The 890,130-nt window shown below is 64.3% G+C and carries 797 protein-coding genes, 10 tRNA genes, 1 other RNA gene and 2 riboswitches (1 of these 810 only partly in view); of the genes, 368 read left to right on the plus strand and 440 right to left on the minus strand.

Going from position 1 to position 890,130, the window contains the following annotated elements; translation table 11 throughout:
- Positions 1-97, minus strand: the start of a protein-coding gene (locus tag LI72_RS04285; RefSeq protein WP_033925282.1) for a universal stress protein. The gene continues 359 nt to the left of window position 1, outside the view; the window shows 97 of its 456 coding nt (coding positions 1-97); its start codon is at positions 95-97; its stop codon lies off the left edge, out of view.
- Between the two features lie 132 nt (positions 98-229).
- On the opposite strand from LI72_RS04285, the gene LI72_RS04290 reads away from it, so the two are divergent.
- The 4 genes from LI72_RS04290 to lpdA are packed head-to-tail and all read left to right on the plus strand — an operon-like array spanning position 230 to position 3,811.
- The gene (locus LI72_RS04290) at positions 230-1,537 is read left to right on the plus strand and encodes a pyruvate dehydrogenase complex dihydrolipoamide acetyltransferase (RefSeq protein ID WP_033924618.1); all 1,308 of its coding nucleotides are present in this window, start codon (positions 230-232) and stop codon (positions 1,535-1,537) included.
- A gap of 60 nt (positions 1,538-1,597) precedes the next feature.
- Entirely contained in the window at positions 1,598-2,017 is a 420-nt protein-coding gene (locus tag LI72_RS04295) for an endonuclease domain-containing protein (RefSeq protein ID WP_231562360.1), read from the plus strand.
- Positions 2,014-2,424, plus strand: a complete 411-nt coding sequence (locus tag LI72_RS04300; protein ID WP_033924620.1) for a hypothetical protein — start codon at positions 2,014-2,016, stop codon at positions 2,422-2,424. The genes LI72_RS04295 and LI72_RS04300 overlap by 4 nt, the downstream gene beginning before the upstream one ends.
- Positions 2,417-3,811 carry a dihydrolipoyl dehydrogenase gene (gene lpdA / locus LI72_RS04305; RefSeq protein WP_033924621.1) on the plus strand — a complete coding sequence of 465 codons (1,395 nt, stop codon included), beginning with the start codon at positions 2,417-2,419 and terminating at the stop codon, positions 3,809-3,811. The genes LI72_RS04300 and lpdA overlap by 8 nt, the downstream gene beginning before the upstream one ends.
- A gap of 56 nt (positions 3,812-3,867) precedes the next feature.
- On the opposite strand, the gene LI72_RS04310 is transcribed toward lpdA, so the two are convergent.
- Complete coding sequence (locus LI72_RS04310; protein ID WP_033924622.1) at positions 3,868-4,671, minus strand: helix-turn-helix domain-containing protein; 804 nt, start codon at positions 4,669-4,671, stop codon at positions 3,868-3,870.
- A gap of 146 nt (positions 4,672-4,817) precedes the next feature.
- Here LI72_RS04310 and LI72_RS04315 point away from each other — a divergent pair, with 146 nt between their 5' ends.
- From LI72_RS04315 to pip, 3 genes are all read left to right on the plus strand, one after another.
- Positions 4,818-6,110, plus strand: coding sequence for a Xaa-Pro dipeptidase (locus tag LI72_RS04315; protein WP_033925283.1), 1,293 nt, complete (start codon positions 4,818-4,820; stop codon positions 6,108-6,110).
- Positions 6,111-6,214: 104 nt separating this feature from the next.
- Positions 6,215-6,553 (plus strand): hypothetical protein, encoded by a 339-nt coding sequence (locus tag LI72_RS04320; protein ID WP_156139479.1) that lies wholly within the window; start codon positions 6,215-6,217, stop codon positions 6,551-6,553.
- A gap of 12 nt (positions 6,554-6,565) precedes the next feature.
- Entirely contained in the window at positions 6,566-7,513 is a 948-nt protein-coding gene (gene pip, locus LI72_RS04325; RefSeq protein ID WP_033924624.1) for a prolyl aminopeptidase, read from the plus strand.
- Positions 7,514-7,531: 18 nt separating this feature from the next.
- Here the strand turns inward: pip and LI72_RS04330 are convergent, their stop codons facing one another.
- A complete protein-coding gene (locus tag LI72_RS04330) occupies positions 7,532-8,719 on the minus strand; it encodes a vWA domain-containing protein (protein WP_033924625.1) in 1,188 nt (395 codons plus the stop codon).
- Between the two features lie 164 nt (positions 8,720-8,883).
- Between LI72_RS04330 and LI72_RS04335 the strand changes: the two genes are divergently transcribed.
- Positions 8,884-10,284, plus strand: coding sequence for a methyl-accepting chemotaxis protein (locus LI72_RS04335; RefSeq protein ID WP_033924626.1), 1,401 nt, complete (start codon positions 8,884-8,886; stop codon positions 10,282-10,284).
- 19 nt (positions 10,285-10,303) lie between these two features.
- Here the strand turns inward: LI72_RS04335 and LI72_RS04340 are convergent, their stop codons facing one another.
- From LI72_RS04340 to LI72_RS04355, 4 genes are all read right to left on the minus strand, one after another.
- Positions 10,304-11,146, minus strand: coding sequence for an AAA family ATPase (locus tag LI72_RS04340; protein ID WP_033924627.1), 843 nt, complete (start codon positions 11,144-11,146; stop codon positions 10,304-10,306).
- 118 nt (positions 11,147-11,264) lie between these two features.
- Positions 11,265-11,957 carry a DUF6975 family protein gene (locus LI72_RS04345; RefSeq protein ID WP_052129496.1) on the minus strand — a complete coding sequence of 231 codons (693 nt, stop codon included), beginning with the start codon at positions 11,955-11,957 and terminating at the stop codon, positions 11,265-11,267.
- 125 nt (positions 11,958-12,082) lie between these two features.
- On the minus strand, positions 12,083-13,195 hold the full coding sequence (gene aroB / locus LI72_RS04350; protein ID WP_033924628.1) for a 3-dehydroquinate synthase: 1,113 nt from the start codon (positions 13,193-13,195) through the stop codon (positions 12,083-12,085).
- Positions 13,183-13,707 carry a shikimate kinase gene (locus LI72_RS04355; RefSeq protein ID WP_033925285.1) on the minus strand — a complete coding sequence of 175 codons (525 nt, stop codon included), beginning with the start codon at positions 13,705-13,707 and terminating at the stop codon, positions 13,183-13,185. The genes aroB and LI72_RS04355 overlap by 13 nt, the downstream gene beginning before the upstream one ends.
- Positions 13,708-13,826: 119 nt before the next feature.
- Here LI72_RS04355 and LI72_RS19495 point away from each other — a divergent pair, with 119 nt between their 5' ends.
- The 5 genes from LI72_RS19495 (at position 13,827) to LI72_RS04375 (ending at position 19,369) form a co-directional block, all read left to right on the plus strand.
- Entirely contained in the window at positions 13,827-14,036 is a 210-nt protein-coding gene (locus LI72_RS19495; protein ID WP_081984740.1) for a hypothetical protein, read from the plus strand.
- Between the two features lie 5 nt (positions 14,037-14,041).
- The gene (locus LI72_RS04360; protein WP_033924629.1) at positions 14,042-15,868 is read left to right on the plus strand and encodes a hypothetical protein; all 1,827 of its coding nucleotides are present in this window, start codon (positions 14,042-14,044) and stop codon (positions 15,866-15,868) included.
- Positions 15,869-15,871: 3 nt separating this feature from the next.
- Entirely contained in the window at positions 15,872-16,792 is a 921-nt protein-coding gene (locus tag LI72_RS04365; protein WP_033924630.1) for a tyrosine recombinase, read from the plus strand.
- A gap of 17 nt (positions 16,793-16,809) precedes the next feature.
- Complete coding sequence (locus tag LI72_RS04370) at positions 16,810-17,757, plus strand: acetyl-CoA carboxylase carboxyltransferase subunit alpha (RefSeq protein WP_033925286.1); 948 nt, start codon at positions 16,810-16,812, stop codon at positions 17,755-17,757.
- An 85-nt stretch (positions 17,758-17,842) separates the two neighbouring features.
- The gene (locus tag LI72_RS04375) at positions 17,843-19,369 is read left to right on the plus strand and encodes a M48 family metalloprotease (RefSeq protein ID WP_443018111.1); all 1,527 of its coding nucleotides are present in this window, start codon (positions 17,843-17,845) and stop codon (positions 19,367-19,369) included.
- A gap of 81 nt (positions 19,370-19,450) precedes the next feature.
- Here LI72_RS04375 and LI72_RS04380 read toward each other — a convergent pair whose 3' ends face one another.
- Positions 19,451-19,621 (minus strand): Flp family type IVb pilin, encoded by a 171-nt coding sequence (locus LI72_RS04380; RefSeq protein ID WP_033924631.1) that lies wholly within the window; start codon positions 19,619-19,621, stop codon positions 19,451-19,453.
- A gap of 138 nt (positions 19,622-19,759) precedes the next feature.
- Positions 19,760-19,930 carry a Flp family type IVb pilin gene (locus LI72_RS19500; protein ID WP_081984742.1) on the minus strand — a complete coding sequence of 57 codons (171 nt, stop codon included), beginning with the start codon at positions 19,928-19,930 and terminating at the stop codon, positions 19,760-19,762.
- An 88-nt stretch (positions 19,931-20,018) separates the two neighbouring features.
- Between LI72_RS19500 and LI72_RS04390 the strand changes: the two genes are divergently transcribed.
- From LI72_RS04390 to LI72_RS04425, 8 genes are all read left to right on the plus strand, one after another.
- The gene (locus tag LI72_RS04390; RefSeq protein WP_443018112.1) at positions 20,019-20,462 is read left to right on the plus strand and encodes a (deoxy)nucleoside triphosphate pyrophosphohydrolase; all 444 of its coding nucleotides are present in this window, start codon (positions 20,019-20,021) and stop codon (positions 20,460-20,462) included.
- A gap of 65 nt (positions 20,463-20,527) precedes the next feature.
- A tRNA-Arg gene (locus LI72_RS04395) sits at positions 20,528-20,604 on the plus strand.
- Positions 20,605-20,754: 150 nt separating this feature from the next.
- Complete coding sequence (gene hppD, locus LI72_RS04400; RefSeq protein ID WP_033924633.1) at positions 20,755-21,858, plus strand: 4-hydroxyphenylpyruvate dioxygenase; 1,104 nt, start codon at positions 20,755-20,757, stop codon at positions 21,856-21,858.
- Positions 21,855-22,403, plus strand: a complete 549-nt coding sequence (locus LI72_RS04405; protein WP_033924634.1) for a VOC family protein — start codon at positions 21,855-21,857, stop codon at positions 22,401-22,403. The genes hppD and LI72_RS04405 overlap by 4 nt, the downstream gene beginning before the upstream one ends.
- A gap of 11 nt (positions 22,404-22,414) precedes the next feature.
- On the plus strand, positions 22,415-22,678 hold the full coding sequence (locus LI72_RS04410; protein ID WP_033924635.1) for a hypothetical protein: 264 nt from the start codon (positions 22,415-22,417) through the stop codon (positions 22,676-22,678).
- 2 nt (positions 22,679-22,680) lie between these two features.
- Positions 22,681-22,860, plus strand: a complete 180-nt coding sequence (locus tag LI72_RS04415) for a DUF4169 family protein (RefSeq protein ID WP_033924636.1) — start codon at positions 22,681-22,683, stop codon at positions 22,858-22,860.
- Positions 22,860-23,063 carry a hypothetical protein gene (locus tag LI72_RS04420; protein WP_033924637.1) on the plus strand — a complete coding sequence of 68 codons (204 nt, stop codon included), beginning with the start codon at positions 22,860-22,862 and terminating at the stop codon, positions 23,061-23,063. The genes LI72_RS04415 and LI72_RS04420 overlap by 1 nt, the downstream gene beginning before the upstream one ends.
- A 78-nt stretch (positions 23,064-23,141) precedes the next feature.
- Complete coding sequence (locus tag LI72_RS04425; RefSeq protein WP_156139480.1) at positions 23,142-23,441, plus strand: hypothetical protein; 300 nt, start codon at positions 23,142-23,144, stop codon at positions 23,439-23,441.
- Between the two features lie 41 nt (positions 23,442-23,482).
- Here LI72_RS04425 and LI72_RS04430 read toward each other — a convergent pair whose 3' ends face one another.
- From LI72_RS04430 to LI72_RS04440, 3 genes are all read right to left on the minus strand, one after another.
- Positions 23,483-25,627 carry a prolyl oligopeptidase family serine peptidase gene (locus tag LI72_RS04430; RefSeq protein WP_197051814.1) on the minus strand — a complete coding sequence of 715 codons (2,145 nt, stop codon included), beginning with the start codon at positions 25,625-25,627 and terminating at the stop codon, positions 23,483-23,485.
- A 149-nt stretch (positions 25,628-25,776) separates the two neighbouring features.
- The gene (locus LI72_RS04435; RefSeq protein WP_197051816.1) at positions 25,777-26,589 is read right to left on the minus strand and encodes a LytTR family DNA-binding domain-containing protein; all 813 of its coding nucleotides are present in this window, start codon (positions 26,587-26,589) and stop codon (positions 25,777-25,779) included.
- Between the two features lie 82 nt (positions 26,590-26,671).
- Complete coding sequence (locus LI72_RS04440) at positions 26,672-27,577, minus strand: haloalkane dehalogenase (RefSeq protein WP_033924640.1); 906 nt, start codon at positions 27,575-27,577, stop codon at positions 26,672-26,674.
- 137 nt (positions 27,578-27,714) lie between these two features.
- On the opposite strand from LI72_RS04440, the gene asd reads away from it, so the two are divergent.
- Complete coding sequence (gene asd / locus LI72_RS04445; protein ID WP_033924641.1) at positions 27,715-28,581, plus strand: archaetidylserine decarboxylase; 867 nt, start codon at positions 27,715-27,717, stop codon at positions 28,579-28,581.
- On the opposite strand, the gene LI72_RS04450 is transcribed toward asd, so the two are convergent.
- Genes LI72_RS04450 through LI72_RS04465 form a run of 4 tightly spaced genes read right to left on the minus strand, consistent with a single transcriptional unit; the run spans position 28,578 to position 36,353 of the window.
- Positions 28,578-29,663, minus strand: coding sequence for a YihY/virulence factor BrkB family protein (locus tag LI72_RS04450; protein WP_033924642.1), 1,086 nt, complete (start codon positions 29,661-29,663; stop codon positions 28,578-28,580). The genes asd and LI72_RS04450 overlap by 4 nt on opposite strands.
- Complete coding sequence (locus tag LI72_RS04455) at positions 29,660-29,887, minus strand: hypothetical protein (protein WP_156139481.1); 228 nt, start codon at positions 29,885-29,887, stop codon at positions 29,660-29,662. The genes LI72_RS04450 and LI72_RS04455 overlap by 4 nt, the downstream gene beginning before the upstream one ends.
- On the minus strand, positions 29,887-34,155 hold the full coding sequence (locus LI72_RS04460; RefSeq protein ID WP_033924644.1) for a translocation/assembly module TamB domain-containing protein: 4,269 nt from the start codon (positions 34,153-34,155) through the stop codon (positions 29,887-29,889). Before LI72_RS04460 ends, LI72_RS04455 begins: the two co-directional genes overlap by 1 nt.
- Complete coding sequence (locus tag LI72_RS04465; RefSeq protein WP_231562361.1) at positions 34,155-36,353, minus strand: autotransporter assembly complex protein TamA; 2,199 nt, start codon at positions 36,351-36,353, stop codon at positions 34,155-34,157. Before LI72_RS04465 ends, LI72_RS04460 begins: the two co-directional genes overlap by 1 nt.
- 191 nt (positions 36,354-36,544) lie before the next feature.
- Between LI72_RS04465 and LI72_RS04470 the strand changes: the two genes are divergently transcribed.
- Positions 36,545-37,165, plus strand: coding sequence for a class I SAM-dependent methyltransferase (locus tag LI72_RS04470; RefSeq protein ID WP_052129501.1), 621 nt, complete (start codon positions 36,545-36,547; stop codon positions 37,163-37,165).
- A 30-nt stretch (positions 37,166-37,195) separates the two neighbouring features.
- On the opposite strand, the gene LI72_RS04475 is transcribed toward LI72_RS04470, so the two are convergent.
- Positions 37,196-38,512: a dicarboxylate/amino acid:cation symporter gene (locus LI72_RS04475; protein ID WP_033924645.1), complete on the minus strand. Its 1,317-nt coding sequence runs from the start codon at positions 38,510-38,512 to the stop codon at positions 37,196-37,198.
- Positions 38,513-38,651: 139 nt separating this feature from the next.
- Positions 38,652-38,741, minus strand: a tRNA-Ser gene (locus tag LI72_RS04480).
- 208 nt (positions 38,742-38,949) lie between these two features.
- Here LI72_RS04480 and LI72_RS04485 point away from each other — a divergent pair.
- The 10 genes from LI72_RS04485 to mazG are packed head-to-tail and all read left to right on the plus strand — an operon-like array spanning position 38,950 to position 48,663.
- A complete protein-coding gene (locus LI72_RS04485) occupies positions 38,950-40,041 on the plus strand; it encodes a lytic murein transglycosylase (protein WP_033924646.1) in 1,092 nt (363 codons plus the stop codon).
- A gap of 25 nt (positions 40,042-40,066) precedes the next feature.
- Entirely contained in the window at positions 40,067-41,179 is a 1,113-nt protein-coding gene (locus LI72_RS04490; protein ID WP_033924647.1) for a septal ring lytic transglycosylase RlpA family protein, read from the plus strand.
- Positions 41,180-41,237: 58 nt separating this feature from the next.
- The gene (locus tag LI72_RS04495) at positions 41,238-42,383 is read left to right on the plus strand and encodes a D-alanyl-D-alanine carboxypeptidase family protein (protein WP_033924648.1); all 1,146 of its coding nucleotides are present in this window, start codon (positions 41,238-41,240) and stop codon (positions 42,381-42,383) included.
- Between the two features lie 6 nt (positions 42,384-42,389).
- The gene (gene tmk / locus LI72_RS04500; RefSeq protein WP_033924649.1) at positions 42,390-43,016 is read left to right on the plus strand and encodes a dTMP kinase; all 627 of its coding nucleotides are present in this window, start codon (positions 42,390-42,392) and stop codon (positions 43,014-43,016) included.
- A gap of 4 nt (positions 43,017-43,020) precedes the next feature.
- Positions 43,021-44,031 carry a hypothetical protein gene (locus tag LI72_RS04505; RefSeq protein WP_033924650.1) on the plus strand — a complete coding sequence of 337 codons (1,011 nt, stop codon included), beginning with the start codon at positions 43,021-43,023 and terminating at the stop codon, positions 44,029-44,031.
- A gap of 53 nt (positions 44,032-44,084) precedes the next feature.
- Positions 44,085-45,647: a methionine--tRNA ligase gene (gene metG, locus LI72_RS04510; RefSeq protein WP_033924651.1), complete on the plus strand. Its 1,563-nt coding sequence runs from the start codon at positions 44,085-44,087 to the stop codon at positions 45,645-45,647.
- Complete coding sequence (locus tag LI72_RS04515) at positions 45,647-46,426, plus strand: TatD family hydrolase (protein WP_033924652.1); 780 nt, start codon at positions 45,647-45,649, stop codon at positions 46,424-46,426. The genes metG and LI72_RS04515 overlap by 1 nt, the downstream gene beginning before the upstream one ends.
- A complete protein-coding gene (locus LI72_RS04520) occupies positions 46,423-47,202 on the plus strand; it encodes an MBL fold metallo-hydrolase (protein ID WP_033924653.1) in 780 nt (259 codons plus the stop codon). Before LI72_RS04515 ends, LI72_RS04520 begins: the two co-directional genes overlap by 4 nt.
- Positions 47,199-47,819: a retropepsin-like aspartic protease family protein gene (locus tag LI72_RS04525; protein ID WP_033924654.1), complete on the plus strand. Its 621-nt coding sequence runs from the start codon at positions 47,199-47,201 to the stop codon at positions 47,817-47,819. The genes LI72_RS04520 and LI72_RS04525 overlap by 4 nt, the downstream gene beginning before the upstream one ends.
- A gap of 40 nt (positions 47,820-47,859) precedes the next feature.
- Complete coding sequence (mazG, locus tag LI72_RS04530; RefSeq protein WP_052129502.1) at positions 47,860-48,663, plus strand: nucleoside triphosphate pyrophosphohydrolase; 804 nt, start codon at positions 47,860-47,862, stop codon at positions 48,661-48,663.
- Here the strand turns inward: mazG and hflX are convergent.
- The 7 genes from hflX to dusB form a co-directional block, all read right to left on the minus strand.
- Positions 48,658-49,965 (minus strand): GTPase HflX, encoded by a 1,308-nt coding sequence (hflX, locus tag LI72_RS04535; protein ID WP_033924655.1) that lies wholly within the window; start codon positions 49,963-49,965, stop codon positions 48,658-48,660. The genes mazG and hflX overlap by 6 nt on opposite strands.
- 39 nt (positions 49,966-50,004) lie before the next feature.
- Complete coding sequence (hfq, locus tag LI72_RS04540; RefSeq protein ID WP_443018113.1) at positions 50,005-50,556, minus strand: RNA chaperone Hfq; 552 nt, start codon at positions 50,554-50,556, stop codon at positions 50,005-50,007.
- Positions 50,557-50,654: 98 nt separating this feature from the next.
- On the minus strand, positions 50,655-52,019 hold the full coding sequence (gene ntrX, locus LI72_RS04545; protein ID WP_033924657.1) for a nitrogen assimilation response regulator NtrX: 1,365 nt from the start codon (positions 52,017-52,019) through the stop codon (positions 50,655-50,657).
- A 3-nt stretch (positions 52,020-52,022) separates the two neighbouring features.
- On the minus strand, positions 52,023-54,347 hold the full coding sequence (locus LI72_RS04550; protein ID WP_033924658.1) for a sensor histidine kinase: 2,325 nt from the start codon (positions 54,345-54,347) through the stop codon (positions 52,023-52,025).
- 84 nt (positions 54,348-54,431) lie between these two features.
- Complete coding sequence (locus tag LI72_RS04555) at positions 54,432-55,847, minus strand: sigma-54-dependent transcriptional regulator (RefSeq protein ID WP_033924659.1); 1,416 nt, start codon at positions 55,845-55,847, stop codon at positions 54,432-54,434.
- A 14-nt stretch (positions 55,848-55,861) separates the two neighbouring features.
- A complete protein-coding gene (locus tag LI72_RS04560; RefSeq protein WP_052129504.1) occupies positions 55,862-56,938 on the minus strand; it encodes a two-component system sensor histidine kinase NtrB in 1,077 nt (358 codons plus the stop codon).
- A complete protein-coding gene (gene dusB / locus LI72_RS04565; protein WP_033924660.1) occupies positions 56,938-57,945 on the minus strand; it encodes a tRNA dihydrouridine synthase DusB in 1,008 nt (335 codons plus the stop codon). Before dusB ends, LI72_RS04560 begins: the two co-directional genes overlap by 1 nt.
- Positions 57,946-58,032: 87 nt before the next feature.
- Here dusB and LI72_RS04570 point away from each other — a divergent pair, with 87 nt between their 5' ends.
- From LI72_RS04570 to LI72_RS04580, 3 genes are read left to right on the plus strand one after another with little or no spacing between them, the layout of a single operon-like run.
- Positions 58,033-59,217, plus strand: a complete 1,185-nt coding sequence (locus tag LI72_RS04570; RefSeq protein ID WP_033924661.1) for a bifunctional 2-C-methyl-D-erythritol 4-phosphate cytidylyltransferase/2-C-methyl-D-erythritol 2,4-cyclodiphosphate synthase — start codon at positions 58,033-58,035, stop codon at positions 59,215-59,217.
- 19 nt (positions 59,218-59,236) lie between these two features.
- The gene (locus LI72_RS04575) at positions 59,237-59,794 is read left to right on the plus strand and encodes a hypothetical protein (protein ID WP_156139482.1); all 558 of its coding nucleotides are present in this window, start codon (positions 59,237-59,239) and stop codon (positions 59,792-59,794) included.
- Positions 59,791-60,294, plus strand: a complete 504-nt coding sequence (locus LI72_RS04580; RefSeq protein WP_033924663.1) for a CinA family protein — start codon at positions 59,791-59,793, stop codon at positions 60,292-60,294. Before LI72_RS04575 ends, LI72_RS04580 begins: the two co-directional genes overlap by 4 nt.
- On the opposite strand, the gene LI72_RS04585 is transcribed toward LI72_RS04580, so the two are convergent.
- Both LI72_RS04585 and lipA read right to left on the minus strand, forming a co-directional pair.
- Positions 60,252-60,716 carry a type II toxin-antitoxin system RatA family toxin gene (locus LI72_RS04585; protein WP_033924664.1) on the minus strand — a complete coding sequence of 155 codons (465 nt, stop codon included), beginning with the start codon at positions 60,714-60,716 and terminating at the stop codon, positions 60,252-60,254. The genes LI72_RS04580 and LI72_RS04585 overlap by 43 nt on opposite strands.
- Before the next feature lie 6 nt (positions 60,717-60,722).
- Entirely contained in the window at positions 60,723-61,664 is a 942-nt protein-coding gene (gene lipA, locus LI72_RS04590) for a lipoyl synthase (protein ID WP_033924665.1), read from the minus strand.
- A gap of 113 nt (positions 61,665-61,777) precedes the next feature.
- Between lipA and LI72_RS04595 the strand changes: the two genes are divergently transcribed.
- Positions 61,778-62,404 carry a pyridoxamine 5'-phosphate oxidase family protein gene (locus LI72_RS04595; RefSeq protein ID WP_033924666.1) on the plus strand — a complete coding sequence of 209 codons (627 nt, stop codon included), beginning with the start codon at positions 61,778-61,780 and terminating at the stop codon, positions 62,402-62,404.
- 8 nt (positions 62,405-62,412) lie between these two features.
- Here LI72_RS04595 and LI72_RS04600 read toward each other — a convergent pair whose 3' ends face one another.
- On the minus strand, positions 62,413-63,474 hold the full coding sequence (locus tag LI72_RS04600; protein WP_033924667.1) for an SDR family oxidoreductase: 1,062 nt from the start codon (positions 63,472-63,474) through the stop codon (positions 62,413-62,415).
- 99 nt (positions 63,475-63,573) lie between these two features.
- On the opposite strand from LI72_RS04600, the gene LI72_RS04605 reads away from it, so the two are divergent.
- Positions 63,574-63,951 carry a winged helix-turn-helix transcriptional regulator gene (locus LI72_RS04605; protein WP_033924668.1) on the plus strand — a complete coding sequence of 126 codons (378 nt, stop codon included), beginning with the start codon at positions 63,574-63,576 and terminating at the stop codon, positions 63,949-63,951.
- A gap of 18 nt (positions 63,952-63,969) precedes the next feature.
- On the opposite strand, the gene guaA is transcribed toward LI72_RS04605, so the two are convergent.
- The 3 genes from guaA to LI72_RS04620 all read right to left on the minus strand — a co-directional run bounded on the left by guaA (position 63,970) and on the right by LI72_RS04620 (position 67,780).
- Positions 63,970-65,535: a glutamine-hydrolyzing GMP synthase gene (gene guaA / locus LI72_RS04610; protein WP_033924669.1), complete on the minus strand. Its 1,566-nt coding sequence runs from the start codon at positions 65,533-65,535 to the stop codon at positions 63,970-63,972.
- 32 nt (positions 65,536-65,567) lie between these two features.
- A complete protein-coding gene (locus LI72_RS04615) occupies positions 65,568-67,127 on the minus strand; it encodes a class I adenylate-forming enzyme family protein (RefSeq protein WP_033924670.1) in 1,560 nt (519 codons plus the stop codon).
- Positions 67,128-67,237: 110 nt separating this feature from the next.
- Entirely contained in the window at positions 67,238-67,780 is a 543-nt protein-coding gene (locus LI72_RS04620; RefSeq protein ID WP_033924671.1) for a hypothetical protein, read from the minus strand.
- Positions 67,781-67,933: 153 nt separating this feature from the next.
- Between LI72_RS04620 and gyrB the strand changes: the two genes are divergently transcribed.
- Positions 67,934-70,447 carry a DNA topoisomerase (ATP-hydrolyzing) subunit B gene (gene gyrB / locus LI72_RS04625; RefSeq protein WP_033925294.1) on the plus strand — a complete coding sequence of 838 codons (2,514 nt, stop codon included), beginning with the start codon at positions 67,934-67,936 and terminating at the stop codon, positions 70,445-70,447.
- A 13-nt stretch (positions 70,448-70,460) separates the two neighbouring features.
- Positions 70,461-70,928 (plus strand): NUDIX domain-containing protein, encoded by a 468-nt coding sequence (locus tag LI72_RS04630; protein ID WP_033924672.1) that lies wholly within the window; start codon positions 70,461-70,463, stop codon positions 70,926-70,928.
- On the opposite strand, the gene dinB is transcribed toward LI72_RS04630, so the two are convergent.
- Entirely contained in the window at positions 70,929-72,029 is a 1,101-nt protein-coding gene (gene dinB / locus LI72_RS04635) for a DNA polymerase IV (protein WP_033924673.1), read from the minus strand. It lies immediately after the preceding gene.
- A 67-nt stretch (positions 72,030-72,096) separates the two neighbouring features.
- Here dinB and LI72_RS04640 point away from each other — a divergent pair, with 67 nt between their 5' ends.
- Positions 72,097-73,377, plus strand: coding sequence for a multidrug effflux MFS transporter (locus tag LI72_RS04640; protein ID WP_033925295.1), 1,281 nt, complete (start codon positions 72,097-72,099; stop codon positions 73,375-73,377).
- A gap of 59 nt (positions 73,378-73,436) precedes the next feature.
- Here LI72_RS04640 and LI72_RS04645 read toward each other — a convergent pair whose 3' ends face one another.
- The 9 genes from LI72_RS04645 to hisB form a co-directional block, all read right to left on the minus strand.
- Positions 73,437-74,984 (minus strand): amino acid permease, encoded by a 1,548-nt coding sequence (locus tag LI72_RS04645; protein WP_033924674.1) that lies wholly within the window; start codon positions 74,982-74,984, stop codon positions 73,437-73,439.
- Between the two features lie 142 nt (positions 74,985-75,126).
- Positions 75,127-76,680, minus strand: a complete 1,554-nt coding sequence (locus LI72_RS04650; RefSeq protein WP_197051818.1) for a pentapeptide repeat-containing protein — start codon at positions 76,678-76,680, stop codon at positions 75,127-75,129.
- Positions 76,681-76,725: 45 nt separating this feature from the next.
- Positions 76,726-77,106, minus strand: coding sequence for a histidine triad nucleotide-binding protein (locus tag LI72_RS04655; RefSeq protein WP_033924676.1), 381 nt, complete (start codon positions 77,104-77,106; stop codon positions 76,726-76,728).
- Positions 77,107-77,112: 6 nt separating this feature from the next.
- The gene (locus tag LI72_RS04660; protein ID WP_033924677.1) at positions 77,113-77,436 is read right to left on the minus strand and encodes a phosphoribosyl-ATP diphosphatase; all 324 of its coding nucleotides are present in this window, start codon (positions 77,434-77,436) and stop codon (positions 77,113-77,115) included.
- 72 nt (positions 77,437-77,508) lie between these two features.
- Positions 77,509-77,781: a hypothetical protein gene (locus tag LI72_RS04665; RefSeq protein ID WP_197051821.1), complete on the minus strand. Its 273-nt coding sequence runs from the start codon at positions 77,779-77,781 to the stop codon at positions 77,509-77,511.
- 136 nt (positions 77,782-77,917) lie between these two features.
- Positions 77,918-78,685, minus strand: a complete 768-nt coding sequence (gene hisF, locus LI72_RS04670) for an imidazole glycerol phosphate synthase subunit HisF (RefSeq protein WP_033924679.1) — start codon at positions 78,683-78,685, stop codon at positions 77,918-77,920.
- Positions 78,682-79,416, minus strand: a complete 735-nt coding sequence (hisA, locus tag LI72_RS04675) for a 1-(5-phosphoribosyl)-5-[(5-phosphoribosylamino)methylideneamino]imidazole-4-carboxamide isomerase (protein WP_033924680.1) — start codon at positions 79,414-79,416, stop codon at positions 78,682-78,684. Before hisA ends, hisF begins: the two co-directional genes overlap by 4 nt.
- Positions 79,413-80,033: an imidazole glycerol phosphate synthase subunit HisH gene (hisH, locus tag LI72_RS04680; RefSeq protein WP_033924681.1), complete on the minus strand. Its 621-nt coding sequence runs from the start codon at positions 80,031-80,033 to the stop codon at positions 79,413-79,415. The genes hisA and hisH overlap by 4 nt, the downstream gene beginning before the upstream one ends.
- The gene (gene hisB, locus LI72_RS04685) at positions 80,026-80,619 is read right to left on the minus strand and encodes an imidazoleglycerol-phosphate dehydratase HisB (RefSeq protein WP_033924682.1); all 594 of its coding nucleotides are present in this window, start codon (positions 80,617-80,619) and stop codon (positions 80,026-80,028) included. Before hisB ends, hisH begins: the two co-directional genes overlap by 8 nt.
- Before the next feature lie 120 nt (positions 80,620-80,739).
- On the opposite strand from hisB, the gene LI72_RS04690 reads away from it, so the two are divergent.
- From LI72_RS04690 to gmk, 4 genes are all read left to right on the plus strand, one after another.
- The gene (locus LI72_RS04690) at positions 80,740-81,213 is read left to right on the plus strand and encodes an SspB family protein (protein WP_033924683.1); all 474 of its coding nucleotides are present in this window, start codon (positions 80,740-80,742) and stop codon (positions 81,211-81,213) included.
- A gap of 55 nt (positions 81,214-81,268) precedes the next feature.
- A complete protein-coding gene (fumC, locus tag LI72_RS04695) occupies positions 81,269-82,645 on the plus strand; it encodes a class II fumarate hydratase (RefSeq protein ID WP_033924684.1) in 1,377 nt (458 codons plus the stop codon).
- Between the two features lie 66 nt (positions 82,646-82,711).
- The gene (locus tag LI72_RS04700; protein WP_033924685.1) at positions 82,712-83,074 is read left to right on the plus strand and encodes a hypothetical protein; all 363 of its coding nucleotides are present in this window, start codon (positions 82,712-82,714) and stop codon (positions 83,072-83,074) included.
- 63 nt (positions 83,075-83,137) lie between these two features.
- Positions 83,138-83,794 (plus strand): guanylate kinase, encoded by a 657-nt coding sequence (gene gmk / locus LI72_RS04705; RefSeq protein ID WP_033924686.1) that lies wholly within the window; start codon positions 83,138-83,140, stop codon positions 83,792-83,794.
- A 6-nt stretch (positions 83,795-83,800) separates the two neighbouring features.
- On the opposite strand, the gene LI72_RS18925 is transcribed toward gmk, so the two are convergent.
- The 5 genes from LI72_RS18925 to LI72_RS04730 form a co-directional block, all read right to left on the minus strand.
- Positions 83,801-84,523, minus strand: coding sequence for a DUF4197 domain-containing protein (locus LI72_RS18925; protein WP_052129505.1), 723 nt, complete (start codon positions 84,521-84,523; stop codon positions 83,801-83,803).
- A gap of 95 nt (positions 84,524-84,618) precedes the next feature.
- Positions 84,619-85,419: an SDR family oxidoreductase gene (locus LI72_RS04715; RefSeq protein ID WP_033925297.1), complete on the minus strand. Its 801-nt coding sequence runs from the start codon at positions 85,417-85,419 to the stop codon at positions 84,619-84,621.
- A gap of 5 nt (positions 85,420-85,424) precedes the next feature.
- A complete protein-coding gene (locus LI72_RS04720; RefSeq protein ID WP_033924687.1) occupies positions 85,425-86,567 on the minus strand; it encodes an acyl-CoA dehydrogenase family protein in 1,143 nt (380 codons plus the stop codon).
- 155 nt (positions 86,568-86,722) lie between these two features.
- Positions 86,723-87,859, minus strand: a complete 1,137-nt coding sequence (locus LI72_RS04725; protein ID WP_033924688.1) for an acyl-CoA dehydrogenase family protein — start codon at positions 87,857-87,859, stop codon at positions 86,723-86,725.
- Between the two features lie 141 nt (positions 87,860-88,000).
- Positions 88,001-89,182, minus strand: a complete 1,182-nt coding sequence (locus LI72_RS04730) for an acyl-CoA dehydrogenase family protein (protein WP_033925298.1) — start codon at positions 89,180-89,182, stop codon at positions 88,001-88,003.
- A 304-nt stretch (positions 89,183-89,486) separates the two neighbouring features.
- On the opposite strand from LI72_RS04730, the gene LI72_RS04735 reads away from it, so the two are divergent.
- From LI72_RS04735 to LI72_RS04770, 8 genes are all read left to right on the plus strand, one after another.
- Complete coding sequence (locus LI72_RS04735) at positions 89,487-90,920, plus strand: MFS transporter (protein ID WP_052129506.1); 1,434 nt, start codon at positions 89,487-89,489, stop codon at positions 90,918-90,920.
- Positions 90,921-90,945: 25 nt separating this feature from the next.
- A complete protein-coding gene (locus LI72_RS04740) occupies positions 90,946-92,235 on the plus strand; it encodes an acyl-CoA dehydrogenase family protein (RefSeq protein ID WP_033924689.1) in 1,290 nt (429 codons plus the stop codon).
- A gap of 195 nt (positions 92,236-92,430) precedes the next feature.
- Complete coding sequence (locus tag LI72_RS04745; protein ID WP_033924690.1) at positions 92,431-93,513, plus strand: Zn-dependent alcohol dehydrogenase; 1,083 nt, start codon at positions 92,431-92,433, stop codon at positions 93,511-93,513.
- A 20-nt stretch (positions 93,514-93,533) separates the two neighbouring features.
- Positions 93,534-94,607 (plus strand): phosphotransferase family protein, encoded by a 1,074-nt coding sequence (locus LI72_RS04750; protein WP_033924691.1) that lies wholly within the window; start codon positions 93,534-93,536, stop codon positions 94,605-94,607.
- The gene (locus LI72_RS04755; RefSeq protein WP_052129507.1) at positions 94,574-95,386 is read left to right on the plus strand and encodes an SDR family NAD(P)-dependent oxidoreductase; all 813 of its coding nucleotides are present in this window, start codon (positions 94,574-94,576) and stop codon (positions 95,384-95,386) included. Before LI72_RS04750 ends, LI72_RS04755 begins: the two co-directional genes overlap by 34 nt.
- A gap of 26 nt (positions 95,387-95,412) precedes the next feature.
- Complete coding sequence (locus LI72_RS04760) at positions 95,413-96,204, plus strand: SDR family NAD(P)-dependent oxidoreductase (RefSeq protein WP_033924693.1); 792 nt, start codon at positions 95,413-95,415, stop codon at positions 96,202-96,204.
- Positions 96,205-96,237: 33 nt separating this feature from the next.
- Positions 96,238-97,458, plus strand: coding sequence for a serine hydrolase domain-containing protein (locus LI72_RS04765; RefSeq protein WP_197051822.1), 1,221 nt, complete (start codon positions 96,238-96,240; stop codon positions 97,456-97,458).
- 15 nt (positions 97,459-97,473) lie between these two features.
- Entirely contained in the window at positions 97,474-99,501 is a 2,028-nt protein-coding gene (locus tag LI72_RS04770; RefSeq protein ID WP_033924694.1) for a 3-hydroxyacyl-CoA dehydrogenase NAD-binding domain-containing protein, read from the plus strand.
- Between the two features lie 76 nt (positions 99,502-99,577).
- Here LI72_RS04770 and LI72_RS04775 read toward each other — a convergent pair whose 3' ends face one another.
- The 12 genes from LI72_RS04775 to LI72_RS04830 all read right to left on the minus strand — a co-directional run bounded on the left by LI72_RS04775 (position 99,578) and on the right by LI72_RS04830 (position 108,524).
- Positions 99,578-100,318, minus strand: coding sequence for a hypothetical protein (locus tag LI72_RS04775; RefSeq protein ID WP_033924695.1), 741 nt, complete (start codon positions 100,316-100,318; stop codon positions 99,578-99,580).
- A 138-nt stretch (positions 100,319-100,456) separates the two neighbouring features.
- On the minus strand, positions 100,457-101,152 hold the full coding sequence (locus LI72_RS04780) for an ATP12 family chaperone protein (RefSeq protein WP_033924696.1): 696 nt from the start codon (positions 101,150-101,152) through the stop codon (positions 100,457-100,459).
- A gap of 10 nt (positions 101,153-101,162) precedes the next feature.
- Positions 101,163-101,387 carry a hypothetical protein gene (locus tag LI72_RS04785; RefSeq protein WP_033924697.1) on the minus strand — a complete coding sequence of 75 codons (225 nt, stop codon included), beginning with the start codon at positions 101,385-101,387 and terminating at the stop codon, positions 101,163-101,165.
- Complete coding sequence (locus tag LI72_RS04790) at positions 101,384-102,052, minus strand: HAD-IA family hydrolase (RefSeq protein ID WP_033924698.1); 669 nt, start codon at positions 102,050-102,052, stop codon at positions 101,384-101,386. Before LI72_RS04790 ends, LI72_RS04785 begins: the two co-directional genes overlap by 4 nt.
- Complete coding sequence (locus tag LI72_RS04795; protein WP_033924699.1) at positions 102,049-103,332, minus strand: RluA family pseudouridine synthase; 1,284 nt, start codon at positions 103,330-103,332, stop codon at positions 102,049-102,051. The genes LI72_RS04790 and LI72_RS04795 overlap by 4 nt, the downstream gene beginning before the upstream one ends.
- Entirely contained in the window at positions 103,329-103,721 is a 393-nt protein-coding gene (gene crcB, locus LI72_RS04800; protein WP_033924700.1) for a fluoride efflux transporter CrcB, read from the minus strand. The genes LI72_RS04795 and crcB overlap by 4 nt, the downstream gene beginning before the upstream one ends.
- A gap of 59 nt (positions 103,722-103,780) precedes the next feature.
- Complete coding sequence (locus LI72_RS04805) at positions 103,781-103,996, minus strand: hypothetical protein (RefSeq protein WP_033924701.1); 216 nt, start codon at positions 103,994-103,996, stop codon at positions 103,781-103,783.
- Positions 103,997-104,061: 65 nt separating this feature from the next.
- Positions 104,062-105,936 carry a signal peptide peptidase SppA gene (sppA, locus tag LI72_RS04810; protein WP_033924702.1) on the minus strand — a complete coding sequence of 625 codons (1,875 nt, stop codon included), beginning with the start codon at positions 105,934-105,936 and terminating at the stop codon, positions 104,062-104,064.
- A gap of 148 nt (positions 105,937-106,084) precedes the next feature.
- A complete protein-coding gene (locus LI72_RS04815) occupies positions 106,085-106,537 on the minus strand; it encodes a DoxX family protein (protein ID WP_033924703.1) in 453 nt (150 codons plus the stop codon).
- Positions 106,538-106,618: 81 nt separating this feature from the next.
- The gene (locus LI72_RS04820; RefSeq protein WP_052129508.1) at positions 106,619-107,356 is read right to left on the minus strand and encodes an HvfC/BufC family peptide modification chaperone; all 738 of its coding nucleotides are present in this window, start codon (positions 107,354-107,356) and stop codon (positions 106,619-106,621) included.
- Between the two features lie 4 nt (positions 107,357-107,360).
- Positions 107,361-108,212: an MNIO family bufferin maturase gene (gene bufB, locus LI72_RS04825; RefSeq protein WP_033924704.1), complete on the minus strand. Its 852-nt coding sequence runs from the start codon at positions 108,210-108,212 to the stop codon at positions 107,361-107,363.
- A 24-nt stretch (positions 108,213-108,236) separates the two neighbouring features.
- Entirely contained in the window at positions 108,237-108,524 is a 288-nt protein-coding gene (locus LI72_RS04830; protein WP_033924705.1) for a BufA1 family periplasmic bufferin-type metallophore, read from the minus strand.
- A 282-nt stretch (positions 108,525-108,806) separates the two neighbouring features.
- On the opposite strand from LI72_RS04830, the gene groES reads away from it, so the two are divergent.
- Together groES and groL are read left to right on the plus strand one after the other, a co-directional pair.
- Positions 108,807-109,094 (plus strand): co-chaperone GroES, encoded by a 288-nt coding sequence (groES, locus tag LI72_RS04835; RefSeq protein WP_017671248.1) that lies wholly within the window; start codon positions 108,807-108,809, stop codon positions 109,092-109,094.
- 51 nt (positions 109,095-109,145) lie between these two features.
- Positions 109,146-110,798, plus strand: a complete 1,653-nt coding sequence (groL, locus tag LI72_RS04840; protein ID WP_033924706.1) for a chaperonin GroEL — start codon at positions 109,146-109,148, stop codon at positions 110,796-110,798.
- A gap of 73 nt (positions 110,799-110,871) precedes the next feature.
- Here the strand turns inward: groL and LI72_RS04845 are convergent, their stop codons facing one another.
- Positions 110,872-111,558, minus strand: a complete 687-nt coding sequence (locus LI72_RS04845) for a DJ-1/PfpI family protein (RefSeq protein ID WP_033924707.1) — start codon at positions 111,556-111,558, stop codon at positions 110,872-110,874.
- A 19-nt stretch (positions 111,559-111,577) separates the two neighbouring features.
- A riboswitch (ZMP/ZTP riboswitch) is annotated at positions 111,578-111,661 on the minus strand.
- Positions 111,662-111,810: 149 nt separating this feature from the next.
- Here LI72_RS04845 and LI72_RS04850 point away from each other — a divergent pair.
- Entirely contained in the window at positions 111,811-112,875 is a 1,065-nt protein-coding gene (locus tag LI72_RS04850; protein ID WP_033924708.1) for an MBL fold metallo-hydrolase, read from the plus strand.
- A gap of 7 nt (positions 112,876-112,882) precedes the next feature.
- On the opposite strand, the gene LI72_RS04855 is transcribed toward LI72_RS04850, so the two are convergent.
- Positions 112,883-113,167 (minus strand): hypothetical protein, encoded by a 285-nt coding sequence (locus LI72_RS04855; protein ID WP_033924709.1) that lies wholly within the window; start codon positions 113,165-113,167, stop codon positions 112,883-112,885.
- Between the two features lie 120 nt (positions 113,168-113,287).
- On the opposite strand from LI72_RS04855, the gene polA reads away from it, so the two are divergent.
- Entirely contained in the window at positions 113,288-116,098 is a 2,811-nt protein-coding gene (polA, locus tag LI72_RS04860; protein ID WP_033924710.1) for a DNA polymerase I, read from the plus strand.
- Complete coding sequence (locus LI72_RS04865; protein WP_081984635.1) at positions 116,098-117,441, plus strand: cation:proton antiporter; 1,344 nt, start codon at positions 116,098-116,100, stop codon at positions 117,439-117,441. The genes polA and LI72_RS04865 overlap by 1 nt, the downstream gene beginning before the upstream one ends.
- Positions 117,442-117,462: 21 nt before the next feature.
- Here the strand turns inward: LI72_RS04865 and LI72_RS04870 are convergent, their stop codons facing one another.
- Positions 117,463-118,353: a prephenate dehydratase gene (locus LI72_RS04870; protein ID WP_033924711.1), complete on the minus strand. Its 891-nt coding sequence runs from the start codon at positions 118,351-118,353 to the stop codon at positions 117,463-117,465.
- A 235-nt stretch (positions 118,354-118,588) separates the two neighbouring features.
- Here LI72_RS04870 and LI72_RS04875 point away from each other — a divergent pair, with 235 nt between their 5' ends.
- On the plus strand, positions 118,589-119,233 hold the full coding sequence (locus tag LI72_RS04875; protein WP_033925303.1) for a c-type cytochrome: 645 nt from the start codon (positions 118,589-118,591) through the stop codon (positions 119,231-119,233).
- A gap of 56 nt (positions 119,234-119,289) precedes the next feature.
- On the opposite strand, the gene LI72_RS20270 is transcribed toward LI72_RS04875, so the two are convergent.
- From LI72_RS20270 to LI72_RS19935, 4 genes are read right to left on the minus strand one after another with little or no spacing between them, the layout of a single operon-like run.
- Positions 119,290-119,754, minus strand: a complete 465-nt coding sequence (locus LI72_RS20270; protein ID WP_052129511.1) for a DUF2721 domain-containing protein — start codon at positions 119,752-119,754, stop codon at positions 119,290-119,292.
- 59 nt (positions 119,755-119,813) lie between these two features.
- Entirely contained in the window at positions 119,814-120,701 is an 888-nt protein-coding gene (locus tag LI72_RS20275) for a hypothetical protein (RefSeq protein WP_052129512.1), read from the minus strand.
- 5 nt (positions 120,702-120,706) lie between these two features.
- The gene (locus tag LI72_RS04890) at positions 120,707-121,471 is read right to left on the minus strand and encodes a hypothetical protein (protein WP_033924712.1); all 765 of its coding nucleotides are present in this window, start codon (positions 121,469-121,471) and stop codon (positions 120,707-120,709) included.
- A gap of 22 nt (positions 121,472-121,493) precedes the next feature.
- Positions 121,494-121,658 carry a hypothetical protein gene (locus LI72_RS19935; protein WP_156139484.1) on the minus strand — a complete coding sequence of 55 codons (165 nt, stop codon included), beginning with the start codon at positions 121,656-121,658 and terminating at the stop codon, positions 121,494-121,496.
- A gap of 114 nt (positions 121,659-121,772) precedes the next feature.
- Between LI72_RS19935 and LI72_RS04895 the strand changes: the two genes are divergently transcribed.
- Positions 121,773-122,237, plus strand: coding sequence for a PaaI family thioesterase (locus tag LI72_RS04895; protein ID WP_052129513.1), 465 nt, complete (start codon positions 121,773-121,775; stop codon positions 122,235-122,237).
- A 3-nt stretch (positions 122,238-122,240) separates the two neighbouring features.
- Positions 122,241-122,663: a PaaI family thioesterase gene (locus tag LI72_RS04900; RefSeq protein ID WP_081984638.1), complete on the plus strand. Its 423-nt coding sequence runs from the start codon at positions 122,241-122,243 to the stop codon at positions 122,661-122,663.
- Here LI72_RS04900 and LI72_RS04905 read toward each other — a convergent pair.
- The 4 genes from LI72_RS04905 to argH are packed head-to-tail and all read right to left on the minus strand — an operon-like array spanning position 122,632 to position 126,322.
- Complete coding sequence (locus tag LI72_RS04905; protein ID WP_033924713.1) at positions 122,632-123,420, minus strand: precorrin-2 dehydrogenase/sirohydrochlorin ferrochelatase family protein; 789 nt, start codon at positions 123,418-123,420, stop codon at positions 122,632-122,634. The two genes, LI72_RS04900 and LI72_RS04905, sit on opposite strands and share 32 nt — an antisense overlap.
- Complete coding sequence (lysA, locus tag LI72_RS04910) at positions 123,417-124,673, minus strand: diaminopimelate decarboxylase (RefSeq protein WP_033924714.1); 1,257 nt, start codon at positions 124,671-124,673, stop codon at positions 123,417-123,419. Before lysA ends, LI72_RS04905 begins: the two co-directional genes overlap by 4 nt.
- An 18-nt stretch (positions 124,674-124,691) precedes the next feature.
- On the minus strand, positions 124,692-124,946 hold the full coding sequence (locus LI72_RS04915; RefSeq protein ID WP_331377995.1) for a hypothetical protein: 255 nt from the start codon (positions 124,944-124,946) through the stop codon (positions 124,692-124,694).
- Between the two features lie 2 nt (positions 124,947-124,948).
- Positions 124,949-126,322: an argininosuccinate lyase gene (argH, locus tag LI72_RS04920; protein WP_033924715.1), complete on the minus strand. Its 1,374-nt coding sequence runs from the start codon at positions 126,320-126,322 to the stop codon at positions 124,949-124,951.
- A gap of 19 nt (positions 126,323-126,341) precedes the next feature.
- Between argH and LI72_RS04925 the strand changes: the two genes are divergently transcribed.
- Positions 126,342-126,947: a TlpA family protein disulfide reductase gene (locus tag LI72_RS04925; protein ID WP_231562362.1), complete on the plus strand. Its 606-nt coding sequence runs from the start codon at positions 126,342-126,344 to the stop codon at positions 126,945-126,947.
- A gap of 7 nt (positions 126,948-126,954) precedes the next feature.
- On the opposite strand, the gene LI72_RS04930 is transcribed toward LI72_RS04925, so the two are convergent.
- Both LI72_RS04930 and LI72_RS04935 read right to left on the minus strand, forming a co-directional pair.
- Entirely contained in the window at positions 126,955-127,152 is a 198-nt protein-coding gene (locus LI72_RS04930) for a hypothetical protein (protein WP_033924717.1), read from the minus strand.
- Between the two features lie 114 nt (positions 127,153-127,266).
- Positions 127,267-127,342 (minus strand) — tRNA-Val (locus LI72_RS04935).
- Positions 127,343-127,486: 144 nt separating this feature from the next.
- Between LI72_RS04935 and rph the strand changes: the two genes are divergently transcribed.
- From rph to LI72_RS04955, 4 genes are read left to right on the plus strand one after another with little or no spacing between them, the layout of a single operon-like run.
- Positions 127,487-128,200: a ribonuclease PH gene (gene rph, locus LI72_RS04940; protein WP_033925309.1), complete on the plus strand. Its 714-nt coding sequence runs from the start codon at positions 127,487-127,489 to the stop codon at positions 128,198-128,200.
- Positions 128,201-128,204: 4 nt separating this feature from the next.
- Positions 128,205-128,831: an RdgB/HAM1 family non-canonical purine NTP pyrophosphatase gene (rdgB, locus tag LI72_RS04945; protein WP_033924718.1), complete on the plus strand. Its 627-nt coding sequence runs from the start codon at positions 128,205-128,207 to the stop codon at positions 128,829-128,831.
- Positions 128,828-130,027 carry a radical SAM family heme chaperone HemW gene (gene hemW, locus LI72_RS04950; protein ID WP_052129515.1) on the plus strand — a complete coding sequence of 400 codons (1,200 nt, stop codon included), beginning with the start codon at positions 128,828-128,830 and terminating at the stop codon, positions 130,025-130,027. The genes rdgB and hemW overlap by 4 nt, the downstream gene beginning before the upstream one ends.
- A 12-nt stretch (positions 130,028-130,039) precedes the next feature.
- The gene (locus tag LI72_RS04955) at positions 130,040-130,954 is read left to right on the plus strand and encodes a tyrosine recombinase XerC (protein ID WP_033924719.1); all 915 of its coding nucleotides are present in this window, start codon (positions 130,040-130,042) and stop codon (positions 130,952-130,954) included.
- A 19-nt stretch (positions 130,955-130,973) separates the two neighbouring features.
- Here LI72_RS04955 and LI72_RS04960 read toward each other — a convergent pair whose 3' ends face one another.
- Genes LI72_RS04960 through rsmI form a run of 4 tightly spaced genes read right to left on the minus strand, consistent with a single transcriptional unit; the run spans position 130,974 to position 133,789 of the window.
- Positions 130,974-131,591 carry a DedA family protein gene (locus LI72_RS04960; RefSeq protein ID WP_033924720.1) on the minus strand — a complete coding sequence of 206 codons (618 nt, stop codon included), beginning with the start codon at positions 131,589-131,591 and terminating at the stop codon, positions 130,974-130,976.
- A gap of 2 nt (positions 131,592-131,593) precedes the next feature.
- On the minus strand, positions 131,594-132,538 hold the full coding sequence (gene gshB / locus LI72_RS04965) for a glutathione synthase (protein WP_033924721.1): 945 nt from the start codon (positions 132,536-132,538) through the stop codon (positions 131,594-131,596).
- A gap of 44 nt (positions 132,539-132,582) precedes the next feature.
- Positions 132,583-132,945, minus strand: a complete 363-nt coding sequence (locus LI72_RS04970) for a YraN family protein (protein ID WP_033924722.1) — start codon at positions 132,943-132,945, stop codon at positions 132,583-132,585.
- A complete protein-coding gene (gene rsmI, locus LI72_RS04975; RefSeq protein WP_033924723.1) occupies positions 132,938-133,789 on the minus strand; it encodes a 16S rRNA (cytidine(1402)-2'-O)-methyltransferase in 852 nt (283 codons plus the stop codon). Before rsmI ends, LI72_RS04970 begins: the two co-directional genes overlap by 8 nt.
- 27 nt (positions 133,790-133,816) lie before the next feature.
- On the opposite strand from rsmI, the gene LI72_RS04980 reads away from it, so the two are divergent.
- Entirely contained in the window at positions 133,817-135,007 is a 1,191-nt protein-coding gene (locus LI72_RS04980) for a penicillin-binding protein activator (RefSeq protein ID WP_033924724.1), read from the plus strand.
- A 102-nt stretch (positions 135,008-135,109) separates the two neighbouring features.
- On the opposite strand, the gene fsa is transcribed toward LI72_RS04980, so the two are convergent.
- From fsa to plsY, 4 genes are all read right to left on the minus strand, one after another.
- Complete coding sequence (fsa, locus tag LI72_RS04985) at positions 135,110-135,763, minus strand: fructose-6-phosphate aldolase (RefSeq protein ID WP_033924725.1); 654 nt, start codon at positions 135,761-135,763, stop codon at positions 135,110-135,112.
- 221 nt (positions 135,764-135,984) lie between these two features.
- A complete protein-coding gene (gene topA, locus LI72_RS04990) occupies positions 135,985-138,588 on the minus strand; it encodes a type I DNA topoisomerase (protein ID WP_033924726.1) in 2,604 nt (867 codons plus the stop codon).
- 91 nt (positions 138,589-138,679) lie between these two features.
- Positions 138,680-139,792, minus strand: a complete 1,113-nt coding sequence (gene dprA / locus LI72_RS04995; RefSeq protein ID WP_033925311.1) for a DNA-processing protein DprA — start codon at positions 139,790-139,792, stop codon at positions 138,680-138,682.
- 24 nt (positions 139,793-139,816) lie between these two features.
- Positions 139,817-140,428 (minus strand): glycerol-3-phosphate 1-O-acyltransferase PlsY, encoded by a 612-nt coding sequence (gene plsY / locus LI72_RS05000; RefSeq protein WP_052129631.1) that lies wholly within the window; start codon positions 140,426-140,428, stop codon positions 139,817-139,819.
- Between the two features lie 111 nt (positions 140,429-140,539).
- Here plsY and murI point away from each other — a divergent pair, with 111 nt between their 5' ends.
- From murI to LI72_RS05025, 5 genes are all read left to right on the plus strand, one after another.
- Positions 140,540-141,361: a glutamate racemase gene (murI, locus tag LI72_RS05005; protein ID WP_033924727.1), complete on the plus strand. Its 822-nt coding sequence runs from the start codon at positions 140,540-140,542 to the stop codon at positions 141,359-141,361.
- Positions 141,362-141,642: 281 nt separating this feature from the next.
- Complete coding sequence (gene hemA, locus LI72_RS05010; RefSeq protein ID WP_033924728.1) at positions 141,643-142,857, plus strand: 5-aminolevulinate synthase; 1,215 nt, start codon at positions 141,643-141,645, stop codon at positions 142,855-142,857.
- A 4-nt stretch (positions 142,858-142,861) separates the two neighbouring features.
- Positions 142,862-144,127, plus strand: coding sequence for a YceI family protein (locus LI72_RS05015; RefSeq protein WP_033924729.1), 1,266 nt, complete (start codon positions 142,862-142,864; stop codon positions 144,125-144,127).
- A 33-nt stretch (positions 144,128-144,160) separates the two neighbouring features.
- A complete protein-coding gene (locus LI72_RS05020) occupies positions 144,161-145,165 on the plus strand; it encodes a ligase-associated DNA damage response exonuclease (protein WP_033924730.1) in 1,005 nt (334 codons plus the stop codon).
- Positions 145,165-146,730 carry a cisplatin damage response ATP-dependent DNA ligase gene (locus LI72_RS05025; protein ID WP_033924731.1) on the plus strand — a complete coding sequence of 522 codons (1,566 nt, stop codon included), beginning with the start codon at positions 145,165-145,167 and terminating at the stop codon, positions 146,728-146,730. Before LI72_RS05020 ends, LI72_RS05025 begins: the two co-directional genes overlap by 1 nt.
- 25 nt (positions 146,731-146,755) lie before the next feature.
- On the opposite strand, the gene LI72_RS05030 is transcribed toward LI72_RS05025, so the two are convergent.
- The 6 genes from LI72_RS05030 to LI72_RS05055 all read right to left on the minus strand — a co-directional run bounded on the left by LI72_RS05030 (position 146,756) and on the right by LI72_RS05055 (position 151,879).
- Complete coding sequence (locus tag LI72_RS05030) at positions 146,756-147,424, minus strand: class I SAM-dependent methyltransferase (RefSeq protein WP_033924732.1); 669 nt, start codon at positions 147,422-147,424, stop codon at positions 146,756-146,758.
- Complete coding sequence (locus LI72_RS05035; RefSeq protein ID WP_033924733.1) at positions 147,411-148,628, minus strand: DUF3419 family protein; 1,218 nt, start codon at positions 148,626-148,628, stop codon at positions 147,411-147,413. Before LI72_RS05035 ends, LI72_RS05030 begins: the two co-directional genes overlap by 14 nt.
- A gap of 187 nt (positions 148,629-148,815) precedes the next feature.
- Complete coding sequence (locus LI72_RS05040) at positions 148,816-149,391, minus strand: fasciclin domain-containing protein (protein WP_033924734.1); 576 nt, start codon at positions 149,389-149,391, stop codon at positions 148,816-148,818.
- Between the two features lie 215 nt (positions 149,392-149,606).
- Entirely contained in the window at positions 149,607-150,332 is a 726-nt protein-coding gene (locus LI72_RS18930) for an anti-sigma factor (RefSeq protein ID WP_081984642.1), read from the minus strand.
- On the minus strand, positions 150,322-150,888 hold the full coding sequence (locus LI72_RS05050) for a sigma-70 family RNA polymerase sigma factor (RefSeq protein ID WP_033924735.1): 567 nt from the start codon (positions 150,886-150,888) through the stop codon (positions 150,322-150,324). Before LI72_RS05050 ends, LI72_RS18930 begins: the two co-directional genes overlap by 11 nt.
- A 7-nt stretch (positions 150,889-150,895) precedes the next feature.
- Positions 150,896-151,879 carry a threonine ammonia-lyase gene (locus LI72_RS05055; protein ID WP_033924736.1) on the minus strand — a complete coding sequence of 328 codons (984 nt, stop codon included), beginning with the start codon at positions 151,877-151,879 and terminating at the stop codon, positions 150,896-150,898.
- Between the two features lie 57 nt (positions 151,880-151,936).
- On the opposite strand from LI72_RS05055, the gene LI72_RS05060 reads away from it, so the two are divergent.
- From LI72_RS05060 to LI72_RS05085, 6 genes are all read left to right on the plus strand, one after another.
- Positions 151,937-153,142, plus strand: a complete 1,206-nt coding sequence (locus LI72_RS05060) for a saccharopine dehydrogenase family protein (protein WP_033924737.1) — start codon at positions 151,937-151,939, stop codon at positions 153,140-153,142.
- Between the two features lie 137 nt (positions 153,143-153,279).
- On the plus strand, positions 153,280-154,452 hold the full coding sequence (locus tag LI72_RS05065) for a carboxynorspermidine decarboxylase (protein WP_033924738.1): 1,173 nt from the start codon (positions 153,280-153,282) through the stop codon (positions 154,450-154,452).
- Between the two features lie 131 nt (positions 154,453-154,583).
- Positions 154,584-155,777, plus strand: a complete 1,194-nt coding sequence (locus LI72_RS05070) for a type III PLP-dependent enzyme (RefSeq protein WP_033924739.1) — start codon at positions 154,584-154,586, stop codon at positions 155,775-155,777.
- A gap of 77 nt (positions 155,778-155,854) precedes the next feature.
- Complete coding sequence (locus LI72_RS05075) at positions 155,855-156,283, plus strand: MAPEG family protein (protein WP_033924740.1); 429 nt, start codon at positions 155,855-155,857, stop codon at positions 156,281-156,283.
- 13 nt (positions 156,284-156,296) lie between these two features.
- Complete coding sequence (locus LI72_RS05080; RefSeq protein WP_033924741.1) at positions 156,297-156,740, plus strand: MAPEG family protein; 444 nt, start codon at positions 156,297-156,299, stop codon at positions 156,738-156,740.
- Positions 156,733-157,716: a carbon-nitrogen hydrolase family protein gene (locus tag LI72_RS05085; protein WP_033924742.1), complete on the plus strand. Its 984-nt coding sequence runs from the start codon at positions 156,733-156,735 to the stop codon at positions 157,714-157,716. The genes LI72_RS05080 and LI72_RS05085 overlap by 8 nt, the downstream gene beginning before the upstream one ends.
- Here LI72_RS05085 and LI72_RS05090 read toward each other — a convergent pair.
- The 7 genes from LI72_RS05090 to LI72_RS05120 are packed head-to-tail and all read right to left on the minus strand — an operon-like array spanning position 157,707 to position 165,817.
- A complete protein-coding gene (locus LI72_RS05090; RefSeq protein WP_033924743.1) occupies positions 157,707-158,912 on the minus strand; it encodes a class I SAM-dependent RNA methyltransferase in 1,206 nt (401 codons plus the stop codon). The genes LI72_RS05085 and LI72_RS05090 overlap by 10 nt on opposite strands.
- On the minus strand, positions 158,902-160,332 hold the full coding sequence (locus LI72_RS05095) for an NAD(P)H-hydrate dehydratase (RefSeq protein ID WP_231562363.1): 1,431 nt from the start codon (positions 160,330-160,332) through the stop codon (positions 158,902-158,904). The genes LI72_RS05090 and LI72_RS05095 overlap by 11 nt, the downstream gene beginning before the upstream one ends.
- Positions 160,325-160,714: a hypothetical protein gene (locus tag LI72_RS05100; RefSeq protein ID WP_033924744.1), complete on the minus strand. Its 390-nt coding sequence runs from the start codon at positions 160,712-160,714 to the stop codon at positions 160,325-160,327. Before LI72_RS05100 ends, LI72_RS05095 begins: the two co-directional genes overlap by 8 nt.
- Complete coding sequence (ilvD, locus tag LI72_RS05105) at positions 160,701-162,422, minus strand: dihydroxy-acid dehydratase (RefSeq protein ID WP_033924745.1); 1,722 nt, start codon at positions 162,420-162,422, stop codon at positions 160,701-160,703. The genes LI72_RS05100 and ilvD overlap by 14 nt, the downstream gene beginning before the upstream one ends.
- A 44-nt stretch (positions 162,423-162,466) precedes the next feature.
- Positions 162,467-163,201 carry an N-formylglutamate amidohydrolase gene (locus LI72_RS05110; protein ID WP_052129517.1) on the minus strand — a complete coding sequence of 245 codons (735 nt, stop codon included), beginning with the start codon at positions 163,199-163,201 and terminating at the stop codon, positions 162,467-162,469.
- A complete protein-coding gene (locus LI72_RS05115; protein ID WP_081984646.1) occupies positions 163,198-164,112 on the minus strand; it encodes a 4-(cytidine 5'-diphospho)-2-C-methyl-D-erythritol kinase in 915 nt (304 codons plus the stop codon). The genes LI72_RS05110 and LI72_RS05115 overlap by 4 nt, the downstream gene beginning before the upstream one ends.
- 52 nt (positions 164,113-164,164) lie before the next feature.
- Positions 164,165-165,817: an electron transfer flavoprotein-ubiquinone oxidoreductase gene (locus LI72_RS05120; protein WP_033924747.1), complete on the minus strand. Its 1,653-nt coding sequence runs from the start codon at positions 165,815-165,817 to the stop codon at positions 164,165-164,167.
- 115 nt (positions 165,818-165,932) lie between these two features.
- On the opposite strand from LI72_RS05120, the gene LI72_RS05125 reads away from it, so the two are divergent.
- Genes LI72_RS05125 through moaB form a run of 3 tightly spaced genes read left to right on the plus strand, consistent with a single transcriptional unit; the run spans position 165,933 to position 168,996 of the window.
- Positions 165,933-166,706: a hypothetical protein gene (locus tag LI72_RS05125; RefSeq protein WP_156139485.1), complete on the plus strand. Its 774-nt coding sequence runs from the start codon at positions 165,933-165,935 to the stop codon at positions 166,704-166,706.
- Between the two features lie 46 nt (positions 166,707-166,752).
- Entirely contained in the window at positions 166,753-168,465 is a 1,713-nt protein-coding gene (locus LI72_RS05130; protein ID WP_443018114.1) for a lytic transglycosylase domain-containing protein, read from the plus strand.
- Between the two features lie 3 nt (positions 168,466-168,468).
- Entirely contained in the window at positions 168,469-168,996 is a 528-nt protein-coding gene (gene moaB, locus LI72_RS05135) for a molybdenum cofactor biosynthesis protein B (RefSeq protein WP_033924750.1), read from the plus strand.
- A 14-nt stretch (positions 168,997-169,010) separates the two neighbouring features.
- Here the strand turns inward: moaB and LI72_RS05140 are convergent, their stop codons facing one another.
- A complete protein-coding gene (locus LI72_RS05140) occupies positions 169,011-170,240 on the minus strand; it encodes a potassium/proton antiporter (protein WP_033924751.1) in 1,230 nt (409 codons plus the stop codon).
- A gap of 118 nt (positions 170,241-170,358) precedes the next feature.
- On the opposite strand from LI72_RS05140, the gene LI72_RS05145 reads away from it, so the two are divergent.
- Positions 170,359-171,438: a PA0069 family radical SAM protein gene (locus LI72_RS05145; protein WP_033925316.1), complete on the plus strand. Its 1,080-nt coding sequence runs from the start codon at positions 170,359-170,361 to the stop codon at positions 171,436-171,438.
- A gap of 33 nt (positions 171,439-171,471) precedes the next feature.
- Here LI72_RS05145 and LI72_RS05150 read toward each other — a convergent pair whose 3' ends face one another.
- The 7 genes from LI72_RS05150 to LI72_RS05180 all read right to left on the minus strand — a co-directional run bounded on the left by LI72_RS05150 (position 171,472) and on the right by LI72_RS05180 (position 177,876).
- On the minus strand, positions 171,472-172,251 hold the full coding sequence (locus LI72_RS05150) for a polyphosphate kinase 2 family protein (RefSeq protein ID WP_033924752.1): 780 nt from the start codon (positions 172,249-172,251) through the stop codon (positions 171,472-171,474).
- Positions 172,248-173,222, minus strand: a complete 975-nt coding sequence (locus tag LI72_RS05155; protein WP_033924753.1) for a hypothetical protein — start codon at positions 173,220-173,222, stop codon at positions 172,248-172,250. Before LI72_RS05155 ends, LI72_RS05150 begins: the two co-directional genes overlap by 4 nt.
- Before the next feature lie 118 nt (positions 173,223-173,340).
- A complete protein-coding gene (locus tag LI72_RS05160; protein WP_197051823.1) occupies positions 173,341-173,712 on the minus strand; it encodes a type II toxin-antitoxin system VapC family toxin in 372 nt (123 codons plus the stop codon).
- A gap of 24 nt (positions 173,713-173,736) precedes the next feature.
- Positions 173,737-174,075 carry a hypothetical protein gene (locus LI72_RS05165; protein WP_033924755.1) on the minus strand — a complete coding sequence of 113 codons (339 nt, stop codon included), beginning with the start codon at positions 174,073-174,075 and terminating at the stop codon, positions 173,737-173,739.
- A 50-nt stretch (positions 174,076-174,125) separates the two neighbouring features.
- Positions 174,126-175,904 (minus strand): aspartate--tRNA ligase, encoded by a 1,779-nt coding sequence (gene aspS / locus LI72_RS05170; RefSeq protein ID WP_033925317.1) that lies wholly within the window; start codon positions 175,902-175,904, stop codon positions 174,126-174,128.
- A gap of 131 nt (positions 175,905-176,035) precedes the next feature.
- Positions 176,036-177,547, minus strand: a complete 1,512-nt coding sequence (locus LI72_RS05175; protein WP_033924756.1) for an FAD-binding protein — start codon at positions 177,545-177,547, stop codon at positions 176,036-176,038.
- The gene (locus tag LI72_RS05180; protein WP_033924757.1) at positions 177,547-177,876 is read right to left on the minus strand and encodes a hypothetical protein; all 330 of its coding nucleotides are present in this window, start codon (positions 177,874-177,876) and stop codon (positions 177,547-177,549) included. Before LI72_RS05180 ends, LI72_RS05175 begins: the two co-directional genes overlap by 1 nt.
- 152 nt (positions 177,877-178,028) lie before the next feature.
- Between LI72_RS05180 and rnd the strand changes: the two genes are divergently transcribed.
- Both rnd and LI72_RS05190 read left to right on the plus strand, forming a co-directional pair.
- Positions 178,029-179,246, plus strand: a complete 1,218-nt coding sequence (rnd, locus tag LI72_RS05185) for a ribonuclease D (protein ID WP_033924758.1) — start codon at positions 178,029-178,031, stop codon at positions 179,244-179,246.
- Entirely contained in the window at positions 179,243-180,163 is a 921-nt protein-coding gene (locus LI72_RS05190) for a hydrogen peroxide-inducible genes activator (protein WP_033924759.1), read from the plus strand. Before rnd ends, LI72_RS05190 begins: the two co-directional genes overlap by 4 nt.
- A gap of 28 nt (positions 180,164-180,191) precedes the next feature.
- On the opposite strand, the gene pgsA is transcribed toward LI72_RS05190, so the two are convergent.
- Positions 180,192-180,743: a CDP-diacylglycerol--glycerol-3-phosphate 3-phosphatidyltransferase gene (gene pgsA / locus LI72_RS05195; RefSeq protein ID WP_033924760.1), complete on the minus strand. Its 552-nt coding sequence runs from the start codon at positions 180,741-180,743 to the stop codon at positions 180,192-180,194.
- Between the two features lie 164 nt (positions 180,744-180,907).
- Between pgsA and LI72_RS05200 the strand changes: the two genes are divergently transcribed.
- The gene (locus tag LI72_RS05200) at positions 180,908-182,233 is read left to right on the plus strand and encodes an MFS transporter (protein WP_052129518.1); all 1,326 of its coding nucleotides are present in this window, start codon (positions 180,908-180,910) and stop codon (positions 182,231-182,233) included.
- A 6-nt stretch (positions 182,234-182,239) separates the two neighbouring features.
- On the opposite strand, the gene LI72_RS05205 is transcribed toward LI72_RS05200, so the two are convergent.
- The 6 genes from LI72_RS05205 to LI72_RS05230 form a co-directional block, all read right to left on the minus strand.
- Positions 182,240-182,587, minus strand: coding sequence for a DUF2794 domain-containing protein (locus LI72_RS05205; RefSeq protein WP_033924761.1), 348 nt, complete (start codon positions 182,585-182,587; stop codon positions 182,240-182,242).
- A 33-nt stretch (positions 182,588-182,620) separates the two neighbouring features.
- Positions 182,621-183,346, minus strand: coding sequence for a serine O-acetyltransferase EpsC (epsC, locus tag LI72_RS05210; protein WP_033924762.1), 726 nt, complete (start codon positions 183,344-183,346; stop codon positions 182,621-182,623).
- A 69-nt stretch (positions 183,347-183,415) separates the two neighbouring features.
- Positions 183,416-184,903: a Ppx/GppA family phosphatase gene (locus LI72_RS05215; RefSeq protein WP_033924763.1), complete on the minus strand. Its 1,488-nt coding sequence runs from the start codon at positions 184,901-184,903 to the stop codon at positions 183,416-183,418.
- Positions 184,904-184,915: 12 nt separating this feature from the next.
- Positions 184,916-187,081, minus strand: a complete 2,166-nt coding sequence (locus LI72_RS05220) for an RNA degradosome polyphosphate kinase (protein WP_033924764.1) — start codon at positions 187,079-187,081, stop codon at positions 184,916-184,918.
- A complete protein-coding gene (locus tag LI72_RS05225) occupies positions 187,062-187,682 on the minus strand; it encodes a DnaA ATPase domain-containing protein (RefSeq protein WP_033925319.1) in 621 nt (206 codons plus the stop codon). The genes LI72_RS05220 and LI72_RS05225 overlap by 20 nt, the downstream gene beginning before the upstream one ends.
- Positions 187,683-187,689: 7 nt before the next feature.
- Complete coding sequence (locus LI72_RS05230; RefSeq protein WP_331378142.1) at positions 187,690-188,928, minus strand: heavy-metal-associated domain-containing protein; 1,239 nt, start codon at positions 188,926-188,928, stop codon at positions 187,690-187,692.
- A 158-nt stretch (positions 188,929-189,086) separates the two neighbouring features.
- Between LI72_RS05230 and purM the strand changes: the two genes are divergently transcribed.
- Together purM and purN are read left to right on the plus strand one after the other, a co-directional pair.
- Positions 189,087-190,217: a phosphoribosylformylglycinamidine cyclo-ligase gene (gene purM, locus LI72_RS05235; RefSeq protein WP_033924766.1), complete on the plus strand. Its 1,131-nt coding sequence runs from the start codon at positions 189,087-189,089 to the stop codon at positions 190,215-190,217.
- Complete coding sequence (gene purN, locus LI72_RS05240; RefSeq protein WP_033924767.1) at positions 190,207-191,172, plus strand: phosphoribosylglycinamide formyltransferase; 966 nt, start codon at positions 190,207-190,209, stop codon at positions 191,170-191,172. The genes purM and purN overlap by 11 nt, the downstream gene beginning before the upstream one ends.
- On the opposite strand, the gene LI72_RS20705 is transcribed toward purN, so the two are convergent.
- The 5 genes from LI72_RS20705 to LI72_RS05260 all read right to left on the minus strand — a co-directional run bounded on the left by LI72_RS20705 (position 191,169) and on the right by LI72_RS05260 (position 194,664).
- Entirely contained in the window at positions 191,169-191,627 is a 459-nt protein-coding gene (locus LI72_RS20705) for a GFA family protein (protein ID WP_443018107.1), read from the minus strand. The genes purN and LI72_RS20705 overlap by 4 nt on opposite strands.
- Positions 191,617-192,039 (minus strand): nucleoside-diphosphate kinase, encoded by a 423-nt coding sequence (gene ndk / locus LI72_RS05245; protein WP_033924768.1) that lies wholly within the window; start codon positions 192,037-192,039, stop codon positions 191,617-191,619. Before ndk ends, LI72_RS20705 begins: the two co-directional genes overlap by 11 nt.
- Positions 192,040-192,160: 121 nt before the next feature.
- Positions 192,161-192,649, minus strand: coding sequence for a hypothetical protein (locus LI72_RS05250; RefSeq protein ID WP_033924769.1), 489 nt, complete (start codon positions 192,647-192,649; stop codon positions 192,161-192,163).
- 35 nt (positions 192,650-192,684) lie between these two features.
- Complete coding sequence (locus LI72_RS05255; protein ID WP_033924770.1) at positions 192,685-193,158, minus strand: DNA polymerase III subunit chi; 474 nt, start codon at positions 193,156-193,158, stop codon at positions 192,685-192,687.
- Between the two features lie 39 nt (positions 193,159-193,197).
- Entirely contained in the window at positions 193,198-194,664 is a 1,467-nt protein-coding gene (locus LI72_RS05260; protein WP_033924771.1) for a leucyl aminopeptidase, read from the minus strand.
- A gap of 322 nt (positions 194,665-194,986) precedes the next feature.
- Between LI72_RS05260 and LI72_RS05265 the strand changes: the two genes are divergently transcribed.
- The 6 genes from LI72_RS05265 (at position 194,987) to LI72_RS05290 (ending at position 204,392) form a co-directional block, all read left to right on the plus strand.
- A complete protein-coding gene (locus tag LI72_RS05265) occupies positions 194,987-197,275 on the plus strand; it encodes an LPS-assembly protein LptD (protein WP_033924772.1) in 2,289 nt (762 codons plus the stop codon).
- Between the two features lie 84 nt (positions 197,276-197,359).
- Positions 197,360-198,739: a peptidylprolyl isomerase gene (locus tag LI72_RS05270; RefSeq protein WP_033924773.1), complete on the plus strand. Its 1,380-nt coding sequence runs from the start codon at positions 197,360-197,362 to the stop codon at positions 198,737-198,739.
- A gap of 22 nt (positions 198,740-198,761) precedes the next feature.
- A complete protein-coding gene (gene pdxA, locus LI72_RS05275) occupies positions 198,762-199,757 on the plus strand; it encodes a 4-hydroxythreonine-4-phosphate dehydrogenase PdxA (protein WP_033924774.1) in 996 nt (331 codons plus the stop codon).
- Between the two features lie 11 nt (positions 199,758-199,768).
- Complete coding sequence (rsmA, locus tag LI72_RS05280) at positions 199,769-200,593, plus strand: 16S rRNA (adenine(1518)-N(6)/adenine(1519)-N(6))-dimethyltransferase RsmA (RefSeq protein ID WP_033925320.1); 825 nt, start codon at positions 199,769-199,771, stop codon at positions 200,591-200,593.
- 47 nt (positions 200,594-200,640) lie between these two features.
- A complete protein-coding gene (locus tag LI72_RS05285) occupies positions 200,641-202,437 on the plus strand; it encodes an N-acyl-D-amino-acid deacylase family protein (protein WP_231562365.1) in 1,797 nt (598 codons plus the stop codon).
- Positions 202,438-202,604: 167 nt separating this feature from the next.
- Positions 202,605-204,392, plus strand: a complete 1,788-nt coding sequence (locus tag LI72_RS05290; RefSeq protein WP_081984652.1) for a putative bifunctional diguanylate cyclase/phosphodiesterase — start codon at positions 202,605-202,607, stop codon at positions 204,390-204,392.
- A gap of 21 nt (positions 204,393-204,413) precedes the next feature.
- Here the strand turns inward: LI72_RS05290 and LI72_RS05295 are convergent, their stop codons facing one another.
- From LI72_RS05295 to LI72_RS05325, 7 genes are all read right to left on the minus strand, one after another.
- Positions 204,414-205,067, minus strand: coding sequence for a response regulator transcription factor (locus tag LI72_RS05295; protein ID WP_033924775.1), 654 nt, complete (start codon positions 205,065-205,067; stop codon positions 204,414-204,416).
- A 3-nt stretch (positions 205,068-205,070) separates the two neighbouring features.
- The gene (locus LI72_RS05300; protein WP_052129520.1) at positions 205,071-207,299 is read right to left on the minus strand and encodes a sensor histidine kinase; all 2,229 of its coding nucleotides are present in this window, start codon (positions 207,297-207,299) and stop codon (positions 205,071-205,073) included.
- Entirely contained in the window at positions 207,293-207,694 is a 402-nt protein-coding gene (locus LI72_RS18935; RefSeq protein ID WP_052129521.1) for a response regulator, read from the minus strand. The genes LI72_RS05300 and LI72_RS18935 overlap by 7 nt, the downstream gene beginning before the upstream one ends.
- Positions 207,695-207,811: 117 nt before the next feature.
- Positions 207,812-208,261: a chemotaxis protein CheW gene (locus LI72_RS05310; protein WP_033924776.1), complete on the minus strand. Its 450-nt coding sequence runs from the start codon at positions 208,259-208,261 to the stop codon at positions 207,812-207,814.
- Positions 208,262-208,274: 13 nt separating this feature from the next.
- Positions 208,275-208,637 carry a response regulator gene (locus LI72_RS05315; protein WP_033924777.1) on the minus strand — a complete coding sequence of 121 codons (363 nt, stop codon included), beginning with the start codon at positions 208,635-208,637 and terminating at the stop codon, positions 208,275-208,277.
- 14 nt (positions 208,638-208,651) lie between these two features.
- The gene (locus LI72_RS05320) at positions 208,652-209,200 is read right to left on the minus strand and encodes a chemotaxis protein CheD (protein WP_231562366.1); all 549 of its coding nucleotides are present in this window, start codon (positions 209,198-209,200) and stop codon (positions 208,652-208,654) included.
- A gap of 72 nt (positions 209,201-209,272) precedes the next feature.
- Positions 209,273-210,814: a globin-coupled sensor protein gene (locus LI72_RS05325; RefSeq protein ID WP_033924778.1), complete on the minus strand. Its 1,542-nt coding sequence runs from the start codon at positions 210,812-210,814 to the stop codon at positions 209,273-209,275.
- Between the two features lie 248 nt (positions 210,815-211,062).
- On the opposite strand from LI72_RS05325, the gene LI72_RS05330 reads away from it, so the two are divergent.
- The 6 genes from LI72_RS05330 (at position 211,063) to LI72_RS18940 (ending at position 219,523) form a co-directional block, all read left to right on the plus strand.
- Entirely contained in the window at positions 211,063-213,192 is a 2,130-nt protein-coding gene (locus tag LI72_RS05330) for a TonB-dependent siderophore receptor (RefSeq protein ID WP_231562367.1), read from the plus strand.
- Positions 213,193-213,205: 13 nt separating this feature from the next.
- Positions 213,206-213,925: an ABC transporter ATP-binding protein gene (locus LI72_RS05335; protein ID WP_033924780.1), complete on the plus strand. Its 720-nt coding sequence runs from the start codon at positions 213,206-213,208 to the stop codon at positions 213,923-213,925.
- Complete coding sequence (locus tag LI72_RS05340; protein WP_033924781.1) at positions 213,922-215,370, plus strand: DUF3526 domain-containing protein; 1,449 nt, start codon at positions 213,922-213,924, stop codon at positions 215,368-215,370. The genes LI72_RS05335 and LI72_RS05340 overlap by 4 nt, the downstream gene beginning before the upstream one ends.
- On the plus strand, positions 215,367-216,620 hold the full coding sequence (locus LI72_RS05345) for an ABC transporter permease (protein ID WP_033924782.1): 1,254 nt from the start codon (positions 215,367-215,369) through the stop codon (positions 216,618-216,620). The genes LI72_RS05340 and LI72_RS05345 overlap by 4 nt, the downstream gene beginning before the upstream one ends.
- Before the next feature lie 34 nt (positions 216,621-216,654).
- Positions 216,655-218,505, plus strand: coding sequence for a TonB-dependent receptor domain-containing protein (locus LI72_RS05350; protein WP_231562368.1), 1,851 nt, complete (start codon positions 216,655-216,657; stop codon positions 218,503-218,505).
- Positions 218,506-218,638: 133 nt separating this feature from the next.
- Positions 218,639-219,523, plus strand: a complete 885-nt coding sequence (locus tag LI72_RS18940; RefSeq protein WP_156139486.1) for a sterol desaturase family protein — start codon at positions 218,639-218,641, stop codon at positions 219,521-219,523.
- Between the two features lie 183 nt (positions 219,524-219,706).
- Here LI72_RS18940 and LI72_RS05360 read toward each other — a convergent pair.
- From LI72_RS05360 to LI72_RS05380, 5 genes are all read right to left on the minus strand, one after another.
- A tRNA-Arg gene (locus LI72_RS05360) sits at positions 219,707-219,783 on the minus strand.
- 66 nt (positions 219,784-219,849) lie between these two features.
- Positions 219,850-220,350 (minus strand): DUF1178 family protein, encoded by a 501-nt coding sequence (locus tag LI72_RS05365; protein ID WP_033924784.1) that lies wholly within the window; start codon positions 220,348-220,350, stop codon positions 219,850-219,852.
- Positions 220,347-221,174 (minus strand): carbon-nitrogen hydrolase family protein, encoded by an 828-nt coding sequence (locus LI72_RS05370; RefSeq protein ID WP_033924785.1) that lies wholly within the window; start codon positions 221,172-221,174, stop codon positions 220,347-220,349. Before LI72_RS05370 ends, LI72_RS05365 begins: the two co-directional genes overlap by 4 nt.
- 31 nt (positions 221,175-221,205) lie before the next feature.
- On the minus strand, positions 221,206-221,463 hold the full coding sequence (gene grxC / locus LI72_RS05375; RefSeq protein WP_033924786.1) for a glutaredoxin 3: 258 nt from the start codon (positions 221,461-221,463) through the stop codon (positions 221,206-221,208).
- Positions 221,464-221,530: 67 nt separating this feature from the next.
- Complete coding sequence (locus tag LI72_RS05380; protein ID WP_033924787.1) at positions 221,531-222,277, minus strand: ComF family protein; 747 nt, start codon at positions 222,275-222,277, stop codon at positions 221,531-221,533.
- A 41-nt stretch (positions 222,278-222,318) separates the two neighbouring features.
- Here LI72_RS05380 and LI72_RS05385 point away from each other — a divergent pair, with 41 nt between their 5' ends.
- The gene (locus LI72_RS05385; protein ID WP_033924788.1) at positions 222,319-223,182 is read left to right on the plus strand and encodes a methyltransferase domain-containing protein; all 864 of its coding nucleotides are present in this window, start codon (positions 222,319-222,321) and stop codon (positions 223,180-223,182) included.
- A 40-nt stretch (positions 223,183-223,222) separates the two neighbouring features.
- On the opposite strand, the gene LI72_RS05390 is transcribed toward LI72_RS05385, so the two are convergent.
- Together LI72_RS05390 and LI72_RS05395 are read right to left on the minus strand one after the other, a co-directional pair.
- On the minus strand, positions 223,223-224,638 hold the full coding sequence (locus tag LI72_RS05390) for a DEAD/DEAH box helicase (RefSeq protein ID WP_033924789.1): 1,416 nt from the start codon (positions 224,636-224,638) through the stop codon (positions 223,223-223,225).
- 134 nt (positions 224,639-224,772) lie between these two features.
- Positions 224,773-225,300, minus strand: coding sequence for a hypothetical protein (locus LI72_RS05395; protein ID WP_052129523.1), 528 nt, complete (start codon positions 225,298-225,300; stop codon positions 224,773-224,775).
- Positions 225,301-225,494: 194 nt separating this feature from the next.
- Between LI72_RS05395 and LI72_RS05400 the strand changes: the two genes are divergently transcribed.
- On the plus strand, positions 225,495-226,931 hold the full coding sequence (locus tag LI72_RS05400) for an FAD-binding oxidoreductase (protein WP_033924790.1): 1,437 nt from the start codon (positions 225,495-225,497) through the stop codon (positions 226,929-226,931).
- A 101-nt stretch (positions 226,932-227,032) separates the two neighbouring features.
- Positions 227,033-227,815 (plus strand): SapC family protein, encoded by a 783-nt coding sequence (locus LI72_RS05405; protein ID WP_033924791.1) that lies wholly within the window; start codon positions 227,033-227,035, stop codon positions 227,813-227,815.
- A gap of 64 nt (positions 227,816-227,879) precedes the next feature.
- Here the strand turns inward: LI72_RS05405 and LI72_RS05410 are convergent, their stop codons facing one another.
- From LI72_RS05410 to LI72_RS05460, 11 genes are all read right to left on the minus strand, one after another.
- On the minus strand, positions 227,880-228,341 hold the full coding sequence (locus LI72_RS05410; protein ID WP_033924792.1) for a molybdenum cofactor biosynthesis protein MoaE: 462 nt from the start codon (positions 228,339-228,341) through the stop codon (positions 227,880-227,882).
- A gap of 1 nt (position 228,342) precedes the next feature.
- Entirely contained in the window at positions 228,343-228,591 is a 249-nt protein-coding gene (locus LI72_RS05415; RefSeq protein WP_033924793.1) for a MoaD/ThiS family protein, read from the minus strand.
- An 8-nt stretch (positions 228,592-228,599) separates the two neighbouring features.
- Positions 228,600-229,610, minus strand: coding sequence for a GTP 3',8-cyclase MoaA (gene moaA, locus LI72_RS05420; RefSeq protein ID WP_033924794.1), 1,011 nt, complete (start codon positions 229,608-229,610; stop codon positions 228,600-228,602).
- A gap of 45 nt (positions 229,611-229,655) precedes the next feature.
- On the minus strand, positions 229,656-230,171 hold the full coding sequence (locus LI72_RS05425) for a prolyl-tRNA synthetase associated domain-containing protein (protein ID WP_033924795.1): 516 nt from the start codon (positions 230,169-230,171) through the stop codon (positions 229,656-229,658).
- A gap of 10 nt (positions 230,172-230,181) precedes the next feature.
- Positions 230,182-231,372, minus strand: a complete 1,191-nt coding sequence (locus tag LI72_RS05430; RefSeq protein ID WP_231562369.1) for a serine hydrolase domain-containing protein — start codon at positions 231,370-231,372, stop codon at positions 230,182-230,184.
- Positions 231,373-231,386: 14 nt separating this feature from the next.
- Positions 231,387-232,781: a cryptochrome/photolyase family protein gene (locus LI72_RS05435; protein ID WP_033924797.1), complete on the minus strand. Its 1,395-nt coding sequence runs from the start codon at positions 232,779-232,781 to the stop codon at positions 231,387-231,389.
- Entirely contained in the window at positions 232,778-233,740 is a 963-nt protein-coding gene (locus LI72_RS05440; protein WP_033924798.1) for a metal-dependent hydrolase, read from the minus strand. Before LI72_RS05440 ends, LI72_RS05435 begins: the two co-directional genes overlap by 4 nt.
- Before the next feature lie 5 nt (positions 233,741-233,745).
- Entirely contained in the window at positions 233,746-234,630 is an 885-nt protein-coding gene (locus LI72_RS05445) for a cyanophycinase (RefSeq protein WP_197051825.1), read from the minus strand.
- A gap of 32 nt (positions 234,631-234,662) precedes the next feature.
- Positions 234,663-235,319, minus strand: a complete 657-nt coding sequence (locus LI72_RS05450) for an HAD-IA family hydrolase (protein ID WP_033924799.1) — start codon at positions 235,317-235,319, stop codon at positions 234,663-234,665.
- Positions 235,316-236,419, minus strand: coding sequence for a DUF2855 family protein (locus tag LI72_RS05455; RefSeq protein ID WP_033924800.1), 1,104 nt, complete (start codon positions 236,417-236,419; stop codon positions 235,316-235,318). Before LI72_RS05455 ends, LI72_RS05450 begins: the two co-directional genes overlap by 4 nt.
- A 103-nt stretch (positions 236,420-236,522) precedes the next feature.
- Positions 236,523-237,440 carry an SMP-30/gluconolactonase/LRE family protein gene (locus tag LI72_RS05460; protein WP_033924801.1) on the minus strand — a complete coding sequence of 306 codons (918 nt, stop codon included), beginning with the start codon at positions 237,438-237,440 and terminating at the stop codon, positions 236,523-236,525.
- Between the two features lie 141 nt (positions 237,441-237,581).
- On the opposite strand from LI72_RS05460, the gene LI72_RS05465 reads away from it, so the two are divergent.
- Complete coding sequence (locus tag LI72_RS05465) at positions 237,582-238,586, plus strand: aspartate carbamoyltransferase catalytic subunit (protein ID WP_443018108.1); 1,005 nt, start codon at positions 237,582-237,584, stop codon at positions 238,584-238,586.
- Positions 238,583-239,836: a dihydroorotase gene (locus tag LI72_RS05470; RefSeq protein ID WP_033924802.1), complete on the plus strand. Its 1,254-nt coding sequence runs from the start codon at positions 238,583-238,585 to the stop codon at positions 239,834-239,836. The genes LI72_RS05465 and LI72_RS05470 overlap by 4 nt, the downstream gene beginning before the upstream one ends.
- A 16-nt stretch (positions 239,837-239,852) precedes the next feature.
- Here the strand turns inward: LI72_RS05470 and LI72_RS05475 are convergent, their stop codons facing one another.
- Both LI72_RS05475 and LI72_RS05480 read right to left on the minus strand, forming a co-directional pair.
- On the minus strand, positions 239,853-241,166 hold the full coding sequence (locus LI72_RS05475; protein ID WP_033924803.1) for an NAD(P)/FAD-dependent oxidoreductase: 1,314 nt from the start codon (positions 241,164-241,166) through the stop codon (positions 239,853-239,855).
- Positions 241,167-241,245: 79 nt separating this feature from the next.
- Positions 241,246-241,734 carry a TspO/MBR family protein gene (locus tag LI72_RS05480; RefSeq protein WP_033924804.1) on the minus strand — a complete coding sequence of 163 codons (489 nt, stop codon included), beginning with the start codon at positions 241,732-241,734 and terminating at the stop codon, positions 241,246-241,248.
- 132 nt (positions 241,735-241,866) lie between these two features.
- On the opposite strand from LI72_RS05480, the gene LI72_RS05485 reads away from it, so the two are divergent.
- Complete coding sequence (locus tag LI72_RS05485) at positions 241,867-243,489, plus strand: leucyl aminopeptidase (RefSeq protein ID WP_033924805.1); 1,623 nt, start codon at positions 241,867-241,869, stop codon at positions 243,487-243,489.
- A gap of 16 nt (positions 243,490-243,505) precedes the next feature.
- Here LI72_RS05485 and pcaF read toward each other — a convergent pair whose 3' ends face one another.
- From pcaF to LI72_RS05500, 3 genes are all read right to left on the minus strand, one after another.
- On the minus strand, positions 243,506-244,708 hold the full coding sequence (pcaF, locus tag LI72_RS05490; protein WP_033924806.1) for a 3-oxoadipyl-CoA thiolase: 1,203 nt from the start codon (positions 244,706-244,708) through the stop codon (positions 243,506-243,508).
- 38 nt (positions 244,709-244,746) lie between these two features.
- Complete coding sequence (gene gloB, locus LI72_RS05495) at positions 244,747-245,475, minus strand: hydroxyacylglutathione hydrolase (protein WP_033924807.1); 729 nt, start codon at positions 245,473-245,475, stop codon at positions 244,747-244,749.
- Between the two features lie 83 nt (positions 245,476-245,558).
- Positions 245,559-245,644 (minus strand) — tRNA-Tyr (locus tag LI72_RS05500).
- Positions 245,645-245,802: 158 nt separating this feature from the next.
- Here LI72_RS05500 and rlmB point away from each other — a divergent pair.
- From rlmB to LI72_RS18945, 4 genes are read left to right on the plus strand one after another with little or no spacing between them, the layout of a single operon-like run.
- The gene (gene rlmB / locus LI72_RS05505) at positions 245,803-246,567 is read left to right on the plus strand and encodes a 23S rRNA (guanosine(2251)-2'-O)-methyltransferase RlmB (RefSeq protein WP_052129525.1); all 765 of its coding nucleotides are present in this window, start codon (positions 245,803-245,805) and stop codon (positions 246,565-246,567) included.
- Between the two features lie 32 nt (positions 246,568-246,599).
- Positions 246,600-247,523, plus strand: a complete 924-nt coding sequence (locus LI72_RS05510; RefSeq protein ID WP_156139487.1) for a hypothetical protein — start codon at positions 246,600-246,602, stop codon at positions 247,521-247,523.
- A gap of 51 nt (positions 247,524-247,574) precedes the next feature.
- A complete protein-coding gene (locus tag LI72_RS05515) occupies positions 247,575-248,372 on the plus strand; it encodes a hypothetical protein (protein ID WP_033924809.1) in 798 nt (265 codons plus the stop codon).
- A gap of 22 nt (positions 248,373-248,394) precedes the next feature.
- Entirely contained in the window at positions 248,395-249,027 is a 633-nt protein-coding gene (locus tag LI72_RS18945; protein ID WP_052129527.1) for an eCIS core domain-containing protein, read from the plus strand.
- 142 nt (positions 249,028-249,169) lie between these two features.
- On the opposite strand, the gene LI72_RS05525 is transcribed toward LI72_RS18945, so the two are convergent.
- The 9 genes from LI72_RS05525 to LI72_RS05560 all read right to left on the minus strand — a co-directional run bounded on the left by LI72_RS05525 (position 249,170) and on the right by LI72_RS05560 (position 257,958).
- Entirely contained in the window at positions 249,170-249,442 is a 273-nt protein-coding gene (locus LI72_RS05525; RefSeq protein ID WP_017671429.1) for an HU family DNA-binding protein, read from the minus strand.
- Positions 249,443-249,628: 186 nt separating this feature from the next.
- On the minus strand, positions 249,629-252,025 hold the full coding sequence (lon, locus tag LI72_RS05530) for an endopeptidase La (protein WP_033924810.1): 2,397 nt from the start codon (positions 252,023-252,025) through the stop codon (positions 249,629-249,631).
- 122 nt (positions 252,026-252,147) lie between these two features.
- The gene (locus LI72_RS05535; protein ID WP_033924811.1) at positions 252,148-252,483 is read right to left on the minus strand and encodes a YbaB/EbfC family nucleoid-associated protein; all 336 of its coding nucleotides are present in this window, start codon (positions 252,481-252,483) and stop codon (positions 252,148-252,150) included.
- The gene (locus tag LI72_RS05540) at positions 252,480-254,294 is read right to left on the minus strand and encodes a DNA polymerase III subunit gamma/tau (RefSeq protein WP_197051826.1); all 1,815 of its coding nucleotides are present in this window, start codon (positions 254,292-254,294) and stop codon (positions 252,480-252,482) included. The genes LI72_RS05535 and LI72_RS05540 overlap by 4 nt, the downstream gene beginning before the upstream one ends.
- 92 nt (positions 254,295-254,386) lie before the next feature.
- An RNA gene (gene ffs, locus LI72_RS19515) (signal recognition particle sRNA small type) lies at positions 254,387-254,482 on the minus strand.
- A 55-nt stretch (positions 254,483-254,537) separates the two neighbouring features.
- Entirely contained in the window at positions 254,538-255,380 is an 843-nt protein-coding gene (gene bla / locus LI72_RS05545; RefSeq protein ID WP_197051827.1) for a class A beta-lactamase, read from the minus strand.
- A 23-nt stretch (positions 255,381-255,403) separates the two neighbouring features.
- Entirely contained in the window at positions 255,404-255,739 is a 336-nt protein-coding gene (locus LI72_RS05550; protein ID WP_033924812.1) for a 2Fe-2S iron-sulfur cluster-binding protein, read from the minus strand.
- 3 nt (positions 255,740-255,742) lie between these two features.
- Positions 255,743-256,870 (minus strand): cysteine desulfurase family protein, encoded by a 1,128-nt coding sequence (locus tag LI72_RS05555; RefSeq protein WP_269429426.1) that lies wholly within the window; start codon positions 256,868-256,870, stop codon positions 255,743-255,745.
- Between the two features lie 2 nt (positions 256,871-256,872).
- Positions 256,873-257,958 carry a cysteine desulfurase family protein gene (locus LI72_RS05560; RefSeq protein WP_033924813.1) on the minus strand — a complete coding sequence of 362 codons (1,086 nt, stop codon included), beginning with the start codon at positions 257,956-257,958 and terminating at the stop codon, positions 256,873-256,875.
- Between the two features lie 209 nt (positions 257,959-258,167).
- On the opposite strand from LI72_RS05560, the gene LI72_RS05565 reads away from it, so the two are divergent.
- Both LI72_RS05565 and LI72_RS05570 read left to right on the plus strand, forming a co-directional pair.
- Complete coding sequence (locus LI72_RS05565; RefSeq protein ID WP_033924814.1) at positions 258,168-258,824, plus strand: alpha/beta hydrolase; 657 nt, start codon at positions 258,168-258,170, stop codon at positions 258,822-258,824.
- A gap of 97 nt (positions 258,825-258,921) precedes the next feature.
- Positions 258,922-259,920, plus strand: coding sequence for a hypothetical protein (locus tag LI72_RS05570; RefSeq protein ID WP_052129529.1), 999 nt, complete (start codon positions 258,922-258,924; stop codon positions 259,918-259,920).
- Between the two features lie 3 nt (positions 259,921-259,923).
- Here LI72_RS05570 and LI72_RS05575 read toward each other — a convergent pair whose 3' ends face one another.
- The 4 genes from LI72_RS05575 to maiA all read right to left on the minus strand — a co-directional run bounded on the left by LI72_RS05575 (position 259,924) and on the right by maiA (position 264,240).
- Positions 259,924-260,931 carry a fumarylacetoacetate hydrolase family protein gene (locus LI72_RS05575; protein WP_033924815.1) on the minus strand — a complete coding sequence of 336 codons (1,008 nt, stop codon included), beginning with the start codon at positions 260,929-260,931 and terminating at the stop codon, positions 259,924-259,926.
- Between the two features lie 94 nt (positions 260,932-261,025).
- Positions 261,026-261,478: a MarR family winged helix-turn-helix transcriptional regulator gene (locus tag LI72_RS05580; protein ID WP_033924816.1), complete on the minus strand. Its 453-nt coding sequence runs from the start codon at positions 261,476-261,478 to the stop codon at positions 261,026-261,028.
- 15 nt (positions 261,479-261,493) lie between these two features.
- The gene (locus LI72_RS05585; protein ID WP_081984658.1) at positions 261,494-263,611 is read right to left on the minus strand and encodes a TonB-dependent receptor; all 2,118 of its coding nucleotides are present in this window, start codon (positions 263,609-263,611) and stop codon (positions 261,494-261,496) included.
- Positions 263,608-264,240 (minus strand): maleylacetoacetate isomerase, encoded by a 633-nt coding sequence (gene maiA, locus LI72_RS05590; protein WP_033925337.1) that lies wholly within the window; start codon positions 264,238-264,240, stop codon positions 263,608-263,610. Before maiA ends, LI72_RS05585 begins: the two co-directional genes overlap by 4 nt.
- 102 nt (positions 264,241-264,342) lie before the next feature.
- On the opposite strand from maiA, the gene LI72_RS05595 reads away from it, so the two are divergent.
- The 14 genes from LI72_RS05595 (at position 264,343) to LI72_RS05660 (ending at position 278,338) form a co-directional block, all read left to right on the plus strand.
- Positions 264,343-264,936 (plus strand): TIGR04282 family arsenosugar biosynthesis glycosyltransferase, encoded by a 594-nt coding sequence (locus tag LI72_RS05595; protein WP_033924817.1) that lies wholly within the window; start codon positions 264,343-264,345, stop codon positions 264,934-264,936.
- A complete protein-coding gene (locus tag LI72_RS05600; RefSeq protein ID WP_033924818.1) occupies positions 264,933-265,673 on the plus strand; it encodes a glycosyltransferase in 741 nt (246 codons plus the stop codon). The genes LI72_RS05595 and LI72_RS05600 overlap by 4 nt, the downstream gene beginning before the upstream one ends.
- Before the next feature lie 162 nt (positions 265,674-265,835).
- Positions 265,836-266,051 carry a hypothetical protein gene (locus tag LI72_RS05605; RefSeq protein WP_033924819.1) on the plus strand — a complete coding sequence of 72 codons (216 nt, stop codon included), beginning with the start codon at positions 265,836-265,838 and terminating at the stop codon, positions 266,049-266,051.
- A gap of 260 nt (positions 266,052-266,311) precedes the next feature.
- A complete protein-coding gene (gene wecC, locus LI72_RS05610; RefSeq protein ID WP_033924820.1) occupies positions 266,312-267,613 on the plus strand; it encodes a UDP-N-acetyl-D-mannosamine dehydrogenase in 1,302 nt (433 codons plus the stop codon).
- A 17-nt stretch (positions 267,614-267,630) separates the two neighbouring features.
- Positions 267,631-268,629 (plus strand): NAD-dependent epimerase/dehydratase family protein, encoded by a 999-nt coding sequence (locus LI72_RS05615; protein ID WP_033924821.1) that lies wholly within the window; start codon positions 267,631-267,633, stop codon positions 268,627-268,629.
- A 74-nt stretch (positions 268,630-268,703) separates the two neighbouring features.
- Positions 268,704-269,006 carry a putative quinol monooxygenase gene (locus LI72_RS05620; protein WP_033924822.1) on the plus strand — a complete coding sequence of 101 codons (303 nt, stop codon included), beginning with the start codon at positions 268,704-268,706 and terminating at the stop codon, positions 269,004-269,006.
- 60 nt (positions 269,007-269,066) lie between these two features.
- On the plus strand, positions 269,067-269,609 hold the full coding sequence (gene hslV, locus LI72_RS05625) for an ATP-dependent protease subunit HslV (protein ID WP_033925338.1): 543 nt from the start codon (positions 269,067-269,069) through the stop codon (positions 269,607-269,609).
- 18 nt (positions 269,610-269,627) lie between these two features.
- Positions 269,628-270,734 carry an FAD-dependent oxidoreductase gene (locus LI72_RS05630; protein ID WP_231562370.1) on the plus strand — a complete coding sequence of 369 codons (1,107 nt, stop codon included), beginning with the start codon at positions 269,628-269,630 and terminating at the stop codon, positions 270,732-270,734.
- 59 nt (positions 270,735-270,793) lie between these two features.
- Positions 270,794-272,095, plus strand: coding sequence for an ATP-dependent protease ATPase subunit HslU (hslU, locus tag LI72_RS05635; protein ID WP_033924824.1), 1,302 nt, complete (start codon positions 270,794-270,796; stop codon positions 272,093-272,095).
- Between the two features lie 87 nt (positions 272,096-272,182).
- The gene (locus LI72_RS18950; RefSeq protein WP_197051828.1) at positions 272,183-273,823 is read left to right on the plus strand and encodes a methyl-accepting chemotaxis protein; all 1,641 of its coding nucleotides are present in this window, start codon (positions 272,183-272,185) and stop codon (positions 273,821-273,823) included.
- 167 nt (positions 273,824-273,990) lie between these two features.
- Positions 273,991-275,376: a M48 family metalloprotease gene (locus tag LI72_RS05645; RefSeq protein WP_033924825.1), complete on the plus strand. Its 1,386-nt coding sequence runs from the start codon at positions 273,991-273,993 to the stop codon at positions 275,374-275,376.
- A gap of 42 nt (positions 275,377-275,418) precedes the next feature.
- A complete protein-coding gene (locus LI72_RS05650; protein ID WP_231562372.1) occupies positions 275,419-276,249 on the plus strand; it encodes a DsbA family protein in 831 nt (276 codons plus the stop codon).
- Between the two features lie 5 nt (positions 276,250-276,254).
- On the plus strand, positions 276,255-277,283 hold the full coding sequence (locus tag LI72_RS05655) for a M48 family metallopeptidase (protein ID WP_081984660.1): 1,029 nt from the start codon (positions 276,255-276,257) through the stop codon (positions 277,281-277,283).
- Between the two features lie 158 nt (positions 277,284-277,441).
- Positions 277,442-278,338 (plus strand): OmpA family protein, encoded by an 897-nt coding sequence (locus tag LI72_RS05660; protein ID WP_033924827.1) that lies wholly within the window; start codon positions 277,442-277,444, stop codon positions 278,336-278,338.
- A 59-nt stretch (positions 278,339-278,397) separates the two neighbouring features.
- Here LI72_RS05660 and LI72_RS05665 read toward each other — a convergent pair whose 3' ends face one another.
- Positions 278,398-279,000, minus strand: a complete 603-nt coding sequence (locus tag LI72_RS05665; RefSeq protein ID WP_033925341.1) for an HD domain-containing protein — start codon at positions 278,998-279,000, stop codon at positions 278,398-278,400.
- A gap of 106 nt (positions 279,001-279,106) precedes the next feature.
- Between LI72_RS05665 and LI72_RS05670 the strand changes: the two genes are divergently transcribed.
- From LI72_RS05670 to LI72_RS05680, 3 genes are read left to right on the plus strand one after another with little or no spacing between them, the layout of a single operon-like run.
- Entirely contained in the window at positions 279,107-280,204 is a 1,098-nt protein-coding gene (locus tag LI72_RS05670; protein ID WP_033924828.1) for a sensor histidine kinase, read from the plus strand.
- Complete coding sequence (locus tag LI72_RS05675; RefSeq protein ID WP_033924829.1) at positions 280,201-281,007, plus strand: LytR/AlgR family response regulator transcription factor; 807 nt, start codon at positions 280,201-280,203, stop codon at positions 281,005-281,007. The genes LI72_RS05670 and LI72_RS05675 overlap by 4 nt, the downstream gene beginning before the upstream one ends.
- A 3-nt stretch (positions 281,008-281,010) precedes the next feature.
- Positions 281,011-281,379 (plus strand): bleomycin resistance protein, encoded by a 369-nt coding sequence (locus LI72_RS05680; RefSeq protein ID WP_033924830.1) that lies wholly within the window; start codon positions 281,011-281,013, stop codon positions 281,377-281,379.
- Between the two features lie 19 nt (positions 281,380-281,398).
- Here the strand turns inward: LI72_RS05680 and tadA are convergent, their stop codons facing one another.
- The gene (gene tadA, locus LI72_RS05685; protein ID WP_033924831.1) at positions 281,399-281,854 is read right to left on the minus strand and encodes a tRNA adenosine(34) deaminase TadA; all 456 of its coding nucleotides are present in this window, start codon (positions 281,852-281,854) and stop codon (positions 281,399-281,401) included.
- Positions 281,855-282,003: 149 nt separating this feature from the next.
- Here tadA and rpmB point away from each other — a divergent pair, with 149 nt between their 5' ends.
- Complete coding sequence (gene rpmB, locus LI72_RS05690; protein WP_033924832.1) at positions 282,004-282,285, plus strand: 50S ribosomal protein L28; 282 nt, start codon at positions 282,004-282,006, stop codon at positions 282,283-282,285.
- A gap of 62 nt (positions 282,286-282,347) precedes the next feature.
- Entirely contained in the window at positions 282,348-282,749 is a 402-nt protein-coding gene (locus tag LI72_RS05695) for a Rid family hydrolase (protein ID WP_197051829.1), read from the plus strand.
- Here the strand turns inward: LI72_RS05695 and LI72_RS05700 are convergent.
- Complete coding sequence (locus tag LI72_RS05700; RefSeq protein WP_052129532.1) at positions 282,718-283,719, minus strand: esterase-like activity of phytase family protein; 1,002 nt, start codon at positions 283,717-283,719, stop codon at positions 282,718-282,720. The genes LI72_RS05695 and LI72_RS05700 overlap by 32 nt on opposite strands.
- 52 nt (positions 283,720-283,771) lie before the next feature.
- Positions 283,772-285,643 (minus strand): ABC transporter transmembrane domain-containing protein, encoded by a 1,872-nt coding sequence (locus LI72_RS05705; RefSeq protein ID WP_197051830.1) that lies wholly within the window; start codon positions 285,641-285,643, stop codon positions 283,772-283,774.
- Between the two features lie 274 nt (positions 285,644-285,917).
- Here LI72_RS05705 and LI72_RS05710 point away from each other — a divergent pair, with 274 nt between their 5' ends.
- Entirely contained in the window at positions 285,918-287,138 is a 1,221-nt protein-coding gene (locus tag LI72_RS05710; RefSeq protein ID WP_033924834.1) for a polyhydroxyalkanoate depolymerase, read from the plus strand.
- Positions 287,139-287,219: 81 nt separating this feature from the next.
- Positions 287,220-288,188 carry an N-acetyl-D-Glu racemase DgcA gene (gene dgcA, locus LI72_RS05715; RefSeq protein WP_033924835.1) on the plus strand — a complete coding sequence of 323 codons (969 nt, stop codon included), beginning with the start codon at positions 287,220-287,222 and terminating at the stop codon, positions 288,186-288,188.
- Between the two features lie 65 nt (positions 288,189-288,253).
- On the opposite strand, the gene LI72_RS05720 is transcribed toward dgcA, so the two are convergent.
- The 6 genes from LI72_RS05720 to LI72_RS05745 all read right to left on the minus strand — a co-directional run bounded on the left by LI72_RS05720 (position 288,254) and on the right by LI72_RS05745 (position 293,528).
- Positions 288,254-288,760, minus strand: a complete 507-nt coding sequence (locus tag LI72_RS05720) for a pyridoxamine 5'-phosphate oxidase family protein (RefSeq protein WP_052129533.1) — start codon at positions 288,758-288,760, stop codon at positions 288,254-288,256.
- Between the two features lie 138 nt (positions 288,761-288,898).
- Positions 288,899-290,074 (minus strand): acetyl-CoA C-acyltransferase, encoded by a 1,176-nt coding sequence (locus LI72_RS05725; protein WP_017671465.1) that lies wholly within the window; start codon positions 290,072-290,074, stop codon positions 288,899-288,901.
- Positions 290,075-290,125: 51 nt separating this feature from the next.
- A complete protein-coding gene (locus tag LI72_RS05730) occupies positions 290,126-290,584 on the minus strand; it encodes a MaoC family dehydratase (RefSeq protein WP_026091542.1) in 459 nt (152 codons plus the stop codon).
- Between the two features lie 183 nt (positions 290,585-290,767).
- Positions 290,768-291,946, minus strand: coding sequence for a mechanosensitive ion channel family protein (locus tag LI72_RS05735; RefSeq protein WP_033924836.1), 1,179 nt, complete (start codon positions 291,944-291,946; stop codon positions 290,768-290,770).
- A 27-nt stretch (positions 291,947-291,973) separates the two neighbouring features.
- Positions 291,974-293,335 carry a putative O-glycosylation ligase, exosortase A system-associated gene (locus LI72_RS05740; RefSeq protein ID WP_033924837.1) on the minus strand — a complete coding sequence of 454 codons (1,362 nt, stop codon included), beginning with the start codon at positions 293,333-293,335 and terminating at the stop codon, positions 291,974-291,976.
- Positions 293,328-293,528: a hypothetical protein gene (locus LI72_RS05745; RefSeq protein ID WP_033924838.1), complete on the minus strand. Its 201-nt coding sequence runs from the start codon at positions 293,526-293,528 to the stop codon at positions 293,328-293,330. The genes LI72_RS05740 and LI72_RS05745 overlap by 8 nt, the downstream gene beginning before the upstream one ends.
- A gap of 124 nt (positions 293,529-293,652) precedes the next feature.
- Here LI72_RS05745 and LI72_RS05750 point away from each other — a divergent pair, with 124 nt between their 5' ends.
- Both LI72_RS05750 and LI72_RS05755 read left to right on the plus strand, forming a co-directional pair.
- Positions 293,653-294,900: a TIGR04063 family PEP-CTERM/XrtA system glycosyltransferase gene (locus LI72_RS05750; protein ID WP_033924839.1), complete on the plus strand. Its 1,248-nt coding sequence runs from the start codon at positions 293,653-293,655 to the stop codon at positions 294,898-294,900.
- Positions 294,901-294,928: 28 nt separating this feature from the next.
- Positions 294,929-296,332 (plus strand): hypothetical protein, encoded by a 1,404-nt coding sequence (locus tag LI72_RS05755; RefSeq protein WP_033924840.1) that lies wholly within the window; start codon positions 294,929-294,931, stop codon positions 296,330-296,332.
- Between the two features lie 93 nt (positions 296,333-296,425).
- On the opposite strand, the gene LI72_RS05760 is transcribed toward LI72_RS05755, so the two are convergent.
- The 4 genes from LI72_RS05760 to LI72_RS05775 form a co-directional block, all read right to left on the minus strand.
- Complete coding sequence (locus tag LI72_RS05760) at positions 296,426-296,869, minus strand: ExbD/TolR family protein (RefSeq protein WP_033924841.1); 444 nt, start codon at positions 296,867-296,869, stop codon at positions 296,426-296,428.
- A 41-nt stretch (positions 296,870-296,910) separates the two neighbouring features.
- Positions 296,911-297,444 carry an ExbD/TolR family protein gene (locus LI72_RS05765; protein WP_033924842.1) on the minus strand — a complete coding sequence of 178 codons (534 nt, stop codon included), beginning with the start codon at positions 297,442-297,444 and terminating at the stop codon, positions 296,911-296,913.
- A 173-nt stretch (positions 297,445-297,617) separates the two neighbouring features.
- A complete protein-coding gene (locus LI72_RS05770) occupies positions 297,618-298,367 on the minus strand; it encodes a MotA/TolQ/ExbB proton channel family protein (RefSeq protein WP_033925345.1) in 750 nt (249 codons plus the stop codon).
- A gap of 110 nt (positions 298,368-298,477) precedes the next feature.
- Complete coding sequence (locus LI72_RS05775; protein ID WP_033924843.1) at positions 298,478-299,137, minus strand: energy transducer TonB; 660 nt, start codon at positions 299,135-299,137, stop codon at positions 298,478-298,480.
- A 391-nt stretch (positions 299,138-299,528) separates the two neighbouring features.
- Between LI72_RS05775 and LI72_RS05780 the strand changes: the two genes are divergently transcribed.
- The gene (locus LI72_RS05780) at positions 299,529-300,290 is read left to right on the plus strand and encodes a hypothetical protein (RefSeq protein WP_052129534.1); all 762 of its coding nucleotides are present in this window, start codon (positions 299,529-299,531) and stop codon (positions 300,288-300,290) included.
- A 31-nt stretch (positions 300,291-300,321) separates the two neighbouring features.
- Here LI72_RS05780 and LI72_RS05785 read toward each other — a convergent pair whose 3' ends face one another.
- A complete protein-coding gene (locus LI72_RS05785) occupies positions 300,322-302,388 on the minus strand; it encodes a S9 family peptidase (RefSeq protein WP_033925347.1) in 2,067 nt (688 codons plus the stop codon).
- 227 nt (positions 302,389-302,615) lie between these two features.
- Here LI72_RS05785 and LI72_RS05790 point away from each other — a divergent pair, with 227 nt between their 5' ends.
- The 3 genes from LI72_RS05790 (at position 302,616) to LI72_RS05800 (ending at position 307,911) form a co-directional block, all read left to right on the plus strand.
- Positions 302,616-304,400 (plus strand): aminopeptidase P family protein, encoded by a 1,785-nt coding sequence (locus LI72_RS05790; RefSeq protein WP_033925348.1) that lies wholly within the window; start codon positions 302,616-302,618, stop codon positions 304,398-304,400.
- Between the two features lie 250 nt (positions 304,401-304,650).
- Positions 304,651-307,290 (plus strand): TonB-dependent receptor, encoded by a 2,640-nt coding sequence (locus tag LI72_RS05795; RefSeq protein WP_033924844.1) that lies wholly within the window; start codon positions 304,651-304,653, stop codon positions 307,288-307,290.
- Positions 307,291-307,443: 153 nt separating this feature from the next.
- Positions 307,444-307,911, plus strand: a complete 468-nt coding sequence (locus LI72_RS05800; RefSeq protein ID WP_052129535.1) for an acyl-CoA thioesterase — start codon at positions 307,444-307,446, stop codon at positions 307,909-307,911.
- A gap of 68 nt (positions 307,912-307,979) precedes the next feature.
- Here the strand turns inward: LI72_RS05800 and LI72_RS05805 are convergent, their stop codons facing one another.
- From LI72_RS05805 to LI72_RS05815, 3 genes are all read right to left on the minus strand, one after another.
- Positions 307,980-308,582: an FKBP-type peptidyl-prolyl cis-trans isomerase gene (locus LI72_RS05805; RefSeq protein WP_033924845.1), complete on the minus strand. Its 603-nt coding sequence runs from the start codon at positions 308,580-308,582 to the stop codon at positions 307,980-307,982.
- Positions 308,583-308,710: 128 nt separating this feature from the next.
- Complete coding sequence (gene rpsU / locus LI72_RS05810) at positions 308,711-308,917, minus strand: 30S ribosomal protein S21 (RefSeq protein WP_033924846.1); 207 nt, start codon at positions 308,915-308,917, stop codon at positions 308,711-308,713.
- 190 nt (positions 308,918-309,107) lie between these two features.
- Positions 309,108-309,755: an SOS response-associated peptidase gene (locus LI72_RS05815; RefSeq protein WP_033924847.1), complete on the minus strand. Its 648-nt coding sequence runs from the start codon at positions 309,753-309,755 to the stop codon at positions 309,108-309,110.
- 30 nt (positions 309,756-309,785) lie between these two features.
- Between LI72_RS05815 and LI72_RS05820 the strand changes: the two genes are divergently transcribed.
- Both LI72_RS05820 and LI72_RS05825 read left to right on the plus strand, forming a co-directional pair.
- Positions 309,786-310,547 (plus strand): class II aldolase/adducin family protein, encoded by a 762-nt coding sequence (locus tag LI72_RS05820; protein WP_033924848.1) that lies wholly within the window; start codon positions 309,786-309,788, stop codon positions 310,545-310,547.
- A 60-nt stretch (positions 310,548-310,607) separates the two neighbouring features.
- Complete coding sequence (locus tag LI72_RS05825; protein WP_033924849.1) at positions 310,608-311,147, plus strand: (2Fe-2S)-binding protein; 540 nt, start codon at positions 310,608-310,610, stop codon at positions 311,145-311,147.
- On the opposite strand, the gene LI72_RS05830 is transcribed toward LI72_RS05825, so the two are convergent.
- Positions 311,148-311,804 (minus strand): uracil-DNA glycosylase, encoded by a 657-nt coding sequence (locus tag LI72_RS05830; protein WP_033924850.1) that lies wholly within the window; start codon positions 311,802-311,804, stop codon positions 311,148-311,150.
- Between the two features lie 22 nt (positions 311,805-311,826).
- On the opposite strand from LI72_RS05830, the gene folK reads away from it, so the two are divergent.
- Positions 311,827-312,321, plus strand: coding sequence for a 2-amino-4-hydroxy-6-hydroxymethyldihydropteridine diphosphokinase (folK, locus tag LI72_RS05835; protein ID WP_033924851.1), 495 nt, complete (start codon positions 311,827-311,829; stop codon positions 312,319-312,321).
- An 83-nt stretch (positions 312,322-312,404) separates the two neighbouring features.
- Positions 312,405-312,480, plus strand: a tRNA-Lys gene (locus LI72_RS05840).
- A gap of 143 nt (positions 312,481-312,623) precedes the next feature.
- Here LI72_RS05840 and LI72_RS19940 read toward each other — a convergent pair.
- The 11 genes from LI72_RS19940 to LI72_RS05880 form a co-directional block, all read right to left on the minus strand.
- Positions 312,624-313,115, minus strand: coding sequence for a hypothetical protein (locus LI72_RS19940; protein WP_156139489.1), 492 nt, complete (start codon positions 313,113-313,115; stop codon positions 312,624-312,626).
- 454 nt (positions 313,116-313,569) lie between these two features.
- On the minus strand, positions 313,570-314,013 hold the full coding sequence (locus LI72_RS19945) for a hypothetical protein (protein WP_156139490.1): 444 nt from the start codon (positions 314,011-314,013) through the stop codon (positions 313,570-313,572).
- Between the two features lie 240 nt (positions 314,014-314,253).
- Positions 314,254-314,439: a hypothetical protein gene (locus LI72_RS05845; RefSeq protein WP_033924852.1), complete on the minus strand. Its 186-nt coding sequence runs from the start codon at positions 314,437-314,439 to the stop codon at positions 314,254-314,256.
- A 60-nt stretch (positions 314,440-314,499) separates the two neighbouring features.
- On the minus strand, positions 314,500-315,798 hold the full coding sequence (locus tag LI72_RS05850; RefSeq protein WP_052129536.1) for a phage major capsid protein: 1,299 nt from the start codon (positions 315,796-315,798) through the stop codon (positions 314,500-314,502).
- A gap of 614 nt (positions 315,799-316,412) precedes the next feature.
- Positions 316,413-318,656 (minus strand): bifunctional DNA primase/polymerase, encoded by a 2,244-nt coding sequence (locus LI72_RS05855; RefSeq protein ID WP_033924853.1) that lies wholly within the window; start codon positions 318,654-318,656, stop codon positions 316,413-316,415.
- A gap of 53 nt (positions 318,657-318,709) precedes the next feature.
- On the minus strand, positions 318,710-319,090 hold the full coding sequence (locus tag LI72_RS05860) for a hypothetical protein (RefSeq protein WP_033924854.1): 381 nt from the start codon (positions 319,088-319,090) through the stop codon (positions 318,710-318,712).
- Positions 319,087-319,284, minus strand: a complete 198-nt coding sequence (locus tag LI72_RS05865; protein WP_033924855.1) for a helix-turn-helix transcriptional regulator — start codon at positions 319,282-319,284, stop codon at positions 319,087-319,089. The genes LI72_RS05860 and LI72_RS05865 overlap by 4 nt, the downstream gene beginning before the upstream one ends.
- Positions 319,285-319,347: 63 nt before the next feature.
- The gene (locus LI72_RS05870) at positions 319,348-319,905 is read right to left on the minus strand and encodes a hypothetical protein (RefSeq protein WP_033924856.1); all 558 of its coding nucleotides are present in this window, start codon (positions 319,903-319,905) and stop codon (positions 319,348-319,350) included.
- Positions 319,902-321,146 (minus strand): tyrosine-type recombinase/integrase, encoded by a 1,245-nt coding sequence (locus LI72_RS05875; RefSeq protein ID WP_033924857.1) that lies wholly within the window; start codon positions 321,144-321,146, stop codon positions 319,902-319,904. The genes LI72_RS05870 and LI72_RS05875 overlap by 4 nt, the downstream gene beginning before the upstream one ends.
- Positions 321,147-321,352: 206 nt before the next feature.
- The gene (locus LI72_RS20710) at positions 321,353-321,757 is read right to left on the minus strand and encodes a methyltransferase domain-containing protein (RefSeq protein ID WP_156139492.1); all 405 of its coding nucleotides are present in this window, start codon (positions 321,755-321,757) and stop codon (positions 321,353-321,355) included.
- 86 nt (positions 321,758-321,843) lie between these two features.
- The gene (locus tag LI72_RS05880) at positions 321,844-322,914 is read right to left on the minus strand and encodes a glycosyltransferase family 2 protein (protein WP_081984664.1); all 1,071 of its coding nucleotides are present in this window, start codon (positions 322,912-322,914) and stop codon (positions 321,844-321,846) included.
- A gap of 371 nt (positions 322,915-323,285) precedes the next feature.
- On the opposite strand from LI72_RS05880, the gene LI72_RS05885 reads away from it, so the two are divergent.
- A complete protein-coding gene (locus tag LI72_RS05885) occupies positions 323,286-323,750 on the plus strand; it encodes a GtrA family protein (protein WP_197051831.1) in 465 nt (154 codons plus the stop codon).
- A 23-nt stretch (positions 323,751-323,773) separates the two neighbouring features.
- Entirely contained in the window at positions 323,774-325,309 is a 1,536-nt protein-coding gene (locus LI72_RS05890; RefSeq protein ID WP_033924859.1) for a hypothetical protein, read from the plus strand.
- Between the two features lie 17 nt (positions 325,310-325,326).
- Here the strand turns inward: LI72_RS05890 and LI72_RS05895 are convergent, their stop codons facing one another.
- Positions 325,327-326,619, minus strand: a complete 1,293-nt coding sequence (locus tag LI72_RS05895) for a glycoside hydrolase family 130 protein (protein ID WP_052129537.1) — start codon at positions 326,617-326,619, stop codon at positions 325,327-325,329.
- Positions 326,616-328,892 (minus strand): glycosyltransferase family 4 protein, encoded by a 2,277-nt coding sequence (locus tag LI72_RS05900; RefSeq protein ID WP_081984751.1) that lies wholly within the window; start codon positions 328,890-328,892, stop codon positions 326,616-326,618. Before LI72_RS05900 ends, LI72_RS05895 begins: the two co-directional genes overlap by 4 nt.
- Positions 328,893-329,229: 337 nt before the next feature.
- Here LI72_RS05900 and LI72_RS05905 point away from each other — a divergent pair, with 337 nt between their 5' ends.
- The 5 genes from LI72_RS05905 to LI72_RS18955 all read left to right on the plus strand — a co-directional run bounded on the left by LI72_RS05905 (position 329,230) and on the right by LI72_RS18955 (position 337,702).
- The gene (locus LI72_RS05905) at positions 329,230-331,062 is read left to right on the plus strand and encodes a DUF885 domain-containing protein (RefSeq protein ID WP_033924861.1); all 1,833 of its coding nucleotides are present in this window, start codon (positions 329,230-329,232) and stop codon (positions 331,060-331,062) included.
- Positions 331,063-331,212: 150 nt separating this feature from the next.
- Positions 331,213-332,604, plus strand: coding sequence for an MATE family efflux transporter (locus tag LI72_RS05910; RefSeq protein WP_052129539.1), 1,392 nt, complete (start codon positions 331,213-331,215; stop codon positions 332,602-332,604).
- Between the two features lie 78 nt (positions 332,605-332,682).
- On the plus strand, positions 332,683-333,678 hold the full coding sequence (locus LI72_RS05915) for a glycosyltransferase (RefSeq protein WP_033924862.1): 996 nt from the start codon (positions 332,683-332,685) through the stop codon (positions 333,676-333,678).
- A gap of 188 nt (positions 333,679-333,866) precedes the next feature.
- Positions 333,867-334,955, plus strand: coding sequence for a cell wall hydrolase (locus tag LI72_RS05920; protein WP_231562374.1), 1,089 nt, complete (start codon positions 333,867-333,869; stop codon positions 334,953-334,955).
- Positions 334,956-335,428: 473 nt separating this feature from the next.
- Positions 335,429-337,702 carry an EAL domain-containing protein gene (locus LI72_RS18955; RefSeq protein WP_052129540.1) on the plus strand — a complete coding sequence of 758 codons (2,274 nt, stop codon included), beginning with the start codon at positions 335,429-335,431 and terminating at the stop codon, positions 337,700-337,702.
- A 466-nt stretch (positions 337,703-338,168) separates the two neighbouring features.
- Here the strand turns inward: LI72_RS18955 and LI72_RS05930 are convergent, their stop codons facing one another.
- Positions 338,169-339,452: an enoyl-CoA hydratase-related protein gene (locus LI72_RS05930; protein ID WP_231562375.1), complete on the minus strand. Its 1,284-nt coding sequence runs from the start codon at positions 339,450-339,452 to the stop codon at positions 338,169-338,171.
- 133 nt (positions 339,453-339,585) lie between these two features.
- On the opposite strand from LI72_RS05930, the gene LI72_RS05935 reads away from it, so the two are divergent.
- The gene (locus LI72_RS05935; protein WP_033924863.1) at positions 339,586-340,725 is read left to right on the plus strand and encodes a DUF3667 domain-containing protein; all 1,140 of its coding nucleotides are present in this window, start codon (positions 339,586-339,588) and stop codon (positions 340,723-340,725) included.
- Between the two features lie 13 nt (positions 340,726-340,738).
- On the opposite strand, the gene LI72_RS05940 is transcribed toward LI72_RS05935, so the two are convergent.
- Both LI72_RS05940 and LI72_RS05945 read right to left on the minus strand, forming a co-directional pair.
- The gene (locus LI72_RS05940; protein ID WP_033924864.1) at positions 340,739-341,143 is read right to left on the minus strand and encodes an acyl-CoA thioesterase; all 405 of its coding nucleotides are present in this window, start codon (positions 341,141-341,143) and stop codon (positions 340,739-340,741) included.
- Positions 341,144-341,242: 99 nt separating this feature from the next.
- Positions 341,243-343,606, minus strand: a complete 2,364-nt coding sequence (locus LI72_RS05945; RefSeq protein ID WP_081984670.1) for a TonB-dependent receptor plug domain-containing protein — start codon at positions 343,604-343,606, stop codon at positions 341,243-341,245.
- A 192-nt stretch (positions 343,607-343,798) separates the two neighbouring features.
- On the opposite strand from LI72_RS05945, the gene LI72_RS05950 reads away from it, so the two are divergent.
- Positions 343,799-344,878, plus strand: coding sequence for a phytase (locus LI72_RS05950; RefSeq protein ID WP_033924865.1), 1,080 nt, complete (start codon positions 343,799-343,801; stop codon positions 344,876-344,878).
- Between the two features lie 8 nt (positions 344,879-344,886).
- On the opposite strand, the gene queF is transcribed toward LI72_RS05950, so the two are convergent.
- Positions 344,887-345,345 (minus strand): preQ(1) synthase, encoded by a 459-nt coding sequence (gene queF / locus LI72_RS05955; RefSeq protein ID WP_033924866.1) that lies wholly within the window; start codon positions 345,343-345,345, stop codon positions 344,887-344,889.
- A gap of 154 nt (positions 345,346-345,499) precedes the next feature.
- On the opposite strand from queF, the gene LI72_RS05960 reads away from it, so the two are divergent.
- The 8 genes from LI72_RS05960 (at position 345,500) to LI72_RS05995 (ending at position 354,541) form a co-directional block, all read left to right on the plus strand.
- Positions 345,500-347,029, plus strand: coding sequence for a hypothetical protein (locus tag LI72_RS05960; RefSeq protein ID WP_197051832.1), 1,530 nt, complete (start codon positions 345,500-345,502; stop codon positions 347,027-347,029).
- 105 nt (positions 347,030-347,134) lie between these two features.
- Positions 347,135-348,652 (plus strand): S10 family peptidase, encoded by a 1,518-nt coding sequence (locus LI72_RS05965; protein WP_033924868.1) that lies wholly within the window; start codon positions 347,135-347,137, stop codon positions 348,650-348,652.
- 140 nt (positions 348,653-348,792) lie between these two features.
- Positions 348,793-349,812, plus strand: coding sequence for an energy transducer TonB (locus tag LI72_RS05970; RefSeq protein ID WP_231562376.1), 1,020 nt, complete (start codon positions 348,793-348,795; stop codon positions 349,810-349,812).
- Between the two features lie 990 nt (positions 349,813-350,802).
- Complete coding sequence (locus LI72_RS05975) at positions 350,803-351,888, plus strand: hypothetical protein (RefSeq protein ID WP_033924869.1); 1,086 nt, start codon at positions 350,803-350,805, stop codon at positions 351,886-351,888.
- A gap of 145 nt (positions 351,889-352,033) precedes the next feature.
- Positions 352,034-352,678: a hypothetical protein gene (locus LI72_RS05980; protein WP_033924870.1), complete on the plus strand. Its 645-nt coding sequence runs from the start codon at positions 352,034-352,036 to the stop codon at positions 352,676-352,678.
- A 117-nt stretch (positions 352,679-352,795) separates the two neighbouring features.
- Positions 352,796-353,146 carry an ArsC family reductase gene (locus LI72_RS05985; RefSeq protein ID WP_033924871.1) on the plus strand — a complete coding sequence of 117 codons (351 nt, stop codon included), beginning with the start codon at positions 352,796-352,798 and terminating at the stop codon, positions 353,144-353,146.
- A 100-nt stretch (positions 353,147-353,246) separates the two neighbouring features.
- The gene (locus LI72_RS05990) at positions 353,247-353,531 is read left to right on the plus strand and encodes a DUF427 domain-containing protein (protein WP_033924872.1); all 285 of its coding nucleotides are present in this window, start codon (positions 353,247-353,249) and stop codon (positions 353,529-353,531) included.
- A complete protein-coding gene (locus LI72_RS05995; RefSeq protein ID WP_033924873.1) occupies positions 353,528-354,541 on the plus strand; it encodes a glycerophosphodiester phosphodiesterase in 1,014 nt (337 codons plus the stop codon). The genes LI72_RS05990 and LI72_RS05995 overlap by 4 nt, the downstream gene beginning before the upstream one ends.
- 9 nt (positions 354,542-354,550) lie before the next feature.
- On the opposite strand, the gene LI72_RS06000 is transcribed toward LI72_RS05995, so the two are convergent.
- Positions 354,551-355,645 (minus strand): endonuclease/exonuclease/phosphatase family protein, encoded by a 1,095-nt coding sequence (locus LI72_RS06000; protein ID WP_052129542.1) that lies wholly within the window; start codon positions 355,643-355,645, stop codon positions 354,551-354,553.
- Between the two features lie 135 nt (positions 355,646-355,780).
- Between LI72_RS06000 and panB the strand changes: the two genes are divergently transcribed.
- Entirely contained in the window at positions 355,781-356,653 is an 873-nt protein-coding gene (gene panB, locus LI72_RS06005; protein ID WP_033924874.1) for a 3-methyl-2-oxobutanoate hydroxymethyltransferase, read from the plus strand.
- 9 nt (positions 356,654-356,662) lie between these two features.
- Here the strand turns inward: panB and LI72_RS06010 are convergent, their stop codons facing one another.
- The 3 genes from LI72_RS06010 to LI72_RS06020 form a co-directional block, all read right to left on the minus strand.
- Positions 356,663-357,730: an alpha/beta fold hydrolase gene (locus LI72_RS06010; RefSeq protein ID WP_197051833.1), complete on the minus strand. Its 1,068-nt coding sequence runs from the start codon at positions 357,728-357,730 to the stop codon at positions 356,663-356,665.
- A 125-nt stretch (positions 357,731-357,855) separates the two neighbouring features.
- The gene (locus tag LI72_RS06015; RefSeq protein ID WP_033924876.1) at positions 357,856-358,572 is read right to left on the minus strand and encodes a GGDEF domain-containing protein; all 717 of its coding nucleotides are present in this window, start codon (positions 358,570-358,572) and stop codon (positions 357,856-357,858) included.
- Positions 358,573-358,636: 64 nt separating this feature from the next.
- The gene (locus LI72_RS06020) at positions 358,637-359,263 is read right to left on the minus strand and encodes a GGDEF domain-containing protein (RefSeq protein ID WP_052129543.1); all 627 of its coding nucleotides are present in this window, start codon (positions 359,261-359,263) and stop codon (positions 358,637-358,639) included.
- A gap of 289 nt (positions 359,264-359,552) precedes the next feature.
- Between LI72_RS06020 and purE the strand changes: the two genes are divergently transcribed.
- From purE to LI72_RS06060, 8 genes are all read left to right on the plus strand, one after another.
- Positions 359,553-360,008: a 5-(carboxyamino)imidazole ribonucleotide mutase gene (gene purE, locus LI72_RS06025; RefSeq protein WP_033925361.1), complete on the plus strand. Its 456-nt coding sequence runs from the start codon at positions 359,553-359,555 to the stop codon at positions 360,006-360,008.
- Positions 360,005-361,099, plus strand: coding sequence for a 5-(carboxyamino)imidazole ribonucleotide synthase (locus tag LI72_RS06030; protein WP_033924877.1), 1,095 nt, complete (start codon positions 360,005-360,007; stop codon positions 361,097-361,099). The genes purE and LI72_RS06030 overlap by 4 nt, the downstream gene beginning before the upstream one ends.
- Positions 361,096-361,593: a dihydrofolate reductase gene (locus LI72_RS06035; RefSeq protein WP_033924878.1), complete on the plus strand. Its 498-nt coding sequence runs from the start codon at positions 361,096-361,098 to the stop codon at positions 361,591-361,593. The genes LI72_RS06030 and LI72_RS06035 overlap by 4 nt, the downstream gene beginning before the upstream one ends.
- Positions 361,593-362,774 carry a dipeptidase gene (locus tag LI72_RS06040; protein WP_443018115.1) on the plus strand — a complete coding sequence of 394 codons (1,182 nt, stop codon included), beginning with the start codon at positions 361,593-361,595 and terminating at the stop codon, positions 362,772-362,774. Before LI72_RS06035 ends, LI72_RS06040 begins: the two co-directional genes overlap by 1 nt.
- Before the next feature lie 7 nt (positions 362,775-362,781).
- Entirely contained in the window at positions 362,782-363,705 is a 924-nt protein-coding gene (locus LI72_RS06045) for a bifunctional riboflavin kinase/FAD synthetase (RefSeq protein WP_033924880.1), read from the plus strand.
- A gap of 30 nt (positions 363,706-363,735) precedes the next feature.
- The gene (gene ileS, locus LI72_RS06050; RefSeq protein WP_033924881.1) at positions 363,736-366,699 is read left to right on the plus strand and encodes an isoleucine--tRNA ligase; all 2,964 of its coding nucleotides are present in this window, start codon (positions 363,736-363,738) and stop codon (positions 366,697-366,699) included.
- 154 nt (positions 366,700-366,853) lie between these two features.
- A complete protein-coding gene (gene lspA, locus LI72_RS06055) occupies positions 366,854-367,426 on the plus strand; it encodes a signal peptidase II (protein WP_033924882.1) in 573 nt (190 codons plus the stop codon).
- Positions 367,419-367,832 carry a DUF3035 domain-containing protein gene (locus tag LI72_RS06060; protein ID WP_033924883.1) on the plus strand — a complete coding sequence of 138 codons (414 nt, stop codon included), beginning with the start codon at positions 367,419-367,421 and terminating at the stop codon, positions 367,830-367,832. The genes lspA and LI72_RS06060 overlap by 8 nt, the downstream gene beginning before the upstream one ends.
- A gap of 78 nt (positions 367,833-367,910) precedes the next feature.
- On the opposite strand, the gene dxs is transcribed toward LI72_RS06060, so the two are convergent.
- From dxs to pabB, 5 genes are all read right to left on the minus strand, one after another.
- Complete coding sequence (dxs, locus tag LI72_RS06065) at positions 367,911-369,845, minus strand: 1-deoxy-D-xylulose-5-phosphate synthase (protein WP_033924884.1); 1,935 nt, start codon at positions 369,843-369,845, stop codon at positions 367,911-367,913.
- 113 nt (positions 369,846-369,958) lie between these two features.
- Positions 369,959-370,432 carry a Fur family transcriptional regulator gene (locus LI72_RS06070; RefSeq protein WP_033924885.1) on the minus strand — a complete coding sequence of 158 codons (474 nt, stop codon included), beginning with the start codon at positions 370,430-370,432 and terminating at the stop codon, positions 369,959-369,961.
- 69 nt (positions 370,433-370,501) lie between these two features.
- Entirely contained in the window at positions 370,502-371,203 is a 702-nt protein-coding gene (msrA, locus tag LI72_RS06075; protein ID WP_033924886.1) for a peptide-methionine (S)-S-oxide reductase MsrA, read from the minus strand.
- Entirely contained in the window at positions 371,200-371,349 is a 150-nt protein-coding gene (locus tag LI72_RS20280) for a hypothetical protein (protein ID WP_197051834.1), read from the minus strand. The genes msrA and LI72_RS20280 overlap by 4 nt, the downstream gene beginning before the upstream one ends.
- Positions 371,350-371,570: 221 nt before the next feature.
- A complete protein-coding gene (pabB, locus tag LI72_RS06080; RefSeq protein ID WP_033925362.1) occupies positions 371,571-373,364 on the minus strand; it encodes an aminodeoxychorismate synthase component I in 1,794 nt (597 codons plus the stop codon).
- Positions 373,365-373,519: 155 nt separating this feature from the next.
- Between pabB and LI72_RS06085 the strand changes: the two genes are divergently transcribed.
- Entirely contained in the window at positions 373,520-375,508 is a 1,989-nt protein-coding gene (locus LI72_RS06085; protein WP_033924887.1) for a S9 family peptidase, read from the plus strand.
- A gap of 27 nt (positions 375,509-375,535) precedes the next feature.
- Positions 375,536-376,918, plus strand: a complete 1,383-nt coding sequence (locus tag LI72_RS06090; RefSeq protein WP_033924888.1) for an L-serine ammonia-lyase — start codon at positions 375,536-375,538, stop codon at positions 376,916-376,918.
- Here LI72_RS06090 and LI72_RS06095 read toward each other — a convergent pair.
- Positions 376,899-379,043: a ComEC/Rec2 family competence protein gene (locus LI72_RS06095; RefSeq protein WP_033924889.1), complete on the minus strand. Its 2,145-nt coding sequence runs from the start codon at positions 379,041-379,043 to the stop codon at positions 376,899-376,901. The two genes, LI72_RS06090 and LI72_RS06095, sit on opposite strands and share 20 nt — an antisense overlap.
- A gap of 97 nt (positions 379,044-379,140) precedes the next feature.
- Between LI72_RS06095 and gltX the strand changes: the two genes are divergently transcribed.
- Positions 379,141-380,601, plus strand: coding sequence for a glutamate--tRNA ligase (gltX, locus tag LI72_RS06100; RefSeq protein ID WP_052129544.1), 1,461 nt, complete (start codon positions 379,141-379,143; stop codon positions 380,599-380,601).
- A 90-nt stretch (positions 380,602-380,691) separates the two neighbouring features.
- Positions 380,692-381,957: a citrate synthase gene (locus LI72_RS06105; protein ID WP_197051852.1), complete on the plus strand. Its 1,266-nt coding sequence runs from the start codon at positions 380,692-380,694 to the stop codon at positions 381,955-381,957.
- 77 nt (positions 381,958-382,034) lie between these two features.
- On the opposite strand, the gene LI72_RS20620 is transcribed toward LI72_RS06105, so the two are convergent.
- Positions 382,035-382,169, minus strand: coding sequence for a hypothetical protein (locus tag LI72_RS20620; RefSeq protein ID WP_269429427.1), 135 nt, complete (start codon positions 382,167-382,169; stop codon positions 382,035-382,037).
- A gap of 46 nt (positions 382,170-382,215) precedes the next feature.
- On the minus strand, positions 382,216-383,334 hold the full coding sequence (dnaN, locus tag LI72_RS06110) for a DNA polymerase III subunit beta (protein WP_033924891.1): 1,119 nt from the start codon (positions 383,332-383,334) through the stop codon (positions 382,216-382,218).
- 188 nt (positions 383,335-383,522) lie between these two features.
- Between dnaN and LI72_RS06115 the strand changes: the two genes are divergently transcribed.
- The 3 genes from LI72_RS06115 to rlmN are packed head-to-tail and all read left to right on the plus strand — an operon-like array spanning position 383,523 to position 385,962.
- Positions 383,523-384,179: a histidine phosphatase family protein gene (locus LI72_RS06115; RefSeq protein WP_033924892.1), complete on the plus strand. Its 657-nt coding sequence runs from the start codon at positions 383,523-383,525 to the stop codon at positions 384,177-384,179.
- Positions 384,176-384,673: a hypothetical protein gene (locus LI72_RS06120; protein WP_033924893.1), complete on the plus strand. Its 498-nt coding sequence runs from the start codon at positions 384,176-384,178 to the stop codon at positions 384,671-384,673. Before LI72_RS06115 ends, LI72_RS06120 begins: the two co-directional genes overlap by 4 nt.
- A 32-nt stretch (positions 384,674-384,705) precedes the next feature.
- Positions 384,706-385,962 carry a 23S rRNA (adenine(2503)-C(2))-methyltransferase RlmN gene (gene rlmN, locus LI72_RS06125; protein WP_033924894.1) on the plus strand — a complete coding sequence of 419 codons (1,257 nt, stop codon included), beginning with the start codon at positions 384,706-384,708 and terminating at the stop codon, positions 385,960-385,962.
- 39 nt (positions 385,963-386,001) lie between these two features.
- Here the strand turns inward: rlmN and LI72_RS06130 are convergent, their stop codons facing one another.
- From LI72_RS06130 to LI72_RS06140, 3 genes are all read right to left on the minus strand, one after another.
- Positions 386,002-387,774 carry a cation:proton antiporter domain-containing protein gene (locus LI72_RS06130; protein WP_033924895.1) on the minus strand — a complete coding sequence of 591 codons (1,773 nt, stop codon included), beginning with the start codon at positions 387,772-387,774 and terminating at the stop codon, positions 386,002-386,004.
- Between the two features lie 80 nt (positions 387,775-387,854).
- Entirely contained in the window at positions 387,855-389,486 is a 1,632-nt protein-coding gene (locus LI72_RS06135; RefSeq protein WP_033924896.1) for a bifunctional GNAT family N-acetyltransferase/carbon-nitrogen hydrolase family protein, read from the minus strand.
- A gap of 7 nt (positions 389,487-389,493) precedes the next feature.
- Complete coding sequence (locus tag LI72_RS06140; RefSeq protein WP_033924897.1) at positions 389,494-390,714, minus strand: NADP-dependent isocitrate dehydrogenase; 1,221 nt, start codon at positions 390,712-390,714, stop codon at positions 389,494-389,496.
- A 198-nt stretch (positions 390,715-390,912) separates the two neighbouring features.
- Between LI72_RS06140 and LI72_RS06145 the strand changes: the two genes are divergently transcribed.
- Positions 390,913-391,647 (plus strand): phosphatidylserine decarboxylase, encoded by a 735-nt coding sequence (locus tag LI72_RS06145; RefSeq protein WP_033924898.1) that lies wholly within the window; start codon positions 390,913-390,915, stop codon positions 391,645-391,647.
- Positions 391,648-391,696: 49 nt separating this feature from the next.
- The gene (locus LI72_RS06150) at positions 391,697-392,518 is read left to right on the plus strand and encodes a CDP-alcohol phosphatidyltransferase family protein (RefSeq protein WP_231562377.1); all 822 of its coding nucleotides are present in this window, start codon (positions 391,697-391,699) and stop codon (positions 392,516-392,518) included.
- Here LI72_RS06150 and LI72_RS06155 read toward each other — a convergent pair.
- Positions 392,487-392,765, minus strand: coding sequence for a hypothetical protein (locus tag LI72_RS06155; protein WP_033924899.1), 279 nt, complete (start codon positions 392,763-392,765; stop codon positions 392,487-392,489). The two genes, LI72_RS06150 and LI72_RS06155, sit on opposite strands and share 32 nt — an antisense overlap.
- Before the next feature lie 348 nt (positions 392,766-393,113).
- Here LI72_RS06155 and rpsB point away from each other — a divergent pair, with 348 nt between their 5' ends.
- The 12 genes from rpsB (at position 393,114) to rpmE (ending at position 404,665) form a co-directional block, all read left to right on the plus strand.
- Positions 393,114-393,941, plus strand: a complete 828-nt coding sequence (gene rpsB / locus LI72_RS06160; protein WP_033924900.1) for a 30S ribosomal protein S2 — start codon at positions 393,114-393,116, stop codon at positions 393,939-393,941.
- A 129-nt stretch (positions 393,942-394,070) separates the two neighbouring features.
- Positions 394,071-394,994 carry a translation elongation factor Ts gene (gene tsf / locus LI72_RS06165; protein WP_033925365.1) on the plus strand — a complete coding sequence of 308 codons (924 nt, stop codon included), beginning with the start codon at positions 394,071-394,073 and terminating at the stop codon, positions 394,992-394,994.
- A 194-nt stretch (positions 394,995-395,188) separates the two neighbouring features.
- Positions 395,189-395,911 carry a UMP kinase gene (gene pyrH / locus LI72_RS06170; RefSeq protein ID WP_033924901.1) on the plus strand — a complete coding sequence of 241 codons (723 nt, stop codon included), beginning with the start codon at positions 395,189-395,191 and terminating at the stop codon, positions 395,909-395,911.
- A gap of 4 nt (positions 395,912-395,915) precedes the next feature.
- A complete protein-coding gene (gene frr / locus LI72_RS06175) occupies positions 395,916-396,473 on the plus strand; it encodes a ribosome recycling factor (protein ID WP_033924902.1) in 558 nt (185 codons plus the stop codon).
- Positions 396,474-396,577: 104 nt separating this feature from the next.
- Positions 396,578-397,246, plus strand: a complete 669-nt coding sequence (gene uppS / locus LI72_RS06180; RefSeq protein ID WP_231562405.1) for a polyprenyl diphosphate synthase — start codon at positions 396,578-396,580, stop codon at positions 397,244-397,246.
- Positions 397,233-398,039 (plus strand): phosphatidate cytidylyltransferase, encoded by an 807-nt coding sequence (locus LI72_RS06185; RefSeq protein ID WP_081984762.1) that lies wholly within the window; start codon positions 397,233-397,235, stop codon positions 398,037-398,039. Before uppS ends, LI72_RS06185 begins: the two co-directional genes overlap by 14 nt.
- A 7-nt stretch (positions 398,040-398,046) precedes the next feature.
- Positions 398,047-399,258 carry a 1-deoxy-D-xylulose-5-phosphate reductoisomerase gene (gene dxr / locus LI72_RS06190; protein WP_052129545.1) on the plus strand — a complete coding sequence of 404 codons (1,212 nt, stop codon included), beginning with the start codon at positions 398,047-398,049 and terminating at the stop codon, positions 399,256-399,258.
- 2 nt (positions 399,259-399,260) lie between these two features.
- A complete protein-coding gene (rseP, locus tag LI72_RS06195; RefSeq protein ID WP_156139495.1) occupies positions 399,261-400,373 on the plus strand; it encodes an RIP metalloprotease RseP in 1,113 nt (370 codons plus the stop codon).
- Between the two features lie 116 nt (positions 400,374-400,489).
- Positions 400,490-403,159, plus strand: coding sequence for an outer membrane protein assembly factor BamA (gene bamA, locus LI72_RS06200; RefSeq protein ID WP_081984676.1), 2,670 nt, complete (start codon positions 400,490-400,492; stop codon positions 403,157-403,159).
- Positions 403,159-403,851 (plus strand): OmpH family outer membrane protein, encoded by a 693-nt coding sequence (locus LI72_RS06205; RefSeq protein ID WP_033924903.1) that lies wholly within the window; start codon positions 403,159-403,161, stop codon positions 403,849-403,851. Before bamA ends, LI72_RS06205 begins: the two co-directional genes overlap by 1 nt.
- Before the next feature lie 9 nt (positions 403,852-403,860).
- A complete protein-coding gene (gene fabZ, locus LI72_RS06210) occupies positions 403,861-404,319 on the plus strand; it encodes a 3-hydroxyacyl-ACP dehydratase FabZ (protein WP_033924904.1) in 459 nt (152 codons plus the stop codon).
- 115 nt (positions 404,320-404,434) lie between these two features.
- A complete protein-coding gene (rpmE, locus tag LI72_RS06215; protein ID WP_033924905.1) occupies positions 404,435-404,665 on the plus strand; it encodes a 50S ribosomal protein L31 in 231 nt (76 codons plus the stop codon).
- Positions 404,666-404,964: 299 nt separating this feature from the next.
- Here rpmE and alaS read toward each other — a convergent pair whose 3' ends face one another.
- The 7 genes from alaS to dapA all read right to left on the minus strand — a co-directional run bounded on the left by alaS (position 404,965) and on the right by dapA (position 414,100).
- Positions 404,965-407,625, minus strand: a complete 2,661-nt coding sequence (gene alaS / locus LI72_RS06220; RefSeq protein WP_033925371.1) for an alanine--tRNA ligase — start codon at positions 407,623-407,625, stop codon at positions 404,965-404,967.
- A 161-nt stretch (positions 407,626-407,786) separates the two neighbouring features.
- Complete coding sequence (gene recA, locus LI72_RS06225; protein WP_033924906.1) at positions 407,787-408,872, minus strand: recombinase RecA; 1,086 nt, start codon at positions 408,870-408,872, stop codon at positions 407,787-407,789.
- Positions 408,873-408,994: 122 nt separating this feature from the next.
- Complete coding sequence (locus LI72_RS06230; RefSeq protein WP_033924907.1) at positions 408,995-409,339, minus strand: response regulator; 345 nt, start codon at positions 409,337-409,339, stop codon at positions 408,995-408,997.
- A 15-nt stretch (positions 409,340-409,354) separates the two neighbouring features.
- Positions 409,355-411,772, minus strand: a complete 2,418-nt coding sequence (locus tag LI72_RS06235; protein WP_052129546.1) for a hybrid sensor histidine kinase/response regulator — start codon at positions 411,770-411,772, stop codon at positions 409,355-409,357.
- A 159-nt stretch (positions 411,773-411,931) separates the two neighbouring features.
- Positions 411,932-412,486, minus strand: coding sequence for a DUF2062 domain-containing protein (locus LI72_RS06240; RefSeq protein ID WP_033925373.1), 555 nt, complete (start codon positions 412,484-412,486; stop codon positions 411,932-411,934).
- Positions 412,487-412,742: 256 nt separating this feature from the next.
- On the minus strand, positions 412,743-413,225 hold the full coding sequence (gene smpB, locus LI72_RS06245) for an SsrA-binding protein SmpB (protein WP_033924908.1): 483 nt from the start codon (positions 413,223-413,225) through the stop codon (positions 412,743-412,745).
- A complete protein-coding gene (gene dapA, locus LI72_RS06250; protein ID WP_033924909.1) occupies positions 413,225-414,100 on the minus strand; it encodes a 4-hydroxy-tetrahydrodipicolinate synthase in 876 nt (291 codons plus the stop codon). The genes smpB and dapA overlap by 1 nt, the downstream gene beginning before the upstream one ends.
- A gap of 105 nt (positions 414,101-414,205) precedes the next feature.
- Between dapA and LI72_RS06255 the strand changes: the two genes are divergently transcribed.
- Entirely contained in the window at positions 414,206-416,257 is a 2,052-nt protein-coding gene (locus tag LI72_RS06255) for a lytic transglycosylase domain-containing protein (RefSeq protein ID WP_052129547.1), read from the plus strand.
- A 140-nt stretch (positions 416,258-416,397) separates the two neighbouring features.
- Positions 416,398-416,877, plus strand: coding sequence for a GreA/GreB family elongation factor (locus LI72_RS06260; protein WP_033924910.1), 480 nt, complete (start codon positions 416,398-416,400; stop codon positions 416,875-416,877).
- A 70-nt stretch (positions 416,878-416,947) separates the two neighbouring features.
- Here the strand turns inward: LI72_RS06260 and LI72_RS20460 are convergent, their stop codons facing one another.
- On the minus strand, positions 416,948-417,247 hold the full coding sequence (locus LI72_RS20460; protein ID WP_156139496.1) for a hypothetical protein: 300 nt from the start codon (positions 417,245-417,247) through the stop codon (positions 416,948-416,950).
- Here LI72_RS20460 and LI72_RS06265 point away from each other — a divergent pair.
- Together LI72_RS06265 and LI72_RS06270 are read left to right on the plus strand one after the other, a co-directional pair.
- Complete coding sequence (locus tag LI72_RS06265) at positions 417,134-418,519, plus strand: vanadium-dependent haloperoxidase (RefSeq protein ID WP_231562406.1); 1,386 nt, start codon at positions 417,134-417,136, stop codon at positions 418,517-418,519. The two genes, LI72_RS20460 and LI72_RS06265, sit on opposite strands and share 114 nt — an antisense overlap.
- 133 nt (positions 418,520-418,652) lie before the next feature.
- Positions 418,653-419,312, plus strand: coding sequence for a hypothetical protein (locus LI72_RS06270; protein WP_033925375.1), 660 nt, complete (start codon positions 418,653-418,655; stop codon positions 419,310-419,312).
- Between the two features lie 16 nt (positions 419,313-419,328).
- On the opposite strand, the gene LI72_RS06275 is transcribed toward LI72_RS06270, so the two are convergent.
- Positions 419,329-420,762, minus strand: a complete 1,434-nt coding sequence (locus LI72_RS06275) for an aldehyde dehydrogenase family protein (protein WP_197051836.1) — start codon at positions 420,760-420,762, stop codon at positions 419,329-419,331.
- Positions 420,763-420,873: 111 nt separating this feature from the next.
- On the minus strand, positions 420,874-422,520 hold the full coding sequence (locus LI72_RS06280) for an acetolactate synthase large subunit (protein WP_033924912.1): 1,647 nt from the start codon (positions 422,518-422,520) through the stop codon (positions 420,874-420,876).
- 372 nt (positions 422,521-422,892) lie between these two features.
- On the opposite strand from LI72_RS06280, the gene LI72_RS06285 reads away from it, so the two are divergent.
- Positions 422,893-423,660: an N-acetylmuramidase family protein gene (locus LI72_RS06285; protein ID WP_052129550.1), complete on the plus strand. Its 768-nt coding sequence runs from the start codon at positions 422,893-422,895 to the stop codon at positions 423,658-423,660.
- A 12-nt stretch (positions 423,661-423,672) separates the two neighbouring features.
- On the opposite strand, the gene LI72_RS06290 is transcribed toward LI72_RS06285, so the two are convergent.
- The 11 genes from LI72_RS06290 to LI72_RS06340 all read right to left on the minus strand — a co-directional run bounded on the left by LI72_RS06290 (position 423,673) and on the right by LI72_RS06340 (position 436,651).
- Entirely contained in the window at positions 423,673-424,617 is a 945-nt protein-coding gene (locus LI72_RS06290) for a D-2-hydroxyacid dehydrogenase (RefSeq protein ID WP_033924913.1), read from the minus strand.
- A 163-nt stretch (positions 424,618-424,780) separates the two neighbouring features.
- A complete protein-coding gene (gene cysS, locus LI72_RS06295) occupies positions 424,781-426,232 on the minus strand; it encodes a cysteine--tRNA ligase (protein WP_033924914.1) in 1,452 nt (483 codons plus the stop codon).
- Between the two features lie 112 nt (positions 426,233-426,344).
- Positions 426,345-427,091, minus strand: coding sequence for a hypothetical protein (locus LI72_RS06300; RefSeq protein ID WP_052129551.1), 747 nt, complete (start codon positions 427,089-427,091; stop codon positions 426,345-426,347).
- Between the two features lie 31 nt (positions 427,092-427,122).
- Entirely contained in the window at positions 427,123-429,159 is a 2,037-nt protein-coding gene (locus LI72_RS06305) for an adenylate/guanylate cyclase domain-containing protein (RefSeq protein ID WP_033924915.1), read from the minus strand.
- Positions 429,160-429,494: 335 nt separating this feature from the next.
- Positions 429,495-430,166 carry a nitroreductase gene (locus LI72_RS06310; RefSeq protein WP_033924916.1) on the minus strand — a complete coding sequence of 224 codons (672 nt, stop codon included), beginning with the start codon at positions 430,164-430,166 and terminating at the stop codon, positions 429,495-429,497.
- Between the two features lie 76 nt (positions 430,167-430,242).
- Positions 430,243-432,066 (minus strand): cobaltochelatase subunit CobT, encoded by a 1,824-nt coding sequence (cobT, locus tag LI72_RS06315; protein WP_033924917.1) that lies wholly within the window; start codon positions 432,064-432,066, stop codon positions 430,243-430,245.
- Positions 432,067-432,126: 60 nt separating this feature from the next.
- Positions 432,127-434,046, minus strand: coding sequence for a transglycosylase domain-containing protein (locus tag LI72_RS06320; protein ID WP_231562379.1), 1,920 nt, complete (start codon positions 434,044-434,046; stop codon positions 432,127-432,129).
- Positions 434,047-434,290: 244 nt separating this feature from the next.
- Positions 434,291-434,632, minus strand: a complete 342-nt coding sequence (locus LI72_RS06325) for a HepT-like ribonuclease domain-containing protein (RefSeq protein WP_033924918.1) — start codon at positions 434,630-434,632, stop codon at positions 434,291-434,293.
- Positions 434,622-434,918, minus strand: a complete 297-nt coding sequence (locus LI72_RS06330; RefSeq protein WP_033924919.1) for a nucleotidyltransferase family protein — start codon at positions 434,916-434,918, stop codon at positions 434,622-434,624. Before LI72_RS06330 ends, LI72_RS06325 begins: the two co-directional genes overlap by 11 nt.
- A gap of 15 nt (positions 434,919-434,933) precedes the next feature.
- Entirely contained in the window at positions 434,934-435,926 is a 993-nt protein-coding gene (cobS, locus tag LI72_RS06335; protein ID WP_017671586.1) for a cobaltochelatase subunit CobS, read from the minus strand.
- Between the two features lie 56 nt (positions 435,927-435,982).
- On the minus strand, positions 435,983-436,651 hold the full coding sequence (locus LI72_RS06340) for a J domain-containing protein (protein WP_033925380.1): 669 nt from the start codon (positions 436,649-436,651) through the stop codon (positions 435,983-435,985).
- A 52-nt stretch (positions 436,652-436,703) separates the two neighbouring features.
- Between LI72_RS06340 and LI72_RS06345 the strand changes: the two genes are divergently transcribed.
- The 4 genes from LI72_RS06345 to LI72_RS06360 are packed head-to-tail and all read left to right on the plus strand — an operon-like array spanning position 436,704 to position 439,233.
- Entirely contained in the window at positions 436,704-436,991 is a 288-nt protein-coding gene (locus LI72_RS06345) for a BolA family protein (RefSeq protein ID WP_033924920.1), read from the plus strand.
- The gene (locus LI72_RS06350) at positions 436,988-437,431 is read left to right on the plus strand and encodes an NUDIX hydrolase (RefSeq protein ID WP_033924921.1); all 444 of its coding nucleotides are present in this window, start codon (positions 436,988-436,990) and stop codon (positions 437,429-437,431) included. Before LI72_RS06345 ends, LI72_RS06350 begins: the two co-directional genes overlap by 4 nt.
- Positions 437,431-438,330 (plus strand): pirin family protein, encoded by a 900-nt coding sequence (locus tag LI72_RS06355; RefSeq protein ID WP_033924922.1) that lies wholly within the window; start codon positions 437,431-437,433, stop codon positions 438,328-438,330. Before LI72_RS06350 ends, LI72_RS06355 begins: the two co-directional genes overlap by 1 nt.
- A gap of 12 nt (positions 438,331-438,342) precedes the next feature.
- Positions 438,343-439,233, plus strand: coding sequence for an alpha/beta fold hydrolase (locus tag LI72_RS06360; protein ID WP_033924923.1), 891 nt, complete (start codon positions 438,343-438,345; stop codon positions 439,231-439,233).
- Here LI72_RS06360 and LI72_RS06365 read toward each other — a convergent pair.
- Complete coding sequence (locus LI72_RS06365) at positions 439,230-440,366, minus strand: GNAT family N-acetyltransferase (RefSeq protein WP_197051837.1); 1,137 nt, start codon at positions 440,364-440,366, stop codon at positions 439,230-439,232. The genes LI72_RS06360 and LI72_RS06365 overlap by 4 nt on opposite strands.
- Before the next feature lie 190 nt (positions 440,367-440,556).
- Between LI72_RS06365 and LI72_RS06370 the strand changes: the two genes are divergently transcribed.
- Together LI72_RS06370 and LI72_RS06375 are read left to right on the plus strand one after the other, a co-directional pair.
- The gene (locus LI72_RS06370) at positions 440,557-440,937 is read left to right on the plus strand and encodes a VOC family protein (RefSeq protein ID WP_033924925.1); all 381 of its coding nucleotides are present in this window, start codon (positions 440,557-440,559) and stop codon (positions 440,935-440,937) included.
- Positions 440,938-441,332: 395 nt separating this feature from the next.
- Positions 441,333-442,274 (plus strand): hypothetical protein, encoded by a 942-nt coding sequence (locus LI72_RS06375; protein WP_033924926.1) that lies wholly within the window; start codon positions 441,333-441,335, stop codon positions 442,272-442,274.
- Between the two features lie 15 nt (positions 442,275-442,289).
- Here LI72_RS06375 and LI72_RS06380 read toward each other — a convergent pair whose 3' ends face one another.
- A complete protein-coding gene (locus LI72_RS06380) occupies positions 442,290-443,336 on the minus strand; it encodes a DUF2332 domain-containing protein (protein ID WP_033924927.1) in 1,047 nt (348 codons plus the stop codon).
- Between the two features lie 38 nt (positions 443,337-443,374).
- Between LI72_RS06380 and hisG the strand changes: the two genes are divergently transcribed.
- The 7 genes from hisG (at position 443,375) to LI72_RS06415 (ending at position 451,411) form a co-directional block, all read left to right on the plus strand.
- Positions 443,375-444,040 carry an ATP phosphoribosyltransferase gene (hisG, locus tag LI72_RS06385; protein WP_033924928.1) on the plus strand — a complete coding sequence of 222 codons (666 nt, stop codon included), beginning with the start codon at positions 443,375-443,377 and terminating at the stop codon, positions 444,038-444,040.
- Positions 444,037-445,326 carry a histidinol dehydrogenase gene (hisD, locus tag LI72_RS06390; protein WP_033924929.1) on the plus strand — a complete coding sequence of 430 codons (1,290 nt, stop codon included), beginning with the start codon at positions 444,037-444,039 and terminating at the stop codon, positions 445,324-445,326. Before hisG ends, hisD begins: the two co-directional genes overlap by 4 nt.
- Before the next feature lie 10 nt (positions 445,327-445,336).
- Complete coding sequence (nusB, locus tag LI72_RS06395) at positions 445,337-445,783, plus strand: transcription antitermination factor NusB (protein WP_033924930.1); 447 nt, start codon at positions 445,337-445,339, stop codon at positions 445,781-445,783.
- Positions 445,784-445,901: 118 nt separating this feature from the next.
- On the plus strand, positions 445,902-446,825 hold the full coding sequence (gene thiL / locus LI72_RS06400) for a thiamine-phosphate kinase (RefSeq protein ID WP_033924931.1): 924 nt from the start codon (positions 445,902-445,904) through the stop codon (positions 446,823-446,825).
- A 158-nt stretch (positions 446,826-446,983) separates the two neighbouring features.
- On the plus strand, positions 446,984-449,116 hold the full coding sequence (locus LI72_RS06405; RefSeq protein ID WP_033924932.1) for a sodium-translocating pyrophosphatase: 2,133 nt from the start codon (positions 446,984-446,986) through the stop codon (positions 449,114-449,116).
- Positions 449,117-449,328: 212 nt separating this feature from the next.
- Positions 449,329-450,531, plus strand: a complete 1,203-nt coding sequence (locus LI72_RS06410) for a GNAT family N-acetyltransferase (RefSeq protein ID WP_156139500.1) — start codon at positions 449,329-449,331, stop codon at positions 450,529-450,531.
- A complete protein-coding gene (locus LI72_RS06415; RefSeq protein WP_052129553.1) occupies positions 450,524-451,411 on the plus strand; it encodes a cupin-like domain-containing protein in 888 nt (295 codons plus the stop codon). The genes LI72_RS06410 and LI72_RS06415 overlap by 8 nt, the downstream gene beginning before the upstream one ends.
- 6 nt (positions 451,412-451,417) lie before the next feature.
- On the opposite strand, the gene LI72_RS06420 is transcribed toward LI72_RS06415, so the two are convergent.
- The 5 genes from LI72_RS06420 to LI72_RS06440 all read right to left on the minus strand — a co-directional run bounded on the left by LI72_RS06420 (position 451,418) and on the right by LI72_RS06440 (position 457,728).
- Positions 451,418-452,191, minus strand: coding sequence for an ABC transporter ATP-binding protein (locus tag LI72_RS06420; RefSeq protein WP_033924933.1), 774 nt, complete (start codon positions 452,189-452,191; stop codon positions 451,418-451,420).
- The gene (locus LI72_RS06425) at positions 452,188-453,174 is read right to left on the minus strand and encodes a FecCD family ABC transporter permease (protein ID WP_033924934.1); all 987 of its coding nucleotides are present in this window, start codon (positions 453,172-453,174) and stop codon (positions 452,188-452,190) included. Before LI72_RS06425 ends, LI72_RS06420 begins: the two co-directional genes overlap by 4 nt.
- Positions 453,171-454,115, minus strand: coding sequence for an ABC transporter substrate-binding protein (locus tag LI72_RS06430; protein ID WP_033924935.1), 945 nt, complete (start codon positions 454,113-454,115; stop codon positions 453,171-453,173). Before LI72_RS06430 ends, LI72_RS06425 begins: the two co-directional genes overlap by 4 nt.
- 107 nt (positions 454,116-454,222) lie before the next feature.
- Positions 454,223-456,115 (minus strand): TonB-dependent receptor plug domain-containing protein, encoded by a 1,893-nt coding sequence (locus tag LI72_RS06435; RefSeq protein ID WP_231562380.1) that lies wholly within the window; start codon positions 456,113-456,115, stop codon positions 454,223-454,225.
- Between the two features lie 149 nt (positions 456,116-456,264).
- Positions 456,265-456,454: riboswitch (cobalamin riboswitch) on the minus strand.
- Between the two features lie 77 nt (positions 456,455-456,531).
- Positions 456,532-457,728 (minus strand): acetyl-CoA C-acyltransferase, encoded by a 1,197-nt coding sequence (locus tag LI72_RS06440; protein WP_033924936.1) that lies wholly within the window; start codon positions 457,726-457,728, stop codon positions 456,532-456,534.
- Between the two features lie 155 nt (positions 457,729-457,883).
- Between LI72_RS06440 and LI72_RS06445 the strand changes: the two genes are divergently transcribed.
- Entirely contained in the window at positions 457,884-458,648 is a 765-nt protein-coding gene (locus tag LI72_RS06445; RefSeq protein ID WP_052129556.1) for a prepilin peptidase, read from the plus strand.
- Positions 458,649-458,654: 6 nt separating this feature from the next.
- Here LI72_RS06445 and LI72_RS06450 read toward each other — a convergent pair whose 3' ends face one another.
- On the minus strand, positions 458,655-458,879 hold the full coding sequence (locus LI72_RS06450; RefSeq protein ID WP_033924937.1) for a hypothetical protein: 225 nt from the start codon (positions 458,877-458,879) through the stop codon (positions 458,655-458,657).
- Between the two features lie 106 nt (positions 458,880-458,985).
- Entirely contained in the window at positions 458,986-460,944 is a 1,959-nt protein-coding gene (acs, locus tag LI72_RS06455) for an acetate--CoA ligase (RefSeq protein WP_033924938.1), read from the minus strand.
- Positions 460,945-461,209: 265 nt separating this feature from the next.
- On the opposite strand from acs, the gene LI72_RS06460 reads away from it, so the two are divergent.
- Positions 461,210-463,357 carry a TonB-dependent receptor gene (locus tag LI72_RS06460; RefSeq protein WP_033924939.1) on the plus strand — a complete coding sequence of 716 codons (2,148 nt, stop codon included), beginning with the start codon at positions 461,210-461,212 and terminating at the stop codon, positions 463,355-463,357.
- Positions 463,358-463,610: 253 nt separating this feature from the next.
- Here LI72_RS06460 and LI72_RS06465 read toward each other — a convergent pair whose 3' ends face one another.
- From LI72_RS06465 to LI72_RS06490, 6 genes are all read right to left on the minus strand, one after another.
- A complete protein-coding gene (locus LI72_RS06465; protein WP_156139501.1) occupies positions 463,611-465,218 on the minus strand; it encodes a long-chain fatty acid--CoA ligase in 1,608 nt (535 codons plus the stop codon).
- 71 nt (positions 465,219-465,289) lie between these two features.
- On the minus strand, positions 465,290-468,775 hold the full coding sequence (gene dnaE / locus LI72_RS06470) for a DNA polymerase III subunit alpha (protein WP_033924941.1): 3,486 nt from the start codon (positions 468,773-468,775) through the stop codon (positions 465,290-465,292).
- A gap of 42 nt (positions 468,776-468,817) precedes the next feature.
- On the minus strand, positions 468,818-469,156 hold the full coding sequence (locus LI72_RS06475) for a hypothetical protein (protein WP_033924942.1): 339 nt from the start codon (positions 469,154-469,156) through the stop codon (positions 468,818-468,820).
- Between the two features lie 101 nt (positions 469,157-469,257).
- A complete protein-coding gene (locus LI72_RS06480) occupies positions 469,258-469,734 on the minus strand; it encodes a glutathione peroxidase (protein ID WP_033924943.1) in 477 nt (158 codons plus the stop codon).
- Positions 469,731-470,405, minus strand: a complete 675-nt coding sequence (locus LI72_RS06485; protein ID WP_033924944.1) for an ABC transporter ATP-binding protein — start codon at positions 470,403-470,405, stop codon at positions 469,731-469,733. The genes LI72_RS06480 and LI72_RS06485 overlap by 4 nt, the downstream gene beginning before the upstream one ends.
- A complete protein-coding gene (locus tag LI72_RS06490; RefSeq protein ID WP_033924945.1) occupies positions 470,398-471,636 on the minus strand; it encodes a lipoprotein-releasing ABC transporter permease subunit in 1,239 nt (412 codons plus the stop codon). Before LI72_RS06490 ends, LI72_RS06485 begins: the two co-directional genes overlap by 8 nt.
- A gap of 549 nt (positions 471,637-472,185) precedes the next feature.
- Between LI72_RS06490 and LI72_RS06495 the strand changes: the two genes are divergently transcribed.
- Entirely contained in the window at positions 472,186-472,668 is a 483-nt protein-coding gene (locus LI72_RS06495) for an Hsp20 family protein (RefSeq protein WP_033924946.1), read from the plus strand.
- Between the two features lie 547 nt (positions 472,669-473,215).
- On the opposite strand, the gene LI72_RS06500 is transcribed toward LI72_RS06495, so the two are convergent.
- From LI72_RS06500 to tpiA, 4 genes are all read right to left on the minus strand, one after another.
- The gene (locus LI72_RS06500) at positions 473,216-473,899 is read right to left on the minus strand and encodes a Crp/Fnr family transcriptional regulator (RefSeq protein WP_033924947.1); all 684 of its coding nucleotides are present in this window, start codon (positions 473,897-473,899) and stop codon (positions 473,216-473,218) included.
- Positions 473,900-474,208: 309 nt separating this feature from the next.
- Positions 474,209-475,846 carry a CTP synthase gene (locus LI72_RS06505; RefSeq protein WP_033924948.1) on the minus strand — a complete coding sequence of 546 codons (1,638 nt, stop codon included), beginning with the start codon at positions 475,844-475,846 and terminating at the stop codon, positions 474,209-474,211.
- Between the two features lie 101 nt (positions 475,847-475,947).
- Positions 475,948-476,391 carry a preprotein translocase subunit SecG gene (secG, locus tag LI72_RS06510; RefSeq protein WP_033925385.1) on the minus strand — a complete coding sequence of 148 codons (444 nt, stop codon included), beginning with the start codon at positions 476,389-476,391 and terminating at the stop codon, positions 475,948-475,950.
- Positions 476,392-476,509: 118 nt separating this feature from the next.
- A complete protein-coding gene (gene tpiA, locus LI72_RS06515) occupies positions 476,510-477,256 on the minus strand; it encodes a triose-phosphate isomerase (RefSeq protein ID WP_033924949.1) in 747 nt (248 codons plus the stop codon).
- A gap of 189 nt (positions 477,257-477,445) precedes the next feature.
- Here tpiA and LI72_RS06520 point away from each other — a divergent pair, with 189 nt between their 5' ends.
- The 8 genes from LI72_RS06520 to lexA all read left to right on the plus strand — a co-directional run bounded on the left by LI72_RS06520 (position 477,446) and on the right by lexA (position 485,796).
- Positions 477,446-479,386 (plus strand): peptidylprolyl isomerase, encoded by a 1,941-nt coding sequence (locus LI72_RS06520; protein ID WP_033924950.1) that lies wholly within the window; start codon positions 477,446-477,448, stop codon positions 479,384-479,386.
- Positions 479,386-480,906 (plus strand): anthranilate synthase component I, encoded by a 1,521-nt coding sequence (gene trpE / locus LI72_RS06525; protein ID WP_033924951.1) that lies wholly within the window; start codon positions 479,386-479,388, stop codon positions 480,904-480,906. The genes LI72_RS06520 and trpE overlap by 1 nt, the downstream gene beginning before the upstream one ends.
- On the plus strand, positions 480,903-481,523 hold the full coding sequence (locus LI72_RS06530) for an anthranilate synthase component II (protein ID WP_033924952.1): 621 nt from the start codon (positions 480,903-480,905) through the stop codon (positions 481,521-481,523). The genes trpE and LI72_RS06530 overlap by 4 nt, the downstream gene beginning before the upstream one ends.
- A complete protein-coding gene (gene trpD / locus LI72_RS06535; protein WP_033924953.1) occupies positions 481,520-482,521 on the plus strand; it encodes an anthranilate phosphoribosyltransferase in 1,002 nt (333 codons plus the stop codon). Before LI72_RS06530 ends, trpD begins: the two co-directional genes overlap by 4 nt.
- Positions 482,518-483,312, plus strand: a complete 795-nt coding sequence (trpC, locus tag LI72_RS06540; RefSeq protein WP_033924954.1) for an indole-3-glycerol phosphate synthase TrpC — start codon at positions 482,518-482,520, stop codon at positions 483,310-483,312. The genes trpD and trpC overlap by 4 nt, the downstream gene beginning before the upstream one ends.
- Entirely contained in the window at positions 483,312-483,782 is a 471-nt protein-coding gene (moaC, locus tag LI72_RS06545) for a cyclic pyranopterin monophosphate synthase MoaC (protein WP_033924955.1), read from the plus strand. Before trpC ends, moaC begins: the two co-directional genes overlap by 1 nt.
- Positions 483,782-484,984, plus strand: coding sequence for a molybdopterin molybdotransferase MoeA (locus tag LI72_RS06550; RefSeq protein WP_033924956.1), 1,203 nt, complete (start codon positions 483,782-483,784; stop codon positions 484,982-484,984). Before moaC ends, LI72_RS06550 begins: the two co-directional genes overlap by 1 nt.
- Positions 484,985-485,073: 89 nt before the next feature.
- Positions 485,074-485,796 carry a transcriptional repressor LexA gene (gene lexA, locus LI72_RS06555; protein WP_033924957.1) on the plus strand — a complete coding sequence of 241 codons (723 nt, stop codon included), beginning with the start codon at positions 485,074-485,076 and terminating at the stop codon, positions 485,794-485,796.
- Between the two features lie 25 nt (positions 485,797-485,821).
- Here lexA and LI72_RS06560 read toward each other — a convergent pair whose 3' ends face one another.
- The 6 genes from LI72_RS06560 to LI72_RS06585 form a co-directional block, all read right to left on the minus strand.
- Positions 485,822-487,021, minus strand: coding sequence for an FAD-binding domain-containing protein (locus LI72_RS06560; protein ID WP_033924958.1), 1,200 nt, complete (start codon positions 487,019-487,021; stop codon positions 485,822-485,824).
- A complete protein-coding gene (locus LI72_RS06565; RefSeq protein WP_033924959.1) occupies positions 487,018-487,386 on the minus strand; it encodes a thiol-disulfide oxidoreductase DCC family protein in 369 nt (122 codons plus the stop codon). The genes LI72_RS06560 and LI72_RS06565 overlap by 4 nt, the downstream gene beginning before the upstream one ends.
- Positions 487,387-487,487: 101 nt before the next feature.
- Positions 487,488-489,485, minus strand: a complete 1,998-nt coding sequence (locus tag LI72_RS06570; protein ID WP_033924960.1) for a S41 family peptidase — start codon at positions 489,483-489,485, stop codon at positions 487,488-487,490.
- Between the two features lie 70 nt (positions 489,486-489,555).
- A complete protein-coding gene (locus LI72_RS06575) occupies positions 489,556-490,665 on the minus strand; it encodes a helix-turn-helix domain-containing protein (protein WP_052129557.1) in 1,110 nt (369 codons plus the stop codon).
- Between the two features lie 70 nt (positions 490,666-490,735).
- Entirely contained in the window at positions 490,736-491,515 is a 780-nt protein-coding gene (locus tag LI72_RS06580) for an SDR family oxidoreductase (protein ID WP_033924961.1), read from the minus strand.
- Positions 491,512-491,835, minus strand: coding sequence for a nuclear transport factor 2 family protein (locus LI72_RS06585; RefSeq protein ID WP_033924962.1), 324 nt, complete (start codon positions 491,833-491,835; stop codon positions 491,512-491,514). The genes LI72_RS06580 and LI72_RS06585 overlap by 4 nt, the downstream gene beginning before the upstream one ends.
- Before the next feature lie 99 nt (positions 491,836-491,934).
- On the opposite strand from LI72_RS06585, the gene LI72_RS06590 reads away from it, so the two are divergent.
- The 6 genes from LI72_RS06590 (at position 491,935) to LI72_RS06615 (ending at position 499,824) form a co-directional block, all read left to right on the plus strand.
- Positions 491,935-492,837: a LysR family transcriptional regulator gene (locus LI72_RS06590; RefSeq protein WP_033924963.1), complete on the plus strand. Its 903-nt coding sequence runs from the start codon at positions 491,935-491,937 to the stop codon at positions 492,835-492,837.
- Positions 492,838-493,177: 340 nt separating this feature from the next.
- Positions 493,178-494,776, plus strand: coding sequence for a flavin monoamine oxidase family protein (locus tag LI72_RS06595; protein ID WP_231562381.1), 1,599 nt, complete (start codon positions 493,178-493,180; stop codon positions 494,774-494,776).
- Positions 494,777-494,778: 2 nt separating this feature from the next.
- A complete protein-coding gene (locus LI72_RS06600; protein WP_052129558.1) occupies positions 494,779-495,342 on the plus strand; it encodes a GNAT family N-acetyltransferase in 564 nt (187 codons plus the stop codon).
- 142 nt (positions 495,343-495,484) lie between these two features.
- Entirely contained in the window at positions 495,485-498,097 is a 2,613-nt protein-coding gene (locus tag LI72_RS06605) for a TonB-dependent receptor plug domain-containing protein (protein ID WP_052129559.1), read from the plus strand.
- Between the two features lie 79 nt (positions 498,098-498,176).
- A complete protein-coding gene (locus LI72_RS06610; protein WP_033924966.1) occupies positions 498,177-498,668 on the plus strand; it encodes a RidA family protein in 492 nt (163 codons plus the stop codon).
- Positions 498,669-499,404: 736 nt separating this feature from the next.
- The gene (locus tag LI72_RS06615; protein ID WP_033925388.1) at positions 499,405-499,824 is read left to right on the plus strand and encodes a DUF2147 domain-containing protein; all 420 of its coding nucleotides are present in this window, start codon (positions 499,405-499,407) and stop codon (positions 499,822-499,824) included.
- A 26-nt stretch (positions 499,825-499,850) separates the two neighbouring features.
- Here LI72_RS06615 and LI72_RS06620 read toward each other — a convergent pair whose 3' ends face one another.
- The 6 genes from LI72_RS06620 to LI72_RS06645 are packed head-to-tail and all read right to left on the minus strand — an operon-like array spanning position 499,851 to position 519,769.
- Positions 499,851-502,970 carry an efflux RND transporter permease subunit gene (locus tag LI72_RS06620; protein WP_052129561.1) on the minus strand — a complete coding sequence of 1,040 codons (3,120 nt, stop codon included), beginning with the start codon at positions 502,968-502,970 and terminating at the stop codon, positions 499,851-499,853.
- On the minus strand, positions 502,970-504,091 hold the full coding sequence (locus LI72_RS06625; protein ID WP_052129562.1) for an efflux RND transporter periplasmic adaptor subunit: 1,122 nt from the start codon (positions 504,089-504,091) through the stop codon (positions 502,970-502,972). The genes LI72_RS06620 and LI72_RS06625 overlap by 1 nt, the downstream gene beginning before the upstream one ends.
- The gene (locus tag LI72_RS06630; RefSeq protein ID WP_033924967.1) at positions 504,084-505,565 is read right to left on the minus strand and encodes an efflux transporter outer membrane subunit; all 1,482 of its coding nucleotides are present in this window, start codon (positions 505,563-505,565) and stop codon (positions 504,084-504,086) included. The genes LI72_RS06625 and LI72_RS06630 overlap by 8 nt, the downstream gene beginning before the upstream one ends.
- 4 nt (positions 505,566-505,569) lie before the next feature.
- Positions 505,570-510,978: a non-ribosomal peptide synthetase gene (locus tag LI72_RS06635; protein ID WP_033924968.1), complete on the minus strand. Its 5,409-nt coding sequence runs from the start codon at positions 510,976-510,978 to the stop codon at positions 505,570-505,572.
- A gap of 27 nt (positions 510,979-511,005) precedes the next feature.
- The gene (locus tag LI72_RS06640) at positions 511,006-512,352 is read right to left on the minus strand and encodes an MATE family efflux transporter (RefSeq protein ID WP_033924969.1); all 1,347 of its coding nucleotides are present in this window, start codon (positions 512,350-512,352) and stop codon (positions 511,006-511,008) included.
- Positions 512,342-519,769: a type I polyketide synthase gene (locus tag LI72_RS06645; protein ID WP_033924970.1), complete on the minus strand. Its 7,428-nt coding sequence runs from the start codon at positions 519,767-519,769 to the stop codon at positions 512,342-512,344. The genes LI72_RS06640 and LI72_RS06645 overlap by 11 nt, the downstream gene beginning before the upstream one ends.
- 326 nt (positions 519,770-520,095) lie before the next feature.
- On the opposite strand from LI72_RS06645, the gene LI72_RS18960 reads away from it, so the two are divergent.
- The gene (locus tag LI72_RS18960; protein ID WP_156139503.1) at positions 520,096-521,391 is read left to right on the plus strand and encodes a hypothetical protein; all 1,296 of its coding nucleotides are present in this window, start codon (positions 520,096-520,098) and stop codon (positions 521,389-521,391) included.
- Positions 521,388-522,062 (plus strand): 4'-phosphopantetheinyl transferase family protein, encoded by a 675-nt coding sequence (locus tag LI72_RS06655; protein WP_052129564.1) that lies wholly within the window; start codon positions 521,388-521,390, stop codon positions 522,060-522,062. The genes LI72_RS18960 and LI72_RS06655 overlap by 4 nt, the downstream gene beginning before the upstream one ends.
- 727 nt (positions 522,063-522,789) lie before the next feature.
- On the opposite strand, the gene LI72_RS06660 is transcribed toward LI72_RS06655, so the two are convergent.
- The 6 genes from LI72_RS06660 to LI72_RS06690 form a co-directional block, all read right to left on the minus strand.
- Positions 522,790-523,266, minus strand: a complete 477-nt coding sequence (locus LI72_RS06660; RefSeq protein WP_033924971.1) for a hypothetical protein — start codon at positions 523,264-523,266, stop codon at positions 522,790-522,792.
- Between the two features lie 9 nt (positions 523,267-523,275).
- Complete coding sequence (locus tag LI72_RS06665; protein WP_231562382.1) at positions 523,276-526,665, minus strand: beta strand repeat-containing protein; 3,390 nt, start codon at positions 526,663-526,665, stop codon at positions 523,276-523,278.
- Entirely contained in the window at positions 526,662-531,683 is a 5,022-nt protein-coding gene (locus LI72_RS06675; protein ID WP_231562383.1) for a hypothetical protein, read from the minus strand. Before LI72_RS06675 ends, LI72_RS06665 begins: the two co-directional genes overlap by 4 nt.
- Positions 531,684-531,758: 75 nt before the next feature.
- A complete protein-coding gene (locus LI72_RS06680) occupies positions 531,759-532,847 on the minus strand; it encodes a hypothetical protein (RefSeq protein WP_231562384.1) in 1,089 nt (362 codons plus the stop codon).
- A 35-nt stretch (positions 532,848-532,882) separates the two neighbouring features.
- The gene (locus tag LI72_RS06685; RefSeq protein ID WP_052129565.1) at positions 532,883-533,335 is read right to left on the minus strand and encodes a hypothetical protein; all 453 of its coding nucleotides are present in this window, start codon (positions 533,333-533,335) and stop codon (positions 532,883-532,885) included.
- Between the two features lie 52 nt (positions 533,336-533,387).
- Positions 533,388-534,347: a hypothetical protein gene (locus LI72_RS06690; protein WP_033924975.1), complete on the minus strand. Its 960-nt coding sequence runs from the start codon at positions 534,345-534,347 to the stop codon at positions 533,388-533,390.
- A gap of 648 nt (positions 534,348-534,995) precedes the next feature.
- Between LI72_RS06690 and LI72_RS06695 the strand changes: the two genes are divergently transcribed.
- From LI72_RS06695 to LI72_RS06710, 4 genes are read left to right on the plus strand one after another with little or no spacing between them, the layout of a single operon-like run.
- Positions 534,996-537,218 carry a TonB-dependent receptor gene (locus tag LI72_RS06695; RefSeq protein WP_231562385.1) on the plus strand — a complete coding sequence of 741 codons (2,223 nt, stop codon included), beginning with the start codon at positions 534,996-534,998 and terminating at the stop codon, positions 537,216-537,218.
- A gap of 2 nt (positions 537,219-537,220) precedes the next feature.
- Positions 537,221-538,438, plus strand: a complete 1,218-nt coding sequence (locus LI72_RS06700) for a cytochrome P450 (RefSeq protein ID WP_033924977.1) — start codon at positions 537,221-537,223, stop codon at positions 538,436-538,438.
- A complete protein-coding gene (locus tag LI72_RS06705; RefSeq protein WP_052129566.1) occupies positions 538,435-539,361 on the plus strand; it encodes a helix-turn-helix domain-containing protein in 927 nt (308 codons plus the stop codon). The genes LI72_RS06700 and LI72_RS06705 overlap by 4 nt, the downstream gene beginning before the upstream one ends.
- Positions 539,362-539,364: 3 nt before the next feature.
- Positions 539,365-540,477: an NAD(P)-dependent alcohol dehydrogenase gene (locus LI72_RS06710; protein WP_156139506.1), complete on the plus strand. Its 1,113-nt coding sequence runs from the start codon at positions 539,365-539,367 to the stop codon at positions 540,475-540,477.
- Between the two features lie 567 nt (positions 540,478-541,044).
- On the opposite strand, the gene LI72_RS06715 is transcribed toward LI72_RS06710, so the two are convergent.
- The 11 genes from LI72_RS06715 to LI72_RS18965 form a co-directional block, all read right to left on the minus strand.
- On the minus strand, positions 541,045-541,311 hold the full coding sequence (locus LI72_RS06715; RefSeq protein ID WP_033924978.1) for a hypothetical protein: 267 nt from the start codon (positions 541,309-541,311) through the stop codon (positions 541,045-541,047).
- 62 nt (positions 541,312-541,373) lie between these two features.
- Entirely contained in the window at positions 541,374-541,694 is a 321-nt protein-coding gene (locus LI72_RS06720; protein ID WP_033924979.1) for a hypothetical protein, read from the minus strand.
- Between the two features lie 392 nt (positions 541,695-542,086).
- Positions 542,087-542,818, minus strand: a complete 732-nt coding sequence (locus tag LI72_RS06725; RefSeq protein WP_331378075.1) for a PP2C family protein-serine/threonine phosphatase — start codon at positions 542,816-542,818, stop codon at positions 542,087-542,089.
- A complete protein-coding gene (locus LI72_RS06730) occupies positions 542,811-544,274 on the minus strand; it encodes a hypothetical protein (RefSeq protein WP_033924980.1) in 1,464 nt (487 codons plus the stop codon). Before LI72_RS06730 ends, LI72_RS06725 begins: the two co-directional genes overlap by 8 nt.
- Positions 544,271-545,305, minus strand: coding sequence for a DEAD/DEAH box helicase (locus tag LI72_RS06735; RefSeq protein ID WP_033924981.1), 1,035 nt, complete (start codon positions 545,303-545,305; stop codon positions 544,271-544,273). The genes LI72_RS06730 and LI72_RS06735 overlap by 4 nt, the downstream gene beginning before the upstream one ends.
- A gap of 34 nt (positions 545,306-545,339) precedes the next feature.
- Positions 545,340-547,688 carry a protein kinase domain-containing protein gene (locus LI72_RS06740; RefSeq protein WP_033924982.1) on the minus strand — a complete coding sequence of 783 codons (2,349 nt, stop codon included), beginning with the start codon at positions 547,686-547,688 and terminating at the stop codon, positions 545,340-545,342.
- Between the two features lie 455 nt (positions 547,689-548,143).
- Entirely contained in the window at positions 548,144-549,127 is a 984-nt protein-coding gene (locus LI72_RS20465) for an SOS response-associated peptidase (protein WP_231562386.1), read from the minus strand.
- A 591-nt stretch (positions 549,128-549,718) separates the two neighbouring features.
- Positions 549,719-550,141 carry a helix-turn-helix domain-containing protein gene (locus LI72_RS19970; RefSeq protein ID WP_156139507.1) on the minus strand — a complete coding sequence of 141 codons (423 nt, stop codon included), beginning with the start codon at positions 550,139-550,141 and terminating at the stop codon, positions 549,719-549,721.
- A 304-nt stretch (positions 550,142-550,445) separates the two neighbouring features.
- Complete coding sequence (locus tag LI72_RS19975) at positions 550,446-551,327, minus strand: hypothetical protein (RefSeq protein ID WP_156139508.1); 882 nt, start codon at positions 551,325-551,327, stop codon at positions 550,446-550,448.
- A 91-nt stretch (positions 551,328-551,418) separates the two neighbouring features.
- A complete protein-coding gene (locus LI72_RS06755; protein WP_033924984.1) occupies positions 551,419-553,173 on the minus strand; it encodes a tyrosine-type recombinase/integrase in 1,755 nt (584 codons plus the stop codon).
- Positions 553,174-553,910: 737 nt separating this feature from the next.
- Positions 553,911-556,757 (minus strand): SEC-C metal-binding domain-containing protein, encoded by a 2,847-nt coding sequence (locus LI72_RS18965; protein ID WP_052129568.1) that lies wholly within the window; start codon positions 556,755-556,757, stop codon positions 553,911-553,913.
- A gap of 571 nt (positions 556,758-557,328) precedes the next feature.
- Here LI72_RS18965 and LI72_RS06765 point away from each other — a divergent pair.
- Complete coding sequence (locus LI72_RS06765) at positions 557,329-558,288, plus strand: hypothetical protein (protein WP_052129569.1); 960 nt, start codon at positions 557,329-557,331, stop codon at positions 558,286-558,288.
- 167 nt (positions 558,289-558,455) lie between these two features.
- On the opposite strand, the gene LI72_RS06770 is transcribed toward LI72_RS06765, so the two are convergent.
- Entirely contained in the window at positions 558,456-558,722 is a 267-nt protein-coding gene (locus tag LI72_RS06770) for a hypothetical protein (RefSeq protein ID WP_033924985.1), read from the minus strand.
- A gap of 60 nt (positions 558,723-558,782) precedes the next feature.
- Positions 558,783-562,562 (minus strand): hypothetical protein, encoded by a 3,780-nt coding sequence (locus LI72_RS06775; RefSeq protein WP_033924986.1) that lies wholly within the window; start codon positions 562,560-562,562, stop codon positions 558,783-558,785.
- A gap of 1,326 nt (positions 562,563-563,888) precedes the next feature.
- Here LI72_RS06775 and LI72_RS06780 point away from each other — a divergent pair.
- The 3 genes from LI72_RS06780 (at position 563,889) to LI72_RS06790 (ending at position 567,858) form a co-directional block, all read left to right on the plus strand.
- Complete coding sequence (locus LI72_RS06780) at positions 563,889-564,626, plus strand: hypothetical protein (protein ID WP_033924987.1); 738 nt, start codon at positions 563,889-563,891, stop codon at positions 564,624-564,626.
- A 384-nt stretch (positions 564,627-565,010) separates the two neighbouring features.
- Positions 565,011-565,688, plus strand: a complete 678-nt coding sequence (locus LI72_RS06785) for a DNA-binding protein (protein WP_033924988.1) — start codon at positions 565,011-565,013, stop codon at positions 565,686-565,688.
- Between the two features lie 136 nt (positions 565,689-565,824).
- Positions 565,825-567,858 (plus strand): hypothetical protein, encoded by a 2,034-nt coding sequence (locus LI72_RS06790; RefSeq protein ID WP_156139509.1) that lies wholly within the window; start codon positions 565,825-565,827, stop codon positions 567,856-567,858.
- Positions 567,859-567,994: 136 nt separating this feature from the next.
- On the opposite strand, the gene LI72_RS06795 is transcribed toward LI72_RS06790, so the two are convergent.
- Positions 567,995-568,825, minus strand: a complete 831-nt coding sequence (locus LI72_RS06795; RefSeq protein WP_033924990.1) for a DUF3883 domain-containing protein — start codon at positions 568,823-568,825, stop codon at positions 567,995-567,997.
- Positions 568,826-568,924: 99 nt separating this feature from the next.
- On the opposite strand from LI72_RS06795, the gene LI72_RS06800 reads away from it, so the two are divergent.
- Complete coding sequence (locus LI72_RS06800) at positions 568,925-572,401, plus strand: class I SAM-dependent DNA methyltransferase (protein WP_033924991.1); 3,477 nt, start codon at positions 568,925-568,927, stop codon at positions 572,399-572,401.
- 201 nt (positions 572,402-572,602) lie between these two features.
- The gene (locus LI72_RS19980) at positions 572,603-573,049 is read left to right on the plus strand and encodes a hypothetical protein (protein WP_156139510.1); all 447 of its coding nucleotides are present in this window, start codon (positions 572,603-572,605) and stop codon (positions 573,047-573,049) included.
- 124 nt (positions 573,050-573,173) lie between these two features.
- On the opposite strand, the gene LI72_RS06805 is transcribed toward LI72_RS19980, so the two are convergent.
- The 3 genes from LI72_RS06805 to LI72_RS06815 form a co-directional block, all read right to left on the minus strand.
- Positions 573,174-573,941 (minus strand): hypothetical protein, encoded by a 768-nt coding sequence (locus tag LI72_RS06805; protein WP_033924992.1) that lies wholly within the window; start codon positions 573,939-573,941, stop codon positions 573,174-573,176.
- A gap of 99 nt (positions 573,942-574,040) precedes the next feature.
- Positions 574,041-574,589 (minus strand): hypothetical protein, encoded by a 549-nt coding sequence (locus LI72_RS06810; RefSeq protein ID WP_033925401.1) that lies wholly within the window; start codon positions 574,587-574,589, stop codon positions 574,041-574,043.
- Between the two features lie 120 nt (positions 574,590-574,709).
- Positions 574,710-575,600 (minus strand): 3'-5' exonuclease, encoded by an 891-nt coding sequence (locus LI72_RS06815; protein ID WP_052129571.1) that lies wholly within the window; start codon positions 575,598-575,600, stop codon positions 574,710-574,712.
- 207 nt (positions 575,601-575,807) lie between these two features.
- Here LI72_RS06815 and LI72_RS20470 point away from each other — a divergent pair, with 207 nt between their 5' ends.
- Genes LI72_RS20470 through LI72_RS06830 form a run of 3 tightly spaced genes read left to right on the plus strand, consistent with a single transcriptional unit; the run spans position 575,808 to position 580,631 of the window.
- Positions 575,808-576,830: an SOS response-associated peptidase gene (locus LI72_RS20470; protein ID WP_231562387.1), complete on the plus strand. Its 1,023-nt coding sequence runs from the start codon at positions 575,808-575,810 to the stop codon at positions 576,828-576,830.
- Positions 576,827-576,997 carry a hypothetical protein gene (locus LI72_RS19985; protein WP_156139511.1) on the plus strand — a complete coding sequence of 57 codons (171 nt, stop codon included), beginning with the start codon at positions 576,827-576,829 and terminating at the stop codon, positions 576,995-576,997. The genes LI72_RS20470 and LI72_RS19985 overlap by 4 nt, the downstream gene beginning before the upstream one ends.
- A gap of 40 nt (positions 576,998-577,037) precedes the next feature.
- Positions 577,038-580,631: a hypothetical protein gene (locus LI72_RS06830; RefSeq protein WP_156139512.1), complete on the plus strand. Its 3,594-nt coding sequence runs from the start codon at positions 577,038-577,040 to the stop codon at positions 580,629-580,631.
- A 148-nt stretch (positions 580,632-580,779) separates the two neighbouring features.
- Here LI72_RS06830 and LI72_RS06835 read toward each other — a convergent pair whose 3' ends face one another.
- The 5 genes from LI72_RS06835 to LI72_RS06855 all read right to left on the minus strand — a co-directional run bounded on the left by LI72_RS06835 (position 580,780) and on the right by LI72_RS06855 (position 586,313).
- On the minus strand, positions 580,780-582,837 hold the full coding sequence (locus LI72_RS06835) for a DUF6538 domain-containing protein (RefSeq protein WP_156139513.1): 2,058 nt from the start codon (positions 582,835-582,837) through the stop codon (positions 580,780-580,782).
- A 114-nt stretch (positions 582,838-582,951) separates the two neighbouring features.
- Positions 582,952-583,028, minus strand: a tRNA-Pro gene (locus tag LI72_RS06840).
- Positions 583,029-583,147: 119 nt separating this feature from the next.
- Positions 583,148-583,224: transfer RNA gene (locus LI72_RS06845), tRNA-Ile, on the minus strand.
- A 98-nt stretch (positions 583,225-583,322) separates the two neighbouring features.
- Positions 583,323-584,312 (minus strand): polysaccharide deacetylase family protein, encoded by a 990-nt coding sequence (locus LI72_RS06850; RefSeq protein WP_033924996.1) that lies wholly within the window; start codon positions 584,310-584,312, stop codon positions 583,323-583,325.
- Between the two features lie 75 nt (positions 584,313-584,387).
- Positions 584,388-586,313, minus strand: a complete 1,926-nt coding sequence (locus LI72_RS06855) for a sensor histidine kinase (RefSeq protein WP_033924997.1) — start codon at positions 586,311-586,313, stop codon at positions 584,388-584,390.
- 295 nt (positions 586,314-586,608) lie between these two features.
- Between LI72_RS06855 and LI72_RS06860 the strand changes: the two genes are divergently transcribed.
- Complete coding sequence (locus tag LI72_RS06860) at positions 586,609-587,076, plus strand: Lrp/AsnC family transcriptional regulator (protein WP_033924998.1); 468 nt, start codon at positions 586,609-586,611, stop codon at positions 587,074-587,076.
- 97 nt (positions 587,077-587,173) lie between these two features.
- Here LI72_RS06860 and LI72_RS06865 read toward each other — a convergent pair whose 3' ends face one another.
- A complete protein-coding gene (locus LI72_RS06865) occupies positions 587,174-588,517 on the minus strand; it encodes a hypothetical protein (RefSeq protein ID WP_156139514.1) in 1,344 nt (447 codons plus the stop codon).
- 233 nt (positions 588,518-588,750) lie between these two features.
- Between LI72_RS06865 and LI72_RS06870 the strand changes: the two genes are divergently transcribed.
- From LI72_RS06870 to gyrA, 3 genes are all read left to right on the plus strand, one after another.
- Entirely contained in the window at positions 588,751-589,509 is a 759-nt protein-coding gene (locus tag LI72_RS06870; RefSeq protein ID WP_033925404.1) for a YaaA family protein, read from the plus strand.
- Complete coding sequence (locus tag LI72_RS06875; protein WP_033925000.1) at positions 589,506-590,201, plus strand: SDR family oxidoreductase; 696 nt, start codon at positions 589,506-589,508, stop codon at positions 590,199-590,201. The genes LI72_RS06870 and LI72_RS06875 overlap by 4 nt, the downstream gene beginning before the upstream one ends.
- Before the next feature lie 139 nt (positions 590,202-590,340).
- The gene (gene gyrA / locus LI72_RS06880; RefSeq protein ID WP_033925001.1) at positions 590,341-593,055 is read left to right on the plus strand and encodes a DNA gyrase subunit A; all 2,715 of its coding nucleotides are present in this window, start codon (positions 590,341-590,343) and stop codon (positions 593,053-593,055) included.
- Between the two features lie 12 nt (positions 593,056-593,067).
- Here gyrA and LI72_RS06885 read toward each other — a convergent pair whose 3' ends face one another.
- Genes LI72_RS06885 through LI72_RS06895 form a run of 3 tightly spaced genes read right to left on the minus strand, consistent with a single transcriptional unit; the run spans position 593,068 to position 594,380 of the window.
- Complete coding sequence (locus LI72_RS06885) at positions 593,068-593,448, minus strand: type II toxin-antitoxin system death-on-curing family toxin (protein ID WP_033925002.1); 381 nt, start codon at positions 593,446-593,448, stop codon at positions 593,068-593,070.
- A gap of 1 nt (position 593,449) precedes the next feature.
- On the minus strand, positions 593,450-593,677 hold the full coding sequence (locus LI72_RS06890) for an AbrB/MazE/SpoVT family DNA-binding domain-containing protein (protein WP_033925003.1): 228 nt from the start codon (positions 593,675-593,677) through the stop codon (positions 593,450-593,452).
- A 31-nt stretch (positions 593,678-593,708) separates the two neighbouring features.
- Complete coding sequence (locus LI72_RS06895; RefSeq protein WP_033925004.1) at positions 593,709-594,380, minus strand: lysoplasmalogenase; 672 nt, start codon at positions 594,378-594,380, stop codon at positions 593,709-593,711.
- Between the two features lie 93 nt (positions 594,381-594,473).
- On the opposite strand from LI72_RS06895, the gene trmFO reads away from it, so the two are divergent.
- On the plus strand, positions 594,474-595,847 hold the full coding sequence (gene trmFO / locus LI72_RS06900; protein ID WP_033925005.1) for a methylenetetrahydrofolate--tRNA-(uracil(54)-C(5))-methyltransferase (FADH(2)-oxidizing) TrmFO: 1,374 nt from the start codon (positions 594,474-594,476) through the stop codon (positions 595,845-595,847).
- An 11-nt stretch (positions 595,848-595,858) separates the two neighbouring features.
- Here the strand turns inward: trmFO and LI72_RS06905 are convergent, their stop codons facing one another.
- Positions 595,859-596,311 carry an EF-hand domain-containing protein gene (locus tag LI72_RS06905; protein WP_033925405.1) on the minus strand — a complete coding sequence of 151 codons (453 nt, stop codon included), beginning with the start codon at positions 596,309-596,311 and terminating at the stop codon, positions 595,859-595,861.
- 32 nt (positions 596,312-596,343) lie between these two features.
- A complete protein-coding gene (locus LI72_RS06910; RefSeq protein ID WP_033925006.1) occupies positions 596,344-597,006 on the minus strand; it encodes a squalene/phytoene synthase family protein in 663 nt (220 codons plus the stop codon).
- 127 nt (positions 597,007-597,133) lie between these two features.
- Between LI72_RS06910 and LI72_RS06915 the strand changes: the two genes are divergently transcribed.
- The 3 genes from LI72_RS06915 to LI72_RS06925 are packed head-to-tail and all read left to right on the plus strand — an operon-like array spanning position 597,134 to position 600,623.
- A complete protein-coding gene (locus tag LI72_RS06915; RefSeq protein ID WP_052129572.1) occupies positions 597,134-599,131 on the plus strand; it encodes a pilus assembly protein in 1,998 nt (665 codons plus the stop codon).
- An 8-nt stretch (positions 599,132-599,139) separates the two neighbouring features.
- Entirely contained in the window at positions 599,140-599,739 is a 600-nt protein-coding gene (locus tag LI72_RS06920; RefSeq protein WP_231562388.1) for a TadE/TadG family type IV pilus assembly protein, read from the plus strand.
- Between the two features lie 14 nt (positions 599,740-599,753).
- Entirely contained in the window at positions 599,754-600,623 is an 870-nt protein-coding gene (locus LI72_RS06925) for a TadE/TadG family type IV pilus assembly protein (protein ID WP_156139515.1), read from the plus strand.
- Between the two features lie 54 nt (positions 600,624-600,677).
- Here the strand turns inward: LI72_RS06925 and LI72_RS06930 are convergent, their stop codons facing one another.
- From LI72_RS06930 to eno, 4 genes are all read right to left on the minus strand, one after another.
- Positions 600,678-602,066 carry a pyruvate dehydrogenase complex E1 component subunit beta gene (locus tag LI72_RS06930; protein ID WP_033925007.1) on the minus strand — a complete coding sequence of 463 codons (1,389 nt, stop codon included), beginning with the start codon at positions 602,064-602,066 and terminating at the stop codon, positions 600,678-600,680.
- The gene (pdhA, locus tag LI72_RS06935; RefSeq protein ID WP_081984770.1) at positions 602,066-603,154 is read right to left on the minus strand and encodes a pyruvate dehydrogenase (acetyl-transferring) E1 component subunit alpha; all 1,089 of its coding nucleotides are present in this window, start codon (positions 603,152-603,154) and stop codon (positions 602,066-602,068) included. The genes LI72_RS06930 and pdhA overlap by 1 nt, the downstream gene beginning before the upstream one ends.
- A 155-nt stretch (positions 603,155-603,309) precedes the next feature.
- Entirely contained in the window at positions 603,310-603,621 is a 312-nt protein-coding gene (locus tag LI72_RS06940; RefSeq protein WP_052129574.1) for an FtsB family cell division protein, read from the minus strand.
- 83 nt (positions 603,622-603,704) lie between these two features.
- Entirely contained in the window at positions 603,705-604,979 is a 1,275-nt protein-coding gene (eno, locus tag LI72_RS06945; RefSeq protein WP_033925008.1) for a phosphopyruvate hydratase, read from the minus strand.
- Between the two features lie 215 nt (positions 604,980-605,194).
- Here eno and LI72_RS18970 point away from each other — a divergent pair, with 215 nt between their 5' ends.
- The 4 genes from LI72_RS18970 (at position 605,195) to LI72_RS06970 (ending at position 607,037) form a co-directional block, all read left to right on the plus strand.
- Complete coding sequence (locus LI72_RS18970) at positions 605,195-605,836, plus strand: hypothetical protein (protein ID WP_052129575.1); 642 nt, start codon at positions 605,195-605,197, stop codon at positions 605,834-605,836.
- A gap of 113 nt (positions 605,837-605,949) precedes the next feature.
- Positions 605,950-606,318: a phage holin family protein gene (locus LI72_RS06960; protein WP_081984685.1), complete on the plus strand. Its 369-nt coding sequence runs from the start codon at positions 605,950-605,952 to the stop codon at positions 606,316-606,318.
- The gene (locus LI72_RS06965; protein WP_033925009.1) at positions 606,308-606,673 is read left to right on the plus strand and encodes a hypothetical protein; all 366 of its coding nucleotides are present in this window, start codon (positions 606,308-606,310) and stop codon (positions 606,671-606,673) included. The genes LI72_RS06960 and LI72_RS06965 overlap by 11 nt, the downstream gene beginning before the upstream one ends.
- Before the next feature lie 142 nt (positions 606,674-606,815).
- Complete coding sequence (locus LI72_RS06970) at positions 606,816-607,037, plus strand: DUF4170 domain-containing protein (RefSeq protein WP_033925010.1); 222 nt, start codon at positions 606,816-606,818, stop codon at positions 607,035-607,037.
- 9 nt (positions 607,038-607,046) lie between these two features.
- On the opposite strand, the gene LI72_RS06975 is transcribed toward LI72_RS06970, so the two are convergent.
- The 5 genes from LI72_RS06975 to carA form a co-directional block, all read right to left on the minus strand.
- Positions 607,047-607,724 (minus strand): rhomboid family intramembrane serine protease, encoded by a 678-nt coding sequence (locus LI72_RS06975; RefSeq protein ID WP_033925011.1) that lies wholly within the window; start codon positions 607,722-607,724, stop codon positions 607,047-607,049.
- Between the two features lie 3 nt (positions 607,725-607,727).
- Positions 607,728-608,204 carry a transcription elongation factor GreA gene (gene greA / locus LI72_RS06980; RefSeq protein WP_033925012.1) on the minus strand — a complete coding sequence of 159 codons (477 nt, stop codon included), beginning with the start codon at positions 608,202-608,204 and terminating at the stop codon, positions 607,728-607,730.
- 107 nt (positions 608,205-608,311) lie between these two features.
- Positions 608,312-611,665: a carbamoyl-phosphate synthase large subunit gene (gene carB, locus LI72_RS06985; RefSeq protein ID WP_033925013.1), complete on the minus strand. Its 3,354-nt coding sequence runs from the start codon at positions 611,663-611,665 to the stop codon at positions 608,312-608,314.
- A 63-nt stretch (positions 611,666-611,728) separates the two neighbouring features.
- On the minus strand, positions 611,729-612,100 hold the full coding sequence (locus tag LI72_RS06990) for a ribonuclease E inhibitor RraB (RefSeq protein ID WP_033925014.1): 372 nt from the start codon (positions 612,098-612,100) through the stop codon (positions 611,729-611,731).
- Complete coding sequence (gene carA, locus LI72_RS06995; RefSeq protein WP_033925015.1) at positions 612,097-613,359, minus strand: glutamine-hydrolyzing carbamoyl-phosphate synthase small subunit; 1,263 nt, start codon at positions 613,357-613,359, stop codon at positions 612,097-612,099. Before carA ends, LI72_RS06990 begins: the two co-directional genes overlap by 4 nt.
- A 222-nt stretch (positions 613,360-613,581) precedes the next feature.
- On the opposite strand from carA, the gene LI72_RS07000 reads away from it, so the two are divergent.
- From LI72_RS07000 to LI72_RS07015, 4 genes are all read left to right on the plus strand, one after another.
- Positions 613,582-614,037: a GatB/YqeY domain-containing protein gene (locus LI72_RS07000; protein ID WP_033925016.1), complete on the plus strand. Its 456-nt coding sequence runs from the start codon at positions 613,582-613,584 to the stop codon at positions 614,035-614,037.
- A gap of 10 nt (positions 614,038-614,047) precedes the next feature.
- Positions 614,048-615,934: a DNA primase gene (gene dnaG, locus LI72_RS07005; protein WP_033925017.1), complete on the plus strand. Its 1,887-nt coding sequence runs from the start codon at positions 614,048-614,050 to the stop codon at positions 615,932-615,934.
- Between the two features lie 157 nt (positions 615,935-616,091).
- A complete protein-coding gene (rpoD, locus tag LI72_RS07010; RefSeq protein ID WP_033925018.1) occupies positions 616,092-618,104 on the plus strand; it encodes an RNA polymerase sigma factor RpoD in 2,013 nt (670 codons plus the stop codon).
- 466 nt (positions 618,105-618,570) lie between these two features.
- Positions 618,571-621,081, plus strand: coding sequence for a TonB-dependent receptor domain-containing protein (locus LI72_RS07015; RefSeq protein ID WP_033925019.1), 2,511 nt, complete (start codon positions 618,571-618,573; stop codon positions 621,079-621,081).
- 137 nt (positions 621,082-621,218) lie between these two features.
- On the opposite strand, the gene LI72_RS07020 is transcribed toward LI72_RS07015, so the two are convergent.
- The 4 genes from LI72_RS07020 to LI72_RS07035 form a co-directional block, all read right to left on the minus strand.
- Positions 621,219-622,343, minus strand: a complete 1,125-nt coding sequence (locus LI72_RS07020) for a sterol desaturase family protein (RefSeq protein ID WP_052129576.1) — start codon at positions 622,341-622,343, stop codon at positions 621,219-621,221.
- A 205-nt stretch (positions 622,344-622,548) separates the two neighbouring features.
- A complete protein-coding gene (locus LI72_RS07025; protein ID WP_033925020.1) occupies positions 622,549-622,974 on the minus strand; it encodes a hypothetical protein in 426 nt (141 codons plus the stop codon).
- 112 nt (positions 622,975-623,086) lie between these two features.
- Positions 623,087-624,283: an exo-beta-N-acetylmuramidase NamZ family protein gene (locus LI72_RS07030; RefSeq protein ID WP_033925021.1), complete on the minus strand. Its 1,197-nt coding sequence runs from the start codon at positions 624,281-624,283 to the stop codon at positions 623,087-623,089.
- A gap of 38 nt (positions 624,284-624,321) precedes the next feature.
- On the minus strand, positions 624,322-624,849 hold the full coding sequence (locus LI72_RS07035) for a DOMON-like domain-containing protein (RefSeq protein WP_033925022.1): 528 nt from the start codon (positions 624,847-624,849) through the stop codon (positions 624,322-624,324).
- 197 nt (positions 624,850-625,046) lie between these two features.
- On the opposite strand from LI72_RS07035, the gene LI72_RS07040 reads away from it, so the two are divergent.
- Positions 625,047-625,988, plus strand: a complete 942-nt coding sequence (locus tag LI72_RS07040; protein ID WP_033925023.1) for a fatty acid desaturase family protein — start codon at positions 625,047-625,049, stop codon at positions 625,986-625,988.
- Between the two features lie 9 nt (positions 625,989-625,997).
- Here LI72_RS07040 and LI72_RS07045 read toward each other — a convergent pair whose 3' ends face one another.
- The 3 genes from LI72_RS07045 to LI72_RS07055 form a co-directional block, all read right to left on the minus strand.
- On the minus strand, positions 625,998-626,567 hold the full coding sequence (locus LI72_RS07045; protein ID WP_033925024.1) for a type 1 glutamine amidotransferase domain-containing protein: 570 nt from the start codon (positions 626,565-626,567) through the stop codon (positions 625,998-626,000).
- A gap of 73 nt (positions 626,568-626,640) precedes the next feature.
- On the minus strand, positions 626,641-627,621 hold the full coding sequence (locus LI72_RS07050; RefSeq protein ID WP_033925025.1) for a magnesium and cobalt transport protein CorA: 981 nt from the start codon (positions 627,619-627,621) through the stop codon (positions 626,641-626,643).
- Complete coding sequence (locus LI72_RS07055; RefSeq protein ID WP_033925415.1) at positions 627,618-629,168, minus strand: lysine--tRNA ligase; 1,551 nt, start codon at positions 629,166-629,168, stop codon at positions 627,618-627,620. Before LI72_RS07055 ends, LI72_RS07050 begins: the two co-directional genes overlap by 4 nt.
- 65 nt (positions 629,169-629,233) lie before the next feature.
- On the opposite strand from LI72_RS07055, the gene LI72_RS07060 reads away from it, so the two are divergent.
- From LI72_RS07060 to LI72_RS07070, 3 genes are read left to right on the plus strand one after another with little or no spacing between them, the layout of a single operon-like run.
- Entirely contained in the window at positions 629,234-632,002 is a 2,769-nt protein-coding gene (locus LI72_RS07060) for an ATP-dependent DNA helicase (protein ID WP_033925026.1), read from the plus strand.
- A complete protein-coding gene (locus tag LI72_RS07065; RefSeq protein ID WP_033925027.1) occupies positions 631,999-632,544 on the plus strand; it encodes a SixA phosphatase family protein in 546 nt (181 codons plus the stop codon). The genes LI72_RS07060 and LI72_RS07065 overlap by 4 nt, the downstream gene beginning before the upstream one ends.
- Before the next feature lie 5 nt (positions 632,545-632,549).
- Positions 632,550-633,080 (plus strand): GNAT family N-acetyltransferase, encoded by a 531-nt coding sequence (locus tag LI72_RS07070; RefSeq protein ID WP_033925028.1) that lies wholly within the window; start codon positions 632,550-632,552, stop codon positions 633,078-633,080.
- A 9-nt stretch (positions 633,081-633,089) separates the two neighbouring features.
- Here the strand turns inward: LI72_RS07070 and LI72_RS07075 are convergent, their stop codons facing one another.
- From LI72_RS07075 to rpmF, 5 genes are all read right to left on the minus strand, one after another.
- Positions 633,090-633,461: a MerR family transcriptional regulator gene (locus LI72_RS07075; RefSeq protein ID WP_231562389.1), complete on the minus strand. Its 372-nt coding sequence runs from the start codon at positions 633,459-633,461 to the stop codon at positions 633,090-633,092.
- Complete coding sequence (locus tag LI72_RS07080; RefSeq protein ID WP_033925029.1) at positions 633,454-633,753, minus strand: integration host factor subunit alpha; 300 nt, start codon at positions 633,751-633,753, stop codon at positions 633,454-633,456. The genes LI72_RS07075 and LI72_RS07080 overlap by 8 nt, the downstream gene beginning before the upstream one ends.
- Before the next feature lie 119 nt (positions 633,754-633,872).
- Complete coding sequence (locus tag LI72_RS07085) at positions 633,873-634,865, minus strand: beta-ketoacyl-ACP synthase III (RefSeq protein ID WP_033925030.1); 993 nt, start codon at positions 634,863-634,865, stop codon at positions 633,873-633,875.
- A complete protein-coding gene (gene plsX, locus LI72_RS07090) occupies positions 634,862-635,932 on the minus strand; it encodes a phosphate acyltransferase PlsX (RefSeq protein ID WP_033925031.1) in 1,071 nt (356 codons plus the stop codon). Before plsX ends, LI72_RS07085 begins: the two co-directional genes overlap by 4 nt.
- A 49-nt stretch (positions 635,933-635,981) precedes the next feature.
- A complete protein-coding gene (rpmF, locus tag LI72_RS07095; RefSeq protein WP_033925032.1) occupies positions 635,982-636,158 on the minus strand; it encodes a 50S ribosomal protein L32 in 177 nt (58 codons plus the stop codon).
- Between the two features lie 222 nt (positions 636,159-636,380).
- Here rpmF and LI72_RS07100 point away from each other — a divergent pair, with 222 nt between their 5' ends.
- A complete protein-coding gene (locus LI72_RS07100) occupies positions 636,381-636,779 on the plus strand; it encodes an MAPEG family protein (RefSeq protein WP_033925033.1) in 399 nt (132 codons plus the stop codon).
- Positions 636,780-637,021: 242 nt separating this feature from the next.
- Here the strand turns inward: LI72_RS07100 and LI72_RS07105 are convergent, their stop codons facing one another.
- The 4 genes from LI72_RS07105 to LI72_RS07120 are packed head-to-tail and all read right to left on the minus strand — an operon-like array spanning position 637,022 to position 639,126.
- Positions 637,022-637,699, minus strand: a complete 678-nt coding sequence (locus tag LI72_RS07105; protein WP_033925034.1) for an MBL fold metallo-hydrolase — start codon at positions 637,697-637,699, stop codon at positions 637,022-637,024.
- 37 nt (positions 637,700-637,736) lie between these two features.
- Positions 637,737-638,120, minus strand: coding sequence for a helix-turn-helix domain-containing protein (locus LI72_RS07110; protein WP_033925035.1), 384 nt, complete (start codon positions 638,118-638,120; stop codon positions 637,737-637,739).
- Between the two features lie 9 nt (positions 638,121-638,129).
- Positions 638,130-638,384 (minus strand): type II toxin-antitoxin system RelE family toxin, encoded by a 255-nt coding sequence (locus tag LI72_RS07115; protein ID WP_033925036.1) that lies wholly within the window; start codon positions 638,382-638,384, stop codon positions 638,130-638,132.
- 46 nt (positions 638,385-638,430) lie between these two features.
- Positions 638,431-639,126, minus strand: coding sequence for a S24 family peptidase (locus LI72_RS07120; protein ID WP_156139548.1), 696 nt, complete (start codon positions 639,124-639,126; stop codon positions 638,431-638,433).
- Positions 639,127-639,254: 128 nt separating this feature from the next.
- Here LI72_RS07120 and LI72_RS07125 point away from each other — a divergent pair, with 128 nt between their 5' ends.
- Together LI72_RS07125 and LI72_RS07130 are read left to right on the plus strand one after the other, a co-directional pair.
- A complete protein-coding gene (locus LI72_RS07125; protein WP_033925038.1) occupies positions 639,255-639,440 on the plus strand; it encodes a hypothetical protein in 186 nt (61 codons plus the stop codon).
- Entirely contained in the window at positions 639,437-639,769 is a 333-nt protein-coding gene (locus LI72_RS07130; RefSeq protein ID WP_052129577.1) for a hypothetical protein, read from the plus strand. Before LI72_RS07125 ends, LI72_RS07130 begins: the two co-directional genes overlap by 4 nt.
- Positions 639,770-639,814: 45 nt before the next feature.
- Here LI72_RS07130 and LI72_RS07135 read toward each other — a convergent pair whose 3' ends face one another.
- The 4 genes from LI72_RS07135 to LI72_RS07150 all read right to left on the minus strand — a co-directional run bounded on the left by LI72_RS07135 (position 639,815) and on the right by LI72_RS07150 (position 649,794).
- Positions 639,815-644,176 (minus strand): LVIVD repeat-containing protein, encoded by a 4,362-nt coding sequence (locus LI72_RS07135; RefSeq protein ID WP_081984692.1) that lies wholly within the window; start codon positions 644,174-644,176, stop codon positions 639,815-639,817.
- Positions 644,157-645,986, minus strand: a complete 1,830-nt coding sequence (locus LI72_RS07140) for a hypothetical protein (RefSeq protein WP_231562407.1) — start codon at positions 645,984-645,986, stop codon at positions 644,157-644,159. The genes LI72_RS07135 and LI72_RS07140 overlap by 20 nt, the downstream gene beginning before the upstream one ends.
- Before the next feature lie 348 nt (positions 645,987-646,334).
- Positions 646,335-648,314: a heme-binding protein gene (locus LI72_RS07145; RefSeq protein WP_033925420.1), complete on the minus strand. Its 1,980-nt coding sequence runs from the start codon at positions 648,312-648,314 to the stop codon at positions 646,335-646,337.
- Positions 648,315-648,411: 97 nt separating this feature from the next.
- Entirely contained in the window at positions 648,412-649,794 is a 1,383-nt protein-coding gene (locus LI72_RS07150; RefSeq protein ID WP_033925039.1) for a multiheme c-type cytochrome, read from the minus strand.
- Between the two features lie 266 nt (positions 649,795-650,060).
- On the opposite strand from LI72_RS07150, the gene LI72_RS19990 reads away from it, so the two are divergent.
- Positions 650,061-650,738, plus strand: coding sequence for a Crp/Fnr family transcriptional regulator (locus LI72_RS19990; protein ID WP_052129579.1), 678 nt, complete (start codon positions 650,061-650,063; stop codon positions 650,736-650,738).
- 24 nt (positions 650,739-650,762) lie between these two features.
- On the opposite strand, the gene LI72_RS18975 is transcribed toward LI72_RS19990, so the two are convergent.
- From LI72_RS18975 to coxB, 14 genes are all read right to left on the minus strand, one after another.
- Positions 650,763-651,419 (minus strand): fasciclin domain-containing protein, encoded by a 657-nt coding sequence (locus LI72_RS18975; protein WP_052129580.1) that lies wholly within the window; start codon positions 651,417-651,419, stop codon positions 650,763-650,765.
- Between the two features lie 27 nt (positions 651,420-651,446).
- On the minus strand, positions 651,447-652,232 hold the full coding sequence (locus tag LI72_RS07165; RefSeq protein WP_033925040.1) for an SDR family oxidoreductase: 786 nt from the start codon (positions 652,230-652,232) through the stop codon (positions 651,447-651,449).
- Complete coding sequence (locus tag LI72_RS07170) at positions 652,229-652,612, minus strand: dihydroneopterin aldolase (RefSeq protein WP_033925041.1); 384 nt, start codon at positions 652,610-652,612, stop codon at positions 652,229-652,231. The genes LI72_RS07165 and LI72_RS07170 overlap by 4 nt, the downstream gene beginning before the upstream one ends.
- A 101-nt stretch (positions 652,613-652,713) precedes the next feature.
- A complete protein-coding gene (locus tag LI72_RS07175; protein ID WP_052129581.1) occupies positions 652,714-653,610 on the minus strand; it encodes a class I SAM-dependent methyltransferase in 897 nt (298 codons plus the stop codon).
- Between the two features lie 9 nt (positions 653,611-653,619).
- The gene (thrC, locus tag LI72_RS07180; protein ID WP_033925042.1) at positions 653,620-655,035 is read right to left on the minus strand and encodes a threonine synthase; all 1,416 of its coding nucleotides are present in this window, start codon (positions 655,033-655,035) and stop codon (positions 653,620-653,622) included.
- Positions 655,036-655,099: 64 nt separating this feature from the next.
- Positions 655,100-655,606, minus strand: a complete 507-nt coding sequence (locus tag LI72_RS07185) for a GNAT family N-acetyltransferase (protein ID WP_033925043.1) — start codon at positions 655,604-655,606, stop codon at positions 655,100-655,102.
- 22 nt (positions 655,607-655,628) lie between these two features.
- Complete coding sequence (locus LI72_RS07190) at positions 655,629-656,213, minus strand: SURF1 family cytochrome oxidase biogenesis protein (protein WP_033925044.1); 585 nt, start codon at positions 656,211-656,213, stop codon at positions 655,629-655,631.
- The gene (locus LI72_RS07195; RefSeq protein ID WP_033925045.1) at positions 656,210-656,608 is read right to left on the minus strand and encodes a DUF983 domain-containing protein; all 399 of its coding nucleotides are present in this window, start codon (positions 656,606-656,608) and stop codon (positions 656,210-656,212) included. Before LI72_RS07195 ends, LI72_RS07190 begins: the two co-directional genes overlap by 4 nt.
- Positions 656,609-656,638: 30 nt before the next feature.
- The gene (locus LI72_RS07200) at positions 656,639-657,454 is read right to left on the minus strand and encodes a cytochrome c oxidase subunit 3 (RefSeq protein WP_033925046.1); all 816 of its coding nucleotides are present in this window, start codon (positions 657,452-657,454) and stop codon (positions 656,639-656,641) included.
- Between the two features lie 43 nt (positions 657,455-657,497).
- Positions 657,498-658,073, minus strand: coding sequence for a cytochrome c oxidase assembly protein (locus LI72_RS07205; RefSeq protein ID WP_033925047.1), 576 nt, complete (start codon positions 658,071-658,073; stop codon positions 657,498-657,500).
- Entirely contained in the window at positions 658,070-658,243 is a 174-nt protein-coding gene (locus tag LI72_RS19995) for a hypothetical protein (RefSeq protein ID WP_156139518.1), read from the minus strand. The genes LI72_RS07205 and LI72_RS19995 overlap by 4 nt, the downstream gene beginning before the upstream one ends.
- A complete protein-coding gene (locus LI72_RS07210; protein WP_052129651.1) occupies positions 658,240-659,175 on the minus strand; it encodes a heme o synthase in 936 nt (311 codons plus the stop codon). Before LI72_RS07210 ends, LI72_RS19995 begins: the two co-directional genes overlap by 4 nt.
- A 131-nt stretch (positions 659,176-659,306) precedes the next feature.
- Complete coding sequence (ctaD, locus tag LI72_RS07215; RefSeq protein ID WP_033925048.1) at positions 659,307-660,974, minus strand: cytochrome c oxidase subunit I; 1,668 nt, start codon at positions 660,972-660,974, stop codon at positions 659,307-659,309.
- A gap of 15 nt (positions 660,975-660,989) precedes the next feature.
- Positions 660,990-662,069 (minus strand): cytochrome c oxidase subunit II, encoded by a 1,080-nt coding sequence (gene coxB / locus LI72_RS07220; RefSeq protein WP_033925049.1) that lies wholly within the window; start codon positions 662,067-662,069, stop codon positions 660,990-660,992.
- Between the two features lie 198 nt (positions 662,070-662,267).
- Between coxB and pyrE the strand changes: the two genes are divergently transcribed.
- The 5 genes from pyrE to lepB all read left to right on the plus strand — a co-directional run bounded on the left by pyrE (position 662,268) and on the right by lepB (position 666,242).
- The gene (gene pyrE, locus LI72_RS07225; protein ID WP_033925050.1) at positions 662,268-662,861 is read left to right on the plus strand and encodes an orotate phosphoribosyltransferase; all 594 of its coding nucleotides are present in this window, start codon (positions 662,268-662,270) and stop codon (positions 662,859-662,861) included.
- Positions 662,858-663,979: a serine hydrolase domain-containing protein gene (locus LI72_RS07230; RefSeq protein ID WP_052129582.1), complete on the plus strand. Its 1,122-nt coding sequence runs from the start codon at positions 662,858-662,860 to the stop codon at positions 663,977-663,979. Before pyrE ends, LI72_RS07230 begins: the two co-directional genes overlap by 4 nt.
- On the plus strand, positions 663,976-664,716 hold the full coding sequence (locus LI72_RS07235; RefSeq protein ID WP_033925051.1) for a pyridoxine 5'-phosphate synthase: 741 nt from the start codon (positions 663,976-663,978) through the stop codon (positions 664,714-664,716). The genes LI72_RS07230 and LI72_RS07235 overlap by 4 nt, the downstream gene beginning before the upstream one ends.
- Positions 664,717-664,909: 193 nt before the next feature.
- Complete coding sequence (gene acpS / locus LI72_RS07240; RefSeq protein ID WP_033925052.1) at positions 664,910-665,314, plus strand: holo-ACP synthase; 405 nt, start codon at positions 664,910-664,912, stop codon at positions 665,312-665,314.
- A gap of 37 nt (positions 665,315-665,351) precedes the next feature.
- The gene (gene lepB, locus LI72_RS07245) at positions 665,352-666,242 is read left to right on the plus strand and encodes a signal peptidase I (protein ID WP_033925053.1); all 891 of its coding nucleotides are present in this window, start codon (positions 665,352-665,354) and stop codon (positions 666,240-666,242) included.
- 152 nt (positions 666,243-666,394) lie between these two features.
- Here lepB and LI72_RS07250 read toward each other — a convergent pair whose 3' ends face one another.
- Entirely contained in the window at positions 666,395-667,192 is a 798-nt protein-coding gene (locus LI72_RS07250; RefSeq protein ID WP_033925054.1) for an NTP transferase domain-containing protein, read from the minus strand.
- A gap of 139 nt (positions 667,193-667,331) precedes the next feature.
- Between LI72_RS07250 and LI72_RS07255 the strand changes: the two genes are divergently transcribed.
- Positions 667,332-668,636, plus strand: a complete 1,305-nt coding sequence (locus tag LI72_RS07255) for a homoserine dehydrogenase (RefSeq protein WP_033925055.1) — start codon at positions 667,332-667,334, stop codon at positions 668,634-668,636.
- 3 nt (positions 668,637-668,639) lie between these two features.
- Entirely contained in the window at positions 668,640-669,575 is a 936-nt protein-coding gene (locus LI72_RS07260; RefSeq protein ID WP_033925056.1) for a DUF808 domain-containing protein, read from the plus strand.
- 16 nt (positions 669,576-669,591) lie between these two features.
- On the opposite strand, the gene LI72_RS07265 is transcribed toward LI72_RS07260, so the two are convergent.
- Both LI72_RS07265 and LI72_RS07270 read right to left on the minus strand, forming a co-directional pair.
- Positions 669,592-670,122, minus strand: a complete 531-nt coding sequence (locus LI72_RS07265; protein ID WP_033925057.1) for a GNAT family N-acetyltransferase — start codon at positions 670,120-670,122, stop codon at positions 669,592-669,594.
- A complete protein-coding gene (locus LI72_RS07270) occupies positions 670,119-670,598 on the minus strand; it encodes a hypothetical protein (protein ID WP_156139519.1) in 480 nt (159 codons plus the stop codon). Before LI72_RS07270 ends, LI72_RS07265 begins: the two co-directional genes overlap by 4 nt.
- A 118-nt stretch (positions 670,599-670,716) precedes the next feature.
- Here LI72_RS07270 and glpX point away from each other — a divergent pair, with 118 nt between their 5' ends.
- Positions 670,717-671,718: a class II fructose-bisphosphatase gene (gene glpX / locus LI72_RS07275; protein ID WP_033925059.1), complete on the plus strand. Its 1,002-nt coding sequence runs from the start codon at positions 670,717-670,719 to the stop codon at positions 671,716-671,718.
- 32 nt (positions 671,719-671,750) lie between these two features.
- Here glpX and LI72_RS07280 read toward each other — a convergent pair whose 3' ends face one another.
- Positions 671,751-672,032 carry a hypothetical protein gene (locus tag LI72_RS07280; RefSeq protein WP_156139520.1) on the minus strand — a complete coding sequence of 94 codons (282 nt, stop codon included), beginning with the start codon at positions 672,030-672,032 and terminating at the stop codon, positions 671,751-671,753.
- Positions 672,033-672,105: 73 nt separating this feature from the next.
- Positions 672,106-672,990, minus strand: coding sequence for a LytTR family DNA-binding domain-containing protein (locus LI72_RS18980; protein ID WP_052129584.1), 885 nt, complete (start codon positions 672,988-672,990; stop codon positions 672,106-672,108).
- Positions 672,991-673,115: 125 nt separating this feature from the next.
- On the opposite strand from LI72_RS18980, the gene nadC reads away from it, so the two are divergent.
- Both nadC and LI72_RS07295 read left to right on the plus strand, forming a co-directional pair.
- The gene (gene nadC / locus LI72_RS07290; protein WP_033925061.1) at positions 673,116-673,964 is read left to right on the plus strand and encodes a carboxylating nicotinate-nucleotide diphosphorylase; all 849 of its coding nucleotides are present in this window, start codon (positions 673,116-673,118) and stop codon (positions 673,962-673,964) included.
- Positions 673,964-674,686, plus strand: a complete 723-nt coding sequence (locus LI72_RS07295) for a ribonuclease T2 family protein (protein ID WP_033925062.1) — start codon at positions 673,964-673,966, stop codon at positions 674,684-674,686. Before nadC ends, LI72_RS07295 begins: the two co-directional genes overlap by 1 nt.
- 7 nt (positions 674,687-674,693) lie before the next feature.
- Here LI72_RS07295 and LI72_RS07300 read toward each other — a convergent pair whose 3' ends face one another.
- Both LI72_RS07300 and LI72_RS07305 read right to left on the minus strand, forming a co-directional pair.
- The gene (locus tag LI72_RS07300) at positions 674,694-676,049 is read right to left on the minus strand and encodes an MFS transporter (RefSeq protein WP_033925063.1); all 1,356 of its coding nucleotides are present in this window, start codon (positions 676,047-676,049) and stop codon (positions 674,694-674,696) included.
- Complete coding sequence (locus LI72_RS07305) at positions 676,046-676,381, minus strand: antibiotic biosynthesis monooxygenase family protein (RefSeq protein WP_033925064.1); 336 nt, start codon at positions 676,379-676,381, stop codon at positions 676,046-676,048. Before LI72_RS07305 ends, LI72_RS07300 begins: the two co-directional genes overlap by 4 nt.
- A gap of 129 nt (positions 676,382-676,510) precedes the next feature.
- Here LI72_RS07305 and LI72_RS07310 point away from each other — a divergent pair, with 129 nt between their 5' ends.
- Positions 676,511-677,170: a class I SAM-dependent methyltransferase gene (locus tag LI72_RS07310; RefSeq protein ID WP_033925065.1), complete on the plus strand. Its 660-nt coding sequence runs from the start codon at positions 676,511-676,513 to the stop codon at positions 677,168-677,170.
- A 66-nt stretch (positions 677,171-677,236) separates the two neighbouring features.
- The gene (gene rpoZ / locus LI72_RS07315; protein WP_033925066.1) at positions 677,237-677,581 is read left to right on the plus strand and encodes a DNA-directed RNA polymerase subunit omega; all 345 of its coding nucleotides are present in this window, start codon (positions 677,237-677,239) and stop codon (positions 677,579-677,581) included.
- A 320-nt stretch (positions 677,582-677,901) separates the two neighbouring features.
- Here rpoZ and LI72_RS07325 read toward each other — a convergent pair whose 3' ends face one another.
- Together LI72_RS07325 and ettA are read right to left on the minus strand one after the other, a co-directional pair.
- Positions 677,902-678,285 carry a hypothetical protein gene (locus tag LI72_RS07325; protein ID WP_033925068.1) on the minus strand — a complete coding sequence of 128 codons (384 nt, stop codon included), beginning with the start codon at positions 678,283-678,285 and terminating at the stop codon, positions 677,902-677,904.
- Between the two features lie 221 nt (positions 678,286-678,506).
- The gene (ettA, locus tag LI72_RS07330) at positions 678,507-680,186 is read right to left on the minus strand and encodes an energy-dependent translational throttle protein EttA (RefSeq protein ID WP_033925069.1); all 1,680 of its coding nucleotides are present in this window, start codon (positions 680,184-680,186) and stop codon (positions 678,507-678,509) included.
- A gap of 172 nt (positions 680,187-680,358) precedes the next feature.
- Between ettA and LI72_RS07335 the strand changes: the two genes are divergently transcribed.
- On the plus strand, positions 680,359-681,744 hold the full coding sequence (locus LI72_RS07335) for a M20/M25/M40 family metallo-hydrolase (protein WP_033925070.1): 1,386 nt from the start codon (positions 680,359-680,361) through the stop codon (positions 681,742-681,744).
- Positions 681,745-682,090: 346 nt separating this feature from the next.
- Positions 682,091-682,630, plus strand: a complete 540-nt coding sequence (locus LI72_RS07340; RefSeq protein ID WP_033925071.1) for an RcnB family protein — start codon at positions 682,091-682,093, stop codon at positions 682,628-682,630.
- A gap of 79 nt (positions 682,631-682,709) precedes the next feature.
- On the opposite strand, the gene LI72_RS07345 is transcribed toward LI72_RS07340, so the two are convergent.
- The gene (locus LI72_RS07345) at positions 682,710-683,168 is read right to left on the minus strand and encodes an SH3 domain-containing protein (protein ID WP_231562391.1); all 459 of its coding nucleotides are present in this window, start codon (positions 683,166-683,168) and stop codon (positions 682,710-682,712) included.
- A gap of 163 nt (positions 683,169-683,331) precedes the next feature.
- On the opposite strand from LI72_RS07345, the gene LI72_RS07350 reads away from it, so the two are divergent.
- Together LI72_RS07350 and LI72_RS07355 are read left to right on the plus strand one after the other, a co-directional pair.
- Positions 683,332-684,360: a 2-hydroxyacid dehydrogenase gene (locus tag LI72_RS07350; RefSeq protein WP_033925073.1), complete on the plus strand. Its 1,029-nt coding sequence runs from the start codon at positions 683,332-683,334 to the stop codon at positions 684,358-684,360.
- Between the two features lie 153 nt (positions 684,361-684,513).
- Positions 684,514-685,881, plus strand: a complete 1,368-nt coding sequence (locus LI72_RS07355; protein WP_033925074.1) for an ammonium transporter — start codon at positions 684,514-684,516, stop codon at positions 685,879-685,881.
- Here the strand turns inward: LI72_RS07355 and lepA are convergent, their stop codons facing one another.
- Complete coding sequence (gene lepA, locus LI72_RS07360) at positions 685,882-687,687, minus strand: translation elongation factor 4 (protein ID WP_033925075.1); 1,806 nt, start codon at positions 687,685-687,687, stop codon at positions 685,882-685,884.
- A 117-nt stretch (positions 687,688-687,804) separates the two neighbouring features.
- On the opposite strand from lepA, the gene LI72_RS07365 reads away from it, so the two are divergent.
- The 3 genes from LI72_RS07365 to LI72_RS07375 all read left to right on the plus strand — a co-directional run bounded on the left by LI72_RS07365 (position 687,805) and on the right by LI72_RS07375 (position 691,523).
- Positions 687,805-688,656 carry a diacylglycerol/lipid kinase family protein gene (locus tag LI72_RS07365; RefSeq protein WP_033925076.1) on the plus strand — a complete coding sequence of 284 codons (852 nt, stop codon included), beginning with the start codon at positions 687,805-687,807 and terminating at the stop codon, positions 688,654-688,656.
- Positions 688,653-689,381: a metallophosphoesterase family protein gene (locus LI72_RS07370; RefSeq protein ID WP_033925077.1), complete on the plus strand. Its 729-nt coding sequence runs from the start codon at positions 688,653-688,655 to the stop codon at positions 689,379-689,381. The genes LI72_RS07365 and LI72_RS07370 overlap by 4 nt, the downstream gene beginning before the upstream one ends.
- A gap of 93 nt (positions 689,382-689,474) precedes the next feature.
- On the plus strand, positions 689,475-691,523 hold the full coding sequence (locus LI72_RS07375; protein ID WP_231562392.1) for a GMC family oxidoreductase N-terminal domain-containing protein: 2,049 nt from the start codon (positions 689,475-689,477) through the stop codon (positions 691,521-691,523).
- A gap of 197 nt (positions 691,524-691,720) precedes the next feature.
- On the opposite strand, the gene LI72_RS07380 is transcribed toward LI72_RS07375, so the two are convergent.
- Entirely contained in the window at positions 691,721-692,527 is an 807-nt protein-coding gene (locus LI72_RS07380) for an SDR family oxidoreductase (protein WP_033925079.1), read from the minus strand.
- 241 nt (positions 692,528-692,768) lie between these two features.
- On the opposite strand from LI72_RS07380, the gene LI72_RS07385 reads away from it, so the two are divergent.
- From LI72_RS07385 to LI72_RS07395, 3 genes are all read left to right on the plus strand, one after another.
- Positions 692,769-693,587 (plus strand): ATP-binding cassette domain-containing protein, encoded by an 819-nt coding sequence (locus tag LI72_RS07385; protein WP_033925080.1) that lies wholly within the window; start codon positions 692,769-692,771, stop codon positions 693,585-693,587.
- Between the two features lie 197 nt (positions 693,588-693,784).
- Complete coding sequence (locus LI72_RS07390) at positions 693,785-695,338, plus strand: ABC transporter permease/substrate-binding protein (protein ID WP_033925081.1); 1,554 nt, start codon at positions 693,785-693,787, stop codon at positions 695,336-695,338.
- A gap of 3 nt (positions 695,339-695,341) precedes the next feature.
- The gene (locus tag LI72_RS07395) at positions 695,342-695,881 is read left to right on the plus strand and encodes a hypothetical protein (protein WP_052129585.1); all 540 of its coding nucleotides are present in this window, start codon (positions 695,342-695,344) and stop codon (positions 695,879-695,881) included.
- Between the two features lie 20 nt (positions 695,882-695,901).
- Here the strand turns inward: LI72_RS07395 and LI72_RS07400 are convergent, their stop codons facing one another.
- Positions 695,902-696,519: a DNA-3-methyladenine glycosylase family protein gene (locus LI72_RS07400; protein ID WP_033925082.1), complete on the minus strand. Its 618-nt coding sequence runs from the start codon at positions 696,517-696,519 to the stop codon at positions 695,902-695,904.
- Positions 696,520-696,625: 106 nt separating this feature from the next.
- Here LI72_RS07400 and LI72_RS07405 point away from each other — a divergent pair, with 106 nt between their 5' ends.
- Positions 696,626-696,943 (plus strand): 2Fe-2S iron-sulfur cluster-binding protein, encoded by a 318-nt coding sequence (locus LI72_RS07405; protein WP_033925083.1) that lies wholly within the window; start codon positions 696,626-696,628, stop codon positions 696,941-696,943.
- On the opposite strand, the gene LI72_RS07410 is transcribed toward LI72_RS07405, so the two are convergent.
- Complete coding sequence (locus LI72_RS07410) at positions 696,944-697,711, minus strand: competence/damage-inducible protein A (RefSeq protein ID WP_033925084.1); 768 nt, start codon at positions 697,709-697,711, stop codon at positions 696,944-696,946.
- A gap of 186 nt (positions 697,712-697,897) precedes the next feature.
- Between LI72_RS07410 and LI72_RS07415 the strand changes: the two genes are divergently transcribed.
- Entirely contained in the window at positions 697,898-698,614 is a 717-nt protein-coding gene (locus tag LI72_RS07415) for an NlpC/P60 family protein (protein WP_033925085.1), read from the plus strand.
- A gap of 16 nt (positions 698,615-698,630) precedes the next feature.
- Here the strand turns inward: LI72_RS07415 and LI72_RS07420 are convergent, their stop codons facing one another.
- Complete coding sequence (locus LI72_RS07420) at positions 698,631-699,023, minus strand: type II toxin-antitoxin system VapC family toxin (protein ID WP_033925086.1); 393 nt, start codon at positions 699,021-699,023, stop codon at positions 698,631-698,633.
- Positions 699,020-699,256 (minus strand): type II toxin-antitoxin system Phd/YefM family antitoxin, encoded by a 237-nt coding sequence (locus LI72_RS07425; RefSeq protein WP_033925087.1) that lies wholly within the window; start codon positions 699,254-699,256, stop codon positions 699,020-699,022. Before LI72_RS07425 ends, LI72_RS07420 begins: the two co-directional genes overlap by 4 nt.
- Before the next feature lie 99 nt (positions 699,257-699,355).
- Here LI72_RS07425 and map point away from each other — a divergent pair, with 99 nt between their 5' ends.
- Positions 699,356-700,180, plus strand: a complete 825-nt coding sequence (map, locus tag LI72_RS07430; protein WP_033925088.1) for a type I methionyl aminopeptidase — start codon at positions 699,356-699,358, stop codon at positions 700,178-700,180.
- 81 nt (positions 700,181-700,261) lie between these two features.
- On the opposite strand, the gene LI72_RS07435 is transcribed toward map, so the two are convergent.
- Positions 700,262-700,525, minus strand: coding sequence for a ribbon-helix-helix domain-containing protein (locus LI72_RS07435; RefSeq protein ID WP_033925089.1), 264 nt, complete (start codon positions 700,523-700,525; stop codon positions 700,262-700,264).
- 348 nt (positions 700,526-700,873) lie between these two features.
- Here LI72_RS07435 and LI72_RS07440 point away from each other — a divergent pair, with 348 nt between their 5' ends.
- Together LI72_RS07440 and glnA are read left to right on the plus strand one after the other, a co-directional pair.
- Positions 700,874-701,212 carry a P-II family nitrogen regulator gene (locus LI72_RS07440; protein WP_017671887.1) on the plus strand — a complete coding sequence of 113 codons (339 nt, stop codon included), beginning with the start codon at positions 700,874-700,876 and terminating at the stop codon, positions 701,210-701,212.
- 124 nt (positions 701,213-701,336) lie between these two features.
- Positions 701,337-702,749 (plus strand): type I glutamate--ammonia ligase, encoded by a 1,413-nt coding sequence (gene glnA / locus LI72_RS07445; protein WP_033925090.1) that lies wholly within the window; start codon positions 701,337-701,339, stop codon positions 702,747-702,749.
- A 79-nt stretch (positions 702,750-702,828) separates the two neighbouring features.
- Here glnA and LI72_RS07450 read toward each other — a convergent pair whose 3' ends face one another.
- Positions 702,829-703,245 (minus strand): glycine zipper 2TM domain-containing protein, encoded by a 417-nt coding sequence (locus LI72_RS07450; RefSeq protein WP_156139521.1) that lies wholly within the window; start codon positions 703,243-703,245, stop codon positions 702,829-702,831.
- 128 nt (positions 703,246-703,373) lie between these two features.
- Between LI72_RS07450 and LI72_RS07455 the strand changes: the two genes are divergently transcribed.
- The 4 genes from LI72_RS07455 to LI72_RS07470 all read left to right on the plus strand — a co-directional run bounded on the left by LI72_RS07455 (position 703,374) and on the right by LI72_RS07470 (position 708,172).
- Positions 703,374-704,963, plus strand: coding sequence for a peptide ABC transporter substrate-binding protein (locus LI72_RS07455; RefSeq protein WP_033925091.1), 1,590 nt, complete (start codon positions 703,374-703,376; stop codon positions 704,961-704,963).
- Positions 704,960-706,435, plus strand: a complete 1,476-nt coding sequence (locus LI72_RS07460; protein ID WP_081984700.1) for an ABC transporter substrate-binding protein — start codon at positions 704,960-704,962, stop codon at positions 706,433-706,435. Before LI72_RS07455 ends, LI72_RS07460 begins: the two co-directional genes overlap by 4 nt.
- 29 nt (positions 706,436-706,464) lie before the next feature.
- Complete coding sequence (locus LI72_RS07465) at positions 706,465-706,890, plus strand: DUF4112 domain-containing protein (RefSeq protein ID WP_052129586.1); 426 nt, start codon at positions 706,465-706,467, stop codon at positions 706,888-706,890.
- Between the two features lie 397 nt (positions 706,891-707,287).
- The gene (locus LI72_RS07470; RefSeq protein WP_081984774.1) at positions 707,288-708,172 is read left to right on the plus strand and encodes a LysR substrate-binding domain-containing protein; all 885 of its coding nucleotides are present in this window, start codon (positions 707,288-707,290) and stop codon (positions 708,170-708,172) included.
- 146 nt (positions 708,173-708,318) lie between these two features.
- Here LI72_RS07470 and LI72_RS07475 read toward each other — a convergent pair whose 3' ends face one another.
- Positions 708,319-708,771, minus strand: coding sequence for a peptidylprolyl isomerase (locus tag LI72_RS07475; RefSeq protein ID WP_033925093.1), 453 nt, complete (start codon positions 708,769-708,771; stop codon positions 708,319-708,321).
- A gap of 199 nt (positions 708,772-708,970) precedes the next feature.
- Between LI72_RS07475 and mgtE the strand changes: the two genes are divergently transcribed.
- Both mgtE and LI72_RS07485 read left to right on the plus strand, forming a co-directional pair.
- Entirely contained in the window at positions 708,971-710,413 is a 1,443-nt protein-coding gene (gene mgtE / locus LI72_RS07480; protein WP_033925094.1) for a magnesium transporter, read from the plus strand.
- Between the two features lie 5 nt (positions 710,414-710,418).
- Entirely contained in the window at positions 710,419-710,820 is a 402-nt protein-coding gene (locus tag LI72_RS07485) for a DUF1489 family protein (protein ID WP_033925095.1), read from the plus strand.
- 139 nt (positions 710,821-710,959) lie between these two features.
- Here LI72_RS07485 and LI72_RS07490 read toward each other — a convergent pair whose 3' ends face one another.
- Together LI72_RS07490 and LI72_RS07495 are read right to left on the minus strand one after the other, a co-directional pair.
- Entirely contained in the window at positions 710,960-711,625 is a 666-nt protein-coding gene (locus tag LI72_RS07490) for a DsbA family oxidoreductase (protein ID WP_231562393.1), read from the minus strand.
- 87 nt (positions 711,626-711,712) lie between these two features.
- Positions 711,713-712,582, minus strand: coding sequence for a 3-hydroxyacyl-CoA dehydrogenase NAD-binding domain-containing protein (locus LI72_RS07495; RefSeq protein WP_033925097.1), 870 nt, complete (start codon positions 712,580-712,582; stop codon positions 711,713-711,715).
- 85 nt (positions 712,583-712,667) lie between these two features.
- On the opposite strand from LI72_RS07495, the gene LI72_RS07500 reads away from it, so the two are divergent.
- Positions 712,668-713,717, plus strand: a complete 1,050-nt coding sequence (locus LI72_RS07500; protein ID WP_052129587.1) for a DUF1176 domain-containing protein — start codon at positions 712,668-712,670, stop codon at positions 713,715-713,717.
- A gap of 19 nt (positions 713,718-713,736) precedes the next feature.
- Here LI72_RS07500 and LI72_RS07505 read toward each other — a convergent pair whose 3' ends face one another.
- Positions 713,737-714,204, minus strand: a complete 468-nt coding sequence (locus LI72_RS07505) for a GNAT family N-acetyltransferase (RefSeq protein WP_033925098.1) — start codon at positions 714,202-714,204, stop codon at positions 713,737-713,739.
- A 137-nt stretch (positions 714,205-714,341) separates the two neighbouring features.
- On the opposite strand from LI72_RS07505, the gene LI72_RS07510 reads away from it, so the two are divergent.
- Both LI72_RS07510 and LI72_RS07515 read left to right on the plus strand, forming a co-directional pair.
- A complete protein-coding gene (locus LI72_RS07510) occupies positions 714,342-715,391 on the plus strand; it encodes an isoaspartyl peptidase/L-asparaginase family protein (protein ID WP_033925099.1) in 1,050 nt (349 codons plus the stop codon).
- 32 nt (positions 715,392-715,423) lie between these two features.
- Entirely contained in the window at positions 715,424-717,085 is a 1,662-nt protein-coding gene (locus LI72_RS07515; RefSeq protein ID WP_033925100.1) for a thiamine pyrophosphate-binding protein, read from the plus strand.
- A gap of 260 nt (positions 717,086-717,345) precedes the next feature.
- On the opposite strand, the gene LI72_RS07520 is transcribed toward LI72_RS07515, so the two are convergent.
- Together LI72_RS07520 and LI72_RS07525 are read right to left on the minus strand one after the other, a co-directional pair.
- Positions 717,346-717,528: a CsbD family protein gene (locus tag LI72_RS07520; protein WP_033925101.1), complete on the minus strand. Its 183-nt coding sequence runs from the start codon at positions 717,526-717,528 to the stop codon at positions 717,346-717,348.
- 50 nt (positions 717,529-717,578) lie between these two features.
- On the minus strand, positions 717,579-718,007 hold the full coding sequence (locus LI72_RS07525) for an EVE domain-containing protein (RefSeq protein ID WP_033925102.1): 429 nt from the start codon (positions 718,005-718,007) through the stop codon (positions 717,579-717,581).
- A gap of 72 nt (positions 718,008-718,079) precedes the next feature.
- Between LI72_RS07525 and LI72_RS07530 the strand changes: the two genes are divergently transcribed.
- A complete protein-coding gene (locus tag LI72_RS07530) occupies positions 718,080-719,018 on the plus strand; it encodes an isopenicillin N synthase family dioxygenase (RefSeq protein ID WP_033925103.1) in 939 nt (312 codons plus the stop codon).
- A gap of 175 nt (positions 719,019-719,193) precedes the next feature.
- Here the strand turns inward: LI72_RS07530 and LI72_RS07535 are convergent, their stop codons facing one another.
- Genes LI72_RS07535 through LI72_RS07545 form a run of 3 tightly spaced genes read right to left on the minus strand, consistent with a single transcriptional unit; the run spans position 719,194 to position 722,162 of the window.
- Positions 719,194-720,639 carry an SPOR domain-containing protein gene (locus LI72_RS07535; RefSeq protein WP_052129588.1) on the minus strand — a complete coding sequence of 482 codons (1,446 nt, stop codon included), beginning with the start codon at positions 720,637-720,639 and terminating at the stop codon, positions 719,194-719,196.
- Between the two features lie 58 nt (positions 720,640-720,697).
- A complete protein-coding gene (locus LI72_RS07540) occupies positions 720,698-721,417 on the minus strand; it encodes a hypothetical protein (RefSeq protein WP_033925433.1) in 720 nt (239 codons plus the stop codon).
- A gap of 28 nt (positions 721,418-721,445) precedes the next feature.
- Complete coding sequence (locus LI72_RS07545; RefSeq protein ID WP_033925104.1) at positions 721,446-722,162, minus strand: ParA family protein; 717 nt, start codon at positions 722,160-722,162, stop codon at positions 721,446-721,448.
- Positions 722,163-722,439: 277 nt separating this feature from the next.
- On the opposite strand from LI72_RS07545, the gene LI72_RS07550 reads away from it, so the two are divergent.
- Complete coding sequence (locus LI72_RS07550; protein WP_033925105.1) at positions 722,440-723,654, plus strand: SPOR domain-containing protein; 1,215 nt, start codon at positions 722,440-722,442, stop codon at positions 723,652-723,654.
- A gap of 158 nt (positions 723,655-723,812) precedes the next feature.
- Here LI72_RS07550 and LI72_RS07555 read toward each other — a convergent pair whose 3' ends face one another.
- The 3 genes from LI72_RS07555 to rplU form a co-directional block, all read right to left on the minus strand.
- Positions 723,813-724,331 (minus strand): GNAT family N-acetyltransferase, encoded by a 519-nt coding sequence (locus tag LI72_RS07555; RefSeq protein WP_231562394.1) that lies wholly within the window; start codon positions 724,329-724,331, stop codon positions 723,813-723,815.
- 202 nt (positions 724,332-724,533) lie between these two features.
- A complete protein-coding gene (gene rpmA / locus LI72_RS07560; protein WP_026091630.1) occupies positions 724,534-724,809 on the minus strand; it encodes a 50S ribosomal protein L27 in 276 nt (91 codons plus the stop codon).
- A gap of 27 nt (positions 724,810-724,836) precedes the next feature.
- A complete protein-coding gene (gene rplU / locus LI72_RS07565; RefSeq protein ID WP_033925107.1) occupies positions 724,837-725,304 on the minus strand; it encodes a 50S ribosomal protein L21 in 468 nt (155 codons plus the stop codon).
- A 299-nt stretch (positions 725,305-725,603) separates the two neighbouring features.
- Here rplU and LI72_RS07570 point away from each other — a divergent pair, with 299 nt between their 5' ends.
- From LI72_RS07570 to LI72_RS20285, 3 genes are all read left to right on the plus strand, one after another.
- Positions 725,604-726,143 carry a hypothetical protein gene (locus LI72_RS07570; protein WP_156139522.1) on the plus strand — a complete coding sequence of 180 codons (540 nt, stop codon included), beginning with the start codon at positions 725,604-725,606 and terminating at the stop codon, positions 726,141-726,143.
- Between the two features lie 90 nt (positions 726,144-726,233).
- Positions 726,234-727,136: a hypothetical protein gene (locus tag LI72_RS18985; protein ID WP_052129591.1), complete on the plus strand. Its 903-nt coding sequence runs from the start codon at positions 726,234-726,236 to the stop codon at positions 727,134-727,136.
- A 132-nt stretch (positions 727,137-727,268) separates the two neighbouring features.
- Positions 727,269-728,240: a glycine-rich domain-containing protein gene (locus LI72_RS20285; protein WP_197051839.1), complete on the plus strand. Its 972-nt coding sequence runs from the start codon at positions 727,269-727,271 to the stop codon at positions 728,238-728,240.
- A 213-nt stretch (positions 728,241-728,453) separates the two neighbouring features.
- Here the strand turns inward: LI72_RS20285 and LI72_RS07585 are convergent, their stop codons facing one another.
- From LI72_RS07585 to surE, 3 genes are all read right to left on the minus strand, one after another.
- The gene (locus LI72_RS07585; protein ID WP_033925108.1) at positions 728,454-729,503 is read right to left on the minus strand and encodes a potassium channel family protein; all 1,050 of its coding nucleotides are present in this window, start codon (positions 729,501-729,503) and stop codon (positions 728,454-728,456) included.
- A 10-nt stretch (positions 729,504-729,513) separates the two neighbouring features.
- Positions 729,514-730,617, minus strand: a complete 1,104-nt coding sequence (locus LI72_RS07590; RefSeq protein WP_033925109.1) for a LysM peptidoglycan-binding domain-containing M23 family metallopeptidase — start codon at positions 730,615-730,617, stop codon at positions 729,514-729,516.
- A gap of 70 nt (positions 730,618-730,687) precedes the next feature.
- Positions 730,688-731,458 (minus strand): 5'/3'-nucleotidase SurE, encoded by a 771-nt coding sequence (surE, locus tag LI72_RS07595; RefSeq protein WP_033925110.1) that lies wholly within the window; start codon positions 731,456-731,458, stop codon positions 730,688-730,690.
- 280 nt (positions 731,459-731,738) lie between these two features.
- Between surE and sseA the strand changes: the two genes are divergently transcribed.
- From sseA to LI72_RS07610, 3 genes are all read left to right on the plus strand, one after another.
- Positions 731,739-732,575 carry a 3-mercaptopyruvate sulfurtransferase gene (sseA, locus tag LI72_RS07600; RefSeq protein WP_033925111.1) on the plus strand — a complete coding sequence of 279 codons (837 nt, stop codon included), beginning with the start codon at positions 731,739-731,741 and terminating at the stop codon, positions 732,573-732,575.
- A gap of 171 nt (positions 732,576-732,746) precedes the next feature.
- A complete protein-coding gene (metC, locus tag LI72_RS07605; protein ID WP_033925112.1) occupies positions 732,747-733,979 on the plus strand; it encodes a cystathionine beta-lyase in 1,233 nt (410 codons plus the stop codon).
- Between the two features lie 23 nt (positions 733,980-734,002).
- The gene (locus tag LI72_RS07610; protein ID WP_231562395.1) at positions 734,003-735,301 is read left to right on the plus strand and encodes a mechanosensitive ion channel family protein; all 1,299 of its coding nucleotides are present in this window, start codon (positions 734,003-734,005) and stop codon (positions 735,299-735,301) included.
- A 224-nt stretch (positions 735,302-735,525) separates the two neighbouring features.
- Here LI72_RS07610 and LI72_RS07615 read toward each other — a convergent pair whose 3' ends face one another.
- The 5 genes from LI72_RS07615 to LI72_RS07635 all read right to left on the minus strand — a co-directional run bounded on the left by LI72_RS07615 (position 735,526) and on the right by LI72_RS07635 (position 740,583).
- A complete protein-coding gene (locus LI72_RS07615; RefSeq protein ID WP_033925114.1) occupies positions 735,526-736,038 on the minus strand; it encodes a tetratricopeptide repeat protein in 513 nt (170 codons plus the stop codon).
- A gap of 29 nt (positions 736,039-736,067) precedes the next feature.
- Entirely contained in the window at positions 736,068-737,294 is a 1,227-nt protein-coding gene (locus tag LI72_RS07620; protein WP_033925115.1) for an RsmB/NOP family class I SAM-dependent RNA methyltransferase, read from the minus strand.
- Entirely contained in the window at positions 737,291-737,533 is a 243-nt protein-coding gene (locus tag LI72_RS07625) for a hypothetical protein (RefSeq protein WP_033925116.1), read from the minus strand. Before LI72_RS07625 ends, LI72_RS07620 begins: the two co-directional genes overlap by 4 nt.
- A 6-nt stretch (positions 737,534-737,539) precedes the next feature.
- A complete protein-coding gene (gene guaB, locus LI72_RS07630; protein WP_033925117.1) occupies positions 737,540-738,997 on the minus strand; it encodes an IMP dehydrogenase in 1,458 nt (485 codons plus the stop codon).
- A 65-nt stretch (positions 738,998-739,062) separates the two neighbouring features.
- Complete coding sequence (locus LI72_RS07635) at positions 739,063-740,583, minus strand: M28 family peptidase (protein ID WP_033925118.1); 1,521 nt, start codon at positions 740,581-740,583, stop codon at positions 739,063-739,065.
- A gap of 82 nt (positions 740,584-740,665) precedes the next feature.
- Here LI72_RS07635 and LI72_RS20290 point away from each other — a divergent pair, with 82 nt between their 5' ends.
- Together LI72_RS20290 and LI72_RS07640 are read left to right on the plus strand one after the other, a co-directional pair.
- Entirely contained in the window at positions 740,666-740,842 is a 177-nt protein-coding gene (locus tag LI72_RS20290) for a hypothetical protein (RefSeq protein ID WP_197051840.1), read from the plus strand.
- 289 nt (positions 740,843-741,131) lie between these two features.
- Positions 741,132-741,455, plus strand: coding sequence for a hypothetical protein (locus LI72_RS07640; protein WP_231562396.1), 324 nt, complete (start codon positions 741,132-741,134; stop codon positions 741,453-741,455).
- Positions 741,456-741,532: 77 nt separating this feature from the next.
- Here the strand turns inward: LI72_RS07640 and LI72_RS07645 are convergent, their stop codons facing one another.
- From LI72_RS07645 to rpsM, 5 genes are all read right to left on the minus strand, one after another.
- Positions 741,533-743,665, minus strand: coding sequence for a prolyl oligopeptidase family serine peptidase (locus LI72_RS07645; protein ID WP_052129592.1), 2,133 nt, complete (start codon positions 743,663-743,665; stop codon positions 741,533-741,535).
- Between the two features lie 110 nt (positions 743,666-743,775).
- Complete coding sequence (gene rplQ / locus LI72_RS07650; RefSeq protein ID WP_033925120.1) at positions 743,776-744,198, minus strand: 50S ribosomal protein L17; 423 nt, start codon at positions 744,196-744,198, stop codon at positions 743,776-743,778.
- Positions 744,199-744,444: 246 nt separating this feature from the next.
- Positions 744,445-745,497, minus strand: coding sequence for a DNA-directed RNA polymerase subunit alpha (locus LI72_RS07655; RefSeq protein WP_033925121.1), 1,053 nt, complete (start codon positions 745,495-745,497; stop codon positions 744,445-744,447).
- Between the two features lie 114 nt (positions 745,498-745,611).
- Positions 745,612-746,001 carry a 30S ribosomal protein S11 gene (gene rpsK / locus LI72_RS07660; protein WP_023836212.1) on the minus strand — a complete coding sequence of 130 codons (390 nt, stop codon included), beginning with the start codon at positions 745,999-746,001 and terminating at the stop codon, positions 745,612-745,614.
- A 75-nt stretch (positions 746,002-746,076) separates the two neighbouring features.
- A complete protein-coding gene (gene rpsM / locus LI72_RS07665; protein WP_033925122.1) occupies positions 746,077-746,445 on the minus strand; it encodes a 30S ribosomal protein S13 in 369 nt (122 codons plus the stop codon).
- A gap of 304 nt (positions 746,446-746,749) precedes the next feature.
- Here rpsM and LI72_RS07670 point away from each other — a divergent pair, with 304 nt between their 5' ends.
- The 3 genes from LI72_RS07670 (at position 746,750) to LI72_RS19525 (ending at position 749,610) form a co-directional block, all read left to right on the plus strand.
- A complete protein-coding gene (locus tag LI72_RS07670; protein ID WP_052129593.1) occupies positions 746,750-747,847 on the plus strand; it encodes a succinylglutamate desuccinylase/aspartoacylase family protein in 1,098 nt (365 codons plus the stop codon).
- A 120-nt stretch (positions 747,848-747,967) separates the two neighbouring features.
- Positions 747,968-748,636, plus strand: coding sequence for a hypothetical protein (locus LI72_RS20000; RefSeq protein ID WP_156139523.1), 669 nt, complete (start codon positions 747,968-747,970; stop codon positions 748,634-748,636).
- 116 nt (positions 748,637-748,752) lie between these two features.
- Complete coding sequence (locus tag LI72_RS19525; protein WP_081984702.1) at positions 748,753-749,610, plus strand: GIY-YIG nuclease family protein; 858 nt, start codon at positions 748,753-748,755, stop codon at positions 749,608-749,610.
- Between the two features lie 740 nt (positions 749,611-750,350).
- Here LI72_RS19525 and LI72_RS07680 read toward each other — a convergent pair.
- The 5 genes from LI72_RS07680 to LI72_RS07700 form a co-directional block, all read right to left on the minus strand.
- The gene (locus LI72_RS07680) at positions 750,351-750,644 is read right to left on the minus strand and encodes a hypothetical protein (protein WP_033925124.1); all 294 of its coding nucleotides are present in this window, start codon (positions 750,642-750,644) and stop codon (positions 750,351-750,353) included.
- 291 nt (positions 750,645-750,935) lie between these two features.
- A complete protein-coding gene (locus LI72_RS07685) occupies positions 750,936-751,526 on the minus strand; it encodes a GNAT family N-acetyltransferase (RefSeq protein WP_033925125.1) in 591 nt (196 codons plus the stop codon).
- 4 nt (positions 751,527-751,530) lie between these two features.
- Positions 751,531-752,223 (minus strand): hypothetical protein, encoded by a 693-nt coding sequence (locus tag LI72_RS07690; RefSeq protein WP_156139524.1) that lies wholly within the window; start codon positions 752,221-752,223, stop codon positions 751,531-751,533.
- Between the two features lie 67 nt (positions 752,224-752,290).
- A complete protein-coding gene (locus LI72_RS07695) occupies positions 752,291-752,680 on the minus strand; it encodes a bactofilin family protein (protein ID WP_197051842.1) in 390 nt (129 codons plus the stop codon).
- Positions 752,681-752,708: 28 nt separating this feature from the next.
- Positions 752,709-753,908 carry a M23 family metallopeptidase gene (locus LI72_RS07700; RefSeq protein WP_033925128.1) on the minus strand — a complete coding sequence of 400 codons (1,200 nt, stop codon included), beginning with the start codon at positions 753,906-753,908 and terminating at the stop codon, positions 752,709-752,711.
- Positions 753,909-754,188: 280 nt separating this feature from the next.
- On the opposite strand from LI72_RS07700, the gene LI72_RS07705 reads away from it, so the two are divergent.
- The 13 genes from LI72_RS07705 (at position 754,189) to LI72_RS07765 (ending at position 764,494) form a co-directional block, all read left to right on the plus strand.
- On the plus strand, positions 754,189-755,481 hold the full coding sequence (locus LI72_RS07705) for a glutamate-5-semialdehyde dehydrogenase (protein ID WP_052129653.1): 1,293 nt from the start codon (positions 754,189-754,191) through the stop codon (positions 755,479-755,481).
- A gap of 54 nt (positions 755,482-755,535) precedes the next feature.
- Positions 755,536-755,805, plus strand: a complete 270-nt coding sequence (locus tag LI72_RS18990; protein ID WP_052129595.1) for a CopG family ribbon-helix-helix protein — start codon at positions 755,536-755,538, stop codon at positions 755,803-755,805.
- Positions 755,802-756,089 (plus strand): type II toxin-antitoxin system RelE/ParE family toxin, encoded by a 288-nt coding sequence (locus tag LI72_RS07715; RefSeq protein WP_033925129.1) that lies wholly within the window; start codon positions 755,802-755,804, stop codon positions 756,087-756,089. Before LI72_RS18990 ends, LI72_RS07715 begins: the two co-directional genes overlap by 4 nt.
- Positions 756,086-756,730: a nicotinate-nucleotide adenylyltransferase gene (locus tag LI72_RS07720; RefSeq protein ID WP_033925130.1), complete on the plus strand. Its 645-nt coding sequence runs from the start codon at positions 756,086-756,088 to the stop codon at positions 756,728-756,730. The genes LI72_RS07715 and LI72_RS07720 overlap by 4 nt, the downstream gene beginning before the upstream one ends.
- Before the next feature lie 232 nt (positions 756,731-756,962).
- On the plus strand, positions 756,963-757,283 hold the full coding sequence (gene rsfS / locus LI72_RS07725) for a ribosome silencing factor (protein ID WP_033925441.1): 321 nt from the start codon (positions 756,963-756,965) through the stop codon (positions 757,281-757,283).
- Positions 757,284-757,316: 33 nt separating this feature from the next.
- The gene (locus LI72_RS07730) at positions 757,317-757,739 is read left to right on the plus strand and encodes a 23S rRNA (pseudouridine(1915)-N(3))-methyltransferase RlmH (RefSeq protein WP_033925131.1); all 423 of its coding nucleotides are present in this window, start codon (positions 757,317-757,319) and stop codon (positions 757,737-757,739) included.
- Between the two features lie 22 nt (positions 757,740-757,761).
- On the plus strand, positions 757,762-758,955 hold the full coding sequence (locus LI72_RS07735; RefSeq protein ID WP_033925132.1) for a murein hydrolase activator EnvC family protein: 1,194 nt from the start codon (positions 757,762-757,764) through the stop codon (positions 758,953-758,955).
- A gap of 244 nt (positions 758,956-759,199) precedes the next feature.
- On the plus strand, positions 759,200-760,573 hold the full coding sequence (locus LI72_RS07740; protein WP_052129655.1) for a S41 family peptidase: 1,374 nt from the start codon (positions 759,200-759,202) through the stop codon (positions 760,571-760,573).
- 48 nt (positions 760,574-760,621) lie between these two features.
- Entirely contained in the window at positions 760,622-761,128 is a 507-nt protein-coding gene (locus LI72_RS07745; RefSeq protein ID WP_033925133.1) for a disulfide bond formation protein B, read from the plus strand.
- Complete coding sequence (locus LI72_RS07750) at positions 761,125-761,673, plus strand: demethoxyubiquinone hydroxylase family protein (protein ID WP_156139526.1); 549 nt, start codon at positions 761,125-761,127, stop codon at positions 761,671-761,673. The genes LI72_RS07745 and LI72_RS07750 overlap by 4 nt, the downstream gene beginning before the upstream one ends.
- A gap of 78 nt (positions 761,674-761,751) precedes the next feature.
- Positions 761,752-762,333, plus strand: coding sequence for a hypothetical protein (locus LI72_RS07755; RefSeq protein WP_033925134.1), 582 nt, complete (start codon positions 761,752-761,754; stop codon positions 762,331-762,333).
- Positions 762,334-762,434: 101 nt separating this feature from the next.
- Entirely contained in the window at positions 762,435-762,965 is a 531-nt protein-coding gene (locus LI72_RS07760) for a PH domain-containing protein (RefSeq protein WP_052129596.1), read from the plus strand.
- The gene (locus LI72_RS07765; RefSeq protein ID WP_033925135.1) at positions 762,962-764,494 is read left to right on the plus strand and encodes a PH domain-containing protein; all 1,533 of its coding nucleotides are present in this window, start codon (positions 762,962-762,964) and stop codon (positions 764,492-764,494) included. The genes LI72_RS07760 and LI72_RS07765 overlap by 4 nt, the downstream gene beginning before the upstream one ends.
- A 12-nt stretch (positions 764,495-764,506) precedes the next feature.
- Here LI72_RS07765 and LI72_RS07770 read toward each other — a convergent pair whose 3' ends face one another.
- The 4 genes from LI72_RS07770 to LI72_RS07785 all read right to left on the minus strand — a co-directional run bounded on the left by LI72_RS07770 (position 764,507) and on the right by LI72_RS07785 (position 771,805).
- A complete protein-coding gene (locus tag LI72_RS07770; RefSeq protein WP_033925136.1) occupies positions 764,507-767,731 on the minus strand; it encodes an autotransporter outer membrane beta-barrel domain-containing protein in 3,225 nt (1,074 codons plus the stop codon).
- Between the two features lie 141 nt (positions 767,732-767,872).
- Entirely contained in the window at positions 767,873-770,284 is a 2,412-nt protein-coding gene (locus tag LI72_RS07775) for a TonB-dependent receptor domain-containing protein (protein ID WP_052129597.1), read from the minus strand.
- Entirely contained in the window at positions 770,271-771,230 is a 960-nt protein-coding gene (locus LI72_RS07780; RefSeq protein WP_197051843.1) for a FecR family protein, read from the minus strand. Before LI72_RS07780 ends, LI72_RS07775 begins: the two co-directional genes overlap by 14 nt.
- Before the next feature lie 35 nt (positions 771,231-771,265).
- On the minus strand, positions 771,266-771,805 hold the full coding sequence (locus tag LI72_RS07785; RefSeq protein ID WP_033925137.1) for an RNA polymerase sigma factor: 540 nt from the start codon (positions 771,803-771,805) through the stop codon (positions 771,266-771,268).
- Between the two features lie 262 nt (positions 771,806-772,067).
- On the opposite strand from LI72_RS07785, the gene LI72_RS18995 reads away from it, so the two are divergent.
- A complete protein-coding gene (locus LI72_RS18995; protein WP_156139527.1) occupies positions 772,068-772,490 on the plus strand; it encodes a hypothetical protein in 423 nt (140 codons plus the stop codon).
- A gap of 17 nt (positions 772,491-772,507) precedes the next feature.
- Here the strand turns inward: LI72_RS18995 and LI72_RS07795 are convergent, their stop codons facing one another.
- Genes LI72_RS07795 through LI72_RS07815 form a run of 5 tightly spaced genes read right to left on the minus strand, consistent with a single transcriptional unit; the run spans position 772,508 to position 776,683 of the window.
- The gene (locus LI72_RS07795) at positions 772,508-773,623 is read right to left on the minus strand and encodes an alpha-hydroxy acid oxidase (RefSeq protein ID WP_033925138.1); all 1,116 of its coding nucleotides are present in this window, start codon (positions 773,621-773,623) and stop codon (positions 772,508-772,510) included.
- On the minus strand, positions 773,607-774,614 hold the full coding sequence (locus tag LI72_RS07800) for an FAD:protein FMN transferase (protein WP_231562397.1): 1,008 nt from the start codon (positions 774,612-774,614) through the stop codon (positions 773,607-773,609). Before LI72_RS07800 ends, LI72_RS07795 begins: the two co-directional genes overlap by 17 nt.
- On the minus strand, positions 774,611-775,567 hold the full coding sequence (locus LI72_RS07805) for a DUF4198 domain-containing protein (protein WP_033925139.1): 957 nt from the start codon (positions 775,565-775,567) through the stop codon (positions 774,611-774,613). The genes LI72_RS07800 and LI72_RS07805 overlap by 4 nt, the downstream gene beginning before the upstream one ends.
- Before the next feature lie 23 nt (positions 775,568-775,590).
- Positions 775,591-776,067, minus strand: coding sequence for a DUF2271 domain-containing protein (locus tag LI72_RS07810; RefSeq protein WP_033925140.1), 477 nt, complete (start codon positions 776,065-776,067; stop codon positions 775,591-775,593).
- Positions 776,068-776,092: 25 nt separating this feature from the next.
- Positions 776,093-776,683, minus strand: coding sequence for a PepSY-associated TM helix domain-containing protein (locus tag LI72_RS07815; protein ID WP_052129601.1), 591 nt, complete (start codon positions 776,681-776,683; stop codon positions 776,093-776,095).
- 370 nt (positions 776,684-777,053) lie between these two features.
- On the opposite strand from LI72_RS07815, the gene LI72_RS07820 reads away from it, so the two are divergent.
- The 3 genes from LI72_RS07820 (at position 777,054) to LI72_RS07830 (ending at position 781,061) form a co-directional block, all read left to right on the plus strand.
- Positions 777,054-779,453 (plus strand): TonB-dependent receptor, encoded by a 2,400-nt coding sequence (locus LI72_RS07820; RefSeq protein WP_033925141.1) that lies wholly within the window; start codon positions 777,054-777,056, stop codon positions 779,451-779,453.
- Between the two features lie 135 nt (positions 779,454-779,588).
- A complete protein-coding gene (locus LI72_RS07825) occupies positions 779,589-780,368 on the plus strand; it encodes an energy transducer TonB (protein WP_052129602.1) in 780 nt (259 codons plus the stop codon).
- Between the two features lie 9 nt (positions 780,369-780,377).
- The gene (locus LI72_RS07830) at positions 780,378-781,061 is read left to right on the plus strand and encodes a Fe2+-dependent dioxygenase (protein WP_033925142.1); all 684 of its coding nucleotides are present in this window, start codon (positions 780,378-780,380) and stop codon (positions 781,059-781,061) included.
- 30 nt (positions 781,062-781,091) lie between these two features.
- Here the strand turns inward: LI72_RS07830 and LI72_RS07835 are convergent, their stop codons facing one another.
- From LI72_RS07835 to LI72_RS07845, 3 genes are all read right to left on the minus strand, one after another.
- Positions 781,092-782,267, minus strand: a complete 1,176-nt coding sequence (locus LI72_RS07835; RefSeq protein ID WP_033925451.1) for an extracellular catalytic domain type 1 short-chain-length polyhydroxyalkanoate depolymerase — start codon at positions 782,265-782,267, stop codon at positions 781,092-781,094.
- A 143-nt stretch (positions 782,268-782,410) separates the two neighbouring features.
- Positions 782,411-783,154 carry a sensor histidine kinase gene (locus tag LI72_RS07840; RefSeq protein ID WP_033925143.1) on the minus strand — a complete coding sequence of 248 codons (744 nt, stop codon included), beginning with the start codon at positions 783,152-783,154 and terminating at the stop codon, positions 782,411-782,413.
- A gap of 68 nt (positions 783,155-783,222) precedes the next feature.
- Complete coding sequence (locus tag LI72_RS07845) at positions 783,223-783,528, minus strand: hypothetical protein (protein WP_033925144.1); 306 nt, start codon at positions 783,526-783,528, stop codon at positions 783,223-783,225.
- 172 nt (positions 783,529-783,700) lie between these two features.
- Between LI72_RS07845 and LI72_RS07850 the strand changes: the two genes are divergently transcribed.
- From LI72_RS07850 to LI72_RS07870, 5 genes are all read left to right on the plus strand, one after another.
- Positions 783,701-784,423, plus strand: coding sequence for a Crp/Fnr family transcriptional regulator (locus LI72_RS07850; RefSeq protein ID WP_033925145.1), 723 nt, complete (start codon positions 783,701-783,703; stop codon positions 784,421-784,423).
- A 72-nt stretch (positions 784,424-784,495) separates the two neighbouring features.
- The gene (locus tag LI72_RS07855; RefSeq protein ID WP_033925146.1) at positions 784,496-785,197 is read left to right on the plus strand and encodes a VIT1/CCC1 transporter family protein; all 702 of its coding nucleotides are present in this window, start codon (positions 784,496-784,498) and stop codon (positions 785,195-785,197) included.
- 110 nt (positions 785,198-785,307) lie between these two features.
- On the plus strand, positions 785,308-787,239 hold the full coding sequence (locus LI72_RS07860; RefSeq protein WP_033925147.1) for an amidohydrolase: 1,932 nt from the start codon (positions 785,308-785,310) through the stop codon (positions 787,237-787,239).
- On the plus strand, positions 787,236-788,819 hold the full coding sequence (locus tag LI72_RS07865) for an MFS transporter (protein ID WP_033925452.1): 1,584 nt from the start codon (positions 787,236-787,238) through the stop codon (positions 788,817-788,819). The genes LI72_RS07860 and LI72_RS07865 overlap by 4 nt, the downstream gene beginning before the upstream one ends.
- The gene (locus LI72_RS07870) at positions 788,819-790,177 is read left to right on the plus strand and encodes an alginate export family protein (protein ID WP_033925148.1); all 1,359 of its coding nucleotides are present in this window, start codon (positions 788,819-788,821) and stop codon (positions 790,175-790,177) included. Before LI72_RS07865 ends, LI72_RS07870 begins: the two co-directional genes overlap by 1 nt.
- Here the strand turns inward: LI72_RS07870 and LI72_RS07875 are convergent.
- Positions 790,174-792,975: a sensor histidine kinase gene (locus LI72_RS07875; RefSeq protein WP_033925149.1), complete on the minus strand. Its 2,802-nt coding sequence runs from the start codon at positions 792,973-792,975 to the stop codon at positions 790,174-790,176. The two genes, LI72_RS07870 and LI72_RS07875, sit on opposite strands and share 4 nt — an antisense overlap.
- A gap of 528 nt (positions 792,976-793,503) precedes the next feature.
- On the opposite strand from LI72_RS07875, the gene LI72_RS19000 reads away from it, so the two are divergent.
- From LI72_RS19000 to LI72_RS07905, 6 genes are all read left to right on the plus strand, one after another.
- Complete coding sequence (locus LI72_RS19000; RefSeq protein WP_081984711.1) at positions 793,504-794,154, plus strand: helix-turn-helix domain-containing protein; 651 nt, start codon at positions 793,504-793,506, stop codon at positions 794,152-794,154.
- A gap of 157 nt (positions 794,155-794,311) precedes the next feature.
- Entirely contained in the window at positions 794,312-794,890 is a 579-nt protein-coding gene (locus tag LI72_RS07885; RefSeq protein ID WP_033925150.1) for a M17 family peptidase N-terminal domain-containing protein, read from the plus strand.
- A 76-nt stretch (positions 794,891-794,966) separates the two neighbouring features.
- The gene (locus LI72_RS07890) at positions 794,967-795,629 is read left to right on the plus strand and encodes a response regulator (protein WP_052129605.1); all 663 of its coding nucleotides are present in this window, start codon (positions 794,967-794,969) and stop codon (positions 795,627-795,629) included.
- A gap of 207 nt (positions 795,630-795,836) precedes the next feature.
- Positions 795,837-796,496 carry a hydrolase gene (locus LI72_RS07895; RefSeq protein WP_033925152.1) on the plus strand — a complete coding sequence of 220 codons (660 nt, stop codon included), beginning with the start codon at positions 795,837-795,839 and terminating at the stop codon, positions 796,494-796,496.
- A gap of 88 nt (positions 796,497-796,584) precedes the next feature.
- A complete protein-coding gene (locus LI72_RS07900) occupies positions 796,585-797,403 on the plus strand; it encodes an alpha/beta fold hydrolase (RefSeq protein ID WP_033925153.1) in 819 nt (272 codons plus the stop codon).
- Between the two features lie 28 nt (positions 797,404-797,431).
- Entirely contained in the window at positions 797,432-797,680 is a 249-nt protein-coding gene (locus LI72_RS07905; RefSeq protein ID WP_033925454.1) for a DUF1427 family protein, read from the plus strand.
- Between the two features lie 52 nt (positions 797,681-797,732).
- Here LI72_RS07905 and LI72_RS07910 read toward each other — a convergent pair whose 3' ends face one another.
- The 3 genes from LI72_RS07910 to LI72_RS07920 form a co-directional block, all read right to left on the minus strand.
- Entirely contained in the window at positions 797,733-800,135 is a 2,403-nt protein-coding gene (locus LI72_RS07910; RefSeq protein ID WP_033925154.1) for a YbcC family protein, read from the minus strand.
- 33 nt (positions 800,136-800,168) lie between these two features.
- Positions 800,169-801,728 (minus strand): proton-conducting transporter transmembrane domain-containing protein, encoded by a 1,560-nt coding sequence (locus tag LI72_RS07915; RefSeq protein ID WP_033925155.1) that lies wholly within the window; start codon positions 801,726-801,728, stop codon positions 800,169-800,171.
- A 120-nt stretch (positions 801,729-801,848) separates the two neighbouring features.
- Positions 801,849-802,730, minus strand: a complete 882-nt coding sequence (locus tag LI72_RS07920; RefSeq protein ID WP_033925156.1) for a LysR family transcriptional regulator — start codon at positions 802,728-802,730, stop codon at positions 801,849-801,851.
- A gap of 126 nt (positions 802,731-802,856) precedes the next feature.
- Here LI72_RS07920 and LI72_RS07925 point away from each other — a divergent pair, with 126 nt between their 5' ends.
- On the plus strand, positions 802,857-804,044 hold the full coding sequence (locus LI72_RS07925; RefSeq protein ID WP_033925157.1) for a hypothetical protein: 1,188 nt from the start codon (positions 802,857-802,859) through the stop codon (positions 804,042-804,044).
- Positions 804,045-804,084: 40 nt separating this feature from the next.
- Positions 804,085-804,447: an ArsR/SmtB family transcription factor gene (locus tag LI72_RS07930; RefSeq protein ID WP_033925158.1), complete on the plus strand. Its 363-nt coding sequence runs from the start codon at positions 804,085-804,087 to the stop codon at positions 804,445-804,447.
- 25 nt (positions 804,448-804,472) lie between these two features.
- On the opposite strand, the gene LI72_RS07935 is transcribed toward LI72_RS07930, so the two are convergent.
- Together LI72_RS07935 and LI72_RS07940 are read right to left on the minus strand one after the other, a co-directional pair.
- On the minus strand, positions 804,473-805,969 hold the full coding sequence (locus LI72_RS07935) for an MFS transporter (RefSeq protein ID WP_033925159.1): 1,497 nt from the start codon (positions 805,967-805,969) through the stop codon (positions 804,473-804,475).
- A 130-nt stretch (positions 805,970-806,099) separates the two neighbouring features.
- Entirely contained in the window at positions 806,100-807,119 is a 1,020-nt protein-coding gene (locus LI72_RS07940) for a LacI family DNA-binding transcriptional regulator (RefSeq protein ID WP_033925160.1), read from the minus strand.
- Between the two features lie 220 nt (positions 807,120-807,339).
- On the opposite strand from LI72_RS07940, the gene LI72_RS07945 reads away from it, so the two are divergent.
- From LI72_RS07945 to LI72_RS07960, 4 genes are all read left to right on the plus strand, one after another.
- The gene (locus LI72_RS07945; RefSeq protein WP_081984715.1) at positions 807,340-810,225 is read left to right on the plus strand and encodes a TonB-dependent receptor; all 2,886 of its coding nucleotides are present in this window, start codon (positions 807,340-807,342) and stop codon (positions 810,223-810,225) included.
- Positions 810,226-810,305: 80 nt separating this feature from the next.
- The gene (locus tag LI72_RS07950) at positions 810,306-812,120 is read left to right on the plus strand and encodes an alpha-amylase family glycosyl hydrolase (protein WP_443018109.1); all 1,815 of its coding nucleotides are present in this window, start codon (positions 810,306-810,308) and stop codon (positions 812,118-812,120) included.
- Between the two features lie 9 nt (positions 812,121-812,129).
- Positions 812,130-813,764, plus strand: coding sequence for an alpha-amylase family glycosyl hydrolase (locus LI72_RS07955; RefSeq protein ID WP_033925163.1), 1,635 nt, complete (start codon positions 812,130-812,132; stop codon positions 813,762-813,764).
- A gap of 22 nt (positions 813,765-813,786) precedes the next feature.
- Complete coding sequence (locus tag LI72_RS07960) at positions 813,787-815,856, plus strand: glycoside hydrolase family 97 protein (protein ID WP_033925164.1); 2,070 nt, start codon at positions 813,787-813,789, stop codon at positions 815,854-815,856.
- A 23-nt stretch (positions 815,857-815,879) separates the two neighbouring features.
- On the opposite strand, the gene LI72_RS07965 is transcribed toward LI72_RS07960, so the two are convergent.
- The 3 genes from LI72_RS07965 to LI72_RS07975 form a co-directional block, all read right to left on the minus strand.
- A complete protein-coding gene (locus tag LI72_RS07965; protein ID WP_033925165.1) occupies positions 815,880-816,263 on the minus strand; it encodes a dihydroneopterin aldolase in 384 nt (127 codons plus the stop codon).
- 28 nt (positions 816,264-816,291) lie between these two features.
- Positions 816,292-816,690: a DUF4149 domain-containing protein gene (locus LI72_RS07970; RefSeq protein ID WP_033925166.1), complete on the minus strand. Its 399-nt coding sequence runs from the start codon at positions 816,688-816,690 to the stop codon at positions 816,292-816,294.
- A 361-nt stretch (positions 816,691-817,051) separates the two neighbouring features.
- Positions 817,052-817,276, minus strand: a complete 225-nt coding sequence (locus tag LI72_RS07975) for a hypothetical protein (RefSeq protein WP_052129606.1) — start codon at positions 817,274-817,276, stop codon at positions 817,052-817,054.
- A gap of 148 nt (positions 817,277-817,424) precedes the next feature.
- Here LI72_RS07975 and LI72_RS07980 point away from each other — a divergent pair, with 148 nt between their 5' ends.
- Positions 817,425-817,649, plus strand: coding sequence for a DUF1289 domain-containing protein (locus LI72_RS07980; protein ID WP_033925167.1), 225 nt, complete (start codon positions 817,425-817,427; stop codon positions 817,647-817,649).
- Here LI72_RS07980 and LI72_RS07985 read toward each other — a convergent pair.
- Both LI72_RS07985 and LI72_RS07990 read right to left on the minus strand, forming a co-directional pair.
- Positions 817,627-818,832 carry a saccharopine dehydrogenase family protein gene (locus LI72_RS07985; RefSeq protein ID WP_033925456.1) on the minus strand — a complete coding sequence of 402 codons (1,206 nt, stop codon included), beginning with the start codon at positions 818,830-818,832 and terminating at the stop codon, positions 817,627-817,629. The two genes, LI72_RS07980 and LI72_RS07985, sit on opposite strands and share 23 nt — an antisense overlap.
- Positions 818,833-818,986: 154 nt before the next feature.
- Positions 818,987-820,999: a putative bifunctional diguanylate cyclase/phosphodiesterase gene (locus LI72_RS07990; protein WP_231562398.1), complete on the minus strand. Its 2,013-nt coding sequence runs from the start codon at positions 820,997-820,999 to the stop codon at positions 818,987-818,989.
- Between the two features lie 821 nt (positions 821,000-821,820).
- On the opposite strand from LI72_RS07990, the gene LI72_RS07995 reads away from it, so the two are divergent.
- Positions 821,821-822,228, plus strand: coding sequence for a hypothetical protein (locus LI72_RS07995; RefSeq protein ID WP_197051844.1), 408 nt, complete (start codon positions 821,821-821,823; stop codon positions 822,226-822,228).
- A 24-nt stretch (positions 822,229-822,252) separates the two neighbouring features.
- Here LI72_RS07995 and LI72_RS20625 read toward each other — a convergent pair whose 3' ends face one another.
- Positions 822,253-822,381 carry a hypothetical protein gene (locus tag LI72_RS20625; RefSeq protein WP_269429429.1) on the minus strand — a complete coding sequence of 43 codons (129 nt, stop codon included), beginning with the start codon at positions 822,379-822,381 and terminating at the stop codon, positions 822,253-822,255.
- A gap of 256 nt (positions 822,382-822,637) precedes the next feature.
- On the opposite strand from LI72_RS20625, the gene LI72_RS08000 reads away from it, so the two are divergent.
- Positions 822,638-824,452 carry a DUF885 domain-containing protein gene (locus LI72_RS08000; RefSeq protein ID WP_231562399.1) on the plus strand — a complete coding sequence of 605 codons (1,815 nt, stop codon included), beginning with the start codon at positions 822,638-822,640 and terminating at the stop codon, positions 824,450-824,452.
- Between the two features lie 160 nt (positions 824,453-824,612).
- The gene (locus LI72_RS08005; protein ID WP_052129658.1) at positions 824,613-826,832 is read left to right on the plus strand and encodes a fused MFS/spermidine synthase; all 2,220 of its coding nucleotides are present in this window, start codon (positions 824,613-824,615) and stop codon (positions 826,830-826,832) included.
- Between the two features lie 148 nt (positions 826,833-826,980).
- Here the strand turns inward: LI72_RS08005 and LI72_RS08010 are convergent, their stop codons facing one another.
- Positions 826,981-835,701: a hypothetical protein gene (locus LI72_RS08010; protein ID WP_156139528.1), complete on the minus strand. Its 8,721-nt coding sequence runs from the start codon at positions 835,699-835,701 to the stop codon at positions 826,981-826,983.
- A 465-nt stretch (positions 835,702-836,166) separates the two neighbouring features.
- A tRNA-Thr gene (locus LI72_RS08015) sits at positions 836,167-836,242 on the minus strand.
- Between the two features lie 211 nt (positions 836,243-836,453).
- Between LI72_RS08015 and LI72_RS08020 the strand changes: the two genes are divergently transcribed.
- Together LI72_RS08020 and LI72_RS08025 are read left to right on the plus strand one after the other, a co-directional pair.
- Positions 836,454-837,881, plus strand: a complete 1,428-nt coding sequence (locus LI72_RS08020; RefSeq protein ID WP_033925171.1) for a PAS domain-containing protein — start codon at positions 836,454-836,456, stop codon at positions 837,879-837,881.
- A 180-nt stretch (positions 837,882-838,061) separates the two neighbouring features.
- Positions 838,062-842,786, plus strand: a complete 4,725-nt coding sequence (locus LI72_RS08025) for an NAD-glutamate dehydrogenase (RefSeq protein WP_231562400.1) — start codon at positions 838,062-838,064, stop codon at positions 842,784-842,786.
- Positions 842,787-842,792: 6 nt separating this feature from the next.
- On the opposite strand, the gene LI72_RS19005 is transcribed toward LI72_RS08025, so the two are convergent.
- Entirely contained in the window at positions 842,793-844,103 is a 1,311-nt protein-coding gene (locus LI72_RS19005) for a tetratricopeptide repeat protein (RefSeq protein WP_156139530.1), read from the minus strand.
- Between the two features lie 16 nt (positions 844,104-844,119).
- On the opposite strand from LI72_RS19005, the gene LI72_RS20005 reads away from it, so the two are divergent.
- On the plus strand, positions 844,120-844,380 hold the full coding sequence (locus LI72_RS20005; protein WP_156139531.1) for a hypothetical protein: 261 nt from the start codon (positions 844,120-844,122) through the stop codon (positions 844,378-844,380).
- On the opposite strand, the gene LI72_RS19530 is transcribed toward LI72_RS20005, so the two are convergent.
- The 14 genes from LI72_RS19530 to LI72_RS08105 all read right to left on the minus strand — a co-directional run bounded on the left by LI72_RS19530 (position 844,374) and on the right by LI72_RS08105 (position 862,923).
- A complete protein-coding gene (locus LI72_RS19530) occupies positions 844,374-844,661 on the minus strand; it encodes a type II toxin-antitoxin system RelE/ParE family toxin (RefSeq protein WP_081984719.1) in 288 nt (95 codons plus the stop codon). The two genes, LI72_RS20005 and LI72_RS19530, sit on opposite strands and share 7 nt — an antisense overlap.
- Complete coding sequence (locus LI72_RS08040; protein WP_033925173.1) at positions 844,661-844,903, minus strand: type II toxin-antitoxin system ParD family antitoxin; 243 nt, start codon at positions 844,901-844,903, stop codon at positions 844,661-844,663. Before LI72_RS08040 ends, LI72_RS19530 begins: the two co-directional genes overlap by 1 nt.
- A 134-nt stretch (positions 844,904-845,037) precedes the next feature.
- Positions 845,038-846,873 carry a translational GTPase TypA gene (gene typA, locus LI72_RS08045; RefSeq protein ID WP_033925174.1) on the minus strand — a complete coding sequence of 612 codons (1,836 nt, stop codon included), beginning with the start codon at positions 846,871-846,873 and terminating at the stop codon, positions 845,038-845,040.
- Positions 846,874-848,502: 1,629 nt separating this feature from the next.
- Positions 848,503-849,918: a hypothetical protein gene (locus LI72_RS08060; protein ID WP_033925176.1), complete on the minus strand. Its 1,416-nt coding sequence runs from the start codon at positions 849,916-849,918 to the stop codon at positions 848,503-848,505.
- Between the two features lie 86 nt (positions 849,919-850,004).
- Entirely contained in the window at positions 850,005-850,763 is a 759-nt protein-coding gene (locus LI72_RS08065; protein WP_033925177.1) for a crotonase/enoyl-CoA hydratase family protein, read from the minus strand.
- 20 nt (positions 850,764-850,783) lie between these two features.
- On the minus strand, positions 850,784-851,929 hold the full coding sequence (locus LI72_RS08070) for an acyl-CoA dehydrogenase family protein (protein ID WP_052129609.1): 1,146 nt from the start codon (positions 851,927-851,929) through the stop codon (positions 850,784-850,786).
- A 3-nt stretch (positions 851,930-851,932) separates the two neighbouring features.
- Positions 851,933-853,147 (minus strand): acyl-CoA dehydrogenase family protein, encoded by a 1,215-nt coding sequence (locus tag LI72_RS08075; RefSeq protein ID WP_033925178.1) that lies wholly within the window; start codon positions 853,145-853,147, stop codon positions 851,933-851,935.
- A 136-nt stretch (positions 853,148-853,283) separates the two neighbouring features.
- Complete coding sequence (locus tag LI72_RS08080) at positions 853,284-853,814, minus strand: DUF1254 domain-containing protein (protein ID WP_033925179.1); 531 nt, start codon at positions 853,812-853,814, stop codon at positions 853,284-853,286.
- Positions 853,811-854,389 (minus strand): DUF1214 domain-containing protein, encoded by a 579-nt coding sequence (locus tag LI72_RS19010; RefSeq protein WP_052129610.1) that lies wholly within the window; start codon positions 854,387-854,389, stop codon positions 853,811-853,813. Before LI72_RS19010 ends, LI72_RS08080 begins: the two co-directional genes overlap by 4 nt.
- A 118-nt stretch (positions 854,390-854,507) precedes the next feature.
- Complete coding sequence (ppdK, locus tag LI72_RS08090) at positions 854,508-857,171, minus strand: pyruvate, phosphate dikinase (protein WP_052129611.1); 2,664 nt, start codon at positions 857,169-857,171, stop codon at positions 854,508-854,510.
- Between the two features lie 47 nt (positions 857,172-857,218).
- Complete coding sequence (gene glyS / locus LI72_RS08095; RefSeq protein ID WP_033925181.1) at positions 857,219-859,462, minus strand: glycine--tRNA ligase subunit beta; 2,244 nt, start codon at positions 859,460-859,462, stop codon at positions 857,219-857,221.
- 151 nt (positions 859,463-859,613) lie between these two features.
- Positions 859,614-860,453, minus strand: coding sequence for a glycine--tRNA ligase subunit alpha (locus LI72_RS08100; protein ID WP_033925463.1), 840 nt, complete (start codon positions 860,451-860,453; stop codon positions 859,614-859,616).
- 158 nt (positions 860,454-860,611) lie between these two features.
- A complete protein-coding gene (locus LI72_RS20010) occupies positions 860,612-860,776 on the minus strand; it encodes a hypothetical protein (RefSeq protein WP_156139532.1) in 165 nt (54 codons plus the stop codon).
- Between the two features lie 38 nt (positions 860,777-860,814).
- A complete protein-coding gene (locus LI72_RS08105) occupies positions 860,815-862,923 on the minus strand; it encodes a molybdopterin oxidoreductase family protein (protein ID WP_033925182.1) in 2,109 nt (702 codons plus the stop codon).
- A gap of 434 nt (positions 862,924-863,357) precedes the next feature.
- On the opposite strand from LI72_RS08105, the gene LI72_RS08110 reads away from it, so the two are divergent.
- The 3 genes from LI72_RS08110 to LI72_RS08120 are packed head-to-tail and all read left to right on the plus strand — an operon-like array spanning position 863,358 to position 864,997.
- Positions 863,358-863,570: a helix-turn-helix transcriptional regulator gene (locus tag LI72_RS08110; protein ID WP_033925464.1), complete on the plus strand. Its 213-nt coding sequence runs from the start codon at positions 863,358-863,360 to the stop codon at positions 863,568-863,570.
- Complete coding sequence (locus LI72_RS08115; protein ID WP_156139533.1) at positions 863,539-863,982, plus strand: hypothetical protein; 444 nt, start codon at positions 863,539-863,541, stop codon at positions 863,980-863,982. Before LI72_RS08110 ends, LI72_RS08115 begins: the two co-directional genes overlap by 32 nt.
- Before the next feature lie 46 nt (positions 863,983-864,028).
- Positions 864,029-864,997: a TraB/GumN family protein gene (locus LI72_RS08120; protein ID WP_033925184.1), complete on the plus strand. Its 969-nt coding sequence runs from the start codon at positions 864,029-864,031 to the stop codon at positions 864,995-864,997.
- Positions 864,998-865,049: 52 nt separating this feature from the next.
- Here the strand turns inward: LI72_RS08120 and LI72_RS08125 are convergent, their stop codons facing one another.
- Both LI72_RS08125 and phhA read right to left on the minus strand, forming a co-directional pair.
- On the minus strand, positions 865,050-866,186 hold the full coding sequence (locus LI72_RS08125; RefSeq protein WP_033925185.1) for an epoxide hydrolase family protein: 1,137 nt from the start codon (positions 866,184-866,186) through the stop codon (positions 865,050-865,052).
- Positions 866,187-866,241: 55 nt separating this feature from the next.
- Positions 866,242-867,186, minus strand: coding sequence for a phenylalanine 4-monooxygenase (phhA, locus tag LI72_RS08130; RefSeq protein WP_081984721.1), 945 nt, complete (start codon positions 867,184-867,186; stop codon positions 866,242-866,244).
- A 138-nt stretch (positions 867,187-867,324) separates the two neighbouring features.
- Here phhA and LI72_RS08135 point away from each other — a divergent pair, with 138 nt between their 5' ends.
- Positions 867,325-867,786 (plus strand): Lrp/AsnC family transcriptional regulator, encoded by a 462-nt coding sequence (locus tag LI72_RS08135; RefSeq protein ID WP_156139534.1) that lies wholly within the window; start codon positions 867,325-867,327, stop codon positions 867,784-867,786.
- Between the two features lie 1,106 nt (positions 867,787-868,892).
- Here the strand turns inward: LI72_RS08135 and rimO are convergent.
- Genes rimO through LI72_RS08165 form a run of 5 tightly spaced genes read right to left on the minus strand, consistent with a single transcriptional unit; the run spans position 868,893 to position 872,736 of the window.
- On the minus strand, positions 868,893-870,308 hold the full coding sequence (rimO, locus tag LI72_RS08145; protein ID WP_443018110.1) for a 30S ribosomal protein S12 methylthiotransferase RimO: 1,416 nt from the start codon (positions 870,306-870,308) through the stop codon (positions 868,893-868,895).
- A gap of 21 nt (positions 870,309-870,329) precedes the next feature.
- On the minus strand, positions 870,330-871,397 hold the full coding sequence (gene arsB, locus LI72_RS08150; protein WP_033925187.1) for an ACR3 family arsenite efflux transporter: 1,068 nt from the start codon (positions 871,395-871,397) through the stop codon (positions 870,330-870,332).
- Entirely contained in the window at positions 871,394-871,900 is a 507-nt protein-coding gene (locus tag LI72_RS08155; RefSeq protein ID WP_033925188.1) for an arsenate reductase ArsC, read from the minus strand. The genes arsB and LI72_RS08155 overlap by 4 nt, the downstream gene beginning before the upstream one ends.
- Positions 871,901-871,913: 13 nt before the next feature.
- Positions 871,914-872,357, minus strand: a complete 444-nt coding sequence (locus LI72_RS08160; RefSeq protein ID WP_033925189.1) for an ArsI/CadI family heavy metal resistance metalloenzyme — start codon at positions 872,355-872,357, stop codon at positions 871,914-871,916.
- 25 nt (positions 872,358-872,382) lie between these two features.
- Entirely contained in the window at positions 872,383-872,736 is a 354-nt protein-coding gene (locus LI72_RS08165) for an ArsR/SmtB family transcription factor (RefSeq protein ID WP_052129612.1), read from the minus strand.
- Positions 872,737-872,823: 87 nt separating this feature from the next.
- Here LI72_RS08165 and LI72_RS08170 point away from each other — a divergent pair, with 87 nt between their 5' ends.
- Complete coding sequence (locus tag LI72_RS08170; protein ID WP_033925190.1) at positions 872,824-873,570, plus strand: CHAP domain-containing protein; 747 nt, start codon at positions 872,824-872,826, stop codon at positions 873,568-873,570.
- An 8-nt stretch (positions 873,571-873,578) separates the two neighbouring features.
- Here the strand turns inward: LI72_RS08170 and LI72_RS08175 are convergent, their stop codons facing one another.
- Together LI72_RS08175 and LI72_RS08180 are read right to left on the minus strand one after the other, a co-directional pair.
- A complete protein-coding gene (locus LI72_RS08175) occupies positions 873,579-873,899 on the minus strand; it encodes a DUF3297 family protein (RefSeq protein WP_033925191.1) in 321 nt (106 codons plus the stop codon).
- Positions 873,900-873,945: 46 nt separating this feature from the next.
- Entirely contained in the window at positions 873,946-874,782 is an 837-nt protein-coding gene (locus tag LI72_RS08180) for a S1 family peptidase (protein ID WP_033925192.1), read from the minus strand.
- A gap of 315 nt (positions 874,783-875,097) precedes the next feature.
- Between LI72_RS08180 and LI72_RS08185 the strand changes: the two genes are divergently transcribed.
- Positions 875,098-875,943, plus strand: coding sequence for an outer membrane protein (locus LI72_RS08185; protein WP_033925193.1), 846 nt, complete (start codon positions 875,098-875,100; stop codon positions 875,941-875,943).
- A 63-nt stretch (positions 875,944-876,006) separates the two neighbouring features.
- Here LI72_RS08185 and LI72_RS08190 read toward each other — a convergent pair whose 3' ends face one another.
- Entirely contained in the window at positions 876,007-876,429 is a 423-nt protein-coding gene (locus LI72_RS08190; protein ID WP_033925194.1) for a DUF350 domain-containing protein, read from the minus strand.
- 81 nt (positions 876,430-876,510) lie between these two features.
- Here LI72_RS08190 and LI72_RS08195 point away from each other — a divergent pair, with 81 nt between their 5' ends.
- Positions 876,511-877,380, plus strand: a complete 870-nt coding sequence (locus tag LI72_RS08195) for an ATP-grasp domain-containing protein (RefSeq protein WP_033925195.1) — start codon at positions 876,511-876,513, stop codon at positions 877,378-877,380.
- Between the two features lie 49 nt (positions 877,381-877,429).
- On the plus strand, positions 877,430-878,293 hold the full coding sequence (locus LI72_RS08200) for a tetratricopeptide repeat protein (RefSeq protein ID WP_197051845.1): 864 nt from the start codon (positions 877,430-877,432) through the stop codon (positions 878,291-878,293).
- A gap of 218 nt (positions 878,294-878,511) precedes the next feature.
- Here the strand turns inward: LI72_RS08200 and LI72_RS08205 are convergent, their stop codons facing one another.
- On the minus strand, positions 878,512-879,261 hold the full coding sequence (locus LI72_RS08205; protein ID WP_033925196.1) for an SIMPL domain-containing protein: 750 nt from the start codon (positions 879,259-879,261) through the stop codon (positions 878,512-878,514).
- Between the two features lie 131 nt (positions 879,262-879,392).
- Between LI72_RS08205 and LI72_RS08210 the strand changes: the two genes are divergently transcribed.
- The 3 genes from LI72_RS08210 to LI72_RS08220 all read left to right on the plus strand — a co-directional run bounded on the left by LI72_RS08210 (position 879,393) and on the right by LI72_RS08220 (position 880,867).
- A complete protein-coding gene (locus LI72_RS08210) occupies positions 879,393-879,812 on the plus strand; it encodes a VOC family protein (protein WP_033925197.1) in 420 nt (139 codons plus the stop codon).
- 70 nt (positions 879,813-879,882) lie between these two features.
- Positions 879,883-880,332, plus strand: coding sequence for a hypothetical protein (locus tag LI72_RS08215; protein ID WP_156139536.1), 450 nt, complete (start codon positions 879,883-879,885; stop codon positions 880,330-880,332).
- A gap of 151 nt (positions 880,333-880,483) precedes the next feature.
- Positions 880,484-880,867 (plus strand): endonuclease domain-containing protein, encoded by a 384-nt coding sequence (locus LI72_RS08220; protein ID WP_033925199.1) that lies wholly within the window; start codon positions 880,484-880,486, stop codon positions 880,865-880,867.
- Between the two features lie 95 nt (positions 880,868-880,962).
- Here LI72_RS08220 and LI72_RS08225 read toward each other — a convergent pair whose 3' ends face one another.
- The 3 genes from LI72_RS08225 to LI72_RS08235 all read right to left on the minus strand — a co-directional run bounded on the left by LI72_RS08225 (position 880,963) and on the right by LI72_RS08235 (position 884,568).
- Positions 880,963-881,970: a histone deacetylase family protein gene (locus LI72_RS08225; RefSeq protein WP_033925200.1), complete on the minus strand. Its 1,008-nt coding sequence runs from the start codon at positions 881,968-881,970 to the stop codon at positions 880,963-880,965.
- Complete coding sequence (locus LI72_RS08230) at positions 881,967-883,901, minus strand: S9 family peptidase (protein WP_033925201.1); 1,935 nt, start codon at positions 883,899-883,901, stop codon at positions 881,967-881,969. Before LI72_RS08230 ends, LI72_RS08225 begins: the two co-directional genes overlap by 4 nt.
- Positions 883,902-884,073: 172 nt before the next feature.
- Positions 884,074-884,568: a flavodoxin family protein gene (locus LI72_RS08235; RefSeq protein ID WP_033925202.1), complete on the minus strand. Its 495-nt coding sequence runs from the start codon at positions 884,566-884,568 to the stop codon at positions 884,074-884,076.
- Positions 884,569-884,776: 208 nt separating this feature from the next.
- On the opposite strand from LI72_RS08235, the gene recJ reads away from it, so the two are divergent.
- Together recJ and LI72_RS08245 are read left to right on the plus strand one after the other, a co-directional pair.
- A complete protein-coding gene (gene recJ, locus LI72_RS08240; protein ID WP_033925203.1) occupies positions 884,777-886,561 on the plus strand; it encodes a single-stranded-DNA-specific exonuclease RecJ in 1,785 nt (594 codons plus the stop codon).
- A 75-nt stretch (positions 886,562-886,636) separates the two neighbouring features.
- Positions 886,637-886,711 (plus strand) — tRNA-Glu (locus LI72_RS08245).
- Positions 886,712-886,834: 123 nt separating this feature from the next.
- Here LI72_RS08245 and LI72_RS08250 read toward each other — a convergent pair.
- On the minus strand, positions 886,835-887,728 hold the full coding sequence (locus LI72_RS08250) for an AraC family transcriptional regulator (RefSeq protein ID WP_033925470.1): 894 nt from the start codon (positions 887,726-887,728) through the stop codon (positions 886,835-886,837).
- 145 nt (positions 887,729-887,873) lie between these two features.
- On the opposite strand from LI72_RS08250, the gene LI72_RS08255 reads away from it, so the two are divergent.
- Entirely contained in the window at positions 887,874-888,599 is a 726-nt protein-coding gene (locus LI72_RS08255) for an SDR family oxidoreductase (protein WP_033925204.1), read from the plus strand.
- Positions 888,600-888,611: 12 nt separating this feature from the next.
- Positions 888,612-889,610, plus strand: coding sequence for an aldo/keto reductase (locus tag LI72_RS08260; protein WP_033925205.1), 999 nt, complete (start codon positions 888,612-888,614; stop codon positions 889,608-889,610).
- Positions 889,611-890,130 lie beyond the last annotated feature (520 nt).

An 890,130-nucleotide genomic window follows, 5' to 3' on the forward strand; every position in this document is an offset into this window, starting at 1 on the left:
GCACCTGGCCTCCGGTATGCTGCGCCCGGCGCGAAGCAAAGCGCAGTGCGGTCAGCGCCTCGCTCGTTTCGTCCATGATGACCAGATATACCCGCATGTTGATGTCGCCCCGTTTGTTGCGCACAAGCCTGCGCCAAAATGATAGGTGTGGCAAGGGCATGCCCTCTTGACCCTACGGCTTGAAGCGCCGAGAACGGCTCCGATCCGTGAATCAGGGGAAAAACACCCAATGCCTATCAATCTGAAAATGCCTGCCCTCTCACCCACGATGGAGGAAGGCACCCTTGCCAAATGGCTGGTCAAGGAAGGCGATACCGTCGCGTCCGGCGATCTGCTGGCAGAGATCGAAACCGACAAGGCGACGATGGAATTCGAGGCCGTGGACGAGGGCGTCGTCTCCAAGATCCTGATTCCCGCGGGCACCGACAATGTGAAGGTGGGCGAGGTTATCGCCATCATCACTGCCGAGGGTGAAGAGGCCGCTGACGCGTCTGCCGCTGCGCCCGCACCGGCGCCAGCACCCGCCCCTGCTCCTGCTCCTGCGGCAGAAGCCAAGGCTGCACCTGCGCCTGCGCCTGCTGCTTCGCCAGCACCGGCCCCTGCACCGAGCTCGGGCGATGATCGCGTCAAGGCCAGCCCGCTCGCCAAGCGCATCGCCGAAGCCAAGGGCATCGATCTATCGACCGTCAAGGGCACCGGCCCCGGCGGCCGCATCGTCAAGGCCGATGTCGAGGATCTCACTCCCGGCCAGGCGAGCGCACCCGCGCCTCAGGCCGCGGCGGCTCCGGCTGCCGCTCCTGCGCCGACGCCAGCGCCCGCAGCCGCGCCCGCGCCGTTCACCACCGATATTCCGCACGAGGCATCCAAGCTCTCGAACATGCGCAAGACAATCGCGCGCCGCCTGACCGAGGCAAAGCAGACGATCCCGCATATCTATCTCACCGTCGATATCCAGCTCGACAAGCTGCTCAAGCTGCGCGGCGAGCTCAACAAGGCGCTGGAAGCGCAGGGCGTCAAGCTTTCGGTCAACGACCTGCTGATCAAGGCGCTGGCCAAGAGCCTGATCCAGGTGCCCAAGTGCAATGTCAGCTTCGCGGGCGACCAGCTGATTAGCTATAGCCGTGCGGACATCTCCGTGGCCGTCAGCACCCCTGCGGGCCTGATCACGCCGATCATCGTCGGCGCCGAAACCAAGGCGGTGGGTGCCATCTCGACCGAGATGAAGGAACTCGCCGGTCGCGCCAAGGATGGTAAGCTGCAACCGCACGAATATCAGGGTGGCACCGCCAGCCTGTCGAACATGGGGATGTTCGGCATCAAGCACTTCGAAGCAGTGATCAACCCGCCCCAGGCGATGATCATGGCGATCGGCGCAGGTGAGAAGCGCCCGTACATCGTCGATGACGCGCTCGGCATCGCCACCGTGATGAGCGCCACCGGCAGCTTCGACCACCGCGCCATCGACGGCGCCGACGGCGCACAGCTGATGGCCGCGTTCAAGGACCTGTGCGAGAACCCGCTGGGCATGCTGGCTTGACAAAGTGCTGACGCTTAAGCCCCTCTCCCCCCTGCGGGAGAGGGGTTGGGGAGAGGGGGCATGCGCGACACATCCGAGCATGGACAACGCCAATTCCTCCGCGGCCGTGCCAAGACCATGCGTAGCGAGCCCACCGATGCGGAGCACAGGCTCTGGCAAGTCCTGCGCGGCAAGCGTCTTTCTGGATACAAGTTCAAGCGGCAGGTCCCCATCGATCGCAACATCGCGGATTTCGTATGTTTCCAGTGTCGCATGATTATCGAAGCGGATGGCTCCCAGCATGTGGACAGCGAGTACGACACCCGGCGCGATGCCTATCTGCGCAGCCAAGGTTTTGAGATAATGCGGTTCTCTAACTATGACATCCTCACCAATGACGAAGGTGTCGCGGAGATGATCTTGGCGGCTTTGGAGACATATCAGGACGGCGCCAGCCCCCTCTCCCCAACCCCTCTCCCGCAAGGGGAGAGGGGCTTATGAAGACCATCCTCACCTTCATCTTGCGCCGACTGCTGCTGCCGACCTGCGTCTCGACGCTGGCCAGCCGGTTCATCTTCACCTTGTTCCAGGAAGGCACGGCCGACCTGAACGACATGTTCGTCGGCACCGAAGACGCGTACTACACCTTCATCATGGTGTTCGTGGTGCTGCTGTGCGTGACGGGCGTGGCCTATGCGCTTGATCGCAGCCGCGCGCCGACCTGGCTGCGCGTGCCGCTGCTGCTGGGTGTCGCGGCGGAGAGCGGGTTTCTGCTCGTCCTGTTCCTCACCGAAGTTGTCGCTTATGCCGAGCTTGCCTATGCTCCCGCCGTCGCTGCGGGCATCGTGTGGATGCTCTGCAACCTTGATCTTCTGAAACGCCGAAAGAAAGAGACCGTTCATGGCTGAAACCTTTGACCTCATCGTATTGGGCTCGGGCCCTGGCGGCTATGTCTCGGCGATCCGCGCGGCGCAGCTGGGCCTCAAGGTCGCGATCGTCGAGCGCGAGCGGCTGGGCGGCATCTGCCTCAACTGGGGCTGCATCCCCACCAAGGCGCTGCTGCGCACCTCGGAAATCTTCCACTACATGACCCATGCGGGCAATTACGGCTTGACGGCCGACAAGGTAGGCTATGAGCTCGACAAGATCGTCGCGCGCAGCCGGCAGGTCTCGGGCCAGCTCAACGCGGGCGTCAAGGGGCTGATGAAGAAGAACAAGATCACCGTGGTCGAAGGCACCGGCAAGCTGACCGCCGTCGGCAAGCTGACCGTGACCCAGGGCGACCAGGTGCGCGAACTGGAAGCCAAGGAGATCATCGTTGCCACCGGAGCCCGCGCGCGTGACCTGCCGTTCGCCAAGGCCGATGGCAAGCACATCTGGACCTATCGCCACGCGATGACGCCCACCGAAATGCCGTCCAAGCTGCTGGTCATCGGATCGGGCGCGATCGGCGTCGAGTTCGCCAGCTTCTACAGCGACATGGGCGCCGAGGTGACCATCGTCGAGATGCTCGACCGCATCCTGCCGGTGGAAGATGCCGATGTCAGCGCGTTCATGGAAAAGGCGCTCAAGAAGCAGAAGATGACGATCCTCACCGGCGCGGGCGTCGAGGCGCTGGCCGACAATGGCAAGGGCGTCACCGCCAAGATCAAGACCAGGGACGGCAAGAGCGAGGAACATCAGTTCAGCCACGCCATCGTCGCGATCGGCATCGTGCCCAATACCGAGGACATCGGGCTGGAGGCGCTGGGCGTGAAGACCGAACGCGGCCATATCGTCGTCGACGGTTTCGGCCAGACCAATGTGCCCGGCATCCGCGCGATCGGCGATGTCACCGGCCCGCCATGGCTGGCGCACAAGGCGAGCCACGAAGGCATCATCGCGGTCGAACATATCGCGGGCAAGAACCCGCACCCGTTCGAAACCTGGAACATCCCGGGCTGCACCTATTCGCGCCCCCAGGTCGCCAGCGTCGGCCTTACCGAAGCGAAGGCCAAGGAAGCCGGACACGAGGTCAAGGTCGGCAATTTCCCCTTCATCGGCAACGGCAAGGCGATCGCGCTGGGCGAGGCCGAAGGCTTCATCAAGACCGTGTTCGACGCCAAGACCGGCGAACTGCTGGGCGCGCACATGATCGGCGCGGAAGTGACCGAACTCATCCAGGGCTATGTCATCGCGCGCCAGCTGGAAACCACCGAGGAAGAGCTGATGCACACGGTGTTTGCGCATCCCACGCTGAGCGAGATGATGCATGAGGGTGTGTTGTCAGCTTATGGGCGGGCGATCCATTTCTAACTAGCCAGGCAGGCGCGGAGGGCCTGTGGTCCTGGCTTTCGGCGCCCTGTCCGGGATCACCCCACCGTAACCCCCACCACGACCCACTTGCCGTCCTCGCGGTCGAGCGTCACCGTTTCCACCGCCTGCTGCTTGTTCGCATAGACCGTGCGGAACTTGACGACTTCGTAGCCTGCGGGCGGGGCGGGGAGGTTTTGCTGGCTGAGCAGGGTGCGCGAGACCGTGGCGCCGTAGCGGGCGTGGACTTCTTCGGAGACCTGGGTCCAGATCTGCAGTGTGTTGAGCTTGCGGAAGGCGGTGCCGGTGGCGGCGTAGCTGTCTTCCCAGCGCTTGTGTTCGATCATTGTCAGAAACGCGCCGGCGGCGTTGACCACTTCGGGGTTCACCGTGTCGGTCGCGTCTCCCTGCATCGCCACCTGGGTCGGGGCAGGTGTGGCGTTCGTCGGCGCCGTGGTGGTGAACGGCAGTGTCGTGAGGGCCAGCAGGCCGAGTGCGAGGGTCATGAGAACTCCTGTCAGGATCAGGGAGCGGTTTCGCTCCGCACCGGGGATCGGCGCCCCCACCTGATCGGCGGTCGGCGCGCGCAGATCATCCCCGATTGCGTTGTCCCCCAGGTTTTCGGGGCCCGGAACCAGAGGGGCATCGCCGCCTTCCGCTTGCAGTAACAGCCGCGCTGCCTCGCGGCTGCTGGAGACCGCCATCTTGCGCCGCGCATCGCGCAGCCGCTCGTTGATCGTGTGCACCGACAGGTCAAGCGCGCGGGCGATCGACTTGGCATCGTGCCCGCGCACGATCAGCCGCAATGTCTGCTTTTCCTTCTCGGTCAGCGACCAGGGGTCGTCGGTCATCCGCGTTGCCATGAGCACAAGGTTAGGCCCCACGCGCGCGCGCAGCCACCCCAAAAAATTTGTGAGCTCGGCGCGCTGCCCGGTTTCGCTTGCCTGGGGGCCATGTCGCTGTAATCGTTGTGCGCATCAATCCGGCAGGGGCCGGTCAGGGGAGCATCATGAAGATATTTGCGCAGTTCATCACGGCGGCGCTCGCCGCATCGGCTTTGGCGATTCCGGCACTGGCGCAGGAAGCGCCGCAGCGATCGGTGATCACCGCGGCGAAGATGATCGATGTCGCCACTGGCAAGGTGACCGAGTTCCCCGCGATCTTCACCGAGAACGGCCGCATTACCTCCATCGCCGATGCGCGCACGGTGCGCTGGGGGTCGGACGTCAAGCATATCGACCTGTCGGGCAAGACGCTGCTGCCGGGCCTGATCGATATGCACGTCCATCTCGACAGCTCGCCGACCTATGGCGGGTATAACAGCCTGCAGTTCACCGACCGCTTCTGGAGCTTCGTTGCCGCCGCGAACGCGCGCGCGATGCTCGATGCCGGGTTCACCACGGTGCGCAACGTGGGGTCCGAAGGCTATAACGATGTCGCCCTGAAGCAGGCGATCGGCGAGGGCTGGGCGGTGGGCCCGCGCGTCGTGCCGGCAGCGCATGCGCTTGGAGCGACCGGCGGGCATTGCGACCAGACGTACCTGCCGCCTTCGTTCGCGGCGAAGTCGCCTGCGGTGGGCGATGGCGCGGTCGAGCTGCGCCAGAAGGTGCGCGAGCAGCGCAAGTACGGCGCGGAGGTGATCAAGGTTTGCGCGACCGGCGGGGTGTTCTCGCGCAACACCGAGCCCGGCCAGCAGCAGCTCTCCGAAGAGGAATTGCGCGCGATTGCCGACGAGGCGCATCAATGGGGGCTGCGGGTTGCGGCGCACGCGCATGGCGCGGCGGGCATCAAGGCGGCGATCCGCGCCGGCATCGACACCATCGAGCATGCCAGCCTGGTCGATGACGAGGGCATTCGTCTCGCCGCCGAGCGCAAGGCACCGGTGTGGTTCTCGATGGATATCTTCAACACCGATTACACCCAGGCCGAAGGCGCGAAGAACGGCGTGATGGAAGACAATCTGCGCAAGGACCGTGAAGTCGCCCAGATCCAGCGCGACAACTTCCGCAAGGCGCACCGCGCGGGCGTGAAAATGGTGTTCGGTAGCGACGCCGGCGTGATGCCGCATGCCACTGCCGGGGGCCAGTTCAAGGTGATGGTCGAATATGGCATGACGCCGCTGGAGGCGATCCGCGCGGCGACGATGAACGCGGCCGAGGCGCTCGGCAAATCCTCCGATGTCGGAGCGATTGCGGTGGGCCGCTATGCCGATATCATCGCGGTGGATGGCGATCCGCTGGCCGATGTGCGCGAGCTGGAGAGCGTCGACGCGGTGGTGCAGGGCGGCGTCCGGATGCGCTGATCCGATGTGCGGTAAATTGCCGCAACATCAGCGCAAATCCGCTTCCACCCCCTTCATCGCGGTGCTAATTGCTGCGCACAATTTGCTTTCTGGGGAGATAAGCAGTGAGTCTCACTTTCATGATCGCCATGGCCATGGTGGCCGCGCCCGCGGATCCGGTAGAAGCCGCGCGCAAGGACTTCAACGAATGTCTGGTGAAGTTCACCAACGAGAGCCTGGACGCGAAGAAGGAACAGTCCGCGTTCACCAAGGAATCGGCAGAAGCCTGTCCTGCGGAAAAGACCAAGCTGATCGAGGCGATGGTGAAGTCCGAGATGCAGTATGGCGGCAAGAAGGCCGATGCCGAAAGCTATGCCGGTGAGGAAACGCAGATGATCATCGACAGCTATGTCGGCAGCTATGGCGACTTCCTGTCGAGCAACACGCGTCACGGCAAGCAGTAAGCCCGGCCGCAGATGCCCAGCCTTTACCCGCCGATCGAACCCTATGCCACAGGCATGCTCGATACGGGTGATGGGCATCAGGTCTATTACGAACGGGTAGGGACACCGGGGGGCAAGCCTGCGGTGTTCCTGCACGGTGGACCCGGCGGCGGCTGTTCGCCAGAGCACCGGCGGCTGTTCGATCCTGCTCTGTACGATGTGCTGCTGTTCGATCAGCGCGGGTGCGGACGCTCTGCACCGCACGCGTCGCTGGAGAACAACACGACCTGGCATCTGGTCGCCGATATCGAGCGCTTGCGCGATCTGGTCGAGGCATCGCAATGGCTGGTGTTCGGCGGCTCGTGGGGCTCGACCCTGGCGCTGGCTTATGCCGAAACGCACCCCGAGCGCGTGTCGGAGCTGGTGCTGCGCGGCATCTATACCTGCACAAAGCCAGAGCTGGACTGGTTCTACCAGTTCGGCGTGTCGCAGATGTTTCCCGACAAATGGGAGCGGTTTGTCGCGCTGATCCCCGAGGCAGAGCGCGGCGACATGCTTGGCGCCTATCATCGGCGGCTGACCGGCGCCGATCCCGAACTGCAGGTCGCCGCGGCGCGCGCCTGGAGCCTGTACGAGGGTGAGGTCATCACGTTGCTGCCCGAGCCGAGGCTCACCGCGCAGCACGATGACGGCCATTTCGCGCTCGCCTTCGCGCGGATCGAGACGCATTATTTCGTCCATGGTTGCTGGCTGGAGCCGGACCAGCTGCTGCGCGATGCGCCGCGCCTGGCTGGTATCCCCGGAACCATCGTGCATGGTCGATACGACATGCCTTGCCCCGCCCATTACGCCTGGGCGCTGCACAAGGCGCTGCCGCAGATGGATTTCCATCTCGTCGAAGGCGCAGGCCATGCCTATTCGGAGCCCGGCATCCTCAGCCGGCTGATCGCGGCGACCGACCGTTACGCAGCCAAGGCCTGAAGCCTTCCCCGACGCGGCTCAGTTGCCGTGCTTGCGGACCAGTTCGCGCATCGCATCGTCGAGACCCTCGATCGTCAGCGGATACATGCGGTCCTTCATCAGGTCCTTGATCATCCGCACCGATTGCGAATAGCCCCACTGGTTTTCGGGCACCGGGTTGAGCCAGGCCGCCGCAGGATAGGTGTTGACCACGCGGTTCATCCACACGGCTCCGGCCTCGTCGTTGAAATGCTCGACCGATCCGCCCGGGTGGCTGATCTCGTAAGGGCTCATCGATGCATCGCCGACGAAGATCACCTTATAATCGTGCCCGTATTTGTGCAGGATGTCCCAGGTGTTGGTTCGTTCGGTGAAGCGGCGACGGTTGTCCTTCCACACGCCTTCGTAGAGGCAGTTGTGGAAATAGAAGAATTCGAGATTCTTGAATTCGGTCTTTGCCGCCGAGAACAGTTCCTCGCACAGCTTGATGAACGGGTCCATCGATCCGCCGACATCCAGAAACAGCAGCAGCTTGACCGCATTGTGCCGCTCGGGCCGCATGCGGATATCAAGCCAGCCCTGGCGCGCGGTGCCATCGATGGTGCCGTCGATGTCGAGTTCGTCTGCCACGCCCTCGCGCGCGAAGCGCCGCAGGCGGCGCAGTGCGACCTTGATGTTGCGCGTGCCCAGCTGCCGGGTGTCGTCAAGATTCTGATACTCGCGCTTTTCCCAGACCTTGATGGCGCTCTTGTGCTTGCCTTCGCCGCCAATCCGCACGCCTTCGGGATTGTAGCCCGAATTGCCGAACGGGCTGGTGCCGCCGGTGCCGATCCACTTGTTGCCGCCCTGGTGGCGCTTTTCCTGTTCCTCGAGCCGCTTCTTGAGCGTCTCCATGATCTCTTCCCAGGACCCCAGTGACTTGATCTTTTCCATCTCCTCTTCGGAGAGGAATTTTTCCGCCACCGCCTTCAGCCAGTCTTCGGGGATGGTCGCGCTGTCATTGCCCTGGAACGTGGTGTCCAGACCCTTGAACACCTTGGCGAACACCTGATCGAACCGGTCCAGCAGTCCCTCGTCCTTCACCAGGGTGGCGCGCGACAGATAATAGAATTCCTCAGGGCTCTGGTCGATCACCTGATGGTGCAGCGCTTCCAGCAGCAGCAAATGTTCCTTGAGCGACACCGATATCCCGGCGCTGCGCAATTCATCCATGAAAGAGAAGAACATCGGTCGCGGTTCCCTGCTGCTGCGGCTTTACGTTTGCGTCAGGCTACACGATGCCGACACTGACAGCCTGTGGCAAGCCCGAAGCGCCCAGACCGGGGGCGTTTTACGGGACATTAACCATCGCAGGCTAAGTCATTGGCTCATAGCCGTAACCGGGGTCATTCATGCAGCAGCATCGCGCCGTCCAGCCAGAGAGCGATGCCATCCAGCAGATGGCGGAAGGCTGCGGCGAATCCGTTATCGGGTCCAGCCGGGTCGGTGGGATTGTCGGATCGGTCCGCGAACGCATGGCGCTGCTGGGCGACAAGCGATCCTATCTCGAACAGATCGCGCGCAACCTGTCCGACGAACAGGAACAGGTGGTGATTGCCACCGACACCGCCCGCCGCAAGAGCCAGGCCGCCTTCGACAATCTCGAGAAAAGCTCGGAAACCATGCAGGTTTCCGCGCTGGAACTGCACGATCTGATCGCGCTGATCCAGTCGCTGGGCGAGGATGTTAAGCGCTTTGCCAATGCCATGGCGGACGTCATCACCGCCAGCCAGACCATCGATTCGATCGCCCGTTCGACCAACATGCTCGCGCTGAACGCCGCGATCGAGGCCGAGCGCGCAGGCGCTGCCGGGGCGACCTTTGCGGTCGTCGCAGCCGAGGTGAAGAAGCTGGCGCAGGACACACGCCAGGTCACCGACCGCATTTCGACCACGATGCATTCCTTGGGGACCGAGGCGAGCCGCTTCGTGTCGCAGGTCGAGCGCGGTGTCGACCAGAGCCGTAGCGCGCAGCGACATTTCGAGACGATCAACATCGCCATCCGCCGGGCCGGCGACATGGTACGCGATGTCGCCGCCCAGACCGATGCGATCGCCGAATCCAGCGCGGGGGTCCGATCCGACACCGGCGAACTGTGCGACAATCTCTTTGTCTTCATGGAAGATGTCGCAGGGTGCAGCGAGCATCTCGACGACGCGCTCGGTCAGACCACGGCGCTGGAGGCGCTGTCGAACGAGGTGTTCAACAAGCTCTTGCACACCGGGCTTTCGCATCGCGACAATCCGTTTGTCGAGATGGCGATGACCACCTGCGACGAGATTCGCAGGCTGATCGAGGCCAACCTCGATTCAGGGGCGCTGGCCGAAGGCGACGTGTTCGACCGCGAATATCGGCCGCGCGGCGAGCCTGGGCTGGTGCGGTACGACAACCGCTTCAATGACTTTGCCGATGCGCACATCCGTCCGATCCTCGACCGGTTCTGGGGCGACGACACCCAGGCTTATGGTGCGGTCATATCCAACCAGGATGGCTATCTGCCCACGCATCTGTCCATCCGCTCGCATGCACCAACCGGCGATGCGACACATGACGCAACCCACTGCCGCAACCGCATGATCGTACTCGACCGCACGACCAGCGAGGCGATCCTTCACCAGAACGATCGCTATTACGCGGCGGTGTACAGGTTCGAGCCGACGCCCAGCAACGTCTGCATCCTGCGCAACATCTTTGTTCCGCTGTGGATCAGGGGTCGGTACTGGGGCAATTTCGAGCTGGCCTATATCCGCTGAGCTGCAGCGCTGATGCCGATCAGCTGTTGCGGCGCGACATGAAGGCCAGACGTTCGAACAGCATCACGTCCTGTTCGTTCTTGAGCAGTGCGCCATGCAGCGGCGGAATCGCCTTGCTGGGGTCGCGCGACTGCAGCACTTCCAAAGGCATGTCCTCGTGCAGCAGCAGCTTGAGCCAGTCGAGCAGTTCGCTTGTCGACGGCTTCTTCTTCAGGCCCGGAACTTCGCGCACATCATAGAAGATCTCGAGCGCCTTCTGCACCAGCACCTTCTGGATGCCGGGGAAATGAACGTCGATGATCGCCTGCATCGTCTCGCGATCGGGGAACTTGATATAGTGGAAGAAACAGCGGCGAAGGAACGCATCGGGCAGTTCCTTTTCGTTGTTCGAGGTGATGACGACGATCGGCCGTTCCTTGGCCTTCACCAGTTCCTTGGTCTCGTAGACGTAGAATTCCATGCGATCGAGTTCCTGCAACAGATCGTTGGGAAACTCGATATCCGCCTTGTCGATTTCGTCGATCAGCAGCACGGGCAGTTCGGGCGCGGTGAACGCCTCCCACAGCTTGCCCTTCTTGATGTAGTTGCCGATGTCGTGAACGCGCTCGTCGCCCAGCTGGCCGTCGCGCAGACGCGCCACTGCGTCATATTCGTACAGGCCCTGCTGCGCCTTGGTGGTCGACTTGATGTTCCATTCGATCAGCGGGGCCTTGGCGGCCGCCGCGATCTGATGCGCCAGAACGGTCTTGCCGGTACCGGGCTCGCCCTTGACCAGCAGCGGGCGGCGCAAGGCCACGGCTGCGTTCACCGCCACCTTCAGATCGTCGGTTGCAACATAATCGCTGGTGCCTTCGAAACGCATGGGCGTCGCCTTCCTGCCGCTGTTAACTGAGTGGTTAAGCGATAGGGGCGTTGATCAGGATTGGCAAGCGTGCAGAGGCTTTGCGCTTTACGTTTACGTGCGCGTCAGGTGCGGCAGATCAAAGCCCGTCCTGCAGTCGGCGCAGCGATGCGCGCTCGGCGAGCATGTCCCAGAATTGCCGGTGCTGGATCAGCATCTGCGACGCGCCAAAGCCGATGGCGCGACCGATGGCGCCGTTTTCGCTCAGCTCTTCTGCCATTGCCAGCGTTTCCTCGGGCGAGGGAAGGGCGCACGGGCGCACGTCGAGCCCGGTGCGCTCGGCGATCATGTCCATCACCGCGCGAACACCGGCCCAATCCAGAGCCAGCGCAAAGGCAGCGCCCAGTGCGCAGCCCTGTCGATCGGATTGCGACAGCGCATTGAGCGCTCCGCGCAGATTGATGATGGCAGGCGTGCATCTGTCCTGCCCGGGAGTGCTCGTGATCGGCCCTGCCGCCACGGTCAGCCGGGTGAGCAAGGCGCGTTCGCCGACAAACGCTTCGCACGCATGTGCCAGCCACTTTCCGACCTTCGGGTCGGCGCTGCGGGTGGCGGCATAATCGATAAGGCCAGGATAGCGGCCGTGCAGCAGGCACAGGTAATGCGCCGCATCGGCCAGATCGACGGCGCGTGCGGGCTGGATCCGATCGACCAGTGCAACGACAGCGTCATGCGTTTCGCTGCTGCCCTGCGCCAGTGCAGCCACCAGCGACCGCGGCGGCGCGGCTTCTGGTTGGGCGCGGTCAAAGGCTCCGGGCGGTATGAACGACACGATGCAGTATCCCTGCTTGGCTTGGCTTTTCGGGCAGTTTCAGGTGTGGCAGGCAGGCGCAAAGCCTGCCCCCACCTCATGGCCATATCGCATCGTCCTAAAGAGAACGTTTACGCCGCAGGCCTTTATGCGACGCGGCGGTGTTCCTCGTCGAGGAACTGCGCCACGTCGTCCAGATCGACATCATGGCAGACGAACGTCTGGCCGATTCCGCGCAGCAGCAGGAAGGGCAGGGTGCCCCCGGTCATTTTCTTGTCGTGCCGCATATGATCGACCAATTCCGCCCCAGAGGCCGTGACACCGGCAGCGGCCAAGGTGGCGGGCATGTCGCAGGCGGCAAGATGCGCAGCCACGCGGTCGGCATCGCTCATCGGGCTCAGCCCGCGCCGGGCCGAATAGCGCAAGGCGAGCACCATGCCTGCACCGACCGCTTCGCCGTGGAGCAGCCTGTCGCCAAAACCCGTGTCCGCCTCGAGCGCATGGCCGAAGGTATGGCCCAGGTTGAGCAGTGCCCGGCGATCCTTGGTCTCGCGCTCGTCCTCGCCCACGATCCGCGCCTTGGCGGCAACGCTGGTGACGATCGCCTGCTCAAGCGCTGCCGGGTCCTGCGCCAGCACGCGTTCGCCATGCGCCTCGCACCAGTCGTAGAACGGCGCATCGTCGATCAGGCCATATTTGACCACCTCGGCATAGCCCGCGCGCATTTCGCGCGGAGGCAGGGTGGCGAGCACCAGCGGATCGATCAGCACGAAACGCGGCTGGTGGAACGTGCCGACCAGGTTCTTGCCCGCCGCCGTGTTGATCGCGGTCTTTCCGCCAACCGAGCTATCCACTTGCGCCAGCAAGGTGGTGGGCAGCTGCACGAAGTCGCAGCCGCGCTTGACGATCGATGCCGCAAACCCGGTCAGATCGCCGATCATTCCACCGCCCAGCGCGAAAATGGTGTCGCTGCGTTCGACCCCCATCGCCAGCAGCCAGTCTATCAGCCGTGTTAGTTCCGCCCAGCTCTTGCTCGCTTCGCCGGCAGGCACGATGTGCAGGTGCGCGGTGATGCCGACAGCCTGAAGCTGCGCCTCGATCCGCGGCCAGTGGTGCTGCGCGACCTGGCTGTCGCTGATCCACAAGGTGCGGCCACGCTTGATCCAGGGGGCCAGATGGTCGGCGAGGGTATCGAAAGCCCCCGCTTCCACCAGGATATCGTAGCTGCGCTGGCCCAGCGCGATGTTCAGCCGTGCCATCGGGCAAGTGCCTCCAGTATTGCCAGGACCGTGCGGTTGTGCGGACCGTCCTTGCTGCGGACGTGGATCTGCGCCTCGGCGTAGATCGGGTTGCGCACTTCGGCGAGCCTGGCGAGCACTTCGCCAGGATTGCCGTTGCGTAGCAGCGGACGGGTGTTGCGGCGGCTGACCCGGTCGACCAGGGTCTGCAGGTCGGCATCCAGCCAGATCGCGATCGCCCCGGTCAGGATCAGCGCGCGCGTTTCCTCATTCATGAAGGCACCGCCTCCGGTGGCGATGATCCGCGGCGTGCCATCGATCAGCCGGGAAATCACCCGGCGCTCGCCATCGCGGAAATAGGGCTCGCCGAATTTCTCGAAGATTTCGGAGATGCTCATCTGCGCGGCGGTCTCGATCTCCTCGTCGGCATCGATGAAGCCGATGCCCAGATCACTCGCCAGCCGCTTGCCAACGGTCGATTTGCCCACACCCATCAGGCCCACCAGCACAAGGGGCCGGTCGAGCCATTGCATGATATCGCCCGCCAGCTTCGCGGGGTCTGATTTTCGGTTCTGCAGCATTGCCGCGCAGCCTATAAATAGGCTAGGCGGTGGCGCAAGTTATCTTGACCTTCACGGAGAATATCCTGGCCATGGCCATTTTGGGACAGAATTACGGACGGCGCAGGCGGCCGATGGGGCCGATCATCCTGGCGGTGCTGGGCGTGGTGTTGATCGCATTCGTGGTGCTTGCCTGGTCCAGGGGCGGCGAAGTGCCGACCCAGCGTGTCGAGAAGACCATTCCGCTGCCCGCTGCCGCCAGTGGCACTGCCGGCCCGGATACCGCGCTGCCCGAGGGCTGAACCAGATGCGGCGAGGGATGTATCTGGCCTGCGCCAGCCTGTTGGCGGTGGCGTTCGTATCGGCGCCGGTGATTGGTCAGAACGAGGCGCCGGAATCGCTGCTGCCTCCCGGTTTCAACGACCCTGCGCCGGCACCGTCCCAGGCCGAACCGCCGTCGCCCGCTGAACCCGGCAGGGTGGCGCCGGTGCCTTCCGGCCCATCGGTGCCGCTGCCGCAGGTGCCCTTGCCCTCGTTGGCGGGGCAGGAGCCCACCGACGCGGAACTGAGCGAAGAGCTCGCCAAGCTGCAGGAAGAGATGGAGGCGCAGCTTGCGCTGACCCAGGCGCTGCCTCCCAGTGCACGGCGCTCGCTCGACCGGATCGGCCCGCTGACTGAGGCTAATGGCGGTTTCGCTGCGGTTTCGCTTGGCAACATCGGCGGAGCCTATGCGCAGACCCTGGTGCGCCGCACCGGTGGCCGGATCATCTCGCGCTGGGCCTCGCTGGGGTTGCAGAAGCTGCTGCTGAGCGAACTCGATACGCCACAGGGCCTCAATGGTGCCAACTGGGCGGCCGAGCGCGCGGCCTTGCTGCTGCGCATCGGCTCGGCCGATGGGGCGGTGCGCATGGTGCAGGCGGTCGATCCGCCGGCGGCGACACCCCGCCTGCTCAATGTCGCGCTCGACAGCTATGTCGCCTCGGCCGATCCGCTGGGCATGTGCCCGCTGGTGCCGTTTGCCACCGATGCCGCCAAGGGCAACCAGTGGCAGCTGATCCGTGCCATCTGCTCGGGCTTTTCGGGAGAGGGCAGCGCGGCGCGCGAACAGATCGACCGCGCACGACGCCAGGCCGGCATGGACCGGATCGATGTCGTGCTGGCGGAAAAGATCGTCGGGGCGAGCCAGAACGGCAGGCGTGCGGTCACGGTGCAATGGGATGATGTCGACCAGCTGACCCGCTGGCGGTTCGGCCTGGCGCTGACCGCCGGCATCGAGCCGCCCGAAGCACTCTATGCCAGTGCCGATCGGAACTATCAGGCCTGGCGTGCTCGCGCGCCAATGGCTCCGCTCGCCTCGCGCGTCCAGGCCGCCGATATGGCCGCAGCCATGGGTGTGATGTCCAGCGCGGACATGATCGATCTGTACGGCGCGACCTTTGACGATCCCGGTACCGATGAGGCCCTGCGAGATCGCATGGCGCTGCTGCGCACCGCTTATGTCGCCGCCGATGTCGATGATCGCGTCCGCGCGATGCAGGCGCTGTGGAACCGGTCTGAAAACGCCTTCGTGCGCTATTCGGCGCATGTGCTGACGGCGCATGCCGCAGCGCGCGTTGCGCCTTCGGATGATCTGTCCGACTATGCTGATGACCTGATCGTCTCGATGGTCTCGGCAGGCTTTGACACCAGCGCGGCGCGCTGGTCGCAGGTGGTGTCAACGGGCAGCCTCGGCTGGGCCGTCCTTTCGCTGGCCGTCCCGGGACGCTCCCAGATTTCGGCATCCGATGTCGGAGAGTTCTTCGATACCGACCAGAGCGAGGAGGCGCGCAAGAGCGCGTTCCTGGTCGCCGGATTGGCCGGGTTGGGGCGCATCAGCAGCGCGGACCGCGATTCGCTGGCGGATGATCTCGGCATCGGGCTTGGCGGTGAATCACGCTGGTCGCGCGCCATTCGAGCCGCCGCCTCGCAGGGCAACGATGGGCTGGTGACGTTGCTGGTCGGCATGGGCATGCAGGGCAACGACTGGTCGGCGATGACACCGCGCCAGCTGTATCACGTCGTCTCCGCGCTGCGCATCGCCGGACGGCAGGCCGAGGCGCGGATGATCGCTGCAGAAGCCGTCAGCCGCGCCTGATCGATGGCTGGCGACGACGCCCGGCTGATCGAACGGTATCTGGAGATGATGGCGGCAGAGCGGGGGGCGTCGGCCAACACGCTCGCTGCCTATCGCCGCGATCTGGAACAGGCATCCGGTGCGCTTGGTGGCAGGCTGGCGGAGGCCGATGATGCCGCGCGCGGCCTGCTCGACCATCACTGGCGTTCGCTCGCGGCGAGCACGCTTGCGCGCAAGAGCTCGGCGCTGCGCGGCTTTTTCGCTTTCTTGGAAGACGAGGGGCTGGGCCTGGCGCCACGGCAGGCGCATGCGATGCTGGCCCGCCCCAAGGTGCAACGCCCGTTGCCCAAGATCCTGAGCCATGATGACATTGCCCGGCTGTTCACGCTTGCGGAGGAACGCGCGGCATCGCCCGATGCCCGCCCCGCCGATGTGCGGCTGCTGGCGCTGATAGAGCTTCTTTACGGATCGGGCCTGCGGGCCAGCGAGCTGGTCAGCCTGCCGCGCAGTGCCGCGCATGCCGGGCGTCCACTGCTCGCCATTACCGGCAAGGGCGGCAAGCAGCGGCTTGTGCCGATCTCGTCGCGCGCCCGGATGGCGCTCGCGCGTTGGCTCGCGATTCCGGTCGCCGATCCGCGCTGGCTGTTTCCCTCACGCACCGGGCATATCAGCCGCATCCGGTTGTATCAGCTGATCAAGGAATTCGCCGTTAGCGCCGGGCTTGATCCGGCACGCGTCAGCCCGCACGTGCTGCGCCATGCCTTTGCCACGCACCTGCTCGAAGGCGGGGCGGACTTGCGCACCTTGCAGACCTTTCTGGGCCATGCCGATATCGCGACGACGCAGATCTATACGCATGTCGACAGTCGCCGCCTGATCGAGCTGGTCAACCGCCGCCATCCGCTCGCGCAGATGAACCTTGCCGATCCGCGGCGGCATGGCTAGCAGGACACACCATGACAATCACAAGCTATCTGGAATTCGAGAAACCGATCGCCGCGCTGGATGCGCGCATCGCCGAACTGCGCGAGACCGCCGATACCGGCGAGATCGACATCGAAAGCGAGATCGAAAGGCTTGCCGCCAAGTCGCGCAAGCTGCTGGCGTCCACCTATGCCGGGCTGACCCCGTGGCAGAAGACGCAGGTCGCGCGTCACCCGGCGCGCCCGCACTTCAAGCATTATGTCGCAGGCATGTTCGACGACTTCCTACCGCTGGCGGGTGACCGGGCATTTGGCGACGACAAGGCGATCATGGGCGGCTTTGCGCGCATGGGCGAGCAGCGCGTGGTCGTGATCGGCCACGAGAAGGGCGACACCACCGAAAGCCGCATCCGGCACAATTTCGGCATGGGCAAGCCGGAAGGCTATCGCAAGGCGATCCGCCTGATGGATCTGGCCGACCGGTTCGGCCTGCCAGTTGTAACATTGGTCGACACTTCGGGTGCCTTTCCCGGCGTGCAGGCCGAAGAGCGCGGCCAGGCCGAGGCGATTGCCCGGTCGACCGAACGCTGCCTGACATTGGGCGTGCCGATGGTCTCCGCGATCGTCGGCGAGGGCGGCTCGGGCGGTGCGGTAGCGCTGGCGTCTGCCGAGCGCGTGCTGATGTTCGAACATGCGGTCTATTCGGTCATTTCTCCCGAGGGCTGCGCCTCCATCCTGTGGCGCACCGCCGACCGCGCGTCCGACGCCGCCGAAGCGATGCAGGTGACGGCGGCAGATCTCAAGCGGCTCAACGTCATCGACCGGATCGTCAAGGAACCGGTGGGCGGCGCGCATCGCGACCATGGCCAGGCCATTCTCGAACTCGGCAAGGCGATCCGCGAGGAGCTGGAGACGTTGAAGGCCAAATCGCCTGCAGAGCTCAAGGCTGCGCGCGAGGCTCGCTTCCTCGCCATCGGCGCCCTCTGAACGGTCTGTAAAATCGCGCAACTCCCTGGCGCCTGCATCGTTGTGCGGGCAACGCCATTTGATCCTGCGGCTGCTTGGCGGCATCATGCAGATCAAGGGCGATGCCCGTAACGTGAAGGAGAGCAATATGGCGCGGCGAATCAGGCTTCTGGCGATGATGGCAGCGGCGGGCGCAGGCGCGCTGGTGATCGCAAGCGATGGCATCACGCCCCGCGCCGAGGCGCTGGTTGCGCAGGCGCAATCGATCACGGCCGCCGAAAAGCGCCAGGGTGCCGAGGCGCATCCGCAGCTGCTCGAGGAATTCGGCGGGGCCTATCAGGTGCCGCAGACCAGCTATGTCGTGCAAGTGGGCAAGGGCATTGCAGTGCAATCGGGCCTGGGCAATGCGCGCGACGATTTTACCGTGACGCTGCTCAATTCGCCTGTGAACAACGCGTTCGCGATCCCCGGCGGCTATGTCTATGTCACTCGGCAGCTGCTGGCGCTGATGAATGACGAGGCGGAACTGGCCGGCGTGCTGGGTCACGAAGTCGGCCATGTCGCCGCGCGACATTCGGAAAAGCGGCAGAAGGCGGCGCAACGCAACAGCATCATCGGGTTGCTGGGGCAGATCGGCGCGGCGGTGCTGCTGGGCGATGGGACCGCAGGCCAGCTGGGCCAGCAGGTGTTCGGCACGGGCAGCCAGCTGCTGACGCTCAAATATTCGCGCAAGCAGGAGGAGGAGGCTGACGATCTGGGCGTCCGCTATCTCAGCAGCGCGGGCTATGATCCCCAGGCGCTGTCATCGATGCTGGCTTCGCTGGCGGCCCAGCAGGCGATCGACGTGCGCGCGCAGGGCGGCGATGCCCGCTCGGTCCCCGCCTGGGCCAGCACCCACCCTGATCCCGCGCGCCGGGTAACCCGCGCGTCGACCATAGCCCGCCAGTTTGGCGGCACCACGCGCAATCGCGACATCTTCCTCACCCGAATCGATGGCCTGCTCTACGGCGATGATCCCAAGCAGGGGATGGTTCAGGGCAGGGAGTTTCTGCATCCCGAGCTGGGGCTGAAATTTGCGGTTCCCGCAGGCTATGCGATGCAGAACGGCACGACGGCGGTAACCGTCAGCGGTCAATCGGCGCAGGCGCAGTTCACGATGGGGTCTTATTCGGGCGATCTGTCGCGCTATGTCGATCAGGCATTTGCCGCAGTCGGAGGCGCGAACCAGCGGATCGATTATGGCCAGATCCAGCGGACCACGGTCAACGGCCTGCCGGCAGCCTATGCGACGGGCCGGGTGACCGCGAACCGACAGGTGCTGGACGTGACCGTGTTCGCTTATGCCTTTGCCAACAACCGCGCCTATCATTTCGTCGCGCTCACCCCTGCCGGGCAGAGCGGGGTGTTCACGCCGATGTACCAGAGCGTCCGCCGCCTCAGCGGCGCGGAAGCCACGCAGATCAAGCCGCGCCGCTTGAGAGTGGTCACGGTGCAGCGTGGTGACACCATCCAGCGGCTGGCAGCGCGGATGGCCTATGACGACCTTAAGGCCGAACGGTTCATCGCGCTCAACGGTCTATCATCGACCGCGACGCTCGCGCCCGGTCAGAAGGTCAAGATCGTGACCTATTGAGAGCCTGGAATCAAAAAGGGCCGGCGATTGCTCGCCGGCCCTTTCGTCAAAGCTTTTGAGGCTTGGAGTATCAGACGATACTCAGTTGCCCTTGGCCACTTCGGTGCCCACCTTGGTGAACGTGCCCGACAGGCTGCTGCCCAGGCTGCCCATGGCGGTGATGGCGGCGACGGCGATCAGAGCGGCGATCAGGCCATACTCGATGGCGGTTGCACCCTTCTTGTCGGCGAAAAGATTGCGAATGGTCTTCATGTCAGGTCTCCTGTTAGGCTATCTTCACTTCCCCGCTGGCTCCGGCGTTTCTTCCGGATAAGCCCGTTGGGGATACTTCAGATTGGTTTTAAATTCGTTAAGGCGGTCAGATCATAAAATTTTTCGACAGTCGGCGGATTACTTTTTGGTCACTTCGGTCTGCACCTTGGTCCACATCGTGGTGGTTGACGAGGCAACGGACTGGATGGCTGTCATGGCGGCAACCGCGACCAACGCAGCAATCAGGCCATATTCAATGGCCGTTGCCGCTTTTTTTGAGCTGGCAATTTTCCTGAATTTCTGGCGCATGGCGGTTCCGAAACTTGCCGGGGACCAGTTTGCCCCCGCGTGAAAATCGCGCGAAACTCTTGTCAAAAGGTTAAATGCGGGCCGCATGATGGAAATTAATCCGACACTCCTCCCCGTTGTGGCTGCATTGTTGTGCGATCCCGAGGACCGCGTTCTGGTACAGCAACGGCCGCAAGGGACGACGATGGCCGGTCTGTGGGAATTTCCCGGCGGCAAGATCGAGCCCGGGGAATCGCCCGAGCGCGCACTCGTGCGCGAACTGGCCGAGGAACTGGGAATCGCCGTGGACCCGGCCGATTGTATTCCGATGACCTTTGCCAGCGCGCCGCTGGGGCCGCGACATCTGGTGCTGCTGCTGTTTCGTTGCACCGCCTGGCAGGGCGAACCGCAGGCGTTGCATGCCACCGCGCTGCGCTGGGCCACGATGGACGAACTCTACACGCTGCCGATGCCGCCGGCCGATCTTCCGCTGCTCGCCATCATTGCGCAAATGCAGGCAGGGCGGGCCTCTTCAGCAGGTGCCATCGTTTAATTGTCGGCAGGCAGCAAAAAGGTGTTGCCAAGCGGAAAACCTCTGTCTATCTGCGCCACTCCAACGCGCCCGTAGCTCAGCTGGATAGAGCATCAGACTACGAATCTGAGGGTCGGACGTTCGAATCGTTCCGGGCGCACCATTTTCCTGACATCGCAAAATCAAGAAGATGGAGCCACCATCCAGGTGGCTTTGCGTCTGCACGCCTTACACCAATATAGTTTCATTTGACACCAAATTGGTGGTCGGTTATCCTGCATGCTCATTCAAGAACATGCGGGAGTGCGCTGCGATGGCCGATCTTTTCGAGAACCCCCTGGGCCTGGACGGGTTCGAATTCATTGAATTCTGCGCACCCGAAAAGGGTCTGCTGGAACCGGTGTTCACCGCCATGGGCTTCACCCGCATCGCGCAGCATCGCTCGAAGGACGTCCATCTGTGGCGGCAGGGCGATATCAACCTGATCGCCAATTACGAACCCGCCAGCCCCGCGGCCTATTTCGCCGCCGAGCATGGCCCTTCGGCCTGCGGGATGGGTTTTCGCGTGCATAATGCGCGCTTGGCCTATCAGGAGGCGCTGGCGCGCGGCGCGGAGCCGGTGGAAACCCGCACCGGCCCGATGGAACTGCGCTTGCCTGCCATCCGCGGCATCGGCGGCGCGATGATCTATCTGATCGATCGCTATGCCTCGCTCGACAATCCCGAGGCGCTGTCGATCTATGACATCGATTTCGAATATCTGCCCGACGTCGAACGTCATCCTGTCGGCGCGGGCTTCCGCATGATCGATCACCTGACGCACAATGTCTATGGCGGCCGCATGGACCATTGGGCCAAGTTCTACGAGCGCGTGTTCAACTTCCGCGAGATCCGCTTCTTCGACATCAAGGGCGAGTATACCGGCCTCACCAGCCGCGCGATGACCGCGCCCGATGGCAAGATCCGTATTCCGCTGAACGAGGAAGGCGCCAAGGGCGGCGGCCAGATCGACGAGTTCCTGCGCGCCTATAACGGCGAGGGCATCCAGCATATCGCGTTCATCTGCGACGACCTGATCGCCTGTCTCGACCGCATCAAGGCGATGGGCGCGCCGCTGATGACCCCGCCGCCGGGCACCTATTACGAAGCGCTGGAAGAGCGTCTGCCGGGGCACGGCGAGCCGGTGGAAGAATTGCAGATGCGCGGTATCCTGCTCGACGGCTCGACCGAGAACAACGATCCGCGACTGCTGCTGCAGATCTTCGGTCAGCCGGTGATCGGCCCGGTATTCTTCGAATTCATCCAGCGCAAGAAGGACGAAGGCTTTGGCAATGGCAACTTCACCGCGCTGTTCAAGTCGATGGAAGAAGATCAGCTGCGCCGCGGCGTGCTGAAGGTCCAGGAACCTGCGGAATGACCGCACCCTTTGCCCTCTCGCGCATCCATCACGTCGCCTATCGCTGCAAGGACGCGAAGGAGACGGTGGAATGGTACGAAAAGGTGCTGGGGATGACCTATACCAGCGCCTTTTCCGAAGATCATGTGCCCTCGACTGGCGCCTATGACCCGTACATGCACGTGTTCCTCGATTGCGGCGGCGGCAATGTGCTGGCGTTCTTCGAACTTCCGCAGCAGCCCGAGATGGGGCGTGATGCCAATACGCCCGAATGGGTGCAGCATATCGCCTTCGAGGTCGCGGACCTGGACGCGTTGCTGGCGGCCAAGGCGCATATCGAAGGACTGGGCATCGACGTGCTGGGCCCGACGTTCCACGGCATCTTCCGCTCGATCTATTTCTTCGATCCCAATGGCCACCGCGTCGAGCTTGCCTGCAATATCGGCAAGCCCGAGCATTATGAGGAGCTGAAGCGCGTCGCGCCACTGATGCTCGACGAATGGAGCCAGACCAAAAAGGCACCGCGCCATGCGGACTGGTTGCACAAGGATCCCGATGCCGCCTAAGGGTCGTTGCCATGACCTTTGAAGACCAGCTCGAACGCTATTTCGGCACGCGCAATCCCGCCGGCATCGCCCCGCAGGCGGTGGATGCGGCAATCGAGCGCATGCAGGTCGATCTGGGGCTGGCGACGGTGCCCGGCGAGCGCTTTGCGATCTGGTGCATGCTGTTCATGTTTGGCCAGGCGCCCGACATCGACGAGACCTTCGAGGATCGTTCGGAGCGCGATCTGGCGCGCGACTTCATCGAGATGTCCGAACAGGCTGGGCAGGGGGGCTGACGATGGTTGAGATCATCAACCTGCGTCAGGCGCGCAAGGCCATCAAGCGCAAGCAGGGCGAAGCCATCGCCGCCGCCAACCGAGCCAAATTCGGTCGCACCAAGGCCGAGCGCCTGGGCCAGGCCAGCGAACAGGCCCGCGCGCTGCGATTGATCGATGGCGCAAAGCGGGAGCAGGACTGATGCGCTCGACATCGAACCAGGTCAGCGTCCGCCTCTACCATCTTGATGGCGAGGCCGAAGGCGGCGCTGCAGCCACCTTGTTTTACGGCCCGCTGTCCGAGGCGCTGCGCCTCGCCGAACTTGAACCTGCAGAAGTGCAGGAAGGCCTGTTCATCGCGACCGACAATGATGTAGTGGCGTATCTGGATCTGATCGAGGGCTGACGTGCCCAGACTGCCGTTGCGTATGGCATCAGTCGTCATACCGTTGCGATTGACCGTTGATCATGAGATGTTCCGACCGTGGAACGATTGTCCGTCATCGCGGCGCGCATCGAGCGTCAAACCAACCGGTTCAGGCCCGTGCTGAATGCTATCGGCTGGGTCTGCTTTGCATTGATCACCGCTGACTATGCAGGGTTCATCCATCTCCCGGCCATTGTGAATGTACCCGTCTGGCTGGGCTTTCTCCTTGCCTGTCTTCGCTGGGCGTTATGGGAAGGATTGATCAAGCCGCGACTGGATGCGCCTGCCAATCCCCCAGAGGATGCGACAACGGCCGCGGTACAGCCGCAGGACCCGGATAAACCGCACCAAACCTGATCCGGCCTGTCATCTTTGCCGGCGCAAGAATGTGATGGCCGTTACTGAGTGTGGATTCCCAGAGCCCTCAACGTGAAAGCGACACGCTCTGCCTGCCATGTCTCGCTCGTTTTGGGATCGGCGGGGCCCCAGTGGTTGCCGTTGCGATCCAGCCTCAGCACCACTTCGTTCTCGGGATGCGCCGCCCGCAGCCGCGCCACGTATTTCAGCACGCCGGTCCATGGTATCCGCACATCGGCGAGCGAGGCAGTGAGATAGAAGGGCGGGAGCTTGCGGTCCGGGATGTTCTGATAGGCACACAGGCACAAGACCCGGGCGAAGGCCGCCGGGTCGTTGATGACATCGCCGACCTCGGACAGCTCGGCGGCGGCGACGGGGTTCTGCGGGGTGAGGAGCGCCGTGAGCACATCGACGAAGGGTACGTCGGCCATCACCCCGGCCCAGAGGTCGGGCGCACGGTTCATCGCAGCACCGACCAGCCAGCCCCCCGCCGATCGCCCCATGCTCACGATCCTGCCCGGCGGAACGAGACCCTGGGCCACAAGCGCGCGACCACAGGCGATGAAATCATCGACCGGCTTGCCGCGAGCCGGTCCGCGGCCGGCCTCGTGCCAGGCCCCGCCGAGATCGCCTCCGCCTCGGACATGCGCTATCACATAGGCCACGCCGCGCGAAAGCAGGCTGAAGCGCTGTGGATCGAAATCCGGGTCCGACGGCACGCCATAGGCGCCATAGCCATAGAGCACCGCGCCGACCGGTTTTCCGTGGCGGGGGCGGATCATCGACATCGGAATGACAGTTCCGTCGGGCGCAATCGCATGCAGACGCTCGGTCAGATAGCGGTCGGTCAGATGAGCGTCGGTTGGTCCGATACGAGCCTGCAAATCCTGCAGCGTGCCATCGGCAAATCGATAGTCGAATTGTCCCTTGGGCCGGGCAAAGGTTCCGACGCCGATCCGCAGCGTGTCGGGATCAGCCTCGCGATTGGCTTCTGGACCGGCAGTCCAGCGGTCGAACCCCATGACGGCGACCGGTTCCGGAGCGGGAATGCTGCGCCATGTTGCGCTGGCGCGCTCAAGAATCTGCACACGACTGCTCCCCTCGTGGCGCTCTGCCACGACGAGATGGCGACGAAACGCCTGATGCCAGGCAAGGCCGGTGCGATCCTGCGGCGCTCGTATCTCGGTCCAGTGATCCGGCTGCTCCAACTGGGCGCGCACCAATCGGAAATTGGGGTGGGTATCGTTGGTGAGAATGTCGATCGCGTCGCCACCGCCATGATCGACCGTATACAGGCGCGCTGGCCGGCGGATGCTGACCAGTTGCGCCGTTTCATATCCTCGGCGGTCGAGCAGGCGGACTTCGGAGGTATTGACGGAAACGGCATTGATCAGGGCAAAGCGGCCCGAGGTGGTTTGCCGGATTTCGATAAAAAAGGCAGGGTCTGCCTCAGTGTACAGGATCGGCCCTTCGCCCTGCGGTGCGCCCAGCCAATGGATGCGTGCACGCCATGGCCGCCCCGATGCATCGACTTCGCCATAGACGATCCCGCGGCTGTCGGCGGTCCACACCAGTCGCTCTGAGGTGATCTGAACGCCGACATTGCGCACGAGATCCGCCCGCATGCGGCGCGTGGCAATGTCGATGAAGCGCACATCGTGGTGTTCGGGCGTAGCGATGGTGGCAAAGGCCAGCGTGGCACCGTCCGGCGAGACATCCCAGGCTACGAATTCGCCAATCGGCTTGCCATCTGTATCGGGCTCGGCCGCATCGAGCAGAAGCTCCCGGGTACCGCTTGCAAGATCGACGCGCCACAGCTGGCGCCGACCCTGCGACCAGTCGCTCCAATAGCCGAAATCGCCATCGCGCACCGGTAATGGAGGAGCTTGGGGCGGAACGGCGGTATTCGCCTCCGCTCGCATCTGGCCGACCAGCTCGGTCAACGGCGTCATGATGCGATCTGCAGCATCCTGGATTTCCGCCAGCAGCCTGATTACTTGCGCATCTTGCAGTGTCGCCTGATCCAGCCAGCCAAAGGGATCGGTAAGCGTGACCCCATGGATGGTCCGGGTGGTGGCGCCCGATGGCGCGGTGGGATATTTTGCGAACGCTGGTCTTTCCAGACCGAGCGACGTTCCTGCGGCCAGCAAGGCGCACAGCAACCCGCGGCGGTCCAATTCGGCCACCAACTCGGTCTCGCAGTCGGGGCGAACTGGGGGGAAAGAAGGTATCATCACGGTGCTCCTCGAATCGAGAAAGGCGCACCGTGGCCTGCATGCTGTGCTGCGCGGGGATTTTGCGGCCAAACGGCATTGTGATCCCGCAAACGGGCGTATCAGACGATCAACGCGCGCAACGCCTGCGACCCTGTCCGGCTGAGCGGAACCGTGGCGCCATCGGTCATGTGCGCGATCAGTCGCCCGCCGCCGGCGGGTTCGGCATAGTCGAGATGATCGATATTGATGATCCGCGAGCGGTGCACGCGGAGGAAGCGCTGCGGGTCGAGCCGCTTTTCGAACTCGCTCAGGCTCATCCGCACCAGATGCGTATCAGTCAGCGTGGTCACCTCGGCATAATCTTGCGCCCCGGCAATCAGGATGATGTCGCGCACATTGACCGGAGCGATGTCATCGCCCTTGCGGGTGAGATAGCGCTCGAGCGGGGGCGCGGACACGATCGTGACCGGCGCTGCCGCCCTCCCGCCGCGTACCGCATAGGTCGTCGCGATTACAGCCCAGTACAGCACCAGCCCTTGCAGGTTCTGCCAGATGAAGGCGCCGCCGGTAAAGCCGGCAAGGTCGAAGCGGCCATTCTGCGCATAATCGATCAGCGCCAGCGCAAGCGTCACCAGCGCGAACCATGCCGCTGCAAAGGCAGCTCCGATCGCCACATGGGCGATGATCTGCGCAGGCACCGACAGACGCATCACATGGCGCTTCACCAGCAAATGGGCGGCAGCCGCCAGCAAGGCCAGCGGCACGACATTGGCGAGGGCATTGAGTGCGGCACCATTCAGGCTGGCTCCGGGTACTTGGAGGAACACCGCCAGATACAGGATCCAGACACCCGCCGAGCCGCACAGCCACAGGGTCACCACGCTCGGCGGCGGCAAGGACTCATGCACAGGCGTCGCGGGATCTTGCGGCATCAGCATGGCGACAGCCTATCATCGCGCCTGCCGCAAGCAAAGCCGCCCCGATATCCGGGCAACGCAGCGCTGTTGAATGCCGCTAGCCCTTTGCCTGTTTGGCCACATCCAGGATGCACCGGACAAACCCCTGCGGATCATCCTCCTGGATGAAGTGACTTCCGCTCAAGGTGCAATGGTTCTGCCCCTTGGTCCCCGGCACGCGGCCGACGAACAGCGCGTCGCCGCCGCGGGTGATCGGGTCGCGGTCGCTGAAGCAGCACAGGAAGGGCTTTTCCCAGCGGTCGAGCACCTCCCAAGCTCTCAGCTGATCGGGCACTGCGACGTTCGGCCCAAGGGGCACGAAGCTCGGGAAGATGCGCGCGCCAGCCTTAAAGCTGCCATCGGGGAAGGGGGCATCATAGGCGGCGATCTCCGCCTCGCTCATCGTCCGTGCCGTGCCGCGTGCGATGATCCTGCCGATCGGAAAGACCGGGCTCCATTTCGAAAACGCCCGCCAGATCGCAAAGGCGCGCGGCGCATCCTGTCCCGCAGGCAGGCCGCCATTGGAAAGCACCACACCGTTGAACCGCTGGGGCATCTCGGCAACGAGACGCAGCCCGATCAGCGAGCCCCAGTCCTGGCAGGCGAGCGTAATGTTGGTGAGATCGAGCTTCTCGATCCAGCGCCGCATCCAGGCCACATGGCGGGCATAGCTGTAGTCACTCTTGGCAGCGAGCTTGTCGGATTTGCCGAACCCGATCAGGTCGGGCGCAAGAACGCGATAACCGGCCTGCGCCACCGGGCCGATCATGAATCGGTAGAGAAAGCTCCAGCTCGGTTCACCGTGCATCATCAGCACAACGGGGGCGTCGCGTGGGCCTTCATCGACATAATGCACGCGCAGCCGAGTGCCGTCGCTTGCATCGGCGATCTCGGCATAATGCGGTGCAAAGGGATAATCGGGGATGTTCGCGAAACGATTGTCCGGTGTCCTCAATACGCGCATCAGCCTTGCTCCCTCAAACTAATGGCATAGCTCATGACATATTCATCCGTTCCACGCAACGTGCTGGATCACGCGGACGATGGCAGCTACCGGGGATAGGGCGCGTGCGCGCCGAAAACCTCAATGCAAGGTCTGTGATGTCTGATCGCCTGAAAATTCTGCTGCAGCATGCCCTGCCCAAGCAATGGCTGACACGCTTGGCCGGCCGCGTCGCGGGCAGCCAGGGCGGGGCGATGACCACGCGGCTGATCGGCTGGTTCGTCGCGCGCTACCAGGTCGACATGGCCGAGGCCGACAATCCCGATATTGCGAGCTATCCCAGCTTCAATGCCTTTTTTACGCGCCCGCTCAAGCCCGGTGCAAGACCCATAGCCGATGCTGCCTTCGTCAGCCCCGTCGATGGCGCGATCAGCCAGTTGGGGGGAATCGACGACCACCATATCGTGCAGGCCAAGGGGCACCGCTATACCGTTACCGATCTGCTGGGCGGCGATGCAGTCCTGGCCGATCAGTTTCGCCATGGCAGCTTTGCCAACCTGTACCTCTCGCCCAGGGACTACCATCGCCTGCATATGCCCTGCGACGGCAGGCTGATGCGCATGGTCCACGTGCCGGGGGCCCTGTATTCGGTCAACCCTGTCACCGCGCGCGGCGTGTCCAACCTGTTTGCCCGCAACGAACGCGTGGTGTGCCTGTTCGAATCCGATCGGCACGGGCCCTTCGTGATGGTGCTGGTCGGCGCGACGATCGTCGGCAGCATGGCGACCGCATGGCACGGGGTGGTGAATGCGCGCCGGACCGGCAGGCTCACGCAATGGGATTATGGCGACCAGCAGATCGTTCTGAAGCAGGGCGAGGAGATGGGACGTTTCCTGCTCGGATCGACGGTCATCATGCTGTTCCAGAACAACGTGATCGCGCTCAACCCCGACTGGGTGCCCGAAAGACCCGTGCGGCTGGGTGAAATGATGGGAACGGCCGCGCGCACCGTCCAGCCGGGTTAATCGGCCATGTCGCGCCGTCTCAGTCGCTTTTCCAGGATCGCGCGCGAGGCGTCGTCCAGCGCGACGGTATCGGCCAGCACCGCACCGCGCTGACCGATCGGACGGTCCGCGCCGACGGTCGAATCGCAGAAGGTCTGGCGCTCGGTCTCGGCGTTGATTTCCGCACCGATCAGCACGGCATAGGCAGACAGGAACAGCCACATCTGGAAGATGACGATCGTGGCCAGCGAGCCGTAGGTGGCGTTGTAATTGCCGAAATTCGACGCATAAAAGCCGAAGCCCAGGGTGATGCACAGCCACAGGATGGTCGAGGCCACCGATCCCAGCGACAGCCAGCGCCATTTGGCGGCGCGGCGGTCGGGTGCATAGCGAAAGAAGATCGCAAAGGTGACGCTCACCAGCATGGCGGCGACAAGCCAGGTCAGCGTCTGCGCGAGCATCAGCGCGCCATCACCGATATAGCCCGCGAGGAAGTTGCGCGCATAGCTGAACAGCGAAATCGACACCAGACCGATGACCGCGATCCCGGCCATGCCCAGGGTGATGGTCACCGCGACCCAGGTGGTCCGGAAGAATCCCCGCGTTTCGTGTTCCTCATAGATGATGTTGAGCGCCCGCATCATTGCGGTGGCCGCGCGCATCGCGCCATAGGTGGAAAACAGCAGCGCAATCACCAGCCCCAGCCCTTGCTGGGTCTTGTTGGTGCTGACGATCTGGAACAGCTGTTCGCGCAGGATCATCAGAACCTCTGCCGGAGCGACATCGGCAAGCAAATCGAGGCTGTCGGCCACCGTCGCCGGGTCCGCGATCAAGCCATAAAGCAGCACGATCACCGCAATCAGCGGCACGAAGGCGAGAAACGCAAAGAACGCGACCCCGGCAGCGAGCAGCGCCAGATTGTGAAAATCGTTCATCACGTAGACGCGCTTGGCAATCGCCCCCCAGGCCCGGGGCGGCATCTGCAACGGCGAGGCTGCGGCAGCACCGGGCACCTCCGCCGCCATGGCGTCGGCCACGGCCGGCGCGGAATGCTGGATCAGATCGGCATCGCGCTGGGTCGGGGCAGGGTCGTGCTGCGTCATTTCCGGTCGGCGCTCTCAGCTGCGCCCCGCTCGGCTTCGGCCTCAGCTGCCTCGACTTCGCGCGCCGCCGCCAGTTGCGCGCCCGCCTCGGTTTCGATCGCCTTCGCACGCGTGTTGAGTTCGCGCGCCTTCTCGTCGAACCTCTGGTCGAAATCGGGCTCCGCGCTGCACGCGGCAAGCGCCATCAGCATGGTGCCGCCGGCTAAAGTGAGCACCCTGCGCATCAATAGTCCTTCCGATATTGCACATTCACGTTCGATCCGCCGAAGCTGCCCACCTGGCTCAGCACCGAAAGGGCCTTGCTGAGGCTGATCTCGATCTGCGTCGCCGTAAAGCCCCGCGTGTCGGTGATGATTTCGACATAGACGTCGTTCGAGATATACTGCCCGACGGCCAGAGACGTGCCGCGTCCGGTGTCCTCGTCGGCCCCAAGGATGCGCAGCCGGTCCACGCCCGATGCCGATTGCAGAACGCCCAGCGGATTGAGACCGCCGCTGCCGCCGCGCAGGCTGTTGAGCGACGCAGCCAGCTGAACCGCCTGGATCGGGGTCAGTTCGCCGATCGAATTGCCGAACAGGATGCGTGCCATGACCTCGTCCTGCGGCAGCGACGGCGTCGAGGTGAACGCGATATCCGGGTTCTCGCCGGTGCCCGACACCGCGATGTTGACCGTCACGTCACCCGCCTCGCCGCTGGCGCGCAGGTTGATCACCGGATTGGTCGCGCTGCCCCCGTTGAAGCGCAGACGCCCTTCTTCCAGATCGAACGAACGTCCGGCAAATCCCAGCGTGCCGCGCACCAGATCGATGCCGCCAGTGATCCGCGGACTGCCGGTGGTGCCGGTGATGCGGATATCCGCTGCCCATTCCGAATCCAGCCCCATGCCCGAGACATAGACTTGGTTGTCCGCGACCAGCTTGACATCCAGCCGCCAGTTGCTGGGCACGCCCGAAATGGGATCGGGATCGCCGGTGATGCGCGCCCGGCCGAGCGCAGGCTTGCGCCGCACTCCGGTGAGCTTGGCAACCTGCGCCGAACCCTGCCGCACGATGCGGTAGCGGGTTTCGGGAAGGCGGATCGTGCCCGAGATCAACGCCGGTTGCGATGCGCTGTTGATGATGCTGAGCTGACCGGTGGCGGTCGCCGCCAGATCATTGCCCTCCGCCAGCTGCGCGTTGTCGAGATCGAGCGCAAGCTGCACCGGAAAGCCCTGCGCCGAGCTCAACGACACAAAACCCTGTCCGCTGATCGTCCCATCGCCCGCTTTTGCCGTCAGCTGCTCGACCTGCAGGCGATCGCCGGTGAAGCTGCCGCGTACGCGCATGTTGGTCAGGCGGGTGCCATATTGCTCGTTGCGATAGGTCAGATTGTTGGCCCGGATGATCCCCGTGAGCTGCGGCTGTTGCACGCGTCCGGAGAAATCGGCCGCCACGCCGACCGCACCCGACAGGCTCTGGTCGGGCAGTGCTGCCAGCGAGAACAGCGTATCGGCAGGTCCGTTGTAGCGCAGGCCGCCGCTGAGCGGGGCGGCCAGCAGCCGAGTGGTCCAACTGCCCGCGCCGGGTGCCAGCGGCGTCAATGCCAGCTGCATGCGCCCGATCACGGCGCCCCGCCTGCGAATGACGGCGCGCGCATTGCCGCCGTCCGGCTCCAGCCGTCCGACCAGGCTCATGTCCACCGGCTGCGAGACAGAGGCGAGACTGGTGCGCGTGAAATTGTCGATGGAAAGCCGCGCATCGGCCTGCGGGAAGCTGTTGGCGCTGGCCTGGCGGAAGTCGAGGCTGCCGGTGGCGGTGCCGCCCAGACCGAGGCCCGGCATGATCGGGTTGATCAGCGCAAGATCGACACTGTCGAGACGCGCGTTGACATCCATTCCGGTGCCATAGCGTCCGGCAAGCTGGATCGTGCCCCGTGAAAGATCAATGGTCGTAGGCATCAGCCGATATTCAGCGGCCCCGGGGATGATCCGCGCTGCCTTGCGAGTCTTGAAATCGATGCCGTTGGCGCGCCCGTCGAGCGCCACGCGCCACAACTCGGGCTGCAGCACGGCATTGGCGGCAAAGCGGAAGGGAAAGCTGTTGCGGCCTTCTACCATGATCCGCGCGCTGCCCTGGCCGCCGCGATAATCCACCTTGGCGCGGGCGGCGGCGATCTGCAGCTGACCCATCCGCGTTTCGGCCAGCTGGACATCGGCGATGATCTGCGGCTGCTCTGCCAAGACCATGTCCGCAGACAGGATCGCACGGCCGATGACGACCCCTGCCGGCCCCGGCAGGCGGGCATCCTGAGCGGTGAGAGCGAGAATCGCGCGCTGATAGGCGCCCGAAGCGGATAGCGCGACATTGCCGGAAACACCAGCGCCATCGGCGACAAGCTGCCCGGCAAATGGCCCGGCACCCGTCTGCGCCAGCCTGCCGGTGATGCCGATATCGGCAAAGCGTGTGCCTGGGTTGACCGCAATTTCCAGCGGTCCGACCCCCATGAAGACATTCACGTTGGCGAGGAATGCTCCGTAATCGGTGTCGCCCCGGCCAGTCACGGCATAGCTGCCGCCGTCGCCCCGAATGGTGGCGATGACGTTGGACATGCCCACGCCCAGCCCCGGGCGCGCAGCGGTGATGGTGGCGACAGGACGCGTGACGGTGCCGTTTGCGACGACTGTCAAAGGCCCATATTGGTTGGAGCTGCCGCGAGCGCGGAAGCGGATCTGGCCATCGGACGCATAGGAGCCGCTACCCTCCGACAGACGGAACGAGGGTGCTGCCACGGTCAACCGGGTGATCCGCCCGATCCCGTCGCTGCCATAGCTGACATCGGCGTTGATCAGCGAATTGCCGCCGAGAAAATCGCGCAGGCCATCATTGAGAATCTGGCTCGACCGCGCCCGGATTTGTCCAGCCAGGCGAAATCCGCCATTGCCGGTGGTCTCCATGTCTATATCGGTTGCCACGTTGAAGATGCCGACGCTGTCCACGCGGTAGCCGTTCACCCGGCCATTGAGGGCACCAGTGTAAAGCCCGGTATTGAGATCGGCCAGGAGGACCGCGGTGGCATCGATCCGGTCCGAGCGCAGCTTCATGTTGTCGGACATCAGCCGCGCATTGGAATAGGCGAGGTCGCCATCCAGCCTGACATTCTCGAGCAGACCGCCTGCGGCCGCGTTGAGACCGGCAATGCGGCGTGCCCGGGCGCTGACGGGGATCACCCATGCGTCCTTGTCCAGTCGCGCCGCGCCACTGGCGCGCAGCCCGATCACCGCCATGTCGTTGAACCCGAGCCTGGCCGCGGTCAATTCGTACGCGATCTGCGGCGCGGTGAACGTACCGTTGAGCGTCAGGGTCGCAGCGATCCCGGCGCCGTTGAGGTTCTCTGCAATGGTGCCGGGCTGCAAGAGCCTGAATGCGATTGCGAGGTCACGCATCCGGCTTTCGCCAAGATCGACTTCGCCATCGGCATCGAACGCGAAATTGGCATTTCCGATTTTGGCCGCAATGTCGAAGCGGCGATCCTTGGCCGTAGTCCTGATGTCGATCGACGTTGCAGGCTCGAACAAGGCGCTCGGCTGGGCTGCGAGCATCAGCGCCGGGCGCGCGTCACCACGGGCAGAAAATGTGCCATTCCGGGCGGTGAGAGCAACATCGAGCAGCGATTGTCCACCCAGTCTGCCGAGCAGCTTGCCGTTCCAGGCGTTCCAATCGCCCTTGCCGTCGATGTTGACCCGCATCGGCTCGGCGACCCCGGTCATTCCAGCAATCAGGCCTTGCGCCGGTGCATCGAGCCTGAAGGCGACATCGAGCGTGTTGGTTTCGGGAATGGCGCGCAGATCGAGCACGACCGTCTCGCCCCCGGCATATCCGGCGCCAGCCTGGGTGCCGCCCCGCGCGCTGACCACTGCCGTGCGATCGGCGATATGGACCTTGCCGGCGAGCGATGCCCGATAGCGCTGACCTGTCACCGCAGGATCGATGTCGATCCTGCGCAGCTGCAGATCGGCAACATCGATATCGAGATCGGGGAGCAGCGGTTCGTTGGTGGGGGGCGTCTCGTTGAAGGCGGGCAAGCGGCGCAGGCGCATCTGCGGCACGACAAGCGAACGGATGTCGACGTGACTGCGCAGGAACGCAAATGGCCGCCAATCGACCTCGACCAGCGGCGACGATGCAAACACGCCCTGAGGGTCGCGCAATGTCAGATCGCGGACCTGCATCCTGCCGTAAAGCGACCCCTCGATGGCACCGATCCCGATATTGAGGCCGTTCTCAAACTCCATCCCCGCGATCTGCTTGGCGACGAAACGCCTACCGCTACTGCTGTCGAGCCACAGATAGGCGGCGGCCAGCAGCACCATGATGCTGCCAATCACCACAGCTACACCGATCGCTATCCGGCGCGGCCAGGATACTGCGCGAGCCTGGGCCATGGGCGCCTCGGGGGAAATGTCGGAAGGCATCTCGGCGGGCGCTTCAGGCGTCATGTCGTTAGTGTCCGCCATCAGAAGGCCTGCCCGATCGAAATGTAGATGGCGACGCGCGATTCGCCGGGGCGTCGGTCGATCGGGGTCGCGACATCCAGCCGCATCGGCCCGAAATTGGTGTAGAAGCGGCCACCCACACCCACGCCATAGCGAAGGTCGTCAAAGCCCGGGGTAGAGCTGGTCGAAACCTGACCGGCGTCGATAAAGCCGACGATGCCGTAGTTGCCGAAGCGGTAGCGGATCTCTGCTGCGGCCTCGACGAGGCTGCGCCCGCCGATCGGGCGGTTGTCGGGGTCCTTGGGGCCCAGTTCCTGATATCCGAAGCCGCGCACCGATCCGCCGCCGCCAGCGTAATAGCGCCGCGATGGCGCGATGTCGGCGCGGTCCGCGCCAAAGATCGATCCGACGCGCGCGCGCCCCGCAATCACGATATTGTCGCCGACCGGATAATAGCCGGTGCCTTCGACCAGGCCGCGCCCATAGAACAACGTGCCGCTGCCCAGTGACGCCTCGGGCGAAACCTGGGCGGACAGACGAAAGCCGCGGGTCGGATCGAGCAGATCGTTCGAACGGTCCCAGGTGATCTGGCCGGGCAAGGCCGCGACATAATAGGTCCGGCGATCACGCTGACCGCGGACGAAATCATAATCCTGCTCGTTGGTTCCAAGCAGTTCGAAGCCATAGCTATAGGTCAGGCGCTTCTGCCAGATCGGGGTGCTGTAATAGGACACCCTGCCTGCGAGCCGCCCGGTAAACGATTCATAGGCGGCAAAATCGCTCCGCAGCGCAGACAGGCTGAGCTCGACCGCGCGGTCGCGACGTCCGGCGTTGGATCTGCGGAACGTGGCGGATGCGCCCTGTTCCTGGGTGCCGGCGGTGACGCTGGCGATCAGCGCGCCTTCGGGCGGGAACAGATTGCGATGCGTCCAGCTACCTTGCGCCCGGATGCCCTGGCCCGTGCCATAGCCAGCGTTGGCAGCGAGGGTCCGCGCCGGGCCTGCTTCCTGCTCGACCGCCAGATTGGCATATTGGGTGCCATCGGGCGCCGCGACGTTCGAGGGTTCGGGTTGCACCGCGACCACCGAATACAGGCCGGTGGCGACCAAAGCTTTGCGCAGGTCATCGACCAGCCGGCTATCGTAGAGGTCGCCCTTGTCGAACCGGGCGAGCATGGCGATGTGATCCGCCTCGAACACCGTCGCGCCGCTGGTCAGGATATCTCCGAAGCTGCTGCGGGGCCCCGGTGCGACCGGCAAGGTGTAATCGGCCTTCTCGCTATCCGGATCGACCAGCACATCGCGCTGGCCGACCTTGGCAAACGGGTAGCCATATTGCGGCAGCACCACCGCGATATTGGCTTCGGCCGCAAGCACCCGCTCCGCATCGACGGGCTGGCCGATCGCGGGGACGAAATTGCGCGCGATCAAGTCTTCGGGCTCGACCGGTGGCGCGTCGAAGGTGATCGACCCGAACCTGTAGCAGGGGCCGGGTGAGGCGGTCAGCACGACCACGATTGGCCCGGTGCCGGCTTCGGGCATTTCGAGCGCTCCGTTGACCGTGGCATCGAAATGGCATGCGCCGATCAGCAGATCTGCCAGCAGCTGCTGGTCCTCGAGCATCCGCGCTGACACCATCGCGCCGTTGCTGGCCTTGCCGTCGCCGTCGTCCAGCGCGGACAGGCTTTCGAAGCGTGCGCGAATGGCGCCCGCGTTCGCTGCGGACGGATCGCCGCTGGTAGCTTCGGCAACCGCTTCCAGCCCCTCGATACGATAGCTATAGCGCACGGCTGCGGATGCAGCGTCGTCTGCTTCGGTATACTGGCTCTCGTCGAAGGGCTCGACATCGAAGCTGCCGATCGGCCCCAGCGGCGTATCGATCTCCGGATCGTCAGGCAGCGGCGCGAGCATCGGTTCGCCGGGGAGTGCGGCATTAGGCAAACCGGGCGCAGCTTTGCCCTCGCGTTCCAGACGCGATTGTTCCTCGTCCCATTGCTCTATCGTCCCCATCGGTTCGTCGGGATCGATCGCAGGGATCGTGGCATCGAATTCCTGATCGCTGATGATGGGATCTTGGTTCTGGCCTGGCGTTTCAGGACTCCGAGCAGGTTCGGCACGAGGCGAGGGCGACTGCGGGGCGACCTCTTGGGCAATGGCTGGCAATGTGCTGGTGGAAACGAGAAAAATCGCACAACCCATCGTGCTAAAACGCGGAGACATCCAGAAATCCTGACTTCGGCACGAACGGGCGCATCGCGCATCAGGGCACTCAATGGTTGAGGACGCCAAAAGCTCCACTAACATGCATTAAAATTTCAACGGCTTGGCTGGCTTTGCCTCCCGCCACCCGGAACCCGGGCCGGAAATGCACGTAAATGGGCCACCCTTTCCGAGCGACCCTGGAGCATGACATGGCCACCCAATTTGACGCAGCGCAGGCCGGCGGCAGCAGGCCTGCGCGCTTCGCATCCAGCCTGTCGGTCATGGTTCGGGAGTTTCTGCGCAAGCCCTCGCTCGTCGGCTCGGCATTCCCGGCGTCGCGTCACCTGGTCGATGCCTTGCTCGACCCGGTGGACTGGAGCAGTGCCCGGCTGGTGGTCGAATATGGTCCAGGCTGCGGGCCGCTGACCCGCGCCATTCTGGAAAGGCTACCGCGCGATGGCCGGCTGGTCGCGATCGACGTCAGCCGCCACTTCACCCGTCATCTGCGCGATACGATCGCCGACCCGCGGCTGATTGCGGTGACCGCCTGCGCGGGCTCGGCCGAAACCGTCCTGGCTCGGCACGGCCTTGGACCTGCCGATGCCATCGTCACCGGCATTCCGTTTTCGACCATGCCTCGCCGATCCGCGGCTCGCATCCTGGATGTGAGCGCACGGGTGTTGCGGGACGACGGACAGCTTCTGGCGTATCAGATGCGTTCGACCGTCGCGCCGATGCTGGCCGAGCGTTTTTCAACGCTCGATACCGCGATGGCGTGGCGCAATATTCCGCCCTGCCGCCTCTATTGGGCGCGTGGCCCGGTGGACTGACGGTTGCTTGGCCGCAAGCTGGGCTCGTCGTCAGGCGTCGTCTCTGAGGTCCAGCCCACGCGTACCGTGATGCGGGGTATGCGCAGGCGCGGGCGGCAGATCCATTTCCGCAGGTTCGGGCGCTTCAAGCATGCCTTCCCATTTGGTGATCACGCTGGTTGCCACGGCATTGCCCACAACGTTGGTGGCGGTACGGCCCATGTCGAGGAACTGGTCGATCGCCAGGATGATCGCCACGCCTTCCACCGGCAGCCCGAACTGCGCGAGCGTTCCGGTGATCACCACCAGGCTGGCGCGTGGCACCGCGGCGATGCCCTTGGAGCTGATCATCAAGGTCAGCAGGATGACGATCTGGGTGCCGATCGACAGATCGATGCCATAGGCCTGCGCGATGAAGATCGTCGCAAAGCTCATGTACATCATCGATCCGTCGAGATTGAAGCTGTAACCCAGCGGCAGCATGAAGCCCGAAATACGGCGCGGCACGCCGAAACGGTCCAGCTGTTCGAACATCTTGGGCAGCGCGGCTTCGGACGAAGCGGTCGAGAACGCAATCAGCAGCGGTTCGCGGATATAGCGGATCAGCTTCCAGATTTCCTGGCGCAGGAAGATCCAGCCCATGGTGAGCAGGATGATCCACAGCAGCACCAGCGAGGCATAGAATTCGATCAGCAGGCCGAAATAGGTGCCCAGGATCGCAAGCCCGCTGCCCGCCACGACATTGGCAATCGCGCCGAACACCGCAAAGGGCGCAAAGCGCATCACATAGCCGGTGATTTGCAGCATCATCTCGGCCAGCGCCTCGGAGCCACGCACCAGCGGGGCACCTTTTTCGCCCACTGCCGACAGGGCAACGCCGGCAAACACCGAAAAGACCAGGATCTGCAGGATGTTGTTGGTCGCCAGTGCCTCGAGCGCGTTCTTGGGGAAGATCGAGAGCGTGAACTCCCAGGCGTCGAGTTTCTTGACCTCGCCGACCATCTTGGCTGCATCGGCTGCATCGGGAATGGGAGCGCCGACGCCGGGCTGGAACAGGTTGACCATCAGCAGCCCGAGCCCGATCGAAATGAAGCTCGCGGTAATGAACCAGGTCAGTGCGCGCACGCCGATGCGGCCCAGCGCGCTGCTGTCGCCCATGTGCGCGATGCCGACGACGATCGTCGAGAGCACCAGCGGCGCCACCAGCAGCTTGATCAGATTGAGGAAGATGTCGGACAGCAGCTTGAACGACTTGGTCAGATAGGTGAACCAGGGGTCGTCCGCCGCAATGCCGACATGCACGCCATAACCCACCGCAACGCCCAGCACCATGCCGGCGAAAATATACCAAGTGAGCCTGCGGTCCATATCCTGCCTCTTTCGATGATGGGAGCGTCGTACCGGGCCGGGTGAAATCCGCAAGCCTGCAATGCGCGATCAAGCGGTGCTCGCATCTGGCAAGGTACAGGCACGAGTGGGGCAATGCCGGGAGCAGGGGCGCTGCGGATGGCGGAAGAGGTGGGATTCGAACCCACGGAGAGTTTGCACCCTCGCCGGTTTTCAAGACCGGTTCCTTAAACCACTCGGACACTCTTCCACTGACCAGCCGCCAGACAGGGCAGCGCGTGCCTGGCCGTGCGGCGCGGTTGTTAGCGGAGGTGGTAAAATCTGGAAAGCGAAAGTTGCACGGCGCGCCGAGCCATGGTTCAGCAAGGATCAAGCGTGGCCATGGCGGGATGGGTGACCGATGTTCGCCCTTTCCCCCCTGTCGCTTTGTGTGGCACAACGTGTGCCGGGAGTATCGCATGGATTTCAATATCGTACAAAGGCTTGGCAACCGCCTGGCTATCGCTGCCGGCACGGCGGCCCTGTTGGCGTGCGGATCGCCCAGCACCGCGCAGCGCGAGATCGTGCAGCCGCTGCCGGGTGTCGACAGCCAGGTCTCGCAAGGCTTCAGGACCTATCTTGATTCCGTCGCAGCGCGGGCCCGTCGCGAGGGCGTGTCGCAGCGCACGATCGATGCGGTCCTGCCGGGCCTGAGCTTCGACGAAAGCGTGGCCGCGCTCGACCGCCGATTTGCGCCAACGCCGGCGGGCCAGGCTTTCCCGTCCTTCGGCGCGGAGATGGCCAAGCGCATCAACGCGGCCAAGATCCGTCAGGGACGGCAGGTCTATGCCGACGAGGCTGCGCGGCTGGTCGCGATCGAGCAGCAGACCGGTGTTCCGGCATCGATCATGGTGTCGATCTTCGGGCATGAGACGAGCTATGGCACGATCATGGGCAGCACCGATCTTCCGCGCGCCCTGGCGACTCTGGCCTATGAAGGCCGCCGCCGCGACCTATTCGAGGGCGAACTGGTCGCCGTGCTCAAGATGGTCGACATGGGCGTGCCTCGGTCCGTGCTGCGCGGCAGCTATGCCGGTGCCTTTGGCTATCCGCAGTTCCTGCCTTCGGTCTATATCAAGCTCGCCAAGGACGGCGATGGCGATGGCAAGGCCGAGATCTGGTCGAGCAGGGCCGATGCCTTTGCCTCGATTGCCAATTACATGCTGGCGGCGGGATGGCGGCGCGGCGAACCCTGGGGCTTTGCGGTTGCGGTTCCGTCATCGCTGAATGTCGATGCCATCGCCAATCGCGAGCAGGTGCGCAAATGCGCTCGCGCGGTCGAGCGGCACAGCGAGTTCAAGACGATGCGCGAATGGAAGGCGCTGGGCGTCTATCCGGCGGGCGGCGTCTGGCCTGCCGATGACAAGGTCGAAGCCTCGCTGCTGATCACCCCCGGTCTCGATGCGCAGGGCTATCTGCTCACGCGCAACTACCGGGCGATCCTCGATTACAATTGCTCCAATTATTATGCGATGTCGGTCGGCCTGCTGGCGGACGGCGTACGCAACTAGGCCATCGACCGCAGGGGGACGGGTTATGAAGACGTGGTTGATCGCAGGCGCAGGCACATTGGCGCTGATGCTCTCGGGCTGTGGCGGGGGCGGCAACGTCAGCCGCAGTCTCGACACTGCACCCCCCAAGGTGGCGGGCAGCGTCGCGGATTATCCGGTCAAGCTGGGCGAGCCGTACGAGCTTGGCGGCATCACCTATATTCCCGTGGACGTGTTCAATTATGACGAGGCGGGCTATGCCAGCTGGTACGGCCAGGAGCTGAACGGCCGAAACACCGCCAATGGCGAGATGTTCAATCCCGATGGCATCACCGGGGCGCATCGCACCTTGCCATTGCCAAGCTATGTCGAGGTTACCGCGCTCGATACCGGCAAGACCATCCTGGTGCGCCTGAACGACCGCGGCCCGGCCACGCCCGACCGATTGATCGATCTGTCCTATGGCGCGGCCAGGCAGCTGGGCATTCTGGAAAAGGGCGCCGTCCCGGTGCGTGTGCGGCGGGTCAACCCGCCCGAGGCCGAACGCGCGATGCTGCGCACCGGGCAGCCGGTGGCAATGCGGATGGATACGCCCGAATCGCTGCTGGTGCCGCTGCGGCGCCGGCTGGAGGGGATGAAGCGTCCTGCCAATGCGGCGGCGGCCGTCGCGGCGGCGACACCTGTCGCTCCGCCACCTGCGACACCGGCAAAGCCCGCAGATTCGGGCAAGGCCAAGCCGAGCAAGCAGGCCGCGACCGCCAAGCCGTCGCCCAAGCCTGCGGCTTCCGCATCCGCTGCGGCCCCGCAAGGCGGCGATCGGTTCATTGTCGAGGGGCAGGGGCAGCGCCCGCGCATGGCCGAGAACAGCACGGGCGACAACCGCGCGACGCTGGACCCTGCACCCAAAGCACAGCCCTCCGCTGCGCCTGCCGCGAATGGTGCGTCTTATTATGTCCAGGTGGCCGCGTTCTCGTCCAAGCCGCGTGCCGACGAGCTCGCCAAGCGCATCGGCGCCAGCACCATCGCGAGCAGCGACGGCAAGGTGTTCCGCGTTCGCTATGGACCTTATGCGAATGCCGATGCAGCGCAGCAGGGGGTTACCCTTGCGAAACGGAATGGCTATCAGGGGGCACGAATCCAGCAAGACTCCGGTCGCTGATGAGAACGGGCCGGGCACAAGGCCCGCGCCCTGTGAACATGCAAACCATGGAATAGTGATGAAAACCCCGATACTCGGCCTCGCCCTGTTTTCGCTGCTGGCAACCCCGCTCGCGGCCGCCGCCCCCAGCTATGTCTCCGAGGCGCCCATTGCCTATATGACGGACCTGTCATCGGGCGCGGTGCTGTTCTCGCGCGATGCGGACAAGCCGATTCCGCCCGCTTCGATGGCCAAGATGATGACCGCCTATGTCGCCTTCGACCTGATCAAGAAGGGCGAACTCAGGCTCGACCAGACGATGCCGGTGTCGGCCGAGACCTGGAAGAAGTGGAACAACCAGGGATCGAGCATGTTCCTGGCGGTTGGCAGCAAGGTCACGGTCGCAGACCTGCTCGACGGCATCGTGACGCTGTCGGGCAATGATGCCTGTGTGGTGCTGGCCGAAGGCATTGCCGGGTCCGAGGAAGCGTTCGTCGACATGATGAACAAGAAGGCCAAGGAGATTGGCCTGAGCAACAGCCGCTTCGGCAACAGCAACGGCTGGCCCGACGAGGGTGTCACCATGGTCACCGCGCGCGACCTGGGGACGCTGGCCACCGCGACGATCCGCAACCATCCCAAGCTCTACAAGCGGTTCTACTCCAAGGGCAGCTTCACTTGGAACGGCATCAACCAGCCCAACCGCGATCCGCTGCTGGGCCGGGTGGATGGCGCCGATGGCCTGAAGACCGGCCATACTGAAGAGGCAGGCTATGGCTTTACCGGCTCTGCCGAACAGAATGGCAGACGGCTGGTGATGGTGGTCGCAGGCCTTGACAGCTTCAACGGCCGCGTCGATGAATCGGTCAAGTTCATGAACTGGGGCTTCCGGTCGTGGAAATCGGTGCCATTGTTCACCAAGGGCAAGACGGTCGACAAGGCGCCGGTGCAGCAGGGCAGTGCGCGCGAGCTAGCGCTGGTCGCGCCGCGCGACCTGTCGCTTACGCTGCCGCGCACCGCCGATACCGACAAGGTCACGCTCAAGGTCGTCTATCAGGGCCCGCTCAAGGCCCCCATCGCCAAGGGCCAGCAGGTCGCCAGCCTGATCGTGTCCGCGCCCGACATGGAGCGGCAGGTGATGCCGCTGGTGGCGGGCGAGGCTGTCGAGGAAGCGGGCTTTTTCGGGCGCATCTGGGCCGGAATCCTCTCCTTCTTCGGCGCCTGACGCGCGATGCGCGGTCGCTTCATCTCGATCGAGGGCGGCGAGGCGGTCGGCAAATCGACCCAGATCAGGCTGCTGGCCGACTGGCTACGCAATGAGGGGCGCACAGTCACGATCACCCGCGAGCCGGGCGGGACCGACAGCGCAGAGGCCATTCGTTCGCTGCTGCTCGAAGGCGGTGCGGACCGGTGGAACGCTCGCAGCGAAGCACTGCTGTTCGCCGCTGCGCGCGCCGATCATGTGGCACGGCTGATCCGTCCAGCGGTCGAGGCGGGCGGCTGGGTGATCTCCGACCGGTTCGTCGACAGCAGTCGCGCCTATCAGGGCATTGCGGGCGGGCTGGGTGACGACGCGATCCTGGGCCTGCACCGCTTCGGCTCCGAAGGATTCCTGCCCGACTGCACCTTGCTGCTCGAGCTTCCCGCCGAGGAGGCTGCGCGCCGCGCGGCACTGCGCGACGGCGGGGACAGTGACCGTATCGGCGGGCGCGATGCCGATTTCCATGCCAGTGTAGCATCAGCGTTCCGCAGCTTTGCCGCCGCAGACCCGGACCGCTTCCGGGCGATCGACGCGAGCGGAACCAGCGATGTGGTGCATGCGCGGATCATCGCGGTGCTGCAGCCGCTGATGGCATGACGTCATGACGCCCTCGACCGCACAGTGGAAAGGCCATTCCGAGCCGGAAACGACGCTGTTGCGCGCGTTTCAGGCACGGCGACTGCACCACGGCTGGCTGCTTACGGGGCCGGAGGGGATCGGCAAGCGCAGTTTCGCGCTGGCCGCGGCAGCGCATCTGCTCACGCGCAGCCCGGATGATGGCAGCGATCACTTCCGTGGCAATCTGGATGGACCTGAGGGCCGGCTGCTGGTGCAGGACAAGCACCCCGATTGCCATTACATCACGCTGGGACCGCAGAACGACAAGGAAGCCCGCAAGGCGGAGGAGGGCAAGCCGTTCGATCTTGCCCGCAACATCAAGGTCGATCAGATCCGCGCGCTGCAACGGCGACTGACGGTGCGGCCGAGCCTGGCGGACCGGCGCGTGATCATCTTCGATTCGGCCGATCTGATGGAGCGCAATGCCGCCAACGCCTTGCTCAAGAGCCTGGAAGAGCCGCCCGCCGATACCGTTTTCCTGCTGATCGCGCACAATCCGGGACGGCTGCTGCCCACCATCCGTTCGCGCTGCCTGGTGCTCGATTTTCCGGCGCTCAGCGACGTGGAGATGGCCGATGCATTGCGCGCGGCGCGCCCCGAACTGCCCGATGCGGAAATCGCCGCATTGGTGCGGCTGGGCCAGGGTGCGCCGGGACAGGCGCTGAGCTTTGCCGGGCTGGATATGGCCAAGATCGACGCGCTGCTGACCGAGATTGCCGATCATGGCGACCCCAGCCAGCGCGCGCGGATCGCACTGGGCGCGCTGGTCGCGAACAAGGCCAATCGCGAGCGGTTTCAGGCACTGCTGCATTACGCGCCGCGCTTCGCCGCACGCCGCATCCGCGACCTGCGCGACGATCGGCTGCCCGGCGCGATTGCAGCGTGGCAGGAGATCGGCGCGCTCGCTTCGCGCGCGGTTGTGCTCAATCTCGATGCTGCCGCCGTCGCGTTCCAAATTGGCGGCTTGCTGGCACGGCTGGCGCCGCCTAGATAGGCGGCAACCGGCCAGACTGGTCACCACCCGAACGAACGGCAGACACCACCGCCATGGGCGAACCCTATTACATCACCACCGCGATCAGCTACCCCAACGGTCGCCCGCATATCGGCCATGCGTATGAGGCGATTGCCGCCGATACCATCGCGCGGTTCCAGCGGCTGATGGGGCGCGATGTGCGCTTCCAGACCGGCACCGATGTCCATGGCCTCAAGATGCTGCAAAAGGCCCGCGAGCTGGATACCACGCCGCGCGCGCTGGCGGACGAGATGTCGCTCTATTTCAAGGAAATGTGCGACAGACTTGATGTCAGCTATGATCGCTTCATCCAGACATCGGAAGACGATCATCATCGTGCCAGCCAGGCGATCTGGCAGGCCATGGAAGCCAATGGCGACCTGTATCTGGATCGCTACGAAGGCTGGTATTCGGTCCGCGACGAGGCCTATTATGCCGAGGACGAGCTGGTCGACGACGGGCAGGGGGGCAAGCAGTCTCCGCAGGGAACGCCGGTCGAATGGACCGTCGAGGAAAGCTGGTTCTTCCGGCTCGACCAGTATCAGGACAAGCTGCTGGCGCTGTACGAGGAGCATCCCGAGTTCATCCAGCCCGATACCCGCCGCAACGAGATCGTCAGCTTCGTCAAATCCGGCCTGCGGCCGCTGTCGGTGTCGCGCACCAGCTTTGACTGGGGGGTCAAGGTGCCGGGCAGCGACGGCCATGTGATGTACGTCTGGGTCGATGCGCTGACCAATTACCTGACCGGGCTCGGCTATCCCGATGCGGACAGCGACCTGATGAAATACTGGCCGGCGGATCTGCACCTGATCGGCAAGGATATCGTGCGCTTCCACGCGGTCTACTGGCCAGCGTTCCTGATGAGCGCCAACATTCCGCTGCCCAAACAGGTGTTCGGCCATGGCTTCCTGCTCAACAAGGGTGAGAAGATGTCGAAGTCGGTGGGCAATGTCGTCGATCCCGTCGCGCTGGTTGATGCCTTTGGTGTCGATCAGCTTCGCTACTTCCTGCTGCGCGAGGTCAGCTTCGGACAGGATGGCAGCTATTCGCCGCAAGCCATTGCCCTGCGGTCGAATGCCGATCTGTCGAACAGCTTCGGCAATCTGGCGCAGCGCATCCTGAGCTTCATCGCCAAGAACCTCGACGGCTATCTTCCCGCCATCCGCGGTCATCAGCCCGCCGATAGCGCGTTGTTTGACGTCCTGGCCGATGCATTGCAAAGCGAAATGCCCAAGGCGATGCAGGAACTGGCGCTGTCGCAGGGCATAGAGGCGTGGATGCGCGCCGTGTTCGCGTGCAACGCCTATGTTGACGAACAGGCGCCCTGGGCGCTCAAGAAGACCGATCCGGAGCGGATGGAAACGGTGCTTGCGACGCTGTATATCGCGATTGCGCAGCTCGCGATCGCGATCTCGCCAGTCATTCCCGCCAGCGCCAAGGCCCTGCTCGATCATATGGGCGTGCCCGATGACGTGCGCTCGATCGCGGCGATGGGTAGCCATTGGTATTCGCCGCTGGCCGAGAGCAACTATCAGGTCGGCGTACCCAAGCCCTTGTTCCCGCGCATCGATCTGCCGACGGAAGACGCCGAGTGATGCTGGTCGATTCGCACTGCCACCTCAATTACAAGGGGATGGCCGAGCAGCAAGGCGATCTGCTTGAGCGCGCGCGCGCATCGGGTGTCACCGCGATGCTCAACATCTCGACCCGCGCCAGCGAATGGGATGCGGTTACGGCAACGGCGCACCGCGAGGCGGATGTCTGGGCCAGCATCGGCATTCACCCGCACGAGGCCGACGCGCATGTCGATGTCGATACCGCGCGGCTGGTCGCGCGGGCCGAGAGCGATGACCGCGTGGTCGGGATCGGCGAGACCGGTCTCGACTATTATTACGATCATTCCGACCGCGACCAGCAGCGCCGCAGCTTCCAGACGCATATCGCGGCTTCGCGTGCCACCGGCCTGCCGCTGATCATCCACACCCGCGATGCCGAGGACGATACGGCGGCGATCCTGGCCGAAGAAATGGGGAAGGGGGCCTTCCCCGCCCTCATCCACTGTTTCACCGCCAGCGCAGATTTTGCCGCCAAGGTGCTCGACATGGGGCTTTCGATCTCGATCTCGGGCATCGTTACGTTCAAGAATGCCAAGGACCTGCAGGCCGTCGCACGCGAACTGCCCGCCGACCGGCTGCTGGTCGAAACCGATGCACCATTCCTGGCCCCGGTTCCGCATCGCGGCAAGCAGGGCGAGCCGGCCTTTGTCGCCGATACCGCGCGTTTCCTCGCCGATCTGCGTGGCGAGAGCTACGAGCAGCTGTGCGAGACCACGTCGCGCAATTTCTACGCCCTGTTCAACCGGGCGCGCCCATGAAGGCGATCCTGCTGGGTTCGGGCACGTCGGGTGGCGTCCCGCGCATCGGCAATGACTGGGGGGCGTGCGACCCTGAAAACCCGCGAAACCGCCGTTCGCGGGTCTCGATGATCGTCGAATGCGATGGCCAGCGAATCCTTATCGACACCTCGCCGGACCTCCGCCAACAGCTACTGGCCTGCGACATCGGGGCGCTGGATGCGGTGATCTGGACGCATGACCATGCCGATCATAGCCACGGCATCGACGACCTGCGCGCGCTCTATCACCGCAGCCGCAAGCCGCTGCCAGGCTATGGCAAAGACTATACACTGCAAAGCCTTGTCAGCCGTTTTGACTATGTCTTCGAAACCAGCAACGGCTATCCGGCGATCGTCGCACCGGAGCTGCTGGAGCCCGAGCAGGTCATCTGCGGCATCACGGTACGCGGGGTGGATCAGCCGCACGGCCCGGTGCTATCAACCGGGCTTCGGTTCGACGCGAACGGCCTGTCGATCGTCTATGCCACCGATTTCAGTGCCATCACCGACGCCATGGTGACACTGTATGCGGACTGCGACCTGCTGGTCACCGATTGCCTGCGGTACGAGACGCATCCGACCCACGCCAGCCTGGACATGGCGCTTGATCTGGCCAGGCGCACCCGCGCGCGGCACACGGTCCTGACTCATATGGACAAGAGCCTCGATTATGCCACGCTGACCGCAGAATTGCCCGATGGCATCGAACCCGGCTTTGACGGGCTGGTGATCGAGGTTGCGAGGCTGGCGCGATGAACGGCGAGGATACCGCCAGCCTGGTCTACGGGCTGCTGTTGCTGGTGCTGGTCGGCAGCGCCCTGGTGTCGCGCACTTTGCCGATAGGGCAAACGCTCAAGATGGCTTTGGGCTGGGTTGGCATCTTCGCGCTGATCTTCCTGCTGGTCAGCTTTCGTCCTGAAATGCGGCTGATCTGGCAGCGGGTCACCGAGGACCTGGGTTTCGGCAGTACGCCGGCGATATCCGGCGCGCCGATGACGCTGCGCAAGAGCGACGATGGACATTTCTGGGTAGCAGCGGTGGTCAATGGGCGTTCGGTGCGGTTCCTGGTGGATAGCGGCGCAACCGTCACCGCAATGTCGTCGCGTGCCGCGCGCGATGCCGGGGTCGAGCCCGGCGGGCTTGGTCTCACGACCGTGATCGAGACCGCCAATGGCATGGTCGAGGCCGAGCGCGCGACGATCACCGATCTGCAGGTGGGGTCGTTGCACATGAAAGATCATGATGTTCTGATCTCGGATGCATTGGGTGACACCAATCTGCTGGGCATGAACTTTCTCTCCAAGCTTGAAAGCTGGCGCGTCGAAGGCGACAGCATGATCCTGGTGCCGCAAACGGCTCCATCAACAGAATGATTCATAATTTAACATAATATATATTATCGGACTTACAGACATGACCATCGAGAGTGAAGCGACCGATCCGTCCAGCCCGTCCCCCACGGCCGAAGTTCCGCTCGACCGGCTGGTGTCGATCATGGCTCGGCTGCGCGACAAGGACAGCGGATGTCCGTGGGATGTCGCACAGACCTTTGCGACGATCGCGCCATACACGATCGAGGAAGCCTATGAGGTCAACGACGCGATCGAGCGCGATGACATGGCGGCACTCAAGGACGAGCTTGGCGACCTTCTGCTCCAGGTTGTCTTCCACAGCCGCATGGCCGAGGAAGCCGGACATTTCAGCGTGGCCGATGTCATCGCCGGGATCAGCGACAAGATGGTTCGCCGCCATCCGCACATCTTTGCAGACCAGTCGGTCGAGAGCTGGGATTGGGAAGCCATCAAGGCCGAAGAGCGCAGCGATGGCGGAGCCTCGAGCGCGATGGATGGCGTCGCCTTGGCGCTGCCTGCGCTGATGCGCGCGCAGAAGCTGCAGAAGCGCGCCGCGCGGACCGGGTTCGATTGGCCTGATGTGATGGGCGCGGTCGAAAAGATCGGCGAAGAAATCGAGGAACTGCTCGAGGCAGAGAACGAGGCCGAACGCATTGACGAGGCTGGTGACCTGCTGTTTGCGGCAGTCAACATGGTCAGGCACATGGGCGTCAGCGCCGAAGACGCGCTGCGCGCGGCCAATGCCAAGTTCGAACGGCGCTTTCGCGGCATGGAAGCGATCGCCGGTGACGGCTTCACGGCCCTGTCACTCGACGACAAGGAACTGCTCTGGCAGCGCGCGAAGAGCGGTGAAGGCGCGCTATAGCGCCTGAAACCGGCCCCAATCCTTGTCCGACAGCCTCACGGACAGCCAGATATCGTCTTCCTGCTCGCGGCTGTCGAGCACTTCGCCATGGGCATGCAGCCAGGCAATCTTCTGGCCGTCATGGCGCGCAAGGTGGACCTTGTGCACCCGGTGACTGATCACCAGCGCGTTCGATGCGGCCCGCAGCAAGGCGCTCACCCCTTCCCCAGTCAGCGCCGAGATCGGACAGACAGTACGATCGCGTGGCATCGCGTCGACGAGGTTTGCGCGCGCGTCTTCATCGAGAATGTCCCACTTGTTCCATGCCTCGATCAGCGGAATTGCAAGCCCCTGCTCCGCCAGCACCGGATCAAGATCCAGCCCCAGGTCAGCAAGGATCGTCTCCACCGATTGCGCCTGCATTTCGGCGTCGGGATGCGAGAGGTCGCGCACATGGATGATGAGATCGGCAGAGAGCACCTCTTCCAGCGTGGCGCGGAATGCTGCGACTAGCTCTGTGGGAAGATCGGAGACGAAACCCACGGTGTCGGACAGGATCACCTTTTCGACACCATCGAGCCGGATCGCGCGCATGGTGGGATCGAGCGTCGCAAACAGCAGATCTTCGGCCATCACGCCGGCATTGGTCAGGCGGTTGAACAGCGTCGATTTGCCCGCGTTGGTGTAGCCGACCAGAGCTACCACCGGCCAGGGTGCCTTCTGCCGCCGCTCGCGGTGCAGTCCGCGTGTGCGCTTGACCTGCTCGAGCTCCTTGCGCAGCTTGGCCATGCGATCACGGATCATGCGACGGTCGGCCTCGATCTGCGTTTCACCGGGACCACCCAGAAAGCCGAAGCCGCCGCGCTGGCGCTCGAGGTGAGTCCAGCTGCGCACCAGCCTGCCCGCCTGATAATCGAGATGCGCCAGCTCGACCTGCAACCGCCCTTCGGCTGTCGCGGCACGCTCGCCGAAGATCTCGAGGATCAATCCGGTGCGGTCGATGACCTTGATCTTGAGCCGCTCTTCGAGATTGCGCTGCTGGATCGCCGACAGGCTGCCATCGACGATCAGCAGCTCGGCTTTCTCGTCTTCCAGGCTGGCGGCGATTATCTCCACCTGCCCGCCCCCGAACAGCGTCGCGGGGCGTGCTGTCCGGATGCGAAAGGCATGCGCAGCACAGACCTGGATGCCGATCGCGAGCGCAAGGCCGCGCGCCTCATCGAGGCGTGCGTCGGGATCGATCGCGCCGCGTCGGCCAAGCTCGGGATAGGCTATGACGGCCCGCGCACCGCGGGCGTACTCAAGGGTCTGAGGGTCGTTCAAGCTTTGTATCTATCCTTGTCCGCCCCCAACACCATGGGGTCAGTCTTCATCGCCTTCGGCATCGGCCCAGTCACCGGTCAGATCGACCGGGGCGTTGGGCTGGACGGTCGAAACCGCGTGCTTGTAGGCCAGCTGCGCCATGCCTTCGCGTTCGAGCAGCATGCAGAACAGGTCATAGGCTGCGACCTTGCCCTGCAGCATCACGCCGTTGATCAGGAACATCGTCACCGGAACACCTGTTTCCTGCACCGTGCGCAAGAACACTTCCTGAAGGTTGCGGTTCTTGGCGCTCTTGGCCCCCATCAGCCCGGCAAACATGCCAAGGTCGATCGGCTGAGCGGGCATCACGGTCGAAATCGCGTGCTTGTAAACCAGCTGCGACTGGCCATCGCGGCGCAGCATCACCGAGAAATTGTCGAACCAGGTCACGATGCCTTGAAGCTTGACGCCCTTGACGAGGAACATGGTTACGGGAATTTTGGATTTTCTCAGGGAGTTGAGGAAAACATCCTGAATGCTTTGAGCCTTTTCGGTCATTTTTGACCCCCGGTCTTGGTGACGACGTTGCGCCACGGTTCTTGAAAAGCCGATCCGCCACATCCGGCCCCGGCTGCGCTGGAGAATACGCAGTTCCTACATAGTGCCGAACCGGCAATGCGCCAATGGTCAGTTTGCAGCTTTCTCGCCGATTATCGGTCGTGCAGCCCGAGCAGCTTGAGCTTGCGATGCAATGCGGACCTTTCCATCCCGATGAATTCGGCGGTCTTCGAAATATTGCCCGAAAAACGGCGGATCTGGATCTTGAGATATTCGCGCTCGAAGCTTTCGCGCGCCTCGCGCAGCGGGACGCCCATCAGGCTGGAAATGCCCGCCGCGCGCCCGCCATCGCCCTGCACCAGTTCAGGCGGCAGCATGTCGACATCGATCCGGCTCAATCGGCCCCGCGGCGCAAGGATGATCGTGCGCTCGATGACATTGCGCAGTTGGCGGACATTGCCCGGCCAGTTGTAGCTCTGCAGCGCCGCCATGGCCTCGCTGCTGGTCTCCGGCGGCGTGATGCCGTGCTCGCTGGCAAACCGGGCGACATAATGCTCGACCAATGCAGGAATGTCGTCGCGCCGGTCGGTCAGCGCGGGAATCTCGACGGGGACCACGTTCAGGCGATAGAACAGGTCTTCGCGGAAACGACCTTCGGCGATTTCGTGCTCCAGATTGCGCGAGGTGGCCGACACGAACCGCACGTCGACCTTGATCGGCCGTGTCGATCCGACACGGGCAAAGCTCTGATCGGTCAGCACGCGCAGAATCTTGGCCTGGGTCGATTCGGGCATGTCGGCGACCTCGTCGAGGAACAGTGTGCCGCCATGGGCCCGCTCGAGCAGGCCAGGGGTGGCGGGCCGGTTCTGATCCTCTTCGCCGAACAGCTCCTGCTCGAACCGGTCGGGCGTCATGCGGGCGGAGTTGACCGTGATGAAAGGACCGCTGGCACGCCCGCTCCAGCTGTGCAGCAACCGTGCCGCAACCTCCTTGCCGACGCCGGCAGGCCCGGTGATCAGCAGGCGGCTGCCACTGTTGGCGACCCGCTTGAGCGTTGCGCGCACGGTGTTGATCGCGCTGGAATTGCCGGTCAGCTCGTCAGAGATGCCGAGCTTCTCGCGCAGTTGCGCGTTTTCGCGGCGCAGCCGCGCGGTTTCGGTGCCGCGCGCCACCATATGGATCAGCCGCTCGGCCTCGAACGGCTTTTCGATGAAATCCATCGCGCCGCGCGAAATCGCCGAGACAGCGGTGTCGATATTGCCATGGCCCGAAAAGATGATCACTGGCAGGTCGGCATCGCGCGCCTTGATCTCGTCGAGCAGTTCAAGCCCGTCCAGCATGCTGCCCTTGAGCCAGACGTCAAGCAGCACCAACGAAGGCCGTCGTTCGTCGATCGCGGCCAGGGCCTCGTCGCTCACCCCGGCGGTTCGGCAGCGATAGCCCTCGTCCTCCAGCACGCCGGATACCAGGTCGCGAATGTCGCGTTCGTCGTCAACGATCAGAATTTCCAAAGGCATAGATCAGTTGCTTTCCTCATCCTGGGCGGTGGGGCTCAGCTCGCCGCGCGGCCGTTCGGCGCGCGCTGACATGGCCGGCATCTTTTCGGTCCCTGCGCGCCGGTTGTCGGCGCCGCTGTCCTGCAGAGCGCTACCCTTCAGCAACGCGGTGTCCATGCGAATGGTTACGCGGGTTCCCCCTTCTGCATTGGGTTCGAACGACAATTCGCCGAAATGCTCCTCGACAATCTTCTTGACGATCGCGAGGCCCAGCCCCGTGCCCTTTTCGCGCGTGGTCATGTACGGCTCGACAATCCGGTCGCGATCGGCGGGCAGGCCGATGCCATTGTCGTCGAGCATCAGCACAAGGTGCTGGTCGTGCAACGAAACCGTCGCGGTCACCGCGCCCTGGTGACCTTCGTCGCCCTGCTGGCGTGCCTCGATCGCCTCGACCGCGTTCTTGAGGATGTTGGTGACGGCCTGGCCGATCTGGCGGCGGTCACAGTACAGATCGCTGCCCTCGTGCACTCCGTCGGCGGCAAAGCGGATGCCGGGATGCGCGACTTCCTGCAGGAAGATCGCCTGGCGCACCAGATCGAAGAAATTCTCTTCACGGAACACCGGCTTGGGCATCCGCGCGAAGGAAGAGAACTCATCGACCATGTTGCGCAGGTCGCCGACCTGACGGACGATGGTGTCGGTCAGCTGACCGAACGTGGCATCGTCTTCGCTGACCTTGCTGGCGTATCGCCGCTTCAGCCGTTCGGCGGCGAGCTGGATCGGGGTCAACGGGTTCTTGATTTCGTGCGCGATGCGTCGCGCGACATCGGACCAGGCCGCCTGGCGCTGATCGACCAGCTGCTGGGTGATGTCCTCGAAGGTGATCACGATGCCATAAGGCTCGCGCACCACGCGCACGGCCAGGGTCAGCAGATCGTTGCCGCGTGAATACTGGATCACCGCCTTTTCGGTGCCCTCCCCCACCAGCCGCGCAAAGGGCGGCGCGGTGCTGGAGAGGGTGCAGCCCAGGCACTGTTCGGCATTGACCTGCAACAGCCGCTGCGCCGTACTGTTCATCAGCCGCACCATGCCCATCGGATCGACCGAAATGACCCCGGCGCTGACCGATTCGAGCACGGCTTCGGTAAACGCGCGGCGATCGTCGAGCTGGCTATTTGCGCGGATCAGCGCGGAGGTCTGTTCGGCCAGACGGCTGGCCATGCGGTTGAATGCCCGGCCCAGCACGCCGACCTCGTCGGTGCGGTTGGCGGTATCGACCCGGATCGCGAAATTGCCGGTGCTAATATCACGCGCGGCGCCCGCCATGTCGGTCAGCGGACGCACCATCCGGTCGGCGAACTTGAGCGCCGCCCAGAGTGCGACCGCGACGAGCAGCAGTGAGACGACGAACAGCGCGATGTTGAAGCGGACCTGAAGGTTCTGCGAACGCGAGAACAGCGCTTTGTAGTCCGACAGTACCGTCTGCGCGCGTTCCCACTGGCTGAGCGCAAGCTGGTTGGAGGCGCGCGCCACATAGAGATAGACCTTGGCATCGCGGTCGATCGGCGTGACCACCTCGATCCGGTCGGACTCGGCGGAAATGACCGCGCTTTCGCCGCCGTCGAGCTTGCGGATGATGTCCGGGCTGACGCGATCCGACGATGTCCGGTTATCGGGGTCGACGATGGCGGCGGTGCGCAGCACGCCATCTTCGCCCACCTCGACGATCGCCGACTCGTTCATCTTGCGACCGACGACCTGGAAGACATAGGCTTCGGCGAATTCGGGGCTGTCGATCCGAGTCTGCTGGAGATATTCGCGCAGGTCGCTGGCCATCGCGACGGTTTCGGCCGAGACGTCGCGCCGCCCTTCCTCGTAATAGCCCCGCGCCAGGTCGTTGGCATTCTCCAGCATCGTGCGGGCACGATCGGAGAACCAGAATTCTACGCCATACTGAAACAGCAGCGAGGTGATCACCACCACCAGCAGCATGGGGATCGACGAGATCAGCGAGAACAGGGCCACGAAGCGGACATGCAGCTGCCCCGTCCCTTCCTCGCCGCTCGCATTGGCGCGGCTCAAAGCGACACGACGCCCGATAAGCGCCAGTAGCGCCATCGCCGGCACCAGATTGGCCACCAGCAACGTTGCGGTGATCGGCGCGGGCACCATCGCCTGACGGCCCTGATAGCTGCTCACCAGCCACCAGGATGTTGCGATCATCACCACCAGTAGAACGACGCAGCCCAGTTCCAGCAGCGGAAAAAGGCTGCCCTTGCGCATCATCACCGTAAAGCGGCGCGCGAGACGGCTCTTGCGGGGTGCAGGAAGTGCGGCGGACGCAGGCATAGTGCTTATTCTACAACAGCTCTGTTGCCGCAATACAAGAGCTTTCGCGCAAAACCCGGGCTATCACCGCATTTGCCAACCGGTTCAGCGCAGCTCCGCGCTGGCCAGCCCGTGTTCGAGCAGCTTCTTGCGCAAGGTGTTGCGGTTGATGCCCAGCATTGCGGCCGCGCGCACCTGGTTGCCGTCGCACTGGCGCATGATCGCCTGCAGCAGCGGCGTTTCGAACGCCGCCAGCGCCTTGTCGTAGACCGCGCCCGGCTCCGGGCGCTCTGTGAGCAGAAATCGGCTGACCGCTTGTTCGAAGTCGCTTTCCTCGCGACGAGTCTCGCCCTGGCCCAGCGCAGGCTCGTCAAAGATACCGCCCAGCGCGTCCGATGTGATCAGGTCGTCGCGGCTCATGATCACCGCTCGGAACACCAGATTGCGCAGCTCGCGTACATTCCCGCGCCAGTTGCGCCGCTGCATTGCGGCGATTGCGGTGGGATCGAAGCTGCGCCGGGGCAACCCCTCCTGCACCGCCAGCGCGAGGAAATGATCGACCAGCGCGGGGATGTCGCTCAACCGGTCGCGCAGCGGCGGCAGATCGATCGGCACGACGTTGATGCGATAATACAGATCCTCGCGGAACAGCCCCGCCTCGATCAACGGGCCGAACGGCTTGTTGGTCGCTGCGACGAAGCGCACGTCGAGTTCGATCTCGCGATGTCCTCCCACCCGAGTGATGCGCCCGGTCTGCAACGTCCGCAGCAGCCGGGTCTGTGCCTGCATCGGCATGTCGCCGATCTCGTCGAGGAACAAGGTCCCGCCATGCGCCTGTTCGAACTTGCCGATGGTCTGCGCGACAGCCCCGGTGAACGCACCTTTCTCGTGCCCGAACAGCTCGGATTCAATGAGTTCTGCCGGGATCGCCGCCATGTTGACCGCGACAAACGGCCCCTGCTTGCGATGGCCCAGCTGATGGATCGCCTCTGCCACCAGCTCCTTGCCGGTGCCCGATTCTCCCAGGATCAGCACCGACAGATCATTGCGCAGCACGCGCGTGATCATGCGGTAGACATTCTGCATCGGGGCGCTGCGGCCCACCAGAGGCAGGCCGCTGTCGGCAGGGTCGCTATCGGCATTGCCCGTGCTGTCGCTGCTGCGCGCGATGGCCTGAAGCACGGCGCGGATCAGTTCGTCTAGGTCGAAGGGCTTGGGAAAATATTCATACGCTCCCGCCTCGCTGGCGCGCACCGCGGTATCGAGCGTATTCTGCGCGGACAGGACGATCACCGGGGTATCGGGATGGCCCTCGATCACGCTGCCCAGCGAGGCGATGCCGTCGCCATCCTCGAGCATCACGTCAGTCAGGATCGCGGCATAGCGCTTGTTGGCGAGCAGGGCATTGCGGCGGGCGATCGAGGTGCAGTGATCGACGTTGCACCCTTCGGCCTCCAGCGCCGCCATGATCACCTGGCTGATCGCGCGGTCATCTTCGACCAGCAGTACCGATTTTGCCATGCGCTGCGGTGTCCTTACGATGCCAGGGGCAGGAAGAGGCGGAAATGGGTGAGCCCCAGCGCCGTATCGCGGTCGTGCACGATCCGGCCGTTCATGTCGCGCACCAGTTTCTGCACCAGCGCAAGACCCAGCCCCTGCCCGGTCTTCTTGGTGGTGACGAACGGGGAGAAGATGTCTTCGGCGATATCGGTGTCTATGCCCGGGCCGTTGTCGGTCACGCGCACCTCGACCGGCAGCCGGATGTAGCGATCGTCGCGCGACAGCCGCAGCCGCACGCCGCTGACGAACTTCGTGGTCAGCGTGATGCAGGCGTCATCCTGCCCTTCCATCGCCTCGCGGGCATTGGTGATCAGGTTGAGCAGCACCTGGACGAGATTGTCGGCATCGGCGAGCACCGGCGGGATTGATGGATCAAACCGCTCGACGAACTGGACGCTGTCCGGGTGCGCAGTCTCGACGATTTCGCGAACCCGGCTCAAGGGCTCGTAGATGTTGCAGGGCCGGGTCGGCGCGGCGGTGCGGCTGGTGAGCGACTGCATCTGGTCGATCAGCAATGCAATGCGATCGACCTCCGAAGTGATCAGGCCCGACAATCTGCGCCCGGCTCCGTCGAGCTGGCGTTCGATGAGCTGGGCCGCGCCCTTGATCGCGGCGAGCGGGTTCTTGATCTCGTGCGCCAGGATATCTGGCCCTCGCACCGCAAAGCCTTCGGTCCCCGCCTCGCTTTCGAACAAGGGCGAACCCACGCCGGATTCGTTGAGCACCAGCAGTTGCCATCCCTCGCCCTGCCCTACCGGGCTCAGCGAGATATCGACCTTGCGCACGCTGCTGCGGCCGATGTGGACGCGCATGCCATGTGCGGCGAGGTTGGTATCAGGCTGGTTGAGCGCAGCGCCGATGCGGACATCGTCGAACCGCAAAAACTCGGCCAGCGGCCTGCCGATCAACCGTCGGGCACTTTGTTCGAGCAGGTTTTCAGCGGCCGCATTGGCCGCCGCGATGGTGCGATCGGCGTGCAGCATGACGACTGCCATTGGCAGGCTTTGCAGCTGGGCGACCGCATCCGGAACCGGCTCGGCCATGGCTGTCATCAGGCGGCGACGCGCTGCAGCCAGGGGCGGTAGAACTCACCCAGCATCGCAAGCACCACATCGGGATTGTCGATCTGGTTCATCTTGTTGCGCAGTTCGGCCGAGCCTGGCAGCCCCTTGGTGTACCAGCCCAGATGCTTGCGAGCCATCTTGACCCCGGTATCGGTGCCATAATGCTCGAGCATCGCCTGATAATGCTCGACGATCACGGCATACTGCTCGTCGAGATCAGGATCGGGCAGCGTCTCGCCGGTGCGCAGGGCGTGCATGACCTGCCCCAGCAGCCACGGCTTGCCATAGGCTCCGCGGCCGATCATCACGCCATCGGCGCCACTCTGGTCCAGCGCGGTGCGGGCATCCTCGATGGAGCAGATGTCGCCATTGACGATCACCGGCAGCTTCACCGCAGCCTTGACCTTCGCGACGAACGCCCAGTCGGCAGACCCCTTGTACATCTGGTTGCGGGTACGACCGTGCACGGTGATCAGCTTGGCACCCAGATCCTCGGCGATCCGCGCAAGCTCGGGCGCGTTCAGGCTGTCGTGGCACCAGCCCATGCGCATCTTCACGGTCACCGGCACCTTGACGGCCTTCACCGTCGCTTCGATCAGGCTGGCGGCCAGCGGCAGGTCGCGCATCAGCGCAGAGCCGGCATCGCCATTGACCACCTTCTTGACCGGGCAGCCCATGTTGATGTCGATGATGGCCGCGCCGCGATCCTCGTTGAGCTTGGCCGCCTCGGCCATTTCCTTGGGGCCGCAGCCTGCCAGCTGCATCGACACCGGCTCTTCGACTGGATGCCAGGCCGCCTTCTGCAGCGACTGGCGGGTTTCGCGGATCATCGCCTGGCTGGCGATCATTTCGGTGACGTTGAGCCCCGAGCCATAGCGGCGCACCAAAGTCCGAAACGGCATGTCGGTCACGCCGGTCATCGGCGCGAGCAGCACCGGTTCGTCGATCTGTAGCGGGCCGATGTGGATCGGCTTGAGCGCGGGAGCATGGGTCATGATGGGATCTGTGCCTAATATTTGGGCAGGCCCATAATCGCAAAGCCGCTAGCGGGCAAGCGGCACTTGGTCTATGCGCCCTGCCCGATGACCGACACGCCATCCCTTGCGACACCGGATTCCCACCGCATCGCTGCGCTTGTGGTGGCAGCAGGCAAGGGCCTGCGGGCGGGCGGCGACCTTCCCAAGCAATTCGCTCTCCACCAGGGCAAGCCGCTGCTTCGTCACAGCATCGAGGCGTTCGTTGCGTGGCATCCCGGTATCCGCCTGGTTGTCGTGATCGGCGAGGGCCAGCAGGCCCTGGCCGAGCAGGCGCTTGAGGGGATCGAGGGCGTGGAACTTGTCATCGGTGGCGCCGAGCGACGGGACTCGGTGCGGCTGGGCCTGCTCGCCATCGCTGCCAATGGCGGAGCGGAAAAGGTCCATATCCACGACGCCGCGCGCCCGCATCTGGCAGTCGACGTTCTGTCGCGGCTGGACGCCGCGCTGCAAACATCCCCCGGTGCCGTGCCCGTCTTGCCCGTCGTCGACAGCATCGTGCGCGGCGATGATGGCCTGATGCAGGCAGCGGTGGAACGATCCGACCTCTGGCGGGTACAAACGCCGCAGGCCTTTCATTTCGATGCGATCCTTGCCGCGCATCTCGCCTGGCCCGATGACGCCACCGCCACCGACGATAGCCAGATCGCTCGCGCCCATGGCCTAGCTGTCGCGCTGATCGAGGGCGATGAGGCACTGAAGAAGATCACCTTTGCTCAGGATTTTGCGATGACCGCCTCCCCTCCTGTCGTCTTTACCCGCACCGGCATGGGCTATGACGTCCACCGGCTGGCAAGCGGCGAGGAGCTTTGGCTGGGCGGCATCCGGATCGAGCACGATCGCGGACTGGTCGGCCACAGCGACGCCGATGTCGCGTTGCACGCGATCACCGATGCGCTGCTCGGTGCGATGGCGCTGGGCGATATCGGCGAGCATTTTCCGCCGAGCGACCCGCAATGGCGTGGCGCGGATTCCGCGCAATTTTTGGCGCATGCAGCCTCGCTGGTCAGGGCCAAGGGCGGCGAAATCGCCAATATCGACCTTACCATCATTTGCGAGGCGCCGAAAATCGGCCCGCACAAGGCCGCCATTCAGCAACGCATTGCCACTATCCTTGGCGTCCGGGGCGATCAGGTCGGGGTCAAGGCGACCACGACCGAACGCCTTGGCTTTACCGGACGCGGCGAAGGCATTGCCGCGCAGGCGGTGGCCAACGTGATGGTCACCGGATAACAGATCAGGAAACAATCGCATGACAACCCCACAGATCTTCAGGAATTCCGCCAGGGCCCTGCTGCTGGCTGGCGCAATGGTGAGCTTGCCCGTGCAAGCCGCGCAGACCGCGGCAGGTGGCTGCCTGACGCCGACCGAAGCCCAATCGGTGGCCGTGGCAGCGTTGCCCGATGCCCTGACCAGCGCACGGCGCGCCTGCCTGCCGCACCTGCCCGCGACCGCCGCGCTGACCCGGTCGTCGGCGCGAATCGCGCAGGTCTATCAGCCCGCCGCCGAAAGGGCCTGGCCCAAGGCTGGCCGCGCCTTCATGGCGGCAGTCGAGCTGCCGCTGCCCCCCGAAACCGATCCCGCGCTGGTCCGCCCGCTGCTGACGGCTGCGATTTCGGCGATGGTCGAGCAGGAAATCAAACCGACCGATTGCAGCGCCATCGACGAGTTCTACGGCGCGCTCGAACCCTTGCCGCCCGAGAATATCGGCAAGCTGCTGGTCGCCATCCTCAAGATGGATGATTCCGCCAAGAAGCCTGGTGCGCGGGATGCGACACCGTTTACGATCTGCAAGGACGGCGCAAAGTGAACAGCCTTTTGCCCCCGCGGCTGACCCATCTCGCCGCGCGCGTCATTGCCGAGAACGCGGCGGTCGGGCGCAAGGTCGTGCTCGCGGAAAGCTGCACCGGCGGCCTGGTCTGCGCGGCGCTGACCGAAATTCCGGGAAGCTCCGACGTTCTGGAACGCGGATTTGTCACCTATTCGAACGAAGCCAAGATCGAGTCGCTCGGTGTAAGCGCCGAGCTGATCGATACATTCGGTGCGGTGTCGGTTGCTGTGGCCTGGGGCATGGCACGCGGCGCGCTGAAACATTCGGACGCCGATGTGGCAGTTGCGATTACCGGCATCGCCGGTCCTGGCGGCGGCAGCGAGAGCAAGCCGGTGGGCACCGTGGTGTTCGCCTGCGCGCTGCGCGGACAGAGCGAAAACGACATCAGCGCCGAACAGAAAAATTTCGACCCGACGCTCAGCCGCGCCGAAATCCGTCAGGAAGCCGCGCTCGCCGCGCTGGAATTGCTGCTGCCGTAAAGTTCGGCCGCGCGAGTTTCGAACGCGCTCACCATCTTGCGGAACGCGCGGTCGAAATACTGGCCGGCCAGCGATTCAAACAGCCGGTTCTTGAACGTGAACGCCACGTAGAAGTCGAGCGAGCAGCCCCCCTGCCCGTCGCTGGCAAACTGCCAGACATTCTCGAGGTTCTTGAGCGGCCCATCCAGATATTCGACCTCGATCCGTTCGCCCGGCACCTTGGTGACCTTCGAGGTGAATTTCTCGCGCAACTGCTTGAAGCCCACCACCATGTCCGCGACCATCTCGGTCGGACTGTCGGACTTGACCCGCGTGGCGATCACCCACGGCAGAAACTCGGCATAGCGCGCGACATCGGCGACCAGATCGTACATCTGGTCGGGCCGAAAGGGCAGTTGCCGGGTCTCACGATGCGAAGGCATGGCGGTTCAGCGCGCTGCCTGCTTGGCGAGCTTGGCCTCGCGCGCAGCGCGCATCTGCGCGAAATCCTCGCCGGCGTGATAGCTCGAGCGCGTGAGCGGGCTCGATGCCACCTGCAGGAAGCCCTTGGCCCGCGCGATCGCGGCATAGGCATCGAACGCCTTGGGGGTCACGAAATCGATGACCTTGGCATGACGCGGCGTGGGCTGCAGATACTGGCCCATGGTCAGAAAATCGACATCGGCCGAGCGCATGTCGTCCATCACCTGGTGCACTTCCAGCCGTTCCTCGCCCAGGCCCAGCATGACGCCCGACTTGGTGAAGATCGAAGGGTCGAGCCGCTTGACCATCTCGAGCAGCCGCAGCGACGCATAATAGCGCGCGCCGGGACGGATGGTCGGATACAGCCGGGGGACGGTTTCCAGATTGTGGTTATAGACGTCCGGACGCGCGGTCACGATCGCCTCCACCGCCGCTTCGTGCTTGTTGCGAAAATCGGGGGTGAGAATCTCGATCGTGGTCTTGGGCGTGGTGCGCCGCAGCGCCTCGATCACCTTGACGAACTGGCTGGCACCGCCATCGGCAAGGTCATCGCGGTCCACCGAGGTGATCACGATATGCTCCAGCCCCATCTGCGCGGCGGCATCGGCGACGTGCTGCGGTTCCTTGAGGTCGACAGCGCGCGGCATGCCGGTCTTGACGTTGCAGAACGCGCAGGCGCGGGTGCAGACGTCACCCAGAATCATCACCGTGGCGTGCTTCTTGGTCCAGCATTCGCCGATATTGGGGCACGCCGCCTCTTCGCACACGGTGTTGAGATTGAGATCGCGCATCAGTTTGCGAGTCTCGTTGAACCCCTTGCTGGTAGGCGCGCGAACGCGGATCCAGTCGGGCTTGCGGACACGGGCCGGGCGACCCTCGGGGGTGGCGATGGGGGTGATGTCGTTCATGATCCGCGCTTTAGCGCAGCGATGACGCCACTTCCACTGGTAAAAGCAACCTGGCGATCACACCTATCGCCCGACGCTGCGCGCCTGCATGTCCGCAATCCTCTGGAGCACCAATGGAATCCGCCAACACGTTCGACCTGCCCGATGACCTCGATGCCGTTCTCGCCGATGTCTGGCAGCGGCTGGGCCGTGCCGCCAAGGATCGCCGCGCGGCGATGCATACGCCCGTGGTGGCGACGGTCACAAAGGCTGGCATCCCCAGCCAGCGGGTGATGGTGCTGCGCGCTTTTGATCGCGCCACCGCGACACTGCGCTTCCACACCGATGCGCGCGCGGCCAAGGCCGAGCAGGTGGGGTCGGGAAGTCCGGTGTCGATCCTGGGCTATGATGCGGGGGCCAAGCGCCAGTTCAGGCTTTCGGGCACCGCGAGGATCGAGACCGACACGCCCGCGGCCGACCGGGCATGGGCCGAGGCCACGCTGTTTGCCCGGCGCTGCTATCTTGCCGACCCTGCCCCGGGCACGGTCTCCGATCTGCCGGTCTCGGGCCTTGCCGCCGATATCGAGGGTCGCAAGCCCGAAGACGAGGCTGAGGTCGCGCCCGGCCGCGCCAATTTCGCCCTGCTGATGGCAGACATCGACACCGTCGAATTCCTCCACCTGGCCCACACCGGCCATCGCCGCGCTCTGTTTGTCCGCTCACCCGTGGACGCATGGCAGGGTAAGTGGCTGGTGCCGTGATATCGGGGTTACGGGATCAGGCGGTCAGCACGCAGCTGCGCAAAAAGATCGAAAAACGCGCCATTGGTGGACTGGTAGCCATTAAAACCCAGACTGCGGCTTTTCGACATGTCAGTGACCACCTCTATCGGGCGACCCAGGTCAGCGTCGGTGTGCCAGGGTGATGCGAGGCGCTTCAGGTCGGGTTCGGTCAAGCCCTCGCGCGCCGCAATGTCCCGCCAAAGGCCCGCATCGTCTGCCATCTGGGCTTCCAGCGGACGCAGCACGCCATCGAACTCTGCAGCCTGCACCCCGAACCAGTCCGCGATCTGGCCCCACATCCACTTCCAGCGGAAGACGTCGCCGTTGACCACATTGAACGCTTCATTGTGCGCGGCCTCGGTGTCTACTGCCCAGAGCAGCTGCCGGGCAAGCTGCCGCGCCTCGGTCATATCGGTCAGGCTGTTCCACTGGGTCGCCGATCCTGGAAAAGCGAACGGCCGCCCCGTCTCTCGGCAGAGTGTCGCATAGACCGCCAGCGTTGTTCCCATGTTCATGGCATTGCCCACCGCTTTCCCGATCACGGTATGCGGACGATGAACACTCCAGGTGAAGCCATCGCGCGCTGCAGCGTTGAAGAGTTCGTCCTCTTGCGCGTAATAGAAGTTCTCTACGCCCAGCCGAGGCTGCTCCTCGCGAAACGGGGTTTGCGGCAAGGAACCTTTCCCATATGCCTCGAACGGCCCGAGGTAATGCTTGAGCCCCGTCACCAGCGCGACATGCCGTGGTGCGGTCGGCCTGGGCAGGCCGTCCAGCAGATTGCGGACCATCGCGGCATTGACCCGAATGTTTTCTGCCTCGCTGGACTGACGCAGCCATGTTGTGATGAAGACGGCATCAGGGTCGATGGACGCCAGCGCTGCTGCCGTCCCTGCTGCGTCCTGCAGATCTGCCACCACCGGCAGCACCTTGTCCTGGGTGCTCGGCCGACGCGCCAGTCCGTGAACCCTCCAGCCCTGGTCGACCAGCAACTGCGCGGTGGCACTGCCGATAATCCCGCTTGCGCCCACTACCAATGCCGTCCTTGCCATCTTCGATCTCCTGTGTTCCGTGCCTCGTCAGCTAGGCAGCGGCAGGTCAATGTTCTAGACGGCACCAATTGGGGACATAGTCACCTGGAGGTAACCACCATGAAGCCTGGATCAGCCGATGACGAATGGCGCGAAGACTGCGCTCCGCGCCGAGTTCTCGCGCTGTTTGCAACGAAATGGACGAGCATGATCCTGCATACGTTGCAGGCACGCCATGCCGGTGCAGCAAGGACGGGCGTGCTGTTGCGCAGCCTCCCGGGTATTTCCAAGAAAATGCTCACCCAGACGCTGCGCGAAATGGAAGCAAGCGGACTGATTTCGCGGCATGTTCAAGGAAGCATCCCGCCTGCGGTGGAATATCGTTTGACGCCGCTGGGCGACCGTTTTGTCGAACCCGTCGAACTTCTATACGCGTGGAGCCGGCAAAACGCCGACGCGCTCGATGCTCTGGTCGATCGCCCTTCGTCCCGTCGCTGAGCTTCCGCTCTCGGCGGGTCATTCCCACTCGATCGTGCCGGGCGGCTTCGACGTATAGTCGTAGACCACGCGGTTGATGCCCTTGACCTCGTTGATGATCCGCGTGGCCGTCCGCTGCAGGAAGCTCGAGTCGAACGGATAGATATCCGCCGTCATGCCATCGGTGCTGGTGACGGCCCGCAGCGCGCAGACATTGTCGTACGTCCGGCCATCGCCCATCACGCCGACGGTCTTGACCGGCAACAGCACGGCGAACGCCTGCCAGATCGCGTCGTACAGGCCGGCGTTTCGGATCTCGTCCAGATAGATCGCATCGGCCTTGCGCAGCACGTCGCAGCGCTCGCGCGTCACCTCGCCGGGGATACGGATCGCAAGGCCCGGCCCGGGGAACGGATGCCGGCCGACGAACACGTCGGGCAGGCCCAGTTCGCGGCCCAATGCGCGCACCTCGTCCTTGAACAGTTCGCGCAAGGGTTCGACGAGCTTCATGTTCATCCGCTCGGGCAGACCGCCGACATTGTGGTGGCTCTTGATCGTGACCGAAGGCCCGCCGGTGAAGGAGACGCTCTCGATGACATCGGGATACAGCGTGCCCTGCGCCAGGAATTCTGCCCCGCCGATCTTGCGTGCTTCGGATTCGAACACGTCGATGAACGTCTTGCCGATGAACTTGCGCTTGAGCTCGGGGTCGGTGACGCCGGCGAGCCCGCCCAGGAACAGGGCTTCGGCCTGCACATGCACCAGCGGGATGTTGTAGTGGCCCTTGAACAGGCTGACGACCTGATCGGCCTCGCCCATGCGCATCAGTCCGTGGTCGACGAACACGCAGGTCAGCTGGTCGCCGATCGCCTCATGGATCAGCACCGCCGCCACCGCACTGTCGACCCCGCCGGAAAGCCCGCAGATCACCCGCGAAGAGCCCACCTGGGCACGGATCTCGGCAATCTTGGCGGCCTTGAACTCGGCCATCGACCAGTCGCCGCGGCAACCGCAGACATGGCGCACGAAATTGGCGATCAGCTTGCCGCCATCGGGGGTGTGGACCACTTCGGGGTGGAACTGCATCGCATAGAAGCAGCGATCGTCATCGGCGATGACCGCGAAGGGCGCGCCGGGCGAAGACGCGACAGAGCGGAAGCCGGGGGCGAGCGCGGTGACCTTGTCGCCATGGCTCATCCAGACCTGATGCGCCTCGCCTTCCTTCCACAGGCCGTCGAACAGACGGCAGCGGTCGGTGATCTCGATGAACGCGCGGCCGAATTCGCCGCCCTTTTCGCCGCCGCCTTCGACCAGGCCGCCCAGTTGCTGGGTCATCGTCTGCTGGCCGTAGCAGATGCCCAGGATGGGGAGCCCCGAGTCGAGGATCGCCTGGGGGGCCCGCGGGCTGCCGTCTTCGGTCACCGACGCCGGGCCGCCGGACAGGATCACGCCCTTGGGCTTCATCCGGGCGAACGCGGCCTCGGCGCTGCTGAACGGCGCGATCTCGCTATACACCCCCGCCTCGCGCACCCGGCGCGCGATGAGCTGGGTCACCTGGCTGCCGAAATCGACAATCAGAACGGATTCGTCATGGGCTATGGTCATGGCCAGCGGATAGTTTGACCACGCGCGCGAGTCTAGCCTGCAGTCTCCACCAGCATCGCGCGGAGGTCGGTCTTGAGGATCTTGCCAATATGGCTGCGCGGGAGTTCGTCGATCGGGTGGAGCGCGGAGAGGCGCTGGGTCTTGCCGAGTTCAGCGTTGACGCTCGCCAGCAAGGCATCGAGGTCCAGCGCCTGGCCAGGAGCGGCGACAACGAAGCCGACCGGGGTCTCGCCCCAGCGTTCCGAGGGCATGCCCACCACTGCGGCGTCGGCAACGCCTGGCTGCAGCATCAGGACTTCCTCGAGGTCCTTGGGGTAGATATTGAACCCGCCCGAGATGATCATGTCCTTGGCGCGGCCAACGATCTGGACGAAGCCATCCTCGTCGACGATGCCGATGTCGCCCATCTTGAACCACAGATCGCCGTTGGCATCGCGCCATTCCATCTCGCGGGTCTTGTCGGGCTGGTTCTTGTAGCCGCTCATCATCGTCGGCGAGCGGCCCACAATCTCGCCCTTGGAGCCCGGGGGCAGCTCGTTGCCCTTCTCGTCCACGACCTTGAGTTCATGGCCCTTCACCGGCTGGCCGACGGTGTGCAGCTTGTCGGGGAAGTTGTGCGCCTGGAGCATGCAGACGACGCCGCCTTCGGTCATGCCGTAGATTTCGACCAGCCCGCCCGGAAAGCGCCTGAGCGCCTCGGCCTTCAATTCGGCGCTGAACGGTGCGCTGGTGCAGAACTTGATCTGCATCGACGACAGGTCATGCGCATCGAAATCCGGGTGAGAGAGCAGCCGCTGGTACTGCACCGGCACCAGCATGGTGTGCGTCGCGCGCATGTCCTGCGCCGCCTGCAGCCAGCCTGCCGCATCGAACCTGCCCATCAGCCTCGCCAGACCGCCGTGAACCATCGTTGGCAGAAACACTGCGAGCGTCGTGTTCGAGTAGAGCGGCGTCGAGAGGATCGCGCGGGCCTGCTCGCTGTAGATCGACTGGAAACCGGCCACCGACTGGCGCCAGCGCATGGCGTGCGAATGGACGATCCCCTTGGGCGTACCGGTCGTGCCGCTGGAATAGATGATGTTGAATGCGTCACCTGGCGCGGGCGGGGCGACATCGGGCACGGCGCCCTCGGCGGCCATCCAGCCTGAAATGTCGGGTGCATCGGCTGCGGGCGCATCCAACATCACATGCCTCGCCGTGCCCAGGTCGACGCCGCTGGCGATCAGCTCGGCGCGCTTTTCAGTGTCGATGAACAGATGGATCGCGCCAGAATCCGCGAGCATGTTGGCGAGCTGGCGCGGGGTGGCGCTGGTCGTGAGCGGCGCAGCGCAGCCACCGGCGCGGACCGCTCCCAGATAGGCGAGCGCATAAGCGACCGACGTCGTGCCAAGGATCGCGACCGCCTGGCCGCGTTGCAGCCCGTCGGCAATCAGCTGCGCCGCGATGCGATCGACGCGAGCGGAGAGCTCGCCCCAGTTGATCTGGCTATGCCCGTCATCCAGTGCGGGTGCGTCGGGGCGAGCCTTGCCCCAGGCCGCGACGATGCCCGGCCAGTTGCCGAATTCCTGTTCGAGCTCCGCCTTGATGTCCATCCTCGTCCTCTCGCTGCGGGCCTTGAGGCCCTGTTGTGCAAGCTGTTATGCAGCCAGGGTGCAGGAGAGGAAAGAGGGTATCGTAAACGTCAACCGCACCCGGATCAGAATCAGCGGGCGACGGCCGCGACAAAGGTGTTTTCCACCCATCCGCTGAGGCACGGACCGTCATAGGCGCGCTTCGATCGAACCGGAGCGGTGACCCCGCAATCGACGCCGGGCGCCTCGGCCACATCGACAGGATCGGCTGCGGCAGTGTCTGTGGGCGGCGTGCTGGGGGCGAGCGCGGGCGGTGCCAGCCCGTCTTCGGTCCCCACGACCACGCCGAGCCATTGCTGATCGAGGCTGCGCGTGCAGACGAACACATGCGCCCCTTCACTCAGGGTCCCGACCTGCTTTGCGGCATCGAACGGCGCATCGCGCACAGGCAGCGACCCGCCGCGCAGATTGCCGACGCGCCCGCGACCCTGGCAGGCGGCAAAGCGCGTGCCGCCCTCGCCGATTTTGACCGGCCTTGCAGTCGGGCTGGGCTCTTCACTCCGCACTCTCTCTTGCGCCAGTTCGCCGCCGGGCGCGCGCTTCTGCGTCGGCTCCGGATCGGCGCAACCGGACAGGGGGATCAGGGCAAGAAGGGGCAGTGCCAAAGCTTTCATGCCCCTAGCTATAGGTCTTCCACGCCGCCAGGCAAGCAGGCTGGCCATGCCATCGCGCTGGACCGCGCGCCGCTGCGTCAACCTCAGCGAAAATATGTGCAAAAGCGGCCAGATATGCTTGGGTTTCGTGCGTCGCGCGGCTATGGCAATTTCATGACAGAGACCAGCAAACCTTCGACCGAGAACAACCAGAACCCAGCCAATACCAACGCCTATGGCGCGGATTCGATCAAGGTGCTCAAGGGCCTTGATGCCGTGCGCAAGCGCCCGGGCATGTACATTGGCGATACCGACGATGGATCGGGCCTGCACCACATGGTGTTCGAGGTTTCCGACAATGCCATCGACGAGGCCCTGGCCGGTCATTGTGATCGCGTGCTGATCACGCTCAATCCTGACAATTCGGTGACGGTCGAAGACAATGGCCGCGGCATCCCGACCGGAATCCATGCCGAGGAAGGCATTTCGGCGGCCGAGGTCATCATGACCCAGCTGCATGCCGGCGGCAAGTTCGAGAACACCAACGAGGATAACGCCTACAAGGTGTCGGGCGGCCTGCACGGCGTCGGCGTCAGCGTCGTCAACGCACTGTCCGAATGGCTCGAGCTGCGCATCTGGCGCGACGGGCAGGAAAACTGGATGCGCTTCCGCCATGGCGATGCCGAAGCCCCGCTCAAGGTGCTGGGCCCCTCGCCCGAAGGCAAGAAGGGCACGCAGGTCACCTTCCTGTTCTCGCAGGACACGTTCAAGAACGTCACCGAATATGATTTCGAGAAGCTGGAGCACCGCTATCGCGAGCTTGCGTTCCTGAACTCGGGCGTGCGCATTATTCTGCGCGACGAGCGTCATGCCGAGGCCAAGGAGCACGACCTGTATTACGAAGGTGGCATCGCCGCGTTCGTGAAATGGCTCGATCGCAACAAGCAGCCGCTGATGCCCGATCCCATCGCCATCTCCGGCTCGCGCGACGAGGTCACCATCGACGTCGCGCTGGAGTGGAACGACAGCTATTATGAAAATGTGCTGTGCTTCACCAACAACATCCCGCAGCGCGATGGCGGCACGCACCTTGCCGCGTTCCGCGCGGCGCTGACCCGCACGCTCAACAACTATGCCGAAAAGTCTGGGCTGCTGAAAAAGGAAAAGGTCTCGCTGACCGGCGATGACATGCGCGAGGGCCTGACCGCGATCGTTTCGGTCAAGCTGCCCGATCCCAAGTTCAGTTCGCAGACCAAGGACAAGCTGGTCAGCTCCGAAGTGCGCCAGCCGCTGGAAAGCCTGATGGCCGACAAGATGGCCGAGTGGCTCGAGGAAAACCCTGCGCACGCCAAGTCGATCGTTGCCAAGATCATCGATGCTGCCGCCGCGCGCGAAGCCGCCAAGAAGGCGCGCGAGCTCACCCGGCGCAAGGGTGCGATGGACATTGCCTCGCTGCCCGGCAAGCTTGCCGACTGCCAGGAGCGAGATCCCGCCAAGTCCGAACTGTTCCTGGTCGAGGGTGACTCGGCAGGTGGATCGGCCAAGCAGGGCCGCGACCGGCATTATCAGGCGATCCTGCCGCTCAAGGGCAAGATCCTTAACGTCGAGCGCGCGCGCTTCGACCGGATCATCTCGTCGAAGGAAGTGGGCACGCTGATCCAGGCGATGGGCACGGGCATTCGCGACGATTTCAACATCGAGAAGCTGCGCTATCACAAGATCGTGATCATGACCGACGCTGACGTCGACGGCGCGCATATCCGCACGCTCCTGCTCACCTTCTTCCACCGCCAGATGCCCGAGATCATCCGGGGTGGCTATCTCTACATCGCCCAGCCGCCGCTCTACAAGGTCGCCAAGGGCAAGAGCGAGGTCTACCTCAAGGACAATGACGCGCTCGACCAGTATCTGGTCGATGCAGGCCTCAACGGCCGGGTTTTCGAGACCGTGAGCGGCGCGCGCAGCGGCGAGGATCTTCGCACCCTCGTCGAACACGCCCGCCGCATGAAGAGCCTGATGACCTATGTGCCGCGCCGCTATGATCCGCTGATCATCGAGGGCCTGGCGCTGGCAGGCGCTCTTGCCCCCGACATGCCCGCTGCCGATCGCCAGGCGGCGGTCGACGCCGCCACCGCCTGGATGGGCGGCGCCGACCCCGAAGCGCGCTGGCAGGGTTCGCTGTCCGAGGAAGGCGGCTATCACCTCCAGCGCTTCTGGCGCGGGGTGACCGATCACCATGTCGTCGACCTGGCCTTCCTTAACAGCGCCGAGGCCCGCAAGCTCCACCGCCTAGCGGGCGAGTTCGCCGAAGTGTATCTGAACCCCAGCCGCCTGGTGAAGGCTGCATCCGCCGCCAGTACCGTCGCAGAAGAGGGCGCGGACGAGCCAGAGGACGTCGCCGTGACCGCCGGACTGGTCGTCAACCGGCCATCGGTGCTGATCGAGGCGATCCTGGCAGCAGGCCGCAAGGGACTTTCGGTGCAGCGCTACAAGGGTCTGGGAGAAATGAACGCGGAGCAGCTGTGGGAAACCACGCTTGATCCCAATCACCGGTCGCTGCTGCAGGTGAAGGTCGATGATGCGGATATCACCGACGAAGTGTTCACCCAGCTGATGGGCGATATCGTCGAACCGCGCCGCGACTTCATCCAGGAAAATGCGCTGAACGTCGCCAATCTCGACGTCTGATGGCGATCGCGGTGTGACGCCGGTCCAGCTGGCTCTGGTCGTCGCGCACCGCCTGCGGCTGGTGTGGCGCCGGACGCTGAAGCAGCGCACACGCGGGGTCAAGGCGGTGGTCCTGCGCGGCGATGCGGTGCTGCTGATCCGGCACAGCTATCACGCCAGCGATCGCTACATGCTGCCCGGCGGCGGCAGGGACTGGGGCGAGACCGCGATCGAGGCGGGCATCCGCGAAGTCCTGGAAGAAGCCGGATGCCGCATCACCGATGTCCGCGAGCATGGCTGCTTTGTCTCGCATGCCGATGGCTGGCCCAACGAGATCACGCTGATCGTCGGCCAGACCACCGACGATCCTTGTGCGGATGGCCGGGAACTGCTCGATGCGCGCTTCTTTCCGCTCGATGCGCTGCCTTCAACGCTGACCGATGCGTCGCGTCGCAGGATCCTCGAAGTGCGCGACGGCCTGCCCCCTGCCGCCGACTGGTAGTCAACCGAATGGCAGCTCGGGCTGGCGTTCGTCGAACATCACCGGTTCGCCTGCCTGCGACAGTCCCGACAGCGTCAGCCCGAGCAGACGGATGCCATTGTGCAACGGCAGAATCTGGTCGACCAGAGCCTGGCCGATCTGGCCGAACTCCGACCGGCTCGCCACCGGCTGGCCCAGCGAACGCGCCCGCGTGATCGTGTGAAAATCGGAAAAGCGCGCCTTCAGCGTGACGGTCCGCCCCTGGGCTTCGGCACGTTCGACGCGTTCCCAGACGATATCGGCCACGCTCTCCAGCGCAGCGCGCAATCCGTCCTCGGTCCAGATGTCTTCGCCATAGGTCCGCTCCCCGCCGATCGACTTGCGGATGCGGTCGGGTCGTACCGGGCGGTTGTCGATACCGTGCGCGGCGCCATACAGATAACTGCCCCAGCTGCCGAAATTCTGGAGCAGCCATTGCTCCGACCTGGCGGCCAGATCCGCGCCCGTGGCGATGCCCAGCGCCGCCATCTTTTCGGCCGTGCGTGGCCCGATGCCGTGGAAGCGCTTGACCGGCAGGGCCGCGACGAAGGCAGGCCCCTGCTCCGGACGAATGACGCACAGGCCATCGGGCTTGTTCTGGTCGCTGGCGAGCTTGGCGATGAACTTGTTGTAGGACACCCCGGCGCTGGCCGTCAGCCCGGTTTCGCGCCGGATGTCATCGCGGATCATCTGCGCGATCGTGGTCGCAGAGGCGATATTGCGGCGATTGACCGTCACATCGAGATAGGCCTCGTCGAGCGAGAGCGGCTCGATCAGATCGGTATGCTGCGCAAAAATGTCGCGAATCTGTCGGGAAACCGATTGATAGACATCGAAGCGCGGTTTGACGAAAATAAGGTCGGGGCAGCGTCGTTGCGCGGTGACCGACGGCATCGCCGACCGAACGCCAAAGGCGCGCGCCTCATAACTGGCCGCGGCCACGACGCCGCGCCGCGATGACCCGCCGACCGCAACCGGAAGGCCGCGCAGCGCGGGATTGTCGCGCTGCTCGACGCTCGCAAAAAAGGCGTCCATGTCGATATGGATGATCTTGCGCGGCGCGGGATCGACAGGGTCAGCCATGGGCCGGATGAAAATAGAAGTGCCGCGTGCGGTTGGCAATCAGGTCTCCAGCGCCCATTATGATGCAATGCACAATGAAACGACCGTGAAGCCCGCCCGCGTTGCCGAAACGACCGACCCTGCTCCAGGCTTCCCGCTGGGCACGCGCGAGCTGGTAGCGATGATGGCCGCGCTGATGGCGCTGAATGCGCTCGCGATCGATGCAATCCTTCCCGCATTCCCCGCACTCGGCGCAGCGTTCGATGTCGCCAGCCCCAACGACCGCCAATTTGTCATCAGCAGCTATTTGATGGGCATGGGGTTGGGATCGCTGTTCTATGGCCCGATCGGCGACCGTTATGGACGCAAGCCCGTGCTGCTGGGGTCGGTAACGTTCTACGTCATCTTCGGGCTGTCGAGCGCATTTTCACCCGATTTCGATACCCTGCTGATGCTGCGCTTCGCGCAAGGCTTTGCCGCAGCGGCGATGGGCGTGCTGGTGATTTCGGTGATCCGCGACATCTTCTCCGGCGATCGCATGGCCAGTTTCATGTCGATCATTTTCATCGTCTTCATGGCGGTGCCCGTCATCGCGCCGACGGTCGGACAGCTGATCCTGTATTTCGCCCAATGGCAGTTCATCTTCATCCTGCTCGCGGTAATGGGCAGCGCGGTCGGCATCTGGGTCTGGCTGCGCCTGCCCGAAACGCTGCGCCCCGAGAACGTCATTCCGATCCGGCTCGATTCGATCGGCAGCACCTGGTTCAAGGTGGTGTTCAACCGCACCGGCTTTGGCCATGTCGCCGCCGGTGGCTTGCTGATGGGCGCGATGTTCGGCTTCCTCAACAGCTCGCAGCAGATCTTTTCCGAAGTGTTCGGAGCGCCTGACCTGTTCCCTTATGCGTTTGCCGCCGTGGCAGGCGCGATGGCGGTGTCCAACTGGTTCAACAGCCGGATCGTCGAGCGCTTCGGCGCGCGCCGGGTGTCGCAGTCCGCGTTGCTCGCGTTCCTCGTGCTGTCGGGCCTTCAGATTGGTGCCGCACTGATGCCGGGCGAACCGATGGCGCTGTTCCTGGTCATCGTCGCGCTCAACATGGCGATGGTCGGCTTCATCGGTGCGAATTTCGGGTCGATCGCAATGGAGCCGTTCGGCGCGATGGCAGGCGCGGCCTCGTCGTTCCAGATGGCGTTTCGGACCGTTCTGGGCGCCGGGATCGGCGCGGTCGTCGGCCAGGCGTTCGATGGCACCACGCTGCCGATGGCGATCGGATTTCTGACCTGCGGTGTGCTCGCCCTGCTGGTGATCTTCTGGGCGGAAAAGGGCCAGCTCTTCCGCCGCCCCGGGACCTGCCCCAAGTCTCCGATGTAAGGGTTTTCCTGCACCCAAAAAAAAACCCCGGCGGTTCGCGCCGGGGTTCTTCTGTTCGATCAATGGGGCAGAACGCCCGGTTCGTCGTCGACCACTTCGACGATGCCCTTGCCCAGATGGCTCGATTTGTAGCCGTAGAGGTAATAAACCACCAGACCGATCGCCGCCCATGCGGGTAGCACGATCATCGCCTCGAACGGCAGATTGAGGAACAGGAAGATGCATCCTGCGATCGTGGCAGGCCCGACCAGCCACAGAGCCGGCGTCCGGAACAGACGCTCGCGATCGGGATCGGTCTTGCGCAGCATCATCACCGCGATCGCCACCATCATGAACGCATAGAGCGTTCCGGCATTGGCGATATCGGCCAGCTGACCGACGGGCAGGAACGCCGCCGCAAAAGCCACGATGCCGCCGGTGATCGCCGTCACCACATAGGGCGTCTTCCACTTGGGGTGGATCTTCGACAGGCTCTCGGGCAGCAGGCCATCACGCGCCATCACGAAGAAGATGCGGGTCTGGCCGAACAGCAGGATAAGGATCACCGAAGGCAGCGCAACGAATGCTGCGATACCCAGCATGTTGCCGACGCCGCTGAAGCCGATCTCGCGCAGCACATGCGCCAGAGCTTCGTTCGAGCAGACCAGCATGTCGGCATATTGCGGCAGCGCGCACTGGCGGGCGAGCTCTTCCGATCCCGCCGGGAACGGAACGCCGCCCGGGCCCATGATCGGCTGGCCACCGATGGTGCCAACGGCGCCCGCAGCCACCAGAATGTAGAACACGGTGCAGATACCCAGGCTGCCGATCAGGCCGATCGGCACGTTGCGCTGCGGATTCTTGGTTTCCTCGGCGGCGGTCGAGACGGCATCGAAGCCGACATAGGCAAAGAAGATGGTCGCCGCAGCACCGACTGCGCCGACGCCCGATCCGAAGCCACCGAACACGCCTGCGGGCAGGAACGGATTGAAGTTCGACATCTCGGCCTGCGGCAGCGTCAGGATGATGAAGGCGGTCAGCGCGGTCACCTTGATCGCCACCAGCACGGCATTGACCTTGGCCGATTCACTGGTGCCGATCATCAGCAGCCAGGTCACCAGCAGGGCGATGATCACTGCAGGCAGGTTGATCACGCCGCCCGGTGCACCGCCGAGGGCCAGCGGCCCCGCGGTAAGATAGGCGGGGAGCGATATCCCGAAAAACTCGTTCAATATCGTGCCTGTGAAATAGCCGGACCACCCGACCGACACCGCGCTCGCCGCTACCGCATATTCCAGCACCAGCGCCCAGCCGACCGTCCAGGCGAGCAATTCGCCCATCACCGAATAGGTATAGGTGTAAGCCGACCCCGCAACGGGGATCATCGCGGCGATTTCAGCATAGCAAAGCGCGGCAACGATGCAGATCAGCCCTGCAATCGCGAAGGCGAGCATCAGGCCGGGTCCGGCCTTCTGGGCGCCTGCCGAGGTCAGCACGAAGATACCGGTGCCGATCACGCAGCCAATGCCGAAAAGGGTCAGCTGAAACCAACCCAGGGTCGGATGCAGCGATTTCTTCTTTGCCGTCGCCAGAATGGCGTCGAGCGATTTGACACGCGCAAATTTCATGATGTGTACGATTTCCCACCCTTGGCGGGCCTATAGCCAGCCGGTTGCGTCCCGGGGGTGTGCCCCCTGTGGGGCACAGGATTAGCGCCTTTTCACGCGCTGGCAACCGGCTTGTCACCGTCCTGTCGCATCCCGGGCCGCCTCACGGCTCCATTCCGGCGCGGTTGGCATAGGATTCGACGATGGCATCGGGAAGCGCGATGCGGCGCATCGGACCGAAGGCAGCGCGCGCACCGCAGCTGACGTAATCGGCGCTCGCTTCTGCCTCGTCGCCGCTCGGCCTGCCACTGGCAAACACCGTCAGCCAGTCGCCGCGCATCTGGAAGATGCTGACACGCCCCTGGGTGGTCGGATCGCGCAGGCCGTACCAGCCCGTCGCCGGGTCGAGCCGAAGCCCGGAGGCCCCAAGGCTGCAGGTATGGGCGTTCGCGCCGATGGATTCGCCGCTGGCCGCATAGCTGCCATCGGCTGCCCGGGCGACATGCACATATCCGAGGGAGGCCTTTGCCAGCAGTGGCGCAATCCTTGCGAACAGGCCGCTCGCGCGGATGGCATCGCTCAGCGGCAGCTCGTCATCGATGAACAGCGCTCCCCTGCCCGGTGCCAGCCAGTCGCGCTCTCCTTGCATCCCCAAGAGCTTCGACTGACGCTCGGCATAGACCGTGCGCAAGCAGTCCGAGGGATATTCCTTCGTCATGCAGCCATCGCGCGTCTTGAGCCATTGTCGCTGATCGGCGACGATCGCGGGGCGTGCCTTGCGCAGTTCGGCAAACAGCGCGCCGAGCTCGCGATCGGCTTGCGCGAGGTCGCCGGCATCCGGATGGCAGACCGCCTTCTCCGCAGCGCTGGCGGCCTTGGCGCAATCGAACGATGGCCCCGTCGCCCGGCTGGCCATGATGGCAGCATCGTCAATGAGCGCCTGCGCTTCGGCCGCGCTCAGCTCGATCCGGCTGTCGCCACCCACCAGCACCAGCGGATGCACGATCATCCTTCCCTTCAGGCTGGCAAGCTGGCCGGGTGACAGCTCGGTGCGATCGAGAATGGCCCCTTCCAGATCGAAAGCGTCCAGCCCGTAACGGCGGAAGCTGCTCAGCGCCGCGCCGCTGAAATTCGTTCCGCGCGCCAGGACGGGCCGCGCGTCTCCCTGTAGCGGGCAGCCATCCGACAGCGTGATCCCGCACGAAAATGCGAATTCGGTCAGGTTCGCGCCATCGAGGTTCCACCCGTCGATGCTTCCGTCAAACCATCCACCTTCGAGCATCCCGCCGCTGAAATCGGCCTTGTCCGCCTTGACGTTGGTCAGGATGGCATCGCGAAACAGCACCCCGGGCGCGCGCATGCCCGACAGCGACGCTTCGGACAGATCCGTCTTGAAAAAGCCGATTCCCGGCGCGTTCGCTCCGTTCCAGACGCTGCCCTTGAGGGTGCTCTCGACAAAGCAGGTAGCGCCAAGCGTGACGCGGCGGAAATCCCATTCGGAAAAATCCCCGCCTTGGACGATCGCGCCCGTGCCAACCATCTGGGCGAGCTGCGCGGGGCTGGTCACCGTGGTGCCGTCGATGGTCCTGACATCGTCCGCCGCGGGACGTTCGCCCCAAAGGTCACCCAGCATCGCCTCGCAAGGAACAGGCGGCCGCGCGAGCGCAGGCGAGCATGACAGGATCGCCACAACACCGAGCACCAACCCACGCAGCATGGCCATTCTCCCTCGCTTTGGCCTCCATCCATCGACGGGCCGGATTCAGCCCTGCATCAGCATCGGCCCCAACGGCCGCCCGGCGAACAGATGGACGTGGAGGTGCGGAACCTCCTGATGCGCATCGAGGCCGATGTTGGCGAGCAGCCGATAGCCTGGAGCGACGAGACCAAGCTTGCGGGCCACCTCGCCGACACCGCGCACGAAGGCCGCGATCTGCTCGTCGGTGCCGCGCGCCGAAAAGTCGTCCCAGCTGACGAACGGCGCCTTGGGAATCACCAGCACATGGGTGGGAGCCTGCGGATTGATATCGTGGAACGCCAGCACGTGATCATCCTCATGCACCTTGTTGCAAGGGATCTCGCCGCGCAGGATCTTGGCGAAGATGTTCTGGTCGTCATACGGCAAAGTCGGGTCAATCGGCATGATCGGTCATTCCTTGGGTCGCGACAGTTTTTCGGCAATGCCCGACGTCCCTTCGCGGGCATCGAGCTCGGCAAGCACCTGATCCCAGCTGAGCCCCATATCGGCCAGCAGGACGAGCAGATGGAACAGCAGGTCGGCGCTTTCGCTGACCACGCCCTTGGCGTCGCCCTGGATCGCGGCGATCACGGTTTCGACCGCTTCCTCGCCGATCTTCTGGGCGATGCGCGGACGGCCGCGGGCGCTGAGCCTGGCGACATAGCTGCTATCGGGCGACGCACCGCGCCGCTCCGCAATGACGGCCTCGAGCCGCTGGATGATGGGGTCTGCCATGGACAAGGCTGTGCGCGCAGGCCGCGCCTGCGTCAAGACACCGCCGTCATATGCGGTGTGCCGGGGCCGGCACTATTCGGGCGGATCGCTGCGCTTGCGGGTCGATGCCCAGCGGCCGATCAGCAGCCCGGCGATACCCATAAACAGAAGGCCCAGATTGCCGGGCTCGGCGATCTCGATCCACTCGCGAATACCTTCGGCGCGGGTCAGCCCGTCCAGCGTGACGCGAGTCAGCGCATTGGCATGGGCAGACGTCGAAAGGCCCAGCCACGTCACCAGCACCAGTGCATGCCGCACGGTCATCAACACCTTGATCAGGCCGGGTTTCATTTCGAGACACTTCATGCGCAATGGTTAAGCAAGGGGTTTGCCAAACTGACCAACACCGCACGAATGCGGCGCTTCAATGGTTAACGGCCCTGCCCTGCTGACAACATTTGTCAAGCTATCCGACAATCGGACTGCCGCAAGTCATGTAAAATCAGTGTGATCGCGCAGGCAACCCGGCAGCGGCAAGCGCGCGGTGCGCATCGGCGATGCTGGCCTCGCCGAAATGGAAGATCGAGGCTGCCAGCACGGCGCTGGCATGACCCTGCGTCACGCCTTCGACCAGATGCCCGATATGACCGACCCCGCCGCTGGCGACCACCGGGATATCGACCTGATCGGCAATGGTGCGGATCAGCTCCAGATCATAGCCATCGCGCGTGCCGTCGCGATCCATCGACGTCACCAGCAGTTCGCCTGCGCCCAGCCTGGTCAGGTTGAGTGCGTGCTCGATCGCATCGATCCCGGTGGCCTTGCGTCCGCCATGGGTGAAGATTTCCCAGCCTTCGCCATCAGCGCGCCTGCGCGCATCGATCGATGCGACCACGCACTGGCTGCCGAAGCGCTCGGCGATGTCGCCCACTACCTCTGGCCGCGCAACGGCGGCGCTGTTGATCGCAACCTTGTCGGCCCCTGCCAGCAGCAATGCGCGCGCGTCCTCGGCGCTGCGGACGCCGCCCCCGACGGTGACCGGCATGAAGCACACTTCAGCAGTCCGGCGAACCACATCAATGATCGTTCCGCGCGCCTCGTGGCTCGCCGAGATATCGAGAAAGCACAGTTCATCCGCGCCCGCCGCATCATAGGCGCGGGCCTGTTCGACCGGATCGCCCGCATCGCGCAAGTCGACGAAGTTCACGCCCTTGACCACGCGGCCATTGGCGACATCGAGACAGGGAATGACGCGGACGCGGACGCTCATCCGCGCGAAGCCATGGCAATCGCGGTGGCCAGGTCGAGCCGTCCGTCATACAGCGCGCGGCCCGTGATCACGCCCTCGATACCGTCATCGGCATGCAGGCTGAGCAGGTGAATGTCGTCGAGACCCTTCACGCCGCCGCTCGCGATCACCGGAATGTCGGTGGTCCGGGCCAAAGCCACGGTCGCGTCGACATTGCAGCCCTTGAGCAGGCCGTCGCGTCCGACATCGGTGAACAGCAGGCTGGCGACACCAGCGTCCTCGAATCGGCGCGCCATGTCGGCGACCGGCACGTCGGAGACATCGGCCCAGCCATGGGTCGCGACCATGCCATCGCGCGCATCCACCGCGACAACGATGCCGCCTTCAAAGGCCTTGGCCATGTCGCGCACGAATTCGGGGTCGGTCAGCGCAGCGGTGCCGATGACCACGCGGGCAACGCCCAGATCGAACCAGCCTTCGACCGCTGCGCGGGTGCGGATTCCGCCGCCCAGCTGCAGATAGCCCGGGAAGCTCTGGATGATCGATTCGACCGCGGTGCGGTTGACAGCCTCGCCGGCAAACGCGCCATCGAGGTCGACAACATGCAGATGCTGCGCGCCGGCTTCGGCAAACAGCACCGCCTGCGCTGCCGGGTCGTCACCATAGACGGTGGCGCGGTCCATGTCGCCTTCGGCCAGGCGGACGACCTGGCCACCCTTGAGGTCGATCGCAGGGAAGACAATGATGCTCATGAAACGGTCCAGTCGAGGAAGCGGCGGAGCAGGCCGAGCCCATAGGCCTGGCTCTTTTCCGGGTGGAACTGCACGCCCAGGATATTGCCGCGCGAAACGGCAGCGGTGACGGGCGCGCCATGATCGGTCACGGCAGCGACATCGGCAGCATCGGCGGCCACGAAATGATAGCTGTGCAGGAAATACGCCTCGCCTGCCTCGATCAAAGGTGCGCCGACGGTCGGTACGACATCGTTCCAGCCCATATGCGGTATCTTGATCGCAGGCGCCGGATCCATCGCACCCACCTCGCCGGCGATCCAGCCAAGACCCCGATGCGTACCGTGCTCAAGCCCGCGCTCGGCGAGCAGTTGCATGCCGACGCAGATGCCCAGGAACGGCACCTTGTCGCCCAGCACGCGCGCCTCCAGCGCATCGATCATGCCCGGAATTGCGCTCAGCCCGCCCATGCAGGCAGCAAAGGCACCGACGCCGGGCAGAACGATGCGATCTGCGGCACGGACGACTGCCGGGTCATCGGTCACGGCAATGTCGCCCGCACCGGCGGCCTTCAATGCATTGTGGACGCTGTGAAGATTGCCTGCGCCATAATCGATCAGCGCGGTCCGCTCAGCCACCCAGCACACCCTTGGTCGACGGAATGGCGCCCTGCTTGCGCGGGTCGATCTCGACGGCCAGCCGCATCGCACGGGCAAAGCCCTTGTAGATGCTCTCGCAGATATGGTGGTTGTTGGCGCCGTAGAGCAGTTCGATGTGCAGCGTCAGCCCGGCGGTCTGCGCGATCGAATGGAACCAGTGCTCGAACAGTTCGGTATCCATCTCGCCCAACCGTGGCTGGCTGAAGGCAGCCTTCCACACCAGATAGGGCCGCCCCGAAATATCGACAGCCACGCGGCTCAGGGTCTCGTCCATCGGCGAATAGGCATGGCCGTAGCGGACGATACCGCCCTTGTCGCCCAGCGCCTGGACGATCGCCTGGCCAATGGCGAGCGCGCAATCCTCGGTCGTGTGGTGCTGGTCGACATGGAGGTCGCCCTTGATCCGGCAGGTCAGATCGATCAGCGAATGGCGCGAGAACTGCTCGACCATGTGATCGAGAAATCCGATGCCGGTCGAGACATCGAATTGCCCCGTTCCATCGAGATTCACCTCGACGAAAATGTCGGTTTCATGGGTCTTGCGTTCTATCCGGGCGGTGCGCATGATGCGCCCTATAATCACCTTGCCACGGCGCGCAACATTTTTGCCGCCGGGATGCGAGGCGGGCAGTTGCGTGGCATTAGCGCCTTGACCCTGCGCGTTTGACAGTCCAACAAAATAGACATGAGCGACGATGCACCCGACAGCCTGATTCCCTACGACGAGATCGTCCAGGAAGCCTTGCGCGCGGTCGTCGGCCGTGTGCTCGGCGAAGTCGAGACCAACGGCCTGCCCGGCAGCCACCATTTCTACATTACCTTCAAGACCCGTTCGCCCGGCGTGGATATTCCGCGTCATCTGGTGGAACGCTTTCCCGACGAGATGACCATCGTGCTTCAGCAGAAGTTCTGGGATCTCAAGGTCGAGAAAACCGGTTTTTCGGTGGGGCTGAGCTTCAACCGCGTTCCGGCGCACCTGTTCATTCCGTTCAGCGCGATCACCGCATTTGTCGACCCGGCGGTCGATTTCGGCCTGCAGTTCCAGGTGGCGGGTGATACGCCTCCTCCCGAGCCGCATGAGGCAGCAGAAAATGACCACCCCGGCGGCGATGGCGACGGTTCCAACGTGGTGAGCGTGGACTTCGGCAAGCGCAAGTAACGCTTATCGCGCCGCCCCTGACGGACGATTGCCAGTGACCGATGATTCAAGCCGCATGGAAAGCGATTCGCTGGGTGCGATCGCTGTTCCGGCCAGCGCCTATTGGGGTGCGCAGACCCAGCGCAGCATCCAGAATTTCCCGTTTCCGGCGCACGAACGCATGCCGATCGGGATCATCCATGCGCTGGCGGTGGTCAAGCAGGCCGCGGCCCGGGTCAACCGCACCCATGGGCTCGACACAGGCGTCGCCGATGCCGTCGAACTTGCGGCGGCCGAGGTCGCTGCAGGCCAGCATGACGATCAGTTCCCGCTGACGATCTGGCAGACGGGCAGCGGCACGCAGACCAACATGAACGTCAACGAGGTGATCGCGGGCCGGGCGAACGAGCTGCTCACTGGTAAGCGCGGCGGCAAGGCTCCGGTCCACCCCAATGATCATGTCAACCAGGGCCAGTCTTCCAACGATGCCTTTCCCACCGCGATTCACATCGCGGTCAGCATGGCCGTGCAGAACACGCTACGCCCCGCGCTCGACCAGCTGACCGCGGCGCTGGCAGCCAAGGTCGATGCCTGGGCGGATATCGTCAAGATCGGCCGCACGCATCTGCAGGATGCGACACCGCTGACTTTGGGCCAGGAATTCTCCGGCTATGCCAACCAGCTGTACCGCTGCGGACGCCGGATCGAACCTGGCATCGTTGCTGGCACCTATCGGCTGGCGATCGGCGGGACAGCGGTCGGCACCGGGCTCAACGCCCCACAGGGTTTCGCGTCCGATATGTGCGCGGCCATTGCCGAGATTACCGGCCATCCGTTCCACCCCGCCGAGAATGCCTTCGAGGCGCTGGCGAGCAATGACCCGCTGGTGCATGTGTCGGGAACCCTCAATACGCTGGCGGTGGCGCTTACCAAGATCGCCAATGACATCCGCTTGCTCGGATCGGGGCCGCGCTCGGGGCTGGGCGAACTCGATCTGCCGGCCAACGAACCGGGAAGCTCGATCATGCCGGGCAAGGTCAACCCCACCCAGTGCGAGATGCTGACCATGGTCGCAGCCCAGGTGATGGGCAATCATCAGGCGGTGACCATCGGCGGCATGCAGGGACATCTCGAGCTCAACGTTTTCAAACCGCTGATCGGTGCCAACGTGCTGCGCTCGGTCGAGCTGCTGGCGATCGGCATGGCCGGCTTTGCCGAGCGGTGTGTCGAGGGGCTGCAGGCGAACGAAGGCCGGATTGCCGAACTGGTCGAACGGTCGCTGATGCTGGTAACCGCACTCGCCCCGGTCATAGGCTATGACAATGCGGCCAAGATTGCCAAGCACGCGCACGAACACGGGCTCACCTTGAAACAGGCGGGGCTCGCACTGGGCCTGGTCGACGATGCAACGTTCGACACGCATGTTCGTGCCGGTGACATGACGGGGCGCTGATCGGTCCGGAACGCGCAGGCACCAAGGGCGTTTGAGCTACGAGCCCAATTCAGCTATGGAAACACCATGACCCATCCCAGCGATACACCTCCGGCGGCACCTGCTGCGCCTGCGCCCGTCCCTGCCGCCAACGCAGCGCCGGGTGGTGCATCTCCAGTGGTGACCCAGGCGCACTGGTCGCGCACCGCTTTGACCGGTGCGGGCCGGCTGATCACGACCGCAGCAAATGACGAACTGGTCCGCAACATGATCGGCGCAAAGGCGCGCAGCCAGGTTGCTGCGACCGTGTTTGGCGGCACGGTGATGGGTGCGATCGCTGCGCGCATCGCCACGCGTTCGGTCCCCGGCGCGCTGCTTGTCGGCGGGGCCTTGCTCGCCAAGGCGATCTACGACCAGCGCAAGGCGAAGACCACGCCGCCCAAAGCCTGACGCGGCGCGGGCTACCCGAACAAACTGGTTGACCTTTGCAGGCGGCTTTGGCCAAGAGCCGCCATGATCGATTCTGTTTCTCAGCCTCCTCTCGCCCGTCGCGGCCTGTTGTTCATCCTGTCATCGCCTTCGGGCGCGGGCAAATCGACCATCGCGCGGATGCTGCTGGAGGCGGACGAGCAGATCAGCCTGTCGGTATCGGTCACCACGCGCCCGCCGCGTCCCGGCGAGATCGACGGTGTCCATTATCATTTCATCGACGAAGCCGAATTTCACCGTCTGGTGGAAGCGCACGAGATGATGGAATGGGCCAAGGTCTTCGGCCATTATTACGGCACGCCCAAGGCCCAGGTGAAGCAGGGGCTGCGCGAGGGGCAGGACTTCCTGTTCGACATAGACTGGCAGGGCACGCAGCAGTTGTACCAGCGCGCCGAAGGCGACGTCGTGCGCGTGTTCATCCTGCCACCTTCGCTCGACGAATTGCACCGCCGCCTGCGCAGCCGCAACACCGACAGCGAAGAGGTGATCGCCGGGCGCATGGCACGGGCGCAGGACGAGATCAGCCACTGGGACGGCTATGATTTCGTGGTGATCAACGACAATGTCGAAAACTGCTTCGCCAAGGTGCAGCAGATTCTCAATTCCGAACGGATGCGCCGCGCCCGACAGACCGGGCTGATCGACTATGTCCGCGATCTGATGAACCCTTCGGAAGGCTGATCGGGCTTACATCACCCGGTCGAGCAGCTTCTTGCCCGACTTGAGCGGGTTCTTGCGGAAATTGGTTTCCTCCCGCCCGATATAGGTGAAAATCCCCGACATCGCCTGGTCGGTGACGCTGTCGATCAGGCCGTCGCGGCTGAGATCGATCCCCGCCAGCGCCCCCAGCATGCTGCCGGTACCGCCCCTCGATCCCGTGCCCGAGCCCAAAGCATCCAGATGCTTGAAAGCACCGGTGCGGCCGAGCGCATTGCTCACCAGCGGGCGCATTTTCTGCCGCAGCACCTCGCCCGAGGTGCGCCGCAGATATTGCGTGCCAGCGGTATCGCCGCCCGCGACAATGTTCACGCCATCGGTCAGCGTCATCAAGTCGATCGCCGAGCGGAACACCGGCTTGGCTTCCTGCGCAGCAAGGCCCGCCGCGTCGTTGAGCGACCTTGTGAGGTTGTTGGTCAATCCGGCCTTGTCGGTCAGCTTCATCAGCTTGCTGGCCTTTTGCAGAGGCCCCGGAAGCAGGATGCGCACCGCCTGATCGGCATAGAAGGCTCCGGGCTGCGACAATTGGTCGAGCGCGCTGTCGGATGCGTTGCCCAGCAGGCCCTTCATTGATCCGCCCAGCGAGGTCGAAGGTTTGCGGCTCTGCGCCTCGGCCGAGGGGCTGACGGCTAAGGTTGTGGCAACGCCCACGGCTGCGAGGGAGAATGCCAAAGCCAGATTGCGGAACGCCATTGCTACCCCTCCATGATTGTCGCCGCGGAGTGTGCAGCAAAGCGGCGCGCACTGCCAGAGCGCGCGCCGCAGATTTTACGTGTGCGTGAGCTCGATCAATGGCCCTCGGGGTCGTAGCCGCCGCTGGGCACCGACGCGTTGACGATCCCGCCATCGACCGGAATGGTCGTGCCGATGACATAATCCCCTGCCCGGCTGGCGAGGAAGATCACCGCGCCCGAGATATCCTGCCAGTCGCCGACCCGCTTGTTGGGGATCGAATTGGCAACCATGTCACCATAATCGCGCGCGGCCTTGTTCATGTCCGACGGGAATGCGCCCGGGCCAATGCCAGTGACATAGATGTGGTCGCGCAGCAGACGCACGGCCATCCGCTTGGTCAGCTGGATCAGCGCGGCCTTGCTTGCCTGATAGCTGTAGGTCTCCCACGGATTGACGCGCATGCCGTCGACCGAGGAAATGTTGATCACCTTGGCCGGGGTTTCGGCGGATGCGCCAGCTTTCAGCAGCCCGTGCAACGACTGGGTGAGGAAGAAGGGCGACTTCACGTTGAGGTCCATCACCTTGTCCCAGCCGATTTCCGGGAAATCCTCGAACTCGGCGCCCCAGGCGGCACCGGCGTTGTTGACCAGAATGTCGAGCCGCTGCTCATGCTCTGCAAGCCGGGCTGCCAGCTGGCGCGCACCTTCGACGCTCGAGACGTCGGCAGGCAGCGAGATGCAATTGGGACCAAGCTCGGCGGCGGTGGCGTCGCAGGCATCGGCCTTTCGCGCGGAGATGTAGACCTTGGCGCCCCCGGCGATCAGACCCTGTGCAATCATCTTGCCGATGCCGCGCGATCCGCCGGTGACCAGGGCCACCTTGCCCTGAACCGAAAACAGCTGTTCGATGCTCATCATATTCATCCTTCGTTGCGCAAGGCTTCCCTTGCAATGATCGTGCGCTGAATCTCGCTGGTCCCCTCATAGATGCGGAACAGGCGGACATCGCGGTAGAAGCGTTCGATGCCATAGTCGGCGATGTAACCCGCGCCGCCAAAGATCTGCACCGCGCGGTCGGCGACACGGCCCACCATTTCCGACGCGATCAGCTTGGCACAGGCGCAGTCCTCGGTGATCCGTTGCCCAAGATCCTTGGCCCTGGCGGTCTGCAGGACCAGCGCCTTGGCGGCCTTGCACTCGGCGACCGAGTCGGCGATCATCGCCTGGATCAGCTGGAACTCGGCGATCGGCTTGCCGAACTGCTGGCGTTCCTTGGCATAGGCGATGCTGTCCGCGATCAACCGCTCGGCAGCGCCCACGCACACCGCCGAGATGTGTAGACGCCCACGGTCGAGCACGCGCATCGCGACCTTGAAGCCGTCGCCTTCCGCGCCCAGCCGGTTCTCGGCAGGCACGCGGACATTGTCGAAAATGACGTCGCAGACATGCGCGCCCTGCTGGCCCATCTTGCGTTCGGGCTTGCCTACCGACAGGCCGGGCAGATCGCGCGGGACCAGAAACGCGCTGACACCCTTGGGACCGGGACCGCCGGTGCGTGCCATCACGGTGAACAGATCGGCCTTGTCGGCATTGGTGATGTAGCGCTTCGAGCCGTTGAGCACATAGGCGTCGCCGTCGAGCTCGGCCCGAGTCTTCACCGCGCCGCTGTCCGATCCGACATCGGGTTCGGTCAAGGCGAACGAAGTGATGATCTCCCCGCTCGCGATCAGCGGAAGATACTTGGCCTTCTGCGCGTCATTGCCGTCCATCACCAAGCCTTGGCTGCCGATGCCGACATTGGTGCCGAAGGTCGATCGCATCGCGGGCGATGTGCGCCCCAGTTCGAACGCGATACGGACCTCCTCCTCCATGTTGAGGCCGAGCCCGCCAAACTCCTCGCTGATCGACAGCCCGAACAGCCCGAGCTCGCGCATGTCCTGCACGAGGTCTTCGGGAATCTCGTCGGTTTCGGACACCTGCGCCTCGAGCGGGCGCAGCCGTTCGGTCACGAACCGGCGGACGCCTTCCAGCAGCGCGTCGAAAATTTCGGGATCGAGTGCCATTGCCGCTTTCCTTGTGTCTCTTCCCTCCCGCCTGCGGGAGGGGTGGCTGTGCCGCAGCCGAAGCCGGGGTGGGTCTGAGCTGTTGCCGATTTCAGGCCCACCCCGGTCCAGCAGGCTGGACCTGCCCCTCCCGCCTGCGGGAGGGGAGAGGCTCATCAATAGCCGAAAATCTCGGCGACGCGGCCAGCGTGGAAGTTGGCATCGCCCATGAACTCGTTAAGGGCACGGTCGCGCTTCATGTAGAAGCCGATGTCATATTCGTCGGTCATGCCGATGCCGCCATGCATCTGCACGCCTTCGCGCACCGTCAGGTTGGTGGTGCGACCGGCCTTGGCCTTGGCGACCGACACATAGATCTCGGCGCTGTCCTTGCCTTCGTCGAGCAGCTGCTGCGCCTTGAGCACGGCGGCACGGGCGATTTCCATCTCGCTGTAGAGATGTGCGGAACGGTGCTGCAGCGCCTGGAACTCGCCGATCAGGCGGCCGAACTGCTTGCGCTGCTTGAGGTAATCGACGGTCATGTCCATTGCGCCGGCACCGACGCCAACCAGCTCGGCGGCAGAGCCTGCGCGGCCTGCGCGCAGCAGAGCGGACAGCACCTGCCAGCCGTTGTCGACTTCGCCGATGACCGCGTCGCCATCGACCTCAACCCCGTCGAAGGTGACATGCGCCGCCATCGAGCTGTCGAGCAGGCGGGTGTTGTCGAGCGACATGTTGGCCGCGTCCTTATCGACCGCAAACAGCGTGAGGCCATCGGTTTCGCCCGGTGCGCCCGCGGTGCGCGCAGCGACGATCAGCGCGTCGGCGCTGGCACCCTGGATCACGAACTGCTTCTGCCCGGTCAGCTTGAAGCCGTTGCCCGAACGCTCGGCCCGCATCGCGATGTGCGTGGGCCGGTGCTTGGCGCCTTCATCGATCGCCAGCGCGAGCACGGTTTCGCCCGCCAGAATACCTGGGAAAAACTTGTCCTTCAGGTGCTGTCCACCATGGTTGAGTGCAGACACACCCGCGATCGCGGTGGTGAGGAACGGTGAAGGCGACAGGTTGCGGCCGATCTCTTCGAGCACGACGCCGGCTTCGACATGGCCGAGTCCCAGCCCGCCATCGTCTTCACCGATCAGGATGCCGGTAAAGCCCATTTCGCCGAACTGCTTCCACAAAGCATGGCGGAAGCCGTCCTTGCAATTGTCGTCGCGCAGCTTGCGCAGATGGCTGACCGGGGCTTCGGATTTGAGGAATTCGCGCGCGCTGTCGCGCAGCATCGCTTGGTCGTCGTTGAGGTACATCGGCATTTGAAGTCTCCCTCTCCCCTTCGGGGGAGAGGGTCGGGGAGAGGGGAATAAAGCCTCGCCCGACCCTTGAATGGATTGGAAAACGGAGAAGGCGGCCCCTCTCCCAACCCTCTCCCCTCAAGGGGAGAGGGCTTCGGGCAATCACGCCCCCGGAAGGTCGAGAATGCGCTTGGCGATCACGTTGAGCATCACCTCGCTGGTGCCGCCCTCGATGCTGTTTGCCTTGGTGCGCAGCCAGTTGCGGGCCTTGGCACCGCCCTTGGACGCTTCGCTCTCCCATTCGAGCGCGTCGGAGCCATTGCCGGCCATCACCAGCTCATGGCGACGCTTGTTGAGCTCGGTCCCGGCGTATTTCATCATGTTGGGCTGCGCGGGATGGCCCTTGCCCGACTTCATCTCGTCGGTGAAGCGCTCGGCCATCGCCTTGAACGCCAGCGCATCGACATCGAACTGCGCCAGTTCTGCGCGCAGGATGCCATCATCGAGCTGGCCCAGGCCATTGGCGCCGATCGAGGTCAGCATCTGCGCGCCCAGCGACGGTGCGCCATCGCCCAGACCGCCGCCCGAGATCATCTCGCGCTCATGGCCCAGCAGGTACTTGGCGACATCCCAGCCGCGGTTGAGTTCGCCGACGATCTGGTGCTTGGGCACCACGACGTTGTCGAAGAAGGTTTCGCAGAAGGGCGAGTTGCCGCTGATCAGCTTGATCGGCTTTGTCGAAACGCCGGGCGTTTCCATGTCGAACAGCAGGAACGAGATGCCCTGGTACTTGTTCGTCTTGTCGGTGCGGACCAGGCAGAAAATCCAGTCGCACTTGTCGGCATAGCTGGTCCAGATTTTCTGGCCGTTGACCACCCAATGGTCGCCCTTGTCTTCGCCGAAGGTCTGCAAGCTGACGAGGTCCGAACCCGAACCGGGCTCCGAATAGCCCTGACACCAGCGGATTTCACCGCGGGCAATCTGGCCAAGATAATGCACCTTCTGCTCTTTGGTGCCGAAGTGCAGCAGTGCGGGGCCAAGCATCCAGATGCCGAAGCTCGACAGCGGCGGGCGGGCATTGATGCGCGCCATTTCCTGACGCAGCACCTTGGTCTGCGCTGCCGTCAGGCCCGCGCCGCCATAGGCCTGCGGCCAGTCGGGCACGGTATAGCCCTTGGCGACGCAACGCTCGAGCCAGAGCTTCTGCGCCTCGTTCTTGAACGACCAGTTGCGTCCGCCCCAGCAGACGTCATCCTCGCCACGCACCGGCTCGCGCATCTCGGCCGGGCAGTTCTCCTCCAGCCATGCGCGTGCTTCCATCCTGAACTGATCGAGATCGCTCATCGTCATCCTCTCTGCGCTTGTGTCCCAAAGGCGGCGCCTGGCCGGGAAGCTTTTCCTGCAACCAAAACCGCCTGTCGCGTGCCAGTCTATGGTGGACGCAAGGCGGCTGCAAGCCTGTTGAATCCGTGCCTGTATGCCGTAACGTCATCGTCACGGCAGTTGACGTTTACGGCAGCTGCCATATGGTGGCGGCGAAAAGAACAAGCAGGAGAGAATCAATGCAGCGGGCCCAACAGGCCATGCCATCGCAGGCGCAGATGCGCGTGGCGATCTCGCTGACCTGCGGAAGGTGCCCGCGTTACGCATGACCGATCTTGCCGACCTGACCCCGCAGATCCCGGCCCGCAAGGTATCGCTGGGGACCAAGCTTGCTTATGGCTTCGGATCGGTCGCCTATGGCATCAAGGACAACGGTTTTGCCGTCTTCCTGCTGATCTACTTCAACCAGGTGGTGGGCATGCCCGCAGAGCAGGTAGGCTTTGCGGTGCTGATCGCGCTGATCGCTGACGCCTTTTTCGATCCGCTCGTCGGCCATCGGTCCGATGCCACCCGCAGCCGCTGGGGCCGCCGCCATCCGTGGCTCTATGGCGCGGCGCTCCCCATCGCGCTGTCCTGGCTGTTGCTGTGGAATCCGCCCGAATGGAGCGACGGCGCGCTGTTCTTCTATCTGATCGCGGTCGCCATGGCGGTCCGCTTCTCGTTCTCCGCCTATGAAGTGCCCGCTCTGGCCATGCTGCCGGAAATGACGCGCGACTATGACGAGCGGACCGAGGTGCTGCGCTATCGCTTCCTGTTCGGCTGGCTCGGCGGGCTGGTGATGCTCTATGCGGCCTATGCCCTGCTGCTAGTCCCCGAGCCCGGTTATGACAACGGTGTGCTCAACCCCAACGGCTATCACCGCTATGCCCTGGTAGGCTCGGCGATCATGCTGGTCGCCGTCGTCACCTCGGCGCTGGGGACGCACCGGCTGCTGGCCAAGCCCAATACCGAGGGCCCCAAGGCGGTCAGCCACGGACTGGCGGACTTTGCCGCAGCGCTGCGCTTCCGCCCCTTCCAGCTGTTGCTGGCCGCCGGCATCTGCGCCTTTGCCAACCAGGGACTGTTCTTCGCGCTCAACAACTATCTGATGCTCTACGTCTGGCAGTTCGAGCAGAGCGCCTTCAACATCTATCCGTTCGTGCTGTTTGTCGGCGTGGCCATTGCCTTCTTCATCGTCGGTCCTGCCTCGCGCCGTCTGGAAAAGCCCCGCACCGCCGCGATTGCATCGCTGCTATCGCTGACCTTTGCGACATTGCCCTACTGGCTCAATCTCGCTGGCCTGTTCCCGGACAAGGGCAGCGCCATGACCACCGTGCTCGTGCTGTCGCTGATCGCGCTGTCGATCACCTTCGGCATCTGCTCGATGATGATGATCAGCTCGATGATTGCCGATGTCACCGATGCCAGCGAAGCCGAGAGCGGCAAGCGGACCGAAGGCATCTTCTTTGCGGGCTTCTTCTTCATGCAGAAATGCGTGGGCGGCCTCGGCATCCTGGCATCCGCGCTGATCCTGGCGGCGGCGGGCTTTCCAGAGAATGCGCAGCCCGGCGAAGTCTCCCAGACCGTGATCGACCGTTTGGCGATCACCTTTGCGATCACCACCACCATCATCGGCTGCCTGTGCAGCTGGTTGTTCACCCGCTTTCCGCTGGGCCGCGCCGATCACGAGGCGCGACTGGCTCAGATCGCCCAACGCTAGACTTTCATGAAAGGAAACATGACCCATGGATTTTGATCTTACCGAGCGCCAGACCTATTGGCGCGACCGTGTGCGCGCCTTCATCGAGAGCAACGTCCGTCCGCGCCTCAAGGACTATTATGCCCAGCAGGCCGAAGGTTCGCGCTGGAAGGTGCTGCCGGTGATCGAGGAGGAAAAGGCCAAGGCCAAGGCGGCCGGCATCTGGAACCTGTTCATGCCGCCGTCGAACCCCAACCTGCCGCATGTCGACGACAGCTTCGAGTTCGAAGGCCCAGGGCTCACCAACCTGGAATACGCCCTATGCGCCGAGGAAATGGGCCGTGTCGAAATGGCGAGCGAGGTCTTCAACTGCTCTGCACCCGACACCGGCAACATGGAAGTGCTGCACCGCTATGGCACGCGCGCCCACAAGGACCAGTGGCTGTTGCCGCTGATGAACGGCGACATCCGTTCGGCGTTTCTGATGACCGAACCGCAGGTCGCTTCGTCCGATGCGACCAACATCGAAACCTCGATCCGCCGCGAAGGCGATGAATATGTCATCAACGGCCGCAAGTGGTGGTCGTCGGGTGCCGGCGATCCGCGCTGCAAGGTCGCCATCGTGATGGGCAAGACCGATTTCGACGCCAAGCGCCATGCCCAGCAGTCGATGGTGCTGATGCCGCTCGATGCGCCCGGCGTGAACATCCTGCGCCATCTGCCGGTGTTCGGCTATGACGATGCGCCGCACGGCCATATGGAAATTGAACTCAAGGACGTCCGCATTCCGGCGAGCAACATGCTGCTCGGCGAAGGCCGCGGCTTCGAGATCGCCCAGGGCCGTCTTGGACCGGGCCGTATCCACCATTGCATGCGCACGATGGGCGTGGCCGAGGAAGCGCTGGCCAAGATGGTCCGCCGCCTGCAGACTCGCATCGCGTTCGGCAAGCGGATTTCGGAGCACAGCATCTGGGAACAGCGCATTGCCGAAGCGCGCATCGATATCGAGATGACCCGCCTGCTGTGCCTCAAGGCTGCGGACATGATGGACAAGGTCGGCAACAAGTACGCCAAGGCCGAGATCGCGATGATCAAGGTGGCCGCACCGCGCATCGCGCTCAAGGTGATCGACGATGCCATCCAGGCGCATGGCGGCGCTGGCGTCAGCGAGGACTTCGGCCTCGCCAAGTCATATGCGCACATGCGCACGCTGCGGCTTGCCGATGGCCCGGACGAGGTTCACAACCGCACCATCGCGCGCCTTGAAATGGGCAAGCATGGCGTCAACGATGCCGATGGCGGCCTGAGCTCGGGCGATCTGGGCGTGGCGCGCTGACCTCGATGGTCCTCTCTCCCTGCAGGGGGAGAGGGCACGGAGCCTGGCGGGCCTGCCCGCCAGGCGCAGTTGAGGAGGGGCAGCGGCGCGAGCGCAAAAGCGCCGCCCCTCTTCAAATCCGGCTGAGGCCCGGCCTTGCCGGACCAAGCCTCGCTATCCTCTCCCCTTAAAGAGAGAGGACCCAAGGAGAGACCCATGAAAGCTGCCGTCTGTTTCGAGCCCGGCAAGCCGCTGGAAATCCGCGATGTCACCATCGACAAGCCCGGGCCGCGCGAGGTGCTGATCCGCACGGTCGCCACCGGGGTCTGCCGGTCGGACCTGCATTTCGTCGATGGCAGCTACCCTGCCCCGCTGCCCTTCATTCCCGGACATGAAGCCGCCGGCATCGTCGAGGCCGTGGGAGACGGGGTCGCGACGGTCAAGGTCGGCGATGCGGTCGTCACCTGCCTCAGCGCCTATTGCGGGCATTGCGAATTCTGCGTCACCGGGCGGATGGCCTTGTGCATCGGCCAGGACACCAAGCGTGGTCCGCACCAGCCGCCCCGGCTCAGCCTCGACGGGGCGCCGGTCAACCAACTGCTCAACCTGTCGGCGTATGCCGAAATGATGCTGGTCCACGAGCATGCCTGTGTCGCCATCAACCCGGAGATGCCGCTAGACCGCGCCTGCGTGATCGGCTGTGCGGTGACCACGGGGGCCGGCGCAATCTTCAATGCCGCCGATGTCGTGCCCGGTGAGACGGTTGCGATCGTCGGTTGCGGCGGCGTCGGGCTGGCTGCCGTCAACGCGGCCAAGATCGCCGGTGCAGGCCGGATCATCGCGATCGATCCGGTCGCCGACAAGCGCGCGCTGGCGCACAAGCTGGGCGCGACCGACTGCATCGATTCGAGCGCCGATGGTGCGGCCGAAGAGGTGATCGAGCTGACCAGGGGCGGTGTCCATCACGCGATCGAGGCGGTGGGGCGCCCTGCTTCTGCCGCGATGGCGGTCAAGGTGCTGCGGCGCGGCGGGACGGCAACCATCCTGGGCATGATGCCGCTCGCCGAGAAGGTCGAACTGAGCGCGATGGAGCTGCTGCAGGGCAAGAAGCTGCAAGGCTCGCTGATGGGCAACAACCGTTTTCCGGTTGAAATCCCGCGGCTGGTGGAGTTCTACATGCGCGGCATGCTTGACCTCGACACCATCATCGCGGAACGCATGCCGCTGGAGAGGATCAACGATGCCTTCGACGCGCTGCGGATCGGCGATTCCGCGCGCTCGGTCATCGTCTACAACTGAACGGGTGGGGATACATCACAATGGAACAGATCGACGCACAAGCGACGATGACCGGCACCATGGAAGTGCCCGAGCAGGACAGGCTCGACGAGGCAAAGCTCACGGCATGGTTCGAAGCGAATGTCGAAGGTTTTGCCGGACCGCTTGAGCTTTCCAAGTTCAAGGGTGGCCAGTCGAACCCGACTTACAAGGTGACCACGCCGGGTGCAGCCTATGTGCTGCGCCGCAAGCCCTTCGGTCCGCTGCTGCCGTCCGCGCACGCGGTCGACCGCGAATACAAGGTACAGGCCGCGCTCTACGATCAGGGCTTTCCTGTCTCGCGCCAGTTCGGACTGTGCGAGGACGACAGCGTCATTGGATCGATGTTCTATGTGATGAGCTTCACCGATGGCGCGAGCTATTGGGACGGCACCCTGCCCGGCAAGACGCCCGAGCAGCGCACCGCGATCTACAACGCGATGATCGACACGCTGGCACATCTGCACAGCTTCGATCCGTCGGCGATCGGCCTGGAAGACTATGGCAAGCCGGGCAATTATTGCGCGCGCCAGATTTCGCGCTGGACCAAGCAGTACCGGCTGTCCGAGACCGAAACGATCCCCGAAATGGACCGGCTGATCGAGTGGCTGGAAAAGACCGTGCCCGAACAGCGCGGGTTCGGCATCGCGCATGGCGACTTCCGCATCGACAACATGATCTTCGACAAGGATGAGCCGCGCGTGCTGGCGCTGCTCGACTGGGAGCTGTCGACACTGGGCGATCCGATTGCCGACCTCAGCTATTTCCTGATGAGCTGGGTCCAGCCCGCCGAAGGCCGCAATGGCCTGCTCGACGTGGACGTCAAGGCTCTGGGCATTCCGACGATGGAAGAAGCACTCGCCCGTTATGTCGAGAAGGCCGGGCTCGACCATGTCCCCGACATGGACTGGTACCTCGCCTATAACCAGTTCCGGATCGCCGCGATCCTGCAGGGCATCAAGAAGCGCGTGATCGACGGCACCGCGTCGAGCGCGCAGGCCGCGCAGATGGCAGAGCGGGTCATCCCGCTCGCCCAGGCCGCATGGACCTATGCCAAAAAGGCTGGCGCTCAGTGAGCTCGTCGAGTTTCGATCTGACCGGACGGGTCGCGGTGATCACCGGGTCATCGCGCGGCATCGGCGCCGCCATCGCTCGCAAGTTCGCAGCGCACGGCGCAAAGGTCGCGATCTCGAGCCGCAACCAGGACGCGTGCGATGCGGTGGCGGCCGAACTCAACGCGCAATATGGTGCGGGCACCGCGATCGCGGTCGCGGCCAGCATCTCGCGCAAGGAGGATCTGGAGCGGCTGGTGGAGCGCACCCGCGCCGAACTCGGGCTGATCGACGTCGTCGTGTGCAACGCTGCCAGCAACCCCTATTACGGGCCGATGGCGGGGATCAGCGACGATCAGTTCCGCAAGATCATGGACAACAACATTCTGTCCAACCACTGGCTGATCCAGGCGGCATTACCCGACATGCGCGCGAAATCGCGGGGATCGGTGGTCATCATCTCGTCGATCGGCGGCATGCAGGGATCGGGCAGCATCGGCGTCTACAATATTTCCAAGGCCGCCGACTTCCAGCTGGCGCGCAACCTCGCCTATGAGCTGGGGCCGGACAATATCCGCGTCAACTGCATCGCGCCGGGGCTGATCCAGACCGACATGGCGCGCGCTCTGTGGGAGGACGAGAAGGTGATGGGCTATGTGGCCCGCATCACCCCATTGCGTCGCATCGGCCAGCCCGACGAGATTGCTGGCGCAGCGGTGTTTCTGGCGTCGGACGCATCGACCTATATCACCGGCCAGTCGATCGTGATCGACGGCGGCACAACAATCGCAGCAGCGCTCTGACAGCTGCAAAATGGAGGGATGAGTTCATGGATCTGCAAGGCAAGGTTGCCATCGTAACCGGGGCGGGCAGCGGCATCGGCCGCGCCAGTGCGCTGCTGTTCGCGCAGCACGGGGCCAAGGTCATCGCGACCGATATCACCGGCAAGCAGGATGACACGGCGGCTCAGAACCCGGAGGCGATCACCGCGATCCAGGCGGATGCCAGCAAGGAGGCCGACGTCCAGATGCTGGTCGCCAAGGCGATCGAGCTGCACGGTCAGCTCGACGTGTTCTTCGCCAATGCCGGGATTTCCGGCGGCTTCGACGGGATTTTCGATCAGACGGTGGAAGAGTGGGAGCGCATCCTGCAGATCAACCTGATCGGCCCGTTCCTGGCGATCAAGCACGCAGGCAAGGCGATCGCCGAGGCTGGCAATGGCGGATCGATCATCTGCACCGCATCGGTTGCAGGATTGCGCTCGGGCGCGGGCGGCCCCGCCTATACCGCCAGCAAGGCCGGCGTGATCAATCTGGTGCGCATCGCGGCGCAACAGCTCACGGGCAGCAACGTACGCTGCAACGCGATCTGCCCCGGGCTGATCGAAACCGGCATGACCGAATTCATCTACACCAAGGCGCGCGAAAAGGGCTTCGAGGACAAGATCGGTCAATTGAACCCGATGCAGCGCGGCGGCATCCCCACCGAGATCGCCGAGGCGGCCCTCTTCCTGGCGTCCGACCGATCAAGCTATGTCAACGGCCACGCGTTGGTCGTCGATGGCGGGCTGACCAGCTCGCACCCCTATGCGCGGCAGCGCTTCGGCCAGACCGCGACATGATTTTTCCCCCCATGGAGCAACGAAAGAGTTTTGATGAGCATGCTTGTGTCTGACCCGGCTGATCTTGGCTTCAACCAGAATTTGCTGGCGCGCATCCCTGCGCATATCCGTGCCAAATATCTGGACACGGGTCGCCTTCCCCATGCCGCACTGCTGGTCGGGCGTGGACATGAAGTTGCGCACCTCTCGCTGCAGGGCGATGCGCGCGAGGGCCAGCCGCTGGCCGAGGATGCGATCTTCCGGATCGCGAGCATGACCAAGCCGATCACGTCGGTGGCGTTCATGCAGCTGGTCGAGGAAGGCCGCATCGCGCTGTCCGATCCGGTCCACCGGATCATCCCGGAATGGAAGAACCTGGGCGTATTCATCTCGGGCGGCGGCGCGCAGCCCTTTGTCACCCGCCCGGTCAGCCAGCCGATGCGGATGATCGACCTGCTGCGGCACACCTCGGGGCTGACCTACGGCTTCCAGGAACGCACGCCGATCGATGCGGCCTATCGCGCGCGCAAGCTGGAGGCCTTTGCCGGACCCGATCTGGAAGAGTTCATCCGCATCCTCGCGGATATCCCGCTGCAGTTCGACCCGGGCAGCGCGTGGAACTATTCGATCTCGACCGACATTCTGGGGGCGATCCTGCAGCGGATGGACAACAAGCCGCTCGACGAGGTCATTGCCGACCGCGTCACGCGTCCGCTGGGCATGGTCGACACGCACTTTCAGATCCCGCAAGAAAAGCTGGATCGCGTGCCCGATTGCTATGTCTTCCACCCCGAACAGAAGATGAAGCTGTACGATCCTGGCGCCACCACCGCGTGGGGCCGTGCGCCCAGCCAGCTTTCCGGCGGCGGCGGCATGGCATCGACGCTGGCCGACTATCACCGTTTCTGCCGCATGCTGCTCAACGGCGGCACGCTGGACGGCGCGCGGATCCTCGGCCGCAAGACGCTGGACCTGATGGTGTCGAACCATCTTCCCGGCGGCGGCGACCTGACCCAGCACAGCAAGGCGCTGTTCAGCGAGGCAGAAAACGCTGGGGCGGGCTTTGGCCTGGGCTTTGCGACCACGATCGACAATGCCGCAACCGCCGTGCCCGGATCGAATGGCGATTTCTTCTGGGGCGGCATGTTCTCGACCGCCTTCTTCGTCGACCCGGCGGAAGACATCATCATGATCTTCATGACCCAGTTGATGCCATCGAGCACCTATCCCATCCGGCGCGAGATCAAGACGATGCTCTACGCCGCCGTCGAATAAGCAGAGGAACTTTCCATGACCGATTCCCCCATTTCCACCGCAATCCATGGCGACATTCTTGTCGTCACGTCGGACAGCCCGCCCGTCAATGCGCTGGGTGCAGCGGTACGCCAGGGTCTGGCTGCCGCTGTCAAGCAGGCTGCCGATGATGACAGCGTCAAGGCGGTCGTCCTGATCTGCGAAGGCCAGACCTTCTTTGCTGGGGCAGACATTACCGAATTCGGCAAACCGCCGGTCGAACCGTTCCTGCCCGAACTGATCAATCGCCTGGAACTGCTGGACAAGCCCGTAGTCGCCGCAATCCATGGCACTGCGCTGGGTGGCGGCCTCGAGACGGCGCTGTGCGCGCATTACCGCGTTGCCGTGCCTTCGGCAAAGCTGGGTGTGCCTGAGGTAAAGCTGGGCCTGCTGCCCGGCGCAGGCGGCACGCAACGCCTCCCGCGCGTTGTCGGGGTCAAGGCGGCGCTGGAAATGACCGGCAAGGGCGACCCTGTGTCCGCAACGACCGCTCAAGGCTGGGGACTGGTTGATGAACTGGCCGCCGAAGGCAAGCTGCTGGAGACGGCCCTCGCCTTTGCCGAAAGGATCAAGGCTGTACGCCCCATTCCGCGCGTCAGCGAGCGCGCCGTTGCGGCCGATCCAGCGGCGATAGAAGCATTCCGTAAGGAAAATGCCCGCAAGTTCCGCGGTTTCGATGCGCCTGCTGCCAACATCGCCTGCGTCGAGGCGGCCACCCGCCTGCCCTTTGCCGAGGGCATCGACTTTGAACGCACCGAATTCATGAAGCTCATGTTCGGTTCGCAGTCCGCAGCGCAGCGGCACATCTTCTTTGCCGAGCGCAAGGCGAGCAAGATTGACGGCATCGCCAGCGATATCGCGCTGCGCCCCATCGCCAAGGTCGGCGTGATCGGCGCCGGCACCATGGGCGGCGGCATCACCATGAACTTCCTGTCGGCAGGCATCGCGGTGACCATCGTCGAACAGGCCGAAGAGGCGCTGAACCGCGGCGTCGGCGTGATCCGCAAGAATTACGAGGCCAGCGCCGCCAAGGGTCGCCTCACCGCCGAGCAGGTCGAAAAGGCGATGGGCCTGCTGACACCGTCGCTGACGCTCGACGATCTGGCCGATTGCGACCTGATTATCGAAGCGATCTTCGAGAACATGGACGTCAAGAAAGAAGTCTTCGGCAAGCTCGACACCATCGCCAAGCCGGGCGCGATCCTGGCGAGCAACACCAGCTATCTCAACGTCGACGAGATCGCGGCATCGACCAGCCGTCCGCAGGATGTGCTGGGCATGCACTTCTTCTCGCCCGCCAATGTCATGAAGCTGCTGGAAGTCGTGCGCGGCGCAAAGACCGCCGACGACGTGCTTGCGACCGTGATGGCGCTGTCGAAGAAGATCAAGAAGGTCGCCGTGGTCGCCGGCGTCTGCCACGGCTTCATCGGCAACCGCATGCTGATGCCGCGCCAGGTCGAAGCCAACAAGCTGCTGATGGAAGGCGCGACCCCTGAGCAGATCGACCGGGTGCATGTCGAATTCGGCATGCCGATGGGGCCGTTCCAGATGAGCGACCTCGCCGGTGTCGATATCGGCTGGCATCGCGACCCGACCCGCATCGAGAGCATCCGCGACGCCCTGTGCGCCGAGGATCGCTGGGGCCAGAAGAAGGGTGCCGGCTTCTATGACTATGACGAAAAGCGCAATCCCACGCCCAGCGCGCGCGTGGCCGAGATCATCGAGGATTTCCGCTCGCGTTCGAACATGCCGCGCCGCGAGATCACCGATCAGGAGATCATCGAGCGTACCTTGTATACCATGGTCAATGAAGGCGCGATGATCCTGGAAGAAGGCATGGCGCAGCGCGCGTCCGACGTCGATGTCGTGTGGATCTATGGCTATGGCTGGCCGGTCTATCGCGGCGGCCCGATGTTCTGGGCAGGCCTGGAAGGCACCGCCAAGATCGTCGAGGGACTGCAGAAGCACGGCTTTGCCGTCTCGCCGCTGCTTGCAGAAAAGGCCGAGAAGAACGAAGGCTTCTGATCGCCTTCGAATTTCAAAGAAAAGGCCCCGCCGGATCGCTCCGACGGGGCCTTCTTCGTGATCTTGAACGGTTTGCTTATGCAGCGCCGAGGATCGCGTCGACGGCAGGCTGGTTTGCCGCGCTGACAATGCCCTTCTCGCGCAGTTCGGCACCCACGGGCTTGGCAGCTTCGAGATAGCTGGCTTCACCCGTCGACTGGTTGAGGCCGATCAGGCTGGAGAATTCCGCGTTGGCCAGATCCGCCGAAGCCGGGTCGGTTGCACGGCCTTCCTTGGCGATTGCCAGGGCTTGCTCGAAATGCGGCTTGGCGGCGGTCTTGTCCTGCTTGGACAGGCTGAAGTTGCCCAGGTTCACCAGGATGGCGACGAGCGTGTTGCGCACACCGGCGTTCGCCTTGTCGGCCTCATACACTTTCATCCACTGCGGCGCGGCTTCGGCATAGAGCGGGGCGATCGCATCGATCTTGCCGAGTGCGCCCTGCGAGTTGGCGGTGATGGTCAGCGCGCTGGCCAGAAATCCCGCGTTCTGCACGTTGGACGCGTCACGCGCCACGATCTCGCGGATGGTGGGCAGCGCGGGCTCAAGCTTGGCGATCACTTCGGCGTGATTGCCAGCGGCCTGCGCCTGCTGGGCCGCGGTGAAATCGGCAATCGCCTTGTTCTGCGCTTCGACCTGTTCCGGCGTCAAGGCCGCTGCAGGAGCCTGGGTAGCCTCGGTCGGCTGAGCGCCGGCGGGCGCGGCAGCATCCTGCGCCATTGCGGGGGCAGCGAGAGCGGCGGTAGAAACGAACAGTGCGGTTATTGCAGATTTCAACATGAGGGATGATCTCCTGGTTTGGATGAGGACAAGCGCCGGACACTGCGCTGCCCATGGTGTTGAAACGGAGTGGCTGGATCGCAAAGAGAAACGACAGCAACGTTTCAAAAACGCCAGGATGGGGCGATCGTTCCCGCGTTAGCCTGCTGCACTACAGCAAAAGTGATAGGCAGCGTCAAACGCCGCCCTGCGGTGCGCGCGCGTAGCCAGAGCCTCGCCGTCGGCGCCCCAAAGCTCTTCCTGCCACAGCTCTTCAAGACAGATCGCCCGCCAAATCGTCTCGGAATCAAAGGCCTTTTCGATCAGGGCCAGCGCGGAAACAAGCGACCCTCCGATACTGGTCAATGTCGAGAATGCCGCCAATTCATAGGCGTTCATGCTGGCAACCGGCGCTTTCAGCCGAGACAGGCTGTGCGTCGATTGCGGCTGATGGATGATACCGGCGACGCGAACGAGCCTGATATCAAAGCGATTTTCCGCCCATTGCAACACAGGCTCCCACTCTCGATCCTGGCGATCGGCCAGCGGGTCGCCAGGATCGGCGCGATAGCACAAGGTATCGCTTTCGCCGTAGGCTGCGATCTCGTCGACGAACCGCTGTTTCTGCGGCAGCACCTGATCGATTGCGGCATTGGCAAAACCGGTATGCGGCATGGATGCGATGTTGATCTCTGCGCCCTGCTGCTCCCACTCGGTCGCGACCGCCAGAGCCATTGCGTGTGTGGGCAACACCAGGGGCTGGCGCATCGGGGTTTTCACCGGACGGCCATCCAGCAGCAGCGCATGGCCATCTGCCACGGCTTGGGTGGCAACGGTCTTGTAGAATCGCTTCATGTCAGTGACGTCACTCTTGTGGTGGCGGAGATTTCCAGCGGCCAACCAGCAACTGGGGCAGCACGACCATTTCGATCACGCCCAGAGCCAGCAAACCATAACCCACTTCGCCGGGAACACCATCGATACGCCCGTAGGTAATCGCGACCGCAAGAGCGATGGTCACTGCCCCTGCCAGGCGCACAGCGCCGATGATGAAGAACCGCTTGCGCGCCAGCTGATCGGCAGGGCTCACCTGTCGGCTCCGGTGATCTGGTCGAACAGCTGATCCATATCGAAGGCTATAGAGGCCGCGCCTGCCGTCTCCAGCTCATGCGCGTCGTGATAGCCCCAATCGACGCCGATCGGTCGCACGCTGGCGGCAACGCCCATCGCCATGTCATAGCTAGTGTCGCCAATCATCACCGCGTGCTCTGCCAGCGCCCCGGCATCGGCCAGCGCCTGGTAGATCATCGACGGATGCGGCTTGGAAGGATGGCGATCCGCGGTCTGCAGCGAGATGAAGCGCTGCTTGATGCCGTGGTGAGTCAGGCACAGGTCCAGCCCGCGATCGGACTTGCCGGTCGCCACCGCGAGCAGCCATCCAGCGCCTTCCAGCCGGTCGAGCAGGACAACAAGACCATCGTACAAGGGCTCATGCTGCAGCGAACCGTTGCCGCGCAGTTCGTGGAAGGCGTTCTTGTAGTGATCGGCCAGTGTCTCGTGCAGCGCCGCATCGGCATCCGGCACCATCATCCGCATCGCCTCGACCAGCGACAGACCGACGATGCGGCGGACGTGGTGGTGGTCGGGGTGACCCAGCCCTTCGGCTGCAAAGGCCATTTCCATCGCGCGACAGATATTCGCCTGGCTGTCGACCAAAGTGCCATCGCAGTCGAAGATCGCAAGTTTGACCGTCATGGACGCTTGGGACCCCTTTTGGGCGCGGCGCGCGGCGTGGTCGGCTTGCCAGGTTTGGCTGGCTTGGCCTTGCCGGCGGGCTTGGGCGCGGAAGACCGGCTGCGCCGCTCGCCCCTGCGCTCCTTGCGCAAGGTCTTGGCATGCGCCTTTGCCTGCTGCTTCTTGACCTCGCGGGTGGCGGGTGCCGGGCCTTCATCGGCAAACACGGCATCGCCCAGCGTCATGTCAAAGCCCAGATTGGCCATGGAATCGGCGAAATGCTCGGGCAGCTCGGCGGTGACATCCAGCGCCGGGCCATCAGGGTGCGGAATGCGCAGGCGGCGCGCATGCAGGTGCATCTTGCGGCTGATCGTGCCGGTGAGGAATGCATTCTGGCCGCCATATTTGCCGTCGCCGACAATCGGATGGCCGATCGCGGCCATGTGCACGCGCAACTGATGGGTGCGTCCGGTGAACGGCTGCAGCGCGACCCACGCGGCGCGCGATCCGGCGCGCTCGATCACCTGATAGGCGGTCCGCGAAGGCTGGCCGTTTTCCTCGTCGACATGCATCTTCTCGCCGCCGGTGCCCGGCTGCTTGGCGAGCGGCAATTCGATCAGGCCCGAATAGATATCGGGCACGCCCACGACCAGCGCCCAATAGACCTTCTTGGCATTGCGTCCGGCGAACTTCTTCGAAAAATAGGCGGCGCTGCCCGGCGTGCGCGCGAGCAGCAGCACACCCGACGTGTCCTTGTCCAGCCGATGGACCAGCTTGGGTCGCACCGGGCTGTCGTACATCAACGCTTCGGTCAGGCCATCGACATGCGCGTGGGTGCGGGTCCCGCCCTGCGTGGCAAGGCCCGGCGGCTTGTTGATCACGACCGCGGCCCGGTCGCGGTGGATCACCATCGACTGCGCATAGGCCACCTGATCATCGGTCAGCGTCTTGGGCGCTGGCTTTGCTGCGGGGCGTTGCTCAGTATCGCCGTCAGCAGGCGGAATGCGGATCGTCTGGCCAGCGACAATGCGGTCGCCAGGGCCGACGCGCTTGCCATCGAGGCGCACCTGGCCGGTCCGGGCCCAGCGCGAGACCAGGTTGAAGTTGACGTCGGGCAGATGGCGATGGAACCAGCGGTCGAGCCGGATGCCGTCATCATCGCCATCGACCGTGAACTGCCGGGCCTCTGCCGAACCCTTTGCGATGGCGCTGCCGACTGCGGCAGGGCGCGCCCGTGCGGGGCCACGCGGACGGGACACAGCGGACTTGCTGGACGGAGACTTGCTGACGGGGGGCTTCATGGCATCGCCCTCGTCAGCGTGTAGCCCAGCGCCAAAGCGGCCACCGACAGCGTCACCGAGGTCAGGGCATAGCCCAGCGCCAGCGCGAGTTGTCCGCGGTCCATCATCTGGAACAGTTCCAGCGAAAACGCAGAGAAGGTCGTGAAGCCGCCAAGCACGCCGACACCGGCGAACAGCCGGACCGGCTCTGTGGCATCACCCTTCAGCACCAGTGCTGCAAGCACGCCCATCAGCAGGCCGCCGATCACGTTGACGCTCAATGTCGCGAACGGAAAGCTGCCATGTCCCAGGCGAAGGGCCAGCACCGTGGCCTGAAACCGCAAGGCAGCGCCCAAAGCGCCGCCCGCCATCACCAGTCCGGTGGCCTTGAATGTCAAATGCGCGTCCATTGCGCTGCCTTAGCGGGATTGGACGCGCCTTGGGAAGAAATATTCAGCCCGGCGTGCGTTCAGGCCGAATGACCGTCGCGGGCCGCGGCTTCTGCCTGCTCGAGTTCGGCAGCTTCAGCCCCTTCCAGAGCGTCAGCGGCCTCGCGTGCCTTCTGCTCGACCTTGGGCTTGTCGGCGGCAAATTCTTCCTGCGCGGCGCGGAAGTTCTGCGCCGCCTTGTAATTGCCTTCACCGAATTCCTGACCGGCGTTGGGATTATCAGATTGCTCAGCCATGTGCGTGCTCCTTTTGCGACAGAATTGCCTGTCAGGAGCTACGCCAGCGGCTGATCCCGGTTCCCTCAGCGCTTCAGCAATGCGCCCAGCCAGCCCGCATCAGCCTTGGCGATGCTGCGCGACGGCAGTGCGCCCGAACATTCCAGGCACCAGGCCTGGACGCCTTGCGCGCCACTCAAGACCTGCACGTCGCCCAGCGCCTGACCCAGAGCAGCCTTCTGCTGCCAGGCCAGACGGGCGACCAGGCCCCTGCCCTGCTGTTGGCCGTCCTCGGTCGGCGCGAACATGCTGGACACCAGCTGTTCGAACGGATCGGGCTCGGTCTGGAGGTCATGGACGCTATAGCCACCGTCCTTCAGCTTTGCCCGCTTGGCAGCTTCGGCGATCGCATCGTCGATCGATCCAAAGCGATCGACCAGCTTGATCTGCCGCGCGGTCCCGCCATCCCAGACCCGGCCCTGGGCGATCTCGTCGACCTGATCGACAGACATGCCGCGGGCCTTGCCGACCAGCGCCAGGAAGCGGCGGTAATCATGCTCGATGCTGCCCTGAATGAAGGTGTCCACGGTGCTGTTGAACCCGCCCAGGATATCGGGCTGACCCGAAAGCTCGGTGGTCGCCACGCCATCCGCGCGCACGCCATATTCGGCAAGCGCACGTTCGAAGCTGGGAAGGACGGCAAAGATGCCGATCGAGCCGGTAATGGTCGAGGGTTCGGCAAAGATCGTGTCGCCCGCGGTTGCCACCCAATAGCCGCCACTCGCCGCGACATTGCCCATCGAGACCACGACCGGGATCTTGCGCTTGCGATATTCCTCGATCGCGCGGCGGATCTGTTCGGAGGCGAACGCCGAGCCACCCGGCGAATCCACGCGCACGACCAGCGCCTTGAGGTTGTCGCGCTTCAGGCCCTTGTGCAGCAGCTCCTCGATGCGATCGCCGCCCGCCGTCCCGGGGCCGGCATCGCCATCCACAATCGTGCCTGCGATGGTCACGACCGCAACTTCGTCGCCGCCGCTCTTGGCGGGGTTTGCCGCCACCCAGTCCTTGAGATTGGTGTGCTTGAATGCGCCCGGGCCTTCGTCGTCGTCAGCGCCTGCCAGCGCTGCAACACGCTTGCCGAAGGCGGCACGGTCACCGACCTTGTCGGCGATCTTGCGGTCGATCGCAACCTTGACCAGATCGCCATTGGCCGCGGTGATCGTCCCTGCCGGATCTGCAATATAACCGGCCAGATCGACCTTGGGACGCGCCTTCTTGACCGCCGCCTGCCAGTTCTCCCAGATCGGGCGATAGACCGCCAGCAGCGCCTGTTCGGCCTCGGGTGATTGGTCGGAACGCAGATAGGGTTCGACCGCGCTCTTGAACGTGCCGACGCGATAGACGTGCGCGGTCACCTTGAAGCGGTCAAGAAAATCCTTGTAATACAGGCGCGAACCGCCCGGACCGGTGAACGCGGCGCCACCCATCGGGTCGATCCAGATTTCGCTGCCATGCGCCGCCAGCATATAGGCGGCATCGCTGTAGAAGGTGGCAAAGGTATAGACCGGCTTGCCCTTGGCCTTGGCGCGGCCGAGCGCGGCACCGACCTGCTCGAGCGAGACCTGGCCGCCGCCCATGAAGCTGTCGAGATCAAGCGCGATGACCTTGATGCGATCATCCTGGGCTGCGGTGTCGATCGCCCGGATCAGGTCGCGTTCGCGAAACTGCTTGAGCGGCGCCTGGCCGCTGAGCAGGGCGTTGAACGGGTCGGCGCTCTCGGGCTCCTCGACGATCACGCCATCGAGTTTGACCAGCAGCGCGCCATCGGTCACCGCGGCCGGATTGGGCCGCCAAGACAGTGCCGCCAGGATCAGGCCGAAGAACAATAACATGGCAAGCAGGACCAGACCGTCCTTGATCGCCACCAGCACCTTCCAGGCGCCCTTCACAAAACCCATTATCTGCTCCGCATCGGGCGGATATGCCCCAGCGACCTATCTAGGCACGGCAGACGGAATTTGCCACTGCTTCGCGCGACAGACGGCTGATGGTGTTCGACCGTCGACCTGCGCCACGCCCGGACGGCCTGGCAGTGCCGGTTCAGCGCTATGCGCCAGATCGCGCGAACCGGGCGTCGAACAGCCGGTCAAGCGCGAACATGCCGCCGCCGCGCGCGACCAGGATCAACGCCAGCCCGAACCACATGACATGCGGCGTCCAGAACGCATCGGGATAGACGAACAGCTGAATGACACTGGTCATCACGAACAGCCCCGCCGCGCCAAAACGCGTCGCGAGCCCCAGCATCACCAGTATCGGGAGGATGTGTTCGGCATAGGTGGCGATCGTGCCGGTGATTTCCGGAAACGGCATATGGTATTCGTCTCGGAACAGGTCGTAGGTGATCGGATTGATGGTCAGCCAACTGCCATCCTCCACCTTGGTGCGAGCGGATCGCCAGAACTGGGCTGCCAGCGCCAGGCGAACGACAAAAAGGGCGAACCCTTCGAACAGGCGGGTTTCAAGAAGCGCAATCACGCGCAGGATCAAGGCTGTCATCAACAAGGGCTTCCGGCTAGATGGGTCGGGCCGAGGCATCGCGCGCGATGTCGCAGGGCCACGGGCCTGATCAGCCCCCGGTCATTCCCCCGGCCTTGCCAGCATCCCCGCCTCGATCAGCGCGAAGATGGCCGGCAATGCCTCCGCCTCGCCTGCCATTTCGATGGCGGAAGCCAGAAGGTTACGCATGTTGGGCAGATCGCCTGCACGCATTGCAAGATCAGCCTGCAAGCTTCCCAGCGGATGCAGCAGAACTTCAGCGTCTGGGCGCGTGATCAACAGATGGGCGGCAGTGGACGCCGCCTGTCCGGCCAATTCGGGCAGCAGCACGCCGATGTCGGAAAGCACCGGCACAAGGCGCACCGCAGGATGCACCGTGACCGGCAGGTCGAGCAGGCCGCTCTCATCAAGGCCGGCGAGGTCGGCCAGTCTGAGCGCAGAGGCCTCGGCGGCGTGATAGGATTGCAGCCAGGCCCATTCGATGGCGGCCAGGTCGCAGCACGACTGTTCGGCCCCTTGCCCATTCAGAAAGGTCGCAAAGCCCTTGCCGATCTGCAAGAACTTGCGCGCGCGGACCTCGGGCTGCTCGACGAACAGGCGCGAGGCGTTGTTGAAGGCTGCGGCTCCCATGTGATCGCGGGTGCGCGGAAAGCTGTCCTCGATCGCCACCAGCCTGGCATGGCTGATGGTGTTGGCATGCGCCTTCAGACCGAGCAGCGCCCGTCCGGGAGGGTCCGCGAACAGGCCTTCGGGGAACGCCTGCGGTCCCCTCTGCAGCACCGCGATGAAACGCGCCTGATCGTCTGCCAGATCGCTCATGCCATCAGGCGACCTGCAGCGCGCCAGCGTCAGCCATATGCCGGGTCGCGCGGTGTGCTTCTGCCATCAAGGTGTCAAACGCTGGAACGTTCGTATCCCATTCGATCAGCACCGGCTTTGGCCCGGCCCGTGCCACGAAGCGGTCGAACAGTGCCCAGGTCAGCTCACTGACGGCAGAGCCATGGTCATCGATCAGCAATGGACGGCCATCATGCCACTCGGTGGCGTGCCCTGCGAGGTGGATTTCGCCGACCAGCGCCGGATCAATCGCATCGATCGTCGCGAACGGATCTGTCTGCAGATTGGTACAGCTGACCTCGACATTGTTGATATCGAACAGCAGGCCGCAGCCGCTGCGGCGGCACAGGGCGTGCAGGAACGTGACCTCATCCATCTCGTCATGGTCAAAGGCCAGATAGCGTGAGGGGTTTTCGATGAGAATCGGCCGCTTGAGCCGGTCCTGCACGCGGCTCACCTGCGCTGCGACATGATCGAGCGCGGCTTGCGTATAGGGGATCGGCAACAGATCGGGGTAGCGATCGGTGCTGTTGCCCGACCAGCTCAGATGGTCGGAAACACTCGCGGGCTGATAGCGCACACACAAGGCCGCCAGCTGCTCGAGCTCATCGGTGTCCAGCCCTTCAGCCGTCCCGATCGACAGGCCGACGCTGTGAAAGCTGATCGGCAATCGCTCGGCCACCGCAGTCAGCCAGCGATGGGGCGGCCCACCATCGACGAAGTAATTCTGCGGGTGCACCTCCACCCATGCAGGGAGAGGCGCGCCCGATTGGGGCTCCAGAATGTCGCGATAGTGGGCCGGCTTCAGCCCGATGCCTGTTTCGGGGGGCAGGTTCATCGGGCTGTCAGGCATCCAGTGGGCTCAAGCCTTGGGGGTCGGCTTCTTGGCACCCTTGAGGGCGGTCAGCGATCCGCCCATCTTGGCGCATTCGCCCTTGGCGACATATTTCCAGGCGCTGCCCTGATAGTCGACGGTCGAGGTGCCTGCGCACGAGGTACCGGGGCCGGCGGCGCAATCGTTCTTGCCCTTCAGCGAAACGCCGTAGCACTTTTCCTTTTCGCCGGCGGCAGCAGCGGGCGTGGCAGCAACGGTGGCGGCGGCCAGCACGGCGGCGGCTGCGGCGCCAAGGGTCAGCATGGAATTCGACATGGGTTTTTCCTCTCAGATCAAGGGAGCACTATGAACGGCGAAGACCTGCATCCCTCCGTCCAGCTTTCGGTTCGACCCGTTATTCTGCGAAGTTACCCCGTTTGGGCTTCCGGCGCAAAAAATTCCGGCCACCATGGGTTGACCACCGCCAACCGGGCGCTATCTAGCGGCTCGTTAGCACTCACCCCACCCGAGTGCTAATCGCGAGTGCAGGCACGTTTCGCTGTGCCGGCCGCGAAGGGGGTTTCACTAATTTCAGTGACGCAAGGAAAGGCTTAACGCATGACATTTCGTCCGTTGCACGACCGGGTTCTGGTGCGCCGCATCGAAGCCGAAGAAAAGACCGCTGGCGGGATCATCATTCCCGACGCCGCCAAGGAAAAGCCGTCAGAAGGCGAAGTGATCGCCGCTGGCGAAGGCGCCCGTGACGATGCCGGTGCGCGTATCGCGCTCGACGTCAAGGTTGGCGACAAGATCCTGTTCGGCAAGTGGTCGGGCACCGAAGTGAAGATCAATGGTGAAGACCTGATCATCATGAAGGAAAGCGACATTCTGGGCATCATGGGCTGATCGATCCGATCATCCTGACTGACCTAAATCGATATTGAAGGAACATCTCTCATGGCTGCTAAAGACGTAAAGTTTGGCCGCGACGCCCGCGAACGCATTCTGCGCGGTGTCGACATCCTCGCTGACGCCGTCAAGGTGACTTTGGGCCCCAAGGGCCGCAACGTCGTCATCGACAAGAGCTTCGGCGCTCCCCGCATCACCAAGGACGGCGTTACCGTCGCCAAGGAAATCGAACTCAAGGACAAGTTCGAGAACATGGGCGCGCAGATGGTCAAGGAAGTCGCTTCCAAGACCAACGACATCGCCGGTGACGGCACCACCACTGCCACCGTTCTGGCCCAGGCCATCGTGCGCGAAGGCATGAAGTCGGTTGCTGCCGGCATGAACCCCATGGACCTCAAGCGCGGCATCGATCTGGCGGTGACCAAGGTCGTCGAATCGCTCAAGGCGCGCTCGAAGCCCGTCGCCGGCACCAACGAGATCGCCCAGGTCGGCACCATCTCGGCCAATGGCGAGAAGGAAATCGGCGAGATGATCGCGCAGGCCATGGAAAAGGTCGGCAAGGAAGGCGTCATCACCGTCGAAGAAGCCAAGGGCATGGAATCGGAACTGGATGTCGTTGAAGGCATGCAGTTCGACCGCGGCTATCTGTCGCCCTACTTCATCACCAACCCGGACAAGATGACGGTTGAACTCGACAACCCCTACATCCTGATCCACGAAAAGAAGCTGTCGAACCTGCAGGCGATGCTGCCGATCCTGGAAGCTGTCGTCCAGACCGGTCGTCCGCTGCTGATCATCGCAGAAGACATCGAAGGCGAAGCGCTGGCGACCCTGGTGGTCAACAAGCTGCGTGGCGGCCTGAAGGTTGCTGCGGTCAAGGCACCTGGCTTCGGCGATCGTCGCAAGGCGATGCTCGAAGACATCGCGATCCTCAGCAAGGGTGAAATGGTCAGCGAAGACCTGGGCATCAAGCTGGAAAGCGTGACGCTGGGCATGCTCGGCCAGGCCAAGCGCGTTTCGATCGACAAGGACAACACTACCATCGTCGATGGTGCCGGTGAAGCCGACGCGATCAAGGCCCGCGTGGAAGCCATCCGCAGCCAGATCGAGAACACCACCAGCGATTACGATCGTGAAAAGCTGCAGGAACGTCTGGCGAAGCTCGCCGGCGGTGTTGCCGTGATCAAGATCGGTGGCGCTTCGGAAGTCGAAGTGAAGGAAAAGAAGGACCGCGTCGACGACGCGCTGCACGCAACCCGCGCAGCTGTCGAAGAAGGCATCGTCCCCGGCGGCGGTACGGCCCTGCTTTATGCAACCCGTGCTCTCGAAGGCATGACCGGCGGCAACGACGATCAGACCCGCGGTATCGATATCATCCGCAAGGCACTGTACGCTCCGGTTCGCCAGATCGCACAGAACGCAGGCCATGATGGCGCTGTCGTCTCGGGCAAGCTGCTCGACGGCAACGACGAAACCCTGGGCTTCAACGCATCGACCGATGTGTATGAAAACCTGGTGGCAGCCGGCGTGATCGACCCGACCAAGGTCGTGCGTGCTGCCCTGCAGGACGCAGCCTCGGTTGCCGGCCTGCTGATCACCACCGAAGCTGCCATCTGTGACGCGCCGGAAGACAAGTCTTCGGGCGGCGGCATGGGCGGCATGCCCGGCGGCATGGGCGGCATGGGCGGCATGGACTTCTGATCCACGCACGTTCGGCCTTCAAGCCAACGCAAGATTTGGGGCCGGAGGGGAAACCTTCCGGCCCTTTTTCGTGTCAGGCGGTGGCGTTCAGAGCCGCTTCCATCTCGGCCGATCGCGCGTCGTAGAACCGTGACTGCATCATCTGGACGATGTGGGACGGGCTGGTCGCTGGCGTTCCTCCCACGAACGGCGGTGCGGGGTCGTATTCGAAATTGAGCTGCAGCGAGCGCGCGACATCCTCACCGTGCAGATGCGCGATGATGGTGAGCGCAAAGTCGATGCCCGAGGTCACGCCGCCAGCGGTGACGACATTGCCATCGAACACGGTGCGTGCGTCTTCATGCACTGCGCCAACCATGGGGAGCAGGCTGGCATAGCCCCAGTGCGTCGTCGCGCGCTTGCCTTGAAGCAAACCTGCCCGTCCGAGGATGAACGCGCCGGTGCACACGCTGGTGATCCATTGCGCGCGAGATGCCTGGTTGCTCACGATTTCGATCAGCCGTGCATTGCTGAGTGCGGGCGCAACACCCAGGCCACCGGGCACGCACAGCAGATCGGCCTGCGGGCAATCTTCGAACGTCACCGTCGGCATGATGCCAAAGCCGACATCGGTCATCACCGGATCGAGGCTAGCCGCAGCGACATGCACCTTGGCCCCGGGCATCCGGCACAGGAACTGCGCAGGTCCGGTGAAATCGAGCTGGGTCACATTGTCGAACAGGACGAAGACGACATTGTATGCGGGTGGTGCTTGGGTCATGGGCCATGCCTTTCGATCAGCAGATTGCCCAGGCGCGCGACATGAAAAATCTGCCCGCTCCCCGATGGTGGTCCATCTCGATGCGCCAGTTGCGGACGGCCCCAAGTGTACGGCGCGCTGACTGCTCTGCCAAGGGACCTTTTTGCTCGGGCTTTATCCCGTTCGATCCAGGACTGGTTGCGCGCTAGATCGGGCTAGCCATCCCCTCTATATTATGACATAATCTGTGACATAACATCGAGGGGATGGCCGATGCGCCGCGTGTTTCTGATTGCCGTGTTGATGGTGGGCATTGCCGCCGGACTGTGGATGGCGCGCGATCCGTTGGGCGAATTTGTCTATGGTCGCGCCGTGAAGGCCGGTTACGGCACCGACGTGACGGCAGGGCTCGACGATGGCCTGCATGTCATCCTGTGCGGTACGGGTTCGCCCCTGCCCGACCCCGATCGATCCGGCCCCTGCGCTCTGGTGATCGCAGGCAAGCAGGTGCTGCTGGTGGATGCAGGCTCGGGTGCGGGACGCAGGATCGGGCAGATCGGGGTGCCATTGGGCAAGATCGACGCGACCCTCCTCACCCATTTCCATTCGGATCATATCGATGGGCTGGGCGAGGTCCTGATGCTGCGCTGGGCGGCGAGCAGGCGGACCATCCCAATGCCGGTCTATGGCCCGGAAGGCGTCGACAAGGTCGTCAGCGGCTTCGATACCGCCTATACTGCGGATTACGGCTATCGCATTGCGCATCACGGCGCGGATATCATGCCGCGCAGCGGTGCAGGCGCGCGGGCATTCACCATCTCGAGAAGTGCCGAAGCCCAGACCATCTTCGCGAAAGATGGGCTCAAGGTGCAGGCCTTCGCGGTCAAGCACGATCCGGTCGAGCCGGCGCTGGGCTATCGCTTTGACTACAAGCGGCGATCGGTGGTGATCAGCGGCGACACCGCACCGACCGCGACCGTCGCGCGCATGTGCAAGGGATGCGATGTGCTGGTGCACGAGGTCTTGAACCCTCAGATGGTGGGCAAGATCGCCGCCACCGCCAAGGAAAGGGGCGATCGGCGGATTGCCAAGATCATGTCGGATATTCCCGGCTATCACAGTTCACCGGTGGCCGTGGCGGGGATCGCCCGGCAGGGAAATGCGAAGATGCTGGTGTTCACCCATGTCGTGCCGCGGATGCCGACGCGGCTTCTCCACCCCTATTTTCTGCGCGGTGTCGCGGACGCCTATTCGGGGGACGTGGTGATGGGAGAGGATGGAATGCTGATCAGCCTGCCCGCCCGATCCGATCGGATCAAGCGGGCAGAGCTGCTCTAGACTGAAATCATTTCGTCTCGCGCTCGACTTCGCGCTCGGCTTCGTCCCACTCCCGCTCGATCTTGTCGCCGGCCTTTTCAGCCTCGGCATCGAGATTCTTGGCAGCTTCGTCGACGCTCGCTTCGACATCGTCCATGGTGTTGTCGATCACTTCGCCTGCGGTATCGACATTGGCTTCGATATCATCCCCCGCGGCTTCCGCGGCGGCATCCGCCTTGTTTTCGGTCTCGGCCGAACAGGCCGCCAGACCCAAGGCAAGTGCAGCGACGCTGGCAATTGAAAGACTACGCATAATTTTACTCCATGATGACAGCGCCCAGATAGCGCCTGACCCGCCGGGGTTACGCATCGGGGTAACGTCCCGTTCCAAAATTGCATGACCCTGCGATGAGGCGCTGCTATCGCTGCCGCCATGGCACAGCAGAACCACCTCTATCTCGTCGACGGATCGTCCTATATCTTCCGCGCCTATCATCGGCTGCCCCCGTTGACCAATCCGCAAGGAACGCCGGTGGGCGCGGTCTATGGCTATACCACGATGCTGTGGAAGCTGGCAGACGATCTGCACAAGGCCGATGGCCCGACCCATATGGCGGTCATCCTCGACAAGAGCTCGCAGAGTTTCCGCAACGAACTGTACGACCAGTACAAGGCGCACCGCCCTGCCCCGCCCGAGGATCTGGTCCCCCAGTTCCCGCTGATCCGCGATGCAACGCGCGCCTTTTCGATGCCATGCATCGAGGAGGACAATGTCGAGGCCGACGATATCATCGCCAGCTACGCGGTCGATGCGCTTGCCAAGGGCTGGAAGGTCACCATCGTCAGCTCCGACAAGGACCTGATGCAGCTGATCCAGCCCGGGCTCGACATGCTCGATACGATGAAGAACGCGCGGCTGGGGCCTGAAGCGGTGATGGAAAAGTTCGGCGTGCTTCCCGAGCAGCTGGGCGACGTGCTCGCGCTGATGGGCGATGCGGTGGATAACGTGCCCGGCATCCGCGGCGTCGGTCCCAAGACGGCATCGAAGCTGATCGTCGAACATGGCGATCTGGAAAGCGTGCTCGCGGCCGCACCCGCGATGAAGCCCTCGAAGCTTCGGGACAGCCTGGTCGAGCAGGCCGAGATGGCGAGGCTCAGCAAGGTGCTGGTGACACTCAAGGACGATTGCCCGCTGCCCAATGAGCTCGACGATTTCCTGCTCAAGGACATCCCGCCCGAACCGCTGGGCGCCTTCCTGCAGCTTCACGGCTTTACCAGTCTGCTGCGAAAGCTGGGGGCGAGCGGTCCGGCGGATGCGCCCGCGCCATCCTCGGCGGGATCATCAGACCAGGGCGCACCCCGATCCGACAATGCGATCAAGCCGCAGGCACTGGCGATGCCGCCGATCGATGTTGATGCCTATGCGTGCGTCCAGGATATCGCGACGCTCGACGCCTGGATCGCACGCGCCCATGCCGCAGGCACGATCGCGGTGGACACCGAAACCGATTCGCTCGATTCGATGCAGGCGCGTCTGGTCGGCGTGAGCCTGGCCGTCGCGCCGGGCGAGGCCTGCTATATCCCGCTGGGGCATGGCGGCAGCGACATGTTCGCCGAAAAGCCCAGCCAGATCGCGATCGAGGATGCCATCGCTCGGTTGAAGCCGCTGCTGGAGGACGACAGCGTTCTCAAGATCGGCCAGAACATCAAGTACGACCTCAACGTGCTGGCGCGCCATGGCATCATGGTCGCCCCGATCGATGACACCATGGTGATGAGCTTCATGCTGGATGCTGGCCAGGAATTCGGCAGCGGCGGCCACGGGATGGACGCGCTGGCGCAGCGGCATCTGGGCCACGATTGCATCAGCTTCAAATCGCTGACTGGCACCGGCAAGAAGCAGATCGGCTTCAACGAGGTCCCGCTGAGCGATGCCACGCGCTATGCCGCCGAAGACGCCGATGTGACGCTGCGGCTTTGGCACGTGCTGCGTCCGCGCATGCCGGTGGAAGGCGCAACCCGCGTGTACGAGATGGTCGATCGCCCGCTGATCCCGGTGGTTGCCGCGATGGAGCGCAACGGCATCAGGGTCGATCGCGAGCAGCTTGCGGCGCTTAGCCAGGACTTTGCCACCCGCATGGCGGCGCTGGAAACCGAAATCCATGCGCTGGCCGGGCAGAGCTTTTCGATCGGCAGCCCCAAGCAGCTGGGCGAAATCCTGTTCGAGAAAATGGGCCTGAAGGGCGGCAAGAAGGGCAAGACCGGCGCCTATTCCACCGACGTCACCGTGCTGGAAAAGCTGGCGGGCGAAGGATCGGAGATATCGCGCAAGGTGCTCGACTGGCGGCAGCTGTCCAAGCTCAAGTCGACCTATACCGATGCGCTGCAGGAGCAGATCAACCCCGACACGGGCCGCGTCCACACCAGCTACAGCCTGGTCGGCGCGCAGACCGGGCGTCTGTCATCGACCGAACCCAATCTGCAGAACATTCCGATCCGCACCGAAATCGGCCGTCAGATCCGGCATGCCTTTGTTGCAGAGCCCGGCAATGTGATCCTCGCGGCCGACTATAGCCAGATCGAGCTGCGGCTTGCCGCGGCCATGGCCGATGTCGATTCTCTGCGCGATGCCTTTGCGCAAGGCGAGGATATTCACAACCGCACCGCGCAGGAGCTGTTCGGCGAAGTAAACCGCGATACGCGCGGCCGCGCCAAGACGATCAATTTCGCGATCCTCTACGGCATCTCGCGCTGGGGCCTGGCCGGTCGGCTTGAGGTCAGCGCAGATGAAGCGCAGGCGATGATCGACACCTATTTCCAGCGCTTTCCCGGCATCAACCGCTATATCGCCGAAACGATGGAAAAGGCACGCGAATGCGGCTTTACCGAGACCCTGTTCGGCAGGAAAACCCATTTCCCGCGGATCAATTCGAAGAACCAGGCCGAGCGCCAGGGCAGCGAGCGCGCCGCGATCAACGCGCCGATCCAGGGGACCAGCGCGGACATCATCAAACGGGCGATGGCGCGGATGCTGCCCGCGCTCGAGGCGGCCGGTCTGCCAAATGTGCGCATGCTGCTGCAGGTGCATGACGAACTGGTGTTCGAGCTGCCCGAGGGCGACGTGGAAGCGGCATCGGCGGTCATCCGTGCGGTGATGGAGGGCGCTGCGGAACCCGCGGTAACGCTCAGCGTACCACTGGGCGTAGAGATCGGCACCGGGCCGAGTTGGGGTGCCGCGCATTGATGTTTCACACTGTTCGCCAGATCATCGTCCCCAAGGCACCTGATCTGGATGTGACGGCTTACACCGACCCGATGTTCACCAGCGTGGTCGGCCAGTTTCTGCTGGAAAACTACAAATTGTGGCTGCTGGGGATTGGGCTGGTCGTTCTGCTGGTGGCCTGGCTGCCGCTGCTGCTCAAGAAGCTGCCCTTGTCGCTGCCGATCATTTTCGTCGGTCTGGGCATGGCGATGTTCACCTTCACCCCGCTCAGGCAGTTCTCGCCGCACCCCGTCGAATCGCCGATCCTGATCGAAAAGGCGACTGAGTTCATCGTCATCATCTCGCTGATGGGGGCAGGGTTGAAGATCAGTCGGCCGCTGAGCTGGTCCGGCTGGAAGATCACGGTGCGGCTGCTGGTGGTCGTGATGCCGCTGACCATCGCGCTGATCGCGGTGTCGGGGTCATGGATCCTCGGGCTGCCGCTGGCGTCGGCCCTGCTGCTCGGGGCCTGTCTTGCGCCGACGGATCCGGTGCTGGCGTCGGACGTCCAGATCGAGAAGCCCGATGGCGAAGACAGTGACGAGGCGCGCTTTGCGCTGACCTCGGAAGCCGGGCTCAACGATGCACTCGCCTTTCCTTTCGTGTATCTTGCGCTGGCTGCCAGCGCCGCCGGCCTTGGCTGGTCGACACTGGGTGTGTGGGCATGGCAGGATGTCGTCTGGCGGCTGGGTGTGGGCGCGCTGGTCGGCACCGCGGGCGGCTGGCTGCTCGGTCAGATCATCTACCGGCTGCCGCAGGATACGCGGCTATCGCGCACCGGCGACGGCTTCATCGCGGTCGGAGCGACGCTTGCGATCTATGCACTGGCCGAATTCGCACATGGCTATGGCTTTCTGGCGGTGTTCATCGCCGGGCTGATCCTGCGACGCTCGGCAGATGGCGACGACTTCAACTCGGAACTGCATGATTTTGCCGACGAAACCGAGCGCCTGGTGATGATGGTGCTGCTGGTGCTGTTTGGCGGCATGCTGACCGGTGGCGAGCTAGTGTCGAACATCGGGTGGACCAACGTTCTTGTGGCCGGACTTGTGCTGCTCGTGATCCGACCTGTCATCGGCTATCTGGCGCTGATCGATATCGATCGTCCGCCGCTCGAACGCTTCGTTATCGCGTTTTTCGGTATCCGCGGGCTCGGGTCGGTCTATTATCTCGCGTTCGGGCTAAACCACGGCGATTTCGATGGTCAGCACATCCTCTGGGAGACGCTGGGGCTGATCGTGCTGGGATCGATCCTGCTGCACGGCCTGACCGTGACACCGGTCATGCGCCTGCTCAACCGGCGGATCGGCAAGCCCGTGGATTGATCCGCGGGCCTGGCATCCCGATCACTCGCGCGATAGCGCCTGCGGATAGACGCCCAGGATACGCACCCATTTGCTGTGATGGCCCAGAACCTCAAGCGCGCGATCGACCGCAGGCTGACCGGGCATGCCTTCGATATCGGCGTAGAATTCCGCCGCGGCAAAGCTGCCATCGCGGATATAGCTTTCCAGCTTGGTCATGTTGATGCCGTTGGTGGCAAAGCCGGACAGCGCCATGAACAGAGCTGCGGGAATGTTCTTCACCTCGAACACGAAGGTCGTCATCACCTTGCCGGAATCGGGCATGGGGTCGTCGCGATGGCCGGCGAGAACGACGAAGCGAGTCATGTTGTGTGCGGCATCCTCGATACCTTCGACCACCACCTTTAGCCCGAACACTTCGCCCGCCAGCCTTGATGCCACCGCGCACAGCCCGGGCTCTTCCGATTCGGCCACGAAAGCTGCCGCGCCCGCCGTATCCGGATAGCTCACCGGTTCCATGCCATTGGCGCGCAGATAATGCCGCGTCTGGCCCAGCGCCTGCGGATGACTCACCGCCGAATGATAGGGGCCATCACCCTTGGCGAGCAGGCAGTGGCGTACAGGCAGGAAATATTCCGCAACAATCGTCAGCCCGCTTTCGGGCAGCAGAAAGTGGATGTCGGCTACCCGCCCGTGCTGGGAGTTCTCGATGGGGATAATCGCGCGCGATGCGCGGCCGTCTTTCACCGCATCCATCGCATCCTGGAACGAGAAGCATGGCAGCGGATGCCAGTCCGGCGCAAAGCCCGATGCCGCGATGTGCGAAAAGGCTCCGGGCGCACCCTGATACGCAATCGCGCGCTCAGGCTCTGCGGCAGCGATTCGCGCCATGTCGTCAACCATCCGACGGGCGATCTGGGGATAGCTTTGCATGGGCAGGGCGCATAGGCAGGCTGGGCCGTAACGACAAGGCGAAATCGCGCGTGTCGGGGCTTGCAGAGCGCCCGGACCATGATTAGAGGGGGCGGCGGACCGGCTTGTTGCGACGCGGCAACAGGCCTGATCATTACGCTGAGAGGCCCGGCTGTTGTAGCCGGTCTGATCGGATGACGACCTTTCAAGGCGCCGTGCCACCATGGCGTCTGCACAAAAGATGAGGCAACAGGGCATGCAGGACAGCAGAAACACGATTGCAGGTTGGGTTCTTGCAGGGGGCATCGCCGCCCTTGGCCTGTCGATCATCAGCGGCAAGGTGTTCCATGCCGACAAGCCCGAGCGTCCCGAGAAGCTGGGCTATGTGATCGAAGGCGTCGTGTCTTCGGAAGGCGAAGGCGCAGCTGCCGAAGTGCCGATCGCAACGCTGCTCGCCAGCGCCGACCCTGCCAAGGGCGAAAAGGTGTTCGCCAAGTGCTCGTCGTGCCACTCGATCAACAGCGGCGGCGCCAACGGGATCGGTCCCAACCTGTACGGCGTGCTCGGCAAGCCCCATGCCTCGGTCGCGGGCTTCGCCTATTCGGATGCTCTGAAGAGCAAGTCGGGTCCTTGGACCTTCGAGGAAATGAACGCCTGGCTCACCTCGCCCAAGGCCTATGCCGATGGCACCAAGATGAGCTTCGCAGGCCTGGGCAAGGCTGAAGACCGTGCCAATCTGATGGCGTGGATGAACACCCAGACCGGCAGCCCGCTGCCGCTGCCTGCGGCTCCCGCAGCCGATGCGGCCCCCGCGGCCGAGGGCGAAGAAGCTCCTGCCGCGGCTGAAGGCGAAGCGGCACCGGCTGCTGACGCCGCCGCTGCAGCGCCCGCTGCCAGCTGATCGGGATCGAAAACCAGGTCTTCAAAAGGGCTCCGCCAGCGATGGCGGGGCCCTTTTCATTCATCATCCAGCCGCAGCAGGCTTTCCTCGATCCGGATGTTGCGGGTCGCGAGCCGGATTTCGGCAATGAACAGCAGCAGCCCCGAGATCAGCAGCACCATCGCCAGGATGAATCCGCCGGCGACGATCTGGCCGAAGCGATAGCCGGTCAGCGACAGCACGAAGATCGAGGCAATCACCAGCGCCACCGTCACCGCGCTCAAAGTACCCATCAGGATCGCCTTGTTCACGATCCCGGCACGCCGGTCGAGAATGCGCAGCTCGTTCACCACCTGCACATGCGCGTCGCCTTCGGTGCGATGGAACTCCGCCATCTGGACGCGCTCGCGATCGATCACCCGCGCCAGCCGGTTGGCAAACATCTGCAGGATATTGCCCGTCGCCAGGAGCAGGAAGGCGGGCGCCATCGCGATCTGGATCAGCCGCCCGATCTGCCCGATATCGAAATCCGTGATGAGCATGCTTCCGGCTTCCCCCGCGTGGATTGTACCGGGCGACAATAGCCAGCCGCTCTGCCCCATCAATCGCCAATCGCGGCGCGGCATCTGCGCGCCAACCATGTCGATCCGCCGGGATCGTAGCGCGCGATGAGCGTGCGGCGCGCCTCGTCCTGCTGCTCTGCCGATGCCAGCGCGGAGAGCGCCGACCAGCGCAGCCGCTCCTCCGGATGCTGGCGTGCGATCGTGTCCAGGATGTCGCCTGCCGTTTGCGGCGCGAGCATGAGCGCCAGACGGGCCAGCGTATCGCCCGTGCATCCTGTCAGCACCCGCGCGATCGTGGAGGTGGCAAGATCATACTGAAACTGGTCGGTCCAGCGCTGGCTGGGCGTGCTGTGCATCAGGTTGATCGACACCGACAGGCTGGCGGGCGCGTGCTGGCAATGGACATCGCGGCGGGCGCGATAATGCATCAGCTGCCCCGGCACCAGCGTGCTGGTTCCCTTGGGAGTAAGCACGACTTTCTCCCCCACGACCCCGACGATGCTCTGCGGATCGACCTCGTAATGGTCGCTGCCATAGCCGGGGCCATGATAACCGATGGTCAGAAAATCGAAATTATGGTCATGGGCGACCCCGTAGACAAAGGCCGCCGCACCGCTGTCGGCAAGCACGGCCTCTTCGTGCGATGGCCAGATGTTGGCGCGCATGAACCATCCCGCACGCGGCTTGCCCAGCATCATCACCTGGGGCGAATAGCCCTGCCCGCCCTCCCTCCGACAACCTTGGCTGAGTTCGGTCAGCGCGAGTTCGCCCAAGAATTTTCGGTTTGCTGCCAACCTCGCCAGCCAGTGCGCTGCATGAGCCACCGACGCCGGATCATCCGGAGCAAAGCCCGATGCATCAAGGGCCGCCAGGTATTCCGCGAGGCTGCAGGCTTCGGCCGTGTCGGTTGCAATGGGTATCGCCATGACGATCAGGTCGGGTCGCGAAGATCGGGATAACGGGCGAGCAAGCTGTCACGCAGCTGGGATGCCTGGTGGCGGATCTGAGAGTCCGGATCGTCGCGCAACAGGTCTTCGAGCAGGGCAAAGCCGGCACGAGACTCAAGCGCCAGTGCTTCCATGACGGCATGCCAGCGCAAATGGGCTGGCCAGTCCGGCATGCCGTCTCGAACGACCGACACAGCCTCACCGACCCCCAGCGAGCGGAGCAAGGACAGAGTCATCCGTATCCGCCCCTCGTGCGATTGGGCCTGGCGGACGCGCACCACTGCGCCGCTTTGGCTGTCGCACTCGACCGCCTGCCGCGCTAGCGGATCTCGGGCGACCAGTCGCAGGATCACCGCATCCGCGCCGACGTGGGTGAAGCGCAATGCCTCCATGGCGTTGGCAAGCGCGAATTCCTGTCCCGGCCCGATCTTGAGCGGCGGGTTGGGGATGGCCCGAAGCGAACCCTTGGCGGATATGAGTTCGTGCTGCTGCACCACCAGATCGTCTGCAATCAGGACCTTGAGCCGCGTCCAGCCGTCGGCGAAATCGATCATTCCGGGGTCGCCACCAAGCCCGGTCCTGCGTGCCTGCCACGCGGCGGCATCGACAATCGCCAGCGACAGGTGGACCCGGCCATCGTCGAGCATCACCAAGGATTGCAGCACGGGATCGGCATAGCCGCCCGGCAGGTCTGCAGGATGCTGCGCCATGCTCGCCAGCCTTTCCTGCAGCCAGGCCTGCGGGCTCATCGGTCGCGACCGCCGCGCAGCGTCAATGGCCGCCTTCGTAGACCATGATCACCGCGATGATCCAAAGGTCGTCCGTGACACCCAGCGCGGGTCCGTCATTCAACCGCGCGCCGTGCAGCGCGACGGGATTGGCGAAGCCGGGAAGTTCGGTGATGTGAATGACAGGGGGCTTGCAGTCTGCGGCCATGAACAGCTTCCTTCGTGCGGCGGGTTGACGAACAGGCGGCAGCGTGCAGAGTTCACGGCACAATTTCCAATTATCGTCCGTTAATCGGACCGGCCAGGAATCGAGCCCGCCTGCATGACCGACACATCTCCCGCATCACCCGGCAAGGGCGGCGCTTTCGACCCCAGCATGTTCCATGGCCTGATATCTTCGGTGGGGCATGGCGGACATCTGGGCATGCGTTATCGCGCGCATGGCGACAGCTGGGTGGAGCTGGAACTGCCCTATGCCGAAACGCTGATCGGCGATGTCGAGACCGGGGTTATCGCCTCCGGCCCGATCATCAGCCTGATGGACAGCGCCACCAGTCTTTCGGTGTGGACCGCCATCGGCGAATTCCGCCCGCAGGTGACGCTCGACCTGCGTGTCGACTACATGCGCCCCGCCACGCCCGGCAAAGCCGTGATCGGGCGCGGCGAATGCTACAAGGTCACTCGGTCGATGGCGTTCGTGCGCGGCATTGCGCATGACGGCGACCCCGACGATCCGGTGGCGCATGTCGCGGGCACCTTCATCCGTATCGAAAACTTTCTGGGCTGAACCATGAACGCTGACGCCATCATCTCGACCGTGCGCGGCTTCATGCCGCCATTCGCCACCTCGATGGGCATGACCGTTGATCATCTGCACGAGGGCCTGCCGGTGATTGCCTTCGACTATGGCCCGCAGGTCATGGGCCGTCCCGGGTATCTGCACGGCGGCGCGATGAGCGGGCTGCTCGAGATCGCGGCGATCGCGGCGCTGCGGGTGACATTGGTCAGCGACGAAGGCGCGGTGAAGATCAAGCCGGTGAACATCACCATCAACTTCATGCGCGGCGGGCGCGAGGCGCGGACCTATGCGCTGGGCGAGGTGACGCGGATCGGCCGGCGGGTCGCCAATGTCGAGGCCAAGGCCTGGCAGGACGATCCCGGCAAGCCCATCGCCACGGTGTTCATGAATTTCCTGCTGACCCAGCCCAGCTGAGCCGCACCGTCACGCCCTCAGGCGCGATTTCATCATCCTCTGCCGCAACACGCATCGCGGCATCGGCACGAGCCCGCGCGAGGATCGCAGGCGGCATGTCGGCTGGATGCAGCACCAGATCGGCACTGCCCAGCAGACGCATGTGGCGCAGGGTCAGGTCTTCGGGGTCGGCAGACTGCAGGGTGATGGCATAGGCGCCCGCCGCCGTGCCTTCGCCGCCGCTGCTGATCCATCCGGACACCGCATCGCTACCGTGTTCGGCCAGCGGATCGAGCGCGCCGCCCGGGGCAAGCGCCGCATCGATCGCACGGCGGCGCTCTGCCCCGCCCGGCCAGCGATCGCGGATCGGCCCGCGTGCCGCATCGAGCGCCCGGGCGAGCACGCCCAGCCCCGCAGGCAGCATCCCTTCCAGTCGTTGGCGCAGCGCCTTGGCAAGCCCGGCAGAGGCACCGCCGGTACCTATGGCGATCAGCACCGGATCGCGGTCGATGATGGCGGGCGTGGTGAAATCGCACAGCGCGGGCCGGTCGACCGCGTTGACCAGCAGCCCCCGCGCTTTCAGCCGCTGCACCGCGGCGATCGCATCATCCTCGTCCTCGATCGCCACGATGGCAACCCGCGCGTCACGATCATCCTCGTCCACCCAGATACCGCCTGCCCGTTCGATCAGTCGTCGTTTGGCATCGGCCATGTCGCCGCTGCCGATCAGCATCACCGGCTTGTCGCGCAGGTTGAGGAAGATCGGCAGCTGGTTCACAGCCAGTCGGGTACCTGCTCTGCCGCCATGATCTCGGCCGGGCTGATGCGATTGGCGACGACGGCAAAGCGGTCGCCATCGACCAGTACCTCAGCCACGATGCCGCGGCTGTTGTAGCTGCTCGCCATCGTCGCGCCATAAGCGCCTGCGGTGCGGAAGATCGCCAGGTCCCCTGCGGCAACGGTGTCGATATCGCGGCCCATCGCGAAGGTGTCGCTGCTCTCGCAGATCGGGCCGACGATGTTCGCGCTCATCCGCGTGCCATCGGGCGCGACGGCTTCGAAATCGTGCCACGCGTCGTACAGAGCGGGCCGGGCCAGATCGTTCATCGCGGCGTCCACGACCACGAAGGGATCATGAATGCCGGGCTTGACCCGGATGACGCGGGTGAGCAGCACACCGGCGTTGCCGACGATCACGCGGCCTGGCTCGAACTGGATAACGGCATCCCAACCCTTCGTCACCCGCGCCACCAGCGCGCCATAATCGGCCGGCGATGGCGGATCATTGTCGGCCTGATACGGCACGCCCAGACCGCCGCCCAGATCGACATGGGTGATGGCATGGCCCGCGCCGCGCAGATGCGCCACCAGCTCGCCGATCTTGGCGAACGCCGCCTCGAGTGGATCGAGGCTGAGCAGCTGGCTTCCGATGTGCACGGCCACACCGCGCAAGGCGATGCCGGGAAGCTCGGACAAGCGCTGGTAGATGCCGGGGCCGACATGCAGACCGACGCCGAACTTGTTGTCCGCCTTGCCGGTGGAAATCTTGGCATGCGTGCCCGCATCGACATCGGGATTGATGCGCAACGACGCCGATGCGGTCAGGCCCATCGCATTCGCCACCTCGGCGAGCATCCGGCCTTCCTCTTCGGATTCGATATTGAACTGGCCGACGCCCTGAGCGAGCGCATGGCGCATTTCCGCCTCGGTCTTGCCGACACCCGAAAACACGATGTCACCGGCGGCAATGCCCGCCGCCAGGGCGCGGTCCATCTCGCCGGCTGACACGACATCCGCGCCATAGCCGCGCCCGGCCAGCACCTTGAGCACCGCCAGATTGGGATTGGATTTGACCGCAAACGCCAGATGCTTGCGCTCTACCCCAGCCAGCCCGTCGCGGAAGACATCGGCATGGCGTTCCAGCGTGGCGCGGGAATAGACATAGACCGGCGTACCGACCTCATCGGCGATGCGCGACAGCGGTACCTTTTCGGCAAACAGCTGCCCGTCCACCAGGGAGAAATGATCCATTGGGCTTGGAAACCTTGGTTATTCGGGGGGAAGATCGAACGGGTCGTCGGCGCGCGCCTCGGATTTGCGGCGAAGCTCGACATTGCGCTCCGGGCGCGACTGGGTGCTGGGTTCCAGCAACTGGTCCGGTGCGGCCGCACCCGATGTGCCGTAAGCCGGCGGCACCGGCTGCATGCCTTCGACCGCAGTCAGCTTCTGGCGGCTGCCGCAGGCGGGCAGCACCAGCAGCGCAGCAGCCGCTGCGGCAAACAGCATGTGGGGCAAACGCACCATGGTCATTCTCCTGCCAGCGCGGCACGGGCGCGGGCCACCTGCAGCCTTACCTGATCGGGTGCGGTGCCGCCATAGCTGTTGCGGCTGGCGACCGAGGCGTCGACCGACAGCGCGGGGTAGACCGCATCGGTGATCCGCGGATCGATCGCCTGCAGGTCTTCGATCGGCAGAGTATCGAGCGCCACGCCCCTGCCCTCGGCCAGCTTGACCACTGCGCCGGTGATGTGATGCGCTTCGCGGAACGGGATGCCAGCCTGGCGCACCAGCCAGTCGGCCAGATCGGTCGCGGTCGCAAAGCCGCGCTCGGTGGCCGTGCGCATCGCGTCGGTCACGAAGGTTGTCTCGGAAACCATGCCGGTCATCGCGGCAAGGCTCAGCATCAGCAGGCCTTCGCATTCGAACACCGGCGGCTTGTCGTCCTGCATGTCCTTGGAATAGGCAAGCGGCAGGCCCTTCATCGTGATCATCAGCGCGGTCTGGCAGCCGATGATCCGCCCGGCATGGCCGCGCACCAGCTCTGCGGCATCGGGGTTGCGCTTCTGCGGCATGATGGACGACCCGGTCGAGAAGCTGTCGGGCAGCTTGACGAAGCCATAAGGCTGGCTGGCCCAGATGATGAACTCTTCGGCGAGGCGAGAGAGGTGCAGGGCGCACTGCGAGGCGGCATTGAGATAATCGAGCGCAAAATCGCGATCCGACACCGCATCGAGCGAGTTGGCGGTGGGCCGGTCGAAACCCAGCGCGCTTGCGGTCATGTCGCGATCGATCGGAAAGCCCGTGCCGGCAAGCGCCGCCGAGCCCAGCGGGCTCTGGTTCATGCGTGCCCGCGCGCTGGCAAACCGATCGCGATCGCGCGCAAACATCTCGTAATAGGCGAGCAGATGGTGGCCGAGGGTGACCGGCTGGGCGATCTGCAGATGGGTGAAGCCGGGCATGATCGCATCGGCATGCTCGTCGGCACGCGCGACCAAAGCGGCCTGCAACGCCTTCAGCGCAGTATCGGCAGCGTCGCAGGCATCGCGCACCCAAAGGCGGAAGTCGGTGGCGACCTGGTCATTGCGCGATCGGGCGGTATGCAGTCGTCCCGCCGCCGGGCCGATCAGTTCGGCCAATCGCGCTTCGACATGCATGTGGATGTCCTCGAGCGACCAGTCCTCGGTCACGCCATTGGCGGCATATTCCTGCGCGATCTGCTTGAGTCCTGCGGTGATCGCCTCGGCGTCTTCAGCGGGAATGATGCCTTGAGCGCCCAGCATCGCGACATGCGCGAGCGAGCCATCGATATCCTGCCGCCACAGCGCCTTGTCGAACGGGATGGAAGCATTTATGGCCCGCATCACGTCGGATGGCCCGGCGGCAAAGCGTCCGCCCCACATGCTGTTGGAGTTGTTTCCCATGCCTATCGCCCATCTTTCCAGCAGACGCCTCTGGCCGGTGGTGGCCCTGGCCGCGCTGGCAACTGGCGCGTGCGATAGGCAATCACCCGCCGGGGAGCAACCCGCAGGCACCGAAAAAACTGCAGAAAAGCAGGGTCCCTCGGTTCCGCTCTCGGGCACGCTCGATATCTCGCAACGCGGCAAGGCCGCCCCGGACGTCACCTTCACCGATCCTGCCGGCAAGACCACCAGCCTCGCGGCGTTCAAGGGCAAGCCGGTGCTGGTCAACCTGTGGGCAACCTGGTGCGGTCCGTGCGTTGTCGAGATGCCGACGCTCGATGCGCTGGCGGCGCGCGAGAAGGACCGGCTGGTGGTGCTGACCGTGTCGCAAGACATGCAGAATCTCGACAAGATCAAGCCGTTCTTCGATCAGAAGGGCTTCAAGACGATCCAGCCGTTTACCGACAAGGAAAACAACCTGGGCTTCAGCTACATGACCGGCGTCATGCCGACCACGGTGCTTTATGACGCGCAAGGCAAGGAAGTGTGGCGGATGATCGGCGGGATGGATTGGAACGGCAGCCGCGCTTCTGCCCTGATGGAAGAGACGCTCGCCAAGGGTTGAACCGTGGCTACATCAGGATCGGCGCGATCACCCGGCAGCGCTTGCGCGCCGCCTCTTTCTTGATGCGCGGCGGCGACGGCATCACCCGGCGCTTGCCTGCGCAGTCCAGTGTCACCGGAGCGTTACGCTCGACCATCGCCAGCGATACCGGCGGGCCGGGAACAGTGCTCCCCAGGATCGCGGCAAGGATGAGATGGCTCGGCATGCGCGACGTGATGAATTTACATCCCTGACCAGTAGCTGAACAAAACCTGTCAGCCCCGATTTTCGATTCATCCTGTGGGAAGTGCGCAACACCGCATTGCGAGCGCCGGGATCATGGTGGGCGATGACAGGCTCGAACTGCCGACCCTCTCGGTGTAAACGAGATGCTCTACCAACTGAGCTAATCGCCCATGATCGCTTGAGTGTTGCGCCCCTGCCATTTTTGCATCGCCTGCGCAAGAGGGTGGTTGATCGGCTTGCCGCTTTCCAATCCGGCATCGCGCCGCTATCGGCGCTGGGACTACATCCGATCGCCACTCATGGAGAATCACCTTATGCGCCCATCAGGCCGCGCCCCCGACGAAATGCGGACCATCCAGATCGAAACCGGCTTCACCAAGCATGCCGAGGGCAGCTGCCTGATCAGCTTTGGCGATACCCGCGTGCTGGTGACCGCGAGCATCGAGGAACGCTTGCCGCCGTGGCTCAAGGGCAAGGGTGAAGGCTGGGTGACGGCCGAATATTCGATGCTGCCCCGCGCCACCCATACGCGCGGCCAGCGCGAAGCCGCCAAGGGCAAGCAGTCGGGCCGCACGCAGGAAATCCAGCGGCTGATCGGCCGCTCGCTGCGCGCGGTCGTCGATCTCAAGAAGCTGGGCGAGCGCCAGATCACCATCGACTGCGACGTCATCCAGGCCGATGGCGGCACGCGCACCGCGTCGATCTCGGGCGCCTGGGTGGCATTGCGTCTCGCCGTCAACGGACTGATGGCACAGGGTCTGCTCAAGGAAGACCCGATCACCGCCAAGGTCGCGGCGATCAGCTGCGGCATCCATCAGGGCACGCCGGTGCTCGATCTCGACTATATCGAGGATTCTAACGCCGATGCCGATGCCAATTTCGTGCTCATCGAGGGCGGCAACATCGCCGAGGCGCAGGCCACCGCCGAGGGCGCGCCCTATGATGAAGAAGCGCTGCTTCGGCTTCTGCGGCTGGCCCGCATGGGCTGCGCGCAGATCTTCGAAGCGCAGGACCGTGCGGTTTCGTGAACCCATGACCGCCCGCAAGCTCGAACCCGGCAGGCTGGTGATCGCCAGCCACAACCAGGGAAAGGTGCGCGAGATCCGCGCGCTGCTGGAGCCTTATGGCATCGAGCCGGTGTCCGCCGGGGACCTCGGCCTGCCAGAGCCCGAAGAAACCGGCACCAGCTTTGCCGAGAATGCGCTGCTCAAGGCGCATGCCTCGGCAAAGGCTGCGGGCTGCGTCGCGCTGGCGGATGACAGCGGGCTGTGCGTCGCGGCACTGGGCGGCGCGCCAGGTGTCTATACCGCCGACTGGGCCGAGCGGCAGTGGTTCGAGGGAGCGCCGGGGCGCGACTGGTACATGGCGATGGGCAAGGTCGAGGGACGGCTTGCCGAGATCGGCCCTGAAGCCGACCGCAGCGCCTATTTTGTCTGCACGCTCGCGCTCGCCTGGCCCGATGGCCATGCGGAGGTGTTCGAAGGCCGGGTCAACGGATCGCTCACCTGGCCCCCGCGCGGATTGCTGGGCTTCGGCTATGATCCGGTGTTCGTCGCCAGCGGACTTGACCAGACCTTTGCCGAGCTGGACCCTGCGCACAAGCACGCGATCAGCCACCGCGCCGATGCCTTTGCCAAGCTGGTCAAGGCGTGCTTTTGAAGGATAGCGAACCCCTCTCCCCTCCTGCAGGCGCGCGGGGAGAGGCGCTGGCGCTGTATATCCACTGGCCGTTCTGCGTCTCCAAATGCCCCTATTGCGACTTCAACAGCCATGTCCGCGAGAGCGTCGACATGGACCAGTGGCAGGCCGCCCTGCTCGCCGACCTCGCGCACGAGGCGTCCGTGTTGCCGGGTCGCACGCTGGGATCGATCTTCTTTGGCGGCGGCACGCCCTCCCTGATGCCGCCTGTGCTGGTCGAAGCGCTGATCGCCGAGGCGCAGCGGCATTGGCGGTTTGCCGACGATATCGAGATTACGCTCGAAGCCAATCCCTCGTCGGTCGAGGCGGCACGCTTTGCCGATCTCGCGAAGGCCGGAGTCAACCGGGTGTCGCTGGGGCTGCAAGCCCTCGATGATGCCACGCTCGGCTTTCTGGGCCGCGCGCATTTGGTCGACGAATCGCTGCGCGCGCTCGGCACCGCGCAGCAGCACTTCGGTCGCGTGTCGTTCGATCTGATCTACGCCCGCCCCGGCCAGTCGCTGGAGCAATGGGAGGCAGAGCTTGGCCGCGCGCTTGGCTTCGGGACGGGCCACCTGTCGCTGTATCAGCTGACCATCGAGCCCGGCACGCGGTTCGAGACGCTGGTACGCCGCGGCGATCTGGTCCCCGCCGATGACGACCATTGTGCCGATCTGTTCGATCTCACCCGCGCGCTGACCACAGCCGCCGGGCTCCCGGCGTACGAGATCAGCAACCACGCCCGCATCGGCGAACAAAGCCGTCACAACCTGACATACTGGCGCTATGGCGACTATGCCGGCATCGGCCCGGGCGCGCACGGACGTCGCGGCCACCTCGCCACCGAGCGTCATCGCAAGCCCGAAAACTATCTCTCGGCCATCGCGCGCAACGGGCATGGCCTCTCGGTCGAACGCCCGCTCGACGCCGCGACGCAGGCGACCGAGGCGCTGCTGATGGGCCTGCGGCTGGCCGAAGGGGTCGACCTGGACCGCATTGCTGCCCAATCGGGCATTGCGGCGTCACGACTGATCGACAGCAAGGCCGCGGCCCGGCTCGCCGAGCTGGCATTCATCGAGCACGATCACGAGCACGTGACCGTCACCGAAAAGGGCATGCCGCTGCTCGACGCCATCCTGGCCGAACTCGTCGCGATTGAGCCCGATGCACCGGTCTGATAGCCTGATCTCATGACTGAGCCATTGCCCGCCACCCGGTTGATCGAGCGCTGGCGCGGGCATCTGGCGGACAACCGGCGCCGCTCGCTGCATACCGTGCGTGCCTATGTCGCTACGGCCGAAAGGCTGGTCTCGTTCCTGGCCGAGCATTGGGGCGAGACGGCGGATGCCGCGAGGCTGGCGGCCGCGACCCAGGCCGATCTGCGCGCCTATCTGGCGTCAAGACGGGGGGATGGCCTTGCCAATCGCAGTGCTGCGCGCGAACTGTCCGCGATGCGCGGCTTCCTCGCCTTTGCCGCCGAACAGCAGGGCAGCACGATCGTGCCCCCGCGCCTCAAGGGACCGCGGATCAAGCGCAGCCTGCCCCGCCCGATCGCTCCCGATGACATCATGGCGCTGGGCCATGCGATGGCCGCGCGCGATGCTGCGGCGTGGGTGCAGGCGCGCGACTGGGCGGTGCTGTTGCTGCTCTATGGCGCAGGATTGCGCATCAGCGAGGCGACGGGCCTGACCGGCAGCGTCCTGCCCCTGGGCGAAACCTTGCGCGTGATCGGCAAGGGCGGCAAGCCGCGCGTCGTGCCGGTCCTGCCCCAGTTGCAACTGGCGATTACGCATTATGCAGAGCTTGTCCCCTTTGCGCTGGGGCCAGAAGAGCCGCTGTTCCGGGGCACGCGTGGCGGGCCGCTGTCGCCCGCACTGGTGCGCCGCGCGATGATGAATGCGCGCCGCCTGCTGGGCCTATCCGAAGACGCGACTCCGCATGCGCTTCGCCACAGCTTTGCCACACATCTGCTGGCAGGCGGGGCGGACCTGCGATCGCTGCAGGAATTGCTGGGGCATGCCAGCCTGTCATCGACGCAGATCTATACCCAGGTCGATGCCGCGCAGCTGCTGGATGTGTACGAAAGCGCGCATCCCCGCGCGTGATGAACCGTGACGAGCAGCGTTACTCGGCAGGCTGTTCGGCCTTTTGCGGGCGCCAGAAGATCACCCGCACGAGATAGGCCAGAACGATCAGCCCGATGACACCGGTCGAGATCGGCCCTGTCCAGGCGTCGATTTCCTCGACGCGCGAGCCCAATTGAAAGCCTATCCCTGCAAACACGATGTTCCACAGGCCTGCCCCGGCGAATGTCCATAACAGGAACTTGGTCCGGCTCATCGCGAAGATACCGGCAGGCAGCGAGATGAGCGTGCGCACCGTGGGAATCATCCGCGCAAAGAAGATGGTGGACGCGCCATGGCGATGGAACAGGCCGTTGAACCGGTCGATCTCGCGCCGGTCGAGCGTGAACCACCGGCCCCAGCGGTCGACGAAATGGTCGAGCCGCTGGATGCCGAACGAACGGCCAATCGCGTACCAGAAATAATTCCCGGCCACAGACCCGATGGTACCGGCCAGGATCACGACCCACAGATTGATATGCCCCTTGCCGGCCTCGATCCCGGCAAGTCCCATGATAAGCTCTGACGGGATCGGCGGAAACACGTTCTCCAGCGCCATCAACAGAGCGACGCCCCAGTATCCGCCGCTGGCCACCAGATTGAGGATGAAATCGTTCATGGTTATGTCTTCAGACGGGCATCGATCGCATCCCAGATCATCCCGGCGACATCGCTGTTGTTGAAAGCGCTGATCGCGACAATGCCGGTGGGCGACGTGACGTTGATCTCGGTCAGCCATTTGCCGCCGATCACATCAATACCCACGAACAGCAGTCCGCGTTCCTTGAGCTCGGGCCCCATCGCGTCGCAGATTTCCTGTTCGCGTGGCGTCAGCGTAGCGGATTCGGCATAGCCGCCGACCGCGAGATTGGACCGGAACTCGCCCTCGCCCGGCTTGCGGTTGATCGCGCCTGCCACCTTGCCGTCGACCAGCACGATGCGCTTGTCGCCTTGCGCCACTTCAGGGAGGAACGGCTGCACCATGAACGGCTCGCGCCAGATCTGACCGAACAGTTCGACCAGAGCCGACAGGTTCGCGCCATCCTCGCCGACCAGGAACACCGCCTTGCCGCCATTGCCGTGCAGCGGCTTGACCACGATCGCCCCGTGCTGCGCCTGGAAACGCTTCACCTCGTCGAGCGAACGGGTGACCAGAGTTGGCGGCATGAACCGCTCGAAATCAAGCACATAGACCTTTTCGGGCGCGTTGCGCACCGAGGCCGGATCATTGACCACCAACGTGCGCCCCTTGAGCCGCTCCAGGATATGCGTCGCGGTGATATAGCCGACATCGAACGGCGGGTCCTGGCGCATCAGCACGACATCGACATCCTCGCCCAGATCGAGCCGCACGGGATCGCCAAAGGTGAAATGATCGCCCTGAACGGCGCGAACGGTAACGGGGTGGGCGTGGCAGGTCACCTGCCCTGCCTCATAGGTCAGCGTCTCGACGTCATAATGGTATAGCGTATAGCCTCGCGCCTGCGCCGCGAGCATCAGGGCGAAGCTGCTATCGCCCTTGATGTTGATGCCGGGCATCGGGTCCATTTGCACCGCGATTTTCATGGGGAAAGCCTTTGTCTTCGGGTTGTTCGGATGGCGCGGAGCGGTCAGTCGCCCTGCCAGACGTGGGTCAGATGGCGTGGCAGGCGGCCGGGTGCAAGCAGGATCACGTCGATCCGCGCATCCTGCCCCTCCTGCACGTAGCGCGGCATCAGCGCTTCGGCGGCAGCGGCCACCCTGCGCAGCCGGTGGTGATCGACCGCCTCGTCGAGCTCGCGCGCGCCCTGGCGGTGCTTGACCTCGACAAAGGCCACCATCCGCCCGCGACGCGCGACGAGGTCAACCTCGCCAAAGGGCGTGCGCACGCGGCTCGCCACAATGCGCCAACCCTTGAGCCGCAGCCACCATGCCGCCAGCCGTTCCGCGCGCCGACCTGCCGCCTCGGCCTGCCTGCGCCGCGCCTCAGCCATCGCGTTCGGCCATGATCTGCGCATACAGCGCCTTGCGATCGAGCCCGAAGCGTTTCGCGACCTCGCCAGCGGCCTTGCCGGGAGGCATCGTCGCAAGGGCCTCGGCCAGCGCGGCAGCCACCGCGTCCTCGTCGGTCTCGCCCCCCTCCTCGATCGCCGGACCGACCACCAGCACGATCTCGCCCTTGGGCGTGGCTTCGTCGTAAAAGGCAGCCAACTCCGCGAGCGTGCCGGTGCGCGTTTCCTCGAACTTCTTGCTGATCTCGCGCACCACCGCCGCCTCGCGGTTGCCCAGCCCGGCGTGCAGCGCGGCAAGGCAGGCGGCGATGCGCTTGGCGCTTTCATAGAAGACCAGCGTGGCCGGGATCGCCGCCAGCGCGGCAATCTCGCGGTCGCGCGCGCCTGCCTTGTTGGGCAGAAAGCCATGGAAGTAAAATCTGTCCGTCGGCAGGCCTGCCAGCGTCAGCGCAACGATCACTGCCGATGGCCCGGGGATCGAGTGGATCGTGACCCCTGCCTCGCGCGCCTCGCGCACCAGCCTGTAGCCGGGGTCGGAGATCAGCGGCGTGCCCGCATCGCTGACCAGGGCGACAGGCCCCTGCAGCGCCGCGGAAATCAGCCGTTCGCGGTCAGCGGGCCGGGCATGGTCGTCATAGCGGACCAGCGGCCGCTTGAAGCCCAGATGGTGCAAAAGCCCGCCGGTCACGCGGCTGTCCTCGCAGGCGATCAGGTCAGCCTGTTCCAGCACCTGCCGGGCGCGTGCAGACAGATCACCAAGGTTGCCGATTGGTGTCGCGACGATATACAGGCCGGGTTCGGGATCATGAGTCACGTGGATGTTCATGGACCGGCAGGGCGGGAGCGACAAGCTGTGAAACACCTCTATCGAAAATGGCAAGCCATCCTCATGTTGGTGCTCGGCACCATGGTCCTGGCTGCGTGCCAGACGATGGTCCCCAAGACCGCCCCACCCTCCACCCCGACCCAGCAGCCCGACCGGCCCGATACCCGCCCCGATGACGGCGCGATCACCGGCGTTCTGCCCAGCGACGAGACGCGGCACCGGATCGCGCTGCTGCTGCCGCTGTCTGGCAAGGATGCCGCCGTCGGCCAGTCGATCGCCAATGCGACGACGCTGGCCCTGATGGACACCAAGGCGAGCAACATCCGCATCACCAGCTATGACACCGCACGCGGCGCGCAGGCTGCCGCGCAGCGCGCGATCGCCGATGGCAACCGCCTGATCCTCGGCCCGCTGTTCGGCGACGATGTCGTCGCCATCGCTGCTACCGCCAATGCGGCGCGCGTACCGATCATCAGCTATTCGAACGATGTCGGCATCGCCGGCAACAATGTCTTCGTGATGGGCTATGTGCCCGCGCAGTCGATCGACCGCGTCGTGCGCCATGCCCGCGCGCAGGGCATCACCCGCTTCGCCGCACTCGTCCCCGCCGGCACCTATGGCCAGCGCGCATCGTCGGCGATGCTTTCGTCGGTCAAGGCAGCAGGCGGCACGGTCGTGTCGATGCAGAGCTATGGCGCGGGCAATGCCGCTATCACCGCCGCGCTCAAGAAGATGCAGGGCGACAGCGCTTATGAGGCGATCCTGATCGCCGACAGCGGAGCCGCTGCCGTGCGCATCGTTCCGCTGATCCGCGCCAATGGCGGCACCGATGCGCGCATCCTGGGCACCGAATTGTGGAACACCGAACGCACCCTGCCCGCCTCGCCTGCGATGCGCGGCGCGTGGTTTGCCAGCGTCTCGGATGGCCTCTACCGCCAATATGCCGCGAAATACCGCGCGCAGTTCGGCAGCGATCCGTTCCGCCTGTCGACGCTCGGCTATGACAGCGTGCTGCTCACCACCCGCATCGCCCGCGACTGGAAGCCCGGCACGCCGTTCCCCATGGACCGTCTGCGCGATGCCGGCGGCTTCATCGGCCTCGACGGCGCGTTCCGCTTCGGCCGCAGTGGCGTGGCGGAACGCCTGCTCGAAGTGCAGCAGGTCGGCGCTGGCACGCTGACGGTGGCGTCACCGGCTCCGAAGAGCTTTGCGGACTGAACCGGTCGGACCGCCCGCTCCGCAGGCTCGACAACAAAAAACCGGCGCTGCGAAGGTCCGCGGCGCCGGTTTTTTTGTACCGATTTTCGAGAGGCGCGAAGGTCATCCGATCGACTGGCCCGTCCTCGCCCAATCGGCCATAAAGCCTTCGATGCCCTTATCGGTGAGCACGTGCTTGAACAGGTTGCGGATCACCGACGGCGGCATGGTGGCGACGTCGGCGCCGATGCGCGCGGATTCGAGCACGTGGATCGGGTGGCGGACCGAGGCGACGAGGATTTCGGTCTCGAACGCATAGTTGTCATAGATCAGGCGGATGTCTTCGATCAGCGCCATACCGTCAAAGCCGTTGTCGTCATGACGGCCGACGAACGGCGAGATGAAGGTCGCGCCGGCCTTGGCGGCAAGCAGCGCCTGGTTGGCCGAGAAGCACAGGGTCACGTTGACCATGGTCCCATCGTCGGTCAGCTTCTTGCAGGTCTTGAGACCGTCCATCGTCAGCGGCACCTTGATCGCGACATTGTCGGCGATCTTGCGCAGGATCTCGGCCTCTTTCATCATCGTTGCGTGGTCGAGCGCGACGACTTCCGCGGAGACCGGTCCTTCGACCAGCGCGCAGATTTCCTTGGTCACTTCGAGGAAATCGCGGCCCGACTTGGCGATCAGCGACGGGTTGGTGGTGACGCCATCAAGCAGACCGGTGGCAGCGAGGTCGGCAATGTCGGCGGTGTCGGCGGTATCTACGAAGAATTTCATGGGCTTGGCTCCTGGGATCGGATGAGGGCGAATCTTGGGGTGGCTATAGCGGCTGGATTCGATCGCGTTAACGGGAATCGGGTCCAATATCTCCCCTCCCGTTTACGGGAGGGGTGGCCGCAGGCCGGGGTGGGCCTATCCACCGGGGTCGGCTCCTGAGCCCTCCCCGGTTCGGCAAGCCGAACCTGCCCCTCCCTCTCGCGGGAGGGGAGAAGATCGCCTCACACCTCGGTCTTGGCGGCCTTCTTGGCCGGAGCTTTCTTCGCCGCCGGCTTCTTGGCCGGAGCCTTTTTGGCGGCGGGCTTCTTTTCTGCCGCTTTTTTGGGTGCGGCCTTCTTGGCGGGTGCCTTCTTGCCCTTTTTCGCGGGCGCCTTGGCCGCGCGCTCGGCAATCAGCAGCAGTGCGGCGTCTAGGGTCAGTTCGTCCTTGTTCACATCCTTGGGGATGGTCGCATTGACGCTGCCATCGGTGACATAGGCTCCATAGCGACCGTCCATGATCTTGACGTCGGTGTCGGTCGCCGGGTTCTTGCCCAGAACCTTGAGCGGTTCGGGCGCGGCGCGACTCGACCGGCCAGGATTGGCGAGCGCCTCGGCCAGCTTGACGACAGCGGCGTTCATGCCGGTCTCGAACACCTCCATCGTGCCCGACAATTTTGCGTATTTGCCATTGTGCGACAGATACGGCCCATAGCGGCCGATGCTGGCGGTGATCTTCTGGCCAGTCTCGGGATGTTCACCGATCTCGCGCGGCAGCGACAGCAGCTTGAGCGCCCATTCGAGCCCGAAATCCTCGCCCGGAACGTCCTTGGGAATCGACGCGCGCTTGGCTTCCTTGCCCTCGCCCAGCTGGACATAGGGGCCGAAGCGACCGCTGCGCTTGGTCACCGGCTCGCCGGTCACCGGATCGTTGCCCATTTCCTCGGGCCCGCTGTCGCCGCCATCGGCCTCGCCGCCGCCCTGCGCAAAGCGCCGCGTGTATTTGCACTCGGGATAGTTCGAGCAGGCAACGAACGCGCCGAACTTGCCGCCACGCAGCGCCAGACGCCCCTCGCCGCACTTCGGGCACAGCCGCGGATCGCCGCCATCGGCCTTGGTCGGGAACAGATAGGGTTCGAGGAAGATGTCGAGCTCGGCGGTGATTTCCGACGGCTTCTGCTCCATGACCTCGGCGGTCTTGGGCTTGAAATCGCGCCAGAAGGCTTCGAGCACTGCGCGCCAGTCCGCGCGGCCGCCGCTGACATCGTCGAGCTCTTCCTCGAGCCCGGCGGTGAAATCATAGGCAACATAGCGTTCGAAGAATCGTTCGAGAAATCCTGTGAGCAATCGCCCGGATTCCTCTGCGAAGAAACGGTTCTTCTCGACCTTCACATACGACCGGTCCTTGAGCACCTGGATGATCGAGGCATAGGTCGAGGGACGGCCGATGCCGAGCTCCTCGAGCCGCTTGACCAGCGAAGCTTCCGAGAAACGCGGCGGCGGCTGAGTGAAATGCTGCACGGCATCGACCGATTTCTTGGCCGGGCTGTCGCCCTTCGCCATGATCGGCAGCAGGCCGCCATCTTCGCTGTCAGGGTCATCGAGACCCTCTTCGTACAGCGCGAGAAAGCCCGGGAACTTGACCACCTGACCATTGGCGCGCAGCGCGGTGCGCCCGGTGCCATCGACGAGTTCGACCGTGGTGCGTTCCAGCAGTGCGGTCGCCATCTGGCTGGCGAGCGCACGCTTGAAGATCAGGTCGTAGAGACGCGCATGGTCGCCGGAGCCTGCCTTGTCGCGCGAGAAGTCGGTGGGGCGGATCGCCTCATGCGCTTCCTGCGCGTTCTTGGCCTTGGTCTGATACTGGCGCGGGGTCTCGGGAAGATAATGCCCCGAATAGCGGTCGGCGATCGCCTTGCGCGCTTCCTGGATCGCGCCGGGGTCCATCTGCACCCCATCGGTCCGCATATAGGTGATCGCGCCGTCCTCGTAGAGCGACTGGGCGATCCGCATGGTGTGGCTGGCCGAGAAGCCGAGCTTGCGCGCGGCTTCCTGCTGCAGCGTCGAGGTGGTGAACGGCGGCGGCGGGTTGCGCTTCAGCGGCTTGGTCTCGACCGTCTCGACGGTGAAATGTCCCGCGACGACCTTGGCCTTGGCGGCCTCAGCCGCTCCGGCATTGCCCAGCGACAGCTTGTCGAGCTTTTCGCCGTCCAGCCGCACGAGGCGCGCGGTGAAGGGCTGGCCGCCCTGCTCCATCTGCGCGGTGACCGACCAGTATTCCTGCGCGTTGAACGCTTCGATCTCGCGCTCGCGCTCGACGATCAGCCGCAGCGCGACCGACTGCACACGGCCTGCCGACTTGGCACCGGGCAGCTTGCGCCACAGCACCGGCGAGAGCGTGAAGCCCACCAGATAATCGAGCGCGCGGCGGGCGCGATAGGCATCGATGAGATCGGTATCGAGCTGACGCGGCGCCGCCATCGCCTCGGTCACCGCCTTCTTGGTGATCGCGTTGAAGGTCACGCGCTCGACCGCCTTGGGCAGCACCTTGCGCTTGGTCAGCACCTCGAGCACGTGCCAGCTGATCGCTTCTCCCTCGCGGTCAGGGTCGGTCGCGAGGATCAGGCGATCGGCCTTCTTGGCCTCGTCGGTGATGGCTTTCAGCTGCCGCGTCTTGTCGCCATAGGCTTCCCAGACCATGTCGAAATCATTGTCGGGATCGACCGAGCCATCCTTGGGCGCGAGGTCGCGGATATGACCGTACGATGCCAGCACCCGATAGTCCGAGCCCAGATACTTTTCGATGGTCTTGGCCTTGGCGGGCGATTCGACGATAACCAGTTGCATGGTATGGATTTCCTGGAAGCTCTCACGTGTGCGTGTAAGCTGGGGGGCGTTATCCGTATTCGTCAAGGCCGTCCAGTGGGGGCAGTGTTGCTCACACCAGCGACACCCGGCCTGCGGCGTGGCGTTCGATCAGGCCGGCGAGTTCCAGGTCGAGCAGGATCATCTGCACCGCGCCGCTGTCGAGCCCGGATTGGCGGACCAGTTCGTCGATACCGACGGGCGATGACCCCAACAAGCCGAACAGTTCGCGCCGCGCCGCGTCATCGGGTTCCTGGGAGAGCCGTTCGGGCAGATAAGGCTGCGACGGCGCTGCGACGCGGTGCGGCTGCGATCCGGCAAAGGGCGCGACCAGCTCGAGAATGTCCGCGACGCCCTGGACGAGAGTGGCTCCGCCGCGGATGAGCTCGTTGCAACCGCGCGACCGCGAATCGAGCGGCGAGCCGGGGATGGCCATCACGTCGCGCCCGGCTTCTGCCGCCAGCCTTGCGGTGATCAGCGACCCTGATCGCGGCGCAGCCTCCACCACCAGGGTGCCGATGGCCATGCCGGCGATGATCCGGTTGCGATACGGGAAATGGCGCGCCAGCGGTTCGGTGCCGGGCGGCTGCTCGGCAATCACCAGGCCGCGCTCGCCCATGTCTGCCTGCAGCCGCGCATTTTCGGGCGGGTAGCAGATGTCGATCCCCGATGCGATCACGCCGGCAGTGGGCGCCGGTCCACTGGAAGTGATCCGCAGCGCGCCTTCATGCGCGGCCGTATCGATTCCGCGCGCCAGCCCCGACACGACGAGATAGCCGGCCTCGACCAGTTCCCCCGCCAGCTGCCGGGCAAGGCGGCACGCCGCAGCAGAGGCATTGCGCGCACCGACCATCGCGATGGCGGGGCGGCGCAACAGTTCGGTATGACCGCGCACGGTCAGCACCGGCGGGGCATTGTCGATATGGGCGAGCAGTGCCGGGTAGTCGCCATCATCCGAAAACAGGTAGCGCGCCCCTGCCGCCGCCACGCGGCGCACTTCGGCCTCGGCCTGTGCGGGCGAGGCGATGCGAAGTGCCCGGCCCCCGGCGCGCTCCACCAGTTCGGGCAAGGCCTCGATGGCGGCCAGCGCCGTGCCGAAGCGTTGGATCAGCTGGGCAAAGCTGATCGGGCCGATGCGCTCGCTCCGCAGCAACCGGATGCGCGCCAGATGCTCGGCATCAGGCACGACCACCGCCGCGATGTGCGAGGATCAGGCGGCGGACTTGCCGATCTTGGGTTCGGTCCCTGCCATCAGCCGCTGGATGTTGCCGCGATGCTTCCACAGCACGAACCCCAATGTGACGATGAACACCCACAGCGCGAGCTCCATTCCGAACCACCAGGCGGCCACCGGCATTGCCGCTGCTGCCACCATTCCGCCCAGCGACGAAAAGCGCGATGCAAAGGCGACCGCGAGCCAGGCAACCGCGAAAACCACCCCCAGCGGCCAGTAAAGCGCAATCGCGATGCCAAGCAAGGTCGCAACGCCCTTGCCGCCGTTGAACTTGAGCCAGATCGGATACAAATGCCCCAGGAACGCGCCCAGTCCGGCGATCGGCCCGCTACCCGGCGCCACCGCTTCGGCGATCGCGATGGCCACCGCGCCCTTGCCCAGATCGAACAGCAATGTCGCGGCCGCCAGGCCCTTGCGCCCGGTGCGCAGCACGTTGGTCGCGCCGATATTGCCCGATCCGATGCTCCGCAGGTCGCCCGCGCCTGCCATCCGCGTCAGGATGATGCCGAAGGGAATGGAGCCCAGAAAATAGCCCAGCAGCATCAGGCCGCCCAGCGTCGCAACAGCGATTCCGGCCAGATCGTTCATCGTCGACACCCTTGATAGCAGCGCAACCAGCAGCGCCGTTTGCGTGATAGGCAGCGCGGCGCATTTGGCAAGCATGGTTGATCGCAGGGCCGGCGGTGCTAAGCGTGGGCGATGACGCAAAGCCCGCCGCTCCCCCCCGACATCGCACCGGACGCCCCCCTGCTGTTCTTCGATTCCGGCGTCGGCGGGCTGACCGTGCTGGATGCCGCGCGGCTTGCGCTGCCCGATGCGCCGATTGTTTATGCTGCCGATTTTGCAGGGCTGCCCTATGGCGAAAAGACCGAGGCGGAGATCGGCGCACGCGTGCCCGCCCTGCTCGGGCGACTGGTCGAGCGCTACCGGCCCCGACTGATCACCATCGCCTGCAACACCGCCTCGACGATCGCCTTGCCCCAGGTCCGCGCGGCGCTCGACTTGCCCGTGGTCGGCACGGTCCCCGCGATCAAGCCAGCGTCCGAACTTTCGGAAAACCGGGTGATCGGCGTTCTGGGAACCGAAGCCACGGTGCGTCAGCCCTATGTCACCAACCTGGCACAGGAATTCGCGAGCGATGCGACGATCATCCGCTTTGGCGCGCCCGAGCTGGTGCGCGCGGCCGAGATGAAGCTGCGCGGAGAAGTGCCCGATCCTGCGATCTTCGACCGCGCGGTCCACGGCCTGGTCAGCCAGCAGCGCGCGCTGCCGATCGACACGGTGGTGCTCGCCTGCACGCACTTCCCGCTGGTGCAGGACGAACTGGCCGCCGCGTTCGGTCGCCCGATCCGCTTCGTGCACGGTGCAGAGGGCATTGCCCGCCGCATCGCCTATCTCACCCGGGGGCAGGCATTTGTCGGCAATGGCCTGCGCTTTGTCGCTACCGGACCCGCCAGCGGGATCGAGCCCTATGTTCCGGCACTCAGCCAGCGCGGATTTTCTAGTTTCGACACGCTTTAATGCCGATGCTGATCGAGTGGCTCGATCAAGCCAATGTGCAATTTGCGTTGGTGACATCAAACGCGCTGTTCTAGTTCGTGCAGCATCGATAGTGCGCTCGGACGGGCCAAGGTCGCTGGAGAATAGGACGATTTGTCCACCCCCGGCGCGTCAGTTGCGAGCCATTATCGCTGGAAATGCGGGATTTTGTTGCTATTACATCGCCAGCATATGCGTGGGGCTAGGTCGCATTACCGCAGCGCAAAGCTTGGGTTATCACTCGTCAGGACTAAGGTGACCGCGTGAACTACGACCAGATATTCGAAGCTGCGATTGACCGGCTGCATGCCGAGGGCCGCTACCGGGTGTTCATCGATATCCTGCGCAACAAGGGCGCCTATCCTAATGCGCGCTGCTTCCACGGCCACAACGGTCCCAAGCCGATCACCGTATGGTGCTCGAACGATTACCTGGCGATGGGCCAGCACCCGCAGGTGATCGAGGCGATGGAAGAAGCGCTGCACAATGTTGGCGCAGGCTCGGGCGGCACGCGCAACATCGGCGGCAACACGCATTATCACGTTCAGCTTGAAGGCGAACTGGCCGATCTGCACGGCAAGGACAGCGCTTTGCTGTTCACATCGGGCTATGTCTCGAACGACGCCACGCTGTCTACGCTGGCGCGCATCCTGCCGGGCTGCATCATTTTTTCCGACGAACTCAACCACGCCTCGATGATCGCGGGGATCCGCAATTCGGGCTGCGAAAAGCGGGTATTCCGGCACAATGATGTCGAGCACCTCGAAGAACTGCTGGCCGCCGAGGACCCCAATGTCCCCAAGCTGATCGCGTTTGAAAGCGTGTATTCGATGGACGGCGATGTCGCCCCGATCCACGCCATCTGCGATCTGGCAGACAAGTACAATGCCCTGACCTATCTCGACGAGGTCCACGCGGTCGGCATGTACGGCGCGCGCGGTGGCGGTATTTCGGAGCGCGACCAGGCAGCGCACCGGCTCACCATCATCGAAGGCACTCTGGGCAAGGCATTCGGCGTGATGGGCGGCTATATCGCTGCCGACCAGCGGATCATCGATGTCATCCGCAGCTATGCTCCCGGCTTCATCTTCACCACTTCGCTGTCGCCCGTGCTGGTTGCAGGCGCGCTGGCCAGTGTTCGGCATCTCAAGCAGTCGAGCGAAGAGCGCGATGGCCAGCAGGCTGCCGCTGCGCGCCTGAAGACCATGTTTGCCGAAGCCGGCCTGCCGGTGATGATGTCGACCACGCACATCGTGCCGCTGATGGTCGGAGACCCGGTCAAGGCCAAGCGGATCAGCGATATGCTTCTCGCCGAATATGGCGTATACGTACAGCCGATCAATTTCCCCACCGTGCCGCGCGGCACTGAACGGTTGCGCTTCACACCCGGCCCCTCGCACGATGAAGCCATGATGCGCGATCTGACGACAGCATTGGTCGAAATCTGGGACAGGCTGGAGCTTCGCAAGGCAGCCTGAGACCATGACACCGCAACGCTACAGCCTGGGTTCGATCGTTCTCCACTGGCTGATAGCCGCAGCTCTGGTATTCCAGATAGTCTTTGCCGAATCCTTGGAGGGGCCGCGCGGTCCCGACCTGTTCGCGCGTTTCCAGCTGCACAAGTCGATCGGGATCACCATCCTGCTGCTCAGCGTGTTGCGACTGGGCTGGCGCTACATCGCACCGCGACCAGCGCCCGTCGCAGGGCCACCATGGGCGATGACCCTCTCCAGCGCCGTGCATTTCGGCTTCTACGTTTTCATGATCGCAGCGCCGGTCACCGGCTGGGTCATCGTCTCGACATCCAGGATCAAGGTCGACACCCTGCTCTTCGGCGTCATCCCCTGGCCGCACCTGCCGGTTCCCGGATGGATGGGCGAGCCGGCGGAATTCCTCCACGAGACCATGCCGAACATCGCGATCGCGCTGTTCGTGCTGCATGTCGCAGGCGCCCTGCGCCACCAGTATCTGCTGGGCACGCCGATCCTTTCGCGCATGCTGCCCGGCGGCAAGGGCAAGGCCGTGGGCGCGATGCTGCTGGCCACCGCGATCATCCTGGCCAGTGTTGTGCTGGGCAAGATCGTCGACCCCAAGGCAGCCGCTGCGCCGTCGACCCAGGCCGCACAGACATCGCAGCCTGCCGCTGAACCGGCGGCGGCAAGCACGCCCGCCGCCAGCGTCGACCCCGCGCAAGCCGCCGACAAGGCTGACGCAGAAGATGTCGCACAAGGCGCCGACCAGACTGCCGAGCCCCGGACATGGACCGTGGCCGCAGGCGGCAATCTGGGCTTCACCGCGCGCTGGAACGGTGAGCCGGTCAACGGCAGCTTCAAGCGCTGGTCAGCCAACATCCTGTTCGATCCTGCAGCCCTCGACGCATCGGCCATCGATGTCAGCATCGACCTGGCTTCGGTCGATACCGGCGACAGCCAGCGCGACGGCACGCTCACCGACAGTGATTTCTTCGACACCGTGCGCTTTGCCAAGGCGACCTATCGCGCCACGCGTTTCCGCGCGATCAGCGGCAATCGTTACCGCGCCGATGGAACGCTGACGCTGCGCGGCGCGAGCAAGCCGGTGCCGCTCAGCTTCACGCTCGATATCGACGGCGACCGCGCCCGCGCCCGGGGCACCGCCACGATCGATCGCACCAGTTTCGGCGTGGGCCAGGGCGATTATGCCTCAACCGCCGAGATTGCCGGACCGGTTGCGGTGAGCTTCGACTTCCGGGCGACCGCGCGCGATTGAAGCTGCGCCCTGCGCACTCCATATCGCTGGCCTATGGCTCAAACCCCGCACTGGATCGAACCCTTCCCCCACGGCATCTACGTGCGGCCCGCCGACGCATGGATCGATCCCTCGCGCCCGGTTCCGCGTGCGCTGGTGACGCATGGCCATGCCGATCATGCGCGCGGCGGGCACGGCGCGGTATGGGCGACCCCCGAAAGCCTCGCCATCATCAACCTGCGCTATGGCCGCTATGCCGATGAGCATGCGGTGGATTATGGGAGCAGCGTCGACCTCGGGGGGGTGCGCGTGTCATTCCACCCGGCAGGCCATGTGCTGGGCTCGGCGCAGATCCGGCTGGAGTATCAGGGCGAGACCGTGGTGGTGACCGGCGACTTCAAGCGACGCCCCGACCCCAGCTGCGCGCCGTTCGAGCTTGTCCCGTGCGATATCTTCATTACCGAGGCGACCTTCGGCCTGCCTGTCTTCCGCCATCCGCCGACACCCGATGAGATCGCCAAGCTGCTGGCCATGCTGCAGGCGCATCCGCAAGGCTGCGTGCTGGTGGGCGCCTATGCGCTGGGCAAGGCGCAGCGGGTGATCGCAGAGCTGCGCGACGCGGGGTTCAAGGACCCGATCTATCTGCATGGCGCGCTGGAGAAGATGTGCGCGCTCTATGCGGACCATGGCATCGATCTGGGCGAACTTCGGCCTGTCGCCGGTGCCGACAAGAGCGAATTGATGGGTCGGATCATCCTTGCCCCTCCGTCGGCCCTGGCCGATCGGTGGAGTCGGCGTCTGCCCGATCCGGTGACCGCAATGGCATCGGGCTGGATGCGAGTCCGTGCTCGCGCGCAGCAGCGCGGCGTGGAATTGCCGCTGATCATCTCCGATCATGCCGATTGGGACGAGCTGACCCAGACCATTCGCGACGTCGCCCCGCGCGAGGTATGGGTGACGCACGGCCGCGAAGAGGCCTTGCTGCGCTGGTGCGAATTGCACCAGATCAAGGCGCGTGCGCTGGCCTTGGTGGGCCGCGAAGACGAGGACGACGCCTGATGCGCGCCTTTTCCACGCTCGTCACCCAGCTCGGCTATACCCGCTCGCGCAATGCCAAGGTGGCGCTGATCGCCGATTATCTGCGCGCTGCGCCCGATCCCGACCGGGGCTGGGCGCTGGCGGCGCTGACCGGCGAGGCGGATTTTGCCGCCGTCAAATCCTCCGCCGTGCGCGCGATGGCGATGGAGCGGGTCGATCCCGAACTGTTTCGCCTCAGCCGCGATTTCGTCGGCGATACTGCCGAAACGGTCGCGCTGATCTGGCCCGAGATGGGCGTACCCGCCAATGATCTGCGACTGGCCGATGCGGTCGACAGCTTCGCCAATGTCAGCCGCGCCCGTGCGCCCGCGCTCCTGGCGGAGTATATGGACCGGCTCGACAGCGATGGCCGCTATGCGCTGATCAAGCTGGCCACAGGCGCAATGCGCGTCGGAATTTCGGCGCGGCTGGCCAAGACGGCATTCGCGCAGGCTTTTGCCCTGGATGTCGATGCGGTCGAAGAGGTCTGGCATGCGCTCGCCCCGCCCTATGCCAGCCTGTTCGCCTGGGGCGAGGGCGGCTCGCGCCCCGACCCCGAAGGCACGCCCTATTTCCGCCCGTTCATGCTCGCGCATCCGCTCGAGGATGGCACCGTGGACCTCGCCGATTATGCCGCCGAATGGAAATGGGACGGCATCCGCATCCAGATCGTGCGGATCGGCGATCAGGTGAAATTGTTCAGCCGTGGCGGAGACGACATTACCGCGGCCTTTCCGGATATCGCCGCGCACATGCCCATCGAAGGCGTGTTCGATGGCGAACTGCTGGTGCGGGGCGATGCGCAGATGGGCGAGGCAGCGAGCTTCAACGCGCTGCAGCAACGGCTGGGGCGCAAGACGGTGTCGGCCAAGATGCTCGCCGAGGCTCCGGCACTCGTGCGGCTCTACGACCTGCTGATCGACGGACGCGAGGAATTGCGCGGCCAGCCCTGGCATGTCCGGCGCACGCGGCTGGAGCAGCGCATGACCGCCCTGCCCGCCGATCGCTTCGATCTGTCGCAGGTCATCAAGGCTAAGGATTTCGCGGAGCTTGGGCGTATCCGCGATGGCGCGCGCGATGCCGCTATCGAGGGCGTGATGCTCAAGCGGCGTGACAGCGTTTATGCGCCCGGTCGGCGCGTTGGGCTGTGGTACAAGTGGAAGCGCGACCCGCTCACCGCCGATTGCGTGATGATGTATGCGCAGCGCGGCAGCGGCAAGCGGTCGTCCTTCTATTCGGACTATACCTTCGGTTGCTGGACCGAGGACGGCGAGCTGGTCCCCGTGGGCAAGGCCTATTCGGGCTTTTCGGACACCGAACTCAAATGGCTCGACAAGTTTGTCCGGCAGAACACGGTCAACCGCTTCGGCCCGGTGCGCGAGGTGGAAAAGTCGCTGGTGTTCGAAGTCGCTTTCGATTCGATCCACGAGTCCAAGCGTCACAAGTCGGGCATCGCGATGCGCTTCCCGCGCATCTCCAGGCTGCGCCGCGACAAGCCCGCGGCCGAGGCGGATACGGTGGCGGCGCTGAAGGCGTTTATCACCTGACCAGAGCCCGGTCCTCGGACCGCCCTCAGCCTCCGATGACCGCATATTGCGCATAGCCGCGATACAGCGACCGGTGATCGATCAGCAGCCCGCGCGCCCTGGCGATCTGCGCTGCGACATGCTGAAGGTCGTCGCGCGGACTGACCTGAAAACGCGCCAACCACGCATGAAGCCCGCGCCCGAACCAGCCTGGCAGCCCGTTCTGATCGCCGAAATCGACGATATGCAACTGCCCATCGCGGGCTAGCGAACCGGCGGCAGCCGCAACGGCCTCTTCCCAGCCCGGCATCATCGACAATGTGTACGAGCAGAAGACGCGGTCGAAACCCGACACGCCGAACAGGCGCTGCGGCGAGAATAGCGTCGCATCGCCGCGGGTGAGGAAGATGCGGTCCTGCAGTCCGGCATTGCGCACCTGCGCGCGGGCATTTTCCAGCATGGCCTCTGAAATATCGAAGCCGAAAAAGCGCGCCTGCGGGTAGCGCCTGGCCGCAACGATAAGATTGCGCGCGGTGCCGCAACCAGGCTCCAGCACCAGCCCGCCGGGCGGCGGGGCGAGGTCCTCGATCAGCCGGTCCCGGCCCAGCAGATAATATTTGCGCGTCAGATCATAGATATGGCGCTGGGTCCGGTAGATCGCGTCCATCGCCTCGGCATGGCTGCCCTCGGATGCCTTCGCCTCATTTGAGGACATACAGATGCACCCCGCCGTAGATCGAGGAGCGGTCGCGCCGGGTATAGCCCAGCGAATCGTCCGCACGGTAATCCCAGAGGCCCAGCAGATTATCAGGGATGCGCCCCGGCAACAGGCTGGGCTCGGCTGCAGTGCGGAACAGCACGCGGGCTCCCGGGCGCGCGGTGCGGGTGATCTCGCTCCACAATGTCGTCAGCTGCTCGTCGTTCATCCAGTCCTGGGCATCGAGCAGGATGTAGCGATCGAGGCTGGCATCGGGGCTGGCCTGCAAACGCTCGACGAAATTGGCATGCTCGACCTCGACCCGGCCCGCGCGGGCGCGCACGGCATCGTAATTCTGGGCCTGCAGATAAGGCGGAAGCGACTGGTCCGGACCTTTGCCATAGCCCCGGCCAAAGGCCTGCCAGGCAAAGTAGTTGTCGCGAATCTCGAAATCGCAGGCCAGTTTCTCCAGCCGCTTGCGCAGCACATCTGCCATCTTCTCGTCACCGGCCAGCGCCTCGAACTGCGCAGGCGGGATGCCCAGGCCGAACAGCGCAGGGGGCTGATCGGTCAGCCAGCGGATGAACTTCTTGTCGAACACCGGGGCCAGATGCTGCTCGAAAATGGCGCGTTGCTCTTCGAGCGACTGCGCCTTGAGCATCCGCCCCAAATCGACCTTGTACAGCCGTGCCAGAAGATGCGCAGTGCCGATAAAGCCACCGAGCAGCCCGCGCTTGTACAGCCCGCTGCCAAATCCGCCGATCCGCCGCCGACCGGCAAGGTCGCGACCTTCCCAGTAACGTCGGCTGGTTTCGTCCAGATGCGGACGGATATGGTCGTGATAGGCACGCAGATTATCGCTGCGATCGGCTTCGGCAAAGAAGCGGTGGAAATGGGCATGGTCGGGCAGATGCTGCGCGGCAGCAACCTTGAGCCGGTTGAGCGCGATATGCGCCGTATTCAAATCCACCGCGATGATCTGTTCGGGGTCCGCGACGAGATAGGACAGGACGTTGCAGCCGCCCGAGGCGATCGTGATGATGCGGCTGTCGGGCTGGATGGCGAGCGCCTCCATGTCGACTACCGGGTCTTCCCAGATCTGCGCATAGACCAGGCCCTTGAAGGCGAAGGCAAAGGCACGTTCGAACAGACCCTGTTTGGTCGTGGTGCCAGCCTGGGTGACTGCTTCGACGATCTTGGTGTTGCGCATCGGTCCGGCCATGCTGCTGATCCCCCTCATCCAGTGGTGCTTGGAAAAACGTCGTTCCGCTCCGCGCGCTAGGATGGTTGCGTGACCCGTGCATGACCGATTGACGACAGACTCTGTCACATTTGGGCAGGACCGGAATCAAAAGGCCCGCCGGTCTGGGGGGACCGGCGGGCCTGTGATGAGCCAGGAAGAAAGGGGATCAGCCCGGCATCACCACGGTGTCGATCACGTGCACCACACCGTTGCTCTGCATGACATCGGTCTGGGTCACGATCGACTTGCCGCCCTTCGCATCAGTGAGGACGACATTCTGACCCTGCAGCGAGGCTGTGAGAGTTCCCCCCTGCACGGTCTTGATCATGGCCTTGCCGCCGCCCTTCTTGATGAGCGCGACAACGTCGGCCGCGGTCACCTTTCCGGCGACGACATGATAGGTGAGGATGCTGGTCAGGGTCGCCTTGTTCTCCGGCTTCACCAGCGTTTCGACGGTGCCGGCGGGCAGCTTGGCAAACGCGTCATCGGTGGGGGCGAACACGGTGAACGGGCCGGGCGATGCCAGCGTATCGACCAGGCCTGCGGCCTTGACGGCTGCCACCAGCGTCTTGAGGTTGCCGGCTGCGCTGGCGTTCTCGACGATGGTCTTCGCCGGATACATCGCAGCACCGCCCACCATCGGGTGATCACCCTTGTGGTGGTTGGCCAGCGCCGGCGCGGCGATCGCGATGGTTGCAGCGACAGTTGCAGCAAGAAGCGTGGGGGCAGCGAATTTCAGCATAAGAATCTCCGTGGTTTTTCCGTATCCTGTTGGGGAAGGTGGATACGGGGGCAGCTACGCAAGGAAATGAAGGTCGGATGCGCGCGGGTTAACAAAAGTAGAATTGCCCGAATGGTACCCGTGAACCGAGGTCGCCTGGCGCGCGCAGCATCAAACCCAGCCGCAAGAAACTGCGACCGTGGCGAAACCACGAACTCGGCGAAAAAATCCCGGCGTCAGATCCGCTGCAAACGACCCTGCGCCACCGTCGGCGCGCTCGGCTTGTCCGGATTGGGTAGCACCTTGGGTTCCATGGTGAGGATCAGGTTGCTCAGCGGATCGATGAACTTGCGATGCCCCTCGGGCACTTCGATCCGTGTCACGCCGCCGCGCATCAGGCGGCCGAGCCGACGCGGCTGACCATCGGCAGGAACGATCCACAGCTCGGGCTCGGTATCCGTGACCGGCATGCCTTCGACCCGCACCAGCATTTCGGACGTGCTGCCGTCATAGCGCGCCGTCAGCAGTAGGCCATCGATCGGCCCGGTCAGCTGCGCCACCGCCATATCGGGGTTCGACGCCGGCTTGGGATCAATATTGGGGCTGGGCCACAGCAGCGCGAGTGCCAGCACCGCGGCAATCGCGGACGCTGCAAAGGTTGCCGCCTTCCAACCGCCTGCGCCGCCGCGGGGCGTGATCACGGCCACCGGTGCCACGGCCTCGCTCGCCAGTTCAGAATCGATCAGCCCATCGATCCGGTTCATCAGCCCGGGAGGCGGCGCAATCTCGGCATAGCCGTCGTACAGCGGCGCCAGCCGCGCGCGCCAGCGCTCGACCTCGGCGGCAAAGTCCGGATCGGACAGCACCAGGCGCAGCGCATGCGCGCGCTCCGAGCCTTCCAACAGGCCCAGGGCGAGTTCGGCGGCCATCGTCGACCGGTCAGGCATGGCATCACTGCTCACGCGACAGGCACTCCTTCAACTGCATCAATCCCCGGCGAATCCAGCTTTTGACGGTGCCGACCGGCTTGTCCATCGCCTCGGCAATCTCCGGATAGCTCAGCCCCTGGAAGAAACCGGCGCGAATGGCACTGGCGCGCGCAGGCTCCAGTTCGGCCAGGCAGTGGAAAATCTGCGCACGATCGCCATCCTGCGCTAGCGCGGCGGAGGGATCGGCGGTCTCGTCGACCAGAGTTTCGGCCAGATCGACAGGCAACGGGTCTTCATAACGCTGGCTTCGGCGCCAGTCGATCGCGGCATTGCGCGCGATGGCGCACAGCCAGGAAATGGCGCTTGCCTTCGCCGGATCGAACGACCCGGCGCGCTGCCATACCTTGAGATACACGTTCTGCAATACGTCCTCCGCCGCGCCCCTGTCGATGCAGATACGGAGGCAAACGCCGTGCAGTTTCGCAGACGTCATCGCATAGACCGTGCGCAGCGCATCGCGGTCCTGCTGCGCCACCCGCATCAGCGCGGCCTGAAGGTCTGCCCGGCGTTCGTTGCTGGCTGGTGTCACTGGCGACTCACGATGCCAGCGCGCGCGAAAACAGCGCCGGTTCGACATTGCCGCCCGACAGGATGATCAAGGTGCGGTCATCCACCTCGACCTTGCCGGCGAGCACCGCAGCAAGCGCGACCGCACCGCCGGGCTCCAGCACCAGCCGCAGGCGTTCGTGCGCATGACGCATCGCGCGGAACACCTCCTCATCGGAGACGCTGACCGCTTCGGCCTTGCGCTCTTTCAGGATATCGAAGGTCAGAGGTGATACCAGCGGGGTCTGCAGGGCATCGCACACGGTGTTCGGCGCATTGGGCGCGACCGGCACGATTTTCTTGCCACGCAGCGAATGGCCCATGTCATCCCAGCCATCGGGCTCGACGATCGTCATCTTGGCGCCCGGCATGGCCAACGCGATACCGGCGGCAAGCCCGCCGCCGCCGCAGCAGGCCACCACCCGGTGCGGGTTGATCCCGGCCTGCGCGATGATCTGGACCAGCGCCTCCAGCCCGGTGCTGCCCTGCCCTTCGATGATCCAGGGATCGTCGAAGCTGGGCACCACCACCGCGCCGGTTTCCTGCGCGATGCCGTTGGAGATCGCGACGCGATCCTCGGTGCGGCGGTCATAGGTGATGATCTCTGCGCCATAGCCGCGCGTCGATTCGATTTTGCGCGAGGGCGCATCGGCGGGCATCACGATCGTAGCCTTGATTCCCAGGCGTTTGGCGGCCCAGGCAACGCCCTGCGCATGGTTGCCGCTCGAGAACGCAACCACCCCGCGCGCGCGTTCTTCCTCGGTAAGGTCGGACAGGCGGTGCCACGCGCCGCGGATCTTGAACGCGCCGATCGGCTGCAGACATTCCGCCTTGCACCACAGGGTCATCCCCTCATGCTTCAGGGGCATCAGCGGCGTCGGCGGCAGGATGGCCGATATCTTCTTGGCGGCGCGCTCGATGCCTTCGCGGCTGGGCTTGCGGTCCGGAGAAAGGGGATCACTTGGTTCTGTCATGCAGAGCCTCTATATGCACCCGCTAACAGCAATTCCAGCAATAAGGGAAAACGGACTTTGGGCAAGATTCTGGTGATCGGTGCAGGCGGCGTGGGTTCGGTCGCGGTGCACAAGATGGCGATGAACGCGGATATCTTCAGCGAGATCACGCTGGCCAGCCGCCGCGTGGCCAAGTGCGACGCGATTGCCGAATCGGTTCTGGCGCGCACCGGCGTGAAGATCGCCACCGCCGAGGTCGACGCGGACGATGTCGACGCGACCTCCGCTCTGATCGAGCGCGTGAAGCCCGACCTCGTGTGCAATCTCGCCCTGCCCTATCAGGACCTCAACATCATGGACGCATGCCTGCGCACCGGCGTGCATTACATGGATACCGCCAATTACGAACCGCGCGACGAGGCCAAGTTCGAATATGGCTGGCAATGGGCCTATCACGACCGCTTCAAGGAAGCGGGCCTGATGGCGCTGCTGGGTTCGGGCTTCGATCCCGGCGTCACCAGCGTGTTTGCCAGCTATATCAAGAAGCACCTGCTCGACCGGATCGATACGCTCGACATTCTCGATTGCAACGGCGGCGACCATGGCCAGCATTTCGCCACCAACTTCAACCCGGAAATCAACATCCGCGAAGTGACCGCGCCCTCGCGCCACTGGGCGGATGGCGAGTGGGTCGAAGGTCCCGCGCTCAGCCACAAGCAGGTGTTCGACTTCGAGGCCGTGGGCGAGAAGAACATGTACCTCATGTATCATGAGGAGCTGGAGTCGCTCGCCAAGCATTACCCGGAGATCAAGCGCATCCGCTTCTGGATGACGTTCGGAGACGCCTATCTCAAGCATCTGGAAGTCCTGCAGAATGTCGGCATGACCCGGATCGACCCGGTGATGTACGAGGGCCGCGAGATCATCCCGCTGCAGTTCCTCAAGGCCGTGCTGCCCGAACCTGCTTCGCTCGGCGAGACCACCAAGGGCAAGACCAACATCGGCGATATCGCGACCGGCGTGAAGGATGGGCAGGACAAGACAGTCTATGTCTACAACATCTGCGACCACGAAGACGCTTATGCCGAAACCGGCAACCAGGCGGTGAGCTATACCACCGGCGTTCCGGCGATGATCGGTGCGGCGATGATCCTCACCGGCACTTGGAAGGGTGAAGGCGTGTTCAACATGGAGCAGTTCGATCCCGATCCGTACATGGACATGCTCAACAAGCATGGCCTGCCCTGGCAGGTGAAGGAACTCGACGCACCGCTGGCATTTTGAGCCATCGATAGCCCCCCCCCCCTTCGCAGAGCGAGGGGGTTACGCGATGGTAGTGATCGACGGATTCATGACATGGGCCGGTGAGTGGCATTCCCCGCTCCCCGGCCCTCTCCTGTCAAGGCGAGAGAGAGCAGATAATGGAAACCAAGGCCGGCGATCCCGGAGCCTTTCGGCAGTTTGACCTGAACCGTGTCCCTTCGCCCGCGTTCGTGGTCGACGAAGCGGCGGTGCGGCGCAATCTGGCGATCCTCGCCGACGTCCGCGACCGCGCCGGCATCAAGATGCTCGCAGCGCTCAAGGCGTTCTCGTTCTGGCGACTGGGCGATGTGGTCAGCGAGTATCTCGACGGCACCTGCTCTTCGGGCCTGTGGGAAGCGCGAATGGCCTCCGACTATTATCGCGGCGAGGTTGCGACCTATTGCGCGGGCTACAAGGCCGACGATCTTCGCGAGATCCTGACGCTGTCCGACCATGTCATCTTCAACAGCCCGGGGCAGATTGCGCGATTCGCTGCTCTGGTTGAAGAAGCGCGATCGGATGGCCAGCAGTTTGATATCGGCCTTCGGATCAACCCGGCACTGCCACTGGGCGAAACCCCCAAATATGATCCCAGCCAGCCGCACAGCCGCCTGGGCCACCCGATAGACCAGCTTCGCCCCGAGCATCTCGAAGGCGTGTCGGGCATCCACTTCCATTCGCTGTGCGAGCAGGATCTGGTGCCGCTGCAGCAGATCTGGGCAAAGATCGAACCATTGTTAGAGCCCTATTTCAAACAATTGAAATGGCTCAATTTTGGTGGAGGCCATCACATCACGCGCGCCGATTATCAGCGTGACGAGCTGGTCGAGTTCCTGATCGCGGTCAAGGCGCGCACGGGGTGCGAGATCTATCTTGAGCCCGGCGAAGCCGTCGCACTGGATGCAGGGATCCTGGTCGGCGAACTGCTCGACGTGTTCGACAACGGCATGAAGGTGGGAATCACCGACATCTCGGCGACCTGCCACATGCCTGATGTAATCGAGGCGCCGTATCGTCCGGCGATGCTGAACGAACAGCCTGCCGCAGACCCGATACGGCTCGGCGGGCCCTCATGCCTGGCCGGTGACATCATCGGCGACTATGGCCTTCCCGTTCCGCTCGAACCCGGTCAGCGCTTCGCATTTCTCGATCAGGCGCATTATTCGATGGTAAAAACCAACACATTCAATGGTGTACCCTTGCCATCGATCTGGCTGTGGAACAGCGCCGATGACAGCCTGAATGAGATTCGCTCGTTCGGATATGAAACATTTCGGGACAGGCTGGGCTAGAAAAAGGGTACAAATTTCCACTTTACATGCGCCCCCCCCGATCCTATCTACGCCTTCCGCTGCCCCATGGGGACTTCCAATAACCGCAAGGCAGCCTTGTTGTTTGTTCTGTTTTTTGGGGGTCCCTTGAGTTGCACAATTTCCTTGATGCGCTGGAGCTGATTCAGGCTCTGACACCGGCACAGCCGGTTACGCTGAACCGTCCGCAAGCGGCAACGCGCGCGGCGAAGTTCTTCGTTGATCGTTTCCCCGGCAAATCGCTTTATGCGGTCAAGGCGAATCCTTCGCCCGACCTGCTGCGCGTGCTGTGGAATGCGGGAATCACGCATTACGATGTCGCCTCGATTGCCGAGGTCCGGCTGGTTGCGGAGACGCTGCCTGAGGCGACTTTGTGCTTCATGCACCCGGTCAAGACGCCGGAGGCCATCGCCGAGGCCTATCACACGCATGGTGTGCGCGTGTTCTCGCTCGATTGCCGCGAAGAGCTCGACAAGATCGTCGCTGCCACCGGTGCCCCCGAGGACCTGACCTTGTGCGTCCGCCTGCGCGTTTCGTCCGAGCATTCGGAACTCAGCCTGGCATCGAAGTTCGGGACCGAGCTTACCGAAGCGCGCGACCTGCTCATGGCGACCCGTCAGGCCGCGGACAGCCTGGGCATCTGCTTCCATGTCGGCAGCCAGGCGATGAGCCCGCATGCCTATGTGCAGGCGCTCGATCGCGTGCGCGCGGCGATTGTCGATGCGTCGGTCACTGTGGACGTCATCGATGTCGGCGGCGGCTTCCCTTCGGCCTACCCCGGCATGCAGCCCCCGCCGCTGGAAGACTATTTCGCGATCATCGAACGCACGTTCGAAAGCCTGCCGATCAGCTATTCGGCCGAACTGTGGTGCGAGCCGGGCCGCGCGCTTTGCGCCGAGTACAATTCGATCGTCGTGCGCGTCGATCGCCGCCGCGGCGACGAACTGTACATCAACGATGGCGCCTACGGCGCGCTGTTCGACGCCGCGCATATCGGCTGGCGCTTCCCCGTCCGCTATCTGGGCGACACGCGCAGCAGCACGATGGCCGATTTCGCGTTCTTCGGCCCGACCTGCGACGATATCGATTATATGGCAGGCCCCTTCCCGCTTCCGGCGGATATCAAGGCCGGCGACTATATCGAGATCGGCATGATCGGAGCCTATGGCGCCGCGATGCGCACCGCGTTCAATGGCTTTGGCACCAGCGAGCACTACACCGTCGCCGACGAGCCGATGCAGTCGATGTACACCGGCGAGGCCCGCCCGCACTGGCGCGCCGACAATGTGGTCAGCATCAACCGCTGACGCAATTAAGTTGCGATTGACAATCTATTGAGGCTGACGCAGTTTCCGCCCCTGTTTCGCAGGGGAGGAAACTGCCGATGTCGGTCAATGTTCTGACGCCAGCCGCCGTGCTGGTGCTCTGGTCGCTTGTCATGCTGTTCTGGATGGCGGGGACCCGCCTGCCAGCCGCCAAGAAAATGGGCGTCGATATCTCCAAGGCGGTGGGCGGTCGCGGCAGCGACCTGGACCCGGCCCTGCCGCCACAGGCAGCCTGGAAATCCCACAATTACGCGCATCTGATGGAACAGCCGACCATCTTCTATGCGACCATTGCAATTCTGGGTCTGGCTGGCGGTGCCACTGATACCTTCAATGTCGCGCTCGCCTGGGGCTATGCGCTGATCCGCATCGTGCACAGCATCTGGCAGGCCACCGTCAACAAGGTGCAGACTCGCTTCCTGCTGTTCCTTGCCTCCACCCTGTGCCTGATCGGGCTGGCCATTCGCGCCCTGCTCGCAACGCTTTGAAAGGGCCGCCACAATGACACCCGCCATTCTGCAACCCGTCGTCGCCCTGCTCGCATGGACCATGGTCATGTGGCTGTGGATGTACGTCACCCGCATCCCCGCGATGCAGCGCGCCAAGATCGACGTCGCCAATCTCAAGGGCGGCACCGGCAAGGATCTCGATGCGGTTCTGCCTGCCGACATCCAGTGGAAAGCACACAATTACAATCACCTGCTCGCCGAACCGACTATCTTCTATGCAGTCAGCATCGTGCTTGCGATCATTGGTCATGGCGAGGGTATGAACCTGACCGTGGCCTGGTTGTATGTTGCCCTTCGCGTCGCGCACAGCCTGGTGCAGGCGACGGTCAACCGCGTCGCGGTCCGGTTCCTGCTGTTTGCCGCGTCGAGCCTGTGCCTGATCGTGCTGATCTTCCATGCCGCCATCCCGGTGTTCGACCTGCATCTGCATGGCTGACGGGTCGAGCGTTCGCGCGGCCATCGTCCAGGCGGCGCCTGTACCGCTTGCGGTTGGCGCCGGTATTTTCGCGCTTCAGGACCATATCACGGCCGCGCTTGATCTGGGCGCAAGGGTCATCGCCTTTGGCGAGACCTTTCTGGGCGGCTATCCGCTGTGGCTGGACGAAGCCCCCGGCGCGGCGCTGTGGGATCACCCGGGAACGCGCGCACTCCACGCTGCGCTGATGAACGAGGCGATCCGGCCCGGCGACGCGCGGCTGGCGCCGGTGCAGGAACTGGTCGATCGCAGCGGCGCCCTGGTCAGCGTCGGCGCCCATGAGCGGGTGCGATCAAGCCTGTACAACTGCCAGATCCTGCACCGCCCGGGCCTGCCTCCCTTGCTGCACCGCAAGCTGGTGCCGACGCATGGCGAGCGCCTGATCTGGGCGCGAGGCGACGGGTCGACGCTGCAAACCCATGACGACAGCGAAATCGGCGCAGTGGGCAGCCTGATCTGCTGGGAGCACTGGATGCCGCTGGCCCGCGCCGCCATGCACAACCAGGGCGAGGCGGTGCATTTCGCAGCATGGCCGACGGTCCGGGAGACCTATGCCATCGCGTCGCGCCATTATGCCTTTGAAGGCCGCTGCTTCGTGCTGGCGGCAGGAACCATCCAGACGCGCGATGACGTGCTGGACGGGCTGGACCGCTGCGCGATGGGCAGCGAAGCGCGGCACGCAGCGCGCGCGCTGATCGAGGCGATGCCGGGAGGACAGCTGCAGCATGGCGGCAGCATGATTATCGGCCCGGATGCCCAGGTGCTGGCCCAGGCGGGCAGCGGCTACGAGATTCTGACGGCAGACCTTGAATTGGCGCAGATTGCCCAGGCACTCACCGCCCTGGACAGCGACGGCCATTACGCCCGCCCCGATGTGTTCGAACTGCACGTCGACACCCGCCCGCGCGAGGGCGTGGTCTGGTCGCGTCAGGATTGACGGACGAACACGCTGGCCAGCTCGACATGGGTCGACCAGCGGAACTGGCCTACCGGCCACAGGGTATCGAGAACGAACCCGGCATCGCACAATGTCCGTGCATCGCGAGCAAAGGTCGCCGGATTGCAGCTGACATAGCAGACCCGCTTGAGCGTCGACCCTGCGATCGCCGCGACCTGGGCCTCCGCGCCCGCCCTCGGTGGATCGAGCACTAGCCCGTCGAGCCGGTCGAGCATGTCGCGCTGAACGGGATTGCGGAACAGGTCGCGGTGATCGGTAAACACGGGGAGCTGCCGGGCATCTGCCGCGCCCTTGAGCGCCAGCACGGCGTCGCGCGCCGCCTCGGCCGCATAGATCTTGCGCCCCGGCTCACCCAGATGAAAGGCGAAGCTGCCCAGCCCTGCAAACAGATCTGCGATCATAGGGCATCCCTGGAGCGCCTCTCTCGCAGCGGCTGCCAGCGCCGCCTCGCCATCGCACGTCGCCTGCAGGAAGCTCGCTGGCGGAAAACGCACGTCCACCCCCCCAAAGGTGACGGTGGCGGGCACCGGCTCATATTGCGTCTCGGGCCCTAGCCCCTGATCGATCGACAAGCGGGCGAGTGCATGCCCCCGGGCAAATTCCGCCAGTTGCTCGTGCTGGGCAAGGGTGGACGGGGCCAGCCCGGTGACCAGCACATCGACACCCTGGTCGATTTCGGCCAGTTCGACCTGTCCCGAAACCCTGGCTTCAGGCCATTGGGCGATCAGCTTCCGCACCGCCATCATGACGTCATGCAGTCGCGGCGTCACGATCTCGCACGCCCGCACATCCACCAGATCGTGGCTGCCCTGACCTGCAAAGCCCAATGTCACCTGCCCGCCCTTGCGGACGTAGCGAAGCGAGGCACGCCGGCGGCTGCGGGGTGGCGACAGATGCACCGGGCGCACCTCGCGCGCCACGATTCCCTTGGCGGCGAGCGGTCCCGTCACGCGATCGCGAACGAATTCGGCCAGCGATGCGTCATCCAGATGCTGGAGACTGCAACCGCCGCAGCTGCCGAAATGCGGACAGGGCGGCGTGACATGGTGTGGCCCTGGCGTGATGCGGCCATCCGGCGCGATCGAGTCGCCAGGCGCAGCCCCGGCGACATGGCGGCCCGATGCGGTGACGCCATCGCCGCGTGCGGCGATCCGCACGATCAGTTCATCGCTCAATACAGGCCTCCAGCGCCGCGGGCAGTTTCCCTGCCAGCTCCAGCGCGGAAAAGGCGGGCCCGGCGATCCGTGCCGCGCGGTCGTGCAGCCATACGGCCTCTGCCAGCGCAGCGAAAGGCCTGCCGTGATGGGCAAGACGTGCCGCGATGCAGCCTGCCAGCACGTCGCCTGTCCCCGCTACCGACAGCCACGCACAGCCTCGATCGGCGATCACTGCCTGGCCATCGGGCGCAGCGATCACGCTATCGGCCCCCTTGTAGACGACATGCGCGCCCCAGGCCGCCGCGAGCGCCTGGGCCTGCGCTACCTTGTTGTCGCTCTCCGTCGTGCCGCCTGCGCTGCTGGCCAGCGCCATGGCCTCACCATGGTGCGGGGTGAGCAGCACCGGGGACGACCGCGTCGCGATCATGGGCTTGAACTGTTCCAGAAGATGCAGCGCATCGGCATCGATCACCAGCGGATGGCGCGCCGCCAGAGCCACCTCGAGCAGGTCCGCTGCGGCGGGTGTTCGCCCGAGCCCCGGCCCGACGAGCACCGCCCCGATTCGCGCATCGGCCAGACGTTTGCGGATCGCCGCGGCATCATCCGCCCGCTCCCACACCAGGTCTGCGGCCAGGCCAGCGGGCGCGTCGCCCGATCCGATCAGCTTGACATAGCCCGCACCGCTGGCCTGCGCCGCACGGGCAGCCAGCTGCGCCGCGCCCGGCATCGTGCCTGCCAGAACGGCCACCAGTCCGCGACGATATTTGTGCGAGGTCGCATCGGGCGGGGCGATGACTGGTTTGCGGAGCCTGGCGACGCCATGATCGTGCGTTTCCACACCGATGTCGATCAGGCTCACCGTGCCGCAATCGCTGGCAACGGGCTCGAGCAGATGGGCATATTTCCATGCGCCCAGTGCCAGCACATGCTCGAACTGCAACGGCGCATTGAGCCACACGGCGCGGTCGGCATCGGCGCCGCTGGGCAGATCCACCGCAAAGCTGCGCCGCGCGCTGCTCACCAGCGCGGCAAACCTCTCCCAGAGATCCGCCTCCAGCGGTCGCGTAAGGCCGCTGCCGAATAGGCAATCGACAAACTGGGGGCGTGACACGGCATCGGCCCAGGCCACCACCTCGCCGCGATAGTTCGCCCGCGCGTGCCTCGCCGCATCGGTCCGGGGTTCAGAAAGCGCCGCCACCGATACCGGCACGCCTTTAAGGCGAAGAAATTCTGCAATAACATAGCCATCGCCGCCGTTATTGCCAGGCCCGCACAGTATCAGGGTCGGCGTCGCGCCGCCGATGCGCCAGATCATTTCCCCCGCGCCCTGCCCAGCGCGCAGCATCAACGCATCGACGGATGTCCCCGCGTCGAACAGCGCCTGCTCGGCCGCCACCATCTGGGCGACCGTCAGCACCGCAGGGGCAGGCTCAGCCACCGCCGGCCCCAGGCCTGATGGTGGCGGGGATGCGATAGCGATCCGAACCCACCGAAAGCTGGATGCGGCCATCGGCCAGAGGGGTCACGACGGCTTCTTCCGAACCATCCGCGGCCACCAGACCGCGGCCGTCGGTCACAATCTCGAACCGGCGAAAGCCGCCATCGGGGTGCCGCATCACCAGTTCGCGTCGTTCGCCCTTCTGGACCCGCTCGACATCGCACTGTTCGGTAAACTCGGTCTCGCCGGCCAGCGCGCAAGACACGCGCGCATCCTCGTCGCCTGCCAGCGCCCCCGGATCGGCGGGTGCCGATGGCCCCGAACATCCCGCAAGCGCCAGCAACAGGCCTGCCGCCAGCATCAGGCGGTCAGATGTCGGCATAGACATGCCTTTCTGCCTGCGCGCCCGGATGAGTCACCGCGCCCTTGCTCGCGGGGCCGACGTTCTGCGCATAGCGCCACAGCGCGCCCGACTGATAATCGTTGGTGCGCGGCTGCCAGGCCTTGCGACGCTCTGCGAGCACGGCTTCGTCGACCAGCAGATCGATCGTGCCCGTTTCCGCATCGATGGCGATGACATCACCATCCTCGATCAGCGCGATCGGGCCGCCATCGGCCGCTTCCGGACCGACATGGCCGATGCAGAAGCCGCGGGTCGCACCCGAGAAACGGCCATCGGTGATGAGCGCAACACTCTCCCCCATGCCCTGACCATACAGCGCCGCAGTGGTCGACAGCATCTCGCGCATGCCGGGCCCGCCCTTGGGGCCTTCGTAGCGGATGACGATCACCGAGCCCTCGCGAATCTGCCGCGCCTCGACCGCCGCGAAGCAATCTTCCTCGCAATCGAACACCTGCGCCGGGCCCGTGAACTGCAGGCGGTCCATCCCTGCCACCTTGACGATGGCTCCCTCGGGCGCGAGCGACCCCCTCAGGCCGACGACACCGCCGGTCGGGCTGAGCGGCGTCTTGACGTCATAGATGACCTTCTGGTCGGGGTTCCAGGTGACCTCGGCAATGTTCTCGCCCAGGGTGCGCCCGGTCACGGTCATGCAATCGCCGTGCAGCAGGCCGTTGTCGAGCAGGGTCTTCATCAGCATGTAGACGCCGCCCGCATCGTACATGTCCTTGGCGACATAGCGACCGCCGGGCTGGAGATCGGCGATATAGGGCGTGGTCTTGAAGATCTCGGCGACGTCGAACAGATCGAACGCGATACCGGCTTCGCTCGCCATCGCCGGAAGATGCAGGCCGGCATTGGTCGAGCCGCCCGTCGCCGCCACGACTCGGGCCGCATTTTCAAAGGCTTCACGCGTGCAGATGTCACGCGGCCTGAGGTTGCGCGCCAGAAGCTCCATCACCTGCTCGCCAGCGGCGATCGCGATATCGGCGCGGCTTTCATAGGGCGCGGGCATCATGTTGCTGTTGGGAAGCGAAAGGCCGATCGCCTCGCCGACACACGCCATGGTGTTGGCAGTATATTGACCGCCGCACGCGCCGTGCCCGGGGCATGCGACCTTTTCCAGCGCGATCAGATCCTTGAGCGGGCAGTTGCCTGCGGCATGCTTGCCGACCGCTTCGAACACATCCTTCACCGTCACGTCGCGGCCATCATAGTGGCCCGGCAGGATAGACCCGCCATAGACGAAGATCGACGGCACGTTGAGCCGCAGCATCGCCATCATCATGCCGGGAAGCGACTTGTCGCACCCGGCAAAGCCGACGAGCGCGTCATAGCAATGGCCGCGCATCGACAATTCAATGGAATCGGCGATCACCTCGCGGCTGACCAGCGAGCTCTTCATGCCCTGATGGCCCATGGCGATACCATCGGTGACGGTGATCGTGTTGAAGCGGCGCGGCATGCCGCCGCCCTTGTTCACGCCATCGCGGCAGACATCGGCCTGGGCGTTGAGCGTCGTGTTGCACGGCGCGCTGTCATTGCCGGCGCTGGCGATCCCCACGAATGGCCGGGCGATTTCTTCCTCGGTCAGCCCCATCGCGTAATAATAGCTGCGATGCGGGGCGCGTTCCGGTCCTACCGAAACGTGGCGGCTGGGCAGTTTCGACTTGTCGAACGAATGTGTCATGATGGGGCCTTTCTTTGGCCGCGCTCTTTCCAAAAACGGCGACTTTACGCAAGTCTATTGCTGCACGCCATGATCACGGGTGCGAGCAGATCGGCCATCCGCGCCGCGCCCGCGTCATCCGCAACACGGTCCTGCCGCATCTCGAGGCCCAGATAGGGGCGGCCAGGCAATTCTGCATGCCGGTTCATTGTCGCGTTGAGCAACGTGCCCGCATAAGGCAGCTGATCGCCGACGCACAGCCCCGCCGCCTCCAGCATGGGAAGAGCGATCCGCGCCGCGCGGTCATCGCGGTTGTAGAGAATTCCGATCTCCCACGGCCGCTTCTCTGCCGGGCGGGAGGCCAGCATGGGCGTGAAGCTGTGCAGCGACAGGATGAACGGGCGCTCGAGCGTTTCGAGCGTCCGTGCGACCGCTTCGTGATAAGGCCGATAGAAGGCGGCAAGACGGGCCTCGACATCGGCATCGGCATTGCCGTCTATGGCAATGCCATCGCTGCTGACCGGGACAAGGCCAGGGGCATCTTCCTCGCGGTTGAAGTCGATCACCAGGCGTGACACCCCGGCGAGTACCGCCCCGCAGCCCAAGACCTGGCACAGCTGCCGCGACACGCTGGCGACACCGATATCGATCGCGACATGCTGTGCCATGACCTCGGGCGCGACGCGCAGATCGATGCCATCGGGCACGTGATTGCTCGCGTGATCTGCCACGATCAGGATGTTGCGGCCCGGTCCACTTGGGTTGGGTGCAATGATTTCATAGGGTTGAAAGTCGATCATCGCAGCAATCCTGACATGGTCCACCATCCTGGCTGTTCGCTGGCGAGTGTTGTATGAGCGATGTTGCAGGCCTGTTGCGAGTCAAACAGCGCAAAGCAGGTCGCGCCGCTGCCTGACATGCGCGACAGCATGACGCCCGGAAGGGCGGTCAATCGATCGAGCACGTACCCGATCTGCGGGACCAGGGTACGTGCAGGCGCCTCCAGGTCATTGCGGCCCTGCCGGATAATCGCATCAAGGCTGGAGGTGTCGAGCGGACCGAGGTCGCACTGGTCCCAGCCCTTGAACACCGGTGCCGTACCGAGAGGAATGCCAGGATTGACCAGCAGGATGAGAATGCCGGAAAGACCCGGCAATTCCAGAGGCTCCAGCGCCTCGCCCCTGCCCTCGACCCGCAAGGTCCGGCTGATCACGCAGGCGGGGATGTCGGATCCCAGCGTCTCGGCGATGGCGCACAGCTGCCGGTCATCGAGCCCGCAATCCCAGAGCCGGTTGAGCAGCCGCAAGGCCGCTGCCGCATCGGCAGATCCGCCCCCGATGCCCGAGGCGACAGGAAGATTCTTGGTGAGGTGGAGGTTCGTCCCGAACCTCTGCGTGTTCCCGCCCGAAGCGGAGCGGCGCTTGGGCAAGGGTTGCGAGACCGTCCCTCGACCGTACTCGGGACACACGGCAAGCTGGAGTGCCTTTGCAGCGCGCATCACCAGATTATCGGGGCCGCTATCCAGTCCCTCGGAAAACGGGCCATCGATCGTCAGCCGCAATTCCCCATCTTTGCGGGGTTCGGCACGCAACGCATCCCCGCCCTCGACGAAAACGAACAGGCTTTCCAGATCGTGATAGCCATCCTCGCGCCGCCGCCGGACGTGCAGCGCGAGGTTAACCTTGGCATAAGCGGTTTCGGTCAGCACCAGCGCGGGTTCCTGCAGGAGCGACCCTCCCCTGTGCGGAGAGGGTCTGGACCCGTCACATGTTCGGATAGTTCGGGCCGCCGCCGCCTTCAGGCACCACCCAGTTGATGTTCTGGCTCATTTCCTTGATGTCGCAGGTCTTGCAATGGACGCAGTTCTGCGCGTTGATCTGGAAGCGTGGATTGCCCTCTTCCTGACCGACGATCTCGTAGACGCCCGCCGGGCAGTAGCGCTGAGCCGGTTCGTCATACAGCGGCAGGTTGACCTGCACCGGGATGCTGGGGTCCTTGAGCTGGAGATGAACCGGCTGGTCTTCCTCGTGATTGGTGTTCGACAGGAACACCGAAGACAGGCGATCAAAAGTGATCACGCCATCGGGCTTGGGATACTCGATCGGCTTGTACAGGTCCGCACGGCCCATGTGCTTGTAATCGGGGTCATGCTTCATCGTGATCGGCAGACCGATGCCCAATTGGCGCATCCACATGTCGATCCCGGCGAGTACCGTGCCCATCGTGCTGCCGAACTTGTCGACGCAAGGCTCGACATTCTGCACCTTCTTGAGCTCGGTCGCGATCCAGCTGTTGTTGAGCGTTTCCTGATAATCCGACAACTCGTCGGACGTCCGGTCCGCCTGGATCGCGCGGAATGCAGCTTCTGCAGCCAGCATGCCCGATTTCATCGCGGTATGGCTGCCCTTGATGCGGGGCACGTTGACGAAGCCCGCGCTGCATCCGATCAGCGCACCGCCCGGAAAGGCGAGCTTGGGCACCGATTGCCAGCCGCCTTCGTTGATCGCACGCGCGCCATAGGACACGCGTTTGCCGCCCTCGAGGATCTTGCGGATTTCAGGATGCGTCTTCCAGCGCTGGAATTCCTGGAACGGCGACAGATGCGGGTTCTGGTAGGACAGCGCCACCACGAAGCCCAGTGCCACCTGTCCGTTGGCCTGATGATAGAGGAAACCACCGCCCCAGGCATCATCGAGTGGCCAGCCCTGGGTGTGAATCACACGGCCCGGCGAATGCTTTGCAGGGTCGATGTCCCAAAGTTCCTTAAGGCCGATGCCATAGGTCTGCGGCTCGCAATTGGCTTCCAGATCGAACTGCCGCTTGAGGATCTTGGTGAGATGGCCGCGCGCACCTTCGGCAAAGAAGGTATAGCGGGCATGCAGCTCGAGCCCCGGCGTATAGTCCGGCTTGTGCTCGCCATCCTTGCCGATGCCCATGTCGCCGGTGGCGACGCCCTTGACCGACCCGTCATCGTTGTACAGGATTTCGGCGGCGGCAAAGCCCGGGAAGATCTGGACTTCAAGCTCTTCGGCCTTTTCGGCGAGCCAGCGGCACAGATTGCCCAGGCTGCCGGTATAGGTGCCCTTGTTGTGCATGAACGACGGCGTCGTGATGTGCGGGATCGCAAACTTCGACGATTTGCTCAGCACCCAGTGGTGGTTTTCGGTCACCGGGGTTTCCGCCATCGGGCAGCCTTGCTCGCGCCAGTCGGGAATCAGCTCATCGAGCGCAATCGGATCAACGACAGCTCCCGAGAGAATGTGCGCGCCGACTTCCGAGCCTTTTTCGATCACGCAGACTTCGATTTCCGCGTTGTTTTCCGCCGCCAGCTGTTTGAGCCGGATCGCCGCAGCAAGGCCAGCAGGGCCCGCGCCGACAATCACGACGTCAAATGGCATGGATTCGCGTTCACTCATCATGTGTTCCCCGTTGCTCAGGACCGGCCCTGTGCCATAAGGCGTGTTGCATGGACCTTCCCGTTCACTCCAATAGCGCCGCAGCGCCCAAGTCAACCCGCTTTGGGGTATCAACGTGCTAAGCCAAACTTCCGATCCCTTGCGCGAGGCACAAAGCCTGGTCGACTGGTGGCAGCTCGCCGGGGTCGAATGGGACTATGCGGACGCGGTCAACGACTGGCTGGCGGACGACCCGGCACCCGCAGCCGCTCACCCGACCGCGCGTGCCGCCGACAGCGCGCCCGCCGCGCGGCCGGCTGCTCCGCGGGCGCCTGCCCCCGCACCGGCAGCGCCGCGAGCCGATATCGCGCTGCCGACCGATCTCGATGCCTTTCAGATGGCATGGCGATCCGGAGCCCTGGGTCCGGACGGCGGCGATGGCCGTCATGTCGCTCCGCTCGGGGTGGCCGGCGCCAAGGTGATGGTGCTCGCCGATTGCCCGATGCGCGACGATGGCGACACCGTGCTCAGCGGCCGGTCTGGTCTGTTGCTGGACAATATCGCGCGCGCCTGCGGGTTTTCCGGCGATGATATATACCGTGCAGCCTATTTCCCGCGCATCGTGCTTGATACCCAGGCGGCAGTGCCCCATGTCGCGGCCTGGAAGCGCATCGCGCTCCATCATATCGCGCTGGTGGGCCCGCAGATGCTGGTGGTGGCGGGCGAAGATACCGCCAGAACGCTGCTAGGCCACGATCCATCGCAAATCCCACCCGCTTTACATTTTCTTAACCATGGTGGCCGAACTGTCAAAACTGTCGTCACACGCAAGTTCAGCCTGATGCTTCATCGCATCGCGCAGGAGAAAGCGATGGCGTGGCAGAATTGGCAGCTGTTGCTCGTGGAGTGAGACCTTGCTGAAGAAAGCGCTGATCATCGCCGGGGGTGCGGCCCTGATGGCATCCCAGCCGGCATCTGCCGAGACCTCGTCGTACAGCTATTTCTCGACGCGCATCGCCAAGACCCAGGTGCCCGAGCAGCTGTCATCGGCCGAGCGCCAATATTACACCGACGTCTTCACCGCGATCCGCAGCCAGAACTGGGCCAGGGCCAGCGAACTGCTCGACAGCCGCGAGAAGGGGCTGCTGCACGACATCGCGCGCGCCGAATTGTACCTCGCGGCCAGCTCTCCGCGGGTCGAAATGGGTCCGCTGCTCAGCCTGCTGAACGCCGCCCCCGAACTGCCGCATGCCGAACGTCTCGCCACCCTGGCCACCAAGCGCGGCGCGACCATCCTTCCCGATCGCCCGCAAGCGGTGCGCATGGCCAGCTTCGCCGGGCTGACCCGTCGGGGCAAGCCGCGCAGCGTGGCCGATGGCACCATTCCGCCGTCGCTTGCTGCGCAGATTCAGGAACGGATCGTCGCCGATGACCCGGCAGGCGCGGCCGCCGTCCTCGCCGAACAGGTCGACCTGCTCAGCCCGCATGCCCGGGCCGAACTGCAGCAGCGCGTCGCATGGTCCTATTATCTGGAAAATCGCGACTCCGAAGCGCTGCAGATGGCGCGTGCCGCGACCCTGGGTTCGGGCGAGTGGCTGGGTGAAGCGCACTGGACCGCCGGCCTTGCCGCATGGCGGCTGGGCGATTGCGCGTCTGCGCTCCAGGGTTTTGAAGGTGCTGCCGCCAACGCCTGGAACGAGGAACAGCGGGCAGCCGGCTATTACTGGGCCTCGCGCGCGGCGACCCGCTGCCGTCGTCCCGATCTGGTCCAGGCCAATCTGCGCGCTGCCAGCCAATATGGCGAAACGCTCTACGGCGTGCTTGCCGCAGAGCAGCTGGGGCTGGCCAATACGGCGACCCGCGCGGTCGATTTCAGCGACATCGACTGGAAGCAGCTGAAGGAGCGGCCCAACGTGCGCCGCGCCATCGCGCTGGGGCAGATCGGCGAATCGTCGCTGGCCGACCAGGTGCTGCGCCACGAGGCGCAGATTGCCGGCGACCAGTGCCATGATGCGCTGCTGCGGCTGGCGCGTGATCTATCGATGCCGCAGACGCAGATGTGGCTGGCACATAACGGACCCCAGGGCAGCCGTCCGGACAGCTTTGCGCGCTTCCCCTCGCCGCGCTGGGTTCCGGCAGAAGGCTGGCGGGTCGATCCGGCGCTCGTCTATGCCCATACGCTGCAGGAATCGAATTTCCGCAGCGATGCGCGCAGCCCCGCCGATGCCCGCGGGCTGATGCAGGTGCGCCCCGGCACCGCACAGGACATGGCGCGCGCGCGCGGCCAGTCGCTCGATGCCGGCGATCTCTATCAGCCGACGATCAACCTGGAATATGGCCAGCGCTATCTCGAATTCCTGAACACCCGCCCCGAAACCCAGGGTCTGCTGCCCAAGATCATCGCCGCCTATAATGCCGGTCCGCTGCCGGTGAGCCGCTGGAACGAGAAGGTGCGCGACAATGGCGATCCCTTGCTGTTCATCGAATCGATCCCCTATTGGGAAACCCGCGCCTATGTCGGCATCATCCTGCGCAATTACTGGATGTACGAGAAGCAGGCCGGCGTTGCTTCCAAGAGCGCGACCGGGCTGGCGCAAGGCATGTGGCCCCGCTTCCCGCATGCCGGCGGCATAGAGCTGGTGCGGCTCGGTACTGTGCAGAACAACTGAGCGATGGCGATTGACGAAACCCGGGTCTTCAAGCCCATCAACATCGCGCTGCTGACCATATCCGACACGCGAACCGCTGCTGATGATACGTCGGGCGATATCCTGGCCGGGCTGATCACCGGAAAGGGCCACCGCCTGATCACCCGCGCGATCGAGCGCGATGATGTCGAGCGGCTGGTCGTGCGGCTGAACAACTGGATCGACGACCCGGAAATCGACGCGATCATCTCCACCGGCGGCACGGGCCTTACCGGGCGCGATATCACCCCCGAGGCGCTCGACCGGGTGAAGGAAAAGGATATCCCCGGCTTTGGCGAGCTGTTCCGCTGGCTGAGCTATCAGACCATCGGCACCAGCACCGTGCAATCACGCGCCTGCGCGGTGCTCTCCCGTGGAACCTATATCTTTGCGCTGCCCGGATCGAACGGCGCAGTGAAGGATGGCTGGAACGGCATTCTCAACGAGCAGCTCGACAGCCGCAACCGGCCCTGCAATTTCATCGAGCTGATGCCGCGTTTGCGCGAAATCTGAACGGCACGGGCCGCTCACGACGGCACGTTGCTGTCACCTGATACGGGCCTCTGCGCCGCCTCGATGCCCAGCCGCCTGGCAACATATTTGATGCTGGGGCCCTGAATGACGCTCGACAGCAGCACGACAAAGAACACGACGTTGAAGATGGTGAAGGCCCCAGGCACGCCTGCGACCATCGGAAAAGTCGCCAGCACGATCGGAACCGCACCGCGCAGTCCTGCCCAGGACACGAACAGCTTGGCGCGCCAATCGAGCGAACGAAACGGGGCGAGGCAGATGAAGACACTGAGCGGCCGCGCGACTAGCATCAGCACGAAGGTGATGCCCAGCCCCGGCATGACCACATCGGCCAGGTTGGTCGGGGCAACCAGCAGACCCAGGGTCAGGAACATGACCACCTGCCCCAGCCAGGCCATGCCGTCCTGAAAGGTCGAGATGATCTGCCGCGCGTCATAGCTACGGTTGCCCGCGACCAGCCCGGCAACATAGGCCGCCAGAAAGCCGTTTCCGCCGATCACTTCGGCCAATCCATAAGCGATCAGCCCAGCCGCGATCGAGATCACGAACACCAGACCGCTGGCACGATAGGGCCTGCGCTTGAGCATCTCGGGCAGCAACCACCCGATGGCGAGCCCCATCACCACCCCCATCGCCATCTGCCCTGCAAAATCCGGCAGCAGGCTGACCGGGGAGGCCCCGGGCTGCGCGATGAACAGCAACGCGGCGCCTACCATGAAGATCGCCATGGGGTCATTGGTGCCCGATTCGAGTTCGATCAGCGCCGGCACATCGCCTTCCAGATCGAGGCCGGTCGAGCGAAGGATGGCGAACACCGCGGCCGCATCGGTGGATGCCACGACCGATCCCAGCAGAAAGCCCTGGAACACAGTGAAATCAAGCAGGGCCACCGCGGCCAGTCCGGTGATCATGGCGCTGATCAGCACCCCGAATGTCGCCAGCACCAAGGCAGGCCGAACCATCCGTCTGACGGCCTGCCAGCTGGTATCCATGCCGCCTGAGAACAGGATGAAGATCAGGCAGGCGACCCCCACCCCCTGAGTCAGTTCGTAATCATCGAAGGATATCCCGCCCGGCCCATCGACCCCGGCCAGCATGCCGAGCCCCAGAAAACCGATCAGCGCCGGCAGGCCGAAGCGGCTGGTCAGCGTGCCCGCGATCACCGTGGTGAGCAGCAGTACGCCAATCACCAGCAATGCGACTGGAAGGGGGATCGTCAGCATCCCGTCCTCTGAGCATCTGCGGCCACGCTTGGCAAGGCGCGCAGCGGCATTCGTGCAACCGATACAGGATCGCGTCGGCCGCCTTGCGCATGTTCTGTTTATGTTCTATCCTGGTTCCATGGTGGCTCGTTCCTCCCCCAAGGGCCGTGGTGCCCCCGGCAACGCGCAATCGTCGCGGTTCAACCTGCCACAGCGCGATGCGGATGGCGACTGGCTCGATGCGATCGGAGCGATCGACGATGGCCCGCCGCCCTTGCGGACCACCGTGACGATCGAGCACCCCCGCTCGATCATCTCGCGCAACACCTCGCCCGATCTTCCGTTCGACCAATCAATCAACGCCTATCGCGGCTGCGAACATGGCTGCATCTATTGCTATGCTCGGCCCACCCACGCCTGGCTGGACCTGTCGCCGGGGCTGGATTTCGAGAGCCGCTTGTTTGCCAAGCCCGATGCCGCATTGTTGCTGCGTGAGACGCTGCGCAAGCCGGGCTATGTTCCCAAGGTCATCGCGCTGGGCACCAATACCGATCCCTATCAGCCGATCGAGGCGGAGTACCGTATCACCCGGTCCATCCTCGAGGTCTGCCTGGAGGCACGCAATCCGGTGTCGATCACCACCAAGTCCGACCGCGTGCTGGCCGATCTCGATATCCTCGCCCAGATGGCGCGGCATGACCTGGTCGCCATTGCATTGTCCGTGACCACGCTGGACGGCAGGACCGCGCGCACGCTGGAACCACGCGCCGCCGCGCCGCGCAAGCGACTGGCGGCGATCAAGGCGCTCTCGGACGCCGGCATCCCTGCGCACTTCAACGTGTCACCCGTCATTCCTGCGATTACCGATCACGAGATCGAAACACTGGTTGCCGCTGGGGCGCAGGCCGGCGCCCTGTCGGCGTCATACATTCCGGTGCGTCTCCCGCATGAGGTCGCGCCGCTGTTCCGCGCCTGGCTGGACGCCCATTACCCCGATCGCGCTGGCAAGGTGATGGCCATTATCCAGCAGATGCGCGACGGGCGCGACAATGACCCCGATTTCGGCACGCGCATGCGCGGCAAAGGCCCCTGGGCCGACCTTATCCGCACGCGGTTTCGGCTCGCGGTAAAACGGGCGGGGTTGAACCAGCACCGCTGGCGGCTCGAAACAGCTGGGTTCCGGCCACCCGCCAATGGCCTTCAGGGCGAGCTTTTCTGAACGTGAAGACCTTGGCTATGAAGCGTAGGGCAGTCAGCCTTTGTAGCCAAATGCCTCGCGCGCCATCGCCACCAGCGCCGGGTCTGCATCGGGCAGGTTGCGCGGGACGCTCGCCTCCAGCTTTTCTGCAATATGCGTCAGCACCGCGATCCGTGCGGCTTTCTTGCTGTTGCCATCGAACACCGCCCAGGGCGCCCAGCGCGTATCGGTCTGCTGGAACATGTCGTGGATCGCATCCAGATAGTCGCTGCGCTTCGCGCGGTTGCGGAAATCCTCCTCGGTCACCTTCCAGCGCTTTTCCGGGACGGAGAGCCGGTCGGCAAGGCGCTTGTCCTGCGTCGCCTGGGTGACGTGCAGAAAGACCTTGATCACCGCGGTGCCGCCATCGGCCTGCTGCGCCTCGAATTCGTTGATCTCGTCATAGCCGCGCTTCCAGTCGCGCTCGGCGCACAACGCCTCGACCCGCTCGACCAGCACACGGCCGTACCATGAGCGGTCGAACACGGCGATCTCACGGCTGCCGGGCAGCTTCTGCCAGAAGCGCCAGAGGAAATGCCGGTCCTTTTCGACCGCAGTGGGCGCGCCGATCGGGTAGACCTGAAAATAGCGCGGGTCCCATTCAGAGGTCATGCGCTTGATGATCCCGCCCTTGCCAGCAGCGTCCCAGCCTTCCATCACGATGATCGCGCGCTTGCCATGTACGATATGCCGGGCATGCGCATGCGAAAGGCGTTCCTGCAGCGCCTTCAGCGTCTCGGCATAATCGCCGTCGAAGCCGGCTCCCTTTTCATACTGGTCCAGCTTGATGCTCATGATCCGTCTCCCCCCAGCCGCGCTTCGCGCTCGGCATAATTGGCTTCTGCGACCCGGCGCGCGGCGATCCGGTCGAACGCCGCGTTGATGGCGCGCTCGCGCGGCAGCAGCGTCTGCGCCTGGCGATAGCGAACCAGGGCATCGTCAAGCTCGCCGCGCTGTTCGGCACACAGCGCCAGGTTGAAGACGACCGAGCTTTGCCCCGGCACCTCACCATCGAGCGCCTGCCAGATGGCGCATGCGCCTTCGGGGTTGCGCGCGGTTGCCTTCAACGCGTCGCGGAACCGATCGGACTGGGCCTTGTCGAGTCCCTTGCGCACCTCCAGCACGCGGATGCCCTCGGAACGATAGACAGGTGCGATGTCGCTGCGGACTTCGTCCGCGATCTTCTCGACAAGCATCGAAACCGTATCGGGCACACTGCGATTGGCCTGGCGGTCCGGGCAGATCACGACCTGGTCGCTCTGGTACAGCTGTCGCTGATAGACGATGCCGCCCGTATCGATGCGCGCCATCCGCAGCGAGGGGTTGAGCGAGACGATGCGGCGCTGGCAGCGGATCTTGATGTCCTGTTCGCGCAGGCACTTGCCGTTGCCGTCACGCTCGACGCATTCCTTGCGGTTTTCCTCGACCGGCTGGTTCTGCACCTGTGCATTGGCGATACCCGACAAGACCGCATCGGCCGGCGCATTGGACCGTTCGACGACGACGCGAAAATAAGGCTGGCCGAGCACCGAAACCTGCGCCAGCGCACCTTCCAGAGCGAACGACAGTTCGCGGCCATCGCGCCCACCGAACCGTTCGACCACCACCGATCCGACCTGCGCCGCTTCGCGGTGCCGCGCCGGATAGAGGCCGTCGACCGTCAGAGTCTCCGCCATCGCTGGCGCCGCGCTCATGGCAAGCGCGATCCCTGCCCCCAGGCGCGCGATTCCCTTGCGCCGCACGATGAAATCGAAAATCCCCGTCATGGTAACCGCCCCAGAGTCCCTGCGCGAGCTTCCCCGCAAGAATCCTTTGAAATGTAACACAATCCTTGCCCAAGTCATGCGGCAATGCTGTGTTCGGCATCACTGGTGCACGCGTGGCTCAGGCCGGAACGCAGGTTATCCCATAGGCCGGGAACTGGGCATCATCGGTTATGACCACGCATCGTTCTACATGAGCCTGCGCAATGATGAGGTGGTCGAAGGGATCGCGGTGGATGAGCGGCATCGCCTCCAGAACACGCAAATGGGCCGGAGCGAGCGCGACAAGGCGTAACTCCTGCTCCTCAATCGCGTGCATGACAGCAGCGCCGCCCTCCCGCATCTTGCCGATGCGGTGCTTGACCGCGATTTCCCAAGGACTGGCAATGCTGACGAGAATGTCGTTGCAGGCATCGGCGATCAACCCGCGCGCAACCGAGCCCAGCTTCGGATCATCCTGGAGCCACCACAGCAAGACATGGGTGTCGATCATCAACCTCATCGGCAGACGCCCAAGTCAGGACGAGGGCCAGGGCTTGTCGCTGTCCTTGCCTTCCATGGCATCGATCAACCACTGCGGTGTCTGGTTAAAGTCATCCGCCATGTTGATCTGCCCCCGCAGCGCACCGGGCTGGCGGGGCTTTTTCAGCGGGACGAACGCAGGTGCTGGCTCAGACTGAAACGGCACCTGCATGTCACGCACTCCTGGATCGAGCGCACCCACAGCGCCATCGCCATCAGCGATGCCCTGCAGATACGCCTTGACCATGGCTGACAGCGAAGTTCCCAGCTCGGCCGCGCGGATGCGGGCGAGCCGGTGCGTTTCGTCATCCAGAGCGATGGTCACGTTTTTCATAACCACCGCAGTATCACAGTTTCACAGTTCGGCCAAGGGTTGGCCTCAGGTCAGCCCTTTTGAGGCTCGACCACGCGAATGTTCAACTCGCGCAACTGCTTGAGGTTCACCGGCGACGGCGCGCCCATCATCAGGTCTTCGGCCTTCTGGTTCATCGGGAACAGCACGACCTCGCGGATGTTGGGTTCGTCCGCCAGCAGCATCACCATGCGGTCGACGCCCGGAGCCGAACCACCATGCGGCGGTGCGCCGAACTTGAAGGCATTGAGCATGCCCGAGAAGTTCTTCTCGACATCTTCCTTGGTGTATCCGGCGATTTCGAACGCCTTGTACATTATGTCCGGGCAATGGTTGCGGATCGCGCCCGACGACAGTTCGACGCCGTTGCAGACGATGTCGTACTGCCAGGCGAGGATGTCGAGCGGGTCCATCGTTTCCAGCGCTTCCATCTCGCCCTGCGGCATCGAGAACGGGTTGTGGCTGAAATCGACCTTCTTGGCGTCCTCATCATATTCGAACATCGGGAAGTCGACGATCCAGCAGAACTTGAACACGCCCTGTTCGATCAGGTTCAGCTGCTCGCCCACGCGGGTGCGCGCCGCGCCTGCCAGCTTGGCCGCCTGCAGTTCCTTGCCTGCGGCGAAGAACACACCGTCATTGGGGCCAAGGCCCAGTTCGGCGATCAGCTTTGCGGTGCCTTCCTCGCCATGATTCTTGGCGATCGGGCCGCCGGGGACGCCATCCTTGATGTTGATATAGCCCAGGCCCGCATGGCCTTCGCCGCGCGCCCAGTCGTTCATGTCGTCGAAGAACTTGCGGCTCATCGCACCTGCGCCAGGCGCAGGGATAGCGCGCACCTTGCCGCCCGAGCCAACGATCTTGTCGAACAGGCCAAAGCCCGAACCCTTGAAGTGATCGGTGACATCGCTGATCACCAGCGGGTTGCGCAGATCGGGCTTGTCCGAACCGTATTTCAGCATGGATTCGCGATAGGGAATGCGCGGGAAGGCGCCTTCGGTCACCGCCTTGCCATTGGCGAATTCCTTGAACACGCCTCCGAGCACCGGTTCCAATGCCGCGAAGACGTCGTCCTGGGTCACGAAGCTCATCTCGAGGTCGAGCTGGTAGAATTCGCCCGGGCTGCGGTCGGCGCGCGCGTCTTCGTCGCGGAAGCACGGCGCGATCTGGAAATAGCGATCGAAGCCCGCGACCATCAGCAGCTGCTTGAACATCTGCGGCGCCTGCGGCAGCGCATAAAACTTGCCGGGATGCACGCGGCTGGGCACCAGATAATCGCGCGCGCCTTCGGGCGACGATGCGGTCAGGATCGGGGTCTGGAACTCGGTGAAGCCCTGCTCCACCATCCGGCGGCGCAGCGAGGCGATCACCTGCGAACGCAGCATGATGTTGCGGTGCAGACGTTCGCGGCGCAGATCGAGGAAGCGATAGCGCAGGCGGATATCCTCGGGATATTCCTGCTCGCCTGCGACCGGCATCGGCAGCTCTTCTGCAGCCGACTGGATCACAACCTCTGCGGCGCGCACCTCGATCTCGCCGGTCGGCAGGTTGGCGTTCACCGTTTCGGGCGAGCGAGCAACCACGGTTCCGGTGACGGTGACGACGCTTTCGACGCGCAGCCGCTCAAGCGCGGCAAAGGCCGGGCTGTCGGAATCGGTGACGATCTGGGTCAGGCCGTAATGGTCGCGCAGGTCGATAAACAGCAGATTGCCGTGATCGCGCTTGCGGTGAATCCAGCCGGACAGGCGAACCTGCTGGCCGACATCGGAAGCGCGAAGCGCGGTGCAACTGTGGGTGCGATATGCGTGCATGGAAACCATCGATCCTGATCGTGACATGGGGGCCGCCCGCCAGCATGGCGGAAGGGCGGCCGATAGCGCGGCTAACACCGTGCCGCCGTGCTTTTGTCAAGCTTTGTGCGTCGCCTCCCCGGCCCGACGGATCAATTGATCAGCCCGAGATGGATCAGCGAATCGCACCGGAACACCGCAATATCGCCAGGATCGGGCAGCAATCGTCGCTGTGCTTGACGGAACCGGCGATAGTCGTCACCATAGTCGCTTGCCACCCGGGCGGCATCAAGATCATTGGTCTTGCCCCAATGGCGGGTGAACCGAATGCCCATGGCATCAAGCCTGGTGACCACCGCACGATAGCTGCGATGACTGACATCGCTGCGCGGGCCATCGAAATCGATCACGACATTGTCATCGAAGCGCGCAGGTGCCAGCAACCCCGCGGCCCGCTTCATGAAGCGCAGCGTCACGACCGTGCCGCCTCCGCCGCTCAGAAACGCCTCGATCAGCGGTTCGAAAGCGCGGTCGAGATCGGCGCGCGCCATGGTCACCGACCCGTTGAACAGGTTGGCAATCGGGTTGTGCGGTTCCGTGGTATTGCCCCAGGTGGCGACGGCCTCCGGATCGTTGATATCGCGCTGCGTCGCATAGCCTGCCCGCATCGCCAGTTGCAGAACGTCGGCGCGGAACAGATCGAGCCCCGCCATCGCCTTGCCGATCAGCGTCAACGCATCATAGCCTGCCCCCACCAGCGGTCGCGGCGGCGGCGGGATCGAGGGATCATGGTCGCGTAGATACAGGAAGCGCAGCAGCGCATCCCTGCTGAATGGGGCAAAGGGGTTGAGGATCACCTGCACGAAATGAGGCTCTTCATCCAGCGCCAGCGCCCTCGAGACAGCGCGAAATTCTCCATGCGCCAGCCGGGAGATGTGCTCGCGGGTAATCCGTCCGCGCTTCTGAATGTTGCGCACCATATAGATGGGGACGCACTCGATCACCATGGCGGTGATGAAACCCATCGCCCCCACGGCCACCTGGCATGCGGCGAAGACGTCATCGTCACGGAAGATCGTGCTGCCGGTCGCCGTGACAAACTCCCCCGACATCACCGGCTTGTGGGGCTCCACCCAGAACACGCCCGAAGGGGTCACCACCTGCAGCGCGCGGATATGATCCTGAATGCCGCCAGCATCGAGGACGCTGCCGTGGGTGCCCGTAGCGCACGCCCCTGCCCAGGTCTGGCCGTTGCTGGCTCCGCCAGTCCGCAGGCTCAAACCCATCTCCTCGGCGCTGTCATTGACCTCGTCGACGGTGGCGCCCGCCTGCACCAGCATCAGCCTGGAAGGGTCGCAGCCGGGTGCGACATCGGCGGGCGCCAGCCGGAAGCAGCGGTTGATCCGCCGGGTTTCGACCAGCCAGCCTCCATCGACGAGCGTGATCGGCGATGGCGACCAGCCAGCCCCCAACGGACGCACCTGACGCCCTGCCGCGCGCGCCTCCTGCAACAGCGCCAGCACGTCGCCAGCCACCTCTTGCAGCACAGTGCGGCCACTGTCCGCACCGCTGTTCAGCAACTCGATCAGATCCGCGACGTCGCAGGACTCGGTACCGTGGTAGTTATCCCAACGGCTGGGCCCCCGGCGCAGAGGCGCGGGCATCAGCTCTCACCTGCCGGGCTGTTGCCCGCGAAAAGGCGATAGTCGATCGTCACCCGGCGGACGAAACCCAGCGTCGCCACTGACAGCAGGATCTGGCCGAGGCTCATCGAAAACCGCATGTCGTTGATCCCGTGCCCCGATGGGTCGCTGATGCAGGCACTGCGTCCGGCGCGGGTGGCAAAGCCCCATCCGAGTATTGTCATGACCTCGCGACCACCACCGACCGGACGGGAATTCTCGAGTACCAGAAACACATCACCCCCTTGAGCCAGACACTGGCCGATGAGGCACAACGACAGAACAACGATGATCGCTTGATAAATCCACATGCTTCACCCCGGCAATGGCATTAGCTGGGCGTTACATAAACGTGGGAATAATGATTCTCAAAGATGCTAACACGTTATTCTTGTCCATAACCGATTCATTGCCTCCGTCCGCGATGGTTTGCGACCTTCGGCGCACGCTGTATAGGTTGGCCATGCATATCCATCCGCTGATCACCGACACCGATTCCCTTGAGCGCCTTTGCGCTCGGCTGGCCCAGTCCGACTTTGTTGCAGTCGACACGGAGTTCATGCGCGAGAACACCTATTGGCCGGAACTGTGCCTGGTGCAGATCGGTAATCTCGAAGAGGCTGCCGCCATCGATCCCAAGGCGCCCGGCATCGATCTGGGCCCGCTGCTCGACCTGCTGACCGAGAACCATGATGTCCTGAAGGTCTTTCATGCTGGGCCTCAGGATATCGAAATCATCTTCAACCTCACCGGCAAGACCCCGTCCCCGCTGTTCGATACGCAGGTCGCGGCGATGGCATTGGGGCAGGCTGAACAGATCGGTTACGCCAATCTCGTGGAAAGCTGGCTGGGGCTGACCGTCGACAAGGGTGCGCGCTTCACCGATTGGTCGCGCAGGCCGCTGGAAGCGCGCCAGATCGACTATGCCATCGGTGATGTGACGCACCTCGCCAAGATCTTCCCCAAGATGCTCGACAAGCTGCGCCGGACAGGCCGCGGGGCATGGCTGGACATCGAGATGGAAAAGCTGGGCGATCCGCGCCAGTACAAGCCCGATCCCGATACATTGTGGCAGCGGATCCGCCCTCCTGGCCGCAGCGCCCAGATTCTGGGCCGCATGCGGGCGCTGGCATGGTGGCGCGAAACCGAGGCACAGGACAAGAACCTGCCGCGGGGCCGCATCATGAAGGACGAGACGCTCGCCGATATTGCCGCACACCCGCCGTCGACCCAGTCGGACCTCGGCAAGGTGCGCGGCCTGTCCGCCGCCTGGCGCGAGAACGACATCGGCGCGCGGATGATGGATGCGCTGATCGCTGCGCGTCCGCTGAGTGCTAGCGAGATGCCACCCAAGAGCCCGCGCGGCCCGGCCTTGGGAAAGGAAGGCGCGCTCGTCGCTGACCTGCTCAAGCTGCTGCTCAAGATCCGCTCGCGCGAAATCGATGTCGCCGCGCGCCTGCTGGCACGCAGCGATGACCTGGAAGCATTGGCCGCCGGTGTCCGCAAGAATCTGCCGATCCTGGAAGGCTGGCGATTCGAGCAGTTCGGGCGCGATGCCCTGGCGCTGGTCGAAGGGCGCATGGCCTTTGCCATCGCTGATGGCCGCATCAAAATGACCCGCACCGAGCTGGCCGTCGAACCTGACATCGTGGTGGCGGCCGCGCTGGCGGAGCAGCCATGACATCCTATCTGCCGACCCTCAAGCAGCTGCAATATCTGGTCGCTCTTGAGGAACATGGCCATTTCGGCAAAGCGGCAGATGCGTGTTTCGTGACTCAATCGACGCTGTCGGCGGGTCTGCGCGAGCTGGAAACCTTGCTAGGCGTGGTGCTGGTCGAGCGGACGCGCCGCGTGGTGCGGTTCACACCGCTGGGCAACAAGGTCGTTGCCAAGGCGCATCGCATCCTGCGCGAAGCGGAAGAGCTGGCCGACCTGGTCCGCTCGTCGGGCAAGCCGCTGTCGGGTGAACTGCGGATGAGCGTGATCCCGACGATCGCTCCGTTCCTGTTACCGCGTCTGCTGCCAGGCCTTCGCCGCGAGCAGCCCGAGCTCAAGCTTTTCCTGCGCGAGGAGGTCAGCGCCGCCGCTGTCGAATCGCTGCACCATGGTCAGGTCGATTGCGTGCTGCTGGCGCTGCCGTTTCCGGCGGGCGATGTCGAAAACGAATTGCTGTTTGTCGATCCGCTTTACGTCGCCTTTCCCAAGGATGATCCGCGCGACCCGCCCGAGCAGGTCGCGCCTGCGCTGATCGACGAATCACGGCTGTTGCTGTTGGAAGATGGCCACTGCCTCAAGGACCATGCGCTGGCGGCCTGCAACCGGCCCGAACTGCGCGCCAATGCCATGATGTTCGGCACGTCGCTGCATACGCTGGTGCAGATGGTCGACAACAAGCTGGGACTAACGCTGCTCCCGCAGATGGCGATCGATGCCGGCATCCTCAACAACACCGCCGTTGTCGCGCGCCCGTTGCTGGCAGAACATGCCTCACGCGACATAGCGATCATCTGGCGCCGCAACAGCCCGCGCGCCGAGGAATTCCGCATGCTGGCCGATATTCTGCGACGCGGCCATGCCGAAGGTCGGTGCACAGCCTGAACGGGGCTGATCGGCGCCCGTTGGCCGCTCAATCCATGTGCTTGAGGCCAACCCGCAGATAATCCCAGCCGGTAATGAGCGTCAACAACGCGGCGCTCCACAAGGCCACAAGGCCCAGATCGTGCATCCACGGCTGATCGGGAAATCCGCCGGAAAAGATCAGCGTGCCCAGCGCCAGCAGCTGCAGCGTGGTTTTCCACTTGGCCAGCTGCGACACCGGCACGGATATCTGAAGCCCGGCGAGGAATTCGCGCAGGCCCGACACGGTGATCTCGCGCAACAGGATGATCAAGGCGGCGATCATGTGCAGCCCATCGATATTGTCATTGGCGCACAGGATCAGGATGACCGCCGCGACCATGATCTTGTCGGCAATCGGATCGAGAAAGATTCCCAGCCGCGACACCGCCCCTTGCGCACGGGCGAGATAGCCGTCGAAATAGTCGGTGATGCCCATCAGGCAGTAGACGACAAAGCCCAGCAGATAGCCGGTTGCCCAGTCCGGCCACCACAACAGGGCGGCCAACAGCGGCACGGTGACAATCCGCGAAAGCGTGAGGATGTTGGGCACGGTCAGCATGGGCTGCCCGCCTCATAGCCACATTCTGCGCAGATGGAAATGGCTTGACCGGTCCTGTTTCGAACCCGATACGGCGGCAACGGCCCGAGCGTCGTCACGCCATGTCCATCGGGCCGGGCGCGGCGGCACAGGAGCCGCGGGCCAACTACCGAGGAACTGACAGCATGGCTTCAGCTGGCGCGCTTTTGAACAAGAGGCGCTTTCTTCCCCTGTTCGTGACCCAGCTGCTCGGCGCGTTCAACGACAATCTCTACAAGAACGCCATGGTGCTGTTCGTCGTCTACAGCGTCTATAATGACGAGACCGCCGAAACCTGGTTCAGCGCGATCGCAACCGCGGTGTTCATCCTGCCGTTCTTCCTGCTTTCGGCGCTGGCCGGTCAGTTGGCGGACACGCGCGACAAGGCGGCGATCATCCGCATCGTCAAATTCTGCGAGATCATCATCATGCTGGTCGGCGGCACCGGGCTGTACATGGCCTGGGCCGGAACGGCGGTGCACACCATCGCCATACCGCTGATGATGCTGGCACTGTTCGCGATGGGCATCCATTCGACCTTCTTCGGCCCGATCAAGTACGCCATCCTGCCGCAGCATCTTCAGGATGACGAGGTGCTTGGTGGCACCGGGCTGGTCGAGGCGGGCACGTATATCGCCATTCTGCTGGGCACCATCCTGGCGGGCTGGATCCCGGTGGAGATCGCCGGCATTGCCGTCGTGCTCACGGCAATCATCGGGTATTTCACCGGTCGGCAGGTCCCCCCTGCTCCGCCGATGACCGAACGCACCAAGCTGGACTATAACTTCATCCGCGCCTCGATCGCGCTGATCAAGGCGACGATGAAGGTCAAGCGCGTGTTCCTGGCGATCATCGCGATCAGCTTTTTCTGGACCATCGGCGCGGTGCTGTTCATCCAGTTTCCGCCGCTGGCCAAGAACGTGCTGACCGCCAGCAAGGAGGTCGCCAGTCTGTTCCTGGTCGTGTTCTCGGTGGGCGTGGCGATTGGCTCTGTGGCGATCAATGCGCTGCTCAAGGGCACGGTATCGGCACGCTATTCGCCCGCATCGGTGATCGTGATGGGGCTGTTCGTGGTCGCCTTCTTCTTCGTGTGCCGCCAGTGGGTGCCCGATACCGGCGGGTCGCTGTTCACGGTGGGCGAATTCGTGCAGCATTCGATGGCGGTGCCGTTGCTGCTCTCGCTGCTCGGGATCGCGGTGGCAGGTGGCATGTTCGTGGTGCCGCTCTATGCGTTTTTGACCACCACGGTGCACAAGAGCGAGGCTGCCCGCACGATCGCTGCCAACAACATCGTGAATTCAGGTGCGATGGTCATCGGGTCGCTGATCGCGATCGGTCTGAGCCTCGCCGGGCTTGCGGTGATCTATCAGCTGCTGTTGAGCGCGGCGATGTGCGTGATTGCCGCATGGCTGGGTCATCTGCTGCACCAGGCCAGCCTGGAGCCGCATGCCGACCACGAATTCCGCAGCTGAAGCGGTCTATTCGACAACCCTGACCAGCTTGCGTTCCAGCGGAGCCAGAACGCCCGAAAGCTCGTGCCCGCGCTTCAAGATGGCCCCGCCCTCGCCCACCAGCGCCCACTGCCCCTGTTTGCGGCGCAGCGCGGGTCGCTTTTCGATGCGATATTCGGGGCGCTCGGTTGCGCGGCGGAAGCATGAAAAGACCGCAGCATCGCGGCCCAGTTCCATCGCATAGTCGCGCCAGACGCCGGCAGCGACCGCGCGTCCATACAGATCCAGGATGCGGTTCAGTTCCTCGCGATCAAACGCGACCTGGCTGGGCGACCCGGGAACCGGAAAGAGCGAGACATTGCCGCCGGGGTTCAAGCGACAGCCTCATCATGCAGCACGCAGGCCATGTCAGGCAGCGGTTCCGCTGTCACGATCAGGCTCGGTCGATGCCGGACGCACCGCACGGCGTGCCTCGTCCCGCTCGTCGATCAGCTGGGAAATCCGCTCCTGCATCTGCCGGATCTCGCACTGCAGCAGTTCCAGCTTCTGCGTCGAGGGATCGAAGGTCTGGCTGCACGGGGTGCCATATTGCACGAAGCCGCGCTGCTTTTCGGCGGCATCGACCGGAGTGGGGCGCGCCGGGATTCCGACCATCACCGAACCAGGCGCGACATCGCGCGTGACAACGGCATTCGCGCCGATGCGCGCACCCTTGCCCACCGTCAACGGGCCCAAGATCGCAGCACCCAGGCTGATGATCACGTCATCCTCGATCGTCGGGTGGCGTTTGCCGCTGACACCATCGGTGGGATTGCGTCCGCCCAGCGTCGCGCCCTGGTAGATGGTGACATTGTCGCCGATCACCGTGGTTTCACCGATGACGACAAAGCCATGGTCGACAAAGAAGAAACGGCCGATTTCCGCACCGGGATGAATGTCGATCGCGGTCAGGAACCGCGACACATGATTGACGAAGCGAGCCAGGAAATACAGCTCGCCCTTGAACAGCCAGTGGGCCACCCGATGGAGGCCCAGCGCCAGAACGCCGGGGTAGAGCAGGATTTCCCACCGGGAGCGCGGCGCGGGGTCGCGCGCGCGGATGGAATCCAGGTACTCGCTCAGTGCGCTGAACATGGCGCCATCCTTTGATCGTCGATTTGCGCCCTAAATAGAGGTTGCTGCCCGATTTTACCAGAGCCCCGCTCAGATTGCCCGTGCGCGCAGCCCCAGATATTGCGCCAACCGGCGCAGCCGGCGCTCGACAACTTCTCCATAGAGCGGCTTGTCGGCGGCATTCAGCCGGAGTTCGAGCATGTCGCCATTGCGCGTCAAGGATGTTCGGCGCAGGACATCGTGCGTGCCGGCCCCCAGCCTCTGCGCCAGCCGCATCGCCAGCCCCCATCCGATCGCGCGCTCCAGCATGGCATCGGGTGCAACGTGCTGATCGAGCGGGAATGGCCGCGGACCACCGCCGAAATTTGTATACAGCGCCTGGCCGATCATCGAACGGCCGATCACCTCGATCCCCACCCAGTTGCCGTGCAGCGCGATCTCCAGCCCGCGTTCGGCGCGGAAATCGGGGCTGGCCTGCCACGCCACATCCGACAGATGGCACGCTGCCATCAGCCAGCGCTGCCAGTGCGGCGGATCATCGGGGAACAGCGGCGCAATCCATTCGAACAGCGGCTGCGATGCCTCGGCAAAGCGCGATTGCAGCTGCCCGAACCGCTCGGTCGCGACCAGCAACGGGTCGCGCTGGCGAACCTCTTCGTCCATCCGCGCATAGAGCAGGCCCTCGCGCAGGCCAAAGGACGACACCACGAACTCGCTGGGATCGAGATAGCTCTGCATCAGCCGCAGCAACAGGATCGCATCGGGCAATGTCTCGATGCGCGAAGGGGCAAGGCCCGTCGCCCGGCGCACCGCGTCCCGGTCCATCGCGCGGAACCCCGCAAGGACCTCGTCGGAGCGCGCAACATCGATCCGATACTGATGCAGCACGCGCAAAGGATAGGCGGTGAGGTGCATGTCGAGCCGGGCAAACGCGCGCCAGGACCCCCCGACCAGATAGAAGGGCTTGCCCCGGTGCTGGCCGAGCCAGGGATAGGCCTCGACCATCGTCTTGAGCTTGCGGCCAAGCGCCGACGCATCGTCACGCCGGATGGCGGCAGCCCGCAGCACGCCGAGTGGCAAGGTAGCGGTTTCGAGCACCTGCCCATCGGCAATCCGCGCCAGATCGAGGCTGCCGCCCCCGAGATCGCCCACGATCCCATCGGCGTCGGGAATGGCCGAGAGAACACCCATGCCGGCGGTCCGCGCCTCGTCCTCACCCGACAGGATCGTGATCTCCAGGCCGAGCGCAGCGACCCGGCGGGTGAATTCATCGCCGTTGCTGGCATCGCGCACCGCCGCTGTGGCGACGCACACCGTCTCGTCAACATCCATTTCGCGCGCGACGATGCGGAAGCGCTCCAGCGCCTGGATCGCCCGGGTCATCGCTGCCTCGTCGATCGCTCCGGTTTCGGCCAGCGAGCGGCCCAGCCCCGCCATCACCTTCTCATTGAAGATCAGCGCGGGATTGCGCCGCGGGCCGGAAAAGACGACCAAACGCACCGAATTGGACCCGATATCGACGATCGCGGTGCGATACAGGTGAACCGGCTGGTTCTGCTTGCGAATGAAAAAATTCATGGTCACCCGCAATCAATCCGCACGCGGATCGCGGCGATTGAAGCTCAGCTTGGGCACCGCATCGCTGTTCTTGAGCGCGGTGCCGCGGCCCGAAAGCGACGGGTTGGTCATGAAATAGCGATGCAGATTGAAGGGCTTGTCGACAGGCCGGATGCGGAAATAGCGGCCATCGCTATCCAGTTCCCAGCTCTGTTCGTTGTCGAGCAGATTGGCCACCAGCACCTGTTCGAGCACCTGGTCATGCACCGTCGGATTCTCGATCGGCAGCATATACTCCACCCGCCGGTCGAAATTGCGCGGCATCCAGTCGGCCGAGCTGATGAACACCTTGGCCTTGTCGTTGGGCAAGGCATCACCGTTGCCAAAGGCCCAGATGCGGCTGTGCTCCAGGAAACGGCCGACCACAGACTTGACCCGGATGTTGTCGGACATGCCGGGAACCCCCGGACGCAGACAGCAGATCCCGCGAATGACCAGCTCGATCTGCACCCCCGCGTTGCTCGCCGCATACAGCTTTTCGATCATTGCCGGATCGACCAGCGAGTTCATCTTGGCCCAGATCGCGCCGATGCGCCCCGCGCGCGCCTCTTCCATCTCGCGGTCGATCAGCGCGATCAGATCGCCGCGCATGTCGCGCGGCGACATCGACAAGAGTTCGAGCTTCTCGGGTTCGACATAGCCGGTGATGTAGTTGAACAGCTGCGCGGCATCGCGGCTGGCGCGCGGATCGGCAGTAAAGAAGCTGAGATCGGTATAGATGCGCGCGGTCACCGGGTGATAATTGCCGGTGCCGAAGTGGCAATAGGTGCGGAAGCCATCGGGCTCTCGCCGCACCACCATCGAGATCTTGGCGTGGGTCTTCCACTCGATAAAGCCATAGACCACCTGCACGCCGGCCCGTTCGAGCGCGCTGGCCCACAGCAGGTTCTGCTCCTCGTCGAACCGGGCTTTCAGTTCGACCACGGCGGTGACCGACTTGCCCGCCTCGGCCGCCGCGATCAGCGCGTTGATCACTGCCGATTGCTTGCCTGCGCGGTACAGGGTCTGCTTGATTGCCACCACATCGGGGTCCTGCGCAGCCTGCTTCAGGAACGCGATGACGACCTCGAAACTCTCATATGGGTGGTGGACGATGATATCCTTGCTTCGGATAGCGGCGAAGCAATCGCCGTTATGTTCCCGAATTCGTTCAGGAAAACGCGGCGTGTAGGTCGGGAATTTCAGATCCGGTCGATCTTCGTCGACCAGCGCTGCGAGGTCGCCGATGCCCAGGAAGCCGTCGTCGGACGACTTGGTTCCGCCGTCGTGCAGCAGATTGTCGTCGAGCAGCTGCGCGAGCCCCTGATCCATCAGTCGCGATGTCTCCAGCCGGATCACCTCGCCGCGCCGGCGCCGCTTGAGCGCAGTACGGAAGTAGAGCACCAGATCCTCGGCCTCTTCCTCCACCTCGATATCGCTGTCGCGAATGATGCGGAACAGCCCCGAGGCGCGAACGTCATAGCCGGGGAAAAGCTTGTCGGCAAAGGCGACGACGGTCTTTTCCAGCGAGACATACCAGCCTTCGTCCCCGGCAATCCGCAGGAACCGCGGCATGGTCGCAGGCAGCATCACCAGTTCGCGCACCGTCTTGCCGTCCGATCGCCGCTTCAGATCGAAGATCAGGCTGAGACCCTTGTTCGGGATGAAGGGGAACGGGTGAGCAGGATCGAGCGCCTGCGGGGTCAGCACTGGGAAAATCTGCGTGACGAAATGCTCGCGCAGCCAGATACGGTTTGCCTCGTCAAGATCCTCGACATTGGCCTCGACCACACCATTGGCCGCCAGCTCTGCGCGCAGCTCGCTCCACACGCGCTGCTGCGCGGCATTCAGCCTGTCAACGGCGCGCTCGATCGCGGCGAGCTGCTGCACCGGGGTCCGGCCATCGGCAGAACGCTCCTCGACATGCTGGGCGACCTGGCCGACAAGCCCGGCCACGCGGACCATGAAGAACTCGTCGAGATTGTTGCCCGAAATGGACAGGAAGCGCAGCCGTTCGAGCAGCGGATGGCGCGGATTGCAGGCTTCCTCGAGCACCCGGTCGTTGAACGCCAGCCAGCTCAGTTCCCGGTTGAAATAGCGCCGCTCCGAATCATCGGGCCGCGGTGTTTTCGCTTCGGTTTCAGTCGGTTGAGCCGCCATCAGTTCCTGCCAATTTCGCCAGTGCCTCGCGCACCAGTCTTTGGCCGATCGGACGCTGCATTGCCAGTGCCATCTCGTCGATCGTGCGCGCGAGCGCGGCAATGGCGGGATAGGAGCGCTCCATCCTGACAGCCGCATAAGCCGCCAGTGCATCGGGAAACGCAAGCCCCGCCCGCGCCAGCAGCTTCTGCAACAGCAGCGCTGCCATCTCCTCGTCGGGGGGCGGTATCTTGACCAGCAAGGATGCGCCGAGCCGCGACAGCAGATCGGGCAACTTTATGCCCCATTGCGCAGGCGGGGATGCTGCGGCGAACAGCACCGGCGCGCCTTGGGTCTGCGCACGATTCCAGGCGTGGAACAGCGTCTCGTCGCTCTCGCCATCGGCATTGTCGATAAAGCAGCCGCCCGATCCGGTGACGAATGCACGGCCGATCGTGGTCTTGCCCGACCCGGTTGGACCGATGAGCACGGCAGCGCCGAAGGGCAAACGGGTCCAGTCGAACAACCGATCGATCACCGCGCGGTTGCAGTCGGTGACCAGAAACGCGCTGTCAGCCTCCGGTCCGGCTGCCGCAAAGGGCAAGGCGAACTGGCGTGTCATCTGACCGTTATCCCCCGCCGCCCGGCGCGGCCGCGGCCGCCGCGGGCCGCGAAATCCGCAGCACGCCTGCACCCTGCTGCACCCGGTATCCACGCGCTTCCAGCGCGCCACGCAACGCGTCGATATCGATCAGCGCATTGACCTGCATCACCGACGTGCCCCCTAGCGCAAGGCTGGCGGTGCTGGCCGACTGAACTCCGGGAATGCTGCGCAGCAGCCGTTCGCCAGCCTGGACAGCGCCGACATCGGGGGTTTCGAACTGGATCGAGATGATCTGCGGACCGGTGGTCAGGCCGCCGGACTCGACCGGAACGTCCTCCGCCAGGGTTTCGTCGAGCAGTTCCTCGACGATCTCGACCGGCTTTTCAATGATCAGCGACGAATCGGGCCGCAGTTCACCCGAACGCACTGCGCCGGCATAGATCCGGTCGAGCCGCGTGATCGCCTGGTCCAGCATCGCCGGCAGGCCGTCACTGTCGCGCGCCCGCAGGGTGAAGGATCCGAGCAAGCGGCTGTCCGGCCCGAACCGCGCCGCAAAGCGCCCGGTGATCGGGCCGCCGGGATATTGCCGCTCGATATGCGCAACTGGCACGACCACATCGGCCGCGCCGAACTGATCGAGGATCAGCCGCCACCAGGTGCGGCTGCGCCGACCCGATTGCGCCGCATTGACCAGCAGCGAATCCGCGCCCGATCCGTGCGGACGAATGTAATCGACGATGCTCTCGGAGGTGCGATAACGCGCCCAGGCCGCCTGCCACGGCGTGCGGTTCTCGAATGTCTGCGCAGAGCCGCCGCTAACATAAATGGGAACTACCAGCATCGGCGCCGAGCGCAGCACCGCGCCGCTGACTCCCAGCAGCTCGCCGGCGCGCGCGCGATCGAACAGCACGCCCAGCTTGCCGATATAGCGGCGCGGGCCGATCTGTTCGTTCTCGACAACGATCGCCGATACGATGCCATCCAGCGCCGAATCGCTGAGCTTGGGTGCGGCGCCAGACCGGTTCATCTGCGACCACAATTTCTGCCAGCCCTTGCGCTGCGCCTCGCGCCAGGCGTTCGAGCGCGCGTCCTGTGCGTTCTTGCCGGACGCGTCGACCGCAATGCCGCTGACCTCGAAATCGCCGCCGCTGGCGATCGGCGGGATACCGCGATCCCCCTCGATCTGGGCATAGAGCACCGCTCCCAGTGCCAGCAGGATGGGCAGCAGGGCGATGGCGATCCATGCACGCTTCGACAAGCGCACAGGAGCAGACAGAGGGAGGCTGGTGGTCAAGATACCCTAGCTTTTTTACCCAAGCGAAACATCATCCCCCGGCGTGATCGTCGCTGGCGGCATTCTCGCGGCCCTTTTGGCGACAATGGCGTGGAAATCCAAGCGAGAAGTCGCTAACCGCTCAGACCATGACTGACAAGACCGGCGACACGCCCAATCCCCCCTCTTCTGGCCCGGCATCCTATAGCTATGCTCAGGCCGGTGTTTCGATCGCCGCGGGCAATGCGCTGGTCAAGGCCATCGGCCCGCTGGCCAAGGCGACCGCCCGCCCCGGTGCCAATGCCGAGCTCGGGGGCTTTGGTGGCTTTTTCGATCTGAAGGCCGCAGGGTTCAAGGACCCGCTGCTGGTCGCGGCCAATGACGGCGTGGGCACCAAGGTCAAGCTGGCGATCGATCACGACCGGCATGATGCAATCGGCATCGATCTGGTCGCCATGTGCGTCAACGATCTGATCGTTCAGGGCGCGGAACCCTTGTTCTTCCTCGATTATTTCGCCACCGGCAGGCTGGATACCGGGATTGCAGAGCGCGTTGTCGCGGGCATCGCCGACGGCTGCAAGCTCGCTGGCTGCGCCTTGATCGGCGGCGAGACCGCCGAAATGCCGGGCATGTATGCCGATGGCGATTATGACCTTGCGGGCTTTTGCGTCGGCGCGGTCGAGCGCGACGAGGTACTGACTGGCGACCGGGTCAAGCCGGGCAACGTCCTGCTCGGGCTCGCCTCGTCGGGGGTGCACTCGAACGGCTATTCGCTGGTGCGGCGTCTCGCCGCCGACAAGGGCTGGAAGATGAACCGCCCTGCCCTGTTCGACCAAGACATTCTGCTGATCGACGCCTTGATCGCACCGACAAGAATTTACGTTGCTTCGCTGCTGCCGGTGATCAAATCAGGCCGCATCGCCGCGATGGCGCATATCACCGGGGGCGGATTGCTCGAGAACATCCCGCGCGTGCTGCCCGCTGGCGCGCATGCGCATGTCGATGCCGATGCCTGGGTCCAGCCGCGGTTGATGGCATTCCTGCAGGCGCAGGGGCATATCGAACCCGAGGAAATGGCACGGACCTTCAACTGCGGGATCGGCATGGTACTGGTCGTCGATGAAGCCGATGTCGCCAGCGTGACCGCCGATCTCGAAGCTGCGGGCGAAACCGTCCACCGCATCGGTCGCATCGAGCCGGGCGACAGGGGCTGCACGGTCAGCGGATCGATCGAGACCTGGAGCGCCAAGGCGGCGTGGAGCGCGACCCATGCGGGGTAAGGCCCGTGTCGCCATTCTGATCTCGGGCGGCGGCACCAACATGGCCGCCCTGCTTTACGCCTCGCGCGCGCCGTCCTGCCCTTATGACGTGGTGCTGGTCGCATCGAACAATCCCGACGCCGGTGGACTCAAGCTCGCCGAAGCCGAAGGCGTGCCGACCTTCGCGCTGTCGCACAAGGGCATGACGCGCGAAGCCCATGATACAGCGATGGACAAAGCCATCCGCGCGAGCGGCGCGGATCATGTCGCACTCGCGGGCTACATGCGCATTCTGACCCCCGGCTTCGTGCGCAGCTGGGAAGGTCGGATGCTCAACATTCACCCCTCGCTGCTGCCCAAGTACAAGGGTCTGCACACCCACCAGCGCGCGCTCGATGCGGGCGACGGCGTCGGTGGATGCAGCGTGCACCTGGTAACGGCGGAGCTCGATGATGGCCCGGTGCTGGGACAGACCAAGGTCGCGATCCTGCCGGGCGATACCGCAGACACGCTGGCCGCCCGGGTGCTGATCGCCGAACATCAGCTCTATGGCCGCACGCTCGCCGAGTATGTCGCGCGCGAGTCCGATCCCGACTGGATCGTGGCCAGGGTCGGCGACCTGGCGCTCGCGCTGCCCGAGACCGATTCCCGCCCCTCGCATGGCGCGCCGGGCTGGCGCGTTGGCGGCGAGAAGACCGGCAAGTATTTCGCCTATGTCTCGATCCATCATCATGGCGAGGAAGCGATTGCCCTGCTGGTCAAGACCAGCGGCGCCGACGAACAGGCCGCGCTCGTCGAGCAGGATCCGGAGCTTTACTACCTGCCCAAGTTCTACGCCCCGTCAGGCTGGATCGCGATCCGGCTCGATACCGGGCGCACCGACTGGGACCATATCGCCGACTGGCTGAGCCGCAGCTGGCGCAGCGTGGCCCCCAGGCGGCTCACCCGGATGATGGACATCGCAGCCGAATTCTAACCTCTGCCAAACCAGCTGCACACACGGCGCACCAAGAGCTTGGGCAGCCATTCAAGCGCCATTGATGTGCTAGTGCGCCTGTCATCGACGCCCTCAAATCGATAATGGCGCGGCTGGCTGTCGACAAATATTTCCCTGGCGACGTACTGAGCGTCATCTGAGAAAAGGCCCGCAGATACAGCAAGCTCTGGACCGCCAATTGGTCTATGGAAAATATGGCTTCCGCACGTCCGGCAAAATCCGCGCTCAGCAAAGCCCGAAGAGCGGAAGATGGCGAGGTCATCGCCTTCAATTACGGCTTCTGGAACCTGCAATGCCATCCATGGACCGCTGGTCCAAGCCCGGCACAGTCGGCAGTGGCATACGCCGACATCATGCACGGGGCTTGGCAATGCAACCCGGACGCCGCCGCAAAGGCAGCGTCCGGTAGTAACCTGGCTGGATTCAGCCAACAATCTCTTCCGGCTTGAAGAAGTACGCGATTTCGATCGCAGCGTTCTCGTCGCTGTCCGAACCGTGCACGGTGTTGGCTTCGATGCTCTCGGCCAGTTCCTTGCGGATGGTGCCGGGCTCGGCATTGGCGGGGTTGGTGGCGCCCATGATGTCGCGGTTGCGCTGCATGGCGTCTTCGCCTTCCAGCACCTGCACGACGACGGGGCCGGAGATCATGAAGTCGACCAGTTCGCCGAAGAAGGGACGCTCGCGGTGCACGGCGTAGAAGCCTTCGGCCTGTTCGCGGGTCATGTGGATGCGCTTGGATGCGACGACGCGCAGGCCGGCGTCTTCCAGCATCTTGGTGACCGCGCCGGTCAGGTTGCGACGGGTCGCGTCGGGCTTGATGATCGAAAAGGTCCGGGTGACGGCCATGGGATGCTCCTGAGGTTTGACAATTGCTGCGCGCACGAACGGCACGCTTCGCCGCCGCCCCTAGACGGACCGATTGTGCGCTGCAAGAAAAACCGAATCAGTGGCGCGTTGGCCGTGCTTTTCAGCCCGTACCCGCGATGAGCGTGATCGACGAGCCGGCATCGGCGGGGGCGACCTGCAGCGTGAACGATCCGCCGTCCTTGGTTCCGGCGATGGCGCGCATATCCTGCGTCGTGATCTCGCTTTCGACCTTGAAGCCCTTGGCTTCGACCGATTTGCGATACCAGGCCACGACGACATCCGGATTGGCGCTGGTTTCCATGACGACCATGCCGCCGGTCTTGCCATCGGAATTGCTCGTCATCGTGGAGACGACCTTGGCGCCGGGATAGACCGCAAGGTCCAGCGGAAGCTTGCCGCCGGTCTCGCCATTGTTGATGTTGACGGTGGCGGAACCATCGGCACTCTTGATCTCGATCTCGGAGGCTTCGCCGTCGCCCTTGCGGGTCACATTGACCTCATTGCCCTCGGTATCGCTGTAGACGGTCTTTTCACCACCACAGCCCACCAGGGCGAGGGTCGCGGTTGCAGCCATCAGGAATGCGCGCATAGTCCAATGCTCCCAAATTGGGTCGGTGCGACCCGTCACTGCGACCCGGTGGCGCCATCCTGCCGCTTGCTGGCCGCCTGTTCAACCCATTTGCCGCCGTCCTGCTTCCAGTAGTGCCGGTCCAGCCCCTCGCGCTCGCCCAGCGATACCCAGGCCTTGCGCGCCTCGCCGATCGTGGCCTCGCCAAAGAGCAGGAAAATCCGGGTAAATTGGAGGGCATCGTCGCGCCACAGGCCGTCGGCCAGGGCAATGAAGCGCGCGCCGTTGACCGGATCCACCCGGTCGGCCAGCAGCAGCGGCTGGACCTGGGGATTGGGCGCATCGCGTTCGCCATGTGCCAGAAAGCTCTCCGGGCTGTGCGTCCACAAGGCGTGGCTCAATGCCGCGCGGTGGTCCGGGTCGGCGGACACAATCAGCATCCGCTCCCCCAGCCCCAATGTCCGCGTCGCCAGCACCGGCAACACCCGCTCGACCGGGTCGCGGGTCAGGTGATAGAAATCGACCTGCATCACGCCCCTCCCCTGTCTGCGGATGGTTCAGACTTCAGATCAATTCTCGAAATTGTCGGCAATCCACTGATTCAAGAGCCGAACGCCATAGCCAGTTGCGCCCTTGTCCCACACTGGCCCGGGCTTGTCGGCCCACACCATGCCCGCGATATCAAGATGCGCCCATTTGACGCCGGGCTTGATGAAGCGCTGCAGGAACTGCGCTGCAGTGATCGATCCGCCACCGCGCGCGCCGACGTTCTTCATGTCGGCAATCGGGCTGTCGATCATCTTGTCATAGGCCTTGCTGAGCGGGAAGCGCCACAGCGGATCGCCCGCCAGCTTGCCCGCCGCCGTCAGCTTTTCGGCCAGGCCATCATCGTTGCTGAACAGGCCGGCATGCTGATCGGCCAGCGAGATGATGATCGCGCCGGTCAGCGTGGCAAGATCGACGATATATTCCGGGTCGTAGTTCTCCTGAGCCCAGTGCAGCGCATCGCACAGCACCAGACGGCCCTCGGCATCGGTGTTGATGACTTCGATCGTCTGACCCGACATGCTGGTCACGACATCGCCGGGGCGCTGCGCATTGCCGTCAGGCATGTTCTCGACCAGACCGCAGATGCCCACGACATGAGTCTTGGCCTTGCGACCGGCGAGCGCCTTCATCGTGCCTGCGACGGCACCGGCACCACCCATGTCCCACTTCATGTCTTCCATGCCGGCCGCCGGCTTGATCGAGATGCCGCCGGTATCGAAGGTCACGCCCTTGCCCACCAGCACCACGGGCTTGGCCTTGGCGTCGCCGGTACCGTTCCAGCGCATCGCGATCAGCCGCGGCGGACGCACCGAGCCCTGCGAGACGCCCAGCAGCGCGCCCATGCCCAGCTTTTCCATCTCTTCCTGGCCCAGCACCGTGATCTCGACGCCCATCGCTTCGAGCGGCTTGCAGCGTTCCACGAAGCTTTCGGGGTAGATGATGTTGGCAGGCTCGGTCACCAGTTCGCGAGTCAGCGCCACGCCATCGGCAATCGCGGCCTGATCGCTCCAGATCGCAGCCAGTCCCTTGGGGCCATTGACCACGCCGATTTCGCGCAGGCTGACCTTCGACTTGGCCGGAAGCTTGGTACGATACTGATCGTGCGACCAGCTGCGAAGATGCGCGCCAAACAGGAACTGGGCCGCTGCCTCGCGGTTGGCCGCGATGGCGCCCAGACCCATGTCGACGGCGAGCGTCTCGACGCCGGAGCGCTGATACTTCGCAACAAGCTGACCGCCGGCCCGCTCCATGTCGGCGCGTGCGCCCGCGCCGGTGCCGATCAGCGCCACGCGCAGGGTCTGGCCGTTCTGGGTGACGAAAATGTCGAAGACTTCTCCCGCGCCGGCTTCGAAACGCGCCGCCTTGGCGGCATCGGCAACCAGTGAGCCAGAATCGAGCGGCAGCACCAGAGCGCCGAGTTCGTCCTTGGCCACCGGATAGGCGACGACGGCGTAACTATCTGCGGAAGCGTCAAAAACAATATTCATCAAGCAGTCCCCGAGAGGCAGGCGATGCTGCCGGTTAATACAATATCCACCATATCGACCCTATGAAGACGGCTTCATTCTGGCGACATGGTCCGGCATGCCATATTGGTGGCCCCGCGGTGGTTGCAAGCGATAGGACAGGTTCGGTTTGTTTGCCAGCATTTGCCGCACGCTTGCACGGGCCATCGAAAGCGGTTTGCGCTCGCGCTTTTGCGGTGCAATAGGCGCCAACCTGGCGCGCGGCCGCTCTGTGATTCTCGCGAGCACATACCAGCGCATGGATCGACGGATGATTGGTGTGCGCATTTCACGGGCAAGTCTGATGCTGGGGACGGCCTTGCTGGCCGCCAATGCTGCGCCTGCGCTCGCCGCCGATCAGGCGGTGTGCACCCGCACCAGCTACCTCCTCGGTGAAAACCTCACCTTCTCGCGCAACGACATCGTTCAATATGCCGAAGCCGACGACATGCAGTCAGCCCCTGCGGCGGGCACCGCTGGCCAGCCGGAACAGGTCATCGAATTCACCGCCGACCGGCTGGATTACGACAGCAACGCCGATGTGGTGACCGCAACAGGCAATGTCCTTCTGGTGCGCGCGGATCAGTCGCTCGTCGCCGACAGCGTCACATGGGACCGCAAGTCCGGCGAGGTGCGCGCCAAGGGCGGGGTGCAGATCATCGATGCCGAGGGCAACAAGCTCTACGGCGATTCGATCGAGCTGACCGAATCGATCCGCGATGGCGTGATCGACAACATTCTGGTCGTGCTGGAAGCCGGCGGGCGCATGGTCGCCACGCGCGGCACCCGCATCGATGGCGTGATTGCGCTTGAGAATGCTGCCTATTCGGCCTGCCTGGTCGAAACGCCGACCGGCAAGCCCAAGCGCCCCAGTTGGCAGCTGCGCGCAATCAAGGTGGTCTACAACCCCGCCGACAAGCGCGTGCGCTATCATGGAGCGCGGCTCGAGCTGTTCGGGCTGCCGGTGATCCCGATGCCGGGTCTGAGCCATCCTGTCGGCGAAGGCAGCGGCGGCGGCTTGCTGGTGCCCGATATCCGGTTCAGCCAGGCCAATGGCGTGCAGCTCAGCGTGCCTTATTATTTCAATCTTGCCCCCAACCGCGACCTGACGGTGACCGGATCGGTGTTCACCGAGGCGCTGCCGATGGTCAACGCCACCTACCGTGCGCTCACCGACCGCGGGGCCTATCAGATCACCGGCTATGCCACCGCGGGATCGCGCATTCCCGTCGGGGCAGGCGGGATCATCGCCGACAGCCAGAACGATTTCCGCGGCTATTTCGATGCGACCGGTCGCTTTCAGCTGAACGAGGCATGGAGCATCGGAGGGTCGATCCGTGTCGTCACCGACCGCACGTTCCTGCGCCGTTACGACGTCAGCCGCGATGACCGGTTGCGGTCGACGATCGAGGCGGAGCGGATCGGACCGAACAGCTATTTCTCGCTTGCAGGCTGGGCCACGCAGACATTGCGCGTCAACGATCCGCAGGGCCAGGTGCCGATCGCCCTGCCCGTGGTCGACTGGCGTCTGCGCCTGCCGGATCAGGTCGCGGGCGGCAAGGTCGAGTTCCAGATCAACACGCTCGCGATCAGCCGCACCGCCGGCCAGGACACGCAGCGCGCGTTTGCGCAGGCCCGCTGGGATCTGCGTCGCCTCACCGGCCTGGGTCAGGAATTCACCCTGACGGCCCTGGCGCGCGGCGATGTGTACAATAGCAGCGACAATGCGCTCACCAACACGCTGATCTATCGCGGCAATTCCGGCCTTCAGGCCCGCGCGAGCGGATCGGTCGCTGCCGACATGCGCTGGCCGTTCGTCGGCGAGGCCTTCGGCGGCACCCAGGTGCTGAGCCCGCGGGTGCAGGTCGTGGCGACGCCCACCACCGGCAATCTGGAATTGCCGAACGAGGATTCGCGCGCCATCGAGCTGGAAGACAGCAACCTCTTCGCGCTCAACCGCCTGCCCGGCTATGACCGGATGGAAGAGGGCGTGCGCGTCGTCTACGGCGTCGAATGGTCGCTTCAGCGCCCGGGCATGCAGCTCAACGCCGTGGTCGGGCAGAGCTATCGCTTCGATGATGAGCGCGATTTCCTGCCCGAGGGCACGGGCCTGGGCAATCGCACCTCGGACGTGGTCGGCCGGCTCGACCTCAAGCTGCGCAATTTCATCCGCTACACGCACCGTTTCCGGCTGGACAAGGACAATCTCGCGGTGCGCCGCAACGAGGTCGATATCACCCTGGGCGGACGGCAGACCTATGCCCAGGTCGGCTATCTGCGCCTGAACCGCGATATCGGCCCCGAAATCGAGGATCTGCAGGACCGCGAAGAGCTGCGCGTCGCCGGCAGGGTCCGCGTGGCCCGCTACTGGTCGGTGTTCGGTGCGGCGGTGGTCGATCTCAGCAACGCCCAGGAAGACCCGCGGCTTCAGTCCGATGGCTTCGAGCCGATCCGTACCCGGCTGGGTGTCGCTTACGAGGACGACTGCCTGGAACTGGGGGTCACCTGGCGTCGCGACTATATTCCGGTGGGCGATGCCCAGCGCGGCGACACCTTTCTGCTGCGGGTGGCCTTGCGCAACCTTGGCTTTTGATCCCAAAGGCGATATTCACCGCCCCGCTCATCCCCGGTTCACGCTGCGGAGGGCAAGGGATCGCATTTCCCCATTCAGGAAGATATGAGCTTGCACGCATTGAACACCATCGCGATCCGTACCCGTAAGCTGGCGAAAAAGACGCTTATGCTGTCGCTGATTGCGGGGCTTTCGCTGCCCGCGCTGGCCCAGACCGTGTCCGACGATGCGGCGCTGCCCGATACGGCGCTGAATGTGCCCGAAGGTCTGACCATCTTCGGCAAGCAGGACCCCAACGTCCGGCGCGCGACCGCCATCGTCAACAGCGAGATCATCACCGGAACCGATATCGACGAGCGGGTTGCGCTGATCCTCGCCGCCAATGATGCGCCGGTGTCCGAAGAGGAACGCGGCCGCCTGCGCCTGCAGGTGCTGCGCAACCTGATCGACGAGACACTTCAGATCCAGGAAGCCGCCGCGAACGACATCAAGGTGGATGAAGCCCAGGTCGACCGCACCTATGCGCAGGTCGCCGCGCAGAATTTCCGCCGCGATACCGCAGCGCTCGACAAGTATCTGGCGAGCATCGGATCGTCGTCTCGCTCGCTCAAGCGCCAGATTCGCGGTGAGCTCGCCTGGCAGCGGCTGCTGGGCCGCAATGTCACCCCGTTCATCAACGTCTCCGAAGAAGAGGTGAAGGAGGTCATCGACCGGCTCAAGGCGTCGAAGGGCACCGAGGAATACCGGATCGGCGAAATCTATCTCTCCGCCAACTCGCAGAACCGCGCCGAAGTCGCCAAGAACGCCGCGCAGATCGTCCAGCAGCTGCAGCAGGGCGGATCGTTCGTCGCCTATGCCCGGCAGTTCTCGGAAGCCTCGACCGCAGCGGTCGGCGGCGACCTGGGCTGGATCCAGCTGGGCCAGCTTCCCTCTGCGCTCGCCGTTGTCGCACGCGACATGCAGGTCGGCCAGCTTGCTGGCCCGATCGAGATTCCCGGCGGCTTTTCGCTGATGTATCTGATCGACAAGCGCCAGATCCTGACTGCCAACCCGCGCGATGCACTTCTGGGACTCAAACAGCTGTCGATTGCCTTCCCCGCCGGAACCACCGAGGCTGAAGCAACCCGCCGCGCCTCCGAGTTCGCCACCGCGACCCGCGCGATCAAGGGCTGCGGTTCGGCTGACGAGATTGCCGCCCGGCTGGGCGCGACGGTGACCAACAACGACCAGGTGCCGGTGCGCGATCTTCCCGCCCCGTTGCAGGATACGCTGATTGCCCTGTCGATCGGCGAGGCCACCCAGCCGTTCGGATCGGTCAAGGATGGCGTGCGCGTGCTGGTATTGTGCGGCCGCGACGATCCGCAGGCAGAGGGCGGTCCCAGCCCCGAGCAGCTGATGGCCAACATGGAAGAAGAGAAGGTCAATCGCCGCGCACAGATCTATCTGCGCGACCTTCGGCGTGACGCCGTGATCGAGTACAACTGATGACGGCGGATCTCCTCCGGGCGTGACGCAGTTGCTGGCCATATCTGCCGGTGATCCTGCCGGCATCGGTCCCGAAATCATCGGCAAGAGTTGGGAAGAACGCGAGGCGCAGTCGCTGCCCGCGTTCTTTGCCATTGGCGATCCGCGTGCCTTTTCGGCCGTGTGGTCCGGGCCGGTTCGGGTGATCGGCGAGCCTTGCGAGGCAGCGGAACACTTTGCCCATGCGCTGCCGGTGCTGCCGGTGATCGACAGCGGTGCGGTGGTCCCGGGCGAACCCGATCTCGATGGCGCGCGCTGCGCCTTGCAGGCGCTGGAAATGGGCGTCGGGCTGGCGCGGGCAGGCACGGTCTGCGCGATCGTCACCGGGCCGATTTCCAAGATCCAGCTGCAGAAGGTCGGCTTCAACTTCCCGGGCCAGACCGAATTCATCGCCGAAGCCTGCGGCGTGGCGCGGCAGAATGTCGCGATGCTGCTGGCCGGACCCGACCTTCGCGTGGTGCCGATCACTGTGCATATCGGCATCGCCGCTGTGCCTGCGGCGCTCTCGATCGATCTCATCGTCAACCGGGCGCGCGCTGCCGCCAAGGGCATGGCGCGAAATTTCGGCATCGATCGGCCGCGGCTGGCGATGGCCGGGCTCAATCCGCACGCGGGCGAACAGGGCAGCATGGGCAGCGAAGAGGCGGACATCATCCTCCCGGCGATCGAGATCCTGCGCGAGGAGGGCTTTCTGGTGGCAGGCCCCCTGCCCGCCGACACCATGTTCCACGCCGCAGCTCGCGCACGCTATGACGTCGCGCTGTGCCAGTATCACGATCAGGCGCTGATCCCGGTCAAGGCGCTGCATTTCGACGATGCGGTCAACATGACGCTGGGCCTGCCGATCGTGCGCACGTCGCCCGATCATGGCACCGCCTTCGATATCGCAGGCAAGGGGCTCGCGAGCGCACGATCGATGATCGCGGCCATTCGCATGGCGGGCGCCGCTTGGCAGCACCGCCAGACCTACGAAGGCTGATGCGCGCTCCGATGGCCAGCCTGCCGCCCCTGCGCGATGTCATCGCGCGCCATGGCCTCGCGGCCAGCAAGGCGCTGGGCCAGAATTTCCTGCTGGACGAGCAATTGCTCGACCGGGTTGCCGCCGTGCCCGGCGATCTTGATGGCGAAGATGTGCTCGAGATCGGGCCCGGTCCAGGCGGCCTGACCCGGGCACTGCTGCGCGCTGGCGGCAACGTCACCGCGATCGAGCGCGACCGGCGCTGCCTGCCGGCTCTGGCAGAACTGAGCGAGGCCTTCCCCGGCCAGCTCAAGGTAATCGAAGGCGATGCCCTAGCCATGCCGCTGGCAAGCGTGATGCCGGGCCCCTGCCATATTGCGTCGAACCTGCCCTATAATGTCGGCACCGCGCTGTTCGTGGGCTGGCTGGGCGGGCAGGCTTGGCCGCCGCAGTGGAAATCGCTGACGTTGATGTTCCAGCGCGAGGTCGCCGACCGGATCGTCGCGACGCCCGATGGCGATGCCTATGGCCGTCTCGCGATCCTCAGCCAGTGGCGCTGCGACGCCCGGCTGGCGATGAAGGTGCACCGCAGCGCCTTCACGCCCCCGCCCAAGGTGATGTCGGCTATCGTCCACCTCACCCCTGCGACGATGCCCGAAGGCGTATCGGCCGCACGTCTCGAATCGCTTACGGCTGCAGCCTTCGGTCAGCGGCGCAAGATGCTGCGGCAGAGCCTGAAAAGCCTGCCCGGAGCGCTCGCCGCGCTCGAAGCCGAGGGCATCGAGGCCTCGCGGCGTGCAGAGACGCTCAGCGTCGACGATTTCGTCCGCATCGCGCGGACGATGGACGCGGGCTGATCAAAGCCCTTTCCTTTCGCGTCACTTGCATTAGCATTCCCGTCAGGATGCGCAGCCAGGCACAGACCCGGCGCGGCACCAAGGACGAGGAGCGAGACGGCATGTACGATCTGATCATTCGCGGCGGCACCATCTATGATGGCCTGGGCGGCGCACCTTTTGTCGGCGATATTGCCATCAGCGGCGATACCATCGCGGCAGTGGGCAGCATCTCCGGCAGCGCACGCGAGGAGATCGACGCCAGCGGGCACATCGTCACGCCTGGGTTTGTCGATATCCATACCCATTATGACGGCCAGGCGACGTGGGATGACGTCATGGCGCCATCGGCCTGGCACGGTGTCACCACGGTGGTGATGGGCAATTGCGGGGTCGGCTTCGCGCCCGCCGCGCCCGACAAGCACCAGTGGCTGATTGGCCTGATGGAGGGCGTCGAGGATATTCCGGGCACCGCGCTCGCCGAAGGGATGAAATGGGACTGGGAGAGCTTTCCCGAATATCTCGATTCGCTCGAACGACTGCCGCGCACCATCGATATCGGCACGCATGTCCCGCACGGCGCGGTGCGCGCCTATGTGATGGGCGAACGCGGCGCGCGCAACGAAGAGCCAACCGAAGCCGACATCGCCGCGATGTCGCGCATTGTGGAAGATGGTCTGCGTGCAGGGGCTTTGGGCTTTTCCTCGTCGCGGACCGTGCTGCACAAGTCGATCGACGGCGAACTGGTCCCCGGCACCACCGCGACTGCGCGCGAGCTGATCGGCATCGGCCGCGCGATGGGCAATGTCGGCTATGGCGTGTTCGAAATGGCGTCCGATCTGGTGCCCGAATGGAACGAGTTCGACTGGATGACCGCGCTTTCGAAGGAAACCGGACTGCCGGTCACCTTTGCGATGCTGCAATCGCCGATGAAGCAGATGACCTGGACCGAGCAGATGGCCGCCTGTGAGCAGGCCAACCGCACCGGCGGCAATGTCGTTGCCCAGATATCGTTGCGGGGCACGGGCGTGGTGATGAACTGGCGCGGTACCGTCCACCCGTTCGTCCAGCGCCCCAGCTGGCGTGCGATCGCCGATCTGCCCTGGGACGCGCAGCTTGCCCACCTCAAGGATCCGGCGTTCAAGGCGAAGCTGCTCGCCGAAGACAATCTGCCGCCGCCGTCGATGGACACCGCCGCGCTGTTCATGATCGTGACCGCAGGCTTTGCCATGCAGTTCGAGATGGGCGAGGATTTCAGCTACGAACCGACGCGCGCCGAAAGCATCGCATTGATGGCTGAGGCTGCGGGTCGTGATCCGGCGGAGCATGCCTATGATGCGCTGATGGCGGATGACGGCAACGGCTTCATCTATCTGCCCATCCTCAACTATCAGGATGGCAATCTCGATTTCATCAAGGGGCTGCTGGAGCGCGACGACACCGTGGTGTCGCTGTCCGATGGCGGTGCGCATTGCGGCACGATCTGCGATGCAGCCGCGCCGACGTTCCTGCTGAGCTACTGGGCGCGTGATCGCAAGGCGGGGACGATCCCGGTCGAGCTGGCGGTCAAACGCCAGTGCCATGACACCGCGCGGCTCTATGGCCTTAACGACCGCGGCGTGCTCAAGCCGGGGTATCTTGCCGATCTCAACGTGATCGACTTCCCGCGCCTGCGCCTCAGCCGCCCTTGGCTGGCATTCGATCTGCCCGCCGGCGGCAAGCGCCTGTTGCAGAGCGCCCAGGGCTATGCGGCGACGATCAAGTCGGGCGAGGTCACCTTCCGCCATGGCGAGGTAACGACCGCACGCCCCGGAACGCTGATCCGCGGTCCGCAAAATGTCGAGCAGCGGGTCGCCGCCGAATAAGGCTCGGCGCGTCGACCAGTCCTTCCAGAAGGCCGGGCAGTGCAAGCAGACGCTGCCCGGCCTTTCTGCTGCATAATGCCCTCGGACAGGCACCGTAGAAACCCGGTATTTCATACTTTTTTAAGCGGCAAGCGGCTGACTTGATTTGACAAATCGGGACAACAGCCATGACATTTCAGCAGGATCTTGCGGCATTGCTGCACTCCCACGCGCCGATCAGCGAAGAGGCGGGGCAAAGGCTCGATCGCGAGATCGCGGCGCTCCAGAACCGCAGCCAGATGCAGCACGGACGGCTGCAACAGCTCGCGGCGCTCGCCGAGTTCCAGCGCGAAGCCCTGGACGCAGCGGCGATCGTGGCCGTCACAGACCGGGCCGGGCGCATCAAGTCGGTCAACGCCAAATTCTGCGAGCTGAGTGGCTATTCGGAGGCCGAGCTGATCGGGGCGAACCACCGCATCATCGCATCGGGCCAGCATGACCGCGCCTTCTTCCAGAATCTCTACCGCACCATTTCCGCAGGTGAGGTCTGGCATGATGTCATCTGCAACCGGGCAAAATGCGGCAGGCTCTATTATGTCGACACGACCATCGTTCCGCATCGCGACCGTTCGGGCTATACCGCGATCCGCTTCGACGTGACGCCGCAGAAGCAGGCAGAACAATGGTTGTGGCAGCTCGCCAGCATCGACCCGCTCACTGGCCTCGCCAACCGTCGCCACTTTCTCGAGCTGCTGGCCGAAGCGACCGCCAAGGGAGAGGCCTTCGCCACGGCGATCCTCGACATCGACCATTTCAAGGACGTCAACGACAGCGCCGGCCACCACGCGGGGGATCAGTTGCTGGTCGCAGCGGCCGAGGCGCTCCGCGATATCATGGGCGATGCGGGGTGTGTCGGACGCCTGGGAGGGGATGAGTTCGCCCTGATCCTGCAGGGAGAGAATGAACCTGACATTCTGGCGCAGCTGGACCGGATCCTCACCGCGATCGGACACAAAAGGGTGCCAGCTTTTCCCGATCATGTCATCCAGGCCAGCGTGGGCGCAGCACTGTACCCCCGCGACGGCACCGATGCCGCCAGCCTGCTCAAATGCGCCGATCTGGCGCTCTATGCGGCCAAGCGATCGGGCCGGGCCTGCAGCCGCCTGTTCAGGCCCCGCTTCCGCGAAGTTGCCGACCAGCGGGCAGGTCTGCGCGCCGCCATTCTTCACGCGATGGAGCGCCACGAACTGTTCGTGCTCTATCAGCCGATCGTCAACCTGGGTGCGCGCCAGCCGCTGGCGTTCGAAGCGCTGCTGCGCTGGCGCCGGGCAGACGGGACCATCCACACCCCGGCAACCTTCGGTGACGTCTTCGATGACGAAAAGATCGCCGCCGATATCGGCAATTTCGTGCTGACCGAAGTGCTGGACCAGATCGACCGCTGGATGCGCGATGGCGTGCCGTTCCAGTCCATCGCGATCAATGCCACCCTGGGCGACTTTCGTTCGCCGGTCTTTGTCGACCGGATCATCGAAGCCGTGGAAAGCGGGCGCGTTCGCGGGGATCAGCTTTGCGTCGAGATCACCGAGGGGATGCTGCTGGATCGCGGCGCGCGCACGGTGCGCGACGCCGTGGATCGGCTGAACGCTCATGGCGTGGATATCGCCTTCGACGATTTCGGCACCGGATTTGCCTCGCTCACCCATCTGCGCCAGCTGCCGATCAATCATGTGAAGATCGACCGCAGTTTCATCGAAGCCATCTGCGTCGACGGCAAGGACCGGGTGATCGTCGAGAGTGTCATCGACCTGGCACATCGGCTGCGCCTGAAGGTCGTGGCCGAAGGAGTGGAACAGGAATCGCAGGCCCGGCTGCTGCGTTCGCTGCACTGTGACAGCATTCAGGGGTTTCTGATCTCGCCTGCGCTCACCGAGTCCCTCGCGACGGATTTCGTGCGGCGCGACGCGATCAACTGATGCTCCACCGGTGGCGGCGGTTCAGGCCTCCGGGACCTCGCGCAAGATCGCGCCGCGCGGCTCGAGCTGGGCTTCCATGGCGATATGCACGGCTTCTGCGAGGCTCTTCACTTCCAGCTTGTGCATCAGCTGGGCGCGATAGGCCTCCACCGTGCGGGTCGACAGGCCCAGCCGGTAGGCTGTGATCTTGTTGGCGAGCCCCAAGACCATGCCGCACAGGACATCGCGCTCGCGATCGGAGAGCCGCGCGATGTGTGCTTCGGCTTGCCGCCTGCGGCTCTCTTCCTCGACCTCGCGCGCCTGTCGGTTCACCGCGCTGCCGATCGCCCGCACGAGATCATCGACATGGAACGGCTTTTCCAGGAAATCGGTCGCGCCTGCATGCATGGCTTTGACCGCCGTGGAGACCGACCCTGCTCCGGTCAGCATCACGATCTTGTGCAGCGCGCCCTGCGCTATCAGCGCCTGCTGAACGTCCATGCCGCCCATCCCTGGCATGTTGAGATCCAGCACCACACAGCCGGCTGGCAGCGCTGCCTGCACCGAAAGGAAGCTGGTGCCATCGGCATAGGCGTGGACCGCAAAGCCGCGCATCTCGAGCGCCTCGGACAGTTCGCTGCGCACCTCTTCATCGTCATCGACGATGTAGACGTTGCGCCGGTTGGCCATATCCATCGTTCAATCCTTCGCAGCGATTGGAAAACGGAGTGTCAGTGTTGCGCCCGAGTCGTCGGCATTATCGGCCAGCGCAATCGATCCGCCAACCTCGTCCATGATCTGCCGGCACACAAAGAGCCCCAGGCCCGTGCCCTTGCCCTGTGGCTTGGTCGTGCAGAAGGCGTTGAATGCGCTGCCCGCCACCTGCGGATCAAGCCCCGCCCCATTGTCTTTGACATGGAGGGTAATGGCATCGTCGGCGACGGCCACGGTCACCCCGATCCTGCCGATCGCGCCCGGGCCCAGAGTGTCGCGCCGCACATCAATGGAATCAGCCGCATTCTGCAGAGCGTTGACCACGATCTGCTCGACGCCGATGCGCGGCAGCGTCAGCATGGGGACATTGGGAGGAATGCTGACCTGCAGATTGATCGTCCGCTCCGAGAGCAACGGGCGCATGAAGCGGACCGCATTGCGCACCGATTGTCCCAGGTCGGTCAGCGTACGCTCGTCTCGCTCGATCCTGGTATAGGCCGAGGTCCGCTGGACAATGGCGTTGGCCCGTTCGACCTGCTCGACGATGCGCTGAAACTTGCCGAGGACACGGGCCGATCCCGGATTGTCCCGGTCGAGCATCAGCATGCCGTTTTCGGCGGCCAGCGAGATGGTGAACAGCGGCTGGCGCAGTTCGTGGCTCAGCGCAGAGGCCATGCCACCCAGTTCCATCAATCGGGCGCTGTGCCGCATCTGGGTCTGGAAGGCCTTCGCGGTCCGCAAACGGATCAGGCAGCCGAACCGCCAGTTCTGGCTTTCGGCATCATATTCGCGGGCGAGCAGCAGATACCAATGATCTTCCGGTCCGTGCCCGCGGCGGAATTCGACCATCAATTCCTTCTGGTCGGTGAGATCGTCGAAATGGCCCGTATCAGCCGCATGCACGGCGAGGCTGCCATTGCGGCGGCCCAGAGCCGGGTCGATCCGGGTATAGCGCAGTTCGCGCGATTGCGCGTCGAACCGAATGTCGGCGAGCAGCTTCAGGTCAACGGCTGAGCGCAGTTCCTCGACGGCATGCATCAGGTGTACGCGCTGACGCTCGAACGCCACGAACTCGTTGTTCGCGGCAATGAAGGATTCGAGCAGTTCATCGGCCTCACGGAACGGCGCGGTGGAGCGCGTGGTCACATAGCCGCGGCCAAAGCTCAGCAGAGCTTCGTTCAGGACCTGACTTGACCGCCGGACCTTGCGGCCGAACATCCAGAGCCCGATCTGCGCCAGCGCCAGATAGGCGATCAATGGACCAACCCCGCGCAGCACCTCGCCATAGAGGTCTACGACATGCAGACGGGGAGAAACCACCGCTGTCTGCCCCTCGCCAAGCGGCACCACATAGCACATGTCGAGCCAGTAGGTGAAGGTATCGCGGTCGTCCGTGCCGCCCGATCCTGTGTCCAGCCGCCTGCAGCCCAGCGCCCTTGCGGTCCGGTTCAGCCGGGCCACCGGCGTTACCGCGAAGGGCAGCAGTTCATCCACTCCATGCATCCTCAACCTGTAAACCTTGCCGGATTGCAGCTGCGCGCGATTGGGCAGTCCCGATACGGCGCTGGCCACATCATGCAGATGCAGATCGAGCCGGTCATTCACATGGTTGAGTTCGCCCAGCATGAAAAGAGCGGCGGCACCCGCCACCGCGATCGATACCACCGCCTCCAGCGAAGGCTGCAAACCGACGTGGCGGGTCCGGCGAACCGTGCCCCTGGTCTTGTCGATCAGCACCGCCAGCGCAATGATGTCGGCGACCGCGGCCAGCATCGTTTCGCACAGGATCTTGCGCAGCAACACCACCAGGGTGACATCGGTCGGCGTGTGCGGATGCAACTGCGCGAGGCTCAAGGCTACCAGGGTGCCACAGATCGTCTGATAGAAGAAGGTGACGGACGAGAGGCTGCGGGCATCCCGGGAAAAATGATGCACTGCCCAAACATTGCCCACCGCCAGCACCACCGAGAGCGGATGCCCATACCACCAGATCGACGGTGCCATGGTGCAGAGCGCGGCGAGAATCCCTGCCTTCAGACCGAACCAGCGATAGGCGAGCAGATAGAACAGCGGCCCCAGATAGAATTCGAAGCCGGGTGCGGCCACGAGGCGGACGCTCGACAAACCGGTCGCCACGGCCAGCGCAAGCACGGCCAGCGGCCAGAAATAGGGCAGGATCACCCGGTAGCCTTGCGGATAGGTGACGCTCAGCATGGCGCACCTCCGGCGCATGCGACCAGCTCGCGCAACTGGGCCACGCCGATCGGCTTCATCAGCAGACCGCGGGTGGACGCGGCGATTTCCGCGCGCGCCGCCACCGTCAGATCGAGATGGGCGGTCATCAGGTAGAGTTTCTCGGGCAGCCGCACACCGCTCTCGCCAGCCAGCGCCTTCAGGACATCCAGACCGCTCTCGGCGCGCAGCTTGTAGTCGCACAGCACGAGATCGAATGCGTGTGCCCGGCTTGAGGCCAGGGCAGCGGCACCGTCTGACACGCCCGTCACCGTCGCGCCGAGCGCCTTCAGCAGCTCGACCAGTTCGCCTCGCAGGGCATCATCGTCTTCGATGATCAGAATTTCCGGCGCGTACACAGCCGAACCCTTCACCATTATGGTTGACCAAAGGTTAAAGCCCGTTGCCCAGTACCCAGCTGCGCTCTGAAAACGGCCAGATCGTCGCTATTGCTGCCATCAATGCTGCACCCTGCAGCTGCAACATAACGGCGCTCAGGCCGCGGCGGCGAGGTCCGCGGGCGTCAGGTCGGTAGCCATGCCCTGCAGCTTCAGCACGATCGCCATCCGGTCTTCCACCAGTGCCAGACCCTCCAGGAAATTCTCCCCTCCACCCATGCCGATCGTCGGGGGCGGCTGCATGGCCGCACCCTCGATCGTGACGATGTCGTTGACCGAGTCGACGATGAGGCCATGCAACTGGCCCATGATCTCCAGAACGATGATGACATTGCGCTCCGTCGGTTCGACCCGCCCCCAGCCCAACCGCTCGGAAAGGTCGATCACCGGCAGCACCGAGCCGCGCAGATTGACCACGCCATGCACATAGGGCGGGGCGTTGGGCAGACGCGTGGTCGGAGTCCACGCGCGGATCTCCCGGATGGCCATGATGTCGACGCCCAGCAGCTTGTCCGCCAGTTGGAAGGTAATGACCTGATGCGCCATGATGGCTCCCTTTTCAGTGTACGACGCGGCGAAGGACCGTCTTGAGCTTCTCCGGATCGAACGGCTTTACGATCCATCCGGTCGCGCCCACCGCGCGGGCCCTGGCCTTCTTGTCAGGATCGGATTCGGTGGTCAGCACCAGCACCGGCACCCCGGAAAGCCGCGGCTGCGCCCGCAGCGCCGAGATCAGGCCGAAGCCATCAAGGTGCGGCATGGTCAGATCGGTGATCACCGCCGCGGGCTCGTTGGTCTCCAGCCATTCCAGCGCAGCCCGGCCGTCTTCGGCCTCCACGACGGTATAGCCGGCACGCATCAGTGAGGCGCGCAGCATCATCCGCATGCTGGGGCTGTCGTCGACGGTCAGGATCGGTTTCATGCTGCTCACCTGGTTCAGAAGAGTTCGATATCGCCGACCGCAGGCGGGATGGAGGCGGCCTGGGATGCGGGGAAATGCTTGCCGACGCTGCGGCAGCGCACCAGCCCGGTCGATGGCTGGAAATCCAGCCTGCGGGCCTGGTCGCCACCCGTGTCGGACCTTACTAGCGCAATCCGGTCGTGGCGCAGGAACTCTTCGGCAAAGCGCGCATTCTCGGTTCCGATCGCGCGCATGCCGGCGTGAAGATTGGCGCCACCATAAAGATGCGCGCGCATGCTTGCCCGCGCCGCGCCCTTCTTGATCATGTCGTTGACCAGAAGCTCCATCGCATAGAGACCATAGCGCCGGGCGTCCTCGTCGAGCGGGTTGATCGCATTGCGCGGCGATGCGAGCAGGAAATGGTTCATGCCGCCGATCCCGGCGACCGGATCGTGCAGACAGCAGGCAATGCAGCTTCCCAGAACGGTGGTGAGCACAAGATCCGGATCGCGCGAAACCTCATACTCGCCCTGCAGCACGTTGTGGCGAACCACGATCGGGCCGGATGTCCTCTGCTGCAGCACTTGCCCCACTCCACCTCATGGCTGGTACCATGTCTGCCCGGTCCATCGCAGACCGCGCGCATGCCCAGCCGTCTAGAACTCCGACCAATCCTCTGACGGGTCGCTATCCATCGCGATCGCCAGATTTCCGTGCATCGCCGGTCGCGGTGCTGCGCGTGCCACCCTGCGCTGGGCGGGCCTTGGCATCTCGCGGATATTGGACGCTGCCTCGCCCGTTTTCTCTTCCAGCGTGAAGCGCGAGACGAGCCCAGTCAGCTGGTCGGCCTCGCCGGCCAGGCTGCGCGCGGCCGCCGTCGATTCCTCGACCATGGCGGCGTTCTGCTGAGTCATCTTGTCCATCTCGCCGACGGCGGTGTTCACCTGCTGCAAGCTGTTCGACTGGATCGTCGCGAGCTCCGCGATGTTGCTGGCAAGGCCGGCGATTTCGGCGACCTTCTCGACAATGCTGTCGAGCGCCTCGCCGGACTGGCCCACCAGTTCCACGCCGCGCGACACCTGGCGCGAGCTCTCGCTGATCAGGTCCTTGATATGCTTGGCTGCATCTGCGGATCTTTGCGCCAGTGCCCGCACCTCGTTGGCGACGACCGCAAAGCCCTTGCCGGCATCCCCTGCCCGCGCCGCTTCCACCCCAGCATTTAATGCCAGCAGATTGGTCTGGAAGGCGATACCGTCGATGACATTGATGATCTTGGCGATTTCCTGTGCGGACCGTTCGATGTCGTCCATCGCCACGACCGCTTCCTTCACCACCGCGCCGCCGCGCGTGGCGTTGGCATGCGCCTCGGCGACCGAACGGTTGACGTGCGCCGCGCCATCGGCCGTTTCGCGCACGCCGCCGGTGAGCTGCGCCATGGCGGCGGCAGTCTCTTCCAGCGATGCGGCTTGCTGCTCGGTGCGCGACGACAGGTCATCGGACGCAAGGCTGATCTCGACCGAACCGGTGTTGATCGTCTCGGCGGTCTCGGACACCTGCAGCAGCGTTTCGCTGATCCGGTCGCGCATGAATTCGAAGTCCTTCTCGAGCTTCGAAAAGGCTTCGGGCAATCCGTTAAGATGGACCGTGAAGTCCCCCTTGGCGACGGATTCCAACGCCTGGCCGACTTGGGAGATGACGGCCAGGCGCTGGGCTTCTTCCGCGCGGAAGTAGCTGGAAAGAGCGATGTCCATGTCAAGCAGCGCGCACTTGACCAACGAACCGATCGAACGGCCCGTGCGGTTTCCGGTGAGACGCGCCAGCGGGGAAGCTGCGGTCGCCTCGGTGATCAGCTGTTCGAGAACCATGGCATAGCCCCCGATATACCAGGTTGGAGCAAGCCCGATCTTGGCATGGACGTTGCCGATCTTTTCCGCCTTGGCAAAATAGCCTTCATCGACTTCGCCTGCGAAAAGCTGCACCCAGTGGTTGAACTGCTTGTCGCGGGCATGATCCATGTTTGCCTGGGACTTGAAAAACCGGCTGACGTCGGGCGTGGCGGAAATTTTCTTGTAGAAATCGCGCAATGCAGATGGCGCATGCTTCTTCAGCAGGCGCAAAATCTTGGGAAATCGTGCATAGTCTTTTTTCGTGATACCGAAGAACTGCATTCTGCTTTGATTAGCCGATGCCGTATCCATTGCCCCATCTCCGACTGTCTATGCATGCAACAAGCGCTTGCCGCGTAAACAAAAGCCTAAATATCGTAAATCTACGGTGGCCAGTCTGGTGCGAACCGGTCCGCACCGCCGCGCGGCATGCGGATCCGCTCAGCCTGCAAATCTGCATGAACAAGCCAAAAAGGGCTTGCTCCCGAGATGATATTATATAACACGCAGCCGCATTGAGAGCCGTGCCAGCCATGGTCTCGCATGTGGGGGCTACGAGGATGACGAAGCAGTTTTGGGAAATGGCGTTGCCGGTCGTGTTGACGGGGGTCGCGATGGTCCCCGGCGCAGCACAGGCCATGGAGGATGACGCCGACAACATCATCGTGACCGGGCAACGTCAGGCCTATCGCGGGGATTTTTCGGTGCGCGAAACCCCGCAGGCGATAACCCAGATCGGCCAGGAGCAGATCGATGCGAACAATCTCACCCGGCTGACCGATGCTCTCGACCTGTCCGCATCGGTCGCGCGCCAGAACAATTTCGGCGGCCTGTGGGATTCCTATGCGGTACGTGGCTTTGCTGGTGATGAAAACCTGCCGTCGGGCTATCTTGTCAACGGATTCAACGGCGGCCGCGGTTTTGGCGGCACGCGGGATGTGGCCGGTATCGAGCGGATCGAGATCCTCAAGGGGCCCAATGCGGCGCTGTTCGGGCGGGGCGAGCCCGGCGGGACGATCAACATCGTCACCAAGCGCGCCGACTTCGATACGCGCGGGCGGATCAATGTCCAGGCTGGCAGCTTCGACCGGCGGCGCAGCGACGCGGACGTCAATCTGGCGGTGGGCGATGTCGCCGCGATCCGCCTGATCGGTTTTTACGAGAACGCAGGCAGCTTTCGCGAGACGGTGCGGTCCGAACGGGTCGGCTTCCTGCCTTCGGTGCTGCTCAAGCTGGGGCCGAACACCAGTCTCACCTACGATCTGGAACTGACGCGGCAGGAAGCGGATTTCGATCGCGGTACCGTTGCCATCGGCGGCGTGCTGGGCCGCGTCTCGCGCCGTGACTTCTTCGGCGAGCCGGGCGACGGACCGATCGAAGCCGATGCCACAGGCCATCAGGTCCAGCTTGAGCATGCATTCAGTGACGCCTGGCGGGTGCTGATCGGCACCCAGTATCGCGAGACACGGCTGGAGGGTTTCTCGACCGAGGCCGAACTGGCCGGCGCCCGCCAGCGGCTGTTGCGCGACGGGCAATCGCTGTCGCGCCAGCGCCGTTCGCGGCTGTATGAGGGCGAGCATTTCGTCGTGCGCGGCGAGCTTTCGGGGCGGTTCACCACGGGCAGCCTCAGCCACCGCGTGCTGATCGGCGTCGACTATGACGAGTTCGACAATTCGCAGCTGTTCCTGCGCTTCCGCCCTGCCGTGATCGGCGCGACCACCAGCGCGCAGGCGACCAACGACATCAACGTCTTCAATCCGGTCTACGGGCGGTTCCCGCTGCCCAATCCGGGCCCGCAGACCAACCGGCTCGACCAGCAGCGCGCCGTGGGCGCCTATATCCAGGACCAGATCAGCCTGACCGACAGCCTGCAGATCCGGCTGGGCGGGCGCTTCGACGACATCACCGTCGAAAGCCTGAACCGCGCCAACAACGCGGCAGCCAGCCGCAGTTACAACCGGTTCAGCCCGCAGGCCGGCATCGTCTATGCCGCCTCGGCCGCGGTGTCGTTCTATGCCGCTTATGGCGAGGGCTTCCGCGCCAATCTGGGTGCGACGGCCGCAGGAACCCTGTTCGATCCGGAAACCAGCACATCGGCAGAAGTCGGCGCCAAGTTCGGCCTGTTCGAGGACAAGCTGCAGGGTACGGTCTCACTGTTCACGTTGTCCAAGTCGAACGTGCTCGCGGCAGACCCCGCCAATCCCGGTTTCTCGCTGCCGATCGGCAGCGCGCGCAGCCGGGGACTTGAAGTCGACATCAACGGCAAGCTGCCCGGCGATATCGATCTTTGGTTCTCCTATGCCTATGTCGATGCCGAAGCGCGCGAGAATCTCGTCGATCTCAACTTCGGCCTGCCAATCCGCAAGGGCGACCGCTTGATCAATGTGCCCAAGCATACGCTCAGCCTGCAGGCATCGCGAGCCTTTGCCATCGGCGATACCCGGTTGACGCTGGGCGGCGGTGTGCAGCATGTCGGTGCCCGGCTGGGTGAGACCGCAACGACCTTCACCCTGCCCGATTACACCTTGGTGCGGCTGTTCGCCGCCTGGAAGATCCAGCAGAATGTCGAGATATTTGCCGACGTGACCAACCTGTTCAACACCACCTATTACACCAACAGCTTTGCCCAATTGTGGGTGCAGCCCGGGACACCGCGTGCGGCATCTGTGGCGCTGCGGCTGTCTTTTTGAGGGCCCTGTTTGCATGACCAACCCCGTTCTGGTGATCGATCAGCTTGTCGTCGAACGCGGCGATCGCAAGATCGTCGATGGCTTGTCGCTGACGCTGGCAGCGGGGGAAATCTACGCGCTGCTCGGCGGTAACGGTGCGGGGAAATCGACGACGCTGTTTGCGATCCTGGGTTTTCTTCGCCGCAGCGGTGGAACGCTGACCGTGGGCGGCGAAGATCCGGATCGCGCCATCGATGCGGTCCGCGCGCAGATTGCCTATCTGCCCGAGAATGTCGCGCTCTACGATCACCTCACCGCGCGCGAGAATGTCGATTATCTGCTCAAGGTCGCTGAATGCCCGCGACCGCGCGCCGATGTCGAGGCGGCGTTCGCGTCTGTCGGGCTTGCAGCCAATGCCTGGGACATGCGTGCGGGCCGCTTTTCCAAGGGCATGCGTCAGAAGACCGCGATCGCGCTGGCGATGCTGCGCGACACGCCGCTGCTGCTGCTTGACGAGCCGACGTCGGGCCTCGATCCCGCTGCCGCCGCCGATTTCCACAAGCTGCTCGAAACGCTCGCCGCGCGAGGCGTCGCCGTGCTGATGGTGACGCATGACCTGCTCGGCGCGGCAGACACCGCCGACCGGATCGGGCTGATCGCCGGTGGCAGGATCGCCAGCGAATGGTCCGCACATGCCAGCGAGCCGCGCTTCGACCTCAATGCGCTGCACAGCGGCTTTGCGAGGGTGCGATGAGCCAGGTCTTCACCATTGCAGGTGCGGAGCTTCGGCTGATGCTCCGCTCCCGCCTGGCTCTCGTGGGCGTGGCGACGCTGTTGCTGCTCTCTGCAATTGCAGCGGTCACTTCGGCAACACAGATGGCGTCAGCGGCAAAGATGCGCGCAGAGGCGCAGATCGCGACCGACCAGCAATTCAAGGCGCAGCCTGATCGGCACCCCCACCGCATGGTGCACTACGGCACCTATGCGCTGCGCCCGGTCGGCCCGCTCGCCGCCTTCGATCCAGGCGTCGATGCCTTTACCGGCACCGTGGTGTTCCTCGAGGGGCACCGGCAGAACAGCGCCACCTTTGGCGCGGCGCGCGAATCCTCCGATCTGGTCCGCTTCGGTCAGCTCACCCCCGCCTTCGTGCTGCAGACTCTCGCCCCGCTGCTGCTGGTGTTCCTGGGCTTTGCCAGCGTTGCGCGCGAGCGCGAGCGTGGCAGTCTGCGGGCCCTCGCGGCGCATGGCGCCAGCAGCCGCGCGATCCTGGCGGGCAAGGCTCTGGCGCTGTCGGCAGCAGCCATGCTGGCCATGGCCCCTGCGTTTGCCGCGCTGATCTGGGCCGCCATTCAGCAACCAGCCGAGGCAGGGATCGCGCTGCTGACCGCGCTGTCCTACAGCGGCTACCTGCTGGTCTGGGTGCTGGTGATCACGGCTGTTTCGGCATTGGCGGCCAGCGCGCAAGGGTCGCTGGTGACGTTGATTGCACTGTGGGCGGTGATCGTGGTGCTGGTTCCTCGCGCCGCTGCGGCCTGGGCTGGAGTGGCCGAGCCGCTCCCCAGCCGGGTCGATACCGAATTCGCCATCGCCGCAGACCTCCGCCGCATTGGCGACAGCCACAATCCCAACGATCCGCATTTCGCCGAGTTCAAGGCGAAGCTGCTGAAGAAATATGGCGTGGAGAAGGTCGAGGACCTGCCGTTCAACTATCGCGGCGTGCTGGCGCAGGAAGGCGAGCGGCTGACCTCGCAGCTGTTCAAGGATTATGCCGCCAGGGCGAGCGCAATCCAGTTGGCTCAGTCCGGTCGGCTGACGGCCATGGGGCTGATCAGCCCAGCGCTGGCAGTCCGTCGCGCATCGATGGTGGGCGCCGCCACCGATCTGCGCACCCATCTGGCCTTCATGCAAACCGCCGAAGCCTATCGCTACGCCATGGTGCAGAAGCTTAACGCGCTGCAGGCCACCGCGGTCAGCGGCGCGGATGATTCGGCGCGCAGCAAGGATCCGATCGCCGAGCGCCGCACGCGCATTTCAGCCGATTTCTGGAAGGACATTCCCGATTTCCGCTTCGACGCCCCTTCCGTCGCCGAGCGTGCCGCAGCCATGATCCCCGCGCTCGCTATCCTCGCGCTCTGGCTGGCGCTGGCGTCGGCCTTGCTGGCTGTTGCCGGTCGCCGTCTCGAAAGGAACGGCGCATGACCAACTTTCTGCGCGAAGCGTGGCTGCTCACCCGCAGCCGTTCGGCAGTGCTGGCGCTGCTGCTGCTCGCGGTCTGCGCCAGCGCCAGCGTGGCTCTGGGCCTGGCCAGCGTGGCCCGCGACCGTGCCGCGATCGAGCGCATGCTCGCAGGACAGGTCGCCGAGGAGGCTGCGCTGGCGGCCTTTGTCGAAGATGCAGGCAGCGGTGCCTATTACGGCTTCCAGCCGACATGGGACCCGCCGTCCGCGCTTGCCTTCGCCGCGCTGGGCAGCCGCGATATCGCCCCTGCCCAGCTGCGCGTGCGCGCTCTGGCGCTGGAGGGGCAGATCTACGAGAATGAATCGGCCAATCCCGAGCTGGCGCTGCCGGGTCGGTTCGACCTTGCGTTTGTGGCCGTGTATGTCGCGCCGCTGGTTCTGATCGCGCTGCTGCACGATCTGTGGTCGGGCGAGCGCGAAGCCGGTCGCTATCATGCGCTGGCCGCCCTCCCCCGCGCCCGCAGGCGGCTGTGGACCAGCCGGGTCGCGGTGCGCCTTGCCGGGGTGCTGATCGCGCTGCTGCTGCCGTTCGCCATCGGCGCAGCGATCGCGGGAACGTCTTTCCCGCGCGCGCTGTCATTCGCCGGGCTGATCGGTCTGGTCTGTCTGTTCTGGACCGGCATCGTTTTGCTGGTGGCCCGGCGCGGGGTGCGCTCTGCTGTCAACGCAGCCGCGCTGGCGGCGATCTGGTTCGCGCTGACCCTGGTCGCGCCCGCCGGAGCAAACCTGGCGATCAACGCGGCAGTGCCGGTGCCCGATGGCGCCGCACTGGCACGCGAGAACCGCGAATATGTGCATGCCGGCTGGGACCGTCCGCGCGACCAGACGATGCACGATTTCCTCAAGGTCTATCCACAGCACGAGCCGGGCAGCGCAATCCCGCCGACCTTCCACTGGAAATGGTATTTCGCCTTCCAGCACCTCGGCGATCTGCACGTCGCCGCCGAATCGCGCGCCTATCGCGCGGGCATTGCGCGGCGTGCCGAAATGGCGAGCCTCGCCGGATGGTTGTTGCCGCCTGCCGGATTGGCGCAGGCGATGTCGGCCCTGGCGGGCACCGATGTCACGGCACAGCTTGACTATCAGATGCGCATCCGCGCTTACCACCGGCGCTTGCGCGAGTTCTATTATGATTATCTGTTCAGTGAAAATCCCTTCGGCCCGGAAGAGCTGGCGCGCGTTCCGCGCTACGACCCTGCTATCGGCAGCTAGCCTGGCGCTGGCCCCTTCGGCCCACGCCCAGCGCGTGACCGACAATGCGGCCGCCGGGGCCGAGGACGCCTTCGGCACCAGCATCGGCAACGAGCGCGTCGGGCTGTACAGCGGCAGCGACGTGCGCGGCTTTTCGCCGGTGACGGCCAACAATATCCGGCTGGAAGGGCTGTACTTCGATCGTCCCGCCGCGTTCACCGATCGGCTGGTGCAGAGCAATGTCGTCCGGGTCGGGCTCACGGCACAGAACTATCTCTTCCCCGCACCCACCGGCATCGTCGACTACAAGATCCGGCCTGCGGGCAACGATCTTGTGGTCAGCACCATGCTGGGCCTCAACAGCTGGGGCGGCGGGCGTCTGGAGATCGACACGCAGATCCCGGTGGTCCGCGACAAGCTGAGCCTGGTGGCGGGCATCGCCGGGTTTGTCGACGAGCTGGCACCCGGCAACCAGTCCTTCTTTGGCTCCTATGCGCTTGCGGCACGCTGGAAGCCCGGCCCATCGATCGAAGTCATCCCGTTCTGGAGCCGTATCGATCTCTACAACCGCGAAGCTGCGCCCTTGTACACGCCCGAAGGCGCCTTCCTGCCGCCGCGCATCGAGCGCCGCCGCTTCCCCGGTCCCGAATGGGCCGACCAGCGCAACACGGTGCAGCATTACGGCGCATTGACCAAGGCGGGCCTCGGCCCGAACTGGCAGATTGCCGCCGGGCTGTTCCGCTCGACATCGGACAGCGCCACCAATTTCGCCCAGAACTTCACCGCGCTGCGCCCCGATGGCACCGCCATCCGCCGGGTCTCGAGCGATCCGCCGCTTTCGCTCGCGGGCACCAGCGGCGAGCTGCGCATCAGCCGCAGCTTTGCCGAAGGCCCGCGCCGCCATACGCTGCACGCAGCCTTGCGTGGTCGCGAACGGGTGAGCCGCTACAGCGGCGGTGCGTCGGTCAGCTTCGCCCGCGCGCCGATCGATGCAGTGCTCGATATTCCCGAGCCCGATTTCGCCTTCTCGCCTCAAACCGGCGAGCAGGTAAGGCAGGCTATCGCCGGTATCGCCTATGACGGGCGCTGGCAGGGCGTTGGCGGTCTGAGTGTCGGTCTGCAGCACACCTGGTACCGCAAGCGCGTCGACCGGCCAGGCGGGATGCTGGCACGCACCGATGACGAAGCGTGGCTGCCCAATGTCACCGCTTCGGTCGAGCCGACCAGGCGGTTGGCGCTTTATGCCAGCTACACCAGGGGGCTCGAGGAAAGCGGCATTGCGCCCGACAATGCGGCCAACCGCACCGAGGCGCTGCCCGCCATCCTGACATCGCAGGTCGATGCCGGGCTGCGCTGGAAGATCCCGGGTGGGATGAGCCTGGTCGCCGGGGTGTTTGATGTGCGCAAACCCTATTTCGCCGCCGACAGCGCCAATGTCTTTCGCGAACTGGGCGATGTCCGCCATCGCGGGGTCGAGCTCTCGGCAACGGGCACCCTGGTCCCGCGCCTCACGGTAGTGGCAGGCGCAGTGCTGATGCGACCGCGCGTCACCGGCGAAGCGGTCGAGCAGGGTCGCGTCGGTCGTCGGCCACTGGGCCAGCCTTCGCGGCTGCTGACGCTGGCGACGCAATACGAGCTGCCGGGCGTCAAGGGCGTGCAGCTGACGCTCAACGCCACGCACCGCGGATCGCGCGCGGCCGATACGCGCAACCTGGTCTTTCTGCCCGCCCGCACCACGATCGACGCCGGCGTGCGCTGGCGGATGGCGATCGGCAAGAACCCTGCGCTGCTCAGGGTCCAGGTGCTCAACGTCACCAACACCTATGATCTCGCACTGGTCGGAAGCGGCAGCTATCAGGTCAACGCACCCCGCCAGGTCACGATGTTCCTGACGGTCGATTTCTGACGGTGGCTGCCGTCGGCAAGTGGATAGGCTCGTCTCAATTTGCTGAGTGACCTCGCGTTGCCATAAGGTCGGTAAATGATTTGTTGAGACGCACTGGTTTAAGCAACGTGGCGAACTCCGGCGGAGATGTTGCTTGGATATTGCGGTTACCTTGATGCACCTGTGGGACCTGCAATCTGTCAAGGTGATCGTCGGCATCACGGTCGTCACGCTGCTGATTGTGATCATCGGCGGGCATCGCGCCCTGGTGTCGCGCAATGCGCTGGCCAACAGCCGGGTCAGCCTGTTGTTCTGGTTCAGCAACCTCCTGCTCATGCCATGGCTGGCGCTGGTCAGCGCCGGCTTCGTGATGGCTTATGGCATGCTTGGCCTGCCACGTCTGTCGCCGTCGGCCTGGCAGGCGGTACCGTTTCCGTTGCTCGTTCTGATCACCTTCCTGGCCAACGAGTTCTGGCTCTATTGGGTGCATCGCTGGCTGCACAGCCGCTGGGGCTGGCCGATCCACGCCATCCACCACAGCGACAGCCACGTGAATGGCTTCACCCAGTGGCGCATCCACATTCTTGAGGCCGTCGTGATGCGCCTGTTTGCGCTCGTGATGATCGGCTGGATGGGGTTGCCACCCGCCGCCGCCGGCGCCGCTGCGCTGGCGGTGACGCTGCACGCGGCCTACATCCATTCGCCTCTGGATTGGGAGCATGGGCCGTTGCGCATGATCATCGCCAGCCCGCGCTTTCACCGCTGGCATCATCTCGACGCCGCACCAGCCTACAAGACCAACCTCGCCAATGCCGTGCCGCTGTTCGACTGGCTGTTCGGTACCTATCGCGCGCCGCACCGGCTCGATGCTCCGATGGGCGCGCGAAGCGCCGGCGTGCCCGACACCGATTTCGGCTCGCTCTGGCTGTGGCCGTTCCGGGAATGGGCGCGGATGATCGGGGATGCGGCAGGCATTCGGCTGCGGCCGGTAGCAAAGCCGCCCGGCCCGTCGAGCGATGGCCAGTCTCTCGGGACGTGAGGCTGATACGAACCGCTTGAAAACCGGGCAGTCCGGCCGCCCGGGCTAAGTGCCAGCGTAGGAGCGTCCAGAAACGACGAACACCCGCGCGATCACCTGCAAGGCCGCGCTTTGGGCAGAAGGTGCCAGCTTTCCACCCGGCAGGCGGATCAGAAACGCTGAACATCCAGGCTTTTCACGAATTGGTGCGCCCGACAGGATTCGAACCTGTGGCCCCCAGATTAGGAATCTGATGCTCTATCCTGCTGAGCTACGGGCGCGCGTTGCGGGGTTTAGCCAAGCGGGGGCAGCATGGCAACGCCGTTTGGCGGCGGGCGCCGCGCGGATCAGTTCTTGGCGTCCGGCGGAATGACCGGAAACGGCAACGGGGCGACGGCAACGCCTTCCTCGATCAGCGCGGCGGCCTCGTCCGGCGCGGCCTGGCCGTGGATGGGTGCATGCTCTTCCTCGCCATAATGCATCGCCCTTGCGCGGTCGGCAAAGCGCTTGCCGACCCAGGTCGATTGCTCGAGCGCTCGCGCCTGCGCCTGGGCCAGCGCATGCAGTACCGCCTGCATCTTGGCGACCTCGGCCCCAGGAGCGGTATTGCTGACCGGCACAGGGACAGCCGCGCTGGGCTCCGCCTCGCGTAGCACATTGGGCTGCGCCACGCGCTGGTTGCCCTTGGCGTTGAGCCTGGGCGCCATCACCGCCTTGGTGACGTCGGTAGAGCCGCAGAACGCGCATGCGACGAGCCCGCGGGCGGACTGCTCCTCATAGGCATCGCTGGATGCGAACCAGATTTCGAACACATGGTCGTTGGCGCACTTGAGATCGAAGACGATCATGGCAGCACGGCCTCTGCCACCGGCCTGCGATTGGCGATCACCGGAACCCGTGCGCGGACATCGGCGATGCGGTCGAGCGCCAGATCGGCAAAGCCCAGCCCCGGAGCTTCCCCCATGTCGAGCAGCACCTCGCCCCAGGGGTCGATCACCACGCTGTGACCAAAAGTGCTGCGGCCGTCTTCGTGCGTGCCTGTCTGCGCCGCCGCGACGACGAAGCACGCGCTTTCGATCGCGCGCGCGCGAAGCAGCACGTGCCAGTGCGCCTGGCCCGTAGGGACGGTGAACGCGGCAGGAACCGCGATGATATCCGCGCCTGCCCGGCTCAAGACGGCATAAACCGCAGGAAAACGGATATCGTAGCAGATCGACAGCCCCAGGACCGCTTGAGGCAGGCGCACCGCAACAGCCTGCTCTCCACCCTGATAGACCGAGGATTCGCGCCAGCTTTCACCGGTCGGCAGATCGACATCGAACAGATGAATCTTGTCGTACCGTGCCATGATGTTGCCATCGGGGGCAATCACGAATGCGCGGTTGCGCCATTTGTCGGCGGCGGTGTCGCCCTGAACGGCGAGCGATCCGAGATGCACCCAGATGCCGGTGGCGGCGGCTGCCTGGCGCACGGCCGACAGCACGGAATCGTCTGCCTCTGGCCGGATCGTGGCAGCCGCGCGCACCCGGTTGCGGTCGAGCATGTTCGACATTTCGGGCGTGAACAGGATGTCAGCGCCGCCTGCCTTGGCCTGATGCACGGCATCGACAAGCATGATGGCGTTCGCGGCGGGATCGACACCCGCCGTCATCTGCAACACGGCAATCTTCATGTCAGCCAGCCATCCAATCGGAAATGCGTCGTCACAGCCCCAGCATCGGGTCGAGCTTGCCCGCCCGATCGAGCGCGGCCAGATCATCCGATCCGCCGACATGCTGGCCGTCGATGAAGATCTGCGGCACGGTGCTGCGGCCGCCGGCGCGGCGGATCATCTCGGCCTTGGGCTCGCCGCCCATCGAGACCTCGACTTCGTCAAACTCCACACCCTTGCTGCTCAGCAGCGACTTGGCGCGATAGCAATAGGGGCAGGTGAATTTGGTGTAGATTTCGATCTTGGCCATGGATGCGTCCTCCAAGGGAATATTTGGGCTAATTCCGCTAGAATGCAACCGTTGTGCCGCTTTCCTGTCATATACCTGCGCCCTCGTCGCCCTCGCGCAGCACGCGCGCCCAGCAATAGATCGTGACCTTGGCGGCTCCGGCCTGCTTGAGCAGCCGCACACAGGCGCGCGTTGTGGCGCCGGTGGTGTAGACATCGTCCACCAGCAGCACGTGCCTGCCGGCGACACACGGCCATTTGGCGCGTGGGATCTCGAACACGCCCCGGATTGCCTGGCTGCGCTGCTTGCGGCTCATGCCCTTGAGTGGAGGGGTGGCGCGGATGCGGCGCAGCACGTCGGTCTCGACCGGCAGGCTGTGCGGCGCTGCCAGCGAGCGCGCGATGAGGATCGACTGGTTGAACCCGCGTTGCCACAGCCGCCAGCGGTGCAGCGGTACCGGGATCAACACGACGCCGTCCCGCTCGCTCGGCAGATGGCGCTGCAGATGGCGCGCGATCAGCCGCGCCAGCCCGATCTTGCCGCCGTGCTTGAGCTTGAGTACGATGGACCGCGAGAGGTCGTCATAGATCACCGCAGCCTTGATGCCATTGTGCTGCGGCGGATCGGCGAGGCACTCGGCGCAGACCAGATCATCGTCCCGTCCCTCGGCGAAGGGCTTGCCGCACGCCTGGCAGGCGGGGTCGCTGACAAAGCGCAAGGCGTTCCAGCAATCGCTGCAGAACTGGAGGTCGCCTTCGACCAGCACGCCGCAACCGGGGCAGCGCGGCGGCAGCACCAGATCGATCAGCGGGCGCAAGGCACGGGCGAGCGACATGCCCTCTTGTCGCGCGGCGTGCGCCCCGGCACAAGGCCCCGATGACCGACAATGCCGCCCCCCGCATGCTGTTTTCACCCGAACGCCGCCGCCTGGCGATGGCGCGCGGGCAACGGATGGCCGCGCTGCACGGTGGCGCGTTCCTCGCCGAGCATATGGCCGACGAGATCGTCGAGCGGCTCGGATGGGTCAATCGCACCTTTGCCGAGGTGCTGGTGATCGGCCACGCCCCTGCGCTGCTCACCGAGGCGCTGGCGGCGCGCGGTGCGCACCTGACCCTGGCAGGACCCGTCGGGCGGGATGGCATCTGCGATGAAGACGCCCTGCCGTTTGCGCCCGGCGCGTTCGATCTGGTGGTGTCGCTGGGGACGCTCGACAGCGTCAACGATTTGCCCGGCGCGCTGATCCAGATCAACCGGTCGCTGAAGCCCGATGGCCTGATGATGGCGGCGCTGATCGGGGCAGGCTCGCTGCCGCGACTGAAGGCGGCCATGCTGGCGGCTGACGAGGCCGGCGGGCGCGGTGTCGCTGCCCGCATCCATCCGCAGATCGATGTCCGGGCAGCAGGCGACCTGTTGCAGCGCGCGCGCTTTGCGATGCCGGTGGCGGATAGTGACAGCCTGACAGTGCGCTATTCGGCGCTCCCCGCCCTGGTCCGCGATCTGCGCTGCCATGGCTGGACCAACACGCTGGCATCGAGCCCACCTGGATTGAGCAGGGCGTCCTTGATGGCGGCGATGCAGAGCTTTGGCGAAGGCGCCGATGCCGACGGCAAGACACCCGAGCGGTTCGAGATCGTGTATCTGAGCGGCTGGGCGCCCTCCCCCGACCAGCCCAAGCCGGCGCGGCGCGGCAGTGCGACGGCATCGCTCGCAGGCGTGCTCGGCAAGCCCAAGCAGGAGTGAGCGGCGGGGCGACGATCAGACGATCGCCGCCGCTATCGCCTTATTCGGTGCCGAAGCCGACCGACAGAAAGTCCGGCATCGGGCCGTTCCAGCCATCATCCGGGCCATCGTTGCGCGCATCATCGCGACGCGGGCGCGACGCTGCAGGCTTGCGGCGCTCGTCACGCGGCTTTTCGGCACGCGGACGATCTTCCGCCTTCTTGCGCGGCTCGGCGGTACGCGCTTCGGGCTTGCGCGGCTCGCTCTTGCGGGCATCGTCGGCTCCGCGATCGTCGGTCTTCGCACCCTTGCGCGCGCGCACCGGCTTTTCGCGCGGGCGTTCCTCCCGAACAGGCTCCGCCGCGCCTTCGAGCACGATTTCGGGAATGGTGGTGCCGATCAGCTTTTCGATATTGGCCAGTGCCTCGGCATCTTCATCGGTGATGAAGGTGAAAGCCTTGCCCGATGCGCCTGCCCGGCCGGTGCGGCCGATGCGATGGACATAATCGTCCGGGTGCCACGGAGCGTCATAGTTGAACACGTGGCTGACGCCCTTGATGTCCAGTCCGCGTGCCGCGACATCGGAAGCGACCAGGATGTTGATCGTGCCATCCTTGAACTTGTCGAGTTCGGCGATGCGGTCGCGCTGTTCCATGTCGCCATGGATCTCGCCCGAATCGAACCCGCCCTGGCGCAGCGCCTTGTTGAGATCGCGCACCGTGGTCTTGCGGTTGCAGAAGATGATTGCGGTCTGCACGCCTGCATCGAGCATCTGGAACAGCGTATCGCGCTTGCGGCGTGACGAGACGCGAACCTTGCCCTGCTCGATCGAGGCATTGGCGCTCGCAGGCCTTGCGACCTCGATATATTTGGGATTGGTGAGGAACTTGTCCGACAGCTTCTTGATCGGCGGCGGCATGGTTGCCGAGAACAGCAAAGTCTGGCGCGTCGCGGGAAGCCGGGTGCAGATCGTCTCGATATCGGGAATGAAGCCCATGTCGAGCATCCGGTCGGCCTCGTCGATCACCAGCAGGCCGCAGCCGGTGAGCAGGATGTTGCCGCGATCGTACAGGTCCATCAAACGACCCGGGGTCGCGATCAGCACGTCAACGCCCTTTTCCAGCGCCTTGATCTGATCACCCATCGACACGCCGCCGATCAGCAGCGCCATCGAGAGCTTGTGATACTTGCCGTATTTCTCGAAATTCTCGGCGACCTGCGCCGCGAGTTCGCGCGTCGGCTCGAGGATCAGCGAGCGCGGCATCCGCGCGCGGCTGCGACCTTCGGCCAGGATGTCGATCATCGGCAGCACGAAGCTGGCGGTCTTGCCGGTACCCGTCTGAGCAATGCCGATCAGGTCGCGCATCATCAGGACCGGCGGGATCGCCTGCGCCTGAATCGGCGTGGGGGTCGTATAGCCGGAATCGGTAACGGCCTGGATCAACTTTTCGGAAAGGCCGAGATCGGCAAATATCATAGAATATCCAGAAACAGGCAGCAGCGCGGACAGATATCGTCACGCCATCGATGCCGGGCCATTGGCCACGCGCGGTCCATGCGCAAACATCGCCGTAAAGTCAACCATTGTGCAAGAGGAGTGCGCGCGAGCGATCAGTCCTCGGGGACGAGCAGGCGCAGCTTTTCGACCTCGCATTTGCTGCCCGAACGCGCCTGCAGAAGGTCCCGATCGACGCACAGGCGGCCATCGCTGCTGCGCTCCATGTAAAAGCCCTGGTAGAATTCGCGCGCCCGGCACGACCGTTCGAGCTGGGCCTCGATCATGCGCTGGTCGCGAGTGAACAGCACCAGCATGTCCTCGTTGATCACCCGCACGCCGGTGACATCGCGCATCGCAAGGCACTTGCCGACCTTGCGCCGCTCGAACTTGGGCGGCTCGGGCTGGGGCGCCCTGCGCGGCGGCGGCGCGGGCATCAGCGACGATCGGGAGAACGACTGGCGGGGAACGCGGATGATGATGCGCTGCTCGATCCGCACCTGCGCCATGGCCCTGGGGGTCGGGTCGAGCAAGCGCTGCAGTTCGGGCGACGGAGTGTCGGCTGCGAATGCAGCACGGCCTTCGTCTGCCAGCGGCATGGAACCGAGCATCAGCACCGCAACGATGAAATCTGCAAAAACCATGGCCGCGCGCGGCGATCCTCCAGACCCGTTAAACCCCTGCCCCCGGGGTAGTCCGAACGATTGAACCGCCGATTAACGATGCCCTGCCAGGGCCAACCCGCATCGAATTGTCGCGCCGCGTGATATTTTTATCACGGCCGCCAGGTTGCGCGCGGCTGATTGTCGTGATCGCCTGCCGGGTGTATCACGCCGCCATGATCGAGACCCTCACCCGCAACACCCTGATCGAGCGTCTGGAGGCCCTGCTGGGTCCCAAGGGCGTGACCACCGATGCGCAGGACATTGCGCCCTGGCTGACCGACTGGCGCGGGCGATATCATGGTGCGGCGCTGGCGATGGTTGCACCCGCCAACGCCAGCGAACTCGCTGCCATCGTCAGGCTCGCGGCAGAGACCGGGACGCCAATTGTTCCGCAGGGCGGCAACAGCGGCATGGTGGGCGGGGCGACTCCCGACAGCCAGGGCACCGCGCTGCTGCTCAGCACCCGGCGGATGAACGCGATCCGCACGATCGATGCCGCCGCGCGCACCGTCGTCGCCGAAGCCGGGGTTGTCCTGCAAACGCTGCACGAAGCGGTCGCTGCCAGGGGATTGCGCTTTCCGCTGACCTTGGGCGGCAAGGGTTCGGCCACCGTCGGCGGGCTGGTCTCCACCAATGCCGGCGGGACGCAGGTGCTGCGCCATGGCACGATGCGCGCACTGGTCGAAGGACTGGAGGCCGTACTCCCCGATGGATCGATCTACAGCGGGCTTGCCACGCTGAAGAAGGACAACCGCGGCTATGACCTCAAGCATCTGCTCGTCGGGGCAGAAGGCACCCTGGGCATCGTCACCGCCGCGACCTTGAAGCTGGTTCCCGCCCTGATCGACCGCGCGGTGGTCTGGGCCGGGGTGGAATCGCCCTTGGCGGCGCGCGAACTGCTGCTGATGCTCGAGGCCCAGGCCGGGCGCGAGATGGAAGGTTTCGAGATCATTCCCCAGCGCTGCCTGACCAACGTGCTGCACCACATTCCCGGCACCCGCGCCCCGCTGGACGGCGCGCATCGCTGGCATGTGCTGATCGAATTCGCCCGCGACGATGCCGCAGCTATGCCACCAGAGCAACTGGCCGAGCGCGTGATGGCGCAGGCTTTCGAGCTCGGCCTTATCCAGGACGCCACCGTGTCCAGCAGCGAATCGCAGGCAGAGGCCTTCTGGAAGCTGCGCGATTCCATTTCCGAGGCCGAGCGCGCCGAAGGACCCGCGATGCAGCACGACATTTCGGTTCCGGTTGCCGAGATGGCGCGGTTCATCATCGAGGCCGGCGCCACGGTCGAGTCCCGCTTTCCCGGCACCGAAGTTGCCGCGTTCGGACACATGGGCGATGGCAATGTGCACTTCCATGTTGCCGCCCCCAAGGGTGCCGATCGGTCGAGCTGGTCGGACCATCCCGGCAAGGAAATCAGTGCCTTCGTCCATGATCTTGTGGTCGCAGCTGGGGGATCGATCTCGGCTGAGCATGGCATCGGCCAGATGAAGCGCGACGAACTCGCCCGGCTCAGCGACCCTGCCCGGCTGATGGCGCTCAGGGCGATCAAGCAGGCGATGGACCCCAAAGGGATCATGAACCCCGGCAAGCTGATCGCGTTTTGATCGGGCCTGCGTCGCTGCACCCCCTTGCGCCGGGCTTTCGGGCAACTTAAGGCGCTGCTTCCGGTTTTACGGATAAAATCAACGTCAGCGGAGAACATTTCATGGCCAGTGCGCCGCAAGCCACCAATCTGCCGGTCCTTTTCAATGATCTGGTACCTCTCAACTCCAAGGATCACGGCAAGTTTCGCTCGCGGACCATGGACGGAGCGCACTTCCTCAAGAACCAGCACGCGATCCCGCTGACGGCCGAGGAATTCTCGCAGGCCCAGCGCCATTATCCGATCATCTTTTCCGCTGGCCCGGACCCTGTTCCGCTCGCGCTGATGGGCATGAACGAAGGCGTCAACGTGTTCCTCGACGATGATGGCAAGTATCGCAAGCCGGCCTATGTCCCGGCCTATGTGCGCCGCTATCCGTTCATGCTGGCGCGTCTGCGTCCGGATTCGCAGGAACTGTCGCTGTGCTTCGACCCGACCTGCGAAGCTCTGGGCGAGTTCGAGGAAGGCGATGCGCTGTTCGACGGCGACCAGCCCAGCGAAACCACCAAGAACATCCTGCAGTTCTGCGAAGATTTCGAGCGCGCAGTGCAGGGCACGGCATTCTTCATGGAAGAGCTGAAGAAGCACGACCTGCTGATGGACGGCGAGCTCAAGATCGAGCACCCGACCCTGGCACAGCCCTTCGTCTATCAGGGCTTCCAGATGGTGAGCGAAGAGAAGCTGCGCGAACTGCGTGGTGACGAACTGCGCAAGCTGAACCAGAACGGCGCCTTGCCGCTGATCCACGCGCACCTGTTCTCGCTGCAGGTGATGCGCGATCTGTTCGCGCAGCAGGCGGCCGACGGCAAGGTTCCCAACCTGCCTGCGCCTGCCCAGGCCAACTGATCAACCGATCGATATCGTCATGGCTGCCAGCGCGCAGCCATGACGGCGATCTCTGGGTCGGGTCTCAGCGTTCGTCCCAGCGCGCGGCATCGGCATAATCCTCGTCGCGCGGCTCGATCCAGACGCGGCCCTGCGCACCGGTTTCGCTTTTCCAGAACAGCGCCCGGCTTTTCAGATAATCCATCAGCAGATCTGCCGCCTCGAACGCAGCGCGGCGATGCTCGCTCGCGGTCACTACGAGCACGATCGGCTCGTGCGGCCCCATCTCGCCGACCCGGTGGATCACCAGCACCGCCTCCAGCGACCAGCGGCTGGCCACGTCGTCGAGCATTTCCTCGATCCCGCGCTCGGTCATCCCGGGGTAATGCTGCAGGCTGAGCGCACTGACCGCGCCGTCCTGGCCCGACGGTCGTACCATCCCGGTAAAGCTGACCATGCCGCCTGCGTTCTCAAGCGACTGGCGGAAGGCCGCGATCTCTGCTTCGGGATCGAACGGGAGGGGCGAAATTCTGACGCTGCGGCGCATCTCAGCCACCGCTGACCGGGGGCAGAAACGCCAACTCGTCCTCATCCTCGACCAGAGTATCGCCATCGACGATCGCACCGTTGATGGCATAGCGCACGCGCGGTTCGGCGAGCGCGCTGCCAAGCAACCGGTCGCCCGCATCGAGCAGGCCGATGATGTCCGTGATCGCATGCGGCTGCGACAGGATCATCTGCCGCTCGATCCCGCCTGCCAGATCGCCGAGGCGGCCGAAGAACAAGAGCTGTGCCATATGATCGCTCAGCCGCCGGTCATCGACATGTGCCGCGACAAGGCGGGTGCCGCGCCGGGGGCGTCGATGTGGAAATCATGCCGCTCGGGCTTGCGGCGGATCGCGCGATCGAGCGCAGCGTCGAGCGCCGCCTCGCTATCGTCCCCGCGCATCGCGGCACGCAAGTCGACCCGGTCGTTCTGGCCAAGGCACATATAGATCTGCCCGGTGGCCGTCACGCGCACGCGGTTGCAGCCCGCGCAGAAATTGTTGGTGAGCGGGGTGATGAAACCCAGCCGACCGCCGGTCTGAGCCACATCGACATAGCGCGCAGGGCCGCCGGTCTTGTGGCCGCTCTCGGTCAGCGTCCAGCCCTGCTCCAGCTGCTCGCGCACCTGCGTCAACGGCAGGTAATGGTCGAACCGGTCTTCCTCCACCTCGCCCAGCGGCATGACCTCGATCAACGTCACGTCATGGCCGCGGCCATGCGCCCAGGCGATCAGATCGGGCAGCTCGTCCTCGTTCAATCCCTTGAGCGCGACTGCATTGATCTTGACCTGGAGCCCTGCGCGATCCGCGGCATCGATCCCGTCGAGCACCTGGGCCAGCGCATCGCGCCGCGTCAGCCTGGCGAAGAGTTCGGGCTGCAAGGTGTCGAGCGAAACGTTGATCCGGCGCACCCCGGCGTCGGCGAGCGCCGTGGCGTGCTGGGCCAGCTGGGTACCGTTGGTGGTCAGCGTCAGTTCGTCGAGGCCGTTGCCGATCTCGCGGCCCAGTCGCGCTACCAAAGTCATCAGGTCGCGGCGCACCAGTGGCTCGCCCCCGGTCAACCGGATCTTGCGCACGCCGCGCTCGATAAAGGCCAGCGCCAACCGGTGCAGTTCTTCCAGGCTCAGAACTTCCGCCTTGGGCAAAAACTGCATGCGCTCGGGCATGCAATAAGCGCAGCGCAGATCGCACCGGTCCGTCACCGAAAGGCGAACATAAGTGATCTGACGCGAAAATCCGTCGATCAACGGGCGGGTGGTAACCTGTGTCATCACAACCGGACTACAGCATGGGGGGCTGAGCGCCCACCCTCAATTTTACGACTGTTCAGGCGCCGGGGCCTTGTTGGGCACCGGGACGATCAACGGCGCATGCCGCCAGCGCACCAGCACCCGGACCAGATCAAGCCCCGACAGGCCCAATGTCGCAGTGTTGCGCAGCGGATGGACGTTGACGCGCGGCTGTGCAGCCAGCACCTCGTCGAGCACCAGCTGGACCCTGCCCGCCTTGTCGTTGAACGCCGCGAGCGGGGTCACCGATCCCGGCGTGATCCCCAGCAGTTCGACCATCTCGTCGCCCGAGCCGAAGCTGAATCGACCCGCACCCACCAGATGCCGCAGCGCGCCCAGATCGACCTGCTTTTCGGCGAGCACCGTGACCAGATAGAACTGGCCGCTGGTATCTTTCAGAAACAGGTTCTTGGTGTGCGCACCGGGCAACGAGCGTTCGAGCGAGCTGCTTTCCAGCACGGTGAACACCGCCTCATGCTCGACCTGGTCGAAGCGGATCCTGGCTGCGTCCAGCTCGGCATGAAGGCGGGTATCGTCGGTCATTCGGCAGCCCTCAATTGGCCGCCATGGCGAGCTTCTGGAAGAAGTGCAGCTGCGGCACGCGCAGGTCCGCGCCGCTGGCCTTGGGCCAGTTGCTGACCACCGCCACCACCAGATTCTTCTGCGGCACGATCAGGATCGCCTGGCCGAAAATGCCCTGGCCACCCCAGGCACCACCCGGATAGGTCCACCACTGATAGCCATAGCCGAAGCCCGGCAGCCCGACCGAGGCCTGCTCCTTGCCGGCATCGGCAAACCAGCCCTCGGGCACCTGACCCTTGCCACCTTCCAGCGCGAACAGGCCCATGCGGGCATAATCGGCCAGTCGGATCGACAGGCAGCAGCCGCCGACATTCTGTCCGGCGGAATCGACCATCCAGAACAGATCACCTTCAAAGCCCGCAGGCTTCACGATCTTCTCTTCGGCATAGGCGCTCAACGTCTTGCCCGTGGCGCGCTGAACAATGACACCGATCAGGTTGGTTTCACCTGTCTTGTAAACCCATTTGGTTCCAGGTTCGGCCTCGCGCGGCAGGGTCTTGAGATAGGCCGTGTTGGGGTCTTCGCCCGGGCCGACCGGCACCGATAGCATCTTCACGACATCACTGTTGGGGTCGGTATAATCCTCGTTCCACTTGACGCCCGATGTCATGGTCAGGATCTGCTTGACGCTGACCCCGTCATAGCCGCTGCCCTTGAGTTCGGGCACGTACTTCGTCACCGGATCGTCGATCGAGGCGATGAAGCCATCCTTCACCGCCGCGCCGACCAGGGTCGAGGTGAACGACTTGGCGACCGAGAAGCTGGTCCAGCGATCGTCGGGCTTCATCCCCAGGCCATAGCGTTCCAGCCGCACCTTGCCGTCCTGGATGACCATCAGCCCGGCGACGTTCTGCGCCGCCATGAAGGCATCGATATCGGCATTGGTGATGGCCAGCGGCTCGCCCTTGGGCAGCGCACGCGGAGTACCGGCCTTGGCCGAGGTGCCTGGGAATTGCGCTTCCATCGCGCGAAAGTTGGCGGCGCGTTGCGCGTCTGACCAGAACAGGATCTGCGCGCCCGCGGTGCGGACCTTTTCAAGCTCGGCCGGGCTCATCTGCGTGATCGCCTTGACCGCAGGCGCATCCGCGTCCTTGGCCATCACCATGCCGCCAGTACCGATGGCGAGCGCGCACGCCGCCGCAAATGTTGTCCAGACCCGCATTACCCTGTCTCCTCTTACGCTTTTGTTTTTGCGTGCGCGGCCAGCGCCCGCTCTCGTGCTTCCTTATGCCCGATGACCTTCTTCGGATAGCCCTTGACGTATTTGCCCGCAGCTTCCGGATCATGGATAGCGCTGTCGGACAGTCCGGCGAGTTCCGGCACCCATTGGCGGATATAGCCCGCCGCATCGAACTTGTCCGATTGGGTGAGCGGCGCCATGATCCGCACGAACATGTTCGAATCCACACCGGTGCCCGATGTCCATTGCCAGTTGGTGGCGTTAGACCCGTAATCGGCATCGACCAGAGTGTCCCAGAACCAGGTCTCGCCCACGCGCCAGTCGATGAGCAGGTGCTTGATCAGGAACGAGGCTGCCACCATCCGCACCCGGTTGTGCATCCAGCCCGTGGCCCAGAGCTGGCGCATGCCGGCATCGACCAGCGGATAACCGGTTCGGCCCTGCTGCCAGGCGGTCAGATCGCGCGCGACGTCCTCGTCCGCCGGATCTCGCCAGGGGAAGGCATCGAAGCCCTCGCGTGCGTTCGCCTTGCCATAATCGGGGTACTGCGCGATCACATTCTGCGCATAATCGCGCCAGACCAGCTCCTTCAGGAAGGTCTCGACCGAACCGCCGGCGTCCATCGTCGCATGCCAGACAGTGGCAGGCGAAATCTCGCCGAAGTGCAGGTGCGGCGACAGGCGGGAGGTGCCTTCAACCGAGGGCAGGTTGCGCTGTTCCTCGTACAGCCGCGCGCGCGGATCGAACGCCGCGAGCCTGTCCGCCGCGCCCGCCTCGCCCGGTGTCCACTCTTCGCCAAAGCCCTTGGCCCAATCCGGCTTGGTGGGCAGCAGCGCCCAAGCCGCCAGATCATCGCTCTCGGGCCAGCGATCGGGGGCTGCAAGCGTCTTGGGCACGGGCAGCGGCTGGGCCCGCGGCATATGCTGCGCCAGAGCCCGCCAGAAAGGCGTGTAGATCTTGTAGGGCTGCCCGCTGCCGGTGGTAACCGATCCCGGCGGCATCAGGTAATTGCCGTCGTGACGTTCGAACGCACATCCTTCGGGCAGCTTGTCCTTCAGCGCCTTTTCCGCGTTGCGCCACCACGGTTCGTAATGGCGTAGCGCATGCACCGCGATGGCACCGGTCTCGCGCGCCAGATCGGCGATCACCTCTGCTGCCACGCCGCGCCGCAAAATCAGACGCGAGCCAATTTTTTCCAGATCGGCTGCGAGCGATGTCAGGCTGTGATGCAGCCACCAGCGCGAGGCCCCGCCCATTCGCCGGTGGCGCGGCGTCTCGTCATCCAGCACGAACACCGGGATCACCGGCCCCGCCTTGGCCGCCGCCGCCATGGCAGGCTGATCGGCCAGCCGCAGATCGCGGCGCAACCAGACGATGACGGGGCTGTTCATGGGATTTCCTTTACATCGACGACCACGGTGAACCGGTCGGCGATCGGGGAACTGTCGAAGCGCGCATCGCGCAGCATCACCCTTTTGCCGCCCGGAATGTCGGTCAGCCGTGCATATGGCATTCGCGCCCAGAACAAAAAGGCCTGCGCATCAGAACTTTGCGCCTTCGCCCGAGCAACCCAGGGGCTGTCCATGCCGTTGGCAGCGCTGCCGGGCTGCAGGGTCAGCTGCGGGTTACCGAACGCATTGAACGCGCCGCGCCCAATCAGGTGGTCGGCCTGCCACAGCATCTGCCGCTGCCAGAACAGCACCGGAACGGCATTGGCGATCACCAGATCGGGGGTCAGGCCCTGCTCGGCTGCGACGGCCTGTGCGGTCTGATGCTCGGCATGCGCGGACAGCGCGTAATTGCCCGAGATATAGAGCAGCGCGAACGCCAGCACCGACTGGGCGGGCCGCTGCCAGCCCTTGCGCCCTGCCGCTTCCATTCGCCGGGAAAGCCATATCCCAAGTGGCAGCACGGTCCACAGCACCGCATCGACAATGAAGAGGGTATCGCCGTGAAACCAGCGGGGCGAGAATGGCTCGAGCAGGCGGATGCCGTAATTGTTCAGATAATCGAGCGCAGGGTGTGACAGCGTCCCGATATAGGCGAGCAGCAGCAGTGCCCCTGGGCGCACGGGCAATCGGTCACGCGGCCGTTTTCGGCGGCGCACCTGCCAGCGTTCGAAGGCCAGCATCGCGACGGTCAGCAGGATCGGCAGGATCAGCAGCGCGATCGGCCCGTGCGTCACGCCGCGACGCAGCGCCAGCGATTGCGTCCCCAGCACGCTCAACACCGCGTCGATATCGGGCAGGTTGGCGGCGATGATCAGCGTCGGCACCGCAAGTCCGCTCATCCGCTTGAGCCCGGCCTGGCCCAGCGCCCAGCCGGCCAGGCTGTGGGTGAAATTGTCCATTCCGTTCAGTCCTTCATCGCCGGGAACCGCGCGAAACGCGCATTCTCCATCACCGCACGCTCGCACGATCGGTGACCGTCGGACGGATCGATGACCGTGATTGTCCCGCGTCCGGTGACATGGCCGGTCTCCCGCCCCAGCTCGAACACGAACCCGGTATCCTCATCCACCCCCACCCCGGTGACCGAGGTGGCATCGATACAGGCGACCGCGCGCATCAGGCGAGACAGTCGATTGCGCTCGCTGAAATGCTGGTCGAACACGGTGCCCGGCAGCAGCCCGAGACCCCGGCCCAGCACCAGAGGCACGCTCGCAGCGTCCTCGTCGCGCCCCTCGCAGTTCTTGAGATCGCGCGACACCGGCGCGGTCAGCGCCACATCCGGGCTGCCGCACGCGATCATGTGTTCCCCCATGACCGCAGCCCCGGCGCTGGTGCCACCAATCACGGCGCCGTCTTCCAGCCGCTGGCGGATCGCCGCGAGCATTGGCGTGTCGCTGCCATCGCTGGCGACCAATGCGGCCATGATCCGCAACTGGTCTCCGCCCAGCATCCAGATCAGGCCCGCTCCCGCCAGCTTGGCGACTTCGGACGGGTTGCTCGCCCCCGATGCCCAGCGCGATTCATCGACGAGCTTGGTATCTGGGTCATCGACAATGGCCACTTCCACCACGCGAATACGGCTGGGCTCCACGCCATGCGCCTCGAACGCCTTGGCGGCGCGCGGCACCGATCGCCCGATGATGCCCGAGGCTGCCGGGATGATCACGACATCGCGCGCATCGGCGGGCATCGCGTCGATCATCGCGCGATAGACATCGGCATTGTCGTCCGCCAACGCCCCGCCGACGACGACCACGGTTCCCGGCTCGGCCCAAGCCGGAACCGCCATGCATGCCAGCAGCGCCGCCCCCCAGAGCCGCATCAATCGGGCCAGGTGTCGGCCAGGCCCAGCAGCGCGCGCAGATCGTGCAGCGCCTGCGCCTCGCCCGTGACCTTGATCGCGGCCATGCCGAGCGCGGCGGCGGGTTTGCAGTTCACCCCCAGATCGTCGAGATAGATGCACGCCTGGGGCGCGATCTGCAGCGCCTCGCACATCATCGCATAGATGCGCGGATCGGGCTTGCGGACACCCGCCTTGCTGCTTTCGATGACATGGTCGAACCGCGCCATGATCGCCGCGATCTCGCCGGCGCGCGCATCATCGAACACCATCGCCGAGCCCTTGCCCGCGCGGACATTGTTGGTGATGCAGCCGACCGTCAGGCCCCGAGCCTTGAGCGCATCGAGCGCAGCGACCATGCGTGGCCGAACGTCGCCAGCGAGGCAGGAGATGACATCGCTGCCGCGGATTGCCAGTCCCAGCGCCGCAGCCTCTCCAGCAAATTCGGCGTCGAACGCGCTTGCGTCGATCTCTGCCCGCTCGAACCGCGCCCAGGCATTGTCATCGGGGTTGGTCGCGTTGATCCGGCGGATGGCATCGCGCGGCAGGCCGCGATCGGCCTCCAGCCGGTTGAACGCCTCGAAGGGCGACGAGGTGATGACCCCGCCGAAATCGAAGATCACGGCTGAAAAATTCATGGGACGATGACCAGCCCCGCCTTGGCATCGGCCTTGCCGGCAACGGTTTCAAAATAGGCCGCCAGCGCCGCCTCCGAGCCCTGGCGCTTGTCGATCGACAGGATGCGCGGGGCCAGATCGGCAAAGCCGAGCCACGCCGCCTCCAGCTTCTGGCGGAAGCTGTCCGGCCCCCATTCGCCGATGCGCTTTTCGCTGCGCCCGGGCGCAAAGAACATCTGGCGCGGGGGGCCCGCCATGGTGCCCGCATCCTCATTGGCATCCCAGTGCGACTTGCCGACGACGATCGATGCCTTCAAGGCAGCGCCGAAATGGTTGTGCACGCTGGCGGCGACTTGCGGGTTGCCTGCCATGTCAATCATCGCGCTGGGTACGTCCGCATCCATCGCGCTTACGGCATCATAGGTCACCACCTGGTCATACAGGCCCAGCGCTTCGACATAGGCCGCATTACCGGCGCTGGTCAGCCCGACGATCTGCGGGCGCGTTTCGCGCTGCTGCAGCGCATGTGCCAGTCCGATCGCGGTCTTGCTCGACGCGCTGGCGACCAGGATTTGCTTCGCAGCATAATCGCGCTCGTCCTCCAGCTGATCGGCGATCAGCCAACCGGTGAGGAACAGCGGGCGGAACACCGGCCAATAGTCATGATCCTGCGCGCGATAGTCACCCAGCGCATCGATGCGCTGATACTGGTTGTAGATGATCGGCAGCGTCGTCCGGCGCGGCGTCACATCGACAAAGCCGTTGGCGCTGACCCGGCCCGGGTACAGCACCGCATGGCTCGCCATCGGGTAATAGCCGTAAAATTGCGCCCCCACCGGCACGCCTTCATGCGCGCTGCGGCTGACCGTCGCAAAGCCCCAGACCGGCAGACGCCCAGGCAGATCGCGCTCGGCAAAGAAATCCCAATAGCCCTGATCGTTGCCGAACAGGCCGAGCGGCTTGCCGAACACCGCATAGGTGACGTTGTTGGCGGTCATCGCGTAGAGATCGATCGACACTTCCACCGCGCCGTCGGGCAGCTCGGCTTCGGTCTCGGTCACGATCCGCGCATCGCCGATCTGGTCGCGGTCGATATTGATGGCCCAGCGTTGGTCGGTCACGTTGTTTGTCCCTTATTGCGGTTTCGATTCCCGAAAGGCGCTCGAGCCAGATGCAGTGTTGTGTCAGCCCGCATCCGGGCGTTGGCGCTCGCCCGGGATCGGGTCATGTGTTCAGATAATTCAGCTTCGCGCCGCCCCTCGGCCAGTCCATCTTCACCAGCCGCCCGGTCCCCGACAGCGTGATATAGGCCGTCTTCAGATCAGGCCCGCCAAAGCAGATATTGGTGGTGAAGGGATCGTCGGTGGCGACGAACTCGACCAGCTCGCCCGCGGGCGAGATGACCGAAATCCCGCTCTGCCCGATGGTGGCGACGCAGACATTGCCCGCACCATCGACCCCGAGCGAGTCGAAGAACGTGTAGCCAGAAGGGCTGTAGAAGAACGTGCCACCCGGTCCCAGCAGGCCCTGGCTGAACGCAATCTCGCCCGGCGCAGCAATGTCATACGCCCACAGCTTGCAGGTATAGGTCTCTGCGACATAGAGCCGTTTGCCATCGGGCGAGAGGCCGATGCCATTGGGGTTTTCCATCGGAAAGATGACTTCCTTGAGCAGCGAGCCATCCGCCCTGGCATAGAAGACGCCGGTGACATCGCGCTCGCGCCGCCGCGTCTTGCCATGGTCGGTGAACCAGAAGCCGCCAGCATCATCGAAGACGATATCATTGGGGCCCCGCAGCGTGCAGCCGAAATCGCCGCTCTTGTAGAGCGTCTCGACCGCGCCGGTGTCTAGATCCACGCGCTCGATTCGTCCGCCCGAATAATCGTCCGGCTCGCCGTGCGGGATCAGCAGCCCTGCCCGTTCGACATAATGGAAGCCGCCGTTGTTGCAGACATACAGCTTGCCATCAGGGCCGATCGCCGCGCCATTGGGGCCGCCGCCAAGCTCGGCGACGACGGTCTGCGAGCCATCGGGCTGGACCCGCGTGACACAGCCGCGTTCGATCTCGACCAGCACGACACTGCCGTCGGGCATGGCCACCGGGCCTTCGGGAAAGCGCAAACCATCGGTTACCAGGTCCATCCAGAATCCTTCCCGCTGACATTGTTGTTAGCTGGCATCATTGCGGCAGTCGCATCGCCTGTCCAGCCCGCAAACGGACGCAGGCCAAGATGAAAACGTGGCTTGAGCGAAAGCCGATTCGGTCCTAGACGCTCGGCTTTAATGACATCCTCAGCAACGCCCCCTTCGCGCCGCCCTGCCAGCGACTATCCGCCGGGCAGCATGGCCTTTCCCCATCGGCATCTGCTGGGCATTGCCGGGCTGCAGCCCTGGGAAATCGAGTTCCTGCTCGACGAGGCCGAGCAATGGGTCGATCTCAACCGCCAGCCAAGCAAGCACGACGACCGTCTCGCGGGCCTGACGCTGATCAACGCGTTCTTCGAGAATTCCACCCGCACCCTGTTGTCGTTCGAGATCGCGGGCAAGCGTCTGGGCGCCGACGTTGTGAACATGCATGCCGCGCAGTCGAGCGTGAAAAAGGGCGAGACGCTGATCGACACCGCGGTGACGCTCAACGCGATGCGTGCCGATGCCATCGTCATCCGCCATGGCAGCTCGGGCGCGGTGCAGCTGATTGCCGACAAGGTGGGTTGCCCGGTGCTCAATGCCGGCGACGGCACCCACGAGCACCCGACCCAGGCCTTGCTCGATGCGCTGACCATCCGGCGACGCAAGGGCCAGATCGCTGGGCTGCGCGTCGCGATCTGCGGCGATATCCTGCACAGCCGGGTGGCGCGATCGAATATGATCTGCCTGTCGACCCTGGGTGCGGATGTCCGTGTCGCAGGACCACCGGCGCTGATGCCGCCTGCGGTCGAATCGATGGGGGGCACCCCCTGCCGCAGCTTTGCCGAGGCGCTCGACGGCGCGGATGTCGTGATGATGCTGCGACTGCAGAACGAGCGGATGCAGGGCCAGTTCATCCCTTCGCCACGCGAATTCCGCCACCTCTATGGGCTGACCGACGCCAAGCTGGCGCTGGCGCAGCCCGATGCCCTGGTGATGCATCCTGGCCCGATGAACCGGGGAATCGAGATCGACAGCCATATTGCCGACAATGTCCAGCGATCGGCGATCACCGATCAGGTCGAGATGGGCGTGGCGATGCGCATGGCGTGCCTGGACGTGCTGACCCGCAGACGGCGCGGCGTGGAGGGCTGGGCATGAGCAAGACCCCGACCACACCGCTCAGCATCGTCAACGGCCGCCTTGTCCTCCCGGGCGAGGCCGAACCAGTCGCGGGCGGCATCCGCATTCTGGGTGACCGGATCGCCGAGATCGGGTCTGTCACGCCGGGGCCGGACGACCATATCCACGACGCCAAAGGCGCGCTGATTGCTCCTGGTCTTGTCGACTTGGGCGTCTTTGCGATCGATCGTCCTGCATTCCACTTCGGCGGGATCAGCCGGGCAGCGCTGATGCCCGACCAGAACCCGCCGCTCGATCACCCGGCCCGCGTGCGCTTTGCCGCCTATTCGGGCAAGCCGGACTTCTGGGTCCACCCGCTCGCCGCAGCCACGCGCGATCTGGGCGGGGCGGAGATGGCGGAGATCGCGCTGATGCAGGAGGCGGGCGCACGCGCCGTCGCCACCGGGAGGCGCTGGATCGTCGATACCGGCGTGATGCACCGGCTGATGCAATATTGCGCGATGCTCGATCTGCCGCTGATCGTCCACAGCCAGGATCATGGCCTGTCGGGCAACGCTGTCGCCACCGCAGGCGAGATGGCAACGCGGCTGGGTCTGCCCCAGGCGCCGGCAGAAGCCGAAAGCATCGCGATCGCCCGCGACCTGGCGTTGGTCCGGATGACGCGCGCGCGCGTGCACTTCCGGCAGGTCACGACACGTGCAGGCCTGATGTTGATCCGCGCCGCCAAGGCCGAAGGGCTGAGCGTCACCGCCGGGATCACGCCTGCGCATCTGTTCCTGTCCGATGTCGCCCTGGGCGGCTTTCGCACCTTTGCCCGGCTCTCGCCGCCGCTGCGATCCGAAGACGACCGCCAGGCAGCGCTGGAGGCCGTGGCGGACGGCACCATCGATGTCATCGCCTCGGGTCACGATCCGCGCGGGCCCGAAGACAAGCGCCTGCCGTTTGCCGATGCGGCTCCCGGCATGGCCGGCGCGGAAACGCTGCTGCCGCTGTCGCTCGGGCTGGTGCGTGACGGACTGATTTCCACCGAACGCCTATTCGACCTGATCGCGGCAAACCCTGCGCGCATGCTGGGCGTGCAGGCAGGCGCGCTGCGCACCGGCTACGAGGCCGACATCGTCCTGATCGATCCCGACCGCCCCTGGCAGGTGGATTCGGGCAAGATGGCCGCCAGTGCGGGCAATACTCCGTTCGACCGGCTGCCGGTCCAGGGCCGCTGTCTCGCGCTGTTCAAGGGCGGCAGGCTGGTCGACCAGATCAAGGGCTGATCGCCACCCTTTCGCGTCAGTGCAGCTTGAGCTTGGGCCGCACGATCTGGTTGACGTGACCGATGACGATCAGCGAAATTCCGCGCAGCCAGCCGTGGATGGCGATGAGGTGCATGCGGTAGAGCGATTGGTAGGCCCAGCGCGCCAGTCGTCCTTCCACCGCCATGCGACCACCGACGAGATTGCCCATCAGGCTGCCCACGGTGGAAAATCGGCTCAGCGACACCAACGATCCGTGATCCTTGTAGACGAAATCCTTGAGCGGCTTGCCCGTCTGCATCCGGCACAGATTGTCGAAGATGTGGCTCGCCATCTGGTGTGCGGACTGCGCGCGCGGCGGGATGGGGCGTTCCTGCCCTGGGAGGATGCACGAAGCGCAATCGCCCAGCGCAAAGATATGCTCATCCATCGAGGTCTGCAGCGTCGGTTTGACCACGAATTGGCTGAGACGGTTGAGTTCGAGATCGCTCATCTCATTGACGCCTTCGGCCCCCTTGACCCCGGCAGCCCAGACGATGAGGTCGGCAGGGATGACCTCGCCCTGCTTGGTCTCGACCGAATGCTCGGCGACGCTGACGACCTGCGTGTTCTCGCGGACGCTGACGCCCAGCTGCTCCAGCTCGTGCTTTGCAACGCCGGCGAGCTCGGCATCGATCTGCGGCAGGATGCGCGGTCCAGCCTCGACCAGGGTCACTTCCAGCTTGGATTCGTCGAACACCTCCAGCCCATAGTTCCTCAGAGCCTTGGCGGCATTGTACAGCTCCGCCGACAGCTCCACGCCCGTCGCGCCGCCGCCGATGATGCAGATCCGCACCCGTGCCTCGGGATTGCCGGTGTTGTGTTCGTGATTGGCGCGCAGGCAGGCGTTGAGCAGACGCTGGCGGAAGCTGTCTGCCTGGGCGCGATGTTCGAGGAACTGCGCATGCTCGCGCACCCCGGGCGTCCCGAAATCGTTGGACACGCCGCCAAAGGCCAGCACCAGATAATCATAGCGAATCTGATGCCGTCCGATCACCTCGCGGCCCTGATCGTCGATCAGCGGCGCGGTGGTGATGTGCTTGGTCGTGCGGTCGATGCTCTCGAGCGCACCATTGAAAAACCGGTAACCCCAGCGCACGGCATGGCCGCCATAGCCGACCTCGTCGAGATTGGCATCGAGCGACCCTGCCGCTACTTCGTGCAGCAGAGGCTTCCAGATATGGGTGAGGTTGCGATCGACCAGAATGATATCGTGCTTTTCGCGACCGAATTTGCTGCCCAGGCGGCGCACCAGCTCAAGCCCGCCTGCCCCGCCGCCGACCACCACGATTTGCGTCTTCTGTTCGCTCACGTTACCCCCTGCAAAAAGTGTCAAGCAAAGTTAACACACTTTATCCGCAGGCAAAGCCTTTTGGCCGGTCACCGCGAAATCAGGAGGAAGCCGCCTTTCCGAACGGCCGGTTCAGCTGCACGATCTTGGCATTCAGGATCGCGGCGAAGCTCACCCAGACGAGATAAGGCACGATCAGCCAGCTTGCGAGCACCGAATAGGGCCGCAGCCAGATGCACATCGCAAACACCGACGACCACAGGAACACGACCTCGATCTGCGCCCAGTCGGGCCGGTGCAACTTGAAGAACAGCGGCGACCAGAACAGGTGGAAGACGAAATTTGCGGCATAGAGCGCGATAATGATACCGCGATCGGTATCGCTCGAAGCACCGTTCCAGGCCAGCACCAGCGCCCAGGCCGCTGCTCCCAGAATGATCGTCCAGGCGGGACCGAACAGCCAGTCGGGCGGCTGCCAGCTGGGCTTCTTAAGGTTTTTGTACCAGCTGCCGATTTCGGTCAGCAGGCCGCCCGCGCCGCCCAGAACGACGGCCCAGGCGATAGCGGCGATGACAATGGGGCTGAACATCCCCTGACAATGGGGTGCCTGCACAGCCAGCGCAATGCCACATGTTGTGGTGCGGCACATCCGGGCTTGCCGCATCGATCCCAAGCTGCTGATATGGTTACCATAGCAACGACATATCCAGGGGTTTCCAATATGCGCACCACCCGTTTCATGCTGGCAACGGCCCTTCTGGCAAGCGCCGCATCGGTGCCGACCACGGCCGCCTTTTCGCAGATGCCAAGCGCCGGCGCGATCACGCCGTCGCTGACGCTCAAGGCAGCCAAGGCGCAGTATCGCCCCGTCCGCTTCGAACCTGCCATGCCCGCCGCCAGCGGAACGCTCGTTCTGCCGCTGACTGCAGAGGGCGACCTTGCGACACGCGCTTCCGTGCTCAGCGATGCGGAGCGCAGCGCAATCCAGCGGGCCCTGGCCTCGGCCGAATTCGATTACGCCAACCCCGGCTCGCTCACTCTGCGCGGCATCGGCAACTGGGACCGCATCCATGTCGTCGGCACCGGCAAGGACCTGAGCGCGGCCGCCGTGCAGAAGCTGGGCGTCATGGCGGGCCGCGCGCTGATGAAGGACAAGGGGCCGCTGGTCGTGCTGGCGGGCGGACTGCCCGCAGAGGCCGCGGCCGAACTGGCGACCGGCATGGGGATCGGCGAATATCGCTCGGATCTCTATCAGGCCAAGGCCCGCGAAGCCGCCCCGATGGCGGCGACCACCATCGTCAGCGATTCGGCGCAGGCAGCCCGCGCGCTCTATGAAGACCGGGGCAAGCCGCTGATCGACGCCATGGCCTTTGCCCGGGATCTGTCCAACGAGCCCGCCAACGTCGTGTATCCCGAAAGCTTCGTCGAACGCACCCGCGCGGCGTTTGCAGGCGTGGCGGGCGTCACCATCGAGGCGCTCGATGTGCCCGCGATGGAGAAACTGGGCATGGGCTCGATCCTGGGCTCGGGTCGCGGGTCGGCGCGTCCGCCGCGCATGCTGATCGTCCGCTATACCGGGCGCAGTGCGCCAGCGTATGGACCGGTGGTCCTGGCAGGCAAGGGCATCACTTTCGACAGCGGTGGTATCTCGCTCAAGAACGGCAGCGGCATGGGCGACATGAAGTTCGACATGTCCGGCGCTGCAAGCGTGGTCGGCGCAGTGCTGGCACTGGCTAGGTCACGCGCGCCTGTCGATGTCGTTGCGATTGCGGCGCTGTCCGAGAACATGCCCGATGGCAACGCCGCGCGCCCGGCGGACGTGCTGCAGGCGATGAACGGCAAGACGATCGAGATCATCTCGACCGACGCCGAGGGCCGCCTTGTGCTGGCCGACGCTGTCGCCTATGCCGATGCCAAGCTGAACCCTGCAGCGATTGTCGATGTCGCGACGCTCACCGGATCGATCATGACCGCGCTGGGGGATGATTATGCTGGGCTGTTCAGCCGCCACGATCCGCTGGCCGACCAGCTGATCATGGCCGGAGATGCCAGTGGCGACGAGCTGTGGCAGATGCCGCTGCATCCAAGCTACGCCGAGGACACCAAATCGACGATCGCCGACATCAAGAATTCGGGCGTCAGCGGTGCCGGTGCGGGTGCGGGCGCGCATTTCATCGGCGCGTTCGTGAAGCCTGAGACGCCCTGGGCGCATATCGACATTGCGGGCATGGCCTGGGGCGGCGCCAACGACCTCAAGCCGGCAGGCGCGACCGGCTATGGCGTGCGTCTGCTTGAGCGATTCGTGCGCGACTTCCAACCGGTAGAGAAAGTCGCAGGGAAATAGGCACCGCGCGCGCCGATCACACCCGCTCGATCAGCATGGCAATGCCCTGCCCAACGCCGATGCACATCGTGGCAATGGCATAGCGTCCGCCGGTGCGCGCCAGTTCTTCGGTTGCCGTCAGCGCCAGCCGGGCGCCGGACATGCCCAGCGGATGGCCGAGCGCGATCGCGCCGCCATTGGGGTTCACATGGGGCGCGTCGTCGGGCAGGCCGAGCTGGCGCAGAACCGCCAGCCCCTGTGCGGCAAAGGCTTCGTTGAGTTCGATCACCTCGACCTCGCTCAGCCGCACCCGCGCGCGTGCCAGCAGCTTCTGCACCGCAGGCGCAGGGCCAATGCCCATGATCCGGGGCGGCACGCCTGCGACTGCCATGCCGATGATCCGCGCACGCGGTGTCAGCCCGTTGCGCAGCGCGGCCTCTTCCGACGCGACCACGAGCGCTGCCGCGCCATCATTGACGCCGCTCGCATTGCCTGCCGTCACCGTTCCGGTCGGGCGCACAATGGGCTTCAGTGCTGCCAGCGCCTCGATGGAGGTCATGCGGGGGTGCTCGTCGGCGTCGATGACCAGCGGGTCGCCCTTGCGCTGCGGGATGCTGACAGGGACGATCTCCGCCGCCAGCCGGCCCGAAGCCTGCGCTGCGGCCGCGCGCTGCTGGCTGCGCAGCGCGAACGCATCCTGGTCGGCGCGGGCGATGCCGAAGTCTTCGGCGACGTTTTCCGCGGTTTCGGGCATCGAATCGACCCCGTGCACCGCCTTCATCAGCGGGTTGACGAACCGCCAGCCGATGGTGGTGTCATAAACTGCTGCGTCGCGGGCAAAGGCGCTGCCCGCCTTGGGCATCACGAACGGCGCGCGGGTCATGCTTTCGACGCCGCCTGCGATCATCAGATCGGCATCGCCTGCCCGGATGGCGCGCGCGGCAGAGCCGACGGCATCAAGCCCCGACCCGCACAGCCGGTTGATCGTTGCCCCGCCCACGGTCTCGGGAAGCCCCGCAAGCAGCGACGCCATGCGCGCGACGTTGCGGTTGTCTTCGCCCGCCTGATTGGCGCAGCCCATCAGCACATCGTCGATCTGCGCGGCATCGAGCCCCGGATTGCGCGACAACAGCGCGCGCAGCACCACGGCGGCCAGATCATCCGGACGGACAGTCGCCAGACCGCCGCCATAACGGCCGATAGGCGTGCGCACGGCATCACAGATAAAGGCTTCGGTCATGGCATGTCCTCTCGGTCGCAGGCTCCGGTGGTCGTTGATCAGCCCCGGAAATTGTCCTTGGCGGCGCGCCGTTCGGCCAGTTCGGCAGCCGATCCAGCGCGCATGAAGGGATTGGTGGCGCGTTCGAGCGCGATGGTCGTCGGCACGGTCGGCTCGCCGCGCGCGCGCATCGCCAGCACCTGCTCCATCCGCTCGGCCAGCGCCGTATTCTCAGGCTCCGCAACCAGAGCGTAGCGCCCGTTCGATTCGGTATATTCGTGCGCGCAATAAACCTGGGTTTCGCCGGGCAGCCTGGCCAGCCTGGTCATGTTGTCGAACATCTGTTCTGCCGTGCCTTCGAACAGCCTGCCGCAACCCATCGCAAACAGCGTGTCGCCGACGAAGATCGTCGATTCGCCGGGCAGATGATAGGCGATATGGCCACTGGTATGCGCGGGAACGTCTATCACCTCGGCACGAACCGATCCCAGGTGCACGCTGTCGCCGCCCTGGACGGTCACGTCCAGCGTCGCGATCCGGTCGCGCTCGGCCACCGGGCCGGTGATCGTGCAGCCCGTGGCAGCCTTGATGCCCGCATTGCCGCCGACATGATCGGGATGCCAGTGCGTGTTCCAGATCTGCGTGATCGTCCAGCCCCGCGCCGCTGCCGCCGCCAGCACGGGCTCGGCCTCGGCGGGGTCGATGACCACGGTCTCACCGCTGACCGGATCATGCGCCAGCCAGATATAATTGTCGGACAGGGCGGGGATGCGGACGATCTCTATCATGCCCGCGTTGTGCCCAATCGCACCGGCCTTGCCAAGCGCGCAATCGCCCGGACGGGCCGTATCCGGTCTCAAGGGAAAAAGGGTGGTGGACAGGGCTGGATTCGAACCAGCGTACGCTCTCGCGGGCAGATTTACAGTCTGCTGCCATTAACCACTCGGCCACCTGTCCACACATTCAAACCCTGTGCGCTGGCCCCTTGAAGGGGGCCGTTCTTGCCGAGAGGCGGTCCCTTGAACAATTCGCGCTTGCCTGTCAATGGCGTGAGGACGAAAAGCGAAACCAATCCACCACGGCGATCCGATCGCCCAAGAAAGATACGACAGACAATGGCAAAACGCGGCGCACGCAACCGGAACCGCAAGGCTGGGCTGGAAGGCGGAAAGTTACCGCGATTCTGGGGCACCCATGCGGTCGAGGCCGCCTTCAACAATCCCGAACGGCAGATTCGCTGGATTCGCGGCACCCGCGAAGCGCTTGCGCAGTTCGAACTGCCGGCAGGCGTTCCGGTGGAATTCGCCGATGTCGCCGACCTCGCCCGGCTGGTGGCGCGCGATGCGCCGCATCAGGGCGTGGTGATCGAGGTCGAGCCGCTGGACGACATGCTGCTGGCCGATGTCCTGTCGGGCGATCCGATGCGGCCCATCGTGGTGCTCGACCAGGTCACCGATCCGCACAATGTCGGTGCTATCTTCCGGTCGGCGGCCGCCTTCGATGCCGCTGCGATCGTCACGCAGGACCGCCATGCACCGCCCGAATCGGGCACCGTCGCCAAGGCCGCGTCCGGCGCGCTCGAGGTCGTGCCCTGGGTGCGCGTCGTCAATCTGTCGCGCGCGCTCGAAGAGATTGCCGATGCCGGCTACTGGCGCATCGGGCTCGACGGCGATGCCAGCGACACTTTGGCCAAGGTCCTGGGCTCCGGGCCGATCGCGCTGGTGCTGGGCGCAGAAGGCGAAGGCTTGCGGCACAATGTCGCAGGCCATTGCGACGTGCTGGCGCGCCTGCCGATCAGCAGCGCGATGGAAAGCCTCAACGTGTCGAACGCGGCGGCGATTTCGCTGTACGCGATCCGGACGGACCGGGGCGAAGGCTGATGCGGCGCGGGGGGGCTATCGCAGCACGCATATTGGCAGTGGCCGCAGCGGCGTGCCTGCTGACCGGCTGCCTGCTGTCTCCCGGCAAGTTTGCTGCGGACATGACCGTGATGCGCCAGGGCGGCTTCACCTTTGCCTATCGCGGCGAGATCCACCTGCTGGGCCTCTCTCGCCTGGTGGCGATGGGTGCAGCGCTTGACGGCAAGGATACAGGCTTCACCCCCGGCCCCTGCTATGGCGAGCCTGCCGAAGTCGATGCCGCCGTGCTGAAGACCGCGCTGCTTCAGGAAGAAGAAGGCTGGGCCGAAGAGGCGCTGGAGCGCGAATGCACCGCTGCCGAGATCGAAAGCCAGAAGCAGGCCTGGGAAGACCAGCGCACCGCCAAGAAGGCTGAGGACGCGCGCAATATCGAGCTGTTCAAGGCCCTGCTCGGCGGGATCGACCCCAGCTCTCCCGACGCGATCGACGAGTTCATTGTCCGCATCAAGAAGCAGAAGGGCTGGCGCGAGGTGGTCCACAAGGGCGATGGCCTGTTCGTGGTCGACTATGCCATCTCCGGACGGATCGACCAGGACTTCACCTTCCCGGTCATCGAGAAGGTGCAGGGCGTCACCCCGTTCATCGTGGCCTCGGCGCGCGCCAACAACGCCGTGCGGATCGATGCCCCAGCCTTTGCCGCCGGCGGCAGCCAGAACGGTTTCGTCAATGGCAGCATGGGCGGCCTGCTGCCGATCATCCAGGCGCTGGGCGCCGCCGACAATAGCGAGGAAGGCAAGATGCTCGCCAGCCTGCCCCGCCCCGAAGGCACCTTCACGCTGCGCACCGATGGCGACATCCTCACCAACAATACCGAAGACGGCCCCACCGCCGACGGCGCCATGCGCGTGCTCGCATGGCAGATCACCTCCCGCACCGACCGCTCGCCAGAGGCGCTGATCATGCTGACCCCTGGCTAATTGCTTACCACTCTCGTCCATCCCGGGGTCGCGCCTGAAAGGACATTCCAGATGAAAATGATCCGCCTGATCGCCGCGCTGGCAGCACCTTTGCTGCTCACCGGCTGCCTGCTTTCGCCTGGCAAGTTCACCTCGTCGCTCGATCTCAAGCGCGATGGCAGCTTTACCTTCACTTATGCCGGCGAGATCGTGGTGACCGACATGGCACCGCCCCCTGCCGAATTCAGCGCCAGCCCGTGCTACCGCGAGGATAGCGGCGACGAACGCGAGTGCACATCTGCCGAGCTGGACCAGCAGCGCAAGGATTTTGACGAGGCGCAGGCCGCCAACAAGGGCGAGGCCGGCATGCTGACCAGCGCGATGGGCGGCGAAAAGGCTGGCCTGGGCAGCGACGAAAGCATCGCCGAGCTGGTCGAGCAGCTCAAGAAGCAGGAGGGCTGGAAGAAGGTCAGCTATCGCGGCAACCGCATCATCGATGTCGAATATGCCATCACCGGCACCATCGCACACGGCTTTGCCTTTCCGCTGGTCGATGGCGGCGCGGCGATCATGCCTTTCGTCACGCTGATCAAGCGCAAGGACGGCAGCGTGAAGGTGTCGGCGCCAGCCTATTCGGGCGGCGGCGCAGGCGGCGAGATGGCCAGCCTGGGCGCGATGGCGGCGGCAGGCGAAAAGACCCCCCAGCCCAAGCCCGAGGGCACCTTCACTCTCACCACCGATGGCCGCATCCTCACCAACAATACCGAGGATGGACCGACGTCCGCCGCGGGCGTCTCGACGCTGACGTGGGTAGTCAACAGCCGGATGGACAAGGGTCCCGAGGCGCTGATCGGCCTTGCTGGCCAATAGAGGCTCGGCTAGCGGTCTGCGCATGAGCAGACCGCAAACCTTGACCCGGGCGCTGATGGCGCTCGTCCTTCTGGCGACCAGCGGTTGCATCGAGCGCCCGGACGAGGAGCTGCTGCGCCCGCCGCCCGAGGTTGCCCGCGCGCTGGGCAAGTTGGGCTCGCAGACCGTGCAGTCCTCGCGCCGCCTTGCCACCGAGGCGCGCAAGGGATCCGAGCAGCTCGTCCGGCGCTCGTCGCGGCTGACCGGGCCAGTGCTGGCGCAGGCGATCCGGCATGCCGAGGCCCAGGCGTCGCGTGCTGGCGCTCGCCAGGTGCCAGAGCCGATGGCCAGGATCCTGGCCCCTTATTTTGCGCCGGATCTTTTGAAGTCGGTGCGCTGGACGATCGGAACCGGGCGCGTTGACCTGGGCACCTTGCTGACCGAGAAATACATGGATGAAGGCGCGGTCGCGCTGAACCGGCAGGTGGTGTTTTCCAGCGAGCGACTGACACGCAACGTGTGGATCTGGGCGCACGAGCTCGCGCATGTCGAACAATACAGACGGATGGGCATCAACCGCTTTGCAGCGGCCTATATCACCGACTGGCAGGCGATCGAGCGCGAGGCCACCGACCGCGCGAACAAGGTCACCGCAGCGATCCGCAAGGCCGGCTGACCGCCAACAAAAAAAAGGCGGCGCATGATGCGCCGCCTTCTTCTCGTCTCGTGGGCACTTCAACAGGGGAGGGTTGAATATGCGACCCCTGCCCGCTCAAAGCATGTGCCGTACCGCCGCAAAAGGGCGGCGGCCGTCTGGATCAGTTGACCGCATCCTTGAGGCCCTTGCCGGCCTTGAACTTGGGCTGGGTCGACGCCTTGATTTCCATCTTCTCGCCCGTGCGCGGGTTGCGTCCGGTCGAAGCCTTGCGCTTGCTCACCGAAAAGGTCCCGAAACCGACCAGGCGAACTTCGCTGCCCTTGGCGAGCGCACCGCTGATCGAATCGAACACAGCTTCCACCGCCTTGCTGGCATCGGCCTTGGTAATACCGGCCTGTTCAGAAACAGCCGAAATGAGATCATTCTTGTTCATGCCGTGGGAACCCCCTGATTTTTGTTGAACCTTGCTGAATCGCGGCTTTGAGGGGGTCGAGTTAGAACCAGATATTTCTCGCTGTCAAAGGGAAACGGGCGCATTTCCGGGCGTTTTGTCGCAATTTTACCGTAATGCGCCCGCTTCAGCCTTCAACCTGCTCATGCTGCATTGCACCAATACGGTTCAATGCTTTACCGCTACCTCGTGGTGGTCACCGGCACCTACCGGGGGTTGCGCGGCAAGTTCATCCGCTTCGGTCCAGTCGATCGCCACAAACGGATCGACCAACGCGACGCGAAGCACCTCGTCGACGTGGCTCACGGGGATGATCTTCAGCCCCTGCTTCACGTTTTCGGGGATCTCGGCGAGGTCCTTTTCGTTCTCCGCCGGGATGAGCACCGTGGTGATGCCGCCACGCAGCGCCGCCAGCAGCTTTTCCTTCAGGCCGCCGATGGGCAGCACACGACCGCGCAGCGTGACCTCTCCGGTCATCGCGACATCGCGCCGCACAGCATTGCCGGTGAGCGTCGAGATGATCGAGGTGACCATGCCGATGCCTGCCGACGGACCATCCTTGGGCACCGCCCCTTCGGGCAGATGGATATGGATGTCCTTACGCGCAAAGATGCTGGGCTTGATGCCATAAGACGGCGAGCGCGCCTTGACGAACGAGAACGCCGCCTGCACCGATTCCTGCATGACTTCGCCCAGCTTGCCGGTGGTCTTGATCATTCCCTTGCCGGGCACGGTCACCGCCTCGATGGTCAGCAGTTCGCCGCCCACCTCGGTCCAGGCGAGACCCGTCACCGCACCGATGTCGTTCTCCGCCTCGCCGATGCCGTGGCGATATTTGCGCACGCCGGCAAAGTCCGAAAGGTTGTCCGGCGTGATGACCACCCCGGTATCCTTCTTCTCCAGGATGCGCCGCAGCGACTTGCGCGCGAGCCGGGCGATCTCGCGCTCCAGCGTCCGCACGCCCGCTTCACGGGTATAATAGCGGATCAGATCGCGCAGACCGTCCTCGGTCAGCTCGAACTCGCCCTTCTTCAGCCCGTGCGCCTCGATCTGCTTGGCGATCAGGTGCCGCTTGGCAATCTCGACCTTCTCGTCCTCGGTATAGCCCTCCAGCCGGATGATCTCCATGCGGTCGAGCAGAGGCTGCGGCAGGTTCAGACTGTTCGCGGTGGTCACGAACATGATGTCCGAAAGATCGATGTCGATCTCCAGATAATGGTCCTGGAACTTCGCGTTCTGTTCGGGATCAAGCACCTCGAGCAGCGCAGATGCCGGATCACCGCGGAAATCCTGACCCAGCTTGTCGATCTCGTCGAGCAGGAACAGCGGGTTGCTGGTTCCGGCCTTTTTCAGGTTGTTGACGATCTTGCCCGGCAGCGAGCCGATATAGGTGCGCCGGTGACCGCGGATTTCCGCCTCGTCACGCACGCCGCCCAGCGACTGGCGCACGAACTCGCGGCCCGTGGCCTTGGCGATCGACCGACCCAGCGAAGTCTTGCCGACGCCCGGAGGGCCGACAAGGCACAGGATCGGGCCCTTGAGCTTGTTGGTCCGCGCCTGCACGGCGAGATACTCGATGATCCGATCCTTGACCTTTTCGAGCCCGAAATGGTCGTCGTCGAGCACCTTCTGCGCTTCGGCAATGTCGCGCTTGAGCTTCGACTTCTTGCCCCAGGGCAGGCCCAGCAGCACGTCGAGATAGTTGCGCACCACCGTCGCTTCAGCCGACATCGGCGCCATGCCACGCAGCTTCTTGAGCTCGGCCGTCGCCTTGGCCTTGGCCTCGGGCGAAAGCTTCAGCTTCTCGATCTTGGCGGCAAGTTCGTTGACGCCATTGCCGTCGTCGCCATCGCCATTGCCCAGCTCGGACTGGATCGCCTTGAGCTGCTCGTTGAGATAATATTCGCGCTGGGTCTTTTCCATCTGGCGCTTGACGCGGCCACGGATCTTCTTTTCGACCTGGAGCACGCCCAGCTCGCCTTCCATGAAGCCGAACACCATCTCCAGCCGCTTGACCGGGTCGTCCTCGGTCAGCAGGCTCTGCTTGTCGGCCACCTTGACCGAGATGTTCGCCGCGACCGCATCGGCGAGCTTCGAGGCATCGTCGATCTCCGCCAGTTGCACCGCGGTTTCGGCCGGCAGCTTCTTGTTGAGCTTGGCATAATTTTCGAACTGGTCGACCACCGAGCGCATCAGCGCGTTGACGTCGGTGCCGCTGACCGCGCGTGCAGGCAGCGCTTCCACTTCGGCAAGGACATGATCGCCGCTCGGCTGCAACCGATTGAGACGCGCACGCTCGCCGCCTTCGACCAGCACCCGAACGGTCCCATCGGGAAGCTTCAGCAGCTGCAGCACGGTGGCGATGACGCCGATATCATAGAGATCGTCGCGATCGGGATCGTCGCGTGCCGGATCGAGCTGCGCGACGAGGAAGATTTCCTTGTCCTGCTCCATCGCCCGCTCGAGCGCGGCGACAGACTTGTCGCGGCCGACGAACAGCGGGACGATCATCTGCGGAAACACCACGATGTCGCGCAGGGGCAGCAGGGGGTAAGTCTGGAACATGGTCAATTCGGTTCAATCCATCTGGGGTCTGGTTGCCGGTTCTCCGGCAACTTCTCACCGGCCTATATGGTTGCCGGGTCTATCCGCGACAAGCGATCCTGCACCTGCCCAGGTTAACGCATTCAGAACGGAAGCTTGAAACCGGCGGGCAGCGGCATGCCCTGCGCCATCTTGCTCATTTCTTCCTCGCTGGCGCGATCGGCCTTGGTGCGGGCGTCGTTGAACGCTGCTGCGATCAGATCTTCCAGCATCTGCTTGTCGGCGGGCACCATCAGGCTGTCGTCGATCGAAACGCCCAGGATCCGGCCCTTGGCGGTGGCGCGGACCTTGACCAGGCCGCCGCCGGCTGCGCCTTCGACCTCGATCGATTCCAGCTTGGCCTGCGCCTCGTTCATCTGGCGCTGAACGGTCTGGGCGGCTTCCTGAGCGGCAGCCATCATTTCTTCCATGCTTTTCATGCCTTGGCACTCCGTGTTGGCAGGGTCTCGTCTCCATGTGGGGAGATTTCCGCCGCAGTCCAGTCTATTTCCGCGTCAGGAAACGCAGCTTGCGTCGCCTTGACCAGCGGATGGTTCAAAATCTCGTCGCGCATCGCCGCTTCGGCGCGGCGCTCTTCCTCGGCCAGGGTTGGCAAGCCATCGCCCTCGCCGCGCTCCACCTGCCAGCGACGACCGGTGATGTCCGCCAGCGCCTCGCGCAGGAGCGGGACATAATCGTCGCGGCCGGTTGCAGACTGATAGATCAGTCGGTCTTCGCCCAGTTCGATCAGCCGCATGTCCGATTTGACCTGCGCGGCGATCAGCCATTTGTTCGCATTGTCGAGCATGTCGACCAGGCCAGCGATGGTTCGTGGCGCGGCGGGGGCTGAGACATCGGGGGTGGCGTTGCTGGGCGCTGCCGGCGCGGCGTCCCATGGCGGAGATTCCTCGGTCGGGGCGTGCGGCACAGGCTGCGGCTCGGACGCTGCGGGAGCGGGAGCTGCCGCCGGCGCTGCCGGTGTATCGGCCAGGCGCCGTGCCAGCGTTCCGGGATCGGGCATCGTCGCGGCATAGAGCGCGCGCAGCAGCGCCATCTCACACGCCTCGCGCGGCACGGGCGCGCTTTCGATCTCGTCATGGCCCTTGAGCAGCAGCTGCCACAGCCGGTGCAGGCTGGCGTGGCCGAGCTTGCCCGCCCAATCGGCGAGCGCAGCGCGATCTTCCTCGCCGTGCACGGTGCGCACCCGCCCTGCGGACTTGTGCAGCGTGATCGCATGCACCATCGCCAGCAGCCCGCGCATCACGCTCAGCGGATCGACGCCCAGGCTGTGCTGCATGTCGAGATCGGCAAGCATCGCGTCGGCATCGCCCGCGATCAGATGGGCAAACAGCCGCCGCATGGCCCCGCGATCGGACAAGCCCAGCATGCTGCGCACCTGTTCGGCGCGCACCGATGCGCCGCCCTCGGCAACTGCATCGGCGCCGAGGTCTGAATGCGCAATCGCCTGATCGAGGATCGACAGACCATCGCGGACCGAACCTTCGGCCGCATCGGCGATCATCGCCAGCGCATCGGGCTCGGCCTCGACCGATTCCTTGACGCAGATCTCGGCAAAATGGCTGGCGAGCAGCTCCGACGGGATGCGCTTCAGGTCGAACCGCTGGCAGCGCGACAGCACCGTGATCGGCACCTTGTTCACTTCCGTTGTCGCGAACAGGAACTTCACATGCGGTGGCGGCTCTTCCAGCGTCTTGAGCAGCCCGTTCCACGCCTGTTTGGAGAGCATGTGCGCTTCGTCGATGATGTACATCTTGTAGCGCGCGGACACGGCGGCATAGCGCACCGCCTCGGTAATCTCGCGGACATCGTCGATGCCGGTATGGCTGGCGGCGTCCATCTCTATGATGTCGATATGGCGGCCCTCGGCGATCGCGATGCACGGTTCGCACACGCCGCAAGGCGCGATCGTCGGCCCGCCCTTCCCGTCGGGCCCGATGCAGTTGAGCGCCTTGGCGATCAGCCGCGCGGTCGAGGTCTTGCCCACCCCGCGCACCCCGGTCATCAGAAAGGCATGGGCCAGCCGCTCGCGGCGGATCGCGTTGCCCAGGGTCTGGACCATCGCATCCTGGCCGATCAGCTCGGCAAAGGTCTGCGGCCGGTACTTGCGGGCAAGCACGCGATAGGCCTGACCGGCAAGGGCGGAAGGTGCGGCGGCTGGCGGCAGATCGAGCCCGAGACCGGGCATGTCGCTCGCGTCGCTATCCAGTTCGGGGGGCCGTGAATCGTCCATGGCGATGTGATTAGCCGCTGGCGCGCGCCGATGGAAACGAAACCGCCCGCCTGTTCAAAACAGGGCACACAGCGGCGCGCAGACATGAAGGGATGGTAGGAGCCGGACGACCCGCGGCGAAAATCGTTGTGGCTGCTTCCTTCCGGACCTGACCAGATTGGCGACGGCTACGTCCGCCCGACTCCCGCTGCGCATATGGCGACAAGTTTTGCGGAAAGCAAGAACCGCTGAACGACAACCCGATCAGCGCACCACCGGAAGCACTGCGCGGGTGGCATCGGCGATGATCGCGCTGGCCGCATCGCCCTTGACCGTGGGCCGGTCGAGATAGACCGCCAGCGTGTAGCGCTTGCCTTTTTCCGAGGTGAAAACCGCAACATCGTTGAAGGCATTGCCGCAGCTGCCCGTCTTGTCGCCCGCGCTCCAGCCCTGCGGCAGGCCGCCACGAATCCGCTTGAGCCCGGTCGAGGTGTTCTCCATCCAGCGGTACAGCAGGCGCTGCTGCCCCAGCGGCAGAGCCTTGCCCAGCACCAGCCTGCGGCTTGTTTCGGCTATGGCTGACGGTGTGGTGGTATCGCGCGGATCGCCGACGGCATTCTCGTTCAGCTCGGGCTCGCGCCGGTCAAGCCGGGTCACGGCATCGCCCTTGCCCTTCAGCCAGTTGGTGAAGCCCTGCGGTCCGCCCAGCCGATCGAGCAGCAGGTTGGCAGCGGCATTGTCGCTGAGCGAAACCGCCGCCGAAGCGGCTCCTTCGACCGTCACCGGTTCGGGCGGAGACTTGGCCCGCTGCGCCTCGACATAGGGGGCATAAGCGACCATGTCGGCATCGGTGACGGGCAGCGTATCGCCCATGGCCCATTGCCCCTCGGCGGCTTTTTCAAGCACCATCGCGGCGAGCGGCAGCTTGAAGGTCGAGCACATCGCGAAGCGCTCGTCATCACGATATCCGGCGACCTTGCGGCCAGCGTCATCGAGCAACGCGACCCCCAGCCTGCCACCGCTGCGCGCCTCGATCGCGGCAAGGTCGGTCTGAAACGTGGGAGCAGGCGCTACGCTGGCGCAACCGCCCAGGGTGGCCGCTGCCAAGATGACCCAGGCCCGGCGCACCCTCACATGCCCTGCATGTCATAGCTTTCGGCAGGCACGCGGCAGGTCAGGCTGCCCCATTCCTCGCGCAGGAAGATCTGGCACGACAGCCGCGAAGTCCGCGTGACCGCCACCGCGAGGTCCAGCATGTCCTCTTCCATCTCGACCGGCTCGGGAAGCTTGGCGAAATCGGCGGCATCGATGATCAGGTGGCAGGTCGAACAGGCCATCTGCCCTTCGCACGTGCCTTCGAGCGGCAAGCCATGGGCCTGCGCGACATCGAGCAACCTGTCACCATCCTTTGCCTGAACGCTCTGACGGGTCTTGCCGTCGGCGCTGATGAAAATCACCTCGATCATCGCTCACCCCGTCTGCCTGTCGGCCGCATCGATGATCAAATGCGCGGCGCGTTCGATTTCGTCAACCATGGTATAGCGCCCAAAGCCCAGGCGGATCGACGAACGGACCTTGTCGGTCGGCAAACCCAGCGCGGTCAGCACATGGCTGGGCCGTCCCGAGCCGCTGGCACAGGCCGAACCTGCCGAAAACGCCACCCCGCGAACATCCGACATCAGCCGCGCGACATCCAGCCCGTCACGCTGCAGGTTGAGATTGCCGGCATAGCGATGTTCGAGCGAACCATTGACTTGCCAGCCGGAAAACGCGGCCAGCGCGGCATCGCGCAATCGGGCGACATGCGCCGCGTCTTCCGCCTGGCGTTCTCCTGCCAGCTTCGCCGCCGCGCCGAAGCCGGCGCACAGCGCGGGCGACAGCGTGCCCGACCGCAGCCCCTGTTCCTGGCCGCCGCCATGGATCAGCGGTTCCAGCGCCACGCCGTCGCGCACCCACAGCGCGCCGATGCCCTTGGGGCCGTGGATCTTGTGCGCACTGATCGCGATCATGTCCGCGGCTTGCGGCAGTGGCACGCGACCGAAGCCCTGCACCGCGTCGCACAGGAACAAAGCGCCTGCATCATGCGCCATCGCTGCCAACTGCTCGACTGGCTGGATCACGCCGATCTCGTTGTTGACCAGCATCGCTGCGACCAGCGCGGTATCGCTGCCAATGGCGGAGCGCGTGGTCTCGGCATCGACCAGCCCGTCGGTGCCGACCGGCAGCAGATCGAGCCGATGGCCCTTCCCCTCCAGCCACAGGCAGGTATCGCGCACTGCGGCATGCTCGGTGGCGATGGTGACAAGGCCGGAACGCGGAGCCAGCGCGGGCAGAGCCCCTCGCAAGGCAAGATTGAGCGCTTCGGTCGCGCCGCTGGTAAAGATCACGCGGCCGCCGGGCGGCATCAGCGCGGCAATCTGCGCGCGCGCGACCTCAACGGCGGCTGCCGCCCTTCGCCCGACGGAATGCGCGCTATGCGGATTGGCCCAGCCCGATGTGCTGTCTGGCGCTCCCAGCCATGGCTGCATCGCTGCCAGCGCTTCCGGTGCCAGCGGCGTTGTTGCCTGGTAATCGAGATAGATCGGCTGTGCCGCCACGCTCAGCTCCGCGCGCGCTGGGCCATCGCCCGCCACAGCTCGATGAAGCGATAGACGTGCGCCCGCGTGGTCGAAGGGCCGAAGCTCACCCGCACGACCTCGCCCGCGGCCTTCTCATCCCAACCCATCGCGGTCAGCACCGCGCTGGTCTTGAGCGTGCCGGAGGAGCACGCGCTGCCCGCCGAAACCGAAACTCCGGCCAGATCGAACTGGATCAGCTGGGCATTGGCCGCGACCCCCGGCATCCGGTAGCTCCCGATCGTCGGCAGCCGTGACGCATTGTGCGCGACGATCTCGCCACCGCCAACGCGAATGGCGCTGTCGAGCTGATGGCGCAGGTCGGCGGCACGGTCCATCCAGTTGCGCGAAGCGGCCAGCGCGGCAGCAAAGCCCATCGCGGCGGGCAGATTCTCGGTCCCGCCACGATAGCCCTTTTCCTGCCCACCGGGCGGATACAGCAGCCCGAGATTGCGGACCAGCAACGCGCCAATTCCCGGCGGTCCGCCCAGCTTGTGCGCCGACACCACGATCATGTCGGCATCGGGCAGCGCCATCTTGCCCGCGCTTTGCGAGGCGTCGCACAGGGTCACGCCCCTGCCTTCGCGGGCGATGGTGGCAATCGCGGCACTGTCCTGAATCACCCCGGTTTCGCTGTTGACCGACTGGACGATCACCAGGGACCGCCCGATCGCCGCTTCCAGCGCGCGCTGCAGGCTGGTCTGCACCAGCTCGCCATCCAGATCGACCGCCAGCCTCATCACCGGGCGACTGGCCGGCGCTCGCTCGACGATCCGCTGGACCGCATCATGTTCGGTAGGGCTGACGATCCAGCCATCAAGCTTGCTCGCCTGCATCGCCAGCGCAATCGCCTCGCTGGCGCCGCTGGTGAGGATCACCTCGCCATGCCAGCCCAGCGCATCTGCGATGCCGCGCCGAGCCTCTTCCAGCGCCGCGCGGGCGGCGCGCCCATCGGCATGGGGGGACGAAGGATTGGCCCAGAATTCCATCGCGGCGAGGCTCGCCGCGCGGGCTTCGGGCAGCACCGGCGTGGTCGCCGCATGGTCAAGATAGATGCGCGCTTCGCTCATGGTCTCGATCAGCTTGGCCAGGCACGATATCGGTTCATCGCATTCCTCTAACCGCGCAAAGCGCCAATGCCACGCATTTTGTTGCTTTTTGAAGGTTGCATTGCGTATAGGCCCCCTTTCTCGGCGTATCCTGAGCCCCATATATGGCTGGGGCGGGGTCTCGTCCGGATGGTCGCCTGTCCAATTTCCTATCCGAAAGTCCGCACATCATGCCCGCCGTCATCTTTCCCGGTCCCGAAGGCCGTCTCGAAGGGCGCTTCAGCCCCGCCCCCCGTCCGCGTGCACCGGTTGCGATGATCCTGCATCCCCACCCCCAGGGTGGCGGCACGATGAACGATCGCATCACCCAGGCGCTGTACAAGACCTTCGTGCGCCGCGGCTTTGCGACGCTGCGCTTCAACTTCCGCGGCGTGGGCCGCAGCCAGGGCACGTTCGACAACGGCATTGGCGAGCTTTCCGATGCCGCGGCCGCGCTCGACTGGGTGCAGAGCTTCCACCCCGAGGCGCAGACCACCTGGGTGGCAGGCTTCAGCTTCGGCGCGCTGATCTCGATGCAGCTGCTGATGCGCCGCCCCGAGATTCGCGGTTTCATCTCGGTGGCGCCGCCGGCCAACATGTACGATTTCAGCTTCCTCGCCCCCTGCCCCGCCTCGGGCATCATCGTGCAGGGTGCCGCCGACACCGTGGTGACGCCGGGCGCGGTGCAGAAGCTGGTCGACAAGCTGCGCACCCAGAAGCACATCACCATCCATCATGACGAGATCAGCCGCGCCAACCATTTCTTCGAGCACGAACTCGACGATCTGATGCACTCGGTCGACAATTATCTCGACATGCGCCTCGCACCGGATTCGCCGATCCGCTGAGGCGTTTGCCGGGGCCGAGCGTCTCTTGGTCGAAAGCGACGCGCGGCATCGGCAGCAGCAGGTTATCGTGCCTTATCCATGAAGCAATGGGGGCATTATGCGCGTTGATCGTCTGAATATCGCGTTAGCGGCTGCGGCGGCGCTGCTTGTCTGCGCGCCTGCATCGGCGCAGCAGACCGAACCGCAGCCCAACACCGGCGCAGATACGCAACCCGACGAGATCGAGGTGATCGGACGTCGCCAAAGCGAAGAGCAGGCGCGCAAGGAAGCGAATGACTTCGTTCGCCGCACCTTGGCGACCAGCAGCGACGATCCGCTGGCGCGCTGGGTGTCACCGGTCTGCCCCGCCGTGCTGGGTATCCAGCCCGAATATGCCGCAGTCGTTGAGCGCAAAATCCGCGCAATCGCCCGCACCGCCGAAATCGAGCTGGCCCCGGCACCGTGCAAGAGCAATGTCGTGATCAGCTTTGCCACCGATGCCAAGGCTGTGGTGCAGCGCATCGCCAAGAAATCGCCCCGGCGGCTGGCAGAAGTGCAGATTCCCGATCGCCCGGCCCTGCTCACCGGCAATGCGCCGGTCCGCTGGTGGTACACCACGCAGGAAACCGGCGCCGACGGTGCGAGCGCGGTCACCTCCGACGGCCTTGCTGCCAATGCCGGCACCGCAGAAGGGGGCGGCTCTTCAATCGGCAACGGTCTGCCGACAGTGCAGGCCTATAGCTCCAGCATCATCCGCACCCAGATCGTGCGCGCGCTGCGCAGTGCGACGATCGTGATCGATGTGTCGCGCGCCGAAGGCGTGCCGCTCGATGCGGTCGCAGCTTACGCAGCCATGGTCGCATTTGCCGAGATGAAACCCGCGCAGGTCCCTCCCCCCAATTCGATTCTCGGGCTTTTCGCTCCAGACGCCAAGGTCGCCGGCGCGACCGACTGGGACATCAGCTTCCTGAAAGCGCTCTACAGCATCCCCGCTGCGCGCGCGGGCTGGAAACAGCGCCGCATGCTGGTCGGCAAGATCCTCAAGGACAGCGAAGCCGCCGGTCAGATCGACAACGACGAAGACCTGACCGAAGGGCTTGCCGAGCCCAAAGGCTGAGCGTCAGCCCACCACCACCGTCTGCTCGATCACGCCGAAGATCGAATGCTCGCGGTCGTCGTGAACATCGATGCGCACGACGTCGCCGTCCTTGAGGAACGGGGTGCTCATTTCGCCCGTCTTGATCTTTTCGACCATGCGCAGTTCGGCGATGCAGCTGTAGCCCAGGCCGCCCTCGCTCACCGGGCGACCCGGCCCGCCATCGCTGTCGCGGTTGGAGACGGTACCCGATCCGATGATCGATCCGGCGCGGACCCGGCGGGTCTTGGCGAGGTGCGCAATCAGCACGCCGAAATCGAACGTGCAGTCATCCGATGCCACGGCGCGGCCGAAAGGCTGGCCGTTCAGATCGACCATCAACGTGCGGTGAAGCTTCCCGTCCTTCCAGTAATCACCCAGCGTGTCGGGGGTAACGAACACCGGCGAGAATGCGCTGGCGGGCTTGGACTGGACGAAGCCGAAACCCTTGGCGAGCTCATCTGGGATCAGATTGCGCAGCGACACATCGTTGACAAGGCCCACCAGCCGGATCGCGCGGCGGGCATCCTCGGGGGTCGCGCCCTGCGGCACATCGCCGGTGACAACGACGATCTCGGCTTCGAGGTCGCAGCCCCAGGCTTCGTCCTTGAGTTCGATCGGGTCTCGCGCGCCCATGAAGTCGTCCGATCCGCCCTGGTACATCAGCGGGTCGGTCCAGAAGCTTTCAGGCAGCTCGGCACCGCGCGCCTTGCGCACCAGTTCGACATGATTGACGTACGCCGATCCGTCCACCCACTGGAACGCGCGCGGCAGGGGCGCGTCGGCATCATGCTCGTGGAACCGCTCGCGCGGAATCACACCGTGTTCCAGATCGCGCGACAGGACCTCGAGATAGGGCGCCATCCGGTCCCAGTCGTCGAGCGCCGCCTGCAAGGTCGGCACCAGATGGCTGGCATCGGCATACCAGGCCAGATCGTTGGAAACGACGACCAGATGGCCATCACGACCGCTCTTGAGGGATGCTAGCTTCATGGGTGCGGCTTCCTTCTTGTGTTGCCTGTGCGGGCACGTGCTCGCTGCAGCATAGTATCATTTGAAACCGGAAGACAAGGCGAAACGGTACGGTTCAATCGTCGGTCAGATCGTCGGCGCGGCGCAGCAGCTTGCCCAGCAGGGTGGCGAGCTGCGCCTGTTCGGCGTCGTCGAGAACCGCCAGCACCTGCGCTTCCATCTCGAGCGCTAGCGGCATGATCTCGGCATAAAGCGCCTGACCTGCCGATGTGAGCGCCAGATGGTGCGAGCGGCCATCCTGCATGTTCGGGGCGCGCTGGATCAGCGCCCGTTCGCCCAATGTCTTGGTCGCGCGATTGACCGCGACCTTGTCCATCCGCGTCGCCGCGACCAGTTCGCGCTGCGTTGCCTCGCCGACATCGCCGAGCACCGCCATCACCCGCCATTCGGGGATCTTGAGCCCGAACCGCGTGCGGTATTCCCGCGCAATCAGATCGCTGACCGCATTCGACGTGATCGAGATGCGGTACGGGAGGAAATCGGCAAGGCGGGTTATGCTGCGGGTCATGTTGCAGGTCTCAGGCTATTCAATGTCCAGTTTGACGCCAAGCCAAATCGTACGCGGTGCGGCACGCTCGACGATCCCGGGGCCGCTGATGCCCGCCTGAACGACCGTATCGAACAGGTTTTCGCCGCGCAGTTCGACCAGCAGGTTGCGGTTCAGCCGAAGCGCGGCGCGCGCATCCAGCGTGACCGCGTCGTCCAGCGCCAGTTGGCCCAGATCATCCTCGAACTGCGAACCGACATAGCGGGCGGTCAGGTTGAGTCCGCTGTCACCGCCTTGCGGAAACCAGCCGATCGATCCGGTCGCAAAGTGGCGCGGCACCTGCGCCGGACGGCGACCATCGATCGCCGCCTGGCCGGGCGCAGCCCGCACCTCGGCATCGACGAAGCTGTAGGCGGCGGCCACATCGAAATCGCCGATATCGGCGCGCGCCTCGATCTCGACCCCCTTGGCCTCGACCGAATCCAGATTCTGCCGCTGGCTGAAGCTGCCGGCCGCCGAGACGAAGCCGACGCCGGGAAAGGTGCCGGGCCCGCGCGCCAGCGTCACATTGGCAATGGCATTGTCGAGCCGGTTCCAGAACACGGTCGCACCCAGGCGGATCGTGTAGATCTCGTAATCCGCGCCAAGCTCCACTCCGCGCAGCCGCTCGGGCGCCAGCGCGGCATTGGCGGAGGTCGCATCAGGACCGACGCGGAAAGGCCGGTAAAGCTCGTTGAGCGTCGGCAGACGCCACCCCAGATAGCCCGCGCCGCGCAGCGTCAGCAGGCCGGCCGCATCCCAGGCAAAGCCCAGCCTGCCGGTGCCTTCCAGGCCATCGCGGTCGGCAAAATCGCTGGTGGTGAGCGGCGCACCGGTCGCCAGCACCGTCTCGCGCAGACTGCCATCGGTCAGCGACCAGTAATCGAGCCTTCCCCCGCCGGTGAGCAGGATATCGGGCGTTGTCTGCCAGCTCGCCTCGGCGAATGCGCCCAGGGTATCGCTGGCACCGCCTGCCCGGCGCAACCGAGTCGGGTTGCCCGCCACAAAGGTGAACAGCTCGCGCGTTTCGCCGGTGGTACGACGCCATTCCGCACCCAGCCGCAATTCGCCGCCGCTGCCGATTGACGGGCGGATTTCGGCGCGCGCGCCAAGCCCGGTCGAAGGCGTGTTGAACTGGTCGAGGCTCTGGGAGACGGTGGAGCGATCCGCGCTGATCGCACCAAAGCTGCTTTCGAAGCTGCGCATCTGGATATAGGCCAGTACCGACCACGGCAGGCTGCCGCGCCCGACCAGCCGCACGCTCGCATCGGCACCGCGATTGTCGTTGTCGCTGAAGGCAAAGCCGCGTTCGCGCTGATCGCCAAAGGCGCGCGCGCTCGCTTGCAACTCAGTGGTGCTGTTGATGGGCGCAACGAAGCGCAGATTGACGCCCCATTGCTCATAGCCTGCCGGGCGATCGACCGCGCCGCGCTGCGAAGCGATCACCGGGATAAAGCCATCACCCCGGCCATATTGAGCCGACAGCGTCAGCCCACCCTGCCCCAGTGCCTGGCTCGTGCCGATGCTCGCTTCCAGCGATTCGCGGCTGCCATAGGCCAGATCGCCGTATACGCTGGATTGATCGGGGACGACCCCGGCGCTTTCGAGCTCGATGGTTCCCGCCAGCGCCCCAGGGCCATCGCCGCCGGTGCCGCCGCCGCGCCGAACACGCACAGACGAAAGGTTGATCGCATCATAGCCGGGAAAGCTGATCCATCCGCCGAACGGATCGCTTTGCGGAACGCCATCGAGGATGAGCAGCGCGCGGCTAGAGGCGTTGCCGCCCAGCCCGCGCAGGGTCACGCCCTGGCTGGTCGGATTGGCGCTGCGGGCATCCGAGCGGCGGAACTGCTGCAATCCCGGAACCAGACGCAGCGCATTTTCCAGCCGCTGGCTGGGCTCGTTGGCCAGCATGTCGGGGGTGATGCTGGTGACGCTGTAGGCCCGGTCGCCGATCGGCGTGGCCAATGACTGGCCGATCACGGTGATCGGCGCATCGGGCCAGCGGATCGTGTCGGCGGGCTTGTCCTGAGCCAGTGCAGGCGCAGCTGCCAGGACCGCACAGGTCGCCAGGCAACTCGACCAAACCATCCTTTGGTGGCGGCGCATGCTCATGCCGGCTTGACCCGATCGGGATGCGCGGCGGCAAAGGCGGGGATGGCCTGCAGCGCAGCGTCAATCCGCAACAGCCGGGGAAACGGCGTCATGTCGAGGTCGAAACGGCGAGCGTTCGCCATCTGCGGGACCAGGCAGACATCGGTCAGGTCGGGTGCGTCTCCGCCGAACAGTCCGGTTTCCGGCGCCAGCGCCTCGAGCGCGGCAAATCCCTCGGCAATCCAGTGGCGGTACCAGCTGTCGATCGCTCCCTGCTGCTGCCCCATCTCGGCCTTGAGATACTGGAGCATCCGCAGATTGTTGACCGGGTGAATGTCGGCGATGATGATCATCGCGCGCGCCAGCATCGCCGCACGCGCCGCAGGATCGGCAGGGATCAGCCGCGGCTCGGGACGGGTCGCGTCGAGATAGTCGATGATCGCCAGCGACTGGCTGAGATCGTGTCCGTCGATGTGCAGCATCGGCACCAGCCCCTGCGGATTGCGCGCGACATAGTCGGGCGCCTTTTGCGCCTGGGTGAGCAGGTCGGTCGGCACGGCCTGATAGGCGACCTGCTTCAGGTTGAGGGCGATGCGCACCCGGTAGCTGGCCGAGGAGCGCCAGTAATCGTACAGGATGATATCGGACATGGGGTATTCCTTGGGGGTCAGTGAGCCGGGCCGCGCACCATATGGCGGCAACCCCGCGATGCAAGGCTTGTTTCCCCGCAGCGGACGGCTAAGCCTTGCGCCATGGCCGCTTTGCCCGATCTTGTCCTGTTCGCCAAATATCCACTGCCTGGCTATGCCAAGACGCGGCTGATCCCGGCGCTGGGAGCCGAAGGCGCGGCCAAGGTGCACCGGCATCTGGCCAGGCGCACCGTCGATACGCTGCGCCTGAGCGGAGCGCCGGTCGAAGTGCGTTTTGCAGGCGCCGACAAGGCTGCGTTCGAAGCTTGGCTGGGCGATGGCATCAGCCTGATCGAGCAGGTCGAGGGCGATCTTACCGAACGGCTGATCGATGCGTCGCGCAACCATCCGCACATCTTCTTTGGGGCCGACACGCCGGATCTGGAGGTGGAGGTCGTGCATCAGGCGATTCGCGCGTTGGAGCGCCACGACATCGTCATCGGTCCGGCAGAAGACGGCGGCTATTATCTGATCGGCATGCGTGAGGAGCGACCCGAGCTGTTGCGCGCCATGCCTTGGAGCACCGAGCATGTGACGCCCGAGACGCGGCGCCGGTGCGACGCCCTCGGTCTGTCGGTCGCGCTGCTTCCCGTGCTGGCCGATTGCGACCGGCCAGAGGATCTGGATCGCTGGCCCGAACTGGTGCGCCTCGCATGATCGATCCCACCACACCTGCCAGGGTCACCCTGATGATCCCGGCGCTCAACGAATCGAAGGCGCTGCCCGCCACCATTGCCAATGTCGCAGCGCTCGACCCGCAGCCCGACGAGATCCTGCTCGTCGATGGCGGCAGCGAGGATGATACGCTTGCCCTTGCCCAGGCCGCCGGCTGGCGCGCCATCACTTCCCCGAACCGTGGGCGTGGGCCGCAGATCAATTTCGGAGTCGAGCAGGCGCAAGGGGATCTGGTGTGCATTCTCCATGCCGACAGCCTGCTGCCATCCGATGCGATTGCCCATATCCGCACGGTGCTAAGCGATGACAGGATCGCGCTTGCGACCTTCCTGCCGATCATCCGCGGTGAAAAGCTGCGCTGGTTCACCACCGCGCACAATTGGTGGAAGACCTATTACCCATTGGTCACCCACCCCCATCTGTTCGTGCGCGGCGTGCGGTTGCTGTTCGGTGATCATGCGATGTTCTTCCGCCGCGCCGACTATCTGCGCATCGGGGGCATCCCCGCCGACGCCACGATCATGGAAGAGGCCGACCTGTGCATAGGCTTTGCCCGACTCGGCAAGCTCAAGATGACCACCAAGCCGGTCATCACGTCTGATCGCCGCATCGCAGCATGGGGCCCGCTCAAGGCCAACTATATCTACCTCAAGGTCGGCCTCGCCTGGACCTTCGGAATGCGCCATCGGCTCAAGGACATGTACCCCGATATCCGCTGATTGCGCCGAATTGGGGTGACTTGCGCCGAAATGCCGGCAGCAGCGGCGCCAGCCATGTTTCACAACCGTTTTGGGGCCAAGGCCCCACTTCGCACTTGCAACATAAACCAACTTCTGCCATACAGGCCTTGAACGAAAAACTCCGTTTCAGGATTTACGCATATGAAAATGTTCAAAGCTGCAATCGCCGCGATCGCCCTGACCACGATGGTCGGCGCTCCGGTTCTCGCTCAGGCCGTATCGCGCGTCTCGGCTGTCTCCTCGGAAGAAGCCGAAGCTGAAGGCAGCACCGGTATCATCATCGGTGTTGTTGCTGCGGCTGCTGTCATCGGCGGCATCATCGTGATCGCTGACGACGATGAGCCCAACAGCCCCTGATTTCATCAGGCAAATCTGTTTCAGAAAGGGCGGCCTTCGCGGGTCGCCCTTTTTTGTTTCGCCGGTGAGAGCTGCGCGCGGGCGGACCTTCCAGTCCCCATCGCACGGACGCCGATCTGGTATTGACCAGATGCAAATGGTTTTCGGCCTCCGCAGGCAGCATCTCTGCTTACCGGTTTTTTAACCGGGACACGTCTAGACCGGGCTCCTATGTTTCGTAAGGCTGTGCCACGCGAACCGACCATTTCCGGGGATTGAGTATGCTATCCGACAAGAAGCCTGAAGTTTGCGTTCTGGGACTGGGCTATATCGGTCTGCCGACCGCCGCGATCATCGCGCGCTCGGGCTGCCGCGTCCTGGGCGTCGATGTTTCCGAGCATGTCGTCAGCACCATTGCCGAAGGCCGCATCCATATCGAGGAAGTCGATCTCGATGGCCTGGTGCAAGGCGTGGTCGCGCGCGGCATGCTGCGCACCTCGCTGCAGGTTGAACCCGCCGATGTCTTCGTGATCGCGGTGCCGACACCGTTCGATGAAAATCACGCGCCCGATATCAGCTATGTCCTGCAGGCCGCGAGCAGCATCGCTGCGGTGTTGAAGGCCGGCGACTGCATCATCCTCGAATCGACCTCGCCGGTGGGCACCACCGAAGAGATGCGCGACATGATCGCCAAGCTGCGCCCCGACCTCAAGGTACCGGGGCTGACCGCCGATATTCCCGATATCGCGATCGCCTATTGCCCCGAGCGCGTGCTGCCCGGCCGCATCCTCGAAGAGCTCACCAACAACGATCGTTCGATCGGCGGCATCACCCCGCGCTGCGCGCGCAAGGCGCTGACCTTCTATCGTCGCTTCGTGCGCGGCGAGTGCATCACCACCGATGCCCGCTCGGCCGAGATGACCAAGCTGGTCGAAAACGCCTATCGCGACGTCAACATCGCCTTTGCCAACGAACTGTCGATCGTGGCCGATCGCATGGGGCTGGACGTCTGGGAGGTCATCCGCCTCGCCAACCGCCACCCGCGCGTCAACATCCTGCAGCCCGGCCCGGGCGTTGGCGGTCACTGCATCGCGGTCGATCCGTGGTTCATCATCCACGGCGCACCCGACGATACGCCGCTGATCCGCACCGCACGCTGGGTCAATGACGGCAAGATCGGCCATGTCCTTTCCAAGGCGGGCGAGCTGATCGAGGCCAATCCGCAGGCGCGGGTCGCGTGCCTGGGCCTCGCGTTCAAGGCCAATATCGACGATTTCCGCGAGAGCCCGGCCAACAAGGTCGCGCTCGCGCTGGCGCAGAAATATGGCGAGCGCATTTCGATCGTCGAGCCTTATGCTCAAGGCCTTCCGCCGGCCTATGACGGCCTGGGTGCCAGCCTGATCGATGTCGATGACGCGATCGAAAGTTGCGACCTGTTCATCGTGCTGGTCGATCATGACGTGTTCAAGTCGATTCCGCTCGCCGAGCGCGCCGACAAGCTGGTCTATGACACGCGCGGCATCTGGCCCGACCAACCCGCCAAGCCCGAGCGCTCCAACGGCCATTTGCGCCTCGCAGGCTGATCAGGCACAACACACCCATGCCCATTCTCGTCACCGGTGCCGCCGGCTTCATCGGCCATGCCCTTACCCGCGCCCTGTTGCAGCGCGGCGAACACGTCATCGGCATCGACAATCTGAATCCCTATTACGATCCCGCGCTCAAACACGCCCGGCTGGCGGATCTGGCGGCGCTGCAGTCAGGGCGGTTCGATTTCATCGAGCTCGACTTTGCCGATCACGCCGCGCTCGAACAAGCGCTGGAACCCCATGACGTCGAGCATATCGTGCATCTGGGCGCGCAGGCCGGGGTCAGATACAGCATCGACAACCCCCGCGCCTATGTGCAGTCGAACCTCGTCGGCCATCTCAACATGCTCGAACTGGCGCGCACGCGAGGGGCGAAGCAGTTTGTCTATGCCTCGTCCTCCTCGGTCTATGGCAACAGCGCCGATGCGCCGTTCCGGGTCGATGCGCGGGTCGACCACCCCGTCTCGCTTTACGCCGCGACCAAGAAGTCCGACGAGTTGATGAGCGAAACCTACGCGCATCTCTATCGCCTGCCAATGACGGGCCTGCGGTTCTTCACCGTCTACGGTCCCTGGGGTCGGCCCGACATGGCGCTGTGGAAGTTCACCAGCGCGATCCTGCAGGGCAAGCCGATCGATGTGTACAACCACGGCGATATGCGCCGCGACTTCACGTATATCGATGACATCATCGCAGGCGTGCTGGCGGTGATCGATCTGCCCCCGCAGGATGATGGCCAGGCCAAGCCCGGCGGCAGCACCGCGCCGCACCGCATCTACAACATCGGCAACAACCAGCCCGAACCGCTGGGCCGGATGATCGATGTGATCGAGGCGGCGTGCGGAACACCCGCGATCCGCAACATGCTGCCGATGCAGCCAGGCGATGTCTATCAAACCTATGCTGATATCGGCGCCATCCAGGCGGATCTCGGCTATGCCCCCGTCACCACGATCGACACCGGGATTCCCCGCTTCGTCGAATGGTATCGCAGCTATACCGGCAGCTGACTTGCAGGCGCGCGCGATGCGCCGTAACCCTGGGCGGTGACCGGCCGAACCATCGGCCAGGCAGGAGAAGCAAAATGCTCATCATCGACGGCTGGCTGCACTTTGCACCGGGTGAAATCGACAAGTTCAGCGAAGCAGCCAAGCAGATGGTAGAAGCCACGCGGCAAGAGGAAGGCTGCCTGCACTACGCCTTTGCCCGCGACATGAACGATCCCGACATCATCCGCATTTCCGAACGCTGGGTCGATGAGGCTGCACTCGAAGCGCATTTCCAGTCGCCGCACATGGCCGCCTTCGGCGCCGGGCTGGCGCAGGTGGAACGCCTGGGCTCCGACGTGCGGCTGTATCAGGGCGATGAAGTCCGGCGCATCATGTAGGCCTTGCAGCGCCTGCGCCACTCCACCATATCGCTCGCCATGAGCAGAGACAGCAGCAGCATGCCGGTATGGCATGGAACCACCATCGTCGGCATTCGCAAGAACGGCAAGGCGGTGATCGCAGGCGATGGCCAGGTATCGATGGGCCAGACCGTGATGAAGCCCAATGCCCGCAAGGTCCGGCGTCTGGGCGACGGATCGGTGATCGGCGGGTTCGCCGGGGCGACAGCCGATGCCTTCACCCTGTTCGAGCGGCTTGAAGGCAAGCTCGAGCGGCATTCCGGCCAGCTGATGCGCGCTGCGGTCGAACTCGCCAAGGATTGGCGGACCGACAAGTATCTGCGCAACCTCGAGGCGATGATGATCGTTGCCGACAAGGACGTGACGCTGATCCTGACCGGCAATGGCGATGTGCTGGAGCCGGTAGACGGCGTCGCTGCGATCGGATCGGGCGGTAATTTCGCGTTGGCTGCGGCCCGCGCGCTGCAGGAATACGAACAGGACGCCGAGACGATCGCGCGCAAGGCGATGAAGATCGCCAGCGACGTATGCGTCTATACGAACGACCAGCTGACGATAGAGACCCTCGACACTTCAAGCTGACCGCTTATGGTCACCGCGATGAGGTGGCAGGTGGACAGGCGCGGGCTGATGGCCGCAGGCACGGCTCTGGCGATCGGTGGTTGCACGACCACCCGTCCCCTGCGATCGCTTGCTTCGGTCGCTGCCCCCGCGCCGTGCCTGCCCCGCGTCCAGGTCGACCCCACCCGCGTGATCCGCACGGTGGCAGGCCTTCGGCCTTTCCGTCCCTCGGGCTTTGTCGTGCGCGGCGAGACGATGGGCGATACACGGCTGGTGCACAATTACGGCCATGGGGGCGGCGGCATTTCGCTCAGCTGGGGCAGCTCGCGGCTGGCAACCTCGCTCGGGCTGCCGGGTCATTCGGGCTCGGTTGCTGTCATCGGCGCAGGCATCATGGGGCTGACAACCGCGCGGCTGGTGCAGGAGGCTGGCTATCGCGTCACCATCTACACCGAAACGCTGCCACCCGGCACGACCTCGAACATCGCTGGCGGGCAGATCTTCCCCACCGGCTATTTCAGCGACGATCAGGTGACGCCGCAATTTCGCGAACAGGCTGCAGCCGCTGCCGACTACAGCCGCCGGCGCTTCCAGATCATGGCAGGCGACGATTACGGAATCCGCTGGCTGCCGACCTATGACCAGACGCGCATGACTGGGCCACTGGTGCCCGATCCCCGATTTCCCGGCCGCGTCCGTCTTTCGTCTGACGAGCACCCCTTTCCGCTGGACAATGTGGTGCGGTACAACACGATGTATGTCGAGACCGGGCGCTTCCTCGAACGGCTGCTGCGCGACATCCGCGTCGCCGGAGGTCAGGTCACGGTGCGCCGCTTTGCCTCTCCTGCCGAGGTGGCGGCACTGCCCGAGAGGCTGGTCTTCAACTGCACGGGCCTGGGCGCAGCGGCCTTGTTCGGTGACACCGAGCTGATCCCGGTGCGCGGACAACTGGCGGTGCTGATCCCCCAGCCCGAGGTGCAATATGCCTATTCGCTGGGCGCCGGATACATGTTCCCGCGCGGCGATGGCATCCTGCTGGGCGGCACTTACGAACGCGGCGAATATCTGGCCGAGCCACAGGCTGAGGACATTGCCGATATTGTCGAATCGCACCGCGGCCTGATGGCTGGCTTGCGCTGCGCTTGAAGCCGGTGCGGGCCAACCCCAATTTGGGGCATGACGTTTCCTCCCATAGAAGAATGTGAATGACCGATACGTTGACACCCAAATCGATTGTCGCCGCGCTCGATGCGCACATTATCGGCCAGCAGGATGCCAAGCGCGCGGTCGCCGTCGCGCTGCGCAACCGCTGGCGCCGCCAGCGCCTGCCCGCCGAGCTGCGCGACGAGGTCACGCCGAAGAATATCCTGATGATCGGCCCCACGGGCTGCGGCAAGACCGAGATTTCGCGGCGCCTGGCGAAGCTGGCCGATGCGCCGTTCATCAAGATCGAAGCCACCAAGTTCACCGAGGTCGGCTATGTCGGCCGCGATGTCGATCAGATCGCGCGCGACCTGGTGGAAGACGCCGTCCGGCTGGAAAAGGACCGCCGCCGCGAAAAGGTGCGCGAAGCCGCATCCGAAGCCGCGATGGAGCGGCTGCTCAATGCGCTGGTCGGCGATAACGCCAGCGAAGCAACGCGCCAGAGCTTCCGCCAGCGCATTCTCGACAATCACATGAACGATACAGAGGTCGAGATCGAGGTCGACGCGAGCCCCAACATGCCGATGGACATCCCCGGAATGGGCGGCCAGGTCGGCATGATCAACCTGAGCGACATGATGGGCAAGGCGTTCGGCCAGAAGCGCACCAAGCCGCGCAAGATGCGGCTGGCGGACGCCTGGGACAAATTGGTCGAGGAAGAGGCCGAAAAGCGCATGGACCAGGATGACGTGGCCCGCGTCGCGCTGGCCGATGCCGAAGCAAATGGCATCGTGTTCCTCGACGAGATCGACAAGATTGCGGTCTCCGATGTCCGCGGTGGATCAGTGAGCCGCGAAGGTGTGCAGCGCGACCTGCTGCCGCTGATCGAGGGCACCACCGTGGCGACCAAGTACGGGCCGATGAAAACCGACCATGTGCTGTTCATCGCATCGGGCGCGTTCCACATCGCCAAGCCCAGCGACATGCTGCCCGAACTGCAGGGTCGCCTGCCGATCCGGGTCGAACTCAAGGCGCTGAGCGAGGAGGATTTCTTCCACATCCTCACCCAGACCAAGGCCAATCTCGCGCAGCAGTACAGCGCCTTGCTGGGTACCGAGGAACTGACGCTCGACATCACCGAGGACGCACTGCGCGAAGTCGCGCGGATCGCAGCATCGGTCAACGAGACGGTCGAGAACATCGGTGCGCGCCGCCTGCAGACCGTGATGGAAAAGCTGCTGGAGGAAATCAGCTACAATGCAGAGGACCATCGCGGCGAGACGATCACTGTGGATGCCGCTTATGTGCAAAAGCAGCTGACCGGAATCGCGAAGAACACAGACCTCAGCAAGTACGTGCTGTGATCACGGTAACATTGTATACGTTTTAATAAATTCTCCTTAACCTTGATGGTGTTAGCGGGGTCCGTCAAGGTCAAGGAGGAACCCCCGATGTCGCGCCAATTGTGGCTGGATATATCCGTGCATACGCGCATTGCGCCGGGTATCGGCCGGGCCGACCTGCTGGCCGATTCCGTGTCGGGACGGACCTTCCGGCTTGCGCAGTTCCTGCATGCCAGCAAGGGCTCGGTCGCGCTGGTCCCGGCGGTTCTGGTCACCGGACCCGTGGTCAGCTGGTTCAGCTGGGGCAGCATCGGCGGCGGATGGGTGATCGCCGGGTCCGTGATGATCGTTCTGGCGGTGACGGCGTTCTGCGTCATCCACCTGCGGGCGCTGACGCTGACCATCGACAGCCACCAACTGGATCAGGACCTCGTCACGCTGAACCTGTGGCTGCGCGCCGTCATCATATTCGCCGCAGTCGGCTGGTCAATGATCACCATGGGCCTGCTGATGTCGCCCAGCCAGGGAATTCGCGTGCTCGGCCTGCTCGTGGCGGTCGCGCATATCGCGGTGGGCGCGATGGGCTCGTTCGCGTTACCAACCACCAATCTCATCTGGCTGATCGGATCGGGGGTTGGGCTGGTAGCGGCCATTCTGCTGACCGGCACACACGTCCCGGCGGCCCTGTACATGCTGCTTCTGGTCTATCTGTTTGCCCTGTGGCGGACGAACATCCTGATCTGGAACTTTTTCGCGCATTCCATCATTCAGTCGCGCGAACTCGCCGAAGCGCGCGAGCGTCAGTTCGCGCTCGAACAGCAGCAGCTCAAGAGCAAGGCCGAGGCTGATCTCACGGCACAGAAAATGCTCGCCGAGCAGGACTATCGTCACGCCGCCGAATGGCGATCGGGCATGGCCAGCCTGGCCCGGGCCTTTGAAGATTCGGTCGTGCAGACTATCGACAAGCTGGGCGAAGCGCTGAGCCGGCTGGCGCACTGTTCCGATGCCTTGGGGGTCATCGGCGCGGAGACCAGCGCGAGCGCCGCGATCGTCACCAACCGGGCGGGCAATGTCGGCCGATCGGTGCACAATGTCGCCAACGCCGCACGCCAGCTCAGCGCTTCGGCGACCACCATTGCCGATCAGATCGAGGACCAGCACCGCGCGGCGACCTTGGCCCGGACATCGTCGCGAGAGGGCAGCGAAGCGATCGGAGCCCTGGCCGAGGAAGCCGCCAAGGCCTCGCAGATCGCCAATCTGATCGAGGAAATCGCCTCACACACAAATTTGCTGGCGCTCAACGCCGCGATCGAGGCCTCCCGCGCCGGGGATGCCGGACGCGGCTTCGCGGTGGTCGCCAACGAGGTCAAGCAGCTGGCGGGGCAGACGCGCGGCGCGATCAACTCGGTCGGCCATACGGTCGATGGCATCCGCACACAGATGACGCTTGCAGAATCAACGATCAACTCGATCGCCGACCAGATCGATCTGGTCAATCAGGGTGCCGTCCAGATTGCCGCGGTCATCGCCGATCAAGGCAAGGCCACCTCCAACATCAACGATCATGTCACGCAGGTGGCCAGCGATGCCCGCAGCATGGAAGAGACTGCGCGCCACGTGGGAAGCCATGCCGATCAGGTCCAGGGTCTGGCCGCCGATATGCGCGCCATTACCGATCGGCTGCAGGATCAGGCAAGCCAGTTGCGCAAGGCGAGCAGCCAGTTCCTCGAACAGCTCAGCATCACCTGAACGCAAAACCCCACGCTTTGTCGGATTATACCGAGCGGCGCTGTGCAATCGGCGGTGGCGGCGCTAGACTGCCGACGCGCCGCGCCTGTTTCATGCCCCGTTCATCGCTCTGCGATCATGGGGCGGGATCATCGAACGGGGCGGTTCGGCTAACGACACGGGTGGCAATGAACACGGACAGACCAGGCAGTACCCCGAGCTTTGGGCAGTTCGCGGCGCGAATGATGGCCATCTGTTCGCTGCTCGTGCTGGCCATCCAGCCTGTCGCCGCGCAGTCGATCCTGCGCGATGCGGAGAGCGAGGCGCTGCTTGCCGACATGTCGCGCGACCTGATCCGGGCAGCGGGGCTGCTGCCTTCCAATGTCAATGTCGTCGTCATCAACGATCGCAGCATCAACGCGTTCGTCGCGGGCACGCAGGATGTCTATGTGCATAGCGGGCTGATCGAGGCGGCAGACAGCGTCAACGAGGTCCAGGGCGTGATCGCCCACGAGCTCGGCCATATCGCGCTCGGCCATTCGATCACCCGGTCGGAAAGCGCCTCCAAGGCCACCAACATCACCATCCTGTCGTTGCTGCTGGGGATCGCTGCGGTGGCTGCAGGGGCAGGCGAAGCGGGCCTGGGAATCATCGGCGCAGGCCAGCAGGCTGCCTTGGGCAAGTTCCTGGCGCACACCCGCGGCGAGGAAGCGGGCGCAGATGTCGCCGGGGCGAAATATCTCTCCCAGGCGGGTCTCACCGGCAAGGGATCGATCAACTTCTTCAAGAAGCTGCAGAACCTGGAATTCCGCCTCGCGATCCCGCAGGAGGACAGCTACAACCGCTCGCACCCGCTCTCGGGTGAACGCATCACGCTGCTGCAGGACATTTATCAGGCCGATCCGGCGTACGACAATCCGGTCGACCCCGAGCTCGAGGCGCGGTTCCAGCGGGTCAAGGCCAAGCTGGTCGGCTATGTTGCCGACCCCGCGGAAACATTGCGCGATTATCCCGAGACCGATCAGAGCGTGCCGGCGCGGTACGCCCGCGCCTATGCATGGCACAAGAGCGCCTATCCCGAAAAGGCGCTGGCCGAGGCAAAGTCGCTGCTCGCCGAGGCACCCGACGACCCCTATTTCCTGGAAATCTACGGCCAGATCCTGCTCGAATCCGGGCGCCCCAAAGAGGCGATCGCGCCGCTGCAGAAGGCTGTCGCCCGGACCAATTCGCAGTCGCTGATCGCGGGCGTCTATGGCCATGCGCTGATCGCCAGCGAGGACCCGGCCAATCTGCCCGAGGCCGAGCGCGTGCTGCGCGCCTCGCTAGCGCGCGACGCCGAAAATCCGTTCGCCTGGTATCAGCTGGGTGTGGTCTATGAAAGCCGGGGCGACCGGCCCCGCGCCGCGCTCGCCAGCGCCGAACGCTATGTGTTGCAGGGCAATGCGCCGCTGGCGCTGCGCAGTGCGGAAGAAGCGATGGTCGGCCTGCCGCAAGGCAGCGCAGACTTCATCCGCGCACAGGATATCGCCATTCTGGCACGCGACGCGGTTGAACGCGCGCCGCGCCGCCGCTAAGCCCTCCGCATCACACCGACTTGCATCAACCAAAGGCCCGCCATGACAACCCAAACGTCTTCGAACGGCGAGGCCCGGACAGGAAAATTGCTGATTATGGGCGTCGTCGCATTTCTTACCGTCGCCGCCGGGATCGGCACCTTCATGTGGCAGGGAGGGACGACAGTGTCCGATGGCGCAGCCGCGCAGGATGCCGACAAGGCAGCCGCAGCAGCGGGCTTCGATTCCAACGACAAGGCTGCGATCGAGGCGATCGTGCGCGCCTATATCCTGGAAAACCCCGAAATCATCCCCGAGGCCGTCGAGCAGCTGCGCGGCAAGCAGGCGGCGCAGCGCATCGCTTCGGTCCGCAGCCAGATCGAGAAGCCCTTTGCCGCCGCCTTTACCGGCAATCCGGATGGCGATGTCGTGCTGGTCGAATATTCCGATTTCGCCTGCGGCTTCTGCCGCCAGAGCGTGGCCGATGTCGCGCGGTTGGTGGGCGAGGACAAGAACCTGAAGATCGTCTTCCACGAGCTGCCGATCCTGTCGGACGAAAGCCGGGTCGCCGCCGCCTGGGGCCTGGCCGCTGCGCAACAGGGCAAATATTACGCCTTCTACAAGGCGATGTTCGGCGCAGGCCGCCCCAGCCAGACAACAATCGAACAGGCGGCCAAGACCGCCGGGCTCGATATGGCCGCCGCGCGCAGCTTCGTCGCGAGCAAGCAGGCAGACGAGGTCATCGACGGCAATATTCGCGTCGCGCAGCAGCTCGAATTCAGTGGCACGCCCAGCTGGGTCGTCGGCAACAAGGTGCTGAACGGCGCGGTCGGCTATGACGAGCTGAAAGCCGCCATCGCCGAGGTTCGCGGCAGCAAGAAGACTGTCGGCTGACTTCAATGCGTGCCGCTCTGCCATGCGCGCTCGCACTGGCATTGGCCTTGGGCGGGCTAGGCAGCGCCAGTATCGCCACGGCTCAGCCCCCCGCCGAGGGGGTTGAATCGCTGGCGGAGCTTCGCGCATCGGATGTCCGCGTGCTTTCGGTCGGCTACAGGCTGGCCGTAGCCAACGCTCCGTTCTGCCGGTCAACCGAGTATGCGGCGGGGATGACGCTGCACCATATCGGGCAATATCCCGATGCAGCAGCGGCCCGGGCGTCGTTCGGCTTTGCCAGCGACTATGGGGTGCTCGCGCTGGTCGATGGCGGCCCTGCCCAACAGGCCGGCCTGCGCACCGACGATGCCGTGGTTTGGCTCAATGGCGCAGCGCTCGCCGCTTCCCCTTCCGAGTTGGCGGCAATCGACCAGCCCGCGGCCTATCGCCCGATCGCCTGGGCGGACGCAAAGCTGCGCGCAGCTCTGGCCGCGGGGCCTATAACGCTCGGCGTGCTGCGCGATGGCGCGCCTGCCACCATCGCGATCACCGGAACGCCCGCCTGCCGCAGCCGCTTCGAGCTGCGCCCGGGCAGCGCTTATGGTGCATCGGCCGATGGCGATATCGTTGGCATCACCGTTCCCATGCTCGCCTTCATGGCCGATGATGACGAGCTCGCCGGGATTCTGGCGCACGAGCTGGCGCACAATCTGCTCGAGCATCGGCGTCGGCTGAACGACGCTGGCATCCAGCGCGGCCTGATGCAGCAGCTGGGCCGCAATGCCCGGCTGACGCTGGACACCGAGATCGAGGCCGATCGGCTGTCAATCTGGCTGATGGCCAACGCCGGCTATGATCCTGCCGGCGCGATCCGCTTCTGGACCCGCTATGGCAAGCAGCGCGGCAAAGGCATTTTCTCGGCCCCGACGCACTACCGCTGGAAGAAGCGCGTCGGCCTTTTCGAGGAGGAAATCGCCAAGCTTGCGGCCGCGACCAGAGACCCGCGCGGCTGGTCCCCTCCCCTGCTGGCACAGCCGCCCGCCCCGCTGGAATAACCCTCAAAGGCAGCGGCATGTGCGGCCATTTCTTCGCCTCGCCGCGCCCAGCCTTTCGCCTCGCCGCACTTTGGCAGGAAGGTCGGGAACATAAATCCGCATTCGTCGGTCTCCGGGAAGAACGGGCCAATTTCCCCCCATCCTGAAGGAGTATCTGCATGCGCTTCCCTGTTTCCACGCCCAGCGTCCGAATGCTGGCGACCGTACTGGCCCTGTCGGCATCGACCGTTGCCATCGCACAGCAGGCCGCGCCGCTGCGCGCGGACGTCACCAATGAGGTTCAGGCCCTGCCCGACCCTGCCACGATGAGCGAAGGTCCCGAGATCAAGGGCGTGCTCACCGCGCGTCAGGGGGACCGCATTCAGGTCCAGACCGCCGATGGTGCGCGCACCGTGCTTTATGTCAACGAGCAGACCCGCGTTCGGGCGACCGGCGGACTGTTCGGTGCCAGCCGCACGACCCTGGATACCGGCGCTCTGCTCAACGGCCTGCCGCTGACGATCAAGACGCTGCAGTCAGGCGAAACGCTGCTCGCCAGCCAGATCACCTTCAAGAACACCGATTTCAAGACCGCCTCGATGATCCGCACCGGAACCTCGCAGCAGTTTGCCGAGCGGTCGGCCGCGACCGAAGCGCTGCGCGGGCGGATGGGCGACATCGACCAGTATAACGTCAAGGCCACCACCAACGTCTATTTCGATACCGCACAGGCCAAGCTGACCGACGAGTCCAAGGCACAGCTGTGCGCCGCTGCTGGGTCCGCCGAGCAGATGGACAACGCGCTGATGCTGGTCGTAGGCTATACCGATGCCGATGGTGACGAAGAGTTCAACCAGACGCTGAGCGAAAAGCGCGCCGCCAGCGTGATCAACTATCTGCAGCAGGTCTGCAAATGGAAGCCCTATCGCATGCTGACCCCAGCCGGCATGGCCGAAGCCGATCCGGTGGCGGACAACATGACCGAGGAAGGCAAGGCGCAGAACCGCCGCGTGGCGGTGAACATCCTCGTCAGCAAGGCGGTGGATGGGCTGTACGCGGAAAACTCGGCCCGATAATCCCAAACCAGACCAATGGTCGCAACGGAGCCCTCCCCGGCGAGGAGGGCTTTTTGCTGTCAGGCCTGCTCTGCCACCCTTGCGTACATCGAGTTGATCGGCCGCGCCATCACCCGGCGCACCATCGGCTCGAAGAATTCCAGCGGCTCGCTTTGATATTCCGGGTCGAACGCGGACTGGTCGTACTTCTCGCAGAACTCCGCGCAGGCGTCGAAATGCGGATTGTCGCGGAAGTTCTCGCGCACGTCGCGATCGCCGCCGATATAGTGGAAGTAGTAATAGCCCTGGAACGCCCCATGGTTGGCGCATATCCAGTGGACCTCCTCGGACACGAACGGCTTGATGATCGCGGCGGCCACATCGGGATGGTTGAAACTGCCCAGCGTGTCGCCGATGTCGTGGAGCAGCGCCATCACGACATAGGCCTCGTCGCGGCCGTCGCGGTGCGCGCGCGTCGCGGTCTGCAGGCTGTGCTGCAGCCGATCGATCGGAAAACCGCCGAAATCGCCATCGAGCAGCCGCAGATGCGCCAGCACCCGGTCCGCCAGGCCACCGGCAAACTCGCGATACTGGCCCGCGATGATCGCCCAGTCTTCCTGCGTGCCATTGGTCATGGCGGTGAACTTTGCCCGCTCCTCGGGCGCCAGGGTGTCGGTGGTCATGCGGCGGATCCTCTCGTTGGTCTTGATCGCGAGCGTAACCCAGCACCGCGCTGGATGCAAAAAATTGTGGGGTCAGGGCACAAATCGGGCTAAGCCCGGTTTCATCATGGCGATGCTGCCCTTCAAGCCGACACCGTTCTTTGCCAACAAGAACCGGGCCTTCTGGAACCTGCAGACCTTGGGGTGGGCAGGCGCGCTCGCGCTGCGCGGCATTTCGGGGCTCGCCAACGGCCAGCCGATCTCGTTCCTGGTGCCGATCATCATCGCCACGATCACTGGTTATTCGGTCTCGCTGGTGATGAGCGTGATCTATCAGACGCTGATCGACCGCAAGCCACTGGTCACCTGGGGCGTGACGCTGATCGTGCTGCTCACCGGATCTGGCCTGTATGCCTTTGTCGATGCCTGGGTCGCGACGCTGTACCGCCCCGGCACCGACAGCAACTTCACCGCGATCCTGCTGGGCGCCTTCTATCTCGATCTCACGCTGCTCGGCGCCTGGTCGGCGCTCTATTACGCGATCAACTTCTTCCTGCGGATCGAGGAACAGCAGGACCAGATGTTGCGGCTGGAGAACCAGGCAACCAGCGCGCAGCTGGCGATGCTGCGCTATCAGCTCAACCCGCACTTCCTGTTCAACACTTTGAACAGCATTTCGACCCTGGTGCTGCTGAAACAGACCGAACCGGCCAATGCGATGCTGTCGCGTCTGTCGTCGTTCCTGCGCTACACGCTGGCCAACGAGCCGACCGCGCGGGTCACGCTGGCGCAGGAGGTCGAGACGCTGAAACTGTATCTCGACATCGAGAAGATGCGGTTCGAAGAGCGGCTGCGCGCGCATTTCGAGATCGAGCCGAATGCGGCCAATGCGCTGCTGCCATCGCTGCTCTTGCAACCGCTGGTCGAGAACGCCATAAAATATGCCGTAACGCCAAAAGAAGACGGGGCCGATATCACCATCTCGGCGCAACTCATCGGACCCTTGCTGCGTATCACCGTGACCGACACAGGGCCTGGATTGAAGAAGCAGGGCACAACCGCCAATGCGTCAACCGGGGTCGGGCTGGCGAATATCAGGGACAGACTGTCCCAGGCATATGAAGACAATCACCGGTTTGAGACACGATCATCACCCGGGGGCGGCTATAGCGTGATTATCGAAATTCCGTTTGAAACACGCGAACAAAGGCAATTACAGGCATGACCATCCGCACCATCCTGATCGATGACGAGAAACTCGCCATTCAGGGAATGCAGCTCCGGCTGGAAAAGTTTGAAGACATCGAAATCATCGACACCTGCCTCAACGGGCGCGAAGCGATCCGCAAGATCAAGACGCTGAAGCCGGACCTGATCTTCCTCGACATCCAGATGCCGGGTTTTGACGGCTTTTCGGTCGTCCAGGGCATCATGGATATCGAACCACCGCTGGTGGTGTTCTGCACTGCCTATTCCGAACACGCGATCAAGGCGTTCGAAGCCCAGGCCGTCGATTATCTGCTCAAGCCGGTCGAGGACGTCCGCCTGGCCGATGCCATCGATCGCATCCGCGAGCGCATTCGCGACAAGAAGGGCCGCGAAGAAGCGGTCAAGCTGATGAATGTGCTCAACGAGGTCGCCCCCGATGCCGTCGAGGCGCTCGACCTGGGTGAAGAGGACGAAGGTGCTGCTTCCAACCGCTACGAGAAGCTGATCAACATCAAGGACCGCGGCCAGATCTTCCGCGTGGATGTCGATACCATCGAGCGGATCGATGCGGCGGGTGACTATATGTGCATCTACACCGGCGACAATTCGCTGATCCTGCGCGAGACGATGAAGGATCTGGAAAAGCGGCTCGATCCGCGCAACTTCCAGCGCGTTCATCGTTCGACCATCGTCAATCTGGGGCTGGTCCGTCAGGTCAAGCCGCATACCAATGGCGAATGCTTCCTGGTACTGGAATCGGGCGCACAGGTAAAGGTGTCGCGCAGCTATCGCGATGTCGTGGCGCGGTTCGTCCACTGATCGATGGATCACGCCACCCCGAACCTGCCCTCGCGCGACTTTGACCTGACCGAGCATTTCTATGCCCGGCTGGGTTTTGAGCGCGAGTGGCGGGATGACGGGTGGCTGATCCTCTCCCGCGGCGGAATGACGCTGGAATTCTTCCTGCACCCCGACCTCGAACCGGCGACCAGCTGGTTCAGTTGCTGCCTCAGGCTCGACGATCTCGATGCTTTGGTCGATCAGGCCGTGTCTGCCCAGATTGCCGAAGACACCGAGGGTGCCCCCCGCCTCCATCGCCCCAAGGTCGAACCCTCGGGCGAACGCATCGGCTATCTGATCGATCTGGACGGCAGCCTGCTGCGGCTGGTTGCCAACCCTCCCGCGATCTGAGCACCGGGCGCGCCGACGGTCAGCGACGCTGGGCGAAAAATTCCCTCAACAACGCCGCGGCCTCGTCCTCGCCCACGCCTGCATAGACTTCCGGCTTGTGCAGCACCGTCGGCTGCTGGAACAGCCGCGGTCCATGTTCGACGGCGCCGCCCTTGGGGTCGCTGGCGGCATAATGCAGCCGCGCAATGCGGGCATGCGCAATCGCCCCAGCACACATCGCACATGGCTCCAGCGTCACCCACAGCTCGCACCCGATCAACCGGTCGGTGCCGAGCGCAGCGCAGGCCGAGCGGATGGCCATGATCTCGGCATGGGCCGTGGGGTCGTGCAGCGCGCGCGGCTGGTTATGCCCCGTCCCGATCACGCGCCCCTGGTGGACGACGATCGCCCCCACCGGCACCTCGCCCAATTGCGCTGCCTGTCGGGCAAGATCGAGCGCCTGAGCGGCGAAATGGCGGGCATGATCGAGCGTCATGCCCCCTCGCCTAACCAGATTGCGCTTGCCCTGCCAGCCATTTCAGGCGAAAGCGGGGCACACGGAACAGCAGGCGGTTGACTTCAGCGCACTCAGACGCTAACCGCGCCGTTCTTCATCGCAAACCTATTGCATCAGGATTCTTTATCATGTCGCGTATCTGCGAACTGACCGGCAAGGGCCGGATGGTCGGCCACAATGTGTCCCACGCCAACAACAAGACCAAGCGCGTCTTTCTGCCCAACCTGCAGAACGTCACGCTGATGAGCGAAAAGCTCGATCGCAGCTTCAAGCTTCGCGTTTCGACCGCTGGCCTGCGCTCGGTCGAACATGTCGGCGGCCTCGACAACTGGCTGCTCAAGACCAGCGAAGAAAAGCTGTCGGCCCGCGCTGCCAAGATCAAGCGCGAACTGCACAAGACTGCTGCCTGATCATGCCCTTCCAGCGCACCTTGCTTCTGGCAAGTGCGCTGGCAGTTGCTTCCCAGCCTACAGTGGCGGGAACGCGCGCATCGGCGCAAATTCTCTATTCGGATGATCCGCACGAGCGCGCTTTCCAGCAAAGCGCGGGCTTCAGCGATGCCGTCATCCTGGCCGATGGCACCATCTATCTTTCGGGAATCGTCGTCGGCCCCGAGGCCGACACGGCCGCCTATGAACGCGCCTATCGCCGCATCGGCGCCATTCTGACGCGCGCCGGCGCCAGCTGGGACGATGTCGTCGACATCACCAGCTTCCACACTGAGATCGAACCGCAGGTGGCGGTGATGTCCGAGGTGCAGAAGCAGTTTCTGACCGCGCCCTACCCTGCATGGACCGCGGTCCAGGTCAGCCGCCTCTATCTCGAAGCGGCCAGGACCGAAATCAAGGTTGTCGCGAAGCGGCCCGCTGGTTGAGCACAAACTTGAGCAGCAATGTGCGCTGGACGTTCAGGTAATTGTCGTCCGAAATCACCCAGACTATCGTCCGTCCTCGCTCGGAATCGATGGCGATGCCCTCCATGTTGTCAGTTGGAAACGGCGGTTTCAGCGTGGCGATGATGCGCGGGCGCACCAGAGCCCGAGGCCGCACCGATCCGGCTGCGATGATGCCGATCTTGGCGCTGACGCCTTCGACGAAGTTGAACCGCCGGTGCAGCGCCAGCAGCCGCCCATCGGGCAATGCGGCGACATCGGTAATCCGGTAGCCCTGGGGCGGCTGATAGGCAAAGGCCTCGGCCCTGGCATCCCGCTGAACAGGATCGTCCTTGTAGATCAGCCCGATGGTCACCCCGCGCCGCACCGAGCGCGACTCCGAAAAAACGACGAAACTGCCGTCTGAACGACGGACCAGCGCCTCTGCCCCGCCGTTCTTGGGCCAGCCCTGCATTGCTGCGGGCTTGCCCGTCGCCTCGGCGCGCGCAAAGCCTGGCGAATAGCGGCGGATGCGGTGGCGCTGTTCGAACCCGATCCAGTAGCGGCCCGAGACCGGATCGTGGGTCAGGCTTTCGGAATCCTGATCGTTCTTGGTGCTGCGCTCGCCCTTGCGCACGGGCAGTGGCGCGATAAAGCTGTCGGCAGCCAGCCCCATGCCGGTGACCGTGAGGCCTGCAAGGATCGCAGCATCGCTCAGCGCCAGCAGACGCCCCTGCCCCACGGCATGCAGAGCGGAAAATCCGCCAAAGTCGCTGTTGTCGCTGTCGAGCTCCCACCCGCCGATCAGCACCAGTTCGCCGTCACCGATGGCATGCGGCAGCCGGGGCAGGTCGAGCGGACGCCTGAGCGTGATCTGCTGACTGGTGTTGGCGGGGATCTGCGAATCCGCCACGAACGCGCCGGTCCCCAGGAAGAACAGCAGCGACAGCAGCGCAAGCGCCCGCGTCAGCATGGCATCTGCCTCGAACGGGCCATCCGACCACGCAATGCCCTGCCCATGCGCCTTACTCGGCGGCCAGCGGGCCTTCGGTGAACTGCAGGCTGGAAAGGCGTGCATACAGGCCGTTGCGGCCTGCCAGCTGGTCGTGCGTGCCTTCCTCGACGATCGCTCCGTCGCTCATCACCACAATCCTGTCTGCCGAGCGGATCGTCGCCAGCCGGTGCGCGATCACCAATGTCGTCCGCCCCTGCATCAGCCGCTCCAGCGCGGTCTGCACCAGCTTTTCACTTTCGGCGTCGAGTGCCGAGGTCGCCTCGTCAAGCAGCAGGATCGGCGCGTTGCGCAGCAGCGCGCGCGCGATCGAGATGCGCTGACGCTGGCCTCCCGAAAGCCGTGCCCCGCCTTCACCCAGATAGGTGTCCAGACCTTCGGGCAGCTTGCGCAGGAACTCGGCCGCATTGGCGGCCTGCGCTGCCTCCCAGATGTCGTCGTCGCTTGCGGCCCAGTTGCCATAGCGAAGGTTGTCGCGCGCGCTGGACGCGAACAGCACGCTGTCCTGCGGCACGAACGCCATGCGGTGGCGGATTTCCTTGGGATCGGCGGACGACAACGCCACGCCATCGATCCGCACCGATCCCGCCTGCGGGTCGTAGAAGCGCTGGGCGAGCTGGAACAGCGTCGATTTGCCCGCGCCCGAAGGCCCGACGATCGCGACGGTTTCGCCGGGCGAGACCTGAAGCGAGAAATCCTTGAGCGCCAGCGTGTCAGGCCGTGTCGGATAGGCAAAGCTGACGTTCTGGAAGCTGATCTGGCCGCGCGGGGGCACCGGCAGCACGATCGGATTGGCAGGCGCCTTGATTTCCGGCTGCTCGTTGAGCAGCTCGTTGAGCCGCCCGGCTGCCCCGCCTGCGCGCAGCAGGTCGCCATAGACTTCGGTCAGCGCGCCGAAGGCTCCGGCAACCAGTCCGCCGGTGAGCACGAACGCGGCAATGTCGCCGCCCGACAGCCGGCCCTCGATGACATCAACCGCACCCTGCCACATGATCATGGTGATCGCGCCGAAAATCAGGGTGATGACCACCGCGGTCAAGCTGGCGCGCAGGGTGATGCGCCGCCGTGCGGTGGCGAAGGTCGATTCGACCGCCGCGCCGAAACGCGCGGCCTCGCGGTCTTCCTGTCCGAAGGCCTGGACGATCTTCATCGCGGCGAGCACTTCGGTCGTCGTCGCGCCGACATTGGCGACGCGATCCTGGCTGGAGCGCGCCACTTTCTCGAGCTTGCGCCCGATGAACACGATGGGGAGCACGATCACCGGGATGCCAAGCAGCAGCATGCCGGTCAGCTTGGGCGCGAGCGAGAACAGATAGGCGATGCCGCCGATGCCGACGACGATGTTGCGCAGCGCCACCGATACCGTGGTGCCCACGACCTGTTCGACGATCGCGGTGTCCGATGTCATGCGCGAGGCGATTTCGGACGGCCGGTTGGTCTCGAAGAAGCTGGGCGCGAGACGCAGCAGGTTGCGCTGCACGGTCAGCCGGATATCGGCGACCACCCGCTCGCCCAGCCATGAGACGAAATAGAAGCGCAGCGCGGTCGAAATGCCCAGCACCACGGTGATCATGAACAGATAGCGGAACCAGCGGCCAATATCCTCGGTGCTGCCGCCGGAATCAAAGCCCCGGTCGATCACCAGCTTGAACCCGGCGGGGATCGCGAGCGTGGCGCCGGCGGCCACGATCAGCGCCAGCAGCGCAAAGGTCATCTGCCGCGGATAGGCCGAAGCGAACCGCATGATCATTGCCAGATTGCCAAGCTGGCGCGGATTGCCCCGCTTGCCCTTGCCGGTTGCAGCCGCATCGGCTTCAGGCGCGATCACGCCTGCAGGATCGTTCGCTGCCTCTGGGCCCGCTGCTGAAAATTGTGTGTCCGCCATGCCTGTGCGCCTAGCAGGCCTACCGGCTCCACTCAACGCTTTTGGGGGCTATGGCCGCCTGCATGCACGGCTGCAATGCAAGCTGAGTTTACATCTGCCTAACGGCCTGTAACCGATGAATTAACCCGGGTGTGAGACCGTTTCATCAGGCAACCATCCAGGCGAAGGCCGCGTTAATCGCTTGTATTTTTGTTGGTGCAGCGCAACATTGGCCGCCGAGAGGCTGCCGGACAGAGCCGCACCAAGCGGACACGGCGGTTTGCAGGGGAATTACATGCTTTACCACGCTTATGAACTACAACGCTCGTTCCTTTCGAGCGCCAGCGCCATTGCGACCATGGGCGCCAACATGCTCAACAGCCCGCTCAACCCCATGACCTATTTCGGCGGCGAGCCGATCATGGCCTCGGCTCTGGAAGTGTTCGCGCACGCCTCGGCACCGCGAGGCAAGCCCGCTTTTGGCATCGAGACGGTCGAGATCGACGGTGCGCCACGTGCGGTGCAGGAAGATGTCGTGCTCGAACGGCCGTTCGGCGACCTGCTGCGCTTTCGGCACGAAAAACTGGCCAAGGATGCGCCGCGCCTGCTGATCGTCGCGCCGATGTCGGGCCATTATGCCACCCTGCTGCGCGGCACCGTGGCGCGAATGATCCCGGGGCACGAGGTCTATATCACCGATTGGGCCGATGCGCGCGATGTGCCGCTGAAGGAAGGCCGGTTCGATCTCGACGACTATATCGACTATCTGGTCGGCTTCCTTGAGCATATTGGCCCGGGCGCGCACATGCTGGCGGTATGCCAGCCGTCGGTGCCGTGCTTTGCCGCCGCCGCCTTGATGTCTGCCGACAAGCATCCGTGCCGCCCGAAGACGCTGACGATGATGGGCGGACCGATCGACACGCGCGAGGCCCCGACTGCGGTCAACACCATGGCAACGAAGCGCCCGCTGGCGTGGTTCGAGCACAATGTCATCGCCAAGGTGCCGTTCCAGTACAAAGGATCGGGCCGCAAGGTGTACCCTGGCTTCATGCAGCTCACCGGGTTCATGTCGATGAACCTGGGCAACCACATGATGAGCCACTGGGAGATGTTCAAGCATCTGGTAAATGGCGACGGCGAGAGCGCCGATTCGACCAAGGATTTCTACGACGAATATCGTTCGGTCTGCGACATGACCGCGGAATTCTATCTGCAGACGGTCGAGAACGTGTTCCAGACGCACAGCTTGCCCAAGGGCGAGTTCATGCATCGCGGCAAGCGAATCGATCCGTGCGCGATCACCGATATTGCGCTGCTGGCGATCGAGGGCGAACGCGACGACATCAGCGGCCTGGGACAGACCCGCGCTGCTCTGACGCTCACGCCCAAGCTGCCCAAGACCCGGAAAAAGTATCTGATGGCCGAAAGCGTCGGCCATTACGGCATTTTCAACGGCAGCAAATGGCGCGAGCGGATCGCACCCGTCGTCGAGGACTGGATTCTCGCACACAACTGACCGCAGCGACTGGTCGCACAGCAGGGCGAGAGGCGGCCTTTGGTCTTGCCGCCTCCGCTCGTGCCTCGTATCGACGCGCGCATGATCACTCTCAAGACCGTGCGCGTCGAGCGCTTTGCCGTGGATGGCAGCTTCATCATCTCTCGCGGCGCGAAGACCGAGGTTGACGTCGTCTATTGCGAGGTGACGGACGGCACCCATGTCGGACGCGGCGAAGGCACCCCGATCTATTACGAGGGCGAAACCGCCGAATTGTGCGCAGAAGCGATCGAGATGCGCGCCAAGCAGAACCGTCCGCTGACTCGTGAGGACCTGCTCAAGACCATGATGGAGGGCGCAGCGCGCAATGCGCTCGACGCGGCTTTGTGGGATCTGGAGGTGCAGGCCAGCGGAAAGCCGCTCTGGCAGCTGGCAAACCTGCCCGAACCCAGGCCTTTGGTGACGGCCTATACGATTTCGCTCAACGATCCCGAGACCATGAAGGCCGATGCGCGCAAGGCCGCCGCCAAGGGGTATCCACTGCTCAAGCTCAAACTGAATGGGGAGGATGACCTGCTGCGTGTGGCTGCGGTCCGCATCGGCGCTCCTGATGCGCGGCTGATCATCGATGCCAATGAAGCCTGGGAAGACATTGACCTGGTCGAGATGACCAGTGCGCTGAAGAAGCTGGGCGTCGAACTGATCGAACAGCCGGTGGAAGCCGGTTTCGAGGACGATCTGGAAGGCGTTCGCAGCGCACTTCCGTTCTGCGCCGATGAAAGCTGCCATGTCGCAGAGGACATCGAACGGGTGGCGGGAATGTTCCAGGCGGTGAACATCAAGCTAGACAAGGCTGGCGGCCTGACCGAGGCGTTGCGCCTGAGCGAAGCCGCCAAGGCGCGCGGACTGAAGACGATGGTCGGCTGCATGCTCTCGACGAGCCTGGGCATTCACCCGGCGTTCCATCTGGCGCAGACCGCCGATTGGGTCGATCTGGACGGACCGGCGCTGCTTCAGGCCGATCGCGCAGGCGGGTTCCGCTTCGACGGGGGCCGCATCAGCCTCCCCTGAGGGCACCAAACGACGTCCGCCGCCTGCCCGGACGCATAGGGCAGACGGCGGCGACGTTCAGGCGGTCAGAGCGCGGTTTCGACGTGCTTGCCTTCGAGATCCTTGGCCGACATCGTGCCGCCGAACATCATCTTCAGCTTGCCCATCAGGGTCATGTCTGCCTGCCAGATCTCGATGCTGCTGGGATCGAAGCGGAGCATCACCAGATCGGGATCGGACTTGCCCTGTTCGTACCAGGCCTCGACCGCGTTCGACCAGAACTTGTCGATGATCGCCGGGTTGTTGTCGATCGTGAGCATGCCCGCGATGCAGGCGAACAGCTTGTGACCTTCGCCGACATATTGCGCCATCGCGTCATTGGTCGACGTCAGTCCCTCGACCAGACGGCTGGAGCGCGAGCCGTAGAACCAGATCGGTCCGTGGCGACCATCGAACTGCGCCGTCATCGGCTGGCTGTGCGCCACCTGTGCGGGCAGCCCCAGCATCAGGAACGGGCTGCTTTCCAGCGCGCTCCAGAACGCATCCAGCGCTTCGTGGGTATCCGAGGTCGATTGGGGGGTATTGGGCGTCATAACGTGGCTCCTGTATCACTCAGACAGGTTACGTCAGACCGCCGGGCGCGTTCCCTGCCGCGCATCTGCAAAAGCACAAACAAAAACCCGCCCCGGCACGCAAGCCAGGGCGGGCTGTTGTCAGCCTCATCGGCCAGATCAGAAGACTTCGAACAGGCCTGCTGCGCCCATGCCGCCGCCGACGCACATCGTCACGACGACATATTTCGCGCCGCGACGCTTGCCTTCGATCAGCGCGTGGCCGGTGCAGCGTGCGCCGGTCATGCCATAGGGATGGCCGATCGAGATCGAGCCGCCATTGACGTTGAGCAGCTCGTCAGGGATGCCCAGCACGTCCTGGCAATAGAGAACCTGCACGGCAAATGCCTCGTTCAGCTCCCACAGACCGATATCGTCCATCTTCAGGCCGAAGCGCTTGAGCAGCTGCGGCACCGCGAACACCGGGCCGATGCCCATTTCGTCAGGCTCGGTGCCAGCGGCGGCCATGCCGACATAGCGGCCCAGCGGCTGCAGGCCCTTCTGCTCGGCAAGCTTGGCTTCCATCAGCACCACCGACGAGGCGCCATCGGACAGCTGGCTGGCGTTGCCTGCGGTGATGTTCATGCCCGGGCCCATCACCGGCTGCAGACCCTTCAGGCCTTCCAGCGTGGTGTCGGCGCGGTTGCCCTCGTCCTTGGTCACTTCGACGTCGGTCATCGTGACTTCGCCGGTTTCCTTGTTCTTGAACGCCATCTTCGCCTTCACGGGGATGATTTCGTCGTCGAACTTGCCGGCTGCCTGGGCCGCTGCAGTGCGCATCTGCGAGCGATAGGCATATTCGTCCTGGCGATCGCGGCTGATGTTGTAGCGCTTGGCGACGGTTTCGGCGGTCTGCAGCATCGGCATGTACACATCGTTGTGCATTGCCAGCAGTTCCGGATCGGGCGCGACGCGCATTTCGGGGGTCTGCACCATCGAGATCGACTCGACGCCGCCGGCCACGACGATGTCCATGCGATCAACGATGATCTGCTTGGCAGCGGTCGCGATCGACATCACGCCCGACGAGCACTGACGATCGATCGACATGCCTGCCACGGTGACGGGCAGGCCGGCACGCAGCGCGGCGGTGCGGCCGATGGTGTGCTGGACACCCTGCTGGAGCGCAGCGCCCATGACGACATCATCAACCTGACCGCCTTCGATGCCGGCACGCTCGACAGCGGCACGGATCGAATGGGCAGCCAGCGTCGGCGACGGGGTGGCGTTGAAGCCGCCGCGATAGGCCTTGCCGATCGGGGTACGGGCGGTGGAAACAATTACTGCATCACGCATGGGAATTCTCCTCGATATGCCTGCGGACGTTCGTCCGCAGGCCGGTCTGGGTCACACGAAAAACTGGCTGATCCATTCTGCCATCACGGCAGGCTTGTCTTCGCCTTCGATCTCGACGCTGAACTCGAGCGTCTGCTGCCACTGGCCGGGACGCTTTTCTTCGAGTTCGAGCAGCTTGAAATGGCCGCGCACCTTCTTGCCCGAGCGGACGGGCGCCAGAAAGCGGACCTTGTTGCCACCATAATTGACGCCCATCTTGACGCCCTCGACGCGCGGGCAATCGGACTTCGCCATCAGCACGGGGAACAGCGACAGGGTCAGAAAGCCATGCGCAATGGTGCCGCCGAACGGCGTCATCTTGGCCATTTCCTCGTTCACATGAATGAACTGGTGGTCGCCGGTGGCGTCGGCAAACTTGTTGATCATCTCCTGATCCACCAGCAGCCATTCCGACGTGCCCAGGGTCTGGCCGACCATGTCCTTCATTTCCTGCGGGGAAATTGCGCTCATTCTCGCTCTCCTGTCGATACTGCGGCGGTGATATTGTCATCGTGTCGCCGCTTGGAATGCGCGTCTTTTGGCGCTTTTCCGCCAGTGACACAAGGCCGGAGTGCACGCCGCTACGGCATGCGCGCCGTGTGGCGCAGTTTACGCAAACGGAAAGGCCGCAGCGCGCCCCGACTCGCGCCGCGTTCAACCCTTCTCGTGTACCGTCACGGGAAATCCGCCCTCGGGATAGGGCATGATCATCGTGCCATCCGGAGCAGACGTGAAGGTCGTCTGGGTGGGATAGGCAAATTCCAGCTTCTCGGAATTGAACCGCTCCAGGATGGCAAGGCCAATCCGGTGGCGCGCTTCGAACACCACCTCGAAATCGCTGCTCATGACATCGAAATCGAGCTCGAAATCGATCGAGCTAGCGCCAAAGCCGACGAAGCCCGACCGGACGAAAACCGCCCCTGCCCCTTCGACGATCTCGCGCAACATCGAAGGCACCAGCCGCGCGCGATCGGGCGCGGTCTGGTAGATGAGGCCGATCATATAGCGCGTCCGGCGGCGATTGAGCCGGGTGTAGTTGATGATCTGCTTGCCCAGCAGATTGGTGTTCGAGATGATGATTTCCTCGCCGGTCACCGATCGCAGCCGCGCGCTCTTCAGGCCGATCTTCTCGACCGTGGCGGTGGTGGTATCGAAGCCGATCGTCTCGCCCCGCTTGAACGGCTTGTCGAAGATGATCGACAGCGCGGCGAACAGATCCGAAAAGATGCCCTGCGCAGCGAGACCGATCGCGATGCCGCCGATCCCCAGACCCGCAATCAGGCCGGTGACGTTGACGCCCAGATTGTCGAGAACCATGATCGAGGCGATGGCAAACAGCACCACGGTGACCAGCAGCCGGATCAGCGACATCGCGTTGGCCAATGTCTCGCTTCCCGCATCGTCGCTGCCCGAAGCTCGCCGTTCGATCACTCCCAGAATGATCTCGCGCAGCCAGATGGCGACCTGGAACACCGATGCAACGGTGAACAGGAACGTCACCACCTGGACGATGCCCAGCGGTGCTTCGGAAAAGCCCACGACCAGCCTGAGCGAGACCATGATCAGGAAATACTGCTTGGTCTTGGACAAGGTGCGCCCGATGATAGCGGCCAGAGACAGCCGGTCGGGCTGGCGGTCCGCGTAAATGCGCGCGCGGCGCTGCAGATACGCCAGCGCAAAATAGATCGCCGTGCCCACGCCCACCGCGATCGCGATTTCCACCGCATGGTCGCTGATCCAGTCCCACAGGCCGTTCAGCCTTTGAGCGAGATTTTCAGCGGTGATGGGTTCGGGCAGGACGGGTGCGTCCTTGGCGGGGGCTTTGGTCGTCATCCCCGGCAATTAGGCAGGCTTGGGCGCTCATGCAACCCGCGGCGCGGCCTTGGTGCGAACGAGCGGACGAAAGGCCGCTTCCTTGCGGCGACGCGCGAGATAGGTATCCAGCCCGATCTGCATCGCGATCAGCATGTAGATAAAGGGCTGGAAAGCGATGCCGACAAAGGCCGATCCGACCATGAAGATGATCTGCCCGTTCTGCAGCGCCAGCGCCAGCGGTACCACCCAGCGTTCATCCTCGCGGTCGCGCTTGCGATGGATGCGCTGGATCACCTCCATCCGGACGATGCCGCCCAGATGAATGATCAGCCATAGCGCCAGGCCCAGAAAGCCCTGCTCACCCAGCATCTCGAAATAGCTCGAGTGATAGGCGCGGCCCTTGTCGACGATCTCGTTCTTCTCGATCTGCGTGTTGGGGCCATCGCCCGTCGCTGACACGGTATCGAATTTCACCTTGTTCTGCAGATAGGCCTCGAACCCGCCGCCGCCCGGGTTCTGCTGCACATATTTCCACGTCCAGGCCCAGACTGCGACGCGGGTCGAGGCGGACTGGTCCGCCTTGTACTCGCCGATCGTGGCCATACGGTTGGTGTAGCTTGATGGCAGGAACGGCACGGCGGCCACGGCCAGCGCCGCCGCCAATCCGGCATAGAGGAAGCGATAGCGCACGAAGCGCAGCATCAGCACCGCCAGCACGCCGATACACACCAGGCCGGTCCGCGCCTGCGTTCCGATCGGGATCAGCAGGCAGGCAAAGACCAGGGCGTAGGCAAAGGTCTTCACCCGCCAGTCGGGCGGGAAGATCGTGCCGTAATTGGCCAGCCACAGGATCAGCGGGATGATGCAGATCGCGACGGTGGAAATGATCGACCCTTCGTACAGGCCGCTATTGTCCGAGATCAGCAGCTGCATCACACCATAGCCGCCGCCCCCAGAGGCCAGCGTCTTGATTCCGCCGGTGATGATGATCGAGCTTGCGCACAGCACCATCATCAGCCCCAGAGCCTCGATGCGCAACTTGGTGCGCAGCGTCAGCGGCAGGAACATCGCGAAGATCAGCGCCTTCCACACCCATTCCCACTTTCCCTGGGCATCGATCGGAAAATCGGCCGTTCGGGTCGTATAGGCGCACCAGGCGAAGAGCAGCAGCATCACCCCCTGACGAAAGGAGACCCGCATGTCCTTCTTGTCGTCAGCGATCAGCCAGCCAAGAAACGCCAGGCCGAATACGATCAGCGAGATCGGAACCGCGTTCAGCATCCAGTAGGACAGCCGCTGCGGCGCAACGATATCGATATAGGCATACGCCAGCACGAAGATGAAGGGGCGTTTGAAGCCGAGCGCCAGGAACGCCATCAGGAAGCCGACAAAGGCAAGGTCACGCATCGCGCTGTCCCCCCTGCCCCGCGTTGCGGTGGTCGACCGCGCCTCCGCTCTTCACCTTGGGCTGGAAGAAGCCGGAGCCGACTTCATCCTTGGCCGGGGGGTCCTCGTGGTCGAGATCGGCACGCCAGACGAGCCGCCACACCGCCAGCGCGATGAGCAGGTGCGAGATCGCAATGGCAAAATTATCGACCATGAACCTGCGGCCTTGCTCTGCTGACCCGATCACCCGACTATGCACGGGGCGGCTTGATCCCTAAAGCCATAATCGCAATGGGTTGACGCGGCGTTAATCCTTTTGCTGCATAGGGTTGCCAGCCATGACCCGGATCCTGCACGTCCTCGACCACAGCCTGCCGCTGCACAGCGGCTATGCATTCCGCACGCGTGCCATCCTGACGGCGCAGCAGCGTGCGGGGCTGGATGTCCGCGCGGTCACCAGCATCCGCCATCAGGCCTCGTTGCCACACGGCGCACAGGTGGATCCGGTCGAGGTTCATGACGGCCTGACCTTTCACCGCACCATGGAAACCGTGTCCGGCCCACCGGGCCTTCGCGAATGGCGCGATATCGCCGCACTCGCGCGTGCGACCGAGGCGACTGCGGCGCTGTGGAAGCCTGATATCCTGCATGCGCATTCGCCCTGTCTCGATGGCCTCGCCGCACTGCGCGTCGGCCGCAAGCTGGGCCTACCGGTGCTCTACGAAATTCGCGCCTTCTGGGAAGATGCTGCCGTCGGCAACGGCACGGGCAGCGAGGGATCGGCCAAATACTGGTTGACGCGGCAGATGGAAAACCGCGCGGTCGCCGGAGCAGACGCCGTCGCGGTGATCTGCGAAGGCCTGCGCCAGGACCTGATCGGACGCGGGTTTTCGGGCGACAAGATCATGGTCTCGCCCAATGGCGTCGACATGGAAATGTTCGGCACGCCCGTCCCGGCTGACCCCGAACGCGCTCGCGCATTGGGCCTCGAGGGCAAGACGGTCATCGGTTTTATCGGCAGCTTCTACCCTTACGAGGGGCTCGACGACCTGATCGCCGCGATGCCGATGCTGCTGGCGCGCAACCCCGATATCCGCCTGCTCCTCGTGGGTGGCGGACCGGCGGAAGATGCCCTTCGGGCGCAGGCCGAAAACTCGCCTGCGGCAGATGCCATCCGTTTCGTCGGGCGCGTGCCGCATCATGAAGTCGAGCATTATTACAGCCTGATCGACATCCTCGCCTATCCGCGCAAGGCCATGCGTCTGACAGAAACGGTCACGCCGCTCAAGCCGCTTGAAGCCATGGCGCAGGGCCGACTGGTCGCCGCCTCCAATGTCGGCGGTCACCGCGAGCTGATCACCGACGGTGTCACGGGCACGCTGTTCGCCCCCGACGATCCTGCGGCGATGGCCGAAGCGCTCGCCGCGCTTGCCGCCGCACGGGATGGCTGGGACGAACGCCGGGCTGCCGCCCGCGCCTTCGTTGCCGAGGAACGCAACTGGGCGCGGAATGTTCAACGTTATCAACCCGTTTACCAACGCATGCTAGACATGCGCAATGGGAGCCGCGTTTCCAGCGCGGCTTGAGTGACGAACAACCGGGGTTTTGCACCGCATGGCGCCAACGCAGGAAGATGAAGGGACGATCGCCAGCGAGACCGGTGTCTTGTCGCGCCATCCGACCGCGTTCGCGATCGGCGGCGGGCTGGCCGCTGCGTTCGGCAGCAGCTTCATCCCGATGACGGCGATCGAAGGCTTCGTCACCGCTTATGGCATTGCCGAGCTGCTGCCCGCGGCCGCGCCACCGCTGGGTGATACGGCCCGGCTGGCCCTGAGCGCCGGGATTGGAACATTGACCGCAGGAGCGCTGCTGGCGCTGCTGCCGCGTGCGGAGACCGAAGATATGGGTTTTGAAGCAACCGTCAAAAAGGCCGGCAGCGCCGACCCGGACGCGGTCACCACCGATACCGCCACCGCCAAGGGCGGCAAGCTGGCCGGCTGGCTGCGGACACTGCGCTTCGGTAAGTCCGAACCTGCGCCGGGCACCATTACCGACTTCGCCGATCTCAACCGGCTGCGCATCCGCAATGGAGACCAGCACCCCGACGCTCCGGTGCGGGCGCCAATCCTGGCGAGCAGCGATCTGATCGAGCCGCAGGCGCCGGCACTGCCGATTGTCGCCGAAGCTAACGTTGCCGCGCCGTTCGAACTGGGCGAGGAGCTGGCATTCGAAGCCCCAGCGATGGACAGCGCCGCGATCGACACGGGCGTTGAGCCTGTGGTCCCTGCCCCCTCGGTCCGCTTCGCTCCGCCGACCCTTGCGGCGCACGAAGTCGATGACGAGCCAGCATTCTCTCCTTCGCCGCCGGTCGATGTATGGGCGGAGACCGACCCAGACGATCGCGCAGAAGACCCCGTTGTCAAGGATGTCGAAGCTCTTGAAACCAGCGATGCTGCTCCAATGGCGGTTGCGCCGTTTGCGGCGGTTTCGGACGAACTTGAATCGCTGTCGGTTGCAGCGCTGATCGAGCGCCTCGAAGCAGGGCTTGTACGCCGCCGTCAGGCCGGACAGGACGCGATGGTCAGTGCGTCGCCGCTCCCCGAGGCCACCGCACGGCTGTTCTCGCTCGCCAAGCCGCCAAGCCTTGCAGGCGACATCAGCGTGGAGGAACAGCCTGCCGCTGCCGACGTGCGTCCGCTGCGTTTCCGGCTCGACCCGTCTGGCCCCGAGCAGGTCGACGCGGTGTTCGACGATCTGACCGAGCTCGATGCGGCAGATCAGACCGCACGGTCCGAGGATCTCTGGACCAGCGCCGTGGAATATCAGCCCCCGAGCATCAGCGGCATCGCGCCGCATGAGCAGCTGACGAGCGATCCTGTTGCCGAGACTGAGGCCGATGCAGCGCCGGAAGACACGCCCGCCGCCCCGGCGCAGCCGATCGACGACGATATGGATGCCGCATTGCGCGATGCGCTGGCCACCCTGCGCCAGCTGTCTGACCGGCAACGCAACAGCTGATCGCGTCATAGCTTACCGTCATGCCCACAAAAAAGGGGCGGCGTATTGCTACGCCGCCCCTTTTTTGTTTCAGGCCGATGACAGCCGGATCGTTCAGCTGCCCGGGGGCTTCTCGAACGCGCCGTACTGTTCGTTACCCACGAAGCCCAGCTTGGACACGCCGCTGCGCTTGATGACCGCGAGAACTTCGTCGGTGATCTGGTAGCGCGAACGGGCATCCGGCTGGAACTGCAGTTCGGGCTCCGGATCCATGTTGCGGGTCTGCGCCAGAATGCCTGCCAGCTGAGCCTGCGACACGGGGGTGCCGTTCCACGCGAGCGTGTCGTTGGTGTCGATGGTCAGCTTGTTCTTGACCGGCTCGATCAACACTTCAGGTGGGGTCGGGCTATCGACCGGCAGGTCGATCTTGACCGCATGGGTCTGGACCGGGATGGTGATGATGAACATGATGAGGAGCACGAGCATGACGTCGATCAACGGCGTCGTGTTCATCTCCATCATCGGCTCGCCATCGTCCTTGCCGCCACTCATTGCCATATCAAGCTACTCCAATTTCTGTTTGCGGCTGCAACGCGCGCTTAACCTGCTTCAACCAGCGCGATGGGCGAGGAAATAAAGCCCACCTTGGCGAAACCGGCACGCTGCACGGTAAAGATCGCGCCGCCAATGCACCGATAGGGTGCGTTCACATCGCCGCGGATATGCACTTCGGGAAGATCTTCTTCCTCCAGGTTTTCCACGCCGCCTGCGGTCTCGATAATCGATTCCAGACGCTTGACGGCCAGATCCTGCAGCTCGGCGGTGTCGACCGGGGTCACATTGACATAGACCCGGCATTCACCATTGGGGCTGGCACCTGCAAAGCCTTCGTCGCCCGGGCTGAGACCGTTGACGTCAGTTGCCGATACCGAAAGCAGGATGTTTTCGTTCTTGGTCTCTGTCGGTTCGAACTCGACCACGGGAATTTCCAGATCGTCGACCGTCTGAATCACAACCGGGATCGCGATCAGGAAGATGATCAGAAGCACCAGCATCACGTCCACCAGGGGCGTGGTGTTGATGTCGGACATCGGCTTCTCTTCGCCGCCGCCGCCTCCAACGCTCATTGCCATCGCAATAAATCCTATTCTGTCTTGCCACTTGCCGCAATCGACTGTGGCGGTGTCACTGGATGTTCGGCCAGGGCCGGATCAGTCCAGTGTATCCAAAGCAGCGGCGAAGACTGTCTGCCTTGCCGGTTCGGCGGAATGCGGGGACGAGCCCTGCATTCCGCCCGATTGCCGGATTACTTCTTGATCGGTGCAGCAGCGGCCGGCTTGGCAGCGACGGGAGCCGCAGCCTTGGTTGCCGGAACGACAGCGCCGTTCGATGCCATGTAGCCCAGAACGTCGGTCGAGAACGCGCTCAGCTGAGCAGCGATCAGCTTGTTGCGGGCCTGCAGCCAGTTGTAGGCGAGCACGGCCGGAACAGCCACGCCCAGACCGAGGGCGGTCATGATCAGAGCTTCACCCACCGGGCCAGCAACCTGGTCGATCGATGCCTGACCGGCGATGCCGATCTTGATCAGTGCGCGGTAGATACCGATAACGGTACCGAACAGACCGATGAACGGCGAGGTTGCACCCACGGTTGCCAGGAACGGCAGACCGCCAGCCAGCTTCGCGTTGATCGCGGCTTCCGAACGGTTCAGCGAACCGTGCAGCCAGTCATGGGCTTCGACCGGATCGGTCAGCTTGGCATGCTCTTCCTGAGCCTTGATGCCGTCGTCGACGATCTGACGATAGGCCGAGTTCTTGTCGAGCTTTGCGGCGCCTTCCTTGATGCCGCCAGCGCGCCAGAACGTGTCACGAACCTTCTGGCCCTGCGACAGAACCTTCTGCTGTTCGAACAGCTTGGTGAACAGGATGAAGAACGAACCGAACGACATGATACCCAGGATGGCAACGGTTGCGTATGCAATAACGCCGCCCTGCTCGAGTGCTTCCATGAAACCGAAAGCGTTTTTCGGCGCCTCGGCTCCAGCCGCAGCAAGCATTTCAATCAACATCAAAACTTCCTCTCAGAAAATATATAGAGCGCCGTCATAAAAACCGGTGCGTCTAAAACCAAAACCCAATCCGCCGCAGCGGCATCCAGTCCAAAAGATTACTTCGGAATTTCCCAGCGAACCGCGTTCGAATAGCTATCCGCGATGGGATTGCCAGCCGAGTCCAGAGCAGGCTTGAAGCGCGCCCTGCGGGTCACATTCTTGCAGGTCGCCTCGTCGAGGTCGGCATGGCCGCTCGATCCGGTGATCTGACAGTCGGTGACACGGCCATCAGGACCGATGCTCACACGAAACCGGGTGGTGCCAGCGCGCTCTTCACGAAGCGCACGCGCCGGGTAATCATTTGGCGTAGCCCAGCTGCCCGGGTTGCCACGCGGCGACGCACCTGATGCCTTGGAAGGCGGGGGCGGCGCAGCAGGCGCCGGAGGCGGTGCCACGATCGGCGTCGGCGTAAAGACCGGCGGCGGTGTGTTGGTGGTGGTTATGACCGGGGCCGTGGTAGGCGGCGTCCGGACGATCGGCGGCGGCGTTACCACCGGCGGCGGCGTAATCGGCTGGTCCGGCGGAGGTGGCGGCGGCTCTTCCGGCTCGATCACCTCTTCTTCAACCTCAACAACGTTGAGCTTTTCCGCGACCTGTTTAACCGCGCTATATGCAAGTCCTGTTACCAGGGCATAGATTACCACAATGTGGATCAATGCCACGACAACGAGGGAAACTACCTTGTTTCCGCTTGCCTGTTGATCAGCATAGGCCATTCAGAAACGACGCTCCTTACCCTTATTGAAACCGGCCATCCGGGTAGCGCCAACATGAAAATCAGCGACACCTGGACAAACCAGCCGATGACCGCGGCTGGCGCTGGAAACACACGAATTGCGGAATGCAACCTATCCGATTGCCCCGCTCCCCTGATGCGTTCCAGCCTCTGGTTTGTTTTTCTCTTGCCCGAAAGGGGATTTAACGCGCAACTTATCAGCAGGCAATCGCTTAAATGGATTCAGTTTGAATTAACCTTTGAGCCCCGAGAGCCACCCTCCCGGACCCTGAAAATGAGGAGACTCGCCGATGCCGCACGCCCTGAAAACCCTGGCCTCGATCACCGCGCTAAGCATCGCAATTCCAAGCGGTTTACCGATCGTATACCGCGTGAATGCGCAGGTTTCGGGTGAAACCGCATCGGTGGGATATGTGGCCCTGGCACGCCTCGCGGACGCCTCTCCGCAGGTGCTTCGGGTGCAGGTGAAAAAGACCACCTTGATCGAGGCAGAACGCGCTCCGGACGTCCCGGCAACGATGGCGCGGCTGTTCGTCGAGGCGCAGGTATTGAATCTCATTCGCGGGAAGGCCGGGGTTTCCGAATCGATTCGCTATCTGGTCGATGTTCCGCGTGACGCGCGGGGCAAGGTGCCCAAGCTGAAGAAGCAGCAATTCCTGCTGTTCGCCCGTCCCGGAACGCGCCCGGGCGAGGTGCAACTGGTGTCCAAGGATGCACAGATCCCGTGGACTGCTGCAAATGAGGCGCAGGTGCGCACCATCGTGACCGACCTGGTCACCCCCGGCGCTCCACCTGCCATTCGCGGCATCCGCGAGGCTCTGCATGTGCGTGGCAATCTGCAGGGCGAAGGCGAGACCCAGATCTTTCTGGCCACTGCCAATGGCGACCCGGTGTCGATCACGGTGCTGCGCCGCCCCGGCCTTGCTGCGCGCTGGGCCGTCTCGCTGACCGAGATCGTCGATGAGGCGGCTGCACCGCCGCGCAAGGGCACCTTGCTGTGGTACCGCCTCGCCTGTTCGCTGCCGGCGCAGATCCCAGCGCGGGCGCTGGTGTCGGATACGCCTGCCGACAACGATCTGGCGCGGCGCGACTATAACTTCGTGCTCGAACAGCTGGGACCGTGCCGGGGCTAGGTCCCCTGCCCGGCCCCGGATCGGGCTGCGCTCATTCCCCGGCCATGCCCATCTGCCAGAGCAGGAAGGCAAATTCCTCTGCCGTTTCCTTGAGGGAATCGAAGCGACCGGATTTGCCGCCATGGCCCGCGCCCATGTTGGTCTTGAGCAGCAGCACATTGTCGTCGGTCTTGGTGACGCGCAGCTTGGCGACCCATTTGGCCGGCTCCCAATAGGTCACGCGCGGATCGTTGAGCCCGGCGGTCACCATGATCGGCGGATAGGCCTGGGCCCGCACATTGTCATAGGGGCTGTATGAACGCATCAGATCGAACGCGGCCTTGTCGGTGATCGGGTTGCCCCATTCGGGCCATTCGCCCGGGGTCAGCGGCAGCGTCTCGTCGAGCATCGTGTTGAGCACATCGACGAACGGAACGTGCGCGACGATGGCGCCCCACAGATCGGGATCGGAATTGACGATCGCCCCCATCAGCTCGCCCCCTGCCGAGCCGCCGCTGGCCGTCACCCTGCCCTTGGACGTGTAGCCGCGCTCGATCAGACCCCTGGCGACATCGACAAAGTCGTTGAAGGTGTTGGTCCGCTTGGTCAGCTTGCCGTCGAGATACCATTGACGGCCAAGATCGTCGCCGCCGCGGATGTGCGCGATGGCATAGGCAAAACCGCGATCGACAAGGCTCAGTCGCGTGACCGAGAAGCTCGGCGGCACCGCATAGCCATAGGCGCCATAAGCATAGAGGTGCAGCGGCGCGCTGCCATCCTGCTGGAAGCCCTTGCGGGTAATCACCGACACGGGGATCTGCGTGCCGTCGCGCGATGCGATCATCACCCGCTGCGTCTCATAGTCCGCCGCATTATAGCCCGACGGCACTTCCTGCACCTTCAGCACCGTGAGTTCGCGGGTGGCGACGTCGTAATCGTAGACAGTGTCAGGCGTGACCATCGATTCATAGGCCAGCCGCAGCACCTTCATGTCCCATTCGGGATTGTCGCCCAGCGAAGCCGAATAGCTCGCCTCGGGGAAGGTGATCGGCGCGACCTGGGATGGATCCGCATAATCGCGGATCTCGATCTGATCGAGCCCGTTGCGTCGCCCTTCGATGACGTAGAAGTCCTTGAAGGCGTTCATGTCGGTCATGTAGAATTCGTCCGACCCGGCAATCAGCGTCGTCCATTCGCCGGGCGCCTCGATCGGCGCGGTGGCGAGGCGGAAGTTGATGTGATCGTCGTTGGTGTGGATGAACAGCGTGCCGTCGCGCTCCTCGACATCATATTCGCGGCCTTTCTTGCGCGGGCTCACCAGGATCGGTTCGGCGAGCGGATTGTCCGCCGGCAGCAGGCGGATCTCGCTGGTCTCGTTGTCACCGGTGGCGATGACGATATACTTCTCGTTCGAGGTCATCCCCACATCGACGCGGAAGCCTTCGTCCTCCTCCTTGTAGAGCAGAACATCCTCGCCAAGCGGCTTGCCGAGCGTGTGCAGCCGCGCATTGTCGGTGCGCCAGTTCTCGTTCGCCAGGCCATAGATCAGCGCGCTGGAATCGGCCGTCCAGATCAGGCTGGAGAGCGTGCCGGGGATGACATCGGGCAACAGAGCTCCGCTGGTCAGGTCCTTGAACCGCGCCTCGAAGCGTTCCGAGCCGTTATCGTCGACCGAATAGGCGAGCAGGCGTCCATCAGGGCTGACCGAAAAGCTGCCGAGGCGGAAGTATTCCTTGTCCTTCGCCAGCTCGGTCTCGTCGAGCAGCAGCTCGCTGTCGCCGCCGGCCACGGGCTTGCGATACCATTTCTTGTATTGCGCACCGCGCTCGTACTCGACCCAGTAGAGCCAGTTGCCATCCTTCTGCGGGACCGAGGAATCGTCCTCCTTGATCCGTCCCTTCATCTCTTCGAACAGGGTCTGCGCGAGCGCTTCGTGCGGCTGCATCGCGGCTTCGAACCAGCGGTTCTCCGCTTCGAGATAGGCCAGCACATCGGCGTCATCGACCTTGGGATAGCCCTGGTCCCTGAGCCAATGCCAGGGATCGTCGATGGTCACGCCATGGCGTTCGAAGCTGTACGGCCGCTGCTCGGCGATGGGCGGCTTGGCGGATTGCGACATGGAGGCTCTTTCGTTGGCGAGGGCGGGAGACGTCAGCGTCAGCGCCGCCCCGATGGCGGCGTTGACGATGGCAGGTGGCACTGGCAGGCGGATCGACATCGAAAGGTCCTCTCGCGCCATCTGCTGACAAAGCGCACCGATACCGGCGCCGGACTGGCGCGCGGCTTTGATAATCTCTATCTTGCCGACCAAACGCTTTTGCAAGGAGTTGATACCGCCCCATGTTGATGTCCACCCATGAAGCCCGCCTCGCCGCGCTGCGCGATGTCCTGAAGCGTCAGGGATTGGGCGGCTTTGTCGTGCCGATCTGCGACGAGCACATGAGCGAATATATCGGATCCTATGCGCAGCGGCTGGAATGGCTGACCGGATTTGGCGGATCGGCAGGCACCGCGGTGGTGCTGGCAGACAAGGCGGCGATCTTCGTCGACGGGCGCTATACCATCCAGGTGCGCGACCAGGTCGACGGCCGATTGTTCGAATATGTCGGCACGGCGCAGCAGTCGGTGGCCGACTGGCTGGGCGAGAACGCACCCGAAGGTACCACTATCGGCTATGATGCGTGGCTGCACACGCGCGATTGGGTGAAGCAGGCGTCGGCCAGCCTTGCACGGCGCGGTGCCGCGCTGAAGGCGTTGGACAGCAATCCGATCGATGCGGTCTGGCACGATCAGCCGGCGCGACCCGATGCGGTTATGAAGTCGCACCCGATCGCTTATGCAGGCCGCGAATCTGCCGACAAGCGCGCCGACATCGCCCGGTGGCTGGAAGACCAACAGCTGGATGCCGCGGTCATCACCGCGCTGGATTCGGTCGCGTGGGTGTTCAATGTCCGCGGCGGTGACGTGACGCACACCCCGGTGACGCTGTCTTATGGGGTCGTCCATCAGGACGGCAGCGCTGATCTGTACGTCGCGCCCGAAAAGGTCACCGACGAGCTGCGCAGCCATCTGGGCAACCAGGTCGCGCTGCACGGCTATGACAGCTTTTCCGAAGGCCTTGATGCGCTGGCCGGCAAGGCCGTGGCGGTCGATCCCGAACGCGCGGTTGCCGCCATTTTCTCGCGGCTTGAGGCGGCCGGTGCCAGGATCGTCGCACGGCGCGACCCCAGCGTGCTGCCGCGCGCGATGAAGAATGCGACCGAGATCGCCGGACATCACGCTGCCCAGGCGCGCGACGTTGCGGCAGTCAGCCGTTTCCTGCACTGGCTGTCTATCGCTGGCCCCGCCGGTGGCGAGACCGAGCTTTCGGCCGCGGCCAAGCTGCTCGAGTTCCGCGAGGCGACCGGCAAGCTGGTCGACACCTCGTTCGACACCATCTCGGGCGCGTCCTCCAACGGCGCGATCTGTCACTACCGGGTGAGCGAAGAGACGAACCTGCCGATCGTGATGGACAGCCTGTATCTGGTCGATTCCGGTGGCCAATATCTCGACGGCACCACCGACATCACCCGCACCATCGCCATCGGCACCCCGACAGCGGAGATGAAGCGTCGTTTCACCCAGGTGCTCAAGGGCCATATCGCGCTGGCCACCATCCGCTTCCCCAAGGGCACCACCGGCGGCCAGCTCGATGTTCTGGCGCGGCAGTTCCTGTGGGCGGACGGCGTCGACTACGCGCACGGGACCGGCCATGGCGTCGGCAGCTTCCTGGCGGTGCACGAAGGCCCGCAGCGCATTGCCGCCTTCGGCGGTCAGGGTGAGCCGCTGCGCCCGGGCATGATCTGCTCGAACGAGCCCGGCTATTACAAGGCGGGCGAATTCGGAATCCGGATCGAAAACCTCGTGCTGGTGACGCCGATGGAAATCGCCGGGGCCGAACACGAGGTGCTGGGCTTCGAAACGCTGACCTTTGCTCCCATCGACCGCAATTGCATCGACACCACGCTGCTGAGCCGCGCAGAAACGGATTGGCTCGATGCCTATCACGCCCGGGTCCGGGAGATCGTGGCCCCGCAGCTCGAGGGAGAGGCCCTCGCTTGGCTGGAGGCGGCTTGCGCGCCCATCGGCTGATCGAACCAGTTCGATGGGCACGCACCGGTTGACGTAAGCGGAATGCTGCGACGCACAATTGCCTGAGCTGCAATTGCCGTCGCGGAATACTGCAAATGCGTTGCAAAATTGTCACGCAGACCGCGGAATCTCTTGGGATTCCGCGGTTTTCATTTGTGACACTCGCGCGTCAGTCATAAGGACGATCCAAAGCCATACGAGGCCCGGAAACAGGGCCAATTTGTCAGCCATTTTAGGGGAGAACACCCAGATGACCATCCACGACACCCGCCTGAAAACCATTCTGCTTTCAGGCGCAGCGCTCGGTACGCTCGCCATGCCGGGCACCGCCTTCGCTCAGGACGCCGCGCAGGACGCGGAAAACGCCGACACCAACGTCATCATCGTGACCGCATCGAAGCGTGAAACCACGCTGCAGGAAATCCCGATCGCGGTTTCGGTCACCAGCGGTGAAGACATCGAAGACGCACAGGTCCGCGACCTGATCGACCTGCAGACCCTGGTTCCCTCGCTGCGCGTGTCGCAGCTGCAGAGCTCGGCCAACACCAACTTCATCATCCGCGGCTTCGGCAACGGCGCCAACAACCCCGGCATCGAGCCTTCGGTCGGCGTGTTCATCGACGGCGTGTATCGTTCGCGTTCCGCCGCCCAGATCGGCGACCTTCCCAACATCCAGCGCGTCGAAGTGCTGCGTGGTCCGCAGTCGACGCTGTTCGGCAAGAACGCATCGGCCGGTATCATCAGCATCGTCACCGAGCGCCCGCAATTCGAGTTCGGCGGTTCGGTCGAAGCCACCTATGGCAATTTCAACGCCCGCATCCTCAAAGCCGACATCACCGGCCCGATCAGCGAAACGCTGGCATTCAGCCTGGCAGGCAACATCAACAAGCGTGATGGCTATGCCCGCGATCTCAACCTCGGCATCAAGTTCAACGACCGCGATCGCTGGGGCGTGCGCGGCCAGCTGCTGTGGGAACCGAGTGCGGACCTCAGCTTCCGTCTGATCGGCGACTATGACAAGATCGACGAAAATTGCTGTATCGCTGCCAACATCCAGGAAAACCCGGCGATCACCGCCGCGCTGCGCGCTGCCAGCGGTCAGGCTCGTCCGATCGAGGCAGCCGATCCGTTCTCGTACCGCGTTCGCAACAACATCCCCTCGACCAACGAGATCGAAAACTACGGCGTCTCGCTGCAGGGTGACTGGAACATCGGCGCGCTGACGCTCACCAGCATCAGCGCCTATCGCGAAGTGCGTTCGCTGACCAACCAGGATTCGGATTTCACCAGCGCCGACCTGATCGGCCAGAACCTCGCCAACACCAGCATCGACACCTTCACCCAGGAACTGCGCATCGCATCGGACTTCGATGGCCCGCTCAACTTCCTGCTGGGTGGCTTCTACTTCAATGAAGACATCAAGTTCACCAACGACCTGCTGTTCGGACGTGATTTCCGTGGTTATGCCAGCGCCCTGATCGGCCCGGCTGTCGGTGGCGCAGCGGGCGTGGAAGCGCTTCTGGGCGTACCGAACAACACCTTCTTCCGTCAGGGCCAGGGCATTGCCGACGATTTCACCTATGGCAACGACGCCTACTCGATCTTCGGTCAGGTGGATTTCAAGCCGTTCGATCGTCTGACCTTCACCTTCGGTTTCAACTATACCGAAGACAAGAAGCAGGTCCGCTCGAACGTCATCAGCACCGATCCGTTCTCGGCGCTTGATTTCGTCGCGATCGGCAACACGCTGATCACTCAGCAGGGCATCGCCACCACCGTGGGCCAGGCACTGCGCCTGCCCGGAGCGGCAAATGCGGCCCAGGTTGCTGCTTTCGCTGCAGCGCAGCCCGCCGTCTTCGGTCAGATCCAGACCGGTGCCGCCGCGTTCGCTCGGGCTAACAACACCAACCCGGCGGTCAACCCGCTGCTCGGCCTGCGCGCCCTGCAGTTCCTGCCGCCCTTCCTCAACTTCCCTAACGCAGTGGAAAGCGGCCGGACCAAGGACGACGATTTCTCGTACACCATTCGTGCGAACTACGAGATCACCGACAACCTGAACATCTACGCAACCTACGCCACCGGCTTCAAGGCGACGTCGTTCAACCTGTCGCGCGACAGCCGTCCGTTCCCGACCGACTTCATCCCCGGCTCGCCGGTGAACAACCCGGCCACCTCGCCGATCCGCGCAGCAGGTCTGGCTCTGCCCAACCTGACCACCGGTTCGCGCTTTGCCGGCCCCGAGGAATCGGAAGTCTATGAAGCCGGTCTGAAGGCGCAGTGGCCGCTGGTGGCGTTCAACATCGCGGTGTTCAAGCAGTCGATCAAGGGCTTCCAGAGCAACGTCTTCACCGGCACCGGCTTCGCGCTCGCGAATGCGGGCGAGCAGTCGACCTTCGGCATCGAGTTCGACGGTACCGTCAAGCCGACCGATGGCCTCAACCTGTTCGTCGCCTTCACCTATCTCGATCCGAAGTACGACAGCTTCGTCAACTCGGCCGTGGGTGATCTGACCGGAACCACGCCTGCCGGCATCCCTGCCCTTTCGGCATCGATGGGCGGTTCGTACACCTATGAATTCGCTGGCGGTACCAAGTTCACCGTCCGCGGCGACTATTCGTACGAAAGCGATGTGCAGATCGCAGAAGGTCTGCCTGGCTTTGGTGCCAATGCGCAGGCCGTGGCACGCCAGTTCCGTCGCCAGGTCGATCTGGTGAGCGCATCGGCCACGCTGGAGCTGACCAACGGCTTCGAAGTCAGCATCTGGGGCCGCAACCTGCTTGACGACCGTTATGTCAGCACCGTGTTTGACTCGGTTGCCCAGGCCGGCAGCATCTCGGGCTATCCCAGCCTGCCCCGCACTTATGGTGGATCGGTTCGCTTCAAGTTCTGATCCAACCCACGCCTTGACCGGGCTTGGTCACAACCATGGCGGCGCCAGACTGCAACAGGTTGAAAACAGGGATAATGGGGGGCTTCATGCCCCCCTTTTTTTGTGTATGCGCATGGGGACGATCGAACGAAAACCTATGGAGGGGGAAACAGCATGACGGACGCGCCCACCCGCGCCCAGTTTCGCAGCATCGCGCCCAAGCGCGTGCATTATCATGAGGTCGATATGCAGAATATCGTCTTCAATGCGAATTATCTGATGTTCGCCGATGTCGGGATCACCGAATATTTCCGCGCACTCAACATCGCCAGCGGCAAGCCGGAAAGCGCAGGCTTCAACCTGTTCGGTCCCGATCATGACATGATGGTGCGCCACGCCGAGGTCGATTTCCGCGGAAGCGCCGTCGCAGACGACATGATCGATCTGGCAGTGCGCATCAAGCGCTTCGGCAGCAGCTCGCTGACCAGCGAATGCGCGATCTTTCGCGGGGACCAGCTGCTGACCGTGGTGACGATCAGCTATGTCCATTTCGCCAAGGCCGACACGCGACCCGCGCCGCTGCCCGCCTGGTTCAAGGACATGGTCGCCGCCTATGAGGTCGTCCGCCCCGAAGGCGTGTGACCAGGCGTTCGGCGATGTGGCCGCAAAAAGAAAAAGGCCGGTGGTGACACCGGCCTTTTTGCGTTTCGTCAGTTGCCCGGCATGCCCGGCGGCGGACCGCCTGGACCACCCGGTCCGCCCTGGCCCTGCAGCTGCTGCTGCATCGCGCGAAGCTGGGCCTCGGGGATGAACTCGACCAGATCGACATCGAAGACCAGCACGCTGTTGGCCGGTATCACGACCTGCCCAGTCTGCGGATTGGTCTTTTCCTCGGCGCCATAGCCAAGCTCGGCGGGGATCCAGAGGCGATACTTGCCGCCGCGCTGCATGCGCTTCAGGCCTTCGGAGAAGCCCGGGATTGATCCTGCGACCGGCATCGGAACGCGCTCGTTGGCGTCGAACGGCGTACCGTCCATCAACGTGCCCTTGTAGTTGATCAGGGTCACGTCGGCGTCCGTCGGCGATGGGCCGCTGCCCTTTACCAGTTCCTTGAACTGCAGCCCGCTCTCGGTGGTCACCACGCCAGGTTCGTCGGCATTGTCTGCCAGGAACCCTGCGCCGGATGCCGGCACGGCCTGCAGCCCCGCCCAGGCGGTGCCGCCGGCGATGGCTACGGCTGCGGCAACGCCCAGCCACAATTTGGTGAGCGAGCCCTTGGCGAGCGGCGGAATGGGAACACGCGTGACGGACATGGCAGCCTCCGGTTATCGTACCACGAACCCCGTCCGTGCCGCGCGCCAACTAGAGACTGGCAGGCCCGGCGGGGAAGTTGCGGCGAATCGGCCCCCCGGTCCGCCAGTTTCGCGATGCTATATCCGGCTTACTTACCGCCGTCACGTTCCATGCGCTTGCGCTCCAGCTTGCGGGCGCGACGCACGGCAGCAGCCTTTTCACGGGCGCGCTTTTCCGAGGGCTTCTCGTAGTGACGACGCAGCTTCATCTCGCGATACACACCTTCGCGCTGCAGCTTCTTCTTGAGCGCCCGCAGCGCCTGGTCAACATTGTTATCGCGTACGAGAATCTGCATAAACTTACGTCAGCTCCATTTCGAATCACAGCTTGCCGGAACCGCTCGCGCCACGCCTGGGGCGCGGAAAACGGTCAGGGAAGCCAAAGCTTGATGGCCAATAAAATAGGGCACGCCAGCCACCGGGCTGTCGGTCACATGCGGGCCGTTACCAGCGGTACGCGGGGTTTTCAAGGAATTTCGCCCATTTTCAGTCGAAAAGGCCCGGCTGTGCCTGCTTTGCATCGGTCGTGGTCACAGGCGGCAGCGCACACATCGCATCGTCGGCAAAAGGTGCGACCAGATCGGCCGCGACATCCCAGTCCGCCCGCAACCAGATGCCCAGAGCATGGCCCGTCAGCATCACCGGCATCGCCTTGGGGTGAACCGCCCCGACCAGGGCATTGGGTTCGCAGGTCAGAAAGGCAAAGCGCGGACCATCATCGGTAGGCCGCCAAATGCCAGCAAAGGCGAAAGGATCGCCCGATGGCAGTGCAAACCAGTGCTGGCGTTTGCGCCTGGTGACCGGGTCGGGTGCCGCGCCATATTCGCAAAAGGCCGTGACGGGCACCAGGCAACGCCGCGCCGGATCGCGCAATGCCGAGCGCCACATCGGCGATTGCAGGTTGCGCACATTGGTCACCGGGCGCTTCACCTCGCCGAAAGGCGGCCAGCCCCAGCGCATCAGGCCCAGTGCCGCGCCCGTGTCCCGTGCGGTGACCACGGGTGCCTCATAGTCGGGATAGATGCCCTCGAATGGCGGCAGGTTGATGCCCGCCATATCGATTTCGCCGAGCGATGCGCCGAACAACTGGCGGATTGCATCGGCGTTGCTTGTCATGCGATACAGGTTGCACATAGCCACCCAAGATAGTGAGAGGACAGCGAGATGGCCACCGCATTGAAGCCCAGCCCCCAGATGACCACCGAGGAGCATGAGGCGCGCAAGCTTCTGGCCTCCTGCTACCGTGTCTTCGACATGATGGGCTGGTCGGAAATGATCTACAACCACATCACGCTGAAGGTCCCGGGCGAGGAAGACGCCTTCCTGATCAATCCCTATGGTCTGCACTTCAGCGAGGTCTGCGCCTCCAACCTGGTCAAGATCAACTCCGAGGGCGAAAAGCTCGACGGATCGCCCTACCCCGTCAACAAGGCCGGCTTTACGCAGCACAGCGTGTTCCACAAGGAACTGCCGGACATGCACTGCATCATCCACACGCACACCACCGCGACGATGGCGGTCTGCTCGACCGAAGGCGGATTGCAGCCAACCAATTTCTATGCCTGCAACTTCATCGGCAACATCGCCTATCACGATTTCGAGGGTGTGACCGTTCGCGCCGAAGAGGGCGAGCGACTGGTCGAGGCCGTCCGGGGCAAGCGCATCTTGATGCTCAAGAACCACGGCCCGGTCGTGATGGGCCGCACCCTGCCCGAAGCGTTCATTACCTATTGGGCGCTGCAGCGCGCCTGCGAGATCCAGCTGGCGACCATGTCGATGGGCAAGCCGATCCTGGTGCCCGACGAGGTGATCGCGGTGCACCAGCGTGATCTCAGCCAAGTCCAGCTGCCGATGGGCGCGGGCGTGCCCGATTTTGCCGCGATGGTTCGCAAGGTCGACAAGATCGACCCCAGCTGGCGCGACTGACCGCGCAGGCCGTGGCGGCACGGGTGACAGACCCGTCCCGCCCGGTTATGCGCTGATGCCATGACCAAGTTCACCGTCAACGACCGCCCGGTGCAATACCGGCTCGATCCGGCTACGCCTTTGCTCTGGGCGCTGCGCGATGCGTCGAACCTCACCGGCACCAAATACGGCTGCGGCAACGGCGATTGCGGCGCGTGCATGGTGGTGGTCGATGGCGAGGCGATCCGCTCGTGCCTGGTCAGCATCGCCGAGGTCGAAGGCCGCTATGTCACCACGATCGAGGCGTTGAGCCGTGACCGCAGCCACCCGGTGCAGCAGGCGTTCGTCGCCGAACAGGCGGTGCAATGCGGCTTCTGCACTCCGGGCATGATCATCGCGGTCAGCGTGCTGCTGCGCAAGAACAGCGATCCCAGTGATGCAGAGATCGACGCCGCCATCCGCAATCTGTGCCGGTGTGGCACCTATCCGCGGGTCCGCGCCGCGATCAAGCGCGCGGGCCGTGTGATGCGCCGCCAGGAAACCATCGCCGCCGCTCCGCCGCCGGGGATTTCGCCCGAAGATGCGGCAAAGAACGTTCCCGCGCTGACCCCGCCCGAATAGTCAGGCGCTGGTTTCGGCTATGGCCGCTGCGAACACCGCCTCGAACATCTCCGCGGTCAGCCGACCGGTATTGGTGTTGTACCGGCTGCAATGATAGCTGTCGATCAACACCCTGCCCTCGCCCAGATCGTGCCGCGCGTTGTGGCCGAAGGGGAACTGAGCAGCGCGCAGGCCCAGATGCCGCAGGAAGCTGTCATGCGCGATCCGGCCCAGCGCGATGAACACGCGAAGCTGCGGCAATGCCTGCAATTGCGCCGACAGGAACCGGCGGCAGGTGTTGATTTCCTGCGGCGTCGGCTTGTTCTGCGGCGGCAGGCATTTGACCGAGTTGACGATGATCACCCCTTCGAGCGTAAGTCCATCGTCGATCCGCGCATCATAGCGCCCGCGTGACAGGCCGAATTTGGCCAGGGTCGCAAACAGCAGGTCGCCGGCATAATCGCCGGTGAACGGTCGCCCGGTGCGGTGGGCGCCGTGCATGCCAGGGGCCAGCCCGACGATGCCCAGCCATGCCTGCGCATCGCCGAACGCTGGCACCGGCGCATTCCACCAATCGGGATGGTCTGCCTGACATCGGTGGCGCAGCTCGACCAGACGCGGGCACAGGCCGCAATCGCGTGGCGGCTCGGTCTGCGATAGGGGGCTTACCACGATCATCGCCCCGCGCTAGGCGGTGCACATGGATGAAACAAGCCCGCATCACTATCTGATCGCGCTGGGATCGAACCGGCGGCACCACCGGCTCGGTGCACCGCGCCGCGTGCTCGATGCGGCCCTCGTGGCGCTCGCCAGCGCGGGAATCGATATCGAATCCACCGCCCCGGTGATCGACACGCCGCCAATCGGCCCATCGACGCGCCGCTATGCCAACAGCGCCGCGGTGATCCGAACGTCGCTGATGCCCGATGCCCTGCTCGCGCTGCTCAAGCGCATCGAGGCTCGCTTCGGCAAACGGCGCGGCCAGCGCTGGTCGGCGCGCACGCTCGATCTCGACATCATCCTGTGGTCGGGAGGCAGCTGGTATTCGGCCGCGCCCAGGCTGATCGTTCCGCACGCCGCCTATCGCCGCCGCGACTTCGTGCTGCGCCCGGCCGCCCGGATCGCCCCGCGCTGGCGCGATCCGCTGACCGGCCTCAGCCTCGCCCAGTTGCACCATCGCGCGACGCGGGGTTGACCCGGCCCGGCAGCCCGACTAGGGGGATGCCCGCACCGGGACGCCCCGGCCACCGATGACGCCCCCGCCGCGTCACCCCCAGGGGGCCCTTAGCTCAGTCGGTAGAGCAACTGACTTTTAATCAGTAGGTCGCTGGTTCGAACCCAGCAGGGCTCACCAAAATCCTCCATAAATCAATGCTTTATGGGGGTAGCGGTTTGCGGATTTTTGATTTTTCGAAATTTAGGTAACGCCCTAGGTAACAACTGCAAATCCCCGTGGAGAATCGGCTTGCCGCTGCTAACTAGGGCGCGATCAATGAGTTACATCCCGCCCGCCAGTTGCCTTGCTGCATGTTCGACGATTGGGTTTAAGCGCAGCAAAATCGCTGCATAGGGTGACTGACTACCGCGCGGCCCAAATACTTCAGATAATGGATCGTCACAAACAGCAGCAAAAATGCGACCAGTTGGCGTTCCGTCGGGACTTGTAAGCAGGGCAAGGTAGGTGTCCCCATACTTAGTTTGATCAAACAGCTCTGCAGGACGGCGCTGCCCCATTGCCGAATGGGCAAACCAGCCCATGGCTACATGGAAAGCGTCCGATGGTTTAGCTCCACGCCGCACAAACTCAGCAGCCACAGCAAAGCCAAGTGCACTCGCCATGGAGATATTAGCCTGCATCCCCTCGCTCTGACTTTTGGCGTCCCCCTTATGCGTCATAATCCGCCAGTACCCGCGATGCAGATACCCTCTGAACGTTGCCTCATTCATTCCGCTTGCGCGGGCGACTTGTCCGATTGAAAATTCTGACATTGCATCCCTTCCTGTTTCAAGCAAAACAGGTATACCCGTTGCGGATGAAACGGGCAAGGGTCGGATAGTTAATTTTCTATTACATCATTCCAGTCGTCAGCGGTTGCTCGTGTTCCGCAAATGTTCCACTTTGCCGCGATGCCGGAAATTCGATTCGAGCGGGGCTTTGCGCCGCGCTCTTTGCATGATGTAGCGCTCAGGGGATGGCCGGTGCAGCTGGCATGCCGTCAATGCACGCACCGGGCCATATTCGACCCCTACGCGATGTGGTGGCTATTCGAGCGGCGCAGGTGGAGCGACCGGCTCGGCATAGTTTCCAGGCGTTTCTATTGCAGCCGATGTGGCCATCGGTTGCCACGGCTAGCGGTTGTGGATGACCCGCCGACCGATACCACCCTGCACCGCCCGCCGCAGGACGTCTGGCGCGCGTCTGTGAAGCGGCGGCGCACCTAAGCTAGTCGGGCGGGAAGCAGTCCCGATATTCGGGTCGTATGGCAGCGACAAAGGCCGCATGTTTCCGGCTTATCGCTTTCCAAAGCGCTTCCCGATCTGCTGCATTGATTTTTCTCGCGCCAATACGCTCTTCAGTCAAATGCGCAATTTGCTTATTGAGCTTAACATAGCGGCTTGACCCGTAGACTTTCCGTCCAAATTTTGGCTGTATACTGAAATGAAAATATGTCAGGTCAGTTTTTCGCGGCTGTGGAGCTTCATAAAAATCGATCAATGCACGAGCATGAATGCAGAATGATTCGATCATTGCATTCTGGAAATATTTTCCATTTTCCATTCTACCAAAATCTAAACTGCATAAACAAACATAGCTAAAATTGATCATCTGCAGTTCGTAGGAATAATGTTCCTTCAGATATCTGCGGAGTTGTTTGGTCGTTAGCATCACAGAATGTTATCAGCCGCGCGGCGGGCTGTCACTGAGCCTTGCAATCGTCACATAGACGCAGGCGAGACACATCCTCCGACCAAAACGGCGCAGCGCAGGCCATGCAATGCCGCCAACCGACAAGGCGCACGGTGCGCGGCTCAGGTCGAGCATCAGCATCAATCACCGGCTCGCGGCGCTCGCAGCCGTCATACGGCCACGAATCGGGGATAACAAAGCCAGACAGGTCCGGCGACCTCACAGCCACCCCTCGCGGATGCCCATGCGGATCATCCATGACAGCTCGTGTAGAGCGACGCCCCGCGCGCGCTGCTCTGCTAGCCAAGGGGCCATGTCGGGTTTGTCGGGCCACACGGGCGCAGGGGCATCTGCGGGCGGCAATGCGCTGGCGGGCGGCGGCGGCGGGATGGTGCAGCTGGTCATGGCTGGTCGGGCTGCACTCAGGTCGAACAGGGAAAACCCCCTGAGTGCAGCCCTAGCTCGTTAGCTGGTGATGCCGGTGATGGCGCAGAACGCCTTCGGCTGCGCAAGCTGCCAGTCGGCGCGCATCCAGAACGCGAACCCATACTGGAAATTGCCCATAAAGGTTTCGCGCAATAGCTCGATGCGAATATCCGAACGGATGCCGCCAAGCAGCTGCGTGAAGTCGCCAAGCAACATGCTAGTGCAGGTATCCGCCGTGCCTACCTCTTGATCGATCGGCAGCTGCGTGGTCGGCAACTTCGGAATTGCGGCGATGCGCTCGGGCAGCTGAACCGGTCGACCATCGCCGTCCTTCAACTTGGTATAGAAGCGGCTCAGGCGGGGATGCCAGATGGCGGCTGTGGGCTCTCCGGCATTGTCCAGGTCAAGCTCGTAGAGCGCATCGGCAATATCATCATAGCCGTCGAGTGCGCCACCGTTGCCGCTGCCCAGCTCGATGGCATTGATGCCCGGCGTATTGAGGATACCGCGCGGCTCAGGCGCGGTCCCAGAACCGATAAGACCAGCGCGGTCGAATTCCAGCGCGCACGCCTGCACCATCGCCTGCTGCAGCATCTGAGAAATGTTGACGCTGTCGTCCAGCAGCTCGCGGCTCACCTTGACCAAGCCGCGCAGGGTCTTGGCCTCCAGCAGCACCCGGCCAAAGGTAGGGTCGGATTCCGTGAACGATGCATTTTCGGCCTTCCAAGCCGCGACGGGATCAGTTTCCAGCCGCGCCATAGCCAGCGTCTCGCTGTCCATTGGCACGGTGCGCGCACCGGCACGCATCAGCACAGATTGAGCGCGCAAGCGGTCGATGAACTCGCGCGCTAGTGGGGTCGGGACGGTGTAACCGCCCGCACTGTCGCTGCCCTCGCTGAGCGCGCGGCGTTCCGCGTCGCCATTCGGTCCAAGGATCATCGCGCGCATGATGTCGCCAAGCTCCGGCCCGCGATGGCGTTCGGTTGCAACGCGCTCGTTCGGCGCAAGGCAACGGACCTCCGCACCCGCGCTGTCGCGCCAAACCGACCGGCGGGCGAGCGCTTCACCGTCGCCGCTGATGATCGTGTCAGCGCCTACCGGGCGGCGGGCGGCAACGGCAGACCGGACAAGCGCGGTGGATGCATCTGCAGCATCAAGCCGCGATGCGCTCGCCAGCAAGCGTTCGTTGTCGTCAAATTCGCGCATTGCGGCGTCATGCTGCGCCGTAAGCTCAGCAGCGCGCCGGTCATCGGTGCAGTTTTCGATGTCAACAAGGATAGCGCGGGCGGAATCGGTCAGCTCGGCGCGGCGCGCAAGCAGAATATCAGTAGTAAGCATGGTGGTCCCCAATCAATCGTCAAAGGTTCTGCAGGAGTTAGCACCTGCGGGCCTCCGGATGACCGGGTAGAACTATGCTATAGTGCACCTAACATGTTGATTCAATAGATAAATACTGCCGTTCCATAAGGTCCGCTACCGTCCTCAGATATTCCACTGCAGCCACCGGGGATCGTTTGTGCCGCGATAAAAATTCCACGATAGCGATACTGGCGAGCGCGCATCGGTCATCGGGCGACAGGGCACGCTGGTCTGCAGCGTGGTCGAGGTATTGAACGATTGCGCGGGCAGATTGCAAAAAGGCGGTGTCAGTCATCATGGCTCAAGTCCGTTTCGGTTAGCGCCCCCAACGTCGCGGCGCGAAGGTACATTGTCAACTTGATTGATTGAAAAACCTCGATAGCGTTATCATTCCGGATATGCGTCGGTTTCGCCAAAATTAGGGCTAGCGATAATATCGCCCCCTACCCCTTGGAATTTGCTGGGAAGCCGCAACCGCAATCCGTGCCACCCGTGCCACCCAAACCACCCGTTTCCTGAAACTCTGCTAACTATGAAATTATGTTTTTGGACTCGTTACGGATCGGGTGGTTTAGGTGGTTTGGGTGGCACGGCTATGCGGCAAGCGCCCGTTCAAGCGCCTCAGTCGATGCGCTAGCGATCAGCTCAGGCGTCCAATCACCTCCAACGATAATCATTGAAGTGCGACCGCACGACAGCTTGCGCCGCGCGCCCGTTAGTATCATTCCAGCGCGTCGAATCGCGTGCGTCAGATGGGCATCGTTGACCGGCTTGCCGGGGCATTCAGCCGCAACGTGCATTTGAACTGCCGCGCGCGTGGTAAGCTCGCTGCGGCAGTTATCCCGAAAATCCATAACTGCCCGCTCAACATCGGACATCATTGCATCGAGCGCCTGAGCCTTCGCGGTGTTCATGGGCGCATGCTCCCCGGCATTGAAGCCTGCTAGATCATAGGTTGCCAGATACTGCCGCACAGCCGCAACAAACGCAGCATCGTCCAGCATGGAATAGAGGCGCGCATAGTATTGCGGCGACATGCGCGTGCGCGGATTTTCAATCACCATCACGCGCCTGTCGCTGTGATCGAAAGGCAACGCATCGCGGTGATTGGAAAACATCAGCCACCGGCAGCAGTTACGCTCGATGCTCTGCGTTCCATATTTCGGATTGATGAGGCGATGCTCTTCGGTGATCAGCGACTTGAGGCGCTCGCCGCGCACATAGCGCTTTTCCCCCATACCTTCGCGCACCTCGTCAACTATCGCCAACAGCCGCTTGCTCAGCCTGCCATTAAACGCGCCGTCAAGCAGCTCGCCCAATTGAACGCCTGCCGCGACATGACCGCGCAACGCCCGCACCAGCATTGCTGCTAGCAGATTGCGCCCGATGCCGGTCTGCTCCGCTACCATCAGCATCGCCGTATGTGGCAGCTCGTGGGGTCGCTGCAGTATATGCGCAAGCCATTGCGTGAACCGCTTCAACTCAGCAGGCTCGGGCACAAGATAGGCCAGGTGATCGATGAACGGCTGCACTCTTTCGCGCCAATCGGTGGGCGGATTGATCGGGGCAAACCCTCGCCATGAATTGTAAGCGCGCGTCGCCCCATCAACCGCCTCGGGCGGCTGGCAAATAACGGGTTCGCCGGGTGCCCAAGTCAGGACGTCAACCGTAACGCGCGCGGGCGATGCTACCCATGCCTTGAGCGCGGGCATCGATTTTGGCTTGCCGGAATCGTCGATAAACTCAAACTTGCTTGCTGCATACTCGCCATGCGCCTTCTCTTGCTGGCGGATGCGGCCAGTCTCCCGGTCGGCAATAGCTGCGGTCTGCCCGATATAGACGAGACGCGCGTGCATCTCGGTAAGCGACATCACCGCAGGCAACGCATCAGCGCCGGGGTCTTCATATGCGATACGCTTGTTTTCGGCGCGCTGCGCCTCTCGGCTCAGGCAGACCGGCGCATTCGGCGGCGCTGAACCAAAAGCCGCCTCAGGGTCGTGCAGGACGCGCGGTGCGGCCATCCCAGCGGCAAACGCGCGCTCTAGCGTGTCGTTATCCTTAGCCGGGTCGCTGCCAACCTGTTCTACCGCCAATTCGAGCGCCTCAAGCGTCGGCAATTCGTCTAGCCAGCCACCTGCCACCAGCTGCCCAATTGCAAACGCGCTGGCGTTAATCTGCTCGTTTCGCTTGCCATGCGGCGCATCGGTCAACGTGGCCAGCTCCCGGTCAAGCGCTACCGCGCCATAAGCGGACGGGCCACGATAAGCCGCTGCTTCCGATGCCGTGCGGTCGCCCCGTTCGCTGCGATGCGCCGCATATGTCCAATCTGGTGCATCAGCCAGCGGCACGCTTGCATCGATCCAAGCGTATTCTCCCTCGCGCTTCCCGTCTGCAGCTTCGTCGGGCGTTGGCACGAATCTGCTACCCGGTGCCACGACAAAGCCACCATCGCCGCGCAGATCGATGCCCGGCTCGATTGATGCCGCGTTGCGGATACGCCCGCCCGGATGCCTCAAATAAACGTGCAGGCCGCGCGGCGTGCGCGCTGTCAGCGTATCGGGAAGCCCTCGGGCATATGCCCGCGCAACAGCGTCATCGTTGTCCAGGTCGATCACGATGCACCCGCTGAGCGCGCCGGTAGCGATACCGACATTGAGCGCCTGATTGCCTGCCCAATGTGCCACAAGCTCGGGCGCGGCGTGTTCGGTCTGCCATTGTTTCCAAGGACCAGTGGGATTCTTGCGGTTCGGCTTGAGCGGAAAAACGCTAAAGCCCTTGGCAACTGGAATTGCCCAAATATCCGCCAACGCTGGCGTGCCGCTGTGGTCGTGTTCCATTATTGTATGCCCCTGCGCCCGCTCACCATGCACTGTGACGCGGGCGCTCTTGTTTATTGGAAGGTGTCAGATGCTGGCTTGCGCATCGCCAGCGCGGCGGGCAGTCCCATGTGCTCGGCCAGCGCCACCCAAGCCGGGAAGAACTCCGGACACGTTTGGATGATTGCGGCGTGATGCCCCATGACGGCAACGGCTGTAGCGGTCGTATAGAGCGCCGGGTGCGGCGGCGTTTCCAAAATGACTGCCGCCCTGCATTGAGCGAGCGCATCGACTAGGCCGGGAAACTCTGGCGGTCCCTCGTTTGCAGCATCGATCCACATAAGCGTCGGGGCATCATCGAGCATGGCGATCAAGCCACCGGGCGCGCAGATGCGCAGCTCAACATTGCTGCTTTGCAGCGCCGCGAAGATCGGCGCAAAGGCTGCGTCGGTCATGGCTGCACCCCCGCGTCACGGGCGGCGATGCGCTGAGCAATCCAACCGTCAATGTCAGCGGCGGGCCAAGCAACGGCGCGCTCGCCAATCTTGACGGGCCGGGGAAACTCGCCTGTTTCGATTTCGGCATAGATGCGACTGCGGCTCTTGCCGGTGCGCGCGATAACATCGGGCAATCTGATAAGCTGTGTCATTGAACCATCCTTTCGTTATGGGATGGTCCAGCAACTTACGCATGTTTTTGGGCCTGTCGCCGCCTATAAAATAGCCTCTGAATTTCCCTTTTTAAGCACGCTCCCCAGCTCATGCCGGACGACAACATCTGGCCGGACTACGGCTTGCCCTGCGAACTTCACAGTCGCCGCGAAAAGCCGCACAAGGTTGCCAGTGCGGCTTGCATCAGCGGGCAAGCCAGCTTGATCGAGCGCCGCTTTGAGCCGCCGCACCAAAAAGCCATTAGGGGAAGCCGCACGGCCTTTCACTGGTTCAGGCATTGTCCGCAGGGCTACCGCTGCCCACCCGGCCAAGCTTCGGGCAGACGCCACCCGTTCGGCAATCGTCAACTCGCCGTGCTGAATCGTAGCAACGGTTAGCGCTTCCACCACGCCAATGGAAAGACTGCTAAGTGTATCGGCAAGGTCCATTGCCTGAGCCTCAAGCCTCGTCAACTCAGCGCGCGCATCAGCGTTGCTCTGTCGCGTGCTGGCAAGCAGCATCGTATAATGCCTTCCACACTCGACGAAAGGCGCAAGGTCGATGTCATTTGGCAGGATATCGTTGAATGCCTGCGCCAGATCAGCCGTGTTTCCAGTCATGCTGCACCACCAATCGATACCACGTTGCCCGCGTCGGCCTCGCCGTGCACGACCCTTCTCAGCTCGACGGCCCATGCATCAAGCGCCGTGCGCTTCTCTGCCGCCCAATCGTGCCGCTGGTAGACGCCAGCAATGCCGCCCTTTGACCCAGATACGTGATTCAGGACGGCTTCGGTCACCTCGAACCGGACACCCAGCCGCTGCAGGCCGGTTGCGACGGTCCGCCGGATATCGTGGAGCGTCCAGCGGTCGCCCCCTTCCCTGCATAGCGCCTTGTCGATCGCCGTGCGGTAGCGGTTCACTGCCTTAGAGATACCACTTGCGCTGTTGTCGGCATTGCCAGCGGCGGGAAAAACCCGGTCGCTGCCATCGGTGCGCGGGATCGCACTCAAGACCGCCAGCGCATCGCCGGATAGGGGCACAATATGCGCAGCGCCGTTCTTTGCGCGCGCCGCTGGGATCGTCCAGACGCCTGCATCAAGGTCGAACTCGGGCCATTCGGCTTCAAATACCTCGCTGCGCCGCTGGCCCGTCAATACAAGCAACTTGACCGCAGCGCCCCAAGGCAGCGGTTGCGCCTCAGCTTCAAGCCAGAGCGCGCGCAACTCGTCATCGGTTAGCACCCGGTCACGCGCTTTAGGCTTCGCGGGTCGGCCCGCGTCCCGACAGGGGTTGCTAGGCAACCGGTCGAGCCTAGGCATGGCCCAACTGTAGAACGCGCTCAGCTGCGCATGAACGGCGCGGCCCATGACGGGCGCAGTCTCAGCAATCTTATCGATGGCGGCGGAAACATCGGCGCGCGTCACGGCGTCGGCCATTCGGTCCCCTAAGGCGGGCAAGATGTATCGGTCAAAGATGCGCTCGACCTCGCCAATTGATCGCAAATCGGCTTTGCTTGCCTTGTATGCTGGCCACAGCGCGCGAATGGTGCCACCCGCTGCCCCGGTCCGCTTCTGTGAGGCAAGCGCGGTTGTCGGGTCCTTCCCGGCCTCAATATCGCTCAGGATCGTCCGGGCGTGCTTACGGGCTGCAGCGATACCAAACCGCTCTCCATAACGGCCAACTGTGATGTTGCGGACGCGGTCGCCAATCCGCTTGCGAATGATGAACGTGATCGATCCGCGCGGGGAGATGCGGGCGCGGAGTCCAGGCACCTGCGCATCGCTCAATTCAACCTGCCCGGTAACCGGTGGCTTCAAGCCCTTGAGCTTTGCATCTGTGAGGGTCGTTGCCGCTGCCATTTCGCCTGCCTTCCAAAAATCAGTGGGTCGCAAAATATGTTACCTTAGGTAACAAATCAAGCAAATACCGTGGGACGGCTTGGGAAGGCACAGGATATTTTATCGTTATCTTTCAATGATTACAGGACCGCTCGAAATCGCTTGGGACCTGCCATTTCTAACTTTTAATCAGTAGGTCGCTGGTTCGAACCCAGCAGGGCTCACCATCATGCAATTGCAATTTCAGATCCGTCGCGAAGGCGGGCCGTGCGCCGGCCAGATGGTTTGCGGTCAGTATGCGACACTGAGCGAGACCCTGCCGGACTAATTGAAGCGCCGGTTTCGCGCGAGCGCGCCGGCGGGGCATGCTCAAGCACGTCCGAACAGAACACCGCGTCCTTGTTTGTGCCATTGAAAGGCCGCGTCGCATCGCGGACATGGGCAGTCCCCTGCCCGCCGTCGATGACGTCCGGGTTAATGTCGATCGTGATGACATTTGTCCCGGTGCGCGACAAACTCCGGGTAGATGAACAGCACCCGACCTTGACCTTTAGACCTTGGCGCCCCGGCCCAATCCCGGCCAGCATCCCCTCCACCCAGGCCGGGCGAGCACTATGCAGGCTGCGCCGCATCGGGTTCGGATCCGCATGGAGATTGGCCCGAAAACGGATGTCGTGCTGGCGAGTTCACGTTCCTAACTGTGAGAAACCGGTTTGGCCTATCTGTGGGGGACGGGGTTGGTCATGGCGACTGATTCTACAGCGTCTAGGCCGATGCACTTGCGCACAACATAGATAGGCCGCTGCTTGGTTTCGGTGAGAATCCGTCCGACATATTCTCCCAGCACGCCCAACGAGATCAGCTGGATGCCACCGAGGAAAAGCACCGAAACCATGATCGACGCGTATCCTGGGACGCTTGCTCCTAAGATGACGGTCTTGATGGTGAGGAAAGCGGCAAAGCCTAGCGCGAACAGTGCGATGAGGGCACCAAGATAACTCCAGACGCGCAAAGGCACGGTCGATGCTGATGTGATCCCGTCGACCGCCAGCGTCCAGAGCTTCCAGTAGTTGAACTTGCTCTTGCCAACGACACGCTCAACACGATCATATTCGACCAGATCCTGCCGAAACCCGCTCCAGGCATACAGGCCCTTCATGAAGCGGTTGCGCTCGGGCAGCTTGCGGATGACTTCAACGACCTTGCGATCGAGCAGACGGAAGTCGCCGGCATGCTCGGGAATCTTGTCGCGGCTCAGGGCGTTGTGCGTGCGATAATACAGATCGGCGGTGACTCGTTTGAGCCGGGTATCGGTTTCGCGATTGCGGCGAACGCCATAGACGACCTCGGCACCGGCCTTCCACTTCGCCACCATGTCCACCAGAACTTCTGGCGGGTCCTGCAGGTCGACATCCATCGGGACGACCGCCTGGCCTGCGGCATAATCGAGCCCCGCCGAAAGCGCCGCCTCCTTGCCGAAATTGCGCGACAGCGATAGCGCGCGCACCCGCGGATCGCGCTCATGCAAGCCGCAGATCGCAACAAGCGTCGCATCGCTGCTGCCATCGTCGACGAAAAGGATCTCCCAATTGCCGTGCGGCGCCACCAGATCGAGAACCGCCGCCACACGCGCGACAAAGGGAGCGATCGACTCCTCCTCGTCCTTGACCGGCACGATAACCGAGATGAAGGGGACCTCGACCGCAGGTTGCACCAGACCCCACAAGGCCGGATGGCCGAGAACTGCCTCTCGGTCCGCAACAAATCTGTCGATGGGCTGGTAGGTCATACATCCCTTTCCTGCCAGAAAGCTTAAGCGTGGATGGTTAATGGAACGTATACGCCGGGCGTCATTTTAGCTCCGTCGCGCGTCCCCGGAACGCTTGACGATGGCCTTCGTGCTGGTCGTTCGATTCCTGGCTCCACGGTCACCCGACCGCATACAGAGGCAGCGCATTGCAGGGTTGGAACAAGCCCGACCAAGTAGTTAACCGGGCGTTTACCATTCCCGGCTAATCAGGCTTCGCGTTGCCGGAGGAACCTTTGCGTGCAAGTCGAAACCCTTCTTTCCGGAAAGTCTATACTTGCCGGTCAGGGAACCTCCTTGTTGCCCAAAGCGCCTGGCCCGTCGGCGGGAGAGCGGGCCGTGCGAGCAATTCCGTGCCGTTGAACGATCGTACTCGCCAGCCGGCAGATGCCAGCAGCCGGCCTGTCCAATCCTGGGGTTCGATCGTCAGACGGCAGATCTGGCAGCTGATCCCTTTTCTGGTCACTGGTATTGCCAACTCGATCGTCGGCTTTTCGGTTATCTTCTTCTGCCTGTTCATGGGGACTAGCGGCGTCACCGCCAATATCATTGGCTTTGCCTTTGGTCTGACCTGCTCGTTCCTGCTAAACCGGCATTATGTTTTCGGAGTGCGGGGAGCGATCGTGCCGATGGAGATCGCTCGGTTTCTTGCGGTCTTCGTCACCGCCTACGGGGTCAACATGGCCGTGCTGCTGCTTGCGCAGTCGGTGCTTGGCGAGGCCAGCCCGATCGCGCAGGTGATCGCCGTCGCGTCCTACACGCTCGTATTCTATCCGCTGTCCCGAATTTTCGTTTTCAGACGGGAAAATGCCGTATGATGCTCGCAGGGTCTGCCAACAGAATGGATCATGCGGTGGGCGGTGCCCGGATGATCGGGCTCGATACCCGCCTGGCCTTTTTGCTGCTATGCCTCACCGCCATCTCTCCCCTGCTGATCGTGGGGATGCCGCCACTGGTGGATATGTATGGCCATTACGGGCGCTATGTCCTGCAGACCGATCTGCAGAACCGGCCCGAACTTCAGCAATATTATTCCTACCAATGGCAATTGCTCGGCAATCTGGGGGCCGACCTGTTGGTGCACGCCCTGTACACAGTCCTAGGCCTTGAAACCGCGATCCGGGTGGTCGTTATCGCCACGCAGGCGATCGCGGCCGCTGCGATCCTGCTGCTGAGCAAGGAACTGCATGGCAGGGTGACGCCTTTTGCGGTTGCTGCCCTGCCGCTGATCTACGGAATGCCGTTCAACTACGGTTTCCTCAATTTCTCGCTCAGCATGGCGCTCGGCCTGCTGGCCTTCGTCATGTGGTTGCGCCTGCAGCGATCGGGCAACACCATTGCCTCGCAGATGTGGCTGGCGGTGGCCAGCGTGACGATCTGGGTGTGCCACACCTATGGCTGGGCTTTCCTCGGCCTGTTGTGCGGATCGTGCCTGCTTGCGCAGGCCTTCGCCGCCGGCAGCAGCCGCCTGGCTGTATTGAAGCGGGCCGTCATTGCATGCTGGCCGCTGCTGCTTCCCCTCGTGCCCATGGTCGCCTGGCGATCAGGGACCGGGGGGCTGGACCTGATGGGATGGTACATCGGCTACAAGGTGCAATGGCTGATTTCTGTTTTCCGCACCAGATGGGCCATTTTTGACATCCCGTCCTTGGTCTTCGTGGTCATGCTGATCTACTGGGCCATCCGCACCAAGCATGTCGAGATCGACCGGCGCATGGGCATTGCAGCGATCGTGTGCTTTGCAAGCTTCATGCTTGTGCCGATGAAGGTCTTTGGATCGCTGTTCGCCGATATGCGGCTGGTGCCCTACGTCATGATCACCGCCCTGCTAGGGATCTCTGTAAAAAGGCTGGATGCAAAGACGCTCCGGCTATTGAGCCTGTTGGCGGTCGCTTTCTTCGCCGCGCGGACGCTCGTGACGGGCGCTTCCTATATCGCGGGCGAAAAGTCGGTCGCGCAAGTTCTCCCGACCATCGAGTCCATCCCCAAAGGATCACGCGTAGCGTTCTTTTTGGTGACCCCGTGCAAAGGGACCTGGGAACTGCCGATGCTGGCCCATATGGGCGGGGTGGCGCTGGCCCGCCGCAGTGTCTTCGTCAACAGCATGTGGAAGGTGCCTGGTGCAAATCCGCTGGACGTCAACTATCCCGAGGCCTTTCCTTTCGAGCACGATCCTTCGCAATTCGTTCACGCGGCCTATTGCAAAAAGCCCCAGTATCCGAGGCTTTCGCGCGCCCTCGCCCGTCTCCCGCAGCATGCGTTCACCCATGTGTGGATCGTTGGTGAGGTGCCCGATCGCCTGAGCTTGCCGCAAGGCCTCGAACCGATCCCGCATGCTGGCAAGGGTGCATTGCTCGCAGTCAGAAGCGCGCGATAACGCCCCTCCCGCCAGGCTCAGACGGCGACCGTATCCATGGCCATGAGAATGTCTGCGATCGCCAGGAATGCAAAGCAGACCGAGCTGTCGGCGACGCCATAGGGCAGGAAGATGTCATCCCCGACGCGAATGGCGCCGCAGGTATAGACCACGTTCGGCACATAGCCTTCGCGGTCCTCGTCTGCCGCTGACAGGATCGGGTTGGGCGTGCGCCCCAGCACCTTGGACGGGTCGGCCTTGTCGAGCAGCATCGCGCCGATGGCGTATTTGCGCATCGCGCCCACGCCATGGGTCAGCACCAGCCAGCCCTCGTCCAGCTCGATCGGCGCGCCGCAATTGCCGATCTGCACCAGTTCCCAAGGGTAGCGCGGCTCCAGCAGCAGCTCGCCGCCTTCCCAATGGTCAAGGCTGTCGGACCGCAACAGATACAGGTTCTTGCCGTCCTGCCGTCCGATCATGCAGTAGCGACCATCGATCTTGCGCGGGAACAGCGCCATGCCCTTGTTGCGCCCTGCCCCGCCCTTGATCGGGGCCAGCGTGAAATCGCGAAAATCGTGGGTGCGCAGCAGTTCGGACCGGATGTCCCGGCCGCTATAGGCGGTGTATGTGCCGATCCATTCGATGTCGCCGTCCTCGCCCTCGAATTCAACGAGCCGCAAATCCTCCAGCCCGTTGCGCTGGGCCTCGGTGATCGGAAAGATCACTGTGCCGGACAGACTGCTGTCAGGCTGCCGGTGCAATGTGACCGAATCGTTGGTGATCGGGTCGGTGGCGGGGCCTGCCATTGCTGCTGTGGCAAAGGGCGGTTGCGGCACCAGGGTCATCCCGCGCTGCGCGGTGATGACGCCTTCGCGAAAGGCGATCGTCGAGATGTGGCCTTCACCCACCGCCCGGAACGACAGCACAATCCGGATACTGCCGGGCTCAAGCCCGCTCTGATCGGGATGGTGCACCACGCTCGGGTTCATCACCGCGGCGGCTGCATAGCTGTACTCGTGGCAGAAATAGGCCCCGATCAGCAATTCTGTCTCGCGGCGCAGCGGAGCCTCCAGCCCCAGCCGCGGTTCGATCTCGTCAAACCGGTCCTGAAAGACCTGTTCGATCTGGCGGTGACGATCGGCAAAATCGCGCAACACCACGGCCAGTTCGGCCCGGACGGTGCGGGCATCGAGCGCGATGATCTCGCGCGCGAGCCGCTGAACCCGCTCCAGATCGGGCCCTGAAGCCTGCCATGCAAGATGAAAGGGTCGCACAACGACGCGGGTGGGGTCGGCATGCAGCCGCAGCTCGTGCTGGGTCAATCTGGTCACCAGCGTTGCACGCCCACCTTGGCCATCAACGCCTGGAGGGCATAGAAGGCATGCTGATAGGCAAGCACCGACTCAGCGCCTTCGTTGAGGTTCAACCCGCGCGGGTTGATGCCGTCCCTGCTCGTTCCTGTCACCGGATCCCCCACTTCCACATTGCGGTCATTGTGACCATCGAACCAGTCATAGGCCCGCCGCGCATGGATCAGCCAATGCGGATCGCGCGTGACGTCCCAGGCGGCCGCAGCCGCATCGATCGCGGCCCAAATCTCCACCGGCTGCTGATCGAAGATCTTGGGCCGGACATAGCTCTGGCCGAAGCTGTTCGAGCCGACCGGACGAAAATGGCCCTGGGGTGCGGTCTGCAGCGCCATCACCCAGTCGAGTGTCTCCAGCCCGCAGGCGATGATCGCGTCATCGCCCAGATGGACGCCGACGCGCAGCATCGCCTCGGACAAACGGCAATTGTCATAGGCCAGCACGTCCTCGAACCAGTTCCATTCGGGCTTGGCGACGGCGGCATGCAGTGCCTTCAACCTGTCCGCGCCTTGGTGCATGATCCTGTTGGCAAGCGCATGATGCGGCTGAGACTCCGCCAGGCTCGCGGACCCCAGCATGGCAAAGGCGATGGCGCGTGGAGACTGGAAGCCCAGGGCAGACGGTGCGGTCTGGTCAAACAGTTCGGCTGCCCAGCGCCGCATCCCGGCGTCATGCGCATGCCGCGCGGTGATCCCGATCGCCCAGAGCGTGCGGCCACAGCTGTCCTCTGACCCGACATCTTCCAGCCAGTTGCGCCCGAAGCCCATGAAATTGCGGAATTCTCCGCTGTCCGGGTTCCAGGCATGCTGCACGAACGAAGCAAACACCGTGGTACGCTCTCCGCATTCGCGGCGCACCTGTCCGTCGAGGCGATGCATCAGCATCAGCGCGCGGGCATTGTCATCGACGCAATAGCCGTGGCGACGATCGGGGATGCCGTGAATGCTGTGCTGCAGAATGCCAGTGCTGTCGCACATCCGGACCAGGCCCTGAATGCCGATGCGTTCGGGCACGGAATCGGACGCTACCGGCAGCCGCGAAGCCTCGATCACCTCAAGCGTGCGCTCGGCAAAACGCGGCCAGATCATCTTGCGACCGCGTCCATAGACCCGTTTCTGCAGATCGCGCAAACCTTCGGGATCATCCAGCAGCAGCGCGATTTCGCGGCCCATAGCATCGCTGTCGCCAAAATCGACCAGCCTTCCGTGATCGTCCGCGAGCAGCTCTGCGGCATGGGCATAAGGGGTCGACACCACCGCCTTGCCCAGCGCCATGGCATAGGAGAGCGTGCCCGATGTCGATTGCTGCGCTCCGATATAGGGCGTCACGAAAATGTCGGCCGCCTCGATCAGGTCGAGCAGCTCATCGGTGTCGAGAAAAGCGTCGATCCAGCGTATATGACCCTCCACGCCCTCTTTGCGCGCCAATGCCTGCAACGATTCGCGATACGCCTCGCCTTCTTGCGCCACCAGATTGGGATGGGTCGCCCCTGCGATACAATAGACCGTATCGGGATGCCGCTCGACGATCTGCGGCAGCGCCGAAATCATCGCCTCGATGCCCTTGCCCGGCGACAGCAGCCCGAAGGTCAGGATGACCTTCTGCCCGACAAAGCCGAAGCGCTGCTTAAACCGCGCGCCGCGACCGAAGGGGCGATCAGGCACGCCGTGCGCGATCAGCGCGATCTGGTCTTCATCCGCGCCATAGATGCTGGTGAGCAGGGTGCGCGACAGATCGGACATGACGACCAGCTTGCTGGCACGCGCGATGAGCCGCGTCATCACCCGCATCTGTTCGGGATCGGGGCTGGCAAGGACGGTGTGCAGGGTGACGACCAGCGGCGCGGCCACATGGTCGAGCAGGCTGAGGATCATGTCACCAGCGGGGCCGCCAAAAAGGCCGAACTCGTGCTGCAGCCAGATCACATCCGCGCCGCTCGCTTCAATGCGCGCGGTAGCGTCGAGATAGGCTGCAGGATCGCTTTCGACGATCGTGTTGCAGACCCGGCCATCGAACGCGTTGGCGTCTGCTGCCGGGGCCATCGCATAGACATCAATCGCCATGTCGGGCACCAGCGCCTTGAGCGCCGCGTGCATATCGGTGGTGAAGGTGGCGATACCGCAGCGCCGGGGCAGAAAGCCGCCAATCAGTGCCAGCCGCGCAGGGCTGGACATCTCGGGCTGCGCGAAATGCTCCTGGCTGTCATCGGCAACCAGAGCGGGAAAAGTCTCGTACATCAGGGCGTCCTTCCGAAGTGATGCGACAGAACGGCCTGACCAGATGATGGCGGCATGGCGCTGATTCACCGGGCACAAGCTCCCCGGGCACGTTCGAAAGGACTACCCGCCGCACCTGCAATCGTTCCGCACCGTTCATCGCCCATGCGAATGCATCAGATGGCACGCGGCTGGGCCTCCGTCAGGGCGATTCCCGGGCGATGAGCATGCCAGCACCTTCGCCAATCCGTGCGCTGACCTCCGCCGCCTGGAGCGCCGCATTTCTGCCCATGCAAACAAAGGCTTCACCCTTTGCAATCACGCACTTATGGTCCGCGCCAAACCAAGGGGAATCATCATGAAGCCTGCCATTCGTATTGCCGTATCCGCGCTGGCCATCGCGCTCGCCTTTCCCGTCACCTCATCGCGCGCCGATGCTGCGCAGGCTGCCGCGACCGCATCGACCGAAGATGCCGCACTGACCGCATTTCTGGACGCCGAGTTCGAAGCCTGGGTCAAGATGCAGCCGCAGCTGGCGACACGGCTCGGTCGCAAGGACGGCGGCGACCAGTGGAACGACATCGGCGACGAAGCAGCCGCAGCGCAGCTCGCCTGGCGGCAGGACAGCGTCGCGCGGATGAAGGCGCGGTTCGATCGCGCGAAGCTCTCGCCAGAGGCCCAGGTCAATTATGACATCTGGGAGCTGGAGGCAGAGCGCGCCGCGCTATCGCAGGCCAACCGGCTCTATCGCCCGCCGTTCTATTCGCGGCTCTATTCGGCGCACAGCCAGCTGCCCGATTTCCTGATCAACACCCACAGCGTCGCTGATGCGACGGACCTGAAGAACTACATCGCCCGGCTGCGCGGCATTCCGGCGGTGCTGGATGTCGCGATCGAGCGCACCAGGGCCAGCGAGGCCGCCGGTATTCATCCGCCGAAGTTCCAGATCGAAACGATCATCTCGGGCAGCGAGAAGCTGACCAGCGGCGCGCCGTTCGGCGACGGTCCCGATGCGGCACTATGGGCCGACGTCAAGGCCAAAACCGAAGCGCTGGTGACCGCTGGCAAGCTGCCCCGCGCCGAAGCAGACGCCCTGCTGGCAGAGGCGCGCACCGCCATCGTCGCGTTGAAGCCTGCCTATGGCCGGGTCGTCGCCTGGGCGAAGGAAAGCCTGCCCAAGGCGCCCAGCGGCAAGGTGGGCGCGATCACCCTGCCCGAGGGCGCAGCCTATTATGCCAACGAGCTGAAGCTCAACACCACCACCGATTATACCGCTGAACAGATTCACAGCATCGGCCGGTCGGAGGTCGCGCGGATCGAAGCCGAACAGGATGCGCTCGCCAAAAAGGCGGGCTTTGCCGACCGCAGTGCCTATTATGCCGAGCGCGCCAAGCTGTTCCCGCCCAAGCCCTATGACGATGCGGCGCGCAAGGAATATCTCGATACCGCCAATGCCTTCGTCAAGCGCACCCGGACCTTGCTGGAGCCGTATTTCAACACGCTGCCCGCGTACGGCATCGAAGTGGTCCGCGAACCGGCCTTCTCCGAGGTCGCGGGTGGCGCTGCCCATGCCTCTGCTCCGAGCCCCGACGGCAAGCGTCCGGCGCGGACCTATGTCCATCTGGTCGGAACCGTGCCCGATCCGGCGGCGATGTATACGCTGATGTGCCACGAGGCCGTGCCGGGCCACAACATGCAGGGCGACATCCAGGTCCGGCAGAAGAGCGGACCGCAGTTCCGTGCAGTCACCGGCTATGTCGCCTTTGGCGAAGGCTGGGCGCTGTATGCGGAATCGCTGTGCAAGGAAATGGACGCCTTCCCCGATATCGCAGCCGACTTCATGCGTCTGGATGCCGAACTGTTCCGCGCCGCACGGCTGGTTGTCGATACCGGCATCCACGCGATGGGCTGGACCGAGGAAGAGGCGGTTACCTACATGAACCAGACCGGCCGCCAGCCGATCGAACGTTCGCGGTCCGAAATCCGCCGGTACATCACGCTGCCCGGCCAGGCGACCGGGTACAAGATGGGCATGCTCAAGATGGTCGAGCTGCGGCGCAAGGCCGAGGGCGCCATGGGCAGCAAGTTCGACATCAAGGGCTTCCATGACCTGCTGATCGCTTCGGGATCGCAGCCACTTTCGATCCTCGAACGGCGCGTCAATGAGTGGATCGCCAGGAACAAGGGCTGACGTAAGGGCCGGCAAAAGCGGGTTGCAGTCCGAAACCGGCTTTTTCTGGCCAGACTAAGCGCTATATGGACGGGGACAGGGCAGCACAGGTTGCTGCCCGCCCCGGACGGACACCGAACCATTTCTGAACCCACCACCGCCGCTGTCGAGATGACCCCCACCGATGCCGGTGCCGAAGATAGCGGCGGCATGCGCGTAGCCGCTGCGCCGCCGCGCCCGGGCCAGGGCAAGTTCCTCACCGGCAGCCTGATGCGGCATGTCGCGGTCATGACGCTGACGTCCAGCGTCGGATTGCTCGCGCTGTTCGTGGTCGATTTCGTCGATCTGTTCTTCATATCGCAGCTGGGCGATCCCGCGCTGACCGCCGGGATCGGCTTTGCCAGCACGTTGCTGTTCCTCAACTCGTCGCTCAATATCGGGCTGATGATCACGATCAGCGCGCTCGCTGCGCGGCGCATCGGCATGGGCCGCGGGGAAACGACGCGCGCCCTGCTGGGCGAGGTGCTGATGCTGGGCATCGCTCTTTCGGCCGTGATCGCGCTGCTGTTCTGGATCTTCGCGCCGCAGTGGGTGGAGATGATGGGCGCCAGCGGCACTGCAAAGGATGCCGCAGTCAGCTATATCCGCATTGTGGCGCCCTTCGGACCGGTCACGGTGACGGGCATGGTCTGCTCCGGCTTCCTGCGCGCCTATGGCGATGCACGCCGCGCGATGAACACCACGCTGGCGATGGCAGCGGGCAATGCGGTGTTCGACCCGTTGCTGATGTTCGGTCTGGGATGGGGCTTTGTCGGCGCCGCATGGGCCACCGTGATCTCGATCATCCTGATGGCCATCACCGGCATCGTCCCGATCCTGTCGCACTATGGCGGCTTTGCCATGCCCTCGCGCGCCAGCTTTGCCGAAAACCTGTTCGACATCCGCCGGATCATGGTGCCCGCAGTGCTCACCAATCTTGCCACGCCTGTCGGCGGCATCATCGCCTTCCGCCTGATCGCAGTCTATGGCGAGGCCTCGGTCGCCAGCTACGCGGTGATCGGCCGGATCATCCCGCTCGCCTTCTGCCTGCTGTTCTCCCTGTCGGGGTCGATCGGCCCGATCATCGGCCAGAACTATGGCGCTGGTCAGATCGACCGGGTGCGCGGCACGATCGACCGGGCGGTGCTGTTCGCGGCCGGCTTTACCCTGCTCATCTGGCCGTTGCTGATCCTGGGCAGCGATGCCATCGGCGCGATCTTCGATCTGCCGGTCGGCGGCATGGACCTGATCCATGCCTTTGCCTGGATCGTCGTGCCGCTGTTCTTCTTCAACGGCCTGCTGTTCATCTCCAACGCCAGCTTCAACAATCTCGATCGCGCCAACTGGTCGAGCCTGACCAACTGGGGCCGCAATACGCTGGGCGTTCTGCCCTTCGCGCTGGTCGGCAGCCAGATGGCGGGTGCCCCCGGCGTGCTGATCGGCCAGGCGATCGGCGGCGTGCTGTTCGGTCTCGGGGCCTATTGGCTGACCCGCTACAGGGTCAACCAGCTACAGACATTATAGGTTAACAGGTTTGGCGCGACCCGCAGATGCGGGTATTTAGACCCCCTTGTCTCCACTTTCTACGGTTGCCCGATAGCCATGCCCGTGCCTGAAAACCCTGTGATCACGGTGCTGATGAGCGTCTATAACGCCGAGCGTTATGTCGCCGAGGCCATCCAGAGTATCCTCGGGCAGACCGAGGGGCGATTCGAGTTCCTGATCATCAACGATGGGTCGCGTGACGCATCGGGATCGATCCTCGACCGCTATGCCGCGCAGGATGCACGCATCCGGGTGATCCATCAGGAGAACCGCGGCCTGATCTACAGCCTCAACCGCATGCTCGACGAAGCGCGTGCGCCCCTGGTGGCACGGATGGACAGCGATGACGTCTCGCGGCCGGAGCGTTTTGCGGTGCAGCTGGCGCATATGCAAGCGAACCCGCAGATCGCGGTGCTGGGCACCAACACCGACGAACTCGATGCCGATGGCGCCTATTTCCCGTGCAGCGATTTCCACCCCGAGCAGCCGCGCGACATTCGCGAGCGGCTGATGGTCGCGAGCGCGATGTGCCATCCATCGGTGATGATGCGCCGCGACGTGATCCGCGCGCTGGGCGGATATCGCGCCGCATTCCGCCATTGCGAGGATTATGATCTGTGGCTGCGGGTGAGCGAGCAGCACGACATGTACAACCTGCCCGACCGGCTGTTCCTCTATCGCCGCTCGCCCGATCAGGTCAGCGAAAAGCACATCCTGGTGCAGGCGATCGGTGCCGCCTGCGCTCGCTTTGCCGCGCGCGAACGCCGTGCTGGACGCGCCGATCCGTTCGAAGGCACAACCGCCCTGCCCTCGCTCGACCAGATCGATTCCGTGCTGGGCACCGAGGGGCTCGGCGCCCGGATGCGGCTGGAGGTGATCGACAGCATCAAATACTCGCCCGACGCCATGAACGACGGCGGACTGGCGCTGATGCAGGCGCATTTGCGCGAAGGCGGAGCCAAGGACGGCTTCTGGCGGACCGCAGGCCGGCTGGTCAAACTGGGCATGCTGCCACAGGCGCTGTCGCTGTCCTTCGACCTGGTGCGCTACTGAGCGCGGCATTCCCGCCTCGTTTTCAAGACGTTAATTCCTGTCACATCGCGTGTCCCGGTGCGAGACAGCGCAATTTGGGCGCTGATTTGGTAAGGGTTTTGCGCTAGGGCACCTCAAGTGACGGCGATCCCGCCGCGCGTGTCCATCCAAGGATTGTTCCCCGGTCCATGTCTTCCCGCGTCTCTCGCATGTTGGCCGCCCATGGCACGATGGGACTGCGCGAATGGACGGCGTGGCTGATGCTGGCCTTGGTCCTCTCGCTGGGCGCCTCGCAGATCGTGCGCGCGCAGCGCAACGACACGCTCGAGGCCGGCCCGCGCTATCAGCCCGATGACGGGCTTGCGTTCGAGCGCGCGGGCGAGAATTTTCCGGGCTCTGCCTTCTATTATCTCGATGACAGCGGTTCGCTGGTGCAGCCATCTGCGGCCGTCCTGACCAGCGATGACACCGGCCTTGGCGCTTCGGGTGCCTTCGTGCGCGGCGTGATGCTCAGCGGCAGCGGCCTCGATCAGGCCCGGGCGCTGCAGTGCCTGACCGCCGCCATCTATTACGAGGCGGCGATGGAGCCCGATGCCGGGCAGCAGGCCGTGGCGCAGGTCGTGCTCAACCGCATGATGCACCCCAGCTACCCCAATACGGTCTGCGGCGTGGTCTATCAGGGGTCCGAACGCGCCAGCGGCTGCCAGTTCACCTTCAGCTGCGACGGCGCGATGGCCCGCGCCCCCAGCCCGGTCTATTGGGCCCGTGCCCGCCGGGTGGCCGAACGCGCGCTCTCTGGCTATGTCTATCGTCCGGTCGGCACCGCAACCCATTATCACACCACCGAAGTGTCACCCTATTGGGCGCCCAGCCTGGACTTCATCGGCACCATCGGTGCGCATCGCTTCTATCGCTGGAAAGGCGCAGCGGGGCGCAGCGCTGCGTTCAACACCCGCTATCTGGGTGCAGAACCGTTCCCCGGCCCCAAGCCACGGACGGTGCTGACGCTGGCAGGTGGGACTGACCCGCTCGATCCGCTTGCCCTGGCGCAAGCCTATGAGGCGGCACGGCTCAAGGCGGAAGCCGACAGTGCCGTCTCGCTCGAAGCGCAGCGTCTGGGCAGGACACCGACGATCGCCGGGCACAGCCCCGTCGGATCCCCCAGCCCCGCTTATGCGCCCGACATCGCCCGTCGCGGCGGGGATGCGGTCGTGCGTGGCTCCAACCTGCCCGACAACAGCCAGATCCGCCCCGAGTACCGCAACAGCGGTCAGTGGATCCGCCAGCCCGGCACCTGATCGCCTTTGCGATCCTCGCGGCCGTTGCGTGCCGCCCGCCTCCATACCGCCTTTCGGCATTAACGATATCCGGCAACCAGCTTCGCCAAAGCGCGATTAGCTTTTGTGCCGCTATGCTGGGTAATCGGCGGGTTAACCGCAAACCGGCCTGTCCCGTATCGGGACAGCGAGGGTTGCGGCGATACCAGCCTTGCCCAGCGCAGGGATCGCAACGCTCCGCGTGCTCAGGCAACAGAATATTGAAATAATTTCAATGCCATAAGGAGAAGGTAACAGAGGACACCATCCGCAAGCAGGCCAGAATGCAACCGCGCTGTTCCCGATCGGCGATGCCCATCATGGAACGGGACCGGAAACCGTCGATCCGGGGCAAATTTGCATTTGGTTAACCCTGTGCGCGGTAAAACGGTTGACGAGGAAGTAACCACATGAAGTCTGTCGCCACTCGTAACAGCAAACGACCGGCCAGCCCGATGCGCATTCTGCTCATCTGGACGCTGGTGTCTGGCTTGTTGTTCGGACTGGCAGAATTCGGTGACCCGCTCGACGACATCTTCCGCATCGGCCGCAACAAGATGCGCGAACACAACGCCAGCGGCCAGGTCGTGGTGGTCGGCATCGACAATCTCTCGCAGCAGGACGTCGGGAACTGGCCTTGGGGTGCGCGCGACTATGCCGCCGTGATCAACCATCTCGGCGATGCCGGTGCAAAGCGCATCTTCTTCGATTTTCCGATCAATGGCCTGGCGCGCGATCCGGGTGCACCCTTGCTGGTGGAAGCGCTCAAGCAGAATTCCGGCAAGGTCTACATGGCCGCCGATTTCTCCGACGATCCCGCGACCGGCAAGCGCACCATGCTGCTTCCGCCCGAACAGATGCGGCAGCATGTCCGCCTGATCAACACCAACGTCTGGATCAACGGCTATAACATCGTCTGGAACGGCCGTTTCGCCAACCGTGTCGGCGATCTGGTCGTGCCTTCGATCGCATCGGAGATGAGCGGCATCCGCGGCGCCGTAGGCGAGGAATATCCGATCGACTATTCGGTGCGGCTGGCATCGCTGCCCTATCTGAGCGCGGGTGAGATCGTCCGCGACGATGCCAGCATCAAGCAGGTCAACGGTCGCGATGTCATCATCGGCACCAACGCGACCGGGGTCGGCAATCGCTATTCTGTCCCCGGACAAAGCCCCTCGGCCAGCGTCTTTGTATCTGCTCTCGCGGCCGAAACGCTGCTGGCGGGCAAGCCCAGCGCCTACAGCTGGCTGATTCCCTTCCTGGTCGCGCTAGCCGTCACAGCCCTGATGCTGCGCGTGTCCCGCCGTTCGCTGGTGATGGGCATGATCATCCTGCTGCCGATCTGCTCGATCGGGCTGCCGCTGCTGCTCGAATCCTATGGCAAGTTCACGCAGATCATGCCCGCAACAATGCTGATGCTGGGGTCGATGGGCCATCTCGCCTGGAAGCTGCATCGTCAGCGGTTCGACGAGCGCGGCATGGTCAACGAGGTCTCGGGTCAGCCCAATCTGAACGCCCTGCGCGCGCAGGGCACGGAAAGCCAGGATGGCCTGATCGCCGCCCGCATCCACAATTATGCCGAAGCCGCGACCGCCCTGCCCGCCGCGGCCGAGAAGGAGCTGGTCGACCAGATCATCATGCGGCTCTCGCTCGGCAATGGTGGCTGCAAGGTCTATCAGGGCGACGAAGGCATCTTCATGTGGCAGGTGCCGGCCACGACCATCAACAACGTCGGCGATCAGCTCGCCGGCCTGAGCGCCATCTTCCGCAGTCCGGCCAACATTTCGGGCCGTCTGATCGATCTGGGCATTGCGTTCGGCGTCGACGCCGATCCGGGCCGGTCGATCCAGAGCCGAATGTCGAGCGCGCTGCTTGCGTGCCAGGAAGCGCAGAACGCAGGTGAACACTGGCGCGTCTATGACCCCACCAAGCTGGAGGCGACCGAATGGCGCGTCACCATGCTGGGCGAACTCGACGCGGCGATCGACAATGGCGAAGTCTGGGTGGCGTTCCAGCCCAAGCTCGATCTGCTGTCGGGGGAAATCTGCGGAGCAGAAGCACTGGTGCGCTGGACGCACCCCGAGAAGGGGCCGATCAACCCCGAAGAGTTCATCACCGCCGCCGAGCGCCATGACCGCATCGAGAAGCTGACCGAGCATGTGCTCAACCGCGCGGTCCAGGTCGCCGCCATTCTCAACCGCGATGGGCGCAAGTTCGACATGGCGGTCAACCTGTCGCCGCGCCTGATCGGCCATGCCAACCTGAAGCCGATGGTGATCCAGACGCTGCGCCGCCACGGTCTTTCAGCCGAGCGGCTGATCCTGGAAATCACCGAAACCGCAGCGATGTCGAGCGCCGAGGCGGCGATGCAGGAACTGCGCGACCTGCGCAGCATCGGGCTGCAGCTTTCGATCGACGATTATGGCACGGGCTTTTCCACGCTCGACTATCTCAAGCGTTGCCCGGCGACCGAACTCAAGATCGACCGCAGCTTCGTGCGCATGCTGGTGAGCAGCCGCTCGGACCGCATCATGGTGAATTCGACGATCGAGCTCGCGCATTCGCTGGGGGAAGAGGTCGTGGCCGAGGGCGTCGAGGATAACGAGACGCTGCAATTGCTCGGCCAGATGGGCTGCGACAAGGCCCAGGGCTATCTGATCGGACGCCCGATGCCCTATGAGGCGCTGGTCGATTATCTGGCCGATTACTCGCCCGCCAAGGCTGCCTGAGCCCCTGCGGGGTCTCCGCTCTCACGCCACGATTCTACTGAGATGACCATAAAGTGCGCGCTGTCGCACTATCCTAGGTTAATGCCTTGTTGAGCAATTTACATTCTGTTAGCCTTGATTTGGGCGCGTATCGTATTCGCGTCCAAATAAGGAGTGCTAAAAATGGCAAAGCGTACCAAACAGCCCGTGCGCGGATTCTGGGACTGGCTCCTGGGCGGCGGATGGAGCTGATTCGGAAATAATTCCGAAACTTCAACCAGGTGGCCTCGGCTTTTAAGCCGAGGCCATTTTTTATGGCGCGGCGCACGCGCCGCTGCGGCCCGCTCCGGTCCTTGAGCAGGCGGCTCGCACAGCAAGACACGCCTTTCCGGCTATTTCAGATTTTGGGCCGTTACTGATTCGAAATGGTTAACGCGCCCAACAGCGCATTATCCCACCCCGCAGCGCTATTGCGTCTGGACTGGCGTTACTTGCCCTGAAAGCGGGGCGGCCTTTTTTCCAGGATCGCATCGATGGCCTCGCGGTGGTCATCCATCTGCTGGAGCACGCCCTGCCAGATCGCTGCCTGGTCGAGATGTTCCGCCAGCGTAACATCGCGCGCATCCTTGATCAGCCGCTTGGTCTTGCGGATCGCCGAAGGCGGGAACTGCGCCACCATCCGTGCGAGCTCCATCGCGCGCGGCAGCAATGCCTCCCCGGGCACGACCTCCGACACCAGCCCGTAGCGTTCCGCCTTGGCCGCATCGATAAACTCGCCGGTCAGCATCATCTGCGTCGCCTTCGCGACACCCACGATCCGCGGCAAAAGCCATGCGCCGCCATCGCCAGGGATGATGCCGACACGCAGAAAGCTCTCGGCGAACACCGCATCATCGGCGGCAATGCGGATATCCGCCATGCAGGCCAGATCGCAGCCGGCGCCGATCGCGTGTCCGCGGATCGCGGCGATGACCGGCACCGACAATCGTTCCATGGCAAGGGGAATGCGCTGGATCTGGGTCTTGTACCAGGTCTCCAGCTCCATCGGGCTCATGTGCTGTTCGGCAGTAAGCGCCTTGATCTGCTTGATGTTGCCGCCCGAACAGAAGCCCGGCCCCTCGCCGGTCAGCACGACGCAATCGATATCGGGATCGGCGTCGGCTGCCTCCAGCGTGGCGACGAGCGCGGCAATCACCTCTTCGGCCAGAGCATTGCGGGTTTCTGGACGGTTCAGCGTGATCGTCGCGATACGCCCGTCAACCGCATACAGCACCGGCGGCGAGGCCGACTGGGCCTCGCGCGCGATGCGATCTGCATAGGTGCCGCCGTGGAACAGCAGCGGCGGCTTGCCATCGCTTTCATAGTCGACGACCTCGCCAACCATGATCACATGGTCGCCACCTTCGTAGAGGTGGCGCGTGCTGCACACCAGTCGTGCCGAGCAGCCCTCGATCCTGGGCGGACCATCCTCGCCAATATCGAGCCCGGCAAACTTGTCCTCGATGCGCGAGGCGAAACGGTTGGACAGCGCGTCCTGATCGCTCGCCAGGATGTGCACGGCGAACTGGCCCGACTGTTCGAAGGCTGCCATCGATCGTGCACTGCGCGCCAGGGACCACAACACCAGCGGCGGATCGAGCGACACCGAATTGAAGCTGTTCGCGGTCACCCCCACCGCCTTACCGTCGGAATCGCGGGTGGTGACGATGGTGACGCCGGTGGCAAACTGCCCCAGCGCGTCGCGATAGGTTCGGGGATCGAAATGGGCCATGGCGCCGGGATTAGCCCCAGTCACGGATACAGCGCAATGGCCAAAGCGCGCCCTTTCCCGACAATTCGCTTGGCCGCCTGCCGGGGGAGCGGTAAACACGCAATCGGCAGAAAACAGCGGGGCGGCCACGGCGATGAGCGGGGAATTCGAAGCAGCAGGGGCAATCGCCGAAGGCGGTCTGTGGTCACGCGTGGCAGAGCCGCGCCCGGGCGAGGCCGCGGCGGAAGGCCATGGCAAATGCCTCAATTGCGCCACGGTGCTGACCGGACCGCATTGCCACCAGTGCGGCCAGGCCGCGCACGTCCACCGCTCGTTCTCGGCCTTCTGGCACGACATCCTGCACGGGGTGCTGCACTTCGACGGCAAGTTCTGGAATACCCTGCCGCTGCTGGTGTGGAAGCCGGGGCATCTGACGCGCCGCTATATCCATGGCGAACGCGCCAAGTTCATCAGCCCGATGGCGCTGTTCCTGTTCTCGATCTTCATGATGTTCGCGATCTTCTCCTATGTTGGCTCGCCCGGCTCGGCAGACAGCCCTAAGAATGTGGTCACCGCCGATGGCGTGAAGGTTTCCGGCTGGCGCGAGGGCATGCAGGCAGGGATGGTCAGGCTGGAGGAGCAGATCAAAGAAAAAACCATGGCGACGCAAGCTCTTGGTGAAGACGACCCCAGCGCGACTGCGCTGGCGGCAGAAATTCGCGAGCTCAAGGCCCAGGTCAACGGCCTCTCCTTCGCGACTGAAGGCAAGGCGCGCTATCCTGAAGTCCTCAAGAATGGTTCTGGTCAGGACGCAAGCCAGTTTGATCTTGGTGGAGAGGTCGACACCGGCTGGGACGGGTTTGACAGGCTGGTCAACAAGCTGGCGGCAAAGGCCAACAAGAACCCGGAACTGTTGCTCTATAAGCTGCAATCCAACGGCTACAAATTCGCTTGGCTTCTGATTCCGCTATCGATTCCGTTTGTCTGGCTGGCCACGCTCGGCAAGCGCGGGCATCGGTTCTATGACCACGCGGTCTTCACGACATATTCCATCGCTTTCATGTCATTGCTGTTCATCGTCGTGACGTTGGCGGGCAAGTTCAATATCGCGCCTGGCCTGGTGACGACAGCAGCGGTGATCTATGCGCCGTTCCATATGTACCGGCAGCTGCGCCATGCCTATGGCTCATCACGCGTGGGCGCGGTGTTCCGGCTGACGCTGTTGCTGACGTGCACCGTTTTCGTCGTGACGGAATTCATGGTGATTCTTGTCAGCATGGGACTGATGGGCTGACCAGACGGCTCAGTCAGCTCCCGAAGAAGCGCCGCTTGATATCCTCGGCCAGCCGCGCGGGACGCAGCGTTTCGGCATCGAGACAGCACCAGCTCGACTTGACCTCGGCGAGCACATCCTCGCCGCGCCGGATGATCGTCTCATAGAATGCACGCGCGCCGTGGACCTTCTCCAGCACCACGGTGGCAATTACCTGGTCGTCGAGAAACGCCGGCTTGCGATAGGTGATCTCGTGCTTGAGCGCGACCCACAGATGCTCGGCCACGGCCTGCGGCGGGGCGATGTTCTGCCAGTGCGCGACCACCGCATCCTGCACCCATTTGAGATAATGGGCGTTGTTCACATGGCCCATGAAATCGATCTCCGACGCATCGACGGAAATGGGGTGATCGTGGCTTATGGCGGTCGGGTTGGTCATCGCATTCCAATGTAGCGGGAAGCAGCAGTTTACGGAAGCGGAAATGCCGCAGGCCATCACTGGCCCGCGGCATTTCGGTAGCCGCAGGTGGGGCAAGCCTCAGAATGCGTAGCGCGCGATCACCTGGAACACCGGCCCGGCTTCCTCGGCCTCGAGCTCGTATTCATCGAAGCTGCGGTCGACCTGATCCTCGACGGTCGTAAACTTGTTGAACACTTCACGCTTCTTGCCGTTGAGCAGGTTGGACCCGACAGCGCGGATCGTCAGGCTGTTGCCGAAACGCTTTTCGATGAAGACCTCGAGATCAGCACCATAGCTGGTGGTCACTTCTTCGCCGATCACGCGGCCGAAGGCGTTGCCCTGCTTGCGGTAGGTGGCGCCAAAGGCCATTCCGATCGATTTGATGTCCTGGATCGCACCGAAATTGTAGACATATTTCGACTGGTCGTTGAAGCGACGATTGCCGAAAATATCGGTGATTTCGCTGTCGAGATACGACACGTTGCCGAAGATTCCGGTATCGGGCAGGCCGATGAAGCCCAGATCGGTCGAAAGGTCGAACTCGACCCCATAGACCTTGCCGTCGCCGACATTCTGCGGCTGGAACACGAAAGTTCCTGCCCCCTCGGAACCTACCACGCCGGTGTTGGTGAGTTCGATCAGGTTCTTCACATCGCGGTAGAAGAAGTTGATCCCGACGATACCGCCACGGCCGATGCGGCGTTCATAGCCCACGTCAAAGCCCCAGGCGGTCTCGGGGTCGAGGCCGGGGTTGCCCAGCAGATCGTTGTCGCCCAGTTCCGCTTCCAGCAGCGCCGGCGAGAGGAAGTTGAACTCCGGCCGGCGGTTGGTGCGGGCAACCGACCCAATGATGCGGTCGCGATCGGTGATGTCATACTTGAACGTCGCCGAGGGCAGCAACTTCGAATAATCGTTACCCAGCGCGCCCACGCCCGCGACCGTGGCATCAACGATCGTCAGGTCGGTGGTCTCGTAGCGCAGGCCCGCTTCCCACGAAAAGCCGCCGTTGCGACCCTCGACCAGAGCAAAACCATCGATGCGGCGCTCCTCGATCGCATTGATGCTGCCGGGTGTCGCAGCAGGCGCGGCAAACGTCGTGTTCAGCTCGGTCGGGTTGCGCTCGAACTGGTTCCAGTTCCGGGCCGCTGCGACGTTGAAGCGGTTCCGCACGGTCAGGATCGCCGTGTCGCGGTCCTTGTCCTGATAATAGCCACCGACCACCAGCTTGACTTCATCGGTCAGGTCCACCGCGTGCTCAAGCTTGACGGTGAACTCGCTGTCGCTGACATCCAGCGTCGTGAAATCGCCGGTGAAACGGGGCGTCGCCCGGTCGAAGTCGACCTCGAATTCCGTCTCGCGCTGCTTGTCGTCGAAATTGGCATAGCCCACCCGCAGCGAGGTCTTGCCGGCGGACCAGACCTGCGACAGCTTGGCGTCGATGGTGTAGTTTTCCTGGTCGATCTCGTTCACATTGGCGTTGTCAGTCAGCAGATTGCCGCTGGCAGCACCGTTGCGGACCGGACCGTTGATCGCGGTGGGGCTGTTGTATTCGTAGCTGCGCTCGTCCTCGGTGCGATCGGTGCGCACATAGAATCCGCGGATCTGGAAGTTGGTGTCGCCGGCGTCGATCTCGTAGGTCGCGTTGACCGAATAGTCCTTGCCGTCGCGCGTGTCGGTCTGATCCTCGCGATTGTCGAAATCCTGCGTCGCGAAGCCGGGGTTGTTCTCGGGCGAATCGCTGTAGCGCAGGCTCGACTTGAGCTTGGGATTGTGACGGCCCTGGAAGTTGCCGCCAATCAGCAGTCGGCCCGGGCCAACCTTTCCACCGAACACTGCGCCGAAGCTGGGCTCGAATTCCTCGTCGTCATAATACAGCGCGCCGCCGCGGACATAGCCGCCGTCAAGCTGGTAGCCGTCGCGCAGCACGATGTTGAGCGATCCTGCCACCGCGTCACCGGTGCGGCGTGCAGAGTTGGAGCGGACGATCTCGACCCGCGAGATGAGTTCGGCAGGAATGCGGTCGAGAAAGAACGAACGGTCGGCCTGGCCGCCGGGAACGCGCTCACCGTTGATCAGGATCTGGGTATAGCCGGGCGGCAGGCCGCGCAGGCGCGGACCGTCGCTTTCGATCACATCCGACAGGAACGTCACCGACGGGACGCGCTTGAGCGCATCGCCGGCGGTCAGCGGCTCGAAGCGCTGAAAATACTCGGTGCCATATTCCAGCACCGGCTCTGCGCCATCGATACGGTTGCGATAGCCGATCTGGCCCTGCACCACAATGTCCTGCGAGGTGACGATGGCCTGGTCGCCTTCGGGCCGCTGCTGATCGTCGGCAACAGCATCCTGTGCGGTTGCGAGACCTGGCAGCATCGCCAGCCCGGCGATACCGGTCAGCATCACGCCGCGCGCGCGCAGGCCAAAGCCCTGAAATTTCGTCATGTGGTAAACCCCCCGAATCAATAAGCGGCAAGCCCGCTGTCGCAGCGCCGCTAACAGGGGTCGGCGACGGATGGATGACACGCGTATTTCGGTTTTGCGTCAGTTTGTGCGCGAAACTGTCATGAACGCGCCACATCGGCGTGGCAGCGGCGAGCCACTCTTTTAACCGTTCCCCGAAAGGATCCGTTTGCGATGATCGTCCATTCCCGCACCGCCGTCTTGAGCGCCAGCCTGCTTGCCCTGACCCTGGCAGGATGCGCACCAAAGGAGGTGCCGCTGGCTACGCGCATGGCCAATGCCCTGCCCGCGACCGATGTTGCGGCGACCATGGAAACGGTGCCGGTCGGGACCGCCAATGCCGATGCGGCGGATGATCCGGCGATCTGGCGCAACCCGGCCAACCCGGCAGCCAGCCTGATCGTCGGCACCGACAAGAAGGCCGGCCTGTATGTCTATGGCATGGACGGCAAGGTACGCGGATCGTCGCTGACCGGGCGCTACAACAATGTCACCCTGTTCGAGGGCGAACATGGCATCGTCGTCATCGCCAGCGACCGCACCGATCCCGTCAATTCCAAGCTCGCGCTGTTCCTGCTCGATCCCGCGACCGGCGCGCTGTCGGCGCTGGCCAGCGTGCCGAGCGGCCCCGGCGAAGGCTATGGCGTGTGTGTCACCGGCGCCCCGCGCATCGCGATGGTGGGCGCGGCCGACGCGATGACCGCTTATGCCGCGATCAAGGACGGCACCGTTCGCCAGATCACGATCAGCCACAAGCAGGGCAAGGTCGAACACTCCATGGGTGCCAGCTGGAAGCTTGCTACCCAGATCGAAGGCTGCGTGATCGACCCCGCCACCGGCATGCTGTTCATCGGCGAAGAGGATGTCGGCATCTGGAAGATCGACGTTGCAAAGCCCGGATCCGCACCGGTGCTGTTCGCTGCCGCCGATGGCAAGCAATTGGTCGCCGACGTTGAAGGCCTGGCGCTGGCGACCCGGACCAGCGGCAGCAGCCTGCTCGTCGCCTCCAGCCAGGGCGACAATGCCTATGCGGTGTTCGATACTGCCACGGGCAAGCTGCTCGGTCGCTTCCGCATCAATGGCGGCGCGATCGATGGCACATCGGAAACCGACGGCATTGAACTTGCGACCGGCGACTACGGCCCCGGTTTCGAGCAGGGCGTGTTCATCGCGCAGGACGGCGACAATGGCGGCGGCACGCAGAACTTCAAGCTGGTGAGCTGGGCGGCAATCCAGGCCGCCCTGGGGCTCTGACCGGCGCCTCAGCCCCGACCGCGATAACCCGGCACCTCCTGCGGCGGCAACCACAGCCCCGCAGGCGGTTCGCCCGACTGCCAGAACACGTCGATCGGAATGCCGCCGCGCGGATACCAGTATCCGCCGATGCGCAACCAGTGCGGCTGCATCTCAGCAAACAGCCGCTCGCCGATACCGACCGTGCAGTCCTCGTGGAACGCCTGATGGTTGCGGAAGCTGCCCAGAAACAGCTTGAGCGACTTCGATTCGACCATGACCGCGTGCGGAGCATAATCGATGACCAGATGTGCGAAATCGGGCTGGCCGGTGACCGGGCACAGCGAGGTGAATTCGGGAACGGCAAAGCGCACCAGATAGGGCTTGCCGGGGCGAGGATTGGGCACATAGTCCAGCGCGGCCTCTTCAGGCGAGGTCGGCAGGGGGCTGTCTTTGCCCAGAAAGCGTGTTTGGGGTTGATCGGACATGCGCCTCATCTAATGCGGCACACGGCTGATGTCATCTCCCGCCCTGCATTCAGCACCGATTAAGCGCAAAAGCCGCGTGGACTCCGGGCGATTTCGGGCAGATGGCAGCCGATTGGGAACAGACCGCAGCAGCGGACAGGTGATTTTGGGGACGATGGGGAAGACTTTCGGCATGACCGCCAAGCGCGACAGACACGGCCCGGCACCACGGCCGTTGCGGGCCATGCTCGTGACGCTGGCCGTGATCGGCGCATGGACATCCGCGCCGCTCGCCGTTGCGCAGGACAACAGCCCCGGCAGCTTCACCCTGCCGCCTGGCCCGCAGCAGGAAACCACCCCGCCGTCGGACGTGCAGGGGCCGGTGGATGCCGAATCCTCTCCGCCGCGGCGGACCGATCAACCCGCGCAGACCGCGCCGCGGCCGCCAGTTGCGACGATCGCCCCCACCCCGGTGCCCCGGCAGGCAACGCAGCGTCCCCGCGCCGCGCCACAGCCGCGCGTCGCGACGCCGCGGCCCGCGCCGCAGGTCGTCCGCCCGCAACCGGCACCGCCGGCTACTACCCAGCCCAGCGTCACCACGCCTGATCCCGCGCTGCAGCCGCCGGTGGCCGCGCCCGATGTGCCGCTCGCCGCACCTTTGCCAGCACCTGAATTGCCCAGCCCGCCGCCGTCCGAGACCGTGCCCGAAACGGACGCCGAACCGGCCGATGTCGAAGACCAGGGTTCGCTGTGGTGGTGGGCCGCCGCCGGTGCGATCGCGCTGATCAGCCTGATCGTGATGGCACTGCGTCAACGGCGCCCGAAGCCCGCCGCCGTGCCAGCCAAGGCGGCCGCCGCTGCGGCGCCGACCGCGACGGTGCCGACGCCGCCCTTGCGCGCCCAGCGCCCGGCCCCGGCCCCGCCGCCCTCTCCTTCAAGTTTGGTCCAGGCGTTCCAGCCAAGGCCGCAGCCCGCGCGCGACCTGCCGCCCGCCGCTGCGCCTCCCCCTCCTCCGCCGCCACCACCGGCGCCTCGGCAGCAACCGCCGGCATCGACTGCCGATCTGGACGCGCAATCGCAGGCGCTGGCGAGCGGGATCCTGCCCGACACCGCGCTCGCAGCCGGCCCCGCCAGCACCTCCGCGCCGGTCAGCACGCCCAAGGGCAAGCCGGTTGCCCATGATTTCGGCCAGCCGGAGCAACCGGCCGATTTGCCGCGCCTGCTGCTCGACTTCACCACCCTGGGGGTCGATGTCACCCTGGTGAACGCGGTGGCGCGCTATCATCTGGGCATCACCAACATGGCCGACATCGCGCTCAGCGGTCTGGCGCTGCACGGCGCGATCGTCCAGGCGCGGCGCGGCATGCCGCCGACGGTCGATCCGCTGCGCGGCGATTCGCTGCTGCCGCATCTGCAAAAGATCGCCGATATCGAACCCGGCGGCACGCAAAGGTGCGAAGGCCAGATCCGCCTGCCGCTCAATCAGATCGAACCGATCGAGATGCAGGGCCGGCTGCTGTTCGTGCCTGTGGTGCATATCTGGATCGGCTATGACGGCCCCGATGGCACGCGCTATGCGATCACCCAGTCGTTCGTGCTGGGCGAGGAGAGCAGCCCGCCGGGTACTCGCGTGGGCCCGCTGCGGCTCGACCTTGGCCCGCGCCGGTTCACTGCGATCGGCCAGCGCCCCCTCCAGCCGGCCTGACGCGACAAATCAATCAGTTGGCGGCTTGCCAAGCGCCTGCCTGACGTGCCAATCAGCTCACCGTATACGAAATGTCGCGTTTCGAACCGAGAGGGTCCGTCCATCATGCGTAGCTGGTTTGCTTCTTCCGCCCTTGCCCTGTCGCTGTGCCTCGCCGCAGCCCCCCTCGCCGCGCAGGACGGCGCAAAGGCACCCGAAAAGGCCGCTCCCGCCAAGGCCGAGCCTATGGTGTCGGTCACCAGGCACAGCGGCACCTTTGGCGGCCAGCGGATCAACTACACCGCGACCGCCAGCGACACGTTCCTGAAGGACGACAAGGGCAACCCGCGTGCCCGCATCTTCTCGGTCAGCTATATCAAGGACGCGCCCGAGGCGAACCGCCCGGTGACGTTCCTGTTCAACGGCGGCCCCGGCTCCGGCTCGCTCTGGCTGCACATGGGCGCCTTCGGCCCCAAGCGCGTCGCCATCCCCAATGACGGCCGCGACGACGGCGCGCCGCCGTACCGGATCGTCGAGAACCCCGACAGCCTGCTCGATGTCACCGATATCGTGTTCATCGACCCCGTCGGCACCGCGTTCTCGACCGCGATGGGGGATACCGACCCCAAGGAATTCTGGGGCGTCACCAAGGATGCCAAGTCGATCGCAGAGTTCATCCGCATCTGGCTGTCGCAGAACAACCGCTGGAATGCCCCCAAATATCTGGGCGGCGAAAGCTATGGCACCACCCGCACCGCCGCTGTCGTCAACGAGCTCGAGGGCACCTACAACGATGTCGCGTTCAACGGCCTGCTGCTGATCTCGACCATCCTCGATTTCGGCGCGCAGGCCGAGGTTTCGGGCAACGAGATGCCCTATGTGCTGATGGTCCCCAGCATGGCGGTGACCGCGCTCTATCACGGCAAGACGACGCCTGCGGCCTCCGGTGCCGGTCCTGCTGCGCTCGCCGCCGAGGCCAAGGCGTTCGCGATCAACGAATATCTGCCCGCGCTGATGAAGGGGACCGCCTTGGTCGGCGAGGAGCGCGCGGCGATCCGCGCCAAGCTCGCGCGCTACACGGGCCTTACCGAACAGTATCTGGAAAGCGCTGACCTGCGCGTGATCCCGGGCCGATTCTACAAGGAGCTGCTGCGCGATCGCGGGCTGGTCGTCGGACGGCTGGATGCGCGCTACACCGGCAAGGATTACGACAATGCCGGCGAAACCCCCGACAACGACCCCAGCTTCTACGGCATCGACGGCAGCTATACCGCCGCGTTCAACGCCTATGTCCGCCAGGAACTGAAGTTCAGCCCCGAGCGGCAATATGTCACCATCGGCGGCGTGCGCGACTGGGATTGGGACCTGCCAGGCAACGGCGGCGAAAACCGCTATTACAAGAACGTTGCGCCCTATATCGGCAAGGCATTGCGCGAGAACAGCGGCCTGCGCGTTCTCGTCGCGCAGGGCTGGTACGACTTTGCCACGCCCTTTTTCGGCGCGGAATTCTCGCTCACCCGTACCGGCATCCCGACCGACCGCGTTGAATACACCAGCTATGACGCCGGCCACATGATGTATGTAAACGAGACCGACCTTACAAAGCTGTCGCGCGACATTCGCGGGTTCATCGGTCGCCGTTGAGACGAACGGAGTTGCTGACGGGCTTTTTCGTCTTATCATTGAAATGATTCGACGGCATGATCATGGCCATGATCAAGACTGTTTCTGCGGCACTTATAGTGTCCTTCGTACCTGTGGCTTCCACTCAACCGATCATTGCGGTGAGTACACCGGCGCCGGTGGCTGAGCGATCGCTGATCGCCTGGGAACCCGGGGAGGTCCGCTGCGGGGCAACCGTCGTCTCGCCGGCCTTTCTGGAACGGCCGATGGCGACATTGGCCTGGGTCAGCCAGCCCCAGGCCGGCCCTGTCACCTACAGGTTCGTCATCGAACCCGATGGCCGCACGAGCAACATCCGCAAGGCCGCGAAGGACGCGCGCGCGATGGGCGGAGACGACATCGCACCCTCGCTTGCCGCAAGCCGCTTTGCGGCGGGCAAAGGGCATTTCGACTGCACGATTGCTTATGCCCCCCGCCAGACAGGCCTCGACTCCGCGCCGCTGGCGGACCTCGCCGCCTATTCGGTGAACGCGATATCGGGCCCCTTGCCGAAAAACGCATGGGACAGGATGTACGCCCAGAGCGACTGCCGCGACGAGCGCGCGCTCGGGCTCAAGAACCGGGTCTTCCCGAACTTCCGCGACATCGCCGGGACGCCGGGAGTGCGCAACTGGTCGATGGTGGGCTTCGACATCGCAGACGATGGCGTGACCACCAACGTCAAGACCCTCGCCGGTACCGCCGACCCCGCGCTGGACGCGGCGAGCCGGACCGCAGTGGAGCAGACCCGCTATTACAAGGGTGGTCGCACGGGCTGTCGCTACCCTTATTGGCGCGCGCCCGCCACCCTCGCCGCCCCGTCTGCGCCGGATGAGGAAGCCTTCCGCCCTGCCGGGTCCACCTGCCCGGAAAAGGTCGAATGGACTGTGCCGCCGAGCCTGCGCTTTCCCGAAACCTATCGTCGCCGCGCGATCGAGGGCTGGGCCGTCGTCAGCTATGATGTTGCGCCATGGGGCGAGGTATCGAACGTCAAGGTGCTCGCCAGCCAGCCAACCGAGGACTTCGGCAACCAGTCGATCACCGTGGTACGCGGCGGCAAGGTCGCGGCCACTCAAGGGTTTGTCGGGTGCGTGGATCTGGTCAGGTTCGAGATGGGCCCGGACGCGAGCGACCAGAGCTGAGCGGCTGACGCTGCGGCTGTGAAGGCCTTGCCCTTACTGCGAAGGGCTTTCCGTTTGCTGGCGTCGGGTTTTGGGTTCCATGGTGCAATCGTGGAATTATCGAAACTGGGTGGAGAGCTGAACGTCGGCTTCTGGTGGAACTGCATCTGAAGCCGGGATTCAGGCATTTAAACTTTGGATGGCTGGCTGTGATGTTTTCAGTTTATAGAATGACTACCGATATAGAATAGCTACGGCAGGTGGCTGGTGGGATCGGGTTCGTTTTTCAAATGGTTGGAGAATGGCTTTTCAGAAAGGGGCCAGAGGCATTTTTGCTGCTGTAGCCAAATCCGCGGGTTTTGCGATAGCAGCGGTTTCGATAGAAATAATGTGGAGTTAGCCGACAGTGAATCAGCGCATGCTTGTTGAGCTAATTTTGTTCCTCATTTTAATGGTTATTTTCTCCATTTTAGTAAATTACGTAGACAAATTGTACGGGGAGCGATTTTCCACACTGTCCGCTATATTTCTAGCTGCCCCCATATGTGCTGCCATAGCCTATTTTAGGCGACGCTCGATTAAATGACTGGTGGCCGCTCCTCGTTCGTAACCAAGGATGGCCAATGTCCGTTCGGGGGCATTTTCAGAACGGCAATTTTTCACCCAATATGCCCCAGAGCTGCCACCGTTCGGCGCAATGTGAAATTGCTAAAAAACCCCGCTCGTGGGTGGCGCGTCCTTCAAGGTGGAGATTTCTCTCGTTCCTTGACCAGCTCGCAGGAATGAAAGGACGAATTGCGCTTCGCGTCGGCGACAGGGGCATGGCTGCACCTGGGCCAAAACCCACTGGCCTCCATCGCAGCGAACCGCCTTCCCGAAAACCAGCCGGTTAACCCGACCTTGAAGCTTTTGCGCCAATAGAATGTGCCGGTTTAAATGGTACAGAACCATCGACCATGAAGGTCGCGACACGCGGGCCAGTCGGGGAATATCGGATCAAGGCAGGTTGGCATGAACGAGCTCAAGGTTTCCAACGATATGTCGGCGTTCGCAGTGCCGGCGGCGCTCGATGAGCACGGCAGGCTGACCGAACAGTGCGTCCGCCAGGCGCTGACAATGATGGATACGCATGGCCTCGTGGTCCTGACCGACCTGCTGTCGGACGCCGAAGCGAAGATCGGCCTTGATCTGATGCGCCAGACCATCGAGGATCCGGACCGCGCCCAGTGCGCCTTCGCCAGCGAGACCGACAATCTCTATCTGCGCCGCGATTTCTGCTCGCTGCCTTCGACCCCGCCGGTTACGCGCTTTGCCGCGACATTGTGCCAGCGGCTCGAGGGGGTTCTGACCGAATATTGCGGCCGGTCGCGCCCGCTGCTCGAAATCGCGACCTTCACCAGCTATCTCGGCTCATCGCACCAATATGTTCACCGCGACCCCAGCGGCGTGATCAGCCTGTTTGCCGCGGTGGAAGATGTCTCGGACCAGCAGGGTGGGACGGTGTTCGTCCCGGGGACGCACGCCTTTGGCGGGTCCGACAACCAGCATGGCGGCCAGGCCTCTGAGCTGATGGAGATGTTCCGCATCCGGTGCAACTGGCACATCTTCGTCCATAACTTCAGGAAGCTGTGGCGCATGCGCACGGACCCGGCCGCGCCGCTGGCACCAGGCGAATTCCGGGACCGGGTGTTTTCGCGCAACTGGGATCAGCATCAGCCCAATCTGCTGCGCTTCATGCTGGGCAAAAACTCGCAGTTCAGTCTGCGCAAGCTCGGCCCGCGCACCTTGTGGAAGCTGTATCGCCACCGCGCGGCGCTTGGCGAACGTTTCCATCTGGTCCAGACCGCTCCGCGCAGGGGTTCGGTCATCATCTACCGCAGCGATCTGCTGCATGCCGGCCCCGACAACCGATCGCCGCATCCCCGCCATATCTTCGGCATGAGCATCGCGCGCGACAGGATCGATACCAAATACTGGCACGACGGCTATTCGCCGCACCCGATGTTGATGGCCGAACCACTGTGCCTGGGTGACCTGCTGGATGCCGAGCCCGTGCCCGCATCGCCCAGCGTTCTCGACCACCGCCTGCGCGCCTGAGCGACCGGTTCGCCGTTTGACACCCTGAGTTGGCCAGCGGTGGTGACGGCGTTGCATTCTGTCTGCGATGCGCGTTCGCCGTTACAGCTTCCAGCACGACGGGCGAAGGTGGCATTCGATCAGATCCAATGATAATGCGTGGTTCATGTCTGTGGAACCGCCTGCAACCGACAATGCCGCTACCAAGATCGAGGATCTTGCAGCTTTCAGGCGTATATCCAAATGGCTTCCGTTTGCGATGATGGGACATTTCATTGTCGGCGTCCCGGCATTGTTGATCTCGCTGGTGGTTGCTTATGGCACCTATGTCCAGGCAGGAGCAACACAACGCATGCAGGAAGCGGCAGCATGGCCGTTTGTTGCCTACCGCACCGGGAACTATACTCCCGATGGTGAACGATTGATCAATATGTCCATCACCAACAACGGCCTTGGCCCGGCGCTTATCGGCCCGGTCGAAGTCAGTTACCGTGGCCGCGTCATGCGTTCGCCGGTTGATCTGCTGGCGTCGTGTTGCGGATATCAGGAAAACCAGGCGATGCAGCTTCGAACTGCGCCGATCGTGAATGTTGCGCTGCGGCCGGGCGAAGAGATCCTGTTCATGAGCCTGCCCGCAGTCGCCGCCAACGCGGGCATGGTCGATGTGCTGGATAGGGTGCGTGAGGATATCAAGGTGCGGGTGTGTTATTGCTCGATTTTCGAGGACTGCTGGACGGTCGAAGGCCAGCAGGCGCAGCCCGTTGCCGTCAAAGCCTGCCCGGCGAACTGGACCGTCTGGCGCCAGCGCTGATGTTTACGTCACGGCAAATTTGCGGCGCGCGGGCTTGAAATGCTGTCCTTTCAACGCGCCGCACAATAGGAAGTGACGCTTGCCAGGCACGCGCAACACAGGACCTCAGGAACATCCATGGCTAACATCACTCTCCACGGCATCCCCAATTGCGACACGATGAAAAAGGCGCGCGTGTGGCTTGATCAGCACGGCATTTCTTATGATTTTCACGACTACAAGAAGATCGGAATCAGCGCGGAGAAGCTGAACGGCTGGGCCGAGGCGGTGGGCTGGGAGGTGTTGCTCAACAAGGCGGGGACCACGTTCCGCAAGCTGCCCGAGGCCGACAAGGCTGCGATCGATCGCGAAAAGGCGATCGCGCTGATGGTCGAGCAGCCCTCGCTGATCAAGCGGCCGGTGCTGGAGCATCCCGGCGGCGTACTCGTCGGTTTCAAGCCCGAGCTGTATGCGGCGGCGCTCGGCTGACGCATTGGCCTGTCGGACCGGGCTGAAGATTTGCGCCAGTCCGCTGTCATATCGCTGTCGCCGTTCCCATCTAGGGCGGACCACTGACAGGAGACAAAGCATGCCCAAGGCCATCTGGAACGGCACCGTCATCGCCAAGAGCGACGACACCGTCGTCGTCGAGCGCAACCATTATTTCCCGCGCGAAAGCGTGCGCGCCGATCTGCTGACGCCCAGCGACACCACCAGCTTCTGCCCGTGGAAGGGTACGGCGTCCTATTATTCGCTCGATGTCGACGGCAAGACCAACGCCGACGCGGTCTGGTATTACCCCGCGCCCAAGGACGCGGCGAAGGAGATCAAGGACCGCATGGCCTTCTGGAAGGGTGTCGAGGTGGTCGCGTGATATTCGCCGCGATGGCGCTGGCGGCTGGCGCATCCGGCCCGCTGATTATCGCCCATCGCGGCGCGAGCGGCGAACGGCCCGAGCATACGATCGGCGCCTATGAGCTGGCGATCGACCAGGGCGCAGACTTCATCGAGCCCGATCTGGTCAGCACAAAGGACGGCGTGCTGGTGGCGCGGCACGAGAACGAGATTTCGGAAACCACCGATGTCGCCAGCCGCCCCGAGTTTGCCAGCCGCAAGATAAGCAAGACCATCGACGGCCAGAGCCTGACCGGCTGGTTCACCGAGGATTTCACACTCGCCGAACTCAAGACCCTGCGCGCGAAGGAGCGGCTGCCGCAGCTGCGCCAGGCGAACACCGCCTATGATGGCCGCTGGGATGTGCCGACGTTCGACGAGGTCATTGCGCTGGTTCAGCGGCGCAGCAAGGAGACCGGGCGCAGGATCGGGCTCTATCCGGAAACCAAGCACCCGAGCTACTTCCGTGCACTCGGCCTGCCGCTCGAAGAGACCCTGGTGGCGACGCTCGCCAAGGCCGGCTATGACAGCCCGGATGATCCTGTTTTCATCCAGAGCTTCGAGGTCGACAACCTCAAGCGCCTCAACACCCTGACTCAATTGCCGCTGATCCAGCTGATGGCCGGATCGTTCGGTCCGCCGGACCAGCCGGGCGTCACTTATGCCGCGATGGCCACGCCGCAGGGCCTCAAGGATATCGCCGCCTATGCCGATGGTGTGGGCGCCGAAAAGGCGATGGTGATCCCGCGCGACACTGCAGGGGCGATGGCCGCGCCCACGACCCTAGTGCGCGATGCGCATGCCGCGGGGCTGAAGGTGCACGTCTGGACCTTCCGGCGCGAGAATTACTTTCTGCCTGCAGACCTGAAATCGGGTGCAAGCCCCCTCGCCATTGGCAACGTGAAGGCGGAGATCCGCGCGTTTGTCGCCACCGGGATCGACGGGTTGTTCTCGGACAATGTCGCAGAGGCGGTCAGCGCCACCCGCTGACGCGCACTATCAGGGCTTGGGCGCGCTTCCGCCCGAGGCCGTGCCTTCCTCGATCGCGGCCTTCTTGCCATCGCGAATGGCGTTACGCATGTCCTTGTGATCGGCAAGGTCGGGCGCTTCGGGCTCGTCATTCAGGATCTTGGCGGCGCGCGGCGCGATGCACACGGTCGCGGACACCGGCAGATGGTCCGATCCCACATTTTCCAGCACCTTCATGTCGACGAGCGTAAAATCGGGCGACATGAACAGATGGTCGAGCGGCCAGCGCAGCCCCGGCAGATTGGCGGGGAAGGTCGCATACAGCCCGCGCCCGATGCGCGGATCCAGATAGCCGCCGATTCGCTTGAACATCTGCGAGGTGCGCGACCAGGCGACATCGTTGAAATCGCCCATCGCCAGCACCGGCAGATCGGTCTGCTTGGCGTGGCGCGCGGCAATCGCGATTTCCGCATCGCGCTTTTCGGTATTCTCGCCGGGCTGCGGCGGACGCGGGTGCAGGCCGATGAAGCGGAACCGCGCTCCGGCATGGGTCGAGATTGTCGCAAAGACCGACGGTGTTTCGGTATCGATCAGCCAGGTGATCTCGGCATCTTCCACCGGCAGCCGCGAGAGGAAGATCAGTCCATACAGATTGCCCAGCGGTGCCGACTGGCGGTGGGGATAGCGATCGATCACCGGCTTGAGCGCGGTTTCCCAGCCCTCGTCGGTTTCGAGCAGCAGCACGATATCGGGGTTTTCGCGGTCGATCAGCTTGAGCGTGCGGTCGTAATCGCGGTTGGTCTGCAGCACGTTGAACGAGAAGGCGGAAAGGCAGTTTTCTTTGTTGATGACCGCCTTGGCGACCTCGGGCTTGGCCAGCGTGGTATAGGGATAGATGCGAAAGCCCTGCCAGCCGATGACCAGCGCCATCGCCACGACGATCGTCATCCGCAGCCAGCCGGTCAGCACCGGGATCGCGAGGATCAGCGCAAGAATAGCAAACAACATCAGCGCGACACGCGGGAAATCCCACATGCGGATATACCAGCGATAGCTGGTCAGCAGGCTCAGCACGGTGCCCGTCGCCGCGATCGCCGCCAGCGCAAAAACCAGGATTCGCAGCATCCGTGAAAATCACCCGCCCAAGAGGAACATCGAAAAGGAACACGGCCTTGTCGCTGTGTGGGACGCGTAACGCAAGCAGGCGTTGCACATAGGTTAGGTTTGCACCCGAAGGATGCCGCCGCTACACCTGCGCGCATGTCCACGACCTACACGCTCGATACGTCGACCAGCCGCGCCAACCCCACCCCCGCGCCGATGAAGCGCCTGACCGTGCCCGCGATCCAGCGGCGCAAGGCAGGTGGCGTCACCGCGCAACCGGTGGTGATGCTGACCGCCTATACCGCGCGCATGGCGCAGCTGCTCGATCCGCATTGCGACATGCTGCTGGTCGGCGATTCGCTGGGCCAGGTGATCTACGGCCTGCCCAGCACCGTGCCGGTGACGCTCGAGATGATGGCAGCGCATGGCGCAGCGGTCGTGCGCGGCAGCTATCACAGCATCGTCGTGATCGACATGCCGTTCGGCAGCTATGAAGCTTCGCCCGAGCAGGCCTTCGCCAGCGCAGCGCGGCTGCTCAAGGAAACCGGCGCAGCCGCAGTCAAGCTGGAAGGTGGCGCCGCGATGGCGCCGACGGTCCGGTTCCTCACCGAGCGCGGCATTCCGGTCGTCGGCCATGTCGGCCTGACCCCGCAGGCGATCAACATCTTGGGCAGCTATGCCGCGCGCGGCCGCTCCGACAGCGAAGCGGACAAGATCGTCAGCGATGCCAGGGCGCTGGAGGAAGCCGGCGCGTTCGCGATCGTCGTCGAAGGCGTGGTCGAGCCGATCGCGATCGCGGTAACCGAGGCGGTGTCGGCCATCGTCATCGGCATCGGCGCGTCTGCCCGGTGCGACGGCCAGGTGCTGGTGACCGAGGACATGCTGGGCCTGTTCGAACGCACCGCACGGTTCGTCAAGCGCTACGAGAACCTCGCCGAGGTGATCGAAAACGCGGTCAAGAGCTATGCCGGTGAAGTGACCGCGCGCAGCTTCCCCAGTGCCGATCAGACCTACGCCCCGAAAGACTGAGCGCCGCGCCTATTTTGCGCTGCGCGCGAGCAAGGCGACAAGTTCATCCTTCCAGAAGCGCGCCCAGGTGTGCGTGCCGTGACCGCGGGTCTCGTCGGTGGCCTTGATCAGCAGATACTTGCCATCGGGCAGCCGCTTGCCGAAATCCTCGGCCACGCCATAATCCCACGGATTGATGAAGTCGTCGGAGGAATTGATCCAGGTGACTGGCATGGTCATCGCCTCGACGGTCTTCGACGGGTCGTAATTGCGCGAGGATTCGATCTGGTAGATCGTGTCGTTGGCATCGATCCCCTTGATCGCGGCGTCGATCCGCTGGGTGATGTAGGCGTCGGCGGTGTCGCGGCTGGGAAAGGCCTTTTGCAGGTAGAGTGGCGCAAAGCCTGCCACCTGCAACAGGCTGGCTGCAACGCGCAGCCCCATCATCGGCGGGCTGGTGTAATTGCCGCCATTCCATGCGGGATCGGCCTTGATCCCCTCGATCGCGGCCTTGCGCCACATGCGGTTGTGTCCGGCAATCGGCATCGGCAGGCACGCCATCGGCATCATCGCCTGGACAAAGCCCGGATCGACCTGCCCCCAGACAAAGCCGTGCATGCAACCCATCGACGTGCCCATGACCAGCCGAAGCCGATCGACCTTGAGCCCCTCGGTCAGCATCTGCCGCTGCGCCCGGACCATGTCGGTGTAATCATAGGCGGGAAACCGCATCTTCAGACCGTCCGAAGGCCTCGACGATTTTCCGTGGCCGATATTGTCGGGCAGGATGATGTAATATTTGCTGATGTCGAGCGGCTGGCCGGGCCCGAACAGCTCGAGCGAGAATTGCGGCTGGAGGAACTGCAGACCAGTGCCGCCGGTGCCGTGCAGCACCATGACGGCGTTGTTGACCCGCCCATCCGGTCCGCGCCGGGGCGTTCCCAAGGTCGCATAATGCATCCGAAGCTCGGGCAGGGTCTCGCCGGTTCCGAAGCGGAAATCCTTGAGGATGACATCGCCCTGGGTGATCATCGCGGCATAATCGGGCTGGACCGGTACAGCGGCCGGACCGGGTTGCGCCAGCGCCGGCACAAGCATTGCGCTGCAAGCCAATGCGCCCGCCAACATCTTCAATTTCATGAGAAACCCCCGTTATGCTGTCCTGACAGAGGTCAGCATTGCAGGCGCTTGGGATGGGCGCAACCCCGTTCTCGCAATGGGGATCAGCCTGCCGCCAGCACGCGGTTGCGGCCGCTGCGCTTGGCGTCGTACATCGCGCCATCTGCCTGCGCGAGCGCGGCGTCGAGCGACATTCCTGCATCATAAGGCGCGATACCGATCGAGATGGAGAGCGGGATCGGCGTGCCATCCGCCGTCGTCACCCGCAGTGCGGCGATGGCTCCGCGTGCCCGTTCGGCGATTGTCAGCGCCAGCGGAATCGGCATTTCCGCCAGCAGGATGGCGAATTCCTCGCCGCCCACCCGGCCGAGCAGATCGGTCGGACGCAGTGCGGCCTGCAGCGTATGTGCCACCATGCGCAACGCATGGTCGCCCGCCGCATGGCCATGCCGGTCGTTGATTGCCTTGAAATGATCGATATCGGACAACAGCACGCAGCCCGGCGCATCGGCATCGTAACTGGCGGCATGCGAATAGAAGGCCGCCCGGTTGAGCACCCCGGTGAGGTGATCGCGGTCCACCTGCGCGCGCAGTTCTGCCTGGGTCAGAAGCAATTGCTGGTTGAGCCGCCGGTTCGCTTCGCCCTGCCGGACGAGCACGAAGCTGATCGGCGCGGAAATGCAGGCAGGGCAGATGACCGTGAATACCCAGAAGGGCCACGGGATGTCTTCGCCTGTCAGCAGCACCATCGCAACCATCGCCATCACCGTGGCTGCGACACTGAATGCGACAGCGATCAGGACCTTGCGCCATTGCTCCATGTAACGCTGTGTAAAGCAAAAGCCTTAAGACACGGCAAACGCAGGCGTTTCGGGCGGTGGGCGGTCAGCGGCCCGTGCTGCGCGATCGTTTGGAGCGATACATCTGCCCGTCGGCGCGGGCCAGAACCTTGTCGGCCTGGTCGTCGGGGTGGATGAAGGCATGGCCGAAGGTCGCAGACAGGCTGGCCGCCCCCTCGCCGAAGCCGACCCTGCAGGCCGCTATGCCTGCCGTCAGCTGGGTAACCTTGAGCGCAACATCCTGCTCGCTGATCTCGCCGAGCAGCAGGGCGAACTCGTCGCCGCCGATCCGCGCCACGACATCGGTCGAACGCACGTTGGCGGTCAGCACATGCGCAATGGTGCGCAAGGCCTCGTCCCCCGCAGCATGACCGAAGGTGTCGTTGATGCCCTTCAGGTTATCGACATCCAGAAACAGCAGCACAGCCCGGCTCTGATAGCGCTGGCAATGCGCGATCGAACCCGCCACGGCCTGCTCGAAATAGCGCCGGTTGAACAGGGGAGTGAGCGTGTCGCGGCAGATTTCGTCTTCCAACTGGCGCACCCGCGCAGTCAGCAACGCATTTTGATGGCGCAGATCGGCACAGAGCAGCGAAAGCTGATAATGGCTCAACGCCATGTCCGCCTGGGGGCTTTCCGTCCCCGTGCTGCCGTGTAGATCGGTCATCTTCATGTCGTACTGCCTGTCAATCCCCTGCGCCCGTGCCGAGCGCCTCCTTTAGCAAGGCTGGTGCCCGGCGGCATGATGAAAATGCCGGTAACCACGTATAATCTGTGCACAAGCGGGACAGGATGAGCCACCGCACAGCCCCTGGCATTTTCCCGAGCAGGGTGATTGCGGGTGCCGGATTTTGGCTTTAAGACGCTGATCAAACCAGCAATAACGCGGAGATTGATGCGTGGCCGAGCCATTCCCGAAGCCCGACCGCCAAGGCCCCGATGCGGCACCGGTTGCCATCATCATGGGCAGCCAGTCGGACTGGGACACCATGTCGGGTGCCGCCGCCGTGCTGGACGATCTGGGCGTGGCGCATGACTGCCGCATCGTTTCTGCCCATCGCACTCCGGACCGGATGGTTGCCTTCGCCAAGGGTGCCGTCGACAACGGGTTCAAGGTCATCATTGCAGGCGCAGGCGGCGCCGCGCATCTGCCCGGAATGGTCGCCAGCATGACCCGGCTGCCGGTGCTCGGCGTGCCCGTCTCCAGCAAGGCGCTGAGCGGTCTCGACAGCCTGCTGTCCATCGTCCAGATGCCCGGCGGCGTCCCAGTCGGAACGCTGGCCATCGGCCCGGCAGGCGCCAAGAATGCGGGGCTGATGGCGGCATCGATCCTGGCATTGAACGATCCCGCGCTGGCCGAACGGCTGGACTCCTGGCGCGCGGCGCAGAGCGATTCGGTGGGTGAACGCCCGGCATGACCCATGTGATTGCTCCGGGAAGTACCATCGGCATCATGGGCGGCGGGCAACTGGGCAGGATGCTCAGCCTGGCCGCGGCGCAGCTCGGCTATCGCTGCCATATCTTCGCGCCGGAGCCGACCAGCCCCGGCGGCGAGGTTTCGGCCGAGACGACCTGCGCCGAATACGCAGACAATGCCGCACTCACCGCCTTTGCGCAAAGCTGCGATGTCGTGACCTACGAATTCGAGAATGTGCCGGTCGGCCCGCTCGATGCGATCGCCGGCCTCGTTCCCCTGCGCCCCTCGCCGCGCGCGCTGGAGATCGCGCAAAGCCGGATCGACGAAAAGCGCTTCGTGGCCGCGCTGGGCGGACGCACCGCGCCGTTCGGCTTTGCCGAGACCGAAGCTGAGGTTCCAGCGGCCATGGCCGTCGCGGGGACCCCCGCCATCATCAAGTCGAACCGCATGGGCTATGACGGCAAGGGCCAGGCCCGGGTGATGCCCGGCGATGATCCGGTCGCGCGCTGGCACGAGGCGGGCGGCGTACCGGCGATCATCGAGGGCTTCGTGCAGTTCGAAGCCGAGTTTTCCGTGATCCTTGCCCGCGCTCCGGATGGTGAGATCCGCTTCTGGGACAGCGCCGAGAACGAGCATGTCGGCGGCATCCTGGACCTGTCGACGGTTCCTGCCGGACCTGCCATCGCCGCGCAGATCCCGCAGGCGCGCGAACTGGCCGCGAAGGTCGCCGAAAAGCTCGATTATGTCGGCGTGCTCACGCTCGAATTCTTTGCCACGACAGACGGCCCGGTGTTCAACGAAATGGCTCCCCGCGTCCACAACAGCGGTCATTGGACGATCGAGGGCGCCTTCACCAGCCAGTTCGAAAACCATATCCGCGCGATTTGCGGCCTGCCCCTGGGCGAGACCGCATTGGCCTGTCACCGCGCCGAAATGCGCAACCTCATTGGCGAGGCGGCACACGGCTGGCCCGCCCTGCTTGCAGACCCTGCCAACCATCTGCACCTCTATGGCAAGCACCGCGCGGTGCCGGGGCGTAAGATGGGGCATGTGACGCGGATATCGCTGGACCCTTCAGGAGCGCGGGCATGAACCATCCCGATATCTTTCTGGTGCTGGCGCGGGCGCGCAACGGCGTCATCGGCGCCAACGGCACCCTGCCCTGGCATCTGCCGATGGACCTGCGCCACTTCAAGGCACTGACCCAGAACCGGCCGATGATCATGGGCCGCAAGACCTTCGACAGCCTACCAGGCCTGCTGCCCGGCCGCCGCCATATCGTGCTTACGCGCAGCAAGGACTGGGCCGATGACGGGGCAGAGGTGGTGCACAGCGTCGAGCAGGCCATCGCGGCCGCCAACGCGCCGCATGTCGCAGTGATCGGCGGAGCGGAGATATTCTCGCTGTTCCTGCCGCGCGCCGACCGGATCGAGCTCACCGAAGTCCATGCCGAGCCCGAGGGCGAGACCGTGATGCCGCCCTTCTCGCCGGATGAGTGGGCAGAAAGCAGCCGTGTCGATCATTCCGCCGATCCCGAGCATCGCGATCGCCCCGCCTTCAGCTTCGTGACCTTGGTCCGCCGGTGATCCGCCGGATCTTCTGGGGCCTGGTCCTGCTGCTGATCGCGGGGCTGGTGTTTACTGTCACCATCCTGCCCGGCCTGTTCGAGAGCCGGACCAATGTCGTGACCGACGAGCCGCTGCCCGCGATCCGCGCGGATGCGGCAAAGCTGCACAAGACGCTGCAGATCGCCGATCTGCATGGCGATACCCTGCTGTGGAAGCGCGACCTGCTCGACAAGGCGGATCGCGGCCAGATCGACCTGCCCCGGCTGGAAGCGGGCAATGTCGCACTGCAGATCTTCTCTTCGGTGTCGAAGACCCCCAAGGGGCAGAATTACGACAGCAACTCTGCCGATACCGACAACATCACCTTGCTGGCGATGGCGCAACTGCAGCCGATCAACACCTGGTTTTCGGTGTTCGAACGCTCGATGTACCATGGCCGCAAGCTCGAGTTGGCGGCCAGCCGGTCCAAGGGCCGGCTGATGCTGATCCGCAAGCCTGCCGATATCGACCGGCTGCTCGCCGCGCGCGCCTCGGGCCAGCAGGTGACCGGCGCGCTCTATTCGGTCGAGGGGCTGCAGAATCTGGAGGGCGATGCTGCCAAGCTGGAGCCGCTGTATCGCGCAGGCATGCGGATGGCAGGCCTCGTGCACTTTTTCGACAACGAACTGGCAGGCTCGATGCACGGCGAGCGCAAGGGCGGGCTGACCCCGTTCGGCCGCGAGATGATCCGCGCGATGGAGGCGAAAGGCATCATCGTCGATATTGCCCATTCCAGCCACACCTCTGTTGCCGAAATTCTCGCTATGGCGCGCCGACCGGTGGTCTCCAGCCATGGAGGCGTGCAGGCAGTGTGCGGCGTCAACCGCAACCTTTCCGATACCGAGATCCGCGGTGTGGCGGCGACCGGCGGCATCATCGGCATCGGATATTGGGATGGCGCCTTGTGTTCCACCGACCCGGTGAAGATCGCGCAATCGATCAAGCATGTGCGCGATCTGGTGGGCATTGAGCATGTGGCGCTGGGCAGCGATTTCGATGGCGCGGTGACCACACGGTTCGACACCAGCCAGATCGTCCAGGTGACGCAGGCCTTGCTCGACATCGGCTTTACCGAGGCCGAGATTCGCGCCGTCATGGGGGGCAACGCCTTGCGCATCATCAAACAGGGCATTGAACCGCAGCCCGGCAAAGGCCTATAGGGCGGCGATGATCAGGGTGGAAGGCAGCGACCGGCTGCCAGAGCGGTTGCGCGGGAGCATCATCGCGCTGGGGAATTTTGACGGCTTTCATGCCGGTCATCAGGCCGTGGTCGGCCGTGCGATCGCCTGGGCCAAGGCCGAGGCCCGCCCGGCGATTGTCGCCACCTTCGATCCGCACCCGGTGCGCTATTTCAAGCCCGATGTCGCGCCATTCCGCCTCACCAGTCTCGACCAGCGCCAGGCGCTGTTTGCTGAGGCCGGCGCGGATGCGATGCTGGTGTTCGCGTTCGACGAGACGCTGGCCAATACCCGCGCGGAAAGCTTTGTCGCCGATCTGCTGGTCAAGCGCTTCGGCGCGGCGGGCGTCGTTACCGGCGAGGATTTCACCTTCGGCAAGGGGCGCGGCGGCAACATCCACGTGCTGCGTGATTTAGGCGCGCTGATGGGGCTGAAAAGCCATGCGGTCGGCCCGGTGACCACCGAGGACGCGGTGATCTCTTCGAGCCGCATCCGCCAGTGCCTGATCGAGGGCAAGCCGGACGAGGCCGAGCGGCTGATGACCCGGCCCTTTGCGGTGCAGGGCGTGGTGCAGCATGGCGACAAGAACGGGCGGTTGCTGGGCTTTCCCACCGCGAATATCGACATGGGCAGCTATCTGCGGCCCATGTACGGCGTCTATGCGGTCACCGGCCACCTCGCCGATGGCCGGGTGCTGAAGGGCGCGGCGAACCTTGGCATCCGTCCGCAGTTCGATCCGCCCAAGGAGCTGCTCGAGCCGCATTTCTTCGACTTCAACGAGGACCTGTACGGCCAGACCATCGAGGTCGCATTGCGCCACTTCATCCGGCCCGAGGCGAAGTTTGAAGGCTGGGACGAACTCAAGCGCCAGATCGACGCAGACTGCGTGCGCGCGCGGGAATTGCTTGCCTGAAAGCCCCGCGCGCCTTAAGCGCCAGCGTCTATGACTGACCAGACTGCAAGCCCCGCCGCGGACTATAAAGACACCGTCTTCCTGCCGCAGACCGACTTCCCGATGAAGGCTGGCCTCGCCCAGAAGGAACCGGCGATTCTGGCGCGCTGGCAGGACGCGGACCTCTACCGCCAGCTGCGGGACGCCCGCAAGGGCCGTGAAAAGTTCATCCTGCACGATGGCCCGCCCTATGCGAACGGGGACATGCACATCGGCCATGCGCTCAACCATATCCTGAAAGACATGGTCTGCCGCACCCAGTCTCTGCTTGGCAAGGACGCGCCGTACGTGCCCGGCTGGGACTGCCACGGCCTGCCGATCGAATGGAAGATCGAGGAGCAGTATCGCAAGAAGAAGCTCAACAAGGACGAGGTCGATCCCGTAGCCTTCCGCGCCGAATGCCGCGCCTATGCGCAACAATGGGTCAACACCCAGCGCGAGCAGCTGAAGCGCTTAGGGATCAACGGCGATTGGGACAATCCGTACCTGACGATGGACTTCGCCGCCGAGGCGACCATCGTGGCTGAGCTGATGAAGTTCGCCGAAAGCGGCCAGCTCTATCGCGGCGCCAAGCCGGTGATGTGGTCGCCGGTCGAAAAGACCGCGCTCGCCGAAGCCGAGGTCGAGTACGCGGATGTGACGAGCACACAGATCGATGTGGCGTTCGAGATTATCGATGCGCCCAATGCGCCCGAGCTGGTCGGTGCCTATGCGGTGATCTGGACGACGACGCCGTGGACCATCCCCGTGAACCAGGCTTTGGCTTACAGTCCCTCTACTGTTTACGCTATTGCCGAACTCGATTTGGAGGATGGATCAACATTTAGGCTACTCTTTGCTGGCGGTATGTGGCCACAAATCCTGAATCGGCTCAGGGGGCCTGACGGAAGCTTTAGTGTAAATGGCCGATTAGTAGTCGGTGGCCCTCGATTTACAAATTTCCCTGAGGGATCCCTCGCCGGTGCCACCGCGCGCCACCCGATGCACGCACTCGGCGGCTTCTTCGCCAAGCCGCGCCCCTTCCTGCCCGGCGATTTCGTCACCACCGACGCGGGTACGGGCCTTGTCCATATGTCGCCCGATCATGGCGAGGACGATTTCGACCTGTGCAAGGCGCATGGCATCGAACCGGTGTTCGCGGTCGAGGGCGATGGACGCTATCGCGATGACTGGACGTGGCTCGGCGGCGCAGACGAGCGGCGGATGTCGGTGATCAACCCCAAGTTCAACGCGCCTGATGGCCCGATCTGCGAAGACCTGCGTGCTGTCGGCGCATTGCTCTCGGCTGCGGCGTTCCAGCACAGCTATCCGCACTCGTGGCGCTCCAAGGCGCGGGTGATCTATCGCTGCACCCCGCAATGGTTCATCCCGATGGACCGCCCGCTCACCCATCTGCCCGCCAAGACCAAGGCGGAAAAGGGCTGGGAGAATGAAGGCGGCGCGATCGATCCGGCGGATGAAGGCCTGTGCGCCTCGCCGACGCTGCGCGAGACCGCGATGCAGGCGATCTCGGACACCCGCTGGGTCCCCGCCAAGGGCGAGAACCGCATCCGTTCGATGGTCGAAGGTCGCCCCGATTGGGTGATCAGCCGCCAGCGCGCCTGGGGCGTACCGATCACATTGTTCGTCAACCGCAAGACCGGCCAGTATCTGAAAGACCCCGCAGTCAACGCGCGGATAGTTGCCGCGATGCGCGAGGCCGGTGTCGACGCGTGGAACGATGACGCCGCCCCTGCCCTGCTCGGCCCCGATTACGACATCGCCGATTACGAGCGCGTCACCGACATTCTCGACGTCTGGTTCGACAGCGGCTGCACGCATGCCTTCGTGCTGGAAAGCGGCAAATGGCCTGACCTCATGCGGCCCGAAGGCCATGTCGGCCCCTGGGCAGACCTGTATCTCGAAGGGTCGGACCAGCATCGCGGCTGGTTCCAGTCGTCGCTGATGGAAAGCTGCGGCACGCGCGGCCATGCGCCGTACAAGGCGGTGCTGACCCACGGCTTCACGATGGACGCCAAGGGCATGAAGATGTCCAAGTCTTTGGGCAACACCATCGATCCGCTGACCCTGATCAAGGATTCGGGCGCGGACATCCTGCGGCTGTGGGCGCTGTCGGTCGACTTCACCGAGGACCACCGCATCGGCAAGGAAATCCTCGCCGGCGTCTCGGACCAGTATCGCAAGCTGCGCAACACCTTCCGCTACATGCTCGGCGCGCTCGCGGGGTTCGATGAAGCAGAACGGGTCGCGGTCGAGGACATGCCCGAGCTGGAGCGCTATGTGCTGCACCTGCTGGCGGACATGGACGCGAAGCTTAAACAGGCTACGCAAGATTTCGACTACAACACGTACGTCCGCACGCTGGCCGATTTCGCCAACAACGACCTGTCGGCGTTCTTCTTCGATATCCGCAAGGATTGCCTCTATTGCGACATCGGCCCCGCGCATCCGCTCGGCACGATGAAGCGCCGCGCCTACCGTACGGTGCTGCATGTGCTGTTCGAGGCTCTGGTGCGCTATGCCGCGCCGGTGCTGGTGTTCACCGCCGAAGAGGTGTGGACCTCGCGCTATCCCGATGGCGGCAGCGTGCATCTGCTGGAATGGCCAGAGCTGCCTGCACTGGAAGATGGCGGTGAACTGGTTTCGCGTTGGAGTGGTTTGCGTAACCTGAAGGAGACTGTGACGGGCGCGATTGAACCGTTTCGCCGGGACAAGGTCATCCGGTCGAGCCTCGAAGCCGAGGTCAAGATCGCGCCCGACACCATGCCGGATAATGCGTTTTCGGCAGCCGAGATGGCAGAGCTGTTCATTACCGCAGATGTGACGTTGGCGCCTGTCGAAGCGATCGAAGTCACCCGCACCAGCCACCACAAATGCGGCCGCTGCTGGCGTCACCTCCCCGAGGTGACCGAGGACGGCGCCTTGTGCGATCGCTGCTCGGAGATGCTCGCGTGAGCGTCATGGTTGCGACATCCTTTCTCCGTCCTGCTGAACTTGTTTCAGCATCCATCCATCGTCCAGGTGCCGAAGCCATGAAGGCGCGTGGTGCCCGATGGACCCTGAAACAAGTTCAGGGTGACGAAAATGTGGATGTTATCGGAGCAAACGCATGAGCCTTTCCCGCTTTCGCGCGCAAGGTGTCGGCATCGCGGTGCTGATCCTGGTCGTCGATCAGGTCGTGAAGTTCATCGTCGCCGGGCCGCTCGCGCTGAGCAGCCGGTTGCAGATCGAGATCACGTCGTTCTTCAACCTGACCTGGGCGGAAAATCGCGGCGTCTCGATGGGCTTCCTCACGGCCGAAACCGATACCGCCCGCTGGCTGCTGGTCGCGCTGACCGGCCTCATCGCTGCGGTCGTGCTGCTGTGGATGTGGAAGGAACGCGCGCGCGGCGACATCATCGCGCTCGGCATGATCCTGGGCGGGGCGCTCGGCAACATCATCGATCGCGCGCGGCTGGGCTATGTCGTCGACTATGCCGACCTGCATTTCGGTGTATTCCGGCCGTTCATGATCTTCAACATCGCGGACGCCGCGATCACCCTGGGCGTGCTGTTATTGCTTGCCCGCGTTCTGATAATCGGCGACAAAGCCGCGAAATCTGAAGGCCCTACATCGGGGGTTCAGGATGGCGGGCATAGCGGTGACGCTCCAGCCGCCAAGACGGAGAACAACAATGCGTAAACTGGCCCTGATCGCCGGTATCTCGGTTGCAGCAGCAACCCTTTCGGCCTGCGGCTCGAGCGGCGGCGTCTTCAATCGCGACCGTCCGGACGAGTTCGCGGTGTCGCGCCAGGCCCCTCTGGTGATCCCGCCCGACTTCTCGCTGACCCCGCCCACCCCCGGCGCGGTGCGTCCGCAGTCGGTCTCGGCCAGCCAGCAGGCACTGGATGCGCTGTTCGGCGGTCCGCAGCAGCGCAGCGGCGTCGAAGGCGCAGCGCTCGATCGCGCCGGATCGCCCGATGCGGCCATCCGCTCGCAGGTCGGCGATCCCAAGACCCAGATCACCGACAAGGGTGCCACCACCCGCGACATCGTCGCCGCGCCCGAAGGCGATGGCCAGGATGCCAAGGCCTCCGTGCCGCAATAACCGGTTTCAACCAGACACAAAAAAGCCCGGCGATCCAAGGATCTGCCGGGCTTTTTTGTGTGCGTTTGTGAAGCGGGATCAGGCGCGCGCGCCATCCCCCACCACGGCCACGCCCGCGCTGTTGTGGCGCAGCGCCTTGAGCACGCAATCGACGATGCCATCGGCGTCGAGCCCGGCTTCAGCATACTGCTTCTCGGGCTTTTCGTGTTCCTGGAAGATGTCGGGCAGACGCAGCGTGCGCAGCTTGAGCCCCGAATCGATCAGGCCCGCATCCGACGCCATGGTCAGCACATGCGCGCCGAGGCCACCGATCGCGCCCTCTTCCACCGTCACGCACACTTCATGCGTGGCGAGCAGCTTGCGGATCATCTCTTCATCGAGCGGCTTGGCAAAGCGAAGGTCGGCAACCGTGGTCGACAGGCCCTTGGCTTCCAGAACATCGGCGGCCTTCTGCGCTTCTGCGAGGCGCGTACCGAGCGAGAGGATCGCGACCTTCTTGCCCTCGCGCACGATGCGGCCCTTGCCGATCTCGAGCCGTTCGGGAACCTCAGGCAATGCCACGCCGACGCCGTTGCCGCGCGGATAGCGGAACGCGATCGGACCGCTGTCGTGGCACGCGGCGGTATAGGTCATGTGGACCAGCTCGGCCTCGTCGGCGGCGGCCATCACCACCATGTTGGGCAGGGTCGCCAGATAGGTGACGTCGAATGATCCGGCATGGGTCGAACCATCGGCGCCGACAAGCCCGGCGCGGTCGATGGCGAAGCGAACCGGCAGGTTCTGGATCGCGACATCGTGCACCACCTGGTCATAGGCGCGCTGCAGGAAGGTCGAATAGATCGCGCAGAACGGGCGCATGCCCTGTGCGGCCAAACCTGCGGCAAAGGTCACCGCATGCTGTTCGGCAATGCCGACGTCAAAGCTGCGATCCGGGTGCGCGGCGGCGAACTTGTCCACCCCGGTGCCCGAGGGCATCGCAGCGGTGATCGCGCAGATGGTGGGATCGGTATCGGCGAGCTTGGCCAGCGTTTCGCCGAACACGTTCTGATAGGCAGGCGGGCCGGCAGCGGCCTTGTCCTGCTTGCCGGTGATGACATCGAACTTGGCGACGCCATGATATTTGTCAGCAGCTGCCTCGGCAGGCGCATAGCCCTTGCCCTTCTGCGTCACGACATGGATCAGGCACGGCCCTTCGGCGGCATCGCGGACATTTTCGAGCACCGCGACCAGTTGGTCCATGTTGTGGCCATCGATCGGGCCGACATAATAGAAGCCCAGTTCCTCGAACAGTGTGCCGCCCATCGCCATGCCGCGAGCGTATTCATCGGTCTTGCGCGCGGCCTGGTGCAGGCTCTTGGGCAGCTTGCGCGCCAGACGCTTCAGCGCCTCGCGCACGCCCAGGAATTCGCGGCTGGAGACGATCCGCGCGAGATAGCCCGAAAGCCCGCCCACCGGCGGTGCGATCGACATGTCGTTGTCGTTGAGGATCACGACCAGCCGGTTGCCGGCGCGCTCGGCGTTGTTCATCGCCTCATAGGCCATGCCCGCGCTCATCGCGCCATCGCCGATCACCGCAATCGCCTTGCCGGGCGATCCGGTCATCTGGTTGGCGGTGGCAAAGCCCAGGGCTGCCGAGATCGAGGTCGAGCTGTGCGCCGCGCCGAACGGATCGTATTCGCTCTCGGAGCGCTTGGTGAAGCCCGAAAGCCCGCCACCGGTGCGCAGGGTGCGGATCCGGTCGCGACGGCCGGTCAGGATCTTGTGCGGATAGCACTGATGGCCGACATCCCAGATCAGCCGGTCATTGGGGGTGTCGAACACATAATGGATCGCGGTGGTCAGCTCGACCACGCCCAGACCTGCGCCCAGATGCCCGCCGGTCACCGAAACCGCCGAAATGACCTCCTGCCGCAGCTCGTCTGCCAGCTGGCGCAGTTGGCCAGGCTTGAGCGTTCGCAGGTCCGCCGGGGTCTTTACGGTATCCAGCAATGGTGTTTCGGGCAGATTGGTCATTGGATTCCCTTTCAACCGCGAATCCTAGCCCCGTTTGCGGGCTCTGTCGATTGCTCGACATGGACAGGCGGGTTGAGTGTAAAGTTTTTTGGACAGTTCCGCAAATGCGGAGTTCAGTCACACGAAGCGCAGCGACCGCGCACCTCTATGACCGGCCGGATATCGACGTAACCCGCCGCTTCCGCCGTCTTGCGGACGCTGCGGGACAGGCCGTCATCATCGATATGGGTCGCATTTCCGCACGAATCGCACACCAGAAAGATGCAGTCGTGGACGCATCCAGGGTGGGAATTGGCGATATAGGCGTTGATGCTTTCCACCCGCCGCGCCAGATTCGTGCGAACGAACAGATCGAGGATCCGGTAGACGCTGTTGGGTGCGACGCGCTTGCCGCGCTTGCGGCTGACGCTGTCGGCGATGTCATAGGCGGACGCGGGCTTTTCGATTTCCGCCAGCGCGGTGAAGATCGACTCGCGCATGTCGGTCCATTGCTCGCCTGCCGACTCCAGCGAACGACGCGCCGCGAGGGCAAGATCTTCCCCCTCGTGCTCGTTGTGCTTGTGGCCATGTTCTTTGACGGTAGACATGCACAGTATCTACGCATCCCGCCCCCAGGTTGCAATGGTAGCGTGGGGGCAACCGCGGCCGAGCGTGGATCAGCCGCGTACGGGTTTGGGATTGTAGAGCGCCGGGAAAGTGCGCTTGAGATTGGCGACCTTCACCGCATCCCAGCGTACGATGTAGGGATGGTCAGGGTTCTTGAACATGAAGTCCTGATGATAGCCCTCTGCCGGGTAGAAGGCCTTGTAAGGCTCGACTGCGGTGACGATGCGCTTCTTCCATGCGCCGGACTTCTCGAGCTCGACGATATAGGCACGCGCCACCTGCGCCTGCGCCTTGTCGAGCGGAACCAGCGCGGTGCGATAATGCCGCCCGATGTCGGGGCCCTGGCGATTGAGCAAGGTGGGGTCGGCGATGACCGAGAAAAACACCTGGAGCAGCTGGCCATAGCTCACCTGCGAGGGATCATAGACCACACGCACCGACTCGGCATGCCGGGTGGCGCCGCTCGATACCTCGTCATAGCTCGCATTGACCTTGCCATCGCCGTGATAGCCCGAGACCGCGCTCTTGACGCCCTTCACATGGCTGAACACGCCTTCGACACCCCAGAAGCAGCCACCGGCGAAAATGGCGACGGCCTGCTTGCCTGTTTCCGGTGCCTTGAGTTTCGGTGCGGGAATGATCTTCGCCTCTTCCGCAGCCAGCGCCACGGAGCCCGCATCCAGCGTGATGGCTGCGGCGCTGACCAGGCCAACGGCGGCGAGCAGCGTCAGGGTGCGGGCGGAAAAGGTCATCGGCTGGTGGTGCTTTCAATCTGCTGGCTTGCGACCGGCGGGTGGGCCTGGCCTTCGTCCGGCTGCAGCGCGAACATCGCGACCGCGCCAATGGCGAAACCGCCCAGGAAATTGCGGAACAGGTCCGACTTCAGAAAAAGGTTCATGGCTCGTCTCGTTTCTCGTTCCACACCGCTTGTTCGCGCCTGCGGCGTGCCGGGTTACATCGGGAAGCCCAATTGGGGTGTCCGTCTGGCGAATCAAGCAGACCGGGGGATGGTTCTGCTTGGGTCGAGACAACCTTGCCTGTTTTGGCTGTATCCGCTGTGAACCACGGCACAGGCGTGCGTTCAGGCTTTTCCTTGCGACGCAGACCGCCCCGGTTCGATCAGTCGATCAGCCGGGCGCGCATCAGCCCGCGCAGCGAATTGCCCAGCCAGAAGCCATCGGCCAGATCCGCTGGCATCAGCGGATGCTCCACCGCGCGGCCCTGATCGATCAGTTCGCGGCGCAGGATGCCGGGCAGCAGACCCTGGGCCAGCGGCGGCGTCAGCATCCGGCCATCGCGCTCGACGAAGATCGATGTGAAACTGCCTTCGGTCAGCGCGCCCTCGGCATCGGTGAACACCACCTCATCCGCCCCCTGCTGCATCCGGGCTTCCCGGCGCGGAGCATCGTAGCAGGCGCGGTCGGTGGTCTTGTGCGCCAGCCGCAAATCGTCGTGCGCCAGCGTCATGCGCCGGACTGCCACGCGCAGCGGCGCGGCCAGAGGCGCAGGCGCCGGGCGCATCTCGATCGCGGTATCGCCCGGCGGGCTCAGCAGCAGCCGGATGCGGGTCGGCGAATCGAGATAGAAACAGGCATGGTGCAGCGCGTTGCGCACCGCATGCCGATCGAACGAAAAGCCCAGCGCCGACGCGCTGGCCTTCATCCGTTCCAGGTGCAGCTCCAGCCGCAAGATGCCCTGAGCCGGGTCGAACCTCATGGTTTCGATGAGATCAAACCTGCGTGTTGCCGCCTTCAAGAACGCCCCCTTGACCAGACATTCGCGCCATTCGTCATCGGCGCGGGAATCCGCCACGACGCCGGAGCCCAGCCCCAGGCTGACCTTTTGCGCATTGGCAGGCAGATGCAAGGTGCGAATCGCGACATTGAACGCGGCATCGCCGGGCTTGCCCCACTCGCCCGGATCGATCCGCCCGATCGACCCGCAATAGATGCCGCGCGGCCCCGCCTCGATCGCGCGCAGCAGTTCCATCGCCCGGATCTTGGGCGCGCCGGTGATCGATCCGCATGGGAAGATCGCGCGCAGGATGTCGACCGCATCGTGACCGGGCGCGATCGCAGCCCGCACGGTCGAGGTCATCTGATGAACGCTGGGATAGCTTTCGATGCGGAACAGGTCGGTCACATGCACGCTGCCGGGCGTGGCGACGCGTGACAGATCGTTGCGCAGCAGATCGACGATCATCAGGTTTTCGGCGCGGTCCTTTTCGGACGCCAGCAGGCTGGCCGCCGCCTGCGCATCGCGCAGCGGATCGGCGTGACGGGGCGCGGTGCCCTTCATCGGGCGCGCGGTCATCTCGCCTTCGCGCAGCGCGAAGAACAGCTCGGGCGAGAGGCTGAGCAGCCAGTCGATCCCGTCGAACACCACGCCGCCATAGCCCGCCGCGGAACCTGCCCGCAGCGCCCGATAGAGCGCTAGCGGATGACCCGACAGCGCGGCATGGTTCTGGAAGGTGAGATTGGCCTGATAGATATCGCCGCTGGCGATCGCCTCATGCACCTCGCCAAAGCGCGCAGCATAGGCATCCGCGTTCATGTCCGGCCGTGCCGGGGCCAGATACGCTTCGGCATCGCCCGCCTGCCGCGCTAGCCACACGCGCACCTCATCGGCCGTCATGACGTCATGACGCTCGAACAGCCCGAACCACGCCAGCGACATTGGGCCCAGCGTATCCAGATGCGCCCGCAGCCTGGGTTCGAACGCCAAGCCGGCTTCGTAGCTCAGATAGCCGGCGGCATGCAGCCCTGCCCGCCCCGCCTCGCGCAGATCATCGAGCAGGCCGTCCAGTTCATCGGCCGTGTGGGCGGACAGGCAGCGCACCGGATCGCGGTAAAGCCGCGACGGGCTGGCGCGCACGTTGCGGGCATCGTCCAGCAGAACGAAGGGCTGTGGCATCGGGATGGCGGTAAGACGGTCGGGCCGGGGGTCCATGGGCTGCGCTTCTAGGGCGCGATGGCGATGCTGCATAGAGACGAGTTGGCGGCGAATGATTGCCAAGCTGCCCCGCCCCGCATAGATCGGCGGGACAATATGTCAGGAGAGATGCAACGATGAACAGGCCCGCAAAAAGGCTGGCAGCCGGCGTGATCGGCACCCTGGCCGTGCTGGGGCTGTCTTTCCCCGGGCTTGCGCAGGATGCGCCGCGCGCTGCCGAACCGGCCGTGCCGCCGCCCGCCGCGATGCTGGCCGATGGCGTGCCGGCCATCCCGCAATCGCTGGTCGCCGATACCCGGCCGTTCCTGGAATATCGTACCGCCGGTTTTGCCGGCTGGCATCCCGTCGACCAGTCGATGCTGATCACCACCCGCTTCGGCAACGTCTCGCAGCTGCATCGGGTCGCCGCGCCCGGGGCGGCGCGCAGGCAGATCAGCTTCGAGGAAGAGCCGATCTTCAACGGCAGCTGGTCGCCTGACGGGTCGATGCTGCTGCTCGAAAAGGACGCTGGCGGAAACGAGGTGGCGCAGATCTATGCGCTCGACGGCGGCCGCCTGACCTTGCTGACCGATGGCAAGAGCCGCCACGCGCTGGGCCCCTGGTCCGATGACGGCGAACTGGTCGCCTATGGCAGCAACATGCGCAGCGGCGTGTACAACGACATCTACATCATGGACCCGCGCGACCCCGGATCGGCGCGCATGGTGCTTTCCACCGACAGCGGCGGCTGGGCGGCGATCGACTTTGCCCCCAACGGCCGCGACCTGCTGGTGTTCAACTATATCTCGGTCACCGACAGCCAGCTGCACATCGTCAATGTCGAGACCGGCGCCATCCGCCAGGTCACGCGCGATGCGACACCGGTCGCCTACGGCAATCTGCAATTTGCCCTCGATGGCCGGCTGTGGGTCTCCAGCGACAAGGATTCGGACGTGCAGCGGCTGGGGGTGCTCGATACCCAGACTGGGCTGTTCACGCCGATGATCGACGGCGGGCGCTGGGACATCAGCAGCTTCGATATCGCAAAGGATGGCAAGACCATAGCCTATGTCATTAACGAAGCAGGGTTTTCCCGCCTCTACCTGTACGATATCGCGACGGGTGCAAAACGGCAGGTTATGGGCCTGCCGCCGGGCGAGATCGGATCGGGCATGAAATTCGCGCCCTGGGGCGCGCTTGGCTTTACCGTCTATTCCAACCAGGCCCCCGGTGATGCCTACAGCCTGGACCCGGCGACGATGCAGGTAACGCGCTGGACCGAAAGCGAGACCGGCGGGCTCGACCCGGCGGTCAACATCCTGCCCGAACTGGTGGAGATCAAGAGCTTCGATGGCGAACCGGTGTCCGGCTTGCTCTACCGGCCCGATCCCGCGCGGCACCCGGGCAAGCGACCGCTGATCATGTCGATCCATGGCGGGCCCGAAGGGCAAGCCACCGCAGGCTTTCTGGGCCGCAACAACTATCTGGTCAACGAGCTGGGCATCGCGCTGTTCTATCCCAACGTCCGCGGGTCGACCGGCTTCGGCAAGCGCTTCGTCAGTCTCGACAATGGCCCGTTCCGCCGCGAAGATTCGGTAAAGGACATCGGCGCGCTGCTCGACCGGCTGGCGAAATATCCGACCCTCGATGCAAAGCGCTTCGGCATCACCGGCGGCAGCTATGGCGGCTATATGTGCTATGCTGGCGCGATCCGCTATGGCCGCAGGTTCAATGCGGCGACGTGCATCGTCGCGATCTCAAACTTCGTGACGTTCCTCGAAAATACAGAGGAATACAGGCGAGACTTGCGACGGGTTGAATATGGCGACGAACGCATCCCCGAATTGCGCGCCAAGCTTCAGGAAATCAGCCCGCTGACCGAGGTCGATCGGCTGAAGCTGCCGCTGCTGGTGGTCACCGGAGCCAACGATCCGCGTGTTCCGGCGAGCGAGGCCGACCAGATCATCGATGCGGTCCGATCGCGCGGTGGCACTGCCTGGCACCTTCTCGCCCGCAACGAGGGCCATGGCTTTCGTCGCAAGGAAAATGCCGACTTCCTGTTCTGGACGACGCTCGCCTTCTGGCAGAAGCACCTGCTCGGCCAGGATGTCGGCGCGGCGGACTGACTCCTCCATCTCAAGCAAGGACATAGCATGGTCGCCTCGGTTTTCGATCTGTTCAAGATCGGCATCGGTCCCTCCAGTTCGCACACCATGGGCCCGATGGTCGCCGCCGGGCGGTTCGTCGCCAGGCTCGCCGATCGGGGCGCGCTGGAGCGCGTCGCGCGGATCGAGACACGGCTTTACGGATCGCTCGCGCTCACCGGAAAGGGCCATGCCAGCGACCGCGCCATCCTGCTGGGGTTGGCGGGCGAGGAACCGGTCACCTGCGATCCCGACGCGGCTGACCGGCTGGTCGAGCAGATTCGCGCGACTCGGGAAATCCGTCTGGCAAAGCGCCACGCCATCGCGTTTGACGAGGCGACCGATCTTCTGTTCCTGCAGCGCGAGCGGCTCGACTATCATTCGAACGCGATGACCTTCTGCGCATTCGACACCACCGGCGCGCAGATCGACCGCCGCGCCTATTTCTCAGTCGGCGGCGGCGCGGTGGTCGACGAAGACGAAACGGCGGGCAACGCGCCGGGCGCGGGCGGGCTGTGGGACCCGCCCCATGTGTTCCGCTCGGGCGCCGAACTGCTCGCCATCGCGCATCAGACCGGATTGTCGATCGCCGAGATCACGCGCGCCAACGAACTGGCCGCGCGCGATGCCGATTCGCTGTCGGCGGGTCTGCACGAGATCGCCACCGCGATGTCGGCGTGCATCGATCGCGGCATCCGCACCGGCGGCGAGCTGCCCGGGGGCTTGCGCGTCAAGCGCCGCGCGCCGCTGATCATGGCGCATCTGATGGCGCGGCAGGAGCGGATGCTGTCCGATCCGCTGACCGTCATCGACTGGGTCAACCTCTGGGCGCTGGCGGTGAACGAGGAGAATGCCGCAGGCGGCAAGGTCGTCACCGCTCCCACCAATGGCGCGGCGGGCATCGTGCCCTCGGTATTGCGCTTCTACGACCGCTTTGCGCCCGGCGCAGACCGGGCCGGGGTCGAGCGCTTCCTGCTCACGGCTACGGCGATCGGATCGCTGTTCAAGGAAAATGCCTCGATCTCGGGCGCGGAGGTCGGTTGCCAGGGCGAGGTCGGCGTCGCCTGCTCGATGGCCGCAGCAGGGCTCGTCGCCGCCTGGGGCGGATCCGCCATGCAGGTCGAGAACGCGGCCGAGATCGGCATGGAGCACAATCTGGGTCTCACCTGTGACCCGGTCGCCGGGCTGGTGCAGGTGCCGTGCATCGAGCGCAACGCGGTCGGCGCGGTCAAGGCGATCGAGGCGGCGCGGCTTTCCATGATGGGTGATGGCACCCACCGCGTCAGCCTGGACGAGGTGATCGAGACGATGCGCCGCACCGGGCTCGACATGAACGAGCGCTACAAGGAAACCTCGCAGGGCGGGCTCGCGGTCAACGTGGTCGAATGCTGAGACGTCGCGTTTCCCTCTGGGTGGCGCGTTCCGCCTCGCGGAGCGCCACCGCCCGGTCCCACCAGGGATGCCCGGCATGGTCGCTGGCGACGGTGCGGACGACCTGATCGTCCAGATACAGCGCCAACCCGCCGGTGCGCGCCAACATCGCGCGGTCGGCCTTGATCCAGCGCGGGCGACAGCTGCGCGGCAGCCAGCGCCCGGCAATGACGATATCGGAGCGACGACACGCGGCGGCCAGCGCGCGCTCGGGCACCCGCTCGCGGTTGCGGCCGATCAGCACGGCGTAATCCCGCTGGCCCGATCCCAGGACGACGCTGCAGAACTCGGCATTGCAGCGCGCTTGGGGCCAATCCTCGATGGGGATTGCCTCGCCCTCGAACGCGGCGCTCTCGCTCAGGCTCTGCAGCGCATATTCGCCCGTCCTGCGTCGTAGAATGACCAGGCGATCGCCCGGCCGCGGGATGGCGACATGCTGGCCGTCACCGGTGATCAGCAGATCCGGCACCGGCTGGAGCGCCACCAGAACGCTGGCGAGCGCAACCGGGATCAGCCCCAGCCAGCGCGCGCGGCTGCGCCACAGGAACAGCCACAGTCCGCCGATCACGAACAGCGCATAGACGCCCGCGCCGCTCCTCGGGAACAGCGCCACCGCACCCGGAGCCTCTGCCACCCCATGCGCCAGCGCCAGCAGCCCATTCAGCGCCTGCCCGCACAGCCACCAGAACGGCGCGCCCAGGGCCGCCAGATCGAGCAGCAGCGCGATCGCCTCCAGCGGCATGATGACGAAGGTGGTGAGCGGGATCGCCAGCATGTTCGCGAGCGCGCCATAGAGCCCGGCCTTGCTGAAATGATGCAGCGCGATCGGCATCAGCGTGAATTCGATCAGCAGCCCGGTCAGGAACAGCATCGCCAGAAATCGCACCACCCGCCCCGGCCAGGAATAATCTGCCGCTGCCCAGGCGCGCATCGCGGGATGATCGTGAAGCGCGACGATCGCGGTGACGGCAGCGAAGCTCAGCTGAAAGCTCGGGCCCATCAGCGATTCGGGCCAGATCAGCAGCACCAGCATCGCGCCTGCCGCAATCAACCGCGGCGAAATGGGATCGCGCCCCAGCGCCAGGGCCGCCAGCACCAGCAGTCCCGCCGCGCAGGAGCGGATCGTCGGCACCTCCGCGCCGGTCAGCAACGTATAGGCGATACCCGCCAGCGCACCTGCCCCGGCCGCGACCAGTGGCAAGCGCCACGCGCGCGCCAGCGGCGGGAACAGGGCGAGCAGCTTGAGCGTGATCAGCCACACCGCGCCGATCAGCGCGGTGACATGCAGCCCGCTGATCGAGAGCAGATGCGCCAGGCCGCTGCGCCGCATCGCCTCGGCATCCTCTTCGCTGATCGCACCGCGGTCGCCAGTCGCGAGCGTCGCGGCAATTCCCCCTGCCCCGCCCGGCACCGCCTGCTGGATATGCGCGGAAAGCCGGGCCCGCAGAGAATCAAGACTGGTGGCTGGCCCGCCCGGACGCAGGATCTGCGGTGCATCGAGCAGCCGCCCGGTGGCACCCAGCCCTTCGAACCAGGCGCGCTGGGCAAAGCTGTAACCGCCGGGCAGCGCCGCCTGCGCTGGCGGCATCAGCCGCGCGCGCGCGCTGATGATGGCGCCTGGCCGCACGCGCGCATCATCGAACGCCAGCTCCAGATTCACTCGGACCCTCTCGGGCAGGCCCAGCGCCGGTGCAGGCGCGATCACCAGCCTCACCTGCCCGCGCGCCGGCTGCGCCTCTCGCTCGAGCACGCGGCCGGTCAGCGCGCCGAACCAAGGCGATGCCAGGGGATCGGCGGCAACCCGGTCAGCGCGCAGAGACATGTGCGCCATGCCGGCCGCGAGCATCAGCAACGCGACGAACGCCGCGCGCGCGCCCAGTTCCATCGCGCCCCAGGGGCCGCACACCGCCCGCACCAGCAGCGCTGCTCCCAGGCCCAGCGCGATCACCGCAACCGGCCAATCTGCCCCCGGCAGCGCGAACCACGAAGCGATGCCCGCACCGAATGCCACGACGATCCAGACCGGCAATTGGTCGCGCTCTGCCAGCAGCCATCGCCCGATGGCCGCGACGGCACCCGCGGCCATTGAAAAACGTGACAAACTGGCCATTTGTCGCTGCCAGAAAGCCGTGCTAGAGGCGGTCGAAATTGCCATGTGCGGCGAGTTTGAAAGGAAAGCGTAAGTGAGTGCAAGCGGCGAAAACGTGACTGTTCCGGCAGCAACGCCGGGGGGACAGGTCGTCACCCGTTTTGCCCCCTCGCCCACCGGATACCTGCACATTGGCGGTGCGCGCACCGCGATGTTCAACTGGCTGTTCGCCCGTCATCACGGCGGCAAGGCACTGCTGCGTATCGAGGATACCGACAAGGCGCGCTCTACTCCGGGAGCGATCGACGCGATCTTCGCCGGGCTCGACTGGCTGGGTCTCGACTGGGACGACACACCGGTGTTCCAGAGCGAGCGTGCCGCGCGCCATGCCGAGGTTGCGCACCAGCTGCTGGCGGCTGGCAACGCGTACAAGTGTTTCGCTACCGCCGAAGAGCTCGAAGCAATGCGCGCCGAACAGCGCGAGAAGAAGCTGCCGATGCGCTACGACGGCCGCTGGCGTGATCGCGACCCCAACGAAGCGCCCGAGGGGGCGCCTTACGTGATCCGTCTGAAGGCGCCGCAATCGGGCAAGATGACGATTGCCGACGAGGTTCAGGGTAACGTCACGGTCGATACGCGCGAACTGGACGATTATGTCCTGCTCCGCTCCGATGGCACCCCGACCTATATGCTCGCCGTGGTCGTCGACGATCACGACATGGGGGTGACGCACATCATCCGCGGCGACGATCACCTGAACAACGCGTTCCGCCAGCTGGCGCTGATCCAGGCGATGGGCTGGCCTGAGCCGGTCTATGCGCACATCCCGCTGATTCATGGCAATGATGGTGCAAAGCTTTCCAAGCGCCATGGCGCTCTGGGGGTCGAGGCGTATCGCGACGACATGGGGATCGTGTCCGATGCGATGTTCAATTACCTGCTGCGGCTCGGCTGGGGCTATGGCGACCGCGAGAAGATTTCGCGCGCCGAAGCGGTCGAGCTGTTCGCGTTGGCCAATGTCGGCAAGTCGCCTTCGCGTTTCGATGCCAAGAAGCTGGTCAACCTCAATGGCCAGTATCTGCGCGAGATGGACGATGCCGCGCTTGCTGCCCTCGTCGCACCGCGCGTCGCCGCGCTGATGCCGGGCTTCGACGCTGCCAGCGGTACCGATCTGCTTGGCCGCGCCATGCCGGTGATGAAGCTGCGCGCGCGAGACCTCAACGAACTTGCCGAAGGTGCGCAGTTTCTCTTCAAATCCCGCCCGTTAAGCATGGACGAGAAAGCGAAATCTTTGCTAGACGAAGCCGGGGTCACGGTTTTGCAGACAGTATCGCCGGTTCTGGCCGAAGCAGCGCCATGGACGGCCGTCAACTTGGAAGAAAAGCTTACCCAGTTTGCCGAGGCACAAGGGCACGGTCTTGGCACTTATGCCCAACCGCTGCGCGCCGCCCTGACCGGACAGGCGCGCTCGCCGGGTATCTTCGACGTGCTCGAACTTCTGGGACGAGAAGAATCGCTCGCCCGGATCGACGACGTGACGCGCATCACCGCCTGATCGCGGCGCGCGCACCAGAATACCGCCTGGCAGGCCAAGGCCTGCCCTCGAAACGCTTGGAGGAGAACAACCGTGTCAGACAGCGCAACAATGAAGATCGGCGACAAAGAGAGCAATTACGCCATCCGCTCCGGCACGATCGGCCCGGACGTCATCGACATCCGCAAGCTCTACGCCGAAACCGGCTGCTTCACCTACGACCCCGGCTTCACCTCGACCGCCAGCTGCGATTCCGCGCTGACCTATATCGATGGTGACGAAGGCGTCCTGCTGCACCGCGGCTATCCGATCGGCGAGCTCGCCGAGGATTCGAGCTTCATGGAAGTCTCGTACCTGCTGCTCAACGGCGAACTGCCGAGCAAGGACGAACTCGACAATTTCACCTACACCATCTCGCGCCACACCATGCTGCACGAACAGCTGATGCAGTTCTATCGCGGTTTCCGCCGCGATGCGCACCCGATGGCGATCATGTGCGGTGTCGTCGGCGCGCTCTCGGCCTTCTATCACGACTCGACCGATATCGCCGATCCAGAGCATCGCAAGATCTCCAGCCACCGGCTTATCGCCAAGATGCCGACGATCGCCGCTGCCGCGTACAAATATTCGGTGGGCCAGCCGTTCGTCTATCCCGACAACTCGCTGTCCTATACCGGCAATTTCCTGCGCATGACCTTCGGCGTTCCGGCCGAGCCCTATGAAGTGAACCCGGTGGTCGAGCGGGCGCTGGATCGCATCTTCATCCTGCATGCCGACCACGAACAGAATGCGTCGACCTCGACCGTGCGTCTGGCCGGATCGTCGGGTGCCAACCCGTTCGCGTGCATCGCCGCCGGCATTGCCTGCCTGTGGGGCCCCGCGCATGGCGGCGCCAACGAAGCGGCGCTCAACATGCTGCGCGAGATCGGCACGCCCGACAAGATCCCCGAATACATCGCCCGCGCCAAGGACAAGAACGATCCGTTCCGCCTGATGGGCTTTGGCCACCGCGTGTACAAGAACTACGACCCGCGCGCGACGGTGATGCAGAAGACCGTGCGCGAAGTGTTCGACGCGCTCAAGGTCAACGACCCGGTGTTCGAAGTGGCGCTGCAGCTCGAGGAAATGGCGCTCAACGACCCCTATTTCATCGAGAAGAAGCTGTTCCCGAACGTCGACTTCTATTCGGGCGTGATCCTATCGGCGATCGGCTTCCCGACCACGATGTTCACCGTGCTGTTCGCGCTCGCCCGCACCGTCGGCTGGGTCGCGCAGTGGAACGAAATGATTTCGGACCCCGGCCAGAAGATCGGTCGCCCGCGTCAGCTGTACACCGGCCCGACGCAGCGCCCCTATGTGCCGATCAGCGGCCGCTGATCGCGCACGCGGCCACAGGCAAGACGAGCAGACGCCCTCCCCTCACCGGGAGGGCGTTTTGCTTTGGGGGGAGCGGTTCAGGGTATGCTTGCGGCGACGACAAGGCCCGCCAGCAGCAGCATCAGCACTAGGAGGACGATGGCAACGAGGCTCGCGAACAGGGTCAGCGCCCCTCCTGTCCGGTCGAACCTGTAGATTACCAGAAGTAGCAATACGATGCCGGCGAGGAGGACGAAGGCCCCGGCGCCGGGCATCGGATCAGACGCGCATCGGCATCAGGACGTACAGCGCGCTGGCCTTGTCGTTCTCACGGATCAGCGTCGGGGCGCTGCTGTCGGCCAGATGCAGTTCGACGACATCGCCTTCGATCTCGCCTAGGATGTCGAGCAGATAGCGCGCGTTGAAGCCGATCTCGAATCCGTCGCTGGCATATTGGCCTTCGACCTCTTCAGCCGCCGTGCCGTTTTCCGGGCTGGTCACCGACAAGGTGATCTTGTCCTTTTCCAGCGCCATCTTGACCGCGCGGGTCTTTTCGGTGGCGATGGTCGCGACGCGGTCGACACCCTGTTCGAAGGCGCGCGGGTCGATCTTGAGCAGCTTGTCGTTCGCGGTGGGAATGACGCGGCTGTAATCGGGGAAGGTCCCGTCGATCAGCTTGGAGGTCAGGATCGCGCTGCCCAGAGTAAAGCGGATCTTGCTCGCCGAGAGGTCGATCTGCACCCGCGCATCGCCCCGCTCGTCGAGCAGCTTGCGCAGTTCGCCGATGCATTTGCGCGGAACGATGACATCGGGCATGCCCTCCGCGCCATCGGGCCGGTCGAGCGTGACGCGCGCCAGCCTGTGGCCGTCGGTCGCCGCCGCCTTGAGCACCGGACGGTCGTCATCGGCCACGTGCAGGAAGATGCCGTTGAGATAATAGCGTGTCTCTTCGGTCGAGATCGCAAAGCGGGTCTTGTCGATGATCTGCACCAGCTCGGCCGCCGCCAGCTCGAAGCTGGTCGGCAGGTCGCCCTCGGCGATCACCGGGAAGTCGTCGCGCGGCAGTGTCGGCAGCGTGAAGCGGCTGCGACCGGCGCGGACCAGCATCTTGCCGTCGGCAGCATCGAGCATCACCTGGCTGCCATCGGGCAGCTTGCGTGCGATTTCGAACAGCGTGTGCGCGGAGACCGTGATCGATCCGGGGGTTTCCACCGAATAGGCGCTCATCGTCTCGACGATCTGCAGATCGAGATCGGTCGCCATGAGGCGCAGCGAGCCATCGCCCGATGCCTCGATCAGCACGTTCGACAGAATGGGGATCGTGTTGCGCCGTTCCACCACCGACTGAACATGGCTGAGGCTCTTGAGGAGCGTCGCGCGTTCGATTGTCGCCTTCATGAAAATCCCCCGAGACCGAGCGGTCTCACACACAAATGAGGTTTCCGCCGCCATGGCAGAATCCGGACCCACTTCATTAACAATATTGGCTTTAGCCGCAAGCCGATAGCCGGGCAAACCCGCATAAACTGTGGAAAATGGCTGGATAGGCTTGCGTTAAACGATGCCATTGCCGAAACGGGACAGATATGACGCAAAATTCCCGGTTTGCCTGCCCTCCCGTCCCCGGCCGCCTGTTCATTGCGCGGCATGGCGAGACCGTGTTCAACGCCGCCAAGAGGTTGCAGGGCGATCATCTCCACACCCCGCTGACCCGCGCCGGATTTGCCCAGGCCGATGCCATGGGCGCCGCATTGGCTGCGGTGCTGGGGCATGGGCCGGACTTGTCGCTCTGGGCATCGGATACCGGGCGCGCGTTGCAGACGCTCGCGGTAATCACCGGGCATCTCGGTCTCGACTGGCACGATGCGCAGCGCGATGTCCGCCTCGCCGAGATCGGCATGGGCTGCTGGGGCGGGCGCTACTATGCCGATGTCGTCGCCGAAATAGGGCCGATTGTCAGTCCAGACATGCTGCTGACCCCTGCTCCCGATGGCGAGACCTATCCCGAAATTGCCGACCGCGTCATCGGCTGGCTGGCCGATCATGCAGGCAAGCCCGGCGACAGGCTGGTGATCATGCACGGTATTTCCAGCCGGGTGCTGCGCGGGGTGCTGCTGGGCCTGCCGGTCCACCCAGAATTCGGCGCGCCGATCGCGCCCGGCCTGCCCCAGGGATCGGTGGTGATGATCGCGGACGGCACGGAACAGGTGGTCGTCACCGGCACTGGCGGAGGCCATGCGTGAGAAGACGCGCCGCCGCGCTGGGCCTGGCGCTGCTGGCGGCGCTGGCCCCGGCTGCTGAGGCGCGCGACAGCCTGGGCATATTCGACGACTGGGGCGCGTTTCGCGACCCGCAGGTGCCGCGCTGCTATGCGATCGCACAGCCCGACGAGGTGCGGGGCCAGCGCCAGTACCGCCCGTTCGCGAGCATCGGCTATTGGCCCAAGCGCGGCGTGCGCGGGCAGTTTCATCTGCGGCTGAGCCGCGCAATGGCCAGGTCTGAAAGCGTCACGCTCACCATCGGTATCCGCCGTTTTCGCCTCACCGGCGGCGGTGGCGATGCCTGGGCACGCGACAGGGCGATGGATGCAGCGATCATCGCCGCGCTGCGCTCGGCCCGCGAGATGACCGCGAGCAGCGAAGATTCCCGGGGCAATGTGATCCGCGATGTCTATCGGCTGAAGGGCGCTGCCACCGCGCTCGACGCCGCTGCCCTGGGCTGTGCGGGCAGGCGGTAGATTTTTGCGCGCCGATTGACTATGTGGCGCGCATGAACATCCCCACACCTTCGATGGACATGGCCATTCCCGGCCATATCGACCCCATGCCCGTCCCGCGCGCCATCACGCCGCGCGAGGATGGCCGCGCCGACCTGATGGGCCTGATGCGCGAGGATATCAGCGCGCTGCTCGAAGCCGCAGGGCTCGACCGCAAACAGGCCAAGCTGCGTTCGAAGCAGCTGTTCCACTGGATCTACCATCGCGGTGTCACCGATTTCGACGCCATGACCGATATAGCCAAGACGATGCGCCCCTGGCTGGAAGAGCGGTTCGTGATCGGTCGCCCCGCGATCGTCGAGGCGCAGGTCTCCAGCGATGGCACCCGCAAGTGGCTGCTGCGCACTGATGACGGCCAGGATTACGAGATGGTCTTCATCCCCGATGCGGATCGCGGCACGTTGTGCATCTCCAGCCAGGTCGGCTGCACGCTCAACTGCCGCTTCTGCCACACCGGAACGATGCGTCTGGTGCGCAACCTGACCCCGGGCGAGATCGTCGGGCAGGTGATGCTGGCCCGCGACGCGCTGGGCGAATGGCCCAAGGGCGCGATGGACCGCCTCGACGAGGACGAGGACGCGGCATCATACACCGCCGATGGTCGTCTGCTCACCAACATCGTGCTGATGGGCATGGGCGAGCCGCTGTACAATTTCGACAATGTCCGCGACGCGATGAAGGTGGTGATGCACGGCGATGGCCTCGCGCTCTCCCGCCGGCGCATCACGCTGTCGACCAGCGGCGTTGTGCCGATGATGGCGCGCTGCGGCGAGGAAATCGGGGTGAACCTGGCGGTCTCGCTGCATGCGGTGACCAAGGAAGTGCGCGACGAGATCGTGCCGCTCAATCGCAAATACGGGCTGGAAGAGCTGCTCCAGGCCTGCGCCGACTATCCGGGCGCGAGCAATGCCCGGCGCATCACCTTCGAATATGTGATGCTCAAGGACAAGAACGACAGCGACGACGATGCGCGCGAGCTCGTGCGGCTGATCAAGGGCTATGGCCTGCCCGCGAAGGTCAACCTGATCCCGTTCAATCCCTGGCCCGGCGCGATCTACGAATGCTCGGACCCTGAGCGGATCAAGCGCTTCTCCAATATCGTGTTCGAAGGCGGCATCAGTGTGCCGGTGCGCACGCCGCGTGGCCGCGACATCATGGCCGCATGCGGTCAGCTCAAGTCGGCATCGGAAAAGAAGAGCCGCGCCGAGCTCGACCGGCTGGCGGAAGAAAAGCAGGCGGCTCTGGGGTAAATTCGCTCTCCCCTCCCGCCAGCGGGAGGGGCGCAAGCGTCATCCTGCTGCGGGTTCGCCCGAGCGCAGCGCCGGTTTCTCGTCGAGGCCGCCCTCTTCCATGATCCGGTGGCGCAATTCGTCGCGCTTGCCGTGGATCGAGGCGATGACATGGCCCATCGCGATCCCCAGATCGACCAGCAGCGCCTCTGACAGCTGCAACGAGCTTTCCAGCGCTTCGGGCACCGCCAGCGTGGCCCCGGCGCGGTAGAGTTCTGCGGCATGGTCGGTATCGCGCGCGCGGGCGATGATCGTGAGATCAGGCACCCAGCCATGCACGCGTCGGACGATCTGCGCCGCGAGCACCGGATCGTCCATCGTCAGGATAAGCGCGCGCGCATGGCCCAGCCGCAGACGGTCAAGCAATTCTGGCCGCGCGACATCGCCAAAGACGATCGGCACGCCCGCGCGCCGCGCCTGCATGACGACATCGACATTGGATTCGACCGCGACGAAGGGCTGCTGATGCTCCTTGAGCATATCGGCGACGATCTCTCCCACCCGGCCATAGCCGAAGATCACGGTGCGGTCGTTAGCGATATCGGACTGGTCGATCGGTGCGGCATCGCTGGCGCGCATTTCCAGATGCCGCGCCATCGTGTGCCCCAGCTTGGCGAGCAACGGCGTGATCGTCAGGCCAATGGCGGTCACGATCTGCCAGAACTGTGCGGTCGTTGCCTGGATCAGTTGCGCCTGCACGGCGGCTGCGAGCACGATCAGCGTCGTTTCCGAAGGGCTTGCCATCAGCACGCCCGCTTCTGCCGCCGTGCCGCGCCGCGCACCGGCGACCCGCAGCAGCAGCCCGGTAACCACCGCCTTGACCACCACCACGCCCACGACCGCGATGGCAAGTTCCTGCCAATAGGCGGCGATGACGCGCAGGTCGATCGACATGCCCACGGTGATCAGGAACACGCCCAGCGCCAGGCCCTTGAACGGCTCAATCAGAATCTCGACCTCGCCGCGATATTCGGTCTCTGCGATGATCAGCCCGGCCAGCAGCGCGCCGACGATCGGCGACAGGCCCACCGATGCGGTCGCAAGGCTGGCGGTGATCACTACCAGCAGGCTGGCGGCCAGAAACAGCTCGGGGCTCTTGGTGCGCGCGGCCTGCGCAAACATCCGGGGCAGGATCAACCGGCCCAGCACCAGCATGGCGACCACGGTGGCCACGCCCAGCATCAGGGTGACGCCCAGGCTGCTCGCGGCCGAAGTTCCGGCAATCGGTGCCAGCGCGCCGAGCAGGAAGATGATGGGAACGATCGCGACATCCTCGAACAGAAGCATCGCCAGCGCCGCACGCCCGACCGGCGAGGTCGTGCCCGACATCGGCAGCACCAGCGCGGTCGACGACAGCGCGAGAGCCAGCCCCAGGCCAATTGCGCCGCTCCAGTTCTGTCCCGCCATGTTGAGCGCGGTGCCGATGATCAGCGCGGATAGCAGCAGCTCTGCCGCACCCACCCCGAACACCAGTTTTCTGAGGCTCCACAATCGCTTGAACGACAATTCGAGACCGATCGTAAACAGCAGCAGGATGATGCCGAACTCGGCATAGGGCTCGATCGCTTCGGAATCGGTGATGGTGACGTGGTACAGCCAGGGGTATTCGTCGACCAGCGACCCGAGGCCTGATGGCCCGACCAGAATGCCGATCAGCAGGAAGCCGATGATCGGCGTGATCCGGAACCGCGCAAAGGCGGGGATGATGATTCCGGCGGCGCCGAGGATGACCAGCGCATCGCTGAAAACGGGATTATCAAGCGGATTGTGCATGGCACAAGGTAATGACCGATGGCGGCGCGGCTGTCAGCCTTTAATCGCGCCTGCGCAGCGCTTTATGCCTTGCGCTGGCGTTATCCGCCGCCGCCGCCCTGCGGTCCGGCAGGGGCCGTCTGGCGAATCCGCTCGCGCTTGGCGGCGGCCGTGCCGCGTCCCACCGCGCGGTCCCATTCGATATGGTAGAGGTCGTAGCGCCGGTCGCCCAGGTTGCGCACGGTCCCCTCGCTGCGGGCCCAGCTGAGGTCATCGAGGTTGACGTCGCTGATGGTGAGCGTCTCGACATTCTCGCTCGCCTCTGCCGCAATGCCATCGCGCGCGAACGGTAGGTCGCACGGGGTCAGGATGCAGCTTTGCGAATACTGGATGTCCATGTTCTCGACATCGGGCAGATTGCCGACATTGCCCGACATCACGACATAGCACTGGTTCTCGATTGCGCGTGCCTGGCAGCAATAGCGCACGCGCATATAGGCCTCGCGGCTGTCGGTGCAGAAGGGCACGAAAATGATCCGCGCGCCTTCGTCCGCCAGGCGTCGCGCGAGCTCGGGAAACTCGCTGTCATAGCAGATCAGCACGCCGATCGGACCGCAATCGGTCTGGATCGCATCGATGCTGTCGCCGCCCTTGATTTTCCACCAATAGCGCTCGTTGGGCGTGGGGTGGATCTTTTCCTGCGCATGGATCGACCCGTCGCGCAGCGCGACGAGCGCGATGTTCTGGATATCGCCGTCATCGGCGCGCGTCGGGTGCGATCCGCCGATGATGTTGATGTTGTATTCCATCGCCATCCGCGTCAGCTCGTCGCGGATGCGCGGCGTGAACTCGCTCAGTGCCTCGATGGCTTCCTGCGGCCCCATCTTCTTCTTGGCGAAGGAGAGCAGCGACATCGTAAACATCTCGGGGAACAGCACGAAATCGGCCTTGTAGTCGGCCGCGACGTCGACGAAATATTCGACGTTACGCACGAACTCCTCGAAATTGGCGACAGCCCGCGCCTGGAACTGCACGGTGGCCAGACGAACGCTCTCCACCCCGCGCGGAACGCGGTGCTTGGGTGGCTCGTCGGGGTTCACATAGGGGTTGCGCCACACCATGTGCACCGCATGGCCGCGAGATTGCTTGTCTTCGGGCAGATAGCGCTTGAGGATGCCCACCGGCGCGAAGCCATTGGCGATCTGGAAACCGATGACGGGATCGCGCAACTTGCCGTCAATCACCTTGGCCAGATAATCCTCGGGACTGTCGACCTTCTTGGTGCTCTTGGCCCGGTCATAGCCCGGGATGCGCCCGGCGAAGACAATGCCATTGAGATCGAACTGCTCGGCGAGCGCGCGGCGGGCTTCATAGAGACGCTTGCCGATGCGCACGCCGCGCTGGGCGGGATCGACGCACATTTCATAGCCGTACAGCCATTCGCCGGTCGGCACATGGCGCGTACCGAAGCCGTTACCGCTGATCTCTTCCCAGTCGTGCGCGGTGAACGCCATCGCCTCGGTGACCCGAGACGAGGCGCAATAGCCGACGATCTCGCCATCGAGGATGGCGACGAACTGACCCTGGGGGAAATTGTTGATCTGCCCGCGCAGCTCGCCGAACTTGTAAGGTGGCAGCCCGGGATAGGCGCGCTCGACGAGCGCGGATATCCCGGGAATGTCGCCCCTTCGGGCCTGCCTAACTTCCAGTCGTGCCTTGCTGCGCTGTGCCATCAACGCCTTACGCCCAGGTACCCATTTCCGTTTCGAGATTGGCGCGGATGGCCTCGAAGAACTGTTCGGTGGTCATCCAGGCCTGGCCGGGGCCGATCAGGATCGCAAGATCCTTGGTCATCGCGCCCTGTTCGACGGTCTCGATGCAGACGCGCTCGAGCGTTTCGGCAAAGCGCACCACTTCGGGCGTCTCGTCGAAGCGGCCGCGATAAATCAGGCCGCGGGTCCAGGCGAAGATCGACGCGATCGGGTTGGTCGAGGTCGCCTTGCCCTGTTCGTGCATGCGGAAGTGGCGCGTGACGGTGCCGTGCGCGGCTTCGGCCTCGACCGTCTTGCCATCGGGGGTCATCAGCACCGAGGTCATCAGACCCAGCGAGCCGAAGCCCTGTGCCACGGTATCCGACTGGACGTCGCCGTCATAGTTCTTGCACGCCCAGACGAACTTGCCCGACCACTTGAGCGCGGATGCGACCATGTCGTCGATCAGGCGATGCTGGTAGGTGATACCAGCAGCGTCGAACTTGTCCTTGAATTCGTTCGCGAACACTTCTTCGAAGATGTCCTTGAAGCGGCCGTCATAGGCCTTCAGGATCGTGTTCTTGGTCGAAAGATAGGTCGGCCAGCCGCGATCGAGGCCATAGTTCATCGATGCGCGCGCGAAGTCGGCGATCGAGTCATCCAGGTTGTACATCGCCATGGCGACGCCCGACGACGGGAACTGGAACACTTCCTCGTCGATCTTGGTGCCGTCTTCGCCTTCGAACACCAGACGCAGCTTGCCCGGGCCCGGTACGCGGAAATCGGTTGCCTTGTACTGGTCGCCAAAGGCGTGACGGCCCACCACGATGGGATCGGTCCAGCCGGGCACCAGCCTCGGAATGTTCGAGATCACGATCGGCTCGCGGAACACCACGCCGCCCAGGATGTTGCGGATCGTGCCGTTGGGCGACTTCCACATCTTCTTGAGGCTGAACTCCTCGACCCGCTGTTCGTCGGGGGTGATGGTGGCGCACTTGACGCCGACGCCATGCTCGCGGATCGCGTTGGACGCATCCACGGTGATCTTGTCGTTGGTTTCGTCACGCTTTTGGATCGACAGATCGTAATATTTCAGGTCGATATCCAGATAGGGCAGGATCAGGCGTTCACGGATCCACTCCCAGATAATGCGTGTCATTTCGTCGCCGTCGATTTCGACGACGGGCTTGGCCACCTTGATCTTTGCCATGCGGGATGTGCGCCTTCTTGCTAGGGAGGAATCGGAAAACTGGGTCGCTCTTAGCAAAGTCCGCCCATGTTTCAACCTTGTCGAACCACCGCCAGATAACGCAAATCACTCGCAGATTTATGCCGCAGCGCAGCATTATCCCGCCCTGCCCGGCTTTGGTCGTTGTCACACCTGCCTCCAGTCCCTAAGAGAGCGGGCATGTCGCAAGAATTACTGGATAACCGGGGCAAGGGCCTGGCGAGCTGGAGCATGCCGCCGGTCCACCCCGAAGGTCGCAAATTTGCCGTGATCGCGGCAGGGATTACCCTCATTTTCGCACTGATGGCTTGGGAAACCCTGGCCTGGCCGATGGCCGGCATCACGCTGTGGATTCTGGCGTTCTTTCGCGATCCCGTGCGGGTCACGCCGCTGGACGAACGCTTTGTCGTGGCACCGGCCGATGGACTGGTGACCCTGATCCAGGAAGTGATGCCGCCCGCCGAGCTGGCTGATGTCGACGGGCTGGGCCATGAACCGGTCTTTCGGGTCTCGATCTTCATGAGCGTGTTCGATGTCCACATCAACCGCGCGCCGATCGGCGGGACGATCCGCCGCATCGTCTATATCTCGGGCAAGTTCCTCAACGCCGACCTCGACAAGGCAAGCGACGAGAACGAACGCCAGCACATCATGGTCGAACGCAGCGACGGTCTGCGCATCGGCTTCACCCAGATTGCCGGGCTGGTCGCCCGGCGCATCGTCCCCTTCATCAAGGAAGGTGACTTTGTCGCGGTCGGCCAGCGTGTCGGCCTGATCCGCTTCGGCAGCCGGGTCGATGTCTATCTGCCGCACGGCACCGCGCCGGCGGTGGTCAAGGGGCAGCGCATCGTGGCCGGAGAGACCGTGCTCGCCATTGTGGGCGACGCCCCTGTCCGCGAAGGAATTTCGCATTGATCACGCATGCCGCCCCTCGCTTCCCTGCCCGGATGAAGGGGCGCCGCGCATGATCGGGGGCGATCCTCGCGATCAGCGCGGTCGCCGCGGCCCGATCCGCTATCTGGCGGGACGCAGGTTCCGGCTGCGCGAGGGCCTGACCCTGCGGGCGATGGTGCCCAATGCGATCACCGCCTCGGCCCTGTGCTGTGGCCTCACCGGAATTCGCTTCGCGCTCGAACAGCAATGGCCGCTCGCGGCCGGCGCGATCGTGCTGGCGGGCGTGCTCGACGGCATCGATGGCCGGGTGGCGCGGATGCTCAAGGCGCAGAGCCGTTTTGGCGCAGAACTCGATTCGCTGGCCGATTCGATTGCCTTCGGGGTTTCGCCGGCGATGGTGCTGTTCCTCTGGTCGCTGAACGAGCTGCCGCGCTTCGGCTGGCTGATCGCTCTGGCGCTGGCGGTGTGCTGCGCCCTGAGATTGGCCCGGTTCAATGCGCAGATCGATCTGGAAGACCAGCCGCACAAGTCGGCGGGCTACATGACCGGTGTTCCCGCGCCTGCGGGTGCGGGGCTGGCGATGCTGCCGCTGTATCTGTGGATGGAAACCGGGCTCGATGTCTTTCGGCACTACACCCTGATCGGCCCGTGGGTGTTGCTGATCGCGTTCCTGATGATCTCGAACGTGGCGACCTTCAGCTGGTCATCGCTGCGGCTGCGCAAGAACATCCGGCTTGAAGCTCTGGCGATCGTCGCTCTGACCGCTGCCTCGTTGCTCACCGTTCCCTGGATCACGCTGACCGCGATCTCGATCGTCTATCTTACCCTGATCCCGTTCGGCATTCGGTCCTACGCGAAGGTCAGGCAGCAGCGCGCCAATCAGGCCGGCTGATCCGACCATCGGCAGCACGCACCGGAAGCGCGACCACCGTGCGCGGCGCATAGTCAGGCGCGGCCACGGGCACGTACCGCGTGACCGGACGCATGCTGCCCTGCACCCATCGTCCTTCATCAACGGCGCGGTAAGCCGCGAACAGCGCGTCGATTCGATCGGCGGCGCCGGAGAAGGTCTGTGCGATGCTGAGCACGGCGAAGATGGCGGCGGCTGCGAAGAACAGGGCAATGACAACAGCGAACATGGCAAAACATCCTGGCTTTGGTCTGCTGTGCCGAGCATCAGCAGGACATTGTGGATAACTCTGTGGACACCATCTGGTTCCCGATCCATGCTGCAGCCGAGCCGTTAACCGTCTTTGTTTGTCTTTTGTTCCATTTCTGTTCACACGCGTCAAGCGGAAAAATGCCATCCCGCTGGCAATTGGGGCTGGATTTTGCGGAGTGAACCCCGTAAGGGCGCGCTCGTCCACGGCGCAGTGTCGCGGGCAATCCACATGGAAGACACACATACCGGTGCCTCGGCGGCCCTTTGAGGGCGCGTCCATCCAGGTTCCCGTCTTCCAGAGGTCCAACCGGAAAGGAATTAGCTTATGGCGGCACCTGTCGTCACGATGCAGCAGCTTATCGAAGCTGGCGCTCACTTTGGTCACCAGACCCACCGCTGGAACCCGCGCATGAAGCCGTACATCTTCGGCGCGCGCAACGGCATCCACATCCTCGACCTGTCGCAGACCGTTCCGCTGTTCGCGCGTGCGCTCGAGTTCGTCGCGGCCACCGTTCAGGCGGGCGGCAAGGTTCTGTTCGTCGGCACCAAGCGCCAGGCACAGTCGCCGATCGCCGATGCAGCCCGCGCCAGCGGCCAGCATTTCGTCAACCACCGCTGGCTGGGCGGCATGCTCACCAACTGGAAGACCATCTCGGGTTCGATCAAGCGCCTCAAGACGCTCGAAGAGCAGCTCGCCGGTGACACCTCGGGCTTCACCAAGAAGGAAGTCCTGCAGCTGACCCGCGAACGCGACAAGCTGGAGCTTTCGCTCGGCGGCATCCGCGACATGGGCGGCATTCCCGACGTGATGTTCGTGATCGACGCAAACAAGGAAGATCTCGCCATCAAGGAAGCCAACGTGCTTGGCATCCCGGTGATCGCGATCCTCGATTCGAACGTCGACCCGCAGGGCATCGCCTTCCCGGTTCCCGCCAATGACGATGCGGCACGCGCCGTGCGTCTGTATTGCGATGCGATTGCCGCTGCTGCCACCAAGGGCCGCACCGGTGCCGCCATGGCATCGGGCGCAGACGTTGGCGCGATGGCTGAACCGCCGGCAGAAGCTGCCGTCGAGGAAGCTCCGGCCGAGCCTGAAGTTTCGGCTGCGGAATTCGCGGGCGAAGCTGGCGAAGGCGCAGCTCCGGCGGCCTGATGGGCGGATCGGGCGGGGCCTGCCCTGCCCGCTGCGCTACACGAAAATGACACATGCAGGGGCTACGGGCCGGGCATTGGCTCGCACCTGTGGCCCCTGCAACTACATCCCAGTACAAGGAACATGAACATGGCCGTTATCACCGCTGCTAATGTCAAGGAACTGCGCGAGCGCACCGGCGCCGGCATGATGGACGCCAAGAAGGCGCTGACCGAAGCCGATGGCGACATCGAAGCCGCGGTCGACGCGCTGCGCGCCAAGGGCCTCGCCACCGCGCAGAAGAAGTCGAGTCGTACGGCTGCCGAAGGTCTGGTCGGCATCGAGGTGCAGGGCCTCAAGGGCGTTGCTGTCGAAGTGAACAGCGAAACCGACTTCGTTGCCAAGAACGAACAGTTCCAGGATTTCGTCCGCAAGGTGACCTCGGTCGCGCTGACCACCGGTGACGATGTCGACACGCTCAAGGCTGCGCCCTATCCCGATGGCGAGACCGTCGGCGAAAAGCTCACCAACTCGATCGCCACGATCGGCGAGAACCAGTCGATCCGCCGCATCAAGACCGTCTCGGTCAGCGAAGGCGTCGTCGTTTCGTATATGCACAACGCTGTTGCACCGAACCTGGGCAAGATCGGCGTGCTGGTCGCGCTCGAAGGCACCGTGTCGGCAGACGTTCTGGAGCCGCTCGGCAAGCAGATCGGCATGCACATCGCCGCTGCCTTCCCGCTGGCGCTCAACAGCGATGGCCTGGACGCTGAAATGATCGCGCGCGAACGCAAGATCGCCGAGGAAAAGGCTGCCGAAAGCGGCAAGCCCGCCGAAGTGCAGGCCAAGATGGTCGATGGCGCTATCGCCAAGTTCGCCAAGGAAAACGCGCTGCTCAGCCAGCTGTTCGTGATGGACAACAAGACCGCGATCGCCGACGTGGTGGCCAAGGCCGCCAAGGACGCCGGTGGCACCATCACCCTCAAGGACTATGTCCGCTTCCAGCTCGGTGAAGGCATCGAGAAGGAAGAAACCGACTTTGCCGCAGAAGTGGCAGCGGCAGCGGGTCTCTAAGACTCCACTCCCGACGGTTCGAAACGGCGGGTGGCTTCGCGGCCGCCCGCCGCTTTCGTATCCGGCGTCGGCATCCACGGCCGACAACAGACTGAAACAGTTGCGCGAACGTGCTTGGCAGCCACGAATGCACTGACTATGGTGCGCGCCACCCTGACCGCTGGTCGCCAATCAGCCCAATCACCGGAACCTTCATGACCATCGCTTCCTACCGCCGCATTCTCCTGAAACTCTCGGGGGAAGCCTTGATGGGCGATGGCCAGTACGGCATCGACCCCGCCACCGTCACGCGCATGGCAGGCGAGGTAAAGGCGGCGAAGGAAACCGGCCTCGAAATCTGCCTGGTCATCGGCGGCGGCAACATTTTCCGCGGCATGGCAGGCGCTGCCAAGGGCATGGACCGGGCACAGGCCGATTACATGGGCATGCTGGCCACGGTGATGAACGCGCTGGCGATGCAGAGCGCGCTCGAGCAGCTGGGTGTTCCCACCCGCGTGCAGTCCGCGATCGAGATGGACAAGGTCTGCGAGCCGGTGATCCGCCGCCGTGCGCAGCGGCACCTGGAAAAGGGCCGCGTGGTCATCTTCGCCGCCGGCGTCGGCGCCCCGTATTTCACCACCGATTCCGGCGCAGCGCTGCGCGCCGCCGAGATGAAGTGCGATGCGCTGCTCAAGGGCACCAGCGTCGATGGCGTCTACAATGCCGACCCCAAGCTGGATCCGACCGCGGTGCGTTACGATACACTGAGTTACGACCGGGTGTTGCAAGACAATCTGAAGGTGATGGACGCCAGCGCCGTCGCCTTGTGCCGTGACAATTCCATTCCCATCGTGGTGTTCTCGATCCGCGAACAGGGCAATCTTGCCCGTGTTCTGAGCGGCGAAGGCACTGCGACAACCGTACATCAGAAGGACTGAACCCGTGGCACAGTTTGACAAGAAAGACCTCGAGCGCCGGATGACCGGCGCGGTGGAATCGCTCAAGGGCGACCTGACCGGCCTGCGCACCGGCCGCGCCAATGTCGCCTTGCTCGATCCGGTGACGGTCGAGGTCTATGGCTCGCACATGCCCCTGACCCAGATCGCCACCGTGTCCGCGCCCGAGCCGCGCATGCTGTCGGTGCAGGTATGGGACAAGTCGAACGTCGGCCCCGCCGACAAGGCGATCCGTTCCGCAGGCCTTGGCCTCAACCCGATCATGGATGGCCAGACGCTGCGCCTGCCGATCCCCGACCTCACCGAGGATCGCCGCAAGGAGCTTGCCAAGCTTGCCGGTCAATATGCCGAAAAGGCCCGCATCGCGATCCGCAATGTGCGCCGCGACGGCATGGATTCGCTGAAAGCCGACGAGAAGAAGGGCGTGATCAGCGAGGATGAGCGCAAGCGGTTCGAAACCGAGGTGCAGAAGCTGACCGATGACATCATCGCGCAGGCCGATGCCGCCGCCGCGCAGAAGGAAAAGGAAATCCTGGGCCAGTGATCTTCCGGTCCGGCCCCAAAGTCTCCAAGGCGCAAGCGCAAACCGTGCCGATCGCGCACGGCGATGCGGCGCCGGCTTATGGGGTGCGCCATGCCGCCATCATCATGGATGGCAACGGCCGCTGGGCCGCCAAGCGCGGCCTGCCCCGGCTGATCGGGCACAAGCAGGGCGTCGAGGCTGTGCGCACCACCGTGCGCGCGGCCCGCGACATGGGGCTGGAGGCGCTGACGCTCTACGCCTTCTCGTCGGAAAACTGGAAGCGTCCGGAAGACGAGGTCTCGGACCTGATGGGTCTGCTGCGCCACTTCATCCGCGCGGATGTCGACGAGTTCATCGCCAACAATGTCCGGCTGAAGATCATCGGCAATTATCGGGTGCTCGCCCCCGATCTGGTCGAGATGATCGAGGATGTCGTGCAGCGTACCGCGCACAACACCGGCACCACATTGGTGATCGCGTTGAACTATGGCTCTCAGGACGAACTGCTGCGCGCCACGCGCGCGCTGGCGGCCGCGGCCGCGCGCGGCGAGATCGCTCCGGACTCGATCGAAAGCGCGCATATCGATGCCGCGCTCGACACCAGCGACCTGCCGCCGCTCGATCTGCTGATCCGCACATCGGGCGAACAGAGGCTCAGCAACTTCCTGCTATGGCAGGCCGCTTATGCCGAGCTGTATTTTACCGATACGCTGTGGCCGGATTTCGACGGCGCATCGCTGGCCGAGGCACTCGAAGCCTATGGGGCACGCGAAAGGCGTTTTGGTGGCCGCTGAACCCGTTCGGCGATCCCTGTTCGGCCAGGATCTGGCGGTTCGCACGGTATCCGGCCTGATCCTCGTCGCCATTGCCGGAACCGCGCTGTGGCTGGGCGGCATTGCCTTCTGGCTGCTGCTGATGGCCGGCGCGCTGGCGATGCAGCATGAATGGGCCGGACTGGTGGGGCGGCTGGAACGACGGCGGCTGTCGATGCTGGCACTGATGGCCTCGCTGTCGATGCTTTCGCCGTTTGCCGATGGCCCGGGCTTTCTCTCGCTGGGCTTCATCATCGGCGGCGCATTCTTCATCGCCGCGATCGACCGCGGTTTTCGCCTGGCGCTCGGCATCTTCTATTGCGCGGTACCGGTAATGGCCCTGCTCTACCTGCGCCAGCAGGACAATGGCCTGCTGCTCGCCTTCTGGACGATGGCCACGGTCTGGGCGACCGATGTCGGCGCGTATTTTGCCGGCCGCGGTATCGGCGGCCCCAAGATCGCTCCGTCGATCAGCCCCAGCAAGACCTGGGCGGGGCTGGCGGGCGGAATGATCGCGGCCTTCCTGTTTGCCGTCGCATTGCGCGAAGCCTTCGACCTGCCCTTCATCCTGGTCATCGCGAGCGCCCCGCTGGCGATCGTCGCGCAGATGGGGGATTTTCTGGAGAGCTGGATGAAGCGCCAGGCGGGCGTCAAGGATTCGGGCACGCTGATCCCCGGCCATGGCGGCATCCTCGATCGCGTCGACGGATTGGTGCCAGTCGCGCCGGTTGTTGCAACGCTGGTTGCAGCCAATGCCTTTTGGGCGCTAGGGTAACCTTTCTATGTCGCGCCCCGATACGCTATCCGCCGGCCTCATCGTGCCGCCTCCCGCCTCGCCGCCGCGCAGCGTCAGCATCTTTGGTGCGACCGGTTCGGTGGGCACCTCGACGCTCGATCTGATCCGGCTGAACCCGTCCGCCTATCGCATCGTCGCGCTGACCGCGCACAGCGATGCCGAGGGTCTCGCAAGACTTGCGCGCGAATTTTCCGCCGAGGTCGCGGTGATCGGCGACCCTGCGCATCACGATGCGCTGGTCGCGGCGCTCGAAGGCAGCGCAACCCGGGCCTGGTCAGGCCCGCAGGCATTGCTCGACGCGGCAGACCTCGATGCCGACTGGACCATGGCGGCTATCGTCGGCTGCGCAGGACTGGCCCCGATCATGCGCAGCCTGCTGCGCGGGCGCAGCGTCGCCCTGGCGAACAAGGAGGCCCTGGTCTCCTCCGGCGCGCTGATGATCGACGCGGCGCGATCGAGCGGTGCCACCCTGCTCCCGGTCGATTCGGAGCATAATGCGATTTTCCAGTGCCTTGCCGGGGCATCCTATGATCTGGTGGAAAGCATCACGCTCACCGCCAGCGGCGGCCCGTTCCGCACCTGGACGCTCGACCAGATGCGCGCGGCGCGCCCCGATCAGGCGGTGGCGCATCCCAACTGGTCGATGGGTGCCAAGATCTCGGTCGACAGCGCCACCATGTTCAACAAGGGTCTCGAACTGATCGAGGCCTATCATCTCTTCCCGGTCGGGCTCGATGCCATCCGTATTCTGGTCCACCCGCAGTCGGTGATCCATTCGATGGTCGAATATCGCGATCGGTCCACCTTGGCGCAGCTGGGTGCGCCCGACATGCGCATCCCGATCGCCTCGGCCTTGGCCTGGCCGCAGCGGATCGCGACCGATTGCGCGCCGCTCGATCTTGCGACGATCGGCCAGCTCACCTTCGAGCCGCTCGACGAGGTGCGCTTCCCGGGCCCCGGCATCTGCCGTGCGGCGATTGCCGAAGGCGGCGCTGCACCCGCCATTCTCAATGCAGCGAACGAGATTGCGGTCGCCGCGTTCCTGGCCGGGCAGATCGGATTCCTCGATATCGCCGCAATTGTATCGACCGTGCTGGCAGGCTATACCCCGGGCGAACCGAAGTGCCTGCAGGACGTGCTGGCCATTGATTCAGAAGCGCGCGCGCATGCTGCCGCGGCCATTCGAACCAGGAACTGAACTTGAGCGAAAATCCCGGCTTTCTGCTGACCATCATGGCCTTCCTGCTGGTATTGGGGCCCTTGGTCTTCGTGCATGAAATGGGTCATTATCTCGTCGGGCGCTGGTTCGGAGTGAAGGCAGAATCGTTCTCGATCGGCTTTGGCCGCGAAATTGCCGGCTGGACCGACAAGCGCGGTACCCGCTGGAAGCTGGGCATGCTGCCGCTGGGCGGCTATGTGCAGTTCGCTGGCGACATGGATCCCTCGAGCCGCGCCGACCCCGATTGGGTGTCGCTGCCCGCCGAAGAGCGCAACCGCACCTTCCAGTCCAAGAGCCTGCTGCAGCGCGCGCTGATCGTCTTTGCCGGCCCTGCGATCAACTTCCTGTTCGCCATCCTGATCCTGGCAGGCTTTGCCTTTGCCTATGGCAAGAGCGTGACGCCGCCGGTGGTCGCAGGCGTACTGCCCGGTTCGGCCGCGGCAGAAGCCGGGTTGCTGCCGGGCGATCGCATCGTCTCGATCGATGGCGAGCGGATCGAATGGTTCGACGAAGTGGGACGCCGCATCGCGCACCGCCCCGACGAGCGCATCACCATCCGCACCGAGCGTAATGGCAGCGAACGCGATGTCAGCTTCCGCATCGGCGTAGACGTTCAGAAGGACCGGTTCGGCAACGAGTACCGCATCGGGCGGCTGGGCATCATGTCGGCCGAACCTGTCGTGCGCCCGGTCTCGCTGCTCGAATCGCCGGTCGTGGCGGTCGAGCGCACCGGCGACATCGTGCGGCTGATGGTCGCGACCTTGGGCCAGGTGATCACCGGGCGGCGCTCGGTATCCGAACTCGGCGGACCGCTCAAGATCGCGCAGGTTTCCGGCGAGCAGTTCGCCGCCGGGCTCGATGATTTCATCTTCTTTATCGCTTTGATCTCAATTAATTTGGGGTTCATCAATCTGCTGCCAATTCCCATGCTCGATGGCGGCCATCTGCTGTTCTATGCAATCGAGGGCATCCGGCGCAAACCGGTGAACCCGAAAGTGATGGAATGGGCGTTCCGGTCGGGTCTGGCAGCCGTGCTGGCCCTGATGGTGTTCGTGACCGTCAACGATCTCGCATCGTTCGGCCTGCTCGGCTGAAAGACAGGTTGATTGATTGCAGCGGATGATGCAGGGGTTTGCGCACCGGGGCGGGTTATCGGACGGCAATTCAGGGTCCGTCTGATGTTTTTTGGCTTAGGGTGGGTCTTTTTTCCGTGAAATCTGAACACAAAATCGCCATCGGCGCGCGTGCCCTCGGCCTGCTGCTGGGGTCCACCATCCTGGCTGGTACCAGCGGCACTGCGCTTGCGCAGTCGACGGGACCGGCCTCGCCGCCCGCCAGCGCTCCTGCGGCCGTTCCTGCCCCCGTGCTGCCACAAGGCCAGCAGATTCGCTCGATCACCGTCAACGGATCGCAGCGGATCGAAGCGGACACCGTGCGCTCGTACATCCAGCTGCGCGTCGGCGATGTCTACACCCAGGTCGCCGCCGACCAGGCGCTGCGCGATCTGTTCGAAACCGAGCTGTTTGCGGACGTCTCGATCCGCAACAACGACGGTGCGGTGGTCATCGACGTCAAGGAAAACCCGGTGATCAACCGCGTGATCCTGGAAGGCAACAAGCGGATCAAGGACGACAAGATCCTTCCCGAAATCCGGCTGTCGCCGCGGCAGATCTTCACCCGCACCAAGGTGCGCGCCGACGTCGCGCGCATCATCGAACTTTACAAGCGCCAGGGCCGGTTTGCCGCCACGGTCGAGCCGAAGATGGTTCAGCAGGACCAGAACCGCGTCGATGTGGTGTTCGAAATCACCGAAGGACCCAAGTCCAAGGTTCGCCAGATCAACATCCTGGGCAACGAGAAATTCTCCGACGGCGAACTGCGCGGCGAAATGGCGACCAAGCAGTCGCGTTTCTACCGCTTCTTCAGCTCGGGCGATTCCTACGATCCCGACAAGCTGGCGTTCGACCAGCAGAAGCTGCGCCAGTTCTACCTCACCCAGGGCTATGCCGATTTCCGCGTGATCTCGGCGGTGGCCGAACTGACACCCGACAAGCGTGACTTCATCATCACCTATGTCGTCGAGGAAGGCGAGCGCTACAAGTTCGGCGACGTGCTGGTCGAAAGCCAGATTCGCGACTTTTCCGAAGAGGGGCTGAAGGCCCAGCTGCCGATGAAGACCGGCGACTGGTACAATGCCAAGCAGGTCGAAGACACTGTCGAGCAGCTGAGCGAGACCGCCGGCCTGTTCGGCTATGCCTTTGCCGACGTCCGACCCAATTTCAATCGCGACCGCGAAACGCTCACCATGGACATCACGTTCGAGCTGGCGGAATCGGCGCGCGTCTATGTCGAGCGGATCGACATCAACGGCAACACGCTGACGCAGGACAAGATCGTTCGTCGCGAATTCCGGCTGAACGAGGGCGATGCGTTCAACAGCTTCCTGGTCAAGCGTTCGGAAAACCGCATCAACTCGCTCGGCTATTTCCAGGAAAAGTTTGAGATCGAACAGAAGCAGGGCAGCGCCCCTGACCGCATCATCCTGGAAGCCAATGTCGAGGAAAAGGCCACTGGCGAACTCCAGCTGTCAGCCGGTTTCTCGTCGATCGAGAACTTCATCCTGCAGGCCTCGATCCGCCAGCGCAACTTCCGCGGCAAGGGCCAGACGGTGGGCGCCAGCGTCAACTATTCGCGATTCTCGCAGGGCATCAACCTCAGCTTCACCGAACCTTATGTGTTCGATCGCAACATCTCGTTCGGCGCGGACATCTTCCGCCGCGATCTGAACAGCTTCAACTTCGTCGGCAATTCGCGCAACACCACGTTCGAGCAGCTGACCACCGGGGCCTCATTCCGCGTGGGCGTGCCGCTCACCGAATATGTCTCGGCGCTGCTGCGCTATTCGCTGACCGTCGATGACGTGACGCTTGATCGCGCCCAGTTCTTCTCCGACCTCAACGGCGATGGCACGCTCGAGTGCGACCCCGTGCGCGCCGGCTTCTTCCTGTGCGACAACCTGGGCCAGCGCACGACCTCGCTGGTCGGCTATTCGCTGATCTACGACAACCGCGACAACCGCGTGCGTCCGACGCGCGGGCAGAACGTCACGCTGTCGCAGGACTTTGCCGGACTTGGCGGCGCGGTCAGCTATCTGCGCACGCGGCTCAACGCCTCGAAGCACTGGCGTATCGGTCGCAGCGGCTTCATCTTCACCGTCGCGGCCGAAGGCGGCCATATCATCGCCTTCGAAAACCGCGGCACCCCGGCGCAGGGCATCGACGACATTCGTCTGACGGACCGCTTCTTCCTGGGGCAGCCGCAGATCCGCGGATTCGACATTCGCGGCGTCGGTCCGCGCGTGATCCGCACCGGCTTCACGCCCGAGGTCGTCAACGGCGTTATCGTCAACACGCCGATCACCGAGCGCCGCAACCGCGTCGATGACGCGCTGGGCGGTCGCTATTACTATCTTGCTCGCGCCGAGCTCGACATTCCGCTGGGCAGCGGCGCCCGTGAACTCGGCCTGCGTCCGTCGGTGTTCGTCGATGCCGGTGCCGTGTTCGGCGTGGTGACCCCGCTGCTGCAGACCCCCCAGAACCGCGATGAGAACGGCAATCTGCTGTTCCTCACGACAGACGCTGCCGGTGAAATCATCACCACGACCAGCGCCACCAACGCTGCCGGTGTGGCCAACACGCCCAGCCTGGCGTTCACCGAACAGTTCTTCGGCGATTCGCCCAAGCCGCGTGTTTCGGTGGGCTTCGGCGTCAACTGGAACTCGCCGTTCGGCCCGTTCCGTATCGATATTGCCCGCGCCCTGCTCAAAGAGCCTGGCGACGACACCCGTCTATTCACATTCAACGTAGGGACTCAGTTCTGATGAAACTTCTTCTGAAATGCACCGCCGCCGCCCTGATGGCTGCCGGCACCATCGCTTCCGGCGCAATCGCTCCGGTGGCTGCACAGGCTGTCGCCGGTCTTGGCGTTGCCGACCAGCGCCGCGCCGTGATCGAATCGGCCGCGTTCGTGAACGCGAATGCCGCGCGTCCGACCACCTACAAGGCGCAGTATGATGCGGCGCAGGCCAAGTCGAACCAGATCCGCCAGCAGCTCGAGCCGCTGGTGACCAAGTTCAACACCGACGTCCAGGCGCCCAACGCGCAGGCCAATCAGGCCGCACTGCAGCAGCAGCTGGGCCAGATCCAGCAGCTGCGCGAGCAGGGTTCGCAGGAAGTCCAGGAAATCCTGCAGCCTGTCGCGCTGTCCGAAGCCTATGTTCTGGAACAGATCAGCGACAAGTTCGACGCCGCCGTGCGCAGCGCGATGACCAAGCGCAAGATCAGCATCGTGTTCGAAGTCGGCTCGACGCTGGCGCACAACGATGCCTATGATCTGACCAAGGACATCACGGCCGAGCTGAACGCCGCCATCCCGACCGCACAGCTTGTGCCGCCGCAGGGTTGGCTGCCGCGTGCGCAGCGTGAACAGCAGGCACGTGCCGCAGCAGCACAGGGCCAGGCTCCGGCAGCAGCGCCCGCCGCCCCGGCAGCGCAGCAGCCCGAAGGCCGGTAATCGACCGCCATGACCGAAGGCGTGCAGGGATATGACATCCTCAAGGTGATGGCGGCGCTTCCGCACCGCTATCCCATGCTGCTGGTCGATCGCGTGGCCCGGCTGGACATTGACCAGTCGATCCATGCGATCAAGGCCGTCAGCATGAACGAGCCGTTCTTCCAGGGCCACTTCCCTGCCCGCCCGATCATGCCCGGCGTCCTCATCATCGAGGCGCTGGCGCAGGCCGCGGGCATCCTGGCCGTCGAGTCCCTGGGTCTCGCAGGCTCGGGCAAGCTCGTCTATTTCATGGCGATCGACGGTGCGAAGTTCCGCGCGCCGGTGGAGCCCGGCGTGCTGCTCGACCTGCATGCCGAGTTCGAGCAAAAGCGCGCCAAGGTGTGCAAGTTCAAGGCGCGGGCGGAAATGAACGGCAAGCTGGCCTGCGAGGTCGGCTTCACCGCGATGATCGCCGATCCACCCGCCTGACGGCGCACAGCCCCCGCAAACCGCTTGCTTTTGACCCGATGCGGCGTTATGCGCGCCGCTTCCCATTCATCCTGCGGGCTGGTCGGAACCAGCCACATTCAAGGACACTCGACCAATGAAGAACGATATCCATCCCGATTACCACATGATCAATGTGAAGATGACCGACGGCACCGTCTACCAGACCCGCTCGACCTGGGGCAAGGAAGGCGACACGATGCAGCTGGATATCGACCCCACCTCGCACCCGGCCTGGACCGGCGGCAATTCGCGCATGCTCGATGCAGGCGGCCAGGTGGCGCGCTTCAACAAGCGTTTCGGCGGGATTTCGCTCAAGAAGGGCTGATCGCCTCGATCTGCTCCAAGCAATCAAAAAGGGCTGCGAACCAGATGGTTTCGCAGCCCTTTTTCATGGGTGATGGACTTGGAGGCCGAACACGGTTGCCGCCCCCCTGCGAAGGCAGGGGCCTATCTCCAGAGCGTTCGGGCTTGGGTAACCGGCCCGGTGTGCAACTGAACGCCCAGCATATCCACCGAGCGCCCGCGAGGAAGGCAATTGCAGATGATGGGCCCCTGCCTTCGCAGGGGGCCGTCATGATGTGGTGAGTTCAACAACATGCCCTGCTATCGCAGGGGGGCAACACCTCACGCAGGCGCGGCTGCGCTCTCGACCAGAGCCCGCACCGCATCGAGCGCAGACTCGGCCTTCGATCCATCCGGACCGCCGCCCTGCGCCATGTCGGGACGGCCGCCGCCGCCCTTGCCACCCAGAGCCTCGACGCCGGCGCGCACCAGATCGACCGCACTGAAGCGGCCTGTCAGGTCATCGGTTACGGCAGCGGCAAAGGCCGCGCGGCCATCGTTCACCGCGACCATTGCTGCAATGCCGGAACCCAGCGTTGTCTTGGCCTGATCGAGCAATCCGCGCAGTTCCTTGGGGTCTAGCCCGTCGATGACCTGCGCGATGAAGCTGACGCCGCTCAGGTTCTCGACCTGCGGCCCGGCCTTGCCCGAGCCGCCACCCAGCGCCAGCGCCTTGCGGGCTTCGGCCAGTTCGCGTTCCAGCGTGCGGCGTTCGTCGACCAAAGCCGCTATGCGGGCTTCGAGTTCGTCGGGCGCGGTCTTGACCAGAGCGGCAATCGCCTTGAGCCGCTCGTCGCGCGAGACCAGCCACTGGCGCGCGCCTTCGCCGGTCAAGGCCTCGATACGGCGCACGCCGCTGGAGACGGCGCTTTCGGACACGATGCGGAAGATGCCGATATCGCCCAGCGCACGGACATGCGTGCCGCCGCACAATTCGACCGAGAAATGCTTGTCGGTGGCGCGCCCCATGGAGAGTACGCGGACCTCGTCGCCATATTTCTCGCCAAACAGGGCGAGCGCACCGGCCTGGACCGCATCATCGGGCGTCATCAGCCGCGTCGTCACCGCCTCGTTGGCACGGATCTCGGCGTTCACCTCGGCCTCGACCGCGGCTATCTCCGCATCGGTCAGCGCCTTGGTGTGTGAGAAATCGAAACGCAGCCGCTCGGGCGCGACCAAAGATCCCTTTTGCGTGACGTGCCCGCCCAGATGGTTGCGCAGCGCCGCGTGCAGCAGGTGGGTGGCGCTGTGGTTGGCGCGCAGCGCATCGCGCCGCTCGACATCGACCGCAAGGTGCACGGTATCGCCGACCTTGATTTCGCCCGCGTCGATCCGCGCCTGATGCGCGTGCAGACGGCCAAGCGGCTTGGAGGTATCATCAACCACCGCCTTGAGCCCGCCGAGCGAACTGATCACGCCGGCATCGCCCATCTGGCCACCGCTTTCGCCATAGAACGGCGTCTGGTTGACCAGAATGGTGACGGTCTCGCCCACAGCAGCGCTGGCAATCTCGGCGCCATCACGCACCAGCGCGACGACTTCGGCTTCGCCCTCGGTGGCGGTATAGCCGGTGAATTCGGTGCCACCGGCGCGTTCGGCTATGTCGTACCAGACCTCGGCAGAGGCCGCTTCGCCCGAGCCCTTCCATGCGGCGCGCGCGGCGGCCTTTTGCGCGGCCATGGCGGTGTCGAAGCCGGCGCGATCGACGCCAAGGCCTCTGGAGCGCAAGGCATCCTCGGTCAGGTCATAGGGGAAGCCATAGGTGTCGTAGAGCCGGAAGGCGGTCTCGCCCGACAGCACGGCGCCGTCGGCCAGGCCTTCGGTGGCCTCGTCGAGCAGGCGCAGGCCCTTGTCGAGCGTCTGACGGAAACGGGTTTCCTCACGCTCCAGTGTTTCCTCGATCAGCGGCTGCGCGCGGACCAGCTCGGGGAAGGCTTGCCCCATTTCGGCGACCAGCGTCGGCACCAGCCGGTGCATCAGCGGATCGGCTGCGCCGAGGATGTGAGCATGGCGCATCGCGCGGCGCATGATCCGGCGCAGCACATAGCCGCGCCCTTCGTTGGCCGGCAGCACGCCGTCGGCGATAAGGAACGAGGTAGCGCGCAGGTGATCGGCGATCACGCGGTGGCTGGCCTGGTTGTCCCCGGTGGTGTGCGTGCCCGTCGCCTGGCCCGAGGCCGCGATCAGGGCCTTGAACAGGTCGATATCGTAATTGTCGTGCACGCCCTGCATCACCGCGGCGATGCGTTCGATTCCCATGCCGGTGTCGATCGACGGACGCGGCAGGTTGATGCGGCTGCCATCGGCCTGCTGCTCGTACTGCATGAACACCAGGTTCCAGATCTCGATGAACCGGTCGCCATCCTCATCGGGCGACCCCGGAGGCCCGCCGAAGATGTGATCGCCATGATCGTAGAAGATCTCGCTGCACGGGCCGCAAGGGCCGGTATCGCCCATCGACCAGAAATTGTCCGAGGTCGCGATGCGGATGATGCGCTCTTCGGGAAGTCCTGCGATCTTGCGCCACAGATCGAACGCCTCGTCATCGGTGTGATAGACGGTGACCGTCAGCTTGTCGGCTGCCAGGCCCCAGGTCTTGTTGACCAGGGTCCAGGCATGATGGATCGCCTGTTCCTTGAAATAATCGCCGAACGAGAAGTTGCCGAGCATCTCGAAAAACGTGTGATGCCGCGCGGTATAGCCGACATTGTCGAGATCATTGTGCTTGCCGCCGGCGCGCACGCATTTCTGCGACGAGGTGGCGCGGGCGTTGGCGCGCGATTCCAGCCCGGTGAACACGTTCTTGAACGGCACCATGCCGGCGTTGACGAACATCAGCGTCGGGTCGTTGTGCGGGACCAGAGGCGCCGAAGGCACGATGTCGTGGCCGTTGCTCCCGAAATATTCGAGGAAGGAACGCCGGATGTCATTTGTCGATGTCATGGCCAGCGACATAAGGCGAGTTGAGACGAGATTGAAGCGTTATGTGCGCAAAAATAAAGGGGCAGCGCTGGCTTCGTGCCGCGCTGCCCCTTCACGATCCTATCGATCATCGCTGTCACCGCGGATGCCGCCCAGGTAGCTGCCGCAGCCGACAGGATGCGTTACATGTCGTCGCCGACATCGTCATCAGCATCGGGACCGGTCATCATCTCTTCGGCGACCTTGTCCTTGTGGCCACGGATCAGCGATTCGATCTTCTCGGTCATTTCGGGATGTTCCTTGAGGAACGTCTTGGAATTCTCGCGCCCCTGCCCGATCCGCACCGAATCGTGGCTGAACCAGCTGCCCGATTTCTCGACGATCCCGGCCTTGACGCCAAGATCGAGAATTTCGCCGATCTTGGAGATGCCCTCGCCGTACATGATGTCGAACTCGACCTGCTTGAACGGCGGCGCGACCTTGTTCTTGACGACCTTCACCCGGGTGGTGTTGCCGACGATATCGTCGCGGTCCTTGATCTGTCCGGTACGACGGATGTCGAGACGAACCGACGCATAGAATTTGAGCGCGTTGCCGCCGGTCGTGGTTTCCGGGTTGCCGTACATCACGCCGATCTTCATGCGCAGCTGGTTGATGAAGATTACCATACAGCGCGAGCGGCTGATCGAACCGGTCAGCTTGCGCAGCGACTGGCTCATCAGACGCGCCTGCAGGCCGACATGGCTGTCGCCCATCTCGCCCTCGATTTCGGCACGCGGCACGAGCGCTGCGACCGAATCGACCACCAGCACGTCGATGGCATTGGAGCGCACCAGCGTATCGACGATTTCCAGCGCCTGCTCGCCAGTATCGGGCTGCGAGACGATCAGCTCGTCGATGTTGACGCCCAGCTTCTTGGCATAGACCGGGTCGAGCGCATGTTCGGCATCGACGAATGCGGCGGTGCCGCCGGTCCGCTGCGCCTCTGCAATCACGTGCAGCGCCAGCGTGGTCTTGCCCGAGCTTTCAGGGCCGTAAATCTCGATGACGCGGCCGCGCGGCAAGCCGCCGACGCCCAGCGCGATATCGAGGCCCAGCGATCCGGTCGAGATCGCCTCGACCTGCATCGCTTCCTTGGAACCCAGCCGCATTGCCGATCCCTTGCCGAAGGCCCGGTCGATCTGAGCCAGCGCTGCATCAAGCGCCTTTTGCCTGTCCATGGATTTCGCCTCTTTTTCGGTCTGGATGAGTTTTAGCTGCCCGGCCATTGCCATGCCCTCTCTTGCCTAGTTGCTCCGGTCATCCGGTGCAACGACTCAGTGATGTATATGATTTGTTCTCATGGAACAAGTAGGGAACATCACCAGTGTTTGCAAGAGAACAATCGCGTTCAGAGCGCGGCGATGACGCTTTCGAGCGAAACCATCGTATAGGGCTTGCTCAATGTCGGCGCACCGGCATGGATGGCGGGGATTTCGTCGCCGCCGCCGGTCGCGAAGATATAGGGTACGCCGGCATCGCGCAGCGCATCGGCCAGCGGCCAGCATTTCTCGCGCCCCAGATTGACGTCGAGGATCGCCGCGTCGAAACCGCCCTTGGCGATGATGGCCAGCCCATCGCTGACGCTGCTGACCATCGCAGCGATGCCATGGCCCAGCATGTCGAGAAAGTCCTCGATCAGCATTGCGATCATCGCTTCGTCCTCGGCGACGAGGAAGGTCTTGGGTTCACTCACGTTAGTTCGGGTCCTTCACTCTGCAGGGGTGGCGGCAGCGGCGAGCGCGCCGTGGACGGCATCGACGATTTGCGCAACGGAAAACGGCTTGGGCAGGAAATGCACCTGGTCGATCGAAATGCTCTGGCGCAGCGTTTCCTCGGCATAGCCCGACATGAACAGGATCGGCAATCCGGGCATCCGCTTGCGCATTTCCATCGCCATGCCGGGGCCGTCGAGATTGGGCATCACGACATCGCTGACCACCAGATCGAACGGCCCGCTGTCGGCCAGCCGTTCCAGCCCGTCCTCGCCATCGGTGGCGGTGACAACGGTGAATCCCTGCCGGGTCAGCGCGCGTTCGGCCACGGCGCGCACCATGTCCTCGTCCTCGACCAGCAGCAGCCGGGCATTGCCCCACTGGCCAGCATTGACCTTGACCGGCTTGCGGCTGCGCTGCTCGACCGCGCCGCCGCGATAGACCGGGAAGTAGATCGAGAAGGTTGTCCCCTGCCCCGCCTCGGAGTCGACGAAGATATAGCCGCCCGACTGCTTGACGATGCCGTAAACGGTGGAGAGGCCAAGGCCGGTGCCCTTGCCGACATCCTTGGTGGTGAAGAACGGTTCGAAGATCCGTGCCTGCACATCGGGCGGAATGCCGACGCCGCTGTCCTCGACCAGGATCGCGCTGTAATCCTCGACCGGCAGGATGTCGCTCGCCATCGCGCGGACATCCGCTGCGGTGACCTTGCGGGTGCGGATGGTGAGCGTGCCGCCCGGCGGGCGCTTGGCAAGCATCGCATCGCGCGCGTTGACCGCCAGGTTCATGATCACCTGTTCGAGCTGCCCCGGATCGGCGCGAACCGGCCCCAGATTGCGGTCGTGCTGCACCTCGAGCACGATCTTTTCACCGATCAGCCGCTTGAGCAGCTCGGACGTATCCGAGACGATATCGGGCAGCTGCAGCACCTGCGGCCGCAGCGTCTGCTGGCGCGAGAAGGCCAGCAGGTGCCGGGTCAGCGAGGCGGCGCGATTGGAATTGCTGCGGATCTGCTGGATGTCGTCATAATCGCTGTCGCCGGGGCTGTGCCGCATCAGCATCAGGTCGCAATGGCCGATGATCGCGGTCAGCACGTTGTTGAAATCATGCGCGACGCCGCCCGCCAACTGACCGATCGCCTGCATCTTGCTCGCCTGGGCCACCTGCCGCTTGAGGCGGCTTTCCTCGCTGTTGTCCTTGATCGACAGCAGCACCGCGGCATCACCCATGCCGCGCAGGCTGGCGAGCGAGAGCGTCACCGGCTCGTCGGGCTGGTGCCTCAGCCGCAGCGCGACATCGCCCGACATCGCCTGGCCGCTGGCATGGCGGCGCACCGCATCGGCCAGCGCGCCCTTGTCCTCGCGCACGACGAGATCGCCGGGATAGGGAGGCAGCTCGGCCTCGGTGATCCCGGCGGCGCGGACAAAGGCATCGTTGGCAAACAGGAAGCGCCCGTCGCGATCGGTCATCGCCAGGCCCACCGGCAGCAAGCCGAGAAGGGTCTGGACATAGCCGAGCGCGGTGCCCTTATCGACGCCGCTGGCATCCTCGTCGATCAGAACGACTAAAGCGGGCGCCTTTTCGCGCTCTTCGGGATCGGTGGTGTAGAGCGGATCGACCAGCGGCAGGTGGAACAGCCGCAAAGGCACGCCCTTGCGCCCTTCGCGTTCGAAATAGATCAGGTTGCGATCGTCCGCGCGCAGGAAGCTGGCGAGGTCACGGCCGACGACATTGCCCGCCTCGGCACCCGCAGCCCGTGCGGCAAAGGCGCTGTTGGCGGCGCGGATGCGCCCTTCGGGGCTGATAGCGGCGGCCATGAACCCGCCCTCGCCCAGCGCGCGGCCCGGTCGCCCGGTCAGCATGGTGTCGGCCTCGGTCGCCAGATCGAACCTCTGCACCGGCTCGAAGCGCCACAGCAGATAATCCTGCCCGCGCCCCACGCGCTGCACCCGGGCATCGATATGCGTGCCCGATGCGACCAGACCTGCGGCACTGCCCTGGCCATCGCGCCACGCGGCACGCCCGGCTTCTGCCAGCAGATCGCCGCCCTGGCCGGCCAGCGGCAGCTTGGGCGGTACCATGTCGGATCCGAACTGGTCGATGAACCGCTGGTTGGCGCAGATCATCCGCCCGGCCTCGTCGGTAATGGCGATCGCGATCAGCGGATGGTCGGTCGCGGCATGGGTGACCGACCAGTCGGGCAGCACCCGCTGCACGCTGGTGCGCGGCGGAAACTGGTGCCGCAGCAACAGGATCAGCGCCGCGAGCCCGGCCAGCCCGGCAGCAAACAGCGCGAGCGGAACCCAGTCGCCCAGCGCGAGCCAGATCAGCCCGCCGCTCAGCACCAGTCCGCCGATGATGATCAGCGCGGTGATGCGCGCATCGGGGGCATCGGGATCGGGCAGTGCGGGCAACCATTCCGGCCAGTCAAGGTCGGTGCGGGCACGAGTGGTGTTCAAAGTCGTCAGATCCCCCTGGCAGGGCGCATCGGCCCGCCTTTCAGTAGATCGACGCTAGCGCAAAGTTATCGGCGTTACAAATTGCAGTTGCGCTCAAGTGAAGCGGCAATGCGTTCAGGGGTGCCGCACCCGCGCCAGCCTGCGACGACGCTTGCCCGCGATCCAGACGCGCCAGCCGATCGCGCTCACGACATAGCCGACCGCTGCCAGCACCACGGCCAGCACGACAAGGCCAAACGCGGTGATCGAGGCAGCCCCGGTCAGCCACCCCATCCACGTCTCGACCTGCGGCTGGTTGAGTGCGGTCGCCACCGGCTGGCCAAAGGTGTTGGCGTCGATCCGCAGGATGAAGCTGCCGACATGATAGCTCGCCAGCCAGAACAGCGGCGTGGTGAAAGGATTGGTGATGAAGGTGGTGAGCGCTGCAACCGGCACATTGGCACGCACCGGCAATGCCAGCAGAGCCGCAGCGAAGATCTGGCCGAGCGGAATGATCACGCCCACCAGCACGCCCAGCGCCACGCCGCGCGGAACCGATCGCCGGGTGAAACGCCATAGATCGGAGCGGAGCACGCGCGCGGCAAAGGGCTTGATGAAGCGGTTCTGCTCCATGCTCTCGCGCGTCGGAAGATTGCGTCCAACCCAGCGGGTGAACCGGCTCTCGGTCAACTCCAAACCCTTATGCCCTTATTGTGTCGTGATGACCGCAACGCCGCTCATGTGGGAACGCCGCCGCAAAACGCCATAGCAACATCAGGATTAAAACGACGTTTACCCCGACCCGGCAAACGAATCAGGATGCATCCTCGTTAGAGCGCATGGAATAGCGCACTTGGGTGATCTGGCGCACGCCGCTGGTATGAAACGACGGGTTTCTTCGATGGGCGGAGTGCGTTTGCCGGATGAGGCGGGGCGCCGGGTGCGCCTAGCCCTTATCGCGCATGATACGGCCCTGTTCGCGCTTCCATTCACGGTCCTTGGTCGCCGCGCGCTTGTCGGGGGCCTTCTTGCCCTTGGCGAGCGCGAGTTCGACCTTGGCGCGGCCGCGGCCGTTGAAGAACACCGAGAGCGGCACCAAAGTCATCCCCTGACGGTTGACCGCACCATGCAGCTTGGCGATCTCGCGCGCGTGCAGCAGCAGCTTGCGCGGGCGCCTGGGCTCGTGGTTCTCGCGATTGCCATGGCTGTATTCGGGGATGTTCGAGTTGATCAGCCAGACCTGCTCGTCCTTGATCTCGGCATAGCTCTCCGCGATCGTGCCCTCGCCAAAGCGCAGCGCCTTGACCTCGGTGCCGGTCAGCGCGATCCCGGCCTCGTAGACCGTATCGATGGCATAATCGTAGCGGGCGCGCCGGTTCTCGGCGACGGTCTTCTTCTTGTCAAAGGTCTCGGGCTTGGGCCGCGCCATCAAATAAGCCCTGCATGGACAAGCGCCGCATCGACTGCCTTGCGGCTCTTCTTGTCGGGCGGGGTCATCGGCAAGCGCAGATCGGGCAGAAAATCGGGCCGCACCCGATTGAGCGCATATTTCACCGGGCCGGGCGACGCGTCAGAAAACATCGCCGAATGCAGCGGGTACAGCCGGTCGTTCAGCGCCAGCGCCGCCTTGTAATCGCCCTTGGCGAGCGCTGCCTGAAACTGCGCGCAGAGTGCCGGGGCGACATTCGCGGTCACCGAGATGCAGCCCACGCCGCCCATCGCGCGATGACCCAAAGCCAGTTCGTCGTTGCCCGACATCTGGCAGAACTTCTTGCCGCACTGCGCGCGCTGCGCACTGACCCGCTCGAGATCGCCGGTCGCATCCTTGACGCCGATGATCGTGGGGAAGCGGGATAGCTTGGCCATCGTCTCTACCTTGATGTCGGTGACCGTGCGCGCGGGCACGTTGTAGAGCATGATCGGCAGGTCGCACGCCTCGGTCAGCGCCTTGAAATGCGCGCGCACGCCATCCTGGCCGGGGCGGTTGTAATAAGGCGGCACGACCAGCGCAGCGCTGGCACCTGCGGCCTTGGCATTGTGCATGTGACCGATCGCGACCTTGGTGTCGTTCGATCCGCAGCCGGCGATCACGGGCACACGGCCAGCCGCCTGCTCGACGCAGACGCGCACGACATAATCATGCTCCTCGATCGACATTGTCGCTGCCTCGCCGGTGGTGCCGCACGGGACAAGCCCCGAACTGCCATTCTCGATTTGCCAGTCGATCAACGCACGAAAGGCGGACTCGTCAAACGCTCCGTCGCGGAATGGGGTCGCAAGGGCCGGAATTGAGCCGGAAAACATGGGGTAGCTCCTTTACCTCGCTCGAAAATCGGGCAAGAACGATTGTGCATCGACACGCTCGTGTGTTCAGCGCCTGATAAGGATCGAAAGCGCATCATGTCCAGCATGGTTTCTCGAATTGCTATCGCGCGCAGCACTGCCGCTCTTCTCGCCCTGCCCCTGCTCGGCGTCCCCGCCGCCTGTCTCGCCAGCGACCAGGCCAATGATTACGCCGCCGCCAGCGCGCCGATCAGCCGCAAGGGCGATGGCAGCGACTGGGATCGCGCCCGCGCGCAGCTGTTGCAATCCATGCCCGCCGACCTGTCGGGCACGATCGCCAACTGGCGCTCGCTGACGACGACCCCCAACAACTATACCTTCTCGACCTTCGCCAGCTTCCTCATCTCCAACCCCGGCTGGCCGGATGAAGACAAGCTGCGCCGCAATGCCGAACAGGCGCTGGGCATCAGCCCGTCGTCGCCGCAGGAGGTGGTTGCCTATTTCTCGCGCTTTGCGCCGCTCACCAATGTCGGGCGCGCGCGCTATGCCGTGGCGCTCGATGCGCTGGGCCAGCGCGATGCGGCACAGGCCGAAGCGGTCAAGGCCTGGCACGCGGGCACGATGATGCCCGAAGACAAGATGCAGCTGTTCAGCCGCTTCGGCACCCAGTTCTCGCTGGCCGACCATGACGCGCGGATGGACGCGCTGCTGTGGGCGCGGGCAACACCCGATGCCGACGAGCAGTTCGGCTTTGTCTCGCCCGAACGGCGCGCGGTGTTTGCGGCACGCCTGGCGATGCTCAAGGGCCTGCCCGATGCCGATGCACTCGCCGGGTCCTTGGGCGCAGAAGCGATGCGCGATGCCGGCTATGTCGCGCAGCGTGCCCGGCGGATGGTCGACACCGGCAACTGGGGCACCGCCCGCGCGATGCTGGCAAGCCGCCCCGCGCTGCAGCATCGTCCGGTCAACCCGGAAAGCTGGTACGAGCTGCTGCTCGCCCAGGCGCGCGGTGCAAACAATGATGGGCAGCACGCGCTGGCGTTCGATATCGCCTCGAAGGTCGACGATGCCTTTCCCGCGGGTCACGACATCTCGGACGAGAGCCTGGGCGTGCGCGACGACTACACCAGCCTCGCCTGGCTGGCCGGGACCGTGGCGCTGCAGAACCTGGGCCGCCCGCGCGATGCGATCGGCATGTTTGCCCGCTATGGTGGCGGCGCTCGCACCCCGCAGACCCGCTCGAAGGGCTTCTACTGGGCGGGGCGCGCAGCCGCTGCCGCTGGCGAGACCGCCGAGGCCACGCGCTATTTCGAGGCGGCGGCAGCCTATCCCGACCATTATTACGGCCAGCTGGCAACCGAGCGGCTGGGCCGCGAGATCCCGCCCTTCGCCGAAGCGCCGCGCGTTCAGGTGAGCGCGGTCGATCGCGGCCGGTTCAATGCCAGCACGCTGGTGCAGGCCACGCAGGTGATCTCTCGCAGCGGTGACTGGCCGACACAGCGCCGCTTCTTCGGCGCGGTCGCAGCCTCGGCCAAGACGCCGGAAGAGCATGTGCTGGCAGCCGAGCTGGCGCGGCAGATCGGGCGGCGCGACCTTGCCGTGATCGTCGGCCAGTCCGCGCGCGCCAAGGGCGTCGATGATCTGCAATCGCTCGCCTTCCCGCATATGCCGGTGCCCCCGGGCTATCAGAACAGCTGGACGATGATCCACGCGATCACCCGGCAGGAAAGCCAGTACGCCCAGAACGCGGTCAGCCATGCAGGCGCGCGCGGGTTGATGCAGCTGATGCCCGGAACGGCGCGCGAACAGGCGGGCAAGATGGGGCTGAGCTATTCGATCGGCGCGCTGACCGATGACACGCAGTACAATATCCAGCTGGGTGCCGGCTATTTCGCGCGGATGATGGACTATTTCGGCGGCAGCTATCCGCTGGCGGTGGCGGCGTACAATGCCGGCCCCGGCAATGTGAACAAATGGCTGCGCGCCAATGGCGACCCGCGGATGGGCGGCATCGACATCGTCGAATGGGTCGAGAGGATTCCGATCTTCGAAACCAAAAACTATGTCCAGCGGGTGCTCGAGAATGCGGTCGTCTACGATGTGATGCATCCCGAGCGCGCCAATATGCGCGGAGCCAACAAGCTCAGCCGGTATCTGGGCAAGAACACGCCGGGGTGATTGTCCCTTTTGTCGTCACCCCCGCGGACGCGGGGGTCCCGCTGCTGCGCATCGGTCGAGCTCAAGCGGGATTTCCGCGTGTGCGGCAATGACGACTGAGTCCGTCGCCTTGTCGGCCCTGCCTTGCTAAAGCCCCTGCCATGGACCGCCCGAACCACATCACGCCGCAAGGCTATGCCGCGCTCAAGGCGCGCTACGACCATCTGCTCGGCACCGAACGCCCCGCGATCGTCGAGATCGTCAGCTGGGCAGCGGGCAATGGCGATCGCAGCGAGAATGGCGACTATCTCTACGGCCGCAAGCGGATGCGCGAGATCGACCGCGAACTCAACCGGCTGGCGCGCAAGATGAAGGCCGCGCGCGTCATCGATCCCGCTGCGCAGACCGATCGCAGCCGCATCTGGTTCGGCGCGGAAGTCGAGATCGCCGATGAAGACGACAACCGCCGCATCCTCACTTTGGTGGGCGATGATGAACAGGATGCAGGCGCTGGACGGATCGGCTGGAACTCCCCGCTCGCCCGCGCGCTGCGCGGCGCTGCGGTGGGCGATCTGCGCACCGTCACGCTGCCCGGCGGCACCAAGGAATGGGAAGTCATGGCGATCGGCTACCCCGCCTGACGCCCACATCATGCTCAACCAAAGTTTAACGCTGAAACTGTCGTATCCGTCCTATCGACACAATGTAACATCAAGTAAATATCGCCTTGCGTGAACCAAGGCCGTGGTCGATGCCATCACGCCCATAACCATCATAAGAGCATAATTCGCAGTAAATCACCCGATCGGTGATTGTATTCGTACGTCCATGTCTCAGCTTGCCCTCGATTGGCAGGCCGATGACGTTTGCCTGAAGGAAATGACCATGAATCCGGTATTGTATTGGAATGCCATACTTCTGGAATGTTCTCGCCGTGACTTCACGCGCGGCTTCAACAACGCGCAGCAGCCCGGCCCCATCCGGACATCGCGCGCGATGGCGATCGTTCATCTCGCGATCCACGATTGCGTTGCGTTCGCCAGCGGCAACCCAGGCGCGGCCTGGCTGAGCAAGAAGGGCATCGCGCCTGCGCTCGGCCCCGTCCCTGGCGGCAGCGTTGCCGACATCATCGCCGGCGCCGCAGTGGTGACGCTGAAGGCGATGTACCCGCGCTATGGCATCTATATCGACGATTCGACCGGGGCAGTGAACGCCGGGCGGTTTGCCTTTGGCGAGGAGGTCGGCCAGGCGATCCTTGATGCGCGCGCGGCAGATGGCTCGAACACCGACATCGCCACCGGCCAGCCGACCAACCCTGTCTATGGCCAGCATCGCGCCGATCCGTTCCAGCCCGGGCAGAACCGGCTGGGGCCGGTCTGGGGCAATGTCACGCGGTTCACCGGCTCCGCCAACCAGCCGCTCGCGCCCTTCCCCGGATATGGCACGCCCGACTATCTCAACAATCCCGACTACAAGGACGATTTCGACGAGGTTCGCGATTTCGGCGCGAAGGCGCGTGGCCAGCGCACGGCGGAACAGGAGCGCATCGGCGTTTATTGGGGCTATGACGGCGCGATGAACCTCGGCGTACCGCCGCGGCTGTACAACCAGGTCGCGCGCCGGGTGGTCGAGCCGCTGGCGCTCAACATCCCGCGCGCCGCCGAGCTGTTCGCGCAGCTCAACGTCGCGATGGCCGATGCCGGGATCGACGCCTGGCACTGGAAGTACGAGTATGACCTGTGGCGGCCCGTCGTCGGCCTGCGCGAAGAAGATGCAACGCGCGGCGGTGATCCGTTCTGGGCCCCGCTCGGCGCACCGCAGACCAACACCGCAGGGCCTATGACCCGCACGCCCAATTTCCCGGCCTATCCTTCGGGCCATGCGACGTTCGGCGCGGCGCTGTTCCAGACGCTGCGACTGGCGCTGAACACGGCATCCGGGCCGATCACGCTCAAGGACGTGCTCGATGTCGAGACACACAACAGCGCCCCGATCGCCAAGGAGACGTTCAGCTTCGTGTCTGACGAGCTCGACGGTATTGCCAGCGACCCCGATGGCTCGACCCGGACGCGGGTCGACAAGAGCTTCGACAATTTCGCCGAAGCAGTCTGGGAAAACTCGGTGAGCCGCATCTATCTGGGCGTTCACTGGCGGTTCGACGGCATTCCGCGCCGCGATGGCGAGAACATCGGCGGCGTGCCGCTGGGGCTCGCAATCGGCTCGGAAGCGCATGACTTCTTCAACACCGCGCCATCGCTGGGCGGCGTGGTGGTCACGCCCTGAGACCGATACGCTTGGGGGGATCCGCATGCCCGCATACCGGCATGCGGATCCCTGCGCGCACGCCCCCTATCGGGCCGAGCTTGCAGGTGGGTGCCAATCTGATATGCCGCTGGAGCACATCAGGGATACGCACATGGACTTCATGAACATTCTCAAATCGTTCGAGAATTTCATCTTCGAAGTCGTGGGCTGGCTGTATTTCTATCCGCGCACGATGTGGCTTGCGCTGTTTCGCCCCGGCGAGATGATGGCCTATGCCGATGACGAGCTGGATGATCTGCCCGCCGATCAGTATGAAAGCACGATCAGCCCGCCGCTGTTCCTGCTGATCACCATCGTGCTGGCCACCTGGGCCGCTGACAGCATCTCTGGCCCGGACGATCCAGCAACCACGCCTGCACTGCTGCTCGACTGGAAGAACTCGCTGCTGCTCACCGCCAGCATCTACAGCGTCTATCCATTGGTGCTGGCGATCGCGCTGTTGCGGCAGCAGCATCGCCAGATCGATCGGCGCGCGCTGCGCCCGCCCTTCTACAGCCAGTGCTTTGTCGCGGCCCCGTTCGCGCTGGCCAATGCGCTGGCAATTTCGCTGCTCGTGCTGGAAAAGAGCCATAGCACGATCGGCGGGCTGGCGCTCTTTGCCGTCACCCTGATCTGGTATGTCGTCCTCCAGACGCGCTGGTTCGCGCGCCAATTGGGCGTCTCGATGCTGCGCGCCTTCTGGATTGCCGCCCTGGCGATCGTCGCCGGCTTCGTGATTACCGGCGCGCTTCTGGTGGCCATCTTCAACTGAAGGCGACCGCCTGAGGTCAGCCGCCGCGGATCAGCAGGTTGCGGATCTCGGTCATGTCTTCCATCGCAAAGCGGATGCCTTCGCGGCCGATGCCAGAATCCTTGACCCCGCCATAAGGCATGTTGTCGATGCGGAAGCTGGGGACGTCGTTGATGACGACTCCGCCGACATCGAGGTGATCCCAGCAGTCGAACATCTTGAACAGGTCGCGGGTGAACACGCCCGCCTGCAGACCGAACTTGCTGTTGTTGACCTCGGCCATCGCCGCGCCAAAATCGGTGAAGCTGGAGAGCACCGCGACCGGTCCAAATGCCTCTTCGGTGACGATCTTGGCGTTGTGCGGCACGTTTTCGAGCAAGGTCGCCTCGATCATCGCGCCATCGCGCTTGCCGCCGCACAATAGGGTGCCACCCAGCGAAACCGCTTCCTGCACCCAGCCATCGAGGCGCATGGCCTCCTTCACATGGATCATCGGGCCGATGAAGGTGTCACGATCCTTGGGATCGCCTGCGATCAGCGTCTTGGCCTTGGCGACCAGCATGTCGCGGAAGCGATCGTAGACATCGGCATGGATCAGGATGCGCTGCACCCCGATGCAGCTCTGACCCGACTGATAGAAGGCGCCGAAGATCACCCGCTCCATCGCATCGTCGAGGTTGGCATCGGAATCGATGATCACCGCAGCATTGCCGCCCAGTTCGAGCACGACCTTCTTCTTGCCGCAACGCGCCTTCAGATCCCAGCCCACATCGGGCGAGCCGGTGAACGACAGCAGCTTCAGCCGATCATCGGTGGTGAACAGATCGGCGCCATCGCGGCTGGCGGGCAGGATCGAGAACGCGCCCTTGGGCAGGTTGGTCTCTGCCAGCACCTCGCCCATGATGATCGCGCCCAAAGGCGTGCGGCTGGCGGGCTTCATCACGAACGGGCAGCCCACCGCGATCGCCGGTGCGATCTTGTGCGCGGCGAGATTGAGCGGGAAGTTGAACGGCGAAATGAACGAGCACGGGCCGATCGGCACGCGCTTCCACATGCCGCGATAGCCCTTGGCGCGGGGGCTGATGTCCATCGTCTGGACTTCGCCGGTCATCCGTACCGATTCTTCGGCCGCGATGCGGAAGGTATCGATCAGGCGGCTGACCTCGCCTTCGGAATCCTTGATCGGCTTGCCGGCTTCGACGCACAAGGCATAGGCGAGCTCTTCGGAGCGTTCCTTGAACCGGCTGACGCAGTGGTTGAGGATTTCCTGCCGCTCGTAGCTTGGCATCCGCGCCATGGGCTCTGCGGCCTCGACCGCGCCTGCGATCGCGGCATCGATGGTCGCAGCATCCGCCTGCGCCACCCGGAATGCGACCTCGCCAGTGAACTTGTCGGTCACCTCCAGATCGGTGTTCGGCTGCTGCGCCTCGTTGTTGAGATAGAGCGGATAGACGGATTTGAGGGTGGTCATAAGCAACTCCATCCCCTCCCCTTGACGGGAGGGGCTAGGGGTGGGGCTGGATCTTGGAGCGGAGCGTCATTCCCCACCCCAACCCCTCCCCTGAGGGGAGGGGCTCAGCAATTACAGCTCTTTTGCCATCTTCTTGATGTCGATGTTCAAGATCTGATCATTCTCCGAATAATCAACCGGGCAATCGATGAGATGCACCCCAGGCGTGTCACGCGTGTGGGCGAGCAGTTGCTTGAGATGCTCGGCGCTTTCGACGCGGTAACCGTTGGCACCATAAGCTTCGGCGTACTTCACGAAATCGGGGTTGCCATAGGTCAGGCCCCAATCCTGGAAGCCCATGTTCGCCTGCTTCCAGCGGATCATGCCATAGCTGTTGTCGTTGAGGATCAGCACGGTCATGTTGAGCTTCAGGCGGACGGCGGTTTCCATCTCCTGGCTGTTCATCATGAACCCGCCATCGCCGCAGATCGCCAGCACCTTGCGGTCCGGATAGACCATCGACGACATCATCGCCGACGGCAGGCCCGCGCCCATGGTGGCAAGCGCATTGTCGAGCAGTACGGTGTTGGGGCGATAGGCCTCATAGCCGCGCGCGAACCAGATCTTGTAGACGCCATTGTCGAGGCAGATGATGCCATCGTCGGGCATCGCCTCGCGGATCTGCTGCACCAGATACGGCGGGAAGATCGGGAAGCGGGCGTCGCTGGCGAGCGAAGCGGTATGCTCGACCTCCGCCTTGCGGAAGGCCAGCATGTGGTCGAACTTCCAGCCGCCATTGGGGACGATGTCTTCCTTCATCTGCCAGATGGCATTGGCGATATCGCCGATCACCTCGATCTCGGGGAAATAGACGGGATCGACTTCGGCGGTCTTCGACGAGATGTGGATCACCGGGGTGCCGCCCGGATGCATGAAGAACGGCGGCTTTTCGATCACGTCATGGCCGATGTTGACGATCAGATCGGCCGCTTCCACCGCGCGGTGGACGAAATCGCCCGCCGACAGCGCCGCACAGCCCACGAACTTGGGGTGACGCTCGTCGATCACGCCCTTGCCCAGCTGCGTGGTGAGGAACGGGATGCCGGTCTTCTCGATGAACTGCAGCAGCATGCGGCTGGTCATCGTGCGGTTGGCCCCTGCCCCGATCACCAGGATCGGCGACTTGGCCTTTTCGAGCGCGGTAACCGCAGCACGGACCGATTTCTTGTCCGCATTGGGACGCCGGGTCTGGCTGGGCTTCAAGGGAACCGAATCGGTCTTTTCCTCGGCAATGTCCTCGGGAAACTCGATATGCGTAGCGCCGGGCTTTTCCTCCTCGGCCAGGCGGAACGCCTCGCGGATGCGGCTGGGGATGTTGTCGGCGCTGGCCAGCTGATGCGTGAACTTGGTGATCGGCTTCATCATGCCCACCACGTCGAGGATCTGGAACCGGCCCTGCTTCGATTTCTTGATCGGCTTCTGGCCGGTCACCATCAGCATCGGCATGCCGCCCAGCTGGGCATAAGCCGCAGCCGTGACGAAATTGGTCGCACCCGGGCCCAAGGTCGCCATGCACACCCCGGTCTTGCCGGTGTGGCGGCCATAAGTTGCGGCCATGAAGCCAGCGCCCTGTTCGTGCCGGGTGAGGATGAGCTTGATCTGGGTCGACCGGCTGAGCGAATCGAGCATGTCCAGATTCTCTTCGCCGGGAACGCCGAAGATGTACTCGACACCTTCTTCCTCCAGGCATTGGATGAAAAGATCGGATGCTTTGGTCATGACATTACTCCCCCGGAAACCGAAATGGCTTATCGTTGCTATCGTGCGACCGAAAGGATGACCGGGCTGTGCTTGATGCTTGATGTGCCCGGGCGGAAATGCGCGCTGCCAGCATGGCTTCCGCCGTCCGTGCTGGCTGTGACGCAAGGCATAACCACAATCCCGCGCCGAGTCACCCGCCAAAAATGCGGCCAAGCGCCGCATCGCTCCGCGGCCCCCGACACCGCCCCCGCCCAGAAAAGCGACTGGGAATGTAGGATTTGCGCCTGTAATCTGGACGATTAACCGATGATAATTTGGCGATACCGCACGGTGCGATAAGATGTCGCATCGATCGCGCTGTTATCGCCTGAATACTGGAGGTGAACCGCCATGGACCGTGCCCCCGTTTTCTCTGCCATCAAGATGCTTCGCGGCGGCCAGCCGTTCAGCCAGGCCGATGTCGGCGCGATCGATACTCTGCTCGACAGCCTGGGCATTGCCCGCGCGGCCGCCGCCGGCGCTGGCGAAATCCGCCTCGGCCTGTCGCCAGCCGATTTCGCCGCCACCGCAACCAGCCTCGGCTGCACCATCGCGCAGATCCGCGCGGTGTGGGAGGTCGAAAGCGGCGGCGGCTGGTTCAAGGACGTGCGCGCCGACATTCTCGCGCTCGATGGCCCTGGCGGGTTTCTCGATGGACCGCACCTGCCCAAGATCCTGTTCGAGGCACATATCTTCGACCGCTATACCGACGGCCAGTACCGCGCCAGCCACCCCAACCTTTCGAGCGCCCGCTGGGACCGCAAGCTCTATGTCGGGGGCCAGGGCGAATACGTCCGGTTGTGGAAGGCGATGGCGCTCGACCGCCATGCCGCGCTGCTCTCCGCCTCGGTCGGCGGTGCCCAGATCATGGGTTTCAACCATGCAGCTGCCGGGTTCGAAACGGTCGAGGCCTTCTGGGATGCGATGAAGGTTTCAGAAGTCGCGCACCTCAAGGCCTTTGCCAGCTTCATTGCCGCCAAGCGGCTGGTGACCGCTCTCAAGGCGATCAGCAACACGCCGGCGGACTGCATCGCCTTCGCCAAAGGCTATAACGGCTCAGGCTATGCAGCGAACAACTACCATGTGAAGATCGCCGCAGCGCATGCGAAATACGCCTGAACGCGCCGTCGCTTAGTAGCCCAGCGCCAGATCGACCTCGTTCACCAGGGCCTCGCCGCGACCGAAGCGCGCCAGGTTTTCGGCAAACAGCGCTGCCGACCGCTGGAACATCCTGGTCTGCGCACGGCCCGAAAGGTGCATCGAGATCTGCACATTGGGCAGCGACCACAGCTCGTGCTCGGCGGGCAGAGGCTCGGGCGTAGTCACGTCGAGAAACGCGCCGGCGATGCTCTTGGCCTTGAGCGCCGCGATCAGCGCGTCCTGATCCACGCATTCGCCGCGCGCGATGTTGACCAGGATCGCCTCGGCTTTCATCGCTGCCAGCTCGTCCGCGCCGATCAATGCGTCGGTCTCGCGCGTCGAGGGCGTCGCGATGACGATCCAGTCATAGTCGCCGATCTTCGCGCGCCACTCATTTGCGCCCAGGATGCCGTCCTCGGGCCGCGCAGTGCGGGCGACGCCGGTGACCTCGACGCCAAAGCCCTTGAGCCGACCGCCGATCGCCGAGCCGATCGCGCCATAGCCGATGACCAACGCGCGGGTTTCGAACAGTTCTACCGTGCCCGGCGAAGCCCACAGCCATTCGCGCTTGTCGGCGGCGCGCACGACATCGGCATAGCCCTTGGCCATGCTGAGCATCCCCAGCACCGCATATTCGGCGACCGCAATCGTGTTGACGCCCACGCCATTGGTGACCCGGGTGCCCCGCGCGATCAGCTGTTCGACGGGAAAATGATCGAGCCCGGCGTACAGGGTGGACACCCATTGCAGCCGCTCGCCTGCCGAAATCACATCACGCATCGCCTGCTTGTCGTGCATGTCGACCCAGGCAATGTCCGCATCGACCACCTCGCGCAGCGCCTCGACGGCGGACATGATCCAGGCGACGTCCACGCCTTGCGGGATCGATCCTTCGATCAGCGGGCGCACGAGCCCTGATATCACGGCCTTGGTCATGCTCTCTCCTTCGGTTCCCGCGCGGGCAATTCATGCCCTGTCACGGCGCTAGCCACCCTTAACCGTTTGTCCCGAGCGAAGTCGAGGGACGTGCGCGCTACCGGCTGCGCATATGTCCCTCGACTTCGCTCGGGAACTCGGCACCGGATGTTGCGGAAACCTGCTAGACCTCTATCCGCCACTCCCAACCCAGCGGGTCGCCATCCATCACCTCGACGCCCGCTGCGACGAGGTCGTCACGAATGGCGTCAGACGCCGCGAAGTTCTTGTCCGCCCGCGCTTCCTTGCGCAGCATGAGCTGGCGCTCGATCTGGGCCGCTTCGATCGATGCCGCAGCCGGACGCAGACGCAGGTCGGCGCGGTCGAGGCGCAACAGGTCGAGGCCGAGCACCGCGTCCATCGCCGCCACCGCTGCAAGCCGTTGGCCTGCATCGATCTTCTTCTGCGCGAGCACCTCGTCGAGCACGGTCAGCGCCTTGGCGGTGTTGAGATCATCCGAAACCGCTGCGGCGAAATCGCCGAGCAGCTGCGCGAGCCGAGGATGCTCTACGGCCTCCGCCGCCGCAGCCTGGCCGCGCAACGTCGCCACCGCCATCACCAGGCGCTTGAGCCGGGTAAGTGCCGCCAGCAGATTGTCCCAGCTGAACTCCAGCTCGCTGCGATAATGCGCCTGCAGGCACATCAGGCGGTACGCCAGCGGGTGGATGCCCTTCGACACCAGCAACGGCAGCCGCAGGAATTCGCCACTCGACTTGGACATCTTGCCGGTCCGGTCGATCAGGAAGTTGTTGTGCATCCAGAACCGCGCGCCGCTGCCGTGCGAGCAGGCAAACGCCTGGTTTTGCGCGATCTCGTTGGGATGATGAATCTCGCGGTGATCAATCCCGCCGGTGTGGATATCGAACGGGAAGCCGAGCAGGGCCTCGCTCATCACCGAGCATTCGAGATGCCAGCCCGGTGCGCCCGGCCCCCAGGGCGACTCCCATTCCATCTGGCGGCTCTCGCCCGGCGGCGTGCGGCGCCAGATTGCGAAGTCCTGCGCATTGCGCTTGCCTTCGACCGCCTCGATGCGCCCCTCGCCCGCCTCGGTGGCAGCCCGCGCCAGCGATCCGTAGTCTGCGACGGTCGAGACATCGAAATACAGGCCGCTGGGCAGCGCGTAGCAATGCTTGTCGGCGATTGATTTGGCAAACTCGATCATTTTGGGCACGTAATCGGTGGCGATCGACCATTCGGCCGGCTGGCGGATGTTGAGCGCCTTGATGTCGTCCCAGAACGCCTCGGTGTAATGCCGCGCGATATCCCAGATCGACTGCGCCTGCGCGGCGGCGGCCTTTTCCAGCTTGTCCTCGCCATCGTCGCCATCATCGGTCAGATGGCCGACATCGGTGATGTTGATGATGTGCTTGAGCGCAAAGCCCTTGAAGCTGAGCACCCGGCCCAGTGTGTCGGCAAAGACATAGGCGCGCATGTTGCCCAGATGCGCATAATTGTAGACCGTCGGGCCGCAGCTGTAGACCCGCGCCTCGCCGGGATGGACCGGCGCGAACGGTTCGAGCGAACGGGTGAGGCTGTTGAACAGCATCAGCGGAGCGGTATCGGCAGGCGTCGTCATGCCCCTGCCCTTGCCTGCAAAGCGCGCGGGCCGTCAAGCCGGGATGGCGCGCACAAAAAAGCCCCGCCCGCGCCGGTCGCAGCGGCGCGGGCGGGGCCCGGGGAAAATCGCCTTAGCGGTCGCCGCTCGAGTTGGCGTCCTGACCGGCGGCGGCCATCGTCTCGACCAGCAGGCCGAGCTGACTTTCGCAGCCATTCTCGATCAGCGTCCCGGCGAGCTCGTCCACCTCGGTGGGCACGCTGGGCAGCACGATCAGATCGATCTTGCGAGCCTTGCCGTCCGATCCGGTCAGAGTGTAGCTGGTGCCGCTCACCACCGGCACTTCGGCCAGCGGCCAAAGCCGGTTGGCGGCATTCGCTTTCCACACGATATCGCTGCTGGCGCCGGTGGCGCTGACGATCTTGGTGTTCATCTCTGCGCCGACCTTGGCGCGCCAGAACATCAGGCGCGCAGGCTCGGCGACGCAGAACTTGCCGGCATAGTCAGCGTCGATGAACCACAGGCTGGGGCTGCGCGGGCTGGCCGGTGCAACCTTGGCGGGCGCACCGCGGACGGCCCCCGTGCGGCTGCGCGTGGCAGGGCCACCGGTCGAGAGCAGGCTAGCGATCTGCGTGCTCTGCGTCTGGTCGCGCTTGACCGTGCCATCCAGCGTGAACGTGCCGGGGCCGGACAGCACCCGCGTGCCGGCCTTGTCGAGCACGGTCACCTTGTCGCTGGCCTTGAGCACCACCTTGGTGTTGGCGGGCAGCTTCTTGCCGGCGGGATACTGGGCCGCAGACGGACCTGCCGAACGCACCACCATCGACTGCGCCATGGCGGCACCGCTGGCGGTGACCCCCAGGGTTAGAACAGCACCCAATGCAAGTGCCCGGCGAAGTACGGACTTCCTTTCAACCGAGAACATAGCTTTCTCCTTTTTGTGTCTGACCAAGTCGCTTGAACAGATTCGCGATGGCCTCTTCCTGCCCCAATTCTTCGAGCTGTGTTGTGAGTTGAACCACAGCCTCGTGATCGCCCGCCTGATGTGCCTCCACCAGGGTTGAAATCCTTGCGCGTTCGCTCTCCGGCCGGTCGGGCGCGGGCTCGAATATGTCCACCGGCTTGGCCCGCCCTCTTAGCACGATCCGCCCCATCGGGCGATACCAGTCGAGCCCCGAGCGCTCGGCGGCCTCGCGGCTGACGAGCACGCGCGTATCGAGATTCTTGTTCGCGGCCTCCAGCCTTGCTGCCGTGTTCATGCTGTCGCCGAACGCGGTGTACTGGATGCGCCCCTCGCCGCCGAAATTGCCGACGATCGCCTCGCCGAAATGCACGCCGACCCGGGTGCGGCCGATCGGCGGAACGCCCTCGGGCGCACTGCGACGGAATTCCTCGCCGGCTTCGTACATCGCCCAGGCTGCACGTACGGCGCGCTCGCCATCATCGGGAAAGCCGATCGGCGCGCCCCAGAAGGCGACCACGGCATCGCCCACGAACTTGTCGAGCGTGCCGCCATATTGCAGCACCACGTCGGCCAGCTTGTCGAGATAGTTATTGAGCAGGAACGCGACCATCTCCGGCTCGATCGCATGGGTCAGCTTCGTAAAGCCCTCCAGATCGGTGAAGACGCAGAAGATCTCGCGCTTTTCGCCGTGCAGCGCCAGCTTGTCCGGGTCCTTGAGGATTTCCGCCGCGACCGAGCGGGGCAGATATTTGCCAAGCGCACTCTGCGCAAAGGCGCGCTGCTTGGAGCCCACCACCCGCGCCGCCGCACCGACCGAGGTATAGGCTAGCAGCCATCCGGTCGCCCAGCCGAAGCTCGGCAAGTTGAGCGTGTCGAAACCCTGATACTGCAGGATGAAGGGCGCGGTCATGAAGAACAGGATCTGCGTGCCCAGCAACAGCCCCATGATCCAGGCGCGCGCCTGGCTGATCGCGGTCAGGCACCCTGCGATGATCACCACGATCGCCATCACCCACAGCGACCAGTTCGGGAAGGAAAACGGCTGATCGTTGTCGAGCAGCTGCGACATCATGTGCGCGTGCACTTCGAGCCCGATCATCTGCGATTCGCCGGTAACGACATCGCCGATGCGGGTCAGCGGCGTATCGAACTTGTCGAAATCGACGAAATCGCCGCCGATCAGCACGTGCCGTGCCTTGATCTGGCTGGCGACGAATTCGGCGCTGGCAGGATCGGCGAACAGATCGATCGGCAGCTTGTTGATCACCGGACGGTCGGACGACAGCGGCAGGCGGAAGCGGATCGCGCCGCGATAATCGGCAAAGGCCGCGTTGGCAGGCGTCATCGCGCGCACCATGATCGGTGGCAGGTTCTTGGGCTGGTCGGGCCAGCGCCGCGCCACACCATCGGAATCGGTCACAAGCCGGATGCTGGTGGGTACGGTCTTGTCGGTGGTGATGTCCTTGAGGAACTGTTCGAGAAACTCCTGCTGGCGGAACTGGATCGCCTCGGTGTTGGTCTCGTTCGAGGCATAAGCGACATGCGTCGGGGTGCGCATCGATCGAAACGCGGCCTTGAGCACTTCGTCATCGTCCTGCGGCTGATCGAACAGGATATCGATGCCGATCGATTTGGCGCCCATCTTGTCGATGTTGGTGAGCGCATTGGCGAGAATGGTGCGATCGACCGGCGAGCGTTGGCCGGTGTCGATCAGCGTGTCGTCGGTGTAGACGACCATCACGATACGCGGGTCCTGATCGACCTTCTTGGCGAAATTGGCTGCCCGCATGTCGTACATCGCGTTTTCCGCATCGCCCAGCAGGGGCATCTGCGGGCTGTAGCGCGCGACGGCGATGGCAAACACCAGAAAGCCCAAAGTGGCCAGCAGACGCACCAGCCCCAGCTGGCGAATCAGGCGATTGGCCGAGCGGCCAACCTCGTCGCGGCTGCTGGGCGCGGTGGAAGGTTCGGGTTTCAAGGCCATGATGTCAGGTGTCGCCCCCCGGCGTGCGATCCCGTTTGGTCGAACCCCGGGCCATGGACGCGCTGTCGCTGCCACCCCTCTCCGGGACACCGGCGAGCAGGTCCAGGTCCGCGCAGTCCTTCATCGTCCAGAACCCATGCCGGCTCTTCTGCATGATCACACCCCGTTTGATCCCGACGCTGATGCGGCGGCAACTTGACGAACTCGGTGCGACCCGGACTGGATTCGTTTGCCAATGCTATAAAGCCCCCAAAGCGGCGTGACCAGTTGCCGCTTGGGGTTTTGTGATGATTATACAGGTCTGGCAGAGCCCGACCGATGTTGCGGCTAAAGGCTCAGAACCCGCGGAACTGAAGAGCATCGTCGATGCTGACGCGCGGGACGGCAAAGTTGTTGATCGGCGCATCGGGGTCGCGATAGCCCACCGCCATGCCGGTGAAGAAGATATACTCGTCGCTGATGCCCAACAGTTCGCGCATGTAGCTGCCGTACATCGCCCAGATTTCCTGGGGGCAGCTGTCCAGCCCGGCCTCGCGTAGCAGCAGCATCACCGTCTGCAGCCACATGCCCATGTCCGACCACTGCGGCGGACCCATATAGGTCCGGCAATAGGTGAAGATCTGCACCGGCGCGCCGAAGCTGTCCCAGTTGGCCATCATCTGCTTGACCCGGCCTGCGCCGTCTTCACGTCCAATGCCCAGCGCGCCGAACATCGCTTCGCCCACCGCGCGGCGCTGGGTCTCGTAGCGGCCTTCGAGCCCCTTGGGATAGATGTCATACTCCATCCCCTCGCCCATCGGCGCTGTCGCGGCCTTGGCCTTGATCTTCGCGGTGAGGTCCGCGAGCGGCTCTCCCGTCAGCACGATCGCATTCCACGGCTGGGTATTGCCACCCGAAGGCGAACGCTGCGCCTTAATCAGGATGTCGCGGATCATTTCCAGCGGCACTGCGTCCGGCTTGAACTGGCGCACGGAACGACGGGTGGCAACGGCTTCGGATACGTTCAAGGCGGTTCTCCTGATCAGCAACTACGGTATTTAATTGCGTGATTAAACACCGTACCCGCCCTTAGCAAGCGCTGCCTCACTCGTCGTCGAACAACCCCGCCAATTGCTCGACCATCGCGCCGCCCAGCTGCTCGGCGTCCATGATCGTCACGGCGCGGCGATAATAGCGGGTGACGTCGTGGCCGATGCCGATCGCGATCAGCTGCACCGGCGACATCTTCTCGATCCAGTCGATGACCTTGCGCAGATGCTGTTCCAGATAGGCACCATGGTTGACCGACAACGTCGAGTCATCGACCGGCGCGCCGTCCGAGATCACCATCAGGATGCGCCGCTCCTCGTGCCGCGCGATCAGCCGGTTGTGCGCCCAGAGCAAGGCCTCGCCGTCGATGTTTTCCTTCAGCAGTCCTTCGCGCATCATCAGGCCCAGGTTCTTGCGCGCGCGCCGCCAGGGCTCGTCGGCCTTCTTGTAGATGATGTGGCGCAGGTCGTTGAGACGCCCGGGAAGCTGCGGACGGCCCTGCGCAAGCCAATCCTCGCGGCACTGCCCACCCTTCCACGCCTTGGTGGTGAAGCCCAGGATCTCGGTCTTGACGCCGCAGCGCTCTAGCGTGCGCGCCATGATGTCCGCGCTGATCGCCGCGATGCTGATCGGCCGTCCGCGCATCGAGCCGGAGTTGTCGATCAGCAGCGCGACGACGGTATCGCGGAATTCGGTGTCGCGCTCGATCTTGTACGACAAAGAATGCCCCGGCGCGACGACGACGCGGGCCAGCCGCGCGGCGTCGAGCATGCCCTCTTCCTGGTCAAAATCCCAGCTGCGGCTCTGCTGTGCCATCAACCGGCGCTGCAGCCGGTTGGCGAGCTTGGTCACCGCGCCCTGCAGATGCGCGAGCTGCTGGTCGAGATAGGCGCGCAGCCGCAGCAGCTCATCCTCGTCGCACAGGTCGGTGGCCTCGATCACCTCATCGAAACGGGTGGTCCAGGCCTTGTATTCGAAGTCATTGGGAAGATCGGTCCAGGGGCGGTTGGGCCGCGTCGGCATCATGCCATCGTCGCCCATCTCGCCGGGGTCGCCATCGTCCCCCTGCTCCATCTCGCCTTCGGTATCGGACTGGTCGCCGTCCTCGTTCTCGCCGGTCTGCTCCTCGCCGCGCGCTTCGGTCTGGCCCTGGTCGGAACCATCCTGCTCGCCGTCCTGATCCTCGGGCTCGCCCTCCTCCGAGGAATCGTCGTCGCTGCCGTCGTCCTGGCTGTCTTCCTCGTCCATCTGGCCTTCGGTCAGATCCAGATGCTCAAGCAGCCGGTTGGCCAGCGCGGCAAAGGCCGACTGATCGTCGAGCGACAGCGCCAGATTGTCGATATCCTCGCCGCCCTTGGTCTCGATCCATTCGCGGACCAGATCGACCCCGGCAACGCTGCCCGCAGGCATCGGCTTGCCGGTCAGGCGTTCGCGCACGATCAGGCCAAGCGCGGTGGAGATGGGCACCTCATCGGCGCGCGTGGCGCGTGCAATGGGGTCCGACCGCATCCGCATTTCGAGCGCAGCATCAAGGTTCGCGCCAAGGCCGCTCATCGACCGGCTTCCCAGGGCCTCGATCCGCACCTGCTCGACGGCATCGAACGCCGCGCGCGCCACCGCCTCGCGCGGGGCGTTGGCGTTATGCTGCGCCGCATTGTGGTGCTTGAGCCGCAGCGCATACAGATCGGCAAAGCCGCGGGCCTCGGCCACCTGATCGGCGGGCAGCTTGCGCCCGGGCATCGGCACGCGCAGCTTGGTGCCCGATTGCGACGGCGGGTCGGCGGTGAATGCCACCTCGACTTCGGGCTGGCTCGCGATCGCGCGCGCGGTGCCGGCCAGCACATTCTTCAGGTCATCAAGCGGGGTGCGGTTGGTCATCCGCTATCGCTGGAGATGCACGCGACCGATGTCAAGCGAACGGCGGCGGCGGCGTGACGATCATTGCGGCGGATCGGGAGGCTCCGGCCTGCGCCGCTCGATCTGCGCGCCCTGCCCATCCACCGTCACCGCTACCGGCGCGCCGCCGACATCGCCCGAAATGGTCAGCCCCTCGGGCGTGACCCGGACATTCGTGCCGCCGATCTCGCCGGTGATTTCACCCTCCAGAAGCGGGCCGATCACCGGATCGGGATCGATCTCTTCCGCCGGCGCCACCGGCGCGGCCCGGCGCGGCGGCACGGCGCCGCGGACCGCCTCGCCCATGAACTGCCGCCATAGGCGCGCGGGCAGCCCCCCCCCGCGAATGCCCTGCATCGGGCTGTTGTCGTCATTGCCGATCCACACGCCGACCACCAGGTCCCCGGCATAGCCGATGAACAAGGCATCGCGGTTGTCCTGGCTGGTGCCGGTCTTGCCGAAATTGGGGATGTTGAGGCTCGCCGCTCGCCCGGTGCCGCGATTGACGGCGGCGCGCAGCATGTCCTGCATCTGCTCGTGGACGCGCGAAGAATAGCTGTCGGGGCCATCGACCAGCCATTCGAACCAGCCCTGCTCCTCGCGGCGGAAGGCGTGCGGTTCGACAGGCCACTGGTTGCCCGCAACGCCGGCAAAGGCGGCGGTCATCTCGAGCAGGGTCGCGCTGCCGCTGCCCAGTGCCAGGCTGGGGTCGCCCTCGGTGAACGGCCCCTTGAGGCCCAGTTGAGTCGCCTGCTTGATCACCTTCTCGCTGCCGACCTTCTGGAACAGCCGGACGGCGGCGACATTGCTCGAATGGATGAACGCCTCTTCCATGCTGATGACGCCGCGATAGCGATCCCCGGCGTTGCGCGGGCGGTAGCTGCCGGTGGTGATCGGCGAATCGTCGACCACCGTATCGGGCTCCATCCCCGCCTCCAGCGCCGCCAGCCAGACGAACAGCTTGAAGGTCGATCCCGGCTGCCGCCGCGCTTGCGTCGCGCGGTTGAAGGGCGAGGCGGCGTGGTTCTTGCCGCCGACCATCGCCACGACCTCGCCATTGGTGCGCATCGCGACCAATGCCACCTGAGCCTTGCCCAGACCGGCCCGCGCCACGATGCGTTCGGCGGCGCGCTGCAGCCGGGCATCGAGCGTCGTCGTCAGCTCCAGCCGCGCATGCGACATTTCGGTCAGGGCGCGGGCCTGCGGCATCGCCCAGTCGGCGAAATAGGTGCCGTTGGCGATCTTGGGGCGTTCGTGCACGTCGAGCCGCGGTTGGGGCAGCGCGTCGGCCTCAGCCTGAGTCAGATAGCCGGCATTGACCATCGCCGTGCGAACCATTGCCGCGCGGCGGCTTGCGCCCTGCCAGTTGCGGGTCGGGGCAAAGCGCGACGGTGCCTGCACCAGACCGGCAAGCAGGATCGCCTGCTCGGGCTTCAGCTTTTCGGGCTGCCGGTAGAAATAATGCAGCGAGGCGGCGCGCAGACCGTACACATTGTCGCCGAAATAGGCGTTGGAGAGATACCGTCCCAGGATCTCGTCCTTGGTCAGCCAGGTTTCCAGCCAGAACGCGATCAGCATCTCGCGCAGCTTGCGCGTCAGACTGCGCTCGGGGGTGAGGAAGCTGATCTTGGCGAGCTGCTGGGTGATCGTGCTGCCACCCTGCATCCCGCTGGCGCCCGAGACATTGGCCCAGAGCGCCCGCGCCAGGCCCCGCGGATCAATGCCCCAATGCGAATAGAACCTCCGGTCCTCGATCGCCAGAAACGCCTGCACGACATGCTCGGGCAGCCGGTCGACCACCACCGGTTCCTCCACCACCGCACCACTGCGCGCGATCGGCGTGCCATCGGCGGCGAGCAGCGTGATTTCGGGCGGGGCGATCGGCTGGAGCGACTTGGACAAAGGCGCGGTGATCGCCAGCCAGGCGAGCATGATCAGGAACAGCACGAACCCGGCGGCCATGATCCTCTTGCCCCACCACCAGCGGTTGCGCGGCGGCTTGACAGGGGTAGGATGACCTGGCGCCGGAGACAGAGATGGATCGGCAGGATCTGCCCAAGGGTTGCGCGCCTCGCCCAGCCCCGGCGGCGGCCACGCAGCATCCGCAGCGGAAGCCCCACCACTCCCAAAACGTCCCGATCCGAATCGCAGTTTCTTGAACACAGCGGTGTGTTATATGATTATGACAGCCGTGGCCAGACGCGCTTCATTGACCGAGCGCGACGCGGCATCGTTCTGCAAGCCTGGGAACATCGTGGACGGCGGCTGCATAGATAATCTCATGGTCGACCATGTCATATTCGTGACGCAAGCGATTGCCCAAGCCACGCAAGGCATGGAACGGAACTTCTGCTGCGATAACGGCCATGCGCTGTTCACCGATCCGGATAACGGCTTCGGTTATTCGCTGGAGGCACCGTTCAATCGCATCAACGGTCATACGGCTTTCGGCAAACTGCTCGAAATTCATGCCATTCAGATATTCAGCTACATATTGCGCGTTCTCGACGATATCGAGCAGACGGTTACGTTCGCGCTCAGAAGACATCGACGCGATCCCGATCAATCGCCACCTGCATGCGTGCCTTGCGCGCAGGTTCGGCGACCAGATCGACCTTCGTGGTCAGTATTTGTTCAAGGCGATCAGCGATTCTGGCATATTGGAAGATGCCGACTTTGGCTTCCGGCGCAAATCTTGCCGCCAGATCGATGTCCGATTCCGCGCGCTCCTCACCCCGCGCTGTCGAGCCAAACAGCGACAGCCGAGCCACGCCGAGCATACGAAGCTCAGCCTCGTGCGCTTTCAGCCGTGCAATCGCTGTCGCTTTATCCATCGCAACCCCGCAAAATCACCCCTTGCCGATGATGCTCTCCGGCAGGTCCTCGCCGAACACGCGCTGGTAGTATTCCGCGACCAGCATCCGTTCTGCCTCGTCGCACTTGTTGAGGAACGACAGGCGGAATGCGAAGCCGATGTTGTGGAAGATCGCGGCGTTCTGCGCCCAACTGATCACCGTACGCGGGCTCATCACGGTCGAGATATCGCCGTTGATGAAACCCTGGCGGGTGAGGTCGGCGACCTTGACCATGTTCTTGACCACCTTGGGGTCGGTCTCGCCCACCTTGGCGAGCACCACCTTGGCCTCGGTCTCGGCTGGCAGATAGTTGAGCGTGCACACGATGTTCCAGCGGTCCATCTGGCCCTGGTTGATTTGCTGCGTGCCGTGATACAGCCCGCTGGTATCACCCAGGCCCACGGTGTTGGCGGTGGCGAACAGGCGGAAATACGGGTTGGGACGAATCACGCGGTTCTGGTCGAGCAGGGTCAGCTTGCCCTCGGTTTCGAGCACGCGCTGGATCACGAACATCACATCGGGGCGACCCGCGTCATATTCGTCGAACACCAGCGCGGTCGGGGTCTGCAGCGCCCAGGGCAGCAGGCCTTCGCGGAATTCGGTGACTTGCTTGCCATCGCGCAGCACGATGGCATCACGGCCGACCAGATCGATACGGCTAATATGCGCATCGAGGTTGATGCGGATGCACGGCCAGTTGAGGCGCGCGGCGATCTGCTCGATATGGGTCGACTTGCCCGTGCCGTGATAGCCCTGCACCATCACGCGGCGGTTGTGGGCAAAGCCCGCCAGCACTGCCAGCGTGGTTTCCGGGTCGAACACATAGCTCGGGTCGAGATCGGGGACGCGTTCGTCGGCTTCGCTGAACGCGGGCACCTCCATGTCGATATCGACCCCGAATACCTCGCGCGCCTTGACCATCCGGTCGGGCGCATCGAGCAGGGTGCCGTCACGGCTGTCAGGCTGGGTATTGGAAATATCTGTCATGTGGGTGTCCGCTATTAATCGGTCGCTTAAGAATGCTGCCATGCCCGATGGCACGATCAGGTGAAAGCAGCAAGTTTGCGCAAGTGCGTATAGGCGGCGATGACCTCCTGCAAGGCTTTCTCGTGTGCTCGGTCACCACCATTGCGATCGGGATGATAGGCGCGCACCAGTTGCGAATAGGCCTTGCGAATGGTGGCGCGAGTGGCATCCGCGCCAAGCCCTAGCGTCCGCAATGCGCTCTGGTCCGCGGCGGAAAGCCCGCGCTGCTGCGCGCGGGCAGCATCGGCGTTCGCCTTGGCGCGATCCGCCACGTTCTGCCGGAACCGCGCGCCGATGGCATCGAGCGGATCGGCAAAGTCGCCCCAGCGCGGAGTCTGCCCGGCGCCTGCAGCAAAGGCGCGAGTCTCGCGGTCCCAGCCCGAGGTCGGACGCTGTGCCTCATAGATTTCCTCTGCGGTCATCCCGGCAAAGAAATTGTAGCGCTCGTTGAACTCGCGAATGTGCTCGAGGCAGAACCAGCGATAGCGGCCCGGTCCGTCGAAGCGCGATCCGTGCGACCGTTCCTGCGCGGGCGGCGCGCGAAATTCGCCTTCCTCCTGGCATTCGGCCCAGTCGCAGCCGCGCCCGGTGCCTTCCACCCGGCCATGGAAGCGCGCACGGCGCCGCGTGGCACCGCCCTGCTTCTCCTGTTCGCTTCCGTCTACCAAAACCCTGATGCCGTCCATTGCGCTGCGCGCCGCCTCGCCATGCGGCGGCGAGCAGGCTATATAGGGTGGCATGGACACCAAAACCAAGGGCCCGATGGCCAGCGAAATCGAAACCCGGCTGATCGCGGCGCTCGCGCCCGCGCAGATCGACGTCATCAACGACAGCGCCAAGCACAGCGGCCACATGGGCGATGACGGCAGCGGCGAATCGCACTTCACCGTGGTGATCGAAAGCGCGGCCTTCGCGGGCAAGTCGCGGCTGGAGCGCCAGCGCATGGTCAACAGCGCGCTGGGCGACCTGCCCGGGCAGAAGGTGCATGCCATAGCGATCCGCGCGAAAGCGCCGGGGGAGGCATGAGCGCACGGCGCCCTCGACCGGCCGCCCGCATCCTGTTGACCGATCGCGCGGGCCGCGTGTTGCTGTTCCGCTTCACCCCCGATGATCGCCCGCCCTTCTGGTGCACGCCCGGCGGCGCGCTCGACCCCGGCGAAAGCTATGCGCAGGCCGCACGTCGCGAATTGTGGGAGGAAACCGGCCTCGATCTCGAGTGCGGACCGGAAGTGGCGCGCCGCGAAGTCGAATTCATCACGATCGAGGGCGACCCGGTCAGCGCTGACGAGCGCTTTTTCGCCGTCGTCACCGATATCACCCATATCGACTGCGGGGCGCACACCGCACTCGAACAGCGCGTGATGCGCGAATGGCGCTGGTTCACGCGCGACGAACTCGCCGCCCATGACGAACCCTATTTCCCCGAAGACCTTGGCGCGATGCTGGCGCTGCTGGAGACAAGGTGATGACTAAGAACCTGTTCACCCTCACCCTCCTGCCCACCACCCATGATCTCGGCGGGTTCACCGTGCGGCGCGTGCTGCCGCAGAAAAAGCGGGCGATGGTGGGGCCGTTCATCTTCGTCGACGAGTTCGGCCCCGCGCAGCTCGATATCGGGCGCGACCTCGGCGTGCGGCCGCACCCGCATATCGGCCTTGCCACCGTCACCTATCTGTTCACCGGCGCGATCGATCATCGCGATTCGCTGGGCACCTTCCAGACGATCCACCCCGGCGAGGTCAACCTGATGACCGCGGGACGCGGCATCGTCCATTCGGAGCGCAGCCCGGAAGGCGAAATGGCGCAGGGTGCCAAGCTGTTCGGCATGCAGACCTGGCTGGCCTTGCCCGACGCCCTGGAGGATGCCGAGCCCGCCTTCGAGAATATCGGATGTCCCGCGCTGCCGACAATCGATGACGGCAAAGCGTCAGCCAGGGTGATCATGGGTTCGCTCTGGGGGCAGACCGCACCGACAACCTGCCACAGCCCGACGATCTATGCGGACGTCGTGCTGCAGCCCGCTGGCGCGATCCCGATCGACAGCGAGGCCGACGAACGCGCGGTGATGCTGGTCGACGGCGATGCCGCGCTCGATGGCCTGCCGCTCGAACCCTATCTGCTCTATCTGATCGCACCCGGCGCGAAGCCGAAGCTGGAGAGCATCGGCGGTGGCCGCGTGATGCTGCTGGGCGGCGCCGACTTCGCGTCGGAGCGGCACATCTGGTGGAACTTCGTCGGCTCGTCGAACGAGCGCATCCGCGTTGCCGCCGACCGCTGGAATCGCGGCGCCTTCCCCAAGGTCCCCGGCGACGAGCAGGAATTCATCCCGATTCCCGAAGTGCCGTTGACGCGGGGCCGGACCTGAAGCTGTCCTGGCATGATCGACTTCCCCCTCACCCGCATCGCCTTGCCCACCGGGGTCGAGCTCGACGTCGCTATCGCTGGCCCGGCCGATGCGCCGCCACTGATTCTGCTGCACGGCTTTCCCGAATCGCACCGCACCTGGCGCTACATCATGGCGCATTTCCAGGATCGCTACCGCGTCATCGCGCCCGACCAGCGCGGTTTTGCCGGCTCCTCCAAGCCCGAGGGCGTCGAGAGCTATCAGCCCAAACACATGGTCGCCGATCTGCTGGCGCTCGCCGATCATCTGGGAATCGAGACCTTTACCCTGGTCGGGCATGACTGGGGCGGCGCGATCGCTTGGATGGCGGCGCTCAATCACCCGGACCGGATCACGCGGCTGATCATGACCAATTCGGCCCACCCGTTCACCTATCAGAAGGCGCTGTTCGACGATCCCGATCAGCGAATGTCCGCGCAATATATCACCGAGATACGCCAGCCCGATTTCGAGGCAAAGGTGCACGCCATGGGCTGGGACGCCTATTTCGATTCGCGCTTTGCCGAACCCAGCGCCGCTGTGCACATCACGCCGGAGGAACGCGCGATCTATCTTGCGCAATGGCAGACTCCCGGCGCGTTCACCGCGATGGTCAACTGGTACCGTGCAAGCCCGCTGATCGTCCCGCCGGTCGCAGGAGAGGTCCCCCGCCCCGCCTATCTGGATCGCCCCTTTCCGCCAGTCACCCAGCCGACCCTGCTCTATTGGGCGATGGACGATTATGCGCTGCGCCCCTCGCTGCTCGACGGCATCGAGACTTTGGTGCCGGATCTGACTTTGGTCAAAGCCCCGGGCGGGCATTTCGTGCCCTGGGAGCAGCCGGAGGCTCTGATCGCAGCAATGGAGGATTTCCTGGGCGGCTAAAGCATCCGTCGCCGCAACTGAGGGACGGCGATCTTTTCGAGCGTCCAGGCGACCGCCGCCAGCGGCCAGCGCCGCCACACCGGCAGATGGCCCGCATGGATCGCGGTAAAGTCGATTTCGCTGCGCGCGCCGCGCTGCTGCTTGAAGTGCCCCGCGCCCGCCGAGCCGTGCAGTTTCAGCCCGTGCCGCAACGCGAAATCGCCGACCATCCACGAGGCAATGCGGTACAATCCATCGGACTGCGGCCGCTCCCGGTCATAGCCCATCATCGGATTGGTGGCATGATCGCCGCGCACGACGATGCCCACCGCCGCCATGATCTGCCCCGCATCATCGCGCGCCACGCGCAGGTGGAACAATCCGCTTTCCACGGCGAGCTGCATCCAGGCGGGCGAATATTGCGGGTTCAGCGCGGAATACTTGTCGATGTAGAGCATCGCATAAATCTGCGCGATCCGCGCCGCATCGGCATCGCTGAGCAGCGAGATATCCTCGACCACCAGCCCCGACTGCGCCAGCTTGCGGCCGTCGTTCTTGACGCTCTTGCGCACCGCCCAGTCGCGCTGCAGGTCGTCGGTCACCCAGATCTGGCGGCTGGGCAGCAGCAGCCAGCCATCGGCGCGCAGCGCAGCGGTGAGCGCGGGGCAGGACCAGTCATCGACCGAGCGGATCAGCAGATAGTGATCGGAATATCGGCCCGCGAGCCGTTGGCGCAGCTCGGCCAGCCCCTCGCCCTGCCAGTGCCCATGCAGGCTGGTCGACAGCAGCCAGTTGTCGATCTGCACCGCGCGGTTGACGCGAAGCCCGCGCAGCAGCTTGTCCGCCGCGCCGATCAGCAGCCGTGCCACCACGCGCATCCAGCCCAGATCGACCAGGTCCAGCTCCGCGCGCGGATAGAGCACATAGGCGCTGTGGGGGGCGGCGACATAGCTGTGCCCGATGCTGCCCGATGTCACGATCACTGGCAACGCATGCTCGCCCGCCCGCTCCAGCAGTGCTTCGCCCTCGACATTGGCGATCAAGGAGGCTGGCCCGCTCTGGCGCAGCCGTTCGACGAACAGCGTGGCGTCCGGCCCCGCGCCGTTCCGGGCATCGGGCGCGAGAAAATGCTCGGCTGGCGGCTGGCTGTTCATCGCGGTGCGCATCCCCATCCAGGCTCGCAGTTTCCCCCGTCGGGCGCGGCCTCGCCCTGCCCTAGCCGCGCTCGGCGAAATTATGGTGACAGCCCGGCGCGATGGCGTGGCGATCGGTTCCTTGCGAGACTAGGCTGGCCCCATGGCCGGCGGGCGAGTCGCGCCGCCGGCCCCTGCGAGGAGGATCGCCATGACCGAGTGGAAGCCCGCCACCTACCCCAGCCTGAGCCCCTATCTTATCTGCCCCGAACCGGAGCGGCTGATCGACTTCCTGGTCGCGGTGTTCGATGCCCGGCTGGTGCGCCGGTTCGACCGCCCCGATGGTGCTCTGGCCCATGCCGAACTCTGGATCGACGACAGCGTCGTGATGATCGGCGGAGGCCAGAGCGAATATCTTTCGGCCGAGGTGCATCTGCACCTCTACGTGCCCGATGCGCAGGCGGTCTACGACCGGGCGATGGCGGCGGGCGGCACGGTCGTGCGCGAGCCCGAACGCAAGGACGATGACGACGACCTGCGCGGCGGCTTCCGCGATCCAGCAGGCACGATCTGGTGGGTGGCGACACAATAGCGCGCGCCTCCCTCTTTTCTCGCAATGCATCGTCACCCCCGCGAACGCGGGGGTCCCGCTTCCGTGCAGAGGTCGAGATCAAGCGGGATTCCCGCCTTCGCGGGAATGACGAGTGACTTTGGTGCTCAGTCCGCAATGGCGAAGGCTCCCGCAAATCCGGTTGTCCGACCCCAGCGGCATTCGACAAGATTCGGGACACGTGCGCACGGGGCCTTCGACAGGCTCAGGCTGAGCGGAGGAAGTGTTCTGGTGGGGCGTGGTGACAAAGCGGCCGTTCCGAAAGCGACCTCCAGGCAGAACCAACCAAGCTATTTCCGGGAAGCCGCTGCGCGTTCATTCATGGTTCAACACGTGCCCGGTCTTTTGTGCCGCTGTTCAAGGGGGGAGTTCACTTCATGCAGGGTCGTGCATTCATCTTTTCGGCCGCGCTTGCGCTTTGTGCCAGCCCAGCAGTCGCGCAGCCCTCCAATACACCACCGAGCGATCTGACGGTCCGCATGGGCGACACTGTCGTGATGAGCATCAACGATCAACCCGTGCGCTTTCGCCTGGCCCCCGATGCCGTGTCCGTGCCGACGGTGAATGCCGATGTGGCAGGGAAGATCGGGCTCAAGCCCAGCATGATCGGCTATGTGTATTACATCGGATCGGTGAAGATTGCTCTGCGGACCGATAATGTGAAGTACCGTGCAGGAACTACGACGTTCAAAAGCCGCACGGCGTTCAGCGACCGGCGAGTGGTGAGCGACGCCGATGGCGTTGCAGGCCCGGCAACCTTTCCCTTTCGCCGCACCATATTTGTCTTGCGAGACCCGCAGCCGGGCGATCGAGCGATCACCTTCCGCCTCGACAAGGACATGGGCCTCAGCCAGACAGGGATGAAGATCGACGTTGGAGGCAAGCCGGTCTATGTGGCCTTCAGCCTGGACCGGGCAGAAAGCATTGTGACGGCAACCGGCGGACAATGGATTGCCGATGCAAATGGCGGGCGGTTCAATGGAGATGCCCGCGAAGCGCCGATCCTGTATGACATATCGCGTCCCATCCGCCGCCTGGACCTCGCTCGCCCGCTGCTGCTACGCGAACTGGAGATACGCAACCTTGCAGTTCGCGTTTCAGACATGGGCAACGCTGAAGGCATTCCCGACGGTGCGACACCCGAACAGGATCTCGATGAGATCGTGGTCACCGCCGAAAGCAAGCGCAAGGTCCCGACCCAGCGGCTGTACATCGGGATGGATACGATCGGCCATTGCGCGTCGCTCACCTATGACTTCAAGGCTGGCACAGTCACCTTGATGTGCCCGGATCAACCGTCGGTGAAAACAACGGGCTGACGCGCGGGGCGGCGTTCACCCCCTCCACTCCACCCACGCCCCGTGGGCATGCGCTTCGCCGAGCAGGTGCGCCTCTTCTCCCCCCGGCCAGAAGCGCACCGTCAGTTCGTGGCAGAAGGTCGCGCGGTTGGTTTCCAGTGCGATCCAGGCGATCGGGCGCTCTCCAGTGGCGCGCGCGCCAGCTTCGGCCATCGCGGCCTTGATCATCGCCTGACGGTCCGCCGGGATGTATTGCCAGACGATCGAGTGCATCAGCACGCGGGTGACCCCCGGCGCCTGGGGTTCGGCAAGCCGCGCGATGATCCAGTCGGCGGCGTCGGCCGGGACGAGATCGACGGCGCGTTCGTGGATCATCGCGATGCCTGCCTCCATCCGCTCGAACCGTGCATGGGCTTCGGGCCAGATATAGGCGATCAGCCGTTCGGCGGCAGCGTCATTGCGGACGTCGATGGGGTTGAGGTCGCAGCCGCGCACCGTCCCGATGCGGAACGGCGTATCGGGCGGCGGCGGCCCCTGCCAGTCGGGGCGGATCACGCAGCGCGCGTCGGCGGGGCCTGAGGTCACACCGCCCAGATCATAGCCGTAGCGATCGATCAGCAGGTTCATCCCCGCGCTCGAGCCGATCTCGTTGAGCTCGAACACCGGCGCCGTGCGACTGGCGACCCAGTGCAGCGCGGCGACGAAACTCGCCGAACGCCCCGCCTCGTTGGTCTGCGGCGGTCCATCGAACCAGGGGAGCAGTTCGGCATCGTGACGCGCGACGACGGCTGCGACGATCGCGTCGACTTCGGCCTGGTCCGTCACTGCTTGCGCATAGACCGCGCCCAGCTCTCGCGCCGCGCCCTTGCGGAACAGATGGTGCAGCCCGCCGGCCAGCCGCAGCGGCATCGCGTCGCCCAATACGCTGCCCGGCCATTGCGCGATCCGCCGCCCGCAGGCGGTATCGGTCCGCGCCAGTGCGATCATCGCGCGGCAGATGGCAGCGGTGCCCGGTGCGCCATGTTGGACCACATGATCGGCCTGTTCGCCGATCTGCCGCTCGATTTCTTCGGTCCGGTTCATATTGCCCTTTGCCCTGCTTGCCCCTACATGCCGCGACCATGGCCGATACGCTGATCTTTGCCGTGCCCAAGGGGCGCATCCTCGACGATGCCCTGCCCGTGCTCGAACGGGTGGGTATCACACCGGCTGCCGATTTTCATGACCCCAAGTGCCGTTCGCTGTGTTTCGGCACCAACCGCGCGGACATGGACATCATCCGCGTGCGCGCATTCGATGTCGCGACCTTCGTCGCGCATGGTGCGGCGCAGATCGGTATTGTGGGTTCCGACGTGATCGACGAGTTCGATTATTCGGACCTCTACGCGCCGGTCGACCTCAATTTCGGCCATTGCCGCCTGTCGGTCGCAGAACCGGCGGACGAGGCTGCGAGCAACCAGCCGCGCCCATCGCATATTCGTGTCGCCACCAAATATCCCAACATCACCCGCCGCCATTTCGAGCGGCAGGGCGTTCAGGCCGAATGCGTCAAGCTGAACGGCGCGATGGAGCTGGCCCCCTCGCTTGGCCTGTCGCGGCGGATCGTCGACCTGGTGGAATCGGGCCGTACGCTCAAGGACAATGGCCTGGTGGAGACCGAAGTGATCACGCAGGTGTCCGCGCGCCTGATCGTCAACCGCGCCGCGCTGAAGAAGGACTTTGCGCGGCTCGGCCCGCTGATGTCCGCCTTCCGCGATCTGGCCGCAGAACGCAGGCAGGCCGCATGACCTTGAGACTTTCCACCCGCGACGCCGATTTCGCCAAGGCCTTCGACAAGCTGGTGCGCGGGCGGCGCGAGAGCGACATCGAGGTCAGCCGCGATGTCACCGCGATCATCGCCGACGTCAAGGCGCGCGGCGATGCGGCGCTGGCCGATTACACCACCCGGTTCGACAACCACAGCCTTGATGGCGGCGGCTGGAGCATCGGCAGGGAAGAGTGCGCTGCGGCCTATGCGGCGCTGAGCGATGATCTGCGCGCGGCGCTCGATCTCGCCGCTGCCCGCATCCGCGCCTATCATGAAGCGCAACTGCCCGAGAACCGCGATTACACCGATGCTGCAGGCGTGCGCCTCGGCGCGCGGTGGAGCGCGGTCGATGCGGCGGGGCTCTATGTTCCCGGTGGCCGCGCGGCCTATCCGTCCTCGCTGCTGATGAACGCGATCCCCGCCAAGGTGGCGGGCGTCGAGCGGCTGGTGGTGGTCACGCCGACCCCCAAGGGCGTGGTCAATCCGCTTGTGCTTGCCGCTGCCCATCTGGCGGGCGTCGATGAAGTGTGGCGCATCGGCGGGGCGCAGGCCGTGGCCGCTCTCGCCTATGGCACCAAGACCATCCGCGCGGTCGATGTCATCACCGGCCCGGGCAACGCCTGGGTGGCCGAAGCCAAGCGCCAGCTCTACGGCGTGGTCGGCATCGACATGGTCGCAGGCCCGTCCGAGATCGTCGTGGTGGCCGATGCCAGCAACGATCCCGAATGGATCGCGGCCGATCTGCTCAGCCAGTCGGAGCATGACCCGACCAGCCAGTCGATCCTGTTCACCGATGACGCTGGCTATGCCGACATCGTCGCCGATCTGGTGGGCGTGCAGCTCGCCAGCCTGTCGACGCAGAAGGTCGCGACCAAGGCATGGGAAGACAATGGCGCGATCATCGTCGTCGACAGCCTCGATGACGCGATGCCTTTGGTCAATCGGCTCGCCGCCGAGCATCTGGAGCTGGCGGTCGAAGACCCCGAGCCATTGTTCGCGCAGGTCCGCCATGCAGGCTCGGTGTTCCTCGGCAGGCTGACCCCCGAAGCGGTCGGCGATTATGTCGCCGGACCCAACCATGTGCTGCCCACCGGGCGGCGCGCGCGCTTTTCCTCGGGCCTTTCGGTGCTCGACTTCATGAAGCGCACCAGCTTCATCCAATTGGGGCCCGAAGGCCTCGCCGCCATCGGTCCGGCCGCCGTGGCGCTGGCCGAAATGGAAGGCCTGCCTGCCCATGCCGAGAGCGTCCGGCGCCGGCTGACATGATGGAACACCCATGAACGAGAAATCCAGATCCCGCTCCGCCGCGCGGCTTGCCGCGGTCCAGGCGCTTTACCAGCACACGATGGAGACGACTCCGATCGCGCAGCTGCTGCATGAATTCCACATGCACCGTTTGGGCGCGGAGATCGAGGACGACCAATATGCCGAGGCCGATGTCGCGTTCTTCGACGATATCGTGAAGGGCACGACCGCGCGGCTCGAAGAGATCGACGGCCTGATCGAGGCCAAGCTCGCCGACGGCTGGTCGCTGGGGCGGCTCGACCGCACCTTGCACCAGATCCTGCGCGCGGGCACCTATGAGCTGCTCGCCCGGCGCGATGTCCCGGTGGGCAGCGTCATCAACGAATATCTCGATGTCGCGCATGCATTCTTCGACAGCAAAGACACGCGCTTTGCCAACGGCCTGCTCGACGGGATCGCCAAGGATGTGCGGTCCTGAGCCTGTCCACGTCCCTCGACTTCGCTCGGGACAAACGGACGGGGGTGCGACCCGCTTTTACCTTATCCCGTTTGTCCCGAGCGCAGTCGCGGGACGTATGCGCTAGCATCGTGTTGGGATGACCACAGAACCTGCCTTTATCGACCTGCTACGCGCCATCGCCATCGATCCGGCGGCGCGCGGACTGGATGATGATGCGGCGGTTCTGACCATCGGCAAGCAGTCTTTGGTGCTGACCAAGGACATGCTGGTCGAAGGCGTCCACTTCCTTCCCGATGACCCGCCTGCCGATATCGCCTGGAAGCTGGTGGCGGTGAACGCGTCGGACCTTGCCGCCAAGGGCGCAGCACCCATTGCCTGCCTCACCGGACACAGCCTGGGGGGGGATGCCGCCTGGGATGCCGCCTTTGTGGAGGGGCTCCGAACAGCGCTCGACCATCATGGCATGCTGCTGATCGGCGGAGACACCGTCAGCGTGCCTGAAGGCCAGGCGCGGGTGCTGTCACTGACCGCGATCGGCCTGCCCTCGGTCCCTGCCCCGCCATCGCGCGCAGGAGCGCTGGCCACCGACGGGCTGTTTGTCACCGGCACCATCGGCGATGGCTGGGCCGGCCTGCAACTGCTGCAAGCCGGGAAGAGCGAACCCCAGGTCCTGCTCCAGGCCTATCGCCGCCCCAGCGCCCGGATCGACGATGGCCGCGCGCTGGCGCAGGTGGCGCATGCGATGATGGACGTCTCCGACGGGCTGCTGATCGATGCCGCGCGCATGGCCCGCGCCTCGGGCCTGGCGGTCCGCATCGATCTGGCCAGCATCCCGCTGAGCGCCGACTTTGCCGCAGTCTTCGGCAGCGATCAGGCGGCGGTCCTGTCTGCGGCCACCGGCGGTGATGACTATCAGCTGCTGCTCGCCGCCGACGCCGAAGCGCATCTTCCGGTCGCGGTCACCCGCGTCGGCGGCTTTGCGCCGGGCGAGGGTATGAACCTGACATGGAACGGAATTCCCGTCCCGCTGCCCGACAGGCTCGGCTGGCTGCACGGCTGACCCCAGGCGCAAATGACGTCGCGTCTTCTTAACTTTATTAAGTTGCGCGCCCCCGCACCCCGCTTATACCTATGCACCAGGGACGCTGACGTTCGTGCAAGGGCGCGGTGATCGCCTGCCTGGCCTTTTGGGCCTTCGCTTTTTTGGGGGAGCGACGCATGAATGTTGTCTTGATTGCCATCCTGTGTGGGGTGGTCGCAGTCCTTTATGGTATCATCACAAGCAGACAGGTTCTCAGCCAATCGCCGGGCAATGCCCGCATGCAGGAAATCGGCGCCGCCATCCAGGAAGGCGCGCAGGCCTATCTCGGCCGCCAGTATCGCACCATCGCCATCGTCGGTATCGTCATGCTGGCCCTTGTCTGGGGCCTGCTCGACAAGTTCGGCAACCCGGTTTCGGCCATCGGTTTCGTCATCGGCGCAGTGCTGTCCGGCGTTGCCGGCTATATCGGCATGAACATCTCGGTGCGCGCCAACATGCGCACCGCGCAGGCCGCCAGCGTCTCGCTGCAGGCAGGCTTGACCCTCGCCTTCCGTGCAGGCGCGATCACCGGCATGCTGGTCGCAGGGCTCGGGTTGCTCGCGACGGCAGGCTATTTCTATTACCTCTACGCGATCGCGGGCCATGGCCTCAGCGATCCTGAAGACCGCAACATTGTCAACGGGCTGGTGGCCCTGGCGTTCGGCGCGTCGCTGATCTCGATCTTCGCGCGACTGGGCGGCGGCATCTTCACCAAGGCGGCCGATGTCGGCGCGGACCTTGTCGGCAAGGTCGAGGCCGGAATCCCCGAGGACGATCCGCGCAACCCCGCGGTGATCGCCGATAACGTCGGCGACAATGTCGGCGATTGCGCCGGCATGGCTGCGGACCTGTTCGAGACCTATGTCGTCACCATCGGCGTCACCATGGTCGCCATCGCGCTGCTGGTGGCGGGCGATGATGCCGCGTTGCTGCCGCTGGTCGGCCTGCCGCTGGGCATTTGCGGCCTGTGCATCATCACCTCGATCATCGGCACCTATTTCGTGCGTCTGGGATCGTCCAACTCGATCATGGGCGCGATGTACAAGGGCTTTGCGGTCACCGCCGTGCTCTCGGGTATCGGCCTCTACTTCGTCACCGACGCGATCATCGGCATGGCCAGCGCTTATGCGCTCAAGGCCGAAGAAGGCGTCGCGACGCTGACCTTCACCGGCATGGACCTGTATCTCGCCATGCTCGTCGGGCTCGCCGTCACCGGGCTCATCATCTGGATAACCGAATATTACACCGGCACCAACTATCGCCCGGTGCGCTCGATCGCCAAGGCATCGGAAACCGGGCACGGCACCAACGTCATCCAGGGCCTGGCGATCAGCCTGGAGGCGACAGCACTGCCCACCTTGCTGATCGTCGTGGCGGTGATCGTCGCGCACCAGCTGGCGGGCGTTGTCGGCATTGCCTTTGCGGCCACCGCGATGCTTGCGCTCGCGGGCATGGTCGTTGCGCTCGATGCTTATGGTCCGGTCACCGACAATGCCGGCGGCATTGCCGAAATGGCGGGGCTGGATGACAGCGTGCGCGAAAAGACCGACGCGCTCGACGCGGTGGGCAACACCACCAAGGCGGTGACCAAGGGCTATGCCATCGGGTCTGCAGGTCTTGCCGCTCTGGTGCTGTTCGGCGCGTACACGACCGATCTCAAGGAATTCTTCCCGAACGTTCCGGTCGATTTCTCGCTCTCCAACCCGTACGTGATCGTCGGACTTCTGCTCGGCGCGCTGCTGCCCTATCTGTTCGGCGCGATGGGCATGACCGCGGTGGGCCGGGCCGCAGGCGCCGTGGTCGAGGAGGTGCGCGAGCAGTTCCGCACCAATCCGGGCATCATGCTGGGTACGTCCAAGCCGGACTATGCCCGCACGGTCGATCTGGTGACCAAGGCGGCGATCAAGGAGATGATCATCCCCTCGCTGCTGCCGGTGCTGGCACCAATCGTGGTCTATTTCCTGATCACTGCGGTCGCAGGCCAGGCCAACGGCTTTGCCGCGCTGGGCGCGCTGCTGCTGGGCGTCATCGTCTCGGGTCTGTTCGTCGCGCTGTCGATGACCAGCGGAGGCGGCGCCTGGGACAATGCCAAGAAGTATATCGAGGACGGCCATCATGGTGGCAAGGGATCCGAGGCGCACAAGGCGGCGGTGACCGGCGACACCGTGGGTGATCCGTACAAGGATACCGCGGGCCCGGCGGTCAACCCGATGATCAAGATCACCAACATCGTGGCATTGCTCTTGCTCGCGGCGCTTGCAGCGGGATGAAGCTTAAGATAGCCTGATGACTTGAACGACAACTCGCCCCGCCGGGCTCTCGCCTGGCGGGGCTTTTTGTTGGGTCCAGCGCCGCATCATGGTCGCGGGTCAGGCTTAACGGGTTAACCATTCCACTTAAGCTGTTGTTTCGATGTCCGGCGCTATAGCATTCCTGGGGGGTCCGGAAATGTTTCGGGCAGAGACAGGAACGCGATTGCCGCATGGATCATGGTCTGGTCATGGCCGCACCGACGACCGCCCTCGCGGCGGATCAGGGCCTGCGCCTGTCGGTGCTCGATCCGGCATCGCTCGATGCGGCCTTTGTCGCCAGCTGGCGCCGGCTCGCGGACACCGCCAGCGAACCCAATGTCTTCCACGCACCCGAATTCCTGGCCCCCGCGATCGCGCATTGTGATGGCCTGCGCCGGGCGCGGATCATCGCGCTGCAGGATGAAGGCCAGCTGTGCGGGCTGATGCCGATCGCGCAAGAGGCCTATTACGGCCGCTGGCCCGTGCCGCACAGCCAGAACTGGCGCCACCCCAACTGCTTCCTCGGAACGCCGCTGATCCGCCCCGGGCATGAGCGCGCCTTCTGGCAGACGCTGCTAGCCGATCTCGATCGCAACCCGCGCGCCGGGCTGTTCCTGCACCTGCATGGCATCGCGACCGATGGACCGGTGTTCGCAGCGCTGCAGCAGCTGTGTGCCGAACAGCGCCGTCCCTGCGACATCGTGCTGGCCGAAGAGCGCGCGATGCTGGCGACCGACCTTCCCGGCCCTGCCTATTACGAACAGGTGGTGCGCAAGAAGAAGCGCAAGGAACTGGGCCGGCTGCGCAATCGCCTCGCCGAGATGGGCGAGGTCCAAACGGTGCAGGGGTGCGATGCGGCTGGGCTCGACGCCTGGCTCGATGAATTTCTCTCGCTCGAGCAATCGGGCTGGAAAGGCCGCAACGGGTCTGCGCTGGCCGACATGGCCGAAACGCGCGGCCTGTTTCTCGCCGCCAGCCATCAGGCGCATGCCGCGGGCAAGCTGCACCTCATCGCCATGCGGCTTGATGGCCGCCCGATCGCGATGCTGATCAACTTCCTCAGCCCGCCCGGCGGCTTCTCGTTCAAGACCGCCTTTGCCGAGGACTTCGCCCGGTTTTCGCCCGGTGTCCTGCTGCAGATCGACAATCTGGGCATCCTGGCCGACCAGGGCCTCGCCTGGATGGACAGCTGCGCGGCCGAGGGCCATCCGATGATCGACAGCCTGTGGGCCGAGCGCCGCCATGTCGGACGCGTCTCCGTCGGCCTCAAGGGATATGTCCGCCCGGCGCTGTTCGCGCTGTTCCGCCAGGGCGAACGCTTCATGGATCGCCGTCGTGCCGCCACGCATGACGCACCTGCGCCAACCTCTCCCGTGGAGAATGACGATGACTGACCAGCCGCACCCCGATGCGTTCGCCCGAGCAGGCACAACCGGCGTGTTCAACGCCGATGCCAAGGCGCGCTTTGCCTTGTGCTATCCGGAAACCGCGCACGTCCTGACCCACCGGCTGCTGCAGCACCCGCTGCTCGAACTCGAGGCGCTGGCGCTGCTGGGCGAGCAGCTGCCCGAAAAGTCGCTCGAGTACAATCGCGGCGACCTGCCCATCGGCATTCGCCCCGAGGACGTGCCCAAGACCGGGCTGACGATCGGCGAGACCATCCGCAAGATCGACAGCGCCAACAGCTGGTGCGTGCTCAAGAATATCGAGCAGATCCCCGCCTATCGCGACCTGCTGATGACGCTGCTGGGCGAGCTGGAGGACGTGACGCGCGTCACCACCGGAGAGATGCTGCGGCCCGAAGGGTTCATCTTCGTCTCGTCACCGGGATCGATGACGCCCTATCATTTCGATCCCGAACACAACATCCTGCTGCAGCTGCGCGGCTGGAAGACGATGACGGTGTTCCCTGCCGGCGACCCCCGGTTTGCCGCACCAGAGGCGCACGAGGCCTATCATTCGGGCGGCGGGCCGCGCAATCTGCCGTGGGACGACGCGCTCGCCGCGCATGGTACCGATCATCGGCTTGAGCCCGGCGAGGCGATCTTCGTACCGGTAATGGCACCGCATTATGTCCGCAACGGCGACAGACCCTCGATCTCGCTGTCGATCACCTGGCGGTCCGAATGGAGCTATGCCGAGACCGACGCGCACGCGATGAACAGCGTGCTGCGCAAATACGGCCTCAAGCCCTCGCCGCCGCGCCGCTATCCGGTGAACAATCTGCTCAAGTCCTTCAGCTATCGCGCATTGCGCAAGCTGGGGCTCGATTGATCGCGGCTAGCCGTTCACCAGGACACGTGTGACGCCATCGCGCTCGACGACCGCCGCCTGCACGCCATAAATCGCGGCGATCCAGTGCGGCGTCATCGTACCGGCAACGCTGCCGCTGGCCACGGTGCGGCCATCGGCCATCCACACCAGCCGGTCGGCGTGCAGCGCGGCGAGGTCCAGGTCGTGCAGCACGACCAGCGCGCCACCCCCGCGATCGACAAAGCCACGGATCAGCCGCATGACACTGTGCTGATGGCGCGGATCGAGCGAGGCGACGGGTTCGTCCGCCAGCATCAGCGGTGCCTGCGAAGCCAATGCGCGGGCGATATGGACACGGGCCAGTTCACCCCCTGACAGCGTGTCGGTGGCGCGGTCCGCGAGCGGATCGAGATCGCAGGCGGCCAGCGCCTGCGCGACCGCCTCGGCATCGGCCTGCCCCAGCCGCTCGGGCGCTGCGCCATAGGCAAAGCGGCCCAGCGCGACGACATCGCGCACCCGCAAAGGCCAGGCAAGATCGCGCATCTGCGGCAGATAGGTGACCGCGCGGGCACGATCGCGCGAAGACAGGCTGGCGGCAGGCTCGCCGCGCACCAGAGCAGAGCCATTATCGGGCGCTGTGAGCCCCAAGGCGACGCGCAGCAGGCTGGTCTTGCCCGCGCCGTTCGGCCCCAGCAGCACAACCAGCTCGCCCGGTGCCAGCGATAACGAGGCGCGGTCCAGCAGCACGGCGCCCTTGACCGCGAGGCTCGCCTCGCTGACCTGAAGACCAGGCCCGCTCATCGCGCCGCTCCCCGGCGGAGCGCAATGGTCACGAACACCGGCGCGCCGATCAGCGCGGCGACCACGCCCAGCTTGAGCTCGGTATCGCCCGGCATCACCCGCACGGTGATATCGGCCAGGATCAGGATCAGGCCGGAGAGCAACGCACTGGGCAGCAGCACGCGCGCGGGATCATGCCGCACCCAGGGCCGCACCACATGCGGCGCGACGATGCCGACAAAACCGATCGCGCCGGCCAGCGCCACCGCGCCGCCGGTCGCAAGGCCAGCGCCCAGCACCACCAGCAGCAGCTGCCGCGCGACGTTCAGCCCGACGCCCGCCGCCGCTTCCTCGCCCAGCGACAGCGTCGCAAGGCCGCGCCGCGCAGCGATCAGGATCGCCGCCCCGATCAGGATGAACGGCGTGCTGAGCGCCAGATCATCGAAGCTGCGGTTGGCGACCGATCCCATCATCCAGGTGACCATATCGGCGAGGGTGAACGGATTGGGCGCCAGGTTCATCAGCAGCGCCATCACCGCGCCCGAGAAGCTGGAAATGCCGACGCCCACCAGGATCAGCGTCACCACCGACGATGTGCGCGGCGCGGCCCAGGCGATGATCGCGGTGGCCGCGAGCGCGCCGGCGATCGCCGCCAGCGGCAGCGCGAAGGGGATCGTCGCGGCAAGTCCGTAGAACAGCGCCACCGTGGCAAACAGCGCCGACATCGCCGACACGCCGAGCACGCCGGGCTCTGCCAGCGGGTTGCGCAGCAGCCCCTGCAGCGCCGCACCGCTGATGCCCAGCGCCACCCCCGCCGCCAGCGCCGCCAGCGCGCGCGGCAGCCGCACCTGCCAGACGACGAGCATATCGCCCGCATCGCCCTGCCCCAGCAGGGCCGCCGCCATCCGCGCAGGGGGCAAGGGCACCGAACCGAGCAGGCATGCCGCGACCAGCGCGACAAGAATTCCGGCGATCAGTAATGGCAGCAGCGCGCGGTCGGTCATGGCAGCTGCGCGCCCCTCGCCCGCGCCATTGCTTCGGCCGCATCGAGCACGAACCAGCCGCCGCACGCGGTCCACGCGCCTTCGAGCCCGATCGGCGGCTGATCGCTCGCGCGGTCCATCAGCGGATGCCGCGCCGCGCTCCATTGGTCGGGGTTGTAATCGCGCCGCCCGAACCACGCCATCGCCACCCGATCGGGCCGCGCATAGGCGAGCTGTTCGAGCGGCAAAGGTTGCCAGCCGGGCTGGGTCTGGAAATTGCGATAGCCCGCCAGCGCGATCAGCTCGTGGATCAGCGATCCGGGGCCCGAGGTCACCCCGCCGGGGGTGGCGTAGAGCAGGGTTGGTTGCGAACGCCCCTCGCGTTCCGATACGTTTGTCCCGAGCGAAGTCGAGGGACCTAGACGCGCCCCCTTGAGATCACGTCCCGCGACTCCGCTCGGGACAAACGGAGATAAATGGGCCTCTCGCAAAGCCGCAACTCGCGCATCCATCTCGCGCGCGACCGCTTGACCACGCGCGGGCTCGCCGAGCCCCGCCGCCGTCTCCAGCAGCACCCGCCTGACACCTGCGAGATCCTCGGCAAAGCCCAGTTGCAGTACCGGAACGCCCGCGCGCGCGAAAAACGCGCCGGCGTCTGCACCGCCGCCATAGCTGCGCACCACCAGATCGGGCTTCAGCACCAGCACGTCCTCGGCGCGCGGCGCGACGCTCGGCACGCCCCGCGCGGCGGTGCGCATGTACGAGAAATCCCGGGTTGCATCGGGCGAGAGCGCCAGGATACGGTTCCGCCCGACCAGCTTGAGCACATACTGGTCGGCGCAATAATCCAGACTGACGATCCGCATCGCGCGCACCGGGGGTTCGATCGGCTGCGGCGTTGCGGCATTGCCCAGCGAACAGCCGGTGAGCAGTGCGGAAAACGCCAGGAGCAAGGCCTGCACGCCTCCCCGTTTGTCCCGAGCGTGTCGAGGGACGTCACGCCACGGTCGCGCACGCGTCCCTCGACTTGGCTCGGGACAAACGGACAAGGGGGCGATCACCCGTTGCATCACATCTTCAACCTGACCCCCGCATAGCCGGCACGCCCCGGCACACCATAATTGAACGCGGTCTGATAGGCCTCGTCAAACAGGTTTTCGACCCGGCCATAGACCTCCAGATTGTCCGAAATGGCAAAGCTCGCGCGCAGATCGACGCGGATAGAACTGTCCAGCCGGATGGTATTGGCGACATCGTCGAACGTGTCGCCGACCATCAGGACGGTCGCGCCGAGCGCCGGACCCCAGGGCGACTGCCAGTCGACGAGGACCGAGGCGCTGTCCTTCGCACGCCGCGCCAGCCGGTTGCCGAAATTCGAGCGGCCGAAGAAATCGGGCTCGGTCGAGCGGTTTTCGGTATCGACCAGACTGTACTGCGCCTGCAGCGTGAAGCCCTGCACCGGCTGCATCCACAGCCCCAGTTCGACCCCCTGTGAGCGTGCGGCAGCGATGTTCTCGAGGCTGAAGGTGGCTGACGAGAACACGATCAGGTCGCGCGTGTTGCGCCGGAAATAGGTCGCCTGGGCGCGCAGCTTGCCCTCGATCAGCGATTGCTCGATGCCTGCGTCATAGCTGCGCGCCGTCTCTGGCCGCAGGTTGGGGTTGCCGAACGCCGCGAGCTGCTCGCTGAGCGCCGGTGCCCGGAAGCCTTCCGCATAGGTCGCGCGCAGCACCGTATCGCCGCCATTGGGAGTATAGGCGATGTTGCCGCCCAGGCTGGTCTTGCTGCCGAACACCTGCTGGTCGTCGACACGCACACCGCCGGTCAGCGTCAGACCGGTGACCGGACGCACGATCGCCTGGCCATAATAGCTGGTCATGTGCACATCGCTGACATCGGGCGCGGTGTCGAATGCGGGGAAGAAGGTGCTCGCCTCGCTGCGTTCATGCTCGATGCCGAACACCAGGGTCAGCGCATCGGCCACATCGGCGACGCCCTGATATTCGAAACGGTCGAGCGTGCCCTTGGCCTCGGCGGGGTTGAACGATCCGGGGGCCGGGTCGGTAGTGATCCGCTGGATATCGGTGCGGGTATAGGCGATGCGGTTGCGCAGCCGCCCGTCGAACAGCGCGACATTGAGGCCGGCATAGCCGACGAACTGCTCGCTGTCGGTCACTGGCAGCGTATCGCCCGGCGGGTTGTCGAATTCGGTCTCGCCATCGGTGTAGAAGCCGCGCAGGTCAAGGCTGATGGCATCGGTGAAGGCGATCTTCAGCTTGCCGTTGAGCGTGACATTCTCGAACCCGTCCTTTTCGGTGCCGCCCGAGCGCTCGTCGAATGACGAGATGCCGTCGCTGCGGAACCAGCTGCCGCCGACGCTGCCCGAAACGATGCCGCTCTTGCCCGACACGCTGGCGACCAGCTGGCCGGTGTCGCGATAGCCATATTCGCCGCGCGCGTTCGCCTGCAGCCCTTCGGACGGCTCAATCGTGGTGATGTTGATGACGCCGCCGATCGCCTGGCTGCCCCAGATCACCGAGTTGGGGCCGCGCAGCACCTCGACCGTGCCGATATTGCCGGTAAGAATCGAGCTGAAATCGAACGCGCCCGAGGGCGAGGACGGATCGTTGATGCGCACGCCGTCGACCAGCACCAGCGTCTGCGAACTGTCCCCGCCGCGGATGAACACGCTGGTGACGCCGCCGGGGCCTCCATTGCGCGCGACGCTGACGCCGGGCAGCGTCTGGAGTACGTCGCTGAGCACCTGGGTCTGGCGGCGGTCAAGCTCTGCCTTGTCGACCACGGTGATCGACTGGCCGGTCTCGCTGCGCTTCTGTGCAATGCGGCTGGCGGAGACGACAATATCGTCGGCCTCGTCCTGATCGGCGGTCTGGGCATGCAGCGGGGTTGCCGCAGCCAGCACGGCTGCGGATGCGGTGATGAAACGGGCAATTCTGGCCACGGTTTTCCTTCAGCCCGACCGCCGCCGAAGCGACCAGGCAGATGAACGACATGAAGGCCCACCGGGATCACGCCCGGCGCGACTGCGGCCTGTTGCATGTCGTTACGAAGGAAAAAACTTTCCCATCCGAACAGGCTGGACCCGGCCCCCGGATGAACGACGCGATGGCAGGTCTCCTGGCTTGTCGATCATTGCCTCGGGCCGTCTTCCCGGGATTGCTCCCAGTGACATATTGGGCCGTCGGCTCCCGACTCACAGTTGCGGGCACAGCGCCGGATTGTCACCGGCTTCCCTCTTCGCCCCCCGATCAAGGGGAGAACCATCTGGTCGCGCAGATGCTGGATTTGGGTACGAATGTCAATCGCGCGGGACACCGGCGGCCGTCAAGCCGGCGGCCGGTATTCCGTTTTGCGCGATCAGATCAGCTCGACCGCGACTGCCGTGGCTTCGCCGCCGCCGATGCACAGCGAGGCCAGGCCGCGCTTGCCGCCACGGGTCTGCAGCGCCGAGATCAGCGTTGCGATGATGCGCGCGCCGCTGGCACCGATCGGATGGCCCAGCGCAGTCGCACCGCCGTGGACGTTGACCTTGTCGTGCGGGATGCCGAGGTCGCGCATGGCGATCATCGAAACGCAGGCAAACGCCTCGTTGACCTCGAACAGATCCACGTCATCGACGCTCCATCCGGCCTTTTCCATCGCCTTGCGGCTGGCATCGACCGGCGCGGTGGTGAAGCGCGCGGGTGCATGCGCGTGGGCGGCATGCGAGACGATCCGCGCGACCGGCTTGAGGCCCATTTTGTCCGCTACGCTCTGGCGGGTCAGAACGAGCGCCGCCGCACCATCGGAAATCGATGACGCGTTGGCTGCAGTGATCGTGCCGTCCTTGGCGAATGCGGGCCTGAGGCTGGGGATCTTCGATGCATCGCCCTTGAGCGGCTGTTCGTCCTTGTCGATGGTCTCGGTGCCCTTGCGGCCGGTGATTTCGACGGTGACGATCTCGCGGTCGAACGCGCCCGAGGTCTGGGCATGCTGCGCGCGGGTGAGCGAGGCGATGGCATAATCGTCCTGCGCTTCGCGCGTGAACTGATATTCGCCGGCGGTCTCCTCGGCAAAGCTGCCCATCGCACGGCCCGGCTCATAGGCGTCTTCCAGGCCGTCGAGGAACATATGGTCCATCACCCGGTCATGGCCGATGCGCGCACCGCCGCGATGCTTGGTCAGCAGATAGGGAGCATTGGTCATGCTTTCCATGCCGCCTGCGACCAGCAGGTCGACCGATCCCGATGCGAGCGCTTCTGCGCCCATGATGGTGGCTTGCATGCCGCTGCCGCACATCTTGTTGACCGTGGTCGCCTCGACCGACTGCGGCAGACCCGCCTTCAGCGCCGCTTGGCGCGCCGGGGCCTGGCCCAGACCCGCTGGCAGCACGCAGCCCATATAGATGCGCTCGACCGCATCGCCCGACACGCCGGCCCGCTCGACCGCTGCCTTGACCGCTGTTGCGCCCAGATCGGTGGCGCTGGCGCCGGACAGGCTGCCCTGGAAGCTGCCCATCGGGGTGCGGGCGTAGGAAACGATGACGACGGGATCGGCGGCGGAAAATGCGGTCATGACGATCAATCCTTTGACGAGGTTCGCGTGTGGCCCTCTCCCTAGAACAGCACGAACCGCAATTCAAATCCGGCAAAACCGCTTTCCACCCTGGGCCCCGCGCCGCTATGGCGCGACGGACGCTCCACCACCCCCTGCACAAGGCTTGCACCGCGATGTTTGCGCCGCTGCTGCACCATCCCCTGCTCGGCCCTCTGGCCGCCGCCATCGCAGGAGCGATCTTCGGCAGCTTCATCGGCGCGCTGGTGGTGCGCTGGCCGCAGGGGCAATCGGTGCTGACCGGGCGGTCGCGCTGCGATTCGTGCGGAGGTACGCTCAAGCCCTGGCAGCTGGTGCCGATCCTCTCGCACATTGCGCTGCGCGGACGATGCGGCCTGTGCGGGCAACCGATCGGCCTGCAGGGACTTTTGATCGAGATCATCGCCGCGCTGATCGGCGCGCTGGCGCTGGCGCTGCATCCGGGCTGGCCAGGCGTTGCCATTGCCGCCTTCGGCTGGCTGCTGCTGCCGCTGGCGGTGCTCGATTTCAGGCATTACTGGCTACCACATCCCCTCACTGCGGCGCTCGCACTGGGCGGGCTGGCGAGCCTGAGCGCAGGCCTTCAACCCGACATGACCAGCCGGCTGATCGGCGCGGGCGCGGGGTTCGGCCTGCTGTGGATCGTTGCGTTCGGCTATCGTCGGCTGCGCGGACGCGACGGGCTCGGCGGGGGCGACCCACTGCTGCTGGGCGCGATCGGATTGTGGCTGGGCTGGCACATGCTGCCGTTGGTGCTGATGACCGCCAGCGGGCTGGGGCTTGCCGCAGCGTTGGTCATGCAGCGGCGCGGACGCGCCATCGACAGCGCGACCCGCTTTCCACTGGGCAGCTTGCTGGCGCTGGCCGCGTGGCCGATTGCGCTGATCGGCCTGCAGCCCTGAGCCGCGTCAACGGCGCTGCGTTGCCCGGCGCAGACGCTGGCCCAGAAACGCCTGACCGCGCCTGGATACCGCCCAGGTCCCGCTGACCAGCAGCGCCAGGAAGCCCAGACCAATGATCAGTCCCGACGATGCACCCATCGCCAGCAGGATCAGCATCACGCCGACGAAAGGCGCGGCAACAAGGCCAAAAAGGCCAGCGACGACCAAGGTCGCCTGAAGAGTATGCAACATGCGGAGAAAACTCTCGGGTAAAGCTGCGTGTCCGCAGAAATCGAACGACACTATAGCCAAGCCGATGCCGCAATATGTCAAAACTTCAAATGCTTGACCAGCAGTTTCAGACCGACTTGCGCCCCTCGATCAGCGCATCGACCACCGATGGATCGGCCAATGTGCTGGTATCGCCCAAGGCCCCGACGTCATTTTCGGCGATCTTGCGCAGGATGCGGCGCATGATTTTTCCGCTGCGGGTCTTGGGCAGCGCCGGCGTGAAATGGAGATGGTCGGGCGTGGCGATCGGGCCGATCTCCTTGCGCACCAGCGCCTTGAGCTCGCCCGCCAGCGCGTCGTCCGCGCTTTCGCCGACGTTGAGCGTGACATAGCAATAGATGCCCTGCCCCTTGATGTCGTGCGGGAAGCCCACGACCGCCGCTTCGGCGACACGCGGGTGCAGCACCAAGGCGCTCTCGACCTCGGCGGTGCCCATCCGGTGGCCCGAAACGTTGATGACATCGTCGACACGGCCGGTGATGCGGTAATAGCCGTCCTCGTCGCGCTTGCAGCCATCGCCGGTGAAATACTTGCCCTTGTAGGTGCTGAAATAGGTCTGCACGAACCGGTCGTGATCGCCATAGACGGTGCGCGCCTGGCCGGGCCAGGAGCGCGCGATGCACAGATTGCCCTCGGTCGCGCCGTCCAGGATATTGCCATCGGCATCGACCAGCTCAGGCTCGATCCCGAAGAACGGCATGCCGGCGCTGCCCGGGCGCATCGCATGCGCGCATGGCAAGGTGGTGATCATGATGCCGCCGGTCTCGGTCTGCCACCAGGTGTCGATCACCGGGACCTGCTCCTTGCCGACGACGCGGTGGTACCAGCGCCACGCCTCGGGGTTGATCGGTTCGCCCACCGATCCGATCAGCCTCAGCGCCGACAGATCATGCCGGGCCACCGGCGCTTCCCCCTCGCGCATCAGCGCGCGGATCGCAGTGGGGGCGGTGTAGAAGATATTGACCCCGTGCCGCTCGCACATGTCCCAGAAGCGGCTGTGGTCCGGGTAGTTGGGCACGCCTTCGAACAGCAGGCTGGTCGCGCGGTTGAGCAGCGGTCCATAGACTGAATAGCTGTGCCCGGTGACCCAGCCAATATCGGCGGTGCACCAATAGACCTCGCCCGGGCGGTAATCGAAGGCATAATGGAAGGTCGTCGCGACCCACACGGCATAGCCGCCGGTGGTGTGCAGCACGCCCTTGGGCTTGCCGGTCGAGCCTGAGGTATAAAGGATGAACAGCGGGTCTTCCGCGCCCATCGGCTCGCACGGACAGCGCGCAGGCACGGTGGCCGCAAGCGCGTGATACCAATGGTCGCGGCCCTTGGTCATGGGGATGTCGCCGCCGCTGTGGCGCACCACCAGCACGGCATCGACGCTGATGCCATGCTGTTCCAGCGCGGCATCGACATTGGCCTTGAGCGGCACGGTCTTGCCACCGCGCATTCCGGCATCGGCGGTGACGACGAAGCGGCTGGCGCAATCCTCGATCCGTCCGGCCAGCGCCTCGGGCGAAAAGCCGCCGAACACCACCGAATGCACCGCGCCGATCCGCGCGCAGGCAAGCATCGCGATCGCGCCTTCGAGCACCATCGGCATATAGATCGTCACCCGGTCGCCCCGGGTCACGCCCAGCGCCTTCAACGCATTGGCAAAGCGCTGAACCTCGTCGTGCAAAGCGGAATAGCTCAGCGAGCGGACATCGCCGGGGGCATCGCCCTCCCACACCAAGGCGGCATCATCGCCATGCCCTGCCAGCACATGGCGATCGACGCAGTTGTAGCAGAGGTTCAACTCGCCATCGTCGTACCAGCGGATGCGCACCGGATCGAAGCTCGACCGGTCGATGTGAGTCGGCTTGGCCATCCAGTCGATCCGGTCGGCCTGCAGCGCCCAGAAGCCATCGGGATCGCGCAGCGACGCGGCATAAAGCTCGGCATATTGCACCGGTGTGCACCAGGTCTGCGCATCCACCGGCGGAGCAATCAGAGGTTCTGCCTGGGTGTCGGGGCGGGTTTCGGTACTCATCGATCAGGTCCTCGCGCGCGTATCCGGCCCTTGCGGCCATGTTGGCTGCCTTATGTGCCGCACGCACCCGCGGGTAGCAACCCGTCGCAAAGTGTCTGTCGCTGGTCAGATTGATGTTGATATAACATCACACCAATGGTAGCCGCCCCAGCGCAATGCCTGATCTGGCCGCCCGCGTTCCTTTCAGCGCAAACAGGCCAGGCGGCAGGACTGCCGGACAGCGGCAGCCAATCCAGTCACGAAACGCCCCAGGGAGCCATAAAAAATGCGTCGCACGCTTCTTCTCGTCACGTCGTCCCTCTCGCTCGGCACCGCCCTGCTCGCTGCGACCCCCGCGCTGGCGCAGCGGGCGCAGGGCAGCGAAGCGCCCGCCACCGAAGAGGACGATGACTTTCATCGCAACCCCGGCATCATCGTCACCGCGCCGTTCGTGCGCGATCTCAGCATCCTGGCGGGCACCTCCGAATTGTCCGGCGACGATCTGTCGCGCGAGGCGCGCTCGCAGATCGGCGATGCGCTGACCAAGCTGCCGGGCGTTTCGGCCACCAGCTTCTCGCCCGGCGCCTCGCGGCCGGTGCTGCGCGGCTTCCAGGGTGAGCGCATCCGCGTGCTGACCGACGGCATCGGCACCATCGACGTGTCGAACACCTCGCCCGACCATGGCGTGACCGTGGAGCCGATTATCCTCGACCGTGTCGAGGTGCTCCGCGGCCCTGCCGTGCTGCTGTTCGGCGGCCAAGCCGTGGGCGGCGCGGTCAACGCAATCGACAAGCGCATCCCGCGCGAAGTTCCCGAAGAGCCGTTTCACCTCGACGCGCTTGCCACTTATGGCAGCGCTGCAGATGAGCGCAGCATCGGCGCCAGCCTGGACGTGCCGCTGACCTCCAAGCTGGTGCTGCATCTCGACGGCAGCTATCGCAAGTCGGACGATCTGGAAGTGGGCGGCTTCGTGCTCTCGCCCGGCCTGCGTGCCGAGCAGCTGGAGGAAGCCGCTGAAGAGCGCGCCGAAGGCAATATCGAGGAAGCCGAAGAGGCCGAGGAGCTGGCCGGTCTGCGCGGGCGCATCCCCAATACCGGAACCGAAACCTACAGCTTCGGCGGCGGCCTTGCCTATATCGGCGAAGGCGGCAGCTTCGGTGTCTCGGGCAGCTATTACAACAGCCTCTATGGCGTCCCCGAACGGCCCGGCGCCGGACATCACCATGGCGAGGAAGGCGAAGAGGAAGCCGGCGGCGAGGAAGAGGAAGGCCCGGTCACCATCGGGCTCGACCAGATCAAGGTCGATTTCCGCGGCGAGGTCTTCCTGCCGGGCTTCTTCGAGACCCTGCGCCTGCGCGCGGCTTATGCCGATTTCAAGCAGACCGAATTCGAGGGCAACGAGGTCGGCACCGTGTTCACCAACGAGGGCCTGGAAGCGCGCATGGAACTGGTCCAGCGCGAGCGTGGCGGCTGGCGCGGCGCAAGCGGCGTGCAGTACGTCCACCGCGATTTCAGCGCAATCGGCGCCGAAGCCTTCGTCCCGCCGAACACCACCGATCAGGTCGGCATCTTCACCCTGCAGGAAGTTCGCAGCGGCAGCTTCGAGCTCGAAGGCGCGGCGCGCTATGACAAGGTCAATGTGAAGTCGCAGGTGCTGGGGGTCGAGCGCGACTTCAACTCCTATTCGTTCGCCCTGGGCCTGGCCTATATCCCGACCGACCAGCTGCGCATCGGCGTCAACCTCAACCGCGCCCAGCGCGCGCCGGCCGCCGAAGAGCTGTTCTCGAACGGACCGCACATCGCAACCCAGGCATTCGAGATCGGCAACCCCGATTTCACCACCGAGAAGAGCTGGGGTGGCGAGGCGTACATCCGCTGGTCGACCCCGGACGTGAACCTGTCGCTCACCGGCTTCTACAACCGCTTCGACGACTTCATCATCGATGTGCCCACCGGGCTCGAGGAAGACGATCTGCCGATCTTCCAGTTCATCCAGAACGACGCCAAATATTACGGCATCGAAGCCGAAGCTTCGGTGATCTTCGCGCGTGCAGGCGGTTTCCGCTTCAGCGCGGATGGCGTGGCCGATTATGTCCACGCCTCGCTCGACGGCCTGGGCCCCGTCCCCCGGATCCCGCCGCTGCGGCTGCTGGGCGGCCTGGAGGCGCAGAGCGACACGCTCGACCTGCGAGCAGAGGTCGAATGGTTCGACGACCAGCAGCGCAACGCCAATTTCGAGACCGAAACCGCAGGCTTCACGCTGGTCAACGCCAGCGCCTCGTGGAAGCCGTTCGGCGCGTCGCGCGGCGTGACGCTGATCGCATCGGCCAACAACATCTTCGACGTCGTCGGCCGCCGCGCTGCCAGCTTCACCAAGGATTTCGCCCCGCTCGGCGGCCGCGATTTCCGCATCTCGGCCAAGTTCAGCTTCTGATCACGGCCAAAAAAGCCCTCCCCCTCGATGGGGGAGGGTTGGGTGGGGGTGGCCTCTCCGGCTTGCGCAAGGCCGCGCAAACGAACCGGCCCGACCTGGCCGCACCATCACCTTCACCGCTGCGACGAGCTGCAAAGCCACCAAGTCTCGCAGCCTCTCCCATCAAGGGAGAGGCGTGATGTTAGCCCCTCCACCCCCCGCTGCGCGGGCGGTCCCCCTCCCCCAGCAAGCTGAGGGAGGACTTTCTCCAATACTACACCGTCGGCAGCACGTGGTCCTTGAACTGGTCGCGCAGCGCGGTCTTGAGCAGCTTGCCGGTGGCGCTGTGCGGCAGTTCGTCGACGAACACGATGTCGTCGGGCAGCCACCATTTGGCGACATGCTGCGTGAGGTGATCGAGGATCGCCTCCTTGGTCGGGTTCGTCCCCGCCTTGGGCACCACCAGCAGCAGCGGGCGCTCGTCCCATTTGGGGTGCGGCAGGCCAATCGCGGCGGCTTCGGCGACATCGGCCATGCCGACGGCGGCATTTTCCAGATCGACCGAGCTGATCCACTCGCCGCCCGACTTGATGACGTCCTTGGCGCGGTCGGTGATCTGCATGACGCCATCGGGGTGGATGACCGAAACGTCACCGGTGTCGAACCAGCCATCCTCGGTCAGCGCGTCGGCCTCTGCCTTGAAGTAGCGCTTGATAATCCAGGGGCCCTTGATCTGGAGGCGACCGCTCGACTTGCCGTCGCGTGGCTGGATGTTGCCCTCGTCATCGACCACCCGCAGCTCGACACCGAAGGGCGCGCGGCCCTGCTTGGTCACCAGATCGAGCTGGGCGTCGAAATCGAGATCGTCCCAATCGGGTGACGGCGCGCCCATCGTGCCGATCGGTGAGGTCTCGGTCATGCCCCAGGCGTGGTTCATCCGCGCCCCCATCTTCATGATCCGCTCGCACATCGCGCGCGGCGCGGCCGAGCCGCCGATGGTGACCACCTGCAGATGCTCGGGCTTCTGGCCGGTGCTGTCGATATGCTGGAACATCGCCAGCCACACCGTCGGAACGCCCGCAGAGTGCGTGACCTTCTCGTCGTTCATCAGGCTGCACAGCACGGCGGGATCGTTGACGGCCGAGAACACGAACTTGATCCCCGCCGCTGCGCCGGCAAACGGCAGGCCCCAGGCGGCGGCATGGAACATCGGCACCACCGGCAGCGCTACCGATTGTGGCGACAGGCTGAACACCGCAGGCTGCATCTCGGCCAGCGCGTGGATGACGGTCGAGCGATGCTCGTACAGCACGCCCTTGGGATTGCCTGTGGTGCCAGAGGTATAGCACAGCATGCACGGATCGCGCTCCGGCCCCTCGTGCCAGCGGTAATCCGCATCGCCCGTTTCCAGCAGCGCCTCGAAGCCTTGTGCGGCCGACCCTGCCGGCGGATCGAAGCAGACATAATGCTCGATCGTGGTCCAGCGGTCCTTCATCTTGTCGATGATCGGCTGGAACGCTGCGTCATAGCACAGCACCTTGTCCTCGGCGTGGTTGGCAATGTACTCGAGCTGCTCTTCGAACAGCCGCGGGTTGATGGTGTGGATGACCCCGCCCATGCCGATCGCACCGTACCAGGTGACCAGATGGCGGCTGTGGTTCATCGCCAGCGTCGCGACACGGTCGCCCGGTTGCAGACCGAGCTTGACGAGTGCGCTGGCCAGCCGCCGCGCATCGCGCGCGATGCCCGCCCATGTGGTGCGGGTCTGGCTGCCATCGGCCCAGCGGCTGACGATCTCGCGGTTGGCGCTTTCGCGTTCGGCATGATCGAGCAGCCGCATCACGCGAAGTTCAAAGTCCTGCATTCCGCCAATGATCATCATTCTCTCCTGACCCAGGGCCCTTCAGCGGGGCCGGTTTAACATGGATCAGAAACCCCGAAGCGGCCCCCAAGTCAACCGACGAGGCGCAGTTCCGGGCGAGATGCTGTCAGCGATTCGATATCGCGCACCGACAGGCCCTCGATCGCGCGCAACGCCTGCAGCGCATCGGCATCCAGCCGGAACCGGTTGCCCAGGCACACCGGCATCACCCGGCCACCGCCCAGCAGCAGCCGCGCATGCACTTCGTCCTGTCCGCTCCCGGGCTGGCCCACCAGCTCGGCGAGCCGCACCAGGGCATCGGGATGGTGGACATCGATCTTGGCCTTGTGGCGCAGCGTGATCTTGATCTGATCGAGCGGCCTGGCGCGGCGGATGGTGGCGCGCGGGGCCTGGTCCTCGCTCGACCGGTCGAACTCCAGCTCGATCAGCAGGCAGGCCGACTGGCTGGCCCATTCGGGCATGGCAGCCACGACATCGTCATCGAACGAGCTGGCCGAAAACTGGCCGCTCTCATCGGAAAGGTCGACCATCACGAAGGTGCTGCCGCGCTTGCTCTGGCGCCGGTTGCAGCCTTCGACGAGCGCCGCGACCTTGACCGTCTTGCGCTCGCCAACGCGCACGTCGAGCGTCTCGACGATCTGCTGATAGGGCCGCGCGCCCTGCGCCCGCGCTACCGCGGTGAACTCGGTCACCGGATGCGCGGAGAAGAAGAAGCCGAACGCATCGCGCTCGTAGGTCATCGCCTCGCCCGTCGCCCAGGGCTTGGACGCCGGCAGCCGCAAAGACTGGCCCGGCTGCTGGACATCGCCGAACAGCCCGCCCTGCCCGCTGCTGCGCTGGCGATGCGCTTCGGCTGCGACCGCCAGCACCATGTCGGCACCGCCGTGCACCGCCGAGCGCTCCAGCCCCAGCCCGTCGAACGCGCCGGCCGCCGCGAGACTTTCGATCTGGCGCTTGTTGACCTGGCCGGAATCGATGCGATCGGCAAAATCGCCGAGCGATGTGAAGGGCCCGCCCACCTGCCGCGTCGCGACAACGCCCTCCATCGCCTTCTCGCCGACATTCTTGAGCCCCGCCAGCGCATAGCGCACGGCCAGGCCATCGGCGTTTTCCTCGACCGAGAACTCGGCCTCGCTGGCGTTGATGCATGGCGGAAGGCAGGCAACGCCCATCCGCCGCATGTCATCAACGAAGATGTTGAGCTTCTCGCTCTGCGCCATGTCGAAGCACATCGAGGCGGCGTAGAATTCGTGCGGATAGTGGGCCTTCACCCAGGCGGTCTGGTAGGCAAGCAGCGCATAGGCCGCCGCATGGCTCTTGTTGAAGCCATAGCCTGCGAACTTGTCGATCAAGTCGAACAGCTCGTTGGCTTTCTTGGCATCGATGTTGTTGCGGCCCGCGCCTTCGACGAACCGGCCGCGCTGCTGATCCATCTCGGCCTTGATCTTCTTGCCCATCGCGCGGCGCAGAAGGTCGGCATCGCCCAGCGAATAGCCGGCCAGCACCTGCGCGGCCTGCATCACCTGTTCCTGATAGACGATGATGCCGTAGGTCTCTTTCAGGATATCCTCGAGCAAGGGGTGCGGATAGGTGATCGTCTCGCGCCCGTTCTTGCGCGCGCCGAAGCTCGGGATGTTGTCCATCGGACCCGGGCGGTAGAGAGAGACCAGCGCGATGATGTCGCCGAACGCGGTCGGCTTCACCTGCGCCAGCGTGCGGCGCATGCCTTCGGATTCCAGCTGGAACACGCCGACGGTGTCACCGCGCTTGAGCAGCTCGTACACGCCTGCATCGTCCCACGGCAGAGTGCTGAGATCCACGTGCACGCCGCGCTTGGCCAGCATCTCGGTCGCCTTGTGCAGCACCGACAGCGTCTTCAGGCCGAGAAAGTCGAACTTCACCAGGCCCGCCGTCTCGACATATTTCATGTCGAACTGGGTCACCGGCATGTCCGATCGCGGATCGCGATAGAGCGGCACCAGCTGCGCCAGCGGCCTGTCACCTATGACGACGCCAGCGGCATGGGTGGAACTGTGGCGCGGCAGGCCTTCGAGCTGCATCGCGAGGTCGAACAGGCGCTTGACCTCGGCATCATCGCGATACTGCTGGCGCAATTCGTCGACCCCGGCCAGCGCACGGTCGAGCTTCCACGGGTCGGTCGGATGGTTGGGAACAAGCTTGCACAGCCCGTCGATGCGGCCATAGCCCATCTGCAGCACGCGGCCCGTATCGCGCAGCACCGCGCGCGCCTTCAGCTTACCGAAGGTGATGATCTGCGCGACATGGTCGCGGCCATATTTGGCCTGCACATAGCGGATCACCTCGCCGCGCCGCGTTTCGCAGAAGTCGATATCGAAGTCGGGCATCGACACGCGTTCGGGGTTGAGGAAGCGTTCGAACAGCAGCCCCAGCTTGATCGGATCGAGATCGGTGATCGTCAGCGCCCAGGCAACGACCGAACCCGCGCCCGATCCACGCCCCGGCCCCACCGGAATGTTGTGATCCTTGGCCCATTTGATGAAATCGGCCACGATCAGGAAATAGCCGGGAAAGCCCATGCCGACGATGACGTTGACCTCGAACTCCAGCCGCTCGAAATAGGCCTTGCGCTCTTCCTCGCTCTGGTCGGCATAAGTCGACAGCCGCATCTCGAGCCCCGCGAACGCGTCGGCGCGCAATTGCGCTGCCTCGCCTTCGAGGTCGCCTGCCAGGCTGGGCAGGATCGGCTTGCGCTTGGGCGGGGCGAAGGCGCAGCGCTGCGCCACCACCAGGGTATTGGCCAGCGCCTCGGGCAGATCGCTGAACAATTCGCGCATCATCGGCGCAGACTTGATCCACGCCTCGGGCGAGCTGCGTTCGCGATTGGCTGCGCTCACATATTCGCCGCGCGCAATGCACAGCATCGCATCGTGCGCGGGATGGAAGCCGGGGTCGGAATAGCAGGCGGGGTTGGTGGCAACCAAAGGCAGATCGCGCGCATAGGCAAGGTCGAGCAGCGCGGTCTCTGCCAGCGTCTCGATCTCCTCGCCCCGACGGCACAGCTCGATGTACAAGCGGCCTTCGAAAAGCGACTGCAGCCGGTCGCAATAGCTCTGCGCCGCATCGCTCTGCCCTGCCGCCAGCAGCCGCACCAGCGCGCCTTCGCCGCCGGCGGTCAGCGCGATCACGCCTTCGGTGCGGCCCTCCAGCCGGTCCAAGGGAACATGCGCAGGCAACTCCAGCGGCCGATCGAGATGCGCGTGCGACACCAGATCGCACAGATTGTCATAGCCCTTGGCGTTCTGCGCATAGAGCGCCAGCCAGTCGAGCACGGGCGCGGAGCCTGACACATCGGGCCGGGCGACGCACAGCAATGTGCCGATGACCGGCTGGATGCCGGTATCGAAACAGCCATCGGCAAACTGCATGCCCGCATAAAGCCCGTTGCGATCGGCCAGCGCGATCGCGGGAAAGCCGCGCGCGTGCGCGGTCTTGGCTATCGCCTTGGGCTCGATCGCGCCTTCCAGCATGGTGTAGGCCGAAAAGACACGCAGCGGAACAAAGGGTTCAAAAGCCATGCCAAAACCCTATCGCCAGTGCCGCGATTCTGGGAAGCGCGATCACTCTCCCGTGGATAAATCCTGCGCCGCGATCTTGCGCCGGACGTCGCGCACGGTCGACCAGATGCCGTACAGGATCAGCGCGCCGAGGAAGAACCAGACCCACAGCGGGATATCCTTGCCGACCACCGCGAGATAGCCATAGGCCGAAACGAAACACGCGCCTGCACACATCACCGGCAGCAGCGTCGGCTTGCCCGCGCGGGCATTGCGCACCAGCCAGGCGATGCTGGCCAGAAACAGCGGGATTGCGCCGACATAGATCGATGCGAAGATCCAGGGATTGACGCCATATTGCGCCCCCAGTTCATTCGCCCAGGTGCTGATGGCTTCGATCATGTGCTTGTATCCCGCTGACGGGGCAAATCGCCCGCATCCTCATAGCCGTTCTCTGGCAAAAGCGAGAGAACGACCAAATTTCGCTGGAACGCCGAGCGACGTTACAGCAGCTTTTCGATATCCGCCTTGAGCTGCTCGGGCTTCACCATCGATCCGTAGCGCGCCACGACCGTACCCTTGCGGTCGACGAGGAACTTGGTGAAGTTCCACTTGATCGCGCGGCTGCCCATCAGGCCGGCCTGCTGGCTCTTGAGGTACTTCCACAGCGGATCGGCTTCCTCACCGTTGACCGCGATCTTCTTCGACAGCGGGAAGGTGACGTCATAGGTCAGCGAGCAGAAATTCTTGATCTCTTCGGCGTCGCCCGGCTCCTGCGCGCCGAACTGGTTGCAGGGGAAGCCCAGCACCTCGAAGCCCTTGTCCTGATACGCACGGTGCAGCGCCTCCAGCCCTTCATATTGAGGGGTGAAGCCACATTTCGACGCGGTGTTGACGATCAGAAGCACCTGCCCTTCGTAGTCGGAAAGCGGCTTGGAGCTGCCATCGGGCAGCGGCATCGTGAATTCGTAAACGTTCATGCGATCCTTCCATCGTGCAGGCGGACAACCCGGTCCATGCGTGAGGCCAGTCTTTCGTTATGGGTGGCCACCAATGCCGCGCTGCCCTCTTCCCTTACAAGATGAAGGAACTCCTGGAACACTATGTCGGCGGTCGCCTCGTCCAGATTTCCGGTCGGTTCGTCGGCCAGAACGACCTTGGGACGGTTGGCGAGCGCACGCGCCACGGCGACGCGCTGCTGCTCACCCCCCGACAGCTGCGTCGGGCGATGGTCGAGCCGCTGACCCAGGCCCAGCCGCGACAGCAGTTCTGCCGCGCGGTCGGATGCCGCCTCGCGCGACTGTCCCATGATCAACTGCGGCAGCACGACATTTTCGCGCGCGGTGAAATCGGGCAGCAGGTGGTGGAACTGATAGATGAACCCCAGCGCCGTCTTGCGCAGCAGGGTGCGGCCGTTGCTGTTGAGCCGCGAGGCTTCTTGGCCCGCGATCCGGATCGACCCGGTAAATCCGCCTTCAAGCAGACCGACGGCCTGCAGCATCGTCGACTTGCCCGAACCGGACGGGCCCAGCAGCCCGACGATCTCGCCAGGCTGGATCGCCAGATCGACGCCCTTGAGGACATCAATGGTCACGCCGCCCTGCGCAAAGCTGCGGCGGACATCAGTGAGCAGGATGACGGCATCACTCATAGCGCAGCACCTGTACCGGATCGGTCGAGGACGCCTTGAGCGCCGGATAGAGCGTCGCCAGGAAGCTGAAGATCATTGCCATCGCCGCAATGCCCAGCACCTCGAACGGGTCGGTGCGGCTGGGCAGTTCGGTCAGGAAGCGGATCGAGGGGTCCCACAGTTCCTGCCCCGTCACCATCTGCACGAACAGGACGATGCTTTGCCGGAAATAGAGGAACACAAACCCCAGCCCCAGTCCCGCCAATGTGCCCAGCGAGCCGATGATCAGCCCGACGGTGATGAAGATCTTGAGCAGCGACTTGCGGCTCGCCCCCATCGTGCGCAGGATCGCGATGTCGCGGGTCTTGGCGCGCACCAGCATGATCAGCGACGACAGGATGTTGAACACGGCGACCAGAATGATGATCGACAGCACGATGAACATTGCTACACGCTCGACGGCCAGCGCCTCGAACAGCGACGCGTTGATCGTGCGCCAGTCCGAGACGATCGCCTGACCGCGCAACCGCTCCTCGAGCGGCGCGAGGATCTGGCGGACCTGATCGGCATCGCGCGTGGTGACCTCGATCATGCCCACCTGATCGCCCAGCAGCAGCAGCAGCTGTGCATCGCGGATCGGCATGATGACGAACGCCTTGTCGTAATCATACACCCCGATCTCGACGATCGCCGCGACCTCGTAGAGGATTTCGCGCGGCACCGTGCCGAACGGGGTCGATCGGCCTGCGGGATTGATGATCGTGATGCTGTCGCCGATGCGCACGCCCAGGTTCTGCGCCAGCCGCGATCCAATCGCGACCCTGGAGGCACCGGCCTTGAGCGCGCTGACCGTACCCAGCACCGTCTTGCTCTTGAGTTCGGCGATATCGGGGGCATCGGTGCCGCGCACCAGGATCGCCTCGACCCGGCCTTCGTAATTGACCAGCAAGGGCTGCTCGATCAGCGGCGATGCGTCGACGACGCCATCCATCTTGCGCGTTTCGGCAAGGATTTCCTGCCAGTTCTTCAGCCTCCCGCCATAGCCCTGCACCACCGCATGGCCGTTCAACCCGACAATCTTGTCGAGCAGCTCGGCGCGAAAGCCGTTCATCACGCTCATGACGATGACGAGTGCCGCCACACCCAGCATCACCGCGATCAGGCTGATGCCCGCGACGAGAAAGATGAACGCCTCTCCGCGCCCCGGCAGCAGATAGCGTTTGGCGATCGTCCATTCAAAAGTGGACAGCATGGAGAGAGGACCGGACCTTTCGGGTGGCAAAGGCTGGGGGTTCAGCATGTGCGTGCAGCCTCACGCTCTAACCAGCGCAAGGTTAACTGACAATGGCCGATAGGGTTCCCTCGCCTGTTGCATTTTCAACACAGAAAGGATCAAAAATGACGCTAAGCCGCGAAACACCCTAGCGTCGGAGGCCGCATTACGGAATCATGACACTGCGGATCAAGCGGCTACGGCCATGGGTTCGGGGATAGTTTCCGCCGGTTTGGGGAAAGCGGCGGTTACCAGGGTCCATCAGTTGCGAGCGAGACGGACACGTCATCAGCGCGCGAACTGGACCTGATAAAGAGCGTCCGGGTCTTGGGGGCCGGACGCTCTTTTTTCGTCCATCGCACGCGTCGACATCGCGCCTCAGGCTGCCATAAATTTCCATCTTGAAACCGCGTCGCGATATCCTAAATTTGCGATGTGAGCCACGCCAAACGGGTGGTTCACCGTTACCGAAGCGCCACAGCTGTGGGCTTCAAACCTATGAAATCGCTTATATAAAGGATTTTGAAGATGAACCGTTTCGACTTTACCCCCTATCGCCGCACCACCGTTGGCTTCGACCGGCTGTTCGACCTGCTGGAGAATCAGGCCCGGGCTGCGCAAGGCGATAACTACCCGCCCTTCAACATCGAACGCAGCAGCGACGACGCCTATCGCGTGACCATCGCGGTCGCCGGATTCAAGGCCGATGAGCTCGACATCACCGCCCAGCAGAACCTGCTGGTCGTATCGGGCCGCAAGGCCGCCGAGACCGAATCGCGCGGCAACTTCCTGCACATGGGCATCGCCAACCGCAACTTCGAGCGCCGCTTCGAGCTGGCCGACTTCGTGCGGGTGAGCGATGCCGGTCTGGAAGACGGTCTGCTGACGATCGATCTGGTCCGCGAGATCCCCGAGGCGATGAAGCCGAAGAAAATCTCGATCAACGGCACGCCGAAGCTTTCGGTGGTCGAAGGCGCCGCGAAGGAAGGCGACGACAGCAAGGCGGCCTGACGCCGGCAAGTCTGTCTTCCTGCAGGTTGCAAGACGAACGGGGTGGGTCGGCAACGGCCCACCCTTTTTCGTTGGGCGCTGCCGTGTCCATTCCCGCGGGCAGGCGCTTAAAAGCCCTCCCCCTCGATGGGGGAGGGTTGGGCGGGGGTGATCTCTCCAGCGCGTTAGGGGGGTTCATGGCAGCGTTGTGGTAGCATCCGGCCGTGCCATCACCCTCACCGCTGCGACTAGGTGGCAATGCCCCCAATTCTCACTGCCTCTCCCATCAAGGGAGAGGCCAAGAAACCGCAACTCTGCATCATTTGGAATAATTGGCCAAAACAGAAGAGGGCGGACCCTTGCGGATCCGCCCTCCGCGCCCGCTCTGGACGCTGCTTTTCCCGGTGGCAGGATTGGCCGGGTCGCATTTACCGCACCTGCCGCCGGAAAAAATGGGAAACTGGTGACCCCGCGCCGCCGGGGGCGCGGGGTTTTCTCCGGGGCCAGGTTCGGCCGGGTCGCATTAACCTTGCCCAGCCCCGGAAAACTTGAAAACTCGTGTCGTGGCTCAGGCGGCCTCGGATATCTCCAGCAATGTCTCGCGGTCGATAATCTTGACCCTGCCCTGCTCCAGCTCGATCAACCCGGCATCGGACCAGGCTGACAGTTGCCGATTAATCTGTTCTCGTGACAATCCCGCGAACGTGCCAAGCTCGCTCTGGCTCAGGTCCAGCTTCAGCTTGCCCTCGTTCGCGCCCGAGACCATCAGGCGCAGCAGATAGCGCGCCAGCCTGGGCCCGGAGGTGAAGGCTCGGTCTGCCTCGATCACGTCGTTCGCCTGCCGCAGCCGCTTGGCCATCACCCGCAGCATCCGCCGCGGCATCGCCACATGCCGCTCGGCAATTTCCTCGAAGGCCGGCCGCGACAGCGACAGCGCCGTCAGTTCGGTCAGTGCCTCGATCGACGCCGTGCGCGGTCCGCCGTCCAGAAATGCGATCTCGCCGATGACATAGCCTGGCTCGGCATAATCGAGCACGATCTCGTGCCCGTTGCTCGCCACCATGCTCACCCGGGCAAAGCCGGTGAGGATGATCAGCAGGTTGTCGCCATCATCGCCCTGCCCCATCAGCTCCTGCCCCTTGCGGTAGCGGACAAAATGACCGCGCAGGATGATGTCGGACAGTTCGTCGGTTTCGCAATCTGCAAACAGGCTGTGGCTGGCCAACAACTCGGCAAGCTCATTCGCGTGCATGATCGCCCCCTATCCCTTCCTTTCTGTCGGCCTGGGCCCCGCCTGAGCAATTTTGCTTCAGCCGCCCTGTACCCGCCGACAGGTCTGTATTTCCACGAATCGCTTTACGCCGCTGTGCGCCAGCGCACAACAATGTCACTTAGAGTAAATTTCGGGTAAGGCGGTGTGGTAAATTGGGGCGAAGCGCGAGAAAATCGTGGCAGAACGCTGGCTTGGCCCGCTTCGGTTAATCCCAGGCTGTCAAAACGCTTTCAGACATTAACCCCCTTAAAAAGGGGGTAACATAGGCTGGCCCGATCGGACCCGAGCTCAGACCAGCCGGCTCTGCGCGACGGCCGCTTCGATGAAGCTTGCGAACAGCGGATGCGGATCGAACGGCTTGCTCTTGAGCTCGGGATGATATTGCACCCCGACGAACCAGCTGTGATCGGGCCGCTCGACGATTTCGGGCAGCACGCCATCGGGGGACATTCCGGAGAAGACCAGACCGCCCTGTTCCAGGCGGTCGTGATAGGCGGTGTTGACCTCGTAGCGATGGCGATGCCGCTCGCTGATCGTATCGCTGCCATAGATGCCGCGCACCCGGCTGTTTCCGGACAGCTTGGCGGGGAACGCGCCCAGGCGCATCGTGCCACCCAGATCGCCCTCGGCGCTCCGCTTCTGCAGGCCGGATTCGCCCATCCATTCGGTGATCAGGCCGACGATGGGCTCTGCGGTTTCGCCGAATTCGGTGGTCGATGCCGCTGCAATGCCCGATGTGTTGCGGGCCGCCTCGATGCACGCCATCTGCATACCCAGGCAGATGCCGAAGAACGGCACGTTGCGTTCACGCGCGAAGCGCACGGAGAGAATCTTGCCTTCGCTGCCGCGCTCGCCGAAGCCGCCGGGAACCAGAATGCCGTGCATCGGCTCGAGCACCGCGGCAAGCTCGTCATCGGGCAGCTTCTCGAACAGCTCGGCATCGAGCCATTTGACATGCACCTTGACCCGGTTGGCGAGGCCACCATGCACCAGCGCCTCGTGCAGCGACTTGTAGGCATCCTGCAGGCCGACATATTTGCCGACGACGCCGATCGTCACTTCGCCCTCTGGGTGCTCGTGCCGCTCCATGATGTCGTGCCAGCGCGACAGGTTGGGCGCGGGCGCATCCTCGATCCCGAATGCGCGCAGCACTTCGCGGTCCAGGCCTTCGGCGTGATATTGGGTCGGCACGGCATAGATGCTCTTGGCATCGAGCGCCGGGATGACCGCTTCCTTGCGAACGTTGCAGAACTGCGCGATTTTCGCGCGGTCCGATTCGGGCAGAGGATGCTCGCAGCGGCACAGCAGAATGTCGGGCTGGATTCCAAGCGACGTCAACTCGCGCACGCTGTGCTGCGTCGGCTTGGTCTTCAGCTCGCCTGCGGCTGCAATATAGGGCACTAGGGTCACATGGACGAAGACGGTGTTCTCGCGGCCGATCTCGTTGCGCAGCTGGCGGATCGCCTCGATGAACGGCAGGCTTTCGATATCGCCGACGGTTCCGCCGATCTCGCACAATACGAAATCGAGGTCTTCGGTCTCGGCCTGTGCGAATTCCTTGATCGCGTCGGTGACGTGCGGGATGACCTGCACGGTCGCACCGAGATAATCGCCGCGCCGCTCGCGCTGGATGATCGTCTGGTAGATGCGGCCCGAGGTGACATTGTCCGACTGGCGCGCCGAGACGCCGGTAAAGCGTTCGTAATGGCCAAGGTCGAGATCAGTCTCCGCGCCATCATCGGTCACATAGACCTCGCCGTGCTGATAGGGCGACATCGTGCCCGGATCGACGTTGAGATACGGATCGAACTTGCGGATGCGCACGCGGAACCCGCGCGCCTGCAGCAGCGCGCCAAGGCTGGCGGCCATCAGGCCTTTGCCAAGGGAGGAAACCACGCCGCCGGTGATGAAAATATAACGCGCCATGGGACCAACTCGTTAGCCGTTCACGCGCAAGGCTGACAAGCGCGCGAATCCGCAGGGAAAACAAAAAACTGTGAACAGGCCGTACGACACGGCCGGCATGATCAGTTGGCGGCAGGAGCCTCGCCAGCTGGTGCGGCATCGCCTGCCGGAGCCGCAGGCGCCGGAGCTTGCGTTGCCGGCGCACCGGTCTGCGCGCCCGCTGCAGACAGCGGATCGCCCGATGCCGGCATGCCCGGAGTCGCGGGCGCAGGAGCGGTCAGCGGATCGGTGATCGGCGCCGCGGCACCGCGCTGGAGCGAGGTATCGATGTCGCCGGTCGAATGCATGTTCGCCGCCATCACCGCCAGCACGATGCTGAGCAGCACGAACAAGGTCGCCAGCACCGCCGTGGTCCGGGTGAGCAGGTCACCTGCGCCGCGGGCCGACATCAGGCCGTTGGGGCTGCCCCCCACGCCCAGCGCACCACCTTCGGAACGCTGCATCAGGATGACACCCACCAGAGCCGCCGCAATCAGCGTCTGCACGATGGTGATGAACAGGAAAATCGACGACATGTATGGTCAGACCCAGCAATAAGACTTCAAGTTGCCGCGCACATAGCGATTGCGCCCCGCCAGCGCAACCGGCGCGGTGGAACGCTGGACAGTGTGCGGCAGCGGTGGTTCAGCGCGGCGCAGCTTCGATGATCGGAACGAAGGTTTCCGCCTTCAGGCTGGCACCGCCGACCAGCGCCCCGCCGACATCGGCCAGCGCCAAGATTTCGGCGGCATTGCCGGCATTGACCGAGCCGCCATAGAGAATGCGCACGCCCTTGCCCGCCTCGCCCAGCTTTTCGACCAGGGTTGCGCGCAGCGCGGCATGCATCGCGGCGATATCGTCCGACACCGGAACCCGGCCCGTGCCGATCGCCCAGACCGGTTCATAAGCCACCGACAGCCAGTCGCCCGTCGCAGAGGCAGGCAGGGATGCCGCCAGCTGCGCCGTGACGATGGGAATGGCATTGCCGGAGTCGCGCTCGTCGAGAGTCTCGCCAACGCACAGGATCGCTCCCATGCCGGCGGCGTGCAGCGCCTCGGCCTTGGCGTTGACATCGGCGTCGGTCTCGCCCTGGTCGGCGCGGCGCTCGGAATGGCCGATGATCGAATAAGTCGCGCCTGCCTCGCGGATCATCGCAGCCGAAAGATTGCCGGTGTGCGCGCCAGATGCCTTGGCGTGGCAATCCTGCGCACCAATGTGCACCGGCCCGGAAGCACCGGCGAAAGCGGCGATCAGCGTGGCAGGCGGGCAGATGCCGACATCGACGCCTTCATTGCCCGCCGCTGCATCCGCGATCGCGCGCAGCACCGCGACATCGGCCGCGCTGCCGTTCATCTTCCAGTTGCCCACGATATACGATGTAAGCTGCGCCATGCCGGTTTGATCCCCTTGCTTTCTGGTTCTGTTGAGCGGGCGGCTAGCAAATCACAACTGGCTTGACCAGCCATGGCCGGACCCGCGCTTGGCAAGGGTTGAAGCGGGCGGCAAAGCCCCCTAAAGCCAGCCCGCGTTTTCACAAGGCACTGGCCGCTATCGGGCTGGGGCTGCATTGCGGACTTTTCGATGATCAGCTTTATTCGTTCCTTCTTCCAGTCCAAGATCGGCCTTGCCGTCAGCTTCATCTTCCTGGCGCTGATTGCCGTCGCCTTTGCCGCTTCCGACGTCACCGGCGGTGCGACCTTTGGCGGTGTGGGCAGCGAAGCCGTCGCTGAAATCAGCGGAGAAGAGATCGGCACCGGCGAGTTTTCGACCACGGTGACCAATGCCTTTGGTCAGGTCCGCCAGCAGAACCCGCAGCTCGACATGGCCGCATTCGATGCCCAGGGCGGTATCGACGGCATCCTCGAACAGATGGTCGGCAGCTATGCCGCCGCAGCCTTTGCCGACAGCATCGGCCTGGGTGCCAGCAAGCGGCTGGTCGACAGCGAGATCGCCGGAATCCAGGCGTTCAAGGGCGCGGATGGGCGGTTTGACGAGACGCTGTTCCGCAATGCGCTGGCGCAGCAGGGCCTGACCGAGGCCCGGGTTCGTATCGACATCCAGCGCGGGCTGCTCAGCGACCAGCTGACCATTCCCGCGACCTTCGGCGCCAAGCTTTCGCAGCAGATGGCACTGCCGTATGCCGGGCTGATCCTGGAAGGCCGCGAAGGCCAGATCGCCTTCGTTCCCTCCGCCGCGTTCGCGCCGAAGACCGCTCCGACCCAGGCGCAGCTGCAGACCTTCCTCACCCGGAACGCCGCGCGCTATCGCATCCCCGAGCGGCGCGTGCTGCGCTATGCGACCTTCCTGACCGATAGCTTCCGTGACCAGGTCAAGGTCAGCGATGCCGAAATTGCCGCGCTCTACAAGAAGCGCTCGGCCGAGTTCGCCGCGACCGAAAAGCGCGATGTCGAACAGCTGATCGTGCCTACCGAGGCCGCCGCCAAGGCCATCGCGGCCAAGATCAATGGTGGCGCCAGCATGGCCACTGCCGCCAAGGAAGCAGGGCTGGAGCCGATCGACCTCGGCCTGCAATCGAAGGAAGACCTGACCGAGACCGCGTCGTCCGCCGTCGCCAATGCGGTGTTCGCCGCCGCATCGGGCAAGGTCGCCACGCCCGCGCGCTCGCCGCTCGGCTGGCACGTCGTGCGTGTCGACAGCATCGCCGCGATTGCCGGACGCAGCCTCACGCAGGTCCGCAACCTGCTGGAAAACGAGATTGCACAGGACAAGCTGCGCCAGACCGTTTCTGATTTCACCGCGAACCTCGAAGACCGCATTGCCGATGGCGCGTCGCTTGCGGACATCGCCAAGGATGAAGGCTTGACGCTGCAGGTCAGCCCCGAGCTGCTGGCCAATGGCCAGGCGCCCGGCAAGCCCGATTTCGCTCCGATCGGCGCGTATCAGGCGATGCTGCCGATCGCCTTCGGGCTTGAGGAAGACGCAGGACCCCAGCTGGTCGAAGTGCAGCAGGGCAAGGAATTTGCCGTGTTCGAGGTGCAGGACATCAAGCGCGCCGCCCCGCCGCCGCTCGCCAGCATCCGCGATCGCGTCGCGCGCGACTGGGCGCTGGCGCAGGGCCTGTCCGCTGCCAAGACGCTCGCGGACAGCATCGCCAAGGCGCGCAACCCCGCAGCACTCGCCAAGGCGGTCAGCAGTGCATCGGTTCCGCTGCCCGGTATCGAGCAGATCGCCACCAACCGCCAGACGATCATGCAGCAGCAGGACCGCGTGCCGCCGCCGGTGGCGCTGCTGTTCAGCATGGCCGAAGGCACCACCAAGGTTCTCGAGGGGCCCGACCGGACCGGCTGGTTCGTTGTCCATCTGACCAAGATCAACCGCGGCGATGCCAGCAAGGTGCCGCAGCTGCTCGCGCTCACCCAGACCCAGCTGGGCCAGGTGGTGGCCGACGAATATGGCCAGCAGCTGATCGCGGCGATGAAGGCCGATGCCAAGGTGCAGCGCAATCCCAAGGCGATCAAGCGCGTCAAGGACCAGCTCACCGGCCGCAATCAGGAAAATTGATGTCCGGGGCGGCGAGCCACAATCGGGCCGAGGCCGCGCGTGCGCTGGCTAACGGTCAGTCGGCGCTGATCTGGCGGCGGCGCATTGCAGACACCGAAACCCCGGTGTCGGCGGCGCTCAAGCTGATCGAGCCCGAGCGCGGCGACTTCCTGCTCGAATCGGTCGAGGGCGGCGAAACGCGCGCACGGCACAGCTTTGTCGGCCTTGCGCCCGATCTCGTGTTCCGCGCCTCGGGCGATGCGGCGGAGATCAATACCCGCTGGACCAGCGACCGCGCCGCCTTCGCGCCCTGCGCGGCAGGTTCGCTCGATGCTCTGCGCGCGCTCGCCGAGCGGTGCCGGATGGAGGTCCCGTCCGAACTACCGCGGGCGCTGGCGTTTCTGGTCGGCTATTTCGGTTACGAAACCATCGGGCTGGTCGAGAAACTGCCGCGCGCGCCGCAATCCGAACTGGCCTTGCCCGACATGCTGTTCGTGCGCCCCACGGTGCTGCTGATCTTCGACCGGCTGAAGGACGAACTGTTCCTGATCGCGCCGATCTGGGCCGGCGATATCGATGCCGACAAGGCGATCGCCGCCGCCGAAGAACGGCTGGATGCCGCCGAGCGTGCGCTGCAGGCACCGCTTCCTGCACCCGTGCGCGATGCCTCGCTCGATCCCGAAACCCTGATCCCTCAGCCGACGCTGCCGCCCGGCCGCTATGGCGAGATGGTGCTCAAGGCCAAGGACTATATCGAGGCGGGCGACGTCTTTCAGGTCGTGCTCGCGCAAAGGTTCACCGCGCCGTTCACGCTGCCGCCGATCGAGCTTTATCGCGCGCTGCGCCGGGTAAACCCCTCGCCCTTCCTCTATTTCCTCGACCTTCCCGGCCTCGCGCTGATCGGGTCGAGCCCGGAGATCCTGGTGCGGGTGCGCGATGGCGAGGTCACAATCCGCCCGATCGCCGGCACCCGCCCGCGCGGCAAGACCCCGGCGGAAGATCTCGAGAACCGCACCAGCCTGCTCGCCGACCCCAAGGAACTGGCCGAACACCAGATGCTGCTCGATCTGGGCCGCAACGATGTCGGCCGCGTCGCCAAGGCAGGCACGGTGCGCGTCACCGACAGCTTCACCGTCGAACAGTACAGCCATGTGATGCACATCGTCAGCAATGTCGTGGGCGAGCTGGTCGACAACCGCGATGCTATCGACGCGCTGTTTGCGGGCTTCCCGGCGGGCACCGTCAGCGGCGCGCCCAAGGTGCGCGCGTGCGAAGTGATCGCCTCGCTCGAGCCCGAAACGCGCGGCGCCTATGCTGGCGGCGTCGGCTATTTCGCGCCCGATGGCTCGGTCGACAGCTGCATCGTGCTACGCACCGCGATCGTCCGCGATGGCACGATGCACGTCCAGGCCGGTGCCGGCATTGTCGCCGACAGCGTGCCCGAATATGAACAGCGCGAATGCGAAGCCAAGGCAGGCGCTCTCTTCGCCGCCGCCCGCGAGGCCGTTCGCCTCGCCATTGAAACGGGGTACGGGCAGTGATCCTCGTCATCGATAACTACGACAGCTTTACCTACAACCTGGTCCATTACCTGATGGAGCTGGGCGCGGATGTGCGCGTGGAACGCAACGATGCGCTCACTGCGCGCGAGGCGCTGGCGACCAATGCGCAGGCGTTTCTGATCTCGCCGGGGCCGTGCACGCCCAATGAGGCGGGGATTTCGCTCGATCTGGTCGCAGCCTGCGCCGATGCCGGAAAGCCCTTGCTGGGCGTGTGCCTGGGGCACCAGTCGATCGGCCAGTATTTTGGCGGCGAGGTCATTCGCGGCGGGCTGATGCACGGCAAGACATCGCCGGTGGAGCATGACGATACCGGACTTTTTGCAGGCCTCCCCTCGCCCTTCCTCGCGACGCGCTACCACTCTCTGGTGGTGCCCGAGGCGAGCCTGCCGCGCGAGATGATCGTCAACGCCCGCGTCGCGGTGAGCGACGGCAGCACGCCGCATGTCATGGGCTTCCGCCACGAAAGCCTGCCGATCCACGGCGTGCAGTTTCATCCTGAAAGCATCGCGACCGAACACGGCCACCGGATGCTCGCCAATTTCCTGAAAATCGCCGGGCTTGAGGTGAAGCCGATGCGCGCGGACCTGCTAGCATGACCCGGCTGCCCGACACCACGCATCCGCTGAGCCGCGATGCCGCCGCAGACGCCTTTGCCGCCATTCTCGACGGCACGGTCAGCGACGAGGCGATCGCAGACTTCCTGGTCGCCCTGTCCGACCGCGGCGAGACCGCGATCGAGATCGCGGCGGCGGCGCAAGGCTTGCGCGACCGGTTGATCCCGATCGCCGCGCCCGAGGGCGCCATCGATGTCTGCGGCACCGGTGGCGACGGGCACCACAGCCTCAACGTCTCCACCGCCGTTTCGCTGGTCGTCGCGGCCTGCGACGTGCCGGTCGCCAAGCATGGCAACCGCGCTGCCTCCTCCAAGGCGGGTGCGGCCGATACGCTCGAAGCGCTCGGGCTCGACATGACCGCGGCTGGAGCGTCTGCGGAAAAGTCGCTCGCCGAGATCGGCATCTGCTTCCTGTTCGCGGTCAATCACCATCCCGCGATGCGCCGCATCCAGCCGATCCGCCAGAAGATCGGCAAGCGCACGATCTTCAACCTGATGGGGCCGCTCGCCAATCCGGCGCGGGTCAAGCGCCAGCTGATCGGCATCGCGCGCCCGGGCTATGTCCATGTCTATGCCGAGGCGCTCGAGATGCTGGGCACCGAGCATTCGCTGATCGTTTCGGGTGACGAGGGGCTCGACGAGCTGTCGCTGGCAGGCGGCAACGAGGTTGCCGATATCGGCGCGGACGGCGTGATCATGAAGCGCTGGTCGGCGAAGGACGCCGGCCTGCCGCACCATCCGATCGAGGCGATCCGTGGCGGCGATGCGGCATATAACGCAGCCGCGCTTCGCCGCCTGCTGCAGGGCGAGACCGGGCCGTACCGCGATGCGGTGCTACTCAATGCCGCCGCTGCGCTGCTGATCGCGGGCGAGGTCGAAAGCCTTGCCGAGGGGGCGGAAGAAGCCGCCGAAGCGCTCGACAAGGGGCTGGCCAATGCGCTGCTCAATTGCTGGATAGAGTTTACGAAGGCCGCCGCATGAACAAGCTGGAAGAAATCTGCTCGGTCAAGATAATCGAGGTCGAACGCCGCAAAGGCCTTGCCTCGCTCGCCGAGATGGAACGGCGTGCGGCATTGGCCAGCGCACCGCGCGGTTTTGCCCGGGCATTGGCGGAAAAGTCGCAAACCGGGTTCGGCCTGATCGCCGAGATCAAGCGCGCCAGCCCCTCCAAGGGCCTCATCCGCGCCGATTTCGATCCGCCCGCGCACGCCGCCGCCTATCAGGCGGGCGGTGGGGCCTGCCTTTCGGTGCTCACCGACGTGCCCTATTTCCAGGGGCATGACGATTTCCTCGTCGCCGCGCGCGCCGCTTGCGACCTGCCCTGCCTTCGCAAGGACTTCATGGTCGATGTCTGGCAGGTGGCCGAAAGCCGCGCGCTGGGCGCCGATGCGGTGCTGATCATCGTCGCCGCACTGGACGATGCGACGATGGCCGATATCGAGACCGCCGCGCTGGACCTCGGCATGGATGTGCTGATCGAAGTGCATGACGAAAGCGAGCTGGAGCGCGCGCTCAAGCTGCGCTCGCCGCTGATCGGCGTCAACAACCGCGATCTGCGCAGCTTCGAGACCGATATCGCCACCACCGAACGCCTGGTGACGCTGATCCCCGAGGGCTATATCGCGGTCTCGGAAAGCGGCATCTACACGCACGACGACTGCCAGCAGCTGAGCCAGCACGGCGTGCGCAGCTTCCTGGTCGGGGAATCGCTGATGCGGCAGGACGATATCACGCAGGCTACGCGCCAGCTGCTCACCGGGTCAGCAACCTGATGAGCGACCTCACCCATCTCGACGCTTCGGGCGCGGCGCATATGGTGGATGTTTCCGCCAAGCCCGACACGATGCGCGAGGCTGTGGCCGAGGGGATGATCAGCATGGCGCCCGAGGTGATCGCCGCGATCCGCGCTGGCGACATCAAGAAAGGCGATGTGCTGGGCACCGCCCGCATCGCGGGCATCATGGCCGCCAAGCAGACCAGCAATCTCATTCCCTTGTGCCACCCGCTGCCGATCAGCAGCGTTTCGGTCGATTTCGACTATGCCGACACCGGCGTGCGCGTTGAAACGCGCGTGCGCACATCGGGCAAGACCGGAGTGGAGATGGAAGCGCTCACCGCCGCCAGCGTCGCGCTGCTGACGATCTACGACATGGCCAAGGCGATGGACAAGGGCATGGTCATCGGTCCTGTCCGGCTGCTCGCGAAGAGCGGCGGCAAATCGGGCGACTGGACAGCGACCTGATGGCCGGCGGGCTGATCTCGCTCGACGACGCCCGCACGCGCCTGCTGGCGCTGGCCACCGCCCGACCCGCGATCACGCTGCCGCTGCACATGACGACCGGGCTGGTGCTGGCCGAGGCGCTGTCGTCACGGCGCGACCAGCCCGCAGCCGATCTCTCCGCGATGGATGGCTATGCGGTGCGCAGCGCCGACCTTCCCGGCCCATGGCAGGTGATCGGCGAGAGCGCGGCGGGACGGCCGTTTGCCGGATCCATCGGCCCCGGCGAGGCCGCACGCATCTCCACCGGCGCGATGATCCCCGATGGCGCGGACTGCGTGGTGGTGCAGGAAGATGTCGTGCGCGATGGCGAACGTCTGACGCTCACCGGCGATGGTCCGGCCACGCCCGGCGCGCATATTCGCCGCGCAGGGCACGATTTCGCCGCAGGATCGTTGATCGCCGACGCAGGCTCACCGATCGATGCGCGGCTGATCGCGCTGGCGGCAATGGCGGGGCACGGCGGGCTATCGGTGCATCCCCGCCCACGGATCGCGATCATCAGCACCGGCGATGAACTCGTCCCGCCGGGCGAAGCACTGCCCTCGCCCGCGCATATCCCGGCGAGCAATGGCGTCATGCTGGCATCGATGCTGTCGGCGCTACCGGTGGACCTGACCATCCCGCCGCTGCTGCCCGATGACCGCGCCACCATCGCCGCCGCGCTGAAAGAACACAGCATCGCGGACATCATCGTCACCACCGGCGGCGCATCGGTGGGCGATCACGACCTTATCCAGCCCGCGCTCGCCGACAGCGGTGGCACGGTCGATTTCTGGCGGATTGCGATGCGCCCCGGCAAACCCGTGATGGTCGGCACCTTGGGCAAGGCGATCGTGCTGGGGCTGCCGGGCAATCCCGTCTCGGCCTATGTCACCGCGCTGCTGCTGCTGCTCCCCCTGGTACGCACAATGCTGGGATATCAGCATGTTCTTCCCGATATCACCCAAGGCGTCGCAGGCATGCCCTTCCCCGCCAATGGCCCGCGGCAGGACTTTGTCCGCGCACAGATCGCCGATGGCGCGCTGCACCGTATCGGCAACCAGGACAGCGGCGCGCTGGCCGCGCTGCATGCAGCCGATGCTCTGGTCGTGCGCCCCGCCCATGCCCCCGAAGCCGCACCGGGTGATCCGATCGACTATATCGCGCTAGATCGACCGGCTTGACACAAGGTCTTGACCTGACCGGCTTTGTTTCGTAATTGTTCCGTATTCGTTCGACCGCCGACCCATCGGCGCAGAAAGGAACATTCCGCATGCTGACCCGCAAACAACATGATCTGATCCGCTTCATCCAGGACCGTCTGGAGGAAAACGGCATTTCACCCTCGTTCGAGGAAATGAAGGAGGCGCTCGACCTCAAGTCGAAGTCGGGCGTGCACCGGCTGGTCAGTGCGCTCGAGGAACGCGGCTTCATCCGCCGTCTGCCCAACCGTGCGCGGGCGCTCGAAATCCTGAAATTGCCTGAGGCCAGCGTCAAGCCGCGCGCCAAGGAACTCGCCGCTGCCTCTGCCGCCAAGGCGAGCGCCGCGAAGAGCAACATCGTCAGCATGGATGCGGTGCGCAAGGTTCAGGTGCCCGAAGCGGCGAACAGCAACGTGCTCGAAATTCCGCTGCATGGCCGCATCGCCGCCGGCGCCCCAATCGAGGCGTTCGAGGGCACCGAAATCCTCCCCGTCCCCGCCGCCCTGCTGGGCAGCGGAGAGCATTATGCGCTTGAAGTATCGGGAGACTCGATGGTCGAGGCGGGCATTCTCGATGGCGATTTCGCGCTGATCAAGCGCACCGAATCTGCGCGCGATGGCGAGATCGTGGTGGCATTGGTGCGCGGCGAGGAAGCCACGCTCAAGTACCTGCGCCGCGAGAACGGCCGCATCCGCCTCGATCCGGCAAACGCCGCCTATGCCCCGCAATATTATGCGCCGCACGAGGTTCAGGTGCAGGGCAAGCTCGCCGGATTGCTGCGCCGCTATCACTGATGCCGGAACGCGGATCTGGCTTCGGTCAGGTCCGCGTCAGGCCCATGTCCTCAAGCAGCCGCGCCATGTGCTGCTTGAACGGGAAAAACCCCTTGCGCGCATGCGGCCAGAAGGCCGCATCCCATGGGCGCTGAATGCTGGTCAGGCTCAGGCCTTCGTCCTGCAGGCTTGGAGCAATCCGCGCCAGCGCATCCGCCACCGGACCGACGGGCGCATAAGGTGTGACGATCTGCCGCACACCGGCGGCATGCGCTGCATCGACCAAAGTGGCTGCGTCCAGCCGATCGGCCAGCGATACCGGTACCGACTTCAGATCGCCCGACCGAACCACCGCATCCTGCGCCGCAGCGCCAACGAAGCCCCGCGCCTTGTCACCCCACAGCAGATCGGGGGCCGAGGCGACGAGCACCGATCGGATTTCGGCATCGCGCCATAGCGCTCCGTCGGGATTCATGTCCTCGCTCGTCACCAGCAGCAGCACCGGCTCGCCCGGCGGGATCGGTGCGATTTCGGGCAGGGCGGCAGCGGTAGGCAGCGGCGGTTCCGTCAGCGGCTCGGCATGCACGGCCAGCCCCTTGGGCGCGAAGCGGCCATTGGTGTAGCGCGCGATGTTCTCGGTCGTCGCCAGATAGGTCTTGCCGGCGGTCTGCAGGCCCGCAACCCAGCGCCATGACAGGGTATTGCTCGCGGCGTCGGCGTCGATCAGGTGGCGCAGGAAGAAATCCGCACCCAGCGCCCAGGGCAGCTTGAGCGTGAAGATCCAGATCGAGGCGAACCACATCCGCGCATGGTTGTGCAGATAGCCGGTCTCGACCAGCTCGCGGGCCCAGTCATCGAAGCCTTCGATCCCGGTCCGGCCCTCTTCGGCCTCGGCCAGTCCCTTGGGATAGGTCCAGGCATCGCGCTGGCGGTCGCGTTCGGCGAGGAACCGCGACCACACGCCGGGGCGCATCTCCAGCCAGCCCTTCCAATAGGTGCGCCACAGCACCTCCTGCACATATTTTTCCGCCGCTGCCAGCGAATGCCGTTCGAGCACCGCCGCTGCGACCTCGGCTTCGCTGACCATGCGATAGCGCAGCCACGGCGAGAGCTGCGACACTGCAGTGGCCTCCCTCGGGCCTGGATCGGTATTGCGGCCCCGCTCATAGTGCGCGCCGGCCTGCGGGACGAAGCGTGCGAGCCGCTCCAGCCCGGCGGCGCGGGTGGGGACGAACAGCGCGCTCATCGGCTTGCCTTCCCTGCCAGCGCCTGCAAGTGCGGGCGGACCTTGAGGAAGCGCAGATACAGCGCCTCCAGCGCGCGCAGCACCAGCCGGTTGCGTGCCAGCAGGCCCAGCGGACGCAGCATGGGAATCGCGCGCCACATCGCGGCAAAGGCTGCGGCACCCGAGAGCATCACGCCATCCTCGCGCGCATGGAACCGCGCCAGCAGTTCGCCGCGATCGATCGGGCAGACGCTCTCGGGCGACGCGACATCGACAAAGCGGATCGCACTGCGCCGGTCGAGCCTGCGCATCAGGCCGATTTCGCGCAGGCATAACGGGCAGGCTCCATCGAACCACACCACCACCTGCTCACTCTGTCGCGCCATTGCCCTGCTGCCCCCGTGTATCATCGCCGGGATATAGGATGCGCCAATGTGATTACCACCGGTGAGCGTGCAGCGTGCCAGCCCCGGGCCCGATCCAACCGCTATCGGCGCAGCTCATAGCTCTGCCGCATCAGGAACGGCTCGCCCGCGACGCGGGTCATCTTGGTCAGCCGCAACCGGTCGCCTTGCCGGGTGAGGATCTTGCGGGCCAACACGGGCCTGCCGTTCTCGCTGCTTTGTCCGTCGAGCACGATGGTCACCGACATGCCGTCCTCCGCGCCGCGCGCTTCGACCACCCGCCAGGTTTCGGGTGGGCTGCCCGCTTTGGTGTTGCGGATCGTCAGCACCTGACCCGATGCATCGAACGACCAGCGTTCGGACGAGCGCACCGTCTTGCCGGGGCCGTCGTCGAACGTCCAGTCGAGCGTTCGGCCGTCGCTGCGCAGCAAGGTGGGCAGCGTCGCCCGGCTGTCCTTGCGGAAATCGCGATAGTCGAGCGTTCCGGTCCAGTCGCCGGCCAGAGCACCACCTGCGAGCGCCGCCACATTGGCGACCGTGGGCAAGGCACCGCGTGCGACGTCGATCGCGCGGTCACGGCCATCCTCGAAATCCGCCAGCGTCGGAACCACCAGCTGGTCGGCGCTGACCCCCAGGCCAGGATCGAAGCGGCTGATCGCGGTGCGGTTCCACGCTTCGGGAATGCGCACCTTGAGACCGCTGGCGGGCAGCTTCAGCAGGAAGATGCGCCCCGCCGTCGGGCCTTCGGCGCTGCCGCCGCTGTCTTCGCCGACGACCTCGGCGCCCGCCTTTTCCTTCAGCTGCGCGATCGCCATCGTGGTTGCCGAGCCGATGCGCGGGCCGCTGAGGATCGTCAGCCGCCCGCCGAACCGCATCTGCCCGATGGGCTGCTGCTGCAGCTGCGTATCCTTGTCGGTGACGCTGGTGCCCGCCATCATCGGCTTGCGGTCGTACCAGCCATCGCCACTCTGCTCGAACGCGTCCATCGGCGCGTTGTAAAGCCTGGCAGGATCGCCCCAGGTCTCGAAATAGCGCGGCAGGTCGCCATAGCGCACCGCCTTGTAGCGCAGCGGCTTGGTCCAGACGAATGGCGCGCCGATCAGATAGCGCCCCAGCGCTACCGGCACATCTTCGGACCCCCCGCCATTGTTGCGCAGGTCCAAAATCAGATGCTCGGTCCCCGCCTCGCGCATAGCCTCGAAGAAGCCGCCGAGGAACGCACTTGCCTGCACCGGATTGCGATAGTTGACGAAGGTGTCGATCTGCAGCCGCGCCAGCTTGCCGTTCATCCGCCAGCTGTTGCTGTTGTAGAAGTCGCCGCGAAATTTCGCGCCCGGTGGCACCAGCGCGGTCCAGGCCGCAAACGCGATGGGATCAAGGGTCGCCGTCTGCCGCTCCAGCGCGCCCACCGGCTTCCATTCGATCGACCAGGACCCCGGAAAGCCAAACAGCGAGGGATAAAATTCGTTGAAGTCGTCGCCCGCCAGATCACTGTCGTCGCCGAGCTTGGCGGCGATCGCATGATCGGTGATGCCATCATAGGACACCAGCGCCGACAGCTTGAGCAGCAGCTGCGGCACCGGCATGCCGTTGATCGCGACAATCTCGCTGCCCCTGGGCGGCGCGCCCGGCTGCCCGTCGTTCGACTGCACGATCATCCGCCCCTCGATCAGCCGGAAGCGCAGCGGCAGGTGCGTGGCATGGGTCCGGCGGAAGGCCGCCAGCGTGTCCGACACTTCCGCCTTGCTGTGGTCGCAATGGATCGTCGCCAGCATCCGAGCGATCTCGGCATGCAGCGCCAGCTCGGTGATCGGCTGCGATGCTGCGGCGTCCAGCCGTGCGAACGCAGCATCGATCTGCGCCTTGGGCGTATAGCGATACAGCCCCGGGTGCACCGTCTCCAGCGCGCGGCGCAGCAGCGCAACGTCCCTGCTGGCATCCTCGGCGCTGATCAGCCTCGGCGCATAGAGCGAGCTGGCACTACTGGCCGCCGGGGCCGAGCTGGGGGCGGAAGGGGCCGCCAGCACGGGTGCGGCACAACAGAGCAGCGAGGTGGTGGCGGCAAGAATCAGGCTTCGCATCGGGGATCACTCCAGCAGGGGATAACCCCTTCCCTCTGCCCGGCACCGACCGGGCCTGCGCCTCAAATGCTCAGCCGCTCACGCTTTTTTGTGATTTGAGACGCCAGGCGCTGGGGCTCATCCCCGCCAGATCGCGAAAGGCGCGGTTGAAGCTGGCCTTGGAGTTGAACCCGGCCTCGAACGCCAGGGTCAGCAGATCGCGGCCCTCGGCACTGCTCGCCAGCAACCGCTGGACCTCCTCGACCCGGTAGCGGTTGACGACGGCGTTGAAATTCTCGCCCGATGCCGCGCCAAGGCCGCGCGACAGATAGCTGGTGTTGGTGCCCAGAATGCGGGCGAGCGCAGCCAGGGTCAGATCGGGATCACGCCAGAGCTGCTCTGCCTTCATGCGCGCGAGCCAGAGCGCACCTTGCGCGGTCCAGTCCTTGCCCGGCGGCGCGAGTTCGGGGGAGGCAGGCGGCGCAGGCAGCGGAAACCGGGTTGCGGCATAGCGCCATCCGGCGATGCCGAGGTACAGCACCAGCGCCGAGAACACGAGATAGAGCCCGAACTGATCGGCATAATCGCGCGCAGGATCCATCGCCTTGGCCAGCATGAACCCGGCCCAGATGATCGCCACGCCCAGCAAGGCGACGAGGAAATTGCGGATCCATCCCGGGCCGAAATCGGTGCCGTCGGTGCGGTTGTCGTCCAGCCACCGGCGATAGGTCCGGTAGCGGCGCCACGATGCCAGGCCATAGCCGGCCAGGCTGGCCAAAGTTGCAGCTTCAAGCAGCGGATCGATCACCGGCGCATGCACCAGGCTGTCCCAGCGGTTCTTCATTTCCAGCGGAAACGGAAACACGAGGGCATAAGCTGCAAACTGCACCGCGACGGGCGCGAAATGAGGCCACACCCGGCTCGGAGCGCGGCCGGTGAGGCTGGCGGTGTACAGATACACCAAAGGCCCGAACGCCAGGGTGTAAGACAATGGCGCAAAGCTCAGCCACGGCCACCGGCCATAGAACCCGGCATAGCCGATGATGAACGGCGTGATCAGCGCCACCACCGCCAGAATCAGCAGCGCTAGCCAGCGGTTGGCGACGCGATTGACCCGCGAGCGCGCGAGCAGCCAGGCCAGCACCAGCCCCTGCAGGGTGCATATCAGCAATGTGATGCTCATCAGCTCGAAACGGATCATTGCCTGTCCTATGCCGCAGCGCGCGGCGATAGGAAATACTGCGTTCAAGCACCCGCCTGCTGCCGATCCCTCACACCGTCGGCACGGTGCCTCCGTCGATGAGATGCTCGGTGCCGGTGATCGCGGCAGCCCGATCGGACACCAGAAAGGCGATCAGATTGGCGACATCGCCGGTCGTTGCCGGACGCCCCAGAGGGATGCCGCCCAGCGACTGCATGATCAGGGCGCGGCCACCGGCGAGATCGGTTCCCGCCTGCGCAGCCAGTCTCTGGGCCAGTTCCACCGACGCTTCGGTCTCGATCCAGCCCGGCGACACGCGCACCACCCTGACCCCGCGCGGTGCGACCTCTTTCGACAGGCTCTTGCTGTAGGTCGAGAGCGCCGCCTTGGCGGCAGCATAAGCGGTGGTCGCTTCGGGCAAGGGCAACAACCGCTGGATCGAGGAGACATGCACCACCACGCCGCTGCCGCGCTCCACCATCGCAGGAACCAGGGCGCGATCCAGCCGCACGGCCGGCAACAGGTTGAGCGCCAGTTCGCGCTCCCAGTCCGTGTCGTTCAGCGCGGCAAAGCCACCCCCTGTCGATGAGGATCCCCCCAGCATCTGAACGAGGATGTCGACCCCGCCCAGCCGGGTGCGCGCCGCATCGGCAAGCGCCGCGCAACCCTCTGCCGTCGTCAGATCGGCGGCGACGAAATGCGCGTCCGCATCGCCCTCGGCCGGATGCCGCGCAACGGTGAGCACGGTGGCGCCCAGTTCGCGCAGCAACGCGACGGTGGCCCGGCCTGCCCCCTTCGTTCCCGATGTCACCACCGCGCGCTGGCCGGTCAGCGAGACAAAGCCGGTCATGCCGTGATCTCCAATGCCGCAATCCCCTCGCCCCCCAGTGCGAAGCGATAGGTCAGCGTCGCCGGGCTGCCTGGAAAGTTGCCGGTCACCAGCGCGCGCACCTGGACCAAGCCGTCGATCTCGCGTTGCTCGAACGGCACGGCCTTGAAATCATAGGTGCGCCTGGCATCGCGCCACCAGGCCTCGATCTCGTTCAGGCCGCGATAGCTGTTGCCCTCGTCCCGGACCACGGCATCGGCAGCAAAGGCCGCTCCAAGACCGGCTGCGTCTTGGTCGGGGTCCACATCGAAGTAGCGCTGGATAGGCTCGGGCAGTTGCATCGTCGGTCTCCTGAAGAGGGGCTTGCCTCTGATCTAGCGCAGCGGCACTATCCCGATAAGAAGGCAATATCGGGATAAACTCATGAAGGTTTCAGGATAATGGTCCATCTGGCGCTTCGGGATTTCGATGCGGTGCTGGCCGTCGCGCGGCGCGGGTCGTTCCGCAAGGCTGCGATCGACCTTGGCCTGTCGACGACGGCGCTCAGCCACCTGATCGGCCGGATCGAGAGCGAGCTTGGCGTCCGGCTGTTCAACCGGACCACGCGCAGTGTCGCGCTGACCGATGCCGGCCGCGTCTTCGTCGAGCGCCTCGGCCCTTCGTTGCAGGACATGCGCGAGGCGCTGGCTATCGTGCGGTCGCAGGCCGAGACACCCAGCGGAACGCTGCGCATCAACGCGCCGCCGCTGGCCGCGCGATCGAGGCTGACCAGCCTGATCATTGCCTATACCCAGCGCTACCCTGACATCCATGTCGATCTGGTGACCGACGGCCGGATGGTGGACATCGTTGCCGAAGGGTTCGATCTGGGGGTCCGGGTTGCCAGCCTTGTCCCCAGTGACATGATCGCGCTGCCGCTGGAGGAACATCAGCGCTTTGCGGTTGTCGCGTCCCCAGCGTATCTGGCGACGCGCTCGCTGCCGCAGGTTCCCGGCGATCTTCTCCGGCATCGGTGCATCCGCGTGCGGCTGCCCGATGGAGCGCTGTACCGATGGCATTTCGAGCGGGGACCGGATTCGGTGCAGGTCGACGTCGATGGGCCCCTGACGCTCGACGAAAGCGCAGTGGCGCGCGCAGCGGTGCTCGCCGGAACCGGGATCGGCTTCTTCTTCGAACAGGACGTGATCGACGCTATCGCCAGCGGGCTGCTGGTGCGTCTGCTGGAAGACTGGACCCCGCCTTTTCCCGGGCTGTCGCTATATTATCCCAACCGGCGCCATCCGTCTGCTGCGCTGGCGGGGTTTTTTGCGCTGGCGCGCGAGACGGCGCAGACGCGCCAGTGACCGAAAACGGTGCCAAGCGCTTGATAATGCTGCAGTGCACCCAGAAAATTTCGCGAGCGCAATATTTCCCTTGCGAGCTTTCAAAAACAATGTTGTTATTCAAAATCAGCTGAGATTCGCGAGTTTGTTGTTATCTGGGGCGCGTTGGCGTGGCTTTTTGCCACCATCCGCGTGTCCCGGAATAAGCGTTTATTTTGCACTGCAACATAAATCAGCCACTGCGCTATCCTGCTGAGAACGCGACCCGAACGAGGGCGCTCGGCGCGGTGTGCGCAGCCAAGGCTGCTGTCCGGGAATGGATGACTAAAGGCCTGCATCGATTGAATGGGGGCATTACCAGGTGATAACACGCAGACATATGCTGCACCGCATTGGTGCGGCAGGGGGCATTGCAGCCGTCGCAGGCGCAATGCAGTCGATGGGGTGGTTCGGTGTCGCAAATGCCGCCCCGCTGGCACAGATGCCGGGTGATTTGGGCAACAGGCGCTCGGTGGTGGTTCTGGGCGCAGGCTTTGCCGGACTGGTTGCCGCCTATGAGCTGGAACAGCGGGGCTTTTCCGTTACGGTGCTGGAGGCGCGCGGCCGTGTCGGCGGCAAGGCCTGGACGGTGCGCGACGGCGACACCATCGAGATGGTCGGCGAGGAACCGCAGACCGCGCGGTTTTCCGAAGGCCTGTATTTCAACGCGGGCCCGGCCCGCCTGCCCAGTTTCCACCAGGGCGTGCTGGGCTATGCCAAGCGCTTTGGCGTGCCGCTGGAGGTGGAGGTCAACTCCAGCCGCTCGGCCTATCTGGTCAGCCAGAGCGGCAGCAAGCTGCGGATGCGCACCGCGATCAACGACATGCGCGGGCACATCTCCGAACTGCTCGCCAAGGCGGTCAACCAGGGCGCGCTCGACCAGGCATTGAGCGTCGATGAAAAGGCCAAGCTGCTGCCTTTCCTCAAATTCTACGGCGATCTGGAAGGCGAGTACACGTTCAAGGGCACCACGCGGTCGGGCTTCGGCACCGGCCCGGGTGCGGGCGTGTCCAGCTTCGAAAGCGCAGCCGCGCCCGTCCCGCTCGCCGATCTGCTGGCCAACGACCAGCTGCAGATGATGGGCTTCGAGGACAATCTCTACATGCAGGCCACGATGTTCCAGCCGGTCGGCGGCATGGACCAGATTTCGGTGGGCATCGAGCGCAACCTGAAAAAGCGCGCCATTCTCAACGCCGATGTCCAGCGCATCCGGCAAAGCCCGGAATCGGTCGAGATTGCCTATGTCGACACCCGCACCGGCAAGGCGCAGACGCTGAAGGCCGATTATTGCATCTGCACCATCCCCTTCCCGGTGCTGGCCGGGATCGACGCCAATTTTGCAAAGCCGGTGGCCAGCGCGATCGCAGGCGTGGTGTACGAGGATTCGAACAAGGTCGCGTTCGACGCCCCCCGGTTCTGGGAGGAGGATCAGATCTATGGCGGCCTCACCTTCGTCGGCGGCGAGACCAGCCTGATCTGGTACCCGTCCTGGGGGCTGCACAGCGAACGCGGAATGATCCTGGGCTGCTACAGCTCGGGCGAGCCGGGCAAGAAATTCGCCAGGCGCCCGATCGCCGAGCAGATCGCGATCGCACGCGCCGCGATTGACAAGGTCCACCCCGGCCATGGCGCAGACTGCAGCGCGCCGCTGGTGGTGAACTGGAAGAAGGTGCCCTACAGCCTGGGGCCCTGGCCCAACTGGAACCCGGGGCAGCGGCAGCGCGAGCATGCCGCTACCGACACGCCTGCCTATCGCCTGCTCAACCAGCCCGATGGCCGCATCTTCTTTTCCAGCGCGGCGCTCAGCCAGACGCCGGGCTGGCAGGAAGGCGCGCTGCAATCCGCGCATGCCGGGGTCAGCGCGCTGGTCCAGCAGATGGCCGACAGGAGCGTGACCGAGCCTCGCCGTGCGGTGGCCTGATCGTGCGGATCCGGGCGGCAACCCCCGCTGACATTCCGGTGCTGGAGCAGCTGATCGCAGCCTCGGCGCGCCAGCTCAGCATTGGCCATTATGGCGAGGCCGAGACCGAGGCGGCGATTGCCCATGTGTTCGGGGTGGACAGCGAGCTCGTCGAGGATGGCACCTATCTGATCGTCGAGAGCGACGGCAGACTGGCCGGATGCGGCGGTTGGAGCCGGCGCGCGACGCTGTTCGGATCGGACCGCTTCGCGGCGCGCGCATCAGGCTATGTCGATCCCGCAGTCGCCCCGGCCAAGATCCGCGCGTTCTTCGTTGCACCCGAATTTGCGCGGCGTGGTGTCGGCACGGTGCTGCTCCAGGCCTGCGAGGATGCAGCCGTCGCCGCCGGGTTCACATCGGCCGAGCTGATGGCGACGCTGCCGGGCGTCCCGTTCTACGAGGCGCGCGGCTATGTCGCCGGCAGCGCCATCACCCAGATTTATGACGGCGTCGGCGTCAGATTTGTTCCGATGCACAAACTCATTCACCAGCAGGAGGATACGCGGGCGTACACCGATAACGGATAAGCATCACACCACATCGTCGCAGGAAGGAACCGAGACTATTCCGACAGCAGATCGGAATGTTGGGGGGCGATGACTGGAAAGCTCAACCTTAAGATAAAGGGAGCTTGAAGACATGATTTTCGGGGGTATTTCGCGGACGGCCATGGCCGTGTCCATTCTGGCGGCGTCGCAGACCGCCTGGGCAGCATCTGCAACCGCAGATGCCGCAGATCAGCCCATGGCAGAGGCCATGGTGCAGGACGACGAGGATCAGGATCGTGCCGACATCGTGGTGACCGGCACCCGCCGCACCGATCGCACGGTGATCGAATCCTCGGTGCCGGTCGACGTGTTCACCGCGGACGATCTGGCCACCCAGGCCAGCCCGAGCCTGCAGACCATTCTCAAGAACCTGGTCCCCTCGTTCAACCAGCAACGCAACGCTGGGGCCGACGGTACGGCGTTCGTTCGCCCGCCCACCCTGCGCGGCCTGCCACCGGATCAGATTCTGGTGCTCATCAACGGCAAGCGCATGCACCGCAGCGCACTGGTCCAGGTCGCCGGAGATTCGCTTTCCGCCGGATCGCAGGGGGTTGATCTGTCGCAGATTCCCTCGGTCGCGCTCGGTCGGCTGGAGGTGCTCCGCGACGGGGCAGCAGCGCAATATGGTTCGGATGCCATCGCCGGCGTCATCAACCTGGGGCTACGCGAAAACGACAGCGGATATGAGCTGAATGCCCGCTATGGCCAGACCTATCGCGGCGATGGCAAGGACATCCAGGTCTCCGGCAACGCCGGCTTCAAGCTGGGCGACGGGTTTTTCAACATCAGCGGCGAGTTCGTCGATCAGGGTCTGTTCGACCGGGCGCTCGACCGACCGGATTCGGCTGCGCTGCGGGCGCGAGGCATTCAGGTTCCCACGCCTCCGACACGTTATGGGCAGCCGAAAAGCACGACCTATCGGCTGGTGATCAACTCGGCGATCCCGCTTGATGACACGACCGAAATCTATCTGTTCGGCAATTATGGCTATGCCGATCAGGAGGTCGACTTCAACTACAGACGGCCCATCGCCGTGACCGTGGCGGGTGTCACCCCGTTTCCCGGTGTCGCACCGGTGGCAACGCAAACCTTCCCGGTCTCGGGTGCGGGCGGAGGCATCAACTATCTGACCCGGATTCCTGGCCTGCTATCTCCCACCGGCTTGCCGGTCTTCAGCTCCACCGGTGCGACATTCTCGTTCGCAAGCATCTTCCCCAACGGCTACACCCCGATCTTCAAAAGCCGCAACGAGGATTTCTCGGGGGTCATCGGCTATCGCGGCGAAACCGGTTTTGGTGTTCTGTTCGATCTGAGCGCGTCCATCGGGCGCAACACGATCAAGTATGACATGACCGACACCTACAACCCGTCGCTCGGGCCGCAATCGCCGACCGAGTTCTTCCTGGGAACGCTGGAGCAGCGCGAGGCCAACTTCAATTTTGATGCAAGCTATCCATGGGAGGTTGGCTTTGCCTCACCGCTGAACATCGCGATGGGCCTGGAATTCCGCCGGGAAACCTATGAAGTCGGCCTCGGCGATCCGGAATCCTATGCGCAAGGCCCGTTTGCCCTGCAAATCGTGCAGCGCCCGGACGGCACCCAGTTCCGCAATCTGGCAGGTATCGGGGCAGACGGGTTTCCCGGTTTTGGTCCGGCGTCTGCTACACAGCGAACCCGCACCAACTATTCGGCCTATCTCGATGTCGAGGCCGATATCGTCAAAAGCTTTTCGCTGGGGCTGGCGGCCCGCTATGACCATTTCAGCGATTTTGGCGGTACGTTCAACCTCAAGGCCAACGCGCGCTGGGCGCTGGCGGACTTCATTGCGGTGCGTGGGGCCACCAGCACCGGTTTCCGGGCGCCGACACCGGGCCAGGCCTCGACCGCGAATGTGCAGACAGGCTTTCCCAACAACAGCACCGTGCCGATAGCAACGGCAACAGTCACGGCAGACAGCACCACCGGCCTGTTCTTCGGATCACGACCGCTCACGCCGGAAAAGTCGGTCAGCATCTCGGGCGGTGTGGTGATCACGCCGGGTGGCGGGTTCAACCTCACGATCGACTACTACAATATCGAGGTAAGAGACCGCATTGCCATCACGTCATCCTTTGCGGTGACGCCCGCGCAGCAGACGGCGCTGTTCGCCCTGGGCGTCGCCAACGCCTTCGATCTGGGCCAGGTCAACTATTTCACCAATGGCTTCAAGACACGAACCGAGGGCGTCGACGCGGTGGCATCGTACCAGGCCACCACTGGCATCGGATCGTTCAACACATCGCTGGCGGTCAACTACAACAAGACCGAAGTGACCGAACGCACCATTCCGGCGGCGATCAACATCCAGCGCGCCGCCAATATTGAGGGGCTGTCGCCCAAGTGGCGTGCCGTCCTGTCGACAAGCTGGTCGCTGGGCATGTTCGATGCCACCGCCCGGGCCAACTATTTCGGCAGCATCACCTCGTTCAACAGCAATGCCGTGGAGGTCGGCAGCATTACCCGGCAGACCTTCCGTCCGGACTACAGCTTCGATCTGGAGGTCGGCATCACCTTTGCCGAGCGGTATCGTCTTGCAGCAGGGGCGGAAAACCTGTTCAATCGCTATCCTGAACGGGAGGTCCGAAATATCTACGCGGCCACCGGGGCCCAGGCCAGTGGTCGCATCTACAACGATGCGTCCCCGCTCAGCTATATGGGGGGTTTCTGGTACCTGCGCGCCAGCGCACAATTCTGATCCATCGTCACGGATGCGGTGACATCGGCCGAACCGGCAGGGTCACCGCATCCTTGCGCTTCCATGAAAGGACATACTCTTGATCCGCTTTCTTCTCGCATCCCTCGCCGCAACTGGCCTTTGCACGGCGGCAGCGCAAGCCGAACCGATCGTGCGCCACACCAACCCGCCGCCGGCGATCATCCTGGGCGGTGTCACCATCCCGCCCGGCGCCGAAGTGCTGATGCTCAGCGGACAGCTCGCCAGCCCGATCGACCCTGCCAAAACCGAAGGCATCGAGGCCTATGGCGATACCAAGACGCAGACGATCAGCACGTTCAAGAAGATCGAGGCGGCGCTCGCCAAGCAGGGCTATGCGATGTCCGATGTCGTCAAGCTGACGGTGTTCGTGGTCGGGGATCCCAAGCTGGGCGGCAAGATGGATTTCGCCGGGTTCAATGCCGGCTATCGCGAATTCTTCGGCACCGCGGCCAATCCCAATCTGGTCGCGCGCTCGACCGTGCAGGTCGCAGGGCTGGCAGGCCCGCAATTCCTGATCGAGATCGAAGCCACTGCCGCCAAGGCACCCTAACCCGCGCAATCCGGGCAAGCTGCCACCCGCCCGTCTGTCGCGCCACCCGGCACGACGGCGGGCGTCCTGATGCGTGCACGCCTATGGCGTCTGCGCATTGGGCTTGCTGATGAAAATGGTCGGGGAGACAGGATCCCCGACAGCATGATCAGCTTTTGACTACAAGCATCTGATAGCAAAGAAAAACCTGTATTTGCAGGTGTATGGCTTGCCGACTGATAGATTTTTCCACGCCAAACTGATAGACGGACTGATAGATGATCGCCCGCAGGAGGGGTCTGCGCGAAGCCAGGAAATCGATCATTTCAGCCCAACATGTCGCCAATCCGTTGACCGGTGTTGAGGTCGACCTGCACCGTTAGCGAGTCGCCATTCTCTACAGCTGGAACCTCGAATGCAGCGCGTTTGACACATTGATTGGCGCATCAATTGCGACGGCCTAGGTCACGGCAGCTGCCGACCAAGCCCCGCCTTTCCGGTAAGCTTGACCAATGTCTGCATCAGCCAATAGCGACCCATCGGCCAGTGATTGTCGAATGCTCCGCAACATTGTCCCGTCACTCAGTATTTGAGATCAAGGCACATGGCTCTCATTCCCGCGAAACCTCGAGACTTGACGAACCTGATTATTTTATGGCCATTACAGTCGCACTCCCTCCCGCAAGGCGAGCAGGCAGGCTAAATCTGTCGTCCACCTTTGTCGGGACGGATGATGGAAGATTGGGAGGTTTGGTGGATGATCAGAGTAATTTTGGTGCTGTTGGCCCTTGGGTTATCTTCGGGCTCTCCCGCAGTTGCTGCTGAAGCCATTACCGGTAAGTGGGTAACTCCGGAAAGGGATGCGATGATTGCGATCCGCAAGTGCGGCAAGGCGTTCTGCGGCACTCTGGAACGTTTCCTCATCGCGCCTCCAGGTGGCAAGGACCAGCGCGATGTGAACAATGCCGACCCCGCCAAGCGGAACCGCCGGCTGATAGGCACGACAATCCTATCGGACCTCAAGGCAGACGCAGATATTTGGCGCGGGCAAATCTATGATCCCAAGACCGGGCGTACCTATACGTCAGAGGTTAGGCGCAAGTCCGGAGGACTGCTTGAAGTGAAGGGGTGTCTCGGTCCGTTCTGCCAGACCCAGGTGTGGAAGCCGGCTGCCTGATCGATCCGGAGCGTATACGTGCCCTTCTATTTGACGGGCACGGCAAGCGGCGCCTCGACCGATGCGGTCGCCGTGTTCCGGCCTCGGGACATCAGCACATACAGGGCCGGAACAAGCACAAGCGAAACAAAGGTGGAGCTGATCAGGCCACCGATCACGGCAATGGCCATGGGTTGGCGAAACTCAGCCCCCTCGCCGAAAGCAAGGGCGGTAGGGATCATTCCTGCGATCATCGCCAGTGATGTCATCAGAATTGGTCTGGCACGTTCCAGGCAGGCCATGATGATGGCAGGGGCGACCGCTTCGCCATCCCGCTGCCTGACAACCGCATTGTCGACGATCAGGATCGAGTTCTTGGCCGCCAGGCCCAGCAGCATCAGCAGTCCGATCAGAGCGGGCAGATCGAGGGCAAAATCACCCGCCAGCAACGCGAGCAGACCGCCTGTCACCGCAGGTAGCAGCGCAGAGAGAATCACCACCGGCCGGCGCATGTCGCCGAAAAGAAGAACCAGCAGCGCATACATCAGCACTATTGCGGTGATGAATACCAGCGCCAGAGACTGGAAAAGCTGCTCCATCGCGCGCTGGTTCCCGATCGAGTTGGTCGAAATGCCGTCTGGCAGATTGCGCATGGCTGGCAGTGCGCGGATCGCGGCAACCGCATCACCAAATTCAGCACCATCCTTGAGATCTGCTTCGATCGTGATCTGACGCTTCTGGTCGAACCGGGTGATCTTTTCCGGAGCCATTTCAAAATCGATCCGCGCCACTGCGCCCAGCGAGGTGACACCTGTGCTGCTGGGCACGCGCAGATCGCGCAACGTATCGAGATCTTGCCTTGCCTCATCGGGCAGGCGCAGACGGATAGCGACCGAATTGTCCGGTTGGGTCAATTGCGCCAGATTTCGATCCGTATCGCCCACGGTTGCCACGCGCAGCACGGCGGCCAGCGCGTCTGCATTGACGCCAAGCCGTGCCATTGCTTCGCGGTCGGGACGCACCACAAGTTCCGGCGCGCCCAACGGATTGGTAAGCCGGGGGTCGTCGACCAGCTTCAGCCCGCGCATTTCGGCGATGACCTGGCTAGCGATTTTGGCCAGCTGGTCCGGATCATCCCCTGTCAGTATCGTAATGACATCTGCACCTGCGGTTTCACCCAGAAAATTGACACGCGCATCGGGCAGAAGCTTGAGGTCATAACGCAACCGCGCGCGAAAATCCTGGGCACTGGTGCTGCGGTCAGGGCGAAAAACGACCGTCAGCGTCGCATCGCGAATATCAGCAAGGCCACGATCGCCGCCCGCGCCGCCCTGGATCTTCGTTCCGGCCTGGGCGAAGACGCTGGCAACCTCTGGCTGCCTGCGAAAAAGCGCTGTCGCTTCGGCAATGGCGTTTTCCATATCACGCGCCGTGCTGCCTGGTGCACCCTGAATCTTCACGAAAATCTGATCGGGATCGCCTGCGGGCTGGAAGCCGGTGGACAGAAGCGGCACGACCATCGTGGTGAGAACCATCATGGCAATACCGGCGGCAGCGACATGCCATGGCCGCGCACAGGCATAGCCCAGCATCCTGCCATAGCGACGCGCAATGGCCGAGCTTGGCTTCTTCTTCTGGTTACGCTCGGGCCTGAGAACGCGAGCCGCCAGTAACGGCGTCAGCAACCGCGCGACCAGCAGCGAAAACAGCACCGCGACCGAGACCATGATTCCGAATTCATGGAAGAACCGACCCGGAACGCCTGCCATGAACGAGACCGGAAGAAAAACCACGACGATGGCAAGCGTGGTGGCCACCACGGCAAGGCCGATCGCGTTCGCCCCCTCGCGCGCTGCGGTGACGGAGTCTTCGCCCCGATCGAGCCGATGGCGGATATTCTCGATCTCCACGATCGCGTCATCAACCAGGATGCCGATCACCAGGGTCAGTGCGAGCAGCGATACGATATTCAGCGTGAACCCGAAGAGCAGCATGACCGCCAGCGTGGGTAGCAAAGATGCCGGCATGGCAATGGCCGCGACTGCGGTAGAGCGCCAGTCACGCAGGAAGAACCAAACTGCGATCGTGGTCAACAAAAGCCCTTCCAGAAGTGCGCGGATGGTTTCATCCAGGCTGGCACGGGTTTGCGCGACGGTAGAATAGAGCGGTTCGATGACCAAATCGGGATAGCGCCGTTTGAGCGCAGCAATTTCGGCTTGCACCTCATCTTCGACTGCCACCTCGCTGCTGCCGCGTGCGCGGGATATCTGGAATGCTACTGCGGGAATGCCGTTGAGCCGCGCAAACTGCCGAACATCGCCGGCCCCATCTCCGATAGTGGCAATATCGTCCAGCCGAACGCTGCGGCCGCCAGGCAGGGGAATGCGTGTCGAACGCAGTTCATCGACGCTGGCGGCAGCATTGACAATACGCAGCGGCTGCTCGCTGCCGCCCAGATTGGCCATGCCACCAGGATCGTCCCTGCTGGTCCGCCGCAGGCTGTCGTTGAGTTGCGCGATGGAAATTCCCAAGGCCGCCATGCGGTTCGGATCGACACTGACGTTGATCTCGCGATCAGTGCCCCCAACGCGTTGCACCGAGCCTACTCCAGGTAGACGTTGCAGGCTGCCGGTTACCTGATCATCGATCAAGCGCGACAGGTCGCCAATGGACCGGCTGGATGAGGTAACGGCATAGGCCAGGATCGGCGTTTCATCGATGCCGATCTGGCGGACAATGGGAGGATCGGAGCCAGCGGGCAAGCTGGCGCGGATCTGGTCTATCCGCGTGCGGACATTGTCGGTCACATCACCCAGATCTTCCTCGATAGGAAACTGGACCACCGTGGTAGAAAGTCCCTGCGCGACCGTTGACACCACGACTTCCACCTTGGGCATGGAAGCGACAGCCTGTTCGATCGGCTTGGTGACGCTGGTCTCGATCTGGCTGGATGAGGCTCCGGGATAGGGAACGCTTATCGAAACCGCCGGAAATGTGATGTCCGGATAGCGCTGGACCGGCAAGAAAAACCAGCTCACCGCGCCCGCAAGCGATAGCAGGACAAAAAGCAAGTACACAGGTACGGGATTGGCGATGGCCCAGCTTGACCATGCCAGTCTGCGCCGCGCCGGTGCCAGGGTCAGGCGCTGGCGGGGGGACATGTCCATCAGTCGCCTACTGCCGTGGGTGGCATCGGCGACACCTTTTCACCGTCGGCGACAAATGCTGCGGACCCTACCAGGATCCGGGTGCCTTCATCGAGCCCGCCTGTCACCTCGACAAAGTCCTGGCCCCGAGCACCGAGCTTGACCGCACGACGGCGTACACGATTGTTGCTGTCGACCACCATCACGCTGGCGCCCGCCGTGTCATACAGCACCGCCTTTTCAGGAATGGCCGGCACAGACCGGGTTCGCAGTTGCAGGCGCGCCGTACCGGACATGCCCGCGATCAGTGCGCCGCCATTCTGGCCTTCCAGTCCGATCCACAGTTCGGCCAGACCTGATTGCTGGTTGATCTGCGCACCAACACGGCGGACCGTGCCGTTGAACTGGCGATTGTCCGCCAACGTCACCGCTGCAGCTGTGCCTGGTCGCAGGTCTGCCAGACGCGCCTCAGGCACCTGCACTCGCAATTCCATCTGCCCGTGCGGCACCAGCACCAGCATCGGACGCGGGGAGGATCCGGTAAGGTCGCCTGGCGCAACATTGCGCTCCACCACCATGGCGGCAGCTGGTGCCCGAAGCGAAAGACGTCCCCGCCGCAGCGCCAGTTCCTTCAGCTGCGCCTCATGCACCTGCAGCGCCGCCCGGGCGCTCTCCACCTTGAAGCGGCGGGCTGAAATCGCTTCGGCTGACAGCACCTGACCAGCTGAAAGACCGGTCGTCCGGGCATTTTCCTGCTCGGCCTGGCGCAGCAAGACCTTATGCTGAGCCACCACCGCCTGCTGCTGGTCGATCTGGGCCTGCAACATGGTCGGATCGAGCTGAACCAGCACTTCATCCTTGCGGACCATGCTGCCGGCATCTGCGCTGACGTGCAGAACCTTGACCCCGGGCATATCGGAGCTGAGCGTCATCGTTTCATGCGGCATCAAAATGCCGCTGGCGTTGATCGAAAGGTCGATGCTGCGCAGTGAGACACTGGCGGTGCGCACTGCGCGCATGGCAGGTTCGCCAGTGGTTGCCGCGATCACAGGGCTTGCATCGAGGTTGCAGCTGGCAGGCAGGAATGCCGCCAGCGCCAACAGGCACGCCGCGTGCAGCCGGGTAAAGTTTTGATCAGCCATTATCGGGTTTCCCCCTTGGGATGTTTGCCAGGGCGCGCTGGTCCCAGCCGCCGCCCAGTGCCTTGAACGCCTGGACGGTTCGGCGCAGCCATTGCAGCCGCGCCAGGATCATGTCTTCGCGGGCCGACCGCAGCTGCCGGTAGGCATTGCGCGCCGTTTCCGGATCGACCAGGCCGCGCTCAAGCCCCTGCTCCATCATGCGCCAGGCCTGCTCTGCCTGAATTTCGGATTCGCTGATGATGCGGAATTGCTCGGCATCCGCTGCCAGCCGCGCCAGAACGCCATCCGCTTCGCCATAGGCAGATTGCACCACCTTCTCGTAATTGCTCACGGCCTGGTTCACACGCGCATCGCTGGCCCGCACTTCCGCCAGCAGCCTGCCGCGATCAAGGATCGGCATCAGTCCCTGAAGCCCAAGCGACCAAAGGCTGGTTGAGAAGCCCTGCGACTGGCGATCCTGCCCGCTGAAGGTATAGCCGGGCGACAGCGTGAAATTGGGGAACAGGTCCAGCTTGGCGAGAGCCTGGTCGCCCAGCGCACCGATCATCTCTTGCTGGGCGATGTGCACATCGGGCCGTCGTTCCAGAAGAATTCCGGGTGCTGTCTGCGGCACCTCAGGCGGCAACGGCAGGTCGGGCAGAATGTCGAGCGATGCCAGGGGAGCGGTTCCCTTGCCGATCAGGACCAGCAGTTCGCGCCGCACCGAATCCAGCTCACCGCGCAGTCCAGCCACCCGGGCGCGGGCACCATTGCGCCGCATCAGCGTCGCCACGCGCTCACCATCGGTCGTGAGGCCGGCCTTGATCTTGCTGTCGAGCGCAGCCAGCGACTGGTTTTCCACGGATTCCGTGAGCCGCGCTTCCTGCATTTCTGCTGCCAGGCCCCTGGCGCGAAACAGGGCATCGGCCACCGATGCGGCCAGCGCGGTACGGACCAGCTCCAACTCATAGGCAGCCTGCTGCATCCGTGACCCCGCGAGCACCGCCGCAGCACGCTTGCGGCCGAACACGTCGAGTTCCCAGGTCACGCCAAAGCTGGCGCTATAGGTATAGGTGCGCCCGGTTTGCACCAGCGGCACATCCACCGGGAGGTTAGGCAGGTTGATATCGCCCGATTCCTGGTTGAGTTCCTGTGCGCTGCCGCCTGCCGCCAGCCCACCCTGGGGATCGAAGCTGCGCAGGATCCTGCTGGCATTGGCCTGGTTTTCGGCCAGCCTTGCTCGGGCAATCTTGACATCTGGCGCAGATTGCAGCGCGGTTTCGATCAGGCGGTCGAGTTGATCGTCGTTGAATGCCAGCCACCATCTTGACAGGTCAGCATCTGCCGCACCCTGTGGTGATCCCTTATCCGCTTCGAACTGATCGGGCATGTCGAAGGACAGCTTGGGCGGCTCGCCCACGTGCACGCAGCCTGTAAGCGCAAGCACTGCCAGAATACTGGCAAATTGGCGGATCGGCAGGCTGGTCATGACCATGGCTTTATGCACCCGCCATGGTAAAGTTTGCGTGAACCATGGCTGGTGCCAGGTGCTGCGCAATGCGTGCGGCCTGATCGACATCCAGCATTGCGTAATGGCCGCAGGTTGCGGGCTGCAGCGATACGGGGTTCGTGGCGTGCGACAGCCAGAGCTGCTCGCGCGCACTATCCCGACCGTCGCCATCTGCACGCAGATAGGCAAGGCGCGGGACTGTTCCTTCAGGTTTCCACATTTGGGCCAAAGCGATATGATGCGAGACCAGCGCATGCTTTTCGGCGGGGACCATGGCCAGCACAGGATGGGGCGATTGGGGCGAGGAGGCCACCTGCGGATAGTCGCTGTCCAGCAACAGCAGCGTGGCGACATCATCCCCTGCCGCCAGCAATTGCCGCGCCATGCAATAGGCAACCATGCCGCCGAAGGAATGGCCCAGCAGATTATAGGGGCCGCGCGGCTGCACCGTGCGTAGCGCCGTGACATAGTCTGCAGCCATGGCGTCGATGCTCGGCGGGAGGGGCGTATCGTCATCAAAGCCCCTTGCCTGCAGCCCCCAGACCTCTCGCCGCGGGGCCAGCTCTCGCATCAACGGCATATAGCCGAAGACACCACCACCGACAGGATGGATGCAGAACAGCGCCGGCCCGGCACCTTGTTGCAGCGGAACCAGCGGGCTGCCGGCCAGTCCGGTCGGATCTTCCATCAATGCCGCGCAATAGGATTTCAGGGTCGGATGAGCGAAGATCAGGCTCACCGGCACCTTCTTGCCCAGCAAGACCTCCAGCCGCGCGGTGAGGCGCAGCGCCGCCAGAGAGTGACCGCCGATGTCAAAAAAATCGCTGTCGGGGCCAAGGGGGCCAGCTCCGGTCAGTTCCGACCACAAGGCTGCAACCTTCTGTTCCAGCGGATCAAGCGATGCAGGCGTCGCGCACCGGAAGGTCTCAGGGCTTGCGGGCGTAGTCTGGTTGCCCGCATCCCAATCACCGCCCCACTCCTGAAGCACTTCGAGTATCGCGATGGCGGGCGCATCAGTCCGGACCATGTGCTGCAGCAGCGCGACAAACCGCTCCGCCAGCGCGGCAATGGTCGCCGGTGCAAACCGGCTGGCGGCGTAGCTGATGTCACCACCATAGCCATCACCATCGGGGGCAAGCGACAGTGCGAGGTCGAAACGAGCAGGCGCGGCAGGCAGATCGACCAGGCGGATCGCCAGCCCCTCCAGCGCCAGAGCCGGAGCCGGGCCGTTCTGCAAAACGAAAAGCGCCTGAAACAGGGGGTGGCGTCCAGGCAGCCGTTCGGGTTTCAGCGCCTGCACCAACTGTTCGAACGGCATGTCCTGGTGCGCCTGCACATCCATCATCTGCGCCGCTGTCTGGCGAACCAGTTCATCGGTTGTCCTTGCTGGATCGATCAGGGTGCGGACGGGCAAGGTGTTGACGTAAAAGCCGATCTGGTTGTCGAGAATGCTGTCATTGCGACCGGCCAGTGCCGTGCCGACCAACAGATCGCGCTGACCGGTCCATTTGCCCAGCAGCAGGCTCCACCCGGACATCAGCACCGCGAATGGACTGGTGCCATGGCGCGCAGCCAGATCGGCCACGGCGCGGCCAAGCTCGCCATCGATGCCCAGCCTGTGCACACCGCCCCCGGTACAGGCCTCGTGCCGATCGCTTGGCAGGTTCAATAAAGTTGGTGCGCCCGCCAGCGCGTCCAGCCAGTAGGCGCGCTGGCGGCTGAGCTCTTCGCCCGAGAGCAATTCGCGCTGCCAGAGCGCATAATCGGCATAATGCAGGCTTAGCGCAGGCCGACATATCTCCGTGCAGCATTGCGCGGCAACATAGCCGCTGGTGAGCTCATCGAGCAGAATGGCTATCGACCAGCCATCTGCGACGATATGGTGCACCGTCAGCGCTGCAACATGCTCATGCTGACCCAGCTTGAAAAGCGCTAGGCGGATCAGGGGCGAGGCCTGCAGTTCGAACGGGCGCAGCGCCTCAGCCATGATGGCCTGTTGCACAACAGCGGCATCTGCGCCTTCGAGATCATGCAGCGCGAACGGGCATTCGACCTGCGGCTCGACGATCTGGACCGGTTCGTCATCACGGGAAACGAAGCGGGTGCGCAGGCTTTCATGGCGGTCGATCACCTGCCCAAGGGCCGTGCGCATCGCGTCCGGATCCAGCGCGCCCTCGATGCGGAAGATGAGCGGAATGTTATAGGCGGCGCTGCCGGGCTCCAGCCGATCGAGAAACCAGAGCCGTTCCTGAGCAAAAGAGAGCGGCAATGGGTCAGGACGCGGCGAGCGCGCCACAAGTGCTGGCCGGTCGGTTGTGCGCGCGGCCGCCCGGATGGCCTGAGCGAGGCTCGCTACTGTCGGCGCTTCATAGACCGAGCGTATCCGCAACTCCGCCCCGGTTTCCTCGCGCAGCCGCCCGACCAGACGCGTCGCGAGCAGCGAATGCCCGCCCATTGCGAAGAAATCATCATCGGCATCGACCGAAGGAAGATTGAGAAGATCACAGAAAAGGGCAGCCACCTGCTGCTCCAGCGCACCTTCGGGCTGGCGCTGCACGCCAGCGGTACGTTCGGGACCGGGATCGGGGAGTGCTCGCTGGTCAAGCTTGCCATTGGTGGTGAGCGGTAGCCGATCGAGAGGCATGATGGCGCTGGGCACCATGTAGCTGGGAAGCGCATCGGCGATCTGGTCGCGCAATGCGGCGATATCCAATGCCGTCTCTTCGCGCGGGACCACATAACCCAGCAGTCTCAGTGCGCCGGTAGCATCGGGCCGGGCGATCACTGCGACCGACTGGACATCGGGATTCGCCAGCAGCTGCGCCTCGATCTCGCTCACTTCGATACGATGTCCGCGTATCTTGACCTGGCCGTCGACCCTACCGAGGAAAAGCACCTCACCATCCTCCCGCCAGGCGGCCAGGTCTCCGGTGCGATAGATGCGCCCATAATCGCTGTCGATGAACCGCGCGGCGGTCAGGTCTGGCGCGCCGAGATAGCCCTGCGCCAGGCCAGATCCACCGATATACAGCTCACCGACATGGCCGATGCCGGTCTGGCGGAGATGGTCATCCAGAATGAAGAAGCTGTAATTCGGGAGCGGTCGTCCGATCGGCAGGCTCTTGGCATCGCCAGAAAGATCGGCCGGAACCATATAGGCGCTGGCATCGACCGTTGCCTCGGTGGGACCGTACATGTTCACGACCTGCGTGCCGTTGAGCGCGGCGCGCAGACGGCGAGCAAGCGCAGCAGACAACGGCTCTCCCCCCAGCATCAACCGCTTCAGCCGTGCAGTGTCGGGCGCGCCTTCCAGCATCGCTTCGAAGAAGGACGGGACCGAATTGATATGGGTGACGGCATGGTTTGCCAGGAATTCCCAGAATTGCGCCGGGCTCATCATCCGCACATCGGGCGCGACGACCACGCAGGCGCCGCGCAGCAATGGCAGCAACAACTGGCCGATGGATACATCGAAGCCGACCGAAATTGCCGCGAGCACCCGGTCTCCGGGGCCGATCGGATCGTGCGGCTGACGCGCCGCATCCAGATTGGCAATCGCGCGGTGCGGAACGACAACGCCCTTGGGTGTGCCGGTGGAGCCCGAGGTGAAGATGACATAGGCGGGATCGCCCGGCACTGCCTCAATGTCGATGCTGGGCCGTGCTGCCAGGCGGTCGACCTGTTCAGGCGTCAGCATCGGGAAGGAACCGGCCAGAGCGGCCTCCCATGCCCCCCAGGTGAGCACCATGCGGGCTTCTGCCGCCTGCAGCATCGCCAGCGCGCGCGCCTCGGGCTGGCTGGGATCGATCGGAAGATAGACAGCACCGATTTTGAGCAGCCCGATCAGCGCGGCAATCGTGTCGCAGGATCGTTCCAGAATGACCGCAACGACATCGCCCCGGGCAACACCACGGGCGGCAAAGCTGGCGGCGAAACCATCCGATAGCGCGTCGATCTGCTTGTAGGACCAGCTCTGATCGCCTTCCATCACCGCATGTTCGTCGCCATGCCGGGCCACGGCCTCGGCAAAAAGCGCAACCGGCAGCGTGCTGCTCAGCGCCATCCCCGGCCCGGTCTCGAAGCCGGCGATGCGGGCCGCTTCGCCCTTGGCGAGCGCGGACAGTGCGTTGACCTTGGCCGTCGGTCGTTCCAGCAGCCTTTCGATCACAGCCGCGATGCGATCGGCGATCCGGGCGACTTCTGCAGCGCCGAGGCGGGCAGGATCATGCCCGAAGGTGATGACCAACGATCCATCCACCTGTTCACGCATGAACACCGAAAGCGGGGAATGTTCCTGTCCGGACTGGGGCTGAATGCTGGCTGGCATGTCACCCAGGCGCGGCATACCCATGGCGGGCGGTGGCAGGATGCTGACCGCGACCTCGAACAGCCCATCCTGATCGCGGCCATTGCCGCCCAGCGCGCGGCCGATGGCATCCATCGGGACGCGCTGGTGCTTCATGTCGACATCCAGTTGCGCGGCCATGGTTCGCAATGCCTCGGCCAGCGGCAGCGCCGGGTCGAAGGTGCAGCGGAAGGGCAGCACCCGGGCAAACTGGCCAACCGTCTCCAGATGATCGTTCGGGCGGCCATGCAGGGCCATGCCGATCATCAGGTCATCCCGCCCGAAGCGGCGGCCCAGCGCCAGGCCGGTGATCGCCACCAGGGCACGATGGGCGGTTGTGCCGATCGCGCGGGCCGCTTCTGCCAATGCGGCATAGCGTTCCGTGCTCAGCTCGACCCGGGCATCGCTAAGGCTGCCATCGCCGATCACGGCCCCCAGCAGCGGTTCTGGCAGACCGGCAAGCCGGTCACGCCAGTAGTCAAGGTCTGCCGCCATCGCATCTGATCCGGCATAAGCCGCATCATTGGCAATGCTTTCGATGAAAGAGGTGGCTCGCGAACCGGGATATTGCGCGCCCTCGGGCGCCCCATAAGCCAGCGCCCAGTCGTCGCGCACGCGTCCGATCGAAAGACCATCGACCACCAGATGGTGCCCGGCGACAAGCACCGCCCAGTCGTCCGTGCCAGCCTGGATGGCCTCGACGCGAAAGAGCGGGTCCGCTCCCAGCGCAAAGCCCCGGCGCGTGCATTGCAGCAGATGGGCGGAAAGCTCTGCGACATCGGCCCGATGAACCATCCCAAAGGGCAGCGCACCATAATCGGCCGCGACCAGCCGCTGTCGGGGCTGGTCTGCATCGATGCGCAGACGCAGCGCCTGGTGATCGGCGATCACTGCCGCAGTCGCCCGCTCAGCGCGCTGCGGATCCAGCCTGCCCTTGCCGACAAGCACCGTGCCCACCTGATAGGCAGCCGGGTTTTCCAGCATGGCGCAGTCGAGCCAGATCGCCTGCTGGGCGCTGGAAAGATCATGCCAGATCCGGCTTTGGTCAGACATAGGGTGGCGTTCCGTCTTGTGTTAGGTTCAGGATGCAGGCTGGTGCTGCAGCGATCGAGCAGTCGCGGTTGATGCTGTCGCCATCAGGCAAAGTCCCATTGCGACGAGGCGCCCAAAGCTGGTCAGGACGATGGCGTGGACGATGCCGGCAAGCCCCTGGCCCTGGCCAAAGGCGAGCCACCAGCCCAGCGGCACGGCCAATGCCATGGATGTTGCCTGGATGACGGCTGGAGCAACGAATATCTGCCGACCGCGCATGATGCTGAGCAGCAACAGGCTCAAGCCATCCAATCCCATGACGGCTGCGCTGTACGGCAGCAGCGCGGCCAGCGATGTCGCCATGGTTCCATGCGGCGCATAGACGCTCGCCACCCAGGGAGCGCCGACGGCTAGCGCCAGCGCGGGCAGCGCAACGATCGCGGCAAGCCTGGTGAAATCGGGCATCACCGGATGATGCCGGTTGCGCCCAACGCGCAAGCTCAACGCATCGCCCAGACCGCTGACCACAATCATCACCGGAAGGTTGAGCGCCCAGCAGGCACAGTAAACCGCTAACGGCTCCGCACCCACGCGACCGGCCAGCATGGTCAGCGTCATGCCAAAAATGTGCATGGTGAAGGCGATGGCCATGGCCGCGAACCCTGCAGAGCGCTGCCGCTTCGCGCCCGGATCTGCCGTGCCCCCCTTGGATGCATTGTCCTGCATGCTGCGCCAATGCCGGTGCAACAGCACGGCCAGAGCCACAAACAGCCCGCCACGCACAATCGCTGTCGCCATGACTGCCCCCATTGCCCCCAAGGCAGGCACGCCAGCGCCGCCGCCGATCAACCACAGGTCAAGCGCAAGGTTGGCGGCATTGGCGCACAGGACCGCCTTGGAAACGGTCGCGGCACGACCGGTGCCTTCAAGGCAGACGGCGCAGGCAATTGCCAGCAGGCCTGCCAGCCCGCCAAGCGCTGCAACCGGGAAGAGCGCTGCCGTTCCGGGAATCAGCTTTGCAGGTTGTCCCCATGCGGTCAGAAACCCTGCTGCAAATGGAGACAGGGCAATCAGCACAAGGCCCAGGACGGCCGCTGCCAGCATGGCGCGCCGCCAGAGCCTGATCGCCGCATCCATCCCGCCGGCGGCAAAGGCTGCCGCCATCAATGGCAAAGCACTGACGGTAAAGGCGATGGCAATATCGAGCCCCCGGCCAAAGCTGCTCTCCAGCAGGGCCGCCTGTGCCAGTTGCCCGGAATCGTGACGCGACAGCAGGACAATGTCGGTCAGCCCCATCAGCGCCAGCCCGACGCGCGACACGACCATCGGCACCGCATCGCCCAGCAGGCTTTGCGGTGCCGTCTTGTCTGGATTGTCTAGCGCATCAGGCTGCATCGGCGACGGGGGCCGCAGCAGCAGGTGCCTGCTCGGCAGACTGCGCCTTGAAGCCACGCATCACGACCGAGACAACGCCATTGATGGTGCCGGCCTGGATCATCTGCATCACGGAGACCGGCTTGCCGATCTCCTGCTCCAGCGATTCTGCCAGTTCGACGGCCATCAGCGAATCGAGCCCCATTTCCGCAAGCGTGCGATCCGCCTCGATCTGGCTGGCGGCCGCGCCAATCACGCGCGCGACCTGTTCACGCACCAGATTGGTCAGTACCTCCATGCGCTCTTCTTCACTCATGGCTTCCAGCGCGGCAGCGAGGGTGGATCCCTGATCGCCCGTCACCGATACGCCCTGCGGAACGAGATTGCGGAAGCGCGGCAACCGCGTTCCTGGCAGAGACTGGCCCAGCCGCATGAGATTGAACTGCGAGGCAGCGACGCGCGTGGCATCGACGGTGAGCAACCGGCCCAGCTCTGCAAGAGCATCCTGCACCGGCGTTGCGGCCATGCCTGCGCGGTTTTCCAGCATTTCCTCGACATGCGTGTTGCGGGTGAGGAAGCCTGCGCCCTTGATCGCACCCCAGCCCACCGACAGCGCGGGAAGCCCCTCTGCACGGCGCAGCTGCGCGAGGGCATCAAGGAACAGGTTTGCGCCGACATAGATGCCCTGGCCGGGATTTCCGACGACAGCGCTGGACGACGAATAGAGCACGAAGGCTTCAATCGGATCGCCACGGGTCAGTTCGTGCAGGTTCCATGCGCCCTGCATCTTGGCGGACTGGACCCGGTGGCACAGATCCCGCTGGATCATGATGACCGGCGCATCCTCGATCACCGCAGCGGCATGCACCACGCCACGAATCGGCCCAAGCTCTGCCCGAACCTCATCCAGCGCCGCAGCCAGTGCGGCACGATCGGCCACATCCACGGCGATCGGCTTTACCTTGACGCCCGCTGCAGCAAAGGCGGCGAGCGCGGCCTCCGCCTCCTCGGTTGCAGCCCCGCGGCGGCCCATCAGCGCGAGCTGGCTCACACCGTTTTCGGCAAGCCATTGCGCGGTGGTGAGGCCAAAGCCGGCCAGGCCACCTGTGACCACGAACGGGCCATCCTTCGGCAGGCTGAGCGATGCAGCCGGCACAATGGGGGCCGCGCGGCCATCGGCCTCAGGCAGAGTGATGACGATCTTGCCGATATGCTTCGATGCCTGCATCAGGCGGAACGCTTCGTCGGAGCGTGCGATCGGGAAGGTCTGGTGCGGCAGCGGGCGCAGCGCGCCCGAAGCGAACAGCGCAGAGATTTCGGCGAAAAGCTCTGTCGCCAGCTCGGCCCGTTCGACCAGCAGCGTATCGGCGTCGATGCCAAAATAGCTCAGGTTCTGGCGGAATGGACGCAGCCCGATGCGGCTATTGGCATAAAGGTCGCGCTTGCCGATCTCAAGGAAGCGGCCGAATGGCTTGAGCAGCGACAGGCTGCGCGTGATCGCTTCGCCTGCCAGCGAGTTCAGCACCACATCGACACCCTTGCCGTCAGTCAGGCGCATGACATCCTCGGCAAAGGCCAGCGATCGCGAGCTGAGCACATGATCGGCACCCATGTCCCGCACCAGACGCTGCTTGTCAGCAGAGCCTGCGGTTGCAAACACGGTTGCGCCCTTCAGCTTGGCGATCTGCAATGCGGCCAGGCCCACGCCCCCTGCGGCCCCATGAATTAGCACCGTCTCGCCCTTGCGCAGACGTGCGAGATGATCGAGCGCATACCAGGCGGTGATGAAGGTCGTGGGAATGGTTGCAGCTTCAACCAGGCCCAGGTTATCGGGCAACAGGCCGATGCCATCGGCGCGGGTTGTGACATGCGTGCCGAAGGTCGATGAGGCAAAGCCCATCACCCGATCGCCGGGCTTCACATGCGTAACCTCCGAACCGACACGTTCGACGATGCCGGAACATTCCATACCGATGGTTGCGCCTGAGAAACCGTGTTCGACGGCTTCTTCGGGCAGCATTCCCATGGTCCACAGCACATCGCGGAAGTTGAGACCGGCAGCGGCAACCCGCACCTCGACCTCATCAGCACCGGGTGCCTTGCGTTCGATCGCGGTCAGGTGAAGCGAATCCAGTCCGCCTTGCGGACGGCAGGCCAAGCGGAAGGCTTCGCCGGTAGATGCCTTGCCCGAAATTCTGGCGAGCCCCGAATGGCTGGCCTCGCGCACACGGGCGATAAGGCGCATGCCATCCGCCAGCTGCATTTCGGATTCGTCACCGGTGGAAAGCAGTGCACGTGCCGTGTCCAGACCGGCAACAGCATCATCGGCTGACGCATGAACATCGAGCACCTTGGCTTTCAGTCCGCCCATCTCGTTGAGCAGCACGCGAACAAGCCCCAGCGCCGTTGCCTGGAACGGATCGAGCGGACCGCGAGCCATGGTGGCCAGTGCACCGCGCGTCACGACGCGCAGATGCATCGGCCCTACACGATCTGGCACGTTGATCTGATACTGCTCCATGGCGCGAGCCAAGGCAACCAGACTGTAGCAGCGCAGATCCTCATACGCGAGCAGCGCATCGGCGCTTTCTGGATCGGCGGTGCGGTTCCAGCCGGCGAGGTGCACGAATTCATCGGCATCCTCTTCGGCCACCAGCCGCTCCATCGCCTCATCGGACAGATCGTCCGGCCCGATCACGCGAATGCGCACAGGCGCTTCATCGCTCGACAGCGCCTTTGCAAGGGCCTCAACATAGGGTGTACCCGCTTCGGCCTCGGTCAGCACCAACGTGCGCTTGCGACCATCTGCAACAATCTGGGGCATCACGACAGAGGCCGGGGCGCTGCGGCGTGCGAGCACCAGCTCGCTGCCAAGCGGACCCTCTACCGCTTTCACGCTCAGCATCTCACCCAGTTCATCAGCGCTTGCGGCCATGGTGGATTCGGTGCTGCCGTGGATCAGTGTGGCCGTGCGACTGGGCAGGGCATGGAGTCCAACGATCACCCCGCCCGGTGCCAGGTGGCGCACCAACCGCGCGACATCCTCGAACCGCGATGTCACGACGAGATCGAACGCCTCATCGGGTACGACCCCTTCCAAATAGGTTGCGGTGCGGACGAAATGGTGGCGTGCGAAGCGATGTTCGGCGCGGCCGACCAGGCCTTCATCGCTATCGGTGAACAGATAGTCGCAGCGTTCCGGCGGCAGGTGTGGCAGCACGGCTGCCGTCAGGCCACCATGGCGACCATCGCATTCAAGGATACGGATCGCTCGGCCGTTGGGCCAGGCAGCAACGACCGCCTGCACCATTTGCGCAAGCGCGCGGTTGGCGCTTTCACGGCCAGGTGCGCCATCCTCCAGTATCTCGGCCATGGCGATGCGGGGCTCGGTCTCGCCACGCAGCCGCGCTGGCAGTTCTGATCCTGCTGCGGATACGGCGATGAGTTCTGCCACCCATTCGGGCCGCGCGAGCATCAGTTCGCGTACCAATGCACCTGGTAGCGGTGCTGCCGCGTCTTCGATAACAGTCCAGCGGCCCGTACTCTCATCGCGTGACAACAGGCCGTCTGCCTCTGCCATTGCAACAATCGCCCGCAACATCGGACGCTGCTCTTCGGCCACTTCGCCTTCTACCGCCAGATTGGCGATGGTGAAACTGTCAAGGTCAGGCGCCAGCGTGCGAATGGCCTGCCAGCCATAGGCGCCGACCAGCCGGTCAAGGCCTGCAGAAACCTGGCCATCGTCTGCTCGCACAACAAGACCGGCTTGTTCGGTCAAAGCTGCCAATTCGGGCAGCACCAGATCACCGTGCGAACGCGGTTGCCAATCGGGATCGACGCGCCAGTCTTCCACCATCAGGGTCAGAATTGCAGGCTTGAACTCAACCTTCTGGAAACGGGCGCCTTTCAGGCTGAGGACGATATTGCCTTCCATATCGGCAAGGTCGATATCGGCCACACCGGACCGGCTGGATTCGCTGACCAGCCGACCATGGCACCAGAGTTTCTTGCCCAGGCGGCCAAAGCAGATCAGGCGTTCGACAAAGACCGGAATGGTGGCGCAGGCGCGCGGATCACCATTGGCAATCAGGGCAACCAGCGCCTGCAGGGCACCATCGACCATGGCGGGATGAGCGAAATTGTCCTCCAGCCCCTTGTCGTCGATCCAGTCGAGCGAGATTTCGGCAAAGACTTCGCGCTGCGGTTGATCAGCAGGCGTCAGCGCAGCAAAGCGCAGCCCCTGGAACATCGGGCCATAATGTAGGCCGCGACGGGCGCATTCAGCATAATGCTGCTCATTATCGACCAGGTTCGACATGCGATTGCGGATAGCCAGCGGATTGATCCGCGCAGGGAAAAGCCCGTCCAGCTTGCTGGCGCGGCACTTGGCGTGCACCGTCCATTCATCGGCCTCGCGCGTGAGCCTCGAGCGGATATGGACGGTACCATCAGCGCTGTCGATCGTTGTCTGGGCGATCGGCTCTGCACCATCGGCCAGTACCAGCGGCCGCTGAATTTCGAGGGACTCCAGCACGATCTGTTCACTGCCGGTCTGCCAGCGTCCGGCCGCCAGCATCATCTCGATATAGCCTGCCGCCGGGAACAGCGGCATGTCCTGGATGACATGGTCCTTCAGGTGCGGTTGCAGCACGGTCTGGATGGTGTTGGTCCAGACGCCGTCGGCACCCGGTGCACGGGCACCGAGCAGGCCATGATCGCGCTCGACAGGCACAATGGCATCGGGAAGATCATATCGGCCACGCCAATGACGCTGGCGCTGCCATGGAAACGCCGGAAGCTTCAATGTGCGGTCTACTACCGGGAACATGGCGACGGGCGATCCACCGCCGGCCGCATAGACATCGGCAATCGCCTGGCGCAGCGTCGGCATCTCGGGTGCAGCGACCTTTGACGACGGGCGGCGCAAGCTGTTGAGCGCAGTGACGCCGGACGCGCCAATCGCCTTGGCGACTTGGAGCACATAGTCCTTCAGCACCGGGTGGGGGCCAACTTCGAGGAAACAGGCAATGCCGAGCGTCTCGATGACCGTTTTTGCGCCGGCATCAAAGGCGACAGGTTCGCGGATGTTGCTCCACCAGTAGTCGGTGCCCAGTTCCGGTCCCTCAAGCACCTCGCCAGATACGGTCGAAACGAACGGTACGCTCGCCTTGCTCGCTTCAAGCCCTGCCAGCGCATCAAGCAATGGCTGCTTGATGGGGTCCATGGCGCGGGTGTGGAAGGCATATTCCAGGGGAAGGATGCGCACGAACTGCGATTGTTCGGTCAGATGGGCTTCGAGCTGCTCAAGCCCGGCGAGCGGCCCAGCTACGGTGACAGCCTTTGCGGAATTGACGGCGGCGATCTCGATGTCATCACCAAGCCCGAGCGCCGCGATGGTCGATTCTGCATCCTTGCGCGACAGGCCGATTGCGGCCATGCGCCCGGCGCCCCGCGTTTTGGCCTGCTGCTGACTGCGGTGATAGATCACGCGCGTTGCTTGGTCGAGGCTGAGCGCACCTGATGCCCAGGCCGCCGCAGCTTCGCCCACCGAATGGCCGAAGACCGCAGCCGGGGTAATCCCGGCCTTCGCCAGAACCTTTACCAGCGCCACCTGCTGTGCGAATAGCAGCGGCTGGGCGATTTCGGTCAGGCTGATCTCGGTTTCTTCCTCCGGCTTGCCCATTCGCTCGATTAGCGACCAGCCCGACAGCGGAACAAAGACGGCATCGACGTCCTGTAGCGCCTCGCGGAAGGGCGGGCATTCGGCCAGCAGCTCGCGGCCCATGCCCCACCATTGCGGACCATTGCCAGAAAAGACAAACGCAAGGTTCTGCGTTCCTGCAGCGACGGTCGCATTGTATTTCCGCGTGGCGATGGCCGAGCCGACCGCATCCTCGCGCCATTGTTTGAGGCGCTCGGCTGCTTCGGCCGCGCTATCGGCGGGGACTGCAAGGCGCAGCGGGTGGAGCGATCGGGCGCGCAGCGATGCGGCACGGATGGCAAGCCACTGCGCTTCATCGGCCTGTTCCAGCCGCGCGATATAGTCATCGGCCAGGGCTTCAAGCGCGCCCTGGTTATGCGCCGAAAGCACCAGAAATCCGTCCCAGTCGGCGAGCGGACGCTCCGCTGCCGATCGCGCGGTATCATCATTGGCCGAACGATATTCCTGCAGCACCATATGGGCATTGGTGCCGCCAAATCCGAACGAGTTGATACCAAAGACCAGCGGCTTTTCCCGGTCTGGCAGGGGAACCGGCTGATCGACGACCTTCAGTTTCCACTCGTCAAACTCAATCTTGGGATTGGGCGTGTCGAAATGCAGATTGGCAGGCAATGTCCGGTGGCGGAGCGACAGCAGTACCTTGGTCAGACCCGCGATACCGGCACCCGATTCCAGATGCCCGATATTGGATTTGACCGAGCCCATGTGACACACCGAGCCATCGCTGCGCGGCGAACCCAGCACCCGGCCAATGGCGCCGCATTCGATCGGATCGCCTGCCGCAGTGCCGGTGCCATGCGCCTCGACATAGAAAACGTCTTCGGCGTTGACTCCGCTGGCACCATAGACCTGTCGCAGCAACGCTTCCTGGGCATCGCCATTGGGCAGCGCCAGGCCCATGGTGCGACCGTCCGAGTTGACGGCCGTTGCGCGGACGACAGCCAGGATCGGATCACCATCACGCTCCGCATCCTCAAGCCGTTTCAGGATAAGTATGCCGCCGCCCTCGGCGCGGACGTAGCCGTTGCCGCTGGCATCAAAGCTTTTGCACCGACCATCGGGCGAGAGCATGGATGCACGGGAAAAGCCGACAAATGGGCGCGGGCTGACCAGGATGTTCACGCCACCTGCGACAGCCATTGCGATTTCGCCGTGCGCCAGCGCCTGGCAGGCCTGGTGGATGGCGACCATGCTGGATGAGCAGGCCGTGTCGATCGACATGGAAGGCCCATGGAAATCGAAGATATAGGAAATCCGGTTGGAACAGATCGAAATGGCGCTGCCGATATTGGTATAGGCATTGGGTGACTCATCGCCCGACAGATTGAGTTGAGCGTAATCGTTTGCAGAAAGGCCTATAAAAACACCGGAGCGTGATCCTGTAATGCTGGCCGGAACAATGCCTGCGCTTTCCAGAGCTTCCCAGGTCAGTTCCAGCATCAATCGGTGCTGTGGATCAACCTGCTTGGCCTCACGCGGCGACATGCCAAAGAATTCGGCATCGAACAGGTCAATCCGGTCCAGAAAACCGCCCGCAGCAGTATAGACGCGATTGGTGTCGGTGCTGCCCGGCACGGTATGGCCGATATCCCAGCGCTCGCCTTTAGCCTCGGTGACGGCATCAAGCCCTTCAGTCAGGTTCTTCCATAAGGTATCCAGATCAGGCGCTTTGGGATAGCGCCCCGCCAGCCCCACGATCGCGATGGGATGGGTCATGCACATAGAATCAGATTGCTGCATGGATACGGTGAACGGTGCGGCGGCAGTGGCCTTATCCGACATGAATAACCCCCTCATACTTGGCTAAAGATTAGCCTGGCCAGCGCGCCACTCCCCCCGATTGGCTATTGCGCGTGGTTAATCGCGAGGCGTGCCTTGAAATGATTAACACTTGGTTAAGGCAGGTCCCTCGAATGCTGAAAGTGCCAAAACAGGACATTGTAAACTAACGTAAAATCAGGAAACGTGGTTAACTTAGGAGAAGATTAAAAGTTACTGTGCCAACGCCCTGAGCTTGTTCAAGCGATTGGGGGTGCGGCAGAATGGTGGCGTTGGAAGGATTGCTTGCTAGAAGCGATGAACGCACGGACACCAGCAGTCTGGATGCACCAGCAGCACCGCCTAGGCGTGGATCGCAGATTGCGCGCAAGGGCAAGGTCCGGAAAGGCGGTGTCAAGCAGGTCCAGGCCAAGCTAGCCAGGGTTTTCCTGCGGGGCGTGGAACCTGTGGTCGTTCGGTCAGCTCCTACCTCTGGGTCCCGTCTGCCTCGCGCCGACCTGCGCGGCCTGACAACGGCTCTGACAGCAAACCCGAAATCGCATCAGCATGTTGTCCACCGCGTCCGTTCGCGCCTCGTGCATATTCATGCGCTGCCCGCGACACATGTCCCAACACCCTCGCAGGTTCAGGCAGCGCTGGGGCACAACAGGTTGCAGCAATATGCGGAGCTGATGCCTGAACGCCGCACGGCCCATGTGCTGGCTGCGCTATCGACGCAGCTGGCCCGTCCGGCACAATCGCTTTCAGCTGTGGTGGACAGTCCCAACGTGCGCGACAACGAACTGCACGACGCCTATTTCTGCGTTGTCAGGGTCGATCCGCGCAACCTGGCAAGCCATGTTGAAGGAATCATCCTGGCGGCACAGGCCTTGCGGCGTGAGATGCGCAGCGGATCGGACCGCCTGGGCATTGCGGATTTTGGCGAGATTGCCGATGGCATCGAACTGGCCTTTACCCTTGCAACTGGCATCCGTTCGCCACGCATTGCCATGTTGCGGACTGTGCACCGGGCTGCTCTGTCGGAAACCATGATCGCCCGGCGGTGGATGCGAGGTCACCAGCTTTTTCTGGTCATTACCCAGGCGATGATCGCATCGCTCAACAACCTTGAGGTTATCGCCGGCCATGGTAGCGATGATTCGGAAATGGCGGGCGCAATTGAACAACTGGTCAGGCTGTTGCGTGCAGCTGCTGGTTCGATGCGGCTGACGGGCGACTTTCCGCCCGATATCTATGACACGATCATCCGCCCGTCCATGGCCCCCCCCGAACTGCCGGACGGTTTCAGCGGCATTTTCTCGAGCGATCACCGCTTCCTGGTGACCCGCCTCCGCGAGATCACTCCCAAGTTTAGCGGCCTGAAGGAACGCTTGCACGATGCCCACGCCCTTTTGGTAAAGGCATTTGCAGATCTGTATGATGACCACATCAACGTGTGCGCGAACTTTGTTTCGTCAGAGAAAAACAGTCTCCTGATGGCCGACGGCGCACGCTGCACGGCGCTTGAACAGCTTGGTAAGTTCAAGAAAAGCAGATTGAGACTTCTGGGTAAGCCATGATCTGGACCTCCCTCCAGCCGGTCGCTGATGGGAAGGCGGAATTGGCATGGGTCAGACCGTCACAAACGGATCTCAAGCCTTTCATCTACCTGTTGTCAGACGATGAGCGCGCGCGCGCAGCGCGTTTCCTGAACGAGGTCGACCGCAAGGCCTTTATCGCTGGCCGGGTCGCCGCGCGGTTGCTCCTGAGTGAACGAACAGCGCGATCGCCGCATTCCATCCGGTTCACCTACAGCAGCCATGGACGGCCGGCCGTCGATGATGGGCCCGACTTCAATATCAGCCATTCTGGCGATCACGTACTGGTGGCGTTGGCGCGCGATCCTGGAACCATGATTGGCATCGATGCCGAATGCCATGACAGGGCAACCGACTTGACCAAGGTTGAGCGGTTGGTGCTGAGCGGACCAGAAATCGCCTGGCTAAATGCCTGCGAGGATCGACGGGAGGCGTTTCTGCAACTCTGGGTGATGAAAGAGGCTGTCCTGAAAGCAACAGGAACAGGCCTATCGACCGATCCAAGAATGGTCTGCATAAATCCCCAGAACGCAAGCGTCCGCTGGACGGAAGGAGCGCCTTGCGGAAATTGGCAAATGCACCAGCTCGACCTACAATCGCGGATCACAGTCGCGCTCGCCCTTTTTGAACCCTTAGCGGAGGGACCGGGATAAGCTTGCTGCATCGACCTGCATCGTTTCTCCCAAGAGTGAAGCGTCGTTACTTTTACGGAGATATTCTTGCTGCCTTGATTCATCGATTGGAGGTGGCCTGAAGCTGGATGGCAGTTGCTGGCAAAACCGGCCGTTTGATCAGTCGGGCACGTACGACCGCTTCGTCCCAGCTCTGGACCTTCATGGGGAGTGACGCCCAGCAGAATGAATGTTGGGCTTTACTGCCCCCCCACATCGAAGGGTCGACTGGCGACCACTAGGACAGGGTTTAATCAAGCCTGTGGATGACACAGGAGACATTTTACCGCTCAGCAATGGCGCCATCCGGGTCATCACACAGCGGCGATCCTTGGACCTCCTCTTTCCCTCTATGCCCGCGCTCCCGTATGTCGCCAGCGGCGTGCGCAACCATGCCGAGGGGGCATCACTTCCCTCGGCCCGGCTGGCGATTGTGCGGCCTCGGCTGATCACATCGGCTCAATTACCCACCCAGTTTCGGGGCAATATGACCCGGCACCTCGGCATTTTATCGCCAGCGCCGCTTCCAGATGCGGTTGTTGATGTGGCAAGACACCGCCAGGCCGAATGCGCTTGGTGCTGAAATAGCGCGGTGCGGCACCGTGTACGAGTTCGCACCAGTCGAAGAGCATGTGCACAACCTGATTCTCACTGGGAGCGAACCAGTGATGAACCTCAAAGCTGTCGGTGTGTGCGATCTGATAGAGCCTCATATGGTCGGTCTTTCGTTTGGACTTGGATGCTTGGCTTCGGCGTGGATTTCTGTGCCTGGTGCCTCCGCCACAGCGTTTGCTGCCTCTGCGGCTAGAACCATGGCAGACTTAAGTTCTGGGTGAACCTCACCGCCGAGCCGCCTCGCCTCCATTTCAACAGCTGTTCTGAAAAACTCAGCCGACTGGGCCAACACAGCTCGAAGATGCGGGATAGATTCGTCGAATTCATGCCCATTTTCCCGAAACACCGACCCGATCGCAGCAACCATGTCGCTGTGGTCGCCTGCCAAAGATCTACGATTGGCTAGCGCACCCTTCGGGAGCAGGTCGTCCTTGATCGTGTCGAACGCAGCCAGCCCACCTGCCAGTCGGCGTTTCTGAAAGAGAGCCGCCGGGTCGACGTAAACCGGCCTCTTGATATCACTGTCGCTTTGCTTGCCATTCCGGGGCGGTTCGATCTCGTCCCGCCTCAATCCCGAGGTTCAGTTTATCCGCGCACGCAACTGGATCGAGAATTGATGTTCGGGTGCGCTATGCGGTAGCGAGCCCTTGGGGTTGAGACAGACATAGCGAACTAGCGGGTCATATCCAGCTGCAGGCGTATAGGTGCACTGCGCAAAATCAGTCGGCGCGGTTGCAGCGCTTGAAAACCGCATGTCTGTGGCGGGGGTAAAGGTGAGAAGCGGCGACGCGCTCGTAAACCGGACGATGCCCCCGAAGGCGGGTGTCTCTGCGTTGTAGAAGCTGTTGGTGTTGGTGATCGAGATCACGGTGAAAATCGAATTGCTTTGCGTGCTGCCCGCGCCGGTATTCGTGACGGTAGCCGTTAGCGACACATCCGATCCTGGCGTACTGAAAGCGTTGCCGCCACCGGGATCAAAGGGCTGGGTCGTAAGGGCGACATTGAGTTGCGCGGAACCTTGGGCCGTCGCTGTCGCCGAAAATTCCGATGTGATGTCCCACGCACCGCCAGCGGTCTTGCGGGTCGCGGTCGCACTGATGATGCTGCCAACGCTGATAGGGGCAAGCGAGGCAATGGCTCCGGTATAGGATTGTGAACCGCCATTATGGACTATGTCCACATGGCCGAGAAAAGTCTCTCCTTCGCCGAAACCGCTGCTGTCCGCCGCGCTATTGGCAAAAAATTCAATGCGGTAACCATTGCCGTCGGCAGGGCCATCAAAGGTGAAGCCGTAAATCAGCTGATTGGCGCTCGTCACACTGACCGATGTAATGGCTGGAAAATTGAGGAGATTGTTCGGTCCCGAATCGCCATCGCCCGAGTCATTAGCGGTCACGCCGTTCCCGCCAAGATCAATACCTCGTAGACCATTGGCAAAGATCCAGTTGCTGATCATGGCAGCACGGCCAGAACCGACCATTCGGATACCATCAGCCGCATTGTTTCGGATGGTGTTGCCGATCAATTGTAAGGTGCCGCTGCTCATATCCAGACGAACGCCGTCACGACCACCAAAGGCAACGATATTGCCCTGACCAGCACTGCTGCCACCGATCAGCATATTCGTATGAGTGCCGCTACCTCCAATAAACAGAAGGTCCTCAATAGTGTTTGGCGCGATCTGGGACGCTCCATCAGCACCAATGCCGAGAGAGTTGTTCTGAATCACGGTGTTGGTGCTGCTGCCACCAAACATTTCCAGCAGACTTGCGGTATACCCGCCGATGACATTGTTGCGGATCACCAGATCGGTCACCGTTGCAAACTGGACACCGATTGCATCGCGGGCATTGGCAGCCGCGTTCTGGCCATTGGCGACGGCAGCATTGCCGGTGGCATCCGTACCAATATAGTTGCCATCGATGGTGATATTGAGATTGGTTAGGCCAACTCTAATAGCGCGCAAGCGGTTGCCGCCGATGATATTGCGGCCCTGTGCTGTACCGTTTCCAATGCTGACGGCGCTTGCTCCGTCGATCCAGATGCCCTCTCCTGCGTTGGCAAGGGTACCGCCGATGGTAGCGATTGGCTGGATCAAATTGCCAAGAATGGTGATATTGCTCGAAACGTTGGTCGCATAGATTGCATCGGTTCCGTTGCCGCCTATGTTATTGCCTTGACCTATTGTCACGCCACCGATTTCGACGGTGTTGACGTTGTTGAGATGGATACCGCGAGCCGCCGCTGCAGCTATGGTGTTTCCCCGGATGGTGATATTGCTGACCGAACGGAGATCGATACCATCACTGTTGCCCGTGATGAAATTGCCTTCGGTGGATCCCGTGCCTCCGATCAACACGTTGTTGATGCTGTTTGAGTCGAACAATATCCCGTCACCACCATTACGCAGCCAAGCGGTTTGAGTCCGGTTAGCACCTATGATGTTCGACTGGATACGGATTTGGCCATCAGATGGGCTGACCCGGTCATCGGTCTCGAGGACAATCCCTCCGTTGCCATTGTTGCCGGAGATGAGATTTCGCGTAATGTCGCGCCAAGTTGCCGTACCAAAGAAATTGTTGATTCCACTGCCATTTGCGCGGGCCGTTATTCCTGTTGCATCCGTGCCGATGAAATTGCCCCGAATTGCGCTATCCGTGCTTCCCTGTTCGGTCACCACACCAACGATGAAATTGGCCGAAATCACGTTGCCCTGGCCGGCATCCAGACCGCCGATCCGCATGCCTGCTCCCAGAGACCGCACGCCTCTGTTGTTGCCGCTGCTCGTCCCGTTGGCGAGCAAGCCGAGATAGTTGCACTGGATCATGGCATTGCTGCTGCCGGACAACAGCCGGATGGCATTTTCAAAACCGGTCAGAGACAGTCCCTTGATGGTCTGATTGCTGCCGTTCAACTGGAACCCCTCGAACCCGCCGCCGCGCAAATTGATGCGAAGGTCGTGTCCGTTACCTAACCACAGGTCGCGGCACTGAGTACCGGACTGGGTTGTACCGTCGATGGTCAGCCCATTGGCCGTAAGAACCGGCAGGGCAGTCGACAAGGTTATCGTATGCGGCCCAGCACCAGGGATGGCAAAACTGATCGTCGCAGTTGTACCTTGGGTATTGGCGAACTGGATTGCATTGCGGAGTGACCCGCTACCGCTGTCATTGGTGCTTTTGACAATCAGGGGGTCAGCTGGCCGCAACGCGATGAGGCCCATCCCCCAGCCCCCTTGCGCATTGAATGTATAGCTCATGGTTGTGCTGGTTGACGCACCAGTCCGGGTACTGCCCGCGCCGATAACATCGGCGGCATTCAAGATATTCCAGCGACTTGTCTGCTCCGCACCGGCCGTGACGGCGCTGACCGAATCATTCGCCGCGATTACCGCAAGGATCAGTTGGTTGGTCGCGCTCGCCACACTGGCAGAGGCTGTTAAACCACTGGTGCCGCTGGCAAATTGCGACGCGGCGATTGGGCTGGTCTGGTCGACTCCACCGAATGATATTGCACCGACTACAACTGCGGCACCGCCACTCAGCGTCACAACCACCTGATTGGTCCCGGTGACAGGCGCGGTTCGTCCCCAGACGTCGAGTGTCGCAGTGGTATTCGCGTCGGTAATTCTACCGAGGAAGGTTAACGCCTGACCGGCATAGGTGATCGAGTTGACGGTGGCGTCTCGCCGCTCGATCGCCACCGACACGATAAGATATCGGTCCGCGCCGGTGCCCACCGTGTGGTTCATGCTGACGGACGAGCTGGCCGCCTCGACTGCGGTGGCGGGATCGACGGTAATGGTCTGGGCGTCGGCCTGCCCTACCCCCGCCGCAGTCAAGACTACCGCAGCGAGATACATCGCCAGGCTACGGATCAGACTAGGGCAGGCCGATGCGCCCCGCCGGCCAACACATTTGGTGTTCGCCAGTATTGGTATCCGGGAAGAGACAAAAAGCATCATGATCACGCGCCGTTCCGCCTGAGAAACGCAAAGCTGTCCTGATCGATCTTGGCGCGCACGACCAGGAAGAGGCCTTTCCGGCTTGCGCGGACATCGTCAAAATCCGGATCGTCAAAACCGCTGGCGTTGTAACCGACCGTCACCAGGGTGCCCTTTGCCGGAGAAAAGCCGATGCTTGGCCCAATGGCATAGGAAGCGTCGCCATCGGTCAGGCTGCGGCGCACGGTTGCGCTGAAGCCAAGCTCGACGCGCTTGCCAAGCCCCTGGCGCATATCCAATCCGGCGACCACGCTGGTGCCAGCCAAATCATAGTTATCCACAGCCTCCAGCGAGTGGCGGGCGGCGAAGAAAAAGCCGATTTCGCTCGCGCCGCTTTCGCCTTCGTCATTGCGCGGCGACCAGTTGCCCGACAGGCTGCCAATGAAGCGCCGGGAGCGCCCGTCGCCAGAGATGGTCAGGGCGCTGCGGCCCACCGGTCCAACCTCGCCTGCCGTTGCCCCCTTCACCATATCCGATCGATATTCCAGCTTGCCCAGCAAAGCCACCGATGACTCGGCGGGGCGGAATGCCATCGCCAGCGACGCATCGATGACCTCGCTCCGGGTGCCGGCTGCCGCACCTTCGCCCGAAGCCTGGGTCCAGACAAAGCCTGAACCCACCACACTCCCCTCGCCGAGCTGGCGGATCATCCCGAAGGTCAGCCCCTTGCGATCAGCCAGTTCCCCGTCCCTCCATTCGCCGCGGCCAGTTGCCGACCAGCGATCCTTGCGCCAGTTGGCCCCAAAGGTGATCGCCGTGAAATCTTCGAACAGGCCCGCACCGTCGCCCAGTTGGCCGCCGCTTGCCAGCGGCTGTGCAGGATTGATGGGCAGGATGGCCCGTCCGCCCAGCTTGCGGTTGCCATCGACCGAAACATCGAGGCCAAGCTCGGGCGTAATCTGGAAATTCTGTGCAAGGCCCGCCGCGGCATAGGTGCGCTTGCCCTGCTCGGAAATGTCGGATTGGCCGAGCGTCGAGGTGATCCTCGCCCCGTTCCAAGGCGTCAGCTCGATCCCGCCGCTGAAGGTCCGCGCGGCTAGCCCTGCCCCTTCGGCAATCTCATAACTGGCAAGCAGCCGGGTGCTGGAGTTGAGCGCATAGCGCGCGCCGATGCGATAGCGTTCGGGAAGATCAACCGAACCTGCCGTGCCTAGCGCGATGCTGGACGACAGTTCCAGCTCCAGTCGATCGCCAAGCAGTCGCCGCGTCACGGCCCCTTCTGCAACCGAAGACTCCTGACGGCTGCCGTCGCTCAGGCGGTCCGAAAAATGGGCAAAACCAAGCCGCCAATCACTCTTCTGGGTGCGGTAGACGGCGTTGATTTGGGCGGCATAGCGCTGGCTTTCATCGATCAGGCTCTGGTCCAGCCACGTGCTGGCGGTGATCGATGCAACGGCGTCGAGCGCAAAGCGCGCATCAACCCCGAATTTGCGTCGTCCCTTCTCGGCGAGGTTCTGCTGACCGATACCAAATTCCGGAGCGATCGATCGGGCATAGGCGAGCACATCCAGCTTGCCCGAATGATGCTCGGCCTCGACCTGCCAGCTCAGTCCGCGCTCTGGCGCCATATCACTGGCAGCCACTTCGCCGCGCAGTTCGGTATCCTTCCCCAATTGGGCGCGCACATCCATCGCCACCAGAGTACCGCGCAGACCATTGGTGCTGTCGGATATCGCGGTTGTGCCCACGACCAACGCCCCGTCAAACGCCGTATAGTCCGCCCGGATCCCTGCGTTCATTGAGGAACGCCCCTGCCCTTCGTCCACCTCATAGTCTATGACGATGAAGCGAGGGTTGAGGTCTGCATCACGGCTGAGGATCGGCTGGCGAAAACGGATAGTCGCCGATAGCAGATCAAGGTCATAGTCGACAAATCGTATCAACTCTTTTTGTGAAACAATGACTTCTGACCTAAATCTATCACGAACTTGCAAGATGATACGTTCACTGTTCGGGACGATCGCGCGGGTGGAGAGGCGATAGGGTCCTGTCAGACCATTGCCTTGGAACTCATCACGGCGTTGCGTGCTGGCCGTCTTGGCGGCAAAGGCTTCGACATGCCATTGTCCATCGCGAGCCTCGACCCTGGCTCCGGTCAGGGTGCGGCGATATGCGGCAAGATCGGTCTGGTCAAAACCTGTGACAAAGTCGCCATAAAGGGCGTTAAACCCTTCACTTTCAATCCTTACGTACAAGCGCTCGCGGCTGACGGCATCGAACCGGCGATCAGAACCATCGCCGAAGACGGTGTAATAGCTGTTGGGGTCGATGACCCCCAGCAACTGCTGCTCGGCACGTTCCTTCGCCGAATCATAGGCTGCGGTCAGGAGAAACTTACCCAGAACCTTGCCCTTGGTATAAAACGCAAATCGGGCATCCCTGCCGATACCGCGACCTTCAGGTGCGATCTGCTCCATGAGCCCGGCGATGTTCGCCGCGCCAGCGGCACCTTCGGCCAGTGCGATCAGTGTCCAGGGCTGATCGCCTGGTGCCATCCACGTGTCAATGCGCTGTTCGCGGCGCACGTCGCCATCCTGGAACACAAATCCCAGACGCAGCGCTCCGCTGACCATGGTCGGCGCCAGTTCGATCAGCGCGATCCCATCGTCACCCTCGATCATCCAGCGCGGAGCAACGGCACCCGATCCGCTTAACTGGCTGAGTTGCAAGGCCTCCAGCGCGGCCGCGCTTTCATAAGGGGCGTTGATCGACAGCTGACCCGTAAGCCCGCTCCGTGCGGGCCGTCCCGTGCGGTCGGTGAGGCGGACGGCGATAACCGGGCGTTTGCGGCCATCGGCGATCAACGAAGAACGGTCCTTGATCAATTCTGCGCTGATGGGTGCCCCGCTATAGTTCACCACCCGCTCCAGGCGTCGCACCTCGGCACCCTGTGTCTCGACCAACCTTGCCACCAGCAGGTTGGCGCCATCGATCAGAGGAACGCCGCGCCAGATGCTGACCGCATAGCGTCTGTCTGCAGACATTGTCGTGCCATCAAACGCCAGATCCCCTAGCGCTTTGCCTTGCACGCTCAGTTGCACCTTGTGGTTGGCGCGGTGGCGGATGACCACCCGCAAAGCAGGTGCCGAAGGATTGTGCGTTTCAAGCGGAAACAGAAAATCATCTGGTCCGTCACCCAACGCCAGCCAATTGGTATCGGCACCAGCCGCCTTGCGGGCACGCGCTTCGGCATCAGCCTCCTGATCCGGCATGGTCGGAAGAGCCGTGCTGGGCGAAGGTAGCGCATCGGCTGCGACGGCAGGTGCGGTTTTGGTGGATGGCGGTTTGATGGAATTGGCTAGCCGGATGACAAAATCAGCCACGGCGAGGCTGCCGCCCTGCCCGATCACGAAACGCGAGATCGCGCTGCCCGCCGAACGCACCGATGACGCGCATTGCTGGGGCACCGCGCCGCTCGGCAGCGAGTGCCTGGCGATCTGCACAACATGCGTGCCGGGCAGCACACCCTCGAAATGGTAACGGCCATCCGCATCGGTGATGGCGAAACTGCCGTCTTCCATCATCACCTGAACACCCGCCAGCCCCTCACGCACGGGGCCGCCGCATTCACCCTGGGTGATACGACCAATGATCGTCATGCGGCTGGCAATGACGTCGCGCTCAACACGCACCGAAGAGTTGGCTCTGACAACCATCTCGCGGGAGTCGGTCAGCGTTGCCACATTCTCTGCATAGCCAGCCGCCACCTCTTCGCGCACACGCATGACATAGGTGATCTTGCGAGCTTCACCCGGTGCTATCCGCCCCAGACGAAGGGTAAATCCCCGGCCATCCGGGTCCATTGAGATGGCTGCGGCAGGCGGGTTCAAGCCATCCACCCGGATGCTGCCGGGCCGGAGCCGTAGGCCGGAACGAGCCCGATCGCGCACGACCACATCGCGCATGGCGATGCTGGGGTCAGGATTGCTGGCGAGCAGGGTGTAGATCAGCAGCTCGCCGGGATGGACCAGCGACTTGCTGGCTGACTTGGTCAGCATCGCCTGGGTAGCGGCGCGATCGATGGGGATATCGATCCGGACAGGTTCGACACCCGCGACCTCAAATGCCCTGCCAAACGATCCTTCCGTAAACACCAGCGGCTGGCCATCCATCCGGCGCAGTCCGGCCAGATGAGTGCGTGCCATGGTCGAGGGGGCGGAAAATGGCGCAGGCGGCTGGACGACAAGCCTGTAGCTGCCGGGAGCAACCAAGGGGAAACGATATTCGCCGTCCTGCATCGGATAGTTGGCGCCTGAGCCATCTGTAACAGGCTGGCCGCTGACCACATCAGAGGGCCAGGGCGTAATGCCATCTGCTGCATAGACCACCGCCGGTTGGCCGCTGGCATCCACCAGCGAGACGCGGGCTCCGGAAACCGGGCGGCCATCCTGCGAATCGACAACAAGCCCAAACGGGTCCACCAGAATGCGCACCGTGCCAGCCGGAACCTGCCGACCGGCAACATCCAAGATGGCCAGCTGTACCAACTGCCCGCCATTGACGGCCAGTTGGCAATCGCTGCGGGTAAAGCCCCTCTCGGCACGTTGGGTCGATATGACGCCGGCAAAGACCCCACTGGAACTGGCGGTTTCCCTGAACCCGAACCGCTCCGAATCCTGTCCATCGGCCTGCATTTCGACCCAGACCGTTTCGATACTGGCCGAATCCCGGTTCATCTGCGGGGCAGAAATCTGGAGAACCAATCGCTCGCCAGCTAAAATTGCGTCGGTCGCAGCCAAGGGGATGGATTGGTCGTCACCGCGCGATCCGTTTTGGGGAGTTGCGCTGGCGCACTGACCTGACGGTACCAGCGTAGTCACACCTGAGGATGCGGGGCGGAATATCCGCACAGCGATGGCTGGCTGGCTGACGTTTATGCTGATCGTGTTGGAGCTGTTGGCAAAGTCACGCCCCAGCGCAGACCAGCGCGCCTGAGCGGTGGACACGACATCGCGCGCTGCGACTTCGGCGGTCGAGAGTGCCAAAAGAAGCAGAAAAAGCGTTGCAAGAACGCCAAATGGTCGGCGGAGAGAAACCACCTGCCTGCCATCGTTCTCTGGTTACTTGACTTCGGCCTGATAGACGAGTGTCAAGGTGCTGCCCGCCGCCAGGTTGCTGAGAGTGCCACTGACGACACCGGCATTGAAGGTGCCGCCTGCCGTGCCATCATTCTGGCAGACACCGCTCACGACTGTTCCATTGAGGCGGATCGAGTTTGCGACATAGGTCATATCCGATGAGACCTGAGCGCTGACAGTCAGTCCGCTCGCGGTCGATCCGCCCGCAGCATTGCTGACCGCAACGCAGAACTGCACGATCGCTCCAGGGATGATCTTTGGATTGGTCGTGGTGTTGACCGGATCGCTGACAACCGTGCTGGTCTTGTTAACCGTCAGTGCCGCGGTGCTGACCCGATAGTCATTGATGACTCCGAACTGGCCATCATTGGCGGTATCGCCCGAACCTGCACCATCGGCAAACGCGGTATCCACGCCGGCGGTATTGGCCCCCGTCGTCTGCGTCAGCACGGCACCCTGGGTGTTCGCAGCGCCGCCAACAGCGGCCGTGGCGGTCAAGCGAACCGTGGCGATATCCCCCGTGGCCCGGCTGTCCGGAATGTTGGCGACCACAAACAGAACCCGGTTTGCGTCGGCGGCAACCTCATCAAGATAGGTGACCTGAACATCGGTGCCATCATCATAGGTGCCGTTGCCATTATCGAGGTAGACGCCAACGATGGATGCATCGAAATTGTCGGTTCCAGGACCGAAGGCCGACGTTGCGCCATTGCCCAGCTGGATGGCGGACAACGAAAAATCGAGCGTATCGTTGCTCAGATTGTCCAGCCTGAACGTCGTCACCGCGCGCTGTTGCAGCGGCGCCACGATCACGGAGGCGGTATCGGTCCGCGTCACCGTCAAGTTGACCTTTCGGTCAACTTTCACGGTCGCCGACGCCGTCGCCGCCGTCTGCTGAACGCTGCCCACACTGTATCCCACAGTCACCTGATTGGTGATGTCGGTACCGGCAGGCGTGCCTGCGGCAAATGCCGGCGTGCTGGCCATTGCCAGCAGGCCCAATGTGCCAAAAGCCGGCACGCGCCAGCGATGGGGCAAGGTCTGGCAGATGTTGGTGCTCTTGATCGACATGTCGGTTTCCTAGGTTCTGGATCGTGCGTGCAAGGTCAATTGACGGTACCGAGATAATGAACGCTGCCCTTCGCCCCGATATCGATCTGGGCGATGATCCAGCGCAGGTTGGTGATGTCTTCGAGCGACGCAGAACGGGTCTGGCCGTCCGGACCGACCACGGTCAGCCGGTCGAGAAGGTCGAACGTCTTGCCGCCGTCGACCGAAACAAGCTGACCGGGGTCGATCGCCCTGACCTTGACCGACGGCGGGACAACGCACGTGATGATGAAGTTGGTCAGCGCCACGTTGTTCTGGTTCTGATAATCGAAAACCAGCTTGAGCGTGTCGCCCGGCACCACCGTTTCGGCTGCGACCCACTCGGCCCGGCTGTTGCCATTTTCCATGACCTGCCGCTCGACCAGAATGCCGCTTGAGATCGCAACTTCCTCAGCCCTGACAGGGCTGGCGAAAGCCAGGCCGAAAGAGGCAAATAGGGCAATTGCCAAGTTTTTTGCGTTACGGGTCATGGTTTTACAGTCCATAATTGATACAGCTTGTTCATTGGATCTGAAGGCGAAAGGCGATGGACCGGCTGGTTCCGCCAGCGAGGTTTCCCAGCCGGACCTCGACAAAATCCTTGTTCACGGAACCGCCGTCGGTATCGGCAATGTCGCTCAGCGAAGCGCCATCCAGCGTGAGGGTGGACGCGACATAGCGCGTGCCCGCCGGGACAGGGCTGGTCACCACCAGATTGCTGACTGCGCCAGAGCCTGTTACCTGCGTGTTCAATGTCATGGTGACAAAGGCGCCCGGGACCGGCTCATTGCCGCCGAAGGGATCGCTGATCGTGGCCGACTTGACGATCGAGACCGTGGCACTCTGGATAACCAGGCTGCCGATGGCTTGCGCGCGTCCGCCACTGCTGCCGATGATGGCATCGACGCCTGCGCTGCCCTGCCCCGCCAATGCAGTCCCGGGCGTGCCAGTTCCCGTCACGGCTTCTGCCAGCAATGTGACGCGGCCCTGCTGGCCATCCGCCGGAGACCCACTGGCTCCGGCGATGACAAACACCCTCAAGCTTGTATCCGGCGCGATCTCAGGCGTCGCCGCACCGGGTTGGATCAGCAGATCGACCCCTTCATCGAACACGCCATTGCCATTGCTGTCGATAGCAATCGCTTTCACCACCGGATCAAAGTCGCTGCCGGCGACAGGGCGGGTGGAAAGGCGCATTGCCTCGGACCCGTTGCCGGTATTGACGACCGAAAAGGCCAGGACCGCCTTGTCGCCAGCCAGACCCACCGGCCCGGAATCCAGCAGTGTCAGCGTCGCATCAATGACCTCGTCGACCCGCAAGGCAACGCGGTTGGAAGACACGCTACCGCGCCCGCCAGCACTATCGTAGCTGGCGGTTGCAGTGCTCTCGATCAGACTTCCCGCCGTGACACCTGCCGCATGGCAAGGTGTCGCAACCGCGAAGACCAATCCGGCAACTATCAAGCCGATCCTGACATCCATGCTGACAATTTATGGAGAAAGCCTCAAATTTGTGTTAATTTTGGGGTACGAAAAATTAACCATCTTTTAGAATGACTTGGGCTGTGATTCGTCGCAGGTCCAGTACCGTCGGTTTCAGTTCGGCTGCGTGTTCACGTTCCCGACGGGAGAACCGCCAGGAGATGCCATTTTGAAAACGGCCTAACACAGTTTTCCTCGCAACCAGTTTAACCCGGTCGAGAACGGCAGGTTTTAATAGAACCGGTCGTTTGCAGCAGCAGTAGCAAACGACGGGGTTGTCCCACGAAGCGGCGTTCCGCTTCGGGCAGCACGCGACCAGATCCAGCCATGCACTTCGGTCAGGCGCAATGTCTGCCTTCGCCGAAAGCCGCTCCGCGCATATTGAGATTAATCGCGGACTCTACTACCGACTGAAACTGGGCAAAAATGTCGACAGAGCTTGCATAAACCCCTGTCGATCGAACAGTGGCATCGCAACATTATGAAGCGACATCGACCTTTCGCGGCTTTGAGTGCGCCAGTCCGGCAAAAGCAAGAAATGTCAAATTCGGCGGCAGGCACGGCTAAAGCCATCTCGCCCCACCGTCGCTAAACCTCCCAGCATAGACAAGACCCGAGAAAGGGTCGGTTGCATGAGGGAGACGGATGATGAACGGCCTGACCTGGGCGCGGCGCATGATGGTGGCGCTCGCACTTTCGACATCGAGCATGGCGCTGGCGCAGGAAGCGCCAGCAGGGGACGACAGCGCCGCCGAGGCCGGCGAGATCATCGTCACCGCGCAGCGGCGCGAACAGTCGCTTCTCGAAGTTCCGGTCGCCGTCACGGCGCTTGGCGGCGATCAGCTCGCCCAGCGCGGAATCAGCAACTCGGCGCAACTGGGCGAGGCGGTGCCCAACCTCCAGATCAACAGCCCCTATGGCAGCACTCAGCCCAATTTCTCGCTGCGCGGCATCGGCGTGGCGAACGAATATAACAGCAACCAGGCCTCGCCGGTGGGCGTCTATCTGGACGATGTCTATCTCGCACCGCGCACCAGCCATGGTATGGGCCTGTTCGATCTCGACCGGATCGAGGTGCTGCGCGGGCCGCAGGGCACGCTGTTCGGCCGCAACACCACCGGCGGCGCGATCAATTTCATCACCCGCAAGCCCAACCTTTCGGGCACCAACGGCTATGTCCAGCTCGGCTATGCCAATTTCGATACCTTCACCGCGCAGGGCGCGGCAGAGGCGACCCTGGCCGAGGATGTCGCGGGCGTGCGGCTGGCGGTTAACTATGCCAAGGGCGATGGCCAGATCCGCAATGTCTTTCCCGGCGGACGCGATGCGGCCTCGGTTGATACGCTGCAGGGCCGTTTCTCGCTTCGGGTAAAGCCGATAGACACGCTCGACATCGTGCTGCGCGCCTATGGCGGGCGCGATCGAGGCACGCAGGCTGCGGTGCATGGCCTTGGCGCGTTTCGCGCGGGCCTGGGCTTTTTCGAGACTAACGAGAACCGCATCGGCAACAACAATACCGATGCCTGGGGCTTTTCCACCAATATAGCGCTGGAGCTTTCCGACCGCTGGAGCCTAGCGTCGATCACAAGCTATGATGGCGGCAAGCAGAACCTGCAACAGGCCGCCGACGGGTCGCCGCTCGACCTGCTCGATATCAACTGGAGCTCGCGCTATCGCCAGTTCAGCCAGGAACTGCGCACCAATTACGCCAGCGACACGATCGATTTCGTAGGCGGCCTCTTCTACGGCTGGGACCGCAACATCACCGACAACACGTTCAACCTGCCGCTGCCCCCGGCGGGCGGGTTCTTCCAGCACTATCGCCAGGTGCGCAAGAGCTATGCGATCTTCGGCCAGGCGGACATCACGCTGGCCGAGCGGCTGGTGCTGACGCTGGGCGCGCGCTACACCCGCGATCGCTCACGCTATGACGATGCGTTCGCCTTCCTGTTCGTGGGGCCGGTGGGCGGTCCACTCACCCCGATCGCGACCACCGTGCCGTGCCCCGGCGTCGCGGGAACCTGCGCCTATAATCCGGCGGCGCGCTTCGCCCTGGCCGATACCAACAAGGCGCTGACCGGACGCATCGCGCTCAGCTACACGTTCGACAGCGGCACGCTGGTCTATGCCAGCTACAATCGCGGCTATCGCGCGGGCGCGATCAATGGCGGCGGCTATACCTCGTCCTCGGGCATCGGCTATATCGAGCCCGAACGGGTCAACGCCTATGAGCTGGGCATCAAGGGGCGCACCGACGACCGGGTGTTCACCTATGCGGCATCGGCCTTCTATTACGATTATTCCAACCAGCAGCTGCAGGATACGCGCGCCGGACCGGTCTCGTTTCTGGTCAACGCACCCGCATCCGAAGTCTATGGCGTGGAGCTGGAGACCACGATCCAGCCGACCGACGCCCTGCGCATCAACGCTGCGCTGGGCTGGCTGAAGTCGCGCTACAAGACGCTGACCCTGCAGGGCGCGAACCTTTCGGGCAACGACCTTCCATTCGCGCCCGAGCTGACCGGACAGCTGGGCCTGGAATGGGACGTGGCAGAGGTTGCAGGCGGCAAGATCACCTTCGCGCCGAACGTCGTCTATTCGAGCCGCCAGTTCTTCTCGCCGTTCAACAACGACAACGCGCCGCGCACCGCGCAGCTCAATTCGGAGCTGCAGCAGGGCGCCAATGCCAAGGTTAACGGCACGCTGAGCTGGTCGGATGACCGCATCACCGTGCGGCTGTTCGCCAACAACCTGTTCGACCGCAAGACCTATGGCTATGGTCTGGATCTGAGGGGCGCGGGCTTCCCGTACAATTTCCTCGTGCCCAGCGCGCCGCGCACCTTCGGCGCCAGCGTCCGGTTCGGCTTCTGACCATGGCCGCGATCGATCTCAAGGATCCGGACCTGTATCTGGACGGCATGCCCTATGCCCGGCTGGCCGAGTGGAGGGCCCGGGGGCCGGTCCACTGGAACCCGGAAAGCGACGGTGCGGGGTTCTGGGCGGTGCTGGGGTTCGACGAGATCATGGCGGTATCGCGCCAGGCCGATCTGTTCTCTTCGGCCTATGAGAATGGCGGGCACCGGATCTTCAACGAGAATGAGATGGGCCTTGCCGGCACCGGGGATTCGCCGATCGGCATCCCCTTCATCTCGCGCGACCCGCCGGTGCACACGCAATATCGCAAGTTCGTGATGCCCGCGCTGTCGCCCGGTCGGCTGGAAGGGATTGAAAGGCGCATCGAGGAGCGGGTCGAGCGGCTGTTCGCCGAGGTACCGCTGAACCAGACTGTCGACATCCTGCCGCTATTCTCGGTGCCGCTGCCGCTGCTGACCCTGGCGGAGCTGCTCGGCGTGCCTGCGGACATGTGGCGCGACCTGCACCGCTGGACCGATGCGTTCATCGGCGAGGACGATCCGGAGCTGCGCCAGTCGCCCGAGGCGATGCAGGCGGTGCTCGGCGAGTTTATCGGCTTTGCGACCGAGTTGTTCGCCGCGCGCCGCGCCGCGCCAGGGCCGGACCTCGCCTCGCTGCTCGCCAATAGCGACATTCATGGCAGCCCCGCCGAACTGCCCGATTTCATCGGCAATCTGGTGCTGGCGCTGGTCGGCGGCAATGAGACGACGCGCAACTCGATCAACCACAGTCTGATCGCCTTTGCCGAAAATCCCGAACAGTGGGATGCCATTCGTGCCGACCCGGCGCTGATCCCCCAGGCGGTGAAGGAAATGGTGCGCTTTGCCAGCCCCGTCATCCATATGCGCCGCACCGCGATGCGCGATACCGAGCTGGGGGGGCAGGCCATCCGCAAGGGCGACAAGGTCGTGATGTTCTATCCCAGCGGCAATCGCGACGAACAGGTGTTTGCCGATCCCGATCGGTTCGACATTGCGCGTGCGATCCGCCAGCATCTCGCCTTCGGCTTCGGCACGCATGTCTGTGTCGGATCGCGCTTGGCGGAAATGCAGTTGCGTCTGGCCTTTTCCTGCCTCGCCCGGCATGTTCGCTCGATAGAGATCGCGTCGACCCCGCGGCGGGTGCGGTCGAACTTCATCAACGGCTTCAAGCAGCTGGAGGTCAGGCTGGTTTCATGAGCACGCGCCCGGTACATCGCACCCCCGAGCCCGCCAACGACCGCTGGCAGAACAAGGGCATCATCTGCGACGTTCTGGGCCGCGCGCCCGATGTCGAAATGGGGTCGATCGGCGAGGGCTGGTCGCTGTGCCGCTGGCGCCAGTTCGTCGGCAGCTATACCTTGCCCGCGCTGCCGCAGCCGATCTTCACCGTGCATGTCGCGGGCAAGCCGCAGGTCAAGACATGGGACCGCGGCGGCTGGACGGAGACCAGCTCGATCCCCGGCTGCGCCACCATAGTGCCCGCGGGCATGCCGACCGGCTGGCTGGTCGATGGCGAACTCGATGTCGTGACCCTGTCGATGTCCTCCGAGGTGCTGGCGGGACAGCCGCATGCCGAGCAGTTCAACAAGATGCGCTTTGCCTTTGCCGATCCGCTGGGCGTCGCGCTGACGCGGCAGATCCTGGCGGAGCTCTACGCGCCCCAGGCCGAGGAGCGCACCGCCTATGTCGCCGCGATGGTCGGCGCGCTCAAGGCGCATATCCTTTCGGGCCCGCCTGCGCATGGCCATGTGACTGACATTCCGGTGTCTGATTTCTCGGCCTATCGCCTGCACAAGATCATGAACGCGGTGCTCGCGCATCCCGAGGGCGAGCACAGCCTGGAGGCGATGGCGGCGATGGCCGGGGTGACCCCGTCGCATTTCTGCCGCCAGTTCAAGAAAGCGACCGGAATCTCGCCGCACCAATATGTCATGAAGGCCCGGCTCGACCGCGCGCAGCAAATGCTGGTACAGACCGATCTCAGCCTCGCCTCCTTGTCCGAGGCGACCGGCTTTGCCAGCCAGAGCCATTTCAGCCGCGCCTTTCGCAACTGGTTCGGCATAGCGCCCAGCGATTATCGCCAGCAGGAATGGAAGCTGCTGGACCTGAACCAGGAGTAGAAGATGGTGGAAGCACTGGCCGCACTGGCGCACGAACCGGGCGGCGATTTCACGATCGAGCCGATCATCGTCGAGGAGCCGCGCAAGGGCGAAGTGCGCGTCGCGATCAGGGGAGTGGGCCTATGCCATACCGACCTGATCTTCCGCGACCAGATCGCCCCGTTCGCGCTGCCCGGCGTGCTGGGGCATGAGGGCGCGGGCGTCATCGACGCGGTGGGCGAGGGTGTCGAGGGACTTGAGGTCGGCGACGAGGTGGTGATCGGCTTCTCAAGCTGCGGCAGTTGCCCCCGCTGCGCAGAGCATCTGCCGAGTTATTGCCAGAGCTTCATTCCGCTCAATTATGCGGGGATGCGGCTGGACGACGGCAGCACCGCCTATGCCAAGGATGGCCAGCGGATCACCTCGCATTTCTTCGGCCAGTCCTCCTTTTCCGCGATGACGATCACGCGCGCGCGCAACGTGGTGAAGGTGGACACGTCGCATGTGCCGATCGAGCTGCTCGGGCCGCTGGGCTGCGGTTTCCAGACCGGGGCGGGCGGGGTGATGCGATCGCTGGCATGCCCTGCGGGGTCGAGTATCGCGATCTTCGGTGGCGGCCCTGTCGGGCTCGCCGCCGTCATGGGGGCGGTCATCCAGGGCTGCTCGACGATCATTCTGGTCGAACCGATCGCCGCGCGGCGCGCCATCGCGCTGGAACTGGGCGCGACGCATGTCATCGACCCTGCCGACGCCCCCAATCTGGCGGCAGCTCTGCGCGCCATCCTACCGCAGGGGCTTGATTTCGCCTTCGATACCAGCGGCGTCGTGCCGGTGATCGAGGCGGGACTGGCGGCGCTCGGCAGCCATGGGGCGATCGGACTGGTCGGCGTGCCGGCAAAGGCCGATGCGGCCATCAGCGTCAACGTTGCCGCGCTGATGACCCCCGGCCATCGCGTCATCGGCATCATTGAGGGCGACAGCGATCCGCAGCGCTTCATTCCCGAACTGATCGAGCATCATGCCGCTGGACGCTTCCCTTTCGACCGGTTGATCCGCACCTTTCCGCTTGCCGAGATCAACGAGGCCATCGCCGCCCAGGCGCGGGGCGAGTGCATCAAGGTGGTGCTGATCCCCTAGCTGCGCGCGCTTTTGCACTTCTGTATGATCTGGCCCGACGACAACGAAGGTCATGACGCGGGTGTCTGATTTGCAGCTGAGTGGAATTGCCACCGATCTGCGATCGTGCAGGGCATATCTGGCAAATAAAAGCGTCGTTTACTTGCCGTGCTGTATGGCGATCCAGCCGAAATTCGCCTTTGCGGCTGTAGCCAAGTCATCAAACCAAGGCGACCGGTTTCAGCTAATACAGACATTCCCGGGCGCTATTGTGACTGGCAGCTTTGTCCCAGCTCTGGACCTTCATGGGGAGTGACGCCCAGCAAAATGAATGCTGGGCTTACTGGCCCCCCCACATCGAAGCGTCGACTGGCGACCACTAAGACAGGGTTTAATCGAGCCTGTGGATAAAGAAGAAGAGATTTTTTCGGTCAGCAATGGCGCCATCCGGGTCGTCAGACAGCGGCGATCCTTGGACCTCCTCTTTCCCTCTATGCCCGCGCTCCCGTATGTCGGCAGCGGAAAGCGCAACCCAACCGAGGGGTAGTCACAACCCCTCGGCCTGGCTGGCCATCAGTCAGAAGCGGCTCAACAAATTGGCACGATGACCCACCCGGTTTCGGGATAATATGACCCGGCACCGCGACACTTTCTGGCGAGCGCCGCTTCCAGGTGCAGCTGCTGATGCGGCAAGACATCACCAGCCCGAATTCGCTTGGTGCTGAAATAGCGCGGTGCTTCACCGTGCACGAGCACGCACCAGTCGAAGAACATATGCACAACCTGATTCTCACTGGGAGCGAACCAGTGGTGAACCTCGAAGCGGCCGGTGTGTTCAATCTGATAGAGCTTCATATTGTCAATCATTCGTTTTGTCTTGGATGCTCGGCATCCGCGTCTGCGCTGACCACGGACGCTCACGCGTGGAGTTCGACGCGAGGAAGCATCGTCCACCCGGTGTCATCGCTAAAGGTTGCAAGCCCCTCGCGCCCCTCGCCCTGCATCGCTTGCGTGCTTTGCATGAACCTCCCTGCCCGCTTGAACCGAACCATCCGGTCGATCGAAAAGTCGCCGGGCGCATTGCCCAGCAAGGACGCCCATTGGGCGACAAACATCGCAGCTGCTCCATCTTGGCTACGAGCGAAGGCGAACAGCGTGCCGAGCCTATGGTTGATCCTGAACAGGTTGGTGGTGGTCGCAGGCAGATGCGCCGTGTGTTTGGTCGTGTCGTCATTCATTTCCTGAACCTCATATCTTCGTTGGTGAGGTTCATTGTCTAGCTCTTACTCACTTGGCATGCGGGTGGCTAATGACTTGAAACACATGGGAAATGGTCTCGTAGGCCCGGCAGAGCAGCCGCTGACGCGAAGCGGCGACTTTGTCCGTCTGAGGGCTTATTGTGTGCGAGAGTTGGGCAAGGCTGGGCGCACCTAGTCTACCTAGCACGGGCAGGCCGAACTGCGCGGTCGGTACGACGGCGAAAAGAATCGACACCGATTGTGCTGGCGGCGGTGACCACCGGCTCGGCTTGCTCAAATGGCAATTGCCGGCCTTCGAAAATGTGTCGTCCGTTCTAGGACGTGAAGCCCAAAAAGCCTTCCGACAACATGGTCGAGCGGCACCAGCGAGTTCACCCCGTAATGCGCACCACCACGACGGTGATATTGTCGGCGCCGCCCGCATCCAGGGCGGCCTGAACGAGGGCATCTGCGGGGTCGTCAGGATGGCGTGACAAAAGTGCCTCGATCTCCTCGTCCTCGACCATGTCCGTTAATCCGTCTGAACAAAGCAGGATCGCATCCGTGCTCCCTAGGTCGAACCGGAAGATGTGGGGCACGATTGGTCTGGGAGTGAGTGTACCGCCCAGAGATTGCGTCAGCGCATGACTTCGTCCGCCTGTCGAGCCGCGTGGAGGGGTGTGGTCCCGGGTAACGAGTTGCAACTGGCCCGAGGCAAGCAAGTAGCCGCGACTGTCGCCGACATTGAAAACGATCCCGGTGCGACCTGTCACCAAGACGCCGACTACGGTGCTGCCCATCGCGGGGCTGCCCTCCGGCGATCGCATCGCGAGAAACATGCGGCCATTCGCTTCGCTGATTAGGCGATCAACGTCCACGTCGGTGGCCCCGGGCGGAACCAGCTTCGAAAGGCTGTCGATAACGATCGCGCTTGCCAGCGCGCCCTGCCGGTGGCCGCCCATCCCGTCGGCGACTGCGGCCCACAGTCCTTCCCGTCGAACCGGGCCTTTCCACCGAGCGACGCCAGCCTTGGCGCACCAATCACCGACTTGGCAACTGTCTTCATTTTGGGCGCGCACTCTGCCGGGGTGCGTTGCCGCCCAAGCTCTAACCCCGTCAAGCACCGCGAAACTCCGTCCCGGCAATTGCGATGTCGCGTATGCGATCTACGAGCTCCTTGGCGCGAACTACGAAACCCTCGACACGCTGAAACCCCGTGCGTCGACTGACCTCGCCAAGGAACGGCCGGTTGGACACGACGGCGAGCTCGTCGTCCTGAATTAGGACAAAAACGTCCGCGCGCTTCATCTGAATTAATCGAAGCGCGTTCCGCTTAGATCGCTTGGTCAGTTCCACAACAGGATCGTAGGCGTCTTTGGACCGGCTTTCCAGCTGCGGCACTATGAATGACGCGATGTCGACCTCGACGCGCTCAGCGGCGAGGCGGTCCAGATCGCGCAGGAGGTATGGGTTCACGTAGCCGGCAGAGAGGCCTGCGCTAGTGATCAACAGTGAGCGCGTCGCGTTCTCCAACGCTTCTTGGAGGAGCTCGTCTTGTTCGAACGGCGCCATCTCGCGAATAGGAAACGTGTCGAGATCGTGACGCGCGATTGAGAGACGCTCTTTCGCCGCTTTCAGCGCAGTGACGGCTGGCCCTGCGCGCCCCGACCGCTGCGCCATAGCGGCCGGTTCGGCAGAGCGCACCTCTTCTGCGGCATCGGCCTCCGCCTTACGGAGCGCTGGCATGCGAGCGGGATCGGGCAGTCGGCAGATCACGTCCTTTCCAAGGAACCGTTCGAGCGCGCGCCTGCCGTCGCGCTCCGAGACCGCCTTGAGAAAGCCCATTTTGCGTGGGCCACCATGTTGCGCGAACGTGCGCTCATGCGCTTCCGAAACCTGTCCGTCGATTGCGAAGGCAACTTGGACTTCGGCACCGCGTTCCGCAGCGTAGATGAGCGCGACTGCCTCGCGGAACACGTTGTTGCGGCGCACGACCCGCTTTAATGCGAGCACGGTGCGGCGGAACTCCTCGCCGCCCTGTCGTCGGATTACCCGCGCCACGTCGGGGATCGCCAGCTCACCGATGGCTGGAGGCTCGGCAGGATAGGGACGGATTTCGACGGCACCGTGCTGCCGCAGTTCCGCAGCTCGAACTACGCTCTGACCAGCCAACCGGATCGGCGTTCGCCGGATCCCGTCGTAGTCGATGACTAGCATCTCCTCTTGAGGCACCTCCTCGAGTTCCTGAGCAAGCCGGTGCTCTCCAGCTTCGGTAAGGCGAAACTTCTCGCCTCCTCCAGGAAGGAGCATGCGAGCCGCGTGTCTCTCATTCACTAACCCGTCCATCGCTGCGCGGACGAGGTCTGGTTTCAGCCCAAGCATCGCAGCGATGGCAGTCTCATCCTCCTCGCCGAGCGCCATGCCACGCATGACAAATTCCTGGATGGCGGGAATTGAGCGCAAGGAGGTGGTGACCGCCTCGATGGTCAAGCGGAAGACGGGTAGCCCTGCCTCGGCATAGTCGACGAGGACGAAGCCCTCCCTGAATTGGTGGCGACGCGCGACTTCGGCAGGTGTCACGTTAAGGTCTCCGTGGTGCAGGTAGCTTCATGCTTGTCGAGGTGTTCGATAACCTTCTTAAACGGGTTGCGGCCGCGCACCGCCCGACAGAATACTTGGTCGCCTACGATCACCAGCGCGCTTTTTCCGCGTGACAGCGCAACGTTGAGGCGTGGCCGTTCCTTGAGGAATCCCAATTTATTGGCATCGTTGGACCGGACCACCGAATAGATGCAGACGTCGGCCTGACGTCCTTGGAACGCGTCGACGCTGTTGCACGTGACATCGAGGTCCGGCCACTCTGCAACGCCACGCGATGCCATGTCGCTAAGCGCCTCCACCTGCGCGGTATAGCCGGCTATCACCGCCACGCTGATTCGCCTCTTCTGAGCCTTGATGACGAACTGCAGGCGCTGGAGGATGCTGCGGATGGCTGCAACCTCGGCAGGGTTGCTGAAGGTCTGACCCTCCCTCCGCTCGCCTCGGTTGGCCAAGGCGTGGGTAGAATACCACGTCACCGGTTTCGGGAAAGCGTGCTGCAGCTTTAAACCATGCGAACGAATAGGGCTCTCGAGGTCTCCACCATAGAAGCATTTGCTCACAAGATCACCAATGGGCTCGATCATACGGTATTGGTTGCGCAACCGTGCGCGGTTCGATTTGGGAAGCCCGGCCTGCGCGTCCAGCAAACGGTCGAGCAGGGTTGCACGGACCTCCGCATCGTCGAAGTTATTCAGGAGCTCGTCGCCGAAGTCCTCGAAGAAGGGTGGCAGCTGCTTGGGATCCCCGACTATGATCCAGCGCCGGCTGCGCGCCATGGGGATAAGTATCTCGGTCGGTGTCGCTTTTGACGCCTCATCGACGATGCAGAGGTCGTAAGCGACTTCCTCCATTCCCTTCACGCCGGCGACCCCGACGCACGTCCCTGCGATGACTTGGGCTGAGGACAGCAACGCCGCGTTAAAGTCGCTGGAACGGCCTACCCTAAGCTGCCAATCCTCGAGCAGCCGGAGCCTCTCGCGGCACGCGACTTCGATAGGCCCGGTCGCCATGAGGTGCCCAGCCCACTCTGCCAACTCCTGCAGGTCAGACGAACGCGAGAGCGTCTACCGCGTATTCGCCGAGGTCTTTCATCTCCCGGCGCAGTTCCGCCTGCTGCTCTCGAACGCGCTTTTCCTCGCGTTGCAGCTCGCCGATCTCGCTGTCGATCTGGGTATTGGTCTCATCCACCTCCCGCGCGTCGGCCTGCGTCTCGTCCACGTCATCTTCAATGGTCGCTGCGCGCTCGGCACGCCGTTCCGCGATCTCGTCGGCAATTGTCTCAGACCGGCGCAGCAGCTGTATAAGCCGCTCGACCTTCATTCCGACCTCGACAGCCTTACGATCCACGCCGTTCTCACGGGCCCAGCGCTCCATGTCCCTTTCGGCCGCGAGCCTGACCTCCCGTATCCAGCCCTCTACGCGGCGGTCGAGCAGTAAGGCCTTACTTGCGTCGGAGATGCGCGGCTCGTCGGGGCGTCCAATGCGGATCATGTCAAGGCCAGGCGCTACCTTGGTGACGCGCTCGAGCACGTTGTCGAGCGCTATGTGAGTCTGCGAGGAAAGCATGATCCGATGGCCGGGGTTGCGTTGCAGCCACTGGATAATGATCTCGGTGATTAGCTTAGTCTTGCCAGTACCGGGAGGACCCTCGATGGCAAGAACATCCTCAACACCGAGCGCTTGCGCCAGAATGGCGCGCTTTTCATCATCGATGTCCGGGTCGCTCGGCGTCGCTCCGAGCACTGGCGTGATCGGTTGCGCGGTCTGCGGTTCGAGCACGACAGGCTTCAGCCGCGGGCTTACCGCTCGGTCGAACACGACCGCGTCCAATGCGTGGGTCTGATGCGAGAGCGCACGCTGGGCCGCCACGGTGTTTATCGCGATCTCCCCGCGCCTCTGCGTCCGCCCCGGGTCGCCGGTTGTCACGTCCATCGTGACGATGTTGAACGCGACGCCAGAAACCCTGCCGGCGACTTTTCCCCCAGGATAGTGGACGACGCGCTCCTGCCCGATCAATTCCTCCTTCTGAGCCAGTTCGGTTGTGAACACGATTCGATCGCCGACGATCTCCCGTCCCAAGTAGGCAATAGTGCTACCCCGCCGAGCCTCAAGGTCGGCCCGGTCGCGAAGGTAGCCCCGCCAGACGCGGAAGATGCGCTGGGTTGCGAGGGCGTCTCTCTCCGCCTTGTGCGCCGCATGGGCTGCACGGGCCTCGACGATCAACATGCGCAGCCGCTGCCCGACCTCCTGCGCGTCACGAGGACGGGAGAACATCGGCCTTACGGGTCGGACGAGGCCAGAGGCGCGCAGATCCGCAGCGTAGGCGGCGCCGATCTCGGCAGCATGCGTCACGTAAAGGAGATGGTGCTCCTTGCCGGCGACTATCGCCTCAAAGCGCCATGTGGCGCCGACCAAGTCGATGCGCTCGGCATCGCCCTCGACGGGCGTGCGCGCGATTATGCCACAGACCTCGAAAAGTTCGGCGGTGACGAACGCCTCCACACTATTTCCGGAGTCGCTGTCTATCCGACGCTCGAACAGCGACCGGGTTTTGGGGTTGAACTGCAGAGCGATGGTGATGGTCTCCGCCGACCGCGCATCCGCCTGTGCCATCGCGTCCTCGATATGGGCCGTGAGGACCGAAGCGAGCGGAGGACGGCGCGACGGCTCGGTATCAAGGCAGCGCTCAATGATAGGCCGAATGGCCGCAGGTAAGGCTGCCTCTTGGAGAGCCGTCCCCAAGTCTTCGTCGTTCTCAAGAATGCGCCCCGTCACGCAGGACACTGCAACTGCCGCAAAAGCATAGCAGTCCCTGGTGAGCGGATGATCGTTGTCTGGTTTCGAGGGGGTGTAACCCGGCGTGTGGTCAAAGCGGAAGGTTAGGCCCTGGACCGCCCAGGATCCGCCGTTGTCGAGCAGCTTGGCGATTCCATAGTCGGCGAGCTTCGCGACCCCGTCCGCCGTGACAAGGATATTCTTGGGCTTGATGTCACGATGCGCAATCTGACGCTTCTGTGCGAGTGAAACCGCGTCTAGGATAGGTTCGCCAATCCGGTCCCAAAATTCCGTCCACGTCATGGGACCTTCTCGCAGTAGGACATCCTCGAGGTTGTCCTCGATCCACTCCAGTACGATGAACCAGTGCCCCTCGTCGTCCCTGTCAATCTCCACGAGGTCTACGATATTGGCGTGGCGCAGGGCCTCGAGGGCTGTGGCCTCGCGCTGAAATGCTTCTTTCGCGCGGGCATCGTCCGGTCCAAACGACACTCGCTTTACAGCGACCATTCTGTTCGCCTTGGTGTCAAACGCTTGGGTGACCGTTGTCTGCGCACCACGCCTCATGTTCTCCGTCAGAAAGTAACGCTCATTAAGCATTTCAGCAGGCGTGGTCACCTCGCACCCTCCTGGCGCGTGGTGAAACGAGGCAAGTATAGCAAGAGCCACCGACGAACCATTCTCAACAACTTCCCCTGAACTGGGCAGCTGTTTCAAAGTATGCCCATCGGTGGAGATTGGGCGCATCGTCGCACTGTGGTCAAGGCCGGCGGCGCCGATAGCACCAAATTGGCGCAGATTAGATCGCTTCGAAGGATACATTGAGCCCTTCCCAAGAATCGCTTCACTGCCAAGATTGCATTAGCGCGATAACCTCGGCAAGCCGGTGAAGATCGAGCTACGAATTATCTGTTTGAGCAAGTCATTAAACTTCACACCATGGCTTACCCGACAAGAAACTCTGCGGACTTTCGGCGAAACGCTTGGGCTTGAGATTGAAGCTCAAGAGCGTGCCGTTGTGCGATTGAGAGCGGATATTCTGTGCAAAGATATCACAATGAACGCGTGAGTGCTCAGCGACGAACCCAAAGCTCGCTCGTCGCCTCAACGCGCATCGCTTCAGCCGGAAGCGGCCGGTCAAACCGGTAGATCTCATGCAGCGGCGCCGTCAGCCACGTCTGCCAATCCTCGTGCGTTAGGATCACGGGCGACCGATCGTGGACGTGCGCAAGCTCTGGAGCGTTTTCTGTCATCACGCCGGTGTAGCACATGCCCCATTCGTCCGACTCACTCCAAAGCCCCGCCCAGGCGAACAGCGGCTGGTCCTTCACGGACAACCATGTTTCGGTCATCTTGCCCGGCGTGCCAACTGCTTCTGCGTAGCGTGACGCCGGTATCAGACAGCGATTCTCAGGCTGCGATGCCCATCGCTTCCAGAACGCGCCCAGCTTGTCGAACCTTGCGTTGTTGACGGGCTTCGGCTTGAGCGGCTGGCCTCGTTTGCCGCGCAGCACCACGGGGAAACCCCAGATCATCTGTTCCAGCACCATTTTGCCGTCATGCAGCCGAACTACCCAGCCAGGTTCCTTGGGATGCACGGTCGCCGGCCCTTCATTGTAGTCGCGCAGAACCTTGGCGGCGAAGTGGTCTTCGATCCGTTGGCGTTCGCCAGGCTGATAGCGGTTGCACATGCATGGAAGCTGAGGCGTGCCACTGCCCATGTCAATGTCGTGGGCATAGCGGCGTGCCCATCTTGCGCGCTGCTGCAGGCAAGGCCTCTCCAGCGTCAGCTTGAAATACCAGGTGTCGAGAAAACCCATCAGCGTCGTTACACGGTGATCCTGTGCGCCGCCTTGCGTATATGCCCAGTCGAAGGGAACATCGAGCACGGCCCAGAAGCTGCTGCACTGCCAGTCTGCAGCGACGCCATTGCGGGCCAGCCAGCTCAGCGCAAGCCGTTGCCCCCAAGTTCGGTGCACTGATCCTGCCTGAGCTTGCGCCAGCGCGTCTTCCAGCGTGCGCATGGCAAGCGCCGCAACCGGGTCATTGCCGGGCATCGTGTTGATAGATTCGCATGCGAGGATTGGAACATATAAAGAACAACGTGGTCAAGCAGGATGATGCGACCGAGTTCAACCATGTCCTCGACAACCCTGGCCACCGCCGTGGAGGGTGACCACGCCGCATCGTGTGGCCACAATGGGTCTTCGAACACCGACATCTCGACTCTTAGCCGCCGCTGGTTTTCAACTCCGTGATCTCTGTCTCGATCTTCGAATGCAGGCTGATTTCTAATGGGTTTCGTTTTGCTACCTAGTGACTGAAAAAAACACCAACTCTATATATACCCGTAGGGTATATAGAAAACGATTCTTACGGACCATATGACAATATGAATGTAAGTTAATTTGAATCTCTCTATACGTGAGTGTGCGCGAAGACAATTATCGAACTAATTAAATACAAGTCGCCGCGTTAACTTTATCTTCTTCGGCACCTGCGATGGATCGATCCGTGATCACATCGACCATGTTTTCAGCATGCTACGACAGTATTTACCGAATTTATTGCCATTATTCCGCTTGGCGCGCTCTATACTGCCCGCCAAGGGGTTGCCACGCCACGATAGGCTGTAGTTGGCTACGGGACTACCCTTGGCCGGCCTTCGACGTCTGGCGGGGCTCTCGGCCAACATTGCGATCGGCGATGACTTTCGCCACTGCGGCGATGCCGTCCGGGTCACCGATCGCTGCAAAGGTACTGGTCATCAGATGGTCCAGGTGCGCCAGCTGCCGATCCTGCTCTGCCATCCAGATGTCGTGCTGGGCAAGCTCGATGCGACTACGCCTGATCGCTCGCCGGTTCTGCTTGGCGACGAACGGCGCCATAAACTCATCCAGCCGGCAGTCTTTCTGCACGCCACGCTTCTTGAGGCCGGCCGAGATGGCCTGGCGGCTCACGCCAAACCGTTCGGCGATACGCGTCATTGGTCCGTGACCTTGCTCGTGAAGATCGACGATCTGTTTCCATTCAGCAGGGGTCAGGCGGCGGGCTTTGAGTGAGTTTTCCATCCGCGATTATAGCATTTTGCGGCTTCTACCGCGACTGGAGACTGCTCATACACGGCGGTCGGCAGCACAGATCGGTATCTTGCTGGTGTCAATTTCGTGCGATGAGGCTGGGTCGCTGGCAATGGCGCATCTGCCTCGTTTCACCGCAACCCATCTGAATGAGCGCGGCATACCATTGCCGAAGAATGCATCACACCTGGCTTGTGGCGTCAACTTCGAAAAGCTTTTTCGCATCCTTGCGGCAAATATTGTCAATAAGAACACTTAGTATAGTCAAGCCAGGAGCTCGAACACCGCGAAATTGTCAGGGTGTTTGGGGCAATGGCTCGCGCCGAAGCAGCGCATGTCCTTCTCTCACCGCCCGCGTAAGCGACTGGCTCATGTACACGCGCCGTCCTCGCATCCTCAGATCATAACGGTGAACATTCTTGATCATGTAGCTCGCCCACCTAGCCCTCCCCGGCAAGCCACCATTCTTGCGGTCGATACCCAAGCTCAGGTCGGGGGCAAGATCATAGCCGCGTTCAATCACGATAGCCTTGGCAGCATTAGGCGTACGTCTCTGCACACCTCCCAACCACGCCATTTCAAGCGCCTGCTTAAACAGCGTTAGATCATGAGGACTGGTGGGCACCACATACCCATGCACATGGATGTCTGTGCGGGAGCGACCATGCCGTGTTCTCGCTTCCAGCACGTAGCAGTATTCGACGTTAGCAATGCCCCTCTGCTCAAGCCGTTTTCTCAAGCGACGTTGTAAAGTGACATGCACAGCATCAAGCCGACCAGATGCTACGGCTCTAGCAGGAACTGACTCAACGATTCTTGATGTGAAGCTGTGAGCACCGACTTCACGGCCCAGTATCCAACCCAAGGTGATCTTCCATGATTCTGAGGTGTGCTTCCACCTTGGAATGCCTGAATGATGACCATCTGTGACGTGGTAAGGGTGGTCGATTTCAGTGAATACTACGAATGGATGATCGACCACGCGGTAGCCAGGATATGGCGGGTTTGCGTCCTCTAACCAGTATCGGCTGATCTCTGCCTCTTTCAGGATGTCAGCGATCCACGCATTCTCGTTCTCGATGCGTCGTTTCAGGGCTCGCTTCTCGCTGTTTACGAGAGGTTTTTTCCGCCTTGATCTGGGGGAGTCGTTCTTACGCCGCGCAGATATCTTGTTCACGTGAAGGGCCCGTCCCACGCGCCAGGTGCGACAGAAGTCTGTGCTTTGATGATCCACGCTGATGACTTGAGCCTGAGCCGCCGACCAGTGATCATGTTGCCAACGAGCTCAAGCGCCTGACAGAGTTCAAACCTTCGACGGCCAGCGTCGGAAACTTCACCTTTTCGATCATGTCGCTCAACATCTTGATGCTTCCCTGCCGGGTGGTGCCATAGCCAGCTGTGGTGGATGGCAGGGAATGGCCAAGCACCACGGCGATGGCAATGTCGAGCTCGTCAGCGTCGCGGAGCTTTTGAGCCAGTGTATGTCGAAACGAATGTGCGCCGATGCCATCGTCGCCTTTCTTCTCGCCGACCTTGGTCAGATAGTCCCGCCAGAACCTGGACGGCGCGGAACCGATGTGATCTCTGTCGTTCTTGGAAAGGCCTGCGAACAATGGCTGAGTCAAATCACCACTTGCATCTTGAGAACGCCGCTCGACCATGTCCAGGAAGCCAATAGAGACCAGTTGCGAGTGGATCGGCATGATGCGGCTTGTCCCTGATTTCGTTGCGAGGCCAGCCGTTTGGTCATGGCGTATGTGCATCACGCTTGTGCCGAATTCCGATTTGATGTCGCATATCTGAAGCTGTGCCACTTCGCCGATGCGCAAGCCGGAGAAAAGGCAGGTGAGCGGGATCCAGTAGTGCCATGTATCCGCGTGATGGTCACCCCGCACGTGCAAGCTGTGAGGCCCGGCTGAACCTGTGAATAGCGGGGTCGCGAAGATTCGGCCGATTTGCACATTACTGAAGGTCGGTCGCCGGTTCGATGCCTTATCGATTTCGATAAACAACCCAAGGCATGGGTTTGTGACGTCGTCACGCTCTGCGGCCAGATAAGTGAACAAGGCTGACACCGCTGAAAGGTATTTGTTCACCGTCTTCGAGCTCAACAGCTTTCCTCCGTGAGTTGGCGCGTCAGCAGCAATCTGATCGAGTTTCCAACCACGATAGTGCGCCAGCTTGTTCAGATTGGCCGGACATCGGAGCAACGTGTCACGCCAGTTCCGCACCGTAGAACGGGTGACTGTTCTCAGGTCAGCGTCAACGCCAACATAGTCGGCAAACAACTGCACGACGATCCTGTCTTGGGTCAGGGTATCGGCCCGCTTTCTGCCGGCTGCCGCACGGCGCGACGCATAGGTGTCGAATTGCGCAAGCAACGTCATTGATGGGTCGGCTTGGATCACTGTGCCGGCTGCGTCAGGGACGGCGTTTGCTGCTTCTGCGGCCAGAACCATGGCAGAAGTGAGCTCTGGGTGAACCTCGCCGCCGAGTCGTTTGGCTTCCATCTCAAGCGCTGTTCTGAAGAACTCCGCCGATTGGGCCAGGACAGCTTGATGATATGGAAGCGAGCCATCGAATTCGAGCCCATGATCCCTAAACATCGCCTCGACTGCGGGAACCATGTGGCTATGGTCACCTGCCAGAGAGCTGCGATTGACCATTAAACCCTTCGGTAACAGCTCATTCTTGATTGTATCGAACCCAGCCAGCCCACCTTCCAATCGGCGCTTCTCGAAGAGGGACGCCGCGGCGACATAATATCTGCGATAGGCAATGGGTCCAAAATCAATATCGGAAGGCGCGGGTGACGAAAGACCAGTTTCGAGTGCTGCTGCTTTTTGTTGCCATTCAGCCAGAATGGGAATTGCCAAGCGTTCAGCGGCTCGCTTGTCAGAGGTTTTGAGGCTCTTGGTCCATTCTTTTACGCCCGTGGTCCTGCGGGCTTCCGGGGGAAGCGGCCAACGAAGCTGCCAGTTGGAAGTGCCCTGGCGCTTGTGCATATAACGATCAAGCGCCATCTGAAGAGTGTTAGCGCATTACCACCATTTGTCTAGCGAGGACGGTGATCAACGAGAGTGGGACTGATAGACGTTTGCGCGCCAAACTGATAGACACGCAATTCTAAACCACTGTTTTTATTGGATTTATAAAAATGGTCGGGGAGACAGGATTCTAGACCACTTTATCTACCGTTTTGACCCACGGAAATCTGCCGTTTTCGGATGGTAGCCGGAGGAATGTGCGCGGCTGATGTGCAAGTGTCCAGTATCTGGATCTGGCTGGGGATAACTATGTCTCGCCATCGTCCGGCAGCGCCGTCCAAACGCCATTGGAGCGGCTTCGATAACACCAATTTCCATCCCCCTGTACACAAAGGCGGCGAACACCAACCGAACAACCGGTGTGCTTGCACTTAGTAAACTCGAACCGCACCCAGCACCGCAGATATTGGGGGCAACCCCGCGCACAATCTCGATACACTGCAAACAGCTTTTTAGGCCTTTGGCTGAAAGGCCGGGTCCAGACAGCGAATGGCAGAAAGCGGCCATCCAATCTGCCAATCGCCAACGGCAGCCCTCGACCAGAACAGATCGTTCCAAGTCGTCGAGGTGCACGTCCGATCCCGACAATAGCTGCCAATCGTAGCCGGCTGCAGAACACGGAAGTGAAGAGGTCGCGCGCTATTGCCTAAAAAAAATGACTAGGGCTGGGCGCCAAATTGCTGATCCTCAGACCGGCGGAGGACGGCGGTCTGCTAACGCTTGCCGTGGCAACGCTTATATTTGCGGCCCGAGCGGCAGGCACACAGATCGTCCGGGCCCTGCCTTCGGCCAATCTGATCGGGATTCAGCAACATCTGCATTCCCCCTGGCGGGCGGCGCGGTTTGAGCGGTTCGGCGAGACCTGTGCGGATGGCCTCGATCAGAACGATCTGATTGCGAAGGTCGAGCAACCTTTCAGGGTCCGCGTCATAGTTCAAGACCGCCTCCATCTCCTGATCGGCAGCAGCAAAGTCGCCACACCATGCGAGGATAACAGCATATTGCGATCGCGCCCCAAGGATCATGTCCGTCAATTGATAGTGCGCGATGAGCGGGAAGGCGTGTTGCTCCATGGCGTCGCGCGCACCGTCCGCGCTGCCTATAAAATACAGCATGTCGTCGGCTGTATCGCATGCGGCCACGGCTGCGGATCTACCCGCCTGATACAGGGAATAGAGCTTGCACGCCTGGATCCGTCGCAGCATCGGCGACAGATCGAGCTTCGTCATCGTCGTCGCCCACAAGTTGAGCGAATCCGCGGTGCGCTTGATCTCGTCGCGATCCTCGACATCCTTGAATAGCCGGACCAGGCCCTCGCCATTGGCGCCCGGCATCTGTCGCTCGGATATGCCCATGGCCGCGAAGGACTCCGCGATCAGCGGCTCCAGCGCGTTCCGAACCGCAGAGTAGGCGCCCGTTCGATAGAGCGCGACCGCCCGGTTGTAGCGCAGGATCCGCGCCATGATAGGATCTCGCGAAATCTTTCGGCCTGCGGCCGACAGCCGTTCAATAGCCTGGCGATCCTGATTTGTACCTGCGATGATGAGCTGTTTGAAAATGAGATTGAGCCGCTCCCGGGCTTCGAACTCGTTCCCGGCAACGATTTCGGCCATCTGGGCGACGCGGTCTTCGTTCGGGGTTCCGCCATCGCGGCTCTCCCAGTAGGCGAGGGCATCGAGCGCCCAGAAACGGTCGCGCGGCGAGTAATCGGGATTGTCCGCAGCGGCGACGAGTGTGTCCCACATCATCGCCATGTTACCTTGCTCGTAGAACATCTCGCTGGTTGCGAGATCAACGAGCACCTCCGTCTGGCCAACCCGGGGAAGGAGCCTGACGAGGAACGTCAGACGAGGGATATCCTTGTGCTGCCGCAGCGAAAGGACCAGCTGCATGTGCAGGGCTTGGAGCGCAGCGGCGCTCGCCGCGGGTTCAAGCGTGGCGAAGTGTCCCGCCGCTAGCGGCCGCAGCGCGTCGTGTAAGCCGAGCCCCGCTTTCGGGAATTCGACCAGGAATGCGGCGCGGCGCAGGGCCCTTAGAGCACCCGCAATCGCCGCTGGTGCACCGATCGTGGCGAGATAGGCGTCGATTTCCGCACGCTGCAGCGGAACGTCGCACTGTCCGAGAAGCGCGGCCGCTTCACGGGCTGCGGCGGGTAGCGACTCGAAACTGGCTTCGAGGATGAGATCCTGGGCGGTGTCCTGGTCCTGCGTCCGCGCCTCAATCACGGCGCTGAAAGCGGTCGCGTCGCCGCCATATTGGTTCGCCGTCAGCTTCGCAGCGTTGGCAACGAACAACGGCAGGGCGCCGGTCAAGCGCGCTACCCGCTGGGCCTGCTCATATGAGATCGCGGAACCCTCGCTCGCAAAGATTGCCGCGATCGCGTCCTCGTCCAGGCCGCGCAGGGCCTCCGATTGAATCTGGAGCGTGGCTTCGAGCACGGGCGCTTCGATCCAAGGCTGGGCGAGGCCAACGAACCGTTGATGTGGCGCGCTTTCCACGATCTGCCGAATATCCTCAGCACCGAGGCGGTGGACGTTGTCGAGGACGATCGTCGCCGAACCACCACTTTCATGGAGTAGCTGGTCACTGTAGCGCAGGGCATCGAGACCACCGTTCGGAGGCAGCTGCACGCCGCCGGTGCCGCCCCCCATGAAGCGGGCAACGATTTCGCGCGCGAGATTGGTGGGAACTGCGCTAGGCGGTAGGTCGCTGACATCAAAATACAGCGTGGGCTCGGGAACGAGCCGTGCGCTCGCGGCGGCCCAGGATGTTTTGCCGGCGCCCGAGAAGCCGATGATCAGGCGAACGCGTTGCTTGCTCACCAAATCTGGTTCGTCGCGCTGCGGCCGATATGGCGAAGGCGGGTTGGGAAAGTCCTGAAGCTGGAGCACCAACTGCTCGAGCAAGTTGCCCAACGTTTCCGCCGGGAAGCTGTGATCGCGGGCGCCGCTGGACGCGTGCTGGATCAGCGTCGCCATCTTCAGCATCAAAGTTTCTGGGAGAAGACCACCGAAGGGAACGGCAGCGGCTGCCTCGCATGCTATATCGTACATGCCTTCCAGAGTCGCGTGGGCGTGCGGAAGTCCGTCGACAGCACCAAGGCCAGGCGATATGATCGCGACGTCCTGCGGCCATTCTGCGGCCGCCAAATCCGCCGCGAGAACAGGACCGGGTTCGGCATTGGAAACGATGACAAATCGGGCCTCGCCCTGGCGCTCGCCGCCTGCCGCGTGGACGCCGCGCAGCGCCTCAAAATTTTCCAGCGCGCTCGCGATATCGCTCTGCCGTAGCGGATGCTGCCGCGTCTTAACCTGGATGTAGATTGTCCGTTCAGGCCGCCTGAGTTCGATATCCTCGTCTCGCTCAACAACCGTGGTCGCACCGGCCTCCCGACCCAGCGAGAGAAGGAGCGCGGCGGCATAGAGATGCTGATAGAGGAACCCTTTGTGTACGGACTCGATACGCCTCAGCTGCGCGGGATCCAGCACGGGTGGTGCGGGAACAGCCGCCACATGATTTTCATTTCCTGCCGGGATCGGTTTGAGGTGGTGGTCGGTCATGCGTGATGAATAACAGGGATGGCCGCGACCGTCAGCAATCCTCGATCAGCGACCGCATCCTCTCGACAATTCGCGCAATGTAGCAACTGCACAATTCTGCGCGACCGGTTTAGGGGGGATCGACTCAATCAGGCCCTCAGCGGTGGCGAAGAACCGAAACCTGAGATCCTCGAAGGCCGGGGCGTCCGTCATGTCCACAAGTGACCTTCCTTAATGGCTGGCACGTGCGGAAGAATGTCGCGGTTCAAGAACGAATGGTGATAGCATTGGCGCGCAACGTAAGACCACGCCATCGCTTGTAGCACCCTCTCCGCCGCGGGTGCCGCGTCGAAACGATGTATGGGAAATCTCAGGGACCGTACCTCTGTCATGACTGCTCAGATGGAGTGATTCCATCGGCGCGCAACCTTACAGATAGGCGTTTGACATTCACGGGGTCATGATGCGGTGGATGCTTATGGTTAGGCCCTCACGGCACCTGTCGACGCTTTGTTGTGCTGGCGGCGTCGGATTAAAGCGTGCAGAATGCCGTTCTGGCCGCACCGAACGCGACCGAACGGCGGGGCTGAGGATGGTCGACGCAAATGAAAATAATGCACGCATTCCAGGTGTGAGTGACCGCGAAGTTAGGCGGTATCGTATCTTCAGCTTCGACTTTGATTCAACGCCGAGGGACCTGACCGAAACGCCTGGAGAGGACTGGAGCGAAGAGGCGAAGCTCGAATGGCAACAGCGGCGAGAACAGAGTATCGCCTGGATTGCACGCGACTATGGCGAGCGAAATCTCGACCAGAAAGTCGCCGACTTCGCTGCCTTCGATGCCAAGCCCTTTTCGATTGTGGCGCACCACAATGTGATGTTCGATCATGTGCGCGCCGCGTTTGTTAGTGGCGGCTATTATGCCGCCCTGACAGGCGCATGCGCCTTGGGCGAGCGCATCCTCAATCACCTGATGCTCGACCTTCGCGACCATTATAAGGCCACCCCACAATACAAGCACGTCTATCGTAAGGACTCGTTCGACCGTTGGTCGCTCGTCATCGATACACTTGCGGCGTGGAACGTCCTGCTTCCTGAGGTTGTCGATGCGTTCCGAGAACTGGAGACGCTGCGCAATCGGTCGATCCATTTCAATGCCGAGACAGCTACGCAGCTTCGCGTAGACGCACTGTCGGCTGCTGGCCTCTTGAGCCAGATAATTGAAAAGCAGTTCTGTGCGTTTGGCCTACAACCCTGGTTTATCGAGGGGACGCTGGGGGCGGGGTTCATCAAACGCGAATGGGAGTTGGACCCGTTCGTCGCGCATTATTATTGTGCGAAGAATGTCTGTGTCGGCCCGTTTCATTCAGTCGATTTTCATCCGAGCGATGGGTGGCGGTTCGTCGACCACCCTGATTACGGTGAATTTGGCATCGAGATCTTGACCGACGAGCAGTTCAAAGATTTGTTCAACGATGCGAGTCCGGAAACTCGCGCCTGCGTTGCGCCTGATGATGCCAAAGCCGCGACGATCGACCCTCCTGCGGCTTGATTTTTGCGTCCTCTGTCAGCTGGGCGGGAATGAAGCCGCCGAGGCCAAGCTGCAGATTGGCGATTCTGCGGAAGGTAAGGATGGCGAGTGCTTTCGGCGAACCTTGGAATCTTCGAAAGTTCGTTATTGGGCCCATCGGCGGAGAGTTGTGCAAGCTGACGACCAGCTTAGCCTTCCTTCTTCAGCGCCTCGTACTTTGCGGAGAGCGCTGGGCTATCCTTCGCGAGGAGCGACAGCATTGCCTGCTTCACGTGGCACACGCCTTCGGGAGTGCGGAAGCACTGGGACATGATGAACGTGCTCCATGCGCTGCGCACCTTTTGCGATGGCGCGACCTTGCACTGCAGGCGCAGCTTGTGGGCGTCCGCCGCGCAGTCGTCCAAGGCGAACGTGAAATTCTCCTCGATCGCGTGCGCAGGGCCTTCCGTTATCACCCGTCCTGCCGTGGAGCAGGAACCGCGGCATGTAGTGATGCTTGACCGGCGGGTTGTTGCTCATTCGAAAAGGCTGTTATCGGCGGCCTCGCGCTCGTCCCACCGCCCTATGTTCGCCTCTAGGCGCTGCCCCGCCTCCGCAGCCCATTCCCGGACCGCGGCGCTCTCGTGCCTCGCCATCGCAGCGACGAGCGGCCTGCGGCGGACGAAACGCAGAGAGAAAGATCCACTGCCGCCGCCCGAGAAGAAGCGGTTCTCGTATGTGCGCAGCACGCTCACATTGTCGGGGCTGAGCGCCAGCAACTCGAGGGCCATCGGCGACCAGTCAAGGCTGGAGCCGTCGGAGTGCTGTATAGTGTACGGGATGAAGTTGGCGAGCTTGACCGAGCGCTCGGCCGGATCCTCGCGGACCCAATCGCACATGACCTTCGTGTCGATCTTGAACTCGTTAGCCTCGAAGTCCTCATCGTTGCGGCGCAAACCACCGAAGAAGCCGCCGATCAGGTGGTCGTTGTCGGACTTGGCGACGATTTCGTCGAGAACGACCAGGGGATGGAGCCGCATGAGCGTGGAGGAGATCGGGCCGACGTCCGGATAGGAATACGGCTTGGCCTTGGCGGCGGTGACCATGGCTCGGCACACGCGTCGTGCTGCCGCCCCGGCGCCGTCTCCGCGCAGCGCGACCTTGGCGATGACGTCGATGCCATGGTCCTGTCGCGCGAAGTCGTCCGAGTAGATTTCTGGGCGGGTGAGGAGGTCGCGCCCAAGGTCGACGAGCGCCTCATCGACCGCTAGCCCGTCGCTGCGGTCGCCGAAAATGCGCATGTGCAGCACCTGCAGCGCGGGAAGCGCTCCGCCTTCATGGTCGAACAGCTCCCGCAGGAACCGCGTCAGCGCTGGAGCGGGAATGGTCTTTGTCACACCGCCGGCCATCAGTATCGCGAACCGGTCCGGTGCGACCCGGCCCTCTTTTAGCGCGGTCCGAAAGCGTTTGATGGCCGCCTCGTCCAGTGGCACGGCGGTGTGGAGCTCGACGAGATGCTGGCTGAGCAAGGGGTCCTTCACGATATCGTCCAGCTTGCCGGACACCCAGTCGGGGCTGTGGAATCGCGAGCCCTGCAGCACGCCGTCGAGGATCGACGGGTCAAGGTCTTTCGGCTCGTGGGCCTCGAGAGCCCCGTATGCCTGACGCCACAGTGCTTCCGGATCGCGCGTCGCACGCGCCAGACCGACGCCGAACTGCCTGGCGCTGTTGAAGCCTCCGCGGCGCGTCGCTCGCGCGAGGTGGGGGCCCAGCTCGGTCCCTTTGCGTGCAAGGCACTTGCCCATGGCTCGCGCGAGCAATCCGACGTTGCGGGTGGGGGACTTCTCGCGGCCGCTCGGATGCCAGTGTCTCCACGGTTCGCCGAGCACGAAGGCCTCGAAGAGGTCGTCGACCGTGCGGGGACGCATGTCCTGCTCGAGGCGGCCAAGGGCCACCCTGTCGGCCTTGCCGTCGCGCCGTTCCTGGAAGTGGAGCGCGCCGTTAACGTTGCGCCAACCCTCTTCCCAGAAGCCATTATCGCCGACCTGGCGCATCGCCTCCATGGCGAGGTCCGCAAACCCGGCGGAGACGTGCTCGCGGAAGTGCTGCGCGATCAGCTGCCGCGCCCGTTGCGAAAGGGCGCCGTCGCCACGGGACACCGATACGAGTCGGTCGTACGCTGCTTTGAACCAAGGCTCGTACCCGTCACCCTGGTAGGGTCGCCATTCGCTCAGCAGGGCGCGAGCGCCGAACTCCAGATTCAGCGACGAGTTGAAGTGCCCAGCATCCATCATGTGGTCGAGCGCCTCCACGCCGAGCGACACGACCCGTTCATCCGGGCTGGCAAGCATCGCGTCGAGGGCCTGCAGCCGCTGCGCCTGCGGGGCGTGCGTGAATGAGAGGATCGGCCAGAACCGTTCGAGCAGGTGGCTGCGGGCGCGGAGTTCCTCGCGAACCTCCCCATCGGCAAGAGCGAATTCGGTCAACACGGCCACGACGCGTTGGAAGAAACGGGCGTCGTGTGCGATCTGCACGAGCAACTGCGAATAGTCGCGCCGACGCTCGTCTGGGGTCAGCAGGCGATCACGGTCTGGCCCCTTTAGCTCGCGTTCGATGGCCGCGAGGGCCGCTTCCGGGTTGCACGGCGCGATGCGCACGAAGGCGCCGCTGAACTTACCGTCGAGAAGTGCGGGACGCCCCAGCGGCCCGGCCCGCTCCAGCAGGAGGCGTGCAATCTCGACCGCCTCGGGCACGTCGTGGAGCTGACCAATGCGACGCGCGAAGGACGCGAAGAGCCGAAGCGGACCCGCGCTGAACGCGGCGATGAGGGTCGCCGGGTCGCTCTCGCGGATGAAGGGGGCCGCCAGCATGTTGGCGAGCGGCTCCGGCATCACCGCCCTCTGCGGTCCACGCATCTGCACGATGCCCCAGTCGAGAAACCGCGCCACCGCGCGGTGGAACCTCGCTGGCGTGATCTCGGCGATCCCGGCGAGGGTCGGGTACTCGGCGGAATGGTCCCCGTGATCCTTTACGTAGAAGGCGTAGACGAGGGACGCGACCGCAGCGCACCTCCGTGCGTCGTCGTCGGCGCCCTTGCGTTCGACCTGAAACAAACGGTCCAGGAGCTCGGAGTCGTTCAGCTTCGAGAGGTCTACGGCTGGCCCGCTGGCCTCCGCGATCTTCAGAGCGATGCGGGCGTTGCCGCCGGAGAACTTGGCGAGGTGGTCCCTCTCGGCCCGGCTGAGCTTTGGGAAACGCTGATCGAGCAGGTCAACGAGCACGCCCTCGCTGTTGTCCGCGAGCGTCACGAGCAGGCCGACAGTTCCTTCGCCATCAACGTCGTAGTCGATCGTGAGGAGGCTCGCCCGGCTCGTATTGCGCTTCACGATTTGCGCGAGCTGTCGGTGAAGCTTCTGCGCACAGTTGTCGACGACGATGATCGCCTCGGTGCGGCTTGATGCAAGCTGCTCGGCCAGCAGCGCGGGGCTGACCGCTGGCTGAAGACCCGCGTCGGCGTAGATCGCGGAGGAGCGCGGGAGCTCGGAGCCGCCTTTCAGGCGCTCGTCGAAAAGCGCCTCGGCGAGTCGGGTCTTTCCCATGCCCGAAAGTCCGATGAGACGGGCCGCGTTTCCCGGCACCGCCAGATGCGCCCGCATTCGTGATACGGCTTCGCCGACCGGCACATATACCCCGGCGACCTGGGCGCGGTTGGTCCCGTCAAGGACGTACGGGCCGCCGGGTTCGGCCGCCCCTGACCAGTTTCCACAAGGTTCCCAACCGCCACGCGAACGTCCGAGCTTCCCAAGCAGCCAGGCGGCGAGGCCGACGTGCTCGTTGGCCCAGCGCGCGATCCGGTCTGCGCCGTAGAAGTCCAGCGCGATGCGGTCGCCGTTCGGCACGTCCACAATCGCGTCGCGCATCGCCGTGATCCGCGCGTCGTACGCCGATGCTGACGGGTCGTCGGACGAGAAGAATATGTAGGATCCACGCTTCTTAACCAGCTCGGCGAAGATCGGGCGCGGCTTGCCCTTGGGGCACATTTCCTTTGCGATTTTCGCCGGACCCATGGTCTCGGACTTAGATTGAAAGAAGTTCGTCCGACGTGGAAACCACGCTCGCGGTTTGGGCTCGCCGGTCCAAGCGATGGACGCGTCCACGCCGCCGTCCCCTGCGGTCTGGTTTCCACCGACGGATATCCCAGTCGCGGCGATGCCCCTTGCCTTAGCCTCGGTCTCGAGCAGATGTCGCAGTAGCTCGCGTAGGCTTTCATCGGAGAGGTCGGCGACCATCTCCTTGGTAATCTCGAAGGGTCCCATGGTCAGCGATCCTGCAACCGTAGAGTTGGAGCGCGATCGAAACATTTCGATAGTCTTACCCGGATTGCCGACGCCGACTTTGTTAGAGGCAAGGAAAACGGAGGAACTAAGAGATTTGAGCGGCTCATCAGGGCATCGTGTCAGTTGCGATCAATGGCCGCAATGGTTCGTTTGCAGCGTTGATGCCCAGCCGTTCGCTTCCCCTGCCCGCCTTTGGAATGAGCCGGACTCTACCCGCATACGGAGTAAACTTCGCGACTCAGGCCACACACGACTAGACTTCGACACCTGTCGCGTCGACCAAGGGATTATGCCATTCAACCAATGGCCCAGTTGCGCTTGCATTATGAGATCAGGCGAGCGAAATCTCGGTGTCAGGTTTTGGCGAGAGAACTGCCGTTAAACACGTCCGATGGGAATGACTGCAAAGTCCCAGATCCGGCTACCCGAAGCGGTTGGAAACTATGCCCGCTTTCAGGCAATCGGCGGGCAGGCCGTATGGCGGATGAAAGGACGCATCCTTGAGCGGCAGCTCGTTCAGCTGCGGAAATGCGGAAATTGGGCCGGTTGCACTTGGACAGCCTCAGGTATCGCATTAAACGCCTATTGATCGAGCGACGATGAAGACGCTCGTTCTCTGCATGGCATAAGCTTAGATCGATACCCACAAAACCTAATTCGTGGATCATTTTCTAGGACTGGTTACGCCAATACCATTTTGGTAAATGATATCGTAACTAACACCTGCAAACTGATCGTATATGTCCTATTTCAGGACTATAATCGGCCGATTTATCTGTTGTTAATTACCTCACACTTTTTTATCTCTATTTCTCATGACGATCCCGCACCAATATCAGCGAAACGCGCCCCCCGCGGGATCGAATATGGACCCAGAGGTCACAGAAGCATTGGGGACCCTCCTTGCTGAAGCTGGCAGGATACTTCAAGCGCTCATTGGTCGCGGAAGCGTCGGAGCGGGTTTACACCGCCGCTCCTCATCGATGATCGTCTGGTTCGTCGTATCAATGCTAAGAGCATGCGTGGTCTTTCGCGATTTTCAAACATACAGAATACATAAAGAATCGTCGAACTTAATCGACGCATGCAACGCACACCCGCCTTCTTGCTGGGCTGCTCCGTAAAAAATTCCTCGCCGTTATCTGTCGAGCGATCGGTCACCAGGCTGATTGCGTCCAAGAATAATGTCCGAGTGGATCAAAGGTGTGTTCGACCAACATACGCAGGTTACGCACCTTACGCAGGTTACGCACCTTACGCAGGTTACGCACCTGCCTGATCTGCTCCGTGAGGAGCAAAATTGTTATGAAGAAGAGTGACGAATGGGCCGACCAGAACACGGTCGATGAAAAATGCAGGCAAGTGATGGCCGAACGCGGCTGTACTCCTGAGCAGGTGAGGCCAGTTTGGATCGCCGAAAAACTTGGCATGAGCAAAGCTGGCGGGCACCTGTATGGCCAGGTGCGCGACTGGCGGAGGCGGGAGTGCAGACCTGATCCAACCTTGTTCGCTGAACTTCCTGCCGATGCGGCTAGCGATATCCGAAGCATCACCAGCGATTTGGCCGACGGCATTGTCACGGTCGCGAAGCGGATCCTGCGCGATCAGGGTGCCATAATCGAGCAGGCCGCTTCAAGGAAGATTGCAGACGCTGAACGCCGCCAAGCTGAGGCAGAAGCTGAGTTGGCGGACGTTGCAGCCGAATGGCAAGAAACCGAAGACGCTCTGGCTGCTTCGCAAAAGAAAGTTGCGGCGCTTACCGAAGAGCTGGCGCAATCGGACAAGCGTGCAGAACGCCTACGTGGGCGAATTGAGCAGCTGAAGGAAGAGCTCGGGCACAAAGGCTCGATGACCGAGCACGCAACCCCAGTTGCCGCCAACCCTGTTCAATCGTTGCGGTCAGAAAGCCCGGTTGGCCACCAAGAGCCCGTGGTGACGCGCCCTACCGGTGCGCCTGCATCCGCTCCTACGCCTCCGCCCACAGCATCCGATGCTGACGGCGAGGCTCTGGCGAAGCCAGATGATGAGGGTCCCATTCGGTGACCCCCTGCCCGCACCGCTGTCGTCATGGCGGCGGTGCGGTATTTCCAGCCGCACCTTTTCTGACGCTTGATCCATGGCTGGATCAGCCACGGCCCATCCGACCATTTGGAAGCCCAAAGGGGGCGCTCCAATCAGAACAAACCGTACATCGCCACCGAGACATCAAAGTCGCGGATAATTGTGACCTAAATATCACATATTTCACAAATTTATTTATTTCTAAATTAATTTGCAATTACGCTTCCGCTTTGAGAAAACTCGATCCTACAAGACAGCTCACCTTGTGAAGTAAATCATCAAGGTGGCGCGGGGCACTATCCACCTCGTGCCTGTACAGATAACTGTACGTACAGGGATGTACGTACGAGTACAGGAGTTTACCCAATGGGTCGAATAACGTTTGGTGCCGTCACCTTCGACGACGTCTACAACGCTGTCCAGCTTTTGTTGGATGGCGGCTACGAAATCGGTGACATATCTTTACGGAAGATCCGTGAAGTGATGGGCGATCGAGGCAGCCTTGCCACCATCGCCAAACACCTCGAGCGGATCAAGGTGCGCAAGGACCGTGGCGAAGCGTTCGACGGGACAGAGCTTTCCAAGACTGACGTCGAAGAGTTGTGCGCTGCCGTTGACGCAATCGTCTATCGCCGAACATTCGTCTCTCAATGCGAGGCCGCGGAGCATAAGAGGGTTGTCGCGGAGCTAGTCACCAAACACGAAGCCGAATTGGAAACCAAAGCTGAAATCGTGGACGACCTTGAGGAGCAGGTATTTGCGCTCGAATCCGAATGCGGGAACCTCAAGATGGGTGTTGACTGCTTGGAACGGCAAATTGCCCAATTTGAGGGAACGGTTGAAGCCCTTCAGCAGGTCATAGCAACACTTGCGCCAAAGCCGGGAGAAAACGCGCCGCCAGCCAGCATGGTCGGGCATGCGGCTATGCAGCAGGATCAACCATCTGCGGTTCCGGTCGATCAACCCTCCGTTGATCGTGCCGAAACCCAGGTTCGTGGCTGCCACAACGACCAGACGGGCGTTGTTCGCAAGGAACAAGGTTGATCCGCTCTGGCCATACCGCCGCCGCCATGGCGGCGGTATGGTTTTCCCGTTTGCCTTTTACCCTTCGTCTTGTCCGTGGCCGGACAAGACACGACCCGCAGGGTCGTTCCCGGGGGTTCAGGGGCACTCCCCTGACATGCCCTTTTTTGTCGAACGGCAAAAAAGGAAGAGCATGTTCTTCCTTTTCTACTGCGTGACCTCGCAGCTTGTGGAACCTTCAATGAAAAGCAATGTCTCCGGCGTGGCAGGTACTGTCCGAATCAAAAATATTACGAACGCTGGATTAGGCGCAGCTGAGCGACACGGAAAGCGCAAAGATAAATCTAGCGATTCGCGCAGGATTAACAGCGAACCTCCATTAACTACAACCGGGCTCGATCTACGGCGGCTGTACAAACGGCACATCGAGGGCGCATTTGTCCCCAAAAGCCGGTCGCAGGCGATGCATCTGCTACTCCAGTTCCCGACAGAATTGGTGGACGGGAAGGATCCTGCATATATGCTGCACCACGCACGTGAATTCGCGATATCTGTATTCGGCGAAAACGCCATATTCGCAGACCGGGTTGATCGCGATGAGAAGAGCGAGCACGTCGTCGATCTGTTCGTGGTCCCCAAATATGTCAAGCGGACCAAGCACCAAGAGAAAATCGCGGTTGCGATGAGCCGCGATTTGAAAATCCTGGCTAAACGGTATGGGCGACCGATCAACCCAAACGGGATGGGACGGGCCTTACAGGATGCGCTGCTGGACTATTTGCAGGGTAGGATGGGGTTGGCAGAGGCACAGCGTGGGTCGCTAAAGCAGATGGCGGGGTCAGATTGGAAATCTGCCGAGGAGCTCCGGGCTCAAGAACTCGATGCGGAAAAACAGCAGCTGGCGGCGATGCGCCAGAAGCTGGTTGGCAGGGAAGCGCTAATTGTCGATCGCGAAAACCAGGCGCAGGCCACGCTAAACGCAGCTCTGTCAAAGCTGGCCGAAGCGGATCAGCTGCGGTCTGAACTGGCCTCCGATCGTCTCGAAGCCGTTCGCCAGATGGAAGCTGCCCGCCAAGAGGCCCTTGAAGTGGAGAAGAGGGCACGTGACGTTGCGGCAGCCAAAGCGGCGGCAGACGCAGCAAAAGTGGAAGCTGACCGCCTGATCGCGGAAATTCAATCCGCGAACCTCGAGGCGGAAATGGCGAGGTTGCTGGCGAAACAAGATGCAGACGCTGCCAAGGAGGATCGCGAAGCAGCAGAACGTCATCGCATCACTGCGGCTGCGGCCAAGGATGCCATCGTCCAGCAGCGTCAGGAGATAGAGGTCGAGCGGGCATTGCACCTAACCCAGCTTGAATTGCTGGAGCGGGCGGCAGATGACAAAAATCGGCTTAACCTGAGTGCTGGTCAGCATCCGACACAAAACGTAGGCTTTGTGATGGATCAACAGCACATGACACAGGCTGATACGCGTGCATATCTGTCGCCTTGGCCAGCATGGGTCGCTGCGTTCGCACGACAGCTGGTGTCCGCGCTGGAGACTGCACGTCGCCTAGCCGCATCTTTGTTGGATCGCGAAAAAGCCGTTCTGGCCCGCGACATCGAGCTGAAGGCAAAAATGGCCGAGGCGGATAGAAATCTTGAGGCCCAACGGAAGCGTGCCGAGGAGCACACTATCGCTCTTGCTGAGCTGAAGAAGAGGACGGACGCCTTAAAGTTTGCGGAAGCTGCCGTGGAAAGCGCCAGCGTGACCGCAATTGCAAAAAGTGCCGCTGCAGAAGGTCGGATGGTCCTGGCGAAGGAGGACTTGCAGCAATCGGAGCGGTGGGCGCGGGCACTGGCGCTCATCGATCAGACCCCTAACATTGTCGTTGTCGACAGCCATGGCGTCGCATCATTTGATCCAGAGGTTGCTAAAAAGCTCGGCGCTGAGTTTGCCGAAACCATGGGATCGCCAGTACCTGATTGGGCAGACAAAGCACTGACCGGGCACCTGATTTTGGCAGAAGGCATGCATACTGCCGCTGCTGCTGAACGCAGAGCCGATGAACTTGCGCGACAACTGGAAGCACTGATCCTACGAGCCGGCCCGGTGCTCAACCCGTCGCAACGGGCATTGGTAAACGATGCCCAGCAAGTCATAGACCGTGTAAATTTAGGGCAGGTGCCGCGCGACGATCGCGGGTTATGATCAGGGGACGTGCCAAAAAGCTACCGGGTAGAGCTGACATCGCACCGAGGTTTTATGTGGCGCATGCCCAAGTTTCCGGTGGAACCCGTCCAAAAAACACGAGGAGGTTGCGAAGCTTCTTTGTCCGGTTCTACGCTTATGCAAACCGCGCCGAAAACGATGTCGCAGTCAGCTCGACAAAGCTCTCAAGAGGCGGACGAAGCGAGAACGCTCTCGGTCGCCTGGCAAAATCGTACACCCGTATGAGATGCCAATGGTCGCTGCGCTCGCGGGATACGGCGAGTTCATTACGCGAAATGAAAAAGGGCGTTCGCTCCCAACCGTTCGTCGTCTTGACCTCAACCAGGCGCTCGCGTCCGTCCGGTTCAAAGCTGGCGATGTCATAGCCAAGGCCGTCGCCGTCCTGATCGGAGATCCATCGCACCTCAGCCGCCAGATCATGCCTCCCAGCCTCGATAAGGGTGGTGCGTTCGTGGTGCAGAACGACCGCTTCACCGGCGCGGCCCAGAGCACGGTTGCGCTCGTCACGGCCAGCGATGTCATACTTCATCGCGACGGCCGCCATCAGCCTCGGATCGACTGGCGGAGGTTCATTGCGGTGCGTTGGCGGGGGACCGATCCACAGTCGTGGCGTGTCAGCCACGACTTGCGCAACACCCGCAGACCGGTTGGAATTCAGCCAACCCGGGTGCGCATCCAGCCATCGCTGGACACCATCTTCCAGCGCAAGCTGGTAATGCCTTGCGGGCTTCAAGCCAATTATCCAGGGCTGCCCGAACCCGATCATGACCGCGGAGATGTTCTGGTGCTTACGCTCGACCGACTTGGCCGAGCGGGGGATCAATTCGGCCAGCGCGCGGTAGCGGGCCGCCTTGTTGACCGCCCTGCCCGCCAGTTCTTCGGCGAGCATCGCGAAATAATCGGCCACCGCCAGATCGATCTCGCTATCTGTCCACGTGTCAACCAACGCTATCCCCTTGTATGCCCTGACTATAACGCCCGCAAAATCCCTGCCCAGGGTCAATCTTCCATTGCCGCCCGAGCGGCCCGGTGCTTATGTGGAGCGATGCAGGGGGACGCTTCCACACAGCACCAGATTGAAGCTTTTATCGCGCAGTGGCGCGATACGGGCGGGTCGGAACTCGCCAATACGCAGAGCTTCATCAACTGCTTGTGCGCGCTGATTGGCGTGCCCGCGCCCGATGGCAGCCGCACCGACGATGCGCACAACGCCTATGTTTTCGAGCGCCGCGTCTTTCAGGACAATGGTGACGGCACGCAGAGCTTTGGTCGCATCGACTGCTACAAGCGCGACTGCTTCATCCTAGAGGCCAAGCAGGGCAGCGAGGGCGACCGTGCCGCAGCCGCGCGCGGGGATGATGATCTCGACATCTTCGGCCAGTCCGCCAGCGCGCGCGTCAAGCGCGGAACCGCGCGGCGTGGCACGCCGGGGTGGACCCGCGCGATGCTGCAGGCCAAGGGCCAGGCCGAACGCTATGCCAAGGCGCTGCCGACCGATCACGGCTGGCCGCCGATCCTGCTGATCACCGACATCGGCTATTGCATCGACGTCTATGCGGATTTCACCGGTACCGGCAAAGCCTATGCCCAGTTCCCCGACCGCGCGTCCTACCGCATCATGCTGAACGACCTGCATGACGAGAAGGTGCGCGAGCGGCTGGCGCTAATCTGGACCAACCCCAAGGCGCTCGACCCCTCCACCCGTGCGGCCAAGGCTACGCGCGAGATTGCCGATTACCTCGCCACCATCTCCAAACGACTCGAAGCGCGCGGACACAATGCCGAGGCCGTCAGCGCCTTCCTCATGCGACTCCTGTTCACGATGTTCGCTGAAGACACCGGCGTGCTGCTGCCCAAGAAGTCGTTCACCGACCTGCTGAAGGGCCAGCTCGAACATCCCGAGCATCTGCACCACCAGCTGACTGCCTTGTGGACCGCAATGGACAAGGGTGAATTCGCCCCGTCCCTCGGCTTTCCCGTGAAGCACTTCAACGGTTACCTATTCAAGTCGCGCGAGGCGCTGCCGCTGGAGCGCGCTGAGCTGGAAGTGCTGATCGAGGCGGCGGGCAAGGACTGGACCGAGGTCGAGCCCGCGATCTTCGGCACGCTGCTCGAACGCGCGCTCAACCCCAAGGAACGCGCAAAGCTGGGCGCGCATTACACCCCGCGCGCCTATGTCGAACGGCTGATCGCGCCGACCATCATGGAACCGCTGCGCAGCGATTGGGACGGGGTGCGCGGCGCGGTGGAAAGCCTGATGGGCGAGGACAAGATCGATGCCGCCCGCGCAGTTGTCGAAGCCTTCCATGCGCAGCTGGCGCAGACGAGGGTGCTTGACCCCGCGTGTGGGACTGGCAACTTCCTTTATGTCGCGATGGCGCGGATGAAGGAGCTCGAGGGCGAGGCGCTGGAACTGCTCGCCGAGCTGGGCGACAACCAGTATCTGGCCGAGCTGTCCGGCCACACTATCACGCCCGAGAATTTTCTGGGCATCGAGATCAACCCGCGCGCGGCAGCGATCGCACAGCTGGTGCTGTGGATCGGCTATCTGCAATGGCATTTCAAGGTGAACGGCAAGGACCGCAGCCCGCCCGAGCCGATCCTCAAGGACATCCGCACCATCGAGAACCGCGATGCGCTGATCGAATACGACAAGCGCGAGCTGGTGATGGGCGAGGACGGAAAGCCCGTCACACGCTGGGACGGCGAGACGATGAAGCTGCATCCGGTTACAGGCCGCAAGGTGCCCGACGAGGATGCACGGGTGGAGGTGTACAGCTACACCAGGCCGCGCGCGGCGAAATGGCCCAAGGCGGATTTCATCGTCGGCAACCCACCGTTTATTGGCAGCAAGCGCATGCCGTTGCGGTTGGGGAAGCCTTACGTTGACGCACTTCGAGTTGCTCATCCAGATGTTGCGGGTTCCTCTGATTTCGTAATGTTTTGGTGGCAGCGGTGCGGTGAGCTTGCGAAGGCGGATGCTGTGCGGCGGTTCGGTTTGATCACGACCAACAGCATAGGCCAATCTCAATCACGGCGTGTCTTGCAACGGGCGATGTCCGGTCGGAACGCTGTGCAAATCTTGTTTGCAATCCCTGATCACCCTTGGCGCGATACCGAAACTGAAGCCGATGTACGTGTCGCAATGACCGTCGCCTCCACATCGAGCGAGAGCGGCAAGCTCTGGGTTATCGATAGAGAGAGAGAACTGAGCGATGGTTCGGCAGAGGTGGTATTTCGTGAGCTGAGAGGGCTGATCCACGCTGATCTGACAGTTGGGGCGGCTGTCGCCGATGCTACACCTTTGAAGGCAAACGCCGACATGTCTTTTCAAGGACCAATTTTGGTTGGTGAAGGCTTCCGACTAAACGCGAAGCAATTGACTGACATAGGGATCAAAAGAGAAGAACTGCCCGCCTGCGTCCATCCTTACGTTATCGCACGCGATGTGATGCAACGGGGTGAGCCGAGATGGGTCATCGACTTCTTTGGACTTTCGGAAGTCCAAGCAAGAGAGGGTTTTCCGGCTCTATTCCAGCATGTCTTGACCCATGTGCTCCCTGAGCGGAAGGCAAACAAAGACAAGCTGTTCCGGGAAAACTGGTGGATCTTTGGCCGCCCTCGTCCCGCAATGCGAAGCGCCGTTGCGGGCCTAAAGCGGTACGCCGTTACCGCTGAGACCGCGAAGCATAAGGTCTTCACGTTTCAAGATGCGGCAACTTTGCCAGACCACAAGCTCTATGTGATCGCTTCAGACGATGCTTTTTTCCTCGGAACGTTGTCCTCGAAATTCCATGTCACATGGGCTCTAGCCGCAGGTGGGCGTTTAGGCGTTGGAAATGATCCTACGTGGACAAATACGACCACGTTTCAGCCTTTCCCCTTCCCCGCCGACGTACCCGAGCGGCTCAGGGACCGCATCCGCACCGAGGCAGAGGGGCTCGACGCCCTGCGCAAGCGGGTGCTCGCTACACACGAAGACCTGACGCTGACCAAGCTCTACAACGTGCTAGAAGCCTTGCGGGAAGGCCGGGCGCTCACCGAGCAGGAGCGCGATATGCATGATCGCGGGCTGGTCACGCTGGTCCGCCAGCACCATGATACCATCGATGCGCTGGTGGCTGAGGCCTATGGCTGGCCGGTGGACCTGTCCGACGAGGACATCCTCACCCGGCTGGTCGCACTGAACAAGGAACGCGCCGCCGAAGAGGCGCGCGGCCTGATCCGCTATCTGCGCCCCGAGTTTCAGGACCCCGGTTACAAGGCCCCGGTCAACGAGACGATGGATTTCGGCGAGGCAGCCGTGGTGTTGCCGGACAATATCATCCTTTGGCCCAAGACACTGCCCGAACAGGTCACCGCTGTGCAGTCCATCCTCACTGCCGCCCGCGCCCCGCTGGCCGCGCAGGACATCGCCAGGAGCTTCAAGGGCAAGCGCGCCGCCACCGTCCGCCCAGTGCTCGATGCCCTCACCGGCATCGGCATGGCGCGGCGGTTGAAGGATGGGCGATACGCGGCATGAAGCGCAGCGGTGGCACTGCCGGGCGACCCATGGGCCACCTCTCGATCGATGCGCCTGATGTCAAATACAAATGCAAATAAATTGCTGAGAATTATTGCGGCATTACTGACGGTAATTATAGCGACCTCATAGTTTTGACGATATTTATTTGTAATATATCGATATATTCATATTTAGCTAAATAAAATTCTAGGACTCAGCATGGCAAGAAAGATCATAGATTGCTTTATGCGCCAGCCATTCAGTATAGCTGACAGGGATAGTGATAAAGAAAAATATGAACCACTCTGTGTCGATAGAAAAATTGAGATACGCTTTTTTCAAAGTGAGGAAGGATTAAAGGCGAATATCATCCGTGATGGCACACCGCATTTTATCAATGGCAACAACATTGGCCAAGTCTCAAATGACGATCACCTATATTGGCTGAGAACCAACCTTACCCCATTTTATACTGCTAGAATCCATTCTTCAGAAGAATACGATCCAATAAGTGGCGGATCAAATTTTCAGGTTGAAATACTTACTGGCCAAGATCATGAACTTCTTCAATCACAAATTAAATCCAAAGAGCTATTTGATTTCCTGAACTCGCATTGGTGGAAGTTTGCTATCGGCTTGGCACTTGTATTGTTCGTACTTTTCTAGGTATATATGATACCGGACTCAGATTGTGCTGTAATTATTTATAAAAAATCCTCCTATGTCCTAAAGTTGCATGACAGGCATAGTAAAAATAGGCCGGAGGAGTTCCCTCCCCCGGCCCGATCGATTAGGCGGCGCGCATGAGGCGGCTTGATATCTCATCCGCCACCGTAAGGCAGATCGCCGCAAGCTTGTCCTGCATGGCCTGCGGCAACGGCCGGTTACGCCGGAGCCAATCCAGAATGACGAAGCTGGCGATCTGCGGATCAACACTGCACTGACCTTGGGTCCGCTGCCATGCCATCGTTGCGATCGCGAGAAGCGCGGTGTCCAGCTCGCAGTGGGCCCGCGCAGCTACCCAGCCTGCCGGATCGGTCGGAAAATCGACACGCTTCTTGCCTTCCATCAGCTGCGAAGGCAGGCCCAGGCGAATCAGTACCTCGCTCAGATGCGTCCACGTTTTGCCCGAGCCCTTGAGCGAAAGGCCGAGATCCAGATGTGGCCGGATTGGCCCCGAGCGCGGAAAATGCTGCCGCTGAAGAAGCTGGGCCGGTAGGGTCAGACCATACTCCATAGCCGCCAATGTCAGCAGAGGCAGATCGACTGCCACGCTGCCGAACGCAGCGGCAACGCGATCCGGATTTGCGCGCAAATGGTCGAAAAGGCCGCGCACCACTGCCTCCTCATCGCCGTGATCGTGTTGCGTCCAGCTGGACATCCGCTCGCAGCTGATGTTGCCATCCTCGCTGAGCGTCAGGTCGAACGCCGCAGCGGCGAAGATCCTTTTGCTGGCCAATCGGACGTGCGGCTGCGCTGCAGGGTCGATTGCGCGATACGATTCGTGGAGGTGCTCGTCCCAGACGGATTCGAGATCGTAGAAGGTGAACTTGTGCATAAATAATGTCCTTGAATGCGCCAAAGGCCGCCCATCGGACGGCCTTTGGCAATGTGTTGACTGCAGGTGGGCGGACAGGTGTCCGGTGTTAGGGTGAGCTTAGCTGAAGCAGACGATCGCCTCTGCCAGAGGATTCTGGGCAATGGGCGCGTCCCCTGGACGGACGATCTGGCAGCCCGCCATTTGAGCATCACCCATTGTGGCGGCTGCTGCCAGAATTCGCTGCATGGCAAGTTTCCTACCAGCGGCGATGTTGGCAGGCTTGCCCTGCAGTCGGATAAGGCTGCCGCGGCTGTCGATTGCGAATTGCTCGTTCGCACGGGTGCTGACGAGGACAACCGGTTCACAATCCGATGCGGCAAAAGGCACACAATTGTCGATGACATCGACCATATGCAGCTCGCGATAGATTACCGAGAACCCGCTGGGCCTTCTCGCTGCATCGTTGGCAAAACTGACGTAGACTGCGTCTTTCTGGATTATCTGCGCGATCCGAGCCATCTCGAGACCCACTTGCATATCCATTGGTTGGCCGAACGTGTACGCGACCACGTCATTGACTAATTGGTGCAGGGGCAGCCCCATCTGCGAACGCAAGGCATGCATGAAATTCTGCTGCCTTACAGACGATGTGGAAACGGCATTCATAGTGTTATTCCTTTTTGTTGCTGCCTTGGGCAGGAGCATTTTTCCCCAACCTTGGGATGCTCATTTCAATTTGATTTGAAGGGATTGGGCGTGCCGCTGGTTGCCAGCACGCCCTCGATCTCAGCGATGTCGTTCGCGCCAGGTGATGCGCGTCAGCCGAGGAGACGGCCCGTTGTGCAACACCTGACGGCCCAGCCAGAGCTCTTCGTCGTCGACCTCGTGCTCGGCGACCTCGGTCCACCACGCGCGTCCTTTCGGATCCCACCGGTATCCGCGCGCTTTGAGTTGGATCCGGGCAGAGTAAGGTGCTCCCACGGCTTCAACCTTGACCGTATCCTCTTCTGCGTTTGCCAGCAGTGCGCTCAGAACGGTCCGACCATCTGCAAGGCGGTATGAAAGTATGTGCAGGAGTGCGACCACGTCTTCCATCGCCCTGTGGCCGCTATGGAAGAAGCCGATTTCCATCAGCAAGTGGCCCAGTGCCTTGCCGCCAAGCTGGGCGTCAGCCAGCCAGTCGAAATCCTTTAAGCTGCAAGCCCAGGCCGCATTCTGCGTCGTCGGCAGCAACTGCCGGACAAAGCTGACATCGAACGCCGCGTTGTGGGCGATGAACACATCCACGCTCGCGATATCTAGTTCGACCCGGTCAAGATCGATCGCCTTGCCGGCAACCATTTCATCCGTCAGGCCGGTCAACAGCGAGACCCGTGCCGGGATTGGCATCATCGGATCGCACAGTGCCTGATCGGCGCAGACAATGCCGACGATGTCGTCCTCGTCATCAACCGCGAGGATAAGGTAAGCCAAATCGATGATCTGGTCGACCTGCGGGTCTGTGCCGGTCGTTTCAGTATCGACAAGGCAGATCTGCCGGATTGGCTCGACCGCTGCTTTGTTGCGGACAAAGTGGCCGATCTGGCCGACTTCTCGCAAGATTTTGAGGTTCGCATGGTCTGGATCGAACCTCCAGGTGTCGTCCTCATCGACGTCGTGAATGGGTATGTCTGTCATGGTCGTTTTCCTTACGACCGAGCCTGAAGGAAATTTTTCCCCTCACTCATCTCGATCATAAGGGCCGCACAGGGCCGATTTTCCTACAGAAATCACATGCGTGTGCGTTCATGGGACGGGGTAAACGCAGACGAACATTGCCACCGATGCGAGCCTCGACGCTGCCAGCCTTGCAGAGTTTGTTCCTAATATGTTCTAAGCAACCCGATGCGATTCGATCACCCCTCACCCACTGGAAAGGAAGTTGCGCTGATCGCCCTGCGGACACTAGAGGATGCGGTTGCGCAGGCTCAAGCTGGCGAGGTCGAAAGAACTTGGGGTCAGCGGCTAGCCCTCAAATGGCTGGCTCATATGCGCGCTGCACAGCAGTGGCAGGCCAACGCATTCTGGGATGCACTCATGGATTCCAACGACTGGGCTTGCACATCAGACAGCGGCCAGCAGCACCGGATCAACACATTGATGGGTCTGCTGGACAACTGGTATCTGACCATGCGGCTGGAGCGACCCAGCCTGCAACTGCGGTCTCGTTGGGCGCGTCGTTACGCTGCTGACATTGACATGGGGTCAGGCACGCCGCAGCTTCCATGCATGTGCAACCGCTACCAACCTGGTGAACGCCAGCGGATCGAAGATCACTTCAGCGCGAAGCTGTTGCGAGAGTATAACGCTGGCCCGCCGACGGTGCATCCGAAAGAGCCTGGATGGGTTGTGCGGCAGCATGAGGGCCAGATGGTACTTGAGCAGATGACCTGGGGGTTTCCGGTGGTGCTGCGTGGCAAGCAGGGCCAACCGCTCAAGCCCAAAGCGGTCAACAACGCTCGGTTCGACAAGCTAAACGCGTTCTGGAAACGCTGGGCCTCGCAGCCCGAAAATCGCTGTCTAATCCCCGCATCACGCTATGCAGAAGCGGTGGGCACGCCCGGGCGGATGACCGAAACCTGGCTGTCGCTGAAAGACGCTCCGCTGTTCGCATGGGCAGGGCTCTGGCGATCATCGGACGAATGGGGCGACTGTTACACCGGCGTGATGACCGGCAATGCGCCGGAGCTTGAGCCCATCCACGACCGTTCGCCGGTCATCCTGCTGCCCAATCAGTGGCACACATGGCTCACCGCGCCGCTTGCGGAGCTGTACCAGTTCGACGCCCCCTTCCCGGCCGACGCGGTCAAGGTTGAGGCTACGTCCAATCTTTGGGCAGGCACAAAAGCGAAAGCGCCGGTCAGATGAGAGCCGATTATGGTCTCGTCTACCACGGCCTGCGCAACGTGTGGGATTTCCGGCGATCGCCAAGCCTTGCGATGCGCACAGGCATCCCGACGTCGAAAGCGACCATGCTTGGCCGACTGATGCGCGAGCGATCCGGCTCTCTCTCGACCAACGTGCTCAAGGCGTAACCTGACCGTGGACCCGCGCACGATAAAGGCCTTGGCTGACATGACCGACGAGGGTCGCTTCGAGCAGTTGGCTCTCGGCGTCCTCCAGCATGCGGAGCCGCTCTGCGCTGGTATTATGCAGCAAGGCGTTAACGCAAACGGCAGAACGCGCGCATCGCCGGTCGATAATATCGGTTTCGTGCGGGGCGCCACACCGCCACACATCGTCGCTATCCATCACACGACGGCAGCCGAACGAGACCTCCGTGCGAAATGGATGACCGAGCCGTCTGCCACAAAAAAAGTCAGGATCGGCGATATCGCAAAGACCGCGGAGATCGTCGCGGAAGAACGAGAACGAACGCCTGACCTCGTTGCGACGCTGTTCCTTACCACCAACCACGAACCTGACCAAAAGCTCGTTCGCGATGCGGTGGCGCTTGGTGCGAAATACGGCATCACCATCGATATCTGGTCGCGAGTGCGTCTAGCGCGAGTGCTCGATCTCGACCCGACCGGCCAGTCGATCCGCCGCACGTTTCTGGGGATCGACCAAGAGCTACTGTCGCCCGAACTCTTGGCCGATCTTTCCCGCGTGAGCCTCGGAATGCTGGCACCGCCTGAAATATCGAACGGTTGGATTGCGCGAGATGTCGACCGGCAGCTGTTGCAATCACGGCGTGCCGTGAGCTTCGTCGTCGGCGAATCCGGCTCGGGAAAGACGGTCGCATGCCTGCGCGCAATGGCTCATTGGATTGCAGGCGGCGGGTTTGCGCTCATCCTTTCGGAAGATATCATCGATACCGCCACTTCGCTGAACGGGGCAGTGTTTAGCGCGTTGCGTCGCCTCCACCCCGCTTTGTCGGATACGCCGAGCGCGCTGTCCCTCGCATCGCAAGCCCGCCCCTTGTTGCTGGTCGTCGAAGACATCAATCACGCTGCAAATCCGAGCCGCGCGATCGAGAAGGTTGCGCGATGGGCCGGCGACCCAGTTGCTGATGAGCGGCGCGGCGCACCGGCATGGCGTATCCTGTGCCCGGCATGGCCGCAGATGCTGAACGGTCTTTCCGAGCAAGGGCGCCGCCTGGCCGAACCGCTGCTCCTGCAACCCAAGCCGTTCACCGAGCATGATGGCATCGCCGCTCTCGAAGCCAGAGCCCAGATGATCGGCTATCCGATTAGCACGATGGCTGCCTATACCGTCTCGACGGCTTTGGCCCATGATCCATTGCTCATCGGCCTCTACGAATTTGGGTCGGTATCGGACGCCGACACGGTCATCGCTCAGTTTGTCGAACGCTCGCTGCAACGCTGCCAAAGTCAAACGGTAACGCCCACTGGCGAACTTCACTCCGCACTGGTGAATATGGCCAAGGAAATGCTCCGGCGCCGTGCGTTGTCGCCGATCTGGAGCGAAGTTGCAGCTTGGCCCGCCCTTTCCGCCGACTTGGACGCCTTGCGCCACCTCGCATTCCACGGCGAAGTAATCCGCCTTGAGGGCAGCGCGCTGAGACAAAAGATCGGCTTCCGGCACGACCGCGTGCGGGACCATTTGCTCGCCGCGGCCGCGGGAGCGCTGCAGGATAGCGCGGCGCTCGACGATGACCTGTTGGCCGATCCTTATCTGGCCGCCGTATTTGGCGCGCTGCTGCTTGATCGCCTGGACGACAGCATCCTTGTCGATCGGCTGCGAACCGGCAATCCGTTGGCGGTCTTTCATGCACTCAAGCGCGTCCATCATGGCACCGAGGCGCGGTCCGTGCTGACTAGGGTTGCAATTGAATGGCTGGCGACCCCTTCGAACCGCGGTACTGACAAGCGCGCCCTGCGGGACGAAATGGCGGTTGTGGTGATGGACGCCGAAGGTCCGGACATTGTTACCTTAGCGAAGGCATTTCCCGACAGCACACCGCATAGCCGTATGGCGCGACTGCGTAATGGCGAGCTTGAGGCCGGTATCGAGGATTGCCTTAGACCCCATTCCTCCAGCCGCGCGCAATGGCGTCAACGACAAATCGATCACGCTAAGCTCACCCATGCCGCTACGCTGGCGGACGCGCTGTCACAGCGGCTTGAGGACGCGACGACCACAGGCGATGTCCGGCGAGCCTTGCTCATTCTGGCAGGCTGCCTAGCAGATCCACGCCTTTTGCCAGCGATCAGCGCTAGTTGGGATGCTGACGAGGCGCGGGGCGATCGGCTCGACGACTATTTCTGGGCACTCTCGTATTGTTGCACGTCGCACAGTGCGCAGAGGGTCCTCGAGCCGATCTGCGCGGCCTGGGCAGCCTTGCCGATAGAGCGTGAGGGCGGCATGCCTTCGCCGCGCGATGATTTCGCCAATAGCGATATACGATGGGAGTTCGAGCGCCGGCCTCCAGGCCCCGCCATCGCGTATCTCGCCCTGCGCGGCGAGCAGGACGACCTCGCCTGGCAAATCTACTATCTGCTGCATGCCGTCGATCATCCAGCAGCCATCGAATTCTGCGTCCGCGCAATGGCGCGGGCGCGTGCGAAATCCGAAGACTGGTATTTCGTCAACTTCCGCAAAGGTCTGGATCACTGGGAGCGCTATGCCGATGAATATGGCATTCACATGTCGGCAAGGAACCGGGCCTGGTTGAGAGCGCATTGGCAGGACAGCGCAGACGATGCGCATGCTCGCATCGCCGCCTTCGATCTTTGGGTGTCGAGCTGGGGCGACGATGACCTCGGTCACCTGCGCGCCTGGCAGGGCGACGAGCTGCTCAGCGATCGCATCCTGCGGCGGCGACTTGAGCGGGGCGATGCCGAAGCGATCCCCCTCCTGTTGCCAAAGCTGAAAGGCGACCACCGACAATATTGGTGGCAGTTCACCCGCACAGTCTGGTCCGATGAACTCACTGCCGCGCTGCAGGCGGTGTTGGAGCAGCGTAAGGCCCAGTTAGCGAAATCAGAAAATCTGCGCTTTGAAATCGATCGTTCGCTGTTCGAGGCATTGATCCGCCTCTCGCGAGAGACGGCAGAGGCATTGCTGCTGGAGCATTGGGAGGCGGCTTCAACATCTCCCGAGCTCGTGCAGGCGGCACTGTATGTGGCGACACCGATCCTGCATGAGCGCGCTGCCGAAGCAATCGCTGCTGCTCCAGAACCTGCGCAAATGTTCCGGTTCCTGACGTCGCGCTTCGGCATAAAGCAGCGAGGCCATCCCGGCCTGACCCGACCCGAACAGATCGCGGGCCTCGAACCATATTTCGACGCAATCGATGACCATGACCTCAACTGGCTGGCCGAGGGCTGCAACAGCGCCGGCTGGTTCAGCCTTCGCCGGCAGCTGCTCGATCCGAGACTTTCCAGCTCGCCCAATTGCTGGGACGAGGGACGGCTGCCTGAGCTCTTTGACCGGTTGGCCGGTGACAAGCACTTCGTCTCGCTGGATATAGAACGCGTCCTCGAAGCCGGTCTATCTTGGCCCGCCGTCGCAGCGGCCCTCAGGCGATGGATTGCGAAGCGACCAAGCGAGGAAGCGCTTCTCCTGGCCGCTGAAATCCTGGAGGAAAGCGGTCGGCGCATCGATCTCGATATCCTGCAGGCTTGGCCCGGTCAGATGACGGACGCCATGCGGGCGCTGATTGCCAACACCGAGTTCATTGTCCTTCACCGGACGGTCGATTGAGGCATACCTGCTAACGGGGTAGCCATCCATATCCCCGGCTGATCCAGCACCAGAATGACTGACAACCGATACGGATGTTTGTGGGCGAATTGACGTAAGATAGATCAACCACAACACTAACAGCCTTTTGCTGAGGTCCGCGATACGCTCATTGGGAGCGGCTGACGCCGCTGTCTTTCCTTTGCTTTCGCTCTCTGGACGAGCCGATCCTAGATCGCTGCTCCAATGGCAGAAGGCGAATGGGATGTGCAACGATATCGCCCGTGATCACCGGGACATAGCGTTGGATAAATGCCAGCCGTTCCGCCAGTACAACATCCTCACCCTCCGTCGCCATACGCTTCGAATAATGCTTGGCATTGGTGCCTTCCCGAGCGTGCCCCATGACGTCACAGCGCAGGATCGGGTTCACTTCATCCACTTCGTAGAAGCTGCTGCCCAGCGCTCTGATAGAGTGGATGTCAGGCCCCTTCCCCCGCTCGTTGACGGGAATTTCCATCCTGTCGGCAATGTAATCGAACATGTGCTGCCAAGCCCGCTCATAGAAATGCGCGCCGCCCCGCTTTTCGGACTGCAGATAGAGTTCCGGGAACAGCGCGCAATGGCCCTCGGCTCGGATCGCCTGTGCATAGTCCAGAAAGCCCAATCGGATCAGTTCGGGATGGATCGGTAGCTTTCGGCGACGCGCTCGGCGCTTCTCGCCTCCCTTTTCGCCGTCCCGGCCGCGGGTGACGTTGTCCTTGATGTGAAGATAGCTCACCGGTCCATCGGTGTGAATTTCATCGACCTCAAGGCCGCAGATTTCCTCCCGGCAAGCCTGCGTGTAATACCAGATGAGCGGCGCGAAGTAGGCAGCATCATGCCATACAGTCTCACCGCGCTCCACGCACTTCAGGCGCTTGAGCGGACCGCCTCCGCCTGTGTAAATCGGCGAACCGAACAGGCACCGCATATGGGCGGTTGTCCAAGGCGGCCGCAAATCGAGATCGTCGTCATCCTTGATCGCAATTCGTACAGCGCCGAAATCCATGATGACAGCACCCGGCGACTTGGATTTCCAGGCTGTGCCGGCAAGGTGCTTCGCAACCGTAGCCATCGTCGAGAGGTCCCGGTTGATGGTTTTGTCGTTTCGTTCCGGTTCCGGGTCTTTGACAGACAACATGGCCTTGTCGTTTCGTTCCGCTTCCGAGGCCTTGGCAGACATCTCCGCGATTACGTCCGCAAATGGCCGCGACATTGCGCCCCGGGTCCGCGTGCCGAAGGAAAAATTGGCCGGGAGTTTACGAAGCCCGGCCTTGAATTCAGCCACGTGTGTGTGGTTGTAATCGCCCAGTGGCAGGTCGTTTGTGATCCAGGCGAAGGTCTCCATGATTCGCCGTTGTTGCTTTAGGTCACCCTTCCAAACCCCGTCCGCCTTGAGCTCGGCAATGACGGTCTCGATGACCTCGGTGAACCGTTTCGGAACATATATCTGGAACTGGCACTCCGCCTTTCCGTGCGATACCGGTGCGGGCATCAGCGAGGCTGGGGTCACGCTGACCTCCCCTCCATGCCCTGTCAGCAGAGCATGAAGCGGGTTGGGTGCATCAGTCACCACGTCATCGAATATCCGTGTCGTGCGCAACCAGGCGTCAGCTCGAGCTCGCAGCATATGGCTACGGGCTGGCTCGATTAGACCATCTGCGCTCATCCGTCCAATCGCGCGCAATCGCCCTTTGACCTCCAACTCGGAAATCTCGTGGCAAAATTCTGCGAGGTATTCCTCGATCTGCGGAATTTCGCCTCCGAGGCCCCTCGCCGTGAGCTGTGCGCGGTCAGTATCAGTCAGCTCACGAGGCCGATTCGGTCGGCGAGCGATTCGGAAGGCTTCAGCCAACGCCTGTGCAGCCTCACCGACGCTGCTGGACCAAGGCGCGTTTTCGTAGGCGTCATGGAGATTCCGGGTGAGTTCGGCCTCAAGCTCCTGGCGAAAAATCGCCTCGATCTCGTCCCCGGTAAGCGCTTGGTTGGTTTCCAGCATCATTTCCACGCTCAGCTTCACGTCGGCAAAGCGTGCAGCCAGAAGTGCCGCGCGCCGCCTCGCCACCTTTGGATCGGCGGTGCGAAGAGCGACCATAATCGGCTTGGAGATAATATTTCGGAAATGGACACGGCGCCGAAAAATGTATCGGCCCTGGACACGGATGGTATGGTGGATCTTGCACATGAGGTATCGCCTTGTGTCGGGCGTATGTGCTGGTGGGATGTGTAGTGGTCGTGTGATCAAAAAACCCATCAGCCCATACTAACAGGCTGATTTCCCTGGGTTTTAGAGATAAAATGGTCGGGGAGACAGGATTCGAACCTGCGACCCTCTGCTCCCAAAGCAGACGCGCTACCAGGCTGCGCCACTCCCCGAACCAATTTCAGGCCGCGCCGCTGTTCGGCGGGCCCTTGACTGATCAGCCTGAACGGCTGACCGATGGCCCCTGCCTGCGAGCCCCTTCCGGTCCCTGGCGGTCCGGATCGGGACAGGCTGGTGGGCCCGGAGGGACTCGAACCCCCGACCTAGCCGTTATGAGCGGCCAGCTCTAACCAACTGAGCTACAGGCCCGTCCCGGCTGTGCCAGAGGCGCGGTTAGCCCAGCGCGGGGCGACATGGCAAGCGGGAAAACGGCTTTGCCGCGGTTTCATCCCTCCGCCGCGCGCCCGTCAGCGCAGGATGCTGGCCTCGATTCCGGCGATGCTGGTCGGCTGCACCCCGCGCTGCGCCAGATAGGACAGCACCCGGTGCCACCAGTCGTAGAACGCCGCCACGTCCTCATCCTTGCGCACATAGGGCGTGTAGCCCGCCTTGAGCGAGGGCGAATGGAACGAGAAATTGAGGATCGGCAGGCCATCGTCGAGCGCGATGTCGATGCCGCGGATGACCTCTTCGACAGATATGCCCTCGGGCGTCAGCGATATCCGTTCAAGCAGCCGCCCGCGTGCCATCAGCGACTTGGTGACACCCGCCATCTGCGCCAGCGGAAACAACGCCCCCTGGCGGCGCAGCAGCCCCCAGAACACCGATGTGACCGGCAGCTCGACGATCCCGAGGCTCTTGTCGAGCCAATAGGGCTCGAGCGGATATTGCGAGAAATCCGGCCCTTCGGCCTTGCTGTAATCGAAATTGGCACGCACCGACGTATCGAACCGCACCCCGGCCTCGCGCAGCAGGTTGAGCGTCTGCGGGCCGATGCCATAGCGCCCGGCACGATAGGCGATCGGCTGGGTGCCGGTCGCCTCGGTGATCGCATCGCGCAGCGCGAAGAACTTGGCGCGCTCCAGTTCCACCGGCAGGTTGCCGGCATAAGTGTTGCGCTGGGTCACTTCCTCGTCGAACGGCGGATTGACCCAGGGGTGCAGCTGGATCCCCACTTCGGCCCGGCCTTCGCGCACGAACTGACCATAGATTTGCTTGCCGCGCGGATCGGAAATGATCGGCCAATCGACCAGATACAAAGGCTTTACGCCATATTCTTCACACAATGTCTGAAAATCGGTGATCGCCTCGAGCGCCTCAAGCGAATAGCCTTCGCGCTCGATCGGCTTGGTCCAGTCGAATTCTTCCTCGACATCCACCGTGACGAGATACCGTGGGCCGACATCGGGCGAGAAACGGACGAAATCATCCTTTCCCGGCAATCTTGCAAAGGTCATTCGCTTCGGTCTCGCAGCGTCGCAAACATGGGCAGGGTGCCCCCCCTGGCACCACCCCAGCCACGCTCCTCCCGCTTACGAGCGCGCAGCTTCTGCGCTAATCCCGGCACTGGGCAAGGTCAAGCGCAGAGCATCGACCTCGATGGTCAGCTGTCCGCCATGGCTGGCGAGCAGATTGCGCACCAGGCGCAGGCAGAAACCCAGGCCCAGCAGCGGACCGCCATCGCCCTGCGCGGCATCGGTGCGGTCGACATCGAACAGCCGGTCCTCGTCCAGGCCTGCGAGCGAAAGCGGTCGGCTGAAGCTGAGATCGATAGTCTGCGCGGCGGCCGAACACTGCAGCACGATCGTCTCGCCGGGCGTGCAGCTGCCGATCAGCGCGCCGGCCAGTCGCGGAACGATGCGGTCCAGCGCCTGCGCCGACATCGCAATGACCGCGCCGGGCGGCAGCGAACCGATATCGAGCTGCGCGCCCGCATAATCGAGCAAGGGCTGAACCCGCGCCGAAAGCCGGTCGGCCAGTTCGCTCAGCGGCACATGACCGGCAGGATCATCGATCGCGTTGCGATCGAGCCTGAGCGCGGTGTCGAGATCGTCAAAGCCGCTGAGCAGCTGGCGCGCATCCTGGCGGATCCGCTGCGCCATCTCGCGATATTCGGATGCCACCGGCCCGAACAGCTGCTGTTCGATGATCTCGGAAAAGCCCATGATCGCGTTGAGCGGGGTGCGCAGTTCGTGAACGATCTGGCGCAGTCCGTCGCGCCCGGCCAGACCCTGGCCGCCCGCTTCGGGCCCGGCGCTTTCCCACGGCATCGGACGCCGCAGAGTGCCGCTATAGCCGACGAAACGGCCGGTCGCGCGATCGAAGCACGGATCGGCATCCACCCGCCATTCGCCTGCCAGCGATGCGGCGCTGCCCAGATCGGCGCGCCCGCCGCGAATGGGCATGCGGCGGCTGAACGCGGTCGAAACCGCCGCATCGACACCGCGAAATCCGGCCATTGCAGGCATCGCCAGCGACAGGCCATGCACCATGCACAGCAGCATGCCCTGGGTGCTGGCGATCGCGCCATCGACCCCGGTGGCGAACTGGAAATGCTGGTGCCCCTGCGGCCAGCCGCCAGCCTCGACATCGTTCGCGATCGCAGGGCCGCGCGGCTCCTCGGCCTGTGCTGCTTCGCCGTCCGCAACGGCGTTTTCGACCAGACCCCAGCCCTGGGCCGAAAAGGCGGGGCGGTCTTCCATCGCCTGACGGATGCGGACTTCCTGCAGCGCCTCGATCCGCTTGACGATTTCGCCGATGCTCTGGGGTCCGCCGGATGCCGCTGCGGGTTCGGGCACTGGTTCGGGTTGCAGTTCGGGTTCGGGCTGAAGCTCGGGTGCGGCGGGATGTTCGGCTTCGGGCTCGGGCTCGGGCTCGGTCACGGCCACGATTTCGGTGATCGCCGGCACCGCTTCGGCCATCACGGATTCGGCGGCAGGCTCGCTCGCGATCGCCTCTTGCGCTGCGCAGGTCGCAGCAACGTGCGGTGCTGCGGCGTGATCCGGGATCGCGGCGGCCGCATCGGGCAAGGCCGTGTCGTACAAACCCAGCTGATCGAGCAGCGCCCGGGTGCGCGCGCCCAGATCGCGCCGATTGCGCAGGAAGCCCCGCGCCCGGGTGGGCAGCGCCGGCACCAACGCGGCCCATTGATCATCGCTGAGCCGGGCCGCGCGGATGGCGGCGCTGGCGATATCGGGGCGCTCTGCGGCCAGATACTGGATCAGGACCGGAGAGACCAGCCGCCCGGACAGGCACTGCACGGTCAGCAGCCGCTCGGCATCGGTGACGGCCGGACGCAGCAGATGGATGCGCGCGAGCGCGGACGCGTGGCGGGAATCGACATCATCGCCTGCGATCTGCCCCAGGATGTCGACCAGCTGGCGGTATTGCGCCACCGCCGCCGACCCGGCAGGAACTGCGCCGGCCAGTACGGTCGAAAGGCGGTCATCATATCGCATAAGCGGCTAGCAGTCCTCAATCGGCGGTACGTCGGCATTCAGGCAGGGCGACGGCGATACACCGTGCCGCACCGCTGCGACAAGGGATAGCCAGAGCAACTCACCTGCGAAAGGGCGCTTTTTGTCGCGTCGCAATGTGGGACAATTGCGTTACTGAATAATTATATTATAGATGGGTGGCGTCTTGTTGCGGAATGTTTCTGTCAGGGACGAAAAGACCACAGGTTGCGCGCGTGGGCCATGTTCGAAAATGGCTGCAAATGCCGCGATCCATAGAAAAGCCAGGGGAAAAATCGTGTCAAGTCTGGACCATATCGACCGGCAGTTGCTGACCCGACTTCAGGATGAAGGCCGGATCACCAATGTGGAGCTGGCCAGCCGGGTCGGTTTGACCGCCCCCCCCTGCCTGCGCCGGGTCCGCGCGCTCGAGGAATCGGGGATCATCCGGGGCTATCACGCCGATATCGACCCGCAGAAGCTGGGCTTTGCCATCACGGTGTTCGCGATGGTCAGCCTCAAGAGCCAGGCCGAGAGCGATCTCAAGGCCTTCGAGGAGCATGTCAGCACGCTGCCGCAGGTGCGCGAATGCCATATGCTGAACGGCGAGATCGACTTCATCCTGAAGATCGTCGCGCGCGATCTGCAGGAATTCCAGGCGTTCCTGACCTCGAAGCTGACGCCTGCAGCCAATGTCGCCAGCGTCAAGACCTCGCTGACCATCCGCACGTCCAAGCAGCAGCCGGGCGTCCCGCTCGACGAATGACGGTCGCTCGGGAGCCGTCGCTGTCTGCTCCATGAAAACGGCAGGCCCGGCGCGATGCCAGGCCTGCCGCTCCTTTTTTCCGGTCGTCAGGGTGCGATCAGGCCGCCGGCGCCGCGGGCGCGGCTGCGCCCGACTTCTGATCGATGTACAGCGTCCACAGCTTGGCCAAGGGAGCACGCACGCCGGTCACGCCCGCGAGCGTCTGCTTGGCGGGGTCGTACTTGCCCTGCGCCACCTGCGCGATGGCCTGCACCATCATCGCACGCTCCTTGTCTTCGACATTCTTGGTCAGCGCGAGCGCGGCCAGCTCTTCGGCTTCGGCATATTGCTTGTTGGCCAGCAGCGCGTCAGCCGTGGCGAGCGTCACGGTGGCGGTCGCCTTGCCACGCGAATCCCGCACCGAATCAGGCAGGGTCGCGATATAGTCGCCGCGGTTGGTGTTGGCTGTGGTCAGCGCCTCCTTGAAGGTAGCATTGCCGTCGGTGATGACGCCAGCCGCCTTGCCTTCCTCGATCAGCGCGATGACCTCGGTCGGGCGACGCGCGGCGCCTGCCGCTTCGATATATTCCTGATAATCGCTGGCGCTGTTCAGACCGCCGACCATGCGCAGCAGACGCATCGCATCGAGGCTCTGTTCGCTGGTGAAGTTGCGGTTGTCGCCCTGCACGGCCCGAACCACCTCGTTCCAGGCGCCCTTGCCGCTGTCGGCGCGCAGCAGCAGCTGGGCCCAGGTGGTGCTGTCGCTCTTGGTCGCACGCGCGATCTGGAAGCCTCGCTTGGCCCAGCTGGGCGCGTACTGCTTGTCACCCGCCAGCTGCGCTTCGACCGCGCGCTGCAGATACGGCAGACCCTGCGCCGCCAGCGGTGCGTTGGTCGCATCGATGCTGCGGCCGCCCGACTTGGCGATGGCCTCGCCAAAGTGCGCTTCGGCGAGCTGGAACAGGTTGACCGGGCTGTTCTGTCCGGCCTGCACGGCAGCGGTGAGATAGGTGCGGGCGCGGGCGAAGTCGTTCTTTACCAGCGCCTTTTCGCCGATGAAGCTGTTGAACGTGCGCACTTCGCCTTCGGTGGACTTGCCGCTGGCAAGCGCGGTTTCGACGCCCTTCATCTGCATTGCCTCGTCCTGCTTCTTCAGACCGATCTGCAGCATCATCTTGCCGGTCAGATATTTCTCGTCCGCGCTTGCGGCAATGGCGGCAGCCTGGGTGAGGCTGGTCTCGGCCGTCACGAGGTCGTTGGCGCCGAACGCGGTCTGCGCGGCCGCGAAGGAATTGCGGAACTCGGGGCTCAGCTCGAGCTGCGGGGCTTCTTCCTTGCCCTTCTTGCCCTTCTTCTCGGTACGCTGAGCAAAGGCTCCATCGACCGGCAGCGCCAGCGAGACAGCCGTGGTTCCGGCCAGAGCCAGCATCAGAGCCATGTTGAAACGGGAAATGCGACGCATGTTATCCTCCGAACTAAAAACACGGCCACAGGCGTGCCGATGATGCCCGCCCGTTTGACGGGCGCTTGATGAAGCCGTCCTTAATGGCTCCGGCAGAAACGAACAACCGGGCTTTGCGGTTCCTGCCCAAAAAGCCCTTCGCACGTCGTCTGTCGGCGCTTGCGCGGGCGCGCGGGGCCTTGCGCGCAAGGCGCTTTGCATCCGGCGCGAGGCTGCGCTATTCGCCGCCGCCTATGATCATCCTTCTGTCCCCCGCCAAATCGCTCGATTTCGATTCGCCCGCACCCGAGGTCCAGCCCACGCCCTTGCGCTTCGAACCCGAGGCAGAGCGACTGGTGCGCTCGGCGGCGCGGCTCAGCAAGGCCAGGCTCAAGCAGATCATGCCGGTGTCCGATGCGCTGATCGAGCTCAATTACGCGCGCTATCGCGGCTTTCACGACCAGCCGGAACGCCCGGCGGCATTCGCCTTCAACGGCGATGTCTATACCGGCCTTGCTGCGCGCACGCTCGACGAGCCCGCGCTCAGCTTCGCGCAGGATCATGTCCGCATCCTGTCCGGCCTGTACGGCCTGCTCAGACCCTTTGACACCATCCGCCCCTATCGCCTTGAAATGGGGACACGCTGGGCGCCTCGGCACAAGTCTTTGGTCGCCTATTGGGGGGACCGGATCGCCGCCGCCATCGCAGAGGACCTGTCTGCCAGCAGCGGCGATACGGTGGTCAACCTTGCCAGCCAGGAATATTTCGCCGCTGCCGAAAAGGGCCTCGCGCGGCGCGGTATCCGCATCGTCACTGCCGACTTCCGCCAGCAGGGACCCAAGGGCCCACGCTTCGTCAGCTTCGATGCCAAGCGCGCACGCGGCATGGCAGCGCGGTTCCTGTGCGAGAACCGGCACAGCGATCCTGAAGCGCTCAAGGGCTTCGACAGCGATGGCTATCGCTTCGATGCCGATGCCAGCGACGATTCTATCTGGCGGTTCGTCCGCGCATGAGCCGCAACACGGTCATCATCGGCGCGTCGGGTGGCATCGGCGCTGCGCTCATGCGCCAGGCAGAGGCGCGCGGGGATAGCGTCACGGGCTTTGCGCGCAGCTTTGCAGGGCCGTTGCACCTCGATCTCGAGAACGAGGCGAGCATCGCGGCTGCCGCTGCGCATCTGCGCGATGAAGGGATCGCGCCCGATCGCGTGATCGTCGCCACCGGGCTGCTGCACGCTGATGGCAAGGGGCCCGAGAAGAGCCTGAAGGATATCGACCCTGCCTGGATGGCGCGCAACTTTGCGGTCAACACCATCGGCCCGGCGCTGGTCGCCAAGCATTTCGTCCCGCTGATGCCGCGCAAGGCCCCTGCCCTGTTCGCGGCGATCGGCGCGCGGGTCGGCAGCATCTCGGACAATCGCCTGGGCGGCTGGTACGGCTATCGCGCGGCCAAGGCGGCGCTGCACATGACGATCCGCAACATCGCGATCGAATGGGGCCGCCGCAACGACCAGGCGATCTGCGTCGCATTGCACCCCGGCACCGTCGACACACCGCTCAGCCAGCCGTTTCAGGGCAATGTCGCCGAAGGCCGACTGTTCGATGCGGACCATAGCGCCAGCTGCCTTCTCGATGCGCTGGCAGGGCTTTCTCCGGCCGATTCGGGGGGCATCTTTGCCTTCGACGGCAGCGCCATCCAGCCCTGACAAGTCCAAACCCTCAAGCAGCTGTTTTTCCTGTTGAAAAATAGCGGCTCAAGACCCGCAAAAGCTGGCATTTTGACCCCCTGTCGCCTAGAGCGACAGGGGACGCAAAAGCGTCACAAAAGCAATTAAGGCGTATGGAATGAACGATACCACCGCACCTGCGGAACCCACCGAAATCGAACGCATCGACATCGTTGACGAGATGCGGTCCAGCTATCTGGATTACGCGATGTCGGTCATCGTCAGCCGCGCCCTGCCCGATGTCCGCGATGGCCTGAAGCCGGTCCACCGCCGCATCCTCTACGCCAGCCACGAAGGCGGTTTCGTCGCGGGCAAGCCCTATCGCAAGTCGGCCAAGATCGTCGGTGACGTGATGGGTAACTATCACCCGCACGGCGACAGCTCGATCTACATGGCCCTGGCGCGCATGTCGCAGGATTGGGCGATGCGCGTGCCTCTGGTCGACGGCCAGGGCAATTTCGGATCGATGGACCCCGATGCCCCGGCATCGATGCGGTACACCGAAGCGCGGCTCAGCAAGGTCGCGCTCAAGCTTCTCGAGGATATCGAGAAGGATACCGTCGACTTCATCCCGAACTATGATGGGTCTCGCCAGGAGCCACAGGTTCTGCCCGCGCGCTTTCCTAATCTGCTGGTCAATGGCGCAGGCGGCATCGCCGTCGGCATGGCGACCAACATTCCGCCGCACAATCTGGGTGAAGTGATCGACGGCTGCCTCGCCTGGATCGAGAACCCGATGATCGAGCTCGATGATCTGATGAAGATCATCCCGGGGCCCGACTTCCCGACCGCACCGCTGATCCTCGGTCAGTCGGGCGCACGCGCCGCGTACCAGAAGGGGCGCGGATCGATCATCATGCGCGCGCGCCACACCATCGAGGAAGGCCGCGGCGACCGCCGCTCGATCGTGCTCACCTCGATCCCCTATCAGGTCGGCAAGAACGCGCTGGTCGAAACCATCGCCGAAGCCGCCAAGGGCAAGGAAGCGCGGATCGAGGGCGTCAGCGACATTCGCGACGAGTCCAATCGGCTGGGCGTCCGCATCGTCATCGATCTCAAGCGCGATGCCTCACCCGAGGTCGTGCTCAACCAGATCTGGCGCTACAGCCCGGCGCAGTCGTCCTTCCCGGCGAACATGCTCGCCATTCGTGGCGGCCGTCCCGAAGTGCTCAGCCTCAAGGACATCATCGAGGCGTTCGTCCAGTTCCGCGAGCAGGTGATCACCCGCCGCACCAAGTACGAGCTCGCCAAGGCGCGTGACCGCGCGCACATCTTGCTGGGTCTGGTGGTTGCGGTCACCAACATGGACGAAGTCGTCAAGATCATTCGCGGATCGGCCTCGCCTGCCGAGGCGCGTGCCGCATTGCTGGCGCGCGAATGGCCAATTGGCGAGATCGCGCAGTACATCAAGCTGGTCGAGGCGATCGAGGGCGAGCTGGAAGGCGATATCTATCGCCTGAGCGATGCGCAGGTCCGCGCGATCCTCGATCTGCGCCTGCATCGTCTGACGGCGCTGGGCCGCGACGAGATCGGCAACGAACTGAGCGCACTGGCCGTGGCGATCGCCGAGTACCTGGCGATCCTCAGCGACCGCGCCAAGCTATACGAAGTGCTCAAGGAAGAGCTGATCGCGGTGCGCGACGAATTCGCCACCCCGCGCCTGTCGATGATCGCACCCGCTGCTGATGGCATCGACGACGAGGACCTGATCGAGCGCGAGGAGATGGTCGTCACCGTCACCCTGCAGGGCTATATCAAGCGCACCCCGCTCGAGGCTTTCCGCGCACAGGCGCGCGGCGGCAAGGGCCGATCGGGCATGGCGACCAAGGACGAGGATGCTGTCACCAGCATGTTCGTGACCTCGACGCACACGCCGGTGCTGTTCTTCTCCACGCACGGCAAGGTCTATCGCAAGAAGGTGTGGCGCCTGCCCGAGGGCGGACCTGCGACGCGCGGACGGCCGATGATCAACCTGCTGCCGCTGGCGCAGGGCGAGACCATCCAGACCGTGCTGCCGCTGCCTGAGGACGAGAGCACCTGGTCCGATCTGCACGTGATGTTCGCCACCGCCAACGGCACCGTGCGCCGCAACTCGATGGACGCGTTCACCAACATTCCCTCGAACGGCAAGATCGCGATGCGCTTCGACGAGGGGTCGGACGACCGGCTGATCGGCGTGGCGCTGCTGACCGAGGGCGACGACGTGCTGCTCGCCACCCGCCAGGGCAAGGCGATCCGCTTTGCCGCCACCGATGTCCGCGAATTCCAGAGTCGCACCTCGACCGGGGTACGCGGCATGACGCTGCGCGAGGGCGACGAGGTGATCTCGCTGTCGATCCTGTCGGGCTTCGAGGCCACCACCGAGGAACGCGACGACTATCTGCGCGCAGCACCCTGGAAGGGCAACGAGGCCGAACCGACGTTGCCGCCCGAACGCGTGACCGAATTTGCCGAGGCCGAGCAGTTCCTGCTCACCGTCTGCGCCAACGGCTATGGCAAGCTGTCGTCGGCCTATGAATATCGCAAGACCGGTCGCGGCGGCCAGGGCATCACCAATATCGACAATATCGATCGCAACGGCCCGGTGCTGGCGAGCTTCCCGGCGCACCAGTCCGACCAGCTGATGCTGGTCACCGATCAGGCCAAGCTCATTCGCCTGAGCCTTTCGACCATGCGCGTCATCGGCCGCAATTCGGCCGGTGTGCGGCTGTTCAACGTGGCCGATAACGAACACGTGGTCAGCGCCGCGCGCATCGCAGAAGAGGACAATGGCGAGGCAGGGGACAACAGCGAAGGCGAGGATGCGGAAGGCACTGCGCCCGCCGAGGAATAAGGCTCGGCCGCGTTATACGCTATGATCGCGGAACCAGCGGGCGACCTCGTCTTCGGACAGGTCGCCTGCGGCGAGTGCCAGCGTCATCACGACCAGCTCAGCCTCGGTGATCGCAAACTGTACGTCGTTGAGAAGCAGAAACGTCAGCGAAACGACCGCCGCGGTGCGCTTGTTCCCATCACTGAAGGGGTGATTGCGCGCCAACCCGAAGGCATAAGCAGCTGCCAGATCCGCTGCATCGGGTTCACCATAAGCCGCGAGATTGATCGGCCGGCCCAGTGCGCTTTCGAGCAGGGCCAGATCGCGAATTCCGCTCAGTCCGCCATGTTCCGCGATCTGTTCATCGTGCAACGCGAGCACGACGTCCTGCCGCAACCAGATCCAGTCGGGCATGTCACTTGGCCAGTTCGCGCAGTGCGTTGCGATAACGATCCATGACGTCGCGCGCAGTGGCCATCTGCTTGTCAAAATCAGGATCGGCCGATTTGAGCGCGATGCCATCAGCCTGCTTGACCACGGACACCTCATCCCCCTGCGACAGGTTGAGATGCGCCAGAATATCCTTGGGCAGGATGATCCCGGTCGAGTTGCCGATCTTGATGAGCTTGAGGGGCTTGTTCATACAGATGTTATAACACTGTCGTGAACTTGCCTCAAGCCGCGACCCGCGGATCCTTGTGACGCAACGTCTGGATGACCCCGGTGCAGATCAGGAACTGCCCGAAATAATAGAGCGGCCAGATCAGCCAGTCGGGGATCGCCGAGCCTTCGAGCGGCCCCAGTCGCGCCAAGATGAGCAGGTCCGACACCACGAACATCAATGCGCCGGTGCCGACGCGATAGCGCGGGAAATCGCTGGTCCACGCCATCGCCGCCATGACCGCGAGAAAGAGGCTGTACAGCGCGATGCCGCCTGCTCCGCTGCGATCCATCGGCAGCGCCCAGGCAATCAGCACGACGCCGGGCACTAGCAGCAGCGCAAACAGCCGCTGGCTGAAGGTCAACGACGCCCGCCTGTGCCGCGCATACAGCGCAATCGCGATTACGTGGCCGATCAGGAAGGCGACCGCGCCGTAGATCATGTCGATCTCGATCAGCATGTCGCCGATCGCGCCCAGCGTCATCGCCCCGCCGATCAGCCGGCCATCGAACGAATGGTGTCGCACGAACGCGAACACCGCCAGAAAGCCCACCCCAAGCCCCTTCCAGAGCATCAGGTACAGCCCCGGGATAGGCGCATCGCTGACGAAATAATAGGTGATCGACGCCAGCAGGCTGAGCAGCAGCCACGGCCGCGATTCCACCAATGCGCGTTTGACGACCATTTTGCTCCCCTTGCTTGTCCGTCGCGTGATGGCACCGATCCGCGATACAACGCAAGCTGGGCAAATCGGTTATCAAGCGCTATCTGCGGGACCATGACACGCACACAGGAATTCGATCACCAGATTCACATCATCGGCGGCGGCCTGGCAGGCTCTGAGGCGGCTTGGCAGCTCGCGCAGGCGGGCGTCCGGGTGCGCCTGTCCGAAATGCGCGGCAGCGGCGACAACATGACCCCGGCGCACCAGACCGATGGCCTGGCCGAGCTCGTCTGCTCGAACAGCTTCCGGTCCGACGATGCTGATCGCAACGCCGTCGGCCTGCTGCACCAGGAAATGCGCACGCTGAATTCGCTGATCATGGCGGCGGCGGAAACCGCCAAGGTGCCGGCCGGGTCCGCGCTCGCGGTCGATCGCGACATCTTTTCGGCGAATGTCACCAAGGCGCTCGCGGAGCATCCCAATATCCATATCGTTCGCGAGCGGATCGATACGCTGCCCGAGAGCGGGCTAACGGTCGTTGCGACAGGGCCGCTCACCGCCATGGAACTTGCGCACTCGATCGGCGCTGCGACCGGCGAGGATGCGCTGGCATTCTTCGATGCCATTGCGCCGATCATCCACCGTGACAGCATCGACATGGACATCTGCTGGATGGCCAGCCGCTGGGACAAGGTCGGGCCCGAAGGCGACGGCAAGGACTATATCAACTGCCCGATGGACAAGGAGCAGTATCTTGCCTTCCACCAAGGGCTGATCGACGGCGAGAAGACCGAGTTCAAGCAGTGGGAAAAGGACACGCCCTATTTCGAGGGCTGCATGCCGATCGAAGTCATGGCGGCACGCGGGGTGGAAACGCTTCGCTATGGACCGATGAAGCCCGTGGGCCTGGACAATCCGCGCACCGGCCGCTGGCCCTATGCGGTCGTCCAGTTGCGCCAGGACAACAAGCTGGGCACCTTGTGGAACATGGTCGGCTTCCAGACCAAACTGAAGCATGGCGCGCAGGTCGAGTTGTTCCGCACCATCCCGGGGCTGGAAAAGGCCGAGTTCGCCCGGCTGGGCGGGCTGCACCGCAACACCTTCATCAATTCGCCCCGGCTGCTCGATGGCCAGCTGCGGCTGAAAAGCGCCCAGCACATCCGCTTTGCCGGGCAGATGACCGGGTGCGAGGGCTATGTCGAAAGCGCCAGCGTCGGGCTGATGGCCGGGCGCTTTGCCGCAGCCGAACTGCAGGGCCGCACGCTCGAAACCCCGCCGATCACCACGGCGCTGGGCGCTTTGCTGGGCCATATCACCGGTGGCGCGGAAGCCAGCGACTTCCAGCCGATGAACGTCAATTTCGGACTGTTCCCGCCGCCCGAGGACAAGGTGCACAAGAAGCAGCGCAAGGAGGCCTATACCTCCCGCGCGCGCGCCGATCTGCAGCGCTGGATCGCGGGCGAGACCGAGGCGATCGCCGCCGAATAGCGATTAACCAATCAGCATTTGCAGCGCTGGACGGCGCGTTTGGGCCGGGTGATGGCAAACTCCTCGGGGCTGAGCCGCCCATTGCCATCGCCATCGGCCCCGGCAAAGCGCTCGGATGTCGCCACTGCCCATTCTTCGAAGGTCAGCAGGTTGTTGCCATCGCGATCGAGCGCCTTGAACGCCTTGGTGCGGCTGGCGAGCAGCTCTTCGCGGGTGATGATGCGGTCGCCATTGCGATCGAACCGGGCAAAACGGCGCTGCTCGCGGGTCATTTCGGTGGCTTGCGGGGGCTCGGGACCGCGCATCGCACCGGGATCGGCGATCGGCAACGCGCTGTCCTGAACGGGCGGCGGCGGCGCGGGAATATTGGCGAGTTCGTCATCCTGCTGCTGCGCGCGGATCAGGAAGAAGCCGCCGATCAGCAGCACGATCGCCGCCAGTCCACCGAACAGGATCCGCATCATTGCCCCCTCATCCGGCGCGGGGAGCCTGCCCGTCAGCAGCCGCTCAAACCGTGCCACACCAGCCGGGCAAACACTCCCGGACTGCCCCAGGGACGATCCATCGGCCCCTGCGCGATGTCAAGCTGGACCGCGCGTCCGATGATCGACAGCGGCCGCAGCCGCCGGGGCAGCCATACGTGTGCCAAAGCCTGCGTGTCGATGCCGCGCACGGCTGCATCCAGCGCCTCGGTCCGCCGGTGGAAGCGTACCATGTCCCACAGGGCCCAGGCCTCGCCGATGCGTTGAAGGTCGGCTGCATCCGCGCCTTGCTCAATCGGCGCGAACGCGGCGAGCAATTGCCCCCTTCCCCGCGCAAATTCGGCCACGGCGTCAGGATCCTCGCGATCAAGCGCCGCCTCCCACCCGCGGATCACGCCGCCCAGCGCGCCAGCCAGATCGAGACCCTCGGCCTCCAGCGGCAGCAACGCGGCGAGCACGGGATTGGCGGACGGACGGGACGCCGCGGGCTGGGCGATGACGTCATGCCACCATTGCAATCTGATCTGAGCCAGCATTGCCTCGCGCGCCTGCAGCACGATGCCGGCAATCTGCGCGTCAAAGGCAAACAGCGCCTGGCACCAGCGGCGCATCTGCGCATCGCCATAGCCCGACGCGAGCGTCACGAGCGGAGAAACGGGGACTTCCGGAGCGGTCATGGCCCGCGCGATCCACCAATTTGCGCGGCGGATCAAGGTAAACCTGGCGGTAACCAACTCCCTTTGAGGGCTGCTTACCATTGTCCTCGTAGAAGGCACGCTAAGTCTCAGGGGCATTTTCTACACCATGACCATCCGCCACACCGAACACCAGCGCCACGATAGCCCAGCGCCGAGCGCCGCTGCATCCGAGACCAAGCGGCCCTGGCTGAGCCGGCTGCTCGGATCGAAGCGCGGCAACGTGCTGCCCATCCTGGCTGCCAGCATCCTGCCGATGGCCGCGATGATCGGCGGCGCGGTCGACATGAGCCGCGCCTATATGGTCAAGTCGCGCATCCAGCATGCCTGCGACGCGGGCGTGCTCGCCGGTCGCCGCGCGATGGCCGCGGGCAACTACACCGACGCCGCCAAGGCACAGGCGCAGGACTTTTTCGATATCAACTACAAGGCGGGCTATAACCGCACCACCAACGTGGTTTTCAATACCAACAACCCCACCGGCAGCAGCAAGGTACTGGGCACCGCCTCCACGATCATGCCCACGACGATCATGGGCATGTTCGGCAAGGAAACGCTGGATATCGCCGTCAGCTGCGAGGCCGAGCTGAACCTCAGCAACACCGACGTTACCTTCGTGCTCGATGTCACGGGCTCGATGGCCGATTCCATCCCGACGGGCAACAGCGGTTCGATCGTCAAGATCACCGCATTGCGCAACTCGGTAATGAGCTTTTACGACACCCTGGCCAACGCCTCCGTCGGCAGCAATGCCCGGCTGCGTTATTCGTTCGTGCCCTATTCGACCAACGTCAATGTGGGCGAGTTGCTCTATGATGCGAATCCGCAATGGCTGATCGGGGGTAATACCGATGAGACCTGGGCCTATCAGACACGGCGGCCGATTTGGAGCATTCCGGTCACCGAAACCGAAGTCGATGTCGATACCGAAACCGGCGAGGTGATCGAGACTTATGGTACTAACCTGAACATCGCAAAATGCCAAAACTATGCAGACAACGTCAATTTCAACCAGGCAGATGGGTGGAATTTCCGTCCTGACCCCCAGGGTTCGCCGATCGTGGTGGAAAACGGCGATGTGAAGACCACGATCACATATACGGCCCATACTTGGAATGGACAGTCACAACCCTGGTCCGGGACCAATCGGCGCGAGTGCAAGCGCAAGCGCACGACCGTGGTCGAAACCACCACCACCACCACGACTACGACCTATGTCGAGTCTCCGGTTTGGCAGTCGGGTGCCACTTTCGCCCGCTGGGAATATGGCCAGTACAGCTTTCCGGTCTACGACTTCCTGCGCTCGATCAAGACAGCTAACTCGGCGGTCGCGATACCCAGCGAAACCACCGGCGCCACCAGCCGCTGGGGCGGTTGCATCGAGGAACGCGACACTATCGCGGGCTCTACCATTGCTTATGGCAGCAACGGCATCACAGTCGACGGCAGCAGCAATGCGCACGACTTGAACATCGATGCGGTGCCCAGCAGCAATGCCACCAAATGGCGGCCGTATTGGGAGGATGTGTATTATTTCCGCAACGACGGGACCAGCATCAAGAACTATGGCGGTGGCTATACGGCCTGCCCCAGCAAGGCAACTTTGCTGGCAACGATGACGCGCGACCAGGTGCAGAGCTATGTCAACGGTCTCATCACGGTGGGCGGCACCTATCACGACGTCGGTCTTCTCTGGGGCGCGCGCCTGGCATCGCCGCAGGGGCTGTTCCAGTCGACTGTCAACGCCAATCCGGGCAATGCCGGATCGGTCAGCCGTCACCTCATTTTCATGACCGATGGCGCGCTGACCAGCTATGACTTCGTGGCCAGCATGTACGGTGTGGAAATGTACGACCGCCGCGTCGCCGGCGGCAGCACCAGCCCGACCCAGCTCGAGCGGCAGCGTCGCCGGTATCTCGCGATCTGCGAGGCGATAAAGGGCAAGGGTATCCGGTTGTGGGTGATCGCTTTCGGCACCACTCTGACCACGGATCTGCAGACCTGCGCCAGCGGGGGCAGCGCGTACACCGCGGCGAACAGCACTTCGCTCAACACCGCGTTCCAGAACATTGCCAAGCAGATTTCGGAACTGAGGCTGACCAAGTGATGCGTCCGATGATCCGTATGCCAGCCTTCCTGAAGCGCGTGGGCCGGGATCGGCGCGGGGTGACCGTGGTCGAATTCGGCCTGATCGCCCCCACGTTCCTGATGCTGCTGCTCGGCGTGTTCGACATGGGCTACACCGTCTATGCGCGGGCGATCCTGGATGGCGCCGTGCAGAAGGCGGGACGCGATTCCGCGCTCGAAACCGGTGCCAGCTCGATCGCGACGCTCGATGCCAAGATCAAGACCAACTTGGCCGGCCTGGGCGAAGGGGCGACTTTCTCGTACGATCGCCGCAACTATCGCGACTTTGCCAAGGTTGGCCTTCCCGAAGAGCTGGACGACCAGAACAACAACGGGACCCGCGAACCAGGCGAATGCTTCACCGACGAGAACGGCAACGGGTCGTGGGATAGCGATCTTGGCAAGGACGGGGTCGGTGGTGCGCGCGACGTCGTGCTCTACACCGTGCGGATGACCTACCAGCGCAAGTTTCCGCTCTATGCGCTGATCGGCGTCGACAGCACGGCAACAATCTCGGCGGCCACGGTGCTGCGCAACCAGCCCTATGGCGACCAGGCATCCGAAACCAGAGAGGTGATCTGCACATGATGGCGAACCCGCCCATGGCCGGAAAACCCGGCCTATTTGCTCGTACCCGAAAAGTCACCCGCGCGCTGCGGCGCGACCGATCCGGCCTTGCGCTCATCGAATTCGCCTTTTCGCTGCCGATCTTCATCGGCCTGGGCTTTTACGGCGTCGAGGTTGCAAACCTTGCCGTCACCCAGATGAAGATGAGCCAGATCGCGCTCAACATGGCCGACAACGCATCGCGGATCGGCACGCTCAACTCGAATCTTGCGGCCAAGGTGATCAACGAGCAGCAGATCAACGACGTGTTTCAGGCCGCCTCGATCCAGGCAGGCGCAGCGGGGCTTTACGACGACGGCCGAACGGTGCTCTCGAGCCTCGAGGTCAATGCGAGCGGCGGCCAGACCATCATGTGGCAGCGCTGCAAGGGCATGGCGATCGAGGATTCCGAATACGGGCCGCAGGGCACCGGCGCCACGGGCACCGGCTTTGCGGGAATGGGCCCGCCGGGCGACAAGATCAGCGCCAGCGTGGGCACGGCGGTGATGTACGTCGAGCTGACCTATACCTATGAACCGCTGTTCGGCACGATGTTCATGGAGCCGCAAGAACTGCGGCAGGAAGCGGCCTACACCGTGCGCGACGCGCGCGAGATCGGGAAGGAGCCGACCAACAACGTCGTAGCTGCGCGCCAGTCGACCTGCAACAAATATGATGCCATCCTGCCGCAGACCAGCGATGCAGACATTGCGGCGGCGCAGGCAGCACTGGCCGCTGCGCAGAGCGATGACGATGACGATGACGATGACGATGACGAGGATATGCCGGGATACAGTGGAGGCAACAATCCCAACAATCCGGGCAAAGGCCTTTGCGTCGCCCAGCTTGTCTGCGTGAAGATATGAGCACGTAAGAATGGCCGGGCATAGCCGCCCGGCCATTCTTGAAGCTTCAGGCAATCAGCCCTTGTAGCAGACCTTCTTGACCGCCGCGATCACGCGGGCGCTGTCGACCAGCGCCAGCTTCTCGAGGTTCGCGGCATAAGGCAGCGGCACGTCTTCGTTGGTGACGCGCAGCACCGGCGCATCCAGATCATCGAAGCCATGCTCCATCGCCACCGCACAGATTTCGCTGGCGATCGAGCACACGGGCCAGCCTTCCTCGACGACGACCATGCGGTTGGTCTTCTTCAGGCTTTCGAGCACCGTGGCGGTATCGAGCGGCCGCAGCGTGCGCAGATCGACGACTTCGGCATCGATGCCTTCGGCGGCGAGCTTTTCCGCTGCATCCAGCGCAACGCCGACGCCGATCGAATAGCTGACGATGGTGACATCGGCGCCTGCGCGCATCACGCGGGCCTTGCCGATCGGCAACACATGGTCTTCGAGCGCGGGCACATCGAAGGTGCGGCCATAGACCAGTTCGTTTTCCAGGAACACGACCGGGTCTTCGGTGCGGATCGCCGCCTTGAGCAGCCCCTTGGCATCGGCCGCGTCATACGGCGCGATCACGATCAGGCCGGGAACGTTGGCGTACCATGGCCCGAAATTCTGGCTGTGCTGCGCGCCGACGCGGCTGGCCGCGCCATTGGGTCCGCGGAACACCACCGGGCAACGCATCTGCCCGCCCGACATGTAGTTGGTCTTGGCGGCCGAGTTGATGATGTGGTCGATCGCCTGCATCGCGAAGTTGAAGGTCATGAACTCGATGACCGGACGCAGACCACCCATCGCCGCGCCGGCACCGATGCCGGCAAAGCCGTATTCTGTGATCGGCGTATCGATCACGCGGCGCGGACCGAACTCTTCGAGCAGGCCCTGCGTCACCTTGTACGCACCCTGATATTCGGCGACTTCCTCGCCCATCACGAACACGCGCTCGTCGCGGCGCATTTCCTCGGCCATCGCATCACGCAAGGCTTCGCGCACGGTGGTGCCCACCATCTTGGTACCTTCGGGGATCGCCGGGTCGCTCACCGTGGCGCGCTTGGCCGGAACGATCGCTTCGGCCGCTTCATCCTTGCTCACCGGCGCAGGCGCCGGCGTCGGGGCGGGAGCCGCTTCGGCGGCAGCGGGCGCAGGCGCGGGTGCAGCGGCTGCCTCTTCGCCTTCGCCGGCGATCAGCGCGATGACCGCGCCGACCTTCACATTGTCGGTGCCTTCGGGGATCAGGATCTTCGATATCGTGCCCTCGTCGACCGCCTCGAACTCCATCGTCGCCTTGTCGGTCTCGATCTCGGCCAAGATATCGCCGGAAGCGACGCTATCGCCTTCCTTCACCAGCCATTTCGCCAGTGTCCCTTCTTCCATGGTCGGGGACAAAGCGGGCATTTTCAGTTCGATGGCCATTAATACTGCTCCACCAGCACATCGGTATACAAATCGGACGCATCCGGCTCGGGCGAGGTTTCGGCAAAGTCCGCCGCCTCGCTGACCACCGCGCGGATGTCCTTGTCGATCGTCTTGAGCGCATCCTCGCTCACGCCCATCCGGATGAGTTCGGCCTTGGCCGCCTCGATCGGATCGGACTTTTCCTTGACGTTCTGCACTTCCTCGCGGCTGCGATACTTGGCCGGGTCCGACATCGAGTGGCCGCGATAGCGATAGGTCTTGAGTTCCATCAGCAGCGGACCGTTGCCGGCACGAACATATTCCAGTGCCGCTTCGGCCGCGCCGCGCACTTCCAGAACATCCATGCCGTTGACCTGCATGCCGGGGATGCGGAAGGAATCGCCGCGCCGGTAGAACTCGGTCTCGGCGCTGCTGCGCGACACCTTGGTGCCCATCGCATAGCCGTTGTTCTCGATCACGAAGATGATCGGCAGCTTCCACAGCGCGGCCATGTTGAAGCTTTCATAGACCTGGCCCTGGTTGGCCGCGCCATCGCCGAAATAGGCCATGCACACGCCGCCATCCTGCGAATACTGGTGGCCGAAGGCGAGGCCCGCACCCAGCGCGACCTGCGCGCCGACGATGCCGTGGCCGCCGTAGAATTTGTGCTCGGTCGAGAACATGTGCATCGACCCGCCCTTGCCGCGCGAGATGCCCGCGGCCCGGCCGGTCAGTTCGGCCATGATCACCTTGGGGTCGATGCCATAAGCCAGCATGTGGCCATGGTCGCGATAGCCGGTGATCACGCTGTCCTTGCCCGGCGTCAGCGCCGATTGCAGGCCCACCGCGACCGCTTCCTGGCCGATGTACAGATGGCAGAAACCGCCGATGAGGCCCAGGCCATACAATTGTCCGGCGCGTTCCTCGAACCGGCGGATGAGCAGCATCTCCTTGTAGAAATGCATCAGCCCTTCCTGGCTCGCCTCGAAACGTTCGGGCGTTCGCGGCCGGGGGTGGTTGCTGCCCTCCTCGGGGAGGACCGGAGCTTTCGATGAGGCCTTTGCGGGCGGCTTGCGAACGGGCTTTGCAGCGGGTGTCTTTACCAAGACGAAAAAACCTTTCACGCTGAAGGATCAGTGCCGTGAGGCGGGGGAGGAATTGACCGCCCGTCTATAGAAGCATGGGCGCGGTTTACGCAACGGCCAAGGCGGTTTTTGCGCAATATTCCCGCAGCATCAGCGGCGCTGCGCGCTGCATCCGATCATTTGAGCGGAACGATGATCTCGTCGGGATGGGCCACGTTCAGCTCGCGCCGGACCAGCTCGCTGACCAGATCGGGATCGACGGCCTTGGGATCGAGCAGCTCGACCCGGTTGCGCAACGCGTTGCGCTGCTTTTGCAGACGGGCAAGCTCCACCTTCTGCACTTCCAGCCGCTGGCGATAATCGCCCCAGGCCAGCACACCCGTCGGCCCCAGCAGGGCATAAGCTGCAATCGCCAGCAGCGCGACAAGCGAGATGCCTGGCGCAATGGCTTGTTTTGCAGGTTTGATGACGGGTTTACGGGACGGCATTGATTGCTTGAATCACAATTGATTCGGGCTGGCAAGCCGAAACGGCCAACCCGAATCAAATATGCGATCAATGCCCGGCAAGATCAGCGGAAGATGGCAGCGCCTGCATAGTGCGCGCTGGCACCCAGCTCTTCTTCGATGCGGATCAGCTGGTTGTACTTGGCAAGCCGGTCCGAACGCGCGAGCGAGCCGGTCTTGATCTGGCCGCAGTTGGTGGCGACCGCCAGATCGGCGATGGTCGCGTCTTCGGTCTCGCCCGAACGGTGCGACATCACGGCGGTATAGCCCGCGCGGTGCGCCATGTTCACCGCCTCGAGCGTCTCGGTCAGCGTGCCGATCTGGTTGACCTTGACCAGCAGGCTGTTGGCGAGGCCCTTGTCGATGCCCATCGCCAGACGCTCAGGGTTCGTGACGAACAGGTCGTCGCCGACCAGCTGCACCCTCTTGCCGAGCAGCTGCGTGACGGCGAGCCAGCCCTCGAAATCGTCCTCGCTCATGCCGTCCTCGATCGAGCGGATCGGGTATTCGTCGCACAGCTTGCCGAGATATTCGGCCATCTGCACCGGGCTGAGCGAAAGGCCCTCGCCGCTGATCTCGTACTTGCCGTCGCGGAAGAATTCGGTCGCGGCGCAATCGAGCGCGAGCATCACGTTCTCTCCGGGCTTGAAGCCGGCCTTTTCGACCGACGCCATGATGAAGTCGAGCGCGGCGCGGGTCGAGGCGAGATTGGGGGCAAAGCCGCCTTCATCGCCCACAGCCGTTGCCAGGCCCTTTTCGTGCAGGCCCTTCTTGAGCGTGTGGAAGATTTCAGACCCCCAGCGCACCGCTTCGGCCAGGCTGTCCGCGCCCACCGGCATGATCATGAATTCCTGGAAGTCGATCGGGTTGTCGGCATGTTCGCCGCCGTTGATGATGTTCATCATCGGCACCGGCAGCACATGCGCCGAGACACCGCCGACATAGCTGTACAGCGGCAACCCGCGCGCATCGGCAGCCGCCTTGGCGACGGCCAGGCTGACCCCCAGGATCGCGTTAGCGCCCAGGCGCGACTTGTTCTCGGTGCCGTCGAGATCGATCATCACCATGTCGATATCGCGCTGGTCTTCGGCATCCAGGCCGACGACCGCTTCGAAGATCTCGCTGTTGACCATGTCGACCGCCTGGGTCACGCCCTTGCCCAGATACATCGCCATGTCGCCATCGCGCTTCTCGACGGCTTCATAGGCCCCGGTCGATGCGCCCGAAGGCACCCCTGCCCGGCCGAAGCTGCCATCTTCCAGCAGCACGTCGACTTCGACCGTCGGGTTGCCGCGGCTATCGAGAATCTGGCGGGCGTGGATGTCCATGATCGCGGTCATAAGCGGCACTCTTTCAGGTCTTGCAGGTTGAAGGAATGGCGCTGCTCTAGGCCGTCGCCTGCGGCTTTGCAACCTCGTGCCATGCCGCGCGCAATGCGCGATGCTGCGGCCGCGAAATCGCTTGAAAATGTGCGCAGACTGGCCAGAATAGTGCATGGGCAAGCGGAACCTGGGCAGCGCTTCGTGCGTCTACCGTGAAGCTTGAGGAGGAAATCATGTCCGACGAAGAAACCAAGGCAGAAGCCCCCGCCAAGGCTGCGCCGAAAAAGCCGCGCGCCAAGAAGGCAGCGGGCACCGATGGCGCCGCCCAGCCGGTGGCCAGCATGGCGGCGGAAGCCGAAAAGCCCGGCGCGCCCAAGCGCAAGGCAGCGCCCAAGCCGACCGAGCAGCCCGCATCCAGCCAGCAGACACCGACGCCCAACAGCGTCGAGCTGGTGACAACGGGCGTTGCAGCCAGCGGTGCCGCAGCTGTTGCCCATAATTCGGGCGCGTTCAGCGCCATGACTGACAAGGTGAGTGCCATGATTCCCGAAGACATGACGGCCAAGGCCAAGGATGCAGCAGTTGAGGTCAAGGACATGGCGTGCGATGCCGCGCATGGCCTGGCGCGCATCATCAGCGACAGCGCCGGCGCGATCGACGACAATATCGGTCCCAAATATGGTGACTATGCTCGCACCGCCGCGCAGTCGGTGACCGATGCGGCCGAACGCCTGCGTGCCAAGCCGGTCGAGGAAATCGCCGAGGACACCAAGGAATTCGTGAGGACCAAGCCCGTCGCCGCAGCCGGCATCGCTGCGGTCTTCAGCCTGGTCGTGGCCAAGATCGTCTCTTCGATGTTCGGTAAACGGCGCTGATCGCGCCCGAAACCCGGATCGATCCCTTGGCCCAATCTGCCCCCTCTGACGCGCCGCTACCCGGCGTGAACCCTGCCCCGCCCCCAACCGGAGCGGAGCAGGCCAAGCCCGGAATGATCGAACAGCTGCGCGGTCTGTACGACGACGGACGCACGCTGGTCGATGCCGAGATCGGTTTCCAGAAGGCGCGCCTCGCCGCCGCCGGGCGTCAGATCCGCACGATGGCACTGCTTGCCATCGTCGGCCTGATCCTGATCGGCTGTGCGCTGATTGCTCTGGTGGTCGGCACGATGATCGCGCTGATCCCGGTGCTGGGCGCGTGGGGCGCGATGGCCGCGACGGTGGCAGGGTCGCTGGTGCTCGCCGCACTGTGCTTCTGGCTGGCCGCTGGACGCATCGGCAAGTTGGGCGCGCTGTTTGCCAGCGAGCCGGAGACGCCCGAAGAGATCGCGACGAGCCAAGGACCGACGCATGAGCGATGATGCAGCCCCTGTGCGGCACGACGAAGACAGCGCCCAGACTCTGGCCGAAATGGCCGCGCGACGGCTCGCGGCGCGCAGCCAGTGGCAAAAGGCGCTGGCCCGCGCCAGGGAGCGTTTTGCGCCTGCCAACCTGCGCGATGAAGCGATCGAAAGCGCCGCCACGACCTTGAGCGGTGCGGCGGACAAGGGTGCTGCCCTGGCCTGGGCGCATCGCGGCAAGATCGCGCTGGCCGGCTTGCTGGGCGGACTGTTCCTCGCGCGCAAGCCGATTGCCGAGGTCGCCAGGCCGCTGGCAGCCCAGACCAAGGGTGCGGTCGGCAGGACCATCGACAAGATCAAGGCCCGCAAGCGCTGAGTTGCGCGATCAGGGCTGGAAAATCGCATAGAACCGCATTAAGGCGCAGCCCCAGACAGCAGGGGGCTGGCATGCACCGCCCCTGCCCAGGAGAGGATGCCGTCCGGCATCCGGTTCATTCGGTCATGGGACGCACAGATACATGAGCAAACTTCACCTCGTCATGGGCGGCCGCGTCAGCGACCCGCAAACCCTCGATTACTGCGAACTCGACAAGATGGATCTGGTCGGCGTCTATCCCGATTACGCCAGCGCCGAGGAAGCCTGGCGCAGCAAGGCGCAGTCGACGGTCGACGATGCCGAGATGCGCTATGTGATCGTGCACCTGCACCGGCTGCTCGATCCGGAAACCCCCGCGGCCTGACCTTTCGCGTCAGGGCAGATCGTGTCGCGGCCGCCGGATGCGGTGGCCGCGCGACAGCGGCACGGCGAGCACGAGTCCGGCGACAAAGCCCCCGACATGCGCCCAGATGGCGATGCCCAGCGCGGTGCCGGCAAAGGCGAACTGGCTGAGCAGGTTGATGCCGACCCAGGCGGCAAGCAGCCAGGCGATGTGCACGAACACTCCGGGCACCGGCCCGATCGCGGGCGGCTTGCGCCGTGAAAACAGCAGGAAATAGGCCGCGAGCAGCGCCGAGATCGCACCGCTTGCGCCGACCACCGGGGTCATCGACACCGGGTCGACGGCGTAATGCACCGCCGCTGCGCCGATGATTCCGGCGGCGTACAGCAGCACGAACCGCTCGGTGCCCATCGCCGCCTCGATCAGCCGGCCGATCATCACCAGCACCAGCATGTTCATCGCCAGATGGAAAAGGCCCGCGTGCAGGAACGCCGACGTCACCGGCGTCAGCCACACAGGCACGGTCCAGGGATAATCGATCGGCAGCGCGCTGCTGTGCCCGTTCAGGGCATCATGCAGCCGCGCCGACCAGAAGCCCCCCTCGATCTGCATCGGCTCGGTCCAGCCGGTGATATACCCGACCAGCCATACCAGCACGTTGAGGAGGACCAGGGCGTTGGTCGCCGCACCACGCGGCACGGAGGGCATGGTTCAGATGAACTCGATCTTCGACACGAGGTAGAACTTGTCGCCCGAAGGCACGCTCACCTCGACCTCGTCGTCGAGCTGACGTCCGATCAGCGCGCGGCCCAGCGGGCTCGAATAGCTGATGCGGCCCTTGCGCGCGTCGGCTTCGGCTTCGCCGACAATCTGGTATTTCACCGGCTTGTCGTCTTCGTCCATCAGCGTCACGGTCGCACCGAACACGATCTTGTCGCCCGACAGCGTCGTGGGGTCGATGATCTGCGCACGGCTCAGCTTGCCTTCGAGGTCGGCGATGGTCGCTTCAACCTGGCCCTGGCGTTCCTTGGCCGCGTGATATTCCGCGTTTTCGGACAGATCGCCATGCGCGCGCGCCTCCTCGATCGCTTCCACGATCAGCGGGCGTTCTTCCTTGAGCAGCTTCAGCTCGCGCGAGAGCTTTTCATATCCTTCTGCCAGCATCGGCAGCTTATCGACGGTTGCCATTCGGCATATCCCTTCTTCTTTGGCTGAAACCTGGCCAATCGTCCGACAATAACACCATAAACGGCCCGTGTTCGGGGCCGGGTCAGGTTAACGACTTGTCGGGGGGCTCAAGCGTCAGACCGTAGATAATAAGCCTGAAGCGGCTTTACTTCAAGGCTGGTCTTGGCGAGCGACGCCATCGCCTTGACCGCTGCCACGCTGGCCGCCGCCGTGGTGAAGTACGGAATCTTGCCGGTCAGCGCGCTGGCGCGGATCGACTGCGAGTCCTTCAGGCTCTGCCAGCCTTCGGTGGTGTTGAAGATCAGCGCGATCTCGCCATCCTTGATGCGGTCGACGATGTGCGGGCGGCCCTGCGCCACCTTGTTCACTTCGGTCACCGCCACGCCATTGTCGGCAAGGTAGCGCGCGGTGCCGCTGGTGGCGACGATATCCATGCCCAGTTCGATCAGCCCGCGCGCGGCTTCCAGCACCACCGGCTTGTCGTTCTCCTTGACCGAGATGAACACCGTGCCCTTGGTCGGCAGTGTCAATCCCGCGCCGATCTGCGCCTTGGCAAAGGCAGTGGCGAAGTCCTTGTCGATGCCCATCACCTCGCCAGTCGATTTCATCTCGGGGCTCAGCACCGGGTCGACCCCGGCAAAGCGCGCCCAGGGGAACACCGCTTCCTTGACCGCCATATGGTCGATGTTGCGGTCGATCACCGGCAGATCCGCCAGCATCTCGCCCGCCATGACCCGCGCGGCATATTTCGCCACCGGTTGGCCGATCGCCTTGGCGACGAACGGCACGGTGCGGCTGGCGCGCGGATTGACCTCGATCAGATAGACCTGGCCATCCTTGACCGCAAACTGGATGTTCATCAGGCCGCGAACCTTGAGCCCTTCGGCCAGCGCGCGCGTCTGGCGCTCCATTTCGGCGATCAGATCGTCGGACAGGCTGTAGGGTGGCAGGGTGCAGGCACTGTCGCCCGAGTGCACGCCCGCCTCTTCGATATGCTGCATGATCCCGGCAATCGCGACATCGCGGCCATCGCAGATCGCATCGACATCGACCTCGATCGCATCGCGCAGATACTGGTCGATCAGCACCGGGCTGTCGCCCGACACCTGCACCGCGGTCGCGATGTACGATTCCAGCTGCGCCTGGCCGTCGACGATCTCCATCGCGCGGCCGCCCAGCACATAGGACGGACGCAGCAGCACCGGATAGCCGATCCGCGCAGCGACCGCGATCGCCTCTTCGCGGCTGCGCGCGATGCCGTTCATCGGCTGCTTGAGCCCCAGCTTGTCCACCAGCTTGGCAAAGCGCTCGCGGTCTTCGGCCAGGTCGATCGCATCGGGCGAGGTGCCCAGGATCGGGATGCCTGCATCCTCCAGCGCCTGCGCCAGCTTGAGCGGGGTCTGGCCGCCGAACTGCACGATCACGCCGACCAGTTCGCCGCTCGAGCGTTCGACATCGAGGATCTCGAGAACGTCTTCTGCCGTCAGCGGCTCGAAGTACAAGCGGTCCGAGGTGTCATAATCGGTCGAGACCGTCTCCGGGTTGCAGTTGATCATGATCGTCTCGAACCCGGCGTCACCCAGCGCGAAACAGGCATGGCAGCAGCAATAGTCGAACTCGATCCCCTGACCGATGCGGTTGGGCCCGCCGCCCAGGATCACGACCTTGCGCCGCGTGGTCGGCTGGCTTTCGCATTCGGGCTCGCCGAAGGTCGGGGCCTCATAGGTCGAATACATATACGGCGTCTTCGCCTCGAACTCGGCGGCGCAGGTGTCGATGCGCTTGAACACCGGACGCACGCCCAGCTTGTGGCGCAGCGCGCGCACTTCCTGTTCGGTCACGCCACCGGTCATCGCGACCACGGCATCGCGCACCAGGCCTGATCCGCGGGCCAGCGCCTGGCTCATGCCCGGGCGCAAATGGGCCGATTTCAGCGCCAGATAGGCGAGCCTCTTGTCGGAAAAGCCCATCGACTTCAGCCGCCGCATGCCCACCGCATCGCGCGGCAGGCCATCGGCGAGAACCTCGGCCTCGGCATCGACGATCTGCTTGATCTGCTCGAGGAACCAGGGGTCGTATTTGGCGACCGCGTGCACTTCGGCGACGGTCATGCCCTCGCGCAGCGCCTGCGCGGCGATCAGCAGCCGGTCTGGAGTGGCCTGCGACAGCTCGGCAATGATGTCCTCGCGCGGCGCGCCCACCAGATGATCGACGAAGTTGAAGCCGCTGAGGCCGGTTTCCAGACCGCGCAGCGCCTTCTGCATCGATTCCTGGAAGTTGCGGCCGATCGCCATCACCTCGCCCACGGATTTCATCGCGGTGCCGAGCAGCGGGCTCGATCCCTTGAACTTCTCGAAGGCAAAGCGCGGAATCTTGGTGACCACATAGTCGATCGTCGGCTCGAAGCTGGCAGGCGTCGCGCCGGTGATGTCGTTGGTGATTTCGTCGAGGGTGTAGCCGACGGCCAGCTTGGCGGCGACCTTGGCGATCGGGAAGCCGGTCGCCTTCGATGCCAGCGCCGACGAGCGCGACACGCGCGGGTTCATCTCGATGACGATCAGGCGGCCATCCTTGGGGTTGACCGCGAACTGCACGTTCGACCCGCCCGTCTCCACGCCGATCTCGCGCAGCACCGCAATACTGGCCGAGCGCATGATCTGATATTCCTTGTCGGTCAGCGTCAGCGCGGGCGCGACGGTGATGCTGTCGCCGGTGTGCACGCCCATCGGATCGACATTCTCGATCGAGCAGATGATGATGGCGTTGTCGTGTCTGTCGCGCACAACCTCCATCTCATACTCCTTCCAGCCGAGCAGCGATTCCTCGATCAGCACCTCGGTGGTCGGCGAGGCATCGAGCCCGCCGGTCACGATCTGGACAAACTCGTCGCGGTTGTACGCAATGCCGCCGCCGGTGCCGCCCATGGTGAAGCTGGGGCGGATGATCGAGGGCAGGCCGGTCCGCTCGAGCACGGCAAGCGCTTCCTCGACCGTATGCGCTATCCCTGACCGCGCCGATTCGAGTCCGATCTTGTCCATCGCCTCGCGAAACTTCTGCCGGTCTTCGGCCTTGTCGATCGCCTCGGCCTTGGCGCCGATCAGCTCGACGTCATATTTCTCCAGCGTGCCATCGGCGTCGAGCGCCAGCGCGGTGTTGAGCGCGGTCTGGCCGCCCATCGTCGGCAGCACCACCAGCTTCTCGTTCGGGCGCTCGGCGCGCTCCTTGGCGATGATCTTGGCGACGATCTCGGGCGTGATCGGTTCGACATAGGTTGCATCGGCCATGTCGGGATCGGTCATGATCGTGGCCGGGTTGGAGTTGACGAGGACGATGCGATAGCCCTCCTCCTTCAGCGCCTTGCACGCCTGCGTGCCCGAATAATCGAACTCGCACGCCTGGCCGATGATGATCGGGCCGGCGCCGATGATCAGGATGCTGTCTATGTCGGTGCGCTTCGGCATGGTTATTGTGCTCTCTTTTTAATCTTCGATGTCATCTTGGGGAGGTGGCGACCGGGCGCGTGGTCAGTGCACCGTGCCGGTCTGGGCCTCGCAGCCCCAGCCATCATATTCGAGGTCGAACAGCTGCTCGATCTGCAGGCACAGTTCGGTGAGCGCGCGGATCGACTTTTCATCGACCGCCTGCACCCGCTCCAGAAACAGGAAGGTGCCGCCACCATCGGCGTCGTCCTCATGGCCTAGTTCGGTCAGCCCCAGCTCCTCGGCTGCTTCGGACAAACGCTCCAGATTCTCTTCGGACCCGCGAAAGCTCACGTCCACCGCACGGCGGATGCTCGCCTGGTCGCCATTGTCGGCCAGATTGCGCAGCACGTCCTGATCGGCGGCCCATTCCTGTTCCATGCGGAGCGGATCGACGGGGGGAAGCTTGAGGGTCATGCCGCCACCGCCGGCGTCTTGAGGCCGCTGACGAATTTCTCGAACAGGTAGAAGCTGTCCTGCGGGCCGGGCGAGGCTTCGGGGTGGTATTGCACGCCGAATGCGTTCTTATCGGTGAAGGCGATGCCGCAGTTGCTGCCGTCGAACAGCGACACGTGGGTTTCGACGACATTGGCGGGGAGCGTCGCGGCATCGACCGCAAAGCCGTGGTTCATGCTGGTGATCTCGACCACACCGGTCTCTAGCCTCTTGACCGGATGGTTCGCGCCGCGGTGGCCCTGGTGCATCTTTATCGTGCGCGCACCGGCGGCAAGACCGAGCAGCTGGTGGCCAAGGCAGATGCCGAAGATCGGTACGTCGCGCTCGAGCAGGCCCTGGATCACGGGCACGGCATAGGTGCCGGTGGCCGCCGGATCGCCTGGGCCGTTCGAGAGGAACACGCCCGCCGGTTCCAGCGCCAGAATAGCCTCGAGCGAGGTCTTGGCCGGGACAACCGTCACCTTGGCGCCCGCCTCGACCAGCGAACGGAAGATGTTGTGCTTGGCGCCATAATCGATCGCGACGACGTGGGGCCGCTCTTGGCTCCCCCCTCCGTTTGTCCCGAGCGCAGTCGAGGGACCTTCCGCAACCGTTCCACTACGTCCCTCGACTTCGCTCGGGACAAACGGGGATTGGCCGCTGTACCCTGAACCCAAGGTCCACTTGCCGCCCTGCCAGCCGCGGGTATCCGCGCCGGTCACCTCGATCGCCAGATCCATGCCCTCAAGCCCTGCCCAGCCCTGCGCCTGTGCGAGCAGCGCGGCCATGTCGAACACGCCGTCGGGGGCGTGCGCGATCACCGCATTGGGCGCGCCTGCCTCGCGGATGCGGCGAGTCAGCGCACGGGTATCGATGCCCGAAATGCCGATCTGGCCGTTCGCTTCCAGCCACTGGGTGAAATGCTGCGCCGAGCGGAAGCTGCTGGGGTTGGTCACGTCCTCGCGGACGATGCAGCCCAGCGCCTGCGGCACGTCCGCCTCGATGTCTTCAGGGTTAGCGCCGACATTGCCGATATGCGGAAAGGTGAAGGTGATGATCTGCCCGGCATAGCTCGGGTCGGTGAGGATTTCCTGATAGCCGGTGATCGCGGTGTTGAAGCACACCTCGCCCGCCTTGGCGCCTGCGGCACCAAAGCCCCTGCCCCAGATCGTCGTGCCATCGGCCAGAAGCAACAGGCCGGTCGCGCCTTGGGGCTGAGCGGAGGTGGTGGCGTGCGCCATGGATCGTTTTCCTTGTCGTGCGTTGAGTCGCATATGAGCCGGGCTGCAGACTATGGCAGGTTCGGGCAAGGCCAAAGCCCCGTTCACACCCCCTGCCGACAAGCAGCCAAATTGGCGGGTCACTAGGCGGGGCGGGCTTGCACGGTCAATCTATGAAAAACATTTTTATCCGGCTAGGTTGAGAACTTGTTCCAAAATTCATCGGGGAAAGGATGCGTTCGCATGATTCGCGATTCGCTTAAGGCTGCGCAGGTTGCGGCAATGAAGGCCGGAGACAAGCCGCGCACGGCGGCGGTGCGCCTGATCCTGGCCAAGATCAAGGATCGCGATATCGAACTGCGCACCTCGGCGGCGCCCGCCGACGACGATGCGATGGTCACCGAAGTGCTGCAGAAGATGATCAAGCAGCGCCGCGAATCGATCGCGATGTACGAACAGGGCGGCCGCGCCGAACTGGCCGCACAGGAAGCGTCCGAAGTCGCGATCATCGAGGAGTTCCTCCCCGCCCAGCTCGACGAGGCCGCCGCCAGGGCCGCGATCGCCGCCGTGGTCGCCGAAACGGGTGCTGCCAGCCTCAAGGACATGGGCAAGGTCATGGCCGAGGTCAAAGCGCGCCACGCATCCGAGATCGACATGAGCAAGGCCAGCGGCTGGGTGAAGGAAGCACTGGCGGGCTGATCCTGGCGCCATGACCCTTTCCCCGCAATGGCTGGACGAATTGCGTTCGCGCATCACGCTGTCGACATTGATCGGGCGGCACGTGAAGGTCCAGCGTGCGGGGCGGGAGTACAAGGCGTGCTGCCCGTTCCATAACGAGAAGACCCCCAGCTTCACGATCAACGACGACAAGGGCTTCTATCATTGCTTCGGCTGCGGGGCGCATGGCGATGCGATCCGGTTCATGACCGATCACCAGGGCCTGGGCTTCATGGATGCGGTGAAGGAGCTCGCGTCCGAGGCGGGGATGAGCGTGCCGGCGCCCGATCCGCGCGCCGCGCGGCAGGCGGAAGAGCGCGCGTCGCTGCACGATGTCTGCCAGGCGGCGCAGGACTGGTTCGTCGCGCAACTGCACAGCGCAGGCGGCGAAGAGGCGCGCGCGTACCTCAGGAACCGGGGGCTGACCGCCGAGACCATCCAGCGCTTTGGCATCGGCTTTGCGCCCGACAGCCGCAATGGCATCAAGTCGGCGCTCGGCAGCATCGACGAGGAGCTGCTGATCGAGGCGGGCCTGCTGATCAGGGTCGACGATAAGGCGCCGTATGACCGCTTCCGCGGCCGGGTGATGATCCCGATCCGCGATCCGCGCGGGCGGGTGATCGCGTTTGGCGGCCGCATCCTGGGCGCGGGCGAACCCAAGTATCTGAACTCGCCCGACACGCCGCTGTTCGACAAGGGGCGCACGCTCTACAACCTGCACCTCGCCGCCCCCGCCTCCCGCCAGACGGGCCGCATCGTCGTCGTCGAAGGCTATATGGATGTCATCGCGCTGGCGCAGGCGGGCTTTGGCGAATGCGTCGCGCCGCTGGGCACCGCGCTCACCGAGCATCAGATCGAGCGGCTGTGGAAGATGGTCGACCGGCCCCTGCTGTGCTTCGATGGCGACAATGCAGGGCAGAAGGCCGCCATGCGCGCTGCCGCCCGCGCCTTGCCGCTGCTCAAGCCCGGCCAGTCGCTGGGCTTCGTGTCGCTGCCTGCAGGCCAGGACCCCGACGATCTGGTGCGGGCATCGGGACCGCAGGCCTTTGCCGCCTGCATCGATCAGGCGACCGGGTTGCTCGACCATCTGTGGACGCACGAGCTGAACGCAGCGCCGCTCGCCAGCCCGGAAGACCGCGCCGGGTTCAAGGCGCGATTGAACGCGCATGCCGACACGATTGCCGATGGCGACATCAAGGCGCTGTACCGGCGCGAGATCGGCCAGCGCTTTTCAGACCTGTTCTTCGGCGCGCGCGCGCCTGCCCCCGGCCCTGCGTCCTATGCAGGGTCAGGCTCCCCGCCGCGGCGCGGCGGCAAGCCGTGGCCGCGTCGCGACGAGCCTGTGCCGCCGAGCGAGGAGCTGCGCGCCTTCAGCCGCCAGCCGATGAGCGACATGATCCTGCGGGGCGTTCTCACCGGGCTGATGCTGCGGCCGGCGCTGATCCTGCGCCATTCCGAGACGCTGAGCGAATTTGTCGGGCTCGCCGATCGCTGGGCGGATCTGCTCGATGCGATGCTCGACGCTGCGCACAGGACCGCGCCCGGCGCTCTTGATACGCCGGGGCTGATGACCATATTGCACAGCAAGGGGCTGGCAGATGCGGCAGGCAGGCTGAAATCGGGCGGAACACCGCCTTTCTCCTTCTGCGCCACACCGTCCGCACCGGTCGATGAACAGCGCGAGTCGCGGGTCGCCGAGGACTTTGCCGAAGCCATCGAAGTGATGACCACCCGCCCCCGGCTGGAGGCAGCGTTACAGGATGTAACGCAACGTTTCGAAAATGACATGCAAGACGGTTTGTTTTTGGAGCAGCAACAGCTAAGGGCAAGAAAGGAAGCGTTCGACCAGCGCCTGATAGAATTGACGGAACGAAGCTGATAGGCGGACCTTGCAGGACCGCACACCAGCCCGCCTCATGCCCGATCAGGTCCGGCGCGCGACATATTTGAACTGGCCCGATGCGGCTTGATAAAACGGTTTATCTCCGCAGCCAGAACGCGGGCAGCGGCGAGACAGGTGACAGGAAGTACGTAAATTGGCAAGCAAGGCACCGAAAGACAGCAAGGCCGACAGCACCGATGCACCGCTGATCGATCTGAACGAAGCCTCGGTCAAGAAGCTGCTCTCGCGCGCCAAGAAGCGCGGCTACATCACCTATGACGAACTGAACGAAGCGCTGCCGCAGGACCAGATGTCGTCCGAGCAGATCGAGGACGTGATGTCCGCGATCTCCGAGATGGGCGTCAACATCGTCGAGAACGACGAGGAAGCCAGCGAAGAACAGCCCGCCGCCGATGATGACACGCCCGACGATGGTTCGGAACAGCTCAACATCTCTCCAGAAAAGAAGAAGGAGACGATGGACCGCACCGATGACCCGGTGCGGATGTATCTGCGCGAAATGGGCGCGGTGGAGCTGCTCAGCCGCGAGGGCGAAATCGCGATCGCCAAGCGCATCGAGGCCGGCCGCGACACGATGATCCTGGGTCTGTGCGAAAGCCCGATCACCTTCCATGCGATCATCGAATGGTCGACCGCGCTCAATGACGGCGAGATGCAGCTGCGCGAGATCCTCGATCTCGACGCCATGCTGTCCAAGGAGCCGGCGCCCGAAAGCCTGTCCGAGGACGGCGAGGACGATGGCGAGATCAGCGAAAAGACCGCAGGTCCCAGCTTCAAGGAAGAAGAAGAGGTCGAGGAAGTCGCCGAGTCGAACGACGACGAGGACGACCTGACCGAGCGTCGCACGCGCCGCCCTGACGACGACGAGGAAGAGGACAACACCCTCAGCCTCGCGCAGATGGAAGCGCAGCTGAAGCCTGCCGCACTCGAGAAGTTCGCGCTGATCACCTCGCTGTTCCGCAAGTTCGAGAAGATCCAGCGCGATCGCCTGAATGCGCTGAGCATCGGCGACGATTTCCCGTCGGCGAAGGAAAAGAGCTATCACAAGCTGCGCGAGGAACTGACCGCCGAAGTCGAGTCGGTGCAGTTCCATGCCAACAAGATCGAATATCTGGTCGATCAGCTCTATTCGTTCAATCGCCGCCTGACCGCGCTGGGTGGTCAGATGCTGCGCCTGGCCGAACGGCACAAGGTACCGCGCAAGGACTTTCTCGACCGCTATGTCGGCCACGAGATGGACGAAGCGTGGCTCGAAGCCATGGCGGGCATCGACAAGAAATGGGCGGCGTTCGCATCGAACGAGGCCGCTGCCGTCGACCGCATCCGCTCGGAGATTTCCGACATTGCCGCTGCCACCGGCATGTCGCTGGGTGAATTCCGCCGCATCGTCAACATGGTGCAGAAGGGCGAACGCGAAGCGCGCATCGCCAAGAAGGAAATGGTCGAGGCGAACCTGCGTCTCGTGATTTCCATCGCCAAGAAATACACCAACCGCGGCCTGCAGTTCCTCGACCTGATCCAGGAGGGCAACATCGGCCTGATGAAGGCGGTGGACAAGTTCGAGTATCGCCGCGGCTACAAGTTCTCGACCTATGCGACCTGGTGGATCCGTCAGGCGATCACGCGATCGATCGCCGATCAGGCGCGCACCATCCGCATTCCGGTGCACATGATCGAGACGATCAACAAGCTGGTGCGCACCAGCCGCCAGTTCCTGCACGAGCAGGGCCGCGAGCCGACGCCGGAGGAAATGGCCGAGCGCCTGTCGATGCCGCTCGAAAAGGTCCGCAAGGTGATGAAGATCGCCAAGGAGCCGATTTCGCTCGAAACGCCGATCGGCGACGAGGAAGATTCGCACCTGGGCGATTTCATCGAGGACAAGAACGCGATCATCCCGGTGGACGCCGCGATCCAGGCGAACCTCAAGGAAACCGTGACGCGGGTGCTGGCATCGCTCACGCCGCGCGAGGAACGCGTGCTGCGCATGCGCTTCGGCATCGGCATGAACACCGATCACACGCTCGAGGAGGTCGGCCAGCAGTTCTCGGTCACCCGCGAACGTATCCGCCAGATCGAGGCCAAGGCGCTGCGCAAGCTCAAGCACCCGTCGCGCTCGCGCAAGATGCGGTCGTTCCTCGACCAGTGAGTCGCGGGCTGACTGCGGTCCGCCGCAGGCGTTGGCGCAATCATCCAGAATGACGAGAGGCCCGGCATGTGTCCGGGCCTTTTTGTATCTTGCCGGCCCCTGTTCCGGGCGGACTGTCCGGGGTTCAGGCGGACCTTGCCGGGTGCCCGCGCGGTGGGTCGCCCTGCCCTTTTTTCGGATTGTTGCCGCTGGCCAGTCCTTACCCGCAAGCTCGCCGCCTGCCTGCCCGGCTTGCGAAAGACTGGTAAATTTACGGGTGCTCGACATGTAAAATGGCGCAATTCTAAGGAAAATTGCGCCTGACGGCCAGACAAGAGCTTACGATCCCATGAACAATCGTGCTTAATAGAATGATTAAACTAAAACTTTACTATTAGAACATAGTCATTCCCTAATCGACCAGCATGCTGCTCCGCCATGAGGCGGCGGTACCAGGGGGGCTGGTGACGTGAGGGGACGACTAACCATGGCCAAGACGGCATTTTTTCTTGTATCTTCGTATCTGGCGCTCTCGACGCCAGCCTGGGCGGAAACCGCCGCTGCCACTGCCACTGCAGCCGACATCACGACGGAAGCCGAGGCTGAGGCACAGAGCGCGGACCAGGCCGCCAAGCCTCCGGTCGAGGTGTTTTCCACCGGAGTCGCCAAGGGCCGCGACCGGCTGGACAGCGCGACGTCGACCAGCGCACTGCGCGGCGACGATATCACCATCCTTGGCCCGCGCCCGATCGGCGAGGTGCTGCGCACGATGGCCGGCCTGCGCGTGGCCGTCAGCATCGGTGAAGGCAACAACAACTACACCGTCCGCGGATTGCCTCTGGCTGCCGGCGGTTCGAAATACATGCAGATCCAGGAAGATGGCCTGCCGCTGCTCGAATTTGCCGATCTGTTCAACGTTGGTGCCGATGTCTATCTGCGCAACGACCTGACCGTGAACGCGATCGAGACGATCCGTGGCGGCTCGGCATCGACCTTCGCATCGAACTCGCCGGGCGGCGTGATCAACATCCTGTCGCGCACCGGTGAAGCGGAAGGCGGCTCTGTGCAGTTCACCACCGGGGTCGACTTCGACACCAAGCGGGTCGACTTCACCTATGGCGGCAAGCTGGGCGAAAACACCCGCTTCCAGATCGGAGGCTTCTACCGCCAGGGCGAAGGCCCGCGCAACAACGGCTTCGATGGCTGGAAGGGCGGCCAGATCAAGGCCAACATCACACACGAGTTCGAGAACGGCTATGTCCGGCTGTACCTCAAGTATCTCGATGACCGCTCGCCGACCTTCGCGCCGTATTTCGCCAACATCACCGGGACCAATGCCAACCCGCGCATTCGCAGCTTTCCCGGCTTCGACCTGCGCAACGACACGATCCTGTCGTCGTTCCTGGGGCCGGTCGTCACGCTGGATCAGAACAACCAGCCCGCAGCTTTCCCGGTGGCCACCGGCCAGAGCGCGGAATCCAAGTCGATCGGCGTGGAAGGCCAGTTCGATGTCGCCGGTTGGACGATCACCGAGCGCATGCGTTATGCGGCCAATGGTGGCGACTTCAGCCGCGGCTTTCCCAACACGGCCAACACCGTGTCGGCTTTCGCGGCAGGCCAGGGCGGTGTCGGCGCAACGGCGCGCTATGCCAGCGGGCCGCTGGCGGGCCAACTGATCGACCCAAACGGGCTGATCAATGGCAACGGCCTGCTGTCGCTCTATTTCTTCTCGTTCGTGCGCGCACGCTCGCTCGACAATTTCACCAACGATGTCCGCGCGTCCAAGGTGTGGGAACTGCCCGGCGGCAAGCTGACCACCACGATCGGTGCCTATCTGGCAACTCAGGACCTCAACACCACCTGGCTGCACACGGCGATGAACATCGACGCCAATGGAGACAATGGCACCGCTCAGGTCGATATCTTCAACGCCGCGGGTCAGCCGCAGACGCTGAACGGCTATTTCGCCTTTGCCCGCGCTTCCAGCCTGTTCCGCCGCGCGTTTGACGTGAACTACAAGGTGTTCGCGCCTTATGGTTCGGTGAACTATCATTTCGGCAAGATCGCGATCGGCGGCAGCCTGCGCTATGACACCGGCCGGGTGCGCGGTTCGCTGGTCGGCGCGGATCTCAACAACGGCAGCGTCGGCCTGATCACGCAGGATATCAACCGCGATGGCCTGATCAATCCGGCCGAGCGCAGGGTCGCCTTCCTGCCTTTCACCCAGTCGGCGCCGGTGAACTACAATTACGGCTATCTGAGCTATTCGGCGGGGATCAACTACCGCGCCGCAGAGCCCTTCTCGCTGTTTGCCCGCTACAGCAAGGGCGCGCGCGCCAATGCTGACAAGGTGCTGTTCACGCCACTGATCAACAATGCCGATGGCTCGATCCGCAGCACGCGTGACAAGCAGGATGACGTCAAGCAGCTCGAAGGCGGGTTCAAGTTCCGCAAGGACGGCCTGACGTTCAACGCGACGGCCTTCCGGGTGACCGCGGCGGATCACAATGTGATCAACGGCGCTGCCAACCGCACCGACCGCACCTATCGCGCGACCGGGGTCGAGATGGAAGGCGGGGTGCAGAAGGGACCGTTCAGCCTGATGATCGGCGCCACCTATACCAAGGCCAAGATCACGCGCGATCTGCTCGATCCGACGCTCACCGGCAAGGAACCGCGCCATCAGCCCGACTGGACCTTCTTTGCCACGCCGCAGGTCGATCTGGGCCGCGCCGTGCTCGGTGCCAGCATCGTCGGCGTGACCAAGAGCTTTTCGCAGGATTCCAACCTGCTGGTCATGCCGGGCTTCACGACGGTCGACCTGTTCGCACAGGTCAAACTGTTCAATGGCGGCAGCCTGCAGGTCAACGCCAACAACGTGTTCAACACTCTGGGCATTTTCGAGGTGAACCAGGCCAGCGTACCGGCCAATGGCATCGGCTTTGCCCGGGCGATCAACGGGCGGACGATCTCGGCCTCGTTGCGCTTCGATTTCTGACCGCAAGCCGGGGGCGGCTTGACAGTCGGCGGTGTGACCTGAGCCTGGGGGGGCTCAGGTCACATCCAGGGGGCGGGGATGACAAGCGAACGGGTGCCCGGCATCCGCCCGCTTCGACCCCCGCCCCTTTTCGCATGCTAGCGGCGCAGCGGCCAGAGCAGCTGCCGCGCATAGCCTTCGGGCACCTCCAACCCCTCGACCCCATAGCCGCTGGGCCAGTGATCGGCCGGCATATGTTCGGTCCCGAACCAGCGGTCGATCATCGGCAAATGGACGGCGAAATTGGTGTCACGCGCTTCGGGCTCGATTGCGTGGTGCCAGTGGTGAAAGCGCGGCATCGCGATCCAGCGTTCGATCCACGCCCTGCGCGGCGCAAAATTGGCGTGGATGAACACCGCGTGCAGCGAGACGAAGCCGAGATAGGCGTAGACCGCGACCTCATCGAAGCCCAGCATCACGATCGGCAGCAGCACCAGGCCGCGCGTGGCGACGACATCGACCAGATGCAGCCGCGATCCGGCGATCCAGTCCATCGTCGTCACCGAATGGTGGACGCGGTGGAAGCGCCACAGCCAGGGCACGGCATGAAACGCGCGGTGGACGGCATATTGCGCAAGGTCCGCGACCAGCACGATCGCGGCGAACTGCACGACCAGCGGCAACATCCCGACCCAGGCCTGCACCGGTGCGATCGCCAGCGCCTGGCCGACCTGCGTCGCCGGGATCAGCACCAGCAGCGACATCAGCTGGACAAACGCGTGGCTCATGAAGAAATAGCTCGCATCGGTCAGCCAGCCGCGCCGGAACGGACCCTGCTCGCGGCGCAGCGCAAACGCGCGCTCGAGCGGCACGAACAGCGCTGCGGTGGTCAGCACGCCGAGCACGAACCAGTCGAGCCCGACATAGACCGTGCTCGCCGGCGCGTCGGGGATTGCCACCCCGCCCGCGCCCAGCGCCAGCGCGGCTCCCGCCAGCGCCAGACCCGCCAGCCCCAGCGCCTTCTTGCGCCGCAGCAGCATCGACAGCGCTGCCAGCAGCAGCGTGGCAAAGATCGCCGCATCAATGGCCGTGCGCACAAGCCCCAGCGGATAGCGTCCGCGCAGCTCGGGCAACGTCAGCCAATGGGGAAAGTGCAGACACAATACCGCGGCCACGCTCAGCAACCCCAGCACCACGGCGAGCACGCCGCTCACCCACCCGCTGCCAAAACGGCGCGGGGCCCGGTCTGCAAAGATGCGGTTCAGCCATTGCTCTGCGGTCATGGGGGCGCAGGATGGCAGCGATTGGCGAACATATGGTTATGGCGATGGATCGACCCGCGCGGGCATTCTTGGCCCCCATCCAGCCAGTGGTTCGGCAGACTCAGGCCGCCACCGCCAGCCTCACCCCCAAAAGCCAATAGTTATGAGCCCCACCAATAGCGGGCCCAAAACCCCGATAGCCCTTCCAGGCCTTAACAAGCAGCGATCAGGCCACCCGCCTGTCGGGGTTGGCCGAACCGGGTCCGGACATGGCATCCTGATCGTCACTCGCCATAAGCCATGCCTCGGCGTCCTCGATCGAGTTGAAATATTGCGCATGGCGGTTGGCGGATGCGCGCAGCAGTTGCATCCGCGCCAGCGACAGCGCCACCACAAATGCCAGCTTGCGCGAATGGTAGCGCGGATCGGCCATCACCGCGCCAAAGGTCTTGACGATATCCTGCTGCTGGATCTTCATGTCGCGCACATTGACCAGCGTGACATGCTGATTGGGAGCGCAGGTCAGCTGTTGATGGGCAGCGTTGCGCGCGGCCACATAGCGCTCGACATCTGCCGGCTCAAAGAACCCGGCAAGGTAATGCCGGACGACATTGCGCACCGGATCGACGTCGACTCTGTAGTTGGCATCCATGCGAAAGGTTTAGCCGGAGTTGGTAAAAATGCGGTAAGCGCAGCCTTTGCATGACCGCACACCGCGTGGCCCAAAACCGCGGGCCGTCACCCTCTCCGCGTGGGAGCGCGCGTCAATAGAGCCACAGCGCGCGCACCGCATCCCAGGCCGCTTCGTCAGTCTGGGTCAGCGCATCGAGATCGGCGGGGGTTGCGGCGGCATCATCCACCCATTCGCGCAGCGCCGGTCCGCCGTTGATCACATCGATGGCCAGCTTGCCGAGTTCATACTCATAGGGAAAATCGCGCCACAGCGGATAGTCCGGGTAGAGAGTGCGGATCGCCTTGAAGGCGAGCGCCTGCACGCGCCAGGGACGGAAGGCGGGGTGATCGTAGAAAGCGCCCTCGGCGTGGATATGGACGCCGTGGCAGAGCTGGCCGACATGCTTGTGGAAGGTCGGCTCGAACCAGATCTCGCGCAAGGCGCAGCCTGTGAGCCAGTGCGGTGCAATCTCGCGCATCTTCGCGATGACATCGCGCGCGTTGATATCCGGCGCGCCGAAAATCTCGAGCGGGCGCGTCGTCCCCCGGCCCTCGCTCAAGGTCGTACCTTCGAGCATCACCGTGCCGGCATAGGCGCGCGCCATGGCGAGGTTGGGAGCATTCGGGCTGGGGTTGATCCAGATGCGGCTCTCGGGCCAGCCAAAGCCGGGGGCGGCATCGGGCTGCCAGCCCTGCATCTCGATCACCCGGTAATCGACGTCGAGATTGTAGTGCTGGATGAACCAGTGCCCCATCTCGCCCAAAGTCAGCCCGTGGCGCATCGGCATCAGGCCTGCGCCGACGAAGCTTTCCCAGCCCCCGCGCAGCGTCAGCCCTTCGACCGGGCGTCCGGCGGGGTTGGGACGATCGAGCACCCACACCGACTTGCCGTCCCTGGCCGCAGCCTCGAGCATATACAGCAAGGTCGTGACGAAGGTGTAGATGCGGCAGCCCAGATCCTGCAGGTCAATGAGCACGACATCGAACGTGCTCATCATCTGCCCCGTCGGGCGGCGGACCTCGCCATAGAGGCTGAACACCGGGATGCCGTGGACCGGATCGGTAAAGTCCGGGCTTTCGACCATATTGTCCTGCTTGTCGCCGCGCAGGCCATGCTGCGGGCCGAATGCGGCGGTGAGCGTGATATCGTCCAGCGCGACCAGGGCATCGAGCGAATGCACGAGGCCTGCGGTCACCGATGCCGGGTGCGCGACCAGGGCGACACGCTTGCCATGCAGGGCCTTGCGCAGATCAGGCTCTGCCAGAAGACGATCGATACCGAACTGCATGAACCACCCGCACGCTGCTGAAAAAGGATGCGGGTTCTTTACCCCAGCCGCGCGGCAAAACAATCCGCGTGGTGAAAATCAGGTTTGCCGGAGGGATGGGCCAGCGACCAGAACGATTTGGACCCATCGCGCGCCTCGATCACCGCCGTCACCGCGAGCCGCCACGGCGCGGGGCCGATCAGGTCTTTCAGGCCCGCCAGATCAAGCCTCACGCGCCAATGGCCGAATTCGACCGGTTCGATCACCGGTGCCGCCGCCAGCGCCAGATCGCGCATCCCGGCCCGATAGTCATCGAATGCGTAAGCCGCCCAGGCGCCCGACGGGGCAAGGTTGAACTCGGCATAAGTGGGGCTGCTGGCCGATGCGATGAACGCCTCGAAGCATGTGTGCCGCCACAGGCCATCGGTCCGGCCTTGCGCTGCAGCGGGCCAGGCGATGTGACCTTCGGGGTCGGTGACGTGATAGGCGATGGTGAGCGTCGTTTCCCGGGATACAGACCATTCGACCGACAGGGCGACGCCATCGGATGCTGCGAAATCGGCATGCGGATGGAGACGCTGCAACATGCTCTCAGTTCTTGCGCACGACCACGGGCCATTCAACCTTTTTCGCCACCCCCGCGAAGGCGGGTGGCCCGCTGTCTTTGTCGATTGGCGCATAAGCGGGATTCCCGCATTCGCGGGAATGACGAGGTTGGCGTGCTGAACGAGCGATGCTAGACTGACGCAAACGTAAAGCGCTTAATGCGCATCGGGAGAGTGACATGGCGCTGGTCAAGGCCGCCAATCCGGCACAGATATTCGGCCGCGATGCGTTTCGCGAGCTGACCGCCGTGTCGCGCTGGAAGGGTCTGGCGCTGGTTGCGCATGCCTGGGCTGTCATCATCGCGCTCGCCTGGGGCGCGGCGTATCTCGGCACCTGGTGGGCGTGGATCGTCGCGGTCGTGCTGATCGGCGGGCGGCAGCTGGGCCTGGCGATCCTGATGCACGAGGGCGCGCATGGCCTGCTGCACCCCAACCGCGCCATCAACAACTGGGTGGGGCAATGGGCGGCCGGAGTGCCCATGGGCACCGACCTCCACGCCTATCGCACCTATCACCTCACGCATCACCGCTATACGCAGCAGCCCGAAGACCCGGACCTGTCGCTCTCCGCGCCCTTTCCCACCACGCGTGCCAGCCTGATGCGCAAGGTGTTCCGCGACCTCACCGGCCAGACGTTTCTGAAGCAACGCGGCGCGCAGCTGGCGATGGCGTTGAAGGGCTTCGGTCCGGGCGCGAAGGAGCAGAACCTGTTCATCGGCAAGGTGACACTGCGGTTTCTGGCAGCGCAGGTCGTGCTGCTGGCGCTGTCGTTCGCCACGGGTCTGGGCCCGCTGCCCTATCTGGTCTGGCTGATATCGCTGGCGACGACGTTCCAGCTGTACCTGCGTATCCGCAATATTGCCGAACATGCCTGCACCGCCACGGGATGCGAAGACCCCTTCACCCACGCGCGCACAACTTACGCGAACCTGCTGGAGCGCGCGACGGTGGCGCCCTACTGGGTGAACTTCCACAGCGAGCACCACCTGTTCATGGGCGTGCCCTGCTACAATCTGCCGCGCGCGCACCGGATGCTGGTCGATGCCGGTCATTCGGGACGGATGACCATTGCGCCGGGCTATGCCTATGTCATGCGGCAGGTCATCAGACCCGCCGCATGATGTCCTGGATCAGACAGTCTCGGAGCGCGCGTCGGCTATTTCGCTGACCATCCTGGCGATCGCCTCGCCGAACGCGGGCAGATCGTCGGGGTTGCGGCTGGTGATCAGGTTGCCGTCCACGGCCACTTCCTGGTCGACATAGTTCGCACCCGCGTTCTTCAGGTCGGTGCGGATCGAGGTGTAGCAGGTCAGCGTCTTGCCTTCGACCAGGCCCGCTTCGATCAGCAGCCAGGGGGCGTGACAGACCGCGGCGATCGGCTTGCCGGCGGCGGCAAAGGCCTTGATCAGCGCCATCGCGGTGTCATCGGCGCGCAGCAGATCGGGGTTGATCTGGCCGCCGGGCAGCACCAACGCGTCGTAATCTTCGGCCTTGGCGCCATCGAGCGGCGCATCGACCGACACGCTCTGACCCCAGTCATCACCCTTCCAGCCGCGAATTTCGCCGCTCTCGGGCGAAACGATCGTGACCTTCGCGCCTGCGGCCTTGAGGTCGTCGCGCGGCTGGATCAGTTCGGATTGTTCGAAGCCGTGCGTTGCCAGAATGCAGATGCTGCGGCCGGTCAGGTCGGGAAGTGCCATGGGGAATCTCCTTGATGGGGGGTTTCCCTCTCCTACGGCCCCGGCGCGTCCGCGTTCCCCGATCAGCCGCGCGTCACAACCATTTCGCCCATTTGAAGCGCACGTACAGCCCGATGCAGACCGTCGCCATCACGCCGACGATCAGGAAATAGCCATAGCGCCAAGTCAGCTCGGGCATGAACTTGAAGTTCATGCCGTAGATGCCCGCGATCGCGGTGGGCACCGCGAGGATCGCCGCCCAGGCCGCGAGCTGGCGGGTGATCACGCCCTGGCGCTGCTGCTCGAGCAGGCCGCTGGTCTCGATCACCGATGTCAGCGTGTCGCGCAGACCGGCGACGCGGTAATCGGCGCGGCGGACATGATCGTGCAGATCGCGGAAATAGGGCTGCGTATCGTGATCGATCTGCGGCAGCTCGAGATGCAGGCAGCGGCTGGCGACATCCTGCATCGGACCCAGCACGCGTTGCAGCCGGAACAGGTCGCGGCGCAGCGAAAACAGCTGCGCGGTCTCCTCGCGATCCAGAAACGCGTCGAGCGCGCGGTCCTCCATCGCCAGCACCTTGTCTTCCAGCGCATCGATCACATCGAGATAGCCGTCGACGATGAAATCGAGAATGGCATGCAGCACGAAATCCGCACCGCGCGCCAGCAGCCGCGGGGTCGCCTCAAGCTGCTGCCGCACCGCCTTGTGATCGCGCAGCGACCCGTGCCGCACGGTCACGATGAACTGACGCCCCATGAACACGGCGGTGTTGCCATAGGTGATCGCGGTGTTGCTCTCGCTCTCATCAAGATGGACGGTGCGCGCGACCGCGAACAGATGCTCGCCATACGGTTCGATCTTGGGGAGATGCCGCCGGTCGAGCGCGTCCTCCACCGCCAGCGGATGCAGGCCCAGCTGCGACTGGATCGGCATCAGCTCGTCGGCGCTGGGCTCGTGCAGGCCGATCCACAGCAAATCTGCAGGGTCGTCGAGTGGCGGCAGCGGCTGTGCCAGATCGATATCGCGCACCCGCTCCCCATCGCGGTAGAGGCGGGCGGCGATGACCGTCATGCCAGGGCTTCGGCAATCAGCTTGCGGGTGTTGGCGATGCCGTACAGCGCGATGAAGCTGCCCATGCGCGGGCCCTGCTCACTGCCCAGAAGCGTCTCGTACAGCGCCTTGAACCAGTCGCGAAGATTGCCGAAGCCATAAGCCTCGTCCTTGCCGATGGCATAGACGATGTTCTGGATATCCTCGGCGCTCGCATCGTCGGGGAGTGCGGCGAGCTCTGCTTCGAGCGTCTGCAATGCTGCGACCTCGCTGCCGACCGGCGCACGCCGCTTGAGCGTCGGCGCGATGAAATCACGCCCATAGTTGACCGCATTGGCGATCAGGCCGTCGAGCTCGGGATGCGTTTCGGGCATCACACCGGGGGCGTATTTCTGGACGAAGCCCCAGACCAGATCCTTGTCGTCCATCCCCGGCAGGCTGACGACGTTGAGCAGCAGGCCAAAGCTCACCGGCGGACTGCCTTCGGGGACGTCGCCTGCGTGAATATGGTGCGCGGGGTTGCCCAGCCGCTTGTCCTCGTCCTGCGCATGCCAGTTGTCGCGGAACTGGAAATACTCGTCGACCGCGCGCGGCACCACCGCCAGGCTCAGCTGCTTGGCCGCCTTGGGCTCGCGGAAGATGTAGAACGCGAGGCTGTTCTCGCTGCCATAGCGCAGCCACTCGTCGATCGACAGGCCATTGCCCTTGGACTTCGAGATTTTCTCGCCCTTCTCGTCGAGGAACATCTCGTAGATCATGCCTTCGGGCTTCTGCCCGCCCAGCACGCGCGCGATCTTGCCCGACTGCACGCCGCTGTCGGTCAGGTCCTTGCCGTACATCTCGTAATCGACGCCCAGCGCCACCCAGCGCATCGCCCAGTCGACCTTCCACTGCAGCTTGGCACCGCCGCCGAGGATCGACTGCTCGATGATTTCGCACTCGTCCGTGAAGCGCACGATTCCCGCCTCGGCATCGACCACCTCGACCGGGACCTGCAGCACCACGCCCGACTTTGCGCTGATCGGCATCACCGGCGAATAGGTCGCGGCGCGTTCGGCGCGCAGCGTCGGCAGCATGATGTCGAGGATCGCCTGATAGTTGCGCAGCACGCCGCGCAGCGCCTCGTCGAAGGCGCCGCTCTGATAGCGCTCGGTCGAGGAGACGAATTCGTAATCGAAGCCGAACTGATCGAGGAACGCGCGCAGCATGGCGTTGTTATGGTGCGCGAAGCTTTCGAACTTGCCGAACGGGTCGGGAATCTGCGTCAGCGGCTTGCCCAGATGCGTGCGCAGCATGTCCGGGTTGGGCACGTTGTCGGGCACCTTGCGCAGGCCGTCCATGTCGTCGCTGAACGCGACCAGCCGCGTCGGCGCGCCGCCGGTCAGCGTCTCGTAGGCGCGGCGGACGAGCGTCGTGCGGAACACCTCCTGGAACGTGCCGATATGCGGCAGGCCCGAGGGGCCATAGCCGGTTTCGAAAAGCATCGGGCCTGCGCTTTCGGGCTTGCCGCCGGGATGGCGTTTCAGCAGCTTGCGGGCTTCCTCGAAGGGCCAGGCCTTGGATCGCATTGCTGCCTCGCGATACGCGCTCACGTGTGTTTCCTTTTCGTTCCGATGCCGCCATAAGGGGCACAATGTCCGCTTCCCTAAACTTTCCAGCCCTGCATGCAAGCCATAGCGCGATCTGGTTTGCGCGTCCCGGCGAGCCTGCAGTGCGCATCTCCAAGGGCGATGCCATCGGCCGCGCCGCCGAGACCCCGCTGATCCTGCTGAACGCCCCCCTGCTGGCGCAGCGGCTGGGCTATCCCGAGCTGTCGGGCCTCGATCTGCTCGAGATGTTCGCCTTCGTCCATCCCGCGCAATTCATGGTGCCGACGCCGATGGGGCTGGCGCGGGCGCTGAAGCTGTCCCTGCCAAAGCTTGACGGGGAGCGCGAAAGCGACCCCCTCCCCGATTCCGCGATCCCCGCGCTGCTGCACGCTGCTGCCGAGGCGCTGGTCGCCACGCTGGAAAAGACCGACTGGCCGCAGCGCGAAGGCGCATGGTCCTCGCTTCAGGCACTCGCCAAATTGCGCTGGCCCTGGGCGGGTGTCGCCTCAAAGCACCTGCAGATGCCCGACAAGGCCGAACGCTGGCTGTTCTCGCGACTGCCCGAATGGGAGGAGCAGCCGCCCCGGCCGCAGCCGCGCCAGATCACGCTCGAAGAGAACGAGGCCGAAGCGCAGCTCGAGGCGCTGACCGGTGTCGGCGCGGAGCGGCGCGAAGGCCAGCGCCAGTTCGCGCGCACCGCCAGCCACATCTTCGCCCCGCGCGAACGGCGGCAGGAGCCGCACATGCTGCTCGCCGAAGCCGGAACCGGGATCGGCAAGACTTTGGGCTATCTCGCGCCCGCCTCGCTCTGGTCGCATGGCGCCGGCGGCACGGTGTGGATTTCGACCTATACCAAGGCACTGCAACGCCAGCTGTCGCGCGAGACCGAACGGATCTACGGCAGCGAGGCGGCGTTCCGCAAACGCGTGGTGATCCGCAAGGGGCGCGAGAATTACCTGTGCCTGCTCAACCTCGAAGACGCGCTGCAGGGCGGTTTCCAGAACCGCGCGGCGGTGCTGGCACAGCTGGTCGCGCGCTGGGCGGCCTATACCCGCGATGGCGACATGATCGGCGGCGATCTGCCCGGCTGGCTGACCACCCTGTTCCGGCGCGCGGGCGTCACCGCGCTCACCGACCGGCGCGGCGAATGCGTCTATGCCGGCTGCCCGCATTATCGCAAATGCTTCATCGAGCATGCCACGCGGTCGAGCCAGAATGCCGATCTGGTGATCGCCAACCATGCGCTGGTGATGGTCAACGCCGCGCGTGCGCGCGAACAGCAGGGCCGCCCGACGCGGATCATCTTCGACGAAGGCCATCACCTGCACGATGCCGCCGATTCGATGTTCGCGGTGGCGCTGACCGGCCAGGAAACGGTCGAGATGCGCCGCTGGATCATGGGACCCGAAGGCAAGTCGCGCGGCCGCAGGCGCGGACTTGCCGCGCGCCTCTCCGACGTTGCCTCGTATGACGAGCTCGGCGGCCGCGCGATCGAGGCGGCACGCATCGCCGCCGAAGCCTTGCCGGGCGAAGGCTGGCTGGCGCGCATCCGCGAGGGCACGGCTTCGGGCGAGATCGAGCAGCTGCTCGCCGCGATCCGCGGCACCGTCTATGCGCGCGATGAGAGCGGCGCGGAGGATGCAGGCTATGGGCTCGAGACCGAGCTTGCCGAGCTCGACGGCCCGCTGATCGCCGCAGCGCTCGACGCCGCACGCGCGATCGATGCGCTGCACGGACCTTTGGTGGCGCTGGGCCGCCGGCTCGAGGCGCTGATCGAGGACGGCCCCGATTGGCTCGACGGCCCGGCCCGCGCCCGGATCGAAGGCGCTTTGGCCTCACTCGGCTGGCGGATCGACCTGCTCGCTGCCTGGGCATCGCTGCTGGGGCGCATCGGCGGCCCGACCGATCCCGATTTCGTCGACTGGCTGGCGCTCGACCGGTTCGAGGGCCGCGAATATGACATGGGGCTGCACCGCCGCTGGCTCGATCCGGGCAAGCCGCTCGCCGAGGCGGTGATCAAGCCCGCGCATGGCGTGCTGGTCACCTCCGCCACGCTCAAGGCCGGCGCCGACTGGGCCCCTGCCCTCACGCGCTCTGGTGCCATTCATCTGGAAAAGCCGCCCGAGCTGTTCGAGGCGCGCAGTCCGTTCGATTATGCCAACCAGGCCGAGGTGCTGATCGTCACCGATGTGAAGCGCGGCGACATGGCCGGGCTCGCGGGCGCCTACGGCCGTCTGATCGAGGCGGCAGGCGGCGGCGCGCTCGGGCTGTTCACCGCGATCCGGCGGCTGCGCAGCGTGCATGGCCGCATCGCCGACCGGCTCGCGCAATCGGGGCTGCCGCTGTACGCACAGCATGTCGATCCGATGGAGACCGGCACGCTGGTCGACATTTTCCGCGATGATCCGCGCGCGTCATTGCTCGGCACCGATTCCTTGCGCGATGGCGTCGATGTTCCCGGTGATTCGCTGCGGCTGGTGATCATGGAGGGCGTACCCTGGCCCAAGCCCGACATATTGCACCGCGCGCGCCGCGCAGCGGGTGGCGGCACGCAATATGATGACATGATCATCCGCGCGCGGCTGGCGCAGGCCTTCGGGCGGCTGATCCGCCGCGCCGATGATCGCGGTCGCTTCGTGATGCTGTCGTCCGCCTTTCCCTCGCGGCTGCTGTCGGCCTTTCCCGAAGGAACCCCGGTGCGCCGGGTCACGCTTTCCGAAGCTTTACAAGCGGTGCAATCTGGCGTTTCTGCGCAACCGAACGAGGGCGCGCGAATCGATCCTGTGACGGGATCCGGGGGAGAGATGCTATGAAGAGGCTGACCTTGCTGCGGCACGCCAAATCGGACTGGCTTGACCGCTCATTGCGCGATTTCGACCGCCCGCTGAACGCGCGCGGCATGCGCGGCGCCAAGGCGATGGGGCTGTATGCGGCCGAAAAGAAGATGGTGTTCGACGCCGTCGTCGCCTCGCCCGCGGTCCGCGTCACCGAGACGATCGACCATTTCGAGACCGCCTTCGGCCACACGCTCAACCCCGATTGGGACCGCCGCATCTATCTTGCCTCATCGGTCACCTTGATCGATGTGCTGCGCGGCGTGTCCGACGATGCCGGCCATGTGCTGATGGTCGGCCACAATCCGGGGCTGGAAGATCTGGTGTTCGATCTCGTCCCCAATGACGGCTCCAGCCCGCTGCGCGATGTGGTGGAAGAGAAGTTCCCGACCGCGGCGCTCGCCACGCTCGATCTTGCGATCGACCATTGGGCCGAGCTCGACAACAACAAGGCGCAGCTGGTCGAACTGATCCGCCCGCGCGATCTTGACCCTGATCTCGGGCCGCAGGACGACGACTGAGCGCAATGCCTGCTGCCCTGCCTGAGACGATCCTGCGCCGCGCCGGACCCGAAGACGCGCCCAAGCTGGCGCTGCTGGGTGCTGCCACCTTTCTGACCGCCTTTGCGTCCGATCATCCCGGCGAGGCGCTGGTCGATCACTGCACGATCGAGCATGGCGTCGCGCGCTATGCCGACTGGCTGGTGAAGCCCGACTATGCCTTCTGGCTGATCGAAACCCCGCTGGGTGCGCCCATCGGCTACGCGATGCTGTGCCTGCCCGAGCTCGACATCGCCCCTGATGCAGGCGCGCTCGAACTCAAGCGCATCTATGCGCTGCCCGGCTGGCAGGGCGCAGGGCTGGGCCAGACATTGATGGAAGCGGTGATCGAGGAGGCCCGCGCCCGGGGAGCCCCGTCGCTGTATCTGTGCGTCTACACGGTCAATGTGGCAGCCCAGCGCTTCTATGCGCGCTTCGGCTTCGAGAAGGTGGGGCAGCAGCAGTTCATGACCGGCAATGTGCCGTTTACCGACTGGATTTTGCGCAAGCCTTTGTAACGCGAAGGCTCAGGCGGCCGCCAGCGCCGCAGCCAGCGAATCGCGAATCTTGCGCAGGGCTGCGATATCGACCGCAGGCTTGGTCGAGACAGCCGGTGCCGGAGCGAGTGCCGCAGGCGCTGCGGCCTTGCCTGCCAGGAACTGCCGCGCACCGCGCACGGTAAAGCCCTCGCGATTGAGCAGCCGGTCGATGGTGCGCAAGGTCTCGACATCCTCCGCGCGATAGTAACGCCGGCCCCCGGCGCGCTTGAGCGGCGTCACGGTCTCGAACTGCGCTTCCCAATAGCGCAGGATATGCGGCTTGACGCCCAGCTCCGCCGACACCTCGCCGATGGTGCGCATCGCGCCCTCGGCCTTGGCGGAGACGGTCTGTTCAGTCACTCGCCATGATCCTTTCCTTCATGATCTGGCTGGCGCGGAAGGTGAGCACGCGGCGCGGCGTGATCGGCACTTCGACCCCGGTCTTGGGGTTGCGGCCGACGCGTTCACCCTTGTCGCGCAGCAGGAAGGTGCCGAAGCCGGAGATCTTGACATTCTCGCCGCGCTCGAGCGCGTCGGTCATGTGGTTGAGCACCAGTTCCACCATCTGCGCCGCATCCGCGCGCGAGAGGCCCACCTGATGATTGATCGTGTCGGCCAGATCCGCCCTTGTCAAAGTCCCCACCGAACGCATCGCCCCGTCTCCTCAACCCGCTAGGCTTCGAAAACTAGCCCATAAACGGGGCAATGGCAAATGCCAGCCGAGTAAAAACAGTGCGAATTGAGCGTATTGCGCGGCAAAATTACGCGAAGTTAATAGCGGACCACCGCCGCACCCCAGGTCAACCCGCCACCCATCGCTTCCAGCACCAGAAGATCGCCGCGCTTGATTCTGCCATCCCGCACCGCCGTATCCAGCGCGAGCGGTACCGAGGCGGCCGATGTGTTGGCGTGCTGGTCGACTGTGATCACGACTTTCTGCGGCGGCAGACCCAGCTTGCGCGCGGTCGCATCGAGGATGCGCGCATTGGCCTGATGCGGCACGACCCAGTCGATATCGGCGCTGGTGAGGCCCAGCGGCTTCATCACCTGCTCCATCACTTCGGCCAGGTTGACGACCGCGTGGCGGAACACCTCGCGTCCCTTCATCCGCACCTTGCCGACCGTGCCGGTGGTCGAAGGACCGCCATCGACATAGAGCAGATCATAGTGACGCCCATCGGCGTGCAGCTGCGTCGCGAGGATCCCGCGCGGTGCCGCATCGCTTTCGGCCGCGGTTTCGAGCCCCAGCACGACTGCGCCCGCGCCATCGCCGAACAGCACGCAGGTGCCGCGATCTTCCCAATCGAGAATGCGGGTGAAGGTCTCAGCACCGATCACCAGAGCGCGCTTGCCCATGCCGGTGCGCAGCATGCTGTCCGCGACGCTCAGCGCGTAGAGAAAGCCGGAGCACACTGCCGCGACATCGAACGCGATGCCGCCGGTCATGCCGATCGCGGCCTGAACCTTGGTGGCGGTGGCGGGAAAGGTGTTGTCGGGCGTGGCGGTCGCCAGCACGATCAGGTCGATGTCAGAGCCTGCGAGCCCCGCCGCATCAAGCGCGGCGCGCGCGGCATCGATCGCCAGCGTCGAGGTCGTTTCGTCGGGCCCGGCGATATGGCGAAACTTGATCCCGGTGCGCTCGGTGATCCATTCGTCCGAGGTATCCACCGTTTCCGACAGTTCGGCATTGGAAACCCGGCGCGCCGGCAAGGCCGATCCCGTGCCCAGGATGACACTGCGTTCGACCGGTGCGTGATTGCTCATTTGGGTGATTCGCCCGATCCGTTGGAGGCAACGCCGTTGCTGGCGATCGCGCTGGTGTCGAAATCCTTCAGCACATCGCCGATGCGCAGGGTGATATTGTCTTCCACCAGCCGCGCGGCGACTTCCACCGCATTGGCCACGCCCTTGATGCTGGCCGAACCGTGGCTTTTGACGACCACGCCGTTGAGGCCCAGGAACACCGCGCCATTGTGGTTGTTGGGGTCGAGATGGTGGCGCAGCAGGTCGGTCGCCGGGCGCGAGATCAGGAAGCCGATCTTGGAGCGGAGCGAGGACTGGAAGCTGCGCTTGAGCAGATCGGTGACGAAGCGCGCGGTGCCTTCGAGCGCCTTCAACGCGATATTGCCGGAAAAGCCATCGGTGACGACGACATCGACATCGCCGCGCGAAATCTTGTCCGCCTCGGTAAAGCCCTGGAAATCCATCGGCAGATGTGTGGCGGCGCGCAGGGCGGCAGCGGCGTCGCGCAGCGCATCGGTGCCCTTGGAATCCTCGGTCCCGATGTTGAGCAGGCGCGTGCGCGGCTTTTCAAAGCCAAAGATGATCTGCGAATAGACCGCGCCCATCACCGCGAACTGCACCAGGTTGCGCGCATCGCATTCGGTGTTGGCGCCCAGATCCAGCATCACCAGGTCTGTCTCTTCGAGCGTGGGCAGCAGGGCTGCGAGCGCGGGCCGGTCGATGCCCGGCATGGTGCGCAGCGCCAGTTTGGCCATCGCCATCAGCGCGCCGGTGTTGCCGGCGCTGACCGCAGCACTGCAATCGCCCGATTTGACCGCCTGAATGGCGAGACCCATCGACGAATTCTTGGATTTGCGGATCGCCTGGCTGGGCTTGTCCTCGCCCCGCACCACCTCATCGGTGTGCAGGATCTCGGATGCGGCGCGCAGATTGGGGTGACGGTCCAGGCCAGCCTTGATCTGCTTTTCGTCGCCGACCAGCAGAAAGGTAAAGCGCTCATGGCGGTGGCGGGCTTCCGCCGCACCACCCAGCATGACGCGCACGCCTTCATCACCGCCCATCGCATCAATCGCGATCCGCGGCTTCATCGGCACCGGTTAATCCCCCTGAAAAAGTGCAAAGGCCGTCTGATCTGAATCAGGCGACTGCAAGCACCTCGCGGCCGTTGTAATGGCCACATGCGCCGCAAACATGGTGCGGGCGCTTCAGTTCACCACAGTTCGAGCATTCGCTGAACGCGTCGATGGTCAGCGAATCGTGGCTGCGACGCATGCCGCGCTTCGAGGGTGAGGTTTTTCTTTTAGGAACAGCCATGGCAGGATCTGCTTACCTTATTTGCTTGTCTATCAATGCGATATTGCCATGTTTTCCGTAGCGGGCGCGTTTTGCGCAGCCAGCCGGTGGAGCAACAAAGCCCGTTCGCGTGCGAAGGCGGGGCTATAGCGAAAATCTCGTGCGTTGCAAGCATTGTCGCGCTAGGTCCGCCGCAGAATGTGCCGCTTTTCTCGCGCGGCATCACTTGAGGGGACGACCAGCATGAACCTGCCGCTGACACTGACCATGGCCGCTGCCGCCGGATTGATCAACATCTGGCTTGCCATCCGCATCGGCCAGGTGCGCACCAGCCAGAAGGTGAGCGTGGGCGATGGCGGCAACGAATTCGTCATCCGCCGCATGCGCGCGCAGGCGAACTTCGTCGAGTTCACCCCCTTTGTGCTGATCCTGATCGGCGCGCTGGAGTGCTCAGGCTATGCGGCGACCTGGCTGTGGGTGGTGGGCGTGGTCTACATGATCGGGCGTCTGGCCCATGGCCTCGGCATGGATGGCGGCGCGTTCGGCATCGGCCGCACGCTCGGCACGATCACCACGCTGCTGACGCTGCTCGGGCTTTCCGGCTATGCGGCCTATGTCGCGAGCGTGCTGCCGGTCGCGTGAGCGATTTCCCCTCCCGCATATCAAAACGCCTCTCTCTTGATGGGAGAGGTCCCTCAATTCGCCTCTCCCTTGATGGGAGAGGCAGCGAGACTTGGCAGCTTGCTGCCTAGTCGCAGCGGTGAGGGTGATGGTGCAGCTGGGTGATTCTTGTCGACTATCGCACCGATAGAACAATCCGGAGATATCACCCCCACCCAACCCTCCCCCATCGAGGGGGAGGGCTTTTGGCCGAGGCAGAAACTCTAAGCCAGCACGTGATCGGCGACGAAGCCGTTGCGCTGACGCTCGAAGCCGAAATTGCTGGTCGGCCCGTGGCCCGGCACGAACACCGTGTCGTTGCCCAGCGGCCAGAGCTTCTGCGTGATCGAATCGATCAGGTCCTGATGATTGCCGCGCGGAAAATCGGTTCGGCCGATCGATCCCTGGAAGATCACGTCGCCCACGATCGCCAGCTTCGACGGCGCGTGGTGGAACACGATATGGCCCGGCGTGTGGCCCGGGCAGTGGATGACATCGAGCACCAGATTGCCGACGGTGACGGTGTCGCCATCCTTGAGCCACCGATCAGGTTCGAACACCGCGCCTGCGATCCCGTAATTGCGGCCATCGTCGTCGAGCCGCGAGATCCAGAAGCGGTCTTCCTCATGCGGCCCCTCGATCGTGAGGCCCAGCTCCTTCGCCAGCGTGCCCGTCTCGCCGCAATGGTCGATATGACCATGGGTCACCAGCAGCTTCTCCAGCGTGACCCCCGCCTGCGCGACGGCGGCCTTGAGCTTGGGCAGATCGCCGCCCGGATCGACAAGCGCGCCCTTCATCGTCTCAGTGCACCACATGAGCGTGCAGTTCTGCTGCAGCGGCGTCACCGGAATGATCGCGGCACGAAGCGGCGGCTGGGCGGGATTGGCAGGTGTGTCGGTCATGCCAAGCTATGTGGCAAGGATGGCGGGTGGGTGCAAGTCAGTCATCTTCGATCGACCAGAGCGGCGCATCAAGAGCAGTTGCGATGGCCCGACGCAGCTTTGCAGCCCCGCGCGCAGCGCCGGATTCGATCTTGCTCAGCCAGACCTGGCTGCAGCCCGCTTTTTCCGCCAGATCCGTCTGCGACATGCCGCGATATCTGCGCCATGCGGCAATCGGGCTCATCTCGTCATTGATCATGAACGCGACAACTTCGCCAGGAACGCCCTGCTCTCCCTGGCGAATTCGCTCCAATTGCACACGCGCAGCAACTACGTCCTCCGCGTCATCGGCAAGATCGCGTAACCGCTCGAATTCGGCCGCAGTGAGAACGACCATCTTTGTCCCATCGGGCGCGATAAAGTGTTGCGGTTCGTAACCCATTAGCTGACCTCAATCATAAGCTCTGCCCCGAGGCGCGATCCGAACGATATGAACGACCACCCTGTCCTCGTTGAATAGCACCCGCCAGTCCCCGACCCGCAACCGCCACAACCTGTCCTCACCCTGCAATCGCTTGACCTGATTGGCTAGGCTGGCCGGGTCCTCGGCATATTGCGCGACTTTCGCCTGAATGCGTTTTGCGGTCGCATTGTCGATCGACAGCAAAGTTTTCAGCGCATCACGGGCATAAATGATCTGGCGCACATATGGAGGTTATAACGATTCGTTCCGAAATCCTATAACAAATCAGTTAGACCCGCCGTCCCGCCCAGATAACCCGCCCCACGATGCTCACGCTCTCTGGCGCGACGTCCGGGTAGCTCGGGTAGAGCGCGTTGTCCGACGTCACCGACAACCTGCCATCCGGCCGGAACGCCAGCCGTTTGACGATCAGTGCGTCGTCCATGCGCAGCACGTGGATGCCGTCGCGGCGGTGCGTTGCCGTGCCGCCGTGCATCGCGACCAGGATATCGTCGCCGTCGTTGAGTGTCGGGGCCATGGAATCGCCCTCGACCTGGATCATCGTCACTGCGTCCGACCCTGCCCCCAAGCGCCGCAGCCAGGCCTCGTCGAACGCGATCTCGGCCACCGGTGCCTCGTCGTCGGCCAGCGCGCCCGCGCCTGCCGAAGCCCCCACTGCCAGGCGCGGGATCAGCCGCATGCGCGCGGGCAGACTGCGCGGTATCCCGGTTCGGCTGCCGCCGCGCATCGCCCTGCCATGCGCCATCGGAGCGGCGTCATCGGGCGCGCCCAGCTGCTGCTCGCTCACCCCGAAGAACTGCGCCAGCAGCCACCGGTCGCGCTCGTCGAGCCTTTTGGGAGTCCCGCGCTTGATGAACTGCTGGATATAGGCCGGGTTCTTGCCGAGCAGCTGCGACACCCCGGCAAAGCTCACGCCCCGCGCCGCGATCAGCCGCTCCAGCGTCTGGCGAACATCATGCTCCATATCGGACATATAGCATCAGCAGCGGCATCTTCAAGGATATTTCCTACATTTCGCGAATCGCCTATAGGATAAATCCTAGTGTTCCTTTGCGGGTCCTTTCCCGCGTGTCGATTCGAGGAGAAAAGCCGATGCCGCTGTTGCGCCTGGTCGAGACATTCCTGCGCGAAACAGGGATGGCGCACACCCGCTTCGGGCGCCTGTCCGCGCGCGACCCGCGTCTGGTCGATGACCTGCGCCGGGGCCGCGAACCACGCGAAGACTTGCGTCAAAGAATAGAACATTTCATGAACATTTATCGACAGGAGCAGGCATGATCCACCAAAAGATTCGCCACGACCCCGCCACTGCGCTGATCCGCGCGGTGCTGACCCTCGCCGGCGGGGCAGCGCAGCTCGAGGAGCATCGCGGCACAGCCTGGGCCAGCGCCACCTTCACCGGGATGCGCCATGTGATGCGCATTTCGCTGGCAGGCAGCGACGCGCAAATGGTTGGCGAGTGGCTGGCCGGCATCCTGCCCGAGCATGAATTCACCATTGCCGGTCATCTGGTGGCGGATCTGGCGATTACCGAAGTGCACCGCCGCGAGGAAGGCACGCCTGCGATGATGCTGACGATCGAGGCGCTGACGGTCGAGGCGGACTGACGTCCGCCTCTCCCCTCTCCTACCCTGTCCCGTCCCTCGAAATCATCACTGCCCCCTGGCCGCCAGCATCGCCGGGCGCGGGCCCAGCCAGTCGGCCATCGTCACCGTGTCGCTCACCTTGTAGGGCCTGCCGCTGCGGTTGAGGAACAGCTTTTCCATCTCGCTGCGGGTGAACGGACGCGAGCCCAGCCGGCCGAAGATCGCCATCTGCCCGCCCGATTCATCAACCCCGCGATCGCGGTCCAGCCCCTTGGCCACCGCCAGCGCCGCCGATGGCGTGCGCGCAAAGGCGATCAGATCAGGCCGGGGATCCGGCGAGAAGCCATAGAAATTGGGCTGGCTCGATGGCGAGGTCAGCTGCAGCACCTTCATGCCGTTGCGGCCATCGGCCACGTACGCGAACAGCGTCGCGTTGGTCGAACCGACGATCACGTCCTCGGCATCGTTGAGCACCCCGCCCGCATTGTAGCGCATGTACTCGCGCGGCGCTTCCGGGTTGGTGACGTCCAGGATCACCAGCCCGTCCTGCTTGGCCGCGACATAGGCAAAGGTGCGCGCGATATACAGCTTGCGCGCATCGGCGAGCCGCACCGTGCCCGAGGGCACCGGCACCGGCTGTGCCAGCCGGGTGATGTCGAACAGCTTGATGCCTTCTGCATCGGTGACCCACAGATAGCGGAACTGCACCGCGCTCGCGCGCGCATCGGTGAGCGGCAGCACCGCCATCAGTTGCGGGTTGAGCTTGCTGTAGTCGTAGTCGCGCGGCGCATTGGCGGGCGGATCATCCGCCAGCCGCACCACGACCAGACCGGCATCGGCGGTGATATAGGCAAAGTCGCCAGCCAAGGTGATGTGGCGCGCGCCCTTCAGCACATTGTCCGGGTTCCAGGTGAGCGTCCGCTTGAAGAAGTTGTTGCGGAATTCGCCATCGGCCAGTGTGTCGATGTTGACCGCGATCAGCCCTTCGACGCTGTCGGTGACGAACGCGTAATGATAGACCGCGCGGAACGGCTGTTCCTGATTGGCCTCGCGCATTTCCGGCGTGTTGCGGCTGGGCGCGATCGGCTGGGTCGTCGCGATCGCCATGCAGGTGGCGTTCGTGGTCTTCACATGCGTGTCATGCCCCAGCGACGAGAACGGCGCGCGGATGATGCGTTCGGAAAAGCCCTTGTTGCCGATCGAGGCGATGTCATAGGCGCGGAAACCACCCTTGCCTTCCGCCACGAACATGTACTCGCCGCGGTTCTGCAGGCAGTTCACCCGGCCATCGGTACCCTGTACGACATTGGCAAATTCTTCGCGTGCATAGGTTTCGCCCGAGAATTTGTCGTCGAAGACCGGACCACGCGTCCAGTTCTTGAGCTCGCGACCGTTCTGCTCGACATGCAGCTTGTAGTAATCCGGATAGGCATAGCGGTGGAGATACGATCCGATCACCGCCTGGGGTTCATCCCATTCGGTCACGCGCACCGCCTCGAATCCGCCTTCCAGCCCAAACCAGCTGTTGAGGCCGACAAAGTTGACGAAATTGGTGCCGAGCAGCAGCAGCTGCGACATCACCGCATTGTTGTCGTTCGCCTCGCTCAGGTGACAGTCCGAACACTGCTTGGTCTCGGTCTTGCGCACTGTGTGCGGGAAGTGCGGCGCGAACGCCTGTGACGAGAAGCCCGGTGCCGAAATCGGCGGCTGCTGCACATAGATGCGTTCGCGGTTGATGTTGGTCGACGAAAGGATCAGCGCCGAGGTCGAGCGGATCGGGGCGATGATATTGCCCTTGCTGGTCTGGTGGCGACCGATCTGGAACATCTCGTCACGCGCGACCTGCGGGTTGTAGGTCGCATAGTTGCGCGTCTCGTCTTCCTCGTATTTGTGGACCTTGGCCTTCCAGTTGGCCTCGATCGGAAGATGGCAGCCGCCGCAGGATGTCGTCCAGCTGAGGTGGCAGGTGAAGCATGCCATCTCTTCGGTATTGTGCGCGCGGTCTTCCTTGGCGACCGCCGGGCCAAAGCTGTACTTGCCGGTGTCCGCACCCTGCTTGGCCATCAGCTTGGAGCGCGCGGCCTTGGGGTTGAAATCGGGGCTGTCGGGGTTGACCGCGTCCTTGACCAGGCTGACCTGCCACGACAATTCGGGGTCGAGCACCGAACGCTGGATCAGCACGCGCTTGCCGGTGGCGTCCTTCATCCACTCGAACCGGCGCTGGCCATCGGGATTGCGGATCAGCGCCAGGTTGTTGCCCTTGGGGCGCGCCGCCAGGTTCGACGTGAACAGCGTGGGGTACGCATCGGGCGTGCCATGGCAGTCCTTGCAGCCGATCTCGACCGCATTGGCGACCTCGCCATAGATCAGGCCGTTGCCGTGCCCGTCCTGACTGAAATGGCAATCGACGCACTGCATGCCAAGCTCGGCATGGATGTCCATCATGTGGACCGCCTTGCCGGGGTTGGTACCGACGGGGACGAACTTGCCCTCGCCTGCCTTGCGGAATTTCTCCGGATCGTCGGGCGAGACCATGTTGGCGGTGTCGGTACCCCATGTCGCCATATTGCCTTCCGCATCGAGCAGATTGCCCTTGCGGTCGCGCTTGAGGATCGCGCGGAAGTTCCAGCCATGGCCGTGATAATCGGCAAACTGCGTATCCTTGGCCTCGGTGTTGAGGTCATAGACGTTGCGGACGAAATCGATGTCCGACCACAGTCCGCGCGCCGATGCACCCTCGGGGTTGCGATCGAGCGTCGCGCGCACTTCCTTGGCGGTGGGATAATGCTGCTGCTTGTAGATCCGCTGATAGTCCTCTTCGGACATGCCCTCGGGCTTGGGCGCGCGGTTCTCCGGCCCCGGCCACATCAGCGGCGCATCGGATTCATAATCCCACATCGTGTAGCCGAGATAGCTGTTCAGGAAGATGTTGGGCTGGTGCATGTGGCAGTTCATGCACTGCGCGGTCGGGATCGCGCGGGTGAAGGCGTGCTTGAGCGGATGGCCCTTTTCCTTGAACGCCACCTTTTCGGCATGGCCGTCCTTGGCAGCATGGCCATCGCCGCTGCCCTGCCCATCCCCATGCGACGCGCCATGCTGGCTCGCGCCTTCGGCCAAAGTCGTGCCGTGATCGCCGCCATGGCCAGACTTGGACTCGCCGCCATGCTCTTCATGATGCTCGGCCGCATCATAATCGCCATAACGGCCCGGGCGCTTCTGGCCTTCGGTCAGCGTGTTGATCGTCGGATCATCGGTGATCGTCTGGCCGTCGCGGCCGTATTTGGCATAGACCAGGCTGTGGCGCGGCTCGCGGTCGTTGGCATAGACGACGTGGCACGCCGCGCAGCCCGATGTGCGATAGTCGCCCGGCTGGTCGTTGGTGCCCATCTGCCACAGGAACGGGTCGTTGAGGCGGGTCTTGTGGATGTTGAGCACCGGGATCGCAACGCGCAGGCCGGTGCCAGGGCCGCGGTTCGACTGCTTGAGGTCGGGACGGCCCGGCTCTTCCAGCCGCTGGATGATCCCGCCGATATTGGGCAGGCCGATTTCCGGGAAGGTCGGGTTGACGTTGCGCCCGCCGCGTTCGAACACGCGGAAGATGTCGCCCGGCGGAATGATGTGCCAGGTCGGCAGCGGGTACATCACCGGCAGTGCGCCGCGCGCCTTTTCCGCCGCGGTTACCGTACCGTGCGCCGCGCCCTCTTCGGTCGCCGCCGACTTGATCATCGCCGGTTTGCCATCGCGGGTGAAGCTCTCGCCGAAGATGTAGTTCTTGAACGGCACGATGCCGTTGTTATAGGCCGCGCCGCCCCACAGCATCGCGCCCGTCGCCATCAGCGACCGCTCGGAAGCCTCGATGATCTCGATATGGCAGGCGCCACAGGATTCGCGCACCACCCGGTAATCCGACGGGTTGACGAAGCGGATGAACTCGGGCGCTTCCTTGGCGAGCAGGGCATAGGACCGCTGCGGATTGGCCGAGGACGGCCATTTCCATGCCACCGGATATTTCGGCAGCACATGGCTCTTCATCAGCGCGTCCTGATACGGCAGGCTTTCGCGGCCCCAGGCGTTGTCGCCCATGATCGTGGCGTCGCCGCCATGGCAATCGGTGCAGCCCAGCACCACGGCGGGCGATGCGTGCATTGTCTTGTGGTCGCTGGCGGTGTGGCAGCTCTGGCAGCCCGCGCTCTTGGCGTCGGCTTCGGCCCATTCCTGGTTTTCGGGTGCGGGCGCCGTGAAGGTGTATTTGACCTTCTGCGCTTTCTCCTTGCCCGATGCCAGCAGCTGATCGGCAGGCAGCGCGGCAAAGGTGACGAGCAGCAGGCCCGCCAGCAGCAGCTTCCAGTTGAAGCCCCCCTTATTGAAGGCCCCCCGATTGAGAGCTGGCGCGTTGCCGCGCGCCCGGTCAGTACGCCAGAATTGCATTGAACAGCACCGAATAAAAGAGGTCTGACTTGCCGGATTGAGTGAACAGGTCGCGGAAACCCTTGGAAGGGTCGAACACCGCGCCGGAGAGACGGAAGACGAGGTTCTGGTTGGCGTTGGGGCGCCAGATCAGCGCCGCCGAAACATCGGTGCCGATCGAGCTGGGCACCGTGCCCTCCTGGCGCAGCGCCTCGATCGTGTCGGTCTTGTGGAACCACAGATGGTTGAGGTTGGCCGACAGCCGCGTCGTCGAGCTCAAGTCGAAGTCCGCACCCGCGCCCAGCAGCACCGTGCCGGGATTGTTGAAGTTGGACTGGCCCTGCTCCTTCGAGGAGCGCAGGTTGTTCAGGATGCCGTTGCGGGTGTTCACGCCGACCGCGCGGCCACCGCCGGCAAAGGGGATGACCTGGCGGATCCAGTAGCTGGTATCGGCGCCTGCGAAGATCGGGTTCTCGAAGATCGCGTCGAACCCGGCCTCGGTATCGTTGTACGGATTGCCGTCACCGCTGGCGAACAGCCCCTGCAGGCGGAAGCGTGCCCAGTCATTGTCGTAGCTGAGCTCCGCCGCGCCGAAATAGCTGCGGATGTCGGCCTTGCGGCTGGTGAAGAAGCTGTTGCGGTCCTCGCCGAACGCACCATAGGCCTGGCCGGTGATGTTGATCCGGCCAATGCGGCCATCGAGGGCATAGCCCAGATACACGACATCATATTCGCGGCTGCGCAGGTCGCCCAGCAGCGCCGGGCGCACCGGGAAGCCGTTGTCGTCGATCTTGAGCTCGCGGCCGCCTTCGCGGTTCATGTTGTAGGTCACCGACACCTGGCTGGTCAGGCCGACGATCGGGAAATCCTGGCGATAGAGGTTGGCGAAGAACACCCAGTCGTCGCGCGGAGTGTCGACGATGCTGTTGAGGCCCGAGTTGGTGTCCTTCTCCAGTCGCCAGAACGCACCGACATTGAACTGGAAGCGGTTGTTGTCGCGGTTGCCGAACAGGCGGATGCCCAGCTGGTTGTCCTGGAACAGGAAGCCGCGGAAATCGGCCTGCACCGGCTGGATGCCCGCACGCACCGAGATGAAGTCGTAGCGCGAGGTGTCGTACTGGCCGAGGTGATAGTCGATGAAGGCTTCCTGCACGCCCACGAAATGGTCGGTGCGTTGCGTCGGCCGCGAAGGTTCGACGAACAGGATGCGGCGTTCGTTCACATCGACATGGTTGACCTGCGCGGCCAGCACGAGGCGATATTCGATCGCGGGCGGCTTGTACGCGGTCTCGCCCTTGAGCAGCGAGAAGCCGGCGATCACCGTCTGCGCCAGCACCAAAGAATCCGCGCGGCCAAAGACATCGAGGCTGTCGGGCCGCGCGGTGGTCTGCACGCCCACCGGCGTCGGGAAGCTGCGCGGCTCGACCACGGTATCCGACACGACATTGGCGATGAAGAACCAGTCATCCTCCTTCAGGAAACCGGGACGCTTGCCTTCGGGCAAGGGTCGGTCGCCCTTGAGGATGTTCTGGTGATAGGGATCGAGCTTGGACCGGCAGACGTTCGACAGATTGGGGTACAGCCCATAGATCGACTGATCGCCGCCCTTCTTGGGGCACAGCGAGGTCACGATGCGCCAGCGGTCGGGCACCGGGAACTCGTCGGTCGGGAAGGCCTCGGGCGCGGGCGCGCGCACGGCCCCCGGATTGTCCTGCGTCACGCGCTCGGGCAGCTTCTTTTCGAGCCCCGGACGGCGGCGATCGTCGATCAGTGCCTCATCGGCATCGATCGTGTCGGCATCGGCGGCAGGCGGGGCTGGCGGCGGCGGCATGGCCCCTGCGCTGGCAGGGGTTTCCTGATCGGCGGCCAGCAGCAGCATGTCTGCCGAACCACTATCAAAGAAAAGGCTGTGGTCGGTGATCGCGCGAGGCGAGCTCAGCCGGTGCGGCGCGGGAGCAATCGCCTTGCGCACCAGCGCCGGAATGGTCGGGGTCGCATCGTCTGCCGCCAGCGCAATCCTAACCAGCGCCAGGTTGCGCCCCAGATCGGCAGCAGCCAGCGCGGCGACTGCGGTCTGCGGGCCGTGCTGCAGCACCGGCCCGGTGCCGGGCACGTCCTGCACATCGCCAGTCCCGGCGAAAGCCATCAGCGGGATCAGGGCGACGAGCGGCACGGTCATTTACAGACCCTCGCAGACGTTTTGGGTGTTGGTATCGAGGAACGGCGCAAACGGGCAGCTGACATAGCGGAGCCGCACCTGCGCATTGCCCAAGTTCACCACGACGCGGTCGGCGCGGCGATCGTTGGCGGCATTGCCCACCGTCCCCACGCGCTGCCCGCCATTGTTGAGGCCCAGGAATGCGACCATGTCGTCCTGGTCGATCCCGTCACCCGAAACCCCGATACCACCCACCAGGGTGTTGCCGCGGTAGATCGGCACGCCGCCGGGGAAGATCTGGATGCCGTTTTCCAGCCGGTTCTGACCCTGGGTGGTATCAGGCAATGCGGTGCAGCGCTGCGCGGTATCGGTTGGCGATGCGCCCGAGACGAACTGCGCATGCTGGATGATATTGGCGGCGACGAGCTGCACCTGCAGCCCGACCGCGAACGGATTGAAATCGTCGATTGGCCGCGACAGCGGTCCCGGCGGACGGCCAAGCTCGCCATCGGGGAAATAGGGCCGCGCCAGATTGCCGACGCTGCGGTTGCCATAAGCGAAATTGCCGGTGAGCGCAGCCGGATCGCCGAGGAAGGTGCGCATCGCCGCAACGAACGGGGCGACCCCGCCGCCGGCCGCCAGCAGGTTGGAGGCGGCTTGCGGATTGGAGAAGAACATCGCGGTGCGCGCCTTCTGCAGCGACACATCGGTGCCGAAGATCGGCGCATCGGGCGAACGGACAATGCCGAGCACCTCGCCATGCGTATCGACGACCGAGATCGTCGCCTGCATCCGGCTGTCAAGCGGGCGGCGGATCTGCGCGCGCGCGCGGGTCAGCACGATGAATGCCTCTTCCAGGATCGCGCGGACCTCGGCGGCGCTCAGCGGCTGGCTGACCGAAATGGTGTCGGTACCGGCACGGATCGGAAAGCGCGGATTGCCTGCGCCATCGGTGAGGATGAAGGCGTCGGTGTTGGCAAACTCGGCCGCGCGCGCCGCGCGGATGCCCGAGGCCTCGGTGCCGTACGGCGTGCCCGCAATGATCGCTGCGGTGCTGTAGCCGCGCACCGCGATCACGCTTCCCGCGCTGCCGTTGATCGCGGCGAAGTTGGTCGAGAGCGGACCGATGTCGCTCGCCAGTATGTCGCTGAACCGCAAGGTCGTGCCATCGACGGTGATGCGGTCGGCACGGATCGCCTCGGCCGCAGCAAAGCCTTGCGTCCCGGCAAAGGCGATCGCCTCTTCGGGATCGATATCGCGGTCGAGAATATTGGGATCGAAGCCGTAATCGCCATCGCCCATCACGCCGATCGCGCCGACAACCACGCCATTCTTGTACAGCGGCAGCCCGCCCGGGTCAGCGGCAAGGCCCAAGGGCGAGCGCTTGGGGCCGATCAGTGCGCTCGATCCGCCCGCCGCCTGGAAGCGCGCGGACAGGTCCGAACAGGGCAGCTGGCTGAACTGCACGCCGAACAGCGGCCCGCTCTCCAGACCGCGCGTCGAGGGCGCGGGCGGGAAATGCTGCTGGACGATCTGGCTCGCCGTGCGGCTGGAAAACGCGTTGCCGCCGCTGGAGAGATAAGCGCCGGTCACCGCCTTGGAGATGGCGGCCATTTCGGCGGGGACATCGAGACCCTGGGCATCGACCAGCGGGCTGTTGAGCCCCGCCTCGGTCATCGCGCTGGTGCGGGCGAGCGCGCGGGCGCCGTTCATGCGGAATACGCCCAGCACATTGCCGACGCGGTCGACCACCGCGATCACCGAAGGCAGGTTGCGCCGCTGCGCCTCGCCCACCGCCTGTGCGATCACCTGCTGCACTTCGCCGACGGTCAGCGATTCCTGCGCGGGCGCGGTGAAATTGCCCCCGGCGGGCGGCGGCGTGGGATTGGGCGTCGGGGTCGGGCTGGGCGCGGGCGTGGTGCCGCTGCTGTTGCCGCCCCCGCACGAGGTCAGCACCAGGGCCATCGCCGCCAGCGACGTCGCCATCTTGCCAAAACGCATCATGCAGCAAAACTCCGCACACATGCGACCCGGCCCGACATCACTGAACTGAACTCACCAAAACGTCCCACTCTGGTCATCTCCCTGCCAGCCGGTCTTATTGCAGCGACCGGATGGTGCGCACGGCCCCGCCCAGCGCCCGGCGGAATTCCAGCGGCTTGTAGGCATTGGGCTCCGCGACGGCGGCATAGGCCTGGTTGATCTGCGCTCGCAGCGAGGTTGCGGCGCCCCCCGACACCTGCCCCTGCGTCACCAGCCCGCTGAGCAGCGTATCCACGGCCATCACCGCCTGCACGCTGCCTTCATAATCGGTAAACCGCGGACTGATTGCTTCGCTGGCGATCGATTCCATGATCGCGAAGGTCTGCGCGCGGGTGAAATCGCTGCGGCTGAAGCGATCGGCCAGCGCCATCGCGGTCTGGCGCAACCGGTTGGCGGCCTCCACCGCCGGGCCCCGGCCCTGCGCCATCGCTGCGTGGAATGCGCGTGCCTGGCCTTCGTACTGGCCGGCCAGCTCGGGCGCGGCGATCCGCACGGCGGCCGAGAGCATGATCATGTTCTCGTCATTGTACGGCGGCATGCCGGTCGGGATCGGACGGCCGGGATTGGCGATCTTGCTTGGCCGCGCATCTTCCTCATCGAAGATCCGCCGGTGGCAGCTGTGGCAATCGAAGAAATAAAATTCGGGGAAGACGCCTTCCTGGCCGATGCCGGGCTTGCCGAACAGGCTGAGCGAGCGTTCCAGCGCGATCGCCTGGCCCACCGCCCACATCCGCATGGAATTGGGCTTGCCCTTGCGCTGACGGTAATCGGCGTCCTCGTCATGGTGCTGGGTCAGCGTCGAGAACAGGTCGAGCTCGAAAGCGATGCGCGGATGCCCCGCCGCCATGATGCGGTGATTGACGAACTGGCCCGGCGCATCGTTGCCCAGATGGCAGTCGAGGCACACGCCGGCGCGGGCTTGGGCGCTTTCGAGCGGGATCAGACCCTGCGAAACGTTGCGCGCGTGGCTGGTGCCCGTGGCATAATGACTGGAGAGCCAGCCCGATGCCGCGCCATGGCAGGCCTCGCAGCTGACGCCATCGCTGGCCTGATAGCGCGGACCCTTGGCGGCGGCGGGCGTGGAATGGCAGCCCAGGCACATTGCGGCCGATCGCGGATCGCCGATCCCCAGCTTCTTGCCGATTGCCAGACTGCGCGGTTCGCCAAGAACGCGATAGGCGCGGGCATGCGCCCCGCCCGGCGTCGATTCTTCCTGCCAGCGCCACAGCTCGTCCTGGCGGACGACTTCGCCATCGGCCTCGTTGCGGCCGTGGCAGGTCGATCCGGCACAGCTGCCGACGCCCATGTGCGTGCCGCGCGCCGGACCAGAGGCCTGCGCCTCCAGCCTTTCGGCTCCAGCAAGATTGGCAATGAAGAAAGCGCCGATCGCCATGGCAAGGCAGGCCACACCGGCAAATGCGGCACGGAATCCACCCACGCGTAGAACGGCCAAGAGCCCTGATTTGTGCATCGTCGCTTTAACCCCCGGCTTCGCGAGAAACCGGCCCCCGATAGACTAACGATGCGACCCCTTAGTCTTGTCTTGCGCACCTTATCGCCGGTTCCCCGGCCAGTTTCAAGGCCATCCTTGGCAAAGCGCGGAAAAAACCGGCGGACCGCCAGCGAACGCCGCATCGCCCCGCGTATCGCTTGCCGCAACGCAGCATATGCGCCATTCTGCCCATGGTTTTAGGAGTGTGGGGCATGGTGCTTGGATTGGGATTTTCAGATGGCGCCTGGCTGGGGCATCTGGCGTTCATGATCTTGGCGATCGCGCTGATCGCCCCGCCGATGCCGTGGATGCGAGTCGGCATCGTGCTCTCGTCGATCGCGGGGCTTGGATATGCGCTCGGCTTTGCCAATGATCTGGGGCTGGCGCTGTGGTTCATGGTGATGCTGGTGATCGGCGCATCGATGCTGCTGCGCTATCTGATGGCCGAACGCAATTCGCGCTTCTCGTCCGAGGAGGAAGCGCTGCGCGCCAGCTTCATGGGCGAGATGACCCGTGCCGGCGCCCGCCACCTGATGGACCAGGGCAACTGGATCACCGGACGCGCCGGCGAAGTGCTGATCAACGAAGGCGAGGCGATCAGCCACCTCTTCTATCTGCACGATGGCGAGGCGGAGATTACGCTGCACGGCAATCATGTCGGCCAGGTGAGGAGTGGTGACCTGATCGGCGATGCCACCGCGCTGAGCGGAGAACCGGCCACCGGAACCGTGCGCCTTGCCAGCGACAGCCGCTTCTGGTGCGTCTCCGCGCCGAAGTTGCGCCAGTATCTGGAACTGCATCCGGACGCGCGCACCGTCATCGAGCGGCAGATCAACAGCGCGCTCGACCGCAAGCTGCGTGCCGCCAACGCGGCGCTCGCCGGCGGCTGACGCGTCAGCAATACAGCCGGGTGCTTATTCGCCCGGCGCTGCTGCAGCGGCGGGGGCTGCGGGCGCTTCTGCCTGCTTGGAGCGTTCCTGCGGGCCGAGCACCGAATCGATCACATGCACCATGCCGTTGCTGGCCTTGAGATCGCCTTGCGTGACCGATCCGACATTGCCGCTGGCGTCGGACAGCCGTAGCTGATCGAGCTCGACCGAGACATTGAGCCGCTCACCTTCCAGCGTGACGATCTCGACGCTGCCGCCCTTGTCCTTGATCTGCTTGCGCAGGTCCTCGACGCTGAGGCGGCCGGGAATCACGTGATAGTTCAGCACCATCGCCAGCCGGCCCTTGTTGGCGGGCAGCAGCAGCTCGGCCAGCGTATCGACGCCCAGCTTGTCGAACCCGCCATTGTCGGGCGCAAACAGGGTCATCGGCTTTTCCGCCGCCAGCGCCGCATTCAGCTCTGCCGCCTTGATCGCGCGCGCCAGCGTCGAGAGATCGGGATTGCGCAGCACCACCTCGTCGACACGCAGGATCGCGTCCGCTTCCTCGGCGGCGGCGGCATCCTGTGCATCCAGGCTGGCGGCATCGACCCGCTTGACCGGATCACCGCCACCATCCTGACTGCCACAGGCCGAAAGCGCGAGGGCAAGCCCCAGAAGGGGTGCAGTGGCAGTGAAACGCATGGTGATCTCCAATGTTCGGGCGAGCGGTCAGGCCGGATCGTGCTTGTCGAGGAAAACGAAATCCCGCTCCATGCTCAGCATATGGGCACCGCCATCGACGAAAAGCAACTGGCCGGTGATGGCAGGCTCGCTGGCAAGGTAACGCACGGCGCGGGCGATGTCTCCCGGCGTCGACAGACGATCGAGCGGCATCCGCGCTGCGAGCCGCGCCATCTGGGCCTCGTCATAGTCGTCGGTCGCCAAGGTGAGCCCGGGAGCGACGCCATTCACCCGCGCGCGCGCACCGAAAGCGCGGGCCAATGTGCGGATCGATTCGGCCAGCGCCTGTTTGGAAAGCGTATAGGAGAGCTGGTCGCCATTGGGGTTGCGCACCCGCTGGTCGATGATCTGGACGATGGCGGGGCACTCCCCCTCGCCTGCCGCCGCCACCACCGCCCGCGTCAGCAGCACGGGCGCGAACAGATTGACCGCAAAATGGTCCTGCAGCGCCGCAGCGCCCATCGTGTGCCAGTCGTCATATTCGAACAGCGACGCATTGTTGACCAGCAGTGTCGGCGCACGCCCGAAATGACGGGTCACCTCGGCGAGCAGCCCGTCGGGCGCGGCGGGGTCTGCCAGATCGGCGGCAAAGCCGTGCCATGGCGTCGCGCATTCGGCGAGGGTATCGGCCAGCGCGGGCTCCGGCTGGAGGTCGCTGCGCCCATGCAGCGCCAGTGCCCATCCCGCGCGCGCCAGTTCCGCCGCAATCGCCCCGCCGACCCGGCGCATGCCGCCGGTCACCAGCGCGACAGGAGGCATCGGGTGGCCGCTCATCGGCGGGTCCGCGTCAGCGTGATGCCGATCGATTCGCCGTTCTCGGCGATCGCCAGCTTGATGATCTTGAGCTTGATCCTGATGATGCGCGTGTCCTGCAGGAACAATGTCTCGATCACATGATCGGCCACCGCCTCGATCAGCGTGAAGTGCACGCCCTGCGGCAGCGCACTCGAAGCCGCGTGCTTGAGGTCCATGTAGTTCTTCGATGCCGACAGCGGCGTATCGGGCGCGTAATGGTCCTGCGCCAGCATCTCCACCGCGATGGTGAAGCGCAGCGGCTGGGGCAGCTTGGTTTCCTCGGAATAGATGCCGGTGAGGACGTTGACGTCGAAATCGGCAACTTCGAGAATCAGGCTATCGGGAGTATTGTCGGTCAACGTGAGGGCCAGTTCTGTATGGAGAGCGACGACGTCCGGAGATGCCGGGCGGTCGTGAATATCCCGGCGCGTTCGCAAATTGTGCGCCGCAAGGCAAGCGTTCAGGCGTTCGACCAGCGCGCAAAGATCGCCGTCGGCAGCAGGCGGCCACCCGATTGTTCGCGCACCGCGAGCTCTCCGACCTCGATCTTGCCGGGCAGATCGGCAAAATGCGCTGCAAGCAGCTCGCCCAGCGCCAGCGCCGACATGCGCACCGCATAGACGGTGAGGAACAGGCAGGCCGACCGCTCATCGAGCAGCCGGCGGCAATCGGCGATCAGTGCCGGCAGATGCTCTTCGAGCTTCCACACCTCGCCCTCGGGCCCGCGCCCGAACTTGGGCGGATCGAGCAGGATCGCGTCATAGCGCTTGCCTCGGCGAACTTCGCGCGCGGCAAACTTGACGCAATCATCGACCAGCCAGCGGATCGGCAGCGCCTCCATGCCGGACAACGCAGCATTGACCCGCGCGGCCGCGACCGATTTCTTGGAGGCATCGACATGGGTGAGTTCGGCCCCTGCCGCCGCCATCGCCAGCGTGCCGACGCCGGTATAGCCGAACAGGTTGAGCGCCCTGGCTCGTTCTTCACCCTGGTGGTCCGCGATATGCCCGCGCAGCCATCGCCACACCGGGTCCATGTCCGGGAAGAAGCCCAGATGCCGGAACGGGGTGTTGAGCGCGGTGAGCCGCACCTCTTCCCAGGCGAGCGGCCAGCCCTCGCGCGGCACGTTCGCCTCCAGCTGCCAGCGCCCGCCGCCGTCCTCGTCCGATCCGGGGATGAAAGCCCCATCGGCATCCCAGTCGGGCAGCGTCGTCGGCCACATCGCCTGCGGCTCCGGGCGGATGAAGCGATAAGGCCCGTAAGCTTCGAACTTGCGCCCGCCGCCGCTGTCGATCAGCGTGTAATCCTCGCGCGGTTCGCCGATCATCAGCACCGGTTGCGGATCGAGCTTGGCCATGCGGAAAGGTCAGCCCTTCGCCGGCACGGCGCGCGCGGCGATATAATCACGCACGGTGTGATAGTCGCCCGCCAGCCGGTCGAACCGCTCGGCCCGCTCGAACAGGTCGCCGACCCGCGACGGCAGGCTGGGGCGCAGGCCGGTGGCCCGCTCGACCGCATCGCGGAACTTCGACGGGTGCGCGGTCGCCAGCGTGACGCAGGGGATCGCCCGATCCAGCACGCCTGCATCCTGCAGCCGGTGCGCCGCGCCCAGGCCGATCGCGGTGTGCGGATCGAGCACCTGGCCCGCATCATCCCAGGCCCGGCGCATCGCGATGCCCATCTCGTCAGGGTCGATCCGCGCGCTGGCAAAGATCGCCTCGGCCTTGCTGCGCATGTCGGGCGTCAGCTGGGTGGCCTTGCTCGATTCGAAGCCCTGCATCCGCCCTGCGGTCAGCGCGCCATCGCGGCCTTCCAGATCGAACAGCAGCCGCTCGAAATTCGAGCTCACCTGAATGTCCATCGAAGGCGCAGCGGTGGGCGTGACGCTGCCTGCCGAATAATCGCCCGCGCTCAAGGCGCGGTGGAGGATGTCGTTGACGTTGGTCGCCACCACCAGCCTGGCGACCGGCAGACCCATTTGCGCGGCGACATAGCCTGCGAACACGTCGCCGAAATTGCCGGTGGGAACCGAGAACGCGATCGGCCGGTGCGGCGCGCCCAGTTGCAGCGCGGCGGCGAAATAATAGACGATCTGCGCCATCAGCCGCGCCCAGTTGATCGAATTGACCGCCGATAGCGTGAACTTGCCCGCAAAGTCGGGGTCGCCGAACATGCGCTTCACCATCGCCTGGGCATCGTCGAAGCTGCCGTCGATCGCGATGTTGTGCACGTTGGGCGCCAGCACCGTGGTCATCTGCCGCCGCTGTACGTCGGAGACGCGGCCATCGGGGTGGAGCATGAAGATATCGACCTTCTCGCGCCCCGCAACCGCATCGATCGCCGCCGAGCCGGTATCGCCCGAGGTCGCGCCGACGATCGTCAGGTGCGTGTTGCGATTCGACAGGAAGCGTTCGAACAGATGGCCAAGCAGCTGCAGCGCCACATCCTTGAACGCCAGCGTGGGTCCGTGGAACAGCTCGAGCAGCCAGTTGCTTTCATCGAGCTGCGCCAGCGGCGTCACCGCCTTGTGCGAGAAGCGGCCATAAGCCGCCTGGCACAGGCCGCGCAGCTCTTCGTCGGTCAGGCTTCCCGCCACGAACGGGGCCATGATCCGCACCGCCAGCTCGGGATACGGCAGGCCGGCCATCGCGGCGATTTCGGCATGCGTGAACTTCGGCCAGCTCCGCGGGACGTAAAGCCCGCCATCGCTTGCCAAACCTGCCAGCGTCACGCCCTCGAAATCGAGCGCGGCGGCTTTCCCCCTGGTGCTGATATAGTCCATGGGGTGGACCCGTTAGCGGTCCTGCCCGCCGCTTGCAACCGGCGCGTGCGCGCACGGCCTCCGGTCAGTCCTCGGTCGGGCTTTCGTAGAACATCAGGACGGCGGGCCCCTCGGGCGTCTCGATCAGGCCATGTTCGACAAAGCCGGCGCGGACATAGGCGCTGCGGGCACGCTGGTTATCGGGATCGGGGTCGATGCATAGCACCCGGACCCCCTGCGCCGCCAGCTGCTTGGCCAGCATCGACAGCAGCTTGGCGCCGTGCCCCTTGCCGATCAGCGACGGCACGCCGATGAAGCAATCGACCGCGCGCGCGCCCTGCGGCAGATCCTGCAGGTGCTTCTGCGGCCAGGCATGGACTTCGAAATGCTGGATATAGGCGATCGGACGGCCGTCGAGCATGCCGATCAGCTGGACCATGTCGGGATTGTCCATATCCTCCATGATCAGCGCGAGTTCGTGCTTGGGGTCGCCCCACCATTTCTCGACCTCGGGCGTTTCCAGCCACGCCTCGAGCAAGGGGAGGTCCGAATGGGTGACCCGGTGAAAGCCGTAATAATGTCCGCCCTGCATGATCACTCCTCAAGGCATCGCGTCAATCCGGTCGGGTTCGTGCCCGCCGTGCGACTGCCATCGCATATATAACGGCAGCAATGCCCGCGAATAAAAACCATTGTACAGCATAAGCCCAATGATTGTTCGGAATATCCTCTGGCGAGGGCGGCTGTACCGCGTCCAGCCCCGCCACCGGCGGCGCTGCGATCAGCCGGATCAGGTGCACGCTATCAGGTGCGATGATGCCGCTCGCCATGCCTCCGGCCCAGTCCGGATTGTCGGGACGCACCGACCAGCCCGCCACGACCTGCGCACCGGGGCCTTCGGCTCCGGTGCGGCACGAGGCGATATGCACCCAGCCCGCCTGCCCGCGCGCGCTGCGCCCGCTCGACGAGCGCCAGCCGGTGACCTCGAGGCAGTTGACCGAAGACGTGCGGTAGAGCGGCAGTGCATCCGGATCGGGGACGGCAGGCCAGGTGATCGCGGGACGGTTGGCAGCGCCGGCATATTCGGCAAGCAAGGCTTCCTTCCAGGTCATCCGCTGCACCTGCCAGATGCCGAGGCCGATCATCACCGCAATCGCCAGACCGACAATGACCGTCGGCCAGAAAGGCACCTTCTTCATGCCGCGTCATCCCCGCCGCTATCGATTCGCCCTTCGCGCACCTGCGCGCGGGCCTCGTGGATCAGCATCGCCGCCTTGGATACGCGCAGCGACAGCAGCACCAGAGCCGTGGTGAACGGAACCCACAGGACAATGTGCACCCAGAATGGCGGACTGGCCTTGACCTGCAGCACCAGCGCCGCTGCGCAGACGATCGCGCCGATCACCAGGATCAGGAACGCCGCCGGGCCATCGCCGACATTATAGGCGTCGAAATCATGCCCGCAGGCGCGGCAGCGCGGCGCAAAGCGCACCCAGCCGGCAAACAGCGTGCGCTGCCCGCACGCCGGGCATTCGCCAAAAAGGGCAGCCTGGACCAGACCAGACTGCCCTTTTGGAAGCTGCGGATCATGCATCGTGTCCGCCCGCCGTCACTGGGTGAGGCATCAATGCGTCGCAGCACCCCAGCCACCCCAGACATAGATGACCAGGAAGAGGAACAGCCACACGACATCGACGAAGTGCCAGTACCAGGCAGCGGCTTCGAAGCCGAAATGCTGCTTGGGGGTGAAGTGGCCCTTGTACGAGCGCACCAGGCAGACGATCAGGAAGATCGTGCCGACCAGCACGTGGAAGCCGTGGAAGCCGGTCGCCATGTAGAAGGCCGAACCATAGTTCAGATCCTTGAAGGGGAACGGCGCGACCGAATATTCATAGGCCTGCACGCAGCTGAACACCGCGCCCAGAATGATCGTGAGCCACAGGCCCTTGATCAGGCCATCGCGGTCGCCGTTGATCAGCGAGTGGTGCGCCCAGGTGACCGTGGTGCCCGAGCACAGCAGGATCAGTGTGTTGAGCAGCGGCAGTTCGAAGGCATTGAGCACTTCGACGCCCTTGGGCGGCCATACGCCACCGATCACGTCTGCGGTCGAGGGGAACAGCGAGAAATCGAACCAGGCCCAGAACCAGCCCACGAAGAACATGACTTCCGAGGCGATGAACAGGATCATGCCGTAGCGCAGGTGCAGCTGCACCACCGGGGTGTGATCACCCGCATGCGCTTCCTTCACGACCTGCGCCCACCAGCCGTACATCGTGCCCAGCACGCCGGCGGTGCCGGCGTAGAAAACGATGCCGGAGCTGTCGATGCTGTGCATCCACAGGATGGCGCCGACCGCCATGACGAGCGCCGCCATCGATCCGGCGAACGGCCAGATGCTCGGGGGCAGAATGTGATAATCGTGGTTCTTTGTTCCGGCCATCTCTCTGGTCCCTGTCGTCCCTAAAGCGTCTTCAACTCAGCCCTTAACTGCCCTTTTTCGCCTGGTCCAGCGGGTAAAAGGTGTAGCTCAGGGTTATCTCTTCGATATCCTTGGTATCCGGATCGGTCAGGATCGCCGGATCCACATAATAGATCACCGGCATCCGCACCTTCTCGCCCGGCTGCAGCGTTTGCTCGGTAAAGCAGAAGCACTGGACCTTGGCGAAATAGCGGCCCGCCTGCACCGGCGTGACGTTGAACGTCGCGGTCCCGGTCACCGGCTTGCTCGACAGGTTCTCCGCCACGAACGCGGCCATGTCGCGCGCGCCGATGGTGATCTTCTCGGTCGGGTTCTCCGGCTTGAAGCGCCAGGGCAGTGCCGAGGACACGTTCGAATCGAACCGGACGGTAATCTGCTTGTCGGTCACCGCGATCGCCGACGCGGTCGCTTCACTGACCTTCATCGTCGTGCCGCCAAAGCCGGTCGCCTCGCAGAAGATGCGATAGAGCGGCACCGCGGCATAGCCGAGGCCCAGCATGCCCAGCGCAAAGCTGAGCGCGATGATCGCGGCCCGCCTGTTGCGGCGCGCCATATCGTTCGGAAGCGTGGCTGTGGTCATCCCCATACCCCGATCTTGACGATGGTGATGACGTAGAACAGCACGCACAGGGCGATCAGGATCCCGGCCATGAACAAAGCGCGGCTGCGCTGGCGGGCGCGCAGCTGTGCGAGCACGGCGGGGTCGTTGAAATCTGGCGCCGAAGACACGGGGGTTGGATGATCGCTCATGCCGCGATCACCGGCATGACCGCACGGTCGATGACGAGCGCGGTGAACACCATGAACAGGTAGACGATCGAATAGGTGAACAGCTGTTTTTCCGGTTTCAGCGTATCGCCCTCCCCCGCGACACGGAATCCGACGCGGGCGGCCAACGCCACGAAGATGCCGGTCAGAACCGCAGCGCTGATGCCATAGGTCGCGCCGGTCAGGCCCAGCGCATAGGGCGCCATCGTGATCGCGAACAGCACCAGGGAATAGCCGAACACCTGATGACGGGTCGATTTTTCACCTGCGACATTGGGCATCATCGGAATGCCGACGCGCGCGTAATCCATCTTCACGAACAGCGCGAGCGCCCAGAAGTGCGGCGGGGTCCAGAAGAAGATGATCGAGAACAGCAGGATCGGCAGCATCGTGACATCGCCGGTCACCGCCGCCCAGCCGATCACCGGCGGAAACGCCCCTGCCCCGCCACCGATGACGATGTTCTGCGGCGTGTTGGGCTTGAGCCAGATCGTGTAGATCACGGCATAATAGAAGATCGAGAAGGCAAGGATCGCGGCCGACAACCAGTTGACCGCCAGGCCCATGATCACCACCGAAAAGCCCGACAGCGCCAGGCCAAACTGCAGCGCCGCCTCGCGGTCCATGCGGCCTGCCGGGATCGGACGATTGGCGGTGCGCTTCATCAGCGCATCGAGGTCGGATTCGTAATATTGGTTGAGCGCCGCAGCGCCGCCCGCACCCATCGCAATGCACAGGATCGCGACGAAGCCGATCACCGGATGGATATTGCCCGGTGCCGCCAGCAGGCCGCACAATCCGGTGAACACCACCAGGCGGATCACGCCCGGCTTGGTCAGTGCCCAGAAATCGCGCCAGTGCGCGGGCATGATCACACCCGGCTGGCCTGCCAGCGTCGCCGGCTGGGCAGTCATGGGCTGTACGGCGTCGGTCATTCTCATGTCGTTACCCATATGGCAAACCCCTCTCGATTGCCGGGAGGGGTGCCGGGGCCGGATGGGACCATTCCCGATCCGGCCCTGTCAGATGTGCAACGCTGCTGCGATCACTTGATGACGGGCAGCGTTTCGAACTGGTGGAACGGCGGCGGGCTGGACAGGGTCCATTCCAGGGTCGTTGCACCTTCGCCCCAGTAGTTGCCTTCGGCACGACGGCCGGCAACCAGAGCATAGGCGATGTTCACGAAGAAGATCAGCATGCCGGCAGCCATGATGGCGTAGCCCAGCGAGGCGATCTCGTTCCAGTAGGCGAACGCTTCCGGATAATCGGGGTAGCGACGCGGCATGCCCTGACGGCCCAGGAAGTGCATCGGGAAGAACAGGATGTTCACGCCGATGAAGAACACCCAGAAATGCAAGTGGCCGAGCAGTTCGCTGTAGTGACGGCCGCTCATCTTCGGGAACCAGTAGTAGAAACCGGCGAAGATCGAGAACACCGCGCCCAGCGAGAGCACATAGTGGAAGTGCGCAACGACATAATAGGTGTCGTGCATGTTGTCGTCGACGCCGCCGTTGGCCAGCACGACGCCGGTCACGCCACCCACGGTGAACATGAAGATGAAGCCCAGCGCCCAGACCATCGGGGTCTTGAAGGTGAGAGAACCGCCCCACATCGTCGCGATCCACGAGAAGATCTTGATGCCGGTCGGCACCGCGATGACCATGGTGGCGGCGGTGAAGTACATCTTCATGTTGACCGACAGACCGACGGTGAACATGTGGTGCGCCCACACCACGAAGCCGACGACACCGATGGCGACCATGGCATAGGCCATGCCGAGATAGCCGAACACGGGCTTCTTCGAAAAGGTTGCGATGATGTGGCTGATCATGCCGAAACCGGGCAGGATCATGATGTACACTTCGGGGTGGCCGAAGAACCAGAACAGGTGCTGGTAGAGAACCGGGTCACCACCGCCTGCGGCATTGAAGAAGGCCGAACCGAAGTTGCGGTCGGTCAGCAGCATGGTGATGGCAGCGGCCAGAACCGGCAGCGAGAGAAGCAGCAGGAACGCGGTGACCAGCATCGACCACACGAACAGCGGCATCTTGTTGAGCGTCATGCCCGGTGCGCGCATGTTGAAGATGGTGGTGATGAAGTTGATCGCGCCGAGGATCGAAGAGGCACCGGCAAGGTGCAGCGACAGGATGGCAAGGTCAACCGCGGGGCCGACCGAACCGCTGGTCGACAGCGGAGCGTAGACCGTCCAGCCGGTGCCAGCACCCAGGCCCGAACCGCCGGGCACCAAGGTCGAGCCGAGCAGCAGGGCAAAAGCGGGGATCAGCAGCCAGAACGAGATGTTGTTCATCCGCGGGAAGGCCATGTCCGGCGCGCCGATCATGATCGGAACGAACCAGTTGCCGAAGCCGCCGACCATCGCGGGCATGACCATGAAGAACACCATGATCAGGCCGTGGGCGGTGATCAGCACGTTCCACATGTGATAGGCCTGATCCAGGGTGGCTTCGCTGCCCTGCATCATCGTGGCCCAGCCCTGCAGATACTGCACGCCGGGCTCGGCGAGCTCCATGCGCATCAGGCCGGAAATGGCACCGCCGATGATCCCCGCGACGATCGCGAAGATCAGGTACAGCGTACCGATGTCCTTGTGGTTGGTCGACATGAACCAGCGCTGGAAAAACGCAGGCTTGTGGTCGTCATGTGCATGATCATGGTCATGCAGATCGGCCGGGTTGGCAGCAATCGTGGTCATGGTCTTGCCCTGTCCTTACTGAGCGGCTGCAGGAGCGGCGGCGGCGGTGGCGGCTGCATCTGCTGCGGGAGTGGTGGTGGCTGCTGCAGGAGCAGCGGGTGCGGCGGCGGCGACTTCGTCACCCTTGACGGTGCCGCCCTGCGAACGGACCCAAGCGTCGAACTTGGCGCGGGGCAGAGCCTCGACCGCGATCGGCATGAAGCCATGGCGTGCGCCGCACAGTTCGGAGCACTGGCCGTAATAGACGCCCGGCTCCTTGATGATCAGCATCTTCTCGTTCGAACGGCCGGGGACGGCGTCCATCTTGAACCAGAGCGAAGGCACCGAGAAGCTGTGGATCACGTCCGAAGCGGTGGTGATGATGCGGATCGGCTCACCGGCGGGAACGACCATGCGGTTGTCGACGGCCAGCTGGTGCGGTTCGCCGCGCTTGATCGCCTCTTCCTCGTTCAGCATGTTCGACACGACTTCGAAGTCGCCGTTGTCGGGATAGCTGTAGCCCCAGTACCACTGATAGCCGGTGACCTTGACGGTGACGGCCGAGGCCGGAGCCGGCTTGTACTGCTTGGCGAGCAGATCGATCGAGGGGACGGCGACGCCGACCAGAATGAGAACCGGAACCAGCGTCCAGATCACCTCGATGGTGGTGTTGTGCGTGACGCGCGACGGATTGGGGTTGGCGGCAGCGCGATAGCGCACCATCACCCAGATCAGCAGACCGAGAACCAGCAGCGAGATGGCGACGATGATCGGCAGCAGCACCGAGGTGTCGAGCCAATGGGCATATTCGCCCAGCTCCGAATACTGCTTCTGGAAATCGATGCCCTTGTCGACGGGCATGCCCTTGCCGGCAGTTGGCGCCATCGGCGTGTAGCTCGAATCGAGCGCCGAGGCAGCAGCATCGGCAGGCGCAGCTTCGGCCGCAGCGGCAGATGCGGTGGCGGCAGCCGGCGCGTCAGCTGCCGGTGCGACTTGCGTGCTGGGGGTCGGAGCCGCGACCGGCGGAGCGGGCGACGTCTGGGCCAGCGCCAGCGGCGCGGTAACGAGAACAAGGGCTGCGAAACCGATAGATTTCGTCCAAGATGCGAACGCCATTCGTAGAATGTCCCTGTATAGGCAGGGCATCCGTCCACGTCCCGTAGTGCCGGATCACTGCCGTGTTTGCGTCATAGCTAAGCGTGCCTATACGCAGGCTTGCCGCCAGTCTCAAGCCAATCTAGGGATATTTTTTAAGCGCAGGTTCAGCCGGGTACGGCCGATCTGCCAAGGACGTTACGTAAAGGGCATATCGCGATGCAGGATGAAGAGATTCTGGCCGAATTCCGCGCCAGCCAGGCACTGCTGGAAGGGCATTTCATCCTCTCTTCGGGGCTGCACAGCGCGCACTATCTGCAGTGCGCGCGCGTGCTGATGGATCCGATGCGCGCTTCGCGCCTCGCCAGTGCGCTCGCCAGCCGGATTCCCCGCGATGTCCGCAGCCAGATCGACCTTGTCATCTCGCCCGCGATGGGCGGCCTTATAATAGGGCATGAAATGGGCCGCGCATTGGGCGTCGAGGCGATGTTCGTCGAACGCCCCACGGGCACCTTCGAACTGCGCCGCGGATTCGCAATCAAGCCGGGCCAGAAGGTGCTGCTGATGGAAGATGTCGTCACCACCGGATTGTCGTCGCGCGAAGCCATCGTGGCGGTGAACGCTGCCGGTGGCCAGGTGATCGCAGCCGGTGCGCTGGTCGATCGGTCCGGCGGACAGGCGCTGCTAGGTGTGCCGTTCTTCCCGCTGATTTCGCTCAATTTTCCAAGCTATCCCGCCGATGCCCTGCCGCCAGAACTGGCTGCCACACCCGGGGTCAAACCTGGCAGTCGCAAGGAACCCGAAGCGGCATGAGCCGCGGGCTTTTGGCTCCGCTGGCAGCGCTGATGCTGAGCGCTGGCGCACCTGCGCCCGCGCCTGCCCCCGCCCCGGCCCCTGCGGTCGACGAGGCGGCGGTGATTGCGGTGCTCGATGCCGAAAAGGCGCCTGGCACGATCCTGATCGCCCGCGGCGACAGCATCGTCTTCGAACGCGCCTTCGGGCTGATCGACCCTGTGGGCCAGGCCACGCACCGACTGGGCCAAACCTGGCGCTGGGCCTCGGTCACCAAGCAGGTCACCGCTACCATCGCGATGCAGGAGGTGGCCGCAGGAAGGCTCGATCTCGACGCGCCGATCATAACCTATCTGCCCGACAGCAAGGCCCCGTTCGCCGGAACGATCACCTCGCGGATGCTGATGCAGCACATCTCCGGCCTGCCGCGCACCGACGAAGCCCCGGCCGGCCGCGACGGCTGGTCGACCTTCTATAGCGTCGACCTCAGCAGCCCGGAAACCGGAACCGCCTGGTGCGAAGGGCCGACCACCCGCAAGCCGGCGGCCGAATTCTTCTATGGCGACTGCGATTTCGTCATGATGACAGCGGTGATCGAGGCGACCAGCGGCAAATCCTATGACGCACTGATCGCCGAACGCATCGCGCAGCCGCTGGGCCTTACCAGCGTCGGCGTGTTCCCGCGCACCGCACCGACGGTGGCAGGCTTTGGCGAGGGCAAGCCCGAGTCAACCGCGTTCCGGCTCGAGAATTTCGGCGGAGCGGGCGCGCTCTATGGCACGACCCGCGACCTGTTCGCCTTTGATCGCGCGCTGATGACCGGAAAGCTGATCCCCGAGGCGCAGCGTGCGCAGATGTGGGACGGCAAGCCCGAATATGGCTATGCCGCGCTTGGCCAATGGTCGTTCAGCGTGCCGCTGAAGGATTGCGGCGATACGCCCGTGCGGATTGTCGAGCGGCGCGGATTCATTGGCGGCGTGGTGCTGCGCAATATCATCCTGCCCGAACAGGACATGGTGATCATCATGACATCGAACCGTGCCGAGGCCGAAGCGGCCTTTGGCGAAATCTGGCAGCAGGCCGGCATCACCCATGACGTGATGCGCGCCGCCCTGTGTGCCACCGGAGCCCCCTTATGACCCCTCACCTGCGCCTTGGCGTCAATATCGATCATGTCGCCACCATCCGCAATGCGCGCGGCGGGGACCATCCCGATCCGATGCGCGCGGTGCGGATCGTTCAGGCGGCGGGCGGCGACGGCATCACCGTGCATCTGCGCGAGGACCGGCGGCATATCCGCGACAGCGATCTCGACACGATCATGGCCGGGGCCACTTTGCCGATCAATCTGGAGATGGCCGCGACCGAGGAAATGCTCGAGATCGCATTGCGCCACAAACCGCATGCCGCGTGCATCGTGCCCGAAAAGCGCGAAGAGCGGACCACCGAGGGCGGGCTCGACGCTGCGGGCATGCACAACACGCTTGCGCCGATGGTCAGCCGCCTGACCGATGCGGGTATCCGCGTCAGCCTGTTCATCGAGCCCGAAGCAAGGCAGATCGAGGCCGCGATGCAGCTGGCCGCGCCCGTAGTTGAGCTGCACACCGGCCGCTATGCGCATCTGTGGCTGGACGAGAATGCTGCCGGGATCGAGGTCGAGCTGAGGCGCATCGCCGATGCTGCCGCGCTGTGCGCCAAGAACGGCATCGAACCGCATGCAGGCCACGGCCTTACCTTCGACAATGTCCAGCCGATCGCCGCGATCCCCCAGCTCGCCGAGCTCAACATCGGCCATTATCTGATCGGCGAGGCGATCTTCGACGGGCTGGAAGCCTCGATCCGCCGGATGCGCCAGCTGATGGACGAAGCGCGATGAGCTTTGCGACGCGGAAGGTTCGCGCTCTAAACCCCTCTCCCTTTACGGGAGAGGGAGCGAGACTTGGCAGCTCGCTGCCTAGTCGCAGCGGGAGAGGGCTGATGCGCTATGCCGCCCCCCTCTCCAGGAGTTGCCAGACAGCCAGCTGCCAGGCCAACTCCGTCCTCCCCCGCAAGGGGGGAGGAGAATTGGCATGATCATCGGGCTGGGCTCTGACCTGTGCAATATCGAGCGGATCCAGAAGTCGCTCGACCGGTTCGGCGCGCGGTTCGAGCAACGCGTGTTCACCGAGCTCGAGCAGGCCAAGGCCGCCCGCCGCCCGTTCACCAAGGCGGGCACGCTCGCCAAGCGCTTTGCCGCCAAGGAGGCTTTTTCCAAGGCGGTGGGAACCGGGTTCAAGGCAGGCGTGTTCATGAAGGATATCGGCGTCGTCAATGCCCCCTCCGGCGCGCCGACCTTGCATCTGACCGGGGGCGCGAAGGCACGGCTGGACAGCATGATTCCCGCAGGGCACAGCGCCTTCATTCATCTCACGCTCACCGACGATCATCCATGGGCTCAGGCGTTTGTCATCATCGAGGCTCGGCCGCTTGACTGACACGCCCCCGCCCCGCCCGGACCTGAAAGACAGCAGCATGGCCCCCGAAGCTTCCAACGTCGCCGCAGAGCCCGCCGGTGACCCCAATGTCGCGCGCATCAAGCCTGCGCCCGAAGCCGACAAGCCGGTCAACTGGTTCGAGGAAATCCGCGGGCTGTTCCTGCTGCTGCTCGCGGTGCTGGCGTTCCACTCGCTGGTGGCCAAGCCCTTCTACATCCCCACCATGTCGATGATGCCCAACCTGCTGGTCGGCGACCGGCTGGTGGTCAGCAAATATCCCTATGGCTGGTCCTGGGTCTCGGTCTCGTTCCACCTGCTGCCGCCGATGAAGGGGCGGATCATGGGTTCGACCCCCGAATATGGCGATATCGTCATTGCGACTCCGCCGGGCGGCAACAGCGATTATATCAAGCGCGTCATCGGCAGGCCGGGCGACACCATCGAGGTCCGCTCGGGCCGGGTGATCCTCAACGGCGAAGAGGTGGTGCGCGCGGTGCAGCCCAACATGCTGCTGCCGGTCGATCTCAACTCGCCCTGCAATGCCAGCGATTTCCCGATGCTCAAGATGCGCGGCGCCGATGGCAAATTCTATTGCGAGCTGCCGATCATCCGCGAGACCCTGCCCAATGGCGTGTCGTACAACACGATCGACCTCGGCCCCGATTATCCGCTCGACAATTACGGGCCGTACAAGGTCCCCGCAGGCCATGTCTTCCTGATGGGCGACAACCGCGATCGCAGCGCCGACAGCCGCGCGAGCCTCGACGAACTGGGCCTGGGCGGCGCGGTGCCGCTGGAGAATATCGGCGGCCGGGCGGAGATCGTCACCTTCTCGCTCGACGGCAGCACCGGATGGAACCCGATGAGCTGGTGGCAGTCGCTGCGCGGCGACCGCGCGGGAACTTCCCTGCGTCCCGACAAGGGCTGAAGTTGCACCCTCTCCCCTCCCTTCAGGGAGGGGCAGGTCCGGCGAGCCGGACCGGGGTGGGATGAGAGCACTATCGTCGGCGCAGGCCCACCCCGCCCTGCGGGCACCCCTCCCCATGGGGAGGGGAGAGGTTCACGGAAATCACGATAACGTCAGTTAGGCTTGTACTTCGCCAGCAGCATCTCTGCGATCTTGTAGGTGCGCTCGTTGTCGACATCGACCGCATAGGCGCCTTCGCGCAGCAGCAGCGCGCGGACCTTGACCTTGAAGCGGCGCGAGATCGCCGCCATCGCACCATCGACGCTCCACCAGCCCAGCCGGAACCGGATGAGGTTGAGCAGCCCGAAGGCCTGGGCAATCCGCCCCTTGGTCTTGATGAACTGGCCGCCGGCGCGAAATGCTTCTGCCGCGCGGAACGATGCGGCATCGCGCAGCCAATAGGCGTTGCAGTTCGAGATCGCCATGTCGCTGAATTCATAGAACCGCCGCTGCGCTTCGGGATGCTCGGCAAGGATCGAGGATTTCTCCGCGATCGCGATCACCGCCCCTGCCCCTTCGCGCATACCGAAATCGTGGATCGAACGGATTTCCTCTGCGGTCACCAGCACATTGTCGCCGGTGGTGATCATCATCGGGAACGGGTTGCCCGCATCCTCGATCACCGCCTCGATGCTCTCGACAATGCCATCGCGCGACACGCTCATGTGCAGCCGTCCGTTGGCCGTCAGCTTCTGAACTGCCGGTAGATCGGCGATCACCGCCGGATCGTGGATCGACACCCAGATCGGGCTGTCCGGCCAGGCATTCTCGACGCCTTCCAGCACCCATTGCAGCAGCGCCTTGCCCTGGATCGGCACATTGCATTTGTGCGTGACGCCCGCCGCTTCGGCCAGCGGGTCAAGCTTGCCGTCGCGCTTGCCCGCGAGGATCACGATAGTAGGCGATGTCATGGAGGTCCCTTTTGCGCTCGTGCCGCTTCGGGCGGCCTATAGGGCGGCTTTCTGCGGGTCACAAGGCTGTCTGCCCTCTTCCCTTTGCCGCGCCAGACGTTAAGAGCCAAGCGGATGAATTAACGCTGAAGGACGGATTATGGGTGAAACGCTGAACATCGCGCTGGTCGGGCTGGGTACCGTGGGCGCGGGCGTGATCCGTCTGCTGGAAGAAAATGCGGCGCTGATCGCGCGGCGCGCGGGCAAGCCGATCCGCGTCGCCGCCGTCACCGCCCGCGACCGCTCGAAGGATCGCGGCGTCGACCTGTCTCCCTACGAATGGGTCGACGACATGGGCGAATTCGCCACCCGCGCGGATATCGACGTCGTCGTCGAGCTGATCGGCGGCGCGGACGGCCCGGCGCTGACGCTGGCAAAGGAAAGCATCGCCGGCGGCAAGGCGTTCGTCACCGCCAACAAGGCGATGGTCGCGCATCACGGGCTGGAACTCGCCCAGCGCGCCGAAACCGCAGGGCTGGCATTCAAGTACGAGGCCGCGGTCGCAGGCGGCATTCCGGTGATCAAGGGCCTGCGCGAAGGCGCGGCCGCCAACCGTCTGAGCCGCGTTTACGGCATCCTTAACGGCACCTGCAATTTCATCCTCTCGGCGATGGAAAAGACCGGCCAGGATTTCGCCGAAGTCCTCGCCGAAGCGCAGGCACGCGGCTTTGCCGAGGCCGACCCCAGCTTCGACATCGATGGCGTCGATGCCGCGCACAAGCTTTCGATCCTGGCCGCGCTCGCCTTTGGCACCCAGCTCGATTTCGACGGCATCGAACGCAGCGGCATCCGCAAGATCCTGTCGGCCGATATCGCGCAGGCCGACGCGCTGGGCTATCGCATCCGGCTGATCGGCATGGCCGAGCTCGACGGCAGCAACGGCGATGCGCGGCTGTTCCAGCGCGTCCACCCATTCCTGGTGCCGATGAACCATCCGCTGGCGCATGTCGACGGATCGACCAATGCGGTGGTGGCCGAGGGCAATTTCTCCGGCCGCCTGCTGTTCCAGGGCGCAGGCGCGGGCGATGGCCCGACCGCCAGCGCCGTTGTCGCAGATCTCATCGATATCGCGCGCGGCGAGATCGGCCCCGCCTTCTCGATGCCCGTGCGCGAGCTCGACAAGGTCGGGCGCGCCGAAACCGGTCATCGCATCGGCAAATGCTATCTGCGCTTCGAGGTCGCCGACCGGCCCGGCGTACTCGCCGAGATCACCGCCGCCATGCGCGATGCGGGCGTCTCGATCGAAAGCCTGATCCAGAAGGGCCGCAGCCCCGATGGCAGCGTGATCGTCGCCATGGTCACGCATGAAGGCCCCGAAAGCGCGGTCGCGGCAACCTTGTCGGCGCTCAAGGGTTCCCCCAGCTTGCACGCCGATCCGCTGGTCGTGCACATTCTTGGAGATTGATCGATGCCTTCAGGCCTTGCCGCGCTGCTCGATGACGTTGCGGCGCTGACCCGCCTCGCCGCCGTATCGCTCGACGATATCGGCGCGGCATCGGCCAAGGCCGGGGCCAAGGCCGCAGGCGTGGTGGTCGATGACGCCGCGGTCACCCCGCAATATGTCACCGATTTCAAGCCCGAGCGCGAGCTGCCGGTGATCTGGCGGATCGCCAAGGGGTCGCTGTTCAACAAGTTCGTCATCCTGCTGCCCATCGGGCTGCTGCTGAGCGCCTTCCTGCCCTGGCTGATCACGCCGATACTGATGCTGGGCGGGCTGTACCTGTGCTTCGAAGGCGCGGAAAAGGTGATCCACAAGCTCAGCCACCAGCAGGAAGTGGCCGAGGACGTGGCGCAGGTCACCGACATGTTCACGCTGGAAAACGAACGCGTCAGCGGCGCGGTGCGCACCGACCTCATTCTCTCGGCAGAAATCATGGCGATCGCGCTGTCGGAGGTCGCCGAGCGCCCCATCATGATCCAGGCGGCCGTTCTGGCGGTGGTCGGCCTGCTGATCACCATCGCGGTCTATGGCGCGGTCGCGCTGATCGTGAAGATGGATGATTTCGGCCTGCATCTGGCGCAGAAGCCTTCTGCGGCCCTGCAGGGCTTTGGCCGCGGGCTGGTGAAGGCGATGCCGATCGTGATGTCGGCGCTGGCGATCATCGGCACTGCGGCGATGATCTGGGTCGGCGGACAGATCATCATCCACGGCCTGGCGGTCTTCGGCTTTGCCGGGCCGGAGCATTTCATCCATGATATAGCGGTTGCCGCCGGCGCGGCCGTGCCTGCGGTTTCAGGCCTGGTCGAATGGCTGGTGGGCGCGATCGGTGCGGGCATCGTCGGCTTCATCCTGGGCGGCATCATCGCGCTGGCGCTGAAGGCGCTGCCCGGCAAGACGCACTGAATGACGCCAGGCGTGCTCAGCCCAGAGCCATCGGCCGGGCATAGACATTGATCGGGTGGTCGGCATGCTCGCCCTGCCCGATCCGGATGAAGCCGAGCTTGGCCGCAACATGTTCTGACGCGCCATGGCCGGGATCGATGATGCAGCGCACCGCCGGGGCGCGCAGCACCGTGTCGCTCCAGCGCAATGCCGCCTGCATCGCCTCGGTCACCAGCCCCTGGCCCCAGTGATCGGGCGCGACTGCCCAACCGGCTTCGGGCATGCCATCCAGCAGGGGGATCCCGCGCTCGAAATTGGCAAGGCCGCCGACCCCCACCAGGGCATCGGTCGTGCGGTCGGCGAAAAGCCAATAGCCAAAGCCGCACAACGCCCACAGGCCGTGCATGCCGATGAACCGGTTCCAGCTTTCGTTGCGGGTGCGCGGGGTGCCGCCGATAAAGGCGGTGACGCGCGGGTCGGCCCACATCGTGGCATAAGCCTCGAAATCACCGAGCACCGGCGCGCGCAGCCGCAGCCGTTCGGTTTCGATCACCGGAATACTGGTCACTGGCCCCCCTTTTCGTCCTTCGCTTCCTGCTGGCGCTTGAGCTCGGCCGCTTCGGCCTCGCGCGCCTTCTTCAAATATTCCTGATCGACCTCGGGCAGTTTGGAAAAGTCGATCATATAGGCGGGAACGGGCGCAGGCATGCTGAACGTCGCCTTGCCCTTGAAGATGCCGTCCCCCGCCACATCGGGTGCGGGCGGAGGGCCGCCGGTGGCCAGCCTGCCTTCGGTATCGGGCGGCACGCGGAACTTGGCGCTGGGGTCGGTTTCGCCACAGACGACGATATCCTTGCCTGCAGCGCTCGGCTGGCAGCGCTTGGCGCGCTCTTCCTTGCCGGTCCACTCATCGGCCTTGCGAATCAGCTGCTTGACCTTCGCGTCAACCGGATCGGGCTCGCGCTGCTCGGGATCGGGCAGCCGCGTGTCGTCCTGGGCCTCCTGGGCGATGGCGGCAGGCGCAAAAGATGCGGAAATGGCCAACGCAGCCGCCGCCAACAGCATTCTCGACAATGCAATAATGCTCCCTTATGGACCGGGCGCAACGCACCTGGCCTGGAATGCAACGGGTGCCCCATAGAAGAAGGATGACCCGCCTGCCATGTCCAGCGCAAGCCCGAAAGCGACGACCAGCTCACAAACCCCGCAACTGGACCGCGTCCTGGTGCTCGAAATGGTCCGCGTGACCGAAGCCGCCGCCATCGCCGCAGCCAATCTGATCGGCCGTGGTGACGAAAAGGCAGCCGACGCCGCCGCCGTGGAAGCGATGCGCGCGGCGCTCAACGGGCTGGATATCGACGGCACCGTGGTGATCGGCGAAGGCGAGCGCGACGAAGCCCCGATGCTGTACATTGGCGAGAAGGTCGGCCTGGGCAACGAAGGCGCACCGCGCATCGACATCGCGCTCGATCCGCTCGAGGGCACCACCATCACCGCCAAGGCCGGCCCCAATGCGCTTGCCGTGCTGGCGATCGCCGAAAACGGCTGCCTGCTCAACGCACCCGATGTGTACATGGACAAGATCGCGGTCGGCCCGGGCTATCCCGATGGCGTGATCGACCTCAACAAGTCGCCGACCGAGAACGTCAAGGCAGTGGCTGCCGCAAAGGGCGTGAAGCCCGGCGAGATCATCGTGTGCGTGCTCGACCGTCCGCGCCATGCCGAGATGATCGAAGAACTGCGCGGCCTCGGCTGCGGCATCATGCTCATCCCCGATGGCGACGTCGCCGGCGTGATCGCCACGACCAACCCCGATACCACGATCGACCTGTACATGGGCTCGGGTGGCGCACCGGAAGGCGTGCTCGCCGCGGCAGCGCTGCGTTGCGTCGGCGGCCAGTTCAAGGGTCGCCTGCTGTTCCGCAACGATGACGAGCGCGCGCGTGCACGCAAATGGGGCATCGAAGACCTCAACGCGGTCTACGACCTCACCGATCTTGCCAAGGGCGATTGCATCTTTGCCGCCACCGGCGTGACCGACGGATCACTGCTCGAAGGCGTCAAGCGTCGTCGTGACGGCATCATGACCACCGAAACCGTCGTGATGCGCTCGTCCAGCGGCACCGTGCGCTGGGTCAAGGGCGAGCACCGCATTACCAACTGATCGTCGACAAGGGCGGCTGGCAGCGGGGGCCTTCAATCCCGTGCCAGCCGCCCCGCGACCCGCGCGACCAATTGGGCGCGAAGCTGTTCGGTAGATCCCGGCAGAAGACTGTCCGCCTGCTCATAGCCAGCCTGGCGCAGCAGCACATCGACAAGCTCGGTGCGGTTCTTTCCGAAATCGCGGGCAAGCTCCTGCGCCAGCACATCGACAATCCACAAGGCGGCCTGCGTCATGGCATGATCCTGCGTCCGGCCCAGGGTTTCGTCATGGCGACCGCAACGGGCGACGGCGGGGCGTTCCAATATCTCGTACATGCCGCAGCCCATGCCGCGCGTCCGGGTTCTGCCCAAGCCGCGTGACGCGAATGACTTGCATTTGTGACGAATGTCAGGCCGAGGCTGGCTCGGCGCCCGGCTGTGATACGGTATCATCCATTTCGGATGCAGCCGTCTGCAGACCCCGGTCCGCGCCCAGCACATCGCGCACATAGCTGCGCCCGAGCGGCGCTTCGGCACCGCTGGCAAGCAACGCCAGCATGGCGCCACTCGGCTTGCGCCGATAGCCGCGGATCGCCGATCGGCGGCACAACGCGGAACGGTGAACCCGCAGGAAGGCGCCGCCCTCCATCTCCGCCTCGATGGCCGACAGGGTCGACCGGACCAGCCCGTGCGCGCCATCTGCACCGTGAATGCGCACGTAATTGCCCTCCGCCTGCACCCATTCCACGCCGTCATGGGGAATGCGGATCGTCTGCCGCCCGGTCTTGACCCAGAAGCCCAGGTCCGGATCGCCCGAACGCGAAGCAGAGGCGGTCTGCGCCGCCTGCACATGCGCCAGAGCGGCCGCATAATGCACCGCCAGCCAGGCGGCGATGCCGGTGCCGAAATAGCCGCCCCACAGCAGGATCCAGCGCAGGTTGCGTGCCGCGATATCGTCGGGTCGCGGCTCGATCAACAGATCCCAGCCGACGGCGATCGCAAACAGCATTGCCATGCCCGGCAGCGCGACCATCGCCATGCGGCCAAGTCCGCGAAAGTCCAGCTGATGCCGGTCGGCCTGTTTCACCGCCAGCCAGAACACCCCTGCACCGGCCACGATCAGCGCGATCCGCTTGGGATTGAACAGCTCGAACACGGCATCGGGGTTGAGTGAAGCGCGGAACGTTGAAATCGCAAAGGTCGAAAGGCAGAACAGGACGGCCGCAGGCCATGCACCTTCTTTCCATCCGTCGCCCGGCTGCCCGGCCTGCGACGTGCGCGAAATCAACTTCATTCTAGCCGCCGTCCAATGCTTGCCCTATTGCGCCCGAGAAAGGCCGACAGGCCAACGTTGCGTAGGCCATGATGTTCCCGGTTCGAGGTCGCGCGCGAGCACTAACAATCCAGGGGTGAGATGAAATGGCCTTTTCGATCAACGACTTTGATTTGGGACGGTTCGTTGCCGAGACGCTGGCGGAAGACCTGGGCCCCGAGGGAATCGATGTCACCTCGCAAAGCGTCATCCCCGCCGATGCGCGTTTCACCGGGGTGATGGACGCCCGGCACGATGTCGTCGTGGCCGGCCTGCCGCTTGCCGAAGCCTTTTTCCGCGCGCTCGATCCGGACTGCACCGTCGAGCTGCTGGTCGGTGAAGGCGACGCCGTGCCCGGTGGGACCGATATCCTGGCCGTGTCGGGCAAGGCGCGCGCGCTTCTGACCGCGGAGCGCTCGGCGCTCAACACCGTGCAGCACCTGAGCGGCATCGCCAGCCTGACCCGGTCCTATGTCGATGCCATCGCCGGCACCGGCGCGGTGCTGCTGGATACCCGCAAGACCATTCCGGGGCTGCGGATGCTCGAGAAATACGCAACGCGCATGGGCGGCGCGAAGAACCATCGCATGGGCCTGTGGGATGCGGCGATGATCAAGGACAACCATGTCGCGGTCGCAGGCGATATCGGCGAAGCGGTGCGCCGTGCGGTCGCTGCGGGAATCGCGCAGATCATCGTCGAGGTCGACCATGTCGAACAGATCGAACCCGCGCTGGCGGCAGGTGCCACCCACCTGCTGCTCGACAACATGGCGCCTGCCACACTGCGTGGAGCGGTGACGCTGGTCGGCGGACGCGTGCCGTGCGAGGCGTCGGGCGGCGTGACGCTGGAGACGATCCGCGCGATTGCCGAGAGCGGGGTCGATTATGTCTCGGTCGGCCGCATCACCCAGTCGGCTCCTGCCGCCGATATCGGGCTCGATTTCAAGGCGGCCTGATGCGCTGGGCGGCCCTCCTTCCCGCCCTGGGGCTCGGGCTTGCCATGGCCCCCTCGCCCACGTGGGCGCAGGCCTATCAGTGCCGGATGCCTGCCAGGCTCGCACCGCTCTCGGCCCCGAAGCGCGGGCGCGACGCGGTGCGGCGGGTCGTCCCGGTCGCGGGCTATACGCTGGCGCTGAGCTGGTCGCCCGAATATTGCCGCGGTCGCGAGGATCTACCCAGCGAGGTCTTGCAGTGCAGCCGCGATCACGGCGAATTCGGCTTCGTACTGCACGGCCTGTGGCCCGAGGGCAAGACCGCCGCCTATCCGCAATATTGCGCCGCACCGCCGTCTGCCGTGCCAATGTCGGTGGTGCGCCAGACCTTGTGCGACATGCCTTCGCAGCGGCTGATCCAGCACCAGTGGGACAAGCACGGCAGCTGCATGGCGCGCGAACCGGCGCGCTATTTCCAGACCGCGACCCGGCTCTACCGGGCCACCCGGTTGCCCGACATGGAACGCCTGTCGCGCAAGCCGCTGACCATTGGCATGCTCAAGCGCGAGATCGCGCGCGCGAACCCGGGGATGACGCCGCAGGCGGTCGCGATCCGATCGAATGAACGCGGCTGGCTGCAGGAGGTGCGGATCTGCCTGGGGCTCGATTATCGCCCGCGCGCCTGCCCGGCCCATGTCCGCCAGCCGCGCGGCGATGCCCCCTTGCGCATCTGGCGCGGGCTTTGAGCCGCGCTTAGCGGATCAGAACCTCGTCGGCCTGCAGCGCCCTGCGCCCCCAGACCAGCACGAACATGCACAGGCCGATGATGATTGCGAACGATTCGAGCGGGGCGATGTTGTAGAGCGCCACGCCGATGGCGGGGGCGATGATATAGGCCGCGCCGTTGACCGAGGCGACGATACCCGCCACCTGCCCCTGCTCGGCCCGGGTCACCGCCAGCGATGCGCCTGCGGTAAAGCCGGGGCGGAACAGGCCAAAGCCCAGCGAGGCCAGCGCAAAGCCCAGGGTGATCGCATTGAGGCTTTCGGAAAAGCCCACCATCACGCATCCTGCCGCCGCCAGTCCCATGCCCCAGAGCGTCGAGGTGCGCGGACCCATCTTGAGATAGGGGATCAGCCCCCATTGCGCGAGCAGCGTCGCGAACGCGCCGGACATCAGCACCAGGCCGGTGGGCCCGGCAGCCAGCTCCGGCGTGGCGCGCAAGTCCAGCCGGTCGAGCAGCATGAAGCCGACCAGGCCCAGGATCATCGCATTGGCATGGCCGCCGACCAGCCCCGCGATCAGCCACGGCCGCAACCGCGCATCGCGCCACGATAGCCGCGTTGCAGTCGCAGCTTCTCCGGTCGCCTCGGGCGGGGAATCATGCTCGTCGGCATCATAGACTTCGCCCGCCCCAGCGGAACTCATCGGTTCGGACACCAGCCGCCCGCGCGCGGCATAGCTGGGCGTATCATCGGGCAGCCGCAGCTTCAGTGTCACCAGCACCAGCAGGCCGAAAGAGGCAAAGACGAAGAACGGGCTGGGCAGTCCCAGATAGGGCAGGATGATCAGCGGCGCGAGCGCGGGCCCGATCACCGTGCCGAGGCCGAAGCTCGACGAGATCATCGACAGCGCCTGGGTGCGTTCGGCGCGGCTGGTGCGCGCAGCGACATAGGCCTGGACCGCCGGCGGTCCTGCCGAACCGAGGCCGCCATAGAGGCTGCGGAACAGCGCAAAGATCAGCATCGTCCACACCGCCGAAAGGTAACCATGCAGCCCCGCCATCAGCGTCAGCCCGCACAGGGCAAAGGACGATATGAAGCCCAGCAGCCCCAGGTTCATCAGCGCCTTGCGCCCGCGCCGGTCGGACAGACGCGCCCAGCGCGGCGCGAACACCATCCACAGCAAGGCTGACCAGCTATAGGCCAGGCTCACCCAGAAATCGGCGACGCCCAGCCGCGTTCCGATCGCGGGCATCACCGATTGCATCGCGGTATTGCCCGCGGCGGTCACCAGCATGACCATGAACAGCAGCGCCATGCGATCGGCTGGCAGCTTCTGCCCGCTTTCGATCGCGGCGGCGGATTCGGAATTCTCTGGGGTGGTCATGGCCAGGCGTAACCCCGTTCGATCCGCGCGACATGCAGCGTATAATGGTCGTACCAGCGGTCGCGCCCGGCGTCGCGCGCGGCGCGGTGTTCGGGATTGTCGCGCCAGGCCCGCGCGCTGGCATCATCGGCCCAGTAGCTGACCGTGATTCCGAAGCCATCGGCGCTTCTGGCATGGTCCATGCCCAGATAACCCGGCTGGCGCGCCACGAGCGCGTCCATGGCTTCGGCCATCGCGGCATAGCCTTCGGCATCGCGCCCGCTATTGTGCGCGGCGAAGATCACGGCGATGGCGCCGGTGCCATGCAGGCGGGAATCTGCTTTCGCTTCCATGCGGGCTGCTCTAGGCGCTGACAGGCCGGTTGCAAAGTACTGCTATGCAACACTGACACACATCATTGCTTTGCGCGGGCCAATCTGCAATTGTGACAGCCCGTTGACAGCCAATTCGAGAGGTTTTTCATGCATTCCAACGACCTGGCCCAGCTGCCCCTGCGGCAGCGGATCAAGACGCGCGCAGAGCGGACCTTCGGGGCCTGGGGCGTGTTTGTCAGGGAGTTCGTGAAGCATCCTCGCATGGTGGGATCGGTTGTCCCCTCGTCCGACCGCACGATCCGCAAGATGCTGGGTCCGGTCGACTGGCAGAACGTGCAGCTGTTCGTCGAATATGGCCCGGGGGTCGGCACTTTCTGCCGCGCCGTGCTCGACCAACTGCCGCGCACTGCGACCTATATCGCAATCGATACCAACCCCGATTTCATCCGCTATCTGCGCAAGACCGTGCCCGACAGCCGCTTTGTCGCGGTGCATGGCTCTGCCGCCGATGTCGAATCGATTATTGCCGCGCATGGTTTCGAAAAGGCGGATTACGTGCTCTCAGGCCTGCCGCTCTCGACCCTGCCCGATGGCATCGCCGACCAGATCGCCAGCGCCACCTATCGCGCGCTCGCGCCCGGCGGCGCGTTTCTGGTCTACCAGTTCACCAGCTTCACCGCGCAGCTGATTCAGCCGTATTTCGACCGCATCGACCGCGGCATGGAGGCGTGGAACGTACCGCCTGCACATCTGTTCTGGGGCTGGAAGTCCGATGCCGATGGTCAGCCGCCGCTTGGCCATCATTGACTTTGCGTTGGTCAGCGTCTAGGCGCGGCCTTTCCCTGATATATTGCTTGAGTCTGGAGCCCGTTCATGGCGCGCGTAACCGTTGAAGATTGCATCGACAAGGTCACCAACCGGTTTGACCTGGTACTGCTCGCCGCCCAGCGCGCGCGCGAGATCAGCGGCGGTGCCGAACTGACCATCGACCGCGATCGCGACAAGAACCCGGTTGTGGCGCTGCGCGAAATCGCCGACGAAACCGTGTTCCCCGAGGAACTGCGCGAAAGCCTGACCCAGTCGATGCAGAAGGTGCAGGTCGACGACGACGATGCCGCCGACGAAATCGGCTCGCTCAGCCTGTCGGCCGAAGCGCTGCGCCTCACCGCATCGGCCCCGGCGCGCACCAGCAACCTTGGCGGCGATTTCGACGCCTGATTGCTGCGGATAGAGTTACGGAAAGTCGCGCGAGCCAAAGGTTTGCGCGGCTTTTTTGTTGGTCCGGAGCATCTTGAGCCAGAGCAGTTCCTCTCGCCCGTCACCCTGAACTCGTTTCAGGGCCCATTTCTCCCCACGTGGCTTCGGTTTTGGGAGGCACGATGGGTCCTGAAACAAGTTCAGGATGACGAGGGTGGAGCGGCGCGCATTGCGCCAAGGTGACAAAAGGGCAAGTTCGGGGAGTACCAGGAAAAAAGCTGCCTTTCTGCAAGCAACCCCATTCCGGACCTTGGACATATGCCCTGCCAACCTAAATGCGGTCAGGCCTTTTTAGCCAGAAATGCAGCAATCATCGGCCTTGTAAAATCGGCTTCCGGATCGTCGCTCTGATCTGGGAGGCGGTGAAATTCCCCCGCATCAAATGCTTCATAGACATAATGAAAGTCGTCTGGCCACCGAAAGTCGCCATGCTTCCCCATTCGATCCATCAGCAGGCCCCAGAGATTGTTCACCAAAGAGTCGCAGAAGGCAAACGGGAGTTCCCCGGACCGATACCTGTCGGCAATTTCAAAACCAATTTCATCGAGGAAATCGGACAAGTCTATCCCGCGCTCGCCTGTCCACTTATCGATGTCATCGCTTCCAGCATGAGTGAAACCAGTGTCATCGCAACGCGAAGCGAGCAGATCAACAATGTCGTCCATCGATATGATATTGGCATCAAATGCTGCCTGTCGCAAATCCACCCAATCTCAGACATTCGCGCAACGAGAGGCTTCCCCCAAAAGCAGACATCGACCTGGTGCAGTCCAGTCAGTGCATAGACTGATTGGCGGCACCACCCGGAGGGCTCACGCCCCCACCTAACCCTCCCCATCGAGGGGGAGGGCTTGGAGCCCCTCCCGCAAGCGGGAGGGGAGAATAGTCAGCGCGTCAGCTTCTTGTAGCTCATCCGCGTCGGGCGATCCGCTTCGTCGCCAAGACGACGGCGCTTGTCTTCCTCATAGCTTTCGAAATTGCCTTCGAACCATTCGACATGGCTGTTGCCTTCGAACGCCAGGATGTGCGTGCACAGGCGGTCGAGGAAGAAGCGGTCATGGCTGATGACCACGGCGCAGCCGGCAAAGCTTTCCAGCGCCTCTTCGAGCGCGCGCAGCGTTTCGACGTCGAGATCGTTGGTCGGTTCGTCGAGCAGCAGCACGTTGCCGCCCTCTTTCAGCATCTTGGCCATGTGGACGCGGTTGCGTTCACCGCCCGAGAGCTGACCGACCTTCTTCTGCTGGTCCTGGCCCTTGAAGTTGAACGCGCCGACATAGGCGCGCGTCGGCACGTCGTGCTTGCCCAGCTTGAAGAAATCGAGCCCGTCGGAGATTTCTTCCCAGACGTTGTGGTTGGGGTCGAGATCGTCGCGGCTCTGGTCGACATAGCCGAGCTTGACCGTATCGCCGATCGCGATCGTGCCGCTGTCGGGCTGTTCCTTGCCGGTGATCAGCTTGAACAGCGTCGACTTGCCCGCGCCATTGGCCCCGATCACGCCGACGATGCCGCCCGGGGGCAGCATGAACGACAGGTCTTCGAACAGCAATTTGTCGCCATAGGCCTTGGTGAGGCCGTGCGCCTCGATCACCTTGCCGCCGAGGCGTGCGGGCGTCTGGATGACGATCTGCGCCTTGCCGGGGGTGCGGTTTTCCTGCGCCTCGACCAGCTCGTCGAACGCGCGGATACGCGCCTTGGACTTGGTCTGGCGCGCCTTGGGGGTCTGCCGGATCCACGCCAGCTCGTCCTGGATCGCCTTCTGGCGGCCTTCGTCCTCGCGCGATTCCTGCTCAAGGCGCTTGGCCTTCTTGTCGAGATAGGTCGAGTAATTGCCTTCGTAGACGAAGTATTTTCCGCGATCGAGCTCGAGGATCCAGTTCACCACATTGTCGAGGAAATAGCGGTCATGGGTGACGAGGATGACGTTGCCCGGATAATCGACAAGGTGCTTTTCCAGCCAGCTAACGCTCTCGGCATCCAAGTGGTTGGTCGGTTCGTCGAGCAGCAGGATGCCCGGCTTTTCGAGCAGCAGGCGGCACAAAGCCACGCGGCGCTTTTCACCGCCCGACAGGTTGGTGACATCGGCATCGCCCGGCGGGCAGCGCAAAGCCTCCATCGCGATCTCGAGTTGGTTGTCGAGCGTCCAGCCGTCGACTGCGTCGATCTTTTCCTGCAGCGTGCCCATCTCTTCCATCAGCGCGTCGAAATCGACGTCCTCCGGCGGATCGGCCATGATGTTGCTGATCTCGTCGAAGCGTTCGACCAGATCGGCGACGGGGCGCACGCCATCCATCACGTTCTGCTTGACGGTCTTGGTCGGGTCGAGCTCGGGCTCCTGCGCCAAATAGCCCACGGTCACGCCCTCGCCCGGCCAGGCTTCGCCGGTATATTCCTTGTCGAGGCCCGCCATCACCTTCATCAGCGTCGACTTGCCCGACCCGTTGGGGCCGACGATGCCGATCTTGGCATCCGAATAGAATTGCAGATGGATGCCATTGAGCACCGGCTTGTTGGCGCCGGGGAAGGTCTTGGTCAGACCCTTCATGACATAGGAATATTGTGCAGCCATGCGGAGAAACGCCTTTATGCGATGCGGTGGATTTGCCACGCGCCTTAGCGGGGGCGGCGCTGACGAGCAAGACGGCAATGGGCGGGCAAGACGGCAATGGGCGGGCAAGTCGGCAATGGGCGGGCAAGTCGGCATTGGCAAAGCCGCGCGACGTGGTTAAGCCTGCTGATCTATGAAGACACGCACCCTGCTGGCCCCGATTCTATTTGGCGCCGCGCTCACCCTGCCCTTCCCGCTTGCTGCCCAACATGATCCGGCCGCGCTCCAGCAGAAGGCGCTGTCCGACGACACCGCCTATGCCATCGTCGAGGACCTGACCACCGAGATCGGCCCGCGCCTGGCGGGCACCGAGCGCGAAGCGGCGGCGCGCGCCTGGGCCGTCGAGCGATTGAAGGCGATGGGCTTTGCCAATGTCCGCATCGAACCGTTCGACATGAAGACCTGGGTGCGCGGAATCGAAACCGCCGAGGTGACCGCGCCTTTCACCGGATCGATGCACATCTCGGCCTTGGGCAATTCGGCCAGCACCGGCGAAAAGGGGCTTGAGGCCGAGGTCGTCTATTTCCGCACCATGGCCGATCTGGATGCTGCGCCCGAAGGCAGCCTGAAAGGCAAGATCGCGTTCGTCAGCCACAAGATGACCCGCACCCAGACCGGGGCGAGCTATGGCCAGTTCGGCGATGTCCGCCGTCGCGGTCCCGCCATCGCCGCGAAAAAGGGCGCTGCGGCCATCGTCATCCGCTCGGTCGGCACCGATTATCACCGCAACCCGCACACCGGCGGCACCAACTTTCCCGAAGGCGTGACGCCGATCCCGGCGGCCGCACTGTCGATCCCCGATGCGGAAAACCTGGAGCGGATGATCCGCCGCGCGCAACCTGCGGGCAAGCCGGTCACGATGAAGCTGGTGCTCACCCCGCGCCAGATCGGCATCACCCAATCGGGCAATGTCATCGCCGAAGTGCCGGGCAGCGACCCTGACGCGGGGATAATCCTGGTCGGCGGGCACCTCGACAGCTGGGATCTGGGCACCGGCGCGATCGACGATGGCGCGGGCGTCGCGATCACCGCGGCGGCGGCCAAGCTGGTCATGGACGCAGGCAAACCCAAACGCACCATCCGCGTCGTCTGGTTCGGCGCAGAGGAAGTCGGGCTGTTCGGCGGCATCGCCTATGCCAAGAAGCATGGCGCGGCGAACCACGCGCTGGCGATGGAATCGGACTTTGGCGCAGGCCGCATCTGGCAGGTGGAATTCAAGCTGCCCGAAACCGCCAAGGACCTGCAGACGAAGATCACCAACGCGCTCGCCCCGATGGGTATCGGCAAGGGCGCAGGCGCGGCCGGTGGCGGACCCGATGTCGGGCCTACGGTGGCGCTGGGGGTCAACGCGGTCGATCTGCAGCAGGACGGCACCGATTATTTCGACCTGCACCACACCCCCGACGACACGCTCGACAAGATCGACCCAAAGATGATGCAACAGAATGTCGCCGCCTGGGCGACGGTGCTGGGCATCGTCGCCAACGACCCGGCGGATCTGCTGCCGAAGGGGAAGTGAAATCCCCTCCCCCTCGATGAGGGAGAACTTCAAGCATCGCGCATTCATCTCCCCTCCCCTTGGGGAGGGGTGCCCGCAGGGCGGGGTGGGCTTGCGCCGCGGTCCACGTTCGATGCCCACCCCGGTCCGGCAAGCCAAGGCGCTCCTCTGGCCCACCCCGGTCCGGCAAGCCGGACCTGCCCCTCCCGCAGGCGGGAGGGGAGAAACCCCCAGCCCCGTTACACCTTGCGACAACATTTCATGAAAATGAGCGCCACATTCGCAACCCATTCAGATAACCAAGCGTAAACCTGAACATGTCCAGAGCGGTTCCCCCATCGTTCCGGCCATGACAGGAGTACAGACAATGAAGATTCTTTCGAAGACCCTGATCGGGACCCTGATGCTGGCAACGACCCTGCCTGTCGCCACCGCCCCTGCCTTCGCCCAGTCTCGCGGTGAAGTGATCCGTTCGGAACGCGAAGTCCGCCAGGAGCAGCGCGAGCTGCAGCGCGAGCGTCGCGATGTTCAGGACGCTCGCCGCTATGGCGACCGCCGCGATGTCCGCCAGGAGCAGCGCGATGTTCGCGAACAGCGTCGCGACGTCCAGGATGCCCGCCGCGAATATCGCGAAGACCTGCGCGACTATCGCCAGTATCGCGGTGCCAACCGCCAGGCGTTTCGTGGCCCCGCCTTCCGCGCGAACTTCCGCTATCAGCAGTTCCGCCCCGGCGTGCGCATTGCCCCGAACTACTACGGCCAGCGCTATGTCGTGAACAACTATCGCAACTACCGCCTGCCCACCCCGGGCGCCCGGCAGATGTGGGTGCGCCACTATAACGACATGCTGCTGGTCAATGCCCGCAACGGCACGGTCATCCGCGTGATCCCCAATTTCTACTGGTAAGTCCTTTCGCCGGTAGAAGCCCCGCCCATCGCTTGCCCGAGCGGTGGGCGGGTTTCTGTCTGGCGATGATGCAGGCCAATCAGGGGGCGCCCGCGCCCCAGATCTGGTCCTGCCGCACCCAGCCGGCGCGCTTGTCGACGGCAAATTCGCACCAGCCCTGTTCGCAATCGCCCAGTTCGCCGACCACGCCTGGCTCTGCGCGCCACATCAGCCGTGCACTGTCCTGCGGCGCAGAGCGGATGGCGAGCACCGGACCGTTGACGATGGCGGTGCGCTTGCGGCTGAGCATGTTCGAATGCATCCAGCCGGTCCATCCCGAAGGATCGACGATCTGCCGCCACACGCCATAGCGCTTGATCACCTTGACCGGCAGGTTCCTGCGCCGGAACACCCATTCGATCTGATAGGTCGCCATCGGCCCTGCGCGCGCGAAGGCCTCATCGCGCTGGATCGAGGCCCAATACGGTGTCTCTACCTCGGCCTGCGCGTTTGCCAGGCTGGCCGCGCCCAGCAGCGCCCCTGCACTCATGGCGCCCATGACGAGTCGCTTGATCCAAGATGTCCGCATATCCCTGTCCCCAGCCGGTCCGCCGACGAACCATCGGCCGACACTCGGCATTGCCTTACCGCTTACGGCAAAAAACGGGCGGCTAGCAAGTGCCGCTGCTTGACCTTTGAGCCGGTTGCGGCATAGCAAAGCCATGCCTGCCAGCTCCCCTTCGCAGCCCTCCGCCCCGCATCACGCCCCCGGGACGCGCCCGCGCGTCATCGTCACGCGCAAGCTGGCGGATTCGGTCGAGGCGCGGATGGCCGAGCTGTTCGATGTGGTGCCCAACACCGACGATCACGCCTTTACCCGCGACGAGCTCGCCGCAGCGCTGGCCGATTGCGATGTTCTGGTCCCCACCGTCACCGACGCGCTCGATGCAGAATTGATCGCGCAGGCGGGCGACCGGCTGAAGCTGCTGGCCAATTTCGGCGCCGGGGTCGACCATATCGATCTCAAGGCCGCTCGCGCCAAGGGCATCATCATCACCAACACGCCCGGCGTGTTCACCGACGATACCGCCGACATGACGATGGCGCTGATCCTCTCGGTTCCGCGCCGGCTCGCCGAGGGCGAGAAGCTCGTGCGCTCGGGCCAGTGGGAAGGCTGGAGCCCGTCGGGCATGCTCGGCCACCGCATCGGCGGCAAGCAGCTGGGCATCATCGGCATGGGCCGTATCGGCCAGGCGGTCGCGCACCGCGCGCGCGGCTTCGGCCTCGACGTGCGCTATCACAACCGCCGCCGCCTGCCCGAAAGCCTCGAGCAGATGCTGGGCGCGACCTACGAGCCCGATCTCGAGGCGCTGATCGCCGGATCCGACATCATCACCCTGCACTGCCCGCGCAGCCCCGAAACCCGCGGGCTGATCGACGCACGCCGCATCGCTCTGATGAAGCCCAGCGCCTATCTGATCAACAGCGCGCGCGGCGAGCTGGTCGATGAAGCCGCGCTGATCGATGCGCTGGAGGCCGGCCGCATCGCCGGCGCCGGGCTCGACGTCTATACCCGCGAGCCGCATGTCGACGCCCGCTTGCTGGCGCTGAAGAATGTCGTGCTGCTGCCGCATGTCGGCAGCGCCACCTTCGAGGGGCGCGAGGTCGCAGGCCACAAGGTCATCGCCAATATCCGCTTCTGGTTCGATGGCCACCGTCCGCCCGATCAGGTGCTCGAAGGCTGGATGTAACGCCATTCGGGGCATGCGGTGTTCGCTTGCCTGAGGCAGCCATTCGCCGCGGAATTCGGTCCGCGTTAATCGATTATTTGCCAAACTGTTGCACATAGCAGCGAAATTGCCGACGCCTGCGGGCGGGGCAGGATTCCTGGGAAAGTCGAAGGCATGATCGCAAGGCTCGCGCGCATTTTCACCCTCGCAGCGGCAACGCTCGCCGCGCCCGCATGGGCCGCGCCCGGCATGGTCGACCCTGCAACGCTCGATGTCTCCAATTCGGGCGACACCGCCTTCATGCTGGTCTGTGCCGCCTTGGTGATGCTGTTCGCGCTGCCCGGCGTGCTGCTGATGCAGGCAGGGCGCGGCACCGCAGGCGCGGCGCAGGGCATATTCCTGCAGGGCAGCGCGATCGCCGCTCTGGTCTCGCTGCTGTGGGTGGTGGTCGGCTATACCCTGGCGTTTGGCGATCCCAGCGGCGGGCTGATCGGCGGCGGCAACGCCTGGATGCTGATCGTGCTCGGCGATGTCCGCTTCGGCACCGCGATCCCCGAAAGCGCGTTCGTGATCTTCCAGATTGCAGCGGCGATGCTGGCCGCCGTGCTGGTGGCAGGCGCATGGGCCGGGCGCGGCCGCTTCGGCTGGGCGCTAGCCTTTGGCGGGCTGTGGAGCCTGATCGTCTATGCGCCGGTCGCGCACTGGATCTGGGGCGGCGGCTGGCTGTACGGCTTTGGCGTGCTCGATTTTTCCGGTGGCATCGCGCTGCATTTCTGCGCAGGCCTTTCGGCGCTGGTCGCAGCCCTGGTCATCGGACGCCGCACCGGCTGGCCGGGCGAAGCCACGGCCACGCACAACCCGCTGATGGTGCTGGCAGGCGGCGGCCTGCTGTTCGTCGGTAATTTCGCGCTGGCAGGCGGCTGGACGCTGGCTGCCACCGATGACGCCAGCAGCGCGATCATCAACGCGCATGTCGCCGCCTGCGTCAGCGCATTGGTGTGGATGCTGATCGAGAAGCTGCGCACGGGCACGGTCACGGCGATGGGCGCAGTCAGCGGCCTCGTAGCGGGCCTTGCCGCGATCGCCCCTGCCTCGGGCCTTGTCTCGCCGGGGGCTGCCATCCTGATCGGACTGATCGCCGCGCCCGCCAGCTATTTCGCGCTGCGCTTCGTCAGCGAGACTTTGGCGATCGACGACAGCAACCATGCCTTCGCGCTGCACGGCGTCGGCGGCCTGGTCGGCGCGCTGCTGGTCGCGGTGTTCATGAGCGCCGATCTCGGCGGCATCGGCTATCCGCCCGAAGGCGGCATCGGCGGCCAGCTGCTCGCGCAGGTGATCGGCCTCGCCGCCGTCGCGATGTGGTCGATCCTGGGCACGTTGATCATCAGCTATGGCATCGCGATGGCGATCCCGATGCGGATTTCACCGGCGGAAGAAGCAGGCGAAGCCCCTGCTCCTGCGATGACCCCCGCTCCGCTGCCGGTCGCCGAGCCTGCCCACGAGACAGCGCCAGTGGCGACCGAACAGCAGGTCAGCGGCTAATCACTCCTCGCCCATCCTGAGCGCGGCGATAAAGGCTTCCTGCGGGATGCTGACCGAGCCGTACTCGCGCATCCGCTTCTTGCCTTCCTTCTGCTTGTCGAGCAGCTTCTTCTTGCGGCTGATGTCGCCGCCATAGCATTTGGCGGTAACGTCCTTGCGCATCGCGGCGATGGTCTCGCGCGCGATCACCTTGCCGCCGATCGCTGCCTGGATCGGGATCTTGAACAGGTGGCGCGGGATCAGGTCCTTCAGCCGCTCGCACATGCCGCGGCCGCGCGATTCCGCCGTGCCGCGGTGAACGATCATGCTCAAGGCATCGACCGGCTCGGCATTGACCATGATCGACATCTTGACAAGGTCACCCTCGCGATAGCCGATCTGATGGTAATCGAACGAGGCGTAGCCGCGGCTGATCGACTTCAGCCGATCGTAGAAATCGAACACCACTTCGTTGAGCGGCAGCTCGTAGGTCACCTGCGCGCGGCCGCCGACATAGGTCAGGTTCTTCTGGATGCCGCGCCGGTCCTGGCAAAGCTTGAGGATGCTGCCGAGATACTCGTCGGGGCAGTAAATGACCGCCTCGATCCACGGTTCCATGATCTCGTCGATCTTGGTCGGGTCGGGCATGTCCGCCGGATTGTGCAGCTCGATCTCGCCGCCGCCATAGGTCAGCTGGATCTTGTAGACCACCGAAGGCGCGGTGGTGATGAGGTCGAGGTCATATTCGCGCGTCAGCCGCTCCTGGATGATCTCCAGATGCAGCAGCCCGAGAAAACCGCAGCGGAAGCCGAAGCCCAGAGCTGCGCTCGATTCCATCTCGAAACTGAAAGAGGCGTCGTTGAGCCGCAACTTCGAAATGCTGTCGCGCAGCTTGTCGAAATCGTTGGCATCGACAGGGAACAATCCGCAGAACACAACCGGCTGCACTTCCTTGAAGCCCGGCAGCGGGTTGGCTGCGGGGTTCTTGACCGTGGTGATGGTGTCGCCGACCCGGGTCTGGCTGATGTCCTTGATCTGCGCGGTGATGAAGCCGATCTCGCCTGCCGCAAGCTCGGGCAGGTTCTCGATCTTGGGGCGCATGCAGCCAACGCGATCGACCAGATGCTCGGTGCCGCCGGCCATGAACTTGATATTCTGGCCCTTTTTCATCACGCCGTTGACGACGCGCACGAGGATGACGACGCCCAGATAGGGGTCGTACCAGCTGTCGACCAGCATCGCCTCGAGCGGCGCATCGCGGTCGCCCTTGGGGGGCGGGATCTTCTTGACGATCTGTTCGAGGATTTCCTCGATGCCGATGCCCGACTTGGCGCTGGCCAGCACCGCTTCGGAGGCGTCGAGGCCGATGATGTCCTCGATTTCCTTCTTCACCTTTTCCGGTTCGGCAGCGGGCAGATCGATCTTGTTGATCACCGGCAGGATCTCGTGATCGTGCTCGATCGACTGATACACGTTCGCCAGCGTCTGCGCCTCGACACCCTGCGCGGCATCGACCACCAGCAGCGCGCCCTCGCACGCGGCGAGCGAACGCGACACTTCATAGGCGAAGTCGACATGGCCCGGCGTGTCCATCAGGTTCAGCTCATAAAGCTGGCCGTCTTTCGCGGTATAGTTGAGCCGAACGGTCTGCGCCTTGATCGTGATCCCGCGCTCTTTTTCGATATCCATGTTGTCCAGCACCTGGGCGGACATTTCGCGTTCGGAAAGGCCTCCGGTTTGCTGGATCAGCCGGTCCGCCAGGGTCGATTTGCCATGGTCGATATGCGCGATGATGGAGAAATTGCGGATGTGCTTGAGTTCGGTCATGGCGCGCGATTAGCAGGGGCTTGGGGCGCTGTCAGCAGGGAATGCGCATCGGCGTTTGCGGGCGATTTAATTGCTCGTTGAGCGGGCACCAATCGCCAGATGGCGCGTAGAGCGCGCATGACATGCACCTGGCTTATCGTGAACGAGGCGAGCGGCAGCTATGATGCTGCGGTGATCGCCGATATCGTGACCTGGTTCGCGAACAGCGACCAACCGGTCGACTGCATCGTGCGCTGCCCCGACGAAGATCTGCCGACGGCCGAAACGCTGCGCACGTCGGGCGTCGAGACGCTCGCGATCTATGCCGGTGACGGCACCACCAACAGCGCGCTGAAGGCGGCCGCAGGATGGGATGGCGGGGTGCTGATCCTGCCCGGCGGAACGATGAACCTGCTTGCACGAGCGCTGCATGGCGAGCAGCCGTGCGACGCGATCATCGCCGAGGCCGGGCGCGATCGTCGCACCCGGCAGCTGAGCACGGTCGAGATCGGCGAAAGCATCGCCTATGTCGGTGTGATCGCAGGGCCGACGACCAGCTGGGCGCAGGTGCGCGAAAACGCGCGCCACCGCGAAGTGGCCGATCTGGTGTTCAACGCCATTCCCGCCGCGATCTCCGAAAGCCTGGGCGGACCGCAGGTCGGCATCGAAGGCCACGCTGAAAGCTTTCCCGCCATCTTCGCTGCCCCGCGCGACACCACGATGGCGCTGTGCGGCTTTACCGCATCGAGCATCAGCGAGGTGCTCAGCCATGCCAGCGCCTGGCTGAACGGCGATTTCCGCGAAGGCCCGCGGGTCGATCTGGGCAGCGCAGCAAGCGCGACGCTGACCAGCGAGGCCGAGACCATCGGCCTGCTGATCGATGGCGAACCCGCCGAATGCCGCCCCGGCGACACGCTGCGGCTGGGCCATGCCCCGCACAATTTCATCACCACGCGCCCCAGCGAAGATCACCTCACGCCCGCTCCATGACCGTTCTCTTTCACGCAAGCGACCTGCATTTCGGCGCAGAGGACAGCGCGGCGCTGGCCTGGTTTGCGCAGGAGGTCGAGCAGCACCGGCCCGACGCGGTGATCATCACCGGCGACCTGACGATGCGCGCGCGATCGGCCGAATTTGCCGCGGCGCAGGAATGGCTTGCCGCGCTGGGTCGTCCGGTGCTGATCGAGCCGGGCAACCATGACCTGCCCTATTTCAATCCTGTCCGGCGTATCTGGCGGCCCTATGGCCGGGTGATGCGGCTGCAGCAGGAGCTGCATGACGGCGTGACACTCGACCATGTCCATCTGGTATCGCTGCGGACCACCGCGCGGGTCCAACTGCGGCTCAACTGGTCGAAGGGGCGCGTCAGCGGCCGCGCGCTGCACGAGGCGCTGCATGCCTTGCTCAGCGATCCTGACGCGCAGCTGCGCATCGTATTGACGCATCATCCGCTGATCGAGGCGAATACGCAGAGCAGCGGGCGGACCACCGGCGGCCGCGCCGCGCTGGAGGCGATCGCCGCCGCCGGGGCCGATGCCGTGCTGTCGGGCCATGTCCATGACCCATTCGACCTTAAAGTGCCGACCGCTGCGGGCCCGGTCCGGCTGATCGGCGCGGGCACCTTGTCCGAACGCGTCCGCGCGACCCGGCCCTCGTTCAACCGGCTCGAAATTTCGGGCGGCCTGCTCGACGCGCGCGTCTGCGCGATGGCGTAAGGCGCGGATTAACGCGGTTTAACACGGCGAAATCTTACAATTCTGGAACGCGCTGCTAGCCTATCCTCCGGGCAAGGGGGGATTCGCGAGATGATGAGGAAGCCATTCAATCCGTTCGAGGCGGCGATCTGGAAACGGTTGGCCGAAACCCTGTTCGTCGAGCCCGCGCAGATGGCGATCAGCCCCGCGCAGGTCGTCGCCAACCTCCAGCGGCTGTTTGCCAATATCGAAGGCGATACGCCGCGCAATACCGCGCTGTCGGTGATCGCCACCTGGCTTGTGCTGGGCGGCCCCGTCTGGCACTTCGCGCCGCGATCCTTCCGCATCTGGCGGATCGAGCGGCGGCTGCGCAACAGCCGGGTCGATATCTTTCAGGACATGGCCCGCATCCGCGGCATCGTCTATGCGGGCTATTACGGCCACTGGCTCGATCAGGACGATGCCAATGCCTCCGATGCGGCGGCCGAGGATGCCAACCGCGCCAACCCGGTGTTCCAGTCGATGGGCTTCACCCTGCCCCGCCACCGGGAGCGTGCGGGCACGCCCGATGACCCGCTGATCGCCGAGCACACCGGCAACGACCTGCCGTACACCGTGTTCGTCGGCGAGGATGCGATCCCCGACAGTGTCGAGGTGGTGGTGATCGGATCGGGCGCGGGCGGCGCGGTCGCAGCATCGAACCTCGCCGACCAGGGCTATGAGGTGCTGGTGATCGAGGCCGGGCCTTATATGCCCAGCGCGCGGATGACCCCCAACGAGGCGCATATGTCGTCGAGCCTGTTCAAGGACGGCGCGATCCAGACCACGCGCAACCGCGACATCATCGTGTTCCAGGGGCGCACCGTCGGCGGCTCGACCGTGGTCAACAACGGCATCTGCCTGCGGCTGGCGCGCGAGGGCGAGACCCACCCCGATGCCAATGACGTGCTGCACAGCTGGCGCGAACTCGGCGCGCCGGTCGATCCGGATGCACTCGAAGACAGCTATGCCCGCGTCGAATGCCGGCTGGGCGTGCACGAGATCGACCGGCGGCTGGGGCGCAGCAACGGCACGCGGCTGCTCAGCGGCTGGGACGCGTATCGCGCAAGCTCTGCCGACCCGCTCGATCAGCGCGCGGTCTCGGGCTGGTTCCGCAAGAACTGGGGACAGAAGACCGAGGCAAACGCCTGTGTTTCCTGCGGATATTGCAACACCGGCTGCCCCTATGGCCGCAAGCGCGCGATGCCCGAAAGCTTCCTGCGCCACGCGACGTTGAGCGCACCGCGCAAGGCGCGGATCCTCGCGCATGCCGAAGTCGCGCATATCGGCTGGGACGGACGCGACGACCATGGCCGCAAGCGCGCCTCATCGGTGCAGGTACAATTCCCCGATGGCCGCGCCAAGACGATCCGCGTGACCAAGGGCGTCGTCGTCGCCGCAGGCACCATCGCATCGAGCAACATCCTGTCGGCGAGCGGCATCGAGGGTACCGGCAAGGGCATATCGCTCAACATCGCCTGCCCCGTCCCTGCGCTGATGCCCGACCCGGTCAACGCCTGGGACGAGGACCAGATGGCGACCTTCATCGATCGCGGCGATTTCCTGATCGAGAGCCACTTCCAGCCGCCGATGAGCATGGCCTCGCTGGTGCCGGGCTGGTTCGACGAGCATTTCCGCCGGATGCGGCACTACAACCGGCTGGCGTCGGCAGGCGTGCTGTTCCCCGCCGACCGGCTGGGCAACATCAAGAAGGGCAAGCTCGATTTCGTGCTGCAGCCCACCGACCTGGCCGTGCTGCGCCGCGCGCTGTCGACGCTGACCAAGCTGCATTTCCGTGGGGGAGCGCAGGAGGTCTACCCTGCGTTGCTGCATGGCGAGACGATGCACGCCGGGATGAGCGACGAAGAGATCGACCGCTTCTACTGGGAGCATATCGAGGAACCCGACGATGTCGTGCTGTCGTCCAGCCACCCGCACGGCGGCAACGCGATCAACGCCGATCCGGCCAAGGGCGTGGTCGATCTCGACCAGCGCGTCCACGGCACCGCCAATGTGCTGGTCACCGATGCCAGCGTGATGCCCAGCTGCATCCGCGTCAACGCGCAGCTGACCACGATGGCGATGTCCGACCGCGTGACCTACGGAAAAAGGGTGTTCGGCTGATGATCGGTGCGGGCTGAAAAGCCCTCCCCCTCGATGGGGGAGGGTTGGGTGGGGGTGATCTCACCGGATTGCGCATCGCCGCAGCGAAGCATCCAGCCGCACCCTCACCCCCACCGCTGCGACTAGGCTCCTGCGACGCCAAGCCTCGCTCCTCCCCCATCAAGGGGGAGGACGCGCAGCGCGAACTCAGCCCCGAACTACTCCCCGCGCGCCTTGCGCACCATCAGGCCGCCGCGCTTGCGGATCGATCCGGGCATCCATTTCGCCGCGAACGCCAGGCGCTTGGCGGTGGGGCCGACATAGCTGTGCACGTTCTTCGGATCGTGCACCGCAGCCCAGGCGGCTTCGGCAACCATCAGCACGGGTGAGATTTCCAGCCCCGCCGCGGTCACGCTCTGGCCGATCGACTGGTTGCTGTTGGCAGGCGCGCCATCGAGCAAAGGCGTATCGATGAAGCTGGGCAGCAAGGCGCGGACGCGGATGCCATCCACCGACCATTCGATATCGAGCGCCTCGCTGAGCCCGCGCACCGCAAACTTGGTCGCCGAATAGACCGACAGCCCCGCCGAGCCATAGATCCCCGATGCCGACGAGGTATTGAGCAGGCACGATCCGGGTGTGGCTTTCAAGTACTTATGGCCGATATGCGCGCCATAGACGACGCCCTTGAAGTTGATGTCGACCAGCTTCTCGATATCGGCTTCGCTGTGGTCTTCGAGCGGCCCGCCGATGCCGACACCTGCATTGTTGAACAGCACGTGCAGCTTGCCGCCATGGGGCTTAGTGAACGCTTCGAGCGCGGTCGTCCATTGCTCGCGGCTGCGCACATCGAGCGGATGGATCGACGCCATGCCCGCCGGCAGCATCGCGGCGGTTTCCTCCATGCCCTTGATGTTGACATCGGCGAGCCCGACGAACCAGCCCTTCGCGGCAAAGAACCGCGCAACTTCGCGCCCGATGCCCGATGCGCCGCCGGTGATGAAGATGGTCTTGGTGTCGGTCATGTGTTGCCCCTCCGGATATCTGTTGTTCCACCACCCGCTCAGCCTGAGCCTGTCGAAGGCCCCGCGCCCACGCCAACGATAGAGCGGGGCCTTCGACAAGCTCAGGCTGAGCGGAGGTGGGTCGGGTCAAAGGGTCAAGCTTCCTTTGTCCGATTGGTTTCCTGCTCAACGCTAAGCCGCACCCTGCCTCCACGCAAGTGGCTAGCCAGCGCGGGTTTCCGCCGCCTATAAGCGGGTCTGCATGGCGACCTCACCCTCTTTTTCCCGGCCCGCCGCCGCGCGCGGCCCTGCCGTAGCGTTCGAGGGCGTCGGCAAGACCTATGGCAGCGCCGTCGCCATTGCCGGCATCGATGCGACAATTTCACCGGGCACCTTCGTTGCCATCGTCGGCAGCTCGGGATCGGGCAAATCGACTCTGCTGAAAACCGTCAATCGGCTGATCGAGCCCGATTCCGGCAGCGTGCGAATCGATGGCGCCGACGTGGCCGAGCGCGAGCTGCACCAGCTGCGCCGCTCGATCGGCTATGTGTTCCAGAATATCGGCCTGTTCCCGCACATGACCGTCGCGCAGAACATTGGCATCGGCTCGCGGCTGGCCACCGGCAAACCGCTGGCGGACGACCGCGTCAGCGCGCTGCTCGATCTGGTCGATCTGCCGCGCGACTTTGCCACGCGCCTGCCCGAGCAGCTGTCGGGCGGACAGAAGCAGCGTGTCGGCGTCGCGCGCGCCCTTGCGGGCGAGCCGGGGCTGATGCTGATGGACGAACCCTTCGGCGCGCTCGACCCCGTCACCCGCGAGGCGCTGGGCGAGCAGTATCGCGCGCTGCACGAACGGCTGGGGCTGACCACGATCATGGTCACGCACGACATGGCCGAGGCGCTGCTGTTCGCCGACCGCATCTGGGTGATGGCGGCCGGGCGGATCGTCGCCGATGCGACACCATCGCAGCTGATCGCCGGCGGCTGCGGCGCGGAGGCCGAGGCTCTGGTTGCGGTGCCGCGGCTGCAGGCGGAGCGGATCACCGCGATGCGCCAAGCCGAAGGAAAACCGGGTGCGTAGGTCCCTCGACTTCGCTCGGGAACTCGGAGAAGTATGCTCTGTGGTGGATCAGGGAGACCAAAGCTTCCCCTCCCGTTTGTCCCGAGCGAAGTCGAGGGACGTATGCGCCGGGGTGAGTCAGCGAGACCAGTTCACCCTCTCCGAGTTCCCGAGTGAAGTCGCGGGACGTGTGCGCCTCACGGTAGCGAGCAAAACGGATGACGCTTGACTGGCCGCGCATCCTCGACCTGCTCGCGCAGCATGTGCAGCTGAGCTTTGCCGCCTTGGGCCTCGCGCTGGTCATCGCGCTGCCGCTCGCGATCTGGTCGGTGCGCAGCCGCACGGTCGCAGGCGTGACCTTGGGCTTTGCCAGCCTCGTCCAGACGATCCCTGCCCTCGCATTGCTTGCGCTGTTCTTCCCGCTGCTGCTCGCGCTGTCGGCGATCTTCGGCGATGTCATCTCGCCTTTGGGCTTCCTGCCCTCGCTGCTGGCGCTGACGCTCTATGCTCTCCTGCCGATCCTGCGCAATGCGGTGACCGGGCTGCGCTCGGTCGAACCGGCGATGGTCGAGGCGGCCGATGGCGTGGGCATGACGGGCCTTCAGAAGCTGTGGCTGGTCGAAGCGCCGCTCGCCTCGCCCACCATCATGGCGGGCGTGCGCACCGCGGCGGTGTGGACCATCGGCGCGGCGACGCTCTCCACCACCGTCGGCCAGCCGAGCCTGGGCGATCTGATCTTTGCCGGGCTGCAGACGCAGAACTGGTCGCTGGTGCTCGCCGGATGCCTGGTCGCGGCGGGCCTTGCGATCACCGTCGATCTGCTGCTGGGGCTGATCGAAAGCGGCATCCGCTGGCGCAAGCATCGGCGCATCTGGGGGGCGGGCGTCGCGCTCGCCGCCGGGCTCGCCATCGCGCTGTGGCCCGCACCGCCAAGCGACAGGCCTGTGATAACTATCGGCGCCAAGCGCTTCTCGGAACAGTATATTCTGGCGCGCCTGATCGGCCAGCGGCTGGAGGATGCGGGCTATGCTGTGCGCTATCGCGAGGGCCTGGGCAGCGCGGTGGTGTTCCGCGCATTGGCGAGCGACGAGGTGCAGGTCTATGTCGATTATGCCGGCACGATCTGGACCAACGAGATGCAGCGACAGGACCCCGAGCCGCGCGCGGACATGATCGCCGAGATCACCCGCTGGGCCAGGGCGCAGCATGGCGTCGGGTTGATCGGTCCTCTGGGATTCGAGAACACCTATGCCTTTGCCGTGCGGCCCGATGATGCAAAGCGGCTGCGGCTGAAAACGCTCGACGATGTCGTCCGCGTCGCACCGCAATTCGTCTTCGGCACCGATGTCGAGTTTCTGGAGCGGCCCGAATGGCAGATGGTGCAGGCCGCCTATCCGCTGCGCTTCAAGGGCCGCCGCGCGTTCGAGCCGACCTTCATGTACCGCGCGCTGCAACTGGGCGAGGCGGACATCATTTCCGCCTTCTCGTCCGATGGCCGGATCGCCGCGAACGGCTTTGTCGTGCTTGAAGACCCCAAGGGGGCCGTGCCCTCTTATGATGCGATCCTGATGGTCAGCCGCTCCGCTGCGGCCGATGCACGGCTCGTCGCGGCGCTCAAGCCTCTGGTCGGCGCAATCCCGGTGGAAAAAATGCGGGAGGCCAATTATCGCGTCGACAGGGACAACAACAAGCAAAGCCCGGCCGATTCGGCACGGTGGCTGGACAACGCCATTGTCACGATGCCATCTTCACCCAGCCCCAAGGGGAAATAATCCATGATGATCAAGCGCCTGTTGCTGACACTTTTCATCGCGCCGATGCTGCTGTGCGCGAATGCCGCGCATGCCGCTGTCACCATCACCTTCTACAGCCACGAGTTGGGCAGCCAGTTTCCGCACGCGTTTGCCACGCTGAAGGGCAAGGTCGATTCCACCGGCGAGATGGTCGATACCAACATCGGTTTCACCGCGGTCAGCACCGGCCCCAGCATCCTGTTCGGCTGGGTCGAGGGCAAGACCAGCGTGCTCAAGCCCAAGTACATCGCCGACAGCGCAGCTCATTTCACTTATGAACTGACCGATGCCGAATATCGCGCGGTGATGGCGGTGCACGAGAAGTGGCGCACCAAGAAACAGAAGAGCTACAATCTCAACTCGGCCAACTGCGTCCACTTCATTGCCGATGTCGCCACCGCAGCCGGCCTGAAGACCAACCCCAAGAGCAAGTTCTTCAAGAAGCCGACCAGCTTCCTCAAGGAAGTGACCGCGCTTAGCCGGGGCCGGCTGGCCAGCGGCCGCATCCTCTACAAGAGCTGACTCCGGAAGGGCGGACAGGCCTAGAGCGCGGCGTTGTTGTAGCAATGCCAGGTGAGGATCGCGACCGCGCCGCGATGCGGTGACCAGGGATCGGCCAGCGCGCGCGTCTCCTTTTCCGAAGGCCGCGCCTCCAGCCCCAGGATCCGCCCGATCCCGGCCTGCACGGCAAGGTCGCCCGCGGGCCAGATGTCCGGGCGGCCTTCGGCGAACAGCAGGTAGATTTCCGCCGACCAGCGGCCGATGCCCTTGATCCGCACCAGCTCGGCGATCGCGGCTTCGTCATCCTCGGGCAGGTTTTCCAGATCGAGCGCACCGGTCACCACCAGCTCCGCCAGCGAACGCGCATAGCCCTGTTTCTGCCGCGACATGCCGCAGGCGCGCAAGGCATCGAAATCCGCCGCGATCAGCGCCTCGGGCGCACACCCCTCGCCGAGCGCGGCTTCCAGCTTGTTCCACACCGACGCCGCCGACGCCACGCTGACCTGCTGGCCGACAATCGTACGCAGCAAGGTGGTATAGCCGCGCGAGCGGATGCGGGGTTCGGGATAGCCCGCGATCTCCAGCGCACGCGCGATCGCCGGCTCGCGCGCGGCAATCGCATCGAGCCCGCTGTTCAATTGTTCGCCGGTCAAACCCATAAGTGCAGTCCCTCTCACATCCGCTGCTTGCATTCGCGCGCCCGGTTGATCATAGCAGCGGCGTTTGCGGGGGCCAGAGCCCGTTGCCATCTAGTGGGGAGTTTCCATGCCAAAGCTGACCGTCATCAATCGCGCGGGCGAAGAGAGCACCATCGAAGCCGATACCGGCCTGTCCGTGATGGAAGCGATCCGTGACAATGGCTTCGACGAACTGCTGGCGCTGTGCGGCGGATGCTGCTCGTGCGCGACCTGCCACATCCATGTCGATGCCGACTGGGCCGACAAGCTGCCCCCGATCAGCGCCGACGAGGACGACCTGCTCGACAGCTCCGATCACCGCAATGCGACCTCGCGCCTGTCGTGCCAGATCCAGATGACGGCTGCACTCGACGGCCTCAAGGTCGCCATCGCACCCGAAGATTGATCAGATACCGCCGGGCGTGACTTCGCGCCCGGTGGCTTCCAGCGCGGATGCCAGCGCTGCGACGCAGCCATCGAGCTGCGCCTGATCGACCGAGCGGATGACGAAATTCGCGCCGACCCGGCCTTCGCGGAAAAACGGATAGCTGCCGATCTGGCAGCCTTCATGCGCGCGCTCGGTCGCGCCCAGCATGTCCGCGACCTCGCTTTCGGCGACCCAGCAGCCCAGTGTGGCTGACAGCACCGGCAATCCGCCCTCGAGCGTGCCGGTGAGCGCATCGAGCATGCCGGCGGTGATGTGCGGCACGCCCGCCATCAGGAACAGGTTGCCGATGCGGATGCCGGGCGCACCCGACATGCGGTTCTCGATCAGCTCGGCGCCATCGGGGACCCGCGCCATGCGCAGCCGCCCCTCGTTGAGACCGCCGCGGGTCTCATAATACCGCTCCAATATGGCGCGAGCGGTCGGGTGGATGACCACATCGACACCCAGAGCCTGCGCGATCGCATCGACGGTGATATCGTCATGCGTCGGCCCGATGCCGCCGGTGGTGAACAGATAGTCGTTGCGCACCCGCAGCAGGTTCACCGCCTCGACGATCGCATCCATGTCGTCGGCGACGACCCGCACCTCTTTCAGGCGGATTCCCTGCACATTCAGCCAGGTCGCGACCTGTGCGACATTCTTGTCCTGGGTGCGGCCAGAGAGGATTTCGTCGCCGATCACGATCAGCGCGGCGGTCCAGATGCGGGGGTTTTGGGTGGGGTGCATAGCGTGCCATGCAATACGCACTTTGCCCGGTGGCGCAAGACCAGAAGCAGGCTGCAGCGCGCCGCCTAGCCCATCGCGCGCGCCTGCTTTGATCGGAAATGAACCCAATTGGGCGCGCCCGGCGGCAGCGGTGGATCCTAGGCTTGAGCGGCACCATCCACCGCGCGATTCGAAAGGCCGCAGCCCATGTCAGCGAAATCCAACGTCACCCGCGTTCAACAGGCCCTGGCCGCCAAGGGATTCGACCCCGGGGTGATCGACGGCATCTGGGGCAAGCGAACCGAGGCCGCTGTTAGGGCATTCCAGACCGCGCGCGGATTGCAGGCCGATGGCATCGTCGGGCCGCTGACCCGCGCGGCGCTCGGCCTGGAGCCCGCAGCGCAGGCCGATGCCATCGACGATCCCGCCCTGCCCTGGTTGCTCGAAGCCCGGCGGCTGCTGGGCATCCGGGAAACGCCGGGCAAGGACAACAATTACGTCATTCTCGATTGGGCCGACGAGCTGGGTATCCCCTATGCCTCGGACGATATTGCCTGGTGCGGGCTGTTCGTCGCGCATTGCATCGGCACCACGCTCAGCAACGAGCCGCTGCCGGCCAATCCGCTGGGCGCACAGAACTGGAAACGGTTTGGCGGCCCGTGCACTCCCCAGCCAGGTGCGATCCTGGTGTTCTGGCGCGAGAATCCTGACAGCTGGAAGGGCCATGTCGGCTTCTATGTCGGGGAAGACACGAAGGGCTATTATGTGCTGGGCGGCAATCAGGAGGATGCGGTCAGCGTTGTGCGCATCGAGAAGCGCCGCCTGTTGAAGAGCGGAGTCCGCTGGCCGGCCTCCGTGCCCCTTGGCGCAGCAGGCCCGCGCCAGATGGCGCTGGGCAAGGGCTTTTCAACCTACGAGGCCTGATGGCGGCACGGGGGCGTTATTCCCAGAAGGTGGCGCACCCCAGCGCGGCGAGCGAGGGATCGCGTGTGAGCACGACCAGCCCATCGTGAATGGCCTGCGCGGCGATCATCCGGTCGAACGGATCGCGGTGCTCGCCGGGCAGGGATCCCGCGAGCAGACCGCTGGATACCGATACGCCGATTTCGATAAATCCATCGGCCCCGGCAAGCTCTTCAAAGTTTTCAAAGACCGGGACAGCCGCCTGCCACTTGCCGATGCGGCATTTGGTGGCGATTTCCCAGGCGGATACCGCGCTCACGAAGATCGTGTTTCGCTCGTCACTGACTTCCTGGGCGACCTTGGCCGGCAAGGCCTTGTCACCGGTCCACCACCAGACAAGGGCATGGGTGTCGAACAGGTAGTCCGTCATTCCCAGGCCCGCAGCTCTTCCTCGGGCAACGGATCGAAAAAGAAGCCATCGGGGATGGGCGTCTTCAGCTTCAGTCGTCCGGGCCGCCGCTCCACCTTGGGCTTTTCCAGCGGCACCAGCCGGGCATAGGGCTTGCCTGCCTTGGCCAGGATGATCTCCTCGCCGGCGTGCGCGCGGTCGAGCAGCTTGGAAAAATGCGTTTTCGCGTCGTGGACGTTGACGATGCTGGTCATGGGCAAAAGTTAGTCCATTGACTGGACTAAGTCAACGGACTAAGTCCACGCCATTCGCGGGGTCGCAAAAGTGGCCGCTCTGCCCTATATGGAATCACCATGAACCAGTATGTCACCGTCACCAATGCCGACACGCCGATGCGCGACGGCACGATCAAGCTCCACGGCCAGGATGGTTTTGATGGAATGCGCAAGGCGGGCCAGCTCGCTGCCCATGTTCTCGACGAGCTGACCTCGTTCGTCACCGAAGGCGTGACCACGGCGGAGATCGACGCCAAGGCGCGCGAGCTGATGCTGGCGGGCGGCGGTATTCCGGCGACTTTGGGCTATCGCGGCTTCACCCACAGCTGCTGCACCTCGATCAACCATGTGGTGTGCCACGGCATCCCCGCCGACCGGAAGTTGAAGGACGGCGACATCATCAACATCGACGTCACTCCGATCGTCGATGGCTGGCATGGCGATACCAGCCGCATGTTCCTGATCGGCGATGTTGGGGTCAAGGCACGGCGGCTCGTCGACGTGACCTATGAATGCCTGATGCTGGGCATCGAGCAGGCGCGGCCCGGCAACACCATGGGCGATGTCGCGCATGCCATCCAGTCCTATGCCGAAAAGCACCGCTATGGCGTGGTTCGCGATTTCTGCGGCCATGGTCTGGGCCGACTGTTCCACGATGCGCCCGAGGTCGTTCATGCCGGTCGCCCCGGCACCGGCCCTGAGCTTCGCCCCGGCATGTTCTTCACCATCGAGCCGATGATCAACATCGGCAAGCCTGCGGTGAAGATGTTGGAGGATGGCTGGACGGCGGTGACCCGCGACCGCTCGCTCTCGGCCCAGTTCGAACATTCGATCGGCATCACCGCGACGGGATGCGAGATCTTCACCAAGAGCCTCAAGGGGCTGGACCACCCGCCTTATTGATCGGGGTTGCCAAGCTGTCGCGTGCAATGAATTCAGTAATTGCGTCCATGTCAGCCTGGGCTTCAATGGACACGCGTAGTTTCATTTGCCGACGCGCTCCCGAATGCGGCGTTTCATGGCTTCTGGATCCCATTTCACCACACGGCCGGCCTCGATATCGTCGATACCCTTCTGGATTTCGCGGCGCAGATCCTCAAGCTCTGCCTCGCGAAAACGCCGCTGAAGCTCCCAGCCACGCAGGGCATCCCGGATAGCCTCGCTTATGCTGGCATATTCGCCCGCTTCCACCGCCGCGTGCAGCAGCTGGTGATGCGCTTGCGTCAGCGTGATACTTGCCTTTTCCATGTCGATCCTTTCGATGCGGTGGGATTATATCGCACCAGCATTCCGCTGATCAACTCCCATTCGGGCACACCGGTCTGCCCAAAATATAGGCACTGCCGACATCGCTTGCCCGCAATTCCATCAGGCCCCGCAATAATGTTGCAACGCAGCCAAGCTTTTGTGGCGGATTGCGTCTTGGCACGTTAATTGTTTGGTAGCAGTCCACGGGGGACTCGGGCGATGTGCTGCGCACAGGCCCGGATACCTTTGCGGCCATATCAAAACGGTCCGGCACGCCCGCACCGTGTTTTCCCATAACCGCCCTGCCCACCCGGGCGCGGCGGCCGATGACAGGATGATCAGGGACTTATGAAGAAGATCGAGGCGATCATCAAACCGTTCAAGCTCGACGAGGTGAAGGAGGCGCTGCACGAGGTCGGCGTATCCGGCATCACCGTGACCGAGGCCAAGGGCTTCGGACGGCAGAAGGGCCATACCGAGCTTTACCGGGGCGCCGAATATATCGTCGACTTCCTGCCCAAGGTGAAGCTGGAAGTGGTGGTCGACGATGCGCTGGCTGATCGCGTGGTGGAAGCGATTGCCGCTGCCGCGCAGACCGGCCGCATCGGCGACGGCAAGATTTTCGTGATCCCGGTGGAAACGGCCTTGCGCATCCGCACGGGTGAACGCGACAACGACGCGGTCTGATCCAACGGGCGCGCGCACATCCAGGAGAGGCCTGCCCCGGCAAGGCCGCAACAACAATATCAGTTCCAATCGAAGGGGGGGCCGCAAGGCCCTGATCGCGATTACATGAAGAGGGAAAGCTAACATGGCAAAAACCGCCAAAGACATTCTGGCAATGATCAAGGAAAACGAGATCGAGTGGGTCGACGTCCGCTTCACCGATCCCAAGGGCAAGTGGCAGCACCTGACGATGTGCGCCGGTGTCATCGGCGAGGACGAGCTGGAAGACGGCCTGATGTTCGACGGTTCGTCGATCGAGGGCTGGAAGGCGATCAACGAATCCGACATGATCCTGCGCCCCGACATGGACGCGGCCTATATCGATCCGTTCTCGGCCGATCCTATGCTGATCCTGTTCTGCGACATCGTCGAGCCCGGCACCGGCGAGCTCTATGCCCGCGATCCGCGCAGCACCGCCAAGCGCGCCGAAGCCTATCTGCAGTCGACCGGCATCGGTGACACCGTGTACGTCGGCCCCGAAGCCGAATTCTTCATGTTCGACGATGTGCGCTTCTCGGACGGTTATGCCGGATCGATGTTCTCGATCGACGATATCGAGCTGCCCACCAACTCGGGCCGTGCGTACGAAAGCGGCAACCTGGCCCACCGTCCGCGCGCCAAGGGTGGCTATTTCCCGGTTGCGCCGGTCGACAGCGTGGTCGACGTCCGCGCCGAGATGGTCAGCACCATGCTCGAAATGGGCCTGCCCTGCGACAAGCATCACCATGAAGTCGCCGCCGCACAGCACGAACTGGGCCTGACCTTCGGCACGCTGACCCAGACCGCCGACCGCATGCAGATCTACAAGTATGTCGTCCACATGGTCGCACAGGCTTATGGCAAGACGGCAACGTTCATGCCCAAGCCGATCAAGAGCGACAACGGATCGGGCATGCACACCCACATCTCGATCTGGAAGGAAGGCAAGCCTTTGTTCGCGGGCAATGGCTATGCCGGCCTGTCGGACATGTGCCTGTACTTCATCGGCGGCGTCATCAAGCACGCCAAGGCGCTGAACGCCTTCACCAACCCGACCACCAACAGCTACAAGCGTCTGGTGCCCGGCTTCGAAGCGCCGGTGCTGCTGGCCTATTCCAGCCGCAACCGTTCGGCATCGTGCCGCATCCCTTATGGCACCGGCGAGAAGGCCAAGCGCGTGGAATTCCGTTTCCCGGACGCGATGGCCAACCCGTATCTGTGCTATTCGGCGCTGCTGATGGCGGGTCTCGACGGCATCCAGAACAAGATCCACCCCGGCGAAGCGATGGACAAGAACCTGTACGACCTGCCGCCCGAAGAGCTGAAGGAAGTGCCGACCGTCTGCGCCTCGTTGCGTGAAGCGCTCGATTCGCTGATCGCCGACCACGACTTCCTGCTGAAGGGCGACGTGTTCCTCAAGGACCAGATCGAAGCCTATATCGAGATGAAGTGGGCTGAAGTGACGCGTTGGGAAACGACCCCGTCGCCGGTCGAGTTCGACATGTATTACAGCTGGTAATCAGCGACAGTTGATACACGCAAAAAAGGCGCCTCGGGGTAACCCGGGGCGCCTTTTTGGTGTCTGAATACCGGCAGGATCAGCGGCAGCGCGTGCCGTTGCGGTCGATCGCCCGACCTGCTGCCGCGCCGCCCGCTGCGCCAAGGATGGTGCCCAGCGTGTCCGAACCGCCCGGCGCAATGATATTGCCCAGCACGCCGCCAGCGATGCCGCCAACGATCAGTCCGGTGGTGCCATCGGACCTGCGGCAATAATAGCGGCCGTCCTGCCCGCGATAGACGCGGTCATTGCGGCTGAGGCGGCGTTCGCGATAGCGCCGGTCGTCACGGTAATAGCGTCCCGCATCATAGCCGCCGTAAGCCGGGTCAGGGCGGTTGTAGTCATACTGGCGGTATGACGAGAAACCGCGGTCGCGATAGCCTGATCCGGCGCATCCGCTGACGACCGTCGCGGCGATCAATGCCGCGCCCAGCGACATGGTTTTCCTGCTGAACATGATGTTGCTCTTCCTTGTGCCTTCTCGTCTTGAGGACGCACGGGCGGCACGAACCGTTCCGCAAAAAGGCGCTGAAAGCCCGCATTGACCCTTCCCCGCATCCCCGATCCGGGGCATGAATTACGACAATGCTGCGTCTGTTGCCCCTGTTGTTAGTCCTGCTGCTCGCCGCCTGTTCTAACGGACCTGTCTCGCCGATGGCAGCGCCGGGGCCGGACCGGCTAGTGCGGCTGGCCGATGCCGAAATCCGGGGCCTCGATCCACAGGTCTATTCCGATCTTGCTTCGCTGCGCGTGGCGGCCGACCAGTTCGAGGGGCTCACCCGGTTCGATGGCGCAGGCCAGGCGGTTCCGGGGCTCGCGCGCGAATGGGTGATTTCGCCTGATGGGCGCAGCTGGACATTCCGCCTGCGGCCCGATCTGCGCTTTTCGGATGGCACGCCGATCCGCGCGAGCGTGTTCGCGCGCGGATGGCAAAGGCTGAACGACGATGCGACCGGGTCGCCGCATGCCGCGCTGTTTGCGGCCATCACCGGTATCACCGCCCCCGACGCCGACACGGTTGTCGTGCGTCTGGGCGCCCCTTTCCCTCAGCTTCCCGCATTGCTCGCGCATCCGGCGATGGCGGCATTGCCATTGCATCGCGCCGCAGCCGGAGCGGACTGGACCGCCGAGCGTCCGCTGGTGACGTCGGGCCCCTATCGCACTCGCGACTGGCGACTGAACGACCGGCTGGTGCTGGAGCGTAATCCGAATTGGCACGGCGGTCAGGCGGCCATTGCCACGGTCGTGTGGAAACCGGTCGACGATGCGCTGGCCGGCATGCGGCTGTTCCTCGCGGGCGAGGCCGATATCTCGGGCGACTATCCGCAAAGCCGCCATGGCTGGCTGGCTCAGCAGCGGCCGGACGTGGTGCGCACCGGCGATTATCTGGGCAGCTATTATTTCACGCTCAACACCCGCAAGCCGCCGTTCAACGATCTGCGCGTGCGCCGGGCGCTCAGCATGGCGGTCGATCGCGCCTGGATCACCCGGGCGCTTCTGCCGATGGGCAATGCTCCCGCGCTCGGCATCGTTCCGCCCGCGCTCTACGACGGCCGCACTTTCCGTCCCGACTGGGCCGACTGGCCGCTGACACGCCGCCAGCGCGAAGCGGCACGCCTGCTGGCGCAGGCGGGCTTTTCGCCTCAACGGCCGCTGCGCTTCGAGATCCGGATCAATTCTTCGGCCGAACACCGGCGGATGGCGGTCATTCTGTCGGCGATGTGGAAACCGCTCGGAGTCGAGGCCAGCATTCTCAACAGCGAACCTGCGCTGCACTTTGCCGCGATGCGCCGCGGCGATTTCCAGATGGCGCGATCGGGCTGGATTGCCGATCTTCCCGCGCCGGAAAACTTTCTCGCGGTCCACCGCTCGGACGCGGGCGAGGTCAACTATTCGGGCCATGCCGACCCACGGTTCGATGCGCTGCTCGACGCTGCCATGGCGCAAGGCGATCCCGCGCTTCGGGCAGACGCGATGGCCCGGGCCGAGGCGCAACTGATCGAGGCCATGCCGGTCATCCCCCTGTGGTTCTATCGCAGCGGCGCGCTGGTCGCCCCGCGGGTTGCGGGCTGGACCGACAATCCTGGCAACATCCATCCCAGCGCGGCGTTGTCGCTCCGGCACACCCCTGCTATCGCGGCTGGGGGCGGACAGGCAGCGAGAGGCGGAACATGACCAGCGCATGGAAAAGGACCGCCACTGGCCTTGCGAGCGCCGCCCTTTTGGCGCTGGGGCTCGCGCTGGCCGGGTGCTCGGGCTCGGACAGCTCTCCGCTGGGCATTTCGATCATCGATCCGGCGGCGCAGGACAAGCTCGATGCTGCAAGGCTCGACCCGGGAGCGGAATATCTGCGCGCTGCCACCTCGCAGGGCCTGGTCCGGCTCGATGCGCTGGGCAATATCGTGCCGGGCCTTGCCGAACGCTGGATCGTCACCGACGATGGCCTCAGCTACATTTTCCGCCTGCGCAACGCCCGCTGGGAAAACGGCGATCCGGTCACCTCCGAACATGTTGCCGCCGCCTTGAAACGCCGGCTGACGATCGAGGCGCGCACCGCGATCGGATCGGACACCGCAGAGGTGCGCGACATCCGCTCGATGACCGGGCGCGTGATCGAAATCCGGCTGCTGTCACCCCAGCCCGAACTGCTGCGCGTGCTGGCGCTGCCCGAACTGGGCATCCGCCGTAACGGGCGCGGCACCGGACCTCTGGTTGCGAACCAGCAGGAATACTGGACCTTGCTGACCGAGCGGGTCGACGACACTTTGGACCCTGATGCGCCCCGGCGTGTCCGCCCGCTGCAGGTCCGCACCGAAAGCGCGGCAAAGGCCATCGCCCGGTTCTCGCTGGGCGAAAGCGCGATGGTGTTGGGCGGCAGGTTCGAGCATCTGCCCTATCTGAGCGCAGCGGGCATCGCGGACAACGACGTGCGCGCGGATCCGGTGGTCGGCCTGTTCGGGCTGCTGGTGGTCAACGGCAAGGGCTTTCTGGGCGATCCCGCCAATCGCGAGGCGATTGCGCTGGCGATCGATCGCGGATCGCTGATGACCCCGTTGGGCATTGGCCAATGGCAGACGATGACCCGTATCGTGCCCCTGGGCCTGGAACGCTATCAGCCGCTGATCGGCGATCGCTGGGCGGACCTGTCGCTCGATCAGCGGCGCGAGCTGGCGCGCGGGCGGATCGTGCGCTGGCGCCAGGGTGACCAGACCCTGCCCGAGCTGCGCATCGCGATGCCCCGCGGGCCCGGCAGCCGGCTGGTGTTCAGCCGCATCCAGCGCGACCTCATGACCATCGGCCTGCAAAGCCGCAGGGTCGCGCCCGATGCCAAGGCGGATCTGCAGCTGATCGACGAGGTCGCCAACTATCGCCAGCCTGGCTGGTTCCTCAATCAACTCGCCTGCGCGGTGCGTCCGCTGTGCAACGAACAGGCCGATGTGCTGCTGGCGCAGGCGCGGCGCGCGGTCGATCCTGCGGTGCGGATGACCCGCATGGCCGAGGCCGAAGTCGCGGTGACATCGGCCAATATCTACATCCCGCTGGGCACGCCGGTGCGCTTTTCGCTGGTCAAGGGCAATGTGCCGGGCTTTGCGATCACTGCCGATGGCTGGCATGCCTTGCCGGACCTCGTTGCCATCCCCAGATAATATCCGGTGCAGGGGCACGGGAGTGAACCATGAAGACGATCCGGCCTGAACAGATGGAACAGATCCGCACGGCAATGCCGGCGCTTTCGAACGATCCCGCGGCGATTCGCCAACGGGTGGAGATGATGGAGCAGCTGCTCGAGCGCAGCTTCACCCTGCCGGGCGTGGGTCGCAAGGTCGGGCTCGATTTCGTGCTGGGGCTGGTTCCGGTGCTGGGCGATGTCATAACCGGCGCGATGGGGCTCTATATCGTGTGGGAAGCCCGCAACCTGGGCATGTCCAAGTTCCAGCTGGCGCGGATGGCGGCCAATGTCGGGTTCGACAGCCTGATCGGCGCAGTGCCGCTGGTCGGCGATGCGTTCGATTTCTTCTGGCGGTCGAATTCTCGCAACCTGAAGATCATCCGCAAGCATCTCGACAGGCATCACCCGGCGATTCGCACGATCACGATGTGATTCGCGAATCGGTTCGCCTGCAAAAAGGGTAGCGCTACCAATGGCGCGATGACACCGGTTACCCTCGTTTCCGCAATCCTTTGCAGACGGTTTGCCGCGTTGGATCCAGAAATATCCCGGGAATCAAAGGATTTGCCAAGCCTGCCGAGTTGCTTTACGCGGTGCGGCCACAGGCCATCCAGCAGACAAAAAAAGGGCCAGCCCGAAGGCTGACCCGATAAAGTTTTTAGGAGAGGATGCCTGAAAGGCATGATCAATATGGGTCAGCATCCCTTATTGTGCAAGTGCGAAATGATTGATTTAAGTTGCAAAGAACGCAACTGAAACCGCGCAAAACCGCACTCTGGCGCGATTTGCAATTGCACATTTCCGCTGCAGTGCAATAATGCAGCCGAATATGGCCATGCGACGTCTCCCCCCTTTGCGATCCCTTGAAGCGTTCCTGCGCGTTGCGCGACTTGGTTCGGCCAAGGCTGCCGCGAGTGAACTTGCCCTCTCCCCATCCGCGCTGAGCCGCCGAATCGGCGGGCTTGAGGATTTCGTCGGAAAAAAGCTGTTCAAGCGGCACAACCAGCAGCTGAAGCTCAACGAGGCGGGCGAAGCGCTATTCGCCAGCGTTGCGCCAGCGATCGATGCGCTCGCCGATGCCGTGGCGGCACATATGGACGACAGCCGCATCCTGCGCCTGCGGCTGGGCATGCTGCCGCTGTTCGGAAGCCAGCGCCTGGTCCCACGGCTGGGTGAGCTGCGCAGGCTGTATCCGATGCTGCATATCGATGTCGACACGTCGGGCCATGGCGAGGCGCGGCTGGGCGACACGCTCGACGCCGCGATCGTGCTGGCGGAAAGTCCCGATCCGTCGCTGCACGCGGTGCGGCTGGACCGCAATTACGTCTATGCCATCGCTTCGCGCGAACTGGTGGAAAGCCTGGGCCCCACGCCGGATCTGGTGCAGCTCAACCGCCAGACGATCCTGATCCACAATGACATGCCGCAATCGTTCGAGGCGTGGAAGGATGCGCTGAATCTGGCGGATCTGCACCCGGCCTCGATCGACCATATCGACAGCGGCCCGCTGATGCTCGAAGCGGCCGCCCAGGGCCTGGGCATCGCGATCATGCACGACGACCATCTCACTCGGTCGGGCGATGCACGGCTGGCCAAGCTGTTCGATGTGCGCGTCGAAAGCCCGTACAGCTATTGGTTTGTCTGCAAGCCCCGCGCGCTGGAAACCCGCGCGGTGCGGCTGTTCCACGACTGGCTGGTCGAAGCGGGAATCTGATCCGCCAGATCCTCCCCGCGCTTGCTTGGGGAGGTGGCAGCGCGGAGCGCTGACGGAGGGGCAGTTGCGCAATCGTCAGCGCTATACCTCTCCACCCTTAGCTGGCGCGAACGGTCCCCCCCGAGCAAGCTCGGGGAGGATTGTTTTCAGGCCACGGTCGCCGATGCGATCACGCCCGGCTTTGCCGGCGGTTCGCCCTTGGGCAGCGCGTGGACATGTTCCATGCCTTCAATGACCTGGCCCCAGACGGTGTACTGGCGATCCAGGAAGCGCGCATCATCGAGGCAGATGAAGAACTGGCTGTTGGCGCTGTTGGGATCCATCGTGCGCGCCATCGAGCACACGCCCTCGACATGCGGCTCGTCGTTGAATTCCTGCTTCAGGTCGGGCTTCTTCGATCCGCCGGTGCCGGTGCCGTTGGGGCAGCCGCCCTGTGCCATGAAGCCCGCGATCACGCGGTGGAACTTCACGCCGTTGTAGAAGCCTTCGCCGGCCAGCTCGACGATGCGCTCGACATGGTTGGGCGCAAGGTCGGGACGCAGCTTGATGACGACATCGCCGCCGTCCTGAATGTGAAAGGTAAGCGTTTCGGCGGTCATGGTCTGTCCTTCTTTCGGTGAACGAATGGTGCCGCCGATATAGCGTCGGACAGACGAATGTCACCCCTGCGCCGGACCCGTGTGTCAGGGCTTTGCAACCGCAGCCAATCGGGATTGCTTTTGCAGGTGCGAAGGGCCAAACACTGCGGTCGCGGCGCGCCGCGCACCCCCCATCCACCCCGCCAGACAGGAGCAGGCCTTGACCGAGACGACCGACGCTACGCTCCGCGACTCCGGCCCGCACGACGGCGAGGCGCACGAAGGGGCAGATGCCAGCACCAGCCTGGACGAGGACAACCGGCTGCTTCCCGGCTTTGTCAGCGATGTGTGCGACGCGCTCGACCGCGAGGACGACGAAGCCGCCTATGACCTGGTCGAGCCGCTGCACCCGGCCGACATCGCCGACCTTTTCGAGCTGGTCGAGCGCGAATATCGCGGCCCGCTGGCGCGCGCGATCACCGATCTGCTGGGCGCCGACGTCCTTACCGAGCTCAACGATTATGTCCGCGATGACGTGATCGATGCGCTGCCTGCGGCGCAGGTGGCAGAGCTTGCCGGGCAGCTCGAGACCGACGATGCCGTCGCGATCATCGAGGAGATGGAGGAGGAAGACCAGCGCGCGGTTCTGGCCGAGCTGGAACCGGCCGATCGCGCCGCGATCGTCGATGCGCTCTCCTTCCCCGAGGAATCCGCCGGACGCCTGATGCAGCGCGATCTGGTCGCGGTGCCGGAACACATGAATGTCGGCCAGCTGATCGATTACCTGCGCGAGCATGCCGATCTGACCACCGAATTCTGGGAAATCTTCATCGTCGATGCCAAGCATCGCCCGGTCGGCACCTGCCAGCTCAGCTGGATCCTGCGCACCCCGCGGCACATCGCGCTCGCCGATGTGATGAAGCGCGACCAGACTTTGATCCCGACCGACATGGACCAGGAAGAGGTCGCTCTGCGCTTCCAGAAGTACGCGCTGATCTCGGCCGCCGTGGTCGATGGCGCGGGCCGACTGGTCGGTCAGATCACGGTCGATGACATCATCCACATCGTCCAGGAAGAGGCGGGCGAGGATATCCTGCGCATGTCCGGCGCGGGCGACGGCGACATCAACGAGCCGATCCGCCAGTCGTACAGCAGCCGCGTGCGCTGGCTGATCGCCAATCTGGGCACCGCCCTGGTCGCCAGCAGCATCATCGCGCTGTTCGGCGGCGCGATCGAACAGCTGGTGGCGCTCGCGGTGCTGATGCCGATCGTCGCCTCGGTCGGCGGCAATGCCGGCACGCAGACCATGGCGGTGGCGGTGCGCGCACTGGCGATGAACCAGCTGACCCAGTCGAACACCCGCCGCATCATCGGGCGCGAGCTGCGCATCGCGGTGCTCAATGGCGCGACGGTCGCGGTGCTCACCGGAGCGGGGACCGCGATCGTGTTCGGCGATCTGATGCTGGGCGGCGTGATTGCGGTGGCGATCCTGGTCAACATCATCATCGCCGGCATGGCGGGCGTGATCGTGCCGGTGACGCTCGACCGGCTGGAACAGGATCCCGCCGTCGCCAGTTCGGTGTTCGTGACGATGATTACCGATTCGATGGGCTTCTTCGCATTTCTGGGCCTCGCCGTGGCCAGTGGCCTCGCGAGCTTCTGATCCTCATGGCGCTCAACATGACCAAGATCGCGTTCGGCGCGCAGAGCGTGGGATCGCTGCGGGCGTGGCTCGAAAGCCATGCTCCGCTGGGCGAGGCGCGGCTGACCACGCGCTACATGCCAAAGCGGCACGAAGAGATGGCAGGCGGATCGCTGTACTGGATCTTCAACAAGGCGATTGTCGGCCGCAGCCCGCTGCTGGGCTTCATGGACAATGGCCAGGGCCGCATCTGGATCCGCATCGAACCGCGGCTGATCGCGGTCCAATCCGTCGCCCGCCGCGCGCACCAGGGCTGGCGCTATCTCGAAGCCGCCGATGCCCCTGCGGACCTGGGCGCAGGCCTCAGCGAAGCGGACCAGATGCCGGCAGAGATGCTGGGCGAACTCGCCCGGCTGGGGCTGGTTTAGAGGGGCTGGCGGCTGCCCTCCCCTTATTGTCATCCTGAACTTGTTTCAGGATCCATTCCTCCTCTCGCACCATCCGAGCCAAGACGCACGATGGATCCTGAAACGAGTTCAGGATGACGGGTGTCCTTGACCGAAGTGGCTAGGCCAGCGCCTTCTCGCGCACCTTGCGGATCACATTGACGAAGGTTTCGGCTTCCTGCGCGCCGGGGACCAGGTATTTGCCGTCGAAGATGATCGCCGGAACGCCGCTGATGCCCTGTTCGATCCAGTGGTCGAGATGCGCGCGCACCGCGGCCTCGTTGTCGGGATCGTTCAGCACTTCGCGCCCGGCTTCCGGATCGAGCCCGGTCTGCGCCACGACGTCGAGCAGCACCTCTTCATCGCTGACATCGCGATTGTCCTGAAAATAGGCGGTGAACAGCGCCATTTTCAGCCGCGTCTGCGCCTCGCCGCCCTGGGTCTCGCCCGCCCAGGTCAGCAGCTGGTGCGCCTTGAACGTGTTGTAGATGCGCATGCCGGGGCCGTAGTTGAAATCGAAACCCAGCCGCTCGCCGGTGTCCTTCAGCCGCTGGCGATTGGCCGCGCTCTGCTCCGCGCTCGCGCCGTATTTGCGCGCGACATGCTCGGAAATCGCCTCGCCCTCGGGCACCATCTGCGGGTTGAGCTCGAACGGATGCCAGGTGATCTCGGGCTCGACATCGTCGCCGACCATCTCCAGCGCCTTCTGCAGCTGCTTGTAGCCGATGATGCACCACGGACAGACCACGTCCGACACGATATCAATCTTCAACGCATGGGCGGTCATCATCGCTCTCCGAACTGCTGGTTGCCGTGTGCGCCCCGGTGCCCGAGTGTATCGCGTTTTTCCGGGGCTGTCAGCCAGTGTTGACGCTCAGCGCGTCGGCACCGGGGTTTCGCCCGAATAGTCGTAGAAACCACGCTTGGTCTTGCGGCCCAGCCAGCCGGCCTCGACATATTTGACCAGCAACGGCGCAGGCCGGAACTTGGGGTCGCCGGTGGTGCTGTGCAGCACCTGCGTGATGCTGAGGCAGGTATCGAGCCCGATGAAATCGGCCAGCGTCAGCGGACCCATCGGGTGGTTGAGCCCCAGCTGCACCGCTGCATCGATATCCTCGATCGTCGCCACGCCCTCGCCCAGCGCGAAGCATGCCTCGTTGAGCATCGGCAGCAGGATGCGGTTGACGATGAAGCCGGGCGCGTCATTCGCCTGCACCACGCGCTTGCCGATCCGCTCGGCATAGGCGCGGACGAAATTGACCGTGGCGTCCGATGTCGCAAGGCCCCGGATCAGCTCGATCAGGCCCATCACCGGCACGGGGTTGAAGAAGTGCACGCCGACAAAGCGCGATGCATCGGGGCTGGCGGCGGCCATGCGGGTGATCGGGATCGATGAGGTGTTGCTCGCCAGGATCGCGTCTGCCGCCAGCACCTTGCCGACATTCTCGAAGATCGCGCGCTTGATGTCCTCGCGCTCGGTCGCAGCTTCGATGATCAGCCCGGCCTCGGCCATCCTGGCGTAATCGCCCACCGGCTCGATCCGCGCGAGGGCAGCGTCCGCATCGGCTGCGTCCAGCTTGCCCTTGTCGACCGCGCGCGCCAGCTGCTTGGCGATGCCCGCCTTGCCCTTTTCCGCGTGCTCCACCGACACGTCGGAGAGGAACACATGGATGCCCGCCTGCGCGCTGACCTGCGCAATGCCTGCGCCCATCTGACCTGCGCCGATAACTGCCATTTTATCCATGAAGAGCCTCTTTCTGGTACCGCTGGAATAGGATAGGTCCGCCGCATAACGGATCAATTCCTCTCTGGCTAGGATCGAACACCGCATGATCATCGCACTGCTGCTTGCCACTGCCGCCCCCGCTGCGCCTGCCGCATCCGGACCCGTTCCGGGCGAGGTGAAGACCTTCAAGGACTGGTATGTCGCCTGCGATAATGTCTGGTCGTGCGAGGCGGGGTCGCTGGCCAAGGAAGGCGGCGATTTCACTGGCGCAATGGCGGTGCGGATCGCGCGCAAAGGCGGGCCGAACGCTGCGCTGCGCATCGCGCTGCGCCCCGGTGAGGACGCCGCCAAGGGCCCGGCCCGGCTGAAGATCGATGCGCGTCCGGCGCTCACCGGTCCGCTCGATGGCGAAGGCGACACGCTGCTCGATGCGGCGCAGTCGCTCGCCATCGCGCGGTCGCTGGCCAACGGCAGCCAGGCCGCGCTGGTCCACGCCGATGGCAAGGCCGTGCCGATCTCGCTGGCGGGTTCGTCGGCGGCGCTGCGCTACATGGACGCGGTCCAGCAGCGCGCCGGTACCAGCGGTGCGATCATCGCCACCGGGGCCAAGGCCGATACCGCCCTGCCCCCGCCCCCGCCCCGGCTGGTCGCCCGCGCCGCATCGAAGCTGACCGAACTGCCCGACATGAAGGATTATCCCAAGATCATCACCGAAACCGGCTGCGAGTTCCGGATGGAGGGCGCGGAGGATTCGGTGCACCCGCTCGGCCAGCGCGAAGGCCGCGACATCGCGCTGGTGCTGATCGCGTGCGATTCGGGCGCCTACAATTTCGGCGCGGCGGTGATGATTGCCGAACGGCCGATGGAAGACGCCAATACCCGGTGGGAGTTTTCGCCTGCGCGGTTCGACAATGCGACCGGCTGGGGCGGCGACGATCAGGTGGCGCAGGTGGTCAATGCCAGCTTCGCGCCCGAAAGCGGCCTGCTCTCGGAATTCGCCAAGGGCCGGGGCCTGGGCGATTGTGGCGTCGCCAGCAGCTATGTCTGGGATGGCGAGATGTTCCGCCTGAGCGAGCGCAGCGAGATGGGCGAGTGCCGCGGCGTCTGGGAATGGCCGCGCGTGTTCATCGCCGATGTCGCGCTGGTGCGCTGATCCGCGTGACCGGGCCGCGCTACAACGTGCGCGTCATGCACATGCTGAACGGGTCTTCGGTATAGTCGCCGAACGGCGCGCAGCGCTCGAAGCCATGCTTGGCGTACAAGGCGTGCGCCGGATGGAACGGCTCGGGCAACCCGGTCTCGAGGCTGAGCCGGGTATAGCCGCGCGACCGTGCCTCGGCGATCAGGTGCGCCAGCATCGCCTCGCCCAATCCGCGCCGCAGATAGGCCGGATCGGTCCGCATCGATTTGAGCTCGCCATGGTGCGGGTCGATCTGCTTGAGCGCGCCGCACCCGGCGAGCGCCCCGTCGACGCGCAGCGCATAGAAGGTGACATCGGGCTGACGCAGCCGCTCGACCGGAAAGGCATGCACCGAGCAGATCGGCGAATGCGTGCGCATCTGGTCGAGATGATAGCGCAGCAGCGCGACGATATCCTCGCCGGTCAGGTCATCTTCTTCGATCGTGATCGTCTGCTGCATGCCAATCCCCCTGGAACCTTTCACCACGCCCGGACATTGCGATGGAAGCGGCGCGCGATCCAGACAAAGTTTGCTTGGCGTTGCAAATCCGCCTAATCGCGGCGGCCTGCCTGATGCCTCAACCGGAGCTTGTCCCCATGTCGCACCCCTCGCCCGAATCTCCTGTTGAAAGCGGCTGGTCGCTGGTCATCCACGGAGGATCGGGCCAGTTCGAACGCCGCCGGTTGAGCGCCGAGGCCGATGCTGGCGCGCGCGCCGGGCTCGATCGCGCGCTCGCCGCCGGGTCGGCAGTGCTCAGCGCTGGCGGCAGCGCGATCGATGCCGTGCAGGCAGCGATCGTCGTGCTGGAGGATGACCCCCATTTCAACGCGGGGCACGGATCGGTCTATACCTATGAGGGCAAGATCGAACTCGACGCGGCGGTGATGGACGGTGCCAACCGCGCTGCCGGAGCGATCGCCCGCGCGCACCATACGAAGAACCCCATCCTGCTTGCGCGCAAGGTGATGGAAGACAGCCCGCATGTGCTGTTGTCCGGCGAAGGCGCGGACCGCTTCTCGGTCGAGATGGGGCTGACCCAGGTCGACAACGCCTATTTCGGCACCCCCGAACGGCTGCGCCAGCTTGAGGAATTGAAGGCGAACAGCACGGGCTGGTTCGATGTCGACATGAAGTACGGCACGGTCGGCGCGGTCGCGCGCGACATCAACGGCCATGTCGCGGCGGGCACCTCGACCGGCGGGCTGACCGGCAAGCGCTATGGCCGGATCGGCGATTCGCCGCTGATCGGTGCGGGCACCTATGCCGATGACCGCGCCTGCGCGATCTCCGCCACCGGCGCGGGCGAATATTTCATCCGCGTCGGCGTGGCGCACGAGATCTGCACCCGCATCCGCATGAAGGCCGAGGCGCGCGCCGAGTTCCTGGCGCACGAGGCCGAGCGTGGCGGCACGATTCTCGACGAAGCGGCGCGCGCCAAGCTGCTCGCCACCGCGCTTTCGGCAGACGAGGTGCAGGAGATTGTCGATGCCGTGATGGCCGAGATGGTCGGCCTCGGCGGCACGGGCGGCATCATCTACCTCACGCCCTGGGGCCATCAGGGCTATGCTTTCCGCACCCCCGGCATGTATCGTGGGATGGCCAGCAGCGACGGGGCGAGCCGCGTCGCGGTCTATGGTGACGAATAAGCAACGATAACGACGACAGGCGAGGACGTGTGATGACTGGCAATTCCCTCCGCACCGGTGGGCGCATTCTGGTGGACCAATTGGTGGCACAGGGCTGCGACCGCATTTTCACCGTGCCGGGCGAGAGCTTTCTCGCAGTGCTGGATGCGCTGCACGATGTACCCGCCATAGAGACCGTGGTCTGCCGCCAGGAAGGCGGCGTCACCTTCATGGCCTGCGCCGACGGCGCGATGACCGGGCGCCCGGGCGTCGCCTTCGTCACGCGCGGCCCGGGCGCGACCAACGCCAGCATCGGCGTGCATGTGGCGATGCAGGACAGCAAGCCGATGATCCTGTTCATCGGCGATGTCGATCGCGGCATGCGCGACCGCGAAGGCTTTCAGGAGGTCGACTTCCAGGCGATGTTCACCCCGCTCGCCAAATGGGCGGCGCGGATCGACGACGCTGCGCGCATCCCCGAATATGTCGCGCGCGCCTATTCGGTCGCCATCTCGGGTCGTCCCGGCCCGGTGGTGCTCGCCTTGCCCGAAGACATGCTCAAGGACGTGGTCGAGGCCACCGACCGGCCGCGCGTCACCCGCCCCGTCCAGCCCGTGTGTCACAACGGTTTTGCGGTGCTGATGGAGATGCTCGAGGACGCAAAGGCGCCGATCGCGATCATCGGCGGCGCGGACTGGAGCCCGTCGGCGCGCGCCAATTTCCAGCTGTTTGCCGAGCGCATCGGACTTCCGGTCGCCTGCGCGTTCCGCCAGCAGGATGCGTTCGACAACAAATCGCCGGTCTGGGCGGGCAATCTGGGCTATGGCCCGAACCCCAAGCTGGTCGCGCGGGTCAAGTCCGCCGACCTGATCCTCGCGGTGGGGGCGCGGCTGGGCGAGGCGACGACCGATGGCTATACCTTGGTGACACCCGAACATCCCGGCCAGATCCTGGTCCATGTCCATCCTGACCCGAACGAGCTTGGCCGCGTCTACCGTACCGACCTGCCCTTGTGCGCCGACATGGACGAATTCGCCGAGGCCGCCGCGCTGTGGGACGACGTCGCGGTGCATTTCGAGACCGGGGCGCAGGCGCATGCCGAATGGCTGGCATTCTCCGACCCGCAGCCCACCGGCGCGACTCTCGACCTTGGCCAGTGCGTCCGGGCGATGCGCGAAGCTATGCCCGCCGATACGGTGATCTGCAACGGTGCGGGCAATTTCTCCGGCTGGTGGCACCGCTATTGGCCTTATGGCGAAAAGCCCTCGCAGCTCGCCCCGACTGCTGGCGCGATGGGCTATGGCGTTCCTGCTGCGGTGGCCGCGGCGCTGCGCCTGCCCGAGCGCAAGGTCGTCGCGGTGGCGGGCGACGGCGATTTCCTGATGAACGGGCAGGAACTGGCGACCGCGGTGCAATATGGCGCCGACCTGCTCGTGATCGTGATCGATAACGGCGCCTATGGCACCATCCGCATGCACCAGGAGCGCGAATATCCCGCGCGGCTGTCTGCGACCAGCCTGCGCAACCCCGATTTCGCCGCGCTCGCCCGCGCCTATGGCGGTTGGGCCGCAACGGTCGAGCGGACCGAGCAATTCGCGCCCGCCTTGGCGGAAGCGCTCACCCAGCCGGGGCTCAAGCTGCTGCATCTGAAGACCGAGATCGAGAATATCGCAGCGAGCGGGGCGACCGTCAGCGGGCTGCGCGGGCGCGCGTAAAAAAACCTTCTCCCCTTGAGGGAGAAGGATACGAAGCCTCGCCAGCTTGCTGGCTAGGCGCAGTTGGATGAGGGGTAAATGCGCCACCCCGACGCGACCGTCGCTGCCCCCTCTCCCAGCTCCGACTAGGCAGCAAGCTGCCGAGTCTGCGCAACCCTCTCCCTCAGAGGGGAGAGGGCTAGAGCGCACACAGAAAAACCGGCCCCCCGTTTACACGATGGGGCCGGTCTTTGATTAGGTCAGATCAGATCAGAGAACGATCAGATCTTGTTGCCGAACGCGCCCTTAACGTCGCCGCTGACCTTCTGGGCCTTGCCCTTCAGCTGCTGGGCTTCGCCTTCGGCTTCGAGTTCGGGGTTGTTGGTCGCAGCGCCAATGCCTTCCTTGACCTTGCCGGCCAGATCATTGCCAACGCCTGCGGCCTTGTCCTTGAATTCACCCATGATTTTGCTCCTTCACAAACGCAGGGCTGCCTGCCCCGCTTCAGGAACACTTACGCCCGCTGGCCGGGGGCGTTCCCCGCCATGGCCAGAATTTCCGCCCACTCGTCCGCGCTCAGCGCCGCCACCGACAGCCGCGACTGCCGCAGCATCGCCATGTCGCCGAGCCCCGGCCGCAGCTTCATCGCCTTCAACGACACCGGCTTTTTCAAGGGCTCCACCGGCGTGACCTTGACCGCGACCCAGCGCCCGCTCTCGTCCTTGGGGTCGGGAAAGGCGGTCTGGCTGATCCGCATGATCCCCACCGCCTCGAGCCCGGTGCGCGAGTGATAGAACAGCGCCAGATCGCCTGTCCGCATCGCCTTCAGATTGTTCGATGCCTGCGCATTGCGCACGCCATCCCAAGTGCCTTCGCCGTCGCGCACCAGGTCGTGCCAGCCATATTCTTCGGGTTCGGACTTCATCAGCCAATATTGGGTCATGATTTTTCCTGCCAGCATGCCTAGATGGGCGCATCGCTCGATTGTCGAGACTCAGCTATTGCGGACCGCATCATGATACAACTGCCCATTCTCTCGCTCACCGATGAACCTGCCGAACTGGCGCAGAAGCTGGGGGACAGCTTTTCGACCTACGGCTTTGCGATGATCAAGGATCATGGCCTCGATCCCGCGCTGGTGCGCCAGGGTTGGGAAAAGACAGCGGAATTCTTCGCGCTGCCGACCGAGGAGAAGCGCCGCTATTACGACGCGGAGGCCGGGGGTCAGCGCGGCTATACCCCGTTCGGCACCGAAATCGCCAAGGACGCCAAGGCGCACGATCTCAAGGAATTCTGGCATGTCGGGCGCGAGATCGACCCCGCTAGCCCGATCGCGCACACCATGCCCGCCAACGTCTGGCCCGAGCGGCCGGAAGGGTTTCGCGACACGTTCGAGCCGCTGTTCGCCGAGTTCGACCGCGTCGGCAACATCATCCTGTCGCGAATCGCGGTCTATCTGGGGCTGGACAAGGACTGGTTCGAGCCTGCGGTGCACGAGGGCAATTCGATCCTGCGGCTGCTGCATTATCCGCCGATGGACGCATCGCAGGGCGCAGAAGGCGCGATCCGCGCCGGAGCGCACGAGGACATCAACCTCATCACCCTGCTGCTCGGCGCGGAAGAAGGCGGGCTGGAAGTGCTGGCGCGCGATGGCTCGTGGATCGACATGCGTCCGCCCGAAGGCGCGCTGGTGGTCAATGTCGGCGACATGCTGCAGCGGCTGACCAACCACGTGCTGCCCTCGACCACGCACCGCGTGCGCAACCCTGCGGGTGATCGGGCCAGGTTCAGCCGCTATTCGATGCCGTTCTTCCTGCACCTGCGCTCGGACTTCCCGATCAGCACGCTCGAAGGCTGCATCAGCGATGCACGGCCCAACCTCTATCCCGAGCCGATCCTGGCGGACGACTATCTGCACGAGCGGCTGGTGGAAATCGGACTGGTCAAGGCCTGAGGGGCGGTTTCGGCCCGCGCCTCACCACCTCCGCTCATCCCTGAATCGCGTTCAGGGCAGGCTCTGAGCAGCGGGTGCAGCCCGCGTGGTCGAAGGACCCGCGCTGACGTTGGCCGTATAGCGCGGCCTTCGACAGGCTCAGGCTGAGCGAGTTTGAGTGAGACGGTGCCGCTGCTCAGCGGCGGGCAGCGATCTGGGTTCCGGAGGGCTTGGCCACTGCGCGCGCGATGATGCACTCGCCGCCGGTCGCACGGACCTGCGCGCACATCGCGCGGGCGCTCTTTTCATCGGCAAAGCCGTTGGCGGTCAGGCGGTGCAGCTTGCGGCCGCCGACGGCCGTCGGCACGGCAACCTTCGAGAAGGCCGCCAGATCCTTGTGCTTGGCACTGTAACCGGCCCAGGCGCGGTTGGCGTTTTCGGCGCTCGAGAACACGCCCAGCTGGACCGCAAAGGCACCGCCGCTGACCGGCGAGAAGCTGGCCTTCTGGAAGACCGCCGGCGCGGTTGCGGGCTTGGCGGCCGCGACGGCCTTGGGCGCGGCGGCGGGCTTGCGGGCCACGGCCTGCTGCTCGACGATCGGCTCGCGCGAGGCGACCTGCACCGGCCGGACCTTGCGGATGGGCTTGGCGCGATAGTTGCCGGGCAGCGGCTGCACGATCTCGCGTGCGGTCATCAGCGGGGCGACGATCGCGCCTGTTGTTTCAGCGACCGGAGCGGGCGCGGCCTCTGCGTAAATCGGAGCTTCAGCCTGGGCGGGAGCGGATTCGACCCCGGCCAGTTCCATCGGTGCATCCTGCACCGGCGGCAGTTCGATCGGGCCTGCCACAGGGCGGGCCTCGGCCATTGCCTGCTGACCGATCTCGGTCGCGGCATCGGCCATCGCCGGGAAGTTGGCCAGCGCCAGCATCACCGGCTGACCGGGATCAGCAGCAACGGGCGTCACGCCCAGCACCGATGCGACACGCTGGGCATGGGCATCGGGATGGGCCAGCCGCGCCCATTCGGCGATGCGCTCTTGCGCGACCTGCGGGTCGAGATCCTGCCCCACCATGATCTGCGCCTCGCGCCAGCGACCGTCGAGCGCATAGGCAAAAGCGAGGTTCTGCCGGACCTTGGCGGTGTTTTCTCCACTGCGGATGAGGTCGACCAGCACGTCGACGCCTTGCGTCGTCTCGCCGGCCAGCGACAGGGCCAGGCCGTAATCGGCGGCAGGAATGGTATCGCGATGTTCGCGCAGCAGCGATTGTGCGGCGGCGTTGCGGCCGTCGGCGACGTGCATCAGCGCAAGGCTGATCACGGTGCGCGCGCTGCTGTCACCCAGCGCCAGCGCATCGTCGAGGCTCTGGCGGGCGGAAGAGAAACGGCCATTGGCGAGATAGGCCTGGGCCAGGGTCTTGCGCAGTTCGGCATTGCGCGGATCGAGCGCGACAGCGGCCTCGGCCTTTTCCAGTGCCTTTTCAGGCTTGCCGGAGGCCAGCGCCTTTTGCGCCGTGCCCGAAAGGGACTGCGGACGGCCGCCGCTCGAGTGCGCCGAGCAGCTGACCAGCACGCTGCCGACCAGAATGGTGGATGCCGCCAGCTTGAGCGCCAGTGCTCCGTTCATCTTCGATCCGCTTGCCATAGCCCAATATTCCCTCTTCGTCCGGCCCCGACCCTGCCTTCAATGCCTCAGCAATGCTTCAGCGCGTCGCCGATCGCGGAACGCGACCAGCCAGGTCTTCTATCTCGGGTATTTTGGTTAACATTTCGTCAAGTGCGGCGGTGACCAGCTGCTGCGCCGACTGCCCGGTGACCGCACTGGCCAGCCTGAGCTTGAGATGGCGCTCGGCATCGAGCCGCAGGGTGAAGGCCGCGCGGCGGCCTTGAGGCACTGCAGCTGCGGCAACGACTTCGGCCAGTTCCGCCTGCTTGCGCTTGCGGACCGCAAGCACCGGCGCGGGCGCTTCGGGCTCGGCCATCGCCACCGGCGCTTCCGGCTCGACCGGGGGCGCTATGGGAGGAAGCTCGGCGATCGGCGCGGCGACAGGCTCGGCCATCCGCTCGGCGATCTCGGCCTGCTGGCGCACAACGTCCGGGATGACAGGTGCAGGAACAACGGGTGCCGCAACGACGGGGGCGGGCTGAGCCGCCTGCGGTGCCGCCTCGGGCAGCGGTGCCAGCGTCTCGGGGATCGCGCCGGCCAGCAGGTTGCCGTACTGCGGCGCACCTTCGTCATGCGCGGGGTCGACATCATAGCCCATGTCGTTCCAGCCGAGATCCTCGGCCAGGCCATCATCGGGCAAGGGATGCGACATCATGCCGCCCATGCCCAGCCCCTGGCGGCGCATCGCGGGGCGAGCCGCCCCCTTGCGCGCCAGCAGGCCGGAGGACAATGAGGCGATCGGTTTGGGTTCGGCCATAAAGCTCATCCTTGCCCTCGCCTGCGCATCACGATCCGGCCACGCGGCGGCCGAAGCCACCCATCGGGCGGATGGCACCCGGTGCGACCGGTGCATTGGGCACCGCAAACACGGTGCGGCGGAAGTTCTTTTCGAGCCGGTCCGAAATATAGCTCCACAAGGCGCGCACTTCGCCGGCGGACTTGCCGTTGGGGTCGACCTCCATCACCGTTCGGCCGTCGATCATCGAGGCGGCAAAGTCGGTGCGGTGGTGCAAGGTGGTCGGCGCCACGGTGCCGTGCTGCGACAGCGCAACGGCCGCTTCGGAGGTGATCCGCGCCTTGGGCGTGGCGGCGTTGACGACGAAGATCAGCGGCTTGCCTGCGCGCTCGCACAGATCGACGGTGGCACCCACCGCGCGCAGATCGTGCGGGCTGGGCCGGGTCGGCACCACGATCAGCTCGGCCACCGAGATCACCGACTGGATCGCCATGGTGATCGCAGGCGGGGTATCGATCACCGCAAGCTTGAAGCCCTGCTGACGCAGGATCGAGAGATCGGCGGGCAGCCGGGCCACCGTGGTCTGGGCAAAGGCCGGATATTCCGGCTCGCGCTCATTCCACCAATCGGCGAGCGAGCCTTGCGGATCGATGTCGATCAGCACCACCGGGCCGTCGCCGGCAAGCTGCGCCTGCACGGCCAGATGACCCGACAGGGTCGTCTTGCCCGATCCTCCTTTTTGAGATGCCAAAGCGAGTACGCGCACTCAAACCCCCTATACGGTCCATTCGGTCGGGATGAAAAATGCGCCGGGGCAGCTAATTTTGAGTTAACGCTGGCCGCGTCAGGACACGACAGGCCCGCAAACCCGCCGTATCGGGATAATCCTGATAGGCTATTGAACCGGTTATCAACGCTTTGCTAATACGTCGTTAGCTATGGCGATTTACGCATGTAACGACCGGTAGGCGCTGCTTGCCGCGCAATTTCGGCCTGTTAAGGTCGGCCCGAGACTTTACCATATGCGACGGAGAAACACCCGCATGGCACGTTCGACAAATTTTTCGCGTAATTTCGGTCTTTTAGGCGCTGCGGTGATCGCGCTCGCCGCCGCCAGCCCGGCGCTGGCCGACGTCAAGGCGGGTGTCGATGCCTGGGAACGCGGCGAATTCGACCGTGCGGTCGCCGAATGGCGCGACCCTGCCGCCAAGGGCGATCCCGATGCGCAGTTCAACCTGGGCCAGGCCTACAAGCTGGGCCGCGGCGTGCCGATGGATCTCAAGCAGGCCGAAGCCTGGTACAAGAAGGCCGCCGATCGCGGCCATGTCCAGGCGTCGGACAATTATGGCCTGGTGCTGTTCCAGGACAACCGGCGGGAAGAGGCGATGCCCTTTATCCGCGCCTCGTCCGCCCGCGGCGAGCCGCGCGCACAATACGTGCTGGGCACCGCGATGTTCAACGGCGACATTGCCGAAAAGGACTGGGTGCGCGCCTATGCGCTGATGACCCGCGCCTCGGCGCAGGGACTGCCCCAGGCCTCGCGCAGCCTGGCGACGATGGACAAGTACATCCCGCTGGCCGATCGCACCAAGGGTACTCAGCTGGCTGCCCAGCTCGAGCGTGAGGCCACTGCCGAGCGCCAGAAGCTGGCAGGCGCTGCCGCCGGTCTCAAGGTCGATCCCGCCACCGGCGCGGCCGGCGGATCGCGCCCGGCCATCGCCGCCGCCAGCTCGGCAGCCCCGCCGGCGCCCGCAATGCGCAAGCCTGCTGCGACGTCAACCATCCAGACCACCAGCCTGCCGCCCTCGAACGCCAACGGCACGGTGATCCCGACGATTCCCTCGAGCCCGACCGGCAGGGCCGCCAGCGCAGGCGTCGATTTCGCCACAATGGGCTCGCCCTCGGCATCGGCGCCGCCACCTGCCCCTGCTTCTGCCCCCGCCGCATCGCCCGCACCGCGTGCGCCCGCTCCAGTGGTGGCCGCGAGCACGGCACCGGCCGCTGCGGCGCCTGCCGTTGCTGCGAACGGCGACTGGCGCATCCAGCTGGGCGCGTTCAGCGAGGAAGGCCGCGCCCGGACCCTGTGGAACGGTCTGGAACGCCAGAATGCGGCGCTCACCGGGCTGCAGCCCTATCTGGTCAAGGCAGGCGCCGTGACCAAGCTGCAGGCGGGCCCCTTCGCAACCCAGGCCGCCGCGCGCCAGGCCTGCGACAGCGTCGTGCGCACCGGCCAGGCCTGTTTCGCGGTCAAGAAATAGGGTCTATTTGCTAAGTCCTCTCCCCTCCCGCTTGCGGGAGGGGTGGCTGAGCCGAAGGCGAAGACGGGGTGGGCCTGATCAGCCCCTTGGAGCCCCTGCCCCACCCCGGTTCAGCAAGCTGAACCTGCCCCTCCCGCCAGCGGGAGGGGAGAGTACACTCAAGCCGCCATCGCTCGCTCCACGTCCGCCATGTCGCTTTCCAGCGCATATTCCTGCGCCATCGCCTCATAGCCGCGCCCGGCGCTGAAGCGCGGGCGGGTGATACCGGTGGGCTTGAAGCCCAGCCGCCTGAGCACCGCGCCGGACGCCGGATTGTCGATATAGTGGCTGGCGACCAGCCGCCGGTGGCCGATCATCCACGCATTGGCGATCACCGCGCGCGCCGCCTCGGTGGCAAAGCCCTTGCCCCAGTGTTCGCGCGCGATCCAATAGCCAAGCTCAGCTGCGCCATCGCATTCGCCCAAGCCACAGCTGCCGACCAGCGTCTGCCCGGCATCGCCCGGCAGGGTCAGCAAAAAGTGGGGAAAACGCGGATCCTGCGCCCGTTGGGCAAAGGCCCGGGCATCGTCGCGGCCATAAGGCCAGGGCGCGCGCGCAAGGTTGCACACGATGCCGGCATCGTTGATCGCGGCGAACAAGCCTTCGGCATCTTCGGGCCAGACCGGCCGCAGCAACAATCTTTGCGTTCTTGCAAACATTATGTCTCTCCTGTGTTACCGCGCCCTTGCCAGCCAAACGTGACAGGCCTGAGTCAAAGCGGTGACAGGGAGACAAAAAGAAAGGGAGATGGGACGGACCCCATCTCCCTGTCATTTGGTCCGGTGCCTTGGCACCGGCCGGGGTCATCCCTGTGAAGGACGACCCGTCATCGATCGTCCGTTATTCGGCAGCCATCGCCATGGCTTCGGCCACGACCGATACGTATTTGCGGCCGAGGCGTCCTTCGTGAAACTTCACGCGGCCTTCGGTCAGCGCAAACAGCGTATGGTCCTTGCCCATGCCGACATTGGCACCGGCATAGACCTTGGTTCCGCGCTGGCGGATGATAATGTTGCCGCCGATGACGGGCTCGCCACCGAACTTCTTCACGCCAAGACGGCGACCTGCGGAATCACGACCGTTGCGCGACGAACCGCCTGCTTTCTTATGTGCCATTTTTCAAAACTCCTTGTGCGCGCGCTATCAGGCGTTGTCGGCCGACGAATCGGCTTCGGGCTTGGCGGCGGCCTTCTTCGGCGCTGCCTTCTTGGCCGGAGCCTTCTTCGGAGCAGCTTCGGCGGCGGGTGCTTCTACAGCGGCTTCCACCGGTGCTTCGGTCTTGGCGGCAGCCTTGGCAGGCGCAGCCTTCACCGCTTCACCCACGCCCAGAATGCGCAGGATCGTGTGCTGCTGGCGATGGCCCAGCTTGCGGCGATAGTTGTGGCGACGCTTCTTCTTGAAGATCACGACCTTTTCGGCCTTCGCCTGCGCGATGATCTCGGCAGAAACGACCACACCGGCCAGATCCTTCGATTCGCCACCGTCACCGGCGAGCAGAATGTCGTTCAGCGCGATGACGTCGCCAGCCTCTCCGGCCAGCTTTTCCACTGCGATTTTATCTCCGGCTGCAACGCGATACTGCTTGCCGCCTGTGCGCACGATAGCGAACATGGGTTGTCTCGTTTCTGTTTGCTTCAATCGGGTTCCGGGCACGCAAATGGCGATTTCCGCTCTCAAACATCGCCCTGTCGCCAGAACCGAATCATCAGAGTGAAAAACGCTGCCCTGCGACGGGATGTCCCGCGCCGGAAAGCCATGCCCGATAGGTGAATGTGCCGGGGCTGTCAACCGTTGCCGCCGCTTTTTTGGCGGTTCTGGCTGACCCGACCCCGACCGAAGTGGTCGGCTCGCCGCGCTCCGACCGGCTAGCCGGTTGCCGTTGCGCGCCCCCTGCCCTAGAGCCCTGTTTCATGAAAGTCACTGCCGCAAAACTCGCCCCGTTGATGTCGCTTGTCGCATCGCTGCCGCTTTCGGCCTGTCTCGAGCCGATGGCCGACCGGCCGTCGCTGGAACGGCGCGCGGTCGAGCTGCGCGATCGCCAGGCAGAGGCCAAGGCGCCGCCGCCGCCGATCGCCACCATCACCGATCCTGCGCTGGCACGCGATCTGGCGGCGATGCTGGCGCTCGCCGACAAGGCAGAGGCCGATTTCGCCATCGCCCGGTCGGCAGCGCAGCAGGATGCCGGCGCCGCGCGTGGCAAGGCGACGGGATCGGAAGCCTGGTCGGTGGCGCAGACCAGCATCAGCGCGCTCGATGCCCCCCGCCGCGATCTTGCAGAGCTGCTGGGCGACCTCGAGGAGCTCTATGTCGCAAGGCTCGCCAAGGAGGCGGCTGGCGAGGTGGAGCCGGGCGGCAGCGATCAGATCGACCAGGCGCGCAAGCACGTGCTGGCGCTGGTGGAAAGCCAAGATCAGGTGATCGCCACGCTCAAGACCGGGCTGGGCGGCTGATCCCACCGGTCGCGCGCCTGGCTCGGTTCAACGCAACCCTCGGCGACGGTGCACGTAGTGTGGGCATCGTTCAAAGAGGAATTACCCGAGATGAAGTCACTTTACACCGCCACCGCTGCCGCCGCCCTCCTGCTCAGCGGGACCAGCGCTTTCGCCCAGACCGACAGCAGCAGCCAGCAGCCCTCGCGGCAGCAGGAGCGGCTGAACTCCATCTTCGGCGCACTGTTCGGTGACCGGACCGGCTCGACTCAGTCGATCGAGGCGCAGTGGTCGCTAGGCCGCACCCCGCTCGCCACACAGCGCCTGCAGTTCGAACAGCGGATCGATGCCGATGTCCGTTCGGGCAGCATGGATCAGCGCACCGCCGCGCGGCTGAAGTCGGATTATTACGACCTGGTGCAGCTCGAGGCCCGCTATGGCGCCGATCGCCGCTTCACCACGCAGGAGCGCGAGGATCTCGCCGATCGCTATGGCCAGCTGACCCAGGTCATTTCCGATGGCGGCTATGGCGATGATGGCGCGGCCGACATCGGCATCTCGGTCGCAGACGGCCAGAGCGAGTTCAACCAGCGCGTCGATGCTGCGGTCACCGCACGGCGGATCACCCGCGTCGCGGGCGCCCGTCTGAAGACCGATTATGCAGCGCTCGTGCGCACCGAAGCGACCTATCTGCGCGATGGCCGCATCACCGATCAGGAGCGCGATGATCTGTATACCCGGCTGGAAGCGCTGGATGCACGCGTGGGCGACATGGCCTCGACCGGCGGCGGCAGCGCGCCGGTGATGACCCCGCGCGCGCGGCTGGACGGCATCGCGCGCGCACTGCCTTCGAGCGGACTTTCGGCCAGCGCGCAGGCGCAGCTGCGCGTCGAGCATGAGGACCTCAACCGGCTGGAGGCTGCCTATGCCCGGCTCAATCCCAGCGCGGACGACCGTGCCTATCTCGACCGCCGCCTGACCGACCTGGAAACGCGCGCGCGCGTCCGCCGCTGATCCGCGTTCAAGGCGTCAGCAATTCGGGGAGCCAGAGCCACCGCGGCGCTGGCTCCCCATTTTACATCCGCCATTGCCCATAGTCCCGCAAGCGTATAGCCTCTTCCCATCCACAACGGCGGGAGGGCGGTTATGGGCATATTCGACGATCCGGTCTGGCAGGCACTGGCGGCCATGCGCATCGAGCCCGAGGGGGCATCGCTGAGCTTCACCCGGCGCCTGGCCCGCGAGAACGGCTGGTCACGCACCCATGCCGAAGCGGTGATGGAAGAGTATCGCCGCTTCCTCTATCTCGCCGCCACCGGGACCGACACGGTCACGCCATCCGACCAGATCGATCAGGCCTGGCATCTGCACCTCGCCTATACCCGGCATTATTGGGAAGAGCTGTGCGCGCGGATCATCGGACGGCCGCTGCACCATGGCCCGACCGCAGGCGGCAGCGCCGAGGGGCGCAAATACCGCAGCCTCTATGCCGCTACGCTGCAACGCTATCGCGACACCTTTGGCAGCGAACCGCCCTCCGACATATGGCCGCCCAGCGACGTGCGATTTGGCGTGCGCTATCAATGGGTTGATCGGTCGCGCCATTTTGTCCTGCCGCGCCGGCATGTCTCGATTGCCGGCATGGCGGGGGGTGCCGTGCTGCTTGCGGCGTGCACCGCGCTCGCCGCCGACACCGCCAGCGCGCAGAGCGCACCGGTGTTCAAGCAGTTCTGGAACACGGTGTTCGCGACCAGCACAGGCTTTGTCCTGTTCATCGTCGGCCTCGGGCTCGCCTTCTTCCTGCTGGGACTGATGATCGACCGGCGGCGTCAAAGACGCCGCGCGAGCCATTCCGCCGGTCAGACGCGCGCCGAACGTCTGCGCAGAAAGCGTGACACCGACAGTTCCGGGGGCGGTGACAGCGCGTTCGATGGCTGGTCCGGAGGCGGCGCAGGCGGCACCGCAGCGGCCGGCGGCGCGGCCTTTGCGGCGGGCGGCGGCGACTTTGGCGGCGGCGGCGCCGAGGGCGACTGGAGCGATTCGGGGGGCAGCAGCGATTCGGGCGGCGACAGCGGCTGCAGCAGCGGCTGCGGCGGAGGCTGTGGCGGCGGCGATTGAAGCGGTGCGCCGGTGTTTACGCGGGGCCTTCGACATGCTCAGGCTGAGCGGGCATGGGCATAATCTCCCCTCCCGCAAGCGGGAGGGGTGGCCGAAGGCCGGGGTGGTGTTGAACGGGCCTGCTTGGGCAGTAGCCCACCCCGGTTCGGCAAGCCGAACCTGCCCCTCCCGCTCGCGGGAGGGGAGAGCGATCCACTACCAATCCATTCAGCCTCAATCGCTCGCCATCGTCGCAGGCTTGCGGCCATCGCCCTGGGTGATCACCACCACCAGATCGCCCGCGCGCAGGCTGGCGGTTTCGTCATCCCAGAAGCCATAGGGCTTGCCATCGCGGTAGATCCGCACGCCGACGCCATCCTTGATGTCCTTCAACGGCACGCCGATCTCCTCCTCGCGCACCGCGCGCTCGATCAGCACCACGCGCCCGCTCGAAGAGGCGAGATCGGCAAGATACGCGCTGATGTGCGGGCCATGGCAGGAACCTGCCAGCAGCAGCCCGGCAAAGCTGACCGGGTTGATCACGGTGTTCGCCCCCGCCTGCCGCGCCAGCAACTCGTTGTCCGCCGCGCGCACCACCACGCTGATCGGCACATCGGGCGCGAGATGGCGGATGGTGAGCACGATCAGGATCGAGGTGTCATCGCGACCCGCCGAAACGATCGCCGAACACGCGCGGTCGATATGCACGTCCTTCAGCGTCTCGTCGCGGGTCGCATCGGCGTTGAGCACGTTGCAGCCCAGAGCCTCGGCCCGGGCGAGCGATTCTTCCGATTGGTCGACCACGACGATGCACGACGGGTCGCTGCCGCGCGCGACCAGTTCGCGCACCGCCTCGGTGCCGCTGGTGCCAAAGCCCAGCACGACGATATGCCCCTTCAGGCGCTGCTGGATCCTGCTCATCTGCCATTTTTCCCATGTGCGCTTGATGACGAAACTGTAGGCGGTGCCGACGAAGATGAAAATCACCGCGATCCGCACCGGGGTCACCAGCACCGATTCGATCAGCCGCGAACGGTCCGACACCGGGGCAATGTCGCCAAAGCCGGTGGTGGTGACCGAGATCATCGTGAAATAGACGACATCCAGAAAGCTGACATGGTCGTCGTAATTGTCCTTGAGCCCCGCCCGGTCGAGCCAGTGGATCAGGATCACCAGCCCGATCAGGAAGAACGCGACGCTCAGCCGCAGCATCACATCGGCCCAGACCGGCAGCCGCGCCGCCCGTTTCAGCAGCGCTCTGGGCTTGAAATCGGGATCGGCCATGCGCGCGCGATCAGTTCTTGGGCAGATAGAGCAGCGGGTCGACCGGCTTGCGGTCCTTGCGCAGCTCGAAATGCAGCTTGGGCGCTTCGGCAAAGCCGCTCTGCCCCGCCGCGCCCAGCACCTGCCCCGCCTTGACCGCCTGGCCGCGGGTGACGTCGATCCGCTCGGCATGGCCATAAGCGCTGACCCAGCCGCCGCCATGGCTGACCAGGATCAGCCCGCCATAGATCGCGACCTCGCTGCCCGCATAGGAGACGACCCCGTCGGCCGCTGCGCGGAACGGCTGGCCGCGGCTGGCGGTGATGTCGATGCCGTTGCTGATCTGCCCCTTGCCCACCGGACCGAAGCGGGTGAGCAAGGGTCCGGTCAGCGGCCAGGTGAACCTGCCGGCAAAGGCGCTGGGCACGTTGACCGGAACGCTGGCGGCGACCGGCGCGCGTGCAGGCTTGGCGCTCGGGACGGCCGAGCCTTCGGCAATCGCGGGCTGGCTGCCGGTGACGACGTCATCGATATTGACCACCAGCGCGCCAATGCGCCCCGGCTTGGCGGCATTGCCCGCTGTCGGTGTCGCGGCCGGCGGCGCGGGCCGTTCGGACGCGAGCTGCGCGCCCTGCGGCAGCTTGAGCTTCTGCCCGATGCGCAGGATATAGGGCTCCGACAGCGCATTCAGCGCGACGATGTCGCTCCACGCGACGCGATAGGCATAAGCGATGGCAATGCCCGTCTCGCCCTGCGCGACGGTGTGATAGCGACCGCCGGGAATGGTCAGCTGCTGGCCGGGGCGCAGCATGTACGGGGCGCTCAGGCCATTGGCCGCGGCAATCGCCTCGGACCCTGCGCCAGTGCTGTTGCCGATGCCGCGCAGCGTATCCCCGGGCTTGACGATGTAGATGGTGCCGATCACGTCGGCGGCATTGGCGGCGACGCTGCGGCTTTCCCAGACCGGGGCATCGCTGCCCGTCACCACTTCCTGCGGTGGCTCGGCTGCGACCCCGGCCTCGCTGATCTCGGGCTGCAGGCCCTGCTCGCTGACCCCGCCGGGTATGCAGCCTGTCGCCAGCAGCGCAGCGGTGGCCGCCAGCCCTGCGAATTGTCGTTTGTTTCCCCACGCCATGGCGTCAACGTCTAGCATGGATTGTCCGCTTTGCCACCGCTTTGGGCAGGATTTACAACGCGTTTGCCGCTCAAGCCTGATCGAATGTTGCGGCCAGCGCCGCGACCGATTGATGATGCGTCAGGTCCAGATGCAGCGGCGTCACCGCGATATAGCCATCGACGACCGCCTCCAGATCGGTGCTGTGCGCCGGGGTCTGCACGGCGCCTCCCAGCCCGAACCAGTGATATTCGAAACCGCGCGGATCGGTGTTGGTGACGATCTTGAGGCGGCCATAATCGCGAAACCCCTGCGCCACGACGCGCACGCCGCGCACCTGATCGGCAGGCAAGGCGGGGAAGTTGATGTTGACCAGCGTCCGGTTGGTCATCGGCTGCGCGATCACCTTGCGCACCACCTGCTCGCCCCAATGGGCGGCGGCATCGAACGAGACATCGAGCCCCGCGCCTTCGCGGGCATAGACCTGGCTGAGCGCGATCGAGGGTATGCCCGCGAGCGCGCCTTCCATCGCCGCCGAGACGGTGCCCGAATAGGTCACGTCCTCGGCAAGGTTGGCGCCGCGATTGACCCCGGACAGGATCAGATCGGGCGGGCAGTCCTGCATCAGCCGGGCGACCGCCATCATCACCGCATCGGTCGGCGTACCGGTGACCGAATAATGCTTCTCGCCATGCTGGTGGACACGCAACGGCCGGGTGATGGTCAGCGAATGGCCCGCGCCCGATTGCTCCTCATGCGGCGCGACGATCCAGACATCGCCGGAAAGCGCGCGCGCGATCTCGGCCAGCACGGCCAGCCCCGGCGCATGAACGCCATCGTCATTGGTCAGCAGGATGCGCATGCGTGTGCCTCTTGGTTGAATGGTCGCGGTCTTCCCCTCCCCCGTAACGTGAAGGCGGACACCATGCCACCGCCCGCTTCACATCATTGCAACATAGGCGAAAAAACTGGTGCCGCCCTCCCGTTGCGACTCGACGTCCCCGCGATGACAGGATAATGTTGATGGTGCAGCGCAACAAAAAAATGGCACCCCGGCTGAGCAACCAGCCGGGTTTCACGTCTAAAAAGCCGGGAAAACGCCAACAACACGGGCGCGTAATCGCAGAGGGAGACACACCAAAATGGATTCGCTGGTTTCAACCGAGTGGCTCGCCAATGAAATGGGCGCCTCCGATCTCCGCATCGTCGATGCGAGCAAGTTCCTGGCAGACACCGGCCGCAATGCGCTGGCCGAATACGAGGCCGGGCATATTCCCGGCGCGGTGTTCATGGACCTGGAAGAGCTGGTCGACAGCAACTCTGCGGTCGAAAACACGCTGCCCCCTGCAGAAAAGTTCGCCAGCCGCATGCAGTCGCTGGGCCTGGGCGATGGCAGCCGCATCGTGCTGTACGATGACAGCCCGCTCAAGTCCTCCGCCCGCGCGTGGTTCATGCTGACCATGTTCGGCGCGCACGCGGTCGCCATTCTCGATGGCGGCATCGCCAAGTGGAAGGCCGAAGGTCGCCCGATTAAGACCGGCAAGGAAACGCTGCGCCATCGCCATTTCACCGTGTGGGAAGACAAGAAGAACGTCCGTTCCAAGGCCGACATGCTGGGCAACCTGCACAGCAAGGCCGAACAGGTCGTCGATGCCCGCCCCGCGGCACGCTTCACAGGGGCCGAGGCCGATCCGCGCCCCGGCATCGCTTCGGGTCACATTCCCGGCGCGGTCAACCTCCCGCACAGCAGCCTGTTCAACCCCGATGGCACCTGGAAGACCGGTGACGACCTCAAGGCCGCGTTCGAAGCCGCCGGTGTCGACATCGAAAAGCCCATGGTCACCACCTGCGGTTCGGGCATGACCGCCAGCGTCGTCGCCTTCGGCGCGCACCTGCTCGGCAAGACTGACGTCTCGCTTTACGACGGCAGCTGGGCCGAATGGGGCGCCGACGCCGATACGCCCAAGGCGATGGGCTGACCTTGCTTTTCCCTCTCCCTTTACGGGAGAGGGACAGCTTCGCGCAGCGAAGCAGGGAGAGGGCTAGGGGCACATCGGGTGCCCAAGACACCCTCTCCAACTTCGCCTAGGCAGCCAAGCTGCCAAGGCTTCGTTTCCTCTCCCGTAAAGGGAGAGGAGTAGGTGACATCCATGGCCAAACCCCCCACCACGCCGCAATCGCCCGCCACCCGGATCATCACCGGCGGCCGGCGCGCGGAGTGGACGGGGACCGCCGATCAGCCCGGCGCGGTGGTCAACCCGCCAGTGTGGCGCGCCAGCACGCATCTTTATGCGGATACAGCCGCTCTCAAATCCGGCCCGCAAACCAATGAAGACGGACGATTTTTCTACGGGCGGCGCGGATCGCCGACGCAATGGGCGCTGGCCGAGGCGCTGACCGCGCTCGAGCCGGGCGCGCACGGCACGATGCTCTATCCCTCAGGCGTCGCGGCGATCACCGGCGCGCTGCTCGCGGTGCTCTCGCCGGGCGACGTGCTGCTGATGACCGACAGCGCCTATGACCCCTCACGTAGTTTTGCCGAGGGCTTTCTCAAGCGCTTCGGGGTTGAGACACGCTATTACGATCCGCAGATAGGCGCCGGTATTTCCAGCCTTATCTGCGACCGCACCCGCGCCATCCTGATGGAAAGCCCGGGCAGCCTGACCTTCGAGGTGCAGGATGTGCCCGCGATCTGCCAGGCGGCGCGCGCGGCCAATCCGGACATTGCGCTGCTGATCGACAACACCTGGGCGACCGGGCTGTTCCTCCCCGCGCTCGCCCTGGGCGCGGACATGAGCATCATGGCGTGCACCAAATATATCGTCGGCCATTCCGATGTGATGCTGGGGTCTGTCACTGCGACCGAAGCGTTCTACCCGCGGCTGCGGCACACTGCGCAGGCCTTGGGCCATGTCGTCTCGCCCGACGATTCCTGGCTCGCCTTGCGCGGCCTGCGCACGCTCGATGTGCGGCTGCGCCAGCATCAGGCCTCCGCGCTCAGAATCGCGCACTGGTTGGCCGAACAGCCGCAGGTCGCTCGCGTGCTGCATCCTGCGCTCCCCTCCTGCCCCGGCCATGACCTGTGGCAGCGAGACTTCACCGGATCGAGCGGGCTGTTCTCGTTCGTGCTCAACGGCGGATCGGACGCAGCGCGCGCGGCGCTGATCGATGCGCTCACCCTGTTTGGCATCGGCTACAGCTGGGGCGGGTTCGAGAGCCTCGCGATCCCCGTCGACCCCGCCCGCTGCCGCAGCGCGACGTCCTGGCCGCCAGCGGGCGACGCCAATCCGTACGCGGTGCGGCTGCATATCGGGCTGGAAGACACCGACGATCTCATCGCCGACCTTGCCAAGGGGCTGCACGCGTTTACCATGCACGCATGAACGCAGGTATCTCGGCACTTTTCATGCGATGGGGTTGGATCGACCGCCCCGACGACCTGCAATATGTCGAAGGCATGCTGGCCGCGCTGACAGCGACCGCCGCGCTCATCATCGGCTGGGGGCTGAGCCGCCTGATCTATCTGCGCCTCGCTGCGATCTGGGAACGCCGCGCGGGCCACGAAAGCCAGCTCGCGCGCCGCCGCATCCGCGACATGGTGCGCCGCTTTACCACCGCGATGCTGATCGGCATGGCGCTCAATCTCTACGACTGGAGCCTGATCGCCTCGGTGGTGTTCGGGATCACGCTGGCGATCTCGCTGGCGCTGTTTGTCAACGATCTGGTGCGCGGCGTGCGCATGCCCGACTGGCTGGGCACGTTCCTCGGCCTTGCCACGCTGATCTCGATCCTGGCGAGCATGTTCGGCGGATTGGACCCGATCACCACCGCGATGGACCGGGTGGGCTTCAACCTCGGCGCCAAGCGGTTCTCGCTGCTGTGGGTGGTGACTATCGCGATCACCGTACTGGTGCTCTACACGGCCGCGCGCGTGGTCAACCGCATCGCCGGGCATGTCATCGGCAGCAGCGACGGGCTCGATCCGACGCAGAAGCTGCTGGGGCAGAAGATCGCCAGCGTCGTCGTCATCGTGCTCGCCTTCTTCATCGGCATCGATACGCTGGGGATCGACCTCACCGCATTGAGCTTTTTCTCGGGCGCGTTCGGCCTTGCCATCGGTTTCGGGCTGCAAAAGACCATCGGCAACCTGTTTGCCGGAATCATCCTGCTGCTCGACCGGTCGATCAAGCCGGGCGATGTTATCGCGGTGGGCGACAGCTTCGGCTGGGTCAACAAGATCGGCGTGCGCGCGGTCTCGGTGATCACCCGCGACGGCAAGGAGCATCTGATCCCCAACGAGGATCTGATGACCACCCCGGTCGAGAACTGGTCCTATTCCGACCGCAACGTGCGCATGCGCATCCCGATCGGGGTCGGCTATGGCAGCGACATGCAACTGGTGCAGGAGCTGCTCTACCGCGCGGTCGATGATTCTCCGCGCGTGCTGAAGGACCCCGCGCCGCGCATCTGGATGACCGACTTCGGCGACAATGCGGTCAACTGGGAAATCCGCGCCTGGATCAGCGACCCCGAAGGCGGCATGGGCAACATCCGCGGCGATGTGCTGATGCGGGTGTGGAACCTGTTCCGGGAGCACGACATCGAAATCCCGTTCCCGCAGCGCGATCTGTACATCAAGGAAATGCCGGGGATGGGGGTGGCAGAGGCCGCTTCAAAAGGTGATGCCCCCGTCCGCTCCGCCTGAGCCTGTCGAAGGCCTCACACGGCCGCACGCCGTTACTACTCAGGTCATCCTGAACTTGTTTCAGGATCCATCGTGCCCCAATTGCCTGCACCGCGCGGGGAGAAATGGACCCTGAAACAAGTTCAGGGTGACGGCCTTTGCACTTCAGGAAGGTTAGGCGCGGGGCCTTCGACGGGCTCAGGCTGAGCGGGCGTAGGGCTCCATTCCCAAGCCCAGGACCAAGCTCAAGGCTGCTCGGTGACCGTCGGTGTCGAGGCGACCGCTTCGGCCGACAGCACGGGCTTGGCGGCGGCCTTGTCGATGGCTGTGAGCAGGCGGCCGGCTTCGGTGCAGCCGGTGGTGCACAGCGCCTCGATGCGGACCAGGTTGCGGCGGGCCTTTTCGACCGCGCCGCGCTGGATCATCGCCTCGCCCTGCCCGGCGAGCGCCGCGACATCATTCGGGTCGAGCCGCAACGCCTCGCGATAGAAGCGGATCGCCTTGCCCGGCAACCCTTGCGCGCTCGCGACCTGCGCAAGCGCGATATAGGCCGACCGGTTGCCCGGATCGATCGCGAGCGCCGCCTCGAACAGTCCGGTCGCCTCGTCAAGCTTGCCTTCGGCCTGCACCTTGGCACCTTCATCCATCAGATATTGCGAGGACGGATTGACGGGGTAGCGCACCGATTGGCCGATTCCCGTGCTCGAAACGGTGGCAAGCAGCAGTGACAAGGCAATCGCGGCAGGCGCAAAACGCATGATATTCTCCCAGGCTGAGCGCAAGGCTATCATGACCGGCAAGCTCTTGTGAAGAAAAAGCCGTCGGTGCCGTCATGATGCGGCGTCAGGAGCCTTCCGACGGGAATGTCGGCGCCCTGCGGCGCATCGCACAGCCCGCCATCGGCCCCGATCAGGCGGCCAATGTCCATATGCTCCAAGGATATATGCCAGCCCGGCTGGTTGCACAAGGCGCGCGCGATCTGGCGTGGCCCCTCGTCGGGGAGCAGCGAGCACACCGCATAGACCAACGCACCGCCGGGCCGCACCAGCCGCATCGCGATCTCGATCAGCCGCGCCTGTTCGCCCGCCAGCCGCTCGAGCCGTTCGGGCGTCAGCCGCCAGCGCGTCTCGGGGTTGCGCCGCCAGGTGCCCGCACCACTGCACGGCGCATCGACCAGCACGACATCGGCCTGGCCCTCGAACGCGGCGAGCTTCTCCCACTCGCGCTTCGGGTCGAGCAGCAGCGTCTCGATGCGGTCCGCGCCTGCGCGCCGGCGCCGGGGCTCCATCGCCGCCAGCCGGTCGCGGCTGGTGTCCGATGCGATGATCCGCGCGCCCGGCAGCATCGCCGACAGCGCCAGCGTCTTGCCGCCCGCGCCCGCGCACAGGTCGATCACCAGCGCAGGATTGTTGCCGTCGATACAGGCCTGCACGATCGCCTGGCTGCCCCAGTCCTGCACGTCGACAGCCCCCTGCTGCCACGGCTCGCTGGCCTCGATCGCGGTGCCGTTGGGCAGCCGCGCGGCGCGGGGAAGGCCCTCGCTGAACACGATCTCGGGCCAGACCGCGCGCAACGCCGCAGGATCGGTGCGCGCGGGATCATAGCGCAGGTCGAGCGCGGCGCGGTCCAGCAGCGCGGCCTTTTCGCTATCGTCGAACAGCGCGGGCAGCAGCGCCGCGATCCAGCCGGGGATCACTCCGCCGGTCGCCGCAGGCTCATCGTCCGCCAGCAATGCCGGGCCATAAGGCGAGCCATCGAACAGCGCCGCAAGCGGAGCATCCTCGCGCGCCAGCCCGACCATCGCCGCGCGCCCGTTTGCGGGAATCTCGCCGAAGCGGCGCACCGCGCGCCAGGCGAGATCGCGCACCGCGCGCCGGTCGCCCGAGCCCATGTAGCGCCGCTCGCGAAAGAAGTTGCGCGCCAGCGTGTCGGCGCTTGCGCCCTGCCCGCGCGCGGCGGTCAGGATCGCATCGACCAGATCGATCGCCGCCTGTACTCGGGCCGACGGGGTCACTTGCGCGCCTCGCGGGCGTCGAGCTCGGCAAACAGCCGGTCGAACTCTTCGCGCGACGGCAAGGCCAGGCACTTGTGGGTCACGGCGCTGCGCCGGGTCGCAGCGACATGCGCCGCCGCCGCGGCCTCGCACGCCTGCTGGCTGGCAAAAACTTGCGCCACGCGTTCGATCTCGACCCCGCCCGGCTGACCGGGCGCTGCCCAGGCCAGCATCAGCATATAGGGGACAAGTTCGATCATCAGGCGTCAGCGGGTCGGGTAGTTCGGGGCCTCGCGGGTGATCGACACGTCGTGGACATGGCTTTCGCGCAGCCCCGCATTGGTGATCCGCACGAATTCCGCATTGCGACGCAGCGCCTCGATTGTCGGCGATCCGGTGTAGCCCATCGCCGCCTTGATGCCGCCGACCAGCTGGTGGACGACATCGCGCGCCGGACCCTTGAACGGCACCTGGCCCTCGATCCCTTCGGGGACCAGCTTCAACTGATCCTTGATATCCTGCTGGAAATAGCGGTCGGCGCTGCCGCGCGCCATTGCGCCGACGCTGCCCATGCCGCGATAGCTCTTGTACGCCCGGCCCTGATATAGGAAGGTTTCGCCCGGCGCCTCTTCGGTGCCCGCCAGCATCGACCCGATCATGATCGTCGAAGCGCCCGCCGCGAGTGCCTTGGCGGCATCGCCCGAGGTGCGCAGGCCGCCGTCGCCGATCACCGGAATGCCCGACTTGTCGGCTTCTTCGGCCGATTCCATGATCGCGGAAAGCTGCGGCACGCCGACGCCGGCAACGACGCGGGTGGTGCAGATCGATCCGGGGCCGATGCCGACCTTGATGCCGTCCGCACCAGCATCGATCAGCGCGCGGGTGGCGCCAGCGGTCGCGACATTGCCCGCGATGACCTGCACATGGTTGCTGTACTTCTTGATCGCTTCGACCGCGACCGCGACCATCTTGCTGTGGCCATGCGCGGTATCGACGACGATGACATCGCACTCGGCATCGATCAGCGCCTTGCTGCGCTCGAAGCCGGCCTCGCCTACGGTCGACGCTGCCGCGACGCGCAGACGGCCTGCGGCGTCCTTGGTGGCATCGGGGTTCATCACCGCCTTTTCGATATCCTTGACCGTGATCAGCCCGATGCAGTGATAGTTGTTGTCCACCACCAGCAGCTTCTCGATCCGGCGCTGGTGCAGCAGGCGGCGCGCGTCTTCCTGGCCGACATCGGCGGGGACGGTCGCGAGATTGTCGCGCGTCATCAGCTCGCGCACCGGCTGGTTCGGGTTTTCGGCAAAGCGCACGTCCCGGTTGGTGAGGATGCCCGCGAGCTTGCCCGAGGCTTCGACCACCGGAATGCCCGAGATCGAATGCAGCCGCATCAGCGCCTGCGCTTCGGCGAGCGGCGCATCGGGGGTAATGGTGATCGGATTGACCACCATGCCGCTTTCGAAGCGCTTGACCTGCCGCACGGCGGCGATCTGTTCCTCAATACTTAGGTTGCGGTGAAGCACGCCGATGCCGCCCAGCTGCGCCATGACGATCGCCATGCTCGCCTCGGTCACGGTATCCATCGCCGACGACAGCACCGGGATGTTCAGCCGGATCGACTTGGTCAGCTGGGTGGTCGTGTCCGCCTGGCTGGGCACGATTTCCGACGCCGCGGGACGCAGCAGGACATCATCAAAGGTAAGGCCGAGGGGGATGTCCATGCGGAATGCCACTTTCTTGATCCGAATCTGGTTTCTGGTGGCGGCCCATGTAACCAAGCTGCGCGTCAATCGCCAGTGGTTGCGGGGTTATATTTCGCTTCATCGGCAAAATGCCGTGTCAGATTGACATGCAGATTGGCATCATCCGCCGCGCCGCCCAGCGGGGTGGCGTCGGTCAGCTCGTCATCGGGCTGATGATAGACCGTGGTGAGGAACGCCTGCAGCAGCGCCATGTCGCTGAACGAGCCGCCCGCCATGATCGATTTCACCCCCTTGGCTCCCAAGGCCCAGCCATCCTGGCGGCGGATGAAGGCATTGGCCTCGGTATCGGAATCGACCTTGCGGCCCATTTCGGTCGCAACCTGATCGACGATGCCATCGAGCCCGTTCTCGCCGCGCCCGACCAGCGCCACCGGGGCTCCGGCAGGCGCGATCGCGACGGTATCGACATTGAGCGCGACGACGATGTCCTTCAGCGGCACCACCGGATTGTCGGCGAAATGATAGGCGCCCAGCAGGCCGCGCTCTTCGGCGGTCGTGCCCATGAAATAGACATCGCGCTCCATCGGCGCGCCCCGCCCCAGCCGCTCGGCGACGGTCAGCAACACCGCCATGCCGCTGGCGTTATCGACTGCGCCGTTGCAGATGCGGTCCTCGGCCTCCTCGCTGCGGCAGATGCCGAAGTGATCCCAATGGCCCAGCAGCACGACTGCGCCTGATCCGGGCTTGGTACCGGGCAGCTTCCCGATGACATTGTGGCTGTCGAACCTGCGCACGGAGGTGCTGGTGGCCAGATCGAGCGTGACCGGAAGCGTGACCGGGGCAAAGCCCGGCTTGGCCGCGCTGGCGCTGGCGTCGGCAGACGACATGCGCGCCGTGCGCAGCAGCGCGGTGACTGCATCGCCGCGCAGCACGCCGGTGATCGGCGCGCCGATGTCGTCGCTGGCCAGCCGCATCGATCCATTGGCCAGCTGGCTGCGCATGCCGCCCCAGGGCGCGGCTTCCGGCGCGGTCACCAGCACGGCGGCGGCGCCCGCTTCGGCGAGCATCTTCTGCCGCTCGCGCAAGTTAGGCATCTTGGCCCCACCCTCGAACTTGGGGTCTGCCGACAGCATCAGCACGATCCGGCCCTTGACGTCGGCGTTGAGCTTGCCATCCCCACCCACGCCATGGCCAACAAACAGCGGCTCGCCGGTGACCCGGTCGGTGGGGTTGCGCCCGGCCAGGATCACGCCGTCTTCAGGCATCTTCAAGGCCTTGCCCCTGGCCGTGGCCTGAAAGCGATGCGCATGCGGCTTGCGCTCGACCAGCGGAACCGGCTGGAACCACGGCCTGGCGGGGTCATTGGTGCCCGATACCAGGCCATAGCTCGCCCAGGTCCTGGCCAGATAATCGAGCGTCTTGGTCTCACCCGCTGACCCAGGGCCGCGGCCCTCGAACTCGTCGCTCGCCAGCATCGCGATATGGCTGCGCACTTCGACTTCGCTGATCGGCGCCGGCTTGTCCTGCGCCTGAGCTGCGAACGGGAGGATCGAAGCCGCAAGGGCCAAAGCGGAGAGGGCGCGACGCCGGAAGGTCTGTGTCATCTGCAAGTCATGGCGCAAAGCCCTGCCTGCGTGCAATATGGCCACCACCCGCCGCCGCATAATCCGAAAGGCTGTTGCATAAATGCCCCGCACCCGTCTTTCGGTCTGCCAGCGCAAGCAGCGCTTTGCCAGCGCGGCAGAGGCCCAGGCGGCGGCCCTGGCAGCGGATATCGAGCTGCGCACCTATGCCTGCGATCGCTGCGGCCAATATCACCTGACCAGCAGGCTCAAGGGCAAGCGGCGGCTGCGCCCGGCCTGAGCGCGCGAATAAAGTTGCATCACAGTCAATTCGACTTGCATGGCAATGAATTGCAAATCATGCATAATTAATGGCAAAGTAATTTTTACTTCTTGATTATGCTGCAATGCAATATAACAAGCATATGTCGATTCGCATCCCTTATCTATGCCGGATAGTGGGCCACAAGCGGGATCGAAAGCGCGCGTGGTTCGATGGAATGGACTGGCGAAGCAATTGCATTTATTGCGAAATTTCCATGATACGCGGCGCGCACGGCTGGCGACCTTTCCTGCCGTCCGATTATTCTGTGAACCGGGACAGCAAGGACGTCGCGCGACTGCAGATGCACCAGCCATGCAAGATTGCGGCTCATCGCGAGACGACGGCCGATGCGACCGAAACACCGCGCGCTCTTCAGCGCGGGGAACGCCGACCCGGCGCGCGCGATCTTCTGCAACCGCCCGAACCGGGTGAGCGGGCCGTGCAGGCAAGCGCCGCGCAAGCGGACGATGCCGCAGACGCGCACATCCGCAGCGAAGCCGTTTCGGGCTCGACCTATCGCCAGAGGTTCATCACCGCCGCAGGCTGGCGGGTGGCACAGCGGCGCAATGCGCAGGACCGCTACGGCTGAGGCGCACTTGCGCCAGACTGACCGCGCGATGCAGCCACAGGGGGCACGGCGCGATGCCAGCCCCCTGTCCCGTCCGTTTACTCGCCGATGATCTTGAGGCCCGTGAAGTGCGCGAGAAACGCATAGATATCCGAGGATTCCTCGATGATCTTGTCGGTCGGCTTGCCCGATCCATGGCCTGCCCGCGTTTCGATGCGGATCAGGTGCGGCTTGTCGCCGGCCTCGGTCGCCTGCAGGCGGGCGGTGTACTTGAAGCTGTGGCCGGGCACCACGCGATCGTCGGTGTCGGCGGTAGAAACCATGATCGCGGGATAATCGGCTTTGCGGATCGTGTGATAGGGCGAATAAGTCAGCAGCGTCCGGAAGTCGGCTTCCTTGTTGGGATAGCCATAATCATCGACCCAATAGCGCCCCGCGGTGAAGCGATCGAAGCGCAGCATGTCCATCACGCCCACCGCGGCATTGGCTGCGGCAAATAGATCGGGCCGCTGGTTGACCACCGCGCCGACCAGCAGGCCGCCGTTCGATCCGCCCTGGATGGCGAGATGGTCCTTGCCGGTCACGCCTTCCTTGATCAGGAACTCGCCCGCCGCGATGAAATCATCGAACACGTTCTGCTTGTTGGCGAGCCGCCCGGCATCGTGCCACGCCTTGCCATATTCGCCGCCGCCGCGAATGTTTGCCTGAACGAACACCCCGCCCTGTTCCAGCCAGGCGAGCCGCGTCGGCGAAAAACCGGGGGTGAGCGAGATATTGAAGCCGCCATAGCCATAAAGCAGCGTCGGCGCGGGGCCGGTGACCGACTTCTTGCGGACGATGAACATCGGCACCTTGGTGCCATCCTTGCTGGCAAAGAACCGCTGCTCGACCTTGTAGTCGTCGGGGTTGAACGCCAGCTTGGGCTCAGCCCAGGGCGTCACCGCGCCCGAGGTCAGGTCATAGCGGTAGATCGTCGTCGGGCGGTTGAAGCTCGAATAGGAGAAGAAGGTCTCCTTCGAATCCAGGTCACCCCTAAAGCCGCCGACCGATCCGATGCCGGGCAGCGGCAGGTCACCCATCGGCTTGCCCGACAGGTCGAACAGTTTCACGACATCGTGCGCGTCCTGCAGATAGTTAACCAGCAGCTTGCCGCCGAGCACCGACGCGCCGTCGATCACCGCCTCGCCTTCGGGCACCACGGTCTGCACCTTGGTTTCATCGCCATCGATCGGCATCGCGACCAGCTTCAGCCGCGGCGCATCCTTGTTGGTGACGAAATAGATGCGGCCCTCGGCCATCCCCGCCATCTGCCAGTCGTTCTTGAGTTCAGGCACCAGCACGCGGCGCTTGGCCGGGTCCTTCACGTCGATCATGGTCAGGCGATAGCGCTCGTCGGTCCCCGAAGACGAGGTGACGAGCAGGAAGCTGCCATCGTCGGACACCTCTGCGCTGTGGTTGAGCTGCGGCTCATCCGGCGTCGCGTAGATCAGCGGGTCGGCGCTCTGCGGCGTGCCGAGCGCATGATAGCGCACTTCCTGGTTAGTGTTGAGCGACTGGAACTCGCCCGCCTTGTCGGGCTCGGGGAAGCGCGAATAATAGAAGCCCTTGCCCGCCTTGTCCCATTCGAGCGCCGAGAACTTGACCCATTTCACCTCGTCTTCCAGCACCTTGCCGGTCGCGACATCGAGCACGCGCACGGTGCGCCAGTCGCTGCCGCCGTCCTGGATCGAATAGATGAGCTTGGTGCCGTCCTCGCTGGGCACCCAGGCATCCAGCGCGGTCGCGCCGTCCTTGGCCCAGGCATTGGGGTCGATCAGCACCCGCTCTGCCCCGTCATTGCCGTCCTTCACATAGAGAACCGCCTGGTTCTGCAGGCCAGAGTTGCGCGTGAAGAAATAGCGGCCGCCCGATACATAGGGCACGCCGGTACGGGCAAAGTTGTAGAGCGCGCGCATCCGGTCGGCGAGCGCGGCACGGCCGGGCAGCGTCTCCAGAAACGCATCGGTGACCCTGTTCTGCGCTTCGACCCAGGCGGCGACCTTGGGGTCGACCCGCACGTCGTTTTCCAGCCAGCGATAGGGATCTTCCACATTCACGCCGAACTGCTCTTCGACCGTGTCGACCGTTTCGGTGACCGGATAGGCGATCGGCGCATCCTGAGCGATCGAGGGGGCAGACAGGGTCATGGCGACGGTTCCCAGCAAAGCGGCAAGAATGGCGCGGTTGCGCATGTGCGATCCTTTATGTGGTGAAGGGGAAATGTGTTGATTGGACAAACGAAAACAGGCCGCGAATGTGCACATTCGCGGCCTGTCTGGCAATCCGGTATCGGATGATACTGTTACGCGCCTTCGTACTCGTCTTCCTCAACCATCACCGGGCCCGAATCCTTGCCCTTGGCGCTGGTGTCGCGGTCGACCAGTTCGATGATGCCCATCGGCGCAGCGTCCGAAGCGCGGAAACCGGCCTTGAGCACGCGGGTGTAGCCACCGGCGCGGTCGGCATAACGCGGTGCGAGCGTATCGAACAGCTTGACCAGCTGGGCGTCGTCCATCAGGCGCGCCATCGCCAGACGACGGTTCGAAAGACCGCCGCGCTTGGCGAGCGTGATCAGCTTTTCGACATAAGGACGCAGTTCGCGAGCCTTGGGCAGAGTGGTGGTGATCTGCTCGTGCTTGATCAGCGAGGCTGCCATGTTGCGCAGCATCGCGATACGGTGCGAGCTGGTCCGCTGCAGCTTGCGCTTGCCTACTCCGTGACGCATTTTTCAGTACTCCGTTCGTAAGGGGTCCGTTTCAGGTAACCCGGTCCAGGCAAATCAGGGTCTTGCCTTGAAACCCCCTCCCCCCTGGAGGGGGAGGAAAGTGAAGGTTGCGGGCTTGCCCGCTACCGAAACTTGGAGAGGGGGGAGCGATCCAGAACCGCTGCAGCCCCCTCACCCAGCTACGACTAGGGCTATGCAGCCCAAGTCTTCGCAACCCTCTCCCTCGAAGGGGAGAGGGGTTTGTTGTCAGCCCAGCAGTTCCTGCTCGAGCTTCTTGGCCATTTCCTCGATGTTCTCGGGCGGCCAGCCGGGGATGTCCATGCCGAGGCGCAGACCCATGCTGGAGAGCACTTCCTTGATTTCGTTCAAGGACTTGCGGCCGAAGTTCGGGGTACGCAGCATCTCGGCTTCGGTCTTCTGGACCAGATCGCCGATATAGATGATGTTGTCGTTCTTCAGGCAGTTGGCCGAACGCACCGACAGTTCCAGTTCGTCGACCTTTTTGAGGAGGTAACGGTTGATCTGGTTGGCGTCGCCCTCGTCCGGAGCAGTCTGGCTCACCGCACCCGGGGTGCTGGTGGTCATGCTGTCTTCGAAGTGGACGAACAGCTGCAGCTGGTCCTGAAGGATGCGTGCCGAATAGGCGACGGCATCTTCCGGGGTCACGGTGCCATCGGTTTCGATGGTCAGCGACAGACGGTCATAGTCCAGTTCCTGGCCGACGCGGGTGTTTTCCACCTTGTACGACACCTGACGGATCGGCGAGAACAGCGAGTCGACGGGGATCAGGCCGATCGGCGCATCGATCGGACGGTTGGCCACGGCGGGGACATAGCCCTTGCCGGTGTCGCAGGTCAGTTCGATGTTCAGCGTCGCGCCGTCATCCAGATGACAGATCACGAGATCCTTGTTCATCACTTCGATATCGCCGGACACGGCGATGTCGCCAGCCTTCACCTGCGCGGGGCCGGTGGCCGAAAGCTGGAGGCGCTTGGGGCCTTCGCCTTCCATCTTCAGCGCGATCTGCTTCACGTTGAGAACGATGTCGGTCACGTCTTCACGCACGCCAGCGAGCGAGGAAAACTCGTGCAGTGCGTTCTCGATCTTGATCGAGGTGATGGCTGCGCCCTGGAGCGACGACAGCAGCACCCGGCGAAGGGCGTTGCCGAGCGTCAGGCCGAAGCCGCGCTCCAGCGGTTCTGCAACAAAGGTTGCCTTGCGCTTGGGATCGCCGCCGCTCTTGACCTCAAGACCGTTCGGCTTCTTCAGTTCCTGCCAGTTCTTGATGTTGACAGTCATAGACTTCCCCTGAGTGTTGGGCGAGGGCGACGCGTGTACAGTGCGCTTGGGAGCCCCGGCCGGAAATTTCATGGAATGGCGCGTCCGCCATCCCCGTAGTGAACAGCCTGGGTGTCAGACGCGACGCCGCTTGGACGGACGAACCCCGTTATGGGGGATCGGCGTCACGTCGCGGATCGAGGTGATGGTAAAGCCCACCGCCTGCAGGGCACGAAGAGCCGATTCACGACCCGAACCCGGGCCCTTGACTTCGACTTCCAGCGTGCGGACGCCATGTTCGGCGGCCTTGCGGCCCGCGTCTTCTGCGCAAACCTGCGCAGCATACGGGGTCGACTTGCGGCTGCCCTTGAAGCCCATCATGCCGGCAGACGACCAGCTGATCGCATTGCCCTGGGCATCGGTGATGGTGATCATGGTGTTGTTGAAGCTGGCATTGACGTGAGCAATGCCGGCCGAGATGTTCTTGCGCTCGCGCTTTTTGAGCCTCTGCGGTTCGCGTGCCATAATTCGTTATCCTGGAATAAAGGGATTGCTGAAAAAGAATACAAGGGCGGGACGCATGCTAGCGCCCCGTCGTCCTTACTTCTTCTTGCCGGCGATCGGCTTGGCCTTGCCCTTGCGGGTGCGCGCATTGGTGTGCGTGCGCTGGCCACGGACCGGAAGGCCCTTGCGATGACGCAGGCCGCGATAGCAGGCGAGGTCCATCAGACGCTTGATGTTCATCGCGGTCTGGCGACGAAGGTCACCTTCCACGGTGTGTTCGGCATCGATGGTTTCGCGGATCTGCAGCACTTCCGCGTCGCTCAGGTCCTGAACGCGACGGGTGTGATCGATACCCAGCTTGTCGGCAATTTCCAGCGCCTTGGTGCGCCCGATTCCATGGATGTAGGTCAGCGCGATGATAACGCGCTTGTTGGTGGGGATGTTGACCCCGGCGATACGTGCCACTTAATACTTCTCCTGCTCCACAGGGCGCGGCACCCGCCGCAGCCCCATCTCAACGCTTCACGGTCATAAAGCGCAAAATTCAGGCCTTCGCATGGGTTGATGCGTAGGCCTGATTTGAAGCCGCTCGATGAAAATGAATGCCGCGCATAAGCGGAGTCGCCCACACTGTCAAGCGCGGGACAAGACAAAAGCCGACGAGTTGCGCGACATTTATGGATTGCGCGTGTCGTGTTGCCAAGATCATACTCTTCCCCTGCCCCGCGCGCAAGACAACGCAAGTCGAACAGGGGCCAAGGGGGGCCTCATGACCGACGACACGCCTGCTGTACCCTTTTCCGGCGATCCCGCCTCCGCTCCGCCGGGGCCGGCCCTGCCCTTCACGCTTGCGGGCGTGACGATCGATCCGGGGACCAGTGCGACGATCGCGATTCCCGTCAGCAACACCGCGACCGGCCTGCCCGCCAGCCTCTATGTCCGCGTGCTCCACGGCGCTAGGCCCGGCCCGTGCATCTTCGTCTCCGCCGCGATCCATGGCGACGAGATCGTCGGCACCGCCGTCATCCAGCGGCTGCTCGCCAAGCTCGATGCCGCGACCATGGCGGGCACCGTGCTGTTCCTGCCGGTGGTCAACATCTTCGGCTTTCAGGCGCACAGCCGCTATCTACCTGACCGGCGCGATCTCAACCGCTCGTTCCCCGGCAGCGCCAAGGGCTCGCTCGCGGGCCAGCTTGCCAACAAGTTCCTGAAAGAGGTGATCTGCCACTGTTCGCTAGGCATCGATATCCACTCCGCTGCGGTCCATCGCTACAACCTGCCGCAGATCCGCATCGCCCCCGATAACGAGACCTTACGCGAACTCGCGATGCTGTTCGGTGCGCATGCGGTGATCGAGAGCCCGCTGCGCCCCGGATCGTTGCGCGACATCGCGCGCGGCGAAGGGGTGGACATGCTGCTGATGGAGGCCGGCGAGGCGCTGCGCTTCGACGAACTGTCGGTGCGCTGCGGCGTCAACGGCGTGCTCAACGTGATGGCGCATCTGGGCATGATCCAGCCGCACCCCGAGGCGACGCAGGTCACCATCCCTGCCCGCTCCCGCCGCGCCGTCTGGGTCCGCGCCCCGCGCGGAGGCCTGTGCGTGCTCCAGCAGAAGTCGGGCGACGCGGTGAAGAAAGGCGAGGTCATCGGCCGCGTCGCGGGCATCTTCGGCGACGACGCGATAGAGTTTCGCGCCCCCATCGACGGCATCATCATCGGCCACGCCGTGCTGCCCGTCGTCAACCAGGGCGACGCCTTGGTGCACATCGCCGAGGTGCTGCGCTTCGGCGATGTCGAGGAGCGGGTGGATCAGATTACCGAGGCGCTGCTGAACGACCGGCTGCTGGATGAGGATGAGTTGATTTGAGGGGGGGCAGATCATCAACGCCCGAAAGTTGCCTAGCCGACACAGCTAAACATATGCAAATGCTGTAGATTGACAAACCATCGAATTTGCAACGAAGATCTGGAGTGTCAGGGGAGCCAGATGACCAATCAATCAGAAAGAGCCAAAGCACGGTCGGCGCGAATCAATGCCTTTAATATGAGCGTTCAAATCCGACCTGATTCACCAAACAGACGGACGCTTTATGATGCCATTCAAAAACAAACGCTCAATGCACAAGACCGTCGAAAAATAAAGGAGTTCACGAAACGGGGCGCTGCATTGGCTGCAGTTCAGCGTTCTGGGGGATCCGATTTATATGTCGATCGTTATCTACGACACTTTATTTCAGAGTACAACGGCCGACTTTTTCAAGGGGAAGGGATGCACATGCCCTCCTCATTCAATATCGTTGGATCATTCTTGGAGCCTGCGGAAGATGCATTTATATTAAAGCTCCTACCACAGTATGAAAATATTCTTTCTTTTAATAAGATGTTGGATCACATTACTGATCCCAAATCCGACACTTCTTTAAAATTTGCATCGTCAGATATGGAAGAGTTGACCATATACGAAATAAACATGCTCGGTGGACATGCTGCGTTTAAAGTCCCAGGCAGTGATAATTTTGTATTTTGTGGCGTCGCATGTTGTCGCGAAGGTAATGAGGTTTCATTAATGGGTATATTTGGCCGGGAAAATCCAAATCCGGTAAAAAAACGTGATTCAGTAGATCCGAAGTATCTGAACCCTGATAAGTTATTTTAAAAGATTTTGTAGAAAATGCTGATCATGGAGATCAGCCACTCTTTGGAGACGATGGATATCAACCAATAATTCTTTTAGCGCGAGTGGATATTGATGCCGGCACGGTCCAATCTCGCATGGCGCTTGAAGAATTAAAGGATACTTTTAATGTTTTCAGCGATGACCCAAACGAAATGGATTATATTTATAAACACGCCGACATTCCAGACGATTTCATAGAAAATATGATAAAGAAAATTGAAGAATACAATCCTCTTTTTGAGCTTTTGTTTGCGGTACCAAGTTGCCTTTCCCTTATGGATGGTGACGATGTAGGACTTGAGCGTCATCCTACCAAGCTACGGCTTGAACCAAAAGGGACAGATGCAAAGTGCGCCTCTCAACTGTCAATCAAAGAAGCTCCCCGATATGTTACTGTCACGACACTTTATGATCTAGGAGGTGATCCCGGTGCATCTCGAGAAATTTCGCCATCCAATTTAAAGATTGAAACGAGTGGTTACTGGCGAACTTTAGAATTTGGACAGACAGGCGCAGACAAATCGGGCAATCCTGTCCAAGGCAAGTCTTGGGTCAATCACCAAAAATCTTGGATTGAAACAGAAACCTGCGGTCATGTTTCTCCTTTCGAGACCGGATCGATCATTGAGCCGCTTTCGTCTGAAAATTTAGGCTGGATTTATGTGTTGAGAAACGCGACCCACCCTCGTGACGTTTACAAAATTGGGTATACTACGGTAGATGTTGATGCGCGCGCATCGCAGTTAAGCGGAACTAGTGGGCAACCCGATATATTTGGAGTCATGGAGAATTGGAAAGTTAAAGAACCGCGATTAATTGAATCAGAAATACATGATGCCCTAAAGGCCCATCGCGTAAATATAAAACGGGAGTTTTTTCAATTAAAATACGATCGCATTCGCCAAATTATTGTACGTATTATTGAAAAGTACGGCGCTCTGGTTGACGCTTAGCCGGAAAAATGTGTTCATCCGCCAGCAGGCGCTTGGCGCACAAATCGCCAAACTTGACAACTTTAGCCAAATAGGTTAAGAAACCACCCCGCCGCCGTACCAATCTGCCCGGTACGGATGCACGGCACAGGCCTCCGTTTTACCGGGGGTGGCGGGTTGGGGTTGGCGGGGGGCTTTCGCGAGAGCCGGGATCCGTCGGGAGCCGAACCAGGCAGGCAGACGGTCAGCCGCGCGGGTCAAGACGCCTTCCTCACCGCGCAAACCGGCATCGCGCCGGGGGCCACCGCAAGCACCAGATGGAAAGGCGCAACCGGCCCTTGGCGGACTGAGGCTTTGACCCAATCATCCGCTGCACACCGCCGCCCGCCATCCGGCCCCGCCGGATCGCCCCGGCCCGCCACCTTGCGCTCTCCTGCTGCGTGGCGTGGAGCTGTGTGCGGAAATCCAACGGCATCGCTGATGTGCGCGCGGGGCCTTGGCTCAGGCTGACCGGGCCTCAAGCCCTCCCCCTCGATGGGGGAGGGTTGGGTGGGGGTGAACTCTCCGGATCAACCTTTGGATTGTTCGACGCGCCATCGGCATCCAGGCGCACCGTCACCCTCACCGCTGCGACTAGGTGGCAAGCCACCAAGTCTCGCTGCCTCTCCCATCAAGGGAGAGGCGTGAGATCGCGCCCACCCCGATCGCTGGCGCCATCCCGCTCTGCCTCCCCCAGATCGCCGGGGGGAGAATTGGCGCGATCAGTCGAGGCTGTCTTCCTCGTCGTCATCGTTGCGTTCGCCGTCGAACGCGCTGTTGTCGATCTGGCCGGAGCTGACCATCTGGTTCATGTGATCGACCAGGTCCTGCTCGTCCTCGGGCACGACCGAGACGCCGCTGGTGGCGACCTTCTCGCTGTCTTCGCTGGGATCGTCCTGGCGATTCAGCGCATCGTCGGCGACGTCGTTGGCCTGGCCCTCGTCGCGCTGCTCCTGGTTGTCCATGGCGTCTGAGTCTTTGATGTTATCGGGGGTCTTGTCGGGGCTGGCGGCCATGCGGCGGGTCCTTATGCTCAAGGTTACGTCTGCCGCATACTACCCGCAGCATGGCCGGGGCGTTCCGGCGGGGCAATCAACCGCCAAAAGCCCTCCCCCTCGATGGGGGAGGGTTGGGTGGGGGTGATCTCTCCGGATTGGACGGCGGCTAGCCTTTGCGCTGTCAGCACCCGGCCGCACCATCACCCTCACCGCTGCGACTAGGCAGCAAGCTGCCAAGTCTCGCTGCCTCTCCCATCAAGGGAGAAGCAAGATCTGTCGGCCCCCTTTCGCACGCGGGCGGAAAGAAGATCAGCCGATCAGCGGCACATGCGGGGCGCAGTCTCTCGGGATCACGCCGGTGAGCCTGGGGTCGGGCAGCAGCTCGATCTCGCGGCCCGTCGGCGTGAACCCCTGCGCGATATAGAATCCAAGCGCGCGCGGATCGTCGAGCGTGCAGGTGTGCACCCAGACGCGTTGCACGCCGCCGCGCCAGGCGAGGCCCAAAGCCTGGCCCATCAGCCAGCCGCCCAGGCCCTGCCCGGTAAGCTGCGGGATCAGCCCGAAGAATGCGATCTCGCACTGGCCGGGCGCGCGGAAATCGAGTTCGAGCAGCCCCACCTCGATCCCCTGCGGATCGAGCACCGCAAAGATCTCCACCGCATCATCGGTCAGGATCGCCGCCAGCGCATCGTCCGCCATCACCAGCCGCGAGAACCACAGCCAGGGTTCGCCCACCCGCCGATACAGCAACCGGTACTTGTCGATTCCCGGCGCGCTCCAGCGCTTGAGCCGCAGCGGCGAGGGCTTGAGCGGACGCGGGCGCGGCCGCGCGCGCATCTCCAGATGCGTCACCACCGTCGCAATCTCGCCCGGCGTCACCGGGATAAAGCGCGAGGTCATACGCTCAGCGGAAGACGCAGTTCACGCCCGACCACAGGTTGGTCACGCGCGCCTTGCCGCCGGTGCCATCCAGAATGCCCGAAAGCCCCGCGGCGTTGAACTCGGTGCCGAGCGTCGTCTGCTCGATCTTGGCGTCATAGACATCAAGCAGCTGCGCGCGGGTCGATCCGATGCCGATACCGCTGATCGTGGTGAGCTTGGGCGCGGACTTGCCCTTGGCCGGGGCGGCGGCGGGCGCGCCGGTCTCGTCGAGCGACCAGCCCGCAAACAGCCCGTCGAGCGAATACAGCGTCAGACCATCATCCCAGCGCAGATAGCTGAGCGGCCCTGCGCCGCATTCCTCGGCGCGGCCGGTCTCGGCGCGACCTTTCAGCTTTTCGGCGACCAGCTTGAGCTGGTCTTCGGGCACGCCAAAGCCCAACGGCCGGGTCGCGCCGCTCCTGGGATCGACCAGCCGCAGGCCTTCGCCATCCAGGCTGACCACCGGCGGATGGCCCGAAGCCCCGCCCTCGGCAGCGACGCCCTCGCCCGACAGATCGACTGCGGGATGGCCCGGCGGAAGCTCGAGCCTCGCATGCGGATCGGCCTGTGCCTCTGCATCGCCCTCGCCCCGTTTCTCTGCTGCGGGCTGACAGGCACACAGCAGAACGAGCGCCAGCAAGGCGGGCGCGGGGCGAAGCGGGAATGTCTTGATCATGGCCGCCATGATTACGCGCACGACGCGCAACTGCAAAGCGGCTTTTGCGGGGCGCCAGCCCCGGCAATCAGTTGCCCGAGAGCATCAGCGCCGGGCGGTCCTCGCCTGTGATCTGGGTCGGCGCGCCGGCGATCACCTTGCTCTTGTGGCGGAACTGGCCATCGACATGCCCGCCCTGCTCGATGGTGATCGTCTCGTAGCTGATGTCGCCGGTCACCTGCGCGCTGGCGGTGATGACGAGCTCGCGCGCATCGACCGAACCGATCACCGTGCCCGAAAGCCGCGCCGATTCTGCGACGATCGCGCCGTGGATCGCGCTCGATTCCCCCTGCACCAGCGACGCGCAGGCGATGTCGCCTTCCACCCGGCCATCGACATGCAGATCGACCTTGGCCGAGATATTGCCGGTGATCACGACATCGCCGCCGATGACCGAGAAGGTGGAATTGCCGACCATGTTGGATCCTGACCTGGAGGAACGGGCGTTAGCGGGCGGTGTCGTCGGTCCGCTGTTCGGCGACGGCTTGGATCTTGAGAACATCTCTGTTGGCCTCCAGGAACGGACGGGGGTTCATCGCGCGGTCGTTGTGGCGCACCTCGAAGTGCAGGTGCGTGCCGGTCGACCGGCCGGTGCTGCCCATGCCGCCCAGCCGCTCGCCCTTGTCGACCTTCTGGCCGGGACGCACGCCGATCGACGACAGGTGCGCATAGCGCGTGACCAGGCCATTGCCGTGCGCCACTTCGACGCAATTGCCATAGCCCGATTTCACGCCGGCAAACACGACCTTGCCCTGCGCGGCGGCGAGGATCGCCGATCCGTGCGCGCCCTTGAAATCGATGCCGCTGTGCAGCGCGGCAGCGCCGGTGAACGGGTCACGACGATAGCCAAAGCCGCTGGTGATGGCAGGCGCGAGCGCCGGGGCGCCCGAAGGAATGGCGACCAGGCCACGCTCCAGCGCGTCCATCCGCGCGAGCGTCTGCCCCAGCGCGGTAAAGCGCGGGTCGAGCCGCGCATTGCGCGAACCCTTGAACGGAATGAACGGACCACCCTGGGCCGATGCGCTGGCGCGCGCGACGCTGTCGGGGTTGAGGCCGAACTTGCGGATCGCGCTCTCGGCGTTGCTGGCGCGGACCGCAGCGGCGCGGGTCAGCGTCTCGACAAAGGCGATCTGGCGGGCTTCCATCCGGGCGAGGCCTGCGGCTTCGGGCACCATCGCGCTGATCTTGCGCGCGGTCTGCGCGGCTTCGTCGCTGCTGCCCTTTGCGGCGGCGCCGACCTGGTTTGCTCCAACGACGGCGCTGGCATCATCGCTGGCGGCCTGTTCGCCGATATAGCTGGTGACGATATCTTCAAGGAATGCCTGGCGCTTTTCCAGATCGGCAGCGACATCATTGACCGAGGAGCGATACGCCTTCACCCGGCTGGCCGAGCTTTCGACCTCTGCCTGCTTGCGCACCAGCGCGAGGCGCTCTGCGCTGATGCTGTATTGGCTGGCCAGCATCGCCAGGGTGACGACCAACCACAGCAGCAGAGCTGCGGCGACGGCACCGGCAATTGTCATCTGCAGACGCGACGACACTTTCACGAATTTGATCTGTCCCTGTGATCGCATGAAAAATTCGCGATCAGGGAACCATTGCGCAAGCGCGTCCGTAGCACGCTTGCGCACAGTTAAATTGTGCACGACCCGTTAGACCCTAAAATTAACCCCGACGGGCGGCTAGCAAAGCGTTTCCCGCTTGGCGAATCGACTCGCCGGGCTTTGCCACGAGTCGAACGAGTCGTGCGATGAGCCGCAGCTTGAAGTGAATTTTCCGCAATTATTGCGACATTCCGAGTGCCAAAATGCGCTTTTGGCCGGGCAGAACCCGTCCGCAAACGGTTGCGAGTCGTTTTTATCCTATATCGGCCCGAAGCCGAGTCGCGGGTTGGAAGCGCTGCCCTGCGCTGATATGGGCGGGCGCATGAACCAGACGCTCCTTCTGTCGTCGGCTGCACCGGCCGCTGCCTCGCCTGCCGATGTGATTGCGCAGTGCTGCCTGGCAGCGCGGCGGGCCTCGCACCATCTCAAGCGATTGGATGATGCCGCCAAGGCGCGCGCGCTCTGCGCAGCGGCAGCGGCCCTGCGCGAGGATGCCGAGACAATCCTGGCTGCCAACGCGCGCGATGTCGCGGCGGGTGAAGCGCGTGGCCTGTCGGGTGCGATGCTCGATCGGCTGCGGCTCGATGCCGGCCGGCTCGAAGCCATCGCCGCGAGCGTCGAGGCGGTGGCGGCCTTGCCCGACCCCGTCGGCGAAGAGGTCGATCGCCGCACCGCACCCGCCGGCATGGTGCTGCGCCGGGTACGCGTGCCCATCGGCGTGATCGGCATCATCTATGAAAGCCGTCCGAATGTGACCGTCGATGCCGCCGCCCTTTGCGTCCGCTCGGGCAATGCGGTGATCCTGCGCGGCGGCAGCGAGGCGCAGCATTCGAACCGCGCGCTGCACGCCAGCCTGGCGCGCGGACTTGCGACTGCCGGGATGGACCCGGACGCGGTGCAACTGGTGCCGACGCAGGACCGCGAGGCCGTGGGTGCGATGCTGGCGGCCAGCGGCGGCATTGACCTCATCATCCCGCGCGGCGGCAAGTCGCTGGTCGCGCGCGTTCAGGCCGATGCACGAGTCCCCGTGCTCGCGCATCTCGACGGCATCTGCCACAGCTTCGTCCACGCCGCCGCCGATCCTGCGATGGCGGAGGCGATCGTGGTAAACGCCAAGCTGCGCCGCACGGGCATCTGCGGCGCGATGGAAACGCTGCTGATCGACCGCGACTACCCCCAGGCCCAGCAATTGATCGCTGCGCTCGCCGATGCCGGGTGCGAACTGCGCGGCGACGACATGGCGCTCGAGCTCGAACCGCGCGCGGTCTCGGCGAACGCGGACGACTGGGACACCGAATATCTTGATGCCATCGCCACGGTCGGCTTTGTCGACGGCCTCGACGGCGCGCTCGAGCATATCGCGCGGCACAGCTCGGGCCATACCGACGTCATCATCACCGCCGATACCGCCGCAGCCGCGCGCTTCCAGACCGAGGTCGACAGCGCGATCGTGATGGTCAACGCGTCGAGCCAGTTTGCCGATGGCGGCGAATTCGGGCTGGGCGCAGAGATCGGCATCGCCACCGGACGACTGCACGCGCGCGGCCCGGTCGCGCTCGAGGGGCTGACCACCTACAAGTGGCTGGTCGACGGCGAGGGCCAGATCCGCGCCTGAACCGTCGGCTCCGCGCCGGTTGCGCGGGTCATGTATACAATGTATACATGACCCATGAGCAAGTCCCAGGTCATCACTGCCCGCATCGATCCCGAAGTCATGGAACTGGTCGACCGCGTCGCCAAGGCGCAGGGCCGCAGCCGCAGCTGGCTCGCCGCGCGCGCGATCGAGAAGATGGCCCGCGCGGAAACCGCCTTCATGGATTTCGTGAAGGAGGGCGAGGACGACATCGCCGCCGGACGGTATCTGACGCAGGAAGAGATGGAAGAGTGGGTGGAACGGCGGGTCCGCGATCGTCAGGCCGTGCGGCAAGCTGCTGAATGAAACGACTGATCTGGTCCCCCACAGCGCAGGCGGACCTCGCCGCTATAGATGACCAGCTTTACGATGAAGATCCTGACTTTGCAGACAGGGTGGCGATATCATCTGTCCGATCCGCCCGCTTCCTGCTGGACTGGCCGTTTGCAGGTTCGCTCGTTGGCGATGACGGCAGGCGCAAATGGCCAATTAAGAGGACACCGTATATTCTAATCTATCAACCGGTAGACGATGCCATTCACATCCTGCGCGTCTATCACGAGCGCCAGGACTGGGGCATCGAGCCATGAGCGGGCGACCTGTGCGCACTGGGCTGATGGGGGGATCGTTCAACCCCGCGCATCGCGGCCATCGCGCGATCAGCCTGTTCGCGATGGAGGCGCTGGGGCTTGACGAGATCTGGTGGATGGTCAGCCCCGGCAATCCACTGAAAGCAGGCGCACGCGACATGGCGCCGCTCAAGGCGCGGCTGATCTCGGCCAAGCGCATGGCGCGGCGCAGCCGGATTCGCGCGACCGCCATCGAGTCGCAACTGGGCACGCGCTACACCGTCGATACGCTCGCTGCCTTGCGCAAACGCTTCCCCAAGCGGTCGTTCATCTGGTTGATGGGAGCCGACAATCTGGCGGGTTTCCACCATTGGCACCGGTGGCGGGACATAGCGCGGCAAATGCCGATTGCAGTCATCGCTCGCCCGGGATATGATGAGGCTGCCATTTCGGGCCCCGCAATGGCCTGGTTCGGGCATCGTGTCCGTCCCCGAAGCCAGGCGAGTGACTGGACACGATGGAGTATGCCGGCGCTTGTGCAGCTGCGCTTTCGTCCTGATCCGCGATCTGCCACTGCCTTGCGCAGGGGCGATCCCGACTGGTTTCTGGATTACGCCGATATGATCGTGCGCGATGCAGTCACCCGGCAGGTTCTTGCGTGACACTCTGGCCAGCCATTCCGTCCGTCCTTCGGGACATGCCTTCCAACCCGCCCATTATGTTCAGCGCGCCGCCGCACCGCTTGCGGCCCGCGCAGTTTTCTCAAGCCAATATCTGCAAGGAGCTCCATTGACCGATCTTTCCCAAGCCCAGCCCCAGGCTCAGCCCCTGCCCGGCGGCGCTGCCCCGCGGACCGCTGAAAGCCAGCTGGCAGAAGCCACCGAACTGCACGCCATGGTGTTGCAATCGCTCGACGACGACCAGGCGCAGGAGGTGATCTCCATCCCGCTCGCCGGCAAGAGCAACATCGCCGATTTCATGGTGATCGCATCGGGCCGTTCGACCCGCCAGGTTGCGTCGATGGCGCAGAAGCTGGCCGAGAAGATCAAGCAGTCGGGCGGCAGCGCGCGCATCGAGGGCCTGACCAACGCCGACTGGGTGCTGATCGACGCCGGCGATGTCATCGTCCACCTGTTCCGGCCCGAAGTGCGGACGTTCTATAATCTGGAACGCATGTGGGCCTTCGGCGACACGCCCGAGGCTGCCAACGCCTGATCCGGCCCCAGAGGCCTGCAAGGACCAGAGCCGATGCGCCTGCATGTCATTGCCCGCGGCAAGATCGGCCGGTCGCCCGAGGCCGAGCTGGTGCAGCGCTATGTCAAGCGCATCCAGTGGCCGCTGGTGATCACCGAACTGCCCGATCGCGGCGGCACCGTGCCGCCCGCGCCGCAGGGCAGCCGCACGGTGATGCTCGATGAACTTGGCAAGCAGCTGACATCGATCGAGATCGCGCAGGCGCTCGAACGCTGGCGCGACGACGGGGTGCGCGAAACGCGGTTCCTGATCGGTGCGGCCGACGGGTTTGACGATGCCGAGCGCGCCAATGCCGATCTGCTGATCGCATTCGGCAAGGCCACCTGGCCACACATGCTGGCGCGCGCGATGCTCGCCGAACAGCTCTACCGGGCCACCAGCATCCTGGCCGGCCATCCCTATCATCGCGAAGGCTAGGGCTGTGCGGCGCTTTCCCCTGATGCTGGCACTGATCGCGGGTCTGGCGGCAACCACCGCGCTGCCCGGCAGCGCCGCCGCGCCTGCCCGGGCAGTCAACCTGCTCGATCAGGAACGCGCCGCACTCACCCGCGCGCTCATCGATGCCCGCGCTGCCGCCAAGCGCAGCGACACGCTCGAACGTCAGGCGCTCAGCGCCACGCAAGAGGCCGACAAGGCGCGGGCGCAGGCGCGCGTGCTGGCCTCGCGCGTACAGGAGGCCGAGGCCGATATCGCCGCCGCCGAGGCGCGGGTGAAGATCATCGCGACGCTGCAGCGCGCGCAAAAGGCGCGGCTGGTCAAGCGCCAGCAGCCGCTCGCCCGGCTGACCGCGGCGCTGCAGTCGATGGCGCGGCGGCCGACGATGCTGGCGTTGGTCCAGCCCGGATCGATCGACGACATGGTGCGCGTGCGCGCGGTGCTCGCCACCACCATCCCGCGTGTCGAGGCCGAGACCGCCGTGCTGCGCAAGGACATCGCCCGGTCGCGCGATCTGGCGCGGCAGGCGCAGCGTGCAGCGCGGCTGCAGCGCGAAGGGCGCAAGGAGCTGGCGCTGCGCCGCGCCGCTCTTGCCCGGCTGGAGGCGCGCTCGCGCACCCGTTCGCGCGACCTCGCCAGCACGTCGCGGCTGGAAGAGGAGCGCGCGCTCGGCCTCAGCGAACGGGCGCGCGATCTCGACGCGCTGGTGGGAACGATCGAGGCGAGCGGCACCTTGCGCCAGCAGCTCGCCGCGCTTGACGGCCCGGTGCTGCGCCCGCCCCGCCCGGAAGCCTCGCAGGTGATCGAGAATGTGACCCTGCCCGCCCGCTCGGCCCGCCCCGCCTATCGGCTGCCGACGCCCGGCGCCATCGTTGCGGGTTTCGGCGAGGTCTCCGCGACCGGCGTGCGTTCGCGCGGGCTGACGCTCGCCCCCCGCCCCGGTGCGCAGCTGATCGCGCCCGCCGATGGCCGCATCGGCTTTGCCGGTCCCTATCGCGGCTTTGGCCGGATTGTCATCATCGAGCATGTCGGCGGCTGGACCAGCCTGATCACCGGCCTGGCGCGCACCAACCTCAAGGTCGGCGAGCGGATCGCGCAGGGTGACCCGATCGGCCGTGCGGCAGACGTGCGTCCCCGCATCACGGTGGAGCTGCGCCGCGGCGGCCGGCCGATCGACATCGCCGCGCTGATCCGCTGAGCCCGCGCGTTCACCCGGCAGCAAGGTGCGCGCGCTAGCGTTGCGACGCTGGTCGAAACCGATTGCGGCTGGATGGCAAAGCATCTGGCAATTGGCCGCCCGGACGACTAGATTGATACGAACGCGCCTGGGGTATGCGCGGTGAACATTGCCTGGGGACCGTTCCTGCCACGACCGATGGCGGGGAAAGGCGATCCGCAGGCCAGGTTTCAAGCCGGTTCAACAACAAGGTTGCCATTCGATGATGAAGTCCCGCCTCGCCCGCGCCTCTGCAATCGCCCTGGCGGTTGCGCTGGTCCCGATCACCACCTCGGCCGTATCTCAGGTCGAATCGGATACGCAGGCGGAGATCGCGAAATTCGTCGACATCTTCGAGCGGGTGAAGACCGACTATGTCGAGCCGGTCGATGACGACAAGCTGGTGCGCGGTGCCATCGATGGCATGCTGGCCGCACTCGATCCGCACAGCAGCTATCTCGACGCGCGCGATTTCGCCAATCTGCGCACCCAGACCGAGGGTCTTTACGGCGGCCTCGGCCTGTCGGTGACAATGCAGGACGGCGCGGTCAAGGTGATCGCTCCCACCCGCGAGACCCCCGCCGACAAGGCCGGGATCAAGGCCGGCGACTATATCACGCATCTCGACGGCAAGCTGATCTATGGCGGCACGCTCGACGATGCGGTCGACCAGATGCGCGGTGAGCCGGGCACCTCGATCAAGCTCACCATCGTGCGCGAAGGCCGCGACAAGCCATTCGATGTCGACATTACCCGCGCGATCATCGACCTGAAGCCCGTCACCTGGGAGGTGAAGGACAATATCGGCATCATCACCATCGCCAGCTTCACCGCCAGCGTCGGCGATGACGTCAACGAGGCGATCCAGGCGATCGAGACCAAGCTCGGCCGCAAGCCGGTGGGCTATGTGCTCGACATGCGCTCGAACCCCGGCGGGCTGCTCGACGAGGCGGTCGCCGTCTCCGACGTGTTCCTGCAGAAGGGCGAGATCGTCTCGCAGCGCGGACGCCACAAGGGCGATATCGAACGCTATTATGCGCGCCCCGGCGATACCACCGGCGGTGCACCTCTGATCGTGCTGGTCGATTCCGGTTCGGCCTCGGCGTCCGAAATCGTCGCCGGTGCGCTGCAGGACCATCGCCGCGCGCTGGTGATGGGCGAACGCAGCTTCGGCAAGGGATCGGTGCAGACGCTGCTGCCGCTGTCGCGGACCTCGGCGCTCAAGCTCACCACCGCGCGCTATTTCACACCCTCGGGCAATTCGGTGCAGGAAGGCGGGATCGAGCCCGATATCGCGGTGCCGCAGCTCTCCGACCCCGATTACAAGACGCGCATGAAGCTGCGCGAATCCGATCTGCGCGGCCATCTGATCAACGAGATCGGTCTGGACGACAAGGATCTGGAGGTCGACAAGCTCGCCGATCCGCGCTTCACCATGACCACCGAGCAGCTCAAGGAAAAGGGCATCGAGGACTTCCAGCTGTATTACGCGATGGCAACGTTGCAGCGCACGACTTTGGCCAGCGCGCGGCTGGCGGCAACCCGGACGACCCCTGTGCGTTCTGCTGGTGCGGGGCGTCCGGTGACGCGCCGCAACTGACGCAGTTTTCCGCGTCGCCAACCATTCAAGCCGGGGGCCTGATCTGACATGACTTCGCGCGCGCCGCGTATCGCCGCATGGCTGGCGTTTCTTCTGCCCGCCTTCATGCTGGGTGGGGCCCTGATCAGCCAGTATGTCTTTGGCCTCTACCCGTGCGAGATGTGCTATTGGCAGCGCTGGCCGCACTGGGCCGCTCTGGTGCTCGGCGGCATCGCCGTGCTCTCGGTGCGCCGGGTGCAGGGGCTGGGCGTCGCCATGGCTGCGCTCGCCGCGATCGCCATCGCTGCCAGCGGCCTGATCGGCGGATTTCACGCCGGGGTCGAATATGGCTGGTGGGAGGGCCTGACCCGCTGCGCCACCGCAATGCCTGCCGGAAACACCACCGACGACGTGCTCAATTCGATCATGGCAGCCCCGCTGGTGCGCTGCGATACCGCGCCTTGGTCGCTGTTCGGCATCTCGCTGGCGGGCTATAATTTCCTCTTGTCGCTGGGCGGGGCGGTCGCCATTTATGGGCTGCTGCGCCGCAAGAAAACCGGGACAATTGTCGCATGATGCACGAAAACGAACCTCTCCAGCCTGTCGCCAAGGAGGTCGATCTGGCGCAGATGATCCGCGTCAACCAGGCCGGCGAATATGGCGCGACCCGCATCTATGCCGGGCAGCGCGCGGTGATGGGCGATCATGTGCCGGAATCCCGTGCGATCGCGGGCATGGCTGAGCAGGAAGAGGTCCACCGCGCCTTTTTCGACAAGCTGATGGCCGAGCGCGGCGTCCGCCCGACGGCGCTGCAGCCGTTCTGGAACATCGCAGGGTTTGGTCTGGGCGCTGTCACCGCACTGATCGGGCCCAAGGCGGCGATGGCCTGCACCGTGGCGGTCGAAACCGAGATCGACCGGCATTATGCCGACCAGCTCGAGGAACTGGGCGACAGCCATCCTGAACTGAGCAGCGCGATTGCCAGGTTCCGCGATGAAGAGCTGGAGCACAAGGACCGCGCGCTGACCGAAGGCGCCGAACAGGCATTCGGCTATCCGGTGATGAGCACGGTGATCCGCATGGGCTGCCGCGCCGCGATCGCGCTGTCCAAGCGCATCTGACCTGGGGGCGATCACGCCCTGTTCATCCTCGCGCGGCTATGCGCAGCACGACACGACACCGATTGGAGGATCAAGACGATGAAGACCGGATCGCTGGCAGCCCTGCTGCTGATAGGAACGGCCTTCGCCGCCCCCGCCTCCGCGCAGAGCTCCGCCGGTGACAAGGTGGTGCAGAAGATCGTCTATGGCGACGATGCCTGCGAGCCTTCGGACGATCCCAACGAAATCGTCGTGTGCATGCGGATGGACGAGCAGGAACGCTATCGCATCCCTGAGAACCTGCGCAGCGACCCCAATGCCATTGCTAACACCGCCTGGACCGAGCGGGTGCGGTCGATGGAGACCGTGGGCAATTTCGGCACCGACAGCTGTTCGCCGGTCGGCGCGGGTGGTTTCACCGGTTGCACCCAGTCGCTGGTTCAGGCCGCGCGTCTGGAAAAGAAGACCGGTGAAGAGGCTGTTGCCGGTCGCCTGATCGAGGAAGAGCGCCAGCGTCGCCTGTCGAACATCGATCGCGATGCTGCTGCGGTCGAAGCGCGTCAGCTTGAGGTCGAAGCCCAGCTCGATTCGCGCAAGGCCGAGCGCGAAGCTGCGGCTGCCGCGATGCGCGCGCAGGCCGATGGCCTGGAGCCCGAGACCGAAGCCCCCTCGCCCGAGTAAGCCCCGGCCACCGCGATTAACCGCCTTGCGCGACTAATACACCTGCCCCATATAGATCAGGCCGCCAACCCGGCGGCTGAACTGCGGGAGTGTGCACGCGCATGGCGTCTTCATCGGCTGACCTCTTCGTTCCGGCAGAACCTGACCGGCACGATGCGCTGGGCAGCGGTCTGCAACCCGTGGAGCGCAGCTTCATCCAGGTCATCCGTGTCACCACCGCGATGATCGTGCTGCCCGTGCTCATCGGCGCGGGCGTGCTGGAGTTCGCGCTGGTCGGCAAGGGCCATATCGAGCACGGGGCGATCCTGGCGCCGGTACTGGCACTGGCCGCCTTCATTCTGGTCTTCCTGCCGCAGCGGCGCTGGCGGCGCTGGGGCTATGCCCATGCCGACGAGCAATTGCGCGTCGCGCGCGGCTGGATGTTTCGCACCGACACCATCGTCCCCTTTCGCCGCATCCAGCACATCGATGTCGCTCAGGGGCCGATCGAGCGGCTTTTCGGCCTTGCCAGCCTGACCGTGCACACCGCAGGGACGCACAATTCCATCGTCACCCTGCCCGGCCTCACCCGCAGCAATGCCGAGGCGCTGCGCGACATGATGCGGCTGCACATCCGCCGCGAGGCCGAATGAGCGAGACGCTGGGCGCTGCCGCCCCTGCCCCGGCGGACCCGGTGATCGTGGAACCGGCGGCCCCGGCCGAGCGGCGGCTGCATCCGCTGACCCTGCTGCTCAACCTTTCCAAACAGGTGCCGCAGGCGGTGCTGGGACTGATCGCCCTGCGGCTAAGCGGCCCGGAGGAATTGCGCGCTTGGGTCGGGGTGTTTGCGCTGGTCGCCATTCTCGCGATGTTCGGAACCGAATATTACAAATGGTGGCGCTTTTCCTACCGGCTCGATGCGGAGGAACTGCGCATCGCCAGCGGCATCTTCAGCCGCAATGTCCGATCGATCCCCTATGAGCGTATCCAGGACGTCAATCTGGAACAGGGCCCGCTCGCGCGCCTGCTGGGTCTCGCCAGGGTCCGGCTGGAAACCGGCAGCAGCGGCAGCGGAGATGAAGGCGCGCTCGATTCGGTCGATCTGGCCGAAGCCTCGCGGCTGCGCGACGTCATCCGGTTGCGCAAGGCAGCGCAGGCCGAAGGCACCGGCGCTCACGCGGAAAGCATTGGCTCGACAGTAGCCGCGCAGGCCGATGCGCCCGTGCTGTTCACCATGGACATGCCGCGGGTGCTGACCGCCGGGGTGTTCAATTTCTCGCTGGTGTTCTTCGCCCTCGTCGGCGCGCTGATCAACAATCTCGATTTCCTGATCCCCGGCGATTTCTGGAATCCGCGCCGCATTCTCGACTTTTTGGGCCTCGACGATCTGTTCGCCACGCTCGATATGGCCGCGCGCATTGCCTCGGTGATTGCCGCGCTGTTCAGCCTGGTGGTCATCGGACTGGTCGGCGGCATCATCCGCACGACCTTGCGCGAATACGGCTTCCGGCTGGAGCGTACCGAAACCGGATTTCGCCGCAGGCGCGGGCTGCTGACGCTCACCGATGTCGTGATGCCGCTGCATCGCATCCAGGCCGCGGTGATCGAGACCGGGGCGATCCGGCGGCACTTCGGCTGGTTCGCGCTCAAGGTGCAGAGCCTTGCCAGCGACAGCGACAAGGAAAGCGACCACGCCATCGCGCCGTTCGCCACCGCCGAAGAGCTGCGCGCGGTTCTGGATGAAACCCGGATCGCCTGGGAGACCGACCATGCCGACATGCGCAGCGTCGATCCGGCGATGTGGTGGGTGCCCCTGGCCTTTGCCTTGCCGGTGCCGATGATCGGCCTTGGCGTTTCAGCCGCGCTGGCCAGCCCGTGGATCGCGCTGGCCTATCTGCTGCTGCCGATCGTCCCCGTGATCAGCTGGATGCACTGGCGCGCGCATCGCTATGCCCTGACGGGGGACCAGCTCTATGTGCGCGACGGCTTCTGGGCGCAGCGGCTGACGCTGTTGCCGGTGCGCCGGGTGCAGAGCGTCGACATCCGCCAGAGCGTCGTCAGCCGGTTCATCGGCCTTGCCGAAATTGCCATCGGGGTGGCGGGCCGTCCTTCTGCCGTGACGATCCATGCGATCCCGCTGGAGGACGCGATCCGGCTGCGCGAACAGCTGATCGCGTCCTGACGCGGCAGAGGGTCAGAAGCCGACGCGCAGCGATACGCGGGCGTTCAGCGCGAACCGGTCATATTGCTCCTCGGCGCCAAGCTCGCCGGCCAGCGAGAAGCCGTCCTGCCCGCCGACTAGGCGCAGTCCGCCGATCCAGCCATCGCCCCGCGCGTCGGGAACCAGGGTGAACGCCTCGCCGCCCTTGAAGCGCGCGGTGGTATCGCCCAGCGACCCTCCGATGATCTGGCGGCGACCACCCTCGATCTCGGCGCGGATCCACACGTCGCCAGCAGTCAGACTGCCGAGATCATAGCCTGCCACTAGAGTGCCATTGACCGCGATCTCGTCGCTGCTGCGCTCGTCCACGGTCAGGTTGAAGGCATCGCCGCCGCCGGTCTCGGCATAGCCATCCTCGTCGAGCCGATAGTAATCGATCGACGCCGCAGGACGCAGCACCAGCCGCCTGCCCAGCCTTGCCTCGTACGCGAGGCCCGCAGATGCGCTGTAGAGCTGACCCGACCAGTCGGCATCGGCCACCCTCTCGACCGCTGCGCCGGACAGCGCGGTGGCAAAGCGGCGGGTGCCGCCAAACTCGATCTGTGCCGCAGACCCGCGCGCGAAGGCTCGCAGCGGCCCCCAATCCCCGCGCCAGTGCGCAGCGAGCTCGTACTGGCTCGACCGCACTTCGTTGCCGGTATCGGTGTCATCGTTCTTGCCGCGAAGATAGGCGACCGACAGGCCGAATGCGCCGACATCGCCCGCCTTGATCTCCGCCCCGCCGGTAGCACCCCAGCCGCTGGTGTCGAAGGCAGCGGTGCCATCGCGATCCTTGGCACTGCCCCAGACGGTCTGCTGCAGCCAGAAGCCCCAGTTGCCCTGATCGCTATAGGGTGCCCGCGTGTCGGTCAGGAACCGCGCAGTCGCCCGCGAGCCCTGTGTCACGGTGGCGAAGGTGCCGCCGGCATGGTCGGGCAGCATCTGCTGCACCGCCGCGCTGGCCTGCGCGGCACTGGCGATCCCGAGGAAGCTGCTTGCCACCGCCGCATCGTTATCGAGCGCCTTGAACACCGCATCATAGGCGCGCGCCTGCGAGCCTGACAGCGCCAGCTCGGTCGCCGACTTGCGCTTGATGTCGACCGTCACCGTGCCTGCCGCATCGCTGCCGGTGAGCGTCGACTTGAACAGGAACGGCAGCGCGATGCTGGAGGCGACGATATTGGCGCTTCCGGTCAGCGAGCCGGCGCTGAGGATCTGGTAGGAGCCTTCCGACCGGCTGACGTTGGCGAGCGTGACCGAGAGCTTGGAACCTGCGGCAAAGCTCGCCGCGCCTGCGACGGCAAACCGGGTGAAGGTGCCCGCCTTGCCATCGATCGCCACGCCGATGGTGCCCTGTTCGCTGACCGCCAGCGAGCCGAGCGCCACCGTCCCCGGGCTGGTGATGGCGAGCGTTCCGCCAGCCACCGTCACCGCTGCCTGCCCCGCACCCGCGAGCGTTCCGCGCAGCTGCGCAGTGCCCGACAGCGCCAGCCTGTCGGCCCCGCCGCCCAGGTCCATCCGGCCCGCATAGGCTGCCTTGCTTGAGAGCTGTACGGTATCGGCCCCCACGCCGAAGGTCGCATCGCCCGATAGGCTGGTCTCGCCGCTTGCCGTCAGCCGGTTGGAACCAGCGCCAAAGCGCAGCGCGCCGGTGACACTGCCAGCGGAAACCTCCAGCACGTCATTGCCCGATCCGAAGCGGATATCGCCGGTGATCGCGGGCTTTGCCGTGGCCGTCGCGCCTGTCTGGCGGATTGTGGCCCCACTGGTATTGGCGGAAAGGTCGATGGCGATCGCGCGGTCGGCTGCGGGCTTTGCGGTGGTGGCGCTGATCGTACCGCTGTTCTCGAGCGTGCGCAGCGTTCCGGACAGGTCGATGATCGCACCTGCCGCGCCGTCGGTGGCGGCGGTCGCGGCAATCTTGCCGCTGTTCGTCAGGCTCGCCAGCGATCCGCCCGCATCGATGACGACGGCGCGCACCTGGCTGGTCGCCGCATTGCCGCCCGCCGCCTCGATTGTTCCGGTATTGCGCAGTGCCGGCACGCTGGCGAGCGCGCCGATGCGCAGCGCGGTGGCATTGCCGCCGTTGGATGTTGCACCGATCGAGCCTGTGTTGGCAACGCCGCCGGCGACGGTGGTCGCCCCGCCCAGCCCGCCGATCAGCATGCCCGTGGCCGCGACATCCTTGTAGACGCCGCTTCCCAGGATGCGGCCATTGTTGACGATGCCGTTGCCCGCCGCGGCGGTGCCTGCCACCGCGCCGATGGTCACCGTACCGGTGGCAGCGCCGATCTGCACCGCAGGCGCGGCGCCATAGGACGTGACCTGCGCAGTCCCTTCGGCAGCATCGTCAATGCCGTCCTTGTCCTCGTCCTTGTCATCGGGCTTGAGGTTGGGCGGCGGCGCATCGAACAGGATTCCGCCGGCCACCGATCCTGCGACCTGCAGCGCCGGGCCGCCCTGCAACAGGTCATCGGCGTCGAGCTTGCTGGGGTCTGCAGGCGATGTCGTGCTGCGATAGCCCGTCGCTGCGATCGCGCCCTGCACGGTCAGCGCCCCGCCCACCGGCCCAGTGAGGGCGACGCCCATGGCATTGGCGCCGCTCGCGGTGATCGATCCGGTGAGCGCCACATTGCCGGAAACCGCGCCTGCGCGGATGCCGACGGAATTGTTCCCCAGCACCGACACCCCGCCGCTGCTGTTCAGCGATCCGGTGAGCGGGCCTTCGAGGCTGATCGCCGCGCTGTCGTTGCCCTCGATGGTGATCGCGCCGCTGTTGACCACCGATCCGGTGAACGCGCCCAGGGTGCGGATGCCGAATCGGCCCTGCCCCTGCGCGAGCGGCCCATCGAGATCGCCGTCCTTGTCGGCATCGGTCGGCGCATAGGTCTCGTCGAGGGTGATCGTGCCCTTGTTGGTGATCGTCGCGGTTACGCCCGCTTGTGCCACGATCCCCGCTGAAGCGTTGGCATCGGTGGTCTGGATCGTGCCTTCGTTGGTGACATCGTGGTTGCTGGCCACGGTCACCGCAACGCCCGCGGTCGGCTTTATCGAACCGGTGCTGGTGATCTTGATGCTGTCGGCGGCGCCGTTGTTGGCAGTAGCGGTGGAGATCGGGGTGGTCCGCGCGGTGGTGACGCTGGTCTCGGCCAGCGCCGCGGCATGCGAAAGCAGCAGGGTGACCGGAGTCAGGCAGGTACAGGCCAGCAACAGGCGCATAAAGGTCCTTTCAGGATCGGGGGAGGAAGAGCTGTTCAGCTTCACTCACCAAGACGCTGCGGAGGAATCAGACCCGTATGGCGATGTTCGAAATTCGATCGAGAGCTGCGGTAAACTGCTGCAAGACAAAGCAAAAAATTGTCAGAAGCTGAAGTCTGCACCGATCCGGATGGTGCGCGGGCGCAGCGGCGTGATCTGGTCACCCAGCGGCAGCGTGAAGGGCGAGCCCAGCGCGAAGCGATTGCCGCGCGTGTCGAGCAGGTTGCTCGCCTGCAGCCAGAACGATCGCCCGCCGCGCTGCAGGCTGGCCGACAGCCCGGTGTCGAGCACATCGCCCTGCACCGCCCCCAGCACCGGCCCGATGCCCAGCCGCGATCGTCCGACATAACGCAGTGTCGCGCCCAGCGTGAGGTCGCCCGCATCACCCAGGCTGGCGCGATAGCTCGCCGCCATCCGCCCGGACAGCCGCGCGACATTGGGCAGGTCGTTGCTCTCGGCGATCACCGCGCCGGTGGGGATGCTCGCAAAGTCGAACCCTGTACGGTTCTGCGGCAGCACGAAAATGCCTGCCGAAGGATCGGCCAGCCGGCTGTCCGCCCATACCGCCGACGCCTCGATCGAGAACGCGGGAACCGGCTGCCACGCCAGCGTCGCATCCAGCGTCACGATGCGACCGTGGCCGATATTCTCGGTCGCGGGCAGACCATCGCTGTCGATCAGATCGGCCTGGATGTTGCGCCAGCGCGTATAGGCGAGCGTCACATCGCCGCTCAACGTGCTTCCGGAAAACGCGAGCCCCGCCTCGACCGCGGACACCGCGTCGGGCCGATAGCGCCGCACCATGTCATCGCGCACGCCGATGCCGCCGGGCCGGAAACCTTCCTGATAGCGCGCATGGCCAGACACGCGATCGGAGAAGCGGTAGCGCAGCCCTGCCGAGGGCAGGAACGCGGTCTGCTGGCGCCGCGCACTGCTGCGCGCGAGTATCGCCACCGCCGCCAGCGGGGCATCGAGCGCTTCGCCCGACAGCCGAACATGGCTGATCCTGCCGCCAAGATCGAGGAACAGCCGCTCGGTCGCCGGGATCGTCAGGTCGGCGAAGGCGGTGGCCTCATCCACCTGGTTCTCGATCCCGGTGATCGCCGACGATCGCTCGACCGATCCGCGCGCGCGGCGGATGCGATAGCGGTTGTGCAACAGGCTGGTGCCCGCGAGCCAGCCGATCCCGCCCGGGGTCTCTCCGGACAGCCGGGTCTCGTTGGTGATCAGCCGCGTCTCGCCGCGCTGGCGAAACAGGCTGGGCTCGGCCCCGGGCTGGCTGGTGTCGAAGGTTTCGGTCAGGTCGAGCCCGGTGACCGTGCTGGTCGAGAGCAGTTCGAAGCTGTCCCACTGCTTGCCGATCGCGACTTGGCCGAGCCGGAACCGGTTGCGAAACGGCTGCGCGAACGGGCTTGCACGGTCGAGCCGGTCGCCCAGCCGGTCGGCATATTGGCTATCGCGCCCGTCGATGCTCTGCGCCGCCCCCATCAGGTCGATCGTCCAGTCATCGCCTGGCTCGATCCGCGCAGCGATGCGGCCACCCAGAGTTTCGACGCGGTTGACGTCGTCGCGCCCGCGCAGCCGGTCGTCGATATAGCCGCCGTCGCGCCCGCCATAGATTACCGCGCGGATGCCGATCGCACCGGGCACCAGCGGCGCGTTGAGCATCGCGCTGGCATCCGCCGATGGATCGCCATGCTGGGTGGCGGCGAGCGAAACCGATTGGCCTGCCTGCCAGTCGTCGAGATCGGGCATGTTGGGGACCAGCCGGATGACACCGCCCAACGTCCCTGCGCCGTACAGCGTCCCTTGCGGACCCTGCCGCACCTCGATGCTGGCAAGATCGACCAGCCTCAGGTCCGGGTCCGGCGCGTTGTAATTGAGCCGCGCGGTGCCGAGATACTGGCCGACCACCGCCTGGGTGGGGCCGTTGAAGCTTGAATCGGCAATCGCGCGCAGGAACAGCCGGTTGCGACCGGGGCCGAGCTGGGTCGAGCCCAGGCTGGGCAATCGCTCGATTAGCGCATCGGAGCCGCGCCCCTGCCCGCCCAGCGCAAAATCGCCATCGAGCCGAAGATGGCCGAACAGATCGCGGGTCAGGCCATCGCTGCGTGCGCCCTGTGCAGTCACCACGATTTCCTCGACCGGTTGCGCCACTGGCACCGGCATCGCCACGGCGAGGCGGATCGGTGCCCCGCTGCGCCGGGAGGTTGGCGTTGCACGAACGATCCGCCAATGGCCGCTCGCCAGTTGCACGGACCGGGCATCGCTGCCATCGAGCAGCCGCTCCAGCGCACGCTCGGGCGTCATCACTCCGCGCAGCCGCCGCACCCTGTGGGTCCCCAATCGCGCGTCGCTGATTCCGATGGTGATCCCCGCCTGCCGCCCGAGCGCGATGATCGCGCTGTCGAGCCGTCCCGCGCCGATATCGATCGCGACCGGTCCCTGCGCCAGCACCGGTGCGGACGCGATCAGCAAGGGCAGCGCGAGCAGCGCGGTGTTAAGGGGTCGCATCGGCGCCGATCAGTTCCCAGCGATCGCCGCGCCGCACCGCGCGCGTTCCCAGCACCGGCGCGATGTCGGCAAGGTCTGCTGCGCCGCGCCCCCGGATCTGGATGACGCCGCTGAACGGACGCGCAGCCAGCGCCGGGGCGACCGATATGCGCGCGCCCAGGCTACGCTCGAGCGCAGCGGCGACACCGGCGAGCGGGGTGCCGGCAAAGCTCAGCTCGCCTGATCGCCAGCCGCCTACCTGGTCAAAGCCCACATCGGAGACCGTGATCTTTCCGCTGGTCGTATCGACAAGGGCGCGGCGACCGGCAGGCAGACGCACATTCTCGGCATCGGGATTGACGATCACCACGCCTTCGGAGACCGCGACGTCGAGGGCATCTGCATCGCGGACCACGTTGAACGCGGTGCCGGCATCCACCAGCTGGACATCGCCTGTCTCGACGACGAACGGGTCGCTGGCGTCGTGGCGGACCTCGAACAGCGCCTCGCCCATATCGAGCCGCGCAAAGCGGATATTGCGCCGGTCGAGCGTGACCCGCGTTCCCCCGTTGAGCAGGATGCGGCTGCCATCGGCCAGCGCAATGCTCTCGGTCTCGCCAATCGCGGTGGCGACTGTGTACGGCTGCGGGCGCATCTGCCACACCGGCACGGCGATCACGGCCAGCACCGATGCCGCAATCGCGCCGTAGATCCATCCGCGTCGACGATCTGTGCGCACCGGGGCCTGAATATTGTCATTGGCTGCGCGCGTCCGCACCGGTGCCGCCAGCGCATTGAGCTCTGCCATGACATTGCCCGCCGCCAGCGCGCGATCATAGGCGTCGCTATGGCGCGGGTCGGCCTCCAGCCAGGCGGCGAGACCGTCCCAGCCGGCAAAGTCCGCCTCCTGCGTGGCCAGTGCCCATTCGAGCGCCTGCTGGTCCATCCTGTCATCCGTGCTCATCATGGGTCCGTCCTGCTGCATAGACGTTGCGACGGGGTTCAATCCGCATCCTGGGTCTCCCGCCATCGGATGAGCGCGCGATACGCCTTTTGCAGATCCTTCTCGACCGCACTGAGACTGAGGCCCAGGTCCCGCGCAATCTGGCGCTGGCCGATACCTTCAATGCGAAACATCCGGAAGATCTGAAGCACCCGGTCGCCTTCGGCGCGCAACATGGCCTCGGCCTGGTCGAGCGTGGCGCGCGCGATCAACTGCCGGTCGGGCAGCGGCGCATCCGATACGTCGCCAACGCCGCCTTGAATCGATATCCAGTCGGAATCGCGCTGGCGGGCGCGCTGGGCCGAGCGATAGCGGTCGTGCATGACATTGTTGGCGGCGCGAAACAGATAGCCCCGCGGATCGGCGATCGGACCGGAATCGAGCGCCGACAGCCGCAACCACAGATCCTGCAAGATGTCCTCGGCGGCATCGCCGGCACCACGTGCGCGCAGAAACCGCAGCAGCGGCTCGCGCTCGGCAATCAGCACGGTTTCAAGTCCCTGGCTAGGCATCGGTGTCAATTTCAGACGTTTCGGCATGAGTTGGAGCGCGGCCACACAGGAAGACGTTTCCGCCACCCCAAACCCGCACGCAAAAAGGACTCTGCGGAAGTTTTTTTGTTCCCGATGCGGAATTGATCGGGCGGCGGCGTCTTCCCAGCAAAGCCAGCCTCACCCCCGGCTGGTTTGGACCGGTCCATGTTGCCCCCCAACGGACCGGAGGTGCCTTGAGGGGAAGGTTGCGACCAGCCTTTCCCTCAGGGTACCCGAAACCGCAACGGGGAGCCGGAGCGCCGCGGACATGTCGTATTTGCTGACCCTGTTGAGCACGCTGGCCCTGCTGGTCGCAGCGATCGCCCCGGCGGCGGTGGGCGCGACAGAGCCGACCGGCAGCAACCTGCTGTTCGTGCCCCCTGTCAGCGACGCAGCCGCCGAACGCATCGCGACCGGCACCAGCTGCATCGCGCTGCACCGCATCCGCTCCACCCGGATCATTGCGGGCGAAGGCATTGTCTATCAGATGACCGGGCACAAGGCGCTGATCAACCGCCCGCGCCATGGCGGTGCCCGGCTGGCGCGGCACCAGATCCTGATCACCCGGACATCCGGCAGCTGGCTGTGCGCGGGAGACATCGTCCACCTTGCCGACAGCCTGCCCGGGATCACCACAGGCGCGATCGCGCTCGGACATTTCGAGGCCTATCATCCGGCGCCCACCCGTTGATGCCGACGATGCGAGCATCACCAGGCAGAACGGGCGACGCCGAAATTGTGCAGGCATTGCAGGCCGATCTCGTCGATCGTGCGGCAGCCGGTTGACGCCATCGCCAGTTCCAGCTCGGCGCGCAGCACGCGGATGGCGTGCGCCACGCCCAGGGCGCCTGCCGTCGCCAGCGCATGCAGCACCGGCCTGCCGATCAGCACCGCGCTCGCCCCCAGCGCCAGTGCGCGCAGCACGTCGTTGCCGCGCCGGACGCCGCCATCCATCAGCACCGGCACCCACCCGTCCACAGCTTCGACGATCGCGGGCAGCAGGTCGATGCTCGCCGGCACGCCATCGAGCACCCTGCCGCCGTGGTTGGACACGATGATGCCGTCGACGCCCGATTCCACGGCGAGCGCGGCATCGTCGGGGTCGGTGATCCCCTTGACGATGACCGGAAGGCGGGTCTGCGCGCGCAGCCATGCGATATCATCCCACACCGGGGCATGGTCGATGATCGCGGTGCCGAACAGCAGCGCGTTCGCCGCCGCCTCCTGCTGAGGCATCTGCATCCCGGCAAGGTTCACCGGACCGATATCGGCGGGCAGCGCAAATCCGGCGCGCGCCTCGGCATTGCGCAGCCCGTTGACCGGAGCATCGACCGTCACCACCAAAGCGCGATAGCCGGCGGCCTCGGCGCGCTGGACCAGCGCGCGTGTGAACTCGCGATCGGGCTGGATGTAGAGCTGAAACCACAAGGGTCCGGTCGCCGCCGCCGCAATATCCTCGATCGGCAGGCTGGCCTGCGTGCTGACCACCATGCAGGTGTCGGTCGCACCCGCTGCGAGCACGGTCGCCAGTTCACCATCGGGATGCGCCAGACGGTGATAGGCCGTAGGCGCGATCAGGATCGGGGCCTGCAGATCCAGACCGAGCAGCCGGGTCGCGGTTGTCGCGCCGCGCATGCTGCGCAGCATCCGGCGGCGCAGCGGCAGGCGGGCAAAGGCCGCGACATTCTCGCGCAGTGTCCATTCGTCGCCCGCCCCGGCGTTGAGATAAGCCCATGTGCCCGGATCGACCCGGGCTTGCGCAAAGGTCTCGTAATCGCTCAGCGAGGCGATCTCGCGCGGGATATGGTCAAGCGGCGGCAGCATCGGGATCCACCATTCGCGTCAGGGCGGGGCTGAGCCACTCGCGGCCATCCCGCCGCACGATCCGAGCGATCAGCCCATGCCGGCACGCAAGCGCCTGTGCAGCGGCATCGTCAAGCACGCTGAGAGCGGTCGCCCAGGCATCGGCCAGCATGCAGCTGGGGTGCAGAACGCTCACCGCGGTGGTGCGATGGATCGCCGGACGACCGGTGGCAGGATCGAGCGTATGGCCCCCGCGCAGATAATCGCCCGAGGTCGCCACCGAGAGCTGGTGCAACGCGATGCGCAGCGGCGGCAGCCGCACGCCGGGCGGATCTTCCAGATCGACCCACCACGGATCGCCATCGGGACGCAGACCGCGTCCGGCGCACTCGCCTCCGATCTCGACCAGCGCATGGTGGAGGCCGTGCCGCGCCAGCAGATCGGCGATTGCGTCCACCGCAAAGCCCTTGGCGATGCCCGACAGGTCGAGCCAAACCCCGCCCGGCTGGAACAGGCTGCGGCTGCGCGCATCGAACGCGAGACGCCGCCACCCTGCCTGGGCCAGCGCCGCATCGATCTCGCACTGATCGGGATCGTCTGTCGTTCGGCGCGGGCCCAGCCCCCAGAGATCGGTCAGCCTCCCGACCGCCGGATCGAACGCGCCGCCCGAGGCCGAAGCGATACTGAGCGCCGCCGCCATCACCGCGGCGAAGTCCTGCGACAGTTCGAGCCGGGTTCCGCCATCGGCCCGGTTGAACCGCGACAGCTGCGATCCCGGTTCCCAATGGCTCATGTCGGCAACGATGCCATCAAGCCGGACCTGCACCTTCGCCTGCAATTGCGGCGCACCCAGCCCCGCCGACCTGGGAACCGCGACATGCACGCCCCAGGTCGTGCCCATCGTCTCGCCCGCCAGCCGCACCACCGGCGCGCCCGCATCAAAGCTGCGGAATACCGCCGGGTCGACGGCATCCGGAACCGCGATCCGCGGGGGTCGACCCGGCTGGCTCACGGAGCGAGCACTTCCAGCGTCGCGGTATAGCTCATCCGGCGTTTGCTGGCCTTGGGATGGCTGGGCTTGGCATCAGTGAGGCTGGCGTTGATCCAGTACATGCCCGCCATCGGCCATTGCACGGTGAGCATGCCCTGGTCATCGGTCTTGAGCTTTTGCGTCGCATCGCTGTCGCGGTACCGGCGGCCACCCGGGATCACTTCAACCTCCAGCCCGGCAGCAGGCTGGCCATCGACCAGAAAGCGGAACTGGCCCGGCTCGTTCGAGACAAGGTCGGTCGGCAGCGTGACCGGCACGAACTCCAGCCCCTTGCCCACAGGCTTGAACAGCGCATCACTCGGCTCGCCTGCGCTGACGAAGAATTCGTTGCGCCCCATGGTTTCGGTGAGGTCCAGATCGGTGGCATTTGCCGGAATGTCGTCGACGCTCGCCACGATATGGCCGGGGTCGATCTGCGGCCTGCCGCCCGGTCCGCTCGGAGCGCCCGGACCGCCCATACCAGCGCCGCCCACGCCAGGAGCACCTGCACCTGCGGGCCTTGCACCACCGGGGCCACCGGCACCTGCCGCACCTGGAGGCGGGCCGCGACGGCGCCCGACCATCCAAGGCTGGCCATCCACCTTGAAGCTGCCCGATACGCCGGCATTTTCCATCCCGATGCGCCACGTGCCGGGCTTGTCGATCCGGACATCGAAGGTCGAGCGATATTTGGATTTTGCGGCATTCTCGATCGCCCCCATCGAACCATCGGGCGCCCAGACCTTCACGCCATCGACGTTGAGCGCGTTGTGGTTGGGCTCGAACGGGGCGGTCGATGCGCCGGCATCCACGGTGACGCTCTGCTGCGTATCGGACAGCACCGTGGTGGATGGCAGCAGCCACTGGTTATGGGCGATGGCAGGCGCCGCAAGGCTGAGTGCGGCGACGGTGAAGAACAGGGTATTGCGGATCATGGCACGGCCTTTCGAAACGGAAATCAACGGGTCTTGACGACGATGGCGCCCAGCTCGGTCTTGCCGGCGGCCCTGGCAGCGCGCACCGGAACATCCAGCGGCATCGATACGAGTTCGCGACCGCCATCCTCGCGCGAGGCTTCGACGAACAGCGTGTAGCTTCCCGGCTTGAGGTTGGAGGGCAGGACGATGCGGTGAGCGCCCGGCGCGCGGGTCGCGCCGCTGATGCCATCGGCGGGCAATTTCAGGCTGCGGCCGCCCTTGCGCCACCAGGTGCGCAGGTCCGCGAGCCACTTCGTGCCGGGCTCTGCGCCGCGCTTGTCGACGTCATACCAGACCGCCAGGGTGCGCGCCGGGCCGCCCGCCTTGGGCTCGATCCACACCGCGACATAAGGCACATGATATTCGGCAACATCGATGCGCGGAATGGTGACCGTCACCGTTCCGGCAGAGGCAGGTGCCGCAATCACGCTGACGGCGATGGCTAGGCTTGTCTTCATGAAGGATGGCTCCTCGAATGGTCTGTCACAAGTGCATGAAAAGCAGGATGATTCCCGCCGGAACGAGGGTGCCCAGCCCCACCAGCGGCCAGGTCGACGGGCGGTGCCGGGCGTGCAGCTGCAGCAACAGCAATCCAGTGAAGGTGAAGATGATGCAGGCAACGGCGAGCACATCGATCAGCCAGAACCACGCCGTGCCGGTGTTGCGGCCCTTGTGCAGATCGTTGAAGAACGACACCCAGCCGCGGTCGGTGCGTTCGGCCTCGATCGCGCCTGTCCCTCGGTCGATGCTGACCCAGGCGTCGCTGCCGGGGCCCGGCACCGCGACATAGACCTCGTCCGCGCTCCATTCGGCCGCCGCTGTGCCGGCGTCGACCCCCACCAGCGCCCGCACGTCTGCGCGAACAGCATCGGGGAGCGGGGCTTTATGCTCCGCCTGCATGCGCGCAAGCAATCCGATACTCGATGCCGGCAATGTGGCGGTCGCGGTGACAATCTGCGGTTCTGCCGAGATCGTGGCGGCATGGTTCAGGGTAATGCCGGTCACCGAAAAGACGAACATCCCCGTCAGCGAGATCGCGGCGCTGATCCAGTGCCAGCTGTGCAGCTGCTTCATCCAGAACTGCCGGGCCGAGCGCGGCTTGCGCCGGGCCGCGGGGCGCGGAGCAGGCGCCGGACGACTCGCGGCAGGCGCTCCGGCTGCCCCACTCTCGACTCCCTCATCCGCCGCATTGCGCAGCGAAAGATCGTCGGGGGATGAACAAGATGGCTGCAACGACAAGGCGATGTCCCGCTGCTGTGATGACCTGAGGATCGGGGTTTGTAACTTCGCACCTGCGCAAACTGGCAGGCTGTGTCAAACGATTTAATGCGAATGAGAATCATTTGATACAAATATGCCAAGCTTGTTACAAATGCATTGACTCTGCGAACGAGTCGCAATAGCGGCCCCGCATTCCCAATCCACTTTCTCGGGGGAGAACCCAATGACTGCTGCGAAAACCACACCGCCTCTGCTCGCTCTGAGCTGCGTCGGCGCCATTGCCTTCACCAGCCCGGCCTTTGGCCAGGATGCCCAGTCCAGCCAGCGGCTGGGCGGCATGACGGTGACCGACAGCGCGATCGAGGAGAGCGAGGTCAAGGTCGAGCAGGCCGCCTCGCCCAAATACACCGCGCCGCTGCTCGACACGCCGCAGACGATCACCGTCATTTCGGCCAAGAGCATTCAGCAGCAGAACCTGCTGACATTGCGCGATGTGTTGCAGAACGTGGCGGGCGTGACCTTCGGCGCGGGCGAAGGCGGGTTCGGCTATGGCGACCGCATCATCCTGCGCGGTCAGGATGCCAAGAACGATGTCACCATCGATGGCGTGCGCTCCAGCGCCTTCCAGAACCGCAACGAGACCTACAACATCGAGCAGGTCGAGGTCACCAACGGCGCCAATTCGGTGTTCAGCGGCGGCGGTTCGGTCGCTGGCAACATCAACCTGGTCACCAAGAAGCCGCTTGCCACGAGCCAGAGCGTCATCACCGGCGGCATCGGCACTGACAATTACTATCGCGGAACCGTCGATATCAACCAGCGCGTCTCAGACCTGATCGCGGTGCGCCTCAACGCTGTCTATCACGAGAATGACGTTCCGGGCCGCGATGTCGAATTCTACAAGCGCTGGGGCGTCGCCCCCGCAATCACCATCGGCATCGACAACCCGACCAATCTGACGCTGCAGTTCGAGCATCTCGACGACAAGGCGATGCCGCAATACGGCCTGCGCTATTATGCCAATCTCGGCGGTTTCCTCGACGATTTCGACCGCGAAGGCTATTACGGCTTTGCCAATCTCGATCAGCAGAATTCGAAGACCACCGCGCTCCAGGCGATCTTCAGCCATGAACTGAGCGACAGCGTCTCGGTGCGCAACCTGACGCGGTACGAACATATCGCGCAGAACACCGTCACCAGCCAGCCGACCGGCACCTTCTGCCTCGCCTCCACTGGACGCCAGCCCGGTACTTTTGCGGTTCCGTCGGTTGAAAACGCATGTCCGGCGACTGTCCCTGCAGGCTATTATCTGCCGACCGGGGGGCGCGGCGTGCAGCGCCTGATCACCAACGACACCTTCTACAATCAGCTCGACCTGACCGCCAGCTTTGCGACCGGAGGCATCGAACATTCGCTGGTGATCGGGGCATCCTATCTGCAGGAAGACTATCGCCAGACATCGGGCAACCTGCCGCGCAATGCCGATGGCACCACGCCTGCCTTCGCGCTGGTCAACATCGCCAATCCCGGCGAGGTGATCCAGGGGCCTGCAGGGTTCGTCTATGGCAGCAACATCTACACCGGCCCGGTCAACTTCATCCTGGGCAGCAAGGCGCTGGGCGACCGCCGCGTCATTGCCGGCTATCTGTTCGACACGATCAAGTTCGGCGACCATTTCGAGATCAACGGCGGCGTGCGGTACGAGAATGCGCGCGGATCGAACAGCACCTTCTCCTATGTCATCACAGGGGCCACCCTAGGCCAGCTGAGCGCGGTCACCGGTCCGTTCGACAACGAGGACAACCTGTTTTCCTACCGCGTCGGCGCGGTGTTCAAGCCGACCGAGGACACCAGCCTCTACATCGCGACCGGCACCTCCAAGAACCCCTCGCAGGCCGCCGTCGACGGCGCGTGCACGGCAGCCAACTGCAACCTCGCCCCGGAAACCACGACCAACTACGAGATCGGCGCCAAGGCGGACCTGTTCGGCAAGCGGTTGCTGGTCAACCTCGCCGTCTTCCGCAATGACCGCGACAGCATCCGGATCAATTCCAACGATCCGATCTTTCCCGAACAAAGACTGGATGGAAAGCAGCGGGTGGAAGGTGTGTCGTTCGGTGCGTCGGGCAACATCACCGACAACTGGACGATCTCCGCCAATTACATGTACCTCGATTCCAAGGTCCAGCGCGGAGTGTCCGACTTCTGCCTCGCCAATCCCGGCGCGACCAATTGCGGCAATAGCGCGGCGTTCCCGGATCCCACGGCAGGCTCGCAGCTGCAGAACACCCCGCGCCATTCGGGCAGCCTGTTCACCAGCTACCGCTTCGATTTCGGGCTGGAGCTGGGCTATGGCATCAACCACCAGGGCAAGTTCCTGCTGAACTTCCCGACGGTCGCCGAGCTCACGGCGGGCACCTACACGCCCTATTTCGTGCCCAGCTACACGATCCACCGGGTGATGGCATCCTATCCCATCACCGAGCGGCTGCTGGCGCAGGTCAACGTACAGAACCTCACCAACGAGAAATACGTGACCACGGTGCGCAACCAGCTGGGCGGAAGCTGGGCTCAGCCTGGCCTGGCCCGCCAGGCGGTGTTCAGCCTGAGCTACAGCTTCTGACGCAGGCCGAGCGGGCGGCGGACACAGGGCCGCCCGCTGTCCCCCATCGTTTGAGGCTGGCTCTTGCTGACAATTCATTATATTGCGAGTCAGTTGCGATAATATCTTTGACAGCGATTCGCAAATTGGGGCGTTATGGTGCTGGACTTCGACAATCTATCGTCAGCCGCGCTGCACGGCGGGTGCGATTTGCCATCGCCGGGTATTGATCCGCGTCCTGCTGACGCAGTTGCCCGGCCACAGGCAGCGCACACCAGCGCGGGTCGCTATGGCGAGGGTGGCCGGTCGCGCTGGCCTGCCATCGTGCTCGCAATCGGCATCCATCTCGCGCTGGCCCCTGCCCTGCTCAGCCTCGGGTATCAGGCGGTCCAAAGGCAGGACGCCAGGCTGACGACGGTGAACTTGAGCGCCCCTCCGCCACCCCCCGCAGCTCCGGCAGCAGAGCCCGAGGCAGAGGCGCAGCCGCTGCAGACCGAGGTTCGCCCGGCACCGATCATACCCCCCGCGCCGATCCCCCGCCCGGTGGTCGCGACCGTGCCGACCGCGGTGCCGCAGGTTCCGCTCGCGGCGGTTGCAGCGCCCACGCCCGTTTCCGCACCGGCGCCGACGCCGCCTGCGCCACCTTCGACCGTGACCTCTGATGCCCTGGGGACGCGGATGATCTCCGGCAAGCCGCCGGCCTATCCGGTGGAATGCCGCCGCAGGAAGGAACAGGGCACGGTCGAGCTGTCGTTGATCCTGAGCACCGATGGCCGGGTCGAGACCATTTCGGTCACCCGCAGCAGCGGGTTCGACCGGCTCGACGACGCCGCGCTGAGCGCGGTTCGCCGCTGGCGCTGGGCACCCACGCTGCGTGACGGATCACCGGTGAAGGTGCGCGGCATCGTCGAAATCCCCTTCGTACTGACCAGCTGAGGCGGCGCGATGCTTCTGCCCTTGCCCGCGCTGCTGTCGCACGATGATCTCGCTGCGGTGCGCAGCCTGATCGACCCCGCCGACTGGATCGACGGCAATGCCACCAGCGGCCATCAGGCGCGGCTGGTGAAGCACAATCTGCAGCTGCCCGAAACCGGCGATGTGGCGCGGCAGGCCGGGCAGATCGTGCTTGCAGCGCTCGCCCGCAGCCCGGTGTTCATCGCCGCGGCCCTACCGGCCAGGATCTATCCGCCGATGTTCAACAGCTATGCCGGCGGCCAGAATTACGGCCTGCACGTCGACAATGCCGTGCGCGTTCTCCCCGATGGCGATGGCTCGGTGCGTGCAGACCTGTCGATCACCGTCTTTCTCGAGGACCCCGAAGCCTATGACGGCGGCGAACTGACCATCGAAACCGCCTTCGGCGCCCAGCGGGTCAAGCTCGCTGCGGGCGATGCGGTGCTGTATCCCTCAAGTTCGCTGCACCGGGTCGAACCGGTGACCCGCGGCCGAAGGCTCGCCAGCTTCTTCTGGGTGCAGTCGATGGTCCGCGACGAAGGCGCGCGGTCATCGCTGTTCGATCTCGACCAGTCGATCCAGCAGCTGGCCACCGAGCTCGGGCCGGCCAACCCGGCGCTGGTGCGATTGACGGGTGTCTACCACAACCTGCTGCGCCGCTGGGCCGACGGCTAGGGTTGCTCGCCCAGCGGCACGGATGCGTCGTCAGTCGCGCGCCCGCGATGGCAGGCTATGCTGCAGGAAGAAATCTGCGAATGCACGCGAGGCATCGGGCCCTGCTGCATCGGTGTAACTGCCGCCGGCATCGCCGCCGGACCAGGCGTGGCCCGCGCCATGGATGGTCCATTGCTCGATCAGCGCAACGCCATCAGGCGCGCGGTTGATATCGCGCGTGAAGGACCGCCCCTTGCCGGTATCTCCCTGTTCGCGCGACAGGATGACCGGCGTTGCGTTCTGCTTCGCCGCGGTTTCGACGATCTGCGCGCTGTTGATCGCGTGCACGGTGGTGTCGCTGTCGCCATGAAAGGTGATCACCGGCACGAACCGTCCTGATCTATCTGGGCTATGCGTCCGCTGCGATCCGTTGCGCATCGCGGTGAACGCCGACATCATGTCGGTCGCGGCGCCGCAGGCCAGGCCCGAATGGACGCCGATCGCGGCATAGACATCGGGATAGGCTGCGCCCAATATGGCTGCGGCAGCCCCTCCGGCAGACAGGCCTGCGACATAGACCCGCCGTGAATCCGCCCCATGTTCGGCAATGATCGCACCGGTGAGCGCCGCGATGACGCCCGGCTCCCCCTTGTTGCGCTGCTGGTCGCCCGGTTTGAACCAGTTCCAGCAGCGGGCAAAATTGGCCGAGGCCGACTGGCCCGGATAGGCGACGATGAAGCCCAGCTCTTCCGCCAGTGCATTCATGCCGGTGCCCCGGGCGAAATCGACCGGAGTCTGCGAGCAGCCGTGCAGCATGACCACCAAAGGCAGGCCCCGGGCCGGGCGGGAGGGCAGATACAGCCAGTAATCGAGCGCGCCCTGAGCCCCGGTAAAGCTGCGCTCGGCAAAGCTGCCCGCGCGCTGCGCGGCCGCCGACCTTGGCTTGGGTACGATGGGCTTGAGCTTGGGTGCGATCCGGGGCTTGGGCGTGGTCTTCGCCTTGGTCTTGACCTTCGCCTTGCTCTTGGGGGCAGGCAACGCCAGCGTGGCGGCGGACATCGTGCGCTGCAGGGCTTCGACAGCGGCCAGCCCATCCATCCCGCGCCTGGCGTTGCGCTTCACCGATCCGGTGGTCAGCGTGGACTGGATCAGCCGGGTGGCCGCACCCAGGTTACCCGCGCGGGTCAGCCGCAGCGCCTTGGCCATGGCAGGCATCATCTTGGTCATGTCGTTCGCATTCATCGATGGGGGGGAGGGAAAATGGCCCGTCGGGTTCTGGCGTCGGATCAGGCAACTGGATGACGACCGGCGCGCCGGAAGGTTGCCGCCAGATCCGCATTCCATCGCAAACGGGCTTTATCCCCTTGTCACTACAGCGCGTGCCTTGGCCCCTCGCTCGCGCAGACCTTGGCATCGACGCGATAACCATGCCCCATGCTACCACTGCCGCGCTCGATCGACGCGCCCAGCACCGCGCTCAGCCGATCCAGCAACGGGCTGCCTTCGTTGGCCGGGCAATCGGTGGCGAAATCGATACCGTCGTTTTCCACGACCAGCGACAAGCCGGTACTGCCATTCTTGAGCGTGACGCGAATGGTGCCGCCGGTGCCGCGGGGATAGCCGTATTTCAGCGCGTTGATGATGAGTTCGCTGCACATGAGGATCAGCGCGCGGCGCATGTCGGGCACCAGCAGCACCGTATCGGCGTCGATCGAAACCGCGATATCGCGCGCCGATCCGAATATCTCTGCCAGACCGACTGCGATGGTCGCGAGCAGCGGGACGCATGGAACCATGTGAGATGAGCCGCAGTCTGTTCCCAGCTCGTCATAGGCTCGCGCCAGTCCACGGGTCTTGACCACCAGCTCGTCCGGGAACCAGCGGCGCGAGGGGTGCTCGGCAAGATTGGCGAGCGAAGCGGTCAGCTGGGCCATGTTCTTGGCGCGATGGATCGCATCCGCCCGCCACAACGACGCATGATCGACCTGAGCGGAAAAGGCCTTGCCGGGCGACGACAAAGCAGGTGAGAAAAGTCGCAGGATCATCTCTTCCGTCGCGATCCTGTCCAATCTCTCGCTGGTCACTGCCGTCGTGTTCATGGTGCTCATCATCATTGGAATTCTCCAGCCGGTGGGATGCAGGTCTGTATGGCAGATGTCGTCAGCAGCGATGTTGATCCGGGTTAGCGAGGGGGCGATTGCTCGCGAAATTCTGCGTCAACGGCAAAGCTGGCGGAAATGGCCTGCAACAGCGCCAGCGATTCCTGCATCCGGCCCCGCGATTCACCGGCCTGCTCTGCGACCTCGACCTTGACCTCGCAGGTGGTCTCGATGACCGAGAGCGCACCCTCGATCGTCAGCGTATCTGTCTCGACCAAGGCATGGAGAATGCTCTCCGCCAGCAGCAGCGCTGCCTGGCCATGGGCGTCTGGTTCGACAGGGCCTGCGCGCGGGGCAGAGGGCGCGGCGTTATTGGGGTCGTTCGTCATGATGGGGCCGATATGAAGCCAGGCGGGAGCGATCCTCGGTGCTCTCTGCTATCGGTGCCTGGGATAGCGTACCGACAGTAGCCAAGGTATACACCGGTCGATCGGCGACAAACACAACCGAGGTTAATGCGGCCAAAGAACAAGTCGGCTATATCATGGGCGGGAGCACAATATGGCCAATGCCTTCACCAATCGCCTCAGTGGCTATGCTCCGCTTGGTGATGCAGACATCAGTCTGCTCGCCAGAGCATGCCGCAACGTTCGAGAGATACCTGCGGGGCACCATCTGATCATGGAGGGAGACCGGCCCGATCCGGTGTTCGTCATGCTGGAGGGCTGGGCCTGCGGCTACAAGATGCTGCCCGATGGCGGGCGTCAGATCCTGGCGTTCATGCTGCCGGGCGATTTCTGCGATATCCATATTGCGGTGCTCAAGGCCATCGATCACAGCATCGTCACCATCACCGCCGCCAAGGTCGCCATGCTGCCGCGCGCGCAGATGGAAGCACTGGTCGAGGCAGGCCCCACAATCACCCGTGCCTTCTGGTGGTCGCAGCTGGTCGACCAGAGCGTGCTTCGGGCCTGGATCATCAGCATGGGGCGCCGCACTGCCAAGGAGCGGATCGCGCATCTAATGTGCGAGCTGTATATCCGCATGCGCAACATCGGCCTTGCCACCGACGACAAATGCGAAATGCCGCTGACTCAGCTGGTGATTGCCGATGCCGTCGGCCTGACCCCGGTGCATGTCAACCGCGTGTTGAAGTCGCTGCGCCTCGGCAAGGTGATGGAGCTCAGCTCGGGCTCGCTGACGATCATCGATCCGGTCAGGCTCGCGGCCATTGCCGGGTTTGACGAAAGCTATCTGCACGGCAGGCTCAGGCAGACGGGCTGAAATTCGCAGCATTCCGCCTGGCGTTGGTCTAAGGTTACGCCTCCGCCCCAAACCCAGCAAAGGCTGCATGGCATGAGCAGACTGCCCGATCATTCCGAAAGCCATCTTGTCGCGCGCATCGGATGGCTGCGAGCCGCAGTGATGGGCGCCAACGACGGCATCGTCTCGACCGCCAGCCTGATCATCGGCGTGGCGGCCGCTCAGGCTCAGCAGGCAGACGTGCTGATCGCCGGAACCGCCGGGCTCGTGGCAGGTGCGATGTCGATGGCGGCTGGCGAATATGTCTCGGTGAGTTCGCAGCAGGATACCGAGAGCGCCGACATCGAGCGGGAGCGTGCGGAACTCTCCACCGACATCGATGGTGAGATCGCGGAGCTTGCGGGGATATACAGGGCCCGCGGGCTCGATGCCGAAACCGCGGACACGGTGGCCCGGCAGCTGATGGCGCATGGTGCCCTGGGCGCCCATGCCCGCGACGAACTGGGCATATCCGCCTTCACCACAGCGCGCCCGGTCCAGGCGGCGCTGACATCTGCCACGACCTTTTCGGTCGGCGCCGCGATGCCGCTGATCACCGTGCTGCTCGCCCCGCAGGACAGCCTGCCGCTGATCGTGGCGATTGCATCCTTGCTGTTTCTGGCAGCGCTCGGGGCGGTCGGCGCCGTCACTGGCGGCGCGTCGCTGTGGCGCGCGAGCCTGCGGGTGACCATCTGGGGCGCACTGGCGATGGCGCTGACCGCCGGGATCGGCAAGGCTCTGGGCACGGTTGTCTAGGCGATCCGGCTAAGCGGAGAGCGACGCTCGCGTTCCGGTCAGGTGCGCTTTGTACAAGACCCGCCGGTTCCGGAAACGCATGATGCGGGCTGTCAACAGGAGCCCAGCCCATGACCCGTTTCACGCGCCGCCAGACGCTGACCGGCGCAGCCGGCGCTGTGCTGCTCAACGCCGCAGAGAGCCTTGCCATGCCCGCAGCCGCTACCGTGATCGTCAATGCCAAGGTCTCGACGCTCGATCGTGCCAACCCGGTGGCGGATGCGGTTGCCATCAGCGATGGCAGGTTTATGGCGGTCGGCAGCGAAGCAGAGGTCCGCGCGGCTGCGGGGCCGGACGCAGCGGTGATCGACGCGCGAGGCCGCCGCCTTATCCCGGGACTCATCGACAGCCACATCCATGTCATCCGCGGCGGGCTGAACTACAACATGGAGCTGCGCTGGGATGGCGTGCCCAGCCTGGCGGATGCGATGGCGATGCTCAAGCGCCAGGCACAGAACACGCCGCCGCCGCAATGGGTGCGCGTGGTCGGCGGCTTTACCGAACACCAGTTCGCCGAAAAGCGGCTGCCGACCCTGGCCGAGATCAACGCCGCCGCGCCCGATACGCCGGTGTTCATCCTGCACCTGTACGATCGCGCGCTGCTCAATGCCGCTGCGTTGCGCGTCGTTGGCTATACCAAGGATACGCCCGATCCGCCGGGGGGCGAGATCGTCCGCGATTTCGCCGGCAACCCCACCGGGCTGCTGCTGGCACAGCCCAATGCGACGATCCTCTATTCGACGCTCGCCAAGGGCCCCAAGCTTCCCGAGGACTATCAGCTCAACTCCACCCGGCATTTCATGCGCGAACTCAACAGCCTGGGCGTGACCAGCGTCATCGATGCCGGCGGCGGTTTCCAGAACTATCCCGACGACTATCGGATCATCGAAAAGCTGCATGCCGATGGCGAGATGACGCTGCGCATCGCCTACAACCTGTTCACGCAAAAGCCCAAGGAAGAGCTCAGGGACTTTGCCAGCTGGTCGACCCAGGTGAAGCCCGGCGATGGCGACGACACCTATCGCCACAATGGTGCGGGCGAGATGCTGGTCTATTCCGCCGCCGATTTCGAGGATTTCCGCGTCGAACGCCCGGACATGCCTGCGAACATGGAAAGCGACCTGGAACCGGTGGTGCGGCTGCTCGCCGAGCGGCGCTGGCCGTGGCGGCTGCATGCAACCTATGACCAGACCATCGGTCGCGCGCTCGATGTGTTCGAGAAGGTCAACCGCGACATCCCGCTCGCCGGACTCAACTGGTTCTTCGACCATGCCGAGACGATCAGCGAGCGCAACATCGACCGCATTGCAGCGCTTGGCGGGGGCATCGCGGTACAGCACCGGATGATGTTCCAAGGCGAGTATTTCGTCGAGCGCTACGGACCGAAAGCCGCCGAGACGACCCCACCGATCAAGCGGATGCTCGATGCGGGCCTGCCCGTTGGTGCGGGCACCGACGCGACCCGGGTGGCGAGCTACAACCCATGGGTTTCGCTGTCGTGGCTGGTAACCGGCAGGACGCTGGGCGGAACGACGCTCTATCCGGTGCGCAACCGGCTGGACCGCGAGACGGCGTTGCGGCTGTGGACCGAACGCAACACCTGGTTTTCGAACGAAGTCGGCAAGAAGGGCCAGATCGCGGCGGGCCAACTCGCCGATCTGGCGCTGCTCTCGGACGACTATTTTGCCGTGCCCGAAGCCGAGATCGTCCATCTGCGATCGGTGCTGACCATGCTGGGCGGCAAGGTGGTGCATGGTGAAGGCGATTATGCCCCGCTCGCCCCTGCCCTGCCGCGCCCGATGCCCCACTGGTCACCGGTCGCGACCTTTGGCGGCTATCACCGCAGGGATCAATCGAGCGCGAAGCTGGCTACGGCGTGCGGGTGCAGCAGCGCGTGCGCCGTGCACGGTCATGACCATGCCGCCGCGCTCGGCGCCGAGATTGCCGCGGCCGATGTGCAAAGCTTCTGGGGCGTGTTCGGCTGTGGATGCTGGGCGGTGTGAGTACGCAGCCGACCGATCCAGCCAGCCCCCTCGCCAGCCCTGTCTTCCGCGCGCTGTGGATCGCGACGGTCGTGTCGAACATCGGAACATGGATGCACGATGTCGGCGCGGGATGGCTGATGACCTCACTGTCGCCCAATCCGCTGATGGTGGCGCTGGTGCAGGCGGCGACCACGTTCCCGATGTTCGTGCTGGCGCTGCCCGCTGGCGCGCTGGCCGATATCGTGGATCGGCGGCGGCTGCTGATCGGCGCGCAGGCCTTCGGGCTGCTCGCGGCAGCAGGTCTCGCGCTGGCGACCTTTGGCGGGATTACTGATGCCGGGCTGCTGTTGGTGTTCACCGCGCTGATCGCCAGCGGCGCGGCCCTTTCTGCCCCGGCCTTCCAGGCCATCGTGCCCGAACTGGTGCCCCCGCCTTCGTTGCAGCAGGCGGTCGCGCTCAATGCCCTGGGGGTGAACATTGCGCGCGCTATCGGGCCGGCGCTGGGCGGGCTGATCATCGCTGCATCTGGCCCAGGCGCAGTGTTCACCGCCAATGCCGTCTCGGTACTGGGCGTGCTGATCGTGCTCGCGCACTGGAAGCGAAAGACCGCAGAGCGCCACCTGCCCACCGAACATATGCTCGGCGCGATGCGTGCCGGACTGCGCTATGCGCTGCGTTCGCCCGAGCTGAGGGTCGTGCTGATCCGCGCAGGCGGCTTTTTCGTGTTCGCCAGCTGCCTGTGGGCGCTGCTGCCGATCATCGCGCGGCGCGATCTGGGCCTCGGCCCTCTGGGCTATGGCGGGCTGCTCACCTTCATGGGCCTGGGGGCGGTGACCGGCGCGGTGCTGATGCCGCGGTTGCGGGGACGGCTGGGCGCCAATGCGCTGACACGCGCGGCATCTTTGCTGCTGGCAGGTGCAATGGTCGGGCTGTCGCAAGCCGGTCAGTTTGCGACCGCCGCCGCCATGGTCTTCCTCTCCGGGCTGGCGTGGATTGCGATGCTCGCCTCGCTCAACGGCGGCGCGCAGGCGGGTTCACCGGGCTGGGTAAAGGCGCGCGCGCTGGCGGTGTACCTGCTGGTGTTCCAGGGATCGATGGCTGTGGGCGCGACAGCCTGGGGCGCGCTGGCCTCGTTCATCGGCGTGCCTTCCGCACTGCTGGCAGCCGCAGCCCTGCTCGCCATCGCCAGCCTGGCGCTGGCGGCGCGCTTTCCGCTCGATCCCGCGAGCCAGCTCGATCTGACGCCCTCGGCGCACTGGCCTGCTCCGATGGTCGATGCCTCGGTGCGCCATGACAGCGGCCCGGTGCTGGTGACGATCGAATACCGGACCCGCCCGGCAGACACCGCCGCATTCTTCGCCGCGATGCAGGCGATGCGCCGGATCCGCGGCCGCGATGGCGCGATCCACTGGGGGGTGTATGAAGACACCGCCGCGCCCGGAAAGGTCATCGAGACCTTCACCGTCGAAAGCTGGCTGGAGCATCTGCGCCAGCACGACCGGGTGACCAACGCCGACCGCCAACAGCAGGATATCCTCCGCGCGTTTCACCTTGGCGATGCCCCGCCGCTGGTGCGGCATTTCGTCACCCGCCGGTAATGCGCACGTGGCTGGGCCTCGCCGTGCTGCTTCCTGTCGCAGCGCAAGCGCAAGAGGTCGAGCAGACGAATGTCCGCTATGACGAGGACTGGTCGGTGCTCCGGGAAGGCGCGCCCAGCAGATGGCGGCGGGCCAAATATCTGCCACTGTCCCCCGATGGCTCCACCTATTTGACGCTGGGTGGCGAGGCGCGGGCACGTTTCGAAGGCTTCGACAACGCTCTGTGGGGCGATCCGCCTGCGCCCGATGACGGCTACCTGTGGCTCCGTGCGATGCCGAGCGCCGACCTGCACGCCGGGCCGACGCGGGTCTTCGTCCAGGGAATTGCCGGCTATGCCCGGGGGGTCGGTGCGGGCAAGGGTCCTGTCGACGAGACCGGCATCGATCTACTCCAGGGCTTTGGCGAAGCCAGCCTCAATGTCCGTGATGCCCATCGGATCACGCTGCGCGGTGGGCGCATGCTGATCGGTCTGGGCTCGGAGCGGTTGGTGGGCACCCGCTATGGCCCCAACATCCCGCAGCCGTTCGACGGGGGCCAGGTCACCGCCCAGATCGGCCCGCATCGGGTCACCGCGCTCGCCCTGCGTCCAGTGGCGATCGGCACGAACGATTTCGACGATGCAACCTCGCGCACCCGGCGGCTCTCGGGCGTGTATGCGACGCTGCAGATGGCCCCCGGCATCGGGCTCGATGCCTATTGGCTGAGCTTTGCCGACGATCGCGCGCGCTATGGCGGCGGCATCGGCCGCGAACGCCGCGACACCTTTGGCCTGCGCGCCTTCGGGAGCCACGGGCCGCTGAGCTGGAACTGGGAGGCGATGGTGCAGCGCGGCCGCTTTGCCGATCGCTCGATCCGCGCCTGGTCGATCTCCACCGAAACCGGCTGGCGCCTGAGCCCTACCCGTTTTGCGCCACGCCTGCGGCTGCGCGCCAACATCGCCAGCGGGGATGCCGACGCGGAGGATGCGCGGCTGGGTACGTTCAATGCGCTGTTCCCCAAGGGCCGCTATTTCGGCGAGCTATCGCCGATCGGCCCGCGCAACATCGCCAACCTCAACCCGGCGATCACGCTGCCCATGGGATCGGGCGTCAGCCTGGAAATCGCTGCCGCCGCGTTCTGGCGCGCCAGCCGGGGCGACGGCCTTTACGACCTTCCCGGCCAGCTCATCCGCCCCGCCGGCACCAGCACCGCGCGCCATATCGGCAACCAGATCGAAATGGTGGCGGAATGGGAGGCCAGCGCGCTGCTCTCGTTCACCGCATCGCTTTCCGCCTTCCGCCCCGGCGCGTTCATCCGGCAGACGGGCCCTTCCAGGACGATCGGCATGCTGGCCCTTGAGGCGCGGTTCAGGCTCTAGCGAAAGGCGATCCGCGCGGGCAGCGACAGACGCACCCGGGTCCCCTTGCCGCCAGGGCTCTCGATCGTCAGCGCGGCCCCGATCAGCGCCGCCCGTTCGTGCATGCCTCGCAACCCGAAATGCTGCTGCCGGCCATGCGCAAGGACGTCGGGAAGAATGCCGATCCCGTCATCATTGACCCAGATATCGACCCGGTCGCGAGCAAATTCGATGGTCAGCGTGATGCTGGTTGCCCCGGAATGGCGAACGGCATTGCCCAGCGCCTCGCCGATGATCAGCCCGGCCTCGTCAGCGACCGGCGCGCACAGCGGCTGGGGCGTGCCCCTGACGATAATGGCGCTCGCATCGATGCCGTCGATCCGGCTGGCCAGCGTGTGCAACAGCGCGACCATGTCCTTAGGGGTCGCATCCTCGCGCAGTTGCTGCACCCGCTCGCGGCCCTCGAGCATGACGTCGTCCGAGCGCTCGAGCGCCTCTTCGATCATCGGGCGCGCCGGGCTGTCGTCGGGCAGCAGATGGAGCGCCGACTGGAATCGCAGCACCAGCCCCTGGATGGCCTGCAACAGGGTATCGTGCAGATCGCGGGCGATCCGCTCGCGCTCGGCTACCCGGTCCTCGATCCGCGCACGGGTGATCTGCGTCGCGACATGCAGCCGCCAGCGCACGAACAGCACCAACCCGACGGCAGCCAGAGCGATCAGAACCAGCCGGAACCACCAGGTCTGCCAGAAATACGGCGCGATGCTGAACCGGACGACCGCAGCCTCCCGGCTCCACACGCCATCGGCGTTCGCCCCCATCACCCGGAACACATAATCGCCCGGGCCCAGACCGACGAAATCGGCACGGCGGCGCGTCCCGCCCTCGACCCAATCCTTGTCGACCCCGTCGAGGCGATAGCGAAACCGGTTGCGCGTCGGATCGACCAGGCTCAGCGCGGTGTATTCGATACCGATGCGGTCGCTGCCTGCGGGCAACAGGTAGCGCCCCTTGTCGCGGATCGTTTGGCCCGCATCGACACGCGAGATCGCCACCGATGGTGGCAACGGATTGCGCGGTTGTCTGCCGGGCAGCAGCTTCATCACTCCCTGCGACGTCGCGATCCACACCGTGCCCTGATTATCGATCGCCAGGTCATTGGCGACATAGGCCGGGTCGCGAGCGGTATAACCTTCGCCTGCACCGAATTGCTGGAAAGCGATCGGGGTGCCCGGGGAAGCAAACGCTTCATCCAGCGTCTTCGCCGCAATCCTGTATATGCCGGCAGCGCCGATCAACCATAGGCTGTCGCCCGCCGGCGCGATCCCGGTCAGGCCCCGAAGGATCGGATAGCTGCCAGCGTCGAGCGTCTGCACGCGATTGCCGCGTATCCGCGAGAGCCCGTTGTCCCCGCCGACGTAGACGAATTGACCTAGCCTCAGCAGCATCCGGGTGAAACCAATGGGAATATCGTCGGTCTGCCAGATCGAAGTCAGCTTGCCGGAAGAGTAGCGCGAAAGGCTCCGCATCGTGCGGCTGACGATGAAATCGTCACGCCCTGTTGCAACCATCTGGCTGAGCAGCGGCCAACCGGCATCAGGTATCCACGACGACCCTGTATAGCGAAATATGCCAGCCTCGTTCGATGGCGATCCCAGATTGGCCAAGATGCGCAGGGTGCCATCCGTATCGAACGCGCAATGCGTTGCGGAGGCGGACATTTCCATCCAGGGCGGCCGTATCAACGACACCTTTCCCTGGCGAATGAAGAGGTCGTTGTCTCCGCTGGTGGCGACATAGGCGTCCCCTTGCGCGCTCGTGCAGATATCGAGCGCATGGTGGTTGGCTGAAAGCTTGATCGCTTGCCCGTCGATGATGCGGTAGATTCCGTCCTCGGTGCCGACGTACAACGCCTTGTCGGGTCCACCGCCGGACGCGATCTGGGTGCTGGGGATGCCGGGCACACCCGACGGTACCAGTGCAGAGCGCGTGTAGCTGTGCAGGCCGTCGGTTCCTCCGCCCCAGATGGTGCCTTCGCGATCGCGGAACAGCACTGACAAGGTGGACGGGAGATAGCGCGCGGCATCGGTGCGCAGCCGGTCTGCGGGTAGCCGGATCAGTCCCTTCTGGCCACCGGCGATCCAGAACACGCCATCGTCAGCCAGCAGCGACCATTTTCCATCCACGCCGCCGCGAAGTGCCTCGAACTGAACACCGGGATTGACATAGGGGCTGGACGCTCGCTGCAACCCCGCACTGCTGTAGAGCCACAGCTGCCTGCGCGCATCGCGCGCGAACGACGGCGCCATATTGATCTCGAAGGGGCCATCGACCTTCACCGGCCTTCGGGCGCCGGGTGCCAGCCGGTAAAGGCTAGGAAACATGGCGATCAGCAGCGATCCGTCGCGCTCGACGTACAGCGTCTGGATTGGCTCGGGCGGCAGCCCCGAGCCAGTTTCCATCACCGACCATTTGCCATTCTTCAAAGACCGCAACTGGTGGCCAAAGCCGCTCTGCACTGCCACCCAGACCGTGCCGTCTCTGCCGATGACGATGCTCGAGACGACCCCGCGCGGCTTTTCCGGGTTGGCCGACCGCAATTTGCCGCCCCGATAAACGGTGAGCCCGCCATAGTCATAGCCCACCCAGACATCGCCATTGGGGGCGACCGCGAGCGCGGTGACCCGCGAGGAGCGAAACCGGTCGAACTTTGCGGGCCGGACGAGCTGAAAGGCGATACCGTCAAAGCGGTAAAGTCCGTTTGCCGATCCCAGCCACAGATAGCCGTCAGGTGCCTGGGCGATAGCCCTGATACTCATCGGCGCTCCATCGGACGCAGACCAGTGCCGGTGACGATAGCCCGGAATATCCTGGCCCCGCGCGGGCAGGGCCCAGGTAATCGCAAGCACGAAGCACGCCAGCAAGCCCAGGAGCCTTGGGTAGATCGGGTCACTCCGCAGGGGCATCGGGCCGGGTCGCATAGCCAATTCTGCCATGCGCGACCTGCTCATGCGACACAAAAATCGTGCGAACATCGGGTGCTGGGCATAGCGGCTTCTCCGGCGGCGCAGGGCAGAATCGGAACGCGTGAGGATAGGTGATAGGAACCGAGACCCGCTGGCACCGCTTGTCGAATCCTCACCCGATTTGCACCCAGATGCGGCCCAATGCCGCAAAGCCGGGTGACCATGTACGCTGGCGCAAACGGGGGGCAAGGCCACCACCCGAATGAGGATATCCAGACGGCTCCACCGGGGCTGGGCCTCGTGCTGCTGCTCTGCGACCTTCGGCAACGGATCACCGGGCTGCAAAGGCCGCACCCGGACCGCTGGACTGGAGATTCCCCCATGCTGCAGGCTGCCCCCTCGTCCCCGCCCCACGCCCGGCTCCCCGCCCCGCTCCAAGCCCCGTCCTTTGCCCAGCCGATAGCCGCATCGGCCGCTCCGCAGGCGATCGCCCTGCTGGCCGATGCGCAGGCGATCGCCCTGCTGGCCGATGCGCGGGCTTCGCTCGATCGCGATATCGGACTTGCCCGGCTGTACCTCGATCGCCTGTCTGCGCTGCTGACCCATGGCCAGTATCCGCCCAGCCATGACAGCCTGCTGGTCCCCGAACGATCCCCGCAGCCCAGTTCCGCAGCCCATGGCCTGGCGGTGCGCGGAGGTCTGGCCGGTTGGCAGAAACGCCGGGTGATCGAGCATATCGAGCGCTATCTGGAGACGTCGCTGCTCACCGACGACCTTGCCGCGATCGCCCGGCTGAGCAACGGCCATTTCAGCCGGGCGTTCAAGATCAGCATGGGCGAAACCCCGCACAGCTTCATCATCCGCTGCCGCATCCGACGCGCACAGATGCTGATGCTGGAAACGTCTGACACGCTGTCGCAGATCGCCTGCGCATGCGGGCTGACCGATCAGGCCCACCTGACCCGCCTGTTCCGGCGCGTCGTCGGCACCACGCCGATGATCTGGCGGCGCGCCTGGCGGCAGCCGGAATGACAGGGACGCTCGCCACCAATCTCGTCTCCCACACCTTAGTCGATCAGCGCCATCCTGTCCAAATCGCAGCGGAAACCGACATGACAGGCGCGCGCTGACGTTCGATCACCGGCAACAGTCTTGCCGCGTGCCGATGCACACAGCCACGGGTCGAAACATGGTCATCAGCACGCCGCGCAGGATCGGTCGTCGGCACAATGTCGTCTTCCAGGTGGCGCAGATCGATGTCATCGCCGCGCGCGTCGACCTCCTCGTGGTCGGCATGTTCGAACAGAACGGCATTGATCCCGCGCGCGGCGGTGCCAGCCAGGTCGACCTTGCGCTGCACGGCACATTGACGCGGCTGCGCGCGGGCGGGATTTTCAAGGGACATATCGGCGAGACGCTGATGCTCTCCACGCCGCCGCTGCCGATGCAGGCCGGTGCAGTGATGCTGATCGGCATGGGGCCTGCGGCGCAATCGTGCCTCGATGCGCTGGGCGGGCTCACCGAACTGGCCATGCGCACTGCGTTGCGGATGGAGGCGCAGTCCGCGGCCTGCCTTCTGGCATGGTCCGAATGCGTGTTGCCGACAGAAGACGTGGAGGCGAGCGCGGCCGCGATGATGCACGGGGCGCTGGCGGCGATCGAGGCGCATCGGCCCGGCCATTCTGCCCCGCGCCTGCAATGGACGTTCGACATCCGCAATGGCGATGCGCGCAGGACGACGGCGGGACTGCGCGGGGCACTGCGTTGACCGCCAACAACTTGAGGGTGCCAAGGGCGACGCGTTGCGGTATGCAAGAGCGGCAACCGGGGATACGGGTACATTCATGCAGCAGCGAGGTTCCAGCGGGGCGGGCAAGCCCGGTCCGGCACGACCGATTTCGGTGATGATCGTCGACGATCACGCCCTGCTGCGCGAAGGCGTGCGCGCGGTCATCTCGACCCAGCCCGACATCGCGGTCGCCGGGGAGGCTGCGTGCGGCAGGGATGCCATCGCCGAGTATCAGCGGCTGCGCCCGGACATCGTGCTGATGGACATGCAGATGCCCGACATGTCGGGTGTCGATGTCATCACGCAGATTCGCGCGCTCGCGCCCGATGCCCGGATCATCGTGCTGACCACCTATGCCGGTGACGGGCGGGCGATCAAGGCTCTGCGCGCCGGGGCGATGGGCTATCTGCTCAAGGGCAGCCTGCGCAACGACCTTCTGGGAGCCATCCGTTCGGTGCACGACGGCGGCAAGCATCTCGATGCGACGGTGGCCACGGCCATCGCGCTGCACGTGCTCGACGAGGACCTGTCGGAACGCGAGGTCGCGGTGCTATCGCTGGCGGCCTGGGGCAATTCGAACAAGCAGATCGCTGCCAAGCTCCAGATCTCGGAAGAGACCGTCAAGGGCCACATGAAGGTCGTCTTCGCCAAGCTGGGCGCGACCGACCGCACGCACGCGGTGACGCTGGCCGCCAAGCGCGGCCTGATAGAGCTGTAACGCACACGCGACCGCGCTGCCGCCTGCCAAAGGCTGCATCTGCGGCAAAGCACGTCAGCCCTGTGCAAGACCTGCCGGCTGGATCGGGCCTATTGCCTGGGCGTGCCCGCTGCTTCCCGGGCGAACCGGGAAAGCGCACGGCTGCAACCGATCCTTATCCTCACGCGACCCCAGGCAGCCTCAGTTGCCTGACCCAAGGAGCCTGCCATGACCCCGACCGCCACCACCATTCCGGGCAAAGCGCTGATCACGCCCGGCGACCACACGCTGATCCTGATCGACTTCCAGTCGCAGATGGCCTTTGCCACCAAGTCGATCGCCACCGAATTGCTGCGCAACAATGCTGCGCTGATCAGCCGCGCCGCCAAGTCGTTCGATGTCACGACCATTCTCACCACCGTTGCCGAAAAGAGCTTTTCCGGCCCGATGTTCAGCGAGATCGCCGATGCATTTCCCGGGCAAGCGATGCTCGACCGGACATCGATGAACAGCTGGGAAGATGATGCGGTGGTGGCCGAAGTCAACCGGATCGGCAAGCCGCGCATCGTGCTGGCGGGGCTGTGGACCAGCGTGTGCATCGTCGGACCCGCGCTGTCTGCGCTCGATCAGGGTTTCGAGGTCTATTTCATCGCCGATGCCTGCGGCGACATTTCGGCAGAAGCGCACGAGCGGGCTTGCGAGCGGATGATCCAGATGGGCGCGCGCCCGATGACGGCGCTGCAGTATCTGCTGGAACTGCAGCGCGACTGGGCCCGCAGCGAGACCTATGATTCCACCACCGGCATCGCCCAGGTCTGGGGCGGCGGCTATGGCCTGGGCATCGGCTATGCGCGGATGATGTTCGGTGCAACCGAAGGCGGCCACTGAACGTCAAGGGACCGGCGGCATCCTGCCCCTCCCTCCGATGCGCGCCGGTCCCGTCTCCGAACCTTCCATCCAACCAAAGGAACCGACCATGAGCTTTGTGACCGCCAAGGATGGCACTTCCATACATTACCGTGAATATGGCGAAGGCCAGCCGTTCGTGTTCGCGCACGGATGGCCGCTCAATGCCGACGCCTGGGACGGGCAGATGCTGTTCCTCGCCAACAACGGCTTCCGGGTCATCGCGCACGACCGGCGCGGCCATGGCCGATCGGACCAGCCGGCATCGGGCAACGACATGGACCATTATGCCGACGATCTTGCCGCTGTCATGGATGCGCTCGACCTCAAGGATGCGATCCTCGTCGGCCATTCGACCGGCGGCGGAGAGGTCACCCGCTATGTCGGCCGTCACGGCACCAGCCGGGTCGCCAAGATGGTGCTGATCGGCGCGGTGACTCCGGTGATGGCCAAGGGGCCCAACAACCCCGACGGTGTGCCGATGGAGGTGTTCGATGGCATCCGCAAGGCGGTGCTCGACAACCGCTCGGGCTTCTACATGACCTTCCCCGACACGTTTTTCGGCTGGGACAAGGGCCGGGCCGAGGAAGACGGGCTGCGCATGGCCTTCTGGTCGCAGGGCATGGCCGGCTGCGCCTATGCGCAATATCTGTGCGTCGAGCAGTTCTCGGAAAGCGACTTCACCGAGGACCTCAAGCGCATCGACGTCCCGACGCTGATCATCCACGGCGATGACGACCAGGTCGTGCCGATCGACATCACCGCCCGAAAGGCTGCGGCGATCGTCGCCGATGCCACGCTGTCGGTCTATGAAGGCGCGACCCATGCCATCCCTGCGCAGGAACAGGACCGCCTCAACCAGGACCTGCTGGCGTTCGCGCGCAGCTGACCGAAACCCGCCGCCGGGGAGACGCATGATGAAGCCCTATATCCTGTCGCTGGCAGCCGGCCTGCTGGTCGGCTTTCTCTACAGTCTCCTCGGCGTCCGCTCGCCCGCACCGCCCGTCGTCGCGCTTCTCGGACTGCTCGGCATGCTGCTGGGCGAGCAGATCGCGCCGATCGCCAAGCGGCTCTACGCTCGGCAGGAGGTTGCGACCTTCGTCAGGACGGATTGCGCCGAACATGTGCTCGGCCATCCATTGGACACGCCACGCGACGACGCCTGACGATGGCGATCAGGCGCCGCAGCGCGCGCATCGATGTGAACCGGGCATCGGGTCAGGCGGCGAGGCCCCGCGGCGTGCAGGCGCGGCCTTCCGAATCGACCTCTTCCCACGCCAGATTGCCGACATAGCGCCACGCCAGCTGCCCCGCTTCGTCGAGGGCGAACAGATGCAGCCAGCGGTTGTCGAACAGCGCCCGCACACTGGCGTGCTTCTCGAGGATGGCGGTCATCGCCTCCACTGGGGCCTCGATGCAGACAGACAGCCGCAGCGGTTCGTGCACCAGGGCGCTGCCATCGTGGACCGATTGCCACGGCAGCCCGGCGCGCAGCGTGCCGCCATTGCCCTCGACCACGCCGATACCGCCGATGACATTGTGCAGCAGCTTGTTGCCGCCACCAAACAGATCGGGGGCGACCGACGATCCGTAATATTGCAGGCTGATCCAGCTGGCGACCACCACCGGCGCGGTCATGATCAGTTCGAGCACGCCAAAGCCTTCATCCCTGCGCCACTGATAGTCGTGCAGGAAGGCGCGGCCCTCCAGGCTCTTGCCCGCGGTGCGCTCACGCGGGGCGGCAATGAACGCCTTGCATCCCGCCAGTGCCCACTCGGGCCGGACCTCGGCCCAGTCGCGGCTGCGGCGCGGCACATCGCCGCCCCTGGTGGCGCGCGGTAGCCGCAACGCGCGTTCGGACCGCGAGAGGATCGCAGCGCTCGCCAGCCACTCCCGCGCGCGCTTCAGGTCCTCGGCATGCTGAGGCGATGGATGATCGCGGTCATAGATCAGGACGCCGTCGGTCGTCGTATCGTGCAATGCCGCCAGGAACACCGTGCCCGCCGGGACTGCGATACCGGCAGCCGCCAGACCGTCGCGCACCGCCGGTTCGTTGAGCAACCCGGCCAGCAGCCGTGCATTGACCTCGCCCGAATAGCCACCGCAGGCGCCGCAATGCAGCCCGCTGGCATGGGGATTGTTGACGACATTCGCACCATGACCAACGAGCAGCACCAGCGGCGCAAAGTCCTGCGTCAGCGACATCGCGCGCAAAACCGCGGTTGCAGTGGCAATTCTGGCATCGAGATCCATCGCGGGCTCGGCCAGCGGCATCGGATCACTGGGAAGTGCCTTGCGCTTGAGGCCCAGACCGTCGCGCACCAGCTTGCCCAGATAGACGGGCCCGGCTGCCTCGACAAAGGCGAACGACGACACCGCCGCCAGCTTGAACCGTCCCCAGGCACGCTTGGCGCGGGCCCGATAGCGTGCCGACCTGTCTGCCGGGTCATCCTCCGGTCCGCCCGCGCGGCTGGTGATGGCGGGATTGAGCAGCACCGGCAGCCGGTGTTCTGCAACATCCGAGGCAAAGCGCCGATGCGAAGCCCCCAGGCCGAAAAAGCCCGCGAAGCCCAGCGTCTGGATCCGCGGATCGAGGCTCTCGATGGCCCGGCGGAAGACTTCGGAGCGGACATCGATGCAGAATGCCGCCTGCAGCAGGGGAGCCTCGCGCCCGGCTGCAGGCGACGCGGTGGCAAGCGTCCGGCCCAGCGCGCGCTGCGCCGAGCGTTCGGCCGCTTCCTGCAACAGGGCATCGATGATCAGGTCGGCATCCGGCGTGGCAGGCGCCTGATGGCTGGCGACGACATCGGCCCAGGCATCGGCGATCTTGTCGCGATAACGGGCATGAAGCGCATCCTCCCACATCAGCCGGATGCACAGGAAATCGGTGACCGTGGTATCGGCCTCGCCCTTGAGTTCGGCCTGCCACAACCGGTGACGCGCCACCTGTGCCCACCCGCCCAGGCTGATCAGCAGGCTGTGGAAATAGGTCTGCAGCGCCTCGTGTGGCAGGCCGAGCCGCACGACGCTCGCCGCCATCGCATCGGTGGCGCTGTCGGGCAGATCGGCGACAAAGCGCGCGAACCCGTCGAGCCCGACGATCTCGGGTGTAAGGTCGTGCGTGGCAACATCCTGCCAGGCGCGATAGGCGCACTTGCCCCGCGGCGCGGCCCACAACGCCTGTCCCTCGTCGAAATAGGCCGCAGCCCAGCCGCCCAGCCGCTCGGTGATCACCGCGGGCCAATCGATGCCCGAGCCCTTGGCGGCCAGATCGGCGATTGTCGGCAGCGGGTCGCGGCGGAGATGCGGGCGCTGCGCGGCCAGCTTCAGTTCGCCCAGCGTTGCGGGACGCGAGGGGCCCGGCGCCGCAGCCAGCGCTGCCACCAGATCATCGTCCGAGATTGCGCCCGCCTCGATCCGCTCGCGGTACCAGCGGCGCGGCATGGTGGTGGCGGCATCGCTCACCCGCGCCAGCACGGCGGCGGTATGCGCAAGGTCAAGGCCGGCTTGGCCGAGATAGGGGTTGACCGCGACGCTGGAGGCCAGCGGCCAGACCGGCGGGATGGCACGCGCGGCGGCATCGGCGATCGAGGCGATATGCGGGGTCGGTTGCGAAGCCATGGGTCTCTTCTCCTGGATGCCTGAAAAGCGGTGTCAGATGCGGGGCCGCACGGCCCAGCCGCGCAGAAGGCGGTCGAACAGCGCATTGACGTATAGCCCGTTGGACAGGTGGACGCGCAGACCCGCCGCTGCCGGATGATAGGCCCACAGCGGGAACATCGACTGCGCCACCGCGACCAGTGCGAAGCTGACCACCGCGAGCGCGATCAGCACCCATTCGAGCGGCCCCGGCGCGGGCGTTGGCGGCAGCGTGCCCGCAGTCAGGGCATCGGCCAGCATGTGCAGCACGAAATAGCCCAGCGATGCGATGACCGAATAGGCGACCATCCGCCGCATCAGCGCCACCGGGGCAGCGCCCGCCAGGCCCTGTGCCAGCAGATAGGCGACACCGAAGATCAGGATCGCGCCGAGCGCATTGGACTGCGGCGACTTGTCCTGAAAGCCGAGCGCCCAGCCGAAAACCAGGTAGATGCCCAGCGCTGCCAGAAACGCGGTCAGCACGGCGCGCGCGTCCGGAATGGCCACAGGACCTGGGCGACTTTGAGCCGCGATCCGCTCCACCGCGCCGCCCGATGCAAGGAAGCTGTGCGCCTTGTAGAGCGAGTGCGCGATGATGTGGAGCAAGGCCAGCGGGAATAGCGCCAGACCGCACTGCATGATCATGAACCCCATCTGCGCGACGGTCGACCAGGCAAGCGAGGTCTTCACCGCCGGCTGGGTCAGCATCACCAGCCCGCCAAACATCGCGGTGAACCCGCCGATCATCACCAGCCCCGCCATCACTCCGGATGAGAGCAGCATGACATCGGCAAAGCGGATCAGCAGGAAACCGCCCGCATTGATCACGCCGGCGTGCAGCAGGGCGGAGACGGGGGTCGGCGATTCCATCACCTCGGTCAGCCAGCCATGCAGCGGGAACTGCGCCGACTTGAGCACCGCAGCCAGCGCCAGCAGCAAGGCTGCGAAGGTGGTCACAGGCGAGATTTCACCCTGCCGCGCGGTTTCGAGGATCGTGGCGATGTCGAAGCTGGCATAATGGATGGCGAGCAGCGCCGCAGCGCCTACCAGTGCCGTATCGGCGAGGCGCGCCGTGATGAACTTCTTGCGCGCGGCACGCTGGGCAGCGGGGCGATGCGGATAGAACAGCAGCAGCTTGTGCAGGCACAGGCTGGTCGCGATCCATGCCAGCACCATCTGGACCAGATTGCCTGCGCAGGTGAAAGCGAGCACGCTGGCCAGCGTGAACGCCAGCCAGCCGAGGAACGCGGCACGGCGGGGCTCTTCGGCGAGATAGGTGCGCGCAAAGCGCAGCACCACCCAGCCAATGAACGCCACCAGGATGCATACCGGAAGGCTCACCGCATCCAGCCGGATCGCAAGACCCAGGCCGTTCCAGCCGAGCACCCCCGACGCCAGCGGGCCTGCCGTGGCGAGCGGACCAATGGCGGCAATGGCGGCAGCCAGGCAGGCGAGCATGCCCGCCTCGAGCAGCGCACCGGTCACCCGTGCCCGCTGGTCTCCACCCCAGACAGCGAGAAGCCCCAGGGCCACAATCGCAGCGATACAAAAAGCCAGCACAGGCACTACAGCCATGGTTCACGCCTCCCGTGCCACCCCCTCGCGGGGTGACGTCAGGTGGGTCGGTAGCGCGCGACGCCTGTTATATAAAATTCAATGAATGGATTTAATCGTTCCACTAAACTGAACCATGGCTCACGCAGCCTTCGCAATGTCGAGCAAATGGTCGACCAGAGGATGTGGAAACCGGCGCGACGGGGACATCGCGTAGAAGCTCTCCGTCAGCCCGGGGATGACCATGATCTCGTGCAGCACGGCCGTGCTCAGTTCGTCGCGAACGACGATCGGCGGCACGATCCCGATACCGGTGCCAGCCCGCAGCAAAAGCCGCAGCATCGCCATGTCGTCGGCCTCTGCAACGATATTGGGGAGAACCCCCAGCCGATCGGTCAGGAGGTCGAAATCGGCCCGCACGCCGCTATCCTTGGCGGGCACCACCAGCCGCATCGTGGTCAGCAGATCGCGCAGTGTCTGGCGCGAGACATCGACGCGCTGCGGGCCGATCAGGCTGACAGGCGCCTGGTCGACCAGATGCGCCACCCAGTTGGTGCCACTGTCGCGGAACGGCAGGCGATTGGTCAGCAGCACGTCGAGTTCGTGGGCTTCGAGCGCTCTTACAAGATCGCGCAACGAACCCGAATGGATGACCAGATGCACATCATCACGGCCCACCATCGGGGCGAGAAAACGCATCTGGAAATTGCGCGAGAGCGTCGACAAGGCCCCCACCCGCAGGTGCCGCCGGGCGTTGGCCGAACCACCGGCGAACGTCGCCATCATCTCGTTGGCGGTCTCGAACATGCTGTCGGCATAGTTCAGCGCGACGCGTCCCGCCTCGGTCAGTTCGAGCCGCCGGCCCCGCCGCTCGAACAGCGCATGGCCGACGCTTTCCTCGAGCAGCCTGATCTGGGTCGAAAGCGCCGATTGCGAGACATTGAGCCGCCGCGCGGCATTGGTGAGGTTGCCGTCATGCGCCACCGCATGAAAATAGCGCAGGTGCTTGAAGTTGAGGTGCATGAAAGCCTCGGCAGATAGCAAGGTTCGCATAATACGAACGTTATGGGCTATTTATTGAATTTTCGCGATCGCCGCAATACGGATAGGCGCTGTCGGCATCCTGATCCCGTAACGAGGTTGGCCGACATGGAAACGCACCCGGAAGTGTCTGAATTCGATCCTGCCATCTCGCAGGCGGACCGCGCGATTGCGTGGACCGACCCTGTCGGGGGAGCACCCAAGACACGGCCTCCGGAACTGACGGTCGTTACCCGCGCGACGCTCTCCCTCGGCGTCCCTGCCGCTGACGGCGTTCCTGCTGCCTGGGCCGCGGCGATCGATCGACTGGCGCGCTGGCTGGATCTCACCATCGAACAGGTGTCTCAGCGCCCGAAGTCGGGCCTGCGCCACGTCACCGTCTGGGCGGCAGCAGCCCGGTCGGCCACGCATGCCCCTGCCGCACCGACCTTCGCGCCCTGGCTCAGCTGGTCGCCGGTAGCCCTCCAGCATCCAAGCGCCGCCGCACTGCCGCGCGCATCCTGGATTGGCAGCTATCTTCACGATCACGGTACCGGCAAGCCCAACAGCCGCTCTGCGGTCGACATCCAGTTGCTCTCGCCGCTTCCCGCTGCCTGTCTGCCCGATGACGCCGATGATGCGCCATTGCCCCGCCCCGATGTCCTGCAGGCAATGATCGAGGCCGCGCGGCGCGAAGGGCGCGACAAAGTTGCGATCGTCACCGATGCCCGCTGTCGCAACGCGATGATCCGGCGGATGCTGTTGCTCGATCGGTCGGTGACCCGCGACCTTGCAGAGATCGACGTGATGACCGTCGAGGACCATCTGTGCGAGCTAGTGCGTCATCCCGCCCGCTGGGACGCGATCATCGTTCTGCCCGATCTGCGCAGCCTGGTGTTCGCGCTGCTGGCAGAGATCACGGGGATCAGCACCCCGTGGCCGATGGTGTGGCACCATCGCTCCCTCACGATGGTCTCGAGCGAATCGCTGGACGATCGCGCAGCCGATCTGCCGTTGAACGCGCCGCTGCTGATCGAGTCACTGGCGCTCGCGGCCAGCCATGCCGGTTTCAGCCTGGCAGCGCAGAGGCTGGCCCAGGGGGCTGCGCGGCTTTGGGATTGCGGCATCGTCACGCCCGGGCGCGGATCGGTGGCCCCCTATGTCACCGAGGTCAGCCATGAAGACTTTATCGACCAGCTGTGCCGCGGCGTGGCCAAAGGCCAGCGCACCGTGCCGCGCTGGCGGGCTCTGACACCCGAAACCCCATCCCGCGCCCAGCGCGAGCCGGCGCATCTGCGCGTCGTTGCATCGAACTGATCCACCCCCTTCCCCATCGGACATCACAAGGAACTGAAGCGTGCCGAGCCGAACCATTGTCGCCAACGAACTGGCCACCGTTCTTCGCCAGATTTCGCACCCGGACCGGATCCGGCTGATCCAGAAACTGCGCGCCGGCGATCAGACCGTCAACGAGCTCGCGCTCGATCTGGATATCTCCCCCACTCGGCTGTCGCAGCATCTGGCCGTGCTGCGGACGCTGGGTCTGGTCGAGCTGAAGTCGATCGCCCAGAAGCGCGTCTACCGGCTGGCGCAGCCGCAATTTGCGCTGTGGCTGATCGACGGGATCGACTTTATCGCGCACAGAATCGGACGGGTCAGCGCCAGCGATGTCCAGCACGCCAAGCAGCTCTGGGCCACGGATACCGTCGGACGGTCATGACCGCGCGGCCGACGCGACATGCGCCTCAGTCTGCCGGTTCTGCCACCCGCAACGTCGCCAGCGCGGCCAGCGCCAGCACGCCCGCAGCAAACGCCATCGTCCAGATCGGCTCAGTGGGGAAGAACGCCTTGAGCACGCTGCCCATCACGGTGGCGACCAGCAGCTGCGGCAGCACCACGAACACGTTGAACAGGCCCATGAAGATGCCGAGCTTGCCCTGCGGCAGGCTGGAGGCGAGGATGGCATACGGCATTGCAAGGATCGACGCCCAGGCGATGCCGATGCCGATCTCGCTGACGATCAGCATCTGCGGATCGCGGATGACCAGGAAGCTCGCAAACCCCGCCGCGCCGCACAGCAGGCACAATGCATGGGTGCGGACCTTGCCGATCCGGGCGGCGAGCCAGGGGAGCAGCGTCAGCGCCGCGATCGCTGCGATGCCGTTGTAAACCGCGAACAGCACGCCCACCCAGTTGCCGGCCTCGTTATAGGCGCTGCTTTCGGCATCGGCGGTGCCGAAGGCCGCCTGCGCCACGACCGGGGTGGTATAGATCCACATCACGAACAGCGCCGACCAGCTGAAGAACTGCACCAGCGACAGCCGCTTCATGATCGGCGGCATGCCTGCGAAGTCGCCGACGATATGGCTGAGCAGATTGTTGTCGCGACCGGTCCGCGCCAGGTGCATCGCAGCCAGGCTGGCAAGGCCATAAGCCGCGAGCAATGCGCCCAGCAGATAGACCTCCTTTTCCAACCCGAACTGCCAGACCGATGCGATGATGACGCCACCCGCTGCCAGCCAGCCCAGTGCCGCGCCGGGGCCCCGCACCGCCAGTGCGCGCATCGGCATGGCCGCGCCTTCGGCATCCTGGCCGTCGGCAAACGCCCGCATCTCTTCGGGGCTGTATTCGCGGGTGGTGACGATGGTCCACAGCACCGCAAGGAACAACGCCCCGCCCCCGAACCAGAAGCTGTAGCGCACCGTGTCGGGCACGCCGCCCGATGCTGCGACATTGGCGACACCGGCGGCGGTCAGCAGGTAGGGAAAGAGCGACCCTGCCACGGCGCCCGCACCAATGAACGCGGTCTGGATGCCGTAGCCGATCGTGTGCTGGTCTTTGCGCAGATTGTCGCCGACAAAGGCGCGGAACGGCTCCATCGAGATGTTGAGCGAGGCATCGAGAATCCACAATGTCATCGCGGCAAGCAGCAGCGACTGCGCCAGCGGCATGATCACGAGCGAAAGCGCCGCGAGCACGGCACCGGCGAGGAAATAGGGCCTCCGGCGGCCCAGCTTGGTCCAGGTGCGGTCCGAATAATGGCCGACGATCGGTTGCACCAGCAATCCGGTCAGCGGCGCTGCCACCCACAGGGCGGGCAGATTGTCGAGACTTTCGCCCAGCGACTGGAAGATGCGGCTCATGTTCGCGTTCTGCAGCGCGAACCCGATCTGGATCCCGAAGAACCCGAAGCTCAGGTTGAACAGCTGCCAAAAGCTCTTGCGCGGTTTTTCCGCAGTCATGCGCCTCTCCCCAGGATCGTCCCTATCGCCCCGCCCGCTTGTGGTCTCGGCAGGGGTACAGGCCGAACCGTGGCAGAGCCACTGGGAGCGCACAACAGCACCGCATACGTATACTTGAATGCGGTGCAGCCTAGCCGCTGGACCCGCGCACCACCAATTGGGTGGGCAGCGTATAGGGCTCCACCTGTTGCCCGCGGATCTTGCGCAGCAGCGTATCGACCAGGGCCTCGCCTGCCGCCTTCACATCCTGGCTGACGGTGGTGAGCGGCGGGCTGGTGAAGCTGGCGGCGGGGATATCGTCGAAGCCGACGATGGCGACGTCGCCGGGGATGGTGAGGCCGCGTTCGGCCAGCACCCGCATCGCACCGATGGCGATCAGATCCGATGCCGCGAAGATCGCATCGAATGTCGTTCCCGCATCGAGCAGCGATTGCACCGCCTCTCGCCCCGATTCCTCGGATGTCTCGGCATTGCGCTGCAGCGCCGGATCGGCCTCTAGCCCGGCGTCGGCCAGCGCATCGCAATAGCCGCGCCAGCGGTCCTCGAATTCGGGTGCATGGCTGGATGCGGTGCCGATGAACGCGATCTGTCGCCGTCCGCGCTCGATCAGGTGCCGGGTCGCGGCATGGCCGCCGCGGCGATTCTCGGACCCCAGGGTGATTCCCGGCTCGTTGGCCATCGGCGATCCCCAGCGAACGAAATGCGTCCCCTGCTCGACCAGATGCGTCAGCCGCGCGCGATAGTCCTCGTAATCGCCGTAGCCCAGCAGGATGATGCCATCGGCCTTGTGGCTGTCCTGATAGTCGACATGCCAGTCGCTCGAGAGCTGCTGGAACGAGATGAGCAGATCGAACCCGGCGCGCGAGGCGGTGCGCGTGATCGATCCCAGCATCGCCAGGAAAAACGGGTTGATCATCGAATCGTCAGGCGTCGGGTCTTCGAAGAACAGCAGGGCCAGCGTGTTCGCCTGCTGCCGGCGGAGCGAAGAGGCGTTCTTGTCGACCGAGTAGTTGAGCTGGGCCGCGATCGCCTGGATCCTCCGCCGCGTCTGTTCGTTGACCGACGGATTTCCGCTGAGCGCGCGCGACACCGTCGGCTGGGAAACCCCCGCCAGCTGCGCGATATCGAATGAGGTTGGCCTGCGTCCCATCCTGCCCCTGCGTCCCTTCGGTTCCTTGCAGAACCGCCCTTTTCTGCGGTTCTGGCGACCGGTCAGGCTGAATACGTATGCGTATGCCTTTTGCAATCGGGGCGCAAAGGTTATTCATCCTGCCGACCGGTTCACCTGAAAACCGGCGGCTCTGGGATCCTCCAGACGCCATGAATTCATCCCCGCCAGATGCTGGACGGGGCCCCTGGGGAGAGTGATCATGAAAGCGATTTTTCGCGCCCGTCGTGTGCGCCTTGCATCTGGCCGCGCCAGCCTTGCCGCCCTGTCCACCGCGCTGATGATCGGCGCCGCCTGCCCGGCGCTCGCGCAGTCGGCCGACGCCGAACAGGCGCAGGGCAGCGCACAGATCGATGAGGATGCGGGCGTCATCATCGTCACCGGCTTCCGCGCCAGCGTGGAAAACTCGATCGCCGCCAAGCGCGAGAGCAACTTCATCGTCGACATCGTGACCGCGGACGACATCGCCGGTCTTCCCGACGTGTCGATCGCGGAATCGCTGGCGCGTCTGCCCGGCGTCACCTCGCAGCGCACCGGTGGCCAGGCCAGCGCGATCAACATCCGCGGCCTCTCGCAGGACCTCGTCTCGGCCACGCTCAACGGCCGCGAACAGGTTGCGACCAGCGGCAACCGCGTCATCGAGTTCGACCAGTATCCCTCCGAGCTGATCAGCCAGGCCGCAGTCTACAAGTCGCCGCTCGCCAGCCACATCGAAGGCGGCGTTGCGGGCAAGGTCGAACTGAAGACCGTGCGCCCGCTCGACAATGCCGACAGCTTCAAGGGCACGCTCAACATGCGCGGCCTGTACAACGACCGGGCGAAGGAAAGCCCCGACGTCTCGTCCTATGGCTATCGCGTCTCGGGCTCGGTCCAGGCCAAGCTGCTCGACGACACCCTGGGGATCGCGGTCGGTTATGCGCGGCTGTATCAGCCGAATGTCGCCACCCGTTTCGTCCAGTTCGACTTCCCGATCCCGGGCACCAACGGTTCGCCCAGCCGCGATCTCAATGGCGACGGCACGGTGGACTCGCTCAATTTCGGCTTCGAGGGCATCCAGTTCGGCGGACGCGAGACCCGCGATGCGGCGATCGGCGTGATCCAGTGGGAGCCGAGCGATCGCCTCCGCGTGCTGATCGACGGCTATTATTCGCGCTTCAAGTCCGACGTGAAGCGTCGCGGCCTGCGCGTCGTGTCGCCGCAATCGGGCGACAACCAGTTCATCAACCCGGTGATCGCCAACAACGCGCTGATCGGCGGACGCATCGTCAACCAGGTCGGCTCCAACGGTTTCGGCTTCGGCCTGGGCACTGAGCTGGTCAACCAGGACGAAAGCCGCCGCGACGAGCTCTACACGATCGGCGGTAACCTGGCCTATGACTTCAGCGACCGCGTCACCCTCGCCGTCGATGTCGGCTATTCGAAGGGCACCAGCTTCTTCAACAATGCGGGCATCAACCTGCGCCCCTATGTCAGCACGCCCACGGGCCTGCGCCGCGCAGATTCGATCCCCGGTCTGATCTCGGTCGACTATCAGCTCAACGGCACGCGCCTGCCGACCATCCGCTCGATCAGCTCGAACTTCGCCGATGTCGATCCGGCAGGCGGCGGCTTCTTCCTCGACGGCCAGTTCCTGGTGCCGCAGGCGGACAGCGACGAACTGTTCGCGACGGCTGCCGACCTGGTCATCCGCTTCGACGAGGCCAATTTCCTCGACGCGCTGCGCTTCGGCTTCCGCTATGCCGACCGCCGCGGCGACCGCCGGGTGACCTCGTTCAACACCTTCGGTATCCCCGGCAGCCCGCTTGCGGTGCCCGGCAATCTGGTCCAGCAGGCCGGCTTCTCGGGCGGCTATGCCGCCGCCGGACTGCCGAACTTTGCGGTGGTCGATATCGACGGCGCGTTCAACCTCGCCTTCGGTAACCGCCTGGGCGTGCGCCAGCCGACCGACCAGATCGCGTTCGACTTCACCATCGACCAGAGCTTCCGCATCGATGAGGAAACGTACGCGGGCTATGCCCAGCTCGATTTCGACACCGAACTCGGCGGGCTGCGCTTCCACGGCAATATCGGCGCGCGCTATGTCCGCACCGACCAGAGCTCGACCGTCAACTTTGCCGACCCCAACCTGGTCGACAACCCCGCCACCCCGCCGCCGGCGCGCGAGAACCGCCGTCCGGTGACGCGCGGACGGACGTTCAACGACTTCCTGCCCGCAGTGAACCTGATCCTCGACCTGTCCGACCGCGACATCCTGCGCGCCAGCTACAGCCGCCAGATCTCGCGCCCGCGTTTCTTCGAGCTGCGCGGTTCGATCAGTGTCAATACCGGATCGGACGGCAACACCACCGGCGGCGGCGGCAATCCCGACCTTTCGCCCTATCGCGCCAACCAGTTCGACCTCGCCTATGAGCATTATTTCGGCAATTCGGGCGTGCTGGCGATCGGAGCGTTCTACAAGGACCTGGAATCGTACATCATCAACGGCACGATCCCGCAGTTCAACTATGTCGACAACGGCATCACGCCGCCGCCGATCCCCGGAACCAACGTGCCCGGCAACGCGGTCGGCAGCTTCTCCTCGCCGATCAACGGCGATGGCGGCTATGTCTACGGCTTCGAATTCCAGTTCTCCAAGACCTTCGTCGAACTGCCCGCTCCGTTCGATGGTCTTGGGGTCCAGATCAACTATGCCTACAGCAAAAGTGATCTGGAATTCCCCAGCGCGACCAGCGGCGCGACGATCAACCTGCCGCTGCCGGGCCTGTCCGAGCATGTCTTCAACCCGACGGTATTCTACGAAAAGGCAGGCTTCGGCGCGCGTCTGAGCACCCGTCACCGCTCCAGCTTCGTCAGCCCGCAGATCGGCATCAGCGAACTGATCCTGACCAGCGCCAAGGAGACGGTGATGGATGCGCAGCTGTCCTACCAGTTCCAGGAAGGCAGCGTGCTGCACGGGCTCAAGCTGCTTGCACAGGTCAACAACCTGACCGATGAACCGACCCGGACCTACTGGAGCAATGTCGCTCAGACCGGCACGATCCAGAATTTCGGCCGCACCTTCTTCCTGGGTGCGACCTACGAATTCTGACCCCTACCGGTGCAGGGGGCGGGCTTCCCCACCCGCCCCCTTTTTTTGACGAGGTATGCCGCATGGTGCGAAACTGGTTGATGGCGACGGTTGCGACTGCTCTGGCGGCCTCGGCCCCTGTCGCGGCGCAAAGCCCGGGCTATTCCGCAGATACCGTGCGGACCCGCGCACCACAGGACGAGATCATCTACTTCGTGCTGCCCGACCGGTTCGCCAATGGTGACACCAGCAACGATCGCGGCGGGTTGAAGGGCGACCGGCTGAAGACCGGGTTCGATCCCATGCACAAGGGCTTTTTCCACGGCGGCGATCTTGCCGGGCTGACCGCCAAGCTCGATTACATCCAGGGCCTCGGAGTCACCGCGATCTGGTTTGCGCCGATCTTCCAGAACAAGCCGGTGCAGGGCGAGCCGGGCCAGGAAAGCGCTGGCTATCACGGCTATTGGGTGACCGACTTCACCCGGGTGGACAGCCACTTCGGCACCAACGACGCGTTCAAGGCCTTTGTCGATGCGGCGCACGCGCGCGGCATCAAGGTCTATATGGACATCATCACCAACCACACCGCCGATGTCATCTCTTTCCAGGAATGCGTGGGCCAGCCGACCTGCGGCTATCGGTCCAAGGCGGATTACCCCTATTGGACCAAAGGCGGCCTGAAGGGCGATCGGATCAATGGCGGCTTCGAGGGCGACACGGTTCGCACAGCAGAGAATTTCGCGCGGCTGACCGACCCGACCTACGCCTATACGCCGCAGGTGCCCAAGGGCGAAGAGCAGATCAAGGTTCCGGCCTGGCTCAACGATCCGATCCACTACCACAATCGCGGCAACACCAGCTTCTATGGCGAGGACTCGCGCTATGGCGATTTCGTCGGGCTCGATGATCTGATGACCGAAAGCCCGCGCGTGGTGGACGGGTTCATCGACATCTACGGCAGCTGGATCGATCGCTTCGGCATCGACGGTTTCCGCATCGACACCGCACGGCACGTGAACCCCGAATTCTGGGCGCGCTTTGCCCCTGCAATGCTCGAACGCGCCAAGGCCAAGGGCATTCCCCATTTCCACATCTTCGGCGAGGTTGCCAATGATGCGATGGACCCCGGTTTTCTTGCCCAGCACACGCGGCGCGACAAGCTGCCCGCCGTGCTCGATTTCGCCTTTCAGGCGGCGGTGCGCGACATGCTCACCGGCAAGACCGGGACCGACCTGTTCGCCAGTCTGATCGCGGGCGATGTGCTGTACGAGGGCGGCGATGCCACCGCGCTCACGCTGCCGACATTCCTGGGCAACCATGACATGGGCCGTCTGGGGCATATGCTCGACAAGGCGTATCCCGAGGCAGGCGACGCCGAGCGGCTCGATCGGCTCAAGCTGGCGCATGTGCTGATGATGACCGCGCGCGGGGTGCCGACCATCTATTATGGCGACGAGCAGGGCTTTACTGGCGACGGCAACGATCAGGACGCGCGCGAGGACATGTTCGCCAGCCGCGTCGCCAGCTACAACGACAACCGGCCGGTGGGTTCGTCCGCGACCACTGCGGCCGAGAATTTCGATCCTGCGCACCCGCTCTACGCGCTGATCGCCGAGCTGTCCGCCATCCGCAAGACGCACCCCCGGCTGCGCGAGGGCCGAACCGTGCTGCGCCATTACGGGCCCAAGCCCGGACTGCTGGCGTTCACGCGCGGCGAGGACGACGGGGAGGAAATCTTGGTCGCGGTCAACACCTCTGCCGAGCCGGTGAGCCTGAACGTCGAGGTCGGCTATCGCTCGCTCGCGTTCATCGGCCTGGCCGGCCATTGCCCCACCACCGCCAGCGCGCCGGGATCGGTCGCGATTGCGCTGCCGCCGCTCGGCTATGCCGTCTGCCGCGCCACCCCGATCGACTGAAAGCTGCTCATGACCAAGCCGATCTGCGACACCCGGCCCGCCTCCGACACCGGTGCCACCTGCCCCTGGTGGAAGGGCGCGAGCATCTATCAGGTCTATCCGCGCAGCTTTGCGGATTCCAACGGCGATGGCATCGGCGATCTGGCGGGGATCACCGCGAGGCTTGACCATATCGCTGCGCTGGGCGTGGATGCGATCTGGCTTTCGCCCTTCTTCCCGTCGCCGATGAAGGACTTCGGCTATGACGTCGCCGATTACTGCGATGTCGACCCGATCTTCGGTTCGCTCGAGGATTTCGATGCCCTGGTCGCGCGCGCGCATCACCTGGGCCTCAAGGTGCTGATCGACCAGGTATTCTCCCACAGTTCGGACGAGCACCCCTGGTTTGTCGACAGCCGCTCGAGCGCTGCCAGCGCGCATGCCGACTGGTATGTCTGGGCCGATGCCAAGGCAGATGGCAGCCCGCCCAGCAACTGGCAGTCGGTGTTCGGTGGCCCGGCCTGGACCTGGGATGCGCGGCGCGGCCAGTATTACATGCACAATTTCCTGAAGGAGCAGCCGCAGCTCAACGTGCACAACCCTGAGGTGCAGGCCGCGCTGCTGAACGTGCTGCGCTTCTGGCTTGATCGCGGCGTCGATGGCTTCCGCATGGATGCGGTCAATTTCGCGATGCACGATCCGCAGTTGCGCGACAATCCCCCCGCGCCCGCCACGGGCAAGCCCCGCACGCGGCCGTTCGATTTCCAGCTCAAGGTGCACAACCAGTCGCATGCCGACATCCCCGGCTTTATCGAGCGGATGCGCGCGCTGATCGACAGCTATGGCGCCAAGTTCACCGTCGCCGAAGTGGGCGGCGACGATGCCGAACGCGAGATGAAGCTTTTCACCCAGGGCGGCACCCGGTTCGACAGCGCCTATGGCTTTGATTTCCTCTATGCCGAAAAGCTCAGCCCGCGGTTGATCGCCGACGCGCTGCTGGGATGGCCCGACACCCCAGGCACCGGCTGGCCGAGCTGGGCATTCGAGAACCACGATGCGCCGCGCGCGCTCTCGCGCTGGGCCGCGCCCGAGCATCGCGATGCGTTTGCGCGGCTAAAGATCCTGCTGCTGGTCGCACTGCGCGGCAACATCTTCCTCTATCAGGGGGAAGAGCTGGGACTGCCGCAGGTCGATATTCCGTTCGATCGGCTGCAGGATCCCGAGGCGATCGCCAACTGGCCGCTGACGCTGAGCCGCGATGGCGCACGCACGCCAATGCCCTGGCGGCAGAATGCCAACGACCTGGGCTTTGGCAGCGGCGATCCGTGGCTGCCCTTTGGCGACGAACACGCCGCGCTGTCGGTCGATGCCCAGTCCGCCAACCCGCATTCGCTGCTCAACCTGACACGCGCCGCGCTGGCGTTGCGCAAGGCCCACCCGGCGCTGGCGGTGGGCAGCATCGCGATCCTGCATTGCGATGGGCAGTTGCTCGCGTTCGAGCGCGTTCACGATGACCAACGCATCATCGCGCTGTTCAACCTGGGATGCGATGAAGTCGACTGGCCTGCAGATCTGCCGACCACCGGGACCGTGTTGATGGCGGCCAACGATGCTGCCCCCGGGACCCTGCCGGGCCTTGGCGCGCTGCTGTTCGCCCCCGACTGATCCTTTTGACTGGAGACCTGCCATGCGTGCGTTGCTGATAGCCCTGATCACCTGGATGGCAGCGCTCACAGCCCCGGCGCTTGCGCAGTCGGATGCGGCGGTCGCCAGCGTCGCCTCGCCCGATGGCCGGGTGCGCATCGCCATCGCGGTCGATGGCGAAGGCTGGGCCAATTACACCGTCAGCCGCGATGGCAAGCCGCTGATCGCGCCGTCACGGCTGGGCTTCCAGTTCACCGACCAGGACGCCATCGGGCGCAACAGCCGGATCACCGCAAGCGAGACCGCCAAGGTCGATACCCGCTGGGACTTGCCCTGGGGCGAGCGCAAGACGGTGACCGACCGTCACAACGAGTTGCTGGTGCGCCTCGTGTCGCCCGGCGCGAGCGATGCCCTCGAAGATGCCCCCACCGACCGCCCGATCGCGATCCGCTTTCGCGCCTTCGATAACGGCATCGGCTTGCGCTACGAATTTGCCGCGCGCGCCGATGGCAAGCCTTGGCGCATCGCCGACGAGCTGACCGAATTCGTGATCGCAGCCCCCGGCCAGGCCTGGTGGATCCAGGCGGGCGACTGGAACCGCTACGAATATCTCTATCACGCGACCGCGATCGACCAGGTCTCTGCCGCGCACACGCCGATGACGCTGAGGCTCGCCGATGGCACCCATCTGGCGTTCCACGAGGCGGCTTTGGTTGATTATGCCGCGATGTGGCTCAAGCGCGTCGACGCGCAGCGGTTCCGCGCGACGCTCTCCCCATCCAGCGGAGGCGCGAAGGTCGAACGCACAGGCGCGTTCACCACGCCCTGGCGCACCATCCGCATCGCCGACAGCGCGAGGGGACTGTACGACAACGACCTCGAGCTCAACCTCAACGAACCCAACCAGCTGGGCGACGTCAGCTGGTTCAAACCGCACAAATATGTCGGCGTGTGGTGGGAAATGCACCTCGAGACCAAGAGCTGGGCCAGCGGCGCCACGCATGGCGCGACCAATGCCAATGTCCGCCGCCATATCGATTTCGCCGCGAAAAACGGCTTTCGCGGCGTGCTGGTCGAGGGCTGGAACAAGGGCTGGGATGGCAACTGGTTCGGCAATGGCCGCGATTTCGACTTCGTCGAAAGCTATCCCGATTTCGACCTGCCCATTCTTGCTGCCTATGCGCGCCGCAAGGGCGTGCGGCTGATCGGCCATCACGAAACCGGCGGCAATATCGCCCGGTACGAAAGCCAGCTGGGCGCGGCGCTCGACCTGTATGCACTGCACGGCGTCGATGCGGTGAAGACCGGCTATGTCGCCGATGCAGGTGGCATCATCGCGCCGGGCGATGCAGCGGGCGAGCAAAGGATGGAATGGCATGACGGCCAGCGCATGGCGCAGCATCACCTCAAGGTGGTGCAGGAGGCTGCCGCGCGCCGCATTGCAGTCAACCCGCACGAGCCGATCAAGGATACGGGGCTCCGCCGCACGTATCCCAATTGGGTGAGCCGCGAAGGCGCACGCGGGGGCGAATATCAGGCCTGGGGCACACCCGGCAACGGCCCGAAACACGCCCCCACGCTGGTGTTCACGCGAATGCTGGCAGGACCGATGGACTACACGCCGGGCATATTGTCGCTGAAGGGACGCGGCGGGCGCGACCTCGAATCCACGCTGGCGCGCGAGCTGGCGCTGTATGTCGTGCTCTATTCACCGATCCAGATGGTCGCCGACCTGATCGAGAACCTGCAAGCGCACCCCCGCGAGATGGCCTTCATCCGTCAGGTGCCGACCGATTGGGAAGAGACGCGCACGTTGCTGGGCGAAGTCGGCGAGCTGGCCGTGATCGCCCGCAAGGATCGCAATGGGCCGGACTGGTATATCGGCGGAGTCACCGACGATCGCGCACGCGATGCGGCGATCGACCTCTCCTTCCTGCCGGCAGGCTCGCGCTGGCGCGCGCACATCTGGCGCGATGGCGACAAGGCTGATTACCGCACCGACGCGCGGCACGATATCGTCATCGAGCAGAAGCCTGTGGCGGCAGGAGACACGCTGATGCTGCGCATGGCACCAGGTGGCGGTTTCGCGGTGCGGCTGGAAAAACTGGATTAGGCGAGCAGGGCTGCCGTGGGCGATCATGCGCCTCGGAGCTGACGCAGTTCCTGGAGATTCAGGCTGAGCCTCATGCCCAGCCTGCCCGTTCCCGCCAGCACCGGCGACTTGTAGACCATCATGTCGACGCCCTCGATCTCGCTATAGTGTGAGCAGGCCCGCGCGATCCGGCTCATCAGCCATTCCTGCGTCTGGTAATGGCCATCTCTGGCAAGCGTCTCGATCTCGCGCACCAGCGGATCGTAATCGAAGACGAGCGCCATATCGTCCCGATCGACCAGCACACGCGCGGGATTAATGATCAGGGTCAGATCGAGAAAATGGGCATCCGGAACGACATCGCCGGGCCCGTAAATCCCTAGGTCCACCGGCAGTTGCAACCCGGTCAGCTCCACAGTGCTTTGCATTAGCTTGGGATACCTTGTTTGCTTGCGCTCAGACCTGTGCGGCCAGCTTGACGATGACGACGCCGGCGGCAGCAATATGCGCCAGCGTGATCACCACCGACACGGTGTGCAGCGTCTTGAACCGGCGGGTGGCGCCCGCATCGGTGGCGGCATTGACGGCGGGCATGATCACCTGGCGCGCCACCACGGTGGTCGCCGCGATCGCGGCCAGGATGAGCGCGCTGGTCTGGTCGCCTGCCGCTGACACCGCCGCCGCGGCAGCCGATGTCGCCAGCACGAACAGATAGAAATGCGGGAAGGCGCGGCGGATCAGCGGCCCCGCGGTGTCGGCGGGCAAAGCGGTGAACACGAATGCGGCGAACCCGAAGGCATACAGGATGGTTCCGCCAAACAGCAGCGCGGTCAGCAGCAAGGCCGCGGCCATCATCGGGCTTCATCCCGGTTAACGGCGATGCGCGAGGAGAGACGGGTGGCGTTCCGAAAGGCCCGCGCCGCTGCCGTCATGTCTTTTGGCTGTGCCATCGCTCGCTCCATCCATCGTCCAGCATCATGGGCCTCAAGCCACGACGCGTTGCGTGCCGAGGCGGGCCCGTCGCAACTACGAGATTTCAACGACAGCAGATGCAGGCCCGGCGCCCATGCGCTCACGCCGCGCGCCCGAGGGCCCCCACCGGAGCTTACCAGGTCGCAAAAAAGGGTGGTCCATTTGCATGGCCACCCTCTTTCAAAAGCGATGTTCGGCAGTGCCGATTAGGCAGGCAGGACTAGCCCCGCCCGCCCGTCTTCGATCAGGAATACGGAAGCTTGCGCGCCTGCTTCTTGTCGCGGCGGCGCTTGAGCAGATAGCCGCCTGCACCGATCGCGAGCATCGACGGCACGCTCATGCGCGAGACGATGAACGGGATCGCCGATGCGGCAAGCGCGCCGGTGGTTGCACCTGCTGCGCTGTCAGCCTTGGGGGACTTGCCTGCGAGCTTCGCGCCGACGATGGCGCCGATAATGTTCTTGATCATTCGGTATCTCCTTCGATCGGGTTTACCGCGCACGGGCCATTTGGTTCCCGCCCCGTCGATGGGAACAGCCCAGACCTCTTGAGAACTCGGCGGCGTGCGGCGGTGGCCGACCTTGTGCGTCCCCGGCAATCGTGCTGTGGTCTGTGCCATGCAATCTCCGTGCAACCAGACGTGCAGAATCGATGACCACACCGGCTATTGCATCGGCTGCGGCCGCGATCTGGATGAAATCGCCGAATGGCCCGGTGCGTCGGATATCCGCCAGCAGCAGATCCTGGCTGCGCTGCCGCCGAGAATGGCCGCGATGACCGCCGCGCGCGTCGGCGATACCGTTCTAGGCGATGCTACGGCTAGGCCAGAACTTCGAACGTAAGACCGGCATCAGCACGAAGCCGGTCGATCAGCCTGTCGCTCAGGATCGTCGCCGGGGTCCAGAAGCCGCCCGGCACATCGTCGGGCACATCCTTCGCAAGGCACGCCGCCGCCTGCGAGAGCATCTTGGCGGTGGAGCCATAGCCAGGATCGCGGTCACCGGTGACGCGGCACCTGATGGTCTCGCCCTTGGCCGTCGATCCCAGAAAGATCAGCTCGAATCCGCCTTCGCGCTGGGCCTGCTCGCTCGGCCCCTCGCCCGGCTTTGGCAGCACCGCGGTTTCGAGCAGCCAGCGAACCGGCGGGACGGCAAGGCCCAGCATCAGCGCGTTGACGCCCCAGGTTGCCGCGAGGGCCGTGGCCCTGCCCTTCGCCAGCACCGCCTCTTCATACCGGAACCGGGCACCATAGCCGTTGCCGCTCAATGCGTTCGACCGATGCACCACCCGGGTGTTGATCCCCGCCATGATGAACGGGGCTATCCAGCCACCGGAAGCCTTGTCGTACTCGATCGGGACATCGCGCTGGACGGCGGTGAACCCATGGTCTGGCGGACACAGGCTGTAAGGGTCTTTCAGCTCGCGGCGCAGGTCGGGGTCGCGAACCGCTTCCTTGACCATGTTGACCATGCTCGCAATGGTCCCGCCCGATGCGCCGCCCTTGATGCTGGCGACCCGCATGGCAATCTGCTCGCACGGCTGACCGAATGCTTCGACCGAGCGCCGTTGCAGGAAATGGACGCCCATATCAGACGGGATGGAATCGAAACCGCAGCAATGAACGATCCGCGCGCCGCTCGCCTGCGCTTCGGCTGCGTGGCGCGCCTGCATCTTGCGGATCCATTGCGGCTCGCCGGTCAGATCGCAGTAATCGGTGCCCGTCTTCGCGCAGACCTGCACCAGCAGATCGCCATACAAAGCATAGGGGCCGACGGTGGACATCACGACCCTGGTCCGGGCGCACATCCGGCTGAGCGCGGCTTCATCCTGCGCATCGGCGACGATCAGTTCCACGCCTGTCAGTCCGACGCTGTCGCGCAGACCCTCCAGCTTGCTCAGCGACCGACCCGCAATCGCCCAGGTGATCGCACCATCGGCAAACTGGCTGTGCATGTAGCGGGTGATGATCTGGCCGACAAAACTGGTCGCCCCATAGACGATGATGTCGAACGTCTGGTCAGTCATGGCGGTCTCCGCTGGGGCCGATGGCGATGCGATGGCCGATCCATCAAGCAGATGCTGGTCTGCCCGCATCGACGACGAAAAGCCATCGGCAATGCCATTCAACGAAAGCCATGCCTGCACGATGGCCGCAGCAGAGCCCGCCCTGCGCCGGGGATCAGGTGCCTGTCGATTTCAGCCCTTGCATGATCGGCGGCGGCAGCTGCTCACGACCCAGTCGGACATGCAGCGCCCGCAGGTCGGCGATCGCCATCGGCCGACCGAACAGGAAGCCCTGCAGCTTGTTGCATCCTGCAGCGCGCAGCAGCGCAGCCTGCTCGTGGGTCTCGACCCCTTCGGCGGTGACCTCCATGTCCAGACCACGCGCCAGGTTGATCGCGCCGGCGACCAGCAGCGAGGCCTTGCTGTTGGGGCTGAGGTTGGCGAGCAGCGACTTGTCGATCTTCACATGGCTGAAGCCATAGGTGCGCAGATAATGAATGCTCGTGAAGCCCGTGCCGAAATCATCGAGCGCGATCGACAGCCCCATCGCCTTGAACGACTTGATCGTGCGGATCGCGGTTTCCGGCTGCGCCAGCAGATAGCCTTCGGTAATCTCGAGCTGCAGCCGCTGCGGCGGAAAGCGGGTCTGCTCGAGCACATGCGACACCTGCCGCAGGAAGCCGGGGTCACGAAACTGCGCGGGCGATACGTTGACGCTCAGCGTGACATCGTCCAGCGGCCCCACATCGCGGCAGGCGCGTTCGAGCACGAACATCCCGAGCGGATGGATCTGCCCGGTCGCCTCGGCAATCTCGATGAACTGCTGCGGCAACAGCATGCCCGCCGCCCGCCTTGGCCAGCGGATCAGCGCTTCGGTCGCCACGAACTGACCAGAGTGGGCATCGACGACCGGCTGATAGACGACATCGAACTCGTCATTGCCAATCCCTGTCGCGATCTCGGCCTCGATCGCCAGCCGCCGCAGGCGGCCGCGGTCCATGGTCGAGGTGTAGACGGCGATCTTGCCCTTGGTTCCGGTCTTGACGTGATACATCGCCGTGTCGGCGCGGCGCAGCAGTTCGTGCGACGAGCAGGCGCCATCCGCATTGGTGGCAATGCCGATGCTGGCGCCGACCTGCAGTACATGGCGGTCGACCAGGACCGGCAGCGCAATCTCGTCGCTGATGCGCTCGGCCATGCTCTTGGCGACGGAAGACGCGTCAGGGGCCTCGATCAGGATGACGAATTCGTCGCCGCCGACCCGTGCGAGCATGCTGTGCGGCGGACATATCTGGCCGATGCGCACGCTGAGGCTGCGGATCAGGCTGTCGCCCGCCTGATGCCCGTGGGTGTCGTTGATATCCTTGAACCCATCGAGATCGATGAACAGCACCGCCAATCCATCGAGCGCCTCGCCTTCGCGATCATCGATGCGATCAAGATTGACCAGCAGCTGGCGCCGGTTGGGCAGGCCGCTCAGCGCATCGGTCAGCGCGATCTGGCGGTTCTCCTCGCTCAGCTTTTCGGTTTCCGCCTGGCGGTTGCGCAGATCGCGCTGCGAGCAGATCAGCATGGAAAAATCGAGGTTGTAGCGATGCGTGACGATCATCATCCCCACCCCGACGCAACCCAGCACGATCGCCTCGACGAGCATCTTGCCCTGATCGACGGTGCTGAAGAACAGGATGAAGACAAGCGTGCTGGTCGCAGCAACGCGCATTGCGGCAGCGCGCATGGTCATCAGGCAGAACACGGTGCTGACCTGTGTCAGCCCCAGAAAGAAGGTCAGATGCCCGCGCGCATAGGCATCGCCGCTGCTGTAGATCCACATGCACCACAATTCGAACGCCAGCGTCATGATCACCGCCAGCTTGCAGGTGCGCTGGATCTGCTGGGCGATTTCGGCATCGGTGAAGGATTGCGCGCCATCCTGCCTTCGCCACCAGATGGCCCGCACCATCGCGACCGAGCAGATAATGACCGGGATGACCAGGGTTTCCAGCAGCATGGTCGGCTTGAAGAATGCCACCGTGACGGCCGTCGCATTGCAGATCAGGATCAGATACAGCAGCGGCATCTGCTTGGAGAACGACCGGAACTGCGCCCGGGCGAGTTCGGCATCGTCATTGCGAAGTGCAAACAGGTCTCGCGCAAAGCGCTGCGCGGCTCTCCAGCCTGAAAGTTGCACATTATGTGACATATCAGCGCTGGGCTTATCCCCAACAGCTTACCGAAATCTGAAGGGCATGGGAGCGGGTTGCGGACCTGCCGTCAGTCTCGACGAGAGCACGTGCGGCGAAAACGAGCGCCGCTCCAATGGAAACCAAGTGATATTTCCGGTCTCTGCCGGTGAACCTGCCCGCACACCAGTCCCAGAAAGACCGATGCTTCCTCGCACGTCCGAAATCGCGCTCGACGTCATCGCTGCATCGGATGATCACCGAGACGCCCCAGATTATTCGAGTGCGACGTAAGGCGCTGGTCGCTGTCAATCCATGGCGACCGTACAGGGACAATCCATAAAGCTGCCATCGCTTAACGTTTGAGGCTCCCAGGACATCAAGACAGCCACAATCGGGGTATAAATTTGGACCGAGACAGTAGGGATATTTTCTTCGAACATGCTGTTTATATTGGCTAATATTTCTACGCAAAAGCGAAATATATACGTGATCTGTATTTTTGACGCCAGCTTGGTTTGACTGTCGTCACGACTGCATCATGATCGACAAAACTCGCATAGGAAGATCAGCATATCTACCGGATTATGAACTCGGAAGATGACCAGCGTATGCCCCTCATGCTGGCAAATTGGATAAGCTGATGATCAAGTCGAGCCAATTATAACATCGAGTGTACAATTTATTGGACACATAGTTGTCCACAGTGTTATACACACGCTCAAGCGTACTGCGGCACACGGCCCTAGGTCCCGCCCCGGAGAACAATGCCATGCTTGGAGCTGTCTACGCTGTCTTTTTTGCCTGCATCTCAATCTGTGCCGCGCTCGTGCTGTGGCAGTCCTTCAACGGCCAGAGACGCCGGATCGCCGCCTTGCTGGCGCAGGATCGCACAGCAGGCATCGATCGCATCGTGACCGTATCCGTGCGACCTGCCCCCCGCTTCGTCGCGGCGGCGGCCCCCGACTTCGCATCGGTCAGAATTGCCATATTGCCCGTCGGCCCGGCCTTTGCCTCCAACCGGGGATCCTGGGTTGGCACGAGCAGCCTCGGCAAGCCCTTTGCCGCAGGAACCTGGGTCATGCGGCCTGTCGCCGAGCGCGGTGCCAAATGGCACAACCCTTATCCGCTCAAGGCACCGCTGGTGCGACCGGACTATCGTTTTCAGCCGTATACCGCCCGAAAGCTGCTGCCGCGGGCCATGGGGGCCGCAGGCTCTGGGCTGGCGGCGCACTGATCTGCTGCGCGACGGCGGCAAGGCTCACTGCGGATTGCTGACCGCAAGCAACGTGCCCTTGCCAGCATGCGGTATCGGTTTGAGCCCCTTGGGTAACACCAGCGGATCGGGCACCGCACCGAAGATCCAGACACGGTTGAAGGCATCCACCATGGCCGCCGAGGAAGCAGCGACAAGCGCTGGGCCTGTCGCTGCGCCGGGCGTTGCACGCGCGGACTGGATGGCTTTGCATGGGCATGCGCCCATCCCACGATAAGCCATTCAACCGCCGTGAAAAATGCCAGGCAGCCTGCTGGACGCCCCTTGCCGCGCGGTTCGGATCGCGGGTTGCCCGATCACCACCGCGCGGATGGTTGAGCAGGGCGTGCATTCGTGCCAGACAGACGCGTCTTATCGAAGGAACGCGCGCATGAAACTGGATCGCAGGCAATTCACCTTTGGAGCAAGCGCCAGCGCGTTGTTCGCGACCGCTTGGTCCGGTCAGGCCTTCGGGCAGGCGACCGGCGATCTGGCGCTGACCAAGGTCACCGACCTGATCGTCGCGGGCGACCTGGCGCTCAGCCCCGGGCAGCGCACCGCGCTTGGGCTGGATACCGGGGAATATGCCACGGCACGCGCGATGTTCGGCCCCGCCGGCAAGGCCGGCGGCATCGCGTCCGACCGCCATGCCCGCGACATGATGGTCCGGCTGGACGCGATCGACCCTGCATCGCTGACAGAAACCGGCCAGGTCCGCCACGCGGTGGTCAAGGATATGCTGCAGCAGCGGCTGATCTCCGCGCCGTTCGACATCCCCTTCGTGGGCGCGCCATATCGGCTCAGCCAGCAGGACGGGGCCTATTTCTCGATTCCCGACTTCCTCGATTCCACCCATCCGGTCGAGACTGCCGACGATGCCGAGGCCTATCTCGCCCGTCTGGCCGCCTTTTCGGGCGTGCTCGACGAAGAGAGCGAGGCGCAGCGGGAAGAAGCCTCGCGCGGCTATCTTGCTCCGGCCTGGTCGCTCGAACTGGTGGCCAAGCAGCTGCGCGCGCAGATTGATGCTGCGCCCAAGGATAGCGGCATGGTCGGCTCGCTCGCACGGCGCACGGCCGCCAAGAACATTGCCGGCGACTGGGCATCGCGCGCCGAGAAGCTGCTCATCGCCGAGGTCTATCCCGCGTTGCAGCGCCAGCTCGATCTGGTGGAAAAGCTGAAGCCCGGCACCCGCCCGGGCGATGGCGTGTGGCGCGTGCCGCGCGGCGACGAGATTTACGCAAAGGCGCTGCGCTATTTCACCACCACCGAATATTCGGCCGAGGACATCCACCAGACCGGGCTGCGCCAGGTGGCCGAGATCAGCGCCGAACTCGATGGCATTCTCAAGAAGGCAGGCTTCACCCGCGGCAGCGTGGGCGAGCGTCTCAATGCGCTCAACACGCGCCCCGACCAGCTCTACGCCAACGACGACGCTGGCCGCGCCGCGCTGATCGCCTCGCTCAACGAAGGGCTGGCGGCGATGCAGGCCAAGCTGCCGCAGGCGTTCGCCACCATCCCGACCCAGCCGCTCAATATCCGCCGCGTTCCGGTCGAGATCCAGGACGGCGCGCCCAACGGCTATTACAACCCCGCCTCGCTCGACGGTTCGCGGCCCGGGATCTACTGGATCAATCTCAAGAGCACTGCGGACTGGCCGAAGTACCAGCTGCCCGCGCTGACCTATCACGAAGGCGTGCCCGGCCATCACCTGCACGGCAGTCTGTTGCAGCAGGACGAAAACCTGCCGCTGCTGCTGAAGAACTACTGGCTGTCAGCCTATGGCGAAGGCTGGGCGCTGTATGCCGAGATGCTGGCCGACGAACTGGGCGGCTACAGCGGCATCGAAAAGGCCGGCGCGCTGCAGTCCTGGCTGTTCCGCGCCGCACGGCTGGTGGTCGATACCGGGCTCAACGCCAAGCAATGGAGCGTTGAAAAGGCAACCGACTATCTGGTGGAGACCGTGGCCTTCACCCGGTCGCGTTCGCAACGCGAGATCGAACGGTATTGCGCCTCGCCGGGCCAGGCCTGCAGCTACAAGATCGGGCAGAACGAATGGGTCCGGCTGCGCCAGCGGGCAGAGGCGGAGCTTGGCAAGAAGTTCGACCTGCGGCAGTTCCATGAAATCCTCAAGGAAGGCGTGATGCCTCTCGAGCTGCTCGACAAGCGCGTGGCCGCCTGGACGAACCGGATGAAAAAGGCGACATGACCGTCTGATATCCCACGTGACGCGGCGGCGGGTGCAGCGGCCGAGGATACGGCCGCCAGCCGCCGCGTAGGGACTTGTTAACCCTGTTCCGGCTATGCGAAGGCAGAACGCGTTGTTGGCAGAAAGCCCAACACCCGGCTGCTGGAACGATGGAAGAATGATGGCTGGCTTCAATTCGCGCGCTGTTTTCTTCGCGACCATCATCACCGGCAGTTTCCTGCTGTTTCTTGTCCAACCGATGGTCGCACGACTGGCATTGCCGCTGGTCGGCGGAGCGCCCAGCGTCTGGAACAGCGCGATGCTCAGTTACCAGACCCTGCTGCTGGGCGGTTATGGATACGCCCTGTGGTTGTCGAAACAGCCGTTGAAGCGCCAGGCGATCCTGCATATCGGGCTTTTGCTGCTGGCCGTGCTGACATTGCCGATCACGCTGCGCACATGGGTGCCCACGCAGCCCGGGCTCGAGGCCCTGTTCATCCCGCTGCTGCTGCTGGTATCGATCGGCCCGGTGTTCGGGCTCGTTTCGGCCCAGGCCCCGCTGATGCAGCGCTGGTATGTGGCGGATCCCAAGGCGGGCGAGCCGTGGTGGCTGTATTCGATCTCCAATTTCGGCAGCCTGGCAGGGCTGCTCGCCTATCCGCTGCTGGTGGAACCGCTGATCAGCACCAGCACCCAGGTATGGGCCTGGTCGGTCGGCTTTTGCGTTCTGATCGGCCTGGTCTGCCTCGCCGCGTGGACACGGCGTGATATCGCGGTCGCGCCCGTCGCGCCGTTGGCTGACACGCATGAGGAGACAGCAACGCCCCTGTCGCGGGGCCGGATCGCACTGTGGCTGGTGCTGGCTGCAGTGCCATCGGGTCTGATGCTGTCGACCACAACGCACCTCACCACCGACATCGTCGCCATGCCGCTACTGTGGGTGATCCCGCTGGCGCTCTATCTGCTCAGCTTCATGGTCGCCTTCGCCAGCCGCCAGACGCTGGCGCAGCTGTTCCTCGTCGCGACCCCTGTCATCATGCTGCTGAGCGGACGCGTGATGATGAGCTCGACACAGCAAGCGTCGGTCTATCTTTTGGTGCTGACGCTGATCCTGTTCTTCTCGATCTGCACAGCATTGCACAGCCGCCTCTACAGCCTGCGGCCGCACCATAGCGAGCTGACCAAATACTATTTCATCATGTCGCTGGGCGGCGCGCTGGGCGGAGCGTTTACCGCGCTGATTGCGCCGCTGGTGTTCAGCTGGACATGGGAACATCCCCTTCTGCTTGTCACGGCAGCCCTGCTGATCCCGCTACCGGTTCTGTTCGACTGGCCCGAGCGTTTCGGCATCGAACCGGCCCGCGCCCGGAGGCTGGCCTTCGCGCTCACGACGATCGGCCTGATCCTGGCGTTTGGCCCGTTGAACACCGGCATCCGCGAAGACCATGCGGTGTTGGCAAGCGCGGCGCTGGTCGCGATCATCCTCATCGGGGTCGCCTGCCTGGCATGGCGGGCCTTGTTCGTCGCCCTGATGTGCGGGCTGATGCTGGCGCAGGGCGGGTTCGACACGATCGCTTCCATGGCGCGGTCGGATACGCAGCGGAGCTATTTCGGGGTGTATCGCATCCGCGATGACGAAGCGGGCAAAACGCGCTTCTTGTTGCACGGAACGACGATCCACGGGGTGCAGTCGCTCGACCCGCGCAAGCGCCGAACCCCGCTGTCCTATTACGGTGCCCGATCGGGGGCCGGGCGCGTGCTGGCCCAGACCGAGGCCTTGTTCGGCCAGAAGGCCCGCGTGGGTGTCGTCGGCCTGGGGGGTGGAACCTTGGCGTGCTACAGCCGCCCGGGCCAGAGCTGGACATTCTTCGAGATCGATCCCGTCGTATGGAATTACTCCCGCGACGGCGCGTTCACTTTCCTGCGTGACTGCACGCCTGAGGCCAAAGTCATCATCGGGGATGCTCGGCTGGAACTGGCGAAGCTGCCGAAGGCTGGCTTCGATGTTCTGGCGGTCGATGCGTTCTCGTCGGATTCCATCCCGCTGCATCTGCTGACCGACGAGGCGATCGGCATCTACATGGGAGCCCTTGCAGACGATGGCGTGCTGCTGATCCATATCAGCAACAGTTTCATGCGGCTGGAACCTGCCATTGCCGCGCTGGCGAAACAGCGCGGCTTGTATGCGCTGCAGCTGGCAGACGAACCCACCAGCGCATCCCGGACCATTGCATCGCACTGGGTCGTTCTGGCGCGTGATCGCGCAACGCTGGACACATTGCGCGCGGCTTCCGGCGACACGCGATGGAAACCCCTGATGCAGCCGCTCGGCCCGGCCTGGACCGACGACCACGCCTCGATCCTGCCCTACATGCTGTGGGACAAGCTCCTGGTGCTGTAGGAGGCAAGGGAGCGGCAATCGCTAATGAGGCGGTCGTGCCAATTCACCCGGCAATTACCGGCGAGTGGGACCGCCAGATGGGGCCGCCAAGTGCAGCCGCCATCGTCACCAACGGCAACTGGTGTCTGCAGGCCCCCAACCGCTTGGGTCAGAACGCAAATCTGAGGCCTGCCTGGGCGCCATAGCGGGTGTCGGCATCGCCGCCCTCCAGGCTGGCAGCGCCGAACAGCACCAACTGCGGTGACAGCACGACATCCGCCCCCAATGCTGCGGTTGCGCGCAGCGGGGTGCGGCTTGCGCCTTCGGACACCAGCCGCAGCCCCAGGCCCTGGCCCGAACCCGCAAAGCCCGCCAATGCTGCGGTATCCTCCCCTTGGACCTGATAGCGCACGCCCAATGACAGATAGGGTTTGACCATCGAGTCCGGCTCGACACCCCCGCTGAAGTTCAATCCGGCATCGACAAACACCGCGTTCTGCCTGTCTCCTGCGACATTGAGGGCAAACGGCGTGCTACCGGTCTCGGTCGCGCGACCGCGTGTGGAGCGGATCGCGGTCATGCCGACGCTGGGCTGAACGGCCCAGTTGTCGCCCATCGCCACATTGTAGTGCGCGCTCACATCGGCGATCCAGCCTTCCAGATCGAAGCGGGCGTCAGTGCGGCCACTGGGCACGACCCGCCGGGTGACGCCGTTGCTGCCGTTATAGGCGATGGTCGCCTTCAGCCCGAAACTGCCGCTGGTCAGGCGGCCATGCACACCCGCGACGAAGCCATCCGCCTCGGTCCTGGCGCCAATGTGGCCGATCTGCTGGGTGCTGTCGACATAGCCGCCGAACACCCCGAACGCGCTTGCCTGGCTGCCGTAGCCGATCCCGCCGAGGAAGCCGAAGCCGGTCGTGCGCGCCGCCGCCGTGCCGCGTGCAGCCTGCGCCTCCAGATTGCCATAGCTGGTCAAGCCGCTGGCAAAGGTGAACAGGCCCGGCGTCGTACGGTTTGTTGCAAACGCCTGCCCGCGCCCGGCATCGGCGACCGAAAGCCCCTGATCGATACCGATATGCTGCGCGCTGGCATAGGCTTCTGCCGACACCAGGCTGAAGCCGGTGGTGCTGGCAACGCCCTGGGCGTTGATCAGCTGCGGCAGAGCGGCGCGCAGCGCGGCGGACGACTGGCCGCTGACCAGCACCGCGTTGACATAATCGATGGTGCGCTGGACCTGCGGCGAGAAGCTGGTGTCGTTGAGGAACTGACCCAGCAGCTGCACCGACCCGCCCCGCACCGCGACGAAGCCGAACAGCGTTGCTGGCTTGATGATGGTAGCGAACGTGCCGGTGACCCCGCCGGTCGTGGTGATCAGATCGATGGTCCGGCCCGGCTCGATGACCTGGTCGGCGGTCAGCTGCAATGTGGCATTGGACGCAATGCTCAGGCTGCCATTGACAACCAGCCGGTCGGAAATCGTCGGCGAGATTTCAAACACCGAAAGCGATCCGCTGCCCAGCGCAACATTGCCGTTGACCGTCATCGTGCCGGGTGAAGCCCCCGGGCTCAAAATGCCGGACACCGAAAGATTGCCATTCACCGTGCCGGCAGAACCGAAAATGGCATTGCTGCCCACGCTGATGCGGCTGGCATCGATGGTCGAACCCGCAAGACCGATCAGCCGTCCCCGGACCAGTTCGACCGTTCCCAGCGACGCGGTGTTGGCGATGGTGGCAAGGCCGTCGTTCATCGTGAACGCTTCGACACGCGCAATCGAACCGAACATGACCGGCGCGCTGGTGCTGCCGCCAGTGACCGTGATCCGGTCGGCACCCGCACCGCCGTCGACCGACCCGATGAAGCCGCCATCGACGGTCAGCTGATTGTCGCCCTGATTGAAAACGAGATCGCGCGTCAGCAGCGATGCCTGCCGCGCGATGCTGAGGGAGCCCGCAGCATCGACCCGTTCATAGACAAAGCTACCGCTGGCCAGTGCCAGCGTGCCCAGGCCTTCGGTCTGCAGCCGCTCGAACCCGGTGAACTGATCGGCCGATATTGATCGCGTTCCAGCCTGCTCGAGGATGATCGTGTCGATGCCTGCGCCGCCGCGCGCGGTGCCGGCCAGCACACCGGTCTCCGCCAGACGCAAACGATCGTTGCCGTTGCCCAGGTCGATCGTGCCGGTGACGCGTCCGCCCGATGCGATGGCCAGAAGCTTGTTGCCATCGGCAAATGCGATCGTCTCGCCACTTCCGCCGAGCGATCCTGCAACGGTCAGGCTGCCGCCCGCAAGGCCGATCTGCTCGAAGCCGGTGACGACCCCCGCCAGCGTGACCGGCGTGGTCGCCGTGAAGATCAGCGAATCCAGCCCGGTACCGCCCGAGTACACGCCCGCAGCCCGCGCGGCACCCAGCATCAGCAGGTCATCGCCGCCGCCCAGCGCGACATTGCTCAGATCGCCATCGGCGGCCACGCGCTCGATCGCGTTGGTTCCGTTGATGGCTCCGATGGTGAAGCCACCCACGGCCAGGTTGAGGCCTACGCCCGACAGGCTGACCGTCTCGAAGCTCTGCGTCAGCGCCAGCCCGAGCACGCCATTGCCATCGAGCGAGAGCCGCTCGAAGCCGGTCAGCTGACCGATGCCGCTGCGGTTGCCGTCCAGCGTCAGCGCGATGGTATCGACGCCATTGCCGCCTGCGATGCTGCCGCCCAGCCGCGCGCCTGCTGCGATACGCAAGAGATCGTTGCCATCCCTCAGGTCGGTCTGACCAAACAGGATGCCGCTGCCCGCGATGCTGATGTCTTGATCGCCCGCGCCGAAATCGATCACCCCGTCGTTGGCGAGCGTTCCAGTCACGGTGAGGGCATTGCCACCCAGCAGGATGCGCTCGAACCCGTCCACCACGCCGCTCAGCGTGACCGGACCATTGGCCGTGAATTGCAGCAAGTCGGCCCCTGCCCCGCCGAGATATTGCCCTGCAGCACTGGCTGTGCCGATCGCGAGCAGATCATTGCCGCCCGCCAGCGATACGGCACCAACGCCGCCATCGATCCGCACGACCTCTGCCGCATCCGAGCCGATCAGCGTGCCGACCGAGAACCCTCCCAGCGTTAGGTTGAGGCCTGTTCCGGCGAGGAAGATCGACTGGAAATTCTGGTCGAGGGTCAGCGTCAGCGTTCCGATGCCATCAACCGCGAGTTGCTCGAACCCGCTGCGCGCGCCGATGCCGGTGCGGTCGCCCGCGAGGCCAATCGAATACAGGTCGGTCCCCGCGCCGCCGTTGATGGTGCCGCGCTGGATCGCACCCGCTTCCAGGCGGAAGGCATCATCGCCCTCGCCCAGGTCGATGGCGCCTGCCACCGTTCCGCCCGCCGCCACCAGCAGCTGCTGCGCGCCTGCACCAAAGCTCAGCCTGTCATCCGCAGCACCCAGCGTTCCGGCCACGACCAGCCTGTTGCCGCCAAGAGCGATCTGCTCGAAACCGGTGGCGGACCCCGTCAGTACGACCGGATTGGTCGAACTGAAGCGAAGCGCATCATCGCCGGTGCCGCCAGAATAGCTTCCGCCTGCGGTCGCACTTCCAAGCGTCAGGCTATCATTTCCCGCGCCCAGCGATGCCAGCGCGATATCGCCGTCGAGCGTCAATCCCTCGTTGGCATCAGACCCGAACACTGCGCCAATGCCGAAGCCTGCGAGCCGCGCATTCAGCGATGTGCCGAACAGCTGGACGACATCGAAACTCTGATCGAGCGTCAGTGTCAGCGTACCGCTGCCATCGATCGCCAGTTGCTCGAACCCGTTGCGCGCGCCAATCCCGGTGCGGTCACCATTGAGGTTCAGCGAATACAGGTCGGTGCCAGCGCCGCCGCTGACGCTGGCCTGGTTGTTGGCCCCGGCGAGCAGGCGGAAGACATCGTCGCCGTCGCCCAGATCGATCGCACCTGCAACCGTGCCGCCTGACGCAACAACAAGCCGCTGCGCGCCCGAGCCAAAGCTGTACGCGTCGCCTGCGGCGCCCAATGTGCCTGCAACCATGAGGGTATCGCCGCGCAGCGCGATCTGTTCGAAGCCGTTGGCCGACCCTGTCAGCACAATCGCATCGGCTGCGGTGAAGCGCAGCGCGTCATTGCCCGCGCCGCCTGTATAGCTTCCCGCCGCGATGACGCTGCCGAGCGAAAGGGTGTCATTGCCGCCGCCCATCGAGGCAAAGGCGATATCGCCATCGAGCGTCAATGCCTCATTGCCGTCCGACCCGAACACCGCACCGATCGCAAAGCCCGCGAGCTGCGCGTTCAGCGACGTGCCGAGCAGCTGGACGACATCGAAGCTCTGGTCGAGCCTGAGATCGAGCAGGCCGCTTCCGGTGAGCGCCAGCTGTTCAAAGCCGCTGCGCGCGCCGATCCCGTTGCGGTTTCCGGCGAGCACGACCTGATACAGATCGATCCCCGCGCCGCCATCGACTGCGGCTGCCGAGCTTCCGGTAATCTCGACAAATGTGTCATCGCCGTCGCCCAGCAGCACGGTGCCGCCGATCGTGCCTGCGTTGATCACCACGTCCGCTCCGCCGAGCAGCGAGAGGCCGCCGGCGATCGTGCCGTTGTTGAAGATGCGCTCGCTTGAGGCGCTGCCGGTGATGGTCACGGGGCCATTGGTGCGCAAGGTCTGGCCCGCAAGCACCGTTGCGCTGCCGCCGGTGATGCCGATGGTGTCGAAGCGGAACAGGCCCGAATAGGTGACGTCGCCCGACCCCGTCTGGGTGAAGCTTTCGAAGTTGATGAACTGGTCGCCGTTGACCGCGCCGCCACCGTTGGCGTCGAGCACGAATGCATCGGTGCCGGTGCCCGCATCGACCGTTCCGATCAGGCTGGCGCTTGCCCGCTGGACGAACATGTCATCGCCCGCGCCGAGGAACACATTGCCGTCGATCAGACCGGTGTTGACGATGGTGTCTGCGCCCTCGGCCAGATTGATCGATCCGGTGATGCGGCCCGTGTTGACGATGGTGTCGGTGAATTCGCCGAACGTCTGGATGGCTGTGGCGAGGGGGACTACAGCATCGGCAGCGCGCGGCGCATTGTCAGCCGCACCCGTGATGCTGCCGTCGTTTCGCAGCGTCAGCCCGTGCTGGAACGTTGCCAGCGCGATCGACTGCGCTCCGGATGCTTCGATCAGACCGGTGGCGGTGTTGGTGATGGTCGAACCGGTCGAATGGCCTGCGTTGATCAGCACGCCGATCGCGAGCCCGCTCAACGACGATGGCCGGTTTCCGAAAAATGTCTGGCCGCCGCCATTGGCCCTTATGGTGCCGCTATTGACCAAATCCAGCGCGATGCTGCTCGTTGGCTGTGCATTTAGTTCCAGGCCGGCGCCCCCGAGCCCGGAAGCTTCGAGAATCCCGCTGTTGTTCAATGTCAGTTTCGCAGCCGCGACGTTGAACTGATCGATCCGCAGCGCCGCCCTGTTTTCAACCGCGCTGCTGATTGTTCCACTGTTGGCAATCGTAGCAATCGTGTCGGCTGTGTCGGGCAGAAATGCCAGCGAAGCGGTCACGCCGCCATTGCGGATCGTTCCCGAATTCACAAAACGGAATGTCGAAAGTTCAGTCCCCAAGAGTGACATGGCAGACGCAAAGCCGCCCGTGGTGACAATTCCACTGTTTTCAACGTTCAAGCTGCCGGTTGCACCCACGGCGATGGCAATCCGGTTGGTCAGGGCCTGCGTGCCGACATTTCCGCTGTTAACTAGCTGACGGGTCGCTAGCCCGACAAACCCCAACGTTCCACTGTTGGTCAACGAACTCAGCTGCACTTCGTTTGACGAAACGAACCCGCCAGAATTTGTCAATCCAGTGAGACCTGCAGTCGTGGAGGCTGTGTTAACGATCGAGCCATTTCCGCTGACAAAAATGTTGGTTGAAAGTGGCGCGTCGGCGTTGATGGTGACGGTCGTATCCGAGCCAAAAGCTTCAACAGCAAACGCTTCGAAATTGACCGCCGGAATGGCACCCAGCGTCACGGTCCCGTTGGATGTGCGCGAATAGCCATAGATGTCGAACCCGGCACCGCCGTTGATCGTACCGGTGACACCGCGAACTCCATCGACTTCAAAGAACAGATCGCTGCCTGAGCCGAACAGCAGATTGCCGTTCAGCGTCCCGCCGCGCGAGATGTAAGTCCCGGGCGATGGCGAGGGTCCAAACTGGGCGAAGCCCATGTTGACATCGCCGATAATCTGTCCGGCATTGATGATCTGCCCGCCGCCCATTTGAATGGCAGTACGTCCTGGGGCCGCTGCAATCGTGGCCCCGGCCAGATTGGTGATCCTTGCAGACGTCGTCCCCACGACCGCGGTACCGCCAGTGCTGGTGATCGAACCAGAGTTGATCAGCACGCCTGCAGACGGAAGTTCGACCGCCGTTCCGCCGACATTGATCGTGCCGGAGTTTGTGACCGACGCAACGTTGACGACGCCCTGCGCAGCGCGCCCGCCAGCGATCTGTGTCAGCGAACCGGTGTTGGTGAAGGACCTGGCATCGCGCACGCCAATGCCGCCGCTCAGCGAAATGCTGCCCGTGTTGGTGACGGCATTTCCGCCGGCAATGGCGACCAGGGGACTGAATATGGTGGCTGCCATATCGCGCAAGGTGATGGTGCCGAGGTTTGTGAACGTATCCATCGACCCCAGCGCAACCACGCCGAAGGGAAAGCTGTTCTGGTCAGACCGGGTGAGCGAGAGGTTGCCGCGACTGGTGATCGCCAGCTGACTTGGAGTGCTGCTGAACCCACCCGGAGCAAGCAGGCTCTGGCGCTGGATGGCTGGCGTGGTGATCGTTGCAATGTCGACATTGATATCGACCGTTCCGTTTCCAGCAAGGCTCAGGCCCGTGCTGGCCACGCCGCTGCGGGTCAGAACCAGCCTGGCGTTGTTGTACAGTTCGTAGCCGATATCGTCGAAGCCGGCGACCGTGTCGAACGATGCCGAGCCGTCAGCCCGGACGCGGTAGCGCAAGACCGATTGGTTGGCTGTCACCGTCCCGTTGATCCCGGCAAAACGCCCGGTCCCCGGATTGACCAGTTCCGTGATCAGGGCATCGCTGCGGCCGAGCGTCAGGTTTCCGTTCAATACGCCGCCGACCTCGGCAAAATACCGCCCGAAGCTGGTTGCGCTGGGGAATTGCCCTACCAGGCTCACATTGCCGTTGATGACGCCGGCGTTGGTGACCGATGCGTTGGCGATCGCGAACGAGGGTGCAATCGCTGCCGTACCGCCGGTTATCACCGCGCCTGCCCTGTTCTCGAGCCTGCCGCCGAACCCCAGGCTCACCCCGGTGACCGTTCCGCTGATCGCGCCGGTGTTGACGAAGACGCTGTTGCCAAACACCAGCCCGGTGGTTGCGCCAGCAATCGTGCCGCTATTGGACCAGTCGGAGCCGAATGATCCAGATAGATCCACCGCCGTACCGCCCGTCGAACGGATCGTGCCGCTGTTGCTGAAACGGGGCCCGAACACGCGCAGTGCATTGCCAGCAGCGGTAATCGTGCCGGAATTGGTAAAGGCGCCTTGGGAAAGCGACACACCGTCCCCGGCGAGGCCGATCGTGCCCGTATTGGTGAAGCTGCTGGCAGACGAAAGCTGGATGCCGAACTGGTTCGGTATCGCGGTCGTCGTGCGAAGCGTGCCTTCATTGACGATCGCGGGGCTCAGAACCGACCCGCCGGAAACCAGAACCTGGCCAGCCGCGGCGATGGTGCCACGGTTGACCAAAGTGCCGCCGCCGCCGATCACGATCGTGGCGCTATCGGTATAGGTCGGCGCTAGCGTGACCGTCGCGCCGGTGTCGGTGGTGATGCCCAGCCGCTCGAAGCCGGTTGGCAGCGTGAAGCGGGTGCTGACGGTGTGGATCCCGGCAAAGACCACTTCCAACGTGTCGGTGCCGCCGCCGCCGTTGATCGTGCCGCTGATTCCGGTCGTGAAGCTCGAATTGCCGGCATAGCGGGCAACCAGCAGGTCGTTGGTGCCGCCGAAGGTGACATTGCCCTGGATGGCCCCGCCACGGTTGTCGATGCTGCTACTGGATTGCTGGCCGAGGGCCGCGTTGACGATGATGTTGCCCGTGATCGTGCCGCTGTTGGTCAGGTTCAGCGATTCACCGGCAACAATGGCCGCATTGCTCACGCTGGAAATGACACCGCCAGCCGCATTGGTAATCTGAACCCGCGCCGCGTTTACGGCGGTGCCCGAGCCAGTGTTGAGCAGCGATCCGCTATTGGTGATCTGATAAGAAGCGGGCGGATTGGCCAATGTAGACACAGCATTGGTTGACCGGATGATACCTGAGTTGGTCAGTGTGGGGAAGAATGCAGAACTGCCCTGGGGCTGCTGGAAATTGATGGCGGCGTTGCTGCCACCGTTGATCGTGCCGGCATTGTCGAGCCGCAAGACCATGCCACTGATGGCGCCGATCAAGCCCGTACTGCGATTGGTAACGGATTCGAAATAGGCCAGATTGGAATTCTGCGACGCCAAGGCAATCCCGCTGGAGCCCGTGATCGTTCCGGCATTGTCGACGGTCGCGATCGCCCGCCCGAAAATGTTTCCGCTCGAGGTGCCGAGCAGCACGCCGGTCTGTCCGGTCACGCTGGCACCGCGCGACACGGTCAGCGCCAGCCTGAGTTCGTTTCCGGAGAAGGTGGGGCTGGACACCGGGGTGCCCGAGAAGGCGCCGATGCCCGACTGCGATCCACCCAGGACGTTGCCATTGACGGTGACGGTCGATGTCCGGAAGGCCGGTTGCGACAAGGGTATGTCGATGAGGATTGCCGGCCGAACGGTGGCCGAAACGGTGGCGCCAGCATCGACGCGAACGGTCGTGGTGTTGGTGTTGACCATAATGCCATTGGCGTCCGTGCCGCCGCAGACCGTGGTTTCATTCGGCCGCGTCGGATCAGGCGCACATTGCGCAAAGGCCGGGGAGCACAGGCTAGCGCTGACAGCCGCGAGGCTCACGCCATAAAAGAAACACCGCACTGCTGCGGTGTGCGCGACCTGACGACCCATAGAATCCCCCGTACTGAAATCAAGGTAATAAAAGGGTGTAGTGGATGCAGGAGATTCTCAAATCCATGTCAATTTGACTGTATCTCGTAAAAAACCCTCTCGGACGTGATCCAATTCCCAGGCCTCTGCTTTTCACATCGCCTGGCTCAGGATTTGGCGCAATCCGGCTTAATGCGGAGCGGCTTGACGGCCAATGGCATTTGAGCTGCGGGCCTGTTTCGCCCCAGCAAGCACCCACGAACGCCCCAAGCCGGAACGCCTTTCCGCTGGGAACTTCTGCTCTGCCTTGTGAAAAGGTGGTGCCGCTTACGTGACTCGAACACGTGACCCCATCATTACGAATGATGTGCTCTACCAACTGAGCTAAAGCGGCGCGGGCCTGAGTTTGGCCGGTGCGAGGCGTGCCGTTATCAGCAGCGCGGGCAGGATGCAAGACGCCTTGCGCGTAACAACGCGCGAAGACGGGCATCGTGCCTCACCGCTTGCATTGTCCATCTGGCTAACGCTTTCAGGGGCTTGAATTAACCCTAGTTTTACCTCCTTGCGAGACATTGCCCAAGTTGAACACGAATTGGGACCAAGGCATGGATACTCTGCGCGGATATCGCGATGGCGCGAACGGCCATGACGACGCAGACGCTGCCGAGCAGGCAATGGCTGCGGCGGAATGCGATGACGAGGCGCTGATGGACCCACCCCAGTCCTTCGGCAGTGACGAGCGGCGCATGCATGTGCGCGCCTACAACTACTGGGCCAAATTGCTGGGAAGCCGCGTATTTCCGTCGATCGAGGATCTCGATCCGGAGAATATCGAGGATTTCGGACCGCACAGCGTGCTGCTCGATTTCACCTCGGGCATCGAAAATCCGGCCATCCCGTTCATCGGCAAGGCGCTGCGCGAGGAGAGCGATCTTCCCGAAGCGATCGCCTATCTGGACGAGGTCCCGGGCCGGTCGCTGCTGTCGCGAATCACCGATCACTACATGCAGATCTTGGCCAACCAGGCACCGATCGGCTTCGAGGCCGAATATGTGAACGATCGCGGATCGACGATCATGTATCGCGGCATCCTGCTGCCCTTCTCCACCGACGATGACACCATCGATTTCGTCTATGGCGTGATCAACTGGAAGGAACTGGCGGACCGGGCGCTGACCGAAGAGCTGATCCTGCAGATCGACGAAGCGGTCAAGCAGGCCCCGCGCAAGCCCGCCCTGCCGGTGTGGGAAGACGATCCCGCCCAGATCCTGGCACCCGGCGAAATCGGGATCGATCCGATGGACGAACCGCTGCCGCTCGATGGCTATGCGATGTTCGACGATGTTGCAGACGGGCTGATCGAGATCGGCTTTGGCGGCGATGCCAGCGAGCCTGCGGTCAATGCCTTCCCGGCGGTCGCGCTGCCCGGCGGCGATACCGCGCTGGCCGACCTGCTCGATTATGCTCGCGCCCATGTCGAAGCCGCGCTGGCGAGCGACGAGCGTTCGCGCATCGCATTGTACGCTGCGATCGGCCGCGCCTATGATTTTGCGCTCGCCGCGCGCGGGCGTCCCGACGATTACGCGGCCCTGCTCAGCGAAAGCGGCATTACCGCCCAGGCACGCGCGCCGATGACGCCGCTGGTCAAGCTGGTCTTCGGGGCGAGCTATGACAAGACGCGCCTGGCCGAATATGCTTGCGTGCTGAGCCATGCGATGCGGCGCGATGTGCCGCGCGGCGGCCTCGCCGATATGCTGATGCAGCAGGTCGGTGGCCTCAAGGCCATCGTGCAGATCGAACGCCGCGCCAAGCGCGCACGCGAGGAAGGCGCAGAGGCACTGTGTCGCAAGCACGAGACTCGCCAGAAGTTGCGCACCAGCCCGTCTACCCCGATTGCATCGGTGGACATCGGCGATGCGGAATTTGCCGTGCTGGTGGCGCGCCGCAATGCCGATGGCGTGCTGGGCGTGATCGGCATGATGGATGAAAACGATCCGCTGGCCGACCGCATCCTGCGCAAGCTGGCCGGCTAGGTTGATCGCGCCGCCCTGGCGACCGTAACATTTAATCGATCAGTTGAAAGAAAATTACGTGATTCTGGCGCCAGCCCCCGGCTGTGCGCTTGAGAAGCCGCGCCCGATGGCGCATAAGCCGGGGCAGCAGACCCCATAGAGATGCGCCAATTCAGCGCGCACAAGGGGCAAGAGGAACAGATGGCCGACACCCCGAATGCAGCGTCTGATGCAGACGCCCCGTCCAGCGTAACTTCCACCTCCACCCCCTTTGCCGACCCGCAGTTGCACGACCGCTTGCGCGCCGTGCTCAGCGAAGCCTTTTTCAGGGGCGCCCTGCCCGGCGAGAACGAAGGCTTCGACGAAGCCGCGCGCACCGAGGCTGCGGAATTCGCGCTCAAGGCGATGGCTCGCCGCCCCTCGGTCGATACCGTGCTGCTGATCGAATCCATCCCGGGACAGGCCGGCCACCGGCACATGCGGCTGGCGATCATCAACGATGACATGCCGTTTCTGGTCGACTCTATCGCTGCAACGATCTCCCGCTTCGGGCTTGCGATCGACCGCGTGATCCACCCGGTGGTGGCGCTGCGCCGCGATGCCGACGGGCTGCTCAACGAGATCTATACCGACGAGGCCCCCGGCGAGCGCCGCGAGTCCGTGGTGTATCTGGAGGTCGAGCGTGCCGATGCGCGCCAGCGCAAGGCGCTGGAAGCAGCGCTGCTGGCAGCGATGGCCGATGTCCGCGCGGCCGTCACCGACTGGCCGATGCTGCAGGCCGCGATGCAGGCCGATGCCGCCGCGATGACCGATGGCGAGGGCGCGGCGCTGTTGCGCTGGTTCCTCGACCGCAACATGACGCAGCTGGCGTATCTGCGCTATCGCCGCGATGGAGCGACCGAAGGCGCGCTGGGGCTGGCGCGGATGGGCGGCAGCGACCGCCAGCTGCTTGCCGCGCATTCGTTCGAACAGGCCTTCGCCTGGTTCGAAAGCGGCAAGGCATCGCCGCTGATCATCAAGTCCAATTTCATCTCGACCGTCCATCGCCGCGCGCCGCTGGACCTCGTCATCCTGCCGATCTGGGAGGATGGCCGCGTCGCCGCGCTCTCCGTGCATGGCGGCATCTGGACCAGCGCTGCCCTGGCTGCGGCCCCCGAGCGCGTGCCGGTGCTGCGCGCGCATCTCAAGATCCTGATGGACAAGTTCGGCTTTGCCCCCAACGGCCATGCCGGCAAGGCGCTGTCGCACGCGCTGACCGCGCTGCCGCACGATCTGCTGATCGCGTTCAGCCTGGAAAATCTGGAGCGGGTCGCGCTGACCGCGATGTCGCTCGCCGATCGCCCCCGCTCGAAGCTGGTCACCGTCCAGTCTTCGCTGAAGCGCCATCTGTTCGTCTTTGCCTGGCTGCCGCGCGACGAGGTATCCACCGGACGCCGCGTCGCGATCGAACGGATGCTCACCGAAGCATCGGGCGGCAAGACGCTGAGCTGGTCGATCTCGCTGGAGGACGGGGAAATCGCGCTGCTGCGCTATGTGCTCGATCTGCGCGACGGCGGCAGCATGGTCGACGACTCAGCGCTCGATGCGGCGCTGCGCGCGATGGTCCGCGGCTGGGAGCCTTCGGTCGAAGAGGCGCTGATCGCGCTGGGTGAAGACAGCCGCGCGCCGGCGCTGGCCAGCCGCTACGCCCCGCAATTCCCGATGGCCTATCGCAGCGATTGCGGGCCGCGCGAGGCGGCGCTCGATATCCTGCGCCTGCGCGATCTCGACAGTCCGGACCGGCATGCCGCGCGGCTCTACCGCCGCGCCGACGACGATGCCCAGCACATGCGGCTGAAGCTCTACAGCCTTACGGGCGCAATTCCGTTGTCGGAAACCGTGCCCGCGCTCGAGAATTTCGGTTTCGACGTTCTCGAAGAGGTTCCGACCCAGCTTGGCAGGGATGACAGCGGCCATATCCACGATTTCCTGCTGCACTTGCGCGGCCAGGGCGATACCGAAGCGCTGATGCTGCGCGCGGGTGCGATCGAGGCCGCGATTTCGGGCACGCTGGAAGGCAAGGCAGAGAACGATCCGTTCAACCGCCTGATCGCCGCCACCGGGCTCGAACAGCGCGCGGTGATCTGGCTGCGCGCCTGGTACCGGTATCTGCGCCAGGCCGGCCTGCCTTACGGCATCGGCACCGTGGTCGATGCGCTGCACGACGCACCGGGCGTTGCGCATGCTCTGGTCGCCATGTTCATCGCGCGGCACGACCCGGCGTTCACCGGAGACCGCGAAGCGGCGACACAAGCCAATCTGGCCGCCATCAACAGCGGGCTGACCCAGGTTTCGGCGATCGATGACGACCGCCTGCTGCGCATGTTCCGCGCGCTGGTGATGGCCATCTTGCGCACCAACGCCTTTGCGCCCGCCGCTTCGCTGGCGATGGTGATGAAGATCGACAGCGCCAAGGTGCCGGGCCTGCCCGCGCCGCTCCCCTGGCGCGAGATGTTCGTCTATTCGCCGCAGGTCGAAGGCATCCATCTGCGCGCAGGACCTGTCGCGCGTGGCGGCCTGCGCTGGTCCGACCGGCGTGACGACTTCCGCACCGAGGTGCTCGGCCTGATGAAGGCACAGCGCGTGAAGAACGCGGTGATCGTGCCGACCGGCGCGAAGGGCGGTTTCTTCCCCAAGCAGCTGCCCGATCCCGCAGCCGACCGCGAAGGCTGGCTCAACGGCGGCAAGGATGCCTACAAGACCTTCATCCGCACCCTGCTGTCGATCACCGACAACATCGTCGACGGCAAGGTCGTCCACCCCGACAGCGTCGTGGTGCATGATGGCGAGGACCCGTATTTCGTGGTTGCCGCCGACAAGGGCACCGCCACCTTCTCCGACACCGCCAATGGCATCGCGGCCGAGTTCAACTTCTGGCTGGGCGATGCATTCGCCTCAGGCGGCAGCCAGGGCTATGACCACAAGGCGATGGGGATCACCGCCAAGGGCGGCTGGGTCTCGGTGCAGCGGCACTTTGCCGAAATGGGCGTCGATGTGCAGAACGACCCTGTGCGCGTCGCCGGCTGCGGCGACATGTCGGGCGACGTGTTCGGCAACGGCATGCTGCTGTCGAAGGCGATCAAGCTGGTCGCCGCGTTCGACCACCGCCACATCTTCCTCGACCCCGATCCCGATGCTGCCAAGAGCTGGGAAGAGCGCAGCCGCATGTTCGCGCTGCCCCGTTCCAGCTGGGACGATTACGACAAGGCGCTGATCTCGAAGGGCGGCGGCGTGTTCGCGCGCTCGATGAAGGCGATCCCGCTGTCGGCCGAGGTCAAGGCGATGCTCGGTCTCGACATGGACGAGATCGAACCGGCAGCGCTCATTTCCGCGATCCTGCGAGCTGAGGTCGACCTGTTGTGGTTCGGCGGCATCGGCACGTACATCAAGGCTGCGTCGGAGAACAATATCGACGTGGGCGACCCCTCCAACGACCCGCTGCGCATCAACGCCGAACAGCTGCGCTGCAAGGTGGTGGGCGAAGGCGCCAACCTGGGCGTCACCCAGGCGGCGCGCATCGCCTTCTCGATGCTGGGCGGGCGGATCAACACCGACTTCATCGACAACTCCGCTGGCGTCGATTGCTCGGACAACGAGGTCAACATCAAGATCGGTCTCGATGCGGTGATGCGCGCAGGCATGCTCGACGAGCCTTCGCGCAACGCGTTGCTGGCCTCGATGACCGATGACGTCTCGACGCTGGTGCTCGAAGACAACCGCCTGCAGGCGCTGGGTCTTTCGATTGCCGAGCGCGCGGGCGTCGCTGCCCTGCCCTCGTACCTCCGTCTGATCGAGAATTTCGAGGAACAGGGCCGGCTCGACCGCAAGGTCGAGGGGCTGGCGGACAACGCCACGTTCAAGCGCCGCGCGCAGGAGGGCCATGGCCTCACCCGGCCCGAGCTGGCCGTGCTGCTGTCGACCGCCAAGCTGACGCTGCAGGATGCGATCGAGCGCATCCCGCTTGCCGATGATCCGACGATGCGGCCCGAGCTGCTCGCCGCCTTCCCGCCGCAGATGCGCGAGGCCTATGGCGATGTGCTGATGCAGCACCAGCTGCGCGGCGAGATCATCGCCACCAAGCTTGCCAACCGCATGATCAACCGGTTGGGCCTGATCCATCCGTTCGAGCTGGCGGAAGAGGAAGGCTGCACTCTGGGCGATGTCGCCTGCGCCTTCATCGCGGCCGAGCGGCTGTTTGCCCTGCCCGCGATCTGGGCGGAGTTCGACCATGCGCAGATGGACGAGCAGGTCCGGCTGATGCTGTTCGATGCCACCGCCAACATCGTGCGCGTGCACATCGCCGACGTGCTGCGCGCCAGTGCCGACGGCCTGATGCCCGGCGCGATCGTCGCCGCGCTCAAGCCCGGTGTCGATGCGCTGATCGCGGGCATGGACGATCTGCTCAACGCCGAGGCCCGGTTGCAGGCGGCGCGCCAGGCACAGGATCTGACCGCGATGGGAGCACAGCCCACCCATGCTGCGCATATCGTGCGGCTGACCGGGCTCGACGGCGCGGCGGGCCTTGCCAACCTTGCCAGCCACAGCGGCACCGGACCGCTGCCGCTGACCCAGGCGTTTGCCGATCTGGGCGCGACCCTGGGGCTCGACTGGACGCAGATGACCGCGGCGCGCATGTCGCCCAGCGATCCGTGGGAACGGCTGCTGGTCTCGGGCCTGGCCCGCGACTTCCAACAGATGCGCCTCGACTTCCTCGCCCGCGGCCCGGGCGGCGACCCGCAGGCGTTCGTCACCCAATGGACCGAGGCCAACCTGCCACGGATCAAGCAGTTCCGCACCCTGGTCGACAGGGCAAGGATGGACGCCGCGCCCAGCGTGGCGATGCTCGCCCAGATCGCCAGCCAGGCGCGGATCCTGCTGGGGCGGTAGGAGGGGTTAGAATGAGGCGGGCGGTTGCAATCCGGCAATCGACCGCTGCACCGTCGCAAGGTCGCGGGCAAACCCCGGATGGTCGGGCCAGCGCACCGCAAGCGTCGCCATAACGCGCTCGGCGGCGCGGTAATGGTTCAAGGCGCTCGCCGTGTCCCCCTCGGCTTCCGCCAGTTGACCCAGCTTGCCGTTTGCCCCCCACAGGTCACGCTGCCAATCGGCATTGCCAGGCTCCTGCGACGCAAGACGCTCTCTGATCGCAAGCCCGGAGGAAAAGCGATCCCGAGCCGCTGACAGATTGCCCGCCGCAACCTCGACATCGCCCAGCCGGTCATAGCTCACCGACAGGTCATGCTGCCACCCGGCATTGCCAGGCTCCTGCGACGCAAGACGCTCTCTGATCGCAAGCCCGGGGGCAAAGCGATCCCGCGCCGCTGACAGATTGCCCGCCGCAACCTCGACATCGCCCAGCCGATCATAGCTCACCGACAGGTCACGCTGCCACTCCGCATTGCTAGGCTCCTGCGACGCAAGACGCTCGGCTATCGCAAGTGCCGCTTCAAATTCAGACCTTGCCTCGCCAAGAGCACCTTCGATCAGCAGGATGTTCCCGAATTCGTTATGCAGAACACCGCGATCGCGTTCATCGACAGCCTGTTGCACGGCGATTTCAAAGCAGGTGCGCGCGGCTACCAGTCCTTCATAGTTGGCACGCAGGCGACCAAGTTCGATCCAGGCCCAGACATCCGATGGATCAAGTTCCACCGCTGTTTGATAGGCCTCCATCGCCCGGCCCAGCGCATATGGCGCCAAGAGGCGGGCCGCCTGCTTCGCTCGCCGCGCATCTCGGATCTTGCCCACGTTTACCTCGGCCAGCAGCGCCTCTGCCGCAGCAATCGGATGACCGCCGACCGCCTGCTCGGCGATCACAATGTCGGCTTCATCTGGCGAGGCGGCAAGCTGCTCCACGGTTGCGACAAAGGCCCGCGCACTGGCGTCCGAAACGGCTTCATTTCGGGCAAACTGCTCGGCAATCTGTTTAAGCTGGTCTTCTATGCCGTCGAAGCGCTGCTGGACCCGATCGTCCAAGGCGGAAAACGATTTGTTCTGGTGAACGCGATCCGCCTTGCCCCGCGCTTCCGAATAGGGCTTTGGGCCAAAAAGCTGGAACACTGATGCCGCAAATCCGAGTCCGGCGGCAATTGCGGCAATCAGAGAAAACAGGTCAGAACCACTGACGATCCAGAGACCAATATCTGTCCACCCAGGGTTGTCCGGTGGCTTGGGAATACTGGAGCGTGCGGTTTGCACGGACACAAGCCCCCCTCCCAACATGACGGAGAGCTTGCCAGAAAGTGCTGTAACCCAGCGTGTCCAGTTAGTCGCTGCCGCCACTCATCACCCCTTTACCTACGTTATAGTTGGCAAAGAAAATGAAATGCGAGTCCTTTCTGTGGATGATCAAGGAAATGATACCGGCGTCATTGGATCAATGCCAGCCCTAAGCCGCTTCCTTCTTCCGGCTCTGCTTCTTGAACTCGTTCGGGTCGAAAAAGCGCTTGCCAGGATGGAGGTCCTTGGACGCGATCAATGATTGATCCTGTCTTCGCTGCCATGGCGGACACGCTGCACAAATATGCCCTCGCCATCGATCCGGTATGCGATCAGGTGCGCCTGGCATGGATTTACCCGTGTGCCATGCCGAAGTTCGGGCCGTTCCCGCGCGGCGCGTGGAAACTCGGCCAGAAATTCGAATGCGAGGATCAGACCATCGCGATAGGCCATGGCCTGATCAACGCCATGGGTTTCGACGGTGTAGCGGGCAATGGCGGCAAGGTCCCGTTCCGCAGCCTTTGACAGCCTGTAGCCCGGCATCAGCCGGTCTTGCTGCGCCCAATGGCCTCGTCGAAAATCTGTTCCACCGTGAGCGAACCGGCCCCGCCGGCCTCGGCTTCATCGACCAGCCGCTGCATCGCGGCAATCTTGTCGGCACGTTCCTGATCGCGGCGGATCAGATCGCGGACATAGTCGCTCGCATTGCTGTAGCGCCCCGTCTGGGCCTGCCCTTCCACCCAGGATTTCATTGCAGCCGGCAGGGACACGTTCATCGTTGCCATGGTTCACCTCTGGATGAGAGCATGGCGCTTTGGCAAAGATTGTCAACAATCGGCATGCGCGGCCTGCGGCATCACGAAAAAAGGGCCGATGCATTGCTGCACCGGCCCCATGATGTCTTCGCGGGAAAAGAAGCTTACGCCGCTTCCTTCTTCCGGCTCTGCTTCTTGCGCTCGTTCGGATCGAGGAAGCGCTTGCGCAGGCGGATGTTCTTGGGCGTCACTTCGACCATTTCATCGTCGTCGATGTACGCAATGGCCTGTTCCAGGCTCATCAGACGCGGCGGCGTGAGGCGGATGGCGTCGTCCTTGCCGGTCGAACGGAAGTTCGTCAGCTGCTTCGACTTCATCGGGTTGACTTCAAGGTCATCGGGCTTGGCATTTTCGCCGATGATCATGCCTTCATAGACCGGCACGCCCGAGCCGAGGAACAGCACGCCGCGATCTTCCAGCGCGTTGAGCGCATAGCCCACGGTGTCGCCGGTGCCGTTCGAGATCAGCACGCCGAGCTGACGCCCGGTGATCTGGCCCTTGTACGGTCCGTACTTTTCGAACAACCGGTTCATGATGCCGGTGCCGCGCGTGTCCGACAGGAACTCGCCGTGATAGCCGATCAGGCCACGCGACGGTGCGCTGAAGGTGATGCGGGTCTTGCCGCCGCCCGAGGGACGCATGTCGGTCATCTCGGCCTTGCGCTGCGCCATCTTCTCGACGACCGTGCCCGAATGCTCGTCGTCCACATCGATGACGACGGTTTCATAAGGCTCGGTACGCGCACCGCTTTCGTCTTCGCCGAACAGCACGCGCGGACGCGAGATGCCGAGCTCGAAGCCTTCGCGGCGCATCGTCTCGATCAGCACGCCCAGCTGCAGTTCGCCGCGACCGGCGACCTCGAAGCTGTCCTTGTCGGCCGATTCGGTGATCTTGATCGCGACGTTCGATTCGGCTTCGCGCATCAGGCGATCGCGGATCATGCGGCTGGTCACCTTGGTGCCCTCGCGACCCGCAAACGGGCTGTCGTTCACCGCAAAGCGCATCGACAGCGTCGGCGGATCGATCGGCTGCGCGTGCAGTGGCTCGGTGACCGAAGGCTCGCAGATGGTGTTGGCAACGGTCGCGGTGGTCAGGCCCGCGATCGAGATGATGTCGCCGGCGTTGGCGACATCCACCGGAACGCGCTCAAGACCACGGAACGCCATGATCTTGGATGCACGGCCGGTCTCGACGATCGCGCCTTCGGGATCGAGCGCATGGATCTGCTGGTTGGTCTTGACCGAGCCCGAGAACACCAGACCGGTCAGGATGCGGCCGAGGAAGTTGTCGCGGTCGAGCAAAGTCACGAGGAACTTGAACGGACCATCGGGGTCCGCCGACGGCGCGGGCACATGCTCGACGATCTTCTTGAACAGCGGCTCCAGCGTGCCTTCGCGGACATCGGGCGAATCGCCGCAATAGCCGTTGCGGCCCGAGGCGAAGAGCACCGGGAAATCGAGCTGCTCGTCATTGGCTTCGAGGCTGACGAAGAGGTCGAACACTTCGTCGAGCACTTCCTGCGGGCGGCCGTCGGGACGGTCGATCTTGTTGACGACGACGATGGGCTTGAGGCCCAGCGCCAGCGCCTTTCCGGTGACGAACTTGGTCTGCGGCATCGCGCCTTCGGCTGCGTCGACCAGAAGGATCACGCCGTCGACCATCGAGAGGATGCGCTCCACTTCGCCGCCGAAGTCGGCGTGGCCCGGGGTATCGACGATGTTGACGCGGGTCAGGTTGCCCTGCTGGTCGTCCCATTCGATCGAGGTGCACTTGGCCAGAATGGTGATGCCGCGCTCTTTTTCGAGATCGTTCGAATCCATCGCGCGTTCTTCGACGCGCTGGTTGTCGCGGAAGGTGCCCGACTGGCGGAAAAGCTGGTCAACAAGGGTGGTCTTGCCATGATCGACGTGCGCGATGATGGCGATATTGCGAAGGGACATGAAAGATAGCCTGTGTCAGGGGATTGTCGGGGCACACCGATCCCCGGCACGCCACTCTCGCCGCGCCCATAGCTCAAGCCTTGCTGCGGCGCAACAACTAGCGCGTGGGGGGTGGGGTGCGTCGAGAGACAGCGCAACGCCTCTCCCCTCCCGCCTGCGGGAGGGGTGGCCGAAGGCCGGGGTGGGCCAGCGACCGTTCGTACGCTTCGCCTACCCTGGTCCGGCAAGCCGGGTGCTGTTCCTGCCCACCCCGGTCCGGCAAGCCGGGTGCTGTTTCAGGCCCACCCCGGTCCGGCAAGCCGGACCTGCCCCTCCCGCCTGCGGGAGGGGAGAGAGAAGCGCGGCTGACCCACCTCCGCTCATCCCTGAAACAAGTTCAGGGCAGGCTCTGAGCCGCGGGCTTCAGCCCGCGAAGTCGAAGGACCCGCGCCCACGCTGGCCGCATAGCGGGGCCTTCGACAAGCTCAGGCTGAGCGGAAGGGGGGGGGGGGGGGGGGGGGGGGGGGGGGGGGGGGGGGGGGGGGGGGGGGGGGGGGGGGGGGGGGGGGGGGGGGGGGGGGGGGGGGGGGGGGGGGGGGGGGGGGGGGGGGGGGGGGGGGGGGGGGGGGGGGGGGGGGGGGGGGGGGGGGGGGGGGGGGGGGGGGGGGGGGGGGGGGGGGGGGGGGGGGGGGGGGGGGGGGGGGGGGGGGGGGGGGGGGGGGGGGGGGGGGGGGGGGGGGGGGGGGGGGGGGGGGGGGGGGGGGGGGGGGGGGGGGGGGGGGGGGGGGGGGGGGGGGGGGGGGGGGGGGGGGGGGGGGGGGGGGGGGGGGGGGGGGGGGGGGGGGGGGGGGGGGGGGGGGGGGGGGGGGGGGGGGGGGGGGGGGGGGGGGGGGGGGGGGGGGGGGGGGGGGGGGGGGGGGGGGGGGGGGGGGGGGGGGGGGGGGGGGGGGGGGGGGGGGGGGGGGGGGGGGGGGGGGGGGGGGGGGGGGGGGGGGGGGGGGGGGGGGGGGGGGGGGGGGGGGGGGGGGGGGGGGGGGGGGGGGGGGGGGGGGGGGGGGGGGGGGGGGGGGGGGGGGGGGGGGGGGGGGGGGGGGGGGGGGGGGGGGGGGGGGGGGGGGGGGGGGGGGGGGGGGGGGGGGGGGGGGGGGGGGGGGGGGGGGGGGGGGGGGGGGGGGGGGTGGTGGCATTTCAAGCGTTCAGCAAAAAACCTTACGGTCTGGAAGCGACCCCATAGCGGACGTTGCGTGATGCTATCTTAAATGGCAGTAAGGAACGATGCCCCACTCTCTACAGATCGTTGCGACTAATATCCTTTATTATCATGAAGCCGACGAGCGTGCCTTTTTTGAGTGGCTAGATAGGATGGCCTTCGTTGAGGAATACTATGGGCAGGTCAGAGATTTGTTCATCAACTTCAATCGACTGCCGACGGACGACGATATGGCGGAGATCATCGGATTCTGTCGCCGATACGGCGTTGACATGGCTCAGCTTGCCAAGTTTGAGACGCCTGAGAACACCGCTTGGCTACGTAATCCTGACATGGTTTGGTGCCGAGAAATATTTGGCAATGCGAGCTAGGTAACCGGCAGTTTTCCACCCATTTCCCGCCAACAGCACCACCAACCCCCTGCCCCAATAGCAGCCCCCCTATTCCGCACACTCCCCCATCCACATATCGCGCGGCATCTCGACGCGGATCGGCGGGCCGCCCTTGGGGTCTGCAATGCCATCGTACCAGAGCGCGCGCGCAAGATCGGGCATGAACACGCCCAGCGGCGCGGGGCTGTCAAGCAGCGGCGGGGTGGAGACGTATTTCATCCCGTTCGGTTCGCCGATGAAGGCGTGGAAATACAGCGACTCCTCGCCTTCTTCCTCGGGCAGCATCTCCGGCGGGTTCTGCGCATCGCCCAGCCCATTGACCGGGATCAGCGTCGTCGATCCGAAGCCGTTGGAGCCTGCAAAGCTGAAATACTTGCGGAAGATCAGCTTATCGTCCTCGTCGGTCTGCTCGAGCACCGCGACCATGTCCGACTGCGCGCTGGGTGGCAGCGCGGGCTTTTCGAAGTGCAGCGTGAAGCGCGTCGGCCAGGGCGAGCGGTAGCTGGCCTTGAGGATCGGGCACGACAAGGGCTTGACCTGCACCGCCGGGTCAGGAGTGAAGTCGAGCGTGTCGATACGCAGCCGGTCATCAACGATCTTGAACACCGCATAGGCATTGCCGCCGGTGGCGCAGCAATTGGCGTCGCTGTCGCGCCAGATCGGGAAATAGCTGCTGAGGCCGTAATAATCGTAATCGACGCCCTTCCACAGCCCCATGCCCTCGGGCAGGCGGGTGCGCAGTTCGTCCTTCCAGCTGTTCATGCCGATATTGACCCAGGCCCCGGTGCGATAGAGGAACAGGCTGTCGGCATTGCCCTCGCCGGTGCCGGCGGTGCGCGCAGGGAAATGCAGGATGATGTCCTCGCCATTGTCGACCAGCCGCGGCGGCTCGGCCTCGCCCTCGGTGCTGGTGTAGCCGATCAGCGCCGGCTTCGCCCCGCTGATGTCCCAGGCGATGGTCATGCGCAGCGGGATGCCGCCGCCCTGGTCCAGCCCGCTGACATATTGCCACGCGATCTGCCGCGTGCCGCGCTCATCGCCACCGTTGAGGAACCCGGCGGACCGGACGACGCACATCTCGACCGCGCCGACCATGCAGGTCCCGGCGAGGTTGCGCCCCAGCTCCTGCGGGGTGCGGATCGAGGCTGCGATCTTCGCCAGCCCGTCGATCTCGGCCTTCACATAGCCAAGGCTCTCGATGATGACATCGGGATTGGCCTGTTGCGGGCTATCCTCGGGCGAATATTCGAAGCCCCGGCGCAGATCGGCCAGCGCCTCGTCGCGGCGTTCGGCGATCGTCGCCTTGCGCGGATCGACCTTGTCCCAGGCCTTCAGTGCCACCTCGACATCGGCCCAGCGCGCCGCGATCTCTGCGTTGGCGCACAGTTCAGTGGCGTTGAGCGTGCGGTCAGGACAGGGCGCAGGAAACGGGGTGGTCAGCAGCAGCGCGGGCAGAAGCATCATCGATGCACAACTCCAGTCAGGTGCGACCCTGATGGTGTTGTGCGCCGATTTTCCGCAATTGCAAGTTGGCCTTTGGGCTCAGCTGTTTATTTGCCGGTCCAGTTGGGCGCGCGCTTCTGCGCGAAGGCGGCGGCGCCTTCGCGCGCATCCTGCGAGGTCATCACGGGGCCGACGATCTCCTGCTGCTTCGCCCACATCTCCTCGTCGCTCCAGCCGCGCGATTCGACGAGCACCTGCTTGGAGACGCGCACCGCGAGCGGGCCGTTAGCACTGATCTTGTGCGCCAGTTCGAGCGCGCCATCGATCGCCGGGCCTTCGACCACGCGGTTGACGAAGCCGATCTCGTAGCCGCGCTGCGCCGAGATGATATCGCCGGTGAGCGCCAGTTCCATCGCGATGCGCGGCGGGATCTGGCGCGGCAGGCGCATCAGCCCGCCCGCAGCGGCGGCCAGGCCGCGCTTGGTCTCGGGGATGCCGAACTGTGCCTTGGAGTTGGCGACCAGCAGGTCGCAGGTAATCGCCACTTCCATGCCGCCCGCGAGCGCATAGCCATCGACTGCAGCGATCAGCGGCTTCTTCGGCGGGGACTCCACAAAGCCTGCGAAACCCTTGCCCTTCACCATCGGCAGTTCGCCGGTCAGGAAGGCCTTGAGGTCCATGCCCGAGCAGAACGTACCGCCCGCCCCCTTGATGATTCCGACGCGCAGGGCATCGTTGGCATCGAGCTCTTCCATCGCGGCGGCAATTCCTTCGGCCACCGCACGGTTGACGGCATTCTTGGCCTCGGGCCGGTTGATGGTGATGATAAGGACGCCATCGTCGGCGAGGGTTTGCACTTCGGACATATCGAATTCCTTGTGAAGGGTCAGAACAACAGATCGGCCAGCTTGGCGCGGTGCCAGGCGGCGTCGCCGTACTGGCTGGCGTGCCAGATCGCGCTGCGGCGATAGAGCCCGGCGTCGCAATCATGGGTGAAGCCGAAGCCGCCGTGGAATTGCACTGCGCGGTCGGCGGCAAAGCTGTACGCCTTGTCGGCGCTCGCCTTGGCCATGCGCACCGCGATCTCGCCAACACCCTGCTGGCCGAAATTGTGCGCGGCGCTGAGCATGTGCGAGCGCGCCTTTTCGTAACCGACATAGGCGTTGGTTATCGGGTGCTTGAGCGCCTGATATTCGCCGATGAGCTTGCCGAACTGCTTGCGGGTCTTGAGATACTCGATCGTGTAATCGATCGCGCTCTGCGTCCCGCCGCACATTTCCGCCGCCTGCAGCAAGGCGCTTGCGAGCTCGATCTGGCCGAGCGCGCTGCCCGAGCGCCCGGCATCGAGCAGCGCGGACGCGGGCACGGTGATCCCGTCGAGCGTCAATTCATAGCTGCGCTTGGTCTCGTCGATGATGATCTCGCGGCGCAGTGCACTGTCTGGGATCGCCGACCGCTCGATCAGCACAAGCCGCACCGCGCCCTCGACGGTGACAGACGCGATTACCAGCGCCGCGTCCTTGGCATAGGTCACGAACTGCTTGGTGCCGCTCAGCACATAGCCCTCGCCGCTCGCCTTCGCGGTCGCCTCGACATGGCCGAGGTTCCAGTCGCCATGCGGCTCGGTGAGCGCGAGCGTCGCGACTTCACCCGCGACGATGCGCGGTAGCCACTCGCCGCACTGTGCCTCGTCGCCCGCGGCAAGCAGCGCCTGCGCGGCGATGGTGCAGGTCGCAAAGGGCGTGGCAAGCAAGCGCCGCCCCATCTGCTCGGCAATGGGCGCGACCTCGGCCATCGACAGGCCGACGCCGCCCTGCGCTTCGGGTACCGCGATGCCCAGCCAGCCCAGATCGACGATCTCCTGCCAGACCGCAGGATCATAGCCGCGCTCGTCCTCGATCAGCTTGCGCACCTTGTCGATCGGCGACTTGTCGCGGCAGAAGCTGGTCGCGACATCCATCAGCTCGATCTGCTCTTCGCTGTAGCTGAGGCCGCCCAGATGGTCGGCGAGATTTCCTTCACTGAATGCCACGGATTAGCGTCCCTTCGGCAGGCCGAGCACGTGCTCGGCGATGATGTTGCGCTGGATCTCTGAGGTGCCGCCGCCGATGGTGGCGGAGAAGCTGTTCAAGTAGCTGCGGTGCCAATAGCCGTTGTCCACCGCGCACGGATCATCGACATAATAGCCGCCGCGCGTTCCCTGGAAGCCCAGCGAGAACTCGGTCAGCTCGCGGATCATCTCGGTGCGAGCAAGCTTGTTCATCAGTGCCAGACCCATCGGGCGATCCTGCACCAACGGCCCCATGCGGCGGCGCTGGTTGTTGAGGTTGAGCGCCTGGATATCCATCATGAAATCGACCATCCGGTCCTTCATCACGGGGTCGTCGAGCAGAGGCTTGCCGCCGCGCTGCGATTCCCGCGCCAGCTCGACCACGCCCATCGCGTCGAGCTCTTTCAGGAAATAGCCGCCCGCCAGGTTCACCTTGGCGCCGCGCTCATATTCCAGCGTCTTCATCGCGATCTGCCAGCCATCGCCCTCATTGCCCATCAGGCACTCGGCGGAGATGCGCGCATCGGTGAAGAAGCACTGGACGAAGCCATATTCGCCGGTGAGCTTCTTGATCCTCCGCGTCTCGATACCTGGCGCGTGCATCGGCGAGAGGAAGAAGCTGAGCCCCGCATACTTGTTCGGTCCGTCATTCGAGGTGCGCGCGAGCAGGATCATGTACTTCGCGCGGTCGCCCAGCGAGGTCCAGATCTTGGAGCCGTTGAGGACATATTCGTCCCCTTCGCGGACGGCCTTGAGCTGCGCATTGCCGAGGTCGGAGCCGTTCTCGGGCTCGGAGAAACCCTGACACCAGATATCCTCTGCGTTCAGCATCCCCTTGATGTACTTCTTTTTCTCTTCCTCGCTGCCAATGTCCATGATCAGCGGACCGGCCCAGCCGATGCCGATCGCGTTGAGCATGATCGGGCCATCGTATTTCTTCATCACCTTGGTGGCGATGCGCTGGAAATCGGGGTGCAGCCCGCCGCCGCCATATTCGACAGGCCAGCTCGCGCCGAGATAGCCCGCCTCATAGACCTTGCGCTGCCAGGCGCAGAGAAACTCGAACTGCTGATCGGTGCTGACCTCCATGAAGGTCAGCGGCAGCATGAAGCCAGGGTCCTTGGGGGTGTTCTCGCGGAACCAGGCGTCGGCCTGGGCTTCGTATTCTGCCAGTTCGGCAGCGCTTGGGCGGGATGACATCTTTTCTCTCCTGCGTGGGCGGACGATGCGGCGCGGCTGGATTCGCGCTCGTTTAATCGTCCGGTTAAACGCAGGTATGCAAGCGCGCGCAGCGCTTGTCCAGAGGCATGGCGGTACGCCCGCCAAATCGATCAGACTAGCTGGACGCCTTCAAAGGCCGGCAGAAGGATTTCTTCCGGAACGTATCCACCGCGCCGATTTCGCCCCGGTTCTTGAGCAGCACGCGGATCAGCGCGACGCCCTTGGCATCGGGCATGATCACCTTGCGCGCGCCTTTGGCAACGGCCTGATCGGCGGTGGCCAGCACGATCCGGATCGGCGCACCCTTGCTGTCGCGATCGCTCTCGACAAATGCGACATTGGTGACGCTGTCGAACACGGTGAGCGACCAGTAATGGTCAGGCACGGGGTTGGCCATCACCTCGAGCGGCCCCTTTGTCAGGTCGAACGAGCAGATCGAATAGGCAAGGTCGGGGCTGGGCCGGACGATCGCCTGGCGCTCCGCCACCACCAGCGGGGTGTGCGCCATGCGGTTGTAGCCCGCTTGGGTCGCCAGTCGCTCCCAGGCGAGGTCCATGATCACCGTGGGGGTCGCAGCCAGCGTGATGTACCAGCCCGCGAGGGCAGCCAAGACAGCAACGACAATGGGTCCGATCCAGCGGCTCATGTCCGGCACTCCTGGCGCTCGATGCGGGGCAGCGGGACGCTCCCCCGACGGCCGAGCAGATCGCGCGAGGGATGATAGGCGCGCAACGTCAGTTCGAACCGCTGGTCATCGGGCATGGCGATCCAGTGCGCCCCTGTCCTTTCCCGCGCAATATCGACCGTCCAGCGGTTGCTTTCTTCCGGCAGGATCGCAGCGCTACCCACCGAATAGACGCTCGCCGGGTTCGGGATGAGATAGCCCTTGGCATCGTAGAGCGTGAGGCTCCACCAACGCGCATCGATCGCGCCGCCGGTGACGCGGTAAGCACAGCGCCCGTCGAGCGTGCGTCCGGCACTGTCCGTGGTCGCGTTGAAATAGATCGCTTCGCGCTCGGGAAGCGCCAGCAGGCCGCGCAGGGCCACGGTGGCGCGGGTGGCAACGCTGGCATCGGCGGTGCCGACATTGGTGCCCGTGTGCCAGGGACCGTTATCGATTCCGAAGGCCGCGAAGCTCTGCCGCAACTGCACCACGGCCGTGCCGACCCCGATCGCCAGCCCTGCGGCCAGCATCAATCCATAGCGAAACCCGCTGCGCATCCTGCCCCCTATATTTTGGCACAGCCTATGCCGGAAGACGGCGGGCGATGGCAAGGGGGTACGCAGGGGGTTTGTACACACGCTCTCCCCTCCCGCAAGCGGGAGGGGAGCGTATCGATCAACCCTTCTTCAGCGCTGCCTGGGCAGCCGCCAGCCGCGCGATCGGCACGCGATAGGGCGAGGCGCTGACATAATCGAGGCCGGTGTCCTCGCAGAACGCGATGCTGGCGGGGTCGCCGCCATGCTCGCCGCAGATGCCCAGCTTGATGTCCGGACGGGTCTTGCGGCCCTTCTGAACCGCGATCTCGATCAGCTGGCCGACGCCTTCGATATCGAGGCTGACGAACGGATCGCGCGCGAAAATGCCCTTGTCGACATATTGCGTGAGGAACCGTCCGGCATCGTCGCGGCTGACGCCCAGCGTGGTCTGCGTGAGATCGTTGGTGCCGAAGCTGAAGAACTCGCCGACCTCGGCGATTTCATCGGCCATCAGCGCAGCGCGCGGCAATTCGATCATCGTGCCGACCAGATATTCGATCCGGCGGCCCTTTTCGGCGAACACCATCTCGGCGGCGACATCGACCACCTTCTTCATCAGCTCGAGTTCGCGCTTGGTGGCGACCAGCGGGATCATCACCTCGGGGATCGGCGCGGCGCCGCTGGCAGCGGCCACATCGCACGCCGCCTCGAAGATCGCGCGCGCCTGCATCTCGTAGATTTCAGGATAGGTCACGCCCAGGCGGCAGCCGCGATGGCCGAGCATGGGATTGAACTCGTGCAGTTCGTTGGCGCGGCGCTTCAGGACCTCGACACCGACGCCAGCGGCCTCGGCGACTTCGGCAAACTCGTTCTCGCTGTGCGGCAGGAACTCGTGCAGCGGCGGATCGAGCAGACGGATGGTGACGGGCAGCCCCGCCATCACCTCGAAGATGCTGTGGAAGTCGGCGCGCTGTTCGGGCAGCAGCTTTTCGAGCGCGGCCCGCCGGCCCGCCTCGTCCTCGGCGAGGATCATCTGGCGCACATTGGTGATGCGGCTGGCTTCGAAGAACATGTGTTCGGTGCGGCACAGCCCGATGCCTTCGGCGCCGAAATCGCGCGCGACGCGGCAATCCTCGGGCGTCTCGGCGTTGGTGCGCACCTTGAGGCGGCGGACCTTGTCGGCCCAGCCCATCAGCACGCCGAAATCGCCGACCAGCTCGGGCTGCACGGTGGGCACTTCGCCCAGCATCACCTCGCCGGTGGTGCCATCGATGGTGATCGTGTCGCCTTCGCGCAGTTCGCGCTTGCCGATGCGCAGCACGCGCTCCTTGTTGTCGATCGACAGGCTGCCCGCGCCCGAGACGCAGGGACGGCCCATGCCGCGCGCCACCACCGCAGCGTGGCTGGTCATGCCGCCGCGTGCGGTGAGGATGCCCTTGGCGGCATGCATGCCGTGAATGTCCTCGGGGCTGGTCTCGATGCGCACCAGGATCACCGAATCGCCCATTTCGTTGCGACGCTCGGCGGTGTCGGCATCGAACACGATCAGGCCGCTGGCTGCACCCGGAGACGCCGGCAGACCCTTGGTCAGCACATCGCGCGCCGCATCGGGATCAAGCGAGGGGTGGAGCAGCTGGTCGAGCGCCATCGGGTCGACCCTGGCGATCGCTTCCTGCTCGGTGATCAGGCCTTCGTTCGCCATGTCGACCGCGATGCGCAATGCCGCCTTGGCGGTGCGCTTGCCCGAGCGGGTCTGCAGCATCCACAGCTTGCCGCGTTCGACGGTGAATTCGATATCCTGCATGTCGCGGTAATGCTTTTCGAGGATGTCGAACACCCGGGCCAGCTCGGCATAGGTTTCGGGCATCGCCTCTTCCATGCTCAGCGGCTTGGCATTGGCTTCCTCGCGGGCCTGCTTGGTCAGGTACTGCGGGGTGCGGATGCCCGCGACCACGTCCTCGCCCTGCGCGTTGATCAGGAACTCGCCGTAATAGAGGTTCTCGCCGGTCGAGGGGTTGCGCGTGAACGCCACGCCCGTCGCCGAGGTGTCGCCCATGTTGCCGAACACCATCGCCTGCACGTTGACCGCGGTGCCCCATTCGGCGGGAATGTCGTTGAGGCGGCGATAAACCTTCGCGCGTTCCGACTGCCACGATCCGAACACCGCGGCGACCGCGCCCCACAGCTGGTCGTTCACATCCTGCGGGAACGGCTTGCCCCACTGGTCCTGCACCAGTTCCATGTACTCGGCGACCAGCGCCTTCCAGTGCTTGGCTTCCATCTCGGTATCGCTGAAGAAGCCATTGTCTTCCTTCATGATCTCGAGCGCTTCCTCGAACGCATCATGGTCGAGGCCGAGCACGACGTCCGAATACATCTGGACGAACCGGCGATAGCTGTCCCAGGCAAAACGCTCGTCGCCCGAGACCTTGGCCAGGCCTTCGACGGTGGCGTCGTTGAGGCCGAGGTTGAGCACCGTGTCCATCATGCCGGGCATCGACACGCGCGCGCCCGAGCGGACCGAGACCAGCAGCGGATCGGCGGCATCGCCGAACACCTTGCCGGTGATCGCTTCGATATGCTTGAGGCCGTCTGCGACTTCCGCCTTCAGGCTGTCCGGAAACACCTCGCCATCCTGATAATAGCGCGTGCACATTTCGGTGCTGATAGTGAAGCCCGGAGGCACCGGCAGGCCGATCGAGGCCATGCCATCGAGATTGGCCCCCTTGCCGCCCAGCAGGAACTTGTCACCCGCGCCGCCGTCATTGGCGCCGCCACCGAACCGGTACACATATTTGGTCATCGCAATACTGCCTGTCCGTCTTGAAATGTTGGTGAAGGGTGTCGAGGCTATCCCTCGATCTTCGAAAAATCGGCAACCCGGTGAACCGCGGACCGGAACCGCGCGAGCAGCCCCAGCCGCGCAGCGCGCTTGGCGGGGTCGGCATCGTTGACGGTCACGTCATCAAAGAACGCATCGATCGGCGCGCGCAGCACGGCGAGCGCCGCCATCGCGCCCTCGAAATCCTCGGCGTCGATCGCGGCAATCGCGCGCGGTTCGGCGTCATCGAGCGCGGCGATCAGCGCGGCTTCGGCAGGTTCCAGCCCCTCTCCCGGAGGAACGGGGGTGAACTCTTCCTTCTTGAGGATATTCGCCGCGCGCTTGTACCCGGCGAGCAGATTGCCCCCCTCGCCGGTTTCAACAAACGCCTGCAACGCATGAACGCGCGCGAGGAGGCGGACGAGATCATCCTCGCCACCGAGCGCAAACACCGCGTCGATCAGGTCGTGGCGGACACCGGCTTCGCGCTGCTGGACCTTGAGGCGGTCGGCGAATAGTTTCAGAGCCTCTTCACGAATTGGCTCAACCTTGGACGGCACATCACCTCCAAACCAAGGAATTTTGTCCCAATAATCATTTACGTCAATTTGGACCCCGTTCAAGCTCACGCCTAGCTGACCATCCAGCTTACCCAATGAAAGGTTGCCGATCTCCGGCAGATGCAGATCAAATGAACCACTTTTCTCTGGAAAGGTGGCGACTGCACGCCTGGCCAGAGTGATTATTGCCAAGTTCATGCTCAAAAAAATCAGATCATCCAGCTTTAACCGAAGGTCATTTGCAAGAATGAGCGCGAGCGAGGCCAGAGTTGATCGACGAAGACCAAATGGGTCTTTGGAACCTGTCGGACGCATATCTGCTGCCAAGAATGATAAAATCGAATCCAGCTTGTCCGCCAGACTCACCGCCACCGTTACGGGAGCCGTGGGCACATCATCGCCTTGCCCGACCGGCTTGTAATGATCGCGGATGGCGGCGGCGACCTGGGGGTCGAGACCTTCCTTCGCCGCGTAATAACCGCCCATAAGCCCCTGAAGTTCAGGGAATTCGCCGACCATCTCGGTCACGAGATCAGCCTTGCACAGCTTGGCCGCTTGTTCGGCGAGCGCCGGGTCGCCCTTGACGATACCCTCTTCGCACAGCCAGCGTGCGAGCTTGGCGACGCGCTCGACCTTGTCGGCGACGGTGCCCAGCTTTTCGTGGAAGACGATGTTCGCGAGCTTTTCCGAATGCTGCTCGAGCGTCTTCTTCTGGTCGAGTTCCCAGAAGAACCACGCATCGCTCAAGCGCGCCGCCAGCACCTTCTCGTTTCCCGCGACGATCGCCTTGCCGCCGTCGTGCGCCGCAATGTTCGCGGTGCAGACGAACGCGGGCGCCAGCGCCCCGGCGGAATCGCGCACGACGAAATATTTCTGGTTGATCCGGGTGGTTAGCTGGATGACCTCAGGCGGAACCTCAAGAAACGCGGGGTCGTAGCGGCCGAGCAGCGGCACCGGCCATTCGGTGAGCCCGGCGTTTTCGACCACCAGACCTTCGTCCTCGACGAGGACAAAACCGGCGTCGCTTGCAGCCTTGGCTGCGCCATCGCGGATGATCGCGGCGCGCTCGTCATGGTCGACGATCACGTGCGCGGCACGCAGCGCGCTGGCGTAATCCTCGACGCCCGAAATGGTCACCGGGCCCTTGTGATGGAAGCGGTGGCCGACGGTGGTATTGCCCGCGACAAGCCCATCGACTTCGCACGGCACGACATAACCGCCAAGCAGCGCGATGATGCCCTGCAGCGGACGCACCCAGCGAAGGCTCTCAGTGGTCTGGCTGGCAACACCCCAGCGCATCGACTTGGGCCACGGGAAGGCGCGGATGATTGCGGGGATGGCCTCTGCCAGCACATCGGCGGTGGCGCGGCCCGGCTTGTTGATCACCGCGAACAGCGTCGCGCGACCCTTGACCTCGCGGGTCTCCAGCGCGTCGCGGGTCAGCCCGGCCTTGCGCAGGAAGCCATCGACCGCCGCATCTGGCGCATCGGCGGGCGGGCCTTTGAGCTCTTCCGAAACCGCTTCGGTGGTCTCGGGCAGCCCACGCGCGATCAGTGCCAGGCGACGCGGGGTCGAGAAGGTCTGCAGGCTCTGAGCCTTGAGGCCGGCGGCAGCGAGTTGATCGGTGAACAGCTTCTCGAGATCGGCGCGCGCCTTGCCCTGCATCCGCGCAGGGATTTCCTCGGACAGCAGTTCGAGCAGGAAATCGGTCATGCCGCGCGCTCCTGGCCGACAGCGCCCATTCCGTCATGCTGAACTTGTTTCAGCATCCATCGACCGTCTTGGAGCCGATAGGGCGAAGGCGCTTGGTGCCCGATGGACCCTGAAACACGTTCAGGGTGACGAATAACGCAGGCCATCACCATCACGCGGCCCACCCGTTCTTCTCCATCCACGCCTCGCAACTGCCCTTCGCGAGGTCGCGGACGCGGCCCATATAGGCCTGGCGTTCGGCGACCGAGATCACCCCGCGCGCCTGCAGCAGGTTGAAGACATGGCTCGCCTGGATCGCTTGCTCGTACGCCGGGATCGGCAGCTTGGCATCGAGGCAGTTCTCGCACTCGGCGACAGCCTTGCGGAACGCGTCAAACAGGCTCTCGGTGTTCGCCACCTCGAAGTTCCAGGCGCTCATTTGGCGTTCGTTTTCCAGGAACACGTCTCCATAGGTGACACCGTTGCCATTGAAATCGAGGTCGTAGACGCTGTCCTTGCCCTGGATGTACATCGCAAGCCGCTCAAGCCCGTAAGTCAGCTCGCCCGCAACGGGCTTGCAATCGAAGCCGCCCATCTGCTGGAAATAGGTGAACTGCGTCACCTCCATGCCGTCGCACCAAACCTCCCAGCCCAGCCCCCAGGCGCCCAGAGTGGGGCTTTCCCAGTCGTCCTCGACAAAGCGGATATCGTGCAGCAGCGGATCGACGCCGATCGCGGTCAGGCTGTCGAGATACAGCTGCTGGATGTCGCCCGGCGAGGGCTTCAGGATCACCTGATACTGGTAGTAATGCTGCAGCCGGTTGGGGTTCTCGCCATAGCGGCCATCGGTCGGACGGCGGCAGGGCTGCACGAAAGCGGCGTTCCACGGATCAGGCCCCAGCGCGCGCAGGGTCGTCGCGGTGTGGAATGTGCCCGCCCCCATCGGCATGTCATAGGGCTGCAATATCAGGCAGCCATGACGGCTCCAGAAGCTGTGCAGGGTCAGGATCATGTCCTGGAATGACAGGCTTTGCTCGCTCAAACGTCCGGCCTTCGCAGATGCAATATGAATGGGCCGCGCTTTGGCCGATGGCGGCGCTGCGGTCAAGTGAGAGGTGCCACCCCCTGTCCCGCAAGGGCAACAGATCGCTCGCCCGGGAAACCGACGCGCTAGCTCCCGCCACCGGCCCTGAACTTGCCGATGAAAAGGCCCGCAACAAAGCCCAGCACCAGCCCCATGGCGAGGTTGTCGGTGGCAATGCCGAGCGCGACCCCGATCGCGATGCCTGCGCCCAGATACTTCTTGTCCATGATGTCTCCCCGCTTGGTGCTCATTCAGGCCGTCATGCTACATCATGGCTGCGCAGTGGCAACTACTCCGCGGCCACCGCCTCGCGCACCTTCTCCAGCGTCACCGGCGTGCCGTTGAGCACCGCATTGCCCGAAATCGGGTCCATCGCCTGCGGGTCGGTGAGGTCGTTGAGCGATACGCCCGGGCGCCTCCCCGCCACCGAGAGCCGCGTCCCCGGCTTGTCGTGCCCGAAGCCATGCGGGATCGAGAGGACGCCCGGCATCACGTCCTCGCTGATCTCTGCGGCCAGTTCGACCGAACCGACGCGGCTGGTGACTCGCACCGGATCGCCATCACCGATGCCGCGCGCGGCGGCATCGTCGGGATGGATCATCGCGGTGCAGCGATCCGGGCCCTTGGCGAGGCGCGGCGCATTGTGCATCCAGCTGTTGTTGTTGCGCACATGCCGCCGTCCGATCAGCAGCAGCGCATCGGGCGGCGTATCGGCGAGCGCGGCGCGCCATTGCTCCAGCGCCTCCAGGCACAGGTTCGGCGCGCAGGCGATGCGCTTGTCAGGCGTCTGCAAGCGTTCGGGCAGCCGCTGGACATGCGGGCCGAAGTCCTTGCCGTTGGCGTTCGCCTCCAGCTCCTCCAGCGTCACGTCATAGTCGGAGCGCGCCAGCATCGAGGCGAGCACGGTGCGCGGCGGAACGATATTCGGCACCGCTTCGCCCCGCGCCTGCAGGATCGCGCGCGCCATTTCGGCGACGATTTCCCAGTCCGCCTTGCTGCCCTCTTCCATCGGCAGGGTCGGCGCCGAGTAATCGGCATAGTTGCGGATCGCGATGGGCCCGAGCAGCAGCGGATAATGGTCCTTTTCCAGCGGGCCGCACGGAGGCAGGATGTAATGCGCATGCGCGCTGGTGGCGGTCACGAACATGTCGACCGACACCATCAGGTCGAGCTGCGGCAGCGCCTCGCCCCAGGCGCCGGGCGATGACAGCGCCGGGTTGCCCGAGAGCACCACCAGAGCCTTGATCTGCCCCTCGCCCGGCGTCGCGATCTCGTCCGGAAGCAGCGCGGACGGAAACTCGCTGATCACCTCGGGCCGGTTGCCGATGCGCGAACGAAAGCGGTCATAGGTGCCGGGCCCCGCGCCGGCGACCAGATCGACCACCGGCGAGGAGAACATCACCCCGCCCTCGCGGTCGAGATTGCCGGTGGCGATGTTGAGCAGCTGGATCAGCCACAGGTTGAGCGTTCCCGCTTCCGTCACCGAAACGCCCATGCGGCCATAGACGATGGCAGGTTCGCCATTGCCCAAGGTCGCCGCCAGCGCGCGGATCACGTCTTCCGCGATGCCGCAATGGCCCGCGAGCGTGGTGACGTCGAACCGGCGGATCGCATCCCACGCCGCGGCCCAGCCCGCGTCAAGCATCGGTTCCAGCCTGCCCGGCTTTACCTGCCCGGCCTCGTCGAGGGCCTTGAGCAGGCCGAGCAGCAACGCGGTATCGGTACCGGGGCGGATGAAATGGTGCGCGTCGGCAATCTTCGCGGTTTCGGTGCGGCGCGGATCGATCACCACCACCTGCCCGCCGCGCTTCTGCACCGCTTTCAGCCGCTTCTTCACATCCGGCACGGTCCACACGCTGCCGTTGCTGGCGAGCGGATTGCCACCGATGATCAGCATGAACCGGGTGCGGTCGACGTCGGGGATCGGGAACAAGGCGTTGTGCCCGTACATCCACATCTGGATCAGCTGGTGCGGGATCTGGTCGAGCGTCGAAGCGGAGTACAGCGTGCGCAGCTTCATCGCCTTGCGCAGAACCCCGGTCTGCGTGCCGGTGGCGTAATTGTGCGCATTGGGGTTGCCCATGTAGAGCGCCGGCTGGCCGCCGCCCTCCATGATTTCGGCCATCCGCGCGCCGATCTCGGCAAACGCCGTGTCCCAGTCGATCTCCTGCCAGCCGGTGGCGGTGCGCTTGACCGGGCGGCGCAGCCGGTCGGGGTCATCCTGCAGATCGGCGAGCGCGGTCGCCTTGGGGCAGATATGGCCGCGGCTCAGCACATGGTCGGGGTTGCCCTTGATCGAGACGACCCTGCGCCCCTCGACCTCGATCAGCACGCCGCAGTTCGCCTCGCACAGATGGCAGGTGCGCGCGTGGATGGTGGTGGCCGATTCGTCCGCCATGCTGTCTCTCCCCTGATGTCTTTGGGTAAGAGGGTATCAGCGTACCCGGCTGCTGACCAGCCACCGAAAACCGCGCCATTCCGTAGCGGATGTCATGCGACACTGGCACTAAGTCAGGGTCACTTGACATGGTCAGCGAATCACGACATAAAGTCAGGGTAAGCTAACATTTGGTCAGTGAGCAATGACAGGACGAACCGATGGACAGGCCAGACCCGCCGCTCCCGATGACAGGTATCCGCCGCGCTTACGGCTGGGCGGCAGGACTTGCGCTGCTGACCTGCGCCGTCTGCGCTTGGATCAGTAGCCAGGGACAGGACTCAGGATCTGCGCATTCGTCGGGAAGCTCCGCACGCATCATGCCGATCCATCTGGTTCTCGCATGACCGCATCGGTATCTGCAGGTGCACAAGGATGACACACGGATGGAAGACATGAAGAACCGTCTGAAGGTGCTGCGCGCCGAACGCGACTGGAGCCAGGCCGAACTCGGCGCGAGGCTCGACGTCTCGCGCCAGGCCATCAATGCGATCGAGACCGGAAAATACGATCCGTCGCTGCCGCTGGCCTTCCGGATCGCACGCTTGTTTGACATGGCTATCGAGGAGATTTTCGATGACGAGTTCACCGGAGACCATCATGGTTGAGAGCGACTGGCAGGCGCGCGCCAAGCAGCGCCAAAAAAGGATCAACATGGTCGTCGGCGCGCTGTTTGCGGTCGGCGCGGTGTCTGGGTTCCTGGTCGGCTTTTTCGAGGACGAGAGTGTTGGCCACCTCACCGCCAACAGCATACCTCCCTGGCTGGCTGTGCTCAGCGCCATCGTGTTTGTCATTTCCTCCATCTATGGTTCGTGGAAGCTGATGCAGGTCTCCGACGAGCTGGAGCGTGTGATCCACACCAAGACCATGGTGGTCGCCGGCAATATCATGATGATCGGTTATCCGACCTGGTTCACCCTGTGGTTGGGCGGAATCGTGCCTGAGCCCGATGCTCTCTGGCTGTTTCTCGCAGGCATCATCAGCAACGTGCTCGCCTATGTCTGGTACAAATATCGCTGACCCCTCCCCCCTACCTTCCCCACCCCTCAAGAAAGGCATTCCTCGCATGATTACCCTGTTCAACACGTTGCGCACCGGCGCTGCGACCATGACGCTGGCCGCTGTCGCCACCATCGGCTTTGCCAGCACGCCGCTGCTGGCACGCGACCAGACCAGCGTCGCCGAGGCGCTGGGCCCGGCTCCTGCAGCCACTCCGGTGATGCAAGACATCAACCCTGCGATGTGGGTCGTGCGCGACAAGGACACCACCATCTATCTGTTCGGCACCGTCCATGTGCTGCGCCCCGGGCTCAACTGGCTGAAGGACGATGTGAAGACCGCATTCGATGCTTCGGATGAGCTGGTGCTGGAGGTGCTGGAGCCTTCCGACCCGACGGCAATGCAGACCATCGTCAACACGCTGGCCGCCAATCCGCAAGGCACCACGCTGCGCAGCCTGCTGACCCCGCCGGTGCTGGCCAAGTACGAGAAGACGCTGGGCACCCTCAACATTCCGCCGGTCGCGCTCGACCAGTACGAGCCGTGGTTTGCCGGCGTCACGTTGACCACCGTCCCGCTGCTGATGAAGGGCTATGACCTCAACAGCGGCGCGGAAAAGCTGCTGACCAGCGCCGCCAAGGCGCAGGGCAAGCCGCTCGGCCAGCTGGAAACCATCGAGCAGCAGCTCGGCATTTTCGACAGCCTGGGCACCAAGGAGCAGATCGAGTTTCTCGACGTGACGCTGGATGGCGTGCCCGAAGTGACGACGCAGATCGATCTGCTGGTCGATGCCTGGGGCAAGGGCGATCTGGCAACGCTCGACAAGCTGCTGAACGAAGGGATGGAGAGCTATCCCGGCCTGTACGACGCGCTGCTCACCAACCGCAACGCCAATTGGGTGAAGTGGATCAAGGCGCGGATGGACAAGCCGGGCACGGTGTTCATGGCCGTGGGCGCGGCGCACCTGGTCGGCAAGGACAGCGTGCAGGCGCAGCTTGCCACCGCCGGCATCCCCAGCACCCGCGTGACCAAGTAAGAAATCGGACTGCAACCCCGATACCCCGCCAGTGTGCAAGCGCTGGCGGGGTTTATGCGTCCAGCGTCGCCTTGCGGAAGCAGGCGCGCACTTCTTCAACGAAGATCTGCGGCACTTCCAGCGCGGCAAAATGCCCGCCCTTGTCGACCTCGTTCCAGTAGATGATGTTGCTGAAGCGCTTTTCCGCCCAGCGGCGCGAGGTCTGGAACAGCTCCTGCGGGAAGATCGTGCCGCCCATCGGCAGGCTGATCGGATCGAAGCCCATGTTCGAGAAGCTGTGCCAGTAAAGCCGTGCTGAGGACGCCGCCGAGTTGGTCAACCAGTAGAGCGTGATCGTGTCGAGCAACGCATCGCGGCTGAAGCCCGAGAAGCTGTCGTCGCAGTCGGACCAGTTGCGGAATTTTTCCAGAATCCAAGCCATCTGCCCGACGGCGGAGTCGGCGAGCGCATAGCCGATGGTCTGCGGCCGCGTCTTCTGGATCGACGAATAGCCGCTTTCCTTCTCCTGATAATATTGCATCCGCGCCGCCGCGCGCTTTTCCAGATCACTGAGGTCCGCCATCGTCGTCGGATCAGGCAAAGCGAGCACCATGTTCGAGTGCACTGCAGCGCATGCGCCCAGGTTCTGCCGCGCGATCTCCAGCGTGACGCCCGACCCCCAATCGCCGCCCTGCGCGAAATAGCGGTCATAGCCCAGGGCGAGCATCAAGTCGTTCCAGATCTTCGCGATCCGCGCGATATCCCAGCCCGGCTCGGTAGGCTTGCCCGAAAAGCCGAAGCCCGGGAGCGACGGGATGACGAGGTGGAAGGCGTCCGCTGGGTCATCCGGGTTGGTCAACGGCTCGATCACCTCGATGAACTCCAGCACCGATCCCGGCCAGCCGTGCGTCATGATGAGCGGGCGGGCCCCCGGGTGCTGCGAGCGGATATGAAGGAAATGGATGTCCACCCCGTCCAGCTCGATCAGATATTGCGGATAGGCATTGAGCGCCGCCTCGCATTGGCGCCAGTCATATTGCTTGGCCCAATAGGTCGCGAAATCCTGCACCACCGCGAGCGGGATGCCCTGATCCCAATCGTCCACCGTCTCCTTCTCCGGCCAGCGGGTGGCGCGGATACGGGCATGGAGGTCGTCGATGGCGGCTTGCGGCACATCGATGGTGAACGGGCGGGGGCGAGGCTGGGTCATGCCGCGAGGCTAGACCGGCGCAGGGGGAGCGCGCAACTGACAATCGTGTCAGTTCTTACACCGGCCTGGCGCCAGACCCCTGCCCGCCCCGGTTGGCATATTCCTGGGTGCCCAGGTGATAGACCTTGTCGCCGCCGAGCACCGCCTGGTTGGAATAGGTGAAGCCGGGGTTCAGTCCGCGATACAGATCATCGAAATTGCGCTCGACCGTCTTGCGAAACAGCTCCTCGAAGCTGTCGATCACGAAGTACGTCGGCTGCATGTCCGAGATGACGTAATCGGTGCGCATCACCCGGTCGACCTCCAGATGGATGCGGTTGGGCGACTGCCCTTCGACCGAGAATTTCGCCTCGAGCGGGCCAGAGAGAATGCCCGCGCCATAGGCCTTGATGCCATCGGCCTCGCGGATCAGCCCGAATTCGACCGTGTACCAGTAGAGCGCCGAGAGCGCCTTCAGCCGGTTGTAGGCCAGTGCCTTCCATCCGGCGCGGCCGTATTCCTGCATGTAATCGGCATAGACCGGATCGGTCAGCATCGGCACATGGCCGAACACGTCGTGGAACACGTCGGGCTCGGAAATGTAATCGAACTGTTCGCGCGAGCGGATGAAATTGCCCGCCGGGAAGCGCCGGTTGGCGAGGTGATAGAAGAACACGTGATCGGGGATCAGCATCGGCACCGGCACCACCGACCAGCCAGTGATTGGCTGCAATTCCTCGCTCAGCGCGCCGAAATCCGGCACGCCGCCGCGCCCCAGATCGAGCCGCTCCAGCCCCGCGATAAAGCTGCTCGCCGCACGGCCCGGCAGCACATCCATCTGCTGGGCGAACAGATCGTCCCAGATGCCGTGCTCTTCGGACGTGTAGACGCGTTGCTGCGGCTCGAGCCAATCCTCGCCGAGATGCGCCGGGCGCTGGAGCGGCGCGACACAGGTCTCGGCAGGCACATCGGGAATGACCGAAAAATCGACGGCATCGGGCCGGATGAGAAGGTTTTCCATGCTGTGTCCCCTGGTGCGAAGCTTGCGAGGCAGAGAGATAGCATGGTGCAGGTGAAAAATCCTGCCTGTTTCTTGCCATGCACCGACCGAAATCGATCAGGTCTTTCGTTTTCTGTCGGTTATCGGTAAAGTCTTGCGATGATCGATCTGGAACCGGAAGATATCCGCATCCTGCGCGCGCTGCAGGACAATGGCCGCATGACCAATGCCGAGCTCGCCGAAACCGTCGGCATGTCGGCCTCGCCCTGCTGGCGGCGCGTGCGCAAGCTCGAGGCGGATGGCGTGATCCGCGGTTATGCGGCGCGGCTGAGCCGGCGCGCGCTGGGCCTTGGCGTGCTGGCGTACGTCAGCGTCGAAATCGCCGATCACGGCGAGGCGGTCACGCGCGCGTTCGAGGACGCCATCGCCGATCTCGACGAGGTCATCGCCTGCCACCAGGTCACCGGCGGCGCGGACTATATCCTCACGGTGGTGAGCCGCGACCTCGACAGCTATGCCGACTTTGCCAACAAACGTCTGCGCCCGATCGCAGGCATCAAGGCGATCAGCACCAGTTTCGTGCTGAAGGAGGCGAAGGCGCAAGGCGAGTTGCCGGTTTAGGGGGGGAAAGCCAAGCGCAGAACTGTTGCCGAGCCATGCAGATCAGGGGACAGGTTTGTACCAAACATGGCCCCTCACTTCTCTGGCACGACACGTGGCAAGAGAAAGACCCGAGACACAATCCAAACTGCAAGAGCGACAACGGCGAACAATCCGAACAGCTCTGCGCGGGACTGCGCGCCACCCTTTAAGCCCCAGAAAGCTGCAATAGCGGCTAACGGAATGGAATAATTCTTCGGGATCATCAACTGAGTTTGGCAGTCCTTACACGTGAACGGCGTGCCTATCCTGACGTAGAAATTGGCCAACGGGATTGGGGACGAACAATGTGGACAGCCAGGGGTGAGGATACTCATTGTTTTGCAATAAATGTCTCTTCATTTTCCGCCGAGCGGTGAGTGAAAAAATTGCTTACCGTTGGATGCAGCCGTCACTCGGTGCAGATACGGGCCGTGCAAATCAACGCAGGGGCACTGTCTGCGCCAGACGCATTTGTCCGTCACCCTGAACTTGTTTCAGGGTCCATTTCTCCCCACGCGGCTTCGGCTTTTGAGGCGCGATGGATGCTGAAACGAGTTCAGCATGACGGGTAGGATTAGCGGATTTTGGGCTACCAGAACAAACCGTTTTCCAGCGCTCATCCATAGCCCCCCGCTCAGCCTGAGCTTGTCGAAGGCCCCGTGCCACCCTTTTCGCTACCGCACTACGTCACCCTGAACTTGTTTCAGGGTCCATTTCTCCCCATGCGGCTTCGGCTTTTGAGGCGCGATGGATGCTGAAACGAGTTCAGCATGACGGGTAGGATTAGCGGATTTTGGGCTACCAGAACAAACCGTTTTCCAGCGCTCATCCATAGCCCCCCGCTCAGCCTGAGCTTGTCGAAGGCCCCGTGCCACCCTTTTCGCTACCGCACTACGTCACCCTGAACTTGTTTCAGGGTCCATTTCTCCCCATGCGGCTTCGGCTTTTGAGGCGCGATGGATGCTGAAACGAGTTCAGCATGACTGGGGAGTAATTAGGGCTACCGTCCGCGCGGGGGCTTCGACAGGCTCAGCCTGAGCGGAGGGGGCTGTGGAGGGCGCAGTGCATAGGCCCGGCCCTTACCGCTAGCCCGCAATCACCCCGTACAGATCATGCTCGTCCGCATCCTCGACCAGCACGTCCACGAACGATCCCGGCGCCAGCCCCTCGGGCACATCGCGCAAGTACACATGGCCGTCGATCTCGGGCGCATCGGCCTGCGAGCGGCCGGTAGCGCCGACCGAGCCGTCTTCCTCGTCGGGCTCGCCGATCTCGTCGATGATCACCGGCAGCGTGCGGCCAACCTTGGCGGCGAGTTTGGCGGCGCTGATCGCGGCAGTTTTTTCCATCAGCCGCTGGTAGCGTTCTTCCTTCACCTCTTCGGGCACCGGATCGGACAGCAGGTTTGCGGCTGCGCCCTCGACCGGTTCGAAGCGGAAGCCGCCGACGCGGTCGAGTTGCGCCTCGTCCAGCCAGTCGAGCAGATACTGGAAGTCCGCCTCGGTCTCGCCGGGGAAGCCGACGACGAACGACGAGCGGATGGTGATGTCGGGCGCGATTTGCCGCCAGGCCTTGATCCGGTCGAGCACCTTGGCCTCGTTCGCAGGGCGCTTCATCCGCTTGAGGACGGCAGGGGCGGCGTGCTGGAACGGGATGTCGAGATAGGGCGTCAGCAGCCCCTCGGCCATCAGCGGGATGACCTGGTCGACATGCGGGTACGGGTAGACATAGTGCAGCCGCACCCAGGGCGTCTGGCCTTCGGGTGTGCGCAATCCGCCGAGCTCGCGCGCCAGATCGGTCATGTGCGCGCGCACCTGACGGCCCTTCCAGTCGCGCGGCTCGTGCCGGGTGTCGACGCCATAAGCCGAGGTATCCTGGCTGATCACCAGCAGCTCGCGCGTGCCCGCAGCGACCAGCTTTTCCGCCTCGCGCAGCACCGCATCGATGCGGCGGCTGGCAAGATCACCGCGTAAGGACGGGATGATGCAGAACGAGCAGCGGTGGTTGCAGCCTTCGGAAATCTTGAGATAGCTGTAGTGGCGCGGGGTTAGCTTGATGCCGCCTTCGGGCACCAGATCAATGAACGCGCCGCGCGCCGGCGGAGCGGCATCGTGCACCGCCTGCACCACGTCCTCATACTGATGCGCGCCGGTGACGGCCAGCACATCGGGGAAGCGCGCGCGGATGACATCGGCCTCGTTGCCCATGCATCCGGTGACGATGACGCGGCCGTTCTCGGCCATCGCCTCGCCGATCGCCTCAAGGCTCTCTTCCTTGGCGCTGTCGAGGAAGCCGCAGGTGTTGACCAGCACGACATCGGCACCGGCGTAATCGGCGGACATCTGATAGCCTTCGGCGCGCAGCTTGGTGAGAATGCGTTCGGAATCGACCAGAGCTTTCGGACAGCCGAGCGAGACCATGCCGACTTTCGGCGGGGCGGGGATCGTGATGGGGGTGGACATGATGCCGCGCCGCATAGGCGTTTTGCGCGGCTTTGTCATGGATGAAGTGAATGCCGGGGTTCAGTGCGCTTCATACCAGCCGCGCGACCGCTTCACCATCGCGACAATCGTCAGCATCACCGGCACCTCGACCAGCACGCCTACCACCGTGGCCAGAGCCGCGCCAGAGTTCAGCCCGAACAAGGCAATCGCGGCCGCCACCGCCAGCTCGAAGAAATTGGAGGCCCCGATCAGGCACGACGGCGCGCCGATGTTCCAGGCGACACCCAGCTGCCGGTTCATCCAATAGGCCAGCCCGGCAATGAAATAGACCTGGATCAGGATCGGCACTGCAAGCAGCAGAATGACGAGCGGGCTAGCCAGGATCGTCTCCCCCTGAAAGGCGAACAGCAGTACCAGCGTGCTGAGCAGTGCCAGCAGCGATACCGGCTGGATGCGGCCCAGGAACCGTTCGAGCGCCGCCTCACCGCCCTGCGCCAGAAAGCTGCGGCGCAGCACCTGCGCAATGATCAGCGGGATGACGATGTACAGCCCCACCGACAGCATCAGCGTGTTCCATGGTATGGTGATCGAGGCGACGCCAAGCAGCAATCCGACAATCGGGGCGAACGCGACCAGCATCACCGCATCGTTGAGCGCAACCTGGCTGAGGGTGAAATTGGCATCGCCATCGCACAGGTTGGACCACACAAAGACCATCGCCGTGCACGGGGCCGCACCCAGCAGGATCAGCCCTGCGATATAGGAGGGAATTTCGTCAGCAGGCAGCAACGGCGCGAACAGCCATTGCAGGAAGACGATGCCGAGCAGCGCCATGGTGAAAGGCTTGACCGCCCAGTTAACGAACAGGGTAACCCCGATGCCGCGCCATTGCGAACGCACCTCGCCCAATGCGGCGAAATCGATGCGGATCAGCATGGGGATGATCATCAGCCAGATCAGCACTGCCACCGGGATATTGACCTTGGCGACCTCGGCGGCCGCGACCACCGCGAAAAACTGCGGCATGATCGCACCCAGCGCGATGCCCACCACGATGCACAGGGCAACCCAGATGGTGAGATATTTCTCGAAAAAGCCGATCGTGGCAGGCGGATTTGCCCCGTCGGCAGCAACTGTGTGGTTCATGTGATGGGGTCTTTGCCTGGAGTGGCACCGCTCATCCGACCAATCTGGGCAAGCTGCGGTGCAAAGTTGGACGAAACAAGGGTGGCAAGGTCCAGTTCCAGCAGCGCCGCAATCCGCTCCCGCATCTGATCAAACGCCGTCTCGAACGCGGCGCGCTGGCCTTCGCCTTCGACGGCCGCCGGATCGGGAATACCCCAGTGCGCCTTGATCGCGCGGCCGGGGAAGATCGGACAGACCTCGCCGGCGGCATTGTCGCAGACCGTAATGACGATATCGATCGGCAGCGTATCCGGCACTGCAAATTCGTCCCAGCTTTTCGAGCGGAAATCGCCCGTGATCCCGCGCTTCGCCAGCAGCAGGAGCGCCATCGGGTGCGGCTCGCCCTTGGGGAAGCTGCCCGCCGAGAATGCCTGCAGCCGGCCGCCACCCAGATGGTTTGCGAGGGCCTCTGCCAGGATCGAGCGCGCCGAATTGCCGGTGCACAGGAACAGGATGCGGATCATCGCGGTGCGTGCCTCACATTGTCGGGCAGCAAGTGGTCTCGGGCGCGCTCAACGCCCCCTTGGCGACCGGGCCGGGATCACCATAGACCGTCGCCTCGCCATCGGTGAAGAACGCTTCCCACACGATGCCATTGGGGTCCTTGACCCAGCTCTTTTCGGACCGGGCATAGCAGCAGGTGGTCTTGCCCTCTTCCAGCACCGGCTGATCGGCCCTGGCGAGGCCGGCATAGACTTGCGCCAGCTCGTCGGTGTTCTCCGCCTGGATGCCCAGATGCTCGATGCCTTCGCTGGCGCCGCAGCCGGCCAGCGAGATCGCGAAATTGACGCGCGGGTCTTCCAGCTGCCACTTGGCATAGTCGCTCTTCACCACCGTCGGCTCGGCGCCGAACATGGCAGAATAGAAAGCGATCGATCCGTCGAGGTCGCGGGTCTTGGCGTGGACATGCATGCGCTTCATCAGGTCTCTCCTTTGGAATGTCAGGTCAGCAGCCGGAGCCCCGGCAGCAGTTTTCGGTGAGAAAGCCGACCAGCGCGGCCATCGCGGCAAAGTCGGCGGAATAGATCAGGGATCGGCTCTCGCGGCGCTGCACGATCAGCCCTGCCTGCATCATCTGGTTCAAGTGGAACGACAGCGAGGACCGCGGAACGGCGAGCCTGTCGGCAAGATCGCCCGCGCTCACCCCGTCGGGCCCCGCCTCGACCAGCAGGCGGAAGGCTGCGAGACGGTGCTCCTGCGCCAGAGCGGCGAGCGCGGCGATGACATCGGCGCTGCCGAGCGTCGCGCGCGCCGTGGCTGCGGCAGGCTGATCGGCACAGAGGGTGGCTTTCGATTCCATATTTCCAATATTATGGAAATGTAGGTTCGCGTCAAGCAGCAAAAGCGGTAAACCCTTTGTGAACCATTTTGCCGCAATTTGGCCTTGATGTCCCCGCGTCCCGGAAACCTGCCCGTTCTGGCCCTTGCGGCTGCGTTGATGATCGCAGCCTGCCCCGCAACCGCCCAGGATGCGATGCTGCAATGCGTGCCCTATGCGCGCCAGGTCAGCGGTATCGAGATTTACGGCGATGCGCACAGCTGGTGGCAGCAGGCCGATGGCCGGTACGAGCGCGGCAAACGCCCTGCCCCGGGCGCCGTCCTCGCCTTCAAACCCCACCGTTCGATGCAGCTGGGGCATGTCGCTGCGGTGAGCAAGGTGATCGATTCGCGCAGGGTGCTGCTTGATCACGCCAACTGGTCGCCGATCAACGGGCGCAAGGGCCAGGTCGAGCGCAACGTCCTGGCCGAAGATGTGTCGGCGGCGAACGACTGGAGCGAGGTGCGCGTCTGGTATTCACCGATCGGCGGGCTGGGCACCACCCGCTATCCGGTGCACGGCTTCATCTATCCGCAGGGTCGCAAACCGCAGGACCTGCAGGCGGCTCCGGTGCAGATCGCGTCTGCCGATCAGCCCACCGGAAAGCTCAGCCGCGCCGAACGCAAGGCGCAGCGCCAGGCCGAGAAAGAGGCGCGCAAACGGCTCAAGCAGATCGAGAAGCAGCGCCGCGAATATGCGAAATATCTGAAGAAGCAGCAGAAAGCCCAACGCGAACGCGCAGGCGTATCCGTGCCTTCCGTGCCCCGGCTTGAGGCCGATCCGATCGGAGACCTGATCGGCCGCTCCGGCGGCTGAAGTTCGGCTTACGCCTTGGCGACGGGGGCGTCGTCGCCCAGATCCTTGTACCACGCTTCCACCGGGCCGCTGAGCTTCAGCGTCAGCGGCTGGCCCTTGCGGTCCATGGTCTTGCCGGCCTGGACGCGGATCCAGCCTTCGGAGATCGAATATTCCTCGACATTGTTCTTTTCGACGCCCTTGAAGCGGATGCCGATGCCGCGTGCGAGCAGGTCGCCATCGAAAAACGGGCTGCGCGGGCTGATCGCCAGCCGGTCCGGCGGAACATCGGCAGCGCCCGTGGCGGCAGCGGGCGTGGTCTGGTCGGCGGTTTCCGGAGTATCGGTCATGGTTCAGGTCCGTTCTGGCATAAGCAAGCCGCGCCCTTAGCCAGCCCTAGCGGACATCGCAATAGACCTGCCGGATGATCCCCTGGTCGAGCAATGCCCTGAACAACCGCACCGCAAGCCCCGGGGTGGAGAGATCGGTGACCTCGCCCGCATCGTCGACCGCAGCGCTGGCATCGACCAGCCGCAGGATCGCAGTCGGGTCGGTGGTCAGCACCCGGCCACGCCGCGGGGTGGATGCCGCGTTGACACCCACGACGCGGCCGGCCTCGTCAAAGGTCGGCCCGCCGCTGATCCCGCCCAGCGCGCCATCGGTCGGCGGCACTCGCTCCGCTTCGGCCCAGACCAGGATCGGTTCGGACTGACCGGCGGGCCCACCGCGTTGAGCATAGGTCGCGCCGATGAAGCGCGAGACCACCACCGAGGGTTCGCCCGCCGGAAAGCCCATATGATAGCCCAGGCTGCCTTCGGGCGGCATGTCGTCGGTGAGCGCCAGGGCGAACGCTGGGGGCGGCCCCTGACGGATCACCGAGACGTCCGCCTCGCGGCTTTCGATGACATCGGATATCGCATCAATCCCATCATCCGCGACCAGACCGATGCGATCGCAATCATGGGTCACATGCTGCGCGGTCAGCCAGGTGCCATCGCGATCAACGGCGAACGCGGTCCCCTGACTGTCCTGTTGCGGCCCGGGATCGGCAATCACGAAGCTTTCACCGATCTCGGGCAGCGGGCGCCTCGGGCCGCGCGGATCATATTGCTCGACGGTCAACGGAACATCGCTCCACTCCCCGCCATCGCCGCTGAACCACACCCATAGCAGCACGCCGCCCAGCACCCAGGGCAGGCATCCGCGCCGGTTCGACCCCCGGGTCCTGCTCATGACCGGACCGGTGCCGGGGAACCATTGGCGCTGTTGTGCATAATACTGACGCTAATGCCATCGGCGACAGAATCAAGCATGCTCGCGGGCGATGCGCGCAACAAGTCATCGATTCCTCGATGCAAGACAATGCGGCCGGCCAAAATTAACAGTCATTGACACTGTCATTAATTGAGCGTTCATCCTTGGAAAATCCACAAAGCTTTATGTGACATATTGGCCACGGCTTCCTAACATTGTTGATGGTGTTGGAACCGATTGGTGTGCCCATAGGTTTGGCAAGCGTCTGAATACCAAAAAGCAAGGACGCATAATATGAACAACCCCATCAAGATTTCCGCGGTTTCGGCCATCGCCATCGCGATGCTGGCCACTCCGGCATTCGCCCAGACCGTCAAGGAAGATACCGATTTTGACGGCGTCTATGTCGGCGGCCATTTCGGCTACTCGGCACAGTCCAGCCCGCGCGGTGAAGGCGTGACGTTCGACACCAATGTCGACGGCGATTTCAGCGACACGGTCCGCACCACCACCGGTGCCAACGCGTTCAGCACCGGCTTCTGCCGTGGCGCTGCGCAGACCAGCGTGGCCGCTGACGGATGCCGCCAGGATCAGAACGGCATCGAATACGGTGTCCGTATCGGTGCCGACAAGCGTTATGGCAATTTCGTCATCGGCGCGCTGGTTGAAGGCAGCCGTTCGGAAGCCAAGGATTCGGTGACCGCATTCAGCACCACCCCGGCGAACTACGTCTTCACGCGTGAACTCGATTACGCCGTGTCCGCGCGCGCTCGCGCCGGTTACACCCCCGGCGGCGGCATCCTGTTCTATGGCACCGGCGGTGCCAGCTACGGCCGCATCGACAACAGCTTCCGCACCTCGAACGGTGCCAATGCGTTCACCGGACGCAACGGCAAGGATTGGTCGTGGGGCTGGCAGGCCGGCGGCGGCGTCGAAGCCAAGATCGCGCCGAACATGAGCATCGGTCTGGAATATCTGTACAACACCTACACCAACGACGATTACGTGGTGAACGTCAGCCGCGGTACCGCGCCTGCGACCAACCCGTTCCTGTTGGCCGGTGGTCAGACCGACATGCGTCGCAGCGACCCCAATTTCGAATTCCACTCGATCCGCGTGACCACGGCGTTCCGCTTCTGATCGACCGGATTTCGGTATTGCAATGACGGATGGCGGGGCCTCGCGAGGGGCTCCGCCATTCTCTTATCCGGCCACGGCCGCCGCGTTGAGTGCTGCGAGCGCGATCTTGGTCATCGCCAAAAAGATCGCCGCGGCAACCTGGTCTTCCTCGATCCGCTTCGAGAGATTTCCGATCATCAGATCGATTACGCGAAAGGCGATCAGCTGCAGGATCAGCGTGACGCTCCCCCAGATCAGCACGTCCCACACATTCACCGATGCCGCGAGGCAGAACGCCAGCGGGAGGGCCAGGCCGAGCGCCGCGCCGCCCAGCGATACAGCCGCCGACACATTCCCGCCCCGGATCAACGCAAACTCGTTATGGGGCGTGATCCACATGTACAGCGCCAGGGCCAGCGCCCAGGCTGCGGTCGCAGAGCCCAGATGCAGCATGAAGATCGGCAGCCCGGCAAACAGGCTCTGGATTACGGGCATGGGATCGGTCATGGCGCAAACTGTTGACCCGAAAGCCGCGGGCGATCAAGCCCGATCCGAAATTGTCCCCTTTCCCGCAAGCCAGGCAGCCTTATGCATATCTGCATTCTCATCCCCGACGACGCCGACCTCGATCGCTACGACGACTGGCGCGACCAGGCCGTGCTGATCGAACCTCTGCTCGCCGCGCACGGCCTTGCCGTCACCTGGCGCGCATGGACCGACCCTGCCCCGCTCGATTGCGATCTGGTGCTGCCGCTGATGGCCTGGGGCTATCATCGCGATCTGCCGCGCTGGCGCGAACAGCTGGATCGCTGGAAGGGCACGCGGTTCCTCAACCTGCTCGACGTGCTGGGCTGGAACACCGACAAGCGCTATCTGCTCGAGCTGCAGCGCAAGGGTGTTTCGATCGTGCCGACGCGGTTTCACGACGAGCTTGGCGAGGCGGACCTTGCTGAGGCGCGCGCCGCGTTTGGCACCGACGATCTGGTGATCAAGCCGCCGGTATCAGCAGGCTCGGACCACACCTGGCTGTTGCGGGGGCCCGCCCCCTGCCCGGCCGAGGCCTTGGGCCTGGCGATGCTGGTCCAGCCGATGATGCCGGCCATCGCATCCGAGGGCGAATATTCGCTGTTCTGGCTGGCAGGTGCCTTCGCCCATGCCATCGTCAAGCGCCCCGCCGCTGGCGACTTTCGCGTGCAGGGCCAGTTCGGTGGGCAGAGCCGCGCGATCGAACCCCCCGCCGCGGCCCAGGCGCTGGCGCTCGCCACGCTGGCGGCCATCGATGCAGAGCTGCTCTATGCGCGGATCGACATGGTGGGCAATGGCCAAGGCGGCTATTGCCTGATGGAGATCGAGCTCATCGAACCCTGGCTGTCGCTCGACCGCACGGCGGATGGCGGGCAGGCCTTTGCCGCTGCGGTCGCTGCCGCTGCAGCCGCGCAGCCAGCCAGCGCCGGTTAAGGTCGCAGCGGCCACCACGCACGCGAACCACGGACAGGATATTCGATTGATGCTGATTGCCCCCGCCCTGATGCTGATCGCCGCGCTGCAGGTTGGGCCCGCAGATGCCAACGCCCCGGCCCCGCTTCCTCCGCAAAGCGCCCCCAGACCCGATCAGCTGCAAAGCGGGCCCAGCACGCGCGTGTTCAACGCGCCCATGGCCGACGAGGCGCGGTTCGATGCGTGCATGGACATGGCCACAGACGATCCGGCGAGCGGGATAATGGCGGCCAACGAATGGCTGATCGCGGGTGGCGGTTATTTCGCGCGGCACTGTCTGGGCTTTGCCTATGCCAAGGACGGCCGCTGGAGCGCGGCGGCAGATGCGTTCGTATCCGCCGCACGCGATGCCGAGCTGGCGCATGACAAGCGCGCGGCAAACCTGTGGACGCAGGCAGGCAACGCCGCGCTGGCTTCGGGTGATTCGGGCAAGGCGCTGACCTATTTCGACGCTGCGCTGGCGCAGGGCATGGCCGACGGGCTGATGCTGGGCGAACTGCATCTCGACCGCGCCCGCGCGCTGGTCGTGGCGGGCCGCACCGACGAGGCCGAGATCGCGCTCGCCGAAGCCCACCGTCTGGCGCCCGAGGATCCGCTCGCCTGGCTGCTCTCGGCCACACTGGCACGCCGTCTGGGCAAGCTTGACCGCGCGCAGGCCGATATCGACATTGCCGCGCGCCTGGCGCCACGCGATCCCGAAGTGGCGCTGGAGGCGGGCAATATCGCCGCGAGCGCAGGTCAGTATGACATCGCGCGGCGCAACTGGACCCAGGCGATCGATATCCGCCCGGAAGGTCCGGTCGCCAAGACCGCCCGGGGGCATCTGAGCCAGCTGGATGAGGCCGCGGCGGAGAGCCCGCAGGTCAAGCCCTGACCCTCCCTACCGGAATGCGCAACAGAGCCCTCCCCCTTGATGGGGGAGGGTTGGGTGGGGGTGATCTATCCGGATAGAAACTGGTTTACGTCCAATGCGAGGCAGCCCCCAACGCACCCTCACCCTCACCGCTGCGACTAGGTGGCAAGCCACCAAGTCTCGCTGCCTCTCTCATCAAGGGAGAGGCATGGTTGCGAGCGGAAGACGAGCACTGCCCATCAATCCAGATAGAAATCCACCGTCGTCACGACGCGGACCTTCTTGAACGGGGTGTCGCTAACACCCCAGCTGCCGCCGCCGTCACCATCGCGCGATTCCACCGAGAAATAGCCCTGGGTCGCGCTCTTGATGCCGCCGACGCCGGTGCCGCTGTCCTGCGCGAACTGTTCGGCCGATGCGCGTGCGTCCTTGGTCGCCTCGGCCACCATCTTGGGCTTGATGTCATTCAGCTTGGTAAAGCTGTAGGCCATGCCGGAGCCTTCCTCGAGCACCACGCCACGCCGGATCAGGTCGAACTGCCGTTTCACCGCCGCCTGCGCCTTCTTGATGTCGTTGGTGCGCAGCGACATGCGCTGGCGGATGGTATAGGTGGTTGATCCGTAATTGTTGTTGAACTGCGAGACATTGGCACCGGTCGGCTGCAGCGCCTCGCCATCGAAGCCCAGCTCGGTAAAGAAGCCGCGCAGCGCCTTGCTGTCGGCATCGATATCCGCCTGCGCGGTCGCCAGGTCGTCCGCCTGCGCCGAATAGGCGATAGTCCAGGTGGCAAGATCGGCGGTCACGTCCCTTTCCGCCAGACCGCGCACGGTCACAGAGCGGTCCGCCTGCTTGGCGCGCAGCAGCCCATCGCCCAGCAGATAGCCGCCCGCGACCATGCCCAGCGCCATGATCCCCGCGCCTGCCAAGAACACTTGGCCTGACAGCCAGCCGCGTTTGCCCGCGCCGTCCGATTCCCCACCCTCAACCATGTTTGAATGTCCTTCCAATGCCACGCGCACCGCCTATATCTGCTGGGTAACACCACCCTGACGGCACGACGGATCGATTAGCCTGTCTGCGATGAACCGTGTCTTAACTGCGATGAACTGAGGCTATTCTAATGACCAAATATCTGCACACGATGATCCGTGTCACTGACCCCGAAGCGACGGTGCGTTTTTTCGAACTGATCGGGCTCAAGGAGACACGGCGCTTCGACAGCGAGCAGGGCCGGTTCACGCTGATCTTCCTCGCAGCGCCCGGCCAAGAAGGGGTCGCCGAGGTCGAGCTGACGCATAACTGGGACCCGCAGGAATACACCGGCGGCCGCAATTTCGGGCACCTCGCCTATCGCGTCGAGAATGTCTACGAGACCTGCCAGCGGCTGATGGACGCCGGCGTCACCATCAACCGTCCGCCGCGCGACGGTCACATGGCGTTCGTGCGCAGCCCCGACGGCATCTCGATCGAGCTGCTGCAGGAAGGCTATCTCGAGCCTGCCGAGCCCTGGGCGTCGATGCCCAATACCGGCGAGTGGTAAGCTGCTGGTGACGCGCGGTACGCTGGGCTATAGTCAAAGCCTCCGGGGGCCAAAGACAAGGATGACGACCATGCGCAACATGCCCATCATGCTCAGCCTCGCCGCGCTCGCCTGTGCCACCCCGCTGGTCGCATCGGACAGCCGAGATGCGGATATCCGCGCGCGAACGGCCGAAGCCATCGCCAATCTGGACGAACGCGGCCAGAAGCTCGCGAAAAACTATCTCAGGGACCGGGTAGCGGGCGATCCGGTCGCCTGCATCCCGCGCGTCCGCCTCCGCCGTTCGACCGCCGCCAGCGACGACGTGCTGCTGTATGACGATGGCTCGGTGGTGTACGTCAATACCCCCTATCTCGGCTGCCCGCGCGCGCGCGACAACACGATGATCTCGCAGACCCCGATCGGCCGCCTGTGCTCGGGCGACATCGTGCTGGTGCAGGACCTGCGCATAAACGTGCCGCTAGGCAGCTGCGCGCTGAGCGAGTTCGTGCCCTATCGCAAGGTGAAGAAGGGGGGCTAGGGTCGCGCAGGACCCACCCCGGTTCAGCGAGCTGAACCTGCCCCTCCCGCAATTGGGGGGAAAGAGAGATTGCACCACCCTTTTCCCCTCCCGTTTACGGGAGGGGTGCCCGAAGGGCGGGGTGGGCCTGTAGATCGGAGGGAATGCCAGCGTGCCGGAATTTCATGCGCGCAACACTCCACGTGCACGCAGTCTGCGCAACAGCGCAACGATCAGCGAAAAACGTCTCTGGCTGTATCTCAACAAACGCCAGCGCAGAGGCCATCGCTTTTCGCGGCAGATACCGATCGGACCGTATTTTTGCGACTTCCTGTGCCGAGAAGCCTGCCTGGTTGTCGAGGTTGATGGCGACACACATGACTATACTGTCGAGCACGACCAGCGGCGCGATGCCTTCATGCGCAAGGACGGATATCGCATCCTGCGATTTCAGAATGAAGATATCCGAGATGGCCTAGAGAGCGTGCTGCTCAAGATTGATGACGCCCTGCTGGAATGGGAAGCTGCTCAGGCCCACCCCGGTTCAGCGAGCTGAACCTGCCCCTCCCGCAAGCGGGAGGGGAAAAAGGTAGCTCGTCATCTGTGCCTTCCATAGGGAGCGGGGCCCGCAGGCCTTGGCGTGGTGGCGCGCTAACCAAACCCCGCCAGAAACGCCGCGACATTGGCACCCAGCGCGTCGACGGCATAGCCGCCTTCCATGACGATCACGGTCGGCAGATCCAGCGCAGCGATGGATGCGGCGATCGGCGTGTAGTCCGCGGTCTGCAGAGCGAACTGCGAGATCGGATCGCCGGCAAAGGTATCCGCGCCGAAGGAGACGCACAGCAGGTCCGCGCCGAAGTCGCGGATGGCTGCAAGGCCGGTTTGCAACGCAGCCCTATAGGCATCCAGGTCCGTTCCGCGCGGCAGTGGCAGGTTGAGGGTTGCGCCCTCGCCCGCCCCCTCGCCGCGCTCGTCGGCATGGCCCCAGAAGAATGGATAATCGGTGGCAGGATCGGCATGGACCGAAACGAACAGCACATCGCCGCGGTCGTAGAAAATGTCCTGCGTGCCATTGCCGTGGTGATAATCGACATCGAGGATCGCGATGCGCTTTTTGCCCGCCGCGATTGCTGCCTCTGCGGCCACCGCGACATTGTTGATGAAGCAATAGCCGCCCAGATAATCCGCGCCGCAATGATGGCCAGGCGGGCGGCACAGCGCGAACGCCGCGCGGTCGCCGGCCAGCACCGCCTCGGCTGCCGCCAGCGCCGATTGCGCGCCCCAATAGGCGCTGGTCCAAGTGCCAGCCGCAATCGGGCTGGAAGCATCGAAGCTGAACTGGCCGAGGTCCGCATCGATGCGATTGAGGTTCAGCGGACGCCGGCCCACCACCGGCCAGGCATAGCCATGCGCATCGCCGTTGCGTCCTGCCGCCACCCAGCGTTCGTGCGCGGTCTGCAGGAAGGCGAGGTAATTGTCCTTGTGCACCCGGCGGATCGGTTCGAGCCCGGCATCGCGCGGAGTCTCCACCTGGGTGAGCGCGCCGAGGACATTCTCCATCCGCCCGCGATGCTCGGCATACGGGACATAGGCCCCGTTGTGCAGCTCCATCGCCGGCGCATGGTCATGCTGGCGAGAATCGAAGAACGTCTTCATTGCGCGAACAGCTTCCTGAGGAACACGGTCTCGACCTCGCGGCGCAGGTCATTGTTCGCCTTCTTGAGGAAGCCATGCCCCTCGTCGGCATAAAGCACGTACCACGTCTCCACGCCATTGCCGCGCAAGGCCGCGACCACCTGATCGGATTCGGACTGCGGCACGCGCGGGTCGTTGGCGCCCTGCATCACCATCATCGGCTTGGTGATCTTGCCCACGTTCTTCAGCGGCGCGATGCGCTCAAACACGGCGCGCATCTTGGGGTCGCGCTCGTCGCCATATTCGGCACGGCGGTTGTCGCGGCGATAGGCCTCGGTATTGGCCATGAAGCTGATGAAGTCGCTGATGCCATAGCGCTCCACCCCGCCGACGAGCTTGTCCGAGTAGAAGGTCATGCTCGCCAGCGACATATAGCCGCCGTAGGACTGGCCATAGACCACGATGCGCTTGGCATCCATGCCGGGCTGCGCGCCTGCCCAGTCGATCAGCGCGCCGATATCCTTGACGCTGTCTTCGCGCAGCGGTCCGTTGTCGAGGTTGAGGTACTTGGTGCCATAGCCATCCGACCCGCGCACATTGGGCAGGATCACGACCGCCCCCAGAACATCGGCGAAATATTGCGCGCCCGGGTTCCAGCTGGGCCGGGTCTGCGCCTCGGGCCCGCCATGAATGTCGATGATCACCGGCAGCCTGGCATCGGGCGCGGCATTTTTCGGGCGATAGACCAGGGCGGGCACCGACAGGCCGTCAAAGCTCTTGAAGCGCACCAGCGTCGGTTCGGCGAGCTTTGCAGGGTCGAGCTCGCCGGCTTCGGACTGGGTCCAGCGCGTGACGGCGCCACTGCCCAGATCGAGATCCCACACATCGCCCGCGGTGGTGGCGTTGGTCAGGCCGATCGCAAGCTTCCTGCCATCGGGCGAGAAGGACAAGGCGGTGATCACGCCGCGCGGCAGCTTGGGCGAGGAGACAGCAGCGGGCGTGGTCAGCGACGTCACCATCACGCGCGAGAAGCCATCCTCGTTCAGCGTGTAGGCCAGCGTGCGGCCATCGGCCGCCAGATCATAGCCTTCGACGTCCCAGTTCAGCTTTTCGGACAGCTGCACCATCTGGCCGCTGGCAACATCGATCCGCACCAACCGCCGGAAATCGCCGCCCGCGTTGGTGATCGCCAGGATCGCCTTGCCGCCATCGATGAAGCGCGCTTCCTCGAACCGCGCCTTGGCCTTGACCGAAAAATCGAGCGGCGTGACCTTGCCGCTGGCCATGTCGAGCAGCATCAGCTGGTTTTCGCGGTTCGAGATGCCCTTGGCAAGCAGCACCGTCGTCTTGTCCGCGCTGATGTCCTGCGGGCCGACCGCGCCGGTGCCCTGCCAGACAAGCCTGCGGCTCTTGGGGTCCGCCGGATCGGCGGCCATGATCGCATAATCGGCCGACCCCTTGGTGGCGCGCGACCAGACCAGCAGGCTGCCATCCTTGGCGAACACCGGCGACTGGTTGCGCGTCACCGGCTCGGTGAGCGGCTGGCCGACACCGTCGAGATCGCGGACGAACAGCTGGAACCATTCGTCGCCGCCGGTATCGCGCGTCAGCACGAAGCGGTCCGTGCCCGGGACCGCCTTCGCGCCGCCCACAGGCTCGTTATAATAGGTCAGCTGCCGCCGCGCCGCGCCGGGGCTGGCGACATGATGCACCTGAAAGGTCGATCCGAAACGGGTGGTGATGAGCATCGATCCATCGGGCAGCCAGTCCTGAAACCGCGCTTCGCGATAGTTCTGATAGCGCTGCACCGCATCGCGAATGTCCTGCGGGATCTCGGGCACGTTCTCCAGCCGCGCGGTGCCGACCTGGCGGGTTTCCACCTGCGCCTGCTGCGCGCTGGCGGGAACGGCGATGAGCGCGGAAAAGGCCAGCAAAGACGTACGAAGCAGCATGCGACATTCCTTGTGATATTGCAGGACCCCGCCCCCGGGTCGGGACAGTCCACGGAGCGGTGGAAAGGGATGGCGGATCGTACACAGATCAAGGCATCGCACAAGCCCGTTGCCGCCCCCCGAGGGTCACAGCCTCGTTCAGGGCCGGGGCAGAGTTTTCAAGGCCTTACGATCAGAATATGCCCATCGCCAGCCCTGCACCGAACATCGTGCCAAGCTCGCGCACCGGCTCCAGCGTCGGGGCATCCAGATGCTTGGGCGCGGCAATGGCATCCGCAGTCTGCGCATGCGTGCAGACGATCACGCTTTCGGCGATCTGCTTCAGCCGCCAGCCGGTAGCGATGCGTTCGATCTGGCGGACCGCAGCTGCACCGTCGGACCCCGCTGCGACCATCACCGCATAGGGCCTGCCCTCGATCCGCCCCAGCACCGGGTAATAGCAGCGGTCGAAGAATTCCTTCATGGCGCCGGTCATGCTGGCGAGATTTTCCGGGCAGACGAACAGATAGCCGTCTGCCTCCAGCAGATCGCCAGGCTGGGCGTCATCGGCAGCCAGCACACGCACCGCGCATTCGCCGGCAGCGGCCTCACATGCCGCCTCAGCCATCGCGCGCGCCGCGCCGGTGCGGCTGTGCCAGATGATCAGCAGGGTCGGCGCATCGGTCATCGCTCTGGTCTAGCGGTCCTGCCGTGACGGTCCACCGCTTTTGCGACAAGCCCTCGCCAAAGCTGGACAGGCAAGGTAGATCGTCCGCTGAACCAATCCGTTCTCCGGCAGACGCCGGAGCCCAGGCGTCAGATTGCGCTGCATTCGCCCTGGATTCCGGCTTGCGCCGGAAAGCGGTTCACTCGACAGCTCAGGAATTTCGCGCCCGATGGCCACGCTGCACCCCGACCCCGTACTTGGCATCACCCAGTCGATGACCGGCCAGCCCTGGCACTGGCGTGGAGCCGAGGGCGACAGGCGCGATGCCGATCTGCAGCCCGATGACCTGGTCTCGCTGCTGCTGCTCAGCCGCGGCGTGCCGCGCGACGACCTCGACCGCCACCGCACCCCCACCATCCGCAGCTTCATGCCCGACCCCTCGATCTTCCGCGACATGGACAGTGCCGCCGACCGGCTGGCCCAGGCGGTGATCGCGCGCGAAAAGGTGACGGTGTACGGCGATTATGATGTCGACGGCGCGACCAGCGCCGCCCTTCTGATCCGCCTGTTGCGCGATCTCGGGCTCGACGCCGGCGCGTATATCCCCGACCGGCTGATGGAAGGCTATGGCCCATCGGGCGCGGCGCTCACCAGCCTGGCCGCCGACGGATCGACGCTGATCGTCACAGTCGATTGCGGGGCGATGGCCTATGAGGCCCTGCAGATGGCGCACGATGTCGGCGTCGATGTCGTCGTGGTCGACCACCACAAATGCGCCAGCGAACTGCCGCGCGCCTTTGCCCTGGTGAACCCCAACCGGCTCGACGAGGACGACGAGGCGGCATCGCACGGCCACCTCGCCGCCGTGGGCGTCGCCTTTCTGCTCGGCGCGGCACTGGTCCGCACCTTGCGCGCGCAGGGCTATTTCACCAGCCGCAGCGAACCTGCGCTGATGGAGCTGCTCGATCTGGTGGCACTGGGAACCGTGGCCGATGTCGCGCAGTTGAAGGGCCTGAACCGCGCCTTCGTGGCGCAGGGTCTCAAGATCATGGCGCGGCGGCGCAATATCGGCATGGCGGCGCTGATCGACGCCAGCCGCCTGACGCGGGCCCCAGTCTGCTCGGACCTGGGCTTTGCGCTCGGCCCGCGAATCAATGCCGGCGGCCGCGTCGGGGCGGCGGACCTGGGCGTGCGACTGCTGACCACGCAGGACGAAGCCGAGGCAGCCGATATCGCCGCACAGCTCTCGCGTCTCAACGAGGAACGCCGCGCGATCGAGGCGATGGTGCAGGAGGAGGCCGAAGGACTGCTGGCTGCTCAGCACAATCGTGCGGTGGCGGTTCTGTCCGGCAAGGGCTGGCATCCCGGCGTCATTGGCATTGTTGCGGGGCGAATCAAGGAACGCACGGGCAAGCCCTCGCTGGTCATCGCGGTGGATGATGCCGGCATCGGCAAGGGATCGGGCCGGTCGATCCCCGGGGTCGATCTGGGCGCGGCGATCATCACGGCCAAGGAGGCAGGGTATCTGGTGGCGGGCGGCGGCCATGCGATGGCGGCGGGCCTCACGATCAACGCGGACATGCTCGACCGCTTTAACGACTTTCTCGAGGACCGGCTGGCGGGTCCCGTCGCGGCGGCGTCAGGTGCGACGCGGCTGCTGGTCGATGCACTCGTTGCCCCGCGCGGGCTGACGCCCGACCTGATCGAGCGGATGGAAAGCGCCGGCCCCTATGGCATGGGCTGGCCTGCGCCGCGGATCGCCACCGGCCCGGTGCGTATCGTGCGCTGCGATGTCGTGGGCACCACGCACGTCCGCGCGATCGCGGCGGGAGACGATGGCGCGTCCTTCAAGGCGATGGCCTTCCGCAGCGTCGATACCCCGCTGGGCCAGGCGCTGCTGGGGGCCCCGCGCGACCGTCGTTTCTGGATCGCCGGCCGCGCAAAGATCGACAACTGGAACGGCAATCACGCGGCAGAAATGCATGTCGACGACCTTGCTCCGGTGGATCGCTGAAAAAGCTTCAAAAAGGCAAATAGCGCGCTTGACTGCCCCGCCGCGAATCCCTAATGGGTCGCTTCCCGCGAAGATGGCCCCTTCGTCTAGCGGTTAGGACGCGGCCCTTTCACGGCTGAAACACGGGTTCGATTCCCGTAGGGGTCACCACGGGATGCCTTGCGAAGGCATCCCGTTGAATGCCAGGTACCGGGTTCAGCGCAACATCCTGAAACAGGTCTGCAATGACGCCTGCATCGGCAATGTCGGTGTTAGGCCGTTCGCGCCAACATGCTAGGCAGCGAGCGCCTGGCCTGTGCGTTCGAGCCGGGCCACGTCCGCCTTGGGTGGCGCGCCAAACAGGCGGCGGTATTCGCGGCTGAACTGCGACGGGCTGTCGTAGCCCACGGCAAAACCCGCTGCTCCCGCCGTCAGCCCTTCGGACAGCATCAGGTTGCGCGCCTGCTGCAGCCGCAGCTGCTTTTGATATTGCAACGGCGTCAGCCCGGTGACGGTCTTGAAATGCTGGTGCAGCGACGAGACGCTCATCCGCGCGGCAACCGCCACGTCGGCGATCCGCAGCTGCGCGCCCGTGTTGGCGCGAATGAAGGTGATCGCCCTGCTGATCTGGCCCAGATGGCTGTCGCCCGAAGCCGCATGGCGCAGCATGGTGCCGTGCGGTCCGGTAAGCAGCCGATAGAGAATTTCGCGCTGGATCAGCGGCGCGAGCGCGGGGATCGCCTGCGGCGTTTCGAGCAGGCGAAGCAACCGGCAGGCGGCATCCAGCAGCGCTGGATCGCTCGGATGCACCGCCAGCGCCGGTGGGTCACCGGACGGCAGCGTCGCGCCCTCGGCGGTGATCAGATCGGCGATCACGGCCGGATCAAGGTCGATCTTGCAACAGAGATAAGGCTGCTCCTCGCTGGCGCTGACAACAGTGCCGACCAGGGCAAGGTCGATCGAGGCGATCAGATAGCGCGACGGGTCATAGTGAAGCACGCGCTCGCCAATCGCGACGGTCTTTGCGCCCTGGACGATGATACAAAGCGAGGGATCATAGACCGTCGGCAACGGCAAGCTCGGCTGATCGGCGCGGATCAGCCACAGGCCCGGGATGCACGATGGCGCCATGCCGGGATGCGCGGCGTGACGGGCGATCAACTGCGCCATTTCGATGGTGCTGGTCATGCCGCCATCCTCCACCATTGGTTGCCACCCCGCAAGGCACCTCCGTGATGATCTGGAGGATCGTGCAAACTTTTCGGGCAATCCGTCTACCGCCTGGGCCCGCCCGAACGGCACAACAGCGCCATCACCACGAATGGAGCACCCCATGACCGATCTGACCCAGACCACCATCCTCATCACCGGCGCCTCAAGCGGCATCGGCGAGGCCACGGCGCGCGAACTTGCGGGCACGGGCGCCAGGCTTTTTCTCGGCGCGCGGCGCACCGACCGGCTGGCCAGGCTTGCCGAAGAGCTTGGAGACAATGTCGCCTGGCATGCGCTTGATGTGGTCGACGCTGATGGCTTCGAGGCATTCGCCGCCGCCGCCCTGGCACGCTTCGGGCGCGTTGACGCGTTGGTCAATAATGCCGGCGTGATGCCGCTGGCCCCGCTCGCGGCCCTCAAGCGCACCGAGTGGAAGCGGATGATCGACGTCAACATCCACGGCGTGCTCAACGGCATGGCTGCGGTGCTGCCGCATTTCGTAGCGCAGGGCAGCGGGCATGTGATCAACGTCGCATCGATCGGCGCCCATCTGGTGTTGCCCACGGCCGCGGTCTATTGCGCCACCAAGCATGCGGTGCGCGCAATCACCGAAGGCCTGCGGCTGGAGCACGACACCATCCGCGCTACGCTCATCTCGCCCGGTGTGGTCGCTACCGAGCTCGGGCATGACATCACCGATCCGGCAGTCGCCGAAGCGCTGATCGAATGGCGCAAGCAATCTCTCACGCCCGATGCCATTGCCCGCGCTGTGCGCTTTGCGCTGGAACAGCCCGCCGGGGTCGATATCAACGAGATTATCGTGCGCCCCACATCGGCGGGCATGTAAGGAGCCATCGCAATGCAAACACGCCAACTGGGAGCAAATGGCCCCAAAGTCTCCGCGCTGGGCTTGGGCTGCATGGGGATGTCGGACTTTTATGGCCCGGCGGACCGCGGCGAAAGCCTTGCCACCCTGGCCGCCGCGGTCGAGCGGGGGGTGACCCTGCTCGACACCGGCGATTTTTATGGCATGGGCCATAACGAGATGCTGATTGGCGAGGCGTTACGCGCGCTGCCGCGCGATCGCCTGACCCTGAGCGTCAAGTTCGGCGCCTTGCGCGATCCCGATCTGGGCTGGCATGGTTATGACGCCCGCCCGGCGGCGGTGAGGAACTTTGCCGCTTATTCCCTGCGCCGACTGGGGGTGGACCAGATCGATATCTATCGCCCGTCACGGCTCGACCCGGATGTACCGATCGAGGAGACCGTCGGTGCCATCGCCGATCTGGTCAAAGCCGGGCATGTGCGCCATATCGGCCTGTCGGAAATGAGCGCGGAAACCATCCGGCGGGCGCACGCTGTGCACCCGATCTGCGATCTGCAGATCGAGTATTCGCTGCTGTCGCGCGGGATCGAGGACGGCATCCTGGCCACCTGCCGCGAGCTTGGCATCGGCATCACCGCTTATGGTGTGCTCTCGCGGGGCCTGATCAGCGGGCACTGGACCAAGAACATCAAGGCCGCCGATTTCCGCAGCATCAGCCCGCGGTTTCAAGGCGGCAACCTCGAACGCAACCTTGTATTGGTCGAGGCCCTTCGCCTTCTGGCCGCTGACAAGGGAATTTCGGTCGCTCAGCTGGCGATCGCCTGGGTGCTGGCGCAGGGCGACGACATTGTCCCATTGGTCGGCGCGCGCCACAGGGACCGGCTTTCGGAATCGCTCGGCGCACTCGATGTGAAGCTGACGTCAGACGATGGCGCGCGGATCGAGGCTTGCGTGCCCAAGGGCGCTGCAGCCGGAGCGCGTTACCCCGAGGCGCTGCTCAGGCATCTGGACAGCGAAACCGGCCTGGCCTGATGTGGCCTTCGGCAGGCGGGGTTGCCATAGCGTTTCCCGCCTGCCGGAGCAGGGCGCTGCAGGTATGCGTCGTGGTCTTTGACAGTCCAGGGATCATTGGTGTGCATGCGCATCGGCACGCGTGTTGCGCACAGGCCGACTGTCAGGCTTTGGCAATCGGTCGGCTATCCGGGACGATGGGCCAGGTGCCCCTCTGCAAAAATTCTATTGCGCCGCATTAGCATTACGGGACAGAGGCGCGAGTTTCGCGGTGTGGAAACGTCCCTGCTGCACAGATCCTGATCAGCCTGCGGATCGACGAGACATCGAACACCGCACCAGCGTGGCCGTTGCCTCGAGGTCATGAGAAGAGCCCCGGCAGGCTCCAGCTCACGCAATGTGCGAACAATGGACCGCAGTTCACGAGCAAGATCGAGCGTTGCCGTTCAAATTCCGCCTGAACAAGGCGAGCAAACAGACGCCTCGGCAAGCGGGATTGGGCTCTGGAGAACTGATTGCACGAAAGTTGGTTGCGGGAGCA

It is taken from the genome of Sphingomonas sp. 35-24ZXX (assembly GCF_000786215.1).
Lineage (GTDB): Bacteria > Pseudomonadota > Alphaproteobacteria > Sphingomonadales > Sphingomonadaceae > Blastomonas.

Coding starts and splice junctions, on each gene's coding strand:
- trpE (WP_033924951.1), top strand. CDS start 479,386: ATGTCCGGGGCGGCGAGCCACAATCGGGCCGAGGCCGCGCGTGCGCTG.
- LI72_RS05370 (WP_033924785.1), bottom strand. CDS start 221,174: ATGAAGATTGCCGTGTTGCAGATGACGGCGGGTGTCGATCCCGCCGCG.
- LI72_RS06030 (WP_033924877.1), top strand. CDS start 360,005: ATGACCCATGTGATTGCTCCGGGAAGTACCATCGGCATCATGGGCGGC.
- LI72_RS05030 (WP_033924732.1), bottom strand. CDS start 147,424: ATGTCCTCAAATGAGGCGAAGGCATCCGAGGGCAGCCATGCCGAGGCG.
- LI72_RS07485 (WP_033925095.1), top strand. CDS start 710,419: ATGGCGCTCAACATGACCAAGATCGCGTTCGGCGCGCAGAGCGTGGGA.
- LI72_RS07250 (WP_033925054.1), bottom strand. CDS start 667,192: ATGACATCGCCTACTATCGTGATCCTCGCGGGCAAGCGCGACGGCAAG.
- LI72_RS07570 (WP_156139522.1), top strand. CDS start 725,604: ATGAAAGTCACTGCCGCAAAACTCGCCCCGTTGATGTCGCTTGTCGCA.
- LI72_RS05145 (WP_033925316.1), top strand. CDS start 170,359: ATGGTGGCTCGTTCCTCCCCCAAGGGCCGTGGTGCCCCCGGCAACGCG.
- LI72_RS06270 (WP_033925375.1), top strand. CDS start 418,653: ATGGACTTCATGAACATTCTCAAATCGTTCGAGAATTTCATCTTCGAA.
- LI72_RS04440 (WP_033924640.1), bottom strand. CDS start 27,577: ATGCGCGTATTGAGGACACCGGACAATCGTTTCGCGAACATCCCCGAT.
- LI72_RS04550 (WP_033924658.1), bottom strand. CDS start 54,347: ATGCCTGCGTCCGCCGCACTTCCTGCACCCCGCAAGAGCCGTCTCGCG.
- LI72_RS05200 (WP_052129518.1), top strand. CDS start 180,908: ATGGCTTCAGCTGGCGCGCTTTTGAACAAGAGGCGCTTTCTTCCCCTG.
- LI72_RS07195 (WP_033925045.1), bottom strand. CDS start 656,608: ATGCATGATCCGCAGCTTCCAAAAGGGCAGTCTGGTCTGGTCCAGGCT.
- LI72_RS05615 (WP_033924821.1), top strand. CDS start 267,631: ATGCCCATTCTCGTCACCGGTGCCGCCGGCTTCATCGGCCATGCCCTT.
- rsmI (WP_033924723.1), bottom strand. CDS start 133,789: ATGAACATCCACGTGACTCATGATCCCGAACCCGGCCTGTATATCGTC.
- LI72_RS07695 (WP_197051842.1), bottom strand. CDS start 752,680: ATGGTCGGCAATTCCACCTTCTCGGTCATCGGCGGCGATGTCGTGATC.
- rph (WP_033925309.1), top strand. CDS start 127,487: ATGCGCCCATCAGGCCGCGCCCCCGACGAAATGCGGACCATCCAGATC.
- LI72_RS05130 (WP_443018114.1), top strand. CDS start 166,753: ATGGCATCCCAGCCGGCATCTGCCGAGACCTCGTCGTACAGCTATTTC.
- LI72_RS05265 (WP_033924772.1), top strand. CDS start 194,987: ATGCTGGGGACGGCCTTGCTGGCCGCCAATGCTGCGCCTGCGCTCGCC.
- LI72_RS04890 (WP_033924712.1), bottom strand. CDS start 121,471: ATGAGCCCGCAGGCCTGGCTGCAGGAAAGGCTGGCGAGCATGGCGCAG.
- LI72_RS08200 (WP_197051845.1), top strand. CDS start 877,430: ATGCTGATTGCCCCCGCCCTGATGCTGATCGCCGCGCTGCAGGTTGGG.
- LI72_RS05875 (WP_033924857.1), bottom strand. CDS start 321,146: ATGGCAGCGGCAACGACCCTCACAGATGCAAAGCTCAAGGGCTTGAAG.
- LI72_RS05175 (WP_033924756.1), bottom strand. CDS start 177,547: ATGCCCGCGCCTCTGCGCCGGGGGCCCAGCCGTTGGGATAACTACCAC.
- LI72_RS07885 (WP_033925150.1), top strand. CDS start 794,312: ATGGTCATCAGCACGCCGCGCAGGATCGGTCGTCGGCACAATGTCGTC.
- LI72_RS19935 (WP_156139484.1), bottom strand. CDS start 121,658: ATGGCCGCAGACTGCAAGCCCCCTGTCATTCACATCACCGAACTTCCC.
- LI72_RS06645 (WP_033924970.1), bottom strand. CDS start 519,769: ATGACCCATCCCATCGCGATCGTGGGGCTGGCGGGGCGCTATCCCAAA.
- LI72_RS06045 (WP_033924880.1), top strand. CDS start 362,782: ATGATCAGGGTGGAAGGCAGCGACCGGCTGCCAGAGCGGTTGCGCGGG.
- LI72_RS04355 (WP_033925285.1), bottom strand. CDS start 13,707: ATGCAATGGCTCGACCGGCCCCTTGTGCTGGTGGGCCTGATGGGTGTG.
- LI72_RS07970 (WP_033925166.1), bottom strand. CDS start 816,690: ATGATGGCCGCGGCCTTGCTGCTGACCGCGCTGCTGTTTGGCGGAACC.
- LI72_RS04790 (WP_033924698.1), bottom strand. CDS start 102,052: ATGACGGTCAAACTTGCGATCTTCGACTGCGATGGCACTTTGGTCGAC.
- LI72_RS07190 (WP_033925044.1), bottom strand. CDS start 656,213: ATGAAGAAGGTGCCTTTCTGGCCGACGGTCATTGTCGGTCTGGCGATT.
- LI72_RS05785 (WP_033925347.1), bottom strand. CDS start 302,388: ATGTCGCAATCCGCCAAGCCGCCCATCGCCGAGCAGCGGCCGTACAGC.
- LI72_RS05755 (WP_033924840.1), top strand. CDS start 294,929: ATGGCGCCAACGCAGGAAGATGAAGGGACGATCGCCAGCGAGACCGGT.
- LI72_RS05775 (WP_033924843.1), bottom strand. CDS start 299,137: ATGGCCTATGCTGATCAACAGGCAAGCGGAAACAAGGTAGTTTCCCTC.
- LI72_RS06070 (WP_033924885.1), bottom strand. CDS start 370,432: ATGTCTACCGTCAAAGAACATGGCCACAAGCACAACGAGCACGAGGGG.
- LI72_RS04960 (WP_033924720.1), bottom strand. CDS start 131,591: ATGAACGATTTCATCCTCAATCTGGTGGCCAGCGGCGGATACTGGGGC.
- LI72_RS04525 (WP_033924654.1), top strand. CDS start 47,199: ATGAACGGCGAGGATACCGCCAGCCTGGTCTACGGGCTGCTGTTGCTG.
- LI72_RS05815 (WP_033924847.1), bottom strand. CDS start 309,755: ATGTGCAACCTGTATCGCATGACAAGCAACGCCGATGCAATCCGCCAG.
- LI72_RS07955 (WP_033925163.1), top strand. CDS start 812,130: ATGACCAAGCCGATCTGCGACACCCGGCCCGCCTCCGACACCGGTGCC.
- LI72_RS20285 (WP_197051839.1), top strand. CDS start 727,269: ATGGGCATATTCGACGATCCGGTCTGGCAGGCACTGGCGGCCATGCGC.
- pyrH (WP_033924901.1), top strand. CDS start 395,189: ATGACCATCGCTTCCTACCGCCGCATTCTCCTGAAACTCTCGGGGGAA.
- dnaE (WP_033924941.1), bottom strand. CDS start 468,775: ATGGCTTTTGAACCCTTTGTTCCGCTGCGTGTCTTTTCGGCCTACACC.
- LI72_RS06970 (WP_033925010.1), top strand. CDS start 606,816: ATGAGCAAACTTCACCTCGTCATGGGCGGCCGCGTCAGCGACCCGCAA.
- LI72_RS05990 (WP_033924872.1), top strand. CDS start 353,247: ATGCCCAAGGCCATCTGGAACGGCACCGTCATCGCCAAGAGCGACGAC.
- LI72_RS07340 (WP_033925071.1), top strand. CDS start 682,091: ATGAAGATTCTTTCGAAGACCCTGATCGGGACCCTGATGCTGGCAACG.
- LI72_RS08080 (WP_033925179.1), bottom strand. CDS start 853,814: ATGAGCCGCTGGATCGGACCCATTGTCGTTGCTGTCTTGGCTGCCCTC.
- LI72_RS07670 (WP_052129593.1), top strand. CDS start 746,750: ATGACCGACGACACGCCTGCTGTACCCTTTTCCGGCGATCCCGCCTCC.
- LI72_RS06930 (WP_033925007.1), bottom strand. CDS start 602,066: ATGGCCATCGAACTGAAAATGCCCGCTTTGTCCCCGACCATGGAAGAA.
- LI72_RS06060 (WP_033924883.1), top strand. CDS start 367,419: ATGCGTAAACTGGCCCTGATCGCCGGTATCTCGGTTGCAGCAGCAACC.
- LI72_RS08160 (WP_033925189.1), bottom strand. CDS start 872,357: ATGAAGCGCATGCATGTCCACGCCAAGACCCGCGACCTCGACGGATCG.
- LI72_RS19990 (WP_052129579.1), top strand. CDS start 650,061: ATGGTGCTTGGATTGGGATTTTCAGATGGCGCCTGGCTGGGGCATCTG.
- rplQ (WP_033925120.1), bottom strand. CDS start 744,198: ATGCGTCACGGAGTAGGCAAGCGCAAGCTGCAGCGGACCAGCTCGCAC.
- LI72_RS05055 (WP_033924736.1), bottom strand. CDS start 151,879: ATGACAGAACCAAGTGATCCCCTTTCTCCGGACCGCAAGCCCAGCCGC.
- ettA (WP_033925069.1), bottom strand. CDS start 680,186: ATGGCTGCACAATATTCCTATGTCATGAAGGGTCTGACCAAGACCTTC.
- rsmA (WP_033925320.1), top strand. CDS start 199,769: ATGGCCAGCCTGCCGCCCCTGCGCGATGTCATCGCGCGCCATGGCCTC.
- LI72_RS07400 (WP_033925082.1), bottom strand. CDS start 696,519: ATGGGTTTGACCGGCGAACAATTGAACAGCGGGCTCGATGCGATTGCC.
- LI72_RS05250 (WP_033924769.1), bottom strand. CDS start 192,649: ATGCGCGCATTCCTGATGGCTGCAACCGCGACCCTCGCCCTGGTGGGC.
- LI72_RS06905 (WP_033925405.1), bottom strand. CDS start 596,311: ATGATGCGGATCCTGTTCGGTGGACTGGCGGCGATCGTGCTGCTGATC.
- groES (WP_017671248.1), top strand. CDS start 108,807: ATGACATTTCGTCCGTTGCACGACCGGGTTCTGGTGCGCCGCATCGAA.
- argH (WP_033924715.1), bottom strand. CDS start 126,322: ATGTGGGGCGGACGCTTTGCCGCCGGGCCATCCGACGTGATGCGGGCC.
- LI72_RS04415 (WP_033924636.1), top strand. CDS start 22,681: ATGGTTGAGATCATCAACCTGCGTCAGGCGCGCAAGGCCATCAAGCGC.
- LI72_RS07030 (WP_033925021.1), bottom strand. CDS start 624,283: ATGCAGTTCGGTATCGATCGTCTTCTGGCAGAGCCTGATCTGCGCAAG.
- LI72_RS18985 (WP_052129591.1), top strand. CDS start 726,234: ATGAAGTCACTTTACACCGCCACCGCTGCCGCCGCCCTCCTGCTCAGC.
- LI72_RS04300 (WP_033924620.1), top strand. CDS start 2,014: ATGAAGACCATCCTCACCTTCATCTTGCGCCGACTGCTGCTGCCGACC.
- pyrE (WP_033925050.1), top strand. CDS start 662,268: ATGCAGGATGAAGAGATTCTGGCCGAATTCCGCGCCAGCCAGGCACTG.
- LI72_RS06790 (WP_156139509.1), top strand. CDS start 565,825: ATGCCCTTTTTTGTCGAACGGCAAAAAAGGAAGAGCATGTTCTTCCTT.
- LI72_RS07755 (WP_033925134.1), top strand. CDS start 761,752: ATGAAGACCGGATCGCTGGCAGCCCTGCTGCTGATAGGAACGGCCTTC.
- LI72_RS06480 (WP_033924943.1), bottom strand. CDS start 469,734: ATGAACGTTTACGAATTCACGATGCCGCTGCCCGATGGCAGCTCCAAG.
- glyS (WP_033925181.1), bottom strand. CDS start 859,462: ATGACCGATTTCCTGCTCGAACTGCTGTCCGAGGAAATCCCTGCGCGG.
- LI72_RS20010 (WP_156139532.1), bottom strand. CDS start 860,776: ATGAGCACCAAGCGGGGAGACATCATGGACAAGAAGTATCTGGGCGCA.
- LI72_RS04760 (WP_033924693.1), top strand. CDS start 95,413: ATGGATCTGCAAGGCAAGGTTGCCATCGTAACCGGGGCGGGCAGCGGC.
- moaB (WP_033924750.1), top strand. CDS start 168,469: ATGGCGATTGACGAAACCCGGGTCTTCAAGCCCATCAACATCGCGCTG.
- LI72_RS08175 (WP_033925191.1), bottom strand. CDS start 873,899: ATGACCGATACTCCGGAAACCGCCGACCAGACCACGCCCGCTGCCGCC.
- LI72_RS07260 (WP_033925056.1), top strand. CDS start 668,640: ATGCCTTCAGGCCTTGCCGCGCTGCTCGATGACGTTGCGGCGCTGACC.
- LI72_RS07785 (WP_033925137.1), bottom strand. CDS start 771,805: ATGCCGAAACGTCTGAAATTGACACCGATGCCTAGCCAGGGACTTGAA.
- LI72_RS06855 (WP_033924997.1), bottom strand. CDS start 586,313: ATGCGATATGATGACCGCCTTTCGACCGTACTGGCCGGCGCAGTTCCT.
- lexA (WP_033924957.1), top strand. CDS start 485,074: ATGCTGACCCGCAAACAACATGATCTGATCCGCTTCATCCAGGACCGT.
- LI72_RS07925 (WP_033925157.1), top strand. CDS start 802,857: ATGGAAACGCACCCGGAAGTGTCTGAATTCGATCCTGCCATCTCGCAG.
- LI72_RS07470 (WP_081984774.1), top strand. CDS start 707,288: ATGGCCATGCGACGTCTCCCCCCTTTGCGATCCCTTGAAGCGTTCCTG.
- LI72_RS04690 (WP_033924683.1), top strand. CDS start 80,740: ATGAGCGACGATGCACCCGACAGCCTGATTCCCTACGACGAGATCGTC.
- LI72_RS04725 (WP_033924688.1), bottom strand. CDS start 87,859: ATGCCGATGTACCTCAACGACGACCAAGCGATGCTGCGCGACAGCGCG.
- rpsK (WP_023836212.1), bottom strand. CDS start 746,001: ATGGCACGCGAACCGCAGAGGCTCAAAAAGCGCGAGCGCAAGAACATC.
- LI72_RS07760 (WP_052129596.1), top strand. CDS start 762,435: ATGGCGTCTTCATCGGCTGACCTCTTCGTTCCGGCAGAACCTGACCGG.
- LI72_RS06755 (WP_033924984.1), bottom strand. CDS start 553,173: ATGGCGCTTGATCGTTATATGCACAAGCGCCAGGGCACTTCCAACTGG.
- LI72_RS06710 (WP_156139506.1), top strand. CDS start 539,365: ATGGTGGAAGCACTGGCCGCACTGGCGCACGAACCGGGCGGCGATTTC.
- LI72_RS08105 (WP_033925182.1), bottom strand. CDS start 862,923: ATGGCGGACGAATCGGCCACCACCATCCACGCGCGCACCTGCCATCTG.
- LI72_RS04700 (WP_033924685.1), top strand. CDS start 82,712: ATGACCCATCCCAGCGATACACCTCCGGCGGCACCTGCTGCGCCTGCG.
- LI72_RS04660 (WP_033924677.1), bottom strand. CDS start 77,436: ATGGCAGACCCCATCATCCAGCGGCTCGAGGCCGTCATTGCGGAGCGG.
- metG (WP_033924651.1), top strand. CDS start 44,085: ATGGGCGAACCCTATTACATCACCACCGCGATCAGCTACCCCAACGGT.
- dnaN (WP_033924891.1), bottom strand. CDS start 383,334: ATGAAGGCGACAATCGAACGCGCGACGCTCCTCAAGAGCCTCAGCCAT.
- glpX (WP_033925059.1), top strand. CDS start 670,717: ATGTCCAGCGCAAGCCCGAAAGCGACGACCAGCTCACAAACCCCGCAA.
- LI72_RS05430 (WP_231562369.1), bottom strand. CDS start 231,372: ATGCGGGTCTGGACAACATTTGCGGCGGCGTGCGCGCTCGCCATCGGT.
- LI72_RS05395 (WP_052129523.1), bottom strand. CDS start 225,300: ATGGTTTTTGCAGATTTCATCGTTGCGGTGCTGATGCTCGGTTCCATG.
- LI72_RS07610 (WP_231562395.1), top strand. CDS start 734,003: ATGCGATGGGGTTGGATCGACCGCCCCGACGACCTGCAATATGTCGAA.
- LI72_RS06205 (WP_033924903.1), top strand. CDS start 403,159: ATGAAACTTCTTCTGAAATGCACCGCCGCCGCCCTGATGGCTGCCGGC.
- LI72_RS04830 (WP_033924705.1), bottom strand. CDS start 108,524: ATGTCGAATTCCATGCTGACCCTTGGCGCCGCAGCCGCCGCCGTGCTG.
- LI72_RS05270 (WP_033924773.1), top strand. CDS start 197,360: ATGAGCTTGCACGCATTGAACACCATCGCGATCCGTACCCGTAAGCTG.
- LI72_RS05345 (WP_033924782.1), top strand. CDS start 215,367: ATGACCAACTTTCTGCGCGAAGCGTGGCTGCTCACCCGCAGCCGTTCG.
- msrA (WP_033924886.1), bottom strand. CDS start 371,203: ATGACCTTTTCCGCCCGCACCCTGACGCTGCTCGCCGCCGTTGGCCTG.
- LI72_RS08025 (WP_231562400.1), top strand. CDS start 838,062: ATGGCCGACACCCCGAATGCAGCGTCTGATGCAGACGCCCCGTCCAGC.
- hisA (WP_033924680.1), bottom strand. CDS start 79,416: ATGAGCATCATTGTCTTCCCTGCGATCGACCTCAAGGGTGGCCAGGTC.
- LI72_RS07370 (WP_033925077.1), top strand. CDS start 688,653: ATGACCGTTCTCTTTCACGCAAGCGACCTGCATTTCGGCGCAGAGGAC.
- phhA (WP_081984721.1), bottom strand. CDS start 867,186: ATGGAAAACCTTCTCATCCGGCCCGATGCCGTCGATTTTTCGGTCATT.
- LI72_RS05940 (WP_033924864.1), bottom strand. CDS start 341,143: ATGACCAACCCGACCGCCATAAGCCACGATCACCCCATTTCCGTCGAT.
- LI72_RS04735 (WP_052129506.1), top strand. CDS start 89,487: ATGACCGATCTTGCCGACCTGACCCCGCAGATCCCGGCCCGCAAGGTA.
- LI72_RS04795 (WP_033924699.1), bottom strand. CDS start 103,332: ATGAAGCCCCCCGTCAGCAAGTCTCCGTCCAGCAAGTCCGCTGTGTCC.
- LI72_RS06320 (WP_231562379.1), bottom strand. CDS start 434,046: ATGGCCGCCGGGTTCGTGCTGTTCCTGATCATGCTCGCCTGGCTGGCG.
- plsX (WP_033925031.1), bottom strand. CDS start 635,932: ATGAAGCCGCGGATCGCGATTGATGCGATGGGCGGTGATGAAGGCGTG.
- LI72_RS06690 (WP_033924975.1), bottom strand. CDS start 534,347: ATGGATGTCAGGATCGGCTTGATAGTTGCCGGATTGGTCTTCGCGGTT.
- LI72_RS07475 (WP_033925093.1), bottom strand. CDS start 708,771: ATGACCGCCGAAACGCTTACCTTTCACATTCAGGACGGCGGCGATGTC.
- tmk (WP_033924649.1), top strand. CDS start 42,390: ATGCGCGGTCGCTTCATCTCGATCGAGGGCGGCGAGGCGGTCGGCAAA.
- LI72_RS05015 (WP_033924729.1), top strand. CDS start 142,862: ATGACACCGCAACGCTACAGCCTGGGTTCGATCGTTCTCCACTGGCTG.
- LI72_RS05450 (WP_033924799.1), bottom strand. CDS start 235,319: ATGAATTTTTCAGCCGTGATCTTCGATTTCGGCGGGGTCATCACCTCG.
- LI72_RS05340 (WP_033924781.1), top strand. CDS start 213,922: ATGAGCCAGGTCTTCACCATTGCAGGTGCGGAGCTTCGGCTGATGCTC.
- LI72_RS06695 (WP_231562385.1), top strand. CDS start 534,996: ATGAACGGCCTGACCTGGGCGCGGCGCATGATGGTGGCGCTCGCACTT.
- tpiA (WP_033924949.1), bottom strand. CDS start 477,256: ATGGCGCAGCTTACATCGTATATCGTGGGCAACTGGAAGATGAACGGC.
- LI72_RS07805 (WP_033925139.1), bottom strand. CDS start 775,567: ATGATCCGCAATACCCTGTTCTTCACCGTCGCCGCACTCAGCCTTGCG.
- LI72_RS07855 (WP_033925146.1), top strand. CDS start 784,496: ATGAGCAGACTGCCCGATCATTCCGAAAGCCATCTTGTCGCGCGCATC.
- LI72_RS19970 (WP_156139507.1), bottom strand. CDS start 550,141: ATGGAAAACTCACTCAAAGCCCGCCGCCTGACCCCTGCTGAATGGAAA.
- LI72_RS05565 (WP_033924814.1), top strand. CDS start 258,168: ATGCCCGCCGTCATCTTTCCCGGTCCCGAAGGCCGTCTCGAAGGGCGC.
- LI72_RS07355 (WP_033925074.1), top strand. CDS start 684,514: ATGATCGCAAGGCTCGCGCGCATTTTCACCCTCGCAGCGGCAACGCTC.
- LI72_RS06355 (WP_033924922.1), top strand. CDS start 437,431: ATGACTAAGAACCTGTTCACCCTCACCCTCCTGCCCACCACCCATGAT.
- LI72_RS06450 (WP_033924937.1), bottom strand. CDS start 458,879: ATGTTGCATACTCTTCAGGCGACCTTGGTCGTCGCTGGCCTTTTTGGC.
- LI72_RS06475 (WP_033924942.1), bottom strand. CDS start 469,156: ATGATCGAAGCCATCAGCACCTGGGCGAATGAACTGGGGGCGCAATAT.
- LI72_RS07815 (WP_052129601.1), bottom strand. CDS start 776,683: ATGAAGCAGCTGCACAGCTGGCACTGGATCAGCGCCGCGATCTCGCTG.
- LI72_RS06505 (WP_033924948.1), bottom strand. CDS start 475,846: ATGGCGCGTTATATTTTCATCACCGGCGGCGTGGTTTCCTCCCTTGGC.
- LI72_RS05795 (WP_033924844.1), top strand. CDS start 304,651: ATGACCATCCACGACACCCGCCTGAAAACCATTCTGCTTTCAGGCGCA.
- LI72_RS04650 (WP_197051818.1), bottom strand. CDS start 76,680: ATGCTGCGTGGGTTGGTGCTCGGTGTTGTGGCGATCCTGTCATGCTCG.
- rlmN (WP_033924894.1), top strand. CDS start 384,706: ATGAACATCCCCACACCTTCGATGGACATGGCCATTCCCGGCCATATC.
- LI72_RS05435 (WP_033924797.1), bottom strand. CDS start 232,781: ATGAACAGCCCCGTCATCGTCTGGTTGCGCCGCGATCTGCGGCTGGCC.
- LI72_RS20270 (WP_052129511.1), bottom strand. CDS start 119,754: ATGCTCATCACGGATTTCGATATCGGGCAGATCGGGCGGCTGATCCAG.
- epsC (WP_033924762.1), bottom strand. CDS start 183,346: ATGTTCAGCGCACTGAGCGAGTACCTGGATTCCATCCGCGCGCGCGAC.
- LI72_RS05110 (WP_052129517.1), bottom strand. CDS start 163,201: ATGATCGACTTTCAACCCTATGAAATCATTGCACCCAACCCAAGTGGA.
- LI72_RS07080 (WP_033925029.1), bottom strand. CDS start 633,753: ATGCGTTCGGTGGGGACTTTGACAAGGGCGGATCTGGCCGACACGATC.
- LI72_RS19530 (WP_081984719.1), bottom strand. CDS start 844,661: ATGCCGGGCTACAGGCTGTCAAAGGCTGCGGAACGGGACCTTGCCGCC.
- LI72_RS04875 (WP_033925303.1), top strand. CDS start 118,589: ATGCAGGACAGCAGAAACACGATTGCAGGTTGGGTTCTTGCAGGGGGC.
- LI72_RS07085 (WP_033925030.1), bottom strand. CDS start 634,865: ATGAGCAATCACGCACCGGTCGAACGCAGTGTCATCCTGGGCACGGGA.
- LI72_RS05720 (WP_052129533.1), bottom strand. CDS start 288,760: ATGACGCCCAATACCCCCCAATCGACCTCGGATACCCACGAAGCGCTG.
- topA (WP_033924726.1), bottom strand. CDS start 138,588: ATGCAACTGGTTATCGTCGAATCGCCCGCCAAGGCCAAGACCATCGAA.
- LI72_RS04730 (WP_033925298.1), bottom strand. CDS start 89,182: ATGAGCGATCTCGATCAGTTCAGGATGGAAGCACGCGCATGGCTGGAG.
- LI72_RS04870 (WP_033924711.1), bottom strand. CDS start 118,353: ATGCAAAGCTATCCCCAGATCGCCCGTCGGATGGTTGACGACATGGCG.
- LI72_RS08190 (WP_033925194.1), bottom strand. CDS start 876,429: ATGACCGATCCCATGCCCGTAATCCAGAGCCTGTTTGCCGGGCTGCCG.
- gloB (WP_033924807.1), bottom strand. CDS start 245,475: ATGATAGAGATCGTCCGCATCCCCGCCCTGTCCGACAATTATATCTGG.
- LI72_RS05425 (WP_033924795.1), bottom strand. CDS start 230,171: ATGACCGACGATACCCGCCTTCATGCCGAGCTGGACGCAGCCAGGATC.
- LI72_RS06285 (WP_052129550.1), top strand. CDS start 422,893: ATGGACCGTGCCCCCGTTTTCTCTGCCATCAAGATGCTTCGCGGCGGC.
- LI72_RS20465 (WP_231562386.1), bottom strand. CDS start 549,127: ATGCCCGGCAATGACCCGGTTGCGGCGCTTGCCATGCGCACGCTGGAA.
- LI72_RS05585 (WP_081984658.1), bottom strand. CDS start 263,611: ATGAGCATGCGCCGCCACCAAAGGATGGTTTGGTCGAGTTGCCTGGCG.
- LI72_RS06485 (WP_033924944.1), bottom strand. CDS start 470,405: ATGAGTGATGCCGTCATCCTGCTCACTGATGTCCGCCGCAGCTTTGCG.
- LI72_RS07420 (WP_033925086.1), bottom strand. CDS start 699,023: ATGACGGACTACCTGTTCGACACCCATGCCCTTGTCTGGTGGTGGACC.
- LI72_RS07125 (WP_033925038.1), top strand. CDS start 639,255: ATGCCGCTGTTGCGCCTGGTCGAGACATTCCTGCGCGAAACAGGGATG.
- LI72_RS06800 (WP_033924991.1), top strand. CDS start 568,925: ATGCAGGGGGACGCTTCCACACAGCACCAGATTGAAGCTTTTATCGCG.
- hisG (WP_033924928.1), top strand. CDS start 443,375: ATGGCCGATACGCTGATCTTTGCCGTGCCCAAGGGGCGCATCCTCGAC.
- LI72_RS06605 (WP_052129559.1), top strand. CDS start 495,485: ATGGCCGTGTCCATTCTGGCGGCGTCGCAGACCGCCTGGGCAGCATCT.
- LI72_RS05605 (WP_033924819.1), top strand. CDS start 265,836: ATGAAAATGTTCAAAGCTGCAATCGCCGCGATCGCCCTGACCACGATG.
- LI72_RS04780 (WP_033924696.1), bottom strand. CDS start 101,152: ATGAAGCGATTCTACAAGACCGTTGCCACCCAAGCCGTGGCAGATGGC.
- LI72_RS07520 (WP_033925101.1), bottom strand. CDS start 717,528: ATGGGTGAATTCAAGGACAAGGCCGCAGGCGTTGGCAATGATCTGGCC.
- LI72_RS06150 (WP_231562377.1), top strand. CDS start 391,697: ATGATCGGGGGCGATCCTCGCGATCAGCGCGGTCGCCGCGGCCCGATC.
- LI72_RS04495 (WP_033924648.1), top strand. CDS start 41,238: ATGAAAACCCCGATACTCGGCCTCGCCCTGTTTTCGCTGCTGGCAACC.
- LI72_RS07200 (WP_033925046.1), bottom strand. CDS start 657,454: ATGGCCGGAACAAAGAACCACGATTATCACATTCTGCCCCCGAGCATC.
- LI72_RS08185 (WP_033925193.1), top strand. CDS start 875,098: ATGAACAACCCCATCAAGATTTCCGCGGTTTCGGCCATCGCCATCGCG.
- LI72_RS04290 (WP_033924618.1), top strand. CDS start 230: ATGCCTATCAATCTGAAAATGCCTGCCCTCTCACCCACGATGGAGGAA.
- acpS (WP_033925052.1), top strand. CDS start 664,910: ATGATCATCGGGCTGGGCTCTGACCTGTGCAATATCGAGCGGATCCAG.
- eno (WP_033925008.1), bottom strand. CDS start 604,979: ATGACCGCGATCATGGACATCCACGCCCGCCAGATTCTCGATAGCCGC.
- LI72_RS05485 (WP_033924805.1), top strand. CDS start 241,867: ATGCGCACCACCCGTTTCATGCTGGCAACGGCCCTTCTGGCAAGCGCC.
- LI72_RS05190 (WP_033924759.1), top strand. CDS start 179,243: ATGACATCCTATCTGCCGACCCTCAAGCAGCTGCAATATCTGGTCGCT.
- LI72_RS06340 (WP_033925380.1), bottom strand. CDS start 436,651: ATGGACGGCATCAGGGTTTTGGTAGACGGAAGCGAACAGGAGAAGCAG.
- LI72_RS06275 (WP_197051836.1), bottom strand. CDS start 420,762: ATGACCACCCTCAAATCCGTCTATCCGCTCTATCTCAACAACGAGGCG.
- LI72_RS06885 (WP_033925002.1), bottom strand. CDS start 593,448: ATGCCCGACTGGATCTGGTTGCGGCAGGACGTCGTGCTCGCGTTGCAC.
- LI72_RS18975 (WP_052129580.1), bottom strand. CDS start 651,419: ATGCGTTTCACTGCCACTGCACCCCTTCTGGGGCTTGCCCTCGCGCTT.
- LI72_RS04895 (WP_052129513.1), top strand. CDS start 121,773: ATGACCGACACATCTCCCGCATCACCCGGCAAGGGCGGCGCTTTCGAC.
- LI72_RS07680 (WP_033925124.1), bottom strand. CDS start 750,644: ATGGCCGCCAGCCCCGACAAGACCCCCGATAACATCAAAGACTCAGAC.
- LI72_RS08020 (WP_033925171.1), top strand. CDS start 836,454: ATGGATACTCTGCGCGGATATCGCGATGGCGCGAACGGCCATGACGAC.
- LI72_RS04520 (WP_033924653.1), top strand. CDS start 46,423: ATGAAGGCGATCCTGCTGGGTTCGGGCACGTCGGGTGGCGTCCCGCGC.
- LI72_RS06280 (WP_033924912.1), bottom strand. CDS start 422,520: ATGACCAAAGCATCCGATCTTTTCATCCAATGCCTGGAGGAAGAAGGT.
- LI72_RS08005 (WP_052129658.1), top strand. CDS start 824,613: ATGGCTGGCTTCAATTCGCGCGCTGTTTTCTTCGCGACCATCATCACC.
- LI72_RS07690 (WP_156139524.1), bottom strand. CDS start 752,223: ATGATCAAGACATTCCCGCTTCGCCCCGCGCCCGCCTTGCTGGCGCTC.
- LI72_RS04930 (WP_033924717.1), bottom strand. CDS start 127,152: ATGCCGAGCCATCTCATCCTTGCCGCGATCCTGGGGAGCACTGTTCCC.
- purM (WP_033924766.1), top strand. CDS start 189,087: ATGACTGACAAGACCGGCGACACGCCCAATCCCCCCTCTTCTGGCCCG.
- uppS (WP_231562405.1), top strand. CDS start 396,578: ATGGATGGCAACGGCCGCTGGGCCGCCAAGCGCGGCCTGCCCCGGCTG.
- LI72_RS07105 (WP_033925034.1), bottom strand. CDS start 637,699: ATGACCGACACACCTGCCAATCCCGCCCAGCCGCCGCTTCGTGCCGCG.
- LI72_RS07830 (WP_033925142.1), top strand. CDS start 780,378: ATGCTTCTGCCCTTGCCCGCGCTGCTGTCGCACGATGATCTCGCTGCG.
- hppD (WP_033924633.1), top strand. CDS start 20,755: ATGGCCGATCTTTTCGAGAACCCCCTGGGCCTGGACGGGTTCGAATTC.
- glnA (WP_033925090.1), top strand. CDS start 701,337: ATGGCAAAAACCGCCAAAGACATTCTGGCAATGATCAAGGAAAACGAG.
- LI72_RS07435 (WP_033925089.1), bottom strand. CDS start 700,525: ATGGAAAAGGCAAGTATCACGCTGACGCAAGCGCATCACCAGCTGCTG.
- LI72_RS05415 (WP_033924793.1), bottom strand. CDS start 228,591: ATGGCACAGCTCTTGTTCTTCGGCCGCCTCGGCGATCTGGCAGGCGGG.
- LI72_RS05680 (WP_033924830.1), top strand. CDS start 281,011: ATGGATCACGCCACCCCGAACCTGCCCTCGCGCGACTTTGACCTGACC.
- LI72_RS06630 (WP_033924967.1), bottom strand. CDS start 505,565: ATGGTCATGACCAGCCTGCCGATCCGCCAATTTGCCAGTATTCTGGCA.
- LI72_RS07825 (WP_052129602.1), top strand. CDS start 779,589: ATGGTGCTGGACTTCGACAATCTATCGTCAGCCGCGCTGCACGGCGGG.
- LI72_RS05120 (WP_033924747.1), bottom strand. CDS start 165,817: ATGAGTGAACGCGAATCCATGCCATTTGACGTCGTGATTGTCGGCGCG.
- moaA (WP_033924794.1), bottom strand. CDS start 229,610: ATGACACAGGTTACCACCCGCCCGTTGATCGACGGATTTTCGCGTCAG.
- folK (WP_033924851.1), top strand. CDS start 311,827: ATGGATGAAACAAGCCCGCATCACTATCTGATCGCGCTGGGATCGAAC.
- cobT (WP_033924917.1), bottom strand. CDS start 432,066: ATGACCAACCGCACCCCGCTTGATGACCTGAAGAATGTGCTGGCCGGC.
- LI72_RS05645 (WP_033924825.1), top strand. CDS start 273,991: ATGAACACGGACAGACCAGGCAGTACCCCGAGCTTTGGGCAGTTCGCG.
- ntrX (WP_033924657.1), bottom strand. CDS start 52,019: ATGCCTTTGGAAATTCTGATCGTTGACGACGAACGCGACATTCGCGAC.
- trpD (WP_033924953.1), top strand. CDS start 481,520: ATGACCCGGCTGCCCGACACCACGCATCCGCTGAGCCGCGATGCCGCC.
- LI72_RS04600 (WP_033924667.1), bottom strand. CDS start 63,474: ATGGCAAGGACGGCATTGGTAGTGGGCGCAAGCGGGATTATCGGCAGT.
- LI72_RS07920 (WP_033925156.1), bottom strand. CDS start 802,730: ATGCACCTCAACTTCAAGCACCTGCGCTATTTTCATGCGGTGGCGCAT.
- LI72_RS05460 (WP_033924801.1), bottom strand. CDS start 237,440: ATGGACCTGGTAACCGATGGTTTGCGCTTTCCCGAAGGCCCGGTGGCC.
- LI72_RS05310 (WP_033924776.1), bottom strand. CDS start 208,261: ATGGCGCATCAGGTCATTACCTTCCAACTGGCGGACAAGCTGCTGGGC.
- LI72_RS08120 (WP_033925184.1), top strand. CDS start 864,029: ATGATTACCCTGTTCAACACGTTGCGCACCGGCGCTGCGACCATGACG.
- LI72_RS06130 (WP_033924895.1), bottom strand. CDS start 387,774: ATGCACAATCCGCTTGATAATCCCGTTTTCAGCGATGCGCTGGTCATC.
- LI72_RS06375 (WP_033924926.1), top strand. CDS start 441,333: ATGCAGGGTCGTGCATTCATCTTTTCGGCCGCGCTTGCGCTTTGTGCC.
- LI72_RS06815 (WP_052129571.1), bottom strand. CDS start 575,600: ATGACAGACATACCCATTCACGACGTCGATGAGGACGACACCTGGAGG.
- nusB (WP_033924930.1), top strand. CDS start 445,337: ATGAACGAGAAATCCAGATCCCGCTCCGCCGCGCGGCTTGCCGCGGTC.
- LI72_RS18990 (WP_052129595.1), top strand. CDS start 755,536: ATGAGCAAGTCCCAGGTCATCACTGCCCGCATCGATCCCGAAGTCATG.
- LI72_RS04465 (WP_231562361.1), bottom strand. CDS start 36,353: ATGTCTCCGCGTTTTAGCACGATGGGTTGTGCGATTTTTCTCGTTTCC.
- LI72_RS05830 (WP_033924850.1), bottom strand. CDS start 311,804: ATGATCGTGGTAAGCCCCCTATCGCAGACCGAGCCGCCACGCGATTGC.
- LI72_RS05655 (WP_081984660.1), top strand. CDS start 276,255: ATGCGTGCCGCTCTGCCATGCGCGCTCGCACTGGCATTGGCCTTGGGC.
- LI72_RS06015 (WP_033924876.1), bottom strand. CDS start 358,572: ATGGAGCAATGGCGCAAGGTCCTGATCGCTGTCGCATTCAGTGTCGCA.
- LI72_RS08065 (WP_033925177.1), bottom strand. CDS start 850,763: ATGTCCGAAGTGCAAACCCTCGCCGACGATGGCGTCCTTATCATCACC.
- LI72_RS05845 (WP_033924852.1), bottom strand. CDS start 314,439: ATGACCAGCTGCACCATCCCGCCGCCGCCGCCCGCCAGCGCATTGCCG.
- LI72_RS08115 (WP_156139533.1), top strand. CDS start 863,539: ATGACGAGTTCACCGGAGACCATCATGGTTGAGAGCGACTGGCAGGCG.
- polA (WP_033924710.1), top strand. CDS start 113,288: ATGGCACAGCAGAACCACCTCTATCTCGTCGACGGATCGTCCTATATC.
- LI72_RS04605 (WP_033924668.1), top strand. CDS start 63,574: ATGAAGCCTGGATCAGCCGATGACGAATGGCGCGAAGACTGCGCTCCG.
- LI72_RS07835 (WP_033925451.1), bottom strand. CDS start 782,267: ATGACCAAGATGATGCCTGCCATGGCCAAGGCGCTGCGGCTGACCCGC.
- LI72_RS05040 (WP_033924734.1), bottom strand. CDS start 149,391: ATGCTGAAATTCGCTGCCCCCACGCTTCTTGCTGCAACTGTCGCTGCA.
- LI72_RS04460 (WP_033924644.1), bottom strand. CDS start 34,155: ATGGCGGACACTAACGACATGACGCCTGAAGCGCCCGCCGAGATGCCT.
- LI72_RS06870 (WP_033925404.1), top strand. CDS start 588,751: ATGATCATCCTTCTGTCCCCCGCCAAATCGCTCGATTTCGATTCGCCC.
- LI72_RS20470 (WP_231562387.1), top strand. CDS start 575,808: ATGCGATTCGATCACCCCTCACCCACTGGAAAGGAAGTTGCGCTGATC.
- LI72_RS06410 (WP_156139500.1), top strand. CDS start 449,329: ATGGATCATGGTCTGGTCATGGCCGCACCGACGACCGCCCTCGCGGCG.
- LI72_RS07495 (WP_033925097.1), bottom strand. CDS start 712,582: ATGGATAAAATGGCAGTTATCGGCGCAGGTCAGATGGGCGCAGGCATT.
- LI72_RS07230 (WP_052129582.1), top strand. CDS start 662,858: ATGAGCCGCGGGCTTTTGGCTCCGCTGGCAGCGCTGATGCTGAGCGCT.
- LI72_RS04775 (WP_033924695.1), bottom strand. CDS start 100,318: ATGTTGAAATCTGCAATAACCGCACTGTTCGTTTCTACCGCCGCTCTC.
- LI72_RS06635 (WP_033924968.1), bottom strand. CDS start 510,978: ATGTCTGACCAAAGCCGGATCTGGCATGATCTTTCCAGCGCCCAGCAG.
- LI72_RS05630 (WP_231562370.1), top strand. CDS start 269,628: ATGAGGTGGCAGGTGGACAGGCGCGGGCTGATGGCCGCAGGCACGGCT.
- LI72_RS07065 (WP_033925027.1), top strand. CDS start 631,999: ATGAAGAGGCTGACCTTGCTGCGGCACGCCAAATCGGACTGGCTTGAC.
- rimO (WP_443018110.1), bottom strand. CDS start 870,308: ATGACAAAGCCGCGCAAAACGCCTATGCGGCGCGGCATCATGTCCACC.
- LI72_RS07440 (WP_017671887.1), top strand. CDS start 700,874: ATGAAGAAGATCGAGGCGATCATCAAACCGTTCAAGCTCGACGAGGTG.
- LI72_RS19995 (WP_156139518.1), bottom strand. CDS start 658,243: ATGAGCGATCATCCAACCCCCGTGTCTTCGGCGCCAGATTTCAACGAC.
- LI72_RS07210 (WP_052129651.1), bottom strand. CDS start 659,175: ATGACTGCCCAGCCGGCGACGCTGGCAGGCCAGCCGGGTGTGATCATG.
- LI72_RS07070 (WP_033925028.1), top strand. CDS start 632,550: ATGCCTGCTGCCCTGCCTGAGACGATCCTGCGCCGCGCCGGACCCGAA.
- LI72_RS05080 (WP_033924741.1), top strand. CDS start 156,297: ATGACACCCGCCATTCTGCAACCCGTCGTCGCCCTGCTCGCATGGACC.
- LI72_RS04560 (WP_052129504.1), bottom strand. CDS start 56,938: ATGACAGCCATGGCCGAGCCGGTTCCGGATGCGGTCGCCCAGCTGCAA.
- LI72_RS19495 (WP_081984740.1), top strand. CDS start 13,827: ATGGCCATTTTGGGACAGAATTACGGACGGCGCAGGCGGCCGATGGGG.
- LI72_RS08195 (WP_033925195.1), top strand. CDS start 876,511: ATGCATATCTGCATTCTCATCCCCGACGACGCCGACCTCGATCGCTAC.
- LI72_RS06625 (WP_052129562.1), bottom strand. CDS start 504,091: ATGGCTGATCAAAACTTTACCCGGCTGCACGCGGCGTGCCTGTTGGCG.
- LI72_RS05975 (WP_033924869.1), top strand. CDS start 350,803: ATGAACGAGCTCAAGGTTTCCAACGATATGTCGGCGTTCGCAGTGCCG.
- LI72_RS04595 (WP_033924666.1), top strand. CDS start 61,778: ATGGAATCCGCCAACACGTTCGACCTGCCCGATGACCTCGATGCCGTT.
- LI72_RS08135 (WP_156139534.1), top strand. CDS start 867,325: ATGATCGATCTGGAACCGGAAGATATCCGCATCCTGCGCGCGCTGCAG.
- LI72_RS05525 (WP_017671429.1), bottom strand. CDS start 249,442: ATGAACAAGAATGATCTCATTTCGGCTGTTTCTGAACAGGCCGGTATT.
- pcaF (WP_033924806.1), bottom strand. CDS start 244,708: ATGACCGAAGCCTTTATCTGTGATGCCGTGCGCACGCCTATCGGCCGT.
- asd (WP_033924641.1), top strand. CDS start 27,715: ATGTCTGATCGCCTGAAAATTCTGCTGCAGCATGCCCTGCCCAAGCAA.
- LI72_RS04375 (WP_443018111.1), top strand. CDS start 17,843: ATGCAGATCAAGGGCGATGCCCGTAACGTGAAGGAGAGCAATATGGCG.
- ilvD (WP_033924745.1), bottom strand. CDS start 162,422: ATGACACATTCGTTCGACAAGTCGAAACTGCCCAGCCGCCACGTTTCG.
- LI72_RS05165 (WP_033924755.1), bottom strand. CDS start 174,075: ATGAAAAACGTGACCATCGCTCTGGATGACGAAACGCACCGGCTCGCC.
- LI72_RS08110 (WP_033925464.1), top strand. CDS start 863,358: ATGAAGAACCGTCTGAAGGTGCTGCGCGCCGAACGCGACTGGAGCCAG.
- LI72_RS05760 (WP_033924841.1), bottom strand. CDS start 296,869: ATGGCAATGAGTGGCGGCAAGGACGATGGCGAGCCGATGATGGAGATG.
- LI72_RS04715 (WP_033925297.1), bottom strand. CDS start 85,419: ATGAGCATCGAACAGCTGTTTTCGGTTCAGGGCAAGGTGGCCCTGGTC.
- LI72_RS05100 (WP_033924744.1), bottom strand. CDS start 160,714: ATGCCGACATCTGACCGCCTGATGCTGGCGGCAGGCCTGTTGCTGGCG.
- LI72_RS05805 (WP_033924845.1), bottom strand. CDS start 308,582: ATGTCCGTCACGCGTGTTCCCATTCCGCCGCTCGCCAAGGGCTCGCTC.
- LI72_RS07845 (WP_033925144.1), bottom strand. CDS start 783,528: ATGACGAACGACCCCAATAACGCCGCGCCCTCTGCCCCGCGCGCAGGC.
- lepA (WP_033925075.1), bottom strand. CDS start 687,687: ATGACCGAACTCAAGCACATCCGCAATTTCTCCATCATCGCGCATATC.
- LI72_RS06000 (WP_052129542.1), bottom strand. CDS start 355,645: ATGCTGCGAATCCTGGTTTTTGCGCTGGCGGCGATCGCGGCGACGGGC.
- LI72_RS05600 (WP_033924818.1), top strand. CDS start 264,933: ATGATCGATCCCACCACACCTGCCAGGGTCACCCTGATGATCCCGGCG.
- LI72_RS07325 (WP_033925068.1), bottom strand. CDS start 678,285: ATGGACGACATTGTTGATCTGCTCGCTTCGCGTTGCGATGACACTGGT.
- dnaG (WP_033925017.1), top strand. CDS start 614,048: ATGACCCTTTCCCCGCAATGGCTGGACGAATTGCGTTCGCGCATCACG.
- LI72_RS06915 (WP_052129572.1), top strand. CDS start 597,134: ATGACCATCCGCCACACCGAACACCAGCGCCACGATAGCCCAGCGCCG.
- LI72_RS04665 (WP_197051821.1), bottom strand. CDS start 77,781: ATGAAGTGTCTCGAAATGAAACCCGGCCTGATCAAGGTGTTGATGACC.
- crcB (WP_033924700.1), bottom strand. CDS start 103,721: ATGGACGCGCATTTGACATTCAAGGCCACCGGACTGGTGATGGCGGGC.
- acs (WP_033924938.1), bottom strand. CDS start 460,944: ATGAGTACCGAAACCCGCCCCGACACCCAGGCAGAACCTCTGATTGCT.
- pip (WP_033924624.1), top strand. CDS start 6,566: ATGCCCAGCCTTTACCCGCCGATCGAACCCTATGCCACAGGCATGCTC.
- fabZ (WP_033924904.1), top strand. CDS start 403,861: ATGACCGAAGGCGTGCAGGGATATGACATCCTCAAGGTGATGGCGGCG.
- LI72_RS05560 (WP_033924813.1), bottom strand. CDS start 257,958: ATGAGCGAAGCGCGCATCTATCTTGACCATGCGGCGACCACGCCGGTG.
- LI72_RS06585 (WP_033924962.1), bottom strand. CDS start 491,835: ATGCAACTGCCCGAGCCTATCCAGCGCTACTTCGATGTGGACCCCGAC.
- LI72_RS07935 (WP_033925159.1), bottom strand. CDS start 805,969: ATGACTGCGGAAAAACCGCGCAAGAGCTTTTGGCAGCTGTTCAACCTG.
- LI72_RS05065 (WP_033924738.1), top strand. CDS start 153,280: ATGGAAACCAAGGCCGGCGATCCCGGAGCCTTTCGGCAGTTTGACCTG.
- LI72_RS07635 (WP_033925118.1), bottom strand. CDS start 740,583: ATGACACAGACCTTCCGGCGTCGCGCCCTCTCCGCTTTGGCCCTTGCG.
- maiA (WP_033925337.1), bottom strand. CDS start 264,240: ATGTCCGATATCATCCTGTACGATTACTGGCGCTCCTCGGCCAGCTAC.
- rlmB (WP_052129525.1), top strand. CDS start 245,803: ATGGCAAAACGCGGCGCACGCAACCGGAACCGCAAGGCTGGGCTGGAA.
- LI72_RS19945 (WP_156139490.1), bottom strand. CDS start 314,013: ATGCTAACGACCAAACAACTCCGCAGATATCTGAAGGAACATTATTCC.
- LI72_RS07185 (WP_033925043.1), bottom strand. CDS start 655,606: ATGCAGGGCGGACATTATTACGGCTTTCACCGGGTCACCCATTCGGAC.
- LI72_RS07280 (WP_156139520.1), bottom strand. CDS start 672,032: ATGTACGAGATATTGGAACGCCCCGCCGTCGCCCGTTGCGGTCGCCAT.
- rpsB (WP_033924900.1), top strand. CDS start 393,114: ATGGCGGCACCTGTCGTCACGATGCAGCAGCTTATCGAAGCTGGCGCT.
- LI72_RS04470 (WP_052129501.1), top strand. CDS start 36,545: ATGGCCACCCAATTTGACGCAGCGCAGGCCGGCGGCAGCAGGCCTGCG.
- rplU (WP_033925107.1), bottom strand. CDS start 725,304: ATGTTCGCTATCGTGCGCACAGGCGGCAAGCAGTATCGCGTTGCAGCC.
- LI72_RS06115 (WP_033924892.1), top strand. CDS start 383,523: ATGACGCAAAATTCCCGGTTTGCCTGCCCTCCCGTCCCCGGCCGCCTG.
- LI72_RS06735 (WP_033924981.1), bottom strand. CDS start 545,305: ATGGCGACCGGGCCTATCGAAGTCGCGTGCCGCGAGAGGCTCCGGCTG.
- LI72_RS18925 (WP_052129505.1), bottom strand. CDS start 84,523: ATGGCGTTCCGCAATCTGGCTTTGGCATTCTCCCTCGCAGCCGTGGGC.
- LI72_RS07140 (WP_231562407.1), bottom strand. CDS start 645,986: ATGCCGCCGCCGCCAGCCCCGCCTGCCGCCGATGCCGACACGATCGAT.
- LI72_RS04645 (WP_033924674.1), bottom strand. CDS start 74,984: ATGAAATTTGCGCGTGTCAAATCGCTCGACGCCATTCTGGCGACGGCA.
- purE (WP_033925361.1), top strand. CDS start 359,553: ATGGGCAGCCAGTCGGACTGGGACACCATGTCGGGTGCCGCCGCCGTG.
- LI72_RS07375 (WP_231562392.1), top strand. CDS start 689,475: ATGAGGAAGCCATTCAATCCGTTCGAGGCGGCGATCTGGAAACGGTTG.
- dgcA (WP_033924835.1), top strand. CDS start 287,220: ATGATCACTCTCAAGACCGTGCGCGTCGAGCGCTTTGCCGTGGATGGC.
- LI72_RS07740 (WP_052129655.1), top strand. CDS start 759,200: ATGAAGTCCCGCCTCGCCCGCGCCTCTGCAATCGCCCTGGCGGTTGCG.
- LI72_RS07130 (WP_052129577.1), top strand. CDS start 639,437: ATGATCCACCAAAAGATTCGCCACGACCCCGCCACTGCGCTGATCCGC.
- LI72_RS06590 (WP_033924963.1), top strand. CDS start 491,935: ATGGTCCATCTGGCGCTTCGGGATTTCGATGCGGTGCTGGCCGTCGCG.
- LI72_RS07020 (WP_052129576.1), bottom strand. CDS start 622,343: ATGACCGCAGAGCAATGGCTGAACCGCATCTTTGCAGACCGGGCCCCG.
- LI72_RS06520 (WP_033924950.1), top strand. CDS start 477,446: ATGATCAGCTTTATTCGTTCCTTCTTCCAGTCCAAGATCGGCCTTGCC.
- LI72_RS05295 (WP_033924775.1), bottom strand. CDS start 205,067: ATGGATATGGCCAACCGGCGCAACGTCTACATCGTCGATGACGATGAA.
- metC (WP_033925112.1), top strand. CDS start 732,747: ATGGCCAAACCCCCCACCACGCCGCAATCGCCCGCCACCCGGATCATC.
- LI72_RS19010 (WP_052129610.1), bottom strand. CDS start 854,389: ATGCGCAGCGGGTTTCGCTATGGATTGATGCTGGCCGCAGGGCTGGCG.
- ileS (WP_033924881.1), top strand. CDS start 363,736: ATGACTGACCAGACTGCAAGCCCCGCCGCGGACTATAAAGACACCGTC.
- trmFO (WP_033925005.1), top strand. CDS start 594,474: ATGACACGCACACAGGAATTCGATCACCAGATTCACATCATCGGCGGC.
- LI72_RS07450 (WP_156139521.1), bottom strand. CDS start 703,245: ATGTTCAGCAGGAAAACCATGTCGCTGGGCGCGGCATTGATCGCCGCG.
- LI72_RS04340 (WP_033924627.1), bottom strand. CDS start 11,146: ATGCGTTTCGAAGGCACCAGCGATTATGTTGCAACCGACGATCTGAAG.
- LI72_RS07585 (WP_033925108.1), bottom strand. CDS start 729,503: ATGGCCGATCCCGATTTCAAGCCCAGAGCGCTGCTGAAACGGGCGGCG.
- LI72_RS07940 (WP_033925160.1), bottom strand. CDS start 807,119: ATGGGACGCAGGCCAACCTCATTCGATATCGCGCAGCTGGCGGGGGTT.
- LI72_RS04490 (WP_033924647.1), top strand. CDS start 40,067: ATGAAGACGTGGTTGATCGCAGGCGCAGGCACATTGGCGCTGATGCTC.
- nadC (WP_033925061.1), top strand. CDS start 673,116: ATGGCCTTTTCGATCAACGACTTTGATTTGGGACGGTTCGTTGCCGAG.
- gmk (WP_033924686.1), top strand. CDS start 83,138: ATGATCGATTCTGTTTCTCAGCCTCCTCTCGCCCGTCGCGGCCTGTTG.
- LI72_RS18955 (WP_052129540.1), top strand. CDS start 335,429: ATGCGCATTCTGCTCATCTGGACGCTGGTGTCTGGCTTGTTGTTCGGA.
- LI72_RS07655 (WP_033925121.1), bottom strand. CDS start 745,497: ATGACTGTCAACATCAAGAACTGGCAGGAACTGAAGAAGCCGAACGGT.
- LI72_RS05665 (WP_033925341.1), bottom strand. CDS start 279,000: ATGACCACCGACACCCTGGCGCCCGAGGAGCGGGCAAAGTTCACCGCC.
- LI72_RS07985 (WP_033925456.1), bottom strand. CDS start 818,832: ATGACTGACCAGACGTTCGACATCATCGTCTATGGGGCGACCAGTTTT.
- LI72_RS04475 (WP_033924645.1), bottom strand. CDS start 38,512: ATGGACCGCAGGCTCACTTGGTATATTTTCGCCGGCATGGTGCTGGGC.
- gyrA (WP_033925001.1), top strand. CDS start 590,341: ATGAACGATACCACCGCACCTGCGGAACCCACCGAAATCGAACGCATC.
- LI72_RS07505 (WP_033925098.1), bottom strand. CDS start 714,204: ATGCAGCAGACGATCACGATCGAAGAAGATGACCTGACCGGCGAGGAT.
- LI72_RS05300 (WP_052129520.1), bottom strand. CDS start 207,299: ATGCTGAGCGTCACCTATCCGCAAGGCTACCGGGTGATCCTGCCCTAT.
- guaB (WP_033925117.1), bottom strand. CDS start 738,997: ATGGACATCCCCCTCGGCCTTACCTTTGATGATGTCCTGCTGCGTCCC.
- LI72_RS07415 (WP_033925085.1), top strand. CDS start 697,898: ATGTCAGCGAAATCCAACGTCACCCGCGTTCAACAGGCCCTGGCCGCC.
- LI72_RS05725 (WP_017671465.1), bottom strand. CDS start 290,074: ATGCGTGATGCAGTAATTGTTTCCACCGCCCGTACCCCGATCGGCAAG.
- LI72_RS05770 (WP_033925345.1), bottom strand. CDS start 298,367: ATGCTTGCTGCGGCTGGAGCCGAGGCGCCGAAAAACGCTTTCGGTTTC.
- LI72_RS07535 (WP_052129588.1), bottom strand. CDS start 720,639: ATGGCAAGCGGATCGAAGATGAACGGAGCACTGGCGCTCAAGCTGGCG.
- rpmB (WP_033924832.1), top strand. CDS start 282,004: ATGTCGCGTATCTGCGAACTGACCGGCAAGGGCCGGATGGTCGGCCAC.
- LI72_RS04420 (WP_033924637.1), top strand. CDS start 22,860: ATGCGCTCGACATCGAACCAGGTCAGCGTCCGCCTCTACCATCTTGAT.
- LI72_RS05570 (WP_052129529.1), top strand. CDS start 258,922: ATGCGCGTTGATCGTCTGAATATCGCGTTAGCGGCTGCGGCGGCGCTG.
- cysS (WP_033924914.1), bottom strand. CDS start 426,232: ATGACGACGCCTGCCGATACCGCTCCGCTGATGCTGTTCAACAGCCTC.
- LI72_RS04915 (WP_331377995.1), bottom strand. CDS start 124,946: ATGGTGCGTTTGCCCCACATGCTGTTTGCCGCAGCGGCTGCTGCGCTG.
- LI72_RS20625 (WP_269429429.1), bottom strand. CDS start 822,381: ATGGTGGATGCCTTCAACCGTGTCTGGATCTTCGGTGCGGTGCCCGAT.
- pgsA (WP_033924760.1), bottom strand. CDS start 180,743: ATGCTGACCGTGCCCAACATCCTCACGCTTTCGCGGATTGTCACCGTG.
- alaS (WP_033925371.1), bottom strand. CDS start 407,625: ATGACATCGACAAATGACATCCGGCGTTCCTTCCTCGAATATTTCGGG.
- thrC (WP_033925042.1), bottom strand. CDS start 655,035: ATGGACTATATCAGCACCAGGGGGAAAGCCGCCGCGCTCGATTTCGAG.
- LI72_RS18950 (WP_197051828.1), top strand. CDS start 272,183: ATGTCGCGCCAATTGTGGCTGGATATATCCGTGCATACGCGCATTGCG.
- LI72_RS06495 (WP_033924946.1), top strand. CDS start 472,186: ATGAACCGTTTCGACTTTACCCCCTATCGCCGCACCACCGTTGGCTTC.
- LI72_RS07045 (WP_033925024.1), bottom strand. CDS start 626,567: ATGGCACTTCCCGACCTGACCGGCCGCAGCATCTGCATTCTGGCAACG.
- LI72_RS06145 (WP_033924898.1), top strand. CDS start 390,913: ATGTCGCAAGAATTACTGGATAACCGGGGCAAGGGCCTGGCGAGCTGG.
- LI72_RS06835 (WP_156139513.1), bottom strand. CDS start 582,837: ATGTGCAAGATCCACCATACCATCCGTGTCCAGGGCCGATACATTTTT.
- LI72_RS06810 (WP_033925401.1), bottom strand. CDS start 574,589: ATGAATGCCGTTTCCACATCGTCTGTAAGGCAGCAGAATTTCATGCAT.
- LI72_RS06580 (WP_033924961.1), bottom strand. CDS start 491,515: ATGACCGGCTTTGTCTCGCTGACCGGCCAGCGCGCGGTGGTGACATCG.
- LI72_RS20000 (WP_156139523.1), top strand. CDS start 747,968: ATGACCAATCAATCAGAAAGAGCCAAAGCACGGTCGGCGCGAATCAAT.
- LI72_RS18945 (WP_052129527.1), top strand. CDS start 248,395: ATGAGCAGACCGCAAACCTTGACCCGGGCGCTGATGGCGCTCGTCCTT.
- LI72_RS05020 (WP_033924730.1), top strand. CDS start 144,161: ATGGCTCAAACCCCGCACTGGATCGAACCCTTCCCCCACGGCATCTAC.
- LI72_RS05850 (WP_052129536.1), bottom strand. CDS start 315,798: ATGCTTACTACTGATATTCTGCTTGCGCGCCGCGCCGAGCTGACCGAT.
- LI72_RS04405 (WP_033924634.1), top strand. CDS start 21,855: ATGACCGCACCCTTTGCCCTCTCGCGCATCCATCACGTCGCCTATCGC.
- LI72_RS06975 (WP_033925011.1), bottom strand. CDS start 607,724: ATGCCCTCCGTGCCGCGTGGTGCGGCGACCAACGCCCTGGTCCTCCTC.
- plsY (WP_052129631.1), bottom strand. CDS start 140,428: ATGAACGATCTGGCCGGAATCGCTGTTGCGACGCTGGGCGGCCTGATG.
- LI72_RS06895 (WP_033925004.1), bottom strand. CDS start 594,380: ATGGTCGTCAAACGCGCATTGGTGGAATCGCGGCCGTGGCTGCTGCTC.
- rpoZ (WP_033925066.1), top strand. CDS start 677,237: ATGGCGCGCGTAACCGTTGAAGATTGCATCGACAAGGTCACCAACCGG.
- dxr (WP_052129545.1), top strand. CDS start 398,047: ATGTCGCGCCCCGATACGCTATCCGCCGGCCTCATCGTGCCGCCTCCC.
- LI72_RS06140 (WP_033924897.1), bottom strand. CDS start 390,714: ATGGCAAAGATCAAGGTGGCCAAGCCCGTCGTCGAAATCGACGGCGAC.
- LI72_RS04360 (WP_033924629.1), top strand. CDS start 14,042: ATGCGGCGAGGGATGTATCTGGCCTGCGCCAGCCTGTTGGCGGTGGCG.
- LI72_RS05535 (WP_033924811.1), bottom strand. CDS start 252,483: ATGAAAAGCATGGAAGAAATGATGGCTGCCGCTCAGGAAGCCGCCCAG.
- LI72_RS05820 (WP_033924848.1), top strand. CDS start 309,786: ATGGCCACCGCATTGAAGCCCAGCCCCCAGATGACCACCGAGGAGCAT.
- LI72_RS06330 (WP_033924919.1), bottom strand. CDS start 434,918: ATGGATAAAGCGACAGCGATTGCACGGCTGAAAGCGCACGAGGCTGAG.
- LI72_RS06095 (WP_033924889.1), bottom strand. CDS start 379,043: ATGGCCGCGGGTGCCGTCGCGGCCATCGGGCGATGGCTGCTGGCAGAG.
- LI72_RS06765 (WP_052129569.1), top strand. CDS start 557,329: ATGGTCGACGCAAATGAAAATAATGCACGCATTCCAGGTGTGAGTGAC.
- LI72_RS05215 (WP_033924763.1), bottom strand. CDS start 184,903: ATGAATTTTTTCATTCGCAAGCAGAACCAGCCGGTTCACCTGTATCGC.
- LI72_RS05765 (WP_033924842.1), bottom strand. CDS start 297,444: ATGGCAATGAGCGTTGGAGGCGGCGGCGGCGAAGAGAAGCCGATGTCC.
- LI72_RS07840 (WP_033925143.1), bottom strand. CDS start 783,154: ATGATGATGAGCACCATGAACACGACGGCAGTGACCAGCGAGAGATTG.
- LI72_RS05075 (WP_033924740.1), top strand. CDS start 155,855: ATGTCGGTCAATGTTCTGACGCCAGCCGCCGTGCTGGTGCTCTGGTCG.
- LI72_RS08180 (WP_033925192.1), bottom strand. CDS start 874,782: ATGAGCAGGACCCGGGGGTCGAACCGGCGCGGATGCCTGCCCTGGGTG.
- LI72_RS05660 (WP_033924827.1), top strand. CDS start 277,442: ATGCGCTTCCCTGTTTCCACGCCCAGCGTCCGAATGCTGGCGACCGTA.
- lipA (WP_033924665.1), bottom strand. CDS start 61,664: ATGAACGACATCACCCCCATCGCCACCCCCGAGGGTCGCCCGGCCCGT.
- LI72_RS07735 (WP_033925132.1), top strand. CDS start 757,762: ATGCTGGCACTGATCGCGGGTCTGGCGGCAACCACCGCGCTGCCCGGC.
- LI72_RS05140 (WP_033924751.1), bottom strand. CDS start 170,240: ATGCTGACGATCCCCCTTCCAGTCGCATTGCTGGTGATTGGCGTACTG.
- LI72_RS07035 (WP_033925022.1), bottom strand. CDS start 624,849: ATGTTGCAGCGTCTCCATCCGCATGCCGATTTCGCAGCATCCGATGGC.
- LI72_RS04745 (WP_033924690.1), top strand. CDS start 92,431: ATGAAAGCTGCCGTCTGTTTCGAGCCCGGCAAGCCGCTGGAAATCCGC.
- LI72_RS04315 (WP_033925283.1), top strand. CDS start 4,818: ATGAAGATATTTGCGCAGTTCATCACGGCGGCGCTCGCCGCATCGGCT.
- LI72_RS05900 (WP_081984751.1), bottom strand. CDS start 328,892: ATGTACGAGACTTTTCCCGCTCTGGTTGCCGATGACAGCCAGGAGCAT.
- LI72_RS06990 (WP_033925014.1), bottom strand. CDS start 612,100: ATGACCCTCAAGCTTCCCCCCGTCGATCCGCTCCGCATGGAACAGGAA.
- hisF (WP_033924679.1), bottom strand. CDS start 78,685: ATGAGCGTCCGCGTCCGCGTCATTCCCTGTCTCGATGTCGCCAATGGC.
- LI72_RS05180 (WP_033924757.1), bottom strand. CDS start 177,876: ATGTGGATTTATCAAGCGATCATCGTTGTTCTGTCGTTGTGCCTCATC.
- panB (WP_033924874.1), top strand. CDS start 355,781: ATGTCCACGACCTACACGCTCGATACGTCGACCAGCCGCGCCAACCCC.
- LI72_RS07405 (WP_033925083.1), top strand. CDS start 696,626: ATGCCAAAGCTGACCGTCATCAATCGCGCGGGCGAAGAGAGCACCATC.
- mazG (WP_052129502.1), top strand. CDS start 47,860: ATGACCATCGAGAGTGAAGCGACCGATCCGTCCAGCCCGTCCCCCACG.
- LI72_RS04640 (WP_033925295.1), top strand. CDS start 72,097: ATGCACAATGAAACGACCGTGAAGCCCGCCCGCGTTGCCGAAACGACC.
- LI72_RS05390 (WP_033924789.1), bottom strand. CDS start 224,638: ATGATATTTGCCGATCTCGGCCTTTCCGAAAAGTTGATCCAGGCCGTT.
- LI72_RS05675 (WP_033924829.1), top strand. CDS start 280,201: ATGACCATCCGCACCATCCTGATCGATGACGAGAAACTCGCCATTCAG.
- LI72_RS06570 (WP_033924960.1), bottom strand. CDS start 489,485: ATGCGAAGCCTGATTCTTGCCGCCACCACCTCGCTGCTCTGTTGTGCC.
- LI72_RS08225 (WP_033925200.1), bottom strand. CDS start 881,970: ATGAAGACGTTCTTCGATTCTCGCCAGCATGACCATGCGCCGGCGATG.
- LI72_RS07910 (WP_033925154.1), bottom strand. CDS start 800,135: ATGGCTTCGCAACCGACCCCGCATATCGCCTCGATCGCCGATGCCGCC.
- LI72_RS04765 (WP_197051822.1), top strand. CDS start 96,238: ATGAGCATGCTTGTGTCTGACCCGGCTGATCTTGGCTTCAACCAGAAT.
- LI72_RS07780 (WP_197051843.1), bottom strand. CDS start 771,230: ATGATGAGCACGGATGACAGGATGGACCAGCAGGCGCTCGAATGGGCA.
- LI72_RS08125 (WP_033925185.1), bottom strand. CDS start 866,186: ATGACCCAGCCTCGCCCCCGCCCGTTCACCATCGATGTGCCGCAAGCC.
- rnd (WP_033924758.1), top strand. CDS start 178,029: ATGCATATCCATCCGCTGATCACCGACACCGATTCCCTTGAGCGCCTT.
- LI72_RS04720 (WP_033924687.1), bottom strand. CDS start 86,567: ATGGCACTCGATCCCGAAATTTTCGACGCGCTGCTGGAAGGCGTCCGC.
- LI72_RS05735 (WP_033924836.1), bottom strand. CDS start 291,946: ATGACGACCAAAGCCCCCGCCAAGGACGCACCCGTCCTGCCCGAACCC.
- LI72_RS04505 (WP_033924650.1), top strand. CDS start 43,021: ATGACGCCCTCGACCGCACAGTGGAAAGGCCATTCCGAGCCGGAAACG.
- rpmA (WP_026091630.1), bottom strand. CDS start 724,809: ATGGCACATAAGAAAGCAGGCGGTTCGTCGCGCAACGGTCGTGATTCC.
- LI72_RS06890 (WP_033925003.1), bottom strand. CDS start 593,677: ATGAACAAGCCCCTCAAGCTCATCAAGATCGGCAACTCGACCGGGATC.
- LI72_RS04805 (WP_033924701.1), bottom strand. CDS start 103,996: ATGGCTGAGCAATCTGATAATCCCAACGCCGGTCAGGAATTCGGTGAA.
- LI72_RS04845 (WP_033924707.1), bottom strand. CDS start 111,558: ATGACCCAAGCACCACCCGCATACAATGTCGTCTTCGTCCTGTTCGAC.
- LI72_RS19980 (WP_156139510.1), top strand. CDS start 572,603: ATGGCAAGAAAGATCATAGATTGCTTTATGCGCCAGCCATTCAGTATA.
- pabB (WP_033925362.1), bottom strand. CDS start 373,364: ATGCCACAGCCCTTCGTTCTGCTGGACGATGCCCGCAACGTGCGCGCC.
- dusB (WP_033924660.1), bottom strand. CDS start 57,945: ATGACCCATGCTCCCGCGCTCAAGCCGATCCACATCGGCCCGCTACAG.
- hisB (WP_033924682.1), bottom strand. CDS start 80,619: ATGCGCACCGCCCGGATAGAACGCAAGACCCATGAAACCGACATTTTC.
- LI72_RS07205 (WP_033925047.1), bottom strand. CDS start 658,073: ATGACCACAGCCACGCTTCCGAACGATATGGCGCGCCGCAACAGGCGG.
- LI72_RS06850 (WP_033924996.1), bottom strand. CDS start 584,312: ATGACCTTTGCAAGATTGCCGGGAAAGGATGATTTCGTCCGTTTCTCG.
- LI72_RS05930 (WP_231562375.1), bottom strand. CDS start 339,452: ATGGCCCATTTCGATCCCCGAACCTATCGCGACGCGCTGGGGCAGTTT.
- LI72_RS05825 (WP_033924849.1), top strand. CDS start 310,608: ATGACCAAGTTCACCGTCAACGACCGCCCGGTGCAATACCGGCTCGAT.
- LI72_RS05400 (WP_033924790.1), top strand. CDS start 225,495: ATGATCGAGACCCTCACCCGCAACACCCTGATCGAGCGTCTGGAGGCC.
- LI72_RS08040 (WP_033925173.1), bottom strand. CDS start 844,903: ATGGCAACGATGAACGTGTCCCTGCCGGCTGCAATGAAATCCTGGGTG.
- LI72_RS07950 (WP_443018109.1), top strand. CDS start 810,306: ATGGCGACGGTTGCGACTGCTCTGGCGGCCTCGGCCCCTGTCGCGGCG.
- LI72_RS06460 (WP_033924939.1), top strand. CDS start 461,210: ATGCGTCGCACGCTTCTTCTCGTCACGTCGTCCCTCTCGCTCGGCACC.
- LI72_RS04295 (WP_231562360.1), top strand. CDS start 1,598: ATGCGCGACACATCCGAGCATGGACAACGCCAATTCCTCCGCGGCCGT.
- LI72_RS04570 (WP_033924661.1), top strand. CDS start 58,033: ATGACCGACACGCCATCCCTTGCGACACCGGATTCCCACCGCATCGCT.
- LI72_RS05540 (WP_197051826.1), bottom strand. CDS start 254,294: ATGGACGATTCACGGCCCCCCGAACTGGATAGCGACGCGAGCGACATG.
- LI72_RS07820 (WP_033925141.1), top strand. CDS start 777,054: ATGACTGCTGCGAAAACCACACCGCCTCTGCTCGCTCTGAGCTGCGTC.
- LI72_RS08010 (WP_156139528.1), bottom strand. CDS start 835,701: ATGGTCAACACCAACACCACGACCGTTCGCGTCGATGCTGGCGCCACC.
- LI72_RS06290 (WP_033924913.1), bottom strand. CDS start 424,617: ATGACCAAGGCCGTGATATCAGGGCTCGTGCGCCCGCTGATCGAAGGA.
- ndk (WP_033924768.1), bottom strand. CDS start 192,039: ATGGCCGTCACCCGGACCTTTTCGATCATCAAGCCCGACGCGACCCGT.
- LI72_RS06805 (WP_033924992.1), bottom strand. CDS start 573,941: ATGCACAAGTTCACCTTCTACGATCTCGAATCCGTCTGGGACGAGCAC.
- dinB (WP_033924673.1), bottom strand. CDS start 72,029: ATGGCTGACCCTGTCGATCCCGCGCCGCGCAAGATCATCCATATCGAC.
- LI72_RS07295 (WP_033925062.1), top strand. CDS start 673,964: ATGCGCTGGGCGGCCCTCCTTCCCGCCCTGGGGCTCGGGCTTGCCATG.
- LI72_RS07525 (WP_033925102.1), bottom strand. CDS start 718,007: ATGACCCAATATTGGCTGATGAAGTCCGAACCCGAAGAATATGGCTGG.
- LI72_RS06105 (WP_197051852.1), top strand. CDS start 380,692: ATGAAGATCGGCGACAAAGAGAGCAATTACGCCATCCGCTCCGGCACG.
- wecC (WP_033924820.1), top strand. CDS start 266,312: ATGCTATCCGACAAGAAGCCTGAAGTTTGCGTTCTGGGACTGGGCTAT.
- LI72_RS07775 (WP_052129597.1), bottom strand. CDS start 770,284: ATGCGACCCCTTAACACCGCGCTGCTCGCGCTGCCCTTGCTGATCGCG.
- LI72_RS06360 (WP_033924923.1), top strand. CDS start 438,343: ATGATCGACTTCCCCCTCACCCGCATCGCCTTGCCCACCGGGGTCGAG.
- LI72_RS06365 (WP_197051837.1), bottom strand. CDS start 440,366: ATGAACAGCCAGCCGCCAGCCGAGCATTTTCTCGCGCCCGATGCCCGG.
- LI72_RS06305 (WP_033924915.1), bottom strand. CDS start 429,159: ATGGCCTTGAAACCCGAACCTTCCACCGCGCCCAGCAGCCGCGACGAG.
- LI72_RS06565 (WP_033924959.1), bottom strand. CDS start 487,386: ATGGCGCGACAGAGTGAGCAGGTGGTGGTGTGGTTCGATGGAGCCTGC.
- LI72_RS06420 (WP_033924933.1), bottom strand. CDS start 452,191: ATGAGCGGGCCTGGTCTTCAGGTCAGCGAGGCGAGCCTCGCGGTCAAG.
- LI72_RS06255 (WP_052129547.1), top strand. CDS start 414,206: ATGGTTTCTCGAATTGCTATCGCGCGCAGCACTGCCGCTCTTCTCGCC.
- LI72_RS07685 (WP_033925125.1), bottom strand. CDS start 751,526: ATGACCTCGCGCTTTATCCCGGTGACGCCGGGCGAGATTGCGACGGTG.
- LI72_RS06550 (WP_033924956.1), top strand. CDS start 483,782: ATGGCCGGCGGGCTGATCTCGCTCGACGACGCCCGCACGCGCCTGCTG.
- LI72_RS20275 (WP_052129512.1), bottom strand. CDS start 120,701: ATGGCGATACCCATTGCAACCGACACGGCCGAAGCCTGCAGCCTCGCG.
- LI72_RS04390 (WP_443018112.1), top strand. CDS start 20,019: ATGGAAATTAATCCGACACTCCTCCCCGTTGTGGCTGCATTGTTGTGC.
- LI72_RS07900 (WP_033925153.1), top strand. CDS start 796,585: ATGAGCTTTGTGACCGCCAAGGATGGCACTTCCATACATTACCGTGAA.
- surE (WP_033925110.1), bottom strand. CDS start 731,458: ATGCGCATCCTGCTGACCAATGACGATGGCGTTCATGCGCCGGGGCTG.
- LI72_RS05160 (WP_197051823.1), bottom strand. CDS start 173,712: ATGATCGACACCCATGTCTTGCTGTGGTGGCTCCAGGATGATCCGAAG.
- LI72_RS04450 (WP_033924642.1), bottom strand. CDS start 29,663: ATGACGCAGCACGACCCTGCCCCGACCCAGCGCGATGCCGATCTGATC.
- LI72_RS07425 (WP_033925087.1), bottom strand. CDS start 699,256: ATGACCAGCATCGTCAACGTCCACGACGCGAAAACGCATTTTTCCAAG.
- LI72_RS06620 (WP_052129561.1), bottom strand. CDS start 502,970: ATGGACATGTCCCCCCGCCAGCGCCTGACCCTGGCACCGGCGCGGCGC.
- LI72_RS06260 (WP_033924910.1), top strand. CDS start 416,398: ATGGACCGCCCGAACCACATCACGCCGCAAGGCTATGCCGCGCTCAAG.
- LI72_RS06575 (WP_052129557.1), bottom strand. CDS start 490,665: ATGATCCGTTTCGAGCTGATGAGCATCACATTGCTGATATGCACCCTG.
- LI72_RS06440 (WP_033924936.1), bottom strand. CDS start 457,728: ATGACCGCATTTTCCGCCGCCGATCCCGTCGTCATCGTTTCCTACGCC.
- LI72_RS07895 (WP_033925152.1), top strand. CDS start 795,837: ATGACCCCGACCGCCACCACCATTCCGGGCAAAGCGCTGATCACGCCC.
- LI72_RS07465 (WP_052129586.1), top strand. CDS start 706,465: ATGAAGACGATCCGGCCTGAACAGATGGAACAGATCCGCACGGCAATG.
- lon (WP_033924810.1), bottom strand. CDS start 252,025: ATGTTCCAGACTTACCCCCTGCTGCCCCTGCGCGACATCGTGGTGTTT.
- LI72_RS08100 (WP_033925463.1), bottom strand. CDS start 860,453: ATGATCCTGACCCTGCACAGCTTCTGGAGCCGTCATGGCTGCCTGATA.
- LI72_RS07410 (WP_033925084.1), bottom strand. CDS start 697,711: ATGCACCCCACCCAAAACCCCCGCATCTGGACCGCCGCGCTGATCGTG.
- LI72_RS08250 (WP_033925470.1), bottom strand. CDS start 887,728: ATGACCAGCACCATCGAAATGGCGCAGTTGATCGCCCGTCACGCCGCG.
- LI72_RS05255 (WP_033924770.1), bottom strand. CDS start 193,158: ATGCAGGTCGATTTCTATCACCTGACCCGCGACCCGGTCGAGCGGGTG.
- LI72_RS07350 (WP_033925073.1), top strand. CDS start 683,332: ATGCCTGCCAGCTCCCCTTCGCAGCCCTCCGCCCCGCATCACGCCCCC.
- LI72_RS05325 (WP_033924778.1), bottom strand. CDS start 210,814: ATGGATACGGCATCGGCTAATCAAAGCAGAATGCAGTTCTTCGGTATC.
- map (WP_033925088.1), top strand. CDS start 699,356: ATGAACCAGTATGTCACCGTCACCAATGCCGACACGCCGATGCGCGAC.
- LI72_RS18960 (WP_156139503.1), top strand. CDS start 520,096: ATGGTGGCGTTGGAAGGATTGCTTGCTAGAAGCGATGAACGCACGGAC.
- lepB (WP_033925053.1), top strand. CDS start 665,352: ATGGCCCCCGAAGCTTCCAACGTCGCCGCAGAGCCCGCCGGTGACCCC.
- carB (WP_033925013.1), bottom strand. CDS start 611,665: ATGCCGAAGCGCACCGACATAGACAGCATCCTGATCATCGGCGCCGGC.
- LI72_RS06680 (WP_231562384.1), bottom strand. CDS start 532,847: ATGTCGATCAAGAGCACCAACATCTGCCAGACCTTGCCCCATCGCTGG.
- LI72_RS20710 (WP_156139492.1), bottom strand. CDS start 321,757: ATGCGGCGCAGCCTGCATAGTGCTCGCCCGGCCTGGGTGGAGGGGATG.
- LI72_RS05335 (WP_033924780.1), top strand. CDS start 213,206: ATGACCAACCCCGTTCTGGTGATCGATCAGCTTGTCGTCGAACGCGGC.
- LI72_RS06155 (WP_033924899.1), bottom strand. CDS start 392,765: ATGTTCGCTGTTGTCATTGCCCTGTTCTTCGCAGCCGCCGCCATCTTC.
- LI72_RS19000 (WP_081984711.1), top strand. CDS start 793,504: ATGCTGCAGGCTGCCCCCTCGTCCCCGCCCCACGCCCGGCTCCCCGCC.
- LI72_RS07255 (WP_033925055.1), top strand. CDS start 667,332: ATGGGTGAAACGCTGAACATCGCGCTGGTCGGGCTGGGTACCGTGGGC.
- bufB (WP_033924704.1), bottom strand. CDS start 108,212: ATGAACCTGCCCCCCGAAACAGGCATCGGGCTGAAGCCGGCCCACTAT.
- LI72_RS07300 (WP_033925063.1), bottom strand. CDS start 676,049: ATGACCACCCCAGAGAATTCCGAATCCGCCGCCGCGATCGAAAGCGGG.
- LI72_RS08165 (WP_052129612.1), bottom strand. CDS start 872,736: ATGGAATCGAAAGCCACCCTCTGTGCCGATCAGCCTGCCGCAGCCACG.
- LI72_RS06350 (WP_033924921.1), top strand. CDS start 436,988: ATGAGCGCACGGCGCCCTCGACCGGCCGCCCGCATCCTGTTGACCGAT.
- LI72_RS07515 (WP_033925100.1), top strand. CDS start 715,424: ATGACTGGCAATTCCCTCCGCACCGGTGGGCGCATTCTGGTGGACCAA.
- LI72_RS05315 (WP_033924777.1), bottom strand. CDS start 208,637: ATGAAACCGATCCTGACCGTCGACGACAGCCCCAGCATGCGGATGATG.
- LI72_RS07335 (WP_033925070.1), top strand. CDS start 680,359: ATGAAGACACGCACCCTGCTGGCCCCGATTCTATTTGGCGCCGCGCTC.
- LI72_RS05410 (WP_033924792.1), bottom strand. CDS start 228,341: ATGCGCCGCAGCGTCAGAATTTCGCCCCTCCCGTTCGATCCCGAAGCA.
- hslV (WP_033925338.1), top strand. CDS start 269,067: ATGCCGGTATGGCATGGAACCACCATCGTCGGCATTCGCAAGAACGGC.
- LI72_RS07720 (WP_033925130.1), top strand. CDS start 756,086: ATGAGCGGGCGACCTGTGCGCACTGGGCTGATGGGGGGATCGTTCAAC.
- cobS (WP_017671586.1), bottom strand. CDS start 435,926: ATGACAGATATTTCCAATACCCAGCCTGACAGCCGTGACGGCACCCTG.
- LI72_RS08210 (WP_033925197.1), top strand. CDS start 879,393: ATGACCAAATATCTGCACACGATGATCCGTGTCACTGACCCCGAAGCG.
- LI72_RS05260 (WP_033924771.1), bottom strand. CDS start 194,664: ATGAATATTGTTTTTGACGCTTCCGCAGATAGTTACGCCGTCGTCGCC.
- LI72_RS07135 (WP_081984692.1), bottom strand. CDS start 644,176: ATGCAATTCTGGCGTACTGACCGGGCGCGCGGCAACGCGCCAGCTCTC.
- LI72_RS07490 (WP_231562393.1), bottom strand. CDS start 711,625: ATGACCGCCCATGCGTTGAAGATTGATATCGTGTCGGACGTGGTCTGT.
- LI72_RS05220 (WP_033924764.1), bottom strand. CDS start 187,081: ATGGCGGCTCAACCGACTGAAACCGAAGCGAAAACACCGCGGCCCGAT.
- LI72_RS05860 (WP_033924854.1), bottom strand. CDS start 319,090: ATGACCGACGCAGCCTTTGCGCCGATCTTCGCGGCGCTGCAAAGCAGC.
- murI (WP_033924727.1), top strand. CDS start 140,540: ATGACGCAAAGCCCGCCGCTCCCCCCCGACATCGCACCGGACGCCCCC.
- LI72_RS04900 (WP_081984638.1), top strand. CDS start 122,241: ATGAACGCTGACGCCATCATCTCGACCGTGCGCGGCTTCATGCCGCCA.
- LI72_RS06940 (WP_052129574.1), bottom strand. CDS start 603,621: ATGCCGTCCCGTAAACCCGTCATCAAACCTGCAAAACAAGCCATTGCG.
- LI72_RS06465 (WP_156139501.1), bottom strand. CDS start 465,218: ATGATGATCATTGGCGGAATGCAGGACTTTGAACTTCGCGTGATGCGG.
- LI72_RS07395 (WP_052129585.1), top strand. CDS start 695,342: ATGATGATCAAGCGCCTGTTGCTGACACTTTTCATCGCGCCGATGCTG.
- LI72_RS06640 (WP_033924969.1), bottom strand. CDS start 512,352: ATGCAGCCTGATGCGCTAGACAATCCAGACAAGACGGCACCGCAAAGC.
- LI72_RS04750 (WP_033924691.1), top strand. CDS start 93,534: ATGGAACAGATCGACGCACAAGCGACGATGACCGGCACCATGGAAGTG.
- LI72_RS19500 (WP_081984742.1), bottom strand. CDS start 19,930: ATGCGCCAGAAATTCAGGAAAATTGCCAGCTCAAAAAAAGCGGCAACG.
- LI72_RS18965 (WP_052129568.1), bottom strand. CDS start 556,757: ATGACCGACCACCACCTCAAACCGATCCCGGCAGGAAATGAAAATCAT.
- LI72_RS08255 (WP_033925204.1), top strand. CDS start 887,874: ATGACCGATCTGACCCAGACCACCATCCTCATCACCGGCGCCTCAAGC.
- LI72_RS07715 (WP_033925129.1), top strand. CDS start 755,802: ATGAAACGACTGATCTGGTCCCCCACAGCGCAGGCGGACCTCGCCGCT.
- LI72_RS20460 (WP_156139496.1), bottom strand. CDS start 417,247: ATGAACGATCGCCATCGCGCGCGATGTCCGGATGGGGCCGGGCTGCTG.
- recA (WP_033924906.1), bottom strand. CDS start 408,872: ATGGCCGGGCAGCTAAAACTCATCCAGACCGAAAAAGAGGCGAAATCC.
- arsB (WP_033925187.1), bottom strand. CDS start 871,397: ATGAACCACACAGTTGCTGCCGACGGGGCAAATCCGCCTGCCACGATC.
- LI72_RS05960 (WP_197051832.1), top strand. CDS start 345,500: ATGGGGAAGACTTTCGGCATGACCGCCAAGCGCGACAGACACGGCCCG.
- LI72_RS18970 (WP_052129575.1), top strand. CDS start 605,195: ATGTCCGACGAAGAAACCAAGGCAGAAGCCCCCGCCAAGGCTGCGCCG.
- LI72_RS05330 (WP_231562367.1), top strand. CDS start 211,063: ATGACGAAGCAGTTTTGGGAAATGGCGTTGCCGGTCGTGTTGACGGGG.
- ctaD (WP_033925048.1), bottom strand. CDS start 660,974: ATGACCACGATTGCTGCCAACCCGGCCGATCTGCATGACCATGATCAT.
- LI72_RS07050 (WP_033925025.1), bottom strand. CDS start 627,621: ATGACGGTCATCGCCGCCCGCCTCTACCGCGATGGGGAGCGGGTGCGC.
- LI72_RS05445 (WP_197051825.1), bottom strand. CDS start 234,630: ATGGCGGTTCCGGCTTGGGCCGAGCCGGGAACCGTGGTCGTCGTCGGC.
- moaC (WP_033924955.1), top strand. CDS start 483,312: ATGAGCGACCTCACCCATCTCGACGCTTCGGGCGCGGCGCATATGGTG.
- LI72_RS08215 (WP_156139536.1), top strand. CDS start 879,883: ATGCGCAACATGCCCATCATGCTCAGCCTCGCCGCGCTCGCCTGTGCC.
- rpsU (WP_033924846.1), bottom strand. CDS start 308,917: ATGCAGATTCTCGTACGCGATAACAATGTTGACCAGGCGCTGCGGGCG.
- LI72_RS05670 (WP_033924828.1), top strand. CDS start 279,107: ATGGCGATGCTGCCCTTCAAGCCGACACCGTTCTTTGCCAACAAGAAC.
- LI72_RS05880 (WP_081984664.1), bottom strand. CDS start 322,914: ATGACCTACCAGCCCATCGACAGATTTGTTGCGGACCGAGAGGCAGTT.
- LI72_RS04655 (WP_033924676.1), bottom strand. CDS start 77,106: ATGCCGATTGACCCGACTTTGCCGTATGACGACCAGAACATCTTCGCC.
- LI72_RS08170 (WP_033925190.1), top strand. CDS start 872,824: ATGTCCCCGCGTCCCGGAAACCTGCCCGTTCTGGCCCTTGCGGCTGCG.
- LI72_RS07915 (WP_033925155.1), bottom strand. CDS start 801,728: ATGGCTGTAGTGCCTGTGCTGGCTTTTTGTATCGCTGCGATTGTGGCC.
- LI72_RS05285 (WP_231562365.1), top strand. CDS start 200,641: ATGCGCAGCCAGGCACAGACCCGGCGCGGCACCAAGGACGAGGAGCGA.
- LI72_RS06925 (WP_156139515.1), top strand. CDS start 599,754: ATGGCCGGAAAACCCGGCCTATTTGCTCGTACCCGAAAAGTCACCCGC.
- LI72_RS19985 (WP_156139511.1), top strand. CDS start 576,827: ATGAGAGCCGATTATGGTCTCGTCTACCACGGCCTGCGCAACGTGTGG.
- LI72_RS06865 (WP_156139514.1), bottom strand. CDS start 588,517: ATGCGTCGCATTTCCCGTTTCAACATGGCTCTGATGCTGGCTCTGGCC.
- fsa (WP_033924725.1), bottom strand. CDS start 135,763: ATGAAATTCTTCGTAGATACCGCCGACACCGCCGACATTGCCGACCTC.
- LI72_RS05465 (WP_443018108.1), top strand. CDS start 237,582: ATGACATCCTCAGCAACGCCCCCTTCGCGCCGCCCTGCCAGCGACTAT.
- LI72_RS05750 (WP_033924839.1), top strand. CDS start 293,653: ATGACCCGGATCCTGCACGTCCTCGACCACAGCCTGCCGCTGCACAGC.
- LI72_RS06500 (WP_033924947.1), bottom strand. CDS start 473,899: ATGCACGCGAATGAGCTTGCCGAGTTGTTGGCCAGCCACAGCCTGTTT.
- LI72_RS07100 (WP_033925033.1), top strand. CDS start 636,381: ATGAACCTGCCGCTGACACTGACCATGGCCGCTGCCGCCGGATTGATC.
- LI72_RS07550 (WP_033925105.1), top strand. CDS start 722,440: ATGGCACGTTCGACAAATTTTTCGCGTAATTTCGGTCTTTTAGGCGCT.
- LI72_RS05480 (WP_033924804.1), bottom strand. CDS start 241,734: ATGTTCAGCCCCATTGTCATCGCCGCTATCGCCTGGGCCGTCGTTCTG.
- LI72_RS06715 (WP_033924978.1), bottom strand. CDS start 541,311: ATGAAGCTCTATCAGATTGAACACACCGGCCGCTTCGAGGTTCACCAC.
- LI72_RS07540 (WP_033925433.1), bottom strand. CDS start 721,417: ATGGCCGAACCCAAACCGATCGCCTCATTGTCCTCCGGCCTGCTGGCG.
- LI72_RS05515 (WP_033924809.1), top strand. CDS start 247,575: ATGAAAATGATCCGCCTGATCGCCGCGCTGGCAGCACCTTTGCTGCTC.
- LI72_RS04820 (WP_052129508.1), bottom strand. CDS start 107,356: ATGAGCGATCTGGCAGACGATCAGGCGCGTTTCATCGCGGTGCTGCAG.
- LI72_RS07850 (WP_033925145.1), top strand. CDS start 783,701: ATGGCCAATGCCTTCACCAATCGCCTCAGTGGCTATGCTCCGCTTGGT.
- LI72_RS06775 (WP_033924986.1), bottom strand. CDS start 562,562: ATGGGACCCTTCGAGATTACCAAGGAGATGGTCGCCGACCTCTCCGAT.
- LI72_RS07145 (WP_033925420.1), bottom strand. CDS start 648,314: ATGCGTTTTGGCAAGATGGCGACGTCGCTGGCGGCGATGGCCCTGGTG.
- LI72_RS05025 (WP_033924731.1), top strand. CDS start 145,165: ATGCGCGCCTTTTCCACGCTCGTCACCCAGCTCGGCTATACCCGCTCG.
- LI72_RS06425 (WP_033924934.1), bottom strand. CDS start 453,174: ATGACCGACCGCGCGCTGCTGCCATTACTGATCGCCGGAATTCTTGTC.
- LI72_RS06615 (WP_033925388.1), top strand. CDS start 499,405: ATGATCAGAGTAATTTTGGTGCTGTTGGCCCTTGGGTTATCTTCGGGC.
- LI72_RS04380 (WP_033924631.1), bottom strand. CDS start 19,621: ATGAAGACCATTCGCAATCTTTTCGCCGACAAGAAGGGTGCAACCGCC.
- LI72_RS04970 (WP_033924722.1), bottom strand. CDS start 132,945: ATGGCTGAGGCGCGGCGCAGGCAGGCCGAGGCGGCAGGTCGGCGCGCG.
- LI72_RS07235 (WP_033925051.1), top strand. CDS start 663,976: ATGACCCCTCACCTGCGCCTTGGCGTCAATATCGATCATGTCGCCACC.
- greA (WP_033925012.1), bottom strand. CDS start 608,204: ATGGCAACCGTCGATAAGCTGCCGATGCTGGCAGAAGGATATGAAAAG.
- LI72_RS06090 (WP_033924888.1), top strand. CDS start 375,536: ATGGTCGCCTCGGTTTTCGATCTGTTCAAGATCGGCATCGGTCCCTCC.
- LI72_RS07055 (WP_033925415.1), bottom strand. CDS start 629,168: ATGCGATCCAAGGCCTGGCCCTTCGAGGAAGCCCGCAAGCTGCTGAAA.
- LI72_RS05405 (WP_033924791.1), top strand. CDS start 227,033: ATGGCCAGTGCGCCGCAAGCCACCAATCTGCCGGTCCTTTTCAATGAT.
- LI72_RS06325 (WP_033924918.1), bottom strand. CDS start 434,632: ATGTCTTCTGAGCGCGAACGTAACCGTCTGCTCGATATCGTCGAGAAC.
- LI72_RS05890 (WP_033924859.1), top strand. CDS start 323,774: ATGGATCATGCGGTGGGCGGTGCCCGGATGATCGGGCTCGATACCCGC.
- LI72_RS07390 (WP_033925081.1), top strand. CDS start 693,785: ATGACGCTTGACTGGCCGCGCATCCTCGACCTGCTCGCGCAGCATGTG.
- LI72_RS04855 (WP_033924709.1), bottom strand. CDS start 113,167: ATGCGTAGTCTTTCAATTGCCAGCGTCGCTGCACTTGCCTTGGGTCTG.
- tadA (WP_033924831.1), bottom strand. CDS start 281,854: ATGACGCTCGATCATGCCCGCCATTTCGCCGCTCAGGCGCTCGATCTT.
- LI72_RS07305 (WP_033925064.1), bottom strand. CDS start 676,381: ATGGAAGCGAAAGCAGATTCCCGCCTGCATGGCACCGGCGCCATCGCC.
- LI72_RS06705 (WP_052129566.1), top strand. CDS start 538,435: ATGAGCACGCGCCCGGTACATCGCACCCCCGAGCCCGCCAACGACCGC.
- hslU (WP_033924824.1), top strand. CDS start 270,794: ATGACCGATACGTTGACACCCAAATCGATTGTCGCCGCGCTCGATGCG.
- LI72_RS05225 (WP_033925319.1), bottom strand. CDS start 187,682: ATGACACGCCAGTTCGCCTTGCCCTTTGCGGCAGCCGGACCGGAGGCT.
- LI72_RS04410 (WP_033924635.1), top strand. CDS start 22,415: ATGACCTTTGAAGACCAGCTCGAACGCTATTTCGGCACGCGCAATCCC.
- LI72_RS08260 (WP_033925205.1), top strand. CDS start 888,612: ATGCAAACACGCCAACTGGGAGCAAATGGCCCCAAAGTCTCCGCGCTG.
- LI72_RS06920 (WP_231562388.1), top strand. CDS start 599,140: ATGATCCGTATGCCAGCCTTCCTGAAGCGCGTGGGCCGGGATCGGCGC.
- LI72_RS07745 (WP_033925133.1), top strand. CDS start 760,622: ATGACTTCGCGCGCGCCGCGTATCGCCGCATGGCTGGCGTTTCTTCTG.
- LI72_RS07530 (WP_033925103.1), top strand. CDS start 718,080: ATGATACAACTGCCCATTCTCTCGCTCACCGATGAACCTGCCGAACTG.
- LI72_RS07795 (WP_033925138.1), bottom strand. CDS start 773,623: ATGCTGCCGCCGCTTGACCATATCCCGCGCGAGATCGCCTCGCTGAGC.
- LI72_RS07380 (WP_033925079.1), bottom strand. CDS start 692,527: ATGACCGACACCAAGACCATCTTCATCACCGGCGGCGCATCGGGCATC.
- trpC (WP_033924954.1), top strand. CDS start 482,518: ATGAACAAGCTGGAAGAAATCTGCTCGGTCAAGATAATCGAGGTCGAA.
- rsfS (WP_033925441.1), top strand. CDS start 756,963: ATGGTGTTGCAATCGCTCGACGACGACCAGGCGCAGGAGGTGATCTCC.
- LI72_RS06415 (WP_052129553.1), top strand. CDS start 450,524: ATGACTGACCAGCCGCACCCCGATGCGTTCGCCCGAGCAGGCACAACC.
- LI72_RS04815 (WP_033924703.1), bottom strand. CDS start 106,537: ATGACAGCCTTGATCCTGCGCGTGATTGCGCTTCTTGAAACCCGCCTG.
- ppdK (WP_052129611.1), bottom strand. CDS start 857,171: ATGACCAAATATGTGTACCGGTTCGGTGGCGGCGCCAATGACGGCGGC.
- LI72_RS06965 (WP_033925009.1), top strand. CDS start 606,308: ATGAGCGATGATGCAGCCCCTGTGCGGCACGACGAAGACAGCGCCCAG.
- LI72_RS05365 (WP_033924784.1), bottom strand. CDS start 220,350: ATGATCGTCTTCGATCTCAAGTGCGCCAACGACCATGTGTTCGAAATC.
- gyrB (WP_033925294.1), top strand. CDS start 67,934: ATGACAGAGACCAGCAAACCTTCGACCGAGAACAACCAGAACCCAGCC.
- LI72_RS05290 (WP_081984652.1), top strand. CDS start 202,605: ATGACATTTCAGCAGGATCTTGCGGCATTGCTGCACTCCCACGCGCCG.
- LI72_RS05595 (WP_033924817.1), top strand. CDS start 264,343: ATGGCCGCTTTGCCCGATCTTGTCCTGTTCGCCAAATATCCACTGCCT.
- LI72_RS06490 (WP_033924945.1), bottom strand. CDS start 471,636: ATGCTGTCCACTTTTGAATGGACGATCGCCAAACGCTATCTGCTGCCG.
- LI72_RS04435 (WP_197051816.1), bottom strand. CDS start 26,589: ATGCCGCAAGATCCCGCGACGCCTGTGCATGAGTCCTTGCCGCCGCCG.
- LI72_RS07060 (WP_033925026.1), top strand. CDS start 629,234: ATGTCCGCTTCCCTAAACTTTCCAGCCCTGCATGCAAGCCATAGCGCG.
- fumC (WP_033924684.1), top strand. CDS start 81,269: ATGGAAAGCGATTCGCTGGGTGCGATCGCTGTTCCGGCCAGCGCCTAT.
- LI72_RS06035 (WP_033924878.1), top strand. CDS start 361,096: ATGAACCATCCCGATATCTTTCTGGTGCTGGCGCGGGCGCGCAACGGC.
- LI72_RS04365 (WP_033924630.1), top strand. CDS start 15,872: ATGGCTGGCGACGACGCCCGGCTGATCGAACGGTATCTGGAGATGATG.
- LI72_RS20290 (WP_197051840.1), top strand. CDS start 740,666: ATGCCCCGCACCCGTCTTTCGGTCTGCCAGCGCAAGCAGCGCTTTGCC.
- LI72_RS06960 (WP_081984685.1), top strand. CDS start 605,950: ATGATCGAACAGCTGCGCGGTCTGTACGACGACGGACGCACGCTGGTC.
- LI72_RS07175 (WP_052129581.1), bottom strand. CDS start 653,610: ATGGCCAAGCTCGATCCGCAACCGGTGCTGATGATCGGCGAACCGCGC.
- lpdA (WP_033924621.1), top strand. CDS start 2,417: ATGGCTGAAACCTTTGACCTCATCGTATTGGGCTCGGGCCCTGGCGGC.
- LI72_RS05150 (WP_033924752.1), bottom strand. CDS start 172,251: ATGAGCATCAAGCTGGACCAGTATGAAAAGGGAGCCGGCTTCGACGGC.
- LI72_RS05085 (WP_033924742.1), top strand. CDS start 156,733: ATGGCTGACGGGTCGAGCGTTCGCGCGGCCATCGTCCAGGCGGCGCCT.
- queF (WP_033924866.1), bottom strand. CDS start 345,345: ATGTCCGATCAACCCCAAACACGCTTTCTGGGCAAAGACAGCCCCCTG.
- lspA (WP_033924882.1), top strand. CDS start 366,854: ATGAGCCTTTCCCGCTTTCGCGCGCAAGGTGTCGGCATCGCGGTGCTG.
- LI72_RS05950 (WP_033924865.1), top strand. CDS start 343,799: ATGATCGTCCATTCCCGCACCGCCGTCTTGAGCGCCAGCCTGCTTGCC.
- LI72_RS07510 (WP_033925099.1), top strand. CDS start 714,342: ATGTCGCACCCCTCGCCCGAATCTCCTGTTGAAAGCGGCTGGTCGCTG.
- LI72_RS06370 (WP_033924925.1), top strand. CDS start 440,557: ATGACCGAGTGGAAGCCCGCCACCTACCCCAGCCTGAGCCCCTATCTT.
- LI72_RS05620 (WP_033924822.1), top strand. CDS start 268,704: ATGCTCATCATCGACGGCTGGCTGCACTTTGCACCGGGTGAAATCGAC.
- LI72_RS05550 (WP_033924812.1), bottom strand. CDS start 255,739: ATGATCGAGGTGATTTTCATCAGCGCCGACGGCAAGACCCGTCAGAGC.
- LI72_RS04555 (WP_033924659.1), bottom strand. CDS start 55,847: ATGGCAAAATCGGTACTGCTGGTCGAAGATGACCGCGCGATCAGCCAG.
- LI72_RS19940 (WP_156139489.1), bottom strand. CDS start 313,115: ATGTCAGAATTTTCAATCGGACAAGTCGCCCGCGCAAGCGGAATGAAT.
- sppA (WP_033924702.1), bottom strand. CDS start 105,936: ATGGGTTTTGTGAAGGGCGCCTGGAAGGTGCTGGTGGCGATCAAGGAC.
- LI72_RS04755 (WP_052129507.1), top strand. CDS start 94,574: ATGGACCTATGCCAAAAAGGCTGGCGCTCAGTGAGCTCGTCGAGTTTC.
- LI72_RS05710 (WP_033924834.1), top strand. CDS start 285,918: ATGCTTTACCACGCTTATGAACTACAACGCTCGTTCCTTTCGAGCGCC.
- LI72_RS20005 (WP_156139531.1), top strand. CDS start 844,120: ATGACGGAGAGCTTGCCAGAAAGTGCTGTAACCCAGCGTGTCCAGTTA.
- LI72_RS07765 (WP_033925135.1), top strand. CDS start 762,962: ATGAGCGAGACGCTGGGCGCTGCCGCCCCTGCCCCGGCGGACCCGGTG.
- LI72_RS07890 (WP_052129605.1), top strand. CDS start 794,967: ATGCAGCAGCGAGGTTCCAGCGGGGCGGGCAAGCCCGGTCCGGCACGA.
- LI72_RS05155 (WP_033924753.1), bottom strand. CDS start 173,222: ATGACGGGGATTTTCGATTTCATCGTGCGGCGCAAGGGAATCGCGCGC.
- LI72_RS05985 (WP_033924871.1), top strand. CDS start 352,796: ATGGCTAACATCACTCTCCACGGCATCCCCAATTGCGACACGATGAAA.
- LI72_RS06780 (WP_033924987.1), top strand. CDS start 563,889: ATGAAGAAGAGTGACGAATGGGCCGACCAGAACACGGTCGATGAAAAA.
- groL (WP_033924706.1), top strand. CDS start 109,146: ATGGCTGCTAAAGACGTAAAGTTTGGCCGCGACGCCCGCGAACGCATT.
- LI72_RS05740 (WP_033924837.1), bottom strand. CDS start 293,335: ATGCGTGACCTTGCCTTTGTCGGCTTCCTGATGGCGTTCCTGGCGCTC.
- rpmE (WP_033924905.1), top strand. CDS start 404,435: ATGAAGAACGATATCCATCCCGATTACCACATGATCAATGTGAAGATG.
- LI72_RS07960 (WP_033925164.1), top strand. CDS start 813,787: ATGCGTGCGTTGCTGATAGCCCTGATCACCTGGATGGCAGCGCTCACA.
- LI72_RS05385 (WP_033924788.1), top strand. CDS start 222,319: ATGACCGACAATGCCGCCCCCCGCATGCTGTTTTCACCCGAACGCCGC.
- tsf (WP_033925365.1), top strand. CDS start 394,071: ATGGCCGTTATCACCGCTGCTAATGTCAAGGAACTGCGCGAGCGCACC.
- LI72_RS04310 (WP_033924622.1), bottom strand. CDS start 4,671: ATGGCAACGCGGATGACCGACGACCCCTGGTCGCTGACCGAGAAGGAA.
- LI72_RS07980 (WP_033925167.1), top strand. CDS start 817,425: ATGCAATCTCCGTGCAACCAGACGTGCAGAATCGATGACCACACCGGC.
- LI72_RS05945 (WP_081984670.1), bottom strand. CDS start 343,606: ATGACGAAATTTCAGGGCTTTGGCCTGCGCGCGCGCGGCGTGATGCTG.
- LI72_RS04515 (WP_033924652.1), top strand. CDS start 45,647: ATGCTGGTCGATTCGCACTGCCACCTCAATTACAAGGGGATGGCCGAG.
- carA (WP_033925015.1), bottom strand. CDS start 613,359: ATGGCGCACGCCACCACCTCCGCTCAGCCCCAAGGCGCGACCGGCCTG.
- hisD (WP_033924929.1), top strand. CDS start 444,037: ATGACCTTGAGACTTTCCACCCGCGACGCCGATTTCGCCAAGGCCTTC.
- LI72_RS05380 (WP_033924787.1), bottom strand. CDS start 222,277: ATGTCGCTCGCCCGTGCCTTGCGCCCGCTGATCGATCTGGTGCTGCCG.
- LI72_RS04865 (WP_081984635.1), top strand. CDS start 116,098: ATGTTTCACACTGTTCGCCAGATCATCGTCCCCAAGGCACCTGATCTG.
- LI72_RS07365 (WP_033925076.1), top strand. CDS start 687,805: ATGACATGCACCTGGCTTATCGTGAACGAGGCGAGCGGCAGCTATGAT.
- LI72_RS06085 (WP_033924887.1), top strand. CDS start 373,520: ATGAACAGGCCCGCAAAAAGGCTGGCAGCCGGCGTGATCGGCACCCTG.
- LI72_RS04330 (WP_033924625.1), bottom strand. CDS start 8,719: ATGTTCTTCTCTTTCATGGATGAATTGCGCAGCGCCGGGATATCGGTG.
- LI72_RS05730 (WP_026091542.1), bottom strand. CDS start 290,584: ATGAGCGCAATTTCCCCGCAGGAAATGAAGGACATGGTCGGCCAGACC.
- LI72_RS07875 (WP_033925149.1), bottom strand. CDS start 792,975: ATGAGTATCAGGGCTATCGCCCAGGCACCTGACGGCTATCTGTGGCTG.
- aroB (WP_033924628.1), bottom strand. CDS start 13,195: ATGGCACGGCTGAACATCGCGCTGGGCCAGCGCAGCTACGATATCCTG.
- LI72_RS04620 (WP_033924671.1), bottom strand. CDS start 67,780: ATGAAAGCTTTGGCACTGCCCCTTCTTGCCCTGATCCCCCTGTCCGGT.
- LI72_RS04740 (WP_033924689.1), top strand. CDS start 90,946: ATGGATTTTGATCTTACCGAGCGCCAGACCTATTGGCGCGACCGTGTG.
- LI72_RS07025 (WP_033925020.1), bottom strand. CDS start 622,974: ATGGATGCCAACTACAGAGTCGACGTCGATCCGGTGCGCAATGTCGTC.
- LI72_RS07750 (WP_156139526.1), top strand. CDS start 761,125: ATGATGCACGAAAACGAACCTCTCCAGCCTGTCGCCAAGGAGGTCGAT.
- rpmF (WP_033925032.1), bottom strand. CDS start 636,158: ATGGCTGTTCCTAAAAGAAAAACCTCACCCTCGAAGCGCGGCATGCGT.
- coxB (WP_033925049.1), bottom strand. CDS start 662,069: ATGGCGTTCGCATCTTGGACGAAATCTATCGGTTTCGCAGCCCTTGTT.
- LI72_RS07645 (WP_052129592.1), bottom strand. CDS start 743,665: ATGCGCAACCGCGCCATTCTTGCCGCTTTGCTGGGAACCGTCGCCATG.
- LI72_RS04955 (WP_033924719.1), top strand. CDS start 130,040: ATGACTGAGCCATTGCCCGCCACCCGGTTGATCGAGCGCTGGCGCGGG.
- LI72_RS18995 (WP_156139527.1), top strand. CDS start 772,068: ATGTCGTATTTGCTGACCCTGTTGAGCACGCTGGCCCTGCTGGTCGCA.
- LI72_RS18935 (WP_052129521.1), bottom strand. CDS start 207,694: ATGGTGAAGGGTTCGGCTGTGTACGCGCCGGAAATTCTGATCATCGAA.
- LI72_RS07110 (WP_033925035.1), bottom strand. CDS start 638,120: ATGGGTTACGAACCGCAACACTTTATCGCGCCCGATGGGACAAAGATG.
- LI72_RS08060 (WP_033925176.1), bottom strand. CDS start 849,918: ATGATGCTTCTGCCCGCGCTGCTGCTGACCACCCCGTTTCCTGCGCCC.
- LI72_RS05935 (WP_033924863.1), top strand. CDS start 339,586: ATGAGCGGGGAATTCGAAGCAGCAGGGGCAATCGCCGAAGGCGGTCTG.
- LI72_RS05700 (WP_052129532.1), bottom strand. CDS start 283,719: ATGCTGACGCGGGCGCTTGCGCTGCTGTCGCTGCTGTTCTTCCTGGGG.
- gshB (WP_033924721.1), bottom strand. CDS start 132,538: ATGAAAATCGCGGTGCAAATGGACCCGATGCCCGGCATCAACATCAAG.
- LI72_RS05965 (WP_033924868.1), top strand. CDS start 347,135: ATGCGTAGCTGGTTTGCTTCTTCCGCCCTTGCCCTGTCGCTGTGCCTC.
- LI72_RS05790 (WP_033925348.1), top strand. CDS start 302,616: ATGTCCACCCATGAAGCCCGCCTCGCCGCGCTGCGCGATGTCCTGAAG.
- LI72_RS07040 (WP_033925023.1), top strand. CDS start 625,047: ATGGCGCTGGTCAAGGCCGCCAATCCGGCACAGATATTCGGCCGCGAT.
- LI72_RS07000 (WP_033925016.1), top strand. CDS start 613,582: ATGATTCGCGATTCGCTTAAGGCTGCGCAGGTTGCGGCAATGAAGGCC.
- LI72_RS05865 (WP_033924855.1), bottom strand. CDS start 319,284: ATGACACAGCTTATCAGATTGCCCGATGTTATCGCGCGCACCGGCAAG.
- LI72_RS08230 (WP_033925201.1), bottom strand. CDS start 883,901: ATGCTGCTTCGTACGTCTTTGCTGGCCTTTTCCGCGCTCATCGCCGTT.
- LI72_RS04485 (WP_033924646.1), top strand. CDS start 38,950: ATGGATTTCAATATCGTACAAAGGCTTGGCAACCGCCTGGCTATCGCT.
- LI72_RS07310 (WP_033925065.1), top strand. CDS start 676,511: ATGCATTCCAACGACCTGGCCCAGCTGCCCCTGCGGCAGCGGATCAAG.
- LI72_RS04615 (WP_033924670.1), bottom strand. CDS start 67,127: ATGGACATCAAGGCGGAGCTCGAACAGGAATTCGGCAACTGGCCGGGC.
- LI72_RS07455 (WP_033925091.1), top strand. CDS start 703,374: ATGCTGCGTCTGTTGCCCCTGTTGTTAGTCCTGCTGCTCGCCGCCTGT.
- LI72_RS08000 (WP_231562399.1), top strand. CDS start 822,638: ATGAAACTGGATCGCAGGCAATTCACCTTTGGAGCAAGCGCCAGCGCG.
- LI72_RS07770 (WP_033925136.1), bottom strand. CDS start 767,731: ATGCGCCTGTTGCTGGCCTGTACCTGCCTGACTCCGGTCACCCTGCTG.
- LI72_RS07860 (WP_033925147.1), top strand. CDS start 785,308: ATGACCCGTTTCACGCGCCGCCAGACGCTGACCGGCGCAGCCGGCGCT.
- LI72_RS04850 (WP_033924708.1), top strand. CDS start 111,811: ATGCGCCGCGTGTTTCTGATTGCCGTGTTGATGGTGGGCATTGCCGCC.
- LI72_RS05745 (WP_033924838.1), bottom strand. CDS start 293,528: ATGGTCGATAATTTTGCCATTGCGATCTCGCACCTGCTCATCGCGCTG.
- LI72_RS07965 (WP_033925165.1), bottom strand. CDS start 816,263: ATGCAAAGCACTGTGGAGCTGACCGGGTTGCAACTGCCGGTGGACCTA.
- LI72_RS06720 (WP_033924979.1), bottom strand. CDS start 541,694: ATGAATGACGACACGACCAAACACACGGCGCATCTGCCTGCGACCACC.
- LI72_RS07345 (WP_231562391.1), bottom strand. CDS start 683,168: ATGGGCGCCATGAGTGCAGGGGCGCTGCTGGGCGCGGCCAGCCTGGCA.
- LI72_RS08205 (WP_033925196.1), bottom strand. CDS start 879,261: ATGGTTGAGGGTGGGGAATCGGACGGCGCGGGCAAACGCGGCTGGCTG.
- LI72_RS20280 (WP_197051834.1), bottom strand. CDS start 371,349: ATGAACCTTTTTCTGAAGTCGGACCTGTTCCGCAATTTCCTGGGCGGT.
- LI72_RS07120 (WP_156139548.1), bottom strand. CDS start 639,126: ATGGAGCATGATGTTCGCCAGACGCTGGAGCGGCTGATCGCGGCGCGG.
- typA (WP_033925174.1), bottom strand. CDS start 846,873: ATGTCCCTTCGCAATATCGCCATCATCGCGCACGTCGATCATGGCAAG.
- LI72_RS04585 (WP_033924664.1), bottom strand. CDS start 60,716: ATGCCTTCGCATCGTGAGACCCGGCAACTGCCCTTTCGGCCCGACCAG.
- LI72_RS05580 (WP_033924816.1), bottom strand. CDS start 261,478: ATGACCCGCAGCATAACCCGCCTTGCCGATTTCCTCCCGTACCGCATC.
- LI72_RS06010 (WP_197051833.1), bottom strand. CDS start 357,730: ATGCTTGTGCCGGCGCTGGCGCAACCCGGTCCGGCCGCTGTACCGGTC.
- LI72_RS04455 (WP_156139481.1), bottom strand. CDS start 29,887: ATGCGCAGGGTGCTCACTTTAGCCGGCGGCACCATGCTGATGGCGCTT.
- LI72_RS07975 (WP_052129606.1), bottom strand. CDS start 817,276: ATGATCAAGAACATTATCGGCGCCATCGTCGGCGCGAAGCTCGCAGGC.
- LI72_RS06910 (WP_033925006.1), bottom strand. CDS start 597,006: ATGACCGCTCCGGAAGTCCCCGTTTCTCCGCTCGTGACGCTCGCGTCG.
- LI72_RS05705 (WP_197051830.1), bottom strand. CDS start 285,643: ATGGCGGACACACAATTTTCAGCAGCGGGCCCAGAGGCAGCGAACGAT.
- LI72_RS06345 (WP_033924920.1), top strand. CDS start 436,704: ATGGACACCAAAACCAAGGGCCCGATGGCCAGCGAAATCGAAACCCGG.
- dapA (WP_033924909.1), bottom strand. CDS start 414,100: ATGTTTTCCGGCTCAATTCCGGCCCTTGCGACCCCATTCCGCGACGGA.
- LI72_RS05575 (WP_033924815.1), bottom strand. CDS start 260,931: ATGAAGCTAGCATCCCTCAAGAGCGGTCGTGATGGCCATCTGGTCGTC.
- LI72_RS06020 (WP_052129543.1), bottom strand. CDS start 359,263: ATGAAGATGACCGATCTACACGGCAGCACGGGGACGGAAAGCCCCCAG.
- LI72_RS06875 (WP_033925000.1), top strand. CDS start 589,506: ATGAGCCGCAACACGGTCATCATCGGCGCGTCGGGTGGCATCGGCGCT.
- sseA (WP_033925111.1), top strand. CDS start 731,739: ATGGATTCGCTGGTTTCAACCGAGTGGCTCGCCAATGAAATGGGCGCC.
- LI72_RS08235 (WP_033925202.1), bottom strand. CDS start 884,568: ATGACCGATGCGCCGACCCTGCTGATCATCTGGCACAGCCGCACCGGC.
- LI72_RS06560 (WP_033924958.1), bottom strand. CDS start 487,021: ATGAGCGCGCTGTTCGTCCCCACCCGCGCCGCCGGGCTGGAGCGGCTC.
- LI72_RS07385 (WP_033925080.1), top strand. CDS start 692,769: ATGGCGACCTCACCCTCTTTTTCCCGGCCCGCCGCCGCGCGCGGCCCT.
- LI72_RS05440 (WP_033924798.1), bottom strand. CDS start 233,740: ATGGACAATTTCACCCACAGCCTGGCCGGCTGGGCGCTGGGCCAGGCC.
- guaA (WP_033924669.1), bottom strand. CDS start 65,535: ATGACCATAGCCCATGACGAATCCGTTCTGATTGTCGATTTCGGCAGC.
- LI72_RS07905 (WP_033925454.1), top strand. CDS start 797,432: ATGAAGCCCTATATCCTGTCGCTGGCAGCCGGCCTGCTGGTCGGCTTT.
- LI72_RS07615 (WP_033925114.1), bottom strand. CDS start 736,038: ATGCGTTTTGCGCCTGCCGCGATTGCCTTGTCACTGCTGCTTGCCACC.
- purN (WP_033924767.1), top strand. CDS start 190,207: ATGCGGGGTAAGGCCCGTGTCGCCATTCTGATCTCGGGCGGCGGCACC.
- LI72_RS06830 (WP_156139512.1), top strand. CDS start 577,038: ATGACCGACGAGGGTCGCTTCGAGCAGTTGGCTCTCGGCGTCCTCCAG.
- aspS (WP_033925317.1), bottom strand. CDS start 175,904: ATGCACGCATATCGCACCCACAGTTGCACCGCGCTTCGCGCTTCCGAT.
- LI72_RS06405 (WP_033924932.1), top strand. CDS start 446,984: ATGAATGTTGTCTTGATTGCCATCCTGTGTGGGGTGGTCGCAGTCCTT.
- LI72_RS19525 (WP_081984702.1), top strand. CDS start 748,753: ATGGCGCTTGAAGAATTAAAGGATACTTTTAATGTTTTCAGCGATGAC.
- LI72_RS04575 (WP_156139482.1), top strand. CDS start 59,237: ATGACAACCCCACAGATCTTCAGGAATTCCGCCAGGGCCCTGCTGCTG.
- smpB (WP_033924908.1), bottom strand. CDS start 413,225: ATGGCGCGGCCCAAGCCCGAGACCTTTGACAAGAAGAAGACCGTCGCC.
- LI72_RS05920 (WP_231562374.1), top strand. CDS start 333,867: ATGTTGGCCGCCCATGGCACGATGGGACTGCGCGAATGGACGGCGTGG.
- LI72_RS05905 (WP_033924861.1), top strand. CDS start 329,230: ATGAAGCCTGCCATTCGTATTGCCGTATCCGCGCTGGCCATCGCGCTC.
- LI72_RS06785 (WP_033924988.1), top strand. CDS start 565,011: ATGGGTCGAATAACGTTTGGTGCCGTCACCTTCGACGACGTCTACAAC.
- LI72_RS04925 (WP_231562362.1), top strand. CDS start 126,342: ATGCCTATCGCCCATCTTTCCAGCAGACGCCTCTGGCCGGTGGTGGCC.
- LI72_RS06445 (WP_052129556.1), top strand. CDS start 457,884: ATGTTTGCGCCGCTGCTGCACCATCCCCTGCTCGGCCCTCTGGCCGCC.
- recJ (WP_033925203.1), top strand. CDS start 884,777: ATGGCCACGCTGCACCCCGACCCCGTACTTGGCATCACCCAGTCGATG.
- LI72_RS05910 (WP_052129539.1), top strand. CDS start 331,213: ATGACCCCCACCGATGCCGGTGCCGAAGATAGCGGCGGCATGCGCGTA.
- LI72_RS06655 (WP_052129564.1), top strand. CDS start 521,388: ATGATCTGGACCTCCCTCCAGCCGGTCGCTGATGGGAAGGCGGAATTG.
- LI72_RS05870 (WP_033924856.1), bottom strand. CDS start 319,905: ATGACTGGAAACACGGCTGATCTGGCGCAGGCATTCAACGATATCCTG.
- LI72_RS05800 (WP_052129535.1), top strand. CDS start 307,444: ATGACGGACGCGCCCACCCGCGCCCAGTTTCGCAGCATCGCGCCCAAG.
- LI72_RS05035 (WP_033924733.1), bottom strand. CDS start 148,628: ATGGCCGGACCGATGCGCAACACCAAGATCGTCGAAGCAGTCACCCAG.
- LI72_RS07500 (WP_052129587.1), top strand. CDS start 712,668: ATGATCATCGCACTGCTGCTTGCCACTGCCGCCCCCGCTGCGCCTGCC.
- LI72_RS05470 (WP_033924802.1), top strand. CDS start 238,583: ATGAGCAAGACCCCGACCACACCGCTCAGCATCGTCAACGGCCGCCTT.
- LI72_RS05915 (WP_033924862.1), top strand. CDS start 332,683: ATGCCCGTGCCTGAAAACCCTGTGATCACGGTGCTGATGAGCGTCTAT.
- LI72_RS07460 (WP_081984700.1), top strand. CDS start 704,960: ATGACCAGCGCATGGAAAAGGACCGCCACTGGCCTTGCGAGCGCCGCC.
- LI72_RS07590 (WP_033925109.1), bottom strand. CDS start 730,617: ATGGCGTGGGGAAACAAACGACAATTCGCAGGGCTGGCGGCCACCGCT.
- LI72_RS07015 (WP_033925019.1), top strand. CDS start 618,571: ATGGCCAAGACGGCATTTTTTCTTGTATCTTCGTATCTGGCGCTCTCG.
- LI72_RS07730 (WP_033925131.1), top strand. CDS start 757,317: ATGCGCCTGCATGTCATTGCCCGCGGCAAGATCGGCCGGTCGCCCGAG.
- LI72_RS05650 (WP_231562372.1), top strand. CDS start 275,419: ATGACAACCCAAACGTCTTCGAACGGCGAGGCCCGGACAGGAAAATTG.
- grxC (WP_033924786.1), bottom strand. CDS start 221,463: ATGGCCAAGATCGAAATCTACACCAAATTCACCTGCCCCTATTGCTAT.
- LI72_RS07870 (WP_033925148.1), top strand. CDS start 788,819: ATGCGCACGTGGCTGGGCCTCGCCGTGCTGCTTCCTGTCGCAGCGCAA.
- LI72_RS05855 (WP_033924853.1), bottom strand. CDS start 318,656: ATGGAACACGACCACAGCGGCACGCCAGCGTTGGCGGATATTTGGGCA.
- thiL (WP_033924931.1), top strand. CDS start 445,902: ATGACCACAGAACCTGCCTTTATCGACCTGCTACGCGCCATCGCCATC.
- rdgB (WP_033924718.1), top strand. CDS start 128,205: ATGACCGCCCGCAAGCTCGAACCCGGCAGGCTGGTGATCGCCAGCCAC.
- LI72_RS07705 (WP_052129653.1), top strand. CDS start 754,189: ATGAACCAGACGCTCCTTCTGTCGTCGGCTGCACCGGCCGCTGCCTCG.
- LI72_RS07625 (WP_033925116.1), bottom strand. CDS start 737,533: ATGATCGAACTTGTCCCCTATATGCTGATGCTGGCCTGGGCAGCGCCC.
- LI72_RS07945 (WP_081984715.1), top strand. CDS start 807,340: ATGAAAGCGATTTTTCGCGCCCGTCGTGTGCGCCTTGCATCTGGCCGC.
- LI72_RS06700 (WP_033924977.1), top strand. CDS start 537,221: ATGGCCGCGATCGATCTCAAGGATCCGGACCTGTATCTGGACGGCATG.
- LI72_RS06135 (WP_033924896.1), bottom strand. CDS start 389,486: ATGGCACAGCGCAGCAAGGCACGACTGGAAGTTAGGCAGGCCCGAAGG.
- LI72_RS04770 (WP_033924694.1), top strand. CDS start 97,474: ATGACCGATTCCCCCATTTCCACCGCAATCCATGGCGACATTCTTGTC.
- LI72_RS05980 (WP_033924870.1), top strand. CDS start 352,034: ATGTCTGTGGAACCGCCTGCAACCGACAATGCCGCTACCAAGATCGAG.
- LI72_RS18980 (WP_052129584.1), bottom strand. CDS start 672,990: ATGAAGTTGATTTCGCGCACGTCGCAGGCCGGGCAGCCGGGCGACGGA.
- LI72_RS04335 (WP_033924626.1), top strand. CDS start 8,884: ATGCAGCAGCATCGCGCCGTCCAGCCAGAGAGCGATGCCATCCAGCAG.
- LI72_RS06380 (WP_033924927.1), bottom strand. CDS start 443,336: ATGAACCGGACCGAAGAAATCGAGCGGCAGATCGGCGAACAGGCCGAT.
- dxs (WP_033924884.1), bottom strand. CDS start 369,845: ATGACCAATCTGCCCGAAACACCATTGCTGGATACCGTAAAGACCCCG.
- LI72_RS08075 (WP_033925178.1), bottom strand. CDS start 853,147: ATGTCATCCCGCCCAAGCGCTGCCGAACTGGCAGAATACGAAGCCCAG.
- LI72_RS07810 (WP_033925140.1), bottom strand. CDS start 776,067: ATGAAGACAAGCCTAGCCATCGCCGTCAGCGTGATTGCGGCACCTGCC.
- lysA (WP_033924714.1), bottom strand. CDS start 124,673: ATGGATCATTTCTCCCTGGTGGACGGGCAGCTGTTTGCCGAAAAGGTA.
- LI72_RS07165 (WP_033925040.1), bottom strand. CDS start 652,232: ATGAGCGGCCACCCGATGCCTCCTGTCGCGCTGGTGACCGGCGGCATG.
- LI72_RS08155 (WP_033925188.1), bottom strand. CDS start 871,900: ATGATCCGCATCCTGTTCCTGTGCACCGGCAATTCGGCGCGCTCGATC.